Genomic DNA, 690,615 nt, shown 5'->3' with positions numbered 1-690,615 from the left:
TTCAAAGGAGAGCTGTGCCATGTCCGGGCATTGCATCTGGTCCGCAAAGGCCCTAGCCATGGCTGTCAGTTTCATCGAGTTCAGCTTCTCGATGGTCGGTTGTGTCAGCATACAGTTTCCTTTCGTCGTTGTAGTAATCCGTGCCCCTGATGTTCTCGTGGGCAACCGGAAGTAGTTCCATCTGTTTGGGTAGCGCCTTCTGATCCAGGTTGTTCTCTAGGATCGACTTGATGCTTCTGTAGGTGACGCCTTTAATGGTGACTGCCCGTTCACAGGCCGCCTCCAGACGTTCTTTGGTATAGCGCTTCGCAAGCGAGATGATCCCCATGCAGGATCGGAAGCCGTGCTCGGGATATGCCTTGCGTGACAGAATGGTTTCCACCACCTGTGCCGTCGCTGTTCCGGTCTGGGCGGCCCAGGAGATGATCCGCTCCGGTGTCCACTCGGCGAACTCACGGTGGGCTTTGGGCATATGCTCCGGTGTGGTGGTGTGTTTGCCCTGGACAGATGACTTGGGATGGGAGGCAACCCGGTTTCCCTTGTAGAAGCACTCGACGATCGTCTCGGTGTAACGCACATCCACCTGTTCCTTCACCAGGCGATGCGGGACGCTGTAGAAGTGCCCTTCCAGTTCGACATGGTAATCGATGTGCACCCGGGCCTTCTTCCACTGGGCATACTCATAGGGTGTTTCCGGTAAAGGCAGCATGGCCGGAAGGTCAATCTCCTCGAACCGGCTCTGTCGGCATCCGGGCAGCTTCCTGAAGGGGCGGTTGTTCAGAAGGAGAAGGCGTTCACGAATGGCGGCATTGGCTTCGGCCAGGCTGAAGAAGGTCCGGTTGCGCAGGCCTGCCAGGATGAAACGCTGGGCAATCAGCACGCCCCCTTCGACCTTGGCCTTATCCTTGGGATGGCGTACACGGGCAGGAACGATGGCGGTGCCGTAATGATCGGCAAGTGCCGCATAGGTGGGGTTTATATCGGGTTCATAGCGGCAGGTCTTGGTGACGGCGGAGAGCAAGTTGTCGGGAACGATGCAATGCGGGACGGCGTCCATAAAACCGAACGCCCGCACATGGGATCCGGTCCAGTCTGCAAGTGACTGGGTCCAAGTGGCATCGGCATAGGTCTGGTTGCTGCCGCCCATGACACCCACGAACATCTGGGCGTCCCGGACCTCGCCGGTGGTGGCGTCCACAACCGGTACCGTCTGGCCACTGTAGTCGACAAAGAACTTCTCGCCGGCACGGTGCTCCTGGCGCATGGAGCGGTCGAGCTTCTTTCTCCATTGCCGGTACAGTTCGCAGAACTGGCTGTACTGGTAACCGGAGGGTTCGCCCTCCTTGTACTCCTGCCACAACAGCATGAGGGTGAGCTTCTTATGTTTGACAAGTTCATCGTGCAGAGCCCGCCAGTCGGGTTGGGGCAGCTTGCGGGAGGCTGGGTTGACAACGGGGGGATAGAGGCGCAGTTCAAGGGCTTCATCATCGAGATCGGCAGGCAAAGGCCAGGAAAAACCGGCGGCGACTGCCCGGTTGATGGTGTCATCCACGGTGCTCTTGCCGACACCGCAGGTCCTGGATGTATCACGCCGGCTCTGGTTACACGACCAAACAAGGCGGAGTATCTCTCGTATCTTTCGCATGGTAACTCTTTCTCTCGGCATCACGCCCTCCTCGTTATTCAATCAAGGAAGGCAGGATACCTGTTGGAGTTACCCCGCGACTACACTCTCATTTTACACTGGCCGGATTGCTCCGGAATGGTGGCCGCAATCAAATCGGAATGCCGGCCGGTTTCCCGTCGGAACGGTGGCCGCTTTCCCGCCGGAATGGTGGCCGGATTCGTCCGGAATACGCATAGGGCTGTGCCGGAGCAGTTGCCGGTACCAGGCGAAACCAAAGAACGATGCTGAGATCAGGGCACGCTTGCGTGAACTTGCCGAACAGCGCCGCAAGTTCGGCTCTCCCCGCCTGCATACGCTGCTGCGACGGGAAGGCTATCTGATCAATCATAAACGCACCGAACGTCTCTACTGTGAAGAAGGGCTTTCCCTGCGCCGGAAGAAGAGTCGGAAACGTATCAGCCACCTGCGGGTGGCCATGGACAGACCGGAGAGAATCAATCAGCACTGGTCCATGGATTTCGTATCGGACAGCCTTTACAACGGCAGACGCTTCCGGGTGCTGACCGTTGTGGATGATCTAAGCAAAGAGTGCCCGGTCTTGGAAGTAGATCACTCAATCACCGGCAAACGGGTTACCAGGGTTCTGGAGCGGATTGCCCTGACCAAAGGACTCCCGGAAGTGATCACCGTTGACAACGGACCGGAATTTATCAGCAAAGCGCTTGACCTGTGGGCTTACGAGAACAACGTCAAGCTGCGGTTCATTCAACCGGGCAAACCGACTCAGAATGCCTATATCGAAAGCTTTAACGGCAAGTTCCGGGACGAGTGCTTGAACGACAATATCTTTATCAGCTTGGACAGCGCCCGGAAAATCATCGAAGATTGGCGAACGGATTATAACACCGCAAGACCCCATAGCTCACTGAACGACATGACGCCGGAAGAGTTTTCGAGAACCTTTTTGAAAGAACAGAAGACCGAAAAACCTAAGCTAAAACTGGTTCAGTAAGCGGGGGAAGGTCAAGGGCGTTGTAGGTCAGAAGCCGCCCGGTCAGAAGATCCCCTATGCCCAGAAGTTGCTTGATTGCTTCCGTCGCCTGAAGGCTCCCTATTATCCCTGGTAATATGCCCATGACACCTCTGGAAGGACGCCTATGACAAACAAAAAAAGCCCGGAATTATCCGGGCTTTTTTTGTTTAAATTTAAGTGAGGCTTAGATTAAACCATGTGCGACCATGGCATCGGCAACCTTGATGAAGCCGGCGATGTTGGCGCCGAGAACATAGTTCCCTTTGTCGCCATACTCTTCAGCGGTCTCGTGGCAGAGTTTGTGGATACCTACCATGATCTTCTCAAGTTTTTTCTCGGTTTCTGCGAATGACCAAGAGTCGCGCTGGGCATTTTGCTGCATTTCAAGAGCGGAGGTTGCAACCCCGCCGGCGTTTGCAGCCTTGCCAGGACCGTAAGCGATTTTGGCATCCAGGAACACTTTGACACCTTCAGGAGTGGTGGGCATGTTTGCCCCTTCGCCTACGGCTATGCAGCCATTTTTAACCAGTGTTTTTGCATCCTTGCCGTTGATCTCGTTCTGGGTTGCCGACGGCATTGCAACTTGGCAGGGGATATCCCAGATGTTGCCGCCCGTTATATATTTAGCATCCTTGTGGTAGGTGGCGTAGTCTGCAATTCTGCGACGCTCCACTTCCTTCAGTTGCTTGATCAGTTCAACATCAAGCCCTTTCTCGTGGATTATTACGCCGTTGCTGTCGGAGCAGGCAATGCATTTGCCGCCCAGTTGATGAATTTTCTCGATAGTGTAGATGGCCACGTTTCCTGAACCGGAGACGAGGCAGGTTTTGCCGTCGAAAGATTCGTTACGCACCTTGAGGGCTTCATTGATGAAGAAGGTGGCTCCGTAGCCGGTGGCCTCGGGGCGAACAAGGGAGCCGCCGAACTTGAGTCCCTTGCCTGTGAGAACGCCGGCTTCCCAGCGGTTGGTAATACGCTTGTACTGGCCGAACATATAGCCGATTTCGCGGCCGCCAACCCCGATGTCACCTGCGGGTACGTCGGTGTGCTCGCCGATGTGGCGATAGAGTTCGGTCATGAAGCTTTGGCAGAAGCGCATTACTTCGTCATCGGATTTCCCTTTCGGGTCGAAGTCGGAGCCGCCTTTACCGCCGCCGATCGGCATGCCCGTGAGGGAGTTCTTGAATATCTGTTCGAAGCCGAGGAACTTGATGATGCCGAGATAGACTGAGGGGTGGAAACGGAGGCCGCCCTTGTAGGGGCCGAGAGCCGAGTTGAATTCGACGCGGAATCCGCGGTTGATGTGGACCTGCCCCTTATCGTCCTGCCAGGGTACCCGGAAGATAATTTGCCTTTCGGGTTCGCATATACGCTCAATGATTTTCCGCTCAAAATACTCAGGATGTTTGACAAGGACAGGTCCAAGGGATTCAAGAACCTCCCGTACGGCTTGATGGAACTCAACTTCGCCCGGGTTGCGTTGCAGAACTTCCTGGTAAATGGATTCGACTTTGTCTTCTAGCATTTGCGGTGACATGATTCCTCCTGATGATTAATGTGTGAGCAACTCGTTGTCTGTGCTCGCTTTTGGACGCATTGGGGTTGCGACACGTGCTTTTGTATTATGCAGTCGTTGCACCAAAAAGGGGCGTGTGGCGAAAAAATAAACATGTGCCTGTATTTGCAGCAAAATACTGCATTTGTTTTGAGCTTTTAGTGTAGTTGTAGGTCCTTTTTAGTTTTGATTATATACACCTGAGAGTAGTTGGGTTACTCAGTTTTGCGGGATTGAGAGATGGGTTTTGCCTGGTATTCTTTACATTATTTGTTTGTATATCAGTACATCAAGGTATGTCCGGAGTAGCAAGCTATGCTTCTGGAAATGCACTGTCATACCGCAGAGCATTCGTCGTGCAGCGCGGTTTCGGCTGCAGAACTTCTGGCTCAGGTCTATGCCAAAAATCTGCATGGAATAGTGTTGACCGACCATCATTACCTATGGAGTGACACTGAATTATCAACTCTTCGCCGCGCAGCGAAGGTTCCTGACCATTTTTTGGTCATGAGCGGGCAGGAAGTATATACTCCTGAACTCGGAGATGTGCTTGTTTATGGTGCAACAGAGACCTTGCCCTATGGGACGTCGCTAAAGGTCATCCGGTTGCGCTTTCCCGAAGCAGCTCTTGTTTGGGCCCATCCCTATCGCAAAGGGAAGAGACCGATGGCGGAGGCTCTCCTGGACCCTCTTATAGATGGTGTAGAGATATTCAACTCGGGGCATTCGGTTCGGGAAAATAGTCGTGGTTTGCGTGATTGGCACCGAGAAAAATTCACGGCTCTGGCGGGTACGGATACCCATGGGGCGAGTTATGCTGGCATCTATCCGACCCATTTTGATCATCCGGTCATGGGTATTCAAGAGCTTGCTTCTGAAATCCGCAGGGGGCGTTGTCGGCCCTTTTTTAAGGAAATTCCCCATGCCGGTGCCAATACGCAAGTTACCGAGGTGACGATTGGGACGAAAGGGGCTGATGAGGTCCGGGAACGGATCATCATCAAGGAGATCTCCAGTGCACACAAATGGCGAGCTGCGGAGCGGGCCTTCCGGATTATGAGCGCCATTGCGCGGATGGGGTTTGACTCCGGGGGGTACCGGGTGCCAAAGCCCATAGACGAAGATTCGGTTTCAATGACGCTTATCGAACAGGGCCTGCGTGGAAAGTTATTATTCGATAAGCTGCTGGCGGCTGATTTAGAGGATGGACGCGAGTACATTGCCCTTGCTGCGGAGTGGCTTGCCAAGCTCCATGGTTGTAATCTTCGAATTACTCCCGATGATGAATTTCTGGAAAAAGAGGCGATACGGCTGCAACGCTATCTCGACCGTTTTAATGATGTTAGCCACCGGCACACGCGTAAAGCCCGCGAGATAATCGAGGTGATTAAAGCGGAGGAGCGCAGCATAAAGCAATCGTATGGTGAGTTTTTTGTGCAAGGCCATGGAGATTTCCATCCTAAGAATATTTATATCGGGCAGGACAACCAGGATAATCGGGCCACACGTTACGTGGCAGCCATAGATTTTGAGAGCTCCCTCGTTCTTCCCCGAGCCTTCGATGTCGGATGTTTTCTGGCGCAATTCCGCAATCAGTTTTTCGGGAGTCAGCAGATTCTGCAGAGCTATCCCGAAGAGTTGTTTCTCGATGCGTATTTAAAAAGCAGTGTAATGCCCGAAGGTGACTTTATGCGTCAAGTTGAGTTGTTCCGTGCCAGGACCAATATGAGCATTGCAGCCTATCTGATCAAGGTTGGGATGGGGGAGAGCGAGGACCTTTGGCGTGTCCTGGTGGAGGCTGAACGGGCCATTACTCATTTGTGAGAATTCAATTTATTGCTGCGTATGGCGATTCTCTGTTTTTCAGCTATACTGCTGCAAATATCATTTCAAAAGGAGGTGCATTGGCCATGCTGAGCAAGAAAATGGCAACAGCACTCAATAACCAGCTGAATACGGAGCTTTTCTCTGCCCATCTTTATCTGTCCATGTCTTCATACGCAAATTCAATCGGTCTTAAGGGTGCAGCAAATTGGTTCATGGTTCAATATCAGGAAGAGATGATCCATTTTATGAAATTCTATAACTACATAAACAGCCAGGGTGAGCATGTGACCCTCGGTCCCCTTGATGCCCCACCCAGTGAGTTCCCATCACTGCTCGGGATGTTCGAGCAAACGTTGCAGCACGAGATGTTCATTACCCGCTCAATTAATGAGCTGACTGAACTGGCTGTTGGCGAAAAAGATCATGCGACACAGATTTTCCTTCAATGGTTTGTTACCGAGCAGGTGGAGGAAGAGGAGAATGACCGGGAACTTATCGGCAAGCTCAAGCTGATAGGGGATAACGGTTATGGACTGCTGATGATCGATAACGAGCTTGGAACACGCGTTTTTACACCACCTGCCGATACGAATGCCTAAAGGTGCTAACTTGATCCTTCCGGGTTTGGTGCGGATGCATCCGCCCGGAAGAACTCCGGAGCTTCCATGAACGTACGATTCTGCGAACATAACAAGGGGATGTCTAAAGTCTATAAGAGACTGAAAAACACTTACCCTAAACTGGATGTAAAGATTAAAGACTGTATAAGAAAGTGTGGTCCTTGTCACAAGACGCCCTTTGCCGTTGTCGATGGCAAGACTATCTGTGGTGTTGATGCTGAAGACCTATATAACAAGATAATCAGGGAGCTTAGCGCGTAGTTGTTGGTTTGATGATCCTTTCCCATTGCCTTCCCCCGAGAGATTCTAATCCCGCCTGAATGTGTCCAAAGTAATGAAAATCATTTGTATGGCGCGATGTATACAATGAATTGTATTATTGCCGACAGGTATTGAACCACCATCTTCCGGTATTGGCAGCATAACCGGAAGTTGCGGGCAACTCATCGCGCTTCAAGTATTTCAGTAAGGACATCTTCGGGTATGGTTCGACGATCCATTAAATTTCTATTCTCATTACGGTATAAATTTATCTTCATTGCCGCCGTTGCGTTGCTCGCAGTTTGCGCAAACGTGGTGCGGTTCCGTCCCTATTGGCATTTCGAAGGAATTTATGTATTCAAGGGGGAGAACAGCTGGCTGGAGATAAAGGATGATACGGTTCTTGGCGATGAGGACCGGCTTCTTCTGGCTTTGCCGGTGAAACCGGTTCTCAATTTCCTTCAGGGTGGTGTGAGTCATGCAGCGTTTGGGAACCAGCTGAAGCATGAGTGGTTCAATTTCGACGGCAGTGGTTATGTGGAATCGCGTTTCGTAGATGGAACCAGATTTCTTGCGTGCTTCAGCCGCTTTCTTGACAGTGGTGCCAGGAATACCCGCGGAGTCTTTGTCGGGGGCAAGCTTTCTTACGATCAGGATACTGCTGATGCGTCAACACTTAATGACACCGGTGTTTCTTTCTATGATGGAACCAAGTGGCATCATCTCTGGTGCAACGTTAATGAATCCATAGCTCCCTGGAGCAACCCTTCCGCGCTCATTCCCCCGTCATCCTGGCACTTTCTCGGCAGCAGCGTGGCAAAAAATTCTCCGGAAGAAATCGTCATCACGAGCAGCCACCAGGTGAATATTGACGGAGTGCCGTTCCGCATTGACCGGGTTGCCTCTTTCAAGGCAGGGACTCGCTATTTTACGCTGGCAATCCGGGTTTCGAATATCGGAGGTGCGCCCGGCGGGTATTACTATGTTTATGGGGATGAGCCGTGGGTGAGTAATTACGGCACATCTGAAGGAAACGTCGGGTGGGTAAGGGACAGGCTGGTGGCTTATGAGGAGGCGCTCGACCCCCGCGAGCATCGTTGGGCCGGCTATTTTGATTACGGCAATGAAGCGGCCGGAGAAAAGCATATCTATAGCGGCATTGCCAACTTCATCGAATGGAAGGGCAATGTAACCCCCGACCTCGTCTATTTCTCCAATCAGATCGGCACCTATGCCCCTCCGGGGAGCCGCGTGCCGCTCAATCACCCTGACAGCAGGGTTTTGTTCCTGCAATGGGGGCCCCGTCTTCTGGACCCCGGCCAGTCGAACACTATCATTCTCTCCATAGGTATGGCTGACCGCGACCCTGCCACCGGCTTCCCGGTCAAGCCTGATACCTCCATCGATTTGGCGCACTTGGAGACATTTCTTCCCAAGATTTCCCCATTGCCCTGACCATCCTGCTTCATTCAATTACGAAACGGCTGTCGGTTAACGGCGTTGCCCTCTCCATGCCGACTCCATGGTCAGTGTTGGCCACGGCGTGGAGCAGCGTCCTGAAAATCGTTTCCGCCGCTTCGGGATGGCCGATAGCCGCAGCGATTTCATCGGCGGTTTGAGGTGTTTCCGTATTGCTCAAATGGGCGATGACTTCGGCCTGAAGCGCAAGAACGGTGCCGGCCGCCTTTTTCCCTGCCTCGACTCCCGGCTGATGGTAAGCGTTGATGTTGATCAGCGACGAGTAGAGCCCCACCGCCCGCTCGAAGAGGGCGATAAGCATGCCCACTGTGCGTGCCGATACCTCGGGTATGGTGATGGTGATGGATTCCCTGCCCTTGTCGCTGAGGGCGGTGCGTGTCCCCTGGAGAAACCCTGCGAGGTAGTCGCCGCTCGTCACTCCCTGTTCCACGGGCAAAGAGATGCCGGTCCGGTCCAGGAGAACCTCGACGAAGGTTACGAAGAAGTTGTTGACCCCTTCGCGAAGTTGCTGCACGTATGCGTGCTGGTCGGTGGAGCCTTTGTTGCCGTAGACGGAAATCCCCTGGCAGACCACGTTCCCATCCCTGTCCAGTTCTTTGCCGATGGATTCCATTATAAGTTGCTGGAGATAGCGGGAGAACAGTAGAAGTCGATCTTTGTAGGGGAGGATGACCATGTCACGCGATCCCCTGCCGCCGGTGGCATGATGCCACATGAGAGCCAGCAGCGCAGCCGGGTTTTGGGTTGTGACGGTATGGCGGGTCATGGCATCGCAGATCCTTGCCCCTTCCATCATTCCCTCTATATCAATCCCCTGGAGCGCTGCGGGTAGAAGCCCCACTGCCGATGTAACCGAGGTGCGGCCACCTACCCAGTCCCACATGGGAAAACGGGCGAGCCAGCCGGACTCGGTTGCGGTGCGGTCCAGTTCGCTCCCTGCGCCGGTTACAGCTACGGCGAAACGTGGAAAATACAGTCCTGCCCGGTGATAGGCTGCTTTGGCCTCAATCATCCCATTGCGGGTTTCTTTTGTCCCGCCGCTTTTAGAGATGACGACCGTCATGGTTGTGGCCAGCTCCGGGCCAATCTGCGACAGGACACGGTCCATTCCGTCGGGGTCGGTATTGTCCAGGAAATAGGGGGCAATAGGGTCCGAGGCGCTGCCCAGGGCATCGGCTATGAATTGGGGACCCAGGGCAGAACCGCCGATCCCCACAATCAGGATGTTGCGAAACGGCCGGCCATCCGGGGCAGTGATTTTCCCGGAGTGAACTGCCGAGGCAAATTCCTTGATTTTCCACATCGTGTCGGCAATCTCCGATGCAATGCCACCGGCCGGGGCGAGGGATGGGGTTCTCAGCCAGTAATGTCCGACCATCCTTCCCTCGTCGGGGTTGGCGATAACGCCACTCTCAAGGGCTGCCATTTCGGCAAATGCCTTCTGCATTGCCGGTTCCATGGCGGCAAGGAATCCGTCGTCGAAATTCATCCTGCTGATGTCGATCATGAGGCCAGTTTCCGGGTCGTGGAAAAGATGGGTTTTGTAACGGTTCCAGAGTGAGACGCTGTTCATGGAATCTCTCCTTTTTATGCCAGTGCACCGGTACAGCTTGAGCCTTCTCCGGCGGTGCAGCAATAGCAGTGCTGAGCCATCATGAGAGCGCTGCCGGTTGCGGCAGCCTCTTTGAGGTTGTCAATGGTAAGCAGTTTACCGTTTCTGCCGGTGAGCGGGAGTCCTGAAGCCTGGTTGAAGTCGCAATTATAGAGGATGCCCTGCCAGTCGACGCTCAGAAGCGTTCTGCACATGATGGAAGGGACGGCGCAAGGATTGAAACGGTCGGAAAGCATGGAGAGATACTCCCCATAGGCACCCTTTGCCTCGAGATACTCGCGAAACCGGCCTATTGGCGCATTGGTGATGGTGTACAGATTATGGAACCGTATTCCATAACGTTGCCGGAGCTCTGATTTGTATGCCTTTTCAAGCTCCTGTTGTGAGCCGGGGATAAAGGAGCCGCCAGGGTTGTAGACCAGGTTCAGTTCGTAGGTGTCGCCGTAACCGAGCCCATTCAGCGTGCGCAGGGCTTCTATGCTCCGGGAGAAGACCCCGGCACCCCGCTGGCGCTGAACGTTTTCCTCGAGATAGCAGGGAAGGGAGGCGATGAGCACCAGCTCCTGGTCCCGGTAGAAGTCCGGCAGCCACTCCATCCCCGGTTCGGTAAGTATGGCGAGATTGCTGCGTACCATGCGGCGTGGTGCGAGCCCTTTGGTCCCCTCGACCAGAGTGCGAAAGTGAGGGTTCATTTCCGGGCATCCGCCGGTGATGTCAAGGGTTACGCCGGGGCGACAGGAAAAATAGCCAATGATTTTATTGATTATCTCCAGCCCCATGACATGGTTTCCGGCGGGGGATGCGTTTACGTGGCAATGGGCACAGTTCAGGTTGCAGAGATTCCCCAGATTTACCTGAAGGGTACGAAGCTCTTCAAACGTTGCGTAATCCCGGCAGAGTTCAATCAATCTTTCCTTGAATGGAGCAACCATCAGAATTTCCTCGCAAATTTTTTGTATATGACTGGTGAAACGGCGAACAGACCCAGCAACGCGAAGGAGCCTAGAACCCGTGTTGACATGACATTGCCCGGGCTTGTTATGGTGGAAAGGCTTGCACCGGCGTTTACGTAGACGAAGCCGCCGGGGATGATGCCGATCAGCGTGCCGGTGATAAAGGTGCGCAAGGGCAGCCTGGTTAGACCTGCGGCAAGATTTATCAGGAAAAAAGGGAAAATGGGGACCAGACGTAAAAAAAGCAGGTAGCTGAGTCCCGCGGTTTCCATCTCCCGGTTTATGGCGGCGAGCCTGTGGCCGAATCTAGCCTGGATCGCGTCGTGGAAAAGATAGCGGGTGACGATGAATGCGATGGTGGCGCCGATGGTGGCGGCGGTTACCGCATAGATTGTCCCCATGACCGTGCCGAAAATGGCACCGGCCGCCAGCGACAGGATTGCGGCGCCGGGCAGGGAGAGGGCGGACTGCACAACGTAGACCGCCATGAACAGTGCTGCCGCGGCGAGGCGGTTTTCTCCGGCAAAGCAAGAGATGGTTTGCTGATGCTCTTTAAGGGAGTCGAGGGTTATATGTTTGCTCAATCCCGAAAAGTAGAAGAGTGCTGCGACAATCAAAATTACGATTAGAACAACGCGTTTTTGCCTGAACATGGAAAATTTATAACCGTTGGGGTAGCCGGGTGTCGAGGACTTTTTCCGGCACCGGGCCAAAGGCGGCCGTTCATGCCCGAAAGACCGGAGGTGTGCTCTCTCTTATGGGAGGCAGGAACTCGGGGCGTTGCTTGACCAGTTGGTCCCCAAAGAGAAAAACGGTTAGCATTATAACTGGGCAATCCCCGTTGGATGGCGTTTCGCGGGTAGAAAAGCTTTGACAAAACAGGCGTAACACCTATAGTATTGCCCAATCTTAGCCCGAGGATGTATTGATGCTGTCTGCCATTGCCCTGGTCGGAGACGACCTTAAAAACGTTGAAGCCCAGTTCAAAAAGGATCTAGAGTCGGATGTCTACCTCATCCGCAAAGTAGGCGAATACGTTCTTGCCAGCGGCGGAAAACGTATCAGGCCGATGCTGCTTCTCCTTTCCGCAAAACTCTGCGGTTATACCGGCGACCGGCATGTGCCCCTCGCAAGTGTAATCGAATTCATCCACACCGCAACGCTTCTTCATGATGACGTAGTCGACAGCGCTACGCTGCGCCGCGGCAATGCCTCGGCCAATGAGGTGTGGGGCAATGAAGCGTCGGTCCTCGTGGGGGATTTCCTCTTTTCAAAATCTTTTTCGCTCATGGTACAGGCAGGTGACCTGCGCGTTCTGAAGGTTCTGTCCGACGCGACCACAATCATTGCCGAGGGAGAGGTGCTACAGCTCCTTTGCACCAGCGACCTGGATATGACTTTGGAGCGGTATATCGAGGTAGTCAAGAGCAAGACGGCGGTCCTCCTCTCCGCTGCCTGCGAAGCGGGTGCCATCCTTGGCAAAGCCTCTCCGGAGCAGGAGCTGGCTCTGCGCGATTTCGGAATGGACCTCGGCATCGCCTTCCAGCTCATGGATGACACCCTCGACTATACTGCCAGCGAGGAGCAGTTCGGCAAGGAGATCGGCCACGACCTTGAAGAAGGGAAGATTACCCTGCCTCTTATCCATACGCTTAGCAACTGTACCGGCGAAGAGCGGGACGTAATCACCGCCGTTGTGGAGAAGGAAGTGCTTGAACCGGGTGATTTCGAGGCGGTATTCACCCTCGTTCACCGTTACGGTGGCATTCAGTACACCACCGAGGTGGCCGGCGAATACATTTCCCGTTGCAAAGAGCACCTGAATGCGTTCCCAGACTCTACGGAAAAAAACGCATTGATTGATATCGCCGACTACGTTATCAGCCGAAACCGTTAATAATCCCTTTATCAAAACGTTTAATCCTCTGGCTTTCCCGCAACGTGTGTTGTTCCATCCTGTCCGGTCCGGCTCCAGCCGGGCCGGGCCGATTTCTCCCTTGCATTATCGCTTGCCTTGCTCTACATAAATCAGACCATGAAGCTGACAGGCCCTCTTCGCATTCTTCTTATCGCCGCTGCAATTGTCGGGATCAGCCTCTTCCACTACCTGACGCCGCTGCACCTGCCCGCCCTCCACGACATCTTCCAGCGGCTCTACTATTTGCCGATTATCCTGGCCGCCCTGTGGTTCGGACTACGGGGGGGGCTCACCACATCGATCATTGTCAGTATCGTCTATGTTCCCCATATCCTCTTTCAGTGGGGGGATCGCCCGTCGCTGGAACTGGAGAAATTTCTGGAAATCGTCCTTTACAATGTGGTGGGCGGTATTACGGGGTTCCTCTGTCAGAAGGAGGGGGAACGCCGCGAAGAACTTGAGCGGGCGGCTTCACGGCTTGAGGAGTCCTACCGAGCCCTCCGCTCCCAGGCCGACCTTATCATCGGCATAGAAGAGCAGTTGAGAAAGGCCGAGCGCTTATCCGCCCTGGGCGAACTCTCGGCCATGCTGGCCCATGAGATCCGCAACCCCCTCGGCTCCATTCGCGGGACTGCGGAGATTATCCTGGACGATTATCCCCAGGGACATCCGAAACACGAATTCCTGGAAATACTTCTTAAGGAGACCGATCGCCTGAACCGCGTGGTTGAGGATTTTCTCCGCCTTTCCCGTCCGGTCGACGGAGAGAAAAAAACCTGCGACCTGGATGCGGAGCTGCATCAGTTGGTTAAGTTACTGGAGAGCGATGCCGCGGCCCGGGGGGTCAGGGTTGTGCTTGATTTGGAGGAGATGCCGGTTATTAACGGTGACCCGGAAAAGCTGCGGCAGGCCTTTTTGAATCTGCTCCTTAACGGCATCCAGGCAACAGGGGAGGGTGGAACGGTTTCAGTGCAGGGAGTGCTCCTTGCCAGGCAGAGCGACGATGCTTCTTTCGTGGAACTTTCGTTTGCCGATTCCGGCGAGGGAATTCCGCCGGGGAGCCTCGAAAAGATTTTTACGCCGTTTTTCACTACGAAAGAGGGGGGGACAGGTCTCGGGCTTGCCATTACCCAGCGGATCGTAGAGGGGCATGGCGGAGCAGTTACGGTGGAGAGTGAGCCTGGGCACGGGACCACTTTCCGGGTGAAGCTTCCTGTTTGAGGGGTAAGCGTGATGAGTGAAGAGATTAAATCAGTCCGGGTTCTGATCGTGGACGATGATGTGTCGTTGCGGCGGGTGCTGGAATACAACCTCCAGGAGGAGGGGTATGAGGTGCTTACCGCCGGCAGCGGCGAGGAGGGGTTGCGCTGCTTCGAGGATTTCGCGCCGGCGCTTGTGGTGACTGATCTGAAAATGCCCGGCATGGGAGGCTTCCAGCTCCTGAAGACGGTAAAAGAACGTTCGCCAGATACGGTCGTTATCGTCATTACCGCTTTCGGCGCCGTGGAGGCGGCGGTGGAGGCCATGAAATCCGGGGCCTACGATTTCATTACCAAGCCATTCAATCGCGACGCCTTAAAACTGACAGTCCGCAAAGCGCTTCACATGCAGGGGCTCTCCCGAGAAAACCGCCGCCTTAAGGAGGAGCTTTCCAGCCGGGAAGAGTATCGCAGCATCATCGGCATCTCCCGCCCCATGGAGGAAGTTTTCCGCGTAATTGACCGGGTGGCCGACACCGACGCCACCGTGCTCATTACCGGCGAGTCCGGAACTGGCAAGGAGCTGGTTTCCCGTGCCATTCACGCCAAAAGTTCGCGCTGCGCCGCTCCCTTTGTCGCCATCAACTGTGCCGCCATTCCGCGGGATCTGCTGGAGAGCGAGCTCTTCGGCCACGTCAAGGGGGCCTTCACCGGCGCGGTTCGGGACAAGACGGGCAAATTCCAGCAGGCCGACGGGGGGACTCTCTTCCTGGACGAAGTGGGGGAAATGCCCGTCGATCTCCAGTCAAAGCTTCTGCGAGCCCTGCAGGAAAAAGAGATTGAGCCTGTTGGGGGGGGCAATACGGTCAAGCTTGACGTGAGGGTGGTTGCCGCCACCAATGCAGATCTGGAGGAGGCGATCTCTAACGGTAATTTCAGGGAAGACCTCTTCTATCGTCTCTCGGTCATCCCGATACATCTGCCCGCACTCAGGGAGAGGAAGGACGATATCCCGTTACTGATCCGTCATTTTGCCGCCAAGCACGACGGCGCATCCGTGAGCTTTTCGCCGGAGGCCTTAGCGGTCATGGCCGCCTATGACTGGCCCGGCAATGTGCGGGAGCTGGAGAATACCGTTGAGCGGATGCTGATCATGCGAAATGGTGATACTATCATTGTCGATGACATTCCCGAGAAGATAAGGCGTGGCCGTCAACCCCGGCGCGAGGGGCAAGTTGTCAACTTGCCCGACGAAGGGTATTCGCTGGAACAGCTGGAAAGAGAGATAGTCGTGGAGGCCCTGGAGCGCAGCGGCTGGAATCAGAGCTCTGCGGCGCGGTTTCTGCGGATACCGCGCCACACCCTTATCTATCGCATGGAAAAATACGGAATTACGCCACTGGAGAGGAAAAAATGAAGAGAACGCTTCTTATTCTGTTGCTTTTTGCCCTTATGTCCCTTGCCGGATGCACAAAGGAAGCAAAACCACCCGTCGAAGGCGGCCCGGCTGTTGATTTGACTTTGAATGCCCTGAACGGCGAGAAGGTTACGCTCTCCGAGCTCAAAGGCAAGGTGGTGATTTTGAACTTCTGGGCCACCTGGTGCCCACCGTGCCGCCAGGAGATTCCATCAATGATGCGCCTCAACACTGCCATGGCCGGAAAACCGTTCCGGATGCTTTGCGTTTCCATTGATGACGGCGGGAAAGAGGCTGTTGAAAAATTCTTCAGCACCACCGGTTTCAATCTTCCCGCGTTTTTGGATACCGACAAGCGTGCCGGTGCCCTTTACGGCATAACCGGAGTCCCCGAGACCTTCATCATCGACGCCAACGGTGTTATACTGAAAAAAATTGTCGGTGCGATAGAGTGGGACAACCCGCAGGTTATTGCATTTCTGAATGACGCAGTCGCAAAAGCAAAGTAGCGGGTGAGCGATATGGCAGGTAATCAATAAAGTGTCTGATATATAGCTGTCCGGCTATACCGCAGAGGTTTCCATGGATACATCCAACGTCAGTTTTTTCGGTGCGTTCATCGCAGGGTTATTTTCATTTCTCTCCCCGTGCGTGTTACCGCTCATTCCATCATTCATCACATACATAACGGGGCTATCGTTCTCTGAAATCCAGGCAGAACACCCGACCCACGAGGTACGGAAGCAGACAATCCTGCATACCCTCCTTTTCATTGCCGGATTCACCTTCGTCTTTGTCCTGCTGGGGGCCTCCGCAACCTTCATCGGCGGGTTCCTCCAGGAGCACATGGATATCATCCGCAAGGTTGGCGGGGTGCTGATCATTATCTTCGGGGTTCATGTTACCGGACTGGTGCCGATTAACCTCCTGCTCGGAGAAAAACGGGTTACAGTGCATCGCAAGCCTGCCGGTTATCTCGGAAGCTTCGTGGTGGGAGTGGCCTTTGCCGCCGGATGGACACCCTGCATCGGTCCCATTCTGGCTTCTATTCTTATGGTGGCTGCAACTGAAGGGACGGTATCCCGCGGAGTCCTTCTCCTCTTCATCTATTCCATGGGGCTGGCAATACCATTTTTCCTCTCATCCCTGGCCATGCACCAGTTTCTGACGGTGTTCAACCGTTTCAAGAAACATATCCGCATATTCGAGATCGTTACCGGCGTCTTCCTCATTATCGTCGGGATCATGATCTTTTCCAATTACCTGAGCGTCCTGTCCCGCTTCAGCATGCAGTGGTTCGGGGGGGAGTGAGACCATGGCGGCAGCGGGAGTCTCCATTCAGCTCACTGTAGTGGATTTATACGCCACCGAGGCATTCTATGCCGGTATCCTGGAGCTGGACGTGACGCGGGCGCTTACCGTTCGTGGCGCCCCTGAGCATCTAACCTTGAAACGGGACGGGTGGGAGATAATTTTTGTGGAGGAAGCTTCCGTGGTTCAGGCGCATCCGGCATTGGGGGGGCGTTTCGATGAGTTTCCCAAGGGTGTCGGCATGACGATACACGTGACGGTAGATGATATTGTGGAAACCTACGATGCAGTTGTGGAGGAGGATCTGGAGGTTTTCTATCCCCTGGAGACAAAGCCTTACGGCATCAAGGAGTTCTGGTGTTTTGATCCTGACGGGTATCTGGTGGTGGTTGAAGAAGCCCGCCGTTGAGAAATTGAAAGGGGCGTGAATCTCACGCCCCTTTTTCGTCATCCTTATTACCGTTCTTCTTCCCGGAAGAACACGCATCAGCCATTCAGGTGTTTACCCCCAACTTCGGCAGAATTATCTTGTTGAGGACAACCCAAAAAGCAAAAAAACCTGCAAGCATCAACACCTCGTTCATTGTCGCACCTCCTATGCAAGGTAGCCTAGCAAATATTCAAAAAAATATATACTGATTTGTTTTGTGAAGGGATATATTCGAATAAATTAAAAACAGATTGACAGGTAACGGTATCTCGACTATGTTGAAAATCACTTTCAGTTTGAGGGCCGGATGAAAAAGGCTAAACAGAAAATATTTCAGGACTATATCGCTAAGCGGGGCCTCAAATCGACCCAGCAGCGCGACATTATTCTCGACGCTTTTCTCTCTTCCGACAGGCATTTGAGTATTGAGGAGCTTTATCTCAAACTCAGGGCGAAGCATCCCAGTATCGGCTATGCCACGGTTTACCGCACCCTCAAGCTTTTCGCCGAGTCGGGCATTGCCCGCGAGATCCATTTCGGCGATGGGCAAACCCGCTACGAGCACGTTTCGGAGGGGGAGCATCACGACCACCTGGTCTGTACTGAGTGCGGCGCCATTATCGAGTTCGAGAATGAGAGCATAGAAAAACTTCAGGAAGAGGTTGCCTCTCTCCACGGGTTTCTAATCAAACATCACAAACTGGAGCTTTACGGGCTCTGCTCGAAGTGCCGTCCCTAGTACGCGACGGAAGTTCACGTCGTGTATTTTTTGAGTTTTCACATGAAAGTGAATATCAATAACAATAACGGTAGCAATACGTTTAAGTGAAGGAGTTATTCCAGATGGGAATGTTCGAGCGTAAACGCTCCTGCCATGGCAATGCTGAGCCCCTGTCCTCGGGGGGGAAAAAAGTGGCCCTGGTTGGAAATCCCAATGTGGGGAAGAGTGTCCTTTTTAATGCCCTTACCGGCGCCTATGTGGCGGTTTCCAATTATCCGGGCACGTCGGTTGAGGTATCGCGCGGGACCACTACCATAGAGGGGCAGACATGCGAGATTATCGATACTCCCGGCATGTACTCCATTTTGCCCATAACCGAAGAGGAGCGTGTCGCGCGGGAGATTCTCCTGAATGAGCGCCCCGACGTCGTTATCCACGTTCTCGATGCCCGGAACCTGGAACGGATGCTGGCCATGACGCTCCAGCTTGTGGAGGCGGGACTGCCGGTGATTCTCGTGGTGAATATCATGGATGAGGCTGAGCGCATGGGCCTATCCGTAGATATCCCGCTGTTGCAGGAAAAACTCGGCATTCCGGTCATCGGTGCCGCCACGGCAAAGAAGCGCGGCCTCGCCGAAATCCGGCGTGCCATCACCTCCTATAATGCAGGGCTTCATGGGGTTTTCGGCTACAGCAGGAGAATGGAGGCCGATATTTCCGAAATTGCAGGGCTTATGCACGGCGACTACATCTTGTCGAAGAAAGCCTTGGCGCTTTTGCTGCTGCAACGGGATGAGGAAATCGCGCAGTTGGTTCTGGAGGTTGAGGGGGAGCACGGAGCTGACATCACTGAACGGGTAAAGGAGAAGAGCTTCGAGCTGCGGGACTCGTTCCACCTGAATCTTTCCATGGAGCGCAAGGGGATTGTGAAAGGGCTTCTCGATGGGGTCGTAAAGGCTCCCGGCAAGCGGCGGGTCACCTTCGGCGAGCGGCTTTCCTCCTGGGCCATTCATCCTCTGACCGGCGTGCCGCTGCTTTTGCTGGTCCTCTACTATGGGCTGTACCAGTTCGTGGGGGTCTTTGGCGCGGGCACCCTGGTTGATTTTCTGGAGGGGACTCTCTTCGAGCAGTATTTCAACCCTTGGGTAACGGATCTCGTCAAAGGGGCCGTTCCGTGGGAGATCGTGCAAGAGCTGATTGTGGGGGAATACGGCGTGCTGACCCTGGGGCTTCGCTACGCCGTGGGGATAATTCTTCCCATCGTCGCCACCTTCTTTTTCTTCTTTTCGATACTTGAGGACAGCGGCTACTTCCCGCGGCTGGCGCTTCTGGTCGACCGTATATTCAAGAAGATCGGCCTCACGGGGCGCGCGGTGATCCCCATGGTGCTCGGCTTCGGTTGCGATACCATGGCCACCATGGTTACCCGCACCCTTGAAACCGTACGGGAGAGGATCATTGCGACCGTGCTCCTGGCATTGGCCATCCCCTGCTCGGCCCAGCTCGGGGTCATCATGGCGCTTCTCTCGAAAACGCCGGGGGCGCTGGCCATATGGGCAACCTGCCTGCTGACGATATTCCTGGTCATAGGGCTTCTGGCGGCCCGGATAATGCCGGGCGAGACCCCGATGTTCTACATGGAGCTTCCGCCCATGCGGCTGCCGCAGTTCTCCAACGTAATGACCAAAACCTACACCCGGATGCAGTGGTATTTGCTGGAAATTCTACCAATCTTCATCCTGGTATCGGTCTTGTTGTGGCTCGGCAAAGTCACCCATTTCTTCGAGAAGCTGGTTGACTGGATGGATCCGGTCATGGCTGCCGTAGGCCTCCCCAGGGAAGCGGCAGTGGCTTTCATCTTCGGTTTCTTCCGTCGGGACTACGGGGCGGCGGGCCTCTATGACCTCCAGGAAAAGGGCATAATGGACCCGCGGCAGCTTGTGGTGGCGGCGGTAACCCTTACTCTTTTCGTCCCCTGCGTGGCCCAGTTTCTCATTATGAAAAAAGAGCGGGGTCTCAAGACTGCAACCCTTATCGCGGTTTTTGTTTCCTTTATGGCTTTTGGGAGCGGCTATCTGCTGAACCGATTAATCCTGGTGACGGGGATTTTATGATTCGCTGCGGTTTCTGCGGTAATGAGTTCTCCGAGGAAGAGGGCATCAAAGGGTGTGGCCGGTGTGGGAAGCCTTGCCGGTCGATCCGCTGCCCGAAATGCTTCTACGAGAATCCCCCCGAGCCGAAGGTGATCAAGGCCTTGAAAGATGTTCTGAAAAGAAGCGGAAAAACACGATAGAATTACGATGTTGCATTGTGAAAACCATCAAGGAGAGCGATATGAAATTATCCGATAAAGCGGAAGAGATTCTCGAAGCCCTCTGGGTAGCCTGTGAGGAGGAGGGGAAGCCACATCTCGATATGGAAGCAATCTCCGTCGCGGCCGACGATCCGGCGTACCGGGAGCTGGCCACCCTTGCCTACATCGAGGTAAAGGGGGGGCAAGTCCGCTTGCGAGCCGAGGGCAAGGAGGAGGGGAAACGGACCGTGAGGCGTCATCGGCTTGCCGAACGCCTCATGATGGATGTGCTCAATATCCGCGGCGACAGCGCCGAGGCCAAGGCATGCGAGTTCGAGCACCTGCTGCACGAAGAGGTGGATGCCAAGGTCTGCACCATGCTCAACCATCCCGCAACTTGCCCCCACGGTAAGCCAATTCCACCCGGCGACTGCTGCGACGAGGCGAAAAAGAAAGGCGATCTTGGCGTGGTTCCCCTTACCGAGCTCAAAGCGAAGGAGGAGGGGGAAATCGCCTACATTCTCACCGAGGATGACACCAAAATGCGTAAGCTCATGGCCATGGGGGTGTTGCCGGGCAACCGGATAAACATCATGCAGACTTTTCCGTCTTACGTTTTCAGGATCGGATATTCCGAGTTTGCCATCGATACGGCCCTTGCGCGGGAGATTTACGTGCGAAGGTGAGGCCATTGAACTCTAAATTCACGCAAAAAGCCGGGTGCAGCAGTTGCCCGGCTTTTTGCGTATTAGTCTCAGGAGAATATTTATCCGCCGATGCCGTTGATGACGGCGTGATTATTGCTGGATGCAAGGCAGCAGCTGCAGAGGTTCGTGCGGGCAAGAGGCTGTCCATGTGGAATCAGTTGAAATGCCCGGCCTTACAGGCCTTTGAATTGGAAGCTCATCGTACCAAAATCCGTTTTTTGACTGGAAAGACTTTTTTTGTTGTTTGACGGTGTTACAAATGATAAAAACGTAACACGATTAGGTGACGATTTAAAAGAGGGTTAACCACCATGCACATGGCAGATGCCTTGATCTCCCCCGTGGTCGGCGGCACGCTCTGGGCGGCCACTGCCGGTACCATCGCCTGGTGCAGCCGTAAGGTGCGGCATGAGCTCGACGAGCGGAAGGTACCGCTCATGGGGGTATTGGGAGCTTTCGTGTTTGCCGCCCAGATGATCAACTTTGCCATACCGGGGACCGGTTCCAGCGGGCACCTTGGTGGTGGGCTCCTGCTGGCGGTGCTGCTGGGTCCATATGCTGCGTTTATCGTAATCTCCTCGGTGCTTTTTGCCCAGGCCCTGTTTTTTGCAGACGGCGGGCTGCTGGCTTTGGGGTGCAACATCTTCAATCTCGGCTTTTTCCCCGCTTTTGTCGCTTATCCCCTGATTTACAGAGCAATAGCTCCTGCCGGTTCGAGCCAGGGGCGAATAACCGCAGCTTCGGTTGCCGCCGCGGTGGCGGGCCTCCAGTTCGGTGCCTTTGCCGTGGTTCTGGAAACGGTATTCTCCGGGGTCGCAGCGCTGCCATTTTCTTCATTCATTCTCCTGATGCAGCCGATTCATCTGGCAATAGGAATCGTTGAAGGGTTTGCTACGGCAGCGGTAATCGGTTTTGTGACGAAGGCCCATCCGGATATCGTCGACACTCCCGTGGCTCCCCTGGGCGGGGCATCCGGTGCCGGTTTCAGGAGGCTGATCTTATCGCTGCTTACCGTGGCCGTTTTTGCCGGAGGGTGTCTCTCCTGGTTTGCTTCCGGTAAGCCGGACGGGCTCGAATGGGCCATTGCCGGGGTAACCGGCACTGAAGAGCTGTTGGCCCCAAAGGGGGGTATCCATGGGAAATTGGCGGAAATTCAGGAGAAAATAGCCCTCTTCCCCGACTATTCCTTTGGCCGGTCCGATGCGCAGAGTCCGGCGCCCCATGGAGAAACTGCCGCGACAAAGACCGCAATACCCCCGGCAGGGGATGACCGGATCGGCTCTTCCGTGGCGGGCATTGCCGGCGGGGCGTTGACCCTGGTCATAGCCCTTGGCATCGGCACTGTACTGCGCCGGCGCCAATCACCGTGATTCTGCCCATGGCCGCATCATCCGCTCAAGGGGGATGCTTGCCCCCGTGCTTACTATCCCATGGCCCACATTGAGACTGCACTCCGCGATCTGAACCGCCTCGAACTCCTTGCCGAAGGGGACTCGGCCATCCATCGGCTCGACCCCCGGGCGAAGGTCATCGTAACCCTCTTCTTCATCGTGATGGTTGTTTCGTTCGGCCGTTACGAGGTTTCGGGCCTCATCCCATTTGTTCTCTATCCCGTGGTTATCGTTGCCGTAAGCGGTATTCCCCCTGCTGTCATTGTCCGCAAACTCCTGATGATAATCCCATTTGCCGCCGTGGTGGGCCTCTTCAATCCGATCTTTGACCGGGAACCGCTCATGATGTTCGGTAACCTGGAGGTGTCGGGAGGGTGGATTTCCTTTCTCTCGATAATCATACGCGCTGCCCTTACGGTGGGAGGAGCCCTTGCTCTCGTGGCAGTCACCGGTTTCACGGGGGTCTGCATGGCCCTTGAGCGGTTCGGGGTTCCCCGCCCCTTTGTGGTGCAGCTTCTCTTTCTCTACCGTTATATTTTTGTCCTGGGAGACGAAGGGGTGCGCATGGCCAGGGCGCGCGAGCTCCGCTCCTTTGCGGAGCGCGGCATGGGATTGCAATCCTATGCCGCTTTGATCGGAAGTCTGCTTCTGCGCACCTGGGACCGTGCCGAGCGGATTCATATGGCAATGCTTTCGCGCGGGTTCCGCGGGGCGTTCCACGTCCGGCGCGAGTACCGTTTCGGCCGCCGGGAGCTGGTGTTCACGGCCGGTTGGTGTCTGCTCTTTCTGCTGTTTCGCTATGTCAATCTGCCGCGCCTGGCCGGTGCCCTGATCGCAGAGGTCATTTCATGAGTCATCATATTGTCGAGGTCAGAGATCTTCGCCATTCGTATCCGGACGGCACCGAGGCCCTTCGGGGTATTTCATTCACCATTCACCACGGAGAGTCTGTGGCGGTGATCGGCGCCAATGGCGCCGGAAAGTCGACCCTGCTGCTCCATCTCAACGGCTACCTGACCCCGACCGATGGCAACGTGCGCATCGGCGATACGCCGGTTATCAAGGGTACGTTGCCGGAGGTGCGCAGAACAGTGGGGATGGTTTTTCAGGACCCGGACGATCAACTCTTCATGCCGACGGTTGCCGATGATGTGGCTTTCGGTCCCCTCAACCTGGGGCTTCCTGCCGGGGAGGTGGAGCGGCGGGTGACGGATTCACTTGCGCTGGTAGGTGCCGGACACCTGAGAGAGAAACCACCCTATCGCCTCTCGGGAGGGGAGAAAAAGCGGGTCGCCATCGCCACGGTCCTCTCCATGTCACCGGACATCCTTGTTATGGACGAGCCGACCGCGGGGCTGGATCCTTTCGCCCGGCGGCAACTCATGGGGCTTTTGCGGGAATTCCGGCACACAAAGATTTTCACGAGCCACGACCTGGACATGGTGCTGGAGCTCTGCGAGCGGGTCATCGTCCTCAGGGAGGGTGTTGTGGCTGCCGACGGACCTCCGCGGGAAATTTTCCGCAATGCCGGCCTCCTTTCCTCCTGCCGGCTGGAGCCTCCTTTATCTATGCAGGGGTGCCCTATTTGCCGCTCTTCAGGGTAGAGAATGCCTGCATTAATCGCCTTCTTGATCCGGTATGTGAAATTTTTAGTAAAGTCCAATGGTTTAAGCCCGATAAGTTTTAGTGCCATGGGATAAATTGCCGCGATGCCAAGCTGAAGCGGCGGCATCGACCGTATGGGAATATCAAATCAGAATGAAGAGTGTGTTTTTTATGAACATGAATATCTCCTTTGTTGCGCTGCCGCTTGTCTTTGCTTTGGCCGGCGGGGAGGCGTCCGCGGCTTCGACTGTGGCGGTTCCCGTCCAGACGGCCCAGGCCGGCGTGTGCCGGGAAGTTGTCGAACTCTCGCACCGTTATGATGCCGGAAGAGCGCTTCCCGAAACCATGACCGCCGAAGGGACGCCGTGCCCGCGGAGCGATGCGGCCGATTGCCTCATCAGTGTCATGGACAAGGTTCTGGCCAAATGCCGAAAGGAAGGCATGGCTGCTCTTGCGCCAGAGGACCGGGAGATGATTCTCCGGCTTCGGGATGACCTCGCCGACGAGTTGGAAAAGCGTCATGGCTATCACTCGCTGCGTGAACAGGTGGAATCGATGTTGGCAAAACCCGATAGCTACGATTACGAATATCGCCTAGGGGTGAACGGTTTTATGCGGGGGGAGGGTGCCGGTACCTTCCGGCTGCCCGATTCCGGCTATGCTCCCGGCCACGGCGAGGGGCGTTTCCTTTACCGTGTTAAGCCCTATTTTTTCTGGCATCCGGCCGGCTGGCTCGACATCCACGCCGAAGGGCAGGGATACGGCTACAACGGCGGCAGCCAGCAGCACAGTAAGGTTTCACTCTACCAGGGGTTTGCCGAAATTCTCTGCCCCTCCTGCGAGGGGAACTCCCTGAAGGCGGGCCGTCAGGAACTGGTCTACGGCAGCGCCTTCATGCTTGGCAGCAACTCTTTTTATCAGGGTCTTACCTTTGATGCCCTGCGGTTGAGGCTTACGCCGGTGAAGCCCCTGACGGTGGATTTCTTTGGTGGCTGGTATGCAACGCCGTGGTCCGACGGCGTCGAAGGGAGTCTTGCCGGCGCTTATGCAACCTGGAACATTGCCGAAGGCACCGCTCTGGAGTTCTATGGTTTCCGTGATACCGGCTCCGATGACCGTCATTCCGGCGAGCACCGAAACTCCGTCGGTCTGAGAGCCACGGCGAAACTGGGGCCGGTTTCCCTGGAAGTGGAGCCGGTATGGCAGCGGGGGCGGCTTTATAACGGCGTTGACGGCAATGAGAGCATCAGTGCCTGGGGTGGCCATGTGGATCTGTACGCCGATACGGAGTTTGCCGGGTTCACCAATCATTTCTTTGCCGGAGCCGCTTACGGTTCGGGGAGCCGCGAGGCGGCTGACGGCACTAGCGGCCGGAAAGAGTTTCTCAACCAGATTACCGATTCGTCTCTTGCTGGCGACATGGGCGTCGTGGGAGACCTTTCCGGACTGGACGTGGGAGACTCCCATGCCAGCGGCCTCCAGATTTATACCCTCGGTTGGGGGGTAGATATAACCGAGGAATTGATTTTGTCAGCCACGGGCCGTTACTTTCTGGCCAACTACACCGCCGATGAAGCGAGTCGCCGCATCGGCCTCGAAACCGATTTAACGCTGACGTACGCGGTTAACGAATCCCTTTCGGTCATTGCCGGTTATGACCGCTTTTTTACCGGCAAGTTTTTCCGTGATGCCTCCGACAGTGATGACGATATTCACTACGGTTATCTGATGCTTCAGTTCGACTTGTCGCATACGGCGCCAAAGAAGCCGGCCCAAAAGCCTGCGCGGTAGACAATCGTCTGCCGTTGGGGTATCTTTCCCCTTCATACCACGCATCAAGGGGGAGGAGATGAAGAGAACCACAACAATATTAGCTGCTGCTGTCATCCTTATGGCCGCCACTGTCGCCACTGCCGCCGACAAGATTGCTCTGCCGAAGGGATACGAAACGTGGCCTAAAAGCTCGGACAAGATTGTAAGCGACAAGTCGTCGCTTTTTTATGGCATTCACAATATCTATGTGGACAAGAAGACCATGCCCGCCTACCGGAAAGGGGGGCCGTACCCGGAAGGAAGCCGTTTCGTGGTGGTGCAGCACACCATCAGGAACGAAGGGGGGAAAGCGGTCAAGGGGAAAAAGAGCATGATTGTCCTCATGAAAAAGGACAAGAAGCAGACCGCCACCGGCGGGTGGCTTTTTGCCGGCTTCACGGCGGAAGGAAAGCCGTCGGGGGTGAACCCGGTGAAGAACTGTTTCGAATGCCATCTGAAGGAGGCAAAGGACCGGCATTTCGTCATTTCCAGATATGCCGACTTCAAATAGCCACATTTGGGGTGAGACACAAGAAACGCCGCGGGCAACCGCGGCGTTTTCACGTTTGTGGATAAGAGGCGTTTTTTTCTCTCAACTATATGCATAAACGGCCGATAAGGAAATCTGTATGTGCTGTGCGTGAAAGGAGACTTCAGGGTTGAAGACGCTCATTGTCGAGGATGATTTCATAGCCCGCAGAAAGCTGGAAGAACTTTTCTCCCCCCTGGGCGAGTGTGACTTTGCCACAGATGGGGACGAGGCTGTGAATGCCTTTCGAGTCGCCCATGACGGGAAATGTCCCTATGACCTGATCTGCATGGATATCATGATGCCGCCCCTGGATGGTTCTACGTTGCTGGAGGATATCAGGGATATAGAGCGGGAACTGGGGGTTGCGTGCGCCCATGAGGTGAGGGTAATCATGACCACCGCCCTTGAGGATCCCAAGAACCTCGTTGATGCGCTGTACCGTGGTGGAGCGATATCCTATCTCGTAAAGCCGCTTAACCGGCAGAAACTCCTGAAAGAGATTCGGCGCCATGGCCTGATGTAGTTCCTTCCTTCGGGTATTTATTTTGTAAGCTTTTACTCAAGATATTCTGCTGAGTGACGATAGAGTATACAGTCAGTGATTTTGTATAACTACCGGAACCGGCCAGTGGCGGATTCCGGAGGTGCTCCCATAGAAAAGGTGGTCCTTCCGTGGCACTATCGCTTTTGCGCAGATTCAAAGTTACCCCTCCCCAATCCTCGGCGGATTTTGACCCCTCTTCTCCAGTTCCTGTTGTTCCTTCACCCTTAACCTCCCATTTCGGAGAGTGGAACGAGCGTTTCTCCGCCATCGGCAGCCGTCTTGCCCATCTCAACGGTTCCACCGAGGAGGAGTTCCTCGCCATCGGTGCCCGGCTCCATGACTTTTATTCCCGGGCGGCCCGGATCGAGGGAATGTCGCATGAGGTGGCCGACCTGATTCTTGGCGAAGAGATCGGCCGCAACATGACAGCTCTTCACGGTATCGTCGACCGTATTACCGACTGCCTCTCCCGTGCCGATGAGGAAACCGGCCAAAGCACCACGACACTTCATACAATCCTCTCGTATATAGATAATGTGAACGAACCCCTGGAGGGATTTCGCAGGATTATCAAAAATCTCCATATGTTAAGCACTGCGGTCAAGATTGAGAGCGCGCGACTCGGTGAAGGGGCGGTGGGATTCAATACCCTTGCCGGTGATGTGGAGCGTCTTTCGTTTTCCATCAAGGAAAAGTCGACTGCGATCCTTGCAGAAAAGGATGCTCTTGCCGCCATGATCGGCGGAGCCCTTGCGCGAGTTTCCGCTACCGACACGGGGCATCAACAAAATGTCCGCAACATTCTTGATAAAACCCGCACAGACCTCGCTGCCCTGGCTGATATCAACGATCGCTGCTCTGCGGCAGTCGGGGTTGTAACCTCCTCTTCCGCCGAAACTGCGGAAAGTATCGCCGAAGTGGTAACCTCTCTGCAATTCCACGATATAACCCGCCAGCAGATTGAGCATGTAAAAGAAGCCCTTGAAGAGGTGGGGCTGCAATTGACCGCTCAGCCGGCCGATCCGCTGAAGGTTGCCGGCGAGGCGGCGGACGTGAGTGAGCTTCAGGTGGCCCAACTGCTTCATGCCCGCGACGAACTGTCGTTTGCCGTTGCGCGTATTGTTGAGAACCTCCGCGATATCGCTCAGCTACAGACCCGTATGTCGGATGAGACCCGTGTGATGACCGGAACCGCCGACCAGGCAGGGCACTCTTTCTTCGTCGAAATGGAGGCCGGCATAGGGCGCGTTACGGAGGGCCTCGCGGTTAATGCCGCGGCTAACCGCAACCTGGCGTCTGCCATGGAGTCGGTGGTGTTGTCGGTGAGAAACATCGCCGGTTTTGTGACTGACATTGAGGAAATCGGCTCGGAAATCGAGCTGATCGCCCTCAACTCCCAGGTGAAGGCGGCCAATACCGGTGACGGCGGGGCTGCCCTCGGCGTGCTTGCCGAGTCGATCCAGCACTTGTCGGTCGATGCCCGTGCCCGGACCAGTGCCGTCTCCGAAACCTTACGGAAGGTAACGGAGGTGACGGAGGGGCTGAACCGGGAGATTCACACCGATGTCCGCGTCATTGCCGAAGAAGTGGATGGCCTGATAGGGGAAATCCGGGATCTTCTCGGCTCTGTCCGAGAGGTTAACGAACGTATCCTCCGTCTTCTCGGCCGTGTCGATTCAGAGGTGCAATCACTTTCTCACGATATCGATCAGGCCACGGGAGTGATGACGGTCCATGAAACTTCGTCGGCGGTCATTGATGGAGTCCTTGCGGAGATCGAAAGCATCGTGCATGAAGTGCGGCAGTTTGTACCCGCTTCTGCGGATCATGTGAAAGAGTTGCGGTTGCGGGAGTTGGCCGACCGGTACACTATGCACAGCGAGCGGAAGGTTCATGATTCCCTGTTCAAAGGGCAAGCATCACGGACCGTTCCGGTGCCGGCGTCTGCCGCGGCAGCATCCTGCGGAGCTGCGGAGGACGATGGGTTCGGCGACAATGTGGAACTGTTTTAAGGGCCTGAGGCCTGGGAACATGGACCGGTAACGGCGAGGGAGAGACAATGGATGCATTGACGATAGCAAGGGAACAGCCGGCAGATCAGGGGGCGCCCCTTGTCCTCATGGTCAGGGGCGATTTGACAATCCCTTTTGCCGGTGAGTTCAGGGTGGCGCTCATTGAGGCCTTCAACGCGGCGGAAATGGTTGTCGTCAACCTGGAAGAGGTCGGCTCCATTGACGTTACGGGGTTGCAGCTGCTCTGCTCGGCTCATCGTGAGGCCTATGCCCGCCGGAAAAGTTTTGGCGTTGAAGGGCTCGTAAACCCCGTGCTGTCCGAGGTGGTGGAACTTGCCGGATTCCGGCGCCATGTGGGGTGCTCTGCTGATACGGGAAAAACCTGCGTCTGGATTGGAGGATGTGAATAATGGCCAAGACGATTATGACAGTTGACGATTCTGCCAGCGTGCGCCAGATGGTTGCCTTCACGCTCAAGCAGAACGGTTACGATGTGGTTGAGGCGGTAGATGGCAAGGATGCTCTGGGAAAACTGGGCGGCGTGAAGGTCGATATGGTGATTACCGACCTGAATATGCCTAACCTTGATGGCATTGGGCTCATCAAGGGGGTTCGGGCACTGCCTGCCCATCGCTTCACCCCGATAATCATGCTCACTACCGAAAGCCAGGATTCGAAAAAAACTGAAGGAAAGGCTGCGGGGGCCACCGGTTGGATCGTCAAGCCTTTCAAGCCCGAACAACTCATCGCGGTGGTGAAGAAGGTAATAGGCTGATGGACTCGCACCGGCAGGCATACAAGGAAGAGGCATACGAGTTGCTGGCCGAGCTGGAGTCGTCGCTCCTGGAACTGGAGGAGACGCCGGAGGACGCCGACCTGATTGGCCGGGTCTTCCGGGCCATGCACACCATCAAGGGGTCGGGGGCCATGTTCGGTTTCGATGACATCGCCGGCTTTACCCACGAGGTGGAAACCGTCTTCGACATGGTCCGCAACGGCCGGATCAAGGTCACGCGCGACCTGGTCAACCTTGCCCTCAAAGCCAGGGACCTCATCAAGGGGATGCTTGATGCCTCTGACGGTGCAGGCGACGCGGTGGAGAGAAGCGCCACCGAAGCGGTGATCGCCGGGCTCAGGCTGCTTGTCCCGGCTGCGCCGGCCGATGGGGCAACTGGAGAGACTCCTGTCACGGCGGCACCTTCGGAATCGAATGGGGAGAAGGCTGTCACCTATCGCATCCGCTTCGTGCCGTCCCCGGACGTGACCGTCAACGGCACCAATCCCCTATTGCTCCTGGCAGAACTCCGCCAGCTCGGAGATTGCCGCATGGTGGCCCAGATGGCCAGGGTCCCCCGTCTGGAAGAGATCGATCCCGAGAACTGTTACCTTTTATGGGACGTGATTCTGACCACCAAGCGGGGGATTGATGCCATTCGGGATGTATTCATATTCATCGAGGACGATTGCGACTTGAAAATCGACGTAATCGATGATGGGGGTATCCTGGATGTAGATGCCGACTACAAGAAGCTCGGTTTTATTCTCGTGGAACGGGGAGATCTGGCCCCGGAGGATATGAAGGCGATCCTCGCAAAGCAAAAGCGTTTCGGGGAGCTTCTCGTAGAGCATGGCGTCATCCTTCCCGAGAAGGTCGAGTCCGCCCTTGTGGAGCAGCAGCATGTGAAGGAGGTGCGCAAAGAGCGCCAGACCCAGGAGAGTGCCTCCAGCATCAGGGTCCCGGCCGAGAAGCTGGATATCCTGGTGAACCTGGTCGGCGAGCTCGTCACCGTCCAGGCGCGCCTCTCCCAGACCGCTGCCGGCCGTGCCGACGCACTTCTTGTCACCATTGCCGAAGAGGTTGAGCGCCTCACCAACGAACTCCGCGACACGGCGCTCAATATCCGCATGCTTCCCATCGGCACCACTTTCAGCAAGTTCAAGCGCCTGGTGCGCGACCTTTCGGTGGAGCTGGGCAAAGACATCGAGATGACCACCGAGGGAGCCGAAACCGAACTGGACAAGACGGTCATAGAGAAGCTGAACGATCCCCTGGTCCACCTTATCCGCAATTCAATAGACCACGGAATAGAAGCTCCCGACGAACGGGTTGCCGCCGGCAAGCCCCGCCAGGGGACTGTTCACCTGGCCGCCGTGCACTCGGGCGACAGCGTACTCATTACCATCACCGACGACGGAAAGGGGCTCGACCGGGAGGCCATCCGGGCCAAGGGAATCGAGCGGGGCATTGTCTCCGCCACGGCCGAACTCTCCGACAAAGAGATATTCAGCCTCATCTTCGCCCCAGGTTTTTCCACCGCAAAAACCGTTACGAGCGTGTCGGGACGGGGCGTGGGGATGGATGTGGTCAAGCGGGCCATCGAGGCCCTGCGGGGGACCATCGACATCCAGAGCGAACGGGGGATTGGCACCGTAATTACCATAAAGCTCCCCCTTACCCTGGCCATCATTGAGAGCTTGCTGGTCAAGATCGGCAATGACTGCTTCGTAACACGGTGCATGCCATGAAGGATATCGCCGGCAAGATCTCCATTATCGAAGAGATTGCCCGGCAGACTAACCTGCTTGCCCTTAATGCGGCCATTGAAGCGGCTCGGGCCGGAGAGCACGGCAAAGGCTTTGCGGTGGTCGCTTCCGAGGTGCGCAAGCTGGCGGAGCGGAGCCAGCGGGCTGCCGGGGAAATAAGTGAGCTTTCGTCAAGCAGTGTGGAGGTTGCTGTCCGGGCCGGTGAACTGCTGGCGACCATCGTTCCGGATATCCAGCGGACTGCGGAGCTGGTGCAGGAGATCAGCGCCGCCTGCCGCGAGCAGGACGCAGGGGCCGAGCAGATCAATAAGGCCATCCAGCAACTCGACACGGTGATTCAGCAGAACGCTTCGGCCAGTGAGGAGATGTCCTCCACATCAGAGGAGCTTGCGAGCCAGGCGGAACAACTTAAGGAAACAATCAGCTTCTTCAGGATTGGTGACCTGGTGAGCCGCAAGCCGGCGCCCAGTCAGGCCAAAATACGGGGTCGAATCCCTGGCTGGCGTAGCACATCCGGCCCTGCCCCTGCCAATGGCTATTCGTCCAAGTCCGTTTCCGTTGCCGCAACAGGTTTTGCGTATGAAATGGACAGCAGTGACTCCATGGACACTGATTTTGAAAAGTTCTAGAGTTCGCGGTGCTATTGCGGCCTGAAAGCAATTTGCTGCATTGTTGCCAGGGAGGGGGGGTGCTTGCATGCCACAGGGTTTTTCTGATGGAAGTTCAGGGATTCCCCTGTTGATCTAAAGAAGGCAAACGCCTTGCCGATACTTTATAGGGTAGGTGTTGGCGGAGTGAGATGACTAGGCCTGTTGGCCCCGTGCCCGGAGAAGAATTTCTTGCGGAGGTTTACCATGAGCGTTGCAGCAATAACGGAAACCCGGCAGTATCTGACCTTCCAGCTTGCGGATGAGGTGTTCGCAGTGGAGGTGGCAAAGGTGCGCGAAATTCTGGAGTTCACTTCCATCACCAGGGTGCCTCAAACACCCGATTTCATGCGCGGAGTGATTAATTTGCGCGGGAGCGTGGTGCCGGTGATGGATATGCGCCTCAAGTTCGGCTTGCCGGAAACGGAGAAGACCGTCAATACCTGCATCATTGTCGTGGAAGTGGATCATGAGGGGGAAACCATCATCATCGGCGCCCTGGCCGATTCGGTGCAGGAGGTGTTCGAGCTGGAGCCCGACCAGGTCGAGCCGGCTCCCCGCATCGGGACCAAACTCAATACCGACTTCCTCCTCGGCATGGGGAAACACGATGGGCAGTTCATTATGATTCTCGACATCGACCGCACCTTCACCGGTGATGAGATTGTTACCGCCGGAGCGGTGTCGGGGGAAGCGGCTTGAAGGCCGGGACCAGTGACCGGGGATCGGGGACCTGATAGACTTTATGCTCAATTCAGCCACTGACAATCGAAATCTTCCGGCTGCCATGAGCGATCGCGAATTTTCGCGATTCGCCGAGTTTATCTATGACCAGTGCGGCATCAAGATGCCGCCTGTCAAGAAGACGATGCTGGAGGCCCGGCTTCAGAAAAGACTCCGCATGCTGGGCATAGGGAGTTTCCAGGATTACGCCGACTATCTTTTCAGTAACGATGGGGCAGGGCAGGAACTTGTTCATCTCATCGATGTGGTCACCACCAATAAGACCGACTTCTTCCGGGAGCCGGCCCACTTCGATTACCTGGTGAGCACGGCCCTTCCAGGTCTGGCGGCATCGCGCGGCACCGGCTTCCGCAAGGGGCTTTCTCTCTGGAGTGCCGGTTGTTCCAGCGGGGAAGAACCCTATACCCTTGCCATGGTCCTTTCGGAATTCGCCGAACACAATCAAGGGTTCAGCTATAACATCCTTGCCTCCGACATCTGCACCACCGTCCTGGATAAGGCGAAGACGGCAATCTACCTGGAGGAGAGGGTCGAGCCGGTCTCTCTTCCCCTCAAACGGAAGTACCTTCTTCGGGGGAAGGACAAGCAAGCGGGACTCGTGCGCATCGTTCCCGAGTTGCGCAACCGCATCAGGTTCCGCCGGCTCAATTTCATGGATGACGATTTCGGCTTCCGTGAGCCCTTCGATATTATCTTCTGCCGCAATGTCATCATCTATTTCGACAAGCGAACCCAGGAACGGCTCATAAACAAATTTTGCCGCCATCTGATCCCTGGTGGATACCTCTTCATGGGACACTCTGAAACCCTGTCGGGGCTTGATGTCCCCCTTGTCCAGGTTGCCTCCACAATTTACCGGAAGCCGCAATGATCGACATCTCTCCCGACCTCGCAAGAGTTTACCTGAAACCGGGTGAGTTCCACTTTGCCACCAGTCCCACGGTGGTTACGACGGTTCTCGGTTCGTGCGTGTCGGTAACCATGTTCGATCGTTTTAGCGGTGTCGCCTCCATATGCCATGCATTACTGCCCGAGGGGCCCAGTGCGGATGCATTCCGATATGTAGATTCCTCCATTATCCACATGCTCGAAATGTTTGCTTCCCATGGAGTCAACCGGCAGCGCCTCGAGGTCAAGGTGTTTGGCGGCGCCGACATGCTCTATGCCAACGGGAGCAGGGTTGGGGTGGGGCGGCGCAATGTGGAGATAGCCAACCAAGTACTTGCTGCATCGGGCCTGGCAGTTTCCATGCATGATGTGGGGGGGACGCGGGGAAGAAAACTTTTTTTCGTAACCCACACGGGAGATGTTTTCCTGAAGCGGCTTAACCGCGGATACGGAGCAGAGTGGCCAGGGAGATAGGCCCTTTAGGGCTGGACGTGACATGAAAAAAATAAAGGTACTCATTGTTGACGATTCGGCTGTGGTCCGTCAGACCATGGCCGACATCCTAGCCTCTGATCCACGGATCGAGGTTCTGCCTCCCGCTGCCGATCCATTCATAGCCGCCGAGCGGATGCGGGAGCAGGTTCCCGACGTTATTACCCTTGATGTGGAGATGCCGCGCATGGACGGCATCACCTTTCTCAAAAAGATCATGAGCCAGCACCCGATTCCGGTGGTCATGTGCTCGACGCTTACGGAGACCGGTTCGGAGACGGCTCTCAAGGCTCTGGAATACGGGGCGGTGGAGATTATCCAGAAACCGAAGCTCGGCACAAAACAGTTTCTGGAAGAATCTCGGGTAAGAATTTGCGACGTGGTTAAGGCGGCGAGCCAGGCCAGGCTCCGCAAACTTTCACCGCGAATCGGGAAGGAGATCTCGCCCAAGCTCACCGCCGATGTAATCCTTGAGAAACCAGCCTCCCAAGCCATGATCCAGACCACCGACAAGGTGGTAGTCGTCGGGGCATCCACCGGGGGAACCGAGGCGCTTCGGGTTTTTCTCGAGGCTCTTCCGGTGGATGCCCCGCCCATTGTCATAGTCCAGCATATGCCCGAGGGATTTACCCGTGCGTTTGCGCAGCGGCTTGATGGCATCTGCCGCGTTACGGTAGCAGAGGCGGCTGACAACGATACGGTCATGCGGGGAAGGGCGCTGATCGCCCCCGGCAACCGGCATACGCTTCTCAAGCGAAGCGGTGCCCGATACTATGTGGAGATCAAGGATGGCCCGCTGGTCTCCCGCCATCGCCCTTCCGTGGATGTGCTCTTCCGTTCGGCTGCCCGCTATGCCGGCAAAAACGCTATTGGGGTAATCATGACCGGCATGGGCGACGACGGCGCCAGGGGCATGAAGGAGATGAAGGATGCCGGCGCTGCAACCATCGCCCAGGACGAGGCTACCTGCGTGGTTTTCGGCATGCCCAACGAGGCCATCAAGCGGGGGGGGGCGGACCGGGTTCTTCCCCTTGACGCCATTGCCCGCGAAGTGCTGAAGGCTTGCGGGTAGGAGGGGGGAGGGAGATAGCGAAATAGCGAGGGAGCGAGTAGTAAAGAAAAACTATTTCGCTACTTGCTACTTGCTACCGCCTGGTAGTATGCTGGTTTCGCGTTGTGCAATAAGTATTTTCCGTGGAGTGTTGCAATGGCAGAAAAGAAGTTTTTTCTCGGCCGCCAGCCGATCCTTGATTGTGAGCAGAAGCTCTATGGTTTCGAGCTCCTCTTCCGCTCGGCAGATACACTCCACGCCAATGTCACCGATTACCTTCAGGCCAGCGCCAGCGTCATTTTTGATGCCCTTTCCAGTTTCGGTCTCATTGAGATTCTCGGCAAACACAAGGGATTCATAAATGTGAATGCCGACGTTCTCATGAGCGAGGCGCTGGAACTTCTCCCCCCCGAAAAAATTGTCATTGAACTCCTCGAACATGTCCCGATAACCGATACTGTCATTGCCCGCTGCCGGGAGTTGAAGGATAAGGGTTTCTCCATAGCCCTTGACGATCATGTCTACGAGCCGGTTTACGAGCCCCTCTACGAAATTGTCGATGTAATAAAAGTAGATCTTATTCGTACCGGCATGGAGCGGCTGCCGGCTGAACTGGAGACTTTCCGGCGCTGGAAGCCGAAACTTCTGGCCGAGAAGGTGGAGACCCACGAGCAGTACGAGATTTGCGAGTCACTCGGGTTCACCTACTTCCAGGGATACTACTTTGCCCGCCCGGTGGTGCTGACCCGCACGCGCGTCGACGTGGGGCGGCTCGCCATCGTCAAGCTCTTTAACCAGCTGGTGGCTGAGGTGGAGATCGATGAACTGGAAGGGACCTTCAAGCAGAATCCGAACCTGATCCTCAATCTTCTGCGGCTGGTGAACTCTGTCTCCGTGGGGCTCAAGCAAAAGATTACCAGCATGCGCCACGCAATCATGGTGCTCGGCTACCACCAATTGCGACGCTGGGCCATGATGGCACTTTTCGCCAATACCGCCCAGGCGGTCGGGGACAACCCGCTGCTGGTCATGGCGGCAACCAGGGCCCGACTCATGGAGCTCATCATTTCGGAACAGCCCGCTGCGCTCCTTGATCGCGATTATCCCGACCGTGCCTTCATGACCGGAATATTGTCCCTTGCCGATGCGCTGCTCAAAATGCCCATTGAGGAAGTGGTTGCCCCCTTGAACCTGAACGAAGATGTCCGGCAGGCACTCCTTGGCCGGGAGGGTGAGCTGGGCGTTCTCCTCCAGCTTGTGGAAAAAATCGAGAGGGATGATTTCGACGGCATCTCGCCTCTCATCGAACGCTTCAGTTTCTCCATGGCAAATCTCGCCCCTGTCCAGTTGGCAGCCTGCAACTGGGTCAACGGCATGGACGACACCGTCAAATAGTGCTGTTTCCCCTCCAGCCCTTGACTTTCCCTCGGCATCACTTCATACTGCCGGTTTGTTCATGGGGCAAATCCCCGTGACGGTACACGTTTTTTCGGGAGATTTTCCATGAAACCGTTGTTCCTCAATCCCCCCACATACGAAGATTTCGATGGCGGCGCCGGCGCCCGCTACCAGGCATCCCGCGAGGTAACTTCTTTCTGGTACCCCACCTGGCTCTGCTTCCCTGCCGGAATGATCGAGGGCTCCCGCGTGGTGGACGCGCCGGTGCAACGCTTTACCATCGATGACTGCCTGACCATTGCCCGGGACTTCGACATGGTGGTGATGTATACCTCCACCCCGACCCTTGCCCTGGACATTGCCACGGCCCGCCGCATCAAGGAGCAGAAACCCGCCACGGTGACGGTACTCACCGGCCCCCACGTTTCCGTTCTCCCCGAGGAGACCCTGCGCCAGGGTGAAGGGGTTATCGATATCGTCTGCCGGGGCGAGTTCGACTACACCACGAAAGAGCTCTGCGAGGGGCGCGAGTGGGAAAAGGTCGACGGGATCAGCTTCCGGAAGGATGGGAAGATCCACCACACCCCGGACCGGCCGCCGATCCAGGATCTGGACGCGCTCCCCTTCGTGGCACCGGTCTACAAGCGCGACCTCCCCATCTCGGAATACGTAATCCCCCACTTCAAGAACCCCTACGTCTCCATCTACTCCAGCCGCGGCTGCCCCTCCAAGTGCATTTACTGCCTCTGGCCCCAGACCTTCTCGGGCCGGGCCATGCGAACCCGCTCCCCCCAGAACGTCTACGAAGAGGTGAAGTGGATCGTGGACAACATTCCCGAGATGCGGGAACTCTCCTTCGATGACGATACCTTCACCGCTGACCGCAATCATGCCCGAGAAGTGGCCGCCAAGCTTAAGCCCCTGGGGATTTCCTGGACCATCAATGCTCGGGCCAACTGCGATTACGAAACCCTCAAGGTCATGCGTGAGGCTGGGCTTCGCCATGTGGTGGTGGGTTACGAGACCGGCAATGAGCAGATTCTCAAGAACATCAAGAAGGGTGTCACCAAGTCCCAGGCCATCGAGTTTACCCGAAATTGCAAAAAGCTCGGCCTCTCCGTCCACGGCGCCTTCATAATGGGGCTCCCCGGCGAAACTCGCGACACTATCCGGGAGACCATCGAATACGCCAAAGCCCTGGACCTTAACTCCATTCAGGCTTCCCTGGCGTCCCCCTATCCCGGCACCGAGTTCTGGGACCTCTGCCGGCAGGAAGGGTGGATCGCCTCCGAGGCCTATATCGACGACACCGGCCACCAGATGTGCGTCATCAACTATCCCCACCTTTCCAACAAGGAAATCTTCGATGCGGTGGAGACCTTCTACAACAAGTTTTACTTCCGCCCCAAGTACATCGGCCGCAGCATCATGAAGATGATCGTTGACGGCGAGGAGCGGAAGAAGCTCCTCAAAGAAGGGAAACAGTACCTGGAGTACATGCGGAAGAGGAAGGCGGCAGGGCCTTCCTGCTGATGGCTGCCACCCCATGAAAGAGCTCATCATCAATGCCGATGACTTCGGCCTTTCCGACGGAGTCAACAAGGCGGTAATCAAAGCCTGGCAGGAGGGGATACTCACATCCACGTCTCTCATGGTCGGGGGGGGCTCCTTCCACGAGGCGGTGCATCTGGCCAAGGCGAACCCCGGGCTTCAGGTGGGGCTTCATCTTACCCTTGTCCAGGGACGGGCGGTGGGAGAGCATGCAACTTTCCCCCGGATATGCGATAGCAAGGGTTTTTTCACCGATGACCCGGTCCATGCGGGGATGCGGTATTATTTTGTACGCCCCTTCCGCAAGCAGTTGCGCCGCGAAATCGAAGCACAGATCGAGGCGTTTCTCCAAACAGGAATCCCCCTTTCCCACATCGACGGACATCTGAATATCCACATGCATCCGACGGTATTCGATATCCTCTGTGAGCTGATGCCCAAATACGGCATTACCAGCTTTCGCCTGAGCCGGGAAAATCTGCGCTCCGACCTGGCCATCGATCGCTCCCGGCTTTTGGGCAAGGCGGCTGATGCCTTCATCTTCTCGAAACTGGCGAATCGCTGCCGTCCCGCCCTGGACCGGCTCGGAGTCGGTTATACGGGGGAAGTTAAGGGGCTCCTCAACTCTGGGCGGATGACCGAAGCATACCTCCTCAATGCCCTTGAAACCCTGGGTGATGGTGTCACGGAGATTTACTTCCACCCCGGCTGCCTCCCCTGCGCCGAGATTACCCGTCGCATGCCCGATTACCGGCACGAGGAGGAGTTGGCGGCCCTTACCAGTCCCCGGGTGAAAGCGCGCCTGAAGGAGCTGGGCATCGGGCTCAGGAACTACCGGGGAGAGGTGAAGCAGGTGGTGGGGACCGGGGACGAGAAACCGGGGAAACCTTAACGGGTTGGGGAAGGGAACGATGCTTAAAACGTTCATCATTATGCTTATGGCCGTTACGGCCGGTACCATCGGCGATATCCTCCTCGCCAAGGGAATGAAGGAGCTGGGAGACCTCTCCGCCATGAACCTGCGGGGAATACTCAACGTGGCTGGCCAGGCCCTCACTTCGCCGAAACTAATCTTCGGCACCATGATGCTGGCGGTATTCTTTTTCCTCTGGCTGGCGGTCCTCTCCTGGGAAGACCTTTCCGTTGCCCTTCCCATGCAGGCCCTGAACTACGTCCTCGTGGCGTTCCTTTCCCAGTGGTTCCTGGGAGAAACGGTTTCCCCCCTGCGCTGGACCGGCACCGTACTGGTCTGCGTCGGCGTCATGCTCATCACCAAGAGCGGAGCCCAGTAAAAAAACAGGGACCGGGGACCCGGGACCAGAAAAGAAAAAGGGAGCCAGACCGGCTCCCTTTCTTGTTTCTAACGGATTGTAAAGTTTACTTCTTAGACTGAATCTCCTTCACCGCCTTCTCGAATGCGTCGGGGGAGAACCCCTTGATCACCTTCTTGTCGTCGAGGACGATGACCGGCACCCCTTGGCTCTTATACTTCCTGGTCAGCTCGTCCAGGGCTTTCTCGTCCAGTTCAACATCCTTGTTGATGAAAGGGATGTTCCTGGCGGTGAAGTATTCCTTGGCTTCCTTGCAGTGGGGGCACCAGGCCACCGAGTAGAGGACGACCTTAGGGTAGTCGTGGGGCTTTGCCGCCTTGGCGTCGATTTTACTCTGGCCGGCATCGGGAGCACCCACCGCCTGGCCGTGGGCTGTTACAAGGGTGGCCGCGAGGAGTAGGGCCAGGGCCGTAATTTTCTTCATGACTCAATTCTCCTTTGCTGTACAATTGGGCTGTCGCCTTTGGAGACTATACCCGAGAGGCGCAGCAAGTCAAATGTCTACGGGGAGCAGTACCATGAATACGCGTATACGTATCCGAAGCGCCCTGGCCGGCGAAGGCCTGGGGTCTGAAATACTTGTGAAAGGTTGGGTGAGGACCATCCGTGCCGGGAAAGGGGTTGCCTTCCTGGCCCTGAACGACGGATCCTGCTTCGCCTGCCTCCAGGTGGTGGCGGAACCGGGGCTCGCCAATTTCGAAGAAGCCTGCGCCATCGGCACCGGCGCGGCCGTGGCGGTGAGGGGCCGGCTTGTGGAATCGCCGGCCAGCGGCCAGAAGTACGAGCTCCATGCCGATGCCGTGGAGATAATTGGCCCTGCCGACGAGAGCTATCCCCTCCAGAAAAAGCGCCATACCTTCGAATACCTCAGGAGCATCGCCCACATCCGTCCCCGCGCCAACACCTTCGGGGCCGTGTTTCGGGTCCGCTCCTTCCTGGCCCAGGCGGTGCACCGCTTCTTTGCCGAGCGGGGGTTTCTCTACGTCCACACCCCCATCATCACCACCAGCGACTGCGAGGGGGCCGGGGAGATGTTCCGGGTCACCACCCTGGACCCGGCCGTCCCCCCAATGCTGGAGGGGGGGGTGGACTTCAGCCGCGACTTCTTTGGCGCCCAGGCGGGGCTCACCGTGAGCGGCCAGTTGGAGGGGGAACTCTTCGCCCAGGCCTTCAGCGACATCTACACCTTCGGGCCGACCTTCAGGGCCGAGAATTCCAACACGCCCCGCCATGCCGCCGAGTTCTGGATGATCGAGCCGGAGATGGCTTTTGCCGATCTCATGGCCGACGCGGCCCTTGCAGAGGAGTTTTTCCGCTATCTTTGCCGCCAGGTTCTGGACTGCTGCGGAGAGGATATGGCGTTTTTCAACGACCAGATCGACAAGGGGCTCATGGCCCGGGTGGAGCAGGTGGCAAACTCGTCCTTTGCCATCATGGAGTACGGCGAAGCCATCGAGCGACTGAAAAAGGCGTCCGTAAAGTTCGACTACCCGGTTGAGTGGGGGCTCGACCTCCAGACCGAGCACGAGCGTTATCTCACGGAGCAGGTGGTGGTGGGGCCGGTTTTTGTCATTAACTACCCCAAGCATATCAAGGCCTTCTACATGCGGGTGAACGATGACGACAAAACCGTGGCCGCCATGGACCTCCTGGTCCCCAAGGTGGGGGAGATCATCGGCGGGAGCCAGCGTGAAGAGCGGCTACCGGTACTGGAACGGCGCATGGCCGAGGTGGGGGTCAACCCCGAGGGCCTCTGGTGGTACCTGGACACCCGCCGCTGGGGCTCCACCCCCCACGCCGGCTTCGGCCTCGGCTTCGAGCGGCTCATCATGTACCTCACCGGCATGGAGAACATCCGGGACGTGATACCGTTCCCCCGCACACCCCGCCATGCCGAGTTCTAAGCAAAAACGGCAAGGCAACCACTGAGATGCGGAGCATACTGAGAACATAGTGATTTTTTTGATTTCTCCGTGCTCTCTGTGTCTCCGTGGTGAAATGCTTTTCGGATTTAAAACCGCGCGTTACGGAGCGAGTACCATGTTCGTTCACTCCCTCTACGTCCATATGCACCTCCAGAGCACTTCCCTCAAGGGGAAGCGTGGGATTGTGAAGAGCATCCTCGCCCGGGTGCGGCAGCGCTTCAATGTCTCTGCCATCGAGGCTGATCTCCAGGACGTTCCCGGCGAGACGGTTCTGGCCTTTGCGCTTATCCACCAGACCAGATCCGGCGGCAGGAACCTACTGGAGCGGGTTGAGGAGTGGATTGCCGAGGAGCGTCCCGATGTGGAAATCGTTGCCTCAGAGATTGAAGAACGATAGAAGATAAAAAAGATAATTTTTGTCTTTTTCTGTTGACCTTTTTTATGTTCATGGTAAGGTTGATTCGTATTTCGGATCACCGAACATTCCATAAAACATAAGGAGGAAGAGTCATGGCCTATGAAGCAAAGGATTACGCGAAACTGCTCGGCATGGAGGGGTTCAGCGAGGCGCTCCTGAAAAACCATTTCACCCTGTACCAGGGTTATGTAACCAATACCAACAAGGTGCTGGACATCCTCGACGGTATGCTGAAGGCGGGCAACACCGCGGCCCCCGAGTATGCGGAGCTCAAGCGCCGCCTCGGCTGGGAGTTCAACGGCATGAGGCTCCACGAATACTACTTCGAGAACCTTGGGGGCAAGGGGGGAATCGACCAGACCGGCAAGCTGGCTGCAAAGATTGCCGCCGATTTCGGGAGCGTAGAGGCTTGGGAGAAGGATTTCAGGGCCACCGGCGCCATGCGCGGCATCGGCTGGGCCGTTCTCTACCAGGACTCGGCCAGCGGCAAGCTGATGAATTTCTGGATTAATGAGCATGACGTGGCCCATCCGGCCGGCTGCACGCCGATCCTGATCATGGATGTGTTCGAGCATGCCTTCATGCTCGATTACGGGCTCAAGCGGGCCGACTACATCGAGGCCTTCTTCAAGAACATCGACTGGAAGGCGGCAGAGACACGGTTGAAGTAATCCGGAACTGTTTGCACGACACTGTAGGGGCAATTTACGAATTGCCCCTACGCCGTTTTTCAGGGAGGAAAAACCATGAGGGCACTCATAATAAGCGCTGATCAGTTTGAGGATTCCGAACTTCTCGTCCCCTATTACCGCCTTCTCGAAGAGGGAATACCGGTGGATATTGCATCCATCAACCGCGGGACGATTACCGGAAAGCACGGTTACGAGGTGCAGGCCGACAAGATCCTTGCTGAGGTTGATCCGGAAAAATATGCCATCCTTGTATTGCCCGGAGGCAAGGCTCCGGCGGCCATTCGTCAAGAGTCCACCGCCCTTGAGATATGCCGCAGCTTCTTTGCCCACAACAAGCCCGTTGCCGCCATCTGCCACGGTCCGCAGGTTCTCATCAGCGCCGGGCTCCTGACCGGGAAACGGGCCACCTGCTACAAATCCGTCGCCGACGAAATGCGTCAGGCCGGCGCCCTTTACGAAGACAGCGAGGTTGTCGTCGATGGCAATCTGATAACCTCCCGCGAACCGTCGGACATTCCTGCATTCATGGGGGAGATGATAAAGAAGCTCAAGGGGTAGGTTTGGCCCCGATGTGAGCTGACCGCCAATGAAAGCCGGACGGGAGCAATCCCCTCCGGTTTTTTTGTTGTATCTTCACCCCTTCCCACGGTGCGCCACTAATGCTATGCTCTCACCGGCCGCCGATGCGGCCTGCGATCATACATCAATCTAATCCCGGAGACCCTCCAATGGCGAACGAAGACCTGGGCAAACTCAAGATCGACAAGGGCACTCCAGTCCGTTCCGGCGTACGGCGCGGAAAGCGTTTCTGGATTACGGCGGCCTGTGTGGCGGCATTGCTTGTTGCCCTCTTTGTGAGCGGCGTTCTTTCCCCGGCGGTTACGGTGGAAACGGGAACCGTGACCCAGGTCTATCCTTCACAGGCCTACACGCTCCTTAACGCCAGCGGTTATGTGGTTGCCCAGCGAAAGGCCGCAGTGGCGGCCAAGATCACCGGACGCCTCGAATGGCTGGGGGTGGAGGAGGGGAGCCGCGTGAAGCAGGGAGAAATCCTTGCCCGTCTGGAAAATCAGGATGCAGCCGCCAGCCGGGACCAGGCTGCCGCCACTCTTAAAACCTCCCGGGCGAGCCTCGAAGAGGCCCGGGCTGAGCTAACCGATGCGACCCTTTCCTTCGAGCGGCAGAAAAAGCTCCTGAAGGAAGGGATTGTCGCCAGGGCCGACTACGATGCCGCCGAAGCCCGCTATCTCCGCGCAAGGGCGGCAGTGTCCGGGGCAAAGTCCTCGATTGCCGCATCGGAAGCTGCCCTGAGAGGGGCGGAGGTGAATCTGGAATACTCATTCATCCGGGCGCCCTTCGATGCCGTAGTCCTCACCAAGAACGCCGACATCGGCGACATCGTCACTCCTGTTGGGGCCTCCGCCAATGCCAAGGCCGCCGTGGTTACCATTGCCGACCTTGCCTCGCTCCTGGTGGAGGCCGATGTCTCCGAATCGAACCTGGAGACGGTGCGGGTGGGGCAACCCTGCGAGATACAGCTCGATGCCCTTCCCGAAGCCCGTTTCCGGGGGAGGGTTCACATGGTGGTTCCCACGGCGGACCGCTCCAAGGCGACGGTGCTCGTGAAGGTCCGCTTCGAGAAGCTCGACCCGCGAGTCCTGCCGGAGATGAGCGCCAAGGTGGCTTTTCTCCAGCGCCCGGTGGCGCCAGGGGAGGAGAAGCCCAGGACGGCCGTGAACCCTGCCGCAGTGGTGGAGCGGGAAGGGCGGAAGGCGTTATTTCTCGTGAAGGGTGATCGGGTTGCTGAAACCCCCGTCACCGTCGGGGCAAAGTTCGGCGACATGCTGGAGATAACATCCGGTGCAAAGCCCGGCGACAGGATCGCCCTCAAGCCCCTCGACAAGCTCAAGGACGGGGCGAAGATCAAGACGGCGGAGAAGTAGATGGCTGAAGACACCCCTTCCATCGTTGCCGTGCGCAACCTCTCCAAATCGTACCGCCGGGGGGCCCAGACCGTCCCGGTGCTCCAGGATATCTCTTTCGACATCGCACCGGGGGAGTTTCTGGCCCTCATGGGGCCGTCGGGGTCGGGAAAGAGCACGCTTCTCAACCTCATTGCCGGCATCGACAAGGCCGACAGCGGCACCATCGCCATCGGCGGAGTTGAGATAACCACCCTTTCCGACGCCGAACTGGCTTCCTGGCGTGCTGCCAACGTGGGGTTCATCTTCCAGTTCTACAACCTGATTCCGGTGTTGACCGCGTTCGAAAATGTCGAGCTGCCGCTCTTGCTGACGGGGCTCACTCGGCGCCAGCGCCGGGAACATGTGGCGACGGTTCTTTCGCTCGTGGGGCTATCCGACCGGATGGACCATTACCCTTCGCAGCTTTCGGGGGGGCAGCAGCAGCGGGTCGCCATTGCCCGGGCCATGGTCACCGATCCGGAAATACTGGTGGCGGATGAGCCCACCGGCGACCTGGACCGGGTTTCCGCCGGAGAGATCCTGGCCCTCATGGAACGCCTCGTTCACGGATTCGGCAAGACCGTCATCATGGTTACCCACGATCCCAAGGCGGCCGAACAGGCCCATCGACTCCTCCACCTGGAGAAGGGGGAGTTGACCGGCGGACCGGGCTAGCTCCCATGTTCATTCTCAAGCTACTCATACGCAACGCCTTTCGTCACAAGCTCCGGACCATCCTAACCGTAGTGGGGGTGGCCATCGCCATTGTGGCCTTCGGCCTTCTGCGGACACTGGTCAACCTCTGGTACGCCGGGGTGGAAGCGTCGTCGGCCTCACGCCTTATCACCCGCAATGCCATTTCCCTGGCATTTCCGCTTCCCATCTCCTATAAGGACCGCATCCGCCAGGTGCCCGGGGTAAAGGATGTCTCCTGGGGGAACTGGTTCGGGGGCATCTATAAGGAGGAGAAGAACTTTTTCCCCAACTTCGCCATCGATCCCAAAAGCTATCTCCCCATGTATCCCGAGTACATCCTTGCTCCCGACGAGGCAAAGGCCTTTATCCTCGACCGCAAGGGGTGCATCGTGGGGCGGAAGACGGCGCAACGCTTCGGCTGGAAGGTGGGCGACCTGGTGACGCTGCGGGGGACCATCTACTCGGGGCAATGGGAATTCATGATCAGGGGGATCTATCGGGGGGCAGAAAAAAACACCGACGAGACCCAACTTCTCTTCCACTGGGATTACCTGAACGAAACCATCAAACAGGCCGGCTCCAACCGGGCCGACCAGCCGGCTTTCTTCCTTATTGCCCTGACCAAGCCTGAGCTTGCGGCGGAGGTTTCCCTGGCGATTGATGCCATCTTCAAGAACTCCCTGGCAGAAACCCTTACCGAGACCGAAAAGGCGTTCCAGATGGGTTTCGTCTCCATGACCGAGGCCATCCTGATTGCCATTCAGATCGTCTCCTACGTGGTGATTGTCATCATCATGGTTGTTGCGGCCAATACCATGGCAATGACGGCCCGGGAGCGGATCGCCGAGTACGCCACCCTGAAGACCCTGGGCTTTGGGTCGTGGCACATTGCCGGAGTCGTCTTCGGCGAATCCATCGTTATCGCCATGACCGGCGGAATTGCGGGGGTTGCCCTCACTTTTCCCGCGGCCCACTGGATCGAGACGGAGCTCTCCCAGTTCTTTCCGGTATTTTCCATTACTTCTCAAACCATCATGATGGACCTGGCCGCCGCCCTAGTGGTGGGAGTCGTAGCCGGCATCTTCCCCACATGGCGCGGGTCGACCATACGGATTGCCGACGGCCTGAGGAGGATAGGATGAGGAAACGCGGCTTTTACGCAATCTTGGCGTTGAGCTTCGTCTTTGCTTGTGCGACGTACTCAAAGTACGTCTCCGCGCAATTCCTCGCTCGCCTTGACCTTGCGAAAAATCCGCGTTTCCGGGGGCTGTGAATTATGGGCATCCCTTACTCATACAGCTTTCGCAACCTCTGGACCCGGCGCCTGACCACGGTTCTGACCGCATCGGGGATGGCGCTGGTGGTTTTCGTCTTTGCGGCAACGCTGATGCTGGCCGAGGGGCTGCGGAAAACCCTTGTGGATACTGGTTCCTACGACAATGTGGTGGTGATCCGCAAATCTTCCCAGACCGAGGTGCAGAGCAGTATCGACCGCTCCCAGGCAGCTGTCGTGGAGACTCAGCCGGAAGTGGCGGTGGCAGGGGGAAAGCGCCTTGCGTCCAGGGAGCTGGTCGTACTCATCAATCTTCCCAAGCGGGGAAGCGGCAAGCCATCCAATGTGATCATCCGGGGAGTTGGCGAGGGCTCGCTCCTCATGCGTCCCCAGGTAAGGGTCGTGCAGGGCCGGATGCCGCGGCCCGGCGCAGCCGAAATAATGGCCGGGGCCAGCATCGCCAAGCGGTTCCAGGGTGGGGGGATCGGTGAGACTCTTCGCTTCGGGATGCGGGACTGGACCGTGGTGGGGATATTCGATGCGGGGAATACCGGTTTTTCATCCGAGATATGGGGAGACGTGGACCAGCTGATGCAGGCTTTCCGCCGGCCGGTATATTCCTCCATGATTTTCAAGCTGCGGGACCCGTCGGAATTCTCGAAAGTGAAGGAGAGGCTGGAGTCAGACCCCCGCCTGACCCTGGAAGCGAAGCGGGAAGTGACCTTCTACGCCGACCAGTCGCAGGCCATGGCGAAGTTCCTCAAGATTCTCGGCATCACTCTCACGGTCATCTTTTCCCTTGGGGCCATAATCGGCGCCATGATCACCATGTACGCAGCCGTGTCGAATCGGGTGACCGAAATCGGCACGCTGCGGGCGCTGGGCTTCCAGCGGGGAAGCATCCTTGCGGCGTTCATCCTGGAGTCGCTCTTCCTGGGGCTGCTGGGGGGCGTGGTGGGGCTCTTCTTCGCCTCGTTCATGCAGCTTGTCACCATTTCCACCATGAACTGGCAGACCTTCTCCGAGCTGGCGTTTACCTTCTCCCTGACACTGGAAATTATCTCGAAGTCGCTGGTTTTTTCACTCATCATGGGATTGGTGGGGGGGCTGCTTCCGGCGTTCAGGGCATCGAGGATGAATATCGTGGATGCGCTGCGGGCCACGTAGGGCTTTGATGAAGAGTTAAATGCATGGCCGCATGTAAAAGAGTTTCAGGAATGTCAGAGCCCCAGAGAGCTCTGGGCCTCTGCCAGGTAGGTGCGAATGGCTCCGGCGCTGACCAGGGATAGCGCGTGGTCCGCCATTTCCCGCGCGGTGCCGGCTTTTACCGAGCGGATAGCCTGCTTGACCACCGGTATGGAGGGGGCCGAGAGGCTCAGTTCGCGGATCCCCATCCCCAGAAGTAGAACGGCCATGACCGGGTCGGCGGCCATTTCGCCACAGACGGATACAGGCTTGCCGGCCGCCAGGGCCACGTCTACCACCCGCTTGATGGAGTGGAGAACCGCCGGCTGATAGGGGTCGTAGTATTTCCGGACCTTTGGATTATTGCGGTCAGCCGCCATGGTGTACTGGATCAGGTCGTTGGTGCCGATGCTGAAGAAATCGACTTCGTTGATGAGGATGTGGGCGGTCTGGACTGCCGCCGGCAACTCCACCATGATGCCGAAGCTGATGCCGGGGGCGATGGGCTGCCCCTCCCGTTCCAGTTCCTCTCGCACCTCGTCAAGAATTTTTCTTATCTGCCAGATTTCCCCGATGCTGGAGACCATAGGGAACATGATGCGGGCCTCGCCGTAGGGGGAGGCCATGAGAATCCCAGCCAGCTGCACCCTGAAGATATCCTCCCGCTCCAGGGAGACCCGGATTGAGCGCCACCCCATGAAAGGGTTGTCTTCCTGAGCCATGGGAAAGTAGGGGAGGGTCTTGTCGCCGCCGATGTCGAGGGTGCGGATGGTTACGGTATGGGGGGCAAAACCTTCCAGCACTTTGCGGTAGAGCGTGAACTGCTCGCTGCGGGTGGGGAATGCGGAGCGGGTCATGTAGGGGAATTCTGTCCGGTAGAGCCCCACTCCCTCTGCCCCGTTGGTGAGTGCGATGGGGATGTCGCTCACCAGTCCTATGTTGGCCTTGAGCGCCACTTCCACTCCGTCGAGTGTCACGGCCGGCAGGTTCCGCAGCTCTTCCAGTTCTCTCCTCTTGATTCCGAAATCGAGTTCCAGCCGTTCGTACTCATCTTTTATTTTTGTGGTCGGGTTGATGTAGACGCGCCCGGAGTTGCCGTCGATTATCACCTCGTCGCGAAGCCCCAGGTTCTGCCTGATGCCCTCGACCCCCACCACTGCCGGTATGCCTAGGGATTTTGCCATGATGGCGGCGTGGGAGTTGACATCGCCCTTTTCGGTGACAATCCCCAGGATTTTCTCGTGGTCGAGGGTCGCCATGTCGGAGGGGAGTATTTCCTGGGCAATGAGGATTCTTTTCTCCCGGAGCTTGAGCCGTGAATTGCCCGAGCCGTCCAGGCATGCGATGATTCTGCGGCGGATGTCCTCCATGTCTGCCGAGCGTTCCCTCAGGTAAGGATCGTCCATGCGGGAGAAGGCATTCACATAGTGGGCCACCACCTCGCCCACCGCCCGTGCCGTCCCGTAATCCTGGTCGATAAGGTCGAGAATCTTTGCGATAAACCCCCGGTCTTCGAGAATCATCAGGTGGGTGTGGAAGATGGCTGCATCTTCCTTGGAAAGGAGCTCGATTACCCGTTTTTCCATGCAGATGGTTTCTATTTTTGCTTTTTCAAGGGCGGATAGAAACCGGGTGCGCTCTTCGGCGCGGGGGCGGGTGGTTGCTACGCCGATCCCGTCGTGCTCGGACCGGCGGTCGATAATTGCGGCCTTGCCCCGGGAGAAGCCTGCCGAAACCGGTATCCCCATAAGAAGAAGTGAGCGTTTTTCCCGTTTGCGGCGATTGGCGGAACGTGCCCCTTCGGCTGAAGTTCCGATGGCTTTGAACTTTTCCAACTCCCGCTCAAGCCGCTCCCGCTCTTCTTCTTTCTGGCGGATGGAATCCAGCAGCTTGGCGTTGGTGACGATGCTTGAGATCTGGTAGGCAATGGTTGCCAGGGTGCTCACTTCCTCCTGCCGGAAGGTGCGTCGCTCCCTGTCCTGGATAATGATGACCCCGATGGGGTCGTCGCGCTGCATGAGCGGGATGCCGAGGAAGGAGTGGAAACGCTCTTCGCGGGTTTCCGGGAAGTATTTGTAGCGGGGGTGGAGCGGGGCATTGTCGGTGCTGACGATCCCTTTTTCTTCAACAACGAGACCGGAAAGGCCTTCCGTTGTCTTCATGGTTATCTTGCCGACGGAGGTTTTCGACAGACCCTTGGTGGCTGCCAGGCGCAGCGTCTTTCCGTCCTCCTCCAGCAGGTAAATGGAGCAGACCTCTGAACCGATCCTTTTCGCGACCAGGTGAACGATGTTGTCGAGAGTGTCGGGGAGGTCGCGGGATTTGAGGATGAGTGCGCTGATATCTTCAAGTGTCCGCAACCCGGTTGTTTCCAGCGGTTCTTCGCCCATGTCCGGTGCCCTTTGCAATAAAGTGACTTCATTATAAGGGATGAATCCGCCGATTGAAAGGCCTGAATTGGGGGAAATCGTTATTGATGCAACGGTTGAAGTGGCATCGCCGGGATTCCTTTGGTATAGTGTGCCGCAAACATAACAGGTGGAGGAGGAGAGCATGGCGGATACGTACGACGACCTGCTGGCAAAGGGTATAAGCCTCGCGGAGACTGGTAACTATGGGGATGCCGCGGCACAGTTCCGCAAATGCGTGGAGAGTGAGCCCGGCAATGCCGAAGGGTATTTCTATCTGGGGGAAGCCCTTGCCGAAGAGGGGAAGCTCCAGGATGCACTGAACGAATACGGTAAAGGGCTGAAGCTCGCACCCAAGGATGTTGATGCCCTTACCGCCGTAGGCGACATATACTTCGAGTTGGGTCAGTACAAAGAGGCCCTGACCGGCTACAAGAAGGTTGCGGAGCTTGCCCCGGACAATTCCGATGCCTATGTGAACATCGGCCTTGTGTACAACAGTCTTGAACGGACGAAGGAGGCGATCAAGTCCTTTGAAAAGGCCCTGGAGATCGATCCGGAAAACGTCTTTGCCTACAACGGGCTTGGAGATGCCTGGTATGGCCTCGATGAGCACGAAAAGGCCATCGCCGCCTTCAAAAAGGGGGTCGAGCTCGATCCGAACGATGCCGCCGCGCACTTCAACCTGGGCGAGTTGTACTACGATCTGGGCGAGCACGATGAGGCCGAGCGTGAGTGCCTGGAGGCCGTGCGGCTCGACCCCGCCTTCAGCATGTCATATCTCACCCTTGGCAGCCTCTATATGGACAACGAGCGGGTGAAAGACGCCGTAAGGTACCTGGAGCTCTATCTCAAATACGAGAAATCTCCCCAGGCAAAGGAAACCATTGCCGAGGTGCAGGCGGTGCTTGAAGGGCTCAGGGCGGAAATCGGCTCGACGAATCAATGAAGTACGGTATTATTATCTGAAAGAGATGATTACCCGAAAGGAGGGATTATCCATGTCCGAAGAAAAAAACAATACCGTGATGGTCGGAGCGTTGATGCTCATAGCCGGAGGCATCCTGGGCGCGGGGGCGGCGCTTCTGTTTGCGCCCCAGTCAGGGAAGAAAACCCGCCGCGACGTGAAAAAGTACGTGCGCCGGGCGCGCAGCGAGGCCGAGGAAATGGTCGAGGATTTCACCGACAAGGTTGCCGACGTGGTGGAGGACCTGGGGGACAAGACCCAGGACATCCTGGAGCGGGGCAAAGAGATCTCCGCCGACGTGAAGAAAGATCTGTTCAAGGCATTCGAGGATGGCAAGGCCCGCCTCGAAAAAGAGAAATCCCGGTTGGCCAAGATGCTCGGATAGGGCCATTGCGCTGGCTTGACTGAAAAAGGCGGGGTGTTCCCCGCCTTTTGTCATTTCGCCGATAAAGTTATGTCGCCGTACCATGCCACGGCATCTTCGCCGGTGTTGTCGGTGTCGGTCATGATGGCAATTGCCCCGGCCCGTGGCGGTTCTTCTCCGAAAAGCTTCACGTAATCCTCATGGATGTTCCGTTCCTCTGCGACCCACCTCCCGGCATTGGCCGGGCCGCTTTCCACCGCCACCATCCGGATGTTCTTCGGCGCGAAGGCGTTCGGGACGGAAGCTCCCTTGGCCAGCCTGTTTGCCCAGATGTAGTTGACGGCTCTCGTCTGCCAGAAGAAGGTCCGGGGGAATACCACATATACCCTGGCCGGGTAGTCGTCCCCCGCACGGCTCTGTTCGTCGCCCTTCTTCATGGTACCGCTTACTTTCCACGACCAGCGGAGTATCGGGTTCTGCCGGGAGTCGAATTTAATACGGTAGATGAGCCCCGATGCCGAGCCGTGGCTCTCCGCCTTCAGAACGTTGTGTTCCCCTTCCCGCACAAGGGTGTAGACGCTTTTCTTCTTCCCCCGAAGGGTCTTCTCTTCCCATCCCGACATATCGCCCGTGCTGAACCGGCCTACCGTAGTTATGGCTGCAAACGCGCTTCCCGCCGCAATGAGGACGATGATCAAGGGTATTGCCTTCATGTTGTCTCCTCTATTTGTCATAGTCTAACAATTTTGGCCGCTCAGTGAAAGGCTGAAGAGCCCGTTGTCTGGTAGACTTTCGATATTGGTAATGCTTGTGTCAGGGAGTCAACCCATGGCTATGGATGCCGGCAGCGATGAGAATATGAGGCTGAAGCGAATATTCGAGGCGGATCGCAGTGCGCTTCCCCCCGATGGCGGAAATGAGTTCAACCGGCTCATTTTCGCTACTAGTCCCTATTTGTTGCAGCATGCCGACAATCCGGTGGACTGGTACGAGTGGGGGGACGAGGCCTTCGAGCGGGCCAGAACCGAAGACCGGCCGGTTTTTCTCTCCATCGGCTATGCAACCTGCCACTGGTGCCACGTGATGGCCCATGAATCGTTCGGGGACCCTGAAGTCGCCGCAGTGCTGAACCGGGATTTCGTGGCCATCAAGGTGGATCGGGAAGAGCGTCCGGATATTGACGAAACCTACATGCGCGTGGCCCAGCTCATGAACGGCAGCGGCGGGTGGCCCCTAAACGTCTGCCTGACTTCCGAGCGGGAGCCCTTCTTTGTGGCCACGTATATCCCCAAACATTCACGGGGGGGGATGCCGGGGGTTGTGGAAATCCTCGGCCGGATCGCCGATGTCTGGGAAACAAGGCGAGAACTCATAAGGGGCAACTGTGACGCCATCCTCGACAGCCTCCGGCGTCTGTCCGCCGCGGCGCCGGGAGAAATCCCCGGAGAGGAACCGCTCCATGGCGCGCGGCGCCTGCTTGCCGCCATGTTCGATGGGGCCCATGGCGGTTTCGGCCAGTCCCCCAAGTTTCCCATGCCCCTAAACATTTCATTTCTGCTCCGCTACAGCCGTCGTTTCGGAGATTCCGGGGCGATCGCCATGGCCGTAACGACGCTGGAAGCGATACGCTGCGGAGGGATCTTCGATCAGATCGGCTTCGGTATCCACCGGTACAGCGTCGACAACCGCTGGCAGATTCCCCATTTCGAGAAGATGCTCTATGATCAGGCACTGGTTGCCCTGGCGGCTGTGGAAGCGTTTCAATGCACGGGGCGTGGCTTCCTGCTGGAGATGGCGGAGGAAATCTGCGATTTCGTCCTGCGCGAGCTGGCGGCGCCCTGGGGTGGCTTTTATTCTGCCCTTGATGCTGACAGCGAAGGCGAGGAGGGGCGTTACTATGTCTGGACGCCGGCCCAGGTCCGGTCGATAGTCGGCCAATTGGAGGGGGAACTTTGCTGCCGCTTTTTCAACGTGAGCGAAGGGGGGAATTTCGAGGGGGCTAACGTCCTTTCCGCCCCTGTTTCTCCCGATGACTTTGCCCGGAGGGAGGGGGTGACGGTTGCAGGGCTCCTCGAAAAAATAGAGCGTTGGCAGAAGCTGCTTCTGGCGGAACGGGAGGGGAGGGTGCGCCCGTTCCGGGACGAAAAGATAGTGACTTCCTGGAACGGGCTTATGATAGCGGCTCTTGCCCGGCTTTATTCGGCCGGCGGGGGAAAGCGGTTCATCGTGGCGGCGGAGGCGGCGCTTGCGCGCATCAACCGGGATTTGCGCATACCCGGCGGAAGGCTTCTTCGGAGCATCCACAGGGGAGAAGGCAGGGTTGCGGCTTTCCTTGAGGATTACGCTGCGCTCCTGACCGGAGTTCTTGCTCTCTACGAAGCGACCCTTGAGAAGCGGTATCTGGACGAAGCCTGCTCATTAGCACGGGATATGCTCCGGCTCTTCTCCGGAGACGGCCCCGGGCTCCATGACACGGGGAATGATGCCGACACGGTTCTATTGCGGGGACGCCAGGCCTATGACGGAGTGATCCCCTCTGGCAACGGGCTGGCCGCTGCCGGTCTTGTCAGGCTCGGCAGGATTGTTGATGATGAACAGTTTACGAAAAGCGGAGAGGAAATCGTCCGTGCTTTTATTGCCGGTGCCGGGAGCCAGCCTACAGCTCATCTACAGACCCTCATGGCACTGGATCTGCTCCTGCGACCGGTGGTGGAGGTGATCATCGCCGGAGGTGGAAAAGGCGAGCTTCACGCCATGCTTTCTGAGATCGGCAGAAGATTTGTGCCGGGGCTGGTTCTTAAGAAAGAACCTGCCGGGATTGATGGAATGACTGCAAGCGTTTGCGCTGCCGGCGCATGCCGTCCCCGCGTAGCGTCTCCCGGCGAGTTGGGCCGCCTCCTGGACGGGATAATCGCCGAAATCTTTCCGGCGTCTGCTGCCGGAGAATACCGCGAAGGATGAAGCCGTTTCCGCTTGCAGTATCTCGGGTCATGTCCTGCCCCGGTTCGACGGGATGAAACCCTTACCGCTCCCCCCTGTATTTGTGATACATAAACCCGTTGTTTGCAATTTCATACTTAGAACTTGTCCGTAAATAAGCTTTGCGGTCCCGCATCCCGTATTTACGGCATCTTTGCCTCGGCCTCAATCGCAAAATCCTCAACGTAGCCTTACTACGACTGCGGTTTTGCTCAATCGGTCAAGTCAAATCTGCCCCAAGTCCGGGCGCGGTCCTCGCGGCAGTTGTTTACGGACAAGTTCTTAGCCCCCCTGGAGGGTGCATGTCAGAAAAGAAGCAGATTGTCCGGGCAGCAGGCGTGCTCGGTTTTGCGACGACCCTGTCGCGTGTTCTGGGAATGGTGCGCGACATGGCGGTGTCGCGTCTTTTCGGGGCAGGTCTTGCCACCGACGCTTTTTTTGCCGCGTTTCAGATTCCTAACATGCTTCGCAGGTTTTTTGCCGAAGGGGCACTCACCTCGGCTTTTGTTCCCACGTTTTCCGAGTGGCTTACCCGGAAAGGGGAGGAAGAGGCGCGGGAGCTGGCCAATACCTGTTTCACAATCCTCACTATCGTCATGGCGGCTGTTACACTGATAGGTATCATGCTATCGCCGGCGATAGTTTCTCTCATGTTCCCCGGATTCAAGGCCGATCCTGCCAAGTTCGAACTGACAGTGTTCCTGAACCGGCTCATGTTTCCGTACATCTTTTTCATCAGCCTCGTGGCCCTTTGCATGGGGATTCTAAATACCGTCCGTCACTTTTTCACCCCGGCCATTTCCACCGTTTTCCTTAATATATCCATGATTCTTTGTGCATGGCTGCTCCACGACAGCTTCCAGGTGCCGATCACCGCCCTGGCGGTGGGGGTTATCATCGGAGGCTTCCTGCAACTGGCACTCCAACTTCCGACCCTCTGGCGCAAAGGGTTTCCCATTCGTCCCCGCTTCGACCCCGGACACCCTGCCGTGCGCAAGATTGCCCTCCTCATGGGACCGTCGGTTTTCGGCGTCGGCGTCTACTACCTGAATATTACAGTCGGCAACATACTTGCTTCACTCCTCCCCCAGGGGAGCGTTTCTTTCCTTTATTACGCACAGCGCCTTTTCGAGTTTCCGCAGGGTATATTCACCGTATCCGTGGCCCAGGCGGTTCTCCCTTCCATGAGCCGCCAGGCTGCTGCCGGCGAAATCGACCAGCTGAAGGACTCACTTTCCTTTGGATTGAGACTGACCCTTTTCATCACCATTCCGGCCACAGCAGGGCTGATGGTTTGTGCAACCCCGATTTTCAGCCTTCTTTTCATGGGGGGCGAGTTCGATTATGCCAAGGCGGTCAGCTCGGCCGAGGCCCTTTACTACTATTCCATAGGATTATCGCTGGTGGCGCTGGTGCGGGTTCTGGTCCCCGCGTTCTATGCCCTGAAAGATACCAAAACTCCGGTGGCGATTGCCTTTGCCGCCTTTGTGCTTAATGCCCTTTTCAGCCTCTTGCTCATGGGGCCGCTGAAACATGGTGGGCTTGCCTTGGCTTCATCCCTTGCTGCTTTGGGGAATATGGGGCTTCTTCTCTTTTTCTTGCGACGCAAGATCGGGCCCTTTGGCGGGAGGAAAATCATTACTTCAGGTTTTAAAGCTTTTGTGGCATCTATCCCCATGGCATTTGCCGTACGGTGGGGCATGGGGCTTGCCGACTGGTCGGCGGCCGGGGAAAAGATCATGAAGACCGGCGTGCTTATGGGTTCCATTGGCGCTGGCGTGGCAATATTTATGGTGGTAGCCCATGGGCTTCGGTGTGACGAAGCCCGCGAGCTGGTGAGTCAGGTGAGGCGCCGGTTGGTTCGGTAGGATATTCCGGCTCGGCTCTGCTGGGATACCCTTGAAAAGGCAGAATTTCACATGGTTATGAACAGGTTTTTTCCAATCCTTCTTGCTGGAGTTTCATAGTGTTTCTCTAACATGGTGAAATATGGTTGGTTAGGGTAAAGTCTTTGCAAATCAATATGTTACAGTGTGATTAAAAAGTGAGCAGAAAGTAATAACCTTACAATTCAGCATTCCTTTGACTATTCATCAACACTGTTGTTCACAGGTTATGCACAGAAAATGTGGAAAATCGGTTACAGTGTTGAAAAGACGTAACAATGGAGTTATTCTTCTCCCCGTTCCCGCTTTTTCGCTTCATCCCACAGTGCTTCCATCTCATCCAGAGAAGCGTCTTTCATTGAAACTCCCCGCGCGTGCAATGTGCTTTCAATATGGCCGAATCGTGTCGTGAAGCGGGTAATGGTTTTCCGGAGGGCCTCTTCCGGATCGATGGAGAGAAACCTCCCGAGGTTGACGATGGCGAAAAGAAGGTCGCCCAATTCCGCCTCCATCCGCTCCTGGTCGCCGGCTATCATTGTCTCCTCAAACTCGTGCAGTTCTTCCATTACCTTGGCAAATACTTCATCCACGTGGGACCAATCGAAGCCGACCCGCGCTGCCTTCTCAGTCACTTTCTGTGCTTTCATGAGAGCTGGAAGGTGCGGGGGGACCCCGGACAGGGCCGATTTCCGCTCATCCTTCTTTTCTTTCTGCTTGAGGCGCTCCCAGTTTTCCAATTGTTCCCGGCTGCTTTTTATGACCTGGTCGCCGAATACATGGGGATGACGGTTCACAAGCTTCTCCGCCAGTCCCGAAAGCACCTCGTCCATGGAGAACGTGCCTCGCTCTTCTGCGATTACGGCGTGGAACACCGGTTGCAGTATCAGGTCTCCCAGTTCTTCCCGGAGCATTTTGGACGATCCGGCGTCAATAGCCTCAATTACCTCGTAGGATTCCTCCAGCAGATACCTCTTCAGGGATTCATGGGTTTGTTCCGCATCCCAGGGGCAGCCACCCGGTCCCCGCAACCGTCGCATGATTTCCATGATCTTCTCGAATCCTGCGCCCTCATTTTTCATGTTGACTCTCCCGTCGTAAAACATAACGGGGCATCCGTTTGGATGCCCCGTGCAAAGCAATAATATTCGCCTATTGGCTATCCGCCCTTGAGATATGATTCCAGAAAGCCACGCTTGTAGTCGGAAAAACGTCCGTTCTCGATGGCAGTGCGGATTTCCGCCATCATGTTTAGATAAAAGTGAACGTTATGGATGCTGGCGAGTATCGCCGAGAGGACTTCATTGGCGTTGAAGAGATGGTGCAGGTAGGCCCTCGTGAAGTTTCGGCAAGTGTAACAGGTGCAGTTCGGCTCAATCGGATAAAAATCGCGCCGGTACTTGCGGTTGGTGAGGCGTATCCTCCCCCTGTTGGTGAAAAGGGTGGCACTGCGGGCGTAGCGGGTCGGGATGACACAGTCGAACATGTCCATACCCCTCTCTACGCTTTCAAGGATATCCTCGGGAAGTCCCACGCCCATGAGGTAGCGGGGTTTGTTTTCCGGCAGGAATGGAGCCGTGTACTCTACTACTCTTTTCAGAAGCTCCAGCCCTTCGCCGACGGAAACGCCGCCGATGGCGTAACCGGGCAGGTCCAGTTGCACCAGTTCCTTGGCGCACATGGCACGAAGGTCCTCAAATACGCTCCCCTGGACAATGCCGAAGAGCGCCTGATCCTTTCGCGTCTGTGCTTTTTTGCACTGCTCGGCCCAACGGAGGGTCTTGCGGGTTGATTTCGCCGCGTACTGGCGGTCGCAGGGATACGGAATGCACTCGTCAAAAGCCATGATAATGTCGGCGCCAAGTGCTTCCTGTATCGCTATGGCCCTTGCCGGGTCGAGGAATACTTCTTCTCCGGTCACCTCATGTTTGAAGTATGCCCCGTCCTCGGTTATCCGCTTGTTGGGAAGAGAGAAAACCTGGAACCCGCCGGAGTCGGTGAGAATCGGGCCGTCCCACGCCATGAAGCTGTGCAGTCCCCCGGCCTTGGCAACAAGTTCTTCGCCGGGCCGGAGATGAAGATGATATGTGTTCGAGAGGATGATCTGCGCACCGGTCTCAGTGACCTGCGCTGGAGTCATTGCCTTCATGGCGGCATGGGTGCCGACCGGCATGAAAATGGGGGTTTCGATAGTGCCGTGGGGGGTTGTCAGTGTCCCTCGACGAGCACCGCATGATGGGTCTTTTTTAGTAAGCTTGAATTTCATATTGCCTTTTGAGGTCATTTGGATTAAAACGCCATTAAATTAATGAATATTCAGTATCTTTGCATCATTTCAGCAGCATTGTTAGCAGAAGCGTCTTGAAAAAGCAATCGTGCAATGGGTTGTTGGGGACGCTTGGTGCAGACTCCGGCAGTCCTTAAAGTCTCCCCTGTTGAGTATCGGATGTTCACTATTTCTTTAGTGCAGATACTCTTCATTATTCCGCATTTACTCCCTAGCCGGATGAGTTCCGCGCCAGCCGTTCACAAGTTCAGGCTGGTGAAGCGTCCGCACCCCATTTGAAGCCACTTTTTTTATTGCTTTTCCCTAAAACGACGTTTAGTATACAGTATACAAAATAATATTAGAAAAAATACATGTTGTTCAGGTTGCTCTTGATTGATGGTTTAAATAAATATCCTTGCAAGGGAGGAAACTGTGGACAATTGTAAGGAATGGCGGGCACCTCCGCAAACGGTTCAAGGGCTTTCTCCGTAAGGCCGTTTGGCCTTTCCTCCCGGGGTTGCACTCCGTGAGGCGAGATTCACCGGCGGCATTAGCATTGAATTTTATTTAGCACAACGAATACGCGCAAAAGGATACCATTATGCAACTGTTCACGAGTACTGTGGGAAGAAAAGTCCTTATGGCGATCACCGGTCAGCTTATGGTGCTGTTTGTTATCGTCCATATGCTTGGAAACTCATCCATCTTCATTCCCGGCGGCATAAACGCATATGCCGAGCATCTTCATGCACTTCCACCCCTGGTCTGGGCTTTCCGTGCCGTCATGCTTGTAGCGGTATGTATCCATGTACTCTACGGTGTAACGCTGAGCCTTGAGAACCGTGCTGCAAACCCTGACGCTTATGCGGTCAAGAACCTCAAGAAGGCTACCTTGTCGAGCACTAGCATGCTCTATACGGGGCTTCTGCTCATTGCCTTCATCATCTATCACCTTCTTCACTTCACCATTCGCGTCACTCCGGACATAAGGCTTGGTGTTGATGCCCTCGGCCGTTTTGATGTCTTTGGCATGGTGACCCACAGCTTCTCCCTCGGGATTGTCGTGTTCATTTATGTCGCGGCGATGGTTGTGCTGTTCCTTCACCTCTCCCATGGGATTCAGAGCTTCTTCCAGACGATGGGCTGGAATAATGAAAAGTCTCTCCCGGTTTTCGGCAAGATTGGCAAGGTTGCGGCCGTTGTTCTTCTTCTCGGCTATGCGTCCATCCCGCTCTTTATCGTTACCGGCATTCTGAAAGGTTAGGGGGTTCAAGTGATACTCGACGGAAAATGTCCGACTGGACCAATTGAGAAAACATGGGACAAGCACCGCTTCGATATGAAGCTGGTCAACCCTGCCAACAAGCGTAAATACAAAGTTCTGGTGGTTGGTACCGGCCTCGCCGGTGGAGCTGCTGCCGCATCGCTCGGCGAACTTGGCTACAACGTAGAGGCATTCTGTTATCAGGACAGCCCCCGTCGCGCCCACTCCATTGCTGCACAGGGCGGGATCAACGCTGCCAAAAACTACCCGAACGATGGCGACAGCATCTACCGTCTCTTCTACGACACCATCAAGGGCGGTGACTTCCGCGCCCGTGAGGCTGACGTCTGGCGCCTCGCCCAGGTTTCCAATAACATCATCGACCAGTGTGTGGCACAGGGTGTTCCTTTCGCCCGTGACTACGCCGGCTACCTGGACAACCGTTCCTTCGGCGGCGCCCAGGTTTCCCGTACCTTCTATGCTCGCGGACAGACGGGCCAGCAGCTTCTGCTCGGCGCCTATTCGGCTCTTGCCCGCCAGATCAAGGCCGGGACCGTCAAGATGTTCCCCCGCACCGAAATGCTCGACCTGATCGTTGTCGATGGCGAGGCCAAAGGGATCACGGTTCGTGACCTGGTGACCGGCGAGATCCGCAGCCATGTTGGCGACGCGGTTGTTCTCTGCACCGGCGGCTACGTCAACGTATTCTACCTTTCCACCAACGCCATGGGGTGCAGCGTTACTGCTGCCTGGAAGGCTCACAAAAAAGGCGCCTTCTTCGCAAACCCCTGTTACACCCAGATTCACCCGACCTGCATTCCGCAGCATGGTGACAAGCAGTCCAAGCTGACCCTCATGTCCGAGTCGCTCCGGAACGACGGCCGCTGCTGGGCTCCCAAGAAAAAGGGTGATAAGCGTGCACCGGGCGAAATTCCCGAAGAAGAGCGCGATTACTATCTCGAGCGGAAGTACCCGAGCTTCGGTAACCTTGCACCGCGTGATATCGCTTCCCGTGCCGCAAAAGAGCAGTGTGACGATGACCGCGGCGTCGGACCGGGCGGCCGGGGTGTTTACCTCGATTTCGCCGCTTCCATCAAGCGCCTTGGGGAAGACACAATCCGGGAGCGTTACGGCAACCTCTTCGAGATGTACGAGAAGATTACCGACGAGAACGCTTACAAAGTACCGATGCGTATCTACCCGGCTCCCCACTATTCCATGGGTGGCCTCTGGGTTGACTACAACTGCGAGAGCAACGTTCCGGGCCTCTTCGTTCTGGGTGAGGCAAACTTCTCGGTTCACGGTGCGAACCGTCTCGGCGCGAGCGCCCTCATGCAGGGTCTTGCCGACGGCTACTTCGTCATACCGTATACCATTGCCAATTACCTCGCCAGGACAACTCCGGGCAAGGTCAAGGCCGACAACGCCGAGTGCAAGAAGTCGGTTGAAGATGTGAATAACAATCTCAAGAAACTCATGTCGATCAACGGTAAGAAGACTGTCAGTGAGTTCCACCGCGAACTGGGCCGGATCATGTGGGAGAATGTCGGCATGGCACGCAGTGAGCAGAGCTGCAAGGAAGCCCTCAAGAAGATTCCTGCACTCCGTGAAGAGTTCTGGAAGAATGTCAAGGTGAGCGGATCTGGCGCCCAGTTCAACCAGGATCTGGAGAATGCGGGCCGTGTTGCCGACTTCCTGGAATTCGCCGAACTTCTCACCCGTGATGCCCTCTACCGTAACGAGTCCTGCGGTGGTCACTTCAGAGTCGAGCATCAGATGCCCGACGGCGAAGCGAAGCGTGATGACGAAAACTTCTGCCATGCCGCCGCATGGGAGTTCAAGGGAGTTAATGCCGAGCCTGAACTCCACATTGAGCCGTTGAAGTTTGAAAACGTCCATCTGGCAATAAGGAGCTACAAATAATGAGCCACGACAATACAATGAATCTTACTCTCCATGTTTGGCGCCAGAATGGCCCAAAAGATCCAGGAAAGTTTGAGGTCTACGAGGCCAAGAATGTAAGCCCGGACGAGTCGTTCCTTGAGATGCTCGATGAGGTCAACGAAGAACTTATCAAAGCCGGCAAGGAGCCCATCGCATTTGATCACGATTGTCGCGAGGGTATCTGCGGCATGTGCTCCCAGGTGATCAACGGGATCCCCCACGGCGGTCTGGAGCGGACCACGGTCTGCCAACTCCATATGCGGATGTTCAAGAACGGCGACACCATCTATATCGAGCCGTGGCGCGCCCGGGCATTCCCGGTCGTAAAAGACCTGGTAGTCGATCGTTCTGCCCTCGACACCATCATCCAGGCTGGTGGTTACACCTCTGCCCATACTGGCGGTGTTGCAGACGGCAACGCTATCATGATTCCCAAGCCCGAAGCCGATTACGCAATGGATGCCGCTGAATGTATCGGTTGCGGGGCCTGTGTTGCCGGTTGCCCCAACGGATCGGCCATGCTATTTACTTCCGCCAAGGTGTCGCAGCTTGCCGTGCTTCCCCAAGGCAAGGCGGAGGCGGCTCGTCGCGTAAATGAGATGACAGGGGCACTGCAAGAGTGTGGATTCGGTAACTGCACCAACCACTATGAATGCCAGGCTGCCTGCCCGAAGGGCATCAACGTCAAGTTCATAGCCACACTGAACAGGGAATACCTTAAGTCTATGTTCTAGGAAAATTTTATTTTTCAGTATGAACCGTAAGTTCTTGCGGTATGATGGGGCGGATTTAATTATCCGCCCCATTTTTTTGGGCAGGAGCGAAGATATGATGGTAGCAGTTTTGCGGATGACGATGCGCCTGAACAGGGATATTGCCGACCGGTATTTTCTGTTTCGCGTCCGGCATGATTTCCAGAGTGCATTCCGCCAAATAACAGGTTGCATGAGCGATGCTTGCGGCCTATGCGTTTCAAGGGAAGAGTGCCCTTATCGGCTGATTTTTGCCCAGGAGCTGAGTGCTGACCCTGCTGCTGTAAAGAGGCACCAGAAGCCACCCCTTCCGTTTGCCTTTTCTTTTCCGGTGTTTCCCTCGCCACCTAACGCCGGTCATGATTTTGTGATTCGCCTTTCGTTAGCGGGGACCGCAACCCGGTTTGTCGGGGAATTTGTGGAGGCATTAAAATTTCTTTTTACGATTCAGCCTGAGCGTAATGGGAGTTTAATGGACCTTGTGCGTATAGATTCTCTTGACTACCATGATGAGCCTACGCTTCTATGGTCGAAAGATGGGGTAGTCGAGGCCTTGGATGCCGTTACTCTCCTGGAAACAGATGGCCTCCGTGACACGCGACTTATGGGTTACTCCGGGGAAATGAAGCTTCAACTTGAGACACCGCTGAAGCTGATGCATGAGGGGCGTATGATGCGGGAATTTAAATTCACGCAATTTATGCGAACCCTTATTCGACGTATATCATCCCTTGCTGCTTACTATAGTGATGATGATCTTTCGATGGACTTCAGATGGCTCAGTTCCCTCTCTGAATCAGTGGTAGTTTTGCAAAATTCGACCAGGTGGGTGGAGTGGGGCAGGGGGGAAGGAGATGGTAAGTTGGCGGGACTGACCGGAGATGTGAAGTTAAAGGGGATCCCTGATGAATTTATCCCGTTTCTGCTTTTGGGTGAGTTCCTTAACTTGGGAAAAGGTGCTGCGTTTGGCCTCGGCCGATTCTCCCTGTCCGTTGATGAATCGTGAAAGCCTTGCAATTCAAGGAGTTTGTGTTACCACTTTAGTGTCATTGCATTGAAATGGATTGCCGGAACTCGATTTTACGGGGAGTTCCGGCGTTAAGGAGCCATCCATGGGCCAGTCGGTCTGGAAGCCGTTTTTATGGGTTTTTGTACTGATTATTGCGTTCAATCTACTGTATGGCTATTTCGTCCGCCAGACCGCTGAAGGTGGCGGAACAATTTCGTACAGCCGCTTCAAGGATGAGCTTGCCGCTGACAACATCAAGCAGATTACCATAAAGGGCAATGGGATCAGAGGGGAGTTCCGGAAAAAAGTGCAGTTGCCCGGTACGGTTCCCGGACAGTCGGCAGTACGTGAAGTCACCAAGTTTACCACGGTAAAGCCTGTCATCGAAGACCCGACCCTCATGTCTGATTTGCAGGCCAGGAAGGTGGATGTTACCGCTGTAACAACGGAGACATCTCCTCTCCTCAGCGGGTTCCTGTACATTCTTCCCTGGATTCTGATCCTCGGGGTCTGGTGGTTTGCAATGCGGGGAATGCGGGGGCAGGGCCCCGGCGCAATGATGGGAGGTTTCTCCAAGTCCGGTGCCCAGATGTATACGCCTGGGGAAAAGAGTAATGTGACGTTCGACGATGTGGCCGGTATGGAGAACGCCAAGCTGGAGTTGAGGGAGATCGTCGATTATTTGCAGGATCCGAAGAAGTTCCAGCAGATTGGAGGCAAGGTGCCGAAGGGTGTCTTGCTGGTCGGGCCTCCCGGCACCGGCAAGACGCTCCTTGCGCGGGCAGTGGCAGGCGAGTCCGGCGTGACCTTTCTCAGTATCTCTGCGTCACAGTTTATCGAGATGTTTGTTGGTGTCGGTGCCGGAAGGGTGCGGGATCTCTTTGCCACTGCCAAGAAATCGGCACCGAGCATCATATTCATCGACGAGCTCGATGCCGTGGGGCGCAGCCGTGGCGCGGGGCTCGGCGGCGGACATGATGAGCGGGAGCAGACTTTGAATCAGCTTCTTTCCGAGATGGACGGCTTCGACCCCCATGTTGAGGTAATCGTCATGGCGGCCACCAACCGCCCCGACGTTCTGGACGCAGCGCTGCTCAGGCCGGGCCGCTTTGACCGCCATGTGGTAATAGACCGCCCCGACTGGCGGGATCGGGAGAAAATCCTGCAGGTACATACGCGCAAGATCCCCATCGACAAAGATGTGTCCCTTGCGGTGATTGCCCGGGGAACGCCTGGCATGACCGGTGCGGACCTGGAAAACCTGGTGAACGAGGCGGCCATCCTGGCGGCGCGGGAAAATTCCACCATGGTAACCATGTCTCATCTTGAGCGGGCCAAGGATAAGGTTCTCATGGGTGGAGAACGGAAGATGTACATAACTGAAAGGGAAAAGCGGATTACCGCCTACCATGAAGCCGGGCACACTCTGGTGGCGAAGCTTCTCCCCGGCACCGACCCTGTCCACAAGGTTACAATCATCCCGCGGGGGCAGGCCCTGGGAGTGACTCAACAGCTACCCGAGGACGATCGCTATCACTACTCCAAGACGTATCTATTGAATCGCCTTTCTGTTGCCCTCGGGGGGAGGGTGGCCGAACGGACCGTTTTTTCCGACCTTTCAACCGGAGCCCAGAATGACCTTAAAATGGTGAACGATCTGGCGGAAAAGATGGTTTGTCAGTGGGGAATGAGTGAGAAAATCGGTGCCATGACCTTCAGCCGGGGGGAGGAACACCCGTTCCTTGGCCGGAAGCTGGCAGAGGAAAAGACCTTTTCCGAGCAGATGGCATGGCTCATAGATCAGGAGATAGCGGCGGTAATCAAGGAGGCCGAAACCATAGCCGAAGGGATCATCGCCGGGAATCGGGAGAAGCTCGATATACTTGCGGATGCTCTAATCGAAGAAGAGACACTGGACGGTCGCCGTGTAGACCAGCTGCTCGGGCTGCCGGAAAGTCAGTAGATGATGATGTACCCGTGGTCCTGGGCAATCTTGGATATCTCCAGGGTGTCTTTTATCCGGTAGGTCTTTCCCTCCAGGGTGAAGATGTAGCCGTCTTCGCCGTCTGGTACGGCACTCTCCATAAGGGTTTCGAACATGGCGGTCTTTATGGTTTCCATGGAATAAAATCCTCCTTGTTAATAATGGCAACCGATTCAGGAAGTTTTGACCTTCTGCCGAACGTAACTGTATACAATTTGCGGCATCCTTGACAACGCTTTTAACGGAAAGCGAGGTATAAATGCATCATCGAAGGAAAAGCGGCATCCTCCTCCACCCCACATCTCTCCCCGGTCCGGGAGGGATCGGCTCCCTTGGCCGGGAGTGCCGGCATTTCATCGATTTCCTCGAGGCGGCCGGCCAGAGCCTCTGGCAGGTTCTACCCCTGGGCCCGGCTGCCTATGGCAATTCACCCTACTCGTGCTACTCTGCCTTTGCCGGCAATCCCCTCCTCATCGACCTGGAAGCCCTCGTGGACGAAGGTGATCTGGATGACTCTGTCCCGATGCCTGTTTTCGCGGCGGACCACGTTGATTTTACCCTTGTGGAGAATTACAAGATTCCCCTGCTGAAGGCCGCGGCTACCCGTTTCTACGCCCATGGTGACCTTGAGCGCAAGCAGGAATACTGGCATTTTTGCGACACTACCCCCTGGCTCCATGACTACGCCCTTTTCATGGCCCTCAAAGACCACTTTGGCGGGAAAAGCTGGACGGCATGGCCGAAGGAGATTGCCCGGCGGGAGCCCGGCGCCCTGGAAAAGTTCTCGGTTAAACTTGGGGGGACTATCGGCGAACAGAAATATGCCCAGTGGCAGTTTTACCGCCAGTGGCGCCACATCAGGGAATATGCCAATGGCAAGGGCATCGGAATTGTCGGTGACATTCCGATATTTGTGGCGTTTGATTCGGCCGATGTCTGGGGGGTACCGCACCTTTTCAAGCTGGATGAGAAGGGAAAGCCGACGGTGGTTGCCGGTGTCCCACCCGATTACTTCAGCAAGACCGGCCAGCGTTGGGGCAATCCCCTTTACAACTGGGACGCCATGGCTGGTGAAGGTTATCACTGGTGGATCGAGCGGTTCCGCCACTGCTTCGACCTCTGTGACATGGTGCGTATCGACCATTTCCGGGGATTCGAAGCATGTTGGGAAGTGCCGGCCAGGGAGAAGACCGCTGTCCGGGGCGAATGGGTGAAAGGGCCCGGTGCCCACCTGTTCGATGCGGTAATCGGCGCTTTGGGACAAATCCCCATCATTGCCGAGGATTTGGGGGTAATTACCCCCGAAGTTGAGGCGTTGAGGGATCGCTACCGTTTCCCCGGAATGAAAATCCTCCAGTTCGCTTTCGATTCCGGGGCGGTAAATCCCTACCTCCCCCATAACTATACTCCTGAATGCGTGACCTATACCGGTACCCATGACAACGATACCACCGTCGGCTGGTTCGAATCCGTTTCTCCCCAGCACCGGAATGCGGTCCTTGCCTACACGGGAACCTCGGGAGAGGAAATACATTGGGAACTGGTCAGGCTCGGGCTTGCATCGGTAGCTGCACTGGCAATTTTCCCCCTGCAGGATATCCTCGGACTTGACAACTCCGCCCGCATGAACCTTCCCGGGACCCCCAGCGGCAACTGGTCGTGGCGTTTTTCCTCCGGTGCGATTACGGAAACCCATATCGAACGGCTTCTTGAATTGACATCGCTCTTCGGGAGGAAATGAGAAGGGGAGCAAGGAGCATTCTCATGAATATACTTGACCGCGCCGCTGGCAATCACTTAAATTGTATTCTTGAGTGAAATAACGATAACCGGTGGATTGCTGTAATTATCCACCAGAAAATGAGGCCCCATGTCCGACACTGTTAGAGGCTTTGACACCCGTGCCCTCCATGCCGGTCAGGAACCGGATCCTGCAACCCTTTCCAGGGCGGTTCCCATTTACCAGACGGCTTCATACTCTTTCAAGAGCTCCGATCATGCCGCCAATCTCTTCGGGCTCAAGGAGTTCGGCAACATCTACACCCGTCTCATGAACCCCACTAACGATGTGCTTGAAAAGCGTCTTGCCGAGCTCGACGGAGGAGTCGGCGCCTTGGCCCTGGCCTCGGGGCAGGCGGCCATAACCTGTGCGGTGCTGAACATCGCCCAAGCCGGCCAGAACATCATCTCAACCAGCTATCTCTATGGCGGCACCTATAACCTGTTTCACTATACCCTCCCCAAGCTGGGTATTACCGTGAAGTTTGTGGACACCGCCGATCCGGAAAACATCCGCAGGGCCATTGATGCGAATACCCGTCTGGTCTACACGGAGTCGGTGGGGAACCCCAAGAACAATGTTGATGACTTCGAGGCCATCGCCCGCGTCGCCCATGAAGCCGGAATACCGTTTGTCGTGGACAACACCGTGACCACCCCCTACCTTTTCAGGCCCCTGGAGCATGGTGCCGACATTGTGGTTTACTCTCTCACGAAGTTTATCTGCGGTCACGGAACCAGCATCGGCGGAGCTGTCGTAGATGGAGGAACCTTTCCCTGGAACAACGGCCGGTTCCCTGAAATGACCGAGCCCGATCCCTCCTACCATGGGCTCCGCTATTGGGATGCTCTCGGGAATCTTGCCTACATCCTGAAGATGCGTATTACGCTTTTACGCGATATGGGCGCCTGCCTTTCCCCCTTTAACGCATTCCTTTTCCTTCAGGGGCTGGAAACTCTCCCCTTGCGGATGGCCCGTCATGTTGAGAACGCCCGGGCGGTGGCCCAGTGGCTGGATAAGCATCCTCTCGTTAGCTGGGTGAACTATCCCGGCCTTCCCAACCACGAAAATTACGAGAACGCCCGTAAATACCTGCCCAAGGGGGAAGGCGCCATTATCGGCTTCGGTATCAAGGGGGGGCTAGAGTCGGGAAAACGGTTCATAGACAGCGTCAAGCTGCTGTCTCATCTGGCGAACATCGGCGATGCCAAGTCGCTGGTGATTCACCCCGCGTCCACTACCCACCAGCAGCTATCCGGGGAAGAGCAGCTGGCCAGTGGCGTTACCCCGGACTTCATCCGCCTTTCCATCGGCATTGAGAATGTGGAGGATATCATTGCCGATATAGAACAGGCGCTTGCGGCGTCGCAGGGATAATGGTTCCGGCAACCCGTCGAGGGGACGGCCGGACCGGCGTCGGAGAAGGGCGATCCGCAATGGGTCGCCTTTTCTTTTTGCACATGTTGATGGACAGCGGTATACCGGAAACATGAACTTTTTGGCCCACCTCCACCTGTCGGGCGAAGATCCCGATATCATTGCCGGCAACATGATGGGTGACTTCGTCAAGGGGCGGCTCGAAGGGCGGTTTCCTCCCCGCATTACCCTCGGCCTGAAGCTCCATCGCCGGATCGATTCCTTTACCGGCAGACATCCTGCCTTCCATGCCAGTCGGCAGAGGATAGATCCCCATTTCGGCCTCTATCGCGCGGTGATGGTGGACCTGTTCTACGATCATTTCCTTGCTGCCCATTGGGAGCGCTTCTCGACAGAGCCTCTCGCAGATTTCATCGCCCGCTCCGAAGCCGTGGTGCGGAGTCGTGCCGCTCATCTGCCGGAACGGCTGGAGCGGGTTGTCCCTGCCATTTTTGGTGAGTGGATTCCCTCCTATGCAGATCCGGATGCTATCGGGCGGGTCCTTGCGCGGATGGCGGCGCGGGTAGGGAGGGCGAACCCTCTTGCCGCTGGGGGGCGAGAGCTGTTACGCAGTTACGACGGTTTGCAGGGTGATTTCTTCAGATTCTACCCGGATATCATGGCACATGCGCGAATGTTCGTGAGCGAGGGAACTGCGGAGTAGAGAGGTGGCAGAAAAGGGGCAAACCCGCCATGGCAGCGGATGCCCCTTTTTCGTGGCGATGTAATTTGTGAAGCGGTGGTGAATAGGGTTATTTCTCTTCGCCGGGCCAGTTGTTCATGCAGTAAGGGCACTTCTCGTTATTGTGGGGGATGGTGTCGCGCAGTTGCTCCTGCTCACGCTTAGCGTTGCATCTTTTCGACACGGGAAAGGTGTGGACGGTCTTTTCTTTCACGAAGTAGAGCATGTTGATATCCTCCTCTGCGGGAAATATTTGATGCCGTTAACGGCCTGCCAAATATAAACTCTTGTTGTTCCCACTGTCAACCAGGAGTCCCCTCGGGCCAGGGATGACAATAAAAAATCCCCGGAAATGCTTCCAGGGATCTGAAAGATGCGGTGCTTCGTCGAGGCACTTTATTCCTATCAGTCGGTGAAAAGCTCACGGACCTTGCCGACACGCTCTTTGCGGGACCGTGGCGGCTGGTGGCCGATCCCTTTCCCCTTTTTCAAGAGGTTTTACGCTCCTGGCAGATGGAATTTCACAGCGTCTTGCGCGTTGCTTCACGAAGCACTCCGGTTGTCAAAGATCAGTTCTTTTGTATATAGTATAATATTTCTGGTCTTGGCTGTCAAAAAGCCTGCCCCGTAAACGCCCGTCCGTAGCCGGTTCCTGACCTCCAAAATTCTTTGTTATTTTTGCTGCCGGCGAGGCTTCTTGCGTCTGAAGCCACTCCGGGTTAGGATGGACGCTACCATTCATTATCGTGAGGTTATTCAATGTCAACTCCCGAGCGCCGCTCGATTCTCTGCCCCAACTGCAACAAGCTCATCAGCCGCGACGAGCCTTCCTGCCCGTGGTGCGGCACGGCACGCCCCGGTTCGTGGTTGAAGAACAATCCCTTGACCCGGAGCGTGGGGAGCGCCGATCGGCTTGTCACCATAATCATTACGGTTAATGTGGTTATGTATGTGGTGTCGCTGCTGATCAGCAACCGCCCTCAGGGGAGCGGTGGGCTCTTCTCCGCCCTTTCCCCCGACCAGAGCAGCCTTTTTGTCCTCGGGGCCACCGGTGTCGTTCCCATCGACCGCTACGGGCGATTCTGGACGCTGCTCACCGCCAACTATCTCCACGGTGGAGTTCTCCACATACTCTTCAATATGATGGCCCTGCGCCAGCTTCTGCCGCTGGTGGCCCAGGAGTACGGCACATGGCGGATGCTTACCATTTACACCCTTGGCGGCGTTGCCGGCTACGTGCTGTCGTACTTCGCGGGGGTCGGCTATACCATTGGGGCTTCGGCGGCCCTTTGTGGGCTCATCGGGTCGCTTCTCTATTACGGAAAGAGCAGGGGGGGCCTTTACGGGCAGGCGGTTTTCAAGGAAGTATGGGGATGGGTAGTGGGGCTTTTCCTGTTTGGTCTTGTCGTGCCGGGGATCAATAACTGGGGCCATGGCGGCGGCGTCGTGGGGGGGATTATTCTGGGGTTCCTCCTCGGCTATCGGGAGCGCCGAGCCGAGAACCTGTTTCACAAGTTCCTGGCCTTGGGGTGCATTCTGGCGTCTGTCGCCGCGCTTGCCCTGGGGCTTCTGTCTGCGTTTTTCACACTGTCAGGTGGACATTTTCATTGAGTGGGCGAGACTGCCGCCATCCACCGGCGGCGTGTCACCCTGACATCCATTGCCGGGAACCGAGAAACTCTTCCAGCTCCCGGCGGCCGGTGCCGAAGTCTTCAAGGGATACGGCGGCGTCCTCGGTCCACTCCCTCGTTTTGTAGTAAAGCTTGTCGTAATAGTGCCGGATGAGCCCCTCCATGAAGGGATTCATTTCCCACCGCTCCAGAAATCCCAAGATTTCCTCGTACTTTTCACCCCCCAGTTTTTTGCGGATACGCTCCAGCGCCTCTGCCATTCCCTGGCGGTATTCGGGGAGCCCGTATTCCTCGATGAGGCGATCCACCCGTGTTGCCACCGAGGCGTTACACCACACTTTCACGCTCTCCCGCATGACCTCGTAAAGATTGCCCGGCAGGTTGATTCTCCCTATCCGCTTGCTTTCCCCCTCCAGGAGGATCGGCCTGTCTGCCGGCAATTTCCTGAATACATCCCAAAGAAGGGTTTCAAACCGTTTCTGGGTGAGTTCCTGGCAAAGGCCCAGGGAACCGAAGGCCGAGCCCCGGTGGCAGGCGAGCCCTTCCAGGTCGATGACCGAGTGCCCCGCTTCGGAGAGCTGAAGGAGGAAGGTGGTCTTCCCGACTCCGGTCATGCCGTGGAGCACCACCAGGGGGGCGGGGGGGTGAAACGGCTCGAAGTACTCCGTTACCATGTTGCGAAACGCCTTGTATCCCCCCAAAAGCTGGACGGCGTCAAAACCGGTCAGGTCGAGAATCGTGGTTATGGTCTTGCTGCGGAGTCCTCCGCGCCAGCAGTAAACGAGAATGGGGCGGCCCTCAGCGGCTGCGGCGATTTCCTCCACCATGGCAGGGAAACGGTGAGCGGTCAGTTCAAGCCCGCGGCGTCTTGCCTCCATGGGGCCGGTCCGCTTGTAGAGGGTGCCGATCTCAACCCGCTCCTCGTTGGTGAGCAGCGGTACGTTGATGGCGCCGGGGATATGGTCCTCCTCGAATTCGAGGGGGGTTCGGGCATCGACTATAAGATGGGTGTCGAGAAGTGATTCATGGAATGAAACGGTTCTGGTCACTGAAATCTCCTTGCAAAGCATGCCATTATACCGGCGAAGGGTCTGCTTTGGCAAGGGCGCGGTTCCGGGCATGACTTCCTGAAACGTGCGCGACAGGCCGCTTCCTCAAGATTTTATCGATTTTTCGTTCGGGGTCTCCCGGGCAAAAAGCAGCGAGGGGAGCCATCAGCAACGTGGCTTTCCCGCCGGGAAGTGCGATGTCTGCCGTTGTTAGAGGGGGGCCTCCCCATTTCCCGTGCCGATCTCGTAACCGAGCCGGGCGCTGGGGGGCTCTGGTTCATTCATCCAAAGCAGAAAAACCGGCTGCTGTTCTCGGGTGTGCAGAGGGGCGAAAAGGGCGGGAAACGTAGATTATTCCTTGATTTAGTGCGGGTTAACATGCTATAAGATGCTGATTTTTGTCTGCCGAAAAAATTTCAATAAAACTGAAGGAGGATATGAATGGCACCTTACTCCGCAGATTTCGAAAAGGCCCTGCAAGTGGGCCGTCCCCCTACCATCCGGCAGCTGTTTCCCAACTCCAAAGCCCTCATCGTGAGCGGCAAGGTGGTGGACCGGGCTATGCTCGCCAAGGGGAAAGCCATTGCCATGGCCGCAAACGGCCGCAACTACTTTGTGATCCGGGGCGCCCTCATGGCGGCTCAACGGGCGAATTGCCCGGTTATCATCGAAATAGCCAAGTCGGAAGGGGGCCAGAAAGCCTACTGTGCGGTCAACTACTGGAATATGGCCCGCATTGTGGACGCACTCTGCAACGAACTCGGCATCACCGTGCCGGTTGCCATTCATGCCGATCACTATGGCATCAAGAACGACAAGGACCTCGCCGCCGCCAAGGTGGAGATCCCCACCATGTTCGAGGCGGGGATTACCTCCATCGCCATTGATGCCTCCCATCTCCCCGATGACCAGAACCTGCTGGCCAACCTGGACATAAATTCTTACATCCCGGCGTGGGCAGGGCTTGAGACCGAAGTGGGCGAGATCAAGGGGAACCAGGGCCTCTCCACGGTGGACGAGGCGAAGTTCCTGATCCAGGGGCTCAATGCCCACGAGATCTATCCCGACTGGATCGCCCTCAACAACGGCACCACCCACGGCCTGGAGGCATCCGCAGCCGGTATCCAGGTGGAACTCACCGCAGGCATCCACAAGGCATTGGAACCCTACAAGGTGAACGGCGCCCAGCACGGCACCTCCGGCAACAGTTCCGAGCGGCTGCGCGAGATCGCCAACCAGACCGCCACCACCAAGGCCAACGTGGCCACCGCCCTCCAGATGATCTCCTGGGGCCTTGAGGTGAACGACTACGGCAACGCCCAGCTGGATGCCGACGGCAATTTCATCAAGGTGAAGGGCGAGGGGATGACCGAGGAACTCTGGGCCGAGATAGTGGCCTACGCCGAGTCGAAGGGGTGGAAGAAGGGGGACTACAAGAACCTGAACCTTCCCTTCGAGAACAAGCTCCTGGCCCAGCCCAAGGAGATTCGCGACCGGATGGCGAAGCGGGTCGAGGACTTTGCCTACAAGATGATGACCGAAGTCTTCAATGCCAAAGACACGGCTCCCCTGGCCATCGAGGCTATCCTCAAGGCCGGTTCCTACAATGTGGGCCCGAAGGGGAGTCTCATCGAGGACCCGGCCCACTGGACGAAGGAGCAGATCATCGAGCGGGCAAAGACGATTGCCGGTGACAAGGGACCCGAAGGGAATTTTGACGACTAGGCATGGAACGATAGAGAGTGGGAATTGGGGGCGAAAGCCCCCTTTTCTTTTGGGAGGCAGGGAAATGGGTCAGGAACGGCCCGAGAGTTTGAGCATCCCGGCAAGTGCGCCGCTGGCGAAGGCGATGCACCAGAGTGTATAGATGGTGAGGCTTACCCGGTGAAAGGTACGGTTGATGCTTTCGGCCCGACTCATGAGGGAGGCTGCCAATGCCAGCAGGAAGTGGAACGCCATCCCTGCCAACGACAGGATGCCGGTAAGATTGTGCCACTCGGGGGCCTTGCCGTAGGCCCTGGCGTAGAGGCTCATCTGGTGTGTGCCCAGGTAGTCGAAGAGGAGTCCGATGCCGAACACGATGAGGTGCTTGCGGTGGAGCCCCTCCCGCCTGCCGCTGAAGACCGCGTAGGTGTAGAAGGCGAGGGCAAGGCTCATGGAGATGATCCCTTGGGCCAGCATGTCAGGAGTCCCTCTCGTCGGCACCAGGTTCCGGATCTTCAAGTCGGCCTGTCTGCCGCAGCGCCTCATAGAGAACTATTCCTGCCGCCGTGGAGAGGTTGAGGCTCCGCACCTTCCCGAAGATGGGTATGCGCACGGTGTTCTCCCAGTTGGCCCGGATCAGCTCCTCCGGCAGCCCTACCGTTTCTTTACCGAAAACGATGAAGTCTCCGTTGCGGAACTCCGCTTTAACATGGGGGCGCGCCGCTTTCTTGCTCGTGTAGATGAAACGTCCGTCCGGATAGGCCCGTTTGAGGGCGTCCAGATTATCCCAGTAGTGGATATCCACTTCGCTCCAGTAGTCGAGCCCCGCACGCTTCAGTTGACGGTCGTCGGTGGAAAAACCGAGCTTTCCCACAAGGTGGAGCACGGTGCCTGTGGCGCCGCAGAGGCGGGCGATATTTCCGGTGTTGGGCGGGATTTCCGGCTCGATCAGGACTATGTGAAATGGTATGTTTTGAGGCATGTGATTCCCTTGGGGCAGTTCCTTGTATACGCGGGGCAGTGGTTGCCGGTCTTGCATTTTGCGGTTGACGGGTCTATTATTAGCGCTTCTTTGCGGCCTCGCAAAGTACTTTCTGCCCGTCAGGATTATCACGGACATCCGCACCATATTTCATTGAAAAGGGAGCAGCAATGAAAATCATCGTTACCGACGAGGTGGCTCAGGAAGGGTTGGCACTTCTTGCTCAAGACCCACGCGTGGAGATAGAGGTCAAACTTGGCCTCAAGAGGGAGGAGTTGCTGGCGCTCATCGGCGACTACGACGCCATCATCACCCGCAGCGGCACCACCGTGGACAAGGAACTGCTCGATGCGGGCTCGAAGCTTAGAATCATAGCCCGTGCCGGAGTCGGCATAGATAACGTGGATGTGGACTATGCAAGTTCCCGCGGCGTTATAGTGGTGAACGCTCCTTTCGGCAACACCAACAGCGCGGCAGAACATGCCATGGCGCTGCTCCTCTCTTTCTGCCGCAACGTGACCAAAGCAAACTCAAGCCTCAAGAGCGGTGAGTGGAAACGCGCTCCCTTTACCGGCTATGAGCTCAAGGGTAAGACCGCCGGCGTCATCGGCCTCGGCAAGGTTGGGGGACGGGTGGCCACCAGGCTCAAGGCTTTCGAATGCGAAGTCCTTGCCTGCGACCCCTACATCGCCGTGAAACGTGCCCATGATCTGGGGGTAAAACTCGTTTCCCACGACGAGATCTATCAGAACTGCGACATTATCACTGTTCACACTCCCCTGAACGATGAAACCCGCCACATGATAGGCGAGCGCGAGCTGGCCATGATGAAGGATGGGGTTATCCTCGTGAATGCTGCCCGGGGTGGGATCATCGAAGAGGAAGCGCTCCTGAAGTATCTGGAATCGGGTAAAATCACCGGCGCCGCCGTTGACGTCTTCAGCAAAGAACCGCCCAACACCGACGTGTTGAAAAATCTCATCGGCCATGATCGCGTGGTGGTTACCCCTCACCTTGGCGCCAACACCTTTGAAGCCCAGGTTAACGTGGCAGTGGACGTTTCCAAGGAAATTCTCAACTACCTGGACGATCTCCCCCTGGAAAACGCCGTGAACATCCCGCGTTTCGACCTGGCTCTCATGGACCAGATGCGGCCGTTCCTGAACCTCATAAGTGTCATGAGCGATCTGGTCATACAGCTTGCGGACGCCAACATCGATACCGTGACCTTCTCCTACGCCGGCAACATTGCGCACTATGACTGCACCCCCCTGAGCGTCTGCGGTCTCTCATCGATTCTCAACCGCAAGGTGGAGCAGGATGTGAATATGGTGAACGCAACGCTCATCGCCGACCAGATGGGAATCACCGTGGAAGAGAACAAGTCGACCCAGTCCCCTTCGTTCTCCAATATGATAACCCTCACCATCGAGGGAAAAGGGGAGAGACGGAGCGTGGCGGGAACCCTCTTCGAGGGGGCTCCCCGCATCGTGAAGCTGCGCGACTACCAGGTGGACTTCGCACCCTCCGAGCATATGCTCATACTTACCTATAGCGATCGCCCCGGCATGATAGGGAAAATCGGTACGATCATGGGGGGCCACGATATAAACATCGCTTCCATGAATCTGGGTCGCCGGGAGAAGCGTGGTGAGGCGATGGTTATCCTTTCCCTTGATTCCGCGGTACCTCCCGTGGTTCTTGAGGAGGTTCGCAAAGCTACGGATGCCGCGTTCATCAAGCCGATTTACATGCCGGGTGCCAAGTCCGACCGTGAGTGAGAATACGACTTTGATTTTGCAGTGAGGAATTTGCTGTGTTTATGGGGCCGGTCTCGTTGGGAGGCCGGCCTTTCGCGTCTCGAAGGAGGGAATATGGTGAAATGCATCGGGTTGGCTGCGGTATCGCTTCTGGCTGGACTGCTGCTCGTCCCGGTTGGGGGGCGCGCCGCGTCGGCGGATGCCCCCGGCCGTTTCGACACTGTGGCTGAGTACGGCAGGGTCACTCGGGTGTGGGATGGGGATACGGTGGTAATCACGCCTGTGGGCAAGCGGAAAGGGTATAATTGCCGATTGTACGGCATTGATGCCCCTGAAACCCGGAAGAAAGAGATTCCTGGGCAGCCGTATGGAATGGCGGCGGCTGCAGCGCTGCGCAAACTTGTGTTGAGTCGGGAAGTGGTGGTGGAACTGACCGGAGAGCAGAGCTACCGCCGGAAGGTCGGCATAATCCTGCTCGAAGGGGTGGATCTGAATCGCGAGATGGTTCGAAGAGGTTATGCCTGGGCCTATGTCCGGCATTTGCGCGGTCCCTACGCCTCGGCCTATCTTGAGGCGGAGAAGGAAGCCAGGCAGGAGCGCCGTGGATTGTGGCGGGACCGGAATCCGTTGCCCCCCTGGGAATTCCGCAGTCAACTCCGGGTTAACGGCAAATGATGCTTCAACGCAAAGAGCCCCGAATCAATCGGGGCTCTTTGCGTTTTATCGGCCGAAGCGGATCATGCGTGGAGTTGTCTTCCTTTGCACCGTCTAAGCCGGTCATGGGCTTTGCGGAGAATTTCCTCGGTCGTATTCCAGTCAATGCACTTGTCAGTGGTGGAAACGCCATAGCGAAGCTGCGACAGGTCCTTGGGGATGGCCTGGTTCCCCTCTTCGATAAAACTCTCGATCATGACACCGGAGATGGAGCGGTTGCCCGCCTCGATCTGGTCAATGACGCTGTCAAGCACTTCGGGTTGCTTCTCGTGGCGCTTTTCAGAGTTCCCATGGCTGCAGTCCACCATGATTGTCGGGAAGAGCCCGCCCTTTTCCATCATTTCTTCTGTCCTGGCGATATCTTCAGGGGAGTAATTGGGTTTTTTCCCGCCTCTCAGTACAATATGCAGGTCCGGGTTGCCGGTGGTCTGGATGATGGAGGTTTTTCCGTCCCGGTTGATTCCGAGGAAACAGTGGGAGTGGAGCGCAGCATTCATGGCGTCGATGGCGATCTGGAGATTGCCGTCGGTACCGTTTTTGAAACCGATGGGGAATGACAGGCCGCTTGCCATTTCCCGATGCGATTGGCTTTCAGTGGTCCGTGCCCCGATTGCCCCCCAGGAGATGTAGTCTGCCAGGTATTCAGGCGTGATGGTGTCGAGCATCTCGCAGGCCACCGGCAGAAGCATGTTGCTGACTTCATCCAGAAGCCTGCGTGCGATGCCGAGCCCCTTGGATATCTGGTGGGTGTGATTCATGTCGGGGTCATTGATGAGCCCTTTCCAGCCGATGGTGGTGCGGGGTTTTTCAAAATAGACCCGCATGACGATGAAGAGCTGGTCGGAGAGCTCGGCGGCAAGCCGCGCAAGGCGTCCCGCGTAATCCAGCGCGGCCTTCGGGTCGTGAATCGAACAGGGGCCGACCACAACCATAAGGCGGTTGTCTTTTCCCTTAAGAATATTCTTTATTTGGGCCCTGCTTGCGTTAACGAATTCGGCGGTTTCCAGCGACTGGGGGAAAACCTGGCGCAGGTCGGCGGGGGCGATGATCGGCGTTATGCTGGTAATTTTAAGGTTGCTTGTCTTTGACATTGTCGGAATTGTCCTTTAATTTCATGGGTATTGCTTAACTAAGCCACTTTAGCGCGTTCACTCGCAATTGTCAAAAGGTATGTATTCACTCTTCTGCGCCTAAGGACGGTCATCTGCCCGCATTTTGCTGAAGTTCATCAATACCGCACCAGCCCGGACCATTTCTTCAATTGCTTTTGCAGAATCGCCGGGGTTGAGGTCTACGCCCCTTACCGCATCTTCGAGCAGTATCATTTCCAGCCCGTGCCGCACCCCGTCCAGCACCGACGCCTTGACACAGTAGTCGGTCGCCAGGCCTCCGACGTAGAGTTTTCTTACCGCCATTGCTTCGAGTTGGGCAGGGAAAGGCATTCCGCTTTCCGTAGCTGCCTGGAATGCCGAATAGTCATCCCGGTTCGGATCTAGTCCCTTGGAGATGACGATGGTTTCTTCGGGGAGTGCCAGGTCCCGGTGGAACCGGGCCCCCTCGCTCCCCTGAACGCAGTGCGCCGGCCAGATGCCGCCGAAATCACGGAAGTGGGATGTTATGGCCGGATGCCAGTCGCGGGAGGCAAATACGGGGAGTTTCCACTCCCTGAAAAGTTCGATGTAGCGGTTGAGCACCGGTACGACCCGATCGCCTTCACGGACAGGAAGGCTACCGCCGGGACAAAAATCGTTCTGGACATCGATTATCAGGAGGGCCGATGCTGTCTTCATCAATTTCCTCCAGGCTGAAGTTTCCTGTATCCCTGCTGGACCTCGTCCATGAGCCGCAATCGCAAATTGTTCAAGCCACTGCTGATGGAAACCTTGTACTTGTGGGGATTGATGAAGCGCAGGCATCCCTGCGGAAGACGGGATAGCTGCTCACTGCTCCGGTCGGCCATATCGTCGAGGGATGGCTGGTGAGCTGACGTTCGCGCCCCGCCTTCCATTACAACGCTGCGGACCTCCTCGAAACGGGCATTCAGGGGGATTGTTACGGATTGCAGGGGATTGAGCGGATCGAACACCGTGTCGCCGGGAGAAATAACTTCGTCGTGGAGGCAGATTACGTCCAGGACGAATGAACCGTCGGGGCTCACTGCCCTTAGGAGTCGCTTGCGGTCGGGGAGGGTCGCCTTCGCGATGTCGCTGGTCACTTTCAGCTTCGGCCGGTCGCCGATGCGGACAAGTTTATAGACACCCCCCAAGGCGCCTCCGCCGTCGCCGGCACATGTGGCCAGCCGGGTACCCACGCCATAGATATCGACCCGGCTTCCCTCCCCGCGCATCGATTCGATGACGAATTCGTCAAGCTCGTTGGAGGCGACGATCTTAGCGCTGGGGAAGCCCGCTTCGTCGAACATCCGGCGCGCCTCCCGGGAGAGGTAGGCCAGGTCTCCCGAATCGATCCTGACCCCGGCAAGCTCGTACCCCTTGGCGCGCAATTCCCGGGCAACGGTGATGGCGTTCGGAATCCCGCTCTTGAGGGTGTCGTAGGTGTCCACGAGGAGAATGCAGGTGTCTGGGAATACCTCGGCATAGGCACGGAAAGCGGCAAGCTCGTCGGGGAAGGCCATGATCCAGCTGTGGGCGTGGGTCCCCTTTACCGGAATGCCGAAGAGTTTGCCTGCCAGTACGTTGCTCGTGCTTTTTACCCCGCCCACGTAGGCGGCGCGTGCTTCACTTACTCCCCCGTCAGGCCCCTGGGCGCGGCGCAGTCCGAATTCGAGCACCGTCCCGCCTGCCGCAGCATTGACGATCCGGGCCGCTTTCGTGGCAACGAGGGTCTGGAAATTGATTATGTTCAGCAGTGCCGTTTCCACCAGCTGGGCTTGGGCGAGGGGGGCTTCAACAGTCACCAGGGGCTCGTTGGCAAAAACCACCGTCCCCTCCGGCGCAGCAGTCACCTTTCCCCGGAAGCGGAATGAGCGGAGAAAGTCGATGAAGCGGGGGCGGAACATCCCCAGCCCCTGCAGATATTCAAGTTCGTCTTCGGTGAAATTGATGCTTTCGAGAAAGGAGAGAGCGGTTTCAAGGCCGGCAAAGACGGCGTAGCCCCCCTGGAACGGGTTATGGCGGAAAAAGAGATCGAATACCGCCGGCTCCTCGGCCATCCCTTCTTCCAGGTAGCCCGCCAGCATGGTTAATTGATATAGGTCGGTTAGAAGCGGCGAATAGCGCATGGCATATCTCCTGTCTTGGGATGGAGATGAAGTATAGCACAATCTTGCCCGGCGTTAACCGTAACAGAGGGGGGCGGATGCGCGAAAGGCGGGATAGCTCCCGCCTTTCGTTACTGGTCTGTTGATTTCCCCGCGACTACTTGCGGATATTGTAGAAGACATCCTTGCCGCGGAAGATGGCGGTGGTGTCAAGCTCGTCTTCGATGCGCAAAAGCTGGTTGTACTTGGCGACCCGGTCGGTGCGGCAGAGGGAGCCGGTTTTGATTTGTCCGGCGTTCACTGCCACCGAGAGATCGGCCAGGGTGGTGTCCTCGGTCTCTCCCGAGCGGTGGGAGATTACGCAGGTGTAGCCGGCCCGCTTGGCCATTTCGATGGCATCGAGGGTCTCGGTGAGGGAGCCGATCTGGTTCAGCTTGATCAGGATGGAGTTGGCGATCCCTTTCTGAATGCCCTCCTTCAGGATCCGCGGGTTGGTGACGAAGAGGTCGTCGCCGACAATCTGGATCCGCTTGCCCAGCCGGTCGGTCATGAGCTTCCAGCCGTCCCAGTCGTTTTCGGCCATGCCGTCCTCGATGGAGATGATCGGAAACTTGTTTACCAGGTTCTCGTAGAAATCAACCATCTGGGCTGAGGTCTTCTTGGGTTCCGCCTCGTTTTCCAGGGTGTAGACACCGTCCTGGAAGAGTTCGGATGATGCAACGTCCAGAGCCAGGAGCACTTCCTCGCCCGGCTTGTAGCCGGCCTTCTGGATTGCCTCCATGATGACTTCCAGCGCTTCTTCGTTGGATTTCAGGTTCGGAGCGAAGCCTCCTTCGTCACCAACGGCGGTATTGTAGCCTTTGCCCTTCAGGACCCCCTTCAGGGCGTGGAAGATTTCGGCGCCCATGCGCAGTGCTTCGGCGAAGGATTTGGCGCCGGCCGGCATGATCATGAATTCCTGGATATCCACGTTGTTATCGGCGTGGGCGCCGCCGTTCAGGATGTTCATCATCGGGAGCGGGAGCTCTTTGGAGTTGCACCCGCCGATGTACTGATAGAGGGGGAGCCCGAGCTCTTCGGCGGCAGCTTTTGCTACAGCCAGGGAGACGCCGAGGATTGCATTGGCTCCCAGGTTGCTCTTGTACTCGGTGCCGTCCAGATCCAGCATTCTCTGGTCAATCCCGATCTGGTCGGTGGATTCCATGCCGATAATCTGCTCGGCGATGATGTTGTTGACGTTGTCGACCGCTTTGAGGACTCCTTTGCCCAGGTAGCGGGACTTGTCTCCGTCGCGCAGTTCCAGGGCCTCCCGCTCGCCGGTTGACGCGCCGGAAGGCACCGCAGCTCTTCCCATGACACCGGACTCAAGAAATACTTCAACCTCCAGGGTCGGGTTCCCGCGGGAATCAAGTATCTCTCGCGCGTAGACATCAGTAATTTCGCTCATTCTGGCCCCCTTGCAAAGAATGTATGGTGAAGGTCTTCCGACCTCGGACAAAACATTGAAGGTATATCAGATGCTGTATTGGAAGGGAACATTTTTAATCTGATGCTCCTGGTGATTTGCCTTTCATGCGTTAAGTGCTTGTCATCGGAGTTGACATGTGCACAAGCAGGACGATATAGTATTAATCTCTGAACTCTTGAATTTTTCATGCAACTGTCACGGCACCTTTGTGCCCAACAGGTACTATACAGAAATCGTCATGCCCTCCCAAAGCGGAAATACCGGCCAGGATATACGTGGTTCTCTTCCGCATTCACTCGGAAGAATCTTAGACAATTTTCTCAGCCGTTTCTCGGATCCCCGCCATGAACTGAGGAACCGGCGAATACTGCTGCTTCTCACCGCCTTTTTCCTCACACTTCTGATCCTGCCCCGCCAGGAATTCCTTTCAGTCAAGTACAAGCAAGGTGATATAGCAACTGCTGATATACGGGCAACCCAGGATTATCTTCTTGAGGACAGCCTGCTGACGGATAAAAAGCGCCTCGAAGCCAAGGCCGCCGTTCCTTACGTGTATAGCGTTGCCCAGGAGGAGGCCGGCGAACTGGTGGGGCGCATTGAACAGGCCCTTGCCCTGCTCCGACAGGCGGCAATCGCCACGCCTTCGCAGGATAACGCGGGGCTGGACGAGTCGCTGAAAAGTCTTTTCGGCTTCAGTTTCTCCCCTGAGGAGAAAGCGGCGCTCATGCGGCTTGCGGCTGATGATGCCTTGATGGATCAGGTGCGGGGGGTGGCGCAGACAATCTATTCCAATAAAATAGTTGTCGATAAGCGGACTTTTGCCGCCGATATGGCCCATGGTATCGTCCTTGTTGATGTCCGCACCGGCGAGTCGATGGGGCAGATGGATTACACGGTTTCTCCCATTGAAATGACCGAGGCGGTACAGCTTGTCAAAAAGGCGAAAATTGTCGCCCCCGGGCTTTCCCCCCGCGAGATCGGCACCTTGCTGGAACTGGTGGCGAAAGGAGTCCGCCCGAATTTAGCCTTCAGCAAGGTACTGACCGAGCAGGCCCAGGCCAAGGCTTCGGAAGCCGTCCGTCCAGTCCTCCTGCAAGTAAAACAGGGGGAGATGATTGTTCGGGTCGGAGAGCGGGTCACCGCCGAGCAGGTCCAGAAGCTTGAAATGATTTCCGCTGCCCGCGGAGACATCAACAAGTTTTTTGTCGGAATCGGCCTGTTTGGCCTCGTGTTGGTAATCCTCTATTTCCCTTACCGCTTTGCCCGTAAAAACATCCGGAAATTCAACCCGGTCACCAAGGACATCATTCTCATATCCCTGGTGACGACCGGGATATTTTTCCTGCTGAAAATAGCCTTGACGATTTCATCGACTTTGGGCACGCCATTTCCCATTATCGATGTTCGCGATTACTTCTACCTCTTTCCGTTTGCTGTCGGGCCGATGCTGATCCGGATCATCCTCAACTCAGAGGTGGCGATGGTCTATACGGCGATGACGGCACCGCTTATCGGCATCATGTTCAACAACAGCCTCTTCGTGGTGGTTTACGCCCTGCTGGGAGGTATTGTCGGAGCCCACGGCGTTCGACACTGCAAGGACCGCAGCCGGATATACACTGCCGGTCTGAAGGTGAGCGTGGTGAACTTTGCCATGGCGCTGGCCTTCCAGACCATGAGCGACAGTTTCCTTTCTCTTCAGACCATCTGGTGTGCCATATTCGCGCTTGTGGGAGGGCTTGTCTGCTCGGCAGTGGTTACCGGCATCATACCGCTTGTCGAAACCGTTTTTCACTATGTGACCGATATCAAGCTTCTGGAACTTTCCAATCTCAATTCGCCGATTCTGAGGGAACTCATGGTCCGGGCGCCCGGCACTTACCATCATAGCGTTCTCGTGGGGAACCTGGTGGAGGCGGCGGCTGAAACGATTAACGCAAATCCCCTCCTTGCAAGAGTTGCAGCCTACTATCACGATATCGGGAAGGTGAGCAAACCCCAGTATTTCATCGAAAATACCGGTGGGGGCGACAATCGCCACGATAAGCTCGCCCCAAGCATGAGCGCACTTATCCTCATCTCCCATGTGAAGGAAGGGGTTGAACTGGCCAGGGACCACCGGGTGGGGCGCCCCATCGTCGATATCATCCAGCAGTCTCACGGCACAGCCCTCATGAGCTTCTTTTACCAGAAGGCGAAGACCCAGGCCGGTGAAGGGCAGGTCATCCACGAGCGGGATTTCCGCTATCCCGGGCCCAAGCCCCAGTCGAGGGAGGCGGGGCTCGTCATGCTGGCCGATTGCGTTGAGGCTGCCTGTCGCACCCTTGTGAACCCAACGCCTGACCGGATTCAGGGGCTGGTGCAGAAGATCATCAACAATATCTTCATAGATGGCCAGCTTGACGAATGCGAGTTGACCCTGAAAAACCTTCACGAAATAGCCAAAAGCTTCAACCGGATTCTGGCCGGCATCTACCATCACCGTATCGACTACCCTGAGCCTGCCTACAAGGAAAAAGAGAAACTCCCCGGAGGTAAGAAACCCATTGAAGGTAACAATATCGAATCGGCAGAGGCGGAACCCGATCGGGACGCCAAACCTAAGAAAAGTGGCGGAGAGGATATTAAGCGCCTTGGGATATCCCGATAGCGAGCTTTCCGTGGTAATTACCGGAGACCGCGGCATCAGGCGCGTCAATCGGGACTACCTTGACAAGGACCGGCCCACTAACGTTATCTCCTTTGCCATGAACGAGGGGGAATTTGGGGGGATAAATCCGGGAATGCTGGGCGACGTGATCATCTCCGCCGATACGGCTGCCCGCGAGGCGGAGGAGGGGGGGATACCCTTCTGGTCACGGCTTTGTTTCCTTATGCTGCACGGAATTCTCCATATCGTCGGTTACGACCACGAGCGTAGCGGTGAGGCTGAGGCCCGGCGCATGGAGGCGAAGGAGCGGGAAATCTTCGCGCTTCTGGAGAGGGAAGGGCTTGTCTAGCACCCGAAAAGACGGTGGAGATGGGGAGGGCAAGCGCGAAGGCGTTGCCATGGCACCCAATGGCGACCCCTTGAAGCCGTCTCGATTTATCGATTCCGTCAACTGCGCCATCGAGGGGATTTTCTGGGCCACGCGCACCCAGAAGCATATGCGTTCGCACTTTCTCTCGGCGCTGGTACTGCTTTTCGCCGTGCTTTTCCTGCGGGTGTCGGCACTTGAGTTCACTCTCCTGGCGGTGTCCGTCTCCTTCGTGCTCTTTGCCGAACTGATGAATACGGCGGTAGAGGCGGTTGTGGACATGGTTTCGCCTGAGTATCATCCCCTGGCCAAGGTGGCCAAGGATGTGGCTGCCGGCGCAGTGCTCGTGGCAACTATTGGCGCTGCGGTCATGGGTTATCTGATCCTGTCCCATTACATTTTTCCCATTTACAAGGAGGCGCTCGCCATGATAGGTACCCCGTCGGAGATGGGGGCGGTGGTGGCCTTGCTGGCGGTTGTGATCGTCGTGGTGATCCTCAAGTCGCTTTCCGGCCGGGGGACCCCGCTTCAGGGGGGGCTCCCCAGCGGCCACGCGGCGGTGGCCTTTTCCATTGCCACTCTGGTAACTTTGAATACCCAGGATCCGCTCATCTCGATACTGACCATAACTCTCGCCGTAATGGTTAGCCACTCGCGGCTTTTGCTCAGCATTCACACCATACGCGAGGTTGTTTTCGGCGCGGTTACCGGATCGGCAATCACCCTGGTGGTGCTGCTGCTGTTCCGGTTTGTGTAAATCTGTTACGTACTAATCCATGAATGAGGGAGGAAAATAGGCCTTGGACGAAGGCTCTGGCAGGAAAAGCTCCGGTCTGCTCGACATGTTTGGCAGGTTTTTGATCGGCAGAAAGCGGATTACCGAAGAAGAGATCCAGGAGATCATCAACGCAAGTGAAGAAGAGGGGCTCATCAATCCCGAAGAAAACGAGATGATCCGCTCAATTTTTGAACTGCGCGACACGGTCGTCAGGGAGATCATGGTGCCGCGAACCGACATGGCCGGAGTCTCGGTAGATACTCCGGTGGGAGAGGTCCTTAAGACCATCATCGCCTGCGGCCATTCGCGGATTCCGGTGTACGACGGGACCGTGGACAACATAGTCGGCCTCATCTACGCCAAGGATCTCCTGAAATATTGGGGGATGAGCGAAACATCCATCAATATCAAAAGGATCCTGCGGACACCGTATTTCATTCCCGAAACCAAGAACCTGGAGGAGCTCCTCCAGGAGTTCAAGCGCAAGCGGGTCCACATCGCGATCGTCATCGACGAGTACGGCGGCACTTCTGGGCTCGTGACCATCGAAGATCTTTTGGAACAGATCGTGGGAGATATTCAGGACGAGTATGACGTGGAGGAAGATTGGCTCGTTGAGGAGCCCGACGGCGCTATTCTCGTGGATGCCCGCCTCCCAATCGAGGACCTGGAGGAATATTTCGGCATTGAAATCGAGCGGGAGAAGTTCGATACGGTAGCCGGTCTTATCTTTCATCTGACGGGCCGGATTCCCAAGGTCGGCGAGGAAATTGAAAACGGGACCCTGCGTATGACGATACTTGAAGGGGGCGAGCGCAATATCAGGAAAATTCGGGTTGAACGGGTTGTCGGCGTGTCTGAGGAGGCAGAGGGGTAGTGGACTATAGCAGATTCAGGTTGCCCCATTTGGATGCCGTGCCCTGGCGCGACTACCTGCTGTCGATTCTTTCGGGAGCACTTCTTGCCCTTTCATTTCCGAGTCCGGGGATCTCTCCGCTGGCCTGGGTCGCCTTTGTTCCGCTCCTTCTCGCCTGTGCCCGGAAGTCGCCGGGCGAGGCCTTTCGCCTGGGGTTCATTTCAGGGCTTGCCGCCTATGCGGGTATCCTCTACTGGATAACCATTGTTGTCACTGCCTACGGAAAGCTCCCCTGGATCGTAAGCATCGGCGTTCTCTCGATGCTTGTGTCGTACCTGGCCCTCTATCCAGCCGCAGTCGTGTATGTGGTTCGGCGTGGGGAGGATCGGGGGATTTCCCTCCTTGTCTCCTTTCCGCTCCTCTGGGTAGGCCTTGAGTATGCAAGAGCTTTTCTGATCACCGGGTTCCCATGGGCCAGCCTCGGGTACAGCCAGTACCGCACTCTCCCTCTTATTCAGATTGCCGACGTTGCGGGGGTGTATGGCCTTAGTTTCATCATTGCCCTTGCGAACGTGGTTTTCTTTCGGATCGTACGCGGATTCGCGTCACGGGAGCCTGCCCCTTATCCGGTCAAGAGTGCCCTGTTCCTGCTTGTACTGCTCATTGCCACCGTTGCCTACGGTTTCAATCGCCTCCATGTTCCCGAGAACGGGGCGCCCTTCAAGGTTGCTCTCATTCAGGGGAACATCGATCAGAACATCAAATGGGATCCGGAGTTTCAGGAAGAAACCGTCGCCATCTATGAGCGCCTTTCGCGCAAGGCCTGTGCTGCCGCTCCGGCAGACCTCCTTGTATGGCCGGAGAGTGCCGCCCCCTTCTACTTCCAGGACGAAGCGCGGTATGCCGCCAGGATCAAGGGGTTGGCCAGGGAGCTCAATACCTGCACCGTGTTCGGGAGCCCCGCCTACGAAAAAAGCGGAGAGAGCCTTAAATACCTGAACAGTGCATTTCTCCTCTCACCTTGGGGAGACGTACTCGGCCGCAGCGACAAAATTCACCTTGTCCCCTTCGGCGAATACGTGCCCATGGCGAGTTTTCTCCCCTTTGTGCACAAGATCGTTGTTGGAATAGGCGATTTTACGCCCGGCGCCCAGGTGGCCGCCCTGGATACCGGCAAGGGAAAAATCGGCATTCTTGTATGCTTCGAGGGAATTTTCCCGGAGCTTTCCCGGGCCTATGTCCGCGCCGGCAGCCGTCTTCTGGTCAATATCACCAACGATGCCTGGTTCGGCCGTTCTTCGGCTCCGTACCAGCATCTTTCCATGACCGTTTTCCGTGCCGTGGAGAACCGCGTGCCGCTGGTGCGGGCTGCCAATACCGGTATAACCTCCATTATCGACAGCAAGGGACACATCCGCGGGATGACCCCGCTTTTCAGGGAGTCAGTACTGAACGGCGAAGTACGACTGGGCGAGGGAGAAACTTTCTATAACCGCTACGGGGACATTTTCGCCTGGGGATGTCTCGGAGGGGCGCTGATTGTTGCGGCGCTTGCGTTCACAAGAAGGAAATCGTAAGAATTCATCATTTTAAAGGAGTACCTAGATGTTCAGAGAAGAAGTAGCCCGTATCGAAAATCTCTCGGAGAGAATCGCCAAGCTCCGGGGGTCTCTTTGACATAGACAGCAAGCGGGAAGACATCCAGGAGATGGAGGCGCAGATTGCCGCGCCGGGTTTCTGGGATGACAATGACAAGGCCCAGCAGCTCCTCCGGGAGCGCACGCGGATCGAAAAAATACTGGACCTTTGGGATCGCCTCAACCGGCAGGCCGATGATGTGCGGGTGTTGATAGAGCTTGGCGAGGAGGCCGCCGACGAGGCTACCCTGGAGGAGGTCCGGTCGCTCAATGACCAGCTGGAGAAAGATGTGGAGGGGGCCGAGTTTCAGCGTATGCTTTCTGGGCCCCATGACAAGAGTACCTGCTTCTTCTCCATCAATGCGGGGGCCGGCGGCACCGAGGCCCAGGATTGGGCCGAGATGCTGCTGCGGATGTACCTCCGCTATTGCGAACGCAAGGGGTGGAAGACCGAGATAACCGACTACCAGGCCGGCGACGAGGCAGGGCTCAAGTCCGCCACCTTTACCGTTGACGGTGAATATGCATACGGATATCTTAAGGCCGAAGCCGGTATCCACCGGCTTGTGCGGATATCCCCCTTTGACTCCAATGCCCGGCGTCACACTTCATTCGCCTCGGTTTACGCCTTCCCCGAAATCGAAGACGATATCGAGGTGACGATCATAGAGTCGGATCTGCGGATTGATACCTACCGCTCCAGCGGCGCTGGCGGCCAGCATGTCAACACGACTGATTCGGCCGTCCGCATTACCCATGTCCCCACCGGCCTTGTTGCCGCAAGCCAGAGCGAGCGGAGCCAGCACATGAACAAGGCCACCGCCATGAGGATGCTCCGGGCAAAGCTCTACGAGAAGGAACTCCGGGAGCGGGAGGCAAAGGCTGCCGAGATCGGCGGGGAAAAGAAGGAGATTGGCTGGGGGAGTCAAATCCGCTCTTACGTGCTGCACCCTTACAAAATGGTGAAGGACCTGAGAACCGGCGTCGAAACCGGCAACCCCGACGCGGTTCTGGATGGCGATCTGGAAGAATTCATCGTTGCCTTCCTCATGGGTGTGCGCCGCGATGTTAAGGATACTATCGACTGATGCAGAGATTTGTCTTCTACATGACGGTATTCGTTGTGGCCTCCCTCCTGGTAGCCACCGGTTGTGCCGCCCCGCTGACCGGACTTTCCCGCGCAGGGCATGCCATTCAGGTGGGAGCCTTTTCCGAGGTCAGGAACGCCGAGCGTCTGGCGGCGCAACTCCAGGCGCGCGGAATCGAAGCGTTCTACTTCAAGCGCGACAACGGCTTATATGCCGTCCGCTTTGGCGATTTTCCGTCCAAGCAGGCCGCCCAGAGGGAAGCCCGCAAACTTGTTTCCGACGGCCTCATCGGTACCTATTTCATTGCTCCCCCTCAGGAAATTTCCGGCAGGCGGGAAACCGTTCTGAAGCGGGAGCCTGCGGCCACTATGGGACGAATTCCCGAAGAACCGCGAAAAAAGCGCCCCGAATCTCCGGACATTGAGAAGGATATGGGGATGATTGCCGCGCGTACCGCTGAACGCTTTGTGGGGATACCCTACCGGTGGGGCGGGAATACGGTTGTGGACGGGATGGATTGCAGCGGCTTCGCCCGCGCCGTCTATAATCTCTGCGGAGTAAACATACCCCGCACCTCCCGCGAGCAGTTCAAGGTGGGAGACCCCGTGGGGCGTGATGCCCTCAAGGATGGCGATCTCGTGTTTTTCGGTTCATCAGAGGAGAGCATCAACCATGTGGGCATCTATGTGGGCGACAATCGGTTCGTTCATGCTCCGCGCCGTGGGGATGACATCAAGGTCTCTTCCCTCGACGAAAACTACTTTGCCAAGAAGTTCATGGGCGGTCGCCGCTATTTTTAATTAGGACGAAGTTTCCAAAAAGAGGTAATTCCATGGCACTGATAAAACCCTTTCGGGCATTGCGCCCTCCCAAATCCCTTGCCGAAAAAGTGGCCGCTCTCCCCTACGATGTCATGAACGTCGCTGAGGCTAAGGAGATGGCCGCAGGGAATCCCTACAGCTTTCTCCATATTTCCCGTCCGGAAATAGATCTTCCCTCCGAAGTGGACCCCTACGCCGAGGACGTTTACGTGACGGGCCGGGAAAATATGGCGCGTTTCATTGCCGAGGGGACCCTCGTGCCGGAACGGGATGAGTGCTATTACGTCTACCGCCAGAAGATGGGGGCCATTGAGCAGACCGGTCTGGTGGTATGTGCCGGCGTTGACGACTACGAGAGCGGGGTTATTAAAAAGCATGAACTGACCCGGGCCGACAAGGAAGAGGACCGGGTAAAGCATATTGATTACCTTGACGCCAATGACGAGCCGGTCTTCTACACCTACCGCAACGATCCGGTAATTACCTCCCTCGTGGCAAAGGTGGCGGATGGCGAGCCGGTTTACCACTTCACCACTGGCGATGGCGTCACCCATACCCTTTGGGTTGTTTCCGACAGGGCTGTCATCGATGAGCTTACGGCGCGGTTTGCCGCCATTGAAACCCTTTACGTGGCCGACGGCCATCATCGCAGCGCCGCTGCCGGGCGGGTGCGCGAGTTGCGGCGCTCAGCCAACCCCGGCCATACGGGCAATGAAGAATACAACTGGTTCCTCACGGTCATTTTCCCTGACAGCGAGATGAATATCATGCCCTATAACCGGGCAGTTAAGGATTTGAACGGCCACTCGGTCGCCGAACTTATGGCACGCGTCAGCGAGAGCTTTGCCATAACTCCGGCAGCCAAGGGATTTGCCCCTTCGCGGCGGCACGAGTTCGGCATGTATCTGGAGGGACGCTGGTACCAGCTTGTTGCCAAACCGGGGAGCTTTGCCGAGGAGGATACCGTTTCATGCCTGGATGTCTCAATCCTCCAGAATAACCTCCTGAGCCCGCTTCTGGCCATCCGCAATCCGCGCACCGATCAGCGGATATCCTTTGTGGGGGGGATCCGGGGGACTGAAGAACTTGAGCGGCTGGTGGACGGCGGAGACTACCGGATTGCCTTCTCACTCAACCCGACTTCCATGGGAGAGTTGATGCAACTGGCCGATGCCGGGCAGATCATGCCGCCCAAGTCGACCTGGTTCGAGCCAAAGCTCCGCAGCGGGCTTTTCGTCCACAAGCTTTCGTAGCGCTGCGGAGGCCGAGAGTGACCCGTGACCGCCGCTTCTGGCTTTTCAAGAGCGAACCGTCCTGTTTTTCATTCGATGACCTTAAGGCATGCCCCGACAGTACGGAGCATTGGGACGGAGTGCGCAACTTCCAGGCCCGGAATCTGCTGAGGGACGAAATCAAGCCGGGGGACGGGGTTCTCTTCTACCACAGCAGCATAGCGGAACCGGCTGTGGTCGGCATTGCCGAGGTGGTCAGGGGAGGCTATCCCGACTGGACTGCCCTTGACCCCGGGGCCGAGCACTTCGACCACCGGGCAAGCAGTGATAATCCCATATGGTTCATGGTAGACGTGAGGTATGTCCGTCCCTTGAAAACGCCGGTAACCCTCAATGAGATGAAGATGCATTCCGAACTTTCCGGCATGGTCCTTCTAAAAAGAAGCCGCCTGTCGGTCCAGCCGGTGACGCGTCAGGAGTGGGAGCACATTCTCCGCTTAGGTGGAGTTCACTGATTAATGAGGAGGCATTTGTGAGGTCTGTCGAAAAACTTCTGATCCTTTTTCTTTTTGTTGCCGGGGTAACCATTGCTGCCTGCTCCGACAAGGATACAAAATCAACCGAGGCACCTAAACCTGCTGCTGCGTCCGGGGCTGCGGTCACGACACCGTCCGGGCTTTCCTATGTGGATATTGTGGTTGGAAGTGGCTCAAGTCCTGTCTCCGGAAAGCCGGTCAAGGTCCATTATACGGGGTGGCTGGAGAACGGGACCAAGTTCGATAGCTCCGTAGATCGTGGCGAGCCCTTTGTTTTCACCATTGGTGCCGGCGAGGTGATTCCCGGCTGGGATGAAGGGGTCATGACCATGAAGGCCGGCGGCAAGCGCCGGTTAACGGTGCCGGCAAAGCTCGGCTACGGCGAGGCCGGCGCCGGAGGCGTGATTCCGCCCAATGCGACACTTATTTTTGAAGTCGAGTTGCTTGAGGTGGCACAGTAACCGGTGCTGCCCATGCATTAAGACTGACATGCCAGGGAGGGCATATGAGGGTTCTGCTTGTAGCTGCCATCGTATTGTTCGCCGCGTCGTCTGCTGTTGCGGCAACGAAAAGCGTTACCTTTTACCTTGACGGAACGCGGGTTGAGAGTTCGCTCTCCGCGCCGAAGGGTTATCTCGAACTGCCGCTCCCCGGCAACTACATCCAGGGTTCTTTCAGGGTACGGCACGTTGGACAAGGTTCCGTGACACGCGTGGAGATGAGTCCCGCTTCTCCGGATCCCCGGGCGGACCGGGAAATGAAGGACCTTGTCGAGCGCCGCCGCATCCTGGAAGACCGGCTGAAAGCCCTGGAAGTCCGTCAGGAGATATTCACGTCGGCAGCCAAGTCCCAAAGCAGCAAAGCCCCCCGCAAGACGAAAACCAATCCCCATCCACTGGAAACCATCAGGAAGGGAACCGACTATGCCGTTGCTCAGCTCGAGGAGGTTTATCGCGGGCGGCGCAAGACGGAGGAGGGGCTCAGGGCGATCGATGCCCGCATTGCCGCCCTGAAGAAGGAGGGTGGTATTGGCGGCAGTGTCGCCCGGGTGTGGCTGTCGGGAAAAGGAGGGGCTGTTTACAGCTACCTCACCAACGGTGCCGGTTGGACTCCTGTTTATGATTTCAGGCTGGGTGGAAACGGCATGGTTGAAGTGACGGTTAAGGCGCAACTGCCGAGGGCGACACGGGATAAAACATCGGTGGTGCCGTCCCGTATGGCCGATGCGAAGGCCGGTTTTGCACCTGTTCCCATTTCGGGAACCCTCGCTACCGTGGCCCGGTACAACATGCCGGTGGAGCGGGAAGAAGCGCTCCCGGTTCCTCAGGGGGGCGTAAAGTTCACCTTCAGAAATACCACGGGGGAAACTCTCGCTGCCGGAGCGGGGGCTTGCTACATGAAAGGCGAGTATGTGGGCCATGTCAGCTTTGCGGGGAGCTCTTCCGGCGAGGCGGGAGAGCTTGTCGCCGGAAGCCTTGGGATCTGAAGAATAGACACGCTGGAGCCAGTGCGGGATTCCCGGTTTTGTCTTGACTTGACACAGTCCGTGGGCTAATTTGTACGTTTGTTAAATCGGTAGAAACCGGCTCCGAGAAAGGGATTACAAGGCACATGGAAGAACTGAGCGAGTTGTTGCTCCAGAGGCGGCGCAAGGTGGATGCCCTCTGGGAAGCGGGAATCAACCCCTATCCGAATGATTATAAACCCCGGCATACTTCTGCCGATGTAATTTCAGCGTACGGCCAGTGCGAGACAATAGAGGAAGGTGCCGACACGTTCGTCATCGCCGGGCGGATCATTGCCCGCCGCTCATTCGGCAAGGCTGCCTTCATCCAGCTCCAGGACCGCAAGGGTCGAATTCAACTCTATGTCCGCAAGGATACCATCGGTGACGAGGCCTTCGAAGCCTTCGAAACCTTCGATATCGGAGATATCATTGGGGCCACAGGTACCCCGTTCCGCACCAAGACCGGCGAACTTTCCCTCAACGTGAGCCAGGTCCGGCTCCTTACCAAGTCGTTTCTGCCCTTGCCCGAGAAGTTCCATGGCCTCACCGACGTGGAAACCCGTTATCGCCAGCGTTACGTGGACCTGATCGTGAACCCGGAGGTTCGCGATGTTTTTGTCAAGCGTTCCCGTATTGTTAATCTGATTCGCGAATTCATGGTTTCGCACGACTTTCTCGAAGTGGAAACGCCGATGATGCAGCCCATTCCCGGCGGTGCCACGGCCCGGCCATTTGTCACCCACCATAACGCTCTCGACATGGAGCTGTTCCTCCGCATTGCTCCCGAGCTCTACCTGAAGCGGCTGGTGGTCGGCGGGTTCGAGCGGGTTTTCGAGATCAACCGCAACTTCCGCAACGAGGGGATTTCGGTTCGCCACAATCCCGAGTTCACCATGATGGAGTTCTATCAGGCCTATGCGACCTTTGAGGACTTGATGGATTTCACCGAAGAGCTCCTCTGTCATGTGGCCCAGGAGGTTCTGGGGACCCTTGACTTCACCTATCAGGGGACGGAGATCAGCTTCCAGCGCCCCTGGAAGCGGCTCACCGTCAAAGAGGCGATCCTCGAGTACGGCGACATCGATGCGAAATCCCTTGAAGACCGAGATCTTGCCTATGCCTATGCCCAGAAGATAGGGCTTGAACTGCCGGCTGATGTCGGCTACGGCAAGCTGATAACGGAAATCTTCGAAGAGGTTGCAGAGACAAAGCTTATCCAGCCGACCTTTATCACCGCCTATCCCACGGAGGTGTCGCCACTTTCCCGTAAAAGCGACAAGGATCCCGATATCGTAGACCGCTTCGAGTTCTTCTGTGCCGGTCGTGAAATGGCAAACGCCTTTTCGGAGCTTAACGACCCGGTTGACCAGAAGGAGCGCTTCCTGGGCCAGGTGGCACAGAAGGCCAAAGGCGACGAAGAAGCCCATTATATGGATGAGGATTACATTCGGGCCCTTGAATACGGCATGCCGCCGACTGCCGGAGAGGGAATAGGCATCGACCGTCTTGTCATGCTCCTTACGGATTCCCCTTCCATTCGCGATGTCATCCTCTTCCCCCAACTTCGTAAGGGAAAATAACGGTAGACTGAAAGCGGATCTAGAATCGGGGCCTTCTGCCGGTCCCCGGTCCCTGGTCCCCGGTCCCTGGATTTAAAATGTCCTACGAGCTCTTAATCGGTCTCCGCTACCTGAAGGCCAAGCGGAAGTCGACCTTCATATCAATTATTACGTTTATCTCCACAGCGGGGGTAGCCCTCGGAGTGATGGCTCTTATCATCGTTCTGGCGGTAATGACCGGCTTCGAAGAGGATCTGAAGGATAAGATTCTCGGTACAAACGCCCATGTGGTCGTTCTGAAGTCAAGCGGCGCCATGGAAGACTATCCGGCGCTCATGAACCGGTTGAAAAAGATTGAGGGGGTCGAGGCTGCAACGCCCTTCATTTACAGCCAGGTCATGCTTTCCTCCGGTTCCAACGTTTCCGGCGTGGTGCTTCGCGGCATCGACGTGGCGACCGATCCACAGGTAACCAACCTGCACCGCTCCCTCGTGGAGGGGAAACTCGGAGATTTGGAACGGTCTCCCCTTCCACTCGCCTCCCAGGAGCCTCCCCTGCCCGGCATCATTGTCGGCAGGGAACTTGCCCGCTCGCTTAATCTTTACACCGGCGATACGATTAACGTCATTTCTCCCCTCGGAAACATTACTCCCTTGGGCATGGTCCCGAAGATGAAGCAGTTCCGGGTTGTGGGCCTCTTCAATACCGGAATGTTCGAGTATGATTCCACCCTTGCGTATGTGGGGCTTGACGAGGCTCAGCAGTTCCTTTCTATGGGCCATGTCGCGACCGGGATACAGCTCAGGGTCAAGGATGTTTACCGGACCGGCGAGCTGGTCAAGAAGATAAATGGCTACCTGGGTTTCCCCTTTTATGCCCGTGATTGGATGCAGATGAACAAGAACATTCTTTTTGCGTTGAAGACGGAAAAAATGGTAATGTTCATCATTTTGACACTGATAGTACTGGTAGCTGCGTTCGGCATAGCCTCAACGCTTTTCATGGTGGTTCTGGAGAAGACCAAGGATATTGCGATTCTCAAGTCCATGGGGGCCACTGGGCGGAGCATAATGAAGATTTTTGTGCTGGAGGGGCTCATTATCGGCATTGCAGGGACCGTAATCGGAGTTGTTGGTGGTCTCCTCGTGGCCTACAATCTGGAGCCCATTGTCGATATCATACAGAAACTGACCGGTTTCGAGCTTTTCAGCAAGGATGTGTACTATCTTGACCATTTCCCCTCCCGGGTGGTCTTGTCCGATGTCGTCCTGATCTCCGTGACGGCTGTTCTTATTTCTCTCGTGGCAACCCTCTATCCATCCTGGCAGGCATCGAAGCTGCCGCCGGCGGAGGCGTTGCGCTATGAGTAGTCTCCTTGAGGTGACTGAACTCACCAAGAGCTACGGAGCTGGCGAGACGCGTGTTGATGTCCTGCAGGGGGTCAACCTGACGGTGGCCGAGGGGGAAACCATTGCTCTTGTGGGAGCATCGGGAACCGGCAAAAGTACCCTTCTCCATATTATGGGTACCCTGGACCGGCCATCATCAGGCAACGTTTTTTTTCAGGGGCAGGATGTATTCCGGTTGAGCGAGGCGGCCCTGGCTTCATTCCGGAACCGTTCCATCGGATTCGTATTTCAGTTTCACCATCTGCTGCCGGAGTTTACGGCGGTGGAGAACGTCATGATGCCGCTCCTGATTGCCGGAACGAAACGCTCCGAGGCTATGGCCCCGGCCCGTGAGTTGCTGGAAGAAGTGGGGCTGGCGCACCGGCTGACCCACAAGCCCGGAGAACTCTCGGGTGGAGAACAGCAAAGGGTCGCCATCGCCCGCGCCCTGATTCTTTCGCCGAAGCTTCTTCTGGCCGATGAACCGACCGGTAACCTGGATATGAAGACCAGCGACGAAGTTCATGAAACCCTTGAAGGAATTCATCGTAAGCGGGGAGTTACTCTCGTCATAGTAACCCATAACGAGAAACTTGCTTCCCGCATGGGCCGGACGGTCCGTCTTCTGGATGGCCGAGTTCTTGCCGGTTAGCGTGGGAAGATCTGTAAGTACCTATCAATTCATCCTCCCGGGGGAGCAGTGATCAAGTTACATGCAACTAGAGCCGGAATTGTGGCGGCGGTCGTTTTTACGGCGCATGGTGCCTTTGCCGAAGGGGAGAAAATAGTTGATCTCCAGGTGAAGGGCAACCGGAGGATTGACACATCGGCCATTATCAATGCCCTGAAATTGAAGGCCGGCGATATTTTTTACGTGGAATCGGCCGACGCGGATATTCGCGCCATTTACCGGTTGGGACAGTTTCAGGATGTAAATGCTGAAACCCGGAAGACCGATGGCGGTGTGATCCTCGTCTACACGGTGGTGGAAAAACCGATTATCCGTGAGATAAAAATCGAGGGGACGAAGGAGATATCCACCGATAAAGTCAGGGAAGCCCTGGGCCTCAAGTCGAACAGCATCTTTTCCCAGAAAGAGATGACCCAGAGCGCCAAGAAGGTGAAAAAGCTCTATACCGACGAGGGATATTACCTGGCCGAGGTCGATGTTAAGAGCGAAAAGCGCTCCGATACCGATGTTAGGGTTATAGTCAGCGTCACCGAGGGGAAGAAGGTTCTCATCAAGAAGATCCGGTTCGAAGGGAACAAGTCCTTTGCCGACAAGAAACTTCGCAAGGTCATGGAGACTAAGGAGAAATGGTTTCTTTCCTGGCTGACAAGCGCCGGAACCTATAAGGACGAAGTTCTCAAGAACGACGTAAACCTCATTGCCGACCTGTACTTCAACAATGGTTACGTGAACGTGAAGGTTGGCGAACCCGAAATCAAGCTTATGGATGACCGAAGCGGCCTTACCGTCACCATCGGCATTACCGAGGGCGAACAATTCAAGACCGGCACTATCGGGTTTAAAGGTGATCTCCTCGAGACTGAAGAGTTCCTTGCCAAAGGGCTTCGACTCAAGAGCGGAGAAATTTTCAACCGCTCCAGCCTTCGCACGGACGTGCTGAACCTTACCGATCTCTATGCCGACAAGGGGTTTGCCTTTGCCAACGTAACACCGCTTTCCAAGGTTAATTCCGATACGAAAACCGTTGATATAACCTTTGATTTCGAGAAGGGCGAAAAGGTATTCATCGACCGGATTAATGTGCTCGGAAACACCAAGACTCGCGACAAGGTCCTGCGTCGCGAGATCAAGCTGGTAGAGGGTGATACGTACAGCAGTACCGGCTTGAAGAGAAGCAAGCAGACCCTCATGAATCTCGGATTCTTCGAGGAGGTGAACATCGCCACCGCGAAGGGGAGCGCCGACAACAAGCTGGATGTGAACGTGGAGGTTAAGGAGAAGCCGACCGGGACATTCAGCATCGGTGCCGGCTACAGTTCCCTCGATGGACTAATCGGACAGGGTTCCGTCTCCCAGGGGAACTTCCTGGGGCTTGGTCTCAAGGCTAACCTCGCTGCTTCGTTGGGGGGGAGTTCCTCGACCTACAACGTGGGCATTACCGACCCATATTTCCTTGATACCCGCTGGACCCTTGGCGTTGACCTTTACCGCACCGAGCGCGACTATCTGGACTTTACGCGCCGCGCCACCGGTGGTGACATCAAGGCGGGTTATCCGTTGAGCGACACAATGCGGACCCTCTGGATGTACAAGTACGAAGATAAAAAGATTTTCGACGTGGATGTGGATAGCGACGATATAATCCCGGAAACGACTTCTACGACCAGTTCGATCTCCGCGAGCTTGACCAGGAACACTACCGATTACCATCTGGACCCCACTCGCGGCATGGTGAACAACCTCTCCATTGAGGTTGCCGGTCTCGGAGGCACGAACCGTTTCATACGGTATGGCGGTGATACCTCGCTGTTCTTCCCGGTAAAGTGGTCTACGGTTCTCAGCTTGCGGGGTTCTCTCGGTTATATCCAGGGGATAGGCAAGGATGTCCCCATTGACGAACGATTCTTTGCCGGCGGCATCAATACGATCCGTGGCTACGAAGGAAGAAGCATCAGCCCTTACAAAATCGCTGCCGACGGTGATGAATCATTTATTGGCGGCAACAAGGAAGCAATCTTCAACGTCGAATACACTTTCCCGCTAATCAAGGACGCAGGCCTCAAGGGAGTTGCCTTTTTTGATGTGGGCAACGTCTACGACAAGGGAGAAACCATGTTCTCCAGCTTCAGGATGAGTTACGGTGCCGGTATTCGCTGGGTATCGCCCCTGGGACCGTTGCGCCTGGAATACGGTATTCCCATCAATCCGCGCGACGGAGTCGACAAGTCGAGCGGCCGGTTCGAGTTTTCCATCGGGACCTTCTTCTGACAGGAGAGGCGCGGACCGCCCGCAACGATCTGTTTCGCAATATTACGGCACGAAAGGGAGAAACAATGAAAAGGTTCGTCACAACAGCAGCTATCGTGGGTTCTTTGATACTTGCCTCGGTTGCCTTTGGAGCTGAGGGGGGCAAGCTCGGCTACATCGATATGCAGAAGGCCCTAAACCTTTCCGAATCCGGCAAGGAAGCCAAAGAACAGCTTGCCGCCAAGGTCAAGAAGTACCAGGACGAAATCAATGCCAAGCAGGAGGAGCTGAAAAAGCTCAAGGACGAACTGGAGAAGCAGAGTGTCCTTCTCGCCGAGGCTGCCCGCAGTAACAAAGAAAAGGACTATCAGCAGAAGCTGAAGGAATTCCAGCGGTTCACGAAGGACGCCCAGGATGAGCTCCAGACGAAGGATGAAGAGTTTACCAAAAAGATCATCGAGGACATGGAGAAGGTCATCCAGGATTACGGCAGGAAAAACGGCTACTCGTTCATTTTCATCCGGAACGAGGGGATGATTTATGTGGACGACAAGGCCGACGTCACTGACGAAATCCTCAAAATATTCAATACGTCGCGGAAGAAATAGATGATGGCGATTTCACGAACCCTCAGGGAACTGGCGGAATACCTTGGCGGAACAGTTGCCGGTGACGAGTTGAAAACCGTCACCGGCGTTTCCAGTCTTGATGATGCTTCTTCCGACCAGATCACCTTCCTTGCCAATCCCCGCTATGCGTCGAAGGTTGCCACTACCGGTGCCGGAGCGGTAGTGCTGCCGCCAGGGGCCGAGCGCCACGGCAGAAATGCCATTCATGTTGCGAACCCCTATCTTGCCTTCGCCAAGCTCCTGACTTTGTTCCATGTGGCTTCCCACGCTCCGAAAGGGGTTATGGAAGGAGCGATTGTCGGCAGGGACGTTACCATGGGCAGTGACGTGACCGTTTATCCCGGTGCCGTTGTGGGTGATGGCGTGACGCTGGGGGACAGGGTTACGGTGCATCCGGGAGCGGTCCTCTACGAAGGGGTCTCGGTTGGCAGCGATGTGACGCTTCATGCCAATGTCGTTGTCTATCAGGGGTGCCGAATCGGAGATCGGGTAACCATTCACGCCGGGACGATTATCGGTTCCGACGGGTTTGGCTATGCCCCTGACGGCGACGGATTCTATAAAATCCCCCAACTCGGAATCGTCTTAATCGAGGATGATGTGGAAATCGGTTCCAACACCACCATCGACAGGGCTGCTCTCACCGCGACCGTCATCGGCCGTGGGACGAAGATCGACAACCTTGTCCAGATCGCCCACAACTGCATCATTGGCGAGAACTGCACCATTGTTTCCCAGGTGGGTATCTCCGGCAGCACCAAGCTGGGCAAGCGGGTGACCCTCGCCGGGCAGGTGGGTGTTGCCGGGCATCTGACAATAGGGGACAACGTCATGGTCGGTGCAAAGTCCGGGATTCCCGGCAATGTGCCTGCCGGCTCGATGTTGAGCGGCATACCGGCCTTCAGTCACCGTGAATGGCTCCGTTCATCGGCAGTGCTGCCGAAATTGCCTGATCTCAAGAAGACCGTGGCTGAATTGGAGAAGCGAGTCCGGGAACTGGAAGCGAAGCAAGGAGTCTGAAATGGATATTATTCTTAATATTGATGAAATTATGAAAATACTCCCCCATCGTTATCCTTTCCTCCTGGTGGACCGGGTTGTGGAGCATGTACCGGGAGAACGGATTGTGGGGCTTAAAAACGTAACGATAAACGAGCCTTTCTTCCAGGGGCACTTTCCCGGCCACCCCATCATGCCGGGGGTTTTGATTATCGAAGCCATGGCCCAGGTGGGCGGCATCCTTGCCTATCTTGCTTTGGGAGACGAGGTCCGGAACAAGGTCTGCTATTTCGCTGCCATCGATAACGTCAAGTTCCGCAAACCGGTGGTTCCGGGCGATCAGCTCCGTATTGAGGTCATGGCCACCGGATGCAAGCGCGGGATTTGGTGCTTCAGCGCGAAAGCGTCTGTCAACGGGAAGGTGACGACCGAAGCTGACCTCAAAGCAACCTTTGCCGACCAGGTCAGGCTCTGACCATGATTCATTCCACTGCAATTGTTCACCCCGGCGCCCGGATAGCTGATGGAGTAGAGATCGGCCCCTATACCATTATTGGCGAACACGTCCGTATCGGCCGCGGTTCCAAGGTCGGCGCGCACACGGTTATTGATGGCTGGACCGAGATCGGCGAGGAATGCCAGATCTTCAATCTCGCCTCGGTGGGAGGCACTCCCCAGGATCTGAAGTACAAGGGTGAGGAAACCTGGCTGCGTATCGGCAACCGCAACATCATCCGGGAGTTTACGACGCTCCAGCCCGGAACGGTCACCGGCATCGGCGAAACAGTAATCGGCGACAACAACCTTTTCATGGCCTACTGCCACGTTGCCCATGACTGCATTGTCGGCAACCGGGTCATCATGGCCAACGGCGCCACCCTCGCGGGGCACGTGGAGGTGGAAGATTTCGCCATCCTCGGCGGCCTTTCCGCAGTGCACCAGTTTACTGTTGTCGGCGAGAGCGCAATGCTATCAGGGGGCGCAATGGTTGCGCAGGATGTCCTGCCGTACACGATTGCCAGCGGCAATCACGCCACTTCGGGCGGACTCAATACCATCGGACTGAAGCGCCGCGGTTTTTCCCCAGAGGTCATTTCTTCCATAAAGAAGGCATATCGTCTCATTATCCGTTCGGGATTGCGCCTTGAAGAGGCCATCGCGCGGATTCGGCAAGAGGTGCCGATGTCGCCCGAAATTTCTCATTTTATCGAGTTTGCCGAGAAGTCCAAAAGAGGTATCTGCCGCTGATGGGGCAAATTCAGCATTGAATGAGGGAAGCTAACGATGGAGAAAAAAATCCGTACCGCAGTTATCGGAGTCGGTTACCTTGGTCTTTTCCATGCTGAGAAGTTTTCCCAGCTCCCGGAATCTGAACTGGTGGGCGTTGTGGACACCAGCAGGCCGCGTGCGGAGGAAGTCGCCGCCAAGGTAGGCACAACCGCCTACACCGATTACCGGGATCTTCTCGACAAGGTCGACGCTGTCAGCATTGTGGTCCCGACCCAATTCCATTTCGAGGTGGCGCGTGCGTTCCTTGAACGTGGCGTGCACGTACTTCTGGAAAAACCCATCACGACCACCGTCGAGGAGGCCGACGAGCTCATTAGGATTGCCGAAGACAAGGGGGCCATTTTCCAGGTGGGGCATCTGGAGAGGTTCAATCCGGTCATTGTCGGTCTCAAGGAGTTTCTGACCGGCCCGCGTTTCATAGAGTCGGTAAGGATTGCGCCCTTCAAGCCCCGCGGTACCGACGTCAACGTGGTCCTTGATCTCATGATCCATGACATCGATATTATCCAGACCATAGTTGGTTCGCCGGTGAAGCATATAAGCTCCATCGGCGCCCCTGTCTTTACCGACGAAGAGGACATCGCCAACGCCCGTATCCTGTTCGAGAACGGGTGCGTGGCCAATGTTACCGCCAGTCGAATCAGCCTCAAGAGCGAGCGGAAGATGCGGATTTTCCAGTCGGAGTCCTACATCTCGGTTGATTTCCAGAATAAAAAGCTGGCTGTGTTCCGCAAGGGGAACGGGGAAATGTTCCCGGGTATCCCGGCAATTGATATGAAGGAGACATCATTCGAACAGGGGGATGCCCTAAAGGAAGAGATAGCCTCTTTCCTCGACTGTGTCAAAACCGGTGCGAAACCGGTGGTGTCCGGCCAGGATGGCAAGCGTGCGCTGGAAACTGCGCTCAAAATCAGCAGGAATCTGTGAGGGTAGCCATGAATATTCCTATGGTGGATTTGAAGGTTCAGTACAATGCCGTAAAAGAAGAGATTAACCGGGGTATCCTGGAGGCGCTTGAAAAGACACAGTTCATTCTCGGCCCCAATGTGACGGCCTTCGAGGAAGAAGCTGCGGCGTTTCTCGGCGTAAAGCACGCCATAGGCGTGGCCTCCGGGACCGATGCCCTTCACCTTGCCCTTGCCGCGGCCGGCATCAAGGAGGGCGATGAGGTTATAACGTCTCCTTTCACCTTTATCGCCACTGCCGAGGCAATCCGATACGTGGGTGCGGTACCGGTCTTCGTCGATGTGCTGCCCGACAGTTTCAACATCGATCCCGCAAAGATCGAAGCGGCCATAACTCCGAAAACCCGCGCCATCCTTCCTGTTCATATTTTTGGCCAACCGGCCGACTTGTCGGCCATCCAGGCCATTTGCACCAAGCACGGACTTCTCTTGATCGAGGACTGCGCCCAATCTTTCGGCGCTGATGTTGATGGCCGCATGACCGGTTCCTTCGGGGCGTTCGGAGCATTCAGTTTTTTCCCCAGCAAGAATCTCGGCTGCTACGGAGACGGCGGGCTCATCACCACATCCTGCCCCGAACTGGCCGAACAGGTTAAAGTCCTCCGCAACCATGGGAGCAAGGTTCGTTATCACCACTCGGTCATCGGTTTCAACAGCCGTCTCGACGAGATCCAGGCGGTGATTCTGCGGGTAAAGCTCAAGCATATCCGGGAATATAACGAAGGGCGCCGCCGCGTGGCGCACCTCTACAGCAGCCTGATGGCCGATGCCGGTGTCGTCACGCCGTTTGAGGACGGCATTGGGACCCATATCTATCACCAGTACACGCTTCTTACCGACCGCCGCGACGCGATTATGAAAGCCCTTGCCGATGCGGGCATCGCTTCGGCGGTTTACTATCCGATTCCGCTCCACAAGCAGGATGTCTTTGCTCCCGATTACTCAGGGGTGGTGCTCCCCGTGGCTGAGGACGTTTCATCGCGCTGCATGTCCCTTCCCATTTTCCCCGAGATGACGGACGAACAGGTCCGGCGGGTAGCTGCTGTTGTGACGTCGGTCAGGTAGCCGTAACCAGACAATTTTTTAGTGCATGAAAGGGAGAGACGCCCAAAGTGGGCGTCTCTTTGTATTCACATGGATACAGAAAAGAAAAAACGCGTGATGATCGTGGCCGGTGAAGCCTCGGGAGACCTCCATGGCTCGAACCTGGTAAGAGAGGCCTTGCGGCTGGACCCCTCGCTCTCCTTTTACGGCGTCGGCGGTCCGCATATGCGGGACGCGGGTGTAGAAACCATCGTCGATTCATCCGAGATGGCCGTTGTGGGACTGGTGGAAGTTCTGGCCCATTTCGGGGTCATTTACCGGGCATTCTCGACCTTGAAACGGGAGATAAAGTCCAATCCGCCGGATCTCCTGATCCTCATCGACTACCCCGATTTCAATCTGCTCGTGGCGCGGGTGGCGAAGCGGGCAGGGGTAAAGGTCCTCTATTACATAAGCCCGACGGTGTGGGCCTGGCGTAGCGGAAGGGTGAAAACCATTGCCCGTTACGTGGATCACATGGCGGTGCTGTTTCCTTTCGAAGTACCCTTTTACGAAAAGGAGGGGGTGCCGGTCACCTGTGTGGGGCATCCCCTGGCGGATAAGGTTTCTCCCTCCATGTCCCGTACCGGGGCCCAGGCGGCCTTCGGGATTGATCCCGAGCGACGGGTTATTGGACTCTTCCCCGGAAGCAGGCATGGAGAAATAGCCCGCCTGCTTCCCGTTATTCTTGAGAGTGCGAAACTGCTCCAGAAACGTTATCCCGGCATCCAGTTCATTCTTCCGCTTGCATCGAGCCTCGCCGACGGTGACATCTACCCCCAACTGGCGGAGTCGGGCCTGGATGTGGTTGTTGCCAGAGACAAGATTTACGATGTGATACAGGTATGCGATGCCGTTGTAACGGTGTCGGGGACCGTTGCCCTTGAAGTTGCCCTGATGGGGGTGCCGATGGTGATTATCTATACGGTTTCTCCCCTTACGTACGAAATCGGGAAGCGGCTCATCCGGGTGAAGAATGTCGGTATCTGCAACATCGTGGCCGGTGAGCGGGTAGTGCCCGAGCTGATCCAGCATGAAGTCACTGCCGAACGCATTTCAGGCGAAATTGGCCGCTATCTGGATGATGCGGGTTATACCGCGGAAACAAAAGCGAAGCTTGCCGATGTAAAGAAAAAACTAGGCTCCGGGGGATGCTCGGAGCGGGTTGCCGGGCTTGCGCTGGGGCTTCTGGGGAAGTCAAACTGATGGAAACCTTCAAACGTATTCTGCATTACAGCCGGCCCTATGGATGGCGGATTGCCATTTCCATGATTGCGTCTTTTGCCGTTGGGGGCACCGATGCGGCAATCGCCTATATGGTAGAACCCCTTCTGAAAAAGATTTTCAGCGAAAAGGACACGATGATTTTCGTCCTGCTGCCGGTGGCGGTGATTATCGTATTCCTTCTTCGCGGGGTGGCCCGCTATGTCCAGGAATATTACATCCGTACAGCCAGCCAGCTTGCCATTCAGGATATCCGCAACGAAATCTACCGCAAGCACATGGATTTGTCGCTGCGGTATTTCTTCGACAACCCCGTGGGGATGCTCATGTCGCGGATCATGAGCGATGTGGGGCAGATGCAGCAGGGGGTTGCCAACGTAATCACCGGGCTGCTGCGCGATGGGGTAACCGCCATCGGACTGCTGGGAGTCATTTTCTATCGTGATTGGCAGTTGGCCCTCATTACGTTTATTGTGCTTCCTGTGACCGCAATTCCCACCCAGAAAATCGGCAGGAGGATCAAAATCCTCGCAAAACAGTCCCTCGAACAGATGGGAGAAATTACCAGCATCCTCCAGGAGACTTTTACCGGCATCAAGGTGGTCAAGGCGTTTCGCCTGGAGCGGAGAGAGGTCGAGCGGTTCAATCGAACCAATTTCACGATGTACCGCAATCTCCGTAAAAGCATCAAATACGCGGCTCTCCATACGCCGGTCATGGAGGTCATCACCTCCCTGGGGGTGGCCGGGGTAATCTGGTTCGGCGGCCGGAGGGTGATGGCAGGGGAACTGTCGGCGTCGGAGTTTTTTTCCTTTCTGACGGCGATGGTAATGCTCTACTCCCCCATCAAGAAAGTGCTCAGTGCGTATAATACCGTCCAGCAGTCGGTGGGGGCGGCCGAACGTGTCTTCGATGCCCTTGACCAGAGGCCCGAGGTGGAGGACCCGGCGGAGCCGGTCGCGTTCGGGAAGTCGAAGGGTGATGTAGAACTTCGCAATGTCTCTTTCCGCTACAATGATGAGGAGGTGCTGCGCAATGTTTCGCTGAAAGCCGGCCGCGGTGATGTCGTGGCCCTCGTGGGCCCTTCAGGGGCGGGCAAGACCACCATCATGTCGCTCATACCCCGTTTTTACGATGTTACCGGCGGAGAGGTGCTTATCGACGGGATTGACGTGCGAAGGTTGCGCCTCGACGACCTGCTCCGCCAAATTGCCCTGGTGGATCAGGAAACGGTTCTTTTCAATGAAACCATTGCCAACAATATCCGCCTCGGCTGCTCCGATGCTTCCCTTGAGGATGTGGAACAGGCCGCGCGGGCGGCATTCGCGCACGATTTCATCATGGAAATGCCTGATGGTTACGAAACGAACATAGGCGACAGGGGGGTACGGCTTTCCGGCGGCCAGCGCCAGCGTCTCTGCATTGCCAGGGCAATTCTCAAGGATGCGCCGATTCTGCTGCTGGATGAGGCTACCAGTGCCTTGGATACCGAGAGTGAGCACATGGTGCAGAAGGCCCTTGCCAATCTCATGCAAAACAGAACCACTTTCGTCATTGCTCACCGGCTTTCCACAATTCTCCACGCTGACCGCATCGTGGTCATAGAGAAGGGAGAAGTGGTGGAGGTGGGAACAAACGATGAACTCCTGGCCCGCAACGGGCTTTACCGCAAGCTCTACGACATGCAGTTCAGCAGGGACGGCGGTAACTAACAGACCGATAGGGCTGTCGGCATGGAAGTGTGGTTAAGGCGGTTTCTATGTTCTTTCTGATTTATGACATCCTGCTGATCCTTATTGCTCCCCTCATTCTGATCCATCATGTCTGGCGGACAGTGAGCCGGGGGCGCAGCTTTGCCGGTTTCGGGGAGCGCTTCGGTTTTATCCCTGCCGGTAAACTGTCCCAAATTGCAGGCAAGGGGCCAGTTTGGGTCCACGCGGTCTCGGTTGGGGAAACCATGGCGGTGAAGCCGCTCTTGCGGGAGATGAAGCGCCGCTTCCCCGAACGGCCCATCGTCCTCTCCTCGGTTACCGAAACCGGGCGTTCGGTGGCGGTGACTATCCCTGAGGCGGACGTTGTAATCTATTTCCCGTTTGATTTCGGATTCGCCGTTTCCAGGGCGTTGAAGCTGGTGGCTCCCTCGATGGTCATTGTGGTCGAAACGGAGATCTGGCCCAACTTCCTCCGTCACGCCCGTCGCAGGGGAATTCCCGCGGTTATGGTCAATGGCCGCATTTCTGACCGTTCATTCCCACGTTACCTCAAATTTTCCTGTTTTTTCTCTCCCATTCTGGCTGAGCTCTCTGCCCTGTGCATGCAGAGCGACGAGGATGCGCGGCGAATTGTCGCCATCGGCGCTCCGGCCGAGAGGGTGTTTGTGGCCCGCAATCTCAAGTACGACCTGCCGGTTAAGGAACTCGACCCGGCCGCTCGGGACGAATTGCGCCGCCTTTACCGCTTGCCGGAACGATTGCGTATTCTGACGGCCGGCAGCACCCACGCCGGAGAGGAAGAAGCCGTTGTGGAAACCTATGCCCGGCTTATGGCTGATTTCCCGGAGCTCTTTCTGGTGCTCGTCCCGCGTCATCCGGAGCGGGCCGCCGAGGTGGCCGCGCTCATCGATGGTAAGGGGATTCCCTTTGTCAGGCGCTCGGCCCTCAACGGGCCAAGGGCGCCGGAGGCAGGGGGGGTGCTTCTGGTGGATACCATCGGCGAACTCATGAACCTGTATGCCCTTTCTGATGTGGTCTTCGTGGGGGGGAGCCTTGTCCCCGTGGGCGGTCACAATCTCCTTGAACCTGCGTCGGCCGGTGCGCCGGTTCTGTTTGGTCCGCACATGCACAATTTCCGTGAAATTTCAGCTTTGGTGATTGCCGCCGGTGCCGGCGAACAGTTTCAGGACCGCGAAGGCATGGAGGGGGTGCTGCGTAGCCTGCTGGCTGATGAACACGCCCGGAAGCGCATGGGAGAAAACGGCATCCGTCTCATGACGGAGCAGGGGGGCGCGGCTGCCCGGCATATGGATATTATTGAACCGCTTATTGAGCGAGGTAGTAAGAGAGCGAGGTAGTGAGGGAGTAAGATAGCGTAAGGTCTAACTATCTCGCCACCTCGCTACTCGCTATCTCGCCAGGATAACCAATGTCATTAGAGAGATACTTCCACAGCCTGGTTTCCGGAGAGAGGAAGGGATTGACGGACCGGCTGGTTCTGGCATTTCTTACCGCCCTTTCCGTCCCCTACGGGATAGTTGTCCGGTTGCGGGCATTGGCTTATGCACGGTGCTTACTGGGCGTCAGGCGCCTGAACCGCCCTGTCATCTCCGTTGGAAACATTACCGTGGGGGGGACCGGCAAGACACCCATGACGGCGCTTCTGGCTCGACTCCTCATGGCCCGCGGGAAGCGGGTTGCGGTCATATCCCGGGGGTATGGCGGGTCGCTTGAGGGGAATACCCGCATCGTGTGCGATGGGCAGACCATATTTCTCTCTGCCGCCGAAGCCGGTGACGAGCCGGTACATCTCGCCATGGCGGTGCCGGGGCTTATGACGGTCATAGGCACTGATCGTTATGCCGCGGGGCTGCTGGCTCAGGAAGAGCTTAATCCCGATGTGTTCATCCTGGATGACGGTTTTCAGCACCTTCGGCTCCACCGTGACCTGAACATCCTTCTCATGGATTGCCGTGCCCCATTCGGCAATGGCCACATGCTGCCGGCGGGCCTGCTCCGGGAGCCGGAATCCGCCCTGAAGCGGGCCGATCTGGTGGTCTACACCAGATGCCAAGGTGACGGTACGCCCGCCGTGCATGGGGCTATACCCTCGTGTGGTGCCGGACACGCTCTGGCAGGAGTGGAGCTTCTGCCGGACGGCGCGCGGCAGGAATTTACGGTGCTGCATGGCGGCAGAGGCGTTGCCTTTGCCGGCATCGCCGATCCGGAGGCGTTTTTCTCATCACTAAAGGAGCAGGGGCTGGACCTTGTCGCGACGGTTTCCTTCGGCGATCACTGCTCCTATGGAGAGCCTGAAATTGTGCGACTCGTAGATATAAGTCGAAAGTCCGGGGCCGATTACCTCATAACAACCGGCAAGGATGCAGTGAAGCTGGGTGACGTCCTGGAGCGGCTCGGCAATGTCTATGCGGCGGTTCTGGAGATGCGCCTTGCCGACCCCCCATGCCTCGAAAAGGCTCTCGATATAGTGCTTTAAAAGGAGATGTCATCTATGGCATTATCTGAAGAATTGCTTGCTGTTCTTGCCTGTCCCGTATGCAAGGGGGAAGTCCGTAGTGCTGAGGATGGTTCGGGCATCATCTGTCCGGTGTGCCGCCTTAAGTATCCCATCCGTGATGACATACCGGTAATGCTGGTTGACGAGGCGGAAGGAATTGGGGAACAGGAACCGGAAACCGGGGTACGGTAAACGCTGTGAATAAAAGGCAGGATAAAATCAACAGCATCCTTGTCCGCTCCACCAACTGGATTGGCGACGCGGTGATGACTACGCCGGCGCTGAGGGCAATACGGGAGAGTTTTCCCGACGCCCGCGTGACGATTCTTGCCAATGGGCTTGTGGCGCCGCTTTTTGCCGTTCATGACGCGGTTGATGATGTCATCGTCTATGATCGCAAAGGTGCCCATGCCGGCTTTGGGGGAAAAATCAGGCTTGCGAGGGAATTGAGCTCAAGGAAGTTTGATCTGGCGATTCTCCTTCAGAACGCCATTGATGCGGCGCTCATAGCCTGGCTGGCCCGGATTCCCCGGCGCATGGGATACCGCACCGACGGCCGCGGTCTGCTCCTGACCCATGGGGTGTCCGTCAGCGAGGACATTCGCCGCCTGCACCACGTGGAGTATTACCTGAACATGCTCGGCCGGTTTGGCGTTACCACCGGCGACAAAAGCCTCAACCTCTGCACGGCCTCCGGTGAAGACCTCGCCCTGGCGGAATTGCTGGCCGGGCACGGAGTCGGGAAGGGCGACTTCCTGCTTGGTATCAACCCCGGGGCCTCCTATGGTGCCGCCAAGCGGTGGTACCCCGAGCGTTTCGCTGCCGTAGCCGACCGCCTTGCCCAACGCTGGGGGGCTCGGGTAGTGGTGACCGGCGGGCCGGGAGAAGCGGACATAGCCGCCGACATTGCCGCGGCCATGACTTCCCCATGTCTGGTCATGGCAGGCAAGACTTCGGTGCGTGAGTTGATGGCGCTCATCAAGCGCTGTGATTTCTTTGTCACCAACGACTCAGGACCAATGCACATTGCTGCCGCCTTCGGTGTCCCGCTCGTGGCAGTGTTTGGCCCCACCGACCATACAACCACCTCCCCCTGGTGCGACACGGCGGCCATCATCCGCCGCGATACCGACTGCGCCCCATGCCTTCTGCGGGAATGCCCCACGGACCACCGGTGCATGACTGCGGTTACAGTGGAAGATGTCGTGGAAACGGCTGAAGAACTGCGGAAGACGCTTGAATATCGCACTCAGGCACAGTCAGAGCGTTCCCGGTGAAGCTGGCGTTCTGTCTTTTTAAATTTTTCCCCTATGGCGGATTACAGAGAGATTTTCTCCGCATTGCCAAAGCGTGCCATGACCGGGGCCATGCCATCCACGTTTATACGATGGCGTGGGAGGGTGAGCAGTTACCCCATTTCAGCGTGCATATCCTTCCTGCAAAAGGTCTTACTAACCATGGGCGCTGCAAGTCCTTTTCAGGCTTGCTTGCAAGGGAGCTGGAGAAGGGGCATTTCGATGCCGTCATTGGTTTTAACAAAATGCCCGGACTTGACGTTTATTTTGCGGCTGACCCTTGTTTTGCCTCAAAATATGCAGGTAAATCCATCTTGTCCCGCTTGACTGGTCGCTATCGCGTTTATAGTGCCATGGAACGGGCGGTTTTCGACAGGGACGCCAACACGAAGATTCTCCTCCTGACGGGAGAGGAAAAGCAAAATTACATCCGTTGTTATCAGACGCCGGATGAACGTTTTTATCTTCTGCCGCCCGGCATTAACCCTTCTGATTACCAGTTGTCAAATCCTGAAGAGGTCCGTAGTCAAATCCGTCAACAGCTTGATGTCGGCATGCAGGACCTGCTCCTTTTGATGGTTGGCTCAGGGTTCAAAACCAAGGGAGTCGATCGTTCAATCAGGGCTTTGGCCTCATTGCCGGCTGAACTGCGGAGCCGGGCCCGGTTGTTTGTCGTCGGCAGGGGGGATTCGGCTCCTTTCGAAAAATTGTCTGCCAAACTGGGGATATCACGGCAGGTTTCTTTCCTGGGGACCAGAAACGATGTGCCGGCCTTTCTCGTGGCGGCCGATATACTGCTGCACCCTTCATATACTGAAGCCGCGGGAATGGTTTTACTGGAAGCGATGCTGGCCGGGTTGCCGATACTCTGCTCGGAGGTGTGCGGCTACGCAACGCATGTGAAAAGTGCCGGGTCAGGGCAGTTGATTCCTGAACCATTTGAACAGCGGACGATGAATAATCTTTTGCTGCACATGCTTGCTGCTGCCGATGAGAGGAAGAGCTGGAGCCGCAATGGCCTTGAATATGTGGCCAAAACGGATATCTCCGGTTTGCCTGACCAAGCAGTGCAAATTATCGAGTCCGTGACAAGGTGACGTATATGGTTGTTCTCGAACTAGCCGATGAGTTGCAGGCTCTTTTCCCCGGCCCGGATGCTTTTGACCGCATTCTGGCCCTGGACGGCCGGCTCTTCAGGAAATTTGCCGCCCGTAGAACTCTGCGGGTAGAGTTGGCCGGCAAAGGTTATTTTATCAAGATCCATCTGGGTGTCGGCTGGAAAGAGATATTCAAGAATCTGATTTATCTGCGCCGTCCCGTTCTTGGCGCACGGGATGAATGGCGCGCCATTCAGCGCCTCGAAGAGCTCGGGGTCGATACCATGAAAATTGCCGGTTTTGGTGAGCGGGGGAGCAACCCGGCATGCCGGCAATCCTTTCTGATAACGGAAGAGTTGTGTAACACCATCAGCCTCGAGGACTTCTGCAAACCTTGGCAGACTGATCCGCCGCCGGTATCCCTGAAGCGTTCCCTCATTGAAAAGGTGGCGAATATTGCCCGGCAGTTGCATGAAAACGGCGTGAATCACAGAGATTTTTATATCTGTCACTTTCTTCTGGATGAAACCTCCCTTGTGGAGCCCTTTGCGGCCGAAAGACTCAAGCTGTTTCTCATCGATCTCCATCGGGTGCAGATCCGCAGCAAAACCCCACGGCGCTGGATCGTTAAAGATATTTCCGGGTTGTTTTTTTCCAGCATGGATTTAGGCCTGACGCGCAGGGACCTGTTCAGATTCATGAAAATTTATCGGGGACGGGAACTACGGAGCATCCTTTCCCAGGAACACTCTTTCTGGGCCTCTGTCGTGGGGCGGGCCTTCAAGCTTTATCAAAAGACGCATCGGCGCATGCCCAGGGTGACCCTGCCGCCAAGCACAGTGGAGGGTGCGCGGTCATGAAGGAACTGAAGCTGTACTGGTCAACCAGTTTGCAGAACGGCCGGAAAAATTTCGGTGACTGGCTCTCTCCTGTCCTGGTCGAAGCCCTTTCCGGAAGAAAGGTTGTCCACGCCAGGCCCAATAAATGCGACCTGATGGCCCTCGGCAGTATTTTGGCCAAGGCCAGGAATCATTTCTGGAACAGAAAAATTGATATATGGGGTTCGGGGCTCATCGAGGATATAGGGCAGTTCAGCAGCCCCCATCGAATCCATGCGGTCCGGGGGTGGAACACGGCCCGCTCCATACGCAACCGGCAAATCAGCGTCGTTGGTGATCCGGGACTTCTGTGCGACATGCTGGTGCCGGAGAATGTGACAAAGACCAAGACCTCGGCCATCGGCATCATTCCCCATTATGTCGATCAGGACAATCCGCTGCTGCAGGAGTTCCTCCGCACCAATCCCGGAGTCAAATTGATAGACGTATTTTCAGAGACGAGGGATTTTATCACGCAGGTGGCCCAGTGTGATGTGGTGCTTTCTTCCAGCATGCACGGGCTTATCACCGCGGACGCCCTGGGGGTGCCCAACGCATGGATTCGACTCTCCGGCAAGGTGTGGGGAAGAGATTTCAAGTTTGCGGATTATTACAGTGTTTACGGTTTTAGTGACATTTCTCCTTTTCCTTTCTCCGGTACGACTTCCAAAGAAGACGTCATGAAACTGATCGATACCTATAGCCGGCCGGGGTTGGCGCAGATAAAAGAAAACCTGGTCAAGGCGTTTCCCTTTAAAAAATAGTCATGACGGCCTCCCTCTGACCTGCCAAAGGGGGGATGTGATTACAATGGTGGTGGTGTAAACTTGGAAAAGCTGTTGAACCCGGATCGGAGCCCATCAGCCGGCAATAATAAGCCGCTTGCCGCTCCAGTTGCGCTCAATGATTTCTTGCGGGAAATTTATAGCAATCTCGCTTTTGCCGAGAAGGTGAGAACCCTTGAAGCCTTTGCGCGATTCGTAAATGGGGCGGCAGGCAGAGATTGTGCCGATGCGATTAAAGGGATTATGGCTGTGCCAGTTGGCTCCGGCTGGGAATTTGAACTGCCGTCATCAACGCCCCAAGTATCCGGTCTGGTGAATGGAAGGTCGTTTCAGCCTTTTCTTGCAAGCGTTTATTCGTATTTTTTGGCTACGGCCAGCCGTTCTGACTCTCTGCGTTTTTATCGATTCTTTACCGGATGCCGCCGGCTGAAGGATGAACGGCCGACTCTACGCGCTGTCGAGCGGGAAGCCATACAGATCGCCACTAAGAGGTGGCGGAAGGATGCCCGGCGGTCTATGGGCAACAACGGCTCATTTGTGGCCGGACGGGAATTCGGGTTCCGTATTCACCGGATGGCCACGCCGGAGGCCGAGCGTGCCCTTGCCCTGCTTCTGCCCGACCCCGACAGGATTTTTGAAGAGGGGGTTCCCTTAAGCGGGCGAGGAAGCGGGTGCAGCAGTGTGCGGGTCCGTATCGGTGATGGCACTTATTTTCTCAAACGGTATGACTGCCGCGGATTAGGGTATCGCGTCAAGAATATTTTCCGGCGTTCTCGGGCACTCAAGGTCTGGATTGCCACATGGGGGTTTCTTGCGCGAAGCCTGCCGGTCCCCCGACCGTTGCTTTTCCTTGAGGAGCGGCAGTGCAGACTGCTGGGGCGAGCTTATATACTCAGCGAGTTCCATGAAGGAGCAGAGCGCCTCATGAATCTGTGGCCTCTGCTGCAGGATCGGGAAAAGGATTGCGTGCTCATTAAATCTGCCATGCTGTTGGGTATGGTCAATCGTTTTAATTGCATACATGGCGATACCAACTGGGACAATCTTTTGATTACGGATAGAAGCCGTTTTGACCTGATTATGGTTGATCTTGACTGCGCCAAAATCCCTTTCCGGTTAAGTCCTGCCAGGGCATTTCGGGATATTCAGCATTTTGTGCGCGATCTGTGCCGGGAGAAAAATGCCGGCTGTGGCAAGAAAGAATTCTTCGTCCAGCTATGGCGGCGGTGGTACCTGTCGAATACTGTGTGATGTGATATTTCGTTGGTGCGGCTAGTGGCGTGAGGCAGTCACATTTGACAGAAGTACTCAATTCGGTCGGGAGAGAAAATGATAAATGTCCTGCAACTTGTAAAAGAATATCGTGGTAATCATCATTTATTTAATGAACTCTTCCCTCTAGATCCTGCCAAGTACCGTGTTACGGTTTGTTATCTGACAGGGGAAAATAATGGTAACAACCTCCTAGAGAATACTGTTGATGAAGTTATATATCTAGATTTAAAAGAAACAAGTCTTAAGTGGTACAATTTGGCTCCAGCAAACAAAATAAAAAAAATTATTGATGGGAAAAATATAGACATTATTAATTGTCATAGGCACAGAGCTACATTAATTGGTGTTGTAGCCGCAACAATGTCAAAGAAATCGCCAAGTGTTTTTTCAACTATTCATGGTTTTGAGAGAAAATCAACGATACGTAGAAAAGTCATCGATTATTTTTTTAACAGAAGATTAGAAGGATTGATTTTAGTTTCTGAAGCTCTGCGCCAGTATGTTCTGATGAATAATTGGGCGTTGGTGTCAACTAAGCTGCATACTGTTTATAATGGTAGTAGTTTTTCTCGGTTTATTAATTCCGGGGAAAAACAATTGATAAGAAAAACTCTATTTTCTTCCATACCTGATGGTTTCTGGTTCGGGACAGCTGGGCGACTTGTTCCGGTAAAGAATCATGAGGGATTAATACATGCGTTCAACCGTGTTGCACGACAAATGGCAAATTGTCATCTTCTGATCGCAGGGAGTGGGCCGTTGGAGAAATATTTAAAGGGACTTGTAGATGAACTGGGTTTGGCGTCGAAAGTTCATTTTCTGGGATATCGAACTGATATTCCGGAGGTTCTGAAAACACTTGATGCTTTTGTCTTACCCTCGCGGCGAGAAGGTTTGCCCATGGCGTTGCTGGAGGCTATGGCGTCGGGTCTGCCAGTTGTTGGGAGTCGTGTCGGCGGTATCCCCGAAATTCTTCAAGGATGCGGTGCAGGGATGCTTGTAACTCCAATGGATTCAGACGATTTGGCTGTCAAAATGCTTGAAATGGCCAAGATGCCTTCGGAGCAACTTCATACGATCGGAATTTTGGCTAAGCAGCGTGCTGTCGAGGGGTTTTCAGCCAGAGCGATGATTGATGGTTACGACAAAATCTTTCGATCTACATTAGATAAGCACCTTGCTGCGTAAATGCTGCGATATATTAAAACGTTATTTCTTGCGCGGTTTTTTAAGACTTAGTTTAGATTCAGTCTTTATATGAATACAGGCAACTTTTAGATTCAAAGAACGGAGTAAACAAGCAGGTGCATAGTACGAACGACAGAAAAAAAATAGTACAGTGGCTGTTCTGGTTCATGCTCTTGAACGGGGTTTTGGCCATGGGGGTCGGCTGCCTGTACCTCAACGCGGCAAAGCTCCCGACGGACCTGATGGCAAGGATTTTCCTTTTCACAGCTTTCCCTTCCCATTTCATTACGCTCTCTTTTCTTGCATTCCCGCTGCTGCTTGTTGTCGGCTTGCTCTGGCCCAACCGAAGGGTTGTGACAACACTGGCCATACTTTCGGGGATTGCGCTGCTGGTTTTCCTCCTGATAGACGGCGGGGTTTATTCCCTTTATCGGTTCCACCTCAACGGGATGGTGTGGAATCTGGTCACCAGCGGTGTTGCCGGCGAGGTTTTGTCGCTGACTTGGGTGACGTGGGCAACTTTCTTTGTCCTGGCGGTTGCAATCGTTTGCGTGGAAATGTTTTTAGCCCGTCTCCTCTGGCGCAAACTCGACCGTCTCCGGTTCGGGGTGCCGGTATTGCTTCTGGTTCTTCTGCTCGTCGCGGGATCGCATTTAATGCATGCCTGGGCGGATTTTGTCCAGCATGTGCCGGTTACGCGGACCGTTCGTATGCTGCCGGGCTACAAGCCCGTCACCATGAAGCGCCTGATGAGGAGTTTCGGTTTTGTTCCCGCCAAAAGGGTTGCTCAACTTCAAGTTGAAGAGGGGAGCGGGCTTGTCTACCCCCTCGAAACGCTGAAATTTTCCGCGCCTGCCCGGCCCCATAACCTTCTGATGATCGTTATTGATAGTTGGCGCTACGACATGCTCGGGCCGGACACAACGCCGAACATCTGGAAACTGGCTTCTGAAAGTTGGATCTTCGATCAATACTACAGCGCCAGCAATTGTACGCGCTTTGGTATTTTTTCCATGTTTTACGGTATTTATGGCACATACTGGCATGCTTTCCTGGCTGAGCAGCGTGGCCCGGTGCTGATATCCGAGCTGAAAAAGCGCGGATACGAGATGGGAATTTTTGCCAGTGCTCCCCTGTCAAATCCGGAGTTCCATCGTACGGTGTTTGTCGATGTGATGGATAAGGTGCAGATTCGTCAGGAAGGTAAGCGGGGAATTGATCGTGATCAGCAGATTACCCGTAAAATGGTGCAATTCCTTGGGGAGCGCAACCGGAAGAATCCCTACTTCGGCTTCCTTTTCTACGATGCTACCCACTCGAAGCAGTTCCCGGATTCGTTTGCACTCCATAAACCGTATATTGATCAGGTAAACTACCTGACTCTTGACAAGAACAAGGACCCGAAACCATACATAAACTCATATAAGAACTCTCTGGCGTTTGTTGACAGCAATGTCGGAGAGGTTCTGGCTGCCCTGAGAAGCAAGGGCGAACTTGAGAACACCATTGTTGTGATAACCGGCGACCATGGTGAGGAGTTCAATGACCTGAAACTGGGTTACTGGGGACATAACGGCAATTTTTCCCAGTACCAGACCCGCACCCCCTTTGTTATCCGCTATCCCGGGCAGAGCCCCCGCCATTTCGGCCACCTGGCCACAAGCCTTGATGTGGCCCCGACCCTCATGAGGGATTTGTTCGGTTGCAGTACGGACCCATCCCGCTACAGCAATGGAACGTATCTGACGGACAGCCGGCATCGCCCCTTTGTGCATGTCAGTACCTGGGATGCATTTGCACTGATTGACCGGAAAAGGATATGCATAGTCGAAAACAAGGGGACGACGGATATTGTCGATTGCAGCTATAATGAGCTCCCCGGCGAAAAAATGGATGTCGAGCTCTCCAAAACCGTCATGGAAGGGATGAGCCGGTTCCATCTCCGCCGGTAACCGGTGGGCTTGCATTTTTTGTGTATTGGGCTGCCACAGGTGGTGTCGGCTGAAAAAAGGCGCTTAAGGAATTGTTATGGATTTATCAGTAGTAGTACCGGTAAAAAATGAAGAAGAGAACATTGTCCCGCTCATCGACGAAATTCGCAAGGCGCTGCACGGGATGGACTATGAGATAGTGTATGTGGATGATGGGAGCACCGATGGCACCTTGATGCGTCTGCACGAAGTCGGCGGATCATTTCCACGGCTCAGGGTAATTCGCCACAGAAACAGTTGTGGCCAGAGTACCGCCGTGCTGACGGGAGTCAGGCATGCTCGGGGTAACTGGATTGCGACCCTTGACGGAGATGGGCAGAATGACCCGGCGGATATCCCCAGGATGTTTGAGAAGGTGAAAGATTGCAGGGATTCCGGAGCAAAATCCCTTGTTTGCGTCTGCGGATATCGTCGTACGCGCCGGGATACCTGGCTGCGGCGGATTTCTTCGCGGGTTGCCAACGGTGTCCGACGCGGGTTGTTGAAGGACGATACGCCTGATACCGGTTGCGGTCTCAAGGTCTTCTCGCGTGAGGTATTCCTGTCGCTGCCGTATTTTGATCATATGCATCGCTTTCTGCCGGCGCTGTTCCTGAGAAATGGGGGCGCTGTCGTTTCCGTAGAGGTGAATCACCGGGAGCGCACCCGCGGGACTTCCAAATATGGCTTGTTCAATCGTCTATGGGTCGGCATTGTTGACATCATTGGAGTGGCCTGGTTGCAGCGGCGTTCCAGAATACCTGAAATAATCGAGGAATAAGATATTTATGGAATCCAGCAGGATGTGGCTTGCAGTTGGTTTTTTGGGACAGGCTCTTTTCACCATGCGCTTTGTTGTGCAATGGCTGCAAAGCGAGCGCATGCGCCGCAGCGTGGTGCCTGAAGCTTTCTGGTACTTCAGCGTGCTTGGGGGGCTCACTCTGCTTGCCTATTCGATTCATCGCCGTGACCCGGTATTTATTGTCGGGCAGGCTTCGGGCCTGTTCATCTATTTGCGCAATCTTTATTTTATAATTCGTGAAAGAAAGAGATTGAAAGCATATGCTGATCATTCCGCAGATTGATCAGCTCGTGTATGGTTCTAATGTGAAAAACGCCGGGAAGGTAAAGTTTTGGAATCAACGATTGACTTGAAGCCGGGAAGTGTCAACCCCCGGCATGTGTTCCTGCTCCTCGCAGGTTATTTCGTTCTGCATCTTCTGTTTCGATATTTCGTTTCAGACAGTCTGGAACTGGATGAGGCTGAACAGCTTCTGCTTACGCAGGAACTCCGCCTTGGCTACGGTTCGCAGCCGCCACTGTATACCTGGTTGCAGGCCGGTTTTTTTTCCATTTTCGGGACCAGTGTCTTTGCCCTGGCAGCGGTCAAGAACATCCTCCTTTTTCTGACCTATTTCTTTGTGTTCTCCAGTGCAAAGGAAATTACCAATGATGACAACCGCGCGGTAATTGCGATGGTATCGCTGTTGATGATTCCCCAGTTTTTCTGGGAGTCGCAGCGCGATCTCACCCACTCGGTACTGGGGACTACCATCGCCGCATGCACGCTGTTTATTGCTGTACGTCTTTTCAAGACGGGACGGCTCAAGTACTACGTTTTGTTCGGGCTCTGCGCCGGCGCGGGAATTATCTCCAAGTATAATTTCGGGGTTTTTCTCGTTGCGCTTCTGATCTCTGCGGCCTCAGTGCGAAGCTTGCGGCCTCGATTATGCGACCGTAAAATTCTCATCACCGTTGCGTGCCTTCTTCTGGTCATCACACCCCATCTTTACTGGGCAGCAACCAATGTTAAGGCTACGCTTTCCCAGGCGGACAAATTCCAGATGGCACGACCCATCGGCCTTCTCCAGTCTTATTCCATGGGACTGCAGAAGTTGGCAAAGGCGATAGCCGCATTTCTTGGAATGCTGCTTCCTGCCTATGCCCTGTTCTTCTACCGAAAGGGGAGAGATATTCCCGCCGCAACCGCTGAGGGGGATTATGCCCTGTTGGTGAAGAGGATGCTCCTTGCGGGGTTGTTTCTCTGCCTCCTGATGATACTGTTATTCAAGGTGACCGTGTTCAAGGACCGCTGGATGCAGCCGCTGCTGTTCGCCACCCCTGTGTACCTGGCAACCCTTTCCCGGACGAGGTTGGCCAATGCCCGCGGGTACTTCCGCTTTTGTCTGCTTGTGGCGGTGCTTGTGCTCCTGCTGTTGCCCGGCCATACCATATTCGCTTCCCGGTTCGGCACATACAACCGCCTGAATGCTCCCTATTCCGCCTTTTCAGCCCAATTACGCCAGGCCGGGTTCCGGCAGGGGGTGATTATTTCACAGAACAGGCTGACGGGTGGCAATTTGAGGATGGCATTCCCTGACAGCGTTGTGCTTGCTCCGGAGGTCCCCCGGTTCGATTACCGGACCGGCTCTGACTGGCTTATTGTGTGGGACGCGACCAAAAATGCGGAAATGCCGGACAAATTGCGGAAATTTGCCGCAGAATTTGTCCCGGCCGACATTAAAGCGGTGCCGCCCCGCATAATTGAAGCAACCAGTAAATATTCTACGGACCGCACAATGCGGCTCGGATTTATACTGCTCAGGAAAGACGTCCCATGAAGGTTCTCGTGGTAAAAGTAAGTGCTCTGGGCGATGTCATCCACGCCTTGCCGGTGCTCGACTATCTCCACCAGGCAGCGCCAGGCATCGAAATCGGCTGGGTCGTGGAGGAGGGGAACCGGGAGATTCTGGAAGGGCATCCCCTGCTTAGCCGGCTCCATGTAATCCGGACGAAGGCGTGGCGCCGCGATCCCCTGTCGGACACTACCCGTCGGGAGATAGCCGCTGTCCGCCGGGACATGCGCGAGGCGGCCTATGATATTGCATTCGATCTCCAGGGGAATATCAAGAGCGGCATCATAGCCTGGCTTTCGGGCGCAAGACGCCGCTATGGTTTTGACCGCGACGGGGTTAGGGAAACTCCCAACCTGCTGTTCACTACCAACCAGGTACCCCTAAGGCGGCAGGATCATCATATTTCGCACCGCTCACTCCGGGTTGTCAGCGTCCCCTTGGGACGTGACTATACGGGAATGACCATCGGATCCGACATCTTCACCTCTCCCGATGACGATGCCGCTGCCGAGGCTCTTCTGGCGACCCTCGACGATGGGCTCGTTTTCCTCTTCCACAACGGCACCACCTGGGCCACCAAACTCTGGCACGAAGGCGGGTGGATCGATTTGGGGAGACGGGTGCTCGAAAGGTTTCCGGATTCCTCCATCCTCCTGTCCTGGGGGAATGAGCAAGAGAAAGAGGTTGCGGAAAATATTGCCGCCGCAATCGGCCATGGCGTGCGGGTGTTGCCCCGGTTGACCATCAAGGGGTTCTGCGCGCTGCTGAAAAAGGTTGACCTTGTTGTGGGAGGAGACACCGGCCCGATTCATATGGCCGCAGCCGTGGGAACTCCGACGGTTTCCTTCTACCGGGCCACCGATGGAGCGCGCAACGGCCCGCGCGGCAATCTCCATGTAGTTTTGCAGTCGCCCCTCGACTGCACCGCCTGCCTCCGCAAGGCATGCGACAAGGATGCCTCCTGCCGTGCAAGCATCACGGCCGATCGCCTTATGGACGGCATCGAGAGGCTCCTGGCTCTCCCCTTTCAATCGGATGTGTGATGTGATAGACTGCACAACTTCTTCAATATCCAGATAAATCACAAGGATAGCCAACCATGTCCACGGTTCTCGTCACCGGCGCCGCCGGCTTTATCGGATTTCACCTCACGCAGCGCCTCCTTGACCGGGGCGACAACGTGGTCGGCCTTGATAATCTCAACGACTATTACGACGTAAACCTGAAGCTGGACCGCCTCCGTCAGCTGGAGGGGCGCGCTGGGTTCCGCTTCGTTCGGGCGAGCCTTTCCGACCGCCCAGCGCTTGAAGAGCTTTTTGCCGGCGGGCGGTTCGATGTGGTGGTGAACCTGGCCGCCCAGGCCGGGGTTCGCTATTCGCTCCAGAATCCCCATGCGTACGTCGACAGCAACCTGGTCGGTTTCATGAATATACTGGAAGGGTGCCGCCATCACGGCGTGAAACACCTGGTTTACGCATCGTCCAGCTCAGTCTACGGGGCCAATACGGCCATGCCCTTCTCGGTCCATCACAACGTTGATCACCCCGTTTCCCTGTACGCCGCCACCAAAAAGGCCAACGAGCTCATGGCCCATACCTATTCGAGCCTCTACGGCCTCCCCACCACCGGCTTGCGCTTCTTTACGGTCTATGGCCCCTGGGGGCGCCCCGACATGGCGCTCTTCCTCTTCACCAAGGCGATCCTCGAAGGGCGACCCATCGACGTCTACAACCACGGCAAGATGCAGCGGGACTTCACCTTCATCGACGACATCGTCGAGGGGGTGATGAGGGTTATGGACCGGACCCCGGAACCCAACCCAGTCTGGAGCGGCGACCGTCCCGATCCCGGCACCAGCTACGCCCCCTACCGGATCTACAACATCGGCAACAACAGCCCCGTGGAACTCCTTACCTTCATTGAAACCATCGAGAAGTGCATAGGGAAGACGGCTGAAAAGAACTTCCTCCCCCTTCAGGCGGGGGACGTGCCGGCCACCTATGCCGACGTGGACGATTTGATGAAGGATGTCGGCTTCAAGCCGGCTACTCCCATCGTGGATGGGATACGGCGTTTCGTCGAGTGGTATCGGGGGTATTATAATGTCTGATTGTGCGAAGGGAGACCGGATGAAGGTCCTTGTCACAGGTGGTGCAGGATATATCGGCAGCCATGTGGTTCGGCAGCTTTCGGAGGCCGGTTACACCGTGGTGGTCTACGACAACCTCTCCACGGGCTCTGCAGACGCCCTTGTCCACGGAGAGCGGCTCGTGGTAGGAGAACTGGCCGATTCCGCCCGACTTGACGGGCTTTTTGAAGAGTACGGCTTCAAGACGGTCCTCCACTTTGCCGCATCCATCGTTGCCCCAGAGTCCGTCAGCGATCCCATCAAGTACTACAGCAACAACACCCGCAATACCCTCAATCTTCTCACCGCCTGCGTGAAGCATGGGGTGGAGCGGTTCATATTCTCCAGCACCGCCGCCGTGTACGGTATGCCCGAAAGCGGCATAGCTGCTGAAGAAAGCCCGACGGTTCCCATCAACCCCTACGGCACATCCAAGCTCATGAGCGAATGGATGCTCCGCGATATTTGCGCCGCCCACGGCATGCGCTCCGTGGCCCTGCGCTACTTCAACGTGGCGGGGGCGGATCCCCAGGCACGCATGGGGCAGCGGACACCGGAGGCGACCCATCTCATCAAGGTCTCCTGCCAGGCCGCATTGGGGATGAGAGACAAGGTATCCATTTTCGGCACCGACTACGCCACCCCTGACGGCACCGGCATCCGCGATTATATCCACGTCGAGGATCTGGCCTCGGCCCACCTGGCGGCCCTTGCCTATCTGGAGCGGGGAGGGGAGTCGACGCGCATAAATGTGGGCTACGGCAAAGGGTCCAGCGTCCGGGAAGTTATCCGGATGGTGCGCCAGGTTTCTGGTGTCGATTTCCCGGCCGAGGAAGCTCCCCGGCGACCCGGCGACCCGGCAATGCTGGTGGCAAAGGCGGACCGGGCCGGATCGCTTCTGGGATGGACTCCGCGCCATGACGATCTCAAGACCATCGTCGCCGATGCTTGGCGGTGGGAAAGTAAGATAAATAAAGGGTAATCACATGATCAAGAGCATGACCGGCTACGGCAAAGCCGTGGTCGAAACGGAATCAGGTCGCACCACCGTGGAGATACGATCGGTTAACCATCGCTATGGAGAAGTTTTCGTAAAAATGCCACGCTCGTTCCTTGCCTTTGAGAACGACGTGCGCAAGGTGGTCGGTGATCGTCTGAAGCGCGGTAAAATCGAGGTGTTTGTCCTGCGCGAAGAAGGCGCGGCCGGTCAGCATCAGCCCATGGTGAATGTTCCTTTAGCCCGAGCCTACCGGGAAGCGTTCGACCACCTGCGTACGGAGCTCGGGATTTACGACCCCGTGACCCTTCCGCTCATTCTGTCGCAGCGGGACGTCCTTGCCGCCCGTGAGGAGGGTGGGGACGAGGATATCCTCCGTGACGAGTTGCTCAAGGCGGTTCGTGGAGCGGTGGAAGCAATGGAGGCGATGAGGGTTCGTGAAGGCGAGGCGCTCCACGCCGACCTGGCGGCCCGTCGCCGGACCCTCGAAGCGCTCATCGAACGGGTAGCCGAACGGGCTCCCGCTGTGGTGGCGGAGTATGCCCAGAAGCTTCGCGAACGGCTTGCCCAGCTTCTGGCCGATACGGCCCTTGACGAGGCGCGGCTTGCCCAGGAGGTGGCGCTTCTGGCCGACCGGTGCGACGTTACCGAGGAGTTGGTCCGCTTCCGGAGCCACCTGGTCCAGTTCGACGAAACCATCGCCCTTGCGGAGCCGGTGGGTCGCAAGCTGGATTTTCTCATGCAGGAGCTGAACCGTGAGGTTAATACCATAGGGTCCAAGGCCAACGATGCTTCCATGGCCGCCATTGTGGTGGAGTTGAAGGCGGAACTGGAGAAGATCCGCGAGCAGGTACAGAACATAGAATAGGGACCGGGAATTACCATGAAACGCGAAGGAGTTCTCTATATTATCTCGGCACCTTCCGGGGCGGGCAAAACCACGCTCTGCAAGGAAATAATTGACATCTTTCCGCACCTCCGGCATTCTGTCAGCTATACGACGCGCCAACCGCGGCTTGGCGAAGTTCATGGGAAAGATTATTACTTTATCTCCCGGGACGAGTTCCGCCGCATGGTTATGGATGATGAGTTTGCCGAGTGGGCCGAAGTTCATGGCAACTGTTACGGGACTTCAATCCGTACCCTTGAAGAGTGCCGTGCCTCAGGAATCGACCTGATTCTGGATATTGATATCCAGGGTGCTCGCCAGCTGAAGAAGCGTTACGAAGGCGGCGTCTATATCTTCATACTTCCCCCCAGTTACGAGGAACTTCGACGGCGCCTGAACGGCCGGTCCTCCGACAGCGACGATGTCATCAACCGGCGCATTGACGCTGCTGCCGGGGAGATTCGCGAATCCCGCTGGTACGATTACATCATCGTCAACGATCAGTTCAGCAGGGCGGTCGAGGAACTAAAGTCTGTCATGATTGCGGAGCGCTGCAGAACATCCCGCGTGCTTGAGGCTGTGACGGAGCTGTTCGATATCGGTTGATGCGAGGTTTTTGGTCTGTTTGAACGGATTACCAGTTACCGGCCCTGAAATGCCGGGTTTTTGAAAGGAGTAGTACAATGGCACGGGTTACCGTAGAAGATTGTCTGGAAAAGGTCGATAACCGTTTCCTTCTCGTCATGTTGGCGTCCAAGCGCGTCAAGCAGCTCTACAAGGGGGCAGCTCCACTTATTGACAATAAAGCCGCCAATAAAAACGTGGTGGTATCGCTTCGCGAGATCGCAGTGGGCAAGGTCGGCTACGAACTTACGTCGCGCAAGGCTAAGTAATTAGGCTGTTTAAAGGGGCAGAAGCGTGAAGCTTCCGCCCTTTTTTTGTCCTTTTTCCTATGATAAGACTCAACGACATCCTCGATAAGGTAGTTTCCTATAACCCGGCGCCGGATCTGGACCTGATTCGCAAGGCCTATGTTTATTGCGCCAAGGTGCATCAGGGGCAAACCCGTCTCTCCGGTGAACCGTATCTGGTTCATCCCATGGAAGTGGCGGGGCTGCTGGCCGATCTCAGGCTCGATGTCCCCACCGTAGTGACGGGGCTTCTTCACGATACCATCGAAGATACCCTCACTACCCGCGAGGAATTGGCAGGGGTGTTCGGCGAAGAGGTGGCCAACCTCGTCGAGGGCGTAACCAAGATTAGTAAAATTTTATTCAAGACCAAGGAAGAGAGCCAGGCGGAGAACTTCCGCAAAATGCTTCTTGCCATGGCAAATGACATCCGTGTCATTCTCGTCAAGCTGGCCGACCGCCTTCACAATATGCGGACTCTTCAGTACCAGCCGGAGCCGAAGCAGCGCTCCATCGCCCGCGAAACCCTCGATATCTATGCCCCCATTGCCAACCGCCTTGGTATTTCCTGGATAAAAAGCGAGCTGGAGGATCTTTCCTTCCGCTATCTGGAGCCCCAGATCTATTACGACCTGGCGTCCAAGGTGACCAAGAAGAAAAAGGAGCGGGAGAGCTATGTCGAGGAGGTTCGGAAAATCATTGCCGACAAGCTAGTCGAGCATGACATCAAGGGGGAGGTCTACGGCCGCAGCAAGCATCTCTACTCCATCTGGCGCAAGATGCAGAACAGAAGCGTCGATATCGATCAGATCTACGACCTCATTGCCATACGGGTCATGGTTAACGATATCCGCGAATGCTACGAGGTGCTTGGGCTTGTCCATTCTACCTGGAAGCCTATCCCCGGCAGATTCAAAGATTATATCGCCATGCCCAAGGGGAATATGTACCAGTCGCTGCACACGACGGTAATCGGCCTCGATGGCGAGCGGATGGAGGTGCAGATCCGCACTTCCGAAATGCACCGGGTAGCCGAGGCGGGGATTGCCGCCCACTGGAAGTACAAGGAAGGGAAGGGGTACGACGAGAAGGAAGTCAAGCGCTTCGCATGGCTGCGCCAACTCCTTGAATGGCAACAGGAATTGCAGGACTCCCATGAGTTCATGAACACGGTAAAGGTGGAACTCTTCCCCGAAGAGGTCTATGTATTCACCCCCCGTGGCGATGTGAAGAGCTTCCCCAAGGGATCTACCCCCATCGACTTTGCCTACACGATTCACACCGATATCGGCCACCGTTGCGTCGGCGCAAAGGTGAACGGCAAGCTGGTCCCCCTCAAGTACGAACTGAAAAACGGCGACATCATCGAGGTTATCACTTCTCCGCACCATACTCCCAGCAAGGATTGGCTTAAAATCGTCAGGAGCTCCCGGGCGCGGAACAAGATCCGGGCCTGGATCAAGACGGAGGAGCGGGTCAGGAGCATTTCTCTCGGCAAGGAGATACTGGAGAAGGAGTTCCGGCGCTTTTCCCTGAATCTCGCTAAGCTCCAGAAGTCGGGAGAACTGAAGCAGGTGGCCATAGACTTCGGTTATCTCAGTGATGATGACCTTATGGCTTCCGTCGGCTATGGAAAGCTCTCCTGTCATCAGGTGCTCGGTAAGCTGCTGCCCGAAGAAAAGCTGGTTGAACGCCAGGAGCAGAAAGAATCCCGGATCGGCAAGGCAATCAGCAAGCTGACGGGCAAGTCAACCAGCGCCATCCAGATAGGCGGTGTGGATGACGTTCTCGTCCGCTTCGGCAAATGCTGCAATCCGGTGCCGGGCGACGATATCGTCGGTTTTATTACCCGCGGCCGTGGCGTGACCGTGCACACCGCCGACTGTCCCATTGCCCTTGAGAGCGATCCCGACCGGCGGATTATCGTGGATTGGAACCGGGAGCGCAAAGCGGCTCTCCCCGTCAAGATCAAGGTCACCTGTCACGACCAGAAGGGGATCCTGGCTAACATCACCGTTGCGATAACCAACTGTGAGGCGAACATCTCCAGCGCCTCCATACAAAGTACTGTGGACAGACGCGGGGTGAATATCTTCGAGGTTGACGTGACGAGCCTTGAACACCTCAACCGCGTCATAAACAACATCATGAAGATTCACGGCGTCACCCATGTGGAGCGGATAAAGAACTGACGGTGGTCAGTGAATAGATGACTGGAGCGTCATATCCGGAATGGAGGCAAAGCCATGAAGGCGATAGTTGCAACCGATAAGGCACCAAAGGCAATCGGACCCTATTCCCAGGCGGTTAAAGCCGGGGGATTTCTTTTCCTTTCAGGGCAGATACCCCTTGATCCTGCCACCGGCGAGCTTGTGCAGGGTGGGATCATTGAGCAGACCGAACGGGTCATGGATAATATCGCTGCCGTACTGGCCGAGGCCGGCGCGGGTTTTGACTCCATCGTCAAGACTACGATATTCCTGACCGACCTTGCCAATTTCGGTGTGGTTAACGATTTGTATGGCGGCCGTTTTACGGTGGCGCCGCCGGCACGTTCCACGGTGGAGGTGAAGGGGCTTCCCCGCGGGGCGCTCGTGGAGATTGAGGTGACTGCTGTCTGCTGAGCCCCAAGTTTTCAGCATGGGGAGGGAGCGGAAAGGCGCGTTTCGTTGCCGGTTTGCCGGCAACCGCAGGAGGACGATAAAAAGCCGCGAACGCGGAGCGCTGCGGCTAAGTGGTTTTACGAAGCGGGAATAACCGAGGGGGGCGTTGCCCCCCGGTTCTTAAAGGGCCTTGGTGACGTGGCCGGAGCGGATGCAGCGGGTGCAGACCTTGATGGTCTGGATGCTGCCGTTTCTTACGGCTTTCACTTTCTGCAGGTTCGGATACCACGTGGTGCGGGTCTTGTTGTTGGCGTGGCTGACGTTGTTACCGAAACTGGGACCTTTGCCGCAGATTTCACATTTTCTCGACATGGCGCTACTCCCTCTCGATGGTTTCTGAAGCTCTCTCTTATATCAGGCCGAAGCTGGTTTTGCAAGCGAAATGTTTTTGATAAGGTGGTGCAATGGCGCTCTTTTTTCGAGGTCTCTTTTCAATTCTTGTAATATTCAGCGTTGTAGTGGTGGTTCTATTTGTGGATTTCGCCTACAAGACTTTTTCGGTCCGGCAGCGCGACATCGCTACGGATGCGATCGTGGTGCTTGCGGGAGGAAGGGGTAGGGTGGAAGAAGGGGTGCGTTTATTCCGGGACCGCCAGGGAAAGTATCTTTTTCTTATAGGGGTCGATCCTCTGGTGCGAAAGCGGGAACTTTTCCGGGACCGGCAGGGAGAAGACCTGTCCGAACGGGTATTCCTGGAAAAAGCTTCGCGCAATACCCTGGAAAACGCCCTTTACGGCAGGGAGATCATCGACCGGAAGGATATCCGCTCCATACGCCTGATAACGTCCCGTTATCACATGAAGCGGGCGACCCTCATTTTCAGAAACACGCTCCCCCGCGATATTGCCATTTACCCCCATCCGGTAGATTCGATAAATCTCAAGCAGGCGTGGTGGCGCGATAAGGGGAGTTTCAGGCTTCTTTTCAGCGAGTTCTACAAGTATTGCCTTTTCAGGTTCTTCTTCCTGTTTGCTTCCGGGGAACTGCGACCTCCCGCTGGGCCGTAGGGGCGAATCTTGTATTCGCCCGTTCCATGAAAGAAGGGCGATCACAAGGATCGCCCCCACCGATCATATTTCGTTCTTCTCATCAATTCTCGGGAAAAGCGCCTCCGCCTTGGCGATCTGTGTGCCGGGAGCCAGTCTTCCCCATGCCAGATCATCGTCCGTGGGAGTGGCCGTGTATCCCAGATAGCCGAGGGCCTTGGCTGCAGTGCGCGGCATAAAGGCCGAGAGCAGCAAATGCACGATCCGCTGGGCTTCCAGGAGGGTGTACATGATGGTGCCGAGCCGTTCCTTCTGGGCCGGGTCCTTGGCTAATGTCCACGGGGCGCTTTCGTCGATGTACTTGTTCCCTGCGGAGATTACCTCCCAGATAGCCTGAAGCCCCTTGCTGAAAGACAGTTCGTCCATGCAGGCGTCGAGCTGGGTCACCATCGTCTCGGCGCGGGTGCGGAAGGCTGTATCCATGTCCGTCATGGGACCGGGTTGCGGGAGAATGCCGTTGAAATACTTGTTTACCATGGCGGTGGAGCGGCTGAGAAGGTTTCCCAGGTCATTGGCCAGGTCCGAGTTGATCCGGTGGACAAGGGCCGTGTGGGAGAAGTCTCCGTCAAGGCCGAAGGGGACTTCCCGCAGGAGGAAGTAGCGGATTGCGTCGATGCCGTACTTGTCCACTAGCATGTTGGGTTCCACAACGTTCTGGAGGCTCTTGCTCATTTTCTGCCCCTCGACGGTCCACCAGCCGTGGGCAAAGACCTTTTGGGGTACCGGAAGTCCGGCGGCCATGAGGAAGGTGGGCCAGTAGACCGAATGGAAGCGGAGAATATCCTTGCCGATGAGGTGGGCGTCCACGGGCCAGAATTTCTCGAAATTCCCCCCCTGATCGGGGTAGCCCAGAGCGGTGATATAGTTGGTGAGCGCATCGAACCAGACGTATATCACGTGCCGCTCGTTTCCCGGCACCGGAATGCCCCAGTTGAAGGATGTACGCGATATGGAGAGGTCGCGGAGACCTTCCTTTACGAAGGAGATGATTTCGTTGCGCCTGCTCTTGGGCTGGATGAAGTCGGGGTTCGCCTCGATATGGGCCAGGAGTTGCTCCTGGTACTTGCTCATCCGGAAGAAGTACGACTCTTCCTTCAGTTTTTCCACGGGACGGTTGCAGTCCGGGCACTTGCCGTCAATGAGCTGGGTTTCTGTCCAGAAGGTTTCGCAAGGGGTGCAGTACCAGTCTTCGTACTCGCCGAGATAGATGTCCCCCTTTGTCATGACCTCCTGGAAAAGATGGGTTACCCCCTTCTTGTGGCGCTCCTGGGTGGTGCGGATGAAGTCCGTGTAGCTGATATCCAGTTTTTCCCAGAGGGCCTGGAAGCGCTTCACCACGCGGTCGGCAAGCTCCAGCGGAGTCTCGCCGGCGGCGTTGGCTGCCTTCTCGACCTTTTGTCCGTGCTCGTCGGTGCCGGTCAGGAAGAAGACCTCATACCCCTTGAGGCGCTTGTAGCGGGCGAGGACATCGGCGGCAAGGGTCGTGTACGCATGGCCGATGTGCGGTACGTCGTTTACGTAGTAGATGGGGGTTGTGACATAGAACGTTCGGCTCATTTCGGCTCCTTTTTATCCTTGTCCCTGCCTTTGCCGCTGCGGCGATCACGACTGCCGCGCTCGCCGCGCTGCTGGTTCTGAGTTTTTGCGGCATCGCGCTCCCGGCGCTGCTCGCCGTCGTTTCCCGGCTTCTGGTCACGGTCCCGTGGTTTTTCCCTTCGCTCGGTGTCGGCGGAGCTTCGCGATTCCTTTTCCTGCTCCTTGCCGACCCCTTCCCGCCGGGGAGGTTTCTGGCGTTCCGAGATGTCTTCCGGCTTGATGCTGTCTCCCTTGAGTTCCACCAGGCGGTCATCGTCGGTCTTTATGAGCACTGTTCCGCTGATGATGTTCTGCTTGACGACCTCGCCTTCCGCATTGCCGCATTTTACCAGTTTACCGCATTTGGGAAGACATCTCTTGAGGGAGCAGTAGGTTTCATACTCGTAACCGAGACAGCAGAGAAGGCGGCCGCATTGCCCGGAAATCTTCGTGGGGTTCAGGGCAAGATTCTGCTCCTTGGCCATTTTGACCGATACGGGTTCGAATTCGCGCAGAAATGACGAGCAGCAGAGTTCGCGGCCGCAGATACCGATGCCGCCGATCATCTTTGATTCATCGCGGACCCCGATCTGGCGCATCTCGATTCGGGTATGGAACTGGTGGGCCAGGTCCTTGACCAGTTCACGGAAATCAACGCGGCCGTCGGCGGTGAAGTAGAAAATTGCCTTGCTCCCGTCAAAGAGGTATTCCACCTTGACGAGCTTCATCTCCATGCCCCGCTCTTTGATCTTACGGATGCAGAATGCGTGGGCTTCCTGCTCCCGGGCGTTATTGCGGGCGGCAGAGGCGAGATCGGACTGCTCGGCAATCCGTACGGCGTGCTTGAGACCTTCGGGAACGTGTGAGTCCTCGAACTCCCGGGGCGGGGTGACGACAGTGGCTATGCTCCGTCCCCGCTCGGTTTCGACGATAATCTTGTCGCCCGGTTTGAGGTCAAGTCCGCCGGTTCCGAAGTCGTAGAGCTTCCCGGCGGTTTGAAACTGGGCCTTCACAATCTTTACCAAGCTATCCTCCAGAAAAGTACAAACGGCGTTTATTCCGCAAGACGCATCAGGAGCACGTCGAGGGTGAGCCGCGGGTTGGCGTTGCGCATGAGGGCCCGGCGGGCCTCCATGGTGTTTGTGATCCGTTCGATGTTTCTTTCCCGTGACAGGCGCGCCGCTTCGTTCTCCAGGAGCGGGAAGATGTCGCGGTTGATCACGTCATCGCTTCCCCCTTGTATCAGGAGAATGTCGCGCAGAAGCGATGTGAGCACGTCCAGTTGCTTCAGGGCCTGTTCCCGGTTGGAGGCCATCTCTTCAGCTGCGGCGAAGAGTGGAGCCGTGTCGCTGAGGGAGAAGGCGCCGAGGCGTTTCAGCAGGGCCGCCCGGTCGATGGTGTCCGCTTCTTCGTCCCCGAGGGCTTTCCCGAGGCTCCCGCCGGCAAGGGATGCGGCTAGGCGGGCGCCAGCCCGATCGCGTCCCGCCGCCACCAGCTGTTCTTCGATCATTTCTTCGGACAATGGCGCAAACCGCAGCAACTGGCAGCGGGAGCGAACCGTTGGGAGGACGCCGTCGAGGTTCGTGGTGAGCAGGATCATCAGGGCGTTGCCCGGAGGCTCCTCCAAAGTTTTTAGCAGGGCGTTGCCGGCTGACGGGTTCAGCCGGTCGGCATCCCTTATGATGCACGCCTTGAGCGGAGCTTCAACCGGGCGGAGCACCAGTTCCCGCTGGAGCTCCCGAATCTGGTCGATTTTTATGAACGCCCCGTCGGGCTCCACCATGTGGAGGTCGGGGTGCTGGAGTTTCCCCATCTTGCGGCAGGACGGGCAGGTGCCGCATCCGTCATCCCGGCCGCAAAAGGTTGCCTCCACAAAGGCGAGGGCCGTTGTTCCCTTGCCGCAGCCCTCGATTCCTTCGAACAGGTAGGCGTGGGCGCTCTTCCCGGAACGGAGTGCGCGCCGTAAAACGTCGACGGGGGTTGCTTGTCCGATGACTCGGGAGAACGGCACCGCTTACCTCCTTGCAGTGGCGGCAGGAAGGCGCATCAGAATCGATTCGGTTACCATGGTTTCGATTTCCCCGATGCTGCGACTGCCGTCAAGGACCACAAAGCGCGACGGTTCTGTGGCCGCAAGGGAAAGGAACCCGTCCCGTATCCGTTCGTGGAAAAGGAGGGATTCCTGCTCGAACCGCTCTTCGCGAGCAGCACTGTTTGCGTTGATCCGTGCCATGGCCCGGGCGAGTCCCGTTTCCACTGGGCAGTCAAAGAGGAGGGTCATGTCCGGTTTTATGCTTCCTGCGGCGAGGGCATTCAGCCGGGCGATCAGTTCCCGGTCCAGCTTGCGGCCGAAACCCTGGTAAGTCAGGGTGGAGTCGGTGAAGCGGTCACAGAGGACGATTTTCCCCGAGGCCAGGGCCGGCTCGACCACCTCGGCAATGTGCTGGGCCCGGGCTGCGGCATAGAGAAGGAGTTCGGTCATGGGAACCATGGCGCTGTTCCGGGCGTCCAGGAGGATTGCCCTGATGGCGTCAGCGATGGGGCAGCCGCCCGGTTCACGGGTTACCACCACCTCATGCCCCGCCCGGCTGAGCCGCTCGGCGGCCAGTCGCACCTGGGTCGACTTGCCGCACCCTTCGATTCCTTCGAATGTAATAAAAAAACCCATGGGGGGTGATGTACCCTTCCGTTTTGTAAAAGCTGAATTATAGGGAAGTGACGGTTGTAAATCAAGGCAAAAATCCTCGGCAAGTCGCATAATTATTGATAAATACGGCGGATTCGGGGTATAGTATTTCACTTATGGGAGAAGAGGCCGTAGACAATAAAAAAGTACTGCCGGAACGGATGGAAGAGCTGGAGGCCGAAATCGGCCATCGCTTTGCCGATCGGCAGCTGCTGGAGGAGGCCCTTACCCACCGGTCATGGGTGAACGAGCGCCGTGGCGGGGAGGGTAACCCGGATAACGAACGGCTGGAATTCCTGGGCGACGCGGTCCTAGGGCTTCTGGTCGGGAGAATGCTGTTTGCCCGCTTTCCCCAGAGCCGCGAGGGGGTTCTTGCCCGGATGAAGGCGTCGCTCGTGGGGGAGGAAACCCTGGCGGCGCTCGCCTCGGCGAGGGGGCTTGGGCGGCACCTGCGTCTGGGGAAGGGGGAGGAGCGCAGCGGCGGGCGGGAGCGGCGGTCACTTCTGGCGAATACCTACGAGGCGCTCCTGGCGGCGGTTTACCTGGATGGCGGCATTGACCCCGCCGGACTGATCGTTGAGAAAGACTTCGGTCCGCTGCTGGCTGCTACGGCCTCTGGCGCCAAGGGGCGTGATTTCAAGACCGAATTCCAGGAGATGACACAGACCCGTTTCGGTACGGCCCCAACCTATGAGCTGATTGCTACGGACGGCCCTCCCCATGACCGGCGTTTTACGGTGGCTGCCTTTGCCGGTGGTGAGAGGGTCGGAGAGGGGAGCGGCCGGAGCAAGAAGGAGGCGGAGCAGGCGGCTGCCAGACTATGCCTCGAGCGATTTGCTTCCGATGATGGGAAATGAAGCCTCTCATCGTACCGTTTTTCATATCCCACCAGGGATGCCCGCACAAATGCGTATTTTGCGACCAGGAACGGATCTCTGGCCAGAGCTCGGGGCTTCCCGCGACGGCTGAGGTTCTTGAAACCATCGAGCGCTTTGCCGCGTCGGCAGTGGGGCGGCCACTGGAGGTGGCTTTTTACGGCGGTACCTTCACAAGCCTTCCGCGGGGTGAGCAGGACCGGCTATTGGCACCGCTCCAGCCTCTTATTGCCAAGGGGCGTGTGGCCAGTGTGCGGCTTTCTACGAGGCCCGATTCCGTTGACGATGACACGGCCCGTTTCCTCGCCGCCCGCGGTGTGACCACGGTTGAGCTGGGGGTCCAGTCCATGGACGGCGAGGTTCTCGAGTCTGCCGGCCGGGGGCATGGGGCGGCCCATGTGGAGCGGGCATTCGCATCCCTTGGCAATGCCGGCGTTGCCGTCGGTGCCCAGCTCATGCCGGGGCTTCCCGGCGACACCCCGGAAAAGTCTCTGGAATCCCTTGACCGGGTGCTTGCCCTGGGCCCGGCGTGCCTCCGCATCTATCCGACGGTTGTTCTGGCGGGGACAAGGCTGGCGGACCTGTGGCGTTCCGGGTCCTACTCCCCCCTCGGCCTCGATGATGCCGTTTCCCTGTGCGGGGCCATGCTCCGCCGGTGTCTCGCAGCCAGTGTGCCGGTGATCCGGATAGGGCTTCAGCCCACGGAGGAATTGGAACGGCCGGGAACTATCCTGGCCGGTCCGTGGCACCCGGCATTTCGGCAGCTGGTGGAAAGCGAGCTTTTCCGCGGCCTCCTGGAACGGCTGGCCATGGATGTTCCAGCCGGTTCCGGCATTGAGGTTGCCTGCTCTCCCCGGCGCATATCCGACGTGGCCGGGCAGCATCGCTGCAATCTCTCCCGGCTCCGGGAGAAGTTCGGCATTGTGGTGAGGCGCATCACTGGGGACAACAGGCTGCACCCCTATGATCTGGAAATTTCTTGCTCCGGTAAAATCATTGCCGGTAGCGTACTGGACTGACCCTCCATGTTTCTCGAAAGGAGCTGAAACTTGTCAGATAAACCGTTCCGGTCAGGATTCGTTTCCATTATCGGGCGCCCCAACGTGGGGAAATCGACACTTCTGAACCGGATTCTCGGCGAGAAGATCGTTATTACCTCGGATAAGCCCCAGACGACCCGCAACCGCATCCAGGGGATTCACAACGTCCCCGATGCCCAGATTGTTTTCATCGACACGCCGGGAATCCACCAGGCACGTTCGCGCCTCAACAAATACATGGTGGAAGTGGCTGTTTCCGCTATCCGCGAGGTGGATCTGATCCTGTTCCTCGTGGAGGCCAACCAGAAGCCGGGAGAGCAGGAGCAGGAGATCATGGATGTGCTCGCGGGAGCGACGGCGCCGGTCTTCCTCGTCATCAACAAGGTGGACCTGACGGAGAAGGGTGCCGTGCTGGAGCGGATTGCCGCCTACAAGGACCGCTTCCCGTTCCGGGAGATCGTGCCGGTTTCGGCCGGTACCGGCGATGGTGTTGAATATCTGGTGGAACTGGTGCGCAAGGCTCTCCCCGAGGGACCGGTCTATTTCCCCGACGACATTCTGACCGATGTCCCGGAGCGGTTCATTGCCGCAGAGATTATCCGGGAAAAGGTCTTTCGTCTCACCCGCGACGAGATTCCCTACGCCACCGCCGTGGAGGTGGACAGCTTCAAGGAGCGGGAGGACGGGGGGCTCGTATCCATTGCCGCCACCATAACCGTGGAGCGGGATTCCCAGAAGGGGATCGTCATCGGGAAAAAGGGCGCAATGCTCAAGAAGATAGGTTCGGCGTCCCGGGTCGAGATCGAAAAATTACTTAACACAAAGGTTTTCCTGGAACTCTTCGTTCGGGTCCGCAAGGATTGGAGCGAAGACGAACGGATGCTGAAGGAGCTCGGATACACATGATGCCGCTTGTTGCCATAGTGGGGCGCCCCAACGTGGGGAAATCGACCCTTTTCAACCGTCTCGTGGGGCGCCGCAAGGCGATAGTCGATGATATGCCCGGCGTCACCCGCGACCGGAATTACGAAACCGTTACTCGCTTCGATGCGCCGTTCATCCTCATCGATACCGGCGGTTTCGAGCCGGTGAGCGAGGACCGCCTCCTGCAGCAGATGCGGGAGCAGTCCCGGCTCGCCATGGAGGAGGCGGACGTCATAATCTTCCTCATGGACGGACGGGCCGGTCTCACCCCTTCCGACGTGGAGGTGGTGGAGATGCTACGCCGGGTGAAAAAGCCCGTTTTCTACGTGGTCAACAAAGTGGACGGAGAAAAGCTGGAGAACGAAGCGGCCGATTTCTACACTTTGGGGGTCGATGCGCTCCACACCATCTCCGCCGAGCATAACCGCGGCGTGGGTGATCTCATGGATGAGGTGGTCGCAGCCCTGCCCAAAATCTCTAACCGTGCCGATGACGATGATATCACCAAAATTGCGGTGGTGGGGCGCCCCAACGTGGGGAAGTCATCCCTGGTGAACCGTCTCCTCGGCTTCGAGCGCGTGGTGGCAAACCCGACTCCCGGTACCACGCGGGATTCCGTGGATACCATGTTCAGCTGCAACAAAAAGCGCTATCTCCTCATCGATACCGCCGGTATCCGGCGCAAGGGGAAAACGACCCAGAAACTGGAGAAGTACAGTGTCGTGGACAGCTTGCGTAGCATCGAGCGGGCCGACGTGGCGCTCATCGTCATCAACGCCGAAGAGGGGGTGACGGAGCAGGACGAGCGGATCGCCGGTTATGCCTACGAGGCGGGGAAAGGCTGTATCTTCGTGGTTAACAAGTGGGATGTGGTGGAGAAGGACAACCGCACCCTGGGCAAGTTTGTGGAGCAGATAAAGACTGAATTCAAGTATCTGGCATTTGCGCCGATAGTATTTGTGTCAGCTAAAAGTGGCTTGCGGATCAACCGGGTCATGGAAGAGGTGGAGCGGGTCATGGCCCAGTGCACCAAGCGGGTCAGTACCGCGGACCTGAACCGCGTGTTTTCCGAGGCGGTGGATACGCATCATGCCCCCCTTTCCCACGGGCGGCGGGTGAAGTTCTACTATTCCACCCAGGTGGGGACGAAGCCGCCGACGTTCATTGTGTTCACCAATCAGCCCGAGGGGGTGCATTTTTCCTACGAACGTTACTTGATCAATACATTTCGCGAAGCGTTCGATTTTACCGGCACCCCCCTGAGAATCATCTTCCGGGGACGGGATCGCCGGGAGTAAACGCACTTTACTTGAACAGGGCGAGTAGTTTATGATGAGCGCCGTTTCAACCGCTGTTCTTCGGGCTTTGGACCCGATCCGGCCATGAGTCTTGTGGGTAATCTGGAAGACCTGGGACTGGGCGAGATCCTCCAGATCATAAGCCTGTCCTGCAAGTCGGGGACTCTCCGTCTCTCCAGCCGCGGCCGGGAGGGAGCTATCGTCTTCCGTGCCGGGCAGGTGATTCAGGCGACTTCCAGTACTCTCCAGGAGAATTTCGGCGAGATTCTGATCCGCAAGGGAACCCTTGATCTGGAAACCCTGCGGGCCGCCCTGGCCCAGCAGAAACATGAGGGATGCCGGGAAAGGCTCGGCTCAATTCTGGTTCGAAGTTTCGGTTTCCAGGCTTCTCTCATGGAGGAGCTGGCGAAGGAGCAGGTGGAGCGGGTGCTCTACACGCTTTTCGCCTGGGCCGAAGGAACCTTCGAGTTTGAACTCCAGGACAGCGTGGCCCTGACCGGCACCACGATTATGGATCCGCTCCAGTTCATGCTCGAAAAGGGGCTGAACCCCCGGATGTTCATGCGTGAGGGGGGAGCGGAGCAGCGGGAAGAGGACTTCCCCCTTGAGCAGGAGTCCCAACAGGATTCCATTGTTCCGGGAGGCTCCGAAGAGAGCCGGGCGGAGCCGTCGGGGCACATAAACCTGGGTGCGGAGCTTCTTCTCGAGATGGGAGAAGAGTTCACGGATCCAGGCAAGGCGGGGAGCGACCCCCATGCCCGGATGACCCTCCTGCGGGGTATGCTCGAAGAGTTGCACAACCCTGACCTGGGGTGCGGGATAACGTTGCTGGTATTGCGGTTTGCCTCCGAATTCGTGGGGCGGGCCGTCATCTTCATGGTTATGGGGAATGAGATAGTGGGGCTCGGCCAGTTCGGCCTCGACGACCGTGAAGGTTCCGCTGACGAACGTGTCCGGTCGCTCCGCATTCCCCGCGGGGAACCGTCGCTGTTCAGCGGGGTCATTGAGGCGAAGCATCCGGCGGTGGTTCGTCCCGAGTCCAATGAGTGGAACCAGTACCTATTCGGCCGTCTTGGCGCTGGAACGCCCCATGAGGTTTTTCTCGGTCCGATTGTAAGCGGAGGAGAGGTGGTTGCCGTGCTTTATGGCGACAATCAGACCGAGCGCAGGCCCATCATGGGGACCGAAGCGCTGGAGATCTTCCTCTCCCAGGCGGGGGTGGCCATGGAAAAAGCGCTTCTAGAACGTAGACTTATGAATAGTAGTCGGGGTGTGATGTGAAGAAAATTCTTATTGCGGAAGACTCGTCAACCATGAGATCGCTCCTCATGGCGACCATCGAATCCCTCGGAGGATATCAGGTCGTGGAAGCTTCCAGCGGGTTCGAGGCCCTTAGACTGCTGCCGAGGGAGCCGGTTGACCTGATCATCACCGACATCAATATGCCCGACATCAACGGGCTGGAGCTTGTGGGTTTTGTCCGCGGAAGCGAGATCTACCGGCACCTTCCGCTATTTATCATTTCCACCGAGGGAAGCGAGCGCGACCGGGAAAAAGGGCTCGCTCTCGGAGCGAATGAGTACCTGGTGAAACCGTTCGATCCAGCGCATTTGCAGGAGTTGATCTTACAGTACACGTCCTGAGGGTGATCCATGACAGATTCGCACGATGCGTCCGGCAGGGCAGTTGAAGATTTCCTGGCCGAAGCCGAAGAGATTGTAGAACGACTCAGTACCGATCTGGGGACCCTCAGCGACTGCACCGATAGTGGCGAGTGCGATCCCGACCTGTTGAACGCCATCTTCCGCGGCGCCCACTCCCTGAAGGGGCTTGCCGGGATGTTCGGATTCAGTGACATCCAGCAACTATCCCATAATCTGGAAAACCTCCTCGATTCGCTGCGCCTCGGGAAAATCCCCTTTACTACCTCCACCATGAATGTTCTTTTCGATGCCATGGAGCTCCTCGGCTCCGTGGTTCGGGGACTCGGAACCGGGGAGAACTTCTCTTCCGCCATTGCCGATGCGATTCAGCGGCTGAACGATTGCGCCACCAACCCGCAGGGTAGCGCTGAATCGCCCCTCCAGAAGCTCGGCCTCTCCGAGAAGGTTCTCAATTCCCTTACGGAATACGAGGAGCACAGGCTCGAGGAGAACGTCAAGAAGGGGCGGTCCATATACTCCATCCATGCTTCCTTCAGCCTCATGTCCTTCGACCAGGATCTGGGTGAAATCACTGAAAACCTTAAAAAATCGGGGGAAGTGGTCAGCACTCTTCCCAGTGCCAGCGCTACTCCCGAGTCGATGATAGACTTTGAGATTCTTTACGGAAGCGATCTCCCCCATGAAGATGTTTCAGGGCTCATTGACAGGGAAAATGTTGAAATAACCCGGATCGGTTCCGCCGCTTCCACCCCTGTAGCCGCGGCACCCGTACCTGCCACGGCAGCACCCTCGGCTGTACAGGCACTGGCGCCGGTCGAGGCTGCATCACCCCCTCCCGCCATTGCGGGCCAGGCCGACGATATGACCGCCAAGAGCATGAGCCGCACGGTGCGTGTCGATATCGGCAAGCTGGATGACCTGATGAACATCGTCGGCGAACTGGTCCTCTCCCACTCCATTATATCGACGCTGGCAACCCGCATGCGTCTCGAGGGGTTCTCGTCCTTGGCCATTGAGCTGGGCAAGGCGGCCAAGGGGCTTGACCGCAAGCTCACCGAGCTGCAGAAGGGGGTCATGGAAATCCGGATGATTCCGGTGGGGCAGCTTTTCGAGAAGATGGCCCGCATCGTCCGGAAGGTGTCCCGCGAGCAGGGGAAAAAGGTTGACCTGAAGACCTTCGGTGCCGATACGGAACTGGACAAGCTCATTATCGAAGATATTGCCGACCCCATGGTGCATATCATCCGCAACGCCATCGACCACGGGCTGGAGCCCACTGAAGAGCGGGTGGCGGCCGGCAAGCCCGAGCGTGGCACCATCCGGCTTTCCTCCTACCAGAAGGGGAATCACGTCGTTATTGAGGTGTCCGATGACGGTCGGGGCTTCAATATTGAAAAGGTCAAGAAGAAGGCCCTGGAGAAGGGGCTCATCAAGACCCTGGAAGGGGTGTCGGACCGTGATGCCCTCGATTTCATCTTCCTTCCCGGCTTTTCCACTGCCGACAAGGTGAGCGAACTGTCCGGCCGCGGCGTCGGCATGGATGTGGTGAAAAACAACATTGCCGCTGTCTCTGGAATGGTGGACATCGAAAGCACGTTCGGCCAGGGGAGCAAGATCATAATTACCCTGCCCATAACCCTGGCAATCATAAAGGCGCTTCTGGTTTCCACCGCCGGACGCACCTATGCCCTGCCTATCACGTCGGTGCTTGAGACGATTATTGTGACCGAGAGCGACATCGATACCGTGGAGCGCAAGGAGGTTTACCAGTTAAGGGAGACGACCCTGCCGCTGGTGCGGCTTGAGCGCTTCTTCGGCGTGCAGCGGACCAGGCCCGATTCCGCCGAGTTGTACGTGGTGGTAGTGGGGGTTGCGGAAAAACGGCTCGGGGTTATAGTTGACGATCTAATGGGGCAACAGGATATCGTCATCAAATCCCTGGGGGAGATGTTCAAGGGATATCGCGGCATAACCGGAGCGGCAGATTTGGGAGACCAGCGGACGATTCTAGTGCTCGACGTGGGCGGCATCATCGGCGAGGCGTTCAGGAGCGGAGGGTAGATGTACAGGGAGTTCTACGGGCTGAACGAAAAGCCTTTTTCGAAGACTCCGGATCCGCGTTACCTCTTCCTGTCCCAGGGACACCGGGAGGCCCTGGCGCGGCTCCAGTATGCGGTGGAGGAACGGGAACTGGCGCTGCTGACCGGAGATATCGGCTGCGGCAAGACCACCATTTCACGGGCGCTCATGGACGCAGTGGGTAACGACGGGTGTTTCTGCTTCATCGTCAACCCGCGTCTTTCGGCGGTTGAATTCCTTCGCACCGTTGCCCGCAGCCTCGGTATCGCCGAGCCTGCCGGGGCCAAGGATGAGCTGCTCCGGCAACTCACCGAGGCGGTCTACCGGCTCGATGGAGAAAAGCGCTGCCCTGTCATAATAATCGATGAAGCCCAGTTGATTCCCGATCAGGAGGTGTTTGACGAGATCAGGCTCCTGACCAACTTCCAGCTTGACGACCGTAACCTCATGAGCGTCATACTCATGGGGCAGCCGGAACTGAGACAGATACTGACCCAGCCTGCGCACGAGGCATTGCGTCAGCGGATTGCCATGCATTATCACCTCCAGCCGCTGACCCTTGAAGAGACCCTGGAGTATATTGACTTCCGCGTCGAAGTGGCCGGCGGCCCCCAGGGACTCTTTTCCCCCGATGCTATCCGGCGGATTTACGACTTGTCGGGCGGGGTGCCCCGTAAAATTAATATCCTGGCCACAAATGCGCTGCTGGTGGGATTCGGTAAGGACGCCTCCTGGATCGACGCCTCGCTGGTGGAAGAACTGCGGGAAGAGGCAAGCCTCTACTGAAGGTAAAGGACCGACAACCATGATGGATATAGCCGAGATCAGGAAAAAGGCCCAGAGAGAACGGGAAGGGCGCCGCGAGGAACCTCGGAGTACCTTCCCGCCGGCCGTTACCACTGCTGCCCCCCCCGAGGAGAACAGCGAAGGGGCCTTTGACGAGTTCTTCCCGGAAGTAGAGATAATGCCGGCTCCTTCGGTTGCAGTGCCGGTGGTGCTTCGTGATCCCCTGTCAGTCATCCTGGAGGGGCGAAGGTCGGCGTTGGCCGACGAAGTACTCTCCGTGGAAACCGAAGAAGATGTTGTCCTTGAGACTTCGACCACCCTTGAAGTGCTCTGCTTCCGGGTGGCGAACGAAATCTACGGCATCAACATCATGGACCTCAAGGAGATTATCAAGCCGCGCGAAACCACGGAAGTTCCCCATGCCCCGTCTTTCATCGCGGGGGTCATTTCGCTGCGCGGCATAGTAATCCCCATCTTCGTCCTTCGTGATCGGCTCGGGCTGCCTGCCGGCGAGGGCGGGGGAAAAGAGCGGGTAATCGTGGTGAAGAAAGAAGATGGACTCTGTGGTATCCTTGTGGACGAGGTAACCCATGTGGTCCGTATTTCTGCCGACAACATGGAACACCCTCCCGCTGTCCTCGATGGCATAGATCGTGAATTTGTTGCTGGGATAGGGCGCCACGAGGGAAAGATCATCATTATGCTTGCGATGGAAAAAGTTCTTGACGTCTCGCTGTACTGAAGATCGTGCCAGGATGCAAATTTGCGCGAAAGGTCCATAGCCAGCCATGGTTAAGAAAAAAATTCTGATCGTCGAGGATGAGGAAAGCCTGCTCAAGCTGGAGAGCATTCTCCTTACGTCCAAAGGGTATAGCGTAACAGGCGTTGCCGATGGTGTCTCTGCCCTGGAGCAGGTTGTTTTGATCAAACCCGACCTGATTGTCCTCGACATCATGCTGCCAGGCATGGACGGTTTCGAAGTATGCCGCATCATCAAGCAAAATCCTGAAACGGCACATATTCCCGTCATGATGCTGACCGCCAAGAAGAGCAGCCAGGACTGCGAGCGGGGGATGGCTGCCGGCGCGTCCGCCTATGTTACCAAACCGTTCAAGTCGGCGAAGATAATTGAAATCATACAGGAACTTCTCTCTCAGTGATGGGGAGGGAACCAACGCGGGAGAAACGCTGCGCGTTGTCCTGGGGGGAATAATGAAGGAAACCGACATCCAGGAAATACAGCTTGCCTGTTTTCGTCTGGGCGACGCGAACTTTGCGGCGGATATCATGAGAATCAAGGAGATTCTCAAGCCACAGCGGTTGACCAAGCTTCCCAGAACACCGGCCTTCGTTGAAGGGGTGATCAATCTCCGTGGTGCGGTCATCCCTGTAATTGACCTGCGTAAGCGGTTCGAACTCCCCGACCGCGCTCCGCTGGAGGAATCGAGGCTTTTGGTGGTGGCTGTCGCCCGGCAGCTGGTCGGGCTTGTGGTCGATGACGTTACCGAAGTCATCACGGTCCAGGCGCAGGATATCAAGCCCCCTCCCCATGTGGCGGAGGGTATCAATACCGAGTATCTGATCGGCGTTTGCCTTGTCCGCGACAGCCTGGTCATGCTTCTCAACCTCGATACGATTTTATCCAGCGTTGAAACATCGGTGCTTGCCGGTTTATCCCGAGCGGCGGGCACAGCTCCCCCCCGGTAGTACCGCATCGGTGCATCAACTGTCCGGAGCTGACTGAAGGTTTAATGTAATTACTGCAAGGAGACCGTCTGTGGACGATCTTGAAAACATACGCAAACAAATGAACGAACCCGATGAGGAGATGCGCCGTCAAGCGGTTATTTCCCTGTCAAGGTACCCCCTTGGCAACTCGCGGGAACTCTTTTTCATGGCCATGGGTGATGTTAGCTGGCGAGTGCGCAAGGAGGCGGTAAATGCGCTTCTTACCGTCTCCCTTGACGATGCAACGCTCGACGGGCTCATCGGCCTGCTCGCCTCATCGGATAACGCCGGTCTCAGAAACTCGGCGGTTGAGGCCCTTGAGCGCTTGGAATCCCGGGGAGTGCCCATGCTCCTCGAACACCTCAAGGACCCCGACCATGACGTGCGCAAGTTTGTCGCCGACATCCTCGGCAACATCGGCGACCGCTCATCCATTCCGGCTCTGGTTGAATCGCTGCGGGACCCCGATGCCAACGTTTCTGCCGCTGCCGCCGAGAACCTCGGCAAAATCGGCGACTCGAGGGCCGTCGCGCCCCTCATTGAGGCATTGGGGAAGAATGATGTCTGGTTCCGCTATTCGGTTCTCGGCGCCTTGGCCAAAATCGGTGATCCGGTTCCTTTTGCGGTATTCACTCCCCTGATTAATGATGCCCTGCTGAAGCGTCCCGTTTTCGAATGCCTCGGTGCCCTGGGCGACCGCGAGGCGGTGCCGGTGCTTCTTGAAGGGATTCAGGATCCTGTCCGGTCAGTTCGCGAGGCGGCTGTCTGTGCCCTGCTGCGGCTCAGGGCGAGACTCCCGGCCGTCTACACCCGCGAGGTTGACGATCTGCTCCCCGGGTTCAAGGGGAAACCATGCGTAGAACAGCTCATCGATTCCCTCAATACTGCCGAGTCCCAGGTTAAAGAGGCTATCGTCGGACTTCTGGCCCTGATTGGAGACGAGAGAGCCGCTTTACCGCTTCTGGAGTGGTGTCGCGACGAACAGCTCCGTCGTATGTGCCTCAATGGCTTCCGGTCCATGGGCGAACGGGGGATGAAGGCACTTCTTTCCGTATTCTCCGGTGCCGATCATGAAGAAAAGGCCTTCATTATCCATATTTGGGGAGAAATGAGTTTCGGCGGCGCGGAGTCCTATCTGGGCGAGGCCATGCTGAGCAGCAACTTCGCGGTGCGTCGCTCTGCCGTGCTTGCCGCAGGCAAAATCGGACTTGTGGGGCTTCTCGACCAGATAGCGCAACTGCTCGACGACTCCGATCCGGATGTGCGCGAGGGTGCCGTGGGCGCCCTCGTACGTCTGGCGTCCACCGGGCGTGAAAAGGTTTCGGCCATCGCACGAAAGCTTGCCGCCTCTCCGTCGCCGGATGCCAGGCGGGATGCCGCCCGGCTCCTGGCCGCCCTGGGGGAGCCGGAACCTCTGGCTCTGCTGGTGAAGGATGAGAGCGCTGTGGTGAGACGTAGTGCCGTGACGGCCCTGGCCGGACTCGGGGTTCCCGAATGTGCCGGGAACCTGATCATGGCTTTGGTGGACGAAGATCCTGACGTTCGTATCGCAGCGGCTGCCGGCCTTGGTGATGTGCCGGGCGTGAAAGATCTGCAGCCGCTGATTTTTTCCCTTGATGACGAGGATCCGTGGGTTCGTTGCGCGGCCCTGAAGAGCCTGGGCAAGATAGGTGGCGAAGGGGTGCTGGATGCCATTGAGGCATTGCTCGAAAAGGCAGACGGGGTTGTTTTGATTACTGCTCTTGAAACGCTTGCGGGGCTGGGTGGCGACCGGGCGCTGGCGATGGTGCGAAAAGGCCTTGTGAGTGGTGATGAAGAGGTGGTCAAGTCTGCCATAGACATACTTTCCCGCAGCGACTCAGGCTGGATAGGGGAATACGGCGACATGCTCCTCCGGCACCCCCACTGGGACGTGCGCTGCGCCATGGCCCGCGCCATGGCCCACCTGCTTGGCGATGGTGCTGCCGTGCCTCTGCGAAAGGCCCTGGAAACCGAGCAGGACGAGCTCGTCCGGGGTGAAATCCGTGATCTTCTCGGAAGGTGGTCGTAATGTTCAGCCTTGAGCCGGAAATACCACTCTCCGATGAGGAATTCCGCCTGATACGGGATCTCATCTACAGCCATTGTGGTCTCTTTTTCGATACCGACGCCACCTATCTGCTTGAAAAGCGCCTCGCCAAACGCTTGCAGTTCCATCAGCTTTCCAGCTTCAGGGATTACTATCACTTCCTCAAGTATGACCGGAAACGGGATCAGGAACTTTCGGATATCATGGATATCCTGACCACCAACGAGACTTACTTCTTCCGGGAATCATTCCAGCTCAGGGCTTTCACCGAAGAGATCATACCCTCTCTCCGGGAACTCAAGCTGAAGAACGGCGACCGGACGCTACGTATCTGGAGTGCCGGCTGCTCCAGCGGAGAAGAACCCTACACTATTGCCATGCTTTTGCTGGACAGGGGGGGCTTTGCCGACTGGAACGTGGAAATTATCGGCACCGATATCAGCCACCGGGTAATCCAGCAGGCCCGCAAAGGACTCTACGGCAAATCGTCATTCCGGGTTACCGACGATAGTTATGTTCGCCGCTATTTTACCGAGCAGGACGGTATGTTCAGGGTGAACGACAAGGTGCGGGAACTGGTTACCATCAGCCATCTTAATCTGCTGGACGCAAACCGTATTTCGTTTCTGGGCCATATGGACGTAATTTTCTGCCGCAATGTAATCATTTATTTCGACCTCGCTGCCCGGCGTAAAGTGATCGATTCTTTCTATCGCTCACTTCGCAATGGCGGCTACCTCCTTCTGGGCCATTCCGAATCGCTCATGAATATCACGACGGCATTTACCCTCAATCACCTCAAGAGCGATATGGTGTATCAGAAGCCTTTCGCCGGTGTCGCAGGGGGTGGCCTGTGAGAAGCCAGAAAAAAATCAGGGTCGTCGTCATCGACGACTCGGCCTTCAACCGGCGGGCCATCAGCAAAATGCTCGAAAGCATGCCCGAGGTGGTCGTGGTGGGATATGCCACCGATGGCGAGGAAGGTATCAGGAAGGTTATCGACCTGAAACCGGACCTTGTGACCCTGGACCTTGAGATGCCCAGGATGGATGGGTTCACCCTCCTGCGGATAATCATGGGGTACTGCCCGACGCCGGTCATAGTAATCAGTTCAAAGAGTGATGACGAGAAAGTCTTCAAAGCGCTGGAACTGGGTGCGGTCGATTTTGTCGCCAAGCCGACCCAGGGGATATCCGAGGAGCTCCTTTCCATCAGCGGCGATATCCAGCAAAAGGTGCGCAGCGTACTCTCCCTGAACATGAAGGAGATCATCCGGCGGGAGAAGGGGGTGGCTTCGGTTCCCCATGCTTCCGGGAAGGCGAAAAAGGATGTTGAGGCGCCGCGCGTTATGCCGTGCCGTCTCGATGTGGTGGCCATAGGGGCTTCCACCGGCGGGCCTCCCGCGCTTCAGCGGATACTCGCTTCGTTCCGCGAGCCCCTGCCTTTGGCGATAGTTATCTCCCAGCATATGCCGTCGGGATTCACCCGGACTTTTGCCGAACGTCTCAATCGTCTATGTAACTTCGATGTCAGGGAAGCATCCGATGGCGACCAGGTCCGTCCGGGAAGCGTCCTGATTGCCCCGGGCGGCCATAATATGGTGTTCGAAAAGTCCGGCGGCTCTGTCGTTGCCCGGATAGTCAAACCCTCAGCCACGGAGCGCTACTCTCCTTCGGTGGATGCCATGCTCACTTCCTGTGCCGAGGTATATGGTTCCCGAACGCTTGGGGTGGTTCTCACGGGCATGGGAAACGATGGAAGTCAAGGGGTAAGGGCCGTTAAAAGTGCCGGGGGACAGGTCATTGCCGAGGCGGAAAGTTCTGCTGTCGTGTTCGGCATGCCGAAGGAAGCTATTGCAACGGGAGTTGTGGACAAGGTAGTCTCCATTGACCTTATGGCGCTTGAAATCCGCATGCGTAGCGGAGTTGCCGCCGACATGGATTAGCAGGTTGTACGGTCTGCAGTATTACGGACGCGTCGCGTTACGGAGAGCGGCGACGGAGGTCAGTCGTGTCGATTGATGATAAGGTCGAGGAACCAGGAGTTCACGTGCGAGCCGATGAATTTCTCCAGTTGTTCAAAAAGGGGGCGGAATTCACGCAGGACCTCCTTAAGGAGAACGAACGTCTCCGTTACCGGATTCTGCAGCTGGAGGAAGAGTTGCGCACCGGTGGCGGTTCGACGTCCCTTGCCGACGAAAATCGGCAGCTTGCAACCCGCATCGAGGAGCTGGAGCGGGAGAAAGAGGAAATTCTTGGACGAATCCGGCAGATTGAGGATGAGAACAATGATTTCGCTACCCGGTACGTTGAGATCGAAGAAGAAAACAACAACCTGGCGAATCTCTACATAGCCAGTTATCAGCTACATTCGATCCTCGACTTCGACGATGTTCTCAAGGTCATTACCGAGATCATCATCAACCTGATCGGCGCCGAAGAATTTGCCGTCATGGTCACTGACGAGAGGACCGGGTTGCTCAGCGCCGTCGCTTCAGAGGGGGTAGCCCTTGACGAGATGCCGAAAGTGCGTCCCGGCGAGGGGCAAATCGGTACCATAGCCAGCACGGGCGAAAACTATTTTGCCGGTGATCCTGCCGGTTACGTGCGCGACCTCCTGAACCCCATGGTCTGTATCCCGCTCAAAATCAAAGAGCAGGTGATCGGGGTGATTGTCATTTACAAGCTCCTGATCCAGAAAAAAACTTTTGCGCCGGTTGATTACGAGCTGTTCACGCTACTTGCCGGACACGCGGCAACGGCCATATTCAGTTCAAAACTCTATTCGGACTCGGAACGTAAACGCTCAACCATGCAGGGGTTCATTAACCTTCTGACTAAGTAGTTCTGGCCACTGGAGAACCTTTAATTATGGCTGTAAAGAAGATACTGATAGTCGAAGATTCGCCCACCATGCGGCAGCTAATTGCTTACACTCTGCGGCGCCTGCCCGATGTGGCACTGGTGGAAGCGACCGACGGAGTTGACGCGTTGAAGAAGCTCGGTTGCGATAAATTCGACCTGATATTCACCGATATCAACATGCCGATCATGGACGGCCTCAAGCTTGTGAGCCATGTCCGCAACGACCCGGAGCTGAAGCACATCCCGATCGTCATCATTACTACCGAGGGTGCCGACGAGGACAGAAAGCGGGGAGTCGCGCTCGGCGCAAACAACTACCTCACAAAACCGATTCAGGCCGGCAAAATACTTGCGGTGGCAAAGGAATTGCTAGAGATCGGTTAAAATCCCTGGGAGCCGGGGTCAGGATGCAGAAAAATTTCTTCCGCAGCCCGGCCGACGGCTTCCGAATCCTTTCGGAGTTCTCGTGAAACGCCTGCTCATTCCTGCCATATTGTTCATTCTATGTCTGCCTTTTCTTCTTCTCGCCCAGGATTACCAGGTGGTCACATTCAAAACCGAAACCGCCGGGGCGGTAGATTTCAATCACCCGGTACACCTGAAGGCCCTGGGCAGCAATTGTACGCTCTGCCACAATTCGATCTTCAAAATCGGCACCAAGGCGGCTCCGGTCACCATGAAGGAAATGGAGGCGGGCAAGTCGTGTGGAGCTTGTCACAACGCAAAAAGGGCTTTTGCCCTTGCCGAATGTACCCGCTGCCACGTAACGAAGGAAGTCCCGGTGGATATCCCCCACTTCGGGGCCGTAATTTTCAGCCATAAATTTCATCTTGGCCTTGGCGCATACGGTTGTGCCGATTGCCACAATACCCTCTTCGGCGCCAGGACCGACAATCCCAACGTCACCATGAAGGAGATGGAGCAGGGTGTTTCCTGTGGTGCCTGTCATGACGGCAGTACTGCCTTCTCCGTAAAGGGGGACTGCACCAAGTGTCACGCGGTTCGCAATATTCCCTTCTCTGCCGACGTCACTTTCAGCCATGATGTCCACCTGGGATTCGGCCATGTCTGCGGAGACTGCCACAACAAGCTGTTCCTGGCCGGTCCCGACAGCAGGCGCTACACAATGCTGGAGATGGAGACGCAACAGTCGTGCGGCGGCTGTCACAACGGCAGCACCGCCTTCTCGGTCAAGGGTGACTGCGGCCGCTGCCACACTGCCGTCAAGGATGTGACGTTCAGTAAAAGTGATGCTTTCTTCAGCCATGCTGTCCATACCGCTCTTCTTGAGTGCAGCAGTTGCCACAGCGGCACCTTCGTAGGCGGGGTGAATAGTCGGCGCTACACCATGGCCGATATGGAAAAGGGGCTTTCCTGCGGTGTCTGTCATGAAGATAAAACGGTATTCGGAGTGCGCGGCAACTGTGACCGTTGCCATGTGAAAACCAAAGAGGTCAACTTCAAAACTGGGGCTGCCGGCACCGTGAATTTCAGGCATGATGCCCACAGTCAGATGTATGGCTGCGGTGACTGCCACAATGGCATCTTTACCGCCGGAAAAGGACGCAAAAGCTATACGATGGCTGAGATGGGCAAAGGGAAGTCGTGCGGCGCGTGCCACGACGGCAAAACTGCTTTTGCCGCCACTGCCGCCGCCAATTGCGGCACCTGCCACCCCCTGCGGGATGTGCTCCTTCCCCATGATGCCCGCTTCCCCCATGTGAAGCACCTCGAATTCCAGACCTGCAGCGACTGCCATAACGGGCTGTTCCTCTCCGGTCCGGGAAACCGCCGCTGGACCATGACCCAGATGGAGGAAGGCAACTCCTGCGGCGCCTGCCACGATGGTTCGAGCGCATTCACTGTCAAGGGATCGTGCGACCGCTGCCATACCTCAACAGTGGATGTGGCATTTGCTGTGCGCCAGACGGGAGTCACCCCCTTCAGCCATGGGGTCCATACTTCGCTCCATGGTTGCAGTGACTGCCACAATGGGATCTTCGGAGCCGGTGCATCCGCTAAACGCTACACCATGGCCGATATGGAGAAAGGGGCTTCGTGCGGGGCGTGCCACGACGGCAAAAGCGCTTTTGCCGTGAAGGATAACTGTACAAAGTGCCATCCGGTCAAGGAGATCGATTTCAGTAAATCAGGCGCGCGTTTCAGCCATGCATTCCACCTCAACGCCTATGGTTGCACGGATTGCCATGACGCCCTGTTCAAGCCGAACGCCGACAACCGGTCCTGGACCATGGCCGAAATGGAAAAGGGGAATTCCTGTGGTGCCTGTCATGACGGCAAGAGTGCCTTCAACGTCACAGGCGATTGCGCAAAATGCCATCCGGTTACCAAAGGGGTGAAGTATGAGCTCCCCGGCGATGTGGGGAGCGTCCTTTTCAGCCATAAATCCCATTCGGCCAAAGGATATGGCTGCGCAGACTGTCACAGCAAGATCATCGTTGCCGGCTCCGGGAGGAGCTCCCATTCCATGAAAGATATGGAACAGGGGCAGTCGTGCGGCGCCTGCCACGGTTTCAGCATGGCCTTCAGCGTGAAAGATCCCGTGAATTGCGAAAAGTGTCATAAAAGGCTCTATTGATGTTCTTGTAAAGCCTGTCTGCCCATCTTTTGAAAGCCCCGCCGGCCCTGTGAACATATTTGCATGGCCGGCGTTTTTGTGCTAAGTACAGACCCTTGGTTTTGATTTTTTACTTACCCGTCAGCCGGAGGTAGCACGCCGTGGAAGAGAAATACATCCCCCGAAACGTCGAAGAGAAATGGCAAAAAACCTGGGAGGAGAACAAAACCTGCAAGGTCACTGAAGACCCTGCCAAGCCCAAGTATTACCTTCTCGAAATGTTTCCCTATCCATCGGGCCGTATCCACATGGGGCACGTGCGCAACTATTCCATCGGCGACGTTATCGGGCGTTTCAAGCGCCTGCGGGGGTTCAACGTTCTTCATCCCATGGGGTGGGACGCCTTCGGCATGCCGGCGGAGAATGCGGCCATTCAGCATAAGAGCCATCCGGCCAAGTGGACCTACGAGAACATTGCCTATATGCGGAGCCAGCTCAAGAAAATGGGGTTCTCCTACGATTGGGACCGCGAACTGGCCACCTGCGACCTGGACTACTACAAGTGGGAACAGAAGATGTTCCTGGAGATGTACGGGAAAGGGCTTGCCTACAAGAAGACCTCTTACGTCAACTGGTGTCCCAAATGCGAGACGGTTCTGGCCAATGAGCAGGTGGAGGACGGAGCCTGCTGGCGCTGCGACAGCGAGGTGACCCAGAAGGAGCTGGAACAGTGGTTCTTCAAGATTACCGATTATGCTGAGGAACTTCTGGAGAACACCGGCAAGCTCCCCGGCTGGCCCGAGCGCGTCCTTACCATGCAGCGCAACTGGATCGGCAAGAGCTATGGCTGCGAGATTGATTTCCCCGTGGAAGGCGGCCTCAGCAAGATACGGGTGTTCACCACCCGCCAGGACACCCTCTTCGGCGCCACATTCATGTCTCTCGCCCCTGAGCATCCCATGGCCCTGGAGCTCACGACGCCGGACCGCCGGGCCGGGGTGGAAGCTTTCATCGACAAGGTGAAAAAGACCGACAAGATCAGGCGGACCGCCGAGGATTTCGAGAAGGAGGGGGTCTTCACCGGATCTTACTGCATCAATCCGGTCACAAATCGCAAGATGCCGATTTACCTTGCCAATTTCGTCCTTCTCGACTACGGCACCGGCGCGGTCATGGCAGTACCGACCCATGACCAGCGCGATTTCGAGTTTGCCAAGAAGTACGATCTGCCGCTCCAGGTGGTTATCCAGCCCGAAGGCGAAACCCTCGATCCCGCCGCCATGACTGCCGCCTATACCGAGATCGGGACCATGGCCAACTCCGGTCCCTTTGACGGGCTGCGCAGCGACGAGGCCAAGGAGAAAATCGCCGACTACCTGGCAAAGGAAGGAATCGGCATCAAGACCGTGAACTACCGCCTGCGGGACTGGGGCATCTCCCGCCAGCGTTACTGGGGAAACCCGATTCCGGTCATTTATTGCGACATCTGCGGCGTGGTTCCGGTGCCTGAAAAGGACCTGCCGGTGGTGCTCCCCATGGATGTGGAGTTCACGGGCGAGGGTGGGAGCCCCCTCAAGAAGCTCGACTCCTTCGTGAATGTTCCCTGCCCCCATTGCGGTCAGATGGCCCGCCGGGAGACCGATACCATGGACACCTTCGTCCAGTCTTCCTGGTACTTCCTCCGTTATTGCTGCCCCGATTTTGCCGCAGGTCCCATCGACAAGGCCAGGGCTGCTTACTGGATGTCGGTGGATCAGTATATCGGCGGCATCGAGCATGCAGTGCTGCACCTCCTCTATGCGCGCTTCTTCACCAAGGCCTTGCGGGACCTGGGGTATGTGAGCGTGGACGAGCCGTTCACGAATCTCCTCACCCAGGGGATGGTCATCAAGGACGGCGCCAAGATGAGCAAGTCCAAGGGGAACGTGGTGGATCCCGACGCACTGATCAACCGTTACGGTGCCGATACCGCCCGGCTCTTCTCCCTCTTTGCCGCGCCGCCGGAGAAGGATCTGGACTGGAGCGACCAGGGGGTGGACGGTAGTTTCCGCTTCCTCAGCCGGGTCTGGCGCCTGGTCTGCGACCTTCTTCCTTTCGTTGGCAAGGGAACGGCTGTAGATCCTGCGGCCCTTTCCGATGAGGCCCTTGCCCTTCGTCGCTCCGTTCACAAGACGATTCGCAAGGTTACCGACGACATCGATGAACGTTTCCATTTCAATACCGCCATTGCGGCCATTATGGAGCTTGTTAACTCCATCTATGCCTTCGAGCCCAAGAATGCGCCCGAAAACGGGCCGGTTCTGACTGAGGCCATCGAGAGCGTCGTCATAATGCTTTCCCCCTTCGTTCCCCATGTGGCAGAAGAGCTCTGGGAGTCCCTCGGCCACCGGGGTGGGGTAGAGTCGGCCGGTTGGCCCTCCTTCGATCCTGCGGCCGCAGTTGATGCGGAGTTCCTCATCGTGGTCCAGGTGAATGGCAAGCTCAGGGGCAAACTGACGGTATCCGTCGATGCCACTGAGGAGCAGGTCAAGGCAGCCGCCTTTGCGGACGAAAAGGTGAAGCCGTGGCTGGAGGGGAAACAGCTCCGCAAGGCTATTTACGTGCCGGGCAAGCTCCTCAATATTGTGGTAGGGTAACGAACCGATGCCGACAGTAAAGGGATACATAGCAAGGCTGATGGCACTTTCCCTGGCTGCCCTCGTCATCTCGGGGTGCGGATATCACGTCATGAAACCGGCCAGGGGGGGGGCGGGGCTGGAAGGCAAGACCCTGGAGGTTACCATATTCGATAACCGCAGTTTCCGGCCGAACATCGAAGCGATCCTTTCCGACATAATCGTGGATGAACTGGTCAAGAGAGAAGGCGCCCAGCTTGTGGAGAGGGGGGGGGATATTGTGCTCTCCGGGGCCATCATTGATTATTCAACATCCCATGTCTCTTATACCGCAGAGGATGAGGTCAAGGAATACCGGGCTAAGGTGACGGCTGAAGTTGCCCTGAGAAATAAAGAGACCGGAAAAGTGATCTGGAAAGGTACCCTTACCTCTTCCCAGGATTTTCCCGCCCTGGATGACCTTGTATTCCAGCAGAACAGCGAAGATGCCGCCATTCGGGAGATTTGCCGCAAGCTGGCGCGGGAAGTCTATATCCATTTGACTGAAGATTTCTGATGTCTGTGCAGGCTTGCGCGGGATCCCCTTTATCCCATGAAAATCGACGAATTCAATAAAGCAGTGTCACGGGGAGATATTTCTCCCCTTTACTATTTCCATGGTGATGAACCTTACCTTATGGAGCGGGCCGTAAAGCGGCTTACAGACCTCGTTGTCCCCCCTGATTTCCGTGATTTCAATCTGGACGTTTTTTATGGCAACGAGTGCAAGGGAGATGAAATCGCGTCGGTGGCCCAGACTCTTCCGATGTTTGCCGATCGCAGGATGGTAATCGTGAAGCGTTCCGGCGACCTTTCCGCTGCCGCCCTGGAAATACTTGCAGCCTGCGCCGTGGACCCGCCGCCCACCACGTGCCTCGTCTTCGTCGGAGAGAAGGTTGATCAGCGGAAGAAATTCTTCCAGGAACTGAAAAAGAAGGGTGAGCTCGTGGAGTGCAAGCGCCCCTACGAGAACCAGCTCGGCGCTTTCATCCGCGAAGAGGCAAAAAGCCTGGGCAAGCGCATCGAGCCGGCTGCGGCCGAAATGCTGGTATATCTGGTGGGAAGCAATCTGGGCGAATTAACCACACAGTTGGAAAAGGTGGCACTGTATGTTGGCCAGCGCGAAGCAATAACCATTGGCGATGTACGGGGTATCGTTTCAGACACGAAGGTTGAGAGCGTTTTTGATCTTGCCAATGCCATGGGCGAACGCGATCCGGCAAAGGCATTGCGGAGCCTTGCCACCATCCTGCGGGATGGCGAGGCGCCGCTTATGCTCCTTGCCATGATTGCCAGGCACTTCCGTCAGCTTTGGCGGGTAAGGGATTTGATGGCGCAGAAGGTCGCGCAGCAGGATATCTCCCGCCTTGCAGGCATTAACCCCTATTTCCTTAAAGGGGTTATGGCGCAGGCGCGTAATTTCGGGACCCATGAACTGAAACGGGTGTTCGAAAGCCTGTACGCGGCTGACCTGGAGCTCAAGGGGGGAGGGTCACGGCGGCCTGCACTCATCATGGAGCGGCTTGTGATGGATGTCTGCGGAATTTCCCGGTAATAAAAAAGGGCACCCCAATCGGGCGCCCTTTTTTTATTGCTTAAGGCAGGAAATATCTAGCCGAGGGTGTTCACCAGTTTGGTGAGACGGGAAACGTTGCGGGAAGCAACATTGGCGTGGATGATCCCCTTGGTGGCTGCCTTGTCGATGACCGGAATAGCTGCCTGAAGGGCTTCTTTTGCCTTGGCTGCATCCTTGGCTTCAACCGCCTCACGTACATTCTTTATGAAAGTCCGCAGACCAGAGCGGATAGACTTGTTTCTGAGTTGTTTCTTCTTGTTCTGCTTGATCCTTTTCAGGGCCGACTTGTGATGAGCCAAACTGCACCTCCGTATGTGTATCGAGTAGATTCTGGTAGTTACGAAAGGTTTATAATTACCACTGAACTCATTTCATAGTCAAGTTAAAAATGCCGCGGCTCCATGGGAGCCAGGCACAAAAAGAGGGCGGACTCCGGGAGTCCGCCCAATTGCATACGCAAATGAGGCTGCTGCCGTTCTTTGCGTTAGAAACGGTACCCGAGCCCCAGGGATCCGGAGTAGCTGATTCCGTCCTGGTCGCCGTAGACGTAGGGAGCATCGTCCACGAACTGCGAGAACCCGGCCTGGGCAGTCAGGTAGAGGTTCCGGGTGAAGTTATAGGTGCCGCCGAGACTGCATTCAATCTGCTCATAGCTCAGATCCGAGTAGGTGCTGAACCGTGCAAGGTTGTCGGTGGAGTACAGCTGGTTAATGATGTAGTCGGTTGTGTCTATGGGCGAGAGGTAAAGCCCGCTCATTTCGGCCGTTGCATCATTATACAGGGCGTTTGCGTGCAGTTTCAGCTTGTCTGTTGCCTGGTAAGTCGTGTTCAGCGAAAGAGTATGAACTTCGGTGTCGTACTCGAAATTGTCGCATGTCGACCCAAACTGGGTCGATGGGATTACCCCCGCTCAGCCATCGTACCATCCTTGGCAGAAGTCTGTTTTGGATGTCTGTTTCATGAAGTTGTAGGCGAGGGTGATGTTCACTTTATCGCTCGGTGCATACCAGAAGGAAATGCCCGGCGAATGGGTCTGCTGTTTCCAGCTGGACGTGTTGAGGTCGTTCTGCTCCATCTTTACGCGGTAGTAGGCGGTAGTCGAAAAACGGGCCGAAGGCGACCATGTGGCGGTGACAGCCCCTTCGTGAACACTGTCGGGCTGGTTGGAGAGATCTGCGATCCGCTCGTCGTAGAATGAGACCCCATAGGTCGGACCGCCGATGACCGTTGTCGTGAAGGGGGCCATGACCGATGTCGTCGGTACCAGTGCGGCATCGGGATTCTGGAACGGGTTCTCGATGTCCTTGTAAGTGTAGCTGGCCCTCATTGAGAGCGTATTGGTGGGCCTGCTGTTGAGTGACGCCTTGATTTTATGGGTCTCGGTCTTTCCGAAGAGCTCGTCGTCGCGGTCTTCGTTCTTGTACTCATAGCCCAGGCGGAGAGTGGTCCGTTTCGCCAGCCGGTAAACGGTATCCATGCCGAGGGTTGCCACATCCCTGGAGAGCACCGAATGCCGCGTCGGCGACAGCGACTCCGCCGTGGGAGTGAACTGGTTCGGCGCTGTGCCCCATGAGGCGACATCAACGACTGGAAGGGTGTTGAACGAGAGGGTTACATCGTCATTCTCGATCTTCTCTGCCTTTCCGCGCAGCGTTACCGTCAGGTTTTTCCACGGGGTGGCGGTGATCCTGCCGCCGTAGGCATCGTAGGAGGTCTTCAGTTTCCCCTGGTCCAGGGAAAATATATCCGCGTCTCCTGTCTTTGTACTGTCGACAGTAGTGTTCACGTAACTGGCCACCATGGTGGTGTTGTGCGGCAGGTCGAGCTTGGCCTTGATGACGTGGCTGTCCTTGTTGGAATCGGGGGTAACATCATACCTGAGCCCCCCATTGCGGTAATCGTACAGGAGCCGGTTATCGAACCCCTGGGCCGCGGTCAGGTAATTGGCCGGGAAATTCATGCCCGGAGACAGTGCCGGGTCATAGGTCATCGTCGGGTCGGCGCCGTGCTCCCTGAACTGTCGGTTCATGTAAGAGTAGTTCAAGGTCAGCAGCCCGAACTTACCCGTGACGCCGGCGGTAATGTCCCTGGTGTTTTCGTCGATCTTCTTCCCTTTGCCGGTCACGTGGCACGAGGTGCATTTGCTCATGCCTATGGACTGCTCCATCCCGTTGCGGTCCTCGTTGCGGTAGGTGAAGTGGAAGGTCAGGTTCGGAAGCTGGGGCAGGGTGAGGTCCGAGTGGCTTTTCCATTCCCGGCGCACCACGGAGAAATCGGCATTTGGGGTCAGATCCTCGCCGAAGACCGATGCGCGACCTATCTGCTGGGCAGTGTACCCGGCAGTCGGCGTCCAGGAGTTGGCTACATAACGGGTTCCGCTGGCCGTCTCGGTTACCAGGAAGCCCGGTACGAAGTTTGGGGTGATGGTGTTGTTGCTTTCAAGGAACGCAGTGTTGGTGCCGATTGTCGTGGACGGCCCAGAGAGTGCGGGTGCTTTGGGGATTGCCGCGTCGAGATAGTTTATCTGGTCATGGTCTAGCCAATGCTGAAACACATCATAGCTGAAGCTGGATCTAAGAACCCGCTTGACGTCCAATTTCACATTGTGCGTCTGATCCCTGGAGTCCATGAACCTGACGTCGCCATCCAGTGTGATGCCTGCTCCTTTGACACTGAGATCGACTTTCCCATAGGGGTTGACGCCGGGCTTGGTCCGTATTGACGAATATTCGTTCACGCGGCTGATGTCATCCGATACTGCCAGCCCTGCTGCCCCCGTTTCAATTGTCGCAGACAGGTTTTTTGATTCCTGCTCGGCGAAAAGTGAAAGCGGAGCGCACAGGACCAGTACCGGTAGAGCCATCAGCCATTTTCCGGATATTTTCATATCTGCTCCTTTACTCATATTCAGTGCAGTTCATGTTAGCGGGTAAGTCCCGAGGCTCCATCGGGCCAGCCCCTTGAGCCATCGCTGTTCATTGACGGTGCTGTCTGCGAGGGGAGATCGCTGCCATGGACCTGGGAATGGCAGACGGTACACTTGGTGCCGAAGGCCTTGGCCCATCCGTCGGTGCCGTGGCTGTTGTCAAACTGAACCGAATTCGTCGCTGAGAGCGGGTCGGTTGTATTGGCGATGGTGTTTGCATCGTAAGCCACGTTGCCGGAGTCGACGGTCGCGCCGGTCCTGATGGTGTGGAAGTGGCTCTCGTGGCACTGGAGGCAGAGGAACGGCTCGCTCTGTTTGAGAAGATTGTTTGCCACGCTGCCGTGGGCGTCATGGCAGATGGTGCAGTCTTCCTGTACCGGCGCATGCTCGAATACGAAGGGACCCTGGTAGCGGCTGTGGCAGGTGAAGCAGAGGTCGTTCACCCGTTCTTCGGTCTTGAGGCTCTTCTCGGCGGTGCCGTGGGGCTGATGGCAACTGGTGCAGGTCATCTTCCCTTCGCGGAGCGGATGGTGGGAGGGGAAGTTGGCTTTGGCACGGTATTCCTGGTGGCACGAATAGCAAAGTTCGACTTCGCTCATCCTCAGGCTGTGTTTTGCCTCTTTCTTGCCTTGATGTATCTTGTGGCAATCGGTGCAGGCCACTTCGTTCAGCGCATGTTCGCTTCCGGCCCATTCCATGTGGGTGCCTGCCGAATGGCACTTGAGGCAGATTGCCGAGGCCTGATCCGATGAAAGGCTCGCAAAGGAGAGAATCTTGCTCGAATCGCCTTCGGCAGTATGGATGCTGCCGGCACCGTGGCAGGACTCGCACCCCTTCGTTCCCCCCATAACCTCGAAATCGGCCAGCTTGCCGTGGATGGTATCGGCAAACGGTTCAACGATCTTGTCGTGACACTGGGCGCAGTCCTTGTCGCCGACGTATGCTGCGCCTTCAATGGTCGGCAGGGTCAGGACCCGTTCCCTGACAGAGCCCGTCGCGCATGCTCCAACAACTAGCGAAATCACGGACAATGCGGCCAGGGACAACCATCTGGCATTGGGTAACTTTTTTTGCATGGCTGCTCCTTTTTGTGGTGTGCTTCGATTCAATCAGTACTTCGGCGGAATTACCGTGGGCACAGTGCCCGCAGACCCATAAAACCACCTCCTTTTGGTGGTGAATTTGCACGAACCTTGCAGTGTATTCATGCGCTTTAACTGGTGATTAATCGCTTTCGGCATTTATGTATTTATCGTCGAGAAATACCGAAAACCAAAACGAATCATTTTAATGAATGCATAAGTGCTGCTAATGGGGTCTGCTGCACGGCAAGATTGTTGGAGGGAAGGTGAATCTATGGAAACGATGTATCTGAAAACGCTGATCGTTGCTGCGGAAAAGGGGAGTTTTTCAAAGGCTTCCACGGAACTCTGCATAACCCAGTCGGCCGTGTCCCAGAGGATAAAATTCCTGGAAGAGCGCTACGGTTGCGAGCTCCTTGACAGAACTGGACCGGTGGTGATGCTGACGCCGGCGGGCGAGATGGTGGTTAAAAAAGCCCAGGCGATGCTTGAGATAGAAAAATCTCTTCAGGACGAACTGCAAAAGTTTACCGGCAGGCAAAGCCTCTCGATCTGTTGCACGCCATCTTTCGGAACGGCTTTCCTTCCGGGGGTACTCAACTGCTTCATGCAGAAAAATGCCGACACTGTCGATCTCAAGTTCATGTTCTCTACGCCGGAGCAGGCGGTGAAGGGGCTTGCCGAAAGGGATTTCGACATCGGAATCATTGAACACTGCGATGGGCTCGACCTTTCGGAGTTTCACAAAGTAGACCTTCCCAAGGATGAACTGGTCTTTATCAGCTCTCCCTCCCTGGGAATTCCCTCGCCCATTGCCGATATCGAACAGCTAAAGGCCCAGCGGCTCATTGCCCGCAAAGACGGTTGCAGTTCCAAGAAACTTCTTCGGCACAACTTGTCGGCCATGGGATGTGATATCGAGGATTTCAGGAGTACGGTTATCTATGACGACTTGCGTCTGACAGTGGAGACAGTACTTGCCGGAGGCGGGATTTCATTCGTTTCTACAAGTTTGGTGCGGAAACAGCTGGATGAGCAAACTCTCAGAGAACACAGGGTTGAGGGGTTTTGTCACAACAGGTATCGAACCGTTGCCGTGAGCAGGCGCAAGTCCAATGATCCGTTCGTGAAGGATTTTCTGATGTGCGTCAAGACCGAGTTTGACGAGCTTTGCATGAACTGAAGTGAAAAAAAGGGGGGGTGGGATGACCACCCCCCATTGCATTGAAGGAGGCTTAAAAGGGAGATTACCAATCTTCTTTTTGTTTCTCTGCCATGTACTTGAAGTAAAGTTCCGGAGTGGTCAGTTTCTTTACCTCGGCTTCACTGTAGCCAAGATCCTTGAAGTTAAGGACACCGTTGGGGGCGTGGCAGTTGTTGCAGGTCAGGGCCTTGGACTTGGTCACAAGGTGGTTGCTGCCGAAGTAAATGGTCTGCCAGCCCGGGACGGGCTCGTAGTCTTTAATTCCGAGAATCTTGGCGGCTGATGCTACCCCGGCAAGGGTGTCGCCGCTGGACATGGGTGGAGCAAAATCCATTGACATGAGCTGGCCGTCCTTCTTGTTGAAGAAGGCTTTGCCCTGGAATATCTTGAATGGGTAGATTTTGCTCTTGCCGTCTTTGCGGTCGCCTTTGGGGCCGATGAAGTCGGGACGGTTTGCGACGGTTTTGTTGTACCAGGCGTAGACCGGTGTCGTCTCGTTTGCTTCCTTGCGGAGAGTGGTCGGCTCATAGTATCCGTCGGAGAGCTTTTCCCATACGGTGAAGTCCTTGGCAAACGTGCCGCCGGTCCTGGTTATGTGGCAGGTCTGGCAGGCAATGTGTGCAGTGTGATTATTGTACGCCTCGTTAGCGTGGGGCTTTTCGGTGTGGCACCCTTCGCAGGAGAGGCGCAGACCGTCGTGGGCCCAGTTGTTCGGGTCGAAGCCGGTCGGTATCCGGTGATTTTCGGTCTTGTGGCAATCGACGCAGACCATTCCCATGGCGGCATGGACATCGTTCTCCGCCGTGAAGGTGAAGCCGCGCTTAACATAAACGCCGCCCCCTGCCGCTTCGTGGCAGGTCATGCAGTTCTTGACCGTCGGCTTCGAGATGGTGAGGGCAGCTTCGGTGCTGCGGTCCTGACCGAGCACTACGTTGCCTTTATCATCCTTATGGGGAGCGCGCTTGCTGAAGTCATAGGAATTCGAGTGACAGACGAGACAGTCGACGGCAGCTTCTGCCTCAGCGCCAGTGCTCCCCACGTCGGATAGGTGGTTGCCCGGATGGCAGGTGTTGCAGCCGGAAAACTTGGTCTTCTTTGCGTCGGCAGCTTTGGGAATCTCCTTCAGGTTGTTGACGATATCGTTGCCGTTGCACATGGTGTAAATACGGTTTTTCATCCCGTATTCCTGCTTGGGGTCGAGATTTTCCACATTATCGACCTTCGATGCGTGTTTCCAGTGAACAGTCGTCAGGAACTGCTTTGCGGTACCGGCGTGGCAGACTTCGCAGGTTTCCGGCCCCTTGTAGCCATTCTTCTGAATGTATTCCTTGCCGGCATGTTCCTTGGCCTCTACTGCCGCCGTTGCCAGCAGACCTGCCATCAGCGTGCCGACGAGAACTTTTGTGTTCATAGGGTCCTCTCTTTTTTTAAATTAATTAATACACATTATTCGAAAATATGTATAGATAATATATTTAGATAATTGGATGTCTGCCCCAAGAAAATTGCAGCCACATTGATAAGGGCTGCAATTGGCATCATCTATTCAGTTAAATGCGCCCTAGCAGCCGGCGGTTTTCCGGAAGAGCTTGCTGGTGTTCTTGCCGCCTGCGTTATCGTACTTGCAGCGAATTTCGTCATCAAGCTTGATTCTTTTGTCCTTGAACTTGTCGAGGGTGAGATCGTCGGTGACAACGATTTCCACGTTCTTGCCGGTTTTGTTGTCCTTGAGGGTTACAACAGCTTCTTTGGCGCCCTTCATTTCGATTTTCTGGATAACGCCAATCATCTTTACTTCTTCGGCGCTTGCTACACCGCTGAACGATACGATGCTGAGGGCCATGAATGCTGCCATCATGATGACTGAAACCGCTTTTTTCATTTTCGTTCTCCTTGTGTGTTGTGTGTCGGCTGGATGCCTTCACGGTGTTCGTAATTCCGTTATTCGTGCTTCCTGAGCAGGGGGGCTTGCGCCCCCCCTTGGATACTTCTTTTAGAAATGTACTTCAAATGTTGCGTACAGATCCTGGGCAGTTTTCATGGGAGCAGTCATCTGCGCCAGCATGGGGTTGTTAAGCTCGTTGAACTCGTGCGCTGCGCCGAGCCAGCTGTTGCTGCCGGTGTAGTCAAATTTGTAGTACTGGTAGCCCAGCTTGAAGAATACCTTGCTGAGATAGGAAGAAATCGGAGCGAATTTCAGTTCCTGGATCACGTAGGCCTCGTAGACGTCGCCGCGGGTGCCCACCTTGCTGGTCCACATGTCGTCAGCGGCCGGTGCGAAAGTGATCCAGTTCTTGGAGCCGTGGTTGTACTCAAGGCCGATCTTCGTCCCGGTGGATTCAAAGTCATAACGGCCACCGACATATACAGCCCATCCCGAGGTGGATTTTGTGTCACCCATATCGGAAAGAAGAGCAACAGGCATGTTTTGGTCAACTTGCCCGTCGCCGTTACCGTCGATTCCTAACAGATCTCCGTTGGGATGGGTCTTGCTGATAGCGCCATTAACAAACCAGTGGAAAGATCCTGGTCCAGCATTCTTTACTTTACCCAAGAAAGAGAGGCCGTACCAGTCGATGTCGCCGAGGTTTGCAGTCGGTTTAAGGTATGTGTACGGACCAGTGAGCATTACCGGTGCGTCGAAGATATCCATGCCGCGGTTGTACTGGAATTCGGCGTGGAATGCGTCGGTGTCGTAAGGGACAATGTTGATGCCGATCATGTCGGTATCTTTGAGGCTGTTGTTGCTGCTATCCTGAATGCCGCTCTCGAAGCCGCGACCATAGCAGATTTTGGCGTATGCGCCGGGAAGCGCCTCGATGTCCGGCGCCCATCCCAGGGTGCCGCCGTCAAAGGCATAATCAACGAGCAGTTGCGGAACGCCGGCGTTGCCGGGGCGCTCCTGATTCTGCTTCAGGTGTGAGGGGATGCCGCCGGTGGAGGGGCGACGACCCACCGAGAACCAGATGGGCTGGTCCATGATGTTGCTCCAGGTGGCGTAAACGCGGTCGACCGCAAGCTTGCTGTCGCCCGGGACATGGCCGACGGTGCCGTCGAAAGCTCCGGCCCGGTCGAACGAATATGCTGAGTTCCCTTGAAGAGCGGCATCATCCTGATCGCCGGTCACCTTGTACATGAGGAGACGGGCGGTGACGCTCACGTTCTGGGTGGCCTTGGCCTTGAGGTTAAGGCCGAAGCGGTTCGTGAAGAGTGAACTGTCTTTTACAGACTTACTGGCACTTGGAAATGGATTCATGGGATCCGCTGGATTAGGTACCAAATATTTAGCAGTGCGGCCTTGCAGATAGTCATACCGGAACCGGTAATCACCACTGATGGTCAGCCAGCGGCCAATGGATTTTTCCTCAACCTTGTCAACTTTTCTGTCGGTGTCTTTCATTTGACCCTTGAGAGACTCCAGCTCTTTCTCGAGGGCCTCCATTTTCTTCTCCAGGTCAGCCTGGTCTGCGGCAAGTGCAGTAATCGGCTGGCAGAGCCCGACGAGCAGGGCACCTGCAAGGACCTTCCGGGTAGTGCTTTTCATGCGTTCTCCTTTCTTGGTGTGATTAGCCTGCGTTTAAAACTGTTGATCACTTGGAGTCGATTAGCGCACATTCATGTGGCATGATCGGAATGCATTTTACAATACGATAGTCGAAAAGCAATACGGATGCCAGAATATATTTATTCAATATTTTGGATAGTTGTATATTGTGGCCATTAGATGGTGTCGGTCATATGACACAATTTTGTGATCTCGTTGACACTTTTGGGCACTCGCATTTGTATGCGTGCCAGTAGAGCTTTCGCTAAATAGGCTGTTGACGTGACATGACGCAATCTCGTAGTATCTAAAGATTATCCTGAGGAAAGAGAATCCGTGTCCGACGAAAAACTTCTATATATCGAAACCTTTGGCTGCCAGATGAATGTTAATGATTCCGAGAAGGTTGCGGCGCTCCTGAAGGGAGAAGGGTACACGCCGACTCCCGATGCATCGGCGGCAGACCTGATAATTGTCAATACCTGCAGCGTGCGGGAAAAAGCCGAGCACAAGGTTTACAGTTATCTGGGCCGCTTCAGGGGACTTAAGCGCGAGAGGCGCTTCCTACTTGGGGTTGGCGGCTGCGTTGCCCAGCAGGAGGGGGCGCGGCTCCTGAAGAGAGTCCCCTGGCTCGATCTCGTCTTCGGCACCCACAACCTTCATCTCTTGCCCGAAATGGTCCGCTCGGCGGAGCAGGGCAAGCGCAGGGCCGCCGTGGATTTCATCGACAATGAGACCCGCCTCGACCTTTTTCCGCGGGTTGACGACGGTGGGGGCGTAACACGATTTGTGACGGTCATGCAGGGGTGTGATAATTTCTGCTCCTACTGCATCGTTCCCTATGTGCGGGGGCGGGAGATCAGCCGCCGCTCCGCCGAGATTATCGACGAAGTGCGCGGTGCCGTGGCCGGTGGCGTGCGTGAGGTGACGCTTCTCGGCCAGAACGTTAACTCCTATGGCTTGAAAATGCCGGGCGAGTTGACCTTCGCGGGGCTCCTCCGGGAAATATCCGCCATCGACGGCCTTGAACGGATTCGTTTCACCACGTCCCACCCAAAGGATATCTCACCAGAGCTCATTGCCTGTTTTGCCGAGTTGCCGAAGCTGTGCGGCCATATCCATCTTCCCGCCCAGGCGGGGAGCGATGCGATTCTTGCGCGCATGAACCGCGGCTACACGCGGCAGGAGTATCTGCAAAAGGTTGCAGCACTCAAGGCGGCCCGCCCGGACATTCTCATTACCGGCGACGTCATCGTCGGTTTTCCCGGCGAGACCGAGGACGATTTTCTCCAGACACTATCACTTATGGAAGAAGTCCGTTACACCGATATCTTTTCGTTCGCCTATTCGCCCCGGCCGGAAACCGCTGCTGCGTCCCTTCCCGGCAGGGTCACGCGCAAGGAGGCCACGGAGCGGCTCGAACGGGTCCAGGCTCTCCAGCGGGAAATGACTATCGAGCGCCATGCCGGCTTTGTGGATACCTGTCAGCAGGTTCTCGTGGAGGGGATGAGCAAAAGGGGCGACCAGCTTTACGGCCGTACCGGCGGCAATCTGATTGTGAACTTCGCCGCAGACCCTTCTCTTGTCGGTTCGCTGGTTGATGTGCGCATCACCCGCGGCTTTCCGAACTCGCTCCTTGGCGAACTCGCACCCATGCAGTAAGAAAAATGGAGCATATATGTACCTGAAGATGAACATTCACGGTTTCGCCCTCGATTCCATAGCACAGAGGCCCGTGGTCCTGCTCAAGGATGCCGACGAGGCGAACACCATTCCCATCTGGATGAACAGCACCGACGCCCTGTATATCGTGGCGGAGCTCATACGCCATGATGCCGGGGCCAAGAGCGACCGCAAGGATTTGCTCTCCGCGCTGCTCAATCACTTTGATGCCGAAGTGAAAGAGGTTGTCATCGAGGATATGAAAGACGGGCTCTTTGACGCCGCGGCCGGGGTTTGGGTGGATGATGCAATGGTGATGCTCCCGGTGCGCATATCCGAGGCCCTTTCATTGGCCCTGAAACACAATCTTCCGGTAATGGTTGCCAACCATCTTCTCGACAAGATTTCATATGTCGGCGATGAGGATGACGAGCGCTTTACGGATGCCGACACCCGGCGTTTTGTGGATTTTCTCGAAAACCTCGATCCTGCGGATCTGGGCAAGTATCCGATGTGAAGCCGATTGCAAATTTTCCCATAACCCATAACCTTTGACCATTAGTTCAATGAGGAGCTCCCATGCGTCAGGAATCGCTGGATTTTTTCAAGAAGCTTGTTGAAGCGCCGAGCCCGTCCGGCTACGAACAGCCAGCCCAGAGGGTATTCCGCGAGTATGTCGCTCCCTTTGCCGAAGTGAGCACCGATGTCATGGGAAACGTCATCGGCCTCATTCGCGGTGAGGGTGATGACCTGCCGCGCGTGATGGTCGTGGGGCATTCGGATGAGATCGGGTTCCAGGTCAAGTACATCGATGACAACGGTTTTCTCTTCTTCGCGCCCATCGGCGGGGTGGATGCGCACCTGACGCCGGGGAAGCGGGTTCGTGTCCACACGGCCAAGGGGGCGGTTGCAGGGGTAATCGGAAAGAAGCCGATTCATCTCATGGATGAGGAGGACCGGAAAAAGATCGTACGGCTTGATGCCCAGTACATCGATATCGGTGCGGCCGACAAAAAAGAGGCACAGGAATATGTGCGTGTCGGCGATCCGGTAACTTTTGCCGTCGGCTTCGAGCCGCTTCTGGGGGACCGGGTGGCATCCCGCGCGTTTGACGACAAGGCCGGGAGTTTCGTGGTGGCCGAAGTGCTGCGAACAGTGGCTGAATCCGGGATCAAGCTTCCCGTCGACCTTTACGGTGTTTCTTCCGTGCAGGAAGAGATCGGGCTTCGCGGCGGCACCACCAGCGCCTACAGTGTGAACCCCCACGTGGGGATCTGTGTGGAGGTGGATTTTGCAACCGACCAGCCCGATGTGGAAAAAAAGCATAACGGCGAGGTGAAGGTCGGCAAAGGGCCGATTCTTTCCCGGGGCGCCAACATCAATCCGCCCCTCTTTGACCTTCTCTCGGCAACGGCGGAGCGGGAGGCGATTGCGGTACAATACACCGGCATCGCCAGGGCCTCCGGCACCGACGCCAACGTGATGCAGATATCCCGGGGCGGAGTGGCCACGGCACTGGTGAAACTGCCGCTGCGCTACATGCACACGCCGGTGGAGGTTCTTTCACTCTCCGATCTGGAGAACGCTGTTCGACTAATCGTTTCAGCGCTGCCGGCAATGGGTGATAAAGATACCTTCATCCCCCGTTGATGGGCAGGGGCGTTGTGAGAAGATGTTTTCTTTCAAATCAGGCTAAAAAATCTCTTTGATTTTAAAGCCTTTTTACTTGACTCACATTTTTCACTTGACTATCTTTTACGGTTAATAGTTTGAGACCCACCACAAAGGAGTCCGCGATGTTAGATGAAACGATTCAGGAAGGTCTGACCTTCGACGATGTTCTTCTCGTTCCCGCCCATTCCCATGTCCTTCCCCGCGATGTCTCCCTCAATACCCGACTGACCCGAAACATCACCCTGAACATACCGCTGGTTTCAGCCGCCATGGATACGGTTACCGAGGCGCGGACCGCCATCTGCATGGCTCGGGAGGGTGGGCTCGGCATCATCCACAAAAACCTGACCATTGAAGAGCAGGCAATGGAGGTGGACAAGGTCAAGAAGAGCGAGTCCGGGATGATCGTGGACCCAATAACCATGCGCCCCACCCAGAAAATCCACGAGGCCCTGGCCATCATGGAGAAATACCGGATATCCGGGGTTCCCGTCACCAACTCCAAGGGGAAGCTGGTCGGCATCCTCACCAACCGCGACCTCCGTTTCGAGACGGACCTGAACCTTCCCATCTCGGCCCGCATGACGAAGCACCGCCTTGTGACCGTTCCGGTGGGGACAACCCTGGAAGAAGCCAAGGAGCACCTGAAGCACACGCGGGTGGAGAAGCTCCTGGTGGTTGATAACGATAAGAACCTGAAGGGTCTCATTACCATCAAGGATATCGAGAAGGTCAGAAAATACCCCAATGCCTGCAAGGATGCCCTCGGGCGCTTGCGGGTCGGCGCCGCCGTCGGCCCCACCGCCGACATGGAAGCCCGCGTCGATGCACTCGTCAAAGCCGGAGTCGATGTCATCGCCATCGATACTGCCCATGGTCACTCCCAGGGGGTACTTGACTCGATACGCGCCATTAAAGACAAATTCCCGGAGGTTGAGCTCATCGCCGGCAATATTGCCACGGCGGAGGCTGCCGAGGCTCTCGTCAAGGCAGGTGTTGACGCCATCAAGGTTGGTATCGGACCCGGTTCCATCTGTACCACCCGAGTGGTGGCCGGGGTCGGCGTTCCGCAGATCAGCGCCATTGCCGAGTGTGCAAAGGTTGCCCGCAAAAACGATATCCCCCTCATTGCGGATGGCGGCGTAAAGTATTCGGGCGACGTAACGAAGGCGATCGCCGCCGGCGCGGACGTTATCATGATCGGTTCCCTCTTCGCCGGAACCGAGGAATCTCCCGGCGACACCATCCTCTACCAGGGCCGCGCCTACAAGAGCTACCGCGGCATGGGCTCCATCGGGGCCATGAAAGAGGGGAGCAAGGACCGATACTTCCAGAGCGACGTGGAGAGCGACGTCAAGCTGGTCCCCGAAGGGATAGAAGGAATGGTTCCGCTGCGCGGACCGCTTGGGGCAAACGTGCATCAGCTTATGGGTGGGCTCCGGGCCGGCATGGGATACACCGGAAGCCGGACCATTCAGGAGCTTCAGCAGAAGGGGCGTTTTGTCCGGATTACCGGCGCGGGCCTCAAGGAGTCCCACGTCCACGACGTTATGATTACCAAGGAAGCACCCAACTACCGGGTTGAGAACGTTCGATGAGCAGTGACATTCATCAAGAGAAGATACTGATCCTGGATTTCGGCTCGCAGTACACCCAGCTCATTGCCCGTCGGGTGCGTGAGGCTCACGTCTACTGCGAACTGCATCCGTTCGATATGGATCTGGCGGCGATTCGCGACTTTTCCCCGCGCGGCATCATCTTGTCGGGCGGCCCCAAGTCGGTCTATGAAGAGGGAGCGCCCGCGGTCGAGGAGGCGTTGTTCGAGCTGGGGGTGCCGGTTCTTGGCATCTGCTACGGGATGCAGCTCATGAGCCGCCACTTCGGCGGCGAGGTGGTTCCCGCCGGAAAGCGTGAGTTCGGCCATGCCGATCTCCTCTCCGAAGGAGCTCCCGGCCACCTTTTCGACGGTTTTTTTGTCGATGGGAAAAGCCCGGTCTGGATGAGCCATGGCGACCATGTATCACGGGTGCCGGCCGGCTTCGATGTGGTGGCGAAGACGGACAACGCTCCGGTCTGCGCCATACAGGATGTGGAGCGTAACCTTTACGGGGTACAGTTTCACCCTGAGGTGAACCATACCCCGCGGGGTGAAGTCCTCATTGATACTTTTGTGCGCAAGATTTGCGGCTGCAGCGGGCAATGGACTCCTGGGCATATTATCGAGGACGCCGTCAGCCGCATCCGGACGCAAGTGGGAAGCGACCGGGTGATTCTGGGCCTCTCCGGCGGGGTAGACTCGTCGGTGGCGGCGGCCCTTATCCATCGGGCCATCGGCGACCAGCTTACCTGTGTCTTCGTGGACAACGGGCTGTTGCGCCTCGGCGAGGGGGACCAGGTGATGGCAACCTTTGCCGAGAACCTCGGGGTAAAGGTCATAAGGGTGGACGCTGAAGAGCGGTTTCTCTCGGCGCTGGAAGGAGAGAGCGACCCTGAGAAAAAGCGCAAGATCATCGGCAAGCTCTTTGTCGATATCTTCGAGGAAGAATCGGGGAAAATCGCCGATGCCCGCTGGCTTGCCCAGGGGACCATATACCCCGACGTCATCGAGAGCGCCGGGGCCAAGACCGGAAAGGCCCACAACATCAAGAGCCACCACAACGTTGGGGGGCTCCCCGACTACATGAAGCTGAAGCTTCTGGAGCCCCTGCGCGAGCTCTTCAAGGACGAAGTGCGCTCCATTGGCGAAGAGCTGGGGCTGCCCCGCCAGATGGTATGGCGCCATCCGTTCCCGGGGCCGGGGCTGGGGGTCAGGATTCTCGGCGCGGTGAAGAAAGAGTATGCCGACATCCTTCGCCGGGCCGACGCCATCTATATCGAGGAGCTTTACGCCGCCGGCCACTATGACAAGATCAGTCAGGCCTTTGCCGTCTTTCTCCCCGTGAAGAGCGTCGGGGTCATGGGCGACGGCCGTACCTATGAGTATGTGGTAGCACTTAGGGCCGTGGAGACCAAGGACTTCATGACGGCGGGGTGGTACCCGCTTCCCTATGAGGACATGGCCCGCATATCGAGCCGGATAATCAACGAGGTGAAGGGGGTCAATCGGGTGGTCTACGACATCTCCAGCAAGCCTCCCGCCACCATCGAGTGGGAATAGACACGCTGTAGAGGGCGCCGTTCGGCGCCCTTTTTTTTCATCCACTTTTTCCTGCCCCGCTTGCACATGAAAATTTCCTGTGGTTTGGTATCCTTACAGCAGGAAGTACAAATCAACCGAGGGAAAGGGGGCTTGTGCATGAACATCATCGACTGTGCGCTCAAGATGGAGGAAGAGGCTGCCAGCCACTATACTCAGCTGGCTGCGGCATCGTCGGTTGAGGAATTGCGGAGCATTTTCGGGCTGCTGGCCGCTGCGGAGAAAGAACACCACGATACTCTCATGTCCATGCTGGAAGGTGTTGATACTGCAAAAGCGGATTTTAAGGCCCTCGATGACGCTGTTTGCACTTTCAAGCCTCTGCTTGGCAAGCGCGATCTGGTGGCGGAACTGCTTCGGGACCCGGATGGATATCAGCATGTGGTTAAGGAGGAGGAGGAAAGCATCAAATTCTATGAGGAAATGGCAGCCAAGGCTGATAACGAGGCTGCCCGCGCGTTGCTGCTGAAGCTGGCCGAAGAGGAACGCCGGCATCTGAGTATCGTGGAGAATATCTACTCTTTCGTGGAAGCCCCGAAAACCTACCTGGCATGGGGCGAGTTCAGCAACCTGAAGGAATACTGAGAACGGTTGGCCACGTGAAAGCCCGTCCCGCGACGGGCTTTTTTATTGCGGTTGGGTCGGCAAACACTTTATAGTTGTAAAGTAAAGCACCAGCCAGGAGCCGACCAGTGCCGCACCCCACCGAACTTATTATTTTCGATCTGGATGGAACTCTCATCAATTCTCTCCCCGATCTTGCCGACGCCACGAATCATATGCTGGCATCCCTCGGCAGGCCGCGCATCGATCAGGAAGCCGTGCGCAGGCTCGTGGGGCAGGGGGCGCGGCGCCTCGTCGAACGTGCTCTTGCCAGTGCCCCGGATGCCGAGGTCGAACAGGGGCTTGCTCTTTTCCTCGATTACAATCAGCTGCATATTGCAGACCATACCGTCCTTTATCCCGGAGTAACCGAAACCCTTGCCGAGCTGAAGCTACGCGGGATGCGGATGGCGGTAATCTCCAACAAGAACGTGGCGCTCTGCCGTGAAGTACTCTCGGCGCTCGGCGCAGACCGCCATTTCGAGGAGATTCTCGGTGCCGATTCCCTACCGTTTCGCAAGCCGTCGCCCGAGCCGGTCCTGAAGCTGCTGGCCGATTTCGGCGTTGCCCCCGGCCAGGCAGCCATGGTTGGCGACAGCATAAACGATATGGCGGCAGGCAGGGGAGCAGGAGTCGCGACCGTGGGATGCATCTGGGGATATGGTGAACCGGAGGAACTGGCAGGGGCTGATTATCGTGTGGACCGGTTTGTGGAACTCATCGAAATACCGTTGTTTAGTTGTAAAAAGGTAAGTATGTAATGATTTGTAAATCAGCGTATGGGTGGACGGGGCGCATGCTGCGCGTTGACCTCACGAATAGGAAGAGCTGGTACGAGGATATCCCGGCGGAACTTCTCCATTCCTATCTGGGTGGTCGCGGGCTCGGGGTAAGGCTTATGCGGGAATGGTACCGCCTTGATCCCTTTGATCCGGCCATCCCCCTCATATTTGCCGTCGGCCCCCTCTGTGGTACGCCGGCACCCACTGCGGCACGCCTTACGGTCGTGTCACGATCGCCCCTGACCGGCACCATCTACGACTGTTCCGCCGGAGGGCGTTTTGCCTGGCGTCTTAAGGCCACCGGTGTGGATGCCCTGATGATTACCGGCGCGAGCGCAACCCCGGTCGCCATTGCCGTAACTCCCTCCGGAGCGGAAATTGTGGATGTGTCCCGGTTGCGGGGAAAAACGGTCCATGAGACCGTCTCCGCCCTTTTCGGACGGGGGAGCGTTGCGGCCATCGGCCCTGCCGGGGAGAATGGCGTCCTCTTTGCCAATATCATGATGGGGGAGGGGAACTCGGTTGGGCGCGGCGGCCTTGGCGCTGTCATGGGGGCCAAGGGGCTCAAGGCGGTGACAGTTAATGGCGACCGGCCCGTGGACATTGCTTGCCGGGAGCGGTTCGAAACGGCCCGGCAGGACGTGATGAGGCTCTTCCGCGCTTCGCCCGTCATTTTTGGCGAGCTGGGCATTGCCGAATATGGCACCCCGGCCCTGGTGGACCTCATGCGCCAGCGCCGCATGGCTCCCACCGACAATTTCAGGCGGACCGTCTTCGAAGAGTCGGGCAACTATTCCGGGCCGGCAATTCGCCGGGATTTCCACGCCAAAAAGGACGGTTGCTACGGTTGTCCCATCCAGTGCAAGAAGAGCACCCCTTCCGGAGAGCATCTTCCGGAGTACGAGACAGTCTCCCATTTCGGGGGGTTGAACGGGAACGCCGGCCTTGCCGCCATCGTAAAATCCAATACCCTTTGCAACGAACTGGGTATGGATACCATCTCCGCCGCTGCGACCCTGTCGGCATGGGGCGAGGCCCGCGGCCGTTTCCTCGATGGCGGGGAGGTGCAGGGGCTGCTGGCCGACATGGCTTTTCGAAGGGGGGAGGGCGAACTCCTCTCCCTCGGGTCCCGGCGTGTTGCCGAGGCCTTGGGGCGTCCCGGCCTCTCCATGAGCGTCAAGGGGCTGGAGCTTCCCGCTTACGATCCCCGCGGCGCCTATGGCATGGCGCTGGCCTACTGCACCAGCAGTCGCGGCGGCTGCCACTTGCGGGCCTATCCCATCTCCCATGAGATTCTGCGCAAGCCCATTGCCACCGACCGCTTCTCCTTCTCGGGAAAGGCGCGGATCATTGCCATCGCCGAGGATACCAACGCCGCAGTCGATTCTCTGGTTGCCTGCAAATTTTCGTTCTTTGGCGCCACCCTTGAGGAATATGCCGAGCTCCTTTCGGCCACTGCCGGCATCGACTACTCTCCGCAGCAGCTCAAAGAAATCGGTCGGCGTATCTGCCTCACCGAGCGCTTCTATAACTGTGACAATGGTTTTGGAGTGCAAGACGATATTCTGCCTGAGCGATTCTTTCATGAGTCCGGTTCAAGCGGTGAGGGAATTGAAGTTCCTCCGGTCGCTCGGATGCGGTTTGAGGAGGAGCTGCAGAAATACTACCGGATACGGGGGCTGACCCCTGAGGGGGTGTTCGCGGATCCTGATTTTTTGCTGAAGCAGCCATAAAATTTGCATAGCTGATGCTTTAAGAAATGCATAAACCGCATTGTTTTTTTTGAGGCTTTTTTGCCCATAAACTGCCCCTGATATAAGTTGGTAAACAGGTAAGTATATGTTTGATCAGATTGCAAGGTACATGAATAAACTCATAACCGACCGCTCGGCTCTGGCTGGAAAGATTGCCATCGCCGCCCAGGATGATGTGCTCATAGTGGACGGCAATCCCGCTCTGACGCACCTTGCCGGTGATATTCTCGCCCGTCTCAGTTGCCTCGGCCTGGTGGTGGCTGCCCCCTCGCTTCCGTTTGCGGATTTTCTCGTGGCCCGGGCGTCTCGGGAGGAGTCGTGCATCATTCCCCGTGACACTGAGACACGCACCTTTCTCCACGATATTCCTTTTCTGAGGCGGGAAGAGTTGGGAGAAAACGCCGCTCTGGATATTGCCCGGCTCCTGGGAAGCCGAAAAGGGGTGGTCGTGGAGGGGGTGGGAATCGTGGCTAGCGGTGCCCTCACCATAGAGCAGGCCTACATCAACTACTCGTCGATCTTTCACTCCACGTTCGTGAAGTATCTCCAGGATCTGCTCCATGACGGGTTTCTTCTGCCGGGCGAGGCCGAGGCCTTTGCCGGGTTCCGCCGGGACTGGCTGCGCCCGCTTTCGGCCGACGGTCTCTCCTTCCGCCTCGGCCCTCTCGCCGATCCCGCCGTCATCCTGGACGAGATAGCCACAGTGGGGCGCTACACGGTGGAGCGGGGCCTTGTGGACTCATTCTTCGGCAACATCTCCTGCCGGACCGGTGATGTCATCTACATTTCCCAGACCGCCGCAAGCCTCGATGCCCTGGCCGGCTGCATCGATCCCGTCCCCATGGACAATTCCTCCACCTTCGGCATCACCGCCTCTAGTGAGTTGCTGGCACACCGCCGCATTTACGAGGTGTCGGGAGCTGCAGTCATCCTCCATGGCCATCCCAAATTCGCGGTGGTCATGAGTATGGAGTGCGACGAAACGGAGTGCACCGTGAAGGACTGCTGGAAGGATTGTGACCGGGTGCGGATGCTGGGTGATGCACCGGTTGTTGCGGGGGAGATCGGTGCCGGCGGGTTGGCGAAGCGGGTCCCCCCGGTCATTGCCGGCCCGCGCAGGGCGGTGGTCTACGGACACGGGGTCTTTACGTTGGGTGAGAAGGACTTCGCCGAGGCTTTTCAGGCCATGGTGGAGGTGGAAAACTGGTGCCGAGAAGAGTATTTCCGGAGGGTGGCTGAGCGACTGACAGCCTGCCGGGGATAACGCTCTAGCTGAAATGTCTGGGAATCGAGAGGGTGAAGGTGGTCCCGTCGGGCTCCCGGCTGGTGAATGCGACCTTTCCCTTCAGGTAACGCTCTCCGAAGAGTTTTACGCTGTAGGTGCCGATTCCTCTGCCGGTGGTGGCTTTGGTGCTGAAGGACCGCTGGAATATCTGGAGCTGTACCTCTGCCGGCATCACGCCGGGATTGGTTACGCTGAAGGTGACCCGGTCGTCGTCGCCGGAACAGGAGAGAGTGACGGTCCCTCCCCGAGGTGTGGCTTCCAGGGCGTTTTTGACCAGGTTCCCCAGGATGCGGTACAGAATCTGCCGGTCGCTCTCGATGAATGCGTCGACGATATCCCCCATGGCCAGGGTGCGCCCTTCCCCAATGTCATGGGAAACGTAAAGGGCATGCACTTCCTTCATCAGTGCCGGTACATGCACCATCCCCGGATTCGGCTTGAATTCCCCCTTTTCGGCGGCAAGCAGATTGCGCTGATGGTTGATCTCATCAATGAGCCGGCCCGACAAGAGGACCAGCCACTGCTTGTATTCTGCTTCTTTCCCCGCTGGCAGGCCAGGGTTCTCGGCGAGCATTGAGGCCATGCCGTGAATGCCGCCTGCCGTGTTAATCACGTCATGAAAAAAGACCCGTTCAAGGATGTTCCGCCGCTTCTGGTCGCTGATGTCGCGCATGATGCAAACGGTAACCGGGATGCCGTTAACGGTGGCCGGGTTCGAACAGACCTCCAGGTCCAGGGATGTTCCGCCTTTGCGGTCAAGGGTTATGTGGCATTCGTGGCAGCTCTGGACGAGGTTCTGCTGGCTTTCCAGAATCGACATTACCGCCCCGCATACGGAGCAGTGATTGCCGGTACCGCATCCGGACGGTCCCTCCGAAGAAAATATGCAACCGAAGGCCTCGCCGGGACGCTTGCCGATGATGGAATTGGGGTTCCCCAGCCTGAAGGCGTCCAATAACCGCTTGTTGACGGCAATAACCTGGCGCTCGTGGTTGAGTATGAGGGCGTAGTCGGGAATGGCGTCCAGCAGTGATGAGAGGGTTCGATCAAGTAGCACGCGATAGCGAATCTCATCAACCTCCATGCGGGATGCCCGCTCGGCGGGGGCGAAGTAAGTCGCGGTATTATTTTCCTGGGCAGACTTGGTCATCAGCCGGATCTCCGATTCTTTTAAAGTTTTAACAATTTAGCTGCATTCGTCGCGGCAGTCAATGTTGTTATCCTTCCCGTGCCCGGCGGTGCTTAATTATGAATCTCCATTATCCGCCTCACTGATATTCATAAATACTACCGCAAGCGCGAGTCAGTTAATTGACGTTTTTTGCGTTTTTTCGCCAATTTTTTTTGGGGAGGTGTCATTTTTTTCTAAAGATTTTTCCGCTCCGTGACGATATAGTAATTAATAAGAGAAACGGAGGGTACGGAGGCTTTGAGTGCCATGAAAATAGACGATAATCCGATATTGCCGGCAACTGTTGTGACAAGAAACGATGCAGCTGCTGCCCTTGCCGCAGGCGAGGCCCATAAGAACGGAACTGCTGCCGCGGGGCAGGGGGGGGATACGGTCAAACTCTCCGGCAATGCAGAGCGGGTTGCCAGAATGAGCGAGGCTCTCCAGAGCATTCCCGACATCCGGATGGAGCGGGTTGAAGAGATTAAAAAACAGGTGGCTGCCGGAGAGTACAACGTAAGTGCCCGTGCAGTGGCTGAAAAGATGCTCATGTCCATAAAGAAAGGGGTCGCCGTCTGACCGCTTTTAAAAGATATGCTTTGAAAAGCCCGCCTTGCGCGGGCTTTTTTCTTGCCTCGTTTCCAGCGGGTGGTAATCTCATCCCATGAAACCATCCTTCTCGGAATTCATGGCAACTCCGCATCTGGCGACACTTCGACGAATCGCTGCGACCCTTGGCCGGCAGAGCTACCTGGTGGGCGGCAGCCTGCGGGATATCCTGCTGGGACGCGCCGTAAATGATGTGGATGTTGCCGTTGACGGCGGGGCTGATAAGCTTTCCCGTTGCTTCGCCAGTGAGTGTGGCGGTACTTTTTTCCCCCTCGACAAGGTGCGAGGGCATTCCCGCGTCATCTTCAAGGAAGTGCCCGGAACCGTAACCTTCGACTTCGCTCCCCTCAAGGGGCCCGGCATACTCGAAGATCTTGCGCTGCGCGACTTCACCATCAACGCCCTTGCCGTCCCGCTCCAAGGGGACGTTGAATTGATAGACCCACTCAACGGCAGTGCCGACATCTGCGCAAAGCAGGTGAGGCGCTGTTCCGAAGCGGCTTTTCGAGACGACCCGCTGAGGCTCGTGCGCGCATTCCGCTTTGCCGCCACCCTCGGTTTCCGTATTGAGTCCGGAACCCTTGCTGCGATACCAGCACATGCGCCGTTGATCGCAAATTGCGCTGGAGAGCGGATTCGGGACGAACTTTTCCGGATACTCGATATGCCGGACGCCGCCTCCTCATTTCGCATAATGGGCGAATCCGGGCTTCTCTCAGCTGTTTTCGGACTCTTGCCGGCACGGGTTTCTTCTGCGGTCGAGGCAGTGGGCAGGATTCAGGGTATTGTTCAATCTAATTTGCCGCTTGGTGCCGAAGCGGCTGTAAAAGTTGAGTCGCGGCTTTGGCAGGAAGTCCAGGAGGGGATAACGGTCCTCTCAATAATGAAGCTGGCAGCCTTTTTAGCCGCGGCCCAGATTGCTCCCCATGGAGCGGTCGAGCGGCTGAAGCTGGGGAAAGTCGGCGGGCAGCTTGTGGAGAAATTGTATTGTGCCGAGGCGTTGCCAATATCAGACCACTATGATGCCGTCTCGGCATACGGTCTCTTCAATGGTTGTGATCCTGCCGGGCTGGAACTCCCTTTGATGCTTCAGGCCTTTGGGCGCATCTCCGAATTACGCTGTGGCGAGTTGGTCGATTACTATCAGCACCGCCACATCCCCCGTGGAGGCACCCTGTTACTGTCCGGGGCCGAAATCATGGCCCTGCTTTCCGTCCCTCCTGGCGGTATAGTGGGGGAAGCGCAGGAGCTTCTCCGGAAGGCCCAGAGCACCGGTGAAGTTAGAACAGACGCCGAAGCGCGCGCCTTCCTCGGGAAAAAACTGTTGACAACCGACGGCCCCATGGGCTAAAAAGTTCATCTCAATCAAGCGGGAATAACTCAGTGGTAGAGTGTCAGCTTCCCAAGCTGAAGGTCGCGGGTTCGAATCCCGTTTCCCGCTCCAAGAAAATCAAGGACTTAGCCGGAAAGGTTAAGTCCTTTTTTTGTTAGTTTAGGGGTTTGTTTCCGTTTTTGTTTCCGTTTGGCGGGGGAAAATACCCTGAAACGGTGTGAGTCATCCTGTATTGTTTTGAAACCTGGATTCCGTAGGAAGTCGCTCCTATACGGATTACGACTGTTGGAATTAATTACAGTGCTGCTGGAATAGATCCTAGAATATGGGCTGGAAAAGTCACAGGAAGAACCTCACAATTTGTTGGTCAGTCTCTGTTGTTTCTGTTTTTGTATCCGTTTTTTGAAAAAGATTCGAAAAAACAGTCTGATAGCGCTAATGATTTCAGGTCGCAGCAAACAATATGGTGAGGGGGGTGAGGTGGAATATCAAACCATAATGGCGACGACTGGTGACAGCGGATTAGGAACTATTATTCTGAATCGCCCCGAGCGACGCAACGCAATCTCCATCCTGATGCGGCAGGAGATCTCTGCCTGTCTGACAACCTGGAACGAAGATGATAACGTGCGCTGCGTGATTATCACTGGGGCCGGAAATACCTTTTCGTCAGGGTTCGACCTGGAAGAATTCAAACAGGTGGAGTGCCATGCCGAGCTGCTGGCATCTTCTTCCCGATATCACCTCGACCTGTGGAACTTCTCCAAGCCGACCATCGCTGTTATAAACGGACCAACAATGGGGGGAGGCTTTGATTTGGCTTGTTTTTGCGACATACGGATTGCCGCCATATCAGCCTTTTTTGGCCATCCCGAGATCAAATTTGGCGCTCCGCCGCTCTACACTCCCTTGCGTCGTATCGTGGGAGATGGGTATGCACGAGATCTATGTCTGACTGGACGAAGGATTGACTCCACAGAGGCGATGAGGATTGGGTTGGTCAGTGCGGTGTATGAGGTGGAGCAATTGCCTGAAGAATCAAGCAAATTTGTAGCAGCCATCCTAGAGGCGCCTGCCGATGGGTTGCGTTATTTGAAGCGCACCTTCGTAGCCGATAACTGCAGCTTTGAGGAGTCTTTTGTTCTTGAACACGACCGGGCCTTTCGAGAGGTCATCCTAAAATTATTCGGAGGTTGAATGAAACGGTTATGGATGCTCGGCCCAAGGTTGATTAGATCAGGCCTTGACACGCTAAACTTTAACATGCATACTGGTTGGTATGAAAGATCCTGAACGTACTCGTAATGCTCTTCTTGAAGCTGCCTTTAAGGAAGTGCATCATAAGGGCTTCAAAGCCGCCAGTCTCTGCGACATACTGGCATGCACTGATCTCACAAAGGGGGCTCTTTATCATCACTTCCCCAATAAAAATGCCTTGGGACTTGCACTACTAGATGCCATTGAAAAAAGTATTATCGAATGTTTGATTGAACCTCTTCAAATGTGTACAGATCCTCTAACGTGTCTCATGGAAATTTCCAGGGAACTTGTTGGATCATTAACATCGGAAGATATTGAGATGGGTTGTCCTCTCAATAATCTTGCCCAAGAGATGTCAAGTATTGATGAGTCATTCCGGACGAAGGTTTCGTCGATTTACGAGATGTGGCGCGATGGCATAGCCCAAGCTATTGCAGTGGGACAACGGAAAGGATATGTCAGCAGCGGCGTCAACCCAAATGATGTGGCAATATTTTATATTTCCGTAATGTCCGGATGTCGTGGTCTCGCAAAAAATGCCCGGTCAGCAGATATCCTTCAGTCATGTCTTCAGGGTATAGATACTTATCTTCAGGCGCTTCGCGCCTAATATAATTTTTTGCAAAATAACATACCGACCGGTTTGCATGTAAATATTTCTGCCGAAAGTAACTTGTGAGGTTAGGGAGCTGCCCCTGAATAACAGACAGAATCCGGATGACACGAATTACCTTAGAGGAGGATACGAATGAGTTTGATAGCAATAAACCATGAAACCTGCCGGAGAGACGGCAGTTGTAGAGCTGTTTGTCCGGTTGACCTGTTTGATCTGGATGGAGAAGGGTTTCCGGAATTTCGCGAGAGCGCGGATGCACTTTGTCTTGTCTGCGGGCACTGTGTTGCTGTGTGCTCCCGAGACGCGGTCCATCACGCAAAAATATCCATGGCCGAATCACCTCTTATCGACTCTTCTTTGGAAGTTCAATCCGATGCGCTGTTGCAACTTCTCAAGAGTCGCCGCTCAATACGCGAGTTCCATAAGGAAACAATTCCCATCGAGACCATCCGTACACTGATCGATGCCACCCGTTGGGCCCCCACTGCAGTAAACCGTCAGCCGGTTCAATGGATAGTCGTACATAACCCCGCCGAGGTACATCGTCTGGCTGAACTGGTCTACGACTGGCTCCGGCAGGCTGGTGATTCCTCTCGTTATGCCCATTTCATCGATCATTGGGAACAGGGTCGGGATATGATCCTACGCGGTGCGCCGCACGTTGCGGTCACTGTCGGCCCACGCGACTGGAACTGGAGTGCGGTGGACTGCGCCATCGCTCTTACAAATTTCGAGATTGCCGCCACGGCGCACGGCATCGGCACGTGCTGGGCGGGAATCCTGACTTGGGCCGCTAAGGAGCAGCCGGCGCTCCGGGAGGCGCTTGGTGTACCGGACGGCCATGAGGTTTATGAGTCTATGATGTTTGGATTGCCCAAACACCACTACCGCAGAATTCCGCAGCGTAATGACGCCCAGGTGATGTGGCGCTAGCGGATGAAACCGTCTCCCGTGAAAGGAGGTGAAAAATCATGCTGAGAAAACGGTATCAACTGAGGGCCATCGCCCATTGCAAGGAGGGCTGCTGACTCCTGTCCTGGGCATGACGTTAAACTGCCCACCATCTCAACACAACTTGATGATTATCGCCCCGCCCTGCGTCGGCGGCGCTTTATCTGGGAGTAACTCGGTTGTGAATGCGCTTCGACTCCGCTCAGCGCACGAATGCTCCTTGAGCGGAGTCGAAGGGAACTGAACAGACACTGATGGAGGACGACAATATGGACGCGCTTTATTCCACTACGGTGAATGCAGTCGGCGGCCGCTCCGGCACTGTTCGCAGTACGGACGGGCTTCTCGACCTCAAGCTCGCCTTGCCGAAAAAGCTTGGCGGCAAAGAGGACGCAACCAATCCGGAGCAGCTGTTCGCTGCCGGCTATGCCGCCTGTTTCGGCAACGCCGTAATTCACATCACACGTAACAAGGATCATAAAATCGGCGACGCAGATGTCGATATCGCCGCTACCGTCGGTATGGTGCCCAACGGCAGCGGCGGCTTCGCACTTACCGTCGCGCTGGACGTCACCATCGCGGGCGTCGATCTGCAAACCGCAAAGGAGATCGTCGACGAGGCCCACAAGGTCTGCCCTTATTCGAACGCGACACGCGGGAATATCGACGTCGTGCTTTCGGTGAAGACGCGATGAGCGGCAACGGATACCCGGCCGGCCGTGACTGATCCGACTTCTATCGGCCGGATTCGTGACCGGCGATAAAAACAGTGAGGTAATCGGTATGCTTTCCACCACAACACGCGTCTCGACGTTGTTGAAAATCGACTACCCCGTTATTCAGGCCCCGATGGTCTGGCTGACGTCAGCCACGTGAGTGGCAGCGGTCTCTGAGGCTGGCGGCTTGGGGGTACTCGGTCCCAACGCCGGCCGGCAAGGCTAGGCTCATCCCGCTATGGACCGGGGACGTTGCACCAAACTCGGATGGTATTGGCGCGACCAAGATTGGCATGCTCGATGGAGACTGGAAAACGGCGTAGTTTGTGTGTCGGAATCTGCGGGCGGGATTACCAGTATCCTCCCGGCGAAAGAGGTCGTTCAGGAACTGGGTCGGGCATTCTGCAACGAGCCCATTTAACAAGGAAAGGAGTTTTTCGATGGCCATTGATCTCTACAACATACCGCTCACGCGGATTGACGGTACCCAGGCGTCTCTTTCGGAGTACGCGGGCAAGGTGTTGCTCCTCGTCAACACCGCTTCCAAATGCGGCCTGACTCCCCAATATGAAGGCCTGGAGGCGCTCTACACGAAATACAAGGGTGATGGGTTCGTCGTGCTAGGGTTCCCCGCCAATAATTTTGCTGGCCAGGAGCCCGGTGATGACGCCGAGATCAAAAGTTTCTGCTCAACCAGCTATGCAGTTGATTTTCCAATGTTCTCCAAGATTTCGGTCGCGGGCGATGACAAGCACCCGCTCTACGCCGCGCTGATCCAGGCCCAACCCAAGGCGCAAAGCAGCGAGGCTTTTCGCGAGCGCCTCAAAGGGTACGGCATGACGCCCAATCCCGAGCCGGAAGTGCTGTGGAATTTCGAGAAATTTTTGATCGGCCGCGACGGCTCGGTCATTGCGCGATTCGCACCCGATTCAGAACCGCTGGATGAAGCTATTGTACGTGCCGTGGAGGCAGCACTCTCAACACAGTAAGCACAAGTATCGAGGAGCATCTTGAACCGCAGGTGAAGGCATGGATTCCGCGCCGGGCGGGGGAAGATGACAGTCGTAACCCTACATTTCTTTGAGGAGCATGACATGAAGAAACGTATACTTGGAAAATCCGGCCTGGAGGTCTCCGCCATCGGGCTCGGTTGCATGGGCATGACGTGGGCCTATGGCGCACCCGGCGAGCGGGGCGAGATGATCAAGCTCATGCGTGACGCCGTCGAGCGGGGCGTCACCTTCTTCGACACAGCCGAAGTCTACGGGCCTTTCTCGAATGAGGAGTTGGTGGGCGAGGCGCTGGCTCCGTTGCGCGAACAAGTCGTCATCGCCACCAAGTTCGGCTTCAGGATCGACCCGAATGGCAGTCCATGGCCTCTCGGGACAGACAGCCGCCCGGAGCATATCAAGGAGGTGGCTGACGCTTCCCTGAAACGGCTGCGGACCGATCATATCGACCTGTTCTATCAGCACCGCGTTGATCCGGCCGTGCCGATCGAGGAGGTCGCCGGCGCTGTGGCCGATCTCGTGAAGGCCGGCAAGGTCAGGCATTTCGGCCTGTCGGAAGCAGGGGTGGCGACTATCCGGAAGGCGCACGCGGTCCATCCTGTGACCGCACTCCAGAGCGAATATTCCCTTTGGACGCGGGAGCCGGAGCAGGAGATACTGGGCCTGGTGGAGGAACTTGGCATCGGCTTTGTCGCCTACAGCCCGCTCGGACGCGGTTTTCTGACAGGAGCCTTCAGCGCCGACACGAAATTCGCCGAGGATGATTTCCGCGGCACCAATCCGCGCTTTCAGGCCGAGGCCCTGCAGAAGAACGTCGCGCTCGTCGACGCCCTAAAGAATATCGCGCGGGGAAGGAACGTTACGCCCGGCCAGCTTGCCCTTGCCTGGCTTCTTGAGAAAAAGCCGTGGATCGTGCCGATCCCCGGAACGCGCAGGCGTGAGCGGCTTGAGGAGAACATCGCGGCCGCCGGGGTGTCGCTCAGCGCCGCGGACGTCAAGGCCATCGAGGAGGCTGTCGCCGCCCATCCGGTCGAAGGCGGGCGCTACGATGAACGCGGCCTTGCGGCAGTGAATCTGTGAGTGTCGCGGAATTTCTCCCCCGAGCAACGTTCTCATGCCATCGGTTACGACAATGAAGCCCGGCAAGGTCGGAACCCACTCCATTGAGTCAAAACATCTCTCCCGGAGGTAATAATTATGTCACTCGACAACTACGTAACGCTTGGACGCTCGGGCCTGCGCGTCAGCCCCTTCTGCCTGGGAGCAATGACTTTTGGTGAAGACTACGGCTGGGGATCGAGCGTCGAGGAGTCCAACCAGATCATCGACCGTTTCGTCGATATGGGCGGCAACTTCATCGACACCGCCAACTTCTACACCAAGGGTCACTCCGAGAAGATCATCGGCGACCATGTCGGCAGGTATCCCGCCCGTCGAGACCGCCTGGTCATCGCTACCAAGTTCAGCAGCAACCTCTATCCCGGGGATCCGAACGGTGGCGGCTCGAACCGCAAGTCGGTGCTCGCTGCATGCGAGCAGTCGCTGCGCCGCTTGCAGACCGACTACATTGACCTCTATTGGCTGCACAACTGGGATGTTCATACGCCGATCGAGGAACTCATGGCAGCGCTCGACGCACTCGTGCGCTCCGGCAAGGTCCGCTATATCGGCGTCTCCGATACCCCAGCGTGGAAAATCACCGAGGCCAATGTGACCGCGCACTTCCGCAGCTGGTCGGCGTTCATCGGCTTGCAGATTGAGTACTCGCTCCTTGAGCGCAGTGTCGAGCAGGAACTCGTGCCGATGGCGCTTGAACTTGGCCTTGGCATCACGCCGTGGTCCCCGCTCAAAAGTGGAGCGCTCAGCGGCAAGTACACACGCAAGACGGCGGGGCAGGTGAAACCGGACCGTGGGTCCTTCGTCGAGCCGTTTTTGAATGAGCGCACCTATGCGCTGGTGGACGAACTCGAAGTAATCGCGAAAGCACACGACAGTACGGTGGCGCGTGTCGCTCTCGCCTGGGTGCAGGCGCAGCCCGGCGTCACCTCGACGATCATAGGCGCACGTCGCCTCGGGCAGTTGGAGGACAATGTGAAAGCGCTTGAGTTACAAATTACACCTGCCGAACTGGGCAAGCTTGAAGAGCTCACCAAACCGGCCTTCGGCTTCCCGCAGAGCGTGCAACCGCTGTTCGCGGCGTTTCAAAACGGCGGCACGACGGTGAACGGCACGTTCGCAGCGTTGCCGGCGGGCTTCGATTTTGGAAAGGGAGACAAGCCCTATTGACTGACGCCCGATGATCCGATCGACCAGCTGACAAGTGCTGTGGAGGCAACGATAACCAGACAAAGATATCCCAAGGAGGTCAGCATCATGTACAAAGCAAAAGCATATTCAGTTGCCGGCGCCACATCGCCCTTCGTCGCGGATACCATACCGCGCCGAGAGATAGCGGACCGCGATGTGCAGATCGAAATTCTTTACTGCGGCATCTGCCATTCCGATCTCCACACAGCCCGCGACGAGTGGAACAGCGTAATGCCTACTATTTATCCTTGCGTACCTGGGCACGAAATCGTCGGCCGGGTCACGAAGGCCGGTTTAGCCGTCACCAAAGTGAAGCCGGGCGACCTTGCGGGGGTCGGCTGTCTGGTGGATTCCGACCACGATTGCCCCATATGCAAAGCGGATATGGAGCAGTTCTGTACCGGGGCCACGTTCACCTATAACTCACCGGATAGGCATGGCACCGCGCCGGTCACCTATGGTGGCTATTCCGAAAGCATCGTCGTTGATGAGCGCTTCGTGCTGTCTGTGCCGCCGAATCTCAATCTCGCCGGGGTAGCTCCGCTCCTCTGTGCCGGAATAACTACCTACTCCCCCATCCGGCGCTGGGGAGATATCAAAGGCAAGAGAGTCGGCGTGGTCGGCCTTGGCGGCCTGGGGCACATGGGGGTCAAGTTTGCAAAGGCTTTCGGCGCCCATGTGACGGTGTTCACCACCTCGCCGGGCAAGAAAGAAGATGCCTTCCGCCTGGGGGCTGACGAGGTCATCGTCTCCACCAGCTTGGCAGAGATGCGGCAGCACGCCGGATCTTTCCATTTCATCCTCGACACCATAGCCGCAGATCACGACATCAACGCGTACATCGCCATGCTAGGCCTGGAGGGACATATAACCCTGGTCGGCGTGCCCGAGAAGCCGCACCCGCTGGCGGCCTCCGGCCTTATTTTCGGGCACAGGAGCATTTCCGGCTCGCTTATCGGCGGCATCAGGGAGACCCAAGAGATGCTCGACTTCTGTGGTCAACACAACATCACCGCCGATGTGGAGGTGATTCCGGTCCAGAAGATCAACGAAGCCTACGAGCGGCTGCTCAAATCGGATGTGAAATACCGCTTCTCCATCGATATGGCTTCGCTCAGGTCCGAGTGACCCGAAAGGAATAGGTTATGGCGAAAAATGTACTGATATTGTCATGCAGTCCCAGAAAAGAAGGCAACTCCGACCTGTTATGCGATCAGTTCGCGCTAGGTGCGACCGAAGCCGGCTGCCGGGTGGAAAAGATATCCGCAGGTGACAGGCGGATCAATTACTGCACCGCCTGTGACGCCTGTCAGGGCAATGGCGGTGCCTGCGTCCAGAAAGACGATATGGCGGAGATCCTCGATAAAATGATCAGCGCGGATGTGATCGTCATGGCGACGCCGGTCTATTTTTCCACCATGAACGCCCAGACGAAGGCCCTGATCGACCGGACCTACGCGCGATATACCGCGATCACCGGGAAGGAGTTCTACTTCATCATGACCGCCGCTGTCGGCGACAAAGAGCTGCTGGAGCTGACTCTCGAATCGCTCAGGAAGTTCGCTTCCTGCCTGACCGGATCTAGGGAACGGGGTGTTATTTATGGAACCGGAGCCTGGAACAAAGGGGACATAACGAAAAGCCCTGCGATGGACCTGGCCTATGAAATGGGCAGAAATCTCCAGTGACCGGCGCATCGGCTCACCGGTACCGGCGCTCTCGGACGGCGGCGGCGATGAAACGGATCATGTTCTGCGTTATGATATTGGGAGCACTTATAGTCATGGCATATACACTCTTCAGTAATAACAGCGCCACCGCCCTGGCGCTGTCACCGCTATCGCTCGAAAGTGATCAAAAACATCCGGTCATGCTGACAAAAGGCAGAGCGCTTGAACAGGCGCGCGTCATGTGGGATTTTTTCTTCAATAAATCAGCAGACACGCGTCCATCGGGGAAAATACCGGTACAGGCATTGACCAGAGCGCAGCTACTGGCCGCCCCGGACAACATGGTGTATCGTCTGGGACATTCGACCGTATTGATGAAGCTGAACAACGCCTTTTGGATAACTGATCCGATGTTTTCGGACCGCGCGTCCCCGCTGCGGTTCGCTGGACCGGCGCGGTTTCACGCGCCACCCGTCAGTATTGAAGAATTGCCACCAATCAAGGGGGTCATCATCTCCCACGACCATTACGACCATCTGGATCATGATTCAATCATGAAGCTAGAGGGGAAGACAGAATATTTCCTGACTCCGCTCGGGGTGGGGGACATTCTGGCTGACTGGGGGGTGCCGTCGGCAAAGGTGCGGCAACTGGACTGGTGGCAGGAAACTGAAATCGACGGTGTCTGTTGTGCCGCCACACCAGCTCGACACTTCTCGGGGCGCGGTTTCTTCGACAGGAATCGTACCCAGTGGGCATCATGGGTAATCTTTGGCCGTGACCGGCGTGTTTTCTTCAGCGGCGATTCCGGCTACTTCGACGGTTTCAGGCAGATCGGCGACAAATACGGCCCCTTTGATATCACCATGCTGGAAACCGGCGCGTATAACGAGAATTGGCCTGAAGTCCATATGCACCCGGAAGAGGCGATCCAGGCGCATCTGGACCTGAATGGTAAACTCCTGCTGCCGGTGCATAACGGCACTTTTGATCTGGCCATGCACTCCTGGTGGGAGCCTTTCGACAGAATTGCCGCCTTGGGTAATGCCCGGATCGTATCGGTCGTCATTCCCATGATGGGTGAAGCGGTAAGCATGCATGACACTGCGGTTGGTATGCACTGGTGGAAAAGTCTGGAAAAAAATAAAGAAACCAGTATGCCAGCGACCGACTGGTCGAGACAGCATCACGTCAAAAACCAAGCGTCCGCGCAAGGAAGCTCCGCGCCGGTTAGCTCTCTCCCTTAGCCTTCTTCCCATGTCTGAACTGCAGACAACCGCCCCGCATCAGACATTGCAGCCTGTTACCTGCCGGTAGTAGGCATCGTGGTGCGGCGATGCGAGGATGCTGCCGATGGTCCGGTCGACTCGCTGGCGCGAGACATAGAGCTGATACACGTAACCCGACATGCGGGTGTCGCCGATGATGATATAGCCGTTGATCATGCCGTCCTGCAGGTAGACCCTGCGCCAGATATCCCCCTGCTGCCACGTGACCGGTTCGCCGGTAAAGCTCCCCGCCGAGACGATGGGGAAGTCGATGTGCTTTTTGAGCACGTTCGTATTTATCGAGCCGGCATAACTCCCATCGCCGTGCAAGAGGTGCTGTGCCGCGGTACGGGCCTGGCGCATGGCATTGGGGTAGGTCGCATAGACCCCGGCCTCGCCGGTGACCGCATGGGGGGTGACGGCGACATCGCCGGCGGTGTAGATGCCAGCATCCGCCAGCATCTGCCGGTCGGACGGCACCCCCTTGTCGTCACCCCGCAGCGGCTCGGAGTTGGGGGATACCCCGATGGCCACGATCAGCAGTGTCGTTTCCATAGTGGTGTCGTCGGAGAAGCGTACCCCGGAAAGCTGTCCTGCCGGGGCAACGATATCGGTCACTGTGGTCTTGAGCCGGATGTCCAGCCCGGTCTTTTCCGCTAACTTCCGGGTGGCGAACTGTCCCCCTTCCTCGTCGGTCATCTGGGACAGGACGCGGGTGTTGCGGTGAACCAGGGTGATGTCGAGGCCGCGATGCCACAGGGCCAGGGCGGCGTCCACCCCGATGAATCCGCCGCCGAACACCACTGCCTGCCGTACATCGTGTTCGCGGATGTAGCGGTCGATGGCGACCATGTCGGTCAGGGTCTTGAAGCCGAAGACGCCGTGGGTGTCGAGCCACTCCGGCCGGGGGTACCAGCTCCGGGCGCCGCTGGCAAAGAAGAGGCGGTCGTAGCTTTCGGTCCGTCCCGCTGTCGTCCGCACCATTCGCCTCTGTGCATCCACCTCCACCACTGGGTCAGACAGGCGCGGCATCACGCGGTACCGGTCATAAAAGTCGCTTCCCTTCCAGTAGACGGTTTCCAGAGGTTCGCCGGCCAGGTAAAAGGGGATGACGCAGGGGGAATAGGGGGCAAACTCCTCATCGCTGCACATGACGATGTCGTCCGTGAACCCGTCGAGCCTGAGCCGCTCCACGAACTCCGATGCCGCCATGCCCGTTCCTACGGTGACCACCTTCATTCCTCACCTCCCCGGCGCCGGGCAAACTCTTTCCGGCGCAACTCTCGAAAAAGCTCGACATGGGGCGGCAGCCCCTCAAGACCTAAGAGGTAATGCCGCAGCCCCTTGACGGCCCGTTCGGTGCGGGTGGCCTCGTACTCGGCAAAGACGAGGGCACCGGAATGGCATGCCTCGACGCAGGCGGGTTGGCCTCCGGCCTTGACCCTATCGGTGCAGAGGTCGCATTTATGGGCCACATCCCGGCCATATCCGGCGCGGTGGGTGGCCTTGAAGGAGATGGCGTCAAAGGGGCAGACCATGGCGCACATCGCGCAGGCCTTGCACAGTGCGGGATCGAGGATGACGGCCCCGCTTTCCGGGTCCCGGCCGAGCGCCCCCGAAGGGCAGGCATCGAGGCACTCCGCAGGGTCGCAATGTCGGCAGGAGAGGGGAAAGGCTTCCTGGTCAATGCCGAGCACCCGGACGTTCACTTCCGTCTTGCGGTCGCCAAGGGCGGCGAGCAGGGTGCCGCCGGGATGGTGCTCCACTGCGCAGGCGGTTTCGCAGGCTTTGCAGGCAAGGCACTTTTTATAATCAACGAATATCCGTTTCATCGCATCTGTCTCCCTTTTCAATGGGCATGGTGATGGTGGTGCTGGTGATGGCCTGCGGCGCAAGGGCAGGGCGGAGAGCTGAGCAGGGAGGCCAGCTGCGTCACCGCTGCCGCATAGCCGTTCTGCCGGTCCGCCATGATCCGCACCACGTGCGGGTCGAGCGCCTGCAGGAGCGGTTCTGCCGGCAGTTGGACAACCGTGTCGAACAGATCGCGCAGTTTCTGGCCGGTTTCCCGCTCGAACCGCTCCAGCCGGATATCGCCGGTGGTGACCCGGTTTACCGCGAGATGAACGAGTTCGATGCCGGTTTCGCGGGCGAGGGAGGCGGAGTGGAGGGCGACGCTCAAGGCGTTGAAGGAAGAGTCCGCCACCACAACGCACTGGCCGAATCCCTTGGCAAGGGACCGGCCGAAATGCTCCATGCCTGCCTGGGTGTCGAGGAGGATCGCTTCGTTCATCCGCAGGGCGAGGTGCCTGATCGTGGCGTCGAGGAGTACGTTCTCCGCGCAGAGGCAGCCGCCCCCCGCCTGCTTCACGGTTCCCATCACCAGCAGGCTCAGGTTCTCCGCCACCTTCAAGCCGAGCCGGCTCACCACATCTTCCACGTCGGGGTTGAGCTTGAAGAGGGCACCCCACCCGTTTCTGCCGGGCCTGATGCCGGTCTTTTCCTCGATGTAGTCGGCGTGCCGGTTCAGGGGGACGATCTTTGCCGCGTCCTCGTACGCGACCCCCAGGGCGTTCGGCAGGTTCATCTGGGGGTCCTCATCCACGGCAAGGACGTGGGTGCCGGCCGATGCCAGGACAGTGGCGAGGCAGGAGGTGAGGGTGGTCTTCCCCACCCCCCCTTTACCAGTGATGACGACGCGCATTCCGGTTTGCGGTTGACACATGGGAATTCTCCTTGTGATTAAATCCCGAGGGCGGCGCGCCGCTCCATGATGATCTGTTCCATCCGGTCGGCAGTCACCACCGGGTCTTCTTCCACGAAAAACCAGCCGCCGAGAACATCCTTGGCGTCGCTGGTGAGGATCTTCGTCACCTCAGGGCCACCGAGGATGGGGGGAAGTGGCCAGAGATGCACCGGGATGCCGGAGCCGACGAAATAGGTACCGATGGCGACCGCTTTTTCCGTGGTCCATTCCGGTGCAGACCCAACCAGCGGGAGGTCGGAGATGTCCACCTGCAGGTGGTCCGCCAGTGTCCCTGCCAGGTTGAGCATGCGGGAGCAATCGACGCACGAGCCCATGTGGAGAACGGGAGGTATCCCCAGTTGGCCGCATACCGCCCGGAGCCCCGGCCCGGCCAGGTCCCGGGCAGGGAGATCCATGAGCCCCGATTTTGCCGCGGCGATGGCCCAGCAGCCTGTGCCGATGACCAGGATGTCGCGCTTGATCAACTCCTCGGTCAGGGTGCGGTGGAAGAAGTCCTGCTGGACCTTCACGTTATTGCAGCCGACGATGCCGGCCACCCCCTTGATGGTTCCCTTGACGATCAGGTCGATCAGCGGCTGGGGCGTGCCGCCTAGCGCCTTGAGGATCTCCTCCACGGTAAACCCGACGATCGCGGTGCTGGTGTGCTGCGGAATGTACACGCGGGCCTTGTTGCGGTTCGGAAAGGCGTCGATGGCGGTCTTGATGATGTGGGTGGCAATGGCATCCGCTTCCTGTTCTTCGAACTGGATGTGGAGCGCGCCGGGGATCTTCGCCTGCTCGCTCGTCGTGATGAACCGGGTATGGAAGCAGGAGGCAAGGTCGGCCAGGGCCGGATAGATGCACTGCACGTCAACCACCATGGCGTCAACGGCACCGGTCATGATGGCGAGCTCGCTGTGGGACTCGTTCCCCGCCATGCCGACCCCCTGGCGCAGCAGCACCTCGTTGCCGGTACAGCAGAGGCCGACCACGTTGACCCGCTTGGCCCCCACCGCCTCCGCCGCGGCGCGGCATGCGGCGCTCTGGGCCATCTCCACCACCTTGGCCGACAGGATCGGCTCATGGCCGTGGACGACGACATTGACGCTCTCCGCCTCCAGTACGCCCAGATTGGCCTTCACTGGTTTGATGGTGGGGGAGCCGAGCAGGATATCCTGCAGCTCGGTGGCGATCAGGGAGCCCCCCCAGCCGTCGGAGAGGGAGCAGCGGACCGATTGCGCGACAAGGGAGAGGGGATCGTGGTCGCAGCCGAAGTGGGTGCGGTGGAGGATGTCCACTGCTTCCCGGTCGATGGCGCGCGGCAGAAACCCGGTTTTCGCGCCCATGGTGCGGTAGAGGGTATCCTCCAGGTCCTGCAGCCGCTGGAACCGTTTCTTCGGCATGTACTTCTCCATGAAGACGATCGGTTCCTCCCCCTGGTTGCCGAAACAGTCGATGGCAACCGTTGCCACATCGCCGGCTATTGCAGCGGGCTCCCGTCCGTCCGTGGGGATGCCGAGACGCGTCGCGACGGCTACGAGTTTTTCGGGATCGGCGATGCGGTAGTCGGTGTTGCTGCCGTTGGCAACCGCCTTGAGGAGGAGCGCCACCTTGCGGCCGTGGTCGGAATGTGATGAGGAGCCGACCGCGGCCATGCGGGCGAGGTTGCGGGCCACGATGGTATCGGCGGTGGCCCCGCAGACACCGTGGCTGGGGCCGTCTCCGAAGGGATCGATGCGGCATGGTCCCATGGAGCAGATCCGGCAGCAGGTGCCGAGTTGGCCGTAGCTGCATTGGGGCTGCTGTTTTTCGTAACGCTCCCAGATCGTTGCGTATCCTTCCCGATCGGCGATGCGCAGCATCTCCTTCGCGGCCGGATCAATACTGCGGCTGTCATGGCTGGTGTGTGCCAGGTCCATATGCTCCTCCCTCGATTTGTACAGGTGGTGTCGTTTACATACCTATACGTCGGGGAACGGAGCAATGCCATCCGGGACTTGTGAAAGGTGCTAGGGAGTTGTAAACGGTAGGAAAAGCGGAGTGAGCTGCCGGATTACTTCAGGCCGAGATAGGCCAGGAACCGTTGCATCTTGTCGCGGCTCACCGGGAGGCGGACTTCGCTGCCACCCGTGGCAACGGTGCATTCGTGGCTCTCCCGGTGGACCTTTATGATCTTGGTGATGTTGATGAGGTAGCTGCGGTGGATGCGGAAGAAGATCTCTTCGGAAAGGCGCTTTTCAATGGACCCCAGGGACATATCGCTGTGGAATTCGCCCGACTCGGTATAGATGAGGGAGTAGATGTTGTCCGCCTTGAGGTAGACGATCTCCTCCGGTTTGAGCAGATGGATATCGCCGCGGGAGGTCACCGGAACCCGCATGAGCTTACGTTCGGCCAGGATGAACGGGGTGATGTCGTAAAAGAGGGCGCAGATCTTCCCGCCGGCGGGGTCCCGCTCCGTCACGGTGATCAGCTTGACGAGAAGGTAACGGTCGTGCCCCTCGCTGGTGATGAACTTGAGGGAGAGCGGAATGTGCCGCTGCGCCTGACGGGCCAGCCGCAGGGTTTCCTTCACCTTTTCCCGCGCCTCCTCGCTGTGGATGCCGAGGAGGTCCCCGGCGAAGATGCGCTCCCGCGGGATGTGGCCGAAAATCATGAAAACCATGCTGCTGACGGAAGAAACGGTGAGATCCTCGTTGAGGATCACGACTCCCGGTTCCATCTGTTCGATCAAGGAGAGGATGCGACTCATGGCAATATTTTCCTTCGGCAATTAGGGACTTCGAGAGACATACCACCTGCAACGATACCGCGTCAATCTTCTCTATACGCAACTCCCCTATTTTGCGGAAATCGGCGGCAGTCCTGTACTCAATCCCCAATTTATCCATTCGTATCTATTAGGGTAGACATAGAGTTGGGCATCGGTTCTTCAATCGCTTCTACCGCTGATCAACACGGATCCTTCTGCCGTGAATCTCGACAGCCGAAGCCAGACTTGAAACCCCTGTGGTGTGTTTCTCGCTCCGATATCCCCTTGATGGAGCGCGATGATTTTCTTTGTGATCGCAAGGCCGAGGCCGGTTCCCTCACCCGTTGCCCCCTTTCCCCTGTAAAACGGATTGAAAATCCTCTCCAGGTCTTCCGCTAGAAGCGGAGGAGACGAGTTTGTCACTTCTAGCATAACTGCGTCATTCTCTGAGCGCATCGATATCCGTACCCGTCCCCCTTCCGACGTATATCGTGCTGCGTTCTCCAGGAGGTTCTTGAAGGCCGCTCTCAACCACTCCTCATCTCCCGCAACTGAGAGTTGCGGTTCGACCTCAATTTCAACCGTGATCTCTTTTGTTTTGAATTGGGGGCGCATGGCCTTGAGGAGCCCATCCAGGATCGTTGCCGGCCAGACCTCCGTGGTTACAGGAACAGGTTCGTGCAGGTCCAGCTTCGAATAATCGAGGATGCGCCCTATCAACTGGTCCGCCTCGGCGATGTCTTCCCACATCCCCTCCAGCAACTCTGCGGAATCGGACGTGTCACCCCGTGCTACGGAATCCTTAAGGCACTCTCCCGCAACCCTGATGCGGGCAAGGGGACTGCGCAACTCGTGCGAAACGTTGGCGGTAAGCTCCTTTCCCGCTTGGATCATCCGTTCCACTGTCTCCGCCATGCTGTTGAATGCCTGGCCGAGCCTTCCGATTTCATCTTTTCCCCGTATGTCGGCACGGGCAGAAAGATCACCTCCCGCAATGCGAAGCGCCGATTCCTGGAGACGCTTCAGTGGTCTCGTGATATGCCGTGAAAGTGGAATGGCGAAGACAGCTATGACAACACCGATCAAGGCCAACCCTGCCCCGAACTTGCCGTGGGGAAACCGCCCGGGTTCCCGCTCTGTGAGGATATGCAGTGTTGCCGTACCTTCCAGCGGGTTTCCAAGGGTAATTGGAACCGTAGAATACGAGAGACGTTTCGGCCCGACTTCTACATTGATAGTGGCTTTCTCGTAGTTGGCGGACTTGCCGGAATCTACCTCAGGAACCTTGATGTCACCTGCAAAAGATGCCGCAAGCAGGGTTCCGTCTGTTCTGTTGATCCAGACTTTTGCGTGGGCAGACGCACCAAGCCTCTCTACAGCGTCTCGCATCACGGTACCGACATCCTCTCCTTTTACGGGACATCCGGCGATCGCAGCTTCAACATAATCCCTGGCGATAAGGGTGTTCCTGCCTATGGATTCAACCACGTAAGCGCGGTGACCGTCTTTGACGATAAAAAGGAACAGACCGAAAATGAGCGCTTCCGTAACAATAAGGGCAACTACCCAATGGAGCAGTATCTTGAAATAGAGCCGCCGCATCATGGCCGGTCCTCCAGCATGTATCCCGATCCCCACACGGTCTTGATGCACTTCTTTGCCCCTGGGAGTGATTCGATTTTGGTCCGGAGTTTGCCGATGTGGACATCTATGCTCCGGTCAAAAGGGCCGAAGTCTTTGCCCCGCGCATAGTTCAAGAGCTCGTCTCTGGACAGGATCATGTTCGGGCGGCTCATCAGCGCCTCCAGAAGTTTGAATTCGGTGGCAGACAGTGGCAACTCCGTTCCGCCCGAGCTGACCGTACGTCTGTTTCGGTTGAGGAGAAGACCGGCGACTTCCATCGTATCTGTGGAAAGCACCTTGACGTCCTGTGCGGATGCTGCTCTCCGCATTATTGCATTGAGCCGCGCCAGGAGCTCCCGAGGGTTGAAAGGCTTGGGCAGGTAATCGTCCGAACCCAGCTCCAGCCCCAGGATACGGTCTTCGTCTTCCCCTTTGGCAGTGAGCATGATTACGGGCACCGCCGACTCTTGACGAATGCGGCGGAGAATGTCCAAGCCGCTCTCACCGGGCAGCATGATATCGAGAATGACGGCTTCGGGCTCCTCCGCTTCAATGGCAGCCGTTACCATCGAACCGTCGGAAAATTCGCGCAGGACAAATCCATGCTCCTTCAAAAACTTAACCAGCAGCTTCCGCAGCTTGGCGTCGTCATCGACCAGAAAAATCAGTCTCTGTCGTTTTTCATCCATCGTAACAACTCCTAATAATTACAAACAATATCAAATTGAATGAAGCTTCGGCAGTTATTTACGCTTTTTTTACATTTGCCACATACTTTTTTTACATTTCGTGGCTAGCCTGACCTCATCGCGGTACATCATATCAGAACGAAGGAGAAGCTATGAAAAACGGAATGAAAGCTGTTGCAACGATTCTCGGAGTTGTTCTCGTGAGTGGAACATTGGCAGCCTGCAAGCATCATGAATCGCATGGCGATTATGCCAAGAAAATGAAGGAGCATTTCGATGCATCGCTCAAGAAGGTCGGAGCAACCGATGAGCAAAGGGCAAAGATTGGTGGAGTCTCAGATCAGATTGTAGCCGACGGTCAACAGGTGTGCAAAAACAGTCAGGGACTTTCAGCTAAAGTCGTTGGTTGTCTCCTCCTGGACACCCCGGATCGCCAGTGGCTGCATAATACCGTAGACGAGAAAGCAAAGGAACTCACCGGATTTGCCCACCGCACCGTCGACCGTCTTATCGAAATCAGTGCCATGCTGACCCCCGAACAGCGCTCGGAACTGAAGAAGGGATTCGATTCGGCCCACGGGTCAGAAAAGTAGTCAGATGACAAAGACAAAAAACAAAAGGAGACATGTATGAACACGTTTGAAATCAACGAAGAAATCCGCAGTAACTTCCATCTTTTCTGGGACAACTATCCGGGTCCGGTCATGCTTGTGCACAAGGACAGAACCATAATCGAGGCCAACAAGACTGCCCGTGAGCTCGGCTGCCCCGTCGGAACGAGGTGCGTGGACATCGGCGAAAAAAAACATCATGCAGGCTGCAAGGCGAACAAGGCGCTGCAGGAAGGCACGGGGGTACGCGATGTGAGTTACGTTGAGCATTTGGATCAGGTCCTCGACGGGTACTGGATCCCGCTGGCCGAGTCGCAAGAACTTTTCGTTCACTTCTGCAACGACATCACGCAGTACGCTGACGAGCATCTAATCCCCAAAAGATGCAACGGAGCAGAATGTGGTTCCTGCTCTGGCGCGTAAAGAAGGATAACCCCAATGAACTCATGCCTCCTACTGTCGGCGCTGACAACGCTCCTGTTCGCCATCAATCTTCCTCTTGGGTATTTGCGCAACGGGCATGAGCGGTTTGCCTACGGGTGGCACTTTTACCTGTACCTGTCGCTTCCCGTGGTCGTTTACCTAAGGGTAAAGACAGGATACGAATGGAAATTCCTCCCGGTGTTGATGTGTGGCGCAGTTCTCGGACAAATCTTTGGAGGATTGCTTGCACAGCACCGCCGGGAGGCACCAAGGACGCCTGGTCCATGAAAGATGCGGTGTAGGGTTGATTGCGAATCTACAAATGAACCGTTTTCTTGCCAACACCGACTTTACCTGTTTCGTGATGCCCTGTGACTTAAACAAATCGGACTCGAACTTGGAACTACAGATTTGGTATGTGTTTTATGCGTCGCAAATGTTGCCGATAAAACTTCAAAAACAAAAACGGCCGATTTCTTATATGAAATCGGCCGCCTCTGCTGCCAGTTCGACTCAGGTCACTGGAGTCAAATGCATAACCAGGATTTACACCAATCACAATGGGAGAAACCATGTGGGACTATACAGATAAGGTCAAAGAGTATTTCTTGAACCCGAGAAATGTGGGGGATATACCGGACGCCGATGCTGTTGGGGAGATGGGGAGTCTTGCCTGCGGCGATGCCCTGAAACTGTTCCTGAAGCTGGATGAGAAGAAGGAGCGGATCGTCGACGCCAAGTTCCAGACCTTCGGCTGCGGCAGCGCCATTGCCTCCTCTTCGGCCCTCACGGAGATGATCAAGGGGAAGACCCTCGACGAGGCGCTCGCCGTCACCAACCAGGAGATCGCCGATTTTCTCGGCGGTCTCCCCGAGGAGAAGATGCACTGCTCGGTCATGGGGCAGGAGGCGCTGGAGGCGGCGATCGCCAAGTACCGGGGGCATGAGGTGACGCCCCACGACCACGAGCACGCCGAGCAGGAGGGGGAGGTCGTCTGCAAGTGCTTCGGTCTCACCGACGGCTTCCTGAAGAAGGTGATCGCCGCCAACAAGCTCCACACCGCCGAGCAGGTGACCCATTTCACCAAGGCTGGCGGGGCTTGCGGTGGCTGTATCCCGAAGATCAAGGAACTGATCGCGGAAGTCCTCGGCGAGTAGCCGCAGGAGAAGCGGAAGAAGCCAGAAAAGCTGACCAACTTCCGCAAGATGCAGCTGATCCAGGACGTTTTGGAGAAGGATGTCCGCCCCCAGCTCTGGGTCGACGGCGGCGACCTGGAACTGATCGACATCGACGGGGGAATGGTGCAGATCGCATTCCGCAAGACGTGCGCCGGCTGCGTTTCGTCCGGGTACACCGCCCGGTTCGTGGAGCAGAAGCTGCGCGAGCTTGTGGCCGATGACATCACCGTCGAGGAGGTGGAGGGATGAAGGAGATCTATTTCGACAATAACGCCACCACCAAGGTTGACGAGGCGGTCTTTGAAGAGATGCGCCCCTACTTCTGCGAGCTGTACGGCAATCCGAGCTCCATGCACTTCTTTGGCGGCCAGGTGCAGAAAAAGGTCGACGCGGCGAGAAGCCGGGTGGCGACGTTGCTCGGTGCCGACCCTGCCGAGATCGTCTTTACCGCCTGCGGCACGGAGAGCGACAACGCTGCGATCCGCTCCGCCCTGGAGGTCTTCCCGGAAAAGCGGCACATCATCACCACCCGGGTCGAGCATCCGGCGGTCCTCACCCTCTGCAGGAGCCTCTCCAAGCGCGGCTACCGGGTGACCGAACTTAACGTGGACGGTGCGGGGCGGCTAGACCTGAACGAGCTGAAAAACGCCATCGACGAGGACACGGCCATCGTCTCGATCATGTACGCCAACAATGAGACCGGCGTGGTCTTCCCCATTGAGGAGGTTGGGGCGATTGTCAAGGAGAAAGGGGCGCTGTTCCATACCGACGCGGTCCAGGCGGTGGGGAAGATCTCCATCAACATGGCCACCTCGACCGTCGACATGCTGTCTCTGTCGGGACACAAGCTCCATGCCCCCAAGGGGATCGGTGCCCTTTACCTACGCAAGGGGGTGCCGTTCAGGCCGTTCATGGTGGGGGGGCACCAGGAACGGAGCCGCCGTGCCGGCACCGAGGCGACCGCCTCCATCATCGCGCTCGGCAAGGCGTGCGAGCTGGCGGCCCGGCACATGGACGACGAGAACACCCGGGTAAAAGGGATGCGGGACCGGCTGGAGCGGGAGCTGATGCGCCTCATCCCGGCCGGCCGGGTGAACGGCGGCGGTGCGGAAAGGCTTCCCAACACCGTCTCCATTGCCTTCGAGTTCGTGGAAGGGGAGGCGATCCTGCTCCTCCTCTCCGAGAAGGGGATCTGCGCCTCGTCCGGGAGCGCCTGCACCTCCGGGTCGCTGGAGCCGTCCCATGTGTTGCGCGCCATGGGGGTGCCGTTTACCTGTGCCCACGGCTCGATCCGCTTCTCCCTCTCCCGCTTCAACATCGACCAGGAGGTCGACACGGTCATCCGGGAGCTCCCGCCGATCATCAGACGACTGCGGGAGATCTCGCCGTTCGGCCGAGAGATACTGGCGCAGCACTGTTGACTTCGGAGTGAGGTGTTAGACGTGAGAAGCGAGATGCAGAAAGCAGTTAGATGACAAAGACCAAAAACAAAAGGAGACATGTATGAAAAAGATCGAAATCAGCGATGAAATGTGCCGCAACTTCCACCTGTTCTGGGACAACTTTCCGTTCCCCGTTCTGCTGATCCATAAGGATCGCACCATACTCGACCGCAACAAGGCGGCGGAGGCAATGGGATGCATTCCCGGGACACGGTGCATCGACAGAGGCAAGAAGGAAGAACACAGGGGATGTCTGGCAAACAAGGCGCTGCAGGAGCAGGCCGCAAAACGGGTCGTGGCCTATGATGAAAATTTCGGACGGGTAATAGATGGCTACTGGGTCCCCCTGGCGGGAGAAACGGATATCTACCTGCACTTCTTCGCCGATATTACCGAGTATGCAGCCGAGCATATGTTCCCCAAGAAAGACTGCGGAGAGGGCGACCATTGCAGATCCTGCACCGGAGCCTAACTCGCGGCTGCTGTATAAATCAAGAAAAGGAGGAGTAGATGACAGAATTCTACGAGTTTCATGCGCGTTCTCTGGGGGGCGAGGACATTTCATTTCAACAGTTCACCGGTAAGGTTGTGCTGGTCGTCAACACCGCAAGCAAGTGCGGCTTTACACCTCAGTACAAGGGCCTTGAAACGCTCTATCATAAGTACTCGGAGTCGGGCTTGGTTATCCTGGGCTTTCCCTGCAACCAGTTTTTGCATCAGGAGCCGGGAGACGAGTCCGCCATCCGTGCTGTCTGTCAGATCAACTATGGGGTCACCTTTCCCATATTCGAGAAGATCGACGTGAATGGTGTCAATGCTCATCCTCTTTTTGTATGGCTGAAGACAAAGCTTCCGGGCGCTTTCGGGAAAGACGTGAAGTGGAATTTCACTAAGTTTTTGGTCGGGCGAGACGGGACTCCGCTCCAACGGTTTGCGCCCATCACCAGCCCCGCCAAGATCGAGTCACATATTCGTCAAGCGTTGAAGATGTAGGAGTCTTGCGGCGGGGTGATTCATTTGATTTTCTGAAATGTTTCACCCCGTTTCTAACAGCTGGATATATCAAGATACAGAACTTCAGCAGCCTCTCCAACTCATGCTGCCCAGGCCGGAACGTAATCTGTAGCACTACAATCTCTCGCGTCTGTACTTGATCCCTAATTTATCCATTCGAGCTCGCAAAGTCGTAGATTTTATTCCTAGTATTTCTGCCGCTCCTCCCGAACCATGAATTTTCCCGTTGGTTTTATCCAGAATTTTCCTGATGTGCAATGACATCAATTCGTCTAGACTCAACGCATTATATGTTTCAGGCGTATTTTGATCCGAAATGGTTGGTGATTCTTCTCTATAGTCCGGCAATGAATTGAACATTAGCTGTCCCCCTTTATGCCGGATGAGCTCTCTTTCTACCATATTCTCCAATTCTCTGATATTGCCCTGCCAGTTGTATTTCATTAAACGTTCAAGTGCTCCCGGCGCAATAGCAGGAATGAGTCTTATATCTAGATTCCTTGATTTCTTTGCGACAAAAAAGCGGGCAAGCGCCGGGATGTCTTCTTTTCGTTGGCGAAGGGGAGGGATGATTATGGGAAAGATATTAAGCCTGAACCATAGATCTTCACGGAATTGATTTTCGGATACCATTCTCTCCAAATTCCGATGAGTGGCAGCTATCACCCGGATATCCACAGGAATTGGCTTGCTATTGCTCCGGTGATTAAACGTTCAAATCAGGCAGCATAGGCGATCTTTGGATGCCTGAAGTAGTTTCGGACATGTTGTGGCCTATTTTGAAGTTTTCGCATGAATGATCTGGTTTTCTTGGTCAGTTCCTTCTCTGATCGAGGAGGAAGCCCAGACCGGATACAATGCTTGAGGTCCCCATTGAGATACTCATCGGGATTGAGTTCCGGCGAGTACGAGGGGAGATAAAAGACCTCGATTTGGTCTTTGTTCTCCAACAGCCAGTCTTTGACCATTTTGCTGTGGTGCACCCGTAAGTTGTCCAAAATCAGAAACACCTTGCGGCCCGCATCCTTGATCAACCGAGACATGAATTTAATCAGCACCTGGGCAGTCATGGTTTCCCGGTACATCATGAACCGGACTTTCCCCTGATTTGTAATGGATGAGATCATGTTGACCCGGCTTTTCGTGGCGTTAATTCGCACGACTGGCGTTTTCCCTTTGGGGGCAAAACCTTTGGTATTGTAAGCATCGTTCTGAATGCCGGTCTCGTCACCCCAGTGAATTTCGGCCTTTTCCTGTTTGGCGCGGGCCTGAATCTGGGGGTAGACCGTCTCATGCCACTGTTGAACCGCCTTTGGGTTTTGCTCGTAGGCTCTTTTCGTCGGTTTCTGAGGGGTAAAGCCCCACCGCTTCAGATAGTCGGTGATGGTTCGTAGCGGCAAATCTATGCCGTAATGTTGCTTGATTGCCAACCGTACGGCATCACGGGTCCAGAGTGCGAAGGACAATTTCAACTGATCGGGCGTCTTATCGACTAGCAACTTCTGGATATCAGCCTCTTGCATGGCTGTCAGTTCTCGTTGTTCCCCGTGACGGCGACCACGAACCCCTGGCTTGATGGCATCCAGACCGCCACGTTGGTACTTTTTCCAGATCGTACTGATGTAGGTTGAACACAAACCGACGATTTCTGAAATGGCTTGATTGTCCAGTTCGCCTTTTTCTTTGAGACGAACGACTTGCTTGCGAAGTTCATACTGTGTTTCTTGATTTAGCTTGCGGGCATCTGTAGTTTTCATGCCCGAAGTATATCACAAATTATAGTAAATTTGAATATTTATTCACCGAGTCAATAGCTGAAAGTTACCGCTGCCCTTCCTGCTCGACAAAAGAACGTTGAATGTAAGCCCAATCATCCCAGTTTGTTCTACATCAAAGCAAGCCTATGCGGTCATTTGCGGCAAATAGCGGTTGACAATCGGTCTATATCAACGTATTTTAAGGAAGTTTAAGCTGGGATTATTATATCCAGGCTTGCCCGTTCTCTTACGGTGGATGTGGCAACGAATAGCCATGAGGATCAGTTTATATGGCCGAGATAGAAGATCGCTGGTTATCGGTAGAGGAGATAGGTAAATATCTTGGTGTCAGCAATGACACAATTTACCGATGGATAGATAAGTACGGCATGCCCGCTCACCGTATGGGCCGACTCTGGAAGTTCAAAAGAGACGAAGTTGACGAGTGGGTGAAGGCTGGCGGTGCTGCAGATTTGGAATTTCGACAAGAACAGCGAAAAGCATAGCTGTGAACAGAGGAGTGATGCAAAAAAATCTTAATCAAACACAGCAGGTGCAGTCGGAACGGTTTTCATTCTCAGGGCATGAGACTTTTCCGTTGCGAGTAGCTTGGCTTCCGAAAGCTGTGTCAGCAGTGTCAAAGGGAATGAATCCGTTTTCCAATCCACGAGAAGGAATGCGAATCTTGGGATTAGGGAAAAACATGGTCATGTCACTTGAGTGTTGGGGTGAATACTTTGGGGTGGTCAAACGCACGGATCATTCCTGGCAGGTGACCGAATTCGGAGAGAAAGTTCTTGGTTCAAACGGAAAAGATCCTTTTCTGGAAGACCAGCGTACGCTTTGGCTCCTCCACTGGATGGCTTCCACCAATTCCTCCCGACCATTCTTTGCGTGGCACTGGCTCGTCAATCTTTATCATGAGCCTGAGTTTACTTTGAACGAGGCATTGAAGGCATTTCAAGCGGAATCTGATACATACTCAAGGCCTTTGTCTCAGACCACGTTACGACAACATCTCGATGTATTTCTAAGAACATACGTAGCATCGGATAGCGTTGCAGGTCAACTGCCTGAGGATATGCTTGATAGTCCACTGTCATGTTTGGGTTTCATCCGAAAGTTCGGCGAGCGTCGCGGAGAACGTGGACGTGATCCACTTTTTTCCATCGACGTTCGTAAGAAGAATTCAATCCCAGGTGGACTGTTCAGGTTTTGCCTGCATGATTGGTGGAATCGGTATGTGAGAGACGAGAAGACAGTATTGTTCTCTGACGTTGCTTTTGGAAAATGTAGCCCTGGCCGCGTGTTTCGGATGCCAGAGGCGGAAGTTCGAGATCGCCTCGTTCTATTAGCTCAGAATAGGCCAAAGGAGTTTGCAGTGTTGGAAGGTGCAAACCAAAGAATTGTACGCCGGCTGCAACCATCGAGTGACATCAAGATGCTCTTGGAAGATGCTTATATGAGGGAGGCTTGATGGATTTGCAGTGTGTTTCAAGCCTTTTCCAGGTCCGACCAGCTTTCCTTCGTTCCGTAGATGTGGCCGAGGATTATGACGATCCCCGGTCCAGTGAACATTATGTCGTGACTAATTTGGTCCGTGAAACTCTTCAGAGAGTATCGAGCGGTCTCCAGCCTGCTTCTTCCCAGCGCGCTTGGCGTCTGACTGGCGACTATGGAACGGGAAAGTCCAGCTTTGCACTGGCATTGGCACGTGTTGCGGCAGGCCATGACGAAAGACTCCCATTGGATCTTCAGAACTGGATGGGTGAACGAGTTAAACTGGAGCCAATTTTGGTTACGGGTGACTTAGAGCCACTACGGACCTGTATCCTGCGAGGAATTAGCGAAACTGAAACTAGAGTCTTTGGTAAGAGTGATATTTTGTCTTCTGCCAGCACTAACGACGAGGTTCTGAAGCTCTTGGACCGGCTGGGTGACCGAATTCGAGCCAAGAAGATTGGGGACGGATTGCTGCTGGTTCTGGACGAGTTGGGGCAGAATCTTCGATATGCTGCGCAACATCCAGACGATGATGACGTTTTTTTGCTGCAACGTCTTGGAGAGAAGGCGGTTCGAAGCAATGGAAAGCCATTAATGGTGCTTGCATTGCTGCATCAAGGATTCGCTTCGTATTCGGCGGCGGCCGATGCGGTCGCCAAGAAAGAATGGGACAAAGTTGCCGGTCGTTTCGAGGAAATCGTTTTTGCCCAGCCGGTAGAGCAGACTGCAGTTCTTCTTGCTGAAACCCTGGGGATTCAAGAGGATCTTTTACCTAAAAAGATCCATGGCCTGATGCGAGAAGTGATGCAACAGGCTGTTGATTGCGGCCTGTATGGTTCACTTGCTGCTAAAGAATATCTTATCTCCCTGGCCCCCCGCCTGTTTCCATTGAATCCAGTTGTACTGCCAGTCTTGATAGCACTGCTTCGGAAGTTCGGTCAGAACGAGCGTTCTATAGTAAGCTTTCTAACTTCTTTTGAACCGTTTGGTCTCAGGGCATTCGCAGATCGGGTCAGTATTGATGGGAATTTGTACCGGATTTCAGACCTCTATGATTACTTCAAAACCAATCTTTCGCAACTAGGCGCCGGACCAGCTCGCGCGCGTTGGGATATCGCCGAGTCCGTGGTGGATAAGAGTGCAGGATATGGGGAGACGGCTGAAAGGCTTCTTAAAAGTGCTGCGATCTTGAACATGATTGATGATCCAGCACTTCCTTCGACGCGTGAAATCCTGCTGGCTTCTGAGTCCGGACCAGAGTCTGTCGATACCATAGAACGCCTTGTGTCAGAATTGCGGTTGCTACATGAGCGAGGAACGGCAAGAGGCCTTTCGTTATGGCCACACACCAGCGCAAATCTTGAGGAATTACTTCGACAGGCTGAAGAAGCATTGGGTGGAAGAGAATCTCACCCATCTGCCCTTTTGGAATATCTCCCAGAAAAGCACTTGGTTGCACGGCGACATTATGTCAAGACTGGGAATTTGCGACATTTTTCAGTCCACTACGTTCATGCAAAGGATGCTGAGGAGGCATTAAAGCAGGCTGCAGAACAACCGTCGGGAGATGGAACGATAGTTGTTGTGGTTCCCTTTTCCTTAGAGGAGCAACGATCAGCAATCGAGTCGACGAAAGTTCAAACGTTACCGAGGCATGTGATAAGTGGGATAAGCGTGCCCGTCGCTGGTATCTCTCATGTTCTTTCAGAACTAAAACGTTGGGAGTGGGTTCGTAAGAATGCCAGGGAACTCTCGTTTGATCAATTTGCGCTCGAATACGTGCGCGAAGAAATTGAGCTCCTGAAAGCTGCACTTCGTCGGGAATTGGAGTTCTTGGCTGATTTTGTTGTTGATCGTGAACGTCCAATTCAGTGGTTTCATAACGGGAGAGAAATTCAGGTAGAAGAACATCGCGGTATTGCCGGCTATCTGAGCGTTGTGTGCGATGAACTTTACCCAGACTGTCCGATTGTGCAGAACGAACTTATCAATCGCCGGGTGACAAGTTCGGCAGCATCTCGTGCTCGAACTCTTCTGATTGAAGCCGTTGCAACTCATTCGACTGAAGAATGTCTTGGTTTTAATAGTGATCGAAATCCACCGGAGTTGGCTATTTACTTGTCCGTACTCAAGGAAGGGAAACTTCATATTCAGGATGGTAATTCATGGCGATTCGTTTCCTATTCTGAGCTGGACGAAGATCCTTGCCGACTTGCGCCAAGCCTTAAATGCATCCATGATTTGCTGCTGAAGGCCGACTTGGATACTGTTTCAGTGGACAGAATTTATGATGAACTTCGTCGCTCTCCCTTAGGGGTTCGGGACGGTCTTCTGCCACTTTTGGTAGCGGTTTACCTCGCAGGGCATTGGGAAGAAACATCAGTATATGAAGATGGCACTTTCCTCCTCAAGGTTGGTGGTGAACAATTCCAACGGCTAAATAAAGAGCCCGAGATGTTTGCCCTTCAACACTGCTCTGTTAGTGGGGTTCGTTTAGCGGTGTACGATCAGTTGAGTAGGGCGTTTGGAGCGGATACAACTCAACGCCCGGATGTTTTAACTGTGATTCGTCCATTAGTGTCATTTGCAGTTTCACTTCCAGAATATGTACGGCACGCCCGTGAAGTTCTTTCTCCACGGTCACGCAAAGTCCGCGATCTGCTCTTTGCTGCGCGAAAACCCGCGACTTTGCTTTTTAAAGAACTTCCTGAAGCCTTGGGTTTCCCTATGGTTAATACAGAATGTTTTTCTGATGATCAGATTTCCGATCTTGTTGAGGGGGTGACAGAAGCGATTGCAGAACTCCGTAACGCCTACCCGGCACTTCTATGTCGAATTCGCAACGGTCTCCAGGATGCATTTAACTCCAGAGGGGATTTTGATGAATTTCGTAGTTCACTGGCAATAAGGTCTGCTGCAATCGCAGATCACATTTACGACTTAGATTTCAAAGCATTCGTATTGCGTCTGGGCGATTCCGCCCTTCCCGACACGCAATGGATCGAGTCTGTTGCCACGTTGGTTGCCAAGAAATCCCCTGAGCGGTGGCGTAATACTGACGAGGCTGTTTTCTTTGAAAACCTTGAGGCATTCGTGCCCCGTTACCTCCGCGTAGAATCAATATATTTTGACGGTGATGTCGCTGGTGGTGGCCAGTCCAGGCGATGTGTCCGGCTTACCGTAACCCGACCCGACGGCTCGGAAGCCCAAGAAGTTCTAAATTGGCGTCCTGAGGACGATCATCGGCTCGAAAGCGTTAAGACTGCTCTGAGGTTACTTATTGGCGAGCATGGACAGATTGCGTTGGCAGCTGCGGCCGGATTGTTATGGCAGCAGCAACATGGCGCTGAAGATGAACCTTAGATTGGGGACGGGGATGCCTAACGTTAATGGACAGAAGAAGATAAGGCATATTCTAAGTCTTTCGGGAGGGAAGGACTCTGCAGCCCTCGCAATTTACATGCGCGATCGCATTGACGGGATGGAGTACATCTTCCATGACAGCGGCAAGGAACTTCCCGAAACATACGAATATTTGGAAAGGCTAGAAGGTTATCTGGGCACAAAGGTTGTCCGCACTACTTTTGGCACCACTTTTGACGACCTATTGAGGCGATACGGAGGCATACTCCCATCGAATCATAGACGGTGGTGCACGAAGATGATGAAACTCAAACCCTTTGAGGATTATGTCGGTAACGATGAGTGTGTAAATTATATTGGTATCCGAGCAGATGAGGACCGTGTTGGTTACATCAGTCACAAGCCTAATATAATTGCCTCGTTTCCTTTTCGTGACGACGGCATCGCCTATGAGGATGTGGTTCGGATTCTAATGGAGTCGGGGATCGGGTTGCCACCATATATTGAATGGGGACGCAGTCGTTCTGGGTGCTATTTCTGCTTTTATCAGCAGAAGATTGAGTGGGTCAGGTTGAAGCAAAAACATCCGGAATATTATGAAATGGCTAAAGCTTACGAAAAACCTAACCGTGTAAATGGAAATGTTTTCTTCTGGTGCAAAGAAGAGTCGCTTGAAGATCTGGAGCAACCGGAAAGGATGCAGCAGATCATCGAGAATTGGGAGAAGTCTCAGGAAAAACAGCGCCAACGCAGGAAGGATGTACCACTAGCTTCAATACTAGCAGGCATGGAATATGAACCACCCACCCGGGAAGGTTGCTTGATTTGCCAACTCTAAAACCTTGGATGGCCCAGCTATGACCGAAGGTGAAAAATGGATCAGGCTCCTGAGAGCCTACGGACCGGTGCCGGATGACTTAGCTCAGGAAGCGGAACAGGTTGATTATCTTGCTGACCGCTTAGGGCTGCGCCGCCTATCGTTCCCCCATCCTGCATGGCAAGACCTTCTCGATTGTTTCCCCCTTGAAACAGGTGAATTCAAGACTGTTGTCCTCACAGGTACTGCTGGTGACGGCAAAACCACATTATGCTATCAGCTTGCAGAGAAATTGATGGGGGCTATTCCCAAGCGGAAGGAAAGCTCAACTGGATTTCAAACATTTGAAGTTATGACTCAGGTGGGCATGAGGCGCCTGACCATGATTTACGATCTCACTGGCTGGCGCCGTCGTGAGTCGGGAATATTGAGCCCGGAAAACGTCAAAATGCTGGAGGAAGCCTCCGCGCATGTCTACGGAACTGGCGGACATTCCTACGTTCTTGCGGTTAATGATGGCCAGCTTCTAGAAACAATTCGGAGTCTACCAACGAGCTGCACGGCCGAACTCAAAGCCTTGGGGGAGGCTCTGGTCAATCTGCATGCCTCGGGCTTGAAGGAAGCAGAATCACTTCCACTCTTGCGTTTGATAAATCTTTCTCGCACCCCGAGCGACTTGCTCATGCAGCTTTGCCTCGACGGTATACTCAGTCGTTCAGAATGGAAATGTCTTGAAGACGAGAAGGATAATCCTCTTTTTGGCGAAAAATCCCCAATAAGGACAAACTTCGAGATGCTAGGCTCACCAGCAGTCAGGCATCGTCTGATCACCTTAGCCCGCATTGCCGATGCCACGGGGCACCATCTCCCCCTGCGCTCAATACTGATCCTACTCTCGAACGCTCTCCTTGGCCATCCTGATGCTTCCGACAAGGTCTTTCGACCGGATGCTTCAGCAAAAAAGATTCTTGGGCAAGACACCCGCCATAAGGCTGCTATCCACCTCAATCTCTTTGGATTCAACTTGGGTAAGGCTCAGAGGAGCCAAAGGGATGTCTATCGGTTCCTCTCGATGCTTCATGTCGGAGAGGAGACCACGAATGATCTTGACGAGCTTATTATTTTTGGCAGCAGGGATGAGGAACTCCAAAAAGAACATGCTGAGTTGATAGCCAACGATCCTTTCAATCAGCGTAATCCAGCACTTGACGGGCTTATCCTCCGTTATATTCGTGGGGAGATCACCGACGGTAAGGAATCAGCTGAGTTCCTTTCGGAACTGATCCACGAACGGCGCCGTATCTTCTTTTGTGCTTCTGAAGACCAACTTAAACACTACAAACTCTGGTCCGTCACTGTTTTCCACCATGCCGGCGACTTCGAAGAGCATATTCTTCACCCGATCCGTGAAGGCCACTCGCCTGCAAAACTGCACATCCGACATCTGGCTGGTGGACTCAACAGGGTGTGGACCGGTCTTTTGCTCGATGAGAATGCTCATGAAATCTACCTTGCAACTGGCCTTGATCTTAGCACGTCGCCGGTAAGCGACCTGCTGCTTGAGGAGATTTCCATTGCCGCCAATCCCCCGGGATTTGACATTATTCCAGACGGTGCTTTCCCAAAAGTGATTATCCGTGCAAATGGCCGAAGTTTCAGCTTCGATCTTACCCTCTCACGATATGAATTTCTCATGCGCATTGCCGCCGGGGCGATGCCCTCATGCTTTTCGCGTGAGACGTACGAGGACTTTCTATCGCTGAAGCAATGTTGCCTGCGTGATCTACAAATCCGTCCGAACTCTGAGGTTCTCCTGCGCCTCGACGTGACTGCGACTGGCCAAGTCCATAAGGAGCACATTCACCTGAGCGAATGAAACCATCATGAAAATAACTGACAAAGACAATACGCAGCCCTACACTGGTTCCAAGAAGGATTTCTTGGGCTGGTTCAATGAAGCAATCTGGGGGCATCGTCTGGAGCGACAGCCTGGGTCTGCTCTGCTGCTCGAGTTCTTGGGGATGGCCGAAGCGATGCATCGCGGCGGGAAACTGTTGGCGCTTACCGAGCCTGGAGAAGATATTCGTTATTCCGCACACACCTTAATTCACTTGCGGAGTATCCTCTTTAACAACCCCCTTATGGAGGAAGTCCGCGCCCGTTGTCAGGGCAGCGATGATGATGCTTGGGAGATATGGCTTCGAGAAATTAAGAACCAGGCAGCCGTAGGGGATAAGTTCACAGCTGACTTTTCGTATTTGCGCCATCGTTTCCATTCGTTCAGTGATTTAGTCTCGCGCGTGACTCTTCTTAGACGGATCACCATGGACCCCGGCTCCGGGCGGACATGGACTCGACAACTGCTGTTTCCGATTGGTCCTGCCGCACTTTACGAGCCCAGCAGTGAGAACCTGGAGCGCGACAGAGTCCTTTTTACACGGACAGGTGAATTAGCTTACCTGATGCTCAGCCGCGCTTCCGAACCGCTACGGCTCTCTCTCGCCGCGAAACTTTCCCCTCTGTTCGATACAGCCACGATTCGCAACAAGCTACTCACGAGCCTCCTTCCATCCGCGGAGCTGGAAAGAGCGAGTATGAAGGGGGGAACATATCTACCTTACAAGAGGCATCCAGCTTTTGATCGTCTGGCCGAGGACGTCCACAGCCTTCTTTCACTCGGATTGCCAGACCAGGATGTGCTCGAGTACCTTATGCACGTCATATCCTTCAATATTTACATTTACGCCATAGAGACGGCAAACCAATGGTTGGAAAAGGAGCAGATACCTGTCTGTGTCTGTGAAATTCCCGGCCCGCGAATGGATGTGGTGCGCAAGGCTTCCATTGCCACGCGCGATGAGAATGAGGGACTTGGCGTTCTTGCCGTACGCCGCTTTGTCGAATTAGCGATCAGGTCCAATTCTAATGTTAACGAGCAGCTTGACTCCCCGGACCTGCCTGAAGAGGAAAAGGCCGAGCTGCTCGTCGAGCATCTTGCCGAGGTTTGTTCCATTGATGAAGAGGATTTGAAAGCGTCCAGTATGGATGACGTTCGGCGTAAAGTTATTTCTCTTGCCGAAAGCGGGTACCGTGATGGAACGGCAGCAGCGCTTCTTGGGCTAGGCCGCGTTTCTGGCCTTCTCGACAAACGTGGCACCACAAAAGTTCGGTACGCTCCGAGCGATCGACTGCTCCGTACGCTTGTTCTCGCAAATGTCACCCATCAAGTGGAAGAGGATGAACTGCTTTGCATTCTCAACCAACGATATCACTTGGTCTTTGGTCCGCGTGAAGCCGCGACAGAACTTCCAGCAAATTTCCATGATGATGGTGACTTCAGCAAGAACAAGGAGCGGCTAGCCCGCCGCCTTATCGGACTTGGGCTTGCCCAGCGCATGAGCGATGCCTGCACTTACATCCGTAATCCTTACTTGAAGTAACAACGGTGACCCATGCCGATACCTAATGACCAAATTCAGTACCAAGCTGCGGACCTGGAACAGGCCGGAATAACTTATACCGACCGCATTGTCGGGACTGTTGCCTTTCGGTTAACGGCAGCAAGATTCACTCCGTTACTTGAAGACTCCGAGTTCAACGGTGCTTTCTTCGTTCTTTCGGGCTTCACTGGGGCGCAACTCGCAGGATTCATTCAAGCTGCGCAGCACACAGGCACGTATTGGGGGCATCTTCGCATCGGCTTCCCGGCTTCCGAACTGACAGGCTACAACATACCAGAAGAATGCCTCGTTCAGACCTCTGCTGTCAGTGTACGTAATGCAGACCGTCAAGGCAAAATTGTTATTACCACAGACAGCGAACCGGATGTAGGTTCATCTCTCAGCAACAAGATCACGATTAAGGCGGATCAGCTCAAGGAAGCAGATGAAGCACCAGCGCACTGGATTCATGTAGTTTCCGACGTAATTGGGCTGGCGCTCCCGCCAGAGCCTGCCAAGCAGGTTGGGGCCATGATAAAGGGCCTTTTTGAGTGTGGTCGGTTCCCAATTGGCACAGCTGCAAGATATATCCTACAGGTGCTTTCCTCATATAAGGATGGGACTCCTTTGCTAAGAGCCTCTGGAATGCATCTCCCTGCTTTGGATCTGCCCCTTTTTGAAGATTGTTTTATGTCCCTGGGATCAGTGAAGTCCGGGCAACCATCGCAATGGCGCAAGCTCTTCGAAGATCATCAGAAACAGGATTGTTATCTCAACAAACGATACCCAACCGGGCTGCTCTTAGATCCTGACCATCTCCGTAAGAATCTTAACAGCCTGCGTAACGACAACGCGGGCCCAAATATACCGGACAATGTCCTCGATGCTTTTGCCGTTTACATTGAAGCGGAGGGTACTCGCAGCCAAGCTACCGAAACTTTTCTTTTCGGGCACGACTGGTCGATAGTCCGTAACTGTTTTGATAAACAACGGAAAACCACATCCCGGTCATTTGTTGAAAAAACCCGCAAAATCCTTGAAGTCTGTGGCATCACTCCAACTGATGACGATGAAGCCGTCCTGAAGGCTCTCGAACAAAACCCTCGGAAAAGCGGAGGGGCCACCGACGAATACCGTGAATTTTTCGAAACCTACTCCGACGACATTTCGCATGACCCCAAGTTGCTTTTCGACTGGGAGGATTTTGTCTACGGTCAGCGGATTATCTGCTCCGACCTTTTTGAAGGGATACTTGATTGTCTTCAAAGAACGTTGCGGCTCCGTACGCCCGATCAGGCCGCGTGGCTGGTTATCCAGGGAGTCCGTCAGCAAAAGCCGTTGCACTTTGCCTCAGCCAATCGCCAAGCATGTGAGTATTTTGAGCGTCACTATGGAAAGTTGCCAGAGCATTCGAAGCAACTGATACGGTTTGAGAAAACGAATCTTCCCGTTTACTCCTCGGAGGTCCGTCCGAAGCTTGATAGTGCTCCGAAAACAAGAAAAGCTGGCGGCCGGACTACCCCCAATAGTTTTGAATTCCAGGTAACCCTATTTGAGAGGCTGGGTGGCAATGAAACGCGTGTTGCCACTCTTCCTCTGATATGGATGTTTCCGAAGGATTCCGTCCTCGCTCAGGAGGGAGCAGATCTGGATGCTCTCTGTCGCTATCAGAAGAGGACTCGGACAGCGTTTGCGGAAGGGCTTGCGAATTATGAGACCGTAGGGAGGAAAGGTATCCCATTGATGCTGTCTCTCAACTCGGTTCAGGGATTCGCCTCACCTCCCGGAGCGTCAGGCCGTGGCAGGTTTATTCCAGCACAGACGAGGATTAATTCTTTAGCCGCCGAGTTCACTACTATTATCGATCAGTCAGAAAGTAACCGGTCCCTCCCTGAAGAGATCGCAAAGGGGTTGCGAACAGCGTTTTCTGATTTCAACAATGTCTATGGTAGCGCAGTAGAGTCCCTTGCTTATGACGCTCTCGAACGGAAGTATGCTACAGGGACGGCCGCTGCTTACCGCGGCCTGCTATCTCTGATCCGTACAGTACCGAATGAGAATATTCGTTACCGGATACTCCGGACCGTCCTTCGAATTGGCACGGTAACCGTGGCTGAGTCTGGCCACAGGCCAAAAGTGGCGGTTGTCTGCCCATGGCACCCAGTCCGTATGGAAGCAGCAGCCGCCAGGAATGAACAGTTATTAGACACAATCACTGGGTTGCTCACAGAGAGAGAGATTGTTTTTTCCGACGGTACTGCCGGTACCCTGTTCTTTCGTGAAATGCGGGAGATGTTGAACTATCCCCTTGAGCCCGAGATTGCCGTATGCTGGGAAAACATGGAACCGCTCATGCGTGTAGCAACCCAGTCCATCGGTGCTTACACCTTGCATGAGCCGGTTGATCTTGGAGTTGCAAGCCGTTCCCTCGAAGATAATGCGGCGGAATCAGCCAAAACGATCTTGGGGGAGATCCAGGAATATCTGAGGCTCCAACCTCATGAGCGGGATAACTTGTCTGTGTTGCTGTACAATTGCGATTCTCCTGAACTGCCCAGCACACTGGTTGAATGCCTCAATAAATTGAATCGAGAATCAAAGGATGGGGCGGTAACCTGTCATGTGTTACTTATGCACCATGACGAAACTCACCTGCGACATCTATATCGCGATCTCGTTGCCAGATCTGATAACGACACAGAAGATTCCGTCGAAACTACCGGTGATTTCCTTTCAAAGGTGCGCATCAATATCGCCGCGGCAAGCCGTTTGAGGCGCGAAGGCCGCTCACAACCGGTGGATATCGCATACTGCAGAGACTTGCTTTCCGCTGAGGCAAAAACAGAGTGGGTATGGATCGATCGTGATCGGCACACTGTACCGCCTGTCAATCATCGCCCACACCAATGGAACAGGCTGCGCCCCTTTCGCGAAGGAGACCGAATTGTTCGGGTGCTGCTCTGTTGTCCAGCTCACACGGAAACTGGTTGGTCTTACCTCCACGCAATTGCTTCAATGTGCACCAACGGTGCTGACATTGCATGGGCGAATATGCAGTGTCCGGTTCCCATGCGCACACTCAATTTCGACAATCATGGGGTCGATCGTATTCTGCGCGAGACACATGACCTGGCGGTTTGGGTCGTCAATCAGGACGAACTTCTTGATCGACGTCTTCTTGAGCAGAAGCAGGTAAAGGTAATCCGTTACATTCAAAGCACCACGCAGGGACGCAACCTCATCATTTCATCCAAAGCAAGAGACACACTCCTTGTTAACACCCTCAAGGAAAGACTTCGGACCATCTTGCCTTTCGACACAACGGATGCTGTTATACAGTCGCTGGTAAAACGCCTGCTGGACGACGCCAACGGTATCTCCGGTGGACTCGTTCTAAAGGCTGCCAGGCGTGCGAACAACACAAATGAACTATTCGGCATGGTCCTCTCCCGTTATCTTATTCAGTCTGAGTTGGGTTACGATCGTGCCGCTGCATGGTGCTTCCTCGATGATTTCAGTAATTGGCTTGGGAAAAAAGAAGGAACCAATATTGCCGACCTCCTTGTTCTGGCTCCCAAGTGGCAGCCAGACGGGACTCCGCATTTGGACATAATCGTTACTGAAGCCAAGTTCGTCACTTACGAGGGAGTATCAGCTGCGGCCAGGACTTCCGAGAAGCAGCTCTCCGACACCTTAATCCAGATATCCGAGGCACTCATTCCCGAACCAAGTCCTTTCGACCAGCAGGTTTGGTTGGCCCGCATCTCTGATATGATCCTTTCGCGCACCACTGGCACCCTTGGCCAGGGAGAGCCCGGCAGTTTTGAGCCTGAGAAATGGCGCTCTATGGTTCGCAACCGTGAATGCACCTTCAGCATATGGGGTTATTCCCATGTGTTCATCCACTCACCGATGGATCTTGATGCGCCTGTTTCGGTCTGCAAAGGAATAGAAACCCAAAGGGGAAAAACGAAGGTACAAGCCCTGCAGGAAGTCTTCGGTCCTGACCTTACCCGCTCGATTTTGCTTCAAATGAACGAGGATAAGCACGACGAGACTCGCCTTGTGCGGACCCAACTTGGGCATCCCGGTTTCAATGCAAGTCTTGTACGAAAATTGAGTTCTGAAAAACCCGAGGTCTTTAAGCCTCAGGAGGGTAGCTCCGATGGCTTGTCATCGGTAACACCAAACGAAACTTTGCCGCTGGAAGTGGTAAGTGCTGGCCAATCGGAACCCCGTGAACCCACACAGAGCCTTCAAGGCATAGTCCCTTCGGCTGTTGTCGGAGAGGAACAGGCACAACGTCCTATCCTTCTCGAAGGTGATCTGCGAAAGGATCTGAACGAATACCTCATTCAGTGTGCCAGCAAGGCAACCGCTTCAATCGAAGAAGGTCAGTTGTGGCTTGAGAAGACTACGGCGGATCTGCGCTCAGCGCTGTTGGCACGAGGGCTTTCAGCGAAGTTGGCTGAAGACTTCAAGCCAATCCTGACTCCTAATGCTGCTATCATAAAGTTGCAGGGGGCTAAGGATATGACTGTCCAGGCGGTTGAGGCCAAAGCAGAGGAAATCTTCACTTCAAGCGGTATTCATATCATCAGTGTCATGCCTGAATCTGGCAGAGTTTCGATCTCCATCGCAAGGCCTGATCGCCAGATTCTCCATTACGCACAAGTCCTCGTAGAGCTTTTCAAAAGTTCTCCTGATATTACGTATCGTGAGCAATTACTTGTCGGGATCCGTGAAGAAGATGGCCGGCCCATGTTCCTTGATCCGCTCAAACAGCCGCATACGCTGGTAGCAGGCATTACAGGTAGTGGAAAGTCAGTCCTCATCCAAAACCTTATTCTATACATTGCTCTAACGAAGTCTCCGGATGAGGCCCACATCCACCTCATTGATGCTAAGTTCGGGGTTGACTACCGGCCGCTTGATTTACTCCCACATGTTGCAGCAGGGTCACAAACCATAATCGATGAGCCAACAGCCGCTATTGTCACTCTGGAGGAGCTTGTCGGCGAAATGGACCGCCGCTACCAGCTCTTCAAGGAAGCCAAAGTCAAGGACTACCGTGACTACCGTAAGGCCACGGGTCAAGTCCTTCCGACCCTTTGGGTGATTCACGATGAGTTCGCTGATTGGATGCAAACGGATGATTACGCTGATCGCGTTCCTGACCTTGTCGGTAGACTCAGCATCAAAGCACGAGCTGCGGGAATTTTCCTTATCTTCGCTGCTCAGCGTCCGGACAACACCGTCATGCCGATGCAATTGCGCTCCCAGCTGGGAAATCGCCTCATACTTAAAGTCGATAGCCCTGGTACTTCCGAGGTCTCAATGGGCGAGAAAAACGCAGGAGCAGAAAAGCTCCTCGGCCAAGGTCACATGCTCGTTAAGACCGGAGATACACCGCACCCGATCTTCGTTCAAGTCCCTTATTTAGACATGTCAGAAGTACCAAGAATAGTCCAACTGCTGCGCCTAATACACGGGCTGCGTCCTTCGGAGGAACTTCCCTGGCCGTGATCTATTTAGACAACAACGCAACTACTAAACCCTTTCCTGAAGTCGTGGATGTCATGACACAGTTCATGACGTCCCGTTTCTGGAATGCTTCATCTGCATACGGGCAGTTGGACGGACTGGAGGAGGTCGTTGAGTCTGCGAAGGCGGCGATCCGCACGTTGATCGGAGCGGCTCCTGATGATGAGGTAGTTTTCACATCGGGCGCCACTGAGTCCAACACCTGGGCAGTGGCTGAAGGAGCCCGGAGAGCCTCAGGCTGCGGATGGATTCTGACCTCGGCAATAGAGCATCCTTCCGTCGGAGAAGCTTTTGATAGTCTTCAGGAGCAGGGCGTGGATGTACGCTTGCTCCAGGTGACTAGAGATGGCGTTTTCGATCTGGATGAGCTTGAGGCAATAGTCGATTCGAATCTTCGCTTTGCTTCGCTGATGTTTGCTCACAACGAAACGGGGGTAATTCAACCACTGCGTGAGGCTACATCCCTGATTCGTGAACGAGCACCTGAATGTCTCATTCATACTGATGCTACGCAGGCAATTGGGAAGATCCCGATCTCTTTCGCAGAAGAGTTGGGTGAGGTGGACTTGATCTCTTTTTCAGGCCATAAATTTCATGGACCAAAAGGGATAGGTGGTTTGGTAATTTGTAATGGTGCACAGCTAAAGCCTTTGATTCGAGGGGGAGGACAACAGAATAATCTTCGCTCAGGCACTCTAAATATTCCCGCGATAGGTGGGTTATCTGTAGCGGCTTCAAAAACCTCAAGATTGCTCAAGGCCAATCAAGATACTGTAGTTCGAACAGTAAGGGATTATTTCGAGCAACGAATTTCGTGCTTATTCCCCAAAGCATGTATTCTCGGATCTCAAGCTAAAAGGCTCCCTAACACGAGTTTCTTTGGAATTCCTGGGTCTGACGCGGATGATTTGGTTCATATACTGGCAGGTGAAGGAATGATCGTCAGTACTGGATCTTCATGCTCTGCAAACAGTATTGAGCCATCAAGGACGGCTCTACTTATGAAGTATGAATACAAAGAGGCATCCACGTTGCTTCGTTTTTCAGCGTCTTACGAGAATACCATTGATGAAGTGGATGTACTTGTTAATAAACTTTATGAGTTATCAAGTAGGGAACATAAATTGGCCCTGTAGTTTATCTATGAAATCATTACAAGGATCTTTATGGCTTTTAAATTCGCAGCGCGGACAATTTTAGAGCTTGGAGGCGAGCTGATAAGCTCTGATGCTGTAGCCGTCTACGAGTTAATTAAGAACTCTATTGATGCTCGATCTATGGACGGAGCAGAAATAGATTTTGTAATTACAATTAGCCATAGTGATTATCAGCAGCTTTTGTCAAGAATTGAGGAGTTTGCTGATATTGAAGAATTCTGCGACGAAGATCTAAAGGTACTTAAGAATGAGGCAATTGATATTATCCTTCCAAGCGCTCTACAATCAACACGGTCGAAGTATGTTAATATGATCAATGCAGCAACTGATTTAGATTCTTTCTCTAACATTTTCAAAGAAGCCTATTTTGAGACTAACTGGATCGAATTTAGAGATTCAGGCTGTGGAATGTCATTTGAAGATCTTGATGATGCTTTTCTTGTAATCGGAACCCCTAGTATTGACTCGGTGAATAAATATTCAAATTTACTATAATTTGTGATATACTTCGGGCATGAAAACTACAGATGCCCGCAAGCTAAATCAAGAAACACAGTATGAACTTCGCAAGCAAGTCGTTCGTCTCAAAGAAAAAGGCGAACTGGACAATCAAGCCATTTCAGAAATCGTCGGTTTGTGTTCAACCTACATCAGTACGATCTGGAAAAAGTACCAACGTGGCGGTCTGGATGCCATCAAGCCAGGGGTTCGTGGTCGCCGTCACGGGGAACAACGAGAACTGACAGCCATGCAAGAGGCTGATATCCAGAAGTTGCTAGTCGATAAGACGCCCGATCAGTTGAAATTGTCCTTCGCACTCTGGACCCGTGATGCCGTACGGTTGGCAATCAAGCAACATTACGGCATAGATTTGCCGCTACGAACCATCACCGACTATCTGAAGCGGTGGGGCTTTACCCCTCAGAAACCGACGAAAAGAGCCTACGAGCAAAACCCAAAGGCGGTTCAACAGTGGCATGAGACGGTCTACCCCCAGATTCAGGCCCGCGCCAAACAGGAAAAGGCCGAAATTCACTGGGGTGACGAGACCGGCATTCAGAACGATGCTTACAATACCAAAGGTTTTGCCCCCAAAGGGAAAACGCCAGTCGTGCGAATTAACGCCACGAAAAGCCGGGTCAACATGATCTCATCCATTACAAATCAGGGGAAAGTCCGGTTCATGATGTACCGGGAAACCATGACTGCCCAGGTGCTGATTAAATTCATGTCTCGGTTGATCAAGGATGCGGGCCGCAAGGTGTTTCTGATTTTGGACAACTTACGGGTGCACCACAGCAAAATGGTCAAAGACTGGCTGTTGGAGAACAAAGACCAAATCGAGGTCTTTTATCTCCCCTCGTACTCGCCGGAACTCAATCCCGATGAGTATCTCAATGGGGACCTCAAGCATTGTATCCGGTCTGGGCTTCCTCCTCGATCAGAGAAGGAACTGACCAAGAAAACCAGATCATTCATGCGAAAACTTCAAAATAGGCCACAACATGTCCGAAACTACTTCAGGCATCCAAAGATCGCCTATGCTGCCTGATTTGAACGTTTAATCACCGGAGCAATAGAAAAAGATATATTGACCGCGCAATATCTGAAGCAAAAAGAGGAGCCGATGTTGAGACACCATATCTTGGAGAGAAAGGAGTGGGCCGTCTTTCGGCAATGCGACTTGGTTCGCGTCTTCAAGTCCAATCCGCTACTGCCCAAGATTCTCATATAAACATTCTCGATATTGATTGGGAGGCGTTCTCCCAAGATCCAGAAATGATGGCAGAGGATGTTGACGTTGAGCCTTACATTGGGCCAGCAAAAACTGATCCCGAATATCACGGCACAAAGTTGTTTATATCAGGCCTTCAGGGAAATTGGTCCCCAGCCAGAATCAGAGATGTTGCTCAGACTCAATTTGCAAAACTTTCTGATCCCTTTTCACGTTCCAAGCGCCGATATAGAGTTGCCATAACTTTTAACAGTGATCGAATTGAGATTCCGAGAATTGAGGAGGTTCTCTTCGAGCATGCGCACGCAATTTGTAAAGGGAAATATATAGTTAAACAGGGAACACCAAGACTTGAAATCTATTTAAGATACGAGAACGAAGAGAAACAAATTATTTCAGAACTTCCTGATATAAGAAGCCTGACAAAGGATTTCTATTCTGATGTCGCAAGATCAGCGCTGACCACTGTAGGCCCTTTCAACTTCGAGCTTTACTGGTTCAATAGAAAACGCTTCAACGAGATCGACACAACAGGTTTGCGTAATCAGATTAGAGATTGGCAAAAGCTCTGGGCAGGAATTATGTTATTCCGCGATAACTACCGTGTTTTTCCTTATGGCGAAGAAAGCGATGACTGGCTTGGTCTAGATCGACGAGCTCTAGCAGCTTCTGGATACAAGTTGAACAAAGCTCAATTCGTCGGCAGGGTTGCAATTTCAAGACTCAAGAACCAATATTTAATCGATCAAACGAATCGTGAAGGCTTGAAAGATTGCGACGAGAAAGCAGTATTGATTGCAATTATGAAATATACCATTCAAACAGAGTTGAAGTCGTTTATGGAAGATGTAGATTCTGCCAAACGAACTGAAGCTCAAGATCTTGATTTTTCTCTTGCGAAGAAAAAAGTAGATCTACTTGAAAATCGTGCAAAAAAATCGATATCCGAGTTGCAGAAACGACATAAAGGTGATGCAGCAAGTTTTACTGAGCTTAATGATATTTTTCAGGAAATGCAGCACTATTTTGTTTTAGCAAAAGAACGAGCAGAACAAATTGAAGATGAACGATTGAGGATGATACAATTAGCCGGCGTTGGTCTAATGATTGAGGTAGTTGCACACGAACTTGCGCGTGCGACAGAACATACCTTGACATTACTTAACTCAGCTGAGAGTGATAAGTTATCTAATGAAGTAGAATCTTTGTTTGGCAGCTTAAGGCATCAAATGAAGACAATCAATAAGAGATTGAGAGTTCTTGATCCTTTAAGTGTTTCTGGACGCCAACGTAAAGAAACTTTTGACTTTGTTGCTCTGTTGAAAGAATCTCTTGATTCAAGATCGGCACAATTTGAAAGGCACGGAATAGGTCTAAGTATATCTATTGATGAAGGTCAGAGCAAGAAAGTATATGTTAATGCTGTGCGTGGAATGATGGTACAAATAATAGAAAATCTATTAGCAAATTCAGTTTATTGGCTCAAAATTGAGAGAGAAGACAATATAGAATTTAAACCAAAAATAGCTATATCCTTGACATCAGATCCATTTGTTTTGAAATTTACTGACAACGGCCCAGGGGTAAGACCTGAACGCAAGGAAATTATTTTTAGAGCTTTTTATTCAACAAAGGCTGCAACGACCCGTCAGGGGCTCGGGTTGTTTATCGCCAGAGATTGTGCAAATTATCATAACGGCAAATTATATCTATCCTCTGAGCCAACATTTCATCGCGATAGATTAAATACTTTCATTCTTGAGCTGCCAAAGGAAATATTGAAATGATAGAACAGGTGCAAGCTCTTCTCAGAGACAACCAAATTGCTGATGTAACAATAATAGATGATGCATATGATGATGTTCCTAAGGCCGCAGAAATAAAAACAGAAAACTGGAACTTATTTCTGGATGAGATGGACGAAGAATCGATACCACTTATTACAGAGTTGCTCTCAGTTGACGTTTATGATGAAAATCTTGTAAAGAATTGCAGGGCCGATGATGATTTTGTAGCGCGGCTATGGGGCCAAAAAGAGCGCCTATCGGCACGAGTAAAAAAGGCACTTTTTGAAGATTACAATAACGAGCAACAGGGTAAGATTGCCCAGTTGCAGCCACTCGAAACAATCTTTCGAGAACGTCTTGGTGTCCATGTTCATTGCTTAGGGCGAAGCGGTGACTACACCCAAGTTCAGACAAGGATCGTATTCATTGATTTATTCCTGGGTATCACTGGTGAAGAAGAGGCGATAGATCGAGCGATTAGAACAATCCGCGAAATCAGGAGTGTTGATCCCAATAATCCACCCGTTGTCATTTTGATGTCATCGAGTCCCCGGCTCGCATCGAAGCGGGACGTTTTTCGTGATGATGGGCAATTACTGGGCTGCCAATTTAGGTCAATTGAAAAGAATGTTTTCTCAGATACAAATACATTTCTTACTGACGTACATGATCTTATTTCGTCATTCCCAGACTCTTTAAAACTTAATAGGTTTATTTTAGCATGGGAACGCGCCCTGGATACGCAAAGAGAGACTTTTCTTAGAAGCGTACGCAAACTTGATTTAACTGACTATGCAGACTTAAAGCGCCTAATCCTTGACGCGGAAGGAGAGGGACTTGGTGACCATTTAGTAGATGTGTATCATACGTACTTTCATCATTTCCTTGAGAGCGACAGGGATCTACTTGATGCCGGACATTCACTAAACACCCTCGAATTTAAAACATATCCGCCTTCTCACTTCCTTCCGACAGATGAAATAAAGCCCATTCTTGATGCCTCTATCTTTGAAAATGCCGAAAGGGTGAAATTTGAAAGAGACGTAGCAGTGCTACCTCATCTTGATTCTATACAACTTGGTGATGTTTTTATATCAAGAGAGGCAATTCCTTATGAAAATCGAGAGGTCCTTGTTGTATTAACTCAAGCATGTGATCTTCAGCATGGCAATGCCAAAAGCATTTTACTCATAAAGGGTTCGCTAAAACCTTACTCAATACAAAATTATCGCATCCCTAATGCACCGCGTACTCCAATCATTGACATAGACGGGGCATTTTTTGTCATAGATTGGGATGAAAGTTGGCCAATAACCTGGTCCATTGATTCTCTTGATGAACTGCTTGGGCTTGATGGCAAGTACCAGAAAATAAGACGTTTTCGTTCCTTATACGGCTTACAGTTGCAACAACGGTTCATTGGCAATCTTGGTAGGGTTGGTACTCCTGCCTCAATGCAAGCTACCTGGCCAGTTGGATTATCTGTCTTTTATAGAAATTCGAGAAGTGAAGTGCGTATTCCGGTGAAAGCGGCCAGTCGAACTGACGTGATGGCGGCCACCGTTCCGCTGTGAATACGGCCAGCGTTCCGGTGATTCCGGCCAGTGGTGAGAGAGAGTCTCGGGGTGTGGGTTTTTACTCTGTCACAGTTTCTGTTTTCTGGTCAAGCACGGATCGTTTTCGTCTCATGGATTCACCCCTCAGTTCCAGCTTGTAGGCATTGTGCACCAGTCTGTCCAGTATGGCGTCAGCCAGAGTCGGATCCTGCATGGCATCATGCCAGGCCCTCACCGGCAGCTGGCTGGTGATAACGGTTGCCTTGCGGTCATAACGTTCCTCGACGATCTCCAGCAGTTCCCGCTGTTCCTCCCGCGTCAGGGGAGAGATGAGCATGTCGTCCAGAATCAGCACCTCGCATTTGGTTAGCGGCGCAATGATCTTGTTGTAGCGGCCATCGAGCCTGGATACCGCGATCTCCTGAAGCAGCCGCGGCACTCTCTGGTAGAGAACAGAGTGACCGTCCCGGCAGGCTTTCTGTGCCAGCGCACAGGCCAGGTAACTCTTGCCGGCGCCGGTCGGCCCGGTCACCAGGATGTTGTGATGGCTCTTCACCCACTGATTCCCGGCAAGGGACATGACCTGTGAGCGGTCAACACCTCTTCCCTGGCGGAAGTCCAGATCCTCGATCGAGGCAGACAGCCTGAGCTTGGCGTTCTTGAGTCGGTTCTGCATCCGCCGGTTTTCCAGATCGGTCATCTGGTAGTCCACGATCAGGCCGAAGCGCTCTTCAAAGGAGAGCTGTGCCATGTCCGGGCATTGCATCTGGTCCGCAAAGGCCCTAGCCATGGCTGTCAGTTTCATCGAGTTCAGCTTCTCGATGGTCGGTTGTGTCAGCATACAGTTTCCTTTCGTCGTTGTAGTAATCCGTGCCCCTGATGTTCTCGTGGGCAACCGGAAGTAGTTCCATCTGTTTGGGTAGCGCCTTCTGATCCAGGTTGTTCTCTAGGATCGACTTGATGCTTCTGTAGGTGACGCCTTTAATGGTGACTGCCCGTTCACAGGCCGCCTCCAGACGTTCTTTGGTATAGCGCTTCGCAAGCGAGATGATCCCCATGCAGGATCGGAAGCCGTGCTCGGGATATGCCTTGCGTGACAGAATGGTTTCCACCACCTGTGCCGTCGCTGTTCCGGTCTGGGCGGCCCAGGAGATGATCCGCTCCGGTGTCCACTCGGCGAACTCACGGTGGGCTTTGGGCATATGCTCCGGTGTGGTGGTGTGTTTGCCCTGGACAGATGACTTGGGATGGGAGGCAACCCGGTTTCCCTTGTAGAAGCACTCGACGATCGTCTCGGTGTAACGCACATCCACCTGTTCCTTCACCAGGCGATGCGGGACGCTGTAGAAGTGCCCTTCCAGTTCGACATGGTAATCGATGTGCACCCGGGCCTTCTTCCACTGGGCATACTCATAGGGTGTTTCCGGTAAAGGCAGCATGGCCGGAAGGTCAATCTCCTCGAACCGGCTCTGTCGGCATCCGGGCAGCTTCCTGAAGGGGCGGTTGTTCAGAAGGAGAAGGCGTTCACGAATGGCGGCATTGGCTTCGGCCAGGCTGAAGAAGGTCCGGTTGCGCAGGCCTGCCAGGATGAAACGCTGGGCAATCAGCACGCCCCCTTCGACCTTGGCCTTATCCTTGGGATGGCGTACACGGGCAGGAACGATGGCGGTGCCGTAATGATCGGCAAGTGCCGCATAGGTGGGGTTTATATCGGGTTCATAGCGGCAGGTCTTGGTGACGGCGGAGAGCAAGTTGTCGGGAACGATGCAATGCGGGACGGCGTCCATAAAACCGAACGCCCGCACATGGGATCCGGTCCAGTCTGCAAGTGACTGGGTCCAAGTGGCATCGGCATAGGTCTGGTTGCTGCCGCCCATGACACCCACGAACATCTGGGCGTCCCGGACCTCGCCGGTGGTGGCGTCCACAACCGGTACCGTCTGGCCACTGTAGTCGACAAAGAACTTCTCGCCGGCACGGTGCTCCTGGCGCATGGAGCGGTCGAGCTTCTTTCTCCATTGCCGGTACAGTTCGCAGAACTGGCTGTACTGGTAACCGGAGGGTTCGCCCTCCTTGTACTCCTGCCACAACAGCATGAGGGTGAGCTTCTTATGTTTGACAAGTTCATCGTGCAGAGCCCGCCAGTCGGGTTGGGGCAGCTTGCGGGAGGCTGGGTTGACAACGGGGGGATAGAGGCGCAGTTCAAGGGCTTCATCATCGAGATCGGCAGGCAAAGGCCAGGAAAAACCGGCGGCGACTGCCCGGTTGATGGTGTCATCCACGGTGCTCTTGCCGACACCGCAGGTCCTGGATGTATCACGCCGGCTCTGGTTACACGACCAAACAAGGCGGAGTATCTCTCGTATCTTTCGCATGGTAACTCTTTCTCTCGGCATCACGCCCTCCTCGTTATTCAATCAAGGAAGGCAGGATACCTGTTGGAGTTACCCCGCGACTACACTCTCATTTTACACTGGCCGGATTGCTCCGGAATGGTGGCCGCAATCAAATCGGAATGCCGGCCGGTTTCCCGTCGGAACGGTGGCCGCTTTCCCGCCGGAATGGTGGCCGGATTCGTCCGGAATACGCAGTGAAGCTCAGGAGCTTGCTAACTTTCCTATAGGGGAAACACTTGCCGCTTGTATTGCAGGCCGTGGCGAAAAGGAAAAACTAGAAAATATCATAATATACCCAGAAGCCGTCAGAAAGATATGTAGCAAAATATCGGAACTAAATGATGGCGACATGCAAGCTTTACATCTATCTGCTTTAAAAGCTAGCGCACTTGACCCTGTTTTTAGAAGAAACTTGCGTGGGCCCTTAAAATTTAAGTCAGATGCCAATAGCACCCCTCAAGAGGGTGTACTTGGACAGATAGAGCTTCGTAGCAAAAATCCTGTTCAAGTTGGACAACGTGTTGACAAATTCTTAATAGTCAACGTTCTATACGAGTAAATCCTACACATTGAAAGCGAGTGCTTGGAGTTTGAGGGAGAGTGTCCAATGGCTAATCGAACTGGCAAACCTTACAAAGATGGGGAACTTGAAGTAATTCTTAGTCTTGCACCAACCAAGGACAACATCAGATGGCTTAGCATCCTTCTTGAACGGTCTGAGGAGGCTATAGAAATTGTCTATAAAATTGCCTTTGAGCACGGACCCTTTGGGGAGAATGCTGATATACAGGAGCGTAAAATCATCGATGCCAAAGAACGGGTGGGTATAAGTATCGGAAGGCGAAAGTCAAGAGCATAATAATACTGGCAATGCAGAGCGGGGAGAATTGATTATCTAGTTCAAGTTGCAGTTAAGGTTCATGATTAATCCTATTCTTCAATATAAGGCTCGGCTTGAATGTCAGGACCTTCCGTGACGAAATGGTGATTGCCTCCCCGGTCTGCGGGTTCCTTCCGGTTCTGTCGGCCTTTTGCCGAACGACAAAATTCCCGAAGCCGCTAATCTTCACATGCCCTTCGGTCGCAATGGCATCTTTGAGCGTTTCCATGACGAGTTCCACCAGTTCAACGGCTTCCTTCTTCTGGCAAGAGATCTTTTCCTGAATTCTGTCGGCTAAATCGGCTTTCGTCATCTTCCGGACTCCTCATCAAATTCGCGTAGACCCTGTAAATACCACAAGTTGCAACAAATTTCCATACAAAGACATATCATCTACAATCGTAAATATTTTGCCGCCTTCGGGAATATGCTGGTGGTGTATCAACGTTCATATATATTTTGTGGCCATTTGTCTGAATTGATGGTATAAATATACGAACATAGATATTGTGAGGGCAAAGTGAAGATAACAAATCCGGAAGATTTAGGGCGGATCATCAAACAGAAGCGCAAAGAGGATGGGCTAACCCTGGAGGAGGCGGCCGCAGTCTGCGGGGTGAGCTATGCCTTTCTGTCGGCCCTGGAGAATGGCAAGGAGACGGTTCGCCTGAACAAGGTGCTTCAGGTCCTCAAGTGCCTGGGGATCGAACTGGAAGCAAAACCGCGGACGTGGTCGGCGCCGGGAGATGAAGCATGACCGCGGCCCTGCTGGTAAGAATTGATGATGTCGTGGTAGGTCGGCTTTGGCTGGACGAGAAGAAGCGCTTCTGTTTCCAGTACGACAATGAGTGGCTGGAGCGTTCGAAAATCCCTCTGTCGCTCTCGTTGCCGTTGCGGCCGGACCCTTATCTCGACGACGAGTCGCATCCCTTTTTCGCCAACCTCCTTCCCGAAGAGAAGATCCGGGCCGTAATTGCCAGGAATCTCGGTGTTTCCGTGAATAACGACTTCGGGCTGCTGGAGCGGATCGGTGGGGATTGCGCCGGTGCGGTTTCTCTTTATCCCGAGACCGGGAAACCTAAGCACGAGCCCAGCAGATATCGCCAGCTTTCGCCGGATGAGCTGGATGCTATCATCAGGGAACTGCCACGGCGACCGCTTCTCGCCGGTGAGAAGGGGATTCGCCTCTCCCTTGCCGGGGCACAGAAGAAGCTGCCGGTCTTCTACGATGACGAACACTTCCATCTCGGGTACGGCAATCTCCCTTCAAATTACATCATCAAGCCGGCGATCGAGGATCTGGACGGCACGGTCGAAAATGAGGCCTTTTGCATGGCCCTGGCCCATGAGATCGGCCTGGATGTGCCCCGATCGTTCATCTACCAGCATGAGGAGACCAGGGTATTTGTCGTCAAACGGTATGATCGTGTCGTCAAGGCTGATGAGACAAGAAGGCTCCATCAGGAGGATTTCTGCCAGGCGCTCGGGATTCCGCCCGAGTTCAAGTACGAGACCGAAGGGGGCCCGTCGCTGGTGGCCTGCTTCAGCCTCCTGCGCAATTCCAGCATCAGGTCGGGCAAGGACGTGCTGTCTCTCTTGAACTGGGTGATCTTCAACTACCTGATCGGCAACTCCGACGCCCATGGAAAGAACATTTCCCTGCTGCTGCTGCCGGAAGGGCCGATGCTTGCCCCATTCTACGATCTTCTTTCAACCAGGATCTACGCCCATTACGGCCTGGCGGAAGGCCTGGCCATGAAGATCGGCGGCGAGAACGATCCGGGCGCGATCCAGAAGAAGCATTGGGAGCTGTTCGCCGAGGAGGTCGGCATCAAGCCGCGGCTTGTTCTGACCCGCGTCGCCGATCTTGCGCAGAAAATCCAGGATGCCCGCCTACAGCTCTTCAATGGCGCCTTTGCACCCTTCAGATGTGATGCGCTTTACCGCTTGATGGAATTCATGGGGGAGCAGGCGGAGAAGACCCTGCGCAGGATAGCTTAGAAGACTGCAACGCTAGGAGCGTTAGTTTTGAGCGATGGAGGGACTGTTATCATGCGGGAAGAAGCGACCTCTTCTTTTCTTCACTTACTCTCGGTGACTGATGTGGCGGGTTGGCAGATCCCATCGCTGCTACAAAAGTCAAAAGGAGTAACTGCAAAACTGCCGGCACTTCAGCGTAGCGCTGTCTGGAAGCCTCGCCAAGTCGAAATGCTGTGGGATTCATTGCTGAATGGATTTCCTGTCGGTTCCTTTTTGCTGACTCCCTTCCGGAAGGATCTAAAGACGCAGAACTTTCTATACGAAATCGCTGGGCTAGAGGCAGGAAATGAAGCAGAGTACCATCTTCTGGACGGACAGCAGAGATGCAATGCAATTTCTCTAGCATTCATTAATTCTTGGGATACAAAGATAACCTGCTCTGCTGCGCTTTGGATTGATCTCGATACAGACGATATTGCTGACGAGAGGAGGTTCGTCTTTAGAGTAGTGACGAGATCCCATCCATGGGGATACCAGCGCAGTGATCCTTCAAAGACCCTCGAGTACCAAAAACGCAGAAAGGCTCTGAGCAGTTATTACCAAGCCTACAAATGGTCACACGATGACCAGGAAGTTGTTGATGGCCTCTTTGGAACCAGCACCTTGATCAGACATGCTTGGCCTTGGGATGCCCGTTGCCCTGTCCCAGTCCCTTTTTTGATTGATGCGGTAACTCAATCGCCGCATAGTGTATGGGGCATTTTGGATAAGCTGATGGAGGAGCGACTTCCTTACTGGAGAGCGCTAGATTCCGGAGATTTCCAGGACATTTGCTGGAAACGTAGATGGAGCACACTGCGCGACAACCCTACCGCTATGATGGATGGGCTGTGCGAGGGCCTTCACCGTCTTGTTCGAACTGATCGCTCTCCTTCATTACTTATCCCCGCTCTCATTCTTCCTCGCCTCATAACAGGTGCTCCGTCTCAAGAGGAAGACTTGGCACAGTCTGCTGGACCAACACTTGATTCCATTCGCCAAGACCCTGTAGAGACCCTCTTTATCAGAGTGAATTCTGCAGGAACCCCACTGCAGGGAGAGGAGCTTAACTACTCAATTCTTAAATCCATATGGCCTGGTGCTCAGGACGTGGTGGAAACCTTGAGCACTGGAATAATGGCTCCTTCTCGCCTTGTTGCCCTTATTTCGAGGCTAGTAGTGGCGAAAAGTTCATCCGATGACAAAAGGCCTCCCGCAGCTTTGGATGTAACGCGGTTCCGGCGGTTGGTGCATGGGCGGGATCCTCAATGTCGATCCTTTTTGGCATCGATTCAAGATTACCTATCTCATGGCAAGGGTCTTTTCGACCTCGCCAGGAAGTTGCTGAACTTGCAATGTGGCGATGCCCACACCTACCGGCTGCCGCCTGTCGTGGCCGCGGATATCGCTCGTAAATCTCCAGAAATCTTCTTTATCTTCCTTTTTTGGCTGGATAGATTGAAGGACGCTGGGATCGACCCCACCACCTTCGATCAGAGAGTTCACCGCCGGTTGGTTGGGGCACTGACAGCTCTCTCTTGGTTCAAAGAAGATGAGGTCCTCTGCGGAGTTCTCCTGTGGACGAGGCTGCAAGGGCTTTCGGGTGACAACCTTCAAGAAATGTTCTCAGTCGGAGGGCTGAAAAGCTGCATTAGTGTTGGCGAAAGTGGGAAGTTGCCATTAATACCCTTGTTACCGCCTGACCTTTTGAAGGAGGCGGTAGAGCTTTCTCTTAGGGGGTTGCGTAATGGCACAAACCAGCGCTGGCAAACCTGGAGATGGTGGGATAACTTTACGGAGTCTCTACCCAAGAGCGAGAGAGTGAGAAGTTGGTACACCCGGAAGGTAAAAGAGCATGATGATGAGGTCGACTATCGGCGCGAAGCATGGCCTAAATTTGCGGACCGGTTATGGGGAATGAAAGAAATGGTCCTCTATGCTCAAAGAGAATGGCTTGTCCGCTGGTTTTCTGACTTTGACCCTGCCAGCCCCGACCAGCTAGAAGATACTGACCGCCCATGGGATTTCGACCACATTCATCCGCAGAAATATATTTACGGAAAATGGAACATGCCGCAGATTCTGAAGGACTGGCACGGGTCAATTGGCAACTTGCGAGCATGGCCTTTTGAACTGAATCGAAGCGATGGCGAAACAACGCCTTGCTCAAAGCTAAAAGACGCCGGTGAGGAGTCATCAAGATTCTTTCCCACGACAACGAGCTGCAAAAAGGGTCCTTATAAAGAAGTTATTTTAGCAAGTTCCATCCCACTGCGGGATTGGTCACACTGGGAGGCTTCCACTCCCCTGACCGATCCGTTCCCTGCCAACTATCTTGCCAAACCTGAAGACTTTGGGCAGTGCAGGGTTTCCCTCCTCAATGCCATTACCCGCCGATGGATCTACCTGTACAAGCAATGGTACGATAATTTACTTATAAAAGACCTGTTCGTGTAACAGCTGAGGAGAGAGGGACCTGAAGATAATACGGTGCAAAAAAAAGGCGGCCTCATTGGGCCGCCTCTATCCAGGCCGGACGATGTATCATCCGACCTGAAGACTGTAGCAGGGTCTCATTCCCGTGAAAATCGAAATAACCTCGATCTGACCGCCTGAAAGATCACTCCTCAGTAAGGCCTTCTCGAACTCTTCCCACGAAAGTGAATACTCCCTGCCGTTTATCCGTGCTTTTACTGTCATGGCTCTCTCCCCTTTGTGATTTTGATAGGCGCCCAAAAGGGCTCCCCGCAACCACCGTGGATACGGAGGCTCCGAGGAACCCTCTTGAGCGAGGGGAGAGAGGAAGGGAGGGCGCACAAAGCACCGCTCCCCTTATCTCTTAAAAGGCGGACTAAGCCACCTTTCTATTGATTACTTCGTCTCAGTCCTGGGCGGACCCGGCTGCGACTGCTCCGTTGTGGGTTCCTTTTTCCGCTCCTCTTCACGTTGCTGCACCTTTTCCCGCAGCTCATCTTGAGGATCGGTCATGGCCCTGCCGGCGCTGGCGGTCATATGAACAACCGTGGCGACGGGGTTCAGCCAGGAAGCCCCCTGGGTCGCAAGTTCTACGCTGGCCCACTGGCTGTGACTGCAACCGCCTAGAAACATCGCCGCAACTATCAGAATTGAAATTGCCTTTGTCATGTTCGTGCTCCTCCATGATGGGTTATGATTTCCTCGATGTCCGGGAGAAACTCAGGACTGAAAAGCTCTCCCAGATTCCCCCGCCTGGCCAGCAGCCTGGCGACATCGGGAATCGATCTTGCCATGTACGCGACCCCGTTCTCCAACCGTTCAAGACGGTGAAGGTTCTGCATCGTGGCGTTCATTTCAACGCCGGACTGCTTCAGAAAGTCGAAGCCGGACATGGTGACGAGATTTTCCGTTTTACCGCCGTTCCTGTAGAAAGAATCAGGGTCCTGGCCTTCCGGGAAGATGAAAGCCGTGGCCTTCATCTCTTCCTTTACGGCCAAAATTATTGCCTTTTGATGAGCCTTTCTGCCGGCGTCGTCTCCATCGAACATCAGGTTCAGACGCCGGACATAGCGCTTCAGAATAGCGGCATGCTCCCGGGTGAATGCCGTCCCGCAGGTGGCGACGACGTTGTTTATGCCGGCAGACCACATTTGCATGAGGTCTATGTAGCCTTCGACCACATTGACCTCGCCTTGTAATTTCATCGCTTCGATGGCACCGTCCAGTCCGAAAAGGGTCGCCGACTTCCTGAAAAGAGGCGTCTCCGGGCTGTTCATGTATTTGTATCGTGCAGCGGTTGCACTGATTGTTCGGCCGGCAAAGGCGATGATGTACCCCGCTTTATCCCTGATGGGGAACATCACGCGCCCCCGGAAAGTGTCCCGGTAGCCGCCGGCAGCGTCTTTTCTTATCAGCCCGGCCTTTTCCGCGACATCAAGCGGGAGCCTTTCCTTGTCGAGATACTCCACAAGGGTTTTCCCGCCGACCGGTGCGAAGCCGATTCCGAACTGCCCGACCATTGCATCGGTCATCCGGGAGCCGACGTATGCCTTTGCGCCGTTCTGATTTTGCAGCAGGCTGTTGTGGTAGAACTGCTGAGCCCTTCGCAGTACATTCAGCAGGTTCCTCCGTTCGCTCTCCTCTTTGGAGCCGCCATTGGGGATAGTGATTCCTCCCTTCCTGGCGAGAACTTCGAGAGAGGCAGGGAAAGTGATGCCGTCAATTTTCATCAGAAACTTGGCGACATCTCCCCCTTCAGAGCAGGCGCCGAAACAGCGCCAGGTTTTTCTGCCCGGGTCCACGGTAAAAGACGGCGTCTTTTCTTCGTGAAAGGGGCAGCATGCCACATAGGCCCGCGCTGTTTTCTTGAGAGGTACGTATTCCCCAACTATGGAGACGATATTGTCCGCTCCGTAGGAAAGGATCTCCCTCTTGATATGGTCAGGTATCATTTTCATGGGAAGACAACCTCCTCCATGGCGTTCGCAGTGGCAAACTCCTCTTCCTCGATCATGCTGTTCAAGTCCGCACCCGTTTCCAGATGCTTCAATACAAGCCTGATCGCCGATGCCACTTCGTTGAGGCAGGTCTTCGGCCCCTGGTGGCATGAAATGCCCGACAGGGCCTTGACCGCATCCTGAGCCTCCAGTCCGGACCGAAGCCCATAGGAGACCAGTCGGGCGATGCCGTCGGCCATTGCCGAACCGCATCCACCTGCCTTGCCGAAGCGGATGAAGACCTCGAAAGGGTTCCCTTCCTGGGTGGTGACGGTCACGAATATCTTGCCGCAGTGTGATCGTCGCTGAATGGTGTAACCCGGTGCGGAGGCCGGGCGTGGTGTTTTTGGACTCATGTCTTTCCTCCTTTGATGGATGCTCGCCCAAGGGGGGAGCTGTTGTCTCTCCCCGCATGGCGATCATCCGGGCTATTCCTCCTTCAACTGTTCGAGGACAGCGTCAAGGTCGATTTCTGCCTGGCCAAGTTCCTCAACCCGTGCAAATGCTTCCGAAACATCACCATCCCCTTGCGGCACCTTGACCGTTTCTTCAGATGGAGCACCGTCAGTGTCATAGTCGATAACCATGAAGGTAATCGGCTGGACATCGTTCGGTCGATCAGAGGTCAAGCACTGCACCAGACCGCCATCCAGAATAACTGCCACCTTGGGAGGTGGTGAGTCGAGATATTCCCGAATCTGGGGAATGAACTGGGAGAGGAAGTTCACGGCCTCGCAGCCGTTGATCTCCTCGTTGTAGAATTCGCTTGCCGGATCGGCTTGGGGAAAGGTTTCGATTATTTCCAGTAGAAGTTCTCTTTCCATGTTCTGTCTCCTTTGTGTATCAGGAGGCAGAACTCCCACGAGGGGCAGTTCCGCCCCCTGTTGGGTTGGCATTGTTGGTTAGCCTTTTGCCTCGGCAACCACATCAGCTAAGCGCTTGACCGCTTTGTCCATGTTGCCGTGATGATAGGACTCGATCAGCTGTTCCGCGGCTTCCAGCAGTTTCGGTGAGGTCGCGTAAAGCCGTGCGTCTGCTTCAACGGTCTCGTTGATCGGCTGATTGTTCGCTCCGCCCACGTAAACTGAGGCATGGGGCATGAAGCCGACACGGGCAATGGCGATAAAGCCTGCGCCATCAACCCTTCTTGTTTCCAATGGTCCTTTGGTGTGCATAGTTTTTCTCCTGTTGGTCAGGGAAATATCCCCTTGATGGTTTATTTGGTGTCAGGCCCGCAGCCGCTCATCCCAACAGCATTCGCCGATGAAATGAGCGAGGTCGTCACGCTGGTAGAAGATGCGGGCGCTGCTTTGGATAATCAGGTTGCCGCAGCCGACGCATTTGACGGCTCGCTCGATTGGGCTGTCAGCTTCCGTCAGTTCCCGGATGTAGCTCTCTTCGCAATCCGTACACTGATAGATTTCCCTGTCGATGCCGAACAGAGTGTCGGTACGGTCCAGTTCCAGATTGCCGTCACATGCCCGGCAATGCGGTCCTGCCTGCTCTTTGATCGTGGTTGAACCGATAACCCGATGGATCTTCCAGGCAATGCGGGCGAGCTTTCCGGAAGGAGTGGTGTCGGCCGCACAACGGCGCAGGGTTTCGATGCCGAGAGTATTCCCGGCGTCGTCAGTCGTGAGCGTCTGGAATACCTCCCTGAGTAGAGGAAGGTACGAGTCATCCGTTTCCGGGCCGATATCCCCGGTTTCGGTCTCATGTTTCCGCTGCTCCAGCCAGCATGACGTACTGCAAAACTGCACATCATCGGCGGTAATGAAAACCGCGCTGCCGCCGAAACCGTCCGGCCGCATCCTGGAGCACGAATAGGAGCTTTCCTTGAGAATCCAAGGAAGTTCGCCGTTGGAGCGGCGGATGATATCCTGGAATCTGTCGTAAAGATCATCTTCACTGAGTTCGATGTCATCCTTGGGGTCTTCGCCCGGGAGAACACCGGCAGTGCACCAGTCTTCCGCATAGAGGTAGACCTTGTCGTCTCCATCGGGGACTATGCTGATGCTGAAGGCATCGAAGAATCGTCTGTCCTCATCGGTTATCAATTGCTTGGGAATGGATGGTTGGAAAATTGATTGGCTCAGGTAGTCTGTCATTTTGTCCGTCTCTTTTTTTTCTCGGGGAGACAGACCCCCTTGTCGGGGAGCTGGTCTCCCCGTTGGGATTGAAAGTGTTCAGATGTGGGTGTCCAATCCGGTGACCCTGGTGAAAATTTCCTGCAGGTCATCGGCATAAACGAAATCCAGTTTCTCGATGGTGTCGGCTTTCAATTCAGGTCCCCGATAGACCTTCAAGGCCTCAAAGATGTAGGTATCAGTCCAGTCCAGGGTAATCTTGATCCTGTTGATACCCTCCTTGGCAAACCCTGTCGGCAGGCTGAACATGAGGTAGTTTTCGCCGCCGATGAAATTCCCGGCGCCGGTCATGGCAATAAATCTCCGGCCGCCGAGTTGGGCAAGAATGGTCTGGGCGATTATCAGGTCGGCCATCAGATCGCCTCCTGTACATCGCCTATTACTTCCCGCTGGTCAAAGTCGCCGGGTTCTTTTAGGACGGATAGCGGCACCGAAGCGGATTCCCACCGGACGGAGGTATGTTTGTAGTACCCCGACCAGAAGAAATCGTTATCGGTGACGTTGAGCGTGTTGCACTCCATCCGGCCCTCGAATTCCTTCATGGCAACCTTCCCGTTTTCCGGTTCGGCTTCATAATCGGCAACCATAAAATCGCAGTCGTAGTTGAACTCGGAAATTCTGTAGACCTTCATCTGTCTGACAACAACCGAAAGCTTCCTGATCCGTTCGACGTTTTCCGTATTCAGTCCGATCACGGCATAGTCGGCTGCGTCTGAGAAAAATTCGCTGTTGTCTGATATGGGGATAATCAGTTTCTTTGTGGCCGGCGTGGGTGCACCGTCATTATTCTGGTTCATGCTTGTCTCCTTGCTGCTGTAATTGGACAGAGACAAGTCCCCCGCAGGGTTCTTGCCCCTGCCGGGTTGATTAGATAAGGCCTTGTTCAACGAAACTCAGATAGCTGTCACCGATGATGATGTGATCGAGCACCTTGATGCCGAGAAGATCACCCGCTTCTCTGATGCGTCGGGTGATTTCCATGTCTTCGCGTGACGGCGAAGTATCTCCGGTGGGGTGGTTGTGGAGGAGGAGAATCGCCGCAGCGCTCGACAGACAGGCCGTCTTGAATACCTCCCGTGGGTGGACGATGCTCTGGTTCAGGGAACCGATCGACACCCGGTCGAAACAGATGATCCTGTTCTTGCCGTCCAGGTGCAACGCTATGAAGTGCTCCTTCGCCTCCTGACGGAGGTCACGAAACATCTCAAAGACATGACTTGGCGACGTGAACCGCATGGACACCCACGCCGGGGCGTCTTCGCGCACCACCTCTTTCCGGTACTTGGCTTCGATTGAAAGGATTGTTATTTTCTTTTTCTCCGGAGGGAGTTCTTCTCCGAAGAGGTTTCTTGGATAGGGGGACATTCGTTGACTCCTTTCCGGAGGGCGGACGTCCCCATGGGGGACAATGCCCCCCGAAGGGTAATGGTTGATTTATCGATGTTCTGATGTTTCTCTTCAGACTACCCTGACCGACTGGAATGGTGCGCCCATGACGGCCGGGCCGTCCGGGGATCTCCGGGTGGAGATTTCAAGGTGGCACGGTATCCAGCCGGTCGATTTGCCGACCACGAAACTTCGCTTCTCGCCGTAGCAATCCACGACCTCAACCTTCTTGCCTTCCAGGCCAATGAGCTGAGGGGTGAGTTCGGCCCTGGAGCGGTAGCCGGTCTGCCGGTGTTTCTGGAAAACCAGGTCTGACAGCTTCCGGTACTTTTCATAGGCCTTCATGGTGCCGCGTTCTGCCGGCAGGGGTGTCAGGTCCCAGCGATCCAGTTCAGCTGCGAGCAGATTGCCCAGCTGCATCACTCGGTCGAAGCCGAGCGTGGTGCATCCTTCTTTGAAATGGATGACGTACAGGCCATTTCCGGGGCCGAAGTAATCAGGATTTATGGTGACTTTGTTGTTTTTCACGGTGACCTCCTGAAGACACTCCCCCCCACGGGAGTGTCGGTTAGAACACCCGGTAGGGGCGGGGTCTCTCTTGTGGAGGTCAGGCTACCTTGCGCCTGGTGATGAGTGCCTCCTTGAGGAGGCCGATCAGCGCGGCAGGCAGCTCTTCGATCTGTTTGATGACGGAGGATTCTCTCAGCCAGTTCAGTATGGAGGTGTCGAGGATGCCGATTCCGTACACCTCGATCCCGCATTCCTTAAGCCGTTCCACCGCCTTTCTCGTTTTTCCGATATCGTCCGGGCTCCCATCGGTCATTGGAATGACGATCTTCCGGCGTTCCGGCCGATGGGTGAGGAGCATTCCGGCCCACAACAGGGCCTCTGCCATCGGTGTTCCCCCGCTTGAGCCGATATTGAAGAATCCGGCCCTTGGTTTCGCACCAAATGGCTTCAACTCCGCCAGGTCTCTGCCCCAAGGGAAAGCCCCAACGGCGCAGGTCACTCCCGGGAGGAGTTCCAGCGCCTCAGCTGTGACAAACGTTGCCTGCAGAGCCACGGACATTTTTTCGGGGTTCATTGATCCGGAGCGGTCGGTGAGCAGCACGATCGCCGTGTTGTCGTCCTGCTTGTCCCGCCGAGCCTCGAATATCCGGGTGTCCGGTGTCCGGCAAGCCACACGATATACCGACCGGCTGTCGATTCGGTGGCCTGCTCTCTTTGCATTGCTCTGTTGCAGTCGAACCGCCTGGAGGAGTCCGGCAAGCTGGCTCCGCATTCTGCTTGTCTTGCGACGCGCATCGTCAAAGCCCATTTCACCTTCGATCCTTCTCTGATCTCCGGTACCGCTGCCGGCCCCGACGCTTGGATGATGCGTGTCGGGGATATCTTCCAGGTTGCCAGTCCGCTCTCCCTTGGTGTGTTCTTTGCCAAGCATCTGAGCAACGATCTTGCCGAGGTCGACCTTCTGGGTTGCCTTGCCGACATCAGCTGTCCTGAGCCCGGCAAGGTTGTCCGACTGTTTTCCGGCAGATGTCCGTGGACTGTCCGCGGACGTGCCCTTGGACTCGCTTCCGCCGGGAGACCGATTGTCGCTGTTTCCTGAGTCGGCACTCTGATTGTTCTTGCCGCTTTCTGGACGCTTATCCTTCTGCCGAGGCGGCGGCGGGTTTGTGATGAGTGTTTCAATTTCGTTCCCGAGATTCACGCAATCGTCCAGGGTGTTGCACGAGCCTACTCTGGCGACACATGCTGCAAATTGATCGCAGAAGGGATCACCGAAGCTTTGCCTGCTCCATGTCTCCATTTCAGAGGCAAAATCTCCGAGTGGTTGTCCAAGGACATCCGCCCGGCCGCGGCACACCAGCCAGCTTGTCAGAAGCGACATGGGCTGGCTTTTCGTTCCCCGGAAACTGCCATCCTCGTGTTTGAGAATGCCAACCATGTCCCGTAGATTGATTGCGCATCCCGGGAAATCTTCGCACTGTTTCTTTTCAATATAGACTTCCTCGATGAGCTCTCCCCACGTTCCCATGTTTCTCTCAAAGTCGGAGTGACGGACGTGGGCGGATTCATGATCGACGTAGCCGCGGGCGAGAACTGCCGCCTTGTGATCGTCGGGAGGAAGGGTGGGGATGATGATTTCACTGCCGGTGGTGTAGGCTTGATCCCCCTCGATACGGAGGGTCACGCCCATTTTTGCGCCGAGGGCCTGCATTGCGATCCGCAGTCCCCCGATGAGGGTGGATATTTTCGGTGGCATGGTTTCTCCTGATACGACGCTCCCCCCTGCAGGGAGCGTCTGAAGATGCTTCCCCAGCAGGGTGGGTGTGTCCGTTCCTGGACTAGAACCATTCAGCTGGCGCCTCCTCGAATTGAGGCAGGTAGGTAAGGTCCGGTATGACCTCGATCTCGTTGGGCTCTTCTGTGGCTTCCAGTTCCTCCGCCGATTCGTCTATCGGCTCTTCTACCGGTTCTTCCTCGACGGGGAGGTTTTCAGCGATCTCCCTGGCCTCCGGAATGTTGCCGAGGAGGTGGATCACCCCGCACAGGGCAGCAAAATCTCCACCCTTGATCGGTCCGGTTTTTGGAAGGCTGGTGAGTGTTGACCTGATTCCGGTAACCAGCTCGTTTAGGCCGGGCTCGAGAAAGACCAGACCTTCGATCTTTTCCAGCATCGCCCTGATCGGCCGTACCGTCTTCTGGCCGACCTCCAGTTTGCCGCGGAAGGAGCCTTCCCAGGTCAGGCGGGCCTGCTGCCGGACCTCATGGCGGAGTTGATCGGCCAGGCCGTTTATCTCCGTCTCAAGACCCGTCTCGTGCCCCTCGACCGGGTTGATGTTGAATGTCTGTACTCTGAAGGCAAGCTGCCCCTTGACGTATTCCAGGCTTTCCACGGCACTGGCGATGACTTCCTCCCAGCCGGGGTTCTGCGCTTTCCAGTCCTGAACCGCCTGGTCGTACTCCGACAGGAATTCGATCCTGGCTGCGTTGTATTCGCCCTTGATGACATCGAGTTCAGCCATGAGGCCAGCGAGCTTCTCCACGGGAACTGCATATCCGCCGAGAAACCTGGTCCCCACGGCAAGAACGGTCCGCTCCGCCCGCCTCTTGAAGGTCGCAAATGGCGCAAGCGCCGCCGGGTCCATGACCCGTTTGCTCCCCAGTGAGGCGAGCTTCTGGGGTGGGAGTTCACTGCCGTCCGCCAGTTTCAGATCCTCCTCGCGGAGCTGTTTCCGCCCCGTCCAGAGGGAAACCGACAAGACAAGTATTACTATGTTGTCCAATATGTTCATGACGTCTCCTTTCGTTACGGAAGGAAGACAATCACCCCCCTGGGGGGATGTCTTTGCCTCCCAGTCCGGGTGGTTATTAGAACCATTGGTCGCTGTTCTGGTCGGACAGCCACTCGCTCATGACTTGGCTAGCCAAGGGCGGAGTGCTGTTTGTCGGCCTGTTAGGTCGTGGCAGTTCAGGCGGCGTTGCCGGTTGAGTTTGACGCTGGTGTGACCAGCCGGAGCCGGGGAACCATTCCCCAACCAGACGGTAGCCTTTTCCCTTTTTCTCCTCGATCTTTTGATCGAGAAATATCCGAGATGGGGCCGGGCCGATGGTCTTGGATTGATTCACCTGGCCGGTCTTTCCCCACTGACTGATAACTTCCCTGTCGGTAAGAAACCCGAGCCAGTCTTTGCCGCCGCTGGAAGAGGGTGCCCTCAACCAGATGCCGTATTGGGTATTGCCGGGAACGAACATGATCCACCCCCTATGCGATGATCCGCTGTACCAACTCGTGAAGAGCCTGGCGGGACTGCACTTCGGCCCGGAAGCCGAGCGCCCGGTCAAGGGCATAGACGATGGGGTTTACTCCCGGTTTCGCTTTGTAAAAGGTGGCCAGCTGCGCCCACCTTATGAGGGTGCGGGTGCAGAAGGTGACCTCGATCTCGCCGCTTATAAAGAGATCGCGGACCTTGTTGGCCACTTCCACCATTTTCTGCCGGATCGGGGAAGGGACTTCCGGGACTGCTTTTTCAAGGGCCTGGTTTTCCTCCGCCGGGTCGGCATAGCCGACTTCCAGCATCATGAACCTCCCCATGGAGGCGAGGTTCTGGCGTTTGGTCGCCTGGTAGAGACCGGTTGCATCACCGTTTCCGGCGGTGTTTCCGGCGAAGATTATCCTCGCGCCGAAGCGCAGGGGATCGATGGTTTCTCCCGTTTCCGGGATCATGATGGTCCGGCCTTCATTGACGGCGTTCAGCCCGACAAAGGTTCCCGGGTCGAGGGTGTCGGCCTCGTCCAGGAGAATCCATGCCGAGGCCGGGTCCTTGAGCCCCTGGATAAAGGGACCGTCCACCCATTCCATAGTGCCGTTTCTGACGACGAAGCGCCCGAACAGTTCCGGCATCTCCATCCGCTCGTGACAGGAAACCACGTAGAGAGGAATGTTGAGCCGGGAGGCAATCTGGGTGACGATGGACGATTTCCCGGAGCCGGTGGGACCTACAACGTACAGTGGATCGGCCCCTGCCGCCCCCTTCATCCAAGCCAGAATGTCCGACAGGATTTCTCTCCGGAATACATAGTCCGGATTGGAGCGGGGGATCATCGCGTGTTTCGCGTTGTCGCGGACATCGACGGTGATCGTAACGGGGGCCTGAATGCCGAATACTTCAGTGATGGGTTTCTTCATGATGGTCTGTCTCCTTGTCGAAGGCGGACCATCCCCTTGGGGGGAATAGTCCGCCCCATGGGGTTGAAGTGTTTATGGGTGTAAGAGTCCTATGCCGACACGATGGCTTCGCAAGCCCATCTTCGGCACACTGATGATTAACCGCCTCAGGATGTAGTTCGGCGCGCAGCCCTGGTCTAGCAGCCAGTTGAGCTGCTGTTCCAGACCGGAGTTGTTGATGGCGCCGGCGGTGTCTGAGGCCGTGTCAAAGACGAATTCGTCCAAGCCGGCATCACCCGTGTCATGGTTTTCGATCAATGACACCAGACGCTCGATGTCGGCTTTTCTCTCCTTCGTTCTCAGTTCGAGTAGTTTGGAGATATTCTGCAACGCCTTCTGAATACCCACTCGGTAACGCTGAAGACATGCAAGATATTCGTTGAGGACAAGCAGTTCATCTGTGGTGTAGCTCTCAAGATTCATGATCGCCCTCCACGGTGAACAGCGTGTCCATGCCGTACCAGTCGTGTGCCTGGTCGGCGATAGCGTCGAGGAGATTACGGATACCTTCCAGCGGTTCAAAATCCATGGAAGCTTCCTTTACATCTCCGTCGAGTAGCAGAGTAAGCAACGTCCGCTGTTTCTTGAAGATTTGCGGGTCGAGGGAGAACAGGAAGACCTTCTCGTTTTCCTGAATTTCCTCATGGCGCTTGAGAATGGCTGTTGCCAGGTGGTCGATGGAGACGCACCTGATCGTTTGTTCCACAAGGGCAGCATAGTCATCCGGCAGTTCGGCGGCTGATAATCTTCCGCTTTCCATGCAGTCGGACAGCATGTCGTGGAGCTTGCCATAGTGCTTCTGGACTTCTTTCAGCACGGATACCGCGCCGCAGGTACATTCATTCATACTGCCTCCTTCCGTAAGGAAAGGCAGTTCTCCCCCTGACGGGGTGAAAGAGCCTCCCCATCCGGGTATGAAGTTGTGAAGTTAGAAGAGAATCAATTGCTCCGGGACATCAAAGCGGCTGTCACGTTCTCCGGGAACGAATTGCAGCTGTTCTTCGCCCAAAACGAACCATGTGCCATTACACCTTACCTTGATGCCCGTGTAGAATTGCCCTCCACGGATATCGGTGGCAGATTTCTCGTTGTAGGTGTAAATCTGGCCGTCGTACTGTTCGAGTGGAACAAGGAGTTGAGCGTATGCCGCTTGCATCCCTCCTGGAGGACCGTACATCGCTCCAGTAATGGCATACAGTTTGTTGTTATGTTTGTACGCTCCTCGAATATGTCCTTCCGGTATGAGCGTGCAGGAGATCAATTTGCTGAATTGTCCTTCCGGTGTCCGACCAGGCATACCATCAGACATAAGGCGAGGGTCCATAGGTACCTTGATACTCATGATCAGACCCCCTTCCAGGCGGATATGATCTTCGGATATCCCGACGCCATCCTGGCGATCACCGTGACTCCCTTGTAGCGAAACCTCAGGGGCTTTTCGGTAAGGATGGGAGTGGCGAATTTGACGCCTTCCAGTGCCTCAAGCGGAACAGACCGCTCAAGGATTCGATTGGCGCCGTGCAGCGACAGGGTAAGAGCTGACAATATGACCACCTCCTTTCCGAGTAACCTGCTCCGGAGACCGTGGTTCCGGAACTGTGGCTGCAGCAAGGAGGCAGAGACCGAGGACCATCACCATGAAGATTGCTGAAAGGATGGTCCGGACGAGTTCTTTGAGGTCATCCCGATCCAGCTTCGATCGGGAATAGTGTTTGAAGTCTTTGGGCAGGACGCCCGTTCGATGTTTCATTGCAGATCCTTTCCGGGGGCTGATACACGCCTCCCGTGAAAGGAGTAATCCCCTGTCGGGAGCGCATGTTTCGCCCCCTGTGGGGTTTGGTCTCTCAGGCTGCTATCGCAAGCGGCGCCGGAGGAAGTTGTTTGATTTCCAGTTTCGTGTAACCGGCCTTCGGTTTTGAACAGGCCTTGAACACGTCCGGATGGTCTTTTTTCAATTTCTTGCCATCGACGGTTTCTGATGCGGCAATGGTTGTTGTCGCAACTGCGATCCCGTCTTCCGTGACCCCTTGAAACGATCCTCCAAAGAACGTAATCAACTCGCTCTTCATCGGGTCAAGCCGCTTTTCGAGGTCTTTTTTCTGCCGGTCGAGACTTTCGTACTCGGCGACTCTATCCGTGACCTCATCCGGTATTTCCAGGGCAAGGTGTGCCGGGCATCCTGTCCGGTAGGAACAGAAGCCGCACAGAATACTTGGGCATGTTTTCGGTTCGCATTCGCCGCGCATGGCGGAGAGGATGTGATTGCCGCGTTCGATCAAGGGGGCGAAGACCTCCGGGTGCGGGACGTAGGAGTTGAACTCCTTGTAGACGCCCTTATTGAGATCCACCGCCAGGATCGAGCCGCCGATTTCGATATCCGGCCCTTCCTGCAGTCTGAGCAGGCCCATTTGGACATGAAGTTGGTCCACCCAGGAGCCATAGGGTTCGTCGGGGATACCGTCCGTGGATTTCATCTCGACCACGTGAAGGCGTTTTTTCCCCCGGAAAAGGAAGTCGATATGGCAGATGATGTCGTAGAGAGGATGAGCGATTTCAACCTCCTCCTCGAAGATGGCCCCGCCAGCCAGGAAATAGTCCCTGAACATGGCCTGTGCTGCATGACCTCTGTCGAAGACGAGCATCTGCTTGATAGTGTGTTCAACTGACGAGAGTTTGCCGAGTACGGCCTTGCGGGAGCACCCGGCAATGTCGGAGGCCCCGGCATACTTGGTGCGATCACCAAGATGTGCTGAAGCTTTTTTCTGATGAGCAGGAATTGCTCTTTTGAGAAATTCATCGATGCGTGCCATCTCTTTCATCTCCTATAAGGTGGTTGTAGCCAGGAGGAGACGAAACGACTCCCGGGAGGGAGAGGTTGTCTCCCCCTGACGGGGATGGGGATGGGGTTACATGTAAGTGAAGGCGATCATGGCGGAGGCCATGGCCGACACGCCAAGCATGATCCCGGCAATGACGTTCTTGCAGCTGACCACGACAGGCGATTTTTCGCTTTTCATGTAAATCGTTTTTCCATCGGCGCATCTGATAGCGATCTGGTTTTGCATGGTATGTCTCCTTTTTTTGGGTTGCCCCAAAGAGGAGACACGTACCCCTTTGCAGGGAGACGAAATCTCCCCGTTGGGGTGGTTGGTGGTTAATTGTCAGGCCCGTCTGCGCTTGCCCTGTCTCCCGGCAACGAAGTACGTGCCGAAAAGGGTTATTTCCAGCATCCCTTCGACAAGGTACTCGTGATACTTCTCTTCCGGGAATGGCTTCACGACCTCCAGGCCATCTTCAATAACGATGACCGGGATAGTTGCGGCAGCAGGCGTGGGTGTTGGTTCCGGCTGCGGGAAAGGTATGACCTTGGCCGTTGCCGGTGTCATTGGTATCGCGGGAAAAGGTGCAACAACCTTGTTTTCATCCCTGACCCTGGCGTTGTCGGTCCGGGTCATCTTCTTGAGCAGGGCGCTTGGGTCCTGATAGTCGATGTTCCCTTCCTTGAGCGCCTTGGTGATGAGGGCGGAAAACGACTGATTGCCGCTCGTGCATTCCGCGGGGTCGATGTCAGGGGTTTCCCCTTCCGCGAGTTTGGCGATCATCCTCTTTTCCAACGTGTAGGCCAGTTGCGCCTCCTGAATCGGCGAAGAGGTGAGATACCAGTAACGGCAGGGGCGGACTTCCCCATAGATCATTCGGTGTATGTCAGCGGTATTGACGCGGCGGATTCTTCCTTCCCCCTGTTCGGCCATTCTGGTGTTATCGGTGTAGTCGAACCAGGCGAGGTTGTTGAACTGGGAAAGATTCAATCCGGTCGCGACCCGGTGGTATGAGGCGATGACGACCTGGGCGACGGTTTTCTCGAACCATGCGACCAGTCTTTCGGGAGCTACAGAATCGGGGAGTACGTCGATGGACACGTTGGGAACGCTGTCAGCGATGATGCGCTTGAGCGGGCCCCTCATGTCTATCTTCTGCGTATTGCCGGTATAGATCAGCAACCGCTCTCCCCAGTTCACGACCAACCGGACGATGTTGACCAGCTCGACTTCTTTCTCGAGCAGTTCTTCGACCGGCCGTCTCCACAATGTTCCGAGGAGATCGCCACGCAGGCGGATTTCATCGTCGGCATGCCTGAAGGTGTCGGACACCCGCAGGAACGCCGCCGTTCTGACGCTTGCGGCTGGCATTTTGTCTTCAATCGGCAGATCCGCATCGTCAATGATCTTGTCGATGGTCCTCATGCACTCTTCCACTTCCGCATGAGGGATGCATTTGAGTACTTCCCGCTCGACCGGAGGGAGATCATCGAAATCCTCCGAATCGACGTTCACGAAGTTCGGCAGCGTGTAGACCAGGGCAGCCGGTGAGATTCCCGCCGTGTCGTAGGTTTGCACCTTCTCCGATTCACGGTGGCGGTTTCTCTCGTCGGTTTTCCGGACCTCCTTGAATGCGCCGTACTTCGCCTGGAAGTCGGTGGCGGACTTCATGTCCCATCCCGCCTCGCGCATCTGGACTGGATTGATTCCCCAGAGCAGGTTGTAGAGGCTTTTCGCCATGCCGTTCGTGACGGTCGCGGTGAGACAAAGCACCCGCTTGGCGGAAGCCGCCAGACGGATGAATGCGGTCCCCTGGTTGGACATCAGGTTGGCCGCATTGTGCGCCTCATCGAAAATGGCGAGGTCGAAGGGTATCCGCTTCAAGAAACGGATATAGGGGAGCTGCTTGTTGTGTGATTTCACCTCCGCTGACGTGCCGTTCCGTTCGATGTCGGCGATCCAGCGCTTGTAGCGCATGTATGGCCGCTTGTTCTCCGGAATGTAGGTGTAGAGAACATCACCGCAGACGGGGCAGTGTTCCTTGCTCCCTTTGGAGATCCTCTTCACCGCGGCAGAGCAGTTGAGGCAGGCGTCGGTATATTTGATCCCTTCTTTCGTTTTCACCCGGGCGGTCTTCGTGACGGGCACGAAATCCGGGTGCATGCGGAGACGGGTATAAGCGATCAGGTAGAGACCTTTGGGCTGGGCACGGGCAAGTTCCCTCAGCCGTTCCCAGGAGTCGATAACAAAGACATCGAAGCCTTCGTTTTCGTACTCCTTAATCATCTGGGGAACAAGTTGCGGTTCCGTCACCATGATCGACCTTTTGGCGCCGGCGATATACTTCACAGCCTTCGCCATCCAGGTTTTCCCTGTGCCGGTATTAGCCCGGATGCCGATTCCTTTCCTCCCCGACGCAAACGCCTTCATGACCGCCTTCACCGCCTCCCGTTGGGGTGCTTTCAGGCCGATCTCCTTCAGTTCGGCAGCCAGGTATTCTTCATCCCGGCCGATTTCGTGAAGGGGTTTGTACATGGTGGTGAGTTTGCGCAGAAGGATGGTGGACAACTGACAATTGAGCTCGACGTAGTCAAAGCCCAGTTCACGGGCGGGTTTCACTTCGCCCGTCTTGTCCATAAGGAAGGTCTCTACAGTCGGTTTATGCAGAATGGTTGTCGTCTTGGTGCCGTTATCGTCGTAATCCTCGAACGTTTCCGGCTTTTCAACGAGCATGTACTTGGCCAGATAATAGACGCCGTTTATGGTGACGCTTTCGATTTGGCTGTTCATCGCGGCAAGCTGGACGGCATGGGCCGTGCGGAGTGTGGAAACAGGCTGAATGCTGGTGTCGTAGCTGGCAGGATAATCCTTCTCCAGCATCACCGTTATCGCCTTGTCCAACCGCTCTTCACAGTCCCGGTAGAACCCGGTGAGGTCCTTGCTTTGGAGCATGGGCCTGGTCTTTGACCTGCCTGCTTCGACCTCGATAGTGACGGTCGGGTTTTCGGCATGGGACAGGATCAGGTCCGCGTCCTTGTTGTCCAGGTTGTCGTAGTTGTGAAAGTAGGGTGAACGGTATGAAGTCGTTTCGTTGCCGACATTCTTTCTGAGAAAAATGACCAGCTGCTTGAAAGCCCCGTATTCCTCCGATTTGTAGGCATACCGGTAGGTGAAGCTACCCCGCAGGAGTTCGATCATTTTCCCTTTCAACTCATACTCCGGGATGATCAGGACCATGACTCCGCGGTGTGAAACCATGGGAGCGGCCTTTTCGATCCAGCTTATGAGCTCTCCGCCGTTCCTGTTGTAAGGGGGATTTAAGAGGAGAATGTCGAATGATCCGGTGTTGGTGGTGTCGAAGAATGAGGTGTTGAACTTCTGGTCGGTGCCGCGAATCTTCTTAAAGCGGTCACCGTCCAGTTCCACGGCAAAAGAGGCAACGCAGGTGTTCTTGGCGCTCGAATGGGTGGCGGCCTGTTTCGCATGGCGGACCATGTTGGACAGGAACCCCCCTTCACCGGCGCACGGGTCGAAGATGGTTACCAGCTTCTCGTGAACGCTTTTCTGGTCCCAGCCGAAGTTTACGCTTACGACTTTCTTGACCAGTTCCACGTCATGCGGGAAGGTAGGATAAAACCCCTTCGCCAGTTCGTTGCCTTTCACGCGGGAATGCTGATTGACCTTGTCAATGAATTCCATGTCTGCTCCTTGTGAAAGGGAGCAGGCGGACATGATACTCCCCTGGTAGGGGAGGTGGTGTGTACCGCCTGCCCCGCTGGGGGTGGATGATGTCAGTGTTGTGCTGGTGGCTCCTTTACCTCGATGGAGATATTGGCCGTTGGTTCTGGGAAGGCAAAACCGCCGTATCTGATGCGGTTCCTGACTTCCTCCGGGATGTTCTCCTTCAGGCGATAACACATCTTGTAGCCAATCATGGGGACCAGTAATTCCGCCATGTCGAACAGAGGTAGGTACCAGTCCCGGTGTACGAATTGCTGCTGGTCCAGGATACGGGAGTAGATGGTGAAGCATTCCTCCCGGTTGTTCCCGATGATGAGGCGACGGTGCCGGTCAGGAAGGATGTACAATCCCGAGTAGCCGTTATCCATCTTGCTGATAAGGCTCACGGTACCTCCTACTGAGACACGGTTGCTTTTCTTGTCGGGGACTTCCAGAAGAGGGGCTTCCCGGTCGTGGAGGATCTGGGCGAAAGCCCTTACCTCCTGCGATGGGCCGTATGCGGACAACAGGACTATGAGTCTGTCTTTGTCCATGACCAGGTTGCTGCAGAAAATTGATGCCGAGGCGCGAAGGCCCAGGAGTGAAATGGTTGGTTGCATGGCTTCCTCCTATCAGGATGGGTTGAATGGCAAGATCTAAGCTGCCATCTTGTAGACCCATACCTTGTCGGAGGGTTGCCAGCGGAAGCCTTTCGTTTTCAGGAACTCCTTGGAGGCTGTGTCCTGATACGACGGTTTGGCATGTACCTCACCGGCTTCCTCTTTCGTCTCGAAAGGGATACGACGGGCAGTCAGTGCGGAAGTGATGTCGGTCACGTTGCCTGTTGCCGAGTCGCCTTTCTTGGTTTTTGCGTCGAGGGCCTTCTTGGCGGAGGTCATCTTTTCGGCAGGAATCTCTTCGAGTTTCTTTACCCCCAGATAGGCGAGGAATTTGCCCCGATCTGCTCCCACATTTTTGATAATCTCCTCCAGCTCCTTCACCTGATTCTTGGTGATGAACTTCGGCCCTGCAGGTAGCTGTTGTTCCGGTTCGGCGGTAGGTTGCTGTGCAGCCTCTCCCGAATCCAGCCAGGTTTGAATGGATCTTCCGTGCTCCTCCGTCAGCTTCCCGAAGAAACCATCGAAAATCTCCGTCCGGTCCTTGCTGGATGTGGCTATGTGCCGTTCCTGGTCGACATCGAAAACGAGTGAAAACTCGTAGTCCATGCCTTCCCGTTGTACCGGCGCCATCCCCACTTTTTTCGGGACTTTCTTGCCTTTTTCATCTTCGACAAGGATGTACTCGGTTTTGCTGCGCATCGTGGCGATGACGTGCATCGGCGACTGCAGCATGGCATCGACCAGGGAATTGTGCTTGGGGGTTGCTTCACGCCACCCTGCAAACTTGTTTCCTTTGGCCGATTCTGTTCTTGCGTCCACGAACTCCAGGATACCGCCGGTCCCCGCCCATGCATGGGAGAGGGAGTCGATAATGATGAGGTCGTAGCCAAGCTTTTCCGCCTCCCTGATGCCGCTTATGTACTTCTCAACGGTGAAAGGGGGCTTGATCACGTCCACGTCGTAGTCGCCCAGGTGAGCGTACAGCGACGCGCTTTCGTTTTCCGTGTCGAGAACAGCGATCCTTCCACCCGGTCCGACGATCCCGAATGCCAGCTTGAGGGCCGACATCGTTTTGCCTGAGCCTGCGGGGCCGCAGATACCGATACGTGCTTTTGCTCTTTTCCGTACTGCTTTCTGAAATGCCATGTCCTGTCTCCTTTTCTGTCGGTTGTACCCGGACAGAGGAGACGGACCACCCCACAGGGGTTAGGTTGTCTCCCCTGCCGAGTTGGTTAGGTTGTGATGTCACGATGTCACGAAGCTACATCAGAAGGGGTCATCTCCTTCAGGAAAGCCCGGGCCTTCGTGCGTCTGTCCGGGGTCCTCGTGATTTGACCCATCTTTGCGCGACAGCATCTGCATCTTCTCACCGACGATTTCCGTGGTGTAGCGATCCTTGCCGTCCTTGTCTTGCCATTTCCTGGTCTGGAGCCGACCTTCGATGAACACTGTTTTTCCCTTGGCCAGGTATTCGCCGGCAATTTCCGCCAGACGTCCCCAGAGGGTGACATTGTGCCACTCGGTGCGCTCCTCCCATTCTCCTTCTTTGTTTTTGAACTTCTCCGATGTCGCAAGAGAGAAACTTGCGACTGCCGTGCCGGATGCCGTGTAACGGACCTCCGGGTCTTTGCCCAGGTTCCCTATCAAAAGGACCTTGTTCAGACTTGCCATGACTGCCTCCCTGTTGGATTTTCCCGAACATGGAGACGGTCACCGATCCCGTATGGGGAGAGGTTTGGTCTCCCGGTCGGGATTGGTAAAATGCCCGCCGCTGATAAGGCTTGTCGCGGGTTTGGGGTACAAAAAAACCCGTTTCAGCGCGATTGCCGAAACAGGTATATAAGGGGTTCCAAGAAATAAAAAAGGCGCTGGCCTTGTTCAGGGCGCACCTGTGGTTTGATTATTTACTGTCGCCTTTGCCCAAGGTCGACATGTTGATTTACGTTTCACCGGGAAAGGGGCGAAAAGCGCGCCGGGCTCTCCCTGAATGTTATCCCATGCCTGGGTATTTTCTCCTCTGGGCTATCCAGAAGAGTTTATCCGGGGACGATGATGCCCTCGCGGAGTCTCTTTCGGTGAAAGAGTCTAAAATATGAACCATTTTTACCAGTATAGGAAAAGGCTGTCAAGCAATTTATGCGCATAACTATCTGTAATTCCAGTTGTTTCAGGCTGATTCAAATAGGCCTCAGTATGCAATAGTATATCTCGAATAGGAATGACCAGTCGAATAGAACAGGGTTCGATAAAAGCATTAGATTCGTTGACATTAGAGGGGAAAAGTGAGATAAAATCCCGATATTTTATGCTTGTTAAGATAGGATCTCCTTACCCTGTGCAGAACAGGGAATCCATTCTGATGCCTCGGCAGGATTGAAGCCTGGGAATTACTATTATCAGCGAAGAGATACTCAATTTTCTGACAATTCACAAATCCGAACTCGAAGAGAAGTTCGGTGTCCTCCGGATCGGTCTTTGCCGGCGTTGAAAGGGTAACTTGCGGGGTGGTTCGGGAAGAGGAGAAGGAAAGGGTTTCTGCGTGAAGGAGAGTGGGGAGTAGGATAAACAAGGTTTCCGGAAGCAACTTAATGAACAGACTCAACCACGTCGATTACATCATCCATAAACTCTCCGCCCTTGCCACGGAAATCGAGCAGCGCGGCAAGCTGAACCTGCTTGATCTCCATCGTCATTCCGAAGATTTCTACGCCCATTTCTTCAATGAACTGTTCGGTTGGCGCTTGCAGAACCTGAACACCATCAAGCCGAATGCCGAAGCAATCGACCTCATCGATCATACAAGCAAAATCGTTATTCAAGTCTCCGCCACGGCCACTAAAGCGAAGGTGGAATCAGCGCTTACCAAGGATCTTTCAGAGTATAACGGCTATGCCTTTAAGTTCATATCCATCTCGAAAGATGCCGGCGATTTGCGTGACAAGAGTCTTGCCAATCCCCATCGCCTGACCTTCGATCCCAAGACCGACATCCATGATCTTACCTCGATTTTGCGATACATCAGCGGACTCGGCGCCGATAACCAAAGACGGATTGTCGCATTCCTCAAGAAGGAGTTGGGGGTAGAGGTTGATCCGGTCAAGTTGGAATCCAATCTTTCCGCCATGATTACGATTTTGGCAAAAGAAGATTGGAGCAGTGACGATGCCGCGTTTGAAACTATACCGTTCGATATCGACAATAAGATCGAGTTCAATGATCTTAACCATGCCCGCGACATCATCGAAGAGTACTCCCTCCACTATCCACGCATAGCCAGAATTTATGCGGATTACGACCGGGAGGGGAACAACAAGAGCCTGTCGGTGCTGAACGCCATCAAGCGGTTTTATGTTGCCCATAAAGCTCGGTTGAGTAACGATGCCCTGTTCGACAAGGTTACCGAATGCGTGTCAGAGCGAGTGCAGGAGAGCGCCAATTTTGTTCCAATTCCCGAGGAAGAACTTGACCTTTGTATAAACATCCTGGTTGTGGATGCGTTTACCCGCTGTAAGATATTCAAAAATCCGGTAGGATACGCCCATGCTGCTTCCTGACAACATCCACCCGGAACAGAGCATCTACTACAACGGCGCCTTTGTGTTGCAGGCGCTCCGCGAGCGGCGCTCCATGGACCTGCTGGACCTGTATGCGTGTACCCAGGAGCTTCGGCGGATGACCATGCCGGTCTTTGTATTGTGTCTTGACTGGCTCTATTTGTTGAATCTGGTCAGCTTGAACGAACAGGGGGGCGTTGAATTATGTTCCTGAAGTCCCTGACGATTTCGAGCCATGACGAGATAATCCGCCAGATCGTCTTCCACAACGGAATCAATCTTATTGTCGATGAAACACCGGACCGGGGGACGCAAACCGGCAACAATGTGGGAAAAACCACGGTGCTTATGCTGGTGGATTTTTGTCTTGGTGGAGATGCCAAGCAGGTCTATACCGATCCGGAGCACAAAAAGGAAGAGTACACACTGGTTAAGGAATTTCTGTTTGAAAATGAGGTGCTGATTACCCTCGTGCTCAAGGAAGATTTATGTCGTGAAGACTCGCGGGAGATCCGCATCGAGCGCAACTTCCTGCCGAGAAAGCGGAAGATTCAAAGGATTGACGGCAAGGCCAAAACCGACGACGAATTCGAGGAGACGTTGACCGACTTGCTCTTTCCCGGACATCGTGGCAAGCCGACCCTGCGGCAGATCATCTCCCACAATATCCGTTACAAAGATCAGAGTGTCACCTATACCCTTAAAACCCTTGATCGCTTTACCAGTGATGCCGAGTACGAAACACTGTATCTTTTTTTGCTCGGAGTCGATTTCGACCAAGGGGATGTCAAGCAAGAGCTGTTGACGCAGATCGGCTTGGAGCAGACTTTCAAGACCAGGCTGGAAAAGAATCAAACGAAATCGGCCTATGAAACAGCGCTCGCCATCTTGGACGGGGAGATTGAACTCCTGAACCGGCGCAAGGCGAATTTCAATCTGAACGAGAACTTCGAGGCTGACCTGGACCGGCTGAACCAAGTCAAGTATCAGATCAACCTGATAAGCTCGGAAATCGGCCGGTTGAATATCCGGCGCGAGTTGATAACGGAAGCACAGCGAGGCCTGGAAAAAGGTACGGCCCACGTCGATCTGCGGCAACTGGAGCAGATTTACCAGCAGGCCACCGACATGATAGCAGGGATTCAGAAAACCTTTGCCGATCTCTGCGCCTTTCACAACCGGATGATTGCTGAAAAGGTACGCTATATCGCCAAGGACCTGCCAAGGATTGAGAGCGACATCAAGGCCAAGACAGAGCATCTGAGCCGACTCTTGCAGGATGAGGCGGAACTGTCCATAGCGGTCGCTCGTAGTGAATCGTTTGCGGAGCTGGAAAAGCTGATTGCCGAGTTGAACGAGAAGTTCCGGAGAAAAGGAGAATACGAAAACATCATCCAGCAGCTGACTGAGGTGGAGGCGAATCTGAAGTCGTTGAACCAACGTTTAGATGTAATTGACGAGGCGCTTTTTTCCGATGAGTTTGAAATGAAGATCAAAGAACAAAAAGACAAGTTCAACCGTCATTTTGCCGCAATTTCAAAGGAACTGTACGGTGAGCAGTATGCGTTGAAGGTCGATCCGACTGAAATTACTTCCGGGAAGAATAAAGGGAAGCGGCTGTACAAGTTCAGCGCCTTTAACACTAATTTCAGTTCGGGAAAAAAGCAGGGTGAGATTTCCTGTTTCGATATCGCCTACACCCTGTTTGCCGATGAGGAGAATATTCCCTGTCTGCACTTTCTGTTGAATGACAAGAAGGAGTTGATGCATGATAATCAGCTCCTGAAGATCGCCCAGTTGGTCAACCGGAAAGGGATTCAATTTGTAGCGTCGATTCTCAAGGATAAGCTGCCGGAGGAGTTGGATAAGGAAGAGTATTTTGTGGTGAAGTTGTCGCAGGGGGATAAGCTGTTTCGAATTGAGGGCAATTGACGGCATGCAGAAAATGCCCGGTGAATGGGTAAAAAAGCGGAAATACCTAGACGTACGCATGGCTGAAAAGCTGCTTATAGAAATCAAGAGTACTTGTGCCATCTCTGCGCGGAGCGGGCATTTCTGTTGACTTCAGTCGGTGAAGAAATGAAGTATGCTGTCCTAGGAATTCCTTCCCAGGAATTCCCACAGAAAGACTAATGGAGCATTTATGCTATCAGAGCCATTTATTCAAGTTGCAGGTGTGATAGATAGAAAAGAAGCAGAAATGCTTGTTGAATGTGGTGTTAATTATATCGGCTTTCCTCTTCGTTTAAATGTCCACAAAGAAGATATATCAGAAGATTGTGCATCAAAAATTATAAGTTCTTTGCCAAGACACGTCAAAGCGATATTAATTACATATTTAGATGACCCAGCTGAAATAATCAAATTTGCAGAATCACTCGGTGTAGATCATATTCAACTACATGGAAACATTGAGTCGTTTAAGGTTAAAATTATAAAAGAGCTTAGACCGAATTTCGTAATAATTAAAAGTATTGTAATCGGTGAGCAAGATATAGATTTAAAAAACTATGTGAATGATTATTGCAAATATGTAGATGCGTTTATCACAGATACATATGATCCTAAGTCTGGTGCTAGTGGTGCTACTGGTAAAACTCATGATTGGGAAATAAGTAAAGCAATCGTTAATATCTCACCAGTTCCCGTAATCCTAGCAGGTGGTATCAATGATAAAAATGTTCAAGAAGCAATTAATTATGTAGGTCCTAGTGGAGTTGATTCGCATACTGGGGTTGAAAATAGTGAAGGGCGCAAGGATCGTGACCTTGTTAAGATGTTTGTTAATAATGCAATAAAGAGTTATGAACGACGATGTATAAAAGCTTCAAATTCTACTACAATTAGTGATATCGAACATCTATATTTAGATGCTTATAAAGGTATTAATCGGTTAGAGACATTAAAGTATTTGACTGTAGATTTATCTGAAACAATTTATATTGAAGTTACAGCATTGATTAGATTGTTATGGATAATATGTTCTAGAAATAATATGGGCCTTGATACTAAATTAATCCTGCCAAAATTAAAAAAAGTCAGGGATTTTTTAAGGTTATGGAAATTTCCGCAAGCATTATATGATTGTACTGGACGTCATTTTACGTACTTTTGCTGTGAAGAAGACAAGAAGTATTTTGGAGAAAACAACTCAGATAGCGACTATTATTATAAAAGCCTTTCAAAAGAAATTAATCACTTGATAAATAATAGATTTTTTTCAATAAACACTTATAACGTGTCGGATAGTCATAATGCAAATATGTCGGTATTGCATAAAGAGTCAGAAAGATGGAAAGGTGATTTGATCAGCAGATTTCTTGGCGAAAAATTAAAAGAAAAAAATTCTTCCGATTATGTCCCTGCTCGTATTGTTTACGAGGCTATGACAAATGCATTGCGTCACCCTTGCGCAAGTTATATAGCAGCAGCATCGCATTGCGATGATAGGTATAAAGGAGGTAGCTTCTTAACTATTAACTTTTTAGATGATGGGCTTGCTATGAATGAAACATTAAAGGCCGCAATCGTTGCGAATAAGGAGATAAGAGATTCTATTTCAGCTGATACCCATTTTAGAATTAAGCTAAAGATTAAGAGTAATGATGACATAACTTATCGATACATCGATACAGATGTCGACATTAATACCCTAGATACGGAATATCTTTTATTTATTGCATGTCTATTCCCAGGAGTAAGTAGAGACTTATCGAGAAGCTGTTATTATATGCCAGATGAGCAAATGGGAACAACACCAGGAATGGGGCTAGTGGCGCTACTCAATTGTGCCTGTGAAGTTTTTGGCGGGAGCGTTTCTTTTAGAATGGGACATTTATTTGCAAATGTAACAAAACATAACGGAGATGATGCCCGATATTTGATTTCGATTACAGACTACGGCAAACTAGTACCAAAATTGAATGGAAATATGGTTACTGTTCGCTTGCCGCTGGAGGGGTGATGATGACTTCTCATGTAATTCAATTACGCGTTGGTAGCACCTCATCTGAAATAATTAGCCCAGAAGAGGAGAAATTCTTCAAGTGGTTTTCATCTTGCCTGGGTGGTGCGCCTGAAAATAGGATTTCAGTGCAGACGCAAAGAACTATACCGATAACAAACGAAGAAATTCATGTAGATGGGGGGAGAAACGCGTATATTTTTATTCAGAAAGCTTTAGATCAAATTGATAATCTAACAAGTGATGACATGTTAATTATCGATGTTGAGGTTCGTAAAATATCTCAATTGCGTATGCATTTACTTATACACGTACTATCTGGTGTAGAGGCAAAATTGAGAACTCTGGACTCGACAGTACCTAGTAAAGTTGTTTTTATATTGGATAATCTAATACCTGAGACTGATCAAGCATATAGATATGTACAAAACCTCATGAACATATGCAATGTTGTTGTGATTGATAAAAATGGGGAGTGCAATGATAGTTCATTCTCATTTCAAACTGATTTTATCAAAAAAAGAATTTTGTCTAAAAATCATTCAAGACATTCCGTTGCTCGTAAAATGGTTAGACACTTAGGGCATTTTCGGAAGATGCGAGGTGACGAGCCAAGGTGTGTCAGGCACTTTTACGATGGGAAGTATTGTGAAAAAGAAATTGCAGATTATTTATACGTAGAATTAGTCGATCAAATCAATAATAGCAGTGCGCTTTGTTATGAATCTAAGCTTTCACCATGGCTGGTAAACAGTATACTGTCTTTGAAGTCTAGATTGGATTGCAAAATCATAGATTTGTCACAAGAAGAAATTGACGATTCAGTCGATAGATACATCTTGATTCTTGATTTTATAGATAGCGGGCAAACTTTAGTTGATAGGCTTGAAAATGTCATTAAAGATCCTGAAAGAATCATTTCAATTGTAGCAACAGATGAAAATCCAAATTCAAATGGGAAACGCTTTATAGACCGACAGGGAAAGCATAGATTGGAAATAGAGTATTTGGTTAAAGCTGAAATAGAAATGCTTCCAAAAGACAGCTGCTATCTTTGTGACCTCGGGATACCTTTCGATCAGTTAGAATCTTTATCCCTAACTGGGCCAATGCGCAGTATTGATTTTTGGCAGATGGCTGCTGAAGCCGGGCTAGTAAATGAAGAAAATCCTCCTGATTATAGAGATAAAATCGAAACATGTATAGGAACATACGGGATTTTAACAAAAAATGGTGGGTTTATCGCAACTCGTATAGCTCAGATTTTTGCCAAACTTAATCTTTACATGGATGTTTCATTAATCTGCCCCGACAACGAAAAAGCCTCTTCCGTGTTTTCAATGTACTTAGAACTATTACTATCAAAAGATGTCATTTGTGTGCCACGTACGGTCATTGATAGATTTTCAAAAGGATCAAAAGAACTTGAGCAGGATGATTATTCTGCAGAATGGTATGCAAAACTTGCTACACCATCTGTAAAAAGATGTGTAGTGATAGATGATTTGTCAGTAACTGGAAGTACTATAGTTGGAATTTGCTCGCTTCTTAATAAGTTAGATAAGAAGATCGAGGCTATTATACCATTGGTTGACGTTACTGAAAAACCTTATAATATCGCTACTAATATTATTTCATTATATGAGTGGCATGGCGAGGCAGCTTATGAGTAAGAACATAAAAAGGGAGCAGCCAGAGGTAAGTTGTAGGTCAATATCATATCTCATTGGTAAAGCAAAAGATCCGCAGATGAAAAGCATGATGGAGGACGATTTACTGTTCAAGTTTAAAAATATCTTGTCGATTCGAAGTAAGTCTGAAATTGCATTGAAAGTTCTTGCTACCTATGCACCAGATAAAATGAGGTCAATCGTGGAACAAGCAAATATTAACCATTTAGATGGCCATAAAAATAGCTATGATGTTTTAATTTTAGCTATAGTGCCAATTGAATTCATTACAATCAAACAATATTTAAATCTTAAAGAAGAAGATAATCAGGAATTATCATTCAAAAACTACAGATTTTGGGAATGTGATATATATAATAATCGCGAAAAGCGAAACCTGCGGTGTCTCGTTACAATGATAGGTGATGCTACTAATCCGAGATCTGCAATTGCTACAAATTCCGCATTATCCAGATTTAAATTTGACTTGGCAATACTTGTCGGTATTGCTGCAGGCCCGAAAGAAGAAACAAAATTATCAGATGTTATAATTGCAAATCAGATAATTGATTATGAAAATAAAAGACTAGAACCAGATAAAATTAAAAACAGGCCTGAACCACAGTCAATTAATTCGGGTTTGAGAAAGCAGGTTGGATTTTTTATTACGTCGGATATAATCAGGGACGGTGCTTTTGCAAAAGCTTATAGGGAGCAGGAGCAGTCGGTAGTCAGTTCTATATTACCAGACCGTGAGGTCGGACCTGAGATTAAATTTGCTCCAATACTAGCTGGAGATAAGTTACTTGCAGATGGTTTAACTATTGAAAGCTTAATTGATCAGTACCATGATAAAGCAAGGGCCGTTGAAATGGAGGCAAATGGTTTTGTGTTAGCTTGTGAAGATGATAATATTCCATGGCTAGTTTTCCGTGGAATATCTGATTTCGGTGACCCTGGTAAAACAGGCTTAAAACCTTATCAAGCTAATGCTGCTTATTCTGCAATATTGGCTTGTAAGTTGTTCTTAGAAAACCAATACAGTCAAGTCAGTGGTGATACCTTCTAGGGGGGGTAGATTCTACTCGTAAGTGCACCACGTGATAAGGCCGTGTAAATAATTTTGTGCAAAGTAAATGGTTCTGGGTTCGGTTTTACAGGTTCGGCATCCTTTTATCGAAAATGATGGTAAATCGGTTCATGGCCGCTTTCCAGTCCCTGGTAGACAGTGTCCACTTTTTGGCGATGTTTCTCAATGCCAGGTAAAGCCTTCATCTACTGCACCCTCCTCGTCCTCTGCATAATGCACCGCCCCTTTTAGGACTGACAAGGGGACAATCAACCGCCCCCTTGCCGAAATGAAAAGATCGATAAACTCATCCCGTTGCTGCAATCTCCTCCGGCATCTTCTCCGCAGCCGCTGCCTTACTGGATGCCTTTTTGATTTTCCCTGAAGCATCTCCCGCCCCAAGCGGATTACTGAAACCTTTTGGCGGCTTGTAGGTGTACCCCATCAATTCGCACATCTCCGCATTCAGGAGGTTGATATCCTCCTTGATCCTCTGGCTGCGTTCGATGAATTCCTGGGCCTTGTCAAACGTGATCACCTTGATCCGCCCCATGTTCATCCGGAGTTGGTAGAGATAATAATCGAGCGAGTTGAGGATGTTGATGAAATCGCCCTGATCCAGGGTGCGCTTGGAGATGACGTCGATGTCGTCACGTTTTGCCTTCTCCAGCTTTCTTTCCTGCCAGGCCTCGTGTTTCGAGATGCGATCATTGCCTTGGCGCCCCTTGCCGTTGTTCTTTTCGTCTGCCATGTTCACTCCTTTTCTGGTTAACTTCTTCCGGTAGCCCTGCGGGCCACCCCTGTTCCAAACCGGCCTGCCAGTTCCGAGAAGACCGTGTCATCGAATCTCTTCATCGTAAGGACCAGCATTTCGATTGCATTCATTTCGTTGACGACGTTGGCGTATCCCTGTTGCGCCGTGGTCAAAAGGACTCGGGTTCTATTGGTCAACTGATCGACATTTTTCATTCCGTCGAAAAGCAATGCGAGCTGACAGCTGCTGGGGCTGGCTCCCGCCTTGTTGTCCTTGTTCTGGGACTGGATCTGGGCGGAAAGGTTCTGCAGCTGGGTCGCCTCCTGGAGGAGATCGAGCAGCATGTAGTAGGCGAATGCCCTGGCGGTCACTGCGGAAAGCTTGCCGATTACCTCTCCTTCGGTGTTGGTGGCGATGGCGGTTTTCAGCACGAGGCTGATGGAGAGGGGAGTTGCGTTAAGAAACGGCACGTCGTTGGCCGCGTCGAGGGTCTGTTTTGCTTTCATCTTCGTCGAAATCGTCTGCATCCGGGTTGAGACGTACTGCATGAGATTCGCGTTGGCGTCCGTTATGGTGCTGCATACTCCGGCAGAATCTTTTCCCTGGGCCGAGCCGTCGATGAAGGTATCGAAATCGGTATTCTTGTCGCAGGGAGGGACATAGCTGGCGACATAGGTGCTGTTCGTCGTGGTGGGAGACTGGACCACCACGTCGCCGATGAATCCCCGGATGAGCTTCACGTAGTTGGCGTTCATCCCTTTCTTGGTGGCCAGGTTGTCGAGCACCGAGCCGCCCCCGAAGATATCAGTGATGTCGCTAGGACAACCGGCCGTACCCCCCTGGGACGCCTGGGCGACGGCGTTGCCGACCGGCGGCGCGTTCCCCATGGCGGAATTCATCACCGCCGTAAGGTTTGTTTTCGAGGTCTGGTAGAGATCATTGACGCCGCTCGATACCATGAAGTCGTTCATGGAATTGCTCATCTCATTTTTGACGCTTTGGCTCATGATCGGCGAGAAGGGTTCGGATGCGACGGCAACGAGTGCTTTTGCCGCCTTGCAGTCGTTCAACTGGATATTGTTCAGGCGGTCCGCGATCGCCTCCAGGGACTTGATGGTGTCCGATACCTGTGGCGCCAGGGTCTTCATGGCAATGTCGAAGGCTGCTGCCGGCGCTGCCGACAGAATCCGCTGCAGCTTCTGGACGAGGTAATCGACATTCATGAAGCTGAAGCCCCCCAGAAAGGCGTCGATACCGCCGCAGCCGCTCTTGATCGAGGGCATGGTGACGGTGACCGGGTAGTCGGTGCCATTGGGCCAGCGGGCGGAGAAGCTGCCGCCGGTATAGTAGCCGCGCTTTGCCCCCTCGTAGTAGCTGGGGGAGGTCGAGGTTTTCTGGGTCATCCAGTCATCGACCCAGCCGCTCCATGACAGTGCGGGCATTGTGGCTATCGAAAGGGCGAGGGTCGCTGCAATGGCTTTCTTTGCTGTTTGTTGTTTCACTGTTGAATCACCTCCTTTCAACGGTTGCTTGAAGTATTTTGTTCCAGGTCCATCACTGTCTGTCGAGGTTCGACGGCCTCTTTCTGACATCGAAGCCACCTCCTTTCTGAAAGTCATACAGGCTGAACTCCTCCGGGGTAATCTCGCCTTTCAGCAGGCGCACCGCCCGATAGGTCTTGTCCTCGATCTCCTCGGCAGTTATCAGTCCGCTTGAGACCGGGAAGGAATTCCAGTTGCCTTTCTGGATCAGGATCATCGTCGGTGTTATCTCGACGCCGAACCTTCCGGCCAAGCCTGGACTTTCCTCGATGTTGATCCTTTTTACCTGCCAGCCGGTGGAGTTGGTGAACCAGTCGATGATAGGCTGTTGCTGCTGGCAGTAACCGCAATCGGACTTGTAGAAATAGATGAGGGCGAACTCCTCCCGGTTGTCACGGAGTTTCCGGTTCTTTTCCTCCTGGATCTGGTTGACGCGGCTCAGATTGCCGGGAGTGGCGATCGGGTAATCTTTCGCGGTAGTCAGATCGGGGTATTTCTGCCAGACGTACTGGGCGACGTTCGTGAATGCCAAGGCCTTCTTTCGGGCGATTTCCTGGACCTCATAGTAGTCCTTGACGTTCTCCTCGGATGGGTTCTGCACCGCTTTTCTTTTCAGACCTTCGGCGAACTTCTCGAAGTCGTCCGGGTGCATGTTCCAGATCTCGTCATAGGAATAGTCCGAAAGCGCCGGCATCTTCTTCGCCTTTGCCTTTTTCGAGGACTTCTCCTTTTCTTCCTTTTTCTCAGGCTCTTTTTGATACCACCACCAGCCTGTCCCTGAATCGGAGTAGTAACCGGCTCCGGCTGTGGCGGATACGGAGACAAGCAGCAGGGCCGCAATCACAAGACGCACGTTTCGATCTCCTCCTGTTTCGGTTTGATATCCTTGACCATCTTTTTCAGCAGGGGTGATTTCTGCATCTCCAGGGTTGCGCTGCTTATCCCGAAGGCTCTCGCCCTGAAGGGTACGAGGAGTGAATTGATCCCTTTCCCCGCACCGGTCACGATGGTTGCTTTTGTCGTATAGTGCTTTTCAGACACGTACTCCGTGGCGATGGCGTCATTAATCCTGCTGAGTTCCCGGACAAAGGTATAGAGCAGGTTCCTCTTCGACGCTTCATCGGCATCGGCAGCAAGCATGTCCGGGTCCATTCCGCTCACCTCTTTGACGGCTGCCCACAGCCCTTCAGGATTTGCGAAGACGTGGCCAGACGATGTCGATACCGCAGACCAGCGCAGGCCCTTGGATGTCGCTTCCAGCTGATTGATTCTTTTCTTCAACGCTGAGAGGATTGCATCTGCATCAAACCATGACGGCAGCTCCAGCGCTTCCAGGTCGGGGAGATCCTGCGTTTCCAATGCTCCCAGAGGGTGGTCTCGTGTTTCCTCTGGAGGCGCACCATTCTTGGCGGCCGGCTTTTGCGCGACCGTCTGAGGTTCAGGTTTCCGGGGCGGGATATCTTCGGTTTTGTACGACGTCTTATTCCGCTCAACCGCCTCCCCGACGAGGACGGCCAGTTCCTCCTTCCGCACGTCCTGGTCGCACTGCTTGAGCATTTTCGTTAGCGGATATTCCGCCTTGAGCAGGTGGTGCTCCCTGACGATCTTGTCCAGTTCGTCCCTGTTCGCCAGAGAAGCGTATTCCGTGATCCCATTGAGGATGATTGCTGAGATGAGCGGGTGGTCCACGGTGGAGTACATCTTGTCGTGGTAGGACGGTATCTTGCCGATGTCATGGCCGAGAGAGACGATGAAGATATCCGGCAGCATGACATCCTGGTTGACCTTGGCCGCAAATTTCCTCGCCACCTGGATGGTATGAAGGTAGAGCGGGATCGTGGCCAGCATGGAGAATGTTTCCCTGGAATATTTATTCTCCGCTTCAAGCGGGTTCATATTCACTACTGACGGGCAATCCCCCTCCTCATCGAGCAGCTTCAGAAGCTTGACGATTACCGTTCGCCGGTCGCCTTTGATGGTGCGGCGTTTCTCTATCATCTCGGAGAAAAACCGCTCGATCTCCCAGTGCTTGAAAGCCGGGCGGGGCAGGGGGACAACAGCCTGTTCCGTTTCCGATTCGCGCCAGAGTTTTGCGATCTCCCGGAAGTCGACAATATTTCCGCTTAACGCCGCTTTGTTCCAGGTCCGGCTCACCTCGGCCAGGGTTTTTTCCTCCATCATTTCGTGGATGGGCTTCCCCATGGGTTCGCCGTCTCCAACCTGACGGAAAAGGTTCCTGGCCGCATAGACCACGAGTCCGGTCCCGATGACGGAAGTTGTGATGAACAACCCGTTCATGGATTGTCCGTCTCATTACGGGAACGGTAGTCATTGAACGAGGAGATGACGGCCGGCGCTTCCGGGAAGATGATCTTGAGCTTGGGATTCGGGGCGTCGAGCGTGGTTCCCTTGAACCTCCCCGAATAGGTCAGCATGTAGAACTCCCGGGGCTGGAGACCCAGAATGTCCTGGACCTTGAGAATGTCCTGTTCCACCTCCCGGGTTGTTACCTGGTTCGACCCGAAGATCCCGGTCAGGACGTTTCGCACCCCGAAGTGCTTGACGACGTATTCGCTTGTCTCCGCGTCGGAGCAGCGCATGAAGATCTTCGTATTGGTGTTGTCGAGAATGCTCTTGCCGAACTCCTCGCCCACGACCGCATAGACCTGGTTTACGGACTGGGCGAAGGCCGTCACCATCACGTCAGCGGACCCCGCCTTTGCGAAAAGGTCCTCAACGCCTTGGTAAAAAAGGCTTTGGGCTTCGTCAATGTAGACGGAGAGAGGGGGATCAACCTTCTGCTTGTTCGAAAGATAGACCCGGCCGATGAAGGACTGGATCATCGAGAGGAGGACTTTGCCCAGGGTGGCCGCAGCCTCGCGGGTGATCATCGTCCCGGTGTGGACTACGAGGATTACGCGCTTCCCTTCCTCCAGACGCTTGATGAAGCGGTTGGAGTCGGCCTGGCCGATGATCTTGCCGATATTGCCGGAGGAGAGTTCCATCAAGGCCGTTCGGAGTGTCGATGAGACCTTCGCGTAGTACTCCATGGGGGACTTGAGGATGTCCTCCAGCATACCGGCCGTCAGATCCGCCTCATGGGTGCCGATTCGCCGCAGGGCGTTCATCGTCTCCTCCAGGGCGTCCCGACGGATACTTTGCCGTATGGTGTCGATGTTCATAACCGGCAGGCGCCCTTCCTCCGTGGCCAAAAGGATGTTGGCGGTAATGACGGCGGTGGTGATCTCCTTTGCTATGTTGCGGTAGAACGGCTCCTTCCCGCCCTGGATGCCGGAGATGATGTGGCCGACCAGCTCGTCGATCATGAAATAGAAGGCCATGGGGTCAACGACTGACGAGTATTCCGGAAAGATGGGGGTCACGAGCATCAGTTCGTCGAGGCGTCCCGCGCTGCGCGCTACGTCGAAGATCTTCGTGAAAATCTGCTGATCTCCCTTGGGGTCGAAGTAGACGACAGAATAACCCTTGTTGATGTCCTGTTCGATAAGGTTCTCGCAGAGCCTCGTCTTGCCGACACCTGTCGTGCCGAACACGAACATGTGCCTTTTTCGGTAGGTGTCGGGGATGGACAGGGGGACGATCTTCGTCGGGTGCTCCATGTTGACCCCGGTTCCGATATGGGTCAGGGGTTCATCTTGTGGACGCTTGCGAAATGAAAACATTCAGGTGTTCTCCCAGTTCCTTTCCGACTGAATTGATCGCATCCTTGGGGATGCGGACGGGGGTGACGATGTCGCTGAAGCCTCCGGCGATCCGGCGCCGGCATACGATGCCCGCTACCGATGTCCGCTCCGTTAACAACAGCGCGGGAAGCTCTTTCGTGATCCGGCTGAGGCGAATGCGGACATGGGCCGACCTGCCGTTGACGACGATCGGGAGAACGCTAGAAATGAAAAACTCCCGTATATCGCCGATACGGTAGTGACCCCTTTCATGGAGAGGCTGGTAGCGCACCGGACATTCGCCGGCCAGAATCAGGTGACTGAAAACGTCTGAAATCTCCAGGGCGACATAGAGCGCGCCGTCTTCGGTGATCCGGGAAATCTCTCCCGCGACGTTCTTCCCACGCAGTTCCTTCAGTTCCTCGGCTTCGCGCATGACTTGCCGCTTTTGCAGTTCCAGTTCGACATGGTGGATGATGAAACGGCGCACCTTGCGTTTGATCATCGCCGGGGAGAGCTCAACCGGTTCCCCATGGTCAGGGAAAACGGTTATCTCCAGTCTGTCCTCGATCCTGACAGCGAGGTTCATTCGCAGGGCAACGGTCAATGCCCGGGTAATTGCGAACTTGATGACCTCGATCGCTTCGGCTTCCTGAAGTCCGTATTTTGTCAGGAGGTCAGCGGGAAGCATGGCCGAAAACCGCTTCCCATGGCGAGTCTTGCAGGGAACCGGTGGCAATTGCCACCTGCCCTTGTTCCTGCCTGGGCTGCTGCGGCGTCACCGGCTCTCGGCTCATCAGCCGGGCGATCCTGGAAGCGTATCTGTTCCGTTTCGACGGGGTGCGCGAGTTGTAGCAACCGACTGCGGCCCACGTGTAGCCATAGTCCTGAACGCACTGGGAAAGCACCCAGGCCCCGACCTTGACATTTGTGCAGGGATCGGCGAGCGCTTCCCAGGGGATGCCCATCTTCCGCAGAGTTGGCGCCCACGAGGAGTTGATCTGCATGAGGCCGAAGTCGTAGCTCCCATTGGTGTTGTAATTGACGGCGACAGGATTGAAGTTGCTTTCCCCCTTGGAGATGGTCCGGAGGAGTAGGGGCGAGATGCCGTACTCGGCTCCCGCCTCCTCGAAGCAGAAGGCGCCTGCTGTCCCGCTGAAACTGAGAACGGTTCCCAGAAGCGTTGCCATGACGAGTCTGCGCATAATCCCCCCATGTATATAATCACGAAGGGGGGAAGGTGTTTTTTCTTCTCTTGGCCAAAAATGCGGGAAGCCTATGCGTTGCTTGGATTTCGGTTGACGAGTCAATGCTAAGAGGCGCGAGGCTCCTAAAATGGGCGGGAATAGGCTCTCATGGTCAACATGATGGACGTGGTGAACGGCCGCCATTGCGAGTTCACAGTCACCTTCGGATCGCTGCTGACGGGTGACGCGGAAAAGCGGTCGTTCGTGATCTCGTCGGCGTGGCGGCCGAGGGGGGGCATGTGGATGTGCGGTGAGCGGCTATATTAAATAAGCTCAAAATGTCAACGAATAGTTTACATTCTCGACATAATCTAAAAAAGGCGCTGCCCTGCCGAAGGGGATGAGCTCGGTCGTCAATAGTAGACATCAAAGGGTTCACGCCGCCTGTTGTTGCTGAATATATTGCCGTTCAAAAGCAGTGGAAGTAGGTGAAAGGGGGCGTCCAGAAAACTGCCAGCATTGCCATAATTATCATTTGCAAAAAATAGCAATTTGCGGTATTTATTGCCTATGATAATAACGGAGTGTTCTCGATGTACATGAAGATTATAGACGAATTTGCGGCACAGGGCCGTTTCTGCTTTTCGTTCGCCGAAATGGTAAAACGGCTTGATGCTTCCCCAGTGGCGATCAAGTCTGCCCTGAACCGATTGAAGAAGAAGGGAGTACTGGCCTTACCCTACCAGGAATTCTACGTGATTCTCCCACCCGAACACCGTGCTCGTGGTTGTCTGCCGCCACAGCAGTTCATCCCCGATCTGATGGAGTATCTTGGAGAAGCCTATTATGTCGGCCTATTGAGCGCCGCCGAGTTTCATGGTGCAGCTCATCATCGGCCCCAAGTCTTTCAGGTAGTCGTGGCAAAGGCCCGGCGCCCCATTGAGTGCGGACAGGTCAGGGTGGAATTTGTTTTCAGGAAAAATGCAGCCAGTATTCCGACCGAGCCGAGGAATACTACCGCCGGCACTGTGAAAATTTCAACTCCCGAAGCTACGGCCATTGATCTCGTAGGATATGTTCGCCGCTGCGCGGGTCTGGATAATGTTGCCACCGTGCTGGCCGAGCTGTCAGAGAAGATCGACGTCGGACGGCTGGTAGAGGTGGCTCAGCATTCACCCATTGCCTGGGTGCAGCGGTTGGGTTATCTCCTTGAACTACTCGAAGAGCATGACAAAGCGGATCTGCTTGCCGATTACCTGAAAACCTGCCATCCAATGCCGACCCCCCTAGAGCCGGGAACCAGCATCAAGGGGGCTAAGAAGAACAGCCGCTGGCAGGTCTTTATAAATACTGACGTGGAGCCTGAACTTTGATCGATCGTGCCTATATCACTGAATGGCAGCAAACTGCTCCTTGGTCGCAACGCTACCAGGTGGAGCAGGACCTTATCATTTGCCGGGTGTTGGTTGAAATATTCAACCACCCCCTGCTAACGGAACAGCTTGCGTTCCGGGGTGGCACGGCCCTGTTCAAGCTTCATCTTCCACCGGCTCGCTATTCCGAGGATATTGACTTGGTTCAAGTCGAGGCCGGACCCATTGGTCCGGTGATGGATGCGCTACAGGAAAAACTCAATCCCTGGCTTGGCGTCCCGAAGCGGAAACAGTCCGAAGGACGAGTTACGCTCACCTACCGGATGGAGTCGGAAGAAGGCTTGCCATTGAAACTCAAGGTTGAAATCAATTCCCGTGAACATTTTTCAGTACTCGGACTCGAGAGGCGGCAATTTTCTGTCGAGTCACGCTGGTTCAGTGGAAGTACCACCATACTGACCTACCAGCTCGATGAACTGCTGGGAACCAAGGTCAGGGCTTTATATCAGAGAAAGAAAGGACGTGATCTTTTCGATCTCTGGAAAGCTTTTTCCTTGATCGAGATAAACCCAGCGCAGGTTGTCGACTGCTTTCTGAGGTACATGGAGCATGAAGGTCATCGCGTTTCCCGTGCGGAGTTTGAGATGAATCTCGGCGAGAAACTCAGGGACCCAAGGTTCCTTGAGGATATCGGGCCTCTACTGATGCGGAACAGCGGGTGGGATCTTCAAAAGGCCGCGGAGTTTGTAATGAATGAGCTGGTTGCCCGTTTGCCGGGGGAGGCGTGGCAGGGCGGAAAAACAGACGAGTGATTTGCCCGGGCCGCATTATCAAACCATGGTTCAGACAACTTCTGCGAGATTCTCCTCAGCGACCGGTTTGGCTTTTAGAATTTCAAGGAGAAGGCCTTCCCACTTGATGAGGGCCTCCTTCTTCTCGTTGTCGTAGCGATACTTGTTGTACACTCCCACGACGCCAGGCTTGATGTGGTTAACTACCTCCTCGCCAACCTCATCAGAAACTCCGACCCGTGCCATATTTGTGCGGGCGGTGCGACGAAGATCATGGGGTGACCACGGTTTCATGCCGAAGTACGGTTCCTTTCTTGCCTTGATGTTCCGGTTGCCGACGACCTTCACCACTTCGTCGCTCAAGTAACCGCGATTTATCGCCTGAGATAGAGCGTTTTGTGAAACATGCCCTCGCTTTCCCCTCTCCGAGGGAAAGATATAGCCTTTGCCATCCCCGACCAGTTCAATGGCCGTGTCCGTCAGGTAGACCCGATGCTCCCTCTCGTTCTTCCCTGCTACCTCAGCCGGGATTGTCCACCATCTCCCCTTGACCTGATCGCGGTGCATTTGTGCTACCTCGCCGGGACGTTGTGCTGTGACAAGGATAAGCTTCAAAGCACGCTTAATTTCACGAGAGCTTGATGCTTTACTGATCTCATCCCAAGCCTTGATGACCTCGTCATCATCAAGATGGCGTTCATCGGCTTTCGGCGCAATCTTCGGCACTGACTCCGTAATCTCGATGAACGGCTGAATCTCGGCCCATTCCTGTCGACAAGCATACTTGAACATCTGTCTGGCAAATTTCATGGTATTGCGTGCCGAGCCCGGCACGGTGGAAGCAATTTTCTGGATGAGGGTTACAGCATGTTTGTGTCTTACGGCAGCGATTTCCATTTGCCCAATGTTCGGAAGTATATGAACTTTAATACAGCTCACCGCGGATCCTTGCCAACGCTCGGAATGGTTTTCTTTCGAGTAGTTGACGAACCAGACGCCGGCAAGCTGCTCAACGGTCGTAGGAACGAAATTCTCGGGTACCCCGTCAGCGACAAGGGTGTCAAAGGTGTATTTTCCCAGATGGGACACTGCAGCGGCAGCAGCCTCCACTTCCTGGGCTGCTTCCCTTGCAGCCTTCGCCTGTTCCTCGGCAACGGCTTTCTTCTCCTCACGTGGGTCAATGCCCCTTTTTACTAGCTTGAACGCGTCGTTGTATGCTATTCTTGCATCCGCCAGGGAAGTCGCCGGGTAGTTGCCAAGTTGCAAGTACCCCTTCTGCTTGTTTAGCTCAAAGATGTACAGGAAAGTTTTTGAACCAGAGGGGAGGACCTGGAGTGCAAACCCCCGTCCTTCTCTGACCACGAACTTCTTCTGTTGGGGCTTGATCGACGCGAGGAATTTTTCCGTAAACTGCTTCATCCGACCTCCTGGCGTTGCATCCGTTTTGCATCCGTTTTGACCGTCAAAAATCACCTTTGCATCCGTTTTGCATCCGTTTGGTAGTTGGCAAGCGGAGAGGAATCGAGAAACATCTAGAAAGAAAAATAGAGCAAAACAGATGAAAAGTCAACTAGATATAAGTGGTGGCTGAAACGCCAAGAGCCAATTTGATGAGCGGTGAAACGTTAGAGTGCGAGCTTCCCAAGCTGAAGGTCGCGGGTTCGAATCCCGTTTCCCGCTCCAAAATTTTCCCCGTAAAATCAAGGCGTTACGGGTTTAAGGTCGCCAGCTTTCGCCAATTCTTTCGCTATTGGCTCTGCTAGGCGGCCTTTTTCGTTTCCTCAGCCACGAAGTCCTGGCCGAAATAGGCGAGGATTTTCTCCTTGTCATCTCCCAGCTTTTCCACGTAGCGACCATAGACCTCGTACACCATTTTTTTTGAACCATGCCCCATCATCCATGCCAGCCTGTTCATGTCGATGCCGATTGCCAAGGACCAGGCAGCGAAGCTATGACGCAGGCAGTAAGGGCGCCGGTGCCTGAGGCCAGCCTTTTTCTCCGCCTTGACCCATGCATCATAGAACTCCGTCGGTGTGAGCGGCTTGCCGCTCTTGAGAGTCACTAGGCGCTTGCCATCGGTGCGGGCGAGAAGCTCGTCGACGACCCTTTGGATCGTTGCCGTAATCCGGATTTCCCGGCGCCGATACGTGGTTTTCCCTCCTGCTTTCTCCACCCCCCGGCTGACGGAGCGGCGAACAAAGAGGTAGCCGTCCTTGATGTGCAGCCGGGTAAGCCCCGACATCTCTGACGGGATCATGCCGGTGAGGATCCAGAGTTCCGCCACCGGCCGGTACCAGGGATCCATGTGGCCGAGGTATGCCATGAACTCATCGAAGCGGAGAGCATCGCGTGTATCCTCGATTCGTTGCATCTCTCCCTCGGTCACCACTTCCATGCACTCGTCCACCGTCTCGTCTCTGGGGAGCTGCTTCGGCACATTTTTGAAGGGGTCCGGTAAATCCCACCGGTACTCGTCGCAGGCATCGCGCCAGATTGAGCGAAGTGGTAAAAGGATATTGGCTACCCTTTTGCGGGAGAGGGGCTGGCCTGCCTTATTCCCCTCCCTATGCTTCAGGGAGCGGATAAAGTCCCCCATCACTACCGAGCTAATCTCGAAAAACGTTTTGTTGCCAAAGAACGGTGTGATCCAGTAGTCGATGGCCGATTTTTCGTCCACTTTCTTTGACGCTGAAGGATGGTGCTCCCATACCTCCCGGTACCACCGGGATACATAATCCCCGAACAGGATATGGTTCGGTTTGGAGAGATTTATCGACCCTTCAAGTCGGGAGAAGTGGGCTTTCTTTTCCTCCGAGGCCCCGGGAAACGCCTCCGCGAACCGAAATGTCCCCTCCTCAATCCTCTCCCGCTGCCTTATCAGCCACGCCATGGCCTTGCGGCGGTTATCAGGGGTATCCGAAAGCCCCGTGGAGATTTCAACCCGTTCACCAAGGTAGCGGAAGTCATAGTAAAGTCGGGAAGACCCCCTCTTGGTCGTCACATTACCTTCGCCCCAGTTCCGCAGAGATACCTCTTCCTTCTTCTTTCTTGCCACAGTGCTGCTCCTTTCTGTTTCACCTCCCTTCTGATCTGGGCATTGAGTCCAACACCCACGATAACAAAGGGGTGGGGACTATTCAATATCCCAATTTACTCGATTCTCTGTTCGGCCCAGCCGGCGTGAACGGCTATTTTGCCGAGTCGGTGCCTGTGAGGGTGGGGCCTCTCCTGTCTTGTCGTCGTTCGCCGTCCTGTGAATATCCTGGAGCACTTCCTTGCACCAGAAATATCGGACGACTCTTCCTATCTTTATGAAATGGCGTCCAGGAACAAGCTTGCCCTCGTTGCGCAAACGATAGACTTCGCTCTGGCATATGTGCAATCTTTGACAGAATTCTTGGATAGTAAGAGTTTCAAATTCACCTGGGTTGAAATAATCCATACCACTATACCTCAAAAAAATTGGTATAGTGATATGCACAGACCTGCAACTCGATTTATTTTAGTATAAAAATTAGGCAACTGTTGCACTACTGCACATAAAGGAATTTCAAAATAAACAATATCTGCATAAGAAAAAATGATGCAAATAATTACTGTTGCTGTTCAGCCAATGTACAAACGAAATTAAAAAAATTATGACCATAAAAAATGAACCAATAATGGGACAAATATCATTTATATGTTGAAAAATACTTTAATAGTACAGACAACAAAAAAGTCTTTGACATTACAAAATCAGAAACTATAATAAAGACAGTAAATAGAAATAGACGTCGATATTTTTATCCTACGGGATTCCGCTCGAGTCGAGTGGAAGTGCCTCCTTTGTCTCAGGGAAGGACTCTATTGTGGCTGCCGGTACAAGATTTGGTATCGGTGGTATCGGTGGTATCGGTGGTATCGGTGGTATCGGTGGTATCGGTGGTATCGGTGGTATCGGTGGTATCGGTGGTATCGGTGGTATCGGTTGGTCTGCGAGGTGATCCCTATCCGCAGCGATAGGGCGCTTGCGATCATATTTGTGAATCTTTCCGGGGCGGATATTCTGGCCGCCTTATCCCACCCACGATCGCACAGCGTTGGACCTTGTCTGGCGCCAGTGATCTCCAACCTAAGAATTTCACCTAAAGATTCATAATTGAGAATGGACTCCGTCTCGGCCTTGGGGGCGCAACGCAGTCACGGAAAGGCGAGATAATTGTGTCGCCTGGATGTGGGCCTCTGCGCTGATAGATGGGGAAATGTGATTTTTGTTTCTGCATTGCAGATATCTCAAATCAACGTTTCGGTTTATTGGGTACGCCCTGCAAGAGCGTCTCCGCGAGGAGGGGTCTGAAGGAAGCCCGAGCGCAAAGCTATGAGCCGACGAACAGAAACAGCATACAAGGCCGGGTGTCCGGGCAAGTCAGTACAACAGACGAAGTCCCACGGATTCAGGATGCCAAGGTAAATGCTGCGGTTGTGTAGCGACAGTTCACCGCGAGGTGGAATCCGAAGGGCATGAGGAGAAGTACCGGGCCGTAATCGACGGGGCTACCCTGTGATAAACCGGTCGGCCAAAGATGGGGTCTGGTCGAGCCTGCACTATGGAGGCGAAGGCGTTCTCATCCTCCCATCGAACCAAGGTGTGTGCGGATGGCACGGTACGGAAGATCTGGACGTGACCCCAGGAGAACTCGCAAAGTTTCCGGGTGGCAGACCCTATACCCGGCTACGGCCCGGTAACTTCGTCGAACTGCCCGGTGCGGGCCCGCATGACGGGTGGTGTGGGGGCTGGGGGCTAACCCCCCCGGCAACCCGATTGGTCCCTCTCGTTTTTGCTCCAAGTAGGAACTGCCGAAGCAATAAGGGCATTACATCTTTCCTTATTGTGATGGTCGTTTAGTGCTGGAGCGTTTCCTGCCCCACCTGGCAAGCTTCCGCTTGCCGGCCCGCGGCATTAAGCTGCGGGCCGTTCACATACATCTCCCTTTACCTCTGAAGTAGCCGCGGGAAGCGACCGTCTCTTTTCTCAGAACGTAGAGATGAGAAAGAGACGGTCGACTGACCGTCGCCCGCGCAGCGGGCGTTAAGCGGACGTGAGAAAAGAGTCATCAGGAGGATGGCTCTTTTCTCACGTCCGCCCCCATCCATGCCTCGCAACTCCTCCTTCCTTGTTTAGGTGTCGCCTCCGCTATCCACTAAGGAGCCGGCAGTATGCCCCCCTGATTGCCCGGCCGAGGTCGGGCACTGAACCTGCGGGTTCATGCACAAATTCAGGGAACCGAAGCGTCTCCAACTTCCGAGTTGGTGTCACGTTAGGGCACAGCTCCCCGCTGTGTGGCAAACACACTCAACACGATTGGCACCACACAACAGGAGAAAGGAGAACAACCATGAGCAGTAAACTTGGCAACGAGGCAAAGAAGCTGGTGGGGAAGAATTACGGCAAGGGGAGTGGAACAACGGAGAAACTGCTGGGAAATATTGAGAGGATAGCGGAGTTCATGGGTACCCAAGGGCTCCAGTCCATCCACCACATGAAGACCAAGCACGTGTCGAGGTTTTTCAACCACCTGAAAGCGGAGGGAGTCTCGGCGAGCACAATGGCGAACTACGCCACTGCCATGAGAAGGATAGCCCACGCCATCGGCAAGGATAACATCGTTCCCAGCAGCAATGCTGAACTGGGAATTAACCGGAGCGACCGGTATCAACCGAAGCATGGTGACAACATCAAGATGGAGGAGGTTAGAGAGGCTCTTTACGGCAAAAATGAATGGCAGGGCCTTGCTATTGACATGCAGAGGGTTTTTGGGCTTCGGGTCAAGGAATCTCTCTTGTCGCAGGGGGTGGTTGTTCACAACGGTAGGGAGTTTCTGGTTGTGGAGGGTTCAAAGGGAGGAAGACCTCGCGAATTAGAGGTCAAAACCGATGAGCAGCGGGAGGTCTTGCAGCGGGTCGGTAAGCATATAGCCGCCACTGGTGGCAAGACACTGATCCCTCTGCACTTGACACTGAAACAGGCCCTGAAAAAACAGGCGAATGACTTACACCGTACCGGCGGCACCAAGGCGAACATGGCGAATAGTCACTTGGCACGACATCACACGGCCCAGAAGATGGACCAAGAAGGTGCGAGTAACAAAGAGATCGCCGAGTATCTGGGGCACGGGCGGGAAGGAGTCACCAGGCATTACAAGTAGGGTGTGAAACGGGGCGTGTCCGGCGCATACAGCGGCGGGCACGCCCCGTTTTTTTGTGCTGTTCACTAAGTAATGAGAAAAAGGGCCATTCTCGTTACGCGGCTGGTGGGTTCGTAGAGGATTCCTCTGAGGGAGAGCGGGCGGTTTCCTTCATCAAGCGTATCATGGCGAGAACCCGATCCTGGTCCGCTGTGGAAAGATTGGAGAAGAGATGGAGCAGTTCCTTGATCTTGTCCGACTGAAGTAGGTCCGCAAGCTCTGCTTGGTCACGCCTCCCAAGGAGATAGTCGGTAGAAGTGTCAAGAACGTTGGCGAGTTTTACCACGGCGTCTGCACTCGGTTTTCGTTCTCCGCCGAAAAACTGAGTGAGAGCAGACCTGGCGAGGTCGGCCCGGTCGGCAAGCTCCGCCGAAGAGAGTCCCTTTTCTGCCATCAAGGTCTTAACCCTCTCGACGAAAACAGCGGCGTCGACCACTTCTCCGCGCTTGCGTTTTTCGGCCTTTGTCGTCTCATCCATGCCCCAATGTATAGCAGGAAGTCCGCGCCGGTTCAAGCCTTGAATGCATAGTTGTGAATTTTGTTATTTACATTTATAAAGTTGAATGGTATAATTCACTTAAATGAATCGATTGGTAATTGTTGGGTGAGTCCGAAGGGGGTGTCAATGAGGCGCGATAATGAGGAATTGGCGATGCGGACCTGGGTTGAGAAAAACCTTGAGGCAACCACGGCATCTCTCTCCAAGGACATGGCGGTGCGCTGGCAAAGGCTGATGATGAGAGACGAGAAGCTTTTTTACCAGTTGGCACTCTATGGGTTTGTAAAGTTCAGGCGTCTGGAGCGTCAGGACGAGAGCTTCCCCGAGAGGGAGTTTTGCCACTTCCTCGGCGAATTTCAGCTGAAACTCCGACTCGTACTAAGGGGAAAGGGGAGAGTCAACCTGTTGCCGCTGTTTCAAAGGGTTGGTCATGAGGCACTAAGGGCATAGGGAAGCGTGCATTAACGTTAGGGGGGAATCATGGCACAGATCGATGAAACACGAAAAGACTGGATCAAGAGGAACTTGACTATCAGGCACAATCAGCTAACCAGGGAGGAGGCCAGGGACTGGCTCCGACTTATGATGGCGGACATGGAATCTTTCTTGGCCCACGCCATCTACGGTTACCTGCTCCAGCGGATATCCAAGGAGGGGACGACTCGGATACCTCAGGCGGAGGTGGCGGAATTTTGCGAGGAATTCATTCTCAAGATTCAACTCGCAAACCGCAATATCCGCATAATGGTCTCTTTTCCCCTTTTTGGCATTGTGGGTCATGATGTGCTCTCGAAATTTGGATTCATGGTCGCAAAGCCGACCGCTCTTCCGGGAGGTGCATCATGATCTCCCCGGTCGTCACCACACATCGCAGCCGCCAGGAGAAGCCCCTGGGTGGAAGTGGTCTGCCGGAAGGCAATTCCTGTTGGGAAAATGCCAGACCCAGATCTACCCCGCAGGGCTACATTCAGCTGACCATTCGTGACAGGGAAAAAAAGATAACCCGAAGCAAGATGCAGCACATTGTTGTCTGGGAGCTCCACTACGGGGCACCGGTGCCGGCCGGTTACGTCATCCACCACCGGGACGAGAATCGACGGAACAACCGGATCAAGAACCTGGCGTGCATGCCTCCAGGTGCCCACGTTGAGATGCATGCCGAGTTGAAAAGGCTCCGGGCAAGGCTCCCTCCTGAAGGATATGCAACCGCCCGCAGGGAGGTCATGAACAGATACGAGCTGGAAGTTTATGTTCCCAGACCGTTGGCCCCGGCCAGAGGAAAGCGGTCCGACATGAAAGAGGAGACAACTATGTATAATGCACTCGATATCAAGAAGATCCGGAAGGTTGTCGGAATGACGGGGAAAATATTTGGGGAAGAACTCTCTGTCAGGCGATATGGAGTTGGCGCCAAACCGGTGACGCCGCAACGGCTTTATGAGTGGGAAACGGACCGGCGCTCCGTTCCTGACGATGTTTACCGGGCCTGTGTTGGAATTGTGACCGATGAGTGGGCATGCCGCCGCAGGGAAGTGGCGCCGGCGGAAAAAGTTGCCATCGACGTCCTTTTCGCCAGCCTCATCAGCCCCGCTTTGGGACATCTCTTCGCGGTTACCTCTCAGGACGATTCCGGTGCGCTTCGAGCGAGGGAGATCTTTGCCGAATATGTCCGGAATACCTACGGCTTTGACATCGTTTATGTGTGGGAAGGGTACGAGCAATAAGCTCCCATCCCACTGAGGGTCGATTCTCTAACAGCACCAACTGCGGTTAGCCCGTGGCCGCCATCGGAAGATGGCGGCTTTTTTTCATTAGATCAGCAAAAATCAAAAGGTCGTGATGGCAAGTCAGATAGTAGTAGGTGAGGGGGGACGCGACCTTTGGCACCGGCACCCCATCGTTGTATTCTCCTCGACGGATCCCGCGTAACCGCTCGGAAACAGGAGGATAATAGAGGCATTTGTTGACATCAGCGGCTCAATCATGTATTAAATTCGCGTAATTATGTGATTTTTTGAGGATACTGTGATGTCATGCGAACATATATAATATGAGTTCCAAGTGAGAACCGCCCTTGCCAATCCTGATTTGGCGGGCGGTTTTTGCTTTTGAAGTTAGGGACATGTGGGCGAAATTGCCGATGACCACCTAATTGCCCCATTCCCCCATTGTATTATTGCTCCGGTGATTAAACGTTCAAATCAGGCAGCATAGGCGATCTTTGGATGCCTGAAGTAGTTTCGGACATGTTGTGGCCTATTTTGAAGTTTTCGCATGAATGATCTGGTTTTCTTGGTCAGTTCCTTCTCTGATCGAGGAGGAAGCCCAGACCGGATACAATGCTTGAGGTCCCCATTGAGATACTCATCGGGATTGAGTTCCGGCGAGTACGAGGGGAGATAAAAGACCTCGATTTGGTCTTTGTTCTCCAACAGCCAGTCTTTGACCATTTTGCTGTGGTGCACCCGTAAGTTGTCCAAAATCAGAAACACCTTGCGGCCCGCATCCTTGATCAACCGAGACATGAATTTAATCAGCACCTGGGCAGTCATGGTTTCCCGGTACATCATGAACCGGACTTTCCCCTGATTTGTAATGGATGAGATCATGTTGACCCGGCTTTTCGTGGCGTTAATTCGCACGACTGGCGTTTTCCCTTTGGGGGCAAAACCTTTGGTATTGTAAGCATCGTTCTGAATGCCGGTCTCGTCACCCCAGTGAATTTCGGCCTTTTCCTGTTTGGCGCGGGCCTGAATCTGGGGGTAGACCGTCTCATGCCACTGTTGAACCGCCTTTGGGTTTTGCTCGTAGGCTCTTTTCGTCGGTTTCTGAGGGGTAAAGCCCCACCGCTTCAGATAGTCGGTGATGGTTCGTAGCGGCAAATCTATGCCGTAATGTTGCTTGATTGCCAACCGTACGGCATCACGGGTCCAGAGTGCGAAGGACAATTTCAACTGATCGGGCGTCTTATCGACTAGCAACTTCTGGATATCAGCCTCTTGCATGGCTGTCAGTTCTCGTTGTTCCCCGTGACGGCGACCACGAACCCCTGGCTTGATGGCATCCAGACCGCCACGTTGGTACTTTTTCCAGATCGTACTGATGTAGGTTGAACACAAACCGACGATTTCTGAAATGGCTTGATTGTCCAGTTCGCCTTTTTCTTTGAGACGAACGACTTGCTTGCGAAGTTCATACTGTGTTTCTTGATTTAGCTTGCGGGCATCTGTAGTTTTCATGCCCGAAGTATATCACAAATTATAGTAAATTTGAATATTTATTCACCGAGTCAATAACCCCAGGAGGCCTTCCCGTTGGATAATTCCGTTCACAATAAAATCGTATCTTTCATCTGGTCCATTGCCGACGATTGCCTGCGCGACGTCTATGTGCGCGGTAAGTACCGCGATGTCATTCTCCCCATGTTTGTTTTACGGCGGCTCGACTGCCTTCTGGAAACGACCAAGGATGCAGTCATGGAAGAGGTCAAGTTCCAGCGGGACGATGCCGGCTTCACCGATCTCGATCCCGAAGGGCTCCGTGAGGCTTCCGGCTATGTCTTCTACAACACCTCTCCCTGGACATTGAAGATGCTGGTGGATACCGCGGCCAACAACCGCCAGATCCTGGAGGCCAACTTCAAGGCGTATCTCGACGGGTTCAGCGACAACGTCAAGGAGATCGTCGATAAGTTCAAGCTCCGCGCCCAGGTAAGCCACATGGCGGAGAAGGATGTACTGCTGGAGGTGCTGGAAAAATTTACCTCTCCCTACATCAACCTCACCCCCAACGAGGCGAAGGATCCGGACGGCCGCAAGCTGCCGCCGCTGACCAACCTCGGCATGGGGTATGTCTTCGAGGAGCTGATCCGCAAGTTCAACGAGGAGAACAACGAAGAGGCCGGTGAACACTTCACTCCCCGCGAGGTCATCGACCTGATGACCCACATTCTCTTCGAGCCGGTGAAGGATAACCTGCCGCCGGTCATCACCGTCTACGACCCGGCCTGTGGGTCGGGGGGGATGCTCACCGAGGCCCAGGATTTCATTACCGATCCCGAGGGGCTGATTCGATCCAATGCCATGATTAATCTCTACGGCAAGGAGATCAACGACGAGACTTACGCCATCTGCAAGTCGGACATGATGATCAAGGGGAACAACCCCGAGAACATCAAATGCGGCTCCACCCTGGCGAGCGACGATTTTGCCGGTTTCCGATTCGATTTCATGCTGTCCAATCCCCCGTATGGCAAATCGTGGGCAGGCGACCAGAAGTACATACTGGGCGGGAAAGATGTGCTGGACCCTCGCTTCGAGGTGCCGCTGAAGGATTTTCGCGGCAAACCTGATACGGTTCCTGCCACGCCCCGCTCTTCGGACGGCCAGCTCCTCTTTCTGATGGAGATGGTCAACAAGATGAAGGACCTGGACAAAGGTCCTGCCGGCTCGCGCATCGCCTCGGTCCACAACGGCTCGTCCCTCTTTACCGGCGATGCCGGCGGCGGCGAGAGTAACATTCGCCGCTACATCATCGAGAACGACTACCTTGAGGCGATCATCCAGCTCCCCAACAACCTCTTCTACAACACCGGCATCACCACCTACATCTGGGTTCTCTCAAACAAAAAGGCAGAAAAAAGGCGCGGCAAGGTACAGCTCATCAACGCCAGCCAGATGTTCCGCAAGCTGCGCAAGAACCTGGGTGCCAAGAACTGCGAATTCGCTCCCGAACATATCCGGGAGATCACCCAGCTCTACCTAGACATGCCCAATGAAGGCGTCTCCAAGATATTCGACAACCGCGACTTCGGCTACTACAAGGTCACCATCGAGCGCCCCAGCCGGAAGGCCGCCCAGTTCACCCCCGAACGGATCGCCAGCCTCCGTTTCGTTCCGGCCCTGAGTGAGGTGATGGAATGGGCCTGGGAGAAGTGGGGGGATGAGGTCTACACCCGGTTGGCGGACCACCGCAAGGCAATCGAGGCGCATCTTGAGAAGGAGGAGATCAACCTTTCCGCCAAGCAGAGCAAGGCGGTCTTCGATCCGGCGACCTGGGACTATCAGAAGGCATTGCTCGACGTGGCCGAAGTGGTCATGGCGGAGGTCGGGCAAGAGCTCTTCATGGACTTCAATCGTTTCACCGAGCTGGTCGACGCCGCGCTCAAGGCGCACCAGGTCAAGCTGACCGCCAGCGAGCGCAACCAGCTTTTCAACGCTGTGAGCTGGTACGACGAGAAGGCCGAACGGGTGGTCAAGAAGGTGCACAAACTGAGCGGCAAGAAGCTGCACGAACTGCTCGCCGAACTCGGCTGCACGCAGGAACAGCTGGCCGACTACGGCTACTGGCCGACCGGGACCAAGGGGGAGTATGTGGAGTACGAGAGCGAGGCGGACCTGCGCGACACTGAGAACGTGCCGCTCAAGGATGACATCCACGGCTACTTTCTGCGCGAGGTGCGCCCCCATCTGGACGAGGCCTGGATCAACATCGACCAGAAGAAGATCGGCTATGAGATCAGCTTCAACAAGTATTTTTACCAGCACAAGCCGTTGCGGTCACTGGAAGAGGTGACGCGGGATATTCTGGCGTTGGAGGCGGAAACTGAAGGGCTGCTTAAGAAGCTGGTGAATTTCGGAGGCGGTCAGTAATGGTGTTTCCGCGTTACGAAAGTTACAAACCAGCCAAGAGCAAATGGCTCAATGAAGTTCCGAGTCATTGGAAACTGCTGCCTGGCATGGCGGTCTTGAAAGAATATAAGGTCAGAAATATCGGTATGGTTGAAGAGGTAGTGCTTTCCCTCAGTTATGGGAACGTGATTGTCAAACCACCCGAAAAACTTACCGGACTTGTTCCTGAGTCTTTCGAAACTTATCAAGTCATCAACCCCAATGACATCATCATTCGTCCGACGGATCTTCAAAACGATCAAACCAGCCTGAGAACGGGAATTTCAAAGGACCGGGGAATCATCACCTCGGCTTATATCTGTCTACGTCCCGACCCTGAGCATAATCCAACCTTCATTCACTATTTGTTGCATGCTTACGATCTGCTCAAAGTCTATTATGGGATGGGCTCGGGTCTACGGCAGAACCTGGATTTCAGGGATTTCAAAAGACTTGAGCTCTGCATACCTCCTCGCGAAGAGCAAGACCGTATCGCCAACTTCCTCGACCAAAAGACCGCCGAGATCGACGAGACCATTGCCAAGAAGCAGCGCCTGATCGAACTGCTCAAAGAGCAGAAAGCCATTCTGATCAATAAGGCCGTGACCAAAGGACTGAATCCTGATGTGCCCATGCGCGATAGTGGTGTGGAGTGGATTGGGGAGGTGTCGGCGCATTGGGCTATCAAGAAAATAAAGCACTTAGTATCTTTCGTTAGTGGTGGAACACCAAGTAAAGATAACCGCGATTATTGGGATGGCGAGATTCCTTGGGTCTCACCTAAAGACATGAAAGCGAGATATTTATCATCCGCCATCGACGGCATTACTGAAAAAGCAATACAACGAACATCACTAAAGTTGTTGAATCCTGGCTGTGTCTTGATTGTCGTTAGAGGAATGATATTAGCAAAGAAAATACCCGTTGCGATCTCAGCAGCGCCTTTAACTATTAACCAAGATATGAAAGCGATGATACCGTCAGAAGGCTGTTTACCTGAATTTTTGCTATTTCTTTTGGATGGTCTCCACGAGGAACTCTCGAGCTTACTCGAAGAATCCGGGCACGGAACAAAGACGTTTCCTACAGATAAACTCGGGAACTTTTCAATACTTCTGCCGCCGGAAGAAGAACAATCTGAAATCATATCTTACATCAAAAACATTGATGGACACTTTGACCTGGCCATTTCAGTCGTCAATGAACAGAGTCAACGTCTAGATGAAATCAAAAAGATACTTATCGCCGAGGCCGTCACTGGCAAAATCAAAATCTAAGGACAAGGGCCATGGTTACTAAAACCAACGAGCAAGCACTGGAAGCCTGTATCGAAAAAGCCCTGACCGGGACCTGCCGCGGACAGTTAAAGCTCGATGGGTTGAGTGTTGCCGAAGCCAACGAGCAGTATCGCAGCGGCCACCTGTACTGGCTGGGGGATTCGGGCGACTTCGACCGTGAGTTCACCATCGACCGCCGCCACTTCTGGAACTTCCTCGAAGGGACCCAGGCCGAAGAACTGGCCAAGATCAAGGATCGGCCCAACTGGCAGCGGCTGATTTTGGAGCGCCTGAGCAGGAAAATCGAGAAGGACGGCATCCTCAAGGTCCTCAAGGGTGGCCTTCGGATCGACGATGCACACCTGACCCTTCTCTACTGCCAGCCATACAACACCATAAACCCTGAAGTCGCTAAACTGTTTGAGCAGAATATCTTCTCGGTAACGAGGCAGGTCCACTACTCCCAGGCCGATCCCCTCAAATCCATCGACATGGTGATTTTCATTAACGGCATTGCCGTGGCGACATTCGAGCTGAAGAACGCCTGGACCGGGCAGTCGACCTACCACGCCATGAAGCAGTACCGGGAAGACCGCGACCCCAACGAGCCGCTATTGCAGTTTGGCCGCTGCCTGGTGCACTTCGCCGTCGATACAGACGACGTCTACATGACCACCCGCCTGGATGGGAAGAAGACCAATTTTCTGCCCTTCAACAAGGGGTACAACCACGGCAAGGGAAACCCACCGAATCCGGCAGGTCATAAAACGAGCTATCTCTGGCAGGAGATTCTCACCCGGCAGAGCCTCGCCAACATCATCGAACACTTCGCCAAGCTGGTGGGGGAGAAGGAGAGCGACCCGCTCAAGAAGAAGACCCTCTACTTCCCCCGTTATCATCAACTGGAGGTTGTGCGCAACCTGCTTACCGATGTCCGGCAGCGCGGCGTGGGACAGACCTACCTGATCCAGCACTCCGCGGGCTCAGGGAAATCAAACTCCATAACCTGGACCGCCTATCAACTGATAGAGGTGTACACCAAGGAGGGGAACAAGCCGGTCTTCGATTCGGTGGTGGTGGTCACCGACCGCAAGGTGTTGGACAAGCAGCTGAAGAACAACATCAAGCAGTTCTCCGAGGTGAAGAACATCGTCGCCCACGCAACCAGTTCCCAGGAGTTGAAGCTGGCCCTGGAGAGCGGCAAGAAAGTGATCATCACCACCATCCAGAAGTTCCCCTTCATCGTCGACGGCATCGCCGATCTCTCCGACAAGCGCTTCGCCGTCATCATCGACGAGGCCCACAGTTCCCAGAGCGGCTCTGCGGCCGACAACCTTAACCGGACCCTGGGGGCCGACGAGGACGAGGTGCAGGACGCAATCCTGGAGATCATGAAGAAGCGTAAGATGCGGGACAACGCCTCATACTTCGCTTTCACCGCCACCCCAAAGAACGCCACCCTGGAACGGTTCGGGGAGGAAACGGCGGAGGGGAAGTTCGTGCCGTTCCACCTCTACTCCATGAAGCAGGCCATCGAGGAGGGGTTCATCCTCGACGTCCTCGCCAACTACACCACCTACAAGAGCTACTACGAAATTCAGAAGTCGATTCTCGAGAACCCCCTGTTCGACAGTGCCAAGGCGCAGAAGAAGCTCCGTGCCTATGTGGAAGCTCACAAGGAAACCATCGCCGTCAAGGCCGACATCATGGTCAGCCACTTCCTGGAGCAGGTGGTGGGGCCGAAGAAGCTGAAAGGGCAGGCCAAGGGGATGGTGGTGACCCGCAATATCGAAACCGCGATCCGCTACTATTTTGCCGTGCGCGACACCCTGAAAGGGCAGCCCTTTAAGGCCATGATCGCCTTCTCCGGCAAAAAGAAAGTCGATGGCATCGAGTACACCGAGGAAACCATCAACGGTTTTCCCTCAAAGGATATCGAGGAAAAATTCAATACCGACGAATACCGGCTGCTGGTGGTAGCCAACAAGTATCTGACCGGCTTCGACCAGCCCAAGCTCTCCGCCATGTACGTGGACAAGAAGCTGCAAGGGGTCCTGGCGGTGCAGGCGCTCTCCCGCCTCAATCGCTGTTGCCATGCCCTGAACAAACGCACCGAGGATGTGTTTATCCTCGACTTCTTCAACTCAACCAACGACATCAAGGAAGCCTTCGATCCCTTTTACACGGCAACCTCCCTCTCTAGGGCGACCGATGTCAATGTTCTCCACGACGTAAGGGAAAAGCTCGACGCAGTCGGTGTCTACGAATGGGAAGAGGTTGAGGCATTTTGCACCCTCTATTTCTCCAACGCCGAGGCGGAACAACTCAGCCCGATCATCGATGCCTGCGCCGCCCGCTTCGATCATGAACTGGAGCTGGAAGACGACGAAAAGGCCGACTTCAAGATCAAGGCAAAGCAGTTCGTCAAGATCTACGCCCAGCTTGCCTGCATCATGTCCTTCAACAATATCAAATGGGAGAAGCTCCACTGGTTCCTCAAGTTCCTGATCCCGAAACTGAAGATTAAGGATAAGGACAAGGACACCCTGGACGAGCTGCTGGAGAGCGTAGACCTCTCAACCTACGGCCTGGAACGGGTAAAGCTGAAGGAGAGAATCGGCCTCGACGCCAGCGATTCCGAGCTTGATCCGCAGAATCCGAATCCTCGCGGAGTTCACGGTGGCGACGAACCAAAGGATCCCCTTGATGAGATTATCAAAGCCTTCAACGAGCGGTGGTTTGCCGGGTGGGAAGCAACACCGGAAGAGCAGCGGATCAAGTTCATCAACATTGCCCAGCATGTCGTCAACAATCCCAATTACAAGACACAGGTCGTTGATAACCAGGATGAGCAGAACCGGCGAATTGCGCTGGAAAAGCTGATCAATAATGCCGTCAGCCAGGAACGTAAGAGGGAACTGGATCTCTACAAGCGCTATGCGCAGGATCCGGAGTTCAAGAGGGCGTTTGATTCTAGCATTATGAGGATTTTGGCTAGTCAGGAGATGTCGAAGGTGGTGGTGGAATCAGCAGTACGGTAACGTAATAAAGAGGGGGGTAAGTGAGGGGAGAAAATACAACTGACAGATTGAGGCTAAAGGCAATCATGTGGGAGTTAGTGATTTTGCGTTTAATCCGCGAAAATGGCTTCCAAGAAATTATAACAGTCGACAATTTACGTACTCGTCGTGATCGAGAACAGTTTTTTGAAATGCGAGGCAGGGGATGTTGGCATCAAATAGACTGTCCATGTGAATTTGATAAGTTTATAGCTTTCATAAATCCAATCCGGTTGCTTGGAGAGGTGAAGTATTATGCAACGCCTATAAAGAAAGATCACATTCGTCAATTTGTCGGAGTTCTCAAAGACATACAGGAAAACTATTTTACCACTGATGACATAAATGCACCTACAAACCGATACACAGAGCTTGGGGCATTTTTTTCTTCAAGTGGTTTTGATAAAGAGGCCGAAAAACTTGCATTCGCGCATAATATTAAAACAGTATCACACAAGAATGTATGGATTCTTGAACCACTAAAGCGAGCTCTCGAGGAGCTCGAATCGAATTATTTGCACGCAAAAGAATGCGTATCTGTTGGCAGACAATCAGATTTTGTTAGAGCATTCAAGAATTGTTTAGAAGGTAATGGGAGAGCAATCAGAGAAATCATTCGACGCTACTTACCTCCTGATGGCTTTTATGATGTCATAGAACGACTTGTGGGTAGCTTTAGGGCAATAAATTCTTCTTTCGTAGCCACTACCAGCGGTGGTGCTCTCCTTCACTTTGTCGGAGAGAAAAGTTTCCCTGAAGAGATTTTTCGAGATACCGACCGACAATTGACTAGAGTTTTCTATTTCAAAGAAAACTCACGAAGGTACTTCTATCTAGAATTTGTTGCTGATCAACAAAGAAGCAAATACTATTTTAATCCGCCAATGGCGTTAGATCAGGCAGCATTTTATGGGCAAAGAGAAGCCGTCATGGAAAAACGCCAAATTTTTCATTCGATACACGTAACACGTCAGATATCTGGACTGTCTCGGAATCTTATACTTGAATTAGATCATGACTGGTTAGATGAAGTGGAAGCGCGAATGTAAAGGTAATGAAATACTATCAACAATTAATTTGGTTGAGGCTAATTTATGCTTAAACGTATACAGTCTATTCAAAATATTGGCAGATTTAAAGCAACCACAGCTGGTAATGTTGAGTTCGATAAAATCACATTGATATTTGGCCGTAATACTTATGGTAAATCTACCTTGGGTGATTTACTTGCAAGTATCGAGTTGTCAGAGACTAGCGCTATTACAACGCGACGAACTATACCCGCTGATGGCCGTCCTCAACAAGCAGTGCTTTCATTTCAGGCGGAAGGACAAAGTGAGACGCCAATTCGATTAGACCAAAATGGTTGGAACCCTGGCTTGCCGGTTGGCTTGTGCCTGCGAGTTTTTGATGATGGGTTTTATCATAATAATGTTTTTGCTGCTCGGCAGTTTACTCGCAGCACAAAAGAAAACTTTAGCTCGTTTGTGCTCGGTGCTCAGGGTGTTGCAAAGGCTCAAGTAATTGCTGAGAAAAACAAACAAAAAGGGGATGCTACTCGCGAAAGAAACAAACTGCAAAAAGCAGCCTTCAAAAATATATCAGATTTGAGTAACTTTCTAAAGCTTAACCCAGCAGAGACAGTTGATTTATTGAAAGATAAGATAGATTCTCTTCGACGAGAGAGCGACAACTTTGTGTCACAAAAGGATAATGCTGAAAAGATTCAATCTCGAAAAACTTTGAATTTGCTCAAATGGGAAATAAGCTTTACTGAATCACTAGAACGCCTCAACAAGATATTAGCAGCTTCATATATAAATCTGCATGACGATGCGCGTCTCAAAGTAATTGACCACATACAGAGAAACTTTCACGAACAAAATGATGCAGAGATTTGGATAAAGAACGGTTTGGCACATAATAATGGCGGAAAATGCCAATTTTGTGGTCAAGTACTTGGTGAAGAAGCTATCAAATTGCTTGATATTTATCGTCAGTACTTTAATTCATCATACCAAGAGCACGAATCATATGTTGTAAAAGAACTGGACGAATGCAAAACACTACTTACTCAAGAGCGTGTAGTTATGCTGAGATTAAGTCTAGAAAGTAACAAGGGAAGTTTGGTTAGTTATCCAGAATTAGAAAAGAGAGAAGACTTCCTTGAATTATCTGCTCAGTTAGAAAAATGTGTTGATAATATTGCCGCTGTGCTAGAAAGTTGGGTTAAGCAATCTGCCGAATTCAATAAACAGATTGAACAGGTTGTCAATCGCAAAATATCAAGACCACATTCAGAAATTAATCAACTGGAATCGAAAATATTGTTACAACTGAATGAGCAGATAATAGAACTTATTAGCATTTATAATGATAAAGCATCTAGAATAAATGAACTAATAATTGTGTTTAAAGAGTCGGTTAATGCAATACGGTTAAAAATGAGAATAGATGCTATTAATGACCAAATAAACATCGAGAACCTAAAGTTATTACGAGTAGAGATGGCCGATCAATGCGAAGAGATGATTAGGTTGGATACACTTGTTGCTGTACTAGCTGAAGAAATTCCACTCTTACAGGAAGAGTTAAGAAATGAGCAGAGTTCTTATTTGGATAATTTTTTTGACCACTTAAATTACTATTTTAAGAAATTCGGCAGTAGTGACTTTACGCTTATTAGGGGCGAAGATACTTCTGGACACACTCCAATTTACTATTTAAAAGTAAAATATTGTAACTGCGACGTATCAGAGAGAGATTTAGACAAAGTTTTTAGTGAGTCAGATAGACGAGCTTTAGCACTGGCTGTATTTTGGGCCGGTTTATCATGCTTGAACGAAGAAAATATACGTAATACTATTATCGTGTTAGACGACCCAATTACGTCATTTGACAATCATAGAACAACGACAGTCCATCAAGAGATTGTGATTCTTGCAGAAAAAAGTAGACAAATAATTATATTGAGCCATTACGAGCAAGGTTTAGTTAAATTTATAAATACTTACTCGAAAAACAAGCCGATTAAGTTATTAACAATAGAAAGGAAATCAGGAACCTCAAGTTTACAAGTTGCTGATATAGATCACTTTGTTAAAAACGAGCACGAAAAGGCAAGGTCTAATTTATTTAAATTTATCGCTGAAGAAACTAATACTCATAATGCAGGAGATTTAAGAGTTTTTCTGGAATATGAACTAAATCATCGTTTTGCAAAACAAATTGATGATAATAATATTAACGAATCAAATTTGTCTGACCGTATTGACAAATTAAGAGATGCTGGCTGCATTACACAGGAACTGTGCTCAGGATTGCATAATTGGCGAGAACTTCTTAATCCAGCGCATCATATTTGGTTAGCAAGTGACCTTGAAGACCAAAGAAATACAGCCAAACGCTTTATGGGCTTTATTTACCATGATTTAATTCCGACGTGTTTAACGTCCTAACACTTATGACAATTACATTTCTCCACACCGCCGACATCCACCTCGGCAAAACCTATCGCAACAACATCGGCGAGGCCGAACGTTACGAAGACTTCTTCCGCATGCTTGGCAGAATTGTGTCCGACGCCATCGCTGAGCGGGTCGATTTTGTCCTGATCGCCGGCGACCTCTTCCATACCGGCCAGATCCTCCCTCGTACCTTCGCCCGCACCATCGAGACACTTCAGTCGCTGAAAGACAACCGTATCCCCTGCATTGCCGTGGAAGGAAACCACGACTGGATCCATCGCCGCGATAGCATCTCCTGGATGGAGGCACTGTCGCAGATGGGATACATCCATCTCCTTCGCCCGTCCCGCACCGAAACCGGCGGCTACCGCTTCGATCCCTTCGATTATGAGCAGGGGATGGGGGGCTATATCGAGGTCAACGGGATCAATATCTACGGCCTCGGCTACATCGGCACCCAGGCCGGTACACACGTGCCGCGCATCTGCGAGGCGGTTACCACCAAGAACAATATTCTCCTCTTCCATGTAGGTGTCTGGACCTATTCGCCGGTGGAAATCGGCAACATGAAGCCGGAGGAAGCGCATCCCCTGGCTGATGCCTTCGACTACGTGGCCTTGGGCCACGGCCATAAGCCCTACATCATCGCCACCCCCGAAGGCCGCCCCTATGCTTTCAACCCCGGCTCCCCCGAATGCGTCAACTTCGGCGAGGAGAAATACGACAAGGGATATTACCTCGTTACCGTTGAGGATGGGGTCTTTACCCACGAGTTTCGACCGACCAGTCCCCGCCCAATGCTGGTGACCACCATTGATCTCGACGGTGCTGCCGATGCCGAAGCCGCCCTTGTGCGCTTCCGCGACCAGGTCGCCGCGAAGATCGCATCGTTCAGCGATGACCGCCAGCCGCTCCTGGAGATCAAGCTCACCGGCCGGGTCGGCTTTCACCCCTTTGAATTGGGACGGGAGCGGCTTCGTCTCGCCCTTGAGGAAATCTGCAATCCCCTCCATGTGGAGATCAAAAATCATCTCTCCCTGGTCACTGCCGGCGGCGGCGCAGAGTCCGAGAAGAAAAGTCTCGCCGAGATCGAGCGGGAGGTGCTCAGGGAGTTGGTTTCCGCAAAGAGCGAGTACAAGGACCAGGAGGATGAGCTGGTGCGGCTGTCCTTGGCGATCCGCGACCAGGTCCTCAAAGGCGAGGTGGACGGCGAAGAGTTGCTGGGGCTTCTTGTTTCCTACCACGAAGGCACGAAGAGCACGAAGGAAACCGCATGAACAAAACGACGAGCATCATGCCTGATGACGGCTCTCGAAACATCATGCAATTTATGCCGTCGACAGCAATGTTCAAGATGAAAGCAATATCCTGTGCAATATCTGTCGTGGTTTTGATTACATCCATGATCGGCTGCGACCAGGATCGCCCAGCACAGTCTACAGTCACCACTCAAATAGACAGAATTATCGTGGAGAAATCCGCACGCCGACTTCACTTGATGTCCGCAGGTAAAGTCGTCCGAACCTACCGTGTTGCCCTCGGGAGAAATCCCGTGGGTCATAAGCTTCAGGAAGGTGACAAAAAGACACCGGAAGGGATTTACGTAGTTGATGGCCGTAACGTCAATAGCTCATACCATCGCTCCCTTCACATTTCCTACCCTTCAGAGGCTGACATTCAGCAGGCCCGTCGATCAGGTGTCAATCCCGGCGGCAATATCATGATTCACGGCATAAGGAATGGGCTTGGTTGGCTCGGCCCATTTCACCGTGTGGTTGACTGGACACAGGGATGCATCGCTGTAACCAACAAGGAAATCGAAGAGATATGGGCTTCGGTACCCAATGGTACCGCAATAGAATTGCGTCCCTGATTTCGGGAGTGAAGTCATGCACTTAAATGCGGTATTGATCAAATCAGGCTTCGAAGATTACTACCTCCATTATTGGTCCGATGTACCACCATACGCATTCGTGGAACGACCGGTATTGGCCGACAGCATACTTACGGGCTGTTTGGGCAATTTCACGCGCATGCATCAGCTCAGGTCTTTCCTGTGCCGTAATGACGTGATGCAGTACAGTATGCACCGCATGAGTGATCATCAGGTCTTGGATGCAATAAGGCACATGATCAAAAGCGGCAGGGCAGTTGTGGTAATTAAAAGGAAGTTCCTTGGAAACCAGTTTTTGAAATTCAATGGGAAGCAACTGCTTTGGGGTGATTGTACCGGCAACATTAAAAAGTGGTGGCCGGCGGTGTCCGGAAGACCAGGATATCAGGGGAAAGGACAGCAGAATCTTCCTGGCCAAGGCCCTCTGCCGGAAGGGACCTGGATGGTGAAACAATCAGAGTACCAAAAAATCTCTGCTGAGGACGCAATAGTGGGCCTGACAAGCATTGTCGGATTAAAGCGAGGCAAATGGCCGGGCAGTGTGATTGCGTGGGGGGCTCATCGCGTGTGGCTGCATCCCAAGGATGGGACAAATACTTACGGCAGAAAAGACTTCTCCATTCATGGAGGGTGGAAGGCCGGTTCAGCAGGATGCATCGACCTGACATCGTATATTGGCGAATTCGTGTCGATGTTTCTCGAATACGGAAAGGATATGGAGCTTGTCGTTGAATACCGGTAGATTTCACAATGTAGTTAAATGGGCTGATATCGTGCTCATTATAGCAACGGGAGCACTGTTCTCTGTTCTTGCGTGGGACATAATCGATTTTATGACAAAACCACAAGAATACGAGCATTTGATAGGTAAGGGGTCGCCATTCGGATGTAATTACCAATCAGCCGACAGCTATTTGCTGATTGCCACCGTGAGCACAATATTTGCCGGTGTCGCATTTGGGATAGGCTTTGTTTTCAAAAACAGAATATGGTCGGTTTCTTCGCGAGTTATGGCCATATTGCTGATGTACCTTGTCAATTTCGTTGTGGCTCGGCTTCTCTGTTAGCAGAGAGGGAGATTGTACCGCCATTCCCTATCCAAAGAACAATTTTTCTTTGTGTCCTTCGTGCCTTCGTGGTGAAACTATATGCGGATACTCTCCATCCATCTCAAGAACATAAAATCCCATCGCGACACGGAGCTCACCTTCTCGGCCGGGATCAACGTCCTTTCCGGTCCCAACGGCGTCGGCAAGAGCACGGTGTTCGAGGCAATCGGCTACGCCCTGTTTGGAGTCGATGCCCGAGATTTCGTCTCCAACGTGGACCGTTTCCTCTCCATTGGCACGAAGAAGGGGGAGATTGCCGTCACCTTCTGCACCGACGCCGGCGAGACCTGGCGGGTGACCCGCACTGTCGGCACTCCGGCCAAGTGGCTTCTGGCCAAGGAGCAGGGAGGGGTGTTCGAGGTGGAGGAGCACGCCCGGATCGAAGAAACCGAGGCCCGCATCGCCGAACTCCTGGGCCTCGCCAATGGCCGTCCTCTGGCGGACCAGTTCAAGCTGGTGATCGGACCCTTCCAGAATGAGTTCCTCGGCCCCTTTGTCATCAAGCAGCCCACCAAACGGCAGGAGGCGTTCGACGAGATCCTCGGCATCGATGCCTGGCGAAAGACCTTCAAGAGCACCAGCTCTCTGCTCTCCGCAGTTCAGGAAAAGGTGAAGCTTCTCGCCGTGGAAATAGAGGGGAAAGAGAACCAGCTTGCCGTACTGCCCGAGCGCGAGGAGGAACTGGCGAAGGTTAAGACGGATTCCGAGTCCCTCGGGAAAAGTCATGCGGCACAAACGGAAACACTCCGGAAAGTGGAGAAGCGTCTTGCTGAGCTTGATGGGCAGGAAAAAGGGATTGCTGCGCTCCAGGCCGACATTCAGATCCTCGCCAATCGCATCACCGATGGCGACGGGAAGATCCGCGACCAGAAACAGCGGGTAGGGGAGGCTGAGAAGGCTGGCAGGGTTCTGGAGCAGACCCGCCCAGGCAAGGATAGTTATGAAAAGGCCGAGGCGACGCTTGTGGCGTTGCGGGGGAAGGAGCAGCAGCGACGCGAGGTAGAGAAAGAGGTCGCGCTCCTGGAGAAGGAGGCCCAGCGCTTGACCCAGGCAGTCGAGCATGAACAGAAAGAGGTAGAAGGAGAGGGGAGCCGGATTGCGGATGACGAGGCCACCCTTGCCAGGTCCCGGAAAGAACTCCTGCCCGACAAAAAAGTGGCGGAGTTGGCCGCCAGGCTCACCGACCTGCGCAACGGGGTCAACCGTCTTCAGTCGGATAGGGGACTCCTGGAAGGGCGCCGGGCCGCTCTTCTGGAGGGGCAGGAGAAACTTGGCGAGGGGATGTGTCCCTTCTTCAAGGAATCGTGTCAGAACGTGGCAGGAACCACGCCGCAGGATGTGTTCTCCGCCAGGATTGCGGACCTCGACCGGGAGATGCACTCTATAGCCGAAACATTGGGGAAGCTTTCCGTGGAGGTAGCTGCCGCCGAAGAGGCAGAGAAGGAGCTTGCTGCCATCACGGTTCGAAACCAGGAACTGGACAAACAGGCGTCAACCCTGGCCGACCGCCGCACCAGGAACCAGGAGCGGGCTGGCAAACTGCAAAGGCTGGTAACGCAGCAAGCCGAGGCAGCAGCCCGGGTAAAAAAACGCATGGATGATCTTAAGCTCTTTGCTGGCCTGGATGTGGAGATCGAAGCGGCCACCAAGGAACGTAGCCGGTTCCAGGCAGACCGTGACGCCTACCAAGCCAACGAGAAAGATGCCCTCGATCTGGACAATCGGCGCCAGACGCTGGAGAAAATGCTCCGACTTCTGGATGACCTTCAGAAGCAACTTGGCGGGAAGAAAGACGACCTTGTCCGTCTCCAGGAGGCGTATCAACCCGACAAGCACAAAGAAGCCCGTGGCGAGAAAGACCGGCTCGTGGCGGAAGTGGCATCGCTACGTCAACAGATCGAGAACCTGGAAAAAGACCGCCTCCGCCTTGAAGGTGAGATTGGCAAGCTGAAGGTGCTCAAGGAAGAGATTGACCGTAAGATGGTCGAGAAGACCTCCTACGAGCAGAAGGAAAAGCTCGTCAAGTTCCTCCGTAATCAGGTTTTCAAGAGCGTATCAGCCCAACTCTCTGAACGCTTCCGGGAGGAAATCAGCCTCCGCGCCGATCGGATCTACCGCACCATCGCCGAGGCCGATGAAGAACTGGTCTGGGGCGAAAACTACCAGATCGTCCTGCGGGACATGGCGGACGGCGCGGTCCGCGAACGGAGCGACGACCAGCTCTCCGGCGGCCAGACCATGAGTGCCGTGGTGGCCCTGCGGCTGGCACTGCTCCAGACCATCGGCGCCCGCATCGCCTTCTTCGACGAGCCGACCTCGAACCTTGATGCTTCACGCCGGGAGAACCTCGCCACCGCCTTCCGCGCCATTGATGTCGGCCGGGAGGAAGTGACTGAGCACTGGTACGACCAACTGTTCCTCATCAGTCACGATGTCGCGTTTACCGAAATCACCGATCAGATGATTCAGTTAGGGGAATAGACTGAATTTCCAATACTGAGGATTGCAAGTCGAGCATATCAGCCCTAACGGCCAAAAATAACAATATTCAGGCTGTTAGGCCTATCAGCGCCAAAGGTTCCTTCCTGGAAACCACACCTGTTTTAAATGGATATTTTTGATAAATTTCCGCTAAAGTTTCTGCTAGACCATCCGATTAATAATATAAGTACAACATACAGATTAAATAGTTTGTCACCGAAAGGGTAAACCTCGGGCAACCGGGGGGCACAAAGCCACCTATCCACAAATGGAAAGAGGGGCTGTCGAAGTGGCATTATGGGTGAGCCCACCTGTGTGCTGTTTTGCGCCTGGTGGGCTTTTTTCGTCACGTCGGTAACAGGCCTGGATCGCGCTAGTCCAGAGGTGGTCCCCGGAATTCGGACAGTGTGATAAGGTGGACAGCCGCAGACTGACGACGGAGGTACACCCGTGAGCACAACCCGACGGAAACGCTATTCAGCCGAATTCAAAGCCAAGATTGCCCTTGAGGCGATTCGTGGTGAGCAGACCATCAACGAATTGGCCAGTCGCTACGAACTGCATCCCAACATGATTACCACCTGGAAGCGACAAGCCATTGAGAACATGGCAGCTGCCTTTTCCGGTGCCAAGGAGCGAAGCAGCAAGTCAGACGAGGCCCAGATTAAGGATCTGCACGCCAAAATCGGGCAACTGACAGTGGAGCGCGATTTTTTAGCCAAAGCCTTCGGACGCATTCGCTGAGTCTCGCTCGAAGGAAAAGCCTGGTCGAGCCCGGCCATGGCCGACTCAGCATAGCCAAACAATGCAAACTGCTCTCGATCAATCGGTCGACATACTACTACCAACCGGTGGGCGAATCGCCGCTAAACCTGGAACTGATGCGGCTGATCGACGAACAGTATCTTGATACGCCGTGGTACGGAGCCCGACAGATGACGCGGCACCTGCGTCGGCATGGCCATGCGGTCAATCGCAAGCGGATCGGCCGCCTGATACAGGTAATGGGTTTGTCGGCCATTTATCAGAAGCCGAAGACCTCACAGCCGCATCCGCAGCACAAGGTCTATCCTTATCTGCTGCGTGGTCTGACGATCGATCGTCCCAACCACGTCTGGTGTGCCGATATCAGCTACATCCCGCTACGACGCGGCTTTCTCTATCTGGTGGCAATCATGGACTGGGCCAGTCGCAAGGTTTTGTCATGGCGGCTGTCCAACACCATGGATGCCGACTTCTGTGTGGCAGCGCTCGAAGATGCCATGTTCCGCTATGGCAAGCCCGAGATTTTCAACACCGATCAGGGAAGCCAGTTCACCAGCGACGCGTTTACCGGGGCGCTCAAGGATGCCGACATCAAGATTTCCATGGACGGCAAGGGGCGCTGGATGGACAACGTCATGATCGAAAGGCTGTGGCGCTCCCTGAAGTACGAGTGCATCTATCTGCATGCCTATGAGACCGGCAGCGAGCTGCGACAAGGTCTCAAGCGCTGGATCGACTACTACAACACAAACCGTCCTCACTCCAGTCTGGACGACAGAACACCGGATGAGGCATATTGGCAAAAACCGCGGCCTGGCTACGCCGGCCGCCCCTTCAAAATGGCGGCATGACCATGGAGGCTTTCCACCTTATCCCCGCCGCCAAACTGTCCTGTCCGGCGGGGCCACCTCTTCCCTAAAGCCGAACATTGGCCGAACATTGGGCGAAAAAATGAAATTTTTTTGGAGGTAATAGATGCTTGAGAAACTACAAGGTAAAGTGGAGACATTCAAAGCTATATCAAGACGAAATGTTCAGTTCGAACTGGACGGCGTCAACCGGGTAATTGAGCTTCTAGTAGAAGACCCATGGGTAATCAACAAAGGAGATAACGTCACCGTTGTTGGAGAAATGAACCCGACAAATGGAAAGTTTTATGCTTTTGTATACAGGAACAACACGAAAGGAGTTTACGGAAAAACCCGTGACACCTACGTGCATGGGCTCATTTATGTCATCGCAGGAATTTTCTTCTGTTGGGGGATTTTCCCGTTGTTCACTCACGTGCCTACAGGAATCAGGATGATGAAAGAGGGCAGGAAAATAAGGGAAGCAGCCATAATGCTATAGCTCTGCATAAATAGGGCAACAAAGCTGGCTTTACCCTAATTTGTAAGCGATTCCCACCAACACCGTTAGATACTGACTGGGCGATAAGGCTGTATTGACGGTTTAGCGGCAGAAGTGACTGTTGTTTTCTCGGGCCTCGACATGTAGATGGAGATGTCTGTGAGGAGCAGTGCGAAGGGATTGTGATTGTTCGGTCGGCGCGGGACGCTGAGGGGAAGGTGATTCCGACGCTGCCTGGGCACTCAGTGTATAATCAACAAACGCTTTAAAATGTCGTATTTTATTTAGACACTGCCGGTAATGTTATCTCTGTTAGCATCTGGAGGATAGTATGAAAATTTGTTTCTATGTTTGTTTATTGGTATTTGGTTTTGTTACGCAAGGTTATGCCTCAGATAAACTATACAAAGTCAAAGTCAACAATCTTTATGGATTTATTGATTCGCAAGGAAAGGTCATTGTATCTCCAAAATACACAGATGTTCGCGATTTTAAAGAAGGATTTGCTGCCGTACAGAGAGAAAATAAGTGGACATTTATTGACACTCGCGGGGAAAAAGTAATTTCCGGCGATTTTGATTGGGCCGGGGCATTCAATGACGGACTTGCTTTGGTGCAAGTAAAAAAAAGGCATTATTACATAAACAAGAAAGGTAAGGCCGTTATCAATATTGATTGCGATGGGGCGTGGAACTTTGAAAACGGCTTGGGTCGTTGTGAAAAAAATGGTTTATATAAACTCATCAATAAAGACGGTAAAACTATAGTTGATAACATATCTTCGATACCTTACAGTTGGGAAAATGTTCCTTTATTAGTAGTGGGAATAAAATGCGAAGATAAATACGAGTCAAGGATATTCTCTCGCAAGGGTGAATCTGTATTTACTCCGCCTGAAACTGAATGGATAGCTGGAAAATATACTAGAGACGATAGAATCAAAATGTGGTCAAAAAGTGAACAAGCCTACGGATATTACGACAGCAAAGGCAATATTGCAATAAAACCAGTATATCAGGATGCAAGCGATTTTTCTGAAGGTTTATGCGCTGTCAAAAAAGATGGTAAATGGGGATATATCGACATTAATGGCAAATATGTAATTGATTCAGTACTTGATGATCAAGGCGATTTCAATGATGGCTATGCGCCTGTTAAGTATAATGGAAAATATTATCTGGTAGATAAGGCAGGTAAATTTGCTACGATAGGATTACATTGTGTCATATTGGGCAGTAATTCAAATGGATATATCTGGGCAGTTGATGAAAACAGAGATATAGATTTATATAAAGCTGGTTCAGGATACGTTACAAGCATTGGATTCGATAATGTAGAGACTTTCGATTTCCATGACGAACTCATTTTAGCATCTAAGAATAAACAGAAGATATACATAAATAAAAATGGGAATATAGTAGCAAAAGTTACAAAAATAAATGGCGTAGAAGTGATAACAGACAAGAATAACAAGATATTATGGAAACCATCTACACTGTCTACTAATACTAACATATATAAGCCTGGTGATCTGACACACTGTGGTATGGTCATAGAAGTAAAGCCCCCAATAATAAAGATCCAGACAATGATCGGAGAACGGTGGATGAAATTGGATCAGATCCATCCACCCAATACAGTCGATTGTATTTTTAGAAATGGTGTGTATCAAGAACCGTAAACAATTAATGGATTATTGGTAGTATTCATGAATATATCATGGTGGTGGCATCCGACGAGACGTTTTAAAAGACGGAGGTGTCGCCTCGCACCTACAGCAAAAACGTACAGATTAGTTAACACAATAGGGGGCTTCTTTAATGCGGATTACAAAACTACTCATTCTTTTCCTTATTGCATCGTTTTCAGTAACCATATCATCGACCTTTGCTGCTGAGAAAAAATCAAAAAAAGCAAAAACTGTAGCAAAATACAATTTGCCGGACGACCCCACGCCATTTGGATTTGTATTTGGGAAAACAACAATTGAAGAGGCACAGACACTATGGGAGAAGGAAGGCGGGAAAGTTGATGGAAGTGGTTATGGTGAAGCTAAACCGTCATATGGGGATAACGATCCCGACGGTGTTGCTAATAAGGATGTTGTCCTAGTTGATATCAGTAAGCTGCCATTGGACCAATTGCAAACTGCTAGATTCGGGTTTATAAACGACAAACTTTATCTAATTCGCTATCAGATGGGCGGAGATTTTGACAAAATCGCTCAGCAGTTGGCTGCTAAATATGGTCAGCCTGCCGGTACAGACAGTTTCATGAGCGACAAAAAATATACTTGGGATTTTAAAACAGTCATTCTCCAGTTACAGCAAGATTTCTTTTCTAAGCATAAGATGGTTTTCCTCAGCAAGAAGCTTGTAGATGAAGTAGATAAATCTAACAAACGAGTTTATGCTGAACATATACGCAGTAAGGCCCAAACCCAAAAGGGGTTTTAATTCGGAGCTATTATGGATGCCATTAAATGCTTGTTTGTAATGATAGCTCTCTTATCATTAACTGGTTGCGGCTCCTTAAAAAACGCTCGATACGACGGTATCGTTGCACATCCTGGTAAATACCTGGTGACAAGCGCGGGGTATATTTACAGAGGGGATTCAGGCATTACAAATGCCGACTTGCCTCCAGAGTATTCATGTTCTGCCGAGGTCATGCTCACCTATGTCGGAGCAGAATATTTTCGCGTCAACGGCAATCAGGCTGAGGAGTTTTGGGGGAATGATGAATACAAATCATTTCGTGAAAAATTTGCATCTGTCGGTAAGGACGAACTCAAACAATCGATCAGAGAAGGGAAGGTACTATTTCCTGAAATGAAAGGTGTGTTGGTTCCAAAAGGGGCCAAAGCACTTATCGTATTTACTGGCAGGACCTTCGCTCCTGTACAAATCAGTCGTGCCCCAAGGTTTGAATGTGGACGGCCTATTCAAGTCAAGCAGGGGTTTGGGCTGAGTCTGCCGATGTTAGGCGCTTCTCTTGCGTTTGGACAAGCGTTTAACATTTTCCCAAAGGCCGCTGCCAACACAGGCGCAGGTATTTATATTATAGATACCGATGGTGTCGTAGTATATTTCGATAGTTTTTTTGCGAAGGAATGGATTACAAACCTGGATAAGGAGTCAGCGCTCTCAACCATCGAGGCACTTGCTCCTTCCGAACTCAAAAAATAGGGGCTACCCCGGCACCCTCAACCTCCAAAGCAAGAGGGGCCTGGACTGGTTCCAGCATGAGACGTATAAAGCGGCTTTCGCAATTCTTTCGCCAATTAGTGTGGAGTATGGTGCATTCTGGTGGAGTTGTGAGGACTCATGCCCAGCCAGAAGATTGGCGAAAATATTGAATATTACTTGATCATAGCCAGCTCTTGCCGTGAATTCAGAGTGGTGCGTATTCCGGACGAATCCGGCCACCATTCCGGCGGGAAAGCGGCCACCGTTCCGACGGGAAACCGGCCGGCATTCCGATTTGATTGCGGCCACCATTCCGGAGCAATCCGGCCAGTGTAAAATGAGAGTGTAGTCGCGGGGTAACTCCAACAGGTATCCTGCCTTCCTTGATTGAATAACGAGGAGGGCGTGATGCCGAGAGAAAGAGTTACCATGCGAAAGATACGAGAGATACTCCGCCTTGTTTGGTCGTGTAACCAGAGCCGGCGTGATACATCCAGGACCTGCGGTGTCGGCAAGAGCACCGTGGATGACACCATCAACCGGGCAGTCGCCGCCGGTTTTTCCTGGCCTTTGCCTGCCGATCTCGATGATGAAGCCCTTGAACTGCGCCTCTATCCCCCCGTTGTCAACCCAGCCTCCCGCAAGCTGCCCCAACCCGACTGGCGGGCTCTGCACGATGAACTTGTCAAACATAAGAAGCTCACCCTCATGCTGTTGTGGCAGGAGTACAAGGAGGGCGAACCCTCCGGTTACCAGTACAGCCAGTTCTGCGAACTGTACCGGCAATGGAGAAAGAAGCTCGACCGCTCCATGCGCCAGGAGCACCGTGCCGGCGAGAAGTTCTTTGTCGACTACAGTGGCCAGACGGTACCGGTTGTGGACGCCACCACCGGCGAGGTCCGGGACGCCCAGATGTTCGTGGGTGTCATGGGCGGCAGCAACCAGACCTATGCCGATGCCACTTGGACCCAGTCACTTGCAGACTGGACCGGATCCCATGTGCGGGCGTTCGGTTTTATGGACGCCGTCCCGCATTGCATCGTTCCCGACAACTTGCTCTCCGCCGTCACCAAGACCTGCCGCTATGAACCCGATATAAACCCCACCTATGCGGCACTTGCCGATCATTACGGCACCGCCATCGTTCCTGCCCGTGTACGCCATCCCAAGGATAAGGCCAAGGTCGAAGGGGGCGTGCTGATTGCCCAGCGTTTCATCCTGGCAGGCCTGCGCAACCGGACCTTCTTCAGCCTGGCCGAAGCCAATGCCGCCATTCGTGAACGCCTTCTCCTTCTGAACAACCGCCCCTTCAGGAAGCTGCCCGGATGCCGACAGAGCCGGTTCGAGGAGATTGACCTTCCGGCCATGCTGCCTTTACCGGAAACACCCTATGAGTATGCCCAGTGGAAGAAGGCCCGGGTGCACATCGATTACCATGTCGAACTGGAAGGGCACTTCTACAGCGTCCCGCATCGCCTGGTGAAGGAACAGGTGGATGTGCGTTACACCGAGACGATCGTCGAGTGCTTCTACAAGGGAAACCGGGTTGCCTCCCATCCCAAGTCATCTGTCCAGGGCAAACACACCACCACACCGGAGCATATGCCCAAAGCCCACCGTGAGTTCGCCGAGTGGACACCGGAGCGGATCATCTCCTGGGCCGCCCAGACCGGAACAGCGACGGCACAGGTGGTGGAAACCATTCTGTCACGCAAGGCATATCCCGAGCACGGCTTCCGATCCTGCATGGGGATCATCTCGCTTGCGAAGCGCTATACCAAAGAACGTCTGGAGGCGGCCTGTGAACGGGCAGTCACCATTAAAGGCGTCACCTACAGAAGCATCAAGTCGATCCTAGAGAACAACCTGGATCAGAAGGCGCTACCCAAACAGATGGAACTACTTCCGGTTGCCCACGAGAACATCAGGGGCACGGATTACTACAACGACGAAAGGAAACTGTATGCTGACACAACCGACCATCGAGAAGCTGAACTCGATGAAACTGACAGCCATGGCTAGGGCCTTTGCGGACCAGATGCAATGCCCGGACATGGCACAGCTCTCCTTTGAAGAGCGCTTCGGCCTGATCGTGGACTACCAGATGACCGATCTGGAAAACCGGCGGATGCAGAACCGACTCAAGAACGCCAAGCTCAGGCTGTCTGCCTCGATCGAGGATCTGGACTTCCGCCAGGGAAGAGGTGTTGACCGCTCACAGGTCATGTCCCTTGCCGGGAATCAGTGGGTGAAGAGCCATCACAACATCCTGGTGACCGGGCCGACCGGCGCCGGCAAGAGTTACCTGGCCTGTGCGCTGGCACAGAAAGCCTGCCGGGACGGTCACTCTGTTCTCTACCAGAGAGTGCCGCGGCTGCTTCAGGAGATCGCGGTATCCAGGCTCGATGGCCGCTACAACAAGATCATTGCGCCGCTAACCAAATGCGAGGTGCTGATTCTGGACGACATGCTCATCTCTCCCCTGACGCGGGAGGAACAGCGGGAACTGCTGGAGATCGTCGAGGAACGTTATGACCGCAAGGCAACCGTTATCACCAGCCAGCTGCCGGTGAGGGCCTGGCATGATGCCATGCAGGATCCGACTCTGGCTGACGCCATACTGGACAGACTGGTGCACAATGCCTACAAGCTGGAACTGAGGGGTGAATCCATGAGACGAAAACGATCCGTGCTTGACCAGAAAACAGAAACTGTGACAGAGTAAAAACCCACACCCCGAGACTCTCTCTCACCACTGGCCGGAATCACCGGAACGCTGGCCGTATTCACAGCGGAACGGTGGCCGCCATCACGTCAGTTCGACTGGCCGCTTTCACCGGAATACGCAGTGGGAACCTTAAGTGTTCGAATCCCGTTTCCCGCTCCAAAAAAAACAAGGACTTAGCCGATATGGTTAAGTCCTTTTTTTATGCCTTGGTGGTCATTGCATCCGTTTTTGCATCCGTTTGTAGTTGGGTGGACGTGAATCACCGTACAACCAAGAGAAGCATGGTGCAACAATTACGTTAATTGTATAGCATTTCATAGTAATCAACGGAATAAGTCTCGAAGTCGGGGATGATTCCCTCCTAGAAGGAGCGCCTAGCATCCGTTTTTGCATCCGTTTGCGGAAAATACTTAGTCTCCACTGGATGTTATGGCCCCGGCACGCAGCGATTTCCTGGGCTACGGCGAGGGCTTTCAGTTACTTATTATAGTCATCTTCTCAGGTTTGATCATGGTCGCCTTTAATGGCAACTTCTCTCCGCTGTTCTCCCCTCCCTTGAAAATTCCATATGCCGCCATTATGTTGAAACTATTCTATAAACAGTGGGTTAGCCCCAAGATAGGAGGCAGGCAACATGGCGACACACAAGATTATCTGGACGGAAATTGATGAAGCACCCGCACTAGCAACGTACTCGTTGCTCCCTATCGTTCAGGCGTTCACCAGGGGGACCGGTGTTGAGGTTGAAACCCGGAATATCTCACTTGCTGGTAGGATTATTTCCATTTTCCCTGAGAACCTGACGGAAGCACAAAGAATTCCCGATCAACTGGCCCAGTTGGGTGAACTTACCCAGAGCCCGGAAGCAAATATCATCAAGCTCCCCAATATTAGTGCTTCTGTCCCTCAGCTTAAAGAGGCCATAAAAGAACTCCAGAGGCAGGGGTACAATGTCCCCGATTATCCTGAGGATCCCAAGACCGACGCCGAGAAGGAGGTCAAGGAAAGGTATGCCAAGGTGCTCGGCAGTGCCGTCAACCCGGTGCTGCGCGAGGGTAATTCCGACCGTCGAGCTCCGTTGTCGGTGAAGAACTTTTCAAAGAAGAATCCGCACAATCTCGCACACTGGAGCCCGGATTCCAGTGCACATGTCGCCCATATGACCGGAGGCGACTTTTATGGCAACGAAAAGTCCATAACCGCAGAGGACGCATTCGAGTTCAGGATCGAGCTAATTAACAAGGACGGCAAGACAACCGTCCTGAAAGACAAGATGAAGGCGGAGAAGGGCGAAATCCTTGACGGCACCTTCATGAGCAAAAAGGCGCTTCGCCAGTTCTTTACTGAACAGATCGAGCATGCCAAAAGTCAGGATCTGCTCCTCTCCCTACACCTTAAGGCCACCATGATGAAGGTCTCCGACCCGATCATGTTCGGTCATGCCGTATCCATCTTTTACAAAGATGTGTTTGAGAAGCATGCAGCAACCTTCAAGGAGCTTGGTGTCAATCCCAACATGGGGCTCGGCGACCTCTACAAGAAGATCCAGAGCCTGCCGGAAGCAAAGCGTGCCGAGATCGAAGCCGACATCCGGTCTGAGTACACCAAGCGCCCGAAGCTGGCGATGGTTGATTCCGACAAAGGTATCACCAACCTGCATGTGCCCAGCGACGTCATCGTTGACGCCTCCATGCCGGTAGTTGTCCGTGACGGAGGCAAGATGTGGGGGCCTGACGGCCAGCTCCATGATACCAAGGCAATGATCCCGGACCGCTGCTACGCCACGATGTACAAGGAGATCATCGAGGACTGCAAAAAACATGGCGCCTTCGATCCCGCCACTATGGGCTCCGTTCCCAACGTTGGTCTCATGGCCCAGAAAGCCGAAGAGTACGGTTCCCATCCGACCACGTTTGAAATCCCTTACGATGGAACCGTCCGCGTGGTGGACGCCAACGGCAAGGTTCTGATGGAGCACCAGGTGGAGGACGGCGATATCTGGCGGATGTCCCGCGTGAAGGACATCCCGATCCAGGACTGGGTCAAGCTAGCCGTGAGGCGGGCCAGGGCCACCGGTGCCCATTCCATTTTCTGGTTGGACAAGAATCGAGCCCATGACGCCCAAGTTATTGCCAAGGTAGAGAAATACCTCAAGGATCACGACACCACTGGCCTCGAAATCAAGATTTTGCCGCCGGCTGAGGCCATGCGTTATTCGCTGGAACGAATCCGCAAAGGGCTGGATACTATCTCGGTCACAGGCAACGTTCTCCGGGACTACCTGACAGACCTCTTTCCTATCCTAGAACTGGGGACCAGCGCCAAGATGCTCTCCATCGTGCCACTGCTGGCGGGCGGCGGTCTGTTTGAGACCGGCGCGGGAGGTTCTGCCCCCAAGCATGTTCAGCAGTTTGTCAAGGAAGGATATCTGCGTTGGGATTCCCTCGGGGAGTTCTCGGCCCTTGCCGCTTCCCTCGAGCATCTCGGAACCACCTTCAGAAACGACAAGGCCATGGTCCTCGCCGAGACCCTCGATCAGGCCATCGCCAAGTTCCTTGACGCCAACAAGTCGCCTGCCCGCCAGGTGGGGCAGATCGACAACCGCGGCAGCCATTTCTACCTTGCCATGTACTGGGCACAGGCGCTGTCAGAACAGAAAAAAGACGGGGAGCTTCGGGTTCGCTTTGCCAACGTGGCACGTCAATTTGAAAATTACGAATCCTTGATCAATGAGGAACTGCTCGGTGCCCAGGGAAAACCCGTTGACATGGGAGGGTACTATCACCCCGACAAGGTAAAAACAGCCAAGGCCATGCGTCCAAGTGGTAGCTTGAATGCTATTATCGGCAACATGATGATATTCAGCTAGACGTTCCACGAATGGGACGGCGCATGGTGCACCGTCCCAAGACTCTAAATGTTGTTAATGGAAGTGGTCAGCCTCATCATAAGCAAAAAAGGTGAGCTTGAAAGACCAAGCCCACCTTCTCAAATCCAGAAACATCAAGTTCCTACTTTCTGCTCTTGATATCCACCGGCTCACAGACGCTCGACGGGTCGTGCGCTTCGGCACCGCACTGCGCACAGAAGACAGTTGGTTCTGAAGCAAGAGCGCTTGCTCTTCCACTGTCATCAATGGCGCAGAGTTTGTCGTAAATTCTCCCTTTCATGACGGATACCTCCTTTTCCCCAGTGTTTCTTCCTTTCCATCTGTTAAAAGAAGATTTTCGTCACACGTTCGGTATCGTTGATCGCGCATGGATCATGATCTATGCTCCTCCTCATGACGGAATCCTCTAAAATAATTATAAACAACCCTCACAAAATAACTCAAGTTGAACATTAACCTCCTGGCTAGTGAGCGAGTAATAATTGGGGCTTCAGGCTATTGCTTAGTTTTGTCAATGCACGCTCTTCTATCTGGCGTACCCGCTCACGTGAAATTGAAAAGTGGTCCGCAATATCTTGAAGTGTTGCGGGATCATCACTAGTGATCCTGTGTTCAACAATATACCTCTCTTTTTCATTCAACCCCTGCAAAGCTTGAGCAATTGCTTTTTTCAGTACACGCTCTTTTTGATACTCGCCTAGCATTTCTTCCTGATTCATCCGGTCATCAGCAATTGCATCAAGTATCGTCAGGCCATCGCTTTCGAAAAGCTCATCATTAAGAGAAACGTCCCCTTTAAGCCGTTGCTCCATTTCAACGACCTCATGATCTGGCACATGGAGCTTACTGGAAACTTCCAAGGTGTCGCTATCACTGCCGGTTAATTTAAGCAGTGCTTCCTTGGTCTTGCGTAACCCATAAAACAATTTTTTCTGTGCTTGCGTAGTACCGATTTTTACCAGGCTCCAAGCGGAAACAATGTAATTCTGGATATAGGCCCGAATCCACCATACGGCGTAGGAAATCAACCGAACCCCTTTATAGGGATTGAATTTGCGAACAGCCATCATCAGGCCAATATTGCCCTCCTGGATCAGATCGAGCATTTTCAGACCGTAACGGCGATATTCGGAAGCGACCTTAACCACATAGCGAAGGTTTGAAGTAATGAGGGTATGAGCTGCCTCAAGGTCCTTTTCCTCAAAGAACTTGATGGCGTAGTTCCTCTCCTCGTCTTCGGTGAGTAATCTGAATTTGCGAATTTCGGAAAGATAGAGGGTAAGACTGTCGGCAACAACTGGCAGATTGGTAACCATGACGCACCTCCTAAAAACTTGTATCATGATTAGCACTCTATAGTGCTGACTGCTAAAAATATAGCAAAATATTACGTCGATTTCAAGAATAAAAATAGAATATGCTTCATGATATCGTAGGGTTGAGTCGGTTTAAAAAATCAGCTTCCACCTCTTGACACGCTGAAAATGCGTACTTATTTTTTGATCAGAAAATCACTCATTGAAAGGAGGTAATCCACATGGCAACCTGGGATGTATTCAAAGAACTGGACAATCTGAGAAGGGAAATCGACGAAGCTTTCCGTGGCGCTGGTTACAACCGTCCGTTTGGACCGACATTCCTTTCGCCGCTAACAACCCGTCGATTCCCGCTGGTCAACTTCAGCGAGGATGAGGGGCATGTCTACATCGAGGCTCTGATTCCCGGCGTTGATCCGAAGGATGTCGATCTGACCGTACTGCGGAACACGGTCACCATCAGCGGGGAACGCAAACCGTTCGTCGAGAAGGAAGGGCAGATCGTACACCGCTCCGAACTCGGATCCGGCAAATTCTCCCGCACCTTGGAACTGCCGGTTGACATCGATCCCGACAAGATCACGGCCAGTTGCAGGGACGGCATCATGCAGATCAATCTGGCCAAGGCCGAACATGCCAAACCAAAAAAAATCGACATCAAACTTTCGTGATAACGAACGACATGATACGGAAAGGAGGTAATCAATCATGGCAGCCAACAGCTTGACGGAAAGAAACGACGAACGGAGTGTGCAGACCCGTGAAGAGACGCGGTCGAACGAAAAATATATCCGCCCGGCGGTGAATATCATCGAGACAGAAGAAGGTCTGGTCCTGACAGCTGACATTCCAGGCGCTTCCAAGGATGCTCTCGATGTGAACGTGGGAAAAGGCATCCTGACCATCAGCGCTCCGGCGCAGCACACCATGCCGGGAACCTCGGCCTACCGGGAATTTGAACTGGCCAACTACTACCGTCAGTTCACCATTCCCGAGAGCCTCGACCACGAAAAGGCCCATGCCGACTATGTGAACGGCATCCTGACCTTGCGGATACCGAAGGCCGAAATCGCCAAACCGAAACGGATCGCCGTCCAGGTCGGTTGAGAAAGGAGTCTGCTGAGGAGGTGATCAGAATGTCAAACCTGTTGCCCGAGAAATGGAGCGAGGCGCTGGAGCGGGTTCATGACAAAGTCGGCCATTTCCTGACCAGACTCATGCCGCGAAAAAATGAGGAGCATTCTCCGGAACGAATCACGGCCGACACCCTGCCAGCCTTCATGCAGTTTGGTGGCCCGTCGCTCGACATGCACGAGACATCTGATGAACTGATCATCAGGGCAGAAGTACCGGGACTGAAGAGAGATGATTTCTCGGTTGAGCTTGTCGGCAGGCGGTTAACGATAAAAGGTGAAAAGAACGTGGTACGCGAACGGAAAGGAGGTGATGGGTGCCTAATTTCAGAATGCCGGTACGGCAGCTTCGCCAGAACTCTCCAGTTGCCGTACGAAATCGATGAGAAGGCAATTGCGGCGGACCTCAAAAACGGGGTCCTGACCATCCGGCTGCCCAAGCCGGACAAAGGACGGCATGCCCGCTACCGGGTGCCGGTATCCTGAACCAGCAGGGATGATAGAGGGCCGCTTGATGCGGCCCTCGCTGGTTCTGGGGGAAATATCCCTTATTCTTTCTTGCTGACATGGAGGAAGGATAGATGAAACATTTGAGAATAAATCCCGTTACGATCGTTCAAGAGCATGTCAAGGAGTTGCAACACCAATTCAGAACCACTGATGACCCGCAGAAAAAGGATGTCTTGGCGAGGAAAGTCCGAAACCTTCAGAACGTGCTGAAGTTTCTGGCCGGGACACAGAACGATGTGAACAATGTTGAGAATTTCGCTTAGCGAACCAGCTACCGCACCAGAAAGGAGCATGGCATGCATTACTTCATCAAAGACAACAAGCTGCATCGCTATCCCGTTCCGAAGCGCTGTGGCGTCCAGTTTCAGAAGGAAATCCTGCGGGATACGATTCCGCATCATGTTGAACAGTGTATCTACTGCATGCGCAGATGGCCGGAAGACGACAAGAAAGAATAATAGTTTCTGGCGAGAGTGAAGATCATGGCAACGTATCAGGATTATTACGCCATCCTCGGCGTAGGAAAAACGGCAACCCAGGAAGAGGTCCAGCGGGCCTACCGTAAACTGGCCCGCAAGTACCATCCCGACATCAACAAGGAAAGCACTGCCGAGGAGAAATTCAAGCAGATCAACGAAGCCTACGAGGTGCTGGGTGACCCGGAAAAACGGGCCAAGTACGATCAGTTCGGCAGTGGCTGGGATGGTCAATTCGCTAACCAGGGGTATCAGGGAGGCGACAATGTCCGATTCCACTTCTCCACTGCCGATCCGGGCCAGTTCAGTGACTTCTTCCAGAACCTCTTCGGCGGCGGGTGGAGTTTTGGCGAAGAGACCGAATTCCGGGGCGGAGGCACCAGGAGGCGGCGAGGCCGCGACCATGAGACTTCCATTAGTATCACGCTGGCCGACGCCTGTCATGGCGACCGGAAAACCATTGAACTGGAACGGGTGGAAACAGACAGCAGAGGCAGACCGACCAGGACCAGACGCAGCTATGATGTCACCATCCCACCGGGTGTTACGGACGGATCCCTGATCCGCCTTGCCGGGCAAGGCGGCAGCGGCAGCGGCGGTGGGGATGCCGGCGACCTGTTCCTGCGAGTCAGCATTCTTCCCGACAGCCGTTTCACCCTGAACGGCCATGACCTGGCCACAACAGTCGATATCACCCCTTGGGAGGCGGCCCTCGGGGCAAAGGTACTGGTGCCGACCATCGATGGCCGGATCAATCTCACCGTGCCGGCCGGTACCCAGAGCGGCCAGACCTTACGGGTTCGGGGCAAGGGGATGCCGGTTGCGTCGGGCCGCTACGGAGACCTGCTGGTGAATGTGCGTATTGTGGTGCCGAAACATCTCTCGGCCAGGGAGCGGCATCTCTTCGAGGAATTGGCAAAAGAATCGCGATTCGATCCGCGTGTGTGACCGAGGGACAGTTATGACCGCTCAACAGTATGATATAATCATCAGCAGAAAGCATGAACTGGTCGCCGTGCCGGGCATCACCATCCATGAATTGAGCCGGCTGTGCGAGTGCCACCTTTCGGTGGCGAGGCGGCTCTTTTCCATCGGCCTCATCGAGCCGCTGTCTGCAGGGACAACTCCTCTATTCGACCGGAGCGCCGTGGTCAGGGCCAGGAAGGCCCTGCGCCTGAAACGGGATCTTGGTCTCAACTTCGATGCAATGGCCCTGGTGATGGAACTGCTTGATCGCATTGACGAGCTGGAACGGAGATTCTGAGGAAAAGTGGGGACTGGATGTGCTGACCGAACGAAGCAGACTGCAATCATTGTTACACAGAGCAAGCGAGGGGCTCAGTAAAGCAAAGCCTTATCACCTGTTCGAGCACCTGATCGCCAATATACTGGTGCTGCTCATTTCGTTCATCGTGGTTGTCGCCTTGTACAAGCTGGGTGAAGATGTCCTCAGCCTGCTGGTGAGCAGAGCCTTCGATCCGCTGAAACACGAAACCTTCCAGACAGTATTTGGCGGCATCATGACCCTGCTCATTGCCATGGAGTTCAAGCACTCCATTTTGGTCGCCACCAAACGGCAGCAGAATATCATCCAGGTTAAAACCGTCATTCTGGTGTCGATTCTTGCTTTGGCCCGTAAATTCATTATCCTGGACATCCATGCCCTTGAAGCGGCCAAGATCGCGGCACTGGCTCTGGCACTCGTCGCTCTGGGGGCCGTGTACTGGCTTATGCGGGAACGGGATGCCTGGAACATGGAACATGGCCGGCAAGAAGAAGGATAATACTACCTGTTGGATGATCGGAGTACCACATGCCTCAGTACTCGCCAAGTGACCCGTTCCTGCGCCGCCTGCGTTGGCTGACCATTGCGGTCATCACCGTGCTGTTCGCCTGGCATGCCCTGTCGTGGGCGGACCGGGCTTTCCAGAAAGAATCGGCAACACCGCGAGCGGTAACCGCCCGGGGCGATCTGGCCGCCGATGAGAAATCGACCATCGAACTGTTCGAACGGTCCCGCGATTCGGTCGTGTATATTTCAACCTCGGAACGGGTCATGGACTTCTGGAGCCGCAATATCTTCACCATCCCTCGTGGCACCGGGTCCGGGTTCATTTGGGATGACAAGGGACATGTGGTCACCAATTACCATGTCATCGATGGGGCCTCGGAAGCACGGGTCAGATTGTCGGATGGCAAGGAGTACAAGGCCAGTCTGGTCGGCGCCAGTCCCATGCACGACCTGGCGGTGCTGAAGATCGCTACCGGCTTAAAAGGGCATTCGCTGCCGGTGGGGACCTCTCACAACCTGAAGGTCGGACAGAAGGTCTTTGCCATCGGCAATCCCTTCGGCCTCGACTGGACCCTGACTACCGGGATCGTCTCTGCTCTGGACCGGTCATTGAAGGGAGAATCCGGCAGCGTCATCGAGCATCTGATCCAGACCGATGCCGCCATCAACCCGGGCAATTCCGGCGGGCCGTTGCTTGATTCCGCCGGTCGGCTCATCGGCATCAATACCGCCATCTACAGCCCGTCCGGCGCATCCGCCGGGGTCGGATTCGCGGTTCCGGTTGATACTGTCAACCGGGTGGTTCCGCAACTGATTGGTCAAGGGAAATATGTTCGTCCATCCTTGGGAATTGAAATTGATCAGGATCTCAACGAGGCGATTACCGAGCAGCTTGGCGTCAAAGGTGTGGCAATACTCAAGGTGCGTTCAAATTCTCCGGCAGCGCGTGCAGGGTTCAAAGGCATAACCATTAACCGTGACCGAACATTTACTCCGGGGGATATCATTATAGCCGTACAAGGAAAACAGGTCGAAACGACTCCCAAATTGCTGGCTCGACTGGATGACTTCAAGGCGGGCGATACGGTGACCATCACCATTCTCCGTGACGGCAAACAACAGCAGCGCAGCGTTCAGTTGCAAGCAGAGTAAGCAAAATCAAGCCAGGGAGAAGCGGAATGCCCCAAACCATTGACGATCTCATCCGACGGATCAAGGAACTGCAGGAGGAACTCGAAGTCGAGTTCAAGAAGAAACGGGACGAATTCGAGTTCATCATCGAAAAGAAACGGGTTCGTTTTGCCGAGGAGGTAGCACGGCAGCAACGCCGCCTGAAAATCGGCTGGTTCCGCTATCTGATCAAATCAAGACCGCTCAATGTCCTGACCGCTCCGGTTATTTACGCGGGGTTCATCCCCTTCATAATCCTGGATCTGTTTCTCTGGCTTTATCAGTCGATCTGCTTTCCTGTGTACGGCATTCCCAAGGCAAAGCGCTCCGATTATCTGATTTTCGACCGGGAAGACCTCCCGTACCTGAACGTCATCGAGAAGTTCAACTGTTTCTACTGTTCCTATGGCAACGGCCTGATGGCCTACGGTCGGGAGATTGCCGCACGGACCGAACAATACTGGTGCCCGATTAAGCATGCCCGCCGGATCAAGGCTGCCCACGAGCATTATCCCCGGTTCTTTGAATATGGCGACGCCGAGAGCTGGCAGAAAGGGCTGGAACGGCTGCGTCGGCAATATCCAAAAGAACAACAACCTGCAACCGAGGTGAAGTGACATGGCTACGGCAAGCTACCTGATTTCCTGCCCGTCCTGCGGTACTGGTAACCGTATCCCGGCTGATAAAGAGGGCCTGCGGGGACGCTGCGGCAACTGCAAGTCAGCATTGCCGCCGTTGTACTGCCATCCCCAGCAAGTGACCGACCGGACCTTCGACTCCTTCATCAACTCCTATCCTGGTCCGGTGCTGGCAGAGTTTTGGGCACCCACCTGACCGCACTGCCATACCTTCGCACCGGTGGTGCAAACAGTTGCTGAAAGACTGGCCGGCCAGGCGGCTATATTACAAATCAATACCCAGGACAGCCCGTCGTTGGCGGCTCGCTTCAGTATCCGTGGTATACCGGCAATAGTACTGTTGAAGCATGGACGCGTTGTTGATCAATTACCGGGAGCACAACCGATTGATGCGGTTCTGGCATGGTTCCGCCGGAAAGCATGATGAAATCGAATTTGACTCATGGCAAGCAACGGCAAAAACCAACAGCAGTAGCACAGCGTCACTCTAAAGGACTGCATATAGTTGCTTTGTTAAGGGTGCTAAGGGGGGATGGTCCTTCTGGCCGTCTTCGGACTTTTTCCCGATGTGAAAGTGTGACCATGTCCCTAATTCAAGATACTGCTCAATATATCGCTACAATCGGCGTTTGGGGTGAATGCAGAAGCACTTTTAGCCGATCTCAGTTCATCCTGCGGCTTATCTGCTGGTTTCATTTCACTCAATGTAGGAATTGCTGGCAATTGCTGACCTGCCGTGACTCCATCCATGTTGGCCAGCACCTGCTTTCCTCGCTCCGTTGAAAGAAATTGCTTGATCGCCTCGTGGGTGAATGTCGCCTGTTTTCTGCTTTTGCGTAACCGTTCGAAGGCATCGATAATTTCCGGATCATAGGTGGAAAGTTTGAGTGAGTACAAGGGCACATCACACCCCCTTGGCAAAGGCGAGCGTCTGGAATCCCCTGGCATTGGCATATTCCGGTTCCGGTAGTACAATAACCTCGATGTTTCTGGCAGGCAGGCCGTTCTTCAGGAATGCGGCACCGCCGCCGAACAGCAGGACACGATCAAAATCGGCATGCATCCCGACATGAGCCTGCAACTCACCCTGAATATCACGGATGATGTGCTCAATATAGGCAACGCCAGCTTCCTGGATCTCCCGGATGACATCGTGCCGCTCGAAGCCGTACTGCAGGTAGCCCTTCTCGATCAGGAAGGCGATTTCCACGGGGGTGAAGGTGCCAGAAGGCGCGAGATCCTTGATCCGTGGCAGCAGAAAGCTGGTGGCCATCTGGTGGACACCCCGCTTGTTGAGGGTCTTGCCATGGATGATCTGTTTTTTATGAGGTGAGAACAGGGTGAAGATGATGGTGTTGAAGCCGATATCGATGCCGAGAACATTGCCCGTCGGACGCTCCAGAAGTCCGTCAAGATAATCCCTCAGTCCTCCTAGCCCCTGCGGGAATACCGCCACCTCCTTGATTGCCCCACCGGTCAGTGACTTTGCCAAGGCCGACACGGCGCCGCCCGGCTTATGCTGCTCCTGCCAGTAGGAATACGGCAGCCCAACGGCAAGAAGGATGTCACCATCACAGCCAGCCTGTTTCAAGCACTGTTCCACAAATACCGGATAGTAGCGCACGAGCTCTTCCATCGTTTTCAGATAGGAAGAGCCCGATGACATCAGCGAATCTTCCCCGATCAGCAGATTTTCGCCGTTGTAGCTGAACGCAGAAATGATCCTTCCCTTGCGCTCCCCGTAAATCCACTTGGCCGAAGAAAACCCGAGATCAGAGGTGGTCCCCGGAATTCGGACAGTGTGATAAGGTGGACAGCCGCAGACTGACGACGGAGGTACACCCGTGAGCACAACCCGACGGAAACGCTATTCAGCCGAATTCAAAGCCAAGATTGCCCTTGAGGCGATTCGTGGTGAGCAGACCATCAACGAATTGGCCAGTCGCTACGAACTGCATCCCAACATGATTACCACCTGGAAGCGACAAGCCATTGAGAACATGGCAGCTGCCTTTTCCGGTGCCAAGGAGCGAAGCAGCAAGTCAGACGAGGCCCAGATTAAGGATCTGCACGCCAAAATCGGGCAACTGACAGTGGAGCGCGATTTTTTAGCCAAAGCCTTCGGACGCATTCGCTGAGTCTCGCTCGAAGGAAAAGCCTGGTCGAGCCCGGCCATGGCCGACTCAGCATAGCCAAACAATGCAAACTGCTCTCGATCAATCGGTCGACATACTACTACCAACCGGTGGGCGAATCGCCGCTAAACCTGGAACTGATGCGGCTGATCGACGAACAGTATCTTGATACGCCGTGGTACGGAGCCCGACAGATGACGCGGCACCTGCGTCGGCATGGCCATGCGGTCAATCGCAAGCGGATCGGCCGCCTGATACAGGTAATGGGTTTGTCGGCCATTTATCAGAAGCCGAAGACCTCACAGCCGCATCCGCAGCACAAGGTCTATCCTTATCTGCTGCGTGGTCTGACGATCGATCGTCCCAACCACGTCTGGTGTGCCGATATCAGCTACATCCCGCTACGACGCGGCTTTCTCTATCTGGTGGCAATCATGGACTGGGCCAGTCGCAAGGTTTTGTCATGGCGGCTGTCCAACACCATGGATGCCGACTTCTGTGTGGCAGCGCTCGAAGATGCCATGTTCCGCTATGGCAAGCCCGAGATTTTCAACACCGATCAGGGAAGCCAGTTCACCAGCGACGCGTTTACCGGGGCGCTCAAGGATGCCGACATCAAGATTTCCATGGACGGCAAGGGGCGCTGGATGGACAACGTCATGATCGAAAGGCTGTGGCGCTCCCTGAAGTACGAGTGCATCTATCTGCATGCCTATGAGACCGGCAGCGAGCTGCGACAAGGTCTCAAGCGCTGGATCGACTACTACAACACAAACCGTCCTCACTCCAGTCTGGACGACAGAACACCGGATGAGGCATATTGGCAAAAACCGCGGCCTGGCTACGCCGGCCGCCCCTTCAAAATGGCGGCATGACCATGGAGGCTTTCCACCTTATCCCCGCCGCCAAACTGTCCTGTCCGGCGGGGCCACCTCTTACAGCCCCTCCCTCTCTGCTCCATTTGGCCGTGGCACTAAGGAACCGTTGCGGGAGATCACGGGCTGATGTGTCTGCCCATGCTCCTGTTGGTCCAATGTCTACGAGACGGGATAGTTTTTCCCCTTGACAGGCTTACCGTAGTGGGGAAAACTGCGATGTACATGTTATAATAAAATGCCGTCAGATTAAGGCCTGTGTGCCCCAAGGAGGAATCGATGAACCCATTGGCTGTTGAACTGAATGAACTGCTTGCCCAGCACAACCCCCATGTTCTGGAGATGCTGTCCGATCTCGGTAAAAATCTCTTTTTCCCCAAAGGGATTCTGACCCAGTCGGCTGAAGCAAAGGAAAAGGCTCACAAGTTCAATGCAACCATCGGTATTGCCACTGAAAACGGCGGTCCGATGTACCTGCAGTGCATTCAGGACAAGCTGTCCGCCTTTGATCCGAAGGATATCTACCCCTATGCTCCCCCAGCCGGCAAGCCGGAGCTGCGCTCCCTGTGGCGGGAGAAGATGTTGCGGGAAAACCCCAGCCAGCAGGGGAAGCACTTCAGCAATCCCATCGTCACCAACGCCCTTACCCACGGCCTTTCCATCGTTGCCGATATGTTTGTCGACAAGGGAGATCACCTGATCCTCCCCGACATGCTCTGGGGGAACTACAACCTGACCTTCGGTACCTGCGCCGGGGCCGTCGTCCGGAAATATCATACCTTTACTGCAAAGGGTGGCTTTGACGTCGATGCGTTCAAGGCGGAGCTGAAGAACAGCGCTGAGGAAAAGGGAAAAGCAGTAGTGTTGCTCAACTTTCCCAACAACCCGAGCGGCTACACCCCGACTGTTGCCGAAGGCGATGCCCTTGTGGCCGCAATCAAAGAGGTGGCAGAGGAAGGGTGCAACGTCGTAGCCATTACCGACGATGCCTATTTTGGCCTCTTCTACGAAGACAGCATGAAGGAGTCCCTGTTCGGCAAGCTCGCCAATATTCATCCCCGCATCCTGGCGATAAAGCTTGATGGCGCCACCAAGGAGGAGTTCGTCTGGGGCTTCCGTACCGGTTTCGTCACCTTTGCCGATGGCAACAGCTATGAAAACACGCCGGTCATCACCGCTCTCGAGAAGAAGGCGATGGGTATAATCCGCGCCCGGATCTCCAACTGTCCGCATCCCTCACAGACCTTTGCTATCGAGGCGCTCCGGTCCCCGAACTTCCTCCAGCAGAAGGAAGAAAAATTCCAGGTGCTCAAGGGGCGCGCCCTCAAGACGAAGGAAGTGCTCAACAGCGGCAAGTATGAAAAAGCCTGGGACTATTACCCGTTCAACTCCGGTTATTTCATGTGCCTGAAACTCAAGACCGTGGATGCCGAAAAACTGCGCGTCCACATGCTTGACAAGTACGGTGTCGGGGCCATTTCCATCGGCAAGACTGACCTGCGCATTGCCTTCTCCTGTATTGACGAAAAGGATATCCCCGAACTGTTTGACACCATCCACCAGGCGGTTCAGGATCTTGCGTGATTGACCCCTGAAAAATGTGCTGAACAAGTTTGCATGAATGATTGAAAAAAGAGGGAGCTGGTTTCCCAGCTCCCTCTTTTTATTTGCTAAAAATCAAGCTTGATGGATGATTTGCTAATCGTCATGCTCTTCATAATCGTTGCTTGACCAACTGTAAGTATAGCTGGTCTGGTAGTTGTAAGAACCTGTGCAGGTTGATTCTCCATCGTGCGAGTCGCAGTAGTCCTTGCTGTAATGGTAGTCGTCTTTGTCCATGCACGATGATGATGAAATTCGGCAGAACTTCCCGCCATTGAGGCTGTAGCCTTCCACCACCATGAAGTATCCATCGATTCCCATTCCCGGATAGATCGGTTTTGAGCAATCAGTGTAGATCGTGGCCTTGTAGCTGCCGTCAACATAGATCTTCACGTATGGTCCCATGGTGCCGTTTGTGCCCTTGCCCATGAAGGTGAAGCTGTTGTTGGAAGCAACAGTGCCGCTGAAAAGTGTCAGGCCGTTACTGTCCTTCACGACCACCGATCTGCTCGACCATGCTTTGTTCATTATGGTCAGTTTTGTTGCTCCGCCATTGCACTGTCCGCATGTGGGCGCGGGGGCAGGCGGTGGAGTGCATGAATTGCTGCTTCCGCACAGTCTGCCGTTTATGTAGTCGTCGAGGATGAGGTACCACGGTTCGGCCTGCATCCATGCAGAGCTGTCGCCGGGGACTCCGCTCCCGACCGGGTGAGCGGCCATCCATGCATCGGCGTTCGCGATTGTTTCCGTAACGCACGATGAGTCGCCGCATCCCATTGCGTCCAGTTTGGCCGCAACCAGTGCTTTGAACAGTGTGTAGGTCTTGTCGCCGCTGACCGGAGTGCCCATGAGTTCAATTGCCTGTGTCTTGGTGTAAACCGTGCCACCGATGGTTATTGACTCCACTGGCCAGGATTCCTGATGGTTTTTCCAGTAGCCCGGAGATAGCGGTTCTGACTGGGTGCAGCCGAAGTAATAGGCCTGGTCGGTATCCTGGGTCAGCATTCCTTCGTACGTACCCGTTGCCGTGGCCGTGTTGACATGAAGCCCCGCCTGGGCAGTCTGAGGTCCGATAATGCAGCTGAATGAACCATTGGGCTGCAGAGTGGCCGGGACGACGCAGCTGCTCAAGTCTTCCATGTTGTCGGTGAGTGTCAGGTTGGTCAGATCGGATGTGCCGGTGTTGGTTACAACATACTTGAAGTACACTTTGCCGCAGTCAGCGGAATAGCCGTCACCTCCGTTGCAGCCGGTTTCCCCACCGTTATCACCATGTGCCCACTCTTCACAGCGCGTCTTGTCCGAACTGTCATCACAGCGGTAGTTACGCTTGGAATCGCCGTGATCCCTGTCATGCCGATCGCAACTCAATGAGTTGTTCTTGCAATGTTCGATATCGCGCTCGTCGTCCTTGCCGTCATGGTTATAGTCACCATGATCTTTTTCATGCTCCCACTGGGCTCTGCTTTCGCACGATGATTTGTCGTAACTGTCATCACAGCGGAAGGTACGCTTCTTGTTGCCCCGGTCGCTATCGAACTTGTTGCAGGCGTAAGAGTTGTACTTGCAATAGTCGATGTCGCGTTCGTTGCATTTGCCGTCGCGGTTGTAGTCGCTCAGGTCTTTGTCCCGCTTGTCTTCAGCGTAACGGGTGGAATCGCAAAGAGTACGGTTTGAGCTGTCATCGCAGCGGTAGGAGCGCTTGAAGTTGCCGCGATCCTTGTCGTGCTTGATGCACTCGTCCTGGTTGCCTTTGCAGTAGTCGATGTCGTGCTCATCGCACTTGCCATCGCGGTTGTAGTCGCTGCGGTCTTTGTCATGCTCGCGCAAAGCGTAAGAGTAGCAGTACTCTTTGTTTGAGCTGTCGTCGCACCGATATGAGCGTTTGGACCGACCACGGTCCTGGTCGTGTTTGTCGCACCGTTCTTGGTCGCCCTTGCAGTAGTTTATGTCGCGCTCATCACACTTGCCGTCATTGTTGTAGTCGCCATGATCACGCTCATGGGCTTCGCGGGCTTTGCCATCGCAGTCAGGTTTGTTGGAGCTGTCGTCGCAGCGGTGATGGCGCTTGGAACTGCCGTGTTCGCTATCGTGCCTGTCACAGTCGTACTTGTTGGACTTGCAGTGGTCGATGTCCTTCTCATCACACTTGTTGTCGTGATTGTAGTCGCAGTGGTCCTTGTCGAAATCCTCTTCACAAGTTGAGCACAAGGCGACCGTCAGGACGTTGGTGCTGTCAGTATGGAGCCAGGTATTCCCATCAATGGATATGTATTTCGTGATGTCGATTTTAGGAACATTTACCGTGATGGTGGACACGTCGCAATCGTTCACGGACGAGGTGCTGTAGTTCCCTTCAGCACAGGCTGTGTTGGTGAACCCAGCAAGCACCGGTGATGCGTTGCAGGTAAAGGTTACCGTCTGTCCGGCCAGCAGCGTTCCGATGTTGCGTGCACAATCGGCAACCAGTTGATCGGTAACAACAACGTTGGTAAGGGTTACGTTGCCGGTGTTGGTGACTGCAATCTCAAAGGGGACTGTGGAACCGGCGGGGTAGTTGCGGCTATCAGGGCCTTCTGCTTGCTTACGGATGTCGATGCCTGTCAGGGCGCCGAAATAGTGGCTCGGATCTGTGTCGGTGACGGCGGTTGTGCCGTATGTGGCGGTGACCGTGCCGATGTTAGCGTATTGGCCTGCTGTGGCGATGCCGTCCTTGATGCATATCATCTGCTCTGCGGGAGCCAGGACGGTTTTAGGGCAGGAGATGGCGCCGATTTTGTCGTCGGTGACAACAACCCCTGCAAGCTCCACATTTCCGGTGTTGGCTACAATGTATTTCCACTGAACTGCATTGCCGACGGTGACCGTGGGGCCAGGAGCCAGATCGGCATCTTCGCCATTGGTGTACTTTTCGATATCAATGGACGGAATAAGTTGATAGAGCCCGGCATCGACGGTGTTGTTGGTCTGCCCGGCGATGAGATCGACGCATGCGGTTACGCCGCTTGCACTGGCGTCGCTGTCAGTGGCGTCGTTGCCCACGTTCGGCAGAGTGAAAGCGTAACCCGCGGGGGCTACGAACTCGACCCTGTAGCTTCCCGGCATAAGATCGGTGAAGCTGTAGAAGCCGTTGGCGCTGGTGGTGGCAGTGGCGACCGGGGTGTCGGTGGTGCAGTCGAAGAGCTTGACCGTCACGCCGGCAATGCCGGTTTCACCGTTATCCTGCTGGCCGTTCTTGTTGGCGTCGTTCCAGACGAAGTCGCCGATGGCGGCGGGCATCACATAGAGCCCGGCATCGACGGTGTTGTTGGTCTGCCCGGCGATGAGATCGATGCATGCGGTTACGCCGGAGGCACTGGCGTCGCTGTCAGTGGCGTCGTTGCCGGAGTTGGTGATTGTGAAGCTGTAACCCGCGGGGGCCACGAACTCGACCCTGTAGCTTCCCGGCATAAGATCGGTGAAGCTGTAGAAGCCGTTGGCGTCGGTGGTGGTAGTGGCGACCGGGGTGTCACCGGTGCAGTCGAAGAGCTTGACCGTCACGCCGGCAATGCCGGTTTCACCGTTATCCTGCTGGCCGTTCTTGTTGGCGTCGTTCCAGACGAAGTCGCCGATGGCGGCGGGCATCACATAGAGCCCGGCATCGACGGTGTTGTTGGTCTGCCCGGCGATGAGATCGACGCATGCGGTTACGCCTGTTACACTGGCGTCGCTGTCACTGGCGTCGTTGCCCACGTTCGGCAGAGTGAAGGTGTAACCCGTGGGGGCCACGAACTCGACCCGGTAGCTTCCCGGTATAAGATCGGTGAAGCTGTAGAAGCCATTGGCGTCGGTGGTGGTAGTGGCGACCGGGGTGTCGGTGGTGCAGTCGAAGAGATTGACCGTTACGCCGGCGATGCCGGTTTCACCGTTATCCTGCTGGCCGTTCTTGTTGGTGTCGTTCCAGACGAAGTCGCCGATGGCGGCGGGTTCGTTCTCAGTAGTAAAACCGAAATCGATAGTTAGATTAGAGCTGTTCGCAAAAATCAAGTCAACAGTTGCAGGACTGCAACTACTGTCATTGCCGGTTGTTTGATCAAGAGAGCATGGGCTCGTTGGCAAATAACCATCGGGAGTTACAACTTCTACAGTATATTGTGCAGGGCACAATCCGGTAAATGAGTAAAAACCGTTCGCATCGGTGGTGACGGTGGTTATCTGGTTTCCGTCCTTATCCTTCAGGATCATGGTAACGCCGCCGATACCAGGTTCGTCAGCATCCTGAATTCCGTTGCTGTTCAGATCCTCCCATACGAAATCGCCGATTATTCCGCCACAGGCACATGGCTGGAACGATGCAGGATCATTGAACAATAGATCCCATGGTGAAAACTTGCCGAATAACTGAGAATCGACGTTGAATTCAAGCTCTGATGACAGGACAAGGGTATTGAGCTTGTTCATTCCGCCGATTTCAACTTCGTTAGGATCATTTATGCCACAAAAATAATATCCGGTATTGTTGGTACGAGAATTAAACGCACCCCATCCTTCACCCAAATTGTTCAACTGCAACAATTGGCGGCCGAACATTGCGTGATCATAATAGAACCCTTCGTCATCAGTTGTCCCATAAATGCCGTCAGTGCCGGGGCCGTAACTCAGGGATAACCATTGTTGACCATCTGTTGATTTGGCGATGTCGTCTGCAAGGGTTCCGTTATTTTCAAATAGGGTAGTGCCGGTCCCTGACTGATGAAATAACGTCATTATCTCACCAGGTTTGATTAAATCATCCTCAGTTCCTGGTACCCCGTCTTTTCCCGTGGTCGAGAAACAATCGCCACCTTTGCAGAAAGTTGAAATTGTTGGCGGACCAAAAACTATGTGCGGCATAGTTTGGTTCGGGTCAAAGGGATCATTGTCAAAGACCGCTTCCACATGCTGAGCAAATATTCCCGTAATCTGGTCTGTCGGTGATTGAAACCAGATAGTTAAGCCGTCAGCATCTATGTGTTGAAAATTGACAATGCCGGCAATGTGATCTCCAACATTCAATCTTGTTATTGTATTAACACCATTAAGTGTTGTTAGAGGTGCTTTGTAATTACCGTTTGAATCATAGATATTGGCAAATTGTCGGTAGTATAGATCATGCATTTGGCCAATATTCAGTTGAGGCGTTGCTGCCCAGCAATTTGCAATCAGCAGTACTGAGCATAATGCACTTAGCAGGATCTCTTTAAAAATTCGTACTGAGATCATAAAATACCCCTTTCCGAGAGTAAAAATTCCGATTTTGGGTAAAAAAAAGACGCAGGGTTAACCTGCGTCTTTAAGATGTAAATGGTTGATCTATTTCATGCGTTTACGGCTGTATGCTGCAAAACCGGCGAGCCCGAGGCCCAGGAGAATCATAGTGGAAGGTTCAGGCACCGGGGCCAGGTGAGCCGGATCGTTGCTGCGGAATGCCCAGGGGGAAGTTCCTCTGAGGAACCCAGGGTTCCCCTCAAGTTCGCTGCTGAGATGAAGCGAAGTCAGAACGCCGCCCAGAACATTGTCGCCGATTTCTGATTCGTTGGGATCGTTGATGGCCGTGAAATCATACCCTGTGCCGTTGAACACGATGTTGAGAGCGCCCCACGCCTCACCGGTGAAGTTTTGCAGCGGTGTGCCGAGGCTGGCATGGCTGTAGAAATATCCATCATCGTCAGCCGTTCCGTAAGTGCCATCTGCGCCTGGCAGATAACCGAGCGACATCCATTTGGTTCCGTCGGTGGCCTTGGTTACATCGTCAAGGATAGAGCCGTTTGATTCGAACACGGTTGTGCCGACACCGGTTTGAGTGAAGAGGGCGAACATTTCGCCGGCTGCAAGATATGATGAGACATCAACGCCGCCAAAGTTGAATACGGTCGGGTTGCCGAAAACCAGGTGTGGTTGAGTGTTCAGCGGGTCGGTGGTGTCCGGCATAATGATCGCCTCAACCCTTTGGGCAAAGATGCCGGTCAACTGGCTTTGCGTTCCCGAAAAGAATGTTTGCAGGCCATCTGCCTCAATGTTTTGGACATTGAGTATGCCGAAGAGATGGTCTCCGACTGCTACTGCTGAACCAGGGGCCTTAAATACGCCATCCGCTGAATAAAGGTTCTCGAAGTTGTTGTAAAAAAGGGCGTTGTCAGCGAGAGTCCCCAAGGTTACCGCTGAAGCATCGGCTGCAAAGCTGCCGGCGCCCAGTGCTGCGGCAACTGCTAGTGTTTTTACCATCTTTTTCATGATAATTTTCCTCCTTGTGGTTAATATTGTTTCAGTTAAAATTACTTTCGATTCCTTTTAAATGAGGTAGGTTTACAAGATTGATGCCATGTCGTAACTGTATGTAATTATAGTCGGTAATAGAATTGCGGCCGGTAATTGGAATGCATGGTGTTAAGATTTCCGACATTTTATTTATGGAATTTTACACTTGCGGCAGATTAGAAGTAAAAATATTTAATGTAAGAGTTTTTGTCGTTCTAAAGCTTTAGGGGGGGCTATGATGAGGGATAGTAGCGAGGATTTTGGCAACCTGTACGAATCCATAAAGCCGGATAGGGCAAGCAGGGCTTTCTGGTCGTTGAATCGTGAAATGAACCCCGCCAACAAGGTTTCATTTATAAGATATATCGATTGTGCAGGCATTGAGCAATTAAGGCGATACGCTTCTGAAAAATTCGGCTTCAAGCCTTCCTATGCAACAATAGTAACCAAGTCGGCTTCTCTGGCGTTGAAAGAATATCCCTATGCCAACAGACTTCTTTTGGATAACTTTTTCAGAAAGAGGATGGTTCAGTTCCACAACTGCGATATTACTGTTGCAGTGGAAAAAAATGTTGAACAAAATGAAGCTATAGTTTTGGCAGAGACTATATATGGCGTTGAAGAAAAAGATATGAAGACAATGCAGCAGGAAGTTATGGCAATGAGCAATCCTAAAACAGATGCCAATGACAGATGGACCCTATTTTATAATCTTTTGACCAAATTGCCGGTCTTCTTGAGCAAACTCATTATCGGAATGCCGAAATATTCCGTCAGATTGTGGATAAAGCACCGGGGAGGTGCATGTTTTGTGAATTCACCGGCGAGATACGGTGTTGATTTCCTTGTGGCGGATATGTTGTGGCCGTTGACGGTGTCTTACGGGTGGGCAAAGGATAGGCCGAGTGTAGTCGAAGGAGAGCTTTGCGTTAGAAAAACAATGCCCCTTATCATTATTTTCGACCGGCGGATCATGGCCGGCGTTCCGGCTGCCAAGTTTTTCAACCGGTTGGCCGAAATTCTCGAAAATGCCGATGAGGAGTTGAAAGGCCACTGTGTTGTCGGCCATTAACCATTTCATGATGATTTTCCGGATAGGGCAGTTCATATGAAAGTATTGGTTCAACCATATACCCATACCCTGTCGCATGTGAGCCGGCCATTGGCCGTTGCGAAGATGCTGCGCGACAGGGGTCACGATGTAGTTTTTGCCGGTCAGGGCGACAAGGTGACCTTCATTGAAGAGGAAGGATTTCAGGTATTTGATGTTTACGAGACGCCTCCTGACAAATTATACGGCAATATCAGAAGCGGTAAGCTCAAGTTCGTTTCCGATGATGAAGTCATCAAGCTTATGGAGGCGGACATCGAACTATATAAGAATGTACGCCCCGATGTTGTTCTGACTGATGGAAGATTCTCCGCACCGATTTCCTCCCACATTCTGGACCTGAAGCATGCGGCAATTGTGAATGTATCTTCAACTGAATACAGGGCTCTGCCGTACGTGCCATTTTCCGGACGGCCCGATTCAGCGATACAGCGCAGTGGTTCCATGGCTAACAAGTTTAACCTCTGGCTGGAGATGTTGATCTTTGACAATGTCATGAACGTGTTCAAAAAATTAAGTAAACAATATGGAGTGAAGAAACTGATAACGGCAACTAATTGTTTGGCCGGAAAAGATCTCACATTGCTTGCCGATATTCCCGAATATTTCCCGACGCGCAGTTTGCCGAAAGATTACATTTACATAGGCCCGATAACCTGGAATTCACCATGTGAGATTCCTCCTTGGTGGGAGAGTGCAAAAAAATGTTCACCCCTGGTCTATTTCACCATGGGGTCCACCGGTGTCGAAAAACTGTTCAATGATATGTACCGGCATTTTGTTTCAGAGTCATTGGCGGCAATTATCACGACGGGAGGGCAAAAATCCTCTCTCCATACCATCGAGGGACAAATTTACGTGGAACCTTACCTGGATGGGGATAGCGTTATGGAGATATGCGATCTTGTGATTTGTCATGGGGGGAATGGGACCATCTATCAGGCTTTGCAGCATGGCAAGCCTGTTATCGGAATTCCCACTATTCCGGATCAGGAATTCAACATGAGGCGGGTGGAGGCTCTTGGCGTAGGCAAAAGGATATCTCCACAGTCTGTCACTGCCGATCCCGGTATAATTATCCAGACTATTAATGAAGTGCTGTCGAAAAAGAGCTATCGGGAGAATGCCGGCAATTACATGAAGATACTGGGGACCTATGATGGCCCGAAAACTGCCGCTGATTCTCTGGAGAGGCTGCTGTTGCAAGGGAAAACATAACAAAAAAGGCCGCTATCAGCGGCCTTTTTTGTTATTCATGCATTTTATCCAGGATCTTAGATGTCCCAGTTGTCGATCTTCATGGTGCCGTTTTTAGCGAGGTTTACCTGCATCTTGAAGACCCGGTCAAGGAGTTGCGGCTCGTGGCCGGCCTTGCGGGCAAGGCAATCCTTCTTGGCCATGTCGAAATACTCCTGAAGAATCGGCTTGTAATCCGGGTGGGCGCACTTGTCGATGATGAGCTGGGCACGGGTTTTCGGGTCGAGGCCACGGAGGTCTGCCAGCCCCTGATCGGTAACCAGTACGTCCAGGTCATGCTCGGTGTGGTCCACGTGCGGTACGTGCGGCACGACGCAGGTGATGCCGGTCGGGTCGGTTTTGGTCGGACGGGCCGCCGGGGTGTGCATGATGGAGAGATAAGCATTGCGGAGGAAGTCTCCGGAACCGCCGATGCCGTTGATCATCCTGGTCCCGCCAACGAGTGTTGAGTTGGCATGGGCATAGATGTCGAATTCTACTGGGGTATTCATGGCGATGCACCCGAGGCGCCGGATCGGCTCCGGGTGGTTGGCGATGGAGAGGGGGCGCATGATTACTTTATCTTTGTAATGGTCGAATTTCTCATAGAAGCGCTTGAAGCCGTCCACCGAGAAGGAGAGGGAGACCGTGGAGGCAAAATCCAGTTTTCCCGAGTCGATGAAATCGAGCATGGTGTCCTGCAGAACTTCCGTCCAGACCTTCAGTCCCGAGAAGGGGCCGTTGGCCAGGCCGCCGATGACTGCGTTGGCGATGGAGCCGACGCCGGACTGGAGCGGGAGAAGATTCTTGGGCAGCCGTCCTTCTTTTACTTCGAACTTGAAGAACTCGAGGATGTTGTTTGCAATGGCTTCGGAGGTGGAGTCCTGCTCGCTGAAAGCGCGACCGTTGTCCGGGTGATTGGATTCGATGATTGCGACAATTTTGTCGGTGTCGACGCGGACGTAGGGTGAGCCGGCACGGTCGTCAACGCGGCTGATGAGATACGGGGGACGGTTGGGGGGGCTGATGGGCTCGATGATGTCGTGAAGCCCTTCGAAGCTGGGAATCCCGGTGTTTATTTCGATGATGATCTTGTCGGCAATCTGCACTATTTCCGGCACGGCACCACAGGAAGCGGTGAGCACAAGGCCGCCGTCCTCGGTTATGGCAGAGCATTCGATAATGGCGATGTCAAGGCTACCGCCGTTTTCCTTGGTGTAAAAGCCATAACCAAGGTCTTGCGCGAACATGGAGAGGTGTCGGTCACCCATGCGGATGCGCCCGGTGTTGATGCCGGCCTGGATATTCTTGCCGGTCTGGTAGGGCCAGCGGCGGTCGATCATGTCAAGAGAGGCCCAACGGTCTTCGGTTTCCACGCCGACGGATGCGCCGATGAAAAGGTTGAACCTGAGCTTGCCCTGAAGCTGGTTTTTTTCCACATGATCTGCCAGAGCGATGGGAACAGCTTTAGGGTAACCGGCGGGGGTAAAACCTGACCAGCCGAGATTCATGCCGTCCTTGAACATGGGGATGACTTCATCGACTTTTTTGATCTTGGCGTGCAGACTTTTTCTTCTAATTCTGCTGTGTAGTTCGGACATCTTTGGCTATTCCTCCTCAATCATGTAATTTGGGCCAGGAGCGCCTCCATGAGGCACTTGAACCTGCCCTGGTTTGTAAATAACTATTAATTCGATATAATTGTCGCAAATCGAACGTTCGTTTGAAAACATCATAACAGCACGCTGTTTTTGGTGCAATAACTTATGAGGGTGTGGTTCCGATAAAATTGGCTTTATTGAAAGACTTTGCTACTCTTGGCGAAGTTACAAAATACTCGGTCGGGTAATGAAATGACAAAAGCGGAATGCCGGAACAAGTTGCTGGAGGTGGGTACGCAGTTGTTTGCCGAACGGGGTTTGCACGGCGTCAGCATCAGGGAGTTGTCCCAATCTGCCGAGGCCAGCATTTCCATGATTTCATATTATTTCGGCGGTAAGGAAGGTCTGTACTCAGCGGTACTGAAGGAGCAGTTTGCCTGTTTCGATGAGATCGAAGAAATAAGGCAGCAGGGCACGGACCCCGTGGCCATGATAGAGGCCTATATTCGCTGGACTTTGCAGAGGCACCGGAACAATCCTTACCTGCTGCGCTTCTATACCAGCGAGCTCACCAATCCGACTCCCTATTTCCATTCAATCGTTTCGCCTGCAATCGGCAAGGTAATCGGGATACTTGCGGATATAGTCGAGGATGGAATCCGGCAGGGGCGGTTCCGTAAAGATGTCAATGCTGTTAATGCCGTGCTGGCCCTTGCCGGCATGGTGAACTATTACGTTCTGAGCACCCTGGCCACCGAACACCTGATCACCCATTCACCTGACCTGGACGAGCAGCTTGTTCACCAGTATCTGGCGATTTTCATGGGAGGGATAATGTCTGCGGAGCCGCAGGCTGAAATCACTGCTGCCAGCGGGTCCGCAGACGAGTGAGTTCACGGCCGTCCGAAGCGGAGATCCGGTGGATGACTAGTATATTGCCGTTTTCTTCGGTGCAATTGCTGGAGACGGTAACTTCTTCGCCCGCCAGGGCCTCGGCACGATAGCCGATCTCAAGCGATACGGGCTTGTACTTTGCGGCCAGTTCGTCGGGCACGGCGTCCAGCGCCCAGCCGGCGTAGACCATGTGGTTAACGTGCCGGTTCAGATCCAGATCAGAACGTCGCACCGTAAATTGCGTTCCCCCCTGTTCCTTTTCGATGGTCGGGAGCGTTGCGAAACGGTCTTCAATGACGCGGCGCGGGGTGAGGGGGTAGGGGGGGTGATGGTCCACATGCACCGGCTTCCGGCTTTTGAAATCAATGACGGCCCATGATGTGGTCGCCCGCGCCACGACAGCCCCTTTACGGTCGAACAGTTCGAATTCGCGGGAGCTGAATCGCCCCTCCCTTTGCGACGGCCAGGTACGGATAGTTACTTCATCACCCCGTCTCGGATAGTGTTCAATTTGGAGATGTACCCGCGATAATACCCAGGTAAATCCTTTGGCCATGAGATCTCTGACCGATACTCCCAGGAGCGCGATATGCTCTGTTGAGACTTCCTGAAGATAGCCGAGAAGCGTAGCCGGGCGGACAAAACCATTGGCATCAACATCGAAGGAGCGAATGGTATATGTGGCTTCAAAGATAGGGTTTACGGTTGTCATGGTGCCCTCGTTCTAGCAGATTCAGGCAGCTTGCGCCAGTTCTTTGAGCCTGCGCGCATATAGTTCGGGCAAAAAGTCGCGTTTTTCCCGGACTGGACCTGCTTGCCCATGAACTCAATTCCAGTTAGACTTTTGCGTGTGGTTGACGTCCATTCCCCAGGAGGTTGTCATGGATGAGAAGATTTGGACTCCGGCTGAATTGCTGCAACTTTCGGGAGGATACTGGAGCGTTTGCGCGCTGCATGCGGCGGTGGCTTTGGATGTTGTAACCCCCCTGGCGGGGGAGCCCCTCACTGCGGCGGAGGCGGCAGATTTTCTCGGTGCTGACGCGCGGGGTATTGCCATGCTTCTCGACGCCCTGGCAGCCATGGCGCTGGTGTATAAGCGCGACGGGAGGTTCGAAGCCACCCCCTTTGCGGCAAAGTACCTTGCGAAATGCTCGCCGGATTATCTGGGGTATATCATCATGCATCACCACTATCTCATGCCGGGGTGGTCCAGGCTTGACGTGGCCGTGAGAAGCGGAGGCCCTGTCAGGGAAAGCTCGTCCCATGGCAATGATGAGGGGGAGCGCGAGAGCTTCCTCATGGGAATGTTCAACCTGGCCATGCAGAGTGCACCGAGAGTTGCGCCCCTGATTGATCTTTCCGGTCGCGGGCGTCTTCTTGACCTTGGAGGGGGCCCCGGCACCTGGGCAATTCATTTTTGCATGCAGAACCCCGCCCTTGAGGCGGTTGTCTACGACTTTCCCGCTACGCGCCGCTTTGCCGAGGAGACGATCGTACGCTTCGGCCTGGCAGAGCGGATTGGATTCGTTGCAGGAGATTTTCTTGATAACGGGATCCCCGGGGGCTTTGACGTGGTCTGGCTTTCCCAGATTCTCCATGCCTACGGTCCGGACCAGTGTGAAATTATTCTGCAAAAGGCGATCGCGTCCCTGGAGCCGGGAGGGGTGCTCCTGGTCCAAGAGTTCATCCTGAATGACGATAGAAGCGGTCCGCTTTTCCCGGCACTCTTCTCCCTGAATATGCTGGTCGGGACCTCTGCCGGTCAGGCGTATGCCGAAGGGGAACTTTGCGCCATGCTGGCCGCGGCGGGGCTCCGCGATGTGAGGCGCCTGCCCCTGGAGCTTCCTAACGGCGCCGGGATTATAGCCGGAACGATGCCTTGAAGTCCCTGTGATGTGGTTTCTTAATTCCGGCTTCTAAGGTCTTAGCCGTTGACTTGCTCTGTTTTTTGGCGTTAAAATCTGGCCGTTGAACTGGCAGGTTATCCTGAATCAGCCCCGGGTATGCCGCATAACCTGGGGTTTTTGTTTGTGTAAATGAGCGATACTACGACAACCATAATCCAGTGCCCGCACTGTCGCAAAGAAACTCCATGGCAGGGGAACCCCTTTCGCCCTTTCTGCTCGAAACGGTGCAAGACCATGGACCTTGCCGCCTGGGCCGACGAAGAATACCGCATCGCCAGCGAAGATTCGCCCGGCGAGGATGAATCAGACGATCACCATTAAAGGAGTTCCCATGTCCGACATACGTCTTCGCTTTGCGCCGAGCCCCACCGGCTACCTGCACGTTGGGGGCGCGCGTACCGCGCTCTTTAACTGGCTTCTTGCCCGCAGGCAGCAGGGGACCTTCATCCTTCGGATCGAGGATACCGACGTTGCCCGTTCCACCCAGGAATCGGTTGACGCCATTCTCCAGGGTATGACCTGGCTCGGCCTCGATTGGGACGAGGGGCCTTTCTACCAGTCAGACCGTTTCCCGGTGTACAAGGAGTTCGTTGAAAAACTGGTCGCCGAGGGCAAGGCCTACCGGTGCTACTGCACCCCCGAAGAGCTTGAAGCAAAGCGCGAGCAGGCCATGAAGGACGGGAGAAAGCCCAAATATGACGGCACCTGCCGCAATAGAAGCGACGTGCCCGACGGAAAGCCCTATGTCATTCGTTTCAAGGCCCCCCATGAGGGGGTAACGGCCTTTGACGATCTCATCAAGGGGCGCATTTCATTCAACAACGACGAGCTCGACGACCTTATCATCCAGCGCAGCGACGGTACCCCCACCTACAACTTCGTGGTGGTCATCGATGATGCCACCATGGGGATTTCCACCGTCATCCGGGGTGACGACCACGTTAACAATACCCCACGCCAGATTCTTCTCTACGAGGCCCTCGGGTATCCGGTTCCCCGCTTCGCCCACGTGCCGATGATCCTCGGCGCCGACAAGACCCGGCTCTCCAAGCGTCACGGCGCCACCAGCGTCATGGCTTACCGGGACATGGGATTCCTTCCCGAGGCCGTGGTCAACTATCTGGTGCGGCTCGGCTGGAGCCACGGCGACCAGGAAATCTTCAGCAAGGAAGAGCTCATCGAGAAATTTTCCATCGAGGCGGTGGGTAAGTCGGCCGGGGTTTTCAATCCTGACAAACTCCTCTGGCTCAACCATCATTACATCAAGGAGAGTGATCCCGAGCGGCTGGCGGAACTCCTCGTGCCGTTCCTTGCGGAGCGCGGAGTCGATACGGCGGCGGGACCGAGCCTTCCGCTCGTGGTCAAAACGCTCCAGGAGCGCTCCCGCACCCTTGTGGAGATGGCAGATGGCGCTCTCTTCTACTATCAGGGCGAGGTGAGCTATGATGAGCAGGCGGCCGCAAAGCACCTGGTCCCGGCTGCCGGGCCACTGCTCGAGGCCCTTGCCTCCAGGCTTGATGGACTTGCCGATTTCAGCCAGGCGGGCATTGAGGCTGCGTTCAAGGAATTCATTGCGGAACAAGGAGTAAAGCTGGGACAGGTAGGCCCGGCGGTTCGCGTTGCCCTGTGTGGCGGCACTGCTTCGCCCGGCATTTATGAGGTGATAGAGGCTCTCGGCAAGGAGGAGACCCTGCGGAGGGTCCGGCGCGCGGTGGCATTCATGGGCGGCGTGTAGAAGTTCCGCCGGGAAAGTCCGGAAAGCGAAAGGGGCGGCACGAAGATGATATCGTGCCGCCCCTTTTTCGTCTTTGGTGTCTGATTGAAGACAAGTCTATTTGTAATGTTTTATCAAGTCAAAGGCTCTCTTAACCCTTGTAACGATGCGTATCGGCTGAACCGGTTTGGCGATGAAGTCCATGAAGCCGGCATCCAGCGCCCGCTGCTCGTCCTCACCGGTGGCCTTGGAGGTCAGGAGGATAACGGGAATGTTTGCGGTTGCGGGGTTGGCCCGCAATGCCCGGAAGAGTCCATGGCCGTCCATGCGCGGCATGACCGCATCACAGATAATCAGGTCGGGTTTTTCAGTCACGGCTGACTTGAGACCGTCAACCCCGTCATGGGTCACCACCACGTCATATCCCTCTTTCTGGAGCGCCACCTGGATAATGGTTGCCACAGGCAGGGAGTCCTCAACCACAAGGACCTTCTGACGTGCCGTATCTTTCAGCTTGCCATGGAGATAGTGCTTTTCCACGGCGGTCATGAGTTCCTGCCGCGTTGCGAGAATCGGTATGACCTGTATCCGGTGCTTTTTGGCCAGAAATTCAACAATATCCTGGTCAAAGGGATCGTTCAGGGCAAGGGCAAGTTTCCCATCCTTCAGTTTGAGCGGGAATACAAGCCGCTGCACCGCCATGTCCTGGGGAACCAGGGATAGCAGTTCGGGGGGGAATGCGTAGTCGACAAAACCTTTCACGGTTTTGATGCCCATTTGCTTTGAAAGGGCATCGATCAGTTCCTCGCCGGTGATAACCCCCATCTCTTCCAGAACCTGGCCAAGCCGTTTGCCGCTACCCTTCTGACGCTCCAAGGCCCGCTCGATCGTCTTTAAGGTGATGATCCCTTCCTCCACAAGCAGGTCGCCCAGTTGTTTCTTTTCTACCATCGACGGTTCCCTTTACTCGAATGACAGGTTGGATAGGTATCTTCGCCTGCATTGTGCCACAAGTTGAAGATGTTTACCAAGATGCATCTGCCAATCATATGCAAAAATAGCCGGATACTGGGGATAGAGAAGTACTGAGCCGGCGCAGCGTCAGCGCACATGGTCCTCCGGGTAAGCGCCGATTTTGTGAATTGAGAGGTCGGCGCCGGCAAACTCTTCCTCATCGGACAGGCGTATGCCGACGGTTTTGGAAAGGATGCCGTACACTACGAATCCATTGGCCAGGGCGAAAAGAATGGCGGCGATTGTGCCGAGAAATTGCGAAACGAACGATACCCCACCCATTCCGCCGAGAAGAGGCTGGCCGAAGATCCCGGCAGCGATCCCCCCCCATGAGCCGATGATGCCGTGCAGGGGCCAAACGCCGAGGACATCGTCGATCTTGAGACGTTCCTGCTCGATCTGGAAGCCGTAGACAAAAATGACGGAGGCGATTGCGCCGGTGACGAACGCTCCCAGCGGATGCATGAGGTCGCTGCCGGCGCAGACTGCGATGAGCCCGGCGAGGGCGCCGTTGTGCACGAAGCCGGGGTCGTTTCTGCCGGCAACAAGTGCCGCCAGCACGCCACCCACCATGGCCAGCAGGGAATTCACCGCAACAAGGCCTGATATCTTGTCCAGGTGGCCGGCGCTCATGACATTGAAGCCGAACCATCCAACGGCCAGGATCCAGGAGCCAAGGGCCAGGAAAGGGATATTGCTGACGGGAATCGGGTGGGACTTGCCTCTTATGTATCGTCCCATCCGTGGGCCGAGGATGAGGACTGCGGGAAGAGCCAGCCACCCGCCCATGGAGTGGACCACAACTGAACCGGCATAATCATGGAATTCGGCGCCGCCGATGCTCTTGAATAACCCCTGGAGGAACGAGGCGTTCTTCCCCCATATGAGGGATTCGAAGATTGGGTAGGTCAGGGAGGCGAAGATTGCCCCCGCGAGCACCTGGGGCCAGAATTTCGCACGCTCGGCAATCCCTCCGGAGATGATGGCCGGAATGCAGGCCGAGAAGCAGAGGAGGAAGAAATAGCGGACGAGGTCGTACCCCTGGGTGGTCCCCAGAAGATCGCCTGCCGGTACGAGGAAGGATATCCCGTAGGCGATGGGGAAACCGATCAGAAAATAGGCGACTGTGGACACCGACCAGTCGGTAAGGATTTTTACGAATGCGTTGACCTGGTTTTTCTTGCGGACCGTCCCAACTTCGAGAAAGGCGAAACCGGCGTGCATGGCAAAAACCATGACCGCGCCGAGCATAAGAAAGAGCACGTCAGAGCTGTTTCTGAGACCTGTCGCCATCGACATCTGATCCATGGGCATACCTCCGTTGGCATGTGTTGCGACCCCTTTTAACCCGCCGTCGGGTTGGGTCATGAGCCATATAGCAACCTTCCTGCCAATGAGCCAACATGCCGTAAATACTGGAAAACGGCTATTTTGAACATTTTGAAGGGCTGGATGATGACTGTTTCTTCAGCATCTCTGCCCGAGGAATGGGCTATACGGAAGCAACTTTGGAGTTGACGCTTGTGTGTCTACGTTGTAAAGTCGCGGCATTAAAAGAAAATTAGGTTTTAAAGCCAATATTGTCCGGGATGCCGATTGTCTGCAAAAACCGCCCTCATATACTCGCAGGACTTCAGTCATTTCAGTTATGGCGATGAACATCCGTTCAAGGTCCAGCGCATTAACCTTGCCTTTGAACTCATGCGCCGGTTCGGGCTGACGGAACTTCCCGGCGCCGATATTGTTGATTGCCCAAGGGTGGACGAGTCGGCTCTTCTTACCTTCCACACTTCAGACTATCTGGATCGTTTGCGCGAGTTCAATTCTTCCGATGAACCCCGCGCCGATTTCCGCTACGGGCTCGGGGATCTGGATAATCCCGTTTTCAAGGGGTTTTATGACTGGTCTACCCTTGTTACCGGCGGCACTGTCGAAGCGGCCCGTCTTGTGACTGAGGAAGGTTATGACATCGCGTTCTCCATGGCCGGCGGCTGGCATCACGCCCATAGCAGCAAGGCAGCGGGCTTCTCTTACCTGAATGATGCGGTTATCGCCATAAATACCCTTTTGGAGAAGGGGCTGCGGGTTGCGTATCTGGACATTGACGCCCACCATGGTGACGGTGTTCAGGAGGCCTTTTACGATACGGACCGGGTACTTACCGTTTCCATCCACGAGAGCGGCATTTACTTCTTTCCGGGTACGGGGTTCGAAGACGAAATCGGTACCGGCAAGGGGAGGGGGTATTCGGTAAATGTTCCCCTTGAGGCACACACCGACGATGCCCTTTTCATGAAAGCTTTCGACGAGGTGGCTTACCCCCTGCTTGCCGCGTTCAATCCCGATGTCCTGGTAACCCAGCTCGGCTCCGATACTTTTCGCACCGACCCCCTAACGCGGCTTGAGATTACCACCCACAGCTATACGTATATATTGCGCAAGCTGAAGGCGCTCAAGATACCGTGGGTGGCGGTCGGCGGCGGCGGGTACAACATGGTGAACGTGGCGCGGGCCTGGACCCTGGCCTGGGGGATAATGAACGGCGTAGAGCTGCCAGTGAAGCTGCCGGAGTCCTTTGTGGACATCATAGGCCCGCTGGGATATCCGAACCGGATGCTCCTCGATGCCATGCATTGGGCGGAGGAGGATGACCGGAACAGGGCGCTTGATGCCGTTGAACGGAGCATTGCCGCCATCAGGGCGTCGATTTTTCCCATCATTATTGGACGGTATGCCGCGGCTGCCGGGGAATAGGCAACTCGCTGACGTAGCGGGGCGGGCGATCCACTCCCTCAGGGAAATCAGCTATTTACCCTCCGAGGAACGGGAACGGCTTTATGCCGGGATACTTCCCCTCCGGCTTTTTTCGGTACTGGGGATTTCACCGCGAACTCTCTGCGGGCCCGATGGCCTGAAGCGCGTCAGAATCATCGCCCCGGAGGGTATGGGGATTGTGCGTATCGAGGTCAGACGTCAGCCATCGGACCCCGATACGGTTTTTTTTCTGGAAATTTCCGATACCCACTACGGCCAGATGGAGCTATCGTTCTGCATAATCGCCGATCCGGCGGCTCCACGCTACGACGTGGACAAGGACGACGCTGGGCGCAACAACTACTTCTCAACGCTGGGGCGGAATATTCCGGAGGAGCTCAGGGCCATGGCGGAAGGTCTTTTCCCCAACCAGACGAGGCGCGGGCTTCACCTCTTCGGAGAGTTCTTCCCAATTTTCGAGCGTTTTGTCGATTCTCTCGGCATGGAAATGATCGTGGCGGAGCCGCTGACCTATGATAATGCCATCCGTTACGAAAGGTACGGTTTCGACTATATAACAGGGAAGCGGCTGATGCTGGAGATTGACCGGGAATTTCGCCCCGGCGGGATTCTTTTCGGGCGGCTCGATGGGTCAAACCCTTTCAGGATGCCCGGCGCCGAGCGTACGGTTCGGGGGAGAAGCTGGGCCATCCACGACGGAATCATGGACGAGGCGTGGGACGAGGTGCGAATCTACAAAACCGTTGGTGAACATGCAGGAATCGACACCTTTGCCGACCGCAATAACGAAGGAGGAAACCACTGACATGCACGCGCAGATGAGAGAGCTTACCCCCATCAAGGGAATACGATACTATTATCCTCCCGACGATGCCGTTTTGATATTCAAGGATGACAAGGAGCAGATTCCTTACGGCGGGATGCCGGTACCGCTGCTGGAAGCGGATTTTGAAGCTCTTGACGGCGAACCCTCTTACGACGCCGTCGGCCGGGGCATATACCAGGCGCTCCGGAGCAACCCCGACTGTATCCTGGGCGACCAGTATGCTGCGCTGCTGCGGGATGCCTACCCCCACTACCTGGCTGAACTGGCGAGCCATGCCATCATGATCGACAGCAAGGATGTGGAAGTCCCCTACCTGGATCGCAAAATTACCTGCCTAAAGATACTTGCGCTACTGGAACCGGATAACTCCGCTCTTCCCCTTGAGATTGGCAGATCATTTCTCGACCGCGGGATGCGGCTGTCAGCGCTTCATTTCGCCACAGTAAGCATCTACCGGGCCGAGCATTTCCTGCGGCGGGCCCACATCCTTGCACCGGATGACCGCAAGATTCTTCGCTACCTGGGAGAGGCGAATTATCTTCTCGGCAAATATGACGAAGCAAAGGGTTTTTTGCTGGAGGCCCTGGCGGGGAATGAGGAATCGGACGCAGAAAGCCTGCACATGCGGATCGAGAAAATCGAAAAGGGGACGCTACCCCAGATTCCTCCCGTTGACTATCTGGAAGCCATTGGCGTTGCATTTGCGAACCATCAGGCCGGCAATCACGAAGAGGCAATCGCCATTCTCCAGGATGTTCTGATGGATCCGGTTTTCCGCGAGGAATTCCCCATTCCGGAGATCCATTGCATTATGGGCAAAGGTTTTACGGCGCTCGAAATGCCTAAGTATGCCGAGGAGGAGTTCCGGCAGGCGCTTGAGCTTGATCCTTCCCACGAAGAGGCAAGGGAGCTCCTGGATCAGGTCGCCACAGCCTAGAATTTCAACAGGGGGCTTCATGTTCGGTTTCAGTCTTGCAGACTGGATTTTCATCGGTCTGGTAATGGCAACCATTTTTTTCTTTGTCGCCTTAAGCGATATGCGCAAGAAATAGCGCGGCATATTCGGGATATCAGTTATGGACAACAGCGATATGACGGATGAGCATGACGAGCGCCGGCCATTGGGCCTTGTGCTACTGACCGGGCTTTATCTCTTCTTTTTTATCGTTACGGCAACGACTTACGGCAGCCCGTTCCCGTTTCTCGGCAAAATATACATGGGGACGACTGCCAAGGCGCTCATCTTCGTTGACAGCCTCATCTGCCTTTATCTCTTTCTCGGGATTATGAAACGGCAGGTTATTACCTGGTATCTGCTCATAGGTTACAACCTGTTCGAAGTAATCAATACCATTGTAAACCTGAACTTCATCACCCCGGCGGAGTTGGAGCGGATTATCGGAGAGCCGGTGGACCAGGAGGCGCTCATGGTCAACAATATTGCGAGCGCACTGGCAATCATTCTCCTTACTCAGTACATTTACCGGCATCGGCATTACTTTACCAACAAGCGAAAGTATCTTTTCTGAATGGTACACCCGTTGATGCCGGCCTTGCGGCAGGCGGGAACTGTCTGGTATTATGCAGCGCCTTTCGTGGGTACCGGCGGTTAGTTGGAGGATTCTAGTGATTGTTACATCAATGGCTGAGCAAAATGATGAAGGCGGATTGTTCCATAAACTTATGCACGGGCTTGCCGGCTCCATATTCCCTAACGAACAAACGTACCGTCAAATAGATTTGAGCGATACTCGCGGCGTATCGATCAGGATTGAGAACCTTAACAAGTTCTTCGGCGAAAAGCATGTCCTCAAGGATGTGAGCCTGGAGATACATGCCGGTGAAACATTTGCCATTATCGGACCTTCGGGTACCGGCAAGAGCGTGCTGCTCAGGCACATTGTGAAATTGGTGCGTCCGGACAGCGGAGAGATATACATAGACAACAATCCGATTTTTGGCGGCAGCGGCGGTAAATCATCCCTCGATTACCGCTACAGCATGGTTTTTCAGTCATCGGCTCTCTTTAACTCGCTTTCCGTGGGAGAAAACGTTGGGTTGTGGCTGAGGGAAAAACGGGTCTGCAAGGAGTCGCGGATCAGGGAAATGATTCGCGAGAAGCTGGCCATGGTGGGGCTTGAGGGGACGGAAAATCTTAAAACCTCGGAGCTCTCGGGCGGGATGAAAAAGCGGGTTGCCATCGCGCGCTCACTGGCCATGAATCCCGACCTGATTCTTTACGATGAGCCCACCGCCGAACTCGACCCTGTCACCACCGACGAGTTGGCCAATACGATTCTTGATCTCAAGAAATCCACGAAAAATACGACGGTAATTGTTACCCACGACTTGAACTTCGCCCTGTACATAGCAGACCGTATTGCCATGATGCACGGCGGAACCATTGTCGATGTCGGAACTCCCGCCGAGATGAAGGCGAGCGAAAATCCGATCATAAAAGGTTTCATTTACACCACTACCAAGGGAATCAAGGGATAATCGCAATGCTTAAAGTGTCCCTGAAGATTAGAACCATCATACAGTTCATCGCAGCAGTGCTCGCAATGATTCTTCTCGCCTCCTGCGCCGAACTCAAGCAGGATCGCCCATTCCGTCCCGTACGCGAGTACGAGCGGATGATAGTGGGGCGCCTCGATGCAGAGTACGTTGGGACGGACAACTGTGTCTCAAAGTGCCACAAGCACGAAAAGATAACCGACGACTTCAAGCATAGCGTCCATGGTGAACAGATTAAGCCCGAGACAGGCCTGCCGCTTGTGAACTGCGAGTCGTGCCATGGGCCGGGGAGCCTCGCCATAGAGAAGATCGGGGATGATGTTGAGTCTAATGACGAGCAAAAGGTCAAATGCGACACGAAAGCACTGCTTGATATCCACAATCTTCCAACTCCTGCCCAGTCACTCATTTGCCTCAAGTGTCACGCTGCGGCGTCGGTTCCTACCCTTGCCCACTGGAAAGGGAGCATCCACGCCCTGAACGACGTGGGGTGCTTCGACTGCCACAAACTCCACCGGGGCGCACGGCAAAAAGTGACGCGGGAAGAGACCGCGGAACTCTGCTACAGTTGCCATCCCGAGGTCAAGGCGGAGAACAGTCTCTTCTCGCACCACCCGTTGCGGGAGAAGAAAATGACCTGCACCGATTGCCACGATCCCCACGGAACGGTTCAGTCCCATCTCCTTAAGGGGAATACTCCCAAGGAGCTTTGCACCCGCTGCCACATGGAAAAGCAGGGGCCTTTTGCCTTCGAACACGGCGATGTTACCGAGAATTGCGCCACTTGCCATTCGCCGCACGGTTCGGTCAATAACTATCTCCTGAATGCGGCCATGCCGTTTCTTTGTCTTCAGTGCCATGCAGGGCATGTTGTGGGATGGGATGGCTCGGCGTTGTATAACAATCGCTGTACCGACTGTCATTCGCAGATACATGGGACCGATATTCCCACGCCGACCGAGAAAAAGGGGAGTTTCATCCGGTAGCCTCGGACAGGCCGTAAGGAGTTTTTATTGTGATAAGGCGTAAGAACATAAGATATGCCTGTGCGATAGCGGTATGCTCCCTGGCGGCTACGGTTGGCGCGGCGCATGCCGACGAGATGGTTTCTGCCCAAGAATTGAGTGATGAGATATCTGTTGTTGAGGAACAACAGGAAGAAATAGAAGTTTTTGATCAGGGTGTCGAAAAGCCCGATGACGAAGTAGAAATCGAAGCCTATAACCACGCAGACGCCTCTGCCGGTTATCGCTTTGTTGGCGTCAGCGACGCGGGGGGCAGGGCCGCCGAATATGACTACCTTCATTCGAGCGTTACCGGCGATGCGCGCCTGGTCCATTTGGGAAAAGACCTGAAGGTCGATGTGGACGGCGCTTTTCTGAACCGCAAGGATTATGCTGCGAATCTCATGTTTGACTATGCCGGCTACTACCGTCTGACGGCCTGGACGGAGTCCCTTTACCACAACCTCGACCACGAAAAGGGAGATTTAATATTCGACGATCCGAACCCTGAAGAGCGTTATGGCATTACCACCCGCCAGGACATGGTTCAGTTCCGCTATAAGCTTCACGATTACCCGATTCATCTTAATTTAAGTCACTGGTTTATCGGCCGGAAAGGGTCCCAACAGCTACGCTACGCCGACTTCAGCTTTGACGACTTCTATCCCGCCGATTCGACAGACCCCGTTGTCAGCAGACTTCGCTCACAGTCCAGGCGCATCGACCGTTCGTCCCAGGAGACCACTGCGGGGTTCGATGCCCATCTCGGACCGGTAAACGTTGTCTATGCGTTCCAGTACCGGCAGTTTGACGATGACAAGTCAACTCCTTTAGACCGGTATTTTGTCCTGGATGAAATCGAAAGTGTTGCGGAGCACAACGATACCCCCGAAAGCCGTTACTATGCCCATACCGTGAAACTTTTCACCTCTCCGGCAGGCGGGGTGACCGGAGCTGTTTCCTACTCCCACGGGACGCGGGAAAACCGTTCTTCGCTGGCAACAGTCCGGGGGGCTGACGATGCCAGCGACACTTTACAGAATGCTGCGGGTGATTTCACCTATTCTCCATGTGCCTGGTTCACTACAGTGCTTAAATACCGGCACCAGGAGATCGACCGCGATACCCCTTCTTCCCTGCTGGCTCCTGCCATTTCATCATCGCCCATAGTGCTGCGACAGGCCATGGATACGCGCCGCGACATCATATCCGCCAACTTCACCATCAGGCCGAATACGGTCATCAGCTTCAACGGCGAGTATCGGGGGCAGTTCCATCACCGTGACGGGACCGGTACCCCGGACTCCGCTGACAGGTGGAATCTTCCGGAAAATTCCGATACGCACCGAGGCACCCTGACGGTGCTTTTTCGGCCGTTCAAGGGGCTCAGGATCAGGGGGCTCTACGGGTACACGACCACAAATAACCCTCTCTACGATTCCGATCCCGAGCAGAAGCATGAGGGGAGGCTGCTTGCCTCCTATACGAATTCCAGCCGTTGGGGCCTGTCGGCAAAATATCTCATAACGCGTGAATTCAACGATCATATTTCACGAACGACTCATCCGGAGGAAGTGACTGAGGATCCGCTGACATATGTTCTGCCGGGTGATCGCCGCTATATTCATGCCTCTGCCGGATTATGGGTAACCCCAATCGAACGATTCACGGTGAGCGGCAATTTTGGTTTTCTCCGGGACAAGGCTGACCAGGCGGTACTTTTCGCCGGCGTGCTCAATGGCCAGGATGCCGATGCCGAATATGTCTCCCAGGGCGAAATCTATTCCGTCAATGCCGCTTACCATGCCACCGAGGATGTCGATCTCTCCCTTGCGTATCAGTTGGTCCGGTCCCGGTCGGTATTCAAACCCGAGAGCTCAACCTCCGATGGTACTCCCACGGCGGGTGTCAGCACGCTTTCACGGGTAAAAACCCAGGAGCATTCCCTGTCGGCCCGGGTAACCTATCGGGTGACAAAGCATTTTGGATGCGCGCTGGATTACACTTACCGTGCCTACAACAACAGGCTGTCTTCAGACGGTGATGGTGCGGTTCATGCAGTTACCGCACTCTTGAAGACTACGTGGTAACTTTGATATGTGGTATTGCCCCATGGCACTGAAAAGGCTTATCTACATAATTATAGTTGTGATCTCGATTGTCGGGGTTACCCCTTCGTTCGCCGGCAGAATCTTTGTGGCTGCTGTGCTTACCAGTGACATTCCGCGCTATCAGGAAGCATACGGTGCTTTTGTGAGAGGGCTTGCCGCCAAGGGCTTCGGCGAAGGGGAGGTTGAATTCATCACCCAGACACCGAACCCGGATCCCATCTCATGGGCCAACAGCGTCAGGAAATTCAATGCCCTCAAACCCGATCTGCTGGTAACGTTCGGGGCCGCTGCCACCATTTCAGCTACCCAGGAGGCCGTCAGGGTACCTATCGTTTTTGCGGATGTGTATGGTCCGGTCGAGACTGGAATCTCCCGGAGCATGTCCAAAACCGGAGGGAACCTCTGCGGTGTAAGCTCCAAGGTTCCCATGGCAACGCTGGTAAAAACCATGGTGGCGATACGCCCGGTCAAAACACTGGGGATTCTCTACAACCGGAGAGAGCGGGGTTCTTATGTGCAGATGCAGGAGATCAAGCGTCTTGCCGCCCAGCAAGGTTTTGCCGTAGTCGAGGCCAACGTTCCGGTTGCTTCGGGGCTTGACGCTGCATTGGGGCATCTTTTGGCGCGTTGCGACTGCGTTTTCGTTTCAGAAAGTTCTGTCGTCAACCGTAGTCTGGAGAGAATTGTTCACAGGGCTACTGCCGCAAGGGTGCCGGTAATCTCCCTGGTGCCCGATTCCGCCGAGAAAGGCGCGCTTTTAACCCTTGAGGCCAGCCCTGTGGAACAGGGGCTGCTGGCTGCCTCCCATGCTGCCAAGATACTTCAGGGGAATAGGCCCGGAGAGCTTGCAGTGTTGACGCCGCGAAAGGTTGATCTCGTTCTTAACCTGCATAGCGCCAAGGCTCTGGATGTACAAATCCCGTTCCGCGTTTTAAGTGTTGCCACAAAGGTGCTGAAGTAATTATGCTGAAGAGGTGAGAAGCCGCAGTCCCGGTAGAGGTAAGGATGGGAAAAATTCTGATCGTCGATGACGATAAGTCCTTTTCGCAGTTTCTGAAGCGATACATAAATCTGCATTATCCTGTACTGAAGGTTCAGATCTGCACTAATCCTGTCCGTGCGCTCCCTATTATCAGCGCTGGAGATGTGGACTTGCTTCTGGTCGACTTCGAGATGCCCGTGCTTGCGGGGGACAAGGTTGTCAAATACGCGTGCGAGGTGGGAATGGACAAAAGTAGAATTATTGTCCTTTCAAGTCGCGACGCAGATTATCTGCACGAGCATTTTCCCCTGGGGACCTGCCTGGCGGTCATGAACAAGTACGAGGCGAGGCAGAAGGCCGTCCTCGACATGGTGTTCAGTTCGTTGCAGCGCAAAGCGTCCGGCGGATAAAGATATTTCTTACAGCGAGGATCTGTTTTATGGCGGAAAAAGAGATTACGGTGATGTTCTATCACCAGAATCATGTGAGAGATAACTGGAAGGTGAACCTTGACGGTGTTGAGGCGGAAAGCTTTTTCACCAATCTTGAGGAAGAACTTTCCCGTGCCGGTGTCTCGTTGAAGAGAACCCGCAACGATGCTTTCACGATTGATATCAACAGCTACTCGGACCTGTTGAATGCGGTGCGGATATCCTCTCCCGAAGATGGCTTCGGGAATGTCTGTATCGGGCACATAATAGGCCAAAGCCCCAAGCTTGACCTCTTCGACGACATCAGGCGTGCGGTGGTCCGAATTGCCTTTGCTCCGGAAACGGTTCCGCCCGAAGACCATAACCGTAAGGTTTGCCACAACTGCGGCTGCGGCTGCTGATCCGCTTAAGGCCGGGTGTCAGGGGAAGGCGGGGGGCAAATGGACAATGTCTGCGACGAGGGTCCCCCTTTCCAGCGATACCAAGGCAAAGCTCGGCTTGCTGAATCCTTTTTTGAGACAACCGGGGTTGATGTAGAGGACTCCGCCAATCGTTTGCACTGACTGAAGGTGCGTATGGCCGTAAAGTACCACATCCGCTTTTTCTTCAGCGGCTTTCGCGGCGAGTTTTTCCAACCCCCCCTTTACTCCATAAAGATCACCGTGGGTAAGTAGAAATTTCTTGTCTTCCAGTACCAGGGTGGTTTCCCGCGGGGTGCCTGCCGCGAAGTCGCAGTTGCCGAGGACCTTGGTAACGGCCCTGCCGCTTAAAGCTTCCAGAAATGTGGCATCATCAAAATCGTCACCCAGGTGAATGATGTGATCGACATCACCTGCCATGTCTAGTGCTTGGGCTGCAAGGGCCTGATTGCCGTGAGTATCGGATAGAACCGCAATTTTCATGGCTTGATTGTAGCAAAGTGCATATTTCAGTCAACTCGTTTGTAGGTTGGAATACCTCTTCATCATATCCTCACTTGCGGCAAATCGTTCCTCTGATTTAATTGGTGAAGGATGATGTCCTGCTGCCAGCGCTAAAATTTTGTGGAGAATCCCCCATGAAAAAATCCCATGTCATTATAGCTGTAGTCATCGTGGCGACCCTGTTGCTGTTGTTTGCCATGTCTGTTCAGATTGCCCGTCTTGTCCTTGGCGACGGGGTTATCAACAGTTCCGGAGATGGTATCGGTTATGTAGAGGTCAAGGGGCCGATCCTGGATTCCGGCGAGACGGTGAAGCAGCTTGCGGAGATGCGGAAGAAAACGAACGTGAAGGCGGTAGTTCTAAGGATAGAGTCGCCCGGCGGGGTCATCGGCCCTTCCCAGGAAATCTACGCTGCCGTGAAAAAGCTCGCCAAAACGAAGAAAGTGGTTGTTTCCATGGGAAGCGTTGCTGCCTCGGGCGGGTATCATGTCGCCATTCCCGCAGCGGTAATCTACGCCAACCCGGGTACCATCACCGGGAGCATCGGTGTTCTCATGAAGCTTTCGAATGTCGAAGGGCTCATGGATAAGGTGGGGATGAAGGCTTTTACCCTCAAAAGCGGGAAATTCAAGGATACCGGTTCGCCCGTCCGTCCTCTTACCGACGAGGACAAGGCTCTCCTGCAGGGGGTAATCGGCAACCTCCACGAGCAGTTTGTGAAAGCTGTGGCAGAGTCCAGGAAATTGCCGGTGGAAGAGGTCCGGCGCCTTGCCGACGGCCGGGTCTATACCGGAGAGCAGGCCCTGGCCCTGCGGCTCGTGGACCGGCTTGGCACCCTTGAGGATGCCGTTGAGGAAGCGGGGCGGCTGGCGGGAATAAAGGGGGAGCCGACGCTGATAATGCCGCCGAAAAAGAGGAAATTCCTGAGAGAACTGCTGCTTGAGGAGGTGTCCGGCATCTTCAGCGCAGCGGCGCGGCGCGATGGCGGCTTCAGTGTCAATTATGAACTGGATTCCTCAATGGGTGATACTGCCCGCTGAATGGGGGCACTGTTCCGGAGTAATCTACCAGGTTCTGAAGTTGCCCGAGTCGATATGGACAAAACCGGAACTGGGGTAAAAACCTACTCCTCCCCGGTGAAGGTCAACGGCAGCTTCGCGAATCAGTGCAGTGCTTTTCCCTGGGATGGAGATGTCTATGGCTTTACCGGAGAGATGGAGGCTTTTGGAGGCAACTCCGTGACCGGACTCGCGCAGCAGGTTGTTGTAGGTGGGAGAACGGTAGGCTGAGATGATGTGAATTTCGTTGTTGCCGCCGAGCTTTTTGTCCACAAGGTTCAGGAACTCGAGGGTGTTGACATCCATTTCCGTTGCTTCGTTGGTGTAGTGGCAGCGGAGAATCCAGTTGAGAGTGTTAAGGGAATCAAGATCGTAATTTCCATCTGCGTCCCGGAAGGTTAAGGAGATTCTTTCTTGCGTGTGAGTATTGAAAAGGGATAATTGGCCGGGGGGGAGGATTTCTTGCGGTGTTGCCTCGAAGCTTCCGAATGACGGCCCTACGGTCATGAGAGTAAGTGCCCCTGTGAGGGAGACCTTAAGGAAATTTCTCCTGCTTAACATCTTGAAGTCCATTGCTATTTACCCGCCTTACATTTTTGTTCCGATGAAACGAACGATTATTCGTATCAGAAACCAGTTTGCGATGTCAATTATTTCGACCCATTGACACTTCTGGTGGACACTGACACGGTGAACTCCACAGGATTTTTACAAATGCAAAAGGAAGGCCATTCAGCCTTCCTTTTGCATATTCAGTAGGGATATTCAGTGTGCGCCTCAGCGGGGCATCGGGCAATAGAGGTTGCCGTAGGGGCGCTTGCTCCGGGGAAGTATCTTCACGAACTTCTCCTGAACCACTTCAGCGTAATCAATGTAGAGGTCGTCGCAATATTCCTTAAGATAACCTTCCAGCTCAATCCGGTCTTCATCGGTAAGATCGAAGACTCCCACCTCCCGGGAAAGCTTGGCTTCGTCCACGCCGCCCCGTACGAAAATGGTGCCGCCGTGCATGCCGGTGCCGAAGCGGAAGCCGTGCTTCGGTTTCTCCGGCTCGTCGCTGAACATGTCGAGAAGGATGAGGACGCCACCAGCCATGTACTCGCCGAAAAAGTCGCCTGCCTTGCCTCCCGCAACAAGTACCGGCTTGTTGTCTTCGTATGACTTCATGTGAATCCCGACGCGGTAGCCCACGTCCTTGCGGATGTGGATGCGGCCGCCGCGCATGCCGTAGCCGAGAACGTCGCCCGCATGGCCATGCACGATCACCTTGCCGGCATTCATGGTGTTGCCGATGTTATCCTGGGCATTGTCGTTGACTATTATGGCCGCGCCGTTCATGAAGGCGGCAAGGTCGTTGCCGGGAACGCCGTTTATGGTTATGGTCACGGCTTTGTTGATGCCGTCGCCGATGAAATACTGACCATTAACGTTATCGAGGACAATTTCTGTCGCCCCTGCGGCAACTGCCTCGCGGATTTTCTGATTCAGGTCCCGATAGTAAAGACCTTGAGCGTCAATTTTTGTCATATGAACCTCTCTCGAAGAGGCCAGGCGAGGGTGAGACAGTTAGTCCCAGTCATCCCCGGTCCCTGGTCACGGATGTCAGATTACTCCCGGCTGCATTTTGGCAATCACCGGCTCTCCGCCGCGGGGCGTCCACACCTTGTCCGGTTTTGGACAAATTTCACGGATGGCCGCTTCTTCGGAGGCCATGTAGACGAAATCATCCTTTTTGGCGCAAACAAGGGGGCGTAGCTTGACCCGGTCATTGAGCCCGATAAGCCCTTCGTTGCTGGCAAAGAGGATGGCAAAGGGGCCGTTGAGCAGGGCGCTGCCGTAGCACTGGCGGATTGCTGTGAGCAGCTGGCGCTCGTCTTCGGGGAGGGCATCGATGATGTCCCAGAAGGGGGAAGCCATGGCAAGGCTCGCCAGTTCCGGCGTGAGGCCGTGCTTGCGGATCAGGAGGTCGAGGGTGTAGGCAACGACCTCGGTGTCGGTGAGCATGGTGCAAAGGTAGCCGTACATCTCAAGATACCGCTTGTTGATGCCGTAGGACGATATTTCGCCGTTGTGGACAATGGACCAGTCCAGGAGCGTGAAGGGGTGGGCGCCGCCCCACCAGCCCGGAGTGTTGGTCGGGAAGCGGTTATGGGCGGTCCAGATGTAACCCTTGTACTCTTCTAGCCGGAAGAAATCGGCGATTTCCTCGGGGTAGCCGACCCCCTTGAAGGCGCCCATGTTCTTGCCGGAAGATACGACGAAGGCGCCTTCGATCTCGTTATTGATCAGCATGACGTGGCGGACGATTATATCCTCGTCGGTCATGTTTTCAAACTCGATGGCTTCTTTGTATTCGGCAGTCTGGAGAGGCTTTACGAAGTAGCGCTTGAAGGCCGGCGGGTTGGCAATGGCCGGGGTGCGCCGCGTCGGGATCTCTTCATAGTGCTCGATGTAGAAGTGCTGCTCCAGGTACTCTTCGGTGAGCTGCTGCGCCATGCCGTTCTCGTACATGAGGTGGAAGGCGTAGAAGTCTTTGAATTCCGGATAGATGCCGTAGGCGGCAAAGCCGCCGCCGAGGCCGTTCCCACGGTCGTGCATCAGGGCGATGGACTTGATGATGACATTCCCCTCAACCAGGTTGCCGGCGGTGGAGATGAAGCCGGTCAGGCCGCAGTTGGAGATGTCTTTCTGAAAATAATGGGTCGGTTGTTGTGATCTGATCATGGTCAAAACCTCTATCTGGTCGTCACGAAGCGGCGCCGGGTCAGTGTCCGACATTCATGGCCGGCTCGTCGGCCCCCGTAATTTTGCCGGCGGGGGCGAAGAGGGCGGAGCGGATCTCCCGGGGGAGATTGACGAAGCCGAAGTCGGGGGTGAGGAGTTGGTCCTTGAAGGAGTCCACCCCGATCCGGTCGCGGATTAGACCGGCAAAGATGCCTGCCCGGTCCACGGCCCCCACGAGAACGGCGCCGGCCAGGAGACCGTCCTTGAGGACGATCTTGCGGTACTGGTAGTTCTCCAGATCCTGATAGGTGAGGATCTCGTATTCCGTGGGGTCCACCGGGTTCGTGACCCCCATGGAGATGGTGGAAACCTTGAAGAGTTCGATGGAGTTCATGGCAATGCCGCCGTCGTACCCTTTCTCGCCTCCCGCCATGGTGACGCCGGCAATATCTCCCTGGATGTAGGCGTCGGGCCAGATGGGCATCGGGTTCTTGACGCCGGAGAAGAAGTCCTTCGCTTCGGCCACGTCGCCGGCGGCAAAGACTCCCTTAACGGTTGTCTCCATGCGGTCGTCCACCACAATGCCCCGGTTCACCTCAACGCCGCTCCCCTTGAGGAAGCCGGCCGCGGGACGCACCCCGATGGCGACGATGACCGTGTCGCAGGGGATGAAGTCGCCCGACTTCAGGGTGACGCCGGTAATGGCGGCGCCGTCCCCCTCGATTTTAACCACCGTGTCCTCGGTGATGACATCGATGCCGTTGGCCTTCATCTTCTTGGCCACTACCCGCCCGGCAGGGCGATCGAAGGCGGCGGAGAGTATCCGGTCAGCCAGTTCGACGATCGTAATCTTCTTGTTCAGGAGATGGAGCCCCTCGGCAGCCTTGAGGCCGATGAGTCCACCACCGATTACAACCACCTTCCGGATGTCGTCGGCAATCCCCTTGAGTTTGGCTGCGTCGTCCCAGGTGGTGAAGGTGAAGATCCTGTCCTTGCCGGCCATCCCCTCGATGGGGGGGACGAAGGGGTCGCCCCCCGTTGCCACCAAAAGCTTGTCAAAGGCGATCACGTCGCCGCCGGCGATGGTCACTTTGCCGATTGCGGTATCGACGCCGACCACTTCGGCGTTGAGGAGGAGATTCACCCGGTTCTTCTCGTAGAAGTCCTCCGGCAGGTAGGCCATCCGCTTTTCCGTAATGAGGCCCCCCAGGAGATAGGAGATGAGGGGGCGGCCGTAAGCCACGTGGCGCTCCCTGGAGATGACGGTGATGTTCCCCTGCTGGTCTATGCTTCTGATTCCCCGGATGGCGCCCACTGCGGCCACGGAGTTTCCGATGATGACGTAGTTCATTTCTGGCTCCCCTCCTTGTAGACGAGCGCCCGGTTGGGGCAGGCATCGACGCAGGCCGGGCTGGTGCGGTCCGGGCAGAGGTCGCACTTGTTGGCCTTCTTCTTCGTGAGGTTGCGCTGCACGGCGCCGTAGGGGCAGGCCATGACGCAGGACCAGCAGCCGACGCACTGCTCGGTGTCGATCCGGACCACGCCTTTGTCGTCCTTCTGGATGGCGCCGGAGATGCAGGCCCGCAGGCAGTCCGGTTCGTCGCAGTGGCGGCAGGTGGTGGAGAAGGAAACGACCCCGCCGTCCCACTCCTCAACGGTGCAGCGGGAGATGGGGCGGTTTTCCTCGTGGAGGAAAGCCTTGACCGGGTTCTTGGACTGGGAGTGCTCGGTGATGCAGGCCACCTCGCAGAGGTGGCAGCCGATGCAGGCTTCTTCAATCATGTAAATGCGCTTCATACATTATTCTCCAGCGGGCATGACGCCCAGGATGTTCATGTCTTTTTCGGTGAGTCCCAGGGCACGGAGCTTGTAACGGTTGCCCCGCAGCGACTCCAGGGCGTTGAGCCCCATGCCGCCGAGGATTTCCTTCATCTCGTGACCCCAGGCGTGGACCAGGTTCACCAGCCGCTCGGCACCCAGTTCCGGGTTGAGGCGCTTGGCGAGATACGGGTTGTTGGTGGTGATTCCCCAGGGGCACTTGCCGGTGTAGCAGCGCTGGCAGAGGGTGCAGCCCAGAGCCAGGAGTGTCGAGGTCCCCATGTTGATGGCGTCGGCACCCAGGGCGATGGCCTTGATGGCGTCACCGGAGGAGCGGACCCCGCCACCCACCACGATGGAAACCTGGTTCCTGATCCCCTCGTCCCGTAGCCGGGCATCAACGGCTGCAAGGGCCAGCTCCATGGGGATGCCGACGTTGTCGCGGATTACCTGGGGGGCCGCGCCGGTCCCCCCTCTGAAGCCGTCGATGGTGATGATGTCGGCGCCGGCCCGGGCCACGCCCGAAGCGATGGCCGCCACGTGGTGGACCGCCGCAATCTTGACCGATACCGGCTTGGTGTAGTCGGTGGCTTCCTTAAGGGCGAAGATCAGCTGGCGCAGATCCTCGATGGAGTATATGTCGTGGTGGGGCGCCGGCGAGATGGCGTCCGCGCCCATGGGAATCATCCTGGTTTCGGAGATCTGGTCGTTGACCTTCTCGCCGGGGAGGTGGCCGCCGATGCCCGGTTTTGCTCCCTGGCCCACCTTGATCTCGATGGCCACCCCGGCATTAAGGTATGCTTCGCTCACGCCGAAGCGGCCCGAGGCCACCTGCACCATGACGTTGCTCCCGTACTGGTAGAGGTCCTTGTGGAGCCCGCCCTCGCCGGTGTTGTAGAGGGTGCCCAGTTCCTTGGCAGCCATGGCCATGGCCTTGTGGGCGTTGAGGTTGAGGGCGCCGTAGCTCATGGCGGAGAAGATGAAGGGATACTCCATCTTGATCTGAGGGGTGAGCTTGGTGGCGAGCTTGGGCTTGCCGGTCTGCTCGTCGCGGACCACCTCGATGGAGTGGGGCTTTTTCCCCAGGTAGGTCCGCAGCTCCATGGGCTCCCGCAAGGGGTCGATGGAGGGGTTCGTTACCTGGGAGGCGTCCAGCAGCATGTGGTCCCAGTAGATGGGGTATTTGGCCGGGTTGCCCATGGCCGCCAGGAGAATGCCCCCCGTGTCGGCCTGGGCGTAGAGGTTGCGGATGTGGGCGTTGGACCACGACTCATTACGCTTGAACACCTCTTCGTTGCTCCGGATGGTGATGGCGCCGGTGGGGCAGAGGGCCGAGCAGCGCCGGCAGCCGATGCAGCGGGTGTTGTCCTCGGTGAGCGTGTCTGCCGCGGCCTCATAGTCGTGGACCTCATAGGCACACTGTCGGATGCAGACCTTGCAGCGGATGCACTTGGCATCGCTGCGGTCGATGATGAATTCGTTAAATGATTCCGTTACGGATTTGTAGAGCACCTTGGAACCTCCTGAAAGCGGGTGCGCGAGTGTGTGGGTACTCTCGTGCTTCAAATTTCCAGATATTTACAAAAGAGGTGCCAAGTTTTAATTAATCAGTGGGTAAATTGGTAACACTTCGGAAATACAGTGTAAAATATTTACTGCTTTTGCCCTGAAGGTTGTTTTAGGCGTATACGCGAGGGGTTTGTGGCGGGTCCGTCATGTGTGAGAGTTGAAGCTGTGCAAAAACAGACTACATGCTTTACTCAGTCTGGAGCGTGGGGTCAGCGCCAAGGGACAAGCTTGCGGTATTTACGGATTTCATCCTCGAACGTTTGCTCTATTTCACCCTTGGGATTGTTGCGCCTGGATAGAATAAGCAGTGCCGCTATGGCTGCGATAACAAGGATAATTGTTATCGTGACGGCAATTCGCCGAATCTCCCTGCTCTTGGAGTAGGCCGCGTAACCGCCGAGGTTCGAGAGGCTGACGGCGCTGCCCTGGGTGGCTCGAAGCCTCTCAATCTGCTCAATGGATATGAACTTGATTACGGAATCGCGGTCCCGTTCGTCGATGCAAAGAAAATGGAGCGCCGTGTTGAATAATTGTGGCGTGTTCAGGCTGGGGTGAAGGGGTGACACATGGACGACTTCGGCAATTATCTGCACAACCTCAGGGGTGTCAAGGGCGAGATATAGCTCCATGGGGAGGAGGGTGCCGATGGGGAGTTCTTCAGGGATTTTGAGCCTTATCCCAGATCCGCTCAGGTTTGCCGCCAGGGGGGTTGTACTTGAGTGATGGGGTCCTGCTGCGGGAGGGATGCCGGAAAGGGTTTCGTCGGTCTTGTCTGATGCCGGGTACCGTTTTGCATGCCACTTCTTCCTGAGTTGTTCGGGAGGTGTGTCAGGCTCTATTCTGTATCGGACCGGAATGTAGGTGTCGATCCGGTAATATTCCCTCATTTCTTCAGGGATTACCTTCCCGATGAAACGGGCGGTTACGTTGGCTCCTTCACGTTGGGTAACTATAATGGCGCGACAGCAGTAAGCAGCCCCGTCCTTTCCGATTCTGACGTCGACAATAGTACCGGCATCAGCTTTGATGCCGGCCGGCAAAACATCGCGGGAAAGCTGGAACTGAACAAGGTCCTCTTCCAGCCGTGCGATGGTTGCACCGTCGCGGAACGGGTCTCCTGTTGCCCGGGGTATGCGGACTTCTATCCGGTAGCCGGGGCTGAAGTATTTCCGGTAATCGGTGAATTCTTCTTTCATGTCGCCTTCGCGGTTTCAGGAAACGATGATTTCATTAAGCTCCTTCAGAAGTTTCTCAAGGTCGGTTTTATGCACGCCGGCGCCGTGCTCAAGCTCTTCATAATCGGCAACCTGGCATTCACGGCAGTCTAGGCCGTATTTTTCAAAAACTTTCAGGGTTTGGGGATAGGTGCGGATGATGTCGCCGATGGTCATGGTCTTGGAGATCATCGCCTTCTCCTTTGCGTGCCTGTATGGGCTCCGCCTTGGTTCCGCCATGCTGCCGTTACATATATGTTATCGGCAGAAATGGCGGATGCTTTAGGTCAGTGTATCGTCGAGGAGATTCTTTGGATCGTCTGCTCTGCACTTAGACTGTGGTTTTGGAGAATTTATCCCTGAGTGCCGCCCGCACGAGGGGGGGGACCAGGTCTTCGATGGGGCCGTTCAGGGAACTTACTTCCTTGACAATGGACGACGACAGGTAACCGTAGGGGACCGATGTCATCATGAAAAGCGTTTCAACGTCCTGGGAGATGCTGCGGTTCATCTGGGCGATCTGAAATTCGTATTCGAAATCGGAAATAGCCCGCAGCCCCCGGATGATGACCGTGGCGTTCTGGGAAAGGACGTAATCCACCAGAAGGCCGTCGAAAGTATCGACTCTCGCCCTGACATTGTCCGCCAGTACCCGCTGAATAAGGTCTACCCGTTCATTGATGGTGAAGAGTGAGTTTTTGGCCGAATTTTTGGCCACCGCAACGATAATTTCGTCGAAGATTCTCAGGCCCCTGTCGATAATATCCAGGTGCCCGTAGGTGATGGGGTCGAATGAGCCAGGGTAAACGGCGACTTTTCTAGGCATGGTCGGCAGGTATCCCTTTCTTGAAGAAGGTAAGTGCAGTGTCGCCGTATATCCTCCGGTCGAACTGCCTCAAGGGGCCAAATTCTTCAGCAAACACTTCGCCGGAATCCGATTCCGCTACGATAATCGTTTCTGCCGCGACAAACGGCGCTGATGCCAGATTGTGCAGGACCTTTTCCGTCAGGCCCTGTCGATAGGGTGGGTCGAGGACAATAATCCGGAACGGACTTTCGCCGGCAAGCGCCTGGATGGCCGCGGTTGCTTCCCTGGTTATCACGCGGCTCCGATCTTCGAGGTTCAGTTGCTTGAGATTCTGGCGAATGACGGCAACCGATTCGCGATGATTGTCGACGAAGACCGCTTCGTGGCAGCCCCGGCTCAGGGCTTCGATGCCCAGGCTGCCGGTGCCGGCAAAAATATCGAGAACCCTCAGCCCTTCAAGATTTCCCAGAAGTGATGCCAGAATGCTGAAAAGGGCTTCCTTGACCTTATCGGACGTGGGACGTACCCGCTCCCCCCGCGGAGCGGCAAGTCGGCGGCCTCGGGCGGTTCCGCCTGCGACTCTCACCGGGCCTCGATCAGGGACGCCGCGAGCCGCGAGGCGCTCCCCTTCGCATGGAATGCCTGGAGAAATTCCTTTGCTTCCCGATAGGCCATGTCGAGAATCTGCTTTGCGTTTTCTTCAGGGATGTTGTCGATGTCGGTTTTGAACACGTTCGTGGCGAACTTGATGTCCTTGCCGTTCTCTTTTGCCCAGCGGCGCATGGCATCCATGAGGTCCAGGGGAAGTCCGGCGTGGGCAACGTTCTGCCAGAGCGTGCCGATGTTCCCCTTGCGGATCCCGTAGCCGGCAAGCTTGCCCACGAGCCGTAGCGGCGTTCCGGTAATTCCGTGCTGGACAAGTCCCGCAAGGCCATGGCGAATGACAGTTTCGTAGATTGCTTTTGTTTGCTCGAGATCTATTCTGACCATTTCGCCATCCAGGTAGTTGCCGCGTTTGGAGCCGTTGTCGATGGCCAGGAGCTGCGGATGGATTCCCCGGGCCGCGAGGCCCGAGAGAAACGCCTCCGTTTCTTCAACCGTGGTCAGGTTTGATGCCAATCCGGCTTGCCGCACTTCGCCCAGTTCGACTTCAAGGCCGTACCCCTCACTTTCCACTTGGGCGGCCAGGTCGGCGGTAATCAGGATGTTGTCGGGCAAGGGGTTGAAGGAAGCATCGATGGCGAAAGAGGTATATCCTGCTTCGATCTGTGCTTCAATGAGATGCCGGGCGGATTCCTGCTCTTCGCTGGAGGTGTTCTGGACCGTGGTGTGATCGCCGTGGATGATGAACGGCTTTGTGAAGCTGAACCGTTCGGCGTACTCGATTACCGTTTCGAAGAACAACTGCGGCGTCTGGCCGGTGTAGCCTCCGTCGACTCCGCCTTCGGTGCGGGTGAGTTCGAAGGCAACTATGGCGTCAAGCTCTTCGGCAGCTTTCATGATGCCGGGAATAACGTGTTTGATCCGCGGGTTGCAGGCCATGAGAATCAATTTTTCATTTTTCAGGATATTGAAGAGATCACGGCCATTGAGAAGGCAAATACGGGTTTGTGATCCGATTTTGTTGCGGATCCTTTTGGGAACCCGTCCCAGGAGGTCAGTTGTCATAATGAGTGCACACAGTCCTTGGCGCGGAGTGGGAAAATCTTAAAAAAGCCTTAAAAAACTAGCATGATAGGTCAGGTGTAGTCAAGGATATCTTTTCGCGGTTGACACCCCTTGGAGGCAGCATTAGAGTGGTGACGGAACGGCAGGGGGAGGGAATATGGAAGAAGATTATTGCGGCCGGTCGCAGGAACGGCCGGATCTGGCCGGATACGCGGCACGCAGCGCCGAATCCAGGGGGAGGAAGCATGCGGAGGTGTTCCGCGATACGCGGCCTGCTTTCGAGCGGGACCGGGACCGGATTATCCACTGTGCGGCATTCAGAAGGCTGGAGTACAAGACCCAGGTATTCGTGAACCATGAGGGGGACTACTACCGGACCCGGCTCACCCATTCCCTTGAGGTTGCCCAGATCGGCAAAGCAATCGCAAGGCGTCTCGGGCTGAATGAAGAGCTGACCGAAGCCTTGGCCCTTTCCCATGACCTGGGGCACACCCCTTTTGGCCATACCGGGGAAGAGATCCTGAACCGTCTCATGGAAGGGGCGGGGGGATTTGAGCACAACCTTCAGTCGTTCCGCGTTGTGGATCAACTGGAGGAACGCTATCCCGGCTTCAACGGATTGAATCTCTCCTGGGAAGTGCTGGAGGGGATTATCAAGCATTCATCGCCCTATGACCGGCCGGTCGGGGTGATTGAAGGTTACTTGCCAGGCGTAGTGCCGACGATTGAGGCCCAGATAATCAACTACGCCGACGAGATCGCCTACAACAACCATGATATCGATGACGGCCTGAAATCGGGCCTGATTACTCTGGAGCAGCTCAATGAAGTGGAACTCTGGCGTGAGGTTTACGAAGGAATCGGCAGCGCTCACCCCGATATTGCGCCGGGACGCCGGAAGTTTCAGACAATTAGCGCCCTGATAGGGCTTTTCATCAAAGACCTGACTGCGACCACACTGGAGAACATTCGCCGGCTGAATATATCCTCCTTGGACGACATGCGCCGGATTAACCGTCCGGTGGTGGCGTTCAGTCCAGACGTCGCCGGCAAAAACCGCAATCTTAAACGGTTTCTTTTCGAAAACCTATATCGCCACCATAAGGTGGAACGGATGCGGGTGAAGGCGGAACGCTATCTTACCCAGCTCTTCGAAACCTATGTGAAGCATCCCACGCTCCTGCCACGCAAGTATCAAATGAAAATGGAGGCAATGGGGCGTGAGCGGGTTGTGTGCGATTATATTGCCGGAATGACGGACCGCTTTGCTTTGGATGAATTCAAGCGCCTCTTTGAGCCCTATGAAAGAGTGTGACCGGAAGAGTTCGGATGCTGCGTTGGAATTCCTAATGTCTTGACGCGGAGCGGGGATTGCGCTATATCCCTCTGAAAAGCGGGTTGATATACGATAATACTCAACCATCCGCGAGGATGGGGCGGAAAGCCTACAGGGTCTCACGCAGACAGCCGGGTTGCCGAAATATCATTTTAAGAATGGTGCGGCCCCGGCTTTTTTGCATCTGAACCCTTGCAGGCCGAAAGCCTCAGGGAAATCTAGTCGAGAGAGGAGATCTCATGAAGAAGTTTCTTGCAGTTGTTCCCTTGATTTTGGCGGCAGTGTCTCCGGCGCTCGCTGATTCCAATGTCGGTTTCGACGTGAATATCAGCGTTGGAAACCGCCCAAGCGTGGTTGTCCCGGCGCCGCCGGCAGTGGTTGTTCCGGCCGGACCGCGTATTATTATCGACGAACCGCCGTTATTCATCACTCCGCCGCGTCTCGGTTTCTACGTCGGGGTCGATATCCCCTATGACATGTTCTACATCAGCGGCCGCTATTACCTCTGGCAGGACAATCACTGGTACCGGGCTCCCCACTACAGCGGCCCGTGGGGCGTGGTGAAATACAAGAATCTTCCTCCGGGGCTTCGCAAGCATAAACTTGAGCGGATTCGCTACTATCGTGATGATGAGTATCGCTCCTATCACAGAGACCGCGATCATTACCGCGGCAAGCGTTTCAAGCCGGGAAAAGAGTACAAGAAGCACTATAAGCAGGAGCGGAAGCATGATAAGAGCGAATACAAGCACCACGGCAAGGGAAAAGGTCACGGCCACGACGATTGATCTGTGATACTGTCGTGGAATCAGCGATTAATGCATGAAAAAAGCCCGGAGAAATCCGGGCTTTTTTTTTTGAATAGGGATGGCGGCTCCGCGTTTACTTCGGAAGCTCAATCTTGGGTTCGGAGGCTGCGCGGTAAAGGAGAAAAGTCCGGCCAAGTACCTGGGCGACTTCGGCGCTGCAGGCTTCCGCCAGTTCTCCGGCCACTTCGTGGCGGTCCATCAAGCAGCTCTCAAGAATTTTCACCTTGATGAGTTCATGGTGTTCAAGGGCTTCAACGGTTTCGTGAACAAGAGATTCCGAGATTTCCCCCTTGCCAACGGTGATTACGGGGTTGAGGCTGTGTCCCAGCCCTCGGAGGAAGCGTTTTTGTTTTCCGGTCAGCATGTAATTTCCTTTGTATTATTTGGTCGGCGTGCCGGACGTATATCATGAATCATGCGGGAAGGCAACGCGAACACGTGTCGTCTTCGATTAATCGAGGGGTGACGCGTATTGGCGTGTTGCCGGGGCTACCGGAGAATCTCCTTTACAATATACGGTTTTTTCGGATACCATTTATTGCTTACGCTCAGTAAACTACAAGGTGTCTATGAAGATAGAAAACATTCGCAATTTCTCTATTATTGCTCACATTGACCATGGCAAGTCGACGCTTGCCGACCGCCTGCTGGAATATACCGGTGCTCTGTCGGAGCGTGAAAAGCAGGATCAGTTCCTCGACAAGATGGACCTGGAACGGGAGCGCGGCATTACCATCAAGGCACAGACTGTTCGCCTGAACTATCGTGCCGATGACGGCAAGGATTATATCCTTAACCTGATCGATACCCCCGGGCATGTGGACTTCACCTATGAGGTTTCACGGTCCTTGGCCGCCTGCGAAGGGGGGCTGCTGGTCGTCGATGCCTCCCAGGGGGTTGAGGCCCAGACCCTGGCCAACGTCTATCTCGCCATCGATATCAATCTCGAGGTTTTCCCCGTTCTGAACAAAATCGATCTGCCTGCGGCGGAACCCGAGCGGGTCAAGAACGAGATCGAAGAGATTATCGGTCTGGATGCTCACGACGCGGTTCTTGCCAGCGCCAAGGAGGGGATCGGGACCAGGGAGATTCTTGAGGAGATAGTCAAAAAAATTCCCCCGCCCGAGGGCGACCCGACGGCTCCGCTGAAAGCACTGCTCTTTGACTCCTGGTATGACCAGTATCAGGGGGTCATAATCCTGGTCCGGCTCATCGACGGCACCCTGAAAAAAGGGGAGAAGGTTCAGCTCGTCTCCACCGGCCGCAGTTACGAGGCCCTGAAGGTGGGTGTTTTTGCCCCGGTCATGCGCGAAGTGCCCCAGTTGTCTGCCGGCGAGGTCGGGTTTATCATTGCCGGCATCAAAGACGTTGCCGACGCCAAAATCGGCGATACCGTCACCCACACCCTGCGCCCCTGCACCACCCCCCTCGGCGGTTTCAAGGAAGTAAAGCCGATGGTCTTTTCCGGGTTGTATCCCATTGATACCGCCCAGTATGAGCAGTTGCGCGACGCTCTGGCCAAGCTGAAGCTTAACGACTCCTCTTTCTCCTATGAGCCCGAGACGTCCCTGGCGCTCGGCTTCGGCTTCCGGTGCGGCTTCCTGGGGTTGCTCCACATGGAGATTATCCAGGAACGTCTTGAGAGGGAGTTTAATCTCGATCTCATCACCACCGCGCCGACGGTTGTCTATAAGGTCCATCGCCTCAAGGGGGATGTGATTTCCATCGAGAGCGCCAACCAGCTTCCCCCGGTGCAGGAGATCGATTACGTCGAGGAACCCTTCATCCTTGCTTCAATCCACACCCCGAACGAGTTTGTCGGCGGGATTCTGGCGCTGTGCGAGGAGAAGCGTGGGGTCCAGCGGGAAATTAAATACTTGACCCCGACCAGGGTCATGATTATTTATGAACTTCCCCTGAACGAGGTGGTGCTGGACTTTTACGACCGCCTCAAGTCCATCACCAAAGGGTATGCATCCCTCGATTATGAGCACCTGGATTACCGGCGCAGCGAGCTCGTGAGGATGAACATTATGATCAACGGCGAAGTGGTTGATGCGCTTTCCCTGATTATTCACCGGGACAAGGCTTACTATCGGGGCCGGGATCTCGTTTCCAAAATGAAGGAACTTATCCCCCGCCAGATGTTCGAGGTCGCCATCCAGGCGGCAATAGGCACGAAGATAATTGCCCGCGAAACCGTCAAGGCGCTGCGCAAGGATGTTCTCGCCAAGTGCTACGGCGGCGACATCACCCGTAAGCGCAAGCTTCTCGAGAAGCAGAAGGAAGGGAAGAAGCGGATGAAGAACGTGGGGAACGTGGAATTACCCCAGGAGGCTTTCCTCGCCATTCTAAAGGTTGAAGAGTAGGTAGGGACATTCACCGAAAAGGAACCGCAATGGACTACAAGAACACGCAGTACGGCACGAACGGCAGCATGGGCGGGAGCTCGGCGGCCGAGGACAAGCAGGTAAAGAAGAAACACATTGTCAGGGAGTATGCCGAGTCGATTATCATCGCCGTCATCCTCGCTCTCATTATCCGGACATTTGTGGTGCAGGCATTCAAAATTCCTTCCGGTTCCATGGAGGATACCCTTGCCATCGGCGACCATATCCTTGTCAGCAAATTTATCTACGGTACAAAGATTCCGTTCACCGATACCAAAATCGCTCCCATTCGCCAGCCGCAGCGGGGTGACGTCATCGTCTTCGAATATCCGGAAGACCCCAGCAAGGACTTTATCAAGCGGGTCATCGGCGTCCCCGGCGACGTAGTTCAGGAAATAAACAAAAATATTTACGTGAACGGCAAGCTTTTCAAGATACCTCAGGAAGTCCACAAGGAGCCGGATATCCTTCCGATCGCCATGAACCCCCGTGACAATTTCGCTCCGAGGACAGTGCCAGCCGGCTGTTATTTCGTCATGGGCGACAACCGCGACCGCTCTTACGACAGCCGCTTCTGGGGATTCGTCAAAAGCGAGCAAATCAAGGGACTTGCCTTTATAAAGTACTGGTCCTGGGACCATGATGCAATGCGGGTCCGTTGGAAAAGCATCGGGGATATCATTCACTGAAATTGGTCTTGACACTTTTGTCGGCCGGGTGATACCCTGCTGAAAATTTTAAGCCTCATCTATACTGAGCCTTTTAAATTAACCCCGTGAGGTTAGAAAAGGTGCCGACTACAGACTAACAACATAGTCTTATTGAGCCTTTTCGCGTTCTGCGGAAGGGCTCTTTTCGTGCCTGCCGACAGAGTTTGCCCAACGAGTGCAAAGGAGGGACAGGATGGCTGAAGAGAAGACGACCATACTGGATGGGGTTGGCGTGAAGCGTGCGCTTACCCGGATTGCTCACGAAATCCTTGAGCGGAACAAGGGGGTTGCCGATCTGGTTCTTGTGGGCATCAGGACCGGCGGCGTCCATCTGGCCAGGGAGTTGTCTTCCCGGCTGGAGGAGATCGAAGGTGCGTCGGTGCCGATGGGGGAGGTGGACATCACCCTCTATCGGGATGACTTCAAGGGGCACTCCAAGCATCTGCCGGTGGGAAAAACCGACATCCCGTTCACGGTGGAGAACAAGAAAGTGATCCTCGTAGACGATGTGCTTTTTACCGGCCGGACGATCCGTGCCGCCATGGATGCCCTCATGGACCACGGCAGGCCGGCATCTATCCAACTGGCGGTTCTCATTGACCGGGGCCACCGGGAGCTTCCCATCCGGGCGGATTTTGTGGGTCGCAACGTACCCACAAGCAGTCGCGAGAAAATTACCGTTCAGTTCGACGCCGATGACAAACCGGTGGAAGTGGTTCTGGAAAAATGAATTGCCGGGGCAGGCATGGGGCCTGACCCTACACTACCAGGGGGAGAGCGATGGGATTCGAGCATAAGGACATCATAGCGCTAAAGGACCTCAACAAGGATGAGATCGAACTCCTGATCTCAACCGCCGAAAACATGCGGGAGATTAACAGCCGCGATATCAAAAAAGTGCCGACCCTGCGCGGCAAGACCATCATCAATCTTTTTTACGAAGCGTCCACGCGCACCCGCACTTCTTTCGAGATTGCGGGCAAGCGCCTTTCGGCGGATACCGTGAATATAACCGCTTCCACGAGTTCGGCCACCAAGGGGGAGACGCTCCTCGATACCGCCCGGAACCTGGAAGCCATGAAGCCGGACATCGTCGTAATGCGTCATGCCGTATCCGGAGCCCACTATTATCTGTCCAAGCGGCTTTCCTGCTCCATCATAAACGCCGGTGACGGCGCCCACGAGCACCCGTCCCAGGGGATTCTCGACATGCTGACCATCAAGGACCGGTACGGCCGCCTCGATGGCCTCAAAGTGGCGATTGTCGGCGATATCACCCATAGCCGGGTGGCCCGCTCCGATATCGCTGGGCTTACCAAGATGGGATCCCATCTGTATCTGGCCGGACCTCCCACCATGCTGCCGCCCGGTGTGGAGCGCCTTGGCAACGTAACGGTCTGCACCACCATGAAGGAAGCCATCCAGGACGCCGACGTGGTCATCATGCTTCGCATCCAACAGGAGCGCCAGGGTAAAACCCTTATACCCAATACCCGTGAATATTCACGCTATTTCGGCCTCAATCCCGAGAATCTCAAGTGGGCAAAGCCTGATGCGATCGTCATGCATCCCGGACCGATAAATCGTGGCGTCGAGCTTTCCTCCTACGTTGCCGATTGCGCCAAATCCCACGTTCTCAAGCAGGTCGAGAACGGCGTGGCGGTGCGCATGGCCATGCTTTACCATGTAAGCGGCGGTGCCGTCGTAACGGAATAAATCCATTTATTGCGAGGGGATGTTTCCCCTGCGCCAGAATACGAGGTGACCCATGAATATGGTGATACAGGGAGGACGGGTGATAGACCCGTCTCAGGGAATTGATGAAGTACTCGACATTCTTGTGGAGAACGGCGCCGTCAAGGAGCTGGGCAAGGGGCTGAAGGCTCCGGCCGGTGGCGAGACGATCGATGCCTCCGGCAAAATCGTGACGCCGGGCCTTATCGACATGCACGTTCATCTGCGGGATCCCGGCCTCGAGTACAAGGAAGACATTGTCTCCGGTTCGAGAGCGGCAGCAGCGGGGGGCTTCACATCGGTCGCCTGCATGCCGAACACCAAGCCGGTGAACGACAACAAGGCGGTATCGACCTATATTATCGCTAAGGCGAAGGCGGAGGGGCTGGTCAATGTATTCCCCATTGGCGCCATTACCCAGGGATCCCACGGCGAGCGCCTCTCTGAGATGGGGGAGCTGAAAGAAGCCGGGTGCGTGGCCGTATCCGATGACGGCAGGCCGGTAATCAACTCGGAACTCATGCGCCGCGCCCTTGAGTACGCAAAGGGGATGGGAATCATGGTCATCTCCCATGCGGAAGACCTGACGCTGGTGGGAGAGGGGGTCATGAACGAGGGGTTCGTCTCCACCGAGCTTGGCCTGAAGGGGATTCCGTGGGCCGCCGAAGATGCCGCGACCTCCCGCGACGTCTATCTGGCGGAGTTCACCGGTTCGCCGCTGCACATCGCCCATGTTTCCACAAAGGGTTCGCTCCGCATCATCCGCAACGCCAAGGCCCGTGGCGTGCAGGTCACCTGCGAGACGGCGCCCCATTATTTCAGCCTTACCGACGATGCGGTGCGGGGCTACGACACCAATGCCAAGATGAATCCGCCGCTGCGTACGGCCGATGATGTTGCCGCTGTGAAAGAGGCCCTGAAGGACGGCACCATCGATACCATCGCCACCGACCATGCTCCCCATCATCTGGACGAGAAGGACGTGGAGTTCAATGAGGCGCTGAACGGAATCATCGGCCTGGAAACTTCGCTGCCGCTGTCGCTTCGACTGGTGGAAGAAGGGGTTCTGACCCTTCCGGTACTGGTGGAGAAAATGGCATGCAACCCTGCAAAAATCCTGGGTATTAATCGTGGAACGCTCAAAGCCGGATCGGTTGCCGACATTACCGTCATCGATCCGAATGCCGTCTGGACGGTGGAGGCGGACAAGCTTGCCAGCAAGTCAAAGAACTCCCCCTTCCTGGGGCGGGAAATGAAGGGCGCCGCGGCGTACACCATCGTTTCCGGCAAAGTTGTGTACAAAAAGGCCTGAAAATCAGCTAACCACAGAGGACACCGAGGAAAGGCTGGAAGTTGGGGCGGCAATTCAGGTCTGTCTTCGATTATTTTCCCTCTGTAAACTCTGTGTCCTCCGTGGTTAAAGCTTTTTCGCATTTGAAATCATTCGGGAGTATCAAAGCATGAGAGCAATTTTAGCGCTCGCCGATGGGCGCGTCTTTGAAGGAAAGTCATTCGGTGCCGGCGGCGAGGCTTCCGGCGAGGTGGTATTCAATACCGCCATGACTGGTTACCAGGAGGTCCTGACCGACCCTTCCTACAAGGGGCAGATGGTCACCATGACCTACACCCAGATGGGGAACACCGGCATCAACCCGGAGGACATCGAGAGCAAGCAGCTCTACCTCTCGGGTTTCATCGTCAAGGAGTACCACGACTGCTATTCCAACTGGCGTGCCACCATGAGCCTCGATGCCTATCTGAAAGAAAACGGCGTGGTCGGCATCCAGGGGCTCGATACCCGGGCGCTTACCCGGCATTTGAGGGACAAGGGAGCCCAGAACGGGATCATCTCCACCGTTGATTTCGACCACGAAAGCCTCGTGAAGAAGGCCCGGGCCATTCCGAGCATGGCCGGACTCGACCTTGCCTCCGGCGTCACCTGCGACAAACCCTATCACTGGACCGAGAAGCTCTGGGACCTGGAGGAAGGGTACACTGCTGCGACGGCGGGAGAACTGAAGTACAAGGTTGTGGCCTACGATTTCGGCATCAAGTACAACATTCTCCGCTGCCTCGTCTCGGCCGGCTGCGACGTGACGGTTGTCCCCGCCACCTTCCCGGCGGAGGAGGCTCTGGCCATGAACCCGGACGGCATCTTCCTCAGCAACGGCCCCGGCGACCCGGAGCCCATGACCGCCGTCATCGAAAACATCAGGAAGTTTGTGGGCAAGAAGCCCATCTTCGGCATCTGTCTCGGCCACCAGCTCCTGGGGCTTGCCCTGGGTGGCAAGACCATGAAGCTCAAGTTCGGCAACCATGGCTCCAACCTGCCGGTCATGGATCAGGATACCCGGAAGGTGGAAATAACTGCCCAGAACCACGGCTTTTCGGTGGATATCGAATCACTGGGTCATGTCTGCGAGCTGGCCCACGAGAACCTGAACGACCAGACCGTTGAGGGGATGAAGCACAAAGAACTCCCCATCTTCTCGGTACAGCACCACCCCGAGGCTTCGCCCGGTCCCCACGACTCCCATTATCTGTTCGGGCGGTTCGTGGAACTGATGGAGAGGTACAAAGCTTAGGGGCGAATCTTGTATTCGCCCACGGATGACGGCGATCGCAAAGATTGCCTCTACGGAACCATGCGGTACATCGATCTTTATAATTCGGGTGAATTGCTGGAGCGGGTGAGGGAGGCCTATGCACGGCTCCGCTCCTGCGACCTCTGCCCCCACGACTGCCGCGTGAACCGGCTGGCCGGAGAGACCGGCGTGTGCCGGGCGGGGTGGCTGCCGCGAATTGCCTCGGCCAATGTTCACCATGGCGAAGAGCCGCCAATCTCGGGGACAAAGGGGTCGGGAACGATTTTCCTCTCCTGGTGCAGCCTTCACTGCCGGTTCTGCCAGAACTTCCCCATCAGCCAGCAGGGGAACGGGACCGACCTGACCACACTGGAACTGGCGGAACGGATGCTCGGGCTCCAGCGGCGCGGGGTGCACAATATAAACTTCGTCACCCCGACCCACTTCCTGCCGCAGATTCTGGCGGCGCTCCGGCTGGCTATACCCCGTGGGTTCCGGCTCCCCATCGTCTGGAACTCCAGCGGTTACGAGAAGGAGGATGCCCTCCGGCTCCTGGACGGTGTCGTGGATATCTACCTGCCGGACATGAAGTACGCGGCGGAAGAACCGGCGGTCCGGTTCTCGTCGGCTCCCGGCTATAGGGAGGCGAACCGCCGGGCGGTTGCCGAAATGCTCCGCCAGGTGGGACACTTGAAGCTCGATGATGAAGGAATTGCGGAGCGCGGTCTCATCATCCGGCATCTGGTGCTGCCGGAAGGTGGTGCGGGAAGCCGCGAGACGCTTTCCTGGATTGCCGGGAATCTGGGCACTGATACCCACATCGCCCTGATGAACCAGTTCTTCCCGGCCCACCGGGCCGTTGAAACGCCGGGAATACACCGCAAGATTACCGACGAGGAGTACGGCGAAGCGGTGGAAGCGTTGGAGGAGTACGGTCTGGAGAACGGCTGGGTGCAGGATTAGGATGAGAACGATCGTTTTGCTGGCGCTTTCCAATGTGTTCATGACCTTCGCCTGGTATGCGCACCTGAAGAACCTGAAGGCATCTCCCTGGTACATTGCCGTGGCGGTGAGCTGGGGGATAGCCTTCTTCGAGTACCTGATCCAGGTTCCGGCTAACCGGATGGGGTACGGCACTTTCAGCCTGGGGCAGCTCAAGATCATGCAGGAGGTCATAACGCTTGCGGTCTTTGTCCCCTTTGCGGTCTACTACATGGGCCAGCCCCTGAAGCTCGACTACCTCTGGGCCGGGTGCTGCCTGGCCGGAGCGGTTTTTTTCATATTTCGCGGATAATTTTTTCGTTAACGACGATACAATCAGCAAGGAGTTGCAATGCCAAAAAGAACAGACATCAAAAAGGTTCTCATCATCGGCGCCGGCCCAATCGTAATCGGCCAGGCGTGCGAGTTCGACTACTCCGGCACCCAGGCGTGCAAGGCGCTGAAGGAGGAGGGGTTCGAGGTGGTGCTGCTGAACTCTAACCCGGCTACCATCATGACCGACCCCGACTTTGCCGACCGGACCTACGTGGAGCCGGTAACCCCCGAGGTGCTGGCCAAGATTATCGAAAAGGAACGCCCCGATGCGGTGCTCCCCACCCTTGGCGGCCAGACGGCCCTGAACACCGCCGTGGCCGTGGCCGAGAACGGCACCCTGGAGAAGTTCGGGGTGGAGCTCATTGGCGCCAAGCTGCCGGCCATCAAGAAGGCCGAGGACCGGACCCTCTTCAAGGAGGCCATGGAGAAGATCGGCCTGTCGGTCCCCCGCTCGGGCCTTGCCCACAACTACGCCGAGGCGATGGAAGTTATCAAGATGGTGGGCTTTCCCGCCATCATCCGCCCCTCCTTCACCCTGGGGGGGACCGGCGGCGGCATCGCCTACAACATGGAAGAGTACGAGAAAATGGCCGTGGGGGGGATTGATGCCTCTCCCACCGACGAGATTCTGGTGGAGGAGTCGGTCATCGGCTGGAAGGAGTACGAACTGGAGGTGATGCGCGACACCGCCGACAACGTGGTGATCATCTGCTCCATCGAGAACTTCGATCCCATGGGGGTCCACACCGGAGACTCCATCACCGTTGCTCCGGCCCAGACCCTCACCGACAAGGAGTACCAGATTCTCCGGGATGCGGCTCTGAAGATCATCCGCGAGATCGGGGTCGACACCGGCGGCTCCAATATCCAGTTCGGCATCAACCCGCGCAACGGCCGCCTGGTGGTCATCGAGATGAACCCGCGGGTTTCCCGCTCCTCGGCCCTGGCCTCCAAGGCCACCGGCTTCCCCATCGCCAAGATCGCGGCGAAGCTGGCCGTCGGTTACACCCTGGACGAGATCCGCAACGATATCACCCGCGAGACCCCGGCCTGCTTCGAGCCGACCATCGACTACGTGGTGACCAAGATTCCCCGTTTCACCTTTGAGAAATTCCCCGCTGCCGACAGCACCCTGACCACCCAGATGAAGTCGGTGGGTGAGGTCATGGCCATCGGCCGCACCTTCAAGGAGTCGTTCCAGAAGGCGCTCCGCTCCCTGGAGATCGGTTCGGCCGGGTTCGAATCGCGGCTGTTCACCAATGGCGATACCCGCCGGGCCCTCACCGCCAAGGAGCAGCAGCTTGTTCAGGACAAGCTCCGGGTACCGAACTGGGAGCGGCTCTGGTACCTGGGTGACGCTTTCCGCTGCGGCATGAGCATCGAAGAGATTTTCCAGCTCACCGCCATCGATCCCTGGTTCCTCCACAACATCAAGCAGATTATCGATAAGGAGAAGGAACTGCGGATGGTCGATGTTGCGGCGGAAACCAGGGAAAACCTGGCTGCCATCGTCCGCGAGGCCAAGCAGTACGGCTTCTCCGACAAGATACTCGGCCGTTTCTGGGGAAAGAACGACGAGGAGATCCGCCAACTGCGCCTCTCCCTCGGCGTCAAGCCCGTGTTCAAGCGGGTCGATACCTGCGCTGCCGAGTTTGTTGCCTATACCCCTTACCTATACTCAACCTACGAGGAGGAGTGCGAGGCCGAGGTGACCGACCGGAAGAAGATCATGATTCTCGGCGGCGGCCCCAACCGGATCGGCCAGGGGATCGAGTTCGACTACTGCTGCGTCCACGGGGTTTTCGCCCTTGGCGAAGACGGCTACGAGACCATCATGGTCAACTGCAACCCGGAAACGGTCTCCACCGACTACGACACCTCCGACCGCCTCTACTTCGAGCCCCTGACCTATGAGGATGTCCTCTCCATCGTCGATCTGGAGAAGCCCCAAGGGGTCATCGTCCAGTTCGGTGGCCAGACGCCTCTCAAGCTGGCCGTGGCCCTGGAGAAAGCCGGGGTTCCCATCATCGGCACTTCACCCGACGCCATCGACCGGGCCGAGGACCGGGAGCGCTTCCAGGAGATGCTCCACAAGCTGAACCTGCTGCAGCCCGAGAACGGCACCGCCCGCTCCTTCGAGGAGGCGGAAGAGGTGGCGAACCGTATCGGCTACCCCGTGGTGGTGCGCCCCTCCTACGTTCTCGGCGGCAGGGCCATGGAGATCGTCTACGACGTGGATAACCTGCGCCGCTACATGACCACCGCCGTCCAGGCGTCGCCGGAGCATCCGATCCTCATCGACAAGTTCCTGGACAAGGCCATCGAGATCGATGTGGACGCCCTTTGCGACGGGACCGACGTGGTAATCGGCGGGATCATGGAGCACATCGAGGAGGCCGGCATCCATTCGGGCGACTCGGCCTGCTGCCTGCCGCCCCATTCCATCTCCCAGGAGCTGGTGAATGAGATCCGTCGCCAGACCACCGTCATGGCCCTGGAGCTGAACGTCAGGGGACTCATGAACGTCCAGTACGCCATCAAGGACGGGACCATCTATATTCTCGAGGTGAACCCCCGTGCTTCACGGACCGCTCCCTTCGTATCAAAGGCCACGGGACGCTCCCTGGCCAAGATCGCGGCGCGGGTCATGGCGGGCAAGACCCTGAAGGAACTCGGCGTTACCGGTTACATCGAGCCGAAGCATATGTCGGTCAAGGAGGCGGTCTTCCCCTTCGTCAAGTTCCCCGGCGTTGATACGCTGCTCGGACCCGAAATGAAGTCCACCGGCGAGGTTATGGGGATAGGTCCCGACTTTGCCACGGCCTTTGCCAAGGCCCAGCTCGGCGCCAACGTTAAACTTCCCCGTTCAGGAAAGGTTTTCATCAGCCTCCATGACGCCGACAAGAAACTTATTGTCGATTCAGCGAAAAAACTTTATAATGCCGGTTTTAAACTGGTTGCCACCCGCGGTACCGCCTCCTATCTCCAGGAGAAAGGGGTTGCGGTGGAGGTGATCAACAAGGTGGCGGAAGGAAGGCCCCATATCGTTGACGCCATCAAGAGCGGAGAGATCTGCATGGTGTTCAACACCACCCAGGGGGCCCAGGCCGTGGCCGATTCCTTCTCTATCCGCCGCGAGTCGCTCATGCACAATGTTGCGTACTACACCACCGTTGCCGGGGCTAATGCGGCGGCAGACGGCATTGTGGTCATGCTCAACGGCGAGATGGATGTCAAGCCGCTGCAGGACTATCTTTCGTGAAGCAGGTCGAAAAGCCGGATCTTTCCATAACGTAATTGCTGAGTGTACCAACGGGGCGGCCAAATGGCTGCCCCGCGATTTTCATAGAGGAGTAGTCAGTACGATGACCTATTCAGTACCCATGACCAAAGAGAGTTACGAATCGCTTCAGGAAGAGCTGAAGCGCCTGATTCGTGAAGAGCGGCCCCGGGTTATCCAGGATATTGCCGAGGCCCGCAGCCACGGAGACCTTTCGGAGAACGCGGAGTACGATGCCGCCAAGAACCGCCAGGCATTCATCGAAGGGCGGATCCAGGAGCTTCAGGGGAAGCTTGCCATGGCCCATGTGGTTGATCTCTCCGGCCTTAAGCCTGACAAGGTAGTTTTCGGCGCTACCGTAACCCTGTACGACACGGCGACCGAGGAGGAGGTAACCTACAAGATCGTCGGCGAAGAGGAGGCCGACATCAAGCTGGGTAAAATCTCCTGCACGTCACCGGTCGGCAAGGCCCTCATCAGCCACAAGCTCGACGACAGCGTGAAGATCAAGGTGCCGTCGGGGTCCGTCAAGGAATACGAGATTATCGACATCAAATACCTGTAAGATAGCGAGTTGGCGAGAATGTGAGGTAGTGTTGCTATCTCGCTGACGACTGAAAGGAGTCAACACAATGAGCCAGCAATTCACCAAGGATATGACATTTGCCCAGGCCCTCCAGGCCAGTCCCGAGGTTGCCAAGGTACTGCGCAAGTACAATCTCGGCTGCATCGGCTGCATGGGAGCCCAGAACGAATCCCTCGAACAGGGATGCAGCGCCCATGGCCTCGATGTGAACGAGGTCCTCAAGGACCTGAACGCCATCGGTCAGTAAGCCGTTCACGGGGCGAAGGGGAGCCACCTCTTCGCCCTTCGTCTATCCGCTGTGAGGGGTCATGCCGCTCGTCAAGCTTGCCGAAAACGGTCAGATAATCATACCCGATGACCTCCTGTCGGAGTTGGGGCTCCGTCCGGGCGATCTGCTTGACCTCGAGCCCGTTCCGGGCGCCATTCGCATCTCTCGCCACATTTCCCCCGACCCTCCCGCGGTCGGAATCAGCCTGCAGAAGTCCATTGCCCGCAAGAATCTGGAAACTCCCATCAAGTTTATCAAGGGAGTAGGCCCTAAATTGGCGGAGATTCTCTCCAAAAAGGGGATTGCCTCGGTGGAGGACGCCCTCTACCTGCTTCCCAACCGCTATGAGGACCGCCGCCGGATTGTTTCCATTGCCGGGCTCCGTCCCGGCGTGACCGCAGTCTTTACCGGCGAGGTGATTGCCGCCAATGTTGTGACCACCAAGGGGGGGCGTCGGTTCTTCGAGGTGGTGGTGCGCGATGGCAGCGGCACCATTTCCTTCAAGTGGTTCAACTTCAACCCCGCCTTTCTGAAAAAAAGCTGGAAAGAAGGGAAAAGGGGGATATTTACCGGGCTGGTCTCCCAGTTCGGCCTCCAGCGGGAGGTGCATCACCCGGACGTCGAATGGCTTGCCGAGGGGGAGAGCGTTGAGGCTGTCATGGCCCGGGACCCCGTCAGTTTCGGGCGCGTGGTGCCGGTTTATCCCCTTACCGAAGGGCTTCACCAGAAGACCCTCCGGAAGGTGATGAAAGAGGTGGTGGACCAGTATGCGCCAGGCGTCGAGAGCGTCCTCCCTCCCGATGTGGCGGCGCGCCAGGGGCTTCTTCCCCTTAACGAGGCGCTTCGCCGGGTCCACTTTCCCGATGGCGATGCCGACCCGCAACTGCTGGAGGAGGGGAAGGACCCCGCCAACCGCACCCTGATTTTCGATGAATTTTTTTTCCTCGAACTGGGCCTGGCCCTGAAGAGGCGGGGCGTTACGCTGGAGACCGGCATTGCTTTCACGGTCAGCCATCTCTATACCAAGCCGCTCCTCAAGCTGCTTCCCTTTTCGCTGACCGGGGCCCAGCGCCGCGTCCTTGCCGAGATCAAGGATGAGATGATGGCGCCGCATCCCATGCACCGCCTGATTCAGGGCGATGTGGGGTGCGGCAAGACCCTGGTGGCGCTCATGGCGGCGCTTGTGGCGGTGGAGAACGGCTACCAGGTGGCCATCATGGCCCCCACCGAGATCCTCGCCGAGCAGCACTACCTGAATATCCACCGCTGGTGCGACGAGATCGGCGTGTCCACGGTCCTCATAACCGCGTCCCTGAAGGGGAAGGAGAAGAAGGCGGCCCTGGAGCGGGTGGCGCAGGGGGAGGCACAGATCGTTATCGGCACCCACGCGGTGATCCAGGAGAAGGTGATTTTCCATCGGCTCGGTCTCGGCATCGTGGACGAGCAGCACCGCTTCGGCGTCATCCAGCGGGGGCTCCTGAAAAAGAAGGGGGAAAACCCCGACATCCTCGTGATGACCGCCACGCCCATACCCCGCACCCTGGCAATGACCGTATTCGGCGACCTTTCGCTCTCCGTTATCGATGAGCTGCCGCCGGGGCGGACCCCCATTGAAACGCGGATATGCTTTGAGTCGCGCCGCAATCAGGTTTACGGCATAATCCGCGATGAAATCGCCAACGGGCGCCAGGCCTACGTCATCTACCCCCTGGTGGAGGAATCGGAAAAATCGGACCTGAAAGCCGCCACCCAGATGGCCGAACACCTGGCCAACGAGATTTTTCCCAATCTGCGGCTCGGCATTCTCCACGGCCGGATGAAGCCCGAGGAGAAGGAAGGGGTGATGCGCTCTTTCAAGGCCGGCGAGATCGATATCCTTGTGGCGACCACGGTGATCGAGGTTGGCATCGACGTGCCCAATGCCACGGTGATGGTCATCGAGCATGCCGAGCGGTTCGGCCTGTCGCAGCTCCATCAACTGCGGGGAAGGGTGGGGCGGGGGAGCGCCAAGTCGCGCTGCATTCTCATGGCCGGAGAGCGCCTCTCCGAGGACGCCGAGAAGCGGCTGCGGGTCATGGAATCTACCACCGACGGCTTCAAAATTGCCGAGGCCGATCTTGAAATACGCGGACCGGGTGATTTTCTCGGTACCCGCCAGGCGGGAATCCCCGATTTCCGCGTCGCCAACATCCTGCGTGACGGCCGCATTCTCGAAGAGGCCCGCAAGGAGGCCTTCGCCGTTGCGGAGAAGGACCCCGACCTGCGGCTTCCCGAATACGAACTGCTCCGGGCCGAACTGCTTCGCCGCTGGGGCGGGAGGCTGGAGCTGGCCGGAATCGCCTGACCATTTTGCAGCACCCATTTACCCATGGAGGAACCAATGTCCGAATTCACCAATGTAACCATCGTTCGCGAAGCCAATGTCTACTTCAATGGCGGAGTCGTGAGCCGCACCGTCATCTTCCCCGACGGCACTAAAAAGACCCTCGGCTTCATGCAACCGGGAGAGTACACCTTCAACACGGGCGCACCCGAGATTATGGAGATCCTTTCCGGCGAGCTGGACCTCAAGCTCCCCGGCAGCGAGTTGTGGGACCGCATCGGCGGCGGCGAGTCGTTCGACGTCCCGGCCAACTCCGCTTTTACCATGCGCGTCCACGCCCTCACCGATTACTGCTGCTCCTTCGTGGGGTAGGGTTTCAGGAGGTAAAGAGAGCCCCGTTCACTGAGGATGGGGCTTTTCTTCCTTTTGCCCGAACCTGCGTGCCGCCAGGGCAACGATTCCGGTCACCAGCAGTGCGGCCGCCAGGAGCGCCAGCGAAACGAGGGTGTTGTTCAGCAGCGTCGGCTTCAACAGTATGACCAGCCCCAGCATGAGCATCATGACTCCGGAGAGGAGTTTCAGAACCCGCCCTTCCCATTCCGTCAGCTTCCGGTTGCCGAGGGTCGCCGTGAAAACCCCCACGATGACGGCCAGGGGGACCACGTACACCAGGTTGTAAGCCGTCAGGTAGAGGTAATACCCTGTGGGCGTGAGCCCGCGAAGGGTCAGAATCCGGGTATAGACCATGGGAAAACCGGCGGTGCAGAGGAGTTCGTAGCTGTTTGCCGCCACCGCCAGGACAACCGTTCCCGCCAGCATTGAAGGGAGGGACCCGGTCCGGACCAGGTTCCTCATCCGCTCGAAGAGTTTGGGCTTTTTTGCTTCGGGGATGACAAGAGAAATCCCCTTTTCGAAGAAAAAGAAGTCTTTGATGTTTATGGCGGCAACGATAAGGGCGATTATTCCGGCGGCAATCGTGACGGCGTTCAGGGTGCCCGCCACCAGGAAGAGGTTGAGCCAGGCCGCCATGAAGAGGAAATAGACCAGCCCCGAGAAAAAGACGAAGGTTAGCCCCACTATTGCCATGCGGCGCCGGGAGTGGGCGTGGATCAGCAGGCTCAGAAGGAAAAGGAGCACGAAAAACGCACAGGGGTTGAAGCTGTCGAGCAGGGCGATGATGAGGGTGAACGCCGGCAGCGACAGGGTCTGCGGATCGATGGCGCCGATGCCGGGGAGGGTGATTGCTGATGCCTTTGCCGCCGCCTGTGTCTCTGCCGTGCGGGGGGGCGGCAGCGGGGAAACGAGGCGTTCGATGGCGGACCTTTTTTCATCGGTGAAACCGGCGATGACCTGGTTGCCGACGATAAAGGTTGGAACACCGCTTGCTTCGACGCCACGCTCCTTTGCCATGGCAACGAGCAGTTCCATGTTTTTCGGGACGGAGAAAACCTCGTAAGAGCGAATCCGAAGGGCGGGGTGTTTCCGCTGCAACTCATGGAGAAACGGTTTCGCCCTGGCACAGTGTGAACAGCCTTCGCCCCAGAAGAAATACAGCGTCGCTTCACCGGCGGTGCCGTCTCCGGCGCCGTGGGCGGGCCCGGGGGCGAAGAACAGTCCGGCGAGGATACCGATTGCGGCGCAGAGCCTGGTCAGGATTGTCACCATGGCAGCCTCCCGGTTCAACTCTATCGCAGGATGAAGATTTTTACACCAGAGGTCGTATTATTTTCCCGCCATGTCCGTACTAATGCACAATAAACATAGCGTTGCCGGCAGGTTCGCACCATCTCCCACGGGCGCTCTCCATCTGGGTTCGCTGGTGGCAGCCGTTGGAAGTTATGGGGCGGCGAAACGTTCGGGTGGCCTGTGGCTGCTGCGGATGGAGGATCTGGACACCCCCAGGGTGGTGAAGGGGATGGCCGACGACATCCTGCGTACTCTGGAAGCTCTGGGCTTCGCCTGGGATGGGGAAATCATGTGGCAGAGCAGAAGGACTGAGGCGTACCAGGCTGCCTTGGACCGGCTGCTTGCCGCAGGGGACGCCTATCCTTGCGGCTGCTCGCGGGCGGAAATCGCCCGGGTTGCCTCGGCTCCCCATACCGGCGACGGCGAGGTTCCCTATCCCAATCTCTGTCGCCATGGCCTGGCGGCCGGGAAAGACGCGCGCTCCTACCGCGTGAAGGTGGGTGCCGAGCCCATTACCGTCCACGATCTCGTCATGGGAGAGCAGCGGTACGACCTGGCCCGGATATGCGGGGACTTTGTGGTGAAGCGGGCCGACGGCCTCTTCGCCTATCAGCTCGCCGTGGTGGTGGACGATGCGGAGCAGGGGGTGACCCAGGTGGTGCGGGGGAGCGATCTTCTATCCTCATCGCCGCGGCAGGTTCATCTTCAGCGGCTCCTGGGGTACGAAACCCCCGTTTACGCCCATCTCCCCCTGGTAACCGCTCCCGGCGGCGGAAAGCTGTCGAAGCGGGATAATGCCGTTTCCCTGGCCGCCGGCCGCAACCTGGCTGCCGATGGCGGGTTGTTGCTGTTGGCGGCACTTCGCTTCCTGGGCCAGCATCCCCCTGTTTCCCTTGAAGGTGCTTCAGGCAGGGAAATCCTTGCCTGGACGGCGGATTACTTCGATCTTTCCCTGGTTCCCACCCGTTCGGCGCCCCTGGTGCTTCCCTTCTGATCCTTTTCCCCCGGTATCCCGAATCTACGCGTCATCCTCCGTATAGGCCTGGTGGAGCTTCACCGGCTTACCTTTGGCGCGGGCCTTCAGGTTAAGCATCTCAACCGCCACCGAGAACGCCATGGCGAAGTAGATGTAGCCCTTGGGTATGTGCATGCCCATCCCGTCGCCGATGAGCGCCACGCCGATGAGAATGAGGAAGGAGAGGGCCAGCATCTTGATGGTCGGGTGTTCTTCAACGAACGCGCTGATCTTGCCCGAGAAGAACATCATGAACCCGACTGCGATGACAACGGCCAGAACCATGACCGCCAGATTGTTGGCCATGCCGATGGCGGTGATGATCGAGTCGAGGGAGAATACGATGTCAAGGAGTAGAATCTGAACAATTATGCCGGCGAAGGAAGCGGCTGCCCTGGTAGAAGAGTGCCCTTCCTCCCCTTCAAGCTTGTCGTGAATCTCCATGGTGCTCTTGGCCAGCAGGAACAGACCTCCCGCGATGAGTATGAGGTCGCGCCCCGAAATCTCCCGCCCTGTAACGGAAAAGAGGGGAGCAGTGAGCCCCATGAGCCAGGTGAGGGAGAACAGAAGCCCCACGCGGGTGAACATGGCCAGGGCGAGGCCGGTGATGCGCGCCTTTTCCTGCTGTTCGGCGGGCAATTTACCCGCAAGTATCGAAATGAAAACAATATTGTCGATGCCGAGAACAATTTCAAGTGCCGTAAGGGTTGCCAGGGCTATCCATGCCTGGGGGTCGCTGAGCCATTCCATATCCGGAACTCCTTTATGGGTAGTTTAACGGTGGACACATATACCGGGGCGTCCCGGCACTGTCAACTGCAATTTCACGAAGTGAAGGCCGGCCGTAATCCGCAGTCGTAAGCCCTTTTCCCACCGTTGTGGAATAGTCTTCAGTACTCCTGGGTACTATTCATCACATTGTTTGCACGTCCATGGGAGGCTGTGGTTTTTCTGTCGCCAAATCAGACGGTTATAAGTTTGTGGCCGTTGGCACAAAGCTTGATAGTGTCCCTTGAAAAGAGATTTCGAGCAAGGAGGGTTCCTGTGTTCAGAACTAAAAATATCGTCAATATGCTGCTGATTCTTGCTGCCGTGGTGGTTGTCGGCATCCTCGCGTTCTCCGTCCGGCTGGAGGCTTCAGTCAATTCGGTGGCGGTTCTGCGTACTCAGGGGATGACCTGCGGCAGTTGCGCGCTGCGGATCGAGGATGCCCTCAAGGGGGCGAAAGGCGTTTCCTCCGTCCAGGTCAACGTGAACGATGGGCAGGTGGTGGTCGGCTACGATTCCAGCCTGGTAAAACCGGAAGCAATTGCCGAGCAGGTGACCGGCAGCGGCTACGGCAGCAGTATTATCCAGGTGCTGACGCCCGAAGAATATGCATCCCTGACCGGCAAGAACATCGCTGCGGGCATCCGGAAGGGCGGTTGCGGCAAAGGGTGCTGCGGCACGAAATGATAAACCCAATAAACCTGGACCCCGTGAAGGGGCAGGTAACCATTGGAGGCGTAAATATGAGCGGTAAAAATGCAAAGAGTTTCGTGAAGTACTGGGTGGCAGCACTGGTCGCAATCATTGCCGTTGCGGGCACCGTGGCGGCGTTCACCCTTCCCGGGTTCGGCAAATCCGACACGGTGAAGGCAACGGGCGGCGTGGTGAGCATCCCCCTCTCCGGCGTGTCGGACGGCAAGGCGCATTTTTTCCGGTTTGCGGATGGAGGGAAGGAGATTTCATTCTTTCTGGTCAAGGCCCCTGACGGAGCGGTCAAGACGGCCTTTGACGCCTGTGACGTCTGCTTCCGGGAGAAAAAAGGGTACACGCAGGACGGCTCCTTCATGGTCTGCAAACAGTGCAACAGGAAGTTCGATACCAACCGGATCGGCCCCCACTCCGTTGGCGGCTGCAACCCTTCGTATCTTCCCAGCAAACAGTCGGGCGGGAACGTGATAATAAGCGTTGCCGATCTCAAGGCGGGCGCCCGGTATTTTTAGTAACTTCGACGGGGGAACTGCATGAAACTGCGCACCATTTCCATAAACAACCTCAGACGGCGCAAGGCGAAGATGGCCTTCCTTACCATCGGGCTCATGGTGGGGATCGCCACTATCGTTACCTTGCTCACCCTGACCGCCTCCATGTCCAGCGATATCGGCAAAAAAATGGACGAGTTCGGGGCGAATATCCTCATCATGCCCCAGAGCAATGACCTGTCCATGAGCTATGGCGGCATCAGTCTCGGCCGAGTCACCTTCGACCAGCGGGAAATCCGCGAGGCGGACCTGGCAAAGATCGCCACCATCAAGAACAACAAGAACATCCTCGCCGTCTCGCCCAAGGTTCTCGGCGGTGTCCGTCTCGGCGACCGGGACGCGCTCCTGGTGGGGGTCAATTTCGACAACGAGCTGAAGATGAAGCAGTGGTGGAGGATATTTGGGGAACTTCCCAAAAAAGAAGGGGAAATACTCCTCGGAAGCTCTGCTGCCGACACGGCTCATCTGACGCCGGGCGATACCGTTCAGCTTGGGGGGCGCAGCGTCACCGTGGCCGGCGTCCTGGAGCAGACCGGCTCCCAGGACGACTCCCTCGTCTTCATGCCCCTTGCCGGCGCCCAGAAACTTCTCGGCAAAGAGGGGCGGATAACCCTCGTCGAGGTGGCGGCCCTCTGTTCCGGTTGCCCCATCGGCGACATGGTGGTGCAGATCGCCGAAAAGCTCCCCGAAGCAAAGGTGACCGCCATCCAGCAGGTGGTGGAGTCCCGTCTCCAGACCCTCGACCACTTCAAGCGCTTTGCCTTTGCCGTGGCCGGCGTCGTCATCTTCATCGGCTCCCTCATCGTCTTCGTTACCATGATGGGGAGCGTCACCGAGCGAACCACCGAGATCGGCGTCTTCCGGGCCATAGGTTTCCGCAGGAACCACATTATCCGGATCATCCTGCTGGAGGCGGCCCTGGTGAGCCTGCTGGCCGGAATTCTCGGTTACCTGGCAGGAATGGGTGGCGCAAAGGCAGTTTTGCCATTCATGGCGGAAACCAGGGATGCGGCCCTTGTCTGGGATACTACAGTAATGGCCGGCTCAATAGCCCTTTCGCTCATTGTCGGCATGGCGGCGAGCCTTTATCCGGCCCTCCATGCCAGCAGGATAGACCCGACAGAAGCACTCAGGGCTCTGTAAAGGCGGGGACCGGGAATCGGGGACCAGGGACCGGAAAAAGCCAAAATTTAGGGGGAAACGTGGCACTCATAAGAATAGAGAATCTCAAAAAGCATTATGTGAGCGGCGGAGAAACCGTCGAGGCCCTGCGGGGGGTCGATCTCGCCATCGAAGCCGGAGAATTCGTCACCATCATGGGGCAGTCGGGCTCGGGAAAGAGCACGCTTCTGTCGGTGCTCGGCGGCATGAACCACCCAACTGCCGGTACCGTAGAGATGGCCGACGTAAAGCTTTATGAGCTCAGCGGCGAGCGGCTTGCCGATTTTCGGGCTGAGAACCTCGGGTTCGTCTTCCAGTCGTTCCATCTCATCCAGTACCTCACTGCCCTGGAAAATGTCATGCTCCCCCTGGTAATCACCGGGATGAAAAAGGTGGAAAAGGTTCAGGCCGCGCGGGAAGCCCTTGAGCGGGTAGGGCTTGCCGGCAAGGCCGACCGTCTCCCCAACCAGCTTTCGGGCGGCGAGCAGGAACGGGTCGCCATTGCCCGGTCCATCGTCAAGAAGCCGCCGATACTCCTTGCCGACGAGCCCACCGGCAACCTGGACTCGAAGACCAGCGAAGACGTCATGGCACTCTTCCGGCGGCTCAACGACGAGGGGCAGACCGTGGTCATGGTCACCCATAATCCCGGGAACTGCACCTACGCCGACCGGACCATCGTCCTGCGCGACGGACTCGTTGTTGATGAACAAGGAGACACCGTAACTACGCGAAGTGCCGCCTGAAGCGCGGTGAGCTCCCCACGGTTTTTCATTTTTGCGAAAAAAAGTGTTGACGGTGAAAGGTTCATTTGCTATATAACGGGAACACTTTTCGCGGGAATAACTCAGTGGTAGAGTGCAACCTTGCCAAGGTTGAAGTCGCGGGTTCGAATCCCGTTTCCCGCTCCATGAAAGCCCAGGGGCCAGATAAAAATCTGGCCCCTTTTTCGTTTGTATTTGCTGTCTGGTAGCGATTTCAGCCTTTCTTCACCACCGAATCAGTCAGGTCTGTGCCCATCCTGTGCCCAGCTTTAAAAATCGGCTCTCGTTTTTCCGGCGCTGTTGTGTTACCCTGCCCGCCGCTCAGCCATCGCCCGGAGCACCGCAATTTCCGGGTACAGGAACTGTAACTGCAGTGCCGCGTGATGAAGTACCGCCTCCCTCCCGCGTCTTTCCCCTGAACAGCACCACAGCGACATCCCTGAGACTTTTTCGACAGGAAAACACCATACATGCATACAACATTCGGCATCGACTTCGGAACCACGAACTCGGCGCTTTCGATATACCGTAACGGAACGGTCGAGGTCGTTCCCGTAGATGGCGCCAACTGCGACCTGCCGTTGATGCGCTCCGTGCTCTACTTCAACGAGGACAACGAAATTTTCGCCGGTCATGAGGCGATTCGCCAGTACGTCGGCGACGGCGCCGCCGGGCGCTTCATGCAGTCCATCAAAACCTTTCTCCCGAATTCGAGTTTCGATGCCACGGAAATCTTCGGCAAGCGCTACACCATCGACGACCTGGTAGCGATCATACTCAGGAAGCTCAAGGCGCGCGGCGAAGCCTATGTCGGCCGCGCCGTCGACGCCGTGGTTCTGGGCCGGCCGGTCGTGTTTTCCGAGGATCCCCATAAAGATGCCCTCGCGCAGGACCGGCTTGAAAAAGCCGCCAGAAAAGCCGGCTTCAGGCACATCTGGTTTCAGTATGAACCGGTCGCAGCGGCACTGGCGTTCGAGGAGACACTCCAAACCGGGCAGGAGAAAATAGTCTTCATCGGCGACTTCGGCGGCGGCACCTCCGACTTCTCCATCATCCGCGTGCAGGGCGGCGCCTTTCGCCGGACAGACCGCCGCAGCGACGTCCTCTCGCTCGGTGGGGTCTACATCGCGGGTGACAAGTTCGACTCCCAGATCATGTGGGACAAGGTGGCGCACCATTTCGGCCGCCATGCCCGCTATAAAACCATGGGCAAGGACGAGTGGGTCACGGTTCCGCGGAGCATCGTCCACACCCTTTGCCAGTGGCACCGTATCCCGCTGCTGCGCGCCCGCAAGACGATGGAGCTCATCCGCCTGATCAAAAACAATACGGACAGCCCGGAGGCCATCGATAATCTGGACAACATCATCGGCGACAATTACGGTTTCTTCCTTTTTCAGGCCATCGAGGAGGCAAAATGCGCGCTTTCCGACCGGAACCGGGCGGTCATCAGCTTTGCCGAGCGCGATCTGAAAATCGAGGAGGAAATCGGGAAGGACGAGTTCGAAACGATCAATGCCGCGAATTTTCACTCGATCGCGGCCTGCATCGACGAGGTGATCGCGCGGTCGGGACTTGCGGCGGCACAGATAGACACTGTCTTCCTCACCGGAGGGACGTCGAAGATTCCCCTGATCCGGGCGCTGTTCATCGAGCGGTTCGGTCAGGACAAACTGGAAAACCGAAATGCCTTCACCAGTGTCGCACACGGCCTTGGCACCAGCGTTCCGCTGTTTGCCGAATGAGCTTACCTCGACTAAAAGTGGCCTGTGCAGAAGGGTTGCCGGCCGTATGACGTTTCAATGCTTGTGCTTCTCCGGGGCATGCTTCTTCTGTTCTCCGTGGTGCGCGGCATGTCCTTCCGCATCAAGTTGTAGGCGCTCGACGTAATGGGTGTATTCCACGTAGGCAGCCACGAATTCACGTCCTTTCTGCACACTTTCATCCTTGTGCCTGTAGGCCTCGGCAACCTTGTCGTACCGCTCCTGGATACCTTTGCTGACAGCTTCGTTGACCATGCTGATCAGGGGAGCGGGCGCTCCATCCTGCAATGACTTATCCGCCTGGGCAATTACCGGCGCAACGGATCCGGCAGGCTTGAGGCCGGTAAAGGGAGCACCCTCTCCGGCACGATGGATGCGGACAAGTGAGCTGAAAAATTTATGTTCCGCTGCCTGTTGCTGCTGTTTCCCCTGGGTGGCAAGCGCTGTTTTGAAGGCGGCCTTCACGGTCTTCTCATCCTTGGCCTGCACCCATTTCAGCACTGGCGTTACGTCCCCGGCACTCAGGGCTTTGCGGGCATCCTGCACCACCGGGCCATCGAGGGTGTCGCAATGGGCAGAAGCCTGTGAGTAAATGCCCACCGTTAGTGCGAGGGCTGCAATTGATGTAACAAATCTTCTCGTCGCTTTCATGATGCTTCCTCCTGAGTGTTTTGTTGAAAGTCCATTTCCTGTTATGTCCACCGGATAGCCGATAAAAATATACCATCATCCTGTGCCGGCACCTGGCCATGGCGAAAATCCATTCATCATAGCCAGTGCCGCGTCGGCAACCGGTGCACTTTCCCCCTGTTGCTGTGTGTTGGGGGCAGGAGCGGCCTGCCCCCGTTTCGGTTTATTTCCCCGCCAGCGGGTCCTTGATCTCATGCTGCGGCTTGAACATCAGCTTCTTGCTGCCGCGGTTGTTCACGTACTTGGCAAGTTCCAGGTCAATCTTGACCGGCACATTGACTCCCGCCTTGGCCAGGGCCTGGCGCAACAGGGCTTCGGCCTTGCCTGCCCGGATGGCTGCATCACCCAGTATCCGCAGTGCCTCGGTCGGGTTATGGAATCCTATGGAGTTCTCCGCACTGATGAATACCACCCGGTAGAAAGCCTCTTCATATTGGTCACGGGCCTGGGCATAGAGCTCTTTGTCGATCTGCTTGCCGCCGGCCTGAGCCTTGTTGGCCATTTCGAACAGTTTGGCCACCGTGGCCGTGGCGTAGCCGGTGCGGATGAATTGGGACATGGTGCGGTCCTGGATGGCGAATACCTGATTGCGCAGCCATTCCGGCGTCTCGGTATGGCACTGCTGGCAAGCCTTCAGGTCGTTCTTGAGCGGACTCATGATCCGGTGATCGGATACTTTTTTGGAGCCAACCTTGGTGTAGGGCATGTGACAGTCGGAACAGGCGACCCCGGCCTGCCAGTGGACACTGTTGTTGGAGAAGAGCTCGAATTCCGGGTGGCGGATGAATGCCAGCTTGAAGCCGGTAACGCTTTGGGTCCACTCGCCGCTCGGCGGGTTGCTGCGAAGCTGCTTGATGATGTTCTCGATGGTAATGCCGCCCATTTTGCTGCCCTTCCAGGGGAAGAACACATCGGTTGAATGCATCTCGGCATCCTTGGGGATGCTGTAGGTGACATGGCACTGGGCGCAGACCAGGGTGCGCTTCTCCTGCTGGGTCAGCTTTGACTGATCTGCGCCAATCAAATCAAGGGCCTTGCCGAGGGTGAATCCGCGCGAGATTTTAAGCGTCATATCCTGGTTGTTGTGGCAATCGATGCAGGCTACGCCAAGGGTCTGGTGTTCCTTGGGGATCTGGGCCAGGACCTCCTTGTAAGGTTTGGAGAAGTAGTCCTTTCCCATCTTCTGCTGAAGAGCCGGCGCGTAAGGTGTCTTGCAGGTAAGGCAGGAGCCGCCGGCCTTGTAGCGCGCCGGTTCCACATCCAGTTGATCCAGGATCATATTCTGGTGCCCCCGCGGCTCGCTGTACTCTATGCCCATGCCCCAGCCGTTATAGAGAAGCGCCAGAAACGGGTACTCGTCCAGCTTGTCGATACGCTCCCCGTCATTACCTTTCTTGTACTTGCTCTTGCCCGCCGGCGTCGGCTCTCCGGTTTTCTTCCAGAGTTCATACTCCTCCGGATATACCTTGCCCCATTGGGCCGGATCGACAGTACCGTCCGGGATGGAAGCGGTTCTAACCGGTTCAGCCTTATTGGGTGCGCAGCCGAAGGCAACTCCGATCAACGCCGCCATGGACAAAGCGACACCTACCTTGTGCATCTTCATCACTTTTCTCCTCTCTCTTTTATGGTCTGGTTCCGACGATGCCGGTCTGCCGGTGGCGCAACTGCCGGTGGCAGGCCCAGCACTGCCGGGTGGTATCCATCAGGGAAACGGCTTGTTCATGACAGCGGATACAATTTGCCTGCACCACTTTCGCCCCGTGACTGGACAGGGCGATGCGTTCCGGCACCCTGCCGCTGTTGAAAACAATCACGTCCTTCATGCCGTCGATTGATTTCCAGACGTAGTGCTCCAGGTGATTGCCGTTGGGGAGATGGCAGTCGACGCACCGGATGCGGCGGTGGGCGCCGGCATGGTTCCAGGCGGTGTGTTGCTCTTCCATGGCGTGGCAACTTGCACAAAATGCCGGCGATTCCGACCTGGCCAGAAGCTGCGGCGGGCCTACCAGCAGGAACACCGTAAGAACTATCCCGATGCAGCCAAAGATCAGCAGCGCCATGATGGAGCGTCGTTTTGCAAGAAGCTTCATATATCCTCCTGTCAAGGTTCTGATTTGTGGATCGTCACGGACGCATTACCATTGAGCAGGTTGCGTACCAATGTGAAAGATGTTGCAAGTTGCTGAATTAACTGGTTTGAAACTTTGTGCCGGAGAGGAAACTGTGGCAAAGCGGAAACACGATGTTACCGCCGGGTAACATCGTCTCTGATCTCAGCAAGCGGCTTGCTGCTTCAGTTTTTTCCAGAGGGTCTTGCGGGAGATTCCCAGCAGCCGGGCGGCTTCTCCGCGACGATTGCCGGATGATTTCAGCGCCTGTTCGATCAGTACGGTCTCCCACTGGTCAATTTGTTCTGCAAGCACGGATGGTTGTCCGGGGGCCGGGCTGAGAACCCCTGGCTGCTGATTCTGGTGAGGCATGGAAAATTCAGGGGGCAGATCATCTATGGTGAGTTCGGAACCATGGCAGAGGGCTGCGGCACGCTCCATGGCATTTTTCAGCTCTCTGACGTTGCCGGGGTACGGATGGTTGAGCAGAACCTGTTTCGCCTCCCGGGAAAGGCTCAGGGGAGGGCGCTCCATTTCCTGACTGAATCGCGAAAGAAAGATGGTTGCCAACGGCAGGATGTCTTCATGGCGCTCCCGTAGTGGCGGGAGGTTGATTGGAATCACATTGAGACGGTAGAAAAGATCTTCCCTGAACCGCCCTGCGGCCACATCCTGGCGCAGGTCACGGTTGGTTGCGGCGATTATCCGGACATCCACCCTGATTTCCCGGTTGCCGCCCACCCGTTCCACCGTTTTCTCCTGGAGTACACGCAGCAGCTTGGCCTGGGCGGAAAGGGGCATCTCGCCAATCTCGTCAAGGAAAAGGGTGCCACGACCGGCCTGCTCGAACTTGCCCTTCCGCTCCCGGACAGCACCGGTAAAAGCACCTTTCTCAAAACCGAACAGTTCCGATTCCAGCAGACTTTCCGGGAGCGCGGCACAGTTGACCTTGACCAGAGGGGAGGCACTTCGTCGGCTTTTCTGATGCAGTGCCCGCGCTACCAACTCTTTGCCGGTGCCGCTTTCGCCACTGATGAGGATTGTGGAATCCAGAGAGGCTGTCGCGCGAATAATCTGAAATACCGGTTGCATGACCGGACTGCGGCCAATCATCTCGCCACAGGTATGCTCGTTCATTAACTGGTCCCGCAGGACGGAGTTTTCTTCCTTGAGATGTTCCTTTTCGGTGATGTCCCGGCTGATCATGACAGTGCCGATGAACCTTCCGGTCTCGTTCCTGATCGGGTAATAGCTGTTGGCGAAGATGCGGCCCTTTGCCTCCAGGGGACGGGTATGGAACTGGATGGTTCCATCACGGAGACTGGTCAGTACGGCGCTGATCCGTTCACGGGCAGGCGGCGAGTGGATCGCCAGGAGGTCGCGGCCAAGGAAATTACTGGCCTTGATCCCTCTGAGCTGTTCGGCTGCAGCATTGACGAAGATGATGCGGTTGGTGTGATCGGCAAAAATAATCCCTTCGCCCATGCTGGTCAGGATTTCTCTGTAGACAGCGTTTCCAGCCGAGACAGTCTTAAAGTCCATGATCGCTCCTTTGTTACCGATTGGTAACACCGATCATAGACTGCCGGTTGCCGGCTCTTATTGACTCAGGTCAAGACGTGATAAATTGTGATCGCTGCATTTGCATCGCGAAAATAATCCTGAATTGATGTTCTTGCGCCAATCCGGACATTTATGTCCGGCAAAGAGGCCTTGACCACCGGTATGAATTGGCCTATTAAAAAGGCTGAACTTCTGCTGCTGAATCTGGAGGCAAGGATCGGTGTCACCTTCGTTGAATCATCTCCATGTCACTTGCGCCATCATCGAACGTGACGGCCTCGTCCTCGCCGCCCGGCGGAGCGCCGCCATGAGCCTACCGCTCAAATGGGAGTTTCCCGGCGGCAAGATCGATCCCGGTGAATCGCCCGAAGAATGCCTCCGGCGGGAGCTGGTGGAAGAGATGGGCATCCACGTTTCCGTCGGAAAAAGCTTCCCCCCCAGCACCCACCATTATCCAACCTTCACTGTCACGCTCCATCCATTTGTCTGCTCCATCCAATCCGGTGAAATCGTCCTCCACGAACACGCTGCCGTAACCTGGCTCCCGCTGGAAGAACTGCACACCCTTGACTGGGCAGAGGCTGATGTGCCGGTGATTGAATATTATCAGCGGGGATGCCGGAGGAGAAGGGGGAGTGGCTGAGACCACTGAATTTGGGCGGGGCGCTCATGAGTTTGTTATAGTGTTACCTGAATTCCCGAATTCCAAGAGAGCGATAGCCACAGGTTATGTCCCTGCGGTATCTATTAGACCTACTACGGTAAACCAACCATGCCTGACTACTCGATAATTCTCTGGATTCTCTGTGCCATCTGCACCGTCACCGGCCTGTCGGGGCTTCTGCTTCCCCTGATTCCTGGTGCCCCTGTCTTGTTTCTGGGACTGTTGTTCGGGGCCTGGGCTGATAACTTCCACTATGTCGGCGTCTGGACCCTGATGGTTCTAGTCGTTATGACCGGTTTGACATACCTGGTCGAGTTTGCTGCCTCCATCCTGGGAGTCAAGAAGTTTGGCGGCTCACGGCGAGCCATGGCAGGTGCCGCCATCGGCGGAATTGTTGGCCTGTTCCTCGGAATACCAGGGATACTTCTCGGCCCGCTCTTTGGAGCGGTCATAGGCGAACTGTCGCTGCAGCGGAGTCTGGATGAGGCAAGCCGTGCGGGTTTCGGAACAGTTGTTGGCCTCGCCATCGGTGTTGCCGGTAAGCTGGCGATCGGTATTGCCATGGTTGGGCTCTTTTTGCTGGTTCGCTTCCTGTAACTTCGATCAATACGGTCTGGCAGATATGGGATAACCTGGAAAACGAGGGGGGATTCTTCAGCTGCCAGTCCGGTTATTACCATTGGCAGGATCGACAGTGTTTGGAGCCGACGATCATGGTGGCACACGATGCTGAGATTGACTTGGAAGAGGTGTAACGCTGGTCGCAGCAGGAAGGAACGGGGTAGGAACTCGAACGGATCAAGACTTTTTTTGCTGGCACAATGAATTTAATGATATGGTGAGAGTCGAAAATGGATCCTGTTGATACGAGAAGAGGATTGTGCCCCCCGAATTCCCGGTAGGTTTTCAAGCCGGTTGCTATATAAAAGATACAACCTGTACAAAGTGCCGACATCAGCTGTCTGGAAGAAAGCGCATGCCTTGTAGTTAAGAACATCGGAAAGCCGTGTGCGGGAAAACCGCACGCACGGTTTGATGAGGGAGGACAGGGTAAAACCTGTTCTCTACTCTACCCCGAATTCCCTCCCCCGAATTCCCCCCGAATTCTTCCCTGGTGTCCCCCGAATTCTCCCCGAATTCTTTCGAATTCTTTTCCCCGAATTCGAAATTGATATGAAGCCTTGTTTTACGGGAAGATATGTGACATATTGTCACAAAATAACCCATTAAAGGTGTGAAATATGGAGCATGAGCCTATTTGGTTTGTTCAGAAGGCAGTGGATACGCTTGGACTTGATAAGGTAGCAGACCACCTTGGAAAGAATCAGCGTACCATTCGACGCTGGATCGCAGGAGAATCAAAAGCATCAAAAAGCGATTTGATGGTGCTGGAGCAGCTTTATCTTCAGTTCTCTAAATCCCCTCCCAGAAATAACGATTTCACTTTCATCGATTTGTTTGCCGGTATTGGCGGTCTGAGAATGGGCTTCGAAGATAACGGCGGCCACTGCACCTTTACGTGCGAATGGGACGAATACGCCCAGAAAACCTATCGAGCCAACTTTGATGTCGAGCATGAACTGGCCGGTGACATTAACGACATAATCGGTGATATCCGAAAGCACATTCCGGAAACGCCCGATGTCCTGCTGGCCGGATTCCCCTGTCAGCCCTTTTCAATTGCCGGAGTGAGCAAAAAGAACGCTCTTGGCCGACCCCATGGTTTTGCATGCAAGGAACAGGGTAACCTGTTTTTTCATATCGCTTCCATCCTAGAAGAACTCCGCCCCCCGGCGTTTCTTCTTGAGAACGTGAAAAATCTAGAGCGGCACGACAAGGGGAAAACTTTCCGGGTAATCATGAATACATTGAAAAACGAACTTGGCTACAAGGTTTATCCGTTGGTGATTGATGCCAAAGGTTTTGTACCGCAGCACCGGGAGCGGATTTTCCTTGTTGGCTTTGATGGCGAAACCGGTTTTAGCTGGGAGAATTTCCGGCATCCCGGACCTGACGCAAAGAAACTGAAGGACATTCTGTTGCCGGCAGGTGAAGTAGAAGATAAATACACTCTGACCAATAACCTCTGGCAATACTTACAAAACTATGCAGCAAAGCACAAAGCTGCCGGAAATGGTTTTGGCTTCGGGTTGGTAGGGAAAGACGACACAGCTCGTACCTTGTCAGCCCGCTATTACAAGGACGGCAGCGAGATTCTTATTGATCAGGGCAAGGGTAAAAATCCACGTCGTCTGACACCTCGCGAGTGTGCGAGACTGATGGGGTTCGATAGTCCCGATAATGAGTTCGTAATACCCGTTTCAGATACCAGAGCATATAAGCAGTTTGGCAATGCTGTAGTAGTTCCGGTTATAAGAGAAATAGCAAGAATCATGAAAACGCACATTCTGGAGCTGAAGAAAAGGAGGGATCCCGCATGTACAGAGCAATACTCTGCTCAACAGGAAACCCGGATTACGGTCAATATGTAGCTGTCAGCCCTTCAGTTGTCGCAAAGGTACAATCGATAGAAGAAGCTGTTACTGCTTGCCGAGAATATATTTCCGAGTGGAATCTTGGCGGCGGCAACTGGTGTGGCGATGCAGGAAAAGTCTTTCTTTCAGGCAAGCTAGTTGCCCGGATTGCTTACAATGGAAAGGTACTGCAAGAGCAATAAATGGCTGACGTAGTTAATGCTGAGACAAGAAGCCGGATGATGTCCGGCATTCGCGGGAAGAATACCAAGCCTGAAATACTTATCCGGAGCTTACTACACCGGCGAGGATTCAGGTTCAGGTTGCATGACAAGAAACTCCCCGGAAAGCCGGACATTGTGTTGCCTCGTTACAGGGCAGTTATCATGATTCATGGCTGTTTCTGGCATGGGCACGATTGCCATCTTTTCAAGTGGCCCTCCAGTAATGAGTCTTTCTGGAAAGATAAAATTTCAAGAAACAAAGAGGTAGATGCACGGTCAAGACAAGAGTTAACTCTTGCAGGGTGGCGGATTCTCACAGTTTGGGAATGTGCACTGAAGGGAAAACACCGGCGACCGCTCGAAGAAAGTGCCGATGAAATTTGTACATGGCTTGTTTCTTCAAACCCTGATGTGGAAATCAAGGGAGTGATCCTGAAATGAAAAAAGGTTGCCTGTCTGAATATTTTACCGGGGTCGTTGCAAAGCGTCTGAGCGCAGTTGAAGCGGACCCGAAAAAATCCAATCAACATGAGTTTAATGGTGTCAAACCGCTTCGTTCCCTGCTCGGCGATGAACGAATGGATAAAATGCCGTCAAGATTCATGTATTTTGGGGATGAAGAAGACAAGTCAGTTCAGGCTGATGGTTATCTTACCTGGTATGACTCACGAATAGACCAGGCACACCGTAGCGCCGAATACCGGCTGTATTTTCCCACAACCTCGGTTACTGAAAAAATGCAGGAAGGAGACTTGCTGCTGGTTGTCAGGAAGGTTGATGGCAGCATCCTGATGATTGCAGTTCAGGGTGGCAGCACCGTAGAGAACCAGTTGCTCTGGCTGTTCGGCATTGCCGAAGTCGAGCGGCAGTTTATCAAGCGGGACTATGAAGCCGAACAGGAAGATATCCCGCTGAACTTTGCCAGCAGAATCATCATTGAGGAGCTCGGCATCGAAATCGAGGTTCCCGATGATAATCTGCTGGACGCCCTGCTATCACGTTTCGGTGGCAAGTTTCCAAAAACAGCTGAATTTTCAGCCTTTGCTCGACAGTCTGTCGGAGCATCTTCTCTAGATGACGCTGACAAGGTACTCATAGCGTGGATGGAAAAAGAAGAGGCACTGTTCCGGGTTCTGGAGCGTCATATCGTCGGCGAGCGGTTGCGGCAGGGCTTCGGCGAGGATGTTGACGCCTTTATCGACTTTTCACTAAGCGTGCAAAATCGTCGTAAATCTCGAGTCGGGCATGCCCTTGAGAATCACCTTGAACAGGTTTTCCGTGAACACAATATTTCCTGTTCTCGCGGAAAGATGACAGAGAACAAGGCAAAACCAGACTTCATTTTCCCCTCCATCAGTGAGTACCACAATCCGGAATTTCCGAATGTCCGCCTGACCATGCTTGGTGTGAAATCAACCTGCAAGGATCGCTGGCGGCAGGTATTGTCCGAGGCTGCACGTATCGAGAGGAAACATCTGTTCACACTTGAGCCGGGGATCAGCGAAAACCAGACAGCGGAGATGGCTGGGCACAGGCTGACGCTGGTACTTCCAAAGAGCCTGCATGCCAGCTACAAGCCCGCACAGCAAGGCAATCTGCTGCAACTGGTCGAGTTTGTCGATTTGGTGAAAGGGTGCCAGTTTGCAACGGTTTAACGTTGTAGCGGCGGGGCCGTCCGGGGTCGGACCAAGCTAAATCATTGACACACCATTGTTTTCTCTAAATATTGGGGCGAATTTCCCCCTTAGAACCAACTTTTCACCGTTAAAAGCGAGCATTTAAGAAGATGGCACGAGCGAACAGGCACTACATACCGGTACGGGTGTGGCATTTTACGCACCAATGCCACAAGAAAGAATTCTTTCTCAAATTTGCCAAAGACCGGTTGAGGAATTCCAGGGTCAGTTTATTTAATTCCTTCAACTATTCCAGCAGTATACTCTTGCCTTGACAATCGCTGCCCACTGATATATTGACTTACAAAATAGGTCATGTGACCTACATTAAATTCTAACTGGACAAGTGCCATGATCGAAGCAATCGTCGGCTCCATCAATTGCGAGCGAGTCCTTACCTTTCTGATCGCCAGAGAGGAGGGGTATGCGCGGGAGATTGCACAGTTCTATAACAGCTCCCTGGCACCTATCCAGAAGCAGTTGGACAAACTGGAAGCGGGCGGCGTTCTCGCGAGCCGCACTGCCGGGCGCACCCGTCTCTATACCTTTAACCCGCGCTACCCTTTGCTTGTTGAACTCTCGGCTCTGCTGGAAAAGTCGATTGCATTTTATGATGAAGAGTTGCAGCAGCGGCTGCTGCTCAACCGTCGTCGCCCCCGCCGCAGAGGGAAGCCGCTGTGATCTCGCTGTCCGAGCTGACCATAGGTGAGCTGGCTGCCTACATCGCTGAACACCTCGTCAACCCGCAGACTCCATTCTTTGTCGAATTCCCCTCTGGCCCTTTGGCAATCGGTGATGAGCCGCCGTCCGCAATCAGTTCGCTCCGTTTTGCAACCGGCAATCTGCGGCTATTATCCCCGACTGGCTGTGTGAAGGACAGGCTGGCAGCTTTTTATCACTGGAAAGACCAGCAGAGTCTCGAACAGGCGATACTCATTGCCAGAGATCACGATATCGATAGTGAAGAGGTCAGACGATGGTCTGTGAATGAAGGTTTTGCAGAAGTTTTCGAGAAAAGTGTGTCAAAGCGGATTTCAGAAAGGCATGGATAGAGACACCATGAACATTCTCGCCATCATTGCCAGCCCCCGAGGGATGAAGGGAAATACCGGACGGTTGCTGGAGGAGGTCCTGTCCGGGGTAGGGGAGGCCGGGGGGGAGACGGAAATTCTTTCCCTTGCCACCTTGAAGGTGCAACCCTGCGTCGGGTGCGATCTCTGCCACAAAACGGGCATCTGCTCCATCAAGGACGACTACGAGGGGATCAAGGAGAAACTTCTTGCCTGCGACGGCTTCATCCTTGCCAGCCCCAATTACATATTCAGCGTTACTGCCCAGATGAAGGCGCTCTTTGACCGTTGCTGCGGCCTGCTTCACTGCATGGCCCTGGAGGGGAAGTACGCTGCCGTTGTGGAAACATCCGGAGGCGGAGAGGACGCGGAGGTGATTTCGTACATGGAGCGGTTCGTCAATACCCTGGGAGCCAACTCTGTGGGCGGCATCGGCTCTCCCATGGCCGGCATCAGGGCCTTTCCCGATGAGGCGAACCTTTATGGCCGGGCACGCACCCTGGGGCGCGAACTCTGCCACTGTATCAGGGAGAAGCGGCAGTTCCCCGAGCAGGAGCCTTTTCTCGGCGCTTTCCGGGAGAGGATGTCGGGCCTGGTGGAAATCATGGGAGAGCATTGGGTTTTCGAGCGTGATTACTGGCGGGACAGGAAAGGGTAGGGGCGTCGGCTATGTTCGAAGTGCAGTACAACGATGAGATGGAGGCGGAAGTTCAGCGCCTTGAGGCCAAGAATCGGGCCATTGCCGTCGGCCACCCTGAATGGGACAACGCATGCAGAGTCTGTGGGGGTCGGCTTGCGGCCGCGACCGTCGACACGTGCGACCGGTGTCAGCCACCCCGACGGTAACGCCATGGACCGCTCCTCCCGCAACCGACTTACGGTAAATCTGCTTCCACAGTTCGCCGGTGATACCCTGTTCGACGCCATCGCCCGGGCAGTATGCCGCGCCGGCTGTCTGCCACGCAAGGAACTGTACGAAGCCTGGGAAGTGGCACGGCGGGTGAGGCGGCGTTACCGCGGTGGTCGAATCGTGGATCTGGCCTGCGGCCACGGGCTTCTGGCGCAGATACTTCTCCTTCTTGACGACACATCGACCACGGCCCTGGCGGTTGACCGGCGGATCCCGAAGAGTTCCTCCACCCTTGTCGAGTCATTGGAAGAAAGCTGGCCGCGCCTCAAGGGGCGAATACAGTTCGTGGAGGCGGACCTGCGTGACGTGCCGTTGCATTGCGACGATGTGATCGTTTCTGCCCATGCCTGCGGGGGGCTGACAGACCTCGTTCTGGAGCGGGCAGTGGAGGTCGGGGCGAGGGTGGCGGTACTCCCCTGTTGTCACGACCTGAGCGGTGCGGACCTTGGCGGCCTGCAGGGGTGGCTGGATGGCCCGCTGGCCATGGATGTGGTCCGCGTGTCGCGGTTGCGCTCCCTGGGGTACCGGGTGATTACCCAGCAGATTCCGGGCGATATCACGCCAAAGAACCGGCTGCTGCTTGCGGAGCCAGGCTGGTAATAGTGTTAAATCATCGATCCCCGAAAGCGAAAAGGACCCATGAAGATCAGCAATCTCCTTATCCATCTGCACAACAGCATTGACGCCTTCACCCTGAAGCCACGGCATGTCGAGCAACTACGCCAAGCTCTCCCGGAAGTGAATATTACCGTCGCTGCCAGTGACCGTGATTTCATGGACCGGCTTCCCGATGCCGAATATGCCATGGTGTGGGTGTTCAAGGCCGAGTGGTATGCAGCCGCTCCCCGGCTAAAGGCGCTCTTCACCCCTGCCGCCGGGCGCGACTGGGTTGAGGCGGACCCGTCGGGGAGGGTGTTGACGTGTCATGGCAGCTTCCACGGCCGAATCATGCGCGAGAGCCTTCTCTCCATGATGCTGTATTTCAACCGGCGCCTGGGCAAGTCGCTCGATGATCAGGGGTGCCGGAGGTGGGGTCGTCGGGATTACAGCGGTTGTGTGGGCCTTTTCAGCCAGCGGGTATTGATCGTAGGTCTCGGGGCGCTGGGGCAGTCCATGGCTGAATTGCTCAAAGCCTTCGGCGCGCACGTGACCGGGGTCAAGCGCAACCCGGAATCGTTCGCGGGGAGCCCTTTTGTCGATGGGGTAATCGCCTTTGACGCGCTGGAGGAGGCGTTGCCAGAGGCCGACCATGTGGTGCTGCTGCTTCCCGGCGGGACGGCAACCGACGGGATTTTCACCGCACGGCACTTTAACGCCATGAAGCCGGGGGCCCACCTCTACAATCTGGGGCGCGGAAACTGCTACCGGGAGGAAGATCTTGTGGCCGCCCTGGAGCATGGCCGCCTGGCCGGCGCAGGCCTGGATGTCTTTGCCGAAGAGCCGCTGCCGGCCTTCTCGCCCCTCTGGCAGCAACGCAACGTCCTGATCACGCCCCATTCCAGCGCCATCAGCCAAGAGTACATCGACCTCTTTATCGCGGAGTGGCTTGAGACGGTGCGTAAGAGTGGGCCGCAGCACGAAACGCCGCAGTAGAGTGGTGCCCTCGATGAGCCGAAAATCTGATCCTACCCGATAATCCCCGCAAAATCCGATATGAGATCGTCCGGGTCCTCCAGCCCCACGGAAAGCCGTACCAGCGTGTCGCTGATGCCGCGCTCGGCCCGGTCGGCGGGGGACATGGCCGCATGGGACATCCTGGCCGGATACGACAGGATGCTTTCCACCCCTCCAAGGCTGACGGCGAATGCTGCCAGTTCAATCCCTTCCAGTAACCGTTTCGTCAAGTCGAAGCTCTTCAGCTCAAATGAAAGAACCGCACCGGGGCCGTCGGCCTGGCGATTGTGGACGTCATGGCCCGGGTGTGTCGACAGGCCGGGATAATATACCTGCTTGACCTGCGGGTGCCCGGCAAGGAATTCTGCAACCTTGACGGCGCTGCGCTGGCTTTCTTCCATCCGCACCTTGAGTGTCTTCAATCCCCGCAGCGTCAGCCAGCAGTCCTGGGGGCCGAGTATGGCGCCGAAGGCGTTCTGGATGAATCCGAGGCGATGGGCAAGATGCTCGTCTTTCACCACGGCAAATCCGCATACCACGTCGCTGTGCCCGTTCAGGAACTTGGTGCCGCTGTGCATGACGATATCGCATCCAAGCTCCAGCGGGCGTTGCAGGTACGGGGTCATGAAGGTGTTGTCCACCAGGGTCAGCAGCCCATGGTTGCGGGCGATTTCCACCGCCTCCCGGAGGTTGGTGACCTTCAGGAGAGGGTTTGAGGGGGTCTCCAGGTAGATCGCTTTTGTTTCCGGACGTATGGCGGCTTCAATGGCTTCACGGCTGGTGGCATCCACAAAGGTTACGTTGAGCCCCCACTGGCTGAAGAGCTTGGTCATCACCCGGAAGGCTCCGCCGTAAACATCCTCGCAAACCACCAGATGGTCGCCGGGGGCAAAGAGCATCAGGGTGGAGGATATGGCTGCCATGCCCGATCCGAAGGCAAAGGCGCGGCTTCCCCCTTCAAGGTCGGCAATGGCCTCTTCGAGTGCCTCCCTGGTGGGGTTGCCGGAGCGTGCATAGTCGTATTTCCCGAAATGGTCCACCGACTGCTGGGCAAAGGTGGAGGTCTGGTAGACCGGTATGGAGAGTGCGCCGGTGGCGGGATCGATGGCGTGGCTGCCATGGATGAGTCTGGTTGCGAATTTCATGCTATGCCTCCAAGTTGAAAGCCGATTCCAGATCGGCAATAAGGTCGTTCACGTCTTCAATCCCGACGGAGAGCCGGAGCAGGCGGTCGCTGATGCCGAGGGCGGCCCGCTTTTCCGGTTCGATGTCGGCATGGGTCTGGACGGCAGGGAAGGTTATCAGTGTCTCGACCCCCCCCAGGCTTTCGGCAAAGGATATCACGTTGGTGCGGATCAGCAAACGCTCCACCAGTTCCGGACTGGTTACCTCAAAGGCAATCATTGCTCCGAATCCCTGCCCCTGGGCTTTCAGGAGCTCATGCCCCGGGTGGTCCGGCAGGCCGGGGTAATAGACCTTCGTCACCAGTTCGTGCCCCGCCAGCCAGCGGGCAATGGCCAGGGCGTTGTCCTGCTGGCGGTCCAGGCGAACCGACAGGGTCTTCAAGCCGCGGATGGTGAGCCAGGAATCCTGGGGGCCGAGTACGGCGCCGGCGGCATTCTGGTGGAAATATACCCGTTCCGCCAGTGCGGGATCCTTTACCGTCACTAGGCCGCACACCGTATCGTTGTGGCCTGCCAGGTACTTCGTGCCGCTGTAGACGGCGATATCCGCCCCCAGATCGAGCGGCCGTAGCAGATAAGGGGTGAGGAAGGTATTGTCCACGATGCAGAGGATATCGTGGTCCCGACAGAGCGCCGCCAGCGCGGCAACGTCGGCAACCTTCAGGAGCGGGTTTGTCAGGGATTCCACGAAAATTGCCTTTGTCTCGGGGCGGATGGCGGCCGCAGTTTGTGCTATGTCGCTTGTGTCCACATAGGTGAATTCCAGGCCGTACTGCTGGAAAATCTGCTCAAACAGGCGATAGGTGCCGCCGTACAGATCCTCGGTAACAATGAGGTGGTCTCCCTGCTTGAAGAGCAAAAGCAGGTTCGCAATGGCCGCCATTCCCGAGGAATAGGCAAAGCCCCTGGAAGCCCCGTCAAGGCGCGCTATTCCGTCTTCCAGAGCCTGGCGGGTGGGGTTGCCCGAGCGGCTGTAGTCGTAGCCGGTGCTTTGCCCCAGGCCTGGGTGCCGGAATGTTGCCGTCTGGTAGATGGGGATTGTCACCGCACCTGTGCGGGTATCCCATTCAAGTCCGATCTGTACTGCTGCTGTTGCAATGCTCATGGCTCGCTCCTTAATGAAAAAGTCCCCTTCCGGGGTTGCGGAAGGGGACTCTCTGCCTGGGCGAAGTGTGTCCGCGCTCCCTTATCTCCCGAAACCTTGCGGCTCCGCAGGAATTGGCACCTTCCCCAGCGGGAGGTTGCCGCGACGTCGTTGGGCCTGTCCCTCGGTCGCTCTTGATAAGAAATCGTGTGCTATTCAATTTTTTGCTGAATCTTGATTGAGGAATCAAGAAATCGTGTTTAAATCTTTACCTATACACTGAACATTTGTCAAAGAAATTTTTTTGTAAAAATAAAAGCCGGCAAATACGGTTAGTTGGGACTGAAAGTTCTTTGAAATGGCGCATAATAGCCCGATCTAAAAAATGTGAATGGGGAGTAAATAAATTACTTGACCGGTCAACATTCTTTATCTATAGTTTAGCTAGACATGATAACCAAGAAAACGAAATACGCTTTTAAAGCGCTGATTCATCTGGCTGTTACGCCTGTCGACCAACATGTTCTGATTGCAGAGCTGGCCGAGAGCGAAAACATCCCTAAAAAGTTCCTTGAGTCTATCCTGTTGTCCCTGCGCAAGGGAGGGTTGTTGAAAAGCAGGATAGGGAAAGGTGGCGGTTATGCGCTTGCCCTTCCGGCAGACAAGATTACCATCGGTTCGATCGTCAGGATTCTCGAAGGGGACATAGCACCGGTACAATGCCTCAGCACGAATAATTATGCCCGTTGCGAGGAGTGTCTGGATGAGGAAAGCTGTGGAATCCGCCTTACCATGGCAGAGGTGAATGAAGTTCTCAATTCGGCCCTGGAGAATCTGACCCTGGCGGATATGGTTGAAAGAGGCAGGCAGGCGCGGCGGAAGGCAAAAAGAGTAATAGATTACAGCATCTGATTTTTTTTGCCTAAAACGTCTATAAAAACTATAGACAATTAACGTTAAGCAAGGAGGTCAACAATGAGCAAGGTCTATGCAGATAATTCCCAGTCCATCGGCAACACTCCCCTGGTAAAGCTCAACCGGTTGGGTGAGGGCTCCCGAGCGGCAGTAATCGCCAAGATCGAGGGTCGCAACCCGTCCTATTCGGTGAAATGCCGCATTGGCGCGAACATGATCTGGGATGCGGAGAAACGCGGGGTTCTCAAGCCGGGAGTGGAGATCGTGGAGCCCACCAGCGGCAACACCGGCATTGCCTTGGCCTATGTGGCCGCCGCCCGTGGTTACAGGCTGACTCTTACTATGCCGGAAACAATGAGCATCGAACGGCGCCGGGTGCTGGCTGCCTTGGGGGCAAACCTGATTTTGACGCCGGGAGCGGAAGGGATGAAGGGGGCAATCAGCCGCGCCGAGGAGATTGCCGCCTCGGACCCGCAAAAGTACTTTATTCCCAACCAGTTCAAGAATCCGGCCAACCCTGAGATACACGAGAAGACCACCGGCCCGGAAATATGGGACGGCACCGATGGCGGGGTTGATGTACTGGTTGCCGGTGTGGGTACCGGCGGGACGATTACCGGCATCAGTCGCTACATCAAGCAGACCAGGGGAAAGCAGATAATTTCCGTCGCCGTAGAACCGAAGGAAAGCCCCGTCATCAGCCAGAAGTTGGCCGGGTCGGAATTGAAGCCAGGTCCCCATAAGATCCAGGGGATCGGAGCCGGGTTCATCCCTGATACCCTCGATCTTTCCCTCATTGACAGGGTCGAGCAGATTTCCAGCGACGAGGCGATTGAGTTCGCCAAAAGGCTGGCACGGGAAGAGGGGATACTGGCCGGCATCTCGTCGGGAGCCGCGGTAGCCGCCGCAGTGAGGCTGGCCGGGCTGGAAGAGTTCGCGGGGAAGAACATCGTCGTTATCCTTCCGGACGGAGCCGAACGCTATCTCTCAACGCCCCTTTTCGAAGGGGTATGATGGCTGCCGCAGTGCAGCGGAAAAACAATATCCCGTGGAATCGACGGGAAAGACCATAAATGGGGGACGAGAAGATGACTAGTGGAATCCGGGATTATCGTCTGGACGGCATTTACCGGCAGCGCCAGGACGGTTTTTTCATGCAGAGGGTAAAACTGCCGGCCGGGGTGATTTCTTCCGTCCAGGCCCGCGGGGTGGCGGCAATTGCAGCTGCCATCGGCCGGGGAACCGTCCACCTGACCACCCGCGGCAGCATGGAAATCCACTGGTTGCGCGAAGCGGACCTGCCTCTCGTGAAGCTGGAACTGGCAAAAGTGGGCCTCACCTCTCGCGGTGCCTGCGGCGGCGCGGTGCGCGGGATTGTCTGCGGCGCCCAGGGATCGGAGCGATTTCCGGCCCTTGAGACGATGGCCCGTCGCCTCCAGCGGCACTTTGCCGGAAACCCCCGGTTCGAGCGCCTGCCGAAGAAGTTCAAGATCGGCATTGAGGCTGATGTGGCCGGAGGCAGGCATCTTATCCAGGATGCGGCGCTGGTGCTTGTCCGCTCCGAAGAAGGGCGCGGCTGGTACGACGTATGGGTGGCCGGCGGGCTGGGGCGTGAGCCGCAAGCGGGCTTTCTGCTGGAGAAAGAGGTGGAAGAGCGCCGCATTATCCCTCTGCTGGAGGCAATCGTGAAGGTCTATGCCTCCCATGCGCCTGCGGGCAAGCGGCTGAAGCACGTGGTGCGGGAAATCGGCGAAGACGAACTCCGGCGCAGGATCAACGCTGAACCGGGCGCTGTGGAAGAATTGCCGGAAGTTGTCGCGTTGCCGGAAAACCTGCTTCCTTCGCCGGTCAGTCGCCGGCGGCTTGAAGTTCCGGTGTTCGCCGGATTGCTTTCGAGCGACAAGCTCCGTCTGCTGGCGGATTTTGCCGACGCCCGGGCCGACGGCTCCATGGCCGTCACGGTAGACCAGAACCTGGCCCTGCTTTTGGCTGATGATGGCGACGCAGATGCTGCACTTCGTGAACTTGAAGCGGCCGGCTTTAATTTGGGAGGGGGGCCGGAAGGGACGGTTTTCCGCGTCTGCCCCGGCGCCCACGAATGCCTTGCCGGTCTCGCGCCGACCAGGGACATCGCCGGGGTCTTACGGGATGCGTTGGGTCCGGAGGGGGCAAAACTGAGCTGGGCCATTTCAGGGTGCCACAACTCCTGCACCCAGCCTCAGCTCGCCGATGTGGGCATCGCGGTCTCGCGGCTGGTTGCCGGCGACGATGGTAAGAAAGAGCCGCGTTTTGCCCTGTATCGCCGCAGCAGCGGCGGGTTTGGGGAGAAGACCGCCGAACTGCTGACCCTTGATGAACTATTGGAATCCGTGCGCCGGATAGGGTGAGAGGCGAGGACGGAGTAAACCGCCATGGCAATGATTGTCGACGAAAAAAAACTGCATGACATCATGGAACGCCCGGAACCGGTTCCTGATTCGGAGACCCTTAGCCGTGCCGGCAAGGTTTTCTTCGTGGGCGGAAACCTTCCGGTCTATGAGACTCTGGAAACCATGTTCGAGAGTTATTGCCTGGAATCAACCGACCTGTTCCATCTTTCGTTCGGAGCAAGGGATGATTTCTCCCGTGGTGAGGAAATGGCGCGACAGATAAAGAAAAATTTCAACGTCAGATTGATGGGGAGGGTGCCGTATGTGCCCCCGGCTTCGTTCATAGAACGGGCCTATGCCGCCGGTGTTGATATGCTCGACATCGCGGTTGCGGCTCCGGCGCCGACAGGGGCGCGCCCCGGCAATCAGCAGGATTTGCGGGAGTCGCTTGTCGTTTCCGTGCAGCTGTTTCCCCGCTGGTCGGCAGCTTTCACGCTGGAAGCCGGAGCGGAACCGCCGGCAGTGCTCGCCAGGGAGATCGATCTGCTGCTGGAAGCAGGCGTCGTGCCGCTGGTGACGCTATCCCCACGGGTTTCCAGCCGCCAGGCGGAGGAAATTGCTTCTGTCTTCGCCCATCTCGCATCGGGTTGGGAGCGGCACCGTGCGGCCGTGAAACCGTTTCTTCCCCTGATATCCCTGACAACGCCGCTGGTGGCGGCAGAAAACGCGGGGCGTCTCAGAAATTTCATCGACAGGATCCGCGACCGGCAGTTGCTGGCGGCTTCCGGCCTGCGCAGGCACCTGCGGGTCGTGCCTGCTGAAGACTCCCTTGATTCGGCAGGTCTGTGATGGAACGGATTTCCCTCGATAAACCGCTAAAGATCGACCGGCGCCCCCTCTGGCAAATCCTGGCCGGCCGTACGCACCGCTACCAGGTTATTGCCGGGCTGATCCTGCTCAGCACAGTGTTGTTCAACCTCGATCCCCCCCGGGGACTTTCGGCGCAGGGGTACCATTCCCTGATTCTCTTCGGCGCCACCGTATTTTTGTGGGTGACCGGGCTTCTCCCCATGGCGGCCACGGCGCTCCTCTCCATGGTGATGCTCCCTTTGCTGGGAATCATGGACGCCCGGACAACCTACGGGCATTTCGGCAATGAGGCGGTTTTTTTCATCCTCGGAGCCTTCATCCTGGCAGCCGCCATGACCGGCAGCGGCCTGTCGGCCCGCCTGGCGCGGGCGATGCTTGCCCGATTCGGCCGAACCCCCATCAGGCTTGCCCTGACCGTCTTTCTGCTCTCCACCGCCCTTTCTTACTGCATGAGCGAGCACGCAGTGGCGGCCATGATGTTCCCGGTGGTGTCCGAGATCGCCGTTAGCCTCGGCCTGGAGCGGGGAAAGAGCCGTTACGCAGGGTTGCTTTTCATGTCCATCGCCTGGGGGTGCATCATCGGCGGCATTGCGACGTTCCTCGGCGGTGCGCGGGCGCCGCTGGCGGTCAGCATCCTCAGGGAAGGGACCGGTCTCGGTTTCTCGTTCCTCGAATGGATGATTGCCGCCAGTACGATCGTTCTGCCGCTGATAGTGATCGGCTTCCTGCTCCTGCTGCGGTTTTTCCCGGTTGATCTGGAGAGCGTCGAGGGGGGCTTGCGCCACCTGAACCGCAAACGGCTTGAGACGGGGAAAATGAGCTTCGATGAGTTCACGGTAGCCCTGGTGATGATTGCCACCATCCTCGGCTGGATAACCCTGGGTGAGCGGGTCGGACTGGCTGCCATAGCGATTCTTGCGGCCGTGTTCCTGTTCACCTTCAGGGTGATTAGCTGGAAATCGATCGAAGAGGATGTGAACTGGGGCATCATCCTGATGTACGGCGGCTCCATCGCCCTGGCCGGCGCCATGGAGAAAAGCGGGGCGGCCACGTGGATAGTCAACCGGGGGCTGGAATCCTTTACTCCGTCGCCCTTCGTGGTGGTGGCGGTCATCTCGTTTGTCGCCATCATCATGACCGAGTGCATCAGCCATGCAGCGGTGGTGGCCATCTTCATGCCGATCGGCCTGACTCTGTCAAAGAGCATGGGAATCGACCCCAAGGTCATGACGCTGGCGATAGCTCTCCCCGCCGGCCTGGCTTACTGCCTCCCCATGGGAACCCCGGCCACGGCCATCGCCTATGGTTCCGGTTATCTTAAAAGCCGCGACATCATGCTCCCCGGAGCCGTAATCATGCTGATCTCGTGGGTGCTGTTCCTGCTGTCGGCCCGTTTTATCTGGCCCCTGCTCGGGCTGGCAATCTGAATGCACTAAATATGATACCGAAAGGGACTCGACCATGAACAACTCGCTTCCATACATAGCAAAGGACGCAAAGCCGGCGGAGATTCTTCGCGCCGGCATCGAAGCCGCCGATGGGCCGGTATCGCTGGCCTGCTCCTTCTCCCTGGAGGACGTGGCCATTATCCACATCGCCCATGAAGCCGGTCTGGAGCTGGGGGTGTTTGCCATCGACACCGGGCGGCTCAACGAGGAAACCTATGAGGTGGCCGATGCCCTGACGGAACGCTACCGCCTGAAGATCAACTGGTTCTTCCCCCGCCACGAAGAGGTGGAGGCACTGGAGCGGGCCGAAGGGCTCTTCTCCTTCCGGGAATCCCTTGATAAGCGTCATGCCTGCTGTGCCATCCGGAAAGTGGAACCCCTCTCCCGTGCCCTCAAGGGGCTGGCAGGCTGGGTCACCGGCATGCGGCGGGAGCAGAGCGTAACCCGCGGCGAACTGGCTCCCATAGAGCGGGACGAGCTGAACGGCGGCATCCTGAAGATAAACCCGCTCATAAACTGGAGCGAAGACGAACTGATCGCCTACACCGAAGCGCACCGCCTCCCCAAAAACCGCCTCTACAGCCAGGGGTACCGCTCCATCGGCTGTGCCCCCTGCACAAGGGCGGTGAAACCGGGAGAGGATGTACGGGCCGGGAGATGGTGGTGGGAGAGTGCGGAGAATAAGGAATGCGGGCTGCACCGGCGATAGGTAAAGTCCCCCTTTGAAAAAGGGGGATTTAGGGGGATTTGCTTTTGAACCTGAATAGATAAATCCCCCCTGACCCCCCTTTTTCAAAGGGGGGAACAAGGAGAACAATAACAATGAGCCAAAACCTTACACATTTGCAGCAGTTAGAAGCAGAAAGCATCCACATTCTCCGCGAGGTTGTCGCCGAATTTTCCAATCCGGTGATGCTCTACTCCATCGGAAAGGATTCGGCGGTCATGCTGCACCTGGCCCGCAAGGCCTTTTACCCGGCGCCGCCGCCGTTTCCACTCCTGCACGTGGACACCACCTGGAAGTTTCGCGAGATGATCCAGTTCCGGGACCGGATGGCGGCCGAGAGCGGCATGGAACTGATCGTACACGTCAACGAGGAGGGGGTCCGTCAGGGAATTTCCCCCTTTACCCACGGTTCGGCCCTTTATACCGGCATCATGAAAACCGAGGGGTTGAAGCAGGCTCTGGATAAGTACAAATTCGATGCCGCTTTCGGCGGTGCCCGCCGGGATGAGGAGAAGTCGCGGGCAAAGGAGCGGATCTTCTCCTTCCGCAGCGCCAATCACCGCTGGGACCCGAAGAACCAGCGCCCGGAACTCTGGAACCTGTACAACACCCGCATCAGGCCGGGAGAAAGCATACGGGTATTCCCGCTTTCCAACTGGACCGAACTGGACGTGTGGCAGTACATCCACCTGGAAAACATCCCCATCGTGCCGCTCTATTACGCGGCTGTGAGGCCGGTGGTGGAGCGTGACGGCATGCTGATCATGGTGGATGACGACCGCCTGGAGCTGAAACCGGGCGAGGAGGTGCAGCACAAATCGGTTCGCTTCCGGACCCTGGGGTGCTACCCCCTGACCGCGGCGGTCGAATCGACGGCGGACACGCTTCCCGCCATTATCCGCGAGATGCTCCTGACCCGCACCTCGGAGCGCCAGGGGCGCCTCATCGATCATGATGAAGCGGGTTCCATGGAGAAGAAGAAACAAGAGGGGTATTTCTAAAGAAACGCCACTTTTCCGCCCTGGCGGCGTAAGTCTTCGTGATGACTTGTGCGGCGTAGCGCTGCTACGCCTCCGCGACATCACTCGACAGCCTTGCCAGAACGAAAAATTGACGTTTCTGAATCGGAGTTATTTATGGCACATCAATCTGAATTGATAGAGAAAGATATCCTGGCATATCTGAAGAGCCAGGAGGAGAAATCGCTGCTTCGCTTCATAACCTGCGGCAGCGTGGATGACGGCAAAAGCACCCTGATCGGACGCCTGCTCTGGGACTCCAAGATGGTCTTCGAGGATCAGCTTGCGGCGCTGGAGGTGGACAGCAAAAAGTCCGGCACCCAGGGGGGGGCCATAGATTACGCCCTGCTGCTGGACGGCCTGCAGGCGGAGCGGGAGCAGGGGATCACCATCGATGTGGCCTACCGCTTCTTCTCCACGGACAAGCGCAAATTCATCGTTGCCGACACCCCCGGCCACGAGCAGTATACCCGGAACATGGTGACCGGCGCCTCCACCGCCCAGGTGGCGGTGATTCTGGTGGATGCCCGCAAGGGGCTCCTGACCCAGACCCGCCGCCACAGTTACCTGGTATCCCTGGTCGGCATCCGGCACGTGGTGCTGGCGGTGAACAAGATGGACCTGACAGGCTATGATGAGCAGCGTTTCCTGTCTATCCTGCGGGATTACGAGCAGTTCGCGGCGCCGCTCGGCTTCGACTCCATCACCGCCATTCCCCTGTCGGCCCTCAATGGCGACAACGTGATCGAGGCGAGCGACAATACACCATGGTATGCCGGCCCCACTCTCATGACCTATCTTGAAACCCTTGAGCTTGAAGGGGACAACAGGTCTCAGCCGTTCCGGATGCCGGTGCAGTGGGTGAACCGCCCCCACCTGGATTTCCGTGGTTTTGCCGGGACTGTTGCCGCGGGCACCATCCGGCCGGGCGACGAAATAGTTGTGGCCGCGTCGGGCCGCACCAGCCGGGTTGAGCGCATTGTAACCATGGATGGCGATCTTCCGGAGGCCACTGCCGGCCAGGCTGTGACCCTGACGCTGGCCGACGAGATCGACATCAGCCGGGGGGATATGCTGGCCGCACCCGATGCCCCGCCGATACATGCCCGGCATCCGGAGGCACACCTGGTCTGGATGCATGACGAGCCCCTTCAGCCGGGGCAGATATATCTGGTTAAAACGGCCACGGCCGTGGCGCCGGGTCGGGTTACCTCCGTTCAGTACGCCGTGGACGTCAATACCCTTGAGCAGAAGCAGGCGCCGACGCTGGGGCTGAACGGGATCGGCGTGGTTCACCTGGAACTCGACCGGCCGATCTCCTTCGATCCCTACCGCCAGAACCGGCACACGGGGAGTTTCATCCTGATCGACCGCATCAGCAATGCCACTGTTGCCGCCGGCATGGTGATCGCTGCTGCACCACTGGAGGCAAAGGATGAGCGCCCGGAATCCCGTGGCGATCTGCCGGCCGCAAAGAACGGCGCCCCCCTCCGCATCGTCCTGAGCGAAGCCTCCATGAGCGGTGCCGGGGTAAGCGTGCTGGATCTCGGCAGAGAAGCGGGCGACATTGAGTTCGAGGTTTCCGCCAGTTTCCTCGACAACCTTGACAAGGGGAACCGGAGTCTGTTCCGCCTGGGGGGGATGAACCATCTGCCGGCGGTGGCGCAGTTGGCCTACGAATACAACCTGGCTTTCGAATTCGACCGCACGGGTGATGGTGTTAGCATCCTGCTGTTCAAGCGGGGTATCAGGGCCGTGAACAGGGCATCCGATAATGGGGGAGGGATATGACCGGGACACGCCAATTGACAGCGCGGGCGAATTGGCGTAGTGAATTGTAAAGGCAAAGGCGAAGCGGGGTGATATCCGTTACGGATTCAGACATCCTTTAAATGCAGCATCCGCCTTTAGCTTCGACATTCTGAAGGAATAAACAACAATCCTGGTTTCTTCCATGCATTCATTGCTGAAACGCTCGATTTTATCAGTAATTCTGGTCTGTTCCCTCTTGATGCTCACGGCGGCATCGGCCCTGGCCCAAGGGGGAATAGCCAGATATCCCCATCTCCCTTCCGGATATTCCTCCATCAAGGTTTTTGACCGCCACGGCAGGTTCGCCGGCCGGATTCTCCCCGAAAAACGATTCTGGATCTCCATCGAGCAGATCCCCGCTTTTTTGCAGAATGCGGTAATCGCGGTGGAAGACGCCCGCTTTTACGAACACGGCGGCATAGATCTCCGTGGTATTGCCCGGGCCCTGGTTAAGGATGTAGTCAAGGGGAAGCTGGTCGAAGGGGGCTCGACCATTACCCAGCAGTTGATAAAGAACAAATATCTGACCGGCGCAAAGACCATCGAGCGGAAGCTGGAAGAAGCCCGGCTGGCCATGGAGTACGAGAAAAAATACAGCAAGAAGCAGATTCTCGAGATGTATTTCAATGAAATCTATTACGGGAACGGCGCGTGGGGTATCGCCCAGGCGGCCCGGATCTATTTCGATAAAAACCCCGATGAGCTGACCGATGCCGAATGCGCTCTCCTGGCCGGAGTTCCCAAAAACCCCGGACGTTACAACCCACTGGGGAAATCCTCCGACGTGAGCAGGCGAAGGGACGTGGTCCTTACGAGAATGCTGGACCTCGAGATGATATCCGCCAAGCAGAAGCAGAAGCTGAGAACCCGCCCCGTGACGGTGGTGCAGCGTGGGCAGGCCCCCTATTACCTGGCCCATATCCGCGACGAGCTCGTCCGGAAATTCGGTGCGAGAATTATCGACCAGGGGGGGCTGGAAGTGACTGCCGCCATGGATCTGAACCTCCAGAAGCTCGCCGAGAAGACCCTGAGGGATGGGGTCAAAAAGGTTTCGCCTCAGCTCCAGGGGGCATTGATCTCTCTTGATCCGGCAACGGGGGATGTGCTGGCGGCGGTGGGGGGGGTGAATTTCGCCAAAAGCAACTATGACCGCGCTTTTGTGGCCAGACGCCAGCCCGGTTCGACCATAAAGCCGTTGATTTACGCCGCGGCGCTGGAGGTGGGGATAACTGCCGACAGCGTGTGGGATGATACTCCGGTGGCCTACAACCGGGGTAACAATCAAACCTGGAAGCCATTCAATTACGGGCGGGAAAAATACGGCGCGCTGACGCTGCGGCAGGCATTGGCCTACTCGAACAATGTCATTACGGTGAAGTTGCTGGATACCATCGGGGTTCCGTATTTCACCGGATTCGCCCGCAATGCGGGGCTCCCTTTGCGTGCCAGTAACGATCTTTCCCTGGCTCTCGGAACCGAAGATGTCACGCTCCATGACCTGGTCGCCGCATACACCCCGCTGGCCAATGGAGGGGTCAAGTCGGAACCGAGAACAATTTTGCGCATCTATGATAAAAAGCACCGCTCCTGGGCCGATAATCCAGCGTCAGCCACCCAGGTTCTTTCCCCGGCAGCCGCCTACATCACTACGCGGATGCTCAAGGATGCCATGGTTTACGGTACGGCAAAGTCACTCAAGCCCTTCAGCCAGAAACGCCCCTCTGCCGGTAAAACCGGTACCACCGACGATTATCGGGATGCGTGGTTTATCGGTTACACTCCGCATCTGCTGACCGGCGTATGGGTCGGATACGACAAACCCCGTCCGGGGGGGAGGGGATTTACCGGCGGGGTTGTGGCTGCACCCATCTGGAGGCAGTTCATGGAACCGGCTCTGGCATCCGGGCCGGCAACAGACTTCCCGCAGCCGGAGACGGTTGTTACCGTATCGGTCGATCCCGCCACCGGTTCCCTCGCTACGCCTGATTGCCCTGAAAAACGCGACGAACTTTTTATCGAGGGAACCCAGCCAACAGTCTACTGCCCGAAACATGGCGGCGATGCCCTCAATCCGGAGCCCCCGTCACCGTCCGATCTTCCCGGCGATGGGGCGCCGGTGGCTGAACCACCGCCCCCTTCGCCGCCGCTATAATCCTCTGCAGCTCCTGAACCATTGCACCGAACTATCGGCAGCTGTCACAGGCTACACCATACAACCTGCTTTAAATTCTGATCAAAAAATACTGTCGGTGTAAATATTGCAGCGGTCAAAGCAATGCGAATCCTTTACATCGATGACAAGGCGGAAATCCGCGCTCTGCTGGGACGTTACCTCGAATCATGGGGGTATGACGCCTTAGGTGCGCCCGACGGCGAGACCGGGTGGAACCTCATCCAGGAGCATCGCCCCAGCATAGTCATTACCGACTGGATTATGCCCGATCTTGAGGGGCCGGCCCTCTGCCGGCGCATCAGGGAGGCCGGGTTTCCGGAATACACCTATGTCATCATGTTGACTGCAAGGAAAGATGACGTGGTGGCCGGAATGGAGGCCGGAGCCGACGATTTCATCGGGAAGCCCTTCAACAAGGAAGAGCTCAAGGTGCGCCTCAAGGCTGCCGAGAGGATTGTGCATCTGGAGCGGGAACTGGCGCTCACCAATCAGGGGCTTCAGGAAAAGAACCGCAGATTGGAGGAGTCGGAAGAGCAGTTGCGGCAGTTGGCCCATTTTGACAAATTGACAGGTCTGCCGAATCGCCTGTTGTTTTTTGAACGCCTGGAGCGTGCCGTTGTGGAATCGAGACGAAGCCGGAGCAGTTTTGGCCTTCTGTTTGTGGATCTTGACGCGTTCAAGGCAGTCAACGACACCTATGGGCACAAAACAGGGGATGGGCTGCTGGTTATGGTCGGACAGCGCATGAGCGGATGCGTCAGGGAGTCCGATACCGTGGCCCGCATGGGGGGGGACGAATTCTGCGTCATCGTGCGCGGGGTGAATTCTTTAGACGGCCCGGTAACGGTGGCCGAAAAGATAATATCAGTGCTTTCGCAGCCTTTTGATGTTTCCGGCGTTACCTGCCGCATCGGCGCTTCGGCGGGTATCAGTTTCTACCCCGATGACGGAGATACTGTGGAACTCCTCATGACCCATGCAGACGACGCCATGTACGAAGCTAAAAAAAGCGGAAAGAATTCCTGGCAAAGGTGGCAGGCTGGTTCCCCCCGTGCTGATGATGGTGTTCTCCCATGAATAATCGGAAACTGATTGCCGGCATCCTTCTGGGAATCGCCGGTTTTCTTGTCAACTGGTTCAAACTTCCCCTGTTCTTCAATGTGGACTTTCTGTTCGGCTCAGCCCTCAGCATGTTCGCCCTGCTGCGCTTCGGACCGGCCACCGGCCTGCTGGCAGCGGTGATTGCCGCAGGGTGTACCTGGGTACAGTGGCACCATCCCTGGGCCATAATCATCTTCGGCTGCGAGGCGCTCTTCGCCGGATGGCTGAGGAGCCGCAAACGCATGGACCTGATGATCACCGACATCATCTACTGGTTCAGCGGCGGCCTGCTGCTGGTCTGGCTCTTTTTTCACCATGTCATGGGTTTCAGTGCCGGCGCCACTCTCCTGATAGCCCTGAAGCAGGGGATGAACGGCATCATCAATACGCTGATTGCCGAGGCCCTCTTTTTGCTGAGTTGGCGTCTGACCGGGGACAGTGAACTTCCTTCACTGCGCAAATGGCTGGGAGTAATTCTGCAGGGAGTGGTGCTGGTGCCGGCGTTCGTTTTCTCCTTTCTCGATACGAACTGGCATTTCCGTCAGCAGATGACGCGCCTGAAGCAGAATACCGCCCGGATGGCCGAAGTCGGCAACCTGACGATTTCAAGCTGGCTGGAGGAAGAGCAGCACAAAATACACACGCTCGTCAATCTGGTTGGTGATCCGGACCGGACGCCGCCGCAGAAGATTCAGCAGATTCTCGAAAAATACCATGACGCCCATGGCCATGATACGTACCGGTTGGGGGTTATGGGAAGCAACCATATCACTCGCGCCTTCTCGCCCCCTGTTGATGAAAACGGCATCTCCACCATCGGGGTTTCGCTGGGAGACCGCCCCTACATCGCAGATCTAAAGGACCTCTCCCGCCCCGTTGCATTCGATACCTTCATGGGAAAGATCGGTGTTCCCGGACCCCGCCTGATCATACTTGCGCCCAACAGGGCCGGAGCACAATATCGCGGCGCTGTTTTCAGCGTGGTCCCGCTCGAGCATCCCGCCGCCCTGCTGAAGGGAATTGTCGGCGAGCGGGATGTCAAGCTGACGCTGCTGGACCGGCAGCGCCGGGTGATTGCCTCTACCGACAGCGGCAAGAAGTTCCTGGAGCAATTCGATTTGCCCAAGGGTGGGCGGCTTCTTCCGGTCGGTGACAATGTGAGCCAATGGGTTCCCGACCCCAAGCTTGGGGTGAGCGTCATGAAACGCTGGAACCGTTCGTTCTACCAAACTGAAGTCGCCCTGGAACCGCAATCCGGTTTCCACCTGGTGGTCGAATCTCCCCTTGCGCCGACACTCTGTGAGATCAGCAATCGCACCTCCATTATGCTGGGGGTGCTGACAACGCTGACACTGCTGACGGTTGGCCTGTCCCGCTATTTCAGCCGGCGGCTGCTGGTGCCCATTGCCATGCTGGGGAAGGTTTCCGGTCAACTTCCTACCAGGATCGCGCAAGGGGAACAGATTTCCTGGCGCCCCGCGGAGGTGAGGGAAGAGCAGGAGCTGCAGGACAACTTCCGGCAGATGGAAACTGCCCTGCAGAAAAGCTTCTCTGAACTGACTGCGGTCAACGAGGAACTTGAGCGTCGGGTTGCGGAACGAACCGCCGAACTGCAGATTGCCAAGGAGGCGTCTGAAAACAGCGAGTCGCAACTCCGCAGCATCACCAATTCTGCCCACGATGCCATCCTCATGATGGACCATCAGGGCCACATTTCCTACTGGAACCCCGCTGCCGCCCAGATCCTGGGCTATAGCACCGAGGAAGCTCTCGGCAGGAATCTCCACGCACTGCTCTGCCCCGAGCGCTATCTGGCCGATTACCGTGCGGCTTTTGCCGAGTTCAAGTGGACCGGCTGCGGCAATGCCGTGGGTAAAACCCTTGAGCTCTTCGCCCGCCGCAAGGATGGCCAGGAGATCACCATTGCCCTGTCGTTGTCCGCGGTTTTCCTCAACGGTACCTGGAATGCCGTGGGGTTGCTCCGGGACATCTCCGAACAGAAACGGATAAATGCCTCCCTCCGGATGCTTTCGGCCGCAGTGGAGCACAGTCCGGTATCCATCATCATCACCGACCGGGACGGGCAGATAGAGTACGTCAACCCGAAAACCTGCCAGATGACCGGCTATACCCTCGAAGAGCTGCAAGGCCAGAACCCGCGCATCATGAAAGGCCCGACCCACCCGCCGGAGTTCTACAAAAACCTGTGGGAAACCATCCTTTCAGGGCGCGAGTGGTACGGGGAGTTTCACAACCGCCGCAAAGACGGCAGCCTCGTGTGGGTAATGGCCTCCATTTCGCCCATCCTCGATGAAAATGGGGTCATTACCCATTTCGTGGGGGTTCGGGAGGAAATCCAAAAGCAGAAGCTGCTCCAGGAAGAGCTTTCCAACATCGCGCAACTTGAGAAAGTCGCCAGAGATCGGGCCGAACAGGCTAACAGGGCCAAGAGCGAGTTTCTGGCCAGCATGAGCCATGAGATCCGCACTCCCCTCAACGCAGTTATCGGCATGAGCGACCTCCTGGCGGAGACCAGTCTTGATGCCGAACAGTCGGGGTATCTCTCGGTTATCCATTCGGCGGGCGAGACTTTGCAGGGGCTGATCGACGACATCCTCGACCTGTCCAAGATCGAAGCCGGCATGCTGCGGCTGGATTCCACCCCCTTTAATCTGCGAGAGGCCGTAAGGCAGCTGACAGACATTATCTCGTTGAAAGCGTCCATGAAGGGGGTAGCGTTTTCCTCCGTTGTAAGCTCCGAAATTCCGGATTGGCTCATGGGCGACTCCCTGCGGTTGCGTCAGGTGCTGATCAACCTGGTGGGGAATGCGGTGAAGTTCACCGATAGCGGAGGAAGCGTTTCCCTTGAGGTGGAGCCGGTCCGGCGCTCTGATGCCGACGTGCTGATCGAATTTACCGTGACCGATACCGGCATCGGCATCGCACCGGAAAAGTTCGGCACCATCTTCGATAATTTCAGCCAGGCCGATTCGTCGACGACCCGGCGCTATGGCGGGACAGGGCTCGGGCTGGCCATCTCCCGGCATCTGGTGGGGATGATGGGTGGGGAGATCGGAGTGGAAAGCACCCCCGGGAAGGGGAGCTGTTTCCACTTCACGGTTCAGTTCGCCATTTCGAGCGAGGCAGCGGGAGAACTTAAGCATACCCCCCCCACGGGAGATATGCATGGCAGACCGCTTTCCATTCTGATCGTTGACGACAACCAGGCGAATCGTACCGTCCTGACCGCCTATTTCCGTCGCACCGAGCATACGGTTGAGTGTGTCGAGAATGGCGAAAAAGCTCTCGAAAAGATCAAGGGGGGCGGATTTGACCTGGTTTTCATGGATATGGAGATGCCGGTCATGGATGGCTATACCGCGACACGCCTCATTCGTGAATGGGAGGCGGAAACCGGCCTCGATCCGTTGCCGGTGATAGCGCTGACCGCCAACGCCCTCAAAGAGGATCGGTTGAGAAGCCTTGATGCCGGCTGCACGGTTCACCTGACCAAGCCGATCAAGAAGAAAAAGCTCCTGGAGGTTGTGGCGGAATATGGCCGGTATCAGGGCAGTGAGACTCCGGGCGATACGAAGGACGAATCAATAATGGATGCGGGGAGCTCGGCAGGGAAAATAACGGTAGTCTGCGACGCTGACCTTGAAGACCTCATACCCGGTTACCTGGAGGACCGGAAGGTTGAATGCCAATACATCAAAAATCTTGCGGTCAATGGAGAGTTCGGGATGGTGCACACAATCGCCCACGGCATGAAAGGGTCGGGCGGCAGCTATGGATTCTCGATGATATCGGAGATTGGCCGGGATATGGAGATTGCCGCCAGCAACGGTAATCCCGACGATATAGTGAAGCAGATTGATGCCCTTGAGGCCTATCTGCAGGCAGTTGAAGTCCGTTATGGCGAGTGAGGGACTTGCGCCTGCACGCCTTTATCCCGCCGTCCTGAACATAATGACGTCGGCCTCGGTCATTGTCTCGCCTTCCAGCTCAATTATCCCCCGCACGTCAATGAGCCGGCGCCGGTCGCGGACTATCTCGCCGATTACCGTTATCTCGGTACCGGTTGGGACCGGTTTGCGGTAGCGCAGGCGCATTTCGCTGGTCACCACCTGGAGCCCGCGGGCCATGCAGGCCTGGGCGCATATTTCGTCCAGCAGGGCCGAGAGGATGCCCCCGTGGACTATCCCCTGCCATCCCTGAAAATGCTCCGGAATCCGGACGCGGGTCTCGGCCCGGCCTTTCTCCGGGTCGGTCGTGAAAACGGCGTGAAGGCCGATGGGATTGTGATCGCCGCAAATGAAGCAGTGGTTGTCGTCGTTTACCTGCATTGGGTCTCCAGTGGTTTGTTGTCCTTGCCTTCAGTAATCCAGTAGGTTTGCTTGTGCCGGGCGCGGGTCAGTTCCGCCAGCCGGCTTTCAGCGGCGGCGCGGCAGGCAAAGGTGCCGATCATGAACCGGTTGCCGTTGTCGTCCTGGCGCCAGAGTTCGAAGGCGTTTTGATTTTCGTGCACTCAGTAAGCCCAATAGGGGCCGATGCCCAGATTGGACCTGGTTCCGTAGATGCCCACGGCAATGGAGCGGTCATAGAAGAAGGGGAGGCCCCAGTCGAAGTAGCCTCCGAAGGATGGCCCGCCGACTTCGCGGAATGCACTATTAGCGGTACTGAACAGTTTGTCTGCGTTGCCTATGCTGAAATTTACACTGCCGCTTGGTGCAAATCCGTCGCCGTAGTTGACGGCTGTCAGATCCAGTCGGAACAGGGGACTGTACCAATCCAGGTTGGAACTCAGAGGCACTTTGTCTATCGGGTCGTCATAAAAAATTCCGTTGGAGCCGCTATCTATGAAACTGGTGTAGATGCTGCCCTTGAACTCAGTTATGAAATCACCGACATGGTTTGTGGGATAGGTTGTGACTCCTGAGAGGGTATTGTTCGGCTGCGTGCCTATGCCGAGAATCAACTTGCCGCTGGCGGTTCTGGCTCCTCCCAGAGGAATATAGTTCATTTGTACTATGACCCCGTTGTTGTAATCCGTGCCGAGTTTGGCAACGGGGTTTTGCACCTGTCTCTCGACGGGAACGGCAATTCCCGTGCAGTTCGAACCGTTGCAGGTGAAGTACGGAACGTCGACGTTGCCGTTGTTATCGCTTGATGCGCATCCCGTTCCGCAGTCTTCAGCAAAGAGACCGACACCTAGTATCCCGTTATATCCAGCTTCCTTTGGGTCTGCATTCAAAATCACGTTCAATGGGTTGCAGACGCCGGGGATAGAGGCTGCAGAGTAGGTCGGGTCGATAATCTGAATAGGGATGTTGCTTGCGGTTTCGCCTCCCAGCTTGACATCGGCCCACTTCACCGGCCCCCAGGTTGCAGTGCCGTCCAGATATGGCACACATTCGGCAATGGGTGCCGAACCAACTGTTACCTGATTCAGAGAAAGGCCGGCGATCTGACTAGTGTTGAATAGTCGCAGGCCATAACTACCGGTGTCCAGGAGAACGTTGCCGACAACCTGGCAATTTCCCGTATCGGGGTTGCAGACCGTGACGCTGACGGTCGGTTTGTTGATGTACGATTGGTCATTGGGAACGGTAATGGCAACGACGTTTGGTGAAGTATCGATGACCCCGGGATCCGTCGAGTCCGAGGAATGGCTCGATCCGCCACCGCCGCCGCAACCTGCTATCAGACCAACTAGCAGAACGAAAGTAACGAGTTTATTTGATTTCATCGATGTTCACTCCATTGGGGATCAATGAGGGTACGTAAGCCTTCCCTTGCAGGTTGCGCATGTGTCCCCATTTTTCCACAACCACCTTGTCCGAACTTACCATGGAACGACGCTGGCCCCGCATTCGCTTTGCCTGACCCAGAGCCTGCCTGTACCCGGACGTATAGGACCCCAGAATCGGTGTCAGGTCGGGGTGTGATACTCCTTTCCAGGTAACGGCAAACACAATTCCCGAGGGGGTAATGTACTCCCGTACGTTGGTCGCGCCGGTTTTGATTTCCTGTACCGTGTAGCCACTGCTGGCGGCGGTTGTCGTCTGGGATGCTGCGGATGCCTTGCGAGCGGCCGAGACGGGAGTGGCCCGTTCGCCGAGCGCTGCCTCAGCCCGGCTGGTGAATGTAAGCGGCGCCATCAGAAGGCCTGGAATCAGGGTAAGAGCAAAAAGTTGTAGTCTCATGTCTGGCCGGCTCCTTTCGGGTGTGCAAACCAAATTACTTACATTTTCCCATCCCAGACCCGGTGTGTCCAGCAAATCATGGTCATGGGGGCAAATGTATTTGGCGAAGGCTTGCGCAAACGGCTTATTCACGGGACAATTGAGGTACTCATACTATTTGCCCGAGAGGTTACAATGAGCTGCATCCTTGCATTCGACCAGGGGACCACCAGTTCCCGCGCCATTGTCTTTGACAGCACCGCAACAATCCGGGCCATTGCCCAGCGGGAATTCCGCCAGATATTTCCCCGCCCCGGCTGGGTGGAGCACGATGGCCGCGAGATATGGGCCACCCAGGTTGGGGTGGCGGCCGAAGCCCTTTCCCTGGCAGGCATCACTCCCCGGGAGGTGAAGGCCATCGGCATCACCAACCAGCGGGAGACGACGCTCCTCTGGGACCGCCGGAGCGGCGAGCCGCTCCACAATGCCATTGTCTGGCAGGATCGCCGGACTGCCGAACTCTGCGACCGGCTCAAAGCGGACGGCCTGGAGCCGCTGTTCCGGGAAAAGACCGGCCTTGTTCTGGATGCCTACTTTTCCGGCACAAAGCTGGCCTGGCTGCTGGACAACGTGCCCGGCGCCCGCCAACGGGCCGAAGCGGGGGAGCTTGCCTTCGGGACGGTGGACTCCTGGCTGGTCTGGAACCTGTCGGGAGGACGGCTTCACATAAGCGATGCAAGCAACGCCTCCCGAACGCTTCTCTTCAATATCACCACCCTTGACTGGGACGACGAGCTGCTGGCGATCCTCGGCATTCCCCGGGCCGTTTTGCCCAGGGTGGTGGATTCCAGCGCAATTTACGGAGAGACTGCCGGCGATCTCTTCGCGGCGGCTATCCCCCTTGCCGGCATGGCCGGCGATCAGCAGTCGGCCCTCTTCGGCCAGGCCTGCGGCACTGCCGGAATGGCGAAAAACACCTACGGAACCGGCTGTTTCCTTCTGATGCATTGCGGTGAGCGCCCGGTGGTTTCCCGGCGCAACCTCCTTACCACTGTGGCCTGGCAACTTGGCGGACGTGCCGAATATGCCCTGGAGGGGAGCGTGTTCGTTGCGGGCGCTGCGGTACAGTGGCTGCGGGACGGCCTTGGCATCATCCGCTCCTCCGGCGAGGTGGAGGCCCTGGCGGCCAGTGTCCCGGATAGCGGCGGCGTCTGCCTGGTGCCTGCCTTCACCGGTCTCGGCGCTCCCCACTGGGACCCATACGCCCGGGGGACCATCGTCGGCATCACCCGCGGCACCACCGCCGCCCATATTGCCCGGGCCACCCTGGAGAGCATCGCCTTCCAGAGCGCCGACCTCCTCACTGCCATGGAGGGGGATTCCGGCATCAGCCTGGCAGAGCTTCGGGTTGACGGCGGCGCCACCGCCAATGGCCTCCTGATGCAGTTCCAGGCCGATCTCCTGGGGGTGCCCGTGGTGCGGCCCAGGATCAGGGAGACCACGGCTTTGGGGGCTGCCTACCTGGCGGGGCTGGCGGTTGGGATGTGGAGCGACCGGCAGGAGATTGCCGGCCACTGGCAGGTGGACCGGATATTTACTCCCGCCATGGGACGGGCTGAGGCTGCCGATCTGCGGGGGCGGTGGGAACGGGCGGTGGAGCGGGCCCGGGGCTGGGAGGCGCCATGACGCGAGCGAAGCTTTTGCAGCGGCTGGAGAGCGAGAAAAACTGGGATCTGCTGGTAATCGGCGGTGGCGCCACCGGCCTTGGGGTTGCGGTTGAGGGGGCAAGCCGCGGTTACCGGACGCTGCTTCTGGAGCGTGACGACTTCGGCAGCGGCACGTCCAGCCGGAGCACCAAACTGATTCACGGCGGGGTCCGCTACCTCCAGCAGGGGAACATCTCCCTGGTGCTCGAAGCCCTCCACGAACGGGGGGTGCTGATCCGGAACGCCCCGCACCTTGTCCATAACCTCTCTTTCGTGGTGCCGCTTTACGACTGGTGGGAGGGGCCCTTCTACGGCATCGGGCTGAAACTGTACGATATGCTGGCCGGCAAGCTCGGCTTGGGGCCTTCCCAGCTTCTCTCCCGGGACGAAACTCTGCAGCGCATCCCAACCGTTGAACCGTCCGGGTTGCGGGGCGGGGTGGTCTATCACGACGGGCAGTTCGACGATGCCCGGCTGGCCGTGGCGCTTGCCCGTACCTGTGCCGATCTGGATGGCGTTCCCCTGAACCGTTTCGAAGTATCCGGCCTGCTCAAGAGCGGGGGCCTGATTCGCGGCGTGGCGGCCATTGATCGGGAGAGCGGCCGTGAATACGAGATCGAGGCGCGGGTGGTGGTTAATGCCACCGGGCCGTTTTGCGATGCCCTGCGGCAATTGGACGAACCCGGCGCGCACCCGATCATCGCCCCGAGCCAGGGGGTGCATCTGGTGCTCCCCCAGGATTTCCTCCCCGGCGCCAGCGCCATCATGGTTCCCCACACCGACGATGGGCGGGTGCTCTTTGCCGTACCCTGGCACGACCGCGTCATCGTCGGCACCACCGATACGCCGGTGGACCGGATTAAGGCCGAGCCGCGTCCTCTGGCGCAGGAGGTGGAGTTCCTGCTGGAGCATGCGGGGCGCTACCTTTCCCGTGATCCCGGCACGGCAGACATCCTGAGCGTCTTTGCCGGTCTGCGCCCCCTGGTGAAAGGTGGAGATGCGGCCAATACCGCGGCACTGTCCCGCGATCACACCCTGCTGGTTTCTGCCGGCGGACTGCTCACCATCACGGGCGGCAAGTGGACCACGTACCGAAAGATGGCCGAGGACACGGTGACCAGTGCCGCCAGGCTGGCCGGCCTGGAAGAGCGGCCATCGAGAACTGCCGAGCTTCCAATCCATGGCTGGCTCCCCGAGCCTGACGCTGCCGGCGAGTGGTCCATGTACGGAACCGACGGGGCCGGTCTTGGGGAGTTGTGCGCCGAAAGGCCGGAGTTGCGAGGACTGCTTCATCCCCGCCTGCCGTACCGTCTGGCCGAGGTGGTGTGGGGGGTGCGCCACGAGTGGGCGAGAAGTCTCGAGGATCTGTTGAGCCGCCGTACCAGGGCGTTGATACTCGATGCCCGCGCCGCTAAAGAAGCGGCACCGGCGGTGGCTGCCCTGATGGCGCAGGAACTGGGGCGCGACGAACAGTGGCAGGCGGAAGAGGTTGCGGCTTTCAATGCCGTGGCAGATGGCTATCTTCCGTAATTCGAGGCGCATCCCTTAGATTCTTGGAACAACTCTGCGGTTTATCCGTTTGTATACGAAAAAAGGCCAGTCCCTGCGGACCGGCCTTTCTTGCGTCATGGATGCATCGTCCTGCTATTTCTTCTTGTCTGCCTTCGCATCAATGGTAGCGGCCTTCATTGTGTACTGAACCGTTGCCTTCGAGCCGACTTTCAGATCGCCGGTCACCTTGGTGTCTTTGTCCTTGGCGATTTCCCACTTTTCTTTCCCCTTTTGGATGACGATCATGTTGTCCTTCACTTCAAGGACGGGCCCCGTGGCCTGATAGGTCTTGGTGCCGGCAAAAGCCACGGACGAAGCGAGCATCAGGGCGGCGGTGAGCAGTGCGGTGCGTTTCATGGGTTTCCTCCTTGGTGTCGTGAAGCTGAAATGTATGGTTTTTAACGATACTCGATAAGGTCACGTTGTCAATCGGAGGGAGTCGCTTTATCGCGATCGGCGGGGCTGAAGATGCGGCAACCTGCGCACCGGCCAACCGGCTGATCATGTAAAAGAAGAAAGTTGCCGAACGAGGGGAGGGGGATGACAGGTTCTTGTTATTCAGGCATAGAAAAGTGTGAAAAAGATAAATCTGTCCCGGATTTACGTCCTGGTGTCCTCCCTTAGGCGGATGAAATAACCTTTAAGAATTTCTCCCGGTTGACCTTGAGTCTGAATTGGCTTATTAAAGAGTGTATACGTTCGTGCGATTTAGGGCGTTTTTAGTGTTTGGCTGAGGCTCTCTGCCTGTGGCCAGTAATGTGATTGGAGGCAATTTCAGGTGTTGCCCTCGTTGAAGCATCTCCATGTTACCTGCGCCATCATCGAACGTGACGGCCTCGTTCTTGCCGCCCAGCGAAGCACCGCAATGAGCTTGCCGCTCAAGTGGGAGCTTCCCGGTGGCAAGATCGACCCCGGTGAATCGTCCGAAGAATGCCTCCGGCGGGAACTTGTGGAAGAGATGGGAATCCACGTGTCCGTCGGTAAACACCTCCCCCTCAGCACCCACCATTATCCAACCTTCACCGTCACGCTCCATCCATTTGTCTGCTCCATACAATCTGGTGAAATCGTCCTCCACGAACACGCTGCCGTAACCTGGCTCTCCCCGGAAGAACTACACGCCCTCGACTGGGCTGAGGCCGATGTGCCGGTGATTGAATCGTACCGGCTTGCGTGCCGAATTAGTAAGGATTATGGATGAGACCACTGATTACACTGCCGGTTTTACCGGTAAAAGAGAGGCTCTAAGCGCAGAAAATGCGTTATTTTGGGGCAAATTCGATGATAATCCAGGTGGTTAGCTTGGTCCGACCCCGTATCCGCTAGGGTCGCTTCTTGTTGGCTCTCCTTGTTGGCTCTCTGACCCCTTGTTGGCTCTCTAGCTTTAGATAGCACACCCTAACCGGTGATTTACGAGTTATGCCATAGAGACGAATAATGATAAGGAGCTAAAATGTTCTTCGGTGAAGAAAATAATGCGCAGGTGTTGGGCAAGTTTTTACGCAAAGCTGAAGCCGCCCATGTTGAGGATGCTGTTAGAGCAAAACGGCTGTCCATTTCAAAAGAAATTATCAGCTATATCTACAAGTCTCCGGAAGGATGGGATGATCGTTGTACCTTCAATATAAAGCACATTGGTAATCAATTCATACAATGGTTGCGAGATTTTGATTCTTCAAAAAATGACCATATAGATCATATTTATTGCATAGTTTATCGATTTCTTTGTGAATTTGATTTCTTGGTTGGCCCTGGTAAAGAGCTGAGTATGGAGCTTAGGCGTATTAAGGATCAAATTCAGTCTGACGAAGGTGAGATGGATGGAGATGTCCGCTCACAAATAATATATGCCTCATATGTGATGCCAGCTAACATTGCAAAAGAGTTCATAAATGACAGTAATATTGCGAGTTTTCGAGAGTTTGAGGCTAAGAAAAGCGAGGCCGCTGCTCTGAAGAAACAGTGGGATGAGGAGATTGAAGTTAAGAAAGACGAAGCAGACGCCATCAAAGATAAGCTGAATGAATATAAAATAGGCTTCAATTTTATTGGTCTTTATAAGGGTTTCGAGGATTTAGGTTCAAAGAAAAATACAGAAGTAACAAATTTGTTTCGGTCACTAATTCTTATGGGCATTGTTATTGTGTTGCCATTGTTAATAGAAATAATAGTTGCATTTAATGGCATATATCAAAGCAAATCTTTAGGTATAGACCACCTATTTGTAGTCATACCGTTATTATCTACAGAAATTATTCTAATATATTATTTTAGAGTAATTTTACATAATCTAAATTCGGCAAAAGCTCAGAAAATGCAAATAGAACTGAGGCAAACATTATGTCAGTTTATTCAAAGTTACGCAGAATTTTCAGAGAAAATCAAAAAACAAGATAAAACTGCTCTCGAAAAATTTGAAAATTTAATCTTCAGTGGAATACTTGCAGATCCTGAAAAGCTACCAAGCACTTATGACGGAATAGACCAAATTGGGAAACTTGTAAAATCGTTAAAGGGGCCATGAAGCTTTAAGGTTCGTGAGAAGGCATAACCAGGCCGGTGGAGCGGTGCAGGCCCACTCACCGCCCACGACGTTTAACAAAGAACTTACAAAGGAGAAATTTTGATTCACCAAATCGAAACAGCGCTAAAGATCGGTGGATTCATCGTAAAGACCGCAACAGCAATTGGTGCACTGTTGCTGCTAATCTATTGCAGCCGTATCGGATTCTACCCAAGCGGAGTAACGCTAGGAGACACCTTGCTATTTGTCTTCTTTTCGCTTGGGTTTTGTTTTGCGTATGGAATCCTCTTTTACCTATTGTTTTGTATGGGGTGTCTATTCACGCCTTTTTTCCGTTGGGTTCAGAAGGTTTTTGTCCATATGAAAATAGTAAGGTTCTTCAAGAAACCACTCAATCCATGGCCGCAGGTCGGTATACTTAGATGGAGTGACCTCGGCGTCGTTCTCCCTGGCGGGGTCATGCTCCTTATTGTGCTGCTTGTAGGGAATAATAAAAATGAAATGGCCCTTGGTTTAACCGGAGCAGCTGTCATGATTTTTTTCTGGTGGACGTTTATCTTGAAAAACTTCTGGATTATGACCGACTCGACACTAATACTCACGAATAATAGCGCTAAAACGAATAAAAGCCCTGACTTATTAGTGCGTTACAAGAGACCTGTTGTTTGGATAATGTATCTATTAATACCACTTTTTGTTTTTCGAGGTATGCTCGGGTTAACTCTTGATGTCGCCGCCAAGTTAATTGGTATTCGCTCAGAACATGTTTCAGTTCAGTTAGCAAAAGAACGAGTCCAACTTGTACAAAAACTTTTTAAGGGACTGCCGGAGTTTACTGATCGCATTGAGGCATTGTCAGATGGCAATGGAGCAATTCTGAAAGGAGTGGACATCCTTTTCCAAGGCATCGGCAACAGGACTTTAATCTCTATTCGCACCTCTAAGGAGGAGGTTAGAATTCCTTTCCCATCTCAAGATGTCATAGTCGTAAGCGCAATACCAAACTCGAAACTCCAAGCAAATTTAACCAGTAGATCCCAATGATCTTCTAGAAAACAGACTCATTCTTTGGTGCCACTGAGCGAGAAAGACTAGATGTTCAACAAAGCGCAACAGCGGTGAACCCGCTGTGCTCACAGCCGTTGAACCAAGGAGGTAAAATGACACAAGAAACTAACAACGAGGACAAAACCACTTTGGAATGTCTTCAAAAAGTACTTGATGAAACACAAGAAACAATTCGTGCATATGATACCAAAGCGGAAGTTCTTGCTATCATCCTGACTTTGGTTGTCGGAATTATAAATTTCGGAGTAGTCACCGAAAGTTGCAAGGCTCATTGCGGGATAAAGTTCATATCGGTAGCCTCAATGTCTCTTGGAATTATGACACTCTTTGCTGTAGGGATGGTTCTTTATCCCCGGAAAAATCTTTTCCAGAATATTGATTCTGGCGAATTCATACCGAAGAGGACATATTTCGTTTCATTGTGTCAACGGCAATCGAAAATTGACCCACCTTACCGGTTGATCGGAAATTGAAAAATGACCCACCTTCCTGGGTTAATCATCAATCTGAGGTGTCGGTAGTTGCTGTCCGAGAATGCCAGCGCGTCGCTTCTCTTTCAGTCGATAGCTGTCGCCCCTGATCTGGATAACGTGGGAGTGGTGCAGCAGCCGGTCGAGCATGGCTGATGTCAGTGCCGTATTGCCGCCGAAAGCCTGTTCCCATTCTCCGAAACTCAGGTTCGAGGTGAGAATGACGGACCCGGTCTCGTACCTTTTGGCGATTACCTGGAAGAACAGGTTCGCCTGCGTTTCGCTGAACGGGAGGTACCCAATCTCATCAATGATGAGCAGTCTCGGCCCCAGGACACTGCGCCGCATTACTTCCTTGTACCGCCCCTGCCGCTGGGCGCTTTCGAGTTGCAGCATCAGATCGGCGGCGGAGATGAAGCGCACCTTCACGCCGCACTGGGTTGCCCGATAGCCGAGCGCGATGGCGAGATGAGTCTTGCCGGTGCCGCTGGGCCCGAGCAGGATTACATTCTCCCGGCGCTCTAAAAACGCCATCGCCGACAGGTCCAGGATTCGCTGCTTCGGGGCTCCGGTGGCGAACTCAAAGTCATAATCCTCGAGGGTCTTGATCGCGGGAAAGCCGGCGAGCTTTGCCATTGTGTGGCGTGAGCGGCCTTGCCGGACCTCGTTCTCGGCCTTGAGGACCTGTTCGAGGTAGTCGATGTAGGAGGACTCCTGCTTTGCCGCGGCATCGGCAAGGTCGGCGTACACATCGGTCACCGCCAGAAACTTCAAGTCGTCGCAGAGAGTAACCATGCGCTGGTGCTGGATGTCGCTCATAGCCGCCCCTCCTGAAGGATCTGCTCATAAAAGGAGGCTGGGCGCTGAAGCGGGATCACCGGCCACGGCATTGGAGTGATGATTTCCGGCTTGCCCGGCTCGACCGCAACCCTTGGCGGCAACGACAGCATCGCCGGTCGCTCTATTTCGAGCCGATCGCAGGGCCGCTCGCCGGTTTCGCCATGGATGCGGCAGTTGGCTACGTCCTTAAGCCAGTTTCGGACCTCGATGTTCGCGGTCGCTACATCGAGGGTTAATCCTGCCTGCTTCAGGCGCGAGACCAGCGGGTAGTAGAAGCTGTACCGCAGGTAGCGGTTGAACCGTTCTACCTTCCCCTTGGTCTTGGCCCGGTACGGCTTGCACAGCCTGGGGATGAACCCGAAATGCTTGGCGGTGTCCCACAGGCCGGAGTGGAAGCGGTGGTTACCCTCACCGAAGGCGTTTCGCTCCAGCACGACGGTCTTCATGTTGTCATAGAGCACTTCGCGCGGGACGCCGCCGAAGAAGGAGAATGCCATCTCGTGGCACTCCCGAAGGACGTCGAACGCCTGGCTGGTGGTGAAGATGACGAACGAATCCCGGCTGAAACCTAGAGTTCCCACGAACGCGTACAGCGGGTGCTTCCCCTTGCGCAGTTCGCACCAATCAGCTTGCATCTGCTTGCCGGGCTCCGTTTCGAACCGGACAACGGGTTCCGGCGTGACGCGGGAATACAGTGTCGCCAAAAACGTTCTGACGGTGCGTTCGCAGCCCTCGTAGCCAAGGCTTTTGATCTCCCGAGCAAGCACCGGAGCGGGAATCCGATGCGGCAGCGCCGCCTTTACCCGCTCTTCGAGAAACGCTTTAAATGGGTCAAGCTTCCCCGGTCGCTTCACCCGTTCTTTGTAACGGGGATCGGCGGTCGACCTGAGAAACTTTCTGACCGTGTTTCGGCATAGCCCGGTGATCCGCGAGATCTCACGAATGCTCTTGCCCTGCTTCTTGAGAATTCTGACTTCCATACACTCTTCCTTTCCGATCATGCCGACCCTCCAGGTCGGCTAGGTTATCAGGAAGAGTGGGTCAATTTTCAATTTCCGAAGTGGGTCATTTTTACATTGCCGCTAACACATTGGACATACAGCCAGCTTTTAAGAAACTTGATGAATATCTCCAACAAGTCAACACTACCGATTGGAAAAGAGAGATTGCCTACGAGGTACTTAAAACTTCCTGCATCAGGGACTATAAGCATTTTTGGTTTCATATCGGTATCCGGTGTGCCGCCGTTACCCTGCTCTGCATGCTCGCACTTCTTGTAGGGATTGCTTACTATGGCTAAGACGATCGACGAAATACTCCAGAAGTACTATGACGAAGCCGATGAAGGAATGGTACAGAAAGCTCCTTCAACTCTGAATCGAGGTGAAGGAACAGAGAAAGAGTACTTCATTTATAAAATTGATCTGGTTGGCTCAACAATTTTTACTTGGTCGAGATCTCATCAGACATACTTGAAAATGGCACACACTTTTCTCTCCGCAGTCGATGAAATTACCCGCCGATATGGAGCTGACGACAACCAAGTGGAGTATGCTGGTGATAGTGTAATTGCATATTTTCCTAAATCTGTAGGTGCAATAAATGTACTTGCAGCCGCTTATGTTTGCCGGGATGCAACACTTCGTATGAAATCACTTGATGCTACTTTGAAAAAGTTTCCATATTTCACTAAAACGGTAGTCCACTTCGGGAAACTAATTATGGCAAAGATAGGGCCTCACGGGGATTCCATGGTGAGCGCGATCGGACCAGAGTTGCACAAAGCCTGTAAGATGGAAAAAAATGTGTCCGCAGGTGAAGGTCGGGCATCCAAGGAATTTATGGGACAACTGGAAGGCAGGCAAAAGATCTTATTGAAAGGGAATTATAAGGAAACACAAGTCCTGAAACAACCGGAAACAAATCCCATTTCCAGAGGACTACTAGCTGAAGCTTTCAGTAAATATATAGATCCAAGCCCCCTTTTGAGTATCACGCCGAATAATTTGTCTCCTTTTGCGATACAGAAAGGTATATCTACGCCTTTAAATTTACTAAGTGCGCTGGCACCTCCTGTGCAGCCTAGCAATCATACGCTGCAATATGAAACGAAGCGTGAGCTGATTGATTACTCAATCAGATGGGATATGATTCCGAAATATTTTGAAATGAGTAGAAAATAGTGAAGTAGTAGTTCAGCACAACAACTGACTAAGCATGGATATACAAAAAAGGATAGTTAGCAATGTTATCAGCTGAAAAAAAAGTTATTCTCAATGAGCTTGTTTGCGATTGTCTCGACGAGGCAGAGAGCATTTGGGAAGAGGTCGGTCCGAAGGTTTTAAAAAAAGCAATGGCCGCTATGTACGAATCTGCCGAGGTATCACAAATACCTGGACATCCTATAGTCGAATCAGGGAAACCAAAAGTTGATACATTTATTGCTATGGCGGTTGACATGAGAGATTCTACAAATCACCTCATGTGTGCAATAAGCTCAAAGAATGCTAAAATTAGTCAACTGCAAAGGATATTTTATGAAACATCGGCACTTTTGCCAGCAATGGCTAAACTTATAATGTTTGAGGATGGGAGTGTAACTGAATATCTTGGTGATGGAGTGTTAGGGTTATTTAGAGTATCTGAAAAAAATACTGACGCAATTTATTCTGCAAACAAAGCTAGCAGGAATTGCTTGTATGCGGTTAGTGACATTATAAATCCAATATTATATGAGAGATATTGTTTGCCACCATTAGCTATCGGTATTGGCCTAGCAATTAGCAAAGCTGTTGTAACACTTGTAGGGACAGATGATTACAAACAACCAAAAGCATTTGGCGAATGCGTTTTTAGAGCCACAAAGCTTTCAGGTGGAAACAATGAAATTATAACTGATGAAGCCCTTAAGAATGCTTGGCCTAGCAGTAAAACCGGAACTCTTAAATTTTTAAAAAGGAATATAAAAAATATAGATGGTTATTTACTGTATAAAGATAGTGCATAAGCGAGTACTTGGCATAGGGTGAATTCAAATTGCAAGTGCACCACGTGAATTTCGAAAGAAGAGAATAGAAGGGTCAGAAGAGAATAGAAGGGTCAGGTCTACATTCTACATAACACCGGTTTTAAAGTATATCCAATCGATTCGGTCAAGGTCAAGGAGCCCGTTTTCCCCGCGGTTTTCCCCGCTGCACCCAGCAAACTAGCGCAGGAACGGAATGGTGTTCCTGATCTTACTCGTGGTCATCATTGCCGCCGTCATCTATATAAAAACAACTGATGATCATGGAACCAAACCACAAAAAAATATAGCCTTGACATTATATAACCTGGAAGCTATTTTTAAAGCATAAGGGATGAAATATGGCGTGGAAAGTTGTAACAGTTGAATACTTCGATGATTGGTTTCTGAACTTGAATGCTTTGGAACAACAAGATGTGTTGGCCGCCATATTCGTTCTTGAACAATACGGCCCGACGTTGGGCAGACCACATGTTGACAGTCTCAAAGGCACTGACAAGGTAAAGAACCTAAAAGAACTCCGCGTGCAACACAAAGGTAAACCGTACCGTGTTTTTTTCGCCTTTGACCCTCTCCGCCAAGCAGTGATGCTCTGCGGCGGAGACAAAACCGGAAACAAGCAATTCTACGAAATCATGGTCCCTATTGCAGAGCGCGAGTTTCTGAACTATCTGCAAGAACTGGAGTGAGTTATGGCAAAGCATCTTTCGGAGTTAGTGAAAAAAGTAGACCCGACTGTAGTCGCAGCAGCGCGAGCTAAAGCGGATCAGGAAATTTTTGAGCTTCGCCTTGCTCAGCTACGTCAAACCGTTGAGATGTCGCAGCATGATCTTGCGGTAGCCCTTGGAATATCGCAACCCTCCGTGGCAAACCTCGAAAAACGTGGTCATGAGGTCAAGATTTCTTCCCTGAAGCGATATGTTGAGGCACTTGGCGGCAAACTGTCTCTGGATGTCGAACTGGCGGACGGTCGTCACATCGGCATAAACGTCTAGCGCTTACATATGGAGAAGTTATATTAAAAGGTCGTGAGTCAGCCTCAAACCGTGAGGAGGACAAGCGACCTTCTCATTTTTGCACGGACTGAAAAGGGGACAACGGACTGAAAAGGGGACAGGCTACTTTTTGAGCTACGGATTTTCACGCCAGAGTACCAAAAACCGGGACAGATTTATTTATCGTTAATGAGCATATGTGTGTGGGCTGAAATTAGAGAAAAATAGATCTGTCCCGGATTTCCGGTCCCGGATTTCCGCGGATTTCCGGTCGTCCCGGATTTCCGGTCCCGGATTTCCACGTAAGGTTAAACTGTCCAATCAATTATCTTGAGGGAAGGTACTCGTTGAAATTCACGAGTGTTATTAGTGATCAACGGGATTCCTAACGATACAGCGTGAGCGGCAATCAACATGTCCATGGAGCCAATGGGCGTGCCGGCTTTTTCAAGAGTTGCTCGAATATTGCCATAGGCGTGAGCCGCCGATTCATCATATGAAACTACCTCTAAAGGAATGACGAACTCATCCAGGGCCTTGGCGTTTTTCTCTCTATGTGCACTCTTGGCAACCCCGTAGCGCAATTCTGAGAGAGTTATAGAGGAAATGCCAATGTCGCCGATCTGGTACTCCAGAAAATGGTTAAGTACGGTGGCTGGCTGCTGCTTTATGATGTAAATGCAGATATTGGTGTCGAGCAGCAGTTTCATCAGAAACTTTCCCGCTTGTCCAGTTCAGGTTGTATGCGTTCGGACATGAAATCGCGGGAGAATTTCTTGAGGCTGCCGAAGAGGGAATTCCACGAATCAGTACGCGGGATTAACTGGACGACGTTGCCGCTTTTCTTGATGAATACCTCGCAGTCTTCGAAACGAAATTCTTTTGGCAGCCTGACTGCCTGACTTTGTCCATTTTGGAATATCTTTGCCGTTTTCATACGAGGCCTCCGCAATAATATATATTTGAAGTATATATTTGCGTTTTTGTATTGGCAAGTAACATTTTAATATCGGCCCACCTTCTGGCATAGAAACGCATCACTGAAAAACCACTCGAAAACACAAACGCCGTGAGCCTCATTTAAAGGGCTCACGGCGTTTGAGCATCTGCTTTAGTCAATTCAATGAATTACAGCACCTTGTTCAGCGAATACTCGATGATCCCCTGGGCGCCGAGGGCCAGGAGTTCCGGCACGATCCGCCGCACTTCCTTCTCGTGGAGGATGCTTTCGATGGAGACCCAGTCTGAATTGTAGAGATGGGCCACCGTGGGGCGGTTGAGGCTCGGCAATATCTTCGTGATTGCCTCGACTTTGTCGTTGGGGGCGTTCATCTTGAGCCCAACCATCCCTTCGGCGGCCAGGGACGCCTTGAGGAGCGTGGCGATGGTCTCGATTTTCTGCCGCTTCCAGGGATCGGCCCAGGCGGCTTTGTTTGCGATGAGAACCGGCACCGACTCCATGAGGTCGCAGACGATGCGCAGGCCGTTGGCCTTGATGGTGGAGCCGGTTTCGGTCACCTCAACGATGGCGTCGCAGAGGCCGTCCACCACCTTGGCCTCGGTGGCCCCCCATGAGAACTCCACGTTCACCGGGATGTTCCGCTCGGCAAAGTAGCGCTTGGTGAAGCCTACCAGTTCGGTTGAGATGGTGGCGCCGTGGAGGTCTTCGGGCTTCTGCACCGTGGAGTCCTTGGTGACCACCAGCACCCAGCGGGCCGGGCGGCGGGAGACCTTGGAGTAGACCATCTCGCAGACTTCCACCACGTCGGAGTCGTTTTCCCGCACCCAGTCGCGGCCGGCGATGCCGGCGTCGATGGTGCCCCGCTCCACGTATTTCCCCATCTCCTGGGGACGGATCAGCTTGCAGTTCAGTTCGTCGTCGTCAACGCCGGGGAAGTAGCTGCGGGAGGAGATGCTGATCTGCCAGCCGGACTTCCTGAAAAGGTCTACAGTGGCGTTTTCGAGGCTCCCCTTGGGGATGCCGAGGTTCAGGAGGTTGCTCATTTCTTGTAGACCTCCTTCGGATCGAAGAGGGGGTTTGAGTGCTCGACCCACTGGCCGTCCTCCCACCGCACGTAGAAGCAGCTCCGGTTGCCGGTGTGGCAGGCGGCCGGGCCGTTCTGCTTAACCTTGATGACTACCGAGTCGGCGTCGCAGTCGGTGAGAACCTCGATAACCTCCTGGGTGTTCCCCGACTCCTCACCCTTCATCCAGTACTTGTTGCGGGTGCGGCTGAAGAACCAGGTTTTGCCCGACTCGAGGGTCAGGTTAAGGGTTTTTTCGTCCATGAACGCCACCATGAGAACCTCGCCGGATTCGTGGTCCTGGATGATGGCGGGAATGAGCCCACCCATTTTCTGAAAATCGATCTGGATCATGACTGTTTACGCGCCTCCTCTGGAAAGTGTTCGTGAAAACAACCTGTGTTTAATACCGTGGCGCCTTAGAGAGTGTCAACAGAAGAAACGCCCCCTAGTCGGCTCATCCCTTCCTTTTCTCGACAAAAGCGTATAGTCTGATGGCCGGGTGACGGCGGCGCAAGTTCGAGACGTATTGTGACGCATCTTTGTCGCACAATCCACCAAAAGCATTGAAACACGGAGCAACGGAGCAATGGAGAAAAATCTGGGGGAAATGCGTTCAGTTTCCGGTCAGAAACGAATCACGTAACGTGGTGTTGATTGGTTTTCTCCGTGTGCTCCGTTGCTCCGTGTTATTACGAGTCCGTTACGGAGAATTTCATGCCCTTGACTTTATACTCCAGCAACCGGATGGAGCACCTCGTCGCCCAGCTCGGCGAGGTTTTGCGGCGTCCCCTGGCCGACCCCCTGGCGCCGGAGGTGATCGTGGTCCAGAGCAAGGGGATGCAGCGCTGGCTGGCCATGGAGCTGGCAAAGGTGATGGGCGTATGGGCCAACGGTGACTATCCGTTCCCTAATGCCTTTGTCTGGGACCTGTTCCGGAAGGCCCTTCCGGAGCTTCCCGCCGCATCTCCCTTCGACCCGGCGGTGCTGTCGTGGCGGATCATGGGGCTGCTCCCCGGTTTCCTGGACCAACCGGCCTTCGCTCCCCTGGCGGGATACCTGGCCGGGGGGCAGCGTGAACTGAAGCTCTACCAGCTTGCCGGCAAGATTGCCGATACCTTCGACCAGTACACCATCTTCCGCCCCGACATGATCGCCCGCTGGGAAAAGGGGGGCGAGAACCACTGGCAGGCCGTTCTCTGGCGGGAACTGGCGGGGGAGGGGAAGGGGCTCCACCGGGAGGCGGTGCGGAGCGAGTTCTTCCGGTGCCTGGGCCGGGGAGAGGTGGACAAGACCTTATTGCCGGAACGGATCACCGTCTTCGGCATTTCGTATCTCCCCCAGTTCCACCTGGACGTCTTCCGGCGCATCGCCGATGCCACCGAGGTGAACCTCTTCATCATGGGTCCCTGCCGGGAGTATTGGGCCGACATCCTCCCGGAGCGGATCATTGCCCGGCTCTCTCCGGAGGAGCGGGAGGTGCGGATCGAGGGGAACCCGCTCCTGGCCTCCCTGGGGCTCCTGGGGAAGGAGTTCTCGGACACCCTCGTAGAGTTGGGGGCCATGTCCGGCGCCGACACCGACCTCTACGGCGACGCCCCCGACACGACTATCCTCGGCATGGTGCAGAACGATATCCTCCGCCTGGAGGGGAGCAGCGGCGACCAGCGCCCCGTGGACGGGGCGGACCGTTCCATCCTGATTACCTCCTGCCACAGCCCCATGCGTGAGGTGGAGGTGCTCCACGACACCCTCCTGAACCTCTTTGCATCGTCGGACGGCCTCACCCCCCGCGACATCCTCGTCATGACGCCGGACATCGAGACCTACGCCCCCTACATCTCCGCCGTGTTCGACGGGTGCCGGGACCCGCGGCTGAAGATTCCCTACTCCATTGCCGACCGGAGCATCCGAAGGGAAGGGGGGCTGGCGGAAACCTTCCTGGCGATCCTCGACCTTCCCGGCAGGCGGTTCCCGGTGACCGCGGTCACGGAGATCCTGGCATCCCCGCCGGTTCACGCCCGGTTCGGCCTTGACGCCGGCGACCTGGAACTTATCCGCACCTGGCTGGAGGAGACCCGCATCCGGTGGGGGATGGACGAGGAGGAGCGGCGCCGGGCCGGATTCCCCCCCTACCGGGAGCACAGTTGGCGGGCCGGCCTCGACCGGCTCCTCCTGGGGTACGCCATGCCCGAGGAGGATTGCCGGATGGTGGAGGGAATCCTCCCCTTCGACGCCATGGAAGGGGAGGGGCCTGCGGTTCTCGGCCGCTTCACCGGTTTCGTGGAGGGACTCCATGCCCTGGTGGACGAACTGGACCGGCCACGCACCCTGACGGAGTGGGTGAGGCTCTGCCGGCGGATTCTCGATGACTTCTTCGCTCCCGGAGAGGAGGGGGCCTTCGACCTGGCCGCCCTGAACGGCATCCTCACCGAGCTTGAGACGGTGCGGGACGAAGCGGGGTTCGGGGGCGCGGTGGAACTGCCGGTGATCCGCGCCTGGCTCCGGGGGAGGCTCGACCGGGAGGTGCGGGGGCTCGGCTTCATGACCGGTGGGGTCACCTTCTGCGCCATGCTCCCCATGCGGAGCATCCCCTTCGCGGTCATCGCGCTCCTGGGGATGAACGACGGGGCCTTCCCACGCCAAAACCGCCCCCCAGGCTTCGACCTCATCGCCCGGGACCGGCGGCGGGGGGACCGCTCCCTGCGGGACGAGGACCGCTACCTCTTCCTGGAGGCCCTCCTGTCGGCCCGGCGGCATTTCATCATCAGCTACACGGGGCAGAGCATCCGGGACAACAGCGCGCTCCCCCCCTCGGTCCTCGTGGACGAGTTTCTCGACTATCTGGGGCGCCGCTTCACGGACGGCTCCCCGGAGTTCCCGGCGTCCCTCGTGACGAAACACCGGCTACAGCCCTTCAGCCCGGCCTACTTCACCGGCGACGGCACGCTCTTCAGCTATTCGGAGGAGAACCGCCGTGCCGTGGCCCAGCGCCTGAAGGGTGCCGTGCCGGTGCCGTCCTTCATGACGGCACCCCTGCCGGAGCCACCGGAGGAGCTGCTGACGGTCTCCCTCGCCGGCCTTCTCTCCTTTTTCGATAATCCGGCCCGGTATTTCGTGCGGACCCGGCTCGGCATCCGGCTCGATGAGCTTCCGCCCCCCCTGGACGACCGGGAGCCCTTTGCGGTGGACTCCCTTGACGCCTACCGGCTCAGGGAAGAGATGCTGGACCTGGCCCTGGCGGGGCGGGAACCGCGGGAAACCTTTGCCGTGGCCCGGGCCCGGGGGATACTGCCGCCGGCCCACCAGGGGGAGCTTCTGTTCCGGGGCCTTGGCGACGGGGTGGAGGAACTGGCTGCACAAATCAGGGCGCTGACCGGGGGAAGGGCGCCGCTGGAGCCCCTTACCCTTGACCTGTCCCTGGGGTCGTACCGGATCACCGGCACGTTGGGGGATATCTGGCCCGAGGCGCTTGTGCGCCACAAGGGGGCAAAATGTTCGGGGCGCGATCAGGTACGTCTCTGGATCGAGCACCTGCTGCTGAATCTTCTTGCCCGGGAGGGGTACCCGGCTGCCGCCATCCTCGTTGCCACCGACACCACCCTGAGTTTCGGGCCGGTGGAGGAACCCCTCGGCCACCTCGCAGCGCTCCTCGACCTTTATGGCCAGGGGCTCCGGGAGCCGCTCCGGTTTTTTCCCCGCACGGCGGCTGCCTATGCAAAAAAGGGAGAACTTGCCGCCGCCCGCACCGCCTGGGGAGGGGAGTTCTTTCCCGAGGGGGACGATCCCTATTACCGGCTCTGCTTCGGCGCTGTCGATCCCCTGGATGGGGAATTCGAGCGGATCGCAAAGACGGTTTTCGGACCCCTGGCCGAGCACAAGCAGGGTAAGGGGGAGTAGCGATGGAAACCTACAACAACCTCACAATTGACCTTTCGGGGCGCAACCTCATCGAGGCCAGCGCCGGAACCGGCAAGACCTACGCCATCGCCTGCCTCTATCTCCGCCTTGTCGTGGAAAGGGGGCTCAAGCCCGAGGAAATCCTCGTGGTTACCTTCACGGAGGCGGCTACCAAGGAACTTCGCTCCCGGATCCGGGAGCGGTTGCGGGAGGCCCGCGACGTCTTTGCCGGGGGAGCGACCACCGATGAGTTCCTGCTGAGCATGGCCGACCCCGGCCGCCCGGAATGGCCGGGAACGGAAGAGGCCCTCCGGCGCCTCGACCTGGCGCTTCGGACCTTCGACTGCGCCGCCATCTCCACCATCCACGGCTTCTGCTTCCGGGCCCTGCAGGAAAACGCCTTCGAGAGCGGCTCCCTCTACGACACGGAATTTCTGGCCGACCAGAACCCCCTCATCCAGGAGATCGTGGACGACTTCTGGCGCCGTACCTTCTTCGGCGCCGAGGCGCCGCTCCTGCCCCAGGCGCTGCGGCTCAAGTGGTCCTCCGAAGGGCTTGCCCGCTTCCTGCGGGGGAAGCTGGGCAATCCGGAACTGCTGGTGGTCCCCCTCTACGGCGATGACGAGGTGACGGCCCTTGTCCGGGAGTGCGAGGCCCTCTACGACGAGCTGGCCCGCCTGTGGGAGGCGAAGCGGGGGGAGATCGAGGAGATTATCTCCACCCACAAGGGATTGAGCCGTGCTCAGAAAACCTATCACCGAGATCTGGTTCCCGGCCTTTTGGAGGGGATGACGGATTACTTGGCTTCCGGGAATCCGTGGGATCTCTGTCCTGGATTCGAGAAGTTCACCACTGCCTTTATCCTGGGCCAGGCCCTGAAAAAAAACGAGCCGCCGGAACACCATTTTTTCGACCGGTGCGACCGGATGTTCCGGCTCGTGGAGATGCGCTATCAGGCCCTCCGGGGGGGGCTCTACACCTTCGCCAGGGAGCGGCTCTCTGTCCTCAAGGCCGAACGTGCCGTCCGCTCCTACGACGACCTCCTGACGGACCTCTACCGGGCGCTCCAGGGGCCCACCGGTGCCGACCTTGCCGAGCGTCTCCGCAGCCGCTACCGGGCGGCCCTCATCGACGAGTTCCAGGACACCGACCCGGTCCAGTACCGGATCTTCAGGGAGATTTACCGGGACGCGGCCACTCCTCTCTTCCTCATCGGCGACCCGAAGCAGGCCATCTACAGCTTCCGGGGGGCCGATATCTTCGCCTACCTGGAGGCCCGGGACGACGTCCCCGCGACAGCCCGCTTCACCATGGGGCAAAACTGGCGGTCAACTCCATCCATGGTGGAGGGGGTGAACACCCTGTTCCGGCAGAAGCGGGAGACCCCCTTCGTGGTGGAGGCCATCGGCTACCCAGAGGTGACGGCGGCCAAACGGGAGGAACCCCTCGTCCTCGAAGGGCGCGACCCGGCCCCCCTCCAGCTCTGGTTCATGGCGCGGACCCCCGAGGACGGCGCCGGCATCTCCATGGGGCCGGCCCGGGAAAGGATCGTGACAGCGGTGGGGGCCGAGATCGCCGGGCTCCTGGCCGACGGCCGGGAGGGGCGGGCGACCATCGACGGCAGGGGGGTGGTGTCCGAGGATATCGCCGTCATTGTCCGGAGCCACAAGGAGGCTGCCCTTGTCCAGGAAGGGCTGCGGGGGCTCGGCATCCCGTCGGTGGTCCAGAGCGCCATGAGCCTCTTTGCCACGGACGAGGCCCGGGAAATCTGCCGGATACTGGAGGCGGTCGCCGAACCATCCAACGAGACCAGGGTGCGGGCTGCCCTCGCCACAACCATCCTCGGCGTGTCGGGCAACGACATCGCCCGCCTCCTGGAGGACGAGCAGGGATGGGAGGAGCGCCTTGAAGCGTTCCGGGAGTACCACGAACTCTGGCAGGGACGGGGCTTCATGACCATATTCCGAACCCTTCTGGCCCGGGAGGGGGTGCGGGAGCGGCTCCTTCCCCTCGCGGACGGGGAGCGGCGGCTCACCAACGTCCTCCACTGCGGCGAGGTGATCCACGGTGCCGCCGTGGAGAGGAGCCTCGGCGTGGACCCCCTTTGCGCCTGGTTCGGCGAGCGGGTGAATTCGCCCCCTCCCGACGAGGAGTACCAGATCAGGCTCGAATCGGACGAAAAGGCGGTGCGGATCGTGACCGTGCACGTGAGCAAGGGGCTCGAATACCCCATCGTCTTTTGCCCCTTCACCTGGGGAGGCGTCAGGGATGACGGCGACACGGCCGTCTGCCATGACGGCTACCGTATGGTGGCCGATTTCGGCTCCCATGAGTACGGAACGCGCCGCCTGAAGGCGCGCAACGAGGCCCTGGCCGAAAACGTCCGGCTCCTCTATGTGGCTCTTACCCGGGCCAGGCACCGCTGCTACCTGGTCTGGGGGAAGTTCCGCTACGCGGAGACATCGGCCCTGGCCTATCTCCTCCACCATCCCGGCGACAGCCGTGAAGGCGACATTACGGTGGCAGTCGGCGAGGTGATGAAGGGTATCACCGACGAGGCGCTCCTGGAGCGTCTTGACGGCCTGAAGCATGAGGGGGGAGGGGCCATTGCCGTCACCGTGGACCCTGCGCCCGAAGCCCCACGCTTCCGGTCCGGAACGGGGGGCTCGGCAACTCCCGTCTGCCCCCCCTTCGGCAGAGAGATCGAGAGCGACTGGCGGGTGGCGAGCTTCACCTCCTTTGCGGCCCGTCATCGTCCCGAGGAGGAACTTCCCGACCGGGACCAGCCCGCCGCCGTCACTGCCGAGTCCGCAGAGATCGCCGAGGAGGTCCTGCCGGCAGAGGGAACCATCTTCGCCTTCCCCAGGGGATCCCGGGCGGGGATCGTCCTCCATGCCGTTTTCGAGAACCTCGATTTTGCCGATGCCGCTGATGCCAAAGTGGAAAACCTTGCGGCCCAGGAACTGGCGCGCCACGGTTTCGGCGATGAGTGGCGCGGGGCGGTGTGTGCCATGGTTCGCAACGTCCTGGATGCCCCCATGGGCAAAGGGGATAGTGCTTTCCGGTTGGCCGACTTGGCGCCGAAGAGCTGGCGTGCGGAGATGGAATTCTTCTTCCCGCTCCGGTTCGTGGGCTCCGAACAGGTGGCGGCGGTGCTGCGCAGATGGGGTGCTCTTCCCGAAGGTGCCACTCTTGCTGAAGTGGCCGCCCGGCTTGATTTCGCTCCAGTGCAGGGGATGGTGCGCGGCTTCATGGATATGGTGTTCCAGCATAGTGGGAAATACTATTTGATCGACTGGAAGTCGAACCATCTCGGCAACCGGGTCGACGATTACGGCCGCGAGAGCCTGGGCCGGGAGATGGAGCGCAAGCTCTATCCGCTCCAGTACCTACTCTACACGGTGGCCCTCAACCTCCACCTGGCGCAGCGGGTTCCCGGATACCGGTACGAAACCCACTTTGGCGGTGCCCTGTATGTCTTTCTCCGGGGGGTGGACCCCGAGCGTCCCGACTACGGCATCTATCGTGATGTCCCCCCCAAGGGGCTCATCGATGAGCTGACCTCCTGCCTCGTGGCACTGAAGGAGCACCATGATGGCCTCTGAAACCAGCGACTACCGCGACATAGATTTCCGCTTCGCCGATTTCCTCTGCCGCCTTGCCCGGAGCGGGAGCGATGAGCTGCGCCGGGCGGCCCTCCGGGTGAGCAATGCCGTCGGCCAGGGACACATCTGTGTCGATCTCGCCGCCGAGGCGGGAGGGGAAGAGGAGAGCGGCCGCGTTACCGACCTCCTGCGCTCCTCCGGCGTGGTGGGAAACCCCGGTGAGTTTGCTCCGCTGGTCCTTGACGATACCCGGCTCTATCTCTACCGATATTGGAAATATGAAACCGAACTTGCCGAAAAAATTATAGAAAAAGCCGGAAGTTTATATCCGGTAGATGGCCTTATCCTACGTGATGGGATTGCGCGGCTCTTCGGTTCTCCCGCCGATGGGGAGACCGACTGGCAGCGGGTAGCGGCGGCAGCGGCTCTGCACAGCGGCTTCACGGTCATCTCCGGTGGGCCGGGAACCGGCAAGACCTCCACCGTCGTCAAGATCATCGCCCTGCTCCTGGAGCAGTCCGGTAGTGACGGGTTTCGCGTCGCCCTCACGGCGCCCACGGGGAAGGCCGCCGCGCGGCTCAAGGATGCGATCCGCGGGGCCAGGGAGGGGCTTGCCGGCTTGACCCCGGTGCAGGATCGGATTCCCGACGAGGTGACGACCATCCATCGGCTCCTGGGAGTGATTCCGGGCTCCAACCGCTTCCGGTACCACCGGGGGAACCTGCTCCCCCATGACGTGGTGGTGGTCGATGAGGCCTCCATGGTGGCGCTCCCCCTCATGGCCCGCCTTGTGGAGGCAATGGCGCCCAAGGCCAGGCTTGTTCTGCTGGGGGACCGGGACCAGCTCGCCTCGGTGGAGGCCGGCGCCGTCCTTGGCGACATCTACGATACGGGCGATACCCCTCTGTATTCGCCGGAGTTCCGTCGCTTTGTCGAGGAGACCACCGGCGAGCGGCTGGAACGGGACTCTGCTGATGAACCACCCTCGCCCCTTGCCGACTCCCTCGTCATCCTTCGCAAAAACTACCGTTTTGGCGCCGGCAGCGGCATTGGGGCCCTCAGCCGTGCCATAAACGGCGGCGACGGGGTCGGAGCCCTGGCGCTTCTCCGCGATGGGGGCGCCTCCGGCGTGACCTGGCGCGAGACTCCGTCCGTCGAGGCACTGGAGCAGGCCCTGTCGCCGGAGGTTCTTGACGGATATGGCGACTACCTCGCCAAGGACGATCCCGCAGCGGTCCTGACAGCCTTCGACCGGTTCCGGGTTCTCTGTGCCGTGCGGGAGGGACGATATGGCGTTGCCGGCTTGAACGGTGCAATCGAGCGGATACTCGCCGCCAGGGGGATCATCTCCCCGAATCGGCGCTGGTACCGGGGGCGGCCGGTCATGGTGACCGTCAACGATTACGCTTTACGGCTTTTCAACGGCGACGTCGGGATCACCCTTCCCGACCCCGAGAATCCCGGTAACCTCGCCGTTTTCTTTCCCTCCGCAACCGAAGGGGTCCGGAAGGTGTCGCCTCTGCGGCTCCCTCACCATGAAACGGTCTTTGCCATGACGGTCCACAAGAGCCAGGGGAGCGAGTTCGACAAGATACTCATGGTGATTCCCCCCGTCGAGAGCCCGGTGCTGACCCGTGAACTACTCTACACCGGCATCACCCGCGCCCGCGCGGCGGCTGGACTCTGGTGCGGAGAAGCTGTGTTTAATACCGCTGTGGCCCGCCGGGTCGAGCGCAGGTCGGGTTTGCGGAAGGCTCTGGCTAAGTAAGGGGTCGGGATGTTGCGAGAGTTTTTTCTTGACACCGAATAAAAGATGGGGTATTTGTCACGTCTCTCTTGCGGCGGTGTAGCTCAGCTGGTTAGAGCATACGGCTCATATCCGTAGTGTCCGGGGTTCAAGTCCCTGCACCGCCACCAATAACTGAACTGACCCCTCTTGGACTTAGAGGGGTTTTTTCGTTTCCACGCCTTGCCAAAGGGGCGCCATGGAGTTAGTCGGTGCGATCGGTCCTCGCAAAAGTCCTTGCCTTGTCCAGCGAGCATTCCCTTTTCACTCCCGGTGATACGGTGGTTGTTGCCGTTTCCGGTGGTGCCGATTCCGTTGCTCTTCTCGATATTCTTCTTTCCCTGTCCGGCTTGCATTTGAATATTGTCGTTGCCCACCTGAACCATTCTCTTCGTGGTGATGAGTCTGATGGAGACGAGCGGTTCGTGGCGGAGCTTGCCACATCCCGCGGTCTTCCCTTTGAATGTGAACGGGCAGACGTGAGGTCCTTGAGTATCCGTGATAAACTCTCGCTGGAGGATGCCGGACGTCGCGCCCGCTACGATTTCTTCGACCGGACGGCGGTGCGCTACGGAGCCCGGTCAGTTGCCCTTGCCCACCATGCCGACGACCAGGCAGAGACAGTGCTGCTGCGCCTTCTGCGGGGGGCCGGCGTTACGGGTCTCGCTGCCATGTCTCCCCGTCGGGACGGCCGCTACGTACGGCCTCTGCTCACCCTTTCCCGATCCGAGATCGAGGGGTATCTGCATACCCGTAGAATCAGCTTCCGCGTAGATTCATCCAATGCCGACACGGTATTTACCCGCAACCGCATCCGTCATGAGCTCATTCCCGCGCTTTCCCGTTTCAACCCCGAAATCTCCAGGCGCCTTGCTGTGACTGCCGATCTTCTGGCAGCCGACGATGAAGTGCTTGAAGCGGTTGCTGATGCCTCGCTTAAGCGGACTGCGCGGGAGATTAACGCTGAAGGTGTAGTTCTTGATGTTAATATGCTGCATGCGGAATTGCGGGGAGTTCGGTACCGCATTTACCGGCGAGCCATGTCCCTGGTTACGGGGGGGCTGTGGGGAATAAGTTCTGCCCATGTCCGTCAGGTTGACGAGATTGTTCATTCACGCAAGCCGAATTTCAGACTTCAGTTGCCGGGAAGAGTTGCAGTGGTTCGGGCTTACGGAACCGTTGCTTTCAGCCGGGGAGTCGACGGTGGCGGGTGGGATGAGTCCCTGGTTGTCGACGGACCGGGGTGTTACCCCCTGCCCGGAGGAGCTGAGTTAAGGGTCGAGATTGCCCCGCCGCCTGAAGATCTTGAAAAATTTCCTCCTGAACGGGCCTGCTTCGACTTGGACCATGCGCCGTTTCCGTGGCTTGTGAGAGGGTTCCGCCCTGGCGACCGTATTGGTCCTCTGGGCATGGCGGGGAGTAAAAAAGTTAAGAATATTTTCATTGATGGGAAGGTTGCGCGTGAGCGCCGTCGTCTGATCCCGCTGGTCTTCAGTAATGATGAACTTGTCTGGGTCTGTGGTTTCCGAACCGGGCATGCTGCCCGTGTCTCTGAAAATACTGTCCGCACGGTGCTCGCCGAGGTCTCTTCGCCTTCGTGAATTGCCCTTAAATGACTTGTCAACCGGCATGGGTTATGGTAGCTTTTTCCTCAATTAATTAGATAATAGTGCGAATACAAAAGGCCTGACGGCCGTAGGATAAATCAACGGGGGTAACCTTGAACCAGTTCTACAAAAACCTGGCTCTCTGGCTTGTAATCAGCTTGATGATGATTCTCCTCTTTAACCTGTTCAACAAACCTCGCACTACCCATGAGCGTTTGAGCTACAGCGACTTTATTGCCGCTGTCGATGCGGGTAAGGTAAATGCGGTTACCGTTCAGGGGAGCGAGATTATCGGTAAATTTGCCGACGGCAAGGAGTTCAGGAGTTACAAACCCCAGGATGCCACGCTTTCGGACAAGCTTCTCGAGAAGAAAATCAGCATCTCCGCCAAGCCGGAGGAGGAGAAGGTCTCCTGGTTCTCCATTTTCATCTCCTGGTTCCCGCTTCTTTTCCTTGTCGGTGTATGGATTTTCTTTATGCGTCAGATGCAGGGCGGAGGCGGCAAGGCCATGGCATTCGGCAAAAGCCGTGCGAAGCTCCTCACTGAAGCGCAGGGGCGCATCACCTTTGAGGATGTTGCCGGCGTTGACGAAGCCAAGGAGGAGCTTGAGGAGATCATTCAGTTCCTGAAGGATCCCAAAAAGTTCACGAAACTCGGCGGCCGTATTCCCAAGGGGGTACTTCTGGTTGGCCCTCCGGGAACCGGCAAGACTCTCCTGGCCCGTGCCGTGGCCGGTGAAGCAGGCGTTCCCTTTTTCTCCATATCCGGTTCAGACTTTGTGGAGATGTTCGTAGGGGTGGGTGCATCCCGGGTTCGTGACCTCTTTGTCCAGGGGAAGAAGAACGCTCCATGCATCATTTTCATCGACGAGATTGATGCCGTTGGGCGCCACCGCGGTGCAGGACTCGGTGGCGGACATGATGAGCGCGAGCAGACCCTTAACCAGCTTCTGGTTGAAATGGACGGTTTCGAGTCCAACGAGGGGGTAATCCTCATTGCTGCCACCAACCGTCCAGATGTTCTTGACCCGGCTCTCCTTCGTCCTGGCCGCTTCGACCGCCAGGTTGTTGTTCCCCAACCCGACGTGAAGGGGCGGGAGATGATTCTCAAGGTTCATACCAAAAAGACGCCCCTGGGGCCCAACGTCAATCTCGATGTCATTGCCCGCGGAACCCCCGGTTTTTCGGGCGCCGATCTGGCCAACGTGGTGAACGAGGCTGCGCTTCTTGCTGCTCGCAAGGATAAGAACGTGGTTGACATGTCGGATTTCGACGACGCAAAGGACAAAGTCCTTATGGGTGTCGAACGCCGGAGCATGGTCATATCCGAGGACGAGAAGAAGAATACCGCCTACCATGAAGCGGGCCATACTTTGGTGGCAAAACTCATCCCTGGTTCCGACCCGGTTCACAAGGTATCAATTATCCCTCGCGGACGGGCGCTCGGCATCACCATGCAGCTTCCGGCCGAGGACAAGCACAGTTATTCGAAAGAGGCGCTCCTTAACCGCATTGCGGTCCTCATGGGTGGCCGGGCAGCAGAGGAAATCATTTTCGACAGCCTGACCACAGGCGCAGGCAATGATATCGAACGGGCTACGGAACTTGCCCGCAAGATGGTCTGCGAGTGGGGTATGAGCGATAAGATGGGGCCTGTTTCCTTCGGCAAGAAGGAGGAGTCGATTTTCCTGGGCCGCGACATGTCGATGCATAAGAACTACAGCGAAGCCACTGCGGTTGAGATCGACGGGGAGATCCGCCGAATCGTGGAGGATAGCTACAGCCGTGTGACTACGCTGCTCAGGGATAACATTGACACGCTCCACAAGCTTTCGATGCAACTCATCGAGAAGGAAAATCTGACTGGTGATGAAGTTGACCAGATAATCAAGTCAGTAAGCGGTTCGGATCTGCCTCCCGAGGCAACACCTGCTTCCTGATGGAGATTCCCGAGGCAGCAGTGTCGCCGCAATCCTGGCGCCTGATTGAGAGGTCGATCGATCTTTCGCGTCGTCCCTGTATCATGGGAATACTGAACGTAAATCCCGATTCCTTCTCCGATGGTGGGAGATATATCGACCTGGGCCTCGCTGAAGAGTGCGCCTTCCGGATGGTGGAAGAGGGCGCTGACATTATTGATATCGGTGGGGAGAGTACCCGGCCCAATGTTATGCCGGTGGATGCCGACGAGGAGATGCGCCGGGTCCTTCCCGTGGTTGAGCGTCTTGCGGGCCGGATCCCTGTTCCGATTTCGGTGGATACCTATAAGGCTGTGGTGGCTCGCGCGACCATCAGAGCCGGCGCAGAAATCGTGAATGACATAAGCGGCCTCACCTTTGATCAGGACATGGCCGCAACGGTCGCTGAGGCTGGCGCGGGACTTGTGGTCATGCATACCCGCGGCAGGCCCGACATCATGCAGAAGGATACTTGCTACGGCAACATTGTTGCCGAGGTTATGGATTTCCTTCGTTGTTCCGTCTCAACAGCAACGGCAGCAGGGATCGCGAAGGAGCGGATTGTTGTCGATCCCGGAATAGGGTTTGCCAAGAGCGTTCAGGGAAATCTGGAGATCCTCAGGCGTCTCCGGGACTTCTCTTCCCTTGAACTTCCTGTTCTTGTCGGAACATCGCGCAAGTCTTTTATCGGCACAGTGCTCGGTCGTGACGTTGATCAGCGGCTTTTCGGCACCGCTGCCACGGTGGCCCTTGCCGTTGCCTGCGGTGCCACAATTATTCGTGTTCACGATGTACGGGAAATGCGCGATGTGGCCGACATGGCCCATTCTGTCTTGCACCCCGGTTTTTATTGATTCAACAGCTACTCCTTCCATGATGCAACGCCGCCGAACTCCCTGCGGTCTGGTGCTCAAAATGTCAGATTCACTTCAGTTTTTCGGGTGGCGAGACCTGTTGGATATCACGGTTGTCGCCATTATTATCTACCGGATCATCCTTTTCCTGAAGGGGAAGGTTGCCGCGCGTCTTCTCCTAATAATTGCTTCTCTCGGAATTCTTTACTTTTTTACCAGTCTTGCAGGTCTTGATACACTTCACTGGATTTTGAGCTCCATGTTCGGCTCAATCATCATAATTCTTGCCATTGTGTTCCAGCAGGATTTGCGGCGCGGTCTGGTCAGCCTTGGGCGAAGCGGTAGTAAAGTAGAAATTCATGCTGCCGAAGATGCCTCGGAGGCCATCGATGGTCTCTCTACGGCTATGGCTGATCTTTCAGCCCGCCGGCATGGTGCCCTCATCGTGATTGAACGCGAGATGGGGGTTGCGGTTCACTTGCAGACAGGCACCGAGATTGATGCAAAAATAACGAGTGAAATTCTTACCTCGATATTTCTTCCCTATTCTCCAATCCACGATGGCGCCGTCGTTATTCAGAAGGGAAAACTGACGCGGGCCGGATGTTTTCTTCCGCTTTCACAAAATCCCGCCATCAGCAAAAGCCTCGGCACCCGTCATCGGGCTGCCCTGGGCTTGACTGAAGTGGTTGATGCCGTTGCTCTCGTGGTTTCAGAAGAGACCGGGCAGATGTCCGTGGTTGCCGGTGGCAAGCTTATGCCCTTGCCCGATGCGGGCAGCCTACGAAAGGCTCTCAGACGGCTCATTGAGCCACGGTGGTTCTCTTCATGAATTGGCGTGATTTTGTTAAAAATTGGGATATCAAGCTGCTTTCACTGGTGCTGGCCATGATTGTGTGGGCCGGTGTAACGGGAAGGCGCACGGCCGAGATGGAACTTACCGTTCCCCTTGAAGTGAGAAATCTTGCTCCCGGTTTTGCTGTTGCCGGTCCCGTTCCACGGGAGGTTGTGGTGACCGTTGCCGGACCCAGAATTCTTTTGTTGAAGCTCAGAAGTGAAAAGATTATCATTCCCCTCGACGCAAGGGGGATAGGGGAGGGAAAGACCCTGTATGCAGGGCTTGATCGCCGGCTCCGGCTCCCCAGTGAAGTTGAAATTACACGTCTATTCCCCTCAACCGTCGAACTCAGGCTGCTTCGTTCCAGTACAGTCCATAAACCGCAATAAATTGCCTTGACAGGAGTCAGTCCATGAAGAAGCTCTTCGGAACCGACGGCGTTCGCGGCGTGGCGAACGTCTATCCCATGACTACGGAAATGGCCATGCAGATTGGCCGGGCTGCCGCCTATCTGTTCAAAAACGGCAACCGGCGGCATCGTATCGTCATCGGTAAAGATACCCGCCTTTCGGGTTATATGCTCGAAAATGCCCTGGTTGCGGGCATCTGCTCCATGGGGGTCGATGTGCTCGTGGTGGGACCGCTCCCCACTCCAGGCATAGCCAATATAACGTCATCCATGAGGGCTGATGCGGGGGTTGTCATTTCCGCGTCCCACAACGCTTTCCAGGATAACGGCATCAAGTTCTTTTCCAGGGACGGCTTCAAGCTCCCTGACAACATGGAACTTAAGATCGAAGATCTGATTTTCTCCCAAAAGATAGATTCTCTTCGCCCCATAGCCACGGAGGTTGGTAAAGCTTACCGTATAGATGATGCCGTTGGGCGCTATGTAGTTTTCCTCAAGAACACCTTTCCCAAGGAGCTTGATCTTTCGGGGATGAAAATTGTTCTGGACTGTGCAAACGGGGCTGCCTACAAAGTGGCGCCGGCGGTTCTGGAGGAACTGGGGGCAGAGGTTATTCCGTACGGAAACAAGCCCAACGGCACCAATATCAATGCCGGTTGCGGTTCCCTCCATCCCGAGGTGATCAGCGAGGCAGTCAAGGAACATCGGGCAGATCTGGGCATTGCCCTTGACGGGGACGCCGATCGGGTTATCTTTGTGGATGAGTTCGGCAATGAAGTGGACGGCGACCACATTATGGCCATCTGCGCCACCGATATGATCAGGCAGAAGAAGCTCCGTAAGAATACGCTGGTGGCCACCGTCATGAGCAACATGGGGCTCGACATTGCCGTGAAGAAAGCCGGAGGGAAGGTCATCAAGACGGCCGTTGGCGACCGGTATGTTGTCGAGGAGATGATTAAGGGGGGATATAACCTCGGCGGCGAGCAATCCGGCCATATGATTTTCCTGGATCACAACACCACTGGCGATGGAATGCTGTCCGCCCTTCAGGTCCTTGCCATCATGAGGCGCAGCGGCAAGACTCTATCCGAGCTTGCCGAGGTCATGATTCCGCTCCCCCAGGTGCTTGTGAATGTGAGGGTTGCAGAGAAAAAGGACATCATGACGATCCCCGAGGTGGCTGCTCTGATCCATGGAGTCGAGGAAAAGCTGAAGGATGAGGGGCGCATCCTTATCCGTTATTCGGGTACCGAGCCGCTCCTGCGGATAATGCTTGAAGGGCAGGACAAATACCAGATTACCGGATGGGCAAAGGATATTGCCGAACTGGTCGAGAAGAAGATCGGAGGAAAGTAGGTGGCAAAACTTGGCGTAAACATTGATCACGTGGCAACGATCAGGCAGGCGAGGGGAGGATCCGAACCGGATCCCGTGACGGCGGCTGCAATGGCTGAACTGGCCGGGGCCGACGGCATCACTATCCATCTGAGGGAGGATCGCCGTCATATTCAGGATCGAGATCTGAAACTCCTGCGCCAGACGGTGAAGACCAAACTGAACCTTGAGATGGCTGCAACAGCTGAGATGGTTGCCATTGCACTTGCCGTTAAGCCCGACATGTGTACGCTGGTACCCGAAAAGCGTCAGGAGCTCACCACCGAGGGGGGGCTTGACGTTCGCATTGCCATGCAGGGGATTGCCGAGGTGGTGGAGAAACTCCAGGACGGCGGCATTGCCGTGAGTCTCTTCGTTGATCCCGACTCCGATCAGGTGAAGGCTTCCAGCAAAGTCAGGGCTGACTATATCGAGATTCATACGGGAGCTTTTGCCGAGGCCAAGGACTGGAAAACCGAGCAGGCCGAACTGGAGCGGATTGAAAATGCCATTAAGCTTGCCTCCAAACTCGGCCTCGGCATCAATGCCGGTCATGGACTCAATTACAACAACATCAGGAAGGTGGCGTCCCTTGGCGGCATCGAGGAATTCAATATCGGCCATTCGATAATTTCCCGGGCGGTTTTCATGGGTCTCGACCGGGCGGTGCGTGATATGGTCGATCTCATAAAGTACGCGTGAGGCATCAGTGATCTTCGGTACCGGGGTTGACATCGTTGACATCAGCCGTTTCGAGCGCCTTCTTGAGGAGGGCAATGTCCGTCTCTTCGAGCGGCTCTTCACCACCCACGAGATTGAGTATTGTGCCGGCAAGGCCCATAGCGCCCAGCATTATGCCCTGCGCTTCGCCGCCAAGGAGGCCTTTCTCAAGGCATGCGGGCTTGGGCTTCGTGAAGGGTTGACCTGGCATGACGTGGAGGTGGTCAACGACACCCTGGGCAAACCGGAACTGCGGCTCCATGGCAAGGCCCGGCAGATCTTCACCGATATGGATCTTTCCAAGACGTTCGTATCCCTTTCCCATGACGGGAACTTCGCTGTTGCAATGGTGGTTCTGGAGCGTCTATGAAGGTTGTCACCGGCGAAACCATGCAGCGGATGGACCGCCGCGCCATCGAAGAGTTCGGCATTCCGGGCATAAGCCTAATGGAGAATGCGGGCAAGTGGTGCGCGACGGCCATTGCCGAGAGGTTCGGACCGGCCGCGGGGCGGATGGCGCTCGTTGTTGCCGGCAAGGGAAACAATGGCGGCGACGGTTATGTGATCGCCCGGCTTTTGCGGCAGGAGGGATGGGAAGTGAGGACCATCGTCCTTGCCCGGCGTCAAGAGATTGTCGGCGACGCACTCGTCAACCTGGAGCGCCTGGATTCTGAAACCGTAACGTTTTCGCCGCAGGAGGGGCTAGCCCCGTTTGCCCCGCTTTTTGAGCGCGCATCGGTTATTGTGGATGGCCTGTTCGGGACCGGACTAAAGAGCGATGTGCGCGGCGGTCTCGCCGAAGCTATCAATCTTGTCAACGCCTCGGGCAAACCGGTAGTGGCTGTCGATATCCCCTCGGGGATTGATGCGGGGAGCGGCCGGGTTCTCGGCACTGCTATCAAAGCCGATCTTACGGTTACATTTGCCCTGGCCAAGCTGGGCCACGTCCTGTATCCCGGCGCCGGACACTGTGGCGTGCTCAGGGTGGTGGATATAGGTATTCCCCCTCAGGTCTCCGAGGCCGTTGAAGGGATTGAATTCGTTGATTACGATGCCGCCCGAATTCTGGTACGGCCCAGGGACAGGCAGGCCCATAAGGGGACTTTTGGTCACTGTCTGGTTATCGCCGGTTCCACCGGCAAGACCGGCGCCGCGGCCATGGCTGCCAACAGTGCGGTCCGTTCCGGTGCTGGACTTGTGACCCTTGCGGTTCCGGCAAGCCTCAACGCCATCCTTGAGGTCAAGACGACGGAGGCGATGACTCTGCCTCTGCCCGACGACGGTAGTGGCCGCCTTTCGGAGGCTGCTGCTCCTGTGGCACTGGAGGCAATTCCCGGCAAATCATCTGTCGCCCTGGGGCCGGGCGTGTCGTGGCATCCTGATGCGGCAAGCCTGATCCGCCGGCTTGTTGCCGCCATAGAAGCTCCTCTCGTGATCGATGCCGACGGACTAAACGCGCTTTCCGAAGATTTGGACGTGCTGACGCGTAAAAAAAGCCGATGTCTGGTGCTTACTCCCCATCCCGGGGAGATGGCTCGCCTGACCGGTACCGCAACGACTGCGGTGGAGGCGGCCCGGATAGATACGGCGCGGGCCTTTGCGGTCCAATATGGCGTGCATCTCGTTTTGAAGGGGGCGCGTACGGTCATGGCTGCGCCGGACGGCCGCATCGCCGTGAACGGCAGCGGCAATCCCGGAATGGCCTCTGGTGGCATGGGCGATGTGCTCACGGGTGTTCTCGCTTCACTCCTCGGGCAGGGTTATTCTCCCTTTGATGCCTGCAAGCTTGGCGTATTCATCCATGGCCATGCGGCGGATCTGGTGGCTGCCGACAAGGGAGAAACCGGAATGTCGGCGGTTGATGTGCAGGAGCGGCTCCCCTTGGCATTTAAATCAATCAGTTCCTAATACAGGGAAAGGACTTACTATGCTTAAAGTACGGGATATAATGACTGCCGATGTCGTGTCGGTGAAAAAAGAGACCACTATCAGGGATCTGGCGGAGCTGTTCACTACCCGCCGGGTCGGTAGTGTGCCTGTTGTGGATCAAAATGGCGACCTTATCGGGATCGTGACGGAGTCGGACCTCATCGAACAGGACAAAAGCCTCCATATACCCACAGTCATTTCTCTATTTGACTGGGTTCTCTATCTGGAAAGCGACAAGAAATTCGAGAAGGAACTCCAGAAGATGACCGGACAGACCGTTGGCGATATATACGTCGAGACTGTTGAAACGGTGACGCCCGATACGCCGGTCAACGTTGTGGCTGATATCATGAGCAGCCAAAAGCTCCATGCCGTTCCGGTGGTTGACGGGAGGCGGCTTGTGGGGATTGTTTCGCGCATCGACCTTATCAGAACCATGGTCAAGTAAGACGTCGTGATTTCATTTTGTTCTAATTGCGTTGAAGAAACAGTCTCCCTGGGGGAGCAGCTCGGCCGCCTGGTTGAACCGGGAAGCTTCATTGCCCTGACCGGTGATCTCGGTTGCGGGAAGACCCAGTTCGTCCGCGGGGTGGCTGCCGGTTTAGGAATTGATGCTTCAGTTCCCATCACGAGCCCCACATTCACCCTTCTGAATGAATATCAGGGTAAAACAAAGCTTTATCACTTCGATCTCTACCGTCTGCACGGTGGTGATGATGTGGCAGAACTCGGTTTCGACGATTACTTCCATGGAGATGGCGTCTGCCTTGTGGAATGGGCCGAACGTCTGGGCGCCGAACTCCCTTCAGAACGCCTTGACATTCGGTTCGAATATTTGGGGGATACGGAGCGTCGTATCGACTTTATCCCCCACGGTTCAAACCATAAGGCATTATTAAAAAAATGTTTTGACCGTCGTCCTGATTCCTGTTATTAAGGGACGACGCGAAGTGGCGTATTCATTAGGAATTGATACGTAAAGGAGGAACGGTAGATGGCTCTGGTCGTCCAAAAATACGGCGGCACCTCGATGGGATCGATCGAACGGATCCGCAATGTTGCCAAAAGGGTCGCCAAGACCTACGACGCGGGCAACGATATGGTGGTTGTCGTTTCGGCCATGTCTGGTGAAACCAATAAGCTTGTGGCGTTGGCCAACGAGGTTTGCGAGTTTCCGGATAACCGCGAGTACGATGTGCTGGTCGCCTCCGGCGAGCAGGTATCGATAGCGCTTCTGGCCATGTGCCTAAAATCCATGGGTTACAAGGCAAAATCGTATCATGGCTGGCAGGTGCCGATCATTACCGACAGCGTCTTCAGCAAGGCTCGCATAGAAGAGATTCCCGACACTAAAGTGAGGGCGGATCTAAAGGATGGATCCATCGTCATCGTTGCCGGTTTCCAGGGTATAGACAAGGACGGGAACGTCACAACCCTTGGCCGTGGCGGTTCCGATACATCGGCCGTGGCCATGGCTGCCGCCATGAAGGCGGATGTCTGTGAAATTTTCACCGATGTTGACGGCGTATATACCACTGACCCCAACATTTGTGAGGATGCCCGCAAGATCGACAAGGTTTCCTATGACGAGATGCTGGAGCTTGCGAGTCTCGGGGCGAAAGTGCTTCAGATCCGCTCGGTCGAGTTCGCCAAAAAATACAATGTGGACATTCATGTCCGCTCAAGTTTCAATGAAAATCAAGGGACTATGGTCACCAAGGAGGATAAGGACATGGAAGCTGTACTCGTTTCGGGTATTGCCTACGACAAGAATGAAGCCAAGATTGCCGTTTTGGGCGTACCGGACAAGCCGGGGATTGCCGCCAAGATTTTGTCGTCCCTTTCCGATGCCAATATCTCGGTCGATATGATCGTCCAGAACGTCAGTGGTGGCGATCTCACCGATTTTACCTTTACCGTAACCAAGGCTGACTTCAAAAAGGCCCTTGCCATCACCAAGGAAGTGGCTGCGGAGATCAAAGCCACCGGTGTTGAGGCTGACGAGAGCATATCCAAGGTTTCTATTGTCGGCGTCGGGATGCGGAGCCATGCCGGTGTTGCCACCAAAATGTTCCAGACCCTTGCGCAGGAGGGTATCAATATTCAGATGATATCCACTTCCGAAATCAAGGTGTCTGTTGTGATCGACGCCAAGTACACGGAACTTGCCGTGAGGGTTCTCCACGACGCATTCGGGCTTTCCGGCAAATAGTTACCAAGAAATTCCAGCGTATTCGTGTATAGCGTCTAGTGTCCGGCAATGCCGGCATGCTAAACGCTATACGCGTATATAACACTTCATTTCAAAGGTGAATACATGAGCTTAGTTAAACTGTACGATACCACCCTCCGTGACGGTACTCAGGCAGAGGATATTTCGTTCCTCGTTGAAGACAAGATCCGTATTGCCCACAAGCTTGACGAGATTGGAATACACTATATTGAGGGAGGGTGGCCAGGCAGTAATCCCAAGGATGTCGCATTTTTCAAGGACATCAAGAAGGAGAAGCTCAGTCAGGCTAAAATCGCCGCTTTCGGTTCGACCAGGCGCGCCAAGATAACCCCTGACAAGGACCACAACCTCAAGACCCTTGTGCAGGCTGAGCCCGATGTCTGTACGATTTTCGGCAAGACCTGGGACTTTCATGTCCGCGAAGCGCTTCGGATATCCCTCGAAGAGAATCTCGAGCTGGTTTTCGACTCCCTCGAATACCTGAAGGCACGGGTTCCTGAGGTCTTTTACGATGCCGAGCACTTCTTCGACGGCTACAAGGCCAATCCCGACTACGCCATCAAAACCCTCAAGGCTGCCCAAGATGCCAAAGCCGACTGCATTGTGCTCTGTGATACCAACGGCGGCACCATGCCGTTCGAACTCGTGGAGATTATCCGCGAGGTTCGCAAGCATATCTCAGCACCCCTTGGAATACATACCCACAACGATTCCGAGTGTGCCGTTGCCAACTCGATCCACGCGGTCAACGAGGGGATAGTGCAGGTTCAGGGGACGATCAACGGATTCGGCGAGCGCTGCGGCAATGCCAACCTCTGCTCCATCATTCCTGCTCTCAACATCAAAATGAAGAGGGAATGCATAAGCGATGAGCAGTTGAGAAAAATGCGGGATATCTCCCGTCTGGTATATGAGCTGGCAAACATTTCTCCCGACAAGCATCAGCCCTACGTGGGGAATTCGGCCTTCGCTCACAAGGGCGGGGTCCATGTGAGCGCCATTCAGCGCCATCCCGAGACCTACGAGCATATGCGTCCCGAACGGGTCGGCAACATGACCAGGGTACTGATTTCGGATCTTTCGGGCCGCTCAAACATCCTCGCCAAGGCTGAAGAGTTTAAAATCAACATGGACAGCAAGGATCCGGTTACTCTTGAGATCCTTGACAACATTAAGGAAATGGAAAACCGCGGCTACCAGTTCGAAGGGGCAGAGGCATCGTTCGAGCTGTTGATGAAGCGGGCTCTCGGCACCCACCGGAAATTTTTCTCCGTGATAGGATTCCGCGTCATTGACGAGAAGCGGCATGAGGATCAGAAGCCGTTCTCCGAGGCGACCATAATGGTAAAGGTGGGGGGCAAGGTGGAACACACTGCCGCTGAAGGTAACGGCCCAGTTAATGCCCTCGACAATGCCCTCCGGAAAGCACTGGAGAAATTCTATCCGAAACTGAAGGAAGTCAAACTCCTTGACTACAAGGTGCGTGTGCTTCCTGCCGGACAAGGTACCGCTTCGTCCACGCGGGTTCTCATCGAATCCGGCGATAAGGAAGCACGGTGGGGGACGGTTGGTGTTTCTGAAAATATTGTAGATGCTTCTTATCAGGCATTGATCGACAGCATCGAGTACAAACTCCATCGTTCCGACGAAGGCGAGGCTGCTAAAAAGTGAATGTGAGGGCGCGTCTTCTCGCGCTCTGGGGGCTTGCCTTGCTGGCAACTCTCCTTGTGTTTGTTAAAGGCCGTGGTTTGTCTCCCCCTAAGGCGGCAACCATGGCCTTTTCTTATGAAAATCCAGATTCCATTCGGATCAAGGTCGCGGGTGTCCGCGGAAAATCCGGTATCTACAATTTCCCGCGTGGGGTGAAACTGGAAGGCGTCATAAATATGGCGCTCTCTGGAGTTCCTGCAAATAAAATTGTGATGCGTGAACCTGGCCGGTGCATGAGAGACGGCGAAAGGGTTTCTTTCAATTCCGTAGGGGGTAAATATACTGAAATATCAGTAGAAATGATGCCAGTTACCGAAATGATTCTTCTAGGTATTCCCCTTGACCCCAATGTCATGCATGCTCCTGACTGGGAGGTACTTCCTGGAATCGGCCCAAAGCTTGCCCGGAGGATAGTTTTCGACCGTCAACAGAATGGCGCTTTCAGCTCTGTGGAGGACCTTGAGCGCGTTCCCGGGATCGGTCCAAAGACAGTAGACCAAATAAAGAATTTTTTTTAGCAGTCCGTATCTAGTCGAATACGCACTGTTTTTTTTAAGGTTAGTGCGGGCCTCCAGCTTCAATCATTAAAAAATGGGTCGTTTGGCATATATGGTGAAACCTCCTGTGCACTCACAAAAAAATTCACAGTGGGGGGCTGCCAATGAGATGTCCGAAATGTAAGGGAAGAATGTTCACTGAGAAGTTTTACGATTTCGTAAGGTCCTTTGATGCCTGGAAGTGCACCTGCTGTGGTGAGGTTCTGGATCCGACGATATTAGCCAATCGGGCAAGGAATAATAATCTCTTGCTGGGCTAGACGATATATCCCGGCAAGGCACAGGGAGGGGAAAGCAAAGTCTTTCCCCTCTTTTTTTGTTTGAACAGTGCTTTTTGGGGGGGCCTATGGAATTCGGGCTTGATATTAAAGACACAAAGCGTTTTACGGATGAGATGCTTAACTGGGTCCGGGGAAAGGGAAAGATACTTATAGTCGTTCACGATAACCCTGATCCTGACTGTCTTGCTTCTGCCATGGCCCTTCGCCATCTGTTTGTGATGACAGTCAATCGTGAAGCGGTGATTGCTTTTTCGGGAATGATATGCCGGAGCGAAAACCTAGCCATGGCAAAGGCGCTAGAGATGCCTCTCACTCCACTTGGATTGCTTGATCTGCGGCAATTCTCGGTAATCTGTATGCTGGATACCCAGCCGGGAACGGGAAACAATTCTCTGCCTGACGGTGTGAAGGTGGACATACTTGTCGATCATCACCCGATGCGGGAACCGAGCCGGCTTTGCCGATGGGTCGATATCCGGGATGATTACGGTGTTACGGCAACCATTCTGTTCGAGTATCTAGTTGCGCAAGGAGTGTATATCGGCACAAAACTGGCGACGGCCCTCTTTTATGCCATCAAGTCTGAAACGCAGGACCTCGGGCGGGAGGCCAACAAGCCAGACCGGGACGCTTATTTCGGTCTGTTCTCGCTCACCAACAAGAAACTCCTCTACGAAATTACCCATCCTAAACTACCTGTCGAATACTACATGATGGTGAGCAGCGCACTGGAAAATGCAAAGATTTACGGAAAACTCCTGGTGACAAACCTCAGCAAAGTGAGTTTTCCGGAGATTGTTGCGGAGATGGCAGATTTTTTTGTCCGCTTGGAGGGGATTGAAGTTGTCCTCGCCATGGGACATTACGGTGACGGGGTAATTCTGTCTTTGCGCACCATTCGTCATGACATGAATTCCGGCCTGCTTATTCAGCGACTCGTGGAGGGGAGGGGGCGTGCCGGGGGGCATGGGATGATGGCTGGCGGTAAGATTGAAGACGTTTCCGACTCGCCGGCGGCAAACACTGAAATCGAAGCTTTTTTAACTAAAAGGTTACTTGCTGAACTTCAGGTGACAGATTGTAACCCGCTAGCTCTTCGTGAGCTCAGGGGAAAAGATGTTATAAGGGAAGCATCACGGGACGGTCAGACGGACAGGATTGACTTCAGCTAGTCTTTCGTTTACTTTCCATTTAAATATTATTGGAAAAAGGGAGACTTATGCGTTCGGATGGTCGTGGTGCATGCAGCATCAGGGAAGTAAGTATTACCAGAAATTTCACTAAACATGCCGAAGGTTCGGTACTTGTAGCATTTGGCGATACGAAGGTCATTTGCACCGCTTCAGTGGAAGAGAACGTTCCTCCATTTCTCCGGGGGAAAGGTACCGGTTGGGTTACCGCCGAGTACTCGATGCTCCCCCGCGCAACCCATACTCGTTCTGCGCGGGAAGCTGCCAGGGGGAAAATTGGCGGAAGGACCCATGAAATACAGCGACTTATTGGACGCTCTCTGCGGGCCGTCACGGATTTGACGCTTCTCGGCGAGCGCAGCGTCATCATCGACTGTGATGTTATTCAGGCCGATGGCGGTACGAGAACCGCCTCCATAACCGGCGCTTATGTTGCACTTGTTGATGCCATGCGCATGCTTGTGGAGCGCGGTTCACTGCCGGAAATCCCCATAATGGAAGCCGTTGCGGCGCTCAGTGTTGGAATCGTCGAGGGAGAAATTCTTACCGATCTCAATTATGTCGAGGATTCATCGGCTGAAGTGGACATGAACTTTGTCATGACATCCTCTGACCGTTTTGTTGAAGTTCAAGGCACTGCCGAGTCGGTCCCGTTTACCATTGAGCAGATGGATGGCATGCGCGCCGCTGCAAAAGACGGCATACAAAAACTGTTCGCAATCCAGAAAGAGGTGCTTTCACGGTGAACAGTTTGATTGTTGCCACCAGAAACATGGGCAAACTCATGGAGATCAGGAAGATTCTTGAAGGAATACCCTGCCGGATATTATCGCTTGACGACTTTTCTGATCTTCCCGAAATTGAGGAGGACGGAGCGACTTTTGAGCAAAACGCGGTAAAAAAGGCTTCAACTATTGCTGGAATAACCGGGCTTCCGACTCTGGCAGATGATTCCGGTCTGGCCGTTGATGCTCTCGGCGGGAGCCCCGGTGTCTTTTCGGCCCGTTACGCGGGTGATAAAGCCACTGATGAGATGAATAATGCAAAACTTCTTGAAGCGTTGAAAGAAGTACCTCCTGAAAGTCGTGGTGCGGCATTCCATTGTGTGATAGCACTTTGCACGCCCGATGGTTCGTGCGCCACCTTTGCCGGTGAACTGAGGGGAGCCATTCTGGAATCTCCGCAAGGGAGCGATGGGTTTGGGTATGATCCTCTCTTTCTGGTTGAAGGTGAATGCGAATCCCTGGCAGAGATGTCGCTGGAAAGAAAAAACAGCCTTAGCCACCGTGGCAGGGCCTTGGCGTTGCTGAAGGCGCGATTGTCTGATAGCGGTTTTTTATAAAAAAAGCTTGCATGCCTCTGAAGGGTATGTTATCAATTCATTTCTTGCGGGGTGTAGCGCAGCCTGGCTAGCGCACCTGCCTTGGGAGCAGGGGGTCGGAGGTTCGAATCCTCTCACCCCGACCAATCTCTGCGCCTGTAGCTCAGCTGGATAGAGCAACGGACTTCTAATCCGTAGGTCAGAGGTTCGAATCCTCTCAGGCGTGCCAAACCCAAATTATGGTGGCTATGGTGAAGGGGTCCAACACACATGACTGTGACTCATGCATTCGTGGGTTCAAATCCCACTAGCCACCCCAATTACAGCAAAGCCCCGTGAAAACGGGGCTTCTTCGTATGTAAAGTTGTGGTTTTAGATTTTGCGAGAGTGGCGGAATTGGCAGACGCACTGGACTTAGGATCCAGCGGGCAACCGTAGGGGTTCGACTCCCCTCTCTCGCACCATCCCCCAGTTTATGCAGAGGATGCCCCCCCGAAGATGTTCAATCAATCTATTTCCCATTCAGTTAGGTCTCTGGTAATTTATATTCCACTAAAAGACAAGGGGTAAGCGATGACCAGTACTATCGAGTCGATCAGCAGCGTAAAAAAGAAGATTTCATTCGAGATTCCGGCCGAACGAGTAACTTCCGAGATTGACAAGGTTTATGCACAGATTCAAAAACGTGCCGCCGTCAAGGGCTTCAGGAAGGGAAAGGTTCCCCGTTCGCTCGTTGAAAAGAATTATGGTTCCATGATGGAAGGGGATGTCCTTAAGAATCTTTTTGACGAGACTTATTTCAAGGCGCTGGCTGACCATAAGATATTCCCCGTATCTCATCCGCATATTGAAAGTGACGAAGTGAAGCGGGGAGCGCCGCTAAAATATTCGGCCACGGTGGAAGTGCTCCCCGAGATCGATGTGAAGGATTATGCCGGTCTTCAGGTGAAAAAAGAGAAGTTCGTATCCGATGATACACAGGTTGAAGCGCGTCTCAACGAGATGCGTGAGGGGATGGCAGAGCTGAAGCCGCTGGAAGAGGGTAACAGTGCCGCTCTTGGCCACTTTGTGGTTATTGATTTTGTAGGGTCGGTCGATGGTGTTCCCTTTGAGGGGGGAGCCGCGGAAAGTTATCAGCTTGAGCTCGGTTCCGGTCGTTTCATCCCCGGCTTCGAAGATCAGCTTGTTGGTGCAACGGCCGGAGAGCAGAGGACGGTTGTTGTAACATTCCCTGAAGAGTACGGTAATAAGGAGTTGGCCGGGAAAGAAGCCAGCTTCAGTGTTACGGTTAAAGAGATAAAGGTCAAGGAGCTGCCGGTGCTTGATGACGAATTCGCCATGCAGTTTGGTGAGTTTGAAACCTTTGACCAACTTAAAGCCAAGCTGGTTGAGTTGTACGAGAACCAGGAAAACGGGCGAATCAAGTCTGAACTTCAGGATCGCCTTGTGAAGGAACTGATTGATAAGAATGAGATTGAAGTTCCGTCTACTCTGGTTGACCGGCAGCTTGAAATCATGCTGTCGAACATGAAGAACCGTCTTGCCCAGCAACGGCTCTCTCTCGAGATGATGGGGATGGATGACGAGAAGTTCAAACTTCAGTATCGCGATTCTGCTGAAAATCAGGTTAAGGGATCGCTGCTTTTGGACGCGGTGGCAAAGAAGGAAGGGATTACCGTTGAAGAAGCCGATATTGAGGCAAAACTTCGCGCCGTGGCTGAGGAAGCAGGTCAGGATTTTGAGCGTGTTAACAGCTTCTACGAGCAGAACCACAACGCCAAGGAGAACCTCGTTGCACATCTGAACGAGGAGAAGGTTCTTGGTTATTTGCTGGAAAAGGCTGTTGTAACCGAAGTATCCAAAGATGAACTCTAATATCGCTTCAGGAGGAAGTATGCTCGTACCTATAGTGGTCGAACAAACCGGCAGGGGTGAGCGTTCCTATGACATTTATTCGCGCCTTCTCAAGGATCGGATTATTTTCCTCGGTGGTCCCATCGATGATCATGTGGCGAACCTGGTTATAGCGCAACTTCTCTTCCTTGAGGCTGAGGATCCCGATAAGGATATTCACCTCTATATAAACTCTCCCGGTGGCGTCGTGACTGCCGGTATGGCTATTTACGACACCATGCAGTACATAAAAGCTCCTGTTTCGACGATTTGCGTTGGTCAGGCTGCGTCCATGGGAGCCTTGCTGCTCTCCGGCGGTGAGAAGGGGAAGCGTTTCAGTCTGGTTCATTCCCGGATTATGATTCACCAGCCGCTGGGGGGGTTCCAGGGGCAGGCGACCGATATTCATATTCATGCCCAGGAAATCCTGAAGATGAAGAAGCGCCTCAATGAGATACTGTCCGAGAATTCCGGACAGACACTTGAGAAGGTTGAGGCGGACACCGAGCGTGATTATTTTATGTCTGGTGAAGAAGCAAAAACGTATGGTATTATTGATACAATTATAGAGAGAAAAGCCACCAGCGGAGGTTGTCGGTGAGTAGAAGAAACGACGGCAGCGAAAACCTGACCTGTTCTTTTTGCGGAAAGAGCCAGGATGAGGTGAAAAAACTCATCGCAGGACCGACGGTTTATATTTGCGATGAGTGCATTGAGCTCTGCAATGACATCATCGCCGAAGAGAGCAAGCTTGAAGAAGCTATGGGGCCGGATGCCAAGAAGCTCCCCAAGCCTCGTGAAATCAAGGACGTTCTCGATGAATACGTCATTGGTCAGGACAGGGCGAAGAAGATTCTTGCCGTTGCTGTTTACAATCATTACAAGCGCATCGAGTGCATGGGCAAGCCAAGCGATGTGGAGATGCAGAAGAGCAACATACTCCTTCTGGGTCCCACCGGTTCCGGCAAGACACTTCTTGCCCAGACTCTTGCACGTATTCTCCGGGTTCCCTTTGCCATGGCCGACGCCACCAATCTGACGGAGGCCGGCTATGTGGGGGAGGATGTGGAGAACATCATCCTCAATCTTCTCCAGGCGTCCGACTATGATGTGGAGCGGGCCCAGAAGGGGATTATCTACATTGATGAAATTGACAAGATAGCGCGTAAATCCGATTCTCCCTCCATCACCCGCGACGTTTCCGGTGAAGGGGTACAGCAGGCGCTGCTTAAAATCATCGAAGGTACTGTCGCGAGCGTTCCGCCGAAAGGGGGGCGTAAGCATCCCCAGCAGGAGTTCCTCAAGGTTGACACCTCGAATATACTTTTCATATGCGGTGGTGCGTTTGCCGGCCTTGATAACATCATCCAGCAGCGCATAGGCGTTAAAACCCTTGGTTTCGGTGCCGATGTGAAGAGCAAGGTCGAGAAGAAAGCAGGGGAACTCCTTGTCGAGGTCACCCCTGAGGATCTGCTCAAGTTCGGATTTATCCCCGAGTTCATAGGCCGCCTTCCCGTACTCGCCACCTTGCATGAGCTGGATGAGGCTGCGATGGTGCAGATTCTCAAGGAGCCGAAGAGTGCGCTGGTCAAACAGTACCAGAAGCTCTTCGAAATGGAGCACGTTAAGCTCAAGTTTACCGACGGCTCCCTGGTGGCAATTGCACGTGAGGCCCTGAAGCGCAAGACGGGTGCGCGGGGGCTCAGATCTATCCTTGAAAATGCCATGCTCGATATCATGTATGAGATTCCGTCCCAGAGCATGGTCAAGGAAGTGGTTATCAGCGAGGATGTGATCTACAATCGCGAGAAACCGATCATAGTTTATGAGAGTGTGGCGGAATCCGCCTGACAGAGGACCAGATGCACGAAAATATGGATATCCAGGCAATAAAAAGAGGGGATCTGGAAAGATTCCCTCTTTTACCATTAAGGGACATAGTTGTGTTTCCTCATATGGTGGTACCGCTTTTTGTCGGCAGAGAAAAGTCAATCTCCGCCCTTGAAGCGGCCATGAACGGTAATCGCCTTATTTTCCTGGCTACCCAGAAAAACGCCAAGACAGAGGAACCGGCTGAAGAAGATATTTATTCTATCGGGACGGTTTCACAGGTGATCCAGCTCCTGAAGCTCCCCGATGGAACAGTCAAAGTGCTTGTTGAGGGGAAGAGGAGGGGCGTCATTGCGTCGTATCTCCCCCTTGCCGACTATTTTACGGTAGATGTGCAGCCGGTACCTGATGAATTTGAAACTACTTCCGAAATTGAGGCTCTGGTACGCAGTTCCCGTTCAACCTTCGAAGATTATGTGAAGCTTACCAAGGGAATCCCGCAGGAAACGACCAGTGCTGTCCTGAATATCACTGATCCGGGAAAACTTGCCGATACCCTGGCACCACATCTGAACCTGAAGCTCAGTGATAAGCAGGAGCTTCTTGCGATTGCCGACTCGGGCCGTAGATTGGAACGGCTCCTCGCATTCATGGAGTCGGAGGTTGAAATCCTTCAGCTTGAGAGTAAGATTCGCTCGCGGGTCAAGAAGCAGATGGAGAAAAACCAGAAAGAATACTACCTCAATGAGCAGATGAGGGCGATTCAGAAGGAGCTCGGAGGGAAGGACGACTATAAGCAGGAGATCGCAGAACTTGAGGAAAAAGTCACGAAAGGTAGCCTTTCCAAGGAAGCAAAACAAAAGGCACTTGCCGAACTGAAAAAACTCAAGCTGATGTCCCCTTCTTCAGCAGAGGCGGCGGTTGTCAGAAATTACGTCGACTGGCTTGTTACGCTCCCATGGGGAAAATTATCCAAGGAGAAGCATAACATTGTTGCCGCTGAGGCAATACTCGATGCCGATCATTACGGGCTCCTCAAGGTTAAGGAGCGTATTCTCGAGTTTTTGTCAGTGCAAACGCTCGTTAAGCGGATCAAAGGGCCTATCCTGTGTCTCGTGGGGCCTCCCGGGGTCGGCAAGACATCGCTTGCCCGCTCCATTGCCTCGGCAACGGGACGTAACTTCGTGAAAATGTCTCTGGGAGGCATGCGCGACGAAGCTGAGATCCGTGGGCATCGCCGAACGTATGTTGGTGCCATGCCCGGCAAGATAATCCAGAATCTGAAAAAGGCGGGGAGCAACAATCCGGTTTTCCTTCTCGACGAACTCGACAAGATGAGTTCGGACTTCCGTGGTGATCCGGCGTCAGCAATGCTTGAGGTTCTTGACCCCGAGCAGAATGCACATTTTGGCGATCATTTCCTTGATGTGGAGTACGACCTCTCCAGGGTAATGTTCATTGCGACAGCCAACTCACTTCATGGTATACCGCGACCGCTCCTGGACAGGCTTGAGGTGATCAGGCTCGATGGCTACACTGAACATGAAAAGCTTATGATCGCCGAGCGTTATCTCGTGAAAAAGCAGATGGAGAATAATGGTCTCTCTCCGGAGCAGGTGAGCATCTCTCAGAAAGCGGTTTTGGATATCATCCGGTTCTATTCCCGTGAATCCGGCGTTCGCAATCTCGAGCGCGAGATTGCATCGGTCTGTCGCAAGGTTGCCCATCGGATTGTGAAGGGCGAAAAGAAAAAGATTTCCGTTCTTCCCAAGCAACTTAAGGATTTTCTCGGACCGCAGCGATTCAAAATTGGCATGGCTGAAGAGAAGGACTCTGTTGGGGTCGTTACAGGCCTTGCCTGGACCGAGGTTGGAGGTGAGCTTCTCACCATTGAGGTGGCGATTGTCCCGGGGAAGGGTAAACTCACGATTACCGGAAAACTGGGTGAGGTGATGCAGGAGTCGGCCCATGCGGCCATGACCTATGTCAGGTCAAGGGCCCAGATACTTGGCCTTGAACGTGATTTTTACCAATCTATTGATATTCATGTCCACGTTCCGGAAGGAGCAATACCTAAGGATGGCCCGTCCGCAGGCATTACTATCGTGACGGCAATTACGTCGGCCCTGACCGGCAGAGAGGTGCGTCGTGATATTGCCATGACCGGTGAGGTCACACTCCGGGGTAATGTGCTTCCCATTGGCGGCCTCAAGGAGAAGCTTTTAGCTGCCCGTCGCGGTGGGATAAAAGAAGTAATCATCCCGCGCGATAACCAGAAGGATCTCCAGGAAATTCCCCGCGAAGTGTATGATGGCATGACTATAGTTAATGTTGCCCATATGGATGAAGTCCTGTCCAGGGCTCTTCTTGAAAACATGTTGCCTGCGGTTAATCCCACTGGTGTGTGTATTCAGGATGGGGCATCCAAAGATATAGTAACTGCCCACTGAGTGAAAAAATATGGTTGACAGTCCGTTCTGTGGTCTGGTATAAACTAAATTCCTTTTGAGGCGAGCTTTTAGGTAAGAAATGTTGTCATTTTAGTAGATTATTCCGTTTTTAGAAGTTCGGGGTCGTAGTTAAGTTGGTTATAACGCCGGCCTGTCACGCCGGAGGCCGCGGGTTCGAGCCCCGTCGACCCCGCCATATTTCGGGCGAATAGCTCAGCTGGGAGAGCGCCAGCCTTACAAGCTGGATGTCGGGGGTTCGATCCCCTCTTCGCCCACCATATTACATTGGTAATGGGGTTTCCCTTTACTCCGTTGTAGAAGCACACAGTTGAATATTTTGGGGTCGTAGTTAAGTTGGTTATAACGCCGGCCTGTCACGCCGGAGGCCGCGGGTTCGAGCCCCGTCGACCCCGCCATCTTCAAAAGAGGCCATGCTATGCATGGCCTCTTTTTGTTGTATTGTGGGCAAAGAGTCCAAAGGTCGCCTTTTTTTCTTCCTCTTGACAGTGTGAAATGCAATTATCTATTCTTCACATGGCAGTTGGATTATGGGCCGGACTTCATCAAAAATGGTGATTCGCACGTTGCACTTGTGCTTTGTCATCTGCCAGGGGGGCAAATTCGGGTGAAGGTATACGTTGTCGTACCAACATATAATGAAAGTGAAAATATCCCGGCACTAATTGAAAGTGTCCTGGCGCAACGGGATTATATTCATATTCTCGTTGTGGATGATAATTCGCCGGACGGTACGGGGAAAATAGTCGAGCGATTGAGTGGTGAGAATCCGCGTGTTCATATACTCCATCGCCCTGGGAAAATGGGGCTCGGGTCAGCCTATTGCGATGGTTTCAAGATCGCTCTGCGTGATGGGGCTGATTTCATTATGGAGATGGACGCCGATTTTTCGCACGATCCCTCGACGATACCGATGTTTCTCGACGCCATGGGTAACTTCGATGTAGTTATCGGGTCCAGATATCTTAACGGTGTCAGTGTCGTCAATTGGCCGCTCCGCCGACTGATGCTCAGTTATTTTGCAAGTGTTTATACCAGGGTCATCACAGGCCTTTCCATAAGGGATTGCACCAGCGGTTTCAAATGTTTCAGGCGCAGCGTGATTGAATCCATTGATCTTGATACGATACGTTCCGATGGCTATTCTTTCCAGATTGAGATGAACTACCGTTGTGTCGAACGGGGGTTCCGGGTTGGGGAAATCCCGATTATTTTCATTGATCGCCACGCAGGAAGTTCCAAAATGTCAAAAAAGATCGTCCGGGAGGCGGTCCTTATGGTCTGGAAGCTGAAACTTGGGTCGCTGGTCAAGAAACTGACGCGTAGAGGGGGCACCCATGCTTCATGATGGATGGGCGGTCGTCTGTCAGACCGGGCTATGGGGGTGGATAATGTCGACGATCGTTTTCATTGTGAAGGCATTTCCAAGACGCAATGTCATGAATGTCAAGGAGGGCGGAATCTGGGGAGTTGCCTCTGCCGTCCTTTTCATGGTTTGGATTCTAGGAATGGTTATGGCTTGAGGTTTTTCATGAACTTATTATTTCGTCGCACAATCATTCTGATTATGCTGGCTTTTTGCCTTGCCGGGTGCGCAGGTTTCGGAGCTGAGCCCCTCGCTTTGCGGGATAATACGGTTGACCTTGTCTGGCCATCGCCTCCCAATACGCCAAGAATCAGGTTCCTCCGCGAAATAACGGGGCCAGGGCAGATAATGCCGAATCAGGGGAAACTGGGTAAGCTTTGGCAGCTTGTTACCGGTGAAGAGAATGTTGCAATACCTTTTATGACGCCGTACGGTGTTGTCTTTGATGGCGACTCTACTCTTTGTGTGGCGGATTCAACGGCTCGTGGCGTTCAATGCTATGATCTGAAAAGACGGGAAGTTCACTACTTACGGCAGGCTGCGGACGAGCCCCTCATGAGTCCCGTTGGGGTTGCCCTGGATGCAAACGGCAATGTGCTGGTGTCCGATTCGGTTAATTCCCGTGTGTATCTATTCTCGTTAAATGGAGAGTACCTGCACGAGCTGGGCGAAGGTGCAGCCACTTTTTTGCGTCCTGCCGGTATTGCCGTTGCCTCCAATGGCGATATTTATGTGGTCGATGTGTTGGCACATAAATTGAAGAAATTTGATAAGGCTGGTAGCTATCTCGGTGAGTTCCCCCGTGATGGGAGCGGCGAACCGCTGAATTTACCGTCCAATGTAGCGGTTGACAAGACGGGAAGCGTTTATGTGACCGATTCCATGAATTTTACCGTCAAAAAATATGACCATGACGGTAATTACGTGAGGAGTTTCGGCGAGGTTGGCGATGCTCCCGGTTCATTTGCGCGCCCCCGTGGCGTGGCGGTGGACAGTGATCTCAACGTGTATGTTGTGGATGCTTCCTTCGATAATTTTCAGATTTTCGACCAGCAGGGAAATCTACTTCTTTTCGTGGGCAAGCCTGGCAAGGGAGAGGGAGAGTTTTACCTTCCCAGCGGATTGTTTATAGATAAAAACGACAGGATTTTCATTTCCGACACCTATAACAAACGTATCCAGATATTCGAGTACCTGAGGCAAAGCACACCATGACGGCTAAAGCAGGCTTTCTGTTGACTCTCGTTGTTTTCCTTGGCGCGGTGCTTGGGGGTGGGGCGACTTATGGTGCGGCCGGTCCCAAGATCAGTGCCAGCGGTAATAAGCACAACCTCTCGAGCAGCAATACAGGCGTAACCTACAAAGCGACCAACTCCTCCGATCCCCGTTCGAACCAGATCTGCATCTTCTGTCACACCCCTCATAACGCAAAACCCCAAACGGTTCTCTGGAACCGTCAGGATACTACTCAGCTGTTCGGCCATTATTCGTCAACTACCCTTGCCATTCATACTGATACAACTGCTCGAACCACCAGTGATTACAAAGCCGAACCCAATGGTTCCTCGCGGCTTTGCCTGAGTTGCCACGATGGGGTAACGGCGCTGGGGGCCGTTCTGAACGGTGATGCCATCGAAGTCAACTCAAGTTATTATACTGTTATGGCCGGCTCCAATGTTTTTGACCGTACTAAGATGACCAATTCCCATCATCCTGTTTCATTTGTTTATAATACGGCGGTCCGTGACCGGCTTAATGTACTGGAAGGTGCAGGTACTTACCAGCTCCCGCTAAATACGAAGATCCGCCTGGACAGAGAAAAACGGATGCAGTGCATTACCTGTCATGACCCACATCAGACACAATATAATGATCCTGCTACTCCCTTCTGGGTCATCGATGGAACGAGTGCAACGGATGCTCATGATTCAGTCTGTACGGAGTGTCATACCTTCACGTCACCTGATCTGTGAGAGAGCAAGAATGTTTATGACAAAGATTTTAATAGCCGCAATGTTCTTATCAGCTGTTCCGTTGCCATTGTTCGGGGCTGCATATCCCAAGAATGCGGTTCATCTTGATACAAAAAAGGTAGCAACCGGCTGTTCCACCTGTCACTTGAGCTTTAATTTCAAGGCCGGCGGAGGCCCCGAGACGTGCATAATCTGCCACGGCGATGCGTCGCGGTTGAAAAAAGAATACAAGAATATGCCGCGGAATTTTGCTCCGACTTCCGGAAACCGGAAAAACATAGAGGCCGAATTTGCCAAGACCTACCGGCATCCGACTTTTGATGCCAAAGGGATTCACCGGAGCAATGAGATACTTCCCGAGACGGATTCGCGCATGCCACGTCATGCGGAGTGCGTGGATTGCCACAATCCCCATTACGTTTCCACTGAGAACAAGTTTGCGGGAATCCGGGGGAAACGGGTAGGCAACGTGATTTCGTCCGTTAGCAAGGAATATGAGCTCTGCTACAAGTGTCATGGCGAGAGCACAAACTTGCCGGGCCAATACGGCAACAAGAGAATGGAGTTTGCCACGTCGAATCCGTCCTACCATCCCGTGGAAGATGAAGGGAAAAACACGGCGGTAATCAGCCTCCTGAAACCGTACAAAGAAAAAAAGATCAATGCAGGTGATGTGTCCATGATCTCATGCGGAGACTGCCATGGCAGCGAAAACCCCGAGTCGCCGCGGGGACCCCATGGCTCCCTGTATGAGTTCATCCTTGTGGATCATTATTCGACAAAAGATAACCAGACGGAAACACCCTTTGCCTATGCCCTTTGCTATCGTTGCCATGACCGTTCGAGCATCCTCGGCAACGAGAGTTTCCGCTACCATGCCCTGCATATACAGGGGAGGGGAAGCTCGACCGGCGCCAACGGGACTTCTTGCTACACCTGCCACAGCTCTCACGGGAGCCCCGACAACAAGTATTTGCTCACGTTCAATAAAACTGTTGTTTCGGCGAACTCCCAGGGACAGTTGAAGTTTGTGGAAAAGGGAGTTTCAACATTTCGCGGTGAATGCTACCTCTCATGTCATGGTGTCGACCATAACCCAAAAAGTTACTGACAGTTTTTAGCGGGGAATTATGGGAAAGACATTCAGGAAGCATAGCGTTGCAGTCGGATTGTTCGTTGTGCTTCTCTTCGTTTCATTCGTGGGAAGAACAACTGCTGAAACCGGAGACAGCAAGGGCAATCCACACACCAGCCGGGAAAATTGCGGAGTATGCCATCTGCTCCCCAAGAATAAGCTGGAAAGTTTTTTCACCAGTAGTGCCATGAAGAGGCAGTTGCGCGCCGACCATGTGACCCTCTGCAGGGGGTGCCATGACGTAAGGATTGACCACGGCGTCGGCAAAGCGCCGGAAATGAATCGCGAAGGGCTCCCGGTTGCTGAAGATGGGACTATTACCTGCGCCACAACCTGCCATTCGATGCATGTCAAAAATCCTGCCGATGAAAAGCAGGAATATTACCATCTCCGTCTTCCAATAGCGAAAATCTGTTTTTCCTGTCACGAGAAATAACCCGGAATTATAGTTTTTTTCTGATACTTGGAAAATGCTACAATGCTGTATCTACTCGGTTTTTTAATTCAGTTTTTAGTATTAATGTGCTAAGAGACATGCATGGCCCTCTATACCTGCAAACTCGGATCTACGGAAGGTAGAATCATCATTAAGGAGTTTGAAGCGGCTAATCCCGAGATTCTTCAGGTAAGTCTTGAGGATCAGGGTTTTTTTGTCTTTGAGATAAAAAGAAAGCCGTTCCAGTTCCTGTGGGATAAAGGGAAAAAGCGCCAAAAGGTAGACAATAAGACGCTCCTCACGTTCAACCAGGAGCTTCTGGTGCTTATCAAGGCAGGCCTTCCGATTATCCAGGCGCTGGATACAATCCTGGAGCGTTACGAACGGGGGGCACTCTCGGATATCCTCAAGGAAGTTCGCGAGAATGTGAAGGGGGGAATGGCGCTTTCCGATGCCCTTGAGAAATATCCGAAGGCTTTTCCTCACCTTTATGTGGCTTCAGTTCGGGCCGGTGAACGTACTGGCGACCTTCCGCTGACGATCAGGCGTTACATCGCTTTTCTGAAGCGTGTAGAGGATGTCAGAAAGCGATTCGTCTCGGCGCTTGTCTATCCATCGATCCTCGTTACCGTTGCTTCCGTGGCGATTGTATTTCTCCTGGTGTATGTGGTGCCGACTTTCAGTCAGGTTTATGCCGATGCCGGTTCGCAGTTGCCGCTCCCTACAAGGATCCTGATTGCATTCTCTACAACGCTCAAACATTATTTCCCTTTCCTTATCGCTCTGGTAGCCGGTGTCTGGATGGCTCTGCGGCGATGGGCCGCAACTGAGCGCGGGCGTTATTTTACTGATGATCTTATTATCAGGCTCCCCTTCGTGGGAGAGGTTTTCTCCAAGTTCGCCGTTACTTCATTTACGCGAACGCTTGCCACAGTCATTGGCAGTGGTATTCCCATTGTAGAATCGCTGAAAATGTCGGTTGGCACCCTTAATAATGTGGTGCTTGAACGTCGTCTGCTTCAGGCGGTCGTCAAGGTGGAAGAGGGAATGAGCTTGTCGAATGCCATTGAATCGGTTAAGTTCATGCCCCCCCTGGCTCTCAGGATGCTGGGCGTCGGCGAATCTACCGGGTCCCTGGAGGAAATGCTGAATGATATCTCTGAATATTTCGAGGCAGATATCGATGCCAGGCTTCATCTCCTTACCACGGCCATTGAACCTGCCATAATGGTTATCATGGGGCTTGTGGTCGGAGTAATCATTGTGACCATGTACCTGCCGGTGTTCAAGATCGCGGGTACTGTTGGATAATCCGTGCCGGCTTCCGTTCGCTAGGAATGAGGAATTTGGACAAAAGAGACCATGAATAACGTTTTCAGGCGTAAAAATATCGGAGAAATCCTTGTCGAACGGGGGGCACTGAACCCCGAGGACCTCCCTTTTGTCGTTGAAAAGCTTAAGGTTACCTCCAAGCGCTTTGGCGAAATCTGTGTCGAAGAAGGCTTCATTACCGAGGAAGCTCTCGCATTGGCCCTGTCGGAGCAGTACGGAATAGAATATGTGGATGCCCGGGGGATGCGTCCGAACGAGACGATTCTCAATACCCTACCTCCCGATGCCATCTATCGTTACCGGTTTGTTCCCCTTGAAGAACAGGAGAATAGCCTGGTTATTCTCATCTCCGATCCCACTGACGTCATCAAGCTGGATGAATTGGAACTTCTTCTGGATCGTCCGCTTATCATCAAGCTTGCGACCGATACGGTCATATCGTCAATTCTCAAAAAGGGTGAGGCCACAAGCAGGGTTCTGAAGGAAGTGTCGGAGGACTTCATGCTCCAGCTCGTTCGCGAGAACGACAAAGGGGAAGAAGTCCTCTCCATGGAGAAGATTTCCGCCGATACGAGCCCGATTATAAAGTTGGTCAACTCCACGGTAATGGATGGCCTGACTAGGCGCGCGAGTGACATACACATTGAATCAGCACTTGAGGGGGTCATTATAAAGTACCGGATTGACGGGGTACTTTACCGTGCTACCGAACCTCTCGACATCCATTTCCAGGCGCCGATAATATCTCGTCTCAAGGTTATGAGCGAACTTGACATTTCCGAGCGGCGCATCCCCCAAGATGGCCGGTTTAAGGTCAGGATCGGCGAGAAGGCCATAGATTTCCGTGTCTCCATTATGCCCAGCGCCTTTGGCGAGGATGCGGTAATTCGTATTCTCGACAAGGAAAGCATGGCTTCGGACCTCAAGGGGCTGACACTCGAGACTCTCGGCATGAACCCGCGCGAGATGAAGAGATTGCGGAAGAAAATCCGCGAGCCCTATGGAATGGTTCTGGTGACTGGGCCCACCGGTTCCGGAAAGACCACTACCCTCTATGCCGCCCTAACCGAGATCCATACCGGCGAGGAAAAGATCATAACGATTGAAGACCCCGTGGAGTATGTGCTGAGGGGAATTGTGCAGATTCCGGTCAACGAGAAAAAAGGCCTTACTTTCGCGCGGGGGTTGCGCTCCGTTCTGCGGCACGACCCCGATAAAATCATGGTGGGCGAGATCCGGGACCCTGAAACCGCGCAGATTGCCGTCCAGTCGGCACTGACAGGGCACCTTGTTTTTACGACAGTGCATGCCAACAACGTTTTTGACGTTCTGGGGCGCTTTATCCATATGGGGATCGACCCGTACAACTTTGTTTCTTGTCTGAACTGCGTCATGGCGCAGCGGTTGGTGCGCAAGCTGTGTCCCCATTGCAAGAAGCCGGTAATGCATTCCGATTCGGTTCTCATTGAATCAGGGCTTGACCCGGAACAATGCCGCGACGTAACCTTCTTTGATCCCGGCGGGTGCGACGACTGCAACGGTACCGGTTACCGGGGGCGCTCGGCCATTGTGGAGTTGCTGGATTTGAACGACCATATCCGCGAGATGATCATGTCGAAAACACCGGCGGCCCAGCTCAAGATTGCCGCCAAGGAAGCCGGGACGGTTTTTCTCCGGGAATCTGCCGTGGAGAAAGTCCTGGCCGGAGAAACATCGTTGAAGGAAATCAACCGTGTCACTTTTGTTGAATAATCTGTTGTTCAATTTCCAGATGGAAGGCTTGCATGTTTTTCTCCCATAACGCTGTAGGGATGGAAATAACCTCGCAAGGGGTAAAGATGGCGCTGGTCGGAGGAAAGAAGAGCCGTCCGCAGCTTCTGGCTCAACAAAGCGCCGAGTTTCCCCCTGGGACTTTAAAACTCGTGCACCGGGAACCTAATATCCTGGAGCCTGCTCTCTTCGTCAAGCAGGTGAGGGAAGCATATCTGAAGCTTCTCAATCGTACGAACCTGGTGTCGGTCTCGCTGCCGGACGCCTGCGGGCGTGTTACGCTCATCGAACTGGAGACTCGTTTCAAGAGTCACGAAGAGGGGCGAGACCTGATCCGCTGGAAGCTCAAAAAGAGTCTCCCGTTCGATATGAGCGATATCCATCTCGACTATCAGGTGCTTCGAGAGAAGGAAAACGGCGAAATGTCGGTTCTCGTGGCGGTCATAGCACGGCAGGTGGTCACCCAATACGAGAATCTGCTCATCGAGGCTGGAATACAACCCAATCGCATTGATTTTACGTCCTTCAATCTCTATCGGTTCTTTTCACCCCGGATTGAGATGTGCGATAATTCGCTTTTTGTTGCTTATCACGAAGGAGTTTTGAGCGTCCTCGTCTTTTATGGGGGGGTACTGGAGTTCTACAGGGCTAAGGAGTTATCCGGCCACTCTCCTGATATGAATCGTGTTTTCATGGAGACCAACAGCTCTCTTGTTTTTTATCGCGACAAGAACCCTGGACGCGAGTTTCGCGAATCTTTCTGCTTTTCTCCGCGTGAACATGCGGATATGTTCCGCACCGTTGTTGCAGAGGCTTGCGGTGTCGAGCCTTTCATGCTCATGTCAGACACCTTTGTGGATATTCCCGGGAATACAGCCGGCGGTGGAGCTGCGTTGGATTCCCTGGTCGCAGTCCTAGGCGCTGCAACGAGGAACCTCTGATGGACCTCAGGATTAATCTCTCTACCCGTTATTTTTTCGACACGCGGAAGTTGAATCTCGCTTTGGCGGCCGTTCTTGCTATTCTTGCACTCGTCATGTTTTTCAACGTGAAGGGGCTTGCAACGGACGCCGGCCATGCGAAGCGGCTTGAGGGCGAGATGGCGAAGTTTCAGGCGCGTTTTGCAACTTCGGCAAAAGGAATATCGGAGGAGCAGTATCAGGGGCTTATGAAGAAGATCTCGGCCGCCAACGCTATCCTTGCCAAAAGGGGTCTGAACTGGTTGCTGCTCCTGGACCGACTCGAAGCAGTAGTGCCTGACGGCGTTGCTCTCTCTGCAATTGAGCCTAAACTCAATGACGGCACTTTGACGCTTTCCGGGAGCGCGAAGGGGTTCTCTAACCTGCGTGCTTTAGTGGAAAATCTCGAAGGTCAGCAGGGAGTCTCCGATGTGTTTCTCCTGAATCAGACCGAGATCCGGCAGGGGACTGAACAAAAGGGTATTGGTTTTACCGTCACTTGCAAGGTGGGCTTTTCATGACCTGGGAGCAGATTCGGGAGATAGTCAAATCCAGGAAATGGGCCTTTATCGCTGTACTCGTCCTTGTCTTGGCAAATATTGCAATGGCCGCCTATTCCCGGTTCATTCAACAGCCGGCGCTCGTCAAGCTTCAACAGGAGTGGTCGGAAAAGCGGCTTCTTCTGACGGGTAGCAAGGGAGATCTGACGACTATCTATCGGCAGGGCGAGGCAGATCTGGCGGCTTTTCAGCAACGGATTCCACTTAAGCGGGATTTTACCAGGGTGATGATGGAAGTGTTTGAACTTGCCTCAAACAATGGGTTGAAGGTCAAGGGGATAACCTACAAGCCCGAGCCGATCAAGGAGTCGAATCTCGTAACTTACGGGGTTGTCATGACTCTGGACGGCAAATACGCCGGTATCAAGAGTTTCATCTCCGATCTGCAGTGCTATGGGGGACTGGTGACGATGGATTCCATTTCCCTTTCCAGCAACAGCAGGACAGAGGAAGAGGTTTCTCTCAAGATGCAACTTTCGGCCTATCTGCGAACGGAGGGGAAATGAACCGGCAGAAGCTGATTCTTGCCATCCTTCTTCTCGTATTGGTACTTGCCGCCATTGTCAGCTATGTGAGAATGCCGCGTCAGCAGAAGGTATCGAAACTGGCCTACGCGCCCGGTTCGGTGAATCGTGCCGGCAAGCAGTTACCCGCTGTGCAGCACGATGAAAGAAAACTCCGGCTTGACCTGATGGAATGTCCTCCAAACAGGTTTGCCGGCTTCAAACGGAATATATTCCGTCCAATATTCCATGACGAGACAAAGCAACTGGCGTCGGTGCCGGTATTGCCTCGTCCGGTGCTGCCGCCTCCCATACCGGCGGTGCCGGTTGCCCCGCCGCCGGTTATGCCTGTTGCGCCGCAACCGCCGCAGGTGGTACGGGACATGGCTCGATTCACTTTTTTGGGGTTTCTGAAAAAGGATAACCGTAAAACTATTTTCCTCGCCAGGGACAAGGAGATACTTCTCGTCCGGCAGGGGGACAAGATTGCTGGTAATTACGAGGCGACAACCATAACCGATGATGCGCTGTCGATCCGCTCCCTTGCCGATGGCAGTGAGATGGTTATTCCCCTTGTTGAGAACAGGCCCCTCGCCGGCCAGATACGATAAATGCCACGATGGTTCAAGGAGCTGAGTACATGCGAATCATTTTCAGGATAGCCGCCTTGTTATCGCTTGTTGCGTTCCTTGCGGGATGCGGGGCAGGACTCACCGCGTTCAACAAGGGAGAGAAGTTGGAACGGGATGGAAAGCTGGATGAGGCGGTCATCAAGTATTCCGAGGCAGTTGCCGCCGACCCGGATATGAACGAATACCGCATGAAGCTCCTTAAGGTCAGCGAGAAAGCGGCGCAGGTTCATCTTGAAAAAGGCGATGAATATCTCGCCCAGAAAAACTTTGATGCGGCACTTGTCGAATACCAGTCGGCCGTAGCCCTCGATCCGTCGCTTCATCGCGCGAAACAGGCGAGCGACAAGCTTGTTCGGGTCAAGAATGCTGCCGCATATCTTAAGGAAGGTCAGGAGTTCGAGCAGGGTAACAAGCCAAGGGAAGCACTGCGGGCTTACCGCAAGGCGCTCGATCTCAACGGAGAGAACAAAGAAGCCCAGGAAGCCCTTGAGCGCCTGTTGAGCACAAAAAAGACGCGGCTCGAGGGGTTTGAGCTCAATTTAAAGTCCAACAAGCCGATTACTCTCAAATTCAAGGATGCAAAGCTGAAGGATGTTTTTTACATTCTGACACAGCTTTCCGGCATCAATTTCATCTTCGATGAGGGGATAAAGGACCAGAACGTAACGATACATCTGGAAAATGCAAGTTTTCAGCAGGCCCTTGACCTGCTGACCAATATGAACAAGCTCGGTAAGAAGGTTCTGAATGAAAGCACAATTGTAATTTTCCCGAAAACTCCCGAAAAGTCGAAACAATATGAAGATCTGGTCGTCAAGACGTTTTTCCTGAACACCCTCGACGCAAAGAAGGCGGTCAACCTCCTGCGGACAATGCTGCAGGTGCGCAAGGTCTACGTGAACGAGGAGCTTAACGCCATAGTAGTACGGGATACCCCTGAACTGGTTGAAGTCGCCGGCAAAATTCTTGAAGCCAATGACGTTCCGGATGCGGAGGTTCTGCTCGAGGTTGAAGTCATCGAAGTGTCGAAACGGAATGTGGAGAACTTTGGCCTTGCGTTGAGCAGATATGCGGTTTCGCTTAATACCCTGACTCCCGACAATTCATGGTTGTCCGGCACGTTTACCAACACCACGAAGGATTCGACCGTAGTGTCCGAGGTGACAAAGGGTAGTGAGTTGTTGCAGACATTCTCGTGGAACGGCTACAAGGGGTTTTTGACCGTTCCCAGCGCCTCGTACAATTTCGGCAAGACCATCTCCAATGCCGAGGTGCTCGCGAATCCTAAAATCAGGGTGAAGAACCGGGAAAAATCCAAATTTACCGTTGGTACCAGGGTCCCGATCACTACTACCTCCACAACCGGTACGACCGGCGGTTACAGTGTGAACGTCCAGTATGTGGATGTCGGGGTCAAATTGAACGCTGAGCCAACCATCATGCTCAACAACGAGGTGGCGATCAAGCTGGGCCTTGAGGTCAGCTCGATCATTGCCAAGGAGACGGTGGGGGGCGAGGATTCTGCAACGACGGTCGTCACCATTGGAACCCGCAACCTCGACACGGTACTTAGTCTCAAGGATGGCGAAACGAGCGTCATAGGCGGGTTGATAGAAGATTCGAAGACCAAGGCGAAGCAAAAGATATTCCTGCTGGGCGACATTCCGTTTATCGGGCCGCTGCTGAGCGACAATTCGAACGATACGCAGAAACGAGAGCTGATTCTTGCCATTACACCGCGCCTCGTGCGCTCTGTTACCGTTCCCGAGCCTGATGTGGCTGCCTTCTGGTCCGGCAAGGAGGATGACCCCGCGATCGTCAAGCCGTTCGCGTCATTTGAGCTTGAACCCGAGTTCGCTACGGGGCAGCCTGCTCCTAAATCCGGGAAAGCGTTGTCGCCAGCTCCTGTTGCACCTCCAGTTCAGGCAGTTGTTCCGCAGCAACCCGGAGCGAAGACCCAAGCGCAACCTGCCGTCGGCCCGGCTGCCGCACAACCGGCTGATGCCCAGGCAGTCAAACAGGCTCCGGCGCCGGAGGCCGTCACGCAGCCGTCCACCCAGGCCCAGCCGACAGCACCGCTTCCCCTGCCGGTTGCGCCTGCTGCTTCTGCTGCCGCGGCAACTCAGCCATCCATGCGCGGAAGTCTCAACATATCAGCTCCGGCAGCGGTTGATCTTGGCGCAAAATTCCAGGTGGAGATCAGGGTATCCGATGTTAAAGGGCTTATGAATGCGCCCTTCGTGCTCCTCTACGATCCGATTTTCATAGATTATGAGGGGGCCGTCGAGGGTACTTTCCTCAAGCGCGACGGGAAACCGACCAGCTTCAGCGCCGTGGCGGACAAGGGGAAGGGCAAGGTCACCGTTACAATGGGGCGTACCGCGGCAGAAGGGATCGATGGAGCAGGTTCCCTGCTTACGGCTACGTTTGTCGCAAAGAACAAGGGGCCGGCAAGTCTCGGGCTCCAGAACGTTACCTTCACCGATCAGGCAAACAAGCCGATAACCGTTGTTCCCTATAATACAGTTGTAGAAGTGAAGTGACGGTGAAGTTTTCTGTTCCTGCAATCGGTAGAATAGTAAGAAACCAGTTTGGTTTGAGTTTTATCGAACTGGTGATAACCGTAGTTATCCTTGGCATTCTGGCTACCGTAGTGGTTCCTTTTTCGCAAATGACCGTAAAGCGGACCAAGGAGATTGAGCTTCGCAGGTCTCTCCGAGAGATCCGCACAGCGATCGATGAATACAAGAAAGCTTACGACGAGGCCCATAAAGGGAAGCAGGTCCTGAATGAAACCGGATATCCCGAAACCCTGGAGGCTCTTGTTGAAGGAACGGATTTCGGGAGCGAAGCGGTTACAACCAAGAAGAAGTTCCTTCGAAGGATTCCAGTCGACCCTTTCAACCGTCCAGCATCCGGCGAGAAACCGGAATGGGGGCTGCGTTCCTACAAGGATGAGCCCGACAGCACCACCTGGGACAATTCCGATGTGTACGACGTCTACTCGTTGAGTGAGGGGAAGGCCATCGACGGGACACTGTATAAGGACTGGTAACGTGCCTATATTCAAACGACTGCTGCAAAACCGGAAAGCTTTCACGCTTGTAGAGCTGATGATTGTGGTGACCATCATAGGCATCCTTGCAACCATAGCCGTGCCGAGTTACAAATGGAGCCTCATCAAAGCGCGGGAAGCGGTGCTGAGGGAAAACCTTTATAGTATACGCAGCGGCATCGATCAATTTTTTGCTGACCAGGGAAAATATCCCGATACGCTTGACGAGCTCGTTGATAAGAAATACCTCCATGGTCTCCCCCGCGACCCTTTCACCATGAAATCGGATACCTGGGTTACGGTTTCGCCTCCGGAGCCCACTGATGAGGCTGAGTCAGGGAAGGGGGAAACCGGCAATGTGTACGACGTTCACAGCGGCTCCGACTTTGTCGGCACAGATGGGAAACCATACAACGAATGGTAGTGCGCCGGGTGATGACCTGCGCACATGAAGAGTCTAAGAAAGAGGATGCGATGATTCAGTTCCATAATGTTTTCATGTCGTATCAACGGGATGCGGCAGCACTGAATGATGTAAGCATAAAAGTCCCCAAAGGGGACTTTGTTTTTGTGACGGGACCTTCCGGTGCGGGGAAATCGACCCTGATGAAACTTGTCTATGCCGCCCTGGTCCCCAACCGGGGGCAGGTTCTGGTCGATGGGCAGAACATAACCCGGTTGACCAGGACCCAGATTCCCTATCTCCGCCGTACTATCGGCGTAGTTTTTCAGGATTTCAAGCTGCTTCCCAATCGCACGGTACTGGAGAATGTTGCCATTACGCTTGAAGTATTGGGATGGAATAAGCGCGATATCGGCAAGAAGGTCTATCACGTGCTTAAACAGATGGGAATTGAACATAAAATAAACGCCACCCCGTTACGGCTTTCCGGCGGCGAGCAACAACGGGTTGCCCTTGCCCGGGCGCTGGTTAACGACCCGAAGATTCTCCTTGCCGACGAACCGACCGGGAATCTGGATGACGAGAACAAGGAGCAGATTCTTTCAATTTTCCGTGAAGCCAATATCCGCGGTACTACGGTTGTTGTTGCGACCCATGACCGGCGTGTTATCGATAACAGCCATAAAAGGGTTATAGTCCTTGAAAAAGGTCGCGTTGCGGAGGATACCGATGTCCCGAAATAAGCAGTCCATTCGCCCAACATTGTCAGGAGACGGGATAGGGGACAAGCTCCGTTATTTCATTTCCAGGGCTATTCTCAATATCAGGCAGAACGTGCTGGTTAATGTTCTTACCATTGGCACCATAACGCTTGCACTTCTGATAGTTTCACTCTTTCTTCTCGTGTTCGTCAATTTGGAGTCCACTGCCGACGAATGGAGCGGGAAGATTCAGGTCACCGCCTATTTCGAAACGGAGCCATCATCCCAGGAGCTTGCGGCAATGTTGGCCAGGATCAAAGCCATCCAGGGCACGGATAAGGTCTCGTATGTCAGCAAAGGTGAAGCCATGGAGCGGTTCCGCAGCCGTCTGAAGGGGCAGGAGACCCTTCTTGACGGGGTTCCTGCCGATGTGCTTCCCTCATCCATTGAAATAACCTTGAAGCGTCAAAGCCGGGAAGATGGCGCCATGCAAGCCTATGTAGAGCGCCTTAAAAATATTCCAGGCATTGACGAGGTCCAGTATGGAGAAGAATGGGTCAGGCGCTTCAATACCTTTATGAATTTTCTCCGCTTTGTGGGGGCGCTCCTCGGTGGATTCCTTCTCATGGCGGTGCTATTCATTGTGTCAAACACCATCAAGTTGACGATATATGCCAGGAAAGAAGAACTTGAGGTCATGGACCTGGTGGGTGCCACCCGTTTTTTCATAAAGGCGCCATTTCTCATTGAAGGAATTCTGCAGGGAGCGGCCGGTGCGGTTTTGGCCCTGCTCATTCTTGTGGCTGCCTATTTTGGTTTTCTCCATAGCGCGACAAATTTCGTAAACTTTTCTTCTTCTGTGACGGGGCTTTCCTTCCTTCCCGCCGGTTATGTCGCCGGTATTTTCGCAGGCGGAGTAATCCTGGGCTTTCTGGGGAGCCTGACTTCCCTCAAGCGTTTCATAAATAACCCGCAATGAAGCATTTACCTTGCATATTCGTCATAGTTCTGGGGCTCTTTATCGCGGCAGCTTCCGGCGCCGACGTGCGTGACCAGCTGCGGGGGGTCAAGAAGGAGATTAAGGAGAAGAAACAGCTTCTTAATAAGACTGCCAAGGTAGAGCAAAAAGTCTCGGGCGAGTTGGTGGTGATCGACAAAACCCTCAAGCAAAAGGAGGCACAATTTGCTTCCCTGGCCAGGGAGTTGAGTGGCGTCGAGCGTTCTATTTCCAAGACCGAGAATGATATAGCATCCGTCAAGGATGAAGTGGAACAAAAGCGCCGGGAAATAGAGCGTCGTCTCGTTTCGGTATATAAGGCCGGAGAGATAGGCAATATGCGGATATTCTACTCTTCCGAGTCGTTTCCCCAGATGGTGGAAAACCTTCGCTATATGAAGTCGGTAATTGAGAATGACAGAAGGCTCTTTAATGATTACAACAAGAAAATAGCCGAACTTTCAAAGCTTAAGGCCGCACTTGAAACCGATGCCACCCGAAAGGAACGCCTGAAAATCGGTATCGAGCAGAAAAAGCAGGAGATTGAGGGAGAAAAGAACAAGAAAGCCGCATATCTGGTCAAAGTGCGTCAGGACAAACAGGCACATCTGGCGTCGTTGCGAGAGCTCCAGGCCAATGCCGGCAGGCTTCAGGCCATGGTGCGAAAGCTTGAAGCGATAAGCAGAAAGAGTTATACTTCACGGGCTGGCAAAACTACCGCTAGAGGTAAAGATGCACCCCTTCCGCCGGTCTCCGGCAAGGGTTTCGGAGCTCAACGGGGCAGGCTTTCACTTCCTGTCCGCGGCCAAGTCGTGAGCGGATTCGGCCGTCATAAGCATCCGGAGTTCAATTCCTACACCGTCAGTAACGGCATATCCATATCAGCTCCGTCTGGAGCCGACATCAAGGCCGTTTACGAGGGAAAAGTAATTTTTGCCAGCTATTTCAAAGGTTACGGCAATATGGTGATTGTTGACCATGGCGACGGGTTCTTCAGTCTTTACGCCCATGCCTCGCGGATAGCAAAAAGGGTTGGAGCTGAAGTTTCAAGGAATGAGACCATTGCCAGTGTGGGGGATGTGGATTCTCCCCGGGGAGATATGCTCTATTTTGAGATACGCTACCAGGGCAGGCCGGTTGACCCGGCATCCTGGTGTAGATAGTTGGTAGTCATAATACGGGAGGCATGATGTTCGGATCCACGAAATGGAAAAAGATAGCCCTTGCAACTGTAGCCCTGTTCACGGTGTTTGCCGTTGGCGGGTTGGTTGTTCAGAATCGATGTGCTGCCGAGGGGGGTAACGATTACGAATCAATCGAGTTGTTTACCGATGTGCTCGCCATCGTGAAAAAGAGCTATGTCGAAGAGGTTGATACCAAGAAGCTCATTTATGGCGCCATTAACGGCATGTTGGCGTCCCTTGATCCTCACAGTTCTTTCATGCCTCCCGATATGTACAAGGAGATGAAGATCGACACCAAGGGCTCCTTCGGCGGCCTCGGCATAGAAATTACCATCAAGGATGGCATCCTGACGGTTATTTCCCCCATTGAGGATACACCTGCTTTCCGCGTCGGAATCAAGGCCGGTGACCAGATTCTCAAGATAGATGATCGCTTCACCAAGGACATGGGGATAATGGACGCGGTCAAGATGATGCGGGGTCCAAAGGGGAGCAAGGTTAACCTTACTATTGTAAGAGAAGGGTTCGACAAGCCGAAAGAGTTCACCATCGTCCGTGATATCATCCAGGTTAAGAGTGTTCGTTTCATGACCTTGGATGATGGTTACGGTTACGTGAGGATTGCCCAGTTCCAGGAAAAAACCGACAGCGATCTGGTGAAAGCCCTTAAGACGCTCAAGGATGAAAACGGTGGGTCTTTGAAAGGTCTGGTCCTTGATCTCCGCAATGATCCCGGCGGACTTCTCGACCAGGCGGTGAAGGTTGCCGACCATTTTGTCGAAGATGGGCTGATTGTCTACACCGAAGGCCGCGAGAAGGACTCCAGGATGCAGTTCAGTGCCCGCAAAAGCGGAACCGAACCGGTTTATCCGATGGTTATTCTCATAAACGGTGGTAGTGCAAGCGCGTCCGAGATTGTGGCCGGTGCCCTTCAGGACCACAAACGTGCGGTTGTTATGGGAACCCAGAGTTTTGGCAAAGGGTCGGTACAGACCATTATCCCTCTGACCGACGATTCAGGGTTGCGACTCACCACGGCCCGTTACTTTACGCCGAACGGCCGCTCCATCCAGGCCAAGGGGATAACGCCTGACATTCTTGTGGAGCGCGCCGAGATACAATCTGCCGAGAAAAAGGATGGTCATATCAGGGAAAAAGATCTTGAAAACCATTTCGAGTCCGGCGAAAAAGCTGGAGAGGCAGATAAAAAGACGGAGAAAGAAAAGACCCCCCCCATAAAAACGGATGAACAGCTGAAGGGGGATTATCAAGTATTGCGCGCCCTGGATCTGCTTAAAGGATGGGAAATCCTTAAAACGATGAATAAATCGAAATAACCAATGTTGCAGGCACACAAAAAAAGAGGGGTACATCACCCCTCTTTTTTTGTGATTTCAGTCTTTGCCGTGGATTTCTTGACTCGCCTCCCCGTTTGTAGTACATAACGAGCATTGTTTTGAAATTTAACTTTGGTTAATAAATATGCATACGGATCCTGAAGTGGATATGATTGGTCAAGATGCCGGAGGTTCCGAGCGGATCTCGATAATAACGTTCGGGGGGCTGTCGCTTTACCATCTCAATTCTCCGATTACCATCATGTGGGAAAGTCAGAAGGCAAGGATATTGTTCTGCTATCTGCTCATATCCTATGACCAGTGGCTCCACCGCGACAAGCTCATCGACATGCTGTGGCCCGGGTGCGACCCGGTCGCCGGCGCCAAAAATTTCAAGACCACTTTGAGCCGGTTGCGCAAATCGTTTTCCGGCCCCCGCAGCATCAACCCGATCATGACCTTGGGAGAAGCTATTCGCCTCGATTTCGGCATTTTTTCACTCGATTCCAGTCAGTTTAAAAATTATGCGCAGACAGGAATAAAAATGCTTGCTCGTGGTGATATCGCCGCCGCCAGAAGATATCTTGAAGCTGCCCAGGATCTTTTTGCCGGGGCATTTCTTCCGGAAGAGCCTTTTGATAACTATATCTGCGCCGAGCGCAACGAACTTGAAAGGCTCCAACATTCTGTCCTCAGTTCCCTCCAGAGAGTTTATCAGCTTGAAGGCAACGACGATGCCGTCAAAGCTATTTCTTTTCTAAAAGCTGTCCAAACCAACAGCTGAAGAGTATACTCCTGCCTGTACTTAATGGACGCGACACGTTCTGCTTTAAATGAGACGGCCTTGGCATCGTATGTGCTTGTTTGTTTAATGCCCGTCGCGTCTGTCCCTACCTGAACTAAAAGTAATGCTGTATTGCAACTTGCCGATATAAGATATTAATGCTTGATTGAACCGCTCACGGGAGACATTAAAATGAGAATCAACGGTTTTTCTCTTCTCCTTGCAGGGTTGTTGCTGTTAATTCCCCCCATGACTTTTAACGCATCTGCTTCCTGCGTCGGCCTTGATCTGGAGGATGCGGGCAACGGGAGCTACAGGGTCGTTGCCCGAGGTCTTGTCAATATCGGAGCGATTGATTTAATGCTTACCTACGACAAAGCCGCCCTGTCAAAGCCTTCTGTAAAAAGGGGCGAATTTGTATCGAACTGGCTGGTTTTTATGCCGCACATAGTGGAGACGGCAGGAACGGTACGGATCGCAATGGTGAACGAACCGCCGGTTTCCGGATCGGGAACCGTTGCCATCGTGACGTTCACTCCAACGGGTAAATCGTGGGGACGACCCGTTCTCACCTGTGAGCTGACGGGGCTCGATGCTTCAAACCAGCAAACCGGCAGCTCATCGTCATCCGGCACCGGGCAAGGGGCTAATACTGCAACCGGTGCGGGCTCTGGTGATACCAATACTGATTCATCGGATTCAGGCTCGACTCAAACAAGTACAGACCAACAGAGCGATCCCGGTATTTCCACCCCTTCAGAGACCGTTACAACGGTGGAGACACCTGCAACCGTGGAGGTACCTGCAATCGTGGAGACACCCACGACTGTGGAGACGCCTGTAACGGTGGATCAGACACAGCAGAACTCCTCTTCCACCGGCTCTGCCGTGTCATCGTCACCATATATAGCTGCAGGGACTATAAATTTGGGCACTGATGCGCAGCAACCGCCATTGGAGCTGGAGACCCCCCTTGAACAGGAGTCTGAAGTCGATGATGATTCCGCGCAGTTGGAAGAATCTCCCGATGCTATTGAACAGGAAATGCAGGGTCATCCTGTCGAAGCGCCCGCTTCTGACCGGTCAATGCCTATCCCTCCGGTTGCCGGGCCGGCTCAGAATCAGAAATACGTTGTCTATCCGGGAGTTCTGGAACGCTTCAGGGAATATGGCGGAGAAAAGTCGCCTAAAGCCTTCATTGCCTTGTTCAAGCAGCCGGTAATGCCTTCAATAAAACAGAACCCTTCAGTTTTTATTGCTGACGGGACAACGGTTCTTGAAATCCTGGTCGAACTGCCGGAGCGTGGCAGTCAAGCTCCGAATTTTGCCTTAAGAGGTGCCAGTCTCCAGTCATTGCGCAAACAAGGAGATAATACCTGGATGATAAAGGCAGTTCCCGAGTCAGGAAGAGTTGATGCTGTGTTGACGGTGGTTAATGGTGAGAATATCGTAGATTATCCATTCACTATCGCTCCCCGCGTTGATGTCAATCTCGACAAGAAAGGGGCGGTGGATGAGGCTGATTTTGCGCTCTTCCTCGCTACTGCCGGAGCCGGCAAAGCTCCCTCTTTCGATCTTAACGGTGACGGACGCCGGGATTATTTGGATGACTACATTTTTACCGCCAACTATCTGGCCGTGACTGGTGGTGAGGGTGCGAAGAAGTAAGCTTCACCACTTTTCCCCGTATTTCTCCTAAAAGCCTGCCCGTTTCCCGGGCGGGCTTTTTGCTTGAACCAAAGTCCGTTGCCCATTGCCGAGCCAGTGTGCTATACACAACTGTACCGATATTTCATTAACAGGATTATTTGTGGCAACATCACGAAACGGCAAAATCAGGGTAAACAGGAAAAAGGGCGGACGAAATTTGCGTCCGGTCATTGTTTTTCTGATTATCGCGATATTGATCATTGCGTCGGTGTTTCTTGCTGACAGCCTTTTTGAACAAAAACAGCTTCAGAGAAAACCGTATGTACCGAGTGCCGCAGAAAGGCACAAGCTTCCGCCCCGGCAAAAGAACCAACCGAACCTGGTCGTTCACGAGGACTATACGGCGACTGTCGTTCCCTATCATGAGGAAGAGCGTCCTGTCCGTTCACGTCCGCGTGGTTCCGGAAACCTTGCCATTATCATTGACGATATGGGGAAGGGGATGCAGGAAGCCCGTTCAATTATCGACATCGGCGTGCCCGTGACATTTGCAATCATCCCCGGACTTCCGAAGGTGCGCCAGGTTGTCCAGGAGGCACAGCGCCGGGGAATAGAGACGATACTCCATATTCCCATGGAGCCCAAGGGATACCCTGAGCGACGTCTTGAGGACAATGGACTGCTGCTTTCCTATTCCAGCGAGGAGATTTCTGCGCGGGTAAACGGCTATCTGAGGGAAATTCCCCAGGCGGTTGGGGCAAATAATCACATGGGCTCGGCTTTTACCGAAAACCGGGACAAGATGGCGGTGGTGCTTGGGGTTTTAAGAGGTAAGGGGCTGTTCTTTATCGACAGCAAGACGTCGGCAATATCGACTGGAGAGACAGTGGCGCGCGAAATGGGGATGAGGAGCGCGTCACGGTCTGTTTTTCTCGATAATATCCAGGACGTGGGGTATATCTCAAAGCAGGTTCGGCAGGCGGCGGCCATTGCCCGTAAACGGGGGGGGGCTATTGCCATCTGTCATCCGCATCCGGCAACAATACAGGCTCTAGCTCTGGAATTGCCGAAACTGCGGGACGAGGGTATCACCTTTGTCCCTGTGTCATCCCTTGTACGCTGATGCCCTTGGTTCAGTTGGCTTGCAGAATCTGCCGGGCAATGCTCTGCCGCAGTCGGGTGAAACTACGGTAACGCTCTTCTTTAAGTATGGCCTCCGGTTTGTCCTGATTAACCGGATGAACGAGCAAAAAGCTGTCGGGTGAGCGCTCTACGCTACTGCCAAAAGTGTCCGCCATCAATGAGAACAGTTTGTTCCTTTCACGCTTAAGTATCCCCCCATCGAATTCACGCAAAGGATAGGTTTTCTTCAGGAGATGCATTCCGTTCAGGTCAAAGCGGTGGAACTCTACCGTGGTACCGCTGCCGTTCGTCACCGGCCGGAATGCAAATGCCGATTCCCGGGCTGAATCGTGCAAAATGAGGAGCGTGGGGTCGTCTTCGTCAAGGCTCGTATCCAGATTGTAGATGTTGGTCATCAGAAGCCGGAAAAAACACTCCTCTTCGAAAAAGCCTGCGGCGCTTCCGTCTGAAACTTCAAAGTAGAAGGAACCTTCGTTGTCGGTGTCCCCCGAAGTAGGGCGCCCACAGAGGAGGCATTCCGTTTTAAGCCCCGAGAGACGGGCGAAGAAAGCCTCTTTCTTTCGATCTTCTTCAGTCAAAAGCCATTGATGGAAAAGGAGGGAGCGGGGTTCGGCAGTCCCTTGGTATTCCGCAATTACCGTCTGGGCAAGCTGTGCAAATTGACTGTGGACTTCTGTCCACTTGGCATGGGTAAGGATGGGGTAGATTTTCCCGTCCGGGTTCGTGTTGAGGCTCTCCACCTTGGGGCTTTTCGATATATAGGTTTCAAAGCAGCGATAGCCGCGGTTGATGGCGTAAGCTTTCAAAAGGGACTTCTGGTCGGCAAAAGGGCCGTCAAACTTGATTCGTTCGTCCACAAGGCAGGGAATAAGGGTCAGGCTCCTGCGATCGAGACCCCTTTGATCAAAAAGGGCGAAGATGTTCCGGCAGTTCTCCAGGCTGGGCATATCCTTAACCGGAATGATGGCACGATCGGCGGCGAAAAGGGCATTTTGGGTAAGGATGTCCAAGTCGGGCCGAGTGTCGATGATGATGATGCCGGGGATTCGGGATAAGGCCAGAAGCCGTGTCAGCTCCATCGGGTTTCTGATGGCGTTCTTGTTGCCGGAAAGGTCTGCGGACGAGGGTATATAGCCGACGCCGTACTGGCCTATATGAATCAGGTCCTTTCCCGGAGCCTCGGAAAGAAGGTCTGCAACAGTGCCCGCGGTCCGTTGTCCCTTGATTTCGAACATCCGGTCCACGGTAAAATGGTTGTCGAAGGAAAAGATGGATACCGGCAGATCTTCATTGAGTGCTTTAAGGTATATTGCCAGGTTGGTGGCGAGGGTTGTCTTGCCGACGCCTCCCTTTTCCGAGGAGACGGTAATAACGTATGGATAACTCTGCATGGCACCCATACTACACTGAGGCGGCAACGACGGTCAACCGGTTTGACACGTTGTTTACCCTATGGTAGAAACGCTGGAACTGACCGTAATTGTGAGGAGTTTTTGTGGAGCTTTTTTCCGAAAAGCGGATTCTTTCTGTTTCCAGGCTTACCACGCTCATCAGGGGCGTGCTTGAAGACAATTTTGAGCATGTTTGGGTGGAGGGAGAAGTTTCCAACCTCGTCATGCCCGCTTCCGGTCATCTCTACTTTACTTTGAAGGATGCCGGAGCTCAGATCCGGTGCGTCATGTTCCGCGCATCGGCCCGGGCGCTGAAATTTCGTCCGAGGGACGGGATGGGGTTGATCGTCCGGGGGAGAATCACGCTTTATGAACAGCGCGGCGATTATCAGTTGCTCGTAGAATACCTCGAGCCTCAGGGAATGGGAGCCCTGCAGCTTGCGTTTATCCAGCTCAAGGAGAAGCTCGCCAAGGAAGGGCTCTTTGCAGAGGAACGCAAGCGGTCGATACCATCGCTCCCCCAACGTATCGGGGTTGTCACATCGGCCACGGGAGCAGCAATCCACGATATCCTGACGGTTCTTAACCGCAGGTTCGCCAATGTGGAAATTCTCTTGAGACCCGTGAAGGTACAGGGTGAGGGGGCTGCTGAAGACATAGTCGAGGCTATCAATGATTTAAACAGCTACGGTGACGTTGATGTGATGATTGTCGGGCGGGGAGGTGGGTCGCTGGAAGACCTGTGGGCTTTCAATGAGGAGAAGGTGGCCCGTGCAATCGCACGATCTCGCATACCGGTCATCTCTGCCGTAGGACATGAGGTTGACTTCACCATTGCAGACTTTGTTGCCGATCTGCGGGCACCGACCCCTTCAGCGGCGGCAGAACTCGTAGTGAAGAGCAAGGAGGAGCTGGCATCTCGGGTCGAGTTTCTACGGCATAGGTTGCTGCAGCGAATGCATCGCACATTGGCAGAGGCCGGCGGTGAACTTGAGTCTCTTGGTCGCGCCCTTCGCGATCCGACCATGCTCCTTGGCCACTTGGCACAACGGGTTGATGATCTGTCTGTACGACTTGAGCGTTCGATTGCAGGATCTGTAAAATATCAGGCTATTGCGGTTGAATCTTTAAAGAATAACTTGAGGTTGAGAAACCCGTCTCTCGCTGTGGAGCGGACACGGGAATTGGTTATTGCCTTGAACAGTCGAAGCGAGATTTCCCTGCGCCGCCACCTAGACCGTTCTCGCGAGGTGGCAGCGGTGCTCATGGCAAGACTTGAAACTCTCTCCCCTTTGGGCACCTTGGCGCGGGGCTACAGCATTACCTTGAAACTTCCAAACCGATCCGTTGTCAGGGCAAGTAGTCAGCTTAATCCCAACGACAGTCTCGAGCTTCTCTTATATAAGGGGCGGGCACTGTGCCGAGTGGAGTCCATTAGTGACGATATGCCCTGATTTTCAAGTGGTATCACCATGACCAACAGAAAAGCCGAACCCCTTTGAAGGTTCGGCTTTTTGTCATTCACTCGTTAAGAGTAGAAGAGTCTATTTCACATGGCAGTGCCCACAGCGGGTTGGTCCGGTCCCTCTTATTTCATGGCACCCCTTGCAGGTTTTATGGGCGTAATCCTTGCCGAAATTGACTATTTTGCCTGGTGCTTTCTCGTGACAATTTTTGCAGTTCCTGAGAAAGTCGATGTGACGTTTGTGGTTGAACGTTATGTTGCCACTTTTTGACGGGAAAACTATGGTATCCGCAGCCATGGCAACTGAAGTTGTAAACATCGAAAAAATCAGCAGATAAATGATCATTTTCATGATGAAGTTCCTTTTGCCGTTATCATGAACCTGATGCTGCGAAATTGACAGCCTACGCTGGCAGGAGTTCAGTACGACGGCTCGATGATTACTTTCCGGCCATTAATGGTGAGGCGCCTTTCTGCAAAAAGCCGAATGGCTTCGGGATAAGCCCGATGCTCTTCCTTTTGGATGCGGGCAGAGAGTGAATCCTCGGAATCGTCGTCATGTACGGGGACGGTGGCCTGCATGATAATCGGGCCGGTATCGGTTCCTTCATCTACAAGGTGTACGGTGCATCCCGAGACTTTAACACCGTATGTCAACGCCTGTTTTTGGGCGTGGAGGCCGGGAAAAGCAGGGAGGAGCGCCGGATGAATGTTCATAACCGCATTAGGGAAAGCCTCAAGAATGACCCGAGTGACGATTCGCATGAAACCGGCCAGAACCACAAGCCGAACCCCGTGGGAGCGAAGAAGATCCACAAGGGCGACATCGTATGCTTCGCGACTGGCGTGGGCACGATGATCGAGTATATGGGTGGGGATGCCGTGGCGTTTCGCTCGTTCCAGGGCAAAGGCATCAGCTTTATTGCTGATGACGCAGACCACTTTTGCCTGTAGGGTGCCGTCCTCTATGCGATCAATGATGGCCTGGAGGTTGGATCCGTTTCCTGAAACGAGAACGCCGATTTTGAGTAGTTCAGTCATGGGTATGGTTTGCTTAGAGAAGGTCAACCGCCTCGGCGCCGGCTTCGCATTTCACCACTTCGCCAATGATAAAGGCCTTTTCCTGGAGCCCTGAGAGGCGAATCAGTATTTCGTCGACATCATTATCCGGAACCGCGAGAACCATGCCGATGCCGCAGTTGAAAGTGCGGTACATTTCGGTTTCTTCAATTTTCCCTCCGTTTTGAAGGATGCGGAAAATTTCGGGCATGGCCCAGCTGTCGCGCCTGATTACCGCCTTGCAGCCCTTCGGAAGGATGCGGGGAACATTCTCCAGCAAACCACCACCTGTGATATGGGCAATGCCGTTCACCCGGAAATCGCGCAGAAGGTTAAGAATCGACTTCACATAGATTCGGGTCGGAGTGAGCAGCTCTTCGGCTACGCTCCGGTCATGACCGGGCAGCATATCGTTAATGTTCAGTCCCATGGTGTCGAAAATAATTTTGCGTGCCAGGGAGTAACCATTGCTGTGAAGCCCGCTGGAGGCGATGCCGATAAGGGTATTGCCTACAGTTATGGAAGAGCCGTCGATAATCTTGTCCCGATCGACGACACCGACGGTGAAGCCGGCCAGATCATAGTCGCCGCCGGGGTAGAAGCCGGGCATTTCGGCGGTTTCTCCTCCAATGAGTGCGCAGCCCGCCTGGATGCATCCTTCCGAGATGCCCTTGACAATTGCTGCTCCACGTTCCGGCGAGAGGCTGCCGGTGGCAAAGTAATCAAGGAAGAAGAGAGGCTCTGCACCCTGAACGACAATGTCGTTGACGCACATGGCGACAAGGTCGATTCCGACAGTGTCGTGACGGTCGGCCAGCATGGCAATCTTGAGTTTCGTGCCAACGCCGTCGGTACCGGATACAAGAACCGGATTCTTGTATTTGTTGGTGTTGAGAGAGAAAAGCCCGCCGAAGCCGCCGATGTCGGAGATGACTTCCGGCCTCGAAGTTGCCCGTACGAACGGTTTGATCATTTTGACAAATGTGTTGCCGGCATCGATATCAACTCCGGCGTCTTTATAGGTAATCCCTTTTGCGCTCAAGACTTTTCCTCCCGTGAAATGACGAAAAAATTTACCCTATGAACCGTTAAAAGTCAAACCCTATCTGGTGCGCCGCAATGCCCAAAAAATCAGTTTACAAGGGGGGTGACGTTCGAATAAGATGCAGCAAAAATGAGCGTTTCGGATATGCTTATAATCCAAAGGATGACCTCCCGCGACCTCGATGAGGTAATGGCGATCGAGTCGAAGTCGTTTTCGCGTCCCTGGACCAGGGAGCACTTCATCGAAGAGCTTGATTCCCCCCGTTCACGTCCTCTTGTGGCACGCACCGGCGATGGCGGCATTGCTGGTTATATCTGTCCCATGATCGTCCTCGACGAAGGTGAAATTCTGGATGTGGCGGTCCGGCACGATTGCCGGGGCAGGGGCATTGGCAAGGCGCTGGTAGGCGAGGCAATTCACGAGCTTTCCCTGCGGGGGGCAAGGACAGTCTGCCTGGAGGTGAGAGTTTCCAATCTCTCAGCCCTTGAACTCTATCGGAAATTGGGTTTCAGGGAGACCGGCAGGCGCAGAGGATATTACGAGAACGGCGAAGACGCCATTCTTATGGAATATACGATAAACGACAGCGAGGACCTTGGCGATGCAGTTTAAAGCAACAATCGTTTCCAACCAGGAAGTCTCGCCGGGCTACTTCCGGATGCGAATCACCGCTCCGCCGGAACTGGCCGGGGCAAAACCGGGACAATTCGTTATGCTGCGGGTGAGAGATGCCATCGATCCGCTGCTACGCCGCCCTTTCGGTATTTTCGACGTGGGGACGGTGCCGTCGGAATATCCCGGCTGCTGCTCCTCAACTTATCTCGAGTTGCTGTACAAAGTGGTGGGGAAGGGTACGGAAACGCTTTCCACATACCATCACGGCGATCACATAGATGTAATTGCACCGCTGGGCACCGGTTTCGATCTCGGCGATCCTGAAGAGGAGAAGATACTGGTCGGTGGCGGCATCGGCATCGCTCCCCTCTATTACCTGGCAAAGTCTCTGGTGGAACGCTCCCGGGTGCGATTCTTCCTCGGCGGGAGAAACAGGGACGACATCCTCTGTGTGACAGAATTCGAGCGCCTTGGGGTAGAAACCTACGTGTCTACCGACGATGGAACCCTTGGGGACAGAGGGCTTGTTACCGAGGTGATGGAACGGCATATCCGGGAGGATGGGCGGGAAAAAACCATTTATGCCTGCGGTCCCATGCCGATGCTGAAGGCTGTGGCCGGCATTGCCCGCCAGACCGGAACCCCCTGCCAGGTGTCGCTGGAAGCTTATATGGCCTGCGGTATGGGGGCGTGCCTGGGCTGTGTGGTGAAGGGTAAGGACCATGCCGATGAAAACCCGGATTACCGCTGCGTATGCAAAGATGGGCCGGTTTTTGCTTTCGATCAACTGATGTGGGTATAGTGGAGTACCAATGAACAGACCAGATTTGTCGGTGGAAATAGCGGGCATAAAACTCAGAAATCCGGTTATGACGGCTTCTGGGACATTCGGATACGGCGAAGAGTTCGCCGAATATGTGAACCTGGAAAAGATTGGCGCCATCATCACCAAGGGGCTTTCAATCAAGCCCAAGGCCGGTAACCCGACACCGCGCATTCAGGAGACGACCGGCGGGATGCTGAATGCCATCGGCCTTCAAAATGTGGGGATAGATGCCTTTATCGAGAAGAAGGTCCCATTCCTCCGTACCGTTGATACTCCGGCCATCGTCAATTTTTTCGGCAATACCCTTGAGGAGTATGCCGAGTTGGCCGGGCGCCTGGATACAATTCCCGAAGTGGCAGGCGTTGAAATCAACATATCCTGTCCCAACGTGAAACATGGCGGAATTGTGTTCGGCACCGACCCCAAGGCAGCCTACTCGGTGGTGAAGGCGGTGCGCGAAGCCACCATAAAGCCGGTGATCGTGAAGCTTTCCCCCAATGTCACCGATATTGTGGAAATGGCCTGGGCGTGTGTTGACGCTGAAGCCGATGCATTATCCCTCATCAACACGCTGACGGGCATGGCTGTTGATCTCAAGACGCGCCGGCCGGTACTGGCCAATGTGACGGGAGGCCTCTCGGGCCCGGCCGTCAAGCCTGTGGCGCTGCGCATGGTCTGGCAGGTGGCCAACGCGGTCAAGGTTCCGGTCATAGGCATCGGTGGGATCATGACCGGCACCGACGCGCTGGAGTTCATGCTTGCCGGGGCATCGGCCGTGCAGGTGGGGACGGCTAATTTCCTCGACCCGGCCGCATCCGAGCGCATTGCCCGTGAGATGGAGCAGTATCTTGTGGAGAACGGGATCAGCGATGTTAAGGAATTGATCGGCGCTCTTCAGGTTTGATATCCGTCACAACTGCCATTATCGCAAAGGCGGGGTTTTCCCCGCCTTTGTCCGTTTGTGGAAGGAGAGTCTGATAGATGGAAACATGGCGGCGAATAATCGCCGACAGCATAACCACTGCCGAGGAGCTTGCGGAATGTCTGAATATTGATCCCGTGCCCCTTGCGCAGCTTGTCCGGCGTTATCCGCTGCGAATCACCCGCCGTTACTTGGAGCTGATCGAAGAACCGGGCGATCCGATTTGGCGCCAGTGTGTTCCTGATCCCCTCGAAATGGTAGATGAGCAGCTCCCCGACCCCCTTGACGAAGAACGTCTTTCCCCGGTCCCCGGACTTATCCACCGTTATCCGGACAGGGTCGTCTGGCTCGTATCCAACGAATGCGCCGTTTATTGCCGTTTCTGCATGAGAAAACGCCGGGTGGGGTGCCGGCTTGCCGGGAATGGAGGCGGTGTCTGGGATGATGCTATTCATTATATTGCAACAACTCCGACGATACGTGATGTTATTCTTTCCGGCGGAGATCCGCTGCTGCTGGACGATGAATGTCTGGAAACTATCCTGGCGCGTTTGCGCGCCATCCCCCATGTGGAAATGATCCGTATCGGCACCCGCACTCCCGTGACGTTGCCGGAAAGAATCACGTCGCGCCTTTGCAGGATGCTCAAGCGCTACCATCCCCTCTACATCAATACCCACTTCAATCATCCTCGGGAGATTACCCCCCTGGCGGCAAAGGCGTGTGCCCGTTTGGCCGACTCGGGCATACCCCTTGGCAATCAGACGGTGCTGCTTGCCGGGGTAAACGACAATCCGACCGTCATGATGCTTCTGATGCAGCGGCTTCTTGCCATTAGAGTAAGACCTTATTACCTGCACCAGATGGACCTGGTGCGGGGGACCGGCCACTTTCGCACCAAGGTTGCAACAGGTCTGGAGATCATGGGCGCGTTACGGGGATTTACTTCAGGGATGGCGATACCGTACTTTGTAATTGATGCTGCCGGGGGAAAGGGAAAAATCCCGCTGCTTCCCGATGCCGTTGAGCGGCGGGGCAATTCGCTGCTCTTGCGGAATTATTGCGGTGAGACCGTGGAATACGAGGACCTGTGAGAGAATGAGCTGTTTACAGTTCCTCGGGTGTGAAGGCGACTACATCATCTATGGTTTGCGCATCAAGCAGTACCATCACAAGCCGGTCGACGCCGAGGGCTATCCCTGCCGAAGGCGGCATGCCTGCCAATTCATCAAGGAAGTTTTCGGGGAGCGGGATGGCTGCCTGCCCCCGTGAGACGCGAAAAGCGGCTTCGCTTTCAAAGCGGGCACGCTGCTCTGCCGGGTCGGTCAATTCCGAAAAGGCGTTGGCCAGTTCAACCCCGCCGATGTAAAGTTCGAATCGTTCTGCAACGCTGGAGTCTTGTTGTTTCAACCGCGCCAGCGCGCTGCGGCAGGCCGGGTAGTCATGGATGAAAGTCGGCCGGTTGCGACCCAGGCGGGGTTCGATACTCTCTACCATGATTTCGTCGAAGATGTCCCGCTGAAAGGCCTCTTCCATCGCCATCCCGCCGTACTGTGCGAAAGCATCTCTTACCGTTATCCGCTCCCATCGGGAGGCAATGTCGATTTCCTCTCCCCGGAAAGAAAGCTTATTGCTGAAACCCGCTCCCTTGGCCAATGCGCGGATCAACCGTTCACATTCGTCCATGAGTTCAGTGTAGTTGCTTGAGGCCCGATACCATTCCAGCATCGTAAATTCTGGAACGTGCATCCTTCCCCGTTCACCGCTGCGCCAGCAGTGGCATATTTGGAAAAGACGTTCGTATCCCGCCGCCAGCATCCGTTTCATGCAAAGTTCGGGAGAAGTCTGAAGGAACCAGCCGTCCGCGGGGATTGGATCAATGTGGGATTCGGGAGCGGGTGCAGGAATGCGAAGGGGGGTCTCCACTTCGAGATACCCCCCTGAGATGAAAAAACGCCTGATTTCCTGGATAATGCGGGCCCGCGCCCCGAGCGCCTCGCGGCGGTGGCTGAGGCGCCAGTTCGTCGGCATGGATACTACCCCTTGACCCTTGTGGAGTAATCGCCGCTGCGGGTATCGACGACAATCATTTCCCCTTCTTCGATAAAGGGGGGAACACGCAGTACATATCCGGTTTCCAGGGTGGCCGGCTTCGAATCGCTGCCGGAGGTGTCACCCTTTACCCAAGGGTCGGTCTGGACGACCCGGAGATTGACAAAGTTGGGGAGCGACACGCCGATGGCCTTCTCGCCGAACATCAGGACGTCCACTTCGATGTTGTCGATCATGAAGTTCTTGGAGTCGCCTACGGCATCTTCGCTCATCTGTACTTGCTCGAAGGTCTGGTTGTCCATGAAGGTGTAGTGATTATCTTCTTTGTAAAGGTACTGCATCTGGCGTTCTTCGAGCCGGGCCGGTTCGAAGGTTTCGCCGGAGCGATAGGTGCGGTCGAGCGAAGTGCCGTTAATCATATTTCTCATTTTGGTGCGGTAAAGCGCCTGTCCTTTGCCCGGTTTGGAGAATTCAAACGCGGTTACGATATAGGGATCACCGTCGAGGGTGATCTTCAGCCCTTTTTTCAAGTCAGCTACGGAATACATGCATATGCCCCTTTTCTTTGATGGTTAATTGTGTAAAAGAAAAACTCTTTACAACATAATAGTGTGTTTGTTAAGCGAAAAAGCCATAATTCCGGGGGTGGTTTAAGGTGACCTGTTGCAGCCTTCGGTCGTCCGTCGAATAGAGTGCTTGGGACGAACTGATTTAGTGTTACGTGATTCCAGCCCTCTGGGCGACAGGACACGTACCTTCTCCCGAATCAGTTGCAGCAGGAATGGTGAGAGGTATATCTATGGCGGAGCCGGCTTTACTTATCTTTACTGGAGCGTTGAAACCGGTTTACTTGGCGCGGTACGTAATGCGGCCCCTGGTGAGATCGTACGGGGAAAGCTCAACTGTTACCTTGTCGCCCGGTAGAATCTTGATGAAGTACTTGCGCATCTTGCCGGAGATGTGAGCAAGCACCACATGACCGTTTTCCAGTTCGACCCGGAACATCGCGTTGGGGAGGGGTTCGACAACCGTACCTTCAACTTCTATGGCCTCTTCTTTACTCATGGGTTTTTAAGCGCTCCTTGGTGCAGATAGTTGGTTGATTGAATAAACTCGGTTAACTTACTCGTTATCCGAAGAAAATGCAAGCCGTTTTCCGTATGTTGGCCTGGTCTGATCCCTTTAATTTTGCGGCATGAGGGGAACATGGGGTTCTCGCAACGCCATGGAACTCCTCGAAATGAGCGAAACACCCCGAGCGCAGGCAAGAGAGTGGCTACAAACGCCTTTACTTCGAAGCTGAAAGCGTAGTATGAAACGTTTTTGCAACGGATACAGTACAATGGAAGAAGGTTCGAGTGACATGGCAAAGATGATTAGGGAAATATCCCTTGAAAATGGCCTGGTCGTGCGTTTTTTTGACCATACGCGCCATTATTACGGAGATTTTCATCTTGTTAAGATCGAAATCGCCTGCGAAATCCCGCTGTCAGGCGATTATTTCGATGAACAATCCGACCTGGAGGAAGCCCGCATCCGGTTCGGGGAGTCGGCATTTTACCGTCGCTCCGTGGAGCGGATGGGGATACCCACCACAGCCATTTCGACGGTGACGGAACAGCTTGTCGATAATTTCGTTTCCCATTCTCTTCCTTATTTTGCAGTTCCCGGCTTTCCTGGCAGGTTTTTGAAAACTGAACTTGTACGGGGCCGGAAGAAGCAGGTGCTCCCATCGAGGGTCACGGCGTACCATCATGACTGAGACGGTCGTCAGGATAGAGTCTCTTGCCTTCGGCGGAGCCGGCTTCGGCCGTGTTGACGGGAAAGCATGCTTTGTACCGTTCACAGCGCCGGGCGACCTGGTGAGGGTGCGGGCTACATCCGAGAAGTCTTCCTATTTAAACGGGGAAGTTGTCGAGATCATTGAAGCCGCTTCCCGGCGAGTGGTGCCGCCTTGTCCGGTATTCGGTACGTGTGGCGGGTGCACATGGCAACATCTCCCCTATGCCGACCAGCTCGCGGCAAAGGAGCGGATTGTAGCGGAAACCCTCTGGCGGTCTGCTCGTGTCGCTCCGGAACGAATATCTAGAGCCGTTGGTGTAGATGAGCCCTATGGTTACCGTTCAAGGGTCCAGTTCAAGGTGAGATGGGTTTCCGGGCAATTGCAGATGGGGTTCTATCGCCGTGGGTCCCATTATGTCGTGGATATTCCCGGTGGGTGTGCCATCTGCAATCCTCTCCTCAATCGTGTAATGGATGAAATGCGTCGGGTTATCAGCAGTTTTGCCGAGCCTGACCGCATACCCCAGGTGGACGCCGCCGTTGGGGATGACGGAACAACCCTGGCAATCGTCCACTATATCGGTGACAACCGTGATGGGGCTCGAATTCATTTTGCCGCGTGCCGTGGCGAGCTTCCCTCGGTCAACGGCCTTCATCTACAGTGCGGCCGGAAGGAAAGCATTCTTCCGCTGTGGGGAGTAGATGCCCTTGCGTATGGATTTTATGCCGATTTTCTGCCGGAACTCCCTGCGTTAACCCTGGCGTTCAGCAGGGGAGGCTTTTCGCAGGTCAATTATCATCAGAACCGTGAGCTTCTTCGAATTGTTCACCGGATGGCCGGGCTGAGCGGCAATGAACGCCTTCTTGACCTGTTCTGCGGCAACGGGAACTTTTCCATACCTTTGGCACGCTATTGCAGTTCTGTGGTTGGCGTTGAGGAGTATGGCCCTTCGCTTGAGGATGCAAAGCGCAATGTTGCCGCCAACGGTGTCGAGGGGGTCAAATTTATCCGTTCCGATGCCGCAGTGGGTGTGCGTCGCCTGGCGGCCGGCGGAGACCGGTTCCAGGTGGTAATTCTCGACCCCCCGCGGACCGGCGCTAAAGAGGCGGTTGTCGAGGCGGCTGCACTGAAGCCTGAACGAATTGTCTATGTATCCTGTGATCCGGCAACCCTGGGAAGAGATCTCGGGCTTTTGTGCCAGCGCGGCTATGAGGTGCTCGAGAGCGTCCCCGTCGACATGTTTCCCCAAACCTTTCATATTGAAAGCGTCACTTTGTTGAGCTGGGCCGGTTAGTTGCTTTCCTTGCTCTGGCCTGTTTATCGCTTGTTCAATAAAAACTGACTCTAACAGGAGGATCAACCATGTTCTTTTCGAAGTTGTTCCGCAAGGATGCTGCGTCCTGTCTGGAAAAAGCCGAAAAGTTGTTGTCGGCCTGCAATTTTGCCGAAGCCCGGCTCACCCTGGAGGATGCCCGGGAGCGGCTGGACCCCAATGCCCCCGAAAGCGGGACGATGGCCGCCGCCATTGAGGAGAAATTCATTTTTGCGGGGAACTGCCTGGCCGAGATGAATCTTAAGGAAGCGGAGCATTGCCTTAATACCGGTGAAATTGACAAAGCTGCGGAGCACCTTAATTTGTCCCTTGATCTGGCAGATGACGTAACTATACGGGACAAGGCCAATAAACTCTCAACGCTTCTGAAGCGAGAGCCCCCGCAATCCCACCATCACGGCAAAGGAGCCGGATGCGGCGGATGCGGCGGCTCAGTTTCCCAAGGCTCTGAAATGATTGACTTCAATGCGGAAAGCCTGAGTGATGAAGATCGTTTCGAACTTCTTATTCGGCCGTTGCCGGGCAATTTGCCTGAACGATATTCCGATTTGGGCGAGGAATTTGCAAAGGGTTATCTGGCAGCACATGGCGGCGATGGGGCAACTGCTCAAATTATTTTTGAACGTCTGGTCGCCTCTGGGGAGAACGATATCCTGCTTTATGAGCTGGCGATTCTCTCACACCATGGCGGAGATGGGCGCCGTTGCGAGTCCTTGTTGCGGCGCGCTCTTGCTCTGAACGACGCCAATCCTCTCTGCAATCTCAGCCTTGTGCAGCTGCTCACGGAGAGTGGCCGTTTCAACGAGGCGGTACCTTTGCTGGAGGATATGGTCAAGCGGAATATCCTGCCTGAACAGGCTGGTATGTTCCTTGGTGAGATTTACCGGGTGCGGGGAGAGAACGACCGGGCCATTGCCCAGTTCACACAACTTCTTTCTTCACCACTCAAGCGTGAAGCGGCTGAGAGACTGGTTGGTCTTTTGGAGTCGGGCGGGCGGTCCAGGGAAGCGGCGTTGGTTGCAAAGCAGTATCTGAAAGGGTGCTGCTAAACATCCTTTGCGAATTTACTAAAGTTTTCAACCCCGCCCGCCGATAATTTTCATGAGAGGTGCAAGCCTCTGCGATTCATTTCTCGATATCAGCCGGGAGGAGGTTGTAATGAACAAGTCGGAACTCATTGAGACGCTGGCGGCAGAAAAAGGGTTGACCTACAAGAAGGCGGAGGAGATCGTCTCCATTGTCTTCGATTCCATGGCAGACGCCATGATTCGGAATGAGCGGATCGAAATTCGCGGTTTCGGGAGTTTTGTTGTAAAGGATTATAAAGCCTATACGGGCAGAAACCCCAAAACCGGCGACCCCATTGAAGTTAAACCGAAGAAGCTGCCGTTCTTCAAGGTTGGCAAAGAGCTTAAAGAGCGGGTTGATGTCGATTAGAACATTATAGACTTGGTTGACCAGTCTTGTGTTACTGAAAGATTTACCCGTTGACAAAAAATTGACTCCAGCGGGCACCAGTGTCATTGCGGGCCTATTCTAGACAGGTTAGGCGTTATCTCTTTCATGCTAAGACTCTTTGCGTATCTCATAGCCTCTGTTGTTTTCGCAGCCACGGCCTATGCGAATCCGGCCATGACTGGTTCAACCGGGCTTATCACTGTGCCTTCGGCCGAAACGCTCGATGCCGGCAATATCTGTATCGGAGCCTGGGGTATCAGCACAGCGAGAGATAGCGAAAACACAATGACTGTCCCAGTTGCACTTACCTTGGGCATAGGTACGTTCTGGGAACTTTACGGGTCTTATCCAAATCTTCTTTTCAACGGCGATGAAGAGAAAACAGGGCAGGGATATGCCGAAATAGGGTCGAAGATTCGCGTTATCGGCAAGCGGAGTTCTCCCTTCAAGGTGGCGGTTGATCTTTTTCTGCAGCGCCAGATATCCGAAGATGCGAATGCGGACGGAACAACCAGCGGCGGCGGAAGGATAATCGCTTCGTATTCCACGGACCGTTTTGGCGTTCATGGGTATTCCGGGTACCTTATGGCCGGTTCCCCTGAAGACAGAGACTTTGACGACGAGATACTTTACGGCTTCGGTCTGGAGTATTCGCCGGCGTTGCGAGTGAGAATAACCGGCGAAGTTACCGGGAACACCAGCCGCGACCCTTTGCTTGACGATTCCCTGGAGGGATTGTTAGGTTTCCAGTATTACCTTTCTCCACATTTAACCTTAAATCTGGCCGGCGGCCTGGGATTTGCCGATGGCAGCCCCGATTGGCGCGGGATTGTCGGTTTCACCGCGTGCCAGGGCGTGGGCAGCTATGTCAAGCCCGTGCCGCGCCTCGGCCATGGATTCGACCCCCTTGAAGAGCAAAAAAAGAAAGAGCCGGTAAAGATCCGTAAGATTATCCCCATTTCACCTTTCCTGATCAGTGCCGTTGCCCAGCAGGCACCGCTCAACAAGCTCGAGGTGACTGGCGAGGCCGACAAGGAAGAGATTATCATCAAACCTTACGGCCAAGTCACCATTCCGGCCCAACCTGCTGCTGCAAAGGTAATGTCTGCGCAACCCCATGAAGAGATTTCTCTTACCCAGGGAGGCGAAGAAGTGCGGCTCGCATCCCGGGTGTCCGATTCGCTGGAAAACTCGGCTCTTGAATACACTCTGGCTCGCATAGAAGGGATAACCCCCCTGTACAGTGTCGATGTGAAGGGACAGAATATACAGGTCGCCTCTGCCAACAACGAAGATATCCCCGAAAGCATGCGCGTCTATCGCAAGTTCCGGTTTCCGGACGTAACCTTCGATTTCGATCAATGGAGTCTTTCCGAAGAAGGAAAGAAGTCGATTTCCGAGGTGGCGGAGTTGATTCGCAAGGATACCAAATGGGTTTATCTGCGGGTTGACGGTTATACCGATAACGTCGGCTCAACTAGTTACAATATGGATCTCTCCCTTAAGCGTGCCATCTCGGTTGCCAGCCACCTCATAGCCAGAGAAGGTATTGACCCCGCCAAAATCTTCATAAAAGGTCTCGGAAAGTCGAAACCTTTGGCTGATAACGCCACTGCCGACGGCAGAAAACTGAACCGCCGCTGTGAGATCCTCTTTCTCATTCCAAAGGAAAGCTGATGAAAACGGCGCCCTTATCCCTTCTTTTTGCTGCATGGCTCATGGTTATACCGTCATTGGCTGTTGCGCAAAGTCCACCACTGGTGGAGGAGGAAATCGGCATAGTGCGCCTGAAGAACGGGGCCGCTTGCCTCGATAAACCGGTGCGGCGCGCCCTTGATGCACTCGTCCCCCGGATGTCGGCGCTTCAACCCGGGCGCATCGTGAAAATCGAGGCTGGTGCTGCCTGGGGGAGCGGGCGTGAAGAGCGGATCAGGAACTCTTTTTTGCTGGCCCTCGAAGCCCATCGGTATCTCCGGGCAAGGCTCCGCTCCGGGCAAAACCTCTTCATTGCCGTCGCATCCGGACTGGAACCGGGGGAGAATGCCTTTATCCGTGTCGTGACATTCCCCGATTCATTTGCCGCAGTTCATGTTTCTCAAAAGGGAGAACGGCAGTAATAACCGGATAATCGTGGGAGAAGGAGCCGAGAGTGCTTTTCATCTCCTGACGGCATTGGCTCCTGACAGCGCATCGGGGACGTGTTACACTGTTCCCAAGTCCTGTGCGAGGCTTCATGCCAAGCGAAATCCGGACCGATTTCCTTCAGGGGGTGTATGCAATGAGAACTCTGGCGCTGTTTTCTTTCTGTGCCGTGCTTTTTATCTCGGGATGTTCGCTTAAAGTCGTACCGCAACAGGTTTCCCAGGGAGTTATCGACCCCGCAGACAATTCACAGACCGTCACAAGGGACGGAATTGCCGTCAAGGTGGCAAACTCCGACAGGGAGATGTATTCCTACAATCTGGACGGGACGGTGACCGCTTTCGATGTCACCATTCACAACCAGACCAGGCAGGAGATCTCTTTCGGTACGGATTCATTCGTCCTTCTTGACGACCAGAACCGCCAGTATCTGCCCCTCACCCCCGAACGGGTGAAGGAGATAGTTTCCCGCGACTCCTACTATCTGATTCCCTATCCCTATGTGGGGTTCTACTATCTGGAAGATTACGAGAGGACCTCATCCTACACCGACACCGGCAGCCAGCTTCCTTACTACTATGAGGTTTATCCCCAGGATATCTATACCCGCGCCCTGAATGCCTCAGCTATCATTCCCGGAGCCAAAGCCGAAGGACTCGTCTATTTCCGGATTGACCTTGCGTCGACAAAGGAAATGAAACTGCTGGTCTTTCGCAAGGGAACACCCAAGTCTGCTGCGCCGGATTTCACCTTTCCCTTCCTGATTTCGAAATAGCCTGCAAGGACACGGACGTCCATGACCATCCTCTACGTCCTTGAGGCCCTCGGGGGGCTAGGCCTCTTCATTCTCGGCATGAAAACCATGACCGACGGGCTCCAGAAGCTCGCCGGCGACAAGTTTCGCCGGGCACTGGAGAGGGTGGCCGGCAATCGGCTGGCTGCCGCCCTGCTCGGCAGTTCACTTTCATCGCTTCTTCAGTCTTCGAGCGCCGCCTGCATAATTACCATCGGCTTTGTCAATGCCGGTCTGATCTCACTCTACCAGGCACTGGGCATCCTGCTCGGCACCGGCATAGGCACGACGCTGGCGGTCCAGTTCATTGCCTTCAAGATTACCTCTTTTGCGCTTCCCGCCATTTTTGCCGGTGTGCTGCTCAGGTTCTTCGTACGCCGCCGGCGCTGGGTGAATGCCGGCGAGTTGCTGCTCGGGGCGGGTCTTCTCTTTCTCGGCCTCCGGGTGATGGAGGCGAACCTCCAGCCCCTTCAACAGAACGCCATCGTTCTCGGCCATGATACTTTCCTGATTTCAAAGCATTTCACTTCCGTTCTCTTCGGGGCGCTTCTCACTCTTCTCGTACAGTCGGGCAGTACCGCCATCGGCATCGTCATGGCTCTGGCCGGCAGCGGCCTTATTTCATTCGAGACCGGTGCCGCCATGGTCATCGGCGAACTTGTCGGCACTTCGGTGATCACTGCTTTTGCATCCATCGGCGGCACAATAGAGGCAAAGCGCGCGGTCTTTTTCTATTTTGTCATCAATATTTTTGCCGTTACGGTGGTGATGATTTTCTTCCCCTCGTTCATTGAACTGGTTCGCACGATATCTCCTGCGGTCCTGGATTCCTCAACGGCGGTCTCTAGGGTTCTAGCCAATACCCACACGGTATTCAGCATACTCAGTGCCTGCATATTTCTGCCGCTCATCGGTTTTTTCGCCCGTTCCGCATCCCACATAATTCCCGGCAGCGAACGGACTGTGAGTGTTGAAGCCCGGACGATATTCATCGACAACCGGGTCATTAACACTCCCCCCATAGCGCTCCTTCAAGCCCGCAATGAACTCAGGCGCATGGCCGACATAACACGGAGCATGTATTGCGAGATGGCGGCCCAGTTCGTTCGTTATGATGCTAAAAAGTCAGTTGCCATCGAACAAAAAGAAAATGCAGTGGACATCATCCAGAGGGATTTGAGTGATTTTCTCGTGAATTTATCCCGGAATCCGTTGCCCCCCGAAGAAACGATGGATATCCCGGTCATGCTCCAGCTCATCAGTGAGCTTGAGCATGTGGCGGATCAGTCTGAGGCGATCCTCGACTACCTTCGGAAGAAGAAGGAGGAGAAACTCGTATTTTCCACCATTGCCATGACCGAGATCCGGCATCTCTCCCGCAAGGTGGAAGAGTTGGTCGTGCTGGCGGCCGAATCTGTGGAATCACCTGTCCCTGAGGCCTTGGAAAAAGGAAGAGGGGTGAGGGACGAGGTGGTGCAGATGAGGGAAGCTATGTTGAACGGTCACATCAAGCGGCTATCCAACGGAAAATGCACTGTTCGGGCAGGAATCATCTTTGCGGATATGATTGCCGCGTTCGCAAAAATATCAGATTCTTGTCTCACTATAATCGAAACCAGGAGGGAGTTTGCCTGATGCAGGAATCGTACGCGTCCATTGATCTCGGTACCAATACCGCCCGTCTTCTCATCGGCCGGGTGAATGGAGGTTCCATTGCCCCAGTTCTTGTAAAACGTCATATAACCAGGCTTGGCGGTGGGTTTACCCGTGAATCGGGGATTTCTCCCGAAGCATGGCAGCGTTCCGTTGCTGCGTTGACAGACTTTGCCGAAGAGATGGGAAAAGCGGGCGTGACCCGGCTGAGGGCCGTGGCGACGAGTGCGGTCCGCGATGGGATCAATGGTCCGGCATTCTGCAGCGCAGTTCTGGAGCGGACAGGAATCCGGCTTGAGGTAATTGACGGCAAGGAGGAGGGGTTGTTGACTCTTGCAGGAGTTCTTTCCGCCCTTGACCGTAAAGAAGGTGACTTTTTCGTCTTCGATGTGGGGGGAGGGAGTACAGAGTACACTCTGGCGGAATCAAGTAATCCGCTGTACACGGAGAGCCTTCCTCTGGGAGTGGTCCGGCTTACGGAGGGAAAGCCCGATGTGGCGGCCATGAAGGAGAAAATTGCGCGGGAATTGTGCGGACTTGGCGAGCGCATTGCGGGTCGGGGACTCTGGGGCCGGCTTGACGGCGCAACGCTCGTCGCTACTGCCGGCACGGCAACGACTCTTGCGGCCATCAGTCTCGGCATGACCGATTATGACTACCGCCGCGTTAATAACTACGTCCTGACGAGGGATGAGATCACCCGGATATTCCGGATGCTTCTTCCGCTTCCTTCCGCTGATCGCCTCAAAGTACCGGGGCTCGAGAAGGGTAGAGAGGACCTGATAATCGCCGGCATGCTCATTGTACTCGATACCATGGAGACTTTCGGCTTTGAGCGGATGACGGTGAGTGATTTCGGGTTGCTTGAAGGGGTGTTGCTCGACCTCGCCAAACGACCCGCCTGATAGGGCTGTATCTCCTAAAAACCCGTTCTACAAAGGGGTTGACTTACAATCAGCTTATTCTGTATAGTCCTAGGACCGTTAAGGGGGGCTTACCCCTTATTTTATTTTTCAGGGACTATGCACATGAAGGAAATTCTCTCCGGCAACGAAGCCATTGCCCGCGGCGCCTTCGAGGCGGGGGTAAAGGTTGCAAGCGCTTACCCCGGCACCCCATCCACCGAAATCCTCGAAACAATAGTCAACTATAGAGAAATCGATGCCTCCTGGGCACCCAACGAGAAGGTTGCCGTTGAGGTTGCAATAGGTGCCTCTTTCGGAGGCGCGCGCTCCATCGCCTGCATGAAGCACGTTGGGGTAAACGTTGCTGCCGATCCTCTCTTCACCCTTTCCTATACCGGCGTCGGCGGAGGCTTCCTTCTGGTTGTCGCCGACGACCCCGAGATGCACTCTTCCCAGAACGAGCAGGACAGCCGCAACTATGCGAAGTTCGCCAAGATGCCCATGCTGGAGCCGGCCGATTCCCAGGAGTGCAAGGATTTCACGCGCTTCGCTTTCGAGCTCTCCGAACAGTTTGACACGCCGGTGATGCTGCGAAGCTGTACCCGCATTTCCCACGGCAAATCCGTTGTTGCGCTGGGCGATCCCGTCACCGGTCTTCCGGCTCCCAAGCTTGTCAAGAATCCATCCAAACTGGTAATGCTTCCCGGCAACGCCAAGGTCCGTCACCCTCTGGTGGAAGAGCGTATCGTAAAGCTTGCCGAGTACGGCGCCACGGCGGCCATCAACCGGGTGGAAATGCGCGATGCCGAAATCGGTGTCATAACGGCCGGCGTTTCCTATCAGTATGTGCGGGAAGTGCTTCCCAACGCTTCGGTCCTAAAGCTTGGGATGGTTTATCCTCTCCCCATGACGCTCATAAGAGAGTTTGCCGCGAAAGTGAAAACCCTCTATGTGATCGAGGAGCTTGACCCCTTTATCGAAGAGCAGGTGAAAGCCGCCGGCATCACCGTAATCGGCAAGGATATCATCTCCCGTTGCGGCGAACTCACCCCCGGAAGGCTCCGCAAGGCCTTCGGGCTCCCCGATGCGGCTCAGACCGCAGTCGAAAAGCTTCCGGGCCGTCCGCCCAACATGTGCCCCGGCTGTCCTCACCGGGGGGTCTTTTACAGCCTTAACCAGCTCAAGGCCTACGTAACCGGCGATATCGGCTGCTACACCCTCGGCTTCATGCCCCCGCTTAACGCCATGGATACCTGCATCTGCATGGGTGCCAGCATAAGCAATGCAAGCGGAATCGTCCGGGCACTCGATCCCGAGGAGCAGAAAAAGGTTGTGGCCGTCATTGGCGACTCCACTTTCCTGCACACTGGCATCAACAGCCTCATGGAGATGGCCTACAACCAGGCTCCCGCGACGGTAGTGATTCTTGACAACCGCATAACCGCCATGACCGGACGCCAGGACAACCCCGCCTCCGGATGGACCTTGTCGGACAGCCAAACGAACGCGGTCGACCTAGTCCAGCTTTGCAAAGCCATCGGCATCAAGCACGTGCGGGTTGCCGACCCCCTGAACCTTGAGCAGACCCTGGAGGCCCTGCGGGAAGAGATGAATCGTCCCGAGCCGTCGGTAATCATCACCAATCGCCCCTGTGTTCTCGTAAAGCGTGAAGGCGTTTTCCAGAAGGGACTCGTCCTCTCGGTGGATCAGGATCATTGTACCGGCTGCAAGGCGTGCCTGAAGATAGGTTGTCCCGCCATTGAGTGGCAGCCCTCTTCCGACGGGAAGAAGGGAAAGGCTTTCATTGATCCGATGCTCTGCAACGGCTGCGATGTCTGCCGCCAACTCTGCAAATTCAACGCGATCGGGAGTGCAAAATGAGCGATACCGTTACTAATATCCTCCTTGTAGGCGTTGGCGGGCAGGGAATCCTTCTCGCTTCGGAAATCCTTTCCGAGGCCTTCATGCAGGCCGGTTTCGATGTGAAAAAGAGCGAAATTCACGGCATGTCCCAGCGGGGCGGCAGTGTCGTCTCCCACGTCCGTTATGGTAAAGAGGTACATTCTCCCATTGTTCCCGAAGGTGAGGGGGATATTCTCTTCGGCTTCGAGATTATGGAAACCTATCGTTCGCTTCCGCTTCTGAAGAACGGCGCGTCAGTGGTGGCTAACGACCTGTGCATTCAGCCTCCGTCGGTGCTCTTGGGACAGGAGACCTATCCCACGGATCTTCCTGAAAAAATTGCCGCTCTTTTCCCCAAGTTCCTGCTTGTTGATGGCCAAGGGCTGGCCGCTGAGGCGGGAAATGTCCGAGCTGCAAACACGGTTCTGCTCGGCGCCGTTTCAAAACGTCTCGACATTGCCGATGAGTGCTGGATCAAAGCTCTGGAGAAGATGGTGCCACGCAAGGCCCTTGAGGTGAATCTCAAGGCATTCCAACTGGGCCGGAGCCTCTAATCAGGGGAGGAGTTCACGATGAGCTACCACAACGAAGAGTTCGAGACACTGCCGCGGCAAGCCTTGGAAGCCCTTCAGCTCAAACGGCTTCAGGCCACCGTGGCGCGGGTTTACGCCTCGGTTCCCTTCTATCGCCAAAGCCTGGATCGTGCCGGCGTTACCCCTGATAGCATCAAATCCCTTGCCGATCTGCAACGGCTTCCCTTCACCTACAAGCAGGATATGCGGGACAGCTACCCCTACGGGCTTTTTGCTGCCCCAATGGATGAAATCGTTCGCATTCATGCCTCTTCCGGCACCACCGGCAAACCGACCGTTGTCGGATATACCCGCAAGGATATCGATATCTGGTCCGTGCTTATGGCGCGTTCCTTTGCCGCGGCCGGCGTCAACCGGGGGGATATCATCCATAACTCCTACGGTTACGGTCTCTTCACCGGCGGCCTCGGTGCCCACTATGGCGCCGAGAAACTGGGCGCATCGGTCATCCCCATGTCCGGGGGCAATACCAAAAAGCAGATCATGATCATGAAGGACTTCGGTTCCACGGTCCTCACCTGTACCCCGTCCTATTCACTTTTCATGGCTGAGGCGGCGCGGGAAGAAGGGGTTGACTTCCAGGGGCTGAAACTCCGCATTGGCATTTTCGGCGCCGAACCGTGGTCTGAGGCGATGCGCGGTGAGATTGAGGGCAAGCTTAACCTGAGCGCCATAGATATCTACGGCCTTTCGGAAATCATGGGACCGGGCGTTGCCATCGAGTGCAGCGAGGCCAAGAAGGGGCTTCACATCTGGGAAGACCACTTCATTCCCGAGATTATCAATCCGGTTACGGGCGAGGTTCTTGCGGAGGGCGAACAGGGCGAACTGGTAATTACTACAATTACCAAGGAGGGGATTCCTCTAATCCGTTACCGTACCCGCGACATAACCAGCCTCACTTATGAGACTTGTGTCTGCGGCAGAAGCCATGCCCGGCTTGCGCGCATGACGGGCAGAAGTGACGACATGCTCATTATCCGCGGCGTCAACGTATTCCCGTCGCAGATAGAGTCGATCCTCATGGGCATCGAGGGAATTGAGCCCCATTATCTTCTCATCGTTGACCGAAAAGATAATCTTGATTCGCTTGAGGTGCAGGTTGAGGTGGGCGAAGGACTTTTCTCCGACGAAGTGAAGGTGCTTCAATCCCTGTCATACCGGATAGAGAAGGAAATCAAGGATATCCTCGGCATCTCCTGCAAAGTCCGGCTCGTGGAGTCCCAGACCATAGCCAGGAGCGAGGGAAAAGCTAAACGGGTTATCGACAATCGCAGCAATAGTTGAAGTCGTAAGGCGCATACAAGCCTAGCCGGAATAAATGCAGGCCTTGCCCTGCCAGGAGGGTGAAATGAACGTTGAGCAGATTTCGATTTTCATTGAGAATAAATCAGGCCGTCTAGCAGAGATCACGAAGGTCCTCGGTGATACGGGTGTCAACATCCGTGCCCTGTCCCTGGCTGACACCTCTGACTTCGGCATATTGCGCCTCATCGTCAACGACAGGGAGACGGCAAAGAAGGTTTTGAAGGAGAAGGGTTTCACTGTCAACAAGACTGAGGTGGTGGCTGTGGAGGTTCCGGACCATCCCGGCGGTCTTTCCAGAATATTGCAGGTTCTTGATCGTCAGCAGATTAACGTGGAATACATGTACGCCTTCGTGGAGCGCTGCGGTGAGAATGCCGTCATCATCTTCCGCTTCGACGAAACCGCCAAGGCGGTCACAATCCTTGCTGAAAACGGCATTAATGTGCTTGAGGGTGAACGGCTTTACGCCATGTGAGAGTTGTGACTGGTGAGCCTGCCGGGGTCCCGATGAATTATCCCGCGCGCCAGGATGCGGGATATCGAAAAGGAGAGGTAGAATGAAGAGACTTATAGCGTTTGTAACCAGTATTGTCACACTGCTTGTTGCCGCTGCCGCCTTTGCTGCCGAACCGCTTCGAATCGGCGCCCTTTTTTCCGTGACCGGACCCGCCTCTTTTCTGGGAGAGCCCGAGAAGAATACTCTCGAAATGCTGGTCAAGCAGGCCAATGCCAGGGGCGGCGTGGGCGGGCGCAAGCTTGAGCTGGTGGTTTACGACACCCAGGGTGATGTTACAAAATCGGTCCAGCTCGCCAACAAGCTTATCAAGAACGACAGGGTGAGCGTTATTGTCGGCCCCAGCACCACGGGGGAAAGCATGGCGGTAATCCCCCTGGCCGAAAAGGAAAAAATTCCGCTTATCTCCTGCGCCGCAGGGATCAAGATTACCGAGCCGGTGAAAAAATGGGTTTTCAAGACCCCGGCCAATGACCATGTGGCCGTGGAGAAAATCCTGATTCAGGCTGCCCGGTCAAAACAGAAGAACATCGCCATCATTACAGTTTCAGACGGCTTCGGCTCTTCCGGGCGGGAGCAGCTCAAGGCCATGGCGGGGAAAAAGGGCTTCAGAATAGTTGCCGATGAGGTTTATGGCCCCAAGGATACCGACATGACCGCCCAGTTGACGAAGATCAAGTCGAGCAGGCCCGATGCGATTATCTGCTGGGGAACAAACCCCGGTCCGGCCATTATTGCCCGCAACGTAAAGCAGCTCGGCATCAAGACCCCCCTTTACATGAGCCACGGAGTTGCATCCAAAAAATTCATTCAGCTGGCCGGAGCTGATGCTGCCGAGGGGATTATCCTGCCTGCCGGCAAGCTGACAGTATTTGATAAGCTGACTAAAAACGACCCGCAGGCGAAACTCCTTCGCGACTATGACCAGGCATATCGGAAAGGATTCGGCGTTGAGGCATCAACCTTCGGTGGTTACGCATATGATGCATTCCTGCTCATCTCCAATGCGCTGAAGAAGGGGGGGGCTCCTGCGCAGCTCAGAGACGGCCTTGAGCAGTCACGGAGAGTAGTGAGCATTTCCGGTATTTTCAATATGTCTCCTGCCGACCACAATGGTCTCGATCTTTCAGCCTTTGAAATGATACGGGTCACCAAAGGGGACTGGGAATTGGTGAAATAATTTACAGGGAGGATGTCCATGTTTAAAACGTTTTCTGGTTTATTGACGTTTATTGTGTCGCTGGCAATTCTTGCAGGAAGCGCCCTTGCGGCTCCTCCCATAAAGATCGGCGGATTGTTTTCAGTGACTGGACCTGCGTCTTTCCTTGGTGAGCCTGAACGCAACACCGCCCAGATGGTCGTGAACGAGATCAATGCGGCAGGTGGTGTCAGGGGCCGTCAACTCCAGCTGATTGCATACGACACCCAGGGCGATGCCACCAAGGCGGTACAGGCCGCCAACCGGCTTATTAAGGAAGACAAGGTTTCCGCCATCATCGGTCCCAGCACTACCGGTGATACTATGGCTGTTATCCCCGTTGCGGAACGGGCTAGAATCCCGCTGATTTCCTGCGCCGCAGGGAGCAAAATCACCCAGCCTGTCAAGCGGTGGGTTTTCAAGACGGCCCAGAACGATGGCTTGGCAGTGGCAAAAATCTATGAAAATCTGAAAAGAAAAAGAATATCGAAGGTTGCGATTCTTACCGTCTCCGACGGTTTCGGTTCGTCCGGGCGTGAGCAGTTGAAGGCTCAGGCAGCGGCCTATGGCATGAAAATCGTATCCGATAACACCTATGGCCCGAAGGATACCGATATGACTGCCCAGTTGACCAAGATCAAAGGGAGCGGCGCCCAGGCCGTCATCTGTTGGGGCACCAATCCCGGGCCGGCCGTCATTGCTCGCAATTTCAGTCAGTTGGGGCTTAGGCTTCCGCTCTACATGAGTCACGGCGTGTCATCCAAGAAGTTCATTGCGCTTGCCGGCGACTCGGCGGAAGGAATTATTCTCCCATCGGGACGCGTGATTGTAGCCGATCTTCTCCCCAATTCGGATCGCCAGAAAAAATCTCTTCTTGCCTTCGTGAGTGACTATCAGAAGCACTACCGGGCCGAGGGAGACCATTTCGGCGGCCATGCCTGGGATGCGATCATGCTTCTGAAGTCTGCTATTGAGAGAGGCGGCGATAACCCTGCCGCCATAAGGGACCAGTTGGAGCGGATACGGGGATTTGCCGGCATCGGCGGTGTTTTCAGCTACTCACCATCCGATCATGCCGGGCTCACCAAAGATGCTTTCGTCCTAGTGGAAGTCAGAAAGAAAGATTTCGTTCTCGTAAAGTAACAGCACCAACAATAAATCAGCTGATAACGGGGCGCAGGCTTTTAGGGCTGCGCTTCCGTATTGTGAGCCAGAAATATATATCTATGCAAATTGGCAATCAGATAGCTCAATACCTTCTTTCCGGCCTCTCGACCGGTGCAATCTACTCTCTTATCGGATTAGGGTTCGCAATCATTCACAATGCCACTGGAATCATAAACTTCGCCCAGGGTGAATTTGTGATGCTTGGGGGGATGTTTACGGTATTTTTCCTCACCGTTCTCAACCTGCCCTTTCTTGTTTCGATAATCTTGTCCATTGCTGCATCGACGCTTGCGGGAGTCGTCTTTGAACGGTTCGCCATCAGGCCAATGAAGAACGCCTCGCCCATCAGTCTCGTCATCATCACCATCGGCGGGAGCATTCTTATCCGTGGAATCGCCATGCTTGTCTGGGGCAAGGACACGCACGCGCTCCAGACCTTTTCCGGCGACAATCCTATCCAGGTGGGCGGGGCGACGATCCTGCCACAGCATCTCTGGATATTCGCCGTAACTACAGTGGTTATCATTTGCAGCAAAATCTATTTCAACTACACCATCAGCGGCAAGGCCATGCGTGCCTGTGCTTACAATGCCCGTGCCGCCGGGCTTGTGGGGATCGATGTCAGGCGCATGGTGCTTTTCTCTTTTGCCATCAGCTCTGCAATGGGGTCCATGGCCGGCATTATCATTGCCCCGCTCACCATGACTTCCTACGATGTCGGCATAATGCTGGGCCTGAAGGGGTTTTGCGCCGCCATCATCGGGGGGATGAGCAGCGGTCTCGGCACCGTCTTCGGCGGAGTGTTCCTGGGCGTGCTCGAATCCCTGGGGGCAGGTATTTTCTCCTCCGGCTACAAGGACGCCATCGCTTTCATCATTTTACTGGTCATTCTTTTCATTCGTCCCAAGGGACTCTTTTCGAAGGGCGATACCGAGCGGGTTTAACAAGCACGGACTGTAATTATGATTAAATTGAAATCTTTCCTGAAGCATTCAATGGTGAAGTTCATTCTGTTCGCCGTGCTGATTCTGTTCCTTCCCATGGCGTTCAAGGAAGGGTATCTCCTCAATGTTTTCGTCTTTGTCGGTATCCACACACTTCTTGCCGTTGCCTTGAACCTGCTCCTTGGTTACGCGGGGCAGATATCCCTGGGGCACGCGGCCTTTTTTGGCCTCGGCGCCTATGCTTCGGGAATCCTTACGGCAACCTACGGCATGAATTCCTGGCTTGCCATGGCGGTAGTGGCGGCTTGCGTGGGTTTGCTGGCCTTCCTCATCGGGTTTCCGATTTTGAAGCTTAAGGGGCACTATCTGGCTATGGCCACCCTTGGCTTTGGAATCATCGTGTTCATCGTGTTCAACGAAGCGGTTGAACTGACTGGGGGCCCTTCCGGTTTTCCCGGTATTCCGAACCTGTCTGTCGGTGAATTTTACTTTGACAGCGATTTTAAAAACTACTACCTGATCTGGGGGATAACCCTCCTGACGATTCTACTCTCCGTGAATCTGGTTAATTCCCGCATCGGCAGGGGACTGAGGGCAATTCACGATTCCGAGGTGGCTGCGCGGGTCATGGGTATCAACGTGCGGTTTCTCAAGGTGCAGATTTTCGCCCTCTCGGCGCTCATTTCTTCCATTGCCGGAAGTCTTTACGCCCATACCATGACCTTTGTGTCGCCCACTTCTTTCGGATTCAATTTCTCAGTTGAGCTGTTGACCATGGTGATCATCGGCGGGCTTGGGAGCATCTACGGTTCTTTCCTCGGTGCAGCGCTCCTGACGTTGCTGCCTGAGATGCTTCGCACGTTCCAGGATTACGACATCATCGTCTACGGCTGTCTGCTTATCTTTATGACCATGTTCATGCCCGGCGGCCTAGTCCGCGGGATTCCCGCTATCTTCGGACGGATATTCATGCGGGCTGGATCGGGGAACAAAGCCGATGCTTGAGGTTCAGGGAATTACGCAACGATTCGGCGGGGTCACTGCCCTGGAGGATGTTTCCTTCCGGGTTTCAGAGGGGGCCATAACCGGTATCATCGGACCCAACGGCGCCGGGAAAACGACTCTTTTCAATATTGTTACCGGTATTTACATACCGACAAGCGGCATGGTGCATCTTCAGGGGAAGAACGTGACACGGTTCGCGCCGGAGCGCCTCGCCTCCCTCGGCATGGTCCGGACCTTCCAGAATATCGAACTCTTCAGCAAGATGACCGTGCTGGAGAATGTTATGGTGGGCCTCCATACCAAGGGTAAAAGTGGCATAATCGCGTCATCTCTGAGGCTTCCATGGCAGATGGCGGAAGAGCGGAGGCTGCGTGAGCGGGCTTTGCACTGGCTGGAGTTCACGGGGATATCCGATCTGGCCGATACCGAGGCGGGGAACCTTCCGTTTGGCAAGGGGCGCCTCCTGGAGACAGCCCGGGCCATGGCGCTGGAGCCGAAGGTAATCCTCATGGATGAGCCGGCCGCGGGTCTCAACAGCCGTGAGACCCTGGACCTGGCGCGACTCATTCATAAAATACGGGAGTCCGGTGTAACCGTCGCCCTGGTGGAGCATGACATGGAGCTCGTAATGGACATCTGCGACTCCATCGTAGTCCTCAACCTGGGACGCAAGCTCGCCGAAGGGACTCCGCGTGAAATTCAGGAGAATCCGGAAGTGATCTCAGCCTATCTCGGGGAAGGGTAGGGCATGCTGACCATCAAGAACATCAACACCTACTACGGCAAGGTCCACGCCCTAAAGAACATCTCCATCCACCTGAAAAAGGGGGAGATCGTCACCCTTATTGGCGCCAACGGCGCAGGGAAGACCACCATACTCAACTCCATATCCGCCGTCACGCCGCCGGCCACGGGCCAGATCCTTTTCGATGACCGGGATCTTGCGGGCCTCGGGCCGGACCGGATCGTCAAGCTCGGCATCTGCCAGGTACCTGAAGGGAGACAGGTATTCAAGCCTCTTTCCGTGGAGGACAACCTGGAACTGGGGGCCTATCTCCGCTATCAGGGGAGGGAAGGGCGCGGCAACATCCGCAAGGATCTGGACGATATGTATGCCCTTTTCCCCCGTCTCCACGAGCGCCGCAAACAGGCTGCCGGCACCCTCTCGGGCGGCGAGCAGCAGATGCTCGCCATGGGAAGGGCGCTTATGGCGCGCCCCAAGCTCCTCTTGCTTGATGAGCCTTCCATGGGGCTTGCTCCCCTGGTGGTGCAGGAGATATTCCGGGTTATCACGCAACTTCGGAACGAGCGCGGGACCACCGTTCTGCTGGTTGAGCAGAATGCCAAGGCGGCCTTGAAGATGGCTGACCGGGGATATGTGCTTGAGACAGGTAAAGTAGTACTTGAGGGAATAGCTTCCGACCTTCTGGAAAACAATGATGTTCAGAGGGCCTACCTCGGAAAAGATAAAAAGGAAATCTGGGAAAGATAGGCGAGGACAACCGTATGAAGATATGGGATCCAACTTACGAATGCATGGCGCGGGAGGACCTCAGGCAGCTTCAGCTTGAGCGCTTGCAGGCAACCATCAATCGCGTCTATAAAAATGTTACCTGTTACCGGAACAAGTTCAATGAGCTCGGCATTGTCCCCGAGGACATCCAGTCCCTTGATGACCTCCAAAAGCTTCCGTTTACCACGAAGGAAGACCTGCGTCTGAACTATCCCTATGGAATGTTTGCCGTTCCTCTCCGGGAAGTCGTTCGGATTCACTCATCCTCCGGCACGACCGGCAAGCCGACGGTTGTCGGCTACACCAGGAACGACATCAAGGTCTGGTCGAACCTTGTGGCGCGATTCATAACCTCGGCCGGAGTCACCAGCGACGACGTTGTGCAGATCGCTTTCACCTACGGCCTCTTCACGGGAGCTTTCGGGCTGCATTACGGTGCTGAAACCGTAGGGGCATCGGTCATCCCAATGGGGGCAGGCAATACTGAAAAGCAGATCATGTTGATGCAGGATTACAAATCCACGGTGCTGGTTTCCACCCCGAGCTACGCCATCACCATCGCCGACCGGATGGAGAAGATGGGGATCGATCCCAAGACGCTCTCGCTCAGAATAGGACTCTTCGGTTCCGAGCCATGGTCCGAGGCGATGCGCAGAGAGATTGAGAGCAGACTTTTCATTAATGCCACCGACAACTACGGCCTCTCGGAAGTCATCGGGGCCGGCGTGGCCGGCGAATGTGAATGCAAGTGCGGAATGCACCTCTTCGAAGATGCCTTCATCCCCGAGATTATCGATCCCGAATCCGGAGAGGTGCTCCCGCCCGGGAGCGTCGGCGAGCTTGTGCTGACGACCCTCACCAAAGAGGCCTTCCCCATGATCCGCTACCGGACGCGCGACATCACGAGCCTCGATTACTCTCCCTGTGCCTGCGGCAGAACATCAGTTCGCATGAAGAAGACCATGGGGCGCAGCGACGACATGCTGATCATCAAAGGGGTGAATGTTTTTCCCTCGCAGATCGAGGACGTACTCTTTGCCATCGAGGGGTGCGAGCCCCACTACCAGATCATCGTTGACCGCAAAGGGGCCTTGGATACCCTTGAGATCCAGATCGAGGTTACCGAGAACATCTTCTTCGATGAAATGAAGCGGCAGCGGGCGTTCCTGGAGATGATAGAAAAACGGATTGATTCGGTACTCGGCGTCGGAGCTACCGTGAAACTCGTGGAGCCCAACAGCATCACTCGCCATGAAGGAAAGGCGAAGCGGGTTATCGATAATCGCCGATTCTGATTAATTCCAGCCCGAGGGGACTCCCCCGGTCAGTTTGACGAGGTGGCCCGTGTCAACACGCATTAGAATCCTTTCGGAGAATCTCACCAACAAGATTGCCGCCGGCGAGGTGGTGGAGCGCCCCGCGTCGGTGGTGAAGGAACTGGTTGAGAACTCCCTCGATGCCGGTTGCCGCGATATCCTGGTTGAGATAGAGGCAGGGGGGCGGCGGCTCATCCGGGTGACCGATGACGGCGGCGGAATGTCCAGGGAGGATGCGCTTCTGTCCATGGAGCGCCATGCCACCAGCAAGATCGCTTCAGATGATGATCTCTTTGCGCTCAGCACCCTTGGCTTCAGGGGGGAGGCCCTCCCTTCCATTGCTTCGGTTTCCAGGTTCACCCTTGCCTCCCGCAGGCAGGGATCAATTGAAGGGACCGAAATCTATGCCGAGGGAGGGCGGATAAAGGAAGTAAAGGCGTGCGGCATGGCCGAAGGGACGGCCATTACCGTGCGTAACCTCTTTTTCAACACTCCCGCCCGGCTCAAATTCATGAAGAGCGCCGAAACCGAGGCTGGCCATGTGGGGGATCTTCTAACCCGCCTTGCTTTTTCCCGCCCCGATGTCCGATTTACCTACATAAACGACGGCAAAACCGTCTTCCGCGTTTTGAACGGTACCCTTGAAGAGCGGGTGGCTGCATTGCTGGGGCGTTCCATAGCAGGTGCCCTGTATCCCCTGGATGCGTCCGTGGAGGGAGTGACTGTCAGGGGACTCGTGGCACGGCCCGACGTGAGCCGCTCCGCTGCCGGTCATCTGTACACCTTCATCAATGGCCGTTTCATCCGCGATCGGGTGGTGCAGCACGCAATACTTCAGGCTTATCGCAATTTCCTGGAGCGTGGGCGTTATCCGATAGTGGTTATCTTTATCGAAGTTCCGGCTGGGGAGGTGGACGTGAACGTCCATCCTACCAAGCACGAGGTACGTTTTCGGCAGCAGGGTGTTGTTCACGATGTTATCCAGGGAGTGATTGAGGAAGCGCTTCGCCCGACCCCCTGGCTGCGCCAGTCCCCGTTGTCACAGAATTTTTCGCAAGTGCCGCAGCGGCGGGAGCCAGCCGCCGGCGCCGAGCGCGTTGCCGAGGTGAGGGAGCTTCTTGTGAACTACCGGCCCGCCACGGCGCCGAGCCGGTCTTATTTTCAGCCGCCACCGGCATCTTCAACCCCTTCGCCCCAACCTGTTACGGAAACGGCGGCAGCAACGGCACCCGGCGGATATTTCTCGCGGCTGGCTATCATCGGCCAGTTTCAGGCTTCCTACATCCTTTGCCAGGATGGAAGCGATCTGATTATCATCGATCAGCATGCGGCCCACGAGCGGGTTGCGTTTGAGCGCCTAAAATCGCAGTTCGCGGCCGGAGGTGTCGAGGGGCAGGGCCTTCTTTTCCCAGATACCCTTGAACTTTCGCACCGTGAAGCTGCCGAACTGCGGGAGCACCTTGAAGAACTGGGCCGTATGGGGTTCGATCTCGACGAGTTCGGCGGCACCACCTGGGTCGTCAAGGGAGTGCCGCGGCTTCTGGCCGATAAGGATTACATCCGGATGCTGAGAGATACCCTGGAGGAATTCCAGGCGGTTGGAGCGAATCGTACCGTTGCCGATGCTGTGGAAGATATCCTGGCCCGCATTGCCTGCCATAGCGTGGTACGGGGCGAGCACCCGCTCACAAACGGGCAGATCGAGGCACTCTTTGCCCAGATGGATGCCACCGACTTTTCTTCGAACTGTCCCCATGGCCGCCCCGTTCTTCAGCGTCTGACCCTGGCGGAAGTTGAGCGGATGTTCAAGCGGTGAGATTGTTATGAAAGACGGTGGAATACGACTTGTCATCGTTCAGGGGCCAACGGCCTCGGGGAAGTCGGCGCTGGCAATGCAGCTTGCCGAGCGTCTGGACGGTGAGATTGTAAACGCCGATTCCATGCAGGTTTATCGCGGCATGGACATCGGTACTGCAAAGCCCACGCCCCAAGAGCGTGCGCGAGTTCCGCACCATCTATACGATCTGGTAACTCCCGACGTTAATTTCACAGCTGCCGACTTCCGCGACCACGCTTCCAGGGTGATAGAAGAAATTCACCGGAGGAAGAAGCGCATAATCCTTGTGGGGGGGACTGGCCTTTATATCCGGATACTTACCCGAGGACTTGCGGATTCGCCCGGAGGTAACCAGGATATCCGCGAAGATCTGGAAGCCCGGGCCGACAGGGAAGGTCTCGCTGCACTTCACCGGCGCCTTGCTGATGTTGATCCTGTTTCCGCAGCCCGGCTTCACCCCAATGACCGGGTAAGAGTTGTGCGGGCGCTGGAGGTTTTCTTCATGACGGGTCGCCCTCTCTCTGCATTTCAGGATGAGCACCGTTTTGCCGATGAGCTCTACCGCTGCCTCAAGATCGGTATTAATATGGAGCGGGAGCTTCTTTACCGTCGGGTCGAGGAACGGGTGGACAAAATGATGGCTGAAGGGCTCGTCGCTGAAGTTGCGGGACTGTTGGCTGCCGGTTATACCGCTGATCTCAAGGCTATGAGTTCAATCGGCTACAAGGAGATATGCGCGCATCTCGCGGGAGAATACTCCCTAGATGAGGCGGTCCGGCTCATCAAGCGCAGCACGCGTCAATATGCCAAGCGGCAGATGACATGGTGTAGACGGGATTCTGAAATTATCTGGGTTGAATATCCCGTGAAGTTTGATAGTATCTTAAACACTGTCATGGAATTTTATCATTAAAGGAGCGGCATATGGCGAAGGCACCGTTCAATATCCAGGATCAATACCTCAACCAGTCACGTAAAGAGCGGATAAAGGTAGCCGTCCGGCTCATGTCGGGCGAAAAGCTTGAAGGGTATATCAAGTCATTCGACAACTTCTCGGTACTCATGGAAATTCAAGGAGATATGCTGATTTACAAGCATTCGATTTCAACTATAACTTCCGTTGATGGTAATTTTAAACTTCACCAGTAGCTCTCTACCTGCGGGATTAAATCGGCCCTTTCCCCGAACGGGGGAGGGCCGGTTGTGTCTTTTCGGCGCTGTTCTGTGACCACTTACCTGAAAGAAAATTACCCATTCATAGTTGCCGTAGTTTTGGTTTTTGCCGGGGTTGCCCTTGCCTGGTCCCTGAGCTCTATTTTTTTGCCGATTCTACTGGCGTTGATTCTTGCTTATGTGCTGAATCCTGCCGTGTCCTGGCTTGAAGGCAAGAGAGTGCCCAGGGTTGTGGCCATTGTCTTTGTCATGGCCGCCATTGTGCTCGGATGCGTAGCTGCGGTTGCCTTTTTCGCCGGCTCCGTCCAAAACGAGTTTGCTGCGGTGCAGATCAATCTTCCGGAATATGCGAACCGCCTTTACGGCCTTATTCCTGAAAAGGTTAAGGTTTATCTCGAGATAGAAACCCCCGAAAAGCTCTCCAGTCGGTTCGAACTTATCGTGAATGAGTTGCGTGGAATCTCCTTCGATATAGTTCGTGAGGCTTATGCGTTTTTAAAAACAGCTTTCACTTCGACCTTGGGGGTTATCCTGACGGTTGTTGGTTATTTCATTACCCCGGTTTATCTCTACTATTTTCTTGCTGATTTTCCGCGGTTCAGGGAAGGTTTCCTGAAACTTGTGCCTGAACGTTCACGTGATTGGGCCATCGGGCTCGGCAGGGAAATTGATGGGGTCCTCTCGGCCTTCGTGCGCGGCCAGTTGTCTGTCTGTGCCATCTTGGCCGTTCTCTACAGCATCGGCCTTTCTCTCATCGGCATTGATCTGGCGATTGTGATCGGGAGCCTCTCGGGCATCCTTTTCATCATACCCTATGTGGGAACCGTCTTTGGCATCGTAGTTTCAATGATTATGGCGTTTCTCAAGTTTCACGATCTGCTCCATCCGCTTCTGTGCCTCGGCTGGTTCGTCATAGTTCAGGCCATTGAGGGGGCGGTTATCACTCCTGCAATAGTCGGAAACCGGGTTGGGCTCCATCCTGTCGTGGCCATTATTGCCCTGTTCGTCGGGGGGCAGTGGTTCGGCATATTCGGCATGCTCCTGGCGGTCCCGGTAGCTGCCGTGCTTAAGGTATTTCTTCGCCATCTCGCAGAATGGTATCTCACTACGACATATTACCGGGGAGCATAATGGAAGGGCTGCTTGTCGATTACATACAGCCGGGAAGCATTGCCGAAGAGCTTGAAATCGAGGCGGGCGACAGGCTGGTGGCCATAAATGGCCAACGGCTGCGCGACATTATAGATTTTACTTTTTATGCTGATGACGAGGAGCTCGTCCTGGAGATCCTAAAGCCTTCCGGGGAACGTTGGGAGGCTGAGATTGAGCGTGACGGTGATGAACCCCTGGGGCTTGTTTTTGCCCCACCTCATCCAACGCAGTGCGGTAATAAGTGTGTCTTCTGCTTTGTCCATCAACTACCCAGGGGATTGCGCCCACCTCTCTACGTAAAGGATGAGGACTACCGGCTTTCGTTTCTCTATGGAAATTACGTTACTCTCTCCAACATTGGCCGCGATGAACTGGACCGTATAATCGCCCAGCGGCTTTCGCCACTCTACATTTCAGTGCATGCGACAAATCCTGTGTTGCGGGAAAAACTCCTGGGCCGTTCGGAGATTCTCCCGATACTTGACATTATGCGGGAACTTGCTGCAGCTCGCATTGTCATGCACACGCAGGTCGTACTCTGTCCAGGGCTCAATGACGAAGAGGAGCTTGCAAGGACAGTGCAAGACCTTGCGGATCTTCATCCTTCAGTTCAGTCACTTGCCGTGGTACCAGTCGGATTGACAAAACACCGTAAAGGACTGCCGGTGCTGGAACCGGTCTCGGCGGACTATGCCGGGGCCTTTATTCGCCAATGGCAGCCAGAGGCTGATCGCTTTGCCCGGGAACTGGGTGCTCCGTTTCTTTTCCTGGCAGACGAGTTTTACATCAAATCCGGGATTCCATTCCCGCCTCTCGAATCCTACGGTGATCTTCCACAGATCGAGAACGGAATCGGCATGATCCCGCTTTTCCTGGACGAGGCTGCCCATGTGCTCAAAAGAGCTCGGAAGGGGAAGCCCGTGACCATAACCGTGGTGACCGGCGAATCGCCCTATAGTTATCTGACGGAGTTCCTTGACGGCCTTTCCGTCCGGACAGGGGCTGCATTCAGAGCCGTCGCGGTCAGGAACCGTCTTTTCGGCGCGTCGGTAACGGTTACCGGGCTTGTTTGCGGCGGGGATATCGTTGAAGAATTGAAGGGCGTGGAGCTGGGGGATGCGGTATTGGTTCCCGATGTGATGCTCAAGGAAGGCGAGGGGGTATTTCTCGACAATATGTCCGTGGAGCAACTGCGGGAGGCTCTCGGCGTGCCGGTTGTGGTCGTGGAGTCGACTCCTTCGGGGATTGCTGGCGCCCTGAGACAGGTGCGTTCCATGTAGATGCGGCGAATACCGATGCTGAAAACAGAAACGGCGGAGATCCACAGGGACTCCGCCGTTTCTGTTATGCCTTAATAGTCAATTGGGGTTACATGTTATGGCACTTGATGCAGTCATCCTTCACGCTGAAGGCATCATTGCCGTTGTGGCATGTGCCGCATGAGGATCCGGCTTCCATCTGGGCCATGGTGGCGGATGAGGCGCCTTTTTTGTATTTGAAAATCTTGGTGTGGCAGTCGGCGCACTTGAACATCCCCAGATGGAATTCATGGTCGAAGAATGCCTCGCCCATGCTCGTTTTGTAGGTCAGTTTTGCCGGTTTGAGGCCGGGATGGCATTTGCCGCAGTCGCCGGTGGAGGCGAAGGCGTCCTTGCCGTTATGGCAGGCCCCGCATGATTTCCCGGCAGCCATCTGATTCATGGTGTAGTGTTTGGCGCCTGCGCGGTATGCGAAGGTCTTGGTGTGGCAATCGGCGCATTTGTACATCTCCAGGTGGAACTCATGGCTGAAGACGGCATCGGCAGTTCCCTTGATTTTAAACGGTACGGTCTTCGGCGGAGCCATTCCATTGTGGCATTTGCCGCAGTTGCCGGCAACCGTGAAGGCCTTCTTGTCGTTATGGCAGGCACCGCAGGACAGACCCTTCTCCATCTGCGCCATGGTGGCTTTTCTGGCGCCGGTTATGGTCTTGTTGCTGTGACAGGTGCGACATTTGCCGCCAAGTTTGGGAACATGTGCTTCGTGCTGGAAAACCGCGTCGGTGGCTCCCTTCATTTTAAACACAACCGGCCGGGGCTTACCCTTGTGGCAACGATTACATTCGGCATCGTCGGATACACTGAATGCTTTTATCCCTGTGTGACAGGCGCCGCATGATTTTCCCTGCTCCATTTCAATCATTGTGAAGCGTTTACGGGTCTTCAGATTGAAGAGAGTGTTATGGCAAATACGGCAGTTGTTGTTATACTTTGCAAGGTGAATATCGTGACTGAATACGACCGGTTCGGCATTTTTCAGCTTGTATGAGATGTTTTTGGTTTCTTTGGCTACGGCAGGCAGCGCACATGTCAGTAGCAGCAGACAGATAACAGGAATGAAACGGAAATTCATAATGTGCTCCTTCTATGTTAAAGTCTTATTAATATTCAGTTTTCAAGCGTAATACTATACATCCTGTCTGTATTGACGTCAATGTTAATATCCCGGAAGTTTGCGGAGTTCGCCCGTGTAAATCGCACAATCGGGGTGTTTATCGAAGGGGATTATGATGCATATCGGAAAATTTATTACAGTTGCTGTGGCTGTGGCCGGATTTAGTTCTGGTGCCATGGCTGATACCTATCAATGGGTTGATGACAAGGGGGTTGTTCATTTTACCGATGATACGGACCGGATACCGGCACGATACCAGAAACGTGTCCGGGAAATCCCTTCTCCAAAGGCTACATCCCCTTCGGATGACGGAGTTCTGCAAAATCAGGATACGGGTCTTGAGCCGAATCTGCCGGGCGGGCTTTCAGAAGAAGAGTGGCGATCCCGATTCGCTGCTATTCGAACTGAGATGAAAGACCTTCGGGAAGGGCTTCCAAAGAAACAGGATGAACTGAACCAGTTGCGGCGCATGCGCATCATTCATCAGCGCGTCCAGGACCGGACCTCCTATTCCGAGCGCAAGGCTGAGATTGATCGCGACGAAACTCGGATCAAGGAACTCGAAGCACAACTTTCCGCTCTTGAAATTGAAGCAAGCAGGGCAGGGGTCCCGATGGAATGGCGTCAATGATATCTCGGTTGCCGCTGCAATTACTGTGTGATATTAATTTGTAATGTTTTATGTTGCCCTCAGGATATTGCTCTACGATAAGATCAGATCGCTGATTACGCTGCTCGGCGTGGTTTTCGCTGTGGGGCTCATCTTTGCCCAGGTTGGAATCTATCTCGGATTGATGGAAACATCATCGGTGATCATCGATCACACTGAAGGGGATATCTGGGTAACCTCAAAGAACACCCGGAATTTTGATTTCGCACAGCCGATTCCCGAATATTTCTACGACCATGTCAAATCGGTGGAAGGTGTTCAGTGGGCTGAAAAGCTTATCGTGACCTGGGGGTTAATCAAACAGAAAGAGGGTGGAACCGAGCAGGTTGAGGTGATCGGTTATAACCCCGATACTTTGGTTGGCGGACCCTGGAAGATGAAAGAAGGTGACGCGCGGTCTGTCAAAAACGGTAATTTTTTCATAGTGGATGAATCGGCCTGGAAGCGGCTCGGGGAATTCAAAGTGGGAGATTATCGCGATATTTTCTTCCGACGTCTTCAAGTTGTGGGCATCAGCAGCGGTGCGAAGTCGTTTACTACTGCGCCTCTGATTTTCACTTCTTACAACGTCGCCCAGAGCCTTTCCGACCTGGTTGGCCCGGCGAACACTGTTTTTGTCGTGGCCAAGGTGGATTCGCGCCATGACGTCGCAGATGTCGTTGCGCGATTAAAGAAAAAGCTTAAGGATGTTGATGTCTATACCAGTGGGGATTTCAGCCGCAAGACCCGCCTTTACTGGACCATTGAGACCGGTGTCGGCTTCTCGTTCATGCTGACTATACTGATCAGTTTCCTTATCGGCATGCTCATTGTCGGTCAGACCATCTACAACTCCACCATGGAACATATCAAGGAGTTTGGAACCCTTAAGGCCATGGGCGCGGACAACGCCGAGATATACCGGATAATCTTTTCCCAGGCATTCATAAACGCCCTTGCCGGCTATCTTGCCAGTCTTGTGATTACCATCGCTTCGGTCAAGCTCTACCACGCCGCAGGGATGGTCATGGTGGTAAATGTCTGGGTTAATGTGGCTGTCCTGGTCCTGACTCTGCTCATGTGTTTTGCGGCGGCGTTTGTTTCCATCCGGAAAATAAAGTCAATCGATCCGGCGATTCTGTTCCGGGGGTAAGGGTGTCATTGCCGATCGTTACGAAAGGGCTTTCCAAAGTTTACGCGGAAGGGAGCGTCGAGGTCACGGCTGTTGCCGGAGTTGACCTTGAGTTTCGCGAAGGGGAAATCGTCGGGCTTTTTGGCCCTTCCGGGAGCGGGAAAACAACGTTGTTGTCTATCCTTGGCTGCATCCTCAGGCCCACTGCCGGCTCAATCAGCATCTACGGCCAAGAGACAAGCACCATGGGTGAACATGAACTGCCCGCCGTTAGGAGGCAGTATATTTCTTTTATCTTTCAAGGATTTAACCTGTTTCCAGCCCTGACTGCCCGGGAGAATGTTCTCTTGGCGTTGAAGCTCAAAGGTATTATCGGCGAGGCTGCCGATGAGCGGGCCGACTTCTTTCTGGGTGAAGTGGGATTGGGGCACCGGCTTGACTTTTTGCCCCGTGATTTGTCCGGCGGACAGAAGCAGCGGGTTGCGGTCGCACGGGCGCTTGCTTCAGATGCTCCCATCATACTGGCCGATGAGCCAACCGGCAACCTGGACCAGGAGAACGGAAGGAACGTAATGGAGATTATCAGAAAACTCGCTACCGACCGCCGCAAATGCGTCGTCGTAGCTACCCATGACAATCGGATTGAGGAGGTCTTCGACCGGACTCTTATCATGGAAGACGGCAGAATTGTTACGCAGAGGTTTAAAGAGTCATGAAAGGCAACCGCACTGGAATTATTGTTATCGGGGCGCTTGCCCTGGCGGCCATTGTGCTTGCCGTCTTGGGACCGATGCTCGTGTCGAAGAGGGAAGAGGGGCCGAACCGCCGTGCAGATAGCCCTTCATCCTCGTTCCTCACCGCAAAAGGGATGGTTGAAAGTGCCGATGAGGCCGAAATCGGCAGCCGCGTTGCCGGGTCCATCGTAAAGATCGGCGTGCGGGAAGGGGAACAGGTCAGGCGGGGGCAGCTTCTGGTTTCTCTGGACAGCGGAACAGTCGAGGCAAAGATACAAGAGGCCGAGGCTCGCAAGAGGGAAGCCCGGGCCGAGCTCAGTGAACTTGAGGCGGGGTCCCGGTCCGAGGACGTTGAGTCTGCACGTGCGCGCACGCAGCGTGCCGAGGATGTTTGCCGATTTGCGGAGGACCGGTTCCAGCGGCAGGAGCGTCTCTACCGCAAGGATGCCGTTACCCTTCTGGAGCGAAACCGTGCCGAAGAGGAGCTTAAAGTGGCCCGGGAGGAATTGCGCGAAGCACGGGCTAACCTCGAAAAGCTTTTTAAGGGTGAGCGCAAGGAGAAGGTTGAACGCGCAAGAGCAGCGGTGGCGCAAAGTACGGCCGATGGCGAGTACTATCGCAGCTTGCTCCGAGACTACGCCATCACATCTCCCATAGACGGGATTGTGGCCGAACGGCTCAGGGAACCGGGTGAGGCTGTCGATATAGGTACGCCGATCCTGAGACTTGTAGACCCCGCTAAAACACGCATCCGGGCAGAGATCGAGGAGTCCGACGTCGGCAAGGTTTCAGAGGGGGATCCCGTTGAGGTGACGGTTGACGCCTATCCCGGCAAGATCTACCGCGGCAGGGTTACTCGTGTGTTCTCCGTAGTGCGGAAGCGGGCCTTGAAGAACTTTGACCCGATGGCCTCCTTCGACATCAACACGCAGAAAATTCATATCAATCTGGATGATTTCTCCGGGCTTCAGAATGGCATGACAGTGACGGTGAAATTCACTAAATGAAGACTATTTTCCTCGCATCAGCACTGATTCTCGCAACGGTCTGTGACGCGTCCGCCGTGTCACTATCCCTTGATGAGTGCATTGCTCGGGCACTCAAAGAGAATCGGTCGTTAAAGTCCGCAGAAATGGAGTCGGCCGCAACGGCCGAGTCCGTCCCTGCCGCCCGCGCCGCTCTTCTCCCTTCTGTCAGGATGCGGGCCTTTTATACACTTGTTGATCGTCCCGGAAGACTTATCATCGACAAAAACACTTTCGGGGCAAATCTCCCCTCTGAAGATGTGGATATCACCACGAATGATCAGGATTTTTATTCATTGGGGTTATCCGTGGATCAGCCGATATTCACCGGCGGACGTTTGATCCACGGTTTTCGTAAGGCAAAGGCCGAGAGTGCGGAAGCTGCGCTCCAGGAGGAGAGCAAGCGGGAAAAGCTCATTTTCAAGGTAAAACAGGGATTTTATGATGCCCTGAATGCACGGCTTCAGCGAGAGATTGCGGAAAAAGCGGCGGAAGCCAAGAAAGAACGCCTGCGAGTTCTGACCGAACTCAATCTTGAAGGATATGTTCCCCGTGAAGATGTGTTGCGCCAGGATGCCGACGTGGCGTTTGCAGAACTTGAAATAACCAGGGGGGTAAATCGTGAGCAGCTCGCACTCTCTGACTTGAAGCGGCTAATCAATTATACGGACCAGGACGATCTTCAACTGCACGGAATGCCGGGTGCCGTTGCCCTGGTTGTTTCTCTCGAAGAAGTTAAAAGTCATGCAGTTGCGAATGCCAAGGACTTGAAGGTTGCCGGAACTCGCATCAAGGGGGCTGAGGAAGATATTTCAATCGCCAGGAGCTCCTACTACCCTCAGGTTTCGGTGCAGGGGAGTTATATGCGGCAGAGGGAAACGAATATCACGCGGGACGATATGTGGCTCTTCACCGCAAACCTTGACTGGCCCATCTTCGAGTGGGGGAAAACCGCCGCCGAAGTTCGTCAAAAGGCTGCCCGCAAGCAGAAACTTCAGTACGACCATGAAGAAAGCGTTTTGTCCACTTCATTGGAGGTGGAACGTGCCTGGCGCCGGGTGCGCGAGCTTGAACAGGGTCTTGGCGCCCACGAGAAACGGGTAAGATCTGTTGAATATATTGCCGGGCAGATGGCTGAACGCCATGCTGAAGGAACTGTTAAACTTGCAGAGGTAATAGAGGCAGAATCTCATTTGCTTAGAGAATTCAATGAATACCTAGCCGTTGCCAACGATCTGAACTCCGCAGTGGCTTCCCTTGAACTCGCAGGCTCGGGTGCACTTCCGGAATGGTTTGAAACCAAGTCCCTCTATATTCCCGCCGTTGCTTCCCGTTCTTCACAATTAAGGACTCTTGTGCTGGCAATGGGAAAGCCGGCGATGAAATCATCGACGTCTTTCTTAACGCATTCCCCGGATGATCCGGCGCCATCGGCGCTGCCGTGGCAGGGTGGCGAAGATGAAGATGTGCTCGAAAAACTTCTTCACTAGATACTGGAAGTGTCTTCTGTAACTATTCGTATTTGTGTATATTAAATGTTTGAAAGGTTGAGTATGGACATTGAGCGGCTTATTGGTGAAGATTTCCGTCGCAACATAGGCCTGCTGACCGAAGACGAACAACGCCGTCTCCTTTCCTCCCGCGTGGCGGTGGCCGGCGCGGGTGGGGTTGGCGGGTTGCATGTCCTCACCCTTGCCCGGCTCGGGATCGGTGCTTTTACCCTTGCCGACCCCGATACCTTCGAAGCTGTGAACGTAAGCCGGCAGTTCGGTGCAGCCCGCAGTACCTTCAACCGGAACAAGGCCGAGGTTTTGGCGGAAATGGTGAAGGATATCAATCCGGCAGCCCAGGTTACTGTTTTTAAAGAGGGTATTGACGAATCTAATGTGGATACTTTTCTCGAAGGTGCAGACCTTTTTGTGGACGGAATTGATTTTTTCGAGTTCGAGGCCCGCCGTCTCCTTTTTGTCAAAAGCAGGGGAAAAGGTATATACGCTGTGACGGCTGCGCCGCTCGGCTTCGGTTCCACTGTCCAGATATTTGCTCCCACCGGCATGAGTTTTGATGAATACTTCGGAATCGAGGATGCAATGACCTATGAAGAGAAGGTTGCCGCATTCGCAGTCGGTCTCGCGCCGCGGCCCTTCCATATCCGGTATATGGACCTCTCTCGCGTCAATTTTGCCGCCAAGAGCGGTCCGGCGGTTTCCCCTTCGTGTACCCTTGCCGCTTCTTTTGTTGCAACGGAGGCTGTAAAAATTCTGACGGGAAAAGGTGAGGTGGAACCGGTGCCGGCCTATGTTCAGATGGACCTCCTCCTCGGGAAATTCCATAAGGGGAGGGTGCTATTCGGCGGGAGAAATCCGCTGCAACGACTGAAACGATGGATCATCCTCAAGAAGGTAAAATCAGCGCTGGCAAAGGGATGACGATTATGGATCTTCGCGAGATTCTGGAAGAGGCGGTTCGTGCGCCATCCGGCGATAATTGCCAGCCATGGCGTTTTGAAGTCACAGGGGATACTGTCCGGATAATTGATCTGCCCGGACGCGATACCTCGCTTTTCAACCACCGTCAGCGTGCCTCTCTGGTGGCCCATGGCGCCTTGCTTGAGAATCTGGCCATCGTGGCTTCAACCCGTGGCTATACCATCGACGTAACATTGTTTCCCGATGTTTCTGAACCGGAACTTGTTGCCACGGTTCTTTTCCGCCCCGGGGCCATCCAGGCCAACCCCCTGCACGATGCCGTCAAGGTCCGGTGCACCAACCGGAGGCGGTATGACGGTTCTCCTTTGACCGATGTCGAGCGCAGAGCCATTGCCTCTGCTTGCGAAGGGTATGACGGTCGCCTCATTTTGACGGGTAATGACGATGAGAAAGCATTTCTGGCCGGGATTGCCGCCCTTAACGATCGACTTGTTTTCGAAAACGAAAACCTCCACTCTTTCCTCTTCGACCATATTCGCTGGAGTGATGACGAAGCGCGCCAGACACGCGACGGTCTCGACATAAAGACACTCGATCTCGCCCCCCCTGATGCGCTGGCATTCCCGCTCCTGAAGCGCTGGCCCCTCGTAAGGTTCTTGAATTCTTTCGGCATCTCGCGGATTGTGGCCGGAAATGCCAGGAAGCTGGCCCTCTCTTCTTCTGCCCTTGGCCTTATTCTTATTCCGGGAGCCGGTGCGGCCGACTATGTCAATGCCGGTCGCATTCTTGAGCGGATATGGCTTGAGGCTGCCCGCATCGGGCTGAGTGTTCAGCTTACAACCGGTATCACTTTTCTTATGCAGAAAGTGCTTGAAGGTGATACTTCCGGCCTGACAGCACCTCATATTGAACTCATTTCGGAGGCACGCCGGAAGATTGCCGCCCGGTTCGGGGTGACGTCCGAAACCATCGCCATAATGTTCCGAATCGGGAAGAGCCTTCCCCCAGGCGCCCGTTCTTTGCGTATTCCCGTTGCTGAACTTATAACCATCGAACAGTAGTTTCAGAACCCATCTTCCCGATTGGTCTAATCCGCCGCAAAGAAACACTCCCTTCGCGACCTGTGGTGTGGTACATTTCGCAGATTGACGTGGCCGCATCCGCATTCAATACGGATGACGTCCGGACTGCGTTCCTGTTTTCAAAGAGGTAAGCACGAACATAAATGACGGTCTTAGGAGCATATGCATGAAAATTGCAGTTGTCGGCGCGGGGGCGTTGGGACTCTATTACGGTGCGCTTTTGCAGCGTTCCGGCATGGAGGTCAGGTTTCTGCTCCGTCGGGATTTCGAAGCCATATCCGGAAACGGTCTCAAGGTGTTTTCCGTAAATGGCGATTTCTACCTGCCCCATGTTAAGGGTTACCGCGAACCGCAAGAGATCGGTCCCGTGGATCTGGTGCTTGTGGGGCTCAAATCCTTTGCCAACGACAGATTTGAAGACCTTGTCCGCCCCCTGCTGGGAGAGCGGACTCAGATCCTGACCCTGCAGAACGGTCTGGGGAACGAAGAAGCTTTGGCTGACCTCTTCGGCGCCGAGCGTATTATCGGCGGGGTAGCTTTTCTCTGTTCAAACCGTGGAGAACCGGGCGAGGTCCATCATCTTGGGGCGGGCCGGATTATTCTTGGCGAATATTTGCGTTGCGACAATGGGCGGGTTGAACAGCTATCGGACATGTTCCGGAAGGCCGGAGTGGATTGCCGGGCTATTGATGATTTAAAGCGGGCCCGTTGGGAAAAGCTGGTCTGGAACATACCGTTCAATGGACTGTGTGCACTTTTGCTCCAACCGGTCACATCGCTCCTTGCGCATGAAGCAACCAGGACCCTTGTACGGGAACTCATGCTGGAAGTAATAGCGGCCGCAAATGTCCAGGGACTTCTCAGTCCTATCCCCGAAAGTTTTGCTGACAGCATGCTCGAATTTACCGATGCGATGGGGGAGTATCGGCCGTCCATGCAGATCGACCGCGAAGAGGGGCGCCCCCTGGAGATTGGAGCAATTTTTACAACGCCTCTTGCTTACGGCATGCAGAAAGGTATCAATATGACGAGGGTCGGAATGCTGGAGACGTTGCTGAAGCAGGCAACCCTTTGAGTTACAGGTTCTGTTATGTTTGAGACGCAATATAACGATTGGCAGGGGCTGATGAAGTTGGCAGGCAGGTGATAGTGAAACAGGAAAGGGTTAGCCGGATAGCTAACCCCTTATTATTTCTGGTGGGCGATACTGGGTTCGAACCAGTGACCCCTGCCGTGTGAAGGCAGTGCTCTCCCGCTGAGCTAATCGCCCTGAAATGCAGGTGGTTTAAATAGCAAAACGAGCGTTCCCTGTCAAGGGTGGAATTTGCCGTGTCGGGGATGGGACATCATTGCCCGATTTCAGTGACAGTAAAAGGGTGTTATATTTTCATGAATACACCTTGACAGTTAATCAGCGCTGTTGTTATAGTTCTTCGCTACAGATTTTAACGGTACTAAAACAGGAGACGGTCTTGAGTCCTAAGCTGGTTACAGTTAAACATGATGATGTGATAGCTGTTGTTTCTCTTGCCAGACCGGAGTCGCGCAACGTATTGAATCGAGATCTGGTTTCCGGCCTGCTCTCTGTATTTGCCTCGCTTAAGGATGATGAGCGGGTAAAGGGTGTTGTGCTGACCGGAGAAGGGAAAAGCTTTTGCGCCGGGGCCGATATTTCCGAGATGGCGCGCATGACTCCTGCTGAAGCTGCTTCATTGGCGGAGTTGGGACAGAAGCTGATGTTTGCCGTCGAGAAGGTAGGGAAGCCTGTCGTGGCTGCCGTAAACGGTCATGCCCTCGGTGGCGGCCTTGAGCTGGCCTTGGCCTGTGACCTTATTGTTGCCGCTGAGTCGGCGGTCTTTGCTGCTCCGGAAATTCTTCTCGGCATTATGCCGGGATTTGGCGGTACTCAGCGCCTGCCGCGTCTCATCGGCAAGTCCCGGGCCAAAGAAATGATCTTTACCGGTGAGCAGGTTTCAGCTGGGAAAGCGTACGACCTTGGTCTCGTAAACAGGGTTTTCCCCGCAGACAAACTCCTGGACGAGGCCATCCAGATAGTCAAGACAATCTGCAATCGCGGAGTTCTTTCTTTGCGCGTGGCAAAAGAGATTATTGATGCCGGGTCCGGCATTGACCTCGCCACGGCCTGTCTCATGGAGCGGGATGCTTTTGCTCTTTGTTTCGCAACCCATGACCAGAAGGAAGGTATGAACGCATTCATCGAAAAGCGTAAACCCCGCTTTACGGGACGATAGGACATTGCGGACGATGAAGCTCGATCACGGGTGCATCCAGGTTTATACGGGCAACGGCAAGGGGAAGACTACGGCTGCCCTGGGCCTGGCATTCCGTGCCTTAGGACGGGGCCTGCGGGTCTTCATGGTGCAGTTTATGAAGGGTGGCGGTCCCTATGGAGAACATGCAGCTGCCGAGCGCTTCTCCTCTGACTTTACCATCGTCCAGACTGGAAGGCCCGGTTGGGTGAATCGCGAGAACCCCGACCCGGAAGATGTCCGTCTTGCCGGTGCGGCACTTGAAACCGCACGGGCGGCGTTAACCGGGGGCGAATATGATCTGGTCATCCTGGATGAAGTGAATGGCGCGGTTTCCTTCGGTCTGCTCAATGCCGAAGATGTCCTCGAACTGATGGCGCAAAAACCCAGCTGCGTTGAACTTGTTCTCACCGGCCGAAGCGCCGATGAGCGTATCATTGCTGCGGCCGATCTTGTGACGGAAATGCGAGAGATAAAACATTACTACCGTGCCGGTATCCCCGCGCGAGTCGGAATCGAAAAGTAAGGAGAGAGTCATGACTGAAAGAACACTGCGTATTCTTGTGGGTAAGCCGGGGCTCGACGGCCATGACCGGGGGGCCAAGATTATAGCTCGGGCTTTTCGCGATGCCGGCTTCGAGGTTATTTACACCGGGCTCCATCAGACGCCTGAGCAGATCGTTGCGGCAGCCATCCAGGAGGATGTCGATGCAGTCGGGCTGTCGATCCTCTCCGGTGCCCACAATGCGCTCTTGCCGCGGGTATGCCAGATTCTCAAGGAAAAGAATGCCGACGACATCGTCGTTTTTGGCGGCGGCGTCATTCCCGATGATGATATTCCCGGTCTGAAGGCAGCGGGCGTCAGTGAAGTTTTCACGCCGGGCACTTCCACTGAACAGATTGTCCTGTGGGTTCGGGAGAATGTTGCGCCGCGGGCGTAGTGGTTTCGTCATGCCTTACAAAAAACTGAGCATTGATGTTAAAAACCGTGTCGGCTATATCCTTATGGGGAGCGGCCAGCGTTTCAACAAGCTTAGCGTTACCATGTTGAAGGAGCTGAAACGGGCGGTTGCCGAGTTGTGTCAACATCCAGAAGTTGTCTGCATGGTCATTACCGGGTATCCGGGCGAGTCCTTTGCCGTCGGCGCCGATATCTCCCAAATGGCGGAGTTCGGTCCTGTTGACGGCTTTTCCTTTGCCGAGTTGGGGCAGTCACTGTTCGACGCCATAGAGTCGTGCCCGAAACCGGTCATTGGAGCCTTGAACGGCATTACCATGGGGGGAGGATGCGACCTTGCCCTTTCCTGTGATCTGCGGGTTGCGAGCGATGCACTTCTCATTGCCCATCCCGGCGCAAAACTGGGAATTATAACCGGTTTCTGCGGCACTCAGAAACTGCCGCGTTTGGTTCGAAGGAATTTTGCGCGGGAGATCTTCATGACCTCTGCTTCCTACGGAGCTGCCGATGCGCTTCGCATGGGGCTCATCGACCGGTTTTGCCCTGCCGACGAGTTCTGGGAGCGTGTAGTATCCCTTGCCGAGAGGATAGCTGCGGCGTCTCCGTCGGCCCTTGCCATGGCAAAGAAGGCCATTAATACTTCGGAAGATTGCGATCTGAAAACGGGCTGCGCCCTTGAAGCAGCATCCTATGCATATCTGTTCGCCACGTCGGCCGAACGCGGGCGAATGACTGATTTTCTGGAAGGAACGAAGAATGTCTTTGGCACAGAGAATACTTGACGGCGATCTGCGCGCTGCGGCCCGTCTGATGCGTGATCTGGACGATGGGTTGCGCAGTGCCGCCGGAGAGATGAAGCTCCTCTATCCCAACACGGGCCGTGCGTTCATTCTCGGCATCACCGGCCCTCCGGGAGCCGGTAAATCTACCCTGGTTGACCAGCTTACCGCTGCCTACCGCCGGCAGGGGAAGAGGGTGGGGGTTGTGGCCATAGATCCCACAAGCCCCTTCACCGGGGGGGCAATCCTTGGCGACCGGATCAGGATGAACCGCCATGCGGAGGACCCGGGCGTATTTATCCGGAGCCTTGCCACCAGGGGCCACATGGGGGGACTTTCCCGTTCCACCGGCGACGTGGTCAACGTCATGGATGCCATGGGCATGGATGTCGTTATCATCGAGACTGTTGGCGTCGGTCAGGATGAAATCGACATAGTACGAATGGCCCATACGACGGTAGTTGTTTCCGTGCCGGGTCTGGGGGATGATATCCAGGCCATAAAAGCCGGAATTCTTGAGATTGGTGATTTGTTCGTGGTCAACAAGGCCGATCGGGATGGGGCCGACCGCACTGCCCGTGAGCTTGCGGCAATGCTGGAGATGAAACAGATAAAAGCCGGCGAGTGGCAGCCCAAAGTGCTTCTTACCGAGGCCAGCCGCAACCGGGGGCTTGATGAGATGGTGGCCGAGATTGAGGCCCACCGCTCTTATCTCGTTGATTCGGGAGCGCTTGAGCTCCTTATGAAGGAACGGTGTGCGCAGCAGTTCATTGATTTGCTGCGGGAGAGGCTGTTTACCGAAGTCTACGGGCATATCCGCATAAACGGGCGCTTCAGGGAGATTGTCGACGAAATGTCGGCTCGTCGCACCGATCCGTACAGCGCTGTGGAAACGGTGATCGCAGAACGTTTTGCCGGAGCTCAGACTACCAGTTCTTGACCGTATCAACGAATAGTGCTACGTTCTAATTAACTTACACATGGGGCCTTGGCCCCATTACTTTTGTCCGCAGGACCGGTAGAGTATGATTCGCAAGCTGGCATATATCTTCGCACTCATCATCTTCAGCGCAATAGTTATCAACAAGCCCGGATCAACTGCTGATCCGGGGGCTTCTCCCGCAGACGGCGCCAAGGAAGATCTTTCCCGGATCGATTATCCCAGCCTCCGTCAGATTGCCTGGGAACCCCACTTCATTAAGCCCCATGAGAGTCTTGAGTCTCTTTTCGGCAACGATTGGGTTACTGTTGCCCGTTTCAACAGGATCGACAGACGCCACACCTATCCGGGCATGACCATCAAGGTGCCCGTGAATATGGCCGAAGCGCGCAAATATACGCCGTTGCCGCTGGAGTATGCACCGGCAAAGCGCTACAGCCGCTATATCCTCATCAGCCTCACCGAGCAGTGGATTGGGGCTTACGAGAACGGGAAGCTCAAGTTCTCCATGCCCGCGGCCACCGGAAAGACGGGGCATGAGACTCCAACGGGGCTTTTCCGGATCGATGCCCGCCACCGTACCCATACATCGTCCCTGTATCAGACCGACGACATGTCGGCGCAGTACCCCATGGATTTCGCCATGCGTTTCCATATTGGCTCTGATAACGTGTCTTACTGGATCCATGCCCGGGATCTTCCGGGCAAGCCTGCTTCTCACGGTTGCGTCGGGCTGTTTGATGAGACGATGCAGAACCGCATGTACGGCATTCCTGCGAAGCCGGTCCTGTTTGATTCGAAAAAGCTGTATGACTGGGCAGTCGGTGAGTCGGAATATGGCGAGGACAGCGGCGACCTGGAACTGCTCGAAAGCGGCCCGATGGTGGAAGTGGCCGGTGCAAATCCGGTTTACTACACGGCTTCTCTCAAACCGCCCACAGCGGCATCACGCTAATCCTTCTACTTTACTTTTACCGCTGATGCGGCACACTTTCTACCATGGACGTCATCACTACCCACGTGAATGCCGATTTCGATTGCCTCGGGGCCATGGTTGCCGCCAAGAAGCTCTATCCCGATGCATTGATGGTTTTCCCCGGGTCCCAGGAAAAGAGCATCAGGGATTTCTTCCTCAAGACCACCGGCTACATGCCTGCCTTAACCCGCCTGAAGGACATTGACCTTTCCCGGATATCACGCCTTATCCTTGTGGACTGCCGCCACTCGTCGCGCATCGGTCGCCTGGCTGAAGTATTGAAGCGTCCGGATGTAGAGGTGCATATCTACGATCATCATCCGGAGTCAGCGGGGGATATCTCCCGAAGTGGCGGAGAGATCCGCGAATGTGGCTCTACTACCGCCATTCTGGCCAAAATTCTCATGGAGCGGGGAATCGGGGTGAACCCGGTCGAGGCCACCACGATGATGCTCGGCATCTATGAGGATACCGGAAATCTTACCTTCCCTTCCACTACCACCGATGATTATGCCGCAGCTTCGTGGCTTCTCTCCAACGGGGCAAATCTAAATGTCGTCTCCGAGTTTGTCTCCCAGGAACTGACGGCAGAACAAGTGTCGCTCCTCAACGACCTGCTGCAGTCACTGCAAACGGTAAGCGTTAACGGAGTCGATATATCCATTGCCCACGCTTCGCTAGATTACTATGTGGGGGATATTGCGGTTCTGGCCCACATGCTGCGGGACATGGAAAACCTGGAGGCGCTTTTCATAGTCGTCGGCATGGGGGAGCGTGTCTATATTGTTGCCAGGAGCCGAATTCCAGAGGTTGACGTCGGGGCAATCCTTCGCGAAATCGGGGGTGGAGGCCATGCCACCGCTGCTTCTGCAACGGTACGAGATCAAACGGTAATCCAGGTTATGGGGAGGTTACAGCAGCTTTTCCCCGATAGGATAAATCCGAAACGCACTGCAAGCGATCTCATGTCGTCGCCGGTGAAGACGTTGTCGGCGGGGACGACCATTGCCGAAGCCCGCGAGCTCCTGACCCGCTACAATGTGAATTCAATGCCGGTGATGGATGAGAGGATGATGATCGGGATCATCTCGCTCAGAATTGTGGAGAAGGCTTTGTATCATGGGCTCGGCTCCCTGCGGGTTGATGAATACATGCATACGGAGTTCATGCGGGCGGAACCCGATACTCCACTGAACGTTATCCAGAATTACATCGTTGGGCAACATCGCCGGCTTGTGCCGGTTTTTTCGGGGCAGGAACTTGTCGGTGTCATTACGCGGACCGATCTGTTGCGGTACATGTATGCGGGCCCTCAAGGAGGCTCCGAAGCTGTCTACGACCTCGGCCGCGAGACTCCGCCGGTGCGCCGCCGCGAGGTGGTTCACCTGATGAACAAGCATCTGTCGCGCCGCGTGGTGGATATTCTCCGTGATCTGGGAAGGGTAGGGGATGAACTTGAGCTTCCGGTCTATGCCATAGGAGGTTTTGCTCGGGATCTTCTTCTTGGTGGTAAAAACGACGACATCGATATATCGGTGGAGGGTGACGGCATACTGTTCGCCGAAACTTTCGCCAATCGTCACGGTTGCCGCATAAAAAGTCACGCCAAATTCGGCACGGCCGTCATTGTTTTCCCTGATAAAGCCAAAATTGATGTGGCGAGCACCCGTCTTGAATACTACGAAACCCCCGGCGCCCTGCCCACCGTGGAGCGTTCTTCGCTCAAGATGGATCTCTACCGGCGCGATTTTACCGTCAATACCCTGGCTGTGCGGCTCAATCCGCAAAATTTCGGGCTTCTCATCGACTATTTCGGTGCTTGCCGCGATCTGAAGGACAAGACAATCCGGGTCCTGCACAATCTCTCCTTTGTGGAAGATCCAACGAGGGTATTCCGGGCGGTACGCTTCGAACAGCGCCTTAATTTTCAGATTGCTCGGCATACGGAAAACCTGATCCGGAATGCCGTCAAAATGGGGTTTCTCGACAAACTCGGCGGAAGGCGCCTCCTTAACGAACTTATCATAATTCTCCGGGAGCGTGAGCCGGTCAGGGCTATTTTGAGGATGGAGAGCCTAGGATTACTTCGTTTCATACATCCGGACCTGGTGCTTGATTCTGAAAACATCAGGATTCTGGACGAGGTGAAAAAAGTTGTAACCTGGTTTGAACTCCTCTATCAGCAGGATAACGTCGAAACCTGGGTAGTCTATTTCCTTGCCCTGACGTCACTTGTCAGCGACGATTCCTTCTGGGAAACTTGTACGCGGCTCTCGGTCTCGGAGCATTACCGGGAGAGGCTGATCGATATGCGGGTCCATGGAGAACAGGTTCTGAAAGTGATGGAACAAAAAGCTGCCAGGGAAAATACGGTAAGGCGCAGCGATATCTTTTTCTGGCTACGCAGCCTATCCCTGGAAGTCCTGCTTTATATCATGGCCAAAACCCGTCGCGAAGACGTCAGGAAGTTCATATCCCTTTACGTGACACAACTTAGAGGTGTCTCCTGCTCTGTGACCGGAGACGATCTCAAATCCATGGGGCTCCCTCCGGGTCCCCGCTACCGGGAAGTTCTCGACGTAGTACTTAAAGCTCGACTTAACGGTGAAGTATCGACTCATGCGGACGAATTGCTGCTTGCCCGGCAAGAGCTCGCCAGGAAGTAGCTTAACCTTGCCGAACATGCTGCCTGGTACGGAATTTTGACACGACAAAATGTGTTACTTCCGCAATTTTTATAAACACAATCCGTCATCCTACGGTGACATGTCCAAGCACGATATTTTAAAATGAAGCAACTACGGTATGTTATGACTTTTATTTTTACCTGTTGATGCCGGACCGGTTTTTGCTTATATTCTATCCGATCGTTATTTTGACAAAGGGGTCGACAATGAAGACAGCGCAGCGCAGAATTCTGGTTGGAATCACCCTTATTCTTATTACGGTCTGGTGTACTCCGTGTATGGCGGATGATACGTTTGAAGGCGTTTTCCGCGATGCCTTCTACGGGGGATTGGTTGGCGGACTGGTTGGAGCGGCACTTCTTGTCTTTACCGACAAGCCCGGTGATCACCTTGACTATATAGGTTATGGAGCCGCAGGCGGTGTTCTTGCCGGGACGGCATATGGTGTGGCCAGAACCTCAAGGGCTTTTGCCGAAGTGCAGGACGGAAAGGTGCAGCTTGCTGTACCGACTATTATTCCTGAATATGTTCCTGCCGGTCTGAAGGGAGAAAGAGAGGTTATCCTGACAGCAGAGGTTATTCGCGGTAAATTCTAGCTGTTGTTTACTTTGTTTATAAAAAAGGGGGGTGGTCGCTGGCCACTCCCCTTTTTTGCTGTCAGGCCGAGTACGGCCTTGATGATTCTACTCCGCTTGGGTCAGCGGGTTCCAATTCCGATCTCACGCAGCATGATTTTTGTGGTCGGTTCAGTGGCGAGGCGGCTGGCCAGTGCTTCAACGATAGCATGTTGGTCTGAAGATTCCACCTTTGGGAAGACACCGAGCAGCGGCACCCCTGACAACGTGTCCATAAGGTGCGGCACATAACTCTCCGACGGACCGGGCTGGACGGGGAAGGAGTTGATGATTGTGCCACGTACATCGATACCGAGTTGCTTGGCAGCAAAACAGGTAAGCACCGTATGGTTGATTGTTCCGAGATTCGGGCGTGCAACCACCAGAAGCGGAATCTTCATGGCAAGCACCAGATCTGCCACCATGAGTCCCCCCGAAAGGGGAACCATAAGGCCTCCGGCCCCCTCGACCAGCACGAAGTCATGGTTTGACAGAAGGTTCTCAAACGCTTCAGTGATGACCTGGAAGCTTATACGGACGTTTTCCCTTTCAGCGGCAACCGAAGGGGCAATTGGTTCACGAAGCCGGTAGGGAACACTGTCTTCTTCGATGTTCACTCCGGCTGCCCGGGCGAGCAGTTCGGCATCCTCCGATACCAGGGTGCCGTCACGTTCGACGCAACCGCTGGTTACCGGCTTCATGATCCCTACATTTACACCTTGATTGCGCAGCACACGTGCCAGAGTCGCGGTGACTATAGTTTTACCCACATTGGTATCGGTGCCTGTTATAAAAATCGCTCTAGTCACAGCAGCCTCTTACGGACAGTTCCAGGTCTTGCAGCATTTTCCAATCCTCTTCGGCCGGGCGGCCTGTAGTGGTCAGATAGTTACCTATCATAGTTCCGCTTGCTCCTGCAAAAAAAATCCACGATTGCAAATCCCGCAGATTACGCTCACGCCCTCCGCAAATGGCAATTTTCTTGGCCGGCAGAATGAGCCTGAACAGAGCTATGGTTTTCAGGCATTCAAGGGGAGCGATCAAGTCAGAGTCGGCAAGACGGGTTCCCGCTATGGGGTTGAGAAAATTTATGGGGACCGAGTCAACGTCCAGTTCCCGCAGAGTCATTGCAAGTTCGATCCGCTGTTCAACAGTCTCTCCCAGACCGAATATTCCTCCGCAACAGACGGTGAGCCCCGCCCGTTTTGCAACCCGCACCGTTTCGACATCATCTTCATAGTCATGGGTAGTGCAGATCTCCGGAAAAAAGCTTCGCGCTGTTTCAAGATTGTGGTGATACGTTTCTGCACCGGCTTCCTTTAAGGCGACAGCCGTCTCGAAATCAATAATTCCAAGTGAGCATGAAGGGGCTATGGAGGTAGTTTCCCTGATCCTGCGCAATGCGCGGCAGATCCGGTCAAGTTCTTCGCCTTTATTGATTGTGGTGCCGCTTGTGATAATTCCGTAGCAGTGGGATCCGTTGGCTTCGGCATCTTTAGCGCAGGCAACAATCTGCTCCTCATCCACGAGCGGGTAGACGGGAGCATTGGTTGAGTGGTGGGCCGACTGGGCGCAGAAGGCACAGTTTTCCGGGCAGCGTCCTGATTTTGCATTGATGATGGAGCATAAATCTATTCCATTGCCGAGAAAGTGCTCCTTGATGCGGCTTGCAGCCAGAAAAAGAGCAAATAAATCGGTTCCTGAGGAAATGGAGAGGGCAATGGCCTCATCTTCGGAAAGCCTCTCTCCGTTAATTATCCTGTTTGTCAGAGTTTCGATGTTTGAATTCATTAAAGCTATCCTCCTGAGTTTGAAGTATCACAGCAGCTTGATACTTGTCAACCATGCGTTGCGTATCGGTTAACAGGCGGCGTGGGAATTTGCCGAAACCATGAAAACAACAAAATATATGCTTGCAATTTGGCTGTGCCTCTGGTAGTAGGATAGAAGTTTCCGTTCACGCGAAGTGAGCTCCTCCAGCTCACTTTTTTTATTTTGTGAGGTTTGTTGAAGAATGGCTATGGACGAAGTTGTCGACAGGGTTTCCGCATTGGCGGAAAATCTTCTTACCCCCCAGGGGATGGAACTTGTTGACATTGAATATAAAAGAGAGGGCCGTCACATGGTCCTTCGGCTTTTTGTCGACAGGGACGGTGGCATAACTCTGGACGATTGTGCTCTTGTGAGTCGTGAATTATCCGAGATTCTCGATGTGGAGGATTTTATCAGCGAGAACTATACCCTTGAGGTATCGTCTCCCGGATTGAATCGTCCCCTCAAAAAGGAATCAGACTACGAGCGTTACCGGGGACGGCTTGTTAAGGTCAAGACCTTCGAGCTTGTTGCAGATGAGGCCGGGAATCCGCGCAAGACTTTTCTCGGCGACCTGGGTGGGCTTGTGGATGGAGTGGTGATTCTGAATCTTCGCGAGGGGCAAATCGCACGGATTCCCTTTGACAAAATTGCCAAAGCCAATCTTGAATTTGAATTCTAAAACACATAGTACTGTAGTACCAAGGAGAGACGGACGTGGAAACGACCTTCAACCTGAAGCACATTATTGACCAGATCGTTAAGGAAAAGGGAATAGACCGTGATGTTGTCGTCGAGGCCCTTGAGCAGGCAGTGCTGTCTGCTGCGAACAAGAAATATCGCAATACTCGCGACCTGGAGGCCCATTACAATACTGAGGTCGGGGAAGTTGAGCTTTTCGAGTTCGTAACGGTCGTTGATGAGGTAATGGACTCATACAAGGAAATAGACCTTGAAGAAGCCCGTGAAATTGACCCTGACGTCGAGGTCGGCGACTCCCTGGGAATGAAGATGGACGCAAGCGGATTCACGCGAATTGCGGCCCAGACGGCAAAGCAGGTCATTATCCAGAAAGTCAGGGAGGCTGAACGGGAAACCATCTTCAATGAATTCAAGGACCGGATCGGCGAACTGATAAACGGTGTTGTGCGCCGTTTTGAGAAGGGCGACCTCGTTGTTGACCTGGGGCGGGCCGAGGCGCTCCTGTCCAATAAGGAACAGGCTCCGCGTGAGGTTTATCGCCAGGGCGACCGTATCAAGGCGCTCATCATGGATATCAGGATGACTCCCAAGGGTCCGCAGATTATGCTCTCCCGGACACACCCGACGGTACTCGCCAAACTTTTTGAGGCAGAAGTCCCTGAAATTTCCGAGGGAATTGTAGAGATAAAGTCTGTAGTGCGTGAGCCGGGTAGCCGGGCGAAAATTGCGGTCTACTCCCATGATTCTGACGTTGATCCAGTTGGAGCCTGCGTAGGGATGCGTGGTTCACGGGTACAAAACGTCGTGTCCGAACTGCGTGGAGAGAAAATCGATATTATTCCCTGGTCTGAGGATCCGGCCCGTTTTGCGTGCAACGCTCTTCAACCAGCAGCGGTTTCCAAGGTTTATATCGATGAGGATGGCAGGGCACTGGAAATCATCGTTGCCGATGACCAGCTTTCACTTGCCATCGGCAAAAAAGGGCAGAATGTCAGGCTTGCCGCAAAGCTCACCGGTTGGCGGATTGACATAAAAAGTGAAACCCGTGCCGCCGAGGCAGAGCTCCTTGAATTTTCCTCCTATGATGGCGCCGCTGAAGAGATAACTGAGGAGCCGGCCGAAGAGACTGCTGCGGATTCTGTGGAGCAGGGCGAAGAGTAGGAGTTCATGGCACGGAGCGAGCCCCAGAGAACCTGTATCGGCTGCCGTCAGGAGAAGGGAAAGGGAGAGCTTCTCCGTTATGTTCTTGACCCGGAAGGGACGGTGGTCCCTGACCTGCTGGAAAAGTTGCCGGGGCGGGGGGCTTATACCTGCTTCAGCCGCAGTTGTGTAGAGAAGGCCGCTTCACGGAAGCAGTTTGCCAGAACCTTCAAGAATGAAGTGAAAGGCGCGGCGCCAAGGGAGCTTGTGGACAAGATTGTCGCCAGGCTCGAAGATCGCATTGCCTCATACCTTGCCTTGGCTAACAAGGCGGGGAAGATTGTCTCCGGCAGCGACATGGTGATTGAATCGATTCGCAAGGGAAAAAAGATCGGCCTTGCAATTCTGGCAGATGACGTCTCCTCTGAAATCGGCGAGAAAGTGGCAAATTTAGCTATGCGGGAAGGGATTCCCTGCTTTCGGATCCTCGACAAGGACCGGATTGGCGGGCTTCTGGGTAAGGGACTGCGTAGCGTGGTGGCAATTGAGGCAGGAGGGTTTGTCGACCCGCTTGTAAAAGAGTTGCAGAAATACGGAAATTTCCTTGATGGGGGTGCGGTTGATGAGCAAGACCCACGTGTATGAACTTGCTAAAAAGATGGGTATTGAGAATAAGGAGCTGATTGCTCGGCTCAAGAGCGTCGGTATAGAGGTTAAGAGCCACCTGTCGGTTCTCGAAGAGGAGGACGTACAGAAGGTTTCAGCTCCTTCCGAACCGCCCAAGGGAATCCAGCCCCAGCAGGACGAAGTACGGGTGACAACGACTGTTATCCGGCGTCGGCCGAAAGCGGTTACGCAGACTGCCGAGGTGATTGAGTCTGTAGCGGCGGAAGTTCCCGAGCCTGCTCCCGCTACTCCTGTTGAAGTTGTACCGGAACCTCCGGTGGTGGAAGAAGTTCCCGAGAAGCCTGAAGCGCCGCCCGTAGAACCCGTTCAGCCTGAAGCGGTGGCCGCGACTGAGGAACCTAAGGTGGAACAACCTAAGGCTGAAGAGCCCGAGCCGCCTGCGGTGCAAGAGGTGCGTAAACCGGCTTCAACCGAAGCGGATAAGCCTACGATGAACCGCGCCAGAATACTGGGCCGCGTTGAGCTTCCCGGTCTCAAGCCGGCTCCCCGGCCGGTCGAGAAGCGTGAAGTGGTTATTCCCCCGAAGAAAAAAGTTGAAGAGAGAGTCGTTACTCCGCCACCTGCTGCTCCTGCGGTTGATGACCGCAAGAAGAAGGCTAAGGTGTTCGCTGAGCCCGCAACCTCGACAGGAGGCGCCCCCGGCGCCAAGAAAAGCCCTGCCGGCGGAAAGAAGAAAGAAGCTTATAAAAAAGCCGAACTTCTTGAGAAGCGTGAGCGGATATTCGAACCCGGTCCCAAATCCGGCAAAGGTAAGCGCCGTGAGCGTGAGACGGTTTCTTCCGGCCGCAAGACCGAGATTACAGTTCCAAAGGCTATCAAGCGGATCATCAAGATATCCGAGTCGATTACTGTTGGTGAGCTTGCCAAGCGAATTGGCGTGAAGGCCACGGACCTTATTCGCGTTCTCATGAAGATGGGAATGATGGTTACCATAAACCATCCTCTTGACGTGGATACCGCTACGTTGCTTGCCGCCGAGTTCAGCTACGAGATCGAGAATGTTGCCATTGATATGGACGAAGTTCTCGAATCTACTCCCGATGAGCCGGAGAGCCTCAAAAAACGTCCGTCAGTTGTTACCATCATGGGCCACGTTGACCACGGGAAGACGTCCCTCCTCGATGCAATCCGGGAAACCAACGTCATTGCCGGAGAGGCCGGGGGTATTACCCAGCACATCGGTGCCTATGCAGTTGAACTAAACGGTCGCAAAATTACCTTCCTTGACACACCTGGTCACGAGGCGTTTACCGCCATGCGTGCCCGTGGTGCCAAGGTGACTGATATAGTTATCCTCGTTGTTGCGGCCGATGACGGCGTCATGCCCCAGACTCGTGAAGCCATAAACCACTCAAAGGCGGCCGGCGTCCCGATTATTGTCGCCATTAACAAGATTGACAAACCTGAAGCCAAACCGGAACGCGTTAAACAGGAACTCATGGAGTTCGGCCTTGTTTCCGAAGAATGGGGAGGAGACACTATCTTTGTTGAAGTTTCAGCAAAGAAGAGAGTCAATCTGCCCGATCTGCTGGAGATGATACTCCTTCAGGCGGATGTAATGGACCTGAAAGCAAATCCGGACAAGGAAGCCCGCGGCACCATCGTTGAAGCGAAACTCGACCGTGGTCGCGGACCGGTTGCCACGGTACTGGTTCAGGAAGGTACCCTCAAGATCGGCGACTACTTTGTTGCCGGCGTGCACTTCGGCAGGGTTCGTGCGATGCTGAACGATCGCGGCGACAAGGTGCTTGCAGCCGGCCCCTCCATGCCGGTTGAAGTTATCGGTTTCACGGGCGTTCCCGATGCCGGTGACGTTTTCATCAGCCTTCCCGACGAGAAGAAGGCGAAGGAAATTGCTTCTTATCGCCAACAGAAGCTTCGTGAGACTGAGCTTGCCAAACACAGCAAGATGTCGCTGGAGCAGCTTTATGACAAGATTCAGAAAGGCGAGGTCAAAGACCTCAACGCCATTGTCAAGGCCGACGTTCAGGGCTCCGTCGAAGCTGTTTCCGAATCCCTGCGCAAGCTTTCGACCGATGCGGTGCGTCTCAATGTAATCCACTCATCAGTCGGTGCAATCACCGAAACCGACGTGAACCTGGCTTCCGCTTCCAATGCCATTATCCTTGGCTTCAACGTTCGTCCGGAGCCCAAGGCATCAGCACTGGCCGATAAGGAAGGTGTGGATCTTCGTCTGTACAACATTATCTACGATGCTGTTGAAGATATTAAGAAAGCTATGGAAGGCTTGCTGGAGCCGACTCTCCGCGAGAAATATCTTGGCCGTGCAGAGGTCAGGGAAGTCTTCTCGGTGCCGAAAATCGGTAACGTTGCCGGCTGTTATGTGCTTGACGGCAAGATGATCCGTAATGCTTCGGTTCGTCTCCTGCGCGATAACGTTGTTGTCTACGAAGGTAAGATGTCTTCGCTTCGCCGCTTCAAGGATGATGTGAAAGAAGTTGCCACTTCTTACGAATGCGGTATCGGCCTTGAAAATTACAACGATATCAAGGTCGGCGATATCATTGAGGACTTCGAGATAGAAAAAATTGCGGCAAAACTTTAGGTTCTGCTGAACTGCAGCCGTACCTTGAGGATCTAATGTACAAGCGTTCCGATAAAGTTTCAGAAGCTATTCACGAACTGGTGTCCAGCCTTATTGTCAAGGGACTTAAGGATCCCCGCATCGGCTTTATGACCATAACCGGCGTCAAGGTCACCGACGATATACGTCATGCGACCATTTTTTACACGGTTATGGGGGGCGAAGATGAAAGAAAGGCAACGGCTCAGGGGCTGAACAGCGCTGTCGGCTTCATACGCAAGGAAGTCGGCAAAGAGCTCCGACTAAGGTTTGCCCCGGAGATCATCTTCAAATACGATGATTCCATTGAATACGGCAATCGTATCGACAAGCTTCTCAAAGAAATTTCAATTGGGGAAGGTGACAATGATTGAGGGTATCATCGAGGAGATTCGCACTAACGGAACCTTCCTGGTTACTACCCATGAAAACCCCGACGGTGATGCCGTCGGGTCCTCGCTTGCCCTTGCCGGGTATCTCAGGAAATTGGGCAAGGATGTGACGATTCATTTTTGCGATCCGGTCCCTGACCTGTACACCTTCCTGCCCATGTCCGATGAAGTAGTGCAGGACATTCCCGATAATGATTTCGATGTCTGTTTTGTTCTGGATGTGGGTGAGTTTCGCCGGGCCGGCAAAGAGATTGGAAATTGCCGCCGAATCAAGAAGTTCATCAACATAGACCATCATTTGACGTCTGATTATTTCGGCTGCATCAATTATATTGATCCCAAGGCTGCGGCCACTGGCGTTCTCATACACCGCATCATAAAGGGTGCAGGCGATGCCGTCGATTACGACACTGCTCTCTGCATTTATACGGCTATTATTACCGACACCGGATCTTTCCGTTATTCCAATGCAAATCCGGAGGCGTTCGCCATCGCGGGAGAACTGGTCTCCACCGGAATCAACACATGGAATATTGCCGAGAAGCTCTACGAGAGCCAACCGCGGCAACGTCTGGAACTTCTCGCCCTTGCCCTGTCCACAATGACGGTTTCGGCGCGCGGCGATTACGCCTCAATTACAGTAACTCTTGACATGTATGAAAAGACCGGAGCCTCAGCCGAATTGACAGATGGCTTCGTAAATTATCCTCGCTCGATTCGTGGAGTTGAAGTTTCCGTTTTTTTCCGCGAGATTAACCCCGGGCTCTTCAAGATCGGTTTCCGCTCAAAGGGCAAAATCGACGTGTCGAGCATAGCCGCCGCTTTCGGCGGTGGCGGCCATCGCAACGCCGCAGGCGCAACCATGAGCGGTTCACTTGATGAAATCAAGGGCAAACTGTTCTCCCACCTGGAAGAGACTCTCTGATCTGTGATGGATGGATTCATAGTTATTGACAAGCCTGCCGGCTTGACCTCCCACGACATAGTAGCGCGCGTCAGACGTATTCTCGGCCTGAAAAAAGTTGGCCATACCGGCACCCTTGACCCTTTCGCCACTGGTGTGTTGCCGGTTGCTGTCGGCGAGGGAACCAAGGCGATACCGTACCTTGACGAGTCGGTGAAGGTTTATCGGGCTACGATGGTGATCGGTTCTGCTACCGATACCCAGGATTGTACCGGCAGGGTCGAGCGGGAAGGGGACTGGTCTCATCTTCTGCCGGAAACAGTTACCGATGTCATCGGGGCTTTTGTCGGCCGAATCAAGCAGGTTCCTCCCATGTACTCTGCCGTCAAGCAGGGGGGGGTTCCGTTGTATCGTCTTGCTCGAAAGGGGTGCGAGGTGGAGCGGGAACCTCGGGACGTCGAGATCAATTCAATCAGGATTGAACACATGAGTCTGCCCCTGATTGAGTTCACGGTTTCCTGCTCTCGTGGCACCTATGTGCGAACCTTGGCCCATGACATAGGGGCGCGCCTCGGTTGCGGCGCCCATCTCAAGGAATTGCGCAGAATGCGGAGCGGCCCGTTTGACCTCCTCGGAGCCATCACCCTTGATGACTTGATTCGGCTCAAGGATTCGGGGGAAATAAATTCCTGTTTCATTGCGCCCAATGCAGCACTTGGTCATCTTTTGGAGATAGAGCTTTCAGAGGAAGATGCCCGTAAAGTGTATTGCGGCGTCTCACCTTCGTGCCATGACGCATATGTGCCCCAGGAGGACGGGGCAAGGGTACGGTTGGTTCATAATGGCAAGCTTCTCGCTGTTGCGGAAATCCGGGCGGATAAACTGGGGCAGGGGAACAAAAGCCTAAGGCTTATAAGGGTTTTTAACTAGGTTTGGCTTTACAGTGGCGGTTTGTTGTGGTATTAGTGTTTCTTGCGTTTTTTTGAAGCATATCAAAAACGATCAATGATCGGAACTCACATGAAATGAAGGGAGGTGTACGAGAGTGCTGGTAACGGACAAGAAGAAAGAGATCATTACTTCGTTCAAGCGTCACGACAGTGATACGGGGTCTCCGGAGGTGCAGGTTGCGATCCTCACCGAGCGGATCACCTATCTGACGGAGCACTTCAAGGTTCATAAAAAGGACCACCACAGCCGGCGCGGTCTCCTGAAGATCGTCGGCCAGAGAAGGAGACTCCTCGATTACCTCAAGAAGAAGGATGTTGAGAGGTATCGGGCAATAATCGAGAAGCTCGGCATACGGCGTTAAGAAGAGGCAGTATACTCCGTTAGGGGTATATTGCCTTTCCTTTTTCAATGATGTTTTGCGTTGTGGATGTAAATTGATACCAGTAGACGATGGGCTTAACGGCCCATTTGTTTTGTCAGGGTGTTGGGGGCGTGGATCGAGGAACCAAGCATGCTTGGTTTTTTTATCGACGGCCCCAACGCACCAAGTAAAGGCTAAGGAGGCCATATAGTATGAAAGAGCAGAAGGTAACAGTAGATTTTGGCGGCAGGACCATTACCATTGCGACCGGCAAGATGGCTAAGCAGGCAAGTGGAGCCGTCATGGTAAGTTGCGGCGACACCATGGTTCTTGTTACGGCTGTTGCGCTGAAATCTGCCAAGGAAGGGCAGGATTTCTTCCCTCTCACCGTCAACTACCAGGAGAAGGCCTATGCCGGCGGAAAGATTCCCGGCGGCTTCTTCAAAAGGGAAGGGCGCCCCACGGAAAATGAGACTCTTACGTGCCGTTTCATTGACCGTCCCATCCGCCCCCTATTCCCCGAAAATTTCCTTAACGACACCCAGATCATGGCGACTGTTGTTTCTGCCGATCAGGACAATGATCCCGGCATTCTTGCCATGATTGGCGCTTCTGCCGCACTCGAAGTTTCCGATATTCCTTTCTTCGGTCCCATTGCCGGCGTCAAGGTCGGCCGGGTTGACGGTAAATTCGTCTGCAACCCGACTGCCGAGCAGTTGGAAGCCAGTGACCTGGAAGTTGTTGTCGCAGCAAGCCGCGATGCCGTTATCATGGTTGAGGGGGGAGCCGCCGAGATTTCAGAGGCCGATCTGCTTGAAGCGATCTTCTTCGGTCATTCATCGGTGCAGCCAATCATTGATGCCCAGATTGAACTGCGCAAACTTGCCGGTGTTCCGAAGCGCGTAATCGATACGCCGGTTGTTGATGAGGCTTTGAAGGCGAAAGTTACCGAGCTTGCCCGCGCCCAGATGGATGAGGCGGTTAAAATCCGTTCGAAGCAGGAACGTCATAATCGTATCGACGCCATCGTTGATGAGACACTTGCTGCCCTCGAAGCCGACTTCCCCGGCCGAGCCGCTGAAATCAAGGATTTCCTCGAAGGGTTCGAGTACGAACTGGTGCGTGAGCATATTCTGAAGGATGGCGAGAGGATCGATGGCCGCGATACCAGAACCATCAGGCCCATCACCTCCGAGGTCGGTATTCTCCCCCGCGTTCACGGTTCGGCACTCTTTACCCGTGGCGAAACCCAGGCTCTCGTTGCTGCCACACTCGGAACTTCCAGTGACGAGCAACGTATTGATTCCCTCTACGGAGAAAGCCGGAAGCGCTTCATGCTCCACTATAACTTCCCTCCGTTCTCCGTGGGTGAAACGAGTTTCCGCCTTGCTCCGGGCCGGCGTGAAATCGGCCATGGGTATCTTGCCGAGCGGGCCCTTGAGCGTGTTCTGCCCAAGCATGATGATTTCCCCTACACCATCCGGATTGTGTCGGATATCCTGGAAAGCAATGGTTCATCCTCCATGGCTTCTGTCTGTGGCGGCGCCCTTTCAATGATGGATGCCGGTGTTCCCATTACCGCTCCGGTGGCCGGCATTGCCATGGGTCTCATCAAGGAGGGGGACGATGTAGCAATCCTTTCCGACATCCTCGGCGATGAAGACCACCTGGGAGATATGGACTTTAAGGTGGCGGGGACCGCAAATGGCGTGACAGCCATCCAGATGGATATAAAAATCACCGGTGTAACCCGCGAGATTATGGGACAGGCTCTCGATCAGGCAAAAGAGGGACGCCTCCATATTCTCGGCAAAATGGCCGATGCCCTTACGGCTCCGCGTTCCGACATGTCGCCCTACGCTCCGCGCATTACCACTATCTGGGTCAAGACCGACAAGATCCGCGACGTCATAGGTTCCGGTGGCAAGAATATCAGAGGCATTACCGAGTCCACCGGTGTCTCGATCGATATTGAGGATACAGGCAAGATCAACATTGCGAGCACTAACAAAGAAGCTTGCGACAAGGCGATCAAGATGATCCGCGATCTTACGGCGGAAGCGGAAGAAGGCAAGCTCTACATGGGCACTGTTCGCAAGGTGATGGATTTTGGCGCTTTTGTTGAAATTTTCCCTGGAACGGATGGCCTTGTTCACATTTCCGAACTCGACACCGAGCGGGTAAAGAATGTCACGGACATCCTGAAGGAAGGTGACAAAGTTCTTGTAAAATGCATTGGCATTGACAAGCAAGGGAAGATAAAACTATCCCGCAAAGAAGCCCTGGGGGCTGTATTGCCCGAATAATGCAAGCCTGCGACCCCTGGTAAACTCCTCAGTAAGCGGTATAGTTTTGTCATGGTAAGTAAAACAATTCTAGACAACGGCGTGCGGGTCATATCCGAGTATATGCCCCACGCCCATTCAGTATCGATTGGGATATGGGTAGCCAACGGCTCCCGTCATGAACGACGGGAGCACAATGGTGTCGCCCATTTCATCGAACATCTGCTGTTCAAGGGGACTTCGCGCCGCACGGCACTCGACATCGCCCGCGAGATAGATTCGGTCGGGGGGGTGCTTAACGCGTTCACCGGCCGTGAATATGTCTGCTACTACGCCAAGGTTCTCGACAAGAATCTTCCGCAAGCTGTAGATCTCCTCACCGACATCTTCCTTAATTCCACCTTCAACCCCGATGAAATTGAGAAAGAGCGTAAAGTGGTTCTCCAGGAAATCAGCATGCTGGAGGATTCACCCGATGATTACGTTCACGACCTTTTCCATCGCAGTTTCTGGCGGGGCCACCCTCTGGGAATGTCGATACTCGGCAGCGTGGAGAGCGTCGGTAACCTGTCTCGTGATGACATCATCGCACATCGCGATGCGATGTATCGTTCAGAAGATATTATTATCGCTGTGGCTGGCAATGTGCGTCACGACGAACTCCTGAAACTCATCGACGGCTGTTTTGACCGGGTACCGGGCGGCACGGGGCGCAATCTTTGCCATATACCTGACTACGGCCAGAAGGTGGAAGTGGTCGAGAAAGAGCTGGAACAGCTCCATATCTGTCTGGGGACCAAGTCGCTGCCGTACAACCATCCCCGACGGTTTGAAGTTTACCTCATGAATACCATCCTGGGCGGGAGTATGAGTTCGCGTCTTTTCCAGGAAATCCGCGAACGATTAGGCCTTGTCTACTCGGTTTATTCCTATGTGGTGTCCCATACGGATGCGGGATCGCTTGTGGTTTATGCCGGCACCAGCCCCAACAAGCTCAATGATGTGCTTGAAATAACTTGTGCTGAACTGAGAAGGCTGAAGGTCGACGAAGTCCCCGAGCCTGAACTTGCTTCAGCCCGCGAACAACTCAAGGGGAATATACTGCTTTCACTCGAGAGTTCGGACAACCGGATGACCAAACTTGCCAAGAATGAGATTTATTTTGGCCGATACCTTTCTCTTGCGGAACTGACCGGCGGATTCGACGGGGTTACCTCTGAAGGTATTTGTGAACTGGCCAATGATATTTTCTCCATTGATTGCGTCACGCTTGCTCTGACCGGCAAAATCGTTGGAGCGGCCCCCAAAGTTTCACAACTTGTTTTGTAGGTAAGCAATGAAAAGCTGTGCTGTAAAGATACGTCAACTTCGGCGGTCCGACGACCGGAACCTTCCTTGTTACATGACGACACATGCTGCCGGCATGGATCTTTGTGCCGACATCGACGATGATCTCATCCTTAACCCCGGGGAGCGTAAACTGGTTCCGACCGGTCTTGCAATTGCACTCCCCGATGGGTTTGAGGCTCAGGTGAGGCCCAGGAGCGGTCTTGCGCTTAAGCATGGGATTGCCCTTGTGAATTCTCCGGGTACCATTGATCCAGATTACCGGGGCGAGATCGGGGTAATTCTCATCAATCACGGTTGTGAACCGTTTGTGGTAAAACGTGGCGAGAGGATTGCCCAGATTGTGTTTGCCCCCTTTGCGCGTGCTGAGCTTGTGGAGGTTGATGAACTCGACATGACTGCGCGAGGCGAAGGCGGATTTGGCCATACCGGCCGATGAAAGGAACTGCTTCCCATGCTTGATCCCCGTGTTCGCAATCTTGCTGAAGTTTTAGTGAACTACTCAACCAGGGTAAAGAAAGGTGATGTGGTTCTCATCACAGCTACCGGCACTGAATGCATGCCGCTGGTGAAAGAAGTATATGCGCTCTGCCTCGCCCGCGGGGCCAAGTACGTTGAATACTCATTCCATATTCCGGAAATTGATCGTCATTTCTATAACAATGGGACCAAGTCTCAACTATCTTTTTTCCCCCAACACAAACTGGATTTCATGAAACAGGTCACCGTTTACATTGCCATATCCGGTTCCCCGAACTCCATGGTAATGGCGAATGCCAATCAGAAGAACATGATAGAGTGGTCGAGGACAACCCGGCCAATCGTTGATTGGCGCGTAAAGAACACCCGCTGGGTGATAACCCGTTACCCCACTCACGGGGCTGCCCAGGAAGCAAAGATGAGTCTTGAAGAATATGAAGAATACCTCTTTGCTGCATGCTGTATAGATTGGGAGCTCGAATCGCGTAAGCAGGAAAAGCTGAAGCGACTCATGGATAGGGCGGACATGGTGCGGATAAAGGCTTCGGATACAGACCTGTCCTTCAGTATCGGCGGGCTGAATGGCATTAAATGCGACGGCCGATTCAACATACCCGATGGAGAAGTATTCACTGCCCCCGTGCGGGATTCCGTAGAAGGATATATCACCTATAATTGCCCGACTATCTATCAAGGGAAAGAATTCAACAATATCCGTCTTGAATTCGAGCATGGTCAAATTGTAAAGGCCACTTCACCCAATATGGATAAAGAGCTTAATTGCATACTTGATACTGATAAAGGGGCCCGCTATATAGGCGAGTTCGCCATTGGGGTGAACCCGAATATAAACGAACCCATGCGTAATATTCTTTTTGATGAAAAGATATTCGGGTCAATCCATTTTACGCCTGGTCAATGTTATGACGAATGCGACAATGGTAACCGTTCGGCTGTTCACTGGGACATGGTAAAGATACTTAAGGGAGATGGGGAGATATGGTTTGACGGTGTCCTCATTCAAAAGGATGGCGTTTTCGTTCATAAGGACCTTGAAGCCCTCAATCCGAAGAAATAATAATCGACATGCTAATTGCCATCAACCATCAGAATCCTCAACCACGACTCATTGCTCAAATGGTCGATACGCTTAAGGGCGGGGGCATCATAGCCTATCCAACCGACACGACCTATGGGATCGGGTGCAGTATCTTCAATAAAAAAGGGATCGAGCGAATTTACCTCCTCAAACAGCGAGAGAAGAAAAAACCATTCTCCTTTATCTGCTCGGATCTTTCCGAGGTGGCTCGCTATGCCAAGGTAAGCAACTACGCCTTCAAGATCCTCAAACGTCATCTACCCGGTCCTTATACTTTTGTTCTTGATGCCACCAGTATTGTCCCGGACCTTCTCGTGACTAAGCAGAAAACGGTTGGGATTCGGATTCCCGACAATCGTATCTGTCTTGCGCTGGTAAAGGAGCTTGGGCATCCAATTATCACGACTAGTGCCAACCTTTCCGGTGAAGAGCCCATTGGTGATCCGTTTCTTGTGGAACTCAATATGGGCAAACAACTTGACGCTGTTGTCGATGGCGGTATCTTGTCTGCTGATGTGAGTTCGGTTGTAAGTCTCATAGGAGACTCTCCTCAGGTGCTCCGCCATGGTGTGGGCGATGTTAGCTGGTGTGGCTAACCAGCCCTGAACGCGGTGGTTGCCGCGCTCCGGGCAATTGTCTTGCAAATGCGGCCATTATAAGGTAATACGAACAAGCCTGCCGCCCGAAAGGGCGGTTTTCTTTATGTTGTATTTCGCTTGACAACGCATTGCAGTTCTTTATACTAAAAGGCTTCGGATAATAGGCTGGTTATTAATGAAGATAAGAGTTGACGACATAACGGATAAGCCAAGACTTCTCACTTTTGAGGAGCCTTACGATGCGTTCCCCGCATTGGCGAGTATCCACAAGATTGGCCAGAGCGAGTTTCTCTCACCCATCACCGTAGAGTTGACGGTCGTGAGGGAATACGGGCACATTCGGGTTAAAGGGGAAGTGTCGGTCGGAATGCGGTTTGCCTGCTCGCGTTGTCTCGCATTGTTTGATTCGGTTCTCCGTTCTGATTTTACGGTGTTTTATACTGAAGGCAATCATTTCGACTCCGACGAAGACGAGGTGGAGTTGGCGGAGGAAGATCTTGTTTCAGTCTCTTTTGAGGGCGAAGAAATCGATTTCTCCCATGAGGTTGCTGAGCAGGTGATTATGGAAATGCCTCTTAAACCCCTATGTGGTGATGATTGCCGGGGGCTCTGCTCGACATGTGGTGCGGATCTCAATGAAGGCGACTGTGGGTGTGAGAGTGCTTCATTTAATCTGAAATTCAATGCGCTCAAGAATTTTAAAGTAGAAAAGTAAAAGGAGAAATATTATGGCAGTACCTAAGAAGAAGACCTCTAAATCTCGCAAAAACATGAGAAGGGCACACGATTTTCTCTCAGCACCTGCTGCTTCCGTTTGCCCCCAATGCAAAGCACCGAAGCTGCCCCACCGTGCATGTACCTCTTGCGGCACCTACAAAGGCAAAGAAGTAATCAAAAGCGAGGAGATGTAATTCTCCTTGTCTGAATCAGACTTGTCATTGTCCAGGGATACCATGAGAGTAGCTGTTGATGCTATGGGGGGCGACAACGCTCCTTCTGTTGAAGTTGAAGGAGCAGTTGCCGCCGCGCGTGAGTTCGGCATTCCCATAACCCTTGTTGGTGACACGGAACGGCTGCGTCAAGAGTTGGGCAAGCATAATGTCCAGGGACTTGATATCGACATCTATCATGCCAGCGAAGTAGTAGGTATGCATGATGCTGCGTCGGATGCCGTCCGTCGCAAAAAAGATTCCTCCATCCGTATTGCTTTCGAGCTCCTCAAGCGCGGGGCTGTTGACGCTGTGGTAAGTGCCGGCAACTCCGGCGCAACCATGGCTGCCGGCATGTTTGTTCTGAAGCGTCTCAAAGGAATAGACCGTCCGGCAATAGCCCAGATTTTCCCAACATTGCGCGGCAAGACTCTTGTGCTCGATGTTGGCGGCAATGTTGACTGTAAGCCAATTCATCTTGTTCAATTCGCCATAATGGGAGAAGTCTACGCTCGTCATGTTATGGGCGTTGCGCAGCCGCGCATTGGGCTCCTGTCCAACGGCGAAGAAGATAGCAAAGGTAATGAACTCACCCGTGAAACAAATTCCCTGCTGAAGAATATTTCTTTTGATTATGCCGGGTATGTTGAAGGGCGTGACATTTTCAATGGAATGGTTGATGTTGTTGTTTGTGACGGGTTTGTCGGCAATGTTGTCTTAAAGCTGTCGGAAGGGCTTGCCGAGGCTGTCGGCAAGATGTTGAAGAACGAAATAAAGCAAAGCTTTCTTTCCAAATTAGGGTATCTGCTCGCGAGTAAGGCATTTTCCAATTTCAAGAGAAAGGTGGATTATGCCGAATACGGAGGTGCCCCGCTTTTGGGAATTAACGGTGTTGCCATGATTTGTCATGGCGGGTCAAACGTTAAGGCAATCAAGAATGCAATTGTATTTGCCAATGACTATGCGAGCAAGGGCGTTAACCAGCGTCTCGCCGAGAAGCTTGAGACCGAGTTCGCCGCTTATATGCAGCAGCGGGACCCCGTAAAGGAGTCGGTTGTCGGCTAGGGGAGCAGAGAATGACCAGAGCGAGAATAACCGGTACCGGTTCAGCTGTGCCGGACATGATTCGCACAAATTTCGATTTGGAAAAAATGGTTGATACCACTGATGAGTGGATTGTCACCAGGACTGGAATCAGAGAACGCCGCATTGCTGTTGATGGTGAGTATACTTCGACTTTTGCAACACGTGCAGCCGAACGTGCTCTTGATATGGCAGGCGTTTCGGCCGCAGAGATTGACCTCATTATTGTAGCTACGATTTCCGGTGATTTTCCTTTTCCATCAACTGCCTGTATCGTACAGAACAATCTAGGCGCCAAGAAGGCCGCCGCTTTTGATATTTCTGCTGCCTGCTCCGGTTTTATTTATGGACTTTCAATTGCGGATAATGCCATTCGCGGCGGTACTGCAAGAAAAGCCCTCGTTATTGGGGCCGAGGTTCTCAGCCGGATAATAGATTGGTCGGACCGGAATACGTGTTTGCTGTTTGGTGACGGCTCGGGAGCAGTGGTGATTGAGGCGTGCGAAAGTGAGCAGGGGATTCTCTCAACCCATCTCCATAGTGACGGTTCTTACTGGGAACTGCTCCATCAGCCCGGCTGCGGCAGCCGAAATCCTGCCGTACAAAAAACTCTGGACGACCGGAACGTTTTCCTCAAGATGCAAGGTAATGAAGTGTTCAAGCTGGCGGTAAGGGCCATGGAAGATGCTGCATTGCAAGCATTGGAACAGAATTCCCTGACACCTTCCGATATAGATATCTTCATTCCCCACCAAGCCAATCTCAGAATTATCGATGCTATTGGCAAGCGACTTGGGCTGAGCTCCGATAAAGTTTTCGTCAACATCGACCATTATGGAAATACCTCCGCTGCTTCTATTCCGCTGGCCCTCGACGAAGCCAATCGGAAAGGTTTGATCAAGGCGGGTGACATTGCATTGTTCGATGCCTTTGGTGGTGGTCTCACCTGGGGTTCTGCATTAGTTCGCTGGTAATTACCATCAAAAGGAACTGATATGACCAAACGAGCATTTATATTTCCCGGCCAGGGCTCCCAGTATCCGGGGATGGGCAAAGATCTGGCAGATAATTTTCCGGTTGCCAGACACCTTTTCGAGGAGGCGGACGATGCTCTCGGCAGCAAACTGTCCACCCTCTGCTTTGATGGCCCGGAAGAGCAGTTAAAGCTTACGGCCAACACCCAGCCCGCAATTCTTACGGCGAGTATCGCGGCGTTACGTGTACTTCAGGCTGAAACAGGTGTTGCTGCCGATTATCTGGCGGGTCATTCGCTCGGAGAGTATTCTGCCCTGGTGGCGGCTGGTTCCATTTCGTTTGCCGATGCAGTGCGGACGGTCCGTGCCCGCGGAACTTTCATGCAGGAAGCAGTGCCGGTAGGCGTCGGCGCCATGGCTGCAATTCTTGGGGTTGAGCCTGATATGCTTGCGGAGATTTGTGCCGAAGCATCTCAAGGAGAAGAGGTTTCGCCTGCCAATTTCAATTCTCCCGGCCAGATTGTCATTGCCGGCCATACGGGTGCCGTCAATCGTGCAATTGAGATTGCCAAGGCCAGAGGATTCCGCAAGGCTATGCTGCTCCCCGTAAGCGCTCCCTTCCATTCAAGTCTTATGGTTCCGGCAGGTGAAAGACTTGCCGGGGTTCTTGAACCCATAATTGTCAACGATCTTTGTGCTCCTGTGGTGACAAACGTTGAGGCTAAACCGAATAGTGACAAATCGCGTGTTAAGGAACTCCTTGTGCGTCAGGTGAGTGCTCCTGTTCTTTGGGACGCTGCGGTTCGGGAGATGGTTGCCCTTGGGGTTACCGAATTCGTTGAAATCGGGCCGGGAAAGGTTTTGTCCGGTCTCGTGAAGAGAATCGACAAGGGTGTTGTCGCTAAAAATGTTGAAGATGCAGCAGGAATGAAGACCATCGGGGGGTAGGGGAACCATGAGCCTTGCCAATAAGGTTGCAATAGTTACGGGAGCCTCGCGTGGGATAGGAAGGGCGATTGCGCTCAAACTGGCCCGTGAAGGAGCGGATGTGGTGGTGACTGCCACAACTCTGGAGAGTGCACGCAATACCGCTCTTGAAATAGAGTCTTTGGGCCGTAAGGCACTGCCGCTTTCTGTTGATGTATCAGATTCAGCAGCTGTAACAGCCATGTTCTCGGCGGCCGTAGAGGCCTTCGGAAAAGTCGATATTCTGGTCAATAATGCCGGCATAACCAAAGACGGTCTCCTTCTCAGGATGAAGGATGCCGATTGGGATGCGGTTATTGACGTAAACCTCAAGGGTACCTTTAACTGTATCCGCGAGGCGGCCAAACTAATGACCAAGGCCCGTAGCGGCCGAATCGTCAACATCAGTTCAGTTGTGGGAGAAATGGGCAATGCGGGCCAGATTAATTACAGCGCCAGCAAGTCTGGTATGATCGGGTTGACCAAATCTGCCGCGAGGGAGCTTGCCAAACGTGGTGTGACGGTCAACGCTGTAACACCTGGTTTTATTGAGACGGATATGACGGCGGTACTTTCCGAGAAAGTGCGTGAGGATCTCTTGCAGCAGATACCCTTGGAGCGCCTTGGTTCGCCTGATGATATCGCAAATGCCGTATTTTTCCTTGTCTCGCCTATGGGCGATTACATCACCGGCCATGTTCTTTCAGTAAATGGCGGAATGTACATGTGAAAAATTATCTTTTGCAATCTTATTGTTTCATGATATGTACCTAGAAAAACTACCCGAAAACCTGAACAGGGTTAAAACCAAACGGAGGTGAAAAAGCATGTCAGCGATAGACAAAAGGGTTAAAGAGATCGTTGCCGAACAGCTTGGCGTCGATGAGGCACAGGTAACGAACGAGGCATCTTTCATGGACGACTTGGGTGCCGATTCTCTTGATACCGTGGAGCTGGTGATGGCCCTTGAAGAGGAGTTCGATATCGAGATCTCCGACGAGGATGCTGAGAAGATTCAGAGCGTACAGGACGCCATTGACTACATCACTGAGCATACCTAATCAATAAAGGGGGAAGGGAAACCTTCCCCCTTTTCACACAAAGCCGTTATTTTCACCAATTTAAGCAGAATCCAGAACATCGGGAGCACGTCATTATGAGAAGAGTTGTTGTTACGGGGATCGGAGCCGTTTCGCCCCTGGGGACCGGCAACGCTAAAAACTGGGATGCACTCGTTGCGGGAAGGTCTGGAGTTGACCTTATCACCCGATTTGATACTACGGATCTTTCCGTAAAAATTGCAGGCGAAGTCAAGGACTTCAACCCTGAGGACTTTATTGAGAAGAAAGAGGTCAAGAAGATGGACCTCTTTATTCAATATGCTCTTGCAGCTGCTCACTTCGCAATGGAGGATTCCGGACTCCAGATTACCGAAGAGAATGCTGAGCGAGTTGGAGTACTTGTGGGAGCCGGGCTCGGCGGCTTGCCGACGATCGAGAAATATCACGCGGCAATGCTTGAGGGCGGGTATAAGAAAATATCTCCTTTCTTTATTCCAATGCTCATAATCAACCTTGCGCCAGGGCATATTTCCATTAAGTACGGCGCAAAAGGGCCGAACCTGTCTTCGGTTTCTGCCTGTGCTACCGGCACCCACTCCATTGGTGATGCATATCACATGATCAAACGGGGTGACGCTGACGCCATGATTGCCGGTGGAACCGAATCGACCGTAACACCTCTGGGGATCGGCGGATTTGCGGTAATGAAGGCTCTCTCCACCCGTAACGACGACCCGAAGGGCGCATCACGTCCCTTTGAGAAAGGCCGTGATGGTTTCGTCCTTGCGGAGGGGGCAGGTATCTTAATCCTTGAAGAGTACGAAGCCGCCAAAAAGCGTGGTGCCAAGATCTATGCTGAGATTGTCGGCTATGGCCTCTCTGGTGATGCCTATCATCTCACCGCTCCGGCACCGGAAGGCGAGGGCGCTGCCAGGTGCATCAAAATGGCTCTCAATAATGCCGGTGTAAACCCCGAGCAGGTTGACTACATTAACGCACATGGCACCTCGACACCATTTAACGATTATTTCGAGACTATCGCCGTAAAGAAAGTCTTTGGCGACCATGCAAAGAAACTGATGGTTTCCTCCACTAAATCTATGACCGGCCACCTTCTCGGGGCGGCGGGCGGAGTGGAAGCCGTTTTCAGCCTTATGGCCATGGATAAGGGAGTTGTTCCTCCGACCATCAACTATCAGGAGCAGGACCCGGAATGTGATCTTGATTATGTCCCTAACACTGCCAGGGATGCAAAGATTACCTATGCCATGAGCAACAACTTCGGCTTCGGCGGCACTAACGCCACGCTCTTGTTCAAAAAAATCTAGTGAGGTGGTAGGGTGATACTTGTCGGAAGCGATCATGGTGGCCTCGAACTCAAGGAAGCCATCAAGCGTCTCTTGAGCGAACGGGGCATAGCATTTGAGGACTGTGGAACTGATAATGGCAATTCGGTTGATTATCCCGATTTTGGTATAAAGGTTGCCCGCAGAGTATCTGCTGGAGAAGCAGAAAAAGGCATTCTTTTTTGTGGTACCGGCATCGGTATGTCCATCGTTGCCAACAAGTTCCCCAAAGTTCGGGCAGCCCTTGCTGCTGACCCCTTTATGGCCCGCATGGCTAAAGAGCATAACAACGCCAATATACTGGTCCTGGGGGGAAGGGTTCTCGACGAAGCAACAGCCCGGGAGATGGTTTGTACCTGGCTAGATGCTGTTTTCGAGGGGGGCCGTCATCAGGGAAGGCTCGACAAGATCACCGCTCTCGAAACGGAACTTATGAAGTAGTCGGCCCAAAACTGGCCGACTGGCAGAGGAATCTATACTACGGGACTGTCAACGGTCCCGTTTTCCTTTTTTGTAATTGTGAAAGGAGCTTATCATGTCGATTCTTGCAACCTTTGACCCGGCAGTTGCCGAGGCAATCCGCCACGAAACCGAGCGTCAGGAGTACAATCTGGAGCTTATTGCATCAGAGAACTTTGTTTCCGATGCAGTGATGGAGGCTCAGGGGTCAATCCTGACAAATAAGTATGCTGAAGGATACCCTGGCAAGCGTTACTATGGTGGTTGCCACCATGTTGACGTTGTGGAGAATCTTGCAATAGACCGTGCTAAAGAACTCTTTGGCGCCGATCATGCAAACGTGCAGCCCCATTCAGGATCTCAAGCAAATATGGCTGTCTATTTTTCTGTGCTGAAACCTGGTGACACAATCCTTGGGATGAACCTCTCCCATGGTGGGCACCTGACCCATGGCAGCCCGGTAAACTTTTCGGGGAGATTCTTCAATGTGGTTCCTTACGGAGTTTCTCAGGAAACGGAAACAATCGACTTTAACGAGGTCGAACGCCTTGCGCTGGAACACAAACCCAAGATGATAGTAGTTGGTGCAAGTGCATATCCCCGCGTTCTCGACTTTGCCGCTTTCCGGGCAATTGCCGATAAAGTCGGGGCATTGGTCATGGTAGACATGGCCCACATAGCGGGGCTGGTGGCCGCCGGGCTTCATCCGAACCCGGTTCCATATGCTGAGTTTGTAACTACTACCACTCACAAGACTCTGCGTGGCCCCCGTGGCGGAATGATTCTCTGTCGAGAGGAATTTGCAAAGACCTTGAACTCCAATATCTTCCCCGGAATCCAGGGTGGACCTCTCATGCACGTCATAGCGGCCAAGGCGGTTGCTTTCAAGGAGGCACTTGCGCCTGAATTTAAAACGTATCAGGAACAGATTGTAAAGAATGCTCGTACACTTGCCGGGGAACTTATGAATCGTGGTTTCCGTCTCGTCTCGGGTGGAACGGATAACCATCTGATGCTGGTAAATTTGTCAGGCACCGAACTGACGGGGAAGGTGGCCGAAGAGGCTCTCGACAAGGCAGGCATCACCGTGAACAAGAACACCGTACCCTTTGAAACCCGTTCTCCCTTTGTAACGTCCGGATTCAGGATCGGAACTCCAGCTGCAACGAGTCATGGGCTGAAAGAAACTGAGATGGTTGAAGTTGCAGGTTTCATTGCCGAGGCTCTTGCGAGCGTTGATGATGAGTCGAAGCTTGCAGAGGTAAAAGGAAAGGTAAACGCTTTGATGAAACGTTTCCCGCTTTATGCGAGCCGTTTGAAGTAGTTTCCAATATTCTTATACCAAAAAGGGGGAATGCATATTTTGTGCATTCCCCCTTTTTACGTTTCAGGCAGCTATTGAAACTAGTTACTCTTTGATAAAGATTGCCAGTTCTATACGATCACCATCCGACAGGCATACCGGGAAACAAAGAGCCTTATGGCCAGCCGAAACCTGAACACCTTTTGAAGACTCGACAATCTCGGGCGGAGCTATCTCAATGGATTTGCCGCTTTGTGCCGCCTTGGCGGCAATGTTCCCCAGGGCAACATTCACAAACTCCATAACGGTGTCATCCAGTACCTCTTTTGGCTCATTGTCGACATTTGCTTCCTTTAGTATTGCCTTGGCAATTTTTTTCTGGGTTGCAGCAGTGACGCCCATGAGATAACGGCCGGAAACATCTCCACTGAACTCCATGGCGGCATAGACATCCATCGCTGGTAATTGATCCGCGACGAAACAGGGTTCAGGGCGAAAGATCAGCAGGGCTACGCGGGTAAGCATCTTGTAAGAGAGATCCGCCATTATCTCGCAAATCTTTGGTTCAGGTACGCCGCTGGGTATTACCACGGAATCGGTGGCGTATTGTGCCTGGTCTGCCTTGAAATCGTCCAGGTGTCTTTGCAGCTCTTCGGCTGGAAGCCCGCCAATTTTAACAAGAGCCTCACCTATATAAAGATGTGAGTTCTTTTGCCGAGCCAACACCTGCATCATCTGGTCATTGCTCAGAAGGCCAAGTTTTACGGCCATGTCACCGAAGCGAAGATCTTCTATTCTTTGGGCATTATGGATTCTTTCAATATCGGCATCCGTAAGAATGCCCATGGCAAGACAGGTAGCTCCGAAGCTGAGATTCACCGACTCTTGAAGTTCTATTGCCTGCAGAAGTAGTTCCCTGGAGACAACACCATTTTCAACGAGAAACTGTCCGAAAAACTTGACCGCCATATATTTATGCCCTCCTTACAATAAATACGGTTTTATCGAGTAAGCACCGAGCTATTTTTATAGTTCGCGGAGGATCTTTAAAATGTTGTCCGCCTCAAATGGCTTTGAAATAACCGTTCTGGCACCCAGTCGCAAGGCTTCGGTGAACTTGTCGCCGACACCCCCAAGGGAGGTAACCATGACCACTTTTACATTCTTGTCGAGCGCAACGAGAGTTCTCAGGGCAGTCAAGCCATCCATGCCAGGCATGTTCATGTCCATGCAGATGATATCCGGGTGTTCAGTCTGGTGCATCCGTATCGCTTCCATGCCATTCTTGCCGTGACCAACTACCTCGAACTCGCCGCTGTCAGTGAGGATTTTCTCCAACTGGCGAGCAACCGAGATGCTGTCATCAACAATCAAAACTCTTTTCATTTACTCCTCCTTCCTATGCATGCGCAGTAATGCGTTTGATATGTCTATTCATAGATAATATCGGCAGATGTACGATTTTATTTAGAAAAAAATAGATTGGATTTGATATGGCCTGTAACCAACTGTAAAAATGGCGGAATATTATTTATTGTTTCAACTGGACCATTGCGGCGGCTCAAAATGTGTATGTCGCTGTTCTTAAGTTGGAATGTAAATCAATTTTGTATTTTGTTTTGAATATAGACGCAATTGATTCAGAACATCTGATACGTATTTTTAATATTTTCGCTTGGTTATACTTATATGTCTAGTTTAATTTTGTTTGAATTGAAGATTGCCAACGTCGGTAACTATAAAATCCCTTGCAAAATGGATAGTTGCCGCTATAGTAGCCATAGAATCCCATAAACAGGAGGCTTATATGACTAAAGCAGAACTCGTGGACGTTGTGGCAAAATCCGCAGAACTCACCAAGGCCGCTGCCGACAAGGCAGTGAACGGGGTGATTGAGGCAGTGACCGCTGCCCTCAAAAAAGGTGATAAGGTGACGCTGGTTGGCTTTGGCAGCTTTGAGGTTGCCACCCGTAAGGCTCGTACTGGCCGTAACCCGCAAACAGGCAAAGAGATAAAGATTGCCGCTGCCAAAGTCCCCAAGTTCCGTCCGGGCAAGGCCCTCAAAGATGCAGTTGCCGGCGCCAAGAAAAAGAAATAATTGACCTTTGGAGTAAGAATGTCTGAAAGCCCCACATGCTTGTCACGTGGGGCTTTTTGATTACTGGAAACGAAAAAACCCGTTTTATAACAGTATTAAACTGTTGTAAAACGGGTTTGAAAGGGGCAATAGGTGTTTAGCCTATTGAGTTTAATTTATGGTGCCGAAGGCGAGACTCGAACTCGCACGAGCTATTGCCCGCCACCCCCTCAAGATGGTGTGTCTACCAATTCCACCACTTCGGCAAGGACCAACTTTATACCATTCGTGCTTTGCATGTGTCAATATTTTTTTTTGTCGACCCTATTTTGTTGAGAGGGGAACTGCCGGAGCGTTTTGTGGTGCTTGTTGCTGCATCGGATTCTGCTGTGCCGGCACAGGTTGTGACTGACCCGGTTTTGTGGCAGGTGGCGCGGCCTGCTTCTGCTGCGCAGGAGCGGATGCTCCTTTCGGCATTATCGATGACGTCTCTGACTTCCCGGACAGGTAAGCAAGTGTAAGGGAGGTGAGCATGAAAATTATGGCAGCGCCCGTTGTCAGCTTGCTCAGAAACGTGGTTCCTCCGCCTGCTCCGAATACCGACTGGCTACCCCCGGCACCGAATGATGCCCCCATTTCTGCACCCTTGCCTGATTGAAGCAGGACGATCGCGATAAGAGCAACAGATACAAGGATATGCAGAATTGTGAGTAAAACAGTCATGGGCCGTACTCTCCCGTCAATTATTGTAAGTAGGAATTATTAGCATATCGACAACTAAATTCCAAGAAGGAATTGTTGCATTGGCTAAACCAGGTAGTTGACAATGGCTGCGAATGAATCCGCCTTGAGGCTTGCCCCTCCAACCAGGGCACCGTCAATATCGGGTTGAGCCATAAGCTCTTTTACGTTCTCCGGCTTAACGCTTCCTCCATAGAGAATGCGGATTGATTCGGCAGAAGTATGGTCATAAAGGTCGGCCACGACCCCTCTAATAAAGGCGTGGGCTTCCTGGGCCTGATCGTCCGTCGCTGTTTTACCTGTTCCAATAGCCCATACGGGTTCATAGGCGATTACGGCTTTAGCGAGATCACTTTTTGCAAGTTCTGATAGCCCTTGTTCTATTTGGGTGCGCAAAACATTGAAAGTGCAGTTCGCTTCCCGTTCTGCAAGCGTCTCACCGATGCAGAAGAGCACAGTTAGCCCGGATGATATTGCGGCCTTGATCTTCCGGTTTACCTTATCGTCGGTTTCTCCGAAATACTGTCTTCGCTCTGAATGTCCTATAATCACATGAGTACATCCGGCATCCATCAGCATCCCGGGAGAAATTTCACCGGTAAAGGCCCCTTCTTCCTCCCAGAAACAGTTTTGGGCTGCGAGCTTAATATTGGAGTTTGCTATAAGCGGTTTAACGGTTGAGAGTACGGTAAAAACCGGTGCAATTATGATCTCTACACCTTTGGTATCCCGGACAAGGTGAGTGAGTTGCGAGACAAGTTCAACAGCCTCACCGCTTTTTTTGAATAGTTTCCAGTTGCCTGCAATTATTGGCGTTCTCATGGTGTTCACCCCGATACCGTTATTTACCGTTCTCTTCCAGCACCTTGATGCCGGGGAGATGTTTTCCTTCCAGAAGTTCCAGGAATGCGCCGCCTCCGGTGGAGATGTAGCTTATTTTCGCATATTCTCCAGCCCGATGAACCGCAGAGTCTGTGTCTCCGCCGCCGACGATGGTAAGTGCGTAGGAGTTGGCAACCGCTGAGACCATGGCGAAAGTCCCGCGAGAGAAAGCATCCATCTCGAAAACTCCCATCGGTCCGTTCCAGATAATGGTTTTTGCATTTTGTAACGCTTCGGTGAAGAGGGTTACTGTTGCCGGTCCGATGTCTAGTGCCATCCATTCTTCAGGGATTTCCTGAATGGTGGTTACTTTGGTTTCCGCTTCAGGGTTGAATCGGTCTGCCGCAACGCAGTCGACCGGCAGGTAGAACTTTACTCCCTTTTCACGGGCCTTATCGTAGGTGGTGCGGGCCGTATCCAGCAGATCTTCTTCTACCAATGATTTGCCGACGTTATAGCCAAGTGCCTTGAGAAAGGTGAACGCCATACCCCCGCCTATGATAATTTTGTCCACCTTGTTGACCAGATTTCCCAGGACTTCAAGTTTTCCGGACACTTTGGCCCCGCCAAGAATGGCAACCAGAGGTCGAATTGGAGTTTGAATCGCCTTTTCAAAGTAGTTGACTTCATTTTTCATGAGGAAGCCGGCAGCTACAATGTTGAAGTGTTTTGTGATGGCTTCCACGGATGCGTGAGCTCGGTGGGAAACAGCAAAGGCGTCGTTTATGTAGATTTCGCAACAGTTGGCCAGAGCTTTGGCAAAGTCGGCGTCGTTCTTTTCCTCACCTTCGTAGAACCGAACGTTTTCGAGCAGAATGACATCTCCTGGTTGCATGGCATCGATCATCTTCTTTACGTCATCACCAATGCAGTCGGGAGCCAGCTGAACTTCCTTGTTGAGAAGGCGGGAAAGGCGTTTGGCTGCGGGCGCCATAGAGTACTTTGCCTTACGTTCACCCTTTGGGCGGCCCAAGTGCGATGCAAGTATGACCTTGGCGCCTGCATCAAGGGCAAAATTGATTGTGGGAAGAACGGCCCGAATCCGGGTGTCTTCGGTGATATTTTGATGTTCGTCCAGGGGGACGTTGAAATCGACTCTGATGAATACTTTTTTCCCGTTGAGATTCTCTATTTCGTCAATATAACGGATTGCCATTAAAATCCTCCTGAAACGTTCCGGTGTTATTTATACGGAAAATGTCAAATATCGGTCTAATAGATAAAAAAAGGGGGGAAATAATCCCCCCTTCATGGGTAATGTGCATTTATTTTGCGATAAGTTTCATCAGGTCGACAACGCGGTATGAGAAACCGGTTTCATTGTCGTACCATGAGAGAACCTTGACCATGTTCCCTTCGATGACTTTGGTGCAGTTAGCATCCACCGTGGATGACAGAGGATTGCCGTTGTAGTCGATGGAGACAAGTGGTTCCTCAGAAAACCCGAGAATTCCCTTGAGAGCTCCTTTGGAAGCCTTTTTGAATGCGGCATTGACTTTATCTACATCGGCTTTTTTTGCAAGAGTTGCCACAAGATCAACTACGGAGACGTTGGGAGTCGGTACGCGAATCGCCATGCCATCCAGTTTCCCTTTCAATTCCGGCAGTACAAGGGATACCGCCTTGGCGGCACCGGTGGAAGTCGGAATCATAGACATTGCTGCAGCCCTGGCCCGGCGCAGGTCTTTGTGGGGGAGGTCGAGTATCTGCTGGTCGTTAGTGTATGAGTGGACCGTTGTCACGAGGCCCTTTTCGATACCGAATGTCTCATGCAGCACCTTGGCCACTGGGGCAAGGCAGTTGGTGGTGCATGACGCGTTGGAGATGATGTGGTGCTTTTTCGGGTCATAGAGGTGGCTGTTGACCCCCATGACGATCGTGATGTCTTCACTGGTTGCCGGAGCTGAGATGATAACCTTCTTGGCGCCTGCCTTCAGGTGCAGTTCGGCTTTTTCACGAGAAGTGAAGAGTCCGGTCGATTCAAGGACTACATCGATCTTTTCTTTTTTCCAAGGGAGTTCTTCGGGATTCCTTACGGCCAGAATCTTGATCGCTTTCCCGTTGACTATGATTTCACCGTTGCCGACCTCAACCTTGCCGGGAAATGGTCCGTGAACGGAGTCATACTTGAGCAGGTGTGCCAGGGTTTTTGCATCGGTAAGATCGTTGATTGCGACGAACTCAATGCCTTTCTCCTTGATAGCCGCACGGAGTACGGAACGCCCGATTCTGCCGAAACCGTTAATTGCAACCCTTAGAGCCATTGAACCCTCCTATTTGATTGGTGTATAAACATGAGTAAATATTATCAGCAAACTTCCTTATAATAATAAAGATATTTTCAGCCCGTCAACCTTTTTGTCCCCTGTTTGTTTTTGCCGTCAGGGGAACTATTCCAATGCTGAAATCTTCTAAGCGGCATTTTAGTAGACGTTGTCCCGGTTAAGTGTGATAGTATTAAGAGCATAGAAAGCATCAATATCTATAATTTTCTGCATATTTCCCATGATAAAAAACCTTGAAAAAAGGATATTCCTATTCGCATTTGTGATCCTCTTTCTTACGATTACCGTCAACTCCCTGATGGATATCGTGGGATTCAGGAGAGATTACATTCAGGCGCTTATCCTCAGGTCTCAAAGCCTTGGGGCCTCTTTGCGCGGGAATATGGAGAAAGTTGTCGCGCTTGGCCTTGATGTTAGAGATATTGAAGGGTTGAGTGATAAATGCCGCGAAGTTGTCGCCTCAAGCCCTGAGATTGCATACTGCGTTGTCACCGACAGCGAGGGAGCGATTCTCCATCTGAGCGATCCCATCTACCGAAATCTCCGTTTCGATATTATCAAAAAGGCATTTACCACTCGCCTCGATCAAAGCATTCATCTAATTGGGGCAGATGGTTCCTACTACGATACGGTAACTCCGGTTTATTCCCCAGACGGTAAGCAAGTTGCTCTTCTGCATATCGGTTTCTCGGTGCATGCAATTTCTGCAAAGGTTCAGGAGATTATCCTGCGTTCTCTTGTACTGCTTGTCATCGTTTTGTCAATTTCGTTCTCTCTTGTGGTTATCTTTGTCAAGCGAAGCATCGGTCAGCCCATAGCGGCGCTACTTGGCGGAGTGAAGAAGGTTTCCGAGGGTGATTTTGATTACCGGATTGAGGAGCTGTTCGTCGGAGAGTTTGATGAATTGGCCCGCAATGTAAATATTATGTCGGAAGCTCTCAAAAACCGCGAGGTGGAGATCCGGCATAATTACCAGGAATTGGAAAACATCCACAATGATTTGCATTCCTCTTATCTCAAGCTGGAAAGTCTGAGCCTTGATCTGGAAAAGTCTGAGGAGCTCTACAAGTCCCTGCTTGAAGACGCGAGTGATGCTATTGTCGTAATTGACGAAAACGATATGGTCAAGTTGGTCAATAAGATGGCGGAAGACTTCTTCGACCGTGGGGCCTCCGAACTCACAGGTCTTCCCCTTAGTCGAATGCTGACCCTGGTGGGCGCACAGAATGCACCAATTGTATATAATTTTTTCCAGGAGGCTGGGAAGGGGAAGCACGTTGCCGAAGAAATTAGGCTCCTTAAAAATAATACGGAACTGGTTGTCGGCCTCATTCACGCCAACATCATCACCATTGGTGCGGAAAAGCTGATCCAGGCAATCATACGGGATGTTACCCGTGAACGGGAAATTCTCTTCAATCTGGAGAAGAGCGCATCAGATCTTGCCCGTCTCAACAAGATGAAAGATTCGTTTCTCGGCATTGCTTCGCATGAGTTGAAGACCCCTCTTACGGTTATAATGGGCTATGCGGAGTTGATATTGACCGAGGCTCCGGAAAAGGTCGATCCGAATGTCCTGGATATGGTGCAAAACATTGCCAATGCAGCAGCACGTCTCGATAACATTGTAAAAGACATGGTCGATGTGTCGATGATCGATGAAAAGAGGTTAGAGCTGACGCTGGATGAAGTCGATGTGAACCGCCTTGTGGAAGATTCCAGAAATGAACTTTGCTTCTTCCTGTCAAAACGTAAGCAACAGCTCGATCTCGAGCTTGATGAAACAATTCCATCAATTAGAGGTGATGCTGCCCGACTCATGCAACTCCTTTCGAATGTGATCGTCAATGCCATCAAGTTTACACCTGATGGCGGGCGCATTACCGTTTCCACGCGGGCAAAATATCTTCTGCGCTCAAAGCAGACTCCGACGCTGGATCCGATCCAGTCATTGGTCAATATCGGCAAGGAACAGCACCTTTATGTGGAGATTACCGTTGCCGACACTGGTATTGGTATCGACGTAGACGATCAGCTTAGAATATTCGACAAATTCTATGAGGTGGGTAACATTGAGGAGCACAGTTCGGGGAATGTGGCGTTCAAATCCCGGGGAGCCGGCCTGGGTTTATCTATCGCCAAAGGAATTGTGGAGATGCACGGCGGCGAAATATGGGTCGAATCGCCGGGCTATAATCCCGATCAGTTTTCCGGTTCCACGTTCCATATAGTTCTTCCTCTCAACCCCATTACGGGTGATGGCACTGTTGATTATCTCAATCTGCTTAAATAGCGTGTCGTTGTCTTCATTAAAAAAATTTCCACTGTTTAGCCTTGAATAAGTACCTTCTTTCCGGTATATAAATTTAGTTTACCGGACGGTTAGAATAGACGTTCCAATGGCCGATGAATGGAGGGTTTGTGAGGGTTTGCCTGCTTGCCAGCGGGAGCAAGGGAAATTCCCTGTTCATCGAGACGGAGGAGAGCAGGATTCTCATTGATGTGGGCCTGTCGGCTCGCGAGATTGTTCGCCGTCTTGCCGTGATTGGCGTCGATGCTTCCGAGCTTGACGGAGTCTTTGTAAGCCACGAACATGTGGACCATGTCAGAGGGGTCGACGTTCTCTCCCGCAAATTTCATATACCGGTACATATAAGCTATCCGACTCATCAGAAAATTCGGGAGGGGATACGTGACACTGACGTGGTAGAGTTCGAATCGGGCTATTCGTTTTGTTTCCGCGACCTGCTCATCGATCCTTTTTCCATCACTCACGATGCCTGCGATCCGGTTGGATTCACCATTGAATGCCGGGACGGAAAGGCGGGGATTGCTACCGATCTCGGCATAGCAACACGGCTCGTTTCGGACAAACTCAAGGGGTGTAGGGTTCTCGTGATCGAGTCGAATCACGACGAAGAAATGCTGATGGATGGTCCGTATCCCTGGCACTTGAAACAGCGGATAAAATCCCGCCATGGGCATCTGTCAAATCATGATTCAGCGACGCTACTTGCCGAGGTGCTGCATCCCGGCCTAGAAGGCCTTTTCCTTGCTCACCTGTCAGAGGTTAACAATGACCCGGCCATTGCCCGGCAGGTTACCGCGAACCTCCTGACCAGCCAGACCACCTGTTCACCCCGGCTTATCGTCGGGGATCAGTACTGTCCGAGCGAAATTTTGAACCTGTAAAACGGTTATCCGGGGGGCGGCGTATCACAAATGCTTCCCGCATCATTACTTGTCGATTAGAAGGAGATCGCACCGTGATTGAACGTTACAGTCGTCCTGAAATGGCCCGTATATGGGAAGCTCGCAACCGTTACCAGAAGTGGCTCGATATAGAAATTTCCGCCTGTGAAGCTCACGCTGAATTGGGTAACATCCCCCATGAGGCCGTGGAACGGATCAAGTCAAAAGCTGATTTCGATGTTGAGCGGATCGATGAAATCGAAAAGACCGTCAAACACGATGTTATTGCTTTTCTCACTTCTGTTGCCGATTACATCGGCGACGATTCGCGATTCGTGCATCTGGGCCTGACCTCTTCTGACGTTCTTGACACTTCCTTCGCCATGCTGCTGGTCGAGGCGTCCGATCTCATCATCGATGACATTAAACGTCTTATGGAAGTGATTAAGCGGCGTGCTTATGAGCACAAGGATACGCCGATGATGGGGCGCTCCCATGGCATACATGCCGAACCGGTTACCTTCGGCATCAAGATGGCGTTGTGGTATGACGAGATGCGCCGCAACCTTCGCCGGATGGAAGCGGCACGCGAGACCATTGCCTACGGCAAGATCTCCGGGGCGGTCGGAACCTTTGCCAATATCGACCCCCGTGTCGAAGAATATGTCTGCAAAAATGGCGGCCTCAAGCCGGCTCCATGTTCAACTCAGGTAATCCAACGGGACCGTCATGCCGAGTTCTTTGCCACGCTCGCAATAATTGCCAGCTCCATTGAAAAATTTGCCGTGGAGATTCGCCACCTGCAACGTACTGAGGTGTTAGAAGCCGAAGAGTTCTTCAGTAAGGGGCAGAAGGGCTCATCCGCCATGCCCCATAAACGCAATCCGGTTCTCTCCGAGAACCTTACCGGTCTGGCTCGCCTCGTGCGGGGCTATGCGGTGTCGGCCATGGAGAATGTGCCACTCTGGCACGAACGTGACATTTCCCACTCGTCGGTTGAGCGTGTCATCGGCCCCGATGCCACCATAGTCATAGATTTCATGCTCAATCGCTGCATCGGTCTCATCGACAACCTCGTTGTCTACCCTGAAAACATGATGAAAAATCTCAATCTCATGCGAGGGCTTATATTCTCGCAACGGGTACTGCTCAAGCTTGCCAATGCAGGTGCTTCCCGCGAGAATGCCTATGGGCTCGTTCAGCGCAATGCCATGAAGGTCTGGGAGCAGGGGAAGGATTTCCAGGAAGAGCTTCTTGCAGATGCCGATGTGCGCAGTTTTCTCCCCGAGGAAGAGATTCGCGAAGCGTTCGACCTCAACTATCATTTGAAGCATGTAGATACAATTTTCACGAGGGTTTTCGGTGGGTAGTCTCCTCGATTTTTTCAGGCTTGAGGCTTCAGATCACCTGTTACTCTTCTGGGTGAAAGAAATCCTCGTAGCCGTTGTAATATTTACGTTTTTCTGGGGACTTTCCCAGGTTGTGCGGTATCTCCTCACAACCTGGGTGCCCCGGTTGACCGCCTTTACCCGTACCGGGCTGGATGATCAGATCCTCCGGCGAATAACTCCACCGACAAGCACCCTGGTGGTTTTTGCCGGACTCTACTTTGCCGTAAGGTCTCTGCCACTTCCCGAAAAGGCTTATCTGGTTCTGTCCGGGGCGGTCTATATAATCATCGTCATAGTCGTTACCGTCATTATAGGGCGCGGCATTTCGGAAATACTCAACTGGTATGGCAGAAAGCTGGCCGAACGGCATGGCGTAGGGGTAGACCGCCAGATCATCCCACCCCTTGAGAAAATCATCACAATATTCCTCGTGGGTATCGCCTTGATGGTGATACTCAAACATTTCAACTACGATATTCTCTCCGTGGTCACAGCCTTGGGGATCGGCTCCCTGGCAATAGGCCTTGCGGCAAAAGATACCCTGGCCAACATGATTTCCGGTTTCACCCTTATGGTTGACCGCCCCTTTCGCATTGGCGACCGGATTCAGCTTACTTCCGGGCAATGGGGCGATGTGGCGGATATCGGTCTCCGTACCACTAAAATCAAGACAGTTGACAACACGCTGCTCGTTATCCCCAACTCAGAGCTCTGCAATACAATTCTCATCAACCTTGCCTTCCCCGATGTCAGGGCGAAGGGGAGGGTAGACGTGGGTGTCGGTTATGATTGCAATGTGGAAGAGGTCAAGCGTATTCTGGTCGATACGGCGCTCGGCGTCCCCGAAGTCCTTCATGATCCCGCGCCGGAAGCCTTTTTTGTTTCTTTTGGTGAAAGTGCCCTCAATATGTCGCTGTTCTTTTGGGTTGATGACTACAAGAGTATTTTCCCCATCACTGACAGGATTAACGAGCAGATTATCAACCGGTTCAGGGCAAATCGCATCAATATCCCCTACCCGATACGGACCGTTTTCTTGGAAAAGGGAAACTAAATGGTAAGACGAATCGAGATTGCCCTCAGGGAAGGTCTTCGCGACGCCCGTGGCGAGAGAATCAAAAGAGAGATTCAGCATTTTCTGCATTTGCCGGTGGATTCTGTACGGACCATAGATGTATATACCGTGGATGCGGAATTGTCCGAGGAGGAATTCGTCAAGACCGCTTCGGAGCCTTTCTGCGATCCGGTCATTCAGGTCTGGAGCATTGATCGTCCTCTAGCCGCCGGGTTCGACTTCCTGGTTGAGGTCGGCTATCGCCCCGGAGTGACCGACAACATCGGACGCACCGGCAGGGAAGCCATTGAATACATCACCGGCCGTCCCCTAAAGGCGGGCGAAGGAGTCTTTACCTCGGTACAGTATCTCCTCAGCGGTAATCTCTCCCGAACCGACGTCGAACTGATTGCCCGAAATCTTCTCGGTAATGCCCTCATTCAACGCTTTGCGGTGCTCGACCAGGCCGAGTTTGCGGCAAATGGGGGGGTGTCGGCCTATGTACCCAGGGTTCAGTCTCAGTCAGAAATTCAGGTCAGGGAAATCGATCTTGAAGTTTCCGATGAAGAACTGATGCGGATCAGCAAGGATGGGGTTCTCGCCCTGACCCTTGATGAGATGAAAATCATTCAGGCGCATTACCGCGATCAGCAGGTCCGCGAGGCGCGCCAGAAGCTCGGGCTTGGTGCGGTTCCGACCGATGTTGAACTGGAATGCCTTGCCCAAACGTGGTCCGAGCACTGCAAGCACAAGATCTTTGCCGGGACGGTACATTACGAGGACGATAAGGGGAACCGGCAGGAAATCAAGTCGCTATTCAAATCGTTCATTCAGCGGACTACCAAGGATGTTCGGGAGAAGTTGGGCAATAAGGATTTTTGCCTTTCAGTTTTCAAAGACAATGCAGGAGTAATCAAGTTCAATGAAGACTGGTCCCTGGTTTTCAAGGTGGAAACCCACAACTCCCCTTCGGCTCTGGACCCTTACGGCGGGGCACTGACCGGCATCGTCGGCGTGAATCGCGATCCATTCGGCACCGGCAAAGGTGCGAAGCTCATCTTCAACACCGATGTTTTCTGCTTTGCCGATCCTTTCTACGACAAACCGCTGCCGTCCAGGCTTCTCCATCCACGCCGCATTTACGAAGGGGTTGTCGAAGGGGTTGAGCATGGCGGCAACAAAAGCGGCATACCTACGGTCAACGGATCTCTAGTATTCGATGAGCGTTTTGCTGGTAAACCCCTGGTTTTTTGTGGAACAGCCGGCATCATGCCTGCGACGTTGAACGGCGAACCGGGTCACGAGAAGTCGATAAAGCCGGGCGACTTGATTGTCATGACCGGCGGGCGTATCGGCAAGGACGGCATCCACGGCGCCACTTTCTCCTCCGAGGAACTGAATGAGAATTCGCCTGTCACCGCGGTACAGATCGGCGACCCCATCACCCAGAAGAGAATGTTCGATTTCCTGATCCGTGCCCGCGACAAGGGGTTATATCGGTTCATCACCGATAACGGCGCCGGCGGCCTTTCATCGTCAGTCGGCGAAATGGCGGGCGAGTGCGGCGGCTGCCATATGGATCTTGCCAAGGCTCCCCTCAAGTATCCCGGGCTCGATCCCTGGGAGATACTCATCTCCGAGGCCCAGGAGCGCATGAGTCTTGCCGTGCCGCCGGAATCCATCGACGAATTCATGGCAATGGCCAAGCGTTTCAATGTTGAAGCGACCATATTGGGCGAGTTTACCGACAGCGGTTATTTCCATATGGTCTACGGTGACCGCACCGTTGCCTGGCTGCCCATGGAGTTCATGCACGAAGGGCTTCCCCCGATGCAGCTTCCCGCAAAGTGGGCACCGCCACGCTACGAAGAACCGGTTCTCCCCGCAAAAGAGGATTATACCGCAGACCTGAAGCAGCTTCTCGGCGCACTGAATATCTGTTCCAAGGAGTCGGTGGTCCGCCGCTATGACCACGAAGTGCAGGGTGGGAGCGTAGTTAAACCCTTCACCGGCGTGGCCAACGATGGCCCTTCCGATGCCGCCGTGGTCCGGCCGATTCTCGATTCCTTTGAAGGGGTCGTGGTGGCCCACGGGATCTGCCCCCGCTACTCCGATATCGACACTTACCACATGACCGCAAACGCCATTGACGAGGCGCTGCGCAACTATGTGGCCGTTGGCGGCTCTCTGGATCTCGTGGCCGGACTCGACAACTTCTGCTGGTGCGACCCGGTGAAGTCGGAGAAGACACCCGATGGCGAGTACAAGATGGCCCAGCTGGTCCGTGCCAACCATGCCCTTTATGACGTTTGCCTTGCCTATAATCTTCCGCTAATTTCAGGCAAGGACTCCATGAAAAACGATTTTTATGATGGGGCCACTAAAATTTCGATCCCGCCGACCATTCTTTTCTCGGTTATCGGCAAGATAGAGGATGCCAGAAAAAGCGTTACCATGGACGTTAAGCGACCCGGCGATATCGTCTACCTCCTTGGAACTACCGGCAACGAGATGGGGGGGTCCGAGTACCTGGCCCTGCGTGGCGGCATCGGCAACATTGTCCCGAAGGTTAACCCCGAGAAAGCCCTCAAACGGTACCGTGCCCTGCACATGGCCATAACCGGCGGTCTTATAGCTTCCTGCCACGATCTTTCTGACGGCGGCCTTGCCGTCGCCCTGGCCGAGACAGCTTTTGCCGGCGGGTACGGTATTGCCGCCGATCTCGGCCGGGTCCTCTGGGGAGATGCCGACCCCTTGCGCAACGATGCTGTTCTTCTGTTCTCCGAATCGGCTTCGCGGCATCTTGTGACGGTTCGCCCCGAGAATCGGGATGCCTTCGAAACAGCCATGGCCGGCAATTGTTTCTCGGCCATCGGAACCGTTACGGAAGAGGCTGCTGTTGCCATTACCGGGCTTTCCGGCAAAACGGTTGTGAACGCAGGTATTGAAGAACTTAAAGAAGCGTGGCAGAGTCCGCTGAGGGAGCTGTAGCATGTCGAAAACACGAGCTATTGTCATAACCGGCAACGGTACCAACTGTGAAGTGGAGGCGGCTCACGCCTGTCGCCTCGGCGGATTCGACGACGCGGTTATCGCCCATATTTCAGACCTGTTGTCGGGCGACATCCGCCTGGATGACTTCCACTTCATCAACCTCACCGGCGGCTTTCTCGACGGCGATGACCTGGGCAGCGCAAAGGCGCAAGCCAATCGTCTCCGCTACGCCAAGGTGGATGATCTCGAAGAGCATCTCATCGACCAGTTCAGCCGTTTCATAAATGCGGGCAAACTGATCCTCGGGGTCTGCAACGGTTTTCAGCTAATGGTGAAAATGGGGCTCCTGCCGGCAATTGGCGGATCTTATCTGAAGCAGACCGCAACCCTGACCTTCAATGACTGTGGCCGGTTTCAGGACCGCTGGGTCTATCTTAAGGTAGATCCCGCCTCTCCCTCGGTCTACACGGGTGATGTAGAACAGGGAATATACCTGCCGATGCGTCACGGGGAGGGGAAGCTTGTCGTAGACAGCCCTGCCACGCTTGCCGCCATCGAGGATAAGCATCTTGCCGTCTTCAGGTATTCCGATGCAGCCTACAGCGCACCCACCATGGAATTTCCCCTGAATCCCAACGGGTCGGTTAATGCCATTGCGGCCCTCTGCGATGAAACCGGCCGACTTATGGGTATGATGCCCCACCCGGAGGCTTTCGTCCACCGGACCCATCATCCCCGCTGGACTCGCGAAGAACTGCCCGAAGAAGGTGACGGTCTTGTCCTGTTCAAGAACGCTGCTGAGTACGTAAGGAAAAATTTGCTGTAATACTGCTGAAACCGGGCGGCTGACATTTTGCAGCCGCTTATTTCGTATATGGAGACGGAATGAAGCTTTACAGACCTACGGAAGAATGCGGAATTTTTGGTATTTACGGTCATCCAGAGGCGGCGAACCTGACTTATCTCGGGCTCTACGCCCTTCAACACCGGGGACAGGAAGCATGCGGCATCGTCTCTTCGGACGGACGAAGCCTTCATGTTCACCGGAGCATGGGACTGGTGGCGGATGTCTTCGGCGATCAGGCGCTTTTTCGCAATCTCCCTGGTCCCGCGGCAATCGGCCATGTCCGTTACTCAACAACTGGAGATTCTGTCACCAAGAACGTCCAGCCAATCAAGGTGGATTATTCCCGCGGCTCCATTGCCGTGGCCCACAATGGCAATCTGGTTAACGCGCAGATCGTCAAGGACGAGTTGGAGGCATGGGGGTCGATCTTTCAGACCACAATGGACACGGAGGTAATCCTCCATCTGCTGGCTGCCTCCAAACAGAACTCCCTTGAGGACCGTATCGCCGAAGCTCTCGGACGTCTGAAGGGAGCTTACTGCCTTCTGTTCCTGACCGAGACCCGCATGGTTGCGGCCCGGGACCCCCAGGGCTTCCGCCCCCTTTGTCTCGGCAAGCTGGGCGACGGCTGGGTTGTCGCCTCGGAGAGTTGCGCCCTTGACCTCATCGAGGCTGAATTCGTCCGTGAGGTTGAGCCAGGCGAGGTCATCGTCATTACGAAGGATGGCATTACCTCGCATTTCCCCCTCAAGAAGGCTGAAACGGCCCCCTGTATCTTCGAATTTGTTTACTTCGCACGCCCCGATTCCTATATTTTCGGGAAAAACGTCTACTCGGTCCGCAAGGAATTCGGACGGCAGCTGGCCCGGGAGCACCAGGTCGATGCCGATATCGTCATCCCGGTTCCCGATTCGGGTGTCCCGGCTGCGTTGGGCTATGCCCAGGAAGCCGGACTTCCTTTCGAATTGGGGCTGATTCGTAACCACTACATCGGACGAACCTTCATTGAACCCCAGCAATCGATCCGGCACTTCGGGGTGAAAATCAAGCTCAATCCGGTGCGCGAGATCCTTGAGGGTAAGCGGGTTGTAGTAATCGACGATTCCATTGTGCGGGGGACCACTTCCCGCAAGATCGTGAAGATGGTTCGCAATGCCGGCGCCAAAGAGGTTCATGTCCGCATCTCGTCGCCTCCCACCAGCTACCCCTGCTATTACGGCATCGACACGCCAACCCGCAAGGAGCTGATCTCTTCCTCCCATACTCTTGAAGAGATCCGCAGATATATCACCGCTGACTCCCTCGGCTACCTCTCGGAGGAGGGCCTGCTGCAATCCGTCGGGGCCGGGAATACACCATACTGCAAGGCCTGCTTCTCCGGTAACTATCCCATAACATTCCCCAAGCTGGCGGCGGCGCCCCAGCTGGATCTTTTCTGAAAGGAGCTGATTTGACCATGACTGACCGGGAGCGCTTGAAACAGATAATACTGGAACTTTCCTACGAAAAGAGAAAGGTGACCCTCGCTTCTGGCCGGGAGAGCGATTTCTACTTTGACGGCAAGCAGACCACCCTCCATGCCGAGGGGGGGCTTCTGGTCGGCAAGCTTTTCTATGAAGCAATAAAAGATGTCGAAGGTGTCCAGGGCGTCGGCGGCATTACCCTCGGGGCCGATCCGATTGCGACAGCAACGTCCATCGCGGCATATCTCGACGGACGTCCCATGCATGCATTCATTATCCGTAAAGAGCCCAAGGGCCACGGTACGGGTCAATGGCTCGAAGGGCGCAAAAATCTTCCGCCCGGTTCGAAGGTAGTTATCGTGGAGGATGTGGTGACCACCGGAGGTTCCTCCATGAAAGCCGTCCGCCGTGCCGAGGAAGAGGGTCTGATTGTACTCGGTATCGTTTCTCTAGTGGACCGGGAAGAGGGGGGCCGTGAAAACATCGAGGCTGAAGGGGTCTGGTTGAGAAGCATTTTCACCAGGTCTCAGCTCGTTGATTAAGGCACTGAAAAACAAGAAAGCAGGGAAGGCGGGATTTCCCGCCTTCTTTTTTTGAAGGAACATGGACGGGATTTTAAAGGAATATAGCGAACTGCTGTCCAGTGTGGACAAGTGGTTCGCCAACTGTATCGCGCAATCCGGTGAGCGCATCCGCTGTGCCGCGGGGTGCTCCGAGTGCTGCCGAGGGCTTTTCGATATCACGCTCCTAGATGCGGCGCTCCTTAAAAAGGGTTTCGATCAACTGGATGCCTGCACCCGCGGGCAGGTATTGGAGCGATGCCGTTCGCGCCTTTTTGTGCTCCAGGAGCTTTGGCCCGAGTTCGATTCTCCCTATCTTCTCAACTACCGTCCCGAAGAAGAGTGGGAAATTCTCATGCCCGATGACGATGAAACTCCTTGCCCGCTTCTCGGGCAGGACGGCAGATGCCTGGTCTACGAATTTCGCCCCATGACCTGCCGGCTCCATGGGCTTCCCCTGGTTGATCTTACGGGAGAAGTGCTCCATGACGAATGGTGCACCCTCAATTTTGTTGATAACGACCCCCTGGCCGACACTGCACTCAGGGGAGAGTTCACTGATATATTCAGGGCAGAGGTCCGTCTCTTTCGGCGTTTGTCGGCACGCCTCCTGGGGCGAGAATTCGCAGAGCTTGACACTTTCATCCCAACCGCCCTCCTCATTGACTTCCAGCATTTCGATTGGCCCGGTTATGGGGCAGCTCTGGCCGCAACTCCTTGACTGATCTTGCCCAATAGGTATAATAAACGCTCAATTTCAGTCAGGAAGGGCATCCATGGCCGTTGAAAAGTTCGAAACCGCACTTAAAAAGCTGGAAGAAGTGGTGAACAGGCTTGAAAGCGGGGACTTGTCCCTTGATGACTCCCTCAAAGCTTTTGAGGAGGGGGTCAAAATGGCCGCCTTCTGCACCAAAAAGCTGGATGAGGCGGAAAAAAAGGTGGAGTTACTGCTCAAGAAAAAGGACGGCAGTTTCTCGAAGGAGCCATTCCGGCTGGATGAAGGGGAGTAGGGAAGCATATTTTTGATTAAAAGCGAGTTTTCATGGACCTGAAAAGCTATCTCAAAGAACGCTGCACCATTGTTGACGAAGCCCTTGAACGCCATCTGCCGAGGGAGAGTGAGCTCCCCGTTTCCGTCCACCGTTCCATGCGTTATTCGGTCTTTGCCGGGGGAAAGCGGATACGTCCCGTGCTGATGCTCGCTGCTTGCGAGGCGGTGGGAGGAACGCCGGATCTCGCTCTTCCTGCGGCCTGCGCCATGGAGATGATACATACCTATTCACTGATTCACGATGACTTGCCGGCCATGGACGATGACGATTTCCGCCGCGGCCGTCCCACCAACCACAAGGTTTTCGGAGAAGCAATCGCCATTCTCGCCGGCGATGCGCTCCTGACGGAAGCATTTATCCTCATGAGCTCTCCGGAATATGCAGCGAAAGTTGGGCCTTCCCGTCTGCTTCCGGTTATCCAGGAAATCGGCTTCTGCGCCGGATCCAGGGGTATGGTCGGCGGCCAGGTAGTCGATATGGAGAGTGAGGGGCAAAAGGATATTGATCTGGCCACGGTCCAGTACATCCACACCCACAAGACCGGCGCCCTTATGAAGGCTTCGGTCAAAGCCGGGGCCATCCTCGGAGGGGCTGAAGGGGAGGCCCTCGCGGCCATGACCCGTTACGGGGAAGCCATCGGCCTCGCCTTCCAGATAGCCGACGATATTCTTGATATAGAGGGAACCACCGAACAGATCGGTAAAGATGCCGGAAGCGATCAAGCCCGCGGCAAAGCAACGTATCCGGCGGTTATGGGCCTGGCCGACTCCAAACGCCGCGCCCAGGAACTGGTTGAAATCGCCCTTGATGCCATCGCGCCTTTCGGTGAGAAGGCCGAGCCGCTGCGGGAAATTGCCCGCTATATCGTATCCCGGAATTCCTGATGACGACAATTCTTGAAACCATCGACTCACCCTGCGATTTGAAGGGGCTTTCTGCCAGCCAACTTGAGCAGCTTGCATCGGAATTGAGGGCAAAAATCATTGCCGTCTGCGCCGAAAACGGCGGGCACCTGGCTCCGAGCCTCGGCGTGGTTGAACTGACTCTGGCTCTCCACAGGGTGTTCGATTCCCCCACGGACAAGATTATCTGGGATGTGGGGCACCAGTCCTATGCCCATAAATTGCTTACCGGCCGGCGGGATAAGTTTGCCACTCTTCGTACCCTCGGTGGAATCAGCGGTTTCCCCAAACGTTGCGAATCTCCCCATGATGCCTACGACACGGGCCATACCTCAACCTCCATCTCAGCGGCTCTCGGTTTTGCCGCCGCTCGCGACCTGCGTGGCGAACGGAACAAGGTAGTAGCAGTCATCGGCGATGGCTCCATGACGGGTGGCCTAGCATACGAGGGGCTCAATCACGCAGGAGAGCTGAACAAGGACCTGGTGGTTATTCTGAACGACAACGAGATGTCCATTGCCGAGAACGTGGGGGCGTTGTCCAATTTTCTGAACCGTACCGTGACCAGCGACTTTGTACACACGATCAAGAAGGACCTCGAAGGTTTTCTCGGCGGGCTTGACAAGATAGGCCACGGGGTTCTCAAGGTGGCGAAGCGCGCAGAGGAATCCCTCAAAAGTCTCTTCACGCCCGGCATGCTCTTCGAGGCGTTCGGGTTTGAATACATCGGTCCCATTGATGGGCACGACATCGGCCGCCTTACGGAAACCTTCGAAAAAATCAAAAGATTTGATGACGCGGTACTGATTCACGTTCTTACCAAGAAGGGAAAGGGATACCCCCCCGCGGAAGCAAAACCGGCCCTTTTTCACGGTGTCGGACCGTTTGAGGCTGAAACCGGCAAGGTGCTGAAAGGGAAGGGTGGGGCAGCTTCTTATACCGGCGTCTTCGGCGAGGCAATCAGAAAAATAGCGGCCGACGACGACCGGGTCATAGCACTCACCGCTGCCATGCCGGATGGGACCGGGCTCACCGCGTTCGCGTCAGATTTCCCCCAACGGTTCTTCGACGTGGGTATTGCCGAGCAGCACGGCGTAACCTTTGCCGCCGGGCTTGCCGCCGAGGGTTACCGGCCGGTATTCGCCGTTTACTCGTCCTTCCTGCAGCGGGCCTATGATCAGGTGTTCCACGATGTATGCCTGCAGAATCTTCCGGTCACTTTCGCCATAGACCGTGCCGGGGTTGTCGGAAGTGACGGCCCGACTCATCATGGGCTTTTCGATCTCTCGTACCTGCGTCATCTGCCTAATATGGTTGTAATGGCGCCAAAGGATGAGAACGAACTCCAGCATATGCTGAAGACAGCCATCGACCATGACGGGCCGGCGGCGCTGCGCTACCCGCGCGGCAACGGCTACGGCATTTCCCTTGACCAGGCATTTCAGGCGCTGCCGCTCGGGAAAAGTGAAATGTTGCGGGAAGGAAACAGCGGCGCTCTGCTTGCGGTAGGGTCAACCGTCTATCCCGCCCGAGAGGCAGCCGAAACCCTGGCGGCAGACGGACTAGATTTCAGCGTAGTCAACGTTCGATTCATCAAACCCCTTGACCGTGACGCAATCATATCCCTTGCCCGTGCAACCGGTACCCTGGTAACCGTTGAAGAAAACGCCGTACAGGGCGGGTTCGGTACGGCAGTGCTGGAACTGCTGGAAGAGGAGGGTATTGAAGGGGTCAAGGTCCTGCGCCTGGGGTACCCCGATTTTTATGTTGAACAGGGAGAACAGCCGGAACTCAGGGCTAAATTCGGACTGGACGCTCCGGGGATCACCGAAAGAGTTCGAGCATTCATGAGATCTTGAGCAAAGCCGGGGCCATCCCGGCTTTTTCGTACCATAAGCGGACAAACAGGTGGCGATGAAACGCATAACAACCCAACTCTTCTGCTTGATCAGTCTGTTTTCCATCTTCTCGCCGGTTGCCGATGCTGCCGACCCTCTTCTGCATAACATATATGGAGTTGATCTCCTGGAGGAGGGAAAAATTGAGCAGGGCATCGAGCAGCTGGAGCAGGCCTATCGGCTCTATTCGGCGGATCAAACCCTGAAGAAGAACCTTGCTACCGCATATGCCCTGATGGGGCAGAAGCTTTTGAATAAAAAGTCTTATCCGGAAGCGGCATCGCAATTCGAGAAGTCCATTGAGCTGTTTCCCGACGATCCGCAGTATCATCTGCTGCGTGGCATTTCCTTTACCCTGGCGAAGAACGTTTTACCGGCCCAGTATGAATTACAGCAGGCCCGAAAGCTTGGTGGCGATTCGGCCGAGAGTCTATATTTCCTTGGCCGGCTGCACTATGATGCAGGAGAAACTGATAAGGCCCTGGAGTTTTGGGAAAAAGCCACGGCCATGGCGCCATCTGATACTTTTCTCAGCGGGCTGATGGAAAAAATGCGCCGCGAGCAGGCAGTGGAGGCGAGAATGGAGCGGGGGCACAGCTCCCGTTTCATTGTTTCCTATGATACGGAAGAGGTTAAAACAGATATTGCGCTGGCAGCCCTTGACGTTCTCGAGCAAGTTTACAACGGAGTCGGGACGGATCTTTCCTGTTTTCCCGAGGCACGGGTGCCGGTCATTCTCTACACAAAACGCGACTATCGTGAGGTGACTCGTTCACCGGGCTGGTCCGGTGGGCTCTACGACGGAAAAATCAGGCTGCCAATAGGTGGGATAGTTGAAATCACCTCCGACTTGAGGGGAACGCTTCGTCATGAATACACCCATGCCGTTATACGTGAAATAACGAAAGGGAATTGCCCTGTGTGGCTCAATGAAGGCATTGCGGAACTTCAGGGAAGACTGGAATTCAATACTCCGTTGCGAGAATTGGAGAAAGCCGTCAAAACGGGAGAATTCATCCCTCTTAAGAGACTTGAAGCAGGGTTTGCCGCCCTGGGAACCTCCGAGGTTCATCTGGCCTATGAACAGAGCTACGCATTGGCAAACTTCATGGTTGCAACCTATGGGTGGCACAGGATGCGGACAATACTCTCGAATTTAGGGGAGGGCTTGCCGATTGACAAGGCGATTGCAGGGGGGCTCGATGACCTTGGTCTCAACCTTGAAGGCGTTTTCGACGAATGGAAGGCGTATATGATACGGGAATTTGGTGAAAAAAGAGGGTAATGCCTTCTTTCTGCGGAAGCGTGTAAGGGCCTTATAAAAAATGATTGACAACAAAATATTCGTGACGTATAAGAAGACAAAAATGGTCCTATAGGTATTTAATTATGATGGAATTGACACGTAAAGGTGAATACGCAATCAGGGGAGTTGTTTACCTGGCGCAACTTCCTCCGGGTAAAGTGGCGCTTATCAGCGAGATTGCCGAGGCTGTTGATGTTCCTCAAATGTTCCTCGCCAAAATACTCCAGAGTTTTGCAAAAATTGGCCTTGTAAATTCGTTTCGGGGCGCCGGTGGAGGTTTCATGCTTGGCCGACCGGCATCACAGATTACCCTGCGTGAGGTTGTTGAGGCCGTGGAAGGCCCTATTCTGCCCAACAGATGCCTGATGGGTTCCGGAGTTTGCGAACGCGACACCACGTGCGGAGTACATCCGGTTTGGAGGCAGATTCAGCAGCGTGTTGTGGAAGTTCTCGATGGGGTCACCATAGAAGATCTTGCCGTACATCAGAAATAGCGAAAAAATTTTGCCCGAATAAAGGACAAAATTGGTCCGCTATGATACAGTTTCTGTAATTTATAAATTAAGTATTACAGCCCTGGCGGCTATTTATTACACATTAATGCAAGGAGGTAAGGACGGATGGACGTACTAACCCTGAGCAGGCTGCAGTTCGCGGCAACGACCATGTTCCATTTCATTTTCGTTCCGCTTACCCTGGGCCTCTCGATTCTCACTGCGTACATGGAAACCAGATACGTGCGCACAGGGGATGAGACCTATCTGAAGATGACCAAGTTCTGGGGGAAGCTGTTTCTCATAAACTTTGCCCTGGGGGTCGTTACCGGCATTACTCAGGAATTCCAGTTCGGCATGAACTGGGCCGAGTATTCCAGGTACGTGGGAGATATCTTCGGGGCGCCGCTGGCCATTGAAGCCACGGTGGCCTTTTTCCTGGAGTCCGTTTTCATCGGCGTCTGGATATTCGGCTGGAACAAGGTATCTAAGGTTACCCATGCAATCAGCATTTGGCTGGTGGCAATCGCGACAAACCTGTCGGCCCTCTGGATCCTTCTGGCCAACGGCTGGATGCAGAACCCGGTAGGTTATGTTCTCCGTAATGGCCGTGCCGAAATGGTCGACTTCATGGCGGTTGTTACCAATCCCTATGGAATCATCAAGTTCGTCCATACCGTAAGTTCCGGATACATGGTGGCGGCGTTTTTTGTCATGGGAATTTCTGCGTGGCATTTGCTGCGGAAAAACCAGGTGGATTTCTTTGTCCGTTCATTCAGGATGGGGGCGTTATTCGGTCTGTTGGGCGTAGTTCTGGTGCTTCTTTCCGGCGACTTCCATGCGGTGGAAATCGCCAAGACCCAACCCACCAAGTTTGCTGCCATGGAGTCGGTATGGGAGACCAAGCGTGGAGTCGGCATGAACCTGCTCATTCTTCCCGACCCTAAGAATGAGTGCAATGCGGTAGAGAAAATCTGTATTCCCAATTTGGTGAGCCTGCTCGCATTCCATGATCCCAACTCCGAGATCAAGGGCCTCAAGGATTTCCCGAAGGAAATGCGGCCGCCGGTACAGGCTACCTTCTGGAGTTTCCGTATCATGGTGGGACTCGGCTCCTTCACTGCCCTGGCAGTTTTGGCCGCCGTAATTCTTTCAATGATGAAGTCCCTTGAGAAACGGACCTTATTCCTGCAGATCATGCTGTTGTCCTTGCCTCTGCCATATCTTGCGGCGCAACTTGGCTGGATAGTGGCTGAAATGGGCCGTCAGCCCTGGATCGTGTATGGTGTGCTGAAGACTTCTGAAGGAGTCTCAAAGGCGGTGACGTCACCTCAGGTGATAGGTTCTTTGGTGGGCTTCACCTTGATTTACAGTTTGCTTGGGGCCATCGACATCTACCTTTTGGCTAAATACGCCCGCAAGGGGCCGGATGACGATCTTTCCGGAATTATCAAACCAACGACGGTAAAGGGGGCGTAACATGGAACTGCAGATTACCTGGTTTGTGCTCTGGGGAGTTCTTTGGGCTGTTTATTTCATGCTTGACGGTTTCGTCTTCGGGACAGGAATGCTCCATAACATACTTGCCCGGACCGACGGCGAGAAGCGGGTACTAATCAATACAATCGGGCCGGTGTGGGACGGCAATGAAGTCTGGCTCATCACCGCCGGCGGTGCCACCTTTGCGGCGTTTCCCACTACCTATGCCCTCATGTTCAGCTACCTCTATACTGCGCTGTTGCTCCTGCTCTTCTCCCTGATTGTTCGAGGGGTCTCTTTCGAGTTTCGCGGAAAACTGGAAGGGGAGGGGTGGAAAAAGGCTTGGGATGTGGCGATACAAGTATCCAATTTCTTGCCCGCGCTTCTCTTCGGTGTTGCCTTCGGCAATATTTTCAAGGGGCTTCCCATGGATGCAGCAGGCTATCAGGGCTCATTCATTTCGCTGCTCAACCCCTACGGGCTGCTGACCGGGGTTCTCTTCGTGCTTCTCTTTACGGTGCATGGGGCGCTCTGGCTGTCGGTCAAGACTGTTGGTGACTTGAGTGCCCGTGCCAAAGGAATTGCCGACAAGACCTGGCCGGCCCTGCTTGTGGTTGCGGTGGCTTTCCTTGCCTACACCAAGTTTGCGACGAAATTGTTCGACAATTATCTGGCGAATCCGATTCTCTTTGTGGTCCCGGTTATCGCCGTTGCCGCTCTTGCAGGAATCCGGGTGCTCTCGGCCAAGGGGGCAACGCTCGCAGCTTTTGCCGCATCCTGCGTCACGGTGCTCAGCGTAGTAGCAACCGGCGTCGTGGGGCTCTTCCCGAATCTTATCCCGTCGAGCATTGATCCGGCCTACAGCCTGACGATATTCAACTCGTCGTCGAGTCCGTATACCCTTAAAATCATGACAATTGTGGCGTTTATCTTTGTACCGATTGTGATTATCTACAAAATCTGGGTGTATCGGGTATTCAGGGCTCCGGTCACCGAGGAAGATGTCCTTGGTAATAAACAGGCATATTGAATTTCTGGAAATTTAGAACTAAAAAGCCCGCTTCTGCGGGCTTTTTAGTTGAAGCAGACTGGTATTCCATCTGCCGGTGTTATTCCCTGACGTAGGTGTCTATATCCGATTCATGTACCATCGCCATGATTCGTGCATATTCCGATTCGATCATCTCGTAATGATTATGGGTTTCACGGGCATTCATTTCGAATATGGCCCGAACATTTTCATCCTTGATTTTAGCGGCGGTTTCCCTCAGGGTCTTTTCCAGGTTTTGCTCCTTGCTCATGGCAAGTTCAAGGGCCTTTTGCTCCGTAAAGTCGGAGTTGATCGTTCTGGACAATGCAACCATCCAGGTGGATTCGTAGTCAGGAGGCGCGTCAATGAACTCGTCAAAGTCAGGGATACTCGATCCTTTATAGATCTTGTAGAAATGGCCGGCATGTTCACGTTCCTCGGCGGCAAGCACATTGAATACCCTGATGGCATCGGGGTCTTTCATTTTTGTTGCGCCGAGTTGATAAAAATTCATGGCATTTTTTTCCGTTTGCAATGATTTTATGATGGCTTCCTGCACGTCGATCTCTTCAAACATTATCCGCCTCCTTTGAGTTATAGATCAGCATAGATATGGCTTAAAGCTACCGGATAATAAGGCGTTGTCAAACGGCAGGGCCAATGAAAAAGCCGCCGGGGATCATTCTCCGGCGGCTTCTGCTATGTATCACTGGGCTTGTAAGTGTTCTGCCGGTTTATGCCTGCTGAATGGCCGACAACTTCCACTGGTTCGGCCCGACGGGCCGGCTGAAGGTCCAGTATTCCTCGAACTTTACGGGTTCCAGGTCGCTTCCGGACACAACTTTCCCGGTCTCATCGGTAGTGTAGTCAAGGATGCTTGCCAGAAAACGCACCGTAATATAATCGTTTCCTTCTTCCTGCCATACTTCAGATATTTCCACTTCACGGACTGCTATGTTCTCAAGCCGGTTGATGTTACCGGCAGCCTTCAGTTCTTCAATCTGCCGGCGGAAGATATCCTGCATTTCCGGGGTCTGGAGGCTGGCTACAGGTGTCAGGTCACGTCTGGTCCAAGCCCCCTGGACGCGGAAAAAGATATCCTGGACATTGTCCTTGAAGCGATTTTCGTCGAAAGTGCCATCCATCTGACGAACATGTGCAAGACCGGAGCTCGTTTCGTCCTGTGCCGGGGGTTGGCTGAAATTATACTGTTGCGGAGCAGGCTCTGCGCTTTCCGCCTGACGCCAGTATTGCTGCGTACCGCCGGCGGTCTGTTGAGCCGCTCTGCGGCGCGAGGCAACAAAGCGGTAAATCAGGTACAGGATTCCGCCGATCAAGAGGATGTCGAATATCCCGATACCTCCCGCTGCGCCCGGACCTGCAAAACCGAGGCTGCGGAAGAGCATCCCCCCGAGAAGGCCGCCGACGACACCACCGGCCAATCCCCGGAGAAAACTTCCGCCCTGGCGCTGGGGCTGGGCCTGGGGAAAGGATTGTTGCGGAGATGGCTGGGGGCGGGAGGTATACGGATTTGTCATGCGAGACGGCGACTTGTAGGTGCGTGCTCCACGGCTGCCGAATGAACGGCCGCCACCGGCGCGGGCACTGGCTTCCTGGTATCCCATGGCTATAAGGGAAACAGCAAAGGCAATAGTAAATAAACGAACAATCCAGCGATTTTTCATTGCTTCCACCTTTCGTGAGTTCAGTTTGCAAATTTTACGGCAATCCCAGGCCATTTGAAAGATAATTAAAAAAAGCTCGAAGTTGACAGGCACTTAGACGACAGTGTACAAAGACGAATTGAATTTATCGAGGAGGATTGCAACCGCCCATGAGCACTGACGGAAACAAAATTATCTACTCCATGATGCGTGTGTCCAAGTTTTATGACAAAAAGCCGGTCATCAAGGACATCTCCCTTTCCTATTTTTATGGTGCCAAGATCGGTGTCCTGGGCCTTAACGGCTCAGGTAAATCATCGCTGCTGCGCATCATGGCCGGGGTCGATAAGGATTTCAATGGCCAGGCGGTTCTCTCGCCCGGCTATACCGTAGGCTACCTTGAACAGGAACCGCATCTCGACGAGGGGAAAACCGTGCGGGAAATCGTCGAAGAGGGTTGCCAGGAAACGGTAAATCTTCTTAACGAGTTCAACGAAATAACGGCCGCCTTTTCCGATCCCGATGCCGATATGGACAAACTGCTGGATCGCCAGGCAACCGTGCAGGAGAAACTTGACCATCTGGATGCCTGGGATCTGGACTCCCGGCTGGAGATGGCCATGGACGCTTTGCGCTGCCCGCCGGGCGATACGCCGGTCACGGTGCTTTCCGGCGGTGAAAGGCGCCGCGTGGCCCTGTGCCGGCTTCTGCTGCAAAAGCCCGACATCCTCCTCCTTGACGAACCCACCAACCATCTGGACGCAGAGACCATTGCCTGGCTTGAACATCACCTTCAGGGGTATCCCGGCACCATTATCGCCGTTACCCACGACCGCTATTTCCTTGACAATGTTGCCGGCTGGATTCTCGAACTGGACCGGGGAGAGGGGATCCCGTGGAAAGGGAATTATTCTTCATGGCTTGAGCAGAAGCAAAACCGGCTCGCGCAGGAGGAGAAGTCGGAAAGCGATCGTCAGAAGACCCTGCAACGGGAGCTCGAGTGGATAAGGATGAGCCCCAAGGGGCGCCATGCGAAAAGCAAGGCCCGGATCAGTTCCTATGAACAATTACTCTCCCAGGAGAGCGAGAAACGGGCAAAGGAACTGGAGATTTACATTCCTCCCGGGCCGAGACTCGGCAACATCGTCATTGAGGCGGAAAATATCTCCAAGTCGTATGGCGACCGGCTCCTTGTGGAGGGGATGAGTTTTCGGCTGCCACCTGGAGGGATCGTCGGCGTGATAGGCCCCAACGGGGCCGGCAAGACAACGCTCTTCCGGATGATTACAGGCCAGGAAGAACCTGATTCAGGCTCCATTCGCATTGGAGATACCGTGAAGGTTGCCTATGTGGACCAGAGCCGCGATGCACTGAGCCCGGACAAGAGCATTTGGGAAGAGATTTCCGGAGGGCAGGAGACCCTGCAACTGGGCAAGGTAAGTGTAAACTCGCGAGCCTATGTGTCACGGTTCAATTTTTCCGGGAGCGATCAGCAGAAAAAAGTCGGCCTGCTTTCGGGCGGGGAGCGGAACCGGGTTCACATAGCCAAGATGCTCAAGGAAGGCGGAAACGTAATCCTGCTGGACGAACCGACCAATGACCTGGATGTGAACACCATGCGTGCACTGGAAGAGGCGCTGGAGAACTTTGCCGGTTGTGCCGTGGTCATCTCCCATGACCGCTGGTTCCTTGACCGGATTGCTACCCATATCCTTGCATTCGAAGGAGACAGCCAGGTGGTATGGTTCGATGGAAACTATTCAGAGTACGAAGAGGACCGCAAGAAACGGCTTGGCGCTGCCGCCGACATGCCGCATCGGATCAAGTACCGCCAATTGACGCGAGCATAGCGGCAGAAAAGGTCGGCAAATTACAGCAGGCTCTTTTGTCATCACGAATAAACGGGGACAACCGATTGGTTGCCCCCGTTTTCATTATGACCAGACTGTAGGAAATTTAAATATATCGCCCTGTCAGAGACAAGTAGCAAATGTCGAGCATCTGGATTCGGGGGGAGGGGCAAGGCGTCTTTGGGGCTTCGCTTGATAATTTGTCACATCCACCCAGACTCCCGAGCGCAGAAAAGATTTGATTACACCGTCCCGGATAAGCAGGCCGAGTTTCACCCTCTGTGCCACAGTGATCGTGTCGTCGTTGCAACGTACCAGTACAACCATGTCTTTTCCTCCTGTACGGGAAAGCTCTGGATGTCGTGCGAATCAACTTGTTATCATATACCGGATTGTAATGGCTCAGCAAGAGCCCATATTCAAATGGAAGGTGGGGAGAAGACCTGCTTTTCCCATCGGAAAATGATCGAACGGCTTTATGTATACATAAAAAGAAAAGTTCAGTAAAGCAAAATCTATTAGATGTGGCTAATGGAGGGAAAAATAAAATTTCAGGTCTATCGCAAGTGGGGGGAGTGCGTCATTAAGGTTCGGATATATCGTCGAAAGTTCGCTTGAGTAGATAGGTGATTAGGGCTGCTGCAAGTAACCCGCAGATCACGATAGCACCAATTATTTTCCTGCGTTGACCTCGTTCGTCGATTTTCGCGAGCGTTTTAGAGATTCCGTCCAGCTCTTCCCGAAATTCACCCGATAACTTTATCACTTTGCCTGTGTCAACCTCGTGAAAGAGGCGATGATAGCGATTGCGCACGGAAAAAAGGCTTTTCTCCCAAGAGCCGGTATCTACTCCCTCACCCTTGAATTTGTTAATTTTTCCATCAATTTCAACGATGAGCCGTTCGGTGTTCCTCATGGCCTCCTTGATGGCTGAAGCTTGCCCGTACGGGTGGCACTTGCCGCAGTTCTCCTTGTTTATGATATCCAGGGTGGCCGTTGCTACAGCATGGGATCCATGACAGGTGACGCATGTGGGCCCTCCGGTGCCTAGTGCGCGGCCGTGGGCACTTTTGAAGTAGTCGTCCATGATCCCCACGTGGCAACGTCCACAGAAGGCCGGTATCCCCATTGTGTCAGGGAATCCTATGAATCCGCGGGCAGGACTCATGGCATACAGGGCATCTTTTGCATCCCCTCCATGGCAGTCATGACACGATATTCCATTAGCCTCGTGAATACTCCCGCGCCAGGCTTTAACCGGTGCCCCCCCTTTGCCCGGCTGTTTTCCGTGGCACTGGATGCATGTCGTCTCATCTTTACTGTACGCAGCAAGGGGCATTAGGATGAATACCCACAAGAGTGCAAATTGTATGGCTCGCGGGGATAGATTCATGAGTAATGCCCCCATATTGCCATTGCGATGTACAAAATAATTCCTCCCGCAAAACATGAAAGGAATAGAGGTCTTTTTAGCGGATTTCGCTCCTTGCTCCGATCCAAGAATGGAAGTAGCGCCAGAATGGTCATAGCTGCCCCTTGAACCATGAGCCCCAGGAGCTCGTTCGGGAACACCTTGAGCGTCTGATAATTTGCGAGGAAATACCATTCAGGCTTTATGTGTGCCGGGGTCTTGAAGGGATCGGCAGGCACAAAGGCGGTTGGAGGGAAGAAAATGTACGGAGAGAAAAACACGACCGTTAAAAATATTGCCAGATAAATCAGAATGGAAGTCATATCCTGGAGAAGATAATTGGGGAAAAACGGGATGCCACCGGGGTGAGATTGATAGCGAAAGCTGTCCCCCTGCCAGTTGTTTTTTGTTTCGCCCAGCCCGAAGGGAGGGGTGGAAACGCCAATGCGCTCCAGCAGGAAGAGGTGTGCAACAATAAAAGCTCCGATGGCGAGCGGCAGGAAGGTCACATGAACGGCAAAAAAACGTCCCAGCGTCGGTGGACCCACCAGAATACCGCCCCGGAGGAATGTCATGAGATACTCCCCGACAATGGGGATTGCGCCGACACTGTTGGTGGCAACCGTTGTAGCCCAAAACGAAAGCTGGCTCCACGGCAAGAGATAACCCGTGAGTGAAATTCCCAGAATCAGGTTGAAGAGGATGAAGCCGGTTAACCAGTTCATTTCCCGTGGGCTCTTATGGCTCCCCATAAACAGGACCGACAGCATGTGGAGAAGCAGGACAGCCACCATCATATTGGAGCCAACGGCGTGGCACAGGCGGATGAACCAGCCAAACGGGACATCGTTCATGATGTAAGTCACACTCTTGAAGGCTTTTTCAGCATCGGGGACATAGTATATGAGGAGAAGGATACCGGTCGCAATCTGGATGCCGAATATGACAAGAAGCACGCTGCCCAGGGAATACCAGGCGTTGATGTTGCGGGGCAGAAGGTAGCCGGTGAGATGTTTCTCCACCAGTTCTCCCAAGCCAAGCCTGACGTCGAGCCAGTGGTAGATGCTCTTTAATGGCGTCATATCCGGCTCCTATCCGACAGTCACAACACCGTCGGCCACAACTATCGGCAGCCTCTCCAGAGGCTTTGGCGGCGGCCCGGAGATTACAGTGCCGTCAGGAGTAAAACGACCGGCGTGGCAGGGGCAGAGGAAGTTCTGTTTTTCTTTCTCCCACTGCACAACGCATCCAAGGTGCGTGCATATTGCCGAAAGAGCAACGAGTTCTCCACCCTGCTTTCTTATTACAACTCCGGTCGTGCCGCGGAATTTGAAGAATTTGGCACCTTCCGGCGGTATTTCCGTTGCAGCAAACGAAATCCTGTCTCCGGATTCATTGGTTTTCACTGGTGTGAGATAGCCGAGAATAGGGTAGGCAACCGCAACCGCACCTGCGACAGCAAGCCCGCCAAGGCAGAAACCGAGAAATTCCCGTCTGCTGCTGGTCTGCATGAACCCTCCCGTAAACCGATGATCGTGCTCAAGTATAGCCCCTGGTAGGTACATTGCAATTGCGCCACCTGCGATACATTGTCGGCAGGCACTTTTCACTTGATTTGCCTTGCCTGTTTACATTAACCTTTCACCGGTTTAACCATTACATGCCACGAGGAGGGCTTCATGCCGTTAAGTCAACCGGGTTCGACTAAATTCCAGGTCAATCTTAGACGCCATTTGCGCAATCAAGATATATCCGACAACCTTGTGCACCTTATCTGCGAAATAGCCGAGGCGAGCAAATATGTAATTAATGCCGTCCGGACCGGGGACCTGGGAGTAGCCGGTACGTCGAACCTGTATGGGGAAGAGCAGCTGGCTCTTGACGTTCTGTCTGACCGGATCATAAAAAAACGTCTCATCCACTCAGGAGTTGTCTGTAATATCGCTTCCGAGGAAATGGACGAGATATTCCAGGCCCAGGCCGATGCCGACGGTCTCTACTCCGTTGCCTATGATCCCCTTGACGGCTCATCTCTTGTGGATGTTAACCTGGCGGTAGGCACAATCGTTTCCATCTATGAAGGATGCAACCTGCTTCAGAAAGGACGCAACCAGGTTGCCGCCATGTACATCCTCTATGGTCCGAGAGTTTCCATGGTTTACTCCGTCGGCAAAGGAGTACATGAATTCACCATGAACCATCTGATGGAGTACACTCTTTCACGGGAGAACGTTGTGATGAAACCCGAGGGAGACATATATTCGCCGGGCGGTCTCCGCAACAAGTATCATGCGGGAACGGAAAAGTTTGTCCGCTACCTGGAGGAGAAGGGGGCAAAGCTCCGGTATTCGGGCGGATTCGTGCCCGACATCAACCAGGTCATAATGAAAGGGAAGGGGATATTCATGTATCCTGCCCTCAATGGTTCGCCAAACGGAAAACTCCGCCTTCTCTTTGAGCTCAATCCCATGGCATTTCTGATTGAAAATGCCGGCGGAGCCGCAACTGACGGTAAAACACCCATTCTGGACCTGGATCCCCAGTCTCTGGATCAGCGGGCTCCCATTTATATCGGCTGTAAGAATGATGTGGCAAAGGCGATGGAATTTATTGCCTGAAAGCGATGAGCCAACGTCGAACCCGGTTTGTAGCGAGGTTTTTATGGAAGAAAGTGCAAAACAAAAACGACTGTGCTCCGAGATACAGCTTTTCGACCTTTGCGACAAGGGAACGACGGATGTCTGCGGACATCGTGACGGACGTTATTGCACCAAGGGAGATATCCTGACCCGTTTTGAAGCCATAGCCGATGACGACCAGTCTCCCGAGCAGTACTTTGCCGAAGAATTGGACGAAACCGAAGGTGCAGACGATTTGGGATATGACGATGCTTTCGGAGTTGATGAATACGGCGAAGAGGATTAGCTGAATTTTCCGGCCGCAATTCTTTGCATAAAAAAACCGCCTGAATGGGCGGTTTTTTTATGTCATTACGACTGATTAGATAATAACTGCGCTAGGTGTTGCGGATGAAATTTATATTACCGATTTCTTCCCAACGCTGACGAGGAATAGAGAGGAAAATATCGACAATTTCCGGATCGAACTGAGTTCCCCTGCAACGGTTCATTTCACTGACTACGGCTTCGAAGGGGAGCGCCTTGCGGTATGGCCGGTCGGATGTCATGGCATCCAAGGTATCGACAACGGAGAAAATGCGGGCGGGAAGGGGGATATTGTGCCTTGCGAGCCCATTGGGGTAGCCGGTTCCGTCAAACCACTCGTGGTGAGCCAACACCATGTCTGCTTGCTCCTTGAGAAACTTTATGCCCGATAGAATATCGTAACCAAGTTGGGGGTGACGCTTCATTTCCCTCCATTCGGATGCATCGAGTTTGCTGGGTTTGAGGAGGATATTATCGGAAATGCCGATCTTACCGATATCATGCAGCAGCGCCCCCCGTGCCATGACGTACAAATCCTTTCCGGAAATCCCCATGGTTTCACCAAGGAGCATCGTGTAACTCATGACCCGTTCCGAGTGGGAACCCGTTTCCTTTTCGCGGGCATCCAGGGCCCGTACCAGAGCGGTCAGGGTGTGGTTATAGGCAAGGTTGAGATCTTCCATTGCAGTGCGAATCTGGCGAGTCTGTTCTTCTACCTTTTTCTCCAGATTTGTCTGGTATTCCCGATTCTCCATGAGTAAACGCTGCTTCTCCAGCGAGTTGCGAATCGTCAGGAGCACGCGGTCCACGTCAAAAGGCTTGAGAATATAATCGTCGGCGCCGAGATGGATGCAATTCATGGCCGTTTCCGTATCACTTATGGCTGTTACCATAAGCACCACGGTTTCAGGACTCAGGGCCTTGAGCTCTTCAAGAAAATCTACACCGGATCGCCCCGGCATCATGATGTCGAGAATTGTAAGGTCTATTTTGTTGTTCTGAAGAATTAATCGGGCATCGTCTGCACTGCCGGCCTGAAAGCAGCGGTACCCCTCACGGGATAGGGCAGAGACTATGAGTTCTCTTATCATCTCTTCATCATCGACAGTAAGGATGGTAGCTTGCACGGCAATTCCTCTCTGGCGGTTTATGGATTCAGCCGTTTTTCGAGTTCATCCCGCACCCGTCCGACCAGTACATCAGGCGTGAAGGGTTTGTTGATGAAAGCTATCCGTTCATTGGTAATCTCTTGCGGCAATATCGTATCATCCGTATAGCCCGACATAAACAATATTTTGATATCAGGGCGTTTTTCCCTGAATTCTCGCATTAGTGCCGGGCCGTTTTTCTCCGGCATGATGACGTCGGAGAGTACGAGGTCGATCAGATGCAGGTTCGAATCAAAAATTTCACTGGCCTCAGATGGTGAAGTCGCCTGAAGTACCGTGTATCCCCGGCGGCTCAGGGTTCGGACCGCGAGATTCAATACTCCCGCTTCGTCTTCAACAATCAGGATGGTTCCAGTCCCCGTTGACACCTCTTCGGTGACACAAGTCTCTTCTTTATCGGTTTGAGAATCAACTTGCGGGAGATATACCCGGAATGATGCCCCCTGGCCGGGTTCACTGACGACCTGGATATAGCCGCCGCTCTGTTTTACGATGCCGTAAACCGTCGCAAGCCCGAGTCCAGTGCCCTTACCCTGTTTTTTGGTAGTGAAAAAAGGTTCGAAGATCTTTCGCTTTGTTTCTTGAGTCATGCCGACTCCGTTATCATGTACGGCCAACATGACGTAACTTCCCTCAACGGCCCCGGGGTTTTCATTGATAAATGCCCGGTCCAGAACAGAGTTCGCTGTTTCGATGGTTATTACACCGCCATCTTCCAATGCGTCCCGGGCATTAACCAGCAAGTTCATTAATATCTGTTCCACTTGCCCCGGATCTGCCTTCACAACGCCAAGGCAGTCAGAAAGGCGAGTCTCCAGGACAATGTTCTCTCTGATTAGCCTCTTGAGCATCTTTTCCAGGTTCCTGACCAGGTAGTTAATGCTTATTACCTTAGGTTCAAGCACCTGACGGCGACTGAAGGCAAGGAGCTGGTGGGTGAGGTCAGCGGCACGTTCCCCGGCTTTTAGGATTTGCTCTACTTCTGCGCGGAATGGATTATCGGCGGGCATTTCATGGAGAAGAAGAGTGCTGTAGCCGTTGATGATGGTGAGGAGATTATTGAAATCATGGGCAACGCCCCCCGCAAGCTGCCCGATTGCTTCCATTTTTTGTGCCTGCCGGAGTTGGGCCATGGCCTGCCGGTGTTCCTGTTCGGTTTGCCGATGGTCGCTGATATCCTCTTTTATGCCCATAAAATGTGTTATGACGCCATCAGAATTACGGATTGGCGATATGCACACTTTTTCCCAAAAGAGTTCACCATTCTTTTTCTTGTTGATCATTTCTCCGTGCCATTCGTGGCCGGAAGTTATCGTTTCCCATAGATTCCGGTACCCAATGTCGGAAATCTCGCCGGATTTGAGAATGCGTGGATTTTTCCCCAAAACTTCATCTGCGTTGTAGCCTGTTATCTGGGTAAATTTGGGATTGACGTATTCTATCGTGCCATTTTGGTCAGTTATAATGATGGAAACAGGGCTCTGTGTTACCGCATGGGAAAGTTTACGCAGTTCATCCTCAGCCTGTTTTTTCTGGCACCTTACTATTGACTCTTCAAGTTCCCGCCGGACGGCCGGGACCAGTCGTACAAGATTATCTTTGACAATATAGTCGCTGGCGCCGGCACGCATGGTTTCGACTGCGGCATGTTCTCCAATCACTCCGGAGACAATGATAATCGGGAGGGAGTAACCGTTGCTCCTCAGAAGAGCTATGGCGTCAAGTCCACTGAACGTGGGCATGACGTAGTCGGAAATAACAATATCCCAAGTGGAAGCAGCGAGAGCATCGAGCATCTGCTCAGCGGTATCTACTCTAAGAAAAGAGAGCGTGAAACTGCTGCCGAGCTCATACACGATAAGGTCGGTATCAAGAGGAGAATCATCAACTATAAGGACTCGCAAAGAAGGGGCCGCCACCACAGTCATCCCATGTTCCGATTCCAAACCGGAGAATTTATTACGTCACTACCCTTCAGTTCTTATCGGCAGTTCACTATGAAAGTTTAATGGTATGCCGAAAATTATCCAGAGTAGTTCTTTAATTCATTTTTCCGTAATGACGGTGAAGTGGTTGGGGAAATTCAGGCTGGAGTGCGAGTTTTTTTGAATTTTTGCTCGTACATCCTTTTATCGGCAAGCTTCAGGGTCTCTTCCAGCCGTTCTCCTTTCGAGGCGGTGGCCGCGCCGAATGACATGCTGAGCGGAAAGGATACGCCGGTAGCGTTGCTTGCCTCGATCTTCGTCAGCACACGGCTGAGGGCATCTTCAACAACCCCGGCATCGGCGCTGGGAAGTAAAACGGCGAATTCATCGCCTCCGATACGCGCCACGACATCCTCGGCGCGGAAAGCTCCTTTAAGCATCAAGGCAGCACGGGTTATCAGATCATCTCCTTCGGCATGCCCAAGAGTGTCATTGACGTATTTGAGCTTGTCAATGTCGCTAACCACAATGCTCACCGGAAACTGGCGCCCCAATTCGAGCCGCTCCAGCTCCTCCTGGAAATATCCCCGGTTGTAGAGGCCGGTCAGAGGGTCGTGGGTACTCATGTAGCGAAGTTTTTCTTCCGTCTGTTTACGTTCGGTTATATCGAGGATTGTGCCCACGAGCCCACCGGGCGTGTTGTCGATATTATTGAAAGTAGCTTTGTAAAATATTACGTCGTGCAGTGTCCCATTGGCAAAAGAGATGGTGCTCTCATAAATTTGGGTGCCACCGTGACGGAACAATTCATTGTCAGTTTCAGAAAAACGGTCGGCAAGGCTGGACGGAGCAATATCCGCCATTGATTTACCTACTATCTCGCTCTGGGGTAATCCGGAAAACGACTCGAATGCCTTGTTGCAGCCAAGAAAAATTCCATCGTTGTTTTTGAAAAATATAGGCGCGGGGATAGAGTCTATCAGTACTTGCCTGAAATGGAGCTGTTCCCTTAAGTCCCTTTCCGCCTTACGCCGTTCTTCCCGTATTGCGGCTTCGCGCAATTCCCGGCGTATGGCAGGCATCAGGCGGGTAAAATCACCTTTCATTATATAGTCGTGGGCACCGGCCTTCATTGCCTTGACCGCTTCAATTTCACCGATCCTGCCGGACACGATGATAAATGGAAGATCCAGTTCCAACTCCTGAAGAACCGTGAGAGCTGCCAAGGCATCAAATTGAGGCATGAAATAGTCGGACAGAACTATATCCCACTGTTCACCGGTGAGAATGTCTCGCAGGGGGGCTTCCGCGTCGACTCTTTCATAGGTGATGTCATATTCTTTTTTTAAAGCCCGGACGAGGAAAAAACAGTCGTCTTCAGAGTCTTCAATTATAAGTACGCGCAATGAGGGGGTCACGTGATCTCTCCAAGGCGGTATAAAGGCGTCTCGTTAAAAACTTGGGAAATTGTACCATACCTTTCTGAGGCGCAGGAGATAATGGTTATTGTGAAGACTCCGTTAATAAATATATTGATTATACTAATAACACCGGACGTGCCGATTGGCAAATATGAGTGCCTGTGATATACGAATCAGCATCAGATTTTAACGAGTTGAGGGGTGATCATGATCGAATCGAAACCGGCAATTCTTTCGAAATCGCTGTTGACGGCTGTTTTGGCGGCCATCGTGATGGTACTGCTCATTTGCGGCACTCCAAAGGCCGAACCTGTTTCGACACATGTTGTTTCCCAGGGAGAATTTGCGTCATATCTGGTGAGTGAACTCGGCTGGAAGTCCGGAGTCCCCGAAGAACCGAAAATATCCGATTACCTGGCCGTGCTGAGCGGCAAGCACTCATTCCGCTTTGAGGCTGAAGATTTTTTTAACATCGAAGGAGATAGTGTAACCGTCAGAAACTATCCGCTTTATGGGCCGTTTTCGGGCTCCGGCTGGCTTAGTGGAACTGCTGCCCCCACCACGGTTCGCTTCACGGTCTTTCTTCCGCGAGGCGGTGAGTACCTTCTGAGTGTTGTCTCCAAAGGAGATGGACAGCATTGGTATGCGGGTGGCAAAGATTTCACAGTGAATACCGGCGGTAGCCTGCGGGAGAAAGAAGCGGGGACGATAACCCTTAATGGGGGAAAACAGGAGATTTCAGTGATGCTGCCTCCCGAAGGGGGAGTTGATGCCCTCATCCTTAATGCAGTTGGAGACTTTCCGGCCATTGAGCCTCTTGGAGGCTGGCGGCCCGATACCCCTCTGTCTTGGGGCGACTACGCGGAAACCATGGCTACGGTCCTTAATCTGGAAAAAAACTTTCCGGCGGTTCAGGCCGCAAAGCCTGAAATAGTAGCCTTCAAGAGCATAAAGAAGCTTCCGCCTGCGGTTTCTGAAACCAACATAAATTATCTAGGTGCCCATACCGCGGCGTCATGGGTTAGGGCAGGGGCAAACGGCGCTGTCCTGGAACTTCCGATCGACGTAGCGGCAAACGGGATATACGCTCTCCGCGTCCGCCTTCTTGGCTCTACATTTATCACCGATTTCAACGGAGTCCGGAAACAGTGGGATGGAAAACCATATCTTTACTGGTATGACCTGGGCGTAGCGCGTCTATCCAGAGGCACCCATGTATTTAAAATAGAGCTTCCCCCCCTTGGCGGTGCCGACGTTGTTGAACTCACAGCCCACAAGTCATCCCAACAGGACTATCTGGCAGCACTGGGCCTGGTTGGTAAAAATCCGTCATCAACGCTGTCTCGTGCCGAGCTCGAAGACCAGCTCCGGAAGGACCTGGGGCGCCTTATCCCTGCACGCTAGGGGGCGGGGTGACCTCCAGGCCTCTTATTCTCCCACTTCTCGGCATGGTAGGGGGGCTCTTATCCGCCCATCACCTGAATATTTTTCTAACGCCTTACCTGCTGCCAATTCTGCTGATTGTAATGCTGGCATGTGCGATTCTTAGAAGTCGCATGCCGTTTTTGTTCTTCCTCACCGCATTCTTCTTCGCCTGGGGTAACGCAGCCCTCCAACCGTTTCTCCGCCCATCATACCCGTCGAATCATCTCGTTCGTTTCGTATCACACGTCCCGGTTACCTTGGAAGGAATCGTTGCAACCCGCCCGGAAGCCAAGGATGAGGGAATGAGATTCGTTATTGCTGCCGAGCGGGTTTTCCGTGACGGAAAAGCCATTCCAGTCGAAGGGCGCCTTCTGGTTCACATACGGGAGGGTAGGGGGAATATCCTGACCGGCGACAGGGTGCGGCTGGCCGCCCGGCTCCGGCAGCCGACGAATCTGGGGCTTCCGGGAGAGTTCGATTATCGCCGCTATCTGGCGTACCGCCAGATTTATGTTACTGCGTCGGTTTTGAGCAATGACAACATCCTGCTTATGCGCGAAGCGGCAGCATATCCTTTTCAGCGCCGGTTCGACAGCCTTGCAGGAGAACTAGGCGATTTTATCGGCAAACGTTTCCCCGTCGAAGGCGGTATTCTCAGGGCTATTCTGGTGGGCGAACGGGGCTACGTCAACAAAAGGACTGAGGAAATCTATGCCCGTGCCGGAGTCAATCACATTCTTTCTATCTCCGGATTTCATATCGGCATTATCGCCGTCACCATCTATTACCTGCTCTTGAAACTGCTTGCCAGATCGGAAATTCTCGCTCTGGGCCTGAACCTGAGGCGCACCGTCCTTCTTGTTGCACTTCCCCCGGTTGTTTTCTATCTCTACATAGCAGGTTTGGCTCCGGCAACGGTCCGATCAGTTATCATGATTGCCATTGCTACCATTGCCCTTCTTCTCGAACGGGAAACGGACCCCATCAATACGCTGACGGCAGCTGCATTCAGCATCCTTATATTCACTCCCCAGACGCTTTTCGATATCTCGTTTCAACTCTCGTTCCTTGCCATATGGGGATTGATAATCCTTACGCCGCTCTTCATGGAGCCGTTTTCCAGCATCAATAACACCAAACTGAAGAATCTGCTTCTGTTTGTTGCCGCATCTGCCGCAGCCATTACCGTAACCCTTTTGCCAGTTGCGCACATGTTTCACCGCACATCGGTCGCCGGGTTAATCGGAAATTTCGTGGCGGTTCCGCTTTTGGGATATGGCGCTGTGGTGACTGGATTTGCCTCGCTGCCGCTGATTCATTTAGCCCCAGATGCCGCGCACTTCCTTCTCGGGATAGCGGCCTGGCTTGTCAGGCTATCCGGGTCTCTGATTGAAATAATTGCCGGAATTCCTCCTTTACCGCTGCGGAGCGTTTCGCTTCTCGATCTTTCAGTGTTTTATCCGGCATTGCTTGCCCTCACGCTCGTCAAGACATATAGAATGCGTTATTCCGTCTGTTTACTGGCCATTGCAACGCTTTTCATGCTCCATATTCCGGCAGGCGCAAATTCGAACAGAATGCTTAGAATTACCTTCTTCAGCATCGGACAAGGGGAATCCACACTGATCACCTTCCCCGATGGCAGACACATGCTAGTGGACGGTGGCGGCTCGCTCAGGGATGATGGTATGGACACAGGGACTCGATATCTGGCCCCGGCCCTATGGAGCATGGGAGTTGACCGGCTCGATATTGTCGTTCTTTCTCATCCCCATCCAGACCATTTAAAAGGGCTCATTTCCCTTGCTGAACTGTTTCCCATTGGCGAATTCTGGGAAAGCGGCATCGAAGAGCCAGTCGGAGACCATGCAAAATTGCGGTCGATTCTTGCCGGCCAGGGGGTTCCGGTCCGCAATATCACTTCAGCGACACCGTCATGTACCATGGGCAACGTCAAAATCACCCCTCTGGCTCCGGCTCCGGATACGCTCGGATGCAACAGCGACCAGAACGACAACTCACTTGTATTCAAACTTATCTACGGAGAGTTCAGCATGCTGTTTACTGGAGACATCGGTCATTGTGGGGAAAAGATGCTCCTGAGAGATCCGGGCAAGCTTGGTTGCACAGTGCTTAAGGTCCCCCATCACGGCAGCCGCCACTCCACTACACCAATGCTCCTCGATGTTGCTTCACCCCTAGTGGCGTTCATTTCGGCTGGTGCCGGAAACAGTTTCGGCCTCCCATCACCCGAGACCATTTCAAGACTCCATCAACGCGGAATTTCTGTGTTTCGCACCGACCTGCACGGGACTGTAGAAGTCACCAGCGATGGGAAAGGATATAGTATCCGAACCTATTCAGACGGGCATTTTCATTGACAAAAACCTCATTTTACCTGATAGTTTTAGGACTTAATTCACGGGTATTGTGCCATTTTGCCTGATTCGGAGTCTCCATTTTATGGAAAAAATCCTTGTCGTCGACGATGACCGCTTCTTTCGGCAGTTGTATATCGACCTTCTCAGGGAAGAAGGGTACGAGGTTGACACCGTGGCCTCCGGGGCCAAAGCGCTGGATCTTCTCGAACAAAATGATTATCAGCTTGTGATTACCGATCTCGTCTTGCCCGGCATGGGCGGCATCGATCTTCTTGCTAGGGTAAAAATACAGGCTCCCACTGTAGACGTGATTATAGTTACGGGACACGCCAACGTTGAATCAGCCGTTTTTGCCCTCAAAGGCGGTGCACGCGACTACCTCCTTAAACCGTTCAATCACGATGAATTCAAGCATACCGTTGCTCTCTGCTTCGAACAGCGCCGTCTGATAAATGAAAACTATGAATTAAAGGAACTTCTGAACTTATTTCAAGTGGGGCAGAATATCGCCAACTGCATTGATATCGAGCGATTATCGACTGTAGTTGTGGAGTCACTGACAAAAGAGGTCAGGGCCTCCAGGGCCATTGGATTATTCCGCCAGAAGGACGAGAATCTGCTTCTGAAAGATTTTGAGGGATTCAACGAAGATATCGCCCAAAATCTTGCCGAATTAATTCGAAAAAACGTAAACCTTGAGGATATAAATGCTCCGACTCTTAAAAAAATAAAAGTATCCTCTTTTGCAACGGGAGGGGACTTCAGTGGCTTAGATCTCGACGAAGCTCTCCTTATGATTATCCGGTCTAAAACCGATATCCTCGGTGTCGTTGTCATCTTTAACAATCCCGGGCAGCAACTCCCCGGTGATTTCAAACTCAAGAGCATTCACTTCCTTCTGGAACAGTCAACTCTTGCATTCGAGAACGCCGCCCGTTACTCAAGTGCCAAGGACATGCTTTATATCGATGAATTGACAGGACTTTTCAACTACCGCTACCTGGACATCTCCCTTGAACGCGAACTTAAAAGGGCCGACAGGTTCGGCTCGACGGTGTCGATGATCTTTATAGATCTGGATTTCTTCAAGGGAGTCAATGACATACATGGACATCTGGTTGGAAGCCAGGTACTTACCGAAGTAGGTATGCTTCTCAAGAAATCGGTCCGTGAAGTAGATATCGTTATACGTTACGGTGGCGATGAGTTTACGGTCATGCTTGTGGAAACGGGAGAAAAGGGAGCCGCTACCGTAGCCGAACGGATTCGGCGCTCCATTGAAGATCACACCTTCCAGGCAACTGAAGGCCTCAATATCCGCCTGACCGCAAGTCTGGGATATGCCTGTTATCCAGCCGACACTCAATCAAAACTTGAACTTCTCGAACTGGCCGACAAAGCGATGTACAAAGGTAAGGAAGAAGGGAAAAATTGCGTATTCAGAGCAACGGCAATCCGCTGAATATTCCAGCTGACACGCAGCAATGACAAGGAGCAGGTAAGTACATGATTACTGGCATCAAGGGTTTCAATGATATACTGCCCGGGGAGGTTGAGCGGTGGCAACATATCGAATCGACCGCACGTCGGGTATTCGGACTTTATGGCTATTCGGAGATTCGCATTCCGATTCTTGAAAAAACGGAACTCTTTTGCCGTTCCATTGGCGACACCACCGACATTGTTGAAAAGGAGATGTATTCCTTTGTCGACAAAGGCGAAAATGCCGTAACCATGCGCCCCGAAGGGACCGCAAGCGTCATGCGGGCTTATATCGAACACAAGCTCTATGCGCAGGATCCGGTGTCAAAGCTGTATTATATGGGCCCCATGTTTCGCTATGAACGTCCCCAAAAAGGGCGTTACCGGCAGTTTCACCAAATAGGCGCGGAAGTTACCGGCGTCACCGACCCCAAGGTGGACGCCCAGGTTCTAACGATGCTCTGTCATTTTTTTGCAGAGCTTGGATTGACGGAACCAACGCTCCAGATAAACTCCCTTGGCTGCCCCGAGTGCCGGCCAGTTTATCGCGAAGCGCTTAAAAATTATCTCCGCGAACGTCTTGACCAACTTTGCGATGACTGCAAAAGGCGCTACGAAACGAATCCTCTCAGGGCATTAGACTGCAAGTCTCCACACTGCCGGGAGGCCACCGCCAATGCACCGGCCGTGCTGGACCACCTCTGCGCCGGTTGCGACGACCACTTCGCCGCCACCCGCCGCCACCTGGAACGCGCCGGCACCCCATACAGCATAAATAACAGGATGGTGCGCGGCCTTGACTATTACACCCGCACCACCTTCGAACTGGTCACGGGACTCCTCGGCGCCCAGAGCGCCGTGGCGGCCGGAGGACGTTACGACGGACTTATTGCCGATCTGGGGGGACCTGCAATTCCCGGCATCGGTTTTGCCATGGGGGTTGAAAGGGTCGCTCTGCTCCTTGGTGAACAGAAGTTCGCTCAACGCCCCGATCTCTTCATCGCCGCCCTGGGTTCCGAAGCCCAGGATGAGGCATTCAGACTCATGTGCGGCCTTCAACGCCTCGGTATATCAGTAGAAATGGACTACGAGGGAAAGAGCCTCAAAAGTCAGATGCGCCGCTCAGATAAATTCAACTCCCGCTTCACCCTCATCATAGGAAGTGATGAGCTGGCAAACCGACGGGCAACGCTTAAGGCCATGGACACAGGCAGCCAGTCTGACGTACATCTGGCCATCGAAGCCATTGCAGACCAAGTAAAGTAACGATCCCCACCGAAAACATCGAAGGGGGAGTGGTGCGGAATGCGCTTTACTCCCCCTTCGATGTTTATATTCCTTCATGTTCCTTTTCATAAACTCCACTTAAGCAATTGACAACCCACCACAAAAATTGTATACAGTATCCATTTCGCCCACGTATTGTTATCGCGTCAACATCTCGAAATAACGATTGATTCAGAAGTAAAACTACAGGAGGAATGGAACATGATTGAAGCCTATCTCGCCCACGAAGCCGAACGCCAGGCGCAGGGTATCCCGGCGCTGCCGCTCAACCCTGAGCAGGCCACTGAACTGTGCAAACTAATGGAAGCCCCTCCTGCCGGCAAAGAGGGTTTCCTCCTTAACCTGTTAAAGGAGCGCGTTTCTCCGGGGGTTGATCCTGCTGCCAAAGTAAAGGCAGCATTCCTGGCAGAGATCGTCAAGGGAACCAAGAAATCACCGTTGGTTTCCAAGGTAGATGCCATCCGCATTCTCGGTACAATGATTGGCGGTTACAACGTTGATCCTCTGGTTGAAGCACTCAAGGATGCCGAACTGGCCGATGAAGCCGCATGTGCGCTCTGCGGCCTGACTTTGGTATATGGCGGATTCGATCAGGTTGTGGAACTTTCCAAGAGCAACGCGGCTGCAAAGAAAGTTCTCGAGTCCTGGGCAAACGCTGAGTGGTTTACAAACCGCCCGGGCCTGCCTGAAACCATCAAAGTCAAGGTGTTCAAGGTAGAAGGCGAGATCAATACTGACGACTTCTCCCCGGCCGGCGATGCATGGAGCCGTCCCGATATCCCTCTTCACGCACTGGCTATGGGCAAAACCCGCTTCCCGAACCGTCTGAAAGATATCGCCGATTGGCGGGCTGCTGGTCACCAGGTTGCCTTTGTCGGTGACGTCGTCGGCACCGGTTCCTCCCGCAAATCCGCCTGCAACAGCGTGCTGTGGCACATGGGGCAGGAGATTCCTGCAGTTCCCAACAAAAAGACCGCCGGCGTCATCATTGGCGGTGTAATCGCTCCGATTTTCTTCAACACGGCCCAGGATTCCGGTGCGCTCCCCCTTAAGGCTGATGTTACCAACATGAATGATGGTGACATTATCACCATCAACACTGCAAAAGGCGAAATTTCCAACGAAAAAGGGGAGGTTATCTCTACCTTCAAGATCAGCCCCAACACGCTGGCCGACGAGTTCCGGGCCGGTGGCCGCATTCCGCTCATCATTGGCCGCGCTGTGACTGAAAAGGCCCGCAAGGCCCTCGGCCTCGGCGACACCGACGTATTCACCAAGCCGGTCAACCCCCAGCCAAAAGCTGGCCAGGGCTATTCACTTGCCCAGAAGATGGTCGGCAAGGCCTGTGGCGTTACCGGTGTGCTTCCCGGTACTGCCTGCGAGCCAAAGATGACCACTGTAGGTTCCCAGGACACCACCGGCCCCATGACCGCCGACGAACTCAAGGAACTGGCCTGCCTCAAGTTCCTCTCGCCGATGTTCATGCAGTCCTTCTGCCATACCGCTGCCTATCCGAAGCCGGCTGACGTAAAAATGCACAAGAATCTTCCCGGCTTCATCATCGAGCGGTGCGGCGTACCCCTCAAGCCGGGCGACGGTGTTATTCACTCCTGGCTGAACCGCCTGCTCCTCCCCGACACCGTGGGTACCGGCGGCGACTCCCACACCCGCTTCCCCATCGGCATCAGCTTCCCGGCCGGTTCCGGCCTAGTGGCCTTCGCCGGTGCCATGGGCTTCATGCCGCTTGATATGCCCGAGTCGGTCCTGGTCCGCTTCAAGGGCAAACTCAACCCCGGCATCACCCTTCGCGACGCGGTCAACGCCATCCCCTACTGGGCCATCAAGCAAGGCAAGCTGACTGTTCCCAAGAAGAACAAGATCAACATCTTCAACGGCCGCATCCTCGAGATGGAAGGGCTTCCCGAGCTGACTGTGGAGCAGGCCTTCGAGCTTACCGACGCCGCTGCCGAGCGCTCCGCCGCCGCCGGCTGCATCCAGCTCTCCAAAGAGAGCGTGGCCACCTACCTCCGCTCCAACGTGGCACTGATGAAGAAAATGATTGCTGACGGCTACCAGGATGCCCAGACCCTCCAGAACCGCATCGACGCCGTCAACGAATGGCTGAAGACCCCACAACTCCTCGAAGCCGACAAGAACGCTGTCGAAACCGGCGCCTATGCAGACGTCATTGAAATCGACCTTGCTGAAATCACCGAGCCGATTCTGGCCTGCCCCAACGACCCGGATGACGTGAAGCTCCTGTCCGAAGTTGCCGGCACTCCGATCCAAGACGTCTTCCTCGGCTCCTGCATGACCAACATCGGTCACTTCCGTGCTGCAGCCGAAATCTGGCGCGGCCTTAAGTTCAACCCGAGCGTCCGCACCTGGATCTGCCCGCCGACCCGTATGGATCAGCAGCAGCTAAAGGACGAAGCATACTTCTCTGTCTACAGCGCCTTCGGAGCTAGGATCGAAATCGCCGGTTGCTCCCTCTGCATGGGTAACCAAGCCCGCGTGCCCGATGGTGTCAATATGTTCTCTACTTCTACCCGGAACTTTGACGACCGGATCGGTGACGGCGCCAAAGTATTCCTCGGTTCCGCCGAATTGGGTGCAGTAACCGCAACCTTGGGCAAACTGCCTACTGTTGCTGAGTTTATGGCAGCATACAAAGAAAAGGTTGAACCTAAGAAGGATGTTGTTTACAAGTATCTCCAGTTCGACGAGATGCCCGAGTACAAGTAAGTTTCTGCGCCTCTTGCTGAAATCATGAGGCATTGATGTTAAAAGCATGAAATAAGACCCCCTTTCGGGCTTGCCCGGGCGAGGGTCTTATTTTTTATTGAAGCATCACGAAGCCCATTTATCGAAACTTGCCATTATTTCATTTACAGAGAAGTAAGCAAATGACCGAAAGCTAAGGCAGACCGTCATATGCTGGCGGCCCTGGCCACCAAAGCCTCAGTGTCATCAGTGCCGTCATCACAGGGACTAATCTTTTCCAGTGCCGGTTATTTTGCAGAACAGGGGAGGGGGGTGGCGCGCATACGCACCACCCATGTGAACCTTCTGGATGTTCGCGAACGACTGGACTGCGGTAGCACCGGACTTACAGTGCATAATATGGAAATGGAGGCAGAATTTTTCCTTCACATTCTGGGGGGACTCGGGTATCGCGCCGCCGTGGTATGCATGATAATCAACCAAAGGGCCACCGGCGTGTTTCTCGACGACTACCGACAGCAATTGCTTGATGTCGCTCGGCTTATTATGCAAGCCTTTAAAAGAGTTACACCAATCACTTTAAAGTAAAGCTTTATATAATACGTGAAAAATTATCGAAAGTTCAAACAAGCGCTATAGCAGATATTCGCGAACAAATGTCATCATTTCACCGGATTCGCTGTTCGCCGCGACCATCCGCTCATCAGGTGTCATCATTTCGAAGAGGTATTTTCGAGCCCGTTTCCGGTTACCAGCAATGCTTTCCGAAATTTTGCACAACATGGAAGCCGGCAGACCTGACCGATACCCCTGAACCAACTTGGAGATTTCATCCCGCCGTTGCGTATTACTCCATGTCTTGTAAAGCTCAGATCCAACATCCTCCTTCAGCATAACATTCCCCTTTGGATTGATATGTAAGTATGTCTTTGACACAGGATACTTTAGGGAAGAGATGCCGTCCAGCATTTTAAGAATTTAACGTCCCATAAGATATACTTCAGTTAACTGAAATTGCAGGGGAATATAGCTTCCCCTTACCCACGGAGCCGACTTGTTCCCGTCGGACACCCGAAGATGATTGTACGTCAAAAACTTTCGCTTCGCATCACCCCTCTTTCCCAGGCTGTCCACAGGGGAACGGGTCCGCCTTGCGGCTCGCTTTGTCGCCGCGTCCCCTTTTCGCTTCGCTCATTCCCCTATGGACAGCCTTGGACCTTTGCCCTCCGAAAGCGCCCACAGGACCTCAGAACCCATTGAACCGTATCGAAGGTGGCCCAAGGGGAGCCGGAAGCCTTCAGGGCCGCATTGGTGCGCTTGATTGCCTCTTTCCGCTCCACCCCTTGAGACGTGAACCCGTCGAAGAGGGCGCAGACCTCACGCTTGAACTCTTCGTGGAGCCGTTCCCGTTCTTCGAGAAAGGCGGGGTCCATGACCTTGGCATAGGCCGAGGCCGAACGAGATTTAATATCAACCGCACGCATGAAGCAGCACAGGGATTCGAGCATGGAGACGAAACCCCGCGTCATTCCTTCCGGAAGAGCTATGGAAAGGCAGACGTAGCCATCTTTTGTCCCCGAAACGTGGAAATCCAGAAGCTTGTCACCATGGAGGGGATTGAAGAGCCGGTCCGCATCCCATATGAGCCGGTCAAAGTCCACGGGAAAAGGCACCCCCGGCAGGGCCGGAGGAGCCTGTCCCGTCAAATTCGCCCCCCTCATGGCATTCTCACCCCGGCATACTTGCGCCGGTCCTCCACGAAACGGCAGACCAGGTGCCGCACGATAAGGGAGACGCTATAACCTTCACGCCTTGCATAGTCCTCCAGAAATGCGAAGCGGTCAGCATCAAGACGGACGCTAACCTTTCTTTCCAACATACCGCCATTATTGGCATTAAATCGTGTCATGGTACTTACCCCTTTGCCTGGGAGCGTAGCCACGCTTCGACCGTTTCCCGGTGGTACCGAACTTGCCCACCGAGAGAGAGACGCCCCGGAACCTTCCCGGCCTTTTCCATCCGGAAGAGGGTAGAGCGGGAAATCTGAAGCAGGGCGCAGAGGTCCGCCACGGTCAGCAGCAGAGTATTCCCCGCAGGAATATCATCGGGAGCAGGGACGGTTTCTTCCACGGGAGAGGATTCAACCCCGTTGAGGAGGTCGTTAACGTCGTCCATGGTTTCCCGTCTTGCCCCCGATACGGGCCGGGGGGAATGATGAACCGTTTTTCTCTTTTTATTGGTCTTGCGTGACATAGCACCCTCAGTGTCAAATTGTTTCATCTTGTGTCATGTTGTTTCAAATGGCGTAGTTACCCCCATGTTATACAATGGGGGTCTGTCTCACTTTGCGAACGAGTAACAAGCCCAAACCCCCGGCTGTCATCCCTGATAATTTACGTCCCATAAGATATATTATGTTAAGTACTGTCACCCTAACGCAAGAATAACTTCTTTGTGCCCAAGCGTCATTCTGAAGCACGGCGCTTGATTAGGCAGTAACTTGCGTTATTTGTTCCTGCTCCTGCCCAGGAGAAACACTCCAAACAGTCCGGTCCCGAGAAGTAAACAAGTTGATGGTTCTGGAGTTGGAGTTATTACGGGAGCAATAATTTCGTGTGATCCAAGACCTGTAAATGTATTTTGCGTGAATCCATCCCATTCTAAAAATGGATCAAATGAATCCAGTGAATCTGGATCTCCACTAACAATAGTAAGTTTGCGTCTTAAGGTATTATCCGCGGTACTCGTAAGGCCTGTCCCCCATTCAGATCCAGGGTCAAAGCCGACTTGACCAATCGAGTCTATTACCACTGTTCCTTTCCTTAAAACTATGGCATCGTCCCCGTTATACCAACCTGATCCGTTGGTTTGATCAGATTGCGCAAGAATCATGGCGTCAGCGCCAGACTGGGCAAGTACATACACATCGCCATCAGCAACCATGCCTGTCAAGTTTATGGTTAACCCCGCTGACATCTGGCCATTGAAAAACATCTGGATATTGTACCCGCCTGAAGCTAGATCAATGACTGCTCCAGTACCATTATAGATTTCCAGAGCTTTATTGTTCGAAGTCCCCTCAATGTATTCGGAAATAAACAATTCCGTTACAGGAAATGCGTATGCGAATGAACCTAATGCCACTAATATAAATACAATAACCGTCGCGCATAAATGTCGTAGCAATGTAATAGATGAGCTCATGGCAACCTCTCTGGAATTATTAACCAGAGCACATAAATGCATATGCCATGCCATCCAAAAACCTATGAATTTCCATACATTATTACTTTGCAGCATCAAATGCGAAGCGGTGATAGTGTAAAATTTTTCAACAATATTGCGAGAAATTTTACAGTCATTAGACAAAAGGGCCGAGTTTCACTGTGCCCTTGTCTATGCAATCCCACCGAACACACCGCCTAATCCTTAAATTGTTCCAGAACCTTGACCAGCTCAACTATTTTATTTACAACCAGGTCTTCCAGGGATTTCCCTTTTTTAGCGGTTGCTTTGGTAGGATCTCCCCAGACGCCGTTCTGCCAATATTTTCTCTTGTTCCGTACCAAAATACCCGTGGGGAATGACGGGAATTCACGCTCTCCCATACCCTTAACCAGATGCGGATGCGTGTGCATTATACGTGAGGTCTCAATTTCACCGGCGTGGGCATCGCCTTCTGTTTCAATAATCCCCTTCCCTTCTTTGCAGGCAAGTTCATATTCAGTAACAACTGCAATTTTGATTTCAGGGATCTCTGGAAGCAACTCCTCTCCGGCATCCTGAAGCGCCATGCGGTGAGCTCCCCCCGCGTGGCCGGTCAGTATGACAAAATTTTTCATGCCCTGAATATGGAGCGAACGCACAATATCTTTCATGAGCGCTTTAAGTGTGGCGGTAGTGATGGAAATTGTGCCCGGGTGGCAAGAAGTCGAACGACAGGACCCGTAGTGAATCGGCGGGGCCACAAAAAGCGGTATCATCGAGGCCGCCTTTTTACCGACCTCATAGGCCTGGATCGTATCGGTGGAAAGCGGCAGATGCGAACCATGCTCTTCAACCGACCCAAAGGGTACGAAAACCGTTCTTGTTCGCTTTAGACCTTCTTCGAACTCCACCATGGTCATTGTTTCGATAATCATATCGCTCTCGTCAACCTCTATAATTGAGCCATAAATTTATGGGTCTGGGGAATTACCCGGACTTCTGCAAGATGTCGGCAAGCAATTTCTTGCAATTCCAATACCCTAACAGGATTTACTTCAACTTTTCCTTTAATGCTTGTGACTGGCTGGAAAATCAAGGGGATATTTCTGTTTACTGATGAAATGAGTTCACTGGAGCGGATAATCTCCCAATCCTGCGTCTCAGCCCCCACTATCACCTTAACAAAAAGCTCTTTATGCGCGGCAATCTCAAGGAACTTTCGGTGATCATCCCATAGGTTGGTGCATCCCGAAGTGGAGGGTATCTTTATATCCATTCCTATAATGTCGATATCCTTTATCAGGGGCTTAAGTGCTGTATGCAGAGTTCCGTTAGTTTCCAGGTAAATGGGAAGGAGCTTTCTAAGTTCGGGAAGCCAGGTCAGGAGGGTTGCTTGGCTCAAGAGCGGTTCCCCCCCTGTTATGCTGATTGAATGGTGGACGCCAGGCCATCCCCGCAACCACCCATCGATAAGCGAAATAAGTCGCTCAAGTGTCACTGGATTGGGAGTCGGAACAAAATCGCGCCGTCCCGGAGTTTGCTCAAGAATACCGGGCTCATCTGTGAACGCGTTGGGCGTGTCGCAATATTCACAGGCAAGGTTACACCCGCGAAAACGGATAAATACCTGTCGTTGCCCTATCAGCAGCCCTTCGCCCTGGACCGACGAGAAAACTTCAGCAAGTTCTGCGGTTGGCTTACTCATAATAGGTTGCGGCAGCGTTGTCAGACTCCCAAACCGTGATACTTTCAACCTTGACATTGCCGTCATTGAGCCGTTTGGAAAGCTCATTGTAAAGATGGCGGGAAATATTCTCGGAAGACGGGGAGAGATCTTTGAATGGGGCTAATTCATTGAGGTATTTATGATCGAGGGTGCGCAGAATTGAATTAGTTTCCTGCTTGAGGATTTTGAAGTCGATTCCGAGACCTGCCTTGTCAAGCTCCTGGGCCGTGACGTTAACTTCAACCTTCCAGTTGTGCCCATGCAGGTTCTCGCAGTCGCCCTGGTAGTTTATGAGGCAATGGGCTGCAGCAAAAGAAGTGTGAATCGCTAATTTGTACATTGGCTGTTATCCTCGTGGTGGTTTCGTGAAACGATGAAATAGTAACATGCACTTTTTGAAATTGCAAAAACTCCCTAATGCCGATACCTTTGTGTTTACTTAGGTAAGTATATATGATTAAATTCACCATTAATTAGATTAATGGGAGGTGATTATGGGCAACGAAGCGTTAGAGGGACAAATGCCCCTCTTTGAAACTCCAAAAAAGATAGAGGACGAGCCTTCATTACCAAAGAAAACCACCACTAAAAAGACACCCCGAACAGCGGCAAAACGTGAACCCATGGATGCAAACCCAAGGGTAAAACCCGGAACCGGCAAGACGAATCAAAAATCTCGCAGCAAAAAGAAGGGAACCGAGCAGGTTCGGCCAACATCCGGTCAGGTGCCCGAGGGGGATGTGCGTCTTACCGCAAACATTCGCGAGGATCTCCATCTCAAATTGAAGATAGCCGCGGCGCAGAAACGGACAACGATCGGAGAACTTATCGAGATGCTAGTTGCAAAGCATCTGAAATGACGGATACTCTTTACTGAGTCGCTTCAAATAGGGGGTACCATGAATACCAAAGAACAAATTGACCTGTTTTTCCAGTCAAAAGCTTTTGGCGTTGTCGGCGCTTCGACAGACCGGCATAAATACGGTAACAAGGTTCTGCGCGTTTACCAGCAGAAGAGCCTGCGGGCAATTCCGGTCAACCCAAAGGAACCGGAAATAGAAGGAACGCCGTGCGTTCAAAGCGTTATGGATCTGCCCGATGATGTGGAAAGCATCTCAGTCATCACACCTCCCAAAGTGACCGAACAGGTAGTTGAGCTGGCGGTAAGGAAGGGAATAAAAAACATCTGGATGCAGCCGGGGGCTGAAAGCGATACTGCCGTTGACGCTTGCCTCAAAAACGGAGTCAATGTCATTGCCGACGGAAGCTGCATCCTTGTCGTTCTAAGTTATAGCGATCACTGAGTGCTTTTAGTCCCGTGCGTGAAGCTCATAGAGGGAATCACCCTCCATGCCCGACAAGTGGACTCCTGTCCTGTCAAGGATTTCCCCTGTAGTTCGCCAGAGTTGGGTAATCGCATCTGAGTAACCCACAAGCGCCTTAATCTGATTGCTCTTGGCCTCGGCCAGGTCGTTTTCCACGTCGAGGACATCCTTTGTGGTGGCAAGACCCACCTCATTCTTCTTGATGAACGACCGCAGCCGCTCCTCGGCAAACGCCCTCCCCCGATCGGTAACCTCAAGCTGCTTATAGCCCGACTCCACCCCACGGATTGCCGCCTTTACATCGTTCTCCACATTGACTTCAAGGCTGTGCAATTGTGTCCTTGCCTGCTCAAGGCGAAGCTTGCTTTTTATATATTCATTCTCGGCGGCATTGTTGCCCAGCGGATAAGTGAAATGAAGCCCTACCCCCCATACGGGGTAATCGGTGGATCCCACCTTCTCAAGATCGCGGTTATATTGTCGATCCAATCCGGTCAGAGCAGCGCTGGCGCTTAGATTCAGGTCCGGGAGAGTTCTGTTGCGGGCCACCCGCATTTCAAGCTCCCTCGATTTGAGGGCAGTACGCTGCTCTCTGATTTCCGGGCGGTTGTCCAGGGATAGTTTTACCATCTCTTCACTATTTACCGTTAAAGGGTCTTTTGTCGGCACGTCTGCAGGGATAATTTCGTCCCTGCCCGGATATTGGAGAAGCACCCTGAGAACGTCGTTCTGATCCTGCACTGCTTTTTCCGCGTCAATCAAATCCTTCTCGCGGCTGGCGACGCCGAACTCGGCATTGAGGATCTCCATGGCCGGCAGTACCCCGGCATTAACCCGTGCTTTGGTATCATCAAGAATCTTACGGGCCAGTAGCAACGAGGTCATTTTTACCTCCAACTCCTGGCGAAGGCTGTAAAGCTTGAAGTATTCCGTTCTCACCCGCAAAATCGTGTCGGACAGGGTGCTCCTGAACCGCTCCAGGGATTCCCCCTTGCTGTTTCTCGCCACCATGATGGCAAGTTCAGTGGGTTCCCTGCCGAAATTTTTCAGTAACGGCTGGATAAGATTCAATGTCACATCCGATTCCCAGTATTCATTGAGAGATGTGGCTGATCTGAAATTGTTGTGATTATATGAATTGTTGAACGTTATTCCCACGGTGCCGCCTGTGGGAACCAACTGGGTCGCGCCTGGGTTCAGGGTAAAGGTCCTGATGCGATTTGTAGGTGAACCTGTAGTGAACTGGCTCGACGGCTCGGTCACAGAGTAGTTGAAATCGGTATCGAGCTTAAGAGTAGTGTCATAGATACCTTCGTTTTTACGAATATCGGCCTGGGCCATGGCCGGGTTGTAAAGCTCAGCCCTGACGTCCAGATTCTTTTCCACGGCACTTCTGACAGCCTCAGCCAGTGTCAAGGATGTCCGGCCCTCCGCAGCTAAAGCGGGCACCGCTGCAAAACAGAGGCACACGGCAGCACACATCAATTTCATTACTAAATTCCTCCTTAAAGGGCCGCTGAAGTGGGGGTGCCACTTCTTCCGCAAAAGCAGAGTTTCACCTGGATTAACGGAGTGCCCCGGAAAACGTTGAAAAGTTTTATTCTCCCCATGAACATTATGCCTCGGACTATCTTCACTAAAACAACGCCCCTGTCAAGGCAAAGATTATATGACTAACTCCGGACAACACACCGTAAACATACAAAATAACTGCAACTTACGGTTTTGTTTGCCTGACCTGATCAATCCGGTTATCTTATCAGCTGGTTGTTAATCCATCGATGACTCAGAGGTTCTCCATGAAACAATTAGCCATCCTTGCTCTTATCGTCTGTTTTTTCTCCCTTCCCGCGGCTGCTGAAGAACCGGCCAAAACTGAACCGCAAGCAACTCCGGCCCCCCCGGTAGCCATTGCAGCAGCACCATCTCAAACGCAAGTAAAAATAGGCTATGTCGATATTGCGAAGATAGCCGGCGAGTCTGCCGCCGGCAAAGCGGCAACAGCCAAAATGAAGGGGAAAAACGAGAAATATCGTTCCCAGATTAAAAACCGGCAAAAATCGCTGGAAAACACGAAACGCAATATTGAATCACAACTTCCAACACTCTCTCCGCAACAACGACAGGCAAAGATAAAGTCGCTGGAGAAACAAGTAACGGAATTTCAGAAGTACGTTCAAGACGCAGAAAAAGAGATGCGGAAAATGGAGGGGGAATTTACCGAGTCAATTCTCAAGTCTATCCAGAATGCTGCGGAAAATTACGGTAAAACCCATGGCTTTGCCGCCATCGTACCGAAGCGGGATCTGCTCTACCTTGGCAGCATGGTGGATGTTCAGGATGTGACTGAAGATATAATGAAAGACATCCGTTAAGCCTCAATAAAGCGGATCTGTTTTTATGCTCCGAGTCATTGAATGCATCATGAAGTAACGAGGACAAAATCAAGGGGCGCCCAAATCAGGCGCCCCGAACCACCAGAACTATTTCACTCCACAGCGTAAGATGAATTTATGAAGGATATCTTTATTTCCTCTTCGATTCACCCAGAATATAGCCTGTAAGAGCACCGGCTGCGCCGCCGAGAGTAGCACCAACCGCGGCACTCCCCCCGGCTATCCCGGTAATCAGAGCCCCGCCGGCAGCACCAATGGCGCCTCCGCTCAATGTCCGCTGCTCGGTTTGCGACATCCCCGCGCAACCTGCCGTCACCGAAACCAATGCTGCTATAGCGATGAATTTTTTTAGTTTCATAAGACATCTCCTTTCTACCAACGCCTATCAAATTTCTGGCGATGCCTGAATTATTACCTTCCTACTCCCTGGTTTCTTCATAAAATCCGGCCTTTATTCTCGGCTTGACAATTCTGTCCCAAATGACTTTCATAACAGGGTCTGAAAGTGAGCCGGAATTGTCCGTATAGTACTTGTCGACCATGAAAACAACCTCTTTCATGGGCATTCCGGCCAACCCCTCTGCCATCTTTGAGGCTAGCCCCGCCTTTTTCAATTCCGGCCGTTTCTCCTCAACTTCGCGTTCCATCGTTACGACATGGCCGATGCCCCAGACGAAGGCTACCTTTTCACCGGAAGTCATGGCCTGCCAGGTCTCTCCATTCAATAGAGGCATCTCTTTCGGATTTACACTGGTATCGGACAAAGACACCACTTCGGTTGCGCTCGCGTCGAGGCAAGTTACCGCCATTCCCCCCACTAACGCCAACGCACAGCACAAGCAGGTAAGTTTCGTAAATTTCATGACCGTCCTCCTTCCCTCAAGAATTAATCCTCAAGTTGTTGTAAGGCTCACCGATAAGTAATCCAGGCAGAGAAAGCACTTTCTCCATTTTTGCCCCCGTCACGGGGGCTTCTTTTTGCGCTTGCGCCCGTAGCTCAACCGGATAGAGCACCAGGCTTCGAACCTGGGGGTCGGGAGTTCGAATCTCTCCGGGCGTGCCACAATTTCCCATCAACAACTTCAACTCATTATTGTGCAAGTTTATCCCGAAGTGACAGCTATGCAATGCATCAGAAATAATGACCATCCAGCGAGCCTGGAATCTTGCTGCAACCATCTGATTTTTTTGTACTTTGACCGCATTACCAATAATCGGACAACCTATTTCAGTATCAGATGGTCGACTGTGATGGCCCCCCTTTTCAGAGTCAACGTCCCTGAAATAATTGAATAGCCGGTCTGACAGTAAAATGCCGCATCATACCCACCCTTTAAAGTTACCGGGATACCTGAATCCCAAATTGGACTTTCGCTAAAAGCCGTCATTGTGGATTGAATGATATCTCCGGCAACGGCAGCGTCAAATGCGGACTGAATCGTGGTGTATGTTCCGGCAGTGATGGCACCTTGAACCCGCCGAACAGGAAAACCGCTCCATGTAGACGCAACAGCACTGTTGTTACCCAATGAAGGATCGGGAGTATCGCTTAATACCGTAGCGGTGGATAATAGTTGTGCTGCCGAGGCAGTTCGTACCTGAATCGTTATAACTGCTGCATCAGCTGCGAAAAGATTGCCTACAAAGCATTCGACAGTGCCCGTCCCCAAACAGATTCCGGTGTTGGTGGAGGTAGACAACCACTCAACACCGGAGGGCAGATTTGTGGTGACAACAATTCCCTCCGCCATCTCCGGGCCATCGTTAGTAACCAATATGGTGTATGTGAGCGTTCCGTCCACTGCCACGGGGTCCGGAAAATCCAGATTCTGGATGCGGAGATCGCTTCCGGGCCCGACCATCGCCCCAAATTCGAAAGCACCGATATCGCAGATGGCGGTTCCGTCCCCGTTGCCATCGGAAGGTCTCAGGAATGAGCGTTGGTCATTCAGTAAATTTCTTGTCCCTCCCTCGGCCTTACATCCCGCCGGGTTACCCGCATCCACCGCCGGGCTGCCTGCCGTCAGAGCATGGGTGCGGGTGCTGCCGCCATTGTCCTGGAGAAGGCCCAAAAGGGCATTTACACCGGATATATCGCCAGTAGCGTTCAAACCGCACGTGTTGGCATCATCCGTCAGGTTATAACCGTAGCTCGTAATGCTGGATGGCGGTACAGAGCAGCTGTTGGTCAGCCCTCCAGCCATATTACCGGCCATCAGCGAGTTCTCGATGTCCATGAGCCCCTGATTATAGATAAAAATGGCACCTCCGGCCGTTGCTGCCGCGTTATTGGCAATGGTCACATTGGCAAGGGACATGATCCCTTTATTGGCAATCCCCCCGCCGCTTGTCGCAGCGGTGTTGCCGCTAATGGTGCTATTGACTATCTCTGTCGACGACTCATTATAAATGCCTGCCCCGATGCTCAATGTGGCGCTGTTGTTGCCGACCGTGCTGTTGATGAGCAGCAAGCCGTTAACTCCGCTGTTGTATATGCCGCCGCCAACCGGAGCGGTATTGCTGTCTGCCGTTACGTTTACCAGGACTGCATCACCGGAGTTCAGGATTCCTCCACCGGAACCAATTGACCCTGTAGCGGCGTTACCCTTCACCATGCTGCCCGCAAGTGACATTGTCCCGGTATTGCCAATGCCGCCCCCCCTAAACGACGTGTTGTTGTTAACGGTAACACGCTTGGCGATTAGAAGACCTTTGCTCAGAATACCGCCTCCGGTACCAAAAAAAGGCGCACTGTTGTTGCCGACAACCGCATCGGAAATCAGCAGATTGCCGCAGCTATGAATGCCGCCCCCGCCGGCCTTGTCATAATCACCATCGGAGACTTGAGGCGCCTGACCGTTTTGTATGGTAATCCCCGAGATATTTACGGCAATGCCGGCACATGCCGGGTCGACATGAAGCACCCGGTCGACACCTCCCGCATCAATAATAGTCTTGCCTGAGCCTGCACCCGACAAGGTCAGGTTACCAGTTATATCGAGATCGCCGCTCAGGGCACCATCCTCGTTGACGCCGGGAACGGTAAGAGAGTAAGTACCTACAGGAATAATGATGGTGTCATCGCCATTGCCGGCTACGCAGCCATCGACAGCCATGTCGCTGTTAGCCGCAATTATCGCTTCACGGAGCGAACAACTGCCGTCGTTTGAAGACCCGTTTGAATCCAAAGCATTGTTCACCGTGATTACAGCAGCCAGGCCGGCACCCGGAAACAGAACCTCAACAGCAAAGCTGGCTACCGGAACCGTTATCATCAGCACGCCAAAGATAATTTTCATAGGCGCCTCCAGATGCGGCACACAATCAATACACATCCGATTTCGTTCAGAATTTACTATAATACACCCTATTACCATATAGCCCGGCAGTGTCAAAAAACAAAAGGCGGTCTGGTGACCGCCTCCGCTAACACAGGCAAAAAACATAAGCCTTGGCAGGACTCTAAAAACTTATTAGAGGTGCCAAGGCTTATAGCTCCGAAACTATTACAGTTTCTTTAAATGGTGGAGGTGGCGGGAGTCGAACCCGCGTCCGAAGATCATACACAGAAGGCGTCTACATGCTTATGCCAGGATTTGATTTAGCCGCCCGACTCTCCCCTGGCAGGGATTTCCGGGAGGCGATCCCGCTAAAGTTTCGCCTTGGGGCCGCAGGAACTCCCCTTGACTATCCCACTAAAATAACGATCCATCTTCACCCGTGGGAGAGGCTCGGCGGATCGGTAGCAGGGTATTAAGCTGCTACGGCGTAGTCGTAATTGTCGGCGTGTAATTCGCCCCGGGCTTTTTAACGAGGCCAGCCCGGACCTCGGCATGCAACCTTTAGTTTCCTATCCCCGTCGAAACCTGTACACCCCCTTGTAAACTTTTAGTTATTCTTGCTTCTTTCCCTGAGGGCCTGGGCCATCTCCCTCGACTGGTCTTTCTTCTTCATGTCCTCGCGCTTGTCGTACAGCTTTTTACCCTTGGCAAGCCCCAACTCCACCTTGGCAAGGCCGTTTTTGAAGTAGAGGCGGAGCGGAACGACCGAGTATCCCTTTTCGCGAATCTTCCCGAAGAGCTTTTCAATTTCGCTCTTGTGGAGCAAAAGTTTCCTTAAACGATCCGGGTCGTGGTTCTGGCGGTTGCCGAAATCGTAAGGATTGATATGCAGGTTATGGAGGAAGATTTCACCGTCACGAACCAGGGCGAAGGAGTCGTTGAGATTCGCCTTTCCCATGCGGAGCGATTTTACTTCGGTCCCCTTCAGGACCATTCCCGCTTCAAAACGTTCCTCAATGAAGTAATCGTGAAACGCTTTCTTGTTGTTGCAGATCAGCTTTTCTCCCATGAGAATGATAGTAGCAGATATGGTGAAATTAATGCAAGGAGTAAAAAAGACCCGTATTTTCAAGAAAATAGGGATTTGCGGCGTACAAAAATAATTACCTGCTTACAACGGGATGACCGGCAAGGTACACACGGATAAGCTCACCAGAATGAATGAGCGCTTCATGCAAACCCTCCCCGGAGCCATGTCGTGCAGGCAATTTCACCACGAGAAGATCGGCTCGTTTCCCGGAATCGAGGGACCCGATGCTTTTGGAGAGGGCCAATTGACCGGCCGGACCGATGGTCGTCATTGAAAGGACTTCCGAAGGGGGAAAAATATCCGGGAACATGTCGAGGAAATAGCGCATCTCGTCCCAAAGAGAGAGAGAGTCATTGCTTGCCAGCGAATCGGTACCAAGGGCAAGCGGAATGCCGAGTTTCTTCAGCAATGCGACCGGGGCACGCCCCACGGCGAGTTTTTCGTTGCTTCTGGGACAGAGGACCACCCCGGCACCGCGCTTCGACAGAATTTCTGCGTCAGCAGGAGTGAGATGGACACAGTGAACAGCGCTGATGGCACCATTCAATACGCCGAGCCCATCAAGCCAGGCGGTGGCGGTGGTGCGTCTCTGGGGTGGCAGGTATTGCTCCCAGCGGACATGGGGATAGAGCTGTTCGGCGATTTTCCCGGAGGAATCGAAGAAAAAATCACTTTCTTCGCGGGATTCAGCCAGATGGATGACTCGTGGCACATTCCGCTTATCTGCTACCCGCTGAACCTCCTGGTGGAGATGTTCGGAAACGGTATGGGGTGCATGGGGCGAAATGCCCGGGAGAAACTCTCCTCCCGAAAAGGTAGATATACCAGCATCAAGCTCTGAAACAAGTTGGGAGTTGCGAACCGGGTCGTGGCCTATGGCCTCGAAGAATAGCCGCCCGGTCAGACCTGAATCAGCATACAGAGGAATGAGGGAACGATCGGTAAGAATCTCGCCAATGGCGGTGGTACCCGCTTCGAGACAAATCCTCGCCCCCTCCCGGACCGATAGATCGAGCTCCTTTGGCGAGAGCGCCCGGCGTATCTTGATTACCTGGATAATCCAGTCGACGTAAGTCCGAGGAGAGTAGTCAATTCCCTTGCGGATCTTCCAGGACGGGAAGTGGGTAAGTTCCAGGTGAGTGTGGGTGTTGACGAGGCCGGGGAGAATGGCGCAGCCAGGGAAATCATGAACGGGGCAAGCATACCGCGAACGGAGGTCGGCAAGAGTTCCCGTTTCGACGATACAGCCGTTTTCGACGGCCACGGCACCGCCTGGGATGGGAGGAGACGATATGGGCAGAATGTATGAAGCGGCGTAAAGTTCCATGGAATGTACTCTCGGTATCGGGTCTTTACTCAGTCATAACACTCTACCACAAAAGAATGTCAACTCCATTGCCCTACCACGAGGCAGCTTTAGGCAGGCAGGAACAGAGCTCCTCGGCCTTGTGCAGCAAGGTTTGAATTTCCGGCCGTTGTACGATTTCGCACTGCTCAGCCAGAACTGCATCAAGGATCTCTTCGGTCGTCAAGGGGTTGGCCAAAACGACACGCAGCACGGTCAGTTCCATATCATGGCGCGCCACATGGAACCGTGTCCGGGAGACAAAGGTTTTCCCCGCTTCCCGCTGATATTTTTGCAGCAACTGACAGACTTGGTCCAGAAGCAAATTGATGCCGGTACGCTGTTGAGCCGGCATTTCGTTCAAGGCCTGCTGCAAAGCCGGCGGACAGTAGCGGTAAGTGAGGATATTCAGCTCCGGCTCGGTTACCAGTTCAAATTCTGGATGGTTCCTGACCTTGTCGGCAAAGGTGCGCGCCCGCTCAATTCCAGTATCGATAAGCAGTTCGTACCCTTTGCGGCCGATGATGGAAAAACCGGCATGAACCAGCATTGCCTTCCCCGGCCGCGATCCTTCCAGGGTATGGCTGCCCAAATCCTTGGAGCCATGGCGCAGAATATAATTGGCATGATGCTCGATTGCCGACAGGGCCGTGGGATCCTTGAATACGACCATCCCCGCCCCCATCGGTACATATAGCTGCTTGTGCCCGTCGATGGTAACCGAATCGGCACGCTCGATGCCGTCGAGCAGGTGACGGTGCCGGCCGGAAAACAGGGTCGGCCCTCCCCAGGCTGCATCCACATGGAAGTGGCAACCGATCTCCTGGGCGAGATCAGCCATTTCCTCCAGCGGATCGATATTTCCGGTCTCCGTAGTGCCAGCGATGCCGACCAGCGCCAGCGGGATGACGTTCCGCTCCCGGAGCCGCCGGCATTCTTCTCTCAGCGCCTGCAGGTCGATGCGGTTATTTTCATCGGTCTGCACCTTGATCAGGTCATCCCTGCCGATGCCTAGGAGATCGGCAGCCTTGCCCAAAGAGTAGTGACCGCGCTCGGAAACGAGGACAGCAATCCCGTCCGCGCCACGATGTTTCAGGGCACGGACCAACCCTTCCTGAGCAATTCCGCGGAACTCCCCTTCCGGGGCAAACAGGCGGTTGCGCGCCACCCATAGCGCCGTGACATTAGCTATTGTGCCGCCGGAGCAGAAGGCCCCCAGTGCGTGCTGGCTGTTATGAATCCATTTCGGGTAGAAATCATCCTCACGGCGATATACCAGATGATGAAGCATGGCCAGCACCTGGCGCTCCATGGGGGTGAAGGCCTTGGATGTTTCCACTTTCACCACATTCTGGTTGAGGGCGGTCATTAGGCGCGCCATCGGCAGCATGAAGTAGGGAAGCGCCGAAGTCATGTGGCCCACAAAAGCAGGTGAAGCGGTGTGGACCGAATGAGCAACGAGGTTCTCTTTGACGAATTCGGTATATTCAGAAACGTAGGTGGGTTCTTCGGGGACGGCGAAAGAGGAAAAATCCGCTTCGATCTCTTCGAGGCTCCGCTCAATGGCAACTATATGGGTCTGCAAGAAGCCGGCTACGTCGCCGGTAATTGCCTGATCGATGGCACCTAGCGTCGAGTCCGGCGCTTCAGTCACAGTGAAGATCCGGTAGAGGTTTTCCAGACTGGCACGGGCTGCGTCACGATTTTTCGGCATTTTTCGCTCCATCCTTTGAGCTGGCGGTAGTCAAGCTCACTCAACGTAATAGGAGTCCCGGAAATTGTCCGCTTACTGCTCCTCTCCGAGGACACAGTTGTCGATAAGTCTTGTCTTTCCAATCTTGACCGCAAGGGCGATGAGAGTTTGCCCATTGGCAGTTTCGAGTGTTTCAAGGGTTTCGCCATCGCGAAAATCCGCATAATCGATTACGGCGCCGGGAACTTCGCCAATGATACGGAGGACCTTCTCCATGAGGAGTGGAACGCTTCGCTCCCCATTCCGGTACATGGCACGGGCCGCATCCAGGGCACGGCTGAGGCAAAGGGCGTCTTTCCGCTCCTCGGGTCCCAGGTAGGCGTTGCGGGAACTCATGGCAAGACCGTCCGCTTCCCGCACAATGGGCATGCCGAGAATTTCCACGTCCATATTCAGGTCGGCGGCCATGCGGCGGATGACCGCAAGCTGCTGGAAATCTTTTTTACCGAACAGCGCCACGTGGGGCATGACGATATTCAAGAGCTTGGCAACTACAGTGGTGACACCCTGGAAGTGCCCCGGCCGGCTCGCACCACAGAGGGGAAGCGTCAACTGCTCCACATTCACGTAAGTCTGGTAACCATGGGGATACATGTCGGAGGCCGTTGGCGCAAAGATGACGTCAACTCCGGCCGACACAGCCACTTTCCGGTCCCGCTCCAGGTCGCGGGGATAGGCGTTGAAGTCCTCGGTGGGACCAAACTGGGTAGGGTTCACGAAGATGCTCGCAACGAGGATGTCGGACCGTCTTTTCCCCTCCACCATCAGGGAAGCGTGCCCCTCATGGAGATATCCCATGGTTGGCACCAAAGAAATGGTTTTCCCCGATTTCCTGACATCGCGCGAGAATGCCTGCATCCCGGAAACGGTATTGATAATTCTCATCTCAGTTGAAAGAGTGCCCCTCGTCGGGGAACTCTCCTTTCTTCACCTCGGAAATATATGATGAAACCGCTTCTGCGATGAGGCCGCTTGCATCGGCATAACGCTTCACGAACTTTGGAGAGTATTTCTCGCACAGCCCCAGGATGTCGTGTATTACCAGCACTTGCCCGTCACAATAGGGGCCGGCGCCGATGCCTATGGTGGGGATGGAAAGCTCAGCGGTAATCCGCTCGGCCAGCTTCATCGGTATCCCCTCCAGCACCACCGAAAAGGCTCCAGCCTGTTCCACCGCAAGGGCATCTTCGATGAGCCGCTGTGCCTGCTCGTCCTTCTTACCCTGTACCTTGTAGCCTCCCATCCGGTGAATCGACTGGGGTGTGAGGCCGATATGGGCCATTACCGGCACATCCATATCCACAATGGCGCGAATGGTTTCGGCCATGTTGGCCCCACCCTCCAGTTTTACCGCTTCTGCCCCACCCTCCTTGACCAGGCGACCGGCATTAAGACGTGCATCACGCAAATCGGTCTGATAGGAAAGAAACGGCATGTCGGTAACCACAAGGGCTTTTGGACGGGCCCGGACCACTGCGCGGGTGTGATAGATCATTTCGTCGATTGTTACAGGGAGAGTGTTGTCGTACCCGCTAAAGGTCACGCCAACGGAATCGCCCACAAGGATTGCGTCAATTCCGCATTCATCCATGATCCTCGTGAAGGGGTAATCATAGCTGGTTAGGAAAGTGATTTTCTCCCCGGCCGACTTCATTTTCTGAATATCCAGAATCGTTTTCTTCTTGTTCACGACAACACCTCAAAACAAAAAAATGCACCTCCAGAATTCCGGAGGCGCACCATATGGTTAGAGAAAAGAGAAATGAGCCCTTTCCTGCATTTGCGGCTTTTGCCATCCGTCCCGGTTCTTGCGAATCCAGGCAGTATCTGGTTGTGTTGACAGGATTACGGCTCCGCCTGTGTTGCGGGCCATCCACTAAAACATGGTTATTTTTACCACATAACTAAAGGTGATGTCCATACAATAATGGACTATCCTCCCAGTCAATACATGGGTGGCAGTACCAAACTATCCGGCAATTTTTTTCATCATCTCGAGCTCGCTCACGACTGCACTGCTTTCACCGCTGCGAACTTCCATATCTTCGAATATCTTGGTTACCATTTCGCCGACAGCCTCCACGGACTGCTTGATCTCACTGCCGTCCTCCACCTGCTTGACGGTTGCCCGGACCATCTCCTGGGTCATCTCTTTAATCACGTCGACGGAACGGACAATACTCATGGCAGCATCGGACTGCTCCTTTGACGCCTTGAATATCTGTGAGCTCATGCTGCTGACGTTCTCAATCGAATGGGTGACAAGCTGAACGCTGCGGACCTGCTCCTCCGTGGCGATTTTGATTTCCTGGGTCATGTCAAGGGAACGGGCCGAACTTTCATGAATCACCTTGAGCGATTGCCCCATGACGCCACCCAGTTCAACCCCTTTCTGCACAAGGTCCTTGGAGGAAGTGATGTTCTGGGCCGCGCTGCGCGACTCATTCATAATCTCTTCAATAATCGCCGTAATTTCGCCGGTAGATTGGCCGGTCTGGAGCGACAGGTTTCGGATCTCATCCGCCACAACGCCGAAGCTTTTGCCGTATTCTCCAGCCTGGGCAGCAATAATGGAGGCATTCAGAGCCAAAAGATTGGTACGCTTGGTAATGTCATTGATGACACCCACAATGCTCTCGATTCGCCCGCTGTTTTCCGTGAGGCGCTTCATGGCATCAAAGGAGAGGTCGACGGACCGCTGGATTTCAGACAGGGAATCGCTTGTTTCCTGCATAATCCGGGCTCCCCTGTCGGCCTCCTCTTTTACCTTGCTGGAGACCTGGTGCGAAATGACAGCGCTCTGCTCGACATTTTTGATGGTGCTGTTAAGCTCTTCCATCCCTGACGCGGATTTCTCGATGGACTCCGACAGATAGTCCAGATTCTTGGTTACCTGCTCGATGGATACATAGATATTGCTCACAGAAGAGCTTGTTTCGTCAACAGAAGCAAGCACGCTTTCCGCTGCCGACGCTATATGTGCAGTGCCATCGGCAACGGAGTTAACCGCTTCTTGAAGGTTCATAACATAACGTGAGTAGTGATCGCGGTTTTTGAGCAAATCCGAGAAAGTGGTTTCCAGTTCGGAAGTAAGAGTGCCGATGGCATTGAGAAGATTGATCCGCACAATGGCCGAAGCAGCCTGGTCGGCAAAGAGCCTGATTGTGTCGACATCCGTATCGTTAAGAGTCCGGCGGGTTTCGCGATTGTCGATTCCAAATATCCCCACCGCTTCACCCTTGACGATAATGGGGCAGAGAACGAAGCTTCTGGAGCGAAGCGCCCTGATGGCGTCAAAGGGAGGTTTAAGTCTGAAGTCGGCCGGATAATTGCTGATATCGTCAATCATGTAGATTTGCCGTTCGGCAAATGATTTGAAAATTACCCCGCTGCGGATATCGAGAGGGATGGAAACTCCCTGCTGGTTAAAATTGGGAGTACCTACCGACGCCACAAACGAGAGGTTTGATCTCTCTTTATCAGCCATCAGGATGGAAACACGCTCATAACCAAGAACATCGTGAAGACCTTCGGCACACAGGCTAAGCACTTCATCGATGTCGATGGATTTCTGAATCTTGCTGCTGATCTGATGGAAATTCTTGATATTGCTGTCAAGAGCCCTGTAGCGCTGTTCGAAAATCTCCTTCTGGGAAGCAACTTCCTTGTGAAGGGCATTCAGTTCCGATGCCCGCTGATAGAGCTCATCGCTCGTCTTGCCGATATAGTAGCCCAGAATGGCGAGCACGCAGGCGGTGCCGGCCCCCATGTAGGTATACAGCGCAATATTGAAAGAGGATTTGACTATGTCTCCGAAGATCTGGGACATGAGTGAGCGTTCGTGGTCTGCAAAAAATATGACGCGGATAATAGTCCACCCTATCGGAGCACTAATCCCCAGAATGCAGCCAAAAAGCCCGTAAAGAAAACTCCTGTTCTTCGTAACAGCCCCGGAATTCATAGGCAGTTTCCCTCCATGCGAATCGTTCCCGAAAAGGGATGATACATAATAACATCGGTTGCTGGCAGAGTTTCTAAAGACAAATTTCAAAGCACTCTATAGCGCAAGGGCCATAAAGTCAATTATCAGTCCCGCCCCACATTAATTCCCAACTCTTTCGCGGCAGTTACCATCTGTCCCCCGGGATTGACAAGCTTAAGCTTACGCACCGCTTTCTCAATGGGAACAGAACGTATCGCCCGTCCCTTCAGACAGATCATCTCCCCGAATTGCCCCCTTTCGATCAGTTCAACGGCACCAACTCCAAAACGGCTCCCGAGACAACGATCGAAAGTTGAGGGGGACCCACCACGCTGAAGGTGTCCCAGAACTGTTACCCGGATATCCATATCCAGGCAGGAAGTCAGTTCACGGGACACGAAAGCACCGATGCCGCCGAGACGCTCTATGGCGGTAGTTTCGTCGGCCTTCTTTTGCACCACGCGCGAACCGCCCCTGGGATATGCCCCTTCCGCCACGACCAGAATGCTGAACTTGCTTCCCCGGCAACGCCGGGCGTCAATGGCATTGCACACCGAATTTAGCTCAAAAGGGATTTCCGGGATAAGAATAACATCGGCACCGCCGCTAATGCCCGACTCAAGCGCAATCCATCCGGCATAGCGGCCCATAACCTCCATTATCATGACCCGATGATGGCTTTCCGCAGTCGAGTGGAGCTTGTCAAGGGCGTCGGTTGCGGTTTCCAGCGCCGTATTGTAACCAAAGGTTACATCTGTTTCCATCAGGTCATTGTCGATGGTTTTCGGCACTCCAACTACCGGGACGCCCTTTTTCATCAACTCAAGGGCAATTTTGAGCGAACCGTCGCCACCAACCGCCACAAGGGCGTCTATTCCCAGTTCCCTTATTCGTTTCACAACGCGGTCCGACACATCGGTAAACACGGTTGTGCCATTAACTTCCACCGGATAGGAAAAGGGATTGCCCCTGTTCGAGGTTCCAAGAATCGTCCCGCCGCGGGGCAATATCCCACGTACGTCGTCGAATCCCAGGGTGCGGGGCCCGCGGTCGTAAAGGAGGCCATCGAATCCATCCTCGAAACCGGCCACTTCCCATCCCCTCCCGATTATTGCACTCTTGACCACACCTCGTATCACCGCGTTAAGGCCTGGGCAATCGCCTCCTCCGGTCAGAATGCCGATTCTCTTCTTCATGGATTCCCCCTGAACAGATGATCCATAACAAGTGCGCCGCTGCCGATGATTCCGCCATCATCTCCCAATGCAGCCCTCTCAATGCGAAGTCTCCCGGCGGGAATCGGAAACGCCCTGGCGTGGATCTCGCGTTTCAAGCTTTCGGACAAAAGGTCGAAACTTGCCGCGACTCCCCCTCCGATAATTACCGCTTCCAGGTTAAGCAGGTTGACTACCGACGCAACGGCTATACCCAGATAGCGTCCTGCCTCGGCAAAAAGGGCCAGGGCTGCGGAATTACCATCCAGAGCAGCCTCAGCAAGCTTTTGGGTAGAAATGTCCTTGTCGCGCAAGGCTTCGCCAAAAGCGTCTTTTTCCCGCGCCATGATTTCCCGTGCCGCCGCAACGAGGGCATTGGCCGATGCGTACTGCTCAAGACAACCGTAATTGCCACAGCGGCAAAGTCTTCCATTGGGCTCGACCGTCACGTGGCCAAACTCCCCAGCTACTCCGTCGATGCCGGTCCAGACCGTTCTATCGAGAATCAACCCGCCTCCGACTCCGGTCCCAAGGGTTACCATCAAAAACGACCGGTAATCCCGGCCGGCACCGTAGACACTCTCACCAAAGGCAAAGGCATTCACGTCATTTGCAACCACCGTGGGAAGCCCTGTCATCGCCTGAAGCTCATCGCGCAGGTTGATACCATCCAGAGGGGGAAGATTGACCGAAACGAGCATACAGCCATCATTGGCAACAAGCCCCGGCACCCCAACCCCCAGTCCCACGGTTTCGTAGCATTTATCCTTAGCCACAAGCAGTAGGGACTCGATCCCTTTCCTGAGCAACGAAAAGAATGCTTCCCGGCCATGATGGATATCAGTACTGCATTTCGTTCTATGAATAATTGCGCCCCGATTGTCCAGCAGAGCCATGCGGAGGTTTGTGCCTCCGATGTCTATCCCTATGCAGGCCATTTTCAGTTTTTTATCCATAAATCACGACTCCCGGAGATTTATTCCGCGCAAGAGACAAAGTGGGGATAAAGCCGGTCGTAAGCAGTCAGCAGTCCCTCCGGCACTACCCGCACATCGGCAACGGTTGTCATGAAATTCGTATCTCCGTTCCAGCGTGGTACAATATGGACGTGAAGGTGATCTTCAATACCGGCACCGGCAGCACGGCCGAGATTGATGCCGATGTTGAACCCCTGAGGCGAAGCCTCAACCTCCAGAACCCTGCGGCATAACCGCACGCTGCGGAACAGGTCGAGCATCTCTTCGTCTGTCAGCGAGTCCAGGTCTGAGGTGTGGCGTAGCGGTGCCGCCATGAGGTGGCCGTTTGTATAGGGATAACGATTGAGCATGACAAGGGATAACGTTGATTTGTAAAGGACAAGCTTATCTCTACCCTGATCGCTCTGCCCTCCCGAGCAGAAAATGCAACCGCATGGTTTTTCATCGAGAATATAATCCATACGCCAAGGCGCCCAGATTCTCTCCATCGTTCCCCCCTTGCACGGTAATAGTCAGGCATCGATGATACCGGAATTATCATCGAACTTTACGGCAAATACAAGCTTTGACAGGGATTGAGGGTGCATATCCATAATAAAATGTATTTTTAGTATTACTGTAATTGACCTTGACAAAAGAACGGCACAAGGTCTAATCTTGCACAATTTATAACGAAGCCGGGAAATAAAACCCTGTAATTGTGGTGATGTTGCCTGAAAACAATTTTTATCCCCAATAAAAAATGTTCCAACAAAAGAAAGGAGCACGAATCATTATGAGTAAAAAACAGGATGCCTTGGAATACCATTCGAGCGGACGTAAAGGGAAAATTGAAGTCGTTGCCTCGAAGCCATGCCTAACCCAACGGGATCTCTCACTCGCTTACTCGCCAGGAGTTGCCGAGCCGTGCCTCGAAATCGAAAAAAATCCGGAGGATGCCTATAAATACACCGCAAAGGGAAACCTTGTCGCGGTTCTCTCCAACGGTACCGCTGTGCTGGGCCTGGGGAACATCGGAGCGCTGGCCGGCAAACCGGTCATGGAAGGAAAAGGTGTCCTTTTCAAGCGTTTTGCCGATATTGACGTCTTCGATATCGAGCTGAACACCGAAAACCCCGACGAAGTCATTAAAGCCTGCCAACTTCTTGAACCCACCTTTGGAGGCATCAACCTGGAGGATATCAAGGCACCGGAGTGCTTCTACATCGAGGAAGAGCTCAAGAAGACCATGAACATTCCGGTCTTTCACGATGATCAGCACGGCACCGCCATCATCTCCGCCGCCGCCCTCATCAATGCCCTTGAGATCATCGGCAAGAAAATCGAGGATATCCGTATCGTCGTGAACGGCGCCGGGGCCTCTGCCATTGCCTGCGCCAATCTTGCCATCTCGTTGGGGGTGAAGAAGGAACACCTCGTCATGTGCGACACCAAGGGGGTCATCTACCAGGGGCGAACCGAGGGGATGAACAAGTATAAAGAACGCTTCGCCGTGGACACTACCCTGCGCACCTTGGAAGAAGCTGCGGACGGGGCCGATGTTCTCTACGGATTATCCTCCAAAGGGGCATTTACCCCGGAGATGGTGCGCAAGCTGGCAAAGAATCCCATTATCTTCGCCATGGCCAACCCCGATCCGGAAATTACGCCTGAAGAGGCCAATGCGGTGCGGGGCGATGTCCTCATCGCCACCGGTCGCTCCGACTATCCGAACCAGGTGAACAACGTGCTCGGTTTCCCCTTTATCTTCAGGGGAGCTCTCGATGTCAGGGCAACAACCATCAATGAAGATATGAAAAAGGCCGCAGTGTTCGCCCTCGCGGAACTTGCCCGCGAAGAATGCCCCGATGCGGTTTGCCGCGCCTACGGCAATGTAAAGTTTTCCTTCGGCCGCGACTATATTATCCCGAAGCCCTTTGATCCCAGGGCGCTTCTCCGGGTAGCGCCGGCGGTAGCCAAAGCTGCTATGGAATCAAGGGTAGCCCGTCAGCCCATCGAGGATATGGGAAAATACGTCGAGCATCTGGAATCGTTGCAGGGAAAAGCGAAGGAAACCCTGCGGATGCTCATAAACAAGGCAAAATGCGACCCCAAGCGAATTGTGTTCCCCGAAGGGGACAACGAAAAGATTCTCAAGGCCGCCCAGATACTTGTTGAAGAAGGGATTGCAACTCCGGTCCTCGTCGGCAACCAAGACAAAATCCGCGCGTCCATGGAAGAGCTGGGACTTGAACTCAACGGAAGCATCTCCATTATCGACCCTGCAAATTACGAACGCTCGGAAGAATACGCACAGGAGCTCTTCCGGTTGCGGCAACGCAAGGGGTTGACACTTACCGAAGCCAGGAGAATCATGACCCGCAAGTCCCGCACCCATTTCGGCTGCATGATGGTACACATGGGTGATGCCGACACACTGCTTTCGGGTATCGACACCCACTACCCGGAAACCATCCGCCCCGCCCTGGAGGTTATCGGCAGGCAGCCCGGTCTCTCCAGCGTTCATGGCCTTTACATGATGGTATTCAAAAAAGGTATCTTCCTCATGGCAGACACCACGGTCTGCATCGAACCAACGGCCGAAGAGCTTGCCGAAACCGCCATCCTTGCCGCCGAGAAGGCCAGGATGCTCGATCTCGAACCTACCGTCGCAATGCTTTCCTTCTCCAACTTCGGATCGGTCAACCACCCGCAAGCCCAGAAGGTGAAGCGCGCCGTTGACATTGTCAAAGAGAAGGAGCCGGGACTTGTTATTGACGGTGAGATGCAGTCCGACACGGCAGTCGTTACTGAATTCCTCCAGAAGAGCTTTTCCTTTGCATCCCTGAAAGAGGCGGCCAACGTTCTGATATTCCCGGACCTGAATGCCGGCAACATCTGCTACAAGCTCCTTCACCGCCTTGGCGGCGCCGAAGCCATCGGCCCAATCCTCATGGGGATGAAAAAGCCTGTTCACGTCCTCCAGCGTGGCGATGACGTGACCGACATCGTCAACATGGCAGCAATCGCCGTGGTGGATGCTCAAAACTCGTAGCAGATTCACCTTACTCTCAATGAAACGCCAGGGGGGCCATGAGCCCCCCTTTCTCTTGCCATCATCCAAGGCACTTTGCTACTATTGAAGCCAACGTTGTTCACCACCAGACGGGAGTTTGACAGCAATGGAGCATCACCCGCCCCTGTACCGGACGAAACAAAATCTGTTTGCCGGCACACTGGTTCTCTCGCTGGCGCTGCATATTGCCTTTGCCTTGACCACGTTTCTTCTTCCGGGCCGCCTGACACGCCTTGCCCCGGAGCAGATTGTGATGGTTGACCTGAATGATGCAAATCTCCCGCTGCCTCAGGAAAGCAGCAAGGCAATTGTACAACCTCCTGCTTCAACAATCCGTCAACAGATGGAACTCCCCTCCCCTGACTCTGAAATCCTGCCCGCACCGACCGAGACTCCTGTGGAGGAAACAGTTCCTCAACCGCCGCCGCAACCGGAAGCCACATCCCTTTCGCTAGGTCTGACGCGTGGGTTTTTCAGAAGCATTTCCGATGGAGAGACCCTGAATGGCGATGTGCGTGAATACTATTTCAAGCTTGTGGAACGGGTAAATGAACAATGGTGGGCAGCGGCAGGCGGCACAAATGTGGAACCGGGAGAACAGGAGGCGCTTGTAACTATCATCGTGAGGAAAAACGGTGAGATATTTTCGGCGAGATTGGTGAGAAGTTCCGGCAGCAACGAGTACGACCGCATGATAATGAATACCTTGCAGAACGCGTCTAATCTCCCGCCACTGCCAGCAGGATACAAGGGGGAATTTTTTCAGGCGCCCCTGCGCCTCCTGGCGCCACGCGGGCTCCTCTTTTCGTGAGATTGTTATTTCCGTAAGACTGACAGCATAAAAAAGGGCGGGAATTACCCCGCCCCTTCCTCTATCTCGTCAAGATCCACCAATTCGACGTCGGCTGCATCCTCTCCCCCACCGTCGGCTTTCAAGCCGGACACCTTCTGTAACGAATCCCTGAAGCCGGGGTTAAGTGCAACAACCTCGCGGTAACCAGCCAGGGCACGTTCGGTATCGCCTATCATTTCATAGAGCAGCGACAGTTCATAGGTAAGACAGAGGCGTTCCTCGCGGTTCAGTTCCGCAAGGGCGAGTCCTGAGCGGAAATATTCCTCGGCCTTCTCCGGATCACCTTTTTCCCGGGAACAAATTCCCTGAAGGGTAATACAGTCGGCAAGACGGTGTTGGTCGCGAGCGGCCGACTGGAATTCGGCGATGGCATCGTCGAAAAGCCCCATCTCTTTGTAGGCAATCCCTAGGCTGTAATGGGATTCGGTATCGTCCTGGGCGAGCTGTTCGCCAACCCCTTTCTTGAACGCCGAGAAAAGGCCGTCAAGGCCGTACTTATCGGACTTGGCAGATGGAGAGCCGAGGGACAACGGGGGAATGATATCTTCGATTTCCCCATCGGAAAAGTCGAGGGACAAATCTTCGGCAGCAGGCCCAGCGGAAACTTCTCCTGCAAAACTGTCCTGTGCAGCCGTGTCGAGCCAGTCGTCCGTCATTGGCGGGAAATCGGCCAACTCCACTTCCACCTCATGGGTCTCTTCCGGAGCAGCATCATCAAACCTGACTTCGTCAGCACCGGAGTCAACGGTGGGCATGGCATCATCGTTCGTGAGCGGCAATGATTCAAAAGATTTGCCACCGGCTGTTTCAGCGGCAGCTTCATCGTCAAAGGAGATGGCAATTTCATCTTCCCATGGAGCTTCATCGGCGGAGACTTCCGGCTGCTGAACACTCTCGAATTCAGGTTGCACAACCGGAGAGGTCTCTGCGGTCGCCACAGTTTCCGGCAACTGTTCGGCCATAGCCTCGGAGGCCTCCACGGAATCTGCGGCCCCGCGAATCCTCCGCAGCCCGTCCGCTATTCCGGCATGGTCGGGAGCAATGTCCTTGAACGTGAGATAAAACTGCTCGAGCGTTTCCGGTTCTTCTTTCAGCAGTATCGGCTCGACGTGGCGAAGAACCCTGACCGCTTCATCAATATTACCCTCGGCCTTCAGACTGAAAAGAAATCCCTTTATGGCTTGTATTTCACCCGGAAAGCGCTTGATTATCTGGCCGTAGGCACTCTTCGTCATGGCATGGTCAGCAGCAGCGCGGCCTGCATCTGCCAGCAGATAGAGTGCCTTGGGATTCCACCGGTCATCACCGGCTATCTGCTTCAGGATGGGGATTGCCGCGAGTGCTTTGCCATCCCTGATATGATTTTCAGCTACCGATAAAAGGAATTCCTTACGATCGGGGAAAAGGTTGGCGATACGCTCGCAAACGCGTGCGTAAGTAGCCTCGTCCCCCTTTGTTCGCAGATCGCGGGATAATTCGATATAGTCGTGGTAGGAGTCGTCAACAAGGCCGGCACGGTGGCGCGTTTCGGCAAGCTTCAGGCGGATATTCAGATTTTCCGGGTCAACGGCATGCATTTTGACAAGAACGGAAACAGCATCAATAAGCCGATTGCTCCGCTCGTAGTGGTCAAAAACCAACTTGTATTCTGCCAGCGCGTTGCCGATGAGGCCCTGCTTTTCGTTGAGGGAGCCAAGGGTAAGGGAAATATCCAGGTTGGAAGGGGTTATTTTCTGGATCTGCTTATAAACGGCTATTGCCTTGAGATAAAAGCCGTTATCTGAATAGTACTTGCCAATTACCTCGAATTCACGGAGTGCATCGTCTTTACGGTTTGCCCGCACCAGCAGTTCAGCGAATTTCTGTCGTACCCGCACGTCTTTCGGGTCAATGGCCACCGCCTGCTCGTATTCCCTCAGAGCGCGGTCAATCTGCCCCTTCGCCAGGAATTTTTGTGCGCTATCAAGAAATTTATCTTTCTTTGAACTCAAAGCCTGTCCGGATCCAGCCGTTAATTGGTAACAAATATCCTTGTAAACTAAAGGAAAGATTCAACATTGTCAAGGCATATGAAACTGCCCGAACTGCCTGAAATCAAGGAATCAGCCCAACTTGCCGAACTATGGCCTCCTGTTATTGCCTATGGAGTTGATTATCTGTACCAGACGTTGATATTCATCCCTGGAGAGTTGTCGATCACGATAAATTGCCCCGCCGAAAATGGAAACGAATTCGGTTGCCGCCGGGTCTTCAATCATGTCCGCAATCTCTTTCAATCCTTGCGTAGGCCGGGGATGGGGAATACCGTAGACCTTCTCGACCCGCGCAAGAAAACACTGCAAAATCTGCTCTTCCCGGGTCCTTTTACCTCGAATCATCAGCAACCGGACAACAATGGCCAATGCTGCGACAGCAAGCAACGCCGGAAAAAGTTTTCTGGTGCCGCCATGGAGGGTAATCCCGCTGAACTGCCGGTTTGCGCGACGGATTAACTCAACCTGTTTCTGGAGATCATAGGTAATGACCGCCTGATTCCAATACCACGTGAAAGAATCGATGAGAGCGATGATTTTGGTGGTGAAAGCACGTTTTCCTGACTGTGTCCGGTCAAAATTGGCGGCAAATGAACTGGGATCTATCCTGACCCACCCCCTCCCTCCCACAAATGCTTCAACCCACACGTGAGCCCGGTCCTCGGTTACCACGTAGTACCCGCCAACCTCGTTGTATTCGCCACCATAGTATCCACCCACGAGCCTCGCCGGGACGCCGGCCAAACGCAACAGGGTTGCAAAGGACGAAGCAAAGAACTCGCAGTGCCCAACCCTTTTCTCCAACAAAAAGGCATCGACCGGATCGACAGAAACCGCAAGACCGCTGGTGGCGTAACGAAATCCTTGACGCACAAACCATGACTCGACACGCTTGAGCCGCTCCCCATCGGACGGTTCACCTGCCGAGAACTCTTTTGCCAGAGCATAAACGCGATCCGAAACACGGCCAGGGATGCGCAGGTAGTGGGCACGATCAATTCCTCGGGGCGTAGGAATGGCACCCGTAAGAACCGACGTAGCATCATAGCGTATCCGGCCTCGCGACCTCCCCCGCTTGGTAAAGGTGAAATCCCCTCCCTGGCTGATCCCCGTGCCGTCAAGACGTATCGGAACGTCCAGAGCTATGAGGTGATTGCCAAGGGAGGGTTCGGGATAAACCGTCTGACGGACCGTTACCCCACGGGGAACGCCCGGCACTTCATCGGAACGTTGCCCATTCTTCGTCCAGGTGGCGCCGGACATGGTATCGAAGACGATTCCACGCCAATAAAGATCATTGGGGGCCAACTGTTCGCATTCAGCCCTGAAGGCAACGGTTTTCACTTCGCCCACGCTAGACGCCCTGCCCGGTTCGACCCGGTCACTGAAACCTGCCGATCTTTCTCCGGGCGCATTGAGGAAATTCAGGAGCGGATACTGGGTACGGGGGAGAATAGCGAAAAAGAACAATACCAGCGGCACCGATGCCGCAGGCATGGCAAGCGATACACCGACAACTCTCCACAGGCTTTTTCGCGTGAGACGCAAGTGGTCATCCACGGAATGGAAAGTAAGCAAAACGAGCGATACGGCAATGAGCCCCAACTGCAGAAAGAGATAGACAAGGAATATGGCGCTCAGGCTGAAGAGAGACGAACTGGCAAGGGCGAAAAGAGCAAGGGCAAAAATCTGAAGAACATTGCGTGGGCTCTTTTCATTCAAAAGCCTCACGGAGAGAAGCACCACAAGAAAATTAACGGCCGGCGCAGCCGGATTGGCCATGCTGAGCTGCATAAAATAGAAAATGAAAGAAATAACCGTAAGGATCGTGACAGGTACACCGGTAAGCGGATACTTACCCTGACGATCAAAGAATATCCCACATGCTAAAGCCACTGGGAAAACAATCAGCACAGGGATATCCACATGGGGCGCCACCGGCAGAAACCCCAAGACGGAAACAACATAAGCAAGGAATCGTATAAGGGAACTAATGGCTACCATGGAGAGCGAGTTCCGTGAGAAGCTTCAGGCGATGGGAGCGTGAAGTGTCCGGACCTATGACTTTCGTGCCGGCGATGAGCCCAACCGGACGATTTGCCTTGATTGAACGATTCACTATCCAGGCGGCACACGAAAGCCTTTCATCAATGTTCCGTCCTGGAATTTGGGCGATATCGAGCATGACGGGAACATCGGCCAGCGAAGTGAGCTGCTTCACCTTCAGGTTTTCGTGACGGGCCGAAAGACGCCAATGAACAAGCTTCAGCGGTTCAACGCCGGTGTACTCGGCAATTGTCTCCATCTCACCTTCATAACCCCTACCGCTGCTTCTGGCCGCTCCGCGACTTCTTGCGTCCGCCGGGGCACCAGGCATGCCGCAGGGGTTAGGACGGGGAAAAACGACACAGTGTGCATCCAGCGGGAGCGTTATGTTTCTTATGAAAAAATTGATTGGGAATGGCGAGCTGACCATGACCGAGCCAAGCTCCTTGCGCCCCCTTCCCGCGAATGTCATCGCCACTGTGCCGGTCTCAGCGCCCCTGCGTTCAATGGAGTGAAAATCGAAACGCCCCCCTCCCACTTCGCCGCGCAGCAAAAAAGACGGGAGCCACCGCTTGCGATTCTCCATCTGCAGCGTCACATATGTTTCCTGACCGTCATAGATTTCCTCTGGCAGGCGGATTGCGACGCCAAGGTACCTGATATTGAGCCAGCCGAGAACCCCCGAGACGGTCATGAACCCGAGCAGGGCCGACACCACTAGAAAAAGAAGATTGTTGCCCGTATTGACGGCTGCGAAACCAAGGAGGAGCGTGATGACTATGTAGGCTGCCCCGGCACGGGTAAGCTTCAGGCCAGCGGAACGGGAATGGTGTTCAGAATGGCGTTTAATAACTCCCCCTTGTCGAGGTTCTCGTTATCCATCGTAAGGATGATGCGATGGGCACCCACCGGTGCGGCGATGGCTTTCACATCCTCGGGAATCACGTAATCCCGTCCCTCCAGATACGCATTCGCCTTGGCGGTCTCGGCCATACCGATCCCGCCACGGGTTGAAATGCCGGAGGAAATCGCGGGATGGTTTCGCGTAGCGGCAACGATGGCGTAGAGATAATCGACCACCGATTCAGAGAGATAGATGTTTTCCTTAACAGCCTTCTGAGCTTCGGCAATATCGTCCGCCGTAACCAGCGGAGCAAGTGTCTGAATGCCGTCCCGTATGCTCCCCCCCCTGATAATTGCCTTTTCAATAAGCTCCGGGGGATATCCGATTCCGCTTCTCACCATGAACCGGTCCAACTGGGACTCGGGCAGCGGATAGGTGCCCACCTGCTCCACAGGGTTCTGGGTGGCAATGACGAGGAAGGGCCCCGGCAGCTGATGGGTAGTCCCCTCCACAGTCACCTTCCGCTCCTCCATTGCTTCCAGGAGCGCACTCTGGGTCTTGGGCATCGCCCGGTTGATTTCGTCCACGAGAACAACATTGTTGAAAATGGGCCCCGGCACAAAAGTGAAACGGCCCTCCTCCCTGCTGAAAATGGAAAGCCCCGTGATATCTGTCGGCAGAAGATCGCTCGTGCATTGCACCCGGCCGAAGGAGAGCCCCAAGGCCTTGGCCAGGGCCAGGGCAAGCGTTGTTTTGCCAAGGCCGGGAATATCCTCCAGCAGGATATGTCCGCCGGAAAGGAGCGCTATGATCGACAAACGCACCGCCCGCACTTTTCCCTTCAGGTAATTTGCCGCCAGGGTATCAATTACATGGAGCATCTCGTCACGTTTCGCGAGGTTCATGGAGATAAGCCTTTCATACTCAACATGGAATGCCCTGCTATGATAACATAAATGCCCGGGCGATACACGAACGTGCAGTCGCCCGCCCCTTCCATTTTCTCGGGATTGCTGTTAAGATTGCTTCTCTTCATAGAAAAAAAACGGAGATTGAACAACCATGAACTATATCAGCACCAGAGGCACCATCTCCCCCATCGGATTCAAGGACGCGGTCATGATGGGCCTCGCCACCGACGGCGGGCTTCTGCTGCCGGAGACCCTCCCGGCAATCGACCGGAAAACGCTTGAGTCGTGGCGGACGCTTTCTTACCAGGATCTGGCTTTCGAGGTAATATCCCTCTTTGCCGACGATATCCCGGCACAAGACCTTAAGGATCTCATCGACCGCTCCTACGCAACCTTCTCCCACCCCGAGATAACTCCGGTAGTGAAGAAGAACGGCGTCCACATACTGGAGCTTTTCCACGGACCGACCCTGGCTTTCAAGGACGTGGCCCTGCAGCTCCTCGGCAACCTTTTCGAGTATCTGCTGAAGGAGCGCAACGAGAAGATGAACATTGTCGGCGCCACCTCGGGCGATACCGGCAGCGCGGCCATCTATGGCGTACGCGGCAAGGACAAGATCAACATCTTCATCCTTCACCCACACGGGAAGACTTCGCCGGTGCAGGCCCTGCAGATGACAACAGTCCTTGATTCCAACGTACACAATATCGCTGCGCGGGGGACCTTCGACGATTGCCAGAACATCGTAAAAAGCCTCTTCAACGATCTGCCATTCAAGGAAAAGTATTCCCTGGGCGCCGTAAACTCCATCAACTGGGCCCGTGTGCTTGCCCAGGTTGTCTACTACTTCTACGCCTACTTCAGGGTGGCCGAAACATTCGGCCAGGAAGTGGTTTTCTCGGTTCCGACCGGTAACTTCGGCGACATCTTCGCCGGCTACGCAGCCAAGCGGATGGGCCTCCCCATCAAGCGGTTGCTGCTGGCCACCAATGAAAACAACATACTTACACGTTTCATAAACGGAGGGGACTACTCTCTCGGAGATGTGGTATCCACCGTATCCCCCTCCATGGATATCCAGCTGGCCTCGAACTTCGAACGATATGTCTACTATCTTTTCGGCGAGGACCCGGTCAGGGTGCGCGAAGCGTTCGCAACGCTCCCGTCAAAGAGCCGGATCGACTTTACGGAAGAAGAAATGGAACAGGTACGGGAAGAATTCCTCTCCCGCTCGGTGAACCAGGACGAGACCATCGCCACCATCGCTGCATTCCACAAAGAGACAGGCTACCTGCTCGATCCCCATACGGCGGTCGGTGTCAAAGCGGCGCTGGAAATGGTGCAGGACGACACCCCCGTCGTCTGCCTCGCCACCGCACATCCGGCCAAGTTTGCCGACGCGGTTGTCCGGGCGGTCGGGGTCGAGCCTCCCCGCCCTGATTCCCTGAAGGGGATCGAATCCCTCCCGAGCCGATGCGACGTGCTCGATGCGGATCGCAGCGCCATAAAGCAATTCATCGAAGAAAGGGCCCTTTAGGGCCTTTTCCTTTGGGCGTGATTTCCATGATTATTGACTGGATGACTATCGACACGGTGCTTCTTGATATGGACGGCACCCTTTTGGACCGCCATTTCGACGACCATTTCTGGCTTGAGCACGTCCCGAAACGATACGCAGCCAAAAACAGCATACCCCTGGATAGTGCCAAAAAGTCTCTCTACGCCCAGTTCCGCTCCCAGGAATGTACCCTTAACTGGACGGACCTGGACTATTGGTCAGATCGCCTGGGGCTCGACATCCCACTACTGAAATTGGAAGTTGAGCACCTTATTGCCGTCCATCCCGGAGTGGTGGAATTTCTCCTGTTCCTCCGCCAGCACAACAAGCAGATCTGGCTTGTGACCAACGCCCACGGGAAAACCCTCGATATCAAAATGCGGAAAACACGTCTCGGGCCTTACTTCACCGGCATAGTGTCAGCCCACGACATAGGCCTCCCTAAAGAAGATGCAGCTTTCTGGGGGAAACTCCAGAAGCGGGTGCCTTACGACCCGGCCCGCACCATGCTCGGTGAAGACAGCGAGACGAACCTCGGCACGGCGGAATCCTTCGGCATCCGCCACCTCATCTATGTGAGCCGGTACAGCTCGACGGCTCCCCCTCTCCCATCGGAACGCTTCACGTCAATTCACTACTTCAACGAACTTCTGCCCATGCCGGCGTGACATCAGGAAATGAAAAAAGGCGGCCCTTCAGGGTCGCCTTTCTCGTTCCGCAACTGTAATGCAAGATTATTCAAGATTATCCTCAATGCGAATCAGCTGGCTCTTTCGCATGATGATGTCAAAGGTGTCAATCTCGTCCAGCGCCTTCCGTACGTCACTCTCCAAAGCCTCGTGGGTCATAATGACAATGGGGACTTCTTCACCGGCCATGCGGGCACTCTGCACCATGGATTCAATGCTTATATTGTAGCTGCCGAGCACTCCCGAAATTTTTGCCAGGACACCGGGCCGGTCCACGGCGCTGAAGCGGATGTAATACTTGCTCTCAATCTCTCCCATGGGCTTAAGGGCGAGATTTGCCACCGCGTCGTCGCGATAACCCAGCGGGGCGCAGCGGCGACCGATGCCCGCCATGATATTGCGGGAGATTTCGATAATATCGCCAACCACGGCGCTGGCTGTCGGGTCCATGCCGGCACCGCGGCCATAGAACATGACGGGGCCGATGAAATCGCCGGTGAAGCGGATAGCGTTGAAAGCGCCATTCACGTCGGCAAGGGGATTGTTGACCGGGATCATGGTCGGGTGAACCCGGGCCTCGACCCGGTCGCCATCCCGTTTGCCGATGGCCAGGAGCTTGATCTTGTATCCGAAATCACGGGCAAACTTGATATCTACCGAAGAGAGAGAACTGATTCCCTCCGTATGAATATCGCCGAAAGTGACGCGGGTTCCAAAGCAGAGGGAAACCAGAAGCGCCAGCTTATGGGCCGTGTCCACCCCTTCGATATCGAAGGTGGGGTCAGCCTCGGCATAACCCAGCTCCTGAGCATTCTTGAGGACGGCGGCAAAGTCCGCACCCTCATCGGTCATCCGGGTAAGTATATAATTGCAGGTGCCGTTAAGTATGCCGAAAATGGTAGAAAAATTATTGGCAGCCATGTTTCCGCGGATGGCGGAAATGACCGGAATTCCACCGGCGACCGCAGCCTCGAAGAGAACCTCAACCCCTTTATTGGCGGCAGCCTTGTAAATTTCTTCGCCATGAAGCGCAAGAAGAGCCTTATTGGCGGTAACAACATGCTTGCCATTTTCGATGGCCTTGAGAACAAAGCGTTTTGCCGGCTCATATCCGCCAATCAACTCTATTACCACGCTGATCTCAGGGTCAGTGAGCAGCTCATCGGCGTTGGTGGTAAGGATTCCATCCGTAAGGGTAATTCCCCGATCGGTGGTTATATCCAGATCCGCAATCTTCTTGAGGGTTATCCTGGCGCCAACTTTGGCCGAAATCAGGCTGGCATTGGTCATTAGCAGCTTGGCAACCCCGGTCCCGATGGTCCCCAGGCCGAGAAGGCCTACCTTTATCTCTTTCATACTTCCTCGCTCAGTGTGGAAAAGACACGATGTAATTCAATCGGCAAGCGGTTCTTTGTCGGGAAGCGCCGAGGCAACTTCATCAAGAATGCCGTTGATGAACGCCGGAGACTCCTCCGTGCCGAATTTTTTGGCAACCTCGATGGCTTCGTTGATGGTAACGTTCTTGGGAATGTCATCGCGATAGAGAAGTTCATAAACAGCGAGCCGGAGGATATTGAGATCCACCCTCGCCATGCGGGAAATAGTCCAGTTTTTGGACTTTTCGGCAATCTGCGCATCTATCGCTTCGCGGTTCTCAAGCACCCCGCGAACCAGTTCGTCGGAAAAAGCCCGACCCGCAGCGGTTCCCGGCTCCGCCTCGTCGAAGACCATCTCCATGAGCGCCGAGGCCTCACCGGCAGCATAATCACGGGAATAGAGAAGCTGAAGGGCAATCTCCCTTCCCAGTCGCCGGGCACCCACTAGCAAAGCTCCTTAAAGAGGCGAGCAGTCTCTATTGCAGTCATGGCAGCGTCGAAGCCCTTATTCCCGGCCTTTGTTCCCGCCCGCTCCACGGCCTGCTCGATAGTATCGGTGGTAAGTACGCCAAAAGCTACGGGAACGCCGGTTTCCAGCGACACATGGGCAACACCCTTGGAAACCTCGGCAGCAACGTAGTCGAAATGGGGTGTTGAACCACGGATAACCGCGCCGAGACAGATAATGGCGTCATAGTTTCCGGTTTGTGCCATTTTCTTTGCGGTAAGAGGGATTTCAAAGGCACCGGGCACGCGGGCGATATCGATAGTGCCCGCATCGGCTCCGTTGCGTACCAAAGCATCAAGAGAACCCTCTAGAAGACGTTCCGCAATAAAGCTGTTGAAACGGCTCACAATGATTCCGAACTTGAGACCGGTAGCATCCAATTTTCCTTCAATAAATCGCGGCATGATTAATTCCTCCTCGCCGTGTTTCAGATATTTTCCAGCAGATGCCCCAATTTTTCCCGCTTCGTCTTGAGGTAATCAAGATTGCTGTCCGTTGCGGGAATCTGAATGGGGACCCGCTCCACAATATTGATTCCGTATCCCTGAAGCCCGATCAGTTTTCTGGGGTTATTTGTCATAAGGCGCATATTTTTCACGCCGAGATTCAACAGGATCTGGGCTCCGATGCCATAGTCGCGCAAATCCGGCTTGAAGCCGAGTGCCAGGTTCGCCTCCACGGTATCCTTTCCCTGATCCTGGAGCGCATAGGCCTTGAGCTTGTTGAAGAGTCCTATCCCGCGCCCCTCCTGGCGCATGTACAGGATAACCCCGCGTCCCTCGGCCTCGATCATCTCCATTGCGCGGTGGAGCTGAGCGCCGCAGTCGCAACGCCGGCTTCCGAAAACATCACCGGTCATGCACTCGGAATGGACCCGCACCAGCACCGGCTCGTCACCGCCCACCTCACCTTTCACCAATGCCAGGTGCTCAAGCCTGTCAACGTCGTTTTCAAAGGCAATGGCGCGAAACTCTCCGGCATCGGTGGGGAGCTCCACGTCAGCAGCCCTGCGAACCAGTGACTCGTGCTTGAGGCGGTAGGCGACCAGGTCGGCCACGGTGCAGATTCTGATTCCGTGTTCCTTCGCAAATTTCTTGAGTTGCGGCATCCGGGACATGGTGCCGTCATCATTCATGATTTCACAGATGACCCCGGCCGGCTTGAGCCCCGCCAGCCGTGCCAGATCCACCGACCCCTCGGTCTGGCCTGAACGAACCAGCACTCCTCCATTGCGGGCCCGCAGAGGGAAAATGTGGCCCGGGCGGGCAAGGTCTTCGGCAGTCGTGGCATCATCCATCGCAGTGAGGATTGTATGGGCGCGGTCGGCAGCTGAAATGCCTGTGGTAACCCCCCGCTTTGCCTCAATGGATACGGTAAAAGCAGTACCGAAGGACGAGGTATTCTCTGAAACCATGGGGGGGAGATTCAGATAATCGCATCGCTCCGTGGTCATGGTGAGGCATATGAGGCCGCGACCGAATTTGGCCATGAAGTTGATGGCTTCGGGCGTGATTTTCTCGGCGGCCATGGTAAGGTCGCCTTCGTTCTCGCGATCCTCGTCATCCACAAGAATGACCATCTTCCCCTGCTTGATGTCCTCTATGGCTTCTTCAATTTTCACAACAGGCATCATCGACTCCGTAACAAGAATGTATCCCGTACAAGTAAAGTATCAAAAGCGGTATATCTCATAGAAAGCCGCTCTTTGCAAGCAGTTCAAGGGTGAGCCCCCCCTCTTCCCTGGGGATGGACCCACGGGAGAGAAGACGTTCAATATATTTACCGAGTATATCCGTTTCTATATTTACCTGCGCTCCGGGATTGATACCGGAGAGAGTGGTCATGGAACCGGTATGGGGAATGATATTTACCGAAAACCCGGTATCCGAAACGGTATTGACGGTGAGGCTTATTCCGTCGATGGTCACCGACCCCTTAGCCACGAGATAGCGGGAAAACTCAACGGGAATACGGAACACGAAGACTCTGTTGCCGGCAATGTCGTTTCTCTCGGATACCGTTGCAATAAAGTCCACATGACCGGTAACTATGTGCCCGCCCAACCGGTCGCCCAGACGCAGGGCCCGCTCCAGGTTGACCGGAGTACCGATGCCGAGCGTGCCGAGAGTCGTCCGGGCCAAAGTCTCGGGCGAAGCGTCAAAAGTGAGTTCGTTACCGCTTTTTGCCACCGCCGTAAGACAGGCGCCGTTCACCGCAACGGAATCGCCCAGGGCAATTGACTCCAGCGGCAGCTTGGTTGCAACGGTAATCCGTCCCGCCATCCCCTGCTTCTCAAGTCTTCTGACTGTCCCGACATCTTCTATGAGACCGGTAAACATTCTTCCTCCGGATAGGCTTCTATCATCACATCATCGCCGAAGCGACGCACCGTCACATCTTTCAACCGCCGGCATTCAGCCATCATCCTGCTCGCAGGCCCCGAAAAAAGCCCGAAACCATCAGCCCCCCCAAGGAACTTTGGCGCATAGAACAGGACGAACTTGTCGATAAGACCTGCCCGCAGCGCTCTTCCCGCAAGAGTGCTCCCCCCTTCAATGAGTACCGATTGCACCCCCCGGGAACCGAGGCGGGCGAGAAGGTCGCGCAGGTCAACGGTTCCATCGTCCTCGTTGCATTGAAGAATCTCCACTCCGGGGTATTGCAGGCAGGCGATCCGGTTCAACTCTTTTGAGATGGTTGCCACGACGGTTGTTGCCGCTGATTCCTGACGGAGTATCCGGGAATCGGGCGGTATCCTGAGGGAACTGTCCACAACAATTCTGAGGGGATCCCGGCCACTGGGAATTCGAGCCGTCAACTGGGGATCATCCGCAATAACTGTTCCTACCCCCACCATTATCCCATCAACCTTTGATCGAAGCCGATGAACATAATGACGCGATTTTTCGTTGGTTATCCAGCGGGAGTCGCCCGTTGCGGTTGCTGTCTTGCCATCCATGGTCATGGCCGATTTGAGAATAACAAACGGAAGGCCGGTCGTCACATGCTTCACGAATGGCTCATTAAGCCTGCGGCACCCTGCTTCCAATATACCGGTGACAACCTCGATGCCCGCTGACTGAAGCCGCTGAATGCCACGCCCGGATACTTTGGGGTTCGGGTCGACCATCCCGACAAAAACCCGGCGTACCCCCGCCTCAACAAGGGCATCGGCGCAGGGGGGCGTTTTACCGTAATGGGAGCAAGGTTCAAGAGTCACATAAACATCGGCATTGCGGGCCAATTCACCGGCCTGCCGCAGGGCATGGACCTCAGCATGGGGGGTCCCGGCACGGCGGTGCCATCCTTCACCGACAATGGCCCCATCTCTCACGATGACGCATCCGACAGCAGGATTGGGAGAGGTCTTCCCCTCGCCCCTTTTTGCCAGCACCAAGGCACGCCGCATGAACTTTTCAGCAGAATTAACCATTTGTTACTTCTTCAAGAGATCCTGTAATTCAGCCATGAACTCGTTGACGTCCTTGAAGGAACGATAGACCGAGGCAAAGCGGACATAGGCCACCTCGTCGATGTCATGGAGTTCGGTCATAACCCACTCGCCGATGGTGGTGCTGGGGACTTCTTTCTCGCTCCACTCCTGAAGACGGCCTTCGAGGCGATCGACGAGGCGGTCAACCGTTTCGCGGGATATCTGGCGTTTCTCGCAAGCCTTCAGAATACCACCGATAATCTTCATGCGGTCAAAGGGCTCGCGGCGCCCGTCCTTTTTCAGGACCAGAGGAAGGGTATCCTCAACCCGCTCGTGGGTTGTGAAGCGCTTGGCGCATGATTCGCATTCGCGCCGGCGGCGGATTGCCGCGCCTCCTTTGTCAGGACGGGAATCAACCACCTTACTGTCCGGATGGGCACAAAACGGGCATTTCACGACTCAGTCCCCTTATCTTCGCCAAATTTTTCGACGACGACCCCCGACTCTCCAATCATTTCCCGAGCCAGCTCGTCCGAGTACCCATCCTCGTAAACGATGCGGCGAATACCGGCGTTGATGATCATTTTCGAGCAGATAATGCACGGCATGGTGGTGCAGTAGAGGGTGCCCCCATCGATATTCGTGCCATGCTTGGCGGCTTGGATGATGGCATTCTGCTCGGCATGGAGGCCACGGCAAAGCTCATGCCTCTCGCCGGAAGGAATGCCGAGTTTGGCCCGCAGGCATCCGACTTCAAGGCAATGGGCAACACCGGAAGGAGCGCCGTTATACCCCGTTGCCAGAATATTTTTATCTTTTACGATTACCGCCCCCACCTGCCGCCTCAGACACGTTGAACGCTTTGAAACCAGATGAGTTATTTCCATAAAGTATTCATCCCAGGTGGGTCGTGTCATGGAGGGTTCTCCGTGGTATGGTTTGGCTGGGCAGAATAGCCGATAAATGCAGCAACGTCAAGGAATTAGCCGGGTTTGACTAATCATCCGGCAGGGTGCGCAAACGCTTGGTCATGGCGCGGCGTTTTTTATCGTCAACCCGCTTCTCCTTTTGGCTGCGGGGAACGGCGGTCGCAATCCTCTTTTTTTCGCGGCGTGCCCGGCGCTCCAGAGTCTGCCGGAGTCGTTCCAGAGCTATCTCGCGATTGCGGGCCTGGGAACGGCTCTCGCAAGCCTGCACCACGATGCCGGTGGGAAGATGGCGAATGCGGACACCGGTTTCGGTAACATTCCGGTGCTGGCCGCCGGGTCCCGAACCCCGGTAATACTCGACCTTCAGATCAGATTCCTTTATCTCAATCATCATTGTCCCCTCGAAAGCAACACATTCATGCCGGGCTGATCGTCGTGGGCCGGCCTGCGCATTGCGGAATGGTTGACATGTGTTGCAGCAAAAATAAATAATAACCTTAACAGAACATGGAGGCAAACAGGATGAACGTTGAGCAGATCATGGCCCGTCATTTCGGAGACGCTGCAGAAGCATGCGCCATTGTACTTGAACATAGCCGCTTGGTGGCGGATAAGGCAGTCCGCATTGCCCGGAATCTCAGCGACCCTTCGCTTGACGTGGCGTTTATCGAAGAAGCAGCCCTTCTCCACGACATAGGAGTCTGCCGCACAAACTCGCCCGGAATAGGCTGCACAGGCAGCGCCCCCTATATCCTCCACGGAATCATCGGCCGAGAAATCCTTGAATCCGAAGGGCTCCCCCTCCACGCACTGGTCTGTGAAAGACACATCGGGGTTGGTCTCACCATTGAGGATATCAAACACCAATCCCTTCCCTTGCCCTCGCGCGACATGGTGCCTATTTCACGGGAAGAAAAGCTTGTTTGCTATGCCGATCTCTTCTTTTCCAAAAAAAGGGACACCCTCAGAAAAGAAAAATCCCCCCAGGAAATCAGGGAAGGACTGCGCAAACACGGAGAGCACCGCGTGGCTATTTTTGAAGAGTGGCTGGTCGAATTCGGCGCGTAGTATCGCCTTACATACTTACCCTTCACTCTATCCCTTCTCCAGCCGGAAATCATTCGTCATGGTATACTGTTTCAAGCCTGCAAGTCCTTGAAAGGAGGTAAGGCCATGACGCCACCGTCCGCCCTCAAAAGGATAACCGGCACAATCTGGGAACTCCCCGTTTCCTATAAATCCGGCATGCTTGTCCCGGCCCGCATTTTCGCGACCGAAAAACTGATTAGCGCAATGGATGCCGGCGTTTTCGACCAGGTATCCAACGTGGCGTGCCTGCCAGGCATACAGAAATATGCTTTTTGCATGCCCGACGGTCACTGGGGGTACGGATTCCCCATCGGGGGGCTGGCGGCCATGGACCCTGAAACTGGCGTCATATCCCCCGGCGGCATCGGCTTTGACATCAACTGCGGCATGCGCCTGGTTCTCACCAACCTCACCGAAGAAGAGGTCAGGCCTCGCCTCAGGCAATTGGTGGATGCCCTTTTCTATCACGTTCCAGCAGGGGTCGGGAGCCACGGTTTTGTCAAGCTTTCCCATGAAGAGTTCTGCCGCGTTGCCGAGCAGGGATCCCGCTGGTGCATGAAAAGAGGGTTCGCGTGGCCCGAAGATCTGGAACTGACCGAGGAGGGGGGATGCTTCCAGGGGGCGGACGCCTCCAAGGTGAGCCAGAAAGCCATTGACCGCGGCTACAACCAGATTGGAACCCTTGGCTCTGGAAATCATTATCTGGAAATACAGGTGGCGCGGCCGGAGAACATCTATGACCCCGATCTCGCCCGAGCCTTCGGCATATCCATCCCGAATCAAGTGGTAGTCATGTTCCACTGCGGCAGCCGCGGTTTTGGCCATCAGGTGGCCACTGATTACCTGCAACTCTTTTTGTCGGTTATGGAGAGGAAATACGGCATATCGGTCAACGACAGGGAACTGGCCTGCGCTCCGTTCAGATCACGGGAGGGGCAGGACTACTTTGCAGCCATGAAGTGCGCCGTTAACATGGCCTTTGCCAACCGTCAGGTGATCCTCCATCGCATTCGCGAGGTGTTTTCTGATATTTTCGGCCGCGACCCCAGCGACCTGGGAATGGAAATGGTCTATGACGTTGCCCACAACACGGCAAAACTGGAAACCCACGTGGTTGACGGAAAAGCCCGCGAACTGCTCATCCACCGCAAAGGTGCGACCCGGGCCTTTGGCCCCGGCATGGAGGGGTTGCCGGACCGTTACCGGGAAACCGGCCAGCCGGTCATCATCGGGGGGAGCATGGAAACGGGCTCCTACCTTCTGGCAGGAGAATCCGGCGGAATCGAGACCTTTTACACCACTGCCCACGGCAGCGGGCGAACAATGAGCAGGCACCAGGCGAAGAAGATGGTCAGGGGGCAGAAACTGCAGCGCGATATGGAGGAGCGGGGCATTTACGTACGGACGGCTTCGTGGGGAGGGCTTGCCGAAGAAGCAGGTGTTGCCTACAAAAACATCGACGATGTGGCCGAAGCAACTGAGCGGGCACACCTCAGCAGGCGTGTGGTGCGGCTTCTTCCCATCGGGAATGTCAAAGGATAGAAAACGGACAGTGGCTCAGGTCAGAAAATCGACAATGAGCCCCTTGAGTTCCATAATCTTGTTGGTAATCGCCAGGCGGTCCTTGTTTTCCGTCATGATGAGACGCAACAGGTTGTCAGCCTCCCGGTCGATGACCGTTACGATCTCGAAGCAGCGGGGATTCAGGCTTGTTCCCCCCACCCGCTCAAGGCGGTAGGCATTGGATGTCACGGTTTTGGCAAGGGTGGCGATAAGATCGCGATAAGTCCGGAAATTGGCTATTGTGGGTTCGCGTTCCAGATCGGAACCCGCCCGGTCAATCTCGTCCTTGAGATCCTGGAGCTGCTGCTCATAGGAGTCAATCTCCGTGCGGCGCAATGAAAGCGCCCGCACAAAGGGCGAGCTTACTTCTCCACCCCCGGTTCTTAAGAGCTTCCCCTGCCCAGCCTTCTTATCAACATCCCGTGACGAAATTTTGTCATTAATGCGCATAAATCATTCCGCTCCATCCTGGAACTTTGACATACGCTGCCAAGGGGAATCAGGGGTGGCAAGACAGGTACCTTCCCAGTCAAAAGAAGTAATTATTTCACGGCCATCGACGCCAAATGTCCGCTCGCATTTGAGATTTACCCGGCCGATATAGGTATATACATCGCCACGGTCTTCTTGCCAGTGATAGAACTTGTTGCCCGACATATCATCCGAAACGGACGATGGGGGGCCCACCTGATCCACCAGTTCATCAAGGCTTGCCCCTTGCCAGGAGCTCAACTGCTGCCGAACCGGAGAACATCCCGCTACAATCAGTACCAATGGAAGAACCATTCGGAGATATTTCACAGGGCACCTTTCGAAAAAAAATTCTAGTGAATGAAAAGCAAAAAACAGGCCAAAGCCATAAATCCAAAAGAGCTCCTGCGCAGGAGAACCATACGGAAACAGAGCATTCCGGGAGTTTTTTCTCTCGCACCCCATTATCTATGGTGTATACTGCATCAGAATTTTGCGACAAAGACCGGTACGGGAGCATTATCTTGCAGCTCTAGCTGAATAAACTACCGTGGGGGAACTGATGGCGAAGAAAATCTTCATCGGCGCAACAGGGCAAAACTGTGGCAAAACCACCATGAGTGTTTCACTCATGCACCTTGCGCGGCAAAAATACCGCAAGGTAGGCTTCATCAAGCCCATCGGCCCCAAAATCGAGGCATATAACGGCCTTACCGTCGATATGGATGCCATCCTCATGGCTCGCACCTTCGGCCTTGAAGAGGATCTCCCCCTCATGAACCCGGTGCCGCTCCACAAGAACTTCACCCGCGATTTCCTCAGCGGGAAAATCGACTGTGGCTCACTCCGGGACAAAGTTCTCGAATCCTTTGAAATTCTGGACAAGAAGTACGATCTGCTCATCATCGAAGGGGCCGGACACTCGGGCGTGGGGTCGGTAATCGGGCTCAGCAATGCTTGCGTCGCCCATACTTTGAATGCACCTGTCATTATTGTGACCGACAGCGGAATCGGCAGCACAATTGACGCAGTACATCTGAATCTGGCACTTTACGAAAAAGAAGACGTTGATGTTCGAATGGTACTCGTCAACAAGCTACGGACCGGAAAGCGTGACTCAATCCTCAGCTTTCTCGGCAAGGGGCTTCCGGGGCGCTCTCTCAAAATCAGCGGCGGCTTCAATTATTCCCCCATCCTCGCCAACCCGACCCTCTCCCACATAGGCAAACTGCTCAATCTTTCCGTACACGGCGACCCCGACGGGCAAAGCCGCATCATCCACCACATCCATCTGGGAGCTGCTTCAGCCCAGCGCGTCGTAGACGCCCTTGAAGAATCAACCCTCATCGTCATCACCAGTTCCCGTGATGAACTGATCGTTACAATCTCATCCCTCTACCATATTCCATCGTTCCGGGAAAAGATTGCGGGGCTTGTGATCGCAGGCCATGTGCCCACTTCGGAGATCAGTCAGCAAATCCTGGACGACAGCGACATCCCCTACATAAGAGTTCATGACTCCACGGCCAATGTCTTCACCACCCTCATGGAAGACGTGGCAAAGATAACTGCCGAGGATCAGGAAAAACTGAACTGGATCAGGGCCAATGCCGAGAACGAAATCGATTTTGAAGCCATCGAAGCGCTTCTCTAGCACCCCTTTAACCCTTTGCCATGCCCTACCGCTACCTGCCTGACATCGCCACGGCCGATGCTGCTTTCGAAGCCATCGGCACGACACGCGACGAGATGTTCGCGGCAGCAGCCGATGCCATGACCAACGTCATGGTGGAGGATCTCGCAACTATCCAACCACTGGAACAGTTTGAAATCGTCCTCAAGGACAACGAACTGGATCTTCTCCTCTTTGCCTTTCTCCAGGAACTTATCTATTACAAGGATGCACGCAGGCTCCTTCTCCGCCCAGCCTCTCTCTCCATCACCGGCAGTGATAGCATCTTGGAGCTTCGGGCATTGGTCGCAGGCGAGGAAATCTCCCCCGGCCGACACTCCATGATCGTCGATGTTAAGGCCGTTACCCTCCACAGGTTCTCTGTCGAGCATCGTGACGGAGTCTGGCGGGCAACAGTCATTCTCGACGTCTGATCCTACTTTTGCAGTAACATTCGCCTGATCGCCTTGTAAAGCTCGGAAACCAGAAGCATGCCGAGCGCCAGCCCAACAGTAACAGCCAGGGCTTCTCCTGAAAGCGGTGCCGTCGAGAAAACCGGATTCAGCGCCGGGATGTAGACAACCGCCAACTGGAGCAGGAAGGTGATAAGAATTGCTCCGCACAGAGGAGGGTTAGAAAAGAACCCCATGGTAAACAGCGACTGACGGTCAGAACGGACCGCAAGTGCCACTGCCATGCGGTTCAGCACGAGAAAGGTAAATACCATAGTCTGCCAGGGAAGCCCCCGGCGAAGCGCATACATCTGAAACGCCAAGGCGGCCGCGCCGATGAGGAGGCCGAAACCCACCACGTAAAATCCCCGACCGGCGGAAAATATCCCTTCCCCGGGATCGACCGGACGTCTTTTCATGACATCGCGCTCGGCCTGTTCAGCTGCCAGGGCAAGGCCTGGAAGGGAATCCGTCAGCAGGTTCAGCCAGAGGATCTGGATCGGCAAAAGGGGCAACGGGAGCCCGAAGAATGGCGCAAGGGTTATGGCAACCAGGGTACCGGCGTTGCAGGTGATGGAGTATATGATGAACCTCAGGATATTGGCATAGATTCGCCTTCCCTCCCGCACCGCCTTGACTATGGTGGCAAAGTTGTCGTCAAGGAGAATCATGGCCGACGCCTCTTTGGAAACGTCGGTGCCGGTAATTCCCATGGCAATGCCGATATCGGCCCGCTTCAGTGCCGGGGCGTCGTTCACGCCGTCGCCGGTCATGGCGACAAAGTGGCCCCGCTCCTGAAGGGCCTTGACTATTTTCAGCTTCTGCTCCGGCGCCACGCGGGCATAGACGCGTATATCCTCCACCCGCCGCTCGAATTCCTCCTGGGTGAGCCCGGCAAGTTCGCGGCCGGTTATGACAGCTTTGCCGTCATCTTCAACAAGGGAAAGCCGGCGGGCGATAATACCGGCCGTGAGCGGGTGGTCACCCGTAATCATCACCGGCGTGATTCCGGCACCTTTACAGTCGCTCACAGCCTCGGCCGCTTCCGCCCGCGGCGGGTCCATCATTCCCACCAGGCCGAGAAAGATCAGATCACGCTCCACGCCATCGCTTTCCATGCGACCCGGAACCCGGTCCCAGTGCCTCATGGCCACGGCCAGAACCCGCAATCCTTCCGCTGCCATCTCCTCGCTCAAACTGAGGATTCCATCGACATCCGGGAGTCGTTCCTCGCCCATCACCAGCATTGCCGACGATTTGCCGATTATCGCCTCAACAGCCCCTTTGGTATAGGCGACGAATTCTTCGCCATGGCGGTGGAAGGTGGTCATGAGCTTGCGGTCAGAGTCGAAAGGAAGTTCGGCAACGCGGGGGAAATTGCGCTCCAGATCCCGGCGATCGTAGCCGCAACTGAGTGCAGCCGCCGAAAGAGCCGTCTCGGTGGGGTCGCCGATAAGGTTCCCCTCTCCGTCAAGCCGGGCGTCGCTGCAAAGGGCCAGCGCCATCATGAAATGGCGGCCCGCTTCTCCTCCACCGGTGCTGCATGCCTCTTTCAGGGGCAGTTCTCCGCCGTTCACCGCGACCTTTTCGACGGTCATCCGGTTGAGGGTAAGAGTTCCTGTCTTGTCCGAGCATATATAGGTGACGGAGCCAAGGGTCTCGACCGCAGGAAGCCTCCGTATGAGGGCGTTCTGCTTCACCAATCTGCGGGCGCCCAGTGCAAGGGTAATGGTGACTACAGCGGGAAGAGCCTCGGGAATGGCTGCCACCGCCAGGGAAATGGCGGTGAGCAGCATGAGGAGCAACGGCTCTCCGCGCATAAAGCCGAGAGTGAAGATAATGGCGCAGACAATGAGTATCGCCACTGCCAATCGCTGGCCGAATACGGCAAGGCGCTTCTGCAGAGGAGTTCTGGTCTCCTCTTCGTTCTGGAGCATTGAGGCGATACGACCCAGCTCCGTCCCCATCCCCGTGGCCACGGCAACCCCGGAACCACGACCGTAGGAGATGACGGTCCCCTTGAAGGTCATATTCCGGCGGTCCCCAAGGGGAAGGTCGGGGTCTTCGAGGGGCTCCGTTATCTTATCCACCGGAAGGGATTCGCCCGTAAGGGCCGCCTCTACAGCCTTGAGGTGGACCGCCTCCACCAATCGCAGGTCGGCGGGAACCACGTTTCCCGCCTCCAGCAGAACCAGATCACCCGGCACAATCTCCCTGGCTGCTACGCTGACGGGGTTTCCATCCCGCACGACAGTGGCGCTGCTCCCTGCCATCTCCCGCAGAGCCGCCATGGCGCGCTCAGCCCTGAACTCCTGCACGAATCCGATCACTGCATTGAGGATAACTATGGCGATAATCGGCATGGCGTCGCCCATATCGCCAATTACCGCCGCAAGGACTGCCGCCCCCAGGAGGATAAGGATCATGAAATCGGTGAACTGCGCGAGGAGCATGGCCAGGGGGGTCCTTCGCGCCATCTCCTGAAGTTCATTGGGACCGATCTCGGCGAGAAGTTTCCGTGCGGCCCCGGCCGAAAGCCCCCCATTGGAGGAGCGAAGCTCGGCAAGGGATTCTTCAGCGGTTCTCAGATGCCATCCCATTATCTAAAGTTCCTGTACCGCACGCCTGGCTCTATCAACAATCTCTGCCGGAGATTCACCCCGGAAATGAATCGGTTGCCCGAAAACCACCGTAACGGTTCCCCTTTTCGGCCATGAAGCTCCCCGCGGGTAAACCGTTTCAAGCCCCTTGATCTTAACCGGCACCACCGGTATTCCCAATTCCCGGACCATGACCCCGATCCCCTGCTGGAACGATAGCAGCGATCCGTCCAGCGAACGCTCACCTTCCGGAAAAATCAGAATACTCATGCCACGATCAACCAGACGTCCCATGAAGCGCAGCGTTCTCCTGAAACCGCGACTTTGCGACAAAGGGAACACCGTGAACGCTACGCTGACATACTCATAGGCGAGCCGCTTCCAGAATCTCTGAAGCATATTCCGGAAATTGCGGAAAAAGAACTCTTCCCACACGGCAGTGGCGGTGTTATAGCGCCACGATTGGGGCAAGGCGGACATGATTGTGGGTTGATCGAAATAACTAAGATGGTTGGACACGAACATCACTGGCCCTGTATCGGCCTTCAGGTGTTCGGTCCCCACGGTTTCAAGAGTTACAAACGCGCGAACAAGCGGACCGTGCAGCACAGCATCCAGCAGCCGCCGGACCGAAAGAGCAATCCCCCCCATGGCCCAGTTCCTGAAGTGGTCGCGGCTGATCACTTTTTCACGCCGCCGCAGCATCTCTCTCAGGTCGGCCACGCGCGTCTGCGGGCCTATGACCGAATCTTCAAGGTCAAGGCGATATTCAATTTCCAGTGAATTCACGAGTTCGAGGCGGGCAATGGAGGTAAGCCCCAGGTCTGTAACCAGAAGCGCTTCATCCGTAACTTTTTCAGGGGGAACGCCCGTTATCGTTGCAATGAGATTTGCAAGACGGTCGAGGCCACGACCGCTTCCCGAGTCGCCTTCCCCCTGCTCAACGCGCTCCTTGACCTGAAACTTGCGAATCTTCAGCGTAGTGGTCTTTGGAAAGTCCCCTTCGGGCCAGACGCTGAAACTGGTGATACGGTGAAGTTCGTCGAGCATCCCGTTAACTTCATCAATTATCTCCTGGACCGGCCGGCCGCTGTCATCGGGAATCAGGACACCATGCACCTCGTCCCCCTTGCCGCGGTCCAGGCCGATGACGCATGCTTCACGGACCCCTGGGGTCCGGTTCAGGATCGCTTCGATTTCATCGGGGTAGACATTTACCCCGGCTCCGGTAACGATGAGCTCTTTGCTCCTTCCCTTGATGCGGAGCCAGCCATCCGAATCGAACTCTCCCAGATCTCCGGTGCGGAACCAGCCATTGACGAATGCTCCGGAAGTCGCCTCTTCGTTGCCGTAATATCCGGGAAAGATGTTGTCGCCCCTGGCAATGATTTCCCCCTCCTCAAGCTTCAGCTCAACCCCCTCAAGGGGTTTCCCCACCGAACCCGGCACCTGTCGTTCCACGGTATTTGCGGTCAGAACAGGGGAGCACTCGGTAAGCCCATATCCCTCAAGCACTTTAAAGCCAAGGGTATTCCAGAATCTGAAGACATCCGGATCAAGCGGGGCTCCGCCAGAGACGAAAAGGCTGAAATTTTGACCGAATTTTCGGTGGATTGGGCCGAACAGAATCGAACGCATCCCCTGCGGCATCTTTTCTGCCGCTTTCAAAACGCCCTTGAGCAGAGGGCCGAGCCCTTTCGCCTCAAACTCCCGTTCGATGGAACCTTTCAGCAGCTGGAGGAGCCGCGGAACGGCAATAATTGCGTAGATGTCCTCATCGCCCAACGCCTCCATGATTGCCGAGGGCTTGAGGGTCCGGATGTAGACGATGGAGGCTCCCCTGTAGAGGGGGGTGAAGAATCCCCCCATTTGTTCGAACATGTGCGACAGGGGGAGAAGTGACAGAAAACCGAAATCGGACGTTACTATGGGGATGTGGCTATTGACCTGCAAAAGATTTGCGACAAGGTTCCGGTGGGTAAGTATGACCCCCTTGGGATTGCCAGTGGTGCCGGAAGTATAGATAAGCTCGGCCATGTCGTCCGGAGAGGGTTTGTGGCTGATAGCCAGGGGTTCTGCCGCTTCCAGGAGAAAGCCGAGATCCTCCACAAGCACCGATGGCCGCCCGGTCAGGCGATCGAGTTTGTCTCTGCTCTGGATTACGAGTTTTGCCCCCGTAAGTTCGGCAATGGTTTCGGCCCTGTCAGTGCCTGACATGAAGTCCACAGGCACCGCCACGGCGCCACGGGCCATGAGTCCCCAGAAAGCCACCGCCCACCAGGGAGAATTGGGCGCCCAGAGAACAACCCTGTCACCCTCCCCTATCCCCTGGCTCAGTAGCCAGCGGTTCATTTTCAGCGACAGGTCATGGAATTCCAGATAGGAAAAGGAAAGACAACGAACCCCCGTCCGATAAACGAAAGCGGTTGTCCCTCCGCGTTGATGAAATAAAGAAAAAATATCGGCAAGAGTTTCCATCAAAATTCCGGGCAGGCTGGTAAATCCCGCAGCAATAAGTACAAGAAAAAGGAGTGCTTGACGATTAACGGTAGAAACAAGTATACGGCCGCCCTGGGCGCGATGCAACCGGAGATGGTTGCGAATAACGGGGATCTACAGGCAATCCGGCAGGTTTCGGATAGTGGAACTTGCTATTAGGTGTAGTTTTAGATAGTGTTTAAGCAATCATTAGCCGGCAGGAGCCTTGATACAGTACGCCGTACCGGGCGGAGGATGACAGAAATGGGCCGTTATATCAGGGAAGACCGAACACCGAGGGAAAAGATTCAGGACACCATCAACACAATCATTGCCATCGTGCTGATGTTCATCGCGGCAGCCCTTGTTATTCTGCTAGTTTTCCTGTTCTACGAAAACATGAAAAGTTATTGACACGCTATTTCAATCAGTTACAGCTTGTGCCTATACGTTGTGCAGACTGGTAAAGTACTGAAGGATACTTAAGAATTACTGTGGGTATCCACAATTTAAGGGAGGTTATCCACAGGCCTCGTGGAAAGCTCATGCCTACGGCATCATCCGGAAGGAAATTGCCCCGTATAGGCAATCCTCGACACATTTCCCGCATTGATTACACCGTTCGCAATCACGCACCGCAGCTATTTTTTGCACCCCATCCGTCTCAAGGCTTATGAGCCGGGCCTCGCATGCCGAGACGCAACGCCCGCACCCTTTGCAGCGCTTCCTGTCGATCTCCGGGCACCCTTCTTTTCTCATCATACTGTTCGCATCCCGGCACGTAGCCATCTTTGGCACTGTTTATCACTCATCAACAACAACGAGATAAACCATACGATTAATAAATCAGACCACCCGAATAATGAATTCGGGACACGAAGCAGCGCAGTATCCGCAGAGGATGCATGATTCTTCATCGAGAACCGCCTTGCCATTGGCAATGGAAAGGGCTCCGCTGGCACAGGCATCGACGCAGCCGCCGCATCCCTTGCAGAAGTTCTCCATGATCCGTAGTTTCCGGCGACGGCTTTCCAACTGCCGCCACACTTCGTCCTCGGGTGCCTTGCCGGAGAACAGGGCGATATTTGCCTCAATTTCAGCCTCGGAGAGCATACCGATGGCAACGCCGTGTACCCCTTCGAGCCCCCGAACGTAAGCGAGACTCTCCCGCGCCTCGGCGATCAGATTCCCCCCCGCCAGGGCCTTCATGGCGTAAACACCCTTGCCGGCCCTGGCGCACCCGGCTATGGCCTCCGCCATCTCAACAGCGCTGCCGTCGAGAATCCCCATGCCGGTGCGGTTGATAAGGGGGTGGACAACTTCAATCTCCTGATGGTCGGCCGCTTTCCGGATGGCACAGATATAGTGCGATGACAATCCGACATGGCCTATTTTCCCCTCATCCTTCATCCTCAGCAATTCCTCAAGCACCTCTATCCGCTCGGTAAAAGGATCGGCAACCCTGGCCCCATGGAGGTGAACAATGTCGAGCCGCTCGCGGCCCAGTTCCCGCAATCCCTTCTCCACATGGGATCGGGCTGTCGGCCCATCGTTGGCATGGGTTTTTGTTACAATCGTGACGTCACCCTGCCAGCCGGTTATCCCCTCACGGACATGGGGGTAAGTATCGTAAAGCGTAGCGGTGTCGAGCATGGTAACCCCATGTTCGAGGGCATGGCGAATGAGGCGCCCCCCCTCTGAAGGGGAAAGGCCGGCCTGAAGCGGCCCCAAGGGAAGCGTGCCGAAGATGAGCGGGAAAAATGAAATATTGGTTGCGCCGAGAATCGCTTTTTTCATGGGACCCCCCTTGATTGCGGAAATTAGAACTTAAGCCCCTACCCTACGGTCAAGGTGCCATATTTGACATTGATTGACGTTTCGAGTGTATCGCCGTTAACGGTCAGGTAAACAGTTCCTTCGGTAATGGTCATTGACCAGTCAAACGAACGCTCCAGCATATCTGCAAGCCTGTTTATGAACAGTTGTTCAAGGCTGACAACCGTAAGATTGGAAAGTCCCCCAAGCTTGGAGAGGTGCTGCTGATCCCAGTTGGAAAGCGCCTTGCCGCTTGCCAGGAGAGCAACCCGCTCAGAGTGACGGCACGCTCTGACAATACGGTCGGAATCGGGCAGACCGGCTTCAATCCACAGCATAACCCTCCCATCCGGACCTGTCAGCCAAATATCCGGCTCGTCAGTTGCGCATATACCCTTCGTAAAAGCCAGGTCTGCCTCGTAGAAAATGCCCCAGGCAAGCAATCTGGCCACAAGACGCTCATTGGTCTCAGACGGGTGCTTGGCAACCGTTGCCTGCAGGGATTCATAAATCCCACGGTCAACGTCGGAAAGCTGAATGGAAACTTTATAAATTGTCGATGGCAATGCCATTTTCGCAAGCCTTTCTATGTTTATCTCTGACCATGGGGCTAAGCAAACGGTCCAGTGAAGGAGCTCCCCCGAAATTCCTGCCGCTAGCTCGACAAGCTTCATCGGCATTCACATCAACTTTTACATCAGGATAACAAAAAAGGCACTTAGCATTCTCAGCTAAGTGCCTGTTGTTATTTGGTTGCGGGGAGAGGATTTGAACCTCTGACCTTCGGGTTATGAGCCCGACGAGCTACCAGACTGCTCCACCCCGCGTCACAAGAGATTGTCTTTATACTACAGGGTTCAACCCGCGTCAACAAAAAAAACCAACTATTCCGGAATTACTATTGCACCTTTCCCAATTTGGTTTACGAGATTGCCTGCCGCAGCCTGATCCAGCTGTTTCCCGACTCTTACACGGAACCAGGTTCCTTTGCCGTCCACATGGGACTCAACAATATAGGCGGCAAAACCTTTTGCCTGAAGCGCTGATCTAACAACTTCAGCTTCTTTGCGTTCCCTCGCAGATGCAACCTGCACCAGATATTTCCCCTTGGGGGCCGCAACTTTTTTGGGCGGAGTTCCCTTGATGGATGCTTCTCCATTCGTGGAAGAGATCGACTCTGCTTTTTCCGGCTTTGATTCTGCCCCGGTTACCGGCTGCCCTTTCTGTGGCTGGTCAACTCGGGGCTGAATCACTACGGCAGGTTTGGCGGGCACAGCGACCGGCACGGAAGGTTGCTTCGGATTAAGACCGCTGCCTAGGATAACTTTACCTCCCTTGGGGAGGGTTTCGTAAAATGTAAGGGATGGTTCCTTCAGCGAGGTGTAGACATTTTGCTTACCAGGGACAGAGCTGTTTCCGGCAGCCGTTTGCTGATTCGAAGCACCTTCTCCGGATGGCGCTGATTGAGGCGCAAGGGCATCAACCGCCTTTATGTCGGAATGGGGCAGCAGAAACCGGTCCGTCAAAACCCCAAGGACAAATGAACAACACGCAACTGCGCCGAAGGCAACAATCAAGAGGCCGACGGGCTTGGATTTCGGCCGATTTTTATTAACCGGTTTCCGTTCACGGTAATCAAGAACCATAATATTTTATCCTGCTACATCTTTTCCGGAGCCGATACGCCAAGAAGGGCAAGACCATTCTTCAACACCTGCGCAACACATTTGAGCAGGAACAGTCGCGCTGAACTGATTTCTTTCTCGTCGGTTATAACTCGGTTTTTGTTGTAGAATGAGTGGAATGCGCCCGCAAGTTCCTGTAGATAATAGGTTATCCGGTGAGGCTCAAAGGCAAGAGCACTCCCTTCGACTACTTCCGGGAATGTATAGATCAGCTTGACGAGCTCGATTTCTTCAGGCGTGCCGAGGATTTCCACATGGGCATCGGCAAACGAGGGGACGATGAAACCACGCTCTGAAGCAGCCTCGAAGATGCTGCATATCCGCGCATGGGCGTACTGAACGTAATAGACAGGGTTTTCAAGGGATTGCTGCTTGGCCAGGTCGATGTCGAAGACTAACTGCGAATCCGGTTTGCGCATCAGGAAGAAGAATCTCGTGGCATCGCGGCCCACTTCATCGATCAAGTCTCTCAGGGTAACGTAGCTGCCGGCGCGCTTGGATATCTTTACCTCTTCGCCGCCACGCATGACGGTAACCATCTGGTGCAGCACATACTCGGGCCACCCCTGCGGGATGCCGGCATTGAGGGCTTGCAGGCCCGCCCGCACCCGCGTGATGGTGCTGTGATGATCTGCGCCCTGTTCGTTGATGACCCGGGTGAACCCACGCTCCCATTTGGCCAGGTGGTAGGCAACGTCCGGGACAAAGTAGGTGTAGCTGCCATCGGTCTTGCGCATGACACGGTCTTTGTCGTCCCCGAAGTCTGTGGTACGCAGCCAGAGAGCGCCATCCTGCTCAAAGGCATGACCGTTCTCGATAATACGCTCGACCGCATGTTCCACGCGGCCTTCAGCATAGAGGCTTGATTCGAGGGTGTAGACATCAAATTGCACATCGAATGCCGCAAGATCCTGATCCTGCTCACGGCGCAGGTAAGCTACCGCAAACCGGCGAATCGCATCAAGATCGTCAGGATCACCTGCTGCCGTGACATGCTGATCGCCAGCATCCACGGTCTGACGGTCGAGGTAAGCGCGGGCAACGTCTTTGATGTAGTCCCCTTGATAACCGTCTGCCGGCCAGGCGGGGTCCCCGGGTTCAATGCCGAGGCAGCGCGATTGTACAGAAAGCGCCAGGTTGCTGATCTGGGCTCCGGCGTCGTTATAATAAAACTCGCGGGTCACACTGAAGCCGGCAGAATCGAGCATGCGGCAGATTGTGTCGCCTATGGCCGCACCCCGTCCGTGCCCGATATGAAGCGGTCCAGTGGGGTTGGCGCTGACGAATTCAACCTGAACCTTCCGCCCCTCGCCCGAAGTGCTGCGGCCATACTCCGCGCCAGCCGTCTCAACTGATACAAGTGTACGGCACCATGCCTCGTTCTTGATTTTGAAGTTGATGAACCCCGGGCCCGCAATGTCTATACCCTCGATGATACCTTCCGAACGGTCATCAATATGGGTGACGATGGCCTCGGCAATCGCGCGCGGCGCCTTGCGCTCGGCCTTTGCCATGGACATGGCAACCGTACAGGCAAAATCGCCATGTTCCGCATGGGCGGGTTTCTCTATTACAATGGCAGGCATCTGGTTTGATGAGAGGGAACCATCGGCAAAGCACCTTTCGATTCCAGCAGCTACCAGAGAACGCACCCTATCCTTCATCAATCCCTCCAGTTTATTCATTGTGCTTCATCCCCTTCTTCATCAGGGACCTTAATGGAAATATCACGGCTGAAGTCGGGGCAACGGGCACCGCCATCAGTGACACAGAATTTCTTTGCACAGTTTTCACGCCATGCGCAGACAACACATGCCTGCCTTTTGGAACCATTCATGATTGGATCTCCTGATGACAAAAACGGAAAGAGCGGATTCTCTCCGCTCCACCCTAACGCTTATTTTCCACTGCGGTTGTAACCGGCTGTAGAGGCTTTGGATGGGTTTTGTCGGCAACCGGAAATTGATAAACTACCTCATTGGGCCGCACAAGCCCGAAGTCCTTGCGTGCAATGCTTTCCAGGTAACGGCGGTCGGACTTGAGCGCTTCAATTTCCCGCTTGAGCCGATCGTTCGTAACCCTGATTTCGTTCACTTTTTCTGCAATCTCTTCCTTCTCTTTACTCAGGTGGTAGATGCGCAGCAACCCCCGCTCGCCGAAAACGGTAAAGTAAAGAATAAAGAGTATGCAACCGGCAGGGACGAAGTACATCCGCTTCCGCATGCTTCCTCCAGGGGTCATGAACCCGAAGCGGCGCAGTGGCCGGAAAAGTAATCAACGGTCTTTGACAGGCCTGTTTCCAGAGGGATCACAGGCTCCCATCCAAGCTTCATCCGCGCCAGCGCAATATCAGGCTGACGCTGTTTGGGGTCATCGGAGGGGAGCGGCTTGAACACTATTTTTGAGCGTGACCCGGTCAGCTCAACAATTCGCCGGGCAAACTCGAGAATTGTCGTTTCCACGGGGTTGCCGATGTTGACCGGCCCAATGAAATCGTCGATAGACATGAACCGCACAAGTCCCTCAATCAGGTCACTCACATAACAGAACGAACGGGTTTGGCTGCCATCGCCATAAACCGTTATATCCTCTCCCTTTAGTGCCTGGACAATGAAGTTCGACACGACACGGCCATCATTCTCAGCCATGCGGGGGCCGAACGTGTTAAAAATCCGCGCGATCCGAATATCGACACCGTTCTGGCGATGATAGTCCATCATGAGGGTTTCCGCGACCCGTTTTCCCTCATCGTAACAGCTTCTTATCCCGATGGGATTGACATTGCCCCAGTAAGTCTCGGGCTGCGGATGAACAGTGGGATCGCCGTAAACTTCAGAGGTGGAAGACAGAAGAATCCGCGCCCTTACACGCTTGGCAAGGCCCAGCATGTTTATGGTTCCCATGACGCTCGTCTTGATGGTCTTGACCGGGTTATACTGGTAGTGCACCGGCGAGGCCGGACAGGCAAGATGATATATACGGTCCACTTCCAGAAGAATCGGCTCGGTAATGTCATGACGAATCAACTCGAACCGGTGATTATCCATAAGTGGCAGGATGTTGTTTTTGCTCCCCGTAAAAAAGTTGTCGAGGCAAAGCACATCATGACCGTCATTGAGCAACCGCTCGCACAGATGGGAGCCGATGAACCCCGCCCCCCCGGTTACCAGAACACGCATCAACTCTCTCCCGCTATCCGATAAAGGAAGAACCGTTGCGGCCAATGGAGTGATAGGTGAAACCTATGTCCCGCATCCGCCGCGGATTGTAGAGATTCCTGCCATCGAAGATTACCGGGGCGCTGAGGCTCGCGCCGATGCGTTCGAAGTCCGGATTGCGGTATTCATTCCACTCGGTGATTATTGCCAGCGCATCGGCCCCATTAAGTATTTCATACTGGTTGGTACTGGTATACGTTATCCGGTCGCCGAAAATCTTCTTCGCTTCCTTAACCGCTTCGGGATCGTGGGCGCGGACCGTCGCACCAAGCTCAAGGAGACTCTCAATGATGACGATGGAAGGAGCCTCGCGCATATCGTCCGTGCGGGGTTTGAAAGAGAGCCCCCACACTGCGATTGTCTTGCCGGCCAGGGAACCGGCCCCACCCCCCGGGGAGAAATGGGCAACCATCTTGTCGACAAGTACCTTTTTCTGCCGTTCGTTGACCTCTTCAACTGCATTGAGGAGAACGAAATCATAGTTGCACTCATCGGCAGTTTTGATGAGAGCTTTAACGTCTTTAGGAAAACACGACCCGCCGTATCCGACTCCGGGAAAGAGGAAATCGTAGCCGATTCGCGAATCGGAACCGATACCTTCTCGAACGGCCGCGACATCCGCTCCCATCCGCTCACAGAGATTTGCAATCTGGTTCATGAACGAGATGCGGGTGGCAAGCATGGCGTTTGCCGCATATTTGGTCATCTCGGCGCTCTTCACGTCCATGACGATCAGGCGATTGGTCTTTCTCATGAAAGGAGAATACAACTCCTTCATGATTTCGGCGGTACGAACATTGTCGGCGCCGATAACAACCCGATCGGGTTTCATGAAATCATCAATGGCAGCGCCTTCCTTGAGAAACTCTGGATTGGACACCACATCAAATTCGTGGCTGACGCCGCGACGGTCCAGCTCTTCCTGGGTTGCCCGCCTCACCTTTTCCGCTGTCCCGACCGGAACCGTCGATTTGTCCACGATGATCTTGAAGCCATCCATATTGCGGCCGATTTCCCGGGCCACGGCGATGACGTGCTGAAGATCGGCAGAGCCGTCCTCCCCCGGAGGGGTACCGACGGCGATGAAGCAGATGAGCGACTCCTTCACCGCTGACGCCAGGTCGGTAGAGAAGAAAAGGCGCCCCTCGGAACTGTTCCTGAGCACCAGTTCCTTGAGCCCCGGCTCATATATGGGGAGGATTCCCTCCTTGAGGCCTTCGATTTTCTCTTGATTCACATCGACGCAAATAACCGTATTGCCGCTTTCCGCAAAACACGTTCCCGCAACAAGACCGACATAGCCGGACCCAATGACGCATATTTTCACAATTCAACACCTCGACTGGAATTCAAGCGTTTAATCCTAGCATAAAAAGAATCGCAACTTCCAGCGATTTTCCGAATAAACAATGCTGTTTTCTCCGCAAAACCATGAATTTGACTTTAGCGGTCCTGACGATAATCTAATTACAAAACTACGTGCCCGGCAACACGAACCTGCCGATAGGGTGCAAGCAGCGTGAGCCATGCAGAACATTACCTTGATAAAGGTCTTACGACATGGCTCAAGGGGAGACAGTCATGAATTTACGAGGAATCACAATCATTGCACTATTGACAGCATTTCTTTCAGGCTGTTCCCATGTCATCAGCAATGAATCGCGCAGCCTCGTCGATCCGACCCTGAAATATGCAACGCTGAAGGAAAACCCGGATGCCTACATCGGCAAGTATGTTCTGGTTGGGGGGGTTATAGCCGGGACGAGAAACACCGACACTGGCAGCCAACTGGAAGTAATGCAGGTTAGTCTTGATGGAACCGGCATGCCCGAAAATACATTTCGCACCGAGGGGAGATTCCTTGCCGTATCGGACTCTTTCCTCGACAGCATGATCTACAAAAAAGAACGTCTCGTCACCATGGTGGGGGAAGTAAAAGGGAAAAAAATCATACCGCTCGACGAGGTGGATTATACCTACCCGGTCATCGCCATCAAGGAAATATACGTCTGGAAAACCCATGATTACGACAAGGGCTACCCCTATCCCACTCCGTCCCCCTACTATTACGATCCTTACTACTACGGTTACTGGCCCGGCCCATCCTGGTACCGCCCACTTGGGCCGGTTTACCGGCGTTGGTAACTGAAACGGGAAAGGCAGGCCCGGTTACGGAACCGGTCCTGCCTTCCATTCATCTCCCCACGCAGCAGGCAGGGTTATTTATCCAGCAGAAGGTCCATGAGCCTGAATCCTTCCTCAATCAGCAACCCGGAAGCTTGGGCGGAATTTTCGTCATACCCGGCAACGGCGCTGTTTTCAGCTTCCCCGCCATCGTAAATGATGAAGGGAACCGGCGCATCGGTGTGGGTCCTGAGCTTGATCGGGGTAGGATGATCAGGTGTGCAAAGGATGCGGTAATCCCCAAAGGCTTTGATGCCGTCCATAATAGGCCCGACCACGCGGGCATCGAAATCCTCAATGGCCTTGAGCTTGTCGGCAAGATTCCCCGAGTGTGACGCCTCATCGGGGGCCTCAACGTGGAGATAGACGAAATCGTGAGTTTTCAGGGCCTCCAGGGCCGCCTGAACTTTCCCTTCGTAATTGGTGTCGAGGTAACCTGTCGCCCCCTTGACCCTGATAACGTCAAGACCGGCGCCGATTCCAATGCCATTGATAAGATCGACCGCTGATATGACGGCACCCGCCAGGCCGAACTGCTTCTCGAACGGCTCCATAAGCGGCGCTTTTCCGTGTCCCCAGAGCCATATGGAGTTTGCCGGCACCTTGTCCGCTTCCAGGCGACGCCGGTACTGGGGATGATTGTAGAAAATCATCTGCGACGAATTCATCAGATTGACAAGTTTCTCAGCCCCTTCACCCTTGGGGAGATAATCGAGAATGCCCTGCCCTGAAATGTCGTGGGGAGGGGTGACGGTCATTCCGTTCAACCCATTGCGCCATACCATGAGGTGGCGGTAGCCGACACCGGGGTAGAACTGGAATTCGTCACTGCCGAGTTCCTGCTGGAGCGCCTCAATGAGTTCACGCCCTTCCTCGGTGGAAATATGGCCGGCCGAATAGTCATTCATGATGATGGTGCCCCTTGCCGGTTGAAGATTGACAAGGTTCACCCTGAACGCAACATCATCCGGGCCCAGATGGACTCCCATGCTGGCCGCTTCCAGGGGAGACCGGCCGGTGTAGCAGGTGCGCGGGTCATAACCGAACACCGAGAGATTCGCCACGTCGCTTCCCGGAGGAAGCCCCTTCGGAACGGTACGCGCGAGGCCGATTTTTCCTCGCCGGGCCATTGCATCCATGTTAGGCGTGCTGGCAGCCTGCAACGGAGTTTTCCCATCCAGTTCCTTCACAGCCTCGTCCGACATCCCGTCGCCGAGGAGCACAATATACTTCATCACCATGTCCTTTCATCGTGAGTTTTCTTGTCTGGTGTATGTACCTGATACCCGCCCTACCCCCGTGGATGGAACTGCTCATGGAGGCGTTTGAGCCGTTCTCGGGTAACGTGGGTATAAATCTGGGTCGTGGAAAGATCCGCATGACCGAGCATGGTCTGCACGCTCCGCAGGTCAGCCCCGTTTTCCAGGAGGTGGGTTGCAAAAGAATGACGCAGCGTATGCGGCGATATGTTCTTTCTCACTCCTGCTTCCAGTGCGCGCTTTTTAATTATATTCCAGAACGCCTGCCGAGTCATCCCGTCTCCGAGACGTGTCAGGAAAAGATACCGGTTAGCGCCATCCCGATCCATGGCAGGGCGGGTTTCGGACAGATAGCGTGACACGGCGGCGCAGGCCGATTCGCCCATGGGGACGAGCCGCTCCTTCCCTCCCTTGCCGAATGCCATGAGGTAACCGGCGGTCACGTTCACATCGCGCAAGCCAAGCCCCACAAGCTCTGACACCCTCAATCCGGTTGCATAGAGGAGCTCAAGCATGGCGCGATCCCGGATATCAATATTGCTGTCATCGCCGGGAGCCGCCAATAGCGCCTCCACCTCGCGGCCGGTCAGTACCTGGGGGAGCTTGGCCACCGTCTTGGGTGCCTCTATGATGGCGGTGGGATTAACCTCGGCATACCCCTCCACCAGAAGGAAGCGATGGAACATCCGTACGCTGGATAGTGCCCTGGCGCGACTCCGTGGCGCAAGCCCCCGCTCCTTGAGACTGGCCAGGAAATCAGCCACATCCACAGAACGAACCCCCGAGGGATCGACACAGCCACGGCCCTCGAGAAAATCCAGATACCGGACCATATCGCGGCCGTAGGAATCCAGGGAGTTCTTCGCCAGCCCCTTCTCCACCAGAAGGTAATTGAGAAAGAGATCCAGGTACTGATTCAAGCTCCCCTCACTCCACGGCTTTCAAAAGCCTCTCCCTGATTTCATCGAGACGTCCCGGGTTCTTGATCTTATGGCCAAAAATGTCTTTCACGTAGAAAACGTCAGCCACCTGATCAACCTTTGTCGAAATCTTCGACACCCCGATATAGAGGCCCAATTCCGTTAAGGTGCTCGTAATCTGATAGAGAATCCCCACTTTGTCATGGGTATAGATGTCAATGACCGTATAGTCCGAGGAAACCTGATTGTCAATCTCGACACGGGCGGGGAACTTGGGCTTTGCCCGCTCTGCCAGGAGTGTGGGCCGGTGCCGTTTTGCCACGAGCGCAGCCACCTGCACCTTTCCGGTGAGTACTTGCCGCAGATCTTCCCCCAAACGCGCCCATCGGCTATCGTCGGTAATGACAAAACCCTGCGGCGAATTCACCTGAAGAATATCAAGGGCCTTGCCGTTGGAACTCGTATGGATCTGGGCTCCGAGAATGTTTATGCCATTGGCCGCCATCACCCCAGTAATCATGGAAAAGAGCCCCGGAACGTCGAGGGTGCAGATGGTGAAATTGGAATAACCGCCTTCCGGCTCATGGTCAATCCTGGTGATTATCTTTTCATGCTCGAGCCCAAGCAGCAGCTTCACATGCTCGGCAATGACAGCCGGAGAATTTGAAAGCAGATGACGATTGGTCATTGCCTTCAACTCCTCCTTCACGGCGGCCACCGGATACTCATCATCAAGCAACTCCAGCACCATGCGCTTGACCTTCCGGACGCGTTCACTGCGGGCTTCCTGGTGGAAGTCTCCGCGCTCCAGCACGTTGAAGCTTTTTTCGTACAGTTCCTGAAGGAGCATCGCCTTCCATTCGGTCCAGACATCGGTTCCCACGGCCCGTATGTCAGCGTAGGTGAGCAGGTAGAGCATCTTCAGGTTTTCACTCTTCTCCATCTGCTGGGCGAATTGAATTATCATCTTGTCGTCATGGAGATCACGCCGCTGGGCAATGTGGGCCATGAGAAGATGGTTCCGCACCATGAATTCGAGCCGCTCGGAATCCTCCTTGCAGAGCCCCATCCTGCGCGCAATGGTGGGTATCATGTCGGCACCCTTTTCGGCATGCCCGCCCCCCTCGCCCTTGCCGATGTCATGGAAAAGGACTCCGAGAATCAGAAGTTCCCGTTTATCCACCTCCCTGGCAATCTGGGTGAGCAGCGGCAGTTCCCCGGCGCGGTCTCCGCGTAGCAGTTTCTCGATCTCTTCCACCGCAAAGAGCGAGTGGGTATCAACAGTATAGATATGATAGAGATCGTGTTGTACCTTGCAGTAAATATTGCCGAATTCCGGAATGAAACGGTTCAGGAACTCAAGATGATGCATGCTTTTGAGGGTTTCGCAGGCACCCTTGTCGCTGCGGAGAATCGCAAAGAACGACTGGTTGACTTCTTTGTTCCTCCGGAACTTGTCATTGATGAGGTGGAGGTTCTTCCGGATAAGCGACTTCACATTGACGCTGATGGCAACGCCATGCTTCTGGGCGTACTCGAAAACCTTCATGAGCCGGGCCGGCTCTTTCTGAATTACCGATTCATCGGGGATAACCAGTTCCCCTTTGATGATGTAAAACCCGTCTCCCACATGCCGCCGGATAAAATAGCCGATAATCTTCAGCGCCCCCTCTTCCCGCTGGGAACACTTTGACACCAGGGAGGAAGCGAGGTGCTCGACACGGTTGGCGTGGAGATAGTAATCGCGCATGAACTCTTCAACGGCCAGGGTTTTACCGACATTCTCGTAACCGAAAAACCGGGCGAGATTGATCTGGGCGTCAAATGTTAATTGATCGTTCTTGCGGCCGGCATGGAAGTGAAGCTCGTTTCTGATCCGCCACAAATATGAAAGCGCCTCTCCGAAGGCGAAGACTTCCTCCTCGGTCAGAACCCCCTTCACGATAAGCTCATGGACATCGGATATCTTGTATTTGATTTTTGCCACCCAGAGGGCCGTGTGCAGATCGCGAAGCCCCCCTTCACTCTCCTTGACGTTGGGTTCAAGAAGGTACACCGACGAACCGTATTTCTCCCGCCTCTTTGCAAGCTCCGCAACCTTCTCTTTTATGAAGGAATCGCTCCGCTTGGAGAGAATCTGGGTAAGCATAACTTTACCGAAATCCTTAAAGAGAAGGCGGCTGCCCGAAATAACGCGGGCATCAAGCAAAGCGGTCCTAACCGTCAGATCGGCGGCAGCCATTTCAACGCAATCCTGAAGCGTGCGGACCGAGTACCCCACATCAAGGCGCATATCCCACAGGAAATAGAGGAGTTTCTGGGCGATATCCTCTACCCGCGCCTGATTCTTCCCTGAGTAAAGGAACATCAGATCAATGTCCGAATAGGGATTCAGTTCACCCCGTCCATAACCGCCGATGGCAGTGAGGGTCAAAGGTTCCCTCACCCGCCCGATATGCCCCACATCCTTGGTAATGCTGCGAAAAAGCTTGCGGATGAGAGTATCGGTCATGGCCGTCAGGTAGCGGACCACCTCCGTCCCCGGAGCGCCGGCATTGTGTATTTTCCTGATTTCTTCCCGGTAGTGATTGAGGAAATGCTTGCTAGCCGCCAGGTAGAGGGGACGTTTTTCCTCGAAGCTGGCTCGGCCGGCGTCGCCGGCCTCCTGGAATGAATCAGGGAAATAGCGGTCAATATTGAATTCCATAATCCCTTTTTCTATCGGCTCGACCCGATAGCTCCGATGTACGCTTTGATACCATCCACAATTCCGTCGGCGGACCGGTCGAGAAATGCCGGATCCTTGAGCCGGGCCTCTTCATCCTCATTGCTGATAAAAGCAGTCTCCACAAGGATGCTCGGCATGGTGGCACCCACAAGCACGTAAAACGGCCCCTGTTTGACTCCCAGGTTCCTTGTGCCGGAGTAATGCCCATTGATCTTCTTGTAAAGGGCCTTCTGAACTTCATCGGCGAGATGGGCCGAATCGTTCAGCTTGTAGTTGGCCATAAGATCAAAAAGAATCGCCTGAAGCAGGCTGACCTTTTCAAGAGATGTACCGTTCTCCCGTGCCGCAAGCTGGGCGGCCTTCTCGGTTTTAGCCAGATTGAGATAATAGGTTTCGATGCCCGAAGCATTGCGGTTGAGGGATGCGTTGGCATGAACCGACACGAAGAGGTCGGCATTAACCTTGTTTGCAATGGCGGTTCGCTCTTCAAGGGGAATAAAGACATCGGTCGAACGTGTCATGACCACATCTATGCCCAGTTCATCTCGGATTTTCTCCGCAAGCTTGCGCCCGATAGAGAGAACGACATCCTTCTCCTGGGTGCCGCCGGCGCCCACTGCGCCGGGATCATGTCCGCCATGCCCGGGATCAACCACTATCCGCCTTATCTTGCCCGGTTTGAAAGAGGCTGGCGGTTTTGGAAGGGGCTTCTCCGGAACCTTTGCCTCAGGTGTGTTTACCGGTGCAGCATGGATCTGTTCCGTAAGGTTCTTGAACTCAAGCGGTCGGTTCCCCTTTACATCGACAATGATCCGGAAGGGATCGGAAAGAGAAAATACTTTGTATTCCTTGATTCTATCGACATCAAGCACCACTCTTACCACGTCCGGCTTGTACTGGCCAACTCTAGCGGTTTTCAACTGCTCATCGGCAATTTTCAGGTCGTGTAGGCCGGGGCCAACCCGCGCTCCGGGGATATCAAGATAAATGCGTGATGGGAGAGCGTCGTCGGGATGCTGCTTAATCTGGTGGGTTTCGTAGTGGACTTCCCGGTCGGCGGTTATGGCTACCCGGGTGTAATCGGGGTTGGACCAATGACGCATTTCCGTCACCACGGCAGATGCGGCTGATGGAGCAGAAGCAGTGGCGGTCCCGGCCTTTGGCTTGGGTGCCTGTTCTTTGGCCGCTACAAGAGAAGAAGGCATGGCAACCATCGCGAGAGCCATCAAGAAAGGCAGAATTTTTGACCATCGTTGCATCATAACGTCATACCATCCTCTTTAACTCATCAAGAATATTGAGCGCCTCAAGGGGGGTCAGGGAAGAGATATTCAGGCCGGACAACCTTTTGCGTAGAAGGTCTTCGCCCTGCTCAAAAAGCGAGAGTTGTGGCGAAGCCTTGGGAGCAACCCCTCTTTTGCCCTTGGCGATGCGCGGAACGCCCCCCTCGGCATATTCTCCGGTCTCCAGATTATGAAGAATTTCCTTCGCACGTTCAACCACCTCGGCAGGAAGTCCCGCAAGCCTCCCCACCTGGATGCCGTATGAATGGGAGGCCCCACCCTCCACGATCTTGCGCAGGAAGATGACCTGGTCGTTCCACTCTTTAACGGCAACATTGCAGTTCTTGATTTTACTTCTGGTGACGGCAAGTTCCGTCAACTCGTGATAATGGGTGGCAAAAAGAGTCTTTGCGGCACACCGGTCCGTATCGTGGAGATATTCGGCCACCGCCCAGGCAATGGATACACCATCGAATGTGGAAGTGCCGCGGCCGATCTCGTCCAGCACCACCAGGCTCTTCGGCGTGGCGTTGCGGAGAATGGCGGCAGTCTCCATCATCTCCACCATGAAGGTAGACTGTCCCCTGGCCAGGTTGTCGGAAGCCCCCACGCGGGTAAAAATCCGGTCTACCACGCCAATCCTCGCCTCCGTGGCGGGAACAAAGCTCCCCAGTTGGGCCATGAGCACAATAAGGGCCACCTGGCGCATGAAGGTAGACTTACCCGCCATGTTGGGTCCGGTAATGATGACGACCTGATGCTCGTTGTTATCCAGGAGGAGATCGTTGGGGACAAACCGCTCCGAAACATTGAGCGCCTCGACAACGGGATGACGGCCTTCGGAGATGGAAAGAATGTCGCTGTCGTCGACGAGGGGCCGGCAGTAGTTCCGCTCATGGGCCACATCCGCCAGAGAAGCGAGGACATCCAGGGTGGCTATGCGGTCAGCCGTTCGGGCGAGGCGTTCCCCCTCTGCGGCCACACACTGCCTGATCTGCTGGAAGAGCGAATATTCCAGATCCACAATCCGCTCTTCAGCGCCGAGAACCTTTTCCTCGTACTCCTTCAGTTCGGGGGTAATGAAACGCTCGGCATTGGCGAGGGTCTGCCGCCGGATATAGTCATCGGGAATGGCCGCAAGGTTCGACTTGGTAACTTCGATATAGTAACCGAAAACCTTGTTGTAACGTATCTTGAGGGAAGTTATACCGGTTCTCGCCTTTTCCTTCGCCTCAAGCCGGGCGATGAAACCCTTCCCCTCGCGGCTTATGGCACGCAACTCGTCCAGTTCGGCATGGTAGCCGTCGGCGATGATCCCCCCTTCGCGCAGCACGAAAGGCGGGTCGTCGACAATGCCGCGACCGATAAGATCCGCAACCTCATGCAAGGGGTCGATCCCACCGCGAAGCTCCTGCAGCATTGATGATTGGGCGGGGCCAAGCAAGGCCAGCAGCGGAGGGATTCTCAAAAGCGACATCTTGAGAGCCACCAGGTCCTTGGCACCCGAGCTTGCCAGACTGATTCTGCCGTTCAGGCGCTCAAGATCGTAGACCCCATCAAGGGCCTCGCGAATTCCGGCCCGAAGCCCCGGATCGCCGGCAAGCTCACCGACCGCATCCTGACGTTCCTTTATTTTTTCAATGGATACCAACGGATAACTAATCCATTGCCTGAGCTTTCTCCCACCCATGGCAGTGGCCGTACGGTCCAGCAACCCCAAGAGCGAACCGCGCTTTTTACCCTCGGACAGAGTGGATGTCAGTTCGAGGTTCCGTCGTGTCGACTCATCAAGAACCATGAACTCCTGGGTACGGTAGGCAGATAACTCCCGTATGTGATCGACCTTGCCCTTCTGGGTTTCCTGCAAGTAGTGCAAAATGGCTGCCGCTGCCCGAACCCCCTCGACAAATCCCTCGCAGCCGAGCGCATCCGGCGAAGCCACGCCAAAATGGTTGCGAATGAGCCTTTCGGTGTAGTCCTGGTCATAGACCCAATCATCCACGTAGGTAAAGGTGCGGTCGGCAAGCAAGTCACCCCTGGAAACCGAAGACAGACTCTCGCGGAAGGATTCGGGCAGAAGAATCTCCCGGGGATTGGCGCAGGCCACCTCCCCCCATGCGGCATCATTTCCGTCCACCTCGGTAACCCGGAACTCGCCGGTCGAGATATCGAGATACGCCACCCCCCAGCGATCGCCGTCACCTCGCACGAGCGAAAGAAGAAAATTATTTTCCTTCGGAGAGAGGCTCTCCGCCTCCACCACGAGGCCCGGCGTAACAACCTTCACCACCTGGCGTTTCACAATTCCCTTGGCGGTTTTCGGATCCTCCACCTGCTCACAGATGGCAACCTTCTCCCCGGCCTCAACGAGCTTGGCAATATAAGGAGCGGCCGAATGGTAAGGCACGCCGCACAGGGGAACATCGGCGCCATCCCCCCCCTTGCCGCGCGAAGTGAGGGTTATATCCAGAATGCGCGACGCCTTTACGGCATCGTCCAGGAACATTTCGTAGAAGTCGCCCAGCCGGAAAAAGAGTATCGAATCGGGATGATCGGACTTGATCTCCAGATACTGGCGCATCATCGGGGTAAGATCTGACATCGGTAAAGCCTTGCTGTTCAGGGATTTGGGTAGGTATCGTAACAGAAACGGCCGCGCCTTGCAAAACCAAAACCCGCGACAAGGTGGGATTCGCGGAATACAAACGAAAAAAAGCTGACCAGTTGGTCAGCTTTTGATTTTGGAGGCGGCGACCGGATTTGAACCGGTGAATAAAGGTTTTGCAGACCTTTGCCTTACCACTTGGCGACGCCGCCCTGTTTGTAAAAGAGAATTTGCTTTATACCCATTTTAGCCTTGCCTGTCAACGTTAAATTAATCACAGGACTTGGTCATCCGGCGACTTGACATACTGACGCTTTTACGGCGACAATCGTCCGCAATTTGTCAGCAGCATTCAAATACCGTTCGCAAGGAGACCACCCATGGCGGAGCAAAAGACGTGCAGTTGCGGTGAAAAACACCAGGGGCACCTCTGTGTCCTCAAGAGCAAGAGAATGACGCAGGAGGTTAGCCATCTTACGTCAAATCCGACTGTTGTCTGTTTTATTTGCGGAACAGAGGCGAACTCGGCCGACAATGTCTGCGAACCGATGGCACTGGAAGGAAAGTAGGAACCGGGATGGTCAGCGGGCGATTACCTTCATGAACTTGGCGAGGTAATCAACCCCTGACCATACGGTCATAATGGTGGCGATCCAGAGATAGAACATGCCCGCATTGTGCATATTCACGACGAGATAGGGGTGATTAATCCCGAAGAACCAGTGGTAGTCGTAGTGGAGCAGCAGCCCGATAATCGCCACCATCTGGAAGATGGTTTTGAACTTCCCCAGGTCGCTGGCCGATATCACAATCCCCTCGGTTGATGCGATGCCGCGCAATCCGGTTATGATGATCTCCCTGCCGAGAATAACCAGCACCATCCAGGCCGGGACGCGCTCGAAGGGAAGAATCATGATCAGAGCCGCCATCACCATGAGTTTGTCGGCGATGGGGTCGAGAAATTTCCCGAAAACAGTAACAATCCCCATCCTGCGGGCAAGATAGCCGTCAAGCCAATCGGTAATCGAGGCAACGGCAAACACCGCCGCAGCCCAGAAACCGGCCTCCCGTGACGGCGACAACAGGAGCACTGCCAGCACCGGGATCAAGGCAATCCGTATGAGCGTAAGTATATTCGGGATGTTCCAGATGCTTTTGGAGATGGAATCGGACATTTGTTCTCAGTTGGTAGCCTGGTAAGATTTCCTGTAAGTAAGCACCCTGTCTACGTAAGTGCGTGTCTCCTGATACGGCGGGATGCCGTTGTACTGGGCAACCCGGGAAAGGCCGGCATTATAGGCCGCAATCGCCAGAGCTTCATCCCCCCTGAAGGTATCGAGAAGAAACCGGAGGTAACGCACCCCGCCCCGAATATTGTCACTGGGATCAAGTGTGTTGGCAACTTTCAAATCCTTGGCAGTCTTGGGCATGAGCTGCATAAGACCGCTTGCCCCCTTGGGAGAGACGGCATTGGGATTGTATCCTGACTCTGCGTGGATTACAGCCTTCACCAGCGACTTGTCGACACCGAATTCAAGGGCGCACTGATTTATTATCGGCTCAAACTCGGCCGGATTGCGCGTAAAGCGTGCCAGCTTGAAGGTGGTCCGGAGCTTGCGATCCTTTTTGATATCCCTCATAAAGATCTTGAATCGCCTGTCGGTGGGCGCATCGGTAAAATGGACGACGCCTTCATCATCCTCATAGCGATAAATATCGGCACTGGCAGAATAATCTCCCACCACTCCGCAGATCAAAAAGACAAAAACCAAAACGCGTGCAACTAGCGGCATGTTTCCTCCCCAACAGAGCGGATCGGCGTCCATGCCGAAAAACATACAAAATATAGACCAACTCAGTAGGCAATGCAACAACTACAGAGTCTGGAACTGTCAACTGCCCTGAAATCCCTTGACAAAGTAGACGGGGGGGGAGAATAATCGACTGCTTCATAAATAGTTACACATTATGTTCACGGGAATCCAAGGAGTATGTCTATGAAAGTTGCGAGTGATTTTCTTGTAATTGGCAGCGGCATCGCAGGGCTGTCCTTTGCGCTTCAAGCTGCACGGCATGGCACGGTAGTCCTGGTTACCAAACGTGAAGTAACAGAATCCGCCACCAACTATGCCCAAGGGGGAATTGCAACGGTATTTTCCCAGGAGGATAGTTTTGATGCCCATGTGGAAGACACCCTGGTAGCCGGCGCCGGTATCTGTCATGAAGACGTCGTACGCATGGTGGTCGAGGAAGGCCCGAAGGTAATTCGCAACCTCATAGAATGGGGCGTTCAGTTCACCCAAAGCGGCGATGACTTCGACCTGACACGCGAGGGTGGGCACAGCCAGCGTCGTATCCTGCATGCCGACGACGTAACCGGCCGGGAAATTGAACGGGCGCTGGTGGCGGCAGTACAGCAAAACCCCAATATCAAGCTATATGAACACCATATCGCCATTGACCTCATCACCACGGCGAAGGTTACGCGCAGGAGAAGCAAGCCGAACCGCTGCCTTGGCGCCCATGTTCTGGATATCGCCTCCAACGAAGTAAAAACCTTCAGGGCGAAGATTACCCTCCTCGCCACCGGCGGTGCGGGCAAAGTCTATCTATATACCTGCAACCCCGATGTGGCCACCGGCGACGGCGTAGCCATGGCCTACCGCGCAGGAGCCACCATCGCGAACATGGAATTCATGCAATTCCACCCCACCACTCTTTTCCATCCCCACGCCAAATCGTTCCTCATCTCCGAGGCGGTCAGGGGCGAGGGAGCAATCCTGCGCCGCCGTGACGGCACGGCGTTCATGGAGAAATACCACAAGCTCAAGGATCTGGCTCCCAGGGACATCGTTGCCAGGGCCATTGACAACGAGATGAAAACATACGGCGACGACTGCGTATACCTGGACATCACCCACAAAGATCCCGAGTACGTCAAAAACCGCTTCCCCAATATCTATCAAACCTGCCTCGAATTCGGCCTAGACATGACCAAGGAAGGACTGCCGGTCGTTCCGGCCGCCCATTATCTCTGCGGGGGGGTTCTGGTTGATAAAAACGGGGAAACCGACGTCGCCCACCTCTACGCAATCGGCGAAGTGGCCTGCACCGGGCTCCACGGGGCCAACCGCCTGGCAAGCAACTCGCTCCTTGAAGCCGCGGTCTACGCCGGACGCGCCTATAAGCGGGCCATTGAGGAACTGAAAGAAAACAACTTCGATTTCCCGGAAATTCCCGAATGGGACGCAGGGACCGCCACCGACAGCGACGAGATGGTTGTCGTATCCCAGAACTGGGACGAAATCCGCCGCTCAATGTCGAACTATGTGGGAATCGTCCGTTCCGACAGACGACTGGAACGGGCAATGCACCGCATCCGCATGATTCAGAGGGAAATCGATGATTACTACTGGGATTTCAAGGTGACCTCCGATCTCATCGAACTGCGCAACATTGCCACGGTAGCCGAACTGATAATCAAATGCGCCCTGCAACGCCGTGAATCCCGCGGACTTCATTACACCATCGATTATCCGGAACGTGACGATATCCACGGCAAACACGACTCGTACATTCAAAAACAGTTCTGAGGAACCAATGACGATTGACGAGCTGAGACAGGAAATTGACCGGATTGACAGCGAGCTCCTGCGGATTTTCAACCGGAGAGCAGAGCTGGCGCTGGAAATAGGCATGATAAAGAAGGAGCGCGCCCTTCCGGTCTATGACCCGAAACGTGAGAAGAAGATCTTCGAGCGAATGCAGGCTGACAACCCCGGGCCACTGGATGACGGGGCCATAGTGCGGCTCTTCGAGCGGGTAATAGATGAATCGCGCCGTCTTGAGCGCATCATGACCCACCGGGAGGCCACGGCCGGCAAGGAGGAGCAGTAATGCTCATCATAATGAAAAAAAACGCCCCGGAAGGGGCGCTTGTGGAGATAAAGGAGTATCTGATTTCCCGGAATTTCGACATTCACCAGTCGACCGGGGCCAATCGGACCATCATAGGCGTTATCGGCGACACGGAAACCCTCGACTCAGACGAACTTGAGCGGATGCCCGGGGTGCTTCAGATTGTGAGGATAGCCAAGGAAGAGTAGCAAGGAATCATTGTTCCCTAGTACACGGCAATCGCCGCATATGCCACCACCTGACTGTTGTCTCCCGTCACATCCCCGCTCGTCGCGTAGCGCATCAGCTCCGCGCTGGTTGCACCCAGCGCCTTGGCCGCCACCAGCATGACTGCCGTGGGAACCACTCCGCACATGGTGATGCCGTTCTGCCGGCAAATACGCAACAACTCTTCCGGATGCAGCGCCAGCACTTCGGCAATCGCCAGATCGTCCTTGGCACGGGCGACATCGGCCGACTCATAGTGGGTCATGTCGGAACTCGCCACAATCAGCACATCTTCGCCAATCTCCCCGATTGCCTTCGCCACCCCCTCCCCCAGAAGCCTGCACCGTTCGTAATCGCCAAAACCGAGACATAGCGGCACAATCTTCACATCGGGGCGGCAATGCTGCAGAAACGGCACCTGAACTTCAAGGGAGTGTTCGAACCGGTGGGCAGAGGTGTCGGCCTCCACAAAGGGAACATGCTGCTGCACAAGGGCCGCAAGCCGTTTGTCAATTGGAACGGAACCGAGAGGCATGATCCACTCACCTTCCGGATATATGGCGGCAGGCACTCCGAAGCCATGATGGTTCGGGCCAAGAATGATAACAGTGCCCGGCACTGCAATCGCGCCATAAACAGCCCCGGCGACACGCCCTGAATAGACATAGCCGGCATGGGGCGACACGATTCCCATAACCCGTCGTTTGACCCCATCGGCGGGAACCATGCGCTGGAGATCCCCCCGCAACCTCTTCGGCTCATCGGTGTAGAATTGCCCGGCAACCGCAGGCTGACGTACCATCGCCCACCCCCTCGTAGCAGCAAACAACAATAACTATAGCAGAGAATCGACCGGGGGACAGTGTCAGGTCCACATTGCTGCAACTATTACGGATGGATTACCCTTCTTCCCCGGGCTGTTCCAGGGGAAGCTCGACCTGTTGTTCATAGGGGGTGGTTTCAGAGAGATCGCGGACTTCCTTGAGAGTCGGCAGGCCTCTCAGGTCCTTGAGACCAAAGAGTTCCAGGAACTCGCGTGTAGTGCCATAGATGAGGGGTTTGCCGGGGATATCCTTCTTGCCCAGGATCTTGATTAGTTTTTTTTCCAGGATGGTCTTGAGAACGCCACCCGAATCGACACCGCGCAGGTACTCTATTTCGGCGCGGGTCACAGGCTGGCGATATGCTATGATGGCGAGTGTTTCGAGAGCGGACTGGCTGAACTTGGCCGGGCGCGTTTTCGTGAGCCTTCGCAGATAGTCGGCATTCCCAGGCGGGGTCCGGAACTGGTATCCTCCTGCCACCTCCGCAAGGACTACCCCCCTCCCCTCGCGACCATACTCCTCGAGCAAGTCGTCCAGGGCATCGCGCACCTCAACCCGCTCAAACTCCTCCAGCAGCAGGCAAAGGCGGTCGAGGGTAACCGGTGCCTCTGCAACGAACAGAATGCTCTCGACTATTGATTTAAGATTCGGCGTCAACAGCATCCCCCTCAATTACCGCGGGCTGTATCCAAATGGAGCCGTAGCGGTTTGCCTGAACAACTTTTATCGTTTTGAGCTTGCAGAGCTCAAGTACCGCGAGAAAGGTGGCAATAAGGAAATCCCTGTTGAAATGTTCCGGAAAAAGTTCGTCGAAAACCAGCGACTCCTTCCCCTCCAGTTGCGAGAGGATTTCGTTGATCCGTTCCGCAATGGTAATCGATTCGGCTCCGACTTCATGGAAACTCTCGTCGGAAACCCTGTCGAGCACTTTCCGGAACGCCTCGATAAGTTCAAACAGTTCCACTTCGGCCGGTTCTTCTTCAGGCTCGATACCTTCCAGTTCCGCAGAAGAAAATAAGCGGGCATAGGTATCACGGCCGAGCATCTCGCGCTCCGAGAGTGTCGTCGCAGCCTCTTTGTATTTCTGGTACTCGAGGAGGCGCCTCACAAGCTCTGCCCGCGGATCCTCCTCCTCTTCCTCTGCCGACTCATCGTCCGGCAGAGGAGGGAGAAGCGTTTTCGACTTTATCTGGATGAGGGTAGACGCCATGACGAGGAATTCGCCGGCAATCTCCAGATTAAGCTCCTTCATCATCTTGATGTACTCAAGATACTGGCGCGTGATGGTAGAGAGCGGGATATCGTAGATATCCACCTCGTTCTTCCTGATCAGATGCAGGAGAAGGTCGAGGGGGCCTTCGAACACCTCAAGCTTAACCGTATATGAGGGCGGGCCCTCATCATGGTAAAGGTCGAGATTACCGTCGTTGGTCATAATTTGAGAGCATCCCGCACTTCCGCCATGGTCTTGGCAGCTTCCGCAGCGGCCCGGGCTTCTCCTGCCGCCACGATTTCGGCAACAAGACCGGGTTTTGCCCCCAGTTCATCGCGCCGCGCACGGTAAGGCGCAAGAGTCTCGACAAGGTACTCGGCCTGGATTTTCTTGCATTCGACGCAGCCGATGGTGGCGCCGCGGCATCCTGCGCAGATGTCGGCCTTTTTATCTTCGGGGAGATAAAGATTGTTCAGGGAATAGGCGACACAACGGTCCGGTTCGCCGGGGTCGCTCCGCCGGACCCGCTGCGTATCGGTCACCATGGACATCACTTTTTTGCGGGTCTCTTCGGCGCTCTCCGAAAGGAAGATTGCATTGCCGTATGACTTGCTCATCTTGCGGCCGTCAAGGCCCAGCACTTTCGGCGTTTCGGTGAGCAGCGCCTCGGGCTCGGGGAAAACCTCGGTACCGTACAGGTAGTTGAAGCGTCTGGCTATCTCGCGGGTTATCTCCATGTGAGGGAGCTGATCGTGGCCGACCGGCACCTTGCCTGCCTTGTAGACGATGATGTCGGACGCCATAAGGACCGGATAGCCGAGGAAACCGAAGGTGGAGAGATCCTTGGTGGAAAGGTTATCCTTCATCTCCTTATAGGTGGGATTACGCTCAAGCCACGAAACCGGGGTAATCATGGAGAGAATCAGGTTCAACTCCGCATGCTGGGGAACCCTGCTCTGGCGGAATATCACGCATTTAGCGGGATCGACCCCGAAGGCGAGCCAGTCTAGAATCATCTCGTCGGTGTTCTGGCGGATGGCGTCGGTATTGTCATATTCGGTTGTCAGCGAGTGCCAGTCGGCGGCAAAAAAGAAACACTCGTATTCATCCTGGAGTTCGCGCCAGTTGGCGAGAACCCCGAGGAAATGGCCCAGGTGGAGTTTCCCGGTAGGCCTCATGCCGCTGACTATCCGTTTATTACTCATCTGCAAGCTCCTTCTTGGCGCAACTGGCGCCGGTTATCTCATGAGAAAATGCGTAACGCTGTACACCAGACTGCTCTGGGGACCGGCGAGTATGCGTATTCCCACATCGAGCATAGGGGAAATTACTTTGTCGAAAATATTGGTAAAAAAGACCAGCAGAATAATGATTATCATCCCATAGGGTTCCAGCCGCGCCAGCATTTCAGCCTGCCGGTACGGCAAAAGCCCCACCGCCACTCTGCCGCCGTCAAGGGGCGGTACGGGAATCAGGTTGAAAATGCAGAGGAGCAGGTTGATATACACGGAAAAAGCAGACATGAGAACCAGAGGGTCAAGGAACGTTTGCAGGGCTGAAGCATCGGGGACACCCGCGCCAATTGCTGCCAGCCCCCGCAGTGCAAGGGCGGAAAAGAAAGCCAGAATGCAGTTGGTTACCGGTCCGGCCCCTGCAACCCAAATCATGTCCCGCTTGGGATTCTTGAGGTTGTTGAAATTTACCGGAACCGGTTTTGCCCAACCGATTCCGACAAGGAAAATCATCAGGGTGCCGAAAATATCCAGATGATTGAGAGGGTTAAGGGTAAGACGCCCCATGAAGCGCGCGGTCCGGTCTCCCATGCGGTCGGCAACGAAACCATGGGAGACCTCATGACAGGTTATTGCCATGAGCGCTGGGACGAGCATGATTGAAAGCTTCAGGAAAAACTGTTCCATGGGATGGGAGCTCTCCAGGCTCATACAAAACCGTTCTTATTTAGCAGATAGACCCCAAAAAGTCAATTTCGACACCATCTTATGAAAAATTAATTGCATCTTGAACCGCCCCCCTTTATATTAGCGTGGCTTATGGATTCATCAGTCTTTCTAATACTTTTGAACATGTGGATGGTATCCTTTCCCGCTGAAACATCCTCCCTGCTGAATCGCACGATCGACCCCGCATTGTCACTACGCGCTGATTCAGTAGAGATGGTTTACACCGACGGCAAATTTTCCCATCTGGAATATGGTTTCGCCGGTCATCAGCAACCGCCGTCCTATACCCCCCCCAGCACAAATCACCGCATCATGCGCCCCCGTCTTGCGGAATTCGGCCCCTGCAACCGCCGAGGACATTTGCTGTCACGGTCATCTGATCGTCCTTGCGGATTTGTAGTAGACCTATCGAACGGCACGTCACCCATCAATCTGCTCTCTTTTGACACCCTTGCAGTCAAAGCAAGGAACAAGGGGCAATGGAGCGTTGCGCTTGCCGACGAACAACTCGCCACCCTGGAAGAGAATTACCCGATCGGCAATCTCCACGGAAATCATCAGGAATCGTTTTCCCTCAACAAGGCCGCGGAACATCTCGATCTGAAAAGGATTAAGTATCTGGTATTCATCCTGCAATCAAGCTCAGGCGAACTCAATATTGACGGCATTGAACTAACCAGGTCTGCTTCTGCCACCCCGCCCCTTCCGGAGCACTCCATATGGATTTGGGACTCTCGACCGGCAATAAACGATGCAGGCTCCATGGTGCGCAACCTAAAGGCCCTTCACGTGAGGCGTATATATCTTCAGATTTCGGATGAACTGGAACCGCTCCTGCCAATCATGCGGGAGTGTACCGCAGCCGGGATTGAAGTCTTTGCGCTTGATGGTTCTCCTGCATACCTTGAGCGCCCGGACCCACTTCTCAAAAGGGTGCAGACAGTCAAGGATTTCAACTTAAAGCACCCCGGCACACAGTTTGCTGGATTCCAAATAGACATCGAGCCCCATTTGAACAAAGATTTTCGCATCCGGCTCGACACTTATGGTTCGCTTTACGTCGAGCTAATGGAAAGAATCCGCCGGATTACCGACGGGAAACTCCCCCTTTCGACAGTTATCCCTTTCTGGTACGACTCGCTGCTGATCAAAGAACGGACTCTGGCCTGGCACCTCATCAGACAATCCGATGAAGCAGTCATCATGAGCTACCGTACCGATGATAAAGAAATAGAAGCGATTTCCAGGGATGAACTTCTATATGGAGAGCGCTTGTCCAGGAAGGTGCTCCTGGGAGTGGAAACCGGCCGTATTCCCGACGAGGTCCATATATCCTACCGAAAGTGTGCCGGAGACGCTCCATCAGCCATGGAGGCAGGGAATGCTTACTGGTGTCGAAGCCGTGACTATACCGTGCCGGGCAGCAGAATCTCGTTCAAGGGCAAGGTGGATTCCCTCAAAAAGCAACTTACGATCTCCTTACCCTACCAATCTTTTTCCGGATGGGTCATCCATAGTTATGAAACCGCACCAAGATAATAGATATCGGGGAATACATCCCGTCAGAACATTCCGTGTCCTGGCTGCAGCCTGCGCATTCATAGCTGCCGCACAATGCTTCCCGGCCACACAAGAAGCATCTGCACAGGCAATTTCATACGAGCGCGGCATCGGCAAGGTTAAGGGATTCATTGCCCGCAAACAGTTCAGCGATGCGGAACAACTGCTCTCGACCATGCTCCGCGACTATCCAGGTAACCCGGAAATTCTTTCGTTGCGCGGAAGAATATACCTTTGGAGCGGAAAACCTTCGGCCGCCATAAATGATTTCAACCGTTCCCTCCAGCGCCGCGAGGACCCATCCATCCGCACCGAACTGGCAAAAGCGGAAACGGCCGAAAAGATCTCTCTGGCCAAGGAATTCATCTCCGATGGTAAAATCGCAGAAGCGGAGGGAATGCTTCTCTCCCTCTTTGACGCGCGGCGCGACCGCTACACCACGGGTCTTCTCCTCGGCAGGATCTATACTAACGGCGGCAATTACGGGAAAGCTCGCGATCTATACCGGACCCTCCGTCGGGACTACCCCGATGATCACGATATAACCCTTCTCTACGTTCGCTCGCTCATCATGGCAGGAAACACCGAGAGGGCCGAACAGGAGGTTTCTCTCCTCCCCGATGAAGACCATCCGTCGCTCCACCTCGCCCGTGCTGCCGTGATAAAGACACGGGGGGAATATGCCGAAGCGCTGGAAGAGTACCGGCAGGCCTTGAAGCTCCAGGAAGATCCGTCGATCCGCAAGGAGATCAAGTCCCTCGAAACGCTCAGCGCCCTCCAAAAAGCCGATGCGGCACTGGCGGCAGGAAACAAGAATTTGGCGGAAGCCGTGCTTCGCCCCCTCTACAGCGCAGAGGCAGGCAGTTACGATGCCGGACTCCGACTGGCACGGCTTTATCAGCAAAGAGGAGAATTTGACCGGGCAGCGGCCATCCTTGGCGAATTGTGCCAAAAGTACCCGTCCGACAAGGATCTCAAGCTTACCTTGATTGATGCTCTCCTTGCCGCGGGAAATCTTCCGCTGGCCGAAAGCGAGCTAGCTTCCCTTCAAGGCGATGACTCTCCCCAGGTATCGCTGCGCAAGGGACGTCTCATGTACCGGCTCAAGCGATACGAAGAAGCGATACAATCGTTCCGGGCAGCCGGAGATTCTCTGGAACCGACCGTGCGAGAAGAAAGGGAAGCAGCCGAAGACGCCGCTGCCCTTGGTAAGGCTGTGGCGCTCATGCGCGCCGGGAAACTGGATGAAGCGACGGCCCTGTGGAACGAACTTTTCCTGTCAGGCCGCGAACGCTACGAATCCGGTTACCAGCTGGGCATGTCATACCTCCGCCAGCGTGATTTCGTTCGGGCCGGGGGGCATTTCACGGGCTTGAGCGAAGAATTCCCGAAGGACCCCGGCTTTTTCGCCCTTGCCGTGGAATCCAGACTGCTGTCAAGGGATGTAAAGAAAGCCTCAGCAATGGTGCGTAACGCTTCACCCGAACGTGCCGATTATCTCCGACGCGAGCGGGAGGATATCATCTACCGCGTTCATCCCAACTATGCAAAAATTTCGGGACTTCTTTCCGATTATGATAACGATATTTCGGCGGGACGCGAACTGGCGCTCACAATCTCTCAGCGTTTCGATCCCATAACCCTGGTTGCCAATGCCGCCACCGTACACCGCTACGGCACGGACGACTCCGAAGTCGGCGCGGAAGTAACATTCCCCGTTCCGGGCCGTCCCTTCTACGGCACCGCCGGTTTCACGACAAGCCCGGATGCCGACTTCCTCCCTCAGGCAACCATCCGTGGCGAAGGGACCTACATCCGCAACGGCATCGAATACTCCCTGGGCTACACACGCATGGAGTTCAGAAAAAGCAGTGCAGATGTAATGGTAGTCGGCGTACTTGGCTATCTGGCCCCAACGCTTACGCTCAACGAGCGGCTTTACTTCGTTCCGGAAAAGGGAACTTTTTCGCTCCTTTCCACTTTACATTACGAACCAAGCCATCGATTGCGCGGCTACTATTCTCTCGGGCTCGGCACGGCCAGCGAGACAGATCCCGACACCAACGCCATAGATAGATATCTCACGGTCTCAAACCGCCTCGGAGTAGAATACAGACCGTTCGTCTCCGTCAGCGGCGGAGGCGAAATCTTCAGCGAATACCGTAACGGACTCTACACCCGCCAAGGGGTTCAACTCTTTGTGAAGTACTGGTGGTAGCATGATCGACCCATTTTACTGGATATTCGGCCCACTGACCACATACAGGACCATCCTCGTCGCAACCATACTTTTGCTGGCGTTTATGACCATAGTCCTCCTGGTGACCCTGGTCGTCCATAAGATTTACGTGGAACTGCGGGAGACAAGATCCTTAAGACTTCGCAAGAAGTTCAACGATATTTTCCCGTCATTTATCAACGGAAAAGACGAACATCTTCCTCATCCTAAACAGACCATTGCCATCGACGCACTTGCAGACGTTGCCATAGACCAGATAGCCAGGGCCGATCGCAGCACCGCCAACCGTATTCGCGCAGAACTCAAGCAGGCCGGCATCGTTGACAACCTGCTCCAAAGGCTCAGCAATTCACGCTCATGGGTAAGGCGTTACCGGGCACTTGAACGACTTGGTTTCCTTAAACTTGCGGATCTAAGGCCGATCTACCTGGAACTCATTGTGGATGAATCCGATGTACGCATTGTTGCCAAGGCACTGTGGGCGGCAAGTTACGTCATAGAAGAGGAAGATATTCCCCTCATAACCGATTTTCTGGGCGACTCGAATTTCATGTCGGCGAAGTTCAACGAATATCTGTTCACCAACATGATCGGCGAATTCCGGATCAAACAGGGAGATGATACAACCATTTCCATAATTGAAAGATTTCTCAACCAAGAAACCATACCCGTCCTTCTCAAGAGAGACATTATAGAATCATTAGGAAAGATGGGGTTCACCCAATGCGTACCCTTGATTTTCGATGCGTTCCATCGCTACCGGGATATCACCGAAATGCGAATAACCACTCTGAGGGCACTCGGAGGGCTTTCAACCAGCTCCCTCTGTGAGGTCATCATACCAGCCCTCACCGATCCCGACTGGCGGGTGCGGATGGTTGCATCCCGCAGTGCCAACCTGTGCAGCGATAGCAGTGTCCCCTACCTGGAAGACCTTATGCGGGACAAGAACTACCATGTCAGGATAAACGCAGCAAAGACCCTGCTTACGCTCGGCGAACAGGGCAAAGCAGCCCTTAACCGGGCACTTACCGGAACCGACCGCTTTGCGCGCGACATATCCCATTTTGTTTTAAGCGGATCAAGGTAATGTTCGATTTCATCCTTTACATAGTTATGGCGGTGGAAGTGATTATTCTAATCTACTTCCTGTTCCTCAACGGCAGCTACACCATCCTCACTTTCCTCTCTCTTTTCAACATTCGGGGACAGTTGGCTGTGGCTAGCCGGCAATATATCGACGAACTTTCGACCGGCGTCTTTTACCGCCCCATCAGCGTCCTCGTACCCGCATTCAACGAGGAGAAAACCATCATTCCCTCGGTGTCTAACCTCCTGACGCTCAACTTCCCCGAATATGAAATAATAGTTATAAATGATGGTTCTAACGACGAAACCCTGTCGCTGATGATCTCAAAGTTCAACATGGTGGAAATCGATCGCCCTCTCAGCCTCAAACTCCAACACCAACCGATCAGAGCCCAGTATGTCTCGATCAATCACCCGAACCTGTTTCTCGTGGACAAGGAAAACGGCGGCAAGGCGGATGCGCTGAACGTCGGCATCAATGCCAGCCGTTACCCGCTCTTCTGCTCCATGGACGCCGATTCGCTTCTGGAAAGCGATGCATTGATCCGGGCTTCGAAACTTTTTGTTGAAGACCGGGAAGTGATAGCCACCGGGGGAATTATCCGTGTTCTAAACGGCAGCACCGTGGAAAACGGGAAAATCACCAGCGTACGGGCACCGAACCGTGCAATCGAGTGTTTCCAGTCAGTGGAATACATCCGCGGTTTTCTAACGGGGAGAACATCCTGGAACGCCTTTAACAGTCTGCTGATCATCTCCGGCGCATTCGGCATCTTTCGCAAGGATATGATTCAGGCCATCGGCGGGTATCGAAAAACCGTCGGCGAAGATATGGACCTGGTGGTAAGACTGCATCGACACTGCAATAAAGAAAAGATCCCCTACAAAATCCTCTTTGTTCCGGATCCGGTCTGCTGGACCCAGGTCCCTTCGGACTATCGCTCGCTGCTTAAACAGCGCAACCGCTGGCATCGCGGCCTCATCGACAGCCTCCGGTTCAGCAGGGGGATGGCTCTCAACCCCCGTTACGGCAAGGTTGGGCTGGTTGGCATTCCTTACTTCACACTCGTGGAAGCATTCGGGCCCTCCATCGAATTCGCCGGTTACTTTGCATTTGTCTTCTTTTTCTTCTTCGGCTACATAAGCCGCGATTTCGCACTTCTATTCCTTCTGGTATCCGTTTTGTGGGGCACATGGCTGAATGTCGGCTCCATACTGCTCGACAATCTTATCTACCGTCGTTACCACAGCGTGTGGGATCTGCTCAAGTTGTCCTTCTTCGGCCTGGTGGAGTTCTTTGGTTATCGGCAGCTCATCGTCGTGGAACGTCTCATCGCCACATTTACCTTCTGGAAAACCGAGTGGGGCAAAGCACGACGTCAGGAAATAAAAGATGATATCCCTCAAGAATCTGTTTAAACGAATAGTTTTCGTACTGCCTCGCGCCATTCTGGTTGGAATTTTCCTGTTCAC

At 54.5% G+C, this 690,615-nt stretch carries 641 protein-coding genes, 15 tRNA genes, 1 other RNA gene, 8 pseudogenes and 3 riboswitches (2 of these 668 cut by a window edge); of the genes and pseudogenes, 451 read left to right on the top strand and 214 right to left on the bottom strand.

All coding sequences use genetic code 11. From position 1 onward, the window contains the following. Positions 1-111 carry the beginning of an IS21-like element helper ATPase IstB gene (gene istB / locus JZM60_RS16375; RefSeq protein WP_207162069.1) on the bottom strand. It extends 651 nt beyond the left edge of the window, so 111 of the gene's 762 nt are visible here — the first part of the coding sequence; the start codon lies at positions 109-111; its stop codon lies beyond the left edge, outside the window. Positions 112-127: 16 nt separating this feature from the next. Then, a pseudogene (gene istA, locus JZM60_RS16370) lies at positions 128-1,645 on the bottom strand (IS21 family transposase); the annotation flags it as partial. A gap of 208 nt (positions 1,646-1,853) precedes the next feature. Here istA (JZM60_RS16370) and JZM60_RS16365 point away from each other — a divergent pair. Continuing rightward, positions 1,854-2,639 (top strand): annotated as a pseudogene (locus JZM60_RS16365) (IS3 family transposase); the annotation flags it as partial. A gap of 205 nt (positions 2,640-2,844) precedes the next feature. Here JZM60_RS16365 and gdhA read toward each other — a convergent pair. Next, positions 2,845-4,197 (bottom strand): NADP-specific glutamate dehydrogenase, encoded by a 1,353-nt coding sequence (gdhA, locus tag JZM60_RS16360; protein ID WP_207163456.1) that lies wholly within the window; start codon positions 4,195-4,197, stop codon positions 2,845-2,847. A 333-nt stretch (positions 4,198-4,530) separates the two neighbouring features. Between gdhA and JZM60_RS16355 the strand changes: the two genes are divergently transcribed. The 4 genes from JZM60_RS16355 (at position 4,531) to JZM60_RS16340 (ending at position 8,378) form a co-directional block, all read left to right on the top strand. Next, positions 4,531-6,039, top strand: a complete 1,509-nt coding sequence (locus JZM60_RS16355) for a phosphotransferase (RefSeq protein ID WP_207163455.1) — start codon at positions 4,531-4,533, stop codon at positions 6,037-6,039. An 86-nt stretch (positions 6,040-6,125) separates the two neighbouring features. Then, positions 6,126-6,641, top strand: a complete 516-nt coding sequence (locus tag JZM60_RS16350; protein WP_207163454.1) for a ferritin — start codon at positions 6,126-6,128, stop codon at positions 6,639-6,641. A 66-nt stretch (positions 6,642-6,707) separates the two neighbouring features. Further along, the gene (locus tag JZM60_RS16345) at positions 6,708-6,923 is read left to right on the top strand and encodes a DUF1450 domain-containing protein (protein ID WP_207163453.1); all 216 of its coding nucleotides are present in this window, start codon (positions 6,708-6,710) and stop codon (positions 6,921-6,923) included. Between the two features lie 291 nt (positions 6,924-7,214). Beyond that, positions 7,215-8,378, top strand: a complete 1,164-nt coding sequence (locus JZM60_RS16340; RefSeq protein WP_241426302.1) for a hypothetical protein — start codon at positions 7,215-7,217, stop codon at positions 8,376-8,378. Between the two features lie 10 nt (positions 8,379-8,388). Here JZM60_RS16340 and JZM60_RS16335 read toward each other — a convergent pair whose 3' ends face one another. From JZM60_RS16335 to JZM60_RS16325, 3 genes are read right to left on the bottom strand one after another with little or no spacing between them, the layout of a single operon-like run. Then, positions 8,389-9,975 carry a glucose-6-phosphate isomerase gene (locus JZM60_RS16335; RefSeq protein WP_207163451.1) on the bottom strand — a complete coding sequence of 529 codons (1,587 nt, stop codon included), beginning with the start codon at positions 9,973-9,975 and terminating at the stop codon, positions 8,389-8,391. Between the two features lie 14 nt (positions 9,976-9,989). Further along, positions 9,990-10,946: an arsenosugar biosynthesis radical SAM (seleno)protein ArsS gene (gene arsS, locus JZM60_RS16330; RefSeq protein ID WP_207163450.1), complete on the bottom strand. Its 957-nt coding sequence runs from the start codon at positions 10,944-10,946 to the stop codon at positions 9,990-9,992. Then, on the bottom strand, positions 10,946-11,620 hold the full coding sequence (locus JZM60_RS16325; RefSeq protein ID WP_207163449.1) for a TVP38/TMEM64 family protein: 675 nt from the start codon (positions 11,618-11,620) through the stop codon (positions 10,946-10,948). Before JZM60_RS16325 ends, arsS begins: the two co-directional genes overlap by 1 nt. 275 nt (positions 11,621-11,895) lie before the next feature. On the opposite strand from JZM60_RS16325, the gene JZM60_RS16320 reads away from it, so the two are divergent. The 29 genes and pseudogenes from JZM60_RS16320 to JZM60_RS16180 all read left to right on the top strand — a co-directional run bounded on the left by JZM60_RS16320 (position 11,896) and on the right by JZM60_RS16180 (position 39,466). Then, positions 11,896-12,864, top strand: a complete 969-nt coding sequence (locus JZM60_RS16320) for a polyprenyl synthetase family protein (protein ID WP_207163448.1) — start codon at positions 11,896-11,898, stop codon at positions 12,862-12,864. Between the two features lie 138 nt (positions 12,865-13,002). Then, complete coding sequence (locus JZM60_RS16315; RefSeq protein ID WP_207163447.1) at positions 13,003-14,106, top strand: two-component system sensor histidine kinase NtrB; 1,104 nt, start codon at positions 13,003-13,005, stop codon at positions 14,104-14,106. Between the two features lie 12 nt (positions 14,107-14,118). Further along, complete coding sequence (locus JZM60_RS16310; RefSeq protein WP_207163446.1) at positions 14,119-15,501, top strand: sigma-54-dependent transcriptional regulator; 1,383 nt, start codon at positions 14,119-14,121, stop codon at positions 15,499-15,501. Continuing rightward, positions 15,498-16,010 carry a TlpA disulfide reductase family protein gene (locus JZM60_RS16305; protein ID WP_207163445.1) on the top strand — a complete coding sequence of 171 codons (513 nt, stop codon included), beginning with the start codon at positions 15,498-15,500 and terminating at the stop codon, positions 16,008-16,010. Before JZM60_RS16310 ends, JZM60_RS16305 begins: the two co-directional genes overlap by 4 nt. A 73-nt stretch (positions 16,011-16,083) precedes the next feature. Next, positions 16,084-16,812 (top strand): cytochrome c biogenesis CcdA family protein, encoded by a 729-nt coding sequence (locus JZM60_RS16300; protein ID WP_207163444.1) that lies wholly within the window; start codon positions 16,084-16,086, stop codon positions 16,810-16,812. Between the two features lie 4 nt (positions 16,813-16,816). Then, positions 16,817-17,221: a VOC family protein gene (locus JZM60_RS16295; protein ID WP_207163443.1), complete on the top strand. Its 405-nt coding sequence runs from the start codon at positions 16,817-16,819 to the stop codon at positions 17,219-17,221. Between the two features lie 328 nt (positions 17,222-17,549). Further along, the gene (locus JZM60_RS16290; protein WP_207163442.1) at positions 17,550-17,981 is read left to right on the top strand and encodes a Fur family transcriptional regulator; all 432 of its coding nucleotides are present in this window, start codon (positions 17,550-17,552) and stop codon (positions 17,979-17,981) included. A 104-nt stretch (positions 17,982-18,085) separates the two neighbouring features. After that, a complete protein-coding gene (gene feoB / locus JZM60_RS16285; protein ID WP_207163441.1) occupies positions 18,086-20,077 on the top strand; it encodes a ferrous iron transport protein B in 1,992 nt (663 codons plus the stop codon). A gap of 220 nt (positions 20,078-20,297) precedes the next feature. Continuing rightward, positions 20,298-20,942, top strand: a complete 645-nt coding sequence (locus tag JZM60_RS16280; RefSeq protein WP_207163440.1) for a metal-dependent transcriptional regulator — start codon at positions 20,298-20,300, stop codon at positions 20,940-20,942. Between the two features lie 5 nt (positions 20,943-20,947). Further along, positions 20,948-21,211, top strand: coding sequence for a hypothetical protein (locus tag JZM60_RS16275; RefSeq protein ID WP_207163439.1), 264 nt, complete (start codon positions 20,948-20,950; stop codon positions 21,209-21,211). 63 nt (positions 21,212-21,274) lie between these two features. Continuing rightward, positions 21,275-22,333: an energy-coupling factor ABC transporter permease gene (locus tag JZM60_RS16270; RefSeq protein ID WP_207163438.1), complete on the top strand. Its 1,059-nt coding sequence runs from the start codon at positions 21,275-21,277 to the stop codon at positions 22,331-22,333. 60 nt (positions 22,334-22,393) lie between these two features. Continuing rightward, entirely contained in the window at positions 22,394-23,206 is an 813-nt protein-coding gene (gene cbiQ / locus JZM60_RS16265) for a cobalt ECF transporter T component CbiQ (RefSeq protein ID WP_207163437.1), read from the top strand. Continuing rightward, positions 23,203-23,958, top strand: coding sequence for an energy-coupling factor ABC transporter ATP-binding protein (locus tag JZM60_RS16260; RefSeq protein ID WP_207163436.1), 756 nt, complete (start codon positions 23,203-23,205; stop codon positions 23,956-23,958). Before cbiQ ends, JZM60_RS16260 begins: the two co-directional genes overlap by 4 nt. Positions 23,959-24,130: 172 nt before the next feature. Then, a complete protein-coding gene (locus JZM60_RS16255; RefSeq protein ID WP_241426300.1) occupies positions 24,131-25,750 on the top strand; it encodes an alginate export family protein in 1,620 nt (539 codons plus the stop codon). A 58-nt stretch (positions 25,751-25,808) separates the two neighbouring features. Next, positions 25,809-26,282, top strand: a complete 474-nt coding sequence (locus JZM60_RS16250; RefSeq protein WP_207163435.1) for a cytochrome P460 family protein — start codon at positions 25,809-25,811, stop codon at positions 26,280-26,282. 148 nt (positions 26,283-26,430) lie between these two features. Next, on the top strand, positions 26,431-26,826 hold the full coding sequence (locus JZM60_RS16245; protein ID WP_207163434.1) for a response regulator: 396 nt from the start codon (positions 26,431-26,433) through the stop codon (positions 26,824-26,826). A gap of 149 nt (positions 26,827-26,975) precedes the next feature. Next, positions 26,976-28,859 (top strand): methyl-accepting chemotaxis protein, encoded by a 1,884-nt coding sequence (locus tag JZM60_RS16240; RefSeq protein ID WP_207163433.1) that lies wholly within the window; start codon positions 26,976-26,978, stop codon positions 28,857-28,859. Between the two features lie 47 nt (positions 28,860-28,906). After that, a complete protein-coding gene (locus JZM60_RS16235) occupies positions 28,907-29,269 on the top strand; it encodes an STAS domain-containing protein (protein WP_207163432.1) in 363 nt (120 codons plus the stop codon). Continuing rightward, complete coding sequence (locus JZM60_RS16230; protein WP_207163431.1) at positions 29,269-29,634, top strand: response regulator; 366 nt, start codon at positions 29,269-29,271, stop codon at positions 29,632-29,634. The genes JZM60_RS16235 and JZM60_RS16230 overlap by 1 nt, the downstream gene beginning before the upstream one ends. After that, positions 29,634-31,367: pseudogene (locus JZM60_RS16225) on the top strand (chemotaxis protein CheA); the annotation flags it as partial. The gene JZM60_RS16230 and the pseudogene JZM60_RS16225, both read left to right, overlap by 1 nt. Continuing rightward, positions 31,367-32,032: pseudogene (locus JZM60_RS16220) on the top strand (methyl-accepting chemotaxis protein); the annotation flags it as partial. The pseudogenes JZM60_RS16225 and JZM60_RS16220, both read left to right, overlap by 1 nt. A 225-nt stretch (positions 32,033-32,257) precedes the next feature. Further along, positions 32,258-32,752 carry a chemotaxis protein CheW gene (locus tag JZM60_RS16215; protein WP_207163430.1) on the top strand — a complete coding sequence of 165 codons (495 nt, stop codon included), beginning with the start codon at positions 32,258-32,260 and terminating at the stop codon, positions 32,750-32,752. Between the two features lie 43 nt (positions 32,753-32,795). Next, the gene (locus tag JZM60_RS16210) at positions 32,796-33,665 is read left to right on the top strand and encodes a CheR family methyltransferase (protein ID WP_207163429.1); all 870 of its coding nucleotides are present in this window, start codon (positions 32,796-32,798) and stop codon (positions 33,663-33,665) included. After that, positions 33,662-34,156: a chemotaxis protein CheD gene (locus JZM60_RS16205; protein ID WP_207163428.1), complete on the top strand. Its 495-nt coding sequence runs from the start codon at positions 33,662-33,664 to the stop codon at positions 34,154-34,156. The genes JZM60_RS16210 and JZM60_RS16205 overlap by 4 nt, the downstream gene beginning before the upstream one ends. 22 nt (positions 34,157-34,178) lie before the next feature. Beyond that, the gene (locus tag JZM60_RS16200) at positions 34,179-35,246 is read left to right on the top strand and encodes a protein-glutamate methylesterase/protein-glutamine glutaminase (RefSeq protein WP_207163427.1); all 1,068 of its coding nucleotides are present in this window, start codon (positions 34,179-34,181) and stop codon (positions 35,244-35,246) included. A 135-nt stretch (positions 35,247-35,381) separates the two neighbouring features. Beyond that, the gene (locus JZM60_RS16195; RefSeq protein WP_207163426.1) at positions 35,382-36,620 is read left to right on the top strand and encodes an EAL and HDOD domain-containing protein; all 1,239 of its coding nucleotides are present in this window, start codon (positions 35,382-35,384) and stop codon (positions 36,618-36,620) included. A gap of 108 nt (positions 36,621-36,728) precedes the next feature. Next, a complete protein-coding gene (gene hpnJ, locus JZM60_RS16190; protein ID WP_207163425.1) occupies positions 36,729-38,156 on the top strand; it encodes a hopanoid biosynthesis associated radical SAM protein HpnJ in 1,428 nt (475 codons plus the stop codon). A 13-nt stretch (positions 38,157-38,169) separates the two neighbouring features. After that, the gene (gene hpnK / locus JZM60_RS16185; protein WP_207163424.1) at positions 38,170-39,066 is read left to right on the top strand and encodes a hopanoid biosynthesis-associated protein HpnK; all 897 of its coding nucleotides are present in this window, start codon (positions 38,170-38,172) and stop codon (positions 39,064-39,066) included. A gap of 19 nt (positions 39,067-39,085) precedes the next feature. Further along, positions 39,086-39,466 (top strand): EamA family transporter, encoded by a 381-nt coding sequence (locus JZM60_RS16180; protein WP_207163423.1) that lies wholly within the window; start codon positions 39,086-39,088, stop codon positions 39,464-39,466. An 85-nt stretch (positions 39,467-39,551) separates the two neighbouring features. On the opposite strand, the gene JZM60_RS16175 is transcribed toward JZM60_RS16180, so the two are convergent. Next, entirely contained in the window at positions 39,552-39,929 is a 378-nt protein-coding gene (locus JZM60_RS16175) for a glutaredoxin domain-containing protein (protein ID WP_207163422.1), read from the bottom strand. A gap of 94 nt (positions 39,930-40,023) precedes the next feature. On the opposite strand from JZM60_RS16175, the gene asnS reads away from it, so the two are divergent. The 8 genes from asnS (at position 40,024) to JZM60_RS16135 (ending at position 47,640) form a co-directional block, all read left to right on the top strand. Beyond that, positions 40,024-41,409 carry an asparagine--tRNA ligase gene (asnS, locus tag JZM60_RS16170; RefSeq protein ID WP_207163421.1) on the top strand — a complete coding sequence of 462 codons (1,386 nt, stop codon included), beginning with the start codon at positions 40,024-40,026 and terminating at the stop codon, positions 41,407-41,409. A 136-nt stretch (positions 41,410-41,545) separates the two neighbouring features. Then, positions 41,546-41,827: a DUF503 domain-containing protein gene (locus tag JZM60_RS16165; protein WP_207163420.1), complete on the top strand. Its 282-nt coding sequence runs from the start codon at positions 41,546-41,548 to the stop codon at positions 41,825-41,827. Between the two features lie 113 nt (positions 41,828-41,940). Next, positions 41,941-42,519 carry a superoxide dismutase gene (locus JZM60_RS16160; protein ID WP_207163419.1) on the top strand — a complete coding sequence of 193 codons (579 nt, stop codon included), beginning with the start codon at positions 41,941-41,943 and terminating at the stop codon, positions 42,517-42,519. 75 nt (positions 42,520-42,594) lie between these two features. Further along, on the top strand, positions 42,595-43,098 hold the full coding sequence (locus JZM60_RS16155; protein ID WP_207163418.1) for a type 1 glutamine amidotransferase domain-containing protein: 504 nt from the start codon (positions 42,595-42,597) through the stop codon (positions 43,096-43,098). A gap of 170 nt (positions 43,099-43,268) precedes the next feature. After that, the gene (locus tag JZM60_RS16150) at positions 43,269-44,483 is read left to right on the top strand and encodes an efflux RND transporter periplasmic adaptor subunit (RefSeq protein WP_207163417.1); all 1,215 of its coding nucleotides are present in this window, start codon (positions 43,269-43,271) and stop codon (positions 44,481-44,483) included. Continuing rightward, positions 44,484-45,179: an ABC transporter ATP-binding protein gene (locus JZM60_RS16145; RefSeq protein WP_207163416.1), complete on the top strand. Its 696-nt coding sequence runs from the start codon at positions 44,484-44,486 to the stop codon at positions 45,177-45,179. It abuts the gene before it with no gap. Between the two features lie 5 nt (positions 45,180-45,184). Further along, entirely contained in the window at positions 45,185-46,342 is a 1,158-nt protein-coding gene (locus tag JZM60_RS16140) for an ABC transporter permease (RefSeq protein WP_207163415.1), read from the top strand. Between the two features lie 134 nt (positions 46,343-46,476). Beyond that, the gene (locus tag JZM60_RS16135) at positions 46,477-47,640 is read left to right on the top strand and encodes an ABC transporter permease (RefSeq protein ID WP_207163414.1); all 1,164 of its coding nucleotides are present in this window, start codon (positions 46,477-46,479) and stop codon (positions 47,638-47,640) included. Between the two features lie 53 nt (positions 47,641-47,693). On the opposite strand, the gene ptsP is transcribed toward JZM60_RS16135, so the two are convergent. Next, on the bottom strand, positions 47,694-50,048 hold the full coding sequence (ptsP, locus tag JZM60_RS16130) for a phosphoenolpyruvate--protein phosphotransferase (protein WP_207163413.1): 2,355 nt from the start codon (positions 50,046-50,048) through the stop codon (positions 47,694-47,696). Positions 50,049-50,211: 163 nt separating this feature from the next. Between ptsP and JZM60_RS16125 the strand changes: the two genes are divergently transcribed. Both JZM60_RS16125 and JZM60_RS16120 read left to right on the top strand, forming a co-directional pair. Further along, the gene (locus JZM60_RS16125) at positions 50,212-51,015 is read left to right on the top strand and encodes a tetratricopeptide repeat protein (protein ID WP_207163412.1); all 804 of its coding nucleotides are present in this window, start codon (positions 50,212-50,214) and stop codon (positions 51,013-51,015) included. Between the two features lie 52 nt (positions 51,016-51,067). Further along, the gene (locus JZM60_RS16120; RefSeq protein ID WP_207163411.1) at positions 51,068-51,418 is read left to right on the top strand and encodes a YtxH domain-containing protein; all 351 of its coding nucleotides are present in this window, start codon (positions 51,068-51,070) and stop codon (positions 51,416-51,418) included. Positions 51,419-51,468: 50 nt separating this feature from the next. Here JZM60_RS16120 and JZM60_RS16115 read toward each other — a convergent pair whose 3' ends face one another. Beyond that, a complete protein-coding gene (locus tag JZM60_RS16115) occupies positions 51,469-52,110 on the bottom strand; it encodes a DUF3047 domain-containing protein (protein WP_207163410.1) in 642 nt (213 codons plus the stop codon). Between the two features lie 115 nt (positions 52,111-52,225). Between JZM60_RS16115 and JZM60_RS16110 the strand changes: the two genes are divergently transcribed. Both JZM60_RS16110 and murJ read left to right on the top strand, forming a co-directional pair. Beyond that, positions 52,226-54,358 carry a thioredoxin domain-containing protein gene (locus tag JZM60_RS16110; protein ID WP_207163409.1) on the top strand — a complete coding sequence of 711 codons (2,133 nt, stop codon included), beginning with the start codon at positions 52,226-52,228 and terminating at the stop codon, positions 54,356-54,358. Between the two features lie 320 nt (positions 54,359-54,678). Beyond that, on the top strand, positions 54,679-56,244 hold the full coding sequence (gene murJ / locus JZM60_RS16105) for a murein biosynthesis integral membrane protein MurJ (protein ID WP_207163408.1): 1,566 nt from the start codon (positions 54,679-54,681) through the stop codon (positions 56,242-56,244). Between the two features lie 302 nt (positions 56,245-56,546). Here murJ and mazG read toward each other — a convergent pair whose 3' ends face one another. Together mazG and tgt are read right to left on the bottom strand one after the other, a co-directional pair. Further along, the gene (gene mazG / locus JZM60_RS16100; RefSeq protein ID WP_207163407.1) at positions 56,547-57,341 is read right to left on the bottom strand and encodes a nucleoside triphosphate pyrophosphohydrolase; all 795 of its coding nucleotides are present in this window, start codon (positions 57,339-57,341) and stop codon (positions 56,547-56,549) included. A gap of 77 nt (positions 57,342-57,418) precedes the next feature. Further along, on the bottom strand, positions 57,419-58,525 hold the full coding sequence (gene tgt, locus JZM60_RS16095) for a tRNA guanosine(34) transglycosylase Tgt (protein ID WP_207163406.1): 1,107 nt from the start codon (positions 58,523-58,525) through the stop codon (positions 57,419-57,421). 604 nt (positions 58,526-59,129) lie between these two features. Between tgt and JZM60_RS16090 the strand changes: the two genes are divergently transcribed. From JZM60_RS16090 to ftsH (JZM60_RS16070), 5 genes are all read left to right on the top strand, one after another. Then, on the top strand, positions 59,130-59,792 hold the full coding sequence (locus JZM60_RS16090) for a succinate dehydrogenase cytochrome b subunit (protein ID WP_207163405.1): 663 nt from the start codon (positions 59,130-59,132) through the stop codon (positions 59,790-59,792). A gap of 9 nt (positions 59,793-59,801) precedes the next feature. Next, a complete protein-coding gene (locus tag JZM60_RS16085; protein WP_207163404.1) occupies positions 59,802-61,715 on the top strand; it encodes a fumarate reductase/succinate dehydrogenase flavoprotein subunit in 1,914 nt (637 codons plus the stop codon). Then, the gene (locus JZM60_RS16080) at positions 61,715-62,470 is read left to right on the top strand and encodes a succinate dehydrogenase/fumarate reductase iron-sulfur subunit (RefSeq protein ID WP_241426299.1); all 756 of its coding nucleotides are present in this window, start codon (positions 61,715-61,717) and stop codon (positions 62,468-62,470) included. The genes JZM60_RS16085 and JZM60_RS16080 overlap by 1 nt, the downstream gene beginning before the upstream one ends. Positions 62,471-62,564: 94 nt before the next feature. Further along, positions 62,565-63,494 (top strand): CRISPR system precrRNA processing endoribonuclease RAMP protein Cas6, encoded by a 930-nt coding sequence (gene cas6 / locus JZM60_RS16075; RefSeq protein ID WP_207163403.1) that lies wholly within the window; start codon positions 62,565-62,567, stop codon positions 63,492-63,494. Between the two features lie 106 nt (positions 63,495-63,600). Further along, complete coding sequence (gene ftsH, locus JZM60_RS16070) at positions 63,601-65,460, top strand: ATP-dependent zinc metalloprotease FtsH (protein WP_207163402.1); 1,860 nt, start codon at positions 63,601-63,603, stop codon at positions 65,458-65,460. On the opposite strand, the gene JZM60_RS16065 is transcribed toward ftsH (JZM60_RS16070), so the two are convergent. Further along, positions 65,454-65,618: a hypothetical protein gene (locus tag JZM60_RS16065; protein WP_207163401.1), complete on the bottom strand. Its 165-nt coding sequence runs from the start codon at positions 65,616-65,618 to the stop codon at positions 65,454-65,456. The genes ftsH (JZM60_RS16070) and JZM60_RS16065 overlap by 7 nt on opposite strands. 122 nt (positions 65,619-65,740) lie before the next feature. Here JZM60_RS16065 and malQ point away from each other — a divergent pair, with 122 nt between their 5' ends. From malQ to JZM60_RS16050, 3 genes are all read left to right on the top strand, one after another. After that, positions 65,741-67,222: a 4-alpha-glucanotransferase gene (gene malQ / locus JZM60_RS16060; RefSeq protein ID WP_207163400.1), complete on the top strand. Its 1,482-nt coding sequence runs from the start codon at positions 65,741-65,743 to the stop codon at positions 67,220-67,222. 129 nt (positions 67,223-67,351) lie between these two features. After that, on the top strand, positions 67,352-68,638 hold the full coding sequence (locus tag JZM60_RS16055; RefSeq protein WP_207163399.1) for a homocysteine synthase: 1,287 nt from the start codon (positions 67,352-67,354) through the stop codon (positions 68,636-68,638). 112 nt (positions 68,639-68,750) lie between these two features. Further along, entirely contained in the window at positions 68,751-69,341 is a 591-nt protein-coding gene (locus JZM60_RS16050) for an acyl carrier protein phosphodiesterase (protein ID WP_207163398.1), read from the top strand. 88 nt (positions 69,342-69,429) lie between these two features. Here the strand turns inward: JZM60_RS16050 and JZM60_RS16045 are convergent, their stop codons facing one another. Then, complete coding sequence (locus tag JZM60_RS16045) at positions 69,430-69,585, bottom strand: hypothetical protein (RefSeq protein ID WP_207163397.1); 156 nt, start codon at positions 69,583-69,585, stop codon at positions 69,430-69,432. A gap of 533 nt (positions 69,586-70,118) precedes the next feature. Between JZM60_RS16045 and JZM60_RS16040 the strand changes: the two genes are divergently transcribed. Further along, positions 70,119-70,970: a rhomboid family intramembrane serine protease gene (locus JZM60_RS16040; protein ID WP_207163396.1), complete on the top strand. Its 852-nt coding sequence runs from the start codon at positions 70,119-70,121 to the stop codon at positions 70,968-70,970. Between the two features lie 34 nt (positions 70,971-71,004). Here JZM60_RS16040 and mnmH read toward each other — a convergent pair whose 3' ends face one another. Beyond that, a complete protein-coding gene (mnmH, locus tag JZM60_RS16035) occupies positions 71,005-72,039 on the bottom strand; it encodes a tRNA 2-selenouridine(34) synthase MnmH (RefSeq protein ID WP_207163395.1) in 1,035 nt (344 codons plus the stop codon). A gap of 441 nt (positions 72,040-72,480) precedes the next feature. Here mnmH and JZM60_RS16030 point away from each other — a divergent pair, with 441 nt between their 5' ends. Next, positions 72,481-73,764: a class II fructose-bisphosphate aldolase gene (locus tag JZM60_RS16030; RefSeq protein ID WP_207163394.1), complete on the top strand. Its 1,284-nt coding sequence runs from the start codon at positions 72,481-72,483 to the stop codon at positions 73,762-73,764. 69 nt (positions 73,765-73,833) lie between these two features. Here JZM60_RS16030 and JZM60_RS16025 read toward each other — a convergent pair whose 3' ends face one another. Continuing rightward, positions 73,834-74,220 (bottom strand): HsmA family protein, encoded by a 387-nt coding sequence (locus JZM60_RS16025; protein ID WP_207165641.1) that lies wholly within the window; start codon positions 74,218-74,220, stop codon positions 73,834-73,836. Between the two features lies 1 nt (position 74,221). Continuing rightward, on the bottom strand, positions 74,222-74,725 hold the full coding sequence (locus JZM60_RS16020; protein ID WP_207163393.1) for a tRNA (cytidine(34)-2'-O)-methyltransferase: 504 nt from the start codon (positions 74,723-74,725) through the stop codon (positions 74,222-74,224). Positions 74,726-74,895: 170 nt separating this feature from the next. Between JZM60_RS16020 and serA the strand changes: the two genes are divergently transcribed. Together serA and JZM60_RS16010 are read left to right on the top strand one after the other, a co-directional pair. Beyond that, the gene (gene serA / locus JZM60_RS16015) at positions 74,896-76,506 is read left to right on the top strand and encodes a phosphoglycerate dehydrogenase (RefSeq protein ID WP_207163392.1); all 1,611 of its coding nucleotides are present in this window, start codon (positions 74,896-74,898) and stop codon (positions 76,504-76,506) included. Positions 76,507-76,599: 93 nt separating this feature from the next. Beyond that, entirely contained in the window at positions 76,600-77,160 is a 561-nt protein-coding gene (locus JZM60_RS16010) for a thermonuclease family protein (RefSeq protein ID WP_207163391.1), read from the top strand. A 62-nt stretch (positions 77,161-77,222) separates the two neighbouring features. On the opposite strand, the gene JZM60_RS16005 is transcribed toward JZM60_RS16010, so the two are convergent. The 4 genes from JZM60_RS16005 to eno form a co-directional block, all read right to left on the bottom strand. After that, a complete protein-coding gene (locus JZM60_RS16005; RefSeq protein ID WP_207163390.1) occupies positions 77,223-78,290 on the bottom strand; it encodes a 3-deoxy-7-phosphoheptulonate synthase in 1,068 nt (355 codons plus the stop codon). Between the two features lie 99 nt (positions 78,291-78,389). After that, positions 78,390-78,989: a nicotinamidase gene (locus tag JZM60_RS16000; protein WP_207163389.1), complete on the bottom strand. Its 600-nt coding sequence runs from the start codon at positions 78,987-78,989 to the stop codon at positions 78,390-78,392. Then, positions 78,989-80,440 (bottom strand): nicotinate phosphoribosyltransferase, encoded by a 1,452-nt coding sequence (locus JZM60_RS15995; protein WP_207163388.1) that lies wholly within the window; start codon positions 80,438-80,440, stop codon positions 78,989-78,991. The genes JZM60_RS16000 and JZM60_RS15995 overlap by 1 nt, the downstream gene beginning before the upstream one ends. 136 nt (positions 80,441-80,576) lie before the next feature. Then, positions 80,577-81,866: a phosphopyruvate hydratase gene (eno, locus tag JZM60_RS15990; RefSeq protein WP_207163387.1), complete on the bottom strand. Its 1,290-nt coding sequence runs from the start codon at positions 81,864-81,866 to the stop codon at positions 80,577-80,579. 259 nt (positions 81,867-82,125) lie between these two features. Here eno and JZM60_RS15985 point away from each other — a divergent pair, with 259 nt between their 5' ends. The 44 genes from JZM60_RS15985 (at position 82,126) to JZM60_RS15770 (ending at position 128,337) form a co-directional block, all read left to right on the top strand. After that, the gene (locus tag JZM60_RS15985) at positions 82,126-84,537 is read left to right on the top strand and encodes an HD family phosphohydrolase (RefSeq protein ID WP_207163386.1); all 2,412 of its coding nucleotides are present in this window, start codon (positions 82,126-82,128) and stop codon (positions 84,535-84,537) included. Then, on the top strand, positions 84,434-84,886 hold the full coding sequence (gene ybeY, locus JZM60_RS15980; protein ID WP_207163385.1) for an rRNA maturation RNase YbeY: 453 nt from the start codon (positions 84,434-84,436) through the stop codon (positions 84,884-84,886). The genes JZM60_RS15985 and ybeY overlap by 104 nt, the downstream gene beginning before the upstream one ends. Continuing rightward, positions 84,879-85,661 (top strand): diacylglycerol kinase, encoded by a 783-nt coding sequence (locus JZM60_RS15975; RefSeq protein ID WP_277603759.1) that lies wholly within the window; start codon positions 84,879-84,881, stop codon positions 85,659-85,661. The genes ybeY and JZM60_RS15975 overlap by 8 nt, the downstream gene beginning before the upstream one ends. A 43-nt stretch (positions 85,662-85,704) precedes the next feature. Further along, on the top strand, positions 85,705-86,559 hold the full coding sequence (locus tag JZM60_RS15970) for a hemolysin family protein (protein WP_207163384.1): 855 nt from the start codon (positions 85,705-85,707) through the stop codon (positions 86,557-86,559). Beyond that, positions 86,559-88,115 carry an apolipoprotein N-acyltransferase gene (gene lnt / locus JZM60_RS15965; RefSeq protein ID WP_207163383.1) on the top strand — a complete coding sequence of 519 codons (1,557 nt, stop codon included), beginning with the start codon at positions 86,559-86,561 and terminating at the stop codon, positions 88,113-88,115. Before JZM60_RS15970 ends, lnt begins: the two co-directional genes overlap by 1 nt. 28 nt (positions 88,116-88,143) lie before the next feature. Beyond that, positions 88,144-89,263 (top strand): peptide chain release factor 2 gene (gene prfB / locus JZM60_RS15960; RefSeq protein ID WP_207163382.1). Its coding sequence is split into 2 segments (ribosomal slippage): positions 88,144-88,212 and positions 88,214-89,263, totalling 1,119 coding nucleotides; the frame shifts between segments, so codons are not numbered across the junction. Positions 89,264-89,283: 20 nt separating this feature from the next. Further along, complete coding sequence (locus JZM60_RS15955) at positions 89,284-90,063, top strand: NlpC/P60 family protein (protein WP_420907826.1); 780 nt, start codon at positions 89,284-89,286, stop codon at positions 90,061-90,063. Positions 90,064-90,095: 32 nt separating this feature from the next. Further along, a complete protein-coding gene (locus JZM60_RS15950; RefSeq protein ID WP_207163380.1) occupies positions 90,096-91,337 on the top strand; it encodes a DUF1015 domain-containing protein in 1,242 nt (413 codons plus the stop codon). Positions 91,338-91,354: 17 nt separating this feature from the next. Continuing rightward, positions 91,355-91,831 (top strand): EVE domain-containing protein, encoded by a 477-nt coding sequence (locus JZM60_RS15945; RefSeq protein WP_207163379.1) that lies wholly within the window; start codon positions 91,355-91,357, stop codon positions 91,829-91,831. Between the two features lie 17 nt (positions 91,832-91,848). Continuing rightward, the gene (locus tag JZM60_RS15940) at positions 91,849-92,313 is read left to right on the top strand and encodes an FKBP-type peptidyl-prolyl cis-trans isomerase (RefSeq protein WP_207163378.1); all 465 of its coding nucleotides are present in this window, start codon (positions 91,849-91,851) and stop codon (positions 92,311-92,313) included. A 44-nt stretch (positions 92,314-92,357) separates the two neighbouring features. Then, the gene (locus JZM60_RS15935; RefSeq protein WP_207163377.1) at positions 92,358-93,338 is read left to right on the top strand and encodes a hypothetical protein; all 981 of its coding nucleotides are present in this window, start codon (positions 92,358-92,360) and stop codon (positions 93,336-93,338) included. Positions 93,339-93,463: 125 nt separating this feature from the next. Then, complete coding sequence (lysS, locus tag JZM60_RS15930) at positions 93,464-94,939, top strand: lysine--tRNA ligase (RefSeq protein ID WP_207163376.1); 1,476 nt, start codon at positions 93,464-93,466, stop codon at positions 94,937-94,939. 77 nt (positions 94,940-95,016) lie between these two features. Further along, a complete protein-coding gene (locus tag JZM60_RS15925; protein WP_207163375.1) occupies positions 95,017-96,288 on the top strand; it encodes a lipoprotein-releasing ABC transporter permease subunit in 1,272 nt (423 codons plus the stop codon). Then, positions 96,281-96,958, top strand: coding sequence for an ABC transporter ATP-binding protein (locus JZM60_RS15920; protein WP_207163374.1), 678 nt, complete (start codon positions 96,281-96,283; stop codon positions 96,956-96,958). Before JZM60_RS15925 ends, JZM60_RS15920 begins: the two co-directional genes overlap by 8 nt. Positions 96,959-97,006: 48 nt before the next feature. Further along, positions 97,007-99,265, top strand: a complete 2,259-nt coding sequence (gene bamA, locus JZM60_RS15915) for an outer membrane protein assembly factor BamA (RefSeq protein WP_207163373.1) — start codon at positions 97,007-97,009, stop codon at positions 99,263-99,265. A gap of 65 nt (positions 99,266-99,330) precedes the next feature. After that, entirely contained in the window at positions 99,331-99,852 is a 522-nt protein-coding gene (locus JZM60_RS15910) for an OmpH/Skp family outer membrane protein (protein WP_207163372.1), read from the top strand. A 3-nt stretch (positions 99,853-99,855) separates the two neighbouring features. Beyond that, positions 99,856-100,893, top strand: a complete 1,038-nt coding sequence (gene lpxD, locus JZM60_RS15905; protein ID WP_207165639.1) for a UDP-3-O-(3-hydroxymyristoyl)glucosamine N-acyltransferase — start codon at positions 99,856-99,858, stop codon at positions 100,891-100,893. A gap of 1 nt (position 100,894) precedes the next feature. Further along, entirely contained in the window at positions 100,895-101,347 is a 453-nt protein-coding gene (gene fabZ, locus JZM60_RS15900; protein ID WP_207163371.1) for a 3-hydroxyacyl-ACP dehydratase FabZ, read from the top strand. Between the two features lie 2 nt (positions 101,348-101,349). Then, a complete protein-coding gene (lpxA, locus tag JZM60_RS15895) occupies positions 101,350-102,120 on the top strand; it encodes an acyl-ACP--UDP-N-acetylglucosamine O-acyltransferase (RefSeq protein WP_207163370.1) in 771 nt (256 codons plus the stop codon). A gap of 36 nt (positions 102,121-102,156) precedes the next feature. Further along, positions 102,157-103,089 carry a Gfo/Idh/MocA family protein gene (locus tag JZM60_RS15890; RefSeq protein WP_207163369.1) on the top strand — a complete coding sequence of 311 codons (933 nt, stop codon included), beginning with the start codon at positions 102,157-102,159 and terminating at the stop codon, positions 103,087-103,089. Positions 103,090-103,097: 8 nt separating this feature from the next. Further along, complete coding sequence (locus tag JZM60_RS15885; protein WP_207163368.1) at positions 103,098-104,192, top strand: DegT/DnrJ/EryC1/StrS family aminotransferase; 1,095 nt, start codon at positions 103,098-103,100, stop codon at positions 104,190-104,192. A gap of 69 nt (positions 104,193-104,261) precedes the next feature. Then, on the top strand, positions 104,262-105,416 hold the full coding sequence (lpxB, locus tag JZM60_RS15880) for a lipid-A-disaccharide synthase (protein ID WP_207163367.1): 1,155 nt from the start codon (positions 104,262-104,264) through the stop codon (positions 105,414-105,416). Beyond that, positions 105,416-107,146 (top strand): lipid A export permease/ATP-binding protein MsbA, encoded by a 1,731-nt coding sequence (msbA, locus tag JZM60_RS15875; RefSeq protein ID WP_207163366.1) that lies wholly within the window; start codon positions 105,416-105,418, stop codon positions 107,144-107,146. The genes lpxB and msbA overlap by 1 nt, the downstream gene beginning before the upstream one ends. A 47-nt stretch (positions 107,147-107,193) precedes the next feature. Further along, entirely contained in the window at positions 107,194-108,504 is a 1,311-nt protein-coding gene (locus tag JZM60_RS15870; protein ID WP_207163365.1) for a 3-deoxy-D-manno-octulosonic acid transferase, read from the top strand. A gap of 71 nt (positions 108,505-108,575) precedes the next feature. Continuing rightward, on the top strand, positions 108,576-109,643 hold the full coding sequence (lpxK, locus tag JZM60_RS15865) for a tetraacyldisaccharide 4'-kinase (RefSeq protein ID WP_207163364.1): 1,068 nt from the start codon (positions 108,576-108,578) through the stop codon (positions 109,641-109,643). A 15-nt stretch (positions 109,644-109,658) separates the two neighbouring features. Then, the gene (locus tag JZM60_RS15860; protein WP_207163363.1) at positions 109,659-109,856 is read left to right on the top strand and encodes a Trm112 family protein; all 198 of its coding nucleotides are present in this window, start codon (positions 109,659-109,661) and stop codon (positions 109,854-109,856) included. Between the two features lie 5 nt (positions 109,857-109,861). Continuing rightward, positions 109,862-110,941 carry a lipopolysaccharide heptosyltransferase II gene (gene waaF, locus JZM60_RS15855; RefSeq protein WP_207163362.1) on the top strand — a complete coding sequence of 360 codons (1,080 nt, stop codon included), beginning with the start codon at positions 109,862-109,864 and terminating at the stop codon, positions 110,939-110,941. Beyond that, the gene (locus JZM60_RS15850) at positions 110,938-112,056 is read left to right on the top strand and encodes a glycosyltransferase family 4 protein (protein ID WP_207163361.1); all 1,119 of its coding nucleotides are present in this window, start codon (positions 110,938-110,940) and stop codon (positions 112,054-112,056) included. The genes waaF and JZM60_RS15850 overlap by 4 nt, the downstream gene beginning before the upstream one ends. A 5-nt stretch (positions 112,057-112,061) precedes the next feature. Next, the gene (rfaP, locus tag JZM60_RS15845; RefSeq protein ID WP_207163360.1) at positions 112,062-112,916 is read left to right on the top strand and encodes a lipopolysaccharide core heptose(I) kinase RfaP; all 855 of its coding nucleotides are present in this window, start codon (positions 112,062-112,064) and stop codon (positions 112,914-112,916) included. After that, entirely contained in the window at positions 112,913-113,698 is a 786-nt protein-coding gene (locus JZM60_RS15840) for a polysaccharide pyruvyl transferase family protein (RefSeq protein ID WP_338148861.1), read from the top strand. The genes rfaP and JZM60_RS15840 overlap by 4 nt, the downstream gene beginning before the upstream one ends. 63 nt (positions 113,699-113,761) lie before the next feature. Beyond that, positions 113,762-114,970, top strand: coding sequence for a BUD32 family EKC/KEOPS complex subunit (locus tag JZM60_RS15835; RefSeq protein ID WP_207163358.1), 1,209 nt, complete (start codon positions 113,762-113,764; stop codon positions 114,968-114,970). A 78-nt stretch (positions 114,971-115,048) separates the two neighbouring features. Beyond that, entirely contained in the window at positions 115,049-116,182 is a 1,134-nt protein-coding gene (locus JZM60_RS15830; protein ID WP_207163357.1) for a glycosyltransferase, read from the top strand. A 116-nt stretch (positions 116,183-116,298) separates the two neighbouring features. Continuing rightward, positions 116,299-118,134 carry a DUF3413 domain-containing protein gene (locus JZM60_RS15825; protein WP_207163356.1) on the top strand — a complete coding sequence of 612 codons (1,836 nt, stop codon included), beginning with the start codon at positions 116,299-116,301 and terminating at the stop codon, positions 118,132-118,134. A 76-nt stretch (positions 118,135-118,210) separates the two neighbouring features. Beyond that, the gene (locus JZM60_RS15820; protein WP_207163355.1) at positions 118,211-118,933 is read left to right on the top strand and encodes a glycosyltransferase family 2 protein; all 723 of its coding nucleotides are present in this window, start codon (positions 118,211-118,213) and stop codon (positions 118,931-118,933) included. A gap of 7 nt (positions 118,934-118,940) precedes the next feature. Continuing rightward, the gene (locus JZM60_RS15815; RefSeq protein WP_207163354.1) at positions 118,941-119,237 is read left to right on the top strand and encodes a lipid-A-disaccharide synthase N-terminal domain-containing protein; all 297 of its coding nucleotides are present in this window, start codon (positions 118,941-118,943) and stop codon (positions 119,235-119,237) included. 48 nt (positions 119,238-119,285) lie between these two features. Further along, positions 119,286-120,773 carry a glycosyltransferase family 39 protein gene (locus JZM60_RS15810; protein ID WP_207163353.1) on the top strand — a complete coding sequence of 496 codons (1,488 nt, stop codon included), beginning with the start codon at positions 119,286-119,288 and terminating at the stop codon, positions 120,771-120,773. Continuing rightward, positions 120,770-121,831: a lipopolysaccharide heptosyltransferase I gene (waaC, locus tag JZM60_RS15805; RefSeq protein WP_207163352.1), complete on the top strand. Its 1,062-nt coding sequence runs from the start codon at positions 120,770-120,772 to the stop codon at positions 121,829-121,831. The genes JZM60_RS15810 and waaC overlap by 4 nt, the downstream gene beginning before the upstream one ends. Positions 121,832-121,887: 56 nt before the next feature. Further along, on the top strand, positions 121,888-122,898 hold the full coding sequence (locus JZM60_RS15800; protein ID WP_207163351.1) for an NAD-dependent epimerase: 1,011 nt from the start codon (positions 121,888-121,890) through the stop codon (positions 122,896-122,898). A gap of 19 nt (positions 122,899-122,917) precedes the next feature. Continuing rightward, positions 122,918-123,898 (top strand): UDP-glucose 4-epimerase GalE, encoded by a 981-nt coding sequence (gene galE / locus JZM60_RS15795; protein ID WP_207165638.1) that lies wholly within the window; start codon positions 122,918-122,920, stop codon positions 123,896-123,898. 4 nt (positions 123,899-123,902) lie between these two features. Continuing rightward, a complete protein-coding gene (locus tag JZM60_RS15790; protein ID WP_207163350.1) occupies positions 123,903-124,781 on the top strand; it encodes a YicC/YloC family endoribonuclease in 879 nt (292 codons plus the stop codon). A 15-nt stretch (positions 124,782-124,796) separates the two neighbouring features. Beyond that, positions 124,797-125,408, top strand: a complete 612-nt coding sequence (gmk, locus tag JZM60_RS15785) for a guanylate kinase (RefSeq protein ID WP_207163349.1) — start codon at positions 124,797-124,799, stop codon at positions 125,406-125,408. A 77-nt stretch (positions 125,409-125,485) separates the two neighbouring features. Then, complete coding sequence (gene rpoZ, locus JZM60_RS15780) at positions 125,486-125,695, top strand: DNA-directed RNA polymerase subunit omega (RefSeq protein WP_207163348.1); 210 nt, start codon at positions 125,486-125,488, stop codon at positions 125,693-125,695. A gap of 59 nt (positions 125,696-125,754) precedes the next feature. Beyond that, a complete protein-coding gene (locus tag JZM60_RS15775) occupies positions 125,755-127,905 on the top strand; it encodes a RelA/SpoT family protein (protein WP_207163347.1) in 2,151 nt (716 codons plus the stop codon). Positions 127,906-127,959: 54 nt separating this feature from the next. Beyond that, the gene (locus JZM60_RS15770) at positions 127,960-128,337 is read left to right on the top strand and encodes a RidA family protein (RefSeq protein WP_207163346.1); all 378 of its coding nucleotides are present in this window, start codon (positions 127,960-127,962) and stop codon (positions 128,335-128,337) included. A gap of 159 nt (positions 128,338-128,496) precedes the next feature. On the opposite strand, the gene rpmB is transcribed toward JZM60_RS15770, so the two are convergent. Next, positions 128,497-128,688: a 50S ribosomal protein L28 gene (gene rpmB / locus JZM60_RS15765; RefSeq protein WP_207163345.1), complete on the bottom strand. Its 192-nt coding sequence runs from the start codon at positions 128,686-128,688 to the stop codon at positions 128,497-128,499. 92 nt (positions 128,689-128,780) lie between these two features. On the opposite strand from rpmB, the gene JZM60_RS15760 reads away from it, so the two are divergent. Continuing rightward, the gene (locus JZM60_RS15760; protein ID WP_207163344.1) at positions 128,781-129,383 is read left to right on the top strand and encodes a YdcF family protein; all 603 of its coding nucleotides are present in this window, start codon (positions 128,781-128,783) and stop codon (positions 129,381-129,383) included. 63 nt (positions 129,384-129,446) lie between these two features. On the opposite strand, the gene metG is transcribed toward JZM60_RS15760, so the two are convergent. The 4 genes from metG to tmk are packed head-to-tail and all read right to left on the bottom strand — an operon-like array spanning position 129,447 to position 133,665. Further along, positions 129,447-130,979, bottom strand: coding sequence for a methionine--tRNA ligase (gene metG, locus JZM60_RS15755; protein ID WP_207163343.1), 1,533 nt, complete (start codon positions 130,977-130,979; stop codon positions 129,447-129,449). Then, positions 130,976-132,022: a PSP1 domain-containing protein gene (locus JZM60_RS15750; RefSeq protein ID WP_207163342.1), complete on the bottom strand. Its 1,047-nt coding sequence runs from the start codon at positions 132,020-132,022 to the stop codon at positions 130,976-130,978. Before JZM60_RS15750 ends, metG begins: the two co-directional genes overlap by 4 nt. A gap of 29 nt (positions 132,023-132,051) precedes the next feature. Beyond that, positions 132,052-133,008 carry a DNA polymerase III subunit delta' gene (holB, locus tag JZM60_RS15745; protein ID WP_207163341.1) on the bottom strand — a complete coding sequence of 319 codons (957 nt, stop codon included), beginning with the start codon at positions 133,006-133,008 and terminating at the stop codon, positions 132,052-132,054. Between the two features lie 3 nt (positions 133,009-133,011). Continuing rightward, positions 133,012-133,665, bottom strand: a complete 654-nt coding sequence (gene tmk / locus JZM60_RS15740) for a dTMP kinase (RefSeq protein ID WP_207163340.1) — start codon at positions 133,663-133,665, stop codon at positions 133,012-133,014. A gap of 134 nt (positions 133,666-133,799) precedes the next feature. On the opposite strand from tmk, the gene rnc reads away from it, so the two are divergent. From rnc to holA, 20 genes are all read left to right on the top strand, one after another. Continuing rightward, a complete protein-coding gene (gene rnc, locus JZM60_RS15735; protein WP_207163339.1) occupies positions 133,800-134,540 on the top strand; it encodes a ribonuclease III in 741 nt (246 codons plus the stop codon). After that, complete coding sequence (locus JZM60_RS15730; RefSeq protein ID WP_207163338.1) at positions 134,537-135,577, top strand: elongator complex protein 3; 1,041 nt, start codon at positions 134,537-134,539, stop codon at positions 135,575-135,577. Before rnc ends, JZM60_RS15730 begins: the two co-directional genes overlap by 4 nt. Positions 135,578-135,607: 30 nt before the next feature. Continuing rightward, complete coding sequence (gene era, locus JZM60_RS15725) at positions 135,608-136,504, top strand: GTPase Era (protein ID WP_207163337.1); 897 nt, start codon at positions 135,608-135,610, stop codon at positions 136,502-136,504. Next, complete coding sequence (gene der / locus JZM60_RS15720) at positions 136,501-137,820, top strand: ribosome biogenesis GTPase Der (protein ID WP_207163336.1); 1,320 nt, start codon at positions 136,501-136,503, stop codon at positions 137,818-137,820. The genes era and der overlap by 4 nt, the downstream gene beginning before the upstream one ends. 84 nt (positions 137,821-137,904) lie before the next feature. Then, a complete protein-coding gene (locus JZM60_RS15715) occupies positions 137,905-139,101 on the top strand; it encodes a DUF4388 domain-containing protein (protein ID WP_207163335.1) in 1,197 nt (398 codons plus the stop codon). After that, entirely contained in the window at positions 139,098-139,463 is a 366-nt protein-coding gene (locus JZM60_RS15710) for a response regulator (RefSeq protein WP_207163334.1), read from the top strand. Before JZM60_RS15715 ends, JZM60_RS15710 begins: the two co-directional genes overlap by 4 nt. A 9-nt stretch (positions 139,464-139,472) precedes the next feature. Beyond that, positions 139,473-141,545, top strand: a complete 2,073-nt coding sequence (locus tag JZM60_RS15705; RefSeq protein WP_207163333.1) for a chemotaxis protein CheA — start codon at positions 139,473-139,475, stop codon at positions 141,543-141,545. Next, positions 141,546-142,349 (top strand): ExeA family protein, encoded by an 804-nt coding sequence (locus JZM60_RS15700; protein ID WP_207163332.1) that lies wholly within the window; start codon positions 141,546-141,548, stop codon positions 142,347-142,349. 19 nt (positions 142,350-142,368) lie between these two features. Then, entirely contained in the window at positions 142,369-143,091 is a 723-nt protein-coding gene (locus tag JZM60_RS15695) for a chemotaxis protein CheW (RefSeq protein WP_207163331.1), read from the top strand. Positions 143,092-143,137: 46 nt separating this feature from the next. Further along, positions 143,138-143,509 (top strand): response regulator transcription factor, encoded by a 372-nt coding sequence (locus tag JZM60_RS15690; protein ID WP_207163330.1) that lies wholly within the window; start codon positions 143,138-143,140, stop codon positions 143,507-143,509. Continuing rightward, positions 143,478-144,056, top strand: a complete 579-nt coding sequence (locus tag JZM60_RS15685) for a chemotaxis protein CheW (protein WP_241426297.1) — start codon at positions 143,478-143,480, stop codon at positions 144,054-144,056. The genes JZM60_RS15690 and JZM60_RS15685 overlap by 32 nt, the downstream gene beginning before the upstream one ends. A gap of 100 nt (positions 144,057-144,156) precedes the next feature. Then, complete coding sequence (locus JZM60_RS15680; RefSeq protein ID WP_241426296.1) at positions 144,157-146,127, top strand: HEAT repeat domain-containing protein; 1,971 nt, start codon at positions 144,157-144,159, stop codon at positions 146,125-146,127. Beyond that, positions 146,127-147,002 carry a CheR family methyltransferase gene (locus tag JZM60_RS15675; RefSeq protein WP_207163328.1) on the top strand — a complete coding sequence of 292 codons (876 nt, stop codon included), beginning with the start codon at positions 146,127-146,129 and terminating at the stop codon, positions 147,000-147,002. Before JZM60_RS15680 ends, JZM60_RS15675 begins: the two co-directional genes overlap by 1 nt. Next, positions 146,999-148,090, top strand: a complete 1,092-nt coding sequence (locus tag JZM60_RS15670; protein WP_207163327.1) for a protein-glutamate methylesterase/protein-glutamine glutaminase — start codon at positions 146,999-147,001, stop codon at positions 148,088-148,090. The genes JZM60_RS15675 and JZM60_RS15670 overlap by 4 nt, the downstream gene beginning before the upstream one ends. A 65-nt stretch (positions 148,091-148,155) precedes the next feature. Beyond that, positions 148,156-148,989, top strand: a complete 834-nt coding sequence (locus tag JZM60_RS15665; RefSeq protein WP_207163326.1) for a GAF domain-containing protein — start codon at positions 148,156-148,158, stop codon at positions 148,987-148,989. Positions 148,990-149,015: 26 nt separating this feature from the next. Beyond that, a complete protein-coding gene (locus JZM60_RS15660; protein WP_207163325.1) occupies positions 149,016-149,393 on the top strand; it encodes a response regulator in 378 nt (125 codons plus the stop codon). Positions 149,394-149,475: 82 nt separating this feature from the next. Further along, complete coding sequence (locus JZM60_RS15655; protein ID WP_207163324.1) at positions 149,476-151,608, top strand: cytochrome c3 family protein; 2,133 nt, start codon at positions 149,476-149,478, stop codon at positions 151,606-151,608. A gap of 140 nt (positions 151,609-151,748) precedes the next feature. Beyond that, positions 151,749-154,223 carry a leucine--tRNA ligase gene (gene leuS / locus JZM60_RS15650; protein WP_207163323.1) on the top strand — a complete coding sequence of 825 codons (2,475 nt, stop codon included), beginning with the start codon at positions 151,749-151,751 and terminating at the stop codon, positions 154,221-154,223. Between the two features lie 40 nt (positions 154,224-154,263). After that, positions 154,264-154,758: an LPS assembly lipoprotein LptE gene (gene lptE, locus JZM60_RS15645; protein WP_241426295.1), complete on the top strand. Its 495-nt coding sequence runs from the start codon at positions 154,264-154,266 to the stop codon at positions 154,756-154,758. A 36-nt stretch (positions 154,759-154,794) separates the two neighbouring features. Further along, positions 154,795-155,796 carry a DNA polymerase III subunit delta gene (holA, locus tag JZM60_RS15640; RefSeq protein ID WP_207163321.1) on the top strand — a complete coding sequence of 334 codons (1,002 nt, stop codon included), beginning with the start codon at positions 154,795-154,797 and terminating at the stop codon, positions 155,794-155,796. Between the two features lie 56 nt (positions 155,797-155,852). Here the strand turns inward: holA and rpsT are convergent, their stop codons facing one another. The 3 genes from rpsT to JZM60_RS15620 all read right to left on the bottom strand — a co-directional run bounded on the left by rpsT (position 155,853) and on the right by JZM60_RS15620 (position 159,819). Then, positions 155,853-156,116, bottom strand: coding sequence for a 30S ribosomal protein S20 (gene rpsT, locus JZM60_RS15635; RefSeq protein WP_207163320.1), 264 nt, complete (start codon positions 156,114-156,116; stop codon positions 155,853-155,855). 185 nt (positions 156,117-156,301) lie between these two features. Then, positions 156,302-158,704, bottom strand: a complete 2,403-nt coding sequence (locus JZM60_RS15625) for a GSU2204 family CXXCH-containing (seleno)protein (RefSeq protein ID WP_263046526.1) — start codon at positions 158,702-158,704, stop codon at positions 156,302-156,304. Between the two features lie 35 nt (positions 158,705-158,739). Next, complete coding sequence (locus JZM60_RS15620; protein WP_207163318.1) at positions 158,740-159,819, bottom strand: GSU2203 family decaheme c-type cytochrome; 1,080 nt, start codon at positions 159,817-159,819, stop codon at positions 158,740-158,742. 280 nt (positions 159,820-160,099) lie between these two features. Between JZM60_RS15620 and JZM60_RS15615 the strand changes: the two genes are divergently transcribed. Further along, on the top strand, positions 160,100-161,008 hold the full coding sequence (locus JZM60_RS15615) for a LysR family transcriptional regulator (RefSeq protein ID WP_207163317.1): 909 nt from the start codon (positions 160,100-160,102) through the stop codon (positions 161,006-161,008). Positions 161,009-161,072: 64 nt separating this feature from the next. Here JZM60_RS15615 and JZM60_RS15610 read toward each other — a convergent pair whose 3' ends face one another. The 3 genes from JZM60_RS15610 to JZM60_RS15600 form a co-directional block, all read right to left on the bottom strand. Further along, entirely contained in the window at positions 161,073-162,440 is a 1,368-nt protein-coding gene (locus JZM60_RS15610) for a cytochrome C (protein WP_207163316.1), read from the bottom strand. 150 nt (positions 162,441-162,590) lie between these two features. Then, complete coding sequence (locus JZM60_RS15605; protein ID WP_207163315.1) at positions 162,591-162,911, bottom strand: hypothetical protein; 321 nt, start codon at positions 162,909-162,911, stop codon at positions 162,591-162,593. A gap of 111 nt (positions 162,912-163,022) precedes the next feature. Continuing rightward, on the bottom strand, positions 163,023-164,573 hold the full coding sequence (locus JZM60_RS15600) for a DUF3373 domain-containing protein (protein WP_207163314.1): 1,551 nt from the start codon (positions 164,571-164,573) through the stop codon (positions 163,023-163,025). A gap of 336 nt (positions 164,574-164,909) precedes the next feature. Between JZM60_RS15600 and miaB the strand changes: the two genes are divergently transcribed. The 9 genes from miaB (at position 164,910) to JZM60_RS15555 (ending at position 175,508) form a co-directional block, all read left to right on the top strand. Next, positions 164,910-166,235, top strand: a complete 1,326-nt coding sequence (miaB, locus tag JZM60_RS15595) for a tRNA (N6-isopentenyl adenosine(37)-C2)-methylthiotransferase MiaB (protein ID WP_207163313.1) — start codon at positions 164,910-164,912, stop codon at positions 166,233-166,235. Between the two features lie 16 nt (positions 166,236-166,251). Continuing rightward, positions 166,252-166,752, top strand: coding sequence for a bifunctional nuclease family protein (locus JZM60_RS15590; RefSeq protein ID WP_207163312.1), 501 nt, complete (start codon positions 166,252-166,254; stop codon positions 166,750-166,752). A 62-nt stretch (positions 166,753-166,814) separates the two neighbouring features. After that, entirely contained in the window at positions 166,815-167,885 is a 1,071-nt protein-coding gene (locus JZM60_RS15585) for a M42 family metallopeptidase (protein ID WP_207163311.1), read from the top strand. Between the two features lie 146 nt (positions 167,886-168,031). Beyond that, entirely contained in the window at positions 168,032-169,507 is a 1,476-nt protein-coding gene (gene guaB, locus JZM60_RS15580; RefSeq protein ID WP_207163310.1) for an IMP dehydrogenase, read from the top strand. Then, the gene (guaA, locus tag JZM60_RS15575; RefSeq protein ID WP_207163309.1) at positions 169,504-171,066 is read left to right on the top strand and encodes a glutamine-hydrolyzing GMP synthase; all 1,563 of its coding nucleotides are present in this window, start codon (positions 169,504-169,506) and stop codon (positions 171,064-171,066) included. Before guaB ends, guaA begins: the two co-directional genes overlap by 4 nt. Before the next feature lie 138 nt (positions 171,067-171,204). Continuing rightward, positions 171,205-171,690 carry a ferritin-like domain-containing protein gene (locus JZM60_RS15570; protein WP_207163308.1) on the top strand — a complete coding sequence of 162 codons (486 nt, stop codon included), beginning with the start codon at positions 171,205-171,207 and terminating at the stop codon, positions 171,688-171,690. Positions 171,691-171,797: 107 nt separating this feature from the next. Beyond that, positions 171,798-172,469: an HAD family hydrolase gene (locus JZM60_RS15565; RefSeq protein ID WP_207163307.1), complete on the top strand. Its 672-nt coding sequence runs from the start codon at positions 171,798-171,800 to the stop codon at positions 172,467-172,469. 35 nt (positions 172,470-172,504) lie between these two features. Beyond that, positions 172,505-174,223, top strand: a complete 1,719-nt coding sequence (locus JZM60_RS15560; protein WP_241426293.1) for an aldehyde ferredoxin oxidoreductase family protein — start codon at positions 172,505-172,507, stop codon at positions 174,221-174,223. Between the two features lie 106 nt (positions 174,224-174,329). Next, positions 174,330-175,508: a class II aldolase/adducin family protein gene (locus JZM60_RS15555; protein ID WP_207163305.1), complete on the top strand. Its 1,179-nt coding sequence runs from the start codon at positions 174,330-174,332 to the stop codon at positions 175,506-175,508. Between the two features lie 4 nt (positions 175,509-175,512). On the opposite strand, the gene JZM60_RS15550 is transcribed toward JZM60_RS15555, so the two are convergent. Then, positions 175,513-176,679, bottom strand: coding sequence for a sensor histidine kinase (locus JZM60_RS15550; RefSeq protein WP_207163304.1), 1,167 nt, complete (start codon positions 176,677-176,679; stop codon positions 175,513-175,515). Positions 176,680-176,967: 288 nt separating this feature from the next. Between JZM60_RS15550 and flgM the strand changes: the two genes are divergently transcribed. The 13 genes from flgM to JZM60_RS15485 all read left to right on the top strand — a co-directional run bounded on the left by flgM (position 176,968) and on the right by JZM60_RS15485 (position 188,419). Further along, positions 176,968-177,279, top strand: coding sequence for a flagellar biosynthesis anti-sigma factor FlgM (gene flgM / locus JZM60_RS15545; RefSeq protein ID WP_207163303.1), 312 nt, complete (start codon positions 176,968-176,970; stop codon positions 177,277-177,279). 109 nt (positions 177,280-177,388) lie between these two features. Beyond that, on the top strand, positions 177,389-178,660 hold the full coding sequence (locus JZM60_RS15540; protein ID WP_241426292.1) for a tRNA nucleotidyltransferase/poly(A) polymerase-related protein: 1,272 nt from the start codon (positions 177,389-177,391) through the stop codon (positions 178,658-178,660). 18 nt (positions 178,661-178,678) lie between these two features. After that, positions 178,679-178,753: transfer RNA gene (locus tag JZM60_RS15535), tRNA-Gly, on the top strand. 369 nt (positions 178,754-179,122) lie between these two features. Beyond that, a complete protein-coding gene (locus tag JZM60_RS15530; RefSeq protein WP_207163301.1) occupies positions 179,123-179,839 on the top strand; it encodes an enoyl-CoA hydratase/isomerase family protein in 717 nt (238 codons plus the stop codon). An 82-nt stretch (positions 179,840-179,921) separates the two neighbouring features. Further along, positions 179,922-180,512 (top strand): TetR/AcrR family transcriptional regulator, encoded by a 591-nt coding sequence (locus JZM60_RS15525; protein ID WP_207163300.1) that lies wholly within the window; start codon positions 179,922-179,924, stop codon positions 180,510-180,512. Between the two features lie 138 nt (positions 180,513-180,650). Further along, the gene (locus JZM60_RS15520) at positions 180,651-181,451 is read left to right on the top strand and encodes a nitroreductase family protein (RefSeq protein WP_207163299.1); all 801 of its coding nucleotides are present in this window, start codon (positions 180,651-180,653) and stop codon (positions 181,449-181,451) included. A gap of 287 nt (positions 181,452-181,738) precedes the next feature. Further along, positions 181,739-182,164, top strand: coding sequence for an organic hydroperoxide resistance protein (locus tag JZM60_RS15515; protein ID WP_207163298.1), 426 nt, complete (start codon positions 181,739-181,741; stop codon positions 182,162-182,164). A gap of 461 nt (positions 182,165-182,625) precedes the next feature. Further along, positions 182,626-183,174, top strand: coding sequence for a glutathione peroxidase (locus JZM60_RS15510; protein WP_207163297.1), 549 nt, complete (start codon positions 182,626-182,628; stop codon positions 183,172-183,174). Positions 183,175-183,279: 105 nt separating this feature from the next. After that, the gene (locus JZM60_RS15505) at positions 183,280-184,275 is read left to right on the top strand and encodes an aldo/keto reductase (RefSeq protein WP_207163296.1); all 996 of its coding nucleotides are present in this window, start codon (positions 183,280-183,282) and stop codon (positions 184,273-184,275) included. A 117-nt stretch (positions 184,276-184,392) separates the two neighbouring features. Beyond that, the gene (locus JZM60_RS15500) at positions 184,393-185,481 is read left to right on the top strand and encodes an aldo/keto reductase (protein ID WP_207163295.1); all 1,089 of its coding nucleotides are present in this window, start codon (positions 184,393-184,395) and stop codon (positions 185,479-185,481) included. Positions 185,482-185,568: 87 nt separating this feature from the next. Further along, positions 185,569-186,630, top strand: a complete 1,062-nt coding sequence (locus JZM60_RS15495) for an NAD(P)-dependent alcohol dehydrogenase (protein WP_207163294.1) — start codon at positions 185,569-185,571, stop codon at positions 186,628-186,630. A 17-nt stretch (positions 186,631-186,647) separates the two neighbouring features. Then, positions 186,648-187,190, top strand: a complete 543-nt coding sequence (locus JZM60_RS15490) for a flavodoxin family protein (RefSeq protein WP_207163293.1) — start codon at positions 186,648-186,650, stop codon at positions 187,188-187,190. A gap of 47 nt (positions 187,191-187,237) precedes the next feature. Next, positions 187,238-188,419, top strand: a complete 1,182-nt coding sequence (locus JZM60_RS15485) for an MBL fold metallo-hydrolase (RefSeq protein ID WP_207163292.1) — start codon at positions 187,238-187,240, stop codon at positions 188,417-188,419. A 39-nt stretch (positions 188,420-188,458) separates the two neighbouring features. On the opposite strand, the gene JZM60_RS15480 is transcribed toward JZM60_RS15485, so the two are convergent. From JZM60_RS15480 to JZM60_RS15450, 7 genes are all read right to left on the bottom strand, one after another. After that, positions 188,459-189,679: an NAD(P)/FAD-dependent oxidoreductase gene (locus JZM60_RS15480; protein WP_207163291.1), complete on the bottom strand. Its 1,221-nt coding sequence runs from the start codon at positions 189,677-189,679 to the stop codon at positions 188,459-188,461. Then, entirely contained in the window at positions 189,676-190,272 is a 597-nt protein-coding gene (locus tag JZM60_RS15475) for a 4Fe-4S dicluster domain-containing protein (protein ID WP_207163290.1), read from the bottom strand. Before JZM60_RS15475 ends, JZM60_RS15480 begins: the two co-directional genes overlap by 4 nt. 17 nt (positions 190,273-190,289) lie before the next feature. Next, on the bottom strand, positions 190,290-191,162 hold the full coding sequence (locus JZM60_RS15470) for an ATP-binding protein (RefSeq protein WP_207163289.1): 873 nt from the start codon (positions 191,160-191,162) through the stop codon (positions 190,290-190,292). Between the two features lie 17 nt (positions 191,163-191,179). After that, a complete protein-coding gene (cooS, locus tag JZM60_RS15465) occupies positions 191,180-193,102 on the bottom strand; it encodes an anaerobic carbon-monoxide dehydrogenase catalytic subunit (RefSeq protein WP_207163288.1) in 1,923 nt (640 codons plus the stop codon). A 134-nt stretch (positions 193,103-193,236) separates the two neighbouring features. Next, positions 193,237-193,935, bottom strand: a complete 699-nt coding sequence (locus JZM60_RS15460) for a LytTR family transcriptional regulator DNA-binding domain-containing protein (protein ID WP_207163287.1) — start codon at positions 193,933-193,935, stop codon at positions 193,237-193,239. 180 nt (positions 193,936-194,115) lie between these two features. Further along, the gene (locus tag JZM60_RS15455; RefSeq protein ID WP_207163286.1) at positions 194,116-195,540 is read right to left on the bottom strand and encodes a HAMP domain-containing sensor histidine kinase; all 1,425 of its coding nucleotides are present in this window, start codon (positions 195,538-195,540) and stop codon (positions 194,116-194,118) included. Next, complete coding sequence (locus JZM60_RS15450) at positions 195,537-196,247, bottom strand: response regulator (RefSeq protein ID WP_207163285.1); 711 nt, start codon at positions 196,245-196,247, stop codon at positions 195,537-195,539. The genes JZM60_RS15455 and JZM60_RS15450 overlap by 4 nt, the downstream gene beginning before the upstream one ends. Before the next feature lie 152 nt (positions 196,248-196,399). Between JZM60_RS15450 and JZM60_RS15445 the strand changes: the two genes are divergently transcribed. The 6 genes and pseudogenes from JZM60_RS15445 (at position 196,400) to JZM60_RS15420 (ending at position 200,894) form a co-directional block, all read left to right on the top strand. Next, a complete protein-coding gene (locus JZM60_RS15445) occupies positions 196,400-196,840 on the top strand; it encodes a Spy/CpxP family protein refolding chaperone (protein ID WP_207163284.1) in 441 nt (146 codons plus the stop codon). 36 nt (positions 196,841-196,876) lie between these two features. Next, positions 196,877-197,281, top strand: a complete 405-nt coding sequence (locus JZM60_RS15440) for a hypothetical protein (protein ID WP_207163283.1) — start codon at positions 196,877-196,879, stop codon at positions 197,279-197,281. A 572-nt stretch (positions 197,282-197,853) separates the two neighbouring features. Further along, positions 197,854-198,708 (top strand): annotated as a pseudogene (gene nifU, locus JZM60_RS15435) (Fe-S cluster assembly protein NifU). Continuing rightward, positions 198,705-199,880, top strand: a complete 1,176-nt coding sequence (gene nifS, locus JZM60_RS15430) for a cysteine desulfurase NifS (RefSeq protein ID WP_207163282.1) — start codon at positions 198,705-198,707, stop codon at positions 199,878-199,880. The pseudogene nifU and the gene nifS overlap by 4 nt, the downstream one beginning before the upstream one ends. Positions 199,881-199,962: 82 nt before the next feature. After that, positions 199,963-200,373 carry a PAS domain-containing protein gene (locus JZM60_RS15425; protein ID WP_207163281.1) on the top strand — a complete coding sequence of 137 codons (411 nt, stop codon included), beginning with the start codon at positions 199,963-199,965 and terminating at the stop codon, positions 200,371-200,373. A gap of 38 nt (positions 200,374-200,411) precedes the next feature. After that, positions 200,412-200,894, top strand: coding sequence for a glutathione peroxidase (locus JZM60_RS15420; protein ID WP_207163280.1), 483 nt, complete (start codon positions 200,412-200,414; stop codon positions 200,892-200,894). 135 nt (positions 200,895-201,029) lie between these two features. Here JZM60_RS15420 and JZM60_RS15415 read toward each other — a convergent pair whose 3' ends face one another. Continuing rightward, positions 201,030-201,581: an AAA-type ATPase lid domain-containing protein gene (locus tag JZM60_RS15415; RefSeq protein ID WP_241426289.1), complete on the bottom strand. Its 552-nt coding sequence runs from the start codon at positions 201,579-201,581 to the stop codon at positions 201,030-201,032. A gap of 53 nt (positions 201,582-201,634) precedes the next feature. Next, positions 201,635-202,672, bottom strand: coding sequence for an IS630 family transposase (locus tag JZM60_RS15410; RefSeq protein ID WP_207163216.1), 1,038 nt, complete (start codon positions 202,670-202,672; stop codon positions 201,635-201,637). A 290-nt stretch (positions 202,673-202,962) separates the two neighbouring features. Here JZM60_RS15410 and JZM60_RS15405 point away from each other — a divergent pair, with 290 nt between their 5' ends. The 12 genes from JZM60_RS15405 to JZM60_RS15350 all read left to right on the top strand — a co-directional run bounded on the left by JZM60_RS15405 (position 202,963) and on the right by JZM60_RS15350 (position 223,592). Continuing rightward, complete coding sequence (locus JZM60_RS15405; RefSeq protein WP_207163279.1) at positions 202,963-203,178, top strand: helix-turn-helix domain-containing protein; 216 nt, start codon at positions 202,963-202,965, stop codon at positions 203,176-203,178. 17 nt (positions 203,179-203,195) lie between these two features. Continuing rightward, entirely contained in the window at positions 203,196-204,149 is a 954-nt protein-coding gene (locus JZM60_RS15400) for a DUF4007 family protein (RefSeq protein ID WP_207163278.1), read from the top strand. Beyond that, the gene (locus JZM60_RS15395) at positions 204,149-207,538 is read left to right on the top strand and encodes a hypothetical protein (protein ID WP_207163277.1); all 3,390 of its coding nucleotides are present in this window, start codon (positions 204,149-204,151) and stop codon (positions 207,536-207,538) included. The genes JZM60_RS15400 and JZM60_RS15395 overlap by 1 nt, the downstream gene beginning before the upstream one ends. After that, complete coding sequence (locus JZM60_RS15390; RefSeq protein ID WP_207163276.1) at positions 207,516-208,376, top strand: phosphoadenosine phosphosulfate reductase family protein; 861 nt, start codon at positions 207,516-207,518, stop codon at positions 208,374-208,376. The genes JZM60_RS15395 and JZM60_RS15390 overlap by 23 nt, the downstream gene beginning before the upstream one ends. Positions 208,377-208,395: 19 nt before the next feature. Beyond that, positions 208,396-210,231, top strand: coding sequence for a hypothetical protein (locus JZM60_RS15385; RefSeq protein ID WP_207163275.1), 1,836 nt, complete (start codon positions 208,396-208,398; stop codon positions 210,229-210,231). Between the two features lie 7 nt (positions 210,232-210,238). After that, positions 210,239-211,795 carry a hypothetical protein gene (locus JZM60_RS15380; protein ID WP_207163274.1) on the top strand — a complete coding sequence of 519 codons (1,557 nt, stop codon included), beginning with the start codon at positions 210,239-210,241 and terminating at the stop codon, positions 211,793-211,795. A 12-nt stretch (positions 211,796-211,807) separates the two neighbouring features. Continuing rightward, positions 211,808-217,321: an FtsK/SpoIIIE domain-containing protein gene (locus JZM60_RS15375; RefSeq protein WP_207163273.1), complete on the top strand. Its 5,514-nt coding sequence runs from the start codon at positions 211,808-211,810 to the stop codon at positions 217,319-217,321. Next, the gene (locus JZM60_RS15370; RefSeq protein WP_207163272.1) at positions 217,318-218,475 is read left to right on the top strand and encodes a cysteine desulfurase family protein; all 1,158 of its coding nucleotides are present in this window, start codon (positions 217,318-217,320) and stop codon (positions 218,473-218,475) included. Before JZM60_RS15375 ends, JZM60_RS15370 begins: the two co-directional genes overlap by 4 nt. A 30-nt stretch (positions 218,476-218,505) precedes the next feature. Next, a complete protein-coding gene (locus JZM60_RS15365; protein ID WP_207163271.1) occupies positions 218,506-218,991 on the top strand; it encodes a hypothetical protein in 486 nt (161 codons plus the stop codon). Positions 218,992-219,010: 19 nt separating this feature from the next. Continuing rightward, the gene (locus tag JZM60_RS15360; protein ID WP_207163216.1) at positions 219,011-220,048 is read left to right on the top strand and encodes an IS630 family transposase; all 1,038 of its coding nucleotides are present in this window, start codon (positions 219,011-219,013) and stop codon (positions 220,046-220,048) included. Positions 220,049-220,155: 107 nt separating this feature from the next. Beyond that, positions 220,156-222,018 carry an ATP-binding protein gene (locus JZM60_RS15355; protein ID WP_207163270.1) on the top strand — a complete coding sequence of 621 codons (1,863 nt, stop codon included), beginning with the start codon at positions 220,156-220,158 and terminating at the stop codon, positions 222,016-222,018. Beyond that, entirely contained in the window at positions 222,015-223,592 is a 1,578-nt protein-coding gene (locus JZM60_RS15350) for a hypothetical protein (RefSeq protein ID WP_207163269.1), read from the top strand. The genes JZM60_RS15355 and JZM60_RS15350 overlap by 4 nt, the downstream gene beginning before the upstream one ends. 61 nt (positions 223,593-223,653) lie before the next feature. On the opposite strand, the gene istB (JZM60_RS15345) is transcribed toward JZM60_RS15350, so the two are convergent. Both istB (JZM60_RS15345) and istA (JZM60_RS15340) read right to left on the bottom strand, forming a co-directional pair. After that, positions 223,654-224,415 carry an IS21-like element helper ATPase IstB gene (istB, locus tag JZM60_RS15345; RefSeq protein ID WP_207162069.1) on the bottom strand — a complete coding sequence of 254 codons (762 nt, stop codon included), beginning with the start codon at positions 224,413-224,415 and terminating at the stop codon, positions 223,654-223,656. Positions 224,416-224,431: 16 nt separating this feature from the next. Next, positions 224,432-225,949: pseudogene (istA, locus tag JZM60_RS15340) on the bottom strand (IS21 family transposase); the annotation flags it as partial. Positions 225,950-226,115: 166 nt separating this feature from the next. Between istA (JZM60_RS15340) and JZM60_RS15335 the strand changes: the two are divergent. Further along, on the top strand, positions 226,116-226,529 hold the full coding sequence (locus tag JZM60_RS15335; RefSeq protein WP_207163268.1) for a hypothetical protein: 414 nt from the start codon (positions 226,116-226,118) through the stop codon (positions 226,527-226,529). A gap of 48 nt (positions 226,530-226,577) precedes the next feature. Then, positions 226,578-226,829: a hypothetical protein gene (locus JZM60_RS15330; protein ID WP_207163267.1), complete on the top strand. Its 252-nt coding sequence runs from the start codon at positions 226,578-226,580 to the stop codon at positions 226,827-226,829. Between the two features lie 52 nt (positions 226,830-226,881). Here JZM60_RS15330 and JZM60_RS15325 read toward each other — a convergent pair whose 3' ends face one another. Then, complete coding sequence (locus JZM60_RS15325; protein WP_207163266.1) at positions 226,882-227,163, bottom strand: integration host factor subunit alpha; 282 nt, start codon at positions 227,161-227,163, stop codon at positions 226,882-226,884. A gap of 207 nt (positions 227,164-227,370) precedes the next feature. On the opposite strand from JZM60_RS15325, the gene JZM60_RS15320 reads away from it, so the two are divergent. From JZM60_RS15320 to JZM60_RS15310, 3 genes are read left to right on the top strand one after another with little or no spacing between them, the layout of a single operon-like run. After that, complete coding sequence (locus JZM60_RS15320) at positions 227,371-227,607, top strand: helix-turn-helix domain-containing protein (RefSeq protein WP_207163265.1); 237 nt, start codon at positions 227,371-227,373, stop codon at positions 227,605-227,607. After that, positions 227,604-228,851 (top strand): type II toxin-antitoxin system HipA family toxin, encoded by a 1,248-nt coding sequence (locus JZM60_RS15315; RefSeq protein WP_207163264.1) that lies wholly within the window; start codon positions 227,604-227,606, stop codon positions 228,849-228,851. The genes JZM60_RS15320 and JZM60_RS15315 overlap by 4 nt, the downstream gene beginning before the upstream one ends. Positions 228,852-228,902: 51 nt before the next feature. Then, entirely contained in the window at positions 228,903-231,326 is a 2,424-nt protein-coding gene (locus JZM60_RS15310) for a DUF262 domain-containing protein (RefSeq protein ID WP_207163263.1), read from the top strand. An 87-nt stretch (positions 231,327-231,413) separates the two neighbouring features. On the opposite strand, the gene JZM60_RS15305 is transcribed toward JZM60_RS15310, so the two are convergent. The 25 genes and pseudogenes from JZM60_RS15305 to JZM60_RS15185 all read right to left on the bottom strand — a co-directional run bounded on the left by JZM60_RS15305 (position 231,414) and on the right by JZM60_RS15185 (position 250,436). Then, positions 231,414-231,569 (bottom strand): hypothetical protein, encoded by a 156-nt coding sequence (locus JZM60_RS15305; RefSeq protein WP_207163262.1) that lies wholly within the window; start codon positions 231,567-231,569, stop codon positions 231,414-231,416. Positions 231,570-231,740: 171 nt separating this feature from the next. Further along, positions 231,741-232,013 (bottom strand): hypothetical protein, encoded by a 273-nt coding sequence (locus JZM60_RS15300; protein WP_207163261.1) that lies wholly within the window; start codon positions 232,011-232,013, stop codon positions 231,741-231,743. Beyond that, positions 232,010-233,302 (bottom strand): DNA primase, encoded by a 1,293-nt coding sequence (dnaG, locus tag JZM60_RS15295; protein ID WP_207163260.1) that lies wholly within the window; start codon positions 233,300-233,302, stop codon positions 232,010-232,012. Before dnaG ends, JZM60_RS15300 begins: the two co-directional genes overlap by 4 nt. Further along, a complete protein-coding gene (locus JZM60_RS15290) occupies positions 233,299-233,697 on the bottom strand; it encodes a TSCPD domain-containing protein (protein ID WP_207163259.1) in 399 nt (132 codons plus the stop codon). Before JZM60_RS15290 ends, dnaG begins: the two co-directional genes overlap by 4 nt. A gap of 72 nt (positions 233,698-233,769) precedes the next feature. Further along, positions 233,770-234,165, bottom strand: a complete 396-nt coding sequence (locus tag JZM60_RS15285; RefSeq protein ID WP_207163258.1) for a hypothetical protein — start codon at positions 234,163-234,165, stop codon at positions 233,770-233,772. A gap of 78 nt (positions 234,166-234,243) precedes the next feature. Continuing rightward, positions 234,244-234,516, bottom strand: a complete 273-nt coding sequence (locus tag JZM60_RS15280) for a hypothetical protein (protein WP_207163257.1) — start codon at positions 234,514-234,516, stop codon at positions 234,244-234,246. A gap of 51 nt (positions 234,517-234,567) precedes the next feature. Beyond that, positions 234,568-235,449, bottom strand: a complete 882-nt coding sequence (locus JZM60_RS16800) for a hypothetical protein (RefSeq protein ID WP_241426288.1) — start codon at positions 235,447-235,449, stop codon at positions 234,568-234,570. A gap of 78 nt (positions 235,450-235,527) precedes the next feature. Continuing rightward, complete coding sequence (locus JZM60_RS15270; RefSeq protein WP_207163256.1) at positions 235,528-235,842, bottom strand: hypothetical protein; 315 nt, start codon at positions 235,840-235,842, stop codon at positions 235,528-235,530. Continuing rightward, positions 235,842-236,285 carry a hypothetical protein gene (locus JZM60_RS15265; protein WP_207163255.1) on the bottom strand — a complete coding sequence of 148 codons (444 nt, stop codon included), beginning with the start codon at positions 236,283-236,285 and terminating at the stop codon, positions 235,842-235,844. The genes JZM60_RS15270 and JZM60_RS15265 overlap by 1 nt, the downstream gene beginning before the upstream one ends. 70 nt (positions 236,286-236,355) lie before the next feature. Beyond that, a pseudogene (gene radC / locus JZM60_RS16875) lies at positions 236,356-236,727 on the bottom strand (RadC family protein); the annotation flags it as partial. A 219-nt stretch (positions 236,728-236,946) separates the two neighbouring features. Continuing rightward, positions 236,947-237,402, bottom strand: a complete 456-nt coding sequence (locus tag JZM60_RS15255) for a hypothetical protein (RefSeq protein ID WP_207163253.1) — start codon at positions 237,400-237,402, stop codon at positions 236,947-236,949. 79 nt (positions 237,403-237,481) lie between these two features. After that, positions 237,482-239,140: a VWA domain-containing protein gene (locus JZM60_RS15250; protein ID WP_207163252.1), complete on the bottom strand. Its 1,659-nt coding sequence runs from the start codon at positions 239,138-239,140 to the stop codon at positions 237,482-237,484. Between the two features lie 82 nt (positions 239,141-239,222). Continuing rightward, positions 239,223-240,173, bottom strand: a complete 951-nt coding sequence (locus tag JZM60_RS15245) for a DUF3150 domain-containing protein (RefSeq protein WP_207163251.1) — start codon at positions 240,171-240,173, stop codon at positions 239,223-239,225. A gap of 76 nt (positions 240,174-240,249) precedes the next feature. Further along, positions 240,250-240,633, bottom strand: coding sequence for a hypothetical protein (locus JZM60_RS15240; protein ID WP_207163250.1), 384 nt, complete (start codon positions 240,631-240,633; stop codon positions 240,250-240,252). Between the two features lie 10 nt (positions 240,634-240,643). Further along, positions 240,644-241,567 (bottom strand): AAA family ATPase, encoded by a 924-nt coding sequence (locus tag JZM60_RS15235; RefSeq protein WP_207163249.1) that lies wholly within the window; start codon positions 241,565-241,567, stop codon positions 240,644-240,646. A gap of 72 nt (positions 241,568-241,639) precedes the next feature. After that, entirely contained in the window at positions 241,640-242,029 is a 390-nt protein-coding gene (locus JZM60_RS15230; protein WP_207163248.1) for a hypothetical protein, read from the bottom strand. Beyond that, the gene (locus JZM60_RS15225) at positions 242,019-242,453 is read right to left on the bottom strand and encodes a hypothetical protein (RefSeq protein WP_207163247.1); all 435 of its coding nucleotides are present in this window, start codon (positions 242,451-242,453) and stop codon (positions 242,019-242,021) included. The genes JZM60_RS15230 and JZM60_RS15225 overlap by 11 nt, the downstream gene beginning before the upstream one ends. Before the next feature lie 81 nt (positions 242,454-242,534). Further along, the gene (locus JZM60_RS15220; protein WP_207163246.1) at positions 242,535-242,948 is read right to left on the bottom strand and encodes a hypothetical protein; all 414 of its coding nucleotides are present in this window, start codon (positions 242,946-242,948) and stop codon (positions 242,535-242,537) included. A gap of 2 nt (positions 242,949-242,950) precedes the next feature. Then, on the bottom strand, positions 242,951-243,151 hold the full coding sequence (locus JZM60_RS15215; RefSeq protein ID WP_277603754.1) for a hypothetical protein: 201 nt from the start codon (positions 243,149-243,151) through the stop codon (positions 242,951-242,953). A gap of 299 nt (positions 243,152-243,450) precedes the next feature. Continuing rightward, entirely contained in the window at positions 243,451-244,416 is a 966-nt protein-coding gene (locus tag JZM60_RS15210) for a PD-(D/E)XK nuclease family protein (protein WP_207163244.1), read from the bottom strand. A gap of 96 nt (positions 244,417-244,512) precedes the next feature. After that, entirely contained in the window at positions 244,513-244,671 is a 159-nt protein-coding gene (locus JZM60_RS15205; RefSeq protein WP_207163243.1) for a hypothetical protein, read from the bottom strand. Between the two features lie 96 nt (positions 244,672-244,767). Continuing rightward, positions 244,768-248,124 carry a DEAD/DEAH box helicase family protein gene (locus tag JZM60_RS15200; protein WP_207163242.1) on the bottom strand — a complete coding sequence of 1,119 codons (3,357 nt, stop codon included), beginning with the start codon at positions 248,122-248,124 and terminating at the stop codon, positions 244,768-244,770. 92 nt (positions 248,125-248,216) lie between these two features. Then, on the bottom strand, positions 248,217-248,765 hold the full coding sequence (locus JZM60_RS15195; protein WP_207163241.1) for a hypothetical protein: 549 nt from the start codon (positions 248,763-248,765) through the stop codon (positions 248,217-248,219). A gap of 36 nt (positions 248,766-248,801) precedes the next feature. Then, on the bottom strand, positions 248,802-249,911 hold the full coding sequence (locus JZM60_RS15190; RefSeq protein ID WP_207163240.1) for an ATP-binding protein: 1,110 nt from the start codon (positions 249,909-249,911) through the stop codon (positions 248,802-248,804). A gap of 120 nt (positions 249,912-250,031) precedes the next feature. Then, positions 250,032-250,436 (bottom strand): single-stranded DNA-binding protein, encoded by a 405-nt coding sequence (locus JZM60_RS15185; protein WP_207163239.1) that lies wholly within the window; start codon positions 250,434-250,436, stop codon positions 250,032-250,034. Positions 250,437-251,353: 917 nt separating this feature from the next. Here JZM60_RS15185 and JZM60_RS15180 point away from each other — a divergent pair. The 6 genes from JZM60_RS15180 (at position 251,354) to JZM60_RS15155 (ending at position 259,022) form a co-directional block, all read left to right on the top strand. Continuing rightward, complete coding sequence (locus JZM60_RS15180; protein WP_207163238.1) at positions 251,354-252,319, top strand: ABC-three component system protein; 966 nt, start codon at positions 251,354-251,356, stop codon at positions 252,317-252,319. Beyond that, complete coding sequence (locus JZM60_RS15175; RefSeq protein ID WP_207163237.1) at positions 252,306-252,533, top strand: ABC-three component system middle component 6; 228 nt, start codon at positions 252,306-252,308, stop codon at positions 252,531-252,533. The genes JZM60_RS15180 and JZM60_RS15175 overlap by 14 nt, the downstream gene beginning before the upstream one ends. After that, positions 252,524-254,251 carry a DUF2326 domain-containing protein gene (locus JZM60_RS15170; protein ID WP_207163236.1) on the top strand — a complete coding sequence of 576 codons (1,728 nt, stop codon included), beginning with the start codon at positions 252,524-252,526 and terminating at the stop codon, positions 254,249-254,251. The genes JZM60_RS15175 and JZM60_RS15170 overlap by 10 nt, the downstream gene beginning before the upstream one ends. 211 nt (positions 254,252-254,462) lie before the next feature. After that, positions 254,463-256,283 carry a phosphoribosylanthranilate isomerase gene (locus JZM60_RS15165; protein WP_207163235.1) on the top strand — a complete coding sequence of 607 codons (1,821 nt, stop codon included), beginning with the start codon at positions 254,463-254,465 and terminating at the stop codon, positions 256,281-256,283. Next, entirely contained in the window at positions 256,283-257,956 is a 1,674-nt protein-coding gene (locus JZM60_RS15160; RefSeq protein ID WP_207163234.1) for a type I phosphoribosyltransferase, read from the top strand. The genes JZM60_RS15165 and JZM60_RS15160 overlap by 1 nt, the downstream gene beginning before the upstream one ends. Then, positions 257,949-259,022: a 5'-methylthioadenosine/S-adenosylhomocysteine nucleosidase family protein gene (locus JZM60_RS15155; RefSeq protein WP_207163233.1), complete on the top strand. Its 1,074-nt coding sequence runs from the start codon at positions 257,949-257,951 to the stop codon at positions 259,020-259,022. Before JZM60_RS15160 ends, JZM60_RS15155 begins: the two co-directional genes overlap by 8 nt. Before the next feature lie 307 nt (positions 259,023-259,329). On the opposite strand, the gene JZM60_RS15150 is transcribed toward JZM60_RS15155, so the two are convergent. Genes JZM60_RS15150 through JZM60_RS15120 form a run of 7 tightly spaced genes read right to left on the bottom strand, consistent with a single transcriptional unit; the run spans position 259,330 to position 266,205 of the window. Then, positions 259,330-259,773, bottom strand: a complete 444-nt coding sequence (locus JZM60_RS15150; RefSeq protein WP_207163232.1) for a hypothetical protein — start codon at positions 259,771-259,773, stop codon at positions 259,330-259,332. 17 nt (positions 259,774-259,790) lie between these two features. After that, the gene (locus JZM60_RS15145; RefSeq protein ID WP_241426287.1) at positions 259,791-261,278 is read right to left on the bottom strand and encodes a conjugal transfer protein TraH; all 1,488 of its coding nucleotides are present in this window, start codon (positions 261,276-261,278) and stop codon (positions 259,791-259,793) included. 52 nt (positions 261,279-261,330) lie between these two features. Next, complete coding sequence (locus JZM60_RS15140) at positions 261,331-262,170, bottom strand: conjugal transfer protein TraF (protein WP_207163230.1); 840 nt, start codon at positions 262,168-262,170, stop codon at positions 261,331-261,333. After that, positions 262,158-263,615, bottom strand: coding sequence for an HD domain-containing protein (locus JZM60_RS15135; RefSeq protein ID WP_207163229.1), 1,458 nt, complete (start codon positions 263,613-263,615; stop codon positions 262,158-262,160). The genes JZM60_RS15140 and JZM60_RS15135 overlap by 13 nt, the downstream gene beginning before the upstream one ends. Continuing rightward, positions 263,612-265,000 carry a type IV secretory system conjugative DNA transfer family protein gene (locus JZM60_RS15130; protein ID WP_207163228.1) on the bottom strand — a complete coding sequence of 463 codons (1,389 nt, stop codon included), beginning with the start codon at positions 264,998-265,000 and terminating at the stop codon, positions 263,612-263,614. The genes JZM60_RS15135 and JZM60_RS15130 overlap by 4 nt, the downstream gene beginning before the upstream one ends. Then, a complete protein-coding gene (locus JZM60_RS15125) occupies positions 264,969-265,691 on the bottom strand; it encodes a hypothetical protein (RefSeq protein WP_207163227.1) in 723 nt (240 codons plus the stop codon). The genes JZM60_RS15130 and JZM60_RS15125 overlap by 32 nt, the downstream gene beginning before the upstream one ends. Beyond that, complete coding sequence (locus tag JZM60_RS15120) at positions 265,678-266,205, bottom strand: lytic transglycosylase domain-containing protein (RefSeq protein ID WP_241426286.1); 528 nt, start codon at positions 266,203-266,205, stop codon at positions 265,678-265,680. The genes JZM60_RS15125 and JZM60_RS15120 overlap by 14 nt, the downstream gene beginning before the upstream one ends. 581 nt (positions 266,206-266,786) lie before the next feature. On the opposite strand from JZM60_RS15120, the gene JZM60_RS15115 reads away from it, so the two are divergent. Then, on the top strand, positions 266,787-267,560 hold the full coding sequence (locus tag JZM60_RS15115; RefSeq protein WP_241426285.1) for a type IV toxin-antitoxin system AbiEi family antitoxin: 774 nt from the start codon (positions 266,787-266,789) through the stop codon (positions 267,558-267,560). Further along, positions 267,557-268,372, top strand: coding sequence for a nucleotidyl transferase AbiEii/AbiGii toxin family protein (locus tag JZM60_RS15110; protein ID WP_207163225.1), 816 nt, complete (start codon positions 267,557-267,559; stop codon positions 268,370-268,372). Before JZM60_RS15115 ends, JZM60_RS15110 begins: the two co-directional genes overlap by 4 nt. Before the next feature lie 30 nt (positions 268,373-268,402). On the opposite strand, the gene JZM60_RS15105 is transcribed toward JZM60_RS15110, so the two are convergent. The 3 genes from JZM60_RS15105 to JZM60_RS16940 form a co-directional block, all read right to left on the bottom strand. Then, complete coding sequence (locus JZM60_RS15105; RefSeq protein ID WP_207163224.1) at positions 268,403-269,770, bottom strand: tyrosine-type recombinase/integrase; 1,368 nt, start codon at positions 269,768-269,770, stop codon at positions 268,403-268,405. 340 nt (positions 269,771-270,110) lie between these two features. Further along, complete coding sequence (locus tag JZM60_RS15100; protein ID WP_207163223.1) at positions 270,111-271,406, bottom strand: Arm DNA-binding domain-containing protein; 1,296 nt, start codon at positions 271,404-271,406, stop codon at positions 270,111-270,113. A gap of 78 nt (positions 271,407-271,484) precedes the next feature. Then, the gene (locus JZM60_RS16940) at positions 271,485-271,793 is read right to left on the bottom strand and encodes a helix-turn-helix domain-containing protein (RefSeq protein ID WP_207163222.1); all 309 of its coding nucleotides are present in this window, start codon (positions 271,791-271,793) and stop codon (positions 271,485-271,487) included. Positions 271,794-273,729: 1,936 nt separating this feature from the next. Between JZM60_RS16940 and JZM60_RS15090 the strand changes: the two genes are divergently transcribed. Further along, a complete protein-coding gene (locus tag JZM60_RS15090) occupies positions 273,730-274,539 on the top strand; it encodes a tyrosine-type recombinase/integrase (protein WP_207163221.1) in 810 nt (269 codons plus the stop codon). Positions 274,540-274,633: 94 nt separating this feature from the next. On the opposite strand, the gene JZM60_RS15085 is transcribed toward JZM60_RS15090, so the two are convergent. Next, positions 274,634-275,056, bottom strand: coding sequence for a helix-turn-helix domain-containing protein (locus JZM60_RS15085; RefSeq protein ID WP_207163220.1), 423 nt, complete (start codon positions 275,054-275,056; stop codon positions 274,634-274,636). Positions 275,057-275,203: 147 nt separating this feature from the next. On the opposite strand from JZM60_RS15085, the gene JZM60_RS15080 reads away from it, so the two are divergent. Genes JZM60_RS15080 through JZM60_RS15070 form a run of 3 tightly spaced genes read left to right on the top strand, consistent with a single transcriptional unit; the run spans position 275,204 to position 276,801 of the window. After that, positions 275,204-275,527 (top strand): heat shock factor family protein, encoded by a 324-nt coding sequence (locus JZM60_RS15080; protein WP_207163219.1) that lies wholly within the window; start codon positions 275,204-275,206, stop codon positions 275,525-275,527. Between the two features lie 30 nt (positions 275,528-275,557). Further along, positions 275,558-275,923, top strand: a complete 366-nt coding sequence (locus JZM60_RS15075; RefSeq protein ID WP_207163218.1) for a hypothetical protein — start codon at positions 275,558-275,560, stop codon at positions 275,921-275,923. After that, positions 275,920-276,801, top strand: coding sequence for an HNH endonuclease signature motif containing protein (locus JZM60_RS15070; protein WP_207163217.1), 882 nt, complete (start codon positions 275,920-275,922; stop codon positions 276,799-276,801). Before JZM60_RS15075 ends, JZM60_RS15070 begins: the two co-directional genes overlap by 4 nt. A 477-nt stretch (positions 276,802-277,278) precedes the next feature. Here the strand turns inward: JZM60_RS15070 and JZM60_RS15065 are convergent, their stop codons facing one another. Next, a complete protein-coding gene (locus JZM60_RS15065; RefSeq protein ID WP_207163216.1) occupies positions 277,279-278,316 on the bottom strand; it encodes an IS630 family transposase in 1,038 nt (345 codons plus the stop codon). 75 nt (positions 278,317-278,391) lie between these two features. Here JZM60_RS15065 and JZM60_RS15060 point away from each other — a divergent pair, with 75 nt between their 5' ends. The 18 genes and pseudogenes from JZM60_RS15060 (at position 278,392) to JZM60_RS14975 (ending at position 304,933) form a co-directional block, all read left to right on the top strand. Continuing rightward, positions 278,392-280,728, top strand: a complete 2,337-nt coding sequence (locus tag JZM60_RS15060) for a type I restriction-modification system subunit M (protein WP_207163215.1) — start codon at positions 278,392-278,394, stop codon at positions 280,726-280,728. Next, positions 280,728-282,023 carry a restriction endonuclease subunit S gene (locus JZM60_RS15055; RefSeq protein ID WP_207163214.1) on the top strand — a complete coding sequence of 432 codons (1,296 nt, stop codon included), beginning with the start codon at positions 280,728-280,730 and terminating at the stop codon, positions 282,021-282,023. Before JZM60_RS15060 ends, JZM60_RS15055 begins: the two co-directional genes overlap by 1 nt. An 11-nt stretch (positions 282,024-282,034) precedes the next feature. Next, on the top strand, positions 282,035-285,064 hold the full coding sequence (locus tag JZM60_RS15050; protein WP_207163213.1) for a type I restriction endonuclease subunit R: 3,030 nt from the start codon (positions 282,035-282,037) through the stop codon (positions 285,062-285,064). Between the two features lie 20 nt (positions 285,065-285,084). Continuing rightward, positions 285,085-286,131 (top strand): hypothetical protein, encoded by a 1,047-nt coding sequence (locus tag JZM60_RS15045; RefSeq protein WP_207163212.1) that lies wholly within the window; start codon positions 285,085-285,087, stop codon positions 286,129-286,131. Positions 286,132-286,176: 45 nt separating this feature from the next. Further along, positions 286,177-288,540, top strand: a complete 2,364-nt coding sequence (locus JZM60_RS15040; RefSeq protein ID WP_207163211.1) for an AAA family ATPase — start codon at positions 286,177-286,179, stop codon at positions 288,538-288,540. Positions 288,541-288,545: 5 nt separating this feature from the next. Further along, positions 288,546-289,826 (top strand): metallophosphoesterase family protein, encoded by a 1,281-nt coding sequence (locus tag JZM60_RS15035; protein WP_207163210.1) that lies wholly within the window; start codon positions 288,546-288,548, stop codon positions 289,824-289,826. Then, on the top strand, positions 289,823-290,422 hold the full coding sequence (locus JZM60_RS15030) for a L,D-transpeptidase family protein (protein WP_207163209.1): 600 nt from the start codon (positions 289,823-289,825) through the stop codon (positions 290,420-290,422). The genes JZM60_RS15035 and JZM60_RS15030 overlap by 4 nt, the downstream gene beginning before the upstream one ends. Positions 290,423-290,438: 16 nt before the next feature. Continuing rightward, entirely contained in the window at positions 290,439-291,185 is a 747-nt protein-coding gene (locus tag JZM60_RS15025; protein ID WP_207163208.1) for a hypothetical protein, read from the top strand. A 406-nt stretch (positions 291,186-291,591) separates the two neighbouring features. Continuing rightward, positions 291,592-294,033, top strand: a complete 2,442-nt coding sequence (locus JZM60_RS15020) for an AAA family ATPase (RefSeq protein WP_207163207.1) — start codon at positions 291,592-291,594, stop codon at positions 294,031-294,033. Between the two features lie 213 nt (positions 294,034-294,246). Beyond that, positions 294,247-294,322: riboswitch (cyclic di-GMP riboswitch) on the top strand. Between the two features lie 161 nt (positions 294,323-294,483). Then, a protein-coding gene (locus tag JZM60_RS15015; protein ID WP_420907825.1) for an IS3 family transposase occupies positions 294,484-295,649 on the top strand; the annotation gives its coding sequence in 2 pieces (ribosomal slippage) (positions 294,484-294,742 and positions 294,742-295,649; 1,167 coding nt in all). Between the two features lie 124 nt (positions 295,650-295,773). Beyond that, positions 295,774-296,148 (top strand): hypothetical protein, encoded by a 375-nt coding sequence (locus JZM60_RS15010; RefSeq protein ID WP_207163206.1) that lies wholly within the window; start codon positions 295,774-295,776, stop codon positions 296,146-296,148. Positions 296,149-296,479: 331 nt separating this feature from the next. After that, positions 296,480-297,829: a WG repeat-containing protein gene (locus JZM60_RS15005; protein ID WP_207163205.1), complete on the top strand. Its 1,350-nt coding sequence runs from the start codon at positions 296,480-296,482 to the stop codon at positions 297,827-297,829. A 139-nt stretch (positions 297,830-297,968) separates the two neighbouring features. Further along, on the top strand, positions 297,969-298,604 hold the full coding sequence (locus JZM60_RS15000; RefSeq protein WP_207163204.1) for a hypothetical protein: 636 nt from the start codon (positions 297,969-297,971) through the stop codon (positions 298,602-298,604). Positions 298,605-298,616: 12 nt separating this feature from the next. Then, complete coding sequence (locus JZM60_RS14995; protein WP_207163203.1) at positions 298,617-299,336, top strand: hypothetical protein; 720 nt, start codon at positions 298,617-298,619, stop codon at positions 299,334-299,336. 429 nt (positions 299,337-299,765) lie between these two features. Continuing rightward, positions 299,766-301,283: pseudogene (gene istA / locus JZM60_RS14990) on the top strand (IS21 family transposase); the annotation flags it as partial. Between the two features lie 16 nt (positions 301,284-301,299). Further along, positions 301,300-302,061, top strand: coding sequence for an IS21-like element helper ATPase IstB (istB, locus tag JZM60_RS14985; protein ID WP_207162069.1), 762 nt, complete (start codon positions 301,300-301,302; stop codon positions 302,059-302,061). 432 nt (positions 302,062-302,493) lie between these two features. Continuing rightward, a complete protein-coding gene (locus tag JZM60_RS14980) occupies positions 302,494-302,733 on the top strand; it encodes a hypothetical protein (RefSeq protein WP_108103948.1) in 240 nt (79 codons plus the stop codon). Further along, positions 302,699-304,933 (top strand): NADP-dependent isocitrate dehydrogenase, encoded by a 2,235-nt coding sequence (locus tag JZM60_RS14975; RefSeq protein ID WP_108103949.1) that lies wholly within the window; start codon positions 302,699-302,701, stop codon positions 304,931-304,933. Before JZM60_RS14980 ends, JZM60_RS14975 begins: the two co-directional genes overlap by 35 nt. Positions 304,934-305,075: 142 nt before the next feature. Here the strand turns inward: JZM60_RS14975 and JZM60_RS14970 are convergent, their stop codons facing one another. Next, complete coding sequence (locus JZM60_RS14970; protein WP_158271095.1) at positions 305,076-305,234, bottom strand: hypothetical protein; 159 nt, start codon at positions 305,232-305,234, stop codon at positions 305,076-305,078. Positions 305,235-305,418: 184 nt separating this feature from the next. Further along, positions 305,419-306,270: an RNA polymerase sigma factor RpoH gene (rpoH, locus tag JZM60_RS14965; protein ID WP_207163202.1), complete on the bottom strand. Its 852-nt coding sequence runs from the start codon at positions 306,268-306,270 to the stop codon at positions 305,419-305,421. Between the two features lie 221 nt (positions 306,271-306,491). Here rpoH and JZM60_RS14960 point away from each other — a divergent pair, with 221 nt between their 5' ends. Genes JZM60_RS14960 through JZM60_RS14950 form a run of 3 tightly spaced genes read left to right on the top strand, consistent with a single transcriptional unit; the run spans position 306,492 to position 307,889 of the window. Further along, positions 306,492-306,941, top strand: a complete 450-nt coding sequence (locus tag JZM60_RS14960) for an Hsp20/alpha crystallin family protein (RefSeq protein WP_108103951.1) — start codon at positions 306,492-306,494, stop codon at positions 306,939-306,941. A gap of 37 nt (positions 306,942-306,978) precedes the next feature. Beyond that, a complete protein-coding gene (locus tag JZM60_RS14955) occupies positions 306,979-307,377 on the top strand; it encodes an Hsp20/alpha crystallin family protein (protein ID WP_207163201.1) in 399 nt (132 codons plus the stop codon). A 29-nt stretch (positions 307,378-307,406) separates the two neighbouring features. Further along, positions 307,407-307,889, top strand: coding sequence for an Hsp20/alpha crystallin family protein (locus JZM60_RS14950; protein ID WP_207163200.1), 483 nt, complete (start codon positions 307,407-307,409; stop codon positions 307,887-307,889). 62 nt (positions 307,890-307,951) lie between these two features. Here the strand turns inward: JZM60_RS14950 and JZM60_RS14945 are convergent, their stop codons facing one another. After that, a complete protein-coding gene (locus tag JZM60_RS14945) occupies positions 307,952-308,242 on the bottom strand; it encodes a hypothetical protein (RefSeq protein ID WP_207163199.1) in 291 nt (96 codons plus the stop codon). Between the two features lie 153 nt (positions 308,243-308,395). Between JZM60_RS14945 and JZM60_RS14940 the strand changes: the two genes are divergently transcribed. From JZM60_RS14940 to JZM60_RS14915, 6 genes are read left to right on the top strand one after another with little or no spacing between them, the layout of a single operon-like run. Next, positions 308,396-309,337: a DnaJ C-terminal domain-containing protein gene (locus tag JZM60_RS14940; protein ID WP_207163198.1), complete on the top strand. Its 942-nt coding sequence runs from the start codon at positions 308,396-308,398 to the stop codon at positions 309,335-309,337. A gap of 13 nt (positions 309,338-309,350) precedes the next feature. Then, positions 309,351-309,653: a chaperone modulator CbpM gene (locus JZM60_RS14935; protein ID WP_207163197.1), complete on the top strand. Its 303-nt coding sequence runs from the start codon at positions 309,351-309,353 to the stop codon at positions 309,651-309,653. 49 nt (positions 309,654-309,702) lie between these two features. After that, the gene (locus tag JZM60_RS14930; RefSeq protein ID WP_241426284.1) at positions 309,703-310,173 is read left to right on the top strand and encodes a phosphate-starvation-inducible PsiE family protein; all 471 of its coding nucleotides are present in this window, start codon (positions 309,703-309,705) and stop codon (positions 310,171-310,173) included. 29 nt (positions 310,174-310,202) lie between these two features. Continuing rightward, a complete protein-coding gene (locus JZM60_RS14925) occupies positions 310,203-311,333 on the top strand; it encodes a S1C family serine protease (RefSeq protein WP_207163196.1) in 1,131 nt (376 codons plus the stop codon). Positions 311,334-311,359: 26 nt separating this feature from the next. Beyond that, positions 311,360-311,968 (top strand): hypothetical protein, encoded by a 609-nt coding sequence (locus JZM60_RS14920; RefSeq protein WP_108103959.1) that lies wholly within the window; start codon positions 311,360-311,362, stop codon positions 311,966-311,968. 1 nt (position 311,969) lies between these two features. Beyond that, positions 311,970-312,413 carry a thioredoxin family protein gene (locus JZM60_RS14915; protein WP_207163195.1) on the top strand — a complete coding sequence of 148 codons (444 nt, stop codon included), beginning with the start codon at positions 311,970-311,972 and terminating at the stop codon, positions 312,411-312,413. Between the two features lie 164 nt (positions 312,414-312,577). On the opposite strand, the gene JZM60_RS14910 is transcribed toward JZM60_RS14915, so the two are convergent. Together JZM60_RS14910 and JZM60_RS14905 are read right to left on the bottom strand one after the other, a co-directional pair. Beyond that, complete coding sequence (locus JZM60_RS14910; RefSeq protein WP_192905690.1) at positions 312,578-312,886, bottom strand: hypothetical protein; 309 nt, start codon at positions 312,884-312,886, stop codon at positions 312,578-312,580. 7 nt (positions 312,887-312,893) lie between these two features. Next, on the bottom strand, positions 312,894-313,625 hold the full coding sequence (locus JZM60_RS14905; protein WP_241426283.1) for a ParM/StbA family protein: 732 nt from the start codon (positions 313,623-313,625) through the stop codon (positions 312,894-312,896). A gap of 208 nt (positions 313,626-313,833) precedes the next feature. Here JZM60_RS14905 and JZM60_RS14900 point away from each other — a divergent pair. Continuing rightward, positions 313,834-314,999 (top strand): IS3 family transposase gene (locus tag JZM60_RS14900; protein ID WP_420907825.1). Its coding sequence is split into 2 segments (ribosomal slippage): positions 313,834-314,092 and positions 314,092-314,999, totalling 1,167 coding nucleotides; the frame shifts between segments, so codons are not numbered across the junction. 279 nt (positions 315,000-315,278) lie between these two features. Next, positions 315,279-316,583, top strand: a complete 1,305-nt coding sequence (locus JZM60_RS14895; protein ID WP_207163194.1) for an aminotransferase class I/II-fold pyridoxal phosphate-dependent enzyme — start codon at positions 315,279-315,281, stop codon at positions 316,581-316,583. A gap of 114 nt (positions 316,584-316,697) precedes the next feature. On the opposite strand, the gene JZM60_RS14890 is transcribed toward JZM60_RS14895, so the two are convergent. Beyond that, on the bottom strand, positions 316,698-321,041 hold the full coding sequence (locus JZM60_RS14890) for an SdrD B-like domain-containing protein (protein WP_207163193.1): 4,344 nt from the start codon (positions 321,039-321,041) through the stop codon (positions 316,698-316,700). A gap of 891 nt (positions 321,042-321,932) precedes the next feature. Next, complete coding sequence (locus JZM60_RS16795) at positions 321,933-322,853, bottom strand: PEP-CTERM sorting domain-containing protein (protein ID WP_241426282.1); 921 nt, start codon at positions 322,851-322,853, stop codon at positions 321,933-321,935. A 259-nt stretch (positions 322,854-323,112) separates the two neighbouring features. Here JZM60_RS16795 and JZM60_RS14880 point away from each other — a divergent pair, with 259 nt between their 5' ends. Beyond that, on the top strand, positions 323,113-323,949 hold the full coding sequence (locus tag JZM60_RS14880; RefSeq protein WP_241426281.1) for a 2-oxo acid dehydrogenase subunit E2: 837 nt from the start codon (positions 323,113-323,115) through the stop codon (positions 323,947-323,949). Positions 323,950-323,985: 36 nt separating this feature from the next. Next, positions 323,986-325,206 (top strand): glycosyltransferase, encoded by a 1,221-nt coding sequence (locus JZM60_RS14875; protein WP_207163192.1) that lies wholly within the window; start codon positions 323,986-323,988, stop codon positions 325,204-325,206. A 56-nt stretch (positions 325,207-325,262) separates the two neighbouring features. Here the strand turns inward: JZM60_RS14875 and JZM60_RS14870 are convergent, their stop codons facing one another. Then, complete coding sequence (locus JZM60_RS14870) at positions 325,263-326,825, bottom strand: acetyl-CoA hydrolase/transferase C-terminal domain-containing protein (protein WP_207163191.1); 1,563 nt, start codon at positions 326,823-326,825, stop codon at positions 325,263-325,265. A gap of 252 nt (positions 326,826-327,077) precedes the next feature. Here JZM60_RS14870 and JZM60_RS14865 point away from each other — a divergent pair, with 252 nt between their 5' ends. After that, positions 327,078-327,716 (top strand): TetR/AcrR family transcriptional regulator, encoded by a 639-nt coding sequence (locus tag JZM60_RS14865; RefSeq protein WP_207163190.1) that lies wholly within the window; start codon positions 327,078-327,080, stop codon positions 327,714-327,716. Here the strand turns inward: JZM60_RS14865 and JZM60_RS14860 are convergent. Continuing rightward, positions 327,685-328,431 (bottom strand): acyl-[acyl-carrier-protein] thioesterase, encoded by a 747-nt coding sequence (locus tag JZM60_RS14860; protein WP_207163189.1) that lies wholly within the window; start codon positions 328,429-328,431, stop codon positions 327,685-327,687. The two genes, JZM60_RS14865 and JZM60_RS14860, sit on opposite strands and share 32 nt — an antisense overlap. Before the next feature lie 169 nt (positions 328,432-328,600). Between JZM60_RS14860 and JZM60_RS14855 the strand changes: the two genes are divergently transcribed. From JZM60_RS14855 to gltX, 3 genes are all read left to right on the top strand, one after another. Beyond that, a complete protein-coding gene (locus JZM60_RS14855; RefSeq protein ID WP_207163188.1) occupies positions 328,601-329,602 on the top strand; it encodes a methyltransferase in 1,002 nt (333 codons plus the stop codon). 153 nt (positions 329,603-329,755) lie between these two features. Then, the gene (locus JZM60_RS14850) at positions 329,756-329,947 is read left to right on the top strand and encodes a DNA gyrase inhibitor YacG (protein ID WP_207163187.1); all 192 of its coding nucleotides are present in this window, start codon (positions 329,756-329,758) and stop codon (positions 329,945-329,947) included. A gap of 10 nt (positions 329,948-329,957) precedes the next feature. After that, positions 329,958-331,361 carry a glutamate--tRNA ligase gene (gene gltX / locus JZM60_RS14845; protein WP_207163186.1) on the top strand — a complete coding sequence of 468 codons (1,404 nt, stop codon included), beginning with the start codon at positions 329,958-329,960 and terminating at the stop codon, positions 331,359-331,361. A gap of 96 nt (positions 331,362-331,457) precedes the next feature. Here gltX and JZM60_RS14840 read toward each other — a convergent pair whose 3' ends face one another. After that, positions 331,458-332,291 carry a response regulator gene (locus tag JZM60_RS14840; protein WP_207163185.1) on the bottom strand — a complete coding sequence of 278 codons (834 nt, stop codon included), beginning with the start codon at positions 332,289-332,291 and terminating at the stop codon, positions 331,458-331,460. 150 nt (positions 332,292-332,441) lie between these two features. Continuing rightward, positions 332,442-333,662 carry an ammonium transporter gene (locus JZM60_RS14835; RefSeq protein WP_207163184.1) on the bottom strand — a complete coding sequence of 407 codons (1,221 nt, stop codon included), beginning with the start codon at positions 333,660-333,662 and terminating at the stop codon, positions 332,442-332,444. A gap of 288 nt (positions 333,663-333,950) precedes the next feature. On the opposite strand from JZM60_RS14835, the gene JZM60_RS14830 reads away from it, so the two are divergent. From JZM60_RS14830 to JZM60_RS14785, 10 genes are all read left to right on the top strand, one after another. Then, positions 333,951-335,108, top strand: coding sequence for an acetoin utilization protein AcuC (locus JZM60_RS14830; RefSeq protein ID WP_207163183.1), 1,158 nt, complete (start codon positions 333,951-333,953; stop codon positions 335,106-335,108). After that, the gene (locus JZM60_RS14825) at positions 335,086-335,934 is read left to right on the top strand and encodes a hypothetical protein (RefSeq protein WP_207163182.1); all 849 of its coding nucleotides are present in this window, start codon (positions 335,086-335,088) and stop codon (positions 335,932-335,934) included. The genes JZM60_RS14830 and JZM60_RS14825 overlap by 23 nt, the downstream gene beginning before the upstream one ends. Before the next feature lie 13 nt (positions 335,935-335,947). Next, positions 335,948-336,892 (top strand): hypothetical protein, encoded by a 945-nt coding sequence (locus JZM60_RS14820; RefSeq protein ID WP_241426280.1) that lies wholly within the window; start codon positions 335,948-335,950, stop codon positions 336,890-336,892. A 139-nt stretch (positions 336,893-337,031) separates the two neighbouring features. Continuing rightward, positions 337,032-337,484, top strand: a complete 453-nt coding sequence (locus JZM60_RS14815; RefSeq protein ID WP_241426279.1) for a hypothetical protein — start codon at positions 337,032-337,034, stop codon at positions 337,482-337,484. Between the two features lie 112 nt (positions 337,485-337,596). Further along, the gene (locus JZM60_RS14810) at positions 337,597-338,454 is read left to right on the top strand and encodes an ABC transporter ATP-binding protein (protein ID WP_207163180.1); all 858 of its coding nucleotides are present in this window, start codon (positions 337,597-337,599) and stop codon (positions 338,452-338,454) included. Between the two features lie 5 nt (positions 338,455-338,459). After that, positions 338,460-339,458, top strand: a complete 999-nt coding sequence (locus JZM60_RS14805; RefSeq protein ID WP_207163179.1) for a DmsE family decaheme c-type cytochrome — start codon at positions 338,460-338,462, stop codon at positions 339,456-339,458. Positions 339,459-339,487: 29 nt separating this feature from the next. After that, positions 339,488-341,566: a vWA domain-containing protein gene (locus tag JZM60_RS14800; protein ID WP_207163178.1), complete on the top strand. Its 2,079-nt coding sequence runs from the start codon at positions 339,488-339,490 to the stop codon at positions 341,564-341,566. 22 nt (positions 341,567-341,588) lie between these two features. Continuing rightward, positions 341,589-342,548: an ABC transporter substrate-binding protein gene (locus JZM60_RS14795; protein WP_207163177.1), complete on the top strand. Its 960-nt coding sequence runs from the start codon at positions 341,589-341,591 to the stop codon at positions 342,546-342,548. A 44-nt stretch (positions 342,549-342,592) separates the two neighbouring features. After that, positions 342,593-342,979 carry a response regulator transcription factor gene (locus JZM60_RS14790; RefSeq protein ID WP_207163176.1) on the top strand — a complete coding sequence of 129 codons (387 nt, stop codon included), beginning with the start codon at positions 342,593-342,595 and terminating at the stop codon, positions 342,977-342,979. Between the two features lie 29 nt (positions 342,980-343,008). Further along, positions 343,009-343,401, top strand: coding sequence for a hypothetical protein (locus tag JZM60_RS14785; RefSeq protein WP_207163175.1), 393 nt, complete (start codon positions 343,009-343,011; stop codon positions 343,399-343,401). A gap of 18 nt (positions 343,402-343,419) precedes the next feature. Here JZM60_RS14785 and JZM60_RS14780 read toward each other — a convergent pair whose 3' ends face one another. Further along, the gene (locus tag JZM60_RS14780; protein WP_207163174.1) at positions 343,420-343,902 is read right to left on the bottom strand and encodes a metallophosphoesterase family protein; all 483 of its coding nucleotides are present in this window, start codon (positions 343,900-343,902) and stop codon (positions 343,420-343,422) included. A 155-nt stretch (positions 343,903-344,057) separates the two neighbouring features. Here JZM60_RS14780 and sppA point away from each other — a divergent pair, with 155 nt between their 5' ends. Next, entirely contained in the window at positions 344,058-344,963 is a 906-nt protein-coding gene (sppA, locus tag JZM60_RS14775; RefSeq protein WP_207163173.1) for a signal peptide peptidase SppA, read from the top strand. Between the two features lie 24 nt (positions 344,964-344,987). Here the strand turns inward: sppA and JZM60_RS14770 are convergent, their stop codons facing one another. The 11 genes from JZM60_RS14770 to JZM60_RS14720 form a co-directional block, all read right to left on the bottom strand. Next, positions 344,988-345,554: a YcbK family protein gene (locus JZM60_RS14770; protein WP_207163172.1), complete on the bottom strand. Its 567-nt coding sequence runs from the start codon at positions 345,552-345,554 to the stop codon at positions 344,988-344,990. 204 nt (positions 345,555-345,758) lie between these two features. After that, positions 345,759-346,508, bottom strand: a complete 750-nt coding sequence (locus JZM60_RS14765; protein ID WP_207163171.1) for a GltB/FmdC/FwdC-like GXGXG domain-containing protein — start codon at positions 346,506-346,508, stop codon at positions 345,759-345,761. Between the two features lie 75 nt (positions 346,509-346,583). Continuing rightward, entirely contained in the window at positions 346,584-347,759 is a 1,176-nt protein-coding gene (locus tag JZM60_RS14760; RefSeq protein WP_241426278.1) for a class II glutamine amidotransferase, read from the bottom strand. Continuing rightward, a complete protein-coding gene (locus JZM60_RS14755; RefSeq protein ID WP_207163170.1) occupies positions 347,746-349,056 on the bottom strand; it encodes an NAD(P)/FAD-dependent oxidoreductase in 1,311 nt (436 codons plus the stop codon). The genes JZM60_RS14760 and JZM60_RS14755 overlap by 14 nt, the downstream gene beginning before the upstream one ends. Further along, positions 349,053-349,502, bottom strand: coding sequence for a 4Fe-4S dicluster domain-containing protein (locus tag JZM60_RS14750; protein ID WP_207163169.1), 450 nt, complete (start codon positions 349,500-349,502; stop codon positions 349,053-349,055). The genes JZM60_RS14755 and JZM60_RS14750 overlap by 4 nt, the downstream gene beginning before the upstream one ends. A 3-nt stretch (positions 349,503-349,505) precedes the next feature. Continuing rightward, entirely contained in the window at positions 349,506-351,035 is a 1,530-nt protein-coding gene (locus JZM60_RS14745) for a glutamate synthase-related protein (RefSeq protein ID WP_207163168.1), read from the bottom strand. Between the two features lie 266 nt (positions 351,036-351,301). Continuing rightward, entirely contained in the window at positions 351,302-352,288 is a 987-nt protein-coding gene (locus tag JZM60_RS14740) for a PilZ-like domain-containing protein (protein WP_207163167.1), read from the bottom strand. A 15-nt stretch (positions 352,289-352,303) separates the two neighbouring features. Beyond that, positions 352,304-352,498: a DUF1858 domain-containing protein gene (locus JZM60_RS14735; protein ID WP_207163166.1), complete on the bottom strand. Its 195-nt coding sequence runs from the start codon at positions 352,496-352,498 to the stop codon at positions 352,304-352,306. Positions 352,499-352,637: 139 nt separating this feature from the next. Continuing rightward, positions 352,638-353,132, bottom strand: a complete 495-nt coding sequence (gene coaD / locus JZM60_RS14730; protein WP_207163165.1) for a pantetheine-phosphate adenylyltransferase — start codon at positions 353,130-353,132, stop codon at positions 352,638-352,640. Continuing rightward, on the bottom strand, positions 353,125-353,700 hold the full coding sequence (gene rsmD / locus JZM60_RS14725) for a 16S rRNA (guanine(966)-N(2))-methyltransferase RsmD (protein ID WP_207163164.1): 576 nt from the start codon (positions 353,698-353,700) through the stop codon (positions 353,125-353,127). Before rsmD ends, coaD begins: the two co-directional genes overlap by 8 nt. Then, complete coding sequence (locus JZM60_RS14720) at positions 353,697-354,782, bottom strand: class II fructose-bisphosphate aldolase (protein WP_207163163.1); 1,086 nt, start codon at positions 354,780-354,782, stop codon at positions 353,697-353,699. Before JZM60_RS14720 ends, rsmD begins: the two co-directional genes overlap by 4 nt. Before the next feature lie 157 nt (positions 354,783-354,939). On the opposite strand from JZM60_RS14720, the gene JZM60_RS14715 reads away from it, so the two are divergent. After that, positions 354,940-356,097, top strand: coding sequence for a deoxyguanosinetriphosphate triphosphohydrolase (locus JZM60_RS14715; protein WP_207163162.1), 1,158 nt, complete (start codon positions 354,940-354,942; stop codon positions 356,095-356,097). An 88-nt stretch (positions 356,098-356,185) separates the two neighbouring features. Further along, positions 356,186-356,262, top strand: a riboswitch (cyclic di-GMP riboswitch). Between the two features lie 95 nt (positions 356,263-356,357). Continuing rightward, a complete protein-coding gene (locus JZM60_RS14710) occupies positions 356,358-356,906 on the top strand; it encodes a YXWGXW repeat-containing protein (RefSeq protein ID WP_207163161.1) in 549 nt (182 codons plus the stop codon). A 94-nt stretch (positions 356,907-357,000) separates the two neighbouring features. On the opposite strand, the gene yhbY is transcribed toward JZM60_RS14710, so the two are convergent. Further along, positions 357,001-357,291, bottom strand: coding sequence for a ribosome assembly RNA-binding protein YhbY (yhbY, locus tag JZM60_RS14705; RefSeq protein WP_207163160.1), 291 nt, complete (start codon positions 357,289-357,291; stop codon positions 357,001-357,003). Between the two features lie 205 nt (positions 357,292-357,496). Between yhbY and lepA the strand changes: the two genes are divergently transcribed. From lepA to ppnP, 13 genes are all read left to right on the top strand, one after another. Continuing rightward, positions 357,497-359,296, top strand: a complete 1,800-nt coding sequence (gene lepA / locus JZM60_RS14700; RefSeq protein WP_207163159.1) for a translation elongation factor 4 — start codon at positions 357,497-357,499, stop codon at positions 359,294-359,296. A 29-nt stretch (positions 359,297-359,325) separates the two neighbouring features. After that, on the top strand, positions 359,326-360,006 hold the full coding sequence (lepB, locus tag JZM60_RS14695; RefSeq protein ID WP_207163158.1) for a signal peptidase I: 681 nt from the start codon (positions 359,326-359,328) through the stop codon (positions 360,004-360,006). Positions 360,007-360,220: 214 nt separating this feature from the next. Further along, positions 360,221-360,757 carry a bifunctional pyr operon transcriptional regulator/uracil phosphoribosyltransferase PyrR gene (gene pyrR, locus JZM60_RS14690; RefSeq protein WP_207163157.1) on the top strand — a complete coding sequence of 179 codons (537 nt, stop codon included), beginning with the start codon at positions 360,221-360,223 and terminating at the stop codon, positions 360,755-360,757. Between the two features lie 50 nt (positions 360,758-360,807). Further along, on the top strand, positions 360,808-361,743 hold the full coding sequence (locus tag JZM60_RS14685) for an aspartate carbamoyltransferase catalytic subunit (RefSeq protein ID WP_207163156.1): 936 nt from the start codon (positions 360,808-360,810) through the stop codon (positions 361,741-361,743). A gap of 52 nt (positions 361,744-361,795) precedes the next feature. After that, on the top strand, positions 361,796-363,073 hold the full coding sequence (locus JZM60_RS14680) for a dihydroorotase (protein ID WP_207163155.1): 1,278 nt from the start codon (positions 361,796-361,798) through the stop codon (positions 363,071-363,073). 148 nt (positions 363,074-363,221) lie between these two features. Next, complete coding sequence (carA, locus tag JZM60_RS14675) at positions 363,222-364,346, top strand: glutamine-hydrolyzing carbamoyl-phosphate synthase small subunit (RefSeq protein WP_207163154.1); 1,125 nt, start codon at positions 363,222-363,224, stop codon at positions 364,344-364,346. Positions 364,347-364,406: 60 nt separating this feature from the next. Then, positions 364,407-365,309 (top strand): radical SAM protein, encoded by a 903-nt coding sequence (locus tag JZM60_RS14670; protein WP_207165625.1) that lies wholly within the window; start codon positions 364,407-364,409, stop codon positions 365,307-365,309. A gap of 1 nt (position 365,310) precedes the next feature. Continuing rightward, the gene (locus JZM60_RS14665) at positions 365,311-365,640 is read left to right on the top strand and encodes a DMT family protein (RefSeq protein ID WP_207163153.1); all 330 of its coding nucleotides are present in this window, start codon (positions 365,311-365,313) and stop codon (positions 365,638-365,640) included. Between the two features lie 39 nt (positions 365,641-365,679). Further along, entirely contained in the window at positions 365,680-368,925 is a 3,246-nt protein-coding gene (gene carB / locus JZM60_RS14660; RefSeq protein ID WP_207163152.1) for a carbamoyl-phosphate synthase large subunit, read from the top strand. A gap of 103 nt (positions 368,926-369,028) precedes the next feature. Further along, positions 369,029-369,508: a transcription elongation factor GreA gene (gene greA, locus JZM60_RS14655; protein WP_207163151.1), complete on the top strand. Its 480-nt coding sequence runs from the start codon at positions 369,029-369,031 to the stop codon at positions 369,506-369,508. Between the two features lie 67 nt (positions 369,509-369,575). Next, positions 369,576-369,776, top strand: a complete 201-nt coding sequence (locus JZM60_RS14650) for a DUF1858 domain-containing protein (RefSeq protein ID WP_207163150.1) — start codon at positions 369,576-369,578, stop codon at positions 369,774-369,776. A gap of 61 nt (positions 369,777-369,837) precedes the next feature. Then, entirely contained in the window at positions 369,838-372,141 is a 2,304-nt protein-coding gene (recG, locus tag JZM60_RS14645) for an ATP-dependent DNA helicase RecG (protein WP_207163149.1), read from the top strand. 36 nt (positions 372,142-372,177) lie between these two features. Further along, the gene (gene ppnP, locus JZM60_RS14640) at positions 372,178-372,492 is read left to right on the top strand and encodes a pyrimidine/purine nucleoside phosphorylase (protein WP_207163148.1); all 315 of its coding nucleotides are present in this window, start codon (positions 372,178-372,180) and stop codon (positions 372,490-372,492) included. 27 nt (positions 372,493-372,519) lie between these two features. Here the strand turns inward: ppnP and JZM60_RS14635 are convergent, their stop codons facing one another. Next, positions 372,520-373,785, bottom strand: a complete 1,266-nt coding sequence (locus JZM60_RS14635; RefSeq protein WP_207163147.1) for a glutaredoxin family protein — start codon at positions 373,783-373,785, stop codon at positions 372,520-372,522. A gap of 82 nt (positions 373,786-373,867) precedes the next feature. On the opposite strand from JZM60_RS14635, the gene gluQRS reads away from it, so the two are divergent. Further along, positions 373,868-374,800, top strand: a complete 933-nt coding sequence (gene gluQRS, locus JZM60_RS14630) for a tRNA glutamyl-Q(34) synthetase GluQRS (protein ID WP_241426277.1) — start codon at positions 373,868-373,870, stop codon at positions 374,798-374,800. A 24-nt stretch (positions 374,801-374,824) separates the two neighbouring features. Here gluQRS and JZM60_RS14625 read toward each other — a convergent pair whose 3' ends face one another. Beyond that, positions 374,825-375,571 carry a TerC family protein gene (locus tag JZM60_RS14625; RefSeq protein WP_207163145.1) on the bottom strand — a complete coding sequence of 249 codons (747 nt, stop codon included), beginning with the start codon at positions 375,569-375,571 and terminating at the stop codon, positions 374,825-374,827. A gap of 294 nt (positions 375,572-375,865) precedes the next feature. Here JZM60_RS14625 and JZM60_RS14620 point away from each other — a divergent pair, with 294 nt between their 5' ends. The 6 genes from JZM60_RS14620 (at position 375,866) to JZM60_RS14595 (ending at position 380,518) form a co-directional block, all read left to right on the top strand. Continuing rightward, the gene (locus JZM60_RS14620; RefSeq protein ID WP_241426276.1) at positions 375,866-376,276 is read left to right on the top strand and encodes a heavy-metal-associated domain-containing protein; all 411 of its coding nucleotides are present in this window, start codon (positions 375,866-375,868) and stop codon (positions 376,274-376,276) included. After that, entirely contained in the window at positions 376,273-376,809 is a 537-nt protein-coding gene (locus tag JZM60_RS14615) for a DUF2318 domain-containing protein (RefSeq protein WP_241426275.1), read from the top strand. The genes JZM60_RS14620 and JZM60_RS14615 overlap by 4 nt, the downstream gene beginning before the upstream one ends. 21 nt (positions 376,810-376,830) lie before the next feature. After that, positions 376,831-377,991, top strand: coding sequence for an ABC transporter permease (locus JZM60_RS14610; RefSeq protein ID WP_207163144.1), 1,161 nt, complete (start codon positions 376,831-376,833; stop codon positions 377,989-377,991). A 59-nt stretch (positions 377,992-378,050) separates the two neighbouring features. After that, positions 378,051-378,755 carry an ABC transporter ATP-binding protein gene (locus JZM60_RS14605; protein ID WP_207163143.1) on the top strand — a complete coding sequence of 235 codons (705 nt, stop codon included), beginning with the start codon at positions 378,051-378,053 and terminating at the stop codon, positions 378,753-378,755. Positions 378,756-378,845: 90 nt separating this feature from the next. Beyond that, positions 378,846-378,920: transfer RNA gene (locus JZM60_RS14600), tRNA-Gly, on the top strand. A 323-nt stretch (positions 378,921-379,243) separates the two neighbouring features. After that, positions 379,244-380,518 (top strand): Hsp70 family protein, encoded by a 1,275-nt coding sequence (locus tag JZM60_RS14595; protein ID WP_207163142.1) that lies wholly within the window; start codon positions 379,244-379,246, stop codon positions 380,516-380,518. Between the two features lie 54 nt (positions 380,519-380,572). Here the strand turns inward: JZM60_RS14595 and JZM60_RS14590 are convergent, their stop codons facing one another. The 4 genes from JZM60_RS14590 to JZM60_RS14575 all read right to left on the bottom strand — a co-directional run bounded on the left by JZM60_RS14590 (position 380,573) and on the right by JZM60_RS14575 (position 384,879). After that, complete coding sequence (locus JZM60_RS14590; RefSeq protein ID WP_207163141.1) at positions 380,573-381,187, bottom strand: DUF6448 family protein; 615 nt, start codon at positions 381,185-381,187, stop codon at positions 380,573-380,575. A 202-nt stretch (positions 381,188-381,389) separates the two neighbouring features. Continuing rightward, positions 381,390-382,832, bottom strand: coding sequence for an ammonia-forming cytochrome c nitrite reductase subunit c552 (locus tag JZM60_RS14585; protein WP_207163140.1), 1,443 nt, complete (start codon positions 382,830-382,832; stop codon positions 381,390-381,392). Positions 382,833-382,851: 19 nt separating this feature from the next. Further along, on the bottom strand, positions 382,852-383,319 hold the full coding sequence (nrfH, locus tag JZM60_RS14580) for a cytochrome c nitrite reductase small subunit (protein ID WP_207163139.1): 468 nt from the start codon (positions 383,317-383,319) through the stop codon (positions 382,852-382,854). 183 nt (positions 383,320-383,502) lie between these two features. After that, a complete protein-coding gene (locus JZM60_RS14575; RefSeq protein ID WP_207163138.1) occupies positions 383,503-384,879 on the bottom strand; it encodes a sigma-54 interaction domain-containing protein in 1,377 nt (458 codons plus the stop codon). A 253-nt stretch (positions 384,880-385,132) separates the two neighbouring features. Between JZM60_RS14575 and JZM60_RS14570 the strand changes: the two genes are divergently transcribed. The 9 genes from JZM60_RS14570 (at position 385,133) to JZM60_RS14530 (ending at position 391,666) form a co-directional block, all read left to right on the top strand. Continuing rightward, the gene (locus JZM60_RS14570) at positions 385,133-385,543 is read left to right on the top strand and encodes a (deoxy)nucleoside triphosphate pyrophosphohydrolase (protein ID WP_277603748.1); all 411 of its coding nucleotides are present in this window, start codon (positions 385,133-385,135) and stop codon (positions 385,541-385,543) included. A 129-nt stretch (positions 385,544-385,672) separates the two neighbouring features. After that, complete coding sequence (locus JZM60_RS14565) at positions 385,673-386,161, top strand: DUF456 domain-containing protein (protein WP_207163136.1); 489 nt, start codon at positions 385,673-385,675, stop codon at positions 386,159-386,161. A 644-nt stretch (positions 386,162-386,805) separates the two neighbouring features. Then, complete coding sequence (dcm, locus tag JZM60_RS14560) at positions 386,806-388,056, top strand: DNA (cytosine-5-)-methyltransferase (RefSeq protein ID WP_207163135.1); 1,251 nt, start codon at positions 386,806-386,808, stop codon at positions 388,054-388,056. Then, positions 388,002-388,241 carry a hypothetical protein gene (locus tag JZM60_RS14555; RefSeq protein ID WP_207163134.1) on the top strand — a complete coding sequence of 80 codons (240 nt, stop codon included), beginning with the start codon at positions 388,002-388,004 and terminating at the stop codon, positions 388,239-388,241. The genes dcm and JZM60_RS14555 overlap by 55 nt, the downstream gene beginning before the upstream one ends. Next, entirely contained in the window at positions 388,242-388,703 is a 462-nt protein-coding gene (locus JZM60_RS14550; RefSeq protein WP_207163133.1) for a very short patch repair endonuclease, read from the top strand. Beyond that, a complete protein-coding gene (locus tag JZM60_RS14545) occupies positions 388,700-389,917 on the top strand; it encodes a type II restriction endonuclease (RefSeq protein WP_207163132.1) in 1,218 nt (405 codons plus the stop codon). The genes JZM60_RS14550 and JZM60_RS14545 overlap by 4 nt, the downstream gene beginning before the upstream one ends. Positions 389,918-390,289: 372 nt before the next feature. Continuing rightward, positions 390,290-390,619: a winged helix-turn-helix domain-containing protein gene (locus JZM60_RS14540; RefSeq protein WP_207163131.1), complete on the top strand. Its 330-nt coding sequence runs from the start codon at positions 390,290-390,292 to the stop codon at positions 390,617-390,619. Further along, positions 390,616-390,990, top strand: a complete 375-nt coding sequence (locus tag JZM60_RS14535; protein WP_207163130.1) for a hypothetical protein — start codon at positions 390,616-390,618, stop codon at positions 390,988-390,990. Before JZM60_RS14540 ends, JZM60_RS14535 begins: the two co-directional genes overlap by 4 nt. After that, entirely contained in the window at positions 390,983-391,666 is a 684-nt protein-coding gene (locus JZM60_RS14530; protein ID WP_241426274.1) for a flavodoxin family protein, read from the top strand. The genes JZM60_RS14535 and JZM60_RS14530 overlap by 8 nt, the downstream gene beginning before the upstream one ends. On the opposite strand, the gene JZM60_RS14525 is transcribed toward JZM60_RS14530, so the two are convergent. Continuing rightward, positions 391,642-391,860 carry a hypothetical protein gene (locus tag JZM60_RS14525; RefSeq protein ID WP_207163129.1) on the bottom strand — a complete coding sequence of 73 codons (219 nt, stop codon included), beginning with the start codon at positions 391,858-391,860 and terminating at the stop codon, positions 391,642-391,644. The two genes, JZM60_RS14530 and JZM60_RS14525, sit on opposite strands and share 25 nt — an antisense overlap. Here JZM60_RS14525 and JZM60_RS14520 point away from each other — a divergent pair. Continuing rightward, positions 391,859-392,518, top strand: coding sequence for a methyltransferase (locus JZM60_RS14520; RefSeq protein ID WP_207163128.1), 660 nt, complete (start codon positions 391,859-391,861; stop codon positions 392,516-392,518). The genes JZM60_RS14525 and JZM60_RS14520 overlap by 2 nt on opposite strands. Before the next feature lie 39 nt (positions 392,519-392,557). Then, the gene (locus JZM60_RS14515) at positions 392,558-393,511 is read left to right on the top strand and encodes a D-2-hydroxyacid dehydrogenase (RefSeq protein WP_207163127.1); all 954 of its coding nucleotides are present in this window, start codon (positions 392,558-392,560) and stop codon (positions 393,509-393,511) included. Between the two features lie 32 nt (positions 393,512-393,543). Here the strand turns inward: JZM60_RS14515 and JZM60_RS14510 are convergent, their stop codons facing one another. Together JZM60_RS14510 and JZM60_RS14505 are read right to left on the bottom strand one after the other, a co-directional pair. Continuing rightward, positions 393,544-394,677, bottom strand: coding sequence for a trans-sulfuration enzyme family protein (locus JZM60_RS14510; RefSeq protein ID WP_207163126.1), 1,134 nt, complete (start codon positions 394,675-394,677; stop codon positions 393,544-393,546). Position 394,678: 1 nt separating this feature from the next. Next, on the bottom strand, positions 394,679-395,821 hold the full coding sequence (locus JZM60_RS14505) for a trans-sulfuration enzyme family protein (protein ID WP_207163125.1): 1,143 nt from the start codon (positions 395,819-395,821) through the stop codon (positions 394,679-394,681). 78 nt (positions 395,822-395,899) lie between these two features. Beyond that, positions 395,900-396,004, bottom strand: a riboswitch (SAM riboswitch). Between the two features lie 246 nt (positions 396,005-396,250). On the opposite strand from JZM60_RS14505, the gene JZM60_RS14500 reads away from it, so the two are divergent. The 11 genes from JZM60_RS14500 to JZM60_RS14450 all read left to right on the top strand — a co-directional run bounded on the left by JZM60_RS14500 (position 396,251) and on the right by JZM60_RS14450 (position 412,163). Beyond that, complete coding sequence (locus JZM60_RS14500; protein WP_207163124.1) at positions 396,251-396,712, top strand: RrF2 family transcriptional regulator; 462 nt, start codon at positions 396,251-396,253, stop codon at positions 396,710-396,712. A gap of 63 nt (positions 396,713-396,775) precedes the next feature. Then, complete coding sequence (gene cysK, locus JZM60_RS14495; RefSeq protein ID WP_207163123.1) at positions 396,776-397,729, top strand: cysteine synthase A; 954 nt, start codon at positions 396,776-396,778, stop codon at positions 397,727-397,729. A gap of 74 nt (positions 397,730-397,803) precedes the next feature. Continuing rightward, positions 397,804-399,102, top strand: a complete 1,299-nt coding sequence (locus JZM60_RS14490; protein WP_207163122.1) for a nitrite/sulfite reductase — start codon at positions 397,804-397,806, stop codon at positions 399,100-399,102. Between the two features lie 24 nt (positions 399,103-399,126). Further along, complete coding sequence (locus tag JZM60_RS14485) at positions 399,127-399,933, top strand: hypothetical protein (RefSeq protein ID WP_241426273.1); 807 nt, start codon at positions 399,127-399,129, stop codon at positions 399,931-399,933. Further along, positions 399,933-401,381, top strand: a complete 1,449-nt coding sequence (locus JZM60_RS14480) for an SLC13 family permease (RefSeq protein WP_207163121.1) — start codon at positions 399,933-399,935, stop codon at positions 401,379-401,381. Before JZM60_RS14485 ends, JZM60_RS14480 begins: the two co-directional genes overlap by 1 nt. Positions 401,382-401,415: 34 nt before the next feature. Next, positions 401,416-402,111 (top strand): phosphoadenylyl-sulfate reductase, encoded by a 696-nt coding sequence (locus JZM60_RS14475; protein WP_207163120.1) that lies wholly within the window; start codon positions 401,416-401,418, stop codon positions 402,109-402,111. Positions 402,112-402,224: 113 nt separating this feature from the next. Continuing rightward, positions 402,225-403,130 (top strand): sulfate adenylyltransferase subunit CysD, encoded by a 906-nt coding sequence (gene cysD / locus JZM60_RS14470; protein WP_207163119.1) that lies wholly within the window; start codon positions 402,225-402,227, stop codon positions 403,128-403,130. Positions 403,131-403,265: 135 nt separating this feature from the next. Then, positions 403,266-404,939: a sulfate adenylyltransferase subunit CysN gene (gene cysN / locus JZM60_RS14465; RefSeq protein ID WP_207163118.1), complete on the top strand. Its 1,674-nt coding sequence runs from the start codon at positions 403,266-403,268 to the stop codon at positions 404,937-404,939. A gap of 163 nt (positions 404,940-405,102) precedes the next feature. After that, positions 405,103-407,112: a transglycosylase domain-containing protein gene (locus JZM60_RS14460; RefSeq protein WP_207163117.1), complete on the top strand. Its 2,010-nt coding sequence runs from the start codon at positions 405,103-405,105 to the stop codon at positions 407,110-407,112. Between the two features lie 123 nt (positions 407,113-407,235). After that, entirely contained in the window at positions 407,236-408,210 is a 975-nt protein-coding gene (locus JZM60_RS14455; RefSeq protein WP_207163116.1) for a diguanylate cyclase domain-containing protein, read from the top strand. Further along, positions 408,207-412,163, top strand: coding sequence for a hybrid sensor histidine kinase/response regulator (locus JZM60_RS14450; protein ID WP_207163115.1), 3,957 nt, complete (start codon positions 408,207-408,209; stop codon positions 412,161-412,163). The genes JZM60_RS14455 and JZM60_RS14450 overlap by 4 nt, the downstream gene beginning before the upstream one ends. A 21-nt stretch (positions 412,164-412,184) precedes the next feature. Here the strand turns inward: JZM60_RS14450 and JZM60_RS14445 are convergent, their stop codons facing one another. From JZM60_RS14445 to JZM60_RS14430, 4 genes are read right to left on the bottom strand one after another with little or no spacing between them, the layout of a single operon-like run. Beyond that, positions 412,185-412,583 (bottom strand): PaaI family thioesterase, encoded by a 399-nt coding sequence (locus tag JZM60_RS14445; RefSeq protein WP_207163114.1) that lies wholly within the window; start codon positions 412,581-412,583, stop codon positions 412,185-412,187. Continuing rightward, entirely contained in the window at positions 412,574-412,765 is a 192-nt protein-coding gene (locus tag JZM60_RS14440; RefSeq protein WP_207163113.1) for a hypothetical protein, read from the bottom strand. Before JZM60_RS14440 ends, JZM60_RS14445 begins: the two co-directional genes overlap by 10 nt. Beyond that, positions 412,766-413,986, bottom strand: a complete 1,221-nt coding sequence (locus tag JZM60_RS14435; protein ID WP_207163112.1) for a DUF3443 domain-containing protein — start codon at positions 413,984-413,986, stop codon at positions 412,766-412,768. It abuts the gene before it with no gap. Then, complete coding sequence (locus JZM60_RS14430; protein WP_207163111.1) at positions 413,973-414,443, bottom strand: DUF2844 domain-containing protein; 471 nt, start codon at positions 414,441-414,443, stop codon at positions 413,973-413,975. Before JZM60_RS14430 ends, JZM60_RS14435 begins: the two co-directional genes overlap by 14 nt. A 174-nt stretch (positions 414,444-414,617) precedes the next feature. Between JZM60_RS14430 and glpK the strand changes: the two genes are divergently transcribed. Continuing rightward, positions 414,618-416,108: a glycerol kinase GlpK gene (gene glpK, locus JZM60_RS14425; RefSeq protein WP_207163110.1), complete on the top strand. Its 1,491-nt coding sequence runs from the start codon at positions 414,618-414,620 to the stop codon at positions 416,106-416,108. Further along, positions 416,105-417,658 (top strand): glycerol-3-phosphate dehydrogenase/oxidase, encoded by a 1,554-nt coding sequence (locus tag JZM60_RS14420; RefSeq protein WP_207163109.1) that lies wholly within the window; start codon positions 416,105-416,107, stop codon positions 417,656-417,658. Before glpK ends, JZM60_RS14420 begins: the two co-directional genes overlap by 4 nt. A 114-nt stretch (positions 417,659-417,772) precedes the next feature. Here the strand turns inward: JZM60_RS14420 and JZM60_RS14415 are convergent, their stop codons facing one another. Then, entirely contained in the window at positions 417,773-418,036 is a 264-nt protein-coding gene (locus JZM60_RS14415) for a hypothetical protein (protein ID WP_207163108.1), read from the bottom strand. A gap of 421 nt (positions 418,037-418,457) precedes the next feature. Here JZM60_RS14415 and JZM60_RS14410 point away from each other — a divergent pair, with 421 nt between their 5' ends. The 4 genes from JZM60_RS14410 to JZM60_RS14395 all read left to right on the top strand — a co-directional run bounded on the left by JZM60_RS14410 (position 418,458) and on the right by JZM60_RS14395 (position 421,744). Beyond that, positions 418,458-418,880, top strand: a complete 423-nt coding sequence (locus JZM60_RS14410) for a (deoxy)nucleoside triphosphate pyrophosphohydrolase (protein ID WP_207163107.1) — start codon at positions 418,458-418,460, stop codon at positions 418,878-418,880. A gap of 252 nt (positions 418,881-419,132) precedes the next feature. Continuing rightward, positions 419,133-420,203: a hypothetical protein gene (locus JZM60_RS14405; RefSeq protein WP_207163106.1), complete on the top strand. Its 1,071-nt coding sequence runs from the start codon at positions 419,133-419,135 to the stop codon at positions 420,201-420,203. 99 nt (positions 420,204-420,302) lie between these two features. Beyond that, positions 420,303-421,247, top strand: coding sequence for a hypothetical protein (locus JZM60_RS14400; protein WP_207163105.1), 945 nt, complete (start codon positions 420,303-420,305; stop codon positions 421,245-421,247). A 116-nt stretch (positions 421,248-421,363) separates the two neighbouring features. Further along, positions 421,364-421,744 carry a Pycsar system effector family protein gene (locus JZM60_RS14395; RefSeq protein WP_207163104.1) on the top strand — a complete coding sequence of 127 codons (381 nt, stop codon included), beginning with the start codon at positions 421,364-421,366 and terminating at the stop codon, positions 421,742-421,744. Between the two features lie 21 nt (positions 421,745-421,765). Here JZM60_RS14395 and istB (JZM60_RS14390) read toward each other — a convergent pair whose 3' ends face one another. Together istB (JZM60_RS14390) and istA (JZM60_RS14385) are read right to left on the bottom strand one after the other, a co-directional pair. Next, a complete protein-coding gene (gene istB / locus JZM60_RS14390; protein ID WP_207163103.1) occupies positions 421,766-422,560 on the bottom strand; it encodes an IS21-like element ISGme4 family helper ATPase IstB in 795 nt (264 codons plus the stop codon). Further along, the gene (istA, locus tag JZM60_RS14385; protein WP_207163102.1) at positions 422,557-423,582 is read right to left on the bottom strand and encodes an IS21 family transposase; all 1,026 of its coding nucleotides are present in this window, start codon (positions 423,580-423,582) and stop codon (positions 422,557-422,559) included. Before istA (JZM60_RS14385) ends, istB (JZM60_RS14390) begins: the two co-directional genes overlap by 4 nt. Positions 423,583-423,873: 291 nt before the next feature. On the opposite strand from istA (JZM60_RS14385), the gene JZM60_RS14380 reads away from it, so the two are divergent. The 4 genes from JZM60_RS14380 (at position 423,874) to JZM60_RS14365 (ending at position 426,601) form a co-directional block, all read left to right on the top strand. After that, the gene (locus tag JZM60_RS14380) at positions 423,874-424,764 is read left to right on the top strand and encodes an adenylate cyclase (RefSeq protein WP_207163101.1); all 891 of its coding nucleotides are present in this window, start codon (positions 423,874-423,876) and stop codon (positions 424,762-424,764) included. A gap of 62 nt (positions 424,765-424,826) precedes the next feature. Further along, entirely contained in the window at positions 424,827-425,588 is a 762-nt protein-coding gene (locus tag JZM60_RS14375; protein ID WP_207163100.1) for a hypothetical protein, read from the top strand. A 359-nt stretch (positions 425,589-425,947) separates the two neighbouring features. Further along, complete coding sequence (locus JZM60_RS14370) at positions 425,948-426,295, top strand: type II toxin-antitoxin system RelE/ParE family toxin (RefSeq protein WP_207163099.1); 348 nt, start codon at positions 425,948-425,950, stop codon at positions 426,293-426,295. Between the two features lie 3 nt (positions 426,296-426,298). After that, the gene (locus tag JZM60_RS14365; protein WP_207163098.1) at positions 426,299-426,601 is read left to right on the top strand and encodes a helix-turn-helix domain-containing protein; all 303 of its coding nucleotides are present in this window, start codon (positions 426,299-426,301) and stop codon (positions 426,599-426,601) included. Positions 426,602-426,909: 308 nt separating this feature from the next. On the opposite strand, the gene vapC is transcribed toward JZM60_RS14365, so the two are convergent. The 4 genes from vapC to hisI all read right to left on the bottom strand — a co-directional run bounded on the left by vapC (position 426,910) and on the right by hisI (position 428,979). Continuing rightward, positions 426,910-427,311, bottom strand: a complete 402-nt coding sequence (gene vapC, locus JZM60_RS14360; RefSeq protein WP_207163097.1) for a type II toxin-antitoxin system tRNA(fMet)-specific endonuclease VapC — start codon at positions 427,309-427,311, stop codon at positions 426,910-426,912. Next, positions 427,311-427,538, bottom strand: coding sequence for a type II toxin-antitoxin system antitoxin VapB (gene vapB, locus JZM60_RS14355; protein WP_207163096.1), 228 nt, complete (start codon positions 427,536-427,538; stop codon positions 427,311-427,313). The genes vapC and vapB overlap by 1 nt, the downstream gene beginning before the upstream one ends. 191 nt (positions 427,539-427,729) lie before the next feature. Next, the gene (gene hisG / locus JZM60_RS14350) at positions 427,730-428,605 is read right to left on the bottom strand and encodes an ATP phosphoribosyltransferase (RefSeq protein WP_207163095.1); all 876 of its coding nucleotides are present in this window, start codon (positions 428,603-428,605) and stop codon (positions 427,730-427,732) included. Further along, the gene (hisI, locus tag JZM60_RS14345; RefSeq protein ID WP_207163094.1) at positions 428,602-428,979 is read right to left on the bottom strand and encodes a phosphoribosyl-AMP cyclohydrolase; all 378 of its coding nucleotides are present in this window, start codon (positions 428,977-428,979) and stop codon (positions 428,602-428,604) included. The genes hisG and hisI overlap by 4 nt, the downstream gene beginning before the upstream one ends. A 363-nt stretch (positions 428,980-429,342) precedes the next feature. Between hisI and recC the strand changes: the two genes are divergently transcribed. The 53 genes from recC to JZM60_RS14080 all read left to right on the top strand — a co-directional run bounded on the left by recC (position 429,343) and on the right by JZM60_RS14080 (position 482,991). Beyond that, positions 429,343-432,525: an exodeoxyribonuclease V subunit gamma gene (gene recC / locus JZM60_RS14340; RefSeq protein ID WP_207163093.1), complete on the top strand. Its 3,183-nt coding sequence runs from the start codon at positions 429,343-429,345 to the stop codon at positions 432,523-432,525. A 2-nt stretch (positions 432,526-432,527) separates the two neighbouring features. Beyond that, complete coding sequence (gene recB / locus JZM60_RS14335; protein ID WP_207163092.1) at positions 432,528-436,130, top strand: exodeoxyribonuclease V subunit beta; 3,603 nt, start codon at positions 432,528-432,530, stop codon at positions 436,128-436,130. Further along, positions 436,120-437,898 carry an exodeoxyribonuclease V subunit alpha gene (gene recD / locus JZM60_RS14330; RefSeq protein ID WP_207165620.1) on the top strand — a complete coding sequence of 593 codons (1,779 nt, stop codon included), beginning with the start codon at positions 436,120-436,122 and terminating at the stop codon, positions 437,896-437,898. Before recB ends, recD begins: the two co-directional genes overlap by 11 nt. Before the next feature lie 72 nt (positions 437,899-437,970). Further along, positions 437,971-438,047: transfer RNA gene (locus JZM60_RS14325), tRNA-Met, on the top strand. Between the two features lie 81 nt (positions 438,048-438,128). Further along, positions 438,129-439,517, top strand: coding sequence for a tRNA lysidine(34) synthetase TilS (gene tilS / locus JZM60_RS14320; RefSeq protein ID WP_207163091.1), 1,389 nt, complete (start codon positions 438,129-438,131; stop codon positions 439,515-439,517). Between the two features lie 119 nt (positions 439,518-439,636). After that, positions 439,637-441,463, top strand: a complete 1,827-nt coding sequence (gene ftsH / locus JZM60_RS14315; RefSeq protein ID WP_207163090.1) for an ATP-dependent zinc metalloprotease FtsH — start codon at positions 439,637-439,639, stop codon at positions 441,461-441,463. Beyond that, positions 441,463-442,335, top strand: coding sequence for a dihydropteroate synthase (folP, locus tag JZM60_RS14310; protein ID WP_207163089.1), 873 nt, complete (start codon positions 441,463-441,465; stop codon positions 442,333-442,335). Before ftsH (JZM60_RS14315) ends, folP begins: the two co-directional genes overlap by 1 nt. Before the next feature lie 19 nt (positions 442,336-442,354). Further along, positions 442,355-443,167, top strand: coding sequence for a diadenylate cyclase CdaA (gene cdaA / locus JZM60_RS14305; protein WP_338148860.1), 813 nt, complete (start codon positions 442,355-442,357; stop codon positions 443,165-443,167). Further along, the gene (locus tag JZM60_RS14300; protein WP_207163088.1) at positions 443,164-443,562 is read left to right on the top strand and encodes a CdaR family protein; all 399 of its coding nucleotides are present in this window, start codon (positions 443,164-443,166) and stop codon (positions 443,560-443,562) included. The genes cdaA and JZM60_RS14300 overlap by 4 nt, the downstream gene beginning before the upstream one ends. Before the next feature lie 23 nt (positions 443,563-443,585). After that, complete coding sequence (glmM, locus tag JZM60_RS14295; protein ID WP_207163087.1) at positions 443,586-444,941, top strand: phosphoglucosamine mutase; 1,356 nt, start codon at positions 443,586-443,588, stop codon at positions 444,939-444,941. Continuing rightward, complete coding sequence (locus JZM60_RS14290; RefSeq protein ID WP_207163086.1) at positions 444,942-445,661, top strand: pyridoxine 5'-phosphate synthase; 720 nt, start codon at positions 444,942-444,944, stop codon at positions 445,659-445,661. Positions 445,662-445,668: 7 nt separating this feature from the next. Continuing rightward, the gene (locus JZM60_RS14285) at positions 445,669-446,049 is read left to right on the top strand and encodes a holo-[acyl-carrier-protein] synthase (protein ID WP_207163085.1); all 381 of its coding nucleotides are present in this window, start codon (positions 445,669-445,671) and stop codon (positions 446,047-446,049) included. After that, on the top strand, positions 446,046-447,587 hold the full coding sequence (locus tag JZM60_RS14280; RefSeq protein WP_207163084.1) for an NAD(P)H-hydrate dehydratase: 1,542 nt from the start codon (positions 446,046-446,048) through the stop codon (positions 447,585-447,587). Before JZM60_RS14285 ends, JZM60_RS14280 begins: the two co-directional genes overlap by 4 nt. A gap of 19 nt (positions 447,588-447,606) precedes the next feature. Then, positions 447,607-448,056 carry a CBS domain-containing protein gene (locus JZM60_RS14275; protein WP_207163083.1) on the top strand — a complete coding sequence of 150 codons (450 nt, stop codon included), beginning with the start codon at positions 447,607-447,609 and terminating at the stop codon, positions 448,054-448,056. Between the two features lie 6 nt (positions 448,057-448,062). Further along, positions 448,063-448,545, top strand: coding sequence for a tRNA (adenosine(37)-N6)-threonylcarbamoyltransferase complex ATPase subunit type 1 TsaE (gene tsaE, locus JZM60_RS14270; protein ID WP_207163082.1), 483 nt, complete (start codon positions 448,063-448,065; stop codon positions 448,543-448,545). 57 nt (positions 448,546-448,602) lie between these two features. Beyond that, positions 448,603-449,820 carry an aspartate kinase gene (locus JZM60_RS14265; RefSeq protein WP_207163081.1) on the top strand — a complete coding sequence of 406 codons (1,218 nt, stop codon included), beginning with the start codon at positions 448,603-448,605 and terminating at the stop codon, positions 449,818-449,820. 105 nt (positions 449,821-449,925) lie between these two features. Further along, positions 449,926-451,512, top strand: a complete 1,587-nt coding sequence (cimA, locus tag JZM60_RS14260; RefSeq protein WP_207163080.1) for a citramalate synthase — start codon at positions 449,926-449,928, stop codon at positions 451,510-451,512. Between the two features lie 38 nt (positions 451,513-451,550). Next, positions 451,551-452,069: a ComEA family DNA-binding protein gene (locus tag JZM60_RS14255; protein ID WP_207163079.1), complete on the top strand. Its 519-nt coding sequence runs from the start codon at positions 451,551-451,553 to the stop codon at positions 452,067-452,069. Positions 452,070-452,454: 385 nt separating this feature from the next. Next, complete coding sequence (locus JZM60_RS14250) at positions 452,455-453,561, top strand: DHH family phosphoesterase (protein ID WP_207163078.1); 1,107 nt, start codon at positions 452,455-452,457, stop codon at positions 453,559-453,561. A 47-nt stretch (positions 453,562-453,608) separates the two neighbouring features. Next, positions 453,609-454,325, top strand: a complete 717-nt coding sequence (gene rph, locus JZM60_RS14245; protein ID WP_207163077.1) for a ribonuclease PH — start codon at positions 453,609-453,611, stop codon at positions 454,323-454,325. Then, positions 454,322-454,921: an XTP/dITP diphosphatase gene (locus JZM60_RS14240; protein WP_207163076.1), complete on the top strand. Its 600-nt coding sequence runs from the start codon at positions 454,322-454,324 to the stop codon at positions 454,919-454,921. Before rph ends, JZM60_RS14240 begins: the two co-directional genes overlap by 4 nt. A gap of 47 nt (positions 454,922-454,968) precedes the next feature. Continuing rightward, positions 454,969-455,046: transfer RNA gene (locus JZM60_RS14235), tRNA-Pro, on the top strand. 6 nt (positions 455,047-455,052) lie between these two features. After that, positions 455,053-455,129, top strand: a tRNA-Arg gene (locus JZM60_RS14230). A gap of 13 nt (positions 455,130-455,142) precedes the next feature. Beyond that, positions 455,143-455,219 (top strand) — tRNA-His (locus JZM60_RS14225). A 62-nt stretch (positions 455,220-455,281) separates the two neighbouring features. Then, positions 455,282-455,364, top strand: a tRNA-Leu gene (locus JZM60_RS14220). 109 nt (positions 455,365-455,473) lie between these two features. Next, positions 455,474-456,775 (top strand): trigger factor, encoded by a 1,302-nt coding sequence (gene tig / locus JZM60_RS14215; RefSeq protein ID WP_207163075.1) that lies wholly within the window; start codon positions 455,474-455,476, stop codon positions 456,773-456,775. Between the two features lie 19 nt (positions 456,776-456,794). Then, on the top strand, positions 456,795-457,394 hold the full coding sequence (gene clpP, locus JZM60_RS14210; RefSeq protein WP_207163074.1) for an ATP-dependent Clp endopeptidase proteolytic subunit ClpP: 600 nt from the start codon (positions 456,795-456,797) through the stop codon (positions 457,392-457,394). Then, positions 457,391-458,644: an ATP-dependent Clp protease ATP-binding subunit ClpX gene (clpX, locus tag JZM60_RS14205; RefSeq protein ID WP_207163073.1), complete on the top strand. Its 1,254-nt coding sequence runs from the start codon at positions 457,391-457,393 to the stop codon at positions 458,642-458,644. Before clpP ends, clpX begins: the two co-directional genes overlap by 4 nt. Before the next feature lie 11 nt (positions 458,645-458,655). Continuing rightward, a complete protein-coding gene (gene lon, locus JZM60_RS14200) occupies positions 458,656-461,073 on the top strand; it encodes an endopeptidase La (protein WP_207163072.1) in 2,418 nt (805 codons plus the stop codon). A 119-nt stretch (positions 461,074-461,192) separates the two neighbouring features. After that, positions 461,193-461,269: transfer RNA gene (locus JZM60_RS14195), tRNA-Asp, on the top strand. A gap of 6 nt (positions 461,270-461,275) precedes the next feature. Then, a tRNA-Val gene (locus JZM60_RS14190) sits at positions 461,276-461,351 on the top strand. A 61-nt stretch (positions 461,352-461,412) separates the two neighbouring features. Then, positions 461,413-461,489 (top strand) — tRNA-Asp (locus JZM60_RS14185). A 209-nt stretch (positions 461,490-461,698) separates the two neighbouring features. Continuing rightward, the gene (locus tag JZM60_RS14180) at positions 461,699-462,439 is read left to right on the top strand and encodes a polyprenol monophosphomannose synthase (protein ID WP_207165618.1); all 741 of its coding nucleotides are present in this window, start codon (positions 461,699-461,701) and stop codon (positions 462,437-462,439) included. 183 nt (positions 462,440-462,622) lie between these two features. Beyond that, positions 462,623-463,672 carry a 6-bladed beta-propeller gene (locus JZM60_RS14175; RefSeq protein WP_207163071.1) on the top strand — a complete coding sequence of 350 codons (1,050 nt, stop codon included), beginning with the start codon at positions 462,623-462,625 and terminating at the stop codon, positions 463,670-463,672. Beyond that, the gene (locus JZM60_RS14170; protein WP_207163070.1) at positions 463,669-464,430 is read left to right on the top strand and encodes a cytochrome c3 family protein; all 762 of its coding nucleotides are present in this window, start codon (positions 463,669-463,671) and stop codon (positions 464,428-464,430) included. Before JZM60_RS14175 ends, JZM60_RS14170 begins: the two co-directional genes overlap by 4 nt. Before the next feature lie 145 nt (positions 464,431-464,575). Then, on the top strand, positions 464,576-465,541 hold the full coding sequence (locus JZM60_RS14165) for a cytochrome c3 family protein (protein ID WP_241426272.1): 966 nt from the start codon (positions 464,576-464,578) through the stop codon (positions 465,539-465,541). A 19-nt stretch (positions 465,542-465,560) separates the two neighbouring features. Further along, a complete protein-coding gene (locus tag JZM60_RS14160; protein ID WP_207163068.1) occupies positions 465,561-466,001 on the top strand; it encodes a cytochrome C in 441 nt (146 codons plus the stop codon). Positions 466,002-466,103: 102 nt separating this feature from the next. After that, positions 466,104-467,312 carry a type II secretion system F family protein gene (locus JZM60_RS14155; RefSeq protein WP_207163067.1) on the top strand — a complete coding sequence of 403 codons (1,209 nt, stop codon included), beginning with the start codon at positions 466,104-466,106 and terminating at the stop codon, positions 467,310-467,312. 51 nt (positions 467,313-467,363) lie between these two features. Beyond that, the gene (locus tag JZM60_RS14150; RefSeq protein ID WP_207163066.1) at positions 467,364-469,085 is read left to right on the top strand and encodes a GspE/PulE family protein; all 1,722 of its coding nucleotides are present in this window, start codon (positions 467,364-467,366) and stop codon (positions 469,083-469,085) included. Positions 469,086-469,144: 59 nt separating this feature from the next. Continuing rightward, on the top strand, positions 469,145-470,044 hold the full coding sequence (gene pilM / locus JZM60_RS14145; RefSeq protein WP_241426271.1) for a type IV pilus biogenesis protein PilM: 900 nt from the start codon (positions 469,145-469,147) through the stop codon (positions 470,042-470,044). Then, positions 470,044-470,583, top strand: coding sequence for a PilN domain-containing protein (locus JZM60_RS14140; protein ID WP_207163064.1), 540 nt, complete (start codon positions 470,044-470,046; stop codon positions 470,581-470,583). The genes pilM and JZM60_RS14140 overlap by 1 nt, the downstream gene beginning before the upstream one ends. Beyond that, positions 470,580-471,128 (top strand): type 4a pilus biogenesis protein PilO, encoded by a 549-nt coding sequence (gene pilO / locus JZM60_RS14135; protein WP_207163063.1) that lies wholly within the window; start codon positions 470,580-470,582, stop codon positions 471,126-471,128. The genes JZM60_RS14140 and pilO overlap by 4 nt, the downstream gene beginning before the upstream one ends. Continuing rightward, complete coding sequence (locus tag JZM60_RS14130) at positions 471,125-471,736, top strand: type II secretion system protein PulP (RefSeq protein ID WP_207163062.1); 612 nt, start codon at positions 471,125-471,127, stop codon at positions 471,734-471,736. The genes pilO and JZM60_RS14130 overlap by 4 nt, the downstream gene beginning before the upstream one ends. A 29-nt stretch (positions 471,737-471,765) precedes the next feature. After that, positions 471,766-474,300 (top strand): cohesin domain-containing protein, encoded by a 2,535-nt coding sequence (locus tag JZM60_RS14125; protein WP_207163061.1) that lies wholly within the window; start codon positions 471,766-471,768, stop codon positions 474,298-474,300. Positions 474,301-474,353: 53 nt separating this feature from the next. Then, complete coding sequence (locus tag JZM60_RS14120) at positions 474,354-474,812, top strand: type II secretion system protein (RefSeq protein ID WP_420907824.1); 459 nt, start codon at positions 474,354-474,356, stop codon at positions 474,810-474,812. A gap of 7 nt (positions 474,813-474,819) precedes the next feature. Further along, positions 474,820-475,236 (top strand): type IV pilin protein, encoded by a 417-nt coding sequence (locus tag JZM60_RS14115; protein ID WP_207165616.1) that lies wholly within the window; start codon positions 474,820-474,822, stop codon positions 475,234-475,236. Positions 475,237-475,286: 50 nt separating this feature from the next. After that, positions 475,287-475,958: a cell division ATP-binding protein FtsE gene (gene ftsE / locus JZM60_RS14110; RefSeq protein ID WP_207163060.1), complete on the top strand. Its 672-nt coding sequence runs from the start codon at positions 475,287-475,289 to the stop codon at positions 475,956-475,958. Then, entirely contained in the window at positions 475,945-476,895 is a 951-nt protein-coding gene (gene ftsX / locus JZM60_RS14105) for a permease-like cell division protein FtsX (RefSeq protein WP_207163059.1), read from the top strand. Before ftsE ends, ftsX begins: the two co-directional genes overlap by 14 nt. Next, positions 476,892-478,076 (top strand): murein hydrolase activator EnvC family protein, encoded by a 1,185-nt coding sequence (locus tag JZM60_RS14100; protein ID WP_207163058.1) that lies wholly within the window; start codon positions 476,892-476,894, stop codon positions 478,074-478,076. Before ftsX ends, JZM60_RS14100 begins: the two co-directional genes overlap by 4 nt. A gap of 26 nt (positions 478,077-478,102) precedes the next feature. Beyond that, on the top strand, positions 478,103-479,434 hold the full coding sequence (locus JZM60_RS14095; protein WP_207163057.1) for a S41 family peptidase: 1,332 nt from the start codon (positions 478,103-478,105) through the stop codon (positions 479,432-479,434). A gap of 169 nt (positions 479,435-479,603) precedes the next feature. After that, on the top strand, positions 479,604-480,218 hold the full coding sequence (locus JZM60_RS14090) for an AfsR/SARP family transcriptional regulator (RefSeq protein WP_241426433.1): 615 nt from the start codon (positions 479,604-479,606) through the stop codon (positions 480,216-480,218). Between the two features lie 162 nt (positions 480,219-480,380). After that, a complete protein-coding gene (locus JZM60_RS14085) occupies positions 480,381-481,886 on the top strand; it encodes a hypothetical protein (protein ID WP_241426270.1) in 1,506 nt (501 codons plus the stop codon). A 142-nt stretch (positions 481,887-482,028) separates the two neighbouring features. Further along, positions 482,029-482,991, top strand: a complete 963-nt coding sequence (locus JZM60_RS14080) for a divergent polysaccharide deacetylase family protein (protein ID WP_207163055.1) — start codon at positions 482,029-482,031, stop codon at positions 482,989-482,991. A gap of 10 nt (positions 482,992-483,001) precedes the next feature. Here the strand turns inward: JZM60_RS14080 and JZM60_RS14075 are convergent, their stop codons facing one another. Next, the gene (locus JZM60_RS14075) at positions 483,002-484,411 is read right to left on the bottom strand and encodes a ParA family protein (RefSeq protein ID WP_207163054.1); all 1,410 of its coding nucleotides are present in this window, start codon (positions 484,409-484,411) and stop codon (positions 483,002-483,004) included. Positions 484,412-484,506: 95 nt separating this feature from the next. Between JZM60_RS14075 and xseA the strand changes: the two genes are divergently transcribed. Beyond that, the gene (xseA, locus tag JZM60_RS14070; protein WP_207163053.1) at positions 484,507-485,856 is read left to right on the top strand and encodes an exodeoxyribonuclease VII large subunit; all 1,350 of its coding nucleotides are present in this window, start codon (positions 484,507-484,509) and stop codon (positions 485,854-485,856) included. Between the two features lie 90 nt (positions 485,857-485,946). Here xseA and JZM60_RS14065 read toward each other — a convergent pair whose 3' ends face one another. From JZM60_RS14065 to purM, 3 genes are all read right to left on the bottom strand, one after another. Beyond that, entirely contained in the window at positions 485,947-486,219 is a 273-nt protein-coding gene (locus JZM60_RS14065; protein ID WP_207163052.1) for a cytochrome c7, read from the bottom strand. A gap of 68 nt (positions 486,220-486,287) precedes the next feature. Next, positions 486,288-486,908: a phosphoribosylglycinamide formyltransferase gene (purN, locus tag JZM60_RS14060; protein ID WP_207163051.1), complete on the bottom strand. Its 621-nt coding sequence runs from the start codon at positions 486,906-486,908 to the stop codon at positions 486,288-486,290. Positions 486,909-486,921: 13 nt separating this feature from the next. Beyond that, positions 486,922-487,968, bottom strand: a complete 1,047-nt coding sequence (gene purM, locus JZM60_RS14055; RefSeq protein WP_207163050.1) for a phosphoribosylformylglycinamidine cyclo-ligase — start codon at positions 487,966-487,968, stop codon at positions 486,922-486,924. A gap of 147 nt (positions 487,969-488,115) precedes the next feature. Between purM and rimI the strand changes: the two genes are divergently transcribed. From rimI to JZM60_RS14035, 4 genes are all read left to right on the top strand, one after another. Further along, on the top strand, positions 488,116-488,583 hold the full coding sequence (gene rimI, locus JZM60_RS14050) for a ribosomal protein S18-alanine N-acetyltransferase (protein WP_338148859.1): 468 nt from the start codon (positions 488,116-488,118) through the stop codon (positions 488,581-488,583). Then, on the top strand, positions 488,573-489,388 hold the full coding sequence (locus JZM60_RS14045) for a dihydroorotate dehydrogenase electron transfer subunit (protein ID WP_207163048.1): 816 nt from the start codon (positions 488,573-488,575) through the stop codon (positions 489,386-489,388). Before rimI ends, JZM60_RS14045 begins: the two co-directional genes overlap by 11 nt. Positions 489,389-489,398: 10 nt before the next feature. Then, a complete protein-coding gene (locus JZM60_RS14040; protein ID WP_207163047.1) occupies positions 489,399-490,316 on the top strand; it encodes a dihydroorotate dehydrogenase in 918 nt (305 codons plus the stop codon). A gap of 77 nt (positions 490,317-490,393) precedes the next feature. After that, positions 490,394-491,428: a KamA family radical SAM protein gene (locus JZM60_RS14035; RefSeq protein ID WP_207163046.1), complete on the top strand. Its 1,035-nt coding sequence runs from the start codon at positions 490,394-490,396 to the stop codon at positions 491,426-491,428. A 13-nt stretch (positions 491,429-491,441) separates the two neighbouring features. Here the strand turns inward: JZM60_RS14035 and epmA are convergent, their stop codons facing one another. From epmA to infA, 3 genes are all read right to left on the bottom strand, one after another. Continuing rightward, entirely contained in the window at positions 491,442-492,365 is a 924-nt protein-coding gene (gene epmA / locus JZM60_RS14030) for an EF-P lysine aminoacylase EpmA (protein ID WP_207163045.1), read from the bottom strand. A gap of 5 nt (positions 492,366-492,370) precedes the next feature. Beyond that, complete coding sequence (efp, locus tag JZM60_RS14025) at positions 492,371-492,934, bottom strand: elongation factor P (protein ID WP_207163044.1); 564 nt, start codon at positions 492,932-492,934, stop codon at positions 492,371-492,373. Between the two features lie 298 nt (positions 492,935-493,232). Continuing rightward, positions 493,233-493,451 carry a translation initiation factor IF-1 gene (gene infA, locus JZM60_RS14020; RefSeq protein ID WP_207163043.1) on the bottom strand — a complete coding sequence of 73 codons (219 nt, stop codon included), beginning with the start codon at positions 493,449-493,451 and terminating at the stop codon, positions 493,233-493,235. 298 nt (positions 493,452-493,749) lie between these two features. On the opposite strand from infA, the gene JZM60_RS14015 reads away from it, so the two are divergent. The 25 genes from JZM60_RS14015 to JZM60_RS13895 all read left to right on the top strand — a co-directional run bounded on the left by JZM60_RS14015 (position 493,750) and on the right by JZM60_RS13895 (position 519,355). After that, the gene (locus tag JZM60_RS14015) at positions 493,750-494,148 is read left to right on the top strand and encodes a hypothetical protein (protein WP_207163042.1); all 399 of its coding nucleotides are present in this window, start codon (positions 493,750-493,752) and stop codon (positions 494,146-494,148) included. Next, positions 494,141-495,463: a class I SAM-dependent RNA methyltransferase gene (locus JZM60_RS14010; protein ID WP_207163041.1), complete on the top strand. Its 1,323-nt coding sequence runs from the start codon at positions 494,141-494,143 to the stop codon at positions 495,461-495,463. The genes JZM60_RS14015 and JZM60_RS14010 overlap by 8 nt, the downstream gene beginning before the upstream one ends. Before the next feature lie 68 nt (positions 495,464-495,531). After that, the gene (locus tag JZM60_RS14005; protein WP_207163040.1) at positions 495,532-496,551 is read left to right on the top strand and encodes a tetratricopeptide repeat protein; all 1,020 of its coding nucleotides are present in this window, start codon (positions 495,532-495,534) and stop codon (positions 496,549-496,551) included. 109 nt (positions 496,552-496,660) lie between these two features. Next, a complete protein-coding gene (locus JZM60_RS14000; protein WP_207165614.1) occupies positions 496,661-496,939 on the top strand; it encodes an HU family DNA-binding protein in 279 nt (92 codons plus the stop codon). 126 nt (positions 496,940-497,065) lie between these two features. After that, positions 497,066-498,637 (top strand): OmpA family protein, encoded by a 1,572-nt coding sequence (locus tag JZM60_RS13995; protein WP_207163039.1) that lies wholly within the window; start codon positions 497,066-497,068, stop codon positions 498,635-498,637. Continuing rightward, complete coding sequence (locus JZM60_RS13990; RefSeq protein WP_207163038.1) at positions 498,637-499,077, top strand: hypothetical protein; 441 nt, start codon at positions 498,637-498,639, stop codon at positions 499,075-499,077. Before JZM60_RS13995 ends, JZM60_RS13990 begins: the two co-directional genes overlap by 1 nt. 116 nt (positions 499,078-499,193) lie before the next feature. Next, on the top strand, positions 499,194-499,877 hold the full coding sequence (locus JZM60_RS13985; RefSeq protein WP_241426268.1) for a hypothetical protein: 684 nt from the start codon (positions 499,194-499,196) through the stop codon (positions 499,875-499,877). A gap of 21 nt (positions 499,878-499,898) precedes the next feature. Beyond that, positions 499,899-501,530, top strand: a complete 1,632-nt coding sequence (locus JZM60_RS13980; protein ID WP_207163037.1) for a Na/Pi cotransporter family protein — start codon at positions 499,899-499,901, stop codon at positions 501,528-501,530. After that, complete coding sequence (locus JZM60_RS13975; protein WP_207163036.1) at positions 501,530-502,453, top strand: Ppx/GppA phosphatase family protein; 924 nt, start codon at positions 501,530-501,532, stop codon at positions 502,451-502,453. Before JZM60_RS13980 ends, JZM60_RS13975 begins: the two co-directional genes overlap by 1 nt. Positions 502,454-502,576: 123 nt before the next feature. Continuing rightward, the gene (iorA, locus tag JZM60_RS13970) at positions 502,577-504,334 is read left to right on the top strand and encodes an indolepyruvate ferredoxin oxidoreductase subunit alpha (RefSeq protein ID WP_207163035.1); all 1,758 of its coding nucleotides are present in this window, start codon (positions 502,577-502,579) and stop codon (positions 504,332-504,334) included. Continuing rightward, entirely contained in the window at positions 504,331-504,909 is a 579-nt protein-coding gene (locus tag JZM60_RS13965) for an indolepyruvate oxidoreductase subunit beta (protein WP_207163034.1), read from the top strand. Before iorA ends, JZM60_RS13965 begins: the two co-directional genes overlap by 4 nt. A gap of 18 nt (positions 504,910-504,927) precedes the next feature. Further along, positions 504,928-506,235, top strand: a complete 1,308-nt coding sequence (locus tag JZM60_RS13960; protein ID WP_207163033.1) for a phenylacetate--CoA ligase family protein — start codon at positions 504,928-504,930, stop codon at positions 506,233-506,235. Between the two features lie 64 nt (positions 506,236-506,299). After that, a complete protein-coding gene (locus JZM60_RS13955) occupies positions 506,300-506,731 on the top strand; it encodes an ACT domain-containing protein (RefSeq protein ID WP_207163032.1) in 432 nt (143 codons plus the stop codon). 82 nt (positions 506,732-506,813) lie between these two features. Beyond that, entirely contained in the window at positions 506,814-507,950 is a 1,137-nt protein-coding gene (locus JZM60_RS13950; protein WP_207163031.1) for an ABC transporter substrate-binding protein, read from the top strand. An 18-nt stretch (positions 507,951-507,968) separates the two neighbouring features. Continuing rightward, the gene (locus JZM60_RS13945; protein ID WP_207163030.1) at positions 507,969-509,111 is read left to right on the top strand and encodes an ABC transporter substrate-binding protein; all 1,143 of its coding nucleotides are present in this window, start codon (positions 507,969-507,971) and stop codon (positions 509,109-509,111) included. 83 nt (positions 509,112-509,194) lie between these two features. Then, positions 509,195-510,079 carry a branched-chain amino acid ABC transporter permease gene (locus JZM60_RS13940; protein WP_207163029.1) on the top strand — a complete coding sequence of 295 codons (885 nt, stop codon included), beginning with the start codon at positions 509,195-509,197 and terminating at the stop codon, positions 510,077-510,079. 18 nt (positions 510,080-510,097) lie between these two features. Beyond that, positions 510,098-511,084: a branched-chain amino acid ABC transporter permease gene (locus JZM60_RS13935; protein WP_207163028.1), complete on the top strand. Its 987-nt coding sequence runs from the start codon at positions 510,098-510,100 to the stop codon at positions 511,082-511,084. Then, on the top strand, positions 511,077-511,829 hold the full coding sequence (locus tag JZM60_RS13930; protein WP_207163027.1) for an ABC transporter ATP-binding protein: 753 nt from the start codon (positions 511,077-511,079) through the stop codon (positions 511,827-511,829). Before JZM60_RS13935 ends, JZM60_RS13930 begins: the two co-directional genes overlap by 8 nt. Before the next feature lie 3 nt (positions 511,830-511,832). Next, on the top strand, positions 511,833-512,576 hold the full coding sequence (locus tag JZM60_RS13925) for an ABC transporter ATP-binding protein (protein ID WP_207163026.1): 744 nt from the start codon (positions 511,833-511,835) through the stop codon (positions 512,574-512,576). 14 nt (positions 512,577-512,590) lie between these two features. Continuing rightward, the gene (locus tag JZM60_RS13920) at positions 512,591-513,892 is read left to right on the top strand and encodes a phenylacetate--CoA ligase family protein (protein ID WP_207163025.1); all 1,302 of its coding nucleotides are present in this window, start codon (positions 512,591-512,593) and stop codon (positions 513,890-513,892) included. A 49-nt stretch (positions 513,893-513,941) separates the two neighbouring features. Continuing rightward, a complete protein-coding gene (gene mutL, locus JZM60_RS13915; protein ID WP_207163024.1) occupies positions 513,942-515,729 on the top strand; it encodes a DNA mismatch repair endonuclease MutL in 1,788 nt (595 codons plus the stop codon). A 7-nt stretch (positions 515,730-515,736) separates the two neighbouring features. Next, positions 515,737-516,663 carry a tRNA (adenosine(37)-N6)-dimethylallyltransferase MiaA gene (miaA, locus tag JZM60_RS13910; RefSeq protein WP_207163023.1) on the top strand — a complete coding sequence of 309 codons (927 nt, stop codon included), beginning with the start codon at positions 515,737-515,739 and terminating at the stop codon, positions 516,661-516,663. Positions 516,664-516,674: 11 nt separating this feature from the next. Beyond that, entirely contained in the window at positions 516,675-516,899 is a 225-nt protein-coding gene (gene hfq, locus JZM60_RS13905; protein WP_207163022.1) for an RNA chaperone Hfq, read from the top strand. A gap of 54 nt (positions 516,900-516,953) precedes the next feature. Then, positions 516,954-518,054, top strand: a complete 1,101-nt coding sequence (locus tag JZM60_RS13900) for an AI-2E family transporter (RefSeq protein WP_207163021.1) — start codon at positions 516,954-516,956, stop codon at positions 518,052-518,054. Beyond that, positions 518,054-519,355 carry a DUF512 domain-containing protein gene (locus JZM60_RS13895; RefSeq protein WP_207163020.1) on the top strand — a complete coding sequence of 434 codons (1,302 nt, stop codon included), beginning with the start codon at positions 518,054-518,056 and terminating at the stop codon, positions 519,353-519,355. The genes JZM60_RS13900 and JZM60_RS13895 overlap by 1 nt, the downstream gene beginning before the upstream one ends. Before the next feature lie 88 nt (positions 519,356-519,443). Here the strand turns inward: JZM60_RS13895 and JZM60_RS13890 are convergent, their stop codons facing one another. Next, positions 519,444-520,466 (bottom strand): cytochrome c3 family protein, encoded by a 1,023-nt coding sequence (locus JZM60_RS13890; protein ID WP_207163019.1) that lies wholly within the window; start codon positions 520,464-520,466, stop codon positions 519,444-519,446. A gap of 154 nt (positions 520,467-520,620) precedes the next feature. Here JZM60_RS13890 and JZM60_RS13885 point away from each other — a divergent pair, with 154 nt between their 5' ends. From JZM60_RS13885 to JZM60_RS13850, 8 genes are all read left to right on the top strand, one after another. Continuing rightward, on the top strand, positions 520,621-521,139 hold the full coding sequence (locus JZM60_RS13885; RefSeq protein WP_241426267.1) for a DUF4124 domain-containing protein: 519 nt from the start codon (positions 520,621-520,623) through the stop codon (positions 521,137-521,139). A 43-nt stretch (positions 521,140-521,182) separates the two neighbouring features. After that, a complete protein-coding gene (locus JZM60_RS13880) occupies positions 521,183-522,310 on the top strand; it encodes an ABC transporter permease (RefSeq protein ID WP_207163018.1) in 1,128 nt (375 codons plus the stop codon). A 2-nt stretch (positions 522,311-522,312) separates the two neighbouring features. Continuing rightward, entirely contained in the window at positions 522,313-523,005 is a 693-nt protein-coding gene (locus tag JZM60_RS13875) for an ABC transporter ATP-binding protein (RefSeq protein ID WP_207163017.1), read from the top strand. Continuing rightward, positions 523,002-524,030, top strand: coding sequence for an HlyD family secretion protein (locus JZM60_RS13870; RefSeq protein ID WP_207163016.1), 1,029 nt, complete (start codon positions 523,002-523,004; stop codon positions 524,028-524,030). The genes JZM60_RS13875 and JZM60_RS13870 overlap by 4 nt, the downstream gene beginning before the upstream one ends. After that, the gene (locus JZM60_RS13865; protein ID WP_207163015.1) at positions 524,027-525,538 is read left to right on the top strand and encodes a TolC family protein; all 1,512 of its coding nucleotides are present in this window, start codon (positions 524,027-524,029) and stop codon (positions 525,536-525,538) included. Before JZM60_RS13870 ends, JZM60_RS13865 begins: the two co-directional genes overlap by 4 nt. A 63-nt stretch (positions 525,539-525,601) precedes the next feature. After that, positions 525,602-526,477, top strand: a complete 876-nt coding sequence (locus JZM60_RS13860) for a ThiF family adenylyltransferase (RefSeq protein ID WP_207163014.1) — start codon at positions 525,602-525,604, stop codon at positions 526,475-526,477. After that, positions 526,432-527,538 (top strand): nitroreductase, encoded by a 1,107-nt coding sequence (locus JZM60_RS13855; RefSeq protein ID WP_241426266.1) that lies wholly within the window; start codon positions 526,432-526,434, stop codon positions 527,536-527,538. Before JZM60_RS13860 ends, JZM60_RS13855 begins: the two co-directional genes overlap by 46 nt. A gap of 187 nt (positions 527,539-527,725) precedes the next feature. Beyond that, positions 527,726-528,634 carry a putative 2-dehydropantoate 2-reductase gene (locus tag JZM60_RS13850; RefSeq protein WP_207163013.1) on the top strand — a complete coding sequence of 303 codons (909 nt, stop codon included), beginning with the start codon at positions 527,726-527,728 and terminating at the stop codon, positions 528,632-528,634. 120 nt (positions 528,635-528,754) lie between these two features. Here JZM60_RS13850 and JZM60_RS13845 read toward each other — a convergent pair. Then, positions 528,755-528,829 (bottom strand) — tRNA-Val (locus JZM60_RS13845). Positions 528,830-528,908: 79 nt separating this feature from the next. Between JZM60_RS13845 and JZM60_RS13840 the strand changes: the two genes are divergently transcribed. The 8 genes from JZM60_RS13840 to JZM60_RS13805 all read left to right on the top strand — a co-directional run bounded on the left by JZM60_RS13840 (position 528,909) and on the right by JZM60_RS13805 (position 536,765). Continuing rightward, the gene (locus JZM60_RS13840; RefSeq protein ID WP_241426265.1) at positions 528,909-529,811 is read left to right on the top strand and encodes an enoyl-CoA hydratase/isomerase family protein; all 903 of its coding nucleotides are present in this window, start codon (positions 528,909-528,911) and stop codon (positions 529,809-529,811) included. Positions 529,812-529,824: 13 nt separating this feature from the next. Then, positions 529,825-530,355, top strand: a complete 531-nt coding sequence (cobO, locus tag JZM60_RS13835; RefSeq protein ID WP_207163012.1) for a cob(I)yrinic acid a,c-diamide adenosyltransferase — start codon at positions 529,825-529,827, stop codon at positions 530,353-530,355. A 10-nt stretch (positions 530,356-530,365) separates the two neighbouring features. Next, entirely contained in the window at positions 530,366-530,770 is a 405-nt protein-coding gene (locus tag JZM60_RS13830) for a coenzyme B12-dependent isobutyryl CoA mutase small subunit (protein ID WP_207163011.1), read from the top strand. A gap of 10 nt (positions 530,771-530,780) precedes the next feature. Beyond that, positions 530,781-531,569 carry an enoyl-CoA hydratase/isomerase family protein gene (locus tag JZM60_RS13825; protein WP_207163010.1) on the top strand — a complete coding sequence of 263 codons (789 nt, stop codon included), beginning with the start codon at positions 530,781-530,783 and terminating at the stop codon, positions 531,567-531,569. After that, positions 531,544-532,506 (top strand): methylmalonyl Co-A mutase-associated GTPase MeaB, encoded by a 963-nt coding sequence (gene meaB / locus JZM60_RS13820; RefSeq protein ID WP_207163009.1) that lies wholly within the window; start codon positions 531,544-531,546, stop codon positions 532,504-532,506. Before JZM60_RS13825 ends, meaB begins: the two co-directional genes overlap by 26 nt. An 85-nt stretch (positions 532,507-532,591) precedes the next feature. Then, entirely contained in the window at positions 532,592-533,461 is an 870-nt protein-coding gene (locus tag JZM60_RS13815) for a L,D-transpeptidase (RefSeq protein ID WP_207163008.1), read from the top strand. A 44-nt stretch (positions 533,462-533,505) separates the two neighbouring features. After that, the gene (locus JZM60_RS13810; protein WP_207163007.1) at positions 533,506-536,148 is read left to right on the top strand and encodes an A-adding tRNA nucleotidyltransferase; all 2,643 of its coding nucleotides are present in this window, start codon (positions 533,506-533,508) and stop codon (positions 536,146-536,148) included. A gap of 227 nt (positions 536,149-536,375) precedes the next feature. Next, positions 536,376-536,765, top strand: coding sequence for a hypothetical protein (locus tag JZM60_RS13805; RefSeq protein ID WP_207163006.1), 390 nt, complete (start codon positions 536,376-536,378; stop codon positions 536,763-536,765). A 101-nt stretch (positions 536,766-536,866) separates the two neighbouring features. On the opposite strand, the gene bioD is transcribed toward JZM60_RS13805, so the two are convergent. Then, positions 536,867-537,592 (bottom strand): dethiobiotin synthase, encoded by a 726-nt coding sequence (gene bioD / locus JZM60_RS13800; RefSeq protein ID WP_207163005.1) that lies wholly within the window; start codon positions 537,590-537,592, stop codon positions 536,867-536,869. Further along, positions 537,585-538,574: a biotin synthase BioB gene (gene bioB, locus JZM60_RS13795; protein WP_207163004.1), complete on the bottom strand. Its 990-nt coding sequence runs from the start codon at positions 538,572-538,574 to the stop codon at positions 537,585-537,587. The genes bioD and bioB overlap by 8 nt, the downstream gene beginning before the upstream one ends. Positions 538,575-538,797: 223 nt before the next feature. On the opposite strand from bioB, the gene rimP reads away from it, so the two are divergent. The 23 genes from rimP (at position 538,798) to glyA (ending at position 560,268) form a co-directional block, all read left to right on the top strand. Continuing rightward, on the top strand, positions 538,798-539,277 hold the full coding sequence (gene rimP / locus JZM60_RS13790) for a ribosome maturation factor RimP (protein WP_207163003.1): 480 nt from the start codon (positions 538,798-538,800) through the stop codon (positions 539,275-539,277). Between the two features lie 35 nt (positions 539,278-539,312). After that, positions 539,313-540,458, top strand: a complete 1,146-nt coding sequence (gene nusA / locus JZM60_RS13785) for a transcription termination factor NusA (RefSeq protein WP_207163002.1) — start codon at positions 539,313-539,315, stop codon at positions 540,456-540,458. A 6-nt stretch (positions 540,459-540,464) separates the two neighbouring features. After that, positions 540,465-541,082, top strand: a complete 618-nt coding sequence (locus JZM60_RS13780) for a DUF448 domain-containing protein (RefSeq protein WP_207163001.1) — start codon at positions 540,465-540,467, stop codon at positions 541,080-541,082. Beyond that, a complete protein-coding gene (infB, locus tag JZM60_RS13775; protein ID WP_207163000.1) occupies positions 541,060-543,690 on the top strand; it encodes a translation initiation factor IF-2 in 2,631 nt (876 codons plus the stop codon). Before JZM60_RS13780 ends, infB begins: the two co-directional genes overlap by 23 nt. Positions 543,691-543,725: 35 nt before the next feature. Beyond that, a complete protein-coding gene (locus JZM60_RS13770; protein ID WP_207162999.1) occupies positions 543,726-544,082 on the top strand; it encodes a ribosome-binding factor A in 357 nt (118 codons plus the stop codon). Continuing rightward, entirely contained in the window at positions 544,075-545,025 is a 951-nt protein-coding gene (locus JZM60_RS13765) for a DHH family phosphoesterase (protein WP_207162998.1), read from the top strand. Before JZM60_RS13770 ends, JZM60_RS13765 begins: the two co-directional genes overlap by 8 nt. Positions 545,026-545,031: 6 nt before the next feature. Next, positions 545,032-545,934 carry a tRNA pseudouridine(55) synthase TruB gene (truB, locus tag JZM60_RS13760; protein ID WP_207162997.1) on the top strand — a complete coding sequence of 301 codons (903 nt, stop codon included), beginning with the start codon at positions 545,032-545,034 and terminating at the stop codon, positions 545,932-545,934. Positions 545,935-546,049: 115 nt separating this feature from the next. After that, positions 546,050-546,316, top strand: coding sequence for a 30S ribosomal protein S15 (gene rpsO / locus JZM60_RS13755; RefSeq protein WP_207162996.1), 267 nt, complete (start codon positions 546,050-546,052; stop codon positions 546,314-546,316). A gap of 212 nt (positions 546,317-546,528) precedes the next feature. After that, positions 546,529-548,622 (top strand): polyribonucleotide nucleotidyltransferase, encoded by a 2,094-nt coding sequence (gene pnp / locus JZM60_RS13750; RefSeq protein WP_207162995.1) that lies wholly within the window; start codon positions 546,529-546,531, stop codon positions 548,620-548,622. Between the two features lie 51 nt (positions 548,623-548,673). After that, positions 548,674-549,930: a M16 family metallopeptidase gene (locus JZM60_RS13745; protein ID WP_207162994.1), complete on the top strand. Its 1,257-nt coding sequence runs from the start codon at positions 548,674-548,676 to the stop codon at positions 549,928-549,930. Positions 549,931-549,937: 7 nt separating this feature from the next. Next, positions 549,938-550,387, top strand: a complete 450-nt coding sequence (gene dut / locus JZM60_RS13740) for a dUTP diphosphatase (RefSeq protein WP_207162993.1) — start codon at positions 549,938-549,940, stop codon at positions 550,385-550,387. Positions 550,388-550,402: 15 nt separating this feature from the next. Then, positions 550,403-551,506: an aminopeptidase gene (locus tag JZM60_RS13735; RefSeq protein ID WP_207162992.1), complete on the top strand. Its 1,104-nt coding sequence runs from the start codon at positions 550,403-550,405 to the stop codon at positions 551,504-551,506. A gap of 8 nt (positions 551,507-551,514) precedes the next feature. Next, positions 551,515-552,123 carry an L-threonylcarbamoyladenylate synthase gene (locus tag JZM60_RS13730; RefSeq protein ID WP_207162991.1) on the top strand — a complete coding sequence of 203 codons (609 nt, stop codon included), beginning with the start codon at positions 551,515-551,517 and terminating at the stop codon, positions 552,121-552,123. Between the two features lie 178 nt (positions 552,124-552,301). Beyond that, positions 552,302-552,841 (top strand): YceD family protein, encoded by a 540-nt coding sequence (locus tag JZM60_RS13725; RefSeq protein WP_207162990.1) that lies wholly within the window; start codon positions 552,302-552,304, stop codon positions 552,839-552,841. A gap of 13 nt (positions 552,842-552,854) precedes the next feature. Further along, positions 552,855-553,037, top strand: a complete 183-nt coding sequence (rpmF, locus tag JZM60_RS13720) for a 50S ribosomal protein L32 (protein ID WP_207162989.1) — start codon at positions 552,855-552,857, stop codon at positions 553,035-553,037. Positions 553,038-553,079: 42 nt separating this feature from the next. Continuing rightward, positions 553,080-554,120: a phosphate acyltransferase PlsX gene (gene plsX / locus JZM60_RS13715; RefSeq protein ID WP_207165609.1), complete on the top strand. Its 1,041-nt coding sequence runs from the start codon at positions 553,080-553,082 to the stop codon at positions 554,118-554,120. 11 nt (positions 554,121-554,131) lie between these two features. Further along, positions 554,132-555,112 carry a beta-ketoacyl-ACP synthase III gene (locus JZM60_RS13710; protein WP_207162988.1) on the top strand — a complete coding sequence of 327 codons (981 nt, stop codon included), beginning with the start codon at positions 554,132-554,134 and terminating at the stop codon, positions 555,110-555,112. Positions 555,113-555,133: 21 nt separating this feature from the next. Further along, a complete protein-coding gene (fabD, locus tag JZM60_RS13705; RefSeq protein ID WP_207162987.1) occupies positions 555,134-556,060 on the top strand; it encodes an ACP S-malonyltransferase in 927 nt (308 codons plus the stop codon). 7 nt (positions 556,061-556,067) lie between these two features. Next, positions 556,068-556,808, top strand: coding sequence for a 3-oxoacyl-[acyl-carrier-protein] reductase (gene fabG, locus JZM60_RS13700; RefSeq protein WP_207162986.1), 741 nt, complete (start codon positions 556,068-556,070; stop codon positions 556,806-556,808). A 97-nt stretch (positions 556,809-556,905) separates the two neighbouring features. Next, positions 556,906-557,139, top strand: coding sequence for an acyl carrier protein (gene acpP, locus JZM60_RS13695; protein ID WP_004511463.1), 234 nt, complete (start codon positions 556,906-556,908; stop codon positions 557,137-557,139). 95 nt (positions 557,140-557,234) lie between these two features. Then, on the top strand, positions 557,235-558,467 hold the full coding sequence (fabF, locus tag JZM60_RS13690; protein WP_207162985.1) for a beta-ketoacyl-ACP synthase II: 1,233 nt from the start codon (positions 557,235-557,237) through the stop codon (positions 558,465-558,467). Between the two features lie 12 nt (positions 558,468-558,479). Continuing rightward, positions 558,480-558,926, top strand: a complete 447-nt coding sequence (gene rpiB / locus JZM60_RS13685) for a ribose 5-phosphate isomerase B (protein ID WP_207162984.1) — start codon at positions 558,480-558,482, stop codon at positions 558,924-558,926. 94 nt (positions 558,927-559,020) lie between these two features. Beyond that, the gene (glyA, locus tag JZM60_RS13680; RefSeq protein WP_207162983.1) at positions 559,021-560,268 is read left to right on the top strand and encodes a serine hydroxymethyltransferase; all 1,248 of its coding nucleotides are present in this window, start codon (positions 559,021-559,023) and stop codon (positions 560,266-560,268) included. An 84-nt stretch (positions 560,269-560,352) separates the two neighbouring features. Here glyA and JZM60_RS13675 read toward each other — a convergent pair whose 3' ends face one another. Next, positions 560,353-561,216, bottom strand: a complete 864-nt coding sequence (locus JZM60_RS13675) for a chemotaxis protein CheX (protein WP_207162982.1) — start codon at positions 561,214-561,216, stop codon at positions 560,353-560,355. 57 nt (positions 561,217-561,273) lie between these two features. Beyond that, positions 561,274-561,633, bottom strand: a complete 360-nt coding sequence (locus JZM60_RS13670; protein WP_207162981.1) for a response regulator — start codon at positions 561,631-561,633, stop codon at positions 561,274-561,276. 421 nt (positions 561,634-562,054) lie between these two features. Here JZM60_RS13670 and JZM60_RS13665 point away from each other — a divergent pair, with 421 nt between their 5' ends. Continuing rightward, positions 562,055-562,345 (top strand): HU family DNA-binding protein, encoded by a 291-nt coding sequence (locus JZM60_RS13665; RefSeq protein WP_207162980.1) that lies wholly within the window; start codon positions 562,055-562,057, stop codon positions 562,343-562,345. 158 nt (positions 562,346-562,503) lie between these two features. Here JZM60_RS13665 and JZM60_RS13660 read toward each other — a convergent pair. The 5 genes from JZM60_RS13660 to gap all read right to left on the bottom strand — a co-directional run bounded on the left by JZM60_RS13660 (position 562,504) and on the right by gap (position 566,211). Continuing rightward, positions 562,504-562,590: transfer RNA gene (locus tag JZM60_RS13660), tRNA-Leu, on the bottom strand. Between the two features lie 58 nt (positions 562,591-562,648). Continuing rightward, positions 562,649-563,047 carry a preprotein translocase subunit SecG gene (gene secG / locus JZM60_RS13655; RefSeq protein ID WP_207162979.1) on the bottom strand — a complete coding sequence of 133 codons (399 nt, stop codon included), beginning with the start codon at positions 563,045-563,047 and terminating at the stop codon, positions 562,649-562,651. An 84-nt stretch (positions 563,048-563,131) separates the two neighbouring features. Continuing rightward, complete coding sequence (tpiA, locus tag JZM60_RS13650; RefSeq protein ID WP_207162978.1) at positions 563,132-563,887, bottom strand: triose-phosphate isomerase; 756 nt, start codon at positions 563,885-563,887, stop codon at positions 563,132-563,134. A 19-nt stretch (positions 563,888-563,906) separates the two neighbouring features. After that, positions 563,907-565,103 carry a phosphoglycerate kinase gene (gene pgk, locus JZM60_RS13645; RefSeq protein ID WP_207162977.1) on the bottom strand — a complete coding sequence of 399 codons (1,197 nt, stop codon included), beginning with the start codon at positions 565,101-565,103 and terminating at the stop codon, positions 563,907-563,909. A gap of 109 nt (positions 565,104-565,212) precedes the next feature. Beyond that, on the bottom strand, positions 565,213-566,211 hold the full coding sequence (gap, locus tag JZM60_RS13640; protein ID WP_207162976.1) for a type I glyceraldehyde-3-phosphate dehydrogenase: 999 nt from the start codon (positions 566,209-566,211) through the stop codon (positions 565,213-565,215). Positions 566,212-566,452: 241 nt separating this feature from the next. Between gap and JZM60_RS13635 the strand changes: the two genes are divergently transcribed. The 16 genes from JZM60_RS13635 (at position 566,453) to cydB (ending at position 585,894) form a co-directional block, all read left to right on the top strand. Next, entirely contained in the window at positions 566,453-568,525 is a 2,073-nt protein-coding gene (locus JZM60_RS13635; protein WP_207162975.1) for an ATP-binding protein, read from the top strand. 128 nt (positions 568,526-568,653) lie between these two features. Then, positions 568,654-569,424 (top strand): MBL fold metallo-hydrolase, encoded by a 771-nt coding sequence (locus JZM60_RS13630; RefSeq protein WP_207162974.1) that lies wholly within the window; start codon positions 568,654-568,656, stop codon positions 569,422-569,424. Positions 569,425-569,498: 74 nt separating this feature from the next. Then, a complete protein-coding gene (gene purB / locus JZM60_RS13625; RefSeq protein ID WP_207162973.1) occupies positions 569,499-570,794 on the top strand; it encodes an adenylosuccinate lyase in 1,296 nt (431 codons plus the stop codon). Next, a complete protein-coding gene (locus JZM60_RS13620; protein ID WP_207162972.1) occupies positions 570,787-571,869 on the top strand; it encodes a mechanosensitive ion channel family protein in 1,083 nt (360 codons plus the stop codon). Before purB ends, JZM60_RS13620 begins: the two co-directional genes overlap by 8 nt. Beyond that, a complete protein-coding gene (locus JZM60_RS13615; RefSeq protein ID WP_207162971.1) occupies positions 571,870-574,860 on the top strand; it encodes a phosphoribosylformylglycinamidine synthase subunit PurS in 2,991 nt (996 codons plus the stop codon). A gap of 1 nt (position 574,861) precedes the next feature. Next, positions 574,862-575,689, top strand: coding sequence for a phosphoribosylformylglycinamidine synthase subunit PurQ (locus JZM60_RS13610; protein WP_207162970.1), 828 nt, complete (start codon positions 574,862-574,864; stop codon positions 575,687-575,689). Between the two features lie 59 nt (positions 575,690-575,748). Then, positions 575,749-577,149 carry an amidophosphoribosyltransferase gene (gene purF / locus JZM60_RS13605; protein WP_207162969.1) on the top strand — a complete coding sequence of 467 codons (1,401 nt, stop codon included), beginning with the start codon at positions 575,749-575,751 and terminating at the stop codon, positions 577,147-577,149. 17 nt (positions 577,150-577,166) lie between these two features. Next, positions 577,167-577,715, top strand: a complete 549-nt coding sequence (pyrE, locus tag JZM60_RS13600; RefSeq protein WP_207165608.1) for an orotate phosphoribosyltransferase — start codon at positions 577,167-577,169, stop codon at positions 577,713-577,715. Between the two features lie 61 nt (positions 577,716-577,776). Beyond that, on the top strand, positions 577,777-578,454 hold the full coding sequence (locus tag JZM60_RS13595) for a YkgJ family cysteine cluster protein (RefSeq protein ID WP_207162968.1): 678 nt from the start codon (positions 577,777-577,779) through the stop codon (positions 578,452-578,454). 55 nt (positions 578,455-578,509) lie between these two features. Continuing rightward, the gene (locus JZM60_RS13590) at positions 578,510-578,743 is read left to right on the top strand and encodes an exodeoxyribonuclease VII small subunit (protein ID WP_207162967.1); all 234 of its coding nucleotides are present in this window, start codon (positions 578,510-578,512) and stop codon (positions 578,741-578,743) included. Between the two features lie 32 nt (positions 578,744-578,775). Then, positions 578,776-579,669 (top strand): polyprenyl synthetase family protein, encoded by an 894-nt coding sequence (locus JZM60_RS13585; RefSeq protein WP_207162966.1) that lies wholly within the window; start codon positions 578,776-578,778, stop codon positions 579,667-579,669. Next, a complete protein-coding gene (gene dxs / locus JZM60_RS13580; RefSeq protein WP_207162965.1) occupies positions 579,669-581,546 on the top strand; it encodes a 1-deoxy-D-xylulose-5-phosphate synthase in 1,878 nt (625 codons plus the stop codon). The genes JZM60_RS13585 and dxs overlap by 1 nt, the downstream gene beginning before the upstream one ends. Positions 581,547-581,601: 55 nt before the next feature. Further along, complete coding sequence (locus JZM60_RS13575; RefSeq protein WP_207165607.1) at positions 581,602-582,870, top strand: peptidase MA family metallohydrolase; 1,269 nt, start codon at positions 581,602-581,604, stop codon at positions 582,868-582,870. Positions 582,871-582,974: 104 nt separating this feature from the next. Then, on the top strand, positions 582,975-583,385 hold the full coding sequence (locus JZM60_RS13570; RefSeq protein ID WP_207162964.1) for an RrF2 family transcriptional regulator: 411 nt from the start codon (positions 582,975-582,977) through the stop codon (positions 583,383-583,385). 126 nt (positions 583,386-583,511) lie between these two features. Beyond that, on the top strand, positions 583,512-584,864 hold the full coding sequence (locus tag JZM60_RS13565) for a cytochrome ubiquinol oxidase subunit I (RefSeq protein ID WP_207162963.1): 1,353 nt from the start codon (positions 583,512-583,514) through the stop codon (positions 584,862-584,864). A gap of 1 nt (position 584,865) precedes the next feature. Then, positions 584,866-585,894: a cytochrome d ubiquinol oxidase subunit II gene (cydB, locus tag JZM60_RS13560; protein WP_207162962.1), complete on the top strand. Its 1,029-nt coding sequence runs from the start codon at positions 584,866-584,868 to the stop codon at positions 585,892-585,894. A 79-nt stretch (positions 585,895-585,973) separates the two neighbouring features. On the opposite strand, the gene JZM60_RS13555 is transcribed toward cydB, so the two are convergent. Both JZM60_RS13555 and JZM60_RS13550 read right to left on the bottom strand, forming a co-directional pair. Continuing rightward, positions 585,974-586,471, bottom strand: a complete 498-nt coding sequence (locus JZM60_RS13555) for a ferritin-like domain-containing protein (protein ID WP_207162961.1) — start codon at positions 586,469-586,471, stop codon at positions 585,974-585,976. Between the two features lie 157 nt (positions 586,472-586,628). Then, positions 586,629-587,579: a Tim44 domain-containing protein gene (locus JZM60_RS13550; RefSeq protein WP_207162960.1), complete on the bottom strand. Its 951-nt coding sequence runs from the start codon at positions 587,577-587,579 to the stop codon at positions 586,629-586,631. A 149-nt stretch (positions 587,580-587,728) separates the two neighbouring features. Here JZM60_RS13550 and ettA point away from each other — a divergent pair, with 149 nt between their 5' ends. Next, a complete protein-coding gene (gene ettA / locus JZM60_RS13545; RefSeq protein ID WP_207162959.1) occupies positions 587,729-589,408 on the top strand; it encodes an energy-dependent translational throttle protein EttA in 1,680 nt (559 codons plus the stop codon). Positions 589,409-589,531: 123 nt separating this feature from the next. Here the strand turns inward: ettA and JZM60_RS16900 are convergent, their stop codons facing one another. From JZM60_RS16900 to JZM60_RS13530, 4 genes are all read right to left on the bottom strand, one after another. Beyond that, positions 589,532-589,735: a GSU3473 family protein gene (locus JZM60_RS16900; protein WP_338148858.1), complete on the bottom strand. Its 204-nt coding sequence runs from the start codon at positions 589,733-589,735 to the stop codon at positions 589,532-589,534. 256 nt (positions 589,736-589,991) lie between these two features. Next, positions 589,992-590,495 (bottom strand): hypothetical protein, encoded by a 504-nt coding sequence (locus JZM60_RS13540; protein ID WP_207162958.1) that lies wholly within the window; start codon positions 590,493-590,495, stop codon positions 589,992-589,994. A gap of 302 nt (positions 590,496-590,797) precedes the next feature. Further along, positions 590,798-591,901, bottom strand: a complete 1,104-nt coding sequence (locus JZM60_RS13535) for a cytochrome b (protein ID WP_207162957.1) — start codon at positions 591,899-591,901, stop codon at positions 590,798-590,800. 9 nt (positions 591,902-591,910) lie between these two features. Then, entirely contained in the window at positions 591,911-592,330 is a 420-nt protein-coding gene (locus JZM60_RS13530) for a QcrA and Rieske domain-containing protein (protein WP_207162956.1), read from the bottom strand. Positions 592,331-592,498: 168 nt separating this feature from the next. On the opposite strand from JZM60_RS13530, the gene JZM60_RS13525 reads away from it, so the two are divergent. Continuing rightward, on the top strand, positions 592,499-593,437 hold the full coding sequence (locus JZM60_RS13525) for a class 1 fructose-bisphosphatase (protein WP_207162955.1): 939 nt from the start codon (positions 592,499-592,501) through the stop codon (positions 593,435-593,437). 43 nt (positions 593,438-593,480) lie between these two features. Beyond that, positions 593,481-593,744: a hypothetical protein gene (locus JZM60_RS13520; RefSeq protein ID WP_207162954.1), complete on the top strand. Its 264-nt coding sequence runs from the start codon at positions 593,481-593,483 to the stop codon at positions 593,742-593,744. A 91-nt stretch (positions 593,745-593,835) separates the two neighbouring features. Here JZM60_RS13520 and JZM60_RS13515 read toward each other — a convergent pair whose 3' ends face one another. From JZM60_RS13515 to JZM60_RS13505, 3 genes are all read right to left on the bottom strand, one after another. Beyond that, positions 593,836-594,891, bottom strand: a complete 1,056-nt coding sequence (locus tag JZM60_RS13515) for an HD domain-containing phosphohydrolase (RefSeq protein ID WP_207162953.1) — start codon at positions 594,889-594,891, stop codon at positions 593,836-593,838. A gap of 20 nt (positions 594,892-594,911) precedes the next feature. Beyond that, on the bottom strand, positions 594,912-596,861 hold the full coding sequence (locus JZM60_RS13510; protein WP_207162952.1) for a response regulator: 1,950 nt from the start codon (positions 596,859-596,861) through the stop codon (positions 594,912-594,914). Between the two features lie 155 nt (positions 596,862-597,016). Continuing rightward, positions 597,017-598,276 (bottom strand): sensor domain-containing diguanylate cyclase, encoded by a 1,260-nt coding sequence (locus JZM60_RS13505; protein WP_207162951.1) that lies wholly within the window; start codon positions 598,274-598,276, stop codon positions 597,017-597,019. A 210-nt stretch (positions 598,277-598,486) separates the two neighbouring features. Between JZM60_RS13505 and JZM60_RS13500 the strand changes: the two genes are divergently transcribed. The 6 genes from JZM60_RS13500 to JZM60_RS13475 all read left to right on the top strand — a co-directional run bounded on the left by JZM60_RS13500 (position 598,487) and on the right by JZM60_RS13475 (position 608,166). Continuing rightward, positions 598,487-599,683 carry a hypothetical protein gene (locus tag JZM60_RS13500; protein ID WP_207162950.1) on the top strand — a complete coding sequence of 399 codons (1,197 nt, stop codon included), beginning with the start codon at positions 598,487-598,489 and terminating at the stop codon, positions 599,681-599,683. A gap of 44 nt (positions 599,684-599,727) precedes the next feature. Continuing rightward, positions 599,728-602,085 carry a DNA internalization-related competence protein ComEC/Rec2 gene (locus tag JZM60_RS13495; protein ID WP_241426432.1) on the top strand — a complete coding sequence of 786 codons (2,358 nt, stop codon included), beginning with the start codon at positions 599,728-599,730 and terminating at the stop codon, positions 602,083-602,085. A gap of 82 nt (positions 602,086-602,167) precedes the next feature. Continuing rightward, a complete protein-coding gene (locus JZM60_RS13490; RefSeq protein ID WP_207162948.1) occupies positions 602,168-603,547 on the top strand; it encodes a GGDEF domain-containing response regulator in 1,380 nt (459 codons plus the stop codon). Between the two features lie 44 nt (positions 603,548-603,591). Next, positions 603,592-604,833 carry a histidine--tRNA ligase gene (gene hisS / locus JZM60_RS13485; protein WP_207162947.1) on the top strand — a complete coding sequence of 414 codons (1,242 nt, stop codon included), beginning with the start codon at positions 603,592-603,594 and terminating at the stop codon, positions 604,831-604,833. 222 nt (positions 604,834-605,055) lie between these two features. Next, the gene (acnB, locus tag JZM60_RS13480; protein WP_207162946.1) at positions 605,056-607,599 is read left to right on the top strand and encodes a bifunctional aconitate hydratase 2/2-methylisocitrate dehydratase; all 2,544 of its coding nucleotides are present in this window, start codon (positions 605,056-605,058) and stop codon (positions 607,597-607,599) included. A gap of 189 nt (positions 607,600-607,788) precedes the next feature. Beyond that, on the top strand, positions 607,789-608,166 hold the full coding sequence (locus tag JZM60_RS13475) for a nucleoside phosphorylase-I family protein (protein WP_207162945.1): 378 nt from the start codon (positions 607,789-607,791) through the stop codon (positions 608,164-608,166). Between the two features lie 45 nt (positions 608,167-608,211). Here the strand turns inward: JZM60_RS13475 and JZM60_RS13470 are convergent, their stop codons facing one another. From JZM60_RS13470 to queD, 8 genes are all read right to left on the bottom strand, one after another. Beyond that, positions 608,212-608,472, bottom strand: coding sequence for a hypothetical protein (locus JZM60_RS13470; protein WP_207162944.1), 261 nt, complete (start codon positions 608,470-608,472; stop codon positions 608,212-608,214). Between the two features lie 305 nt (positions 608,473-608,777). After that, complete coding sequence (locus tag JZM60_RS13465; RefSeq protein WP_207162943.1) at positions 608,778-609,299, bottom strand: hypothetical protein; 522 nt, start codon at positions 609,297-609,299, stop codon at positions 608,778-608,780. After that, positions 609,296-609,487, bottom strand: coding sequence for a hypothetical protein (locus tag JZM60_RS13460; protein WP_207162942.1), 192 nt, complete (start codon positions 609,485-609,487; stop codon positions 609,296-609,298). Before JZM60_RS13460 ends, JZM60_RS13465 begins: the two co-directional genes overlap by 4 nt. A gap of 5 nt (positions 609,488-609,492) precedes the next feature. Further along, a complete protein-coding gene (locus JZM60_RS13455; RefSeq protein ID WP_207162941.1) occupies positions 609,493-609,753 on the bottom strand; it encodes a helix-turn-helix transcriptional regulator in 261 nt (86 codons plus the stop codon). A 330-nt stretch (positions 609,754-610,083) separates the two neighbouring features. Further along, entirely contained in the window at positions 610,084-610,878 is a 795-nt protein-coding gene (locus JZM60_RS13450) for a lamin tail domain-containing protein (RefSeq protein WP_207165606.1), read from the bottom strand. A 122-nt stretch (positions 610,879-611,000) separates the two neighbouring features. Further along, the gene (locus JZM60_RS13445) at positions 611,001-611,720 is read right to left on the bottom strand and encodes a creatininase family protein (RefSeq protein WP_207162940.1); all 720 of its coding nucleotides are present in this window, start codon (positions 611,718-611,720) and stop codon (positions 611,001-611,003) included. A 17-nt stretch (positions 611,721-611,737) separates the two neighbouring features. Continuing rightward, complete coding sequence (locus tag JZM60_RS13440; RefSeq protein ID WP_207162939.1) at positions 611,738-612,490, bottom strand: 7-carboxy-7-deazaguanine synthase QueE; 753 nt, start codon at positions 612,488-612,490, stop codon at positions 611,738-611,740. Continuing rightward, a complete protein-coding gene (gene queD, locus JZM60_RS13435; RefSeq protein WP_207162938.1) occupies positions 612,483-612,851 on the bottom strand; it encodes a 6-carboxytetrahydropterin synthase QueD in 369 nt (122 codons plus the stop codon). Before queD ends, JZM60_RS13440 begins: the two co-directional genes overlap by 8 nt. Positions 612,852-613,005: 154 nt before the next feature. Between queD and JZM60_RS13430 the strand changes: the two genes are divergently transcribed. After that, on the top strand, positions 613,006-613,371 hold the full coding sequence (locus JZM60_RS13430) for a hypothetical protein (RefSeq protein WP_207162937.1): 366 nt from the start codon (positions 613,006-613,008) through the stop codon (positions 613,369-613,371). A gap of 39 nt (positions 613,372-613,410) precedes the next feature. Beyond that, entirely contained in the window at positions 613,411-613,815 is a 405-nt protein-coding gene (locus JZM60_RS13425) for a CoA-binding protein (RefSeq protein ID WP_207162936.1), read from the top strand. A gap of 6 nt (positions 613,816-613,821) precedes the next feature. On the opposite strand, the gene JZM60_RS13420 is transcribed toward JZM60_RS13425, so the two are convergent. Further along, positions 613,822-615,327 carry a TolC family protein gene (locus JZM60_RS13420; RefSeq protein ID WP_207162935.1) on the bottom strand — a complete coding sequence of 502 codons (1,506 nt, stop codon included), beginning with the start codon at positions 615,325-615,327 and terminating at the stop codon, positions 613,822-613,824. 308 nt (positions 615,328-615,635) lie between these two features. Here JZM60_RS13420 and JZM60_RS13415 point away from each other — a divergent pair, with 308 nt between their 5' ends. Further along, complete coding sequence (locus JZM60_RS13415; protein WP_207162934.1) at positions 615,636-616,211, top strand: OmpH/Skp family outer membrane protein; 576 nt, start codon at positions 615,636-615,638, stop codon at positions 616,209-616,211. Between the two features lie 151 nt (positions 616,212-616,362). Here JZM60_RS13415 and JZM60_RS13410 read toward each other — a convergent pair whose 3' ends face one another. Together JZM60_RS13410 and JZM60_RS13405 are read right to left on the bottom strand one after the other, a co-directional pair. Then, a complete protein-coding gene (locus JZM60_RS13410; RefSeq protein WP_207162933.1) occupies positions 616,363-616,590 on the bottom strand; it encodes a hypothetical protein in 228 nt (75 codons plus the stop codon). A gap of 61 nt (positions 616,591-616,651) precedes the next feature. After that, positions 616,652-617,095: a hypothetical protein gene (locus JZM60_RS13405; RefSeq protein WP_207162932.1), complete on the bottom strand. Its 444-nt coding sequence runs from the start codon at positions 617,093-617,095 to the stop codon at positions 616,652-616,654. Between the two features lie 123 nt (positions 617,096-617,218). Here JZM60_RS13405 and JZM60_RS13400 point away from each other — a divergent pair. After that, a tRNA-Arg gene (locus tag JZM60_RS13400) sits at positions 617,219-617,295 on the top strand. Between the two features lie 160 nt (positions 617,296-617,455). Here JZM60_RS13400 and JZM60_RS13395 read toward each other — a convergent pair. The 11 genes from JZM60_RS13395 to JZM60_RS13345 form a co-directional block, all read right to left on the bottom strand. After that, the gene (locus JZM60_RS13395) at positions 617,456-619,531 is read right to left on the bottom strand and encodes a choice-of-anchor Q domain-containing protein (protein WP_207162931.1); all 2,076 of its coding nucleotides are present in this window, start codon (positions 619,529-619,531) and stop codon (positions 617,456-617,458) included. A 223-nt stretch (positions 619,532-619,754) separates the two neighbouring features. Then, positions 619,755-620,110: a transfer-messenger RNA gene (gene ssrA / locus JZM60_RS13390) on the bottom strand. 10 nt (positions 620,111-620,120) lie between these two features. After that, positions 620,121-620,582: an SsrA-binding protein SmpB gene (gene smpB / locus JZM60_RS13385; protein ID WP_207162930.1), complete on the bottom strand. Its 462-nt coding sequence runs from the start codon at positions 620,580-620,582 to the stop codon at positions 620,121-620,123. A gap of 94 nt (positions 620,583-620,676) precedes the next feature. Next, positions 620,677-621,930, bottom strand: a complete 1,254-nt coding sequence (locus tag JZM60_RS13380; protein ID WP_207162929.1) for an amidohydrolase family protein — start codon at positions 621,928-621,930, stop codon at positions 620,677-620,679. Positions 621,931-622,003: 73 nt separating this feature from the next. Further along, positions 622,004-623,662: a pyridoxal-dependent aspartate 1-decarboxylase PanP gene (gene panP, locus JZM60_RS13375; protein WP_207162928.1), complete on the bottom strand. Its 1,659-nt coding sequence runs from the start codon at positions 623,660-623,662 to the stop codon at positions 622,004-622,006. 72 nt (positions 623,663-623,734) lie between these two features. Further along, the gene (gene panC, locus JZM60_RS13370) at positions 623,735-624,586 is read right to left on the bottom strand and encodes a pantoate--beta-alanine ligase (RefSeq protein WP_207162927.1); all 852 of its coding nucleotides are present in this window, start codon (positions 624,584-624,586) and stop codon (positions 623,735-623,737) included. Between the two features lies 1 nt (position 624,587). Continuing rightward, positions 624,588-625,391, bottom strand: coding sequence for a 3-methyl-2-oxobutanoate hydroxymethyltransferase (gene panB, locus JZM60_RS13365; RefSeq protein WP_207162926.1), 804 nt, complete (start codon positions 625,389-625,391; stop codon positions 624,588-624,590). A gap of 279 nt (positions 625,392-625,670) precedes the next feature. After that, positions 625,671-627,662, bottom strand: a complete 1,992-nt coding sequence (locus JZM60_RS13360) for a methyl-accepting chemotaxis protein (RefSeq protein ID WP_207162925.1) — start codon at positions 627,660-627,662, stop codon at positions 625,671-625,673. Between the two features lie 125 nt (positions 627,663-627,787). After that, positions 627,788-628,879, bottom strand: a complete 1,092-nt coding sequence (locus JZM60_RS13355; RefSeq protein WP_207162924.1) for a 6-phosphofructokinase — start codon at positions 628,877-628,879, stop codon at positions 627,788-627,790. Beyond that, the gene (locus tag JZM60_RS13350) at positions 628,876-629,853 is read right to left on the bottom strand and encodes an ROK family protein (protein ID WP_207162923.1); all 978 of its coding nucleotides are present in this window, start codon (positions 629,851-629,853) and stop codon (positions 628,876-628,878) included. Before JZM60_RS13350 ends, JZM60_RS13355 begins: the two co-directional genes overlap by 4 nt. A gap of 20 nt (positions 629,854-629,873) precedes the next feature. Next, positions 629,874-630,362 carry an HIT family protein gene (locus JZM60_RS13345; protein WP_207162922.1) on the bottom strand — a complete coding sequence of 163 codons (489 nt, stop codon included), beginning with the start codon at positions 630,360-630,362 and terminating at the stop codon, positions 629,874-629,876. A 287-nt stretch (positions 630,363-630,649) separates the two neighbouring features. Here JZM60_RS13345 and JZM60_RS13340 point away from each other — a divergent pair, with 287 nt between their 5' ends. Together JZM60_RS13340 and JZM60_RS13335 are read left to right on the top strand one after the other, a co-directional pair. Next, on the top strand, positions 630,650-632,908 hold the full coding sequence (locus tag JZM60_RS13340; protein ID WP_207162921.1) for an NADP-dependent malic enzyme: 2,259 nt from the start codon (positions 630,650-630,652) through the stop codon (positions 632,906-632,908). Positions 632,909-633,035: 127 nt separating this feature from the next. After that, positions 633,036-633,740: an energy transducer TonB gene (locus JZM60_RS13335; protein WP_207162920.1), complete on the top strand. Its 705-nt coding sequence runs from the start codon at positions 633,036-633,038 to the stop codon at positions 633,738-633,740. A gap of 44 nt (positions 633,741-633,784) precedes the next feature. Here JZM60_RS13335 and JZM60_RS13330 read toward each other — a convergent pair whose 3' ends face one another. The 4 genes from JZM60_RS13330 to JZM60_RS13315 all read right to left on the bottom strand — a co-directional run bounded on the left by JZM60_RS13330 (position 633,785) and on the right by JZM60_RS13315 (position 639,610). Further along, positions 633,785-635,773 (bottom strand): tetratricopeptide repeat protein, encoded by a 1,989-nt coding sequence (locus JZM60_RS13330; protein ID WP_207162919.1) that lies wholly within the window; start codon positions 635,771-635,773, stop codon positions 633,785-633,787. A gap of 129 nt (positions 635,774-635,902) precedes the next feature. Further along, positions 635,903-637,819 carry a transglutaminase TgpA family protein gene (locus tag JZM60_RS13325; RefSeq protein WP_207162918.1) on the bottom strand — a complete coding sequence of 639 codons (1,917 nt, stop codon included), beginning with the start codon at positions 637,817-637,819 and terminating at the stop codon, positions 635,903-635,905. Next, complete coding sequence (locus JZM60_RS13320) at positions 637,806-638,576, bottom strand: DUF58 domain-containing protein (protein WP_241426263.1); 771 nt, start codon at positions 638,574-638,576, stop codon at positions 637,806-637,808. Before JZM60_RS13320 ends, JZM60_RS13325 begins: the two co-directional genes overlap by 14 nt. A 92-nt stretch (positions 638,577-638,668) precedes the next feature. Then, positions 638,669-639,610, bottom strand: coding sequence for an AAA family ATPase (locus tag JZM60_RS13315; RefSeq protein WP_207162917.1), 942 nt, complete (start codon positions 639,608-639,610; stop codon positions 638,669-638,671). A gap of 157 nt (positions 639,611-639,767) precedes the next feature. On the opposite strand from JZM60_RS13315, the gene thrC reads away from it, so the two are divergent. Then, on the top strand, positions 639,768-641,153 hold the full coding sequence (thrC, locus tag JZM60_RS13310; protein WP_207162916.1) for a threonine synthase: 1,386 nt from the start codon (positions 639,768-639,770) through the stop codon (positions 641,151-641,153). A gap of 26 nt (positions 641,154-641,179) precedes the next feature. Next, positions 641,180-641,842: an HAD family hydrolase gene (locus JZM60_RS13305; RefSeq protein WP_207162915.1), complete on the top strand. Its 663-nt coding sequence runs from the start codon at positions 641,180-641,182 to the stop codon at positions 641,840-641,842. 66 nt (positions 641,843-641,908) lie between these two features. Here the strand turns inward: JZM60_RS13305 and JZM60_RS13300 are convergent, their stop codons facing one another. The 9 genes from JZM60_RS13300 to JZM60_RS13260 form a co-directional block, all read right to left on the bottom strand. Beyond that, positions 641,909-643,219, bottom strand: coding sequence for a homoserine dehydrogenase (locus tag JZM60_RS13300; RefSeq protein ID WP_207162914.1), 1,311 nt, complete (start codon positions 643,217-643,219; stop codon positions 641,909-641,911). 36 nt (positions 643,220-643,255) lie between these two features. After that, positions 643,256-643,684, bottom strand: a complete 429-nt coding sequence (gene nusB / locus JZM60_RS13295; protein ID WP_207162913.1) for a transcription antitermination factor NusB — start codon at positions 643,682-643,684, stop codon at positions 643,256-643,258. Further along, on the bottom strand, positions 643,684-644,151 hold the full coding sequence (gene ribH, locus JZM60_RS13290) for a 6,7-dimethyl-8-ribityllumazine synthase (RefSeq protein ID WP_207162912.1): 468 nt from the start codon (positions 644,149-644,151) through the stop codon (positions 643,684-643,686). The genes nusB and ribH overlap by 1 nt, the downstream gene beginning before the upstream one ends. Before the next feature lie 23 nt (positions 644,152-644,174). Further along, the gene (locus JZM60_RS13285) at positions 644,175-645,377 is read right to left on the bottom strand and encodes a bifunctional 3,4-dihydroxy-2-butanone-4-phosphate synthase/GTP cyclohydrolase II (RefSeq protein WP_207162911.1); all 1,203 of its coding nucleotides are present in this window, start codon (positions 645,375-645,377) and stop codon (positions 644,175-644,177) included. 58 nt (positions 645,378-645,435) lie between these two features. Beyond that, positions 645,436-646,086 carry a riboflavin synthase gene (locus JZM60_RS13280; protein ID WP_207162910.1) on the bottom strand — a complete coding sequence of 217 codons (651 nt, stop codon included), beginning with the start codon at positions 646,084-646,086 and terminating at the stop codon, positions 645,436-645,438. Beyond that, positions 646,068-647,180 carry a bifunctional diaminohydroxyphosphoribosylaminopyrimidine deaminase/5-amino-6-(5-phosphoribosylamino)uracil reductase RibD gene (gene ribD / locus JZM60_RS13275; RefSeq protein WP_207162909.1) on the bottom strand — a complete coding sequence of 371 codons (1,113 nt, stop codon included), beginning with the start codon at positions 647,178-647,180 and terminating at the stop codon, positions 646,068-646,070. The genes JZM60_RS13280 and ribD overlap by 19 nt, the downstream gene beginning before the upstream one ends. A gap of 3 nt (positions 647,181-647,183) precedes the next feature. Continuing rightward, the gene (gene nrdR / locus JZM60_RS13270; protein ID WP_207162908.1) at positions 647,184-647,636 is read right to left on the bottom strand and encodes a transcriptional regulator NrdR; all 453 of its coding nucleotides are present in this window, start codon (positions 647,634-647,636) and stop codon (positions 647,184-647,186) included. Next, positions 647,633-648,097: a deoxycytidylate deaminase gene (locus JZM60_RS13265; protein ID WP_207162907.1), complete on the bottom strand. Its 465-nt coding sequence runs from the start codon at positions 648,095-648,097 to the stop codon at positions 647,633-647,635. Before JZM60_RS13265 ends, nrdR begins: the two co-directional genes overlap by 4 nt. Before the next feature lie 79 nt (positions 648,098-648,176). Next, positions 648,177-648,503: a peptide chain release factor family protein gene (locus JZM60_RS13260; RefSeq protein ID WP_241426262.1), complete on the bottom strand. Its 327-nt coding sequence runs from the start codon at positions 648,501-648,503 to the stop codon at positions 648,177-648,179. Positions 648,504-648,631: 128 nt separating this feature from the next. Between JZM60_RS13260 and JZM60_RS13255 the strand changes: the two genes are divergently transcribed. Both JZM60_RS13255 and JZM60_RS13250 read left to right on the top strand, forming a co-directional pair. After that, positions 648,632-649,177, top strand: coding sequence for an HD domain-containing protein (locus JZM60_RS13255; RefSeq protein WP_207165602.1), 546 nt, complete (start codon positions 648,632-648,634; stop codon positions 649,175-649,177). 105 nt (positions 649,178-649,282) lie between these two features. Continuing rightward, positions 649,283-650,740, top strand: coding sequence for an RtcB family protein (locus JZM60_RS13250; RefSeq protein WP_207162906.1), 1,458 nt, complete (start codon positions 649,283-649,285; stop codon positions 650,738-650,740). Positions 650,741-650,755: 15 nt separating this feature from the next. Here the strand turns inward: JZM60_RS13250 and JZM60_RS13245 are convergent, their stop codons facing one another. Together JZM60_RS13245 and JZM60_RS13240 are read right to left on the bottom strand one after the other, a co-directional pair. Further along, on the bottom strand, positions 650,756-651,211 hold the full coding sequence (locus tag JZM60_RS13245; RefSeq protein ID WP_207162905.1) for a YaaR family protein: 456 nt from the start codon (positions 651,209-651,211) through the stop codon (positions 650,756-650,758). Between the two features lie 3 nt (positions 651,212-651,214). Beyond that, positions 651,215-651,697, bottom strand: a complete 483-nt coding sequence (locus JZM60_RS13240) for a hypothetical protein (RefSeq protein WP_241426261.1) — start codon at positions 651,695-651,697, stop codon at positions 651,215-651,217. Positions 651,698-651,794: 97 nt separating this feature from the next. On the opposite strand from JZM60_RS13240, the gene JZM60_RS13235 reads away from it, so the two are divergent. Further along, complete coding sequence (locus JZM60_RS13235; protein ID WP_207162904.1) at positions 651,795-652,886, top strand: phosphotransacetylase family protein; 1,092 nt, start codon at positions 651,795-651,797, stop codon at positions 652,884-652,886. Between the two features lie 20 nt (positions 652,887-652,906). Next, on the top strand, positions 652,907-653,338 hold the full coding sequence (locus JZM60_RS13230) for an archease (RefSeq protein ID WP_207162903.1): 432 nt from the start codon (positions 652,907-652,909) through the stop codon (positions 653,336-653,338). A 2-nt stretch (positions 653,339-653,340) separates the two neighbouring features. Here JZM60_RS13230 and JZM60_RS13225 read toward each other — a convergent pair whose 3' ends face one another. Further along, positions 653,341-655,956, bottom strand: a complete 2,616-nt coding sequence (locus tag JZM60_RS13225) for a cation-translocating P-type ATPase (protein ID WP_207162902.1) — start codon at positions 655,954-655,956, stop codon at positions 653,341-653,343. Between the two features lie 3 nt (positions 655,957-655,959). Beyond that, the gene (locus tag JZM60_RS13220) at positions 655,960-658,434 is read right to left on the bottom strand and encodes an AMP-binding protein (RefSeq protein WP_207165600.1); all 2,475 of its coding nucleotides are present in this window, start codon (positions 658,432-658,434) and stop codon (positions 655,960-655,962) included. Between the two features lie 264 nt (positions 658,435-658,698). Between JZM60_RS13220 and JZM60_RS13215 the strand changes: the two genes are divergently transcribed. Then, positions 658,699-658,848: a hypothetical protein gene (locus JZM60_RS13215; RefSeq protein ID WP_207162901.1), complete on the top strand. Its 150-nt coding sequence runs from the start codon at positions 658,699-658,701 to the stop codon at positions 658,846-658,848. Positions 658,849-658,983: 135 nt separating this feature from the next. Here the strand turns inward: JZM60_RS13215 and JZM60_RS13210 are convergent, their stop codons facing one another. From JZM60_RS13210 to JZM60_RS13165, 10 genes are all read right to left on the bottom strand, one after another. Further along, positions 658,984-659,193, bottom strand: a complete 210-nt coding sequence (locus tag JZM60_RS13210) for a 4Fe-4S dicluster domain-containing protein (protein WP_207165599.1) — start codon at positions 659,191-659,193, stop codon at positions 658,984-658,986. 87 nt (positions 659,194-659,280) lie between these two features. Continuing rightward, complete coding sequence (locus JZM60_RS13205; RefSeq protein WP_207162900.1) at positions 659,281-660,231, bottom strand: aldo/keto reductase; 951 nt, start codon at positions 660,229-660,231, stop codon at positions 659,281-659,283. A 38-nt stretch (positions 660,232-660,269) separates the two neighbouring features. Beyond that, positions 660,270-660,929 (bottom strand): YaeQ family protein, encoded by a 660-nt coding sequence (locus JZM60_RS13200; RefSeq protein WP_338148855.1) that lies wholly within the window; start codon positions 660,927-660,929, stop codon positions 660,270-660,272. A gap of 70 nt (positions 660,930-660,999) precedes the next feature. Further along, a tRNA-Met gene (locus tag JZM60_RS13195) sits at positions 661,000-661,076 on the bottom strand. A gap of 57 nt (positions 661,077-661,133) precedes the next feature. Then, entirely contained in the window at positions 661,134-661,895 is a 762-nt protein-coding gene (locus tag JZM60_RS13190; protein ID WP_207162899.1) for an SPOR domain-containing protein, read from the bottom strand. Between the two features lie 14 nt (positions 661,896-661,909). Beyond that, the gene (argS, locus tag JZM60_RS13185) at positions 661,910-663,598 is read right to left on the bottom strand and encodes an arginine--tRNA ligase (RefSeq protein ID WP_207165597.1); all 1,689 of its coding nucleotides are present in this window, start codon (positions 663,596-663,598) and stop codon (positions 661,910-661,912) included. A gap of 17 nt (positions 663,599-663,615) precedes the next feature. Then, entirely contained in the window at positions 663,616-663,771 is a 156-nt protein-coding gene (locus tag JZM60_RS13180; protein WP_207162898.1) for a hypothetical protein, read from the bottom strand. A gap of 53 nt (positions 663,772-663,824) precedes the next feature. Beyond that, on the bottom strand, positions 663,825-664,157 hold the full coding sequence (locus JZM60_RS13175; RefSeq protein ID WP_207162897.1) for an FtsB family cell division protein: 333 nt from the start codon (positions 664,155-664,157) through the stop codon (positions 663,825-663,827). A gap of 14 nt (positions 664,158-664,171) precedes the next feature. Continuing rightward, complete coding sequence (locus tag JZM60_RS13170) at positions 664,172-665,113, bottom strand: UDP-glucuronic acid decarboxylase family protein (protein WP_207162896.1); 942 nt, start codon at positions 665,111-665,113, stop codon at positions 664,172-664,174. A gap of 13 nt (positions 665,114-665,126) precedes the next feature. Next, positions 665,127-666,479 (bottom strand): UDP-glucose dehydrogenase family protein, encoded by a 1,353-nt coding sequence (locus JZM60_RS13165; RefSeq protein ID WP_207162895.1) that lies wholly within the window; start codon positions 666,477-666,479, stop codon positions 665,127-665,129. 254 nt (positions 666,480-666,733) lie between these two features. On the opposite strand from JZM60_RS13165, the gene JZM60_RS13160 reads away from it, so the two are divergent. Then, on the top strand, positions 666,734-667,297 hold the full coding sequence (locus JZM60_RS13160; RefSeq protein ID WP_207162894.1) for a Slp family lipoprotein: 564 nt from the start codon (positions 666,734-666,736) through the stop codon (positions 667,295-667,297). Between the two features lie 74 nt (positions 667,298-667,371). Here JZM60_RS13160 and JZM60_RS13155 read toward each other — a convergent pair whose 3' ends face one another. The 8 genes from JZM60_RS13155 to JZM60_RS13120 all read right to left on the bottom strand — a co-directional run bounded on the left by JZM60_RS13155 (position 667,372) and on the right by JZM60_RS13120 (position 677,924). Beyond that, on the bottom strand, positions 667,372-668,571 hold the full coding sequence (locus tag JZM60_RS13155) for a cofactor-independent phosphoglycerate mutase (protein WP_207162893.1): 1,200 nt from the start codon (positions 668,569-668,571) through the stop codon (positions 667,372-667,374). A gap of 56 nt (positions 668,572-668,627) precedes the next feature. Next, positions 668,628-669,515: a site-specific tyrosine recombinase XerD gene (gene xerD / locus JZM60_RS13150; RefSeq protein WP_207162892.1), complete on the bottom strand. Its 888-nt coding sequence runs from the start codon at positions 669,513-669,515 to the stop codon at positions 668,628-668,630. Between the two features lie 7 nt (positions 669,516-669,522). Continuing rightward, on the bottom strand, positions 669,523-672,222 hold the full coding sequence (gene glnD, locus JZM60_RS13145; RefSeq protein ID WP_207162891.1) for a [protein-PII] uridylyltransferase: 2,700 nt from the start codon (positions 672,220-672,222) through the stop codon (positions 669,523-669,525). Between the two features lie 11 nt (positions 672,223-672,233). After that, positions 672,234-673,469 carry an N-acetylmuramoyl-L-alanine amidase gene (locus JZM60_RS13140; RefSeq protein ID WP_241426260.1) on the bottom strand — a complete coding sequence of 412 codons (1,236 nt, stop codon included), beginning with the start codon at positions 673,467-673,469 and terminating at the stop codon, positions 672,234-672,236. Positions 673,470-673,509: 40 nt separating this feature from the next. Beyond that, entirely contained in the window at positions 673,510-676,128 is a 2,619-nt protein-coding gene (gene mutS / locus JZM60_RS13135) for a DNA mismatch repair protein MutS (RefSeq protein ID WP_207162889.1), read from the bottom strand. Positions 676,129-676,268: 140 nt separating this feature from the next. After that, positions 676,269-676,343 (bottom strand) — tRNA-Cys (locus JZM60_RS13130). A 369-nt stretch (positions 676,344-676,712) separates the two neighbouring features. Further along, positions 676,713-677,306 carry a CDP-diacylglycerol--glycerol-3-phosphate 3-phosphatidyltransferase gene (gene pgsA, locus JZM60_RS13125; RefSeq protein WP_207162888.1) on the bottom strand — a complete coding sequence of 198 codons (594 nt, stop codon included), beginning with the start codon at positions 677,304-677,306 and terminating at the stop codon, positions 676,713-676,715. A gap of 6 nt (positions 677,307-677,312) precedes the next feature. Next, positions 677,313-677,924: a lytic transglycosylase domain-containing protein gene (locus JZM60_RS13120; RefSeq protein WP_241426259.1), complete on the bottom strand. Its 612-nt coding sequence runs from the start codon at positions 677,922-677,924 to the stop codon at positions 677,313-677,315. Positions 677,925-678,128: 204 nt separating this feature from the next. On the opposite strand from JZM60_RS13120, the gene nadB reads away from it, so the two are divergent. The 3 genes from nadB to JZM60_RS13105 are packed head-to-tail and all read left to right on the top strand — an operon-like array spanning position 678,129 to position 680,237. Next, on the top strand, positions 678,129-679,724 hold the full coding sequence (gene nadB, locus JZM60_RS13115; protein ID WP_207162887.1) for an L-aspartate oxidase: 1,596 nt from the start codon (positions 678,129-678,131) through the stop codon (positions 679,722-679,724). Positions 679,725-679,731: 7 nt separating this feature from the next. Continuing rightward, the gene (locus JZM60_RS13110; RefSeq protein ID WP_207162886.1) at positions 679,732-680,028 is read left to right on the top strand and encodes a chorismate mutase; all 297 of its coding nucleotides are present in this window, start codon (positions 679,732-679,734) and stop codon (positions 680,026-680,028) included. After that, the gene (locus JZM60_RS13105; RefSeq protein WP_207162885.1) at positions 680,028-680,237 is read left to right on the top strand and encodes a hypothetical protein; all 210 of its coding nucleotides are present in this window, start codon (positions 680,028-680,030) and stop codon (positions 680,235-680,237) included. Before JZM60_RS13110 ends, JZM60_RS13105 begins: the two co-directional genes overlap by 1 nt. A 17-nt stretch (positions 680,238-680,254) precedes the next feature. On the opposite strand, the gene amrB is transcribed toward JZM60_RS13105, so the two are convergent. The 5 genes from amrB to JZM60_RS13080 form a co-directional block, all read right to left on the bottom strand. Then, positions 680,255-681,058: an AmmeMemoRadiSam system protein B gene (gene amrB / locus JZM60_RS13100; protein WP_207162884.1), complete on the bottom strand. Its 804-nt coding sequence runs from the start codon at positions 681,056-681,058 to the stop codon at positions 680,255-680,257. A 97-nt stretch (positions 681,059-681,155) separates the two neighbouring features. Then, the gene (gene scpB / locus JZM60_RS13095) at positions 681,156-681,737 is read right to left on the bottom strand and encodes an SMC-Scp complex subunit ScpB (RefSeq protein WP_420907823.1); all 582 of its coding nucleotides are present in this window, start codon (positions 681,735-681,737) and stop codon (positions 681,156-681,158) included. Then, complete coding sequence (locus JZM60_RS13090) at positions 681,721-682,515, bottom strand: segregation and condensation protein A (protein ID WP_207162882.1); 795 nt, start codon at positions 682,513-682,515, stop codon at positions 681,721-681,723. The genes scpB and JZM60_RS13090 overlap by 17 nt, the downstream gene beginning before the upstream one ends. Further along, positions 682,512-683,498 (bottom strand): tryptophan--tRNA ligase, encoded by a 987-nt coding sequence (gene trpS, locus JZM60_RS13085; protein ID WP_207162881.1) that lies wholly within the window; start codon positions 683,496-683,498, stop codon positions 682,512-682,514. The genes JZM60_RS13090 and trpS overlap by 4 nt, the downstream gene beginning before the upstream one ends. Positions 683,499-683,531: 33 nt before the next feature. Continuing rightward, positions 683,532-684,212 carry a site-2 protease family protein gene (locus tag JZM60_RS13080; protein WP_207162880.1) on the bottom strand — a complete coding sequence of 227 codons (681 nt, stop codon included), beginning with the start codon at positions 684,210-684,212 and terminating at the stop codon, positions 683,532-683,534. Positions 684,213-684,344: 132 nt separating this feature from the next. Here JZM60_RS13080 and JZM60_RS13075 point away from each other — a divergent pair, with 132 nt between their 5' ends. The 5 genes in view from JZM60_RS13075 to JZM60_RS13055 are tightly spaced (at most 1 nt apart) and all read left to right on the top strand, a layout consistent with a single transcriptional unit that may run on beyond the window. After that, positions 684,345-685,793: a hypothetical protein gene (locus tag JZM60_RS13075; RefSeq protein WP_207162879.1), complete on the top strand. Its 1,449-nt coding sequence runs from the start codon at positions 684,345-684,347 to the stop codon at positions 685,791-685,793. After that, complete coding sequence (locus JZM60_RS13070; RefSeq protein ID WP_207162878.1) at positions 685,774-688,032, top strand: tetratricopeptide repeat protein; 2,259 nt, start codon at positions 685,774-685,776, stop codon at positions 688,030-688,032. Before JZM60_RS13075 ends, JZM60_RS13070 begins: the two co-directional genes overlap by 20 nt. A gap of 1 nt (position 688,033) precedes the next feature. Next, positions 688,034-689,143, top strand: a complete 1,110-nt coding sequence (locus tag JZM60_RS13065) for a HEAT repeat domain-containing protein (protein WP_207162877.1) — start codon at positions 688,034-688,036, stop codon at positions 689,141-689,143. Then, the gene (locus JZM60_RS13060; protein ID WP_207162876.1) at positions 689,143-690,561 is read left to right on the top strand and encodes a glycosyltransferase family 2 protein; all 1,419 of its coding nucleotides are present in this window, start codon (positions 689,143-689,145) and stop codon (positions 690,559-690,561) included. Before JZM60_RS13065 ends, JZM60_RS13060 begins: the two co-directional genes overlap by 1 nt. Further along, positions 690,536-690,615, top strand: the start of a protein-coding gene (locus JZM60_RS13055; protein ID WP_207162875.1) for a protein-tyrosine phosphatase family protein. Its footprint extends 442 nt past the window's final position; the window shows 80 of its 522 coding nt (coding positions 1-80); the start codon lies at positions 690,536-690,538; its stop codon lies beyond the right edge, outside the window. Before JZM60_RS13060 ends, JZM60_RS13055 begins: the two co-directional genes overlap by 26 nt.

The organism is Geobacter benzoatilyticus (genome assembly GCF_017338855.1).
GTDB lineage: Bacteria > Desulfobacterota > Desulfuromonadia > Geobacterales > Geobacteraceae > Geobacter > Geobacter benzoatilyticus.
This window is presented reverse-complemented; position numbering and strand designations above follow the sequence as displayed.

What these genes read in the sequence shown, in the direction of transcription:
- gdhA (WP_207163456.1), bottom strand. Translation starts at nt 4,197, where the DNA reads ATGTCACCGCAAATGCTAGAAGACAAAGTCGAATCCATTTACCAGGAA.
- JZM60_RS16355 (WP_207163455.1), top strand. Translation starts at nt 4,531, where the DNA reads ATGCTTCTGGAAATGCACTGTCATACCGCAGAGCATTCGTCGTGCAGC.
- JZM60_RS16350 (WP_207163454.1), top strand. Translation starts at nt 6,126, where the DNA reads ATGCTGAGCAAGAAAATGGCAACAGCACTCAATAACCAGCTGAATACG.
- JZM60_RS16345 (WP_207163453.1), top strand. Translation starts at nt 6,708, where the DNA reads ATGAACGTACGATTCTGCGAACATAACAAGGGGATGTCTAAAGTCTAT.
- JZM60_RS16335 (WP_207163451.1), bottom strand. Translation starts at nt 9,975, where the DNA reads ATGAACAGCGTCTCACTCTGGAACCGTTACAAAACCCATCTTTTCCAC.
- arsS (WP_207163450.1), bottom strand. Translation starts at nt 10,946, where the DNA reads ATGGTTGCTCCATTCAAGGAAAGATTGATTGAACTCTGCCGGGATTAC.
- JZM60_RS16325 (WP_207163449.1), bottom strand. Translation starts at nt 11,620, where the DNA reads ATGTTCAGGCAAAAACGCGTTGTTCTAATCGTAATTTTGATTGTCGCA.
- JZM60_RS16320 (WP_207163448.1), top strand. Translation starts at nt 11,896, where the DNA reads ATGCTGTCTGCCATTGCCCTGGTCGGAGACGACCTTAAAAACGTTGAA.
- JZM60_RS16315 (WP_207163447.1), top strand. Translation starts at nt 13,003, where the DNA reads ATGAAGCTGACAGGCCCTCTTCGCATTCTTCTTATCGCCGCTGCAATT.
- JZM60_RS16310 (WP_207163446.1), top strand. Translation starts at nt 14,119, where the DNA reads ATGAGTGAAGAGATTAAATCAGTCCGGGTTCTGATCGTGGACGATGAT.
- JZM60_RS16305 (WP_207163445.1), top strand. Translation starts at nt 15,498, where the DNA reads ATGAAGAGAACGCTTCTTATTCTGTTGCTTTTTGCCCTTATGTCCCTT.
- JZM60_RS16300 (WP_207163444.1), top strand. Translation starts at nt 16,084, where the DNA reads ATGGATACATCCAACGTCAGTTTTTTCGGTGCGTTCATCGCAGGGTTA.
- JZM60_RS16295 (WP_207163443.1), top strand. Translation starts at nt 16,817, where the DNA reads ATGGCGGCAGCGGGAGTCTCCATTCAGCTCACTGTAGTGGATTTATAC.
- JZM60_RS16290 (WP_207163442.1), top strand. Translation starts at nt 17,550, where the DNA reads ATGAAAAAGGCTAAACAGAAAATATTTCAGGACTATATCGCTAAGCGG.
- feoB (WP_207163441.1), top strand. Translation starts at nt 18,086, where the DNA reads ATGGGAATGTTCGAGCGTAAACGCTCCTGCCATGGCAATGCTGAGCCC.
- JZM60_RS16280 (WP_207163440.1), top strand. Translation starts at nt 20,298, where the DNA reads ATGAAATTATCCGATAAAGCGGAAGAGATTCTCGAAGCCCTCTGGGTA.
- JZM60_RS16270 (WP_207163438.1), top strand. Translation starts at nt 21,275, where the DNA reads ATGCACATGGCAGATGCCTTGATCTCCCCCGTGGTCGGCGGCACGCTC.
- cbiQ (WP_207163437.1), top strand. Translation starts at nt 22,394, where the DNA reads ATGGCCCACATTGAGACTGCACTCCGCGATCTGAACCGCCTCGAACTC.
- JZM60_RS16260 (WP_207163436.1), top strand. Translation starts at nt 23,203, where the DNA reads ATGAGTCATCATATTGTCGAGGTCAGAGATCTTCGCCATTCGTATCCG.
- JZM60_RS16255 (WP_241426300.1), top strand. Translation starts at nt 24,131, where the DNA reads ATGAACATGAATATCTCCTTTGTTGCGCTGCCGCTTGTCTTTGCTTTG.
- JZM60_RS16250 (WP_207163435.1), top strand. Translation starts at nt 25,809, where the DNA reads ATGAAGAGAACCACAACAATATTAGCTGCTGCTGTCATCCTTATGGCC.
- JZM60_RS16235 (WP_207163432.1), top strand. Translation starts at nt 28,907, where the DNA reads ATGGATGCATTGACGATAGCAAGGGAACAGCCGGCAGATCAGGGGGCG.
- JZM60_RS16230 (WP_207163431.1), top strand. Translation starts at nt 29,269, where the DNA reads ATGGCCAAGACGATTATGACAGTTGACGATTCTGCCAGCGTGCGCCAG.
- JZM60_RS16215 (WP_207163430.1), top strand. Translation starts at nt 32,258, where the DNA reads ATGAGCGTTGCAGCAATAACGGAAACCCGGCAGTATCTGACCTTCCAG.
- JZM60_RS16210 (WP_207163429.1), top strand. Translation starts at nt 32,796, where the DNA reads ATGCTCAATTCAGCCACTGACAATCGAAATCTTCCGGCTGCCATGAGC.
- JZM60_RS16205 (WP_207163428.1), top strand. Translation starts at nt 33,662, where the DNA reads ATGATCGACATCTCTCCCGACCTCGCAAGAGTTTACCTGAAACCGGGT.
- JZM60_RS16200 (WP_207163427.1), top strand. Translation starts at nt 34,179, where the DNA reads ATGAAAAAAATAAAGGTACTCATTGTTGACGATTCGGCTGTGGTCCGT.
- JZM60_RS16195 (WP_207163426.1), top strand. Translation starts at nt 35,382, where the DNA reads ATGGCAGAAAAGAAGTTTTTTCTCGGCCGCCAGCCGATCCTTGATTGT.
- hpnJ (WP_207163425.1), top strand. Translation starts at nt 36,729, where the DNA reads ATGAAACCGTTGTTCCTCAATCCCCCCACATACGAAGATTTCGATGGC.
- hpnK (WP_207163424.1), top strand. Translation starts at nt 38,170, where the DNA reads ATGAAAGAGCTCATCATCAATGCCGATGACTTCGGCCTTTCCGACGGA.
- JZM60_RS16180 (WP_207163423.1), top strand. Translation starts at nt 39,086, where the DNA reads ATGCTTAAAACGTTCATCATTATGCTTATGGCCGTTACGGCCGGTACC.
- JZM60_RS16175 (WP_207163422.1), bottom strand. Translation starts at nt 39,929, where the DNA reads ATGAAGAAAATTACGGCCCTGGCCCTACTCCTCGCGGCCACCCTTGTA.
- asnS (WP_207163421.1), top strand. Translation starts at nt 40,024, where the DNA reads ATGAATACGCGTATACGTATCCGAAGCGCCCTGGCCGGCGAAGGCCTG.
- JZM60_RS16165 (WP_207163420.1), top strand. Translation starts at nt 41,546, where the DNA reads ATGTTCGTTCACTCCCTCTACGTCCATATGCACCTCCAGAGCACTTCC.
- JZM60_RS16160 (WP_207163419.1), top strand. Translation starts at nt 41,941, where the DNA reads ATGGCCTATGAAGCAAAGGATTACGCGAAACTGCTCGGCATGGAGGGG.
- JZM60_RS16155 (WP_207163418.1), top strand. Translation starts at nt 42,595, where the DNA reads ATGAGGGCACTCATAATAAGCGCTGATCAGTTTGAGGATTCCGAACTT.
- JZM60_RS16150 (WP_207163417.1), top strand. Translation starts at nt 43,269, where the DNA reads ATGGCGAACGAAGACCTGGGCAAACTCAAGATCGACAAGGGCACTCCA.
- JZM60_RS16145 (WP_207163416.1), top strand. Translation starts at nt 44,484, where the DNA reads ATGGCTGAAGACACCCCTTCCATCGTTGCCGTGCGCAACCTCTCCAAA.
- JZM60_RS16140 (WP_207163415.1), top strand. Translation starts at nt 45,185, where the DNA reads ATGTTCATTCTCAAGCTACTCATACGCAACGCCTTTCGTCACAAGCTC.
- JZM60_RS16135 (WP_207163414.1), top strand. Translation starts at nt 46,477, where the DNA reads ATGGGCATCCCTTACTCATACAGCTTTCGCAACCTCTGGACCCGGCGC.
- ptsP (WP_207163413.1), bottom strand. Translation starts at nt 50,048, where the DNA reads ATGGGCGAAGAACCGCTGGAAACAACCGGGTTGCGGACACTTGAAGAT.
- JZM60_RS16125 (WP_207163412.1), top strand. Translation starts at nt 50,212, where the DNA reads ATGGCGGATACGTACGACGACCTGCTGGCAAAGGGTATAAGCCTCGCG.
- JZM60_RS16120 (WP_207163411.1), top strand. Translation starts at nt 51,068, where the DNA reads ATGTCCGAAGAAAAAAACAATACCGTGATGGTCGGAGCGTTGATGCTC.
- JZM60_RS16115 (WP_207163410.1), bottom strand. Translation starts at nt 52,110, where the DNA reads ATGAAGGCAATACCCTTGATCATCGTCCTCATTGCGGCGGGAAGCGCG.
- JZM60_RS16110 (WP_207163409.1), top strand. Translation starts at nt 52,226, where the DNA reads ATGGCTATGGATGCCGGCAGCGATGAGAATATGAGGCTGAAGCGAATA.
- murJ (WP_207163408.1), top strand. Translation starts at nt 54,679, where the DNA reads ATGTCAGAAAAGAAGCAGATTGTCCGGGCAGCAGGCGTGCTCGGTTTT.
- mazG (WP_207163407.1), bottom strand. Translation starts at nt 57,341, where the DNA reads ATGAAAAATGAGGGCGCAGGATTCGAGAAGATCATGGAAATCATGCGA.
- tgt (WP_207163406.1), bottom strand. Translation starts at nt 58,525, where the DNA reads ATGAAATTCAAGCTTACTAAAAAAGACCCATCATGCGGTGCTCGTCGA.
- JZM60_RS16090 (WP_207163405.1), top strand. Translation starts at nt 59,130, where the DNA reads ATGCAACTGTTCACGAGTACTGTGGGAAGAAAAGTCCTTATGGCGATC.
- JZM60_RS16080 (WP_241426299.1), top strand. Translation starts at nt 61,715, where the DNA reads ATGAGCCACGACAATACAATGAATCTTACTCTCCATGTTTGGCGCCAG.
- cas6 (WP_207163403.1), top strand. Translation starts at nt 62,565, where the DNA reads ATGATGGTAGCAGTTTTGCGGATGACGATGCGCCTGAACAGGGATATT.
- ftsH (WP_207163402.1), top strand. Translation starts at nt 63,601, where the DNA reads ATGGGCCAGTCGGTCTGGAAGCCGTTTTTATGGGTTTTTGTACTGATT.
- JZM60_RS16065 (WP_207163401.1), bottom strand. Translation starts at nt 65,618, where the DNA reads ATGGAAACCATAAAGACCGCCATGTTCGAAACCCTTATGGAGAGTGCC.
- malQ (WP_207163400.1), top strand. Translation starts at nt 65,741, where the DNA reads ATGCATCATCGAAGGAAAAGCGGCATCCTCCTCCACCCCACATCTCTC.
- JZM60_RS16055 (WP_207163399.1), top strand. Translation starts at nt 67,352, where the DNA reads ATGTCCGACACTGTTAGAGGCTTTGACACCCGTGCCCTCCATGCCGGT.
- JZM60_RS16050 (WP_207163398.1), top strand. Translation starts at nt 68,751, where the DNA reads ATGAACTTTTTGGCCCACCTCCACCTGTCGGGCGAAGATCCCGATATC.
- JZM60_RS16045 (WP_207163397.1), bottom strand. Translation starts at nt 69,585, where the DNA reads ATGCTCTACTTCGTGAAAGAAAAGACCGTCCACACCTTTCCCGTGTCG.
- JZM60_RS16040 (WP_207163396.1), top strand. Translation starts at nt 70,119, where the DNA reads ATGTCAACTCCCGAGCGCCGCTCGATTCTCTGCCCCAACTGCAACAAG.
- JZM60_RS16030 (WP_207163394.1), top strand. Translation starts at nt 72,481, where the DNA reads ATGGCACCTTACTCCGCAGATTTCGAAAAGGCCCTGCAAGTGGGCCGT.
- JZM60_RS16025 (WP_207165641.1), bottom strand. Translation starts at nt 74,220, where the DNA reads ATGCTGGCCCAAGGGATCATCTCCATGAGCCTTGCCCTCGCCTTCTAC.
- JZM60_RS16020 (WP_207163393.1), bottom strand. Translation starts at nt 74,725, where the DNA reads ATGCCTCAAAACATACCATTTCACATAGTCCTGATCGAGCCGGAAATC.
- serA (WP_207163392.1), top strand. Translation starts at nt 74,896, where the DNA reads ATGAAAATCATCGTTACCGACGAGGTGGCTCAGGAAGGGTTGGCACTT.
- JZM60_RS16010 (WP_207163391.1), top strand. Translation starts at nt 76,600, where the DNA reads ATGGTGAAATGCATCGGGTTGGCTGCGGTATCGCTTCTGGCTGGACTG.
- JZM60_RS16005 (WP_207163390.1), bottom strand. Translation starts at nt 78,290, where the DNA reads ATGTCAAAGACAAGCAACCTTAAAATTACCAGCATAACGCCGATCATC.
- JZM60_RS16000 (WP_207163389.1), bottom strand. Translation starts at nt 78,989, where the DNA reads ATGAAGACAGCATCGGCCCTCCTGATAATCGATGTCCAGAACGATTTT.
- JZM60_RS15995 (WP_207163388.1), bottom strand. Translation starts at nt 80,440, where the DNA reads ATGCGCTATTCGCCGCTTCTAACCGACCTATATCAATTAACCATGCTG.
- eno (WP_207163387.1), bottom strand. Translation starts at nt 81,866, where the DNA reads ATGAGCGAAATTACTGATGTCTACGCGCGAGAGATACTTGATTCCCGC.
- JZM60_RS15985 (WP_207163386.1), top strand. Translation starts at nt 82,126, where the DNA reads ATGCCCTCCCAAAGCGGAAATACCGGCCAGGATATACGTGGTTCTCTT.
- JZM60_RS15955 (WP_420907826.1), top strand. Translation starts at nt 89,284, where the DNA reads ATGACGGTATTCGTTGTGGCCTCCCTCCTGGTAGCCACCGGTTGTGCC.
- JZM60_RS15950 (WP_207163380.1), top strand. Translation starts at nt 90,096, where the DNA reads ATGGCACTGATAAAACCCTTTCGGGCATTGCGCCCTCCCAAATCCCTT.
- JZM60_RS15935 (WP_207163377.1), top strand. Translation starts at nt 92,358, where the DNA reads ATGAGGGTTCTGCTTGTAGCTGCCATCGTATTGTTCGCCGCGTCGTCT.
- lysS (WP_207163376.1), top strand. Translation starts at nt 93,464, where the DNA reads ATGGAAGAACTGAGCGAGTTGTTGCTCCAGAGGCGGCGCAAGGTGGAT.
- JZM60_RS15925 (WP_207163375.1), top strand. Translation starts at nt 95,017, where the DNA reads ATGTCCTACGAGCTCTTAATCGGTCTCCGCTACCTGAAGGCCAAGCGG.
- JZM60_RS15920 (WP_207163374.1), top strand. Translation starts at nt 96,281, where the DNA reads ATGAGTAGTCTCCTTGAGGTGACTGAACTCACCAAGAGCTACGGAGCT.
- JZM60_RS15910 (WP_207163372.1), top strand. Translation starts at nt 99,331, where the DNA reads ATGAAAAGGTTCGTCACAACAGCAGCTATCGTGGGTTCTTTGATACTT.
- lpxD (WP_207165639.1), top strand. Translation starts at nt 99,856, where the DNA reads ATGGCGATTTCACGAACCCTCAGGGAACTGGCGGAATACCTTGGCGGA.
- fabZ (WP_207163371.1), top strand. Translation starts at nt 100,895, where the DNA reads ATGGATATTATTCTTAATATTGATGAAATTATGAAAATACTCCCCCAT.
- lpxA (WP_207163370.1), top strand. Translation starts at nt 101,350, where the DNA reads ATGATTCATTCCACTGCAATTGTTCACCCCGGCGCCCGGATAGCTGAT.
- JZM60_RS15890 (WP_207163369.1), top strand. Translation starts at nt 102,157, where the DNA reads ATGGAGAAAAAAATCCGTACCGCAGTTATCGGAGTCGGTTACCTTGGT.
- JZM60_RS15885 (WP_207163368.1), top strand. Translation starts at nt 103,098, where the DNA reads ATGAATATTCCTATGGTGGATTTGAAGGTTCAGTACAATGCCGTAAAA.
- lpxB (WP_207163367.1), top strand. Translation starts at nt 104,262, where the DNA reads ATGGATACAGAAAAGAAAAAACGCGTGATGATCGTGGCCGGTGAAGCC.
- msbA (WP_207163366.1), top strand. Translation starts at nt 105,416, where the DNA reads ATGGAAACCTTCAAACGTATTCTGCATTACAGCCGGCCCTATGGATGG.
- JZM60_RS15870 (WP_207163365.1), top strand. Translation starts at nt 107,194, where the DNA reads ATGTTCTTTCTGATTTATGACATCCTGCTGATCCTTATTGCTCCCCTC.
- lpxK (WP_207163364.1), top strand. Translation starts at nt 108,576, where the DNA reads ATGTCATTAGAGAGATACTTCCACAGCCTGGTTTCCGGAGAGAGGAAG.
- JZM60_RS15860 (WP_207163363.1), top strand. Translation starts at nt 109,659, where the DNA reads ATGGCATTATCTGAAGAATTGCTTGCTGTTCTTGCCTGTCCCGTATGC.
- rfaP (WP_207163360.1), top strand. Translation starts at nt 112,062, where the DNA reads ATGGTTGTTCTCGAACTAGCCGATGAGTTGCAGGCTCTTTTCCCCGGC.
- JZM60_RS15840 (WP_338148861.1), top strand. Translation starts at nt 112,913, where the DNA reads ATGAAGGAACTGAAGCTGTACTGGTCAACCAGTTTGCAGAACGGCCGG.
- JZM60_RS15830 (WP_207163357.1), top strand. Translation starts at nt 115,049, where the DNA reads ATGATAAATGTCCTGCAACTTGTAAAAGAATATCGTGGTAATCATCAT.
- JZM60_RS15820 (WP_207163355.1), top strand. Translation starts at nt 118,211, where the DNA reads ATGGATTTATCAGTAGTAGTACCGGTAAAAAATGAAGAAGAGAACATT.
- JZM60_RS15815 (WP_207163354.1), top strand. Translation starts at nt 118,941, where the DNA reads ATGGAATCCAGCAGGATGTGGCTTGCAGTTGGTTTTTTGGGACAGGCT.
- waaC (WP_207163352.1), top strand. Translation starts at nt 120,770, where the DNA reads ATGAAGGTTCTCGTGGTAAAAGTAAGTGCTCTGGGCGATGTCATCCAC.
- JZM60_RS15800 (WP_207163351.1), top strand. Translation starts at nt 121,888, where the DNA reads ATGTCCACGGTTCTCGTCACCGGCGCCGCCGGCTTTATCGGATTTCAC.
- galE (WP_207165638.1), top strand. Translation starts at nt 122,918, where the DNA reads ATGAAGGTCCTTGTCACAGGTGGTGCAGGATATATCGGCAGCCATGTG.
- JZM60_RS15790 (WP_207163350.1), top strand. Translation starts at nt 123,903, where the DNA reads ATGATCAAGAGCATGACCGGCTACGGCAAAGCCGTGGTCGAAACGGAA.
- gmk (WP_207163349.1), top strand. Translation starts at nt 124,797, where the DNA reads ATGAAACGCGAAGGAGTTCTCTATATTATCTCGGCACCTTCCGGGGCG.
- rpoZ (WP_207163348.1), top strand. Translation starts at nt 125,486, where the DNA reads ATGGCACGGGTTACCGTAGAAGATTGTCTGGAAAAGGTCGATAACCGT.
- JZM60_RS15775 (WP_207163347.1), top strand. Translation starts at nt 125,755, where the DNA reads ATGATAAGACTCAACGACATCCTCGATAAGGTAGTTTCCTATAACCCG.
- JZM60_RS15770 (WP_207163346.1), top strand. Translation starts at nt 127,960, where the DNA reads ATGAAGGCGATAGTTGCAACCGATAAGGCACCAAAGGCAATCGGACCC.
- rpmB (WP_207163345.1), bottom strand. Translation starts at nt 128,688, where the DNA reads ATGTCGAGAAAATGTGAAATCTGCGGCAAAGGTCCCAGTTTCGGTAAC.
- JZM60_RS15760 (WP_207163344.1), top strand. Translation starts at nt 128,781, where the DNA reads ATGGCGCTCTTTTTTCGAGGTCTCTTTTCAATTCTTGTAATATTCAGC.
- metG (WP_207163343.1), bottom strand. Translation starts at nt 130,979, where the DNA reads ATGAGCCGAACGTTCTATGTCACAACCCCCATCTACTACGTAAACGAC.
- tmk (WP_207163340.1), bottom strand. Translation starts at nt 133,665, where the DNA reads ATGGGTTTTTTTATTACATTCGAAGGAATCGAAGGGTGCGGCAAGTCG.
- rnc (WP_207163339.1), top strand. Translation starts at nt 133,800, where the DNA reads ATGGGAGAAGAGGCCGTAGACAATAAAAAAGTACTGCCGGAACGGATG.
- JZM60_RS15730 (WP_207163338.1), top strand. Translation starts at nt 134,537, where the DNA reads ATGAAGCCTCTCATCGTACCGTTTTTCATATCCCACCAGGGATGCCCG.
- der (WP_207163336.1), top strand. Translation starts at nt 136,501, where the DNA reads ATGATGCCGCTTGTTGCCATAGTGGGGCGCCCCAACGTGGGGAAATCG.
- JZM60_RS15715 (WP_207163335.1), top strand. Translation starts at nt 137,905, where the DNA reads ATGAGTCTTGTGGGTAATCTGGAAGACCTGGGACTGGGCGAGATCCTC.
- JZM60_RS15705 (WP_207163333.1), top strand. Translation starts at nt 139,473, where the DNA reads ATGACAGATTCGCACGATGCGTCCGGCAGGGCAGTTGAAGATTTCCTG.
- JZM60_RS15700 (WP_207163332.1), top strand. Translation starts at nt 141,546, where the DNA reads ATGTACAGGGAGTTCTACGGGCTGAACGAAAAGCCTTTTTCGAAGACT.
- JZM60_RS15695 (WP_207163331.1), top strand. Translation starts at nt 142,369, where the DNA reads ATGATGGATATAGCCGAGATCAGGAAAAAGGCCCAGAGAGAACGGGAA.
- JZM60_RS15690 (WP_207163330.1), top strand. Translation starts at nt 143,138, where the DNA reads ATGGTTAAGAAAAAAATTCTGATCGTCGAGGATGAGGAAAGCCTGCTC.
- JZM60_RS15680 (WP_241426296.1), top strand. Translation starts at nt 144,157, where the DNA reads ATGAACGAACCCGATGAGGAGATGCGCCGTCAAGCGGTTATTTCCCTG.
- JZM60_RS15675 (WP_207163328.1), top strand. Translation starts at nt 146,127, where the DNA reads ATGTTCAGCCTTGAGCCGGAAATACCACTCTCCGATGAGGAATTCCGC.
- JZM60_RS15660 (WP_207163325.1), top strand. Translation starts at nt 149,016, where the DNA reads ATGGCTGTAAAGAAGATACTGATAGTCGAAGATTCGCCCACCATGCGG.
- lptE (WP_241426295.1), top strand. Translation starts at nt 154,264, where the DNA reads ATGGCACTTTCCCTGGCTGCCCTCGTCATCTCGGGGTGCGGATATCAC.
- holA (WP_207163321.1), top strand. Translation starts at nt 154,795, where the DNA reads ATGAAAATCGACGAATTCAATAAAGCAGTGTCACGGGGAGATATTTCT.
- JZM60_RS15620 (WP_207163318.1), bottom strand. Translation starts at nt 159,819, where the DNA reads ATGCAAAAAAAGTTACCCAATGCCAGATGGTTGTCCCTGGCCGCATTG.
- JZM60_RS15615 (WP_207163317.1), top strand. Translation starts at nt 160,100, where the DNA reads ATGGAAACGATGTATCTGAAAACGCTGATCGTTGCTGCGGAAAAGGGG.
- JZM60_RS15610 (WP_207163316.1), bottom strand. Translation starts at nt 162,440, where the DNA reads ATGAACACAAAAGTTCTCGTCGGCACGCTGATGGCAGGTCTGCTGGCA.
- JZM60_RS15605 (WP_207163315.1), bottom strand. Translation starts at nt 162,911, where the DNA reads ATGAAAAAAGCGGTTTCAGTCATCATGATGGCAGCATTCATGGCCCTC.
- JZM60_RS15600 (WP_207163314.1), bottom strand. Translation starts at nt 164,573, where the DNA reads ATGAAAAGCACTACCCGGAAGGTCCTTGCAGGTGCCCTGCTCGTCGGG.
- JZM60_RS15590 (WP_207163312.1), top strand. Translation starts at nt 166,252, where the DNA reads ATGTACCTGAAGATGAACATTCACGGTTTCGCCCTCGATTCCATAGCA.
- JZM60_RS15585 (WP_207163311.1), top strand. Translation starts at nt 166,815, where the DNA reads ATGCGTCAGGAATCGCTGGATTTTTTCAAGAAGCTTGTTGAAGCGCCG.
- guaB (WP_207163310.1), top strand. Translation starts at nt 168,032, where the DNA reads ATGTTAGATGAAACGATTCAGGAAGGTCTGACCTTCGACGATGTTCTT.
- guaA (WP_207163309.1), top strand. Translation starts at nt 169,504, where the DNA reads ATGAGCAGTGACATTCATCAAGAGAAGATACTGATCCTGGATTTCGGC.
- JZM60_RS15570 (WP_207163308.1), top strand. Translation starts at nt 171,205, where the DNA reads ATGAACATCATCGACTGTGCGCTCAAGATGGAGGAAGAGGCTGCCAGC.
- JZM60_RS15560 (WP_241426293.1), top strand. Translation starts at nt 172,505, where the DNA reads ATGCTGCGCGTTGACCTCACGAATAGGAAGAGCTGGTACGAGGATATC.
- JZM60_RS15555 (WP_207163305.1), top strand. Translation starts at nt 174,330, where the DNA reads ATGTTTGATCAGATTGCAAGGTACATGAATAAACTCATAACCGACCGC.
- JZM60_RS15550 (WP_207163304.1), bottom strand. Translation starts at nt 176,679, where the DNA reads ATGACCAAGTCTGCCCAGGAAAATAATACCGCGACTTACTTCGCCCCC.
- flgM (WP_207163303.1), top strand. Translation starts at nt 176,968, where the DNA reads ATGAAAATAGACGATAATCCGATATTGCCGGCAACTGTTGTGACAAGA.
- JZM60_RS15540 (WP_241426292.1), top strand. Translation starts at nt 177,389, where the DNA reads ATGGCAACTCCGCATCTGGCGACACTTCGACGAATCGCTGCGACCCTT.
- JZM60_RS15525 (WP_207163300.1), top strand. Translation starts at nt 179,922, where the DNA reads ATGAAAGATCCTGAACGTACTCGTAATGCTCTTCTTGAAGCTGCCTTT.
- JZM60_RS15520 (WP_207163299.1), top strand. Translation starts at nt 180,651, where the DNA reads ATGAGTTTGATAGCAATAAACCATGAAACCTGCCGGAGAGACGGCAGT.
- JZM60_RS15515 (WP_207163298.1), top strand. Translation starts at nt 181,739, where the DNA reads ATGGACGCGCTTTATTCCACTACGGTGAATGCAGTCGGCGGCCGCTCC.
- JZM60_RS15510 (WP_207163297.1), top strand. Translation starts at nt 182,626, where the DNA reads ATGGCCATTGATCTCTACAACATACCGCTCACGCGGATTGACGGTACC.
- JZM60_RS15505 (WP_207163296.1), top strand. Translation starts at nt 183,280, where the DNA reads ATGAAGAAACGTATACTTGGAAAATCCGGCCTGGAGGTCTCCGCCATC.
- JZM60_RS15500 (WP_207163295.1), top strand. Translation starts at nt 184,393, where the DNA reads ATGTCACTCGACAACTACGTAACGCTTGGACGCTCGGGCCTGCGCGTC.
- JZM60_RS15495 (WP_207163294.1), top strand. Translation starts at nt 185,569, where the DNA reads ATGTACAAAGCAAAAGCATATTCAGTTGCCGGCGCCACATCGCCCTTC.
- JZM60_RS15490 (WP_207163293.1), top strand. Translation starts at nt 186,648, where the DNA reads ATGGCGAAAAATGTACTGATATTGTCATGCAGTCCCAGAAAAGAAGGC.
- JZM60_RS15485 (WP_207163292.1), top strand. Translation starts at nt 187,238, where the DNA reads ATGAAACGGATCATGTTCTGCGTTATGATATTGGGAGCACTTATAGTC.
- JZM60_RS15480 (WP_207163291.1), bottom strand. Translation starts at nt 189,679, where the DNA reads ATGAAGGTGGTCACCGTAGGAACGGGCATGGCGGCATCGGAGTTCGTG.
- JZM60_RS15475 (WP_207163290.1), bottom strand. Translation starts at nt 190,272, where the DNA reads ATGAAACGGATATTCGTTGATTATAAAAAGTGCCTTGCCTGCAAAGCC.
- JZM60_RS15470 (WP_207163289.1), bottom strand. Translation starts at nt 191,162, where the DNA reads ATGTGTCAACCGCAAACCGGAATGCGCGTCGTCATCACTGGTAAAGGG.
- cooS (WP_207163288.1), bottom strand. Translation starts at nt 193,102, where the DNA reads ATGGACCTGGCACACACCAGCCATGACAGCCGCAGTATTGATCCGGCC.
- JZM60_RS15460 (WP_207163287.1), bottom strand. Translation starts at nt 193,935, where the DNA reads ATGAGTCGCATCCTCTCCTTGATCGAACAGATGGAACCGGGAGTCGTG.
- JZM60_RS15455 (WP_207163286.1), bottom strand. Translation starts at nt 195,540, where the DNA reads ATGATGCGGCGGCTCTATTTCAAGATACTGCTCCATTGGGTAGTTGCC.
- JZM60_RS15450 (WP_207163285.1), bottom strand. Translation starts at nt 196,247, where the DNA reads ATGGATGAAAAACGACAGAGACTGATTTTTCTGGTCGATGACGACGCC.
- JZM60_RS15445 (WP_207163284.1), top strand. Translation starts at nt 196,400, where the DNA reads ATGAAAAACGGAATGAAAGCTGTTGCAACGATTCTCGGAGTTGTTCTC.
- JZM60_RS15440 (WP_207163283.1), top strand. Translation starts at nt 196,877, where the DNA reads ATGAACACGTTTGAAATCAACGAAGAAATCCGCAGTAACTTCCATCTT.
- nifS (WP_207163282.1), top strand. Translation starts at nt 198,705, where the DNA reads ATGAAGGAGATCTATTTCGACAATAACGCCACCACCAAGGTTGACGAG.
- JZM60_RS15425 (WP_207163281.1), top strand. Translation starts at nt 199,963, where the DNA reads ATGAAAAAGATCGAAATCAGCGATGAAATGTGCCGCAACTTCCACCTG.
- JZM60_RS15420 (WP_207163280.1), top strand. Translation starts at nt 200,412, where the DNA reads ATGACAGAATTCTACGAGTTTCATGCGCGTTCTCTGGGGGGCGAGGAC.
- JZM60_RS15410 (WP_207163216.1), bottom strand. Translation starts at nt 202,672, where the DNA reads ATGAAAACTACAGATGCCCGCAAGCTAAATCAAGAAACACAGTATGAA.
- JZM60_RS15405 (WP_207163279.1), top strand. Translation starts at nt 202,963, where the DNA reads ATGGCCGAGATAGAAGATCGCTGGTTATCGGTAGAGGAGATAGGTAAA.
- JZM60_RS15400 (WP_207163278.1), top strand. Translation starts at nt 203,196, where the DNA reads ATGCAAAAAAATCTTAATCAAACACAGCAGGTGCAGTCGGAACGGTTT.
- JZM60_RS15395 (WP_207163277.1), top strand. Translation starts at nt 204,149, where the DNA reads ATGGATTTGCAGTGTGTTTCAAGCCTTTTCCAGGTCCGACCAGCTTTC.
- JZM60_RS15390 (WP_207163276.1), top strand. Translation starts at nt 207,516, where the DNA reads ATGGCGCTGAAGATGAACCTTAGATTGGGGACGGGGATGCCTAACGTT.
- JZM60_RS15385 (WP_207163275.1), top strand. Translation starts at nt 208,396, where the DNA reads ATGACCGAAGGTGAAAAATGGATCAGGCTCCTGAGAGCCTACGGACCG.
- JZM60_RS15380 (WP_207163274.1), top strand. Translation starts at nt 210,239, where the DNA reads ATGAAAATAACTGACAAAGACAATACGCAGCCCTACACTGGTTCCAAG.
- JZM60_RS15375 (WP_207163273.1), top strand. Translation starts at nt 211,808, where the DNA reads ATGCCGATACCTAATGACCAAATTCAGTACCAAGCTGCGGACCTGGAA.
- JZM60_RS15365 (WP_207163271.1), top strand. Translation starts at nt 218,506, where the DNA reads ATGGCTTTTAAATTCGCAGCGCGGACAATTTTAGAGCTTGGAGGCGAG.
- JZM60_RS15360 (WP_207163216.1), top strand. Translation starts at nt 219,011, where the DNA reads ATGAAAACTACAGATGCCCGCAAGCTAAATCAAGAAACACAGTATGAA.
- JZM60_RS15350 (WP_207163269.1), top strand. Translation starts at nt 222,015, where the DNA reads ATGATAGAACAGGTGCAAGCTCTTCTCAGAGACAACCAAATTGCTGAT.
- istB (WP_207162069.1), bottom strand. Translation starts at nt 224,415, where the DNA reads ATGCTGACACAACCGACCATCGAGAAGCTGAACTCGATGAAACTGACA.
- JZM60_RS15330 (WP_207163267.1), top strand. Translation starts at nt 226,578, where the DNA reads ATGGCTAATCGAACTGGCAAACCTTACAAAGATGGGGAACTTGAAGTA.
- JZM60_RS15325 (WP_207163266.1), bottom strand. Translation starts at nt 227,163, where the DNA reads ATGACGAAAGCCGATTTAGCCGACAGAATTCAGGAAAAGATCTCTTGC.
- JZM60_RS15315 (WP_207163264.1), top strand. Translation starts at nt 227,604, where the DNA reads ATGACCGCGGCCCTGCTGGTAAGAATTGATGATGTCGTGGTAGGTCGG.
- JZM60_RS15310 (WP_207163263.1), top strand. Translation starts at nt 228,903, where the DNA reads ATGCGGGAAGAAGCGACCTCTTCTTTTCTTCACTTACTCTCGGTGACT.
- JZM60_RS15305 (WP_207163262.1), bottom strand. Translation starts at nt 231,569, where the DNA reads ATGACAGTAAAAGCACGGATAAACGGCAGGGAGTATTCACTTTCGTGG.
- JZM60_RS15300 (WP_207163261.1), bottom strand. Translation starts at nt 232,013, where the DNA reads ATGACAAAGGCAATTTCAATTCTGATAGTTGCGGCGATGTTTCTAGGC.
- dnaG (WP_207163260.1), bottom strand. Translation starts at nt 233,302, where the DNA reads ATGAAAATGATACCTGACCATATCAAGAGGGAGATCCTTTCCTACGGA.
- JZM60_RS15290 (WP_207163259.1), bottom strand. Translation starts at nt 233,697, where the DNA reads ATGAGTCCAAAAACACCACGCCCGGCCTCCGCACCGGGTTACACCATT.
- JZM60_RS15285 (WP_207163258.1), bottom strand. Translation starts at nt 234,165, where the DNA reads ATGGAAAGAGAACTTCTACTGGAAATAATCGAAACCTTTCCCCAAGCC.
- JZM60_RS15280 (WP_207163257.1), bottom strand. Translation starts at nt 234,516, where the DNA reads ATGCACACCAAAGGACCATTGGAAACAAGAAGGGTTGATGGCGCAGGC.
- JZM60_RS16800 (WP_241426288.1), bottom strand. Translation starts at nt 235,449, where the DNA reads ATGACAGACTACCTGAGCCAATCAATTTTCCAACCATCCATTCCCAAG.
- JZM60_RS15270 (WP_207163256.1), bottom strand. Translation starts at nt 235,842, where the DNA reads ATGGCCGACCTGATAATCGCCCAGACCATTCTTGCCCAACTCGGCGGC.
- JZM60_RS15265 (WP_207163255.1), bottom strand. Translation starts at nt 236,285, where the DNA reads ATGAACCAGAATAATGACGGTGCACCCACGCCGGCCACAAAGAAACTG.
- JZM60_RS15250 (WP_207163252.1), bottom strand. Translation starts at nt 239,140, where the DNA reads ATGCCACCGAAAATATCCACCCTCATCGGGGGACTGCGGATCGCAATG.
- JZM60_RS15245 (WP_207163251.1), bottom strand. Translation starts at nt 240,173, where the DNA reads ATGAACATATTGGACAACATAGTAATACTTGTCTTGTCGGTTTCCCTC.
- JZM60_RS15240 (WP_207163250.1), bottom strand. Translation starts at nt 240,633, where the DNA reads ATGTTCGTTCCCGGCAATACCCAATACGGCATCTGGTTGAGGGCACCC.
- JZM60_RS15235 (WP_207163249.1), bottom strand. Translation starts at nt 241,567, where the DNA reads ATGAAGAAACCCATCACTGAAGTATTCGGCATTCAGGCCCCCGTTACG.
- JZM60_RS15230 (WP_207163248.1), bottom strand. Translation starts at nt 242,029, where the DNA reads ATGAATCTTGAGAGCTACACCACAGATGAACTGCTTGTCCTCAACGAA.
- JZM60_RS15225 (WP_207163247.1), bottom strand. Translation starts at nt 242,453, where the DNA reads ATGAATGAATGTACCTGCGGCGCGGTATCCGTGCTGAAAGAAGTCCAG.
- JZM60_RS15220 (WP_207163246.1), bottom strand. Translation starts at nt 242,948, where the DNA reads ATGAGTATCAAGGTACCTATGGACCCTCGCCTTATGTCTGATGGTATG.
- JZM60_RS15210 (WP_207163244.1), bottom strand. Translation starts at nt 244,416, where the DNA reads ATGGCACGCATCGATGAATTTCTCAAAAGAGCAATTCCTGCTCATCAG.
- JZM60_RS15205 (WP_207163243.1), bottom strand. Translation starts at nt 244,671, where the DNA reads ATGCAAAACCAGATCGCTATCAGATGCGCCGATGGAAAAACGATTTAC.
- JZM60_RS15200 (WP_207163242.1), bottom strand. Translation starts at nt 248,124, where the DNA reads ATGGAATTCATTGACAAGGTCAATCAGCATTCCCGCGTGAAAGGCAAC.
- JZM60_RS15195 (WP_207163241.1), bottom strand. Translation starts at nt 248,765, where the DNA reads ATGCAACCAACCATTTCACTCCTGGGCCTTCGCGCCTCGGCATCAATT.
- JZM60_RS15190 (WP_207163240.1), bottom strand. Translation starts at nt 249,911, where the DNA reads ATGGCATTTCAGAAAGCAGTACGGAAAAGAGCAAAAGCACGTATCGGT.
- JZM60_RS15185 (WP_207163239.1), bottom strand. Translation starts at nt 250,436, where the DNA reads ATGGCAAGTCTGAACAAGGTCCTTTTGATAGGGAACCTGGGCAAAGAC.
- JZM60_RS15180 (WP_207163238.1), top strand. Translation starts at nt 251,354, where the DNA reads ATGAACAGACTCAACCACGTCGATTACATCATCCATAAACTCTCCGCC.
- JZM60_RS15175 (WP_207163237.1), top strand. Translation starts at nt 252,306, where the DNA reads ATGCTGCTTCCTGACAACATCCACCCGGAACAGAGCATCTACTACAAC.
- JZM60_RS15170 (WP_207163236.1), top strand. Translation starts at nt 252,524, where the DNA reads ATGTTCCTGAAGTCCCTGACGATTTCGAGCCATGACGAGATAATCCGC.
- JZM60_RS15165 (WP_207163235.1), top strand. Translation starts at nt 254,463, where the DNA reads ATGCTATCAGAGCCATTTATTCAAGTTGCAGGTGTGATAGATAGAAAA.
- JZM60_RS15160 (WP_207163234.1), top strand. Translation starts at nt 256,283, where the DNA reads ATGATGACTTCTCATGTAATTCAATTACGCGTTGGTAGCACCTCATCT.
- JZM60_RS15155 (WP_207163233.1), top strand. Translation starts at nt 257,949, where the DNA reads ATGAGTAAGAACATAAAAAGGGAGCAGCCAGAGGTAAGTTGTAGGTCA.
- JZM60_RS15150 (WP_207163232.1), bottom strand. Translation starts at nt 259,773, where the DNA reads ATGGCAGACGAAAAGAACAACGGCAAGGGGCGCCAAGGCAATGATCGC.
- JZM60_RS15135 (WP_207163229.1), bottom strand. Translation starts at nt 263,615, where the DNA reads ATGAACGGGTTGTTCATCACAACTTCCGTCATCGGGACCGGACTCGTG.
- JZM60_RS15130 (WP_207163228.1), bottom strand. Translation starts at nt 265,000, where the DNA reads ATGTTTTCATTTCGCAAGCGTCCACAAGATGAACCCCTGACCCATATC.
- JZM60_RS15125 (WP_207163227.1), bottom strand. Translation starts at nt 265,691, where the DNA reads ATGCTTCCCGCTGACCTCCTGACAAAATACGGACTTCAGGAAGCCGAA.
- JZM60_RS15120 (WP_241426286.1), bottom strand. Translation starts at nt 266,205, where the DNA reads ATGCGCAGACTCGTCATGGCAACGCTTCTGGGAACCGTTCTCAGTTTC.
- JZM60_RS15115 (WP_241426285.1), top strand. Translation starts at nt 266,787, where the DNA reads ATGAAGATTATAGACGAATTTGCGGCACAGGGCCGTTTCTGCTTTTCG.
- JZM60_RS15105 (WP_207163224.1), bottom strand. Translation starts at nt 269,770, where the DNA reads ATGAAGCAGTTTACGGAAAAATTCCTCGCGTCGATCAAGCCCCAACAG.
- JZM60_RS16940 (WP_207163222.1), bottom strand. Translation starts at nt 271,793, where the DNA reads ATGGATTATTTCAACCCAGGTGAATTTGAAACTCTTACTATCCAAGAA.
- JZM60_RS15090 (WP_207163221.1), top strand. Translation starts at nt 273,730, where the DNA reads ATGAGCAGTAAACTTGGCAACGAGGCAAAGAAGCTGGTGGGGAAGAAT.
- JZM60_RS15085 (WP_207163220.1), bottom strand. Translation starts at nt 275,056, where the DNA reads ATGGATGAGACGACAAAGGCCGAAAAACGCAAGCGCGGAGAAGTGGTC.
- JZM60_RS15080 (WP_207163219.1), top strand. Translation starts at nt 275,204, where the DNA reads ATGAGGCGCGATAATGAGGAATTGGCGATGCGGACCTGGGTTGAGAAA.
- JZM60_RS15075 (WP_207163218.1), top strand. Translation starts at nt 275,558, where the DNA reads ATGGCACAGATCGATGAAACACGAAAAGACTGGATCAAGAGGAACTTG.
- JZM60_RS15070 (WP_207163217.1), top strand. Translation starts at nt 275,920, where the DNA reads ATGATCTCCCCGGTCGTCACCACACATCGCAGCCGCCAGGAGAAGCCC.
- JZM60_RS15065 (WP_207163216.1), bottom strand. Translation starts at nt 278,316, where the DNA reads ATGAAAACTACAGATGCCCGCAAGCTAAATCAAGAAACACAGTATGAA.
- JZM60_RS15055 (WP_207163214.1), top strand. Translation starts at nt 280,728, where the DNA reads ATGGTGTTTCCGCGTTACGAAAGTTACAAACCAGCCAAGAGCAAATGG.
- JZM60_RS15050 (WP_207163213.1), top strand. Translation starts at nt 282,035, where the DNA reads ATGGTTACTAAAACCAACGAGCAAGCACTGGAAGCCTGTATCGAAAAA.
- JZM60_RS15040 (WP_207163211.1), top strand. Translation starts at nt 286,177, where the DNA reads ATGCTTAAACGTATACAGTCTATTCAAAATATTGGCAGATTTAAAGCA.
- JZM60_RS15035 (WP_207163210.1), top strand. Translation starts at nt 288,546, where the DNA reads ATGACAATTACATTTCTCCACACCGCCGACATCCACCTCGGCAAAACC.
- JZM60_RS15030 (WP_207163209.1), top strand. Translation starts at nt 289,823, where the DNA reads ATGAACAAAACGACGAGCATCATGCCTGATGACGGCTCTCGAAACATC.
- JZM60_RS15025 (WP_207163208.1), top strand. Translation starts at nt 290,439, where the DNA reads ATGCACTTAAATGCGGTATTGATCAAATCAGGCTTCGAAGATTACTAC.
- JZM60_RS15020 (WP_207163207.1), top strand. Translation starts at nt 291,592, where the DNA reads ATGCGGATACTCTCCATCCATCTCAAGAACATAAAATCCCATCGCGAC.
- JZM60_RS15010 (WP_207163206.1), top strand. Translation starts at nt 295,774, where the DNA reads ATGCTTGAGAAACTACAAGGTAAAGTGGAGACATTCAAAGCTATATCA.
- JZM60_RS15005 (WP_207163205.1), top strand. Translation starts at nt 296,480, where the DNA reads ATGAAAATTTGTTTCTATGTTTGTTTATTGGTATTTGGTTTTGTTACG.
- JZM60_RS15000 (WP_207163204.1), top strand. Translation starts at nt 297,969, where the DNA reads ATGCGGATTACAAAACTACTCATTCTTTTCCTTATTGCATCGTTTTCA.
- JZM60_RS14995 (WP_207163203.1), top strand. Translation starts at nt 298,617, where the DNA reads ATGGATGCCATTAAATGCTTGTTTGTAATGATAGCTCTCTTATCATTA.
- istB (WP_207162069.1), top strand. Translation starts at nt 301,300, where the DNA reads ATGCTGACACAACCGACCATCGAGAAGCTGAACTCGATGAAACTGACA.
- JZM60_RS14980 (WP_108103948.1), top strand. Translation starts at nt 302,494, where the DNA reads ATGGCCCCGGCACGCAGCGATTTCCTGGGCTACGGCGAGGGCTTTCAG.
- JZM60_RS14975 (WP_108103949.1), top strand. Translation starts at nt 302,699, where the DNA reads ATGGCGACACACAAGATTATCTGGACGGAAATTGATGAAGCACCCGCA.
- JZM60_RS14970 (WP_158271095.1), bottom strand. Translation starts at nt 305,234, where the DNA reads ATGAAAGGGAGAATTTACGACAAACTCTGCGCCATTGATGACAGTGGA.
- rpoH (WP_207163202.1), bottom strand. Translation starts at nt 306,270, where the DNA reads ATGGTTACCAATCTGCCAGTTGTTGCCGACAGTCTTACCCTCTATCTT.
- JZM60_RS14960 (WP_108103951.1), top strand. Translation starts at nt 306,492, where the DNA reads ATGGCAACCTGGGATGTATTCAAAGAACTGGACAATCTGAGAAGGGAA.
- JZM60_RS14955 (WP_207163201.1), top strand. Translation starts at nt 306,979, where the DNA reads ATGGCAGCCAACAGCTTGACGGAAAGAAACGACGAACGGAGTGTGCAG.
- JZM60_RS14950 (WP_207163200.1), top strand. Translation starts at nt 307,407, where the DNA reads ATGTCAAACCTGTTGCCCGAGAAATGGAGCGAGGCGCTGGAGCGGGTT.
- JZM60_RS14945 (WP_207163199.1), bottom strand. Translation starts at nt 308,242, where the DNA reads ATGCAGCTTGTTGTCTTTGATGAAGTAATGCATGCCATGCTCCTTTCT.
- JZM60_RS14940 (WP_207163198.1), top strand. Translation starts at nt 308,396, where the DNA reads ATGGCAACGTATCAGGATTATTACGCCATCCTCGGCGTAGGAAAAACG.
- JZM60_RS14935 (WP_207163197.1), top strand. Translation starts at nt 309,351, where the DNA reads ATGACCGCTCAACAGTATGATATAATCATCAGCAGAAAGCATGAACTG.
- JZM60_RS14925 (WP_207163196.1), top strand. Translation starts at nt 310,203, where the DNA reads ATGCCTCAGTACTCGCCAAGTGACCCGTTCCTGCGCCGCCTGCGTTGG.
- JZM60_RS14920 (WP_108103959.1), top strand. Translation starts at nt 311,360, where the DNA reads ATGCCCCAAACCATTGACGATCTCATCCGACGGATCAAGGAACTGCAG.
- JZM60_RS14905 (WP_241426283.1), bottom strand. Translation starts at nt 313,625, where the DNA reads ATGGAAGAGCTCGTGCGCTACTATCCGGTATTTGTGGAACAGTGCTTG.
- JZM60_RS14895 (WP_207163194.1), top strand. Translation starts at nt 315,279, where the DNA reads ATGAACCCATTGGCTGTTGAACTGAATGAACTGCTTGCCCAGCACAAC.
- JZM60_RS14890 (WP_207163193.1), bottom strand. Translation starts at nt 321,041, where the DNA reads ATGAACAAGCTCAATACCCTTGTCCTGTCATCAGAGCTTGAATTCAAC.
- JZM60_RS16795 (WP_241426282.1), bottom strand. Translation starts at nt 322,853, where the DNA reads ATGAAAAAGATGGTAAAAACACTAGCAGTTGCCGCAGCACTGGGCGCC.
- JZM60_RS14880 (WP_241426281.1), top strand. Translation starts at nt 323,113, where the DNA reads ATGATGAGGGATAGTAGCGAGGATTTTGGCAACCTGTACGAATCCATA.
- JZM60_RS14875 (WP_207163192.1), top strand. Translation starts at nt 323,986, where the DNA reads ATGAAAGTATTGGTTCAACCATATACCCATACCCTGTCGCATGTGAGC.
- JZM60_RS14870 (WP_207163191.1), bottom strand. Translation starts at nt 326,825, where the DNA reads ATGTCCGAACTACACAGCAGAATTAGAAGAAAAAGTCTGCACGCCAAG.
- JZM60_RS14865 (WP_207163190.1), top strand. Translation starts at nt 327,078, where the DNA reads ATGACAAAAGCGGAATGCCGGAACAAGTTGCTGGAGGTGGGTACGCAG.
- JZM60_RS14860 (WP_207163189.1), bottom strand. Translation starts at nt 328,431, where the DNA reads ATGACAACCGTAAACCCTATCTTTGAAGCCACATATACCATTCGCTCC.
- JZM60_RS14855 (WP_207163188.1), top strand. Translation starts at nt 328,601, where the DNA reads ATGGATGAGAAGATTTGGACTCCGGCTGAATTGCTGCAACTTTCGGGA.
- JZM60_RS14850 (WP_207163187.1), top strand. Translation starts at nt 329,756, where the DNA reads ATGAGCGATACTACGACAACCATAATCCAGTGCCCGCACTGTCGCAAA.
- gltX (WP_207163186.1), top strand. Translation starts at nt 329,958, where the DNA reads ATGTCCGACATACGTCTTCGCTTTGCGCCGAGCCCCACCGGCTACCTG.
- JZM60_RS14840 (WP_207163185.1), bottom strand. Translation starts at nt 332,291, where the DNA reads ATGGTAGAAAAGAAACAACTGGGCGACCTGCTTGTGGAGGAAGGGATC.
- JZM60_RS14835 (WP_207163184.1), bottom strand. Translation starts at nt 333,662, where the DNA reads ATGGATCAGATGTCGATGGCGACAGGTCTCAGAAACAGCTCTGACGTG.
- JZM60_RS14825 (WP_207163182.1), top strand. Translation starts at nt 335,086, where the DNA reads ATGCCGCGGCTGCCGGGGAATAGGCAACTCGCTGACGTAGCGGGGCGG.
- JZM60_RS14820 (WP_241426280.1), top strand. Translation starts at nt 335,948, where the DNA reads ATGAGAGAGCTTACCCCCATCAAGGGAATACGATACTATTATCCTCCC.
- JZM60_RS14815 (WP_241426279.1), top strand. Translation starts at nt 337,032, where the DNA reads ATGGACAACAGCGATATGACGGATGAGCATGACGAGCGCCGGCCATTG.
- JZM60_RS14810 (WP_207163180.1), top strand. Translation starts at nt 337,597, where the DNA reads ATGGCTGAGCAAAATGATGAAGGCGGATTGTTCCATAAACTTATGCAC.
- JZM60_RS14805 (WP_207163179.1), top strand. Translation starts at nt 338,460, where the DNA reads ATGCTTAAAGTGTCCCTGAAGATTAGAACCATCATACAGTTCATCGCA.
- JZM60_RS14795 (WP_207163177.1), top strand. Translation starts at nt 341,589, where the DNA reads ATGGCACTGAAAAGGCTTATCTACATAATTATAGTTGTGATCTCGATT.
- JZM60_RS14790 (WP_207163176.1), top strand. Translation starts at nt 342,593, where the DNA reads ATGGGAAAAATTCTGATCGTCGATGACGATAAGTCCTTTTCGCAGTTT.
- JZM60_RS14785 (WP_207163175.1), top strand. Translation starts at nt 343,009, where the DNA reads ATGGCGGAAAAAGAGATTACGGTGATGTTCTATCACCAGAATCATGTG.
- JZM60_RS14780 (WP_207163174.1), bottom strand. Translation starts at nt 343,902, where the DNA reads ATGAAAATTGCGGTTCTATCCGATACTCACGGCAATCAGGCCCTTGCA.
- sppA (WP_207163173.1), top strand. Translation starts at nt 344,058, where the DNA reads ATGAAAAAATCCCATGTCATTATAGCTGTAGTCATCGTGGCGACCCTG.
- JZM60_RS14770 (WP_207163172.1), bottom strand. Translation starts at nt 345,554, where the DNA reads ATGGACTTCAAGATGTTAAGCAGGAGAAATTTCCTTAAGGTCTCCCTC.
- JZM60_RS14765 (WP_207163171.1), bottom strand. Translation starts at nt 346,508, where the DNA reads ATGACAAAAATTGACGCTCAAGGTCTTTACTATCGGGACCTGAATCAG.
- JZM60_RS14760 (WP_241426278.1), bottom strand. Translation starts at nt 347,759, where the DNA reads ATGTCGGACACTGACCCGGCGCCGCTTCGTGACGACCAGATAGAGGTT.
- JZM60_RS14755 (WP_207163170.1), bottom strand. Translation starts at nt 349,056, where the DNA reads ATGAACTACGTCATCATCGGAAACTCCGTGGCCGCAGTGGGCGCCATC.
- JZM60_RS14750 (WP_207163169.1), bottom strand. Translation starts at nt 349,502, where the DNA reads ATGAAGCGCATTTACATGATTGAAGAAGCCTGCATCGGCTGCCACCTC.
- JZM60_RS14740 (WP_207163167.1), bottom strand. Translation starts at nt 352,288, where the DNA reads ATGAAAGAAGAATTCACCGATTACCGGAAATACTTCAGCCCCGGCTAC.
- JZM60_RS14735 (WP_207163166.1), bottom strand. Translation starts at nt 352,498, where the DNA reads ATGATCTCCAAGACCATGACCATCGGCGACATCATCCGCACCTATCCC.
- coaD (WP_207163165.1), bottom strand. Translation starts at nt 353,132, where the DNA reads ATGCCTAGAAAAGTCGCCGTTTACCCTGGCTCATTCGACCCCATCACC.
- JZM60_RS14720 (WP_207163163.1), bottom strand. Translation starts at nt 354,782, where the DNA reads ATGACAACTGACCTCCTGGGACGGGTTCCCAAAAGGATCCGCAACAAA.
- JZM60_RS14715 (WP_207163162.1), top strand. Translation starts at nt 354,940, where the DNA reads ATGGAAGAAGATTATTGCGGCCGGTCGCAGGAACGGCCGGATCTGGCC.
- JZM60_RS14710 (WP_207163161.1), top strand. Translation starts at nt 356,358, where the DNA reads ATGAAGAAGTTTCTTGCAGTTGTTCCCTTGATTTTGGCGGCAGTGTCT.
- yhbY (WP_207163160.1), bottom strand. Translation starts at nt 357,291, where the DNA reads ATGCTGACCGGAAAACAAAAACGCTTCCTCCGAGGGCTGGGACACAGC.
- lepA (WP_207163159.1), top strand. Translation starts at nt 357,497, where the DNA reads ATGAAGATAGAAAACATTCGCAATTTCTCTATTATTGCTCACATTGAC.
- lepB (WP_207163158.1), top strand. Translation starts at nt 359,326, where the DNA reads ATGGACTACAAGAACACGCAGTACGGCACGAACGGCAGCATGGGCGGG.
- pyrR (WP_207163157.1), top strand. Translation starts at nt 360,221, where the DNA reads ATGGCTGAAGAGAAGACGACCATACTGGATGGGGTTGGCGTGAAGCGT.
- JZM60_RS14685 (WP_207163156.1), top strand. Translation starts at nt 360,808, where the DNA reads ATGGGATTCGAGCATAAGGACATCATAGCGCTAAAGGACCTCAACAAG.
- JZM60_RS14680 (WP_207163155.1), top strand. Translation starts at nt 361,796, where the DNA reads ATGAATATGGTGATACAGGGAGGACGGGTGATAGACCCGTCTCAGGGA.
- carA (WP_207163154.1), top strand. Translation starts at nt 363,222, where the DNA reads ATGAGAGCAATTTTAGCGCTCGCCGATGGGCGCGTCTTTGAAGGAAAG.
- JZM60_RS14670 (WP_207165625.1), top strand. Translation starts at nt 364,407, where the DNA reads ATGCGGTACATCGATCTTTATAATTCGGGTGAATTGCTGGAGCGGGTG.
- JZM60_RS14665 (WP_207163153.1), top strand. Translation starts at nt 365,311, where the DNA reads ATGAGAACGATCGTTTTGCTGGCGCTTTCCAATGTGTTCATGACCTTC.
- carB (WP_207163152.1), top strand. Translation starts at nt 365,680, where the DNA reads ATGCCAAAAAGAACAGACATCAAAAAGGTTCTCATCATCGGCGCCGGC.
- greA (WP_207163151.1), top strand. Translation starts at nt 369,029, where the DNA reads ATGACCTATTCAGTACCCATGACCAAAGAGAGTTACGAATCGCTTCAG.
- JZM60_RS14650 (WP_207163150.1), top strand. Translation starts at nt 369,576, where the DNA reads ATGAGCCAGCAATTCACCAAGGATATGACATTTGCCCAGGCCCTCCAG.
- recG (WP_207163149.1), top strand. Translation starts at nt 369,838, where the DNA reads ATGCCGCTCGTCAAGCTTGCCGAAAACGGTCAGATAATCATACCCGAT.
- ppnP (WP_207163148.1), top strand. Translation starts at nt 372,178, where the DNA reads ATGTCCGAATTCACCAATGTAACCATCGTTCGCGAAGCCAATGTCTAC.
- JZM60_RS14635 (WP_207163147.1), bottom strand. Translation starts at nt 373,785, where the DNA reads ATGGTGACAATCCTGACCAGGCTCTGCGCCGCAATCGGTATCCTCGCC.
- gluQRS (WP_241426277.1), top strand. Translation starts at nt 373,868, where the DNA reads ATGCACAATAAACATAGCGTTGCCGGCAGGTTCGCACCATCTCCCACG.
- JZM60_RS14625 (WP_207163145.1), bottom strand. Translation starts at nt 375,571, where the DNA reads ATGGAATGGCTCAGCGACCCCCAGGCATGGATAGCCCTGGCAACCCTT.
- JZM60_RS14615 (WP_241426275.1), top strand. Translation starts at nt 376,273, where the DNA reads ATGATAAACCCAATAAACCTGGACCCCGTGAAGGGGCAGGTAACCATT.
- JZM60_RS14610 (WP_207163144.1), top strand. Translation starts at nt 376,831, where the DNA reads ATGAAACTGCGCACCATTTCCATAAACAACCTCAGACGGCGCAAGGCG.
- JZM60_RS14595 (WP_207163142.1), top strand. Translation starts at nt 379,244, where the DNA reads ATGCATACAACATTCGGCATCGACTTCGGAACCACGAACTCGGCGCTT.
- JZM60_RS14590 (WP_207163141.1), bottom strand. Translation starts at nt 381,187, where the DNA reads ATGAAAGCGACGAGAAGATTTGTTACATCAATTGCAGCCCTCGCACTA.
- JZM60_RS14585 (WP_207163140.1), bottom strand. Translation starts at nt 382,832, where the DNA reads ATGAAGATGCACAAGGTAGGTGTCGCTTTGTCCATGGCGGCGTTGATC.
- nrfH (WP_207163139.1), bottom strand. Translation starts at nt 383,319, where the DNA reads ATGAAGCTTCTTGCAAAACGACGCTCCATCATGGCGCTGCTGATCTTT.
- JZM60_RS14575 (WP_207163138.1), bottom strand. Translation starts at nt 384,879, where the DNA reads ATGGACTTTAAGACTGTCTCGGCTGGAAACGCTGTCTACAGAGAAATC.
- JZM60_RS14565 (WP_207163136.1), top strand. Translation starts at nt 385,673, where the DNA reads ATGCCTGACTACTCGATAATTCTCTGGATTCTCTGTGCCATCTGCACC.
- dcm (WP_207163135.1), top strand. Translation starts at nt 386,806, where the DNA reads ATGGAGCATGAGCCTATTTGGTTTGTTCAGAAGGCAGTGGATACGCTT.
- JZM60_RS14555 (WP_207163134.1), top strand. Translation starts at nt 388,002, where the DNA reads ATGTACAGAGCAATACTCTGCTCAACAGGAAACCCGGATTACGGTCAA.
- JZM60_RS14550 (WP_207163133.1), top strand. Translation starts at nt 388,242, where the DNA reads ATGGCTGACGTAGTTAATGCTGAGACAAGAAGCCGGATGATGTCCGGC.
- JZM60_RS14545 (WP_207163132.1), top strand. Translation starts at nt 388,700, where the DNA reads ATGAAAAAAGGTTGCCTGTCTGAATATTTTACCGGGGTCGTTGCAAAG.
- JZM60_RS14540 (WP_207163131.1), top strand. Translation starts at nt 390,290, where the DNA reads ATGATCGAAGCAATCGTCGGCTCCATCAATTGCGAGCGAGTCCTTACC.
- JZM60_RS14530 (WP_241426274.1), top strand. Translation starts at nt 390,983, where the DNA reads ATGGATAGAGACACCATGAACATTCTCGCCATCATTGCCAGCCCCCGA.
- JZM60_RS14520 (WP_207163128.1), top strand. Translation starts at nt 391,859, where the DNA reads ATGGACCGCTCCTCCCGCAACCGACTTACGGTAAATCTGCTTCCACAG.
- JZM60_RS14525 (WP_207163129.1), bottom strand. Translation starts at nt 391,860, where the DNA reads ATGGCGTTACCGTCGGGGTGGCTGACACCGGTCGCACGTGTCGACGGT.
- JZM60_RS14515 (WP_207163127.1), top strand. Translation starts at nt 392,558, where the DNA reads ATGAAGATCAGCAATCTCCTTATCCATCTGCACAACAGCATTGACGCC.
- JZM60_RS14510 (WP_207163126.1), bottom strand. Translation starts at nt 394,677, where the DNA reads ATGAAATTCGCAACCAGACTCATCCATGGCAGCCACGCCATCGATCCC.
- JZM60_RS14505 (WP_207163125.1), bottom strand. Translation starts at nt 395,821, where the DNA reads ATGAGCATTGCAACAGCAGCAGTACAGATCGGACTTGAATGGGATACC.
- JZM60_RS14500 (WP_207163124.1), top strand. Translation starts at nt 396,251, where the DNA reads ATGATAACCAAGAAAACGAAATACGCTTTTAAAGCGCTGATTCATCTG.
- cysK (WP_207163123.1), top strand. Translation starts at nt 396,776, where the DNA reads ATGAGCAAGGTCTATGCAGATAATTCCCAGTCCATCGGCAACACTCCC.
- JZM60_RS14490 (WP_207163122.1), top strand. Translation starts at nt 397,804, where the DNA reads ATGACTAGTGGAATCCGGGATTATCGTCTGGACGGCATTTACCGGCAG.
- JZM60_RS14485 (WP_241426273.1), top strand. Translation starts at nt 399,127, where the DNA reads ATGGCAATGATTGTCGACGAAAAAAAACTGCATGACATCATGGAACGC.
- JZM60_RS14480 (WP_207163121.1), top strand. Translation starts at nt 399,933, where the DNA reads ATGGAACGGATTTCCCTCGATAAACCGCTAAAGATCGACCGGCGCCCC.
- JZM60_RS14475 (WP_207163120.1), top strand. Translation starts at nt 401,416, where the DNA reads ATGAACAACTCGCTTCCATACATAGCAAAGGACGCAAAGCCGGCGGAG.
- cysD (WP_207163119.1), top strand. Translation starts at nt 402,225, where the DNA reads ATGAGCCAAAACCTTACACATTTGCAGCAGTTAGAAGCAGAAAGCATC.
- cysN (WP_207163118.1), top strand. Translation starts at nt 403,266, where the DNA reads ATGGCACATCAATCTGAATTGATAGAGAAAGATATCCTGGCATATCTG.
- JZM60_RS14460 (WP_207163117.1), top strand. Translation starts at nt 405,103, where the DNA reads ATGCATTCATTGCTGAAACGCTCGATTTTATCAGTAATTCTGGTCTGT.
- JZM60_RS14455 (WP_207163116.1), top strand. Translation starts at nt 407,236, where the DNA reads ATGCGAATCCTTTACATCGATGACAAGGCGGAAATCCGCGCTCTGCTG.
- JZM60_RS14450 (WP_207163115.1), top strand. Translation starts at nt 408,207, where the DNA reads ATGAATAATCGGAAACTGATTGCCGGCATCCTTCTGGGAATCGCCGGT.
- JZM60_RS14445 (WP_207163114.1), bottom strand. Translation starts at nt 412,583, where the DNA reads ATGCAGGTAAACGACGACAACCACTGCTTCATTTGCGGCGATCACAAT.
- JZM60_RS14435 (WP_207163112.1), bottom strand. Translation starts at nt 413,986, where the DNA reads ATGAAATCAAATAAACTCGTTACTTTCGTTCTGCTAGTTGGTCTGATA.
- JZM60_RS14430 (WP_207163111.1), bottom strand. Translation starts at nt 414,443, where the DNA reads ATGAGACTACAACTTTTTGCTCTTACCCTGATTCCAGGCCTTCTGATG.
- glpK (WP_207163110.1), top strand. Translation starts at nt 414,618, where the DNA reads ATGAGCTGCATCCTTGCATTCGACCAGGGGACCACCAGTTCCCGCGCC.
- JZM60_RS14420 (WP_207163109.1), top strand. Translation starts at nt 416,105, where the DNA reads ATGACGCGAGCGAAGCTTTTGCAGCGGCTGGAGAGCGAGAAAAACTGG.
- JZM60_RS14415 (WP_207163108.1), bottom strand. Translation starts at nt 418,036, where the DNA reads ATGAAACGCACCGCACTGCTCACCGCCGCCCTGATGCTCGCTTCGTCC.
- JZM60_RS14405 (WP_207163106.1), top strand. Translation starts at nt 419,133, where the DNA reads ATGTTCTTCGGTGAAGAAAATAATGCGCAGGTGTTGGGCAAGTTTTTA.
- JZM60_RS14395 (WP_207163104.1), top strand. Translation starts at nt 421,364, where the DNA reads ATGACACAAGAAACTAACAACGAGGACAAAACCACTTTGGAATGTCTT.
- istB (WP_207163103.1), bottom strand. Translation starts at nt 422,560, where the DNA reads ATGAGCGACATCCAGCACCAGCGCATGGTTACTCTCTGCGACGACTTG.
- istA (WP_207163102.1), bottom strand. Translation starts at nt 423,582, where the DNA reads ATGATCGGAAAGGAAGAGTGTATGGAAGTCAGAATTCTCAAGAAGCAG.
- JZM60_RS14380 (WP_207163101.1), top strand. Translation starts at nt 423,874, where the DNA reads ATGGCTAAGACGATCGACGAAATACTCCAGAAGTACTATGACGAAGCC.
- JZM60_RS14375 (WP_207163100.1), top strand. Translation starts at nt 424,827, where the DNA reads ATGTTATCAGCTGAAAAAAAAGTTATTCTCAATGAGCTTGTTTGCGAT.
- JZM60_RS14370 (WP_207163099.1), top strand. Translation starts at nt 425,948, where the DNA reads ATGGCGTGGAAAGTTGTAACAGTTGAATACTTCGATGATTGGTTTCTG.
- JZM60_RS14365 (WP_207163098.1), top strand. Translation starts at nt 426,299, where the DNA reads ATGGCAAAGCATCTTTCGGAGTTAGTGAAAAAAGTAGACCCGACTGTA.
- vapC (WP_207163097.1), bottom strand. Translation starts at nt 427,311, where the DNA reads ATGAAACTGCTGCTCGACACCAATATCTGCATTTACATCATAAAGCAG.
- vapB (WP_207163096.1), bottom strand. Translation starts at nt 427,538, where the DNA reads ATGAAAACGGCAAAGATATTCCAAAATGGACAAAGTCAGGCAGTCAGG.
- hisG (WP_207163095.1), bottom strand. Translation starts at nt 428,605, where the DNA reads ATGAGCAACCTCCTGAACCTCGGCATCCCCAAGGGGAGCCTCGAAAAC.
- hisI (WP_207163094.1), bottom strand. Translation starts at nt 428,979, where the DNA reads ATGATCCAGATCGATTTTCAGAAAATGGGTGGGCTCATTCCCGCCATC.
- recC (WP_207163093.1), top strand. Translation starts at nt 429,343, where the DNA reads ATGCCCTTGACTTTATACTCCAGCAACCGGATGGAGCACCTCGTCGCC.
- recB (WP_207163092.1), top strand. Translation starts at nt 432,528, where the DNA reads ATGGAAACCTACAACAACCTCACAATTGACCTTTCGGGGCGCAACCTC.
- recD (WP_207165620.1), top strand. Translation starts at nt 436,120, where the DNA reads ATGGCCTCTGAAACCAGCGACTACCGCGACATAGATTTCCGCTTCGCC.
- folP (WP_207163089.1), top strand. Translation starts at nt 441,463, where the DNA reads ATGGAGATTCCCGAGGCAGCAGTGTCGCCGCAATCCTGGCGCCTGATT.
- cdaA (WP_338148860.1), top strand. Translation starts at nt 442,355, where the DNA reads ATGATGCAACGCCGCCGAACTCCCTGCGGTCTGGTGCTCAAAATGTCA.
- JZM60_RS14300 (WP_207163088.1), top strand. Translation starts at nt 443,164, where the DNA reads ATGAATTGGCGTGATTTTGTTAAAAATTGGGATATCAAGCTGCTTTCA.
- glmM (WP_207163087.1), top strand. Translation starts at nt 443,586, where the DNA reads ATGAAGAAGCTCTTCGGAACCGACGGCGTTCGCGGCGTGGCGAACGTC.
- JZM60_RS14280 (WP_207163084.1), top strand. Translation starts at nt 446,046, where the DNA reads ATGAAGGTTGTCACCGGCGAAACCATGCAGCGGATGGACCGCCGCGCC.
- JZM60_RS14275 (WP_207163083.1), top strand. Translation starts at nt 447,607, where the DNA reads ATGCTTAAAGTACGGGATATAATGACTGCCGATGTCGTGTCGGTGAAA.
- JZM60_RS14265 (WP_207163081.1), top strand. Translation starts at nt 448,603, where the DNA reads ATGGCTCTGGTCGTCCAAAAATACGGCGGCACCTCGATGGGATCGATC.
- cimA (WP_207163080.1), top strand. Translation starts at nt 449,926, where the DNA reads ATGAGCTTAGTTAAACTGTACGATACCACCCTCCGTGACGGTACTCAG.
- JZM60_RS14250 (WP_207163078.1), top strand. Translation starts at nt 452,455, where the DNA reads ATGGAATTCGGGCTTGATATTAAAGACACAAAGCGTTTTACGGATGAG.
- rph (WP_207163077.1), top strand. Translation starts at nt 453,609, where the DNA reads ATGCGTTCGGATGGTCGTGGTGCATGCAGCATCAGGGAAGTAAGTATT.
- tig (WP_207163075.1), top strand. Translation starts at nt 455,474, where the DNA reads ATGACCAGTACTATCGAGTCGATCAGCAGCGTAAAAAAGAAGATTTCA.
- clpP (WP_207163074.1), top strand. Translation starts at nt 456,795, where the DNA reads ATGCTCGTACCTATAGTGGTCGAACAAACCGGCAGGGGTGAGCGTTCC.
- lon (WP_207163072.1), top strand. Translation starts at nt 458,656, where the DNA reads ATGCACGAAAATATGGATATCCAGGCAATAAAAAGAGGGGATCTGGAA.
- JZM60_RS14175 (WP_207163071.1), top strand. Translation starts at nt 462,623, where the DNA reads ATGAACTTATTATTTCGTCGCACAATCATTCTGATTATGCTGGCTTTT.
- JZM60_RS14170 (WP_207163070.1), top strand. Translation starts at nt 463,669, where the DNA reads ATGACGGCTAAAGCAGGCTTTCTGTTGACTCTCGTTGTTTTCCTTGGC.
- JZM60_RS14160 (WP_207163068.1), top strand. Translation starts at nt 465,561, where the DNA reads ATGGGAAAGACATTCAGGAAGCATAGCGTTGCAGTCGGATTGTTCGTT.
- JZM60_RS14155 (WP_207163067.1), top strand. Translation starts at nt 466,104, where the DNA reads ATGGCCCTCTATACCTGCAAACTCGGATCTACGGAAGGTAGAATCATC.
- JZM60_RS14150 (WP_207163066.1), top strand. Translation starts at nt 467,364, where the DNA reads ATGAATAACGTTTTCAGGCGTAAAAATATCGGAGAAATCCTTGTCGAA.
- pilM (WP_241426271.1), top strand. Translation starts at nt 469,145, where the DNA reads ATGGAAATAACCTCGCAAGGGGTAAAGATGGCGCTGGTCGGAGGAAAG.
- JZM60_RS14140 (WP_207163064.1), top strand. Translation starts at nt 470,044, where the DNA reads ATGGACCTCAGGATTAATCTCTCTACCCGTTATTTTTTCGACACGCGG.
- pilO (WP_207163063.1), top strand. Translation starts at nt 470,580, where the DNA reads ATGACCTGGGAGCAGATTCGGGAGATAGTCAAATCCAGGAAATGGGCC.
- JZM60_RS14130 (WP_207163062.1), top strand. Translation starts at nt 471,125, where the DNA reads ATGAACCGGCAGAAGCTGATTCTTGCCATCCTTCTTCTCGTATTGGTA.
- JZM60_RS14125 (WP_207163061.1), top strand. Translation starts at nt 471,766, where the DNA reads ATGCGAATCATTTTCAGGATAGCCGCCTTGTTATCGCTTGTTGCGTTC.
- ftsE (WP_207163060.1), top strand. Translation starts at nt 475,287, where the DNA reads ATGATTCAGTTCCATAATGTTTTCATGTCGTATCAACGGGATGCGGCA.
- ftsX (WP_207163059.1), top strand. Translation starts at nt 475,945, where the DNA reads ATGTCCCGAAATAAGCAGTCCATTCGCCCAACATTGTCAGGAGACGGG.
- JZM60_RS14100 (WP_207163058.1), top strand. Translation starts at nt 476,892, where the DNA reads ATGAAGCATTTACCTTGCATATTCGTCATAGTTCTGGGGCTCTTTATC.
- JZM60_RS14095 (WP_207163057.1), top strand. Translation starts at nt 478,103, where the DNA reads ATGTTCGGATCCACGAAATGGAAAAAGATAGCCCTTGCAACTGTAGCC.
- JZM60_RS14090 (WP_241426433.1), top strand. Translation starts at nt 479,604, where the DNA reads ATGATTGGTCAAGATGCCGGAGGTTCCGAGCGGATCTCGATAATAACG.
- JZM60_RS14075 (WP_207163054.1), bottom strand. Translation starts at nt 484,411, where the DNA reads ATGGGTGCCATGCAGAGTTATCCATACGTTATTACCGTCTCCTCGGAA.
- JZM60_RS14065 (WP_207163052.1), bottom strand. Translation starts at nt 486,219, where the DNA reads ATGAAAATGATCATTTATCTGCTGATTTTTTCGATGTTTACAACTTCA.
- purN (WP_207163051.1), bottom strand. Translation starts at nt 486,908, where the DNA reads ATGACTGAACTACTCAAAATCGGCGTTCTCGTTTCAGGAAACGGATCC.
- rimI (WP_338148859.1), top strand. Translation starts at nt 488,116, where the DNA reads ATGCTTATAATCCAAAGGATGACCTCCCGCGACCTCGATGAGGTAATG.
- JZM60_RS14045 (WP_207163048.1), top strand. Translation starts at nt 488,573, where the DNA reads ATGCAGTTTAAAGCAACAATCGTTTCCAACCAGGAAGTCTCGCCGGGC.
- JZM60_RS14040 (WP_207163047.1), top strand. Translation starts at nt 489,399, where the DNA reads ATGAACAGACCAGATTTGTCGGTGGAAATAGCGGGCATAAAACTCAGA.
- JZM60_RS14035 (WP_207163046.1), top strand. Translation starts at nt 490,394, where the DNA reads ATGGAAACATGGCGGCGAATAATCGCCGACAGCATAACCACTGCCGAG.
- epmA (WP_207163045.1), bottom strand. Translation starts at nt 492,365, where the DNA reads ATGCCGACGAACTGGCGCCTCAGCCACCGCCGCGAGGCGCTCGGGGCG.
- efp (WP_207163044.1), bottom strand. Translation starts at nt 492,934, where the DNA reads ATGTATTCCGTAGCTGACTTGAAAAAAGGGCTGAAGATCACCCTCGAC.
- infA (WP_207163043.1), bottom strand. Translation starts at nt 493,451, where the DNA reads ATGAGTAAAGAAGAGGCCATAGAAGTTGAAGGTACGGTTGTCGAACCC.
- JZM60_RS14015 (WP_207163042.1), top strand. Translation starts at nt 493,750, where the DNA reads ATGGCAAAGATGATTAGGGAAATATCCCTTGAAAATGGCCTGGTCGTG.
- JZM60_RS14010 (WP_207163041.1), top strand. Translation starts at nt 494,141, where the DNA reads ATGACTGAGACGGTCGTCAGGATAGAGTCTCTTGCCTTCGGCGGAGCC.
- JZM60_RS14005 (WP_207163040.1), top strand. Translation starts at nt 495,532, where the DNA reads ATGTTCTTTTCGAAGTTGTTCCGCAAGGATGCTGCGTCCTGTCTGGAA.
- JZM60_RS14000 (WP_207165614.1), top strand. Translation starts at nt 496,661, where the DNA reads ATGAACAAGTCGGAACTCATTGAGACGCTGGCGGCAGAAAAAGGGTTG.
- JZM60_RS13995 (WP_207163039.1), top strand. Translation starts at nt 497,066, where the DNA reads ATGCTAAGACTCTTTGCGTATCTCATAGCCTCTGTTGTTTTCGCAGCC.
- JZM60_RS13990 (WP_207163038.1), top strand. Translation starts at nt 498,637, where the DNA reads ATGAAAACGGCGCCCTTATCCCTTCTTTTTGCTGCATGGCTCATGGTT.
- JZM60_RS13985 (WP_241426268.1), top strand. Translation starts at nt 499,194, where the DNA reads ATGCCAAGCGAAATCCGGACCGATTTCCTTCAGGGGGTGTATGCAATG.
- JZM60_RS13980 (WP_207163037.1), top strand. Translation starts at nt 499,899, where the DNA reads ATGACCATCCTCTACGTCCTTGAGGCCCTCGGGGGGCTAGGCCTCTTC.
- JZM60_RS13975 (WP_207163036.1), top strand. Translation starts at nt 501,530, where the DNA reads ATGCAGGAATCGTACGCGTCCATTGATCTCGGTACCAATACCGCCCGT.
- iorA (WP_207163035.1), top strand. Translation starts at nt 502,577, where the DNA reads ATGAAGGAAATTCTCTCCGGCAACGAAGCCATTGCCCGCGGCGCCTTC.
- JZM60_RS13965 (WP_207163034.1), top strand. Translation starts at nt 504,331, where the DNA reads ATGAGCGATACCGTTACTAATATCCTCCTTGTAGGCGTTGGCGGGCAG.
- JZM60_RS13960 (WP_207163033.1), top strand. Translation starts at nt 504,928, where the DNA reads ATGAGCTACCACAACGAAGAGTTCGAGACACTGCCGCGGCAAGCCTTG.
- JZM60_RS13955 (WP_207163032.1), top strand. Translation starts at nt 506,300, where the DNA reads ATGAACGTTGAGCAGATTTCGATTTTCATTGAGAATAAATCAGGCCGT.
- JZM60_RS13950 (WP_207163031.1), top strand. Translation starts at nt 506,814, where the DNA reads ATGAAGAGACTTATAGCGTTTGTAACCAGTATTGTCACACTGCTTGTT.
- JZM60_RS13945 (WP_207163030.1), top strand. Translation starts at nt 507,969, where the DNA reads ATGTTTAAAACGTTTTCTGGTTTATTGACGTTTATTGTGTCGCTGGCA.
- JZM60_RS13940 (WP_207163029.1), top strand. Translation starts at nt 509,195, where the DNA reads ATGCAAATTGGCAATCAGATAGCTCAATACCTTCTTTCCGGCCTCTCG.
- JZM60_RS13935 (WP_207163028.1), top strand. Translation starts at nt 510,098, where the DNA reads ATGATTAAATTGAAATCTTTCCTGAAGCATTCAATGGTGAAGTTCATT.
- JZM60_RS13930 (WP_207163027.1), top strand. Translation starts at nt 511,077, where the DNA reads ATGCTTGAGGTTCAGGGAATTACGCAACGATTCGGCGGGGTCACTGCC.
- JZM60_RS13925 (WP_207163026.1), top strand. Translation starts at nt 511,833, where the DNA reads ATGCTGACCATCAAGAACATCAACACCTACTACGGCAAGGTCCACGCC.
- JZM60_RS13920 (WP_207163025.1), top strand. Translation starts at nt 512,591, where the DNA reads ATGAAGATATGGGATCCAACTTACGAATGCATGGCGCGGGAGGACCTC.
- miaA (WP_207163023.1), top strand. Translation starts at nt 515,737, where the DNA reads ATGAAAGACGGTGGAATACGACTTGTCATCGTTCAGGGGCCAACGGCC.
- hfq (WP_207163022.1), top strand. Translation starts at nt 516,675, where the DNA reads ATGGCGAAGGCACCGTTCAATATCCAGGATCAATACCTCAACCAGTCA.
- JZM60_RS13895 (WP_207163020.1), top strand. Translation starts at nt 518,054, where the DNA reads ATGGAAGGGCTGCTTGTCGATTACATACAGCCGGGAAGCATTGCCGAA.
- JZM60_RS13890 (WP_207163019.1), bottom strand. Translation starts at nt 520,466, where the DNA reads ATGAATTTCCGTTTCATTCCTGTTATCTGTCTGCTGCTACTGACATGT.
- JZM60_RS13885 (WP_241426267.1), top strand. Translation starts at nt 520,621, where the DNA reads ATGATGCATATCGGAAAATTTATTACAGTTGCTGTGGCTGTGGCCGGA.
- JZM60_RS13880 (WP_207163018.1), top strand. Translation starts at nt 521,183, where the DNA reads ATGTTTTATGTTGCCCTCAGGATATTGCTCTACGATAAGATCAGATCG.
- JZM60_RS13870 (WP_207163016.1), top strand. Translation starts at nt 523,002, where the DNA reads ATGAAAGGCAACCGCACTGGAATTATTGTTATCGGGGCGCTTGCCCTG.
- JZM60_RS13865 (WP_207163015.1), top strand. Translation starts at nt 524,027, where the DNA reads ATGAAGACTATTTTCCTCGCATCAGCACTGATTCTCGCAACGGTCTGT.
- JZM60_RS13860 (WP_207163014.1), top strand. Translation starts at nt 525,602, where the DNA reads ATGGACATTGAGCGGCTTATTGGTGAAGATTTCCGTCGCAACATAGGC.
- JZM60_RS13855 (WP_241426266.1), top strand. Translation starts at nt 526,432, where the DNA reads ATGGATCATCCTCAAGAAGGTAAAATCAGCGCTGGCAAAGGGATGACG.
- JZM60_RS13850 (WP_207163013.1), top strand. Translation starts at nt 527,726, where the DNA reads ATGAAAATTGCAGTTGTCGGCGCGGGGGCGTTGGGACTCTATTACGGT.
- cobO (WP_207163012.1), top strand. Translation starts at nt 529,825, where the DNA reads ATGAAGCTCGATCACGGGTGCATCCAGGTTTATACGGGCAACGGCAAG.
- JZM60_RS13830 (WP_207163011.1), top strand. Translation starts at nt 530,366, where the DNA reads ATGACTGAAAGAACACTGCGTATTCTTGTGGGTAAGCCGGGGCTCGAC.
- JZM60_RS13825 (WP_207163010.1), top strand. Translation starts at nt 530,781, where the DNA reads ATGCCTTACAAAAAACTGAGCATTGATGTTAAAAACCGTGTCGGCTAT.
- meaB (WP_207163009.1), top strand. Translation starts at nt 531,544, where the DNA reads ATGTCTTTGGCACAGAGAATACTTGACGGCGATCTGCGCGCTGCGGCC.
- JZM60_RS13815 (WP_207163008.1), top strand. Translation starts at nt 532,592, where the DNA reads ATGATTCGCAAGCTGGCATATATCTTCGCACTCATCATCTTCAGCGCA.
- JZM60_RS13810 (WP_207163007.1), top strand. Translation starts at nt 533,506, where the DNA reads ATGGACGTCATCACTACCCACGTGAATGCCGATTTCGATTGCCTCGGG.
- JZM60_RS13805 (WP_207163006.1), top strand. Translation starts at nt 536,376, where the DNA reads ATGAAGACAGCGCAGCGCAGAATTCTGGTTGGAATCACCCTTATTCTT.
- bioB (WP_207163004.1), bottom strand. Translation starts at nt 538,574, where the DNA reads ATGAATTCAAACATCGAAACTCTGACAAACAGGATAATTAACGGAGAG.
- rimP (WP_207163003.1), top strand. Translation starts at nt 538,798, where the DNA reads ATGGCTATGGACGAAGTTGTCGACAGGGTTTCCGCATTGGCGGAAAAT.
- JZM60_RS13780 (WP_207163001.1), top strand. Translation starts at nt 540,465, where the DNA reads ATGGCACGGAGCGAGCCCCAGAGAACCTGTATCGGCTGCCGTCAGGAG.
- infB (WP_207163000.1), top strand. Translation starts at nt 541,060, where the DNA reads ATGAGCAAGACCCACGTGTATGAACTTGCTAAAAAGATGGGTATTGAG.
- JZM60_RS13770 (WP_207162999.1), top strand. Translation starts at nt 543,726, where the DNA reads ATGTACAAGCGTTCCGATAAAGTTTCAGAAGCTATTCACGAACTGGTG.
- JZM60_RS13765 (WP_207162998.1), top strand. Translation starts at nt 544,075, where the DNA reads ATGATTGAGGGTATCATCGAGGAGATTCGCACTAACGGAACCTTCCTG.
- truB (WP_207162997.1), top strand. Translation starts at nt 545,032, where the DNA reads ATGGATGGATTCATAGTTATTGACAAGCCTGCCGGCTTGACCTCCCAC.
- pnp (WP_207162995.1), top strand. Translation starts at nt 546,529, where the DNA reads ATGAAAGAGCAGAAGGTAACAGTAGATTTTGGCGGCAGGACCATTACC.
- JZM60_RS13745 (WP_207162994.1), top strand. Translation starts at nt 548,674, where the DNA reads ATGGTAAGTAAAACAATTCTAGACAACGGCGTGCGGGTCATATCCGAG.
- dut (WP_207162993.1), top strand. Translation starts at nt 549,938, where the DNA reads ATGAAAAGCTGTGCTGTAAAGATACGTCAACTTCGGCGGTCCGACGAC.
- JZM60_RS13735 (WP_207162992.1), top strand. Translation starts at nt 550,403, where the DNA reads ATGCTTGATCCCCGTGTTCGCAATCTTGCTGAAGTTTTAGTGAACTAC.
- JZM60_RS13730 (WP_207162991.1), top strand. Translation starts at nt 551,515, where the DNA reads ATGCTAATTGCCATCAACCATCAGAATCCTCAACCACGACTCATTGCT.
- JZM60_RS13725 (WP_207162990.1), top strand. Translation starts at nt 552,302, where the DNA reads ATGAAGATAAGAGTTGACGACATAACGGATAAGCCAAGACTTCTCACT.
- rpmF (WP_207162989.1), top strand. Translation starts at nt 552,855, where the DNA reads ATGGCAGTACCTAAGAAGAAGACCTCTAAATCTCGCAAAAACATGAGA.
- plsX (WP_207165609.1), top strand. Translation starts at nt 553,080, where the DNA reads ATGAGAGTAGCTGTTGATGCTATGGGGGGCGACAACGCTCCTTCTGTT.
- JZM60_RS13710 (WP_207162988.1), top strand. Translation starts at nt 554,132, where the DNA reads ATGACCAGAGCGAGAATAACCGGTACCGGTTCAGCTGTGCCGGACATG.
- fabD (WP_207162987.1), top strand. Translation starts at nt 555,134, where the DNA reads ATGACCAAACGAGCATTTATATTTCCCGGCCAGGGCTCCCAGTATCCG.
- fabG (WP_207162986.1), top strand. Translation starts at nt 556,068, where the DNA reads ATGAGCCTTGCCAATAAGGTTGCAATAGTTACGGGAGCCTCGCGTGGG.
- acpP (WP_004511463.1), top strand. Translation starts at nt 556,906, where the DNA reads ATGTCAGCGATAGACAAAAGGGTTAAAGAGATCGTTGCCGAACAGCTT.
- fabF (WP_207162985.1), top strand. Translation starts at nt 557,235, where the DNA reads ATGAGAAGAGTTGTTGTTACGGGGATCGGAGCCGTTTCGCCCCTGGGG.
- glyA (WP_207162983.1), top strand. Translation starts at nt 559,021, where the DNA reads ATGTCGATTCTTGCAACCTTTGACCCGGCAGTTGCCGAGGCAATCCGC.
- JZM60_RS13675 (WP_207162982.1), bottom strand. Translation starts at nt 561,216, where the DNA reads ATGGCGGTCAAGTTTTTCGGACAGTTTCTCGTTGAAAATGGTGTTGTC.
- JZM60_RS13670 (WP_207162981.1), bottom strand. Translation starts at nt 561,633, where the DNA reads ATGAAAAGAGTTTTGATTGTTGATGACAGCATCTCGGTTGCTCGCCAG.
- JZM60_RS13665 (WP_207162980.1), top strand. Translation starts at nt 562,055, where the DNA reads ATGACTAAAGCAGAACTCGTGGACGTTGTGGCAAAATCCGCAGAACTC.
- secG (WP_207162979.1), bottom strand. Translation starts at nt 563,047, where the DNA reads ATGACTGTTTTACTCACAATTCTGCATATCCTTGTATCTGTTGCTCTT.
- tpiA (WP_207162978.1), bottom strand. Translation starts at nt 563,887, where the DNA reads ATGAGAACGCCAATAATTGCAGGCAACTGGAAACTATTCAAAAAAAGC.
- pgk (WP_207162977.1), bottom strand. Translation starts at nt 565,103, where the DNA reads ATGGCAATCCGTTATATTGACGAAATAGAGAATCTCAACGGGAAAAAA.
- gap (WP_207162976.1), bottom strand. Translation starts at nt 566,211, where the DNA reads ATGGCTCTAAGGGTTGCAATTAACGGTTTCGGCAGAATCGGGCGTTCC.
- JZM60_RS13635 (WP_207162975.1), top strand. Translation starts at nt 566,453, where the DNA reads ATGATAAAAAACCTTGAAAAAAGGATATTCCTATTCGCATTTGTGATC.
- JZM60_RS13615 (WP_207162971.1), top strand. Translation starts at nt 571,870, where the DNA reads ATGGTAAGACGAATCGAGATTGCCCTCAGGGAAGGTCTTCGCGACGCC.
- JZM60_RS13610 (WP_207162970.1), top strand. Translation starts at nt 574,862, where the DNA reads ATGTCGAAAACACGAGCTATTGTCATAACCGGCAACGGTACCAACTGT.
- purF (WP_207162969.1), top strand. Translation starts at nt 575,749, where the DNA reads ATGAAGCTTTACAGACCTACGGAAGAATGCGGAATTTTTGGTATTTAC.
- pyrE (WP_207165608.1), top strand. Translation starts at nt 577,167, where the DNA reads ATGACTGACCGGGAGCGCTTGAAACAGATAATACTGGAACTTTCCTAC.
- JZM60_RS13595 (WP_207162968.1), top strand. Translation starts at nt 577,777, where the DNA reads ATGGACGGGATTTTAAAGGAATATAGCGAACTGCTGTCCAGTGTGGAC.
- JZM60_RS13590 (WP_207162967.1), top strand. Translation starts at nt 578,510, where the DNA reads ATGGCCGTTGAAAAGTTCGAAACCGCACTTAAAAAGCTGGAAGAAGTG.
- JZM60_RS13585 (WP_207162966.1), top strand. Translation starts at nt 578,776, where the DNA reads ATGGACCTGAAAAGCTATCTCAAAGAACGCTGCACCATTGTTGACGAA.
- dxs (WP_207162965.1), top strand. Translation starts at nt 579,669, where the DNA reads ATGACGACAATTCTTGAAACCATCGACTCACCCTGCGATTTGAAGGGG.
- JZM60_RS13575 (WP_207165607.1), top strand. Translation starts at nt 581,602, where the DNA reads ATGAAACGCATAACAACCCAACTCTTCTGCTTGATCAGTCTGTTTTCC.
- JZM60_RS13570 (WP_207162964.1), top strand. Translation starts at nt 582,975, where the DNA reads ATGATGGAATTGACACGTAAAGGTGAATACGCAATCAGGGGAGTTGTT.
- JZM60_RS13565 (WP_207162963.1), top strand. Translation starts at nt 583,512, where the DNA reads ATGGACGTACTAACCCTGAGCAGGCTGCAGTTCGCGGCAACGACCATG.
- cydB (WP_207162962.1), top strand. Translation starts at nt 584,866, where the DNA reads ATGGAACTGCAGATTACCTGGTTTGTGCTCTGGGGAGTTCTTTGGGCT.
- JZM60_RS13555 (WP_207162961.1), bottom strand. Translation starts at nt 586,471, where the DNA reads ATGTTTGAAGAGATCGACGTGCAGGAAGCCATCATAAAATCATTGCAA.
- JZM60_RS13550 (WP_207162960.1), bottom strand. Translation starts at nt 587,579, where the DNA reads ATGAAAAATCGCTGGATTGTTCGTTTATTTACTATTGCCTTTGCTGTT.
- ettA (WP_207162959.1), top strand. Translation starts at nt 587,729, where the DNA reads ATGAGCACTGACGGAAACAAAATTATCTACTCCATGATGCGTGTGTCC.
- JZM60_RS16900 (WP_338148858.1), bottom strand. Translation starts at nt 589,735, where the DNA reads ATGGTTGTACTGGTACGTTGCAACGACGACACGATCACTGTGGCACAG.
- JZM60_RS13540 (WP_207162958.1), bottom strand. Translation starts at nt 590,495, where the DNA reads ATGGACGACTACTTCAAAAGTGCCCACGGCCGCGCACTAGGCACCGGA.
- JZM60_RS13535 (WP_207162957.1), bottom strand. Translation starts at nt 591,901, where the DNA reads ATGACGCCATTAAAGAGCATCTACCACTGGCTCGACGTCAGGCTTGGC.
- JZM60_RS13530 (WP_207162956.1), bottom strand. Translation starts at nt 592,330, where the DNA reads ATGCAGACCAGCAGCAGACGGGAATTTCTCGGTTTCTGCCTTGGCGGG.
- JZM60_RS13525 (WP_207162955.1), top strand. Translation starts at nt 592,499, where the DNA reads ATGCCGTTAAGTCAACCGGGTTCGACTAAATTCCAGGTCAATCTTAGA.
- JZM60_RS13520 (WP_207162954.1), top strand. Translation starts at nt 593,481, where the DNA reads ATGGAAGAAAGTGCAAAACAAAAACGACTGTGCTCCGAGATACAGCTT.
- JZM60_RS13510 (WP_207162952.1), bottom strand. Translation starts at nt 596,861, where the DNA reads ATGACTGTGGTGGCGGCCCCTTCTTTGCGAGTCCTTATAGTTGATGAT.
- JZM60_RS13500 (WP_207162950.1), top strand. Translation starts at nt 598,487, where the DNA reads ATGATCGAATCGAAACCGGCAATTCTTTCGAAATCGCTGTTGACGGCT.
- JZM60_RS13495 (WP_241426432.1), top strand. Translation starts at nt 599,728, where the DNA reads ATGGTAGGGGGGCTCTTATCCGCCCATCACCTGAATATTTTTCTAACG.
- JZM60_RS13490 (WP_207162948.1), top strand. Translation starts at nt 602,168, where the DNA reads ATGGAAAAAATCCTTGTCGTCGACGATGACCGCTTCTTTCGGCAGTTG.
- hisS (WP_207162947.1), top strand. Translation starts at nt 603,592, where the DNA reads ATGATTACTGGCATCAAGGGTTTCAATGATATACTGCCCGGGGAGGTT.
- acnB (WP_207162946.1), top strand. Translation starts at nt 605,056, where the DNA reads ATGATTGAAGCCTATCTCGCCCACGAAGCCGAACGCCAGGCGCAGGGT.
- JZM60_RS13475 (WP_207162945.1), top strand. Translation starts at nt 607,789, where the DNA reads ATGCTGGCGGCCCTGGCCACCAAAGCCTCAGTGTCATCAGTGCCGTCA.
- JZM60_RS13470 (WP_207162944.1), bottom strand. Translation starts at nt 608,472, where the DNA reads ATGCTGAAGGAGGATGTTGGATCTGAGCTTTACAAGACATGGAGTAAT.
- JZM60_RS13465 (WP_207162943.1), bottom strand. Translation starts at nt 609,299, where the DNA reads ATGAGGGGGGCGAATTTGACGGGACAGGCTCCTCCGGCCCTGCCGGGG.
- JZM60_RS13460 (WP_207162942.1), bottom strand. Translation starts at nt 609,487, where the DNA reads ATGACACGATTTAATGCCAATAATGGCGGTATGTTGGAAAGAAAGGTT.
- JZM60_RS13455 (WP_207162941.1), bottom strand. Translation starts at nt 609,753, where the DNA reads ATGGACGACGTTAACGACCTCCTCAACGGGGTTGAATCCTCTCCCGTG.
- JZM60_RS13450 (WP_207165606.1), bottom strand. Translation starts at nt 610,878, where the DNA reads ATGCTGCAAAGTAATAATGTATGGAAATTCATAGGTTTTTGGATGGCA.
- JZM60_RS13445 (WP_207162940.1), bottom strand. Translation starts at nt 611,720, where the DNA reads ATGATTATCGAAACAATGACCATGGTGGAGTTCGAAGAAGGTCTAAAG.
- JZM60_RS13440 (WP_207162939.1), bottom strand. Translation starts at nt 612,490, where the DNA reads ATGAGTAAGCCAACCGCAGAACTTGCTGAAGTTTTCTCGTCGGTCCAG.
- queD (WP_207162938.1), bottom strand. Translation starts at nt 612,851, where the DNA reads ATGTACAAATTAGCGATTCACACTTCTTTTGCTGCAGCCCATTGCCTC.
- JZM60_RS13430 (WP_207162937.1), top strand. Translation starts at nt 613,006, where the DNA reads ATGGGCAACGAAGCGTTAGAGGGACAAATGCCCCTCTTTGAAACTCCA.
- JZM60_RS13425 (WP_207162936.1), top strand. Translation starts at nt 613,411, where the DNA reads ATGAATACCAAAGAACAAATTGACCTGTTTTTCCAGTCAAAAGCTTTT.
- JZM60_RS13420 (WP_207162935.1), bottom strand. Translation starts at nt 615,327, where the DNA reads ATGAAATTGATGTGTGCTGCCGTGTGCCTCTGTTTTGCAGCGGTGCCC.
- JZM60_RS13415 (WP_207162934.1), top strand. Translation starts at nt 615,636, where the DNA reads ATGAAACAATTAGCCATCCTTGCTCTTATCGTCTGTTTTTTCTCCCTT.
- JZM60_RS13410 (WP_207162933.1), bottom strand. Translation starts at nt 616,590, where the DNA reads ATGAAACTAAAAAAATTCATCGCTATAGCAGCATTGGTTTCGGTGACG.
- JZM60_RS13405 (WP_207162932.1), bottom strand. Translation starts at nt 617,095, where the DNA reads ATGAAATTTACGAAACTTACCTGCTTGTGCTGTGCGTTGGCGTTAGTG.
- JZM60_RS13395 (WP_207162931.1), bottom strand. Translation starts at nt 619,531, where the DNA reads ATGAAAATTATCTTTGGCGTGCTGATGATAACGGTTCCGGTAGCCAGC.
- smpB (WP_207162930.1), bottom strand. Translation starts at nt 620,582, where the DNA reads ATGGGAGAAAAGCTGATCTGCAACAACAAGAAAGCGTTTCACGATTAC.
- JZM60_RS13380 (WP_207162929.1), bottom strand. Translation starts at nt 621,930, where the DNA reads ATGGAACTTTACGCCGCTTCATACATTCTGCCCATATCGTCTCCTCCC.
- panP (WP_207162928.1), bottom strand. Translation starts at nt 623,662, where the DNA reads ATGCCGAAAAATCGTGACGCAGCCCGTGCCAGTCTGGAAAACCTCTAC.
- panC (WP_207162927.1), bottom strand. Translation starts at nt 624,586, where the DNA reads ATGAGAATTATCAATACCGTTTCCGGGATGCAGGCATTCTCGCGCGAT.
- JZM60_RS13360 (WP_207162925.1), bottom strand. Translation starts at nt 627,662, where the DNA reads ATGAATTCCGGGGCTGTTACGAAGAACAGGAGTTTTCTTTACGGGCTT.
- JZM60_RS13355 (WP_207162924.1), bottom strand. Translation starts at nt 628,879, where the DNA reads ATGAAGAAGAGAATCGGCATTCTGACCGGAGGAGGCGATTGCCCAGGC.
- JZM60_RS13350 (WP_207162923.1), bottom strand. Translation starts at nt 629,853, where the DNA reads ATGGATAAAAAACTGAAAATGGCCTGCATAGGGATAGACATCGGAGGC.
- JZM60_RS13345 (WP_207162922.1), bottom strand. Translation starts at nt 630,362, where the DNA reads ATGGAGAGAATCTGGGCGCCTTGGCGTATGGATTATATTCTCGATGAA.
- JZM60_RS13340 (WP_207162921.1), top strand. Translation starts at nt 630,650, where the DNA reads ATGAGTAAAAAACAGGATGCCTTGGAATACCATTCGAGCGGACGTAAA.
- JZM60_RS13335 (WP_207162920.1), top strand. Translation starts at nt 633,036, where the DNA reads ATGGAGCATCACCCGCCCCTGTACCGGACGAAACAAAATCTGTTTGCC.
- JZM60_RS13325 (WP_207162918.1), bottom strand. Translation starts at nt 637,819, where the DNA reads ATGGTAGCCATTAGTTCCCTTATACGATTCCTTGCTTATGTTGTTTCC.
- JZM60_RS13315 (WP_207162917.1), bottom strand. Translation starts at nt 639,610, where the DNA reads ATGAACCTCGCGAAACGTGACGAGATGCTCCATGTAATTGATACCCTG.
- thrC (WP_207162916.1), top strand. Translation starts at nt 639,768, where the DNA reads ATGAACTATATCAGCACCAGAGGCACCATCTCCCCCATCGGATTCAAG.
- JZM60_RS13305 (WP_207162915.1), top strand. Translation starts at nt 641,180, where the DNA reads ATGATTATTGACTGGATGACTATCGACACGGTGCTTCTTGATATGGAC.
- JZM60_RS13300 (WP_207162914.1), bottom strand. Translation starts at nt 643,219, where the DNA reads ATGAAAGAGATAAAGGTAGGCCTTCTCGGCCTGGGGACCATCGGGACC.
- ribH (WP_207162912.1), bottom strand. Translation starts at nt 644,151, where the DNA reads ATGCCGCGATTTATTGAAGGAAAATTGGATGCTACCGGTCTCAAGTTC.
- JZM60_RS13285 (WP_207162911.1), bottom strand. Translation starts at nt 645,377, where the DNA reads ATGCCTGTTGTGAAAATTGAAGAAGCCATAGAGGACATCAAGCAGGGG.
- JZM60_RS13280 (WP_207162910.1), bottom strand. Translation starts at nt 646,086, where the DNA reads ATGTTTACCGGTCTCATAGAAGATGTCGGGACAGTCAGAAGACTTGAG.
- ribD (WP_207162909.1), bottom strand. Translation starts at nt 647,180, where the DNA reads ATGGTTAATTCTGCTGAAAAGTTCATGCGGCGTGCCTTGGTGCTGGCA.
- JZM60_RS13265 (WP_207162907.1), bottom strand. Translation starts at nt 648,097, where the DNA reads ATGACACGACCCACCTGGGATGAATACTTTATGGAAATAACTCATCTG.
- JZM60_RS13260 (WP_241426262.1), bottom strand. Translation starts at nt 648,503, where the DNA reads ATGATGATTGAGATAAAGGAATCTGATCTGAAGGTCGAGTATTACCGG.
- JZM60_RS13255 (WP_207165602.1), top strand. Translation starts at nt 648,632, where the DNA reads ATGAACGTTGAGCAGATCATGGCCCGTCATTTCGGAGACGCTGCAGAA.
- JZM60_RS13250 (WP_207162906.1), top strand. Translation starts at nt 649,283, where the DNA reads ATGACGCCACCGTCCGCCCTCAAAAGGATAACCGGCACAATCTGGGAA.
- JZM60_RS13245 (WP_207162905.1), bottom strand. Translation starts at nt 651,211, where the DNA reads ATGCGCATTAATGACAAAATTTCGTCACGGGATGTTGATAAGAAGGCT.
- JZM60_RS13240 (WP_241426261.1), bottom strand. Translation starts at nt 651,697, where the DNA reads ATGGGGTGCGAGAGAAAAAACTCCCGGAATGCTCTGTTTCCGTATGGT.
- JZM60_RS13235 (WP_207162904.1), top strand. Translation starts at nt 651,795, where the DNA reads ATGGCGAAGAAAATCTTCATCGGCGCAACAGGGCAAAACTGTGGCAAA.
- JZM60_RS13230 (WP_207162903.1), top strand. Translation starts at nt 652,907, where the DNA reads ATGCCCTACCGCTACCTGCCTGACATCGCCACGGCCGATGCTGCTTTC.
- JZM60_RS13225 (WP_207162902.1), bottom strand. Translation starts at nt 655,956, where the DNA reads ATGGGATGGCATCTGAGAACCGCTGAAGAATCCCTTGCCGAGCTTCGC.
- JZM60_RS13220 (WP_207165600.1), bottom strand. Translation starts at nt 658,434, where the DNA reads ATGGAAACTCTTGCCGATATTTTTTCTTTATTTCATCAACGCGGAGGG.
- JZM60_RS13215 (WP_207162901.1), top strand. Translation starts at nt 658,699, where the DNA reads ATGGGCCGTTATATCAGGGAAGACCGAACACCGAGGGAAAAGATTCAG.
- JZM60_RS13210 (WP_207165599.1), bottom strand. Translation starts at nt 659,193, where the DNA reads ATGAGAAAAGAAGGGTGCCCGGAGATCGACAGGAAGCGCTGCAAAGGG.
- JZM60_RS13205 (WP_207162900.1), bottom strand. Translation starts at nt 660,231, where the DNA reads ATGAAAAAAGCGATTCTCGGCGCAACCAATATTTCATTTTTCCCGCTC.
- JZM60_RS13200 (WP_338148855.1), bottom strand. Translation starts at nt 660,929, where the DNA reads ATGCCGATGAAGCTTGTCGAGCTAGCGGCAGGAATTTCGGGGGAGCTC.
- JZM60_RS13190 (WP_207162899.1), bottom strand. Translation starts at nt 661,895, where the DNA reads ATGGTTCTTGATTACCGTGAACGGAAACCGGTTAATAAAAATCGGCCG.
- argS (WP_207165597.1), bottom strand. Translation starts at nt 663,598, where the DNA reads ATGAAGGATAGGGTGCGTTCTCTGGTAGCTGCTGGAATCGAAAGGTGC.
- JZM60_RS13180 (WP_207162898.1), bottom strand. Translation starts at nt 663,771, where the DNA reads ATGAATGGTTCCAAAAGGCAGGCATGTGTTGTCTGCGCATGGCGTGAA.
- JZM60_RS13175 (WP_207162897.1), bottom strand. Translation starts at nt 664,157, where the DNA reads ATGCGGAAGCGGATGTACTTCGTCCCTGCCGGTTGCATACTCTTTATT.
- JZM60_RS13170 (WP_207162896.1), bottom strand. Translation starts at nt 665,113, where the DNA reads ATGCGTGTTCTGGTAACCGGGGGGGCGGGGTTCATCGGCTCCCATCTG.
- JZM60_RS13160 (WP_207162894.1), top strand. Translation starts at nt 666,734, where the DNA reads ATGAATTTACGAGGAATCACAATCATTGCACTATTGACAGCATTTCTT.
- JZM60_RS13155 (WP_207162893.1), bottom strand. Translation starts at nt 668,571, where the DNA reads ATGAAGTATATTGTGCTCCTCGGCGACGGGATGTCGGACGAGGCTGTG.
- glnD (WP_207162891.1), bottom strand. Translation starts at nt 672,222, where the DNA reads ATGGAATTCAATATTGACCGCTATTTCCCTGATTCATTCCAGGAGGCC.
- JZM60_RS13140 (WP_241426260.1), bottom strand. Translation starts at nt 673,469, where the DNA reads ATGGCTCTCGCGATGGTTGCCATGCCTTCTTCTCTTGTAGCGGCCAAA.
- mutS (WP_207162889.1), bottom strand. Translation starts at nt 676,128, where the DNA reads ATGTCAGATCTTACCCCGATGATGCGCCAGTATCTGGAGATCAAGTCC.
- pgsA (WP_207162888.1), bottom strand. Translation starts at nt 677,306, where the DNA reads ATGTCCGATTCCATCTCCAAAAGCATCTGGAACATCCCGAATATACTT.
- JZM60_RS13120 (WP_241426259.1), bottom strand. Translation starts at nt 677,924, where the DNA reads ATGCCGCTAGTTGCACGCGTTTTGGTTTTTGTCTTTTTGATCTGCGGA.
- nadB (WP_207162887.1), top strand. Translation starts at nt 678,129, where the DNA reads ATGAAAGTTGCGAGTGATTTTCTTGTAATTGGCAGCGGCATCGCAGGG.
- JZM60_RS13110 (WP_207162886.1), top strand. Translation starts at nt 679,732, where the DNA reads ATGACGATTGACGAGCTGAGACAGGAAATTGACCGGATTGACAGCGAG.
- JZM60_RS13105 (WP_207162885.1), top strand. Translation starts at nt 680,028, where the DNA reads ATGCTCATCATAATGAAAAAAAACGCCCCGGAAGGGGCGCTTGTGGAG.
- amrB (WP_207162884.1), bottom strand. Translation starts at nt 681,058, where the DNA reads ATGGTACGTCAGCCTGCGGTTGCCGGGCAATTCTACACCGATGAGCCG.
- JZM60_RS13090 (WP_207162882.1), bottom strand. Translation starts at nt 682,515, where the DNA reads ATGACCAACGACGGTAATCTCGACCTTTACCATGATGAGGGCCCGCCC.
- trpS (WP_207162881.1), bottom strand. Translation starts at nt 683,498, where the DNA reads ATGAGTAATAAACGGATAGTCAGCGGCATGAGGCCTACCGGGAAACTC.
- JZM60_RS13080 (WP_207162880.1), bottom strand. Translation starts at nt 684,212, where the DNA reads ATGGAACAGTTTTTCCTGAAGCTTTCAATCATGCTCGTCCCAGCGCTC.
- JZM60_RS13075 (WP_207162879.1), top strand. Translation starts at nt 684,345, where the DNA reads ATGGATTCATCAGTCTTTCTAATACTTTTGAACATGTGGATGGTATCC.
- JZM60_RS13070 (WP_207162878.1), top strand. Translation starts at nt 685,774, where the DNA reads ATGAAACCGCACCAAGATAATAGATATCGGGGAATACATCCCGTCAGA.
- JZM60_RS13065 (WP_207162877.1), top strand. Translation starts at nt 688,034, where the DNA reads ATGATCGACCCATTTTACTGGATATTCGGCCCACTGACCACATACAGG.
- JZM60_RS13060 (WP_207162876.1), top strand. Translation starts at nt 689,143, where the DNA reads ATGTTCGATTTCATCCTTTACATAGTTATGGCGGTGGAAGTGATTATT.